Source organism: Streptomyces halobius, assembly GCF_023277745.1.
Taxonomy (GTDB): Bacteria; Actinomycetota; Actinomycetes; order Streptomycetales; family Streptomycetaceae; genus Streptomyces; species Streptomyces halobius.
Genome location: NZ_CP086322.1, coordinates 1 through 922746 on the forward strand (window position 1 = coordinate 1; position 922746 = coordinate 922746).

At 69.3% G+C, this 922746-nt stretch carries 796 protein-coding genes, 93 pseudogenes and 1 riboswitch (1 of these 890 only partly in view); of the genes and pseudogenes, 419 read left to right on the top strand and 470 right to left on the bottom strand.

Annotated elements, in window-relative coordinates; translation table 11 throughout:
* Both K9S39_RS00005 and K9S39_RS00010 read right to left on the bottom strand, forming a co-directional pair.
* On the bottom strand, positions 1-713 hold a 713-nt coding region (locus tag K9S39_RS00005; RefSeq protein ID WP_248861246.1), incomplete at its 3' end, for an MvdC/MvdD family ATP grasp protein.
* A 3-nt stretch (positions 714-716) separates the two neighbouring features.
* Entirely contained in the window at positions 717-983 is a 267-nt protein-coding gene (locus K9S39_RS00010) for a putative ATP-grasp-modified RiPP (protein WP_248861247.1), read from the bottom strand.
* A 334-nt stretch (positions 984-1317) separates the two neighbouring features.
* Between K9S39_RS00010 and K9S39_RS00015 the strand changes: the two genes are divergently transcribed.
* From K9S39_RS00015 to K9S39_RS00025, 3 genes are all read left to right on the top strand, one after another.
* The gene (locus K9S39_RS00015; protein WP_248861248.1) at positions 1318-1674 is read left to right on the top strand and encodes a hypothetical protein; all 357 of its coding nucleotides are present in this window, start codon (positions 1318-1320) and stop codon (positions 1672-1674) included.
* A gap of 78 nt (positions 1675-1752) precedes the next feature.
* On the top strand, positions 1753-2508 hold the full coding sequence (locus K9S39_RS00020) for a hypothetical protein (protein WP_248861249.1): 756 nt from the start codon (positions 1753-1755) through the stop codon (positions 2506-2508).
* A 13-nt stretch (positions 2509-2521) separates the two neighbouring features.
* On the top strand, positions 2522-2812 hold the full coding sequence (locus K9S39_RS00025) for a DUF6087 family protein (protein ID WP_248861250.1): 291 nt from the start codon (positions 2522-2524) through the stop codon (positions 2810-2812).
* 349 nt (positions 2813-3161) lie between these two features.
* Here the strand turns inward: K9S39_RS00025 and K9S39_RS00035 are convergent, their stop codons facing one another.
* The 3 genes from K9S39_RS00035 to K9S39_RS00045 all read right to left on the bottom strand — a co-directional run bounded on the left by K9S39_RS00035 (position 3162) and on the right by K9S39_RS00045 (position 6044).
* Positions 3162-3653: a hypothetical protein gene (locus K9S39_RS00035; RefSeq protein WP_248868539.1), complete on the bottom strand. Its 492-nt coding sequence runs from the start codon at positions 3651-3653 to the stop codon at positions 3162-3164.
* A gap of 67 nt (positions 3654-3720) precedes the next feature.
* Positions 3721-5721 (bottom strand): helicase associated domain-containing protein, encoded by a 2001-nt coding sequence (locus K9S39_RS00040; protein WP_248861251.1) that lies wholly within the window; start codon positions 5719-5721, stop codon positions 3721-3723.
* A gap of 29 nt (positions 5722-5750) precedes the next feature.
* Positions 5751-6044: a DEAD/DEAH box helicase family protein gene (locus tag K9S39_RS00045; RefSeq protein ID WP_248861252.1), complete on the bottom strand. Its 294-nt coding sequence runs from the start codon at positions 6042-6044 to the stop codon at positions 5751-5753.
* Positions 6045-6184: 140 nt separating this feature from the next.
* On the opposite strand from K9S39_RS00045, the gene K9S39_RS00050 reads away from it, so the two are divergent.
* From K9S39_RS00050 to K9S39_RS00075, 6 genes are all read left to right on the top strand, one after another.
* Positions 6185-7330 carry a TniQ family protein gene (locus tag K9S39_RS00050; protein ID WP_248861253.1) on the top strand — a complete coding sequence of 382 codons (1146 nt, stop codon included), beginning with the start codon at positions 6185-6187 and terminating at the stop codon, positions 7328-7330.
* Between the two features lie 471 nt (positions 7331-7801).
* Positions 7802-8263 carry a hypothetical protein gene (locus K9S39_RS00055; protein ID WP_248861254.1) on the top strand — a complete coding sequence of 154 codons (462 nt, stop codon included), beginning with the start codon at positions 7802-7804 and terminating at the stop codon, positions 8261-8263.
* Between the two features lie 459 nt (positions 8264-8722).
* Positions 8723-10360: a hypothetical protein gene (locus K9S39_RS00060; RefSeq protein WP_248861255.1), complete on the top strand. Its 1638-nt coding sequence runs from the start codon at positions 8723-8725 to the stop codon at positions 10358-10360.
* Positions 10357-11103, top strand: a complete 747-nt coding sequence (locus K9S39_RS00065; protein ID WP_248861256.1) for a hypothetical protein — start codon at positions 10357-10359, stop codon at positions 11101-11103. The genes K9S39_RS00060 and K9S39_RS00065 overlap by 4 nt, the downstream gene beginning before the upstream one ends.
* A gap of 3 nt (positions 11104-11106) precedes the next feature.
* Positions 11107-15690 (top strand): hypothetical protein, encoded by a 4584-nt coding sequence (locus tag K9S39_RS00070; protein WP_248861257.1) that lies wholly within the window; start codon positions 11107-11109, stop codon positions 15688-15690.
* On the top strand, positions 15687-16856 hold the full coding sequence (locus K9S39_RS00075) for a hypothetical protein (protein ID WP_248861258.1): 1170 nt from the start codon (positions 15687-15689) through the stop codon (positions 16854-16856). The genes K9S39_RS00070 and K9S39_RS00075 overlap by 4 nt, the downstream gene beginning before the upstream one ends.
* A gap of 7 nt (positions 16857-16863) precedes the next feature.
* On the opposite strand, the gene K9S39_RS00080 is transcribed toward K9S39_RS00075, so the two are convergent.
* The 4 genes from K9S39_RS00080 to K9S39_RS00095 form a co-directional block, all read right to left on the bottom strand.
* Complete coding sequence (locus K9S39_RS00080) at positions 16864-17439, bottom strand: transcriptional regulator (protein ID WP_248861259.1); 576 nt, start codon at positions 17437-17439, stop codon at positions 16864-16866.
* A complete protein-coding gene (locus K9S39_RS00085; RefSeq protein ID WP_248861260.1) occupies positions 17439-19031 on the bottom strand; it encodes a helix-turn-helix domain-containing protein in 1593 nt (530 codons plus the stop codon). Before K9S39_RS00085 ends, K9S39_RS00080 begins: the two co-directional genes overlap by 1 nt.
* Before the next feature lie 14 nt (positions 19032-19045).
* Entirely contained in the window at positions 19046-19378 is a 333-nt protein-coding gene (locus tag K9S39_RS00090; protein WP_248861261.1) for a hypothetical protein, read from the bottom strand.
* A gap of 781 nt (positions 19379-20159) precedes the next feature.
* A protein-coding gene (locus K9S39_RS00095) for an IS3 family transposase (RefSeq protein WP_248861262.1) occupies positions 20160-21412 on the bottom strand; the annotation gives its coding sequence in 2 pieces (ribosomal slippage) (positions 20160-21130 and positions 21130-21412; 1254 coding nt in all).
* Between the two features lie 15 nt (positions 21413-21427).
* On the opposite strand from K9S39_RS00095, the gene K9S39_RS00100 reads away from it, so the two are divergent.
* Complete coding sequence (locus tag K9S39_RS00100; RefSeq protein WP_248861263.1) at positions 21428-21934, top strand: TnsA-like heteromeric transposase endonuclease subunit; 507 nt, start codon at positions 21428-21430, stop codon at positions 21932-21934.
* Positions 21935-22031: 97 nt separating this feature from the next.
* Here the strand turns inward: K9S39_RS00100 and K9S39_RS00105 are convergent, their stop codons facing one another.
* Positions 22032-22343, bottom strand: a complete 312-nt coding sequence (locus K9S39_RS00105) for a hypothetical protein (protein ID WP_248861264.1) — start codon at positions 22341-22343, stop codon at positions 22032-22034.
* Positions 22344-22450: 107 nt separating this feature from the next.
* On the opposite strand from K9S39_RS00105, the gene K9S39_RS00110 reads away from it, so the two are divergent.
* The 7 genes and pseudogenes from K9S39_RS00110 to K9S39_RS00140 all read left to right on the top strand — a co-directional run bounded on the left by K9S39_RS00110 (position 22451) and on the right by K9S39_RS00140 (position 31520).
* Positions 22451-24130, top strand: coding sequence for a transposase family protein (locus K9S39_RS00110; RefSeq protein WP_248861265.1), 1680 nt, complete (start codon positions 22451-22453; stop codon positions 24128-24130).
* The gene (locus K9S39_RS00115; RefSeq protein ID WP_248861266.1) at positions 24124-25143 is read left to right on the top strand and encodes an ATP-binding protein; all 1020 of its coding nucleotides are present in this window, start codon (positions 24124-24126) and stop codon (positions 25141-25143) included. The genes K9S39_RS00110 and K9S39_RS00115 overlap by 7 nt, the downstream gene beginning before the upstream one ends.
* 11 nt (positions 25144-25154) lie before the next feature.
* Positions 25155-28217 carry a Helicase associated domain protein gene (locus tag K9S39_RS00120; RefSeq protein ID WP_248861267.1) on the top strand — a complete coding sequence of 1021 codons (3063 nt, stop codon included), beginning with the start codon at positions 25155-25157 and terminating at the stop codon, positions 28215-28217.
* A 535-nt stretch (positions 28218-28752) separates the two neighbouring features.
* Positions 28753-29112, top strand: coding sequence for a hypothetical protein (locus tag K9S39_RS00125; RefSeq protein WP_248861268.1), 360 nt, complete (start codon positions 28753-28755; stop codon positions 29110-29112).
* Between the two features lie 586 nt (positions 29113-29698).
* The gene (locus K9S39_RS00130; RefSeq protein WP_248861269.1) at positions 29699-30028 is read left to right on the top strand and encodes a hypothetical protein; all 330 of its coding nucleotides are present in this window, start codon (positions 29699-29701) and stop codon (positions 30026-30028) included.
* Between the two features lie 380 nt (positions 30029-30408).
* Positions 30409-30606: pseudogene (locus K9S39_RS00135) on the top strand (FMN-binding glutamate synthase family protein); the annotation flags it as partial.
* Between the two features lie 122 nt (positions 30607-30728).
* Positions 30729-31520 carry an alpha/beta hydrolase family protein gene (locus tag K9S39_RS00140; RefSeq protein ID WP_248861270.1) on the top strand — a complete coding sequence of 264 codons (792 nt, stop codon included), beginning with the start codon at positions 30729-30731 and terminating at the stop codon, positions 31518-31520.
* A gap of 25 nt (positions 31521-31545) precedes the next feature.
* Here the strand turns inward: K9S39_RS00140 and K9S39_RS00145 are convergent.
* Both K9S39_RS00145 and K9S39_RS00150 read right to left on the bottom strand, forming a co-directional pair.
* A pseudogene (locus tag K9S39_RS00145) lies at positions 31546-31840 on the bottom strand (IS5/IS1182 family transposase); the annotation flags it as partial.
* 11 nt (positions 31841-31851) lie between these two features.
* On the bottom strand, positions 31852-32064 hold the full coding sequence (locus K9S39_RS00150) for a hypothetical protein (protein ID WP_248869212.1): 213 nt from the start codon (positions 32062-32064) through the stop codon (positions 31852-31854).
* Between the two features lie 788 nt (positions 32065-32852).
* Here K9S39_RS00150 and K9S39_RS00155 point away from each other — a divergent pair.
* A pseudogene (locus tag K9S39_RS00155) lies at positions 32853-33260 on the top strand (MFS transporter); the annotation flags it as partial.
* Positions 33261-33340: 80 nt separating this feature from the next.
* Positions 33341-34216, top strand: coding sequence for an SAM-dependent methyltransferase (locus K9S39_RS00160; protein WP_248861271.1), 876 nt, complete (start codon positions 33341-33343; stop codon positions 34214-34216).
* A 184-nt stretch (positions 34217-34400) separates the two neighbouring features.
* On the opposite strand, the gene K9S39_RS41855 is transcribed toward K9S39_RS00160, so the two are convergent.
* A complete protein-coding gene (locus K9S39_RS41855; protein ID WP_283112057.1) occupies positions 34401-35654 on the bottom strand; it encodes a competence protein CoiA family protein in 1254 nt (417 codons plus the stop codon).
* On the bottom strand, positions 35645-37213 hold the full coding sequence (locus tag K9S39_RS00175; RefSeq protein ID WP_248861273.1) for a UvrD-helicase domain-containing protein: 1569 nt from the start codon (positions 37211-37213) through the stop codon (positions 35645-35647). The genes K9S39_RS41855 and K9S39_RS00175 overlap by 10 nt, the downstream gene beginning before the upstream one ends.
* A 1128-nt stretch (positions 37214-38341) precedes the next feature.
* Here K9S39_RS00175 and K9S39_RS00180 point away from each other — a divergent pair.
* Entirely contained in the window at positions 38342-39421 is a 1080-nt protein-coding gene (locus K9S39_RS00180) for a terpene synthase family protein (RefSeq protein ID WP_248861274.1), read from the top strand.
* A 461-nt stretch (positions 39422-39882) separates the two neighbouring features.
* Here the strand turns inward: K9S39_RS00180 and K9S39_RS00185 are convergent.
* The 5 genes and pseudogenes from K9S39_RS00185 to K9S39_RS42590 all read right to left on the bottom strand — a co-directional run.
* A pseudogene (locus K9S39_RS00185) lies at positions 39883-40248 on the bottom strand (HNH endonuclease family protein); the annotation flags it as partial.
* 39 nt (positions 40249-40287) lie between these two features.
* A complete protein-coding gene (locus tag K9S39_RS00190; RefSeq protein WP_248861275.1) occupies positions 40288-40590 on the bottom strand; it encodes a hypothetical protein in 303 nt (100 codons plus the stop codon).
* Positions 40591-41825: 1235 nt separating this feature from the next.
* A pseudogene (locus K9S39_RS00195) lies at positions 41826-42044 on the bottom strand (DNA helicase); the annotation flags it as partial.
* Positions 42045-42172: 128 nt separating this feature from the next.
* The gene (locus tag K9S39_RS00200) at positions 42173-42430 is read right to left on the bottom strand and encodes a hypothetical protein (RefSeq protein ID WP_248869213.1); all 258 of its coding nucleotides are present in this window, start codon (positions 42428-42430) and stop codon (positions 42173-42175) included.
* Positions 42431-42712: 282 nt separating this feature from the next.
* Positions 42713-43000, bottom strand: a pseudogene (locus K9S39_RS42590) (DUF6083 domain-containing protein); the annotation flags it as partial.
* Positions 43001-43066: 66 nt separating this feature from the next.
* Here K9S39_RS42590 and K9S39_RS00210 point away from each other — a divergent pair.
* From K9S39_RS00210 to K9S39_RS00240, 7 genes and pseudogenes are all read left to right on the top strand, one after another.
* Positions 43067-43978: a LysR family transcriptional regulator gene (locus tag K9S39_RS00210; protein ID WP_248861276.1), complete on the top strand. Its 912-nt coding sequence runs from the start codon at positions 43067-43069 to the stop codon at positions 43976-43978.
* A gap of 151 nt (positions 43979-44129) precedes the next feature.
* Positions 44130-45296 (top strand): CaiB/BaiF CoA transferase family protein, encoded by a 1167-nt coding sequence (locus tag K9S39_RS00215; RefSeq protein ID WP_248861277.1) that lies wholly within the window; start codon positions 44130-44132, stop codon positions 45294-45296.
* Positions 45297-45373: 77 nt separating this feature from the next.
* On the top strand, positions 45374-46168 hold the full coding sequence (locus K9S39_RS00220) for a crotonase/enoyl-CoA hydratase family protein (protein WP_248861278.1): 795 nt from the start codon (positions 45374-45376) through the stop codon (positions 46166-46168).
* Positions 46169-46174: 6 nt separating this feature from the next.
* The gene (locus K9S39_RS00225) at positions 46175-46921 is read left to right on the top strand and encodes an acetoacetate decarboxylase (protein WP_248861279.1); all 747 of its coding nucleotides are present in this window, start codon (positions 46175-46177) and stop codon (positions 46919-46921) included.
* The gene (locus tag K9S39_RS00230) at positions 46918-47868 is read left to right on the top strand and encodes a 3-hydroxyacyl-CoA dehydrogenase NAD-binding domain-containing protein (RefSeq protein ID WP_248861280.1); all 951 of its coding nucleotides are present in this window, start codon (positions 46918-46920) and stop codon (positions 47866-47868) included. The genes K9S39_RS00225 and K9S39_RS00230 overlap by 4 nt, the downstream gene beginning before the upstream one ends.
* Before the next feature lies 1 nt (position 47869).
* Positions 47870-49072: an acyl-CoA dehydrogenase family protein gene (locus K9S39_RS00235; protein WP_248861281.1), complete on the top strand. Its 1203-nt coding sequence runs from the start codon at positions 47870-47872 to the stop codon at positions 49070-49072.
* A gap of 169 nt (positions 49073-49241) precedes the next feature.
* Positions 49242-50010 (top strand): annotated as a pseudogene (locus tag K9S39_RS00240) (IS5 family transposase).
* Between the two features lie 210 nt (positions 50011-50220).
* On the opposite strand, the gene K9S39_RS00245 reads toward K9S39_RS00240, so the two are convergent.
* Positions 50221-50628, bottom strand: coding sequence for a DUF1761 domain-containing protein (locus tag K9S39_RS00245; protein ID WP_248861282.1), 408 nt, complete (start codon positions 50626-50628; stop codon positions 50221-50223).
* A 135-nt stretch (positions 50629-50763) separates the two neighbouring features.
* Here K9S39_RS00245 and K9S39_RS00250 point away from each other — a divergent pair, with 135 nt between their 5' ends.
* The gene (locus K9S39_RS00250) at positions 50764-51375 is read left to right on the top strand and encodes a winged helix-turn-helix transcriptional regulator (protein ID WP_248861283.1); all 612 of its coding nucleotides are present in this window, start codon (positions 50764-50766) and stop codon (positions 51373-51375) included.
* A 438-nt stretch (positions 51376-51813) separates the two neighbouring features.
* Entirely contained in the window at positions 51814-52173 is a 360-nt protein-coding gene (locus K9S39_RS00255) for a hypothetical protein (RefSeq protein WP_248861284.1), read from the top strand.
* Positions 52174-52283: 110 nt separating this feature from the next.
* Here K9S39_RS00255 and K9S39_RS00260 read toward each other — a convergent pair whose 3' ends face one another.
* The 8 genes from K9S39_RS00260 to K9S39_RS00295 form a co-directional block, all read right to left on the bottom strand.
* Positions 52284-52595 carry an SCO5918 family protein gene (locus K9S39_RS00260; protein WP_248861285.1) on the bottom strand — a complete coding sequence of 104 codons (312 nt, stop codon included), beginning with the start codon at positions 52593-52595 and terminating at the stop codon, positions 52284-52286.
* 49 nt (positions 52596-52644) lie between these two features.
* Positions 52645-53049: a CBS domain-containing protein gene (locus K9S39_RS00265; RefSeq protein WP_248861286.1), complete on the bottom strand. Its 405-nt coding sequence runs from the start codon at positions 53047-53049 to the stop codon at positions 52645-52647.
* Between the two features lie 45 nt (positions 53050-53094).
* Complete coding sequence (locus K9S39_RS00270) at positions 53095-54612, bottom strand: DEAD/DEAH box helicase (RefSeq protein WP_248861287.1); 1518 nt, start codon at positions 54610-54612, stop codon at positions 53095-53097.
* Positions 54613-54934: 322 nt separating this feature from the next.
* The gene (locus K9S39_RS00275) at positions 54935-55138 is read right to left on the bottom strand and encodes a cold-shock protein (RefSeq protein WP_248861288.1); all 204 of its coding nucleotides are present in this window, start codon (positions 55136-55138) and stop codon (positions 54935-54937) included.
* A gap of 587 nt (positions 55139-55725) precedes the next feature.
* Positions 55726-56064: a MerR family transcriptional regulator gene (locus K9S39_RS00280; protein ID WP_248861289.1), complete on the bottom strand. Its 339-nt coding sequence runs from the start codon at positions 56062-56064 to the stop codon at positions 55726-55728.
* Positions 56065-56902: 838 nt separating this feature from the next.
* Positions 56903-57451, bottom strand: coding sequence for a hypothetical protein (locus K9S39_RS00285; RefSeq protein WP_248861290.1), 549 nt, complete (start codon positions 57449-57451; stop codon positions 56903-56905).
* Between the two features lie 166 nt (positions 57452-57617).
* Positions 57618-58079: a LysR family transcriptional regulator gene (locus tag K9S39_RS00290; RefSeq protein ID WP_248861291.1), complete on the bottom strand. Its 462-nt coding sequence runs from the start codon at positions 58077-58079 to the stop codon at positions 57618-57620.
* Positions 58076-59221 (bottom strand): MFS transporter, encoded by a 1146-nt coding sequence (locus K9S39_RS00295; protein WP_248861292.1) that lies wholly within the window; start codon positions 59219-59221, stop codon positions 58076-58078. The genes K9S39_RS00290 and K9S39_RS00295 overlap by 4 nt, the downstream gene beginning before the upstream one ends.
* Positions 59222-59389: 168 nt before the next feature.
* Between K9S39_RS00295 and K9S39_RS00300 the strand changes: the two genes are divergently transcribed.
* Positions 59390-60286: a LysR family transcriptional regulator gene (locus K9S39_RS00300; RefSeq protein WP_248861293.1), complete on the top strand. Its 897-nt coding sequence runs from the start codon at positions 59390-59392 to the stop codon at positions 60284-60286.
* 186 nt (positions 60287-60472) lie between these two features.
* Here the strand turns inward: K9S39_RS00300 and K9S39_RS00305 are convergent, their stop codons facing one another.
* The 3 genes from K9S39_RS00305 to K9S39_RS00315 all read right to left on the bottom strand — a co-directional run bounded on the left by K9S39_RS00305 (position 60473) and on the right by K9S39_RS00315 (position 63530).
* Positions 60473-60715 (bottom strand): hypothetical protein, encoded by a 243-nt coding sequence (locus tag K9S39_RS00305; protein ID WP_248861294.1) that lies wholly within the window; start codon positions 60713-60715, stop codon positions 60473-60475.
* Between the two features lie 23 nt (positions 60716-60738).
* Complete coding sequence (locus K9S39_RS00310) at positions 60739-61806, bottom strand: IS110 family RNA-guided transposase (RefSeq protein WP_248861295.1); 1068 nt, start codon at positions 61804-61806, stop codon at positions 60739-60741.
* Positions 61807-62606: 800 nt separating this feature from the next.
* Positions 62607-63530, bottom strand: coding sequence for a LysR family transcriptional regulator (locus K9S39_RS00315; protein ID WP_248861296.1), 924 nt, complete (start codon positions 63528-63530; stop codon positions 62607-62609).
* Positions 63531-63738: 208 nt separating this feature from the next.
* On the opposite strand from K9S39_RS00315, the pseudogene K9S39_RS42595 reads away from it, so the two are divergent.
* From K9S39_RS42595 to K9S39_RS00325, 3 pseudogenes are all read left to right on the top strand, one after another.
* Positions 63739-64668 (top strand): annotated as a pseudogene (locus K9S39_RS42595) (MFS transporter); the annotation flags it as partial.
* Positions 64669-65100: 432 nt separating this feature from the next.
* Positions 65101-65837, top strand: a pseudogene (locus K9S39_RS42600) (IS5 family transposase); the annotation flags it as partial.
* A gap of 8 nt (positions 65838-65845) precedes the next feature.
* Positions 65846-66078, top strand: a pseudogene (locus tag K9S39_RS00325) (transposase family protein); the annotation flags it as partial.
* Between the two features lie 48 nt (positions 66079-66126).
* On the opposite strand, the gene K9S39_RS00330 reads toward K9S39_RS00325, so the two are convergent.
* Entirely contained in the window at positions 66127-67326 is a 1200-nt protein-coding gene (locus K9S39_RS00330) for an IS110 family RNA-guided transposase (protein ID WP_406707848.1), read from the bottom strand.
* A 273-nt stretch (positions 67327-67599) separates the two neighbouring features.
* On the opposite strand from K9S39_RS00330, the pseudogene K9S39_RS00335 reads away from it, so the two are divergent.
* Positions 67600-67833, top strand: a pseudogene (locus K9S39_RS00335) (transposase family protein); the annotation flags it as partial.
* Between the two features lie 47 nt (positions 67834-67880).
* A complete protein-coding gene (locus K9S39_RS00340; RefSeq protein ID WP_248869214.1) occupies positions 67881-68033 on the top strand; it encodes a hypothetical protein in 153 nt (50 codons plus the stop codon).
* A gap of 386 nt (positions 68034-68419) precedes the next feature.
* On the opposite strand, the pseudogene K9S39_RS00345 reads toward K9S39_RS00340, so the two are convergent.
* Positions 68420-68642 (bottom strand): annotated as a pseudogene (locus K9S39_RS00345) (hypothetical protein); the annotation flags it as partial.
* 46 nt (positions 68643-68688) lie between these two features.
* A complete protein-coding gene (locus tag K9S39_RS00350) occupies positions 68689-69897 on the bottom strand; it encodes an ABC transporter substrate-binding protein (RefSeq protein WP_283112065.1) in 1209 nt (402 codons plus the stop codon).
* A gap of 306 nt (positions 69898-70203) precedes the next feature.
* Here K9S39_RS00350 and K9S39_RS00355 point away from each other — a divergent pair, with 306 nt between their 5' ends.
* The gene (locus K9S39_RS00355; protein ID WP_248861298.1) at positions 70204-70599 is read left to right on the top strand and encodes a hypothetical protein; all 396 of its coding nucleotides are present in this window, start codon (positions 70204-70206) and stop codon (positions 70597-70599) included.
* Between the two features lie 316 nt (positions 70600-70915).
* Here K9S39_RS00355 and K9S39_RS00360 read toward each other — a convergent pair whose 3' ends face one another.
* A complete protein-coding gene (locus tag K9S39_RS00360) occupies positions 70916-71194 on the bottom strand; it encodes a hypothetical protein (protein WP_248861299.1) in 279 nt (92 codons plus the stop codon).
* A gap of 89 nt (positions 71195-71283) precedes the next feature.
* Here K9S39_RS00360 and K9S39_RS00365 point away from each other — a divergent pair, with 89 nt between their 5' ends.
* Positions 71284-72048 (top strand): Fpg/Nei family DNA glycosylase, encoded by a 765-nt coding sequence (locus K9S39_RS00365; protein WP_248861300.1) that lies wholly within the window; start codon positions 71284-71286, stop codon positions 72046-72048.
* Between the two features lie 117 nt (positions 72049-72165).
* Here K9S39_RS00365 and ku (K9S39_RS00370) read toward each other — a convergent pair whose 3' ends face one another.
* A complete protein-coding gene (ku, locus tag K9S39_RS00370; RefSeq protein WP_248861301.1) occupies positions 72166-73089 on the bottom strand; it encodes a non-homologous end joining protein Ku in 924 nt (307 codons plus the stop codon).
* A gap of 33 nt (positions 73090-73122) precedes the next feature.
* Positions 73123-73702 (bottom strand): annotated as a pseudogene (locus tag K9S39_RS00375) (hypothetical protein).
* Between the two features lie 221 nt (positions 73703-73923).
* Here K9S39_RS00375 and K9S39_RS00380 point away from each other — a divergent pair.
* The 4 genes from K9S39_RS00380 (at position 73924) to K9S39_RS00395 (ending at position 76383) form a co-directional block, all read left to right on the top strand.
* Complete coding sequence (locus tag K9S39_RS00380; protein WP_248861302.1) at positions 73924-74772, top strand: SigB/SigF/SigG family RNA polymerase sigma factor; 849 nt, start codon at positions 73924-73926, stop codon at positions 74770-74772.
* Between the two features lie 191 nt (positions 74773-74963).
* Complete coding sequence (locus tag K9S39_RS00385; protein ID WP_248861303.1) at positions 74964-75677, top strand: GAF and ANTAR domain-containing protein; 714 nt, start codon at positions 74964-74966, stop codon at positions 75675-75677.
* Positions 75678-75796: 119 nt separating this feature from the next.
* A complete protein-coding gene (locus K9S39_RS00390) occupies positions 75797-76009 on the top strand; it encodes a hypothetical protein (protein ID WP_248861304.1) in 213 nt (70 codons plus the stop codon).
* A gap of 50 nt (positions 76010-76059) precedes the next feature.
* Positions 76060-76383, top strand: a complete 324-nt coding sequence (locus tag K9S39_RS00395; RefSeq protein WP_248861305.1) for a plasmid stabilization protein — start codon at positions 76060-76062, stop codon at positions 76381-76383.
* A 241-nt stretch (positions 76384-76624) separates the two neighbouring features.
* Here K9S39_RS00395 and K9S39_RS00400 read toward each other — a convergent pair whose 3' ends face one another.
* From K9S39_RS00400 to K9S39_RS00410, 3 genes are all read right to left on the bottom strand, one after another.
* The gene (locus tag K9S39_RS00400; protein ID WP_248861306.1) at positions 76625-76903 is read right to left on the bottom strand and encodes a hypothetical protein; all 279 of its coding nucleotides are present in this window, start codon (positions 76901-76903) and stop codon (positions 76625-76627) included.
* A 722-nt stretch (positions 76904-77625) separates the two neighbouring features.
* Positions 77626-78192, bottom strand: coding sequence for a copper chaperone PCu(A)C (locus K9S39_RS00405; protein WP_248868542.1), 567 nt, complete (start codon positions 78190-78192; stop codon positions 77626-77628).
* Between the two features lie 514 nt (positions 78193-78706).
* Positions 78707-79141: a hypothetical protein gene (locus K9S39_RS00410; protein WP_248861307.1), complete on the bottom strand. Its 435-nt coding sequence runs from the start codon at positions 79139-79141 to the stop codon at positions 78707-78709.
* Between the two features lie 265 nt (positions 79142-79406).
* Between K9S39_RS00410 and K9S39_RS00415 the strand changes: the two genes are divergently transcribed.
* Entirely contained in the window at positions 79407-79883 is a 477-nt protein-coding gene (locus K9S39_RS00415) for a hypothetical protein (protein ID WP_248861308.1), read from the top strand.
* A gap of 517 nt (positions 79884-80400) precedes the next feature.
* Here the strand turns inward: K9S39_RS00415 and K9S39_RS00420 are convergent.
* The 3 genes from K9S39_RS00420 to K9S39_RS00430 form a co-directional block, all read right to left on the bottom strand.
* Positions 80401-81393 carry a chaplin gene (locus K9S39_RS00420; protein ID WP_248861309.1) on the bottom strand — a complete coding sequence of 331 codons (993 nt, stop codon included), beginning with the start codon at positions 81391-81393 and terminating at the stop codon, positions 80401-80403.
* 178 nt (positions 81394-81571) lie between these two features.
* A complete protein-coding gene (locus K9S39_RS42605) occupies positions 81572-81724 on the bottom strand; it encodes a chaplin (RefSeq protein WP_406708113.1) in 153 nt (50 codons plus the stop codon).
* Positions 81725-82032: 308 nt separating this feature from the next.
* On the bottom strand, positions 82033-82290 hold the full coding sequence (locus K9S39_RS00430; RefSeq protein ID WP_248861310.1) for a hypothetical protein: 258 nt from the start codon (positions 82288-82290) through the stop codon (positions 82033-82035).
* A 108-nt stretch (positions 82291-82398) separates the two neighbouring features.
* Here K9S39_RS00430 and K9S39_RS00435 point away from each other — a divergent pair, with 108 nt between their 5' ends.
* A complete protein-coding gene (locus K9S39_RS00435; RefSeq protein ID WP_248861311.1) occupies positions 82399-83613 on the top strand; it encodes a hypothetical protein in 1215 nt (404 codons plus the stop codon).
* Between the two features lie 246 nt (positions 83614-83859).
* Here K9S39_RS00435 and K9S39_RS00440 read toward each other — a convergent pair whose 3' ends face one another.
* Positions 83860-84231: an RICIN domain-containing protein gene (locus K9S39_RS00440; protein WP_248861312.1), complete on the bottom strand. Its 372-nt coding sequence runs from the start codon at positions 84229-84231 to the stop codon at positions 83860-83862.
* A gap of 65 nt (positions 84232-84296) precedes the next feature.
* Entirely contained in the window at positions 84297-85397 is a 1101-nt protein-coding gene (locus K9S39_RS00445) for a phosphatidylinositol-specific phospholipase C (RefSeq protein WP_248861313.1), read from the bottom strand.
* A gap of 360 nt (positions 85398-85757) precedes the next feature.
* Here K9S39_RS00445 and K9S39_RS00450 point away from each other — a divergent pair, with 360 nt between their 5' ends.
* The 4 genes from K9S39_RS00450 (at position 85758) to K9S39_RS00460 (ending at position 88673) form a co-directional block, all read left to right on the top strand.
* Complete coding sequence (locus K9S39_RS00450) at positions 85758-87437, top strand: ISAzo13 family transposase (RefSeq protein WP_248861314.1); 1680 nt, start codon at positions 85758-85760, stop codon at positions 87435-87437.
* A 95-nt stretch (positions 87438-87532) separates the two neighbouring features.
* Complete coding sequence (locus K9S39_RS00455; protein ID WP_248861315.1) at positions 87533-87748, top strand: cold-shock protein; 216 nt, start codon at positions 87533-87535, stop codon at positions 87746-87748.
* 333 nt (positions 87749-88081) lie between these two features.
* Positions 88082-88207 carry a hypothetical protein gene (locus tag K9S39_RS41860; RefSeq protein ID WP_283112070.1) on the top strand — a complete coding sequence of 42 codons (126 nt, stop codon included), beginning with the start codon at positions 88082-88084 and terminating at the stop codon, positions 88205-88207.
* Positions 88182-88673, top strand: a complete 492-nt coding sequence (locus tag K9S39_RS00460) for a beta-class carbonic anhydrase (protein WP_248861316.1) — start codon at positions 88182-88184, stop codon at positions 88671-88673. Before K9S39_RS41860 ends, K9S39_RS00460 begins: the two co-directional genes overlap by 26 nt.
* A gap of 298 nt (positions 88674-88971) precedes the next feature.
* Here K9S39_RS00460 and K9S39_RS00465 read toward each other — a convergent pair.
* A pseudogene (locus tag K9S39_RS00465) lies at positions 88972-89249 on the bottom strand (NF041680 family putative transposase); the annotation flags it as partial.
* 180 nt (positions 89250-89429) lie between these two features.
* Between K9S39_RS00465 and K9S39_RS00470 the strand changes: the two are divergent.
* Both K9S39_RS00470 and K9S39_RS00475 read left to right on the top strand, forming a co-directional pair.
* Positions 89430-89600: a cytochrome P450 gene (locus K9S39_RS00470; protein ID WP_248861317.1), complete on the top strand. Its 171-nt coding sequence runs from the start codon at positions 89430-89432 to the stop codon at positions 89598-89600.
* Between the two features lie 570 nt (positions 89601-90170).
* The gene (locus K9S39_RS00475) at positions 90171-91313 is read left to right on the top strand and encodes an SDR family oxidoreductase (protein ID WP_248861318.1); all 1143 of its coding nucleotides are present in this window, start codon (positions 90171-90173) and stop codon (positions 91311-91313) included.
* On the opposite strand, the pseudogene K9S39_RS00480 reads toward K9S39_RS00475, so the two are convergent.
* Both K9S39_RS00480 and K9S39_RS00485 read right to left on the bottom strand, forming a co-directional pair.
* Positions 91282-91706: pseudogene (locus tag K9S39_RS00480) on the bottom strand (transposase); the annotation flags it as partial. The gene K9S39_RS00475 and the pseudogene K9S39_RS00480 overlap by 32 nt on opposite strands.
* 74 nt (positions 91707-91780) lie before the next feature.
* On the bottom strand, positions 91781-92863 hold the full coding sequence (locus tag K9S39_RS00485) for an IS110 family transposase (RefSeq protein WP_454894867.1): 1083 nt from the start codon (positions 92861-92863) through the stop codon (positions 91781-91783).
* Positions 92864-93372: 509 nt separating this feature from the next.
* Here K9S39_RS00485 and K9S39_RS00490 point away from each other — a divergent pair.
* From K9S39_RS00490 to K9S39_RS00500, 3 genes and pseudogenes are all read left to right on the top strand, one after another.
* A pseudogene (locus K9S39_RS00490) lies at positions 93373-94576 on the top strand (IS110 family transposase).
* Between the two features lie 39 nt (positions 94577-94615).
* Positions 94616-94990 carry a hypothetical protein gene (locus tag K9S39_RS42610; RefSeq protein ID WP_406707849.1) on the top strand — a complete coding sequence of 125 codons (375 nt, stop codon included), beginning with the start codon at positions 94616-94618 and terminating at the stop codon, positions 94988-94990.
* A gap of 48 nt (positions 94991-95038) precedes the next feature.
* Positions 95039-95257, top strand: a complete 219-nt coding sequence (locus tag K9S39_RS00500) for a hypothetical protein (protein WP_248861320.1) — start codon at positions 95039-95041, stop codon at positions 95255-95257.
* 80 nt (positions 95258-95337) lie between these two features.
* Here the strand turns inward: K9S39_RS00500 and K9S39_RS00505 are convergent, their stop codons facing one another.
* On the bottom strand, positions 95338-96561 hold the full coding sequence (locus K9S39_RS00505) for an IS110 family RNA-guided transposase (RefSeq protein WP_248861321.1): 1224 nt from the start codon (positions 96559-96561) through the stop codon (positions 95338-95340).
* A gap of 571 nt (positions 96562-97132) precedes the next feature.
* Positions 97133-97360, bottom strand: a pseudogene (locus tag K9S39_RS00510) (DUF6009 family protein); the annotation flags it as partial.
* Between K9S39_RS00510 and K9S39_RS00515 the strand changes: the two are divergent.
* From K9S39_RS00515 to K9S39_RS00530, 4 genes are all read left to right on the top strand, one after another.
* A complete protein-coding gene (locus K9S39_RS00515) occupies positions 97359-97622 on the top strand; it encodes a hypothetical protein (RefSeq protein WP_248861322.1) in 264 nt (87 codons plus the stop codon). The pseudogene K9S39_RS00510 and the gene K9S39_RS00515 sit on opposite strands and share 2 nt — an antisense overlap.
* A 32-nt stretch (positions 97623-97654) precedes the next feature.
* Positions 97655-98128 (top strand): MarR family winged helix-turn-helix transcriptional regulator, encoded by a 474-nt coding sequence (locus K9S39_RS00520; protein WP_248861323.1) that lies wholly within the window; start codon positions 97655-97657, stop codon positions 98126-98128.
* 69 nt (positions 98129-98197) lie between these two features.
* Complete coding sequence (locus K9S39_RS00525) at positions 98198-99787, top strand: MFS transporter (protein ID WP_248861324.1); 1590 nt, start codon at positions 98198-98200, stop codon at positions 99785-99787.
* Positions 99788-100651: 864 nt separating this feature from the next.
* Complete coding sequence (locus K9S39_RS00530; protein WP_248861325.1) at positions 100652-101035, top strand: hypothetical protein; 384 nt, start codon at positions 100652-100654, stop codon at positions 101033-101035.
* Positions 101036-101767: 732 nt separating this feature from the next.
* Here K9S39_RS00530 and K9S39_RS00535 read toward each other — a convergent pair.
* Entirely contained in the window at positions 101768-102418 is a 651-nt protein-coding gene (locus K9S39_RS00535) for a hypothetical protein (RefSeq protein WP_248868544.1), read from the bottom strand.
* Positions 102419-102681: 263 nt separating this feature from the next.
* Here K9S39_RS00535 and K9S39_RS00540 point away from each other — a divergent pair, with 263 nt between their 5' ends.
* Complete coding sequence (locus K9S39_RS00540; protein ID WP_248861326.1) at positions 102682-103986, top strand: helix-turn-helix domain-containing protein; 1305 nt, start codon at positions 102682-102684, stop codon at positions 103984-103986.
* A 341-nt stretch (positions 103987-104327) separates the two neighbouring features.
* Here the strand turns inward: K9S39_RS00540 and K9S39_RS42615 are convergent, their stop codons facing one another.
* Together K9S39_RS42615 and K9S39_RS00545 are read right to left on the bottom strand one after the other, a co-directional pair.
* On the bottom strand, positions 104328-104702 hold the full coding sequence (locus K9S39_RS42615) for an AMP-binding protein (RefSeq protein WP_406707850.1): 375 nt from the start codon (positions 104700-104702) through the stop codon (positions 104328-104330).
* A gap of 131 nt (positions 104703-104833) precedes the next feature.
* Entirely contained in the window at positions 104834-105160 is a 327-nt protein-coding gene (locus tag K9S39_RS00545; RefSeq protein WP_248861327.1) for a MerR family transcriptional regulator, read from the bottom strand.
* 929 nt (positions 105161-106089) lie between these two features.
* On the opposite strand from K9S39_RS00545, the gene K9S39_RS00550 reads away from it, so the two are divergent.
* From K9S39_RS00550 to K9S39_RS00570, 5 genes are all read left to right on the top strand, one after another.
* Positions 106090-106236, top strand: a complete 147-nt coding sequence (locus K9S39_RS00550; protein ID WP_248861328.1) for a hypothetical protein — start codon at positions 106090-106092, stop codon at positions 106234-106236.
* 402 nt (positions 106237-106638) lie between these two features.
* Positions 106639-108120, top strand: a complete 1482-nt coding sequence (locus K9S39_RS00555; RefSeq protein WP_248861329.1) for an MFS transporter — start codon at positions 106639-106641, stop codon at positions 108118-108120.
* Positions 108121-108509: 389 nt separating this feature from the next.
* Complete coding sequence (locus tag K9S39_RS00560) at positions 108510-109094, top strand: hypothetical protein (protein WP_248861330.1); 585 nt, start codon at positions 108510-108512, stop codon at positions 109092-109094.
* Positions 109095-109931: 837 nt separating this feature from the next.
* Positions 109932-110615 (top strand): adenosylcobinamide amidohydrolase, encoded by a 684-nt coding sequence (locus K9S39_RS00565; protein WP_248861331.1) that lies wholly within the window; start codon positions 109932-109934, stop codon positions 110613-110615.
* Between the two features lie 761 nt (positions 110616-111376).
* On the top strand, positions 111377-111949 hold the full coding sequence (locus K9S39_RS00570; RefSeq protein ID WP_248861332.1) for a hypothetical protein: 573 nt from the start codon (positions 111377-111379) through the stop codon (positions 111947-111949).
* Between the two features lie 108 nt (positions 111950-112057).
* Here K9S39_RS00570 and K9S39_RS00575 read toward each other — a convergent pair whose 3' ends face one another.
* The 7 genes from K9S39_RS00575 to K9S39_RS00605 form a co-directional block, all read right to left on the bottom strand.
* The gene (locus K9S39_RS00575) at positions 112058-112669 is read right to left on the bottom strand and encodes a PepSY domain-containing protein (RefSeq protein WP_248861333.1); all 612 of its coding nucleotides are present in this window, start codon (positions 112667-112669) and stop codon (positions 112058-112060) included.
* A 454-nt stretch (positions 112670-113123) separates the two neighbouring features.
* Entirely contained in the window at positions 113124-113471 is a 348-nt protein-coding gene (locus K9S39_RS00580) for an Ig domain-containing protein (RefSeq protein WP_248861334.1), read from the bottom strand.
* Positions 113472-114349: 878 nt separating this feature from the next.
* On the bottom strand, positions 114350-115402 hold the full coding sequence (locus tag K9S39_RS00585; RefSeq protein WP_248861335.1) for a polyprenyl synthetase family protein: 1053 nt from the start codon (positions 115400-115402) through the stop codon (positions 114350-114352).
* A gap of 44 nt (positions 115403-115446) precedes the next feature.
* The gene (locus tag K9S39_RS00590; protein ID WP_248868545.1) at positions 115447-116193 is read right to left on the bottom strand and encodes an IclR family transcriptional regulator; all 747 of its coding nucleotides are present in this window, start codon (positions 116191-116193) and stop codon (positions 115447-115449) included.
* A gap of 2 nt (positions 116194-116195) precedes the next feature.
* Entirely contained in the window at positions 116196-116510 is a 315-nt protein-coding gene (locus tag K9S39_RS00595; protein ID WP_248861336.1) for a hypothetical protein, read from the bottom strand.
* A gap of 119 nt (positions 116511-116629) precedes the next feature.
* Positions 116630-117412 carry a LuxR family transcriptional regulator gene (locus K9S39_RS00600; RefSeq protein WP_248868546.1) on the bottom strand — a complete coding sequence of 261 codons (783 nt, stop codon included), beginning with the start codon at positions 117410-117412 and terminating at the stop codon, positions 116630-116632.
* A 264-nt stretch (positions 117413-117676) separates the two neighbouring features.
* Complete coding sequence (locus K9S39_RS00605; protein WP_248861337.1) at positions 117677-118363, bottom strand: helix-turn-helix transcriptional regulator; 687 nt, start codon at positions 118361-118363, stop codon at positions 117677-117679.
* 727 nt (positions 118364-119090) lie between these two features.
* On the opposite strand from K9S39_RS00605, the gene K9S39_RS00610 reads away from it, so the two are divergent.
* The 4 genes and pseudogenes from K9S39_RS00610 to K9S39_RS00620 all read left to right on the top strand — a co-directional run bounded on the left by K9S39_RS00610 (position 119091) and on the right by K9S39_RS00620 (position 121531).
* Complete coding sequence (locus K9S39_RS00610; RefSeq protein WP_248861338.1) at positions 119091-119543, top strand: helix-turn-helix domain-containing protein; 453 nt, start codon at positions 119091-119093, stop codon at positions 119541-119543.
* Between the two features lie 133 nt (positions 119544-119676).
* Positions 119677-120126, top strand: a pseudogene (locus K9S39_RS42620) (MAB_1171c family putative transporter); the annotation flags it as partial.
* 47 nt (positions 120127-120173) lie between these two features.
* Positions 120174-120317: a hypothetical protein gene (locus K9S39_RS00615; RefSeq protein WP_248861339.1), complete on the top strand. Its 144-nt coding sequence runs from the start codon at positions 120174-120176 to the stop codon at positions 120315-120317.
* A complete protein-coding gene (locus tag K9S39_RS00620; RefSeq protein ID WP_248861340.1) occupies positions 120317-121531 on the top strand; it encodes an amidohydrolase family protein in 1215 nt (404 codons plus the stop codon). Before K9S39_RS00615 ends, K9S39_RS00620 begins: the two co-directional genes overlap by 1 nt.
* Before the next feature lie 267 nt (positions 121532-121798).
* On the opposite strand, the gene K9S39_RS00625 is transcribed toward K9S39_RS00620, so the two are convergent.
* The 15 genes and pseudogenes from K9S39_RS00625 to K9S39_RS00700 all read right to left on the bottom strand — a co-directional run bounded on the left by K9S39_RS00625 (position 121799) and on the right by K9S39_RS00700 (position 177898).
* Positions 121799-122584: a thioesterase II family protein gene (locus K9S39_RS00625; protein ID WP_248861341.1), complete on the bottom strand. Its 786-nt coding sequence runs from the start codon at positions 122582-122584 to the stop codon at positions 121799-121801.
* 262 nt (positions 122585-122846) lie between these two features.
* Positions 122847-130979, bottom strand: coding sequence for a type I polyketide synthase (locus tag K9S39_RS00630; RefSeq protein WP_248861342.1), 8133 nt, complete (start codon positions 130977-130979; stop codon positions 122847-122849).
* A 49-nt stretch (positions 130980-131028) separates the two neighbouring features.
* Complete coding sequence (locus tag K9S39_RS00635) at positions 131029-131907, bottom strand: SDR family oxidoreductase (RefSeq protein ID WP_248861343.1); 879 nt, start codon at positions 131905-131907, stop codon at positions 131029-131031.
* A gap of 63 nt (positions 131908-131970) precedes the next feature.
* Positions 131971-133185: an aminotransferase class I/II-fold pyridoxal phosphate-dependent enzyme gene (locus K9S39_RS00640; protein WP_248861344.1), complete on the bottom strand. Its 1215-nt coding sequence runs from the start codon at positions 133183-133185 to the stop codon at positions 131971-131973.
* A gap of 69 nt (positions 133186-133254) precedes the next feature.
* Positions 133255-133833 carry a DUF2867 domain-containing protein gene (locus tag K9S39_RS00645; protein ID WP_248861345.1) on the bottom strand — a complete coding sequence of 193 codons (579 nt, stop codon included), beginning with the start codon at positions 133831-133833 and terminating at the stop codon, positions 133255-133257.
* 90 nt (positions 133834-133923) lie between these two features.
* Positions 133924-135336: a cytochrome P450 gene (locus tag K9S39_RS00650; protein WP_248861346.1), complete on the bottom strand. Its 1413-nt coding sequence runs from the start codon at positions 135334-135336 to the stop codon at positions 133924-133926.
* Between the two features lie 57 nt (positions 135337-135393).
* Positions 135394-147225: a type I polyketide synthase gene (locus K9S39_RS00655; RefSeq protein WP_248861347.1), complete on the bottom strand. Its 11832-nt coding sequence runs from the start codon at positions 147223-147225 to the stop codon at positions 135394-135396.
* Positions 147226-147239: 14 nt separating this feature from the next.
* Positions 147240-158012: pseudogene (locus tag K9S39_RS00660) on the bottom strand (SDR family NAD(P)-dependent oxidoreductase); the annotation flags it as partial.
* A 38-nt stretch (positions 158013-158050) separates the two neighbouring features.
* Positions 158051-169603 (bottom strand): type I polyketide synthase, encoded by an 11553-nt coding sequence (locus tag K9S39_RS00670; RefSeq protein ID WP_248861348.1) that lies wholly within the window; start codon positions 169601-169603, stop codon positions 158051-158053.
* 1041 nt (positions 169604-170644) lie between these two features.
* Positions 170645-170863: an acyl-CoA carboxylase subunit epsilon gene (locus K9S39_RS00675; RefSeq protein WP_248861349.1), complete on the bottom strand. Its 219-nt coding sequence runs from the start codon at positions 170861-170863 to the stop codon at positions 170645-170647.
* An 11-nt stretch (positions 170864-170874) separates the two neighbouring features.
* Positions 170875-172422 (bottom strand): acyl-CoA carboxylase subunit beta, encoded by a 1548-nt coding sequence (locus K9S39_RS00680; protein ID WP_248861350.1) that lies wholly within the window; start codon positions 172420-172422, stop codon positions 170875-170877.
* Positions 172423-174170: 1748 nt separating this feature from the next.
* Positions 174171-174497, bottom strand: coding sequence for a ferredoxin (fdxA, locus tag K9S39_RS00685; RefSeq protein ID WP_248861351.1), 327 nt, complete (start codon positions 174495-174497; stop codon positions 174171-174173).
* Positions 174494-174808 (bottom strand): hypothetical protein, encoded by a 315-nt coding sequence (locus tag K9S39_RS00690; RefSeq protein WP_248861352.1) that lies wholly within the window; start codon positions 174806-174808, stop codon positions 174494-174496. The genes fdxA and K9S39_RS00690 overlap by 4 nt, the downstream gene beginning before the upstream one ends.
* A 117-nt stretch (positions 174809-174925) precedes the next feature.
* On the bottom strand, positions 174926-176149 hold the full coding sequence (locus tag K9S39_RS00695) for a cytochrome P450 (protein WP_248861353.1): 1224 nt from the start codon (positions 176147-176149) through the stop codon (positions 174926-174928).
* A 192-nt stretch (positions 176150-176341) separates the two neighbouring features.
* Entirely contained in the window at positions 176342-177898 is a 1557-nt protein-coding gene (locus K9S39_RS00700) for an aspartate aminotransferase family protein (protein WP_248861354.1), read from the bottom strand.
* A 372-nt stretch (positions 177899-178270) separates the two neighbouring features.
* Here K9S39_RS00700 and K9S39_RS00705 point away from each other — a divergent pair, with 372 nt between their 5' ends.
* Positions 178271-179248: an ATP-binding cassette domain-containing protein gene (locus K9S39_RS00705; protein ID WP_248861355.1), complete on the top strand. Its 978-nt coding sequence runs from the start codon at positions 178271-178273 to the stop codon at positions 179246-179248.
* Entirely contained in the window at positions 179245-180318 is a 1074-nt protein-coding gene (locus K9S39_RS00710) for an ABC transporter permease (RefSeq protein ID WP_248861356.1), read from the top strand. The genes K9S39_RS00705 and K9S39_RS00710 overlap by 4 nt, the downstream gene beginning before the upstream one ends.
* On the opposite strand, the gene K9S39_RS00715 is transcribed toward K9S39_RS00710, so the two are convergent.
* The gene (locus K9S39_RS00715; RefSeq protein WP_248861357.1) at positions 180303-180842 is read right to left on the bottom strand and encodes a hypothetical protein; all 540 of its coding nucleotides are present in this window, start codon (positions 180840-180842) and stop codon (positions 180303-180305) included. The genes K9S39_RS00710 and K9S39_RS00715 overlap by 16 nt on opposite strands.
* Here K9S39_RS00715 and K9S39_RS00720 point away from each other — a divergent pair.
* The 3 genes and pseudogenes from K9S39_RS00720 to K9S39_RS00730 all read left to right on the top strand — a co-directional run.
* Positions 180799-181656, top strand: a pseudogene (locus tag K9S39_RS00720) (transposase); the annotation flags it as partial. The gene K9S39_RS00715 and the pseudogene K9S39_RS00720 sit on opposite strands and share 44 nt — an antisense overlap.
* A 680-nt stretch (positions 181657-182336) precedes the next feature.
* Positions 182337-184139 carry a group II intron reverse transcriptase/maturase gene (gene ltrA, locus K9S39_RS00725; protein ID WP_248861358.1) on the top strand — a complete coding sequence of 601 codons (1803 nt, stop codon included), beginning with the start codon at positions 182337-182339 and terminating at the stop codon, positions 184137-184139.
* A 73-nt stretch (positions 184140-184212) separates the two neighbouring features.
* Positions 184213-184731 (top strand): annotated as a pseudogene (locus K9S39_RS00730) (IS30 family transposase); the annotation flags it as partial.
* Here K9S39_RS00730 and K9S39_RS42625 read toward each other — a convergent pair.
* From K9S39_RS42625 to K9S39_RS00745, 4 genes and pseudogenes are all read right to left on the bottom strand, one after another.
* Complete coding sequence (locus K9S39_RS42625; protein ID WP_406708114.1) at positions 184679-184951, bottom strand: transposase; 273 nt, start codon at positions 184949-184951, stop codon at positions 184679-184681. The pseudogene K9S39_RS00730 and the gene K9S39_RS42625 sit on opposite strands and share 53 nt — an antisense overlap.
* 142 nt (positions 184952-185093) lie before the next feature.
* Positions 185094-185321 (bottom strand): annotated as a pseudogene (locus K9S39_RS42630) (IS3 family transposase); the annotation flags it as partial.
* 628 nt (positions 185322-185949) lie between these two features.
* Complete coding sequence (locus tag K9S39_RS00740; protein ID WP_319949520.1) at positions 185950-186819, bottom strand: SDR family oxidoreductase; 870 nt, start codon at positions 186817-186819, stop codon at positions 185950-185952.
* 42 nt (positions 186820-186861) lie between these two features.
* The gene (locus K9S39_RS00745) at positions 186862-187296 is read right to left on the bottom strand and encodes a DUF3995 domain-containing protein (protein WP_248861361.1); all 435 of its coding nucleotides are present in this window, start codon (positions 187294-187296) and stop codon (positions 186862-186864) included.
* A gap of 441 nt (positions 187297-187737) precedes the next feature.
* Here K9S39_RS00745 and K9S39_RS00750 point away from each other — a divergent pair, with 441 nt between their 5' ends.
* Complete coding sequence (locus K9S39_RS00750; protein WP_248861362.1) at positions 187738-188253, top strand: hypothetical protein; 516 nt, start codon at positions 187738-187740, stop codon at positions 188251-188253.
* Positions 188254-188474: 221 nt separating this feature from the next.
* On the opposite strand, the gene K9S39_RS00755 is transcribed toward K9S39_RS00750, so the two are convergent.
* The 14 genes from K9S39_RS00755 to K9S39_RS00820 form a co-directional block, all read right to left on the bottom strand.
* The gene (locus K9S39_RS00755; RefSeq protein WP_248861363.1) at positions 188475-189308 is read right to left on the bottom strand and encodes an urease accessory protein UreD; all 834 of its coding nucleotides are present in this window, start codon (positions 189306-189308) and stop codon (positions 188475-188477) included.
* Entirely contained in the window at positions 189305-190009 is a 705-nt protein-coding gene (gene ureG, locus K9S39_RS00760; protein WP_248861364.1) for an urease accessory protein UreG, read from the bottom strand. Before ureG (K9S39_RS00760) ends, K9S39_RS00755 begins: the two co-directional genes overlap by 4 nt.
* Before the next feature lie 48 nt (positions 190010-190057).
* Positions 190058-190732, bottom strand: coding sequence for an urease accessory protein UreF (locus tag K9S39_RS00765; RefSeq protein WP_248861365.1), 675 nt, complete (start codon positions 190730-190732; stop codon positions 190058-190060).
* 74 nt (positions 190733-190806) lie between these two features.
* Positions 190807-192870, bottom strand: coding sequence for an urease subunit alpha (locus K9S39_RS00770; protein WP_248861366.1), 2064 nt, complete (start codon positions 192868-192870; stop codon positions 190807-190809).
* Between the two features lie 2 nt (positions 192871-192872).
* Positions 192873-193673 carry an urease subunit gamma gene (locus K9S39_RS00775; protein WP_283112083.1) on the bottom strand — a complete coding sequence of 267 codons (801 nt, stop codon included), beginning with the start codon at positions 193671-193673 and terminating at the stop codon, positions 192873-192875.
* A 241-nt stretch (positions 193674-193914) separates the two neighbouring features.
* Entirely contained in the window at positions 193915-194211 is a 297-nt protein-coding gene (locus K9S39_RS00780) for a hypothetical protein (protein ID WP_248861368.1), read from the bottom strand.
* 454 nt (positions 194212-194665) lie between these two features.
* Positions 194666-195100 carry a helix-turn-helix domain-containing protein gene (locus tag K9S39_RS00785; protein ID WP_248861369.1) on the bottom strand — a complete coding sequence of 145 codons (435 nt, stop codon included), beginning with the start codon at positions 195098-195100 and terminating at the stop codon, positions 194666-194668.
* 136 nt (positions 195101-195236) lie between these two features.
* Positions 195237-195575 carry a hypothetical protein gene (locus K9S39_RS00790; protein ID WP_248861370.1) on the bottom strand — a complete coding sequence of 113 codons (339 nt, stop codon included), beginning with the start codon at positions 195573-195575 and terminating at the stop codon, positions 195237-195239.
* Positions 195572-197473: a peroxidase family protein gene (locus tag K9S39_RS00795; protein ID WP_248861371.1), complete on the bottom strand. Its 1902-nt coding sequence runs from the start codon at positions 197471-197473 to the stop codon at positions 195572-195574. Before K9S39_RS00795 ends, K9S39_RS00790 begins: the two co-directional genes overlap by 4 nt.
* Before the next feature lie 107 nt (positions 197474-197580).
* Positions 197581-198942 (bottom strand): alpha/beta fold hydrolase, encoded by a 1362-nt coding sequence (locus K9S39_RS00800; RefSeq protein WP_248861372.1) that lies wholly within the window; start codon positions 198940-198942, stop codon positions 197581-197583.
* A gap of 34 nt (positions 198943-198976) precedes the next feature.
* Complete coding sequence (locus K9S39_RS00805) at positions 198977-200377, bottom strand: cytochrome P450 (RefSeq protein ID WP_248861373.1); 1401 nt, start codon at positions 200375-200377, stop codon at positions 198977-198979.
* The gene (locus K9S39_RS00810) at positions 200374-201777 is read right to left on the bottom strand and encodes an FAD-binding oxidoreductase (RefSeq protein ID WP_248861374.1); all 1404 of its coding nucleotides are present in this window, start codon (positions 201775-201777) and stop codon (positions 200374-200376) included. The genes K9S39_RS00805 and K9S39_RS00810 overlap by 4 nt, the downstream gene beginning before the upstream one ends.
* 150 nt (positions 201778-201927) lie before the next feature.
* On the bottom strand, positions 201928-203532 hold the full coding sequence (gene mdlC, locus K9S39_RS00815; RefSeq protein ID WP_283112087.1) for a benzoylformate decarboxylase: 1605 nt from the start codon (positions 203530-203532) through the stop codon (positions 201928-201930).
* Positions 203533-204017: 485 nt separating this feature from the next.
* Positions 204018-204383, bottom strand: coding sequence for a hypothetical protein (locus K9S39_RS00820; protein WP_248861376.1), 366 nt, complete (start codon positions 204381-204383; stop codon positions 204018-204020).
* Between the two features lie 823 nt (positions 204384-205206).
* Here K9S39_RS00820 and K9S39_RS00825 point away from each other — a divergent pair.
* The gene (locus K9S39_RS00825) at positions 205207-205788 is read left to right on the top strand and encodes a hypothetical protein (RefSeq protein WP_248861377.1); all 582 of its coding nucleotides are present in this window, start codon (positions 205207-205209) and stop codon (positions 205786-205788) included.
* Between the two features lie 436 nt (positions 205789-206224).
* Here K9S39_RS00825 and K9S39_RS43295 read toward each other — a convergent pair.
* The 8 genes and pseudogenes from K9S39_RS43295 to K9S39_RS00860 form a co-directional block, all read right to left on the bottom strand.
* Positions 206225-206376 (bottom strand): annotated as a pseudogene (locus tag K9S39_RS43295) (IS701 family transposase); the annotation flags it as partial.
* 828 nt (positions 206377-207204) lie between these two features.
* Positions 207205-207789 (bottom strand): TerD family protein, encoded by a 585-nt coding sequence (locus K9S39_RS00830; protein ID WP_248861378.1) that lies wholly within the window; start codon positions 207787-207789, stop codon positions 207205-207207.
* Positions 207790-208234: 445 nt separating this feature from the next.
* Positions 208235-209320: a polyprenyl synthetase family protein gene (locus K9S39_RS00835; RefSeq protein WP_248861379.1), complete on the bottom strand. Its 1086-nt coding sequence runs from the start codon at positions 209318-209320 to the stop codon at positions 208235-208237.
* Between the two features lie 232 nt (positions 209321-209552).
* Positions 209553-211700: an MMPL family transporter gene (locus K9S39_RS00840; protein WP_248861380.1), complete on the bottom strand. Its 2148-nt coding sequence runs from the start codon at positions 211698-211700 to the stop codon at positions 209553-209555.
* 4 nt (positions 211701-211704) lie between these two features.
* Positions 211705-212700, bottom strand: coding sequence for a phytoene/squalene synthase family protein (locus K9S39_RS00845; RefSeq protein WP_248861381.1), 996 nt, complete (start codon positions 212698-212700; stop codon positions 211705-211707).
* Positions 212701-212709: 9 nt separating this feature from the next.
* Entirely contained in the window at positions 212710-213432 is a 723-nt protein-coding gene (uppS, locus tag K9S39_RS00850; RefSeq protein ID WP_248861382.1) for a polyprenyl diphosphate synthase, read from the bottom strand.
* 264 nt (positions 213433-213696) lie between these two features.
* Positions 213697-214260 carry a hypothetical protein gene (locus K9S39_RS00855; RefSeq protein WP_248861383.1) on the bottom strand — a complete coding sequence of 188 codons (564 nt, stop codon included), beginning with the start codon at positions 214258-214260 and terminating at the stop codon, positions 213697-213699.
* A 467-nt stretch (positions 214261-214727) separates the two neighbouring features.
* Positions 214728-215327 carry a hypothetical protein gene (locus tag K9S39_RS00860; protein ID WP_248861384.1) on the bottom strand — a complete coding sequence of 200 codons (600 nt, stop codon included), beginning with the start codon at positions 215325-215327 and terminating at the stop codon, positions 214728-214730.
* Positions 215328-215740: 413 nt separating this feature from the next.
* Here K9S39_RS00860 and K9S39_RS00865 point away from each other — a divergent pair.
* A pseudogene (locus K9S39_RS00865) lies at positions 215741-215961 on the top strand (transposase); the annotation flags it as partial.
* A gap of 952 nt (positions 215962-216913) precedes the next feature.
* Here K9S39_RS00865 and K9S39_RS00870 read toward each other — a convergent pair.
* Positions 216914-217124, bottom strand: a pseudogene (locus tag K9S39_RS00870) (IS5/IS1182 family transposase); the annotation flags it as partial.
* Positions 217125-217286: 162 nt separating this feature from the next.
* Here K9S39_RS00870 and K9S39_RS00875 point away from each other — a divergent pair.
* On the top strand, positions 217287-224825 hold the full coding sequence (locus K9S39_RS00875) for a type I polyketide synthase (RefSeq protein ID WP_248861385.1): 7539 nt from the start codon (positions 217287-217289) through the stop codon (positions 224823-224825).
* A gap of 56 nt (positions 224826-224881) precedes the next feature.
* Here the strand turns inward: K9S39_RS00875 and K9S39_RS00880 are convergent, their stop codons facing one another.
* The 3 genes and pseudogenes from K9S39_RS00880 to K9S39_RS00890 all read right to left on the bottom strand — a co-directional run bounded on the left by K9S39_RS00880 (position 224882) and on the right by K9S39_RS00890 (position 227489).
* Positions 224882-225019 (bottom strand): hypothetical protein, encoded by a 138-nt coding sequence (locus K9S39_RS00880; RefSeq protein ID WP_248869215.1) that lies wholly within the window; start codon positions 225017-225019, stop codon positions 224882-224884.
* A gap of 58 nt (positions 225020-225077) precedes the next feature.
* Positions 225078-225766: pseudogene (locus tag K9S39_RS00885) on the bottom strand (penicillin-binding transpeptidase domain-containing protein); the annotation flags it as partial.
* Between the two features lie 958 nt (positions 225767-226724).
* Positions 226725-227489, bottom strand: a complete 765-nt coding sequence (locus K9S39_RS00890; RefSeq protein ID WP_248861386.1) for a hypothetical protein — start codon at positions 227487-227489, stop codon at positions 226725-226727.
* Between the two features lie 898 nt (positions 227490-228387).
* On the opposite strand from K9S39_RS00890, the gene K9S39_RS00895 reads away from it, so the two are divergent.
* From K9S39_RS00895 to K9S39_RS00905, 3 genes and pseudogenes are all read left to right on the top strand, one after another.
* Positions 228388-228981: a hypothetical protein gene (locus tag K9S39_RS00895; protein ID WP_248861387.1), complete on the top strand. Its 594-nt coding sequence runs from the start codon at positions 228388-228390 to the stop codon at positions 228979-228981.
* 234 nt (positions 228982-229215) lie between these two features.
* A pseudogene (locus K9S39_RS00900) lies at positions 229216-229350 on the top strand (transposase); the annotation flags it as partial.
* Positions 229351-229358: 8 nt separating this feature from the next.
* A complete protein-coding gene (locus tag K9S39_RS00905) occupies positions 229359-229778 on the top strand; it encodes a transposase (protein ID WP_248861388.1) in 420 nt (139 codons plus the stop codon).
* Between the two features lie 261 nt (positions 229779-230039).
* Here the strand turns inward: K9S39_RS00905 and K9S39_RS00910 are convergent, their stop codons facing one another.
* A complete protein-coding gene (locus K9S39_RS00910) occupies positions 230040-230687 on the bottom strand; it encodes an HD domain-containing protein (RefSeq protein ID WP_248861389.1) in 648 nt (215 codons plus the stop codon).
* Positions 230688-230758: 71 nt separating this feature from the next.
* On the opposite strand from K9S39_RS00910, the gene K9S39_RS00915 reads away from it, so the two are divergent.
* Positions 230759-231712: a GlxA family transcriptional regulator gene (locus K9S39_RS00915; protein ID WP_248861390.1), complete on the top strand. Its 954-nt coding sequence runs from the start codon at positions 230759-230761 to the stop codon at positions 231710-231712.
* Positions 231713-232123: 411 nt separating this feature from the next.
* Positions 232124-232505: pseudogene (locus K9S39_RS00920) on the top strand (ISL3 family transposase); the annotation flags it as partial.
* Here K9S39_RS00920 and K9S39_RS00925 read toward each other — a convergent pair.
* A complete protein-coding gene (locus K9S39_RS00925) occupies positions 232466-232636 on the bottom strand; it encodes a hypothetical protein (protein ID WP_248869216.1) in 171 nt (56 codons plus the stop codon). The pseudogene K9S39_RS00920 and the gene K9S39_RS00925 sit on opposite strands and share 40 nt — an antisense overlap.
* A gap of 146 nt (positions 232637-232782) precedes the next feature.
* Entirely contained in the window at positions 232783-232965 is a 183-nt protein-coding gene (locus K9S39_RS00930; RefSeq protein ID WP_248861391.1) for a hypothetical protein, read from the bottom strand.
* 509 nt (positions 232966-233474) lie between these two features.
* Here K9S39_RS00930 and K9S39_RS00935 point away from each other — a divergent pair.
* The 6 genes and pseudogenes from K9S39_RS00935 (at position 233475) to K9S39_RS00960 (ending at position 237832) form a co-directional block, all read left to right on the top strand.
* Positions 233475-233825 (top strand): hypothetical protein, encoded by a 351-nt coding sequence (locus tag K9S39_RS00935; protein WP_248861392.1) that lies wholly within the window; start codon positions 233475-233477, stop codon positions 233823-233825.
* Between the two features lie 987 nt (positions 233826-234812).
* On the top strand, positions 234813-235052 hold the full coding sequence (locus K9S39_RS00940; RefSeq protein WP_248861393.1) for a hypothetical protein: 240 nt from the start codon (positions 234813-234815) through the stop codon (positions 235050-235052).
* 254 nt (positions 235053-235306) lie between these two features.
* A pseudogene (locus K9S39_RS00945) lies at positions 235307-235437 on the top strand (plasmid stabilization protein); the annotation flags it as partial.
* Positions 235438-236006: 569 nt separating this feature from the next.
* Positions 236007-236780: an HAD family hydrolase gene (locus K9S39_RS00950; RefSeq protein ID WP_283112095.1), complete on the top strand. Its 774-nt coding sequence runs from the start codon at positions 236007-236009 to the stop codon at positions 236778-236780.
* A complete protein-coding gene (locus tag K9S39_RS00955) occupies positions 236771-237097 on the top strand; it encodes a hypothetical protein (RefSeq protein ID WP_248868548.1) in 327 nt (108 codons plus the stop codon). The genes K9S39_RS00950 and K9S39_RS00955 overlap by 10 nt, the downstream gene beginning before the upstream one ends.
* 210 nt (positions 237098-237307) lie before the next feature.
* Positions 237308-237832, top strand: a complete 525-nt coding sequence (locus tag K9S39_RS00960; protein ID WP_248861394.1) for a hypothetical protein — start codon at positions 237308-237310, stop codon at positions 237830-237832.
* Between the two features lie 285 nt (positions 237833-238117).
* Here K9S39_RS00960 and K9S39_RS00965 read toward each other — a convergent pair whose 3' ends face one another.
* Complete coding sequence (locus K9S39_RS00965; protein WP_248861395.1) at positions 238118-239056, bottom strand: squalene/phytoene synthase family protein; 939 nt, start codon at positions 239054-239056, stop codon at positions 238118-238120.
* Positions 239057-239162: 106 nt separating this feature from the next.
* Here K9S39_RS00965 and uppS (K9S39_RS00970) point away from each other — a divergent pair, with 106 nt between their 5' ends.
* From uppS (K9S39_RS00970) to K9S39_RS00985, 4 genes are all read left to right on the top strand, one after another.
* Complete coding sequence (gene uppS / locus K9S39_RS00970) at positions 239163-240059, top strand: polyprenyl diphosphate synthase (RefSeq protein WP_248861396.1); 897 nt, start codon at positions 239163-239165, stop codon at positions 240057-240059.
* A gap of 435 nt (positions 240060-240494) precedes the next feature.
* Complete coding sequence (gene ku, locus K9S39_RS00975; RefSeq protein ID WP_248861397.1) at positions 240495-241421, top strand: non-homologous end joining protein Ku; 927 nt, start codon at positions 240495-240497, stop codon at positions 241419-241421.
* A 157-nt stretch (positions 241422-241578) separates the two neighbouring features.
* Positions 241579-241737, top strand: coding sequence for a hypothetical protein (locus K9S39_RS00980; RefSeq protein WP_248861398.1), 159 nt, complete (start codon positions 241579-241581; stop codon positions 241735-241737).
* Positions 241734-242003, top strand: coding sequence for a DUF6343 family protein (locus K9S39_RS00985; RefSeq protein ID WP_248861399.1), 270 nt, complete (start codon positions 241734-241736; stop codon positions 242001-242003). Before K9S39_RS00980 ends, K9S39_RS00985 begins: the two co-directional genes overlap by 4 nt.
* Positions 242004-242109: 106 nt before the next feature.
* Here K9S39_RS00985 and K9S39_RS00990 read toward each other — a convergent pair whose 3' ends face one another.
* The 6 genes and pseudogenes from K9S39_RS00990 to K9S39_RS42635 form a co-directional block, all read right to left on the bottom strand.
* Entirely contained in the window at positions 242110-242706 is a 597-nt protein-coding gene (locus K9S39_RS00990) for a DNA polymerase ligase N-terminal domain-containing protein (protein ID WP_248861400.1), read from the bottom strand.
* 94 nt (positions 242707-242800) lie between these two features.
* Entirely contained in the window at positions 242801-244153 is a 1353-nt protein-coding gene (locus tag K9S39_RS00995; RefSeq protein ID WP_248861402.1) for an NAD(P)/FAD-dependent oxidoreductase, read from the bottom strand.
* Positions 244154-244165: 12 nt separating this feature from the next.
* Entirely contained in the window at positions 244166-244768 is a 603-nt protein-coding gene (locus K9S39_RS01000) for an MBL fold metallo-hydrolase (protein ID WP_248861404.1), read from the bottom strand.
* Positions 244769-244832: 64 nt separating this feature from the next.
* On the bottom strand, positions 244833-245522 hold the full coding sequence (locus K9S39_RS01005) for a rhodanese-like domain-containing protein (protein WP_248861405.1): 690 nt from the start codon (positions 245520-245522) through the stop codon (positions 244833-244835).
* A 169-nt stretch (positions 245523-245691) separates the two neighbouring features.
* Entirely contained in the window at positions 245692-245946 is a 255-nt protein-coding gene (locus K9S39_RS01010) for a hypothetical protein (protein ID WP_248861406.1), read from the bottom strand.
* 109 nt (positions 245947-246055) lie between these two features.
* A pseudogene (locus K9S39_RS42635) lies at positions 246056-246193 on the bottom strand (hypothetical protein); the annotation flags it as partial.
* A gap of 716 nt (positions 246194-246909) precedes the next feature.
* Here K9S39_RS42635 and K9S39_RS01015 point away from each other — a divergent pair.
* Together K9S39_RS01015 and K9S39_RS01020 are read left to right on the top strand one after the other, a co-directional pair.
* Positions 246910-247869 (top strand): LLM class F420-dependent oxidoreductase, encoded by a 960-nt coding sequence (locus K9S39_RS01015; protein WP_248868550.1) that lies wholly within the window; start codon positions 246910-246912, stop codon positions 247867-247869.
* 769 nt (positions 247870-248638) lie between these two features.
* Positions 248639-248848 carry a hypothetical protein gene (locus tag K9S39_RS01020; protein WP_248861407.1) on the top strand — a complete coding sequence of 70 codons (210 nt, stop codon included), beginning with the start codon at positions 248639-248641 and terminating at the stop codon, positions 248846-248848.
* Between the two features lie 162 nt (positions 248849-249010).
* Here the strand turns inward: K9S39_RS01020 and K9S39_RS01025 are convergent, their stop codons facing one another.
* The 7 genes and pseudogenes from K9S39_RS01025 to K9S39_RS01055 form a co-directional block, all read right to left on the bottom strand.
* Entirely contained in the window at positions 249011-249160 is a 150-nt protein-coding gene (locus tag K9S39_RS01025) for a hypothetical protein (RefSeq protein ID WP_248869217.1), read from the bottom strand.
* Positions 249161-249190: 30 nt separating this feature from the next.
* Positions 249191-249383, bottom strand: a pseudogene (locus tag K9S39_RS01030) (cation diffusion facilitator family transporter); the annotation flags it as partial.
* A 36-nt stretch (positions 249384-249419) separates the two neighbouring features.
* Positions 249420-251201, bottom strand: a complete 1782-nt coding sequence (locus K9S39_RS01035) for a glycoside hydrolase family 15 protein (RefSeq protein ID WP_248861409.1) — start codon at positions 251199-251201, stop codon at positions 249420-249422.
* 12 nt (positions 251202-251213) lie between these two features.
* Positions 251214-252341 (bottom strand): enolase C-terminal domain-like protein, encoded by a 1128-nt coding sequence (locus K9S39_RS01040; protein WP_248861410.1) that lies wholly within the window; start codon positions 252339-252341, stop codon positions 251214-251216.
* Positions 252342-252345: 4 nt separating this feature from the next.
* Positions 252346-254169: a thiamine pyrophosphate-requiring protein gene (locus tag K9S39_RS01045; RefSeq protein ID WP_248861412.1), complete on the bottom strand. Its 1824-nt coding sequence runs from the start codon at positions 254167-254169 to the stop codon at positions 252346-252348.
* A 46-nt stretch (positions 254170-254215) separates the two neighbouring features.
* On the bottom strand, positions 254216-257317 hold the full coding sequence (locus K9S39_RS01050; RefSeq protein ID WP_248861414.1) for an FAD-binding and (Fe-S)-binding domain-containing protein: 3102 nt from the start codon (positions 257315-257317) through the stop codon (positions 254216-254218).
* 328 nt (positions 257318-257645) lie between these two features.
* Positions 257646-258203 carry a hemerythrin domain-containing protein gene (locus K9S39_RS01055; RefSeq protein ID WP_248861416.1) on the bottom strand — a complete coding sequence of 186 codons (558 nt, stop codon included), beginning with the start codon at positions 258201-258203 and terminating at the stop codon, positions 257646-257648.
* A gap of 277 nt (positions 258204-258480) precedes the next feature.
* On the opposite strand from K9S39_RS01055, the pseudogene K9S39_RS41865 reads away from it, so the two are divergent.
* Positions 258481-258834: pseudogene (locus K9S39_RS41865) on the top strand (NF041680 family putative transposase); the annotation flags it as partial.
* Positions 258835-259066: 232 nt separating this feature from the next.
* Positions 259067-260314: an SLC13 family permease gene (locus K9S39_RS01060; RefSeq protein WP_248861417.1), complete on the top strand. Its 1248-nt coding sequence runs from the start codon at positions 259067-259069 to the stop codon at positions 260312-260314.
* Positions 260315-260457: 143 nt separating this feature from the next.
* Here the strand turns inward: K9S39_RS01060 and K9S39_RS41870 are convergent, their stop codons facing one another.
* Positions 260458-260892 carry a DUF6233 domain-containing protein gene (locus K9S39_RS41870; RefSeq protein WP_319949521.1) on the bottom strand — a complete coding sequence of 145 codons (435 nt, stop codon included), beginning with the start codon at positions 260890-260892 and terminating at the stop codon, positions 260458-260460.
* Between the two features lie 79 nt (positions 260893-260971).
* Between K9S39_RS41870 and K9S39_RS01070 the strand changes: the two are divergent.
* Positions 260972-261355, top strand: a pseudogene (locus tag K9S39_RS01070) (RNA polymerase sigma factor); the annotation flags it as partial.
* Between the two features lie 263 nt (positions 261356-261618).
* Here the strand turns inward: K9S39_RS01070 and K9S39_RS01075 are convergent.
* From K9S39_RS01075 to K9S39_RS01090, 3 genes are all read right to left on the bottom strand, one after another.
* Positions 261619-262293, bottom strand: a complete 675-nt coding sequence (locus K9S39_RS01075; protein ID WP_248861420.1) for a helix-turn-helix domain-containing protein — start codon at positions 262291-262293, stop codon at positions 261619-261621.
* Positions 262294-263029: 736 nt separating this feature from the next.
* Entirely contained in the window at positions 263030-263833 is an 804-nt protein-coding gene (locus K9S39_RS01085) for a DUF6461 domain-containing protein (protein ID WP_248861422.1), read from the bottom strand.
* 128 nt (positions 263834-263961) lie between these two features.
* Entirely contained in the window at positions 263962-264396 is a 435-nt protein-coding gene (locus K9S39_RS01090; protein WP_248861424.1) for a CBS domain-containing protein, read from the bottom strand.
* 1249 nt (positions 264397-265645) lie between these two features.
* On the opposite strand from K9S39_RS01090, the gene K9S39_RS01095 reads away from it, so the two are divergent.
* On the top strand, positions 265646-266248 hold the full coding sequence (locus K9S39_RS01095) for a hypothetical protein (RefSeq protein WP_248861426.1): 603 nt from the start codon (positions 265646-265648) through the stop codon (positions 266246-266248).
* Between the two features lie 175 nt (positions 266249-266423).
* Here K9S39_RS01095 and K9S39_RS01100 read toward each other — a convergent pair whose 3' ends face one another.
* Positions 266424-267344: a LysR substrate-binding domain-containing protein gene (locus tag K9S39_RS01100; RefSeq protein ID WP_248861427.1), complete on the bottom strand. Its 921-nt coding sequence runs from the start codon at positions 267342-267344 to the stop codon at positions 266424-266426.
* A 92-nt stretch (positions 267345-267436) separates the two neighbouring features.
* Between K9S39_RS01100 and K9S39_RS01105 the strand changes: the two genes are divergently transcribed.
* The 4 genes from K9S39_RS01105 to K9S39_RS01115 are packed head-to-tail and all read left to right on the top strand — an operon-like array spanning position 267437 to position 269611.
* Positions 267437-268510 (top strand): pyridoxal-phosphate dependent enzyme, encoded by a 1074-nt coding sequence (locus tag K9S39_RS01105; RefSeq protein WP_248861429.1) that lies wholly within the window; start codon positions 267437-267439, stop codon positions 268508-268510.
* Positions 268511-268533: 23 nt separating this feature from the next.
* Positions 268534-268791, top strand: coding sequence for an SDR family NAD(P)-dependent oxidoreductase (locus K9S39_RS41880; RefSeq protein ID WP_283112107.1), 258 nt, complete (start codon positions 268534-268536; stop codon positions 268789-268791).
* Positions 268710-269273, top strand: a complete 564-nt coding sequence (locus tag K9S39_RS01110) for an SDR family oxidoreductase (protein ID WP_283112108.1) — start codon at positions 268710-268712, stop codon at positions 269271-269273. The genes K9S39_RS41880 and K9S39_RS01110 overlap by 82 nt, the downstream gene beginning before the upstream one ends.
* Before the next feature lie 26 nt (positions 269274-269299).
* Positions 269300-269611 (top strand): hypothetical protein, encoded by a 312-nt coding sequence (locus K9S39_RS01115; protein WP_248861430.1) that lies wholly within the window; start codon positions 269300-269302, stop codon positions 269609-269611.
* 346 nt (positions 269612-269957) lie between these two features.
* Here K9S39_RS01115 and K9S39_RS01120 read toward each other — a convergent pair whose 3' ends face one another.
* On the bottom strand, positions 269958-270296 hold the full coding sequence (locus tag K9S39_RS01120) for a hypothetical protein (protein WP_248861432.1): 339 nt from the start codon (positions 270294-270296) through the stop codon (positions 269958-269960).
* Positions 270297-270741: 445 nt separating this feature from the next.
* On the opposite strand from K9S39_RS01120, the gene K9S39_RS01125 reads away from it, so the two are divergent.
* From K9S39_RS01125 to K9S39_RS01150, 6 genes are all read left to right on the top strand, one after another.
* Positions 270742-271083 (top strand): hypothetical protein, encoded by a 342-nt coding sequence (locus tag K9S39_RS01125; RefSeq protein ID WP_248861434.1) that lies wholly within the window; start codon positions 270742-270744, stop codon positions 271081-271083.
* 1322 nt (positions 271084-272405) lie between these two features.
* The gene (locus tag K9S39_RS01130; RefSeq protein ID WP_248861435.1) at positions 272406-274229 is read left to right on the top strand and encodes a reverse transcriptase/maturase family protein; all 1824 of its coding nucleotides are present in this window, start codon (positions 272406-272408) and stop codon (positions 274227-274229) included.
* A gap of 129 nt (positions 274230-274358) precedes the next feature.
* Positions 274359-274517 (top strand): hypothetical protein, encoded by a 159-nt coding sequence (locus tag K9S39_RS01135; RefSeq protein WP_248861437.1) that lies wholly within the window; start codon positions 274359-274361, stop codon positions 274515-274517.
* A 6-nt stretch (positions 274518-274523) separates the two neighbouring features.
* The gene (gene ltrA / locus K9S39_RS01140; RefSeq protein WP_406707852.1) at positions 274524-275789 is read left to right on the top strand and encodes a group II intron reverse transcriptase/maturase; all 1266 of its coding nucleotides are present in this window, start codon (positions 274524-274526) and stop codon (positions 275787-275789) included.
* Positions 275790-276409: 620 nt separating this feature from the next.
* Positions 276410-276598: a hypothetical protein gene (locus K9S39_RS01145; protein ID WP_248861440.1), complete on the top strand. Its 189-nt coding sequence runs from the start codon at positions 276410-276412 to the stop codon at positions 276596-276598.
* Between the two features lie 154 nt (positions 276599-276752).
* On the top strand, positions 276753-277445 hold the full coding sequence (locus K9S39_RS01150) for an HdeD family acid-resistance protein (RefSeq protein ID WP_248861442.1): 693 nt from the start codon (positions 276753-276755) through the stop codon (positions 277443-277445).
* Here K9S39_RS01150 and K9S39_RS42640 read toward each other — a convergent pair.
* The 4 genes from K9S39_RS42640 to K9S39_RS01165 form a co-directional block, all read right to left on the bottom strand.
* Positions 277356-277757, bottom strand: a complete 402-nt coding sequence (locus tag K9S39_RS42640) for a transposase (protein ID WP_406707853.1) — start codon at positions 277755-277757, stop codon at positions 277356-277358. The genes K9S39_RS01150 and K9S39_RS42640 overlap by 90 nt on opposite strands.
* Before the next feature lie 248 nt (positions 277758-278005).
* The gene (locus tag K9S39_RS01155) at positions 278006-278674 is read right to left on the bottom strand and encodes a cutinase family protein (protein WP_248861443.1); all 669 of its coding nucleotides are present in this window, start codon (positions 278672-278674) and stop codon (positions 278006-278008) included.
* A gap of 393 nt (positions 278675-279067) precedes the next feature.
* Positions 279068-279313 (bottom strand): TetR/AcrR family transcriptional regulator C-terminal domain-containing protein, encoded by a 246-nt coding sequence (locus tag K9S39_RS01160; protein WP_248861445.1) that lies wholly within the window; start codon positions 279311-279313, stop codon positions 279068-279070.
* Between the two features lie 109 nt (positions 279314-279422).
* Positions 279423-280841, bottom strand: coding sequence for a hypothetical protein (locus K9S39_RS01165; RefSeq protein ID WP_248861446.1), 1419 nt, complete (start codon positions 280839-280841; stop codon positions 279423-279425).
* A 272-nt stretch (positions 280842-281113) separates the two neighbouring features.
* On the opposite strand from K9S39_RS01165, the pseudogene K9S39_RS01170 reads away from it, so the two are divergent.
* The 3 genes and pseudogenes from K9S39_RS01170 to K9S39_RS01175 all read left to right on the top strand — a co-directional run.
* Positions 281114-281998 (top strand): annotated as a pseudogene (locus K9S39_RS01170) (IS982 family transposase); the annotation flags it as partial.
* Positions 281978-282106: a hypothetical protein gene (locus tag K9S39_RS41885; protein ID WP_283113623.1), complete on the top strand. Its 129-nt coding sequence runs from the start codon at positions 281978-281980 to the stop codon at positions 282104-282106. The pseudogene K9S39_RS01170 and the gene K9S39_RS41885, both read left to right, overlap by 21 nt.
* A 150-nt stretch (positions 282107-282256) precedes the next feature.
* Positions 282257-282643 carry a VOC family protein gene (locus tag K9S39_RS01175; RefSeq protein ID WP_248861447.1) on the top strand — a complete coding sequence of 129 codons (387 nt, stop codon included), beginning with the start codon at positions 282257-282259 and terminating at the stop codon, positions 282641-282643.
* 338 nt (positions 282644-282981) lie between these two features.
* Here K9S39_RS01175 and K9S39_RS01180 read toward each other — a convergent pair whose 3' ends face one another.
* From K9S39_RS01180 to K9S39_RS01205, 6 genes are all read right to left on the bottom strand, one after another.
* Positions 282982-283773 carry a hypothetical protein gene (locus K9S39_RS01180; protein WP_248861448.1) on the bottom strand — a complete coding sequence of 264 codons (792 nt, stop codon included), beginning with the start codon at positions 283771-283773 and terminating at the stop codon, positions 282982-282984.
* Between the two features lie 12 nt (positions 283774-283785).
* A complete protein-coding gene (locus tag K9S39_RS01185) occupies positions 283786-284364 on the bottom strand; it encodes a sigma-70 family RNA polymerase sigma factor (RefSeq protein ID WP_248861449.1) in 579 nt (192 codons plus the stop codon).
* Positions 284361-284570, bottom strand: a complete 210-nt coding sequence (locus tag K9S39_RS01190; RefSeq protein WP_248861451.1) for a hypothetical protein — start codon at positions 284568-284570, stop codon at positions 284361-284363. Before K9S39_RS01190 ends, K9S39_RS01185 begins: the two co-directional genes overlap by 4 nt.
* Positions 284571-284924: 354 nt before the next feature.
* Entirely contained in the window at positions 284925-285584 is a 660-nt protein-coding gene (locus K9S39_RS01195; protein ID WP_248861452.1) for a chromate resistance protein, read from the bottom strand.
* Positions 285585-285606: 22 nt separating this feature from the next.
* Positions 285607-285825: a DUF378 domain-containing protein gene (locus tag K9S39_RS01200; RefSeq protein WP_248861454.1), complete on the bottom strand. Its 219-nt coding sequence runs from the start codon at positions 285823-285825 to the stop codon at positions 285607-285609.
* A 48-nt stretch (positions 285826-285873) separates the two neighbouring features.
* Positions 285874-286860: a DUF1259 domain-containing protein gene (locus K9S39_RS01205; protein WP_248861456.1), complete on the bottom strand. Its 987-nt coding sequence runs from the start codon at positions 286858-286860 to the stop codon at positions 285874-285876.
* A gap of 529 nt (positions 286861-287389) precedes the next feature.
* On the opposite strand from K9S39_RS01205, the gene K9S39_RS01210 reads away from it, so the two are divergent.
* The 3 genes and pseudogenes from K9S39_RS01210 to K9S39_RS01220 form a co-directional block, all read left to right on the top strand.
* A complete protein-coding gene (locus K9S39_RS01210) occupies positions 287390-287596 on the top strand; it encodes a hypothetical protein (protein WP_248861457.1) in 207 nt (68 codons plus the stop codon).
* A gap of 1478 nt (positions 287597-289074) precedes the next feature.
* Positions 289075-290631 carry an FAD-dependent monooxygenase gene (locus K9S39_RS01215; RefSeq protein ID WP_248861458.1) on the top strand — a complete coding sequence of 519 codons (1557 nt, stop codon included), beginning with the start codon at positions 289075-289077 and terminating at the stop codon, positions 290629-290631.
* A gap of 288 nt (positions 290632-290919) precedes the next feature.
* Positions 290920-291280, top strand: a pseudogene (locus K9S39_RS01220) (transposase); the annotation flags it as partial.
* Here the strand turns inward: K9S39_RS01220 and K9S39_RS01225 are convergent.
* The 4 genes from K9S39_RS01225 to K9S39_RS01240 all read right to left on the bottom strand — a co-directional run bounded on the left by K9S39_RS01225 (position 291272) and on the right by K9S39_RS01240 (position 296559).
* Positions 291272-293089 (bottom strand): ABC transporter ATP-binding protein, encoded by a 1818-nt coding sequence (locus K9S39_RS01225; RefSeq protein ID WP_248861460.1) that lies wholly within the window; start codon positions 293087-293089, stop codon positions 291272-291274. The pseudogene K9S39_RS01220 and the gene K9S39_RS01225 overlap by 9 nt on opposite strands.
* Complete coding sequence (locus tag K9S39_RS01230) at positions 293082-293846, bottom strand: ABC transporter permease (protein ID WP_248861461.1); 765 nt, start codon at positions 293844-293846, stop codon at positions 293082-293084. The genes K9S39_RS01225 and K9S39_RS01230 overlap by 8 nt, the downstream gene beginning before the upstream one ends.
* A gap of 86 nt (positions 293847-293932) precedes the next feature.
* Positions 293933-294919: an ABC transporter permease gene (locus tag K9S39_RS01235; protein ID WP_248861462.1), complete on the bottom strand. Its 987-nt coding sequence runs from the start codon at positions 294917-294919 to the stop codon at positions 293933-293935.
* Entirely contained in the window at positions 294916-296559 is a 1644-nt protein-coding gene (locus K9S39_RS01240) for an ABC transporter substrate-binding protein (RefSeq protein ID WP_248861463.1), read from the bottom strand. The genes K9S39_RS01235 and K9S39_RS01240 overlap by 4 nt, the downstream gene beginning before the upstream one ends.
* A gap of 29 nt (positions 296560-296588) precedes the next feature.
* Positions 296589-296756: riboswitch (cobalamin riboswitch) on the bottom strand.
* A 561-nt stretch (positions 296757-297317) separates the two neighbouring features.
* On the opposite strand from K9S39_RS01240, the pseudogene K9S39_RS42645 reads away from it, so the two are divergent.
* A pseudogene (locus tag K9S39_RS42645) lies at positions 297318-297735 on the top strand (DUF4158 domain-containing protein); the annotation flags it as partial.
* A gap of 133 nt (positions 297736-297868) precedes the next feature.
* Here the strand turns inward: K9S39_RS42645 and K9S39_RS41890 are convergent.
* The 5 genes from K9S39_RS41890 to K9S39_RS01260 form a co-directional block, all read right to left on the bottom strand.
* A complete protein-coding gene (locus K9S39_RS41890) occupies positions 297869-298357 on the bottom strand; it encodes a S10 family serine carboxypeptidase-like protein (RefSeq protein WP_283112117.1) in 489 nt (162 codons plus the stop codon).
* Positions 298354-299271 (bottom strand): S10 family serine carboxypeptidase-like protein, encoded by a 918-nt coding sequence (locus K9S39_RS41895; RefSeq protein WP_283112118.1) that lies wholly within the window; start codon positions 299269-299271, stop codon positions 298354-298356. The genes K9S39_RS41890 and K9S39_RS41895 overlap by 4 nt, the downstream gene beginning before the upstream one ends.
* Before the next feature lie 26 nt (positions 299272-299297).
* Positions 299298-300299: a phosphatidylserine decarboxylase gene (locus K9S39_RS01250; RefSeq protein WP_248861464.1), complete on the bottom strand. Its 1002-nt coding sequence runs from the start codon at positions 300297-300299 to the stop codon at positions 299298-299300.
* A 708-nt stretch (positions 300300-301007) separates the two neighbouring features.
* Positions 301008-301472 (bottom strand): SRPBCC family protein, encoded by a 465-nt coding sequence (locus tag K9S39_RS01255; protein WP_248861465.1) that lies wholly within the window; start codon positions 301470-301472, stop codon positions 301008-301010.
* Positions 301460-302359, bottom strand: a complete 900-nt coding sequence (locus K9S39_RS01260) for an RNA polymerase sigma-70 factor (RefSeq protein ID WP_248861466.1) — start codon at positions 302357-302359, stop codon at positions 301460-301462. Before K9S39_RS01260 ends, K9S39_RS01255 begins: the two co-directional genes overlap by 13 nt.
* A 281-nt stretch (positions 302360-302640) precedes the next feature.
* Here K9S39_RS01260 and K9S39_RS01265 point away from each other — a divergent pair.
* The 5 genes and pseudogenes from K9S39_RS01265 to K9S39_RS01285 form a co-directional block, all read left to right on the top strand.
* A pseudogene (locus K9S39_RS01265) lies at positions 302641-302947 on the top strand (DinB family protein); the annotation flags it as partial.
* Between the two features lie 95 nt (positions 302948-303042).
* Positions 303043-303282 carry a hypothetical protein gene (locus K9S39_RS01270; RefSeq protein ID WP_248861467.1) on the top strand — a complete coding sequence of 80 codons (240 nt, stop codon included), beginning with the start codon at positions 303043-303045 and terminating at the stop codon, positions 303280-303282.
* A 161-nt stretch (positions 303283-303443) separates the two neighbouring features.
* Complete coding sequence (locus K9S39_RS01275) at positions 303444-304061, top strand: TetR/AcrR family transcriptional regulator (protein ID WP_248861468.1); 618 nt, start codon at positions 303444-303446, stop codon at positions 304059-304061.
* A 54-nt stretch (positions 304062-304115) separates the two neighbouring features.
* Positions 304116-304646, top strand: a complete 531-nt coding sequence (locus K9S39_RS01280; RefSeq protein ID WP_248861469.1) for an SRPBCC family protein — start codon at positions 304116-304118, stop codon at positions 304644-304646.
* 485 nt (positions 304647-305131) lie between these two features.
* A complete protein-coding gene (locus K9S39_RS01285; protein WP_248861470.1) occupies positions 305132-306232 on the top strand; it encodes an NAD(P)-dependent alcohol dehydrogenase in 1101 nt (366 codons plus the stop codon).
* 112 nt (positions 306233-306344) lie between these two features.
* Here K9S39_RS01285 and K9S39_RS01290 read toward each other — a convergent pair whose 3' ends face one another.
* The 3 genes and pseudogenes from K9S39_RS01290 to K9S39_RS01295 form a co-directional block, all read right to left on the bottom strand.
* Positions 306345-306539: a hypothetical protein gene (locus tag K9S39_RS01290; RefSeq protein ID WP_248861471.1), complete on the bottom strand. Its 195-nt coding sequence runs from the start codon at positions 306537-306539 to the stop codon at positions 306345-306347.
* Positions 306540-306561: 22 nt separating this feature from the next.
* Positions 306562-306828 (bottom strand): annotated as a pseudogene (locus K9S39_RS42650) (DoxX family protein); the annotation flags it as partial.
* 69 nt (positions 306829-306897) lie between these two features.
* Positions 306898-307248: a hypothetical protein gene (locus K9S39_RS01295; RefSeq protein WP_406707854.1), complete on the bottom strand. Its 351-nt coding sequence runs from the start codon at positions 307246-307248 to the stop codon at positions 306898-306900.
* Positions 307249-308052: 804 nt separating this feature from the next.
* Here K9S39_RS01295 and K9S39_RS01305 point away from each other — a divergent pair.
* The 5 genes and pseudogenes from K9S39_RS01305 (at position 308053) to K9S39_RS01325 (ending at position 313213) form a co-directional block, all read left to right on the top strand.
* Positions 308053-309075: a type III polyketide synthase gene (locus tag K9S39_RS01305; protein ID WP_248861472.1), complete on the top strand. Its 1023-nt coding sequence runs from the start codon at positions 308053-308055 to the stop codon at positions 309073-309075.
* Between the two features lie 46 nt (positions 309076-309121).
* Entirely contained in the window at positions 309122-311557 is a 2436-nt protein-coding gene (locus tag K9S39_RS01310; RefSeq protein WP_248861473.1) for an MMPL family transporter, read from the top strand.
* A gap of 112 nt (positions 311558-311669) precedes the next feature.
* Positions 311670-311807 (top strand): annotated as a pseudogene (locus K9S39_RS01315) (epoxide hydrolase N-terminal domain-containing protein); the annotation flags it as partial.
* Between the two features lie 283 nt (positions 311808-312090).
* Positions 312091-312360, top strand: a complete 270-nt coding sequence (locus K9S39_RS01320; protein ID WP_248861474.1) for an isoprenoid biosynthesis enzyme family protein — start codon at positions 312091-312093, stop codon at positions 312358-312360.
* Positions 312308-313213, top strand: coding sequence for a terpene synthase family protein (locus tag K9S39_RS01325; RefSeq protein WP_283112127.1), 906 nt, complete (start codon positions 312308-312310; stop codon positions 313211-313213). Before K9S39_RS01320 ends, K9S39_RS01325 begins: the two co-directional genes overlap by 53 nt.
* Before the next feature lie 245 nt (positions 313214-313458).
* Here the strand turns inward: K9S39_RS01325 and K9S39_RS01330 are convergent, their stop codons facing one another.
* Positions 313459-314325 (bottom strand): dienelactone hydrolase family protein, encoded by an 867-nt coding sequence (locus K9S39_RS01330; RefSeq protein WP_248861476.1) that lies wholly within the window; start codon positions 314323-314325, stop codon positions 313459-313461.
* 542 nt (positions 314326-314867) lie between these two features.
* Here K9S39_RS01330 and K9S39_RS01335 point away from each other — a divergent pair.
* Positions 314868-316610, top strand: coding sequence for a sensor histidine kinase (locus K9S39_RS01335; protein ID WP_248868553.1), 1743 nt, complete (start codon positions 314868-314870; stop codon positions 316608-316610).
* A gap of 332 nt (positions 316611-316942) precedes the next feature.
* Here the strand turns inward: K9S39_RS01335 and K9S39_RS01340 are convergent.
* Positions 316943-317026: pseudogene (locus K9S39_RS01340) on the bottom strand (IS6 family transposase); the annotation flags it as partial.
* A 41-nt stretch (positions 317027-317067) separates the two neighbouring features.
* Positions 317068-317406, bottom strand: coding sequence for a MerR family transcriptional regulator (locus tag K9S39_RS01345; protein ID WP_248861477.1), 339 nt, complete (start codon positions 317404-317406; stop codon positions 317068-317070).
* A 1020-nt stretch (positions 317407-318426) separates the two neighbouring features.
* Between K9S39_RS01345 and K9S39_RS01350 the strand changes: the two genes are divergently transcribed.
* On the top strand, positions 318427-318795 hold the full coding sequence (locus tag K9S39_RS01350) for an ATP-binding protein (RefSeq protein ID WP_248861478.1): 369 nt from the start codon (positions 318427-318429) through the stop codon (positions 318793-318795).
* 69 nt (positions 318796-318864) lie between these two features.
* Here K9S39_RS01350 and K9S39_RS01355 read toward each other — a convergent pair.
* Positions 318865-319127, bottom strand: a pseudogene (locus K9S39_RS01355) (SOS response-associated peptidase family protein); the annotation flags it as partial.
* An 85-nt stretch (positions 319128-319212) separates the two neighbouring features.
* Positions 319213-319791, bottom strand: a complete 579-nt coding sequence (locus K9S39_RS01360; protein ID WP_248861479.1) for a Uma2 family endonuclease — start codon at positions 319789-319791, stop codon at positions 319213-319215.
* Positions 319792-320219: 428 nt separating this feature from the next.
* On the opposite strand from K9S39_RS01360, the gene K9S39_RS01370 reads away from it, so the two are divergent.
* A complete protein-coding gene (locus K9S39_RS01370; RefSeq protein WP_248861480.1) occupies positions 320220-320540 on the top strand; it encodes a hypothetical protein in 321 nt (106 codons plus the stop codon).
* Positions 320541-321888: 1348 nt separating this feature from the next.
* On the opposite strand, the gene ku (K9S39_RS42655) is transcribed toward K9S39_RS01370, so the two are convergent.
* Together ku (K9S39_RS42655) and K9S39_RS01380 are read right to left on the bottom strand one after the other, a co-directional pair.
* Positions 321889-322662 carry a non-homologous end joining protein Ku gene (ku, locus tag K9S39_RS42655; RefSeq protein WP_406707855.1) on the bottom strand — a complete coding sequence of 258 codons (774 nt, stop codon included), beginning with the start codon at positions 322660-322662 and terminating at the stop codon, positions 321889-321891.
* A 287-nt stretch (positions 322663-322949) separates the two neighbouring features.
* Entirely contained in the window at positions 322950-323237 is a 288-nt protein-coding gene (locus K9S39_RS01380) for a DUF6233 domain-containing protein (RefSeq protein ID WP_248861482.1), read from the bottom strand.
* Between the two features lie 246 nt (positions 323238-323483).
* Here K9S39_RS01380 and murJ point away from each other — a divergent pair, with 246 nt between their 5' ends.
* Complete coding sequence (murJ, locus tag K9S39_RS01385; protein ID WP_248861483.1) at positions 323484-325175, top strand: murein biosynthesis integral membrane protein MurJ; 1692 nt, start codon at positions 323484-323486, stop codon at positions 325173-325175.
* Between the two features lie 606 nt (positions 325176-325781).
* On the opposite strand, the pseudogene K9S39_RS42265 reads toward murJ, so the two are convergent.
* From K9S39_RS42265 to K9S39_RS01400, 3 genes and pseudogenes are all read right to left on the bottom strand, one after another.
* Positions 325782-327623: pseudogene (locus K9S39_RS42265) on the bottom strand (tyrosine-type recombinase/integrase); the annotation flags it as partial.
* Complete coding sequence (locus K9S39_RS01395) at positions 327620-328378, bottom strand: tyrosine-type recombinase/integrase (RefSeq protein WP_248861484.1); 759 nt, start codon at positions 328376-328378, stop codon at positions 327620-327622. The pseudogene K9S39_RS42265 and the gene K9S39_RS01395, both read right to left, overlap by 4 nt.
* Before the next feature lie 283 nt (positions 328379-328661).
* Positions 328662-328799: a hypothetical protein gene (locus K9S39_RS01400; RefSeq protein WP_248861485.1), complete on the bottom strand. Its 138-nt coding sequence runs from the start codon at positions 328797-328799 to the stop codon at positions 328662-328664.
* A gap of 236 nt (positions 328800-329035) precedes the next feature.
* Here K9S39_RS01400 and K9S39_RS01405 point away from each other — a divergent pair, with 236 nt between their 5' ends.
* A complete protein-coding gene (locus K9S39_RS01405; RefSeq protein ID WP_454894870.1) occupies positions 329036-330247 on the top strand; it encodes an IS110 family transposase in 1212 nt (403 codons plus the stop codon).
* A gap of 85 nt (positions 330248-330332) precedes the next feature.
* On the opposite strand, the gene K9S39_RS01410 is transcribed toward K9S39_RS01405, so the two are convergent.
* A complete protein-coding gene (locus K9S39_RS01410; RefSeq protein WP_248861487.1) occupies positions 330333-330830 on the bottom strand; it encodes a transmembrane transport protein in 498 nt (165 codons plus the stop codon).
* On the bottom strand, positions 330827-331369 hold the full coding sequence (locus K9S39_RS01415; protein WP_248861489.1) for an RNA polymerase sigma factor: 543 nt from the start codon (positions 331367-331369) through the stop codon (positions 330827-330829). The genes K9S39_RS01410 and K9S39_RS01415 overlap by 4 nt, the downstream gene beginning before the upstream one ends.
* 358 nt (positions 331370-331727) lie before the next feature.
* Here K9S39_RS01415 and K9S39_RS01420 point away from each other — a divergent pair, with 358 nt between their 5' ends.
* From K9S39_RS01420 to K9S39_RS01430, 3 genes are read left to right on the top strand one after another with little or no spacing between them, the layout of a single operon-like run.
* On the top strand, positions 331728-332003 hold the full coding sequence (locus K9S39_RS01420) for a hypothetical protein (RefSeq protein WP_248861490.1): 276 nt from the start codon (positions 331728-331730) through the stop codon (positions 332001-332003).
* On the top strand, positions 331997-332602 hold the full coding sequence (locus tag K9S39_RS01425) for an RNA polymerase sigma factor (protein WP_248861492.1): 606 nt from the start codon (positions 331997-331999) through the stop codon (positions 332600-332602). The genes K9S39_RS01420 and K9S39_RS01425 overlap by 7 nt, the downstream gene beginning before the upstream one ends.
* Positions 332603-332607: 5 nt before the next feature.
* Positions 332608-334185, top strand: coding sequence for an IclR family transcriptional regulator domain-containing protein (locus K9S39_RS01430; RefSeq protein WP_248861493.1), 1578 nt, complete (start codon positions 332608-332610; stop codon positions 334183-334185).
* Positions 334186-334781: 596 nt separating this feature from the next.
* On the opposite strand, the gene K9S39_RS01435 is transcribed toward K9S39_RS01430, so the two are convergent.
* The 4 genes from K9S39_RS01435 to K9S39_RS01450 all read right to left on the bottom strand — a co-directional run bounded on the left by K9S39_RS01435 (position 334782) and on the right by K9S39_RS01450 (position 337943).
* A complete protein-coding gene (locus K9S39_RS01435; RefSeq protein ID WP_248861495.1) occupies positions 334782-335213 on the bottom strand; it encodes a hypothetical protein in 432 nt (143 codons plus the stop codon).
* 337 nt (positions 335214-335550) lie between these two features.
* Positions 335551-335874 carry a hypothetical protein gene (locus K9S39_RS01440; protein WP_248861497.1) on the bottom strand — a complete coding sequence of 108 codons (324 nt, stop codon included), beginning with the start codon at positions 335872-335874 and terminating at the stop codon, positions 335551-335553.
* Between the two features lie 224 nt (positions 335875-336098).
* Entirely contained in the window at positions 336099-337154 is a 1056-nt protein-coding gene (locus K9S39_RS01445) for a DUF6292 family protein (RefSeq protein ID WP_248861498.1), read from the bottom strand.
* Positions 337155-337616: 462 nt separating this feature from the next.
* Positions 337617-337943, bottom strand: coding sequence for a hypothetical protein (locus K9S39_RS01450; protein WP_248861499.1), 327 nt, complete (start codon positions 337941-337943; stop codon positions 337617-337619).
* A 207-nt stretch (positions 337944-338150) separates the two neighbouring features.
* Between K9S39_RS01450 and K9S39_RS01455 the strand changes: the two genes are divergently transcribed.
* The gene (locus K9S39_RS01455; RefSeq protein ID WP_248861500.1) at positions 338151-338615 is read left to right on the top strand and encodes an SRPBCC domain-containing protein; all 465 of its coding nucleotides are present in this window, start codon (positions 338151-338153) and stop codon (positions 338613-338615) included.
* A 134-nt stretch (positions 338616-338749) separates the two neighbouring features.
* Here K9S39_RS01455 and K9S39_RS01460 read toward each other — a convergent pair whose 3' ends face one another.
* Positions 338750-339139, bottom strand: a complete 390-nt coding sequence (locus K9S39_RS01460; protein WP_248861501.1) for a VOC family protein — start codon at positions 339137-339139, stop codon at positions 338750-338752.
* A 63-nt stretch (positions 339140-339202) separates the two neighbouring features.
* Here K9S39_RS01460 and K9S39_RS01465 point away from each other — a divergent pair.
* A pseudogene (locus K9S39_RS01465) lies at positions 339203-340190 on the top strand (helix-turn-helix transcriptional regulator).
* A 205-nt stretch (positions 340191-340395) separates the two neighbouring features.
* On the opposite strand, the gene K9S39_RS01470 reads toward K9S39_RS01465, so the two are convergent.
* A complete protein-coding gene (locus K9S39_RS01470) occupies positions 340396-340932 on the bottom strand; it encodes a hypothetical protein (RefSeq protein WP_248861502.1) in 537 nt (178 codons plus the stop codon).
* 96 nt (positions 340933-341028) lie between these two features.
* On the opposite strand from K9S39_RS01470, the gene K9S39_RS01475 reads away from it, so the two are divergent.
* Positions 341029-341217 carry a P-loop NTPase family protein gene (locus tag K9S39_RS01475; RefSeq protein WP_283112135.1) on the top strand — a complete coding sequence of 63 codons (189 nt, stop codon included), beginning with the start codon at positions 341029-341031 and terminating at the stop codon, positions 341215-341217.
* A 652-nt stretch (positions 341218-341869) separates the two neighbouring features.
* Here the strand turns inward: K9S39_RS01475 and K9S39_RS01480 are convergent.
* From K9S39_RS01480 to K9S39_RS01490, 3 genes are all read right to left on the bottom strand, one after another.
* Positions 341870-342103 carry a hypothetical protein gene (locus K9S39_RS01480; RefSeq protein ID WP_248861503.1) on the bottom strand — a complete coding sequence of 78 codons (234 nt, stop codon included), beginning with the start codon at positions 342101-342103 and terminating at the stop codon, positions 341870-341872.
* Complete coding sequence (locus K9S39_RS01485) at positions 342100-342270, bottom strand: hypothetical protein (protein ID WP_248861504.1); 171 nt, start codon at positions 342268-342270, stop codon at positions 342100-342102. Before K9S39_RS01485 ends, K9S39_RS01480 begins: the two co-directional genes overlap by 4 nt.
* Positions 342271-342364: 94 nt before the next feature.
* The gene (locus K9S39_RS01490; RefSeq protein ID WP_248861505.1) at positions 342365-342610 is read right to left on the bottom strand and encodes a hypothetical protein; all 246 of its coding nucleotides are present in this window, start codon (positions 342608-342610) and stop codon (positions 342365-342367) included.
* Positions 342611-343741: 1131 nt separating this feature from the next.
* On the opposite strand from K9S39_RS01490, the gene K9S39_RS01495 reads away from it, so the two are divergent.
* The 11 genes and pseudogenes from K9S39_RS01495 (at position 343742) to K9S39_RS01545 (ending at position 354681) form a co-directional block, all read left to right on the top strand.
* A complete protein-coding gene (locus tag K9S39_RS01495) occupies positions 343742-344230 on the top strand; it encodes a hypothetical protein (protein ID WP_248861506.1) in 489 nt (162 codons plus the stop codon).
* Positions 344227-346668, top strand: coding sequence for a tetratricopeptide repeat protein (locus K9S39_RS41905; RefSeq protein ID WP_283112136.1), 2442 nt, complete (start codon positions 344227-344229; stop codon positions 346666-346668). The genes K9S39_RS01495 and K9S39_RS41905 overlap by 4 nt, the downstream gene beginning before the upstream one ends.
* 268 nt (positions 346669-346936) lie before the next feature.
* Positions 346937-347194 carry a hypothetical protein gene (locus K9S39_RS01510; RefSeq protein WP_248861507.1) on the top strand — a complete coding sequence of 86 codons (258 nt, stop codon included), beginning with the start codon at positions 346937-346939 and terminating at the stop codon, positions 347192-347194.
* A gap of 167 nt (positions 347195-347361) precedes the next feature.
* Complete coding sequence (locus K9S39_RS01515; protein ID WP_248861508.1) at positions 347362-348378, top strand: hypothetical protein; 1017 nt, start codon at positions 347362-347364, stop codon at positions 348376-348378.
* Entirely contained in the window at positions 348372-349340 is a 969-nt protein-coding gene (locus K9S39_RS01520) for a glycoside hydrolase family 113 (protein WP_248861509.1), read from the top strand. Before K9S39_RS01515 ends, K9S39_RS01520 begins: the two co-directional genes overlap by 7 nt.
* Before the next feature lie 274 nt (positions 349341-349614).
* Positions 349615-350367, top strand: coding sequence for a TnsA-like heteromeric transposase endonuclease subunit (locus K9S39_RS01525; RefSeq protein WP_248861510.1), 753 nt, complete (start codon positions 349615-349617; stop codon positions 350365-350367).
* Positions 350364-351518, top strand: a complete 1155-nt coding sequence (locus K9S39_RS42660; RefSeq protein WP_406707856.1) for a hypothetical protein — start codon at positions 350364-350366, stop codon at positions 351516-351518. The genes K9S39_RS01525 and K9S39_RS42660 overlap by 4 nt, the downstream gene beginning before the upstream one ends.
* 18 nt (positions 351519-351536) lie before the next feature.
* Positions 351537-352223, top strand: coding sequence for a Mu transposase C-terminal domain-containing protein (locus K9S39_RS42665; RefSeq protein ID WP_406707857.1), 687 nt, complete (start codon positions 351537-351539; stop codon positions 352221-352223).
* Positions 352220-353268 (top strand): annotated as a pseudogene (locus K9S39_RS01535) (ATP-binding protein). The gene K9S39_RS42665 and the pseudogene K9S39_RS01535 overlap by 4 nt, the downstream one beginning before the upstream one ends.
* On the top strand, positions 353265-353933 hold the full coding sequence (locus K9S39_RS01540) for a TniQ family protein (protein ID WP_248861511.1): 669 nt from the start codon (positions 353265-353267) through the stop codon (positions 353931-353933). Before K9S39_RS01535 ends, K9S39_RS01540 begins: the two are co-directional and overlap by 4 nt.
* Positions 353934-354093: 160 nt before the next feature.
* Positions 354094-354681, top strand: a complete 588-nt coding sequence (locus K9S39_RS01545; protein WP_248861512.1) for a YceI family protein — start codon at positions 354094-354096, stop codon at positions 354679-354681.
* 300 nt (positions 354682-354981) lie between these two features.
* Here K9S39_RS01545 and K9S39_RS01550 read toward each other — a convergent pair whose 3' ends face one another.
* Both K9S39_RS01550 and K9S39_RS01555 read right to left on the bottom strand, forming a co-directional pair.
* Positions 354982-355380: a hypothetical protein gene (locus tag K9S39_RS01550; protein ID WP_248861513.1), complete on the bottom strand. Its 399-nt coding sequence runs from the start codon at positions 355378-355380 to the stop codon at positions 354982-354984.
* Complete coding sequence (locus K9S39_RS01555) at positions 355377-355661, bottom strand: hypothetical protein (RefSeq protein ID WP_248861514.1); 285 nt, start codon at positions 355659-355661, stop codon at positions 355377-355379. Before K9S39_RS01555 ends, K9S39_RS01550 begins: the two co-directional genes overlap by 4 nt.
* A gap of 436 nt (positions 355662-356097) precedes the next feature.
* Between K9S39_RS01555 and K9S39_RS01560 the strand changes: the two genes are divergently transcribed.
* Complete coding sequence (locus K9S39_RS01560; RefSeq protein ID WP_248861515.1) at positions 356098-357732, top strand: hypothetical protein; 1635 nt, start codon at positions 356098-356100, stop codon at positions 357730-357732.
* Between the two features lie 147 nt (positions 357733-357879).
* On the opposite strand, the gene K9S39_RS01565 is transcribed toward K9S39_RS01560, so the two are convergent.
* Entirely contained in the window at positions 357880-359415 is a 1536-nt protein-coding gene (locus tag K9S39_RS01565) for a bifunctional phosphatase PAP2/diacylglycerol kinase family protein (protein WP_248861516.1), read from the bottom strand.
* A 320-nt stretch (positions 359416-359735) separates the two neighbouring features.
* On the opposite strand from K9S39_RS01565, the gene K9S39_RS01570 reads away from it, so the two are divergent.
* Entirely contained in the window at positions 359736-359933 is a 198-nt protein-coding gene (locus K9S39_RS01570; RefSeq protein ID WP_406707858.1) for a hypothetical protein, read from the top strand.
* Positions 359917-360141, top strand: coding sequence for a CDGSH iron-sulfur domain-containing protein (locus K9S39_RS01575; protein ID WP_248861517.1), 225 nt, complete (start codon positions 359917-359919; stop codon positions 360139-360141). Before K9S39_RS01570 ends, K9S39_RS01575 begins: the two co-directional genes overlap by 17 nt.
* Before the next feature lie 910 nt (positions 360142-361051).
* Here K9S39_RS01575 and cas2 read toward each other — a convergent pair.
* The 8 genes from cas2 to K9S39_RS01615 all read right to left on the bottom strand — a co-directional run bounded on the left by cas2 (position 361052) and on the right by K9S39_RS01615 (position 369134).
* On the bottom strand, positions 361052-361315 hold the full coding sequence (gene cas2, locus K9S39_RS01580; RefSeq protein WP_248861518.1) for a CRISPR-associated endonuclease Cas2: 264 nt from the start codon (positions 361313-361315) through the stop codon (positions 361052-361054).
* Positions 361316-361322: 7 nt separating this feature from the next.
* A complete protein-coding gene (cas1, locus tag K9S39_RS01585; protein ID WP_248861519.1) occupies positions 361323-362195 on the bottom strand; it encodes a CRISPR-associated endonuclease Cas1 in 873 nt (290 codons plus the stop codon).
* Positions 362196-362304: 109 nt separating this feature from the next.
* Positions 362305-362802 (bottom strand): CRISPR-associated protein Cas4, encoded by a 498-nt coding sequence (locus K9S39_RS01590; protein WP_248861520.1) that lies wholly within the window; start codon positions 362800-362802, stop codon positions 362305-362307.
* Positions 362799-365213, bottom strand: a complete 2415-nt coding sequence (gene cas3, locus K9S39_RS01595) for a CRISPR-associated helicase Cas3' (protein WP_248861521.1) — start codon at positions 365211-365213, stop codon at positions 362799-362801. The genes K9S39_RS01590 and cas3 overlap by 4 nt, the downstream gene beginning before the upstream one ends.
* Positions 365214-365243: 30 nt before the next feature.
* On the bottom strand, positions 365244-365930 hold the full coding sequence (gene cas5 / locus K9S39_RS01600) for a CRISPR-associated protein Cas5 (RefSeq protein WP_248861522.1): 687 nt from the start codon (positions 365928-365930) through the stop codon (positions 365244-365246).
* Entirely contained in the window at positions 365927-366952 is a 1026-nt protein-coding gene (gene cas7i / locus K9S39_RS01605) for a type I-B CRISPR-associated protein Cas7/Cst2/DevR (protein WP_248861523.1), read from the bottom strand. The genes cas5 and cas7i overlap by 4 nt, the downstream gene beginning before the upstream one ends.
* A complete protein-coding gene (locus K9S39_RS01610) occupies positions 366949-368409 on the bottom strand; it encodes a hypothetical protein (RefSeq protein ID WP_248861524.1) in 1461 nt (486 codons plus the stop codon). Before K9S39_RS01610 ends, cas7i begins: the two co-directional genes overlap by 4 nt.
* Positions 368406-369134, bottom strand: coding sequence for a CRISPR-associated endoribonuclease Cas6 (locus tag K9S39_RS01615; protein ID WP_248861525.1), 729 nt, complete (start codon positions 369132-369134; stop codon positions 368406-368408). The genes K9S39_RS01610 and K9S39_RS01615 overlap by 4 nt, the downstream gene beginning before the upstream one ends.
* 574 nt (positions 369135-369708) lie before the next feature.
* Here K9S39_RS01615 and K9S39_RS01620 point away from each other — a divergent pair.
* Positions 369709-369924: a phage Gp37/Gp68 family protein gene (locus K9S39_RS01620; protein WP_248861526.1), complete on the top strand. Its 216-nt coding sequence runs from the start codon at positions 369709-369711 to the stop codon at positions 369922-369924.
* Between the two features lie 466 nt (positions 369925-370390).
* On the opposite strand, the gene K9S39_RS01625 is transcribed toward K9S39_RS01620, so the two are convergent.
* Positions 370391-370603: a hypothetical protein gene (locus K9S39_RS01625; protein WP_248861527.1), complete on the bottom strand. Its 213-nt coding sequence runs from the start codon at positions 370601-370603 to the stop codon at positions 370391-370393.
* Positions 370604-370713: 110 nt separating this feature from the next.
* Positions 370714-371019 (bottom strand): hypothetical protein, encoded by a 306-nt coding sequence (locus tag K9S39_RS01630; protein WP_248861528.1) that lies wholly within the window; start codon positions 371017-371019, stop codon positions 370714-370716.
* Between the two features lie 530 nt (positions 371020-371549).
* On the opposite strand from K9S39_RS01630, the gene K9S39_RS01635 reads away from it, so the two are divergent.
* The 4 genes from K9S39_RS01635 to K9S39_RS01650 all read left to right on the top strand — a co-directional run bounded on the left by K9S39_RS01635 (position 371550) and on the right by K9S39_RS01650 (position 375575).
* Positions 371550-371888, top strand: coding sequence for a GNAT family N-acetyltransferase (locus tag K9S39_RS01635; RefSeq protein WP_283113425.1), 339 nt, complete (start codon positions 371550-371552; stop codon positions 371886-371888).
* Between the two features lie 532 nt (positions 371889-372420).
* A complete protein-coding gene (locus K9S39_RS01640) occupies positions 372421-374646 on the top strand; it encodes a glycosyl hydrolase (RefSeq protein WP_248861529.1) in 2226 nt (741 codons plus the stop codon).
* 367 nt (positions 374647-375013) lie between these two features.
* Positions 375014-375340: a recombinase family protein gene (locus K9S39_RS01645; protein ID WP_248861530.1), complete on the top strand. Its 327-nt coding sequence runs from the start codon at positions 375014-375016 to the stop codon at positions 375338-375340.
* Positions 375297-375575 carry a recombinase family protein gene (locus K9S39_RS01650; protein ID WP_248868556.1) on the top strand — a complete coding sequence of 93 codons (279 nt, stop codon included), beginning with the start codon at positions 375297-375299 and terminating at the stop codon, positions 375573-375575. Before K9S39_RS01645 ends, K9S39_RS01650 begins: the two co-directional genes overlap by 44 nt.
* An 83-nt stretch (positions 375576-375658) precedes the next feature.
* Here K9S39_RS01650 and K9S39_RS01655 read toward each other — a convergent pair whose 3' ends face one another.
* The 6 genes from K9S39_RS01655 to K9S39_RS01680 form a co-directional block, all read right to left on the bottom strand.
* Complete coding sequence (locus K9S39_RS01655; RefSeq protein WP_248861531.1) at positions 375659-375919, bottom strand: hypothetical protein; 261 nt, start codon at positions 375917-375919, stop codon at positions 375659-375661.
* 39 nt (positions 375920-375958) lie between these two features.
* Entirely contained in the window at positions 375959-376147 is a 189-nt protein-coding gene (locus tag K9S39_RS01660) for a hypothetical protein (RefSeq protein WP_248861532.1), read from the bottom strand.
* 76 nt (positions 376148-376223) lie between these two features.
* Positions 376224-376514: a hypothetical protein gene (locus tag K9S39_RS01665; protein ID WP_248861533.1), complete on the bottom strand. Its 291-nt coding sequence runs from the start codon at positions 376512-376514 to the stop codon at positions 376224-376226.
* Positions 376515-376932: 418 nt separating this feature from the next.
* Positions 376933-377190 carry a hypothetical protein gene (locus tag K9S39_RS01670; RefSeq protein WP_248861534.1) on the bottom strand — a complete coding sequence of 86 codons (258 nt, stop codon included), beginning with the start codon at positions 377188-377190 and terminating at the stop codon, positions 376933-376935.
* A 105-nt stretch (positions 377191-377295) separates the two neighbouring features.
* Positions 377296-378519, bottom strand: a complete 1224-nt coding sequence (locus tag K9S39_RS01675; RefSeq protein WP_248861321.1) for an IS110 family RNA-guided transposase — start codon at positions 378517-378519, stop codon at positions 377296-377298.
* Positions 378520-379009: 490 nt separating this feature from the next.
* Positions 379010-379585 carry a hypothetical protein gene (locus K9S39_RS01680; RefSeq protein ID WP_248861535.1) on the bottom strand — a complete coding sequence of 192 codons (576 nt, stop codon included), beginning with the start codon at positions 379583-379585 and terminating at the stop codon, positions 379010-379012.
* On the opposite strand from K9S39_RS01680, the gene K9S39_RS01685 reads away from it, so the two are divergent.
* Both K9S39_RS01685 and K9S39_RS01690 read left to right on the top strand, forming a co-directional pair.
* Positions 379584-380411 (top strand): hypothetical protein, encoded by an 828-nt coding sequence (locus tag K9S39_RS01685; RefSeq protein WP_248861536.1) that lies wholly within the window; start codon positions 379584-379586, stop codon positions 380409-380411. The genes K9S39_RS01680 and K9S39_RS01685 overlap by 2 nt on opposite strands.
* Positions 380412-381211: 800 nt before the next feature.
* Positions 381212-381358, top strand: a pseudogene (locus tag K9S39_RS01690) (response regulator transcription factor); the annotation flags it as partial.
* 268 nt (positions 381359-381626) lie between these two features.
* Here K9S39_RS01690 and K9S39_RS01695 read toward each other — a convergent pair.
* Positions 381627-382814: a GDSL-type esterase/lipase family protein gene (locus K9S39_RS01695; RefSeq protein WP_248861537.1), complete on the bottom strand. Its 1188-nt coding sequence runs from the start codon at positions 382812-382814 to the stop codon at positions 381627-381629.
* Between the two features lie 94 nt (positions 382815-382908).
* Positions 382909-383478, bottom strand: a complete 570-nt coding sequence (locus K9S39_RS01700) for a TetR/AcrR family transcriptional regulator (RefSeq protein WP_248861538.1) — start codon at positions 383476-383478, stop codon at positions 382909-382911.
* Positions 383479-383753: 275 nt separating this feature from the next.
* On the opposite strand from K9S39_RS01700, the gene K9S39_RS01705 reads away from it, so the two are divergent.
* Complete coding sequence (locus K9S39_RS01705; protein WP_248861539.1) at positions 383754-385388, top strand: adenosine deaminase family protein; 1635 nt, start codon at positions 383754-383756, stop codon at positions 385386-385388.
* 212 nt (positions 385389-385600) lie between these two features.
* On the opposite strand, the gene K9S39_RS01710 is transcribed toward K9S39_RS01705, so the two are convergent.
* The 9 genes from K9S39_RS01710 to K9S39_RS01745 form a co-directional block, all read right to left on the bottom strand.
* Entirely contained in the window at positions 385601-385759 is a 159-nt protein-coding gene (locus K9S39_RS01710) for a transposase (protein WP_248861540.1), read from the bottom strand.
* 65 nt (positions 385760-385824) lie between these two features.
* Complete coding sequence (locus K9S39_RS01715; protein WP_248861541.1) at positions 385825-386370, bottom strand: MMPL family transporter; 546 nt, start codon at positions 386368-386370, stop codon at positions 385825-385827.
* Between the two features lie 14 nt (positions 386371-386384).
* Positions 386385-388157 (bottom strand): MMPL family transporter, encoded by a 1773-nt coding sequence (locus tag K9S39_RS01720; protein WP_248861542.1) that lies wholly within the window; start codon positions 388155-388157, stop codon positions 386385-386387.
* A 136-nt stretch (positions 388158-388293) separates the two neighbouring features.
* On the bottom strand, positions 388294-388476 hold the full coding sequence (locus tag K9S39_RS01725; RefSeq protein WP_248861543.1) for a hypothetical protein: 183 nt from the start codon (positions 388474-388476) through the stop codon (positions 388294-388296).
* Positions 388477-388533: 57 nt separating this feature from the next.
* The gene (locus K9S39_RS42670) at positions 388534-388719 is read right to left on the bottom strand and encodes a hypothetical protein (protein ID WP_406708115.1); all 186 of its coding nucleotides are present in this window, start codon (positions 388717-388719) and stop codon (positions 388534-388536) included.
* 1018 nt (positions 388720-389737) lie between these two features.
* Positions 389738-390016, bottom strand: a complete 279-nt coding sequence (locus K9S39_RS01730) for a hypothetical protein (protein WP_248861544.1) — start codon at positions 390014-390016, stop codon at positions 389738-389740.
* A 28-nt stretch (positions 390017-390044) separates the two neighbouring features.
* Positions 390045-390344 (bottom strand): nuclear transport factor 2 family protein, encoded by a 300-nt coding sequence (locus tag K9S39_RS01735; protein ID WP_248861545.1) that lies wholly within the window; start codon positions 390342-390344, stop codon positions 390045-390047.
* Positions 390345-390840: 496 nt separating this feature from the next.
* The gene (locus tag K9S39_RS01740; protein WP_248861546.1) at positions 390841-391722 is read right to left on the bottom strand and encodes an NAD(P)H-binding protein; all 882 of its coding nucleotides are present in this window, start codon (positions 391720-391722) and stop codon (positions 390841-390843) included.
* 81 nt (positions 391723-391803) lie between these two features.
* Positions 391804-392103, bottom strand: a complete 300-nt coding sequence (locus tag K9S39_RS01745) for a hypothetical protein (protein ID WP_248861547.1) — start codon at positions 392101-392103, stop codon at positions 391804-391806.
* Positions 392104-392129: 26 nt separating this feature from the next.
* Here K9S39_RS01745 and K9S39_RS01750 point away from each other — a divergent pair, with 26 nt between their 5' ends.
* Positions 392130-392549, top strand: a complete 420-nt coding sequence (locus K9S39_RS01750; protein ID WP_248861548.1) for a RidA family protein — start codon at positions 392130-392132, stop codon at positions 392547-392549.
* Positions 392550-392594: 45 nt separating this feature from the next.
* Here K9S39_RS01750 and tpg read toward each other — a convergent pair whose 3' ends face one another.
* From tpg to K9S39_RS01765, 3 genes and pseudogenes are all read right to left on the bottom strand, one after another.
* Positions 392595-393149 (bottom strand): telomere-protecting terminal protein Tpg, encoded by a 555-nt coding sequence (gene tpg, locus K9S39_RS01755; RefSeq protein WP_248861549.1) that lies wholly within the window; start codon positions 393147-393149, stop codon positions 392595-392597.
* A gap of 3 nt (positions 393150-393152) precedes the next feature.
* Positions 393153-394852, bottom strand: a pseudogene (gene tap / locus K9S39_RS01760) (telomere-associated protein Tap).
* A 581-nt stretch (positions 394853-395433) separates the two neighbouring features.
* Positions 395434-395856 carry an ATP-binding protein gene (locus K9S39_RS01765; protein ID WP_248861550.1) on the bottom strand — a complete coding sequence of 141 codons (423 nt, stop codon included), beginning with the start codon at positions 395854-395856 and terminating at the stop codon, positions 395434-395436.
* 309 nt (positions 395857-396165) lie between these two features.
* On the opposite strand from K9S39_RS01765, the gene K9S39_RS01770 reads away from it, so the two are divergent.
* The 3 genes from K9S39_RS01770 (at position 396166) to K9S39_RS01780 (ending at position 399410) form a co-directional block, all read left to right on the top strand.
* The gene (locus K9S39_RS01770) at positions 396166-397980 is read left to right on the top strand and encodes a TIGR03767 family metallophosphoesterase (RefSeq protein ID WP_248861551.1); all 1815 of its coding nucleotides are present in this window, start codon (positions 396166-396168) and stop codon (positions 397978-397980) included.
* Between the two features lie 248 nt (positions 397981-398228).
* Positions 398229-398657 (top strand): DUF4440 domain-containing protein, encoded by a 429-nt coding sequence (locus K9S39_RS01775; RefSeq protein ID WP_248861552.1) that lies wholly within the window; start codon positions 398229-398231, stop codon positions 398655-398657.
* Between the two features lie 186 nt (positions 398658-398843).
* Positions 398844-399410 (top strand): DM13 domain-containing protein, encoded by a 567-nt coding sequence (locus tag K9S39_RS01780; RefSeq protein WP_248861553.1) that lies wholly within the window; start codon positions 398844-398846, stop codon positions 399408-399410.
* A gap of 215 nt (positions 399411-399625) precedes the next feature.
* On the opposite strand, the gene K9S39_RS01785 is transcribed toward K9S39_RS01780, so the two are convergent.
* Positions 399626-400267 (bottom strand): protein-L-isoaspartate(D-aspartate) O-methyltransferase, encoded by a 642-nt coding sequence (locus K9S39_RS01785; RefSeq protein ID WP_248861554.1) that lies wholly within the window; start codon positions 400265-400267, stop codon positions 399626-399628.
* Between the two features lie 194 nt (positions 400268-400461).
* Between K9S39_RS01785 and K9S39_RS01790 the strand changes: the two genes are divergently transcribed.
* Positions 400462-401385, top strand: coding sequence for an alpha/beta fold hydrolase (locus tag K9S39_RS01790; protein ID WP_248861555.1), 924 nt, complete (start codon positions 400462-400464; stop codon positions 401383-401385).
* 254 nt (positions 401386-401639) lie between these two features.
* On the opposite strand, the gene K9S39_RS01795 is transcribed toward K9S39_RS01790, so the two are convergent.
* The 3 genes from K9S39_RS01795 to K9S39_RS01805 all read right to left on the bottom strand — a co-directional run bounded on the left by K9S39_RS01795 (position 401640) and on the right by K9S39_RS01805 (position 403679).
* The gene (locus tag K9S39_RS01795; RefSeq protein WP_248868557.1) at positions 401640-402119 is read right to left on the bottom strand and encodes a GNAT family N-acetyltransferase; all 480 of its coding nucleotides are present in this window, start codon (positions 402117-402119) and stop codon (positions 401640-401642) included.
* 133 nt (positions 402120-402252) lie between these two features.
* The gene (locus tag K9S39_RS01800; protein ID WP_248861556.1) at positions 402253-402630 is read right to left on the bottom strand and encodes an ArsR/SmtB family transcription factor; all 378 of its coding nucleotides are present in this window, start codon (positions 402628-402630) and stop codon (positions 402253-402255) included.
* Between the two features lie 263 nt (positions 402631-402893).
* Positions 402894-403679: a LysR family substrate-binding domain-containing protein gene (locus K9S39_RS01805; protein WP_248861557.1), complete on the bottom strand. Its 786-nt coding sequence runs from the start codon at positions 403677-403679 to the stop codon at positions 402894-402896.
* Positions 403680-403737: 58 nt separating this feature from the next.
* Here K9S39_RS01805 and K9S39_RS01810 point away from each other — a divergent pair, with 58 nt between their 5' ends.
* On the top strand, positions 403738-404148 hold the full coding sequence (locus K9S39_RS01810) for a DUF5997 family protein (protein ID WP_248861558.1): 411 nt from the start codon (positions 403738-403740) through the stop codon (positions 404146-404148).
* Between the two features lie 23 nt (positions 404149-404171).
* Here the strand turns inward: K9S39_RS01810 and K9S39_RS42675 are convergent.
* A pseudogene (locus K9S39_RS42675) lies at positions 404172-404459 on the bottom strand (CATRA conflict system CASPASE/TPR repeat-associated protein); the annotation flags it as partial.
* Between the two features lie 658 nt (positions 404460-405117).
* Between K9S39_RS42675 and K9S39_RS01815 the strand changes: the two are divergent.
* Together K9S39_RS01815 and K9S39_RS01820 are read left to right on the top strand one after the other, a co-directional pair.
* Positions 405118-405543 carry a hypothetical protein gene (locus tag K9S39_RS01815; RefSeq protein ID WP_248861559.1) on the top strand — a complete coding sequence of 142 codons (426 nt, stop codon included), beginning with the start codon at positions 405118-405120 and terminating at the stop codon, positions 405541-405543.
* A 74-nt stretch (positions 405544-405617) separates the two neighbouring features.
* On the top strand, positions 405618-409016 hold the full coding sequence (locus K9S39_RS01820) for a CHAT domain-containing protein (protein WP_248861560.1): 3399 nt from the start codon (positions 405618-405620) through the stop codon (positions 409014-409016).
* A gap of 112 nt (positions 409017-409128) precedes the next feature.
* On the opposite strand, the gene K9S39_RS01825 is transcribed toward K9S39_RS01820, so the two are convergent.
* Complete coding sequence (locus tag K9S39_RS01825) at positions 409129-409305, bottom strand: hypothetical protein (protein WP_248861561.1); 177 nt, start codon at positions 409303-409305, stop codon at positions 409129-409131.
* 33 nt (positions 409306-409338) lie between these two features.
* Here K9S39_RS01825 and K9S39_RS01830 point away from each other — a divergent pair.
* Positions 409339-409545: pseudogene (locus tag K9S39_RS01830) on the top strand (EamA family transporter); the annotation flags it as partial.
* A gap of 269 nt (positions 409546-409814) precedes the next feature.
* Here K9S39_RS01830 and K9S39_RS01835 read toward each other — a convergent pair.
* Both K9S39_RS01835 and K9S39_RS43300 read right to left on the bottom strand, forming a co-directional pair.
* On the bottom strand, positions 409815-410390 hold the full coding sequence (locus K9S39_RS01835; protein WP_248861562.1) for an AMIN-like domain-containing (lipo)protein: 576 nt from the start codon (positions 410388-410390) through the stop codon (positions 409815-409817).
* Between the two features lie 229 nt (positions 410391-410619).
* Positions 410620-412690, bottom strand: a pseudogene (locus tag K9S39_RS43300) (SpoIIE family protein phosphatase).
* A 450-nt stretch (positions 412691-413140) separates the two neighbouring features.
* Between K9S39_RS43300 and dnaK the strand changes: the two are divergent.
* From dnaK to pstS, 4 genes are all read left to right on the top strand, one after another.
* The gene (gene dnaK, locus K9S39_RS01855) at positions 413141-415036 is read left to right on the top strand and encodes a molecular chaperone DnaK (RefSeq protein ID WP_248861565.1); all 1896 of its coding nucleotides are present in this window, start codon (positions 413141-413143) and stop codon (positions 415034-415036) included.
* Entirely contained in the window at positions 415033-415851 is an 819-nt protein-coding gene (gene grpE, locus K9S39_RS42270; protein ID WP_319949522.1) for a nucleotide exchange factor GrpE, read from the top strand. The genes dnaK and grpE overlap by 4 nt, the downstream gene beginning before the upstream one ends.
* Positions 415852-415869: 18 nt before the next feature.
* Positions 415870-416892, top strand: a complete 1023-nt coding sequence (locus K9S39_RS01865) for a zinc-dependent alcohol dehydrogenase family protein (RefSeq protein ID WP_248861566.1) — start codon at positions 415870-415872, stop codon at positions 416890-416892.
* A 933-nt stretch (positions 416893-417825) separates the two neighbouring features.
* Complete coding sequence (gene pstS / locus K9S39_RS01870) at positions 417826-418968, top strand: phosphate ABC transporter substrate-binding protein PstS (RefSeq protein ID WP_248861567.1); 1143 nt, start codon at positions 417826-417828, stop codon at positions 418966-418968.
* Between the two features lie 157 nt (positions 418969-419125).
* Here the strand turns inward: pstS and K9S39_RS01875 are convergent, their stop codons facing one another.
* From K9S39_RS01875 to K9S39_RS42690, 6 genes and pseudogenes are all read right to left on the bottom strand, one after another.
* Complete coding sequence (locus tag K9S39_RS01875; protein ID WP_248868558.1) at positions 419126-419929, bottom strand: carbohydrate ABC transporter permease; 804 nt, start codon at positions 419927-419929, stop codon at positions 419126-419128.
* 23 nt (positions 419930-419952) lie between these two features.
* Positions 419953-420387: pseudogene (locus K9S39_RS01880) on the bottom strand (extracellular solute-binding protein); the annotation flags it as partial.
* Positions 420384-421364 carry a sugar-binding transcriptional regulator gene (locus tag K9S39_RS01885; protein ID WP_248868559.1) on the bottom strand — a complete coding sequence of 327 codons (981 nt, stop codon included), beginning with the start codon at positions 421362-421364 and terminating at the stop codon, positions 420384-420386. The pseudogene K9S39_RS01880 and the gene K9S39_RS01885, both read right to left, overlap by 4 nt.
* 47 nt (positions 421365-421411) lie before the next feature.
* On the bottom strand, positions 421412-421822 hold the full coding sequence (locus K9S39_RS01890) for an ATP-binding protein (protein ID WP_248861568.1): 411 nt from the start codon (positions 421820-421822) through the stop codon (positions 421412-421414).
* A 1490-nt stretch (positions 421823-423312) separates the two neighbouring features.
* On the bottom strand, positions 423313-423918 hold the full coding sequence (locus tag K9S39_RS01895) for a TetR/AcrR family transcriptional regulator (RefSeq protein WP_248861569.1): 606 nt from the start codon (positions 423916-423918) through the stop codon (positions 423313-423315).
* A gap of 144 nt (positions 423919-424062) precedes the next feature.
* Positions 424063-425052: a hypothetical protein gene (locus K9S39_RS42690; RefSeq protein ID WP_406708116.1), complete on the bottom strand. Its 990-nt coding sequence runs from the start codon at positions 425050-425052 to the stop codon at positions 424063-424065.
* 572 nt (positions 425053-425624) lie between these two features.
* Here K9S39_RS42690 and K9S39_RS01905 point away from each other — a divergent pair.
* Positions 425625-426152 (top strand): SixA phosphatase family protein, encoded by a 528-nt coding sequence (locus K9S39_RS01905; protein ID WP_248861570.1) that lies wholly within the window; start codon positions 425625-425627, stop codon positions 426150-426152.
* 144 nt (positions 426153-426296) lie between these two features.
* Here K9S39_RS01905 and K9S39_RS01910 read toward each other — a convergent pair whose 3' ends face one another.
* Positions 426297-426884, bottom strand: coding sequence for a PadR family transcriptional regulator (locus K9S39_RS01910; protein WP_248861571.1), 588 nt, complete (start codon positions 426882-426884; stop codon positions 426297-426299).
* 125 nt (positions 426885-427009) lie between these two features.
* Between K9S39_RS01910 and K9S39_RS01915 the strand changes: the two genes are divergently transcribed.
* Positions 427010-427411, top strand: coding sequence for a nuclear transport factor 2 family protein (locus K9S39_RS01915; RefSeq protein ID WP_248861572.1), 402 nt, complete (start codon positions 427010-427012; stop codon positions 427409-427411).
* A 32-nt stretch (positions 427412-427443) separates the two neighbouring features.
* Here K9S39_RS01915 and K9S39_RS01920 read toward each other — a convergent pair whose 3' ends face one another.
* Positions 427444-428382 carry an SAM-dependent methyltransferase gene (locus K9S39_RS01920; protein WP_248861573.1) on the bottom strand — a complete coding sequence of 313 codons (939 nt, stop codon included), beginning with the start codon at positions 428380-428382 and terminating at the stop codon, positions 427444-427446.
* Positions 428383-428671: 289 nt separating this feature from the next.
* Here K9S39_RS01920 and K9S39_RS01925 point away from each other — a divergent pair.
* Positions 428672-429959 (top strand): annotated as a pseudogene (locus K9S39_RS01925) (ATP-binding protein).
* A 611-nt stretch (positions 429960-430570) separates the two neighbouring features.
* On the opposite strand, the gene K9S39_RS01930 reads toward K9S39_RS01925, so the two are convergent.
* Positions 430571-431101, bottom strand: a complete 531-nt coding sequence (locus K9S39_RS01930; protein WP_248861574.1) for a DinB family protein — start codon at positions 431099-431101, stop codon at positions 430571-430573.
* 340 nt (positions 431102-431441) lie between these two features.
* A complete protein-coding gene (locus tag K9S39_RS01935; protein WP_248861575.1) occupies positions 431442-432434 on the bottom strand; it encodes a tetratricopeptide repeat protein in 993 nt (330 codons plus the stop codon).
* Positions 432435-433516: 1082 nt separating this feature from the next.
* On the opposite strand from K9S39_RS01935, the gene K9S39_RS01940 reads away from it, so the two are divergent.
* Positions 433517-433705 carry a hypothetical protein gene (locus K9S39_RS01940; RefSeq protein ID WP_248861576.1) on the top strand — a complete coding sequence of 63 codons (189 nt, stop codon included), beginning with the start codon at positions 433517-433519 and terminating at the stop codon, positions 433703-433705.
* Positions 433706-434141: 436 nt separating this feature from the next.
* On the opposite strand, the gene K9S39_RS01945 is transcribed toward K9S39_RS01940, so the two are convergent.
* Positions 434142-434582, bottom strand: a complete 441-nt coding sequence (locus K9S39_RS01945) for a (2Fe-2S) ferredoxin domain-containing protein (RefSeq protein ID WP_248861577.1) — start codon at positions 434580-434582, stop codon at positions 434142-434144.
* A gap of 217 nt (positions 434583-434799) precedes the next feature.
* The gene (locus tag K9S39_RS01950) at positions 434800-435609 is read right to left on the bottom strand and encodes an MgtC/SapB family protein (protein ID WP_248861578.1); all 810 of its coding nucleotides are present in this window, start codon (positions 435607-435609) and stop codon (positions 434800-434802) included.
* A 731-nt stretch (positions 435610-436340) separates the two neighbouring features.
* Between K9S39_RS01950 and K9S39_RS01955 the strand changes: the two genes are divergently transcribed.
* Complete coding sequence (locus K9S39_RS01955) at positions 436341-438014, top strand: ABC transporter permease (RefSeq protein ID WP_248861579.1); 1674 nt, start codon at positions 436341-436343, stop codon at positions 438012-438014.
* A gap of 125 nt (positions 438015-438139) precedes the next feature.
* A complete protein-coding gene (locus K9S39_RS01960) occupies positions 438140-439591 on the top strand; it encodes an ABC transporter ATP-binding protein (RefSeq protein ID WP_248861580.1) in 1452 nt (483 codons plus the stop codon).
* A gap of 124 nt (positions 439592-439715) precedes the next feature.
* Here K9S39_RS01960 and K9S39_RS01965 read toward each other — a convergent pair whose 3' ends face one another.
* Positions 439716-440132, bottom strand: coding sequence for an ArsR/SmtB family transcription factor (locus K9S39_RS01965; RefSeq protein ID WP_248861581.1), 417 nt, complete (start codon positions 440130-440132; stop codon positions 439716-439718).
* A 74-nt stretch (positions 440133-440206) separates the two neighbouring features.
* The gene (locus K9S39_RS01970) at positions 440207-440791 is read right to left on the bottom strand and encodes a GNAT family N-acetyltransferase (protein WP_248861582.1); all 585 of its coding nucleotides are present in this window, start codon (positions 440789-440791) and stop codon (positions 440207-440209) included.
* Positions 440792-441065: 274 nt separating this feature from the next.
* Between K9S39_RS01970 and K9S39_RS01975 the strand changes: the two genes are divergently transcribed.
* Complete coding sequence (locus K9S39_RS01975) at positions 441066-442553, top strand: ArnT family glycosyltransferase (protein WP_248861583.1); 1488 nt, start codon at positions 441066-441068, stop codon at positions 442551-442553.
* On the opposite strand, the gene K9S39_RS01980 is transcribed toward K9S39_RS01975, so the two are convergent.
* Positions 442548-442946: an ArsR/SmtB family transcription factor gene (locus K9S39_RS01980; RefSeq protein ID WP_248861584.1), complete on the bottom strand. Its 399-nt coding sequence runs from the start codon at positions 442944-442946 to the stop codon at positions 442548-442550. The genes K9S39_RS01975 and K9S39_RS01980 overlap by 6 nt on opposite strands.
* 147 nt (positions 442947-443093) lie before the next feature.
* On the opposite strand from K9S39_RS01980, the gene K9S39_RS01985 reads away from it, so the two are divergent.
* Together K9S39_RS01985 and K9S39_RS01990 are read left to right on the top strand one after the other, a co-directional pair.
* On the top strand, positions 443094-445082 hold the full coding sequence (locus tag K9S39_RS01985; protein ID WP_248868560.1) for a heavy metal translocating P-type ATPase: 1989 nt from the start codon (positions 443094-443096) through the stop codon (positions 445080-445082).
* 156 nt (positions 445083-445238) lie between these two features.
* Positions 445239-446447 carry a GTP-binding protein gene (locus K9S39_RS01990; protein ID WP_248861585.1) on the top strand — a complete coding sequence of 403 codons (1209 nt, stop codon included), beginning with the start codon at positions 445239-445241 and terminating at the stop codon, positions 446445-446447.
* 156 nt (positions 446448-446603) lie between these two features.
* Here K9S39_RS01990 and K9S39_RS01995 read toward each other — a convergent pair whose 3' ends face one another.
* Both K9S39_RS01995 and K9S39_RS02000 read right to left on the bottom strand, forming a co-directional pair.
* The gene (locus K9S39_RS01995) at positions 446604-446783 is read right to left on the bottom strand and encodes a 50S ribosomal protein L32 (RefSeq protein ID WP_248861586.1); all 180 of its coding nucleotides are present in this window, start codon (positions 446781-446783) and stop codon (positions 446604-446606) included.
* Positions 446784-446855: 72 nt separating this feature from the next.
* On the bottom strand, positions 446856-446996 hold the full coding sequence (locus K9S39_RS02000; protein ID WP_248861587.1) for a hypothetical protein: 141 nt from the start codon (positions 446994-446996) through the stop codon (positions 446856-446858).
* 168 nt (positions 446997-447164) lie between these two features.
* Between K9S39_RS02000 and K9S39_RS02005 the strand changes: the two genes are divergently transcribed.
* Entirely contained in the window at positions 447165-447341 is a 177-nt protein-coding gene (locus tag K9S39_RS02005; RefSeq protein ID WP_248861588.1) for a hypothetical protein, read from the top strand.
* A 12-nt stretch (positions 447342-447353) separates the two neighbouring features.
* Here the strand turns inward: K9S39_RS02005 and K9S39_RS02010 are convergent, their stop codons facing one another.
* The 5 genes and pseudogenes from K9S39_RS02010 to K9S39_RS02030 form a co-directional block, all read right to left on the bottom strand.
* Positions 447354-447698: an MmcQ/YjbR family DNA-binding protein gene (locus tag K9S39_RS02010; protein WP_248868561.1), complete on the bottom strand. Its 345-nt coding sequence runs from the start codon at positions 447696-447698 to the stop codon at positions 447354-447356.
* A gap of 192 nt (positions 447699-447890) precedes the next feature.
* Positions 447891-448346: a cyclic nucleotide-binding domain-containing protein gene (locus K9S39_RS02015; protein ID WP_248868562.1), complete on the bottom strand. Its 456-nt coding sequence runs from the start codon at positions 448344-448346 to the stop codon at positions 447891-447893.
* A 562-nt stretch (positions 448347-448908) separates the two neighbouring features.
* A complete protein-coding gene (locus K9S39_RS02020) occupies positions 448909-449295 on the bottom strand; it encodes a DUF2267 domain-containing protein (protein ID WP_248861589.1) in 387 nt (128 codons plus the stop codon).
* A 94-nt stretch (positions 449296-449389) separates the two neighbouring features.
* Positions 449390-449808: pseudogene (locus tag K9S39_RS02025) on the bottom strand (CBS domain-containing protein).
* A gap of 345 nt (positions 449809-450153) precedes the next feature.
* A complete protein-coding gene (locus K9S39_RS02030; protein ID WP_248861590.1) occupies positions 450154-450834 on the bottom strand; it encodes a type III effector protein in 681 nt (226 codons plus the stop codon).
* Positions 450835-450966: 132 nt separating this feature from the next.
* Here K9S39_RS02030 and K9S39_RS02035 point away from each other — a divergent pair, with 132 nt between their 5' ends.
* The 3 genes from K9S39_RS02035 (at position 450967) to K9S39_RS02045 (ending at position 452441) form a co-directional block, all read left to right on the top strand.
* Positions 450967-451401, top strand: a complete 435-nt coding sequence (locus K9S39_RS02035) for an Hsp20/alpha crystallin family protein (protein WP_248861591.1) — start codon at positions 450967-450969, stop codon at positions 451399-451401.
* A 94-nt stretch (positions 451402-451495) separates the two neighbouring features.
* Positions 451496-451891, top strand: a complete 396-nt coding sequence (locus K9S39_RS02040) for a DUF2267 domain-containing protein (RefSeq protein WP_248861592.1) — start codon at positions 451496-451498, stop codon at positions 451889-451891.
* A 115-nt stretch (positions 451892-452006) separates the two neighbouring features.
* Complete coding sequence (locus K9S39_RS02045) at positions 452007-452441, top strand: DUF2267 domain-containing protein (protein ID WP_248861593.1); 435 nt, start codon at positions 452007-452009, stop codon at positions 452439-452441.
* A gap of 215 nt (positions 452442-452656) precedes the next feature.
* Here the strand turns inward: K9S39_RS02045 and K9S39_RS02050 are convergent, their stop codons facing one another.
* Together K9S39_RS02050 and K9S39_RS02055 are read right to left on the bottom strand one after the other, a co-directional pair.
* Complete coding sequence (locus K9S39_RS02050) at positions 452657-452992, bottom strand: STAS domain-containing protein (RefSeq protein WP_248861594.1); 336 nt, start codon at positions 452990-452992, stop codon at positions 452657-452659.
* Between the two features lie 299 nt (positions 452993-453291).
* Positions 453292-453492: pseudogene (locus K9S39_RS02055) on the bottom strand (arsenic resistance protein); the annotation flags it as partial.
* 2 nt (positions 453493-453494) lie between these two features.
* Here K9S39_RS02055 and K9S39_RS02060 point away from each other — a divergent pair.
* Positions 453495-453686: pseudogene (locus K9S39_RS02060) on the top strand (IS5/IS1182 family transposase); the annotation flags it as partial.
* 919 nt (positions 453687-454605) lie between these two features.
* Here K9S39_RS02060 and K9S39_RS02065 read toward each other — a convergent pair.
* From K9S39_RS02065 to K9S39_RS02075, 3 genes are all read right to left on the bottom strand, one after another.
* Entirely contained in the window at positions 454606-455514 is a 909-nt protein-coding gene (locus K9S39_RS02065) for an SDR family oxidoreductase (protein WP_248861595.1), read from the bottom strand.
* A gap of 45 nt (positions 455515-455559) precedes the next feature.
* Positions 455560-456744, bottom strand: a complete 1185-nt coding sequence (locus tag K9S39_RS02070) for a zinc-dependent alcohol dehydrogenase (RefSeq protein WP_248861596.1) — start codon at positions 456742-456744, stop codon at positions 455560-455562.
* 396 nt (positions 456745-457140) lie between these two features.
* Positions 457141-458625, bottom strand: a complete 1485-nt coding sequence (locus K9S39_RS02075) for an aminotransferase class I/II-fold pyridoxal phosphate-dependent enzyme (RefSeq protein ID WP_248861597.1) — start codon at positions 458623-458625, stop codon at positions 457141-457143.
* A gap of 251 nt (positions 458626-458876) precedes the next feature.
* Here K9S39_RS02075 and K9S39_RS02080 point away from each other — a divergent pair, with 251 nt between their 5' ends.
* The gene (locus K9S39_RS02080; protein WP_248868563.1) at positions 458877-459032 is read left to right on the top strand and encodes a DUF6131 family protein; all 156 of its coding nucleotides are present in this window, start codon (positions 458877-458879) and stop codon (positions 459030-459032) included.
* A gap of 425 nt (positions 459033-459457) precedes the next feature.
* Positions 459458-460450, top strand: coding sequence for an SDR family NAD(P)-dependent oxidoreductase (locus K9S39_RS02085; RefSeq protein ID WP_248861598.1), 993 nt, complete (start codon positions 459458-459460; stop codon positions 460448-460450).
* Positions 460451-460474: 24 nt separating this feature from the next.
* Here K9S39_RS02085 and K9S39_RS41910 read toward each other — a convergent pair whose 3' ends face one another.
* Positions 460475-460609, bottom strand: a complete 135-nt coding sequence (locus K9S39_RS41910) for a hypothetical protein (RefSeq protein ID WP_283112158.1) — start codon at positions 460607-460609, stop codon at positions 460475-460477.
* Positions 460610-460659: 50 nt separating this feature from the next.
* On the opposite strand from K9S39_RS41910, the gene K9S39_RS42695 reads away from it, so the two are divergent.
* Positions 460660-460830 (top strand): DUF6980 family protein, encoded by a 171-nt coding sequence (locus K9S39_RS42695; RefSeq protein ID WP_406708117.1) that lies wholly within the window; start codon positions 460660-460662, stop codon positions 460828-460830.
* 218 nt (positions 460831-461048) lie between these two features.
* A pseudogene (locus K9S39_RS02090) lies at positions 461049-461689 on the top strand (endonuclease).
* Positions 461690-462089: 400 nt separating this feature from the next.
* On the opposite strand, the gene ligD (K9S39_RS02095) reads toward K9S39_RS02090, so the two are convergent.
* The 3 genes from ligD (K9S39_RS02095) to K9S39_RS02105 all read right to left on the bottom strand — a co-directional run bounded on the left by ligD (K9S39_RS02095) (position 462090) and on the right by K9S39_RS02105 (position 464951).
* Positions 462090-463019: a non-homologous end-joining DNA ligase gene (ligD, locus tag K9S39_RS02095; RefSeq protein WP_248861599.1), complete on the bottom strand. Its 930-nt coding sequence runs from the start codon at positions 463017-463019 to the stop codon at positions 462090-462092.
* 15 nt (positions 463020-463034) lie between these two features.
* Entirely contained in the window at positions 463035-464054 is a 1020-nt protein-coding gene (ligD, locus tag K9S39_RS02100; RefSeq protein WP_406707860.1) for a non-homologous end-joining DNA ligase, read from the bottom strand.
* A gap of 348 nt (positions 464055-464402) precedes the next feature.
* A complete protein-coding gene (locus tag K9S39_RS02105; RefSeq protein ID WP_248861600.1) occupies positions 464403-464951 on the bottom strand; it encodes a type 1 glutamine amidotransferase domain-containing protein in 549 nt (182 codons plus the stop codon).
* Positions 464952-465447: 496 nt separating this feature from the next.
* Between K9S39_RS02105 and ctaD the strand changes: the two genes are divergently transcribed.
* Both ctaD and ctaF read left to right on the top strand, forming a co-directional pair.
* Positions 465448-467163 carry an aa3-type cytochrome oxidase subunit I gene (gene ctaD / locus K9S39_RS02110; protein ID WP_248868566.1) on the top strand — a complete coding sequence of 572 codons (1716 nt, stop codon included), beginning with the start codon at positions 465448-465450 and terminating at the stop codon, positions 467161-467163.
* A 3-nt stretch (positions 467164-467166) separates the two neighbouring features.
* The gene (ctaF, locus tag K9S39_RS02115) at positions 467167-467559 is read left to right on the top strand and encodes an aa3-type cytochrome oxidase subunit IV (protein ID WP_248861601.1); all 393 of its coding nucleotides are present in this window, start codon (positions 467167-467169) and stop codon (positions 467557-467559) included.
* Between the two features lie 2 nt (positions 467560-467561).
* Here the strand turns inward: ctaF and qcrB are convergent, their stop codons facing one another.
* Both qcrB and K9S39_RS02125 read right to left on the bottom strand, forming a co-directional pair.
* Positions 467562-469154: a cytochrome bc1 complex cytochrome b subunit gene (gene qcrB / locus K9S39_RS02120; RefSeq protein ID WP_248861602.1), complete on the bottom strand. Its 1593-nt coding sequence runs from the start codon at positions 469152-469154 to the stop codon at positions 467562-467564.
* 990 nt (positions 469155-470144) lie between these two features.
* Positions 470145-470829: pseudogene (locus K9S39_RS02125) on the bottom strand (ISAzo13 family transposase); the annotation flags it as partial.
* 426 nt (positions 470830-471255) lie between these two features.
* Here K9S39_RS02125 and K9S39_RS02130 point away from each other — a divergent pair.
* From K9S39_RS02130 to K9S39_RS02140, 3 genes are all read left to right on the top strand, one after another.
* Positions 471256-474477 (top strand): NACHT domain-containing protein, encoded by a 3222-nt coding sequence (locus K9S39_RS02130; RefSeq protein WP_248861603.1) that lies wholly within the window; start codon positions 471256-471258, stop codon positions 474475-474477.
* Between the two features lie 229 nt (positions 474478-474706).
* The gene (locus K9S39_RS02135) at positions 474707-476824 is read left to right on the top strand and encodes an ATP-binding protein (RefSeq protein ID WP_248861604.1); all 2118 of its coding nucleotides are present in this window, start codon (positions 474707-474709) and stop codon (positions 476822-476824) included.
* A 6-nt stretch (positions 476825-476830) separates the two neighbouring features.
* Positions 476831-478423, top strand: a complete 1593-nt coding sequence (locus K9S39_RS02140; RefSeq protein ID WP_248861605.1) for an ABC transporter substrate-binding protein — start codon at positions 476831-476833, stop codon at positions 478421-478423.
* A gap of 94 nt (positions 478424-478517) precedes the next feature.
* On the opposite strand, the gene K9S39_RS02145 is transcribed toward K9S39_RS02140, so the two are convergent.
* Positions 478518-479294 (bottom strand): E3 ubiquitin ligase family protein, encoded by a 777-nt coding sequence (locus tag K9S39_RS02145; protein ID WP_248861606.1) that lies wholly within the window; start codon positions 479292-479294, stop codon positions 478518-478520.
* 213 nt (positions 479295-479507) lie between these two features.
* Here K9S39_RS02145 and K9S39_RS02150 point away from each other — a divergent pair, with 213 nt between their 5' ends.
* Together K9S39_RS02150 and K9S39_RS02155 are read left to right on the top strand one after the other, a co-directional pair.
* On the top strand, positions 479508-481211 hold the full coding sequence (locus K9S39_RS02150) for an SPFH domain-containing protein (RefSeq protein WP_248861607.1): 1704 nt from the start codon (positions 479508-479510) through the stop codon (positions 481209-481211).
* Positions 481208-482506 carry an SPFH domain-containing protein gene (locus tag K9S39_RS02155; protein ID WP_248861608.1) on the top strand — a complete coding sequence of 433 codons (1299 nt, stop codon included), beginning with the start codon at positions 481208-481210 and terminating at the stop codon, positions 482504-482506. The genes K9S39_RS02150 and K9S39_RS02155 overlap by 4 nt, the downstream gene beginning before the upstream one ends.
* A gap of 162 nt (positions 482507-482668) precedes the next feature.
* Here the strand turns inward: K9S39_RS02155 and K9S39_RS02160 are convergent, their stop codons facing one another.
* Positions 482669-483445 carry an alpha/beta fold hydrolase gene (locus K9S39_RS02160; RefSeq protein WP_248861609.1) on the bottom strand — a complete coding sequence of 259 codons (777 nt, stop codon included), beginning with the start codon at positions 483443-483445 and terminating at the stop codon, positions 482669-482671.
* A gap of 96 nt (positions 483446-483541) precedes the next feature.
* Between K9S39_RS02160 and K9S39_RS02165 the strand changes: the two genes are divergently transcribed.
* Positions 483542-484465, top strand: coding sequence for a helix-turn-helix domain-containing protein (locus K9S39_RS02165; protein WP_248861610.1), 924 nt, complete (start codon positions 483542-483544; stop codon positions 484463-484465).
* 86 nt (positions 484466-484551) lie between these two features.
* Here K9S39_RS02165 and K9S39_RS02170 read toward each other — a convergent pair whose 3' ends face one another.
* Positions 484552-486642 carry a SpoIIE family protein phosphatase gene (locus K9S39_RS02170; RefSeq protein ID WP_248861611.1) on the bottom strand — a complete coding sequence of 697 codons (2091 nt, stop codon included), beginning with the start codon at positions 486640-486642 and terminating at the stop codon, positions 484552-484554.
* A 308-nt stretch (positions 486643-486950) separates the two neighbouring features.
* Between K9S39_RS02170 and K9S39_RS02175 the strand changes: the two genes are divergently transcribed.
* The 3 genes from K9S39_RS02175 (at position 486951) to K9S39_RS02185 (ending at position 489368) form a co-directional block, all read left to right on the top strand.
* Entirely contained in the window at positions 486951-487421 is a 471-nt protein-coding gene (locus K9S39_RS02175; protein WP_248861612.1) for an Hsp20/alpha crystallin family protein, read from the top strand.
* A 28-nt stretch (positions 487422-487449) separates the two neighbouring features.
* Complete coding sequence (locus K9S39_RS02180; protein WP_248861613.1) at positions 487450-487881, top strand: archease; 432 nt, start codon at positions 487450-487452, stop codon at positions 487879-487881.
* Positions 487882-487943: 62 nt separating this feature from the next.
* A complete protein-coding gene (locus K9S39_RS02185; RefSeq protein ID WP_319949523.1) occupies positions 487944-489368 on the top strand; it encodes an RtcB family protein in 1425 nt (474 codons plus the stop codon).
* 73 nt (positions 489369-489441) lie between these two features.
* Here K9S39_RS02185 and K9S39_RS02190 read toward each other — a convergent pair whose 3' ends face one another.
* The 6 genes from K9S39_RS02190 to K9S39_RS02215 all read right to left on the bottom strand — a co-directional run bounded on the left by K9S39_RS02190 (position 489442) and on the right by K9S39_RS02215 (position 496492).
* Positions 489442-489675 carry a hypothetical protein gene (locus K9S39_RS02190; protein WP_248861614.1) on the bottom strand — a complete coding sequence of 78 codons (234 nt, stop codon included), beginning with the start codon at positions 489673-489675 and terminating at the stop codon, positions 489442-489444.
* Between the two features lie 330 nt (positions 489676-490005).
* A complete protein-coding gene (locus K9S39_RS02195) occupies positions 490006-491154 on the bottom strand; it encodes an alkaline phosphatase PhoX (protein WP_248861615.1) in 1149 nt (382 codons plus the stop codon).
* 446 nt (positions 491155-491600) lie between these two features.
* Positions 491601-492758 carry an XdhC family protein gene (locus K9S39_RS02200; RefSeq protein WP_248861616.1) on the bottom strand — a complete coding sequence of 386 codons (1158 nt, stop codon included), beginning with the start codon at positions 492756-492758 and terminating at the stop codon, positions 491601-491603.
* Positions 492751-494898 (bottom strand): xanthine dehydrogenase family protein molybdopterin-binding subunit, encoded by a 2148-nt coding sequence (locus K9S39_RS02205; RefSeq protein WP_248861617.1) that lies wholly within the window; start codon positions 494896-494898, stop codon positions 492751-492753. The genes K9S39_RS02200 and K9S39_RS02205 overlap by 8 nt, the downstream gene beginning before the upstream one ends.
* Positions 494898-495887 (bottom strand): FAD binding domain-containing protein, encoded by a 990-nt coding sequence (locus tag K9S39_RS02210; protein WP_248861618.1) that lies wholly within the window; start codon positions 495885-495887, stop codon positions 494898-494900. Before K9S39_RS02210 ends, K9S39_RS02205 begins: the two co-directional genes overlap by 1 nt.
* Positions 495884-496492 carry a (2Fe-2S)-binding protein gene (locus tag K9S39_RS02215; RefSeq protein ID WP_248861619.1) on the bottom strand — a complete coding sequence of 203 codons (609 nt, stop codon included), beginning with the start codon at positions 496490-496492 and terminating at the stop codon, positions 495884-495886. Before K9S39_RS02215 ends, K9S39_RS02210 begins: the two co-directional genes overlap by 4 nt.
* Positions 496493-496871: 379 nt before the next feature.
* Here K9S39_RS02215 and K9S39_RS02220 point away from each other — a divergent pair, with 379 nt between their 5' ends.
* Positions 496872-497456 carry a TetR/AcrR family transcriptional regulator gene (locus tag K9S39_RS02220; RefSeq protein ID WP_248861620.1) on the top strand — a complete coding sequence of 195 codons (585 nt, stop codon included), beginning with the start codon at positions 496872-496874 and terminating at the stop codon, positions 497454-497456.
* A 61-nt stretch (positions 497457-497517) separates the two neighbouring features.
* Here the strand turns inward: K9S39_RS02220 and K9S39_RS02225 are convergent, their stop codons facing one another.
* From K9S39_RS02225 to K9S39_RS02240, 4 genes are all read right to left on the bottom strand, one after another.
* The gene (locus K9S39_RS02225; RefSeq protein ID WP_248861621.1) at positions 497518-497667 is read right to left on the bottom strand and encodes a hypothetical protein; all 150 of its coding nucleotides are present in this window, start codon (positions 497665-497667) and stop codon (positions 497518-497520) included.
* 280 nt (positions 497668-497947) lie between these two features.
* Positions 497948-498121 carry a CsbD family protein gene (locus tag K9S39_RS02230; protein ID WP_248861622.1) on the bottom strand — a complete coding sequence of 58 codons (174 nt, stop codon included), beginning with the start codon at positions 498119-498121 and terminating at the stop codon, positions 497948-497950.
* A 149-nt stretch (positions 498122-498270) separates the two neighbouring features.
* Positions 498271-499404, bottom strand: coding sequence for a baeRF2 domain-containing protein (locus K9S39_RS02235; RefSeq protein WP_248861623.1), 1134 nt, complete (start codon positions 499402-499404; stop codon positions 498271-498273).
* Between the two features lie 179 nt (positions 499405-499583).
* Positions 499584-501638, bottom strand: coding sequence for an aconitate hydratase (locus K9S39_RS02240; RefSeq protein ID WP_248861624.1), 2055 nt, complete (start codon positions 501636-501638; stop codon positions 499584-499586).
* Positions 501639-501897: 259 nt separating this feature from the next.
* Here K9S39_RS02240 and K9S39_RS02245 point away from each other — a divergent pair, with 259 nt between their 5' ends.
* The 3 genes and pseudogenes from K9S39_RS02245 (at position 501898) to K9S39_RS02255 (ending at position 505932) form a co-directional block, all read left to right on the top strand.
* On the top strand, positions 501898-504405 hold the full coding sequence (locus K9S39_RS02245) for a PEP/pyruvate-binding domain-containing protein (protein ID WP_248861625.1): 2508 nt from the start codon (positions 501898-501900) through the stop codon (positions 504403-504405).
* An 83-nt stretch (positions 504406-504488) separates the two neighbouring features.
* Positions 504489-505081, top strand: a pseudogene (locus tag K9S39_RS02250) (AraC family transcriptional regulator); the annotation flags it as partial.
* Between the two features lie 83 nt (positions 505082-505164).
* Positions 505165-505932 (top strand): MerR family transcriptional regulator, encoded by a 768-nt coding sequence (locus K9S39_RS02255; RefSeq protein WP_248861626.1) that lies wholly within the window; start codon positions 505165-505167, stop codon positions 505930-505932.
* A 173-nt stretch (positions 505933-506105) separates the two neighbouring features.
* Here the strand turns inward: K9S39_RS02255 and K9S39_RS02260 are convergent, their stop codons facing one another.
* Entirely contained in the window at positions 506106-506897 is a 792-nt protein-coding gene (locus K9S39_RS02260) for a hypothetical protein (RefSeq protein WP_248861627.1), read from the bottom strand.
* A 78-nt stretch (positions 506898-506975) separates the two neighbouring features.
* Positions 506976-507455, bottom strand: a complete 480-nt coding sequence (locus tag K9S39_RS02265; RefSeq protein WP_248861628.1) for a hypothetical protein — start codon at positions 507453-507455, stop codon at positions 506976-506978.
* A gap of 174 nt (positions 507456-507629) precedes the next feature.
* Between K9S39_RS02265 and K9S39_RS02270 the strand changes: the two genes are divergently transcribed.
* Entirely contained in the window at positions 507630-508385 is a 756-nt protein-coding gene (locus K9S39_RS02270) for a hypothetical protein (protein ID WP_248861629.1), read from the top strand.
* A gap of 753 nt (positions 508386-509138) precedes the next feature.
* Here K9S39_RS02270 and K9S39_RS02275 read toward each other — a convergent pair.
* Entirely contained in the window at positions 509139-510056 is a 918-nt protein-coding gene (locus tag K9S39_RS02275) for an MFS transporter (RefSeq protein ID WP_283112161.1), read from the bottom strand.
* A 903-nt stretch (positions 510057-510959) separates the two neighbouring features.
* Between K9S39_RS02275 and K9S39_RS02280 the strand changes: the two genes are divergently transcribed.
* The 3 genes from K9S39_RS02280 (at position 510960) to K9S39_RS02290 (ending at position 514121) form a co-directional block, all read left to right on the top strand.
* Positions 510960-511199, top strand: a complete 240-nt coding sequence (locus K9S39_RS02280; RefSeq protein ID WP_248861631.1) for a phosphopantetheine-binding protein — start codon at positions 510960-510962, stop codon at positions 511197-511199.
* A 210-nt stretch (positions 511200-511409) separates the two neighbouring features.
* Entirely contained in the window at positions 511410-512591 is a 1182-nt protein-coding gene (locus K9S39_RS02285; RefSeq protein ID WP_248861632.1) for an aminotransferase class I/II-fold pyridoxal phosphate-dependent enzyme, read from the top strand.
* Between the two features lie 306 nt (positions 512592-512897).
* Positions 512898-514121, top strand: coding sequence for a beta-ketoacyl-[acyl-carrier-protein] synthase family protein (locus K9S39_RS02290; protein WP_248861633.1), 1224 nt, complete (start codon positions 512898-512900; stop codon positions 514119-514121).
* A gap of 315 nt (positions 514122-514436) precedes the next feature.
* On the opposite strand, the gene K9S39_RS02295 is transcribed toward K9S39_RS02290, so the two are convergent.
* Positions 514437-514889 carry a YbhB/YbcL family Raf kinase inhibitor-like protein gene (locus K9S39_RS02295; protein WP_248861634.1) on the bottom strand — a complete coding sequence of 151 codons (453 nt, stop codon included), beginning with the start codon at positions 514887-514889 and terminating at the stop codon, positions 514437-514439.
* 122 nt (positions 514890-515011) lie between these two features.
* On the opposite strand from K9S39_RS02295, the gene K9S39_RS02300 reads away from it, so the two are divergent.
* Positions 515012-515545, top strand: coding sequence for an NTPase (locus tag K9S39_RS02300; protein WP_248861635.1), 534 nt, complete (start codon positions 515012-515014; stop codon positions 515543-515545).
* Between the two features lie 132 nt (positions 515546-515677).
* Here the strand turns inward: K9S39_RS02300 and K9S39_RS02305 are convergent, their stop codons facing one another.
* The 4 genes and pseudogenes from K9S39_RS02305 to K9S39_RS02320 all read right to left on the bottom strand — a co-directional run.
* Positions 515678-516898: a DUF418 domain-containing protein gene (locus tag K9S39_RS02305; RefSeq protein ID WP_248861636.1), complete on the bottom strand. Its 1221-nt coding sequence runs from the start codon at positions 516896-516898 to the stop codon at positions 515678-515680.
* 556 nt (positions 516899-517454) lie between these two features.
* Positions 517455-517877, bottom strand: coding sequence for an aspartate 1-decarboxylase (gene panD / locus K9S39_RS02310; RefSeq protein WP_248861637.1), 423 nt, complete (start codon positions 517875-517877; stop codon positions 517455-517457).
* Positions 517878-518626: 749 nt separating this feature from the next.
* A complete protein-coding gene (locus K9S39_RS02315; protein ID WP_248869218.1) occupies positions 518627-518851 on the bottom strand; it encodes a tyrosine-protein phosphatase in 225 nt (74 codons plus the stop codon).
* Positions 518852-518928: 77 nt separating this feature from the next.
* Positions 518929-519330 (bottom strand): annotated as a pseudogene (locus tag K9S39_RS02320) (tyrosine-protein phosphatase); the annotation flags it as partial.
* Here K9S39_RS02320 and K9S39_RS02325 point away from each other — a divergent pair.
* Positions 519260-519449 (top strand): annotated as a pseudogene (locus K9S39_RS02325) (transcriptional regulator); the annotation flags it as partial. The pseudogenes K9S39_RS02320 and K9S39_RS02325 overlap by 71 nt on opposite strands.
* A 66-nt stretch (positions 519450-519515) precedes the next feature.
* On the opposite strand, the gene K9S39_RS02330 reads toward K9S39_RS02325, so the two are convergent.
* Both K9S39_RS02330 and K9S39_RS02335 read right to left on the bottom strand, forming a co-directional pair.
* Positions 519516-520688: a macrolide family glycosyltransferase gene (locus K9S39_RS02330; protein WP_248861638.1), complete on the bottom strand. Its 1173-nt coding sequence runs from the start codon at positions 520686-520688 to the stop codon at positions 519516-519518.
* A 179-nt stretch (positions 520689-520867) separates the two neighbouring features.
* A complete protein-coding gene (locus K9S39_RS02335) occupies positions 520868-521269 on the bottom strand; it encodes a hypothetical protein (RefSeq protein ID WP_248861639.1) in 402 nt (133 codons plus the stop codon).
* A 285-nt stretch (positions 521270-521554) separates the two neighbouring features.
* Between K9S39_RS02335 and K9S39_RS02340 the strand changes: the two genes are divergently transcribed.
* Positions 521555-522643, top strand: coding sequence for a helix-turn-helix domain-containing protein (locus K9S39_RS02340; protein ID WP_248861640.1), 1089 nt, complete (start codon positions 521555-521557; stop codon positions 522641-522643).
* Between the two features lie 103 nt (positions 522644-522746).
* Entirely contained in the window at positions 522747-522887 is a 141-nt protein-coding gene (locus tag K9S39_RS02345) for a MerR family transcriptional regulator (protein ID WP_319949524.1), read from the top strand.
* Positions 522888-523096: 209 nt separating this feature from the next.
* Here the strand turns inward: K9S39_RS02345 and K9S39_RS02350 are convergent, their stop codons facing one another.
* The 5 genes and pseudogenes from K9S39_RS02350 to K9S39_RS02370 form a co-directional block, all read right to left on the bottom strand.
* Positions 523097-523402, bottom strand: coding sequence for a hypothetical protein (locus K9S39_RS02350; protein ID WP_248861641.1), 306 nt, complete (start codon positions 523400-523402; stop codon positions 523097-523099).
* 262 nt (positions 523403-523664) lie between these two features.
* Positions 523665-524600, bottom strand: a complete 936-nt coding sequence (locus K9S39_RS02355; protein ID WP_248861642.1) for a Crp/Fnr family transcriptional regulator — start codon at positions 524598-524600, stop codon at positions 523665-523667.
* On the bottom strand, positions 524597-525079 hold the full coding sequence (locus tag K9S39_RS02360; protein WP_248861643.1) for a hypothetical protein: 483 nt from the start codon (positions 525077-525079) through the stop codon (positions 524597-524599). The genes K9S39_RS02355 and K9S39_RS02360 overlap by 4 nt, the downstream gene beginning before the upstream one ends.
* Positions 525080-525130: 51 nt before the next feature.
* Positions 525131-525658, bottom strand: a complete 528-nt coding sequence (locus K9S39_RS02365; protein WP_248861644.1) for an MFS transporter — start codon at positions 525656-525658, stop codon at positions 525131-525133.
* A 58-nt stretch (positions 525659-525716) separates the two neighbouring features.
* Positions 525717-526193: pseudogene (locus K9S39_RS02370) on the bottom strand (MFS transporter); the annotation flags it as partial.
* Here K9S39_RS02370 and K9S39_RS02375 point away from each other — a divergent pair.
* Entirely contained in the window at positions 526158-526451 is a 294-nt protein-coding gene (locus tag K9S39_RS02375; RefSeq protein WP_248868568.1) for an MmyB family transcriptional regulator, read from the top strand. The pseudogene K9S39_RS02370 and the gene K9S39_RS02375 overlap by 36 nt on opposite strands.
* A 73-nt stretch (positions 526452-526524) precedes the next feature.
* On the opposite strand, the gene K9S39_RS02380 is transcribed toward K9S39_RS02375, so the two are convergent.
* Entirely contained in the window at positions 526525-534024 is a 7500-nt protein-coding gene (locus K9S39_RS02380) for a type I polyketide synthase (protein WP_248861645.1), read from the bottom strand.
* Positions 534025-534178: 154 nt separating this feature from the next.
* On the opposite strand from K9S39_RS02380, the gene K9S39_RS02385 reads away from it, so the two are divergent.
* From K9S39_RS02385 to K9S39_RS02400, 4 genes are read left to right on the top strand one after another with little or no spacing between them, the layout of a single operon-like run.
* Complete coding sequence (locus K9S39_RS02385; protein ID WP_248861646.1) at positions 534179-535204, top strand: 3-oxoacyl-ACP synthase III family protein; 1026 nt, start codon at positions 534179-534181, stop codon at positions 535202-535204.
* 7 nt (positions 535205-535211) lie between these two features.
* Positions 535212-536156, top strand: a complete 945-nt coding sequence (locus K9S39_RS02390; RefSeq protein ID WP_248861647.1) for an alpha/beta fold hydrolase — start codon at positions 535212-535214, stop codon at positions 536154-536156.
* On the top strand, positions 536153-537766 hold the full coding sequence (locus K9S39_RS02395; protein WP_248861648.1) for an AMP-binding protein: 1614 nt from the start codon (positions 536153-536155) through the stop codon (positions 537764-537766). Before K9S39_RS02390 ends, K9S39_RS02395 begins: the two co-directional genes overlap by 4 nt.
* On the top strand, positions 537763-538800 hold the full coding sequence (locus K9S39_RS02400; RefSeq protein WP_248861649.1) for an NAD-dependent epimerase/dehydratase family protein: 1038 nt from the start codon (positions 537763-537765) through the stop codon (positions 538798-538800). Before K9S39_RS02395 ends, K9S39_RS02400 begins: the two co-directional genes overlap by 4 nt.
* A 357-nt stretch (positions 538801-539157) precedes the next feature.
* Here the strand turns inward: K9S39_RS02400 and K9S39_RS02405 are convergent, their stop codons facing one another.
* The 4 genes from K9S39_RS02405 to K9S39_RS02420 form a co-directional block, all read right to left on the bottom strand.
* Positions 539158-540447, bottom strand: coding sequence for a cytochrome P450 family protein (locus tag K9S39_RS02405; protein ID WP_248861650.1), 1290 nt, complete (start codon positions 540445-540447; stop codon positions 539158-539160).
* A gap of 28 nt (positions 540448-540475) precedes the next feature.
* On the bottom strand, positions 540476-541279 hold the full coding sequence (locus tag K9S39_RS02410) for a TetR/AcrR family transcriptional regulator (RefSeq protein WP_248861651.1): 804 nt from the start codon (positions 541277-541279) through the stop codon (positions 540476-540478).
* A 241-nt stretch (positions 541280-541520) separates the two neighbouring features.
* On the bottom strand, positions 541521-543104 hold the full coding sequence (putP, locus tag K9S39_RS02415) for a sodium/proline symporter PutP (protein WP_406707861.1): 1584 nt from the start codon (positions 543102-543104) through the stop codon (positions 541521-541523).
* A 499-nt stretch (positions 543105-543603) separates the two neighbouring features.
* Positions 543604-543984 (bottom strand): hypothetical protein, encoded by a 381-nt coding sequence (locus K9S39_RS02420; protein ID WP_248861652.1) that lies wholly within the window; start codon positions 543982-543984, stop codon positions 543604-543606.
* 303 nt (positions 543985-544287) lie between these two features.
* On the opposite strand from K9S39_RS02420, the gene K9S39_RS02425 reads away from it, so the two are divergent.
* Positions 544288-545532 carry an SUKH-4 family immunity protein gene (locus tag K9S39_RS02425; RefSeq protein ID WP_248861653.1) on the top strand — a complete coding sequence of 415 codons (1245 nt, stop codon included), beginning with the start codon at positions 544288-544290 and terminating at the stop codon, positions 545530-545532.
* Positions 545533-545593: 61 nt separating this feature from the next.
* On the opposite strand, the gene K9S39_RS02430 is transcribed toward K9S39_RS02425, so the two are convergent.
* Both K9S39_RS02430 and K9S39_RS02435 read right to left on the bottom strand, forming a co-directional pair.
* A complete protein-coding gene (locus K9S39_RS02430) occupies positions 545594-546217 on the bottom strand; it encodes an HAD family hydrolase (protein WP_248861654.1) in 624 nt (207 codons plus the stop codon).
* A 4-nt stretch (positions 546218-546221) separates the two neighbouring features.
* Positions 546222-546980: a DeoR/GlpR family DNA-binding transcription regulator gene (locus tag K9S39_RS02435; protein ID WP_248861655.1), complete on the bottom strand. Its 759-nt coding sequence runs from the start codon at positions 546978-546980 to the stop codon at positions 546222-546224.
* Positions 546981-547053: 73 nt separating this feature from the next.
* Between K9S39_RS02435 and K9S39_RS02440 the strand changes: the two genes are divergently transcribed.
* Positions 547054-548319 carry an MFS transporter gene (locus tag K9S39_RS02440; RefSeq protein ID WP_248861656.1) on the top strand — a complete coding sequence of 422 codons (1266 nt, stop codon included), beginning with the start codon at positions 547054-547056 and terminating at the stop codon, positions 548317-548319.
* Positions 548320-548595: 276 nt separating this feature from the next.
* Here the strand turns inward: K9S39_RS02440 and gntA are convergent, their stop codons facing one another.
* Together gntA and K9S39_RS02450 are read right to left on the bottom strand one after the other, a co-directional pair.
* Positions 548596-549297 (bottom strand): guanitoxin biosynthesis heme-dependent pre-guanitoxin N-hydroxylase GntA, encoded by a 702-nt coding sequence (gene gntA, locus K9S39_RS02445; protein ID WP_248861657.1) that lies wholly within the window; start codon positions 549295-549297, stop codon positions 548596-548598.
* 336 nt (positions 549298-549633) lie between these two features.
* Positions 549634-550527 (bottom strand): UDP-N-acetylmuramate dehydrogenase, encoded by an 894-nt coding sequence (locus tag K9S39_RS02450; protein WP_248861658.1) that lies wholly within the window; start codon positions 550525-550527, stop codon positions 549634-549636.
* A 97-nt stretch (positions 550528-550624) separates the two neighbouring features.
* Between K9S39_RS02450 and K9S39_RS02455 the strand changes: the two genes are divergently transcribed.
* Positions 550625-553255: a SpoIIE family protein phosphatase gene (locus tag K9S39_RS02455; RefSeq protein ID WP_248861659.1), complete on the top strand. Its 2631-nt coding sequence runs from the start codon at positions 550625-550627 to the stop codon at positions 553253-553255.
* Between the two features lie 278 nt (positions 553256-553533).
* Positions 553534-555009, top strand: coding sequence for an isochorismate synthase (locus K9S39_RS02460; RefSeq protein WP_248861660.1), 1476 nt, complete (start codon positions 553534-553536; stop codon positions 555007-555009).
* 116 nt (positions 555010-555125) lie between these two features.
* Here the strand turns inward: K9S39_RS02460 and K9S39_RS41915 are convergent, their stop codons facing one another.
* From K9S39_RS41915 to K9S39_RS02485, 6 genes and pseudogenes are all read right to left on the bottom strand, one after another.
* The gene (locus K9S39_RS41915) at positions 555126-555251 is read right to left on the bottom strand and encodes a hypothetical protein (RefSeq protein ID WP_283112168.1); all 126 of its coding nucleotides are present in this window, start codon (positions 555249-555251) and stop codon (positions 555126-555128) included.
* A 158-nt stretch (positions 555252-555409) separates the two neighbouring features.
* A complete protein-coding gene (locus K9S39_RS02465) occupies positions 555410-555841 on the bottom strand; it encodes a protein-tyrosine phosphatase family protein (protein ID WP_248861661.1) in 432 nt (143 codons plus the stop codon).
* Positions 555842-555930: 89 nt separating this feature from the next.
* Entirely contained in the window at positions 555931-557328 is a 1398-nt protein-coding gene (locus K9S39_RS02470; RefSeq protein ID WP_248861662.1) for a tetratricopeptide repeat protein, read from the bottom strand.
* A 133-nt stretch (positions 557329-557461) separates the two neighbouring features.
* Positions 557462-557677: pseudogene (locus K9S39_RS42700) on the bottom strand (hypothetical protein); the annotation flags it as partial.
* A 13-nt stretch (positions 557678-557690) separates the two neighbouring features.
* Positions 557691-558011, bottom strand: a complete 321-nt coding sequence (locus K9S39_RS02480; protein WP_319949525.1) for a DUF4387 domain-containing protein — start codon at positions 558009-558011, stop codon at positions 557691-557693.
* Positions 558008-559378, bottom strand: a complete 1371-nt coding sequence (locus K9S39_RS02485; protein ID WP_248861664.1) for an acyclic terpene utilization AtuA family protein — start codon at positions 559376-559378, stop codon at positions 558008-558010. Before K9S39_RS02485 ends, K9S39_RS02480 begins: the two co-directional genes overlap by 4 nt.
* A 146-nt stretch (positions 559379-559524) precedes the next feature.
* Here K9S39_RS02485 and K9S39_RS02490 point away from each other — a divergent pair, with 146 nt between their 5' ends.
* Together K9S39_RS02490 and K9S39_RS02495 are read left to right on the top strand one after the other, a co-directional pair.
* Positions 559525-560262, top strand: a complete 738-nt coding sequence (locus K9S39_RS02490; RefSeq protein ID WP_248861665.1) for a class I SAM-dependent methyltransferase — start codon at positions 559525-559527, stop codon at positions 560260-560262.
* A 181-nt stretch (positions 560263-560443) separates the two neighbouring features.
* Complete coding sequence (locus K9S39_RS02495) at positions 560444-561121, top strand: hypothetical protein (RefSeq protein ID WP_248861666.1); 678 nt, start codon at positions 560444-560446, stop codon at positions 561119-561121.
* Between the two features lie 61 nt (positions 561122-561182).
* Here K9S39_RS02495 and K9S39_RS02500 read toward each other — a convergent pair whose 3' ends face one another.
* Positions 561183-562466, bottom strand: coding sequence for a M20 metallopeptidase family protein (locus K9S39_RS02500; protein ID WP_248861667.1), 1284 nt, complete (start codon positions 562464-562466; stop codon positions 561183-561185).
* Positions 562467-562632: 166 nt separating this feature from the next.
* Between K9S39_RS02500 and K9S39_RS02505 the strand changes: the two genes are divergently transcribed.
* Positions 562633-563136: a C40 family peptidase gene (locus tag K9S39_RS02505; RefSeq protein WP_248861668.1), complete on the top strand. Its 504-nt coding sequence runs from the start codon at positions 562633-562635 to the stop codon at positions 563134-563136.
* A gap of 103 nt (positions 563137-563239) precedes the next feature.
* Here the strand turns inward: K9S39_RS02505 and K9S39_RS02510 are convergent, their stop codons facing one another.
* From K9S39_RS02510 to K9S39_RS02520, 3 genes are all read right to left on the bottom strand, one after another.
* Complete coding sequence (locus K9S39_RS02510) at positions 563240-564520, bottom strand: cytochrome P450 (RefSeq protein ID WP_248861669.1); 1281 nt, start codon at positions 564518-564520, stop codon at positions 563240-563242.
* On the bottom strand, positions 564517-565362 hold the full coding sequence (locus K9S39_RS02515; protein ID WP_248861670.1) for an alpha/beta fold hydrolase: 846 nt from the start codon (positions 565360-565362) through the stop codon (positions 564517-564519). Before K9S39_RS02515 ends, K9S39_RS02510 begins: the two co-directional genes overlap by 4 nt.
* Positions 565363-565483: 121 nt before the next feature.
* Positions 565484-567934 carry a SpoIIE family protein phosphatase gene (locus K9S39_RS02520; protein ID WP_248861671.1) on the bottom strand — a complete coding sequence of 817 codons (2451 nt, stop codon included), beginning with the start codon at positions 567932-567934 and terminating at the stop codon, positions 565484-565486.
* 340 nt (positions 567935-568274) lie between these two features.
* On the opposite strand from K9S39_RS02520, the gene K9S39_RS02525 reads away from it, so the two are divergent.
* A complete protein-coding gene (locus K9S39_RS02525; protein WP_248861672.1) occupies positions 568275-568478 on the top strand; it encodes a DUF1918 domain-containing protein in 204 nt (67 codons plus the stop codon).
* A 94-nt stretch (positions 568479-568572) separates the two neighbouring features.
* Here the strand turns inward: K9S39_RS02525 and K9S39_RS02530 are convergent, their stop codons facing one another.
* A complete protein-coding gene (locus tag K9S39_RS02530) occupies positions 568573-569265 on the bottom strand; it encodes an HNH endonuclease family protein (RefSeq protein ID WP_248861673.1) in 693 nt (230 codons plus the stop codon).
* A 273-nt stretch (positions 569266-569538) separates the two neighbouring features.
* Positions 569539-569916, bottom strand: a complete 378-nt coding sequence (locus K9S39_RS02535; RefSeq protein WP_248861674.1) for a hypothetical protein — start codon at positions 569914-569916, stop codon at positions 569539-569541.
* A 469-nt stretch (positions 569917-570385) separates the two neighbouring features.
* Between K9S39_RS02535 and K9S39_RS02540 the strand changes: the two genes are divergently transcribed.
* A complete protein-coding gene (locus K9S39_RS02540; RefSeq protein ID WP_248861675.1) occupies positions 570386-570763 on the top strand; it encodes a hypothetical protein in 378 nt (125 codons plus the stop codon).
* Between the two features lie 133 nt (positions 570764-570896).
* Here the strand turns inward: K9S39_RS02540 and K9S39_RS02545 are convergent, their stop codons facing one another.
* On the bottom strand, positions 570897-571343 hold the full coding sequence (locus K9S39_RS02545; protein ID WP_248861676.1) for an SRPBCC family protein: 447 nt from the start codon (positions 571341-571343) through the stop codon (positions 570897-570899).
* A 276-nt stretch (positions 571344-571619) separates the two neighbouring features.
* Here K9S39_RS02545 and K9S39_RS02550 point away from each other — a divergent pair.
* Positions 571620-571899: pseudogene (locus K9S39_RS02550) on the top strand (MerR family transcriptional regulator); the annotation flags it as partial.
* Between the two features lie 38 nt (positions 571900-571937).
* Here the strand turns inward: K9S39_RS02550 and K9S39_RS02555 are convergent.
* Together K9S39_RS02555 and K9S39_RS02560 are read right to left on the bottom strand one after the other, a co-directional pair.
* The gene (locus K9S39_RS02555; protein WP_248861677.1) at positions 571938-573398 is read right to left on the bottom strand and encodes an SDR family NAD(P)-dependent oxidoreductase; all 1461 of its coding nucleotides are present in this window, start codon (positions 573396-573398) and stop codon (positions 571938-571940) included.
* A gap of 113 nt (positions 573399-573511) precedes the next feature.
* Positions 573512-574840, bottom strand: coding sequence for an MFS transporter (locus K9S39_RS02560; RefSeq protein WP_248861678.1), 1329 nt, complete (start codon positions 574838-574840; stop codon positions 573512-573514).
* A 169-nt stretch (positions 574841-575009) separates the two neighbouring features.
* On the opposite strand from K9S39_RS02560, the gene K9S39_RS02565 reads away from it, so the two are divergent.
* The 4 genes and pseudogenes from K9S39_RS02565 to K9S39_RS02585 form a co-directional block, all read left to right on the top strand.
* Complete coding sequence (locus K9S39_RS02565) at positions 575010-575801, top strand: DeoR/GlpR family DNA-binding transcription regulator (RefSeq protein WP_248861679.1); 792 nt, start codon at positions 575010-575012, stop codon at positions 575799-575801.
* Between the two features lie 88 nt (positions 575802-575889).
* Complete coding sequence (locus K9S39_RS02570; protein ID WP_248861680.1) at positions 575890-576888, top strand: zinc-dependent alcohol dehydrogenase family protein; 999 nt, start codon at positions 575890-575892, stop codon at positions 576886-576888.
* A 162-nt stretch (positions 576889-577050) separates the two neighbouring features.
* Positions 577051-578469, top strand: a complete 1419-nt coding sequence (gene xylB / locus K9S39_RS02575) for a xylulokinase (protein WP_248861681.1) — start codon at positions 577051-577053, stop codon at positions 578467-578469.
* 1907 nt (positions 578470-580376) lie between these two features.
* Positions 580377-580858 (top strand): annotated as a pseudogene (locus K9S39_RS02585) (ATP-binding cassette domain-containing protein); the annotation flags it as partial.
* 298 nt (positions 580859-581156) lie between these two features.
* Here the strand turns inward: K9S39_RS02585 and K9S39_RS02590 are convergent.
* Together K9S39_RS02590 and K9S39_RS02595 are read right to left on the bottom strand one after the other, a co-directional pair.
* Entirely contained in the window at positions 581157-583136 is a 1980-nt protein-coding gene (locus K9S39_RS02590; protein WP_248861682.1) for a sensor histidine kinase, read from the bottom strand.
* Positions 583137-583512: 376 nt separating this feature from the next.
* Positions 583513-584655, bottom strand: coding sequence for a questin oxidase family protein (locus tag K9S39_RS02595; RefSeq protein ID WP_248861683.1), 1143 nt, complete (start codon positions 584653-584655; stop codon positions 583513-583515).
* Positions 584656-584716: 61 nt separating this feature from the next.
* Here K9S39_RS02595 and K9S39_RS02600 point away from each other — a divergent pair, with 61 nt between their 5' ends.
* Both K9S39_RS02600 and K9S39_RS02605 read left to right on the top strand, forming a co-directional pair.
* A complete protein-coding gene (locus K9S39_RS02600) occupies positions 584717-585208 on the top strand; it encodes a MarR family winged helix-turn-helix transcriptional regulator (RefSeq protein ID WP_248861684.1) in 492 nt (163 codons plus the stop codon).
* 181 nt (positions 585209-585389) lie between these two features.
* Positions 585390-586103: a flavodoxin family protein gene (locus tag K9S39_RS02605; protein ID WP_248861685.1), complete on the top strand. Its 714-nt coding sequence runs from the start codon at positions 585390-585392 to the stop codon at positions 586101-586103.
* A gap of 252 nt (positions 586104-586355) precedes the next feature.
* Here K9S39_RS02605 and K9S39_RS02610 read toward each other — a convergent pair whose 3' ends face one another.
* Positions 586356-589049: a SpoIIE family protein phosphatase/ATP-binding protein gene (locus K9S39_RS02610; protein WP_248861686.1), complete on the bottom strand. Its 2694-nt coding sequence runs from the start codon at positions 589047-589049 to the stop codon at positions 586356-586358.
* Between the two features lie 419 nt (positions 589050-589468).
* Between K9S39_RS02610 and K9S39_RS02615 the strand changes: the two genes are divergently transcribed.
* Complete coding sequence (locus K9S39_RS02615; RefSeq protein WP_248861687.1) at positions 589469-589822, top strand: hypothetical protein; 354 nt, start codon at positions 589469-589471, stop codon at positions 589820-589822.
* A 123-nt stretch (positions 589823-589945) separates the two neighbouring features.
* Here the strand turns inward: K9S39_RS02615 and K9S39_RS02620 are convergent.
* Positions 589946-590101, bottom strand: a pseudogene (locus K9S39_RS02620) (amino acid permease); the annotation flags it as partial.
* Positions 590102-590111: 10 nt separating this feature from the next.
* Positions 590112-592196 carry a SpoIIE family protein phosphatase gene (locus K9S39_RS02625; protein WP_248861688.1) on the bottom strand — a complete coding sequence of 695 codons (2085 nt, stop codon included), beginning with the start codon at positions 592194-592196 and terminating at the stop codon, positions 590112-590114.
* Positions 592197-592581: 385 nt separating this feature from the next.
* Between K9S39_RS02625 and K9S39_RS02630 the strand changes: the two genes are divergently transcribed.
* Complete coding sequence (locus K9S39_RS02630; protein ID WP_248861689.1) at positions 592582-594111, top strand: AMP-binding protein; 1530 nt, start codon at positions 592582-592584, stop codon at positions 594109-594111.
* A 90-nt stretch (positions 594112-594201) separates the two neighbouring features.
* Here the strand turns inward: K9S39_RS02630 and K9S39_RS41920 are convergent, their stop codons facing one another.
* Positions 594202-594579 (bottom strand): hypothetical protein, encoded by a 378-nt coding sequence (locus K9S39_RS41920; protein ID WP_283112181.1) that lies wholly within the window; start codon positions 594577-594579, stop codon positions 594202-594204.
* Between the two features lie 165 nt (positions 594580-594744).
* Positions 594745-595758, bottom strand: coding sequence for a non-homologous end-joining DNA ligase (gene ligD, locus K9S39_RS02640; protein ID WP_248861690.1), 1014 nt, complete (start codon positions 595756-595758; stop codon positions 594745-594747).
* Between the two features lie 88 nt (positions 595759-595846).
* On the opposite strand from ligD (K9S39_RS02640), the gene K9S39_RS02645 reads away from it, so the two are divergent.
* Entirely contained in the window at positions 595847-596908 is a 1062-nt protein-coding gene (locus K9S39_RS02645) for an ATP-dependent DNA ligase (protein WP_248861691.1), read from the top strand.
* A 76-nt stretch (positions 596909-596984) separates the two neighbouring features.
* Here the strand turns inward: K9S39_RS02645 and K9S39_RS02650 are convergent, their stop codons facing one another.
* The 3 genes from K9S39_RS02650 to K9S39_RS02660 all read right to left on the bottom strand — a co-directional run bounded on the left by K9S39_RS02650 (position 596985) and on the right by K9S39_RS02660 (position 599300).
* Positions 596985-597971: an MASE1 domain-containing protein gene (locus K9S39_RS02650; RefSeq protein ID WP_248868570.1), complete on the bottom strand. Its 987-nt coding sequence runs from the start codon at positions 597969-597971 to the stop codon at positions 596985-596987.
* A gap of 64 nt (positions 597972-598035) precedes the next feature.
* Positions 598036-598869 carry a PP2C family protein-serine/threonine phosphatase gene (locus K9S39_RS02655; protein WP_248861692.1) on the bottom strand — a complete coding sequence of 278 codons (834 nt, stop codon included), beginning with the start codon at positions 598867-598869 and terminating at the stop codon, positions 598036-598038.
* A gap of 197 nt (positions 598870-599066) precedes the next feature.
* A complete protein-coding gene (locus K9S39_RS02660; protein WP_248861693.1) occupies positions 599067-599300 on the bottom strand; it encodes an acyl-CoA carboxylase subunit epsilon in 234 nt (77 codons plus the stop codon).
* 361 nt (positions 599301-599661) lie between these two features.
* Here K9S39_RS02660 and K9S39_RS02665 point away from each other — a divergent pair, with 361 nt between their 5' ends.
* Positions 599662-600942: a Dyp-type peroxidase gene (locus tag K9S39_RS02665; protein WP_248861694.1), complete on the top strand. Its 1281-nt coding sequence runs from the start codon at positions 599662-599664 to the stop codon at positions 600940-600942.
* Positions 600943-601045: 103 nt separating this feature from the next.
* Here K9S39_RS02665 and K9S39_RS02670 read toward each other — a convergent pair whose 3' ends face one another.
* The 4 genes from K9S39_RS02670 to K9S39_RS02685 all read right to left on the bottom strand — a co-directional run bounded on the left by K9S39_RS02670 (position 601046) and on the right by K9S39_RS02685 (position 606232).
* Positions 601046-602206, bottom strand: coding sequence for a type III polyketide synthase (locus K9S39_RS02670; RefSeq protein ID WP_248861695.1), 1161 nt, complete (start codon positions 602204-602206; stop codon positions 601046-601048).
* A gap of 52 nt (positions 602207-602258) precedes the next feature.
* Entirely contained in the window at positions 602259-603464 is a 1206-nt protein-coding gene (locus tag K9S39_RS02675; protein ID WP_248861696.1) for a cytochrome P450, read from the bottom strand.
* 220 nt (positions 603465-603684) lie between these two features.
* Positions 603685-604854 carry a lipase family protein gene (locus K9S39_RS02680; RefSeq protein WP_248861697.1) on the bottom strand — a complete coding sequence of 390 codons (1170 nt, stop codon included), beginning with the start codon at positions 604852-604854 and terminating at the stop codon, positions 603685-603687.
* Between the two features lie 301 nt (positions 604855-605155).
* Positions 605156-606232, bottom strand: coding sequence for an AraC family transcriptional regulator (locus K9S39_RS02685; RefSeq protein WP_248861699.1), 1077 nt, complete (start codon positions 606230-606232; stop codon positions 605156-605158).
* A 182-nt stretch (positions 606233-606414) separates the two neighbouring features.
* Here K9S39_RS02685 and K9S39_RS02690 point away from each other — a divergent pair, with 182 nt between their 5' ends.
* Positions 606415-608190, top strand: coding sequence for an AMP-dependent synthetase/ligase (locus K9S39_RS02690; protein WP_248861701.1), 1776 nt, complete (start codon positions 606415-606417; stop codon positions 608188-608190).
* 91 nt (positions 608191-608281) lie between these two features.
* On the opposite strand, the gene K9S39_RS02695 is transcribed toward K9S39_RS02690, so the two are convergent.
* The 6 genes from K9S39_RS02695 to K9S39_RS02715 form a co-directional block, all read right to left on the bottom strand.
* Positions 608282-608929: a hypothetical protein gene (locus K9S39_RS02695; protein WP_248861702.1), complete on the bottom strand. Its 648-nt coding sequence runs from the start codon at positions 608927-608929 to the stop codon at positions 608282-608284.
* Between the two features lie 526 nt (positions 608930-609455).
* Complete coding sequence (locus tag K9S39_RS02700) at positions 609456-610019, bottom strand: hydrogenase maturation protease (RefSeq protein WP_248861703.1); 564 nt, start codon at positions 610017-610019, stop codon at positions 609456-609458.
* 180 nt (positions 610020-610199) lie between these two features.
* Positions 610200-610988: a DUF4232 domain-containing protein gene (locus K9S39_RS02705; protein ID WP_248861705.1), complete on the bottom strand. Its 789-nt coding sequence runs from the start codon at positions 610986-610988 to the stop codon at positions 610200-610202.
* A gap of 589 nt (positions 610989-611577) precedes the next feature.
* The gene (locus K9S39_RS42275) at positions 611578-611988 is read right to left on the bottom strand and encodes an FAD-dependent oxidoreductase (protein ID WP_319949526.1); all 411 of its coding nucleotides are present in this window, start codon (positions 611986-611988) and stop codon (positions 611578-611580) included.
* Between the two features lie 232 nt (positions 611989-612220).
* On the bottom strand, positions 612221-612346 hold the full coding sequence (locus tag K9S39_RS41925; RefSeq protein WP_283112185.1) for a hypothetical protein: 126 nt from the start codon (positions 612344-612346) through the stop codon (positions 612221-612223).
* Positions 612347-612733: 387 nt separating this feature from the next.
* The gene (locus K9S39_RS02715; protein ID WP_248861706.1) at positions 612734-613393 is read right to left on the bottom strand and encodes a ScbR family autoregulator-binding transcription factor; all 660 of its coding nucleotides are present in this window, start codon (positions 613391-613393) and stop codon (positions 612734-612736) included.
* Between the two features lie 178 nt (positions 613394-613571).
* Here K9S39_RS02715 and K9S39_RS02720 point away from each other — a divergent pair, with 178 nt between their 5' ends.
* Both K9S39_RS02720 and K9S39_RS02725 read left to right on the top strand, forming a co-directional pair.
* Positions 613572-614555, top strand: coding sequence for a ScbA/BarX family gamma-butyrolactone biosynthesis protein (locus tag K9S39_RS02720; RefSeq protein ID WP_248861708.1), 984 nt, complete (start codon positions 613572-613574; stop codon positions 614553-614555).
* Positions 614556-614675: 120 nt separating this feature from the next.
* Positions 614676-615440 (top strand): SDR family oxidoreductase, encoded by a 765-nt coding sequence (locus K9S39_RS02725; protein ID WP_248861709.1) that lies wholly within the window; start codon positions 614676-614678, stop codon positions 615438-615440.
* 61 nt (positions 615441-615501) lie between these two features.
* Here K9S39_RS02725 and K9S39_RS02730 read toward each other — a convergent pair whose 3' ends face one another.
* A complete protein-coding gene (locus K9S39_RS02730; RefSeq protein ID WP_248861710.1) occupies positions 615502-615729 on the bottom strand; it encodes a hypothetical protein in 228 nt (75 codons plus the stop codon).
* A gap of 211 nt (positions 615730-615940) precedes the next feature.
* On the opposite strand from K9S39_RS02730, the gene K9S39_RS02735 reads away from it, so the two are divergent.
* Positions 615941-617206: a cytochrome P450 family protein gene (locus K9S39_RS02735; protein WP_248861711.1), complete on the top strand. Its 1266-nt coding sequence runs from the start codon at positions 615941-615943 to the stop codon at positions 617204-617206.
* A 210-nt stretch (positions 617207-617416) separates the two neighbouring features.
* Here the strand turns inward: K9S39_RS02735 and K9S39_RS02740 are convergent, their stop codons facing one another.
* The 4 genes from K9S39_RS02740 to K9S39_RS02755 all read right to left on the bottom strand — a co-directional run bounded on the left by K9S39_RS02740 (position 617417) and on the right by K9S39_RS02755 (position 622671).
* Positions 617417-618313, bottom strand: a complete 897-nt coding sequence (locus K9S39_RS02740) for a 2-hydroxy-3-oxopropionate reductase (RefSeq protein WP_248861713.1) — start codon at positions 618311-618313, stop codon at positions 617417-617419.
* 28 nt (positions 618314-618341) lie between these two features.
* Entirely contained in the window at positions 618342-619184 is an 843-nt protein-coding gene (locus tag K9S39_RS02745; protein ID WP_248861715.1) for a TIM barrel protein, read from the bottom strand.
* 228 nt (positions 619185-619412) lie between these two features.
* Positions 619413-621200, bottom strand: a complete 1788-nt coding sequence (gene gcl / locus K9S39_RS02750; protein ID WP_248861717.1) for a glyoxylate carboligase — start codon at positions 621198-621200, stop codon at positions 619413-619415.
* A gap of 244 nt (positions 621201-621444) precedes the next feature.
* The gene (locus tag K9S39_RS02755; protein WP_248861718.1) at positions 621445-622671 is read right to left on the bottom strand and encodes an acyl-CoA dehydrogenase family protein; all 1227 of its coding nucleotides are present in this window, start codon (positions 622669-622671) and stop codon (positions 621445-621447) included.
* 160 nt (positions 622672-622831) lie between these two features.
* On the opposite strand from K9S39_RS02755, the gene K9S39_RS02760 reads away from it, so the two are divergent.
* Positions 622832-623479, top strand: a complete 648-nt coding sequence (locus tag K9S39_RS02760) for a TetR family transcriptional regulator (protein ID WP_248861720.1) — start codon at positions 622832-622834, stop codon at positions 623477-623479.
* An 83-nt stretch (positions 623480-623562) separates the two neighbouring features.
* On the opposite strand, the gene def is transcribed toward K9S39_RS02760, so the two are convergent.
* Entirely contained in the window at positions 623563-624123 is a 561-nt protein-coding gene (def, locus tag K9S39_RS02765; RefSeq protein ID WP_248861722.1) for a peptide deformylase, read from the bottom strand.
* Between the two features lie 202 nt (positions 624124-624325).
* Here def and K9S39_RS02770 point away from each other — a divergent pair, with 202 nt between their 5' ends.
* From K9S39_RS02770 to K9S39_RS02790, 5 genes are all read left to right on the top strand, one after another.
* Positions 624326-625564 carry a MurT ligase domain-containing protein gene (locus K9S39_RS02770; protein ID WP_248861723.1) on the top strand — a complete coding sequence of 413 codons (1239 nt, stop codon included), beginning with the start codon at positions 624326-624328 and terminating at the stop codon, positions 625562-625564.
* 39 nt (positions 625565-625603) lie between these two features.
* A complete protein-coding gene (locus K9S39_RS02775; RefSeq protein WP_248861724.1) occupies positions 625604-626332 on the top strand; it encodes a type 1 glutamine amidotransferase in 729 nt (242 codons plus the stop codon).
* A 168-nt stretch (positions 626333-626500) separates the two neighbouring features.
* Positions 626501-627526 carry a 6-phosphofructokinase gene (locus tag K9S39_RS02780; protein WP_248861725.1) on the top strand — a complete coding sequence of 342 codons (1026 nt, stop codon included), beginning with the start codon at positions 626501-626503 and terminating at the stop codon, positions 627524-627526.
* Positions 627527-627622: 96 nt separating this feature from the next.
* On the top strand, positions 627623-628573 hold the full coding sequence (locus K9S39_RS02785) for a cytochrome c oxidase assembly protein (protein ID WP_248861727.1): 951 nt from the start codon (positions 627623-627625) through the stop codon (positions 628571-628573).
* 101 nt (positions 628574-628674) lie between these two features.
* Positions 628675-628833, top strand: coding sequence for a hypothetical protein (locus tag K9S39_RS02790; RefSeq protein ID WP_248861729.1), 159 nt, complete (start codon positions 628675-628677; stop codon positions 628831-628833).
* 77 nt (positions 628834-628910) lie between these two features.
* On the opposite strand, the gene K9S39_RS02795 is transcribed toward K9S39_RS02790, so the two are convergent.
* Positions 628911-629318, bottom strand: a complete 408-nt coding sequence (locus tag K9S39_RS02795; RefSeq protein ID WP_248861730.1) for an SSI family serine proteinase inhibitor — start codon at positions 629316-629318, stop codon at positions 628911-628913.
* Positions 629319-629888: 570 nt separating this feature from the next.
* On the opposite strand from K9S39_RS02795, the gene K9S39_RS02800 reads away from it, so the two are divergent.
* A complete protein-coding gene (locus K9S39_RS02800) occupies positions 629889-631817 on the top strand; it encodes an AMP-binding protein (RefSeq protein WP_248861732.1) in 1929 nt (642 codons plus the stop codon).
* A gap of 154 nt (positions 631818-631971) precedes the next feature.
* Entirely contained in the window at positions 631972-633378 is a 1407-nt protein-coding gene (locus K9S39_RS02805; RefSeq protein ID WP_248861733.1) for a dihydrolipoamide acetyltransferase family protein, read from the top strand.
* A gap of 55 nt (positions 633379-633433) precedes the next feature.
* Here K9S39_RS02805 and K9S39_RS02810 read toward each other — a convergent pair whose 3' ends face one another.
* Positions 633434-634327 carry a universal stress protein gene (locus K9S39_RS02810; protein WP_248861734.1) on the bottom strand — a complete coding sequence of 298 codons (894 nt, stop codon included), beginning with the start codon at positions 634325-634327 and terminating at the stop codon, positions 633434-633436.
* A 283-nt stretch (positions 634328-634610) separates the two neighbouring features.
* On the opposite strand from K9S39_RS02810, the gene K9S39_RS02815 reads away from it, so the two are divergent.
* Together K9S39_RS02815 and K9S39_RS02820 are read left to right on the top strand one after the other, a co-directional pair.
* Complete coding sequence (locus K9S39_RS02815) at positions 634611-634856, top strand: DUF1876 domain-containing protein (RefSeq protein ID WP_248861735.1); 246 nt, start codon at positions 634611-634613, stop codon at positions 634854-634856.
* Between the two features lie 4 nt (positions 634857-634860).
* Entirely contained in the window at positions 634861-635751 is an 891-nt protein-coding gene (locus tag K9S39_RS02820) for a universal stress protein (protein ID WP_248861737.1), read from the top strand.
* Between the two features lie 46 nt (positions 635752-635797).
* Here the strand turns inward: K9S39_RS02820 and K9S39_RS02825 are convergent, their stop codons facing one another.
* Positions 635798-636733 (bottom strand): universal stress protein, encoded by a 936-nt coding sequence (locus K9S39_RS02825; protein WP_248861739.1) that lies wholly within the window; start codon positions 636731-636733, stop codon positions 635798-635800.
* Positions 636734-637282: 549 nt separating this feature from the next.
* Here K9S39_RS02825 and K9S39_RS02830 point away from each other — a divergent pair.
* Positions 637283-638179: a hypothetical protein gene (locus tag K9S39_RS02830; protein WP_248861741.1), complete on the top strand. Its 897-nt coding sequence runs from the start codon at positions 637283-637285 to the stop codon at positions 638177-638179.
* 124 nt (positions 638180-638303) lie between these two features.
* Here K9S39_RS02830 and K9S39_RS02835 read toward each other — a convergent pair whose 3' ends face one another.
* Positions 638304-639215 (bottom strand): universal stress protein, encoded by a 912-nt coding sequence (locus K9S39_RS02835; RefSeq protein ID WP_248868571.1) that lies wholly within the window; start codon positions 639213-639215, stop codon positions 638304-638306.
* Between the two features lie 260 nt (positions 639216-639475).
* Between K9S39_RS02835 and K9S39_RS02840 the strand changes: the two genes are divergently transcribed.
* From K9S39_RS02840 to K9S39_RS02850, 3 genes are all read left to right on the top strand, one after another.
* A complete protein-coding gene (locus tag K9S39_RS02840; protein ID WP_248861743.1) occupies positions 639476-640861 on the top strand; it encodes a nicotinate phosphoribosyltransferase in 1386 nt (461 codons plus the stop codon).
* A 16-nt stretch (positions 640862-640877) separates the two neighbouring features.
* On the top strand, positions 640878-641567 hold the full coding sequence (locus tag K9S39_RS02845) for a hypothetical protein (RefSeq protein ID WP_248861744.1): 690 nt from the start codon (positions 640878-640880) through the stop codon (positions 641565-641567).
* A 130-nt stretch (positions 641568-641697) separates the two neighbouring features.
* Entirely contained in the window at positions 641698-642531 is an 834-nt protein-coding gene (locus K9S39_RS02850; RefSeq protein WP_248861746.1) for a TIGR02452 family protein, read from the top strand.
* Between the two features lie 139 nt (positions 642532-642670).
* Here K9S39_RS02850 and K9S39_RS02855 read toward each other — a convergent pair whose 3' ends face one another.
* Positions 642671-644308 (bottom strand): alpha/beta hydrolase, encoded by a 1638-nt coding sequence (locus K9S39_RS02855; protein WP_248861747.1) that lies wholly within the window; start codon positions 644306-644308, stop codon positions 642671-642673.
* A gap of 394 nt (positions 644309-644702) precedes the next feature.
* Between K9S39_RS02855 and K9S39_RS02860 the strand changes: the two genes are divergently transcribed.
* From K9S39_RS02860 to K9S39_RS02875, 4 genes are all read left to right on the top strand, one after another.
* Positions 644703-645098, top strand: a complete 396-nt coding sequence (locus tag K9S39_RS02860; RefSeq protein ID WP_248861749.1) for a hypothetical protein — start codon at positions 644703-644705, stop codon at positions 645096-645098.
* A gap of 3 nt (positions 645099-645101) precedes the next feature.
* Entirely contained in the window at positions 645102-645956 is an 855-nt protein-coding gene (locus K9S39_RS02865; protein WP_248861751.1) for a hypothetical protein, read from the top strand.
* A gap of 178 nt (positions 645957-646134) precedes the next feature.
* Positions 646135-646515, top strand: a complete 381-nt coding sequence (locus K9S39_RS02870; protein ID WP_248861752.1) for a roadblock/LC7 domain-containing protein — start codon at positions 646135-646137, stop codon at positions 646513-646515.
* Between the two features lie 70 nt (positions 646516-646585).
* Complete coding sequence (locus K9S39_RS02875; protein ID WP_248861753.1) at positions 646586-646960, top strand: hypothetical protein; 375 nt, start codon at positions 646586-646588, stop codon at positions 646958-646960.
* A 48-nt stretch (positions 646961-647008) separates the two neighbouring features.
* On the opposite strand, the gene K9S39_RS02880 is transcribed toward K9S39_RS02875, so the two are convergent.
* From K9S39_RS02880 to K9S39_RS02905, 6 genes are read right to left on the bottom strand one after another with little or no spacing between them, the layout of a single operon-like run.
* A complete protein-coding gene (locus K9S39_RS02880) occupies positions 647009-647932 on the bottom strand; it encodes an urease accessory protein UreD (protein WP_248861755.1) in 924 nt (307 codons plus the stop codon).
* A complete protein-coding gene (gene ureG, locus K9S39_RS02885) occupies positions 647929-648639 on the bottom strand; it encodes an urease accessory protein UreG (protein WP_248861756.1) in 711 nt (236 codons plus the stop codon). The genes K9S39_RS02880 and ureG (K9S39_RS02885) overlap by 4 nt, the downstream gene beginning before the upstream one ends.
* Before the next feature lie 39 nt (positions 648640-648678).
* A complete protein-coding gene (locus K9S39_RS02890; RefSeq protein ID WP_248861757.1) occupies positions 648679-649353 on the bottom strand; it encodes an urease accessory protein UreF in 675 nt (224 codons plus the stop codon).
* A 32-nt stretch (positions 649354-649385) separates the two neighbouring features.
* The gene (locus K9S39_RS02895) at positions 649386-651107 is read right to left on the bottom strand and encodes an urease subunit alpha (protein ID WP_248861758.1); all 1722 of its coding nucleotides are present in this window, start codon (positions 651105-651107) and stop codon (positions 649386-649388) included.
* A complete protein-coding gene (locus K9S39_RS02900) occupies positions 651100-651411 on the bottom strand; it encodes an urease subunit beta (protein WP_248861760.1) in 312 nt (103 codons plus the stop codon). Before K9S39_RS02900 ends, K9S39_RS02895 begins: the two co-directional genes overlap by 8 nt.
* Positions 651412-651428: 17 nt before the next feature.
* On the bottom strand, positions 651429-651731 hold the full coding sequence (locus tag K9S39_RS02905; protein ID WP_248861761.1) for an urease subunit gamma: 303 nt from the start codon (positions 651729-651731) through the stop codon (positions 651429-651431).
* A 391-nt stretch (positions 651732-652122) separates the two neighbouring features.
* On the opposite strand from K9S39_RS02905, the gene K9S39_RS02910 reads away from it, so the two are divergent.
* Positions 652123-653070 carry a M28 family metallopeptidase gene (locus K9S39_RS02910; RefSeq protein ID WP_248861762.1) on the top strand — a complete coding sequence of 316 codons (948 nt, stop codon included), beginning with the start codon at positions 652123-652125 and terminating at the stop codon, positions 653068-653070.
* Between the two features lie 175 nt (positions 653071-653245).
* On the opposite strand, the gene K9S39_RS02915 is transcribed toward K9S39_RS02910, so the two are convergent.
* Positions 653246-653560, bottom strand: coding sequence for a type II toxin-antitoxin system Phd/YefM family antitoxin (locus K9S39_RS02915; protein ID WP_248861763.1), 315 nt, complete (start codon positions 653558-653560; stop codon positions 653246-653248).
* A gap of 60 nt (positions 653561-653620) precedes the next feature.
* Here K9S39_RS02915 and K9S39_RS02920 point away from each other — a divergent pair, with 60 nt between their 5' ends.
* From K9S39_RS02920 to K9S39_RS02935, 4 genes are all read left to right on the top strand, one after another.
* The gene (locus K9S39_RS02920) at positions 653621-654256 is read left to right on the top strand and encodes an ATP-dependent Clp protease proteolytic subunit (RefSeq protein WP_248861764.1); all 636 of its coding nucleotides are present in this window, start codon (positions 653621-653623) and stop codon (positions 654254-654256) included.
* 6 nt (positions 654257-654262) lie between these two features.
* On the top strand, positions 654263-654571 hold the full coding sequence (locus K9S39_RS02925; RefSeq protein WP_248861765.1) for a hypothetical protein: 309 nt from the start codon (positions 654263-654265) through the stop codon (positions 654569-654571).
* 425 nt (positions 654572-654996) lie between these two features.
* On the top strand, positions 654997-655470 hold the full coding sequence (locus K9S39_RS02930; protein ID WP_248861766.1) for a C40 family peptidase: 474 nt from the start codon (positions 654997-654999) through the stop codon (positions 655468-655470).
* Between the two features lie 240 nt (positions 655471-655710).
* A complete protein-coding gene (locus K9S39_RS02935) occupies positions 655711-656160 on the top strand; it encodes a LysR family transcriptional regulator substrate-binding protein (RefSeq protein ID WP_406707862.1) in 450 nt (149 codons plus the stop codon).
* A 37-nt stretch (positions 656161-656197) separates the two neighbouring features.
* Here the strand turns inward: K9S39_RS02935 and K9S39_RS02940 are convergent, their stop codons facing one another.
* A complete protein-coding gene (locus tag K9S39_RS02940; RefSeq protein WP_248861767.1) occupies positions 656198-656626 on the bottom strand; it encodes an ATP-binding protein in 429 nt (142 codons plus the stop codon).
* Positions 656627-657009: 383 nt separating this feature from the next.
* A complete protein-coding gene (locus K9S39_RS02945; RefSeq protein WP_406708118.1) occupies positions 657010-658191 on the bottom strand; it encodes an 8-amino-7-oxononanoate synthase in 1182 nt (393 codons plus the stop codon).
* Between the two features lie 227 nt (positions 658192-658418).
* Here K9S39_RS02945 and bioB point away from each other — a divergent pair, with 227 nt between their 5' ends.
* The 4 genes from bioB to K9S39_RS02965 all read left to right on the top strand — a co-directional run bounded on the left by bioB (position 658419) and on the right by K9S39_RS02965 (position 662464).
* Entirely contained in the window at positions 658419-659597 is a 1179-nt protein-coding gene (gene bioB / locus K9S39_RS02950; protein ID WP_248861769.1) for a biotin synthase BioB, read from the top strand.
* The gene (locus tag K9S39_RS02955; RefSeq protein WP_248861770.1) at positions 659590-660894 is read left to right on the top strand and encodes an adenosylmethionine--8-amino-7-oxononanoate transaminase; all 1305 of its coding nucleotides are present in this window, start codon (positions 659590-659592) and stop codon (positions 660892-660894) included. The genes bioB and K9S39_RS02955 overlap by 8 nt, the downstream gene beginning before the upstream one ends.
* 49 nt (positions 660895-660943) lie before the next feature.
* Positions 660944-661645: a dethiobiotin synthase gene (bioD, locus tag K9S39_RS02960; protein WP_248861771.1), complete on the top strand. Its 702-nt coding sequence runs from the start codon at positions 660944-660946 to the stop codon at positions 661643-661645.
* Between the two features lie 147 nt (positions 661646-661792).
* Entirely contained in the window at positions 661793-662464 is a 672-nt protein-coding gene (locus K9S39_RS02965; protein WP_248861772.1) for a class I SAM-dependent methyltransferase, read from the top strand.
* A gap of 133 nt (positions 662465-662597) precedes the next feature.
* Here the strand turns inward: K9S39_RS02965 and K9S39_RS02970 are convergent, their stop codons facing one another.
* Together K9S39_RS02970 and K9S39_RS02975 are read right to left on the bottom strand one after the other, a co-directional pair.
* Entirely contained in the window at positions 662598-662969 is a 372-nt protein-coding gene (locus K9S39_RS02970; protein WP_248861773.1) for a fic family toxin-antitoxin system, toxin component, read from the bottom strand.
* Positions 662966-663238 carry a toxin-antitoxin system HicB family antitoxin gene (locus K9S39_RS02975; protein ID WP_248861774.1) on the bottom strand — a complete coding sequence of 91 codons (273 nt, stop codon included), beginning with the start codon at positions 663236-663238 and terminating at the stop codon, positions 662966-662968. Before K9S39_RS02975 ends, K9S39_RS02970 begins: the two co-directional genes overlap by 4 nt.
* Positions 663239-663414: 176 nt before the next feature.
* Here K9S39_RS02975 and K9S39_RS02980 point away from each other — a divergent pair, with 176 nt between their 5' ends.
* From K9S39_RS02980 to mug, 7 genes and pseudogenes are all read left to right on the top strand, one after another.
* On the top strand, positions 663415-664914 hold the full coding sequence (locus K9S39_RS02980; protein WP_248861775.1) for an APC family permease: 1500 nt from the start codon (positions 663415-663417) through the stop codon (positions 664912-664914).
* A 54-nt stretch (positions 664915-664968) separates the two neighbouring features.
* Positions 664969-665379: pseudogene (locus tag K9S39_RS02985) on the top strand (LLM class flavin-dependent oxidoreductase); the annotation flags it as partial.
* 101 nt (positions 665380-665480) lie between these two features.
* A pseudogene (locus tag K9S39_RS02990) lies at positions 665481-665610 on the top strand (GNAT family N-acetyltransferase); the annotation flags it as partial.
* A 327-nt stretch (positions 665611-665937) separates the two neighbouring features.
* Positions 665938-667281, top strand: a complete 1344-nt coding sequence (locus tag K9S39_RS02995) for a hemolysin family protein (RefSeq protein WP_248861776.1) — start codon at positions 665938-665940, stop codon at positions 667279-667281.
* Positions 667278-668300, top strand: a complete 1023-nt coding sequence (locus K9S39_RS03000; RefSeq protein ID WP_248861777.1) for a hemolysin family protein — start codon at positions 667278-667280, stop codon at positions 668298-668300. The genes K9S39_RS02995 and K9S39_RS03000 overlap by 4 nt, the downstream gene beginning before the upstream one ends.
* 520 nt (positions 668301-668820) lie before the next feature.
* Positions 668821-670254 (top strand): adenylosuccinate lyase, encoded by a 1434-nt coding sequence (gene purB / locus K9S39_RS03005; protein WP_248868573.1) that lies wholly within the window; start codon positions 668821-668823, stop codon positions 670252-670254.
* A 27-nt stretch (positions 670255-670281) separates the two neighbouring features.
* Positions 670282-670830, top strand: a complete 549-nt coding sequence (gene mug / locus K9S39_RS03010; protein WP_248861778.1) for a G/U mismatch-specific DNA glycosylase — start codon at positions 670282-670284, stop codon at positions 670828-670830.
* Positions 670831-670852: 22 nt separating this feature from the next.
* Here the strand turns inward: mug and K9S39_RS03015 are convergent, their stop codons facing one another.
* On the bottom strand, positions 670853-671329 hold the full coding sequence (locus tag K9S39_RS03015; RefSeq protein WP_248861779.1) for a hypothetical protein: 477 nt from the start codon (positions 671327-671329) through the stop codon (positions 670853-670855).
* A 364-nt stretch (positions 671330-671693) separates the two neighbouring features.
* On the opposite strand from K9S39_RS03015, the gene K9S39_RS03020 reads away from it, so the two are divergent.
* On the top strand, positions 671694-672881 hold the full coding sequence (locus K9S39_RS03020; protein WP_248861780.1) for an ROK family protein: 1188 nt from the start codon (positions 671694-671696) through the stop codon (positions 672879-672881).
* A gap of 60 nt (positions 672882-672941) precedes the next feature.
* Here K9S39_RS03020 and K9S39_RS03025 read toward each other — a convergent pair whose 3' ends face one another.
* The gene (locus K9S39_RS03025) at positions 672942-673688 is read right to left on the bottom strand and encodes a GntR family transcriptional regulator (protein WP_248861781.1); all 747 of its coding nucleotides are present in this window, start codon (positions 673686-673688) and stop codon (positions 672942-672944) included.
* 385 nt (positions 673689-674073) lie between these two features.
* On the opposite strand from K9S39_RS03025, the gene K9S39_RS03030 reads away from it, so the two are divergent.
* On the top strand, positions 674074-674754 hold the full coding sequence (locus tag K9S39_RS03030) for an aspartate/glutamate racemase family protein (protein ID WP_248868575.1): 681 nt from the start codon (positions 674074-674076) through the stop codon (positions 674752-674754).
* Here the strand turns inward: K9S39_RS03030 and K9S39_RS03035 are convergent.
* The gene (locus K9S39_RS03035; protein WP_283112202.1) at positions 674706-675653 is read right to left on the bottom strand and encodes an RNA polymerase sigma-70 factor; all 948 of its coding nucleotides are present in this window, start codon (positions 675651-675653) and stop codon (positions 674706-674708) included. The genes K9S39_RS03030 and K9S39_RS03035 overlap by 49 nt on opposite strands.
* A 297-nt stretch (positions 675654-675950) precedes the next feature.
* Between K9S39_RS03035 and K9S39_RS03040 the strand changes: the two genes are divergently transcribed.
* Positions 675951-676781, top strand: a complete 831-nt coding sequence (locus K9S39_RS03040; protein ID WP_248868577.1) for an alpha/beta fold hydrolase — start codon at positions 675951-675953, stop codon at positions 676779-676781.
* 68 nt (positions 676782-676849) lie between these two features.
* On the opposite strand, the gene K9S39_RS03045 is transcribed toward K9S39_RS03040, so the two are convergent.
* From K9S39_RS03045 to K9S39_RS03055, 3 genes and pseudogenes are all read right to left on the bottom strand, one after another.
* A complete protein-coding gene (locus K9S39_RS03045; RefSeq protein ID WP_248861782.1) occupies positions 676850-677038 on the bottom strand; it encodes a hypothetical protein in 189 nt (62 codons plus the stop codon).
* Between the two features lie 464 nt (positions 677039-677502).
* Positions 677503-677913 (bottom strand): annotated as a pseudogene (locus K9S39_RS03050) (helix-turn-helix domain-containing protein); the annotation flags it as partial.
* Positions 677914-678486: 573 nt separating this feature from the next.
* Complete coding sequence (locus K9S39_RS03055) at positions 678487-678714, bottom strand: hypothetical protein (protein WP_248861784.1); 228 nt, start codon at positions 678712-678714, stop codon at positions 678487-678489.
* Between K9S39_RS03055 and K9S39_RS03060 the strand changes: the two genes are divergently transcribed.
* From K9S39_RS03060 to K9S39_RS42280, 4 genes are all read left to right on the top strand, one after another.
* A complete protein-coding gene (locus K9S39_RS03060) occupies positions 678708-680288 on the top strand; it encodes an alkaline phosphatase D family protein (RefSeq protein ID WP_248861785.1) in 1581 nt (526 codons plus the stop codon). The two genes, K9S39_RS03055 and K9S39_RS03060, sit on opposite strands and share 7 nt — an antisense overlap.
* 84 nt (positions 680289-680372) lie before the next feature.
* Entirely contained in the window at positions 680373-681770 is a 1398-nt protein-coding gene (locus K9S39_RS03065; protein ID WP_248861786.1) for a GNAT family N-acetyltransferase, read from the top strand.
* Positions 681771-681961: 191 nt separating this feature from the next.
* Positions 681962-683656 (top strand): DUF885 domain-containing protein, encoded by a 1695-nt coding sequence (locus K9S39_RS03070; RefSeq protein WP_248861787.1) that lies wholly within the window; start codon positions 681962-681964, stop codon positions 683654-683656.
* Positions 683657-683806: 150 nt separating this feature from the next.
* The gene (locus tag K9S39_RS42280; protein WP_319949527.1) at positions 683807-685297 is read left to right on the top strand and encodes a GNAT family N-acetyltransferase; all 1491 of its coding nucleotides are present in this window, start codon (positions 683807-683809) and stop codon (positions 685295-685297) included.
* Positions 685298-685346: 49 nt separating this feature from the next.
* Here K9S39_RS42280 and K9S39_RS03085 read toward each other — a convergent pair whose 3' ends face one another.
* Entirely contained in the window at positions 685347-685856 is a 510-nt protein-coding gene (locus K9S39_RS03085; RefSeq protein WP_248861788.1) for a rhodanese-like domain-containing protein, read from the bottom strand.
* A gap of 93 nt (positions 685857-685949) precedes the next feature.
* Between K9S39_RS03085 and K9S39_RS03090 the strand changes: the two genes are divergently transcribed.
* Positions 685950-686396, top strand: coding sequence for an Lrp/AsnC family transcriptional regulator (locus K9S39_RS03090; RefSeq protein WP_248861789.1), 447 nt, complete (start codon positions 685950-685952; stop codon positions 686394-686396).
* Between the two features lie 28 nt (positions 686397-686424).
* Here K9S39_RS03090 and K9S39_RS03095 read toward each other — a convergent pair whose 3' ends face one another.
* The 3 genes from K9S39_RS03095 to K9S39_RS03105 form a co-directional block, all read right to left on the bottom strand.
* Positions 686425-689604 (bottom strand): AAA family ATPase, encoded by a 3180-nt coding sequence (locus K9S39_RS03095; RefSeq protein WP_248861790.1) that lies wholly within the window; start codon positions 689602-689604, stop codon positions 686425-686427.
* Positions 689601-690767 carry an exonuclease SbcCD subunit D gene (locus tag K9S39_RS03100; protein WP_248861791.1) on the bottom strand — a complete coding sequence of 389 codons (1167 nt, stop codon included), beginning with the start codon at positions 690765-690767 and terminating at the stop codon, positions 689601-689603. Before K9S39_RS03100 ends, K9S39_RS03095 begins: the two co-directional genes overlap by 4 nt.
* Before the next feature lie 283 nt (positions 690768-691050).
* Positions 691051-691677, bottom strand: a complete 627-nt coding sequence (locus K9S39_RS03105) for a YigZ family protein (RefSeq protein ID WP_248861792.1) — start codon at positions 691675-691677, stop codon at positions 691051-691053.
* 243 nt (positions 691678-691920) lie between these two features.
* On the opposite strand from K9S39_RS03105, the gene K9S39_RS03110 reads away from it, so the two are divergent.
* The 5 genes from K9S39_RS03110 to K9S39_RS03130 all read left to right on the top strand — a co-directional run bounded on the left by K9S39_RS03110 (position 691921) and on the right by K9S39_RS03130 (position 696346).
* Entirely contained in the window at positions 691921-692709 is a 789-nt protein-coding gene (locus tag K9S39_RS03110; protein ID WP_248861793.1) for a type VII secretion system-associated protein, read from the top strand.
* A gap of 265 nt (positions 692710-692974) precedes the next feature.
* The gene (locus tag K9S39_RS03115; protein ID WP_406707863.1) at positions 692975-693163 is read left to right on the top strand and encodes a ferredoxin reductase domain-containing protein; all 189 of its coding nucleotides are present in this window, start codon (positions 692975-692977) and stop codon (positions 693161-693163) included.
* A 344-nt stretch (positions 693164-693507) separates the two neighbouring features.
* Positions 693508-693909: a hypothetical protein gene (locus K9S39_RS03120; protein WP_248861794.1), complete on the top strand. Its 402-nt coding sequence runs from the start codon at positions 693508-693510 to the stop codon at positions 693907-693909.
* Positions 693910-694039: 130 nt separating this feature from the next.
* Positions 694040-695776: a S8 family serine peptidase gene (locus K9S39_RS03125; protein ID WP_248861795.1), complete on the top strand. Its 1737-nt coding sequence runs from the start codon at positions 694040-694042 to the stop codon at positions 695774-695776.
* A gap of 162 nt (positions 695777-695938) precedes the next feature.
* Positions 695939-696346 (top strand): CoA-binding protein, encoded by a 408-nt coding sequence (locus K9S39_RS03130; RefSeq protein WP_248861796.1) that lies wholly within the window; start codon positions 695939-695941, stop codon positions 696344-696346.
* A gap of 268 nt (positions 696347-696614) precedes the next feature.
* Here the strand turns inward: K9S39_RS03130 and K9S39_RS03135 are convergent, their stop codons facing one another.
* Positions 696615-697172, bottom strand: coding sequence for a YbaK/EbsC family protein (locus K9S39_RS03135; RefSeq protein WP_248861797.1), 558 nt, complete (start codon positions 697170-697172; stop codon positions 696615-696617).
* Positions 697173-697198: 26 nt separating this feature from the next.
* A complete protein-coding gene (locus tag K9S39_RS03140; protein WP_248861799.1) occupies positions 697199-697771 on the bottom strand; it encodes a helix-turn-helix domain-containing protein in 573 nt (190 codons plus the stop codon).
* A gap of 119 nt (positions 697772-697890) precedes the next feature.
* Between K9S39_RS03140 and K9S39_RS03145 the strand changes: the two are divergent.
* A pseudogene (locus tag K9S39_RS03145) lies at positions 697891-698289 on the top strand (EamA family transporter); the annotation flags it as partial.
* Between the two features lie 13 nt (positions 698290-698302).
* Here the strand turns inward: K9S39_RS03145 and K9S39_RS03150 are convergent.
* Positions 698303-699187, bottom strand: a complete 885-nt coding sequence (locus tag K9S39_RS03150; RefSeq protein ID WP_248861801.1) for an acyltransferase — start codon at positions 699185-699187, stop codon at positions 698303-698305.
* 140 nt (positions 699188-699327) lie between these two features.
* Between K9S39_RS03150 and K9S39_RS03155 the strand changes: the two genes are divergently transcribed.
* Positions 699328-699867 (top strand): gamma carbonic anhydrase family protein, encoded by a 540-nt coding sequence (locus tag K9S39_RS03155; protein WP_248861803.1) that lies wholly within the window; start codon positions 699328-699330, stop codon positions 699865-699867.
* Positions 699868-699923: 56 nt separating this feature from the next.
* Here the strand turns inward: K9S39_RS03155 and K9S39_RS03160 are convergent, their stop codons facing one another.
* The 8 genes from K9S39_RS03160 to K9S39_RS03195 form a co-directional block, all read right to left on the bottom strand.
* A complete protein-coding gene (locus K9S39_RS03160) occupies positions 699924-700688 on the bottom strand; it encodes an enoyl-CoA hydratase/isomerase family protein (protein WP_248861804.1) in 765 nt (254 codons plus the stop codon).
* Positions 700689-700736: 48 nt separating this feature from the next.
* Positions 700737-701990 carry a cytochrome P450 gene (locus K9S39_RS03165; protein ID WP_248861806.1) on the bottom strand — a complete coding sequence of 418 codons (1254 nt, stop codon included), beginning with the start codon at positions 701988-701990 and terminating at the stop codon, positions 700737-700739.
* A 99-nt stretch (positions 701991-702089) separates the two neighbouring features.
* Positions 702090-703457 carry a cytochrome P450 gene (locus K9S39_RS03170; protein WP_248861808.1) on the bottom strand — a complete coding sequence of 456 codons (1368 nt, stop codon included), beginning with the start codon at positions 703455-703457 and terminating at the stop codon, positions 702090-702092.
* A 10-nt stretch (positions 703458-703467) separates the two neighbouring features.
* Positions 703468-704058: a GTP-binding protein gene (locus tag K9S39_RS03175; RefSeq protein WP_248861809.1), complete on the bottom strand. Its 591-nt coding sequence runs from the start codon at positions 704056-704058 to the stop codon at positions 703468-703470.
* A complete protein-coding gene (locus tag K9S39_RS03180; RefSeq protein WP_248861810.1) occupies positions 704033-704413 on the bottom strand; it encodes a DUF742 domain-containing protein in 381 nt (126 codons plus the stop codon). Before K9S39_RS03180 ends, K9S39_RS03175 begins: the two co-directional genes overlap by 26 nt.
* A complete protein-coding gene (locus K9S39_RS03185) occupies positions 704410-704817 on the bottom strand; it encodes a roadblock/LC7 domain-containing protein (RefSeq protein ID WP_248861811.1) in 408 nt (135 codons plus the stop codon). The genes K9S39_RS03180 and K9S39_RS03185 overlap by 4 nt, the downstream gene beginning before the upstream one ends.
* Positions 704814-705968 carry an ATP-binding protein gene (locus K9S39_RS03190; RefSeq protein WP_248868579.1) on the bottom strand — a complete coding sequence of 385 codons (1155 nt, stop codon included), beginning with the start codon at positions 705966-705968 and terminating at the stop codon, positions 704814-704816. Before K9S39_RS03190 ends, K9S39_RS03185 begins: the two co-directional genes overlap by 4 nt.
* 410 nt (positions 705969-706378) lie before the next feature.
* Positions 706379-706552 carry a hypothetical protein gene (locus tag K9S39_RS03195; RefSeq protein ID WP_248861812.1) on the bottom strand — a complete coding sequence of 58 codons (174 nt, stop codon included), beginning with the start codon at positions 706550-706552 and terminating at the stop codon, positions 706379-706381.
* Between the two features lie 565 nt (positions 706553-707117).
* Between K9S39_RS03195 and K9S39_RS03200 the strand changes: the two genes are divergently transcribed.
* Together K9S39_RS03200 and K9S39_RS03205 are read left to right on the top strand one after the other, a co-directional pair.
* The gene (locus tag K9S39_RS03200; protein ID WP_248861813.1) at positions 707118-709181 is read left to right on the top strand and encodes an ATP-binding protein; all 2064 of its coding nucleotides are present in this window, start codon (positions 707118-707120) and stop codon (positions 709179-709181) included.
* Between the two features lie 147 nt (positions 709182-709328).
* On the top strand, positions 709329-709538 hold the full coding sequence (locus K9S39_RS03205; RefSeq protein WP_248861814.1) for a hypothetical protein: 210 nt from the start codon (positions 709329-709331) through the stop codon (positions 709536-709538).
* 27 nt (positions 709539-709565) lie between these two features.
* Here K9S39_RS03205 and K9S39_RS03210 read toward each other — a convergent pair whose 3' ends face one another.
* The 7 genes from K9S39_RS03210 to K9S39_RS03240 all read right to left on the bottom strand — a co-directional run bounded on the left by K9S39_RS03210 (position 709566) and on the right by K9S39_RS03240 (position 716511).
* Positions 709566-710219, bottom strand: a complete 654-nt coding sequence (locus tag K9S39_RS03210; RefSeq protein ID WP_248861815.1) for a DedA family protein — start codon at positions 710217-710219, stop codon at positions 709566-709568.
* 372 nt (positions 710220-710591) lie between these two features.
* Positions 710592-711047, bottom strand: a complete 456-nt coding sequence (locus K9S39_RS03215; protein WP_248861816.1) for a DUF4442 domain-containing protein — start codon at positions 711045-711047, stop codon at positions 710592-710594.
* Positions 711048-711717: 670 nt separating this feature from the next.
* Positions 711718-712509, bottom strand: a complete 792-nt coding sequence (locus K9S39_RS03220; RefSeq protein WP_248868580.1) for a spermidine synthase — start codon at positions 712507-712509, stop codon at positions 711718-711720.
* 249 nt (positions 712510-712758) lie between these two features.
* The gene (locus K9S39_RS03225; protein ID WP_248861817.1) at positions 712759-713646 is read right to left on the bottom strand and encodes a patatin-like phospholipase family protein; all 888 of its coding nucleotides are present in this window, start codon (positions 713644-713646) and stop codon (positions 712759-712761) included.
* 364 nt (positions 713647-714010) lie between these two features.
* Positions 714011-715183 (bottom strand): elongation factor Tu, encoded by a 1173-nt coding sequence (gene tuf, locus K9S39_RS03230; protein ID WP_248861818.1) that lies wholly within the window; start codon positions 715181-715183, stop codon positions 714011-714013.
* Positions 715184-715291: 108 nt separating this feature from the next.
* Positions 715292-715495 carry a hypothetical protein gene (locus K9S39_RS03235; protein WP_248861819.1) on the bottom strand — a complete coding sequence of 68 codons (204 nt, stop codon included), beginning with the start codon at positions 715493-715495 and terminating at the stop codon, positions 715292-715294.
* A gap of 266 nt (positions 715496-715761) precedes the next feature.
* Positions 715762-716511 (bottom strand): DNA alkylation repair protein, encoded by a 750-nt coding sequence (locus tag K9S39_RS03240; protein ID WP_248861820.1) that lies wholly within the window; start codon positions 716509-716511, stop codon positions 715762-715764.
* Between the two features lie 50 nt (positions 716512-716561).
* Between K9S39_RS03240 and K9S39_RS03245 the strand changes: the two genes are divergently transcribed.
* Positions 716562-717296, top strand: a complete 735-nt coding sequence (locus K9S39_RS03245; protein ID WP_248861821.1) for a TVP38/TMEM64 family protein — start codon at positions 716562-716564, stop codon at positions 717294-717296.
* Positions 717297-717626: 330 nt separating this feature from the next.
* Positions 717627-718499 (top strand): undecaprenyl-diphosphate phosphatase, encoded by an 873-nt coding sequence (locus K9S39_RS03250; protein ID WP_248861822.1) that lies wholly within the window; start codon positions 717627-717629, stop codon positions 718497-718499.
* Between the two features lie 230 nt (positions 718500-718729).
* Here K9S39_RS03250 and K9S39_RS03255 read toward each other — a convergent pair whose 3' ends face one another.
* The 4 genes from K9S39_RS03255 to yczR form a co-directional block, all read right to left on the bottom strand.
* On the bottom strand, positions 718730-719071 hold the full coding sequence (locus tag K9S39_RS03255; RefSeq protein ID WP_248861823.1) for a hypothetical protein: 342 nt from the start codon (positions 719069-719071) through the stop codon (positions 718730-718732).
* Positions 719072-719263: 192 nt separating this feature from the next.
* Entirely contained in the window at positions 719264-719872 is a 609-nt protein-coding gene (locus K9S39_RS03260) for an NUDIX hydrolase (protein WP_248868581.1), read from the bottom strand.
* Between the two features lie 62 nt (positions 719873-719934).
* Positions 719935-720408 (bottom strand): hypothetical protein, encoded by a 474-nt coding sequence (locus K9S39_RS03265; RefSeq protein WP_248861824.1) that lies wholly within the window; start codon positions 720406-720408, stop codon positions 719935-719937.
* 49 nt (positions 720409-720457) lie between these two features.
* Positions 720458-721849: a MocR-like transcription factor YczR gene (gene yczR, locus K9S39_RS03270; RefSeq protein WP_248861825.1), complete on the bottom strand. Its 1392-nt coding sequence runs from the start codon at positions 721847-721849 to the stop codon at positions 720458-720460.
* 130 nt (positions 721850-721979) lie between these two features.
* On the opposite strand from yczR, the gene yczE reads away from it, so the two are divergent.
* The gene (yczE, locus tag K9S39_RS03275; RefSeq protein WP_248861826.1) at positions 721980-722621 is read left to right on the top strand and encodes a membrane protein YczE; all 642 of its coding nucleotides are present in this window, start codon (positions 721980-721982) and stop codon (positions 722619-722621) included.
* Positions 722618-723637, top strand: a complete 1020-nt coding sequence (locus K9S39_RS03280) for an IS481 family transposase (RefSeq protein WP_248861827.1) — start codon at positions 722618-722620, stop codon at positions 723635-723637. The genes yczE and K9S39_RS03280 overlap by 4 nt, the downstream gene beginning before the upstream one ends.
* On the opposite strand, the gene K9S39_RS03285 is transcribed toward K9S39_RS03280, so the two are convergent.
* Positions 723626-724060, bottom strand: a complete 435-nt coding sequence (locus K9S39_RS03285) for a hypothetical protein (RefSeq protein WP_248861828.1) — start codon at positions 724058-724060, stop codon at positions 723626-723628. The two genes, K9S39_RS03280 and K9S39_RS03285, sit on opposite strands and share 12 nt — an antisense overlap.
* Positions 724061-724188: 128 nt before the next feature.
* On the opposite strand from K9S39_RS03285, the pseudogene K9S39_RS42710 reads away from it, so the two are divergent.
* Positions 724189-724437 (top strand): annotated as a pseudogene (locus K9S39_RS42710) (hypothetical protein); the annotation flags it as partial.
* Positions 724421-724786, top strand: a pseudogene (locus tag K9S39_RS03295) (sugar phosphate isomerase/epimerase); the annotation flags it as partial. The pseudogenes K9S39_RS42710 and K9S39_RS03295, both read left to right, overlap by 17 nt.
* Before the next feature lie 122 nt (positions 724787-724908).
* Here K9S39_RS03295 and K9S39_RS03300 read toward each other — a convergent pair.
* From K9S39_RS03300 to K9S39_RS03315, 4 genes are all read right to left on the bottom strand, one after another.
* Positions 724909-726297: an OFA family MFS transporter gene (locus K9S39_RS03300; protein ID WP_248861829.1), complete on the bottom strand. Its 1389-nt coding sequence runs from the start codon at positions 726295-726297 to the stop codon at positions 724909-724911.
* A 170-nt stretch (positions 726298-726467) separates the two neighbouring features.
* Positions 726468-728600: an acetate--CoA ligase family protein gene (locus tag K9S39_RS03305; protein ID WP_248861830.1), complete on the bottom strand. Its 2133-nt coding sequence runs from the start codon at positions 728598-728600 to the stop codon at positions 726468-726470.
* A gap of 3 nt (positions 728601-728603) precedes the next feature.
* Entirely contained in the window at positions 728604-729833 is a 1230-nt protein-coding gene (gene frc / locus K9S39_RS03310) for a formyl-CoA transferase (protein ID WP_248861831.1), read from the bottom strand.
* 21 nt (positions 729834-729854) lie between these two features.
* On the bottom strand, positions 729855-731564 hold the full coding sequence (locus K9S39_RS03315; RefSeq protein ID WP_248861832.1) for a thiamine pyrophosphate-binding protein: 1710 nt from the start codon (positions 731562-731564) through the stop codon (positions 729855-729857).
* A 569-nt stretch (positions 731565-732133) separates the two neighbouring features.
* Between K9S39_RS03315 and K9S39_RS03320 the strand changes: the two genes are divergently transcribed.
* The 10 genes and pseudogenes from K9S39_RS03320 to K9S39_RS03360 form a co-directional block, all read left to right on the top strand.
* Positions 732134-732604: a hypothetical protein gene (locus K9S39_RS03320; protein ID WP_248861833.1), complete on the top strand. Its 471-nt coding sequence runs from the start codon at positions 732134-732136 to the stop codon at positions 732602-732604.
* A gap of 13 nt (positions 732605-732617) precedes the next feature.
* On the top strand, positions 732618-734027 hold the full coding sequence (locus K9S39_RS42715) for an ATP-grasp domain-containing protein (protein ID WP_248861834.1): 1410 nt from the start codon (positions 732618-732620) through the stop codon (positions 734025-734027).
* Entirely contained in the window at positions 733957-734679 is a 723-nt protein-coding gene (locus K9S39_RS03330) for a helix-turn-helix domain-containing protein (protein ID WP_248861835.1), read from the top strand. The genes K9S39_RS42715 and K9S39_RS03330 overlap by 71 nt, the downstream gene beginning before the upstream one ends.
* A complete protein-coding gene (locus K9S39_RS03335) occupies positions 734676-735164 on the top strand; it encodes a hypothetical protein (protein WP_248861836.1) in 489 nt (162 codons plus the stop codon). The genes K9S39_RS03330 and K9S39_RS03335 overlap by 4 nt, the downstream gene beginning before the upstream one ends.
* Positions 735165-735533: 369 nt before the next feature.
* Positions 735534-736490 (top strand): ATP-binding protein, encoded by a 957-nt coding sequence (locus K9S39_RS03340; protein ID WP_248861837.1) that lies wholly within the window; start codon positions 735534-735536, stop codon positions 736488-736490.
* Complete coding sequence (locus K9S39_RS03345; RefSeq protein ID WP_248861838.1) at positions 736487-736855, top strand: hypothetical protein; 369 nt, start codon at positions 736487-736489, stop codon at positions 736853-736855. Before K9S39_RS03340 ends, K9S39_RS03345 begins: the two co-directional genes overlap by 4 nt.
* A gap of 187 nt (positions 736856-737042) precedes the next feature.
* On the top strand, positions 737043-737642 hold the full coding sequence (locus K9S39_RS03350) for an ASCH domain-containing protein (protein WP_406707864.1): 600 nt from the start codon (positions 737043-737045) through the stop codon (positions 737640-737642).
* Positions 737639-737818: pseudogene (locus K9S39_RS42720) on the top strand (WhiB family transcriptional regulator); the annotation flags it as partial. The gene K9S39_RS03350 and the pseudogene K9S39_RS42720, both read left to right, overlap by 4 nt.
* Before the next feature lie 74 nt (positions 737819-737892).
* Positions 737893-738186 (top strand): hypothetical protein, encoded by a 294-nt coding sequence (locus K9S39_RS03355; protein WP_248861839.1) that lies wholly within the window; start codon positions 737893-737895, stop codon positions 738184-738186.
* 281 nt (positions 738187-738467) lie between these two features.
* Positions 738468-738767: pseudogene (locus K9S39_RS03360) on the top strand (hypothetical protein); the annotation flags it as partial.
* Here the strand turns inward: K9S39_RS03360 and K9S39_RS03365 are convergent.
* A pseudogene (locus tag K9S39_RS03365) lies at positions 738730-739520 on the bottom strand (IS5 family transposase). The pseudogenes K9S39_RS03360 and K9S39_RS03365 sit on opposite strands and share 38 nt — an antisense overlap.
* Before the next feature lie 444 nt (positions 739521-739964).
* Positions 739965-740183, bottom strand: a complete 219-nt coding sequence (locus tag K9S39_RS03370; RefSeq protein ID WP_248861840.1) for a hypothetical protein — start codon at positions 740181-740183, stop codon at positions 739965-739967.
* 268 nt (positions 740184-740451) lie between these two features.
* Here K9S39_RS03370 and K9S39_RS03375 point away from each other — a divergent pair, with 268 nt between their 5' ends.
* Positions 740452-740679: a hypothetical protein gene (locus tag K9S39_RS03375; protein ID WP_248861841.1), complete on the top strand. Its 228-nt coding sequence runs from the start codon at positions 740452-740454 to the stop codon at positions 740677-740679.
* Positions 740680-740803: 124 nt separating this feature from the next.
* On the opposite strand, the gene K9S39_RS03380 is transcribed toward K9S39_RS03375, so the two are convergent.
* The 3 genes from K9S39_RS03380 to K9S39_RS03390 all read right to left on the bottom strand — a co-directional run bounded on the left by K9S39_RS03380 (position 740804) and on the right by K9S39_RS03390 (position 742148).
* Complete coding sequence (locus tag K9S39_RS03380) at positions 740804-740965, bottom strand: hypothetical protein (RefSeq protein ID WP_248861842.1); 162 nt, start codon at positions 740963-740965, stop codon at positions 740804-740806.
* Positions 740966-741317: 352 nt separating this feature from the next.
* Positions 741318-741518, bottom strand: coding sequence for a hypothetical protein (locus K9S39_RS03385; protein WP_248861843.1), 201 nt, complete (start codon positions 741516-741518; stop codon positions 741318-741320).
* Between the two features lie 120 nt (positions 741519-741638).
* Positions 741639-742148, bottom strand: coding sequence for a helix-turn-helix domain-containing protein (locus K9S39_RS03390; protein WP_248861844.1), 510 nt, complete (start codon positions 742146-742148; stop codon positions 741639-741641).
* Positions 742149-742573: 425 nt separating this feature from the next.
* On the opposite strand from K9S39_RS03390, the gene K9S39_RS03395 reads away from it, so the two are divergent.
* The 11 genes from K9S39_RS03395 (at position 742574) to K9S39_RS03445 (ending at position 754816) form a co-directional block, all read left to right on the top strand.
* Positions 742574-742966, top strand: coding sequence for a hypothetical protein (locus K9S39_RS03395; RefSeq protein ID WP_248861845.1), 393 nt, complete (start codon positions 742574-742576; stop codon positions 742964-742966).
* Positions 742967-743104: 138 nt separating this feature from the next.
* Positions 743105-744412, top strand: coding sequence for a hypothetical protein (locus tag K9S39_RS03400; RefSeq protein WP_248861846.1), 1308 nt, complete (start codon positions 743105-743107; stop codon positions 744410-744412).
* A 58-nt stretch (positions 744413-744470) separates the two neighbouring features.
* A complete protein-coding gene (locus tag K9S39_RS03405) occupies positions 744471-746672 on the top strand; it encodes a phage tail tip lysozyme (protein ID WP_248861847.1) in 2202 nt (733 codons plus the stop codon).
* A 197-nt stretch (positions 746673-746869) separates the two neighbouring features.
* Positions 746870-747853 carry a hypothetical protein gene (locus K9S39_RS03410; RefSeq protein WP_248861848.1) on the top strand — a complete coding sequence of 328 codons (984 nt, stop codon included), beginning with the start codon at positions 746870-746872 and terminating at the stop codon, positions 747851-747853.
* The gene (locus K9S39_RS03415) at positions 747850-748551 is read left to right on the top strand and encodes a hypothetical protein (protein ID WP_248861849.1); all 702 of its coding nucleotides are present in this window, start codon (positions 747850-747852) and stop codon (positions 748549-748551) included. Before K9S39_RS03410 ends, K9S39_RS03415 begins: the two co-directional genes overlap by 4 nt.
* A 113-nt stretch (positions 748552-748664) precedes the next feature.
* Positions 748665-749414: a hypothetical protein gene (locus K9S39_RS03420; protein ID WP_248861850.1), complete on the top strand. Its 750-nt coding sequence runs from the start codon at positions 748665-748667 to the stop codon at positions 749412-749414.
* On the top strand, positions 749411-750121 hold the full coding sequence (locus K9S39_RS03425) for a hypothetical protein (RefSeq protein ID WP_248861851.1): 711 nt from the start codon (positions 749411-749413) through the stop codon (positions 750119-750121). The genes K9S39_RS03420 and K9S39_RS03425 overlap by 4 nt, the downstream gene beginning before the upstream one ends.
* A 63-nt stretch (positions 750122-750184) precedes the next feature.
* On the top strand, positions 750185-750709 hold the full coding sequence (locus tag K9S39_RS03430) for a hypothetical protein (RefSeq protein ID WP_248861852.1): 525 nt from the start codon (positions 750185-750187) through the stop codon (positions 750707-750709).
* Positions 750709-751746, top strand: coding sequence for a hypothetical protein (locus K9S39_RS03435; RefSeq protein WP_248861853.1), 1038 nt, complete (start codon positions 750709-750711; stop codon positions 751744-751746). Before K9S39_RS03430 ends, K9S39_RS03435 begins: the two co-directional genes overlap by 1 nt.
* A 94-nt stretch (positions 751747-751840) precedes the next feature.
* Positions 751841-754129: a relaxase MobL gene (mobL, locus tag K9S39_RS03440; RefSeq protein ID WP_248861854.1), complete on the top strand. Its 2289-nt coding sequence runs from the start codon at positions 751841-751843 to the stop codon at positions 754127-754129.
* 138 nt (positions 754130-754267) lie between these two features.
* Entirely contained in the window at positions 754268-754816 is a 549-nt protein-coding gene (locus K9S39_RS03445) for a hypothetical protein (RefSeq protein ID WP_248861855.1), read from the top strand.
* 65 nt (positions 754817-754881) lie between these two features.
* Here K9S39_RS03445 and K9S39_RS03450 read toward each other — a convergent pair.
* The 6 genes and pseudogenes from K9S39_RS03450 to K9S39_RS03475 all read right to left on the bottom strand — a co-directional run.
* Positions 754882-755169 (bottom strand): annotated as a pseudogene (locus K9S39_RS03450) (phosphoglycerate dehydrogenase); the annotation flags it as partial.
* A gap of 335 nt (positions 755170-755504) precedes the next feature.
* Positions 755505-756809: an MDR family MFS transporter gene (locus tag K9S39_RS03455; RefSeq protein ID WP_248861856.1), complete on the bottom strand. Its 1305-nt coding sequence runs from the start codon at positions 756807-756809 to the stop codon at positions 755505-755507.
* The gene (locus K9S39_RS03460) at positions 756806-757957 is read right to left on the bottom strand and encodes a PLP-dependent cysteine synthase family protein (protein WP_248861857.1); all 1152 of its coding nucleotides are present in this window, start codon (positions 757955-757957) and stop codon (positions 756806-756808) included. The genes K9S39_RS03455 and K9S39_RS03460 overlap by 4 nt, the downstream gene beginning before the upstream one ends.
* A gap of 131 nt (positions 757958-758088) precedes the next feature.
* Entirely contained in the window at positions 758089-758472 is a 384-nt protein-coding gene (locus K9S39_RS03465) for a hypothetical protein (protein WP_248861858.1), read from the bottom strand.
* Between the two features lie 259 nt (positions 758473-758731).
* A complete protein-coding gene (locus K9S39_RS03470) occupies positions 758732-759241 on the bottom strand; it encodes a hypothetical protein (RefSeq protein WP_248861859.1) in 510 nt (169 codons plus the stop codon).
* A gap of 73 nt (positions 759242-759314) precedes the next feature.
* Positions 759315-759596, bottom strand: a pseudogene (locus K9S39_RS03475) (transposase); the annotation flags it as partial.
* Positions 759597-759746: 150 nt separating this feature from the next.
* Between K9S39_RS03475 and K9S39_RS41930 the strand changes: the two are divergent.
* Positions 759747-759872, top strand: coding sequence for a hypothetical protein (locus K9S39_RS41930; RefSeq protein ID WP_283112231.1), 126 nt, complete (start codon positions 759747-759749; stop codon positions 759870-759872).
* A 22-nt stretch (positions 759873-759894) separates the two neighbouring features.
* Here K9S39_RS41930 and K9S39_RS03480 read toward each other — a convergent pair whose 3' ends face one another.
* From K9S39_RS03480 to K9S39_RS03500, 5 genes are all read right to left on the bottom strand, one after another.
* Positions 759895-760122 carry a S1 domain-containing protein gene (locus K9S39_RS03480; RefSeq protein ID WP_248861860.1) on the bottom strand — a complete coding sequence of 76 codons (228 nt, stop codon included), beginning with the start codon at positions 760120-760122 and terminating at the stop codon, positions 759895-759897.
* 253 nt (positions 760123-760375) lie between these two features.
* On the bottom strand, positions 760376-760621 hold the full coding sequence (locus K9S39_RS03485; protein ID WP_248861861.1) for a hypothetical protein: 246 nt from the start codon (positions 760619-760621) through the stop codon (positions 760376-760378).
* 3 nt (positions 760622-760624) lie between these two features.
* Positions 760625-761410 carry a methyltransferase family protein gene (locus tag K9S39_RS03490; protein ID WP_248861862.1) on the bottom strand — a complete coding sequence of 262 codons (786 nt, stop codon included), beginning with the start codon at positions 761408-761410 and terminating at the stop codon, positions 760625-760627.
* Positions 761411-761540: 130 nt separating this feature from the next.
* A complete protein-coding gene (locus tag K9S39_RS03495; protein ID WP_248861863.1) occupies positions 761541-761897 on the bottom strand; it encodes a DUF2933 domain-containing protein in 357 nt (118 codons plus the stop codon).
* Positions 761898-762164: 267 nt separating this feature from the next.
* The gene (locus K9S39_RS03500) at positions 762165-762515 is read right to left on the bottom strand and encodes a hypothetical protein (protein WP_248861864.1); all 351 of its coding nucleotides are present in this window, start codon (positions 762513-762515) and stop codon (positions 762165-762167) included.
* A gap of 211 nt (positions 762516-762726) precedes the next feature.
* Between K9S39_RS03500 and K9S39_RS03505 the strand changes: the two genes are divergently transcribed.
* From K9S39_RS03505 to K9S39_RS03570, 14 genes and pseudogenes are all read left to right on the top strand, one after another.
* Positions 762727-762888, top strand: coding sequence for a hypothetical protein (locus K9S39_RS03505; RefSeq protein ID WP_248861865.1), 162 nt, complete (start codon positions 762727-762729; stop codon positions 762886-762888).
* 85 nt (positions 762889-762973) lie between these two features.
* Positions 762974-763357, top strand: coding sequence for a hypothetical protein (locus tag K9S39_RS03510; RefSeq protein ID WP_248861866.1), 384 nt, complete (start codon positions 762974-762976; stop codon positions 763355-763357).
* Between the two features lie 205 nt (positions 763358-763562).
* Positions 763563-764282: a tRNA-dependent cyclodipeptide synthase gene (locus tag K9S39_RS03515; protein ID WP_248861867.1), complete on the top strand. Its 720-nt coding sequence runs from the start codon at positions 763563-763565 to the stop codon at positions 764280-764282.
* An 86-nt stretch (positions 764283-764368) separates the two neighbouring features.
* On the top strand, positions 764369-764743 hold the full coding sequence (locus K9S39_RS03520; RefSeq protein ID WP_248861868.1) for a BlaI/MecI/CopY family transcriptional regulator: 375 nt from the start codon (positions 764369-764371) through the stop codon (positions 764741-764743).
* Entirely contained in the window at positions 764740-765720 is a 981-nt protein-coding gene (locus tag K9S39_RS03525) for a M56 family metallopeptidase (RefSeq protein WP_248861869.1), read from the top strand. The genes K9S39_RS03520 and K9S39_RS03525 overlap by 4 nt, the downstream gene beginning before the upstream one ends.
* A gap of 109 nt (positions 765721-765829) precedes the next feature.
* Complete coding sequence (locus K9S39_RS03530) at positions 765830-766045, top strand: hypothetical protein (RefSeq protein WP_248861870.1); 216 nt, start codon at positions 765830-765832, stop codon at positions 766043-766045.
* Complete coding sequence (locus tag K9S39_RS03535; protein WP_248861871.1) at positions 766036-766473, top strand: hypothetical protein; 438 nt, start codon at positions 766036-766038, stop codon at positions 766471-766473. Before K9S39_RS03530 ends, K9S39_RS03535 begins: the two co-directional genes overlap by 10 nt.
* A 111-nt stretch (positions 766474-766584) precedes the next feature.
* A complete protein-coding gene (locus K9S39_RS03540) occupies positions 766585-767217 on the top strand; it encodes a DUF3105 domain-containing protein (RefSeq protein ID WP_248861872.1) in 633 nt (210 codons plus the stop codon).
* Positions 767214-767879, top strand: a complete 666-nt coding sequence (locus tag K9S39_RS03545) for a DUF305 domain-containing protein (RefSeq protein ID WP_248861873.1) — start codon at positions 767214-767216, stop codon at positions 767877-767879. The genes K9S39_RS03540 and K9S39_RS03545 overlap by 4 nt, the downstream gene beginning before the upstream one ends.
* A 220-nt stretch (positions 767880-768099) precedes the next feature.
* Positions 768100-768774, top strand: a complete 675-nt coding sequence (locus K9S39_RS03550) for an SCO family protein (protein WP_248861874.1) — start codon at positions 768100-768102, stop codon at positions 768772-768774.
* The gene (locus K9S39_RS03555; protein ID WP_248861875.1) at positions 768771-769247 is read left to right on the top strand and encodes a copper chaperone PCu(A)C; all 477 of its coding nucleotides are present in this window, start codon (positions 768771-768773) and stop codon (positions 769245-769247) included. The genes K9S39_RS03550 and K9S39_RS03555 overlap by 4 nt, the downstream gene beginning before the upstream one ends.
* Positions 769237-770462 (top strand): annotated as a pseudogene (gene efeB / locus K9S39_RS03560) (iron uptake transporter deferrochelatase/peroxidase subunit). The gene K9S39_RS03555 and the pseudogene efeB overlap by 11 nt, the downstream one beginning before the upstream one ends.
* 63 nt (positions 770463-770525) lie before the next feature.
* Positions 770526-771473, top strand: coding sequence for a cytochrome c oxidase assembly protein (locus tag K9S39_RS03565; protein ID WP_248861876.1), 948 nt, complete (start codon positions 770526-770528; stop codon positions 771471-771473).
* Positions 771474-771684: 211 nt separating this feature from the next.
* Positions 771685-772134 (top strand): DUF2752 domain-containing protein, encoded by a 450-nt coding sequence (locus K9S39_RS03570; protein WP_248861877.1) that lies wholly within the window; start codon positions 771685-771687, stop codon positions 772132-772134.
* 129 nt (positions 772135-772263) lie between these two features.
* Here the strand turns inward: K9S39_RS03570 and K9S39_RS03575 are convergent, their stop codons facing one another.
* The 6 genes from K9S39_RS03575 to K9S39_RS03600 all read right to left on the bottom strand — a co-directional run bounded on the left by K9S39_RS03575 (position 772264) and on the right by K9S39_RS03600 (position 775499).
* The gene (locus tag K9S39_RS03575; RefSeq protein WP_248861878.1) at positions 772264-772686 is read right to left on the bottom strand and encodes a TlpA family protein disulfide reductase; all 423 of its coding nucleotides are present in this window, start codon (positions 772684-772686) and stop codon (positions 772264-772266) included.
* 212 nt (positions 772687-772898) lie between these two features.
* The gene (locus K9S39_RS03580) at positions 772899-773207 is read right to left on the bottom strand and encodes a hypothetical protein (protein WP_248861879.1); all 309 of its coding nucleotides are present in this window, start codon (positions 773205-773207) and stop codon (positions 772899-772901) included.
* Positions 773204-773452: a hypothetical protein gene (locus tag K9S39_RS03585; RefSeq protein WP_248861880.1), complete on the bottom strand. Its 249-nt coding sequence runs from the start codon at positions 773450-773452 to the stop codon at positions 773204-773206. The genes K9S39_RS03580 and K9S39_RS03585 overlap by 4 nt, the downstream gene beginning before the upstream one ends.
* 40 nt (positions 773453-773492) lie before the next feature.
* The gene (locus K9S39_RS03590; protein WP_248861881.1) at positions 773493-773798 is read right to left on the bottom strand and encodes a glutaredoxin family protein; all 306 of its coding nucleotides are present in this window, start codon (positions 773796-773798) and stop codon (positions 773493-773495) included.
* Positions 773795-774496 carry a peroxiredoxin family protein gene (locus tag K9S39_RS03595; RefSeq protein ID WP_248861882.1) on the bottom strand — a complete coding sequence of 234 codons (702 nt, stop codon included), beginning with the start codon at positions 774494-774496 and terminating at the stop codon, positions 773795-773797. Before K9S39_RS03595 ends, K9S39_RS03590 begins: the two co-directional genes overlap by 4 nt.
* A complete protein-coding gene (locus tag K9S39_RS03600) occupies positions 774486-775499 on the bottom strand; it encodes a cytochrome c biogenesis CcdA family protein (protein WP_248861883.1) in 1014 nt (337 codons plus the stop codon). Before K9S39_RS03600 ends, K9S39_RS03595 begins: the two co-directional genes overlap by 11 nt.
* An 88-nt stretch (positions 775500-775587) precedes the next feature.
* Between K9S39_RS03600 and K9S39_RS03605 the strand changes: the two genes are divergently transcribed.
* Positions 775588-776430: a cytochrome c biogenesis CcdA family protein gene (locus tag K9S39_RS03605; protein WP_248861884.1), complete on the top strand. Its 843-nt coding sequence runs from the start codon at positions 775588-775590 to the stop codon at positions 776428-776430.
* Positions 776431-776530: 100 nt separating this feature from the next.
* Here K9S39_RS03605 and K9S39_RS03610 read toward each other — a convergent pair whose 3' ends face one another.
* A complete protein-coding gene (locus K9S39_RS03610; protein WP_248861885.1) occupies positions 776531-776995 on the bottom strand; it encodes a hypothetical protein in 465 nt (154 codons plus the stop codon).
* Between the two features lie 340 nt (positions 776996-777335).
* Here K9S39_RS03610 and K9S39_RS03615 point away from each other — a divergent pair, with 340 nt between their 5' ends.
* Both K9S39_RS03615 and K9S39_RS03620 read left to right on the top strand, forming a co-directional pair.
* Complete coding sequence (locus K9S39_RS03615; protein WP_248861886.1) at positions 777336-777830, top strand: beta propeller repeat protein; 495 nt, start codon at positions 777336-777338, stop codon at positions 777828-777830.
* Between the two features lie 340 nt (positions 777831-778170).
* Entirely contained in the window at positions 778171-779592 is a 1422-nt protein-coding gene (locus tag K9S39_RS03620; RefSeq protein WP_248861887.1) for a glycoside hydrolase family 15 protein, read from the top strand.
* Here K9S39_RS03620 and K9S39_RS03625 read toward each other — a convergent pair.
* Positions 779538-779897: a hypothetical protein gene (locus tag K9S39_RS03625; protein ID WP_248861888.1), complete on the bottom strand. Its 360-nt coding sequence runs from the start codon at positions 779895-779897 to the stop codon at positions 779538-779540. The genes K9S39_RS03620 and K9S39_RS03625 overlap by 55 nt on opposite strands.
* A 5-nt stretch (positions 779898-779902) precedes the next feature.
* Here K9S39_RS03625 and K9S39_RS03630 point away from each other — a divergent pair, with 5 nt between their 5' ends.
* Positions 779903-780058, top strand: a complete 156-nt coding sequence (locus K9S39_RS03630; RefSeq protein WP_248869220.1) for a hypothetical protein — start codon at positions 779903-779905, stop codon at positions 780056-780058.
* Between the two features lie 59 nt (positions 780059-780117).
* Here K9S39_RS03630 and K9S39_RS03635 read toward each other — a convergent pair whose 3' ends face one another.
* Both K9S39_RS03635 and K9S39_RS03640 read right to left on the bottom strand, forming a co-directional pair.
* Complete coding sequence (locus K9S39_RS03635) at positions 780118-780291, bottom strand: hypothetical protein (protein ID WP_248861889.1); 174 nt, start codon at positions 780289-780291, stop codon at positions 780118-780120.
* Between the two features lie 115 nt (positions 780292-780406).
* On the bottom strand, positions 780407-781120 hold the full coding sequence (locus K9S39_RS03640; protein WP_248861890.1) for a Crp/Fnr family transcriptional regulator: 714 nt from the start codon (positions 781118-781120) through the stop codon (positions 780407-780409).
* A gap of 126 nt (positions 781121-781246) precedes the next feature.
* Between K9S39_RS03640 and K9S39_RS03645 the strand changes: the two genes are divergently transcribed.
* Positions 781247-781561, top strand: a complete 315-nt coding sequence (locus K9S39_RS03645; protein WP_248861891.1) for a hypothetical protein — start codon at positions 781247-781249, stop codon at positions 781559-781561.
* Between the two features lie 363 nt (positions 781562-781924).
* Positions 781925-782509 carry a hypothetical protein gene (locus K9S39_RS03650; RefSeq protein ID WP_248861892.1) on the top strand — a complete coding sequence of 195 codons (585 nt, stop codon included), beginning with the start codon at positions 781925-781927 and terminating at the stop codon, positions 782507-782509.
* A 59-nt stretch (positions 782510-782568) separates the two neighbouring features.
* Here the strand turns inward: K9S39_RS03650 and K9S39_RS03655 are convergent, their stop codons facing one another.
* Positions 782569-783117 carry a carboxymuconolactone decarboxylase family protein gene (locus K9S39_RS03655; RefSeq protein WP_248861893.1) on the bottom strand — a complete coding sequence of 183 codons (549 nt, stop codon included), beginning with the start codon at positions 783115-783117 and terminating at the stop codon, positions 782569-782571.
* Positions 783118-783533: 416 nt separating this feature from the next.
* On the opposite strand from K9S39_RS03655, the gene K9S39_RS03660 reads away from it, so the two are divergent.
* Positions 783534-783812 carry a hypothetical protein gene (locus K9S39_RS03660; protein ID WP_248861894.1) on the top strand — a complete coding sequence of 93 codons (279 nt, stop codon included), beginning with the start codon at positions 783534-783536 and terminating at the stop codon, positions 783810-783812.
* Positions 783813-783936: 124 nt separating this feature from the next.
* Here K9S39_RS03660 and K9S39_RS03665 read toward each other — a convergent pair whose 3' ends face one another.
* Complete coding sequence (locus tag K9S39_RS03665) at positions 783937-784656, bottom strand: Crp/Fnr family transcriptional regulator (RefSeq protein ID WP_248861895.1); 720 nt, start codon at positions 784654-784656, stop codon at positions 783937-783939.
* Positions 784657-784767: 111 nt separating this feature from the next.
* On the opposite strand from K9S39_RS03665, the gene K9S39_RS03670 reads away from it, so the two are divergent.
* A complete protein-coding gene (locus K9S39_RS03670) occupies positions 784768-785247 on the top strand; it encodes a hypothetical protein (protein ID WP_248861896.1) in 480 nt (159 codons plus the stop codon).
* A 128-nt stretch (positions 785248-785375) separates the two neighbouring features.
* Here the strand turns inward: K9S39_RS03670 and K9S39_RS03675 are convergent, their stop codons facing one another.
* Positions 785376-785741 (bottom strand): hypothetical protein, encoded by a 366-nt coding sequence (locus tag K9S39_RS03675; protein ID WP_248861897.1) that lies wholly within the window; start codon positions 785739-785741, stop codon positions 785376-785378.
* 131 nt (positions 785742-785872) lie between these two features.
* Here K9S39_RS03675 and K9S39_RS03680 point away from each other — a divergent pair, with 131 nt between their 5' ends.
* The 4 genes from K9S39_RS03680 (at position 785873) to K9S39_RS03695 (ending at position 790260) form a co-directional block, all read left to right on the top strand.
* Positions 785873-787615 carry a multicopper oxidase family protein gene (locus K9S39_RS03680; protein ID WP_248861898.1) on the top strand — a complete coding sequence of 581 codons (1743 nt, stop codon included), beginning with the start codon at positions 785873-785875 and terminating at the stop codon, positions 787613-787615.
* A gap of 45 nt (positions 787616-787660) precedes the next feature.
* Positions 787661-788188 carry a hypothetical protein gene (locus K9S39_RS03685; RefSeq protein ID WP_248861899.1) on the top strand — a complete coding sequence of 176 codons (528 nt, stop codon included), beginning with the start codon at positions 787661-787663 and terminating at the stop codon, positions 788186-788188.
* A 226-nt stretch (positions 788189-788414) separates the two neighbouring features.
* Positions 788415-789398 (top strand): DUF302 domain-containing protein, encoded by a 984-nt coding sequence (locus tag K9S39_RS03690; protein ID WP_248861900.1) that lies wholly within the window; start codon positions 788415-788417, stop codon positions 789396-789398.
* A gap of 43 nt (positions 789399-789441) precedes the next feature.
* On the top strand, positions 789442-790260 hold the full coding sequence (locus K9S39_RS03695) for a hypothetical protein (RefSeq protein WP_248861901.1): 819 nt from the start codon (positions 789442-789444) through the stop codon (positions 790258-790260).
* A gap of 198 nt (positions 790261-790458) precedes the next feature.
* On the opposite strand, the gene K9S39_RS03700 is transcribed toward K9S39_RS03695, so the two are convergent.
* Positions 790459-791535 (bottom strand): IS110 family RNA-guided transposase, encoded by a 1077-nt coding sequence (locus K9S39_RS03700; protein ID WP_248868584.1) that lies wholly within the window; start codon positions 791533-791535, stop codon positions 790459-790461.
* A 612-nt stretch (positions 791536-792147) separates the two neighbouring features.
* Here K9S39_RS03700 and K9S39_RS03705 point away from each other — a divergent pair.
* The 14 genes and pseudogenes from K9S39_RS03705 (at position 792148) to K9S39_RS03770 (ending at position 807483) form a co-directional block, all read left to right on the top strand.
* The gene (locus K9S39_RS03705) at positions 792148-792927 is read left to right on the top strand and encodes a site-specific integrase (protein WP_248861902.1); all 780 of its coding nucleotides are present in this window, start codon (positions 792148-792150) and stop codon (positions 792925-792927) included.
* Positions 792928-792992: 65 nt separating this feature from the next.
* Entirely contained in the window at positions 792993-794096 is a 1104-nt protein-coding gene (locus K9S39_RS03710) for a tyrosine-type recombinase/integrase (protein WP_248861903.1), read from the top strand.
* Between the two features lie 15 nt (positions 794097-794111).
* Complete coding sequence (locus K9S39_RS03715) at positions 794112-794882, top strand: GNAT family N-acetyltransferase (RefSeq protein ID WP_248861904.1); 771 nt, start codon at positions 794112-794114, stop codon at positions 794880-794882.
* A gap of 99 nt (positions 794883-794981) precedes the next feature.
* Positions 794982-795332, top strand: a complete 351-nt coding sequence (locus tag K9S39_RS03720; RefSeq protein ID WP_248861905.1) for a helix-turn-helix domain-containing protein — start codon at positions 794982-794984, stop codon at positions 795330-795332.
* A 104-nt stretch (positions 795333-795436) separates the two neighbouring features.
* Positions 795437-797746 carry a site-specific integrase gene (locus K9S39_RS03725; protein WP_248861906.1) on the top strand — a complete coding sequence of 770 codons (2310 nt, stop codon included), beginning with the start codon at positions 795437-795439 and terminating at the stop codon, positions 797744-797746.
* 166 nt (positions 797747-797912) lie between these two features.
* Entirely contained in the window at positions 797913-798143 is a 231-nt protein-coding gene (locus K9S39_RS03730) for a hypothetical protein (RefSeq protein WP_248861907.1), read from the top strand.
* A gap of 1069 nt (positions 798144-799212) precedes the next feature.
* The gene (locus tag K9S39_RS03735; RefSeq protein ID WP_248861908.1) at positions 799213-799671 is read left to right on the top strand and encodes a hypothetical protein; all 459 of its coding nucleotides are present in this window, start codon (positions 799213-799215) and stop codon (positions 799669-799671) included.
* Positions 799668-800951, top strand: a complete 1284-nt coding sequence (locus K9S39_RS03740; RefSeq protein ID WP_248861909.1) for a hypothetical protein — start codon at positions 799668-799670, stop codon at positions 800949-800951. Before K9S39_RS03735 ends, K9S39_RS03740 begins: the two co-directional genes overlap by 4 nt.
* Before the next feature lie 128 nt (positions 800952-801079).
* Complete coding sequence (locus K9S39_RS03745; RefSeq protein ID WP_248861910.1) at positions 801080-802204, top strand: tyrosine-type recombinase/integrase; 1125 nt, start codon at positions 801080-801082, stop codon at positions 802202-802204.
* Positions 802201-802527 (top strand): helix-turn-helix domain-containing protein, encoded by a 327-nt coding sequence (locus K9S39_RS03750; RefSeq protein ID WP_248861911.1) that lies wholly within the window; start codon positions 802201-802203, stop codon positions 802525-802527. The genes K9S39_RS03745 and K9S39_RS03750 overlap by 4 nt, the downstream gene beginning before the upstream one ends.
* The gene (locus tag K9S39_RS03755) at positions 802524-804896 is read left to right on the top strand and encodes an XRE family transcriptional regulator (RefSeq protein ID WP_248861912.1); all 2373 of its coding nucleotides are present in this window, start codon (positions 802524-802526) and stop codon (positions 804894-804896) included. The genes K9S39_RS03750 and K9S39_RS03755 overlap by 4 nt, the downstream gene beginning before the upstream one ends.
* Positions 804897-804937: 41 nt before the next feature.
* Positions 804938-805904: pseudogene (gene pip, locus K9S39_RS03760) on the top strand (prolyl aminopeptidase).
* Positions 805905-806038: 134 nt separating this feature from the next.
* Positions 806039-806983 carry a hypothetical protein gene (locus tag K9S39_RS03765; protein WP_248861913.1) on the top strand — a complete coding sequence of 315 codons (945 nt, stop codon included), beginning with the start codon at positions 806039-806041 and terminating at the stop codon, positions 806981-806983.
* Between the two features lie 11 nt (positions 806984-806994).
* Entirely contained in the window at positions 806995-807483 is a 489-nt protein-coding gene (locus K9S39_RS03770) for a hypothetical protein (protein ID WP_248861914.1), read from the top strand.
* 234 nt (positions 807484-807717) lie between these two features.
* On the opposite strand, the gene K9S39_RS03775 is transcribed toward K9S39_RS03770, so the two are convergent.
* The 4 genes from K9S39_RS03775 to K9S39_RS03790 are packed head-to-tail and all read right to left on the bottom strand — an operon-like array spanning position 807718 to position 809897.
* Entirely contained in the window at positions 807718-808152 is a 435-nt protein-coding gene (locus tag K9S39_RS03775; RefSeq protein ID WP_248861915.1) for a chromate resistance protein ChrB domain-containing protein, read from the bottom strand.
* Entirely contained in the window at positions 808149-808652 is a 504-nt protein-coding gene (locus K9S39_RS03780) for a Chromate resistance protein ChrB (protein WP_248861916.1), read from the bottom strand. The genes K9S39_RS03775 and K9S39_RS03780 overlap by 4 nt, the downstream gene beginning before the upstream one ends.
* Positions 808649-808867, bottom strand: coding sequence for a DUF378 domain-containing protein (locus tag K9S39_RS03785; protein WP_248861917.1), 219 nt, complete (start codon positions 808865-808867; stop codon positions 808649-808651). Before K9S39_RS03785 ends, K9S39_RS03780 begins: the two co-directional genes overlap by 4 nt.
* A gap of 49 nt (positions 808868-808916) precedes the next feature.
* Entirely contained in the window at positions 808917-809897 is a 981-nt protein-coding gene (locus tag K9S39_RS03790) for a DUF1259 domain-containing protein (RefSeq protein WP_248861918.1), read from the bottom strand.
* 165 nt (positions 809898-810062) lie between these two features.
* Here K9S39_RS03790 and chrA point away from each other — a divergent pair, with 165 nt between their 5' ends.
* Positions 810063-811448 carry a chromate efflux transporter gene (gene chrA / locus K9S39_RS03795; protein WP_248861919.1) on the top strand — a complete coding sequence of 462 codons (1386 nt, stop codon included), beginning with the start codon at positions 810063-810065 and terminating at the stop codon, positions 811446-811448.
* Between the two features lie 591 nt (positions 811449-812039).
* On the opposite strand, the gene K9S39_RS03800 is transcribed toward chrA, so the two are convergent.
* Positions 812040-813542 (bottom strand): IucA/IucC family siderophore biosynthesis protein, encoded by a 1503-nt coding sequence (locus K9S39_RS03800; RefSeq protein ID WP_248861920.1) that lies wholly within the window; start codon positions 813540-813542, stop codon positions 812040-812042.
* Between the two features lie 42 nt (positions 813543-813584).
* Between K9S39_RS03800 and K9S39_RS03805 the strand changes: the two genes are divergently transcribed.
* On the top strand, positions 813585-815123 hold the full coding sequence (locus K9S39_RS03805; RefSeq protein WP_248861921.1) for an IucA/IucC family protein: 1539 nt from the start codon (positions 813585-813587) through the stop codon (positions 815121-815123).
* 776 nt (positions 815124-815899) lie between these two features.
* Here the strand turns inward: K9S39_RS03805 and K9S39_RS03810 are convergent.
* A complete protein-coding gene (locus tag K9S39_RS03810) occupies positions 815900-816580 on the bottom strand; it encodes an Lsr2 family DNA-binding protein (RefSeq protein WP_248861922.1) in 681 nt (226 codons plus the stop codon).
* Positions 816581-816750: 170 nt separating this feature from the next.
* Here K9S39_RS03810 and K9S39_RS03815 point away from each other — a divergent pair.
* Positions 816751-817631, top strand: a protein-coding gene (locus tag K9S39_RS03815; RefSeq protein ID WP_248861923.1) for an IS5 family transposase whose coding sequence is annotated in 2 segments (ribosomal slippage) — positions 816751-817111 and positions 817111-817631 — 882 coding nt in all. Because the reading frame shifts where the segments join, the coding sequence is not laid out codon by codon here.
* A 15-nt stretch (positions 817632-817646) separates the two neighbouring features.
* Here the strand turns inward: K9S39_RS03815 and K9S39_RS03820 are convergent.
* The 6 genes from K9S39_RS03820 to K9S39_RS03845 all read right to left on the bottom strand — a co-directional run bounded on the left by K9S39_RS03820 (position 817647) and on the right by K9S39_RS03845 (position 823213).
* A complete protein-coding gene (locus tag K9S39_RS03820) occupies positions 817647-817997 on the bottom strand; it encodes a hypothetical protein (protein WP_248861924.1) in 351 nt (116 codons plus the stop codon).
* Positions 817998-818187: 190 nt separating this feature from the next.
* The gene (locus K9S39_RS03825) at positions 818188-819864 is read right to left on the bottom strand and encodes a hypothetical protein (RefSeq protein WP_248861925.1); all 1677 of its coding nucleotides are present in this window, start codon (positions 819862-819864) and stop codon (positions 818188-818190) included.
* Positions 819865-819916: 52 nt separating this feature from the next.
* The gene (locus K9S39_RS03830) at positions 819917-820495 is read right to left on the bottom strand and encodes a TnsA-like heteromeric transposase endonuclease subunit (RefSeq protein ID WP_319949528.1); all 579 of its coding nucleotides are present in this window, start codon (positions 820493-820495) and stop codon (positions 819917-819919) included.
* A gap of 64 nt (positions 820496-820559) precedes the next feature.
* On the bottom strand, positions 820560-821327 hold the full coding sequence (locus K9S39_RS03835) for a glycosyltransferase family 2 protein (protein WP_248861927.1): 768 nt from the start codon (positions 821325-821327) through the stop codon (positions 820560-820562).
* 520 nt (positions 821328-821847) lie between these two features.
* Positions 821848-822678 (bottom strand): transposase family protein, encoded by an 831-nt coding sequence (locus tag K9S39_RS03840; RefSeq protein WP_248861928.1) that lies wholly within the window; start codon positions 822676-822678, stop codon positions 821848-821850.
* Positions 822668-823213: a hypothetical protein gene (locus K9S39_RS03845; protein ID WP_248861929.1), complete on the bottom strand. Its 546-nt coding sequence runs from the start codon at positions 823211-823213 to the stop codon at positions 822668-822670. The genes K9S39_RS03840 and K9S39_RS03845 overlap by 11 nt, the downstream gene beginning before the upstream one ends.
* A gap of 224 nt (positions 823214-823437) precedes the next feature.
* Between K9S39_RS03845 and K9S39_RS03850 the strand changes: the two genes are divergently transcribed.
* Positions 823438-823860: a WD40/YVTN/BNR-like repeat-containing protein gene (locus K9S39_RS03850; RefSeq protein ID WP_319949529.1), complete on the top strand. Its 423-nt coding sequence runs from the start codon at positions 823438-823440 to the stop codon at positions 823858-823860.
* 306 nt (positions 823861-824166) lie between these two features.
* Positions 824167-824601 (top strand): class I SAM-dependent methyltransferase, encoded by a 435-nt coding sequence (locus K9S39_RS03855; protein WP_248861930.1) that lies wholly within the window; start codon positions 824167-824169, stop codon positions 824599-824601.
* A 77-nt stretch (positions 824602-824678) separates the two neighbouring features.
* Here K9S39_RS03855 and K9S39_RS03860 read toward each other — a convergent pair whose 3' ends face one another.
* Positions 824679-825929, bottom strand: coding sequence for a L,D-transpeptidase (locus K9S39_RS03860; RefSeq protein WP_248861931.1), 1251 nt, complete (start codon positions 825927-825929; stop codon positions 824679-824681).
* Between the two features lie 162 nt (positions 825930-826091).
* On the opposite strand from K9S39_RS03860, the gene K9S39_RS03865 reads away from it, so the two are divergent.
* The 5 genes and pseudogenes from K9S39_RS03865 to K9S39_RS03880 all read left to right on the top strand — a co-directional run bounded on the left by K9S39_RS03865 (position 826092) and on the right by K9S39_RS03880 (position 830663).
* Positions 826092-826733 (top strand): TlpA disulfide reductase family protein, encoded by a 642-nt coding sequence (locus K9S39_RS03865; protein WP_248861932.1) that lies wholly within the window; start codon positions 826092-826094, stop codon positions 826731-826733.
* A 190-nt stretch (positions 826734-826923) separates the two neighbouring features.
* Positions 826924-826989: pseudogene (locus K9S39_RS41935) on the top strand (hypothetical protein); the annotation flags it as partial.
* Between the two features lie 82 nt (positions 826990-827071).
* Positions 827072-828469 carry a cytochrome c biogenesis protein ResB gene (gene resB / locus K9S39_RS03870; protein ID WP_283113435.1) on the top strand — a complete coding sequence of 466 codons (1398 nt, stop codon included), beginning with the start codon at positions 827072-827074 and terminating at the stop codon, positions 828467-828469.
* Positions 828466-829567: pseudogene (gene ccsB, locus K9S39_RS03875) on the top strand (c-type cytochrome biogenesis protein CcsB). Before resB ends, ccsB begins: the two are co-directional and overlap by 4 nt.
* Complete coding sequence (locus K9S39_RS03880) at positions 829554-830663, top strand: acyltransferase family protein (protein WP_248861933.1); 1110 nt, start codon at positions 829554-829556, stop codon at positions 830661-830663. Before ccsB ends, K9S39_RS03880 begins: the two are co-directional and overlap by 14 nt.
* A gap of 360 nt (positions 830664-831023) precedes the next feature.
* Here K9S39_RS03880 and K9S39_RS03885 read toward each other — a convergent pair whose 3' ends face one another.
* The 5 genes from K9S39_RS03885 to K9S39_RS03905 all read right to left on the bottom strand — a co-directional run bounded on the left by K9S39_RS03885 (position 831024) and on the right by K9S39_RS03905 (position 833645).
* Complete coding sequence (locus K9S39_RS03885) at positions 831024-831311, bottom strand: cupin domain-containing protein (RefSeq protein WP_248861934.1); 288 nt, start codon at positions 831309-831311, stop codon at positions 831024-831026.
* Positions 831312-831430: 119 nt separating this feature from the next.
* Complete coding sequence (locus tag K9S39_RS03890) at positions 831431-831763, bottom strand: DUF2933 domain-containing protein (RefSeq protein ID WP_248861935.1); 333 nt, start codon at positions 831761-831763, stop codon at positions 831431-831433.
* 145 nt (positions 831764-831908) lie between these two features.
* Complete coding sequence (locus tag K9S39_RS03895; RefSeq protein ID WP_248861936.1) at positions 831909-832091, bottom strand: hypothetical protein; 183 nt, start codon at positions 832089-832091, stop codon at positions 831909-831911.
* A 35-nt stretch (positions 832092-832126) separates the two neighbouring features.
* On the bottom strand, positions 832127-833104 hold the full coding sequence (gene lgt / locus K9S39_RS03900; protein ID WP_248861937.1) for a prolipoprotein diacylglyceryl transferase: 978 nt from the start codon (positions 833102-833104) through the stop codon (positions 832127-832129).
* Between the two features lie 172 nt (positions 833105-833276).
* Complete coding sequence (locus K9S39_RS03905) at positions 833277-833645, bottom strand: hypothetical protein (protein WP_248861938.1); 369 nt, start codon at positions 833643-833645, stop codon at positions 833277-833279.
* A 271-nt stretch (positions 833646-833916) separates the two neighbouring features.
* On the opposite strand from K9S39_RS03905, the gene K9S39_RS03910 reads away from it, so the two are divergent.
* From K9S39_RS03910 to K9S39_RS03940, 7 genes are all read left to right on the top strand, one after another.
* Entirely contained in the window at positions 833917-834213 is a 297-nt protein-coding gene (locus K9S39_RS03910) for a metal-sensitive transcriptional regulator (protein ID WP_248861939.1), read from the top strand.
* Between the two features lie 31 nt (positions 834214-834244).
* Positions 834245-834487, top strand: coding sequence for a heavy-metal-associated domain-containing protein (locus K9S39_RS03915; RefSeq protein WP_248861940.1), 243 nt, complete (start codon positions 834245-834247; stop codon positions 834485-834487).
* Positions 834484-837009: a heavy metal translocating P-type ATPase gene (locus K9S39_RS03920; protein ID WP_248861941.1), complete on the top strand. Its 2526-nt coding sequence runs from the start codon at positions 834484-834486 to the stop codon at positions 837007-837009. The genes K9S39_RS03915 and K9S39_RS03920 overlap by 4 nt, the downstream gene beginning before the upstream one ends.
* Positions 837010-837121: 112 nt before the next feature.
* The gene (locus K9S39_RS03925) at positions 837122-837820 is read left to right on the top strand and encodes a response regulator transcription factor (protein ID WP_248861942.1); all 699 of its coding nucleotides are present in this window, start codon (positions 837122-837124) and stop codon (positions 837818-837820) included.
* A complete protein-coding gene (locus K9S39_RS03930; protein ID WP_248861943.1) occupies positions 837813-839225 on the top strand; it encodes a sensor histidine kinase in 1413 nt (470 codons plus the stop codon). The genes K9S39_RS03925 and K9S39_RS03930 overlap by 8 nt, the downstream gene beginning before the upstream one ends.
* Positions 839226-839545: 320 nt before the next feature.
* Positions 839546-840151, top strand: a complete 606-nt coding sequence (locus K9S39_RS03935; protein ID WP_248861944.1) for a DUF5134 domain-containing protein — start codon at positions 839546-839548, stop codon at positions 840149-840151.
* 205 nt (positions 840152-840356) lie between these two features.
* The gene (locus tag K9S39_RS03940; protein ID WP_248861945.1) at positions 840357-840521 is read left to right on the top strand and encodes a hypothetical protein; all 165 of its coding nucleotides are present in this window, start codon (positions 840357-840359) and stop codon (positions 840519-840521) included.
* A 48-nt stretch (positions 840522-840569) separates the two neighbouring features.
* On the opposite strand, the gene merB is transcribed toward K9S39_RS03940, so the two are convergent.
* Positions 840570-841217, bottom strand: coding sequence for an organomercurial lyase MerB (gene merB / locus K9S39_RS03945; protein ID WP_248861946.1), 648 nt, complete (start codon positions 841215-841217; stop codon positions 840570-840572).
* Positions 841218-841242: 25 nt separating this feature from the next.
* Positions 841243-842679, bottom strand: a complete 1437-nt coding sequence (merA, locus tag K9S39_RS03950) for a mercury(II) reductase (RefSeq protein ID WP_248861947.1) — start codon at positions 842677-842679, stop codon at positions 841243-841245.
* A 122-nt stretch (positions 842680-842801) separates the two neighbouring features.
* On the opposite strand from merA, the gene K9S39_RS03955 reads away from it, so the two are divergent.
* The 3 genes and pseudogenes from K9S39_RS03955 to K9S39_RS42725 form a co-directional block, all read left to right on the top strand.
* Positions 842802-843194: an ArsR/SmtB family transcription factor gene (locus K9S39_RS03955; RefSeq protein ID WP_248861948.1), complete on the top strand. Its 393-nt coding sequence runs from the start codon at positions 842802-842804 to the stop codon at positions 843192-843194.
* 99 nt (positions 843195-843293) lie between these two features.
* Complete coding sequence (locus tag K9S39_RS03960; RefSeq protein ID WP_248861949.1) at positions 843294-843653, top strand: hypothetical protein; 360 nt, start codon at positions 843294-843296, stop codon at positions 843651-843653.
* A 91-nt stretch (positions 843654-843744) separates the two neighbouring features.
* Positions 843745-843969 (top strand): annotated as a pseudogene (locus tag K9S39_RS42725) (TlpA family protein disulfide reductase); the annotation flags it as partial.
* A gap of 720 nt (positions 843970-844689) precedes the next feature.
* Here K9S39_RS42725 and K9S39_RS03970 read toward each other — a convergent pair.
* Positions 844690-845031 carry a hypothetical protein gene (locus tag K9S39_RS03970; RefSeq protein WP_248861950.1) on the bottom strand — a complete coding sequence of 114 codons (342 nt, stop codon included), beginning with the start codon at positions 845029-845031 and terminating at the stop codon, positions 844690-844692.
* A gap of 164 nt (positions 845032-845195) precedes the next feature.
* Here K9S39_RS03970 and K9S39_RS03975 point away from each other — a divergent pair, with 164 nt between their 5' ends.
* Positions 845196-845813, top strand: coding sequence for a hypothetical protein (locus K9S39_RS03975; protein ID WP_248861951.1), 618 nt, complete (start codon positions 845196-845198; stop codon positions 845811-845813).
* Between the two features lie 261 nt (positions 845814-846074).
* Here K9S39_RS03975 and K9S39_RS03980 read toward each other — a convergent pair whose 3' ends face one another.
* On the bottom strand, positions 846075-847019 hold the full coding sequence (locus K9S39_RS03980; protein WP_248861952.1) for a PDR/VanB family oxidoreductase: 945 nt from the start codon (positions 847017-847019) through the stop codon (positions 846075-846077).
* Between the two features lie 492 nt (positions 847020-847511).
* Here K9S39_RS03980 and K9S39_RS03985 point away from each other — a divergent pair, with 492 nt between their 5' ends.
* The 9 genes from K9S39_RS03985 (at position 847512) to K9S39_RS04025 (ending at position 868467) form a co-directional block, all read left to right on the top strand.
* Complete coding sequence (locus tag K9S39_RS03985) at positions 847512-847694, top strand: hypothetical protein (RefSeq protein ID WP_248861953.1); 183 nt, start codon at positions 847512-847514, stop codon at positions 847692-847694.
* Between the two features lie 278 nt (positions 847695-847972).
* A complete protein-coding gene (locus tag K9S39_RS03990) occupies positions 847973-848161 on the top strand; it encodes a hypothetical protein (protein ID WP_248861954.1) in 189 nt (62 codons plus the stop codon).
* 155 nt (positions 848162-848316) lie between these two features.
* Positions 848317-852609, top strand: coding sequence for an AAA family ATPase (locus K9S39_RS03995; protein ID WP_248861955.1), 4293 nt, complete (start codon positions 848317-848319; stop codon positions 852607-852609).
* A gap of 145 nt (positions 852610-852754) precedes the next feature.
* Positions 852755-854809, top strand: a complete 2055-nt coding sequence (locus tag K9S39_RS04000; RefSeq protein WP_248861956.1) for a coiled-coil domain-containing protein — start codon at positions 852755-852757, stop codon at positions 854807-854809.
* Between the two features lie 139 nt (positions 854810-854948).
* Positions 854949-860075: a type IV secretory system conjugative DNA transfer family protein gene (locus tag K9S39_RS04005; protein WP_248861957.1), complete on the top strand. Its 5127-nt coding sequence runs from the start codon at positions 854949-854951 to the stop codon at positions 860073-860075.
* A gap of 177 nt (positions 860076-860252) precedes the next feature.
* Entirely contained in the window at positions 860253-865802 is a 5550-nt protein-coding gene (locus K9S39_RS04010; protein ID WP_248861958.1) for a hypothetical protein, read from the top strand.
* Positions 865803-865869: 67 nt separating this feature from the next.
* Positions 865870-867543 carry a hypothetical protein gene (locus K9S39_RS04015; RefSeq protein WP_248861959.1) on the top strand — a complete coding sequence of 558 codons (1674 nt, stop codon included), beginning with the start codon at positions 865870-865872 and terminating at the stop codon, positions 867541-867543.
* Between the two features lie 41 nt (positions 867544-867584).
* Positions 867585-867950 carry a hypothetical protein gene (locus tag K9S39_RS04020; protein WP_248861960.1) on the top strand — a complete coding sequence of 122 codons (366 nt, stop codon included), beginning with the start codon at positions 867585-867587 and terminating at the stop codon, positions 867948-867950.
* Between the two features lie 133 nt (positions 867951-868083).
* Positions 868084-868467: an HU family DNA-binding protein gene (locus K9S39_RS04025; protein WP_248861961.1), complete on the top strand. Its 384-nt coding sequence runs from the start codon at positions 868084-868086 to the stop codon at positions 868465-868467.
* Between the two features lie 89 nt (positions 868468-868556).
* On the opposite strand, the gene K9S39_RS04030 is transcribed toward K9S39_RS04025, so the two are convergent.
* Positions 868557-868799 (bottom strand): hypothetical protein, encoded by a 243-nt coding sequence (locus K9S39_RS04030; RefSeq protein WP_248861962.1) that lies wholly within the window; start codon positions 868797-868799, stop codon positions 868557-868559.
* Between the two features lie 11 nt (positions 868800-868810).
* Positions 868811-869062, bottom strand: coding sequence for a hypothetical protein (locus K9S39_RS04035; RefSeq protein WP_248861963.1), 252 nt, complete (start codon positions 869060-869062; stop codon positions 868811-868813).
* A 370-nt stretch (positions 869063-869432) separates the two neighbouring features.
* Here K9S39_RS04035 and K9S39_RS04040 point away from each other — a divergent pair.
* Positions 869433-870307 (top strand): IS5 family transposase gene (locus K9S39_RS04040; RefSeq protein ID WP_406707865.1). Its coding sequence is split into 2 segments (ribosomal slippage): positions 869433-869823 and positions 869823-870307, totalling 876 coding nucleotides; the frame shifts between segments, so codons are not numbered across the junction.
* 13 nt (positions 870308-870320) lie between these two features.
* Here K9S39_RS04040 and K9S39_RS04045 read toward each other — a convergent pair.
* The gene (locus K9S39_RS04045; RefSeq protein WP_248861964.1) at positions 870321-870761 is read right to left on the bottom strand and encodes a VOC family protein; all 441 of its coding nucleotides are present in this window, start codon (positions 870759-870761) and stop codon (positions 870321-870323) included.
* A gap of 74 nt (positions 870762-870835) precedes the next feature.
* Here K9S39_RS04045 and K9S39_RS04050 point away from each other — a divergent pair, with 74 nt between their 5' ends.
* On the top strand, positions 870836-872530 hold the full coding sequence (locus tag K9S39_RS04050) for an ISAzo13 family transposase (protein WP_248861965.1): 1695 nt from the start codon (positions 870836-870838) through the stop codon (positions 872528-872530).
* A gap of 135 nt (positions 872531-872665) precedes the next feature.
* On the opposite strand, the pseudogene K9S39_RS04055 reads toward K9S39_RS04050, so the two are convergent.
* Together K9S39_RS04055 and K9S39_RS04060 are read right to left on the bottom strand one after the other, a co-directional pair.
* Positions 872666-873816, bottom strand: a pseudogene (locus K9S39_RS04055) (IS256 family transposase); the annotation flags it as partial.
* A 144-nt stretch (positions 873817-873960) separates the two neighbouring features.
* Complete coding sequence (locus tag K9S39_RS04060; RefSeq protein ID WP_248861966.1) at positions 873961-875550, bottom strand: oleate hydratase; 1590 nt, start codon at positions 875548-875550, stop codon at positions 873961-873963.
* Between the two features lie 480 nt (positions 875551-876030).
* Here K9S39_RS04060 and K9S39_RS04065 point away from each other — a divergent pair, with 480 nt between their 5' ends.
* A complete protein-coding gene (locus tag K9S39_RS04065; protein ID WP_248861967.1) occupies positions 876031-876351 on the top strand; it encodes a DUF4865 family protein in 321 nt (106 codons plus the stop codon).
* 74 nt (positions 876352-876425) lie between these two features.
* Here K9S39_RS04065 and K9S39_RS42730 read toward each other — a convergent pair.
* Positions 876426-876686, bottom strand: a pseudogene (locus K9S39_RS42730) (2OG-Fe(II) oxygenase family protein); the annotation flags it as partial.
* 493 nt (positions 876687-877179) lie between these two features.
* Here K9S39_RS42730 and K9S39_RS04070 point away from each other — a divergent pair.
* Both K9S39_RS04070 and K9S39_RS04075 read left to right on the top strand, forming a co-directional pair.
* Positions 877180-877455 carry an isoamylase early set domain-containing protein gene (locus tag K9S39_RS04070; protein WP_248861968.1) on the top strand — a complete coding sequence of 92 codons (276 nt, stop codon included), beginning with the start codon at positions 877180-877182 and terminating at the stop codon, positions 877453-877455.
* Positions 877456-877757: 302 nt separating this feature from the next.
* Positions 877758-878642, top strand: coding sequence for a Rieske (2Fe-2S) protein (locus K9S39_RS04075; RefSeq protein WP_248861969.1), 885 nt, complete (start codon positions 877758-877760; stop codon positions 878640-878642).
* Positions 878643-878658: 16 nt separating this feature from the next.
* Here the strand turns inward: K9S39_RS04075 and K9S39_RS04080 are convergent.
* Positions 878659-878984, bottom strand: a pseudogene (locus tag K9S39_RS04080) (plasmid stabilization protein).
* A gap of 398 nt (positions 878985-879382) precedes the next feature.
* On the opposite strand from K9S39_RS04080, the gene K9S39_RS04085 reads away from it, so the two are divergent.
* A complete protein-coding gene (locus tag K9S39_RS04085) occupies positions 879383-879616 on the top strand; it encodes an SDR family NAD(P)-dependent oxidoreductase (protein WP_248861970.1) in 234 nt (77 codons plus the stop codon).
* Between the two features lie 491 nt (positions 879617-880107).
* Here the strand turns inward: K9S39_RS04085 and K9S39_RS04090 are convergent, their stop codons facing one another.
* Positions 880108-880416 carry a nuclear transport factor 2-like protein gene (locus K9S39_RS04090; protein WP_248861971.1) on the bottom strand — a complete coding sequence of 103 codons (309 nt, stop codon included), beginning with the start codon at positions 880414-880416 and terminating at the stop codon, positions 880108-880110.
* 278 nt (positions 880417-880694) lie between these two features.
* Between K9S39_RS04090 and K9S39_RS04095 the strand changes: the two genes are divergently transcribed.
* The 8 genes and pseudogenes from K9S39_RS04095 to K9S39_RS04120 all read left to right on the top strand — a co-directional run bounded on the left by K9S39_RS04095 (position 880695) and on the right by K9S39_RS04120 (position 885443).
* Complete coding sequence (locus tag K9S39_RS04095) at positions 880695-881537, top strand: SDR family NAD(P)-dependent oxidoreductase (protein WP_406707866.1); 843 nt, start codon at positions 880695-880697, stop codon at positions 881535-881537.
* Positions 881538-881944: 407 nt separating this feature from the next.
* Entirely contained in the window at positions 881945-882667 is a 723-nt protein-coding gene (locus K9S39_RS04100; RefSeq protein WP_248861972.1) for a HemK2/MTQ2 family protein methyltransferase, read from the top strand.
* Between the two features lie 61 nt (positions 882668-882728).
* Positions 882729-882872 (top strand): CDGSH iron-sulfur domain-containing protein, encoded by a 144-nt coding sequence (locus K9S39_RS42735; protein ID WP_406708120.1) that lies wholly within the window; start codon positions 882729-882731, stop codon positions 882870-882872.
* Complete coding sequence (locus K9S39_RS04110; RefSeq protein ID WP_248861974.1) at positions 882869-883945, top strand: iron-containing redox enzyme family protein; 1077 nt, start codon at positions 882869-882871, stop codon at positions 883943-883945. Before K9S39_RS42735 ends, K9S39_RS04110 begins: the two co-directional genes overlap by 4 nt.
* A gap of 49 nt (positions 883946-883994) precedes the next feature.
* Complete coding sequence (locus K9S39_RS41940; protein ID WP_283112271.1) at positions 883995-884456, top strand: 2OG-Fe dioxygenase family protein; 462 nt, start codon at positions 883995-883997, stop codon at positions 884454-884456.
* Positions 884453-884770 (top strand): 2OG-Fe dioxygenase family protein, encoded by a 318-nt coding sequence (locus K9S39_RS41945; protein ID WP_283112272.1) that lies wholly within the window; start codon positions 884453-884455, stop codon positions 884768-884770. Before K9S39_RS41940 ends, K9S39_RS41945 begins: the two co-directional genes overlap by 4 nt.
* A gap of 282 nt (positions 884771-885052) precedes the next feature.
* Positions 885053-885241 (top strand): annotated as a pseudogene (locus K9S39_RS42740) (alpha/beta fold hydrolase); the annotation flags it as partial.
* A gap of 46 nt (positions 885242-885287) precedes the next feature.
* Positions 885288-885443: an alpha/beta fold hydrolase gene (locus K9S39_RS04120; protein ID WP_248861975.1), complete on the top strand. Its 156-nt coding sequence runs from the start codon at positions 885288-885290 to the stop codon at positions 885441-885443.
* On the opposite strand, the gene K9S39_RS41950 is transcribed toward K9S39_RS04120, so the two are convergent.
* The 3 genes and pseudogenes from K9S39_RS41950 to K9S39_RS04130 form a co-directional block, all read right to left on the bottom strand.
* Positions 885437-885565: an LPFR motif small protein gene (locus tag K9S39_RS41950; protein ID WP_283112273.1), complete on the bottom strand. Its 129-nt coding sequence runs from the start codon at positions 885563-885565 to the stop codon at positions 885437-885439. The two genes, K9S39_RS04120 and K9S39_RS41950, sit on opposite strands and share 7 nt — an antisense overlap.
* 71 nt (positions 885566-885636) lie before the next feature.
* Entirely contained in the window at positions 885637-885912 is a 276-nt protein-coding gene (locus K9S39_RS04125; RefSeq protein ID WP_248861976.1) for a hypothetical protein, read from the bottom strand.
* 17 nt (positions 885913-885929) lie between these two features.
* A pseudogene (locus tag K9S39_RS04130) lies at positions 885930-886112 on the bottom strand (PRC-barrel domain containing protein); the annotation flags it as partial.
* Between the two features lie 105 nt (positions 886113-886217).
* Here K9S39_RS04130 and K9S39_RS04135 point away from each other — a divergent pair.
* Positions 886218-886760 carry a GNAT family N-acetyltransferase gene (locus K9S39_RS04135; protein ID WP_283113437.1) on the top strand — a complete coding sequence of 181 codons (543 nt, stop codon included), beginning with the start codon at positions 886218-886220 and terminating at the stop codon, positions 886758-886760.
* Here the strand turns inward: K9S39_RS04135 and K9S39_RS04140 are convergent.
* A protein-coding gene (locus K9S39_RS04140) for an IS5 family transposase (protein ID WP_406707865.1) occupies positions 886744-887618 on the bottom strand; the annotation gives its coding sequence in 2 pieces (ribosomal slippage) (positions 886744-887228 and positions 887228-887618; 876 coding nt in all). The genes K9S39_RS04135 and K9S39_RS04140 overlap by 17 nt on opposite strands.
* Before the next feature lie 103 nt (positions 887619-887721).
* Here K9S39_RS04140 and K9S39_RS04145 point away from each other — a divergent pair.
* Positions 887722-888177 carry a hypothetical protein gene (locus tag K9S39_RS04145; RefSeq protein WP_248861978.1) on the top strand — a complete coding sequence of 152 codons (456 nt, stop codon included), beginning with the start codon at positions 887722-887724 and terminating at the stop codon, positions 888175-888177.
* 53 nt (positions 888178-888230) lie between these two features.
* Here the strand turns inward: K9S39_RS04145 and K9S39_RS04150 are convergent, their stop codons facing one another.
* Together K9S39_RS04150 and K9S39_RS04155 are read right to left on the bottom strand one after the other, a co-directional pair.
* Complete coding sequence (locus K9S39_RS04150; RefSeq protein ID WP_248861979.1) at positions 888231-888569, bottom strand: hypothetical protein; 339 nt, start codon at positions 888567-888569, stop codon at positions 888231-888233.
* Positions 888570-888807: 238 nt separating this feature from the next.
* Positions 888808-889755, bottom strand: coding sequence for a MerR family transcriptional regulator (locus K9S39_RS04155; protein ID WP_248861980.1), 948 nt, complete (start codon positions 889753-889755; stop codon positions 888808-888810).
* Positions 889756-890030: 275 nt separating this feature from the next.
* On the opposite strand from K9S39_RS04155, the gene K9S39_RS04160 reads away from it, so the two are divergent.
* The 4 genes and pseudogenes from K9S39_RS04160 to K9S39_RS42295 form a co-directional block, all read left to right on the top strand.
* Entirely contained in the window at positions 890031-890645 is a 615-nt protein-coding gene (locus K9S39_RS04160; protein WP_248861981.1) for an alpha/beta fold hydrolase, read from the top strand.
* Positions 890646-891297: 652 nt separating this feature from the next.
* On the top strand, positions 891298-891561 hold the full coding sequence (locus K9S39_RS04165; protein ID WP_248861982.1) for a hypothetical protein: 264 nt from the start codon (positions 891298-891300) through the stop codon (positions 891559-891561).
* Positions 891562-892166: 605 nt separating this feature from the next.
* On the top strand, positions 892167-892526 hold the full coding sequence (locus K9S39_RS04170; RefSeq protein ID WP_248861983.1) for a hypothetical protein: 360 nt from the start codon (positions 892167-892169) through the stop codon (positions 892524-892526).
* 84 nt (positions 892527-892610) lie between these two features.
* Positions 892611-893104, top strand: a pseudogene (locus K9S39_RS42295) (IS701 family transposase); the annotation flags it as partial.
* Between the two features lie 21 nt (positions 893105-893125).
* Here the strand turns inward: K9S39_RS42295 and K9S39_RS04185 are convergent.
* A pseudogene (locus tag K9S39_RS04185) lies at positions 893126-893278 on the bottom strand (DUF1918 domain-containing protein); the annotation flags it as partial.
* 341 nt (positions 893279-893619) lie between these two features.
* Between K9S39_RS04185 and K9S39_RS04190 the strand changes: the two are divergent.
* The gene (locus K9S39_RS04190; protein ID WP_248861984.1) at positions 893620-896112 is read left to right on the top strand and encodes a SpoIIE family protein phosphatase; all 2493 of its coding nucleotides are present in this window, start codon (positions 893620-893622) and stop codon (positions 896110-896112) included.
* Positions 896113-896206: 94 nt separating this feature from the next.
* On the opposite strand, the pseudogene K9S39_RS04195 reads toward K9S39_RS04190, so the two are convergent.
* The 10 genes and pseudogenes from K9S39_RS04195 to K9S39_RS04240 form a co-directional block, all read right to left on the bottom strand.
* A pseudogene (locus K9S39_RS04195) lies at positions 896207-896554 on the bottom strand (transposase); the annotation flags it as partial.
* Entirely contained in the window at positions 896551-896850 is a 300-nt protein-coding gene (locus K9S39_RS04200) for a hypothetical protein (protein WP_248869222.1), read from the bottom strand. The gene K9S39_RS04200 and the pseudogene K9S39_RS04195, both read right to left, overlap by 4 nt.
* A gap of 18 nt (positions 896851-896868) precedes the next feature.
* Positions 896869-897375, bottom strand: a complete 507-nt coding sequence (locus K9S39_RS04205; RefSeq protein ID WP_248868585.1) for a DUF6328 family protein — start codon at positions 897373-897375, stop codon at positions 896869-896871.
* Between the two features lie 243 nt (positions 897376-897618).
* Entirely contained in the window at positions 897619-897774 is a 156-nt protein-coding gene (locus K9S39_RS04210) for a DUF6131 family protein (protein WP_248861985.1), read from the bottom strand.
* Positions 897775-897896: 122 nt separating this feature from the next.
* A pseudogene (locus tag K9S39_RS04215) lies at positions 897897-899018 on the bottom strand (thiamine pyrophosphate-binding protein); the annotation flags it as partial.
* 23 nt (positions 899019-899041) lie between these two features.
* Positions 899042-899923, bottom strand: a complete 882-nt coding sequence (locus K9S39_RS04220; protein ID WP_248861986.1) for an SDR family oxidoreductase — start codon at positions 899921-899923, stop codon at positions 899042-899044.
* 18 nt (positions 899924-899941) lie between these two features.
* Positions 899942-900285, bottom strand: a pseudogene (locus K9S39_RS04225) (iron-containing redox enzyme family protein); the annotation flags it as partial.
* Between the two features lie 162 nt (positions 900286-900447).
* Positions 900448-900672: a CDGSH iron-sulfur domain-containing protein gene (locus K9S39_RS04230; RefSeq protein WP_248861987.1), complete on the bottom strand. Its 225-nt coding sequence runs from the start codon at positions 900670-900672 to the stop codon at positions 900448-900450.
* Positions 900656-901242: pseudogene (locus K9S39_RS04235) on the bottom strand (HemK2/MTQ2 family protein methyltransferase). The gene K9S39_RS04230 and the pseudogene K9S39_RS04235 overlap by 17 nt, the downstream one beginning before the upstream one ends.
* Before the next feature lie 147 nt (positions 901243-901389).
* Positions 901390-901563 carry a CsbD family protein gene (locus K9S39_RS04240; protein ID WP_248861988.1) on the bottom strand — a complete coding sequence of 58 codons (174 nt, stop codon included), beginning with the start codon at positions 901561-901563 and terminating at the stop codon, positions 901390-901392.
* Positions 901564-901873: 310 nt separating this feature from the next.
* On the opposite strand from K9S39_RS04240, the gene K9S39_RS04245 reads away from it, so the two are divergent.
* Positions 901874-902095, top strand: a complete 222-nt coding sequence (locus tag K9S39_RS04245) for a DUF6479 family protein (protein ID WP_248861989.1) — start codon at positions 901874-901876, stop codon at positions 902093-902095.
* Positions 902096-902251: 156 nt separating this feature from the next.
* Positions 902252-902526, top strand: a pseudogene (locus K9S39_RS04250) (plasmid stabilization protein); the annotation flags it as partial.
* A 166-nt stretch (positions 902527-902692) separates the two neighbouring features.
* On the opposite strand, the pseudogene K9S39_RS04255 reads toward K9S39_RS04250, so the two are convergent.
* Both K9S39_RS04255 and K9S39_RS42745 read right to left on the bottom strand, forming a co-directional pair.
* Positions 902693-904241 (bottom strand): annotated as a pseudogene (locus tag K9S39_RS04255) (FAD-dependent oxidoreductase).
* 274 nt (positions 904242-904515) lie between these two features.
* Positions 904516-905049, bottom strand: coding sequence for a cytochrome P450 family protein (locus tag K9S39_RS42745; protein WP_406707867.1), 534 nt, complete (start codon positions 905047-905049; stop codon positions 904516-904518).
* Positions 905050-905099: 50 nt separating this feature from the next.
* On the opposite strand from K9S39_RS42745, the gene K9S39_RS04270 reads away from it, so the two are divergent.
* The 6 genes from K9S39_RS04270 to K9S39_RS04295 all read left to right on the top strand — a co-directional run bounded on the left by K9S39_RS04270 (position 905100) and on the right by K9S39_RS04295 (position 912201).
* Positions 905100-906635, top strand: coding sequence for a bifunctional phosphatase PAP2/diacylglycerol kinase family protein (locus tag K9S39_RS04270; protein WP_248861990.1), 1536 nt, complete (start codon positions 905100-905102; stop codon positions 906633-906635).
* 154 nt (positions 906636-906789) lie between these two features.
* Positions 906790-907077 (top strand): hypothetical protein, encoded by a 288-nt coding sequence (locus tag K9S39_RS04275; RefSeq protein ID WP_248861991.1) that lies wholly within the window; start codon positions 906790-906792, stop codon positions 907075-907077.
* A 181-nt stretch (positions 907078-907258) separates the two neighbouring features.
* Positions 907259-908272 carry a hypothetical protein gene (locus tag K9S39_RS04280; RefSeq protein WP_248861992.1) on the top strand — a complete coding sequence of 338 codons (1014 nt, stop codon included), beginning with the start codon at positions 907259-907261 and terminating at the stop codon, positions 908270-908272.
* On the top strand, positions 908266-909246 hold the full coding sequence (locus tag K9S39_RS04285) for a hypothetical protein (protein ID WP_248861993.1): 981 nt from the start codon (positions 908266-908268) through the stop codon (positions 909244-909246). The genes K9S39_RS04280 and K9S39_RS04285 overlap by 7 nt, the downstream gene beginning before the upstream one ends.
* Positions 909247-910070: 824 nt before the next feature.
* Positions 910071-910664: a carbonic anhydrase gene (locus tag K9S39_RS04290; RefSeq protein ID WP_248861994.1), complete on the top strand. Its 594-nt coding sequence runs from the start codon at positions 910071-910073 to the stop codon at positions 910662-910664.
* 73 nt (positions 910665-910737) lie between these two features.
* Positions 910738-912201 (top strand): SulP family inorganic anion transporter, encoded by a 1464-nt coding sequence (locus tag K9S39_RS04295; protein ID WP_248861995.1) that lies wholly within the window; start codon positions 910738-910740, stop codon positions 912199-912201.
* Between the two features lie 1309 nt (positions 912202-913510).
* Here the strand turns inward: K9S39_RS04295 and K9S39_RS04300 are convergent.
* Together K9S39_RS04300 and K9S39_RS04305 are read right to left on the bottom strand one after the other, a co-directional pair.
* The gene (locus tag K9S39_RS04300; protein ID WP_248861996.1) at positions 913511-913705 is read right to left on the bottom strand and encodes a helix-turn-helix transcriptional regulator; all 195 of its coding nucleotides are present in this window, start codon (positions 913703-913705) and stop codon (positions 913511-913513) included.
* 305 nt (positions 913706-914010) lie between these two features.
* Positions 914011-914184, bottom strand: coding sequence for a hypothetical protein (locus tag K9S39_RS04305; protein ID WP_248861997.1), 174 nt, complete (start codon positions 914182-914184; stop codon positions 914011-914013).
* A gap of 251 nt (positions 914185-914435) precedes the next feature.
* Here K9S39_RS04305 and K9S39_RS04310 point away from each other — a divergent pair, with 251 nt between their 5' ends.
* Positions 914436-915407, top strand: coding sequence for an IS110 family RNA-guided transposase (locus K9S39_RS04310; RefSeq protein WP_248861998.1), 972 nt, complete (start codon positions 914436-914438; stop codon positions 915405-915407).
* Between the two features lie 108 nt (positions 915408-915515).
* On the opposite strand, the gene K9S39_RS04315 is transcribed toward K9S39_RS04310, so the two are convergent.
* The 12 genes from K9S39_RS04315 to K9S39_RS04365 form a co-directional block, all read right to left on the bottom strand.
* Complete coding sequence (locus K9S39_RS04315; RefSeq protein ID WP_248861999.1) at positions 915516-916697, bottom strand: protein-L-isoaspartate O-methyltransferase family protein; 1182 nt, start codon at positions 916695-916697, stop codon at positions 915516-915518.
* The gene (locus tag K9S39_RS04320; RefSeq protein WP_248862000.1) at positions 916694-916852 is read right to left on the bottom strand and encodes a hypothetical protein; all 159 of its coding nucleotides are present in this window, start codon (positions 916850-916852) and stop codon (positions 916694-916696) included. The genes K9S39_RS04315 and K9S39_RS04320 overlap by 4 nt, the downstream gene beginning before the upstream one ends.
* 346 nt (positions 916853-917198) lie before the next feature.
* Positions 917199-917996: an STM4013/SEN3800 family hydrolase gene (locus tag K9S39_RS04325; protein WP_248862001.1), complete on the bottom strand. Its 798-nt coding sequence runs from the start codon at positions 917994-917996 to the stop codon at positions 917199-917201.
* A 44-nt stretch (positions 917997-918040) separates the two neighbouring features.
* Positions 918041-918790 (bottom strand): nucleotidyltransferase family protein, encoded by a 750-nt coding sequence (locus tag K9S39_RS04330; protein WP_248862002.1) that lies wholly within the window; start codon positions 918788-918790, stop codon positions 918041-918043.
* Between the two features lie 247 nt (positions 918791-919037).
* A complete protein-coding gene (locus tag K9S39_RS41955; RefSeq protein WP_283112274.1) occupies positions 919038-919160 on the bottom strand; it encodes a hypothetical protein in 123 nt (40 codons plus the stop codon).
* A 343-nt stretch (positions 919161-919503) separates the two neighbouring features.
* On the bottom strand, positions 919504-919812 hold the full coding sequence (locus K9S39_RS04335; RefSeq protein WP_248862003.1) for a hypothetical protein: 309 nt from the start codon (positions 919810-919812) through the stop codon (positions 919504-919506).
* A 329-nt stretch (positions 919813-920141) separates the two neighbouring features.
* The gene (locus tag K9S39_RS04340; RefSeq protein ID WP_248862004.1) at positions 920142-920705 is read right to left on the bottom strand and encodes a hypothetical protein; all 564 of its coding nucleotides are present in this window, start codon (positions 920703-920705) and stop codon (positions 920142-920144) included.
* A 71-nt stretch (positions 920706-920776) separates the two neighbouring features.
* The gene (locus tag K9S39_RS04345) at positions 920777-921520 is read right to left on the bottom strand and encodes a hypothetical protein (protein WP_248862005.1); all 744 of its coding nucleotides are present in this window, start codon (positions 921518-921520) and stop codon (positions 920777-920779) included.
* Positions 921521-921548: 28 nt separating this feature from the next.
* Complete coding sequence (locus K9S39_RS04350; RefSeq protein WP_248862006.1) at positions 921549-921728, bottom strand: hypothetical protein; 180 nt, start codon at positions 921726-921728, stop codon at positions 921549-921551.
* 90 nt (positions 921729-921818) lie between these two features.
* On the bottom strand, positions 921819-922364 hold the full coding sequence (locus tag K9S39_RS04355; protein ID WP_248862007.1) for a hypothetical protein: 546 nt from the start codon (positions 922362-922364) through the stop codon (positions 921819-921821).
* Positions 922364-922642, bottom strand: coding sequence for a hypothetical protein (locus K9S39_RS04360; protein WP_248862008.1), 279 nt, complete (start codon positions 922640-922642; stop codon positions 922364-922366). The genes K9S39_RS04355 and K9S39_RS04360 overlap by 1 nt, the downstream gene beginning before the upstream one ends.
* Positions 922642-922746, bottom strand: partial view of a hypothetical protein gene (locus tag K9S39_RS04365; RefSeq protein ID WP_248862009.1) — the final stretch only. 438 nt of this gene lie beyond the right edge of the window; only the last 105 of its 543 coding nucleotides appear in the window; its start codon lies beyond the right edge, outside the window; its stop codon occupies positions 922642-922644. Before K9S39_RS04365 ends, K9S39_RS04360 begins: the two co-directional genes overlap by 1 nt.

Below are 922746 nucleotides of genomic sequence, written 5' to 3' on the forward strand. Positions count from 1 at the left end.
TCCAGCGCGCCGTCCGGGGCGGCGATCTGCTGGGCGAACACCTTCTTCGCGACCACGGTCACCCGCACATCGCCGGTCTTGGGGATCTCCGCCTGGAACAGGTGCGCGGTCACCGCGAGCGAGTCGTCGAAGGAATCCGGATCGACGCGCTGAGCCCAGATAGCCCCGGTGTGCCCGTCCTCGCTGCGGGGCAGGCCGCGGAACGTCTTGTAGATGACACGGCCGTGTCGGGCGGCGAACTTCCGTGCCTGCTCGACGTCGTTGGTGACCAGGGTCGGCGGGATCGCAAGGCCGAGCTCGGCGAACCGCTGGAGCTGGGCGGGCTTGAAGTCCGTGCGGGTCACGGCGGACGGGTGGTTGACGTACAGCGCGCCGTGCAGGTCGTTGAGGACGCCGCCGAGTCCGTGTCTCGCCTCGGCGGCGGCGAACTCCCGCTGCTGCTGGGGCAGGTGCTCGTACCGGGCGGCGTACGGGGTGGGGCGGCGGTAGTAGACCGCCGCCACCTCCCCCAGCTCCACCTCCCGGCTGCCGGTGCGCAGCCGCCCGCCCCACGCCGGGGACTGTACGCCGATACGGAACCCGAAGGTCAGGGCCGGTCCGACGGCGGGGGGGTCGACGCGTACGACGGGCACCTCACGCTCGTTCAGCGCGGCGATGACCCAGTCCGCGGTGACGTCTTCCAGCGCGGTGACGACCAGGACGGTGGAGGCCATCGGTCAGTCCGACTCGTAGTCGGTGGTGTGGTCGTCCTGGGCCTGCGGCTGCGGGTTCTGCCCGTCGCCGCCCCCGGACATCGACGCGGTGCCGGTCGTCCTCGACGTGCCGTGCTTGCCCATCTCCACAACCTGGCCGGCGCTGTCGGTGTAGCGGGCGGTCTGCGAGGACGCGTCCAGCGTCACCGTCGCGTACGACGGCGGGCCGACCGGCAGCCGGTCGGTGACTAGCCGCATCGCCCACGGAGCCTCGGGTGCAAGCGTCGCCATGCGAAATCCCTTCCCCTCATGCCGAAAGCGGTCAACCGGGCGGCTGCCGCCTGAGCAGAATCGGTGCCCGACACCGGCCCTGACCAGTACCGTAGGGGTCGCGAACCGTGGCGAAAATGCCACGCTCCGTATACGCAGGCGGGGAGGGCGAGAAGGCGATGGCAGCAGATCCGGCAACCCGCACCTGGCACTGTGGATCGCGGCGACGGGCCTGTCCCACGGCGAGATCGCCCGGAGGATCGCCGCGGCGGGCAAAGCCCGAGGCCACCGGCAGATCGCGCCGGACGCCACCCGCATCCGGCGGTGGATCGACGGCGAGAAGCCCCGCCCGCCGGTGCCCGCCCTGCTCGCGGAAGTCCTCTCCGACGCGGTCGGCCAGCCGCTCACGCCTGGTGATCTCGGCCTGACGGCCACCGGCCCGGTGCTGGATAGCATCCAGCTCCCGCTGCTGACCGAAGCAGCCGCCCAGGCCCTGGCCGGATGGACGCAGATGGACTTCATGAACCGCCGCGACACTCTCAAGCTCGCCCTCGGCGCCCCGCTGATCCTCGCCGCCGAACGGATGCTCGGCGGCACCGCCCGCGCGCTGAACCACGACCGCAAGGGTTTCGACGCCGACACCGTCACCGCCCTCGAAGAGGTGACCGCCTTCTTCACCAAGGCCGACGCCTCCAAGGGCGGCGCCCTGTAGCGCTCGGCTATCGTCGCCCAGCTCGACGAGGTCGCCCGCCGCATCCAGGACGGCGTCCCGCCGACGCTGAAGACCCGGGTGTTCGCGGCGACCGCCAACCTGGCGGCGCTCGCGGGATGGGTCAGCCATGACGCAGGCCGCTACGGCATCGCCCAGCGCCTGTGGAGTTACGGCACGTACGCCGCCGGCGAGGCCGGGCAGCGCGACCGCGGGGTGGAGATCGTCACCCGCATGTCCCACCAGATGATCTACCTCGGGCACCCGCAGGACGCCCTCGGCCTGCTCGGCGTCGCCGCCAAGAAGGCCACACTGCCCGCGACGAAGGCGCTGGTCGCCTCGCAGACCGGGCGGGTGCACGCGGCCCTCGGCGACCAGCAGCAGACCGAGCGGCACCTTGGCGATGCCGACGAGCTCCTGGCAGGCGGGCTCGGCGACGACATCCCCGAGTGGGTGGCGTACTTCGACGCGGCCGAGCACGCCGGCGCCCGCGCGGTCTCCGCCCGCGACCTCACCGGACTCGGCCGGAGCAAGCAGCCCGCGAGCATCCACTTCGAAGACGCCCTCACGCTGAGGAAGCCCGGCTTCGGCCGCGTCCGCGTCATGGACCGCGTCGGGCTCGCCGCCGCGCTGTTCGACGAGGGCGAGGCCGAGCAGGGTGCCGCCGCGGCCCACCAGGCACTCGACGACGCCGCCCGCATCGACTCCACTCTCGTCGCCTCCCGGCTCAACACCCTGCTGGACGCCGCCCGCCCGTACGAGACCGCCGCCGTCGACGATGTACGAACGCGGGCGCGGGATCTCGCCGCCGCACGCCCGACCACGATCGCCGCCTGAGACCATCGAGCGCATGGGCAAGCACTCGCGTCCCGGACCCCCCAACCAGCCCTCCCGCGCCGTCCCGCGCGTTAACGCCGACGACCCGCTCGCCGCATACAACAAGCGCCGCCGCCCGCCGATGGACATCTACCGCCGTCACCGTCCGGTGCACGGCGGCGCCGGCCACCTCCGGCCCGACGAGCCACGGGTCCTGGAGGAGTGGGACGACTTCACCTACCAGGTGGTCGGCACCGCACCGAACCTCGCGGCGGCCCAGGAGTGGGTGAACGAACTTCAGATCGGCGACGAGCCGGCTGCGTAAGGGCCGTTCGGTGAGGCGAGCACCGTCTGCAGCTCGCCAAGGCCTGCCGCGGAAGGCCGCTGGCGGATGGTTCAGGCGGCGAAGCCGATGTTGGAGACGTACTCGTACTGGCCCCACTGGGAACCAGATCGGGAAGGACGTCGGTGGTCCAGGCGTCGTCGAGAGTTTGCAGGTCGTTGTTGACCCCGGCGGTGACGATGCGGTGATCAGGGCGCAGCGTACGGCGTTCGGGGGGAGCCGGAGTGGGCGAGCAGCTCGTGGGGCTGGGGGCGGTGGGCATCAGGTTGTCCTCACCATGATCTTGACACATCGTTGCCTTGGGATCAGGTGCGGTCTGGCAAGAGGGCGGTTACCAGTAGAGGAAGTCTGCCCCGTACCGGTCGAGTCCGGCCACCAGGGTGACAGCGTCATCCGCCACCTCCCGGCGCTGCTCTGGTCCGCGGACATTGTGCTGAGCACTGTTTGTCTGACCCGTGCGGTATCCCTGGGCAAGGCGGCGGAAGGTGACCGAGGGGTGGAAAAGAGTGTCCTTGGGCGCGTCTTGGTCCACGAGTACGTCAGGAAGGCCGCCGTGCACTTCGGAGGTGATCCAGAGTGCCCAGTCCACCAGCTTTTTCACCGCCCGCGCGTCCTGTGCGGCGCAGTCGAGCAGGACCGTCCGGCAGTCCTCACATTCCTCTACCGTCGCGTAGAACAGCTCGTCTGCCAAGACATCGCTCGGGTCCGCCAGCAACACGGACGGCGGCGAAGATCGTGTACGCCGGCCCGCCTCGGAGTGTGTATGGACAGCGCTGGTTGCGGTCTCTTCCTCGGCTTTCTCGGCAGGTTTACTGGCCGGCATCACAGCTCCTCGTTCCTCATCGTCGTTCGTCGTTTGAGGTGGGGGCGGTCTTCTTGCGGTCGGTGGGTCAGCGCCATCGCATGTCCAGCGCCTGAAGGGCATTGATCTGCTGTGTGGTGAGCCGGGTGACGTTACGGCGTCGTTCGGACAGCCAGCGTCGCAGATGGAGCGGGTCGCCTTGGTCGTTGCCTCGGTAAGTGGCGGGGACGGCGAGGTGCTGGTGGGCGCGGCGGAACAGGTAGGCCTCCCGCAGTCCTTTGTGGAAGGCCCAGGCCGAGTATCCGCGGGGTCGGCGCAGTAGGTAGGCGAGAGGGTGGCGCAGGGGAATCTGGCCGAGGAGTTCGTGCTGGGTGGTGGTGAGGCGGGGCAGGGCGGCGATCTGGTCTGCCAGCCATTCGCTGTAGGGGTTTTCGGCCTGTTCGGAACCGTGGTCGGGGAAGGGCACCTTGTTCCGGCGGGCGGCGGCCACGACGGCGGCGTAGGTGCGGCGCCACTGCCCGGTTTCGTCCCAGCGGCTGTTCCACCAGGGGTAGATCTCGTTCAGGGCACGGTAGTAGCAGTAGGGCAGTTCGCGGCGGTCCGCTTCGGCGCGGAGCCGGGAGAGCCGTGCGCCCAGGGGGATGCCGCCATGGGATTCGCCATGGGCTGGGACCAGGTGGCCGTGCCGGGCTACATAGTCGCGCGCCACGTCGAGGGTGAACTCGATGCTGGTGCGGGAGTGTTCCCATGGCATGTCCAGCAGGTCGAGGGCGTCGGCACGCTCCGGCAGAAGCATGCCGTGCTGGTTCAGGCTGCGCTGCGTGCCCAGCCACCAGCCCAGGTAGAAGCCGTCGGGGGTTTGGTAGCGGCCGGGGACGTTCAGGTGGCCGTGTTGGGTGTGGAATGCCTGTGCGTGTGCGTAGGCGGCATCCCAGATCTGGTTGGGGGCGGGGGTGTGTTTGGGGTGGAGCAGGTCGATCAGTTCGTCGGCGCGCAGCGGGCGGGCGGGGGTGTAGGGGCGCAGGGTGCGGTCGCCGTTGAGGAAGTGGATGCGGTCGAAGACGAGTTCGTCCCAGACGCTGAGGCTGATGAGGATCTGGTGCAGCAGGTGGAAGCTGGTGCCTTTGACGCCTTCTTCGAGCTGCTCGTCCGGGCTGAGGTAGACGGGGACGATGATGCGGGCGATCTTGCCTTGTCCGGGGGTCTGGCGCAGGGCGCGTCCGACGGCCTGGAGGATCTGGATCGGGCTGCTCTTGGGTTCGGCGAACAGGATGGAGTCCAGGGAGGGGATGTCGACGCCCTCGGTGAAGCAGTTGCAGTTGCTGAGCACTGCCCGCCGCGGAAGATCCTCTCCGGCGGGGGCGTGGGCGGGGGTGTCGATGAATTCCTGGACCCGTTCGCGGCGGGCGAGGGGACGGATTCTGCTGTGGACCACGTTGCTGACCAGGCGGCAGCGCATGTACGGCGGCATGAACTCGGCGGTCTCGGCGAGGGTGTCGGCGTAGGCGGATGCGTCGGCGATGTAGGTGTGGAAGGTGAGGGTGCGTCTGAGGTCGTAGAGGTGCTGGGCGTGCAGGAGGGCGACCTGTGCGGCTGCCAGGCGTAGGCCTTCGCTGGTGGCGTCGATGCGTCGGGGGTTGCGCAGGGCCTGTCTGAGGTCGTTCTCGGTGACTTCGACGGCGACGATCTCGTAGTCGGCCAGGAGTCCTTGGGCGATCGCTTCGGCCAGGGAGAGGCGGTAGACGACGGGCCCGTACAGACGCGGGTCGTCCATGGAGCCGAGGATGTCCTCGCCTGCGTCGGGGGCCAGAACGCGGGGGGTGGCGGTCATGTGGAGGCGGTAGCGGGCGGGGATGAGCGCATCGTCCAGGACGTGCGCCCAGGCTTTGTTGCCGTCGCCGGCGGTCCGGTGGGCTTCGTCGCAGATCATGAGGTCCCAGCGGGCGAGGTGATGCTCCCGGTGGGCCTCTTCGACCTTCGCCTGCGAGTGATAGGTGCAAAAGACGTTCAGCGGCCCGAAGGCTGCTGCCCGGGCGGCGTGGTGGGCCAGTTCCTCGGCCGAGGTGACGCGCAGGAGACCGCCGGGCACCGTGCCGCCGCCGTCCTCCCAGCAGACGGTCAGGTACAGCCCCCGGCGGCCCTCGCGATGCCAGACTTGTGCGGTCTGGTAGAGCAGTTGGATGTTGGGGGCGAAGAGATCACATTGCCGTGCGGGGCGATGCGGTGGGCGACGTGGAGGGCGACGTGGGTCTTTCCGGTGCCGGTGGCCATCACGACGCTGGCGCGGGCGTAGTGGTCGAGGAACGCGGAGACGGCGTTACGGACGGCGATGGCCTGGTGGCCACGCAGCGGGGTGACGAACGGATCTTCCTGGTCTTCGGTGAGCTGGTCTTCGGATGCGGTCCCGAGCACCGGTCTCCCCCTCGTGATCATGTACCGGGAATCTCATGGTCAGCGCGGATATGGTGGCCGGTTGCCCTTTCGAGGCCAGTTCACCCTTTCTGGCGTATTGGACCGGTGAGGAGGGTTCGACAACACGGAGACGGCGCAGCATGACAGGCGCCGGGCTGCTGAGTGGCGGCCGCCACCAGCAAGCAGGGAGGGGGCAGGGGGTGGGTGAACAGGCGGCCCAGGCATGGCTGTTCGGCCCTCGGCAGCCGCTACCGGTGCACGTGCCGCCGGTGCGGGGGGAGTCGACCGGCAGTTACGTCAGCCGGCTGGCACACGGTCAGGGACTTCAGCTGGAGGAGCTGCTGGAGCGGGTGGGCTTCGGGCAGGCCTCGCGGGATCCGGCGCGGGTGCGGGCCTACCCCTCCACCACCGAGCTGTACGTCAACGAGCAGGGGCTTGAGTATCTGGCGGTGCTGTGCGGGAGCACGGCCCGTGCGCTGCAGGAGGATCTGCCGAGCACGGCCGCCCACCTGCTGGAGCCGACCACCGGCATGGAGCCGGTGTGGACGTGGCCGTGGCTGCCGCGCCAGGGGCATCTGGTGCCGCTGTGCGGGACGTGCGCCGCCGTCGGCGGGGTGCACGAGACGGTGTGGATGATCAGCCCGGACCGCTGGCGGGTCTGCCTGGAGCATCTGCGGTTTACCGACAGCGACTCCACCGGGGGTACGTGGGGGCTGTCGCTGAAGCTGCTGCCGGAGACCATCGCAGCCCACCGGGAGCGCGAGGTCCTGCACCGGCGATACGGGCCGGCCGGTGAGGAGTTGTTCGCCGACGCCTTCCAGATCACGGTGCACTGGTGGACACACCTGCCGGGCACCCCACGCTGGGTGCAGCGGGCGCGGGACGCGGGCCTGAGGGCGCACGCGGTGCCCACGGCGCCGCTCGTTCTGATGCCGGAGGCGGCGGCCGTGGCCGCCCACCTGGCCGCCTTCGAGCACGCCAACAAGCGCGACGGGCAGGCCCGCACCCGGTGGATGGATCAGATGCGGGAGCAGATGGACCAGTGGGGTGTCGACTTCCCGGTCGGCCGATGGGCGTTGATGGACTGGCTGCAGCGGCACAGCGTCCCCGCCGCCGCTACGTCCGAGGCCGCCGGCGAGCGCAGCCGCAGGCCCGCGTCGGGCGTCGGCCTGCCGCAGGAGCTGCGGCTGTCGCCCGGCCATACGCAGGTGGCACAGCCCACCGAGGTGCTGGGGGCGGCGTCATGTCTGCCCTGGCAGCTGGGACAGCCCGCATGCGACATGTGAGCCCCGGCAGCCGGGCAGGGCGGCCTGCGGGCGGCACCCCCAGCGGGAGACCCGGAGCTGACACGGCTTGCGCACCGGAACGGACTGGGCCTGGCGGGCTTTCCTGGACCGGGTCGGGCAGGGCAAGGCGTCCGCGGATCCTGCGCAGGTGGAGAAGTGCCCGCAGTACACCGAGATGTACGTGAACGAGGCCGGGCTGCGTTACCTGGCCGTTCTGGCCGATCGGCCCCCGGACGTTCTGCAGCGGGCCCTGCCCAGCCTGGGCACAGCCCAGCTGCTGCCGGGTCAAGAAGAGGCAGTGTGGACGTGGCCGTGGGAGCCGCCCGCGGGGCACCTCGTGCGGTACTGCGCACTGTGCGCGCGTGGCCGCGGAATCGGTGAGGCGGCATGGCTGATGTCGCCGGACAGCTGGCAGGTCTGTGGACGCCACGCGTACTGGTGTGATGACCCCGCAGCCATGATCCGGAGTTCGTGCGGCTGGCGCGGATTGAGGAGGTGGTGGAGGCGCACCGCTCGCGTCGGCGGCTCGCCGCACGCCTGGGGCCGGCTGGCGAAGAGCTGTTCGCCGACGCTTTCCAGGTCGCGGTCCACTGGTGGACGCGGATGCCGGACACCACGCGCTGGGTGCAGCGGGCCTGGGCGGCCGGGCTGGGAGCCCGGGAGGTACGGGCGGCACCGCTGGTGATCTACCCGGAGGCGGCGGAACTCGCGCGCGCCATGCTGGGCTTCGAACGCATCGGGCAACGGGATGCTGTGGGGCGTGCTCGGTGGCTGAAGGGGATGGAAAAGGTGATGGACGACCCGGCGCGTCCGGCGGGCCGTCACCGCCTGGTGCTGGCCGTGGGCCACAACCGCATCGCGTCCGGAACTGGTTCTTTGGACCAACGCTCTTACCTTCCCTGGCAGTTGGGAATGACGGCTGCGGAAATGTAGCCTTCACCTGCCAAACCGGGTGGTTTCCTGGTAAGGGTTTTCCGTTTCAGGTGAGCCTGTCATCCCGGCTGCTACTCCGCCTCCGGCCTGCCCGCGCTGTCTCCCTCGGTCTCGGGCACTAACCATCGGTCCCCGCCTTGTCTCCGCCTGTCATGCCGGCATTGAACCGCCGGAAGGCAGCCCGGCGGGCCGTCTTCACAGCAGTGAGGGCTCGGCAGGGTGATCGGCAACATCCGGCTCACCGAGCGGCGCCGTACGGTCCTGACGCGCTCGCCACACGCTGGTTTGGAGCGCGCGGTGGGGGAGGGACTGGGGGTGGGCGCGTTGCAGGTCGTTGCGTTGCCGGCCTGGCTTCCGATGCCAGAGGGGTCGTTTTCATCCGTTTGGTCGCGATCCGCATGGGTGGCCAAATAGCCTCTTTTCGTATGTTTTGTCAGTGCTGACTGCTGCACTGACGGCATGACAGAACACAAGGCGTTCCTCGACGGCTCGAACCGTGCGGAGGATCACGACTTCGACCCGATGGTCCAGGCCCTGCTGGACCGGGAGGAACGGCGGCTGCTCGCCTCGGCACCGCCAGTCCCCGACGGTATTGACGAGTGGCACGCGCTGGTGGCCGAGGCTGGCTTCGTCCGGCGCAGCTCAGTCCTGGCCCGCGGAGCACCGTTGCACCGGATCGATCAGAGGCAGGCGTGGCAACGGTTCCCCCGTGATCGCTACGACCCCCGCACGCTCGCCCTGGCTGCGCTGGAAGCGGTGGTGAGCCGTCAGGAGATGGAGGCGGAAGCAACCACCGAGGAGGTGGTGGAGTTCCTTGCCTCTCTGGCGGCGTCAGCGGCGCCCGAACGGGATGCCTCGGAGCACCTGGCGGTGGCCCGGTTCGTCCTGCGTGAGCTGCTGAATGACGCGCAGGACGGGGAGGAGTTCGACGTCTCGTACAGCGACTATCGCGAGGGGCACAGCCGGGTGACCCTGTCGCTGCGGATACTGGAGGAGGGCTTCGGTCGACGTGGCCAGGCCGTGCTTCGGGCCACGACTCCGGCCATCAACCTGCTGCTGTCCGGGCTGGACCACGACCTGGAGGACGTCCAGGCGGCGAAGGACATGATGCTGCGCCGCCAGGTGGATACCGGCCGGTGGAGCCGGGCGGAAGAGAGCGCAGCGGAGAGCCTGAAGCTGTCCCTCATGTACTGCGAGCGGGTGCGAGCGGTACTGGAGGAGACCGAACGCGATGTGCGGGCGGTGGACTGGGGTCAGGACGTGCCCAAGCTGCTGCAAGCGTCCCGCGAACACCTCGGTGAACGGCATCGCGTGGAGCGCGAACTGATGGAGTACATGCGCGGGGTCCGCAACGACGTGGAGGACGCGGACGTACGGCGTACCTGCGAACGGATCCTGCAGTTGCTGGGTCGGGCCCATCTGCGCCACACACAGCTGCTGGAGAAGGTCATCGACGCCCGTCCGGCGTTCTTGCGCTCGCAGGCCGAGCAGCGTTTTCGGCCTCCCCCGCGCCTGGCGCTCGTGGGGATGCAGAAGGACGTACTGGAGCCGGTGCTCTGCCTCGGTGTCGAGGACGCCGAGGCCGTCGTGATCCTCTTCGCCGACGCGGCCGGCGGGCCGGTGATCACGCACCGGCCGCGGCTTCGGGACTGGTGGGCATCGTTGCTGGCCCCGGCGCGCGAGGTACAGGAGACGTGCCCCGACGAGGACATCGAGCTGATTGCCGACGACGCCGGTGAACTCGACATGTACAGCGAGGAGGACGTCGCTATCGCCCGCACCGTGCTCATGGAAGCCCTGCGTGCACCGGTACGGCTCTCCCGGCTGCTGGAGCAGGCGCTGGCGCACCGGGTGGAGGCTGCCGACCTGCTGGCCGTCTGTGTCCTGCGGGCCTTCGCCCCGGACCCCGAGGAGGACGAGGAGGAGGCGATGGCGGACGAGTTGGCGGACCTGCTGGGAGAACTCCTGGTGGTCCTCGACGACGGCGCCGTCTTCGATCTCGGCACCCTCGCCGGCAGCGATCTGCTGCTCGTCCCCGCCCAGTCGTTGATCCCCGATCCCACGTGCGCCGAGGACGACGTGGAGGTCCTGGCATGACCACTACTGCGTATGTCTACTCCCCGGCTGACCTGGCCGACGCCTCCGCGTTGGTGCGGTTCGGCTGCCAGCCGCGCCTGCGGCCTTTGGGCATTCCCCAGTACCGGGATCTGCTGCAGCGCTACCGCCTGAACGGGCCGTTCCGCGACGCGGTGGACGCGGCTGCGGACGGCCTGGACATGGACCTGATCGAAGCTCACCAGGTCGAAGGGCTGATCCTGCACCCCCGGGAGGGTTCGTGGCTGTCCTACCGTCTCAAAGACCACCCCAAGCTGGGGGTCAAGGACCGCCTCGTCCTCGGGCTCGTCCACATCGCCATCGCGGCCCGCGCCTACCCCACCCCGGCGGACTTGGAGGAAGAGAGCGTCAAACGGACCTCGCTCACTGAGGTCGACGACTTCCTGCGGCGGCTCACGGACCGGCTCCGCGAAGCAGCCGTGGACGCGGACGGCCTGGCGGTGCCTCACGCCGAGCTCCAGGCCGCCTGGCGCGTGTACGCGAAACTCCCGCCCTCCCAGCTGACGCCGACGCGACAGCTGTCGCAGTCCAGCACCCAGCGCGTGATCAAAGAGGCGCTGGACTGGCTGGTGGACCAAGGGATGGCCTACGGCGCCGACGAGCTCGGGCCTGGGCACTACCGGCTCGCCCACCGCTTCCGCGTGCAGGTGCGAGAAGCAGCCGCCACGGCGGCCTTCACCGTGCTGTGCGACCTGCGCCGCGCCCACCTCGCCGAGGAGGACTGACTCATGCTCCAACTACGACGTTTCCGCCTGGAGAACATCGGCCACCGTGCGGCCGGGTTCAAATCGCTCGTCCTGGACCTGACCGGCGGACCGAGCTCCATCGACGGCAGGCTCGTGCAGCCGGTGGACGTGATCCTGTGGCTGCGCAACGGCGGCGGCAAGTCGAGTCTGCTTTCGCTGTTCTTCAGCCTGCTGCTGCCGGCCAAGAAGGACTTCATCGGGGCTCTCAAGGCCAAGTCGCTCGCCGAGTACGTCCCTGACGGGCAGGTCTCCCACGTGATCGCCGAATGGGGGGACTCCGAACGGCCCGCGGCCGGCGCAGTGCTGCTCGCCGGAGGGGTCTATCAGTGGCGCGACCGTCAGCGCCCGGCGGACTTGAGCAGCGGCTGGGAACGCCTGGAGCGCCGCTGGTACCTGCTGCGGCCACAGCCCGGCGGTCTGGAACTGGAGTCATTGCCGGTGCGCGCCGAGGGCGGCCAACTCACCATGAGCGCGTACGTAAAGGCGCTGGAGGCGGCGTACAAGCTGGAACGCCGGTTGCAGCTGGTCGTCGCAGACGAGCAGTACACGTGGGAAGAGCAGCTGGAAAGCCATGGTCTGGACCCTCAGGCCTTCAAGATCCAGAAGGCTATGAATCAGGAAGAGGGCGGCATCACCGAGCTGTTCAAGTTCCGCACGGTCGAGGAGTTCGTCGATTTCCTCATCGACATGATTGTCGATGCGTCCGCGCCCACAGCGGCGCGTGCGGCGCTGTCCAAACACGCCGACAAACTCGCCGCCCGGCCCGCGCGTGAACTGGAGGAACGCTTCCTTGCCGAAGCGGTCCTGCGGCTGCGACCGGTGCAGAAGGCCACAGCTGAGGTCGCCGTCGCTGAGCAGACGCTCTGCCAGCAGGTCCGGCTCGCGCGTCGCGCCGGCGAACACATCCAGGCCCAGGCCGAGCACCAGGAACAGGAGTCGGCCTCCTTGCGACAGCGCGCCGAAGCCGCTGAACGTGAGGCGCAGGAGGCCGACGGCCGGGTCGAGGACCGGCAGCGGCACGTGGCCGCAGTACGGGAGGCAGCCGAACGACTGCGGGTGAGCGATTGCGAAGGGGAGCATGCCACGCGATTTGAGGCAGTCGGTGCCGCGGGGCGGGAGCACACGGCCTGGCAGGCGGTCCCCTTGCTCCTGGAGCTGGCGGACCGGGAGGACGAGCGGCGGCAGGTCAACCGGCTGCTGGCGCGTGCCCATAGTGAGCAGGCCCCGCTGCGGGAGGCTGTAGAGCAGGCCGGTGCCGCGCTGTACGCCAAGCTCGAGGATGGCCTCACCCGACTTGCGGGCGAGGCAGACCAGGCGCGTGCCGAGCTCGAGACGGCCACCGCACAAGCCCAGACGTGCGAACGAGGGTACGAGGAGGCGGTGGCCGCGGCCGGCCATGCCGAGAGCCGTGCTGCATCCGCCAAGGCCCACTGCAAGGACGGAAAGGCGGAGCTGGCGGCCGCCCGCCGCGCGGGCGTGCTCAGCGAGCGGGAGGAGCCACACGAGGCTCTGGAGCGCCTCGTCCACGCGGAGGAGGCGGCCCGGGAACAGGTGGAGCAGGCACAGCGTCAGCTGGAGGTGGCCCGCGAGCGTACCAGCGATACCGCGGCGGAGCGGGTGTCGTACGCCGGTCGGCTCAGTGCTGTGCGGCAGCGGCACGACCAGGTATGGGACCAGTGGAACACGCTGACCCAAGAACGCCGAGAGCTGGTCGGCGAGCCGCGTCTGAGAGAACTGGCGGGCATCGGGGATGCGGCAGGTGAGCTGGACCTGGATGAGGTCGGAGCTGACCTCATCGCGATGCTCACCGACCGGGTAACGGACGCGGACGCGGAACTGGCCGCCGAGCGTGCCCGGGCGTTCGAGGATGAGCGGCTGCGCGCCGCGCTGGACCAGGACGGGTTCTGTCCGCCGCCCCACGAAGTCGAGCAGGCCGTCGCTGCCTTGCGGGAGCGCGGTGCCAACGCGGTAGCGGGGGTGCAGTTCCTACGTGAGACCGTACCCGCCCACCAGCATGACGAAGTCCTCGCGGCCATCCCCCATCTGATCGGCGGAGTGGTCATCTGCGGACCGGTGCCTGGTGATGATGTGGCGGCTCTGGCCCGGCAGGCCAATGTCGCGCTGTCCACGGTGATCGCCATCGGGACCGACGACCAGGCCCGCGCCCTGCTGTCCCAGCCACCGGGCGGCATCGCGGTCCTGCCGCTGCGCCCCTCGGTCCTGGAAGCCGATGCCGGCGAGGAGGAACTACACCGCGTCAGTGCGCGTCTGGATACCCTGGAAGAACGTCTTGCCACCATCACCGTGCGGCGTGAGGCCGATCGCGCCCTCATCGTGCGGCTACGGAACCATCTGGAAGCATTCGGCACGCGGGCGCGCGCCGCCCTGGAAGAGCTCCTCAGCCGACTCGACGACGAGGTGAACACGCTCACCGAGCGCACGAGCACTCTGGCCCAGCAGGCAGCAGAAGCCGAGGACGCCAGCTGCCAGGCGGAGCGCCGGCTCGCTCACCACACGAGCGCACTGATGGCGCTCGCACAGGCACTCCCCCAGATCCGGGCCCTAGTGGAGACGGCCCGCATGGTGGAGCGCTGGGCAGCACAGGGGCAGCGGGCCCGGACCGAGGTCCGTGAACACCGGGCTGATGCACGGGGGTTGAAGAAGCGGTGGCATAGCGCCCAGGAGCACAAGCGGGCTGCGGAAGCAGCGCTTCGGCAGTACCGGGAGCGCGCGGAGCGCTGGGCCGGTTGGGTGGAAGAGATCGGACAGGAGCTGTCCGCCGAGGTCATCGACGCCGCACGTCCGGCTGCAGTACCCGAGGCAAGCGCGCAGGCTCTGCGTGAGCGCTGGGGACAGGCTCGTCGGGACTGGCGAGGCGGCATCAGCGACACCGCCCTGCAGCAGCGGCTCACCACCGCCGAGACGGCCATCGACGGCCTCAACCAGAAACTGGTCAAGGCCGGTTCCACGGCACGCACGCGGGCGGCGGAACTCGCTCAGCAAGCCGACGCGGCGGATACCGAACGCCTCACCGCCCGCATCGCCACCGCCGCCGAGGCCCTCAAGAAGGCCGAGCGGGCAGAGACCGAAGCGGGCCTGTTGCACCGGCAGGCCACGCGAGCCCACGAAGCGGCGGCCGCCGCGCTGGAGGACCTCGTCCCGGGTGCGGAACGGCTCGCCCTCCCCAGTACCCAGGCGGCTCAGGAGAAGCTGCAGGCAGAGGAACAGCTTCTGGAACGGGACCGCAGCCTGGCCCAGGTGCGGCGGCTGGACGCCGAGAAGATCCACCGCAGCGCCGATCTGGCAGGCAGTCATTCCGCACGACTGCGGCAATCGGCCGGTGCTCTGAGTATGGCTGCCGACCACCAGCCACCCGATCGGAGCGCCGACGGCGACGCGGACCTGACCATTGACGCTCTCCTGCTTGAACAGCACGGCCTGTCCGCCGTGACCGCTCAGACCTTGCAGCCGCAGGATGCCGAACGGATCAGGGACGCCCTCCTGCGCGAGGTCACCCAGGCCGCACGCGCCCTCGAGAAAGCAAAGAACACCCTCCGCAAGCACGTACAGCAGGTGGAACGGCTCGCCCTCCAGCCGGAGTACACGCCGGTCGTCGACGGACGGCTGCGGGAACGTCTGCAACAGGACCTGACCACACCGGCACGGCTGGCCGCGCTCCTAGCAGACGTCGAAGAGCGCGAGCGGCAGGTCATCGCGCTGCTGGCCGAGTCCGCCGAGGACCAGGCCCGGGTCGTCGATGCCTGCGCGAGCACCGTCGAAGCAGTTCTGGACAGCGTGGAAGAAGTCGCCCGCCACTCCCGCCTCCCCAAGAATTTGGGCAACTGGTCCAACCAGCGGTTCCTCTCGCTGGAACTGCGCCAGCGCGCCCGCGGGGACGAACTGGCCCGCAGACTGTCCGCCGAGGTCGACCGGCTCATCGCCTCGCTGCCAGCCACCGCCGCAGGACGGGCCAGCGCCCTGCCCGAAGCGATGCCCCTGGCCAAACAACTGGTCCTGGCAGCGCTCGGCGGCCGCGACAACATCGTCGCGAAAATCATCAAGCCGACACAGAACCTGGACACCGTCGAACGCGAATCCGTCACCGTGATCCAGAAGTTCAGCGGCGGCGAACTCCTGACGGTCTCCGTACTGCTGTACTGCACACTCGCCCGGATGCGCGCCGCCCAGCGCGACCGCCGCATCCCCGGCGGCGTGGGCACGCTGGTCCTGGACAACCCCTTCGCAAAGGCCAACTACGGGCCCTTCCTCGACCTGCAGCGCCGCGTCGCCGGGGCCCACGGCATCCAGCTCGTCTACACCACCGGCTCCAACGACCTCCCGGCACTGGGCCGCTTCCCCCTCATCATCCGGATGCGCAACGGCGTGGACCTGCGCACGAAACGACGCTACGTCCAGATCCTCGAGCGCTACGGAGACGCCGTAGCGGCCGGCGTCGCCCGCGCTCAGGACGACGACTGCATCGCCTCCGCCCATCTCCTGCGCCGCAGCGCCCTGCCCCCTAAAGCCGGTCCACGCGCCGAGATGCCCGAGGAGGAGGCCGGGTGAGCGCCGCCGATCGCATGGCCGCATGCCTCGCCCGGCAGGCCCGCCAACGCGTCAGCTTCGACGCACTGGCAGCCGCAGCCGACGAGGGCGACTCCAGCCTGACCACCTCGCCACGGCGCCGACGCATCCTCGCTGACGCCGCCCAGACCCTGAAGAATCGCGGCCTGGCCACGCTACCCAAAGGCAGTGACGGATGGGACTACAGCGCCCACCCGCCCCTGCCCCGCTGGGTCAAGCGCACCCAGGCCACCCGTCCACCCCGCCGCCGGCCCGCACCACGGGCGTACGTAAAGCAACTGGACTTCGCCACCACCATAAAGCTGACGGCTGCCGATCACGCGCTGCTCGGCCCCATCAACACCCTGCTGCGGGACCAGCCGGATGCCGAGATCGTCCCGCTTGCCGACCGCTCCTACCAGTTGTTCGGCGACGAGAAACGCCTCAAGGACATCGAACGCCACCACCTCGTGGACAAAGGGCTTCTGGACCTCACCACACACCTGCGGGCACAGCCCACCCCCGCCCCGCTGGCCATGTACGAACTCGGGCCCGCGCCCTGGCTGCTCATCGTGGAAAACACCGCCGCGTTCACCAGCCTGCGCGACATCCTCAGCACCTGGCCCGACCGCAGCCAGGTCGGCTGGCTCGGCTTCGGCGCCGGCGACCAACTGACCGCCTCCATCCCCACCGCCCTGACCTCCTTCCACGAACGCGACCACCCCATCGACGACCTGCTGATGTACGCAGACCTCGACATCGACGGACTGCACTGCGCCCAGCACACCAGCCGCCGGGCACAAGCCGTCGGTCTTCCCCCATTGCTGCCCGCAGCCGGCCTCTACCAGGCCCTCCTCACCCGTCCGCCGCGCTCCCACCCACCTGCCACCGCCGACGAGGCACGCACTGCAGCGGCCTGGCTCCCGCCCCACCTCGCCGCGCCTGCCGCACAACTGCTCACCGACGGCCTGGTCCTGCGCCAAGAAGCCTTCCCCAAACCCCAGCTCCGTGCCCTGCTCACCCCGGATGTACCCCTGCTACCCCAGCTCCGCGACGGCGCGCCGGCCAGAACCGCCCCACCCACCCCAGCGAGCTACCGAACTGCTCCACCCGCGTCGACGCTCTCCGCTGTGCGCCACGAGAGCGGGGGACCTGCGCCTCCCGAGTGACGGGTGCCTATGCGGCGAAGCCGACGTTGGTGACGTACTCGTACTGGCCCCACTGACTGCCCAGGTCAGGCAGGACGTCAGTAGTCCACGCGTTGTCAAGGCCCTGGTAGTCACCGGCCGCCCAGGAGCCGACGATCTTGTCCCAGCGGCGCACATTCATCGTCCGGTACTCCACCACCCGCTGAAGCTGCTGCGGCACCTGGGACTGGTTGAAGGGGTGGATCTCCACCCGGGTGCCGCGTCCGTCGCGGTTGAGGCGGGCCAGGAGGTAGCGGGCGACATTGCGGCGGCGCACCGCGCGGTAGGCGGTGTCGATGCGTTCCAGGTTGGCCTTCGACGGGCGGCGCTTGCCCTCCAGCCACGCCTTCAGCGTGCGGTCGGTGACCGTCAGCCCGGCGTCCTTAGCTGCATTCCAGCTCTTGTCCGACTTCGTCAGGTAGTGCAGGCGTGCCATCAGACCGCGTCTGGCGGTCACAGGGGTGGCAATGCCGCCGGCGAGTTCGTCGAGCTTGCGCGCGACGGCGTCGCTGCCCTTGATGCCCCGGGCACCGAATTTCCCGAAGTCGAGATTCTTCTCCGGCATTACTCCTGCTCTTCCCCCACGGCAACGTCGGTGTCGGTGTCGGATGTGGCGGTGTACACGTCCTTGACCTTGACCTCGGTAACACCGCGTCCTTCGGGAAAGACACGGTGCCAGTCACCGATGACGTGGAGTTCATCCGTACCCATGACACGTACGACGGCCAGACCCTCATCGTGGGCTTTGAAGGCCTTCAGCCAGAGGTTGGCGAATGCTTGGGAGCGGATGATGTGCATCCAGTCCGGACGGTAAAGCTCCCGGTTGTAGTTCGACTCCCCCATCGTGGACACGAATTTGGAGTACATCGCCTTCACGTACTCCAGCGTCACCGTGTCGCCGGCGGCGATCGCGGTGTCGCGGGCGTCCTTCAGGGCGATGCGGAACTTCTCCAGGAGGTTCTCGGTGGCGCCGGAGGTGTAGGACTCGTGGATCTCCGGCGGCGTACACAGCCCGTACTTGGGGCCGGACAGCCGCAGCAGGAGGCGGAGGGTCGGTTCGGTGACCCACAGCGGGCCGGGCTCGTCCCGCTGGCCGATCGGGTTCGGCAGCACGTCCTCGTGCTCCCAGGCGGGCGGGGTGATCAGGTGGACTCCGGCGCGGCGGCGGTCGTGCGGGAGGCCGGTGGAGTGCTCGAGCTGTCCGAGCGGGAGGTGGGTTTTGAGGGCGCTCAGGTAGGCGCCGTTGATGTCGAGCGCCGTCACCTCATGCTGACCGGGCGGCAGATCAGGGCGGGACCACTTGGGACGGGCCTCCCAGATCTGGTCGGCGCCGCGGGAGGTCTGCTTCTTGAGGATGTCGGGAATCCAGGGGTGAGCGATCACGTCGTATCGCGCCCCCTTGCGGGTCTCGTCCAGCAGCCGCATCGCGTCACCGATCGCGCGCTTCCGCAGCGCTGCGGTGGCTGCTTCGACGTCGCCTTGGTGCTCAGCGAGCGCGCCCTGAACAGCGCTGTGGACCAAGTCGACCGGACTGGGCGGCTCCTTAAAGGCCCGCCGGGCCGGCCCCTTGGACCGCTCAGCGCCACCACCCACTGGACGTGCCGAGCGTGCGGGACGCGGCGGCGACTTTGCCGTTGGCGTACCTGGTACGGCGGTGGACGTGGATGCCGGGGTTTCGTCGGCGGTAGCGGGCTGGCAGTCGGCCGCGTTCAGGTGCTGTGCGAACCCTGCCACCCGCTGCTTGGCCGGGCGGCCGCACAGCACACACGGCTCCGGTGCGGCGAGCATCTCCACCTCATCCCCGTCCTGTTGGCCAGGCTCCGGCACAGGCCGGCAGGCGTCGGCTGCCGCCGTGCGCTGCGGCACCGCGGGCTGCTCAGCAGATGGCACCTTCCCGGCCCCGGTCCCAGTCCCGGTGGTGAGCTTGGCGCCCAAGCCGTCCAACAGGTAGGCGTACTTGGTGCGGACCTCGCCAACCGGTTCCCGGCCATCCTCCCAACCGGTGACCGTGGACGGGCTTACCCCCAGCGTGCGGGCAACCTGCGCTTTGGAGAGCCGGGCCTGCTCCCGCAGATCGCGGCGCACCTCGGCAGCAGGGAGCTCGGCCTGCGGACCGACCGAGGCGAGCAGCGAGTCGATCGCGTCGAAGTCACTCACCAGGCCGCCCCCTTTCAGATGTAGGTGACAGGGTTGCGGGACAGATGCGGGCTGGGAGTGGACCGGCCGACGCGCGGATCGCCGCGCAGGAGGTCGCCTTCGAGGGCGTAGCGGTCTCCGCACTTGGAGATCCCAGTGATCTTCGCGACCGCGAGAACCATGCCCTCAGTGTTGATGATCTGCACTTCCCCTTGGGACAAGGCCCGGTCAGCGTTGAACTTCCACACGCCCCGGCCGGCCTCCCATGCCTCGTCCTCACTCATACCCGGACGCCACCCCAGAGTGGACCGCTCCAGCCAGTCATCCGCATCCGCGGCTCGCTCAGCACCGATCTGAATCTGCAGCACCCGCCCACCCTCCAGAAATACTCTTCAACTTGTTGTGAAGTTACCACTCGGCCGACTAACTTCGCAACAAGTTAGACAGTATTCAACTCGCCTGACACCAGGCCGACTTCCCCCCGGACCACCCGACGCGACGGACAACTTCCCACAGCCAAGACACATGGTAGGAAGCCCCGCGCAGCACCCGGCCCGCACACACCACAACCGATGCGCACACGCGATTCACACACGTCAACGAAGCCGACATCTACCGCCGCACCAAGGCAGCCACAGACAGCCCGGCACACATGTCAGCGGGCGAAGACACACCACGGCGCAAAACGACCGAGCAGCACGGCAGACCACGCCCCGTCCCGCCGCTGACCTGGGGGTTCACAGAACTGCGGCCAGAGCCCCTCCCACTCGCAGGACTTGCTCTCGGGGATGCGGCACGCCGCACCGGCCGCAGACGTACGCGCCGACGCCGAGACCGAGGACCATCGCGGCCCACTGCGGCCTGGCCGAGCAGGCCGAGGCAGCCTTTGCCTTGATATCCGTTTCCGCCCGGGGCACGCGCGCGAGGTACTGCTGCGGTTTGTCGTTCCCGGTGAGGCGGCCGACGGCGCGCGGGCAGCAGACGAGGAGTTCACCGCCGACCGTCAATGAACGGGAAGTAGATGGCCGCGCAGAGGCATGGTCAGGCAGCCGTGCAGGCGTTTGGTCGCCTCATGGCCCACGCCGTAATCGATCCGGTCGACCTCCCGTGCGGTGGTGTACATGAACCGCCCCGGGTTCGGTAGAGAGCTCAGATGGTGGTTGTGACCTGGGGTTTCGTGGTTGCTTGGTAGTGGCTGGCTTCGTATTCGGCGGGCGGGATGTGGCCGAGCTCACCGTGGAGGCGGCTGTGGTTGTACCAGTCGACCCACTCGGCGGTGGCCAGCTCGACCTGCGACAGCGTCTTCCACGGCCGCCGGGGCTTGATCACCTCGGTCTTGAACAGGCCGATCGTGGACTCCATGAGCGCGTTGTCATACGCGTCCCCGACTGAGCCGATCGAGGCTGCGATGCCGGCCGCGTCCAGGTGCTCGGCGAGCGTGAACGATGTGTACTGCGAGCCCGCGTCGGAGTGGTGTATCAGCTCTCCTGCGCCGGGTCGGTGGCCGTCGCGGTCGCGCTGCCACAGTGCCATCTCCAGTGCGTCCAGGACGAGTTGGGTGTGTTTGGTGGTGGCTGCGGCCCAGCCGACGATGCGGCGGGAGAAGGTGTCCACGACGAAGGCGACGTAGACGGTGCCACTCCAGGCGGCCACGTGGGTGAAGTCCGCGACCCAGGTGCGGTTCGGGGCCTTCGCGACGAAGTCGCGGTCGAGCAGGTCCGGCGCCCGCGCGGCCGTCGGCTCCGGGATGGTGGTGATGACCTTCTTGCCGCGGACGGCGCCGGCGATGCCCAGCTCGCGCATCAGCCGCTCGACGGTGCAGCGGGCCACCGCGTGGCCCTGGCGGTGCAGTTGCCGCCAGACCTTCCGGGCACCATAGACACGGTAGTTGGCCTCGTAGGCCTCGGTGATCAGCTCCTTTGTCACCTCGTCGCGCACCGCGCGGGCGGAGGGCTTCTCCTGACGCTTCTTCGCCGCGTAGTAGGTGGAGGGGGCGATGCTGACACCGTGCGCGGACAGCACGGTGCAGATCGGCTCGACGCCGCCGAAGCGGTCCCGGTGCTCGTCGACGAACGCTACGAGCGTGTGTGTGGCCGGTCGAGCTCGGCCGCGAAGAAAGTCGACGCGGCCTTGAGGATCTCGTTCGCCCGCTTCAGCTCGGCGATCTCCTTCTTCAGGGCCTTGATCTGTGCGGCCTCCTCGGTGGTCGTCCCTGGCTGCCTGCCCGAGTCGATCTCGTCCTGCTTGACCCATTTGCGCAGCGTCTCGCGTGAGCCGATGCCCAGCTTCTGCATCACCGCGTTCATCGCGGCGGTCTCGGTCGGGTAGTCACCGCGGATCTCCGCGACCATGCGCACCGCACGCTTGCGGAGCTCGGGCGGGTAGGAGGAGGGACGTGCCATGACTCTGATCCTTACATGGAATCGAGCCTCCACATCACCCGGGGCGGTTCACTGACCGCCCGGCCGCTGGAACTGCGGTGGTATGCGCCGAGCGGGGTGCGGGCGCATGCTCCTCAGCTGATGCTCCGGCTGGCCGATGGCCAGGGGATGCTCGCCGACTGCACAGGGAGGGGAGAGCTGTCTCGGCGTCAGCGGTCTCTTGCTGCAGCGGTTGGAGAGATCTGTAGGGCGGTGGGCTGGCGGTACTGGGTGCTCGGGCCTGTCGATCCGGTCTACCGGCGCAATGTGTCCTGGCTGGCTGGATACCGGCATCCGCGGTACCACGGTGGTCAGTTGCTGGCTGCCGCGCTGCAGGAGGCGTTCGCCGAGCCCGCGCCGCTGTGGGAGGGCGTACGCAGGATCGGGGATCCGCTGGTGGTGCTTCCCGCGCTGTTCCATGCCCTGTGGGCGAGACGGCTGGCGGCGGACCTGGGGGCGGCGATGCATGAGCGGATGCCGGTGTGGGCGCAGGCGGCAGAGTGAAGGCGGGCAGCGGGATGCCGGGCAGGCCGGTGGTGGGGCTGGGGTGCCAGGTGCGGTTCGGGGGGCGTACCTGGACGGTGGCGGCCCTTACTGACGGTCAGGTGCGGCTGGTCGCCGAGGACGGTGAGGTAGCGGCGCTGCTGCTGTCGCTGCTGTTCGCCGATGCGGGGTTCGAAGTCCTGGATGCGCCGGGGGTGCCCAGGGTGCCGCCGCTGGGCTTGCTGGAGTCGTTGCCCGAGGCGGTGCGGGAGCGGGCGCTTGTCTGGGAGCGGCATGTGCGGGAGGTGGAGACGGGGCGGCCGGGCGGGTCCGGTGCGGCGGGTCCGCCGCGGGCGGAGTACGACCCGGATGCTCGGACGCTGGCGCAGCGGGAGGAGGCGAAGGCGGCGGAGCTGTCGGCGGCCGGCATGCCGACCAGCGTGGTGACGGTGCGGCGGATGCGGGCCCGCTACCGCCGGGACGGGGTGTGGGGGCTGGTGGACCACCGGGCCACCCGGCCGCGGTCCGTTCTGGGGCGTGCGGACGAGCGGGTGGTGGCCGCCCTGCGGGGAGGTGCTGGAGGCTGGGCGGGGGCGCTCCAGCGGGACGCTGGGACGGCTTCGGGTCTACACCGAGCGGCTGCTGGCCGAGCGGCACGGCGTGGGGGTGGTATCGCTGCCGTCGGCCTCGACGTTCAACCGGCTCGTGCACGCCCTCGCCGATGGGCACGGGCTGCTGGGCAGTGCGCGGCAACGCCGCTGGCGCTCGGCGCGGCCGGCTCCGCCGTTCGTGCCGACGACGGTGATGAGGCCCGGGGAGCTGGTGATGATGGACAGCACCGTGCTGGATGCCTTCGTGGTGCTCGATGACGGGGTGGTGGAGCGTCCGGAGCTCACTATCGCGCTGGATGTGGCGACCCGCAGTATCTGTGCGGCGGTGCTGCGTGCGAAGGGGACCCGCAGTGTGGACGCGGCGGAGCTGTTGGCGCAGATGATGGTCCCGGCGCCGATGCGGCCCACCTGGCCCGAGGCGCTGGCGATGGAACGCTCGGTGGTCCCATACGAGCGGCTGCTGAGTATGGATGCCCGGCTGGAGGGTGCTGCGGCGCGGCCGGTGATCATCCCGCAGACCATCGTGGTCGACCAAGGCAATGTGTTCGTCTCGTCCTCGTTCATCGCCGCCTGCGAGTCGCTGGGCATCTCTGTGCAGCCGACACCGCCGGGAAACGGTCCGGCCAAGGGGCACGTGGAGCGCACCTTCTCCTCGATCAACACGCTGTTCGCGCAGCATGTAGCCGCCTATACGGGCTCGCACACCGGCGAGCGCGGGAAGGATGCCGAGGGCGAGACGGTGTGGACGCTGGCCCAGCTGGCCGAGATGTTCCAGGAGTGGATCATCTGCGGGTGGCAGGAGCGCGAGCACGACGGGCTGCGGCACCCGCTGATGCCCCGCTGTGCGCTGTCGCCGAATGAGATGTGGGCGGCACTGGTCGCCGTGTGCGGGTACGTCCCGGTGCCGCTGGGGCACCAGGACTACATCGAGCTGATGCCCCTGAAGCGGCAGAAGATCAATGACTACGGCATCCGCATCGACTACCGCACCTACGACCACAAGGTCCTCAATCCCTATCGCGGTGAACGCTCTCCGGCGGCGGACGGCCTGTGGGAGATCCACTACAACCCGCACGCTCCCGGCCAGGTCTGGGTGCGTCTGCCGAAGCCTGACCAGCCGCGCGGGTATGGGTGGGAGGCGGTGCCGTGGATCCACCACACTCTGGTCAACGCCCCGTTCACCGACTTCACCTGGCAGCACCTTAGGCGCACCGTCGCCCGCCGCGCAGACCGCGCCCAGCACGAACACGACCTGGCGCTGGCCCTGCGGGAGTTGCTGGAACGCGCCGCCGCCGGACATGGCACCCGCCGGGAGAAGGTCGTCGCCGCCCGCGCCCGTGCTGCCGGCACCGATGGTGCGGTGTGGGGGATCTTGTACGGCCAGCAGTCGCAGGCGGAAGCCGATGAACCCGGGGAGGACGTCTTCGACGACAGCGAGGACGACGAGGAGCCTCTGACCAACGACGGTGCTCTGAGTATCTGGCCGACTGAACACACACCACTGAGCGACTCCCCAACCGGCGCGGCGCAGGAAGCCGACGTGCCTGCACCGAGGCGTCCCCAGGTCACGGTCTACGACCCCTTCGAGGAATCCCTGCGATGGTGAGCCCGCTCTCCAATGATGCCGTCGGGTTCGCCCCGCTGGCCCCTCCGACCGTATGGCAGGGATGGGAGACCTTCGTCCACCGAGCCCCGGCGTCCGCGCGCGACGCCGACGACCCCGCCTGGTCCCAGGCGGAGCGCGAGGACTATCACTCCGAACTCGCTGTCATGCGCACCCCGGCCATGGACAGCGTGTTCACCGCCGTACGCCGGCTGCTGCTAGTCAACCGCCGCCAGCAGGCCGGCGCCCGGCGCGGTTTGATCATCTCCGGTCCGGCCACGACCGGGAAGACCACCACGATGATGGCGCTCGGGCGTTCCTTCCAGCTGGCCGACGCCCGCCAGCACCCCGGCCAGGACGGCAGAAGACCGGTGCTGTTCATCAGGGTTCCGCCGGCCGCCACCCCGAAGATGCTCGTCAGCGAGTTCGCCCGGTTCCTCGGCATGCCCATCACCGACCGCCTCAACCAGACCCAGATCACCAGCGCCGTGTGCGATCTGCTGTGCGAACTGGGCACCCAGCTGGTCCTCATCGACGACGTCCACCTCCTGGACACCCAGCGGCGCGCCAGTGCGGAAACCTCCGACCAGCTCAAGTACCTCGGCGAACGCATCCCGGCCACCTTCGTGTACTCCGCGATCGACGTCGAGACCTCCTCACTGCTCAGCGGGGTGCGCGGGGCGCAGATCGCCGGCCGTTTCAAGATCTTCCGCCACCGACCGCTGGCGTATGCCACCGAGCAGGACCGGGCGGTCTGGGACGACCTCGTGCGGGCCATGGAGGACCTGCTGAGGCTGCGTGCACACCGCCCAGGAACCCTGGTCAAGCACGCCGCCTACCTCCACGCCCGCACCGCAGGGCGGATCGGCAGCCTCTCCCACCTCATCCGCGAAGCCGCCCTGGTCGCCGTCACCGAAGGCGCCGAGCGGATCACCAAACAGTTGCTGAGCGAGGTGGAGCTCGACGCGGCAGCCGAAACCCAGGCCCGGCCGACCCGGCCCGCACGGCGGAAGTAGGGGCATCCGGCGTGGCACACCAGCGCAGCACGACCGCGCCCAGCTGCACGCCGGGGAGCGGGCGTGCGGGACGCAAGCCGGCAGCGTCCGGCGGGGTCGTGCCCGCCATCGGCTTCGGCGCGGCAGGACGGGTGGCTCCGCTGCAGGGAGAGCTGACGCTGTCGTTCCTGACCAGGCTCGCCGCCCGCTACCACCTCACCATCCGCGACCTGCTCGCCGCTGTCACCGACGTCGGCGGCCTGCAGAACCTCACCGGCATGCTGTACCCGGACAGCGAGATCCACCTCAACGCCCAGGCCCGCGCCCGCGTTTGCGTGCTCTGCCGTGTTGCGCCGCACGTGCTCGAGCGTGCCCTGCCCGCATGGACACGGGAAGAGCCGTGCGGCAAGTACGGGGCCGGCCCTATCGGGCGGCTGACGCGCGGTGAGGAGGCCGTCGCGGCCTGGGGGCCGGCCTGCCCCGCCTGCACCGCCGCCCGCACCGGACGTGGCCTGCCCGCACGCCGGTACCTAGCCCCCGAGGAGCGGGTCTGCGCACGCCACCGGTACTGGCTCCTGTACGTGCCCCACACCAGCGGCCTGCCCGTGCCCCTCGACCAGTGCCCGGAAGTAGTCAGAGCCCAGCGGCGGCATGTCCGGCTGCTGCGCCGCTCCCCCACTGGGGCGCAGGCTTTCGAGGTCGCCCGCGCCGTCACCAGCTTCTGGTGGGACCAGCCCTGGCCGGACGAGGAACGCCTGTGGCCTGCCCGCCTCAAGGCCACGCGTCCGGATGATGCCGATCCCGGCTGGTGGAAGGTGGCCGCCCGCGACCTGATCACCTATCCCGAAACCGTCGCCCTCGCACGCCTGCTGGCCTGCCACCCCCTGCAGCAACGCACCGTTACTGAATCGGGCGGCCATCTCCCCTACACACTGGGCGAGCTGCCCCAGTTGCTGACCGAAATCGCCGACCAGCTCGGGCGGCCGTGGCTCGCCCGCCACCTCGCCGCCGTCACCCACGGACCGCTGTTCACCTGGGCCCACTCCTGCATACGCACCCGCGCCAACTCGGCACCCGCGGCGCAGCAAACACTGTGGAAGGTCCACTCACCACACCGGCCCCGCCCCCTCAGCGACCTCCTGCCCCCACCGGAATCACGCACCGCCAGCGGCCAGCCGGAACCACGCATCGACGATGGCCAGTCGGAACCGCGGCCGGTCAAACGGCTGCGCGGCCACAGCCTCCAAGCCGAACGCGCCTTCGAGAGAGGCTTTGCGCACGCCCGTGCCTACCACCAGCGGCACGGGCATCTGGCCGTCCCCAAGGAAGACGCTTTGGGGGATTACCCGCTGGGCACGTGGCTGTCCAATCTGCGCACCCGCCGCACCTGCCTGCCCGCCCACCAAGCCGCCGCCCTCCACGCGCTGTCCCCGTGGTGGAACGCGCCATGGAGCACCCTGTGGCAGCGCACCTGGCACCAGGCCCGCGATCGCGCAGAAGCTCACGGCCCGCTCAAGCCGGCCAGCGGCTTTCCCACCACCAGCTACAGCCTGGGCGAATGGCTGTACCTGCAGTGCACCCGCTACCCCGCCCTTCACCCCGAACAACAACGCCTCCTCACCCAGATCGGCATCGACGCCGCGGCGGCAGCCGCCGCCCGGCCCAGACGGCGCAACCTCAAGGCCGGCGCCGAAGAAGCCCTCGCCCACGCCCGCTTCTACGCCACCAAACACGGCAGCCTGGCGTCCGTAACCTCCGCAACCGTCCACGAGGGCTTCCGCCTGGGACAGTGGCTCGCCAACCAGCGCAACTACCAGCGCGCCGGCCACCGCCCCCTGCCCGCCGGCCGCGTCCAGGCCCTCAACGCCATCGACCCCTGGTGGTGCCCGCCCTGGAACCTGAAATGGCAACGCAACTACTACCGCGCCCGAGACGCCGCCGACGGCCGCCTCCTCCTCCAGGCCGAGAACGGCTTTGATTGCCTCAACGATTCTGGGGCCGCCGACTGGGTGTGGCGCCAGTGCGCCAGGTACGACGAGCTCAGCCCGGAGCAGCAGCAACTCCTCGCCGAGATCGGCATCACCGCCGAGGCGGCCCGCACGGCCCTGGAACATGCACGTACGGCTCCGAAAGCACCGGCTGCCGCCCCAGCTCCGGGGGCAAAAGGCAAGACCAGCCAAGCCATAAGGGCTGCAGATCCTGCAACTCCCACCGGTCCGCGTCGCAGACGGCGTGCCGCCGAGCCGAAGCGTCCCCACGAGCCCCGCAGCCGCCTTGGACACCGCCCCGATCTGAGGCCGGGCTTCGAGACGGCCCTGGCACACGCCCAAGCCTGGCACGCTGAACACGGCCACCTCGCCGTCCCACGTGACACCCGGCACGACGGCTACCCCCTGGGCATGTGGCTGTTCAGCCAGCGCAACCGCGCCAAACAACGTGCCCGAGCCGGTATGCCGCCCTCACCCCACCTGACCGAAATCGCCGCGATCGACCCCTGGTGGAACCCACCGTGGGACCTGCACTGGCAGCGCAACTACTACCGCGCCCTCGACCACATCGCTGCGGGCAACCCGTTCGATCCCGTCGCCCGCATCCCTGCACCGAGCACCGTCCTGGGCAGCTGGATCACCCGGGCCTGCCTGCAATACCACCAACTCCACCCCGGCCAGCAGTGCCTGCTGAACACGGTCGGCATCACCGCTCAGACAGCCGAACAGTGGCCGCCCAGCCCCCGCCCCCGGCCCCACGCCGAAGCCCTCACCCACGCCCGTAGCTGGGCTGACGAACACGGCCACCTCTGCCCGCCGATCAAGACCGTCCACGACGGCTTCCCCCTCGGCGAATGGCTCAACCGACAACGCGAACTCGCCAAAGCCAGGACCACCCCTACCCCCACGCAGCAGGCCCTCGCCGCGATCGCCCCCTGGTGGAACCCGCCCTGGCCCATCCTGTGGCAACGCGCCTACCACCACGCACACACCCACCCCCACCACCCGGCAGCCCGCAACTGGCTCCAAAACCAACGCCGCGGATGGCTACTCCTCCACCCCCACCAACAACACCTCCTCACCACAGCCGGCCTCGTCAGCATCTGAACGTCCCCTATGGCCGACACTGGCGCCACCCGTCCCCCATCGACCGACTCCCTCAACCAGCCGCGACCGGCGAGAACTTCGGAACGGATCTGGCCGAACAGGCCCCCGAGGGCGCCGCGATGAGCGATACTGGTGAGCAGATCTGGCGTGCCCGCAGGAGGATGCACGCAGCCAGCGAGTAGAAGAAAGGCGGCGCGGAAAAGGTTAAATGAACCGGCTTAAGGGCTTTATCAGCCTTCTTTTTGTGGGCTACTGCATGTAGCCCACCCTGCCCAAAAAGCCGAAGAAATCCTCCCCCGCTAAAACCGCCGAACAACCCCTCTAAACCACCCCACGAGGCCAGCGAACCGGTCTCCCGAGGGGCTGACAGGCCTGCCCTAAAACACTACCGGCCCGCCCCACAGCGGCGCCGGTCCTCGGCATGCCCTCACACCACGGCACACCCGTGCCGCCTCTCCCCGTCCCAGCCGTCCCCGCACGGCTCGTTCAGGCATGAGGCGGCCCAGCCGTCACGTGCTGGAAGGGCATCCACGCGATGAACTCGTCGTCCCTCGCCCCCCTCACCGGCCTCCTGGCCGGACTCCCCGCGGTCCTCGCCGGCGCCCTGGGCGGTGCACCCTGGTGGGCCGTCGGAGCGATCGTCATCGCGGCATACCTCGCCGTCCCCCTCACCAGCCTGATCCTCGAACACGCCAGACAACGAAAAGGAACACTCGTCGACGAGAAATTCGCAGCCACACTGGACCAGATAACAGACCCCGAAAAAAGAATCCAAGCCATCATCAGCTACCGGCAGGCCACAGCTCCCACCCCCCAACCACCCCCCGACCCACCACCAGGAGAACTACCACCCGCAGACCCAGACAGCGCCAACCAATCACCGGCATCCGCATAGACGAGGACGGCCGGGGCTCTGGCGGGGCGCGCCGCCCGCAGGACGATCTTGCGGGACGTGCCTCCTTCGGCTCAGCACGCGGCTGCCGGGGCTAGGGGCAGCTGCCCAACGGCGGCGGCCCGCAGGGCGGTTTCGACAAGGCCGCGATGGCCCGCCGGGGGCTGAAGGCTGGGCCGCAAGCCCCCGGATAACGATGTAGTCGCGCAGGGCGGCGTTACACAGGCTGCTGTTCTGCTTGCCGTGCAGCAGACCCAGGAGGGACACCACTACCTACCAGCGATCACTGGACCTGATCCCTGACCAACCACAAGTGACACGACCTGATCACCCGGCCTGCTACCTGACAAACCCGCAGGTCAGCCCCCACCATCAAGATCCGCTCCCACAATCGCACCCACCTCCGAAGCGCCCGCACCACCCGACCACACCAGCGCACCAAACTGACAACCCCAAGCCAGCTCACCAACCACTGATCAGAAAAACCGCTCCTGGACACCAGCAGCTGGCCGAACTCGGACTCGACTGGGCGGGCGCGGCACCGGGAATGTCTGAAGGTGCCCCGCTCGCCGCCCGTCAGGATGAGGACGTGCCCGAGCAGCCCGACGAACCGCCCGTGCGCTGGAAGGGCCTCTGGCCCATCCAGTTCCCCTCCCCTACCTCTGAGGGACCTGTCCTGTCCGAGGAAGAACTTGAGGCCCGCATCGCGCGCGCCACGCGAGTACAGCGAGCCAGCGAGCTGGTGCGCGCACTGCGCCGTCATTCCAAGGAGGAACTGCTGCGCATGGCCGACGAGGCCGGTCTGCGCCACGACTCCCCGCGGAAATGGCGCAAGGACGAGATCGCGGACGCCATCGCGGACCATCAACTCAGGGCCCCTGCCCACCCCACCCATGACCCCGAGGAGGAGATCGGCTGAACATCGGGCAGTACGACGCGTGGGTGAAAGAGCGCCAGGAGGCGAAGGAGGAACTGAAGGCCCAGGTGTGTCTACCCACAGGCCGCTACGGGAGCTGCCCGCCGCTGCCTGCCGGCCATCTCCAGCGCGTCCTCCCGCTGCCGCCATACCCCCTGAGAAGTTGCGGGGGATGTGGAGGTAGCGGCGTGGGTCGGTCTGTTCCGCCTACCGGTCTGCGCAATGTTGACCCGGGCTTTCGTCACCGGTGACACAAAAGGTTGGCAGAGAACGTCAGTCACCATGCCTGCTCAGGCCGGTCTTTCCACTGACATCGCGAGACGATCAATGACTGCCAGTCCCACGCAGACCATCAGTGTGGCTAAGCAACCAGAAGGCACGACGCGGCCGTCGGTGTCGCCCACCTGGCGCTCATCACGGCCACGGACATCGAGATCATGAACGGCGACTACGAGGCCCGCACCCTGGCCGGCGTCTACGGCTACAAGGACGGCTGGGGCGAACTCGGCCCGCACCTCGCCGAGGAGATCACCGCACTGCTCACCACTGAGCAGTCCTCCGACCAGAAGCCGCCCGCCTGACGCGCCGATCACGGCAGGCACCGCGCTCGCTGCTCCCCTGCCCGGAGCGCGCGCGTGGCGCCGGCTGGTGGCACCCTTGTCTTCCCTGCTCCACGAACAGTCCCTGCCTAGGTGATCACAACATGAGCGAAAAAGTGAGATTTTCGAGCGTCGTCGGCCCCGAACTGGCCGGAGCGATCGACCTGCCGGACGGCGAGATCCGCGGCTGGGGGATCTTCGTGCACGGATTCACGCTCGGCAAGGGCTCGCCGGCCGCGTCGCGTGTCAGCAAGCAGTTGGCACGCGAGGGGATCGGAATGCTGCGCTTCGACAACCTCGGAATCGGGGACTCCGACGGCGACTGGGGGGACGGTTCCTTCACCGTCAAGGTCCAGGACACGATCCGTGCCGCAGCCATGATGGCGGAGCGAGGGACTCCGGCAGACCTGCTGGTGGGGCACTCATGGGGAGGCGCCGCCGTCCTCGCCGCGGCGGCTGAGGCAACCGGCGTCCGCGCGGTCGCCACGATCGGAGCGCCGGTCGATCCCAGCCACGTCGAGCGACAGTACGACGCGATCGTGGATCGCGTGCTCAGTGAAGGGTCGCACGAGTGGTTCGTCGGCGGGAGGACCCTGGTCCTCAAGCGCGCCTTCGTCGAAGACGTCCGCCGTGCTCACCTGCGGGATCGGATCGGCGAGTTGGACCTGCCGCTACTCGTCCTGCATTCGCCGACCGACAACACCGTCGACATCGACAACGCCGGAGAGATCTTCCGCGAGGCACGACACCCGCGAAGCTTCGTCTCACTCGAAGGAGCAGACCATCTCCTGACCGTCCGAGGACAAGCACAGCGAGCCGCCCACATCATCAGCGCCTGGGCCGACCAGTACATCCACGGGTCACGGCCCGCAGGAGAGACATCTCAGGTGGTTTAGTGCTCGCTCGGACAGGTACGGGGTCAGGGTCGCGGGTGGGGCGGTCTTCCCAGCGGTGGGCGGTCCAGGCGCGTCGGAACAGGCTGCGTACGGTGATGACGGCATCCGCGAGGCCGAAGAAGGCGTTGATGATGCTGGTGCGGTGTTCGTAAGCAGCGTGCGTGCCGGTAGAGGGCGTTCTGACGGGCGTGGGTGCCAGCGATGGGTGGCCTGGAGAGGGACTTTCTCGCCTTGGTGTGCAATCCGGCCTCCGGGCGGGCCGCATGGTCGAGAGTGGTGCGGATGTTGCCCGAGTCGTAGCCGGCGTTCAGGTACACGGTCAGAACTGCAGCTACAGGAAACGAGACTCGGTAAAGCGCCGGGCCTGGTCGACAAGGTAAGGCCGCACCCCGCGGAGCGCACGGTCGACATCGCGCCGATGCAGGCTGACGATCTCCAGGCCGCTGCAGCAAGAGGACACGATCTGTTCGGTGCGGTACGACCGGGTGCTCTCCCCTGAGACGTCGTAGGTGCTGTCGACCTGCTGGAGCAGCCCCTGGCTCACACTGCCGCCTCTCATTAAGTCCCCCGTGCCGCGCACCAGCGCCCCGGGCACGAAGCCCAGTACTCGTGGCACGACGCGACCGCCTGGACGACACCCAGCTCGCCGCACTCGCCGACCTCGGACTCGACTGGGTGTGAAGGCCCTGGGGGACGTTCGGGCCATTACCTGATCGGCTGATGAGCAGTTGAGGCTGCGTGCAAGCGATAGGTGCGGCGGGGCATGGGGATGTCGGAGAAGGCGATGTTGCTCTCGTTGACGTGCGGTTCCTTGGTCCGCTGAGGGGTGAAGCGCGTGCGCGGTGGCGGGAGGCGGCTGCGGAGGTGGCGTTCGAGGGCGCTTGCCACAGACCAACAATCAGTGAAGATGATCAGCGCTCACTACAAGTGACAAGAACTGATCATGCGTCCCTCAACATGACAAACCGCCAGGTCAACGCCCCCGGCACAGCACCCCAACCCCCAGAGATCACAACTCCCCCAACAAACCCCTCTCATACAGAGAACTGATCAACCCAGGTCACAACACCAGGCCCTGATCACAAAAACTGCTCCCGGACACGCGGCAAGCTCACCGCCGACAAACTCCAACAGCTGGCCGACCTCGGACTCGACTGGGCATGACCTGGGCCGGGCGTAGGCCGAAGGCGGTCTACGCCCGGTACGTGGCATCGGCGTGGTCGATGTACGCGGCGGCCATGGCCGCGACGCCCCTTGCGGGAACGCCGCACACCAAGACCCCCACTCTCTGCCCGTTGACACCGATGCGGACCAGTCCCCAGCCCCACAGCGATGATCTGGCTGACCACCCTCGGCCTGGACAGCACATACGCAGCCAACGTCCTGCCCCCGCTACTGGTCACCGGCCTCGGCATCGGCCTGATCATCGCCCCAGCCATGAGCCTGGCCACCAGCCGCGTGGCCACCGAGGACGCCGGAGTCGCCTCCGCCTCCGTCAACACCATGCAGCAGATCGGCGGCTCCATCGGCACCGCCCTGCTCAACACCCTCGCCGCCAGCGCCGCCACGTCCTACCTGAGCGGCAAGAACCCCACCAGCAAGCTTGTCCAGGCCCAGGCCGCGCTGGAGTCCTACTCCACCGCATACTGGTGGGTAGCCAGCTTCTCCGCAGCCGGCGCACTGATCACCGTGCTGCTCTACCGGCGCGGCGTCCCCGGGGTCGACACAGACACCGCCCCTACCACCGACACCGCAAAGGGAGAAGGGACGACCCGCGGAACTACCCGGACCGGAACTTTGACAGTGATCGGAGACACACTATGACCAGCACACATGAGCAGTGGGACATCGTGTCGAGCGTCGGCCTGACCGCGCTCGGCGTCGCGTCCGGGCGTGCGATCGAGACCGCGCGCGGCGGCTTGATCAACGACCCCTACGCCGCCGCATTCGTCCGCGCCGTGAAGCCGGTGACCTCGCTGCCCACCAGCATCGATGAGATAGCCGAGGGGGAGCCGGAGCAGGTTTGGGACCGCATGGCCGGCTACTTGGGCGTACGCTCCCGGTTCTTCGACGAGTATTTCGCCGCCGTAGGCATAGCCCAGGTGGTGATCCTGGCCGCTGGACTGGACGCCCGTGCCTTCCGGCTGGACTGGCCGTCGGGCTGCGACCTGTACGAGGTCGACCAGCCGAAGGTACTGGAGTTCAAGCAGCAGGTGCTCGACGAGATCGGCGCCCGCCCGGCTTGCCGCAGGCACGCGGTGGCGACCGACCTACGCGACGACTGGGTCGCCACGCTCACCGAGGCGGGCTTCGCCCCCGGCAGGCCCACGCTGTGGCTCGCCGAAGGCCTGCTGCTTTACCTGCCCGCCAGGGCAGAGGAAGCCCTCTTCAACGAGGTGCACCAGCTGTCCGCGCCGGGCAGCTCGATCGCCCTCGATCGGGCGCCCACCCACAATGCGGACTTCATGCGGAACCAGCCGACCCCGACCTTCCCCGGCCTGCCTGAATTCGACTTCACCAAGCTGATCAGTACCGAACCGCGTCGCAACTGCGTCGACTGGCTGCGCTCAGTGGGCTGGGACGTGACCGTTGAGTCGGCCGCCGAGGTCTCGGCGCGCTACGACCACCCCGTGCACCCTGACTTCGCGGACATGATGAAGCTAGGCACGCTGGTCACGGCTCGCCGCGCGGGTTGACCAGGGCGCGGGCTGGGTCGCTGGCTGGTCGGCGGTGTGCTCGCTCATCATGCGACTCCTGATCGGCTGATGGACTTCACGGTAACGCCCACCAGGGAGCCGGTGGGCGGGATAGGAGAAGCCAGACGCGCGCGGCCACGCGGCGCCGGCGCCTGGACGCGTTCCAGGGCCATGCGTCCCGTGTTCACTTTCCGTATCCGGTCAGGCGCCGGGCGATCTCCTGAGGGGTCAGCCCTGTCTCTACCGTGACCTCGGCATCCGCCGGGGGCTGCTGCGGGAGAAGCCGTTTTCGTTGCCGGGGCGTGAGGTACATGAGGGCGTTGTCGGAGATCAGCGCGACGTACTCGCGGCGGGCCTCCCAGCTGTCCAGGTCGGCGGCCAGGTCGATGAGGGCGGCGTCGCAGGCGGAGCACAGGTAGAGGAAGCAGCCGTCGGTGTCGGCGCTGAGCACGTAGGGCTCGCCGGTTCCGCAGGAGCACGGGTTGTTCTCGCTGCGGTGGAAGAGCCGCCAGCCGTAGGCGAAGGCGGTGAGCTTGGCGGCCTCCTCCAGGTAGTCGGGCGTGGTCCACACCAGCGGGTCCGGAACGCGGCTGGAGACGTCGCGGAAGGGGGCGGCGAGTTCCAGCAGCAGGACCTGGTCGTGACGCAGGGCGGTGAGGAACCGGGTGAGGGTCAGGTGCCGCTTGGGCCGCCACCAGCCGATACGGGCACGGTGGGTGTTCGCGCGGGGCAGCGCACCAGGGTCCTCCGGGTCGTCCGGGTCGTGGCGGTGGGCCGCCAGGAGGCGCCACGGGTCGGTCCAGGGCACGGGGATGTCGGGGAGGGCTTCTTCCCAGTGCTGCCAGCGCAGGCCGATCTCGTCGTGGTCGGCGCGGTCGCCGTCAAAGTCAACGGCGTGGAGGCCAGTGACGGGTCTGCTGGACAGGGCGCGGTGGCCGTCGGTGACGTGGAGTTCTCCCGTGGCGTCGTCCGTGGTGACCTGGAGGGAGGGGACGGTGAGGAGCCAGGGGGCATCGGTGTCGGTGATCCAGCAGGCTTCGACGTTGCTGGTGGCATAGCGGTAGGTGCGTGCGGTGATGTCGGTGTAGGTGATGGGGGAGAGCTGGGCTTCGAGGGCCAGGCGGCGGCCGCCGGGGGTGGTGGCGAGGACGTCGGCGCGCCAGCCGGCCTGGCGGGCGGCGAGGGCGAGGGCGCGTTTGAGGCGGCGGTGCTCGGGGCTTTCTCCGTTGGTGGGGCAGCGTGGGGCGGCGCTGTCGTGGGCGAAGAAGCGGCGGCCGCGGGGGGAGAGCTTGGCGTGGACGCTGATGTGGCAGGCGGTGCAGCGCAGTGGGGCGCGGGGGCGGGCTCGGTAGATGGTGTCCCAGTCGATGCCGGCGTCGAGGTCGTCGCAGGTGGCGTCGAGGACTCGGAGGTTGTCGTGGAGGGCGGTCAGCGGCATCCCGGCTCTCCCGCGGTGGGTGGGAGGGGGCCGAGGTCGCCCCAGGTCCTGTAACCGGCCTTCTGGGGCGGGCTGGTGGGGACGGGGCCGGGTGGGGCCGCGTGGGTGGTTCGAGCGGGTTGGGCGGCGGGGTGGTCGAGGATCCAGGCCAGGCTGCCGCGGTCGAGATGGTGCTGGGCGCGGGTGACGGCGACGTAGGCCAGGCGGGCTTCGGAGCGGGAGATGCGGCCGGGCTTGCCGTCTTCGGTGGGGTCGGGTTCGGGGAAGTCGTCGCTGATGCGTACCCGGGGCCATTGGCGGCCTTTGGCCTTGTGGGCGGTGGAGATGGTGACCTCCGAGGTGTGCTCGTCGGTCAGGCGCTGGAGGGAGCCGAGGATCTCCTCGTAGCCGAGGTCGTCGATGAGTTCGACCCAGTGCAGCAGGTCGGCGCCGGAGGGGTCGTTGTTGGCGTAGTCCTGGAGTTCGTCCCAGGTCTTGAACAGCAGCAGTTCGGGGTGGCTGGTGCCGCGGCCGGCCTTGAGATCGCGGGCGGCCAGGGCGAGCTTGCGCAGCCCGTCGCCGCCGCCGGCCATCGCGACGCGGCGGCCGGCCCGCAGGTGGGACAGGACCTCGGTCAGGGCGCCGGCGTTGGAGCGGCACAGCACCGCGTTGGGCTGCTCCAGCGGGCCGATCTCGGTGGCCAGGGGAGGGTGGCCGGTCAGGCGCAGGGTGGAGCGGATCGCGCCGAGCCAGCGGTTGGCCTCGTAGGCGAGGGCTGCGCCGAAGCGGAAGGACTGGGACAGGTGCAGGTGAGTGCCGGGGGCGCCGGTCATGATGTCCTTGGCGCCGCGCCAGGCGTAGATCTGCTGGGCGGAGTCGCCGACCAGGACGATCTGGGCTCGGCCGCGCTGGTTGTCGAGCACCGCCTCCAGGACGCCGTTGGTGTCCTGGGCCTCGTCCAGCAGGATGTAGTCGTAGTTCAGCTGTGGGTCTTTCAGCTGCCACATCTTCAAGTAGTGGTCGTGCTTGAAGTTGACGCGGTGCCCCTCGGGGTCGGTGATGTCCTCCCACGCCTTGCGGGCGAAGGGCAAGACCGCCTGGACGAGCAGCTGGTGCAGCTCAGGCTCTTCGGCTCCTCGCTGTACGGGGACATGCTTCTCTGACAGTTCCCGTGCCGCCGAGTAGCAGAACCGCTCGACGGTCTGCAGGACGATGTAGGCGAGGTTGCGCGGTTCGAGGACCTTGCCGCCGAGGGTGACGTGCGTGTGGATGCCCAGCCCGAACGCGACCCGGTGGGCGGGCATCCGCGGCGCGTTGAGGCGGTGCTTGTACGGGATGGCCACGGCCCGGAAGGCCAGACCGTGCGCAGTGGAGCACTTCACGTGCTGCGGGAAACGGCGCTGGGCCTCCACCGCGACGGACTTGTTGAAGGAGATGTACACCCCGCGGCGAGCATCACCGGCGGCGAGCATCTCCAGCGTGGTCGTCTTCCCTGTTCCGGCACCGGCCTGGACAACCAGGTCGGTGCCGGAGGCGAACGCGTCGATGACAACGGACTGTTCCTCGGTTGGCTGCGGCATCGGCGCCAACCTCCCTTCCCCGAGCAGCTCATGGCGCTCGAATCGTTCACGGGCACGCCACAGCGCATGCCGTGGCTGGAGGCAGCATGCACGCAGGCACTGACAATCCGTGCCCCCCAGCATCACGCAATGGAACATGCGCGCGGTGGCCCTGTTCGTGCGTTCGTCCGGCCATGGCCAGTAACCCACGTACAGCGGCGGGGCGCCTTGGTCTCTTCGCTCCCGGTGACCGGGCCGTTCCCGGTGAGCGCCGCGCCGTCCTCCAGGCCGAGCGCGGCCTTCTGTCCACCCGGCCGGACATGGTCGGGGGGCCTCGAAGGCAGCGGCCGGTCCGCGCTGCGCCGCCTGGTCCTCGAAGACGCTCGGGTCTCCATTGGCTACCGCGTCCACGACCAAGTCGTCACCGTCGAGATTGTCTGGCTTATTGGCCACTTCTGACGTCCACAGCCGACGGGAGTGGGAAGCAGCAGCCGGGGCGGACCGCCTGGTCCGCCCCGGCTGCTCAGCTGCACGGTTACGCTGGCCGTGACGGTCCGGGGCACTACCTTTGCCTCGGACCGTCACGCCGCCCGATCCTGCAGCAGCACCTTGATCACGTCGTTGCCGGTCTGCATCCCGGCAACGCCGGCCTTGAGCTCCTTCACGTCGTCGGAGAGCTTCTCCAGGTGCGGCCTACCCCAGATGGAATGGCTCTGTAGGCGACTACCAAGAACGCCTGTTGCTCAGTGGTGAGAACACCTGCTTCCACGAGAGAGTGATGTCGCTGAGTTTCGAGAACACCCCGGTTCTTGCTTCGGGACCCTGGTTGTGCTCTGCACGATGAGGGGGCCCAGGTGCTGCCGATCGACCGGAGGGACCAGGAGGACGAAGCTCGCCGCATCCGCTCCCACCCGCACGGATCCCGTCACCGACAACCTGCCTGCCCTCGGACAAGCGTGCCATCCGCCGTCGCCAGGGGCCTTGCGGCCGACTTTTGATCTTGTGCTGGCAAAGGAATGCTTGTGAGAGTTGCGACCGCCGTCGTCCTCGTCAGCGTCGGCCCCGTTCGCGCGTGTAGCGATGGCTGCGCACCACACGGAGCTCGTGGGGTGCCGCTCGTTAGCGACGCCCTGAATCATGGAGAGATGCATGGTTGAGTTCCGGATGCCGGAGTTCCATGCGCCGTTTCCGCTGGAGTGCAGCCCTCACCTGGCAGAGGCGTCGCGGGGGATGTGGGGGTGGGCGGAACTCATGGGTTTGGTACCCACCGAACGAGCGCGTGCCAGATTGCGCGCCACGGGTGCCGACCTGTCTGGGGCGCATGTGTGGCCACGCGCCAGCCTCTCCCTGCTCACCCTTGGTTGCCGCTGGCTGGCGTTGTGCTTCCGGATCGACGACCAACTCGATGAGGACCATCAAGGCGACCGGCCGGAGGTGTGCGCGGCCGTGATTGCCGAACTGCACCGTGTGCTGGATGGCGGCGTGGCCCAGGATGAAAAGGGCAGCTCTGTCGTGGTCCGGGCGTTGTCGGCGCTGTGGCAGGAGACCTCTGCCGACACACCGCAGCACTGGCAGGACGCCTTCATCCGCCACTTCGGCGCGTTTCTCGACTCCTATGCGACCGAGGCGGCGCTGAAGAGCAAGGGAAGCGCGCTGTATCTCCAGGAGTACCTGCGGTGGCGGCGGTTCTCGGTCGGGATGCCGTGGCTGTTTGACCTGGTCGAGCTGGAACTGCCCTGCTTCTTGCCGGCCCGCGTGCGTGAGTGCGCTCCCATGCGTCAGCTCCGGTACGCCGCCGCGCTGCATATTGCCTTAGTCAACGATGTCTACTCGCTGAAGCGTGAGAGCCTCGTCGGCTACCCGTGCAACTCGGTCCTGATCATCGCTCGGGAGCAGGGATGCTCCGTTCAGCAGGCCGTGGACGCTGTCGCCGACCTCGTCGCCGGGCAGGCACGTACGTTCATCACCGCCCGCGCCGAACTCGACCAGGAACTTGACCGCCTAGCCGTGACAGCTGGCGAGCGGGCGGCAGCGGCCGCATACGCGGACACCTGTGCCGTCAATATCCGTGGGCAGATCGCCTGGCACTCCCAAGTCATGCGCTACGGCATCGAAGACCTCCGCTCGGCGCCTCCGGGAGACTTCGCAAGCTACCCCGATGACCTCATCGGCCCGGCACGCGAGGTGAGATCCGGTCATGAACGCGGTCGAGGTCTGAAGGCGCCGTGATGTCTGCGGATGGCCAGTCCGGCACGGTCAGCTCAGGCCACTGCTTCTGTCACCGCGCCGCCTTGGCCTCATAGACCGACCGCGGGGCAAGCACCGGGTTCGGCCGACACGCCGACGAGGCGTTCTCGGACTCGACAACATCTTGGACCCGCTTGATCAACATCTGTTGCCCGAACTCGGCATCAACCGTTCTCGCGTTACACCGACGAAGCCAGGATGGGCTCGGACGACGACTACGAATGGGGTCGGTGACCGGTTCCGGGTGCCTGGGCGGGGGCCGTACGCTCCCCGCCCAGGCGCCTGGAGCGTACGGCCTTGGACAGCAATCGGCCCCGGCCGCTGCCCCACGGGGGGAAAGGGCACCGTCCGGGGTGGTTTCGCCCTTGTTGGCCAGTTCGAGTCGCCTTGGCGGGGCCGCTGACAGCGCCGCTATGAGGTCGATCATCGCGAGGTTGATCAGGCTACAGTGCAGGCCGGAACGTCACCGTGGCGTTCTTGCAGCCCGCGTCGACCGCGCGCAGAGCTTTGCGCTCGGCGCGGTCGACGGTCAGCTTCCAGCGGAGCTTTGAAGCGACCCATTCGGTGGCGTAGGTGCAGGTGTCGTCCTTGGCCGGTGGCATCCACTCGGTGGGGTCCTTGTCGCCTTTGGAACGGTTGGAGCCCAGGCTGACGGCGATGAGGCTGCGCGGCGCGTCCAGGTCGTTGGCGTAGCGCTCGCGGCGCTCGGCGGTCCACTTCGAGGCGCCGGAGTCCCAGGCTTCGGCGAGGGGGACGACGTGGTCGATGTCAAGCTGGCGTGCGTTGGTGAAAGCCTTGCCGTCGTAGGCAGAGTGCCATTTCCCTCCGGTGAGCTTGCAGTTCTAGCCCTAGCGGGGCTTGACGACAGCTTCGGAGATGAGGACTTCCTTGCGGGTGTCGCAACCGTCCTTGTCGGCATCGATCCACAGGCGGAACTTGTCTCGATCGTACCCAGCACGGGATTCGCGGGCTGTCTTCAGCCGGCCAATCGCCTCGCCGAGCGGCACACCCTTCCCGCTGTTCTTGTCGTCGGAGGCGTCAGCACTCGGAGAGGACTTCGCGTCATGGTGGGAACCGCTTGGCGTACACGCGGCCACGGACAGCAGCAGGACGGGGCAAACGAGGACTGCCAGGCGGAGCGCGCGATACATGGAACTCCAGTCAGGTGGGACAACATCAACAGCGATGAATCTGCCCACCGTTTCACGTGCCTTCCCCCTCCCTGCAGCTCGTTACCCTTCGCAGGCGGCTCGTACGTAGCGGCACGCGAACCTCATCACCTACTGACCTTTTCGAAGGGTTGTCGGATCTGGGCTATGTCGAGGGCGATGGGAGACCAGTGCCGGTCAGGCACCCGTCGATGAGATGGGGTCTGCGTTGGATGCGGCGCATGCCGCTACGGACGGCATGGACGAGATCCTCGCGGTCGGCGTACACCATGTTGGCCGTGGTGGCCCGTCGTAGCAGCGACCGGGACGGGCGCAACCGGCTGCCGTGCCCCATCTCGCGCGAGTCGAGCAGTTCCGGATCAGCTGAAAGTCCGCGATCACGAGGTCGACTGGCACCTGGAACTGGACTGGATCTGCGCAGGCCGCGAGCAAACCCTCCGGATACCGAACTCCGGGCACTACACGCACTGCCCGATCCAGTCGTGGCTTGACGTAAGCGCGACCCTGGCCCGAAACGTGGTCAGGTTGCTGCAGCACGGAAAGAAACGGCCGGTCCGGGTCGCGGAGGCTCGTGTAGACCCGCGTGCAAACGACCGCCGACAGGTCATGGCGCTGCGCGCCACGTTCGCTGGCATCAGAGAGGTGGATGTGCCGATCGTGCCCGACGCGCTGCAGCTGCACGCCTACCCAGCCAGCGACGCGACCGAGCCCGTCAGCGAACCACGGGCGGCTATCGCAATGGACGAGTCCGTGTATGACGACGGCGATTGGGGACCTGACCGGGCCAGCCCTGGAGAGGTCCGGGACCGGCAGCGATCCGCGGCATCGTCGACGAGCTGGCCGAGCGGTACCCGCACACCAGCGGCGTACGAGAGTTGCACGCCGCCGTGACACAGACCGCCTGACACTCGACCGGACAAGGCGCTCCTTCAGCTTCACGACGGCGACGAATGGTGGTAGGTGTCAGGGCCTCCAGTGATCTGAGCCCGAACTTTCCGTCCTCCAGACGTGCCGCACACACGAGATGTCCTGGAACATCTGCCGGTCTAAATGCCGCTGACATCCGGGGGCCGAAATCGCAGCTCTGCCTTGCGGGCAGCAACGGCTCCATCACCGCCCGGAGTTCGAAGCCCGGGCAGGTGGCTCGCGGACCTCTTCGCGGACTTGCTGCTTCGGGCGAGGTACTGCTCGGGGCAGCAGCGCGCTGGCGCGCATGCTCATGACGGGCGTCCGGCAGGGTGCTCGTTGATCCAGGACAGGCCGCCCAGGTCCAAGTGTTGGCGGGCGCGGGTGATGGCGACGTAGGCCAGGCGGGCTTCGGCGTCGTCAATGGGGCCGGGGACGGGGCGGCCGGTCTCGTCGCGCTCTTCGCTGTCTTCGGGTGGGGTGAAGTCGTTGGCGATGCGGACGCGGGGCCATTCGCGGCCTTTCCGGCGCCGGCCTGGAGGGCGAGGTGATCTCCGGCGTGAAAGTGGTCTGCCTGCTGCGGCTTGCTCGTCGGTGGGCTTGAGCACGTGAGGTCCATGGGTCGGCAGTGGGTGTGAGGCAGGGGATGCAGATGGCGCTATCGGTCGGCCGCAGAACGGGGGCGTCGACTGACCGTAGGCAGGCGGGGGTGGATGTGGGCGTGGTGCAGGAGGGGGTCGAAGACCTCCCATTCGGCGAACGCCAGGTCAGGGGCCTGCGGGGAGGCGGCGTGGGCGGGGCATCGCTGGGCGCGCCAGCGCAGCTGTTCGCTGTAGGGCAGGTGGTTGTTGCGGTTATAGACGGCCATCTGGGAAGCGGGGAGCGCCAGTTGTCCGCGTGCCGGCGTCGCGGGCATGAGCGTCCAGGTCCCCGCAGGCGATTGCTGGGACAGGACGCGGCGGGTACAGCGGTCGCGTTGACGGGTCTGAGCGACGCACTGGATGTCCTCGAGCGGGTGTGGGGCGAGGTAGCGGCAGTAGAGGAGGTGACCACAGGCCGTGCCGGGCGGCAGGCGGCGCCGGTTCGGTGGGTGGGGTGGCCGGCGGCGTGAAGGCTCCGGTGTCGATGAGGTGGCGGGTGCGCAGGGCCAGGCGGCGGCGCAGTTCGGCGAACTGAGGGGTGAGGGGCGCGTCGGTGGGGCGGGTGGGGCAGAGGGGGTGTGGGGGATGCGGCACCAAGGGGTGCCGTCGTGTGCGGGGTGGGCGATGCCGGAGCTGACGTGCCAGCGGTGGCGGGCGGGGACGGCGGAGGCGGGAACCTCGTGGGGGTGGAGGCCGATGGGGTGCTCGTCGGTACGGCTGTACCAGTCGAGGTGGTTGCCGCAGTGACGGCACCGGGCGGGCTGCGCGGTCCGCAGGAGCCGGCTGGGGCTGTCGGGAGCAAGGCGCAGGGCGCGCGGGCGGCGGACGGGACAGGCGGACCGCATCGTACGCGCCCGGCCTAGCCGTACGGGCCCGGGGCGTGCGCGCCCCTACGGGTTAGGGTGAGAGGCGTGGAGCTTCTGCACCTGCGCTACTTCGTTGCCGTCGCCCAAGAACTGAACTTCTCCACCGCCGCTCGCAAACTGCACATGGCAGCGTCCCCGCTGAGTCGGCGGATCAAGGATCTTGAGAACGAACTCGGGCACCGGCTGTTCGATCGTGACACCCACCATGTGACGCTCACCGAGGCGGGCATCGCGCTGCTGCCGATCGCGCGCGGCGTCCTGGAGCAGGTCGACTCGATCCGGTGGAGGCTGGACGAGACGACCCGGCCGGGGCGGACCACCCTGCTGGTGGGCGTGCCCAGCGGTATCCATCCGGACCTGCGCGAACGGTTGTATGATCTCGCCGAGCGGGTCCGCGACCGGTTCGAGATCAAGCGCTGGCCGGGCGGCACCGAGCGTCTGGTCGACGCCGTGTGCGACGGCAGACTGGCGCTGACCCTGGCCCGGCTTCCGGCCGGCGGCGATCCGGCGCTGGAGCAGTTGCCGGTGATGTCGGAGCGGCTCGGCGCGGTCGTGCCCAGGGACCGGTTCTCGGGACGGGAGTCGGTCGCCCTGGCGGAACTGTCCGAACTCGCCTACGCGGGATCTCCTTCGGCTGTGACCAACGCGTATTTCCGCGGACTCGACCAGCAGCTGTCCGAGCTCGGTATCAAGAAACGGATCGAACTGGGCAGCGCCACTTTCGACGGAATTTCCGAAATCGTTGCCAGTGGTCTGGCATTCTCCATTTCCATGCTGGATCCGCGAAGCCCCATGCAGAATTACCGCCTGGACAATGTAATGGTCCTTCCTTTCTCGGATTTCCAACCCCGGCTCGAAACTGGACTGTTGTGGCGCAAGGACCGGGCGAGCCATGGCGACCTGACAGAAGTCGTCGCCGCTGCTCGCGCGATTTTCTCCGAACCACTCCGGGATTGATTGAAGAGCGCACCCGGGAAGCGGTATGACCACTGCGGTCATGCCGCTTTTCGTTATTTGATCATTCCACTTTCCGCCCCTCCTCGATAACTTAGTTTTCAGATACACGGATACATGCGTGAGGCGAAGTGAGGAGTGGAAGGAAAAAATGATGACGGAAAACACGGACACCGTGGCCGGCCCGTTGGACGGCGTGCGCGTGATCGACCTCTCGGCCGTGGTGATGGGTCCCTACGCCGCGCAGATCCTCGGCGACCTGGGTGCCGACGTGATCAAGATCGAGTCGCCCGCCGACGCCGTACGTGTGGGCCACTACCGCACGACACCGGGCATGACCCCGCTGAACCTCAACGTCAACCGCAATAAGCGCAGTGTGTCCCTCAACCTCAAGGACGCCACCGAGGGCGAGCAGGCGCTGCGGCTGATCGACACCGCGGACGTGTTGATCACCAATATGCGACCCGGTGCGCTGAACCGCCTGGGTCTGTCCTACGACGACATCGCCGCCCGCAACCCCGGGCTGGTCTACGCGCACGCCCAGGGTTTCCGCAGCGACTCGGACCGGGCCGGCAACGCCGCGTACGACGAAACCGTGCAGGCCGCGTCCGGACTGGTCGACATCGCCGGCCGCGCGCTCGGCGAGCCCGTCTACCTGCCGACCATCCTCGCGGACAAGGTCTCTTCCCTGACCATCGCCTACAGCGTGCTGGCCGCCCTGCTGCACCGGAACCGGACCGGCCAGGGCCAGCTCGTCGAGATCCCGATGGCCGACACACTGATCGCGTTCAACCTGGTCGAGCACCTGGCGGGACACACCCACGTGCCCGAGACCGGCCCCACCGGCTTCCCTCTGTCGATGCTCAAGGGACACCGGGCCGTGCGCACCAAGGACGGACTGGCCTGCGTCATTCCGTACAACCCGCAGAACTACCGCGACTTCGTCACTGCCGCCGGACGGCCGGACCTGGCCGAGGACCCGCGTATCAACGGAGACGCCCTCGACAGCGCCGATCACGAGGAGCTGGCCGCGTTGATCGAGCTGTGCGCTCCGGCGCTGACCACCGCCGAGTGGGCGGAGGTGTGCGCGAAGCACAGCATCCCGATGGCCCCGGTGCTGGAACTGGACCGCGCTCACGAGGACCCCTACGTCCGCGACGGCCACCTGCTCGACGCCGTCGAGCACCCCACCGAGGGCACGGTCCGCACCATCGGCATCCCGCTGCGCTTCTCCGCCACTCCCGGCACGATCCGCCGCCTGGCGCCGGTCGCGGGCCAGGACACCGAGGAAGTCCTCGCCGAGCTCGACGCCGCCCGCTGAGCATCACCTCCCCCACAACACGCCCCAGGGGAACGGCCGTGCCCCGTACCCCCCGACGGGCCGTCACAGGAGCAACCATGAGCATCCCCGAAACACCCGAAGCACCCGAAGCACCCGTCGTGCGCACCGAACGGATCGGCTCCACCCTGCTGATCACCCTGGACCGCCCCGAGGCCCGTAACGCCGTGAACGCATCGGTCGCCGCCGGCCTGAGCGGCGCACTGGACGCGCTGGAGGCCGACCCCGAGCTGCGCGCCGGCGTCCTGACCGGCGAGGGCGGCACGTTCAGCGCTGGCATGGACCTCAAGGCGGCACTGCACGGTGAGTCACCCGAGGTCGCCGGCCGCGGGTTCGGCGGCCTGACCGAGGCCGAGCCGACCAAGCCCCTGATAGCCGCCGTGGAGGGCTGGGCCATGGGCGGCGGCTTCGAACTGGCCCTGGCCTGCGACCTGATCGTCGCGGCCGAGGACGCCCGGTTCGGCCTGCCCGAGGTCAAGCGTGGCCTGATCGCCGCGGGCGGCGGCGTGATCCGGCTGCCCAAGCGCATCCCGCACCACCTGGCCATGGAGCTCCTGCTGACCGGCGAGCCCGTCGACGGCCGCCGCGCCGGCGAACTGGGCCTGGCCAACCGGGTCACCGCCACCAGCCAAGTCGTCGCCGAGGCGCTCCGGCTGGCCGGACGGCTCGCGGAGAACGCCCCGCTCGCAATGGCGGCCGTCAAGCGCGTCGTCCGTGCCGCCGACGGTACGCCCGACGCCGACGCCTTCGCCTTCCAGCGCAAGCAGATGGAGACCCTGATGGCCTCCTCGGACGTGCGCGAGGGCATGACCGCCTTCGCCGAGCGCCGCCCCGCGCGGTGGACGGGGCGGTGAGGCGCCATGCGCACCGAGGACGTACGACAGCACCTCACCACCCCGCTCACCAGCCCGGCGTTCGCGCCGATGGTCCCGCGGTTCATCGACCGGGAGTACCTCAACGTCGTCTACCGCACCGACCCCGACGCGCTGCGGGCCGTCGTCCCCGAACCGCTGCGGATCGCCGAGCCGCTGGTCCGGTTCGAGGTGATGAAGATGGGCGACGTCAGCGGATACGGCCCCTACACGGAGGCCGGCCAGGCGATCCCGGTCAGCTTCGAGGGCGAGGACGGCGAGTACCTGCACGCGATGTACCTCGACAACTTCCCGGCGACCGCCTCCGGCCGTGAGGTCTCCGCCTACCCGAAGGTCATCGGCTCCCCGGCGCTCTACGTCGACTCCGGCGCGCTCGTCGGCACCCTCGACCACGGCACGCTGCGGGTCGCCACCGCGACCATGGGCTACAAACACCACGAGCTGGACCGGCAGGAGGCCGAGGCACAGATCACCGTGCCGACCTTCATGCTCAAGATCGTCCCCGGCTACGACGGGCTGCCACGGGTGCAGGAACTCGTCCGCACCCGCATCACCGACGTCACCGTCAAGCAGGCGTGGACCGGCCCCGCCCGGTTGCAGCTGTTCCAGCACGTGCTCGCCCCGCTGGCCGACCTGCCGGTGATCGAGGTCGTCTCCGCCAGCCACATCCTCACCGACCTGACGCTGTCCGGCGTCGAGCCGGTCCACAACTACCTGAAGGGAACCGCGTCATGACCCGCACCTTCCGCACGGCCGCGGTGATCGGCGCCGGGACCATCGGACTGTCCTGGACGGCGCTGTTCGCCGCGCACGGCCTGACCGTCCGGGTGAGCGACCCGCGACCCGACCTCGCCCAGGCCGTGAACGAGGCCCTGGCCCAGTACACCCCGCACCTGGCCGCCCGCGGCCTGGACGTGACGGGCCTCGCCGACCGGGTGCACCTCACCGACGACGTCACCGAAGCGGTCCGGGACGCGGACGTCGTCCAGGAAAACGGCCCCGAACGCCTCGAATTCAAGCAGGACCTGTTCGCCACCCTGGTCCGGGAAGCGCCCGGCCACGCGCTGCTGCTCAGCTCCTCGTCGGCGATCCCATCGACCGCGTTCACCCGGGAGCTGGCGGACGCCGACGCCGCCCGCGTCCTGATCGGCCACCCCTTCAACCCGCCGCACCTGGTCCCCCTGGTCGAGGTCGTGCCCGGCGAGCGCACCGGCGAAGACGCCGTACGGGACGCGGTGGACTTCTACGCCTCGGTCGGCCGCACCCCGGTCGTCGAGCGCAAGGAGATCCCCGGCTTCGTCGGGAACCGGCTACAGAACGCGCTCAGCCGCGAGGCGGTGTACCTGGTCGAGCAGGGCGTCGTGACCCCGGAAGACCTCGACAAGGTGATGACGAACTCACTCGGCATCCGCTGGTCGACGGTCGGGCCGTTCCTCGGCTCCCACCTGGGCGGTGGCCCCGGCGGCTACCGGCACCTGGTCGAGCACATCGGCGCGTCGATGAAGCAGATGTGGGCAGGCCTCGGCAACCCATCACAGAACGAAGAAGAACAGGAACGGCTCATCAAAGCCGTGGAATCGGCTTACGGCTCCTCCACGTACTCGGAACTCACCGAGACGCGCGACCGCAAGCAACTCGCTGTCCTGTCCGCCCTGGACAGTGCCGACAAGGAGGAGAACTGAGATGACCACCACTATGGAACCGCTTGAGGACCAGCTGGTCGCGGACTTCTACAACTACGAGACCCTGCTGCCGGACGAGGAGCGCAAGATCCTCCTCAAGGCCCGTACCCTCATGCGCGACGAGGTCCAGCCGCTGGTGAACGGGAACTGGGGCAAGGGCGAGTTCCCCAAGGAACTCATCGACATCTTCCGCGAGAGCGGGCTGGCCGGACTGCCCTACGAGGGCTACGGCGAGCACCGCCCCGCCGTCAGCAACCTCCTGACCGGCATGCTGGCCATGGAGATGACCCGCACCGACGCCTCGGTGGCCACCTTCTTCGGCGTCCACAACGGCCTCGCGATGTACTCGATCCACTCCGGCGGGAACCAGGAGCAGCGCGACCGCTGGCTGCCGGCGATGGCCGCGATGGAGAAGATCGGCGCATTCGCGATGACCGAGCCCCTCGGCGGCTCCGACGTCGCGGGCGGTATGCGCACCACCGCCCGGCGCGAGGGCGACACCTGGGTCCTGAACGGCGCCAAGAAGTGGATCGGCAACGCGACCTTCGCCGACTACGTCGTGGTGTGGGCGCGGGACGTCGACGACAACCACGTCAAGGGCTTCGTCGTCGAGAAGGGCACGCCCGGCTTCGAGCCGGTGAAGATCGAGGGCAAGATCGCCTTCCGGATCGTGGAGAACGCCGAGATCACCCTGACCGATGTCCGGGTGCCGGAGGCGAACCGTCTGCAGAACATCAACTCCTTCCGCGACGTCGCGGAGATCCTGCGTGCCACCCGCGGCGGGGTCGCCTGGCAGGCGCTGGGAGCGATGATCGGCGCCTACGAACTCGCGCTGGACTACGCCAAGGAGCGCAAGCAGTTCGGCCGCCCGATCGCCCGGTTCCAGCTGGTGCAGGACCTGCTCGTCAAGAGCCTGGGCAACATCACCGCCTCGTGGGGCATGCTGGTGCAGCTCGCCCGGCTGCAGGACGCCGGGATCTTCCGCGACGAACACTCCTCGCTGGCCAAGGCGTTCGTCACCTCGCGCATGCGGGAGGTCGTCGCCTGGAGCCGTGAGATATTCGGCGGCAACGGGATCGTGCTGGACTACGACATCGCGCGGTTCTTCGCCGACGCCGAAGCGATCTACTCCTTCGAAGGCACCCGCGAGATGAACACCCTCATCGTCGGCAAGTCGATCACGGGCCAGAGCGCCTTCGTGTGACCCCGCCGCCGGGACGCCACCGGCCCGGACGGACAGACCCCAGGTTCCCTGCCTGTGGTTTCGTCCACGAACTTGTTGAGGTGCCCTGGCCGGGCGTGACTGATGTGACGATTCGGCCGTTCGGGAGGGTGTGAGTGCTCGGCCGTGGATCGTGGATGACGACTTGTGGATGCTGATCGAGCCGCTGCTGCCTCTGTGGCCGGAGAAGTCGCCGGGGCCGCGGCCGGTGGCGGACCGGCTGTGTCTGCAGGGCATCCTGTACGTGCTCTACAACGACATAGCCTGGCAACTCCTGCCCCTGGAGTCGGGGTTCGGCTCCGGGCAGACCTGCTGGCGTCGCCTGGAGCGGTGGCAGCAGGCCGGCGCCTTCGACCAGTTGCACCGCATCCTGCTCGCCGAACTCAACGCGGCCGGCGAACTCGACTGGTCCCGCGCGTGCGTGGACGGCTCCCACGTCCGCACGACAAAGGGGGAGCCGACACCGGTTCGTCGCCGGTCGACCGGCGGAAGACGGGCAGCAAACACCACCTGATCTGCGACGGACGCGGCACCCACTCAAGGTCATCACCACCGCGGCCAACGTCAACGACGTCACCCAGACCCTCGCCCTCGTCGACGGCATCCCGCCTGTGGCCGGACATCCCGGTCGCCCGCGCCGCCGCCCCGACTCGCTGCTCGGCGACAAGGGCTACGACTCCAACGCCAACCGGCGGGAGCTGCGCAAGCGGCGGATCCTGCCGGTCATCTCCCGCAAGGGTGCCCCGAACATCAAGGGCCTGGGCAAGCTCCGCTATGTCGTCTAGCAGACCTTCGCCCTGCTCCACCAGTTCAAGCGCCTCGCCGTCCGCTGGGAACGCCGCCTCGAACTCCACGACGCCTTCGTCTCGTTGGCATGCAGCCTCATCTGCTGGCGCCGACTCAAGAAGGCCCAACTGTGATCTCGTTGCGAGCTCTCAGGATTTCCTTGGTGTGGTTGGTGATCTCTTGCAGCCACCGGTCGCGCTGCATGTGCCGGCGTCGCGGGCGTTGTGTCTGTCAGGGGCGGGCGCGTAGGCCCTCGCAGACGACTTCGATGATCCGGTGGCGTGCTGCGGCGTCCATGGTGCCCCGAGGACGAGGATTGCTGTCGTCAGCACTTCTTCCCAGTGTTACTGCAGCAACCCGATGGCGAGGGCCATGCCCAAGAACAACGTCAGCTGGTACGCGCTGTTGATCACGGTGAGCCGCGTCGGCTTCTGTTCGAAGGCGTTGTGCTGCCCCAGAGTCGTCAGCGAGAACCCGAGCCAGGCCACGAATCCGACGGCCAGATCGAGCCAGAGCGGGTCGCTGCCGAAGGATCCCGACGTGATGGAACAACCGGCGGCGAGCACCAGCGCCGTGACGAGGATCGACGCCAGGAGGACCGCGAACGGGCGCTTGCCGGCTCTCTTGGAGTCCTCCTCGGTCACTCCCGTCAGCTCCCTCCAGACGCCGACGAAGGTCCAGCCGTACCAGACTCCGGCGATGGCCATCCCGACCGCGGTCGACACCACGACGGCCAGCCAGCTGATGCTCATCTCCATGCGGATCCGCTCTGTTCGACGCTCATCCGTTGGTTGATATAATCAACTGCGATGGATAAGGTCAAGCAGAACTCAAAGAACCCCCGCTCATACGGGCAATTCTGCGGACTCGCGCGAGCCCTGGACATCGTGGGCGACCGCTGGACCCTCCTGATCGCGCGGGAGCTGCTTCCCAGCCCGATGCGCTACACGGAGCTGAAGGCCTCGCTCGCGGGAATCGCGACGAACCTCCTGGCGGAACGGCTGCGGACTCTGGAGGCGAACGGGATTGTCGAGCGCCGCCTGGAGGAGGCGGGCGTCGTCTACGCGCTCACGCCCTGGGGCGCAGGGCTCCGTGAACCGATGGAGGCGCTTGGCAGGTGGGGCGCGCCGCTGATGCTGACAGGACGTGACGGCGATTCGTTCCAGCCACGCTGGCTGACGCTCGCTCTGCCCGGCCTGCTACGTGAGATGACTTCGACTCCTCCTGTGGAGCTCGGCGTCGAGACGGACGGATTCCTCATGGTCCTGCGCATCGACGAGGACGGCCCCAGTGCGATCGTCCGGTCCGATCAGCAGCCGGACACGATCTTCACCGCCGCGCCGGAGGTTGTCATCGGGCTCGCGGTCGGCGGGCTCACGATCGACCAGGCACTCTCCTTGGGAGATCTCCAGGGCGACAGGCGAGTCCTTTGCAAGGTGTTCCCTCCGGGGCGGGCGATCGCCGCGGCCGCGTTCGGGCTTTCACCGACGGGCGAATGACGGTTCTCGCGATTCGTGCGAACGTGGACGGCATCGCCGGACAGGTCGCAGGCGCCCGACTCCCGGACCTCCCTCCCGAACTGCGCCGCCAGATGCCCCAAATCGCCTAGATCCGTGCCACACCTACCGGGCCGGGCCAACCCCAGCCATGACACGACCGAGCAGCACCGATTCACATGATCGTGTTACGAGCTCTACGCCCATGTCCGCGTATTTCCCCAGGTGCTCGCCTGATGCTGGGGCTTCTCCGGTCTGTGAGACGGATTGTCGGCTATCGCGGCTGTGCGTCCGTCGCAAGTCGTGCGTGCATCTCGACGTCGTAGCGGACGCCGTCGTAGGCGTGGTCCGCGCCGTCCTCGTCTGCGCAGTTCGATCTTGCATTTCGTATGGAGCACCACCGCTCAAGCCGCCGGACGACGGTTACTTGAATCGTCTCTGATGTCGAAGCCTGACGAACTGCTTGTTGACGTTGCCACCCTGGTGGAGTCCGAGCACAGCAATCAGATGACTCCAACTGTGGTCGCCGGTGGTGCTGTCATCACGGGGCGGCTGGCTCCCGAAGCAGTCTGGAGGCAGCGGGTGTCGGAGGTCTTGGCGGACTCGGCCCGCCTGAGTGAATTCTCCGCCGTCTTCATCGCTCCGACGCGTGCGGAGAAGCCGCACACGCATCTGCATTTCCATGTGGCGCGGATTCTGCAGGGCACGGCGGGGATCCCGGAGACGGGCGGGATGTACCGCGTGGCGATCGATGACGTCAGTGCTTGGACCATGGGCGACTTCAGCTACTCCGATCACTGACCGAACCGCTGCGCGCTGAGGAGCCTCTCGGCACGCGGTGAGGGTCCGACCGGCGCCTGCCGGTCGGACCCTCACTGTTGTTTTGGTGGCGGCTCGCTCCTGCCGGTCGGTCAGACGGCGGCAGGGGCGCCGAGCATCGCGGAAGCCTTTTGGAATGGGCTGAGGGCGCGTTCAGGCGCGGCGGTGTGGGGAAAATCGGGGCAGGTGAAGCCGAGTTGGGTCATGGCCCGGAGGATTTCGCCGGTGCTGAAATCGCGGCGGTCCTGGCGTGTGATGACTTGCCCGACCTGCTTGACGGGATAGGTGCGGCGTCCGATGATCACGGACTCGCCGATGACCTGTTCGGGCTTGACGCCCTTCATGGATTCCAGAACGCCGCTCTTGGTGAGGTCGAACGGGAAACGGGCGATGACACAGCGCATGATGCCTCACAGGAAGAAGAAGGGGATGGTTCTGCCTCGGTGAGGCGGTTCAGTGGGCGAGGGCGAGGACGCCCAGAGCGCTGCCCTGCTCGTCGACGACCGGCGGGGCACCGAGCCGGCGGCCGCGCATTGCGTGCTGGGCTTCGGCGATCGTGATCACGGGTGAGGTGAACGGCCCGCGGTTGTCGAGCATGTCGCGTAGCTGGACCCGGTCCGTGTACGCGGAGCTGTCACGGACGGCGGTGAGCTGGGCCTGGGTGACCCGTCCGGTGCACAGGTCGTCGTTGTCGCACACGACCAGGTGCTCGGTGCGGGCACTGTCCATAACGGACAGGGCCACCTCGATGGTCATGTCGTCGCAGACCTGCGGTCCGGCCGAATCCATGGTGTCGGCCACCGTCCTGTGCACGGGGGCGGCACTCTCCGAGCGGGGTTGCATCTGAGCCAGCGTCAAAATGTGCCTCCTGCAGAGACGGATCAGCTTCCTGATCATGAAAGGTCAGGCCGCCGCGTCGAAGGTGGACTGCCGCACGGTTACGCGCCGGGCAGCCGAAGCGGGGCTGCGTCGGCCGCGGGAGGCCGCGCTGCGGCTGCGCTGACGCCGCTCGGCCACCGGCGCGGTGATCGTCACGGGGATGCCGGAGGGGGCCTGGGCGCCGGTGATCCGGCTGAGTGCTTCTTCGCCGGAGCGGACCTGGCTGGTCTGGGGGACGATGCCGGCAGCTGCCATGAGGCGGTTCATGTCGCGGCGCTGGCCCGGGGTCACCAGGGTGACGACACTGCCGGACTCGCCGGCCCGCGCGGTGCGGCCGCCGCGGTGGAGGTAGTCCTTGTGGTCGGTCGGCGGGTCGACGTTGACGACAAGGTCGAGGTTGTCGACGTGGATACCGCGCGCCGCGACGTTCGTCGCGACGAGCACGGTGACGTGCCCGGTCTTGAACTGGGACAGGGTCCGCGTGCGCTGCGGCTGCGACTTCCCGCCGTGCAGGGCGGCGGCCCGCACCCCGCTGTTCAGCAGGTCCTGCGTCAGCCGGTCAACGGCGTACTTGGTGTCCAGGAACATGATCACCCGGCCGTCGCGGGCCGCGATCTCAGTCGTCGTCCGGTGCTTGTCGGCGCCGTGGACGTGCAGAACGTGGTGCTCCATCGCGGTGACCGCACCTGCGGACGGATCGACGGAGTGGACGACCGGGTCGGTGAGGTAGCGGCGGACCAGGAGGTCGACGTTGCGGTCGAGGGTGGCGGAGAACAGCATCCGCTGGCCCTCGGGGCGGACTTGGTCCAAGAGCGCGGTGACCTGGGGCATGAAGCCCATATCGGCCATCTGGTCGGCCTCGTCCAGGACGGTGATCGCGACCTGGTGCAGTCGGCAGTCACCCCGGTCGATGAGGTCCTTGAGGCGACCCGGCGTCGCGACGACAACCTCGGCACCACCGCGTAGTGCACTGACCTGCCTGCCGATCGACATCCCGCCGACGACGGTGGCCAGGCGCAGCTTCACCGAGCGAGCGTAGGGGGTAAGAGCGTCGGTCACCTGCTGTGCCAGCTCACGCGTCGGCACAAGGATCAGGGCCAGCGGCTGGCAGGGCTCGGCACGCTGTCCGGCCGTGCGGGCCAACAGGGCCAGGCCGAAGGCGAGGGTCTTGCCCGAGCCGGTGCGCCCGCGCCCGAGGACGTCGCGGCCCGCGAGGGTGTTCGGCAGGGTCGCGCCCTGGATCGGGAACGGGATGCGCATGCCTTGCGCGGTGAGCGAGGCCAGCAGCCGCTCGGGCATGTCGAGGTCGGCGAACGCCTCGACGGCAGGCAGCGCGGGAGTGATCGTCTTCGGCAGGGCGAACTCGCCCGAGGCCGCCGCGGGCCGCCGACCGTGGTTGCCCGGGCTCGGCCTTCCGGAACGGCTCGGGGCGGGCGAGCCGAAGCCGCTGCCCCGGTGCGAACCGGCGCCGGAGCCAAAAGCGGGACCGCTGATACGGCTGCGGGTGCGGGAAGAGCGGTTGTTCGTACGTGAGGGGTTCATTCAGAACCTTCCTTGATACGGCACGTATCAAGGAATTCTCGCAGCAGAAGAACAGTGCGGGGAATCACAAGAACGGGCCGAACGAAATGCGAAAGCAGATTTGGTGTACGGTGAATCCGGTGCAAGTGCAGGCGATGAAATGGGTGACATCATGCGGGCGTGAAGTCCCGGACGTCTACGGTGCAGCTCTAAAGAGGTCCGCATTCTTCGAGAGGGATCCGCGGACGGCGTTGCTCCACAAGGGGAAGCTCGGGGAATGTCCGTAGCTGGGGGTCCGCACCCCGAGAAATGCAGGCCCCAGCCTACGAAGTGTGCGTCAGCGTCAGACGGGGACGATGTTCTCGGCCGTTGGGCCCTTCTGGCCCGGTGCGATGTCGAAGGTGACCTTCTGGCCTTCGAGGAGCTCACGGAAGCCCTCGGCGGCGATGTTCGAGAAGTGGGCGAACACGTCAGCGCCGCCACCGTCCTGCTCGATGAAGCCGAACCCCTTGGCCGCGTTGAACCACTTCACAGTGCCAGACGCCATGACATATCTCCTTGTGGGGCAGTATGCCGGGACCCGCAATCTACGAATACCGGGTCGCCGCGATGATGCCCCGCCCGGAAAATGACCGGAAATACAAAACGCTTTCCCGCGGCTAAAGATACCGACGAAGGCGTTGAAGCTTTTGGGAACCACGACTGCAACTGACAGCGACAGTAGCATGCGATAGCGGACTGTGTACGGTCAATAATTCCGCTCTGTCCGTGGCAGCAAACACACTTACCGCGCGGCACGCGAAACTCTCGTCTCGCGGTCACATATATTGGTCCACCCAGAATGCAGCGTTCCAGGAAGAGCGGTCGCTGTGCACCGCTCGGAGGTCCCCAATTATTGTGGTTGGCACCGTCCTGCGACGTCGCCTCGGCCCGTATGCCGGTCCCGACACAGATCAGGGCCGCGCAGCGCTGCTGCTGCGCGGCCCTGTCACGCGTGCCCCAGATCCCAGCACCATCGCCTGAAGGCCGACGCCCGGCGTTCGTGCGAACCAGTCGGACAGCAGGTCCTGCCCGGGGCAGCTGTACGCTCCGAGCGCGGGCAGGAAGGTCAGGCGGGCGCGGGCACTCACCACATCAGCCCGCGGTCGTCGGGTTCTCTGATTCGGCGACGTGGCGGTATTCGGCGTTGATGCGCTGGGCTTCTTCGAGCTGGTCTTCGAGGATGACGATGCGGCAGGCGGCCTCGATGGGGGTGCCCTGGTCGACGAGCTCCCGGGCGCGGGCAGCGATGCGCAGCTGGTAGCGGGAGTAGCGGCGGTGGCCGCCCTCGGAGCGCAGCGGGGCGATGAGGCGGGCTTCTCCGACGGCGCGGAGGAAACCTTGTGTGGTGCCGAGCATTTCGGCGGCCCGGCCCATGGTGTAGGCGGGGTAGTCGTCGTCGTCGAGACGGCCGAACGAGTCGTCTGCTGTCATTTCACCTCACTGTGTGGAACGCGTGGAGGGGCCCGGGTGCCGTATGGCACCCGGGCCCCGAAGGAACTACTACACCATGACCTACTGCTGGTTCTGCTCTCCTGCGTACTGCTGGTGGTGCAAACTGCTGCGTGGCCTGCGGTAGCGCCACTCTTCGACAGCCAGGCCCGTTGCCCGTCCTGCGTCTGCTCTGGCTTAGAACCCCACTGCCGAACTCCCGGTGCGCGCGCCCGCAGCCGACGCCTTCACCGAGGTGCTGCTCACTTACTTCACTGCTGGGTACTGCGAACTGCACTTGCGGGTACTGCTACTGCGTGAACTGCGGTACTGCTCACGGCGGCCCCTGATCACTGCGGGCCACCCGGTCCGGTCGTCAGTCCCGTCGCCGTCCTGCAACAACCCTGACTTCGAAACTCCACCACCGCACCGTCCTGCGAACTGCAACTGCGGTTACTGCTGCCCGGCAGTTCATCTCTGCCGGGCCCTGCTGCCTCTCTTGGCTACGAGAGAAACCATAACCACACCACGATCCAATGTCTACTCCGACCGACATAGATTTCCATGAGCCATGCGGAGAGATAGTCGGCCTCGACCACTGAACAGGTGCGCGGCGGTCCCGCTCCAGCCAGGTGTCGACAAACGACGGCACCACCGCCGTCTGCCCACACTCGAAACCGTGATGACGAACCTCCAGGTCGACGCTTTCGAAGGCAGGCTCTCTCAGGCGTCCGGGGTGGTCATGCGGGGGAGGTCCCACGCTTCCGGGCCTCCCTCTTGCCACTCGATGAGATCAGGATCCCCTCGGTTGAAGGGGCGGTTGCGGCTCCCCGCCGCCGGCTCAGCTCTGGTGCGCGAGGAAGACGCGGGCGCGCTCATCGAGTTCGGTGGCGCAACGTACGCCGCGGGCCCTGTAGGGGCGCAGGTCGGATCGCAAGGAGCGGATGGCCTTGAGGGTGCGGGTGGACTTCACCCCGGCCATGGTGTCGATGCCCCGGTCCCAGGTGGTGCACGCCTGCTGGATGCTGCCCTGCTTGGCCTGCTGCTCGGCCTGTGCCACCAGATCGAGCGCGATGATCCGCGCGTACGTCGCCCCGGGACGGCTGGCCGCCGCGATCGCGTACTGTCGGGCGGTGTTGCGGCGGTCGCCGACGGTCTCGAAAACCTTGGCCGTACGGGAGTGGACGGTGGCCGCCGGCGGGCCCCACACCCGAAATGGCACGCCGACTTCGTCGCCGGCGGTGTGGGCGCGGTCGATATCGGCGAGGGCGCGTCGACACTGTCCGGTCTTGGCGAGCGCGTGCGCGTGCGTGATGGCGAACAGCGCCTCATGGCCGAAGTGGACTTGGGCGGTGATCTCGGCGAGGGCGTCAGGCCCGTCTGCGCCCACGGGGCCGTGGAATGCGGCGAGGGCGGCCACTTGGCGAGCGATCCGCCGACGGAGCCCGCTGGTTCTTGCCGTTCATGTACGAGCTGCCGAAGTCCCGTTGGCCGCGGCGGGTTCCGGCCTGCCGTGTGCACCCGAGCACGGCTGGCCCAGGCCAGGTGGGCGAGATTCACCACGGCGGAACCGTCGAACAGGCCTCCGCCGGGGGGAATGCATTCGTTGATTTCCACCGGGACGCCGGTATCGGCCTCGAAAGCTCGAATCGCACGTAGGGCCAGTAGTCGGGCATGACCACCGTGTAGCCGAGACGGAGTGGTGTGGGCTCCTGAACGAGCGCGTTCTGCAGCTTGGGCAGGAGAGCCCGCAGGTTTCCCACCAGCGCCTCCCCCGTCGTCGTCAACTCGACGCGGCTCGCCCCCCGCACGAAGATCCGGTATCCGAGGCGCTCTTTGAGCCTCCCGATGGACCGGCTCAGCGCCGACTGCGTGAGGCCGAGATTCTCCGCAGCCCGGGTAAAGGTATCGGCGTCATGCAAGGCGATGACATGTGTGAGCTGGTCGATGTCGATAGCCGTAACTGTGCTGAACTCCCCCTTGTGGATGGCGGTGATCTCTTGAACCTCGCGAATCAACCTCGCGAATCAACCCGGGAACGGACCTGGTCGGCGCCCCAGATGACCACCGCGAGAAGGGAAACGAGAGCGCCCAGGATGCACACACCACCCCAGCCGTAGGTGACGCGGACGGTCGAGGTGCTTGCGGAGCCGAAGGTGCCACCAAGGAAGTAGAAGGTCATGTAGGCGGAGTTGAGACGGTTTCGCGCTTCGGGCTTGATCGCGAACACGATGTTCTGATTGCTGAGGTGTATCGCCTGCACCGCCAGATCCAGAACGATGACACCGACCAGCAGGGCGATCAGGCTGGTTTTGCCCAGCGCCATCGGAATCCATGACAGCGCCAGCAGCACGGTGCCGAAACCGCCGACCTGGTGCACGTAGCCTTTGTCGGCCAGCCGGCCTCCCGAGATCGCCATCAGCGCACCGGCGGCCCCGACGAACCCGAAGAGACCGATGGCCGCCTCGTCCCAGTTGTAGGGGTCGGAGGCCAGCATGAAGCCGAGCGCGGTCCACAGGACGCCGAACGCGGCGAAGGCAAGGAAACCGAGGTAGCAGCGGATGCGCAGGACCGGTTCGGTGCGCAGCAGGGAGGCGACCGAGCGCAGGAGGGCGGGGTAGCTCAGGCCGGCGGGAGTGCGCAGCGAGGGCAGTGCGAACCACAACGCCACCGCCATGATGGCCATGAGGATCGAGTTCACCCAGTACACGGTGCGCCAGGTGCCCGCCTCTGCCAGCAGCCCGGCCGCAGTGCGGGAGAGGAGGATGCCCAGCAGGAGGCCGGACATCACGGTGCCCACCGCTTTGCCCTTCGCCTCAGGGGCGGCCAGGGTGGCGGCGTACGGCACGACAACCTGCGCGGCGACGGAGAACAGTCCGGTCAACGCGGTGCCGGCCAGCAGCATCACGCCGTTCTGCGATACGGCGGTGACGGCCAGCAGGAGCGCGGACAGCGCGGTCAGGGAGACCGCGAGCTTCCGCCGCTCCAGCAGGTCACCGAGCGGAACGAGAAAGACCAGCCCGACTGCGTAGCCGGCCTGCGCCGCGGTGACCACCAGGGCGGCCAGCGTGGGGCCGAGGCCCAGGTCGGTACGGATGGCATCCACCAGCGGCTGGGCGAAGTAGTTGCCCGCGACGGCCAGACCACAGGCAATGGCCATCAGGATGAGTGTGGAACGCGCGATCCTGCCCGAGGCCTGGGGGGTGTGGGAGGTTGGTGTCCGTGGTGCGGACGTTGCTGTTGTCATGATCAACAGGCTCTGTCGGCCACACTATGCATGTCCAATACATGTTTGGCATAACTTTCATCGCCCAGCATGATAGTGATCATGGAGTTGCATCAGCTTCGATACGCCCTTGCCGTTGCCGAGGAAGGGAGCTTCACCCGAGCTGCCGCCAGCTGCCTGGTGGCTCAACCCGCGCTGTCCCAGCAGATCGGCCGTCTGGAGAAAGACCTGGGGGCCAGGCTGTTCGACCGCAGCGTGCGCCCCACTCGACTGACGGCAGCCGGCGAAGCATTCGTACCGCAGGCCCGCGTCCTGCTCGCCGGTGCCGAAAGACTGCGCACCCACGTGGAGGCGGCCGTCGGGGAGATCCGTGGTCCCCTCCACCTGGGCGCCATCTCCACCCTCGCTGCCGTCAACCTGCCCGCCATCCTGCGCGGCTACCGCACCCAGTACCCGCACGTCCACGTCAGCCTCCGCATGGGAATGAGCGAAGAGCTCCTGGAAAGCGTCCGACAAGGCACCCTGCACGCCGCGTTCGTGGGCACCGTCCCCACCGCCCGCCTGGACGGAGTCCAGCAGTGCGAACTGGCGCAGGAGGAACTCGTCGCCGTCACCGCACCAGGCCATCGGCTCGGCACGGACATCCCCGAGGGCGGCCGGGCGGAGTTGGCGCAGATCGCCCGGGAACCCGGAGTGGACTTCACCAGGGGCACCGGAGCCCGGCTTCAGTCCGACACGGCCTTCAACGCCCAAGGACTGGACCGTGAAGTGATCTTCGAGGTCTCCACGGCCGAGTTCCTCGCCCAACTCGTCGCCGAGGGCTTGGGCGTCGGCATGCTTCCCGAAAGTGTTGCGCACACCTTTCCCGGGTTGCGAGTCATTCGTCTCCACGCTCCCCCGATGCGGGTGGAGTCGCTGGTATGGCCCCTGGGCCACTGCACCCCGGCGACCGAAGCCTTTATCGAGGTCGTCACCCCCGGCGATATCGCCCGTCCTTGACCACGCCGCCGGTCGCCGTGCCACGGTCCGAGCCTGGAGAGCGCGGAGTGGGTCTCTCCCAACTGCCGGCCTGCCCGGCTGAGCTTGGACGCGAGTTGCTGCACGGACTCGGGAATGCCAGGAGCGGGATCAAATCCGAGCGCCTCGAACTGTTCGGTGGCCGTATATGTCTGCTCCCGCTGCGATTCAGCCGAACGGATTGACCTGAGCGTGCGGGTCAGCGGGCTCGTCGGGCGAGAACTCGCCTTCGATGGGGAACGCGACCGTGCCCGCGACCTCCGCCAGCAGTGTCTGATGGATGTCGAGGTCCTCGGTGTTGTACCAGTCGACCCACTGCACGGCGGCACGTTCGACCTGGTCAGCGTCCCGCCACGGGCCTTGGTGCTCGATCAGTTCGGCCTTGAATGAGCCGTTCAGGGCCTCGGTCATCGCGTTGACGCTCCTATAGTTCGTCAAGTCGATTGCGTGGGTGGCTGCTTGGCCTTGATGTGCTGGTAGATCTCCCGGGCCAGGTACCGCTTGAGGCAGCGGATGATCTCCTGTTTCGTCTTGCCCTCGGCCGTGCGTCGGGTGACGTAGTCGATCGTGGGCTGGTGGAAGCGCATGCGGACGATCACAACGCGATAGAGCGCGGAGTTCAGCTGCCGGTGGCCGCCGCGGTTGAGTCGGTGTCGGTTCGTCTTGCCGGACGAGGCCGGGATCGGGCAGACGCCCGCGAGCTTGGCGAACGCGGCCTGGGAGCGGATGCGCTCGGGGTTGTCGCCGATGGTGACCAGCACTTCGGCGGCGGTGTCCGCGCCGATGCCGAAGGCGTCGACCAGGTCGGGCGCGTGGGCTTTGGTGAGCTCGCCCAGCAGAGCGTCGTGCTCCTTGACCTCGTCGTGGAGATCTTTCCAGCGGCGGGCCATGGCACGTATGGAGTGCTTCGCGGACGCTGAGGGACTGGTCACTGGGCCTGGTCGCAGGCCGGCGCATCGTTCGATGAGGGCCATCTTCGACAGGCTCTGGAGTTGCTGCCGCAGCTCGTCGGGGACCGTGACGATCAGGGCCTTGAGGGTGACCATGGCCTGGGTGCGGGCCTTGACCGCGCCGTCGCGGGCGATCTTGAGGTGGCGGATCATCTCTACCGAGCCCTCGGCGCTCTTCGGGGTCGCGGTGGCGGTGCCGGCCAGTACCGCGCGGGCGGCGTTCTCCGCGTCGATGGGATCGGACTTGCCTCGCTGGCGGCGCACGCGCCGGTCGGGCCGGTTGACCTCAACCAGCTTGTGGCCGTGTCTGCGCAGGTGGGAGGCGAGTCCGGCGCCGTAGGAGCCGGTGCCCTCGACACCGAAGGCAAGGACCTGGCCGAACTGGCGAGCCCAGGTCTCGAGTTGTTCATAGCCGCCGCGGTCGGCGGATACGCTGGTCGTACCCTGGACCCCGCCGACGGTGTCCACGGCGACGGCGGTGTGGACGTACTTGTGTGTGTCGACTCCGACGACGACTTTCCCGGTCGGCTCGGCCTGCAGGATGCTGGTCATGGCTGTCGGTTCCCCTCCCGGGAGCGGCGGTCAGCGCGAGACCGTCGGCCGGGCGGGAGGACAGGACTGTGACGAGCGCCTGGGGCAACAGGCTCCTATTCGGTCACTGCCCGCGCGGTCGACGGACCGCATCACACCCGCCGCCGGAGTGACCGACAGATCAACAGCAAGGACACCCGAGAGGTCAGTCGTAACACCAGTCAGGCCGCCCCGGCGACGGTGATCCCATCCTCACAGTCGTAGCTGTCGGCGACGGAGCCGACGGACGCGGTCGCGCCGGCCTCGAGCATCACGCGATGGCAGTAGCCTTCCGGCCGCCCGCCCCACCCCTGAAGCCAGGCGGCACCGGCAGCAGCAGGCGCAGCTCCTGCCACTCGGTCCCCGTCATGTCCGAGACGTAGCACGGGACGCGGTCCGGGTGGTCCGCCACGTTCCCGAACCGGTGCGCAAGGCAATCGCACAGCGACACGCGGGAGTTGGACGCGGCGGACACGACCACGCAAGACTACGACAACTGGACCTCCGGAAGCTCGGGCTGACTCACATCGCCGAGCTACCAGGAGGTCCTGCCTTCATGCACCGCCCGCGTCACGATCACTCGAACAGGAACCTTGTTCGACCGGCAAACCCCGCCAACCGAATGCGGATGACTTCTCACACCACACCACACCACACCACACGGAGAGGAGCCACAGAGTACGGGCAGTCCTGCCACTGCCTGCACACCCGGCAGGTCTCCGGCGCACCGCCCGTTTTCAGCTCCCTCTCCCTCCTCCTCGGCGGGTTTGGTCGTCGCGGCTCTACTCATCGGCCGCGTGAGATGTCTCTCTGGTGCTCATCTCGCGTGCCAGGGCCACAGTCAGTGCGCGGAAGATGCGCACTTCGGGGTTGGCGTCTGTGGTGCGGGTGGCGAGGACGCTGTGGGCGCAGGGTGCGTCGAGAATGGGTACGTAGCGGGTTCCGGGCCAGGGGTAGTAGCGGGCGAAGGACTTGAGTCCGGAGCCTGCTCCGCGGCCCGCCGCCACGCTGGTGAGGATGTCTTGCGGGGTGAGGGCGTAGTCGGGGGCGCGGCGTTCGCCGGTCTCGAAATACAGGTAGTCGGCAAAGTCGCGGAGCGTGTGCGGGGGCAGCTGCAGATAGGGCAGGTCGATGACGTCCCTCACATGGACGCCGGTGTTGGCGGCGTCCGCGAGTGGGGAGCGGGTCGGGACCGCGACTATTCGCTGTTCCGCAGTGAGGATGTCCACGTCGATCCCGTCGACCTCGAAGGCCGGCCGTACGAACGCCACGTCCACACGGTCTTCGCGCAGCGCACTGAGGTGTTCGGTGAAGGTCAACTGGACGAGTTCGAGCGGCACTTCGGGACGGGCGCGCCGGAAGGCGTTGACGGCTGCCGGGGTGACCTCGGCCGAGCCGTGCCCCATGATGCCCACCCGCAGGGGGCGGGCGGCGGCCGACGGGGCGAGGGCGGCCTCTGTCACATCCTCGACGGCCGCGTTCGCCGCGGCGAGCAGGGTGCGGGCGTGGGAGGCGAGCCGCTGTCCGGCGACGGTCGGCGTGACCGGGCCGTTGCCGCGGTCCAGCAGCCGGGTGCCGAACTCCCGTTCCAGTTGCTGGATGTGCTGAGTGACAGCGGCCGGTGAGAGGAAGAGCCGGGAGGCGGCCCGTCCGAAGTGTTCCTCCTCGACCACCGCCAGGAAGGAGGACAGCTTCCGCAGATCCATACCGGCCACGATACGACCGTGATGCAGCCGGCCACGACGACATTCAGAATTCCTGAACGGGGGCAGCGCCGGGCACTGACCGGCTCGTACAACGGTCGGTATGAGTAAGCACGCCGCCCCCGTCAGTCCCCCCGCCACCTCGCCTCCCTCATCGCCGCCGGGCGAGGGCGCGTTCGTATCCCGGCACTGGCTGAGGGCGGGCTGGGTGATGACAGCCTCCGGGTGGAGCGCCAACCAGTTCTCCGCCCTGCTGGGCGCCTACCGCAGCGATCTGGGCTTGACCACGGCCAGTACGACCGCGCTGTTCGGCATCTACGTGCTCGGGCTCGTCCCCGGCCTACTGCTGGGCGGCCCGCTCGCCGACCGGCGGGGCCGCCGACCCATCGTCTTCCTCGCGCTGGGCACGTCGGCCCTGGCCACCTGCCTGCTGATGATCGGCCCCGCTGCCTCCGTCTTCTTGTGGCCCGGGCGCTTCCTGACCGGGATCGGCGCGGGCGCCCTGCTGGCGGCGGGCGGTGCCTGGGTCAAGGAGCTTTCCTCGCCTCCGCACGGGAGTGCCCCCAATGCGGGTGTGGCGGCTCGTCGTTCGGGGCTGTTTCTGTCCGCGGGCTTCGCGACCGGCGGCCTGGTCGCCTCCCTCATCGCCCAGTGGGCCCCGCACCCGATGGTCATCGCCTACATCCCGCACCTCGTCCTCTCCGCCATCGCTGCGCTGAGCGCCGCACGGGCCCCCGAATCCTCGCCGGACCGTTCCCACGCAGCCTCGCCGGGCCCGGCTCGTAGCGCGCGGAAGGTGCGGCGTGCCTCGGCGGCCGACTTCCGCCGGCTGGTCGTCCCCGTCGCGCCGTGGGTGTTCATCGCCCCGGCGGTGGCCTTCGTCACGCTGCCCGGGCTGGTCGACGCCAGCCTGGAAGGCTGGGAGACGGTGTACGCCGGTGTGATCACCGCCGTCACACCCGGTGCCGGCATCATCGTGGCGCCGTTCGCGCGGTCGCTGGCCGCCCGGCACCGCATCGCCACCGGAGTGATGGGGCTGGCGGCCATCGCGCTCGGGCTGCTGGTATGCGCGCTCGCCGCGGCGCAGGCCCAGCCGATGACCGCCCTGGTCGCTTCGGTGGTGCTCGGTGCCGGCTACGGGCTGTGCGTCGCCTACGGCCTCACCGAGGTCGCCGTCCTCGCCCCCCCCGCACCAACTGGCGCGCCTGACCTCCTACTTCTGGACGGTGGCCTACCTGGGCTTCCTCGCCCCCTACGTGATCAACCTGTTCACCGGGGTGTTCGCACCACCCACGATCCTCACCGCCGCCGCCCTACTGGCCGTGATCACCCTGGCGACCGTCGCCTATCAAGGCAACCGCCAAGCGCATTCCCACTGATCCCTCATCATCACGCGTCCCGAAGCACACCCCGCCCGACCTGCTCCCGGCCGGCACCGCCCGACGGTCTTCGACTGCGGGCACACCGTGTACACACCGCAGCCCGTGTCGCCGTACGCGATACCGATTCCAATGACCGACACCGATACCGATGCCGATTCGTGTTAGCCCCGACAACCAGGAAGGCCTCGCTCATGCCGTGGGATGAGAAGTGGCTCATCAGCGATGAACTGACGCACGCTTTGGAGCTCAAGCCGCACCCGCCGCGGAACGTCGGGCGTGGCGGGCGGTGGAAGGACCACCGCAGGGTGATCAACGGTGTTCTCTTCCGCCAGCGGACCGGTGCCCCGTGGCGGGATCTGCCGCCACGGTTCGGGAAGTGGAAAACGGCTACGACCGGCATCGCCGCTGGTCGGCGGACGGTACCTGGGACAGGCTCCTGCGGGCTGTTCAGGCCGACGCGGATGCGGAGGGCCGGATCGACTGGACCATGGTCGGTGTTGACTCGACGTCCTGCCGGGCTCACCAGCACGCCGCCGGTGCTCGTGAACGCCCACCACGCGTTCCGGGTCGACGCAGCCGGCCCGCTCAGCACCGCGACGACGAGGCCCTGGGCCGGTCCCGGGGCGGGCTGACCTGCAAGATCCACCTGGCCAGCGACGGCGGCCGCCGCCCGCTCGCATTCGTCATTACGCCTGGACAGTGGGGTGATGCCCCGCAGCTGATCCCTGTGCTCGAACGCATCCGCGTCCCGCGCCCAGCCGGAGGCCACCCGCGCGCGCGGCCCGACCACGTCAGCGGAGACAAGGCGTACAGTTCCCGCCGTAACCGGCACTACCTACGACGTCGCCAGATCAAGCACACCATCCCTGAACGCACAGACCAGCGGGCCAACCGCCAGCGCCGAGGCAGCGCAGGCGGCCGGCCCAGCTCTTCGAGGTGGACCGCTCCACCGTCTCCCAGGCCGTCCGGCAGGTCCGGCCACTGCCCGCGGCCCGCGGCTTCGCCGTGCCCGACCGGCCCGGGGTACGGCTGAAGACACTGGAGGATGTCTTCGCCTACGCCGAGGCCGAGGGCATCGAGCTGAGGCTCGACGGCGTGGAGACCCAGGTACGACACCCGCACGCGTCACGCCCCGGACGCCGGGCTTCGTGTCCGGCAAGCGCAGGCAGATTCCCAATGGACTTGTCAAGCCGGGGAAGTGGCTCTCCGTGAGGGGGTCATGCTGCTGCGGCATCTGTTTGAGGCGGAGCGCTCTCGAAGGGGCGCCCGTCGCGTATGAGCGCCCACAGGACGTTGAGCCGAAGCCTGGCGAGGGCGAGGAGTGCCTGCTTGTGTCCTTTGCCTTCGCTGCGTTTACGGTCGTAGAACCGCTTGGAAACAGGGCAGCTGCGGGCCGCGACCTGAGCAGACAGGTAGAAGACCCGCAGCAGTCGGCGACTGTAGCGGCGTGGTCGGTGCAGGTTTCCGCTGATACGCCCGGAGTCCCGGGGCACGGGGGCCAGCCCTGCGACGCCGGCCAAACGGCCGGAGGTGCCAAAGGCGTCCATGTCTCCGCCGGTGATGGCGATGAACTCGGCGCTCAGCAGCGGACCCATACCCGGCATGCTGAGGATCACCTCCGCGTGCCGGTGCTCGCAAAACCGGCCCTCGATCAGGGCGTCAGTCTCGGCGATCTCCTCATCGAGGGCCATCACCTCCCTGGCCAGCTTGGCCACCATGGCGGCGGCCAGCTTCTCCCCGGGGACGGCGGTGTGTTGGGCTTCGGCGGCCTGGACCGCGGCGGCAGCAACGGCAGCGGAACAGCGGACCTTACGGTTCTTCAACCAGGTGGCGAGGCGGCTTACGCCGATCCTGCGCAGCGCAGCCGGGGTCTGGTATCCGGTCAGCAAGACCAGCGCACCCTTGGTCCGGCTGTAATCAAAGGCCCGCTCCAATGCGGGGAAATATTCCAGGAGTTGGGCGCGCATGCGGTTGATCGCGCGGGTGCGGTCGGCGGCCAGGTCGTAGCGCCGGGCAGTGAGGATCTTCAGGTCCACCGACACCTCGTCTCCGACTGCCAGAGGCTCAAGGTCGCGTCGCATACGGGCCTGATCGGCGATGACGTAGGCGTCCTTCGCGTCCGTCTTCCCATCGCCGCGGTAGGAGCCGGATGCGTGGTGGATGGTACGGCCGGGGTTGTAGAGCACTTTCTGCTCGTGGTTGACCAGCAGTGCGATCAGCAAGGCGGCACCGCCGGCGTTCAGGTCGATCGCCCAGGTCACCTCTCGGCTAATGCTCAGGACATCCGCGATCAGTTCCAGCAGCTCGGGCTCGCTGTTCGGCACCCGCCGCGAGAGCATCTTGGCGCCGTTGGCGTCGATCACCGTGCAGTGATGTCCAGCCTTGCCTGCGTCCGTACCAGCCCAGATCTCGGGCACCAGCGCCTCCGTCGTCCACGTTCCTGTATCTGGCCCAGCAGACGACCTCGCCGACGTGTCCTTACACAGCGATGCACTTCGCTCATCCCAATTAGCAGTCGAGTCGTCGCGGAGTGCCGGGCGGCCAATCTGCTTCAGCCACCGAGGGCAGGAACACCATGAGCCACACCCGACACTCCTGGGCCTCCCGATCCTACGAACGACCGGAAGCGACCCACCAACAACGTAAGGAACACCATCAAGTCGACCACGTTCAGCGACGGACAGGGAAGGATGCTGCTGGCCGGCGTGGTCCGGCCCGGCCGTATGCATGACCGGACCGCTGTGCGGACCGAGGGCATCACCGAGCAGCTCCGCCTCAGGCCGAGGGCGAAGGCCAAGGTCGACTCCGGGTACGCCGGACTGGCCAAGGAGTTCCCCGGCCAGGTCACCGCCCCGCCGAAGAAACCCAAGGACGAGGCGTGCGACGGCGAAAAGCGGGCCTGGCGCGAGGCACGGCGACGCCAGTCCTCGGCCCGGAGCCGCGTCGAGCACACCAACGCCGAACCACGGCAGTGGGCGCCCCTCGGCGCTTCACCGGACGACGCGAGACCTACGCCGAAACCCACCTGGCGATCGCCGGCCTGGTCTCCGACCGCACCGCCCGGCGGCCCACCCGCCGCGAGACGAGCACCGAACTCGTCCTCGCCCGCGACACCGCCTGCTGATCACACACCAGCCGAACCGCCAGGCCAGCACGCCGAAACCTCAATTGCCCCCAAGCCGATAGAGCCGACCGTCGCGGAGCATGGCTCACAGGATGGAGACTCGTTGGCGGGCGACAGCGATGACGGCCTTCTTAGGGCGGCCCTCGTCGTGCGTGGAGCCCTTGTACTTGCGCAAGTACATCTCCTTCTCCCACGTCCCCGCGGTCAGGCACGCGGCCTGGCTCGACAAGAAGAAGGCCGTTGTAGGGGCCGGCTGTACTGGGTCGGCCGCCGGCGGTTCCCCGTGTTCGAGCCGGAGTCCCTGGAGACGGGGCCATTCCTGATGCGACAGCGAGCCGTCCAGCACTTGGAGACCTGCAGCTTGACTCCTTCGCATCGTGAGGTGTCTACGGGCACCGCTCGCAGTCGGAGTCCTGTTTGAAGATGCGCGCCCAGTGCTCGTAGAGGAAGCGCGCGGGACCGTCCGCGATCAGTGAGACGTACGCGGTGGCGGGCGCACGGCGTTCCCATTCCTCGGTGAGCGCGGCCATGATGTCCTCGCCGGGGCCACGCCCTGGTGTGCGGGTGCACGCAGATGTCGACGATCTGGTGGGCGGTACCGCCGTCACCGGTCGGCCAGCTGGTACCCGCGTCAGCGGAGCGGCACGGGAGGCCGTCATCGCAGCAACTCCGGCTCGTCCTCAAGTGGCAGCTCGGGCCATTGGGAGTTGGCCACCACCGCCAGTTCGCACGGGTGCCGGTCGCCCCTCTTCCACTGTCCGCCGACCAGGCGCACCGTGGCGACGTTGGGGACAGGGCCGGTGGTCCAGTCGAGAGGGCCGGCCATCGTCTCGACACGTGTCCGGCCGAGCGCTGCTGCGACGGCCCCTCCGTCCGTGGGGTCATCGGCGGTCGACAGGGCATGCGTGGCGACCTCGAACAGCGCATAGGCCAGGCCCAGCGGTTGCAGCCACTGATTTCCCGTCACCCGCTCGTAGGCTTCGGCCAGCTCGGCCGCCCGCATGCCGTCGAGCGAGGAGCGGTACGGGTGGCGCGGCGTCCAGTAGATCAGCGAAGCCACCTTCGCTTCGGCCGGGTCGTCCACTCCCCTGCCGCTGCCGCCGACCGGGTACGCCAGCCAGCGCGAGCACGTGACCAGCCGCGGGCGCAGTCCGTGTCGCGCTGCCTGCTGCCGGAAGAGCGCAAGGTCCGCGCCGGTTGCCGCGCTGGTGATGACGTCCACGTCCTCGGCCGTGAAAGCGGCGATGTGCTCCGTGAAATCTGTTGCCGGTTCCGAGTAGCCGGCAGGGTCGATCAGATGATGGCCTAGGGCAGTGGCAACCGGGAGGAACCCCACCTCTTCGTGGCGCGACCAATTCCCTTGCGGGCCATCGTTCCAGAGACAGCCGACTTTCTGCCTGGCTCCCATGATTTCCCACATTTCGGCGAACACCGTGGCGATGTCATCGAGTCCCCAACAGAAGTGATAGGTCCAGCGGAAGGGGCGGTTTGTGGTCGCGCCTCGGCCGAAGTAGTAGACCTGCCAGGGGAAGGTGCTTGTCACGCACGGGGTTTCCCGTGCCTCGCAGGTGTCCGCGACGGCAGGGAGGACCGCTGTCCCGGCCAACGTCACAATCACGTCGGCCCGATCCTCGCGGATCAATTCCTCGGTCGCCTTGCGGGCCGCGTCCGGTTCGGAGCGGCTGTCACGGCTCACCAGCCTCAGGTCGTATCGGCGCCCCTGGTTCTGAACATGACGCAATCGGGATTGCAGGTGCCCCGTAACAAACATCAGCGGATCCCCGAGCTTCGCCAGCCGCCCGCTCTGCGGCGCCACGACGCCGATAGTGAGCCCCGCACTGTGCTTGCTGCCCGTTCCCGGCATTTCTTGTGCCCCTTACAGACATGGACAACTCTGAACCTACGGTGGTGCCCATGTTTGTAGCTGATCAAGCAACAGTGACGTCAGAGGTCTTCGTACGTGTCACGGCGTGGCGGTTCACGGTGTCAATGGCAGCTGCGGCGGCCACGGGTGGTCGCCCTTCAGAGCGTATGCCCCTTCGGTCGCAGCGAATGCCGACGTGGCCAGATACCGGATGGAATCCGGGTGAGAAGGCGCGCGGCGATGTCGTCCGCATGCCGTCCATGGCGAGCGAGCCCGAATAGCAAATAGAGATGATATACGGCGCAGTTGGAGGAGACCGCCGAAGCCGTGATGTTCGGCATCGGCCGGTTCCTGGCCGGCCGCGACATGGACGGCGTGAAGCGGACCGACGCCACGTTCCGGCGCTCCGGCAACCGCGCCCTGCCGAAGGTCGACAGCAGCGTCTCCCGATCGTCGTACCGGGCCGGATGGCAGCGCCTGATCTTCCGCATCACCCTCGCGAGCGGGGTCACCGAGGGCGGCTGTCTGCTCGGCAGAAATCCAGACGCCACCATGCAGACCGCCCAGGATCTGTGGGAGAACTGGATGGTGCCCGACACGTACGGAGGTTCACCGGGAATCCTCACGCTTCTCCCCGGGACCTCACTCCGCAGAAGCCGCGTTTCAGCAGGCCACAGCATTCCGTCGGTTTGTGTGTCCTGAACGCAAGGAGGAGTTCTATGTAGGAGGGACCGTCTCGTTGTGGTGCTGCGTGAAAGATGAAGGATTTGACCCTTCGGAGTCGCCCTGCGGGGGAGGCTTCAAACCACCTCATGCTGCGTTGGCTGATTGTGTCCCGAACGCGAAAGGGAGTTGAGCCTAGGACAGCTTCTGGAAGCGATGCTGTGCGAGAGATGAAGGTGTGGCCCTTCGGAGTCGCTCTGCGGAGGGAGATTTCAAACCGCCTCATGCCGCGTTAGCGAAGACTGTCGAGGTGTTGTGAACATGAACATGAACGTGGAAGGTGGGTCGGGTCGTGTTACTGGGTCCGGCGTACTAACTGCGGTGCTGTACGAAGAGATGGAGGTTGTCTGGCCCTCCGGCGTCGGTACGCGACGATCGCGTCGGGCTCGGCGTCCGCGGCGGCAAGGGCCCGCTCGGCCCGCATGAGCAACTCGGGTACTGGTGTCCCGGCATCCGGCAGCTCGGCCCGGGTGAGGAGACCGTGGAGCCGGTACTCCTCGGCGTTCGGGATCTTCCGGAGCGTCGCCGGGTTCTTGTCGTCGAGCCCGAGGACGAAGATGTGTGAGCTCGCCATGGAGACCGAGTAGCCGCGACGTGCGGCCCCGAAACCCCGCACTGCGCGTGGGCGTGATTCGGCCGGCCGGGCCAGGGGTACCCGGGGCCATGCCCGAGCTGCCTGACGTCGAGGGATTCCGGGAAATCCTGGCCTCCTGTGCGCGCGGCCGCCGGATCAAGCGGGTCGAAGTCATGGACGCCGACGTGTTGCACGGAGCGGGCGCCCGGAGGCTGGCCCGTGAGCTGACCGGCCGCCGCCTCGCCGAGCCGGAGCGGCACGGCAAGTGGCTGCTCGTCCGCACCGACGGTCCCACCGTGCTCCTTCACTTCGGCATGACCGGTCTGCTGCTCTGCTGCGACGCCGACGAGCCGCGCCACCGGCACGACCGGGTCGTTCTCACCGTCGACGGCCACGAGCTCCGCTACCGCGATCAGCGCAAGCTGCGCGGCCTGTGGCCCGACGATCCCGACCGCGTACTGAGCGACCAGGGCCCGGACGCGATGGACCTCGGCCTCGCGGACTTCAGGGAGCTGCTCTCAGCCCGGCGGGGCGGGCTGAAGTCGGCGCTGATGAACCAGTCGCTGCTCGCCGGGCTCGGCAACCTGACCGCCGACGAGATCCTGTGGCGAGCCCGGCTGCGCCCCTCCCGTGCCGCTTCCGGGCTCACCGGCGAGGAGGTGCGGCGCCTGCACGCACGGCTGCGCAGCGTCCTGCGCTCCTCGATACGCGTCGGCCAGATCCCGCCGAGGCCCAGCTGGCTGACCGGGCACCGCGACGACGCGGACCCGCACTGCCCGCGCTGCGACGGCCGGCTGCGCCGCGACCGCATCGCCGGCCGCACGGCGGTGTGGTGCCCGGCGTGCCAGCGCTGAACACGCATGGGCGGAGCGCTCCGGCACGGCGCGGCGGCGAGGTCCGGTCCTTCTCGTCCGAGGTTCGGTCCTTCTCGTTGTTCGAGATCCGGTCCTTCTCGTTGCCGCTGGACCGTCTCACGAAGCGTTCCCGAGGGCCTCGATGAGCTCGTCCCGGTTCATCGAAGAGCGCCCGGGGATGTCGGCATCGGCGGCACGTTCGTAGAGCTGCTTCTTGTTGAGCCGTTCCAGACCGCCGCCCTTGCGAGCGCCCTTGCGCTGCTTGCCCCCCGCCCGGTCGACGCTCTTCTGCAGTACGTCCATCAGGTCGACCACGTTGGTGGCCTGCGGAGGCGGCTCGGCCTTCTCGTATGTCTCCCCCTTGGCCTTCGCCTCGACGAGCTCCAGAACGCGCTCGCGGAAGGTATCCCGGTATTCCTCCGGGTGCCACTCCATATCGAGGGCCTCGACCAGCTCCACCGCCGTCTTGAGCTCCTTCTCGGGCAGCTTGCGCTTCCCCGGTGTCGTGGAGATCTCCTCCTTCGGGTCCCGGACTTCGTCCGCCCAGTGCAGGGTGTGCACGGCCAGGACGTCCGCCTCGGCCTTCACCGCGAGGAGGTACTCGCGGTTGCGCATCACGAACGTGGCGATCCCGGCGCGGCTGGTCCGTGACAACGCCTCGTGAAGCAACGCGTACACCTTCGCGTGCTCCTCGTCCTTGGGCGCCAGCCAGTAGGTCCGGTCGAAGTAGATCGGGTCGACCTCGTCCAGATCGACGAATCCGCTGATCTCCAGTGCCTGCGAGCGGCCGGGCGCGATCTCGTCCAGCTCGTCCGGCTCGACGACGACGTACTCGCCGTCCGTCTCAAGGCCCTTGACGATGTCCTCGGCCGCGACCTCCTTGCCGGTGCGCTCGTTCACGCGCTTGTTGCGGATCCGGTCCGAGGTCCCCCGCTCCAGCTGCCGGAACCGGATCGTATGGCTCTCCGTCGCGCTGAACAGCTGCACCGGCAGCGAGACAAGGCCGAACGTCAGCGTCCCGCTCCATATCGGGCGTGCCATCCTCGTCACCTCCACCATGCGCGTATCACGTCGTCAGGCGCCGAGCTGCGGCAGCACCTTGGTGCGGTGGAAGTCGAAGAAGCCGCGCTGGTCCGGCCCGATCCGGGTGACGTACACGGTGTCGAACCCGGCCTCGGCGTATGCCGTGAGCCCGGCCACGTGCTCGTCCACATCGTCGCCGCACGGGAACACCTCGGCCACCATGTCCTCCGTCACGAGTTCACACGCCTGCTCGAAGTGGCGTGGGGCGGGGAGTTCCTGGCCCAGCTGACCGGGGAGTCGCGCATCCGACCCCAGCTGGTGCGCGGTGCGCACCGCCTCGTTCCGGTCGGGACCGAAGCAGACCTTCACGCCGCCCTACCGGCTTGGGCCCGCCGCCGCTGTCCCGGTAGCGATCGATGAGCTCCTTGTCGGGGGCCATCGTGATGTATCCGTCGCGACCGCCGATGAGCGACCACACGAAGGGGCTGTGCCCCTGGGCATCGTTCCAGGGGTGGTAGTGGTCGGAGATCCACAGTGCCTCGTACCCCGCCTGCTCCGCCATCCACGCCTGCTCGACGAGGTCGGCCGGGCCGTGTTCCTCGCAGGCCAGGAAGTATCCGTAGGTGGTCATGGCGCCCTCCCGCGCGCGGTTGTCCTGCTGCCGGGTAACCGCGGTGGGCGACGCGGAAACCTCGCCTCCGGGCCGCACGTGTACGGGCACCGGCTGAGCGCGTACCGTGGAAGTGGTGCTTCGGGCCAGAGGCATGCCGCGGACCGTTCCGGTGGCGGCGTCTACTGGCCGGCTCCCGCGGCGGACAGCTATCAGCCCGTCCGACAGGTGCGGGAGCCGTCATGCGTACGGACAATTCTTCATCGAAGGCGCCTCTCCGTAGTTCCAAGGAGCCCCTCTGTAGCGGCTCCCGCAGGAAACCCGCCCACCGGCGCCACGAGGACACCCCCGACACCGCATCCGCCTTCCGCAGGCTGGCGTACCTGCCGGAGGGTCCCGAGCGCGCGGCAGTACGGGAGGAGATCATCCGGGCGTGGATGCCGGTGGCCGAACGCGCGACCCACCGCTTCCGCCACCGCGGGGAGAGCGGTGAGGACCTCCTCCAGGTCGCCGCGCTCGGCCTGGTCAAGGCAGTCGACCACTACGAACCGGAGCGCGGCTGCGCCTTCGTCTCCTTCGCGATCCCCACGATCGTCGGGGAGCTCAAGCGCCACCTCCGCGACCACCTGTGGAGCCTGCACGTACCGCGCCGCTTCCAGGAACTGCACAGCAAGGCCTACCTGGCCACCGTCGAGCTGGACCAGGCCCACCCCGGCGCCTCCCCCACCCCTCGTGAGATCGCCGAGCACACGGGCCTGACCGAGAGCGAGGCGGCCACCGGGGTATTGGCACACGACGCCTACAGAGCCGCCTCCCTTGACGCCCCCATCCACGGCGTCGACGCCTCGAGCCTCGCCGACACCCTGGGCGACGATGACCACGCGCTCGACCTCGTGGTCGACCGCGAATCGCTCAAACCCCTCCTGGCCGACCTGTCGGAGCGCCAACAGCGCATCCTCTACCTGCGGTTCTTCCGCGATTTCACCCAGGCACAGATCGCCGACCGGATCGGCGTCTCCCAGATGCAGGTATCCCGCCTCCTCCGGTCGACCTGCGCTCAACTGCGCGAGGGACTCCTCGCCGGCGCCTGAGGACGCGTACGACGTGCCCGTACAGGCATACGACGCGTAAGGCCGGGTAATCGAGGCCAACCCGGCGGTTCGGCACGACAGCCTCCGGGCCAGCTGGGGCGGCCGGACCGCGGCCGGCTTCCCCACGCGCCCCCGGCGCACTCCCGTGATTAGCTGGCACAAAGCACCCCGCTAAGGCGTGGAGCAGCGCCGTGGACGAATCAGCGATCGGGCTGGCACGGATGTTCGCCGACCTGGCACAACAGCTGCAGCAAAAGGGCAGCTGGGAGCAGACCCTCACCGAGGTCGTCGAAGCGGTCCACTGGGCCGTGCACGGATGCGACGGGGCGGGTGCGATGCTGCACCGGGCCAAGGGGACGTCCGAGAGCCCCGCGTTCACCGCGGAATGGGTACACAGCTGCGACCGCGCCCAGCTGGAGCTCGGTGAAGGCCCCAGCCTGGACGTCGCGGCGGAGCACCCCGTCGTGCGCATCCCGGACATGGCCACCGAGCCCCGCTGGCCACGCTTCGCCGCCCGGGCCCACGTACTCGGCGTGGGCTCCATGCTCGTCCACCGGCTGCCCTCCGCAGCGGGACTGTCCTGTTCACTCAACCTCTACGGGACGCTGCCAGGGGCCTTCGACGCCACCGCCGAAGAACTGGCCGAGATCTTCGCCGCGCACGCCTCCGTGGCACTCGCCGGCGCCCGCGTGCAGGAGACGCTGGAGGCGGCCGTCGCCTCACGACAGAGCATCGGCGAAGCCTGCGGCATCCTCATGGAGCGGCACGGGACCACCTCCCGGCAAGCCTTCGACATGCTCGTACGGGCCTCACAACACATGAACGTCAAGCTCCGGCACATCGCCGAAGCCGTGGTACGCACGGGGCGGGACCCCAACGACGTCATGCATCACCGGGACGGCTGACCGCGGTCAGGACGTACGCCCGTCGCACGGCCCCGCCTCCCCGCGCGGTTTCGAATCCCCTCACGTGGTGACCCGACGATGAGCACGCGCGGGAGGAGTGAGTGAGAGGAGTGAGCGAGATGTCGAACCCTCAGGCTCGGGAGGAGCGGCGCGACGGCAGAAGCGCGGCCACGCCGCTGGAGCAGGCCAAGACCAAGGCCGGCATGGACCGCAAGATCGGCCCCGGTGGTGCCGAGCATGCGCACGGCACGGACAAGGGCCGCAAGGGCGGGGGCGAGGGTGGTGGAGTCCCGCCTGACCAGCAGCCCGATCACCCCGAGGGAGACGGGTGAGCCGTACGCGTGCTCGGGTATTGCGCAGGCAAACAGCGAAAGGGGCGATCATGCCCGCCGGAGCGAGTGACAAGCGTGAGCGGCAGTACGAGAAGATCAAGCAGAGCCAGCTGGACACCGGACGCAGCGAGCGGGATGCCGAACGGATCGCCGCCGCCACCGTCAACAAGGAGCGCGCCCGCAGCGGCGAAGCCGAACGCTCGAGCAAACTGTCGCAGCAGGACATCTCGTCCGGCCGCAGGGGCGGTAAGCGCTCAGGTCAGGGGCCGGGCGGCCGCACCAAGGACCAGCTCTACGAGGAGGCCAAGCGACAGAACATCGAGGGCCGCTCGAAGATGAACAAGGAGGAGCTGGAGCGGGAAGTCGGTGACTGAGCCGCTCCCGCGGAGCAGCGGGGGTGAGGGATGAGGATCGGGCCGCTCGGCTGACGGACGGCCCGATCGCGCATCTGAAGTCCCGGGCCTCGCCTTGCTGCCTGGATCTGCTCCCACGTCGCGTGGTCCCACTCCGTGTGCGGCGGGTCGGTGGGACGGCCGGGGTCCGCGACGAAAACCGTGTGTCAGTGGTGCCGTCGGGTATCACGCGGAGACCGCCTCAAGTCCCGTTTTCCCCTGCTCATCCGAACAGCGCACGGGGCTTGAGCGGTAGCGCCCGCATGCCCTCGCCGGTGCGCACGGCCGTGAGGAATTCGGCGAGCGTCTCCTCGGCCGTGTGCGGCGGGGTCCAGTCCAGCTGGTTCCCGGGCCCGTGCAGCGTCCAGGAGGGGCAGCTCGAGTACGGCGTCGAGCAACTGCGGCGGGACGGGGCGGTGTGGGCCGTCCACGCGGCGCGTGCGGCGGCGTGGACGGCCTGCCGGGGCAGCCGCACCACGCGGGCGTCGAGCAGTCGGGCCAAGCACCCCCCGCGTCGATCACGGTTCGGCGGCCAGGTTGAAGGCGCCGGGCGTCGCCCAGTGCGGCGAGGCGGTAGGACGCGGCGGCGGCGTCCGCGTGCAGCACCTGGAAGGCCAGGCCCTCGATATCCGGGACGACGGGGATCAGCCCGGGCCGCACCAGACGGTGGGCCGGAACGGTCCGGCGAAGAGACGGCGTTGCTCCATGGCTGACGCGCGCTGGAAGGTGAAGCCGGACCGCACGCGCACGACGCGCCGCTTCGCGTGCTTGGCCTCGAAGCGTCAAGGACCCGTTCGCATAGGCCCTTTCACGGGAATAGGCCACGTCGGGTCGGCCGTGGGTGGCCACTCCTCCCCGACAGGCGGACGCTTGGGCCCGGGGGCGTAGGCGGCCAGGGACGAGGCGGCGTCGAACCGGCGAGGGTCGGGATGGGGAGCGAGCTTCTTCTTCGGCCGCTCGGCTCCGAACCGTCCCCCGCACCGGTGCGTTCTCGTCGATCACCGCGGTGTACGGGTAGGGCGGGTAGCCGTGGTTCCAGCCTTGGACGGCGTGCTGGAATTGTCCGCCCATCGACACCTCCATCATCGTCGCCCGGCAGCCCTCCGCATCGACCTGGCTGTACCGGCAGGTGCGCAGCCTCCCGGACTCGGTGCCGCCTACAGGTTCGTTGGCGTACACCACCTCCACGCCGATCCGCTCCAGCTCGTGCTCAGCGTCTCAGCGTCATGAACTGGGGGAAAGACTCGGGTTCGGGTCATAGACCGGGACCTGTGCCTGCAGGTTGAAGGTCGCCGCCCCGGCTTCTTCGAAGCGCACAGTGAACTTCACGAAGTCACCGCCCCGCACCAACTGGCGCAGGTCACGCAAGACAAGGTGTGTTTTGCCGGGCTCCAGCTCCTGGAGCTTGTCGGGAGGAAGGGGCACACCGTCTGGGAGCGACTTGCCGTCGGAGTCCACGATCTCCACCGAGCCGGCCGCCGGAGTCGACGCACTCACCAGCCGGTCCGCATCCGGCCCCTTGTTATAGAGCCACATATAGGCTGGCACGTCATCGCCCCGCTCCCACGGTTTGCCCGTGGGCTCCGCGATATGCGCATAGCGGATCAGTACAGAGCCGACCTTCTCGTTCCGGCCCGGGGCATCCCACTGCTGAGGATCGAAGCCCTCAGCAGCGCATCCGCTCAACGCCAGGGCAGCGGCAGCGACCAAGGCCGCAACCGGGCGACCCGCGGTGGCGAAACGGCTCAGCAGCACGATCAGCTCCTGGATCGGCAGGCGTAACACGGACACGTACTTCAAGCGAGACGCCCTCACGCTATGTCCTTCACAAATGCCCGCCACACGAGCGGCAAACGACACCGTCGGGCTTCACCCAGGCAGACCACCCGGCCAATGTCGAACCTGCTCAGCGTTATCCGAGAGCGACCTGATCCGACGGCTACTGGTGTAGACGCGTATTCAACTGTCGCGTGTTGCCCGTGCTGCTGGCCGTGGGAGTGACTTTCCGTGATCTCCAGGGGCGTATCGGCTCCACGTCCCGCTGTCGCCGACGCATTATTGCCTGTTTCTGGCGTACTCCGGCTGCCCTCCAATCAGGGCCGGACCCGGGCCCGCCACGGTAGTCCGTACCCGGGGGCCGGAAGGGGAGGGCCGCGTGGCGCCGTGGCCTCGAGGGCCACCGCACGCCACGGCCGCGACGCGGCCGCAGCTATCCGTGCCACGCACGGCCCATCGATGGCCGACCGCATCCGTACCGGTCTGCAGGCCGCGACCGCGTCGGGCCCTCGGCTGCGGAGAGACGTGGCTACGGCGCGTCGCCAGTGGGCAGGTGGCTCAGGGCGTCGGCAAGCTGGCGCGCGGATACCGAACCTGTCTCGGACAGTCCGGCGTCCAGCCAGGCCCGGCGCGCGGCGTCCTTGTCGCCCTCAGCCGCGGCCAGGACGTTCTCCTTCGCGCTGTTCTCGTGGATCGGTTCAGTGTCCGGGCCGTGGTCGGTGAGGTGGACGACGGTATGGACCTGCCGCTGGGCGTTGGAGGCCACCTGCTCGTTGAGGCGGTAGACGCGGAGTCGGTGTCCGACGAGGGAGCGGGCCCGCTCGATCATCGCCCGGCCGGCGTCGATGTCGCCACGGTCGGTGCGCAGGTGCTCGAGCTCGCCGGAGGTGTTGCGGACGACCAGGACGCCGCGGGTGCTGGTGGCCTCCACGTACACGGCAAGGAGCGTGGCCGTGAACTGCATTGCTGCCCACGGTGTCGGCGAGGGTGTAGAGGTGCCTCGCGCCGCCCGGCCACGGACGGCGACGAGCATCTGCTGGCCCTGCTCTGAAACCGTACCGCGCGTCGCCGGAAATCCAGCCACCTTTGGAGACCCCATTCCTGCCGGGGTGGCGGCCTGGCAGTATTCCCGTGCGCGCAACACGGCGGCCGGGATACGGGACAGAGCCTGGCCTGCCCCCCACCCGTTGGCTCTGGCCCGTGAGACAACGACCAAGGAGCGCCTCATCATGGTGCAACCCCGTGTGCGCAATCTGCTGATCAGCGTCGGAGCAGCGGCCCTGATGACGGTCACCGGCCCGGCCTTCGCTCACCCCGTCCCGGCAGCGGAGACCAGCGAAGCCACAGCCTCCGACGTCGCCGCCGCCGGTTTCTGGTCCTGCTCTCTGCTGCCCGGATACACATTCACCAACACCCGGAGAACCACGAGATGTTCGACCAGCGGCCTGCGCACCCAGTACTACGTACAGCGGCCGTCGGACCGCCTGTGGGCCTGCACGGTGCCGTCAGGTTTCGTCTACGACAGCGTTCAGTCCACTACGCGCTGCTCGATCAGCGGCCTGCGCACCCAGTACCGCGTGCGTAAGCCGAGGACCGGCCTGTGGGCGTGCACGGTGCCGCCCGGTTACACGTACACCGCAACACAGAGAACCACCCGTTGCTCCGTCACGGGCTTGCGCACGAAGTACCGTTTGCGCGCGTACTGAAAACCGGGCACAGCGGCGCAGGCAGGTCGAGGGGCCCATCAACGCCTACAGCTGGCCCGCAGCTGATCGACGCAACTGCAGTCCGATGCAGCGTGGCGGCGCCTGTGGCAACTCGGCAGTCCTCGGGGCGAGCAGCGCAGCCGTGCACGACAACACCACCCCCGGCACCAGTCCCGCACGCCGCAGCGCACGAGCTGCTCACGGGGTGATCGGCTCAACCATGGGCGGTCCCCCATGGACAGATGTACGCCTCGCCACGACAGAGGAGTGTGGCGAGGCGTACGGATATGGGGATGTTCCTGGCCCCTCCGGAGACGGGCGAACCCGCCCCCGGAGGGGCCGGTCAGAAAAGGTCCCGGGCGCGAACCTCGTGCACCGCCTCGTGCGGGTTCGCCGTCAGATCACCTTCCAGTTCCGCACCACGTGGTGAGCGCCACGGGGAGAATAGGAGAGCGGGAGAGCGGGCCACGTTGCTCGGGACCCGCTCTGGGGTGCGCGGGGGCGCGGGTATGGCTGATCACCGGCGGGCGGTGCGTGCCTTGCGGTAGAGCGCCGCGCCGCCGAGCAGCAGCCCGGCGCTGGCCGGGACCGCGTAGCCGATCGCCCCGGCTCCGGTGTGCGCAAGCTGCCCGGCAGGCTTGGAGTCGTGGGGCATTCCCGGGTTCTCGGCGTCGTCCCCGTTTCCGGGGTCATCCCCGTTTCCGGCATCATCCCCGTTTCCGGCATCGTCCCCGTTTCCGGCGTCGTCCCCGTTTCCGGCGTCGTCCCCGTTTCCGGGGTCATCCGGGTTCTCGGCGTCGTCCCCGTTTCCGGGGTCATCCGGGTTCTCGGCGTCGTCCCCGTTTCCGGGGTCATCCGGGTTCTCGGCGTCGTCCCCGTTTCCGGGGTCATCCGGGTTCTCGGGGGTCGTCGGTGAGCCGCTGGCGCAGTTGTTGTCGGAGGCCGGGTTGAGCACACCGACCACGTCGGCGGTGTTGCCGCAGGCATTTAGCGGGCTGTGGATCGGGGCCTGGACGTTGTTGCCGGAGGCGATGCCGGGCGAGTTGGTCGCTCCGCCGTCGGCGCCCGAACCACCGTGATGCCCGCCACTGGCGCTGTTGGCGCAGCCGTTACCGGAGGCCGGGTTGAGCACCCCCACCACGTTGACGGTGTTACCACAGACGTTTAGCGGGCTGTGGATCGGGGCCTGGACGTTGTTGCCGGAGGCGATGCCGGGCGAGTTGGTCGCTCCGCCGTCGGCGCCCGAACCACCGTGATGCCCGCCACTGGCGCTGTTGGCGCAGCCGTTACCGGAGGCCGGGTTGAGCACCCCCACCACGTTGACGGTGTTACCACAGACGTTTAGCGGGCTGTGGATCGGAGTCTGGACGTTGTTGCCGGAGGCGATGCCGGGCGAGCCGGCCGCGCTTCCGACGGCCCTGGCGTCCGCGTGTGCGTAACCGGTGGCCGCGGCGAGTACCCCGCCTGCTGCCGCCATGGTAATCAGGCCCTTGCGTGCGACCTGCCTCATAGGTTGTTCCCCTGTCTCGTGTCTTTACAGGAATGCACGCGGGTAGCGATACCCATGGAGAGGTCCATGGAGCTCCACCCGCCCACCGAAGTACCCAGCGGCTGCGGAATGCATGGCATGGAGTGCCCTGCATTCCGGAGCCGAGCCGGATCAGACCCTTACGGGTTCAGATGTGACGTCAATCGACGCCAAAAATCTGCTTGTTGGTGCAGTCGCTGCCGAAGCTGGGCTTCAGCGGTCCGACCGCGGAGGTCGTGTCGCCGCAGGCACGCGCCGACACGCTGACCGGAACCTGGACGTTATTGCTGGCGCCGATGTCCGGGGAGTTCAGGGCAGCACCCTGGTGCCCGAGTCAGCAACGGCCAGGCCGACACCGGCGAGCGCAAGACCATCGGCAGCCGTCACCGCAACGACGACCCGTTTGATCATTTTCCTCCTTGTATGCAAATGCGATCCCAGCCGGGGACCGCACAAACTGCAACGAGGAAAAGACTTTGAAGCTACGAACACATCGGGGATTCACCCATTCGGGCGAAGTCGCCGAGCTCCAGAAATCGCCTGGTCCCGTGCGGTGAAGACCATGGCCAAGTCCGTGCCGACGCCGTGGTTCCCGCCGTATGCCCGGGCTCGGGCGTACGGCTACGGCCCGTCGGCGGCGGGGAGATACGACAGGGCGTCGGCGAGCTGGCGCACGGACACCGAACCTGTCTCGGGCAGCTCGGCGTCCAGCCAGGCCCGGCGCGCGGCGTCCTTGTCGCCCTCAGCCGCAGCCAGGACGTTCGCCTTCGCGCTGTTCTCGTGGATCGGGTCCGTGTCCGGGCCGTGGTCGGTGAGGTGAACGACGGTGCGAACCTGCAGCTTGGCGTTGGAGGCCATCTGCTCGTTGAGGCGGTACACACGCAGCCGGTGGCCCACCAGCGCCCGGGCCCGGCTGGATCACGTCGTGTCGGGCCCGTGGCGGTCGGGTACGGCTTCGGCATTGGCCGTCGCGGGAGGGGCTTCGGGATGGGGAAGGCAAGCCGGGGCAAGCGGGAGCGCAGCAGGGACAAGGCCGGGCAGTGGACGGCGGCCAGCGCGGCACGGGTGGCGCACCGTCTGCGGGAGCAGTCACAGCGGTGTCTGGCCGGCAATCCGTGGGTGCAGATGACGCTCGCCTCCAACGTGAACAACGTCATTGCCGAACTGCACGGCGTGCTGCTCCACAGCGATCTCGGGGATATGGCCGACCGGCCCGAGGGCTTGGAGTGGGATGCGGCGCTGTCGATGACGCTGGGCAAGCAGGGCTACCGGCCGCCGTGGCCGCGGGCGGCCGGGGAGGCTGCCGCGTGGCAGATACGGCAGATCGGGAAGCTGCTGCGGCAGGCGGAGGTTCTGGTCATCTCTCCGGCCGCGCACGCCGCGGTCATGGCCGCGGCCGCCACCCTCGAGCCGGCCGACGTCAGCACGCTGGACCGGGACCGGGACATCCTCGTGCCCACCGGGCTGCTGGTGCTGCCCGAGCCCGTCGTGGTCGTCAACCGCACCGGCTCCTTGTCGGACTCCAAGGCCTTCGGCTGGCAGTTCATCACCCAGCACCAGATCCTGCCCACGGCCCAGTACCCCGGCGTGCGGGTGACGACGTTCATGGACCGCGATGGGCCCGTCCAGCCGACCGGATGGCGACAGGCGGTCTCCCAGGCGCGCACGTCCGGAAGCCCGCTGCCGCCGCTGATGCCGGACGGCATGTATGGGATGCGGGGTGATGCGTGTCTGGCGGAGGAGAGCAGCGAGATGCTCGCGGATCTGTCTGAGCACCACCGCCAGCTGCAGAAGGCCCTGATTCAGGCCTCCCAGTGGCGCTCCGAGCCGGTCCCTGAGATCGGGGAGTGGGGCGGCGGCCGTGTGGAAGACTCGTACGACGACTTTGTGGGCCGCTACATGTTCGCCTTCTGGCGGCTCATCGCCCAGGGCGTCACGGCCGTCGGCCCGTCTCAGGGCGCATCCGGTGTGCGCGCGGCCGCAATCGTCGGTGACGGCTCTGTGCCGCGGGACCTCGATGTGCGGGTTATCCGGCTCGCTGCGCCCTCGCCCCGCCCGTCGGATACGGCGGGAGAGATGAAGCGGGTGTACCACCACCGGTGGCCAGTGCGGATGCACAAGGTGAGGCAGTGGTACCCCAGTCGCCAAGAACACCGGGTGATCTGGCGCGGCCCGTGCTGCGCCCGAGGCGGCCGACGATGAAGAGACCGTGGAGGCCGCCTCCGAGCTGTCCTGGTACGCGCCCCGGCGCCCGGGCGGCGAGCACATCGAGCACCTGGTCCGCGAACGCGCCCGCATCCGCAGCGAGGAAGGCAGTGCCCCGCCTTCTGTGGTTCGGGGCCTGCACCCGCCTGTGCTGCCAGGAGGATCTTCGAGTTGCTCACCCCGAGCATGAATTCGCTGCCACTCGACGAGAAGCGCCTGGCCGTTCGCCCTTGACCTGCTCGATCAGGCACCGACCCAGTAGTACTTGCTGCGGATGCCGGTCGAACCGTCGCCCTGGGAGAAGAGGTTGAAGCTCTGGTTCGTGTTGCCGGCGTAGGCCCGGCCTGTCACCGCACCCGCACTGGACATGTCGAGGACCAGGCCGTTGTGGACTCCGCGGATGCCGACGGAGCCGTCGGCCTGGTTGACGACCTTGAAGTACTGATCGCCCGAGGCGCTGTCGGGCTGGACGGTCACCGTACCGCCGGCCCCCATGCTCAGCGCCAAGCCGCTGTAGGCGTTGACGATCTTGTAAGTGAGGCCGTCAGCCCCCAGGCCCGCCCACCTGAAGTGGAAGCTCTGGTTCTGGACGCCTTGGTACGCAGGGCCCGTCACGGCCGCGCCCTGCGTGGCTCCTGTGCTGAGGGCTCGGGGGCCCGTGGGGGTACTGGCGAACTGGTTCAGCTTGAGGACGGCAAGAGGAGGGTGTTCTTCCCGCCGCTGGTGCTGCCGGCGGGGCGGTCGATGTAGTCCATCGCGATCACGCCGGTGGTCTTCCCCGCCGCGACGCCGTTGAGCAAGCCGAGCGTGTAAGGATTCAACTGCTCGGCGTGCCCCCACGGGGTCAGCCCGATCACGGGCGTGCCGTACGCGCTGGTGTGGTTGACGAACATCTTCTGCTTCGACGCGGTGTTCACGGCCCGGTTCAGATGGTTGCGGACCGCGTCCTTCTTCGACGGCGGTGTCGGGCTGCTGGCAACGTCCTGGAGATCGAACACGTTCTCATTGCTGAAGTGCAGCCCGTAGCCCAGGTAGGGCCACCCGGACATCAGGACGATCTTGCCGCGGGCCTGCCCGAGCGTCGGGAAGGTGGAGCCGATGTAGAAGTTGTTCCGCATCCCCGAACCACCCCAGTAGGTGTCGAGGTAGTGGTTGAAGGTCTGCGCGAAATCCTGGGCCGACGCATTGGACTTGGTCTGCGAGATCCGCATCAGGATCGTTTCCGAGCGGTGATTCCCCAGGAAGCTCCGGCAGGTCTGCAGGACATCACCGAACATCTGCTTAAGGTAGTAGTCGCCGTGGTGGACGGAGAAAACCTTGGAGTCCATCCTGCGGAGCCGGACATCCAGGTACCGGACACCGTTGTTCAACTGCCACTCCAGGTCCCGGCTCTGGCACAGCGCGTACCCCGCCGACCCCACGTTCTCCTGGTAGGCGGCGGACTCGTGCGTCCCCGGGATGGACATGTCCCGGATGTCGACGTGGCTGGGGATACCCGCCATCCAGTCCGAGGACACCGGCACCCGGCCCGTCCTAGGAGCGGGCTCGACCTCGGCTGGCGGCGCGGTGGCGCGGTCGGTCCCGTCCCCGTCTGGCGAGGAAGAGGAAGCAAGGGCCTGTGCGCCGTACCGGAGCTCGCCGTCGCCGTATTCCGGACATGCGCCCGCTCCTGCGTAGGCGACGAGTTCGAGTTCGGCTTCTTCCCCGGACCGCCCGTGCGGCGGCTCCACAGGCACTTCGGAGGCGTCATCAGCCGCAGGCCGAGTAATCGATATGGCCATGAAAAGCTCCTAACGGCGCGTCCCGGGCACAGCAGGGTGCGCGATCGCGTGTGGTCTGGTGATGCACCCCGGCGTCTCGCCCAGGGCGGCCGATCCCTACCCTGCGCTTTTGGCTCATAACCCGTAGTGACTGGGATGGTGAGCCTTGTCCGGAACCCGTCATAGCCCGACCACGGCCTGCACCGGTAGCACGGCCCCGGTGCGCGGCGCGCACCCGCGCGGCCAGTAGCAGGATGGCGGAGCGCACCTCCTCCACCGACGCGCGCGGTCCCGACGACTACCAGCCAAATTCCCGGTCTGCCGTAAGGGACCGTAAAGAATCAACATGCTGCTTCCCGGTGTTCCTGTCGTTGGTGTGGTATGCGCATACCGAGCGAGGTTCGTGACCAACTTTCCCTGAGATTCGGAGTGTTGTTCCCTCATCTGAATGAGCGGCAGCAGCGGCTGGCGCTGGCTACCGAGGCCCGGCTGCTGGGGCACGGTGGGGTCCGGGCCGTCGCTTGTGCCGCGGGGGTGAGCGAGACGACGGTGCGGAAAGGAGTCTTCGAGCTGGAGGGTGGTGAGGACCCACTGCCCGATGGCCGGGTGCGCCGCGACGGCGGCGGTCGCAAGAGCGCCGAGGAGCTTGACCGTCTGCTCGTTCCGGCTCTGCTGGCGCTGGTGGAGCCGGATGAGCGGGGCGATCCGATGTCGCCGCTGCGGTGGACGACCAAGTCGCTGCGGTGTCTGGCCGGGGAGCTGACTCGGCAGGGCCATGCTGTGTCGGCGCCGACCGTGGGCCGGCTGCTGCGGGAGAACGGTTTCAGCCTGCAGGCCAACGCGAAGACCCTGGAGGGAGCCCAGCACCCGAATCGGGATGCGCAGTTCCGGTATATCAACGACCAGGTCAGGGACCATCAGGCGGGCGGCGAGCCGGTGGTCAGCGTGGATACGAAAAAGAAGGAAGTCGTCGGCCAGTTCAAGAACGCGGGCCGCGAGTGGCGGCCGACGGGCCGGCCGGTGCGGGTCGGTACCCATGACTTCCCCGATCAGGAGCTCGGCAGGGCCGCCCCGTACGGGATCTACGACATCACTTCGAACACCGGCTGGGTCAGCGTCGGCTGTGACCACGACACCGCTGCCTTCGCGGTCGAGTCGATCCGCCGCTGGTGGAACGGGCGAGGACGCCTCGACTACCCCGGCGCTACCCGGCTGCTGATCATCGCCGACGCCGGTGGCTCCAACGGCTACCGCACCCGGGCCTGGAAGACCGAACTCGCGGCCTTCGCCGCCGAGACGGGCCTGGCCGTCACTGTCTGTCACATGCCTCCGGGCACGTCGAAATGGAACAAGGTGGAGCACCGGCTGTTCTCCGCGATCACGATGAACTGGCGCGGCCGTCCGCTGACCAGCTATGAGGTCGTCGTGCAGAGCATCGCCGCGACCACCACACGCACCGGGCTCACCGTCCACGCCGAACTGGACCCCGGCCGCTACCCCACCGGTGTGAAGGTCAGCGACGCCGAGATGAACGCGGTGCCGCTGACCGGCCACGCCTTCCACGGGGAGTGGAACTACACCGTGCACCCCCGCCTCACCGAGCCGGCGAGCCTCAGCGGGCCGACCGTCGGCCTCGACCGTGGGGCCCTGTCGCACCCCGCCCTGACGGGCATGACCAGCACCACACTGACCGAGCTGACCACGGCCCTGGCCGCCCCCTGGCAGGCACTGCACGCCCCGGACCACACCACCCGACGCGACGGCGGCACACGTCGCCGGGCCCCGGGAGGCGGCCGCAAAGCCAAACTGAACCTGGCCGACCGCGTCCTGGCTACCGCGCTGCAGCAACACCTCGCCCTGCCGCCCACCGCGCTCGCCCGCCTGTTCACCGTCAGCAAGGACACCATCCGCGAGGCCACCGGCGAGATCAGACAGCTGATGGTCCAGCACGGGCACTCCCTCGGGCCCGCAGCGGCGCACCTGAGCACCCTCACCGGCCTCCTCGTCTACGCCACGGCGCACGGCGTCACTCTCACGCCACAAGCAAAACCCACACCTTGATTCTTTACGGTCCCTAACCGCCCTCCGCCGAGCAGGGATGATCCGCTTACGGGGATGTTCTACGCACCCCTGCCGAAACACGCGAGGGAGTGGACATGGCTGAGCGCCAGTCCGGCACGGTGAAGTGGTTCAGCGACGCGAAGGGGTTCGGTTTCATCACCCCCGAGAGCGGCGGTCCCGACCTCTCCGTGCACTTCAGGGCGATCCAGGGGAGCTGCTTCAAGAGCCTCAAGGAAGGTCAGAACGTGACCTTCATCGCGGTGCAAGGGCAGAAGGGTATGCAGGCGGAAGAAGTCGTAGCGGAAGTCTGAGCCCGCCATCACGACGCCGGCGAACAGCCGACAGGCCCGGGACACCCCGATCGGGTACGGGCCTGTCGGCTGTGACAGCGCCCCGGTGCGGCAGGACGTTCGTGATCCGTCACACCCGCACCGGCATCCAGCTAACGTCGCTTCTCCACCCCGTGCCAGTCGACGGACCGGGCGGCGCGGCTCTCTGGCGATGGAGATCGTCGGCATCGGCCACGACATTTTCGCTTCCACCAGCTCCGCGGCGGTGCGGCTGGGCATTGTGCTGGTTAGCCCAGTGGTGACAGCCCGCGAGAAGGAGATGACAGGGAGAATCGTGTTTATACGGAACACCCCATGTCGTCTCTCGTGATGCTGGCCGCGGTGCTGGCGACGATCGGCTCCGAGGCCGCGCCCGGTCCGGCCAGCGACGAGGCGTACGCCTGGAGGAAGAGCGATGAGTGCCATCGACGACGTGCTTGAGAAGAACGCTGCATTCGCGGCGGCGTACGAGGACCTCGATCCTCCGCGGCCGCCGAGAAAGCACGTGACCGTCATCGCCTGCATGGATTCTCGGCTTGACATCTACAAGATGCTCGGCCTCGAAGAGGGGGACGCGCACGTCATCCGGAACGCCGGTGGGGTGGTCACGGAAGACACGATCCGGTCGCTCGTCATCTCCCAGCATGTCGGGGGAACGCGAGAGATCATGCTCATGCACAACACTGAGTGCGGGATGCTCACGTTCCAGGATGACGAGCTGAAACGACAGGTGGAGAGCGAGACAGGGGCTGAGGTGCCGTTCGAGTTCCATGCCTTCAGCGACTTGGAGGAGCAGGTGCGTCGCTCCGTAGCCCGCATCCGGGAAAGCCCGTTCCTCGTCCACAAGGACGCTGTCCGCGGCTTCGTCTACGAAGTCCGCACCGGCAGGTTGCGCGAGGTCCGGTGACGGCTTCGACGCTCGGGACCGGCGCCCAGGCGAGTAGCCGCCCCACCGCAGCAGTGAACACCTACCCGGGATGGCGCGGGCACACCACGCGCTTGCCATGGTCACCCACCCAACGGGGCTCCAAGACGACGTCCAGCACCGCACCCCCGACACCACGCGTTCACGCGTCAGCAGGTGCTCTCGCCTCCCGCCGACTTGAGTACAGCCACCAAGCAGTTCATGCCCATGCCAATCCCTGGGACCCAGCGCCCCTTATCCGTCGTCTCGACAGTCACATCCGGTCAACGACCGCTTGCTGACGGAGGTTCCGAAACGTCCGGCGGACTCGGGCCGGGGTGAGCCGGCCGGGTGCGGCCGCTTTCTCCCACGGGTGCCGCAGGTCCCGGGCCAGTGGGCGGGCGAGCCTGAGCTGTGTGTATGCGGCGATGATCAGCCAGGTCCACCGGTGGCCGCTTCCGGCTCCCGAAGCCGGGGCCGGGTCCAGCCCAGAGTCTGCTTGAACAGCCGGAACGTGCGCTCCAGGTCGAAGCGCCGCAGGAACGCCTGCCAGGCCCGGTCGACTCCCCCGCTCGTGGCAAAGTCTGCGGCTGGCGGCCCCGTAGGACATGGCATGGCCTGGCTCGTGCGGCCGGTGCGCATCGCGGGCGGTGCGCCCGCGATGCTGAAGCTCCAGCAGGTCACCGGAGACAACGCCGGCGCCGCGCTCGCCCTACGGGCGTAGAACGCGTTGTGGGAAATCGAGGACCGTGGCCTGCGTTGCAGCTGCTCAAGGACGACTGGGGGCTGCTCCCGCACGCCGTTCACGAACTGATGCGCCGGTGCGGGTCGGTCCAGATGACCCAACTGCGGTACACCGCCGAGAACGTGGAGCCGGCCGGCACCCGGATCCACCAGGGCGAGGCCGTCCAGCCCGTCCCTACGGCCTAGGCACGATGCGAGCACCCCCTGCTCACCCCTCGTATGCACGGTGCGCGCCTCGGCCCACAGAGGACGTTTCTCGGTTGATGTCGTTTCCGTGGTTGGCGCTGGGTGAGGGTCGCGGAACTGCGGGGCGCTGACCACGGCGCCCGGTCCATCGGACTCGACGGGATGCACGTGGAGAAGCCCGGCGAGGTGCAGACGGCATGGGCGCAAGGCCTTCGATGCCGACCGGTCCCCGCCATGATCCGGCAAGGCTTCACGGCGAGTCCAGGAAATGCCCCCCAGGCACCGGCACCGAGAGGACCGCCCAGGCGCACCCAGGAGAACGGGCAGGCGCATGGCATCCGTGTCTTCAAGCGGGCAGGGGCCGTGGTGGACGGCTCTCTGCCGTGTAACGCGACCATCATGGTGCTGGTGACCGTCCGTTCGGAAACCAGGACAGGCCTCGGCTACGGCTACGGCGCGTCCATCGCCGCCCAGGCTCATGCGAAACCGCGGCCCAGCTCTACAGCAATCGCCGAAGCCCATGACGGAACACCGGACAGCGGACAGCGGACAGCCCAGGAAGGACGTTTCATGAGCCAGACGGTAGTGATCACCGGCGCCAGTGCCGGCATCGGCCGTGCGACAGCCCGCCTGTTCGCCCGCCGGGCGGCGAACATCGCGCTACTCGCCCGCGGTCAGGCCGGCCTCGACGCTGTCGCAGCCGAAGTCGAGGACCTGGGCGGCAGAGCGCTGTGTCTGCCCACGGACATGGCGGAGCACGAACAGGTCGACGCCGCTGCTCAGCAGGCAGCGGAAGCCTTCGGGCACATCGACGTATGGATCAATGTGGCATTCACCTCGGTGCTCGCGCCTTTCACCGAGATCGCACCAGCCGAGTACCAGCGCGTCACCGACGTCACGTACTCGGGGGTCGTCCACGGCACGCGATCCGCGTTGCAGCGGATGCTGCCTCGGGACGCCGGCACGATCGTCCAGGTCGGTTCGGCCCTGGGCTTCCGTTCCATCCCTCTGCAGTCGGCCTACTGCGGCGCGAAGCACGCCGTCAACGGCTTCACCTCCAGCGTCCGCACCGAACTCCTCCACCGGCACAGTCGTGTGAACATCACCATGGTGCAGCTGCCGGCCGTCAACACGCCGCAGTTCTCCTGGGTCCTGTCCCGACTGCCGAACCAGCCCCGACCGGTACCGCCCGTCTACCAGCCCGAAGTGGCCGCCCGCGCCGTCGTCCATGCGGCGGACCACCCGCGCCGCAAGCAGTACTACGTCGGCGCATCCACCGTGGCGACCATCCTGGCCAACAGAGCGGCACCGGCGTTCCTCGACCGCTACCTCGCACGCACCGGGTTCACCTCACAACAGACACCCGACAAAGCGCCGACCGACCGGCCGAGCAACCTCTGGCAACCGGTGGACGGCAGCGACGGACACGACCACGGAGCCCACGGCATCTTCGACGAAAGCGCCCACGCCCATTCCCCACAGGCAGCAGCCGCCCGCCACCCTGCCGTCGCAGCCGCATTGGCCGGCACCGGAGCCGCCTTGGCGGCATTGCTCTGCAGGCGGAACCGCCGCTCGCCCGCCGGGCCGTCGGAATCCGTGTCGCTCCGCTCATTGCTGGGGCGCAATCACGGTCACCGGTGCGCCAGAAGCAACGGGTCACCGACACGGCCAGCAGGTAGAGGTGTCGGGTGGCCACCGCCCGGTGTCTTTTGAGGCGGTTGATTCCGCACTCGACTGCGTGGCGCTCGCGGTAGTCGGTCTTGTCGAACTTCGGCGGACGGCCGCCACAGGCACCGCACCTGAGGCGGTTGCGTGCCTGGTCCGCCTTCTCTGGGATGGTGGCTTTGATGCCGCGTCTTTTGATGCCGCGTCTTCGGAGGTAGGCGCGGTTGGCGCGGGAGCTGTACGCCTTGTCACCACGGACCTGCCGGGCTTGGTGCGTGGGCGCCCCGGCCCGGTGCGGGGGACGCGGATGCGGGCCAGGACGAGCTGGAACTGCGCGCTGTCGTGCCAGTGGCCGGGCGTGACCACAAGGGACAGGGGTTTGTGTCCCCGCTCGACGGCCAGGTGGAGTGTGGTGGTCAGCCCGCCGCGTGAGCGTCCGAGTCCGTGATCGGCGGGCTCGGTGGCGATGCCGCCGGGCGGTTCCTTCTGCAGGTCCCCGAGGCTGCTATATCGCGTCAAGCCGCTTGAGCGAGATTCTCGGAGTTCTCCCCAGCGTCTCGGTTGGAGCGTTCGAGGATCTTGAAAAGGTGGCGACAGATCGCTCGCTTGAGGCAGCGTTGCGCGTCGCGGGAGGTCTTGCCCTCGGAGATTCTGCGGGCGACGTACGCCTTCGTAACTGGGTCGAGCCGCATCCGGATCAGCGAGATGGTGTGCAGGGCCCGGTTGAGCTGTCTATCGCCGCTGCGGTTGAGGCGGTGACGGTTGGTCAGCCCGGAGGAGGCGGGAATCGGCGAGACGCCGGCGAAGGACGCGAAGGCAGCCTCGGACCGGAACCGACCGGGATGGGACCAGCTGACCAGGATCTGCGTGGCGGTGATCGGCCCGACGCCGAGCAGGTCCAGGAGCTCGGGCGCCACCTCGCGGACCAGGGCGAGCATCTCGTCCTCGAGCTCCTTGGCCTCGGCCTGCAGGGCCTGGATCCGCTGGGCAGTGGAGCGCAGGGCCCGTACGGTCATGCGGTGCTCGATGTCCTGGGCCGGCCGGTCCCGGAGCTGGGCGCAACGGGCTATCTGGACCGGACGCTTGAGCTTCCGCAGCTCGGCGCGGAGGTCGTCCGGCGCGGACACGATCAGCGACTTGAGCTGGTTGATCGCGGCGGTGGAGGCGAGGACGGCTCCATGGCGGGTGGAGAGCAGGACACGCAGGGCTTCCCGCTCGCCGCGGAGCCGGGGCTGGATCAGGTGCTCACTGGACAGGGCTTCCTTGGCTGCGCGGATCGCGTCGATCATGTCGGTCTTGCGGCCGCCACGGACGGAGGGGCGCTTGGGCCGACAGACTTCCACGACGTGCTCACCGGCCTGGTCGAGGAAGGCGGCCAGGCCGGCACCGTAGCTGCCGATGCCTTCCAGGGCCCAGCTGCGACGGCCGGGGATGTGGGTGCGGGCGAAGTCCAGCAAGCGCCGGTATCCGCAGGCGTTGGCAGGGGCATCGCTGCTGGCCAGTACGGCACCGATGGGGCTGACGGCGGCTGCGGCGAGGGTGTCGCGGTGGGTGTCGACGCCGATGACGCCGTCTACCTGTTCTGCGAGCATGGTCACGCGGTTGCTCTCCTTCTTGGACGGGACGACCGTGGTCGGCGTCGGCCTGGGTGGAGTCACCGCGTGGCAGAACTGTGATGAGTCACGTCGAGATGGCGGACAAGCTGCTGATCAAGCCAACGTGGTGGGCCAGGTCGACGTCGACGTCCGGCAGACATCTCGGGGGCACGACAAGCCCTGACGAGCCGTCAGTTACCTTGCGAGTCATGCCGGAACGTCGACGCCGATCCTGGCAGCAGCCCAACCCGGGCCGCAGCCCCACTCTCACAGTTACCTTCTTCGTGGCCCCGCAACGGGGCTCCCGGCCTCCGATCCCGGCATGACTTGGATCCCCAGTCGATGATGATCGAAAAGGTGGTGTCACCGGGCATCGGAGGCATTGGCAGACCGCTGATAGGGGCATGACCGCCGATCCCGGACCGGGTGAGGCAGTCTCTTCGTAACGTGGATGCCGGCACGCTGATGCCGCAGGTGAGGCCGGGGAGAGCACAGACATTGCGGAGAGGCACGTGATCGACACCGGCGACATCGACGTCTATCTCGGTCTGGAACGTCGGCAAGGGCGAACACCACGCCACCGCCATGACCCCGGCGGGCAAGCGGGTCTTCGACAAACGCCTGCCGAACACCGAGCCGAAGCTTCGCGAGCTCTTCGACAAGCTGCACGCCAAGCACGGAACCGTGCTGGTGGTGGTCGACCAGCCCGCCTCGATCGGCGTGCTTCCGCTCGCCGTGGCCCGGGAAGCGGGCTGCCGCATCGCCTACCTGCCCGGACTGGCGATGCGCCGGATCGCTGACCTCTACGCCGGCGAATCGAAGACCGACGCCCGCGACGCCGCGATCATCGCGGACGCCGCCCGCGCGATGCCGCACACCCTGCGGAGTCTGGCCCCGTCCGACGAGACCGTCGCCGAACTGAAGATGATCGCCGGCTTCGACGACGACCTCGCCGGTGAGGTGACCAGGATCAAGAACCGGCTGCGCGGCCTGCTCACCCAGGTCCACCCATCCCTGGAGCGGGTCCTGGGCCCACGGCTGGACCATCCGGCCGTCCTCGCACTGCTCGAACGCTTCGGCTCACCAAGCCAGTTGAGGAAAGCCGGTCGGCGACGACTGGTGGCACTGCTGCGGCCGAAAGCGCCGAGGATGGCCGAGCGTCTGGTCGAGGACATCTTCGCCGCCCTGGACGAACAGACCGTCGTCGTGCCGGGCACCGACGCCGCCGCGCTCATCATCCCGAGCCTCGCCTCCTCGCTCAGCGCGATACTTGACCAACGCAAGGCCCTGGCCGCCCGCATCGAGGAACTGCTGGAGGCTCACCCTCTTTCCCCGGTCCTGACCTCCATGCCCGGCGTCGGGGTCAGGACCGCAGCCCGCATCCTCATCGACGTCGGCGACGCCACAGCCTTCCCGACCGCCGCCCACCTGGCCGCCTACGCGGGCCTGGCACCGGTCACCAGAAGCTCCGGCTCCTCCATCCGCGGCGAACACCCCTCCCGGCGGGGTAACAAGCAGCTCAAACGGGCCTTCTACCTCGCGGCGTTCGCCTCGCTGTCCCAGCCGGAATCACGCGCCTACTACGACAAGAAACGCCGGGAAGGAAAGCACCACGTCACGGCGATCGTCTGCCTCGCCCGACGCCGGATCGACGTCCTGTTCGCCATGCTCCGCGACGGCACCTTCTACCAGCCCCCGACGGCTGCTGCAGCTTGACGAAGACCATAGGGGCACCTTTTTCGCTACCCCGGCGGCGTGAAGCCGCCGCTCGCCCTCGGCATCAGCTTCAGCGGCACGTCGCCACAGATCGACCCACTCCTGTGTTCGCGGGCTCGGCATTCCGCCTGGTGGTATTCCCGCAAATGGTCTGCGCGGGCAGGTGCACGCCGCATGCGGAACGGGAAAACCATCATCGCCGCCGCCTCGGCAAAGCGGATTGCGCCCAAGGGACGCCTTCTCGTTCTGGTGCCGACGCTGGACCTCCTCATTCAGACAGTGCAGGCATGGCACGCGGCCGGCCACAAAGGGCCGGCGGTCGCGGTGTTGCGTGTTCCTCAGGAGCCGCTCATGGGCGGAGTGGCATGCGTGATTCACCCGGTTGGCGGTGTGCAGCAGGCGTATGTGCCCTGAAGGGGTGACGTTGGGATTGTCTGCAGACCTACGTCCGAGGAGTATTTCGTGATCATCAATAAGCTGCACAAGGCGGGTTTGCGCAGTGACCACGCCTACACGGCCGCTGTTGTCTCGATCGGTCTGTCGCTCCTGGCATGGACGGCATCGGTCAAGGGAGAGTCGGCTGGCACGGATCGCGCCGACCGGTGGGGGATCTTCGTCGGTGAGTGGGCGCCCACGTTCTTCGGCCTGGGGCTTGCGCTGGCGCGGTACGAGAAGGACTGACGAGGCGGTCCCTCGTTCACCCGTGGGGTCGGCCGGTGGTCGGCCCCACGGGTGTGTCAGACACCCCATGTCGTTGAAGGTCAAGCGGCATGGGGTTGGGCGTGGTGCGACCATGCGGTCGCTTCGTCGTAGCGGGTTCGTGTTTTGAGGCAGCCGTGGAGGATGCCGACGAGGCGGTTGCCGACCTGTCGCAGGGCCGGGTTGTAGTCGATGTCACGGGCGCGTTGTTTGTCGTAGTAGCGGCGGGCGCCGGGGGACGCCCGCAGGGCGCAGAACGCCTGGCGCTGGAGGGCATCGGCGAGACGGTTGTTGCGGACGTATCGGGCCTGGACGGTGCGGCTCTTGCCAGAGGCCCGGGTGACGGGGCTGGTCCCGGCATAGTTCTTGCGTGCCTTCGCGGAGGCGTAACGGGTGGGATCATCTCCGAACTCGGCGAGCACCCGGGCCCCGGTGATCTCCCCGATGCCGGGCATCGAGAGGTAGATCTCAGCGTCCGGGTGCGCGAGAAAATGCGCCTTCACCTGCTCTTCCATCCCGGTGATCTGCTCGTTCAGCGCGATGATCAGCCGCGCGTGAGCGGTCACGGCTGCCGCGTAGGCTGCGGTGACCTGCCCGGGCAGGGCGAGCTGTCGCTCGCGGAGCGCGGCCTGGATGGTGGCCGCCTTCGCGTCGCGGTTGCGTCGGCGATGCCGGGCCAGGACGGCCGTGACCTGAGTGCGGGTCAGCTTCGCCGCCGTGGCCGACGTGGGCGCCTTGATCAGCAGTTCCATGGCGTCGGAGCTGGTCAGAGTCAGGTCGGCGTAGGCGGTCAGGGCGGCGGGAAAGTACTCGCGCAGCGTGCTGCGTAGCCGCTGGAAGGTGCGGGTTCGTTCCCAGATCAGGGTCTGGTGGGCGCGGGCGACGACCTTGACGGCCTGGGCCTGGCCGCTGTCTCCGGCCACCGGCCGCAGCTGGTCGCGGTCGATGCGGACCATGTCGGCGAGCGCGTGCGCGTCACCCTTGTCGCTCTTGGCCCCCGAGGAGGCGTACCGCTCCTTGAACCGGGCCACCTGCCGGGGATTGATCGCGTAGACCTGGTAGCCGGAGGCAACCAGGGCCTGGACCCACGAGCCCCGGTCGGTCTCGATCCCGACGACCACCTCCCCAGGATCCAGCTCACCGCCGTGACGGGCGATGAGTTCGTGGAGCCTGGCGATGCCGGCGACTCCTTCGGGCAGGTTCGCGGTGGCCAGCTTGCGGCCGGCCTCGTCCTGGAGCTCGACGTCGTGGTGGTCTTCGGCCCAGTCGTCACCGATCAGCAGCAACAAACCCTCCCCAAGTGTGTTCTCGTTGCGCGTCGTAGCCTGCGGAAGGCACGGCGCGCGGCCTAATGGATCCAGTGCTCACGCCCCGCGGGGCGGGCACGCCACCCCATCAGCGGTCTGGCCTCCCGGCCACCAGCAGGGGCACGGTCTGACACCAGAACTCGACTGCTTCCGGCGGCGATAGTGCTCACCTGCTGGCGGCTACGGAACCGAGCATTCCCCGGCCCCGTAGCTCCCATTAGGCGGCGGGCGTGGCGGCGTCGGCCGCTATGCCGCGGGCCGAGGCAGACCCGAGCGGACGGGTGGGGATGCGTCTTCGGCGGCTGCCGTCCAGCCGGGTACGAATGCCACCCTCGCGAACGTTGGCCTTCCCGGCACGTGTACGGCCAGGCCCGCCGTGAAGTGACCGCACCCCATACTGGCCGTCCATTCACATTCGACACGTCACAGGGTCTTCAGTCTCTGCCACCTGTCACCGCGAAAGCACTGGTCAGGAGCTCGTTCATGCTCGGCAGGGACTGAAGGGACTCAACTTCGGAATGAGGTCGAGCTCTTTGCCACAGTGGCGGCTTCAGGACTTCGGAAGCGTTATGCCCCTCTCGCGCATGGCGTCGGAGGCCGGCCCGCCTTCGGAGCGTTCGGTCTTGTAGCCCTTGGTACCCGGGGCCAGGGTGCGCGGGGCGATCGCTTCGGACGGGGCCCCGGTGGCGTAGATGCCGTCGGGTTCGGAGTCGCGGTCGTGGGGGGCGAGCCAGAAGACTCGCCGCAGGTGGGTGCCGGAGGCGCGGGAGGCTTTCATGTCCTGGCGGACCTTCGCCGCGGCCCTCGCCGACCCGCAGCGGCCCCTGGCCGGGCTGAGCCCGGACTGGTGGGCCATCGGGCACTCCACCGCGACGACGGCCGTCGCCCTCCAGCAGGACGGCACGCTCCTCGCCGACCGGCCCGACTCCCCGTCCCTCGCGGTCCTGCGCGACCGGCTCACCGCCTGGGACCGCCGTGTGGGATTGCGGCAGGCGAGCCCGATGGCCGCCACCGCCGGGCCGACGGAGAAAGGATGTTGACATAGATATGAACACATACCTACAGTGTTTGCGTGCCCACCTCCAGCGTGTCCTCCCAGGACGTCCGACATATCGCTTCAGCGATGTCGGCTGTCCTGCCCGCGCTGCACCGGGCGCTCGACCGGCGCCTTGCGCAGGACTTTCCGTACCCCAAGCTGCCCGAAGGCCAGCTGGCGCTGCTGCGGCTCGTCGGTGGGCGTGACGGCATCACCGTGCGCGAGGCCGCCGACGTGCTGCTCATGAAGCCGAACAATGTGAGCGCCCTGGTCACCCAGCTGGCCGGCCAAGGGCTGCTGGAGCGCAGACAGGACCCGGCCGACAAGCGGGTGGCACATCTGCACCTCACGCCCGAGGCCCGGCACCGGCTCACCGTGGTCGGGGATCTCATCGACGGGTATGTCATCGAGGCGCTGTACGCCCTTACCGACGGGGACCTCGACGCCCTCGGCTCCGCCCTCGGCGCCCTCCAGGGGCTGGCGCGGCACATTCACCCCGCCGCCGACTGACGGCGTTCGCGCGGTCGTCCGCGCATCCGTAGCCGCATGCCCCATCTCTTCGAGGAACAAGGCACTTCCATGCCCTCCACCGTCGTGGATCACTCACTCCTGCCCGCACACTCCCCGCCGGTCGTCCCGCGCGACCGGCGCGGCAATCCCTGGCTGACGCTCATCGCGGTCGCCTTCGGCCTGTTCATGGTCGGTCTGGACGGCTCCGTCGTCTCGATCGCCAACCCCGAGATCGGCCGGGACCTGAACGCATCCACCGCCGACCTGCAATGGGTCACCAACTCCTACCTGCTGGCCCTGGCCGCCGCGCTGATCCTCGGCGGGAAGCTGGGCGACCGCTTCGGCAGGCGGACGTACTACATGATCGGTGTGGTGGGCTTCGCGGCCGCCTCCGTCGCCATCGGCCTGGCGGGCTCGATCGAGGGTGTCATCGCCTTCCGTGCCATGCAGGGTTTGTTCGGCGCGCTGCTGATGCCGAACACGCTCGGTCTGCTTCGCGCGGTCTTCCCGCCGAAGAAGTTCGGCATGGCGGTGGGTATTTGGGCGATGGTCTCGTCGGTGTCCACGGCGCTCGGCCCCATCGTCGGCGGGCTGCTCGTCGAGCGCGTCAACTGGGAGTCCGTCTTCTACATCAACGCTCCGATCGGCGTCATCGCGCTCGTCTTCAGCGCGCTGGTGCTGCCGCAGAGCAAGAACACCACCGACCGGCACCGCTTCGACGTTCCCGGCGTCATCCTGCTCGCGGCCGGCCTGCTCGTCGTGGTCTTCGGTGTGGTCAAAGGCGAGACGTGGGGCTGGAGTTCCGGCTCGACGCTGGGCGCGCTCGCCGTCGGCATCGTGATCCTTGTGGTGTTCGGCTGGTACGAGACGCGCGTGGAGCACCCCCTGCTGCCGATGCGGCTGTTCCGCAGCCCCGCGCTGACCGTCGGCACGATCATCACCGCGATCAACTTCTTCGTCCTGCTCGGCGTGATCTTCTTCGTCATGCTGTACTTGCAGAACGTACGCGGCTTCACTCCCGTCGAGGCCGGCGTGCGCACCCTGCCGCTGAGCCTGGCCTCCGTCGTCGCCTCGCCACTGGGCGCGAAGCTCACCGAGAAGTTCGGCGCCCGGCTGTCCATGCCGCTCGGCATGGTGCTGCAGGCCGGCGCCGCCTTCGGGATGCTCGGCTGGGGTGTGCATTCCTCGTACGCCGCGATGTGGCCGCCGTTCATCGCCCTCGGCCTCGGCGTCGGCATGGTGATGGCCTCCTCCTCCGACGCCATCGTGGGCAACTCGCCCGTCAAGGACGCCGGTGTGGCGGGCGGTCTGCAGGCCACCACTCTTCAGATCGGCGGGGCCCTGGGCACCTCCGTCCTGGTCTCCCTGATCGGCAGCAGGGTCGGCTCGACCCTGACCGGCGAACTCACCTCCGCCGGGGTGCCGACGCCCATGACTCAGGATGTGTACGAGGCCAAGGACGCAGTGGCGATGGGCATTTCGCCTGTCTCGGGTGACATGCCCACGCAGCTGAAGGCGGCGGTGGTCGAGGGCAGTGGCCAGGCGTTCATCAACGGCGTACACACCGCCGCCCTGGCCACCGGCGTGCTGTGCGCGATCGGTGCCGTCCTCCCCGCGGTCGGCGTACGCCGCAACCCGCAGGCCCCCGCCCATCAGTGAGGCAACGGTGGGCAAAGCGGCCCGGCCCGGCGGTACCCGCGCTTCACGAGGACGTGGGCGCGTATCCGGCCGGGCCGTTCAGTTGGCGGCAGGCCTTGGTATTCGCCGTGCGGATGAACGGCATCACAGCATGGGAAGGCCCGAGCAGTTCCCGGCGGGCGCTTTCCACCTGGCGTCACTTCCTCTGGAACCTCATGCCCCGGTCTCCAGGTGTCCACGATGAAGGGGAAGAAGCTCCAGCGATGGCCGGGCCTCAGTGACAGAGCGCAGGCAAGGCACCACGGCATCGGCCGACTTGCCCTGCTGTCGCAGATGGACCACACGCTTACCAGCCGGGTGGTCACGGCGACGCGCCCAGGTCACGCATTCCGGCGGCGTTGTGGTCGGGTCACCGCGCAGGACATCGCCACCGCGGACACCCGCAAGACCAGGCCCGCGCTGCTGGCACACGGCCCGCTGACGAAGACAGACCCGTCCAGCAGCGCCGACGTCAAGGTATTCATCACCGGCCAGACCCAGGCCGGGCAGCCGTTGCCCGCTCCTGTGGAGCGCCGTACGGACGTACCCGAGGATTCCTCACCACCACGCACGGCGAGGCACTGGTGGCGAAGACGGCATGAGCGGACGGCAAGGACTCCCGGATCACCCCGCAGGAGGCCGCAGCCTCGCGCGCGGCCGACGTCGACCTGAAGGTCCTCGACACCGGCAAACAGGCCGAATTCAGGGTCACCCCGAGGGACACACCGCCGAGGGGACCGAACGCCCGCCGGCGCGAAGAGATCCGGCGCCAAGCAGGCCGCCTTCCGCCCCACGGCGGCTTCCAGCTCGCTGGACGACACGGCCGAACCGCGGCGGTACTGCGCGATGCCCCGTAACGACCCGCGCAAGCAGGCCATGCAGCCCAAGCCGCGGCAGATCGAATGGGCGGTGGACCAGGCCACCACCAACAACCTGAACAAGCACATCTCCCGGCCCAAGAACTGGAAGAACCTGGGGATGGACGCCTACGCCTACCAGCCCCAGTCCCTTTTCAAGCTCCACACACTGACCAGCGGCGGACGGATTCCCGCCCAGGTGATGCTCGGCGTCACCGCCCAGGAATCCAACATGTGGCAGGCATCCCGGGTCGTTGTGCCCGGCGTGACCGGCAACCCGCTCATCGGCAACTTCCACGGCATCCAGTACGCCGCCAACGGGGGAAGCTCAAGAAGTACAAGGCGCCAGGTGCGCGGGATGCCGGAGGTATGACGCAGTGAGGGCCGATGTCCATGGTGGCCAGCTCTCCGGCTACGTGACCCACCGCTGCCGGGGTGAGTAGGGCCGGAGGGACGTTCTTGGACGCTCCGTCTACAGCGGCGGCCGACGTGGTGGGGGTGGTGTTCTCCGGCCGGTCCAGCAACCGCCCGTGCGCTGGAAGGGCCTCTGGCCCATCCGGTTTCCCCTCCCCTACTTCTGACGGACCTGTCCTGTCCGAGGAAGAACTTGAGGCCCGCATCGCGCGCGCCACGCGAGTACAGCGAGCCAGCGAGCTGGCGCGCGCACTGCGCCGTCATTCCAAGCCAGCACCGGCCTGGACACCCTCAACCCCGCCGTGACCTCACCCCACGCGCCCGGCTCCCCCACCGAACAGCCTTCCGCCGCGGACACCAACACCCACCACGGTGCAGCCGCGCAGCCACCGAAGGATCACAAGTACCGTTCCCGAGACAGAGGCATGGGGCGGGTGTACCGCCCCATGCCAGCCGCACCCGCTACGGATACCACCCCACGTCAGTGACCTCGCTCTTCCTCAACGCTCGACCAGCGACAACACCCCGGCCTGACAAACCGTCACTGACATCCACCCGCTGACACCAAACCGGCACCGCACGCCGGTCGACCGCCGGGCCGGGAACGGGAGGTCCGGGACGGTCGACCACCGGGTGGGGAAACGGGAAGCGCACGGAGTACCGGGCGTGCGGAACGACTACCGCGCGGCGGTCAGCGATAGAGCTTGTTCACGGCGGTACGAACGGTGGTCTTGAAGTCCTTCAGCGGGGCGTCCTTGAGGTCGCCCATCTGCCCCCACTGGACATAGGTGACGGTCCGTCCGTCACGGCCCACGGAGAACAGGTGGATATCCGTGGCACCGACCTCGCGGTCCTCGCTGTCCAGGCTGTAGACGTACGCACCCTCTTCCACCGCCACCTTGCCGTGGTAGCGGCTGTCGGCGTCCGTGTCCGGGTACTCCCGCTCGATACGCTCACCGCAGCCGGCGAGCGCACGACGCAGAGCGGAGACGAGTTCGACGGCCTGGACACGGGACTTGGCGACGGTGGTGACCTGCACGCCGCCAGTGTCCAGTTCGGTGCGGAAAGTGCGGTGACGGGTGCCCTCGGAGGGCAGCACGTCCGGGGAACAGAACATCTCGAACTCTGGTACACCGTCAGCAACCGGCTCGGCCGTCCACGGCGTGAGGGACGGCGGCATCTGGGCGGCGCTGAGGAAAGCGGGTTGCGGCATCTCGACGGGCGCCGAGGCCGTGGTCGTCGCCGATGCGGCGGTGGCCGTGGCAGTCAACGGGGTGGTGGCGCCCACGGCGAGGGCGGCGGTAGCGGAAGCGGTGGTGAGCACCGTACGGAGCGTTGCCATGAAGAGCATCCCTGTGGTGTGGCCGACCATGACTCGGCTGGTCGGCACTTGATCGGCACCTGGTCGGCCCCCGGTCGGTCGATCGGCGAGACCTGGTCAAGGTGCATGGGTGAAGACACCGACCAGCCTCAGGACCCCACCACGGCCAACGCAACAGAAAGCGGGCCGGGTGGCACGATGGAACCGTTCCACCCCTGTTGACGTGGGAATTCGTGAACGGGATGGAATACTGGCTGAAACGGTGACAGGACTGGGCGGGGCGCGTGGGGGAAGCCGTGGGGCATGCGGAGAACGCCGCGGTCGAGGAGTTCGCGGAGCAGATACGTGGGCTGAAGGACCGTTCCGGCCGCAGTTATGGGGCTCTCGCCCGGCGGCTGAACATCGGCACGTCGACGCTCTATCGCTACTGCTCGGGCCAGACGGTGCCGGAACGATTCACCCAGGTCGAGCACCTGGCAAGGCTGTGCGGGGCCACGCCCGAAGAGCGACGTCGTCTGCAGCGCCTGTGGATTCTGGCGGACGAGGCCCGTCGGCCGTCGACCACTCCAGGCACACCGGCCCCGTACCCGAAGGCCACGGCACCGCGTCAAGAAGACCCGGCACAGCCCTCAGCGCAGCCCTCCGCGGGCACAGCGCCTCGCCCGGACCGGACACCAGGCCCGGCCCAGGAGACACCTCGGGCCCCGGAACCAGGCCCGGCCCAAGAGGCACCTCCGGCCCCGGAACCAGACCCGGACGACGCGTCCACCGCACGACGAACCCGTCGCTACGGCTGGACGGCAATCCTCACGGCCCTGCTCGCCGTGGTCATCGTCGTCGGGGCCACGGTCTCCATCACCGTGGCCGTCTCCGGAGCCGGCCCGTCGGCTGCGCCCTCCCCCGACGAAACCACCGCGGCCGGCGACCGGCGCTCTTCCGCCACCCCCGACCGGGCAACAGACGCGCCCTTCACCTGGACCGCCGACTCCCATGTCTGGCAGATGGGATGCGGCCACACCTATCTCGTCGACCGCGCTCCCGACCAGGTGTCCAAACCGCCGGTGGAGCAGGACGCCCGGCGCTGGGCGGACTCCCTGGGCGCGGTACACGACGAGGACACCAATGTGCGCATCTCCCTCCAGGGGAAGTTCCCGCAGCAGGCGGTGGTACTCGAAGCCCTGCGGGTACGCGTCACCGAACGCGCGGAGCCCCTCACATGGAACGCCTACAGAATGGACAACGGCTGCGGCGGCGCTCTCAGCCTCCGCTACCTCGATGTCGACCTGGACAAGCCCCGCCCCCTCGTCCGGTCCGTCGCGGGTTTCGACGGCATGGCCGGCAAGGAGATCCCCGCGGTCTCCTTCCCGTACACCGTGACGTCAGCGGACCCCGAAGTGCTGCTGGTCACCGCCCGGACGACCACCTGCGACTGTCGCTGGTACCTGGAGCTGGACTGGAGCAGCCAGGGGCGCTCGGGCACCGTCCGCATCACTGACAACGGACGCCCTTTTCGCACCAGCAGCACCACGGGAAAACGGTACGTGTACGGTGACCGCCTCCCCCCAGGCTGGAACATCAGCCCGGACTGAACGCCAGGGCGCCCGGGCTGTGCGCGTCGGCGTTACGGCTGCCGTATGAGTTGCGGGTCAGACGCTGGGAGGCACGGGGTACTACTCCACCGCGAGCTGTTCATCCGGACGCCTACGGGCGGGAGCTGGCGCGGATCGGGTCCAGAGGTCTCTACCGGAAGGTCCTTTGCTGTGTCCTGCTCGTCGGAACCGGCCCAGGAAACGGGCTTGTGAGGGATCTTGGACGGGGGACGGCGCTATGCCGTAACTGTCTGCGGAGGGGTGATGATTGGGGGCGGCGGGCGTGGGAGAGGTCGCTGAAGGACTGGCGCGGGCCCTGTGTACGCGTCCAATACCCGCTGTCACAGAACGGCAGGTTGAGGTGCCGTCCCACGAGGGCGCACTGGCAAGTCACCCGCTATGCCGTGCTGGTCGGGCCGTTTGTCCCGGTACCCGTCTCGGCGGGGACCGTCGCGTGCGCCGTGAACAGGCTCAGTGGTGCGGTCTCGATGAGCACCTCGGTTTTCGTAGTGTGGCTGGTCGGGGCCCAGGCGGGCGTTGGTGTATCCGCGAGAGACCCCGGCGCCACCGATGTAACGCTCACCGTTAGCGCCGATCGGCAGCGGGCGGAGATCCTCGTCGAGCACATACAGTCGTGCGCCCCGTATCGGGCAGCCATATGGAGACGGCCCCCGGAGTGTCGAATCGCGCGTAATCAAGCTATGCAAGGCCCTCATGGACCTCGGGCCGCGGGCGGCCTGGGCCACGGTGTGGGCCCGGCCGCCCGGAAGGTGCGCCGCCCACCGTCGCGGGTGATCACGTCGTGCCGGAGCGGCGATCGGTTCGGGCAGGTCGGTCTCGGACGCCGCTACGAGGTGGTGCCGTGGGCGCGCAGTTCCTCGTTGATGCGCTGGGCTTCTTCGAGCTGGTCTTCGAGGATGACGATGCGGCAGGCGGCATCGATGGGAGTGCCCTGATCGACGAGTTCGCGGGCGCGGGCGGCGATGCGGAGCTGGTAACGGGAGTAGCGGCGGTGGCCGCCTTCGGAGCGCAGGGGGGTGATCAGGCGGTGCTCGCCCAGGGCGCGAAGGAAGGCGGGGGTGGTGCCGAGCATCTCGGCGGCCCGGCCCATGGTGTAGGCGGGGTAGTCGTCATCGTCGAATTTGTCGACGGGGCGGGTACTGCGAGGGGGCATAGACCTCTTCTTTCAGGGACGCGTCGAAGGGCCCGGGTGCCGTACCGGCACCCGGGCCCCGAGCTTTCAACACCATCTACCGGCTGACTTCGCCGACTTTCTGTTTCCGCTGGTCCGCCTGGGAGGGCGGAGGTGCGGGGATCGCGGTTGCGTGACCGGGGACCACCTTCCAATCCGGGGCCTGCGGTACCCGAGCGGACTCCTTCCTCGCCCGGGCGATCCTGATGGCGTCTGCTCCTTACCTCATTCGGTTACTCGGTTGTACTGCTGGATACCGCGGGTACTGCTCGCGGCCCCTGGGGCCGCTCGGCCCGGCAGCCAGTGACGGGACCCAACGATTTCCGGCCCCGTCACTCCACTGCCGTTCCGCCTACTGCTTGACCTGCTTGCGCGGCAGTTCATCTCTGCCGTGCCCTCTTCGACTCCGTGGGAACGAAGAAACAGTAACCCCGAAACGAGTCAATGTCTACTGCCGCTGCTACAGATTTCCTTCAGGGATAGCGCCTGGACTTCTGTCACGCCTACACCCGGAAGAGTGCCACCCAGGGTTGAAGCCCGGCCTGCGGGCACAAGCTGGGCGTCCTGTGACGTCGAAGGCTGCGGATTGAAGCTTCACTTTGCGGGGATCTTGGGGTGAAGAGTTGCCTTGCGGCGAGGGGCGGGCTCGGCCGGACAGGGAGCATGCGTGGGAGGTCCTGCCGGGCGGCTTTGACGGGCCGCCCGGCGGACGGGTTCGAGGTTGCGTACGTCGCCGCGGACGGGGTCGGAGCTGCGGCGCCCGCTGGCGGATGCGTGGGCGGTGCCGTTCGAGGCCGCCGCTCCGGTACGCGCGTTCGCGTCGTACCGCCGGCAGCGCAACCTGCCGGGCCAGTGGTGGTCGGCGACGAGGCGGGCACGTCGGGTACGAGTCCTGACTGGAGCGCGACCAGGTGATGCTGCTGAACCTCGAACCGGCGGCGGTCCTCTTCCATGACCACCGCAAGCCCGTCCTCCTCCGGGTCCGCGAACCCCGATACGCGAAGTGGGAGGGCACCATCCGGCACAGCACGCGCACCGACGACCTCATGAAGGAATGAGGCCACGAGAACGCGACAGGAGCGCGAACGCACGGCAATGGGGTGAGAGGCGGGCCCGGGCGGGGCGGGTGCGGCGGGGCGTGGGTGAGTTATCGCGTTGCACGGGTGTCGGAGGGTCCTCTAGCCTGTTTGAGTTCCGTCGGTGCCCGTTCCGGGGCCCCGGCGCTGTGTTTCGAGGTGACGACTTATCTCCCAGGCCAAGTAGCCGTCCGCAGTCCCCACGTTCTGATCGTTCGAACGTGCCCGGGGCGGACGTCGCGCTGGCCTGAGTTGCGTCACCCACCCCCGCATTTCCCTGTCATTTTCCGGGTGCAGCTCTGCCGACTGCCCCGGGTTTCGTGTTTTCCGGCCCCGGTGCGGCTGACGGCGAGCTCCCCGGTTCTCTGAACCAGGAGTCCCACCGTGCCTTCCCCCGCGCTCGGCAACGAGCCGCAGCACACCGCCGAGCCCCCGGCTCACGCCTCATCGGGCCGGTCGTCGAAGATGGCCCCGGCTGCCCGGATCTCCCTTGTGGTGCTCCTGGTCGCCGAGCTCATGGACATCCTCGACCAGTCGGTCGTCCTCACCGCCCTGCCCGCCATCCAGGAGTCGACCGGCGCCGGACCGGCCGCGGTGCAGTGGCTGACCGCCGGTTACTCGCTGACCGTCGCCGTCGGGCTGATCACCGGCGGACGGCTCGGCGACATCCACGGCCGACGCAAGATCCTCCTCACCGGCACCACCGTGTTCACCCTGGCCTCGCTGCTGTGCGGCATCGCCACCGGCCCCGGTGTGCTGATCGCCGCCCGCGTGCTCCAGGGCGCCGGCGTCGCCGTGATGATCCCGCAGGTCCTGGCCACCCTCCACGTCACCTTCGACGGCGAGAACCGCAGCAGGGCCTTCGGCCTGTACGGGGCCGTCCTGTCGCTCGCCAACGTCCTGGGGCCGGTGCTGGGCGGCGTGCTCACCGAGGCCGACCTGCTCGGACTGGGCTGGCGGCCGATCTTCCTGATCAACCTGCCCGTCGGCCTCGCCGTGACCCTCCTCGGACGGAGGTTCATCCCCGAGTCGACCGCACAGAAGGCCGACCGCCTCGACCTCACCGGCATGCTGCTGTCCGCACTGGCCATGGTCCTGATCATCTTCCCGCTCACCGAGGGCCACACCCACCACTGGCCGCTGTGGTGCTTCGCCATGCTCGCCGCAGGTCTCCTCGTGCTCGGCGTCTTCCTGCGACACCAGCAACGCAAGAAGGACAATGCCCCGCTCGTGGCACTGGCCCTCTTCAAGGGCAAGCAGTTCTCCGGCGGCCTGTCCGCGCAGCTGATGCTCGGCCTGCTGTGCGGCCTGTTCTTCATGACCTGGACGCTGTACCTCCAGCGCGGCCTGGGAATGAGTCCGCTGATGGCGGCCGCGGCCTTCGTGCTGCTCGCTCTCGGCGAGCTGACCGGGGCGACGACCGCGATGAAGACCGCCGGGCGCTTCGGGCGCCGCCTGCCCCAGGCCGGAGCCCTGATCGCACTCGCCTCGATGGCGGCCTACGGACTCCAGACCGGCAGCCGACAGGCCGACCTGACCCTCCTCGCGATGACCGTCCCGGTCCTGCTGATCGGCTTCGGCCTCGGCATGGTCGGCGGACCGCTCGCCGACATGTCGCTCGCCAAGGTGCCGCACGAGAACGCCGGTTCCGCCTCGGGCCTGTTCAACACCGCAATGCATCTGGGCATCGCCCTCGGCACCGCGCTGACCGCCCTGGTGTTCTTCTCCGCCACCGGCGGCTCGCCCGACGGCGCGATCAACCGCGACGCGTTCACCGGCGTGCTCTGGTGGGTCGGCGGCACCCTCGCCGCGATGTGGGCCCTGATGTTCTTCCTGCCCCAGCACACGAACAGCCAGGGCGAGTAAGCCACTTCCCCCGAGGCGGCGGAAACCCTGCGCCACGGCGGCGGCCGCACCCCCTCGAACTCGGCGTCCTCCTCAACGCGGGCAATGAATGAATGCGGCGAACTGTTCGATGGCCGGACGCTGTTGCCGGTCGTGTTGGTAGCCCTGTTTGCCTTCACTCCCCGCGACGCCGCCGCGCCCGCCCGGATCATCCCGGCGAACTCATCAACCAGGCACTCACCGCCACGCCGCCCGCACATGGCCGCGCCGAGTCCCCTCCCGGCCCCGGTCCGTCACCACCGCCCGCGCGGGGAATGAGCACCCCGGCAACCGCGCCCTCCAGCCCCACATCCCCCGCCCGGCTCGCGGCCGATTTGTCGCGTTGTCCGCGATGTAGGGAAGATCGGGGCATGCCAATGATCAGGAGAACCGGGGTCCGGATCGGGATACCGCCGATAGCGGCGCTGTCCCTGCTCGCTGCCGGATGCGGAACCGAGCGGCCGGGAAACGACACCGCCGCCGGCGTCCCCTCGCAGGCCGCGCCGGCCAAGCCGAGCAGGCCGAGCACGCCGGTGGACTTCCCCTGCCCCGGAGAAAGCCCCACCCCGACCCCATCGACGACTGCGGACACTCCGGGACCGGCCGTGCCCCCCACCGACCACTACGCCGAGAACCACGGCTTCAAGGATCCCCTCCCCCTCCACGGCCAGCGCCGCTGCGACGGCATCGCCGCCGTCACACGCATCAAGAACGCACTCGAACCCCTGCGCACGCACAACGACATCGACCCACACAGCACCCGCCGCGCACTCACCGCCCTCGGCTACCCCACCGCAAAAGTGGAGACCTACAAGGTCGACCCCAGCGTCGGCTTCCTCATCAACGCCTCCCCCCTGTGCGTGGAAGGCAAAGTCAACCCCCACTTCATCGAGGCGAACGCCTTCGGCGGCTATCCCGACGGCACCGGCTGCAAGCCCCCCAGCGGGGGACATTAACGCTCTCCCAGGCCGCCGGCCCGGTTCCTTCAGCGGCCGTTCCGGTCCAGCTGAGTTCAGCGGGCTATTCCGCAGGATCCGTCAGCCGGGTTACCGATATGGCTCGGCTGGAGGGTATGGCCCAATCGTGCAGCACAGTCCAGCGGTGGAAGCGGACGGGCCAGGTTCAGCGGGGCCAGCGGCCGGGCGGTACGCCGCCCGCCCGCAGCGCCCTTGGCCCACGAACTGCCGGTGTTGCGGTAGTTGTGCCGGACCCCGGCCTCGCACGACCAGGGCGAGCGCGAGGCCGGCCTGCCAGGCGAGCACAGCGCCCAGCAGGATGCCCGCGGCAAGGGCTGCGCGCATCGGGGAGGAGGTCCACCTGCCGGTGGAAGGCGGCTTCCGGGTGGCGAGGCTGCCGCGCTCGCTGCCGGTGAATCCACAGCGCCGGCGGGAGCTGGGCCTGTTGGTGCGGCAGTAGCGGTGCTGCCAGTGCTTTTTCGGCGGGCTGGCCCCGTTCCCCGGCCGCTGGGCGGGATGCGCCGGTACGCCTCGTAGCGGCGCATCTTCTCCCGCAGCGGCGCGGGGAGCTCATGGTATGGCGGTCCACTTCCACGAACATGTACGGCACCTGGCCGTCGGCGAGCACGGCGACGGCATCACTCATCGGTGCTCTTGTGGTGCGGCAGCGGGATGCGGCGCAGCTGTTCGGGATCGGGAGTGGCCAGCCGCAGACAGGCCGGCGTCAGCACCACCTGGCCGCGGATTTCCGCCCTGAACGCGCCGCGCGCCCCGCCCGGCCCGGGACAGCACGACGTACGATCAGCCGGTCCCCGCCCCGCAAGGAGTACTCGTCCGGTGACCGCCATCATTCCGCCGCCCCGCCCCGCTACCGGTTTGCTGCCGGTGCAGCGCCTCACCCGCGTCGAGGACGGCGAGCGGCTGCACAGCCTGCTGTGGCGGGCAGGCGACGGCTGGCGGGTGATCAGCAGCGCCGTGCTCGGCGGAGGCATCGGGGAACGCTCCTGGGTCCTCAACGCCCAGGTTTCCCACGGCTACCAGCGCACCGACCCGGACCGATACCTCACCGACCTGGCCCGTGACGCCGGCGCCCCCGGGCCGGGGGTCGGGCTGATGACGGCCGCCGACGTCCGGGCGTACGGTCACGCGTACGACGGCGGTGTGGACGCTGTCGCCACCGCGGGGCTCGGGGTACGCGGGTGGGCCGCTTCACCGGCGGAGGGCACGGCCATGGCGGTGCGGCCCGGCACGATCAACATCGTTGTCGCGCTTCCGGTGGCTCTGACCGACGCAGCGCTGGTCAACGCCGTGGCCACCGCCACCGAGGCCAAGGTGCAGGCACTGGTCGGTGCCGGCTACGACTGCTCCGGCACCCCCACGGACGCCGTGTGCGTCGCCGCCCGGTCCCCACGGCCCGGCGACGAGGTCCACGCCTTCGCCGGTCCCCGCTCTCTGTGGGGTGCGCGCGTGGCCCGCGCCGTCCACCAAGCCGTATGCGCCGCCGCCCGGCCAGTGACCTGAGCGCACAGCAAAGGCGGGTCTACCCTGAGCGGCGTCATCCAGGCTCCGGGTGAGGGTGGCCTGCGGCGACCGCTGCTTCGGCCGGGCACAAGCCGATCACACAAGGGGATACTCCGCTGGTGCCCCGAGCGTGTCTGGCTCAGCGCGGCAGCTTCGCGGTGCGTATGGGGTGGGCGGCGGTGACGGTCTCGATGTCCCGCCGGGCGGTATTCCCTTCCACGGCCTGCGCGAGCAGGTGCACGCCGTGTGCGGGGCGGGGACCGATACGTCTTCATGTCACTGCAAGGTTTCAGGGAACTGTCACAATGATCGACCGGTCCAACCGTTCTTGAGCAGCATCAACGCCTCCACATCAGTGACATACAAGGCCGAACATCCCAGTGACCTCACGGCCGAACCTCACACCGGATCAGTGGCCGATGTGAAGCCCCTGGCCGGTCATGCAGCCTGAAAGGAGGTCAGGTCCAGGCGGTCGGGGTCGTCGTGGTGGCGCAGCGCGGCCGCTTCGGGTAGGCCCAGCGCCCCTCGGCACCCTCGGATTCGGCAGGGCCCTGGCCGGCTTTGTCTGACGGGAGCCGCGCGGTTCCTGGGACGCATGCGTGTGACGGCTGTCCTTGCAGCACGGAATCGGGAACGGAATCGGGCCGAGGACGGGACGGGACGGAAGAAGGATGGGAAGCAGGATGGGAAGAGCGCGCACCATTGCCGCGCAAACTCATGTGGGGCCGATACCGCAGATGCGGTGTATGCGAGTACACGGCATGGCGTTGTTACCCGTCACAGCACTGCTGGCCCTTTGCTCGGGTGTCACCTGCGTGGCCGTGGCCCGGGCACAGCCGGCGGTCGCGAGCGGTCTTCCCGGGCCGGTGACGCTCCCGGCCCGTATGCCGGTGCCCGTAATCCCCGCGACAGGGAGCATCAGGATCAGTGAGGGGCAGGTCGGCGAGGTCGGGCCGGGCGGGACCATCACCTACCCGAGCGTGACCAGCTGTCTGACGGTGACCGTCCGCCTCCAGGGCGGCGGACTGGTGGGCGCGCACGCCAGCCTGTTCCAGGTGCCTGGGGAGTACCGGTCGGATCGGATCCTCGCGGCGGTCAAGCAGCGCACCGGGGCGCGGAGGGTACGTGCGGTGGAGGTCAGGGGTGCCGTCGGCGCCTGGGATCCGAGCTACTTCACCAAGGCGATCGAGAGTTACACGGAGGGCGAGCAGGTTCCCCTTCCCGCAGAGCCCGACTCGGACGGCCTGGCCAGGGTGGTGGCGAACGAACTGGGGGTGCCGCGGGGAAAGGTGACGGTCGAGGATCTGCCCGACGGCGACCAGACGGTGCACTGAACCGAGCCGACCGTCGTGCACAGGCAAGGCCAGACGCATGTCCACCGTCGCCTCGTACATGCGTCCTGGTCGCTCGCGTACCGAGTCCGCAGGTGGTACAGCCCCGGTTCAGTCCCGGTCGACCTCCTGATGCAGGACCTTGCCGTTGGCGGTGTCGATGTCGAACGTGGTCTTGTACCAGTCGTCCTGGGTCACGACGTCGACGGACCAGGCGGTGGCACCGCCGTCGGAGTCTTCGAGGCCGACGGCGGTGACCACGCCCTCCTCCCGGTCGGTGGCTGTGGTGACCGCCTGCTGCGGGGAGATCTCGGCCCCGCGGAGCTGGTCGGCCAGTTCGCGCTTGTCGTCGCTGTCCTGGTCCGGCTCGGCCCGGGAGTGGGTCACCTTTCCGGTGACGGCGTCGACACGCACGTCATGGGCCGTGCCGTCCGTTGTGGCGACCTTCGTATCCCACTCCGGACCACCGTCGGCAGACCGGTCCAGCTCGATCTCGACGAGCTTGCTGCCGGAGACCTTCGCCGTCGCGGCGCGCGCTGCCTGATCCCAGACGGTCTTCGCGGAGGGGACCAGAGCCTTCCGCCCGGCCTGGTCCTCGGTGAGCCGCCCGGTTGGTGTGGGGCTCGCAGGCGGCGTGGGAGATCTGGTAGCCCCTTCCGTTCCCGGAGACGCAGGGGAGGGGGCGGCGGGCCCCTCCACCTCCTCGTCCCCGCATCCGCTCACCAGCACTGTCGAGGCGGCGACAGCACACAGGAATCCGACGGCACGGGCGCGGCGGTGGCACCGCCCGCCGGCTCTCACAAACCCAGATCGCATATGCCCAGGCTCCCCGAGAGCCGGTATGGGGATCTCGCCGCACTCTCCGATTCACCCAAACGATCCGGGGATTCGACCCCGGTCGCCCACGGCCGGCTTCGCGCAGCCTGTGTCCGACGCCACGGAGCAGGCCACCGTCCTCGTTTTCCCACAACGCGTTCTACGCCCGTAGGGCGAGCGCGGCGCCGGCGTTGTCTTCGTGACCTGTTGGAGCTTGTCTTCGGTGACCTGCTGGAGCTTCAGCATCGCGGGCGCACCGCCCGCGCGGGGCACCGGCCGCACGAGCCAGGCCATGCCATGTCCTACGGGGCCGCCAGCCGCAGACTCCAACGGGGCCGGCACCTCGGCGCACCGGCTCAGTTCACCGGTCGACCGTGACCTGGAACTGCTCGGGGGCAGCACCGGCAGCGGTGACGTTGAAGATCGCGATGCCGTCCACATCGCCTGCCACGAGCGGGGGAGTCTGCGCAGAGCCGTCGGCGTCCGTCCGTACGGCGACGGTGATCTCGTCCCCCTCGAAGAGGACTTGCTGGCTGGTGGACACCCAGGAGAACGTCACCTCGGCGCCGGACACCGGCATGTGGGAGTCGCGGTCGACGAGCCGGGCCGTCAGCGGCTGAGCGAAGGTCTCATGGGGCCTGGCGTGCTGCCCCGTCCCCCCGGTCGGCTGGATGACCAGTGTCCGAGCCGAGCCCGCTGCCGCACTCATGCTGCCTCCTGTCGGAAAGACTTGCTGGCGAAGACCTCGTTGAAGACCTTGTTGGTGAAAACCTCGCTCGTGGCAAGGTGCCCGGCGGCGCTCCGGGGGGATGCGGTGATGTTAATCAGCGCGCCGTGTCGCTCCCGTGTGCGACCTCCCCTTTTTCGCGGAGTTCCTGCGTTGGGGTGACGGGAAGACGGGAAGATCGGCGCCACGGGGCAGCCGTGGGCTGCGTTCGCGCCAGGCGTGTGCCGGTGAGTCCCGTCTTGCTCTCCGATGGCCGTGAGCCCCAACTGCTTGTTGGGTCGTACACGGTGCTGGGGTGGCGCCATGCCTCTTCTCACCGCTGCTCTCATGACGGGACTGAGCTCGCCTATCAGCTTGGTGGGGGGAGCGAGCGCTGCTCTGCCTGCGCGGGACGGTGGCGGGGACCGATGCGCGCCTCCGCCTGCCTCGGCGATCTCGGAGAGCTTCGAGGCGGCGCCGGCTGGTCATGATCATGTTGAGCAGGTGGCGCCGCCGCGGCGCCCGGAGAGCTTGGGGTTCGGCCATGTGTACATGCTGGGCACGGGGACGACGAGCCGTATCCCGTCGACCGAGGCGACCAGCCCGCCGCCCCACGTGCGTGGGGCTCTTCCCTTCGATGCGCCTGCGCGATCACAGTACCGCTGACACTGATGTAATCCCCCGGCTCAGGCAGCGTTCTTTCAAGGGCTTCTCATCCAGGTGCGCTGGCGTTTCTCAGTCCCTGTCACATCGCTTTCCCCATGAATGTCATCAGATCCGAGCTGTGACCAGCGGAGTCTTCAAGACAGTCAGGTGAGACATTTGATGCGCTGGACTTGGAAGTCGCAGGAGGGCGCCGCGTCCGTGCGGACCGGCAGCGCTCAGAAGTTCCGGCAGGCGATGTAGTCGCACAGGGCGTACAGAATCCGCCGAGCCGGCAGCGACGGCAGACAGGTCAGCGCCTTCTTGGCCGCGGTGAGCCGTCCTTGCATGTATGACGCCGCCTGTTCGAGGGCCGGGGAGTCCTGGAACAGCTCCAGCGCTCTGAGGTGCGCCGCGGGGCCGGTGAACGGCCCGGACGAGAGGAGCGTCCGCAGCTCGGCCCCGTCGGCGCTGGTGTCGGCGCGGGCCAGCAGCACGGGCAGGCTGTCCACGGCGCCCAGCAGGTCCTTGCCCTGCTGCTTGCCGGTGGTGTCGCCCGGTACGGTCAAGTCCAGTATGTCGTCGGATATTTGGAAGGCCAGGCCGAGCTGCTCACCGTACGCGCGCAGCGCCTCCACATACGGCTGCGGAGCCGCTGCCTGAAGTGCGCCGATGGCGACGGACATCGAGATCAGCGCCCCGGTCTTGCCCTCGGCGACCTTGAAGTAGTGGTCCACCGGATCCTCGCCCGGCGACGGGCCGAGCAGCTCGCGCAGCTGGCCGTCGACCAGACGGCTCGTCGCCCTCAGCGCGCAGCCCACGGCTTGCTCTCCGAGATCGGCGGAGAGCCGTACGGACCTGGCCAGCAGCCAGTTGCCGCCGCGCACCGCCGTCTTCTCGCCCCAGAGGGCGTTGGCGCTGGGCACACCGTGGCGGGTGGTGGCGTGGTCGAGGACGTCGTCGTGGTAGAGCGAGGCGAGGTGGACCAGTTCGGCGACGACCGCGGCCCGGGTGATCCCCTCCCGCCCGGGCTCCCCGAACTCGGAGCTCAGCAGCACCATCAGGGGCCGCAGTCGTTTGCCTCCGGTGACCGCCAGGTGGCTGGTGAGCGCGGTGATTCTCGGGGCGGGGGCAGTGCGGACGCAGTCCCGCAACCGCATCTCGGTCTGCGCGAGGCGGGCGTCCAGCGACGTCTTGAGTGCGGGTTCGACGGACAGGAACCGACCGAGTGTCTCGGTGTCCGGACGGTCCGGTGGCTTCTGCAGCGTCTGAGAATCTCCGCGCGCGTTCATCAACGATTCCTCCGTGTGTCTGGCCGCAGGGGCCGGTCGAGGCCTCACCCTGGGGCAGGCCGCAGGGCACGGGCCTGTGATGCCATGCCCATGTCGACCGCGGCGTCGATCACCTCGGCCCGCAGCAGGCGGTCGGGCACTTCGGGCAGCCGGGCCCGCGGGCCCGAGATCATCAGCGCGGCGATCACTCGGCCGTTCCCGTTCCCCACGGGCACGACGAACACCGCATGGCCCGGTATGGCGTCGTCGGAGCCGTAGGCCCACCCCGCCTTGCGCACCAGTGTCAGTTGCTGGGCCGTGAAGCGTGCCCCGCGCAGTCCCTCGCAGAGCTCCTCGGGGCTCTCCCAGGCGAGCAGCACCTGGCCGATCGGGCCGGCCTTGACGGGGCGGGTGGTACCGATCGGCAGGGTCTCGACGCCGGTGTCCGGGTCTGTCGAGGAGGCCACGCACAGGTGGACGCCCTTGTGGAGATGGTGCAGTCGGGTGCTGAACGAGGTGCGTTCAGCAAGGCCTGCGAGTATCTCTTCGGCGGCATGCACCATCTGGTCGTGCTGGGCCTCGGCCGAGAAGCGCTCAAGGCGTGGGCCGGGGGCGTACGACCCGTGCACATCGCGGGTGAGCAGGTCCAGGCGTTCCATGGCGACGGCCAGGCGGTGGACGGTCGGTCGGGGCAGTCCGCTGCGCTTCACCAACTCCGGGAGTCCGGTGGGCCGCTGCTCGATCAGGCTGAGGATGATGGAGACCTTGTCCAGGACGCCGACGCCGCTGACCGGGGGCGGCCCGGCGGCCATGCTCACCGCCGCCCGCCCGGCACTACGTCCGGGGCGGCGGGGCTGTCCGCCGGCGCCCTCTCTGTGTCCGGGGCGGTCCGGCGGACGGCTTCGGCGTGGGTGGCCAACGCGACGGTGACGATGAGGCGTTGGGCCGGGCCGGCGTGTTCGAGTTGCTCGGTGGGCGTTTGGGGCAGCAGGTCGGCGAGGTCCTCTCCGACGGCCTCCGGCAGCCGGGGGGCGAGTTCGGGCGACGGGGTGTCTCGCCAGGGCTCGCCCGTGCCTTGTCTCTGTGTCCCCTGTCGGGGGAACAGCAGGCCGACCGGTGCGTGGTACATGAAGAAGTCGCCTTCCAAACTGCCTTCACGAGGAGTGCGGGACCGGACTCCATCGAACGGGGCGGGCAGGCGCCTGACAACGTCTGGTGCAGGAAGGTGCCAACGCCCTGTTGATGCCGTTATGCTCGGTTGTCCTTTCTCGGTCCGGCGGCCGGCGGGAGCAGCCCCAGTGCGGCGGCCCTGACGCCCGCCTGGAACCTTGACGAGGCCCCGAGCAGCGACATGATTTCCGCGACGTAGCGGCGATAGGTCCGCACGGAGATCTTCATCTCCCGCGCCGCCACCTCGTCGGTGGTACCGGCCCGCAGGGCGCCGAGTATCCGCGGCGCCAGTTCGGCCCCGGCCCAGCCGGCGAGGACGACGCGGCCCCAGGCGGGGGAGGCGTTGTTCCACAGGCTCTCGTAGAGGCGGCTCAGGGTGTGCAGCACCTCCGGCACCCGGATCAGCGACGACGACCTTCGGCCGGCCACCGAGTCCGCGAGCACCAGCGCGACGCTGCCGTCGACCACATAGGTCTGCATCGGAGGCAGCCGGGTCACCCTGATCCCCACCAGTGCCGACCGCTGTGACTGTTCCCGTACCAACTCCTTGTCGAGGAGGGCGGGGGCGGTCAGCAGCCGCACCGAGACGCCCTCACCCGCGCTGTAGAGCACCTGGCGGTCCGCGTAGCTGGTCGGCTGCCGGGCCCGTTCCTGGGTGCTCGGCGGCAGGGCGTGAAGGATGTCCACGCTCGTGGTGGCCTGCGTGATCAGGCTTGTAGCGGTCTGCAGGATCGTGTCGTGGCCGGCCTCCACCTCGGTGACCTGGCGTTCCAGGACACCGCGGTCGCTGTGCAGAGCGACCGTTGAGTCGAGGAGGGACTTGACTTCCTGCAGCATCTGCCCGATGTCGTCCTCGCTCATGTCGTTCACTGGCCACTCCTCAGGGCGTCCCGTGAGTATTGGTCACGGGGTGGCTGGTGTCATCACGGTCGGCCGTGGGTCTGCCGATGCCCGGAAGCCGCAACGGCCGCAGGTTGTTGCGGACGGCGGCTTCCGGGGCATCGGCCTGGTCGTCCCGCACCGGCGCGAGCGCGGAGAGAGCGGACTCCCGTCCGGTGAAGAGGGACTGCTGAGCGAGGGGCCATCAGGTCGGCGGTGCCCCGCGGTCGTTGTCGGGGGCAGCTTTCAGCTCAGCGATTCGGCGGGGTGCCACGGTCCGGGGTGGGCCCGCTTGTGCGCACGGTCGGTCAGCCCCGGGGCGAGAATGCCGAGTTCGACCGCACGTGCACCGGCCTCGAAGCGGGAAGTGGCGTCGAGTTCCCGCATGATCTCCGCGACATGGCGGCGATACGTGCGCAGTGAGACGTTCATCTTCCGGGCCGCCGTCTCATCGGTGTTCCCGTCCCGCAGCAGTTCGAGAATGCCGCGGGTCATGTCCGTGCGCATGCGCGGACTGAAGCGAAGGTGGTCGGCGATCCCGCGACCGCGGGACCAGGCCGCCGCGAAGTGGAGTTCCAATACCCGTACCGCGGCGGCATCGTTCACGACGGTCAGTTGACCGTCAGGGGCGTCGGTGGGCGCCTGGACGAGCGCCACCGCCCCGTCCACCACGAGCAGTCGGCGCAGTTCGCCCTCGTTCATCCGCGCGTCGACCCGCTTGTGGGGCAGCTGGAGCCATGGCTGCCATGCCTGCTCGGCCTGTTCCCCGCGAAGTACTCGGACGACCAGTGGGGAAGCGTTACGGGAAAGCGTCCGCAGTACGTTCTTCTCGAAGTTTCCGGTTTCCGGCAGGGCCACCGCAACGGTGTGCCGTGCACCACCGACGAGCTGTTCCAGGGCGCCGGGAAGGTACGTGCTGTTCTTGCGTATCACTGACGGCGGGCGAATCAGACGTTTCTGCTGCAGGCAGAGGGTTGACTCGATCAACCCCCGGGCTTCGAGCAGCAGCTGTCCCAGGTATTCGGCGTCAGTTCCTTGCTGATCGGTTAAGGCGTTTCTCGGATATGGTTTTTCCGACGTCGGCTGCAAGTTGTCCCCCGTATCCCCGTTATCTGTGTTGGTCTTCGCTGCGCAGCATCCGCAGGGCGTGGAGAATCGTGTTCTTGGTGGCTCCGTGTTTCTTTCGGTGTTGGCCCGCCGGCCGGCGGGGTGTAGGCCCCTCGGTGTGCACGCCGGCCGGGTTTTCCCACTTCGGTTGCTGGTCGGTCTGGGCGTAGAGCGGTGTTTTTGTGTCCGGAACGCCCCTGCTGCGGCAGTGACCCGGATCGGCCTTTGCCGGTTGACGTGCAGATCCCATCCGTACCTTCCCCCTCCGCGGTCACGGCGCCCCCCGGCGTGGCGCAGTGGGACGGTGTGTGCCCGAGGGGAGGTCTGACCCACTCGTGCACTACGCCGCCGTCACGGCCGGCGGTCGGACTGGCGTAACGTTCACGTTTCAACTCACGTACATGGCGCCAGGATTGGCAGGTCCTACGACAGCTGAAAACCATCGCCTGCGCCACCCTAATCGCGGGGTTGACGGGATTCAACTGTCGTGAGGAGACTGTATGTTGCACAGTTTCACCACAGTGGAGATTCCATCCGCGGCAGAGTAGGTGCCATGTCAGAGGGAGCAGCCGTCAGCCTCGCCGACAAGCTGAACCAGCTCTTTGCGACGGTCCGGCCCGATCCGGACCACGAGTACAGCAACGAGCACGTCGCTGCCTCGATCCGGAAGACCGGTGTCCCCATCTCGCAGAGCTATATCTGGCAGCTGCGCAAGAGCCGCAAGACCAATCCGACGCTGCAGCATCTGCAGGCCCTGGCCGGCTTCTTCGGCGTGCCCGCCGCCTACTTGGTCGAGGGTGAGGCGACCGATCGCATCACCGCGCAGCTGGAGCTGCTGGCCGCGGAGCAGGCCCGGCTGCGCGAGGCCGCGCAGAGCAGTGAGGTGAAGGTGATGGCCATGCGCGCGGGGCAGCTCTCGCAGGAGCACCGCAAGCAGGTGATGGACCTCCTCGACGTCGTCTACCGGCTGGAGCAGGCGGAGCGCGGAGAGGCCCGGGACGCATGACAGCATGAGCTGGGACATATCCTGGCAGACCATCAGAGTGATGAGTCCGACGATGATTTCTGGCAGCGCGCTATGCGCAGACGGCCGGCCACTGGCCACCGGCCTGTGGCCGATCGCCGCGGCGCTCACCGCCATGGTGCTGGCCGGCACCCTGCGCGAAGTGCTCGATGTGGTGCGCTGGCTCGGCGGTACAGTGCCCGCGCCGGTGATCGTGGGTGCCAGACTGCTGCTGGACCTCGCGATCCCGCTCTTCGTCATGGGGATCATCTACCCGGCGACGGTGACCCGTTGGGCGACCGTACGCCTGTGGTGGCACCACCGCCGGATGTACCGGCGGCTGGCCCCGCTGTGGACGGCGCTTCACGGGGCGTTCCCCGAGAACTCCCTCAACCGGAACGTCCCGGGCGGACGGCGGGACGCGCTGCGCGTGCGCAGAGTGCACCGACGCTACTACCGTCGTGTCGTCGAATGCCGCGACGGCCTGGTCCGCCTGAGCCCCTATCTCGCCCGGGGCGGGGCCGGGAACGGTGCGGATTCCGGCGAGGCGGCTGATCCGCTGAGCGGGCTGCCATCGCAGGTCGCCGCCCGCCGACTGCGCGCCGCACTGCGGGCCACGCCGCGGGCGAGACCGTGTCCACACGGGCCGTGCCGATCGCGCTGCCCAGCGGCGACGGCCCGGACGACGATGCACGCCGGCTCGCCGTGCTCTCCGACGCCCTGCAGATCACGGCGCCCGACCGGCGCGGCCGACCCCACAGCACAAGGAGCACCTGATGGATGCACTGATCTCGGCCGGCCGGGTGCTGACCGGCCCCCGCGGCGCTCAGCTGGCCGACGGAGCCGTCCTCGTTCGCGACGGCGTCATCGCCGACGTCGGCCCCCGCAACGACCTGGAGTCCCGTACCTCATCCGGCATTGACCGGTTCGCCTTTCCCGAGGCCACGTTGCTGCCCGGCCTCATCGACGCGCACGTCCACCTCGCCCTGGACGCAGGCCCCGACCCGGTCGCCGCGCTGCGCGCCGCGGACGATGCGGACCTGATCCTCGGCATGGCCGGGCGGGCGCTGCAGTTGCTCAGTACCGGCATCACCACCGCGCGCGACCTGGGCGACCGAGGCGGGCTCGCGCTGCAACTGCGCGGACAGATCGCGGGCGGGCGGCTGCCGGGGCCGCGCATCCTGGCCGCGGGCGTGCCGCTGACCGGGCCGGGGGGACACTGCTGGTTCCTCGGCGGCGAGGTCGAGGGCGCAGACGCGATCCGGGAGATGGTCCGGCACAACGCACAAAGCGGTGTCGATGTCATCAAGGTGATGGCCACCGGCGGAGGGATCACCAAGGACGGCCCGCCCATCTGGCAGGCCCAGTTCACCACCGGTGAACTGCGTATCGTGGTGGAGGAGGCGCGTGCGGCCGGGCTGCCGGTGGCCGCGCACGCACACGGCACCGAGGGCATCGCCGCGGCGGTGGCCGCGGGCGTGTCCACCATCGAGCACTGCACCTGGATGGCACCGGGCGGTTTCCAGGAGTCCGCGGAGCTGGTCGACGCGATCGTGGACCAGGGCATCCGGGTGTGCCCCGCGGCCAGCCCTGACTGGCGCGGTTTCGCAGAGCGGTTCGGCCCCGACCGGGCGAAGGAGATGTTCGACCGGCTGGGCTGGATGAGCCGGCGCGGCGCGCGTCTGATCGCCGGCACCGACGCCGGGGTCTCCCGAGCCGTCTTCGACGACTTCGTCTCCAGCCTGGAGTTCTTCGAGTACATCGGCCTCTCCCCCGCCGAGGTCGTCGATGTGGCCACCATCGAGGCCGCCGAGGGGCTGGGCATCGCCGACGACACCGGGCTGCTGCGCGCCGGGTATCGCGCCGACCTCCTTGTCGTGGACGGCAATCCGGTCGATGACCTGCAGGCGCTGCGCCGGGTACGGCTGGTGGTGGCGGCGGGGCGCCGCTACGTCCCCGAGGGCGCGAAGCCGGACCGTCTGCCGCGTTAGACCGCTACGGGCCTGGTGTCCCCGCTTCCGGGACCGCTGCCAGAGCTTCATGCACACCGCCCTGCGCCCCGGGGCATCCACGTCGTAGCAGGTCAGGGCCGGTGCTGAACGGGTACCGGACGGGCATTGCCGTGCTGTTGTGGAACACGCGGTCATCCAGCACCCGGAGGCATGGACGGGGCCGGCCTCGAAAGAGGCCGGCCCCGTTGGGTGTGGGTGCGTCCGGCCACGGATTCATCGTCGACGGGCGCAGAGAGGAGCGGCGGTTCAGTGGGTGGCCACCGGGTGGGCGAATGTGGTGAGGCAGTCGCGGACGGCCTCGCCGACCGCGTCCCACCGGTCGCTGAGGTAGAAGTGGCCGCCGGGGAAGAGCCGCAGCTCGAAGGCGGCGTGGGTGTGGTTCCTCCAGGCGCGTACCTGCTCCTCGGTGGCGCCTGGGTCCTGGCGTCCGGTCATCGCCGTGATGGGGCAGGTGAGTTCGGGGCCTTCCTGGTGGCGGTAGGTCTCGATCGCACGGTAGTCGCCGCGCAGCGAGGGCAGGATCATCCGCACGACCTCCTTGTCCTCCAGGAGACTGGCCGCGGTTCCGCTCTGCCGCCGCAGCTCCTCGATCAGGGCGGCGTCGCCATGCTGGTGTACGTTCCGCGCCGGGAAAGGCAGGCACGGGGCGCGGCGGCCGGAGACGATCATTCCCAGTGGGCTGTGTTCGCCCTGCCGCTGCATGCGGCGGGTGACCTCGTAGGCGATGACCGCGCCCATGCTGTGCCCGAAGAACACCAGGGGCCGGTCCGTCCATGCCTGGATCTCGTCGTGGACGTGGTCGGCGAGTTCGGCGATGGTCACGCACGCCGGTTCGCCGCGGCGGTCCTGACGCCCCGGGTACTGCACGGCCAGCACTTCGGCGGCCTGGCCCACCTCGGTCGCCAGGGGGTGGTAGAACGATGCCGCGCCGCCCGCGTGCGGGAAGCACACCAGGCGAACGCGCGTGTCCTTGTGCGTCGCGGGCCCCACTCCCCGTATCCACAGGCTGTTTCGGTCACCTGTCTGTGCCATGAATCTGGTTCCTCTCGTTCGGTGGTCTGGTGGTCACTGTCGTGTCGGTCGTGTCGGGCGGGCGAGATGGTGGTGTCGGGCCGATGCGGCGGGGCACCGCCAAGGCCGCCTCCGGCCGGGCGGACGGTGGTGACGCTCCGCAGGGGAGCGCGTACGGCCCCGGCTCCGCGGGGCAGCGCGTCGGCCGTTCCTCAGCCGCGCCGGGTTCATCGCGAGCGAGGCGGCGCACGTCTTGAGGTCGTCTGCCTCGCCGGCCTGCCCTTCAGTCGGACAGCGTCCGCTGGATGAGGTCCTCGATGTCCAAGTCGTCGATCTCCTCGTCCAGTTCGTCCCCTACCGCCGTCTCGGCGTCCGGTCCCTCGGGCTCCGGCTCCTCCTCGCCGAACAACCGATCCCTCAGGTGAACCGCCAGTGCCGCCGGCGTCGGGTAGTTGAAGATGATCGCCGCCGGAATGTCCACGCCGGTGTCCTTCTTGACGTGGTTGCGGAACTCCACGCCGCTCAGGGAGTCGAACCCGATGTCCTGGAACGACATCCCGGCATCAAGATTGTCTGCGGACGGGTACCCGAGTACCAGGGCCGCAGTGGACAGCAGCAGCTCCAGCACCTTGTCCGTCCGCTCCTTCGGCGGCAGGTCGGCCAGCTGCCGCACGAGCGTCGGCTCGCCGCTCTGCTCGGCCTTCCGGCGCCGCGGCGTGACCATGCCGCGGTACAGCGCGTGCACGGTTTCCCGCTCCCGCAACGCCGCCCGGTCGATCACGGCCGGCACGGCCAGCGAGGTGTCCAGGCCCAGCGCGGTGTCGAACAGCGCGGTCCCGGTAGCGGCGGGCACGGGCACGAACCCGGCACGTCGCAGCCGCGAGAGGTCGGCCCCGCCGAGCTCGCCCGCCATGCCCAGCTCCCACGGGCCCCAGGCGAGCGAGACCGCGGGCAGGCCGGACGCGCGACGGTGGGCGGCCAGCGCGTCCAGGAACGTGTTGGCAGCCGCGTAGTTCGCCTGGCCGGCTGTGCCGAACGTACCGGCGATGGAGGAGTACAGGACGAACGCCGCCAGTTCCTGATCTTTCGTCAGCTCATGCAGGTGCCAGGCGGCGTCGGCCTTCGGCCCGAAGACCCGGTCGAGCTGCTCCGACGTCATGGTCTCCACGCTGCTGTCGTCCAGCACGCCCGCCAGGTGCACGACCGCGGTCAGCGGCGCCTGTGCCGGGATCCGCGCGAGCTCCGCGGCCAGCGCGCCGCGGTCGGACACGTCGCAGGCGGCCTGCACGACCTCGGCACCGAGCGCCGTCAGCTCCTGGGCCAGTTCGTTCGCCCCCGGCGCGGCCGGACCGCGCCGGCTGAGCATCAGCAGGCGTCGCGCCCCGTGCCCGGTCACCAGGTGCCGGGCGAACAACGCACCCAGCCCGCCGGTGGCGCCGGTGAGCAGCACCGTGCCTTCGGTCCACTTCGGAGGGTCGGCGGTGGCTGCCGGAGCGGCAGCCAGGCGCGGCACGTACGCCACGCCGCGGCGGATGGCCACCTGCGGCTCGGACAGGTCCAGCGTCGCCAGTGTGGCCGTCGACGCCTCGTCACCGTCGCTGTCCACCAGGACGAACCGGTCCGGGTGTTCGGCCTGCACGGACCGCATCAGGCCCCACACCGGCGCGAGCGCCAGGTCCGGCGTCTCGTCCTCGCCGACGGCGACCGCGCCGCGGGTGACGATCACCCGCCGGGTCCCGTCCTCAAGCCACGTCCGCACCCGGCCGAGCAGCTCGTGCGCGGTGGCCCGGGCCGACGCGGGCAGGTCCGCGCCCGCACTCGCCGTCACGTGGGTGACCTCGGCATCCGCCTGGCTCGTGCCGGTCGTGTCCGTCAGCGGCGTCCAGTCCAGGGTGAACAGGGAGTCCGCCGCCGCGAGGGCGGCCAGCTGGTCGGCTGACGCGGGCACCAGGGACAACGACTCGACGGACAGGACCGGCGCGCCATCGGGCCCGGTGATCCGCAGCGACACCTCATTGACGCCGATCCGCGCCGTCCGGACCCGGAGCGTTGTGCCGCCACGTGCGTGGAACGACACCCCGGACCAGGCGTAGGGCAGCAGCGTCCGCTCCTGGTCCGGCCCGGCAAGCAGATGGAGGACCGGGTGCAGTGCCGCGTCGAACAACGCAGGGTGCACGGCACATCCGGACGAGGCGTGCGGCACGTCGTCGGGGAGCCGGATCTCGCCGTACGCCTCGTCACCGGAGCACCACAGGCCGCGCAGGCCCTGGAACGCGGACCCGTACCCGTAGCCGCGATCCGCGAGCTGGGGGTAGAAGGCCTCCAGCTCGACCGGTTCGTTCCCCGGCGGCGGCCACGCGTCCGGCGCGGCCTGTGGTGCGGGAGGCGGATCGGCCGCGAGGACACCGGTGGCGTGCCGGGTCCACGACCGCGCCCCCGCTGCCCGCGAGTGGATTCCGATCTCCCGCCGGCCGGTGTCGTCCGCGGCACCGACAGTGACCTGTAGCTCAACGGCGTTGCTGGTCAGCGTCAGCGGGGCCTGCAGGGTGAGTTCCTCGATCCGGCCGCACCCGGCTATGTCCATGGCCTGCTTGGCCATGTCGACGTAGGCCGTCCCGGGGAACACCACGCCGCCGAAGATGCGGTGGTCGGCCAGCCACGCGTCGGCGGCCGGTGCGAGGTGTCCGCTGAGGACGATCTGGTCACCGACTGCGACGTCGGTGGCTGCCGCGAGGAACGGGTGGTCGATCGCGGTGAGTCCGGCGCCGGTGACGTCGCCGCTCGGCGGCTGTGGCCGCACCCAGTACCGCTGCCGTTCGAAGGGGTAGGTGGGCAGGTCGGTCTGTCGCCCGGTGACACCGACAGCCGCGAGGTAGGCCGGCCAGTCCACCGCGACGCCCGCGACGTGCAGTCGGGCGAGTGCCTCGGCCAGCGAGCGGGGCTCCGGCCGCGACGTGCGCACCATCGGCACCGCGGTCACCTCCGGCGCGGCCTGCGCCAGGGTCTCCTGGGCCATGGCGGACAGCACGCCGTCCGGTCCGACCTCGACGAACACCCCGGCCCCGGCCGCCACCGCGGCGCGCACGCCGTCGGCGAAGCGCACCGTCTCACGCACGTGGCGCACCCAGTATTCCGGCTGCGCCAGTTCACCGTCCGCCAGGACTCCGGTCACGTTCGAGATGACGGGCAGGCGCGGCGCGGCGTACGACACCGACTGCGCCACCTGCTCGAACTCCGCCAGCATCGGCTCCATCAGCGGTGAGTGGAAGGCGTGTGAGACCCGAAGGCGCCGGGTCTTGTGCCCGGCACCGGAGAACGTCGACTCGATGTCCCAGACCGTGTCCTGGTCACCGGAGATCACCGTCGCGAGTGGACCGTTCACCGCGGCGATGCGGACGGACTCCTGGTGGTCCTCGATCGCCTCGCGGATCTCGTCCTCGTGTGCCTGGACGGCCACCATGGCCCCGCCGCGGGGCAGCGCCTGCATCAGCCGGCCGCGGGCGGCCACCAGTCGCGCCGCGTCGGCGAGGGAGAACACACCCGCCACGTGCGCCGCGGCCAGCTCGCCGATCGAGTGTCCTACCAGGACGGCCGGGACGATGCCGAGCGACTCCAGCAACCGGAACGCCGCCACCTCGAAGGCGAACAGTGCCGGCTGCGTCATCGCGGTCTCGTCGAGCAGCGCGGCCAGGTCCGAGCCGGGCTCAGCGGCCACCACCTCGTCGATCGAGTGGTCCAGCAACGGCGTGAGTGCGGCGCAGGCCGCGTTCCATGCCTCGGCGAACACGGGGAAGTGCCGCACCAGTTCCCGGCTCATGCCCAGGCGCTGGCTGCCCTGCCCGGAGAACAGGACGCCGACGTCCGGCACACCGCCGACGGCTCCGGTGATCAGGCCTGTCGTGCGCTGCTCGGTCGCCAACGCGTCCAGTCCGGACAGTAGTTCCGCCCGGTCGGTGCCGAGCACGACCGCGCGGTGGTCCAGGACCGTGCGGCCGGTGATCAGGGTTGCCGCGACGTCGGCGACGTGGGGCGCCTGGTCCTGGCAGACCGCGTCCCGCAGTCGTTGCGCCTGCGCCGTCAGGGCCGAGGCCGTGCGCGCCGACACCAGCCAGGGCACGACCTCCGCAGGCGCCGTGTCGGCACCGGCCGACTCGTCGGCGTCCGCCTGTTCGAGGATCACGTGCGCGTTGGTGCCGCTGATCCCGAAGGAGGACACGCCCGCCCGGCGGGGCCGGTCCACCCGCGGCCACGCGCGCTGCTCGCGCAGCAGCTCCACCGCGCCGGTGGACCAGTCGACGTGCGGCGTCGGTGTGTCGGCGTGCAGTGTCCGGGGCAGCACGCCGTGCCGCATCGACATGATCATCTTGATGACGCCGGCCACCCCCGCGGCGGCTTGTGTGTGCCCGATGTTCGACTTGAGCGACCCCAGCCACAGCGGCTGAGGCCGCTCCTTTCCGTAGGTCGCCAGCAGCGCCTGCGCCTCGATCGGGTCGCCGAGCCGGGTGCCGGTGCCGTGGGCCTCGACCGTGTCGACGTCCGCCTGGGACAGGCCGGCGTTCGTCAGCGCCTGCCGGATCACCCGCTCCTGCGCGGGGCCGTTCGGCGCGGTGAGGCCGTTGCTCTCGCCGTCCTGGTTGACGGCGCTGCCGCGCAGTACGGCCAGCACCCGGTGGCCATTGCGCCGGGCGTCGGACAGCCGCTCCAGCACCAGCACGCCCACGCCCTCGGACCAGCCGGTGCCGTCGGCGGAGTCGGCGAACGCCTTGCAGCGGCCGTCGCCGGCGAGCCCGCCCTGCCGTGAGAACTCGACGAACATGCCGGGTGTCGACATGACCGTCACACCCCCGGCCAGCGCGAGAGAGCTCTCGCCCGACCGCAGGGACTGCTTGGCCATGTGCAATGCCACCAGCGACGACGAACACGCGGTGTCCACGGTCACGGCCGGGCCCTCAAGGCCGAGGGTGTAGGCGAGGCGGCCGGAGACCACGCTGGACGCGCCTCCGGTCAGGGCATGTCCGGCCAGGTCCTTTGGCACCTCGGACAGGCGCGGCAGGTAGTCCTGGCCCATGGCGCCCAGGAAGACACCGGTCCGGCTCCGGCGCAGCGCGGCCGGGTCCTGCCCGGCGCGCTCCAGCGCCTCCCAGGCGACCTCCAGGACCAGCCGCTGCTGCGGGTCCATGGACAGCGCCTCGCGCGGGCTGATGCGGAAGAAGCCCGCGTCGAAGTCGCCGGCGTCGTGCAGGAATCCGCCGAGCCGGGTGTAGTCCGCGTCGGACGCCGGCCATCCCCGGTCGTCGGGGAAGGGCGTGATCGCGTCGGCGCCGTCGGTCACCAGCTGCCAGAGGTCCTCCGGGGACACCACGCCCCCGGGGTACCGGCAGCCCATGCCGATGATCGCGATCGGCTCGTCGACGGCAGTGGATCCGGCGGCCTCGATCGCGTGTTCGTGCGGGCCCGGCCCGGACAGCTGGTCGTGCATGTGCCGTACCACCGCGTTCGGGGTCGGGTGGTCGAAGATCAGCGAGGTCGGCAGCTGCAGTCCGGCCGCTCGGGTCAGCCGGTTGCTCAGCTCCACCGCCGTCACCGAGTCGAAGCCGAGTTCCTTGAACGTGCTGTCGGGGCCGACCGAGGTGGCGTCGGCCAGTCCGAGCACGGCCGCCGCGTGGGAGCGGACCAGCGCGCGCAGGCTCTGTTCGGTCAGCGGGGCGGTCGTCCCCGCTGCCGGCTCCGCTGCCGCGGGCGCCGTTGTCGTGGTCTCCAGCGGCAGGGGCAGGTGCGGGTCGACGCGCTGTCCGCAGACCCAGAAGGCCTCCCGCTGGAACGCGTAGGTGGGGAGCGGGATGCGGGCGGCACCCTCGAACAGCGGCCGCCAGTCCACTGCGACACCCTTGGTGTACAGCTCGGCCATCGACCGCAGCAGGCGTCGCGGCTGGTCCTCGTGCCTGCGCAGCGTGCCCTGCACCACCACGTCGTCCACGATGCTCTGAATGGACGTGGTCAGCACGGGCTGCGGGCTGACCTCCACGAACACACGGTGTCCCGCGTCGGCCAGCGCCGCGACGGTATCGGCGAAGCGCACCGGCTCACGAAGGTTCCGGTACCAGTACTCGGCATCCAGATCGGCCACGTCCATCCGGCCTGCCATCACCGTGGAGAAGAACGCCACACCGCTGTCGGTCGTCGCGATGCCGTCGGCGCTCGCGCGTATCTCGTCCCGGATCGACTCCACCTGCGCGGAGTGGGACGCGTAGTCGATCGGGATCACCTTGGTGCGGATGCCGCGGGACTCGCAGTCGGCCTTGACCGCGCTCACCGCCGCGATCTCACCGGAGATGACCACGGCGTTGGGGCCGTTGACCGCTCCGATCGAAACCCCGTCCCGCCCGGCGATCTCCTTCGCCATCTGCTCGGCGGGCATCGCCAGCGACACCATCATCCCGCGGCCGGAGATGCCCGCGTTGATGGCCTGGCTGCGGCGGGTCGCCAGTCGCAGCCCGTCGGCGAGGGAGATGATGCCCGCGGCGCACGCCGCGGCGGCCTCGCCCTGGGAGTGGCCGATGACGGCGTCGGGCACCAGGCCTGCCGACCGCCACATCTCGGCCAGTGACATCATCACCGCGAACAGCGCGGGCTGCACCACGTCCATCCGCTCCAGCGCGGCCTCGTCGCCGAGTACGTCCCGCAGCGACCAGTCGACCATGTCGCCGAGCAGCCGCTCGCACTCGTTCATCCGGGCGGCGAACACGGGCGAGGAGTCCCACAGTTCCAGGGCCATTCCCACCCAGTGGGCGCCCTGTCCGGGAAAGACCCACACCACACCGGATCGGGGGGTGACCGAGCCCTCCACCACGTTGCCCGCCGGTTCACCGGACGCCAACGCGGCCAGGCCGTCCAGCAGTTCGGTGCGGTCCGCGGCCACGACGACACCGCGGTCGGACAGCGCCGACCGCGTCGTGACCGTGGAGTGGCCGACATCCACCGGGTGCAGGTCCGTGTCGGCCGCCACCCAGTCCCGCAGCCGTCGGGCCTGGGCCCGCAACGCTTCGGGGGACGTGCCGCAGAGCACGACCGGAACCGGGCGTGAGGGGTGTACTGCCGGTTCCCGCGTGGGCGCGGCAGGGGGCGCGGCGACGACGAAGTGGCAGTTCGTGCCGCCCACTCCGAAGGAGCTGACACCCGCGATCCCCGGGCCGCCGTCCGGTCCTTGCGGCCAGGGGCCGGTGCTGGTGTTGACCTCCAGGTTCCACTGTTCCATCGGGATCGCCGGGTTCGGCTCGGTGAAGTTGAGGCTCGCCGGAAGAGCGCCGTGCTGGATCGACAACGCGACCTTGATCAGTCCGATGACACCTGCCGCGGCGTCCAGATGCCCGATGTTCGTCTTCACCGATCCGACGAGCAGTGGTTGCCCGGAGTCGCGGCCCGGGCCGAGCACCGACCCCAGCGCGCTCGCCTCGATCGGATCGCCCACCCGCGTGCCGGTGCCGTGCAGTTCGACGTACCGCACGTGCCCGGGATCCACGCCGGCCCTGGCGTACGCCTGCCGCAGCAGCGTCTGCTGCGCCTGGCTGCTCGGCACGGTCAGGGCCTGGTCGTCGCCGTCGTGGTTCACCGCGCCGCCGAGCAGCACACAGCTGATCGGGTCGCCGTCGGCGATCGCGTCCTGGAGTCGCTTGAGGACGACCATGCCCGCGCCTTCGCCACGGACGAATCCGTTGGCGCGGGCGTCGAACGTGTGGCTGCGGCCGTCGGGGGAGAGCGCGCCCGCACGGGCGAAGGCCAGGGTGCTTTGCGGCACCAGGTTCAGGTGAGCGCCACCGGCCAGTGCCAGCCGGGCCGCACCCGACAGCAGGCTCTCGCACGCCATGTGCACGGCGACCAGTGAGGACGACTGGCCGGTGTCCACGGCGAGGCTGGGTCCGTGGAAACCGAACGTGTGGGAGACCCGGTTGGCGATCACCCCTCGGCTCAGTCCGGCCAGGGAGTGGTGGGACACCGCGTCCGCTCCGTAGCGCTGCACCAGCGCCGCGTAGTCGTCGCCCGCGGCTCCGAGGAAGACCGCGGTGTCGCTGCCGCGCAGTTCCTCCGGCACCAGGCCGGCGTCTTCCAGCGCCTCCCAGCCGAGCTCCAGTGCCAGGCGCTGGCGCGGGTCGGTGGCCACGGCCTCGCGCGGGGAGATGTTGAAGAACGCGGCATCGAAGTCGGCTACCCGGTCGAGGAAGCCGCCTTTGCGGTACGGCGCCAGGTCGGGGACGTCGTACCACCGGTCCGCGGGGGCGTCGGTGAGGGCGTCCACTCCGTCGCGGAGCAGCCGCCAGAAGGCCTGGACATCGCCGGCCCCTGGGACCCGGCACGACATGCCGACAACGGCGATGGCCTGTTCCCCCTGGCCATCGGACCTTCGCTCGCCCTGTTTCACGTTTCCTCAGTCTCCTATCCCGTACAGCAGCATCGCCACGATGGAACTTCTACGGTTCGCGTACTTCACGCGCGGATACGTATCCGACGGGTCGATCGCGGTGTACTTTGCGGACCGTGCGGTCGACGAACCAGTCGAGCGCACTGGGAAATATCACGGAGAAGGCCGCGCCCATCCGGTTCACCGTGCCGGGCACCATCCGTGTCTTGCGGCGTTCGATGAGGCGGAGGATCCCGGCAGCCACCTGCTCGGCCGGCATCAGCTTCATGGCTTTGGAGAATTCCTTGGTCTCGATCGGCAGCCGCGGCCGTTCATAGGCGTAGTGCGGTGTGTCCACATCGGGCGGGCACATGTAGCCGATGTGCAGGCCGTACGGCTTCAGTTCGCCGCGCATTGCCTCCAGCAGGCCGCGTACGGCGAACTTCGCCGGGCTGACGGCCGTGTAGCCGAAGGTGCCGGCCATTCCGACGACCGCGGACACGCCGATGATGGTCCCGCGCCGACGCTCGATCATCGACGGCGCGATGGCCCGGATGGGCCACAGCGTGCCGAAGTAGTCGGTCTCCATGACGTCGCGGAAAGCTCCGTCTTCCAGTTCCTGGAAGTAGCCGGCCTCGGTGATGCCCGCCGAGGTGACCAATATGTCGCACGGCCCCTGCCTGGCGGTCAGCTGAGCGACCGCCTCGTCCACCGCGCCCTGGTCGGTCACGTCCGCGGCGGCCGTGGCCACCTGAGCTCCGCTCCTGGTGAGCTGCGCCGCGGCCTCGTCCAGCCGTGAGGCGGTGCGCGCCATCAGTGAGACGCGCGCGCCCCTGGCGGCCAGCATCTTGGCCGTGGCCAGGCCGATCCCGCTGGAGCCGCCGGTCACGACGGCGTGCGTCCCGGGACCGATCGGTCCAGCAGTCGCCTCGGCTTTGTTTCCCTTCATCGGTTCAGACCTCTCCCAGCCCAGTGAGCACGCGCGTTGACTTCTGTTTCGAACTCGGTGGTGTCAGAACAGCTTCTGCTCCCGCAGCTTCTTCGACACCTCGATGAAGTGGTCCAGCTGCTCGTCGGTGTGCGACGCGTTGAGGATGATGCGCAGCACGGCCTGACCGCGCCGGGCGGCGGGGTACACGTAGGGAGGGACCCGGATGTCGTGTTCGAGGAAGGCGCCGAAGAGCCTGAGGCACTTGTGCTCGTCGCCGACGACGAGCGAGGTGAAGCAGGTCTCGGTGTCCGTGATCGGCAGTTCCTCGTCGGTCAGCCGCTTGCGGAAGTCGGCTACCTTCGCGAGGTAGTTGTCGACGATCTCGGGCTCCTGCTCGGTGAGGAGCTTGGTGATGTAGGTCGTGCCCGCCGCCGCGGGGGCCAGTACTCCAGCGGTGAACGCGCTGGCCCCCGAGAGCAGTTCGAAGGCGGCGATGGCGTCCCGGGGCCCTGCGATCAGGCCGCCCTCAAGGCCGACGGCCTTCTTCAGGGACACCATGATGAAGGTGGACCGGAGCAGTCCCTGGTACTCCTGGTGGAACTTGCGGTGCGCGGGACCGTAGACCAGGAAGCCGTTCGCATCGTCCACGTAGGACAGAGCGCCGTACTTCTCGCACACGTCGACGATCTCGTGCATCGGCGCGACCACTCCGTCGATCGAGTACACCGACTCGAACACGACGACCACGCGCTTGCCCTGCAGTTTCTTGAGGATGGCCTCAAGGCTTTCGACCGAGTTGTGCTCGAACGAGAACAGCCGCTCGCCGAACTTCAGGCTCTCCGCGGACTTCCACAGCGACCAGTGCGCGTCCCGGTCGAAGACGAAGACGACGTCTCGGTTCACCATCGACAGGCCCTTCATGAGCGACTGCGTGCCCGCCATCGCGCTCATGAATCCGATGTTCGCGAGCGTTCCGGTCGCGAAGCTGATCGCCGACTCCTTCTGGAGGTAATCCGCGATCGTCCGCTCCATGTCGACGTGCGCGGGCGTGACGCCCTGGAGGATGCGGCTGCCACCGGTGGCGAGGCCGTACTGCTTCGTGGCGTCGAGGAGGACCCGCATCACGTCTTCGCGGCGCTGGAGGTCCAGGAAGTTCACCGATGCGAGATTGGTGATCATCCGGTCGGTGCCGTGCACCGGCCCGGGAATCACTTTGGACACCGGCGGTTCGGCCATGCCGGCCGCCCGGATTCCTTCGGCGAACGTGTCGAAATTCCAACCTGGCAGGGAAGTCATCGCGGGAAAGCCTCGTCTCTTCTCTGAGCTGTCGAATGTGTCGTGGTCGCGAGACCACGGTGTTGCCGATCAGGTGTACTGCGGCCAGTTCTTGCCGATCGCCCGGAGCAGCTGGGGGTAGACGAGTACGCGCCGAAAGGGCTTGCCGCCGGTCCTGTAGGCGTGCCCGAGCAGTCCGTTGGGCTTCCACAGCGACGTCATCTGGGCGTAGTACATGCCTTTTTGGTCCGGGACCCAGCCGATGTGCATCAAGGTGTGCACCATCCGGTTGGCGAGCTCGGCCACGTACTCGGTGTCCGTCTGGTAGACGGCGATGAACGGGACCGACTCGAAGTCCGGGCCGCGCGGCCCGTCGCGGAGGTCCGCCGGGAGCCTGCCCCGGATGGTCTGCACGCGATGCCCCAGGCCCTGGCTCTCCTTGTCCCATCCGAGCAGCCGGCCAAGCGTCCAGCGGAGTCTGAAGAGGTTTCGGATGATGAAGCGTGAGTTCTCCTCGTCGTCGTCCGCTGTGAACCCCCGTACGAACCGGGCGAGTTCGTCCGGCCCGCCGGGCGTCGGCAGCGCCCACACATCCTCCACTTCGAAGTCCTGGGTGAACTCGTGGATGCGCCAAGGCCTGTCGGTGTATTCGGCGTTCGGGATTCTCATCCGATGTGCTTCATCCGTCCGAAATCGCTGTATCGACCTCTTCATGCGACGGCAACCACCGTGGCGGGGCCCCGCGCTGCGCCGGCCGTGCTAGCCATCGGCCTCCGTCACGCGCCGGGCCCGGTGGGTCCGGGGCCGGAGCTCCAGGCGAGCACCGCGCTTCGGCGTCATGGTGACGGACCGGCCGACCGGGATCTCCGGTCTCATGTCCGGGCGGTGCAGGTCGCACGTGGTCAGCAGTTCGCGGAGCACCTCCTTCATCTCCACGATCGCGATCCGGTCGCCGAGGCAGCGGACGCGGCCGCCGCCGAACGGAATCCAGGCGGAGGTACTGGGCTTGGAGCCGAGGAACCGCTCGGGGCGGAACGCGTAGGGGTCCGGGTAGACCTTCGGGTCGTGGTGCACCAGGTAGGCGCTCGCCCAGACCATGCTGCCCGGCTCGTAGCGCACCCCGCCGATCTCGATCGGTTTGATGACCTCACGGGGGATGATGTGCGGGTTCGGCGGGCACCGGCGGAGCGCCTCGTACACCGTGGCCGTGAGGTACTCGTCGCTGCCGGTCTCGTCGATCTCGGCGAGGAGCCGCTTGAAGACGGCCGGTTCACGGGTCAGGTGCTCCAGCGACCAGCAGATGGCCGCGGCGGTGGTCTCGGTGCCGGCGACGAACATGGTCATGATCTCGTCCCGTAGCTCGACGGCGCTGAGCGGCGAGCCGTTGTCCGTGGTCATGCCGAGCATCACGGCGAGCATGTCGTCGCCGGGCTCGCCCGACTCCACGCGCTCGGCGATCGCCTGGGCGAGCAGTTCGTCACAGCGGTCCCGCTGTTTGAAGAAGCGGTCGAGGCCCAGCGGCCGGATCGCCCTGAGCAGCTTCACGCCGAACGGTGACATCTCGTGCGTCTCGATCATCGTCGCGACGCTCGAATTCAGCTTCAGCATGTCCCAGATGACCTTGAACAGCTCGTCCCAGCAGGAGGGGACGTGCTTGCCGAAGACGACCTCGCGGATCACCTCGATGGTGAACTTGTGCACGTACGGGCGGAGTGCGACGGCTTTGTTGCGTGGCCAGCGGGCCACGGACTCCTTGGCCATCTGCCGGACGGATTCCTCCGTCCGCTGGTGTGCGCTGCCGCGTACCGACGGCATGATCTGCTTGCGCCGGGCGAGGTGTTCCTTCTCGTCCAGCCAGGCCAGTCCTGTCTGGCCGAAGAACTTCTCCAGCGAGGCGCTTCCCGTCCCGGTGTGCAGGACGTCGCTCGGAGCGAGGAACATCTGCTTCACGTCGTCGGGGTCCGACAGCACGTAGAGCTTGTAGCCGGGGAAGACCTTCAGTTCGAACTGTTTTCCGTACTTGCGGCGGCAGTCCATCATGTATTCGCCGGGCCGGCGGAACAGCTGCACGTACTGCATCATCGTGGTCGTCTTGGGGCCCCGGACCCTGGATGCGGGAACTGCGGGCCGTTTCGGTTCGGTCTCGGCTGTGGTGGTGTTGCGGGTGTCCATTGCGTGGTGACCCCTCGTAGATGTGGCGTGTGGTCCGGTCGGGTCCGTTACGGCACGTCAGCCGCCCGTGGGGACCTGGACGACGGCCGCCAGGTCGCGCAGCGTCTCCAGCAGGCCGGTCTCGCGCAGGTCCTCGACCGGGATCGAGGCGAGCATCGCCCGGATCTCGTCCTCCTCCGACAGCTGCGCGTCTGCCGCCGGTTGGCTCGTCCCGGCGTCCGGGGCCACCAGGGTGAGCAGGTGTTCCGCGATGGCCTGCGGTGTCGGGTGGTCGAAGGCGAGCGTGCCGTCGAGCTGCAGTCCGGTGAGCTTGTTGAGGTGAGTGCTCAGCTCCACCGCGCTCAACGAGTCGAAGCCCAGGTCCTGAAGCTCACGCTCCGGCTCGATCGCCTCGGCCGAACCGTGGCCGAGCACCACGGCGACCTGGGCCGACACCAGCTCGAGCACGATCCGGAGCCGGTCGGCCTCGGCCACGCCCGCGAGGCGGACGGCGAGCGACTGGCTCGTCTGCCCGCCGGCAGAGCCGCGCACCAGGCCGTTGGCCTCGATCTCCGGGGCCACCAGGGTGAGCAGGTGTTCCGCGATGGCCTGCGGCGTCGGGTGGTCGAAGGCGAGCGTGCCGTCGAGCTGCAGTCCGGTGAGCTTGTTGAGGTGAGTGCTCAGCTCCACCGCGCTCAACGAGTCGAAGCCCAGGTCCTGAAGCTCACGCTCCGGCTCGATCGCCTCGGCCGAACCGTGGCCGAGCACCACGGCGACTTGGGCCGACACCAGCTCGAGCACGATCCGGAGCCGGTCGGCCTCGGCCACGCCCGCGAGGCGGACGGCGAGCGACTGGCTCGTCTGCCCGCCGGCAGAGCCGCGCACCAGGCCGCGCAGCAGAGCGGGCAGCGTCCCGGCCGATGCCTGGCGCCGCAGTGCGGCCCGGTCCAGCTGCACCGGAACGAGCACCGGAGCGTCCAGTCCGAGCGCCTGGTCGAACAGCCCCAGGCCGAGCTCGATGGACAGCGGGCGCAGGCCCATTGCTTCCAGACGGGCGACATCGGCCTGGGCCATCCTGCCGGCCATCCCGGTGGTGTCCGACCACAGTCCCCACGCCAGCGAGGTGGCCGGGAGTCCTGCGGCGTGCCGGCGCGCGGCGAGCGCGTCGAGCGCGGCGTTGGCCGCCGAGTAGTTCGCCTGGCCGGGGCTGCCGATCGCCGCCGCGGCCGAGGAGAACAGCACGAACGCGGACAGGTCCATCCCCGCGGTCAGTTCGTGCAGATGCCACGCCGCATCGACCTTCGACCGCATCACCCGCTCGACCTGCTCGGCGGTCAGCGACCCGACCACGCCGTCGTCCAGCACACCGGCCGCGTGCACGACCGCGGTCAGCGGCTCGTCCAGCGATGCCAGCAGTGCGGCGACCTGCTCCCGGTCGGCGACGTCGCACGCCGCGACCCGCACGCGGGCGCCGAGCTGCTCCAACTCGGCCACCAGCTCGTCCACCCCCTCGGCCATCGCACCGCTCCTGCTGACCAGCAGCAGGTTCCCGGCGCCGTGCCGCTCCACCAGGTGCCTGGCGAACACCGCGCCCAGACCGCTCGTGCCACCGGTCACCAGGACCGTGCCGTCGAAGGCGGGCACCGCGTCCGGCACGGCCTGGATTCGTGCCAGTCGGGGTGCGAGGGTGCGGCCGTCGCGCACCGCGATCCGCGGCTCGTCGACACCGGCCACCGCGGCCCAGTCGGGGAATTCGGTGTCGGGCACGTCCACGTGGACGAACTGTTTCGGGTATTCGGCCTGCGCGCTGTGCACCAGAGCGCCCACCGCTGCCTGGACGGGGTCCGGTGTCTCGTCGCCGACCGCGAGGGCCCCGTGGGTCGCCACGATCAGTCGTGCGCCGGTCAGCGACTCGACGGCCAGCCACCGCTGGACCAGGTCGAGCGTTTCGGCCACGGCGTCCCGCACGGCCTCAGGGCCGTCGCCGGGCTGCGTGGTGACGGTGGCGACGACCACGTCCGGCGTCTGCGTACCGTAGGCGAGCTCCTGCTCCAGTGCGTCCAGGTCGGCGAACTCCTGGCCAAGGACCGCCACCCGTGCCGTTGCCGACGCGCTCGAAACCTGGCTCCAGTCGACCTCGAACAGCGAGTTGCGCTGGGCCCGGCCCCCGTCCACCAGTTGCGCCGCCTCCAACGGGCGCATGTACAGCCGGTCCATGCTCAGCACCGGCTCGCCCTGCTCGCTGACGATGTCGACCCGGAGCCCGGTGCCTTCCTGCGTCGTGACGCGTGACCTGACCCGGGACAGCCCGGTCGTGCCGAGGCGTATGTGCGACCAGGAGAACGGCAGCAGGGCGGTCTGGTCGTCGCCCCGCTGCAGCAGGCTGGGGTGCATGGCGGCGTCGAACAGGGCCGGGTGGATCCCGAACCCTTCGCCGCTGGTGTCGTCCGGCAGCGCCACTTCGGCGAACACCTCGTCGCCGACGCGCCACACGGTCCTGACGCTCCGGAAGGCGGGCCCGTAGTCGTAGCCGAGGTCGGACATGCCGGCGTAGAGCTCGTCGACCGACGCCTCCTCGGCGCCCGCGGGCGGCCATGAGAGGGCCCACTGCGCTGCTATGGGCTCGGCCTCCGGTGCGAGGAGACCTCGGGCGTGACAGGTGGTCTCCGCCAACGCGTCGTCCCCGCTGTTCTCCGGGCGGGTGTAGATGGCGACCTCGCGGCGGCCGTTGTCATCCGCCGGTCCGACGGTGACCTGGACCTGCCGTGCGACCCCGTCCTCCAGCAGCAGGGGGGCCTCCACGACCAGTTCGGCGAGCGCCTGGCAGTGGGTGCGTGCACCCGCTGCCAGGGCCAGTTCGACCAGTGCGGTGCCGGGAACGATCGTCACGTCCTGTACGACGTGGTCCTGGGTCCACCGCTGGGTGTCGGTGGACAGGCGGCCGCTGAACAGCCACTCGTCACGGTTCCCGAGCTGCGTGGCCGCCACCAGGATCGGGTGTTTGACCGAGCCGAGGCCGGCCGCGGCGACGTCGCCGGTGCCCGCGCCGGTGGTGAGCCAGTACCGCTCTCGTTGGAAGGCGTAGGTGGGTAGTTCGACGCGCCGGGCACCGGTACCGGCGTAGTACGCCGCCCAGTCCACCTCCGCACCCGCATTGTGCGCCTGGCCCACAAACCGTGCGAAGGTCTCCACCTCCGGGTGCCCGCCCCGCAGCACCGGAAGGAACACCCCACCGGACTCACCCTCCAGACTCTGGCGGGCCATCGCGGTCAACACCGCATCCGGACCCAACTCCAGGAAACGGCGCACCCCCACACCCCACAGCGTCCGCACACCATCGGCGAAGCGCACCGCCCGACGCACATGCCCCACCCAGTACTCCGCGTCGAACTCCGCCACCAACTGCCCGGTCACGTTCGACACCAGGGGGATACGCGGCCTGGCGAACGACAACCCCTCAGCGACCGCACGGAACTCCTCCAACATCGGCTCCATGCACGGCGAGTGGAACGCATGCGACACCCGCAACCACGTCGTCCTACGACCGTCCCACCGCGGCAGCCACTCCCCCACCGCCTCCCGGTCACCCGACACCACCACCGCACGCGGACCGTTCACCGCCGCAATGTCCAACCGGCCCTCGAACCCGGCCAGCGACTCGGCGACCTCATCCTCACCGGCCTGCACCGCGACCATCGCCCCACCAGCAGGCAACGCCCCCATCAACCTCCCACGCGCCACCACCAGTTCCACCGCATCCGCCAACGACAACACCCCCGCCACATGCGCGGCGGCGATCTCACCCACCGAATGCCCGATCAGGTAGTCGGGGCGGATCCCCAGCGACTCCACCAGCCGGAACAGCGCCACCTCGACAGCGAACAACGCCACCTGCGTGAACCGCGTCGAGTCCAGCACCTCACCACCCTGGGCGAGCACCTCCCGCAACGACCGCCCCAAGTGCGGATCAGCCTGCGCACACACCTCGTCCAACACCGCACCGAACAGCGGGAACCTCTCCGCCAGATCCAGCCCCATCCGAACCCGCTGCGCACCCTGACCCGAGAACAGGAACGCGGTCCCGCCCGCGATCGCATGGCCCTCGACGGCCGCGGCAGCGGATTCGCCGCCGGCGAGCGCGGCCAACACGGTCAGCAGCTCATCGCGCTCAGCGGCCACCAGTGCCGCCCGGTGATCCAGCAACGCGCGCGACGTCACCGTCGAGAACGCGACGTCCGCGACGGACAGTTCCGGCCGCGCGACCAGATGGGCCCGCAACCGCTCCGCCTGCGCCCGCAGCGCCGCACCGCTGCGGGCCGACAGCAGTACGGGCACCGCGCCCGCCGGCCGCTCCACCGGGGACTCGACCGCTTCTTCCGCGGGGGCTTCCTCAAGGATCACATGCGTGTTGGTGCCGCTGACGCCGAACGACGAGACGCCCGTGCGACGCGGCCGGTCCGAGGCGGGCCACTGACGCGCCTCGGTAAGCAGCGCGACCGCGCCCGACTCCCAGTCCACGTGCGGCGACGGCTCGTCGGCGTGCAGTGTCGGCGGCAGCACCCCGTGCCGCATGGCCATCACCATCTTGATCACACCGGCTACACCGGCCGCCGCGGAGCAGTGTCCGATGTTGGACTTGATCGTGCCCAGCCACAGCGGGTCGTCCGCCCGCTCCTGGCCGTAGGTCGCCAACAGCGCCTGTGCCTCGATCGGGTCGCCCAGGACGGTGCCCGTGCCGTGGCCCTCCACCGCGTCCACGTCGGACGGCGACAGCCCGGCACCGGCCAGGGCCGCCCGGATCACCCGCTCCTGCGACGGACCGTTGGGCGCCGTCAGCCCGTTGCTGGCACCGTCCTGGTTCACCGCACTGCCCCGCACGACGGCCAGCACACGGTGACCGTTGCGGCGCGCGTCCGACAGCCGCTCCACCACCAGCAGCCCGAGGCCGTCGGCGAACCCGGTGCCGTCCGCCTGTGCCGAGTACGCCTTGCACCGGCCGTCGGGGGCCAGACCCCGTTGCCGGCTGAAGTCGACCAGCAGGTGCGGCGCGGTCATCACCGACACGCCGCCGACCAGTGCCATCGAGCACTCGCCGGAGCGCAGCGCCTGCGAAGCCAGGTGCAGGGCGACCATCGAGGACGAGCACGCCGTGTCGACGGATACGGCGGGGCCCTCCAGGCCGAGGCTGTAGGCGACGCGTCCGGACACCACGCTGGTGGTGGTGCCGGTCAGGAAGTAGCCGTCCATCTCCCGCAGCTGCGCCGCGCCGTAGTCCGAGGTGACCGCGCCGGTGAACACACCGGTGTCACTGCCGCGCAGTGACGTCGGGTCGACCCCGGCGCTCTCGATCGCCTCCCATGCTGCTTCCAGCAGCAACCGCTGCTGCGGGTCCATGGCGAGGGCCTCACGCGGACTGATCCCGAAGAACTCCGCGTCGAAGTCGCCGACCCCGTCGATGAAGCCGCCACCGCGGGTGTACAGGGTCCCCGGCTGGTCCGGGTCCGGGTCGTAGAGCCGTTCCAGGTCCCAGCCGCGGTCGCCCGGCAGCTCGGAGATGGCGTCCTTGCCGGACACGACCATCTCCCACAGGTCTTCCGGGGAGGTCACGCCGCCGGGGTAGCGGCAGCTCATGCCCACGATCGCGAGCGGCTCGTCGGCGTCCGCCGCTTGCGGCCCGGCCCGCACCACGGGGCGGGGCGCCTCGACGGCCGCGAGCTCGGCGAGCAGCATCCGTGCGACTGCCGTCGGGTTCGGGTGGTCGAACACGAGGGTCGCGGGCAGTCGGAGACCGGTGACCTGGGTGAGCCGGTTGCGCAGTTCGACCCCGCTCAGCGAGTCGAATCCGAGTTCCTTGAACGCCCGGCCGTCCTCGATCGCGTCCGCCGACGCGTGTCCCAGTACGGACGCGACCTGCGTGCGCACCAGGTCGAGTACGACCTGGTGCCGGTCGTCCTCGGCGACTTGGGCGAGCCGCTGCGCGAGCGATCCGCTCGCCGCCGGACGGCGGGCGGGCGCGCGCACCAGCCCGCGCAGCAGCGGCGGCAGCAGGCCCGCGCGAGCCTGGGTGCGCAGGGCGGCCGGGTCGAGCTTGACCGGCGCCAGCAGCGCCGCGCTCGTGGACAGGCTCTGGTCGAACAGTTCCAGGCCCAGTTCGACCGGCAGCGCCCCGACGCCCAGCTGCTCCAGTCGTGCGAGCTCGGCCGCGTCGAGGTGACCGGTCATGCCGGTGGCGTCGGCCCACAGGCCCCAGGCCAGCGAACTGGCCGGCAGCCCGGCAGCGCGCCGCTGGTGCGCCAGCGCGTCCAGTGTGGCGTTGGCCGCCGCGTAGTTGGCCTGTCCGGGGCTGCCGATCAGCGCGGCGACCGAGGAGAACAGCACGAACGCCGACAGGTCCAGGTCGGCGGTCAGCTCGTGCAGATGCAGCGCCGCATCGACCTTCGGCCGCATCACGTTCGCCACCCGCTCGCAGGTCAGCGACTCGATCACGCCGTCGTCGAGCACCCCCGCGGCATGCACGACCGCCGTGAGCGGGTAGTCCAACCCGTCCAGGAGTGCGGCGAGTTGGCCACGGTCCGCCACGTCGCACGCGGCGACCCGCACCTGGGCGCCGAGCGCCTCCAGCTCAGCGGTCAGCTCCTTTGCCCCCTCGGCCGCCGGACCACGCCGGCTGACCAGCAGCAGATGCCGCACACCGTGCCCGGCGGCCAGGTGCCGGGCGACCAGCGCGCCCAGACCACCCGTACCACCGGTGATCAGGACCGTGCCGTTCTGGTCGATCGGCGCCGGTACCGTGAGGACGACCTTGCCGGTGTTGTGGCCCTCGCGCAGGAACCGGAAGGCCGCGCCGGCATCGCGGACGTCCCAGGCCCGGAGCGGTGCGTGGGTGAGCGCGCCCCGCTCGAACAGCGCGGTGATCTCGGTCAGCATCTCCTGCAGCCGGTCCATGCCGGCGTCGAACAGGTCGAACGACTGGTACCGCACCCCGGTGTGCGCGGCGGCCACGGTGTGCGGGTCGCGGAGGTCCGCCTTGCCCATCTCGACGAACCGGCCGCCGTTCGGCAGCAGGTCGAGCGACGCGTCGACGAACTCGCCCGCGAGCGCGTTGAGCACCACGTCGAGGCCGCCGGCCGCGGTCAGGAAGGCGTCCCGGAAGCCGAGGTCGCGCGACGAGGCGATCCGCTCTTCCGGTACGCCGAGCGCACGCACCGCGTCCCACTTGTGCGGGCTCGCGGTGGCGTAGACCTCCGCGCCGAGGTGGGTGGCCAGCTGCACCGCGGCCATGCCGACCCCGCCCGCCGCGGCGTGCACCAGCACCCGCTCGCCCGCGCGCACACCGGCCAGGTCGACCAGGCCGAAGTACGCGGCGAGGTAGGCCACCGGCACCGATGCCGCCTCGGTGAACGACCAGTCTGCGGGCATCGGCACGACCGTCCTGCGGTCGGCGACGGCCAGCGGGCCGAAGCCCTCCGGGATGAACCCGAACACCCGGTCGCCGGGCGCCAGATCGGTCACATCGGCGCCGACTTCGAGTACGACGCCCGCGGCCTCGCTGCCCAGCGGCGCCTCGTCCGGGTACCGGCCGAGTGCGATCAGCACGTCCCGGAAGTTCAGTCCGGCGGCGCGCACGCCGACGCGGATCTCGCCCGCGCCCAGTGGCCTGCCGCCTTCCGACGGAGTGAGCGCCAGGTCCTCCAGCGAACCCTTCCGCGCGCTGGTCAGCCGCCACGCGTCGCCTGACGGGCCCGCGGGTGCCCGGCCGAGCCTCGGCGCGAGCACCCGGCCGTCACGCAGCGCGAGTTGCGGCTCGTCCGCGGCCACGAGCGCCGCCCAGTCCGGTGCGTCGCCGGTGCCGGTGTCGGTGTCGACCACCACGAACCGTCCGGGGTGCTCCGACTGCGCGCTGCGCACCAGGCCCCACACCGGGGCCGACGCCACGTCCGCCGGCTCGTCGCCCACCGCGATGCCGCCGCGCGTCGCCACGACCAGCCGCGCGTCGCCCATTCGCTCGCCGTTCAGCCACCGCTGCACCAGTTCCAGTGCCCGGACGGCGGTCTCACGCGCGGCGTCCGCGCCGGCGTTCCCGGGCGCCGGCATCTCGGCGACGACCACGTCCGGTGTGTTCGCGCCGTCGGCGATCGCCTGCTCCAGCGCGTCCAGGTCCGTGAACTCCTCGCCGAGCATGGTGACCCGCCCGGCCCCCTTCGGCACGGTGACCTCGGCCCAGTCGATCCGGTACAGCGGGTCGCCGGTCCCCGTGGCGCTGTGAAGCTGCGCGGGGTCGACCGCGCGGAAGACGAGTTTGTCGATGTGCAGCACCGACTCGCCGTACGCGTCGACGACGTCGACGCGCAGCGTGGAGTCGCCGGCCGGGGAGAGCCGCACCCGGGCGCCGGTCGCTCCGCCCCCGCCGATCCGTACACCGGACCAGGAGAACGGCAGGACGACCGAGTTGCCCGGCTCCTTCTCCAGCAGGCCGCCGTGCATGGCGGCGTCGAGCAGCCCCGGGTGGACGCCGAACCCGGCGTTGTCGGCGCCGTCCGGCAGCGCGATCTCCGCGTAGACCTCGTGTCCCAGACGCCATGCGGCGCGCACGCACTGGAACACCGGCCCGTAGTCGTATCCGAGGTCCGTCATGCCCGCGTAGAGCACGTCCACCGACGCGGCCTGGGCACCCGTCGGCGGCCATTGGGCCGCCCAGTCGGCGGCCGGCGCGAGCGCGGGCACGGTGGTCTCGGGGGCGAGCCGGCCGCGCCCGTGACAGGTGGCCTGCTGCCGCTGGTCGTCGTCGGTCTCCCGGCGCGAGTAGATCGCCACCTCGCGGCGGCCGTCGGCATCAGCCCGGCCGATGGTGATCTGGACCTGACGCGCCGCGTCGTCGGCGAGCACCAGCGGTGCCTGAAGCACCATTTCGTCCGCCACGGCGCAGCCCGCCTCGCGGCCGGCGGTCAGTGCCATCTCGACCAGTGCGATGCCCGGGACGATCACCGTGCCGAGCACGGCGTGGTCGCGGGTCCAGGTCTGGCTGTCCGCGGAGATGCGGCCGGTGAACACCCACTCGTCGCGATCGCCGACCGGCACGGCCGCGGTCAGGACCGGATGGTCGACCTGGCTCAGTCCCGCCACAAAGGCGTCCCCCGCACCGGTTTGCGGCGTCAGCCAGAACCGCTCGCGCTGGAACGCGTACGTGGGCAGGCCGGTGTGCTGCGCACCGGTGCCCGCGAACAGCTCGGACCAGTCGACGGGGACTCCGGCGGTGTGCGCCTCGGACAGCGACAGCAGGAACCGCCGCAGGTCCCCCTCGTCCCGGCGCAGCGAGCCGACCACCGCGGCCTGGCTGTCGGCGTCGTGCGCGGCGATCGTCTCTTCCACGGCCATCGCCAGCACCGGGTGCGGGGATACTTCGACGAAGCAGCCGGCGCCGCCTGCGGCCAGTGCCCGGACGGCGGGCTCGAACCCGACCCGACCGCGCAGGTTGCCGTACCAGTAGGCGGCGTCCAGCACTTCGCCGTCGACGAACTCGCCCCGTGCGGCTGAGTAGAAGGGGATGCGCGCCGATGTCGGGCGCACCGGTGCCAGCACTTCCAGCAGCTCGGTCTCGATCGCCTCGACCTGCGTCGAGTGCGAGGCGTAGTCCACGTTCACCCGGCGGGCCCGGATCTCGTCCTGCTCGCACGCCGCGATGATCTCGTCCAGCGCTGCGGGCTCTCCGGCGATCACCACCGCGGCCGGGCCGTTCACGGCGGCGACCGAGACGCGCCCCTCGTAGGGGGCGAGCAGTTCTTCGACGCGCTCGATGGGCAGCGCCACGGACACCATGCCGCCGTGTCCGGCGAGGCGCTCCAGCACCAGTCTGCTGCGCAGCGCCACCACCCGCGCACCGTCTTGCAGGGACAGCGCTCCGGCCACGCACGCGGCGGCGATCTCACCCTGGGAGTGCCCGAGCACGGCGGACGGCTCGACGCCGTAGGAACGCCACAGCTCGGCGAGCGAGACCATCACCGCCCACAGTGCGGGCTGGACCACGTCCACCCGCTCCAGCGCGGGTGCGCCTTCGGCGGAGCGCAGCACGTCCTGCAGCGACCAGTCCACGAAGGGCGACAGGGCCAGGGCGCACTGCGCGATCTGCTCGGCGAACACCGGGGAGGAGTCCAGCAGTTCGACGGCCATGCCCGCCCACTGGGCGCCCTGCCCGGGGAACACGAAGACCGGCTTGCCTTCCGCCACGCGGCCCTCGACCACGCCGTCGGCGGGTTCGCCTGCGGCGAGCGCGGTCAGCGCGGAGAGCAGCTCGTCGCGGTCCGCCGCGACGACGACGGCCCGCCGGTCGAGCTGTGCGCGCGTCGTCGCCGTGGAGAAGCCGGTGTCCAGCAGGGAGACCTGGGGCCGTGCGGTCAGGTGGGTACGGAGCCGCTCGGCCTGCTCTCGCAGTGCGGCCCGGCTCCGCGCGGAGAGCAGTACCGGTACCGAAGGCAGCGGGGCAGCGGCCTGCTGGGCGGGGGCGTGCTGTTCGGCCGGTGCCTCTTCGAGGATGACGTGGGCGTTGGTGCCGCTGACGCCGAACGAGGAGACGCCCGCGCGCCGCACTCGCTCGGATGCGGGCCACTGACGTGCCTCGGTGAGCAGTTCGACCTCGCCCGACGCCCAGTCGACGTGCGGGGTCGGCGTGTCCACGTGCAGGGTCGGCGGCAGCATTCCGTGCCGCATGGCCTGCACCATCTTGATGATGCCCGCGACTCCGGCCGCGGTCGAGGAGTGGCCGATGTTGGACTTGATCGACCCCAGCTGCAGGGGTCCGTTGGTCCGTTCGCGGCCGTATGTCGCCAGCAGTGCCTGGGCCTCGATGGGGTCGCCGAGGGTGGTGCCGGTGCCGTGGCCCTCGACCGCGTCCACGTCGGCGGGGCTGAGCCCTGCGTTGGTGAGGGCCTGGCGGATGACCCGCTCCTGCGCGGGGCCGTTCGGCGCGGTGAGGCCGTTGGACGCCCCGTCCTGGTTGACCGCGCTGCCGCGCACCACGGCAAGGACGTGGTGGCCGTTGCGGCGTGCGTCCGACAGCCGCTCCACCACGATCAGGCCGACGCCGTCGGAGAAGCCGGTGCCGTCCGCGTCCGCCGCGTACGCCTTGCACCGGCCGTCGGGGGCCAGGCCCCGCTGACGGCTGAAGTCGACGAACAGGGTGGGTCCGGCGAGCACGGTCACGCCGCCGACCAGCGCCAGCGAGCACTCGCCGGAGCGCAGCGACTGTGCGGCCAGGTGCAGGGCCACCAGGGAGGAGGAGCACGCCGTGTCCACCGACTCCGAGGGGCCTTCGAGGCCGAAGGCGTAGGAGACCCGTCCCGATACCACGCTCGTCGTCGATCCGGTCAGCCGGAGCCCCTCGATCTGGGGCAGGCTGCCGGCGGGAGCTGCCGCGTAGTCCGAGGGGCCGACGCCGCAGAAGACGGCGGTGTCGCTGCCGCGCAGTGACGTCGGGTCGATGCCCGCGTCCTCGAACGCCTCCCAGGCCCCTTCCAGCATCAGTCGCTGCTGCGGGTCCATCGACAGCGCCTCACGCGGGCTGATTCCGAAGAAGTCCGCGTCGAACGTGGGCACGGTGTCGACGAACCCGCCGATGCGGGAGTAGGACGTGCCGAGCTGGTCGGGGTCCGGGTCGTAGAGCCGCTCCAGGTCCCAGCCGCGGTCGGTCGGCAGCCCGGACATTCCGTCGCGGCCCGAGGCGACGAGGTCCCACAGTTCGCCCGGCGAGGTGATGCCGCCGGGGTAGCGGCAGCTCATGCCGACGATCGCCAGCGGCTCGTTCGCACGGTCCTCGAACTCCCGCAGCCGGGTTCGGGTCTCGTTGAGCTCGACGGCCGTCCGCTTCAGGTACTGAACGAGCTTTTCCTGCTGTGGGTCGGTGCTTTCCGCGCTCATGTTCACTTTCCTCTTCACCCCTCGCCGATCTCGGCGTCGATCAACTGGAAGACCTCGTCGGCGGTCGTAGCCGCCTCGATCAGTGCACGTGTGCTCTGTCCGCCTTCGGTGATGTCGGCGAGCAGCGTGCGCAGTCGACCTGCAACGCGCTGTTTCTCGCTGGTCGCGCTCTGGGCAAGCATGTTTTCGAGCTTCGTCAACTCCTGGTCGATGGGCGGTTCTTCGGTGCCGCCGCCGATCTCGGAGAGGATCAGTCGTGCTACCGCGGCCGGTGTCGGGTGGTCGAAGACCAGGCTCACGGGCAGCCGCATCCCGGTGGTCTGGGTCAGTCTGTTGCGCAGCCCGACCGCGGCCAGCGAGTCGAATCCCAGCTCCTGGAAGGCTCGCTCCGGGCCGATCGTGGCGGCGGAGGTGTGGCCGAGGACGGCCGCGACCTGCTCCCGCACCAGGTTGAGTACGACCTTCTCGCGGTCGGCTTCCGCCACTTGGGACAGCTGCTGTGTCAGCGATCCGCCTGTGGCGTCGGCGCGCCGTGCCGGTGCGCGCACCAGCCCGCGCAGCAGCGGCGGCAGCAGGCCCGCGCGGGCCTGGGTGCGCAGGGCGGCCGGGTCGAGCTTGACCGGCGCCAGCAGCGCCGTGTCCGATGCGAGTGCCTGGTCGAACAGTTCCAGGCCCAGTTCGACCGGCAGCGCCCCGACGCCCAGCTGCTCCAGTCGTGCGAGCTCGGCCGCGTCGAGGTGACCGGTCATGCCGGTGGCGTCGGCCCACAGGCCCCAGGCCAGCGAACTGGCCGGCAGCCCGGCAGCGCGCCGCTGGTGCGCCAGCGCGTCCAGTGTGGCGTTGGCCGCCGCGTAGTTGGCCTGTCCGGGGCTGCCGACCAGCGCGGCGACCGAGGAGAACAGCACGAACGCCGACAGGTCCAGGTCGGCGGTCAGCTCGTGCAGATGCAGCGCCGCATCGACCTTCGGCCGCATCACGTTCGCCACCCGCTCGCAGGTCAGCGACTCGATCACGCCGTCGTCGAGCACCCCCGCGGCATGCACGACCGCCGTGAGCGGGTAGTCCAACCCGTCCAGGAGTGCGGCGAGTTGGCCACGGTCCGCCACGTCGCACGCGGCGACCCGCACCTGGGCGCCGAGCGCCTCCAGCTCAGCGGTCAGCTCCTTTGCCCCCTCGGCCGCCGGACCACGCCGGCTGACCAGCAGCAGATGCCGCACACCGTGCCCGGCGGCCAGGTGCCGGGCGACCAGCGCGCCCAGACCACCCGTACCACCGGTGATCAGGACCGTGCCGTCCGCGTCCAACGCCCGCGCCCCGGACGGCACCGCCGCGTCGGCACGCCCCAGACGCGGCGCCCGCAACCCGCCCTGGCGCACGGCCAGCTGCGGCTCGTCCAGCTCCAGGAGCGAACCCCAGTCCACCTCGCCGCCGCCGACGTCGTCGTCGAGGTCCACCAGCACGAACCGGCCCGGGTGCTCGGACTGGGCGCTGCGCACCAGACCCCACACCGCGGCCTGCGCGATGTCCGGCGATTCGCCCGCCACCGCGACCGCGCCGCGGGTGACGAAGACCAGCCGTGTGCCGGTGAACCGCTCACTGGCCAGCCACCGCTGGATCAGTTCGAGCGTCCGCCCGGTGACGGCCCGCGCGCTCTCACCCGCATCGCCCGCATCGGCCGCATCGGCCTGATCGGCCGGGGCCTCGACCCCGACCAGGACTGCTTCGGGTGCCGCCGCACCCTGCGCGAGGGCCCGCTCCAGCGCGTCCAGGTCCGCGAACCGCTCGCCGGACACGGCGAGTTCACCGAGGACGGCACATTGCGCCGGTTGGGGCGCCGCGGCTCTCACCGGGGTCCAGTCGAGGCGGAACAGCGGGTTGTCGGAGCGGTTTTGTGCCGCCTCGATCTGCGCCTGTTCGACCGGCCGGATATCGAGCCGCTGCACGCTCGCGATCGGCAGGCCGTCCTCGCCCGCGATGTCGATCCGCAGCGTGGTGTCGCTCGTCGGGGCGCTGCGCACCCGCAGCCGGGTGAGGCCGCTTTGGTGCAGCCGGACCCTGGTCCAGGAGAACGGCAGCCCGCCCTGGGTGCCGTCCGTCTGGCCGAGCATGCTGAGTCCGCCGTGCAGTGCGGAGTCGAACAGCGCGGGGTGGAGGGCGAATCCCTCGGCCGGTCCCGCGTCGTCGGGCAGCACCAGTTCGGTGTAGACCGCGTCGCCGGAGCGCCATGCCGCCTGTACGCCGCGGAAGGCGGGGCCGTAGTCGAAGTCGTCGTCGGTGCGGTGCGCGTAGGCGTTGAGGCGGGTGTAGAGCGTGTCGACGGTGAGGGGTTGTGCATCGGGCGGCGGCCACTGTGCGGGGAACGGCTCGGACGGCTCGGTGTCCGGGGCCAGCCAGCCACGCCCGTGGCACGTCGTCTCGGGCTGCTCCTCCTGTGCGCCGGACTGCGGCTGCGAGAAGATCGCGATCTCGCGGCGGCCGTCGTCCGCGGCCGGGCCGACGGTGACCTGGATGTGCCGTACGGCGTCCTCTTCCAGGATCAGCGGCGACTCGATGACCAGCTCGTCCAGCATCTGGCAGCCCACCTCGTCACCCGCCGTCAGGGCGAGTTCGACCAGTGCGGCCCCCGGCACCACGACCGTCGCGAACACCAGGTGGTCCCGGGTCCAGGGGTGCGCGTCGAGGGACATGCGGCCGGTGAACACCCACTCGTCCCGGTCGCCCAGCCGCACCGAGGCGGCGAGGACCGGGTGCTCGACGCGGCCCTGTCCGGCCGCGCTGGCGTCCGTGGTCCTGGCGCTCGGGGTGAGCCAGAACCGCTCGCGCTGGAAGGCGTACGTGGGCAGCGGTACGCGCTGGGCGCCGCTGTGGGCGTACAGCTTTGGCCAGTTCACCTCCACCCCGGCCGCGTGTGCCTCGGCCAGGGATGTCACGAACCGTGCGAGACCGCCCTCGTTTCGGCGCAGCGATCCGACGATCGCGGACCGGTGGGCGGCGCCGTGCGCCTGGGCGGTGTCCTCCACGGCCATCGCGAGCACCGGGTGCGCCGACACCTCGATGAAGCAGCCGGCGCCGTGGTCGGCCAGAGCGCGAACGGCCTGCTCGAAGCCGACCGGGCCGCGCAGGTTCGCGTACCAGTAGCGGGCGTCCAGGGTCGCGGTGTCGACGAACCCGCCGGTCGCGGCGGAGTAGAAGGGCACCTGTCCGGACACTGGCTCGATCGGAGCCAGCACCTGGAGCAGTGTGTCCTCGATCGCCTCGACGTGAGCCGAGTGCGAGGCGTAGTCCACGTTCACCCGGCGGGCGCGCACCTGGTCCCGTTCGCATACGGCGATGAGTTCGTCGAGCGCGTCGGCGTCACCGGCGACGACCACCGCTGTGGGGCCGTTCACCGCGGCGATCGACACCCGGCCCTCGTACGGGGCGATGAGGTCCTCGACCCGCTCGACCGGCTGCGCCACCGACACCATCGCGCCCAGACCGGCCAGCCGCTCACGGATGAGCCGGCTGCGCAGGGCCACGACGCGGGCACCGTCGACGAGGGACAGTCCGCCCGCCACGCATGCGGCGGCGATCTCCCCCTGGGAGTGGCCCACCACCGCCGACGGTTCCACACCGTAGGAGCGCCACAGCGCCGCCAGCGACACCATCACGGCCCACAGCGCGGGCTGCACCACATCGACCCGCTCCAGCGACGGAGCGTTCTGCGTCTGCCGCAGCACGTCCTGCAGCGACCAGTCGACGAAGGACGACAGGGCCAGGGCGCACTGCGCGATCTGCTCGGCGAACACCGGGGAGGAGTCCAGCAGTTCGACGGCCATGCCCGCCCACTGCGCGCCCTGCCCGGGGAACACGAACACCGGGTTGCCGCCGACCGTCTGTCCTTCGACGACCTGGTCCGCCGGTGAGCCGAGTGCCAACGAGTCCAGGCCCGCGAGCAGTTCGCCTCGGTCCGATGCGATCACGGCCGCGCGCCGCTGAAGCTGCGCACGCGTCGTCGCCGACGACAAGCCGATGTCCGCGAGCTCCAGATCGGGTCGTGCCGCGAGGTGTGCGCGCAGCCGGTCGGCCTGTGCACGCAGCGCCGTCTCGTTCCGCGCGGACACCAGCACCGGCACCACGGCGGGCCGGGAAGGTGCGTGGCCGGCCGGTGCGGCCGGCTGCCGGTCCTCGGCCGGTGCCTCTTCGAGGATGACGTGGGCGTTGGTGCCACTGACGCCGAACGAGGAGACGCCCGCGCGCCGCGTCCGCCCGGAAGCGGACCACTCCTGGGCCTGTGTCAGCAGCTCGACCTCGCCCGCGTCCCAGTCCACGTGCGGCGACGGCTCGTTCGCGTGCAGCGTGGCGGGCAGCACCTCGTGCCGCAGCGCCTGCACCATCTTGATCACACCGGCGACACCGGCGGCCGCCGAGGTGTGCCCGATGTTGGACTTGATCGACCCCAGCCGCAGTGGGCCTCCGGTCCGTTCGCGGCCGTATGTCGCCAGCAGTGCCTGGGCCTCGATGGGGTCGCCCAGCTTCGTGCCGGTGCCGTGGCCCTCGACCGCGTCCACGTCGGCGGGGCTGAGCCCTGCGTTGGTGAGGGCCTGGCGGATGACCCGCTCCTGCGCGGGGCCGTTCGGCGCGGTGAGGCCGTTGGACGCCCCGTCCTGGTTGACCGCGCTGCCGCGCACCACGGCAAGGACGTGGTGGCCGTTGCGGCGTGCGTCCGACAGCCGCTCCACCACGATCAGGCCGACGCCGTCGGAGAAGCCGGTGCCGTCCGCGTCCGCCGCGTACGCCTTGCACCGGCCGTCCGGTGACAGGGCTCGCTGCCTGCTGAACTCCATCAGCGTGTACGGGCCCGCCATCAGCGTCACACCACCGGCCAGCGCCAGCGAGCACTCGCCCGAGCGCAGCGACTGTGCGGCCAGGTGCAGGGCCACCAGCGAGGAGGAGCACGCCGTGTCCACCGACATGGAGGGCCCTTCGAGGCCCAGGGTGTAGGAGATCCGCCCTGACAGCACGCTCGTCGTCGTGCCGGTCAGCCGGTACCCCTCCAGTTCCTGGACGAGCGCGCCGCCGTAGTCGGAGGTGACCGCGCCGGTGAACACACCGGTGTCGCTGCCGCGCAGCGACGTCGGGTCGATGCCCGCGTCCTCGAACGCCTCCCAGGCCGCCTCCAGCATGAGCCGCTGCTGCGGGTCCATGGCGAGGGCCTCGCGCGGGCTGATCCCGAAGAACTCGGCGTCGAACTCGCCCGGCCGTTGAAGGAATCCGCCTCCGCGCGTGGAGATCGTTCCCGGCTGGTCCGGGTCCGGGTCGTAGAGCCGCTCCAGGTCCCAGCCGCGGTCGGTCGGCAGTGCGGAGACCACGTCGCGTCCGGAGGCGACGAGCTGCCACAGCTCGTGCGGGGAGGTCACGCCGCCGGGGTAGCGGCAGCTCATGCCCACGATCGCGAGTGGTTCGTCGGCGTCCGCGCGTCGCGGCCGCGCCACGGCGCGCGGTGTCCGAGCGATCCCGCCGATCTCGGTGCGGATCAGTCGTGCTACCGCGGCCGGTGTCGGGTGGTCGAAGACCAAGGTGGCGGGCAGCCGCACGCCGGTGGCCTGGTTGAGGCGGTTGCGCAGTTCGACGGCGCTCAGCGAGTCGAAGCCTAGGTCCTTGAAGCTGCGTCCGGCGCCGACCGTGGCCGCCGAGTCGTGCCCGAGGACGGCCGCGGCCTGTGCCTGTACGAGCTCCAGCACGACCCGTTCGCGGTCGGCTTCGGGCACGCCGCCCAGCCGCTGTGCCAGGGAGCCGCTCGCCTCGGTGCGGCGGGTGGGCGCCGGTGCCAGGCCGCGCAGCAGCGGCGGGAGCAGGCCCGCGCGGGCCTGGGCGCGCAGGGCGGCCGGGTCGAGCTTGACCGGCGCCAGCAGCGCCGTGTCCGATGCGAGTGCCTGGTCGAACAGTTCCAGGCCCAGTTCGGCCGGCAGGGCGCCGATGCCGGTGCGCTCCAGTCGTGCGAGCTCGGCCTTGCCGAGCCCGCCCGCCATCCCGTGCGCGTCGGCCCACAGGCCCCAGGCAAGGGAGGTCGCGGGCAGGCCGTCGGCGCGCCGTGCCGAGGCGAGCGCGTCGAGTGTGGCGTTGGCCGCGGCGTAGTTGGCCTGTCCGGGGCTGCCGATCAGCGCGGCGACCGAGGAGAACAGCACGAACGCCGACAGGTCCAGGTCGGCGGTCAGCTCGTGCAGATGCAGCGCCGCATCGACCTTCGGCCGCATCACGTTCGCCACCCGCTCGCAGGTCAGCGACTCGATCACGCCGTCGTCGAGCACCCCCGCGGCATGCACGACCGCCGTGAGCGGGTAGTCCAACCCGTCCAGGAGTGCGGCGAGTTGGCCACGGTCCGCCACGTCGCACGCGGCGACCCGCACCTGGGCGCCGAGCGCCTCCAGCTCAGCGGTCAGCTCCTTTGCCCCCTCGGCCGCCGGACCACGCCGGCTGACCAGCAGCAGATGCCGCACACCGTGCCCGGCGGCCAGGTGCCGGGCGACCAGCGCGCCCAGACCACCCGTACCACCGGTGATCAGGACCGTGCCGTCCGCGTCCAACGCCCGCGCCCCGGACGGCACCGCCGCGTCGGCACGCCCCAGACGCGGCGCCCGCAACCCGCCCTGGCGCACGGCCAGCTGCGGCTCGTCCAGCTCCAGGAGCGAACCCCAGTCCACCTCGCCGCCGCCGACGTCGTCGTCGAGGTCCACCAGCACGAACCGGCCCGGGTGCTCGGACTGGGCGCTGCGCACCAGACCCCACACCGCGGCCTGCGCGATGTCCGGCGATTCGCCGGCCACCGCGACCGCGCCGCGGGTGACGAAGACCAGCCGTGTGCCGGTGAACCGCTCACTGGCCAGCCACCGCTGCAGCAACTCAAGTGTGTGCGCGGTGGCTTCCCGGGCCGCCTCCGCCGTGCCGGGTGCCGAATCCCGCGCTTCGATCGTGGCGACGACCGCCTCGGGCACTGGGGCGCCGTCGGTGAGCGCCTGTTCCAGCGCGGCCAGGTCTGTGTAGCCGGTGGAGCGGCTCTGCGTGCTCGCCTGGCCCGCGCCGAGGAGCGCGGTGCTGCGCGGTTTTGTGGTGCTCTTGGCCGTGACGGTGGTCCAGTCGAGGCTGAAGAGGCTGTTGTTCGTGCTGTGTTGGGCGCTCACGAGCTGTGTCTGCGCAAGGGGGCGTACGTCGATGGAGTCGACCGATACGACCGGGGCGCCGGTGTCGTCGACGGCGTCGAGCCGCAGCGAGGAGTCGCTGGTGGCGACGGTGCGGACGCGCAGCCGCGCGGTGCCCCGCTGCTCGATCCGGGCGCCGGTCCAGCTGAACGGCATCTTGTGCCGGCTGCTGTCGCGGCCGGCCAGCAGGGCGGCTCCGCTCTGCAGCGCGGAGTCGAACAGTGCCGGGTGGATGCCGAACTGCCCGCCGTCGACGTCGTCGGGCAGGGTCACTTCGGCGTAGGTCTCGTCGCCGTCGCGCCAGGCGGCACGCACGCCCTGGAAGACGGGGCCGTAGTCGTAGCCGAGGTCGGCCAGATCGCCGTAGAGCTCGTCCACGGACAGCGGCTCGGCGCCCTCCGGCGGCCATGTGGCGGGCCATGGTGCGGTGGTGGCCGAGGGCTCCGGGGCGAGGAGACCTCGCGCGTGGCAGGTCACGTCCGGCTCGGTGTCATCGGCTCCGGTTACGGGGCGCGAGTAGATCGCCACCTCGCGGCGGCCGTCGTCGCCGGGCTCGCCGACGGTGACCTGCAACTGCCGTGTGACGCCGTCCTCCAGGAGCAGCGGCGCCTGGAGCACCAGTTCGCCGAGGACCGGGCTTTGGGCCCGCCGTCCGGCGGCGAGCGCCAGCTCGACCAGCCCGGTGCCCGGCACCACGATGGTGCCGAGCAGCATGTGCTGGGCGGCCCAGGGCTGGGTGTCGGTGGACAGGCGGCCGGTGAACAGCCACTCGTCGCGGTCGCCGACACAGACCGCCGCCGCGAGCAGCGGGTGGTCGAGCCGCCCGAGTCCGGCCGCGGTCGCGTCCTGGCCGCCGGTGTTGGGGGCCAGCCAGTACCGCTCGCGCTGGAAGGCGTACGTCGGCAGCTGAGTCCGGTGGGCTCCGGTGCCCGCGTAGAACGCCGCCCAGTCCACCTCGACGCCCGCGGTGTGCGCCTGCCCGAGGAACCCGGCGAAGGTCTCGGCCTCGGGGTGGCGGGCGCGCAGCGCCGGTACGAACACGACGTCGTCCTCGTTGTCGAGGGACTGCCGTGCCATCGCGGTCAGCACCGCGTCGGGTCCCAGCTCCAGGAAGCGCCGTACGCCCAGACTCCACAGGGTCTGTATGCCGTCGGCGAACCGGACGGCCTGGCGCGCGTGCCTGACCCAGTACCGCGGGTCGGTCATTTCCTGGCCGACGGGTTTGCCGGTCTCGTTCGACACGATGGGGATGCGCGGCTCGTCGAACCGCAACCCCCGTGCCACCGCCTGGAATTCATCCAGCATCGGGTCCATGTGCGGGGAGTGGAAGGCGTGCGAGACCCGCAGCCGCGTGGTCTTGCGGTCCTGCCACTGCGCCCGCCACTTATCGGCTGCGTCCGCGTCGCCGGAGACCACGACCGCGCGCGGCCCGTTCACCCCTGCGATCTCCAGCCGTCCCTCGTATCCGGCCAGGGACGCGACGACTTCGGCCTCGGCGGCCTGGACGGCCACCATGGCGCCGCCCGTCGGCAGCGCGCCCATCAGCCGGCCGCGCGCCACGACCAGCGCGCACGCGTCCGGGAGCGACAGCACACCGGCCGCATGGGCCGCCGCCAGCTCGCCCACCGAGTGCCCGATCAGGTAGTCGGGGCGTACGCCCAGCGACTCCACGAGGCGGAACAGCGCCACCTCGACGGCGAACAGTGCCACCTGCGTGTACTGCGTCGAGTCCAGCAGGGCGGCTTCGTCGGAGCCCTCCTCGGCGTCGAGCAGTTCCCGCACCGGCCGCCCCACGCGCGGGTCCAGCTCGGCGCACACCTCGTCCAGGGCCTGGCAGAACCGCGGGAACCGCGCCGCCAGCTCCGCGCCCATCCGTGCCCGTTGGGCGCCCTGGCCGGTGAACAGCAGTGCCGTCTTGCCGCCCACCACGCGGCCCTCGGTCCCACCGGGTGCGGGCTCCCCCTCGGCGAGGGCCTTGAGTCCTGCCAGCAGCCCCTCGCGGTCGGACGCCACCACCGCCGCGCGGTGTTCCAGGTGTGCCCGCGACGTGGCCCCGGTGAAGCCGACGTCGAGCAGGGAGACTTCGGGGCGCGCGGCGAGGTGCTTGTGCAGCCGGTCGGCCTGCGCCCGCAGCGCGGTCTCGTTCCTGCCCGAGACCAGCACCGGCAGCGCGCCCGCCGGCCGCTGCGCCGGGCTGTCGGCTAGCGCCTCGGCCTCGGTCTTGACCGGGGCTTTTGCCCCGTCCCCGTCCCCGTCCTCGACCGGGGCCTGGGCCGGTGCCTCCTCCAGGATCACGTGCGCGTTGGTGCCGCTGATCCCGAACGACGACACACCGGCGCGCCGCGGCCGTTCGGAGGCCGGCCACTTTTGGGCCGTTGTCAGCAGCTCGATCTGTCCGTCTTCCCAGTCGATGTGCGGCGACGGCTCGTCCACGTGCAGCGTGGCGGGCAGCCTCCCGTGCCGCAGCGCCTGCACCATCTTGATCACACCGGCGACACCGGCGGCCGCCGAGGTGTGCCCGATGTTCGACTTGACCGAGCCCAGCCGCAGCGGGCCGCTGCGCTCCTGGCCGTAGGCCGCCAGCAGTGCGCGCGCCTCGATCGGGTCACCGAGCTGGGTGCCGGTGCCGTGGCCCTCCACGACGTCGACTTCGGCGGGGCTCAGCCCGGCGCTCGCCAGTGCTTCTTTGATCACTCGCTCCTGCGCGGGGCCGTTCGGCGCGGTGAGGCCGTTGGACGCCCCGTCCTGGTTGACCGCGCTGCCGCGCACCACGGCAAGGACGTGGTGGCCGTTGCGGTGCGCGTCCGACAGCCGCTCCACCACGATCAGGCCGAGTCCGTCGGAGAAGCCGGTGCCGTCGGCGGATGCCGCGTACGCCTTGCACCGGCCGTCGGGGGCCAGGCCCCGCTGACGGCTGAACTCGACGAACAGGAACGGCCCGGCGAGCACGGTCACGCCGCCGACCAGCGCCAGCGAGCACTCGCCGGAGCGCAGCGACTGTGCGGCCAGGTGCAGGGCCACCAGGGAGGAGGAGCACGCCGTGTCGATCGTGACGGCGGGCCCTTCGAGGCCCAGGCTGTAGGCGATCCGGCCCGACACCACGCTTCCCTGCGTGCCCGTCAGGCGGAACCCTTCCAGCTCCGGCGGCATCGTGCCGCCGTAGTCGGAGGTGACCGCGCCGGTGAACACGCCGGTGTCACTGCCGCGCAGCGACGTCGGGTCGAGGCCCGCGTCCTCGAACGCCTCCCAGGCCGCCTCCAGCATGAGCCGCTGGGAGGGGTCCATGGCGAGGGCCTCGCGGGGGCTGATCCCGAAGAAGTCCGCGTCGAAGTCGCCGACACCGCGGACGAAGCCGCCCGTGCTGGTGGTCACCGTTCCGGGCCGGTCGGGATCCGGGCCGTTGAGCCGCTCCAGGTCCCAGCCGCGGTCGGTCGGCAGTGCGGACACCGCGTCGCGGCCGGCCGCCACGAGGTCCCACAGCTCGTCCGGCGACGTCACGCCGCCGGGGTAGCGGCAGCTCATGCCGACGATCGCCAGCGGCTCGGCGTCGCGGTCCTCCAGCTCGCGCACGCGGCGGTTGGCCGTGCGCAGTTCCGTGGTCGCCTTCCGCAGGTAGGTACGTAGCTTCTGCTCGTTCGTGTTCCCGTTCATGCGGACCCGAGCTCCTTGTCGATCAGATTGAACACCTCGTCGTCGGACGCCACGTCCAGGTCGTCATCCGGCTCTGCGTCCCCCTCGGACGGTTCTGCGCCCGTTGCGCCGAGCACGGCCCGCAGCCGGTTGCTCAGGTAGCGCAGGCGCGGCTCGATGCCGGCCAGCGCGCGCTCGTCGCCCGCCACGGCGATCAGCAGCTCCTCCAGCTTGCGCAGCTCCTCGTCGAACGGCGGCTGTCCCTCCTGCTGGTCGGCCCCGCCGGCCTCCTTGAGGAGCAGCTGCGCGACCTCGGCGGGGGTCGGGTAGTCGAACACGAGGGTGGCCGGCAGCCGCAGACCGGTCTGTCGGGCGAGGCGGTTGCGCAGTTCGACCGCGGCCAGCGAGTCGAACCCGAGCATCTTGAACGCCCGGTCCGGCTCGACCTCGGCGGCGGACGCGTTGCCGCGGACGGCCGCGACCTGTGCCTGCACCAGCTCCAGCACGACCTGCTCGCGCTCCGCCTCGGCCACGTGGGCGAGCCGCTGGGCCAGTGATCCGCCCACCGACTCGGCGCGCCGTGCCGGAGCGCGGACCAGCCCGCGCAGCAGGGCCGGCAGCGTCCCTTCCCGCGCCTGCGTGCGCAGTACGGACAGGTCGAGCCGCAGCGGCACCAGCAGGGCCGCGTCCGAGCCGAGGCTCTGGTCGAACAGCTCCAGGCCGAGTTCGGCGGAGAGCGCGCCGATGCCGGTGCGCGCCATCCTGGCGAGGTCCGCCTCGTCCATCTCCCCGGTCATGCCGGTGGTGTCGGCCCACAGGCCCCAGGCGAGGGAGTTGGCCGGGAGGCCGGTCGCGCGCCGCCTGTGTGCCAGCGCGTCGAGGGCGGCGTTCGCGGCGGCGTAGTTCGCCTGACCGGGGTTGCCCAGCTGTCCCGCGGCCGACGAGAACAGCACGAACGCGGACAGCTCGTGCCCCGTGGTCTGCTCGTGCAGGTTCCACGCCGCGTCGATCTTCGGCCGCATCACCCGGTCGATCTGCTCCGTGGTGAGGGCCTCGACCACACCGTCGTCGAGCACGCCCGCGCAGTGCACGACCGCGGTGAGCGGGCGGTCCAGCGAGCCGAGCAGCCCTGCCAGTTGGTCGCGGTCGGCCGCGTCGCACGCCTCCACCCGGGCCGTTGCCCCCAACTGCTCCAGTTCGGCGACCAGTTGGTCCACACCGTCGGCGGCCCGGCCGCGGCGGCTGGCCAGCAGCAGGTTCCTGGCACCGTGGCGCTCGGCCAGGTGCTTGGCGAACTGGGCGCCCAGACCGCTGGTGCCACCGGTGATCAGTACGGTGCCGTCGGGGTCGAGCGGTGCCGGGACGGTGAACACGATCTTGCCGATGTTGTGGCCCTCGCGCAGGAACCGGAACGCTTCTGGGCCCCGGCGCACGTCCCACGTACGGATCGGCGACGGCGTGAGCACGCCCTTGCCGAACAGTGCGGAGATCTCGGTCAGCATCTCCTGGATCCGCTCCGGGCCGGCTTCGGTCATGTCGAAGGAGCGGTAGCGGACGCCCTGGTTCTCGCGGGCGACGACTTCGGGGTCACGGATGTCGGTCTTGCCCATCTCGATGAACCGGCCGCCGTTCGGCAGCAGTTCCAGCGACGCGTCGACGAACTCACCGGCCAGCGAGTCCAGCACCACGTCCATCCCGGCGCCGCCGGTCGCGTCCAAGAACGCCTGCCGGAAGTCCAGGTCGCGCGATGATGCGATCCGCTCGGTGGGGACGCCCAGGGCCCGTACGGCGTCCCACTTGTGCGGGCTCGCGGTCGCGAACACCTGCGCCCCGAGGTGGCGGGCCAGCTGGATGGCGGCCATGCCGACACCGCCGGCCGCCGCATGCACCAGCAGCTGTTCCCCGGGCTGCAGACCGGCCAGGTCGACCAGGCCGTAGTAGGCGGTCAGGTACACCACGGGTACCGCGGCCGCCTCCACGAACGTCAGCCCGGGCGGTATCGGTACGACCGTGCGCCGGTCGGCCACGGCCACCGGCCCGAACGCGTCGGTGATCAGACCGAACACCCGGTCGCCGGGGGCCAGGTCGGTGACGTCCGCGCCGACCTCCAGTACGACACCGGCGGCCTCGCTGCCCAGCGGCGCCCGGCCCGGGTACAGGCCCAGCGCGATCAGTACGTCGCGGAAGTTCAGGCCCGCGGCACGGACCGCGACGCGCACCTCACCGACACCCAGGGAGCGGTTGCCTTCGGACGGGGCGATCGCCAGGTCCTCCAGCGAACCGGCGCGGCCGACGGCCAGCCGCCACGCGCCGTGTGCCGGCAGCGTCTCGCCGGTGCGTGCCAGCCGCGGCGCCAGCAGCCTGTCGGCGCGCACGGCGAGCTGCGGCTCGTCCAGGTCGAGCAGCGCACCCCAGTCGGGCTCGCGGCCGCCGTCGAGGTCCACCAGCAGGAAGCGGCCCGGGTGTTCGCACTGGGCGCTGCGCACCAGACCCCACACGGGGGCCTGTGCCACGTGTGGCGACTCGTCGCCCACGGCGACGCCGCCGCGGGTCACCACGGCCAGCCGTGCCATGCCGAGCCGTTCGCTGGCCAGCCACTGCTGCACCAGGGCCAGCGTGTCGGCGCCGGCCGTGCGCGCCGCCGCGGCCGGTTCGCCCCTCGGCGCATCGATCGCGGCGACGACCAGGTCCGGCGCCTGCGCACCGTCGGACAGCGCCTGCTCCAGCGCGTCCAGGTCGGCGTGTTCGGTACCGAGCCGTACGACCCGTACCGATGCCGACGGCGTGGCCGTGACCTGAGCCCAGTCCACCTGGAACAGCGTGTTCTTCGAGCCCTGTGCGCGATCGAGCTGCCCGGGCTCCAGCGGGCGGACGCCGAGGGCGTCCACTGACGCGACCATCACCCCGGCGTCGTCTGCGATGGCGACGCGCAGCGCGGAGGGTGCGGAGGTGATCCGCACCCGCGCCCGGGTGAGCCCGGTCCTGCCCAGGCGCACACCGGAGAAGGAGAACGGCAGGTCCACCGGCGATCCGGCCTCCTTGGACAGCATCGCACCGTGCAGCGCGGCGTCGAACAGCGCCGGGTGCAGGCCGAACCCGCCGGTTGCGGTGTCGTCGGGCAGTGCGACCTCGGCGTAGACCGTGTCACCGGCGCGCCATGCCGCCCGTACCCCCTGGAACAGGGGTCCGTAGTCGAGGCCGATGTCCGCCAGCCGCTCGTAGAGCAGTGCGGCGGCCGCGGGTTCGGCGCCCGCGGGCGGCCACTGCGCCTCGAACGGCTCCGGCGGTGCCGCGTCCACGGCCAGCCAGCCGCGCCCGTGGCAGGTGGTCTCGGGCCGTTCGTCCCCGTCGCTCTGGGGCCGGGAGTAGATCGCCACCTCGCGGCGGCCGTCGTCCCCCGCGGAGCCGACGGTGACCTGCAACTGCCGTGTGGCGTCCTGCGCCAGGAGCAGCGGCGCCTGGAGCACCAGTTCGTCCACCACCGTGCAGCCCAGCTCGCGACCCGCGGTCAGCGCCATCTCGACCAGTGCCGTCCCCGGCACCAGGACGGTGCCGAACACCATGTGGTCCTGTGTCCACGGCTGGGTCTCCTGGGAGATCTGGCCGGTGAACACCCACTCGTCGCGGTCCGCGACCGGGACCGCGGCGGCCAGGACCGGGTGCGTCATCTGTGTCTGACCGGCCGCGCTGGCGTCTGCGGCACGACTCCCGGCGGTCAGCCAGAACCGCTCCCGCTGGAACGGGTAGGTCGGCAGGGCCGCCCGCCGTGCCCCGACGTGGAACGGCGACCAGTCCACCGCGACGCCGGCGACGTGTGCCTCGGCCAGCGAGGTCACGAACCGTCCCAGGCCGCCCTCGTCGCGGCGCAGCGAGCCGATCACGGCGACGCGGTCAGCGGCCCCGTGTGCGGCGGCGGTCTCCTCGACGGCCATGGCCAGCACCGGGTGCGGCGACATCTCCAGGAAGCATCCCGTGCCGTCTGCGATCAGCGCCTGTACGGCGGGCTGGAACCCGACCTGGGCGCGCAGGTTGCCGTACCAGTAGGCGGCGTCCATGGTCGCGGTGTCGATGAAGGCCCCGGTGGCCGTTGAGTAGAGCGGCACCTGGCCGGACTTGGGCGCGAGGGGAGCCAGCAGCTGCGCCAGTTCGGGCTCGATCGTCTCCACCTGCGCCGAGTGGGAGGCGTAGTCCACGTTCACCCGGCGCGCCCGGATCTCGTCCCGCTCGCACACCGCGATCAGGTCGTCCAGCGCCTGTGGCTCGCCGGCGAGAACGACGGCGGCCGGGCCGTTCACCGCGGCGAGCGACACCCGGCCCTCGTAGGGGGCGATGAGGTCCTCGGCCTGCTGCGCCGGCAGCGCGACCGACACCATCGCGCCCTTGCCGGCGAGGTGGTCCCGTACGAGACGGCTGCGCAGGGCGACCACCCTGGCACCGTCCTCGATCGACAGGCCACCGGCCACGACGGCGGCGGCGATCTCCCCCTGCGAGTGCCCCACCACGGCGGACGGCTCGACACCGTAGGAACGCCACAGCTCGGCGAGGGAGACCATCACCGCCCACAGCGCGGGCTGGACGACGTCCACCCGCTCCAGCGACGGCGCGTCCTGGGCGCCTCGGAGCACGTCGTCCAGGCGCCAGTCCACGAAGGCGTCGAGTGCGGTGGCGCACTGCGCGAGCCGACGGGCGAACACCGGGGAGGAGTCCGCCAGTTCCGTCGCCATGCCCGCCCACTGCGCGCCCTGGCCCGGGAAGACGAACACGGCCTTGCCGCCCACGGGACGGCCCTCGACCACGGCTGGCGACGGTTCGTTCGACGAGAGGTGACCGAGGCCGGTCAGCAGCGCGCCGCGATCGGTCGCCACCACCACCGCGCGGTGCTCCAGCTGCGCCCGCATCGTCGCCAGCGAGAACGCCATGTCCACCGTGGACAGTTCCGGCTGCGCGATCAGTTGGGCCCGCAGGCGGTCGGCCTGCGTCCGCAGTGCCGCCTGGCTCCTGGCGGACACCACTACCGGCAGCACCGAAGGCGCGGGCACCGGCGCGGTCTGGGTCTCGGCCGGCTGGGCCGGTGTCTGCGCGGGTGCTTCCTCGATGATCACGTGGGCGTTGGTGCCGCTGATCCCGAAGGAGGACACCCCGGCCCTGCGCGGCCGGTCCGAGGCGGGCCACTGACGCGCCTCGGTCAGCAGCGCGACCTGTCCCGACGACCAGTTGACGTGCGGCGACGGCTCATCGGCGTGCAGTGTCGGCGGCAGCACCCCGTGCCGCATCGCCATCACCATCTTGATCACACCGGCCACCCCCGCGGCGGCCTGTGTGTGCCCGATGTTCGACTTCAGCGACCCCAGCCACAGCGGGCCGCCCGCCCGCTGACGGCCGTAGGTCGCCAGCAGGGCCTCGGCCTCGATCGGGTCGCCCAGCGGGGTTCCCGTGCCGTGGCCCTCCACCGCGTCCACGTCGGACGGCGACAGCCCGGCACCGGCCAGGGCCGCCCGGATCACCCGCTCCTGCGACGGACCGTTGGGCGCCGTCAGCCCGTTGCTGGCACCGTCCTGGTTCACCGCACTGCCCCGCAGCAGGCCCAGTACCCGGTGTCCGTTGCGGCGCGCGTCCGACAGCCGCTCCAGCACCAGCAGACCGCAGCCCTCGCTCCAGCCCACACCGTCCGCACCGGCCCCGTACGCCTTGCACCGGCCGTCGGGCGCGAGACCGCGCTGGCGACTGAACTCGACGAAGATGTTCGGCCTGGACAGCACGGTGACACCGCCGGCCAGGGCCAGCGAGCACTCCTGGGACCGCAGGGCGGCGGTGGCCTGGGCGATCGCGACCAGCGACGACGAGCACGCGGTGTCGACCGAGACCGAGGGGCCCTCGAAGCCGAACGTGTAGCTGATGCGCCCGGACGCCACGCTGGCCGCGGACGAGATCATGAGGTAGCCCTCGATCTCGTCGCGCCGGTCGCTCATGCCGGCCAGGTGCTGGTAGTCGGCGTACATCAGCCCGGTGAACACACCGGTGTCGCTGCCGCGCAGCCGGGACGGGTCGATCCCCGCGTCCTCCATCGCCTCCCACGCGGTCTCCAGCAGCAGCCGCTGCTGCGGGTCCATGGCGAGGGCCTCACGCGGACTGATCCCGAAGAACTCCGCGTCGAAGTCGCCGGCCTTCTCGACGAATCCGCCCTGACGCGTGTACGCGGTGCCCGGGTGGTCGGGATCCGGGTGGAACAGCCCCTCCACGTCCCAGCCCCGGTCCGCCGGGAACGTCGAGACCGCATCGCGGCCGGACGCCACCAGCTCCCACAGCTCCTGCGGGGAGCTCACCGAGCCCGGGAACCGGCAGCCCATCCCCACGATCGCGATCGGTTCGTCGTCCACCCGCCGTGGCCGTGCCGCCGGCCGCCGCCTCTCGACGGTCCCGTCGACTTCGCGCAGCAGCAGCCGCGCGACGGCCACCGGGCTCGGGTGGTCGAAGACCAGCGTCGCGGGCAAGGCCACGCCCGTGGCCTGGGTGAGGTTGTTGCGCAGGTCGACCGCGGTCAGCGAGTCGAACCCGAGGTCGGTGAACGCCCGCTCCGGATCGATGGATGCGGCCGACGTGTGGCCGAGCGCGGCCGCGACCTGCCCGGCCACCAGTTCCCGTACGACGCGTTCCCGGTCCGCCTCGGCGACGTCGGCGAGGCGCTGCGCGAGCGTGACGCCCGTTTCGGCGCGGCGGGGTGCCGGGGCCAGGCCGTGCAGCGGAGCGGGCAGCAGCCCGGCACGGGCCTGCGTCCGCAGTGCGGCCAGGTCGAACGTCACCGGCGCCAGCAGTGCCGTGTCCTGCCCGAGCGCATGGTCGAACAGTTCGAGCGCCTGTGCGGGGGGAAGCGCGCCGATGCCCATCCGTGCCAGCCGGGCGAGATCGGCCTCGCCGAGCTCCCCCTCCATGCCGCTCGCGTCGGCCCACAGGCCCCACGCGAGTGAGGTGGCGGGCAGGCCTTCGGCCCGGCGCTTGGCCGCGAGCGCGTCCAGCACCGCGTTCGCCGCCGCGTAGTTCGCCTGACCCGGGGTGCCGATCAGCGCGGACACCGAGGAGAACAGCACGAACGCGGACAGGTCCATCCCCGCGGTCAGTTCGTGCAGGTGCCACGCCGCATCGGCCTTCGGCCGCATCACCCGCTCAAGCTGCTCGGCGGTCAGCGACTCCACCACACCGTCGTCCAGCACACCCGCCGCGTGCACCACGGCCGTCAACGGCCGCTCCAGCGCGGCCAGCAGGCCCGCCACCTGGTCGCGGTCGGTCACGTCGCAGGCCTCGACCCGGATGTCGCAGCCCAGCTCCACGAGCTCGGCGACCAGTTTCTGCGCGCCGGGCGCCGCGATGCCGCGCCGGCTCACCAGCTGCAGCCGTCGCACGCCGTGCTCGACGAGGTGCCGCGCGATGACCGCGCCCAGGCCTCCGGTACCACCGGTGATCAGCACGCTGTCGTGTGCGGACCACGACCGCGGCGAGGCGGCCGCGGCACGGTGAAGGCGCGGCGCCAGCAGCCGGCCGCCCCGTACCGCCAACTGCGGCTCGCCGGAACCGATCACGGCGCCCCAGTCGGCTCCGTCGGCTCCGTCGGCGTCCACGTCGACCAGGACGAACCGGCCGGGATGTTCGGACTGCGCGGTACGCACCAGGCCCCACACCGGCGCCTGTGCCACATCCGGTGACTCGGTACCGGCCGCCACCGCACCGCAGGTCACCACCACCAGCCGCGAGCCGGTCACCCGCTCGTCCGCCAGCCACCGCTGCACGAGCTGAAGTGCGCTGTGGGCAGCCGTCTGCGCCGAACCGTCCGCCGAAGTCCCCACCGACGCGACCACGGCATCGGGCACGCCCTCGGTCAGCGCCTGGTCGAGGTCCGCCAGGTCCACCACCCGCACCGCCGCACCGGCCGCGGTGACCGGGACCCAGTCGAGGCGGTACAGCGACCGCTTGGCAGTGTCGAAGTGCCCCTGGTCGAGGGGGCGGACGGCCAGGGAGCCGACCGACAGGACCGGGGTGCCCGACTCGTCGACCGCGTCCAGTTGCACCGCGCCGTCGCCGGTGACGGTCGAGCGCACCCGCAGCCGCGTGGCGCCCAGGCGGCCAAGCCGTACGTCGCCGAAGCTGAACGGCGCGCGCAGCCGGTTGTCGTCGGGGTCGGACAGCGGGACGACGGCGCTGTGCAGCACGGCGTCGAACAGGGCGGGGTGAATGCCGTGCCCGGCCCCGTCGGCGGTCTGCGGAAGCACCACTTCGGCATAGCCGTGGTCACCGTCGCGCCAGAGGGCCTGCACGCCCTGGAAGGCGGGCCCGTAGGCGTAGCCGAGGTCGGACAGGCGGGTGTAGAGGTCGTGTGCCGAGAGCGGTTCCGCGCCCTTGGGCGGCCACTGGGCGGGCCACGTGGCGAGTGCTGTCGTGGTGTCCTGGTTCAGCACGCCCCGCGCGTGGCAGACGGCGTCCAGCTCCTGGTCACCGGAGTGCGGGTGCGAAGAGAGCAGTACGTCACTGGACTCGGGGTGTGAGTAGACCGCCACCTCGCGGCGGCCGTCGTCGTCGGCCGGGCCCACCGTGACCTGGAGCTGGCGGGAGGCGCCCTCCTCCAGCAGGAGCGGCGTCTTGAGCACCATCTCGTCCAGCACCGGGCTGGCGGTCTGCCGTCCGGCGGCGAGGGCCAGTTCGACCAGTGCGGTGCCGGGCACGACGGTGGTGCCGAACAGTTGGTGGTCTTGGGTCCAGGGCTGCGTGTCGGTGGACAGGCGGCCGGTGAACAGCCACTCGTCGCGGTCCCCGAGGCGGACCGCGCCTGCGAGGATGGGGTGATCGACGCGCCCGAGGCCGGCCGCGGTGATGTCGCCGACCCCGCTGCCCGGCGCCGGCCAGTAGTGCTCTCGTTGGAAGGCGTAGGTGGGCAGTTCGACGCGCCGGGCACCGGTACCGGCGTAGTACGCCGCCCAGTCCACCTCCGCACCCGCATTGTGCGCCTGGCCCACAAACCGTGCGAAGGTCTCCACCTCCGGGTGCCCGCCCCGCAGCACCGGAAGGAACACCCCACCGGACTCACCCTCCAGACTCTGGCGGGCCATCGCGGTCAACACCGCATCCGGACCCAACTCCAGGAAACGGCGCACCCCCACACCCCACAGCGTCCGCACACCATCGGCGAAGCGCACCGCCCGACGCACATGCCCCACCCAGTACTCCGCGTCGAACTCCGCCACCAACTGCCCGGTCACGTTCGACACCAGGGGGATACGCGGCCTGACGAACGACAACCCCTCAGCGACCGCACGGAACTCCTCCAACATCGGCTCCATGCACGGCGAGTGGAACGCATGCGACACCCGCAACCACGTCGTCCTACGACCGTCCCACCGCGGCAGCCACTCCCCCACCGCCTCCCGGTCACCCGACACCACCACCGCACGCGGACCGTTCACCGCCGCAATGTCCAACCGGCCCTCGAACCCGGCCAGCGACTCGGCGACCTCATCCTCACCGGCCTGCACCGCGACCATCGCCCCACCAGCAGGCAACGCCCCCATCAACCTCCCACGCGCCACCACCAGTTCCACCGCATCCGCCAACGACAACACCCCCGCCACATGCGCGGCGGCGATCTCACCCACCGAATGCCCGATCAGATAGTCGGGGCGGATCCCCAGCGACTCCACCAGCCGGAACAGCGCCACCTCGACAGCGAACAACGCCACCTGCGTGAACCGCGTCGAGTCCAGCACCTCACCACCCTGGGCGAGCACCTCCCGCAACGACCGCCCCAAGTGCGGATCAGCCTGCGCACACACCTCGTCCAACACCGCACCGAACAGCGGGAACCTCTCCGCCAGATCCAGCCCCATCCGAACCCGCTGCGCACCCTGACCCGAGAACAGGAACGCGGTCCCGCCCGCGATCGCGGACTCACCCGCGGCCACCGAGGCGAGACCCGCCAGCAGCTCGTCCCGGTCCGACGCCGTGACCTGCGCACGCCGCTCCAGCAACGCGCGCGACGTCACCGTCGAGAACGCGACGTCCGCGACGGACAGTTCCGGCCGCGCGACCAGATGGGCCCGCAACCGCTCCGCCTGCGCCCGCAGCGCCGCACCGCTGCGGGCCGACAGCAGTACGGGCACCGCGCCCGCCGGGCGAGGCTCCGCGACCGGTGTCTGCGCGGGTGCTTCCTCGATGATCACGTGGGCGTTGGTGCCGCTGATCCCGAAGGAGGACACCCCGGCCCTGCGCGGCCGGTCCGAGGCGGGCCACTGACGCGCCTCGGTCAGCAGCGCGACCTGTCCCGACGACCAGTTGACGTGCGGCGACGGCTCATCGGCGTGCAGTGTCGGCGGCAGCACCCCGTGCCGCATCGCCATCACCATCTTGATCACACCGGCCACCCCCGCGGCGGCCTGTGTGTGCCCGATGTTCGACTTCAGCGACCCCAGCCACAGCGGGCCGCCCGCCCGCTGACGGCCGTAGGTCGCCAGCAGGGCCTCGGCCTCGATCGGGTCGCCCAGCGGGGTTCCCGTGCCGTGGCCCTCCACCGCGTCCACGTCGGACGGCGACAGCCCGGCACCGGCCAGGGCCGCCCGGATCACCCGCTCCTGCGACGGACCGTTGGGCGCCGTCAGCCCGTTGCTGGCACCGTCCTGGTTCACCGCACTGCCCCGCAGCAGGCCCAGTACCCGGTGTCCGTTGCGGCGCGCGTCCGACAGCCGCTCCAGCACCAGCAGACCGCAGCCCTCGCTCCAGCCCACACCGTCCGCACCGGCCCCGTACGCCTTGCACCGGCCGTCCGCAGACAGCGCGCGCTGGCGGCTGAACTCGACGAAGATGTTCGGCCTGGACAGCACGGTGACACCGCCGGCCAGGGCCAGCGAGCACTCCTGGGACCGCAGGGCGGCGGTGGCCTGGGCGATCGCGACCAGCGACGACGAGCACGCGGTGTCGACCGAGACCGAGGGGCCCTCGAAGCCGAACGTGTAGCTGATGCGCCCGGCCGCCACACTGGCCGCGGACGAAATGTACAGGTAGCCCTCGATCTCGTCGCGCCGGTCGCTCATGCCGGCCAGGTGCTGGTAGTCGGCGTACATCAGCCCGGTGAACACACCGGTGTCGCTGCCGCGCAGCCGGGACGGGTCGATCCCCGCGTCCTCCATCGCCTCCCACGCGGTCTCCAGCAGCAGCCGCTGCTGCGGGTCCATGGCGAGGGCCTCACGCGGACTGATCCCGAAGAACTCCGCGTCGAAGTCGCCGGCCTTCTCGACGAATCCGCCCTGACGCGTGTACGCGGTGCCCGGGTGGTCGGGATCCGGGTGGAACAGCCCCTCCACGTCCCAGCCCCGGTCCGCCGGGAACGTCGAGACCGCATCGCGGCCGGACGCCACCAGCTCCCACAGCTCCTGCGGGGAGCTCACCGAGCCCGGGAACCGGCAGCCCATCCCCACGATCGCGATCGGTTCGCTCGCCCGGTCCACGAGTTCCCGGTTCTGTCGCCTAAGGCGCTCGGCCTCCTTGACCGACCTCCGAAGGGCTCCGATGACGTCGTTGTTGTCGGTGGCCACGCCTATCCCTCCTGACCCGGGCGCGGCGATGCGACCAGGTTCTTGACTGCTCTCATGCCGCACACTCCCCTGTTGGGCCGATACGTCACGGCCTGTGCACGCCGGATGGCCGGCTGTCGTTGGCGGTCCCGCAGCGTCTGGCTGCGGGACATTGACTGCACCGAAGCAGCTTTCTGGCACGTCAAAAGACCGATGGGTCGCGGCGCGCGTCGAAGCACCAAGAAAAGACTCCGGAATGCCGGACTCCGGCAGACGAATTCAGCAAGAAACTAAGCGCAGCCTGATGCGCTTACCGAGTGGCTCGGCTCTCCCGTTCGGCACGGATGCCAGTACTTCTCCCCCTGCATGTTTCCGCGACTCCCCGTGTGTGCTGGATCCCTTGAGGTCCGGTCGGCATTTCAGCGAAACGCACGCGGCGAACAGCGATGTTCAAGCCGCGCCGTGTGTTTGCGAATGGTGTGTGCGACGTTAGGGCACGCCGTGGACCATCATCCGCGAGGGGACAGGTAGCTGTCATGCCCCGCCGGTCGCCCTACGGAAAGTCGCGAATCCGGTTCGTTCCGTTGCGAGTTCCTCGGCCCCAGGCATGAAACTGTCACTCGGCTCTCAGGGCGAACTCGCAGGGCGTTGACAGGAGAGTCACCGAACGCGAAACCGTTCCTGTGAACGGCGACCCCGAGGAGATCTCGCGCAGACCGCCTCGTGGCGGGCCACGTGAGCTCCCATCACCACGCGAACGGGCGCGAGCAAGGATCGCGAACACCGGTCAGCCGGACCACCGCCTGCCCTACGCCGGTCAGGAGTTCGCGGCGGCGCCGTGGTCCGCACGGCAGGAGCAGGCAGGCTGGGACATACGAGGAGAGGCAGGCAGAGACCTGCCAAGGGCGTCGCAGGCGCGGACCTTCGAAAGGCGGACGAGGACACGCTGTTCGGTGCGGAACGCGAGGCGTTGGCCGGGTGCGGGCGCTGCGGCTGCCCGGCCGCTGAGAAACGGAAAAAGCCGGGCCTGGGCGCGGAGCGCGCCCAGGGCCCGAGGGTGTTTCAGCGGCGGGCCTGCCAGGACACCGGCGAACAGCCGACAGAGCGGTCCCACGGCGCGGGGGTGGAGGCCGGCTCGGTCTCCGGCTCCGGGTCGGCGTCCGCCCCCACGAGGGTGGTCAAAACAGCCGTGAGCGCGGCCAGCTCCTCGGTGGTGGGGGTGCCTGTGACGACCTTCAACAGGGGGCTTGCGAGGGGCCCTTCGAGCGGCGGCTTCGACATGGCGGGGCTCCTCAGGCCGGGGGGTTGCCGTGCTTGCGAGACGGCAGCGGGGCATGCTTGGCGCGCAGCATCGACAGGGCCCCGATCAGCGCGGAACGGGTGTCGGCGGGGTCGATGACATCGTCGACCAGGCCACGCTCGGCCGCGTAGTAGGGGTGCATCAGCTCGGCCTTGTACTCCTTGACCAGCTGCTCGCGTGCCGCATCCGGGTCGTCGGCGGCGGCGATCTGCCGACGGAAGACGACGCCTGCGGCGCCTTCGGCCCCCATCACGGCGATCTCGTTGACGGGCCAGGCCAGCGAGATGTCGCAGCCGATGGAGCGGGAGTCCATGACGATGTAGGCGCCCCCGTAGGCCTTGCGCAGGATGACCTGGACGCGTGGGACGGTGGCATTGCAGTACGCGTAGAGGAGCTTGGCGCCGTGCCGGATGATGCCGCCATGCTCCTGGTCCACGCCGGGCAGGAAGCCGGGCACGTCGACCAGGGTCACCAGCGGGATGTTGAAGGCGTCGCACATCTGCACGAAGCGTGCGGCCTTCTGCGACGAGTGGATGTCCAGGACCCCGGCGAGCACCCGGGGCTGGTTGGCGACGATTCCGACGACCTGGCCCCCCAGCCGGGCCAAGGTGGTGATGACGCTGCCGGCCCAGCGCGCATGGACCTCCAGGTGCTCGCCGTCGTCGACGAGTTCGGTGATGACCTCATGCATGTCGTAGGGCTGCTTGCCGTCGACCGGCACCAGGTCCAAGAGGCGCTCGCAGCGGCGGTCGACCGGGTCGGCGACGGGAGCTTTCGGCGGCGGCTGGCGGTTATGGTCCGGGAGCAGCGACAACAGATAGCGCACCTCCGCGATGCAGCTCTCCTCGTCGTCGTATGCGAAGTGGGCCACTCCCGAGGTCGCGGCGTGCGCATCGGCGCCACCGAGGCCGTTGTGGGTGATCTCCTCGCCGGTCACCGCCTGGACGACATCAGGGCCGGTGAGGAACATCTGCGAGGTGTCACGGACCATGAACACGAAGTCGGTGAGCGCCGGTGCGTAGGCCGCGCCGCCCGCGCAGGGGCCGAGTATCACGCTGATCTGCGGGATGACGCCCGACGCCTTGGCGTGGCGCTGGAAGATCCCTCCGTAGCCCGCCAGGGCGCTGACCCCCTCCTGGATGCGGGCACCCGCACCGTCGTTGAGCGAGACCAGGGGGGCGCCCGCCGCGAGGGCGAGGTCCATGATCTTGTGGATCTTGTGGGCATGCGCCTCGCCCAGCGCCCCGCCGAAGATCCGGAAGTCATGGGCGAAGGCGAAGACCGTGCGCCCCTGAACCGTGCCCCAGCCGGTGACCACGCCGTCGGTGTACGGCCGCTTCGCCTCCAGACCGAAGCCGGTGGCCCGGTGCCGGCGCAGCTGTTCCACTTCGGTGAAAGAGCCCTGGTCGAACAGGAGGTCAAGACGCTCGCGGGCGGTCAGCTTGCCCTTGGCGTGCTGCGCCTCGGTGGCCCTGGGCGCGGCGTCGAGCACGCCTTTGCGGATGCGGGCGAGTTCCTCGGCGGTGTCGGCCAGCTTCATGCTCCACTCCGTTTCTCGGTCACATGCCTGCCAGTGCGCGGTGGTGCCACGGACACCACCGCGGTGGCGGGGTGCTCGGCGGATCGTTCCGGCGCGCGTGCGGCCGGGGCGAGCCCGGCCGGCGGCAGCCGAACCGGCCGGTGAGGTGTGCATGGCCTGTCCCCGAAGGCGGTCAGGTGCGCGGGCGGGGTGGTGGGGTCGGGCCGGTTGCCGGCGCTGGCATACGGCTCGCCTCGATGGGGGCGGCCACGGGCAGGCGCGGGTGCGAAGACGGCGTTGTGCACAGCGCGCCGGCGTCGGCCGCGGCGGCGGGCGGCGCCTCGATGAAGGCCGAAGGGCGCTGTGGCCGGGCGCGTTGGCCGGGGCGACGCGGACGTCGCCCCCTTCCCGCAGCAGTGGCACCGGTTGTCGGTGTCCGCCAGGCGCGGCGGCCGGGACGCGATGGTGCCGGCGCGCTCCTGCGCGGTGTCACGCACGGCCCGGCCACGGGCGGCGGCCGGTGGCGCCACCGTGTCGAGGGTGCGGGCAGCCGGCCGTGCCGTCGCCTGCGCCGCCGTGCACCGCTCGGCGTGGGCGACGGCGCCCGCTTGCGAGCCGCACCGGGCCGGTGCGGAGAAAACCGCTCCGCACCGGTGCGGACGCAGTTCGGAACGTCTTTTCCGGCGGCTTTTGAAAGGGACTCCGTGAGTTCCCGGACGGGGTTTCCTGCCGGCCTCGCCCCTTCCCGCTTTGTGTGTTCCTTGTCGTGGAAACACCAGGCCGATGGGTATCCGTTTCATGGTTCCGTCTTCCTCGGGCGTCTGCACCACAACGCACAGGGCCCCGGATCCGTTATGGCTCTCGGGGCCCCGTGCCACGGCGGCACCTTGGGGGACGGACGTATGCCACCGAAAAGCCGCCCGGCCCTGCCCGAGCGCTTTCCATGCGCTCCATCCAACTGCCGGGACCTGCCGTATGCAACGCGGCTTTCAGGAAGTTGCCAGCAAAATGCTGTGAACGCATTCCGCGGCCGATTATTCCGAAAGGCTGCGGCGCAGCCCGTTGGCCGCAGGCGCGGCGGTTCTGCCGGGCCACAGCGGCCCGTTCGGGCTCTGGAGACGTTTGTTGCCGGCGGGCGCTGCCTGCCCGGCATCGTCTCGAAGAGGCACGGTGTGCAGGGCCTCCGGCGTCCGGATGGCCCGGGCGCGCCGGCCGGCCGGGCTGGGCAACCCGGGGCGCGGCTGTGTCGACGGGCAGCGCCCGCAGCGGCCGAAGGGGCCGCCCGAAGCGCCACCGGCCGTCTTCCGGCGCCCGGTTCGCCACCGGCGCGTCCTGGAGGAGCAGGGCACGGTGAGCGCCGCACCGAGCCGGTCGGCCGCGTCGCAGAGGCGGCTCCCCTTCGCCGCCCGTGCGGCTGAAGGCCGGTCATCCGGGCGTGTGTGATGTCGATGAGCGCGGGCCCGGCCGAACAGGCGCGTGCGCGGGCGAGCACTGCCGCATCGCCGTCGCCGGCCGCGGTGACCGCCGCTGTGGACGCTGCGGTCGCGGTGCGGACTGCCCGCCGGCTCGGTCGGCGTGCGCTCGTGAGCAGCGCTCCCGGTGGCCGGCCCGGCCGCCACGCCTCACGTGCGCGGGCCGGCCGCTGTTGCAGGTGGCGCACATGCCGATCATTCCCGCCTCACCTCACGTGCGCGGGCCGGGCGCCCTCAGCGGTGTCCACAACGCTGCGGGTCAATGCGTCGAGGACGTCGGAGTCGTTCTCGTACGCTTCAGGGCCGGCGGCCGGCGGGCCCCAGCCGGTCGATCAGGGGATGGTCGTCGGTGAGGGGTTCGGCACCGGCGGCGCCGCCGGGTGAGCCGAGGGTGGCGAAGACGTCGGCGTTGGCGGGGCCGTAATCGGTCCAGTCGGGTGGGAGGTCGTCTTCGTAGAAGACGGCCTCGACGGGGCAGACGGGTTCGCAGGCGCCGCAGTCGACGCATTCGTCGGGGTGGATGTAGAGCATCCTCCGGCCTTCGTAGATGCAGTCGACGGGGCATTCCTCGATGCAGGACTTGTCCTTGACATCGACGCAGGGCTGGGCGATCACGTAGGTCACAAGGGTTCCTCGACGGTCCAGATCGTGCCGATCGGGTGGGGTGCCGCACAGGGCCCGGCACCGGCTTGTGGCGGTACACGCACGGCGTGCGGGCGGTGATGGCCGGCGGTGTGCGGCGCGTAGAGCGGGGCCGGGTGACGTGAGCCGTGGCACCGTGTCGAGCCCGGCAGTTTCCGCAGAACGCCGGCCGCGGCCGTGTCACGGCGGCGGGCGAGCAGGTCCAGGGAATTGCCGTCGCTGTCGACCGCGCGCACCGGCCCCGGCCCGACGCCCTGGGCGGGCGGTCGAACCCGGTACGACGGCGTGTCCACGTGCCTGCGGCAAAACCCCGGCCCCGGGTGAGCGTGCCGCACGAGGCGGCCCTGACCTGACAACACACCGGGGGTGCCCGTCTGCGGCCAGGGTCGGCGAGCGGCCTTGGCGTGGCGTCAGACCGTGATCGGTACGTCCTTGGCGCTGCGCAGCTCCACACGGTCGTTCCACGCCACGTCGCCGGCCGGCGCCAGGGAGCCGAACCGGTCGACCAGCCTGCTGATCGCGATCCGGCCCTCCATCTTGGCCAGCGCCGAGCCGAAGCAGTGGTGCACGCCGGCGCCGAACGACACGTGCTGACGTGCGTGGGGACGGTCGATGCGCAGCTTGTCGGCATCCTCACCGAAGTGGTCCTCGTCGCGGTTCGCGGCCGCGATGGCGACCATCACCAGCGAACCGGCGGGGATCTCTTTGCCCCGCAGCGGATACGGCGCCGTGGTGATCCGCCTGGTCTGCTGGATCGGCGGGTCGTAGCGCAGGAACTCCTCGACGGCGTTCTCGGCCAACTCCGGCCGACGGCGCAGCAGCTCCAACTGGTCGGGGTTGTGCAGCAGCGCGGCCACGCCACCGCCGATCAGGCTCACCGTCGTCTCGTGCCCGGCGGCGTAGAGCAGCAGCACCTGGGCGACCAGTTCATCGGCGGTGAGCTTGTCGCCCTCGTGCTCGGCGGCGATCAGCGCGGTCAGCAGGTCGTCAGCCGGGTGGGCGCGCTTCCAGTCGATCATCTCGCGGGTGATCTTGACCAGTTCCTGTATCGCGGCCATACCCTCGATCATCTCGGCCTCGTCCAGCAACTCGGGCGAGCGGTGGATCTTGCCGGTCAGCTCGCGTATCCGGTCGCTGTCGGCCGACGGTGTGCCGAGCATGTGCGAGATGACCGCGAACGGCACCGGGAACGCCAGCTCGTCCATCAGGTTCACCCGGCCACCGTCGGCGATCCGGTCCAGGGCCTCGTCCACCAGCTCGGTCACCGTCGGCTCCAGCGCGACGACGGACCTCGGCGTGAACGCCTTGGTCACCAGCGACCTCAGCCGCGTGTGGTCCGGGGGATCCACGTCGAGCAGGGACAGGCTCATCACGTTCGCCGCCTCCACCATCGCCGGCGGCAGCTCCTGGGCTTCGGCCGAGTCCTCGGCCGAAGCGCCGGCCAGGTTCTTTTCGTTCACCGACATCCGCGGCGCGCGCAGAATCGCGGTGGCGTCGTCGTGCCGCGAGACCATCCAGTAGCCGGCGGGATGCTCGTGCACCGGGTCGGTCCTGCGCAGCCTCGCGTAGTGCGGATAAGGGTCGTCGGCCAGCCCCGGCAACGACGGGTCGAACAAGAGCTCCGTGTCGGTCACAGCACATCCCTGCTTGTTGTCGGTGACGAAGTGATGCACAAAGAATTTCGCGGCGCGCGCGTGTTCCTCTTCCGGCAGGCCCGTTGCCGCTCGAAGCGAGAAGCGGAAGCGGTTCAGCGACGCGGGAGAGGTGCCGTGCAGATCTGTGCGCCTCGGCAAGCCCACGGTCCCGCGCCGGAGAAGTGCCCGCTGTCAGGCGAAACGGCTCGCGTCCTGGTCTTGCAGGATCTGGCAGACGTCGCGGAACGCCACGTCCACCTGGGCGATCTCCTCGTCCGAGAGGTAGATCGACGGCTCGAAGCGCAGAGTCTCGTCGCTGCTCGCCGTGGAGAAGATGCGCACTCGGTGCTTGCGCAGCAGGTGCCCGCCGATGATGTACGACAGCGCCTCGTGCTCGGTCGCCTCACGGATCTCCGGCGATGCCGACCCCGACTGCTTGTGGATCTCGAACCCGAGCATCAAGCCCTTGCCGCGGACGTCTTTGACGACGTCCGGGTAGTCGGCCTTGATCGCTTCCATCATCGCCCGGGCCTTCGCACCACGCTCGGCGGCCAGCTGGTAGGCCTTGCCGTCCTCGGCCTCCAGCATCTGCACGACCTTCACGGCCACCAGGCTGGAAAAGCCGTCCCGGCCGAAGGTGGAGGTGTGCATCATCTCGAATTCCTTCTGGTACCGATGCTCGTTGATCAGCACCACGCCGAGCTTCGCGATGCCGCCGCCCAGAGCCTTGGCAAGGACGATGTAGTCGGGCCTCAGACCGATCTGCGTACCCGCCAGAAACGTGCCCGAACGCCCCATCCCGCACTGGATCTCGTCGGCGACCAGCGGCACCCCGATCGTGTCGCACGCCTCGCGCAGCGCACGGGCCAGCCGGGCCGACAGCGGGACGATACCGCGCTCACCCATGATCGGCTCGACGACGAACGCCGTGAACACCGGGAAATCACGCTCCGCCACCTCCACGACACCGTCGCGGACCACCACGTCCCACAGCGTGGCGCGTTCCTCCTCGACGACCTTCGCGATCAACTCGGGGCGGTCACGCGGGATGAACCGGGTCTGCGCGGCAAGCGCCTTGAACGGAGCACGGAACGCCTCGTTGTAGGTGAGCTGGACGCTGCCGATGAGCTTGCCGTGGAAACCGCCCTCCAACGCCAGCAACAGCGGCGGGCGCTGCCCGGTGACGGCGTTGCGCCGTGTCACCTCGGCCACCAGGTCCTCGAAGCCGCCGCCGTGCGCGAACGCCGCGGCGGCCTCGGAGAGCGCGGCGCCCCGGGCCACCGCCCGGCGCGCCTGCTCGACGTGCCCGGCGATCTCGTCCCTCAGGCCGGCGATGCGCATACCGCGCTCAAGTTCGGCGTGCTTGACGGCGATCTCGACCGCCTCCGCGCCCGTGTTGCCGAAATGAGCGAAGAACCTGTCCTCGGTCTCCAGCTCACGCCGGACCACCGTGTTCAGCTCGGCGGCGAGGTTGAGTGCGAACGTATAGCCGGCGAGCTGGGTGTGCACGGGAGTCTGCTGATCCAGCAGCCACTTGGCGTGCGCGACGATCTGCGGGTGGTGGTGCCCGAACATCAGCGAACCGAACCCGCCGGCAGCATCGAAGACGCCGACCTCGGTGCCGTCCTCGGCGACGTGGTACAGCGTGTTGCCCTCGGCGCGCACATACCGCACCGCCAGGCCGAACTCGTTCAGCGTTTCGATCATGAACGAGTCCGCGAACTCGGGCGAACCAATGGAGGAGCGCATCGTTTTCTCCGATTGACAGGTCGAAAAACTGCGTCCGGCAGGTTTTCCGTCACTTCCGGACATGAAGGTCCGCCCGGCACCATGTCGCCGAGTTGCCCTGGCTACAGCCCTATCACCGACGATGTCCACCCCTCTGTCCGCTTGGCAGGTTCAGGGCACATCCCCGGCGCGTGTGGCAGTTTCCGGACAACACCGGACCGTCACCGCGCCAGGTCACTAAAGTCGCACTGCCACGGCGTGGACGCCGCCGGGCCGGTAGCCGTGGTGACCCGGAGCGCATCCGCCGTGCATGGCCGACGGCCACATGAACGCGCCGGCAGTCCCACCGTCCGGCGCACAGGGATGCGGACGGGAGACGGAAGTGAGCCAGCTATGACCGTGCCTGCGATCGAGGCCACCGGCATCGTGCGGAAGTTCGGCAACACCCGGGCTGTGGACGGAGTCGACCTGTCCGTCCCACCCGGCATGGTCTACGGAGTGCTCGGCCCCAACGGCGCCGGCAAGACCACGACGGTCAAGATGCTCACCACCCTGCTCAGACCACACGAAGGCGAAGCACGGATCTTCGGGCACGACGTCGTCCGCGAGGCCGACGCGGTGCGCTCCAAAATCAGTCTCACCGGACAGTACGCCTCCGTCGACGAGGACCTGACCGGCACCGAGAACCTGGTCCTGCTCAGCCGCCTGCTGGGCTACCACAAACCGCAGGCACGCAAGCGCGCAGCCCAGTTCCTCGAGGCCTTCGGCCTGACCGAGGCCGAAGGCCGGCAGGCCAAAACCTACTCGGGCGGCATGCGGCGACGCCTCGACATCGCCGCATCCCTCCTCAACACACCCGACGTACTCTTCCTCGACGAGCCGACCACCGGCCTCGACCCGCGCAGCCGCAGCCAGGTATGGGACATCGTCCGGGCCATCGTCACCCGGGGCACAACCGTCCTGCTGACAACCCAGTACCTCGACGAGGCCGACCAACTGGCCTCCCGCATCGCGGTGATCGACCAGGGCAAGGTCATCGCCGACGGCACCCCCGGCGAACTCAAGGCATCCGTCGGCGGCGGCAGGATCCACCTCCGGCTCCGCGACGCCCACCAACGACCGACAGCACAGCAGCTGCTCACCACCCACCTCGGCGCCACCGTACAGCCCGAAGACGAACCCGTCGCCCTCACCGCCCAGTTGACCGGCAACAACCAACGCACAGCAGCCGAACAGGCCTCGCGGGCACTGGCCGAACTGACCGGAGCAGGCATCACCGTCGACAGCTTCGCACTCGGGCAACCGACCCTCGACGAGGTGTTCCTCGCCCTGACCGATCACCCCGCCACGACCGAGGAGGCCGCAACATGACCACCATCGGCACCGAGCCCACCCGCAACTGCCTTCAACCAGGGTGCACCGGCACGGTGATCGCCGGCAGCTGCCAAACGTGCACAAACCCAGCCCCACCAACGCCCCAGCAAACCCCCAGCCCACACGACCAAACCAGCCCACACGACCAGACCGGCCGGCAGGACCAGACCGGCGGGCAGGACCAGACCGGCGGGCAGGACCAGACCGGCGGGCAGGACCAGACCGGCGGGCAGGACCAGACCGGCGGGCAGGACGAGGCGTCAGCGGTGACACACCTGGACACCCAGCTCAACGCCGGCCACAGACCGCCGCGGCCGTCCGCATGGTCGGCGTCGGTCACCTTCGGCTGGCGCGCCATGCTCAAGATCAAGCACCTGCCGGAGCAGATGTTCGACGTCACCGTCTTCCCGATCATCATGGTGCTGATGTTCACCTACCTGTTCGGCGGGGCACTGGCCGGATCGGTGACCGACTACCTGCAATACCTGCTGCCCGGCATCATGGTCACCAGCGTCATCATGATCACGATGTACACCGGCGCAGGCATCAACACCGACACCCACAAAGGCATCTTCGACCGGTTCCGCACCCTCGCCATCTGGCGCCCCTCACCACTGCTCGGGGCACTGTTCGGCGACGTACTGCGATACCTCACAGCGGCAACGGTAATCCTGCTCCTCGGACTCGCCCTCGGCTTCCGACCACAAGGCGGAGCCGGCGGCGTGATACCGGCAATCGCACTACTGGTCGGATTCGCATTCGCACTCTCCTGGCTGTGGACCATGATCGGACTGCTGATGCGGTCGGAGAAATCGGTGATGGCCCTCAGCATCAACGTACTGTTCCCACTGACATTCCTGTCCAACGTATTCGTCGAGACGCACACCATGCCCGGATGGCTCCAGACAGCCACCGACCTCAACCCCATCACCCACCTGGTCACCGCAACACGCAGCCTGATGCACGGCACCCCGAACGGCACCGAAATCACCTGGGTCCTCATCTCAGGAGCAACCCTCACCACCGTGTTCGGCACACTGACCATGCGCATCTACAACCGGAAATAACCACCCCAGCACGGCACACACCAAGACCCGGCACCCACCACCGCCCACCAAGACCAGAACACAGCACACACAGCCACCTGAACCGCCCCCAGTTCCGTAGCGGCCGGATTGCCTGTTTTCAGGCGGCGTTCGAGGTCGCCTGGGATCGGCAGTGCTGGGCTTCGAATTCCTCGGGTGGGAGTAGTCGAGGGCACAGTGCAGGCACTCGGTGTTGACCAGCCGACCCACTGCACGACGGCACGTTCGACCTGGTCAACGTCCCACCACGGGCCTTGGCACTCGATCAGTTCGGCCTTCAAAGAGCGGTTCAGGACCTCCGCCATCGCGTTGACGTAACCGTCGGCGACGAAGCCAACGGACGCGGCCGCACCGGCCTCAAGCAGCCGCCCGCCATAACGGACCGACAGGTATTGGGCGGATTCAACTGGTCGTCGCAACACCTTGATCGTGGAGGTGTTGATGGGCAGGCCAGCGGGCTGGATGAAGGAGCTGACCGGCAGGTCACCGATGAAGTCGCTGGGCAAGCCGTCGCTGCGACGCGACGTGGAGCGGTTGTTCTGGCGTGAGGTCCGCAAAGGGCTCACCAGTGAGGAGGCCGCGATCGCGGTCGGCGCGTCGCAGGCGGCTGGCGGTCGGTGGTTCCGGGAGCGTGGCGGCATGCCGACGTTCCTGCGTGTCCCGGTCACGGGCCGATACTTGTCGTTTGAAGAGCGGGAAGAGATCGCCCTGTTGAAGGCTCAGGATGCTGGTGTGAGAGAGATCGCCCGCCGGGTCGGCCGCCATCCCTCGACCATCTCCCGGGAGTTGCGCCGCAACGCGGCCACCCGTGGTGGCAAGCTCGACTACCGGGCGTCGGTTGCCCAGTGGAAGGCGGAGCTGATGGCCAGGCGCCCCAAGTCGGCCAAGCTCGTCGAGAACGACCGGCTGCGCGACTATGTCCAGGACCGACTGTCCGGAGAGGTCAGGGCACCGGATGGAACGACGGTGACGGGGCCGCATACGCGGGCGTGGAAGGGGCGGAACAAGCCGCGACGCCAGGATCGCCGGTGGGCGACGTCCTGGAGCCCGGAGCAGATCGCCCACCGGCTCGAGTTCGACTTCCCTGAGGACGAGACGATGCGGATCTCGCATGAGGCGATCTACCAGGCGCTCTATGTCCAAGGCCGCGGTGCGCTCAAGCGTGAGCTGGTCGCCTGCCTGCGTACCGGGCGGGCATTGCGGGTGCCGCGCGCACGCTCGCGGCGACGGCCTGGCGGGCACGTCACCCCGGACGTCGTGATCAGCGAGCGGCCGGCCGAAGCGGAGGACCGTCAGGTGCCCGGCCACTGGGAGGGTGACCGTGCGACACGATGCCGCACGAATTTGAGTGGACTGACCGATTGGAGAGGCGGTTGATGAAACCGTAGGTGCAGTCACGGGTCCGTGTCTGTATGACCCGTCCCCGCCCTTGACGTGCGATGCCGGCAACGGCGTGGTGCGAAGCTCAGGGGAAAGCCCAAGGACTTCCGTTCCATCCGGGAGTTACCGGCAAGGGGAAGACCGGACGGGTGAAGCAAATGAACTCCCGATGATGCCTCGTGATCCCAAGCCCCGCCGATGGAATGCGTGAGTGGGGTGCATGGCTAGCCGTTGAGAAGCGGCAGGCGCTGGCCGGTAGAGGTCACTCCGGCCAGGTGGACACCGCCGCCTCGGGGTAAAGGGAGCACCCACCCCGGTCGTATCTCATTCGTGTGGAACGTGGAAACCCCGTTGCGGTCCGGGCCTCTTTGGCTCGGTCAGCCGACCGCGAGGAAGGCTCAACTCCCCAGCGGGAACAGGACGGCCCAACAAGCCAACGCCGGAAGCCGAAAGGAAACGGGAAAGCGGTGCATCATGACCGGCCTCTCCGCCGGACGCCTCGCATAACCGTCCGGATACGGGCGCACTGCCCGGACCCGAAAGGGTGCTGACGTGGGCCGGGTGAGCCTGTGCAGAATCACTGGATAAAGACGACGGAACCGAGGGGCAAGTTGGACACCATGCAGATAGTGGACGGATCGGCCCCGGCCCTTCCGGCTGCCTCTGTGCCGGTGAACGGACCCGAGGGCGAAGACTTGGACTGGGCGTCGATTGACTGGCGGCGGGTCGAGGAAGACGTACGGCGTCTGCGGCAGAGGATCTTCACGGCATCGCAGGCAGGGGACTTGAAGAAAGTCCGCAATTTGCAGAAGCTGATGCTCCGGTCTCGCTCGAACACACTCCTGAGTGTGCGACGGGTAACGGAGATCAACGCTGGACGCGCGACGGCGGGAGTCGACGGAAAGGTCGTGTTGATGTCCCAGTCCAAGGCCGCATTGGCCCACTGGGTCCAGCACCGCGCCCGACCGTGGATTCCCAAACCCGTCAAAAGGGTGTTCATCCCCAAACCGGGAACCATGAAGAAGCGCGGACTCGGGATTCCCGTGATTGTCGACCGGTGCCTGCAAGCTGTGGCACTGGGAGCATTGGAGCCCGAGTGGGAAGCGCGGTTCGAGCCGAAGTCGTATGGCTTTCGGCCCGGCCGCGGCTGTCACGACGCGATCGGGGCCATCTACTCCACGCTCAACGGGAAGAACCCGCAGCGGGCGTGGGTACTCGACGCGGACCTGACGGCGGCGTTCGATCGCATCGACCACGCCCGGCTCATGGCCGCACTCGGCACCTTCCCCGCCCGGGGATTGGTCCGGCAGTGGCTGAAGGCCGGGATCGTGGATCGCGGTCGGTTCGCCCCGACCGAGGAGGGAACTCCGCAGGGTGGGGTGATCAGCCCATTGCTCTTCAACGTGGCCCTGCATGGAATGGAGGAAGCCGCAGGGGTCCGCTACTACACCACCGGCAGAGATGCCGGGAGTGCACAAAGCGGCAGCCCTGTGCTGGTGCGGTACGCAGATGATTTTGTCGCGATGTGCACAAGCCGTGAACAGGCTGAACAGGTCAAAGAGCGGCTGGCTGCCTGGCTGACGCCCAGGGGACTCGCCTTCCACGAGGACAAGACACGAATCGTCCATGCGGAGAGCGGGTTCGACTTCCTGGGATTCAACGTCCGCCGCTATCACGGCAAACTGCTAATCAAACCGAGCAAAGCGGCTCAGCGACGGATCCGGGAACGGCTCAGCACCGAAATGTTGGCCCTGCGAGGGGCAAACGCCGGTGCAATACTCAAGAAGATCAACCCGATCGTGCGGGGTTGGTCGGCCTACTACCGGACGGTGGTGTCCAGCGAGATCTTCACGGCGCTGGACAATCACATGTGGAAGCTCGCTTACAAGTGGGCCAAACACAGCCACCCGAACAAGCCGAAGCACTGGATATCCGACAAGTACTTCGGCCGGTTCAACAGGACCAGGAAGGACCGATGGGTGTTCGGCGACCGCGACAGCGGCGCTTACCTCCTCAAGTTCTCCTGGACGAAGATAGTCCGGCACCAGCTGGTCAAGGGAAAGGCGTCCCCGGACGATCCCACCCTGGAATCCTATTGGGCTCAGCGGCGCCGCAAGGGCACCCCTCTACCAGTCGACGCCATGACCGTACGCCTACTACAGGCACAGCACGGCCGTTGCCCGATCTGCGGAAGGCTCCTGCTGCACGCCGACCACTCGCCACAAAGCCCACGAGAATGGGAAGCGTGGCGGGTCGTCATCCGGAAGGCGATCTCCAAGCAATACATCGCGTTTCCAGACGAGAGCACGCCGGACGGTCAACGAATCCGTCTCCTCCACACTCATTGTCAACGGCGGAATGGAGCCGCCGCAATGACAAGTCCAGCACCTTCTCCTGCCAGCCAGCCTTTGGGGCTTGCTTGAGCCGTGTGCGGCGAATAGCTGCTTGCACGGTTCTGAGGGGGCGGGGACGCAGTAATGCGTCCCCGCTACCCGACTCATCATCGGCACCGACCGGTCCGCGATCGGCACGCTCGTGGAGCGCACGACCAGGTTCACGATGCTGCTGCACCTGCCACGGATGGAGGGCCACGGGATCGAGCCGCGGACGAAGAACGGGCCAGCCCTGGGCGGATACGGCGCGGAAGCCATGAGGGACGCACTCGCGGCCAGGATCACCACCCTTCCTGAGCAGTTGCGCCGCTCGCTGACCTGGGACCGCGGCAAGGAGCTGGCCCAGCACGCTCAGCTGACGATCGAGACCGGGCTGCCAGTCTACTTCGCCGACCCGCGCAGCCCGTGGCAGCGCGGTACCAACGAGAACACCAACGGCCTGCTGCGGCAGTACTTCCCGAAGGGCACGGACCTGTCCCGCTGGAACGTGGACGAGATCGATGCCGTCGCCACCACCCTGAACTCCAGGCCCCGAAAGACACTCGGCTGGAAGACACCCGCAGAGGCCCTCAACGAACAGCTACTGTTGATCCAACAGGCCGGTGTTGCGACGACCGGTTGAATCCGCCTTGCGAGCCGCGATCACCGTGGTGAATCAGACCCGAACCCTTCTTGATCCCTCGCCGCCACAACGCCATTTCCAGGGCGTCCAAGGGGAGATCGGTACGCATGTGGGTGGCGAGCTGCCATCCGACGATCATCCGTGAGTAGACGTCCAGGACGAAGGCGACGTAGACCCAGCCCGACCAGGTGCGGATGTGGGTGAGGTCGGCGACCCACAGCTGGTTGGGCGGCGGGCGGTGAAGTGCCGGTCGACCAGGTCCGGTGGCCTGGGGCGGACGGTTCGGGGATGGTGGTGCGGCGCCGCTGCCCGCGGATGACGCCTCCCAGACCGTCCTCGCGCATCAGCCGCTCGATGGTGCAGCAGGCCGCAACAATGCCTTCGCGCCGCAGTCGGCGGTGTACGCGCCGGGCTCCGTAAGTCTCACCGGAGGTGGCGTGGATGCAGCGGAGGTGCTCAATGAGTTCTTCATCGCGCCGCCGGCGGGCGGATTCCGGGCGCTTGCGGCAGGCGTTGCATGCCGAGACCGACAGGTCCAGTTCCCGGCATACGAGCTCGACCCCGACGTCGTCGCGGAGGTGGCTGATCACCGCGTCGGCCTCGTGCGAGGCTGATCGAGCTCCTTCGCGAAAAACACCGACGCAGCCTTCAGGATCTCGTCCTCCCGCCGCAACCCGGCCATTCCCCGGCGAAGTTGGGTCAACTCCGTTCGCTCGGCGCTGGCCAGCACGTCAGGCCGACTGCCCTGGCCGGCCTCAGCATGGCGTCGATCACCTGCCCGGCCTCATCCCGGACAGTCGACCTCCTGAACAAAAACACACCGACGGCTTCGAGGACTCATCAGCCCACCCCAACCCACAACGCCCTTACGGAAATTGCCCAAGCCCCCCCGCTCAGTGCTCGTGAGCCCCCGTCACACTCGCTGCGGCCGGCCCCGGCCTGGCGGGCGACCTCAACCGCGCAGAGCCCTATAAGGACACCGAGATCCCTCGCGACACAGACGACCGGACAGCCGGCGGTCCGAACCCCGCGGACCGCACGCTCACCGAGCCCGTCCCGGAGCTCACCGGGTACCACCGCGATGCCGGTGATCTCCCTCACCAGCACCCCAACCTGGCATCACGGCACCACCAACCTCAACACACCTCAACCCACCAGGACCACCACACGCCACACACAGCAGACTGCCGCCAACCCACCCCGCGGTGCGCCCCCTGCTCAACCACCCGAGGAACCAGCAGCCGAGCGGATCTTCCCGTCCAGATACCGGCGGAGCAACGGACCCATCACACCACCCCAGCCGGCCAACAGCCGAGTAGAACCATCCAGATAAATCAACGGCCTCCCCCGGTCCAACCCACGCAGAACCCCCCGCGCGACAGTCCCCGGCGCCAGCGGACTGCTGGGATTGGGAATCGCATCAAGCTCCGCCGGCCGCTGCCGCTTCTCCTCGGCCAACTGCGGAGTATCCACATCCGGAGGAAACACACCCGCCACCCGTATCCCATGCGGACACAGCTCATTACGCAACGCCTCGGTCAACCCTCGAACGGCGAACTTGGCCGGTCCATAAGCCGTATACCCACACACCCCGACCAACGCAGCCGTCGAGGCAACCGTCACCACCGTGCCACGACCCCGACACACCATCCCCGGCACCACCGCACGCACCGCCCACAGAGTGCCGAAATAATCCACCTCCATCATCGTACGGAACACATCATCGGGCATCTCAAGGAAATAACCCGGCCGAGCCTGCCCAGCCGAAGTCACCAACACCGCACAGGGACCCGCCTCAGCCTCCAACTCCCCCACCGCAACCGCCAACCCCACCGGATCACAAACATCCGCACTACGCGTAAACACCCTGGCCCCGGCCTCCCGCAACCCCTCCGCCGCCACAGACAACCGCCCCCCACCACGCGCCACCAACGAGACCACCGCACCCCGCACAGCCAACTCCCCAGCCAATGCCAAACCGATACCACTCGAACCCCCCGTCACAATCACATGCTCACCCGGCCGCAACCAATCCCGCTTCCCCACCAAAACCCACCCCCACCAAAAAACACTCCAACACAAACCCACACCACCGCAACGAAAACCGCCGCAACAGCCCCCGACACCACCTCAATAACGCTTGCTCGCAGCCACCGCAACGATCCCGCCCAGCACACCAAGCACCACACACAACGGCGAATACAACACACTGTTCAACCGCCGAAACTCAACAACAGCACCCGAATTCAACAAATAACCACCCAACCCACGACCAAGCAAAGCCACCGTCAGACCATACATACCCACCAACCGCAACCACCCCGGACCAACCCCCGGAATCGACTCATTCACCATCAAAGTCAACACCGCACCACCAACCAACGCCAAACCCACCACAATCGCACTCAACGCCGACGGCATCACCCCATCATCACCACCACCAATCGCCCTGGTAAACGCCACCTCATCCTTCAACGGCCACGGAGAAAAAGCCCACACAAAATGCAACACACCAACAACCGCAAGAACAACCGCCAACCCCACAGGCACCACAGTGCGGACCATAACCAGCACCTTCAACTCGAACCAACACGACAACACCCCCAGTATGACAACACCACCCCCCACACCCACCGCCGGGTCCCGCCAACGCGCCGACTGATGGCGGTTGTTGAGGTGTCAGCCTCGATCCGCCGCGGTGAATCCTGCCCTTCGAATTCGGGAGGGTTCCTGGTGACTTTTCCGTCTGCGGGCAGGACGGGGTTCCGGGTGGCCGTCCGGTCGCGGCCTCTTTGAGGTTCTCCTGTCGTGGGCGGCAGTCGGACGCGGGTGTCAGGTGCGCAGGCGGTGGCCGGTGACCTTCCACAGGTCGGTGAAGACGGCTGCCCAGCGCCGGCGTTCGGACAGGTGCAGGGATACGGCGCACGCCGGCGGCGATCCGGGCCGGAATCTGGATCAGGTGGCGGCAGATGGTGCCGGTGCGGGCCCTGGCGTTCCGCTCCGCCCATGAAGCCGCTGCTGTCTCCAACGAGCCGGAACCACCTCCGATGCCGGACGACTTCCTCGACATCCACGGCCGGCCCCGCCCCATCGTCACCACCATCCGCGAGCGGCACCGCGCCGTCCAGGAACTCCACGCAGCAGGCCGCCCTGCTCGGAATCAGCCGCGACCTGGATCTCGACTACTACTCGGTCCGCCGCTACGCACGGACGGAGAATGTCGACGAGCTGCTGGTCAAAGTCACCCAGCACCGGACCAAACCGGACGACTACAAGCCCTACATCTACCGGCGCTTCACCGAAGGCTGCGACAACGCCAGACAGCTCTTCCGTGAAGTCCTTGACCAGGGCCTCCCGGGCGAACGGACGACGGTCAGCCGCTACGTCCGCCTGCTGCGGGAGGGCATGGTGACCACACCTCCACCGCCGGCGCAGACCCGCTGCACCCTCCACACCCGCATCAGGCCCACGCGACTCGCCTCCGCCCCCATCCCATCGCAGGCCAGCCCTGCACCCCATTGAGCGCGATACACCAGGGTCAGCAGCGGTCCAGCCGGCTGTCTCCGACAAGGAACCTGAGCCCAAATAGCCGCAGTTCAGAGCGCCGTTGACCCCCGAGTCGCCATTGATTCCCCAGCCCAGAGCCCGGATTCGACTCCGTCACCCGCTCCATAGCGAAGCCCCAGGTCAGCGGCCTGGGGCCTGTTTCAGTCGACGGTGTACCTGGACGAGCAATCGGATGATCACTGCTCGCTGACCTGGGCGGGGCGACGCACGGTGGACTGTGCGGTGTCGAGGAGGTGGCGCAGGCACAGGCCGTCCGGGGCGACGGCGGTGGCCAGGACGGCAGGGCCGGCCAGCGGGGTCAGGACTGCATGGCCGTCTTCGGGTGCGTCGCCGAGGAGTCGAACGTCCGGGGGTGTGGTCTCGAAGGCCGGATCGGCGATCAGGAGTTGGCCGGTTGCGCGGTGGTCGGCGAGGACGGCTGGGCCGTCCCAGCCGGGTGCGCCCGGGCCGTATGCGGCTTCCTGGGCGAGCAGGGTGCGTCCGGCGCGTCGGACGGTGAGTCGCGTGGCCACATGGCCGGACGGTTCGCGGGCACGTCCGAGAATTTGCTCTTCGCGCAGGATGAGCCGGGCGGTGGGGGCGAGGTCGACGGTCCAGGTCTGCTGCAGATTGCTGCCGGCGGCGCAGATCAGCGGCTTGGGCAGCCAGCGGAGTTCCGCGCGTTCTGCGACGGTCAGATGCACGTCGTAGGTGGCGTGGTCGGGGGTGGGGCCGCGCAGGGCGAGCGTTGCGGCGGCGGAGGTGATGTGGAGTGTCGTGTCCGGTTGGGCGGTGGCCTCGATACGGAGCCGGTCGCCGCCGAGGGGGGCGCTCATGGCGCCGACGACGCACACGCGGGCTTCGGTTCCCCGTGAGCGCAGGCGCCGCAGTTCGAAGGGCCCGTCACCGTCGAGGACGGGCAGGGTGGTGACACCGCCCCGGTCGGCCGCCGTGATGCGGGCGGTTGCGTGTACGCCGACGGCCGGTGCCTGCTGGACGGCTGGGGCGTTCTCTTCGGCAGTGAGGCTCATGCGGTGGAGTCCGCGGTCCAGTCGGTGAGGCGTTCGCGGACCCAGTCGGAGACCAGCGTGACGCCACCCTCGGACGTGAGGGAGGTGAAGGCCACGGGGAGTTCGCCGCGCTGGGCCTTGGCGTCGCGGGCCATGCCTTCGAGGTCGACGCCGACGTAGGGGGCGAGGTCGGTCTTGTTGACGACGAGGAGGTCGGCGGTGGTGACACCGGGGCCGCCCTTACGGGGAATATCGTCGCCGCCGGCCACGTCGATGACGAAGATCTGCGCGTCGACGAGGCCCTTGGAGAAGGTGGCGGTGAGATTGTCGCCGCCGGACTCCACCAGGATCAGGTCGAGGGGGCCGACGTTCTCCTCCAGGTCCTCCACGGCCTCCAGATTGGCGGAGATGTCGTCGCGGATGGCGGTGTGGGGGCAGGCGCCGGTCTCGACGGCTGTGATGCGCTCGGGCGGCAGGACGGCTTCACGGAGCAGGAATTCGGCGTCCTCGCGGGTGTAGATGTCGTTGGTGACGACGGCGATGGACAGCTCGTCGCGCAGGGCGCGGCACAGAGCGGCGACCGTCGCGGTCTTGCCGGTGCCGACCGGGCCGCCCAGGCCGATGCGCAGGGCGCGGCGGGTGCCGTCGGGGCGGGCCGGCCCAGCCGCGCTGTAGGTGTGGCGGTGCGGGAACTTCTCGTCGAGTTCGTGGTCAAGGTGCATAGGGGCCTCTGCCTCGTGTCGTCGTGTGCGGGTCTCGTGAGCGGGTGGTCAGGAGGCGAACAGTCGCACCGGCCAGGCGGCGTGCTGCTGCGCGGTGATGTCGAGCAACGGCGCGGAGGCGGCGGGCAGCGCCTCGAGTCCCTCCCCGGGGATGCGCCGGGTGGCGGCGACAGCAGCAGCGGCGACCCGGTCCAGGTCGGGAGCCAGGCGGGCGAGGACGGCGGTGGCATCGAACGGGTCCAGGCTCAGCAGCCGGACGGTGGCCGTGGCCGGTCCGCTGACGGTTTCGTACGCCGCCGCATACGCGGCATCCAGGGGCACCAGTCCGGCCGACCGAGCGACCGTTCCCAGAACCACCGGCTGGTGCGCGCCCTGCGGTCTGGCCGCGGCCAGGTGGTCCAGTTCGGCGGACGGCCAGGTGGCGCGGGCCGCGCGCATCATCTGGCGTCCGAGTTTGCGGGCCGTGGTCCGCAGGGCGTGCACCGGGGTGCGGGCGTCGGCGGCCTCGTCGAGCGCCAGCGGGTCGTGTCCGTCGGCGGCCGCGGCGGCCAGGCTCGCCGCGACCAGGCCCGCGGTGTGCAACCGCCCCCGGCAGAAGTCCTCCAGCGAGTCCGCGTCCTTGACGCGGCCTGCGGCCACGGCCGGTTCGGCTCCGCCGGAGTGCGCATGCCCTCCGGCGGGGAACCGGCCGTCGGCCAGGACGAACAGCGCGGCGCGGTTCATCGTTCGCAGGTCACCTTTCCTCCTCTTCGTGACAGCTCAGCTGCTGTGTGACCGAGTGGTGTCCTGCTTGGGCTTCAGAAGAGGAAGTACCGCTGTGCCATGGGCAGTTCGCAGACGTGGGCACGGTCGACGATCTTCTCCTCGACGAAGGTCGTCACGTCCGTCACCTTCGCGCCGCCGATGATGACCTCGTAGGTGTCGGCGTCGATGTCGACCTTCGGGGTGGCGTTGTTCTCCTTCATGTGTTGCTTGAAGACCTCACGCGTGTTGGTGATGGCCTTGAACGGCTTGTTCAGCTTGCGCAGTTCGGGCTGCTCGGGCTGCTGGCCGTCGCCGGGCTGTGGAGCCGAGCCACCGCCGGCTCGTCGGGCGGTGATCTTGTCGATGGCCTGCTGCGTGACGAAGTTGTAGGAGATGGCGCCCGGCGCCATGCCGGTGGACCCCCACATGGGGCGCGGCAGGACCGGCTGCGGGGTGGGGATCGAGGCGTTGGCGTCGCCCACCTGCGCGTACGCGATCTGCCCGCCCTTGATGACCAGGTGCGGCTTGACCCCGAAGAACTTCGGCTCCCACAGCACGAGATCGGCCAGCCTGTCCTTCTCCACCGACCCCACCTCCCCGCCGATGCCGTGGGCGAGGGCGGGGTTGATGGTGTACTTCGCGACGTACCGGCGGGCGCGCCTGTTGTCGGCGAACGGCGGTTTGGGCTCCGGCGTCGTGTCCTCCGGGTTGCCGGGCCCCACCGTCCCGCTCGTCGGCCTGTCCTGTTTCCTGTCCTGCGGCAGGTCCTCCTCCAGGAAGCCCCGGCGTACCTTCATGACGTGCGCGGTCTGCCAAGTGCGCGTGATCATCTCGCCGATACGGCCCATGGCCTGGGCGTCCGACGACATGATCGAGATGGCGCCGAGGTCGTGCAGGATGTCCTCGGCGGCCATCGTGGAGGGCCGGATACGGGAGTCCGCGAACGACAGGTCCTCGTCGACCTTCGAGTTGAGGTGATGGGCGATCATCACCATGTCGAAGTGCTCCTTGACCGTGTTGACGGTCAGCGGCCGGGTGGGATTGGTGGAGGCGGGCAGTACCTTGTCCTCGCTCACCATTTTGATCATGTCGGGGGCGTGCCCACCGCCGGCGCCCTCGACGTGGAAGACATGGATGGGACGTTTGCCGATGGCGTCAATGGTGTTCTTGAGGAAGCCGGCCTCGTTCAGCGAGTCGGCGTGCAGCGCGAGCTGCACTCCCGTCTCCTCGCAGACCTGAAGGCACTGGTTGATGACGGCCGGCGTGGCCCCCCAGTCCTCATGGATCTTGAACCCGATGGCGCCGGCGTCCAACTGGTTGAGCATGGCGTCCTTCGACATGGTGGCGCCCTTGCCGAACAGCCCGATGTTGACCGGGAAGGAGTCCAGCGCCTCGAACGTGCGGTCCAGGTGCCAGGAGCCGGGCGTGACGGTCGTGGCGGTGCTGCCATCCGCCGGCCCCGTACCGCCGCCGATGAGGGTGGTGACGCCCGAGGCCAGCGCCTCACTGATCTGCTCGGGACAGATGAAGTGGACGTGCGTGTCGATCCCGCCGGCCGTGAGGATCCGGTCCTTACCCGAGATGACCTCGGTCTCAGGGCCGACGACGAAGTCGGTGGGCGTCGGGCCGATGCCGTTGTGGCTGACCGCGTTCTCGTGCACAGGGTTCATGATCTCGGGGTTGTACGCCTTGCCGAGCGCCATGATCTTGCCGTCGCGGATGGCGACATCGGCCTTGACGACGCCCCAGTGATCCAGCACGACGACGCCGGTGATGACGGTGTCCGGGGGTGTGACGGCGCTACCGGCGGCCTCGGTGGCCTCGGCGGTCATGGCAGTCCTGGCGGTCTCGCCGGCCTTGCGCGGATCACGCGGGACGATGGACTGCCCCATCGACTCACGGATCACCTTGCCGCCACCGAAGATCATCTCGTTACCGCTGCGTCCGGGGCCGCCCGACCAGTCGGCCTCGATCTTGACCTGCAGTGCCGTGTCGGCGAGGCGGATACGGTCGCGGACCGTCGGGCCGAACCGGTCTGCATAGTCGGCGCGGGTCAGCGGGGCATGACGATTCGGCTTCTCCTGGCAGCAGGAGCAGCGGTCCGGGCACTCAGCCATGGTCAGACCCCCACCTGGTCGGTCGAAACTGCAACGGACTCGAGGGAGCCATGGATCGGGCACCCCTCGTCGTCGATCGAACCTTCGTAGTTCTTGAGGGACCCATCGATCTTCCTGGGCAAGCCCTTGACGTTCAGGCTCAGACCGTGGACCACCACCTTGCCCTCGATGGGCACGAGTTCGACCTCCTCGTCGAAGCCTGGCTCGAACCGTACGGAGCTGCCGGCCGGGATGTTCAGACGCATGCCCCACGAATCGCGACGGCAGAACGCCAGCTCGGTGTTGGCCTCGGCGAAGTGGTAGTGGGAACCGACCTGGACGGGGCGGTCGGACGGGTTCTTGACCTTCACCGTCTTGACCTCCCGCTGCTTGACCACCACCCCATCCTCGAGCTCGTCGGCTTTCCTGAAGTGCTCGTTGAAGGCCACGACCTTGTCCTCGTCCAGCTGGGAGAAGTCCGTCTTCCCCGGCCAGATGTCCGGCTCCTCGCCCTTGCCCGCTTCCGGGAAGGGGTCGCGGATGCTGACCATCTTCGTGCCGTCGGGGAACGTGGCCTCCACCTGCAGGCTCTCGATCATCTCGGGGACGCCCTCCATGACCTCCTCCCGGGACAGCACCTTCCGCGCGGACGACATGAGATCGGCGACGGTCTTCCCCTCCCGGGCACCCTCAAGGACATGCACGATCAACAGCGCCATCGCTTCCGGGTAGTTGAGCAGCACCCCCCGGGCCCGTCGCTTCTCGGCGACGTCCGCCGCCACGTGCATCATCAAGCGTTCCTGCTCATGTGGAGTCAGATGCATAGCCCTACCTCGTGTTCGATCTGAGCCAGGACAACTGCCGTCCCGGGCCCACGCGCTGTCGTGCGGCCATGCACCATGACGCAGACAAAGCGAAGTCCATGACTTCACGCCCGATTCATCCGGCACGACACCAGCACCACTACTGGTCAACACCCACCCGTAGCGCCGATTTGATCACCGAACCGGAGCTCCACAGCACGATCACCCTGATCAACACCCGCATGAGGGACCACCGAGACGACTATTCGAATAGAACCTTCTGCGGTGTGCTGCAGTGACGTCCTGAAGGCGCCGGGAGAGGCCCTGCCACACGTTGGAAGCGGTCGCTGGCCTGGACGGCGTCGGGGGCGCCATCGGCGATGCCCTGCCGGTAGGTGAGTGAGCCGTCGCGACAGGCGATCTCGACACCGGGTGCCCGCGGAGCCATCAGGCTCAGCCGTTCGGCGTCCCTGCCCTCCCGGAGCGTGAGCGGTAGCCGGATGGTGGCGTCGCCCAGGAGCGTGCCGTAGGTGTCGCCGTACAGCGCGAAATCGTCCACCCCAACACCCGGGGCACATCCGGGGATGGAAGCGGCACCCGCATCAGCTGGGAGAGCACGGTGCACCGTGAGAGCGTGACGTTCAAGATGTGCAGCATCCAGGCCCCGCCCCTGCCCGCCAACACCACACCGACCTGCTCGACCAGGTGCTGCAGCAGTGGCGTGCGCCTCTGGTAGCGCACGGACAGTCGGTCCTGGCACCTGCTCGGCGAACGTCACCTTCGGGCAGACCGCGTTCTCGCTGTACGGACGGCACACACTCAATCGATCCGGACCGGCCGACCGCCGAGCGCGACGTCGGCGAGCCGCCGCACATAGCGGCTGTGGCTCCACTCACTCAACGCGCCGCATCCCGTACACCCCGCCGGGGCACGGGACCGCGTACGGGCCCGGACCACCACGACAGGGTTGCCGCGGACCGCGACGAGCCGCGGCGACGATCAGGTGGGAATTGTCAGCCGGCACCCGCCGCCTCTCTCTCGACCTGGCCGTCTTCCAGCTCGCTGATCATGCGGTTGAGGTTGTCGCCGACCTGCTGGTTCATCTCGGCAACGTGGGTATGGCCACAGCCGGTGGCGTTGTCGATCAGCGTCGGCGTGTGCGGGTGTGCTGTTCCCGCAATCCGGCGGGCGCCCCAGCGCGGATGAGCCCGCTGCAGTTCACATATCGCCGCCTCGACCTGGGCTGTCACCCGGTGGGGACTGCGGTACGGGCGCCGGGAAACTTCTTCCAGGCCGGTGATGCCGTCGGCTTCGTAGCGGCGGCGCCAGTTGTTCACCATCTGCCGGGAGACGCCGTACCGGACCGCGGCCTCCGTGATCGGCCACCCGACCGGCACTCCCGGAACGCTCGGTACCTCTGCGAACAGCCATGCCCGGTCGTGCTCCATCCCGCACCCCACCCGAAGATCCAGAAACAGGCAGGCGGGAGAAGGTCACCAACAGGCCTTCGGCGTCAAGGATGTCCCGAGAACACGACGTCAGAGAAGTCCCGAGACCTCGCACGACAGAACACCACGATCAGCGTTACCCGCGCCTGCTGATCCGAGCGCCTCGACTTTGGCGTGGCGGGTGCTCAAGGCCACCCGCCACGGGGTTCGACTCGGTTAAGAGGCGGTCAAGGAGGGTTGCGGAGTGGGTGAGGGCGTGGGCGGCGACGGTGCAGCGGTGGGCGAGTTGTTCGACCTGGTGGTGGAAGGCGGCGGCCTCCGGGCCGGACCAGTTGAGGGCTGCGGCGCTCGCGTGGAGTCGCTTGGCGTGCGCGTGGAGGGCGGCGGCGTGGGCGCCCAGCTGAGCCGCGGGGGCGGTCAGGCCGTCGGGGGCGGGGACTGTGGTGGGCGGTGTGGCGGGAGGCGGGGCTGTCACAGGTTCCTCCAGGGGGCGAAGGCGTTGGTCACGCCGTCCAGGGCGGGGGTGAGTTCGGGGTGGTGGCGCAGTAGGACGCGGATCATGCCGTTGCGGTCGATCCACTCCAGCCCTTCGGGGGTGTAGATCTCGGGCCGGTAGTCGGTGGTGAAGAAGCGGTCGCTCTTGAGGCGCCGGCTGGCCATGAGGATGAAGATGCGGAAGAGGGAGTCGCTGAAGCCGAAGCCGGCGGGGCGGGGCTCGACGAGGTTGCCGACGAGGGTGTCGACGCGGTCGAGCCGGCCCTCGTAGAGCTCTTCCAGGAGCGGGGTGTCGGTGGGGTGGTCGCCGGTGAGTTCCTCGAAGGAGGTGACGGGGCGCTTGCGGAGCATCTTCCGGTAGGCGTTGTAGCGGGGGATGCCGCGTTCGCGGTCGCGGAGGATGTCGACGGTGCCCAGATCGGTGTGTTCGCCGCTGAGCCGGGTCAGGTTGCGCAGCGCGTCGGGATGGTTGTGCAGGACCAGAGCGCCGGGATTGGCGGTGCCGAAGCTGTAGAACAGGTCGCTCATGCCGTGTGCGTCGATCGCGGTGCGGGTGGTGGCGCCCTGCATGGCGTTGAAGCCGATCGTCTCTCCGCGGCGGCCGGAGCGGTGGTCGCGCAGTGTCAGCTCGTCCGGGATGAGGGGATGGAGCCGGTATGCGGAGACGAACTCCTCGGTCATGGAGAACGGAGCCGCGTGGTGGTCGGTCGGGGAGCCGAGGATGCCGCTGAGCATTTCGCCCTGGCCGATACGGCCGTACTTCTTGCGGACCCAGCGGGGCAGGACGCCGTACCAATTGGCGTTCATGGCGTGGTGCAGGACGGGGGTGTCGAGGATGCCCGGTGTCCACTCCACCGTGTGGATCTTCGCCATCAGAGCGGTGTTGACCAGACGTGCGGTGTGGAAGAGCCGTTCGTCGTCCCAGGTGCGGTAGTGGGAGTGCAGGTAGTCGCAGATCGCGTTGTGTTCCTTGGCGAACAGGGTGTGCAGCAAGGACAGGCCGGCCCAGTAGTCGCTGTTCATTCCGGTGGCGTCGAGACAGGACACACCCGGCCTGGGATCGGCCGGCAGTCGGCCGTCCTGGAGGATGAGGTGTCCCAGCTCGCCGGTACGTAGCGACCGGCAGCGTTCCTCGGAGGAGCCGTAGATCTGCGAGCCGTCCCACCAGTGCGTGAGGGTGTTCTCGTATGTGGGCGGGGCGTGGGGGGTGGTGTGCGCGACCGGGTCGGGGCGGGTGCGGTTGATGCGCATGGGGCACTCCCCCGCCCAGTCGTCGTCCTCGGCCAGCGGCACGGTGAACGGTTCGGCCTTTTCGTTGTCGCCGTGGTTGGCCCAGCCGTGGTTTTCGAATTGGATCCAGGCGGCGGCCAGCAGGTTGAGGGTGGGGGCCGGCATGAAGCTGCGCCGGGCCAGGAGGTGACGGCTGACCTCGCGCGGACTGGGCGACATCAGTTCGGCGTCGCTGTCCGGGAAGGCGAGGTGGAGCGGAGCGTTGCGGTCCAGGCGGGTGCCGACGCGGCCCATGTCCTGGTCGTGGGGGTCATAGGCCGATCCGTCGTAGGAGCGGAAGGGCGGGAGGCTCGCCGGGGCGCGGCGGGGGCGCTCGCCGCCGGCGCAGTAGGTGTCGTGGAGGTTCTCACGGCGCAGGTCGTCGCGGAGGAAGCGGAGGTTCAACATGCCGAGTGCAGTGGGGAGTGTGTGCCACTCGCGGCGGCGATTGAGTCGGGCGAAGGCGGCGGAGCCGAGACGTTCGAGGACGCTGGGCGGCCCGTGGGGCGCGGGTTGCGACGGGGGTGGGCTGCCGGGTTGTGCGGGGATGTCCGAGGGGGCGGAGGCGGAGCTGGTGGACGTGTCGGTGTCGGGGGCGGTGTCGGTCATGCGGGACCTCCGGGCGGGCATGCGGCAATGAGTCGGACGGATCGGAAAGCCCCACGGCACGAGCCGTGGGCCCCCTCGTACTCGAGGGGAAGGGGTAACGGGTTTCCTCAGCGGTCGTAGAGCGCGAAGAGCCGGGTGGCGGTCACCTGGCCGCGGTACGGGGCGAGCGCCGCGTCGACATCGCCGCTCGCCTCAGGCACGTCGAACTGGAGGTTGTGTGCGTAGCGTTCGGCCGCGTGGCACAGCGGGAAGGCCTGGGTGTCATCGGTCCAGGTGTACTCGGTGAACTGCGCCGGGAGGGCGTACGGTGAGACCGCGGAGCGGCCCTCCAGGCTGGGGACGACGTCGTGTTCGTTGATCAGCGAGAAGACGCGGGTGGCCGGGTCGGCGGGGCGCTTGCCGTCGACGGGCGAGCCGATCGCCACGCAGTGCGTGACGCGGTACAGCGCGCAGAAGTCGGGGTCGGCGGCGAGGTTCATCGCGGTGATGCCGCCCAGGCTGTGTCCGACGAGGGCGATGTCGGTGCCGGAGGGCACCCAGGTGCGCAGGGCCCGGGTGACGGCGCGGGAGTACGGCGTGGCGGGCCGGGCGACCGCGTGGATGGCGCCGAGCACGTCCTGAGGGCTGGACTTGGAGATCGCGTCGGTGGCCATCCCGGCGAGCTGGACGACGTAGCGCGTCACCTCGTCGGAGCCGATCATCTGCTGGACGAGCAAAGTGCCGCCGGTGCCCACGGTCCCGATGTTGCGGATGTAGCCGACGACGGTGCCGGAGCAGTCGAGACGTTCCAGGAGGGACGGGTCGGGGGCGACGGGTTCGGCGCGGCCGGGACCGCGGTCGAGGAGGGCCCAGATGCGGGCGCTGACACCGAGGATGGGCTCGGCGCTGGTAAGGGGGCGGCCGGTGGCGATCTCCCAGGCGGCTGCGTCGTTGAAGGGGTTCTCGTCGGTGAGCGCGTTCCAGGCGAGGATGTCGCCGAACGACGGGGCGAGCAGGGCGAAGGCGCGTTCGGCGCCCTGGCTGCCGATGATGGACTTGAAGGCGCGCAGGGCCTGGCGTTGCCGGTCCTCGTCGATGGCCCGCAGCACCCGGGCGGTGTCGGGGTCGGTGAGCAGTTCGGGATGCGTGACGGCCGCCGCCCGGATACGGGCCTTGAGTCCCGCGACGGCCAGGCTCACCGCGAGGCTTTCGCGACTGGTGAGCACCCCGGTCAGCCAGGCGGCGCGGGCCGCTGGGCGCCGGCCGTCGGCGGGCCAGCCGAGTCCGGCCGGGTCGGCGAGGGCGCGCAGCAGCGAGCGCAGCGCCGCACGGGCCCGTGTGCTGCTCAAGGCTCGCACCGGGAGGCGGGTGCCCAGAGCGAGATCGCCGGCGTATTGGGAGGCTCGGCGTACGGCGTCCGCTGCCTCGCCCAACTCGCGGCACAGCTCGTGCAGTCCGGCCACGCCCGGTTCGGTGTCGGTCTCGGCCATGGGGTGGGGTCTCCAGGTCGGCGGTCCGGTGGGGTCAGGTGCGGGACAAGGTGAGCTGAATGCCGGAGGCATTCAGGGCGCCCGGCAGCGGCCGGTGCGGGTCGAGCCGGGGGCGGCCCTCGGTGAGGCGGTGTTCGCGGAGCAGCTGTGCGCAGAACTCGGTGGCGGCCATGAGCCCGAGCCGGTCGCCCGGGCAGCGGCCTTCGCCGTGGCTGAACGGCGCCATCCGCGTGTCGCGGTCGGCACCGTCGGTGCACCAGCGGCCGGGGGCGAACAGCGAGCCGCCGGGGACGAGGCCGCTGTCGCGCTGCAGGAACCCGATGGGGACGAGGACGTGCGTCCCGGCCCGGTAGGGCACCCCGCGCCATGTGGTGTCGGTGCGCAGGATGCGCAGCAGATCGGGCACGATCGGATAGAGCCGGAGGCTCTCCTGAACGCAGGCTCGCAGCCGGGTGGTGTCGGGTGCGTGCGGTACGTCGTGCAGCGCGGCTTGTTCGGCGGGGTGGGCGGCGAGCAGCAGCAGAGTACGGGCGACGATGGGGGCGACCGTGTCGAGGGCCAGGAGCCAGTGGTGGGCCTGGCCCACGGCGTCGACGTCCTCGCCGCAGGTCGTGTCCCTGGCGCGCCCGAGCAGGGTGGGGGCGGGGGCGTGCGGAGCGTAGGCGTGCAGCCGGTCAGTGGCTGCTTCGTACAGCCGCTGACCGGCCGGCGTGGGGCCGTGCCGCACCGCTCCCCAGTTGCCCTCCTTGCGCAGGGCGAGCAGCCAGCGGTGCAGTTCCTCGTCCCCGGCGGCCTGGTCTCCCAGCACGATGCGGCGTGAAATGCGCTGAACGGTGCGCTGCAGCCGGGCGAATGCAAGGGTGGGCTTGGTGGCGAGCCGGCTGCATTCCTCGGCGATGACCGTCTGGAACGTGCCGCACGAGGGGTGGGCTTCCTCGTGGTGGGCCAGCACCTGGTCGTTGCAGGCGCGGCGCGCTTCGCGCAGGTCGCCGTGGGAGCAGATGACGCCGGTGGGTTCGATGACCGAGAGCATCTTGGTCTTGTCCACAGCGTCCAGGGCCAGTTCGCGCACCGGGCGGGCGAAGAACTCCTGGACGTCGGCGGGGTCGAGCAGCACGAGCGTGTCACCCGAGGCCCCGCCGAGCAGCACGGGGGCGCCGTCGTCGCGGTCGTGCAGGGCACGCAGGGTCGCGGCCGACCAGCGGGCCTGGCCTACCGCCCCCAGCAGCGCCACGACCGCCGGGCGCGGGGCCGGGATGCCTCGGGCGAAGGCCGGCAGGGCATGGGTGACGGCGAAGCGGAGGGATTCACCGCGGCGGGCGCGGCGGGGCGGCGCGGCGGTGCCCCTGGGCGGCGAACCGGGAGGGCTGGTGGAAGCCCTGGCGTCGGTGGGGTCGGTGGGGTTGGGGCCGGTCGGGGGCGAGGGCTGCTTCATGCTTCCACGACCTTTCCGGGGTTGAGCAGCTGTCGGGGGTCGAAGAGCCGCTTGATACCCCGGTGCACTTCGAGGCTGACGGGATCGAGTTCACGGCCGAGCCACTCGCGCTTCAGCGTGCCGATGCCGTGTTCGCCGGTGGTGGTGCCGCCGAGTGCCAGTCCCGCCGCCATGATGTCGTCGTAGGCGGTGCGGGCCCGGTGGACCTCGTCAGGATCGGACTCGTCGAAGAGGACCGTGGGGTGCAGGTTGCCGTCCCCGGCGTGGCCGAGGGTGAAGATCCGCAGTCGGTGGCACCGGGCGATGTCCTCGATCGTGCCGACGAACTTGGGCAGTTCGGACGGCGGTACGGCCACGTCCTCGATGAACGCCGTGGGCTGCCCGCTGAGGGCGGCGGCGAACGCACCCAACGCGGGGGACACCATCCGTCGGGCCTCGATGATCTTCTGCGACTCTTCAGCAGTGCTTGCGGCGACCACCTGGTCAGCGCCGGCGCCCTCACACAGCGCCTTCATCGCCGCGAGGTCCGGCGCCGGGTCGGGGGCGTCGCTTTCGACGATGAGGGTGGCGGCGCTGTCGGGCCGCAGCAGCGCGTGCCCGTACTCGGCGACGGCCTGTGAGGTCGCCCGATCCAGCAGCTCGACGGCCGAGGGGAGGTGCCCGCTTGCGGTGATGGCCGCGACGGCGTGCCCGGCCGCGGCCAGGCTCGGGAACTGCGCGAGGAGCGCGAGCGGGGTGGGCCGGGCAGGCCGCAGCGCGAGGGTGGCGCCGACGATGACACCGAGCGTGCCCTCCGAGCCGACGAAGAGCCGGGTCAGGTCGTACCCGGCGACGCCCTTGGCCGTGTCGCGTCCGGTGCGCATCCGCCGCCCGTCGGGGAGAACTACGTCCAGGCCGAGGACATAGTCGGCCGTCACGCCGTACTTCACACAGCAGATACCGCCGGCTCCGGTGGCGATGTTGCCGCCGATCGTGCATGTCTCCCAGGACGCGGGGTCGGGTGGATAGGCCAGACCGTGCTCGGCGGCGGCGTCGTTGAGGCGCTTCGTGATCACGCCGGGCTCGCACCGGACGAGCCGGTTGACCGGGTCGACGGTGCCGATCTGGTCCATGCGGATGGTCGAGAGCACGACGCAGCCGTCGACCGCGTTCGCGGCACCGGCGAGTCCCGTCCGTGCGCCCTGCGGGACGACGGGGATGCCGTACGTGTATGCGGTCCGCATCACCTCCTCGACCTGTGCGGCGGTGCGCGGCAGGGCGACGGCCGCGGGGACGCCGGGGGTGGAGAACGGAGCGGCGTCCCTGGCATGTGCGGCCAGAGCCTCTGGGTCGGTCAGCAGGGTGTCGGCGGGGAGTCGATCGCGCAGCTCTTTCAACAGTTGCGAGGAGTCAAAGGACATAGGCCTTCCAGGATTCGTGTGGCCAGTGCTTCCGTGCGGCAGTAGCCAGGCGGCGCGGCAGACAGGTTCCGCAGCAGCCAGTCAGAACGGCAGCGCGGTCGTCGTGTTGTGGGGTGGGCCAGGGGGTGGTGGGCGGATTCCGCCGGTGGCTCACAGCGAGGGAAGTTCCGTGGTGACCGGGACATCGATCAGTACGGGGCCTTCGCGCCGGCCCGTGGCGTCCCGTACGAGCTTGGTGAGCTCCCCGGCACCCTCGGCGCGGCAGGAGCGCACGCCGTAGCCGGCGGCGATCGCGGAGATGTCCAGTCCCGGGATGTCCAGTCCTGGGGCGCCTTGCGCATGTTCGAGCTGCGCAAACCACTGCAGGATCGCGTAGCGCGCGTTGCTCAGCACCACGAAGGTGACGGGCACGCGGTAGGCCGCAGCAGTCCACAGCGCCTGCACGGCGTAGTGGATCGAGCCGTCGCCCAGCACGGCGACGACCGGCCGGTGTGGAGCGCCGAGTTGTGCGCCCACAGCCGCGGCGGCTCCGAAGCCGAGCCCGCCGCCCGCGGAGAAGAGGTAGGAACCAGGGGCGCTGATCCGTGCGGCCTCGTGGAACTGCACAACGTTGGACGGCGACTCGTTCACCCACAACGTGTCGTCCGGCACCCCCTCCGCAACAGCGGCCAGCGCGGTGCCGGGCGGCAGGGGCCCGTCCGCCGCCTGCGGGGCACTTTCCCGCCGGTCCGGCGCGCGGGTGGACTCGCAGGCGGGAAAGTGTTCGGCGAGCGCCCGGGCCGTCACCGCGGGGTCGGCGACGATCGCGTCACCGACCGGAGCCTTGGCGGCCTCGTCGGAGTCCCGGGTGACGAGGACCAGTTCGGTGCCGTCGGGCAGGTACGGGCCCGGTACGAAGGGGTAGTAGCGGAAGACCTGCGCACCGATGACCACGACCAGATCGTGGCCGTCCAGTGTCCGGGCGAGCGGCCCGATGGCGGGCGGCAGCTCGCCCCGGTACAGCGGGTGGTCGTGCGGGAAGGAGACCCGAGCGGAGACGGGCGCGGACCACACCGGAAGCCCGCCGCGCTCGGCGAGGCGGACGACAGAGTCCCAGGCACCGGACGCGTCCACGTCGTCGCCGACGACCAGGACGGCGGAACGGGCCCGCTTGATGCGGTCGGCGAGCGACTGGACGGTCTCGGGCCGCGGGGCTGTGATGTGCTCGACCCTGCGGGCAGCGGTGGTCCGCGCGGCCCGGTCCTCGGCCTCCGTGACAGCGGCGTCGAAATCGTCCATGGGCAGCGAGAGGAACACGGGCCCATGCGGCGGGGTTTCGGCCAGCTGAACGGCCCGGGCGAGCGCGGGCGGCACGTCGGCCGGACGCGGCGGCTCGTACGCCCATTTGACGGCCGGCTGCGGCAGCATCGCGGGCTGGGGATTGGAGAGCAGGGCCTCCATGGTGAGCATCGCCCGCACCTGCTGTCCTGCGGTGACAACCATGGGGGTGCGGTTCGCACGGGCGTTGAGGATGGCGCCCATCGCGTTCCCGGTGCCGGGGCCGGTGTGCAGGTTGACCAGGGCGGTGGTGCCGGACGCGAGCGCGTAGCCGTCTGCCATGCCGACGACCACGGCCTCCTGAAGGCCAAGGACGTACCGGAAATCGTCAGGGAAATGCTTGAGGAACGGCAGTTCTGTCGAGCCGGGGTTACCGAACACCGTAGTCATACCGCGTGTTCTCAAAACATCCAGAGCGGATTCCCGGACTGTGCGCATAACGTCCCCTCCCCGCAGTGCTGACGATGACCGGGACGACGCTCCCAGCAACGGGGCCGATGCAGCATGGCAGCCACGCTCCCGACAAAACTTCCCGCTCTCTTGGATTTGCTCCAACGTCGTCGTACCGGACTCTTCCTGCCGACGGACTCTGCCTGACGACGGCGCTGACCAAACCATCCATTCGGCAAACCCGCGCAATGGTGTCTTCTTCACCAGCGGCCAGGCCGCACACGGTGGCCGGTGTCGGTCAGTTGAGCGGGATCAGGGTGTCCCAGCCGCTGGCGGAAGGGCTGCCGGTCGCGCAGGCGTGGAGGGCGAGCGATTCCGTCGGTGCCGTCCAGGAACACTGACATGGCGAGGTGGAGGTCGGCGCCCGGCTGGTAGGAGGCGGTATCCGAAAGCGGGCTCGGGCGAGAAGGCGCGCAGCAGCCGCTCGGCCACCGGCCGTTGGGGCATCTGCGGGGTGAAGCCGAGCGGGCGCATCAGCCGGGTGGCGCCGGAGAGGCTCCAACGTCCAACGGGCATCGGACTTGCCCGATGCGAGTGCGGGTGGATGTCTTCTCGGTGGCCGACGCCTTCAACGGACCGGAGTAGTCGGCACGCACCCGGCCACTGCCCTCGATCTCCTTGGACGCCTTCTCCGCCAGCGTGCCGAGCTGCCACGTCCAGATATGGGGTTCCCGCGCGCTGCCGCCCGGACCGGGCTTGGTGACTTCTCCGATGACAGACAAGACCGCACGCCGGCCCTCGCTGGGCACGGTGAACACGACCGGGTGCGTGGCTTCCCTCCGGAGGAGCAGATCGGTGCCCGACTCAGTGGCCTCGAAGTGGAACCGTAGGGTGATCACGCCCGAAGGCCCGACCAGAGCGGGGGGGCGCTTCCACGGAGACCGTCCAGCCCTCCGTGCCCTCTGTGGCCGCAAGTGTGCCCAACGGCACGACCGCCCTCTCCGGACAGTTCTCCCCCTCGGGCGGTGGTGACGCGCCCCCTCCGGACAACAGGAACGACCTCACCGTGGAGCCCACAGGTCCAGTGATGGTCAACGAGCCCGCAGGAGACACCGCCTCCGGACGTGCGTCCGCACGGCGCGGTACAGCCGCCCGGCCCTCGGCTGGGATCTGATGGCTGTACTCACCACCGGCACCCTGCCCACGCCCGTTCGTGACAGCATCATGTGCACAACGACCGGTGGTCATAGGACCCGCAGTCGGAAGACAACGCTCGAACAGTGACATCATCCCGCCCCCCCCGCAGCCGACACGGGCCCCTCCACCGGCTCTCGAAGCCCAGCTAAGGCAGGCTTCGATCAGTGTCGATCTGGACCGCCGGCAACGAACACGCGCCCCGGGATCCGTCGACGGCCCGCTGTCGACGGCCGCTACTGAACACACGGACATCGATCCGCAGGGCGCGGCCCCTCGAACACCTCCAACATGGCGCATTCAAGCCCCCTTCTTGGCAGGCGAAAACCGTGACGCGGAACCCTGAACAGCCCATGCTGGTGAGTCGATTCGGCTTCGCAGCCGACCAACAGATGACACATGCTGGATGATGGACTTGGAGGAGCGTTGGGTTAATTCGGAGAAGGACGAGTAACATCCAGCCAACCACAGATAGATCAGGCGTAGAGAGCAGGCTGTGCCATGTCAGACTCGGAATTCGCTGCGCAGGTGGCTGCCAAGCTGAAGAGCATCACGAAAGAGATCAACGAACTGCAGAAGCTCAAGGCAAAGCTGGAGGACCTCCAGCACCACCTCGGAACAGGCTCCCGGGACGAGACAGTTACATCACCACCGCCAGAGGCCGACACCGGAGTGACGGAGTCGGCGGCTGTGCCTCCCCCACGACGCGCGACAACTGCCGTCCCGAAGGCCCAGCCGACGAAGAAGGCCGCGGCCAAGGCAGCGGGAAGCCCCAAGAAGCCGCGGAAGACCGCGTCGGTCAAGGGCAAGGGACGGCAGAAGAGCCCCACTCGCGCCGACCGCCTCCTCGGACTGCTCAACGAACAGCCACGCACCGTCGCGGAGATGACAAAGCTTCTGGCACAGGAACACCCTCAGCACGCTGCGCCCGAGACCGCCGTACGCAACACCCTGGAGAACTCACTCGTCGCCAGGGGCCTGGCACACCGCAGCAAGCAAGGAAGGAGCGTCTTCTACTCCCGCCCCGCACCCGAGCCTAAAAGCGGCATCGAAGCCCCAGAAGCCGACGCGGCCAACGTCAGCGAGGACGGCGCGCCTGCCATGACCTGACCTCCTGGCGTCTTGGCCGCCACGCTGTTGGTCAAGTGGTCTGGAGGAACCTCTCCTCCAGACCACCCCCGCCGCGCACTCCTCGATCTCCTCGATTCTCGCCGGCACCCCCGACTCAAGCCCCAGCAAACCCGTCAGGTCCTTCGCCCGCAGCCCGCCACACCCGCCTCCGACTCCAGGACGTCCCTGATCCGCTGGTAGTCCGGCGTGAGCACCTCCACCGTCAGACCCTCCCGCCGACGCGACACCATCGCCCTGGGCATTGCGACCCTCGCCGCGGCCGGGCCCGGCTGCCCCTCGTCCCCGGCCTCCTCCTCGGACGCGGCCAGAGCCTCAGTCAGTTGGGGTCGGCTTCGTCATCGGCGTCACAGAAGGGCACACATTGCTGCCCAAGGTCGAGCGACGGATGCGGCACCGCGTCGGTGCCGAAGTGTTAGACGGCGTAGGAGCGGATGTCGTCGCGGACGGCGTCGGCATCCCAGCGGGCTGAGCGCAGCGGGCGCTGCATCGGCCCGGCCGGGTCAGACCCGCCTGTTCAGCCAGCCGCCAGCAGTTCTTGCGCTCGATGTTCGACAGCAGCCCGAGCAAATAGACGCTTCGCGCTCGGCAGACGACTCACCTGAACAGGGCTGAAGTGGTGTTCTGTCACGGTCCGGGCCCGGGCTCGTGTTCGGGCAGTGTGAAGTTCCGTACGAAGAGCAGGGCTGTTAGCAAGTTGCCGTTGAAGGCGGTGGGGGTATATCCGCTGACAGCGCGCCCGGTCTCCAGGCTGGCCGCCACCTCCGCCAAGTAGGCGCCCAACGAGGGGCCAGGCCGAAGTTCACGCCCTCGTATTCGCTGAACCGGCCGATCGCACCGAAGGTGTCGCCGGGGCGACAGTCCATGACCAGGCCGTTGACGTCGTCATCAGTGAAGAAGAGGTAGTTGTGGTGCCAGTAGTCGTCAAGTCCCTCGCCATCGTCGGCCAAGTCGGCCAGCATGTCGCGACCAGTTCTTTTGGGAAGGGAACACCGAGCGTCCGACCTGCCTCTTCGATCTCCTCCAGCTGGGCCTGCTCATAACCGGCATACGCGTTACGGACGTTGGCCCACAGTCAGTCCCCAATCCGGTCCCAAGCGGTTTCGACTCGCTGCCTTCCCATGTCCATCCCCCTATCGCGCCTGCGTTCCGCCTGCATCGCGCAGGAGTTCACACGCCAGTCGGCCTCGGTGAAGCGCGGTGCCGATCCTCGCACCCCCTTCAGGCCGACATTCGGCGACCCAAAGGACCAGCACTCGACTTCGACCGTGTCAGGGCCGACCCGGGCTTGGAGCCGGCGCAGTACATCGGGGTTCCCACAGTCCCTGTTGGCAAGGAGGCGGCGAGGAGGAAAAGGGGGCTCGGCTCCTCCCCGCCGCGGACCCGACCGGGCTTTCACTACTTGCTGGTGGCGAAGCGCATCAGGGCCTGCTCGTCCCCCTGCTTGATCTTCCCGGTCTCATTGATGACCTGAAGCTTCCAGCCCGTGCCCACGCGTATCGCCTTGGCGACCGCGCAGCCGTTGTCGTTGCTGAGCAGGCTGGGCCAGATGTCGGCGACCTGCTGACTGCTGCCGCCCGTCGCGTCGTACACCTTGAAACTGATGTTCCGGGCGTTCTGGAAGGCACTGTTCTTCTTGTACGCGGCGGCGACGAACACGATGGAAGTGATCTGGGCCGGTACCCTCTCGAACTCGACGGTCACCGTCTCGTCGTCGCCGTCCCCGTGCCCGGTCTGGTTGTCCCCGCTGTGCACCAGTGAGCCGTTGCCCATCGGATCCAGGGAGTCAAGGCCCGCGAGGCGTACCGGGTCCGGCCCCTGCATCGCGATGGCGATCAGGTCGAGGTCGGTACCTTGCTTCCGCTTGAACTTCCCCATCAGGCCGCCGCTGCTCCCGGCGGTGGGGTCCCAGGAGGCTCCGATGGACAGATGGGTCACCCCGTCCAGATCCGCCGGGCCGTCTTCCTTCGTGAGCGTGATCATGTACCCAATCCTCATTAGTAGTGAGATCTACACATTAAAGTGTGCCTGGTGCCCTGTTCCTTCAAGGGATCGCCCTCACGATGCGGCTCACGCGGCTCACGGCGACTCCACAAGACCCGCCGCGAGCCCGCCCCATGGAGAACCATGGTGTGTTGGCGCCGTGAGTCGCGCCGCAGAGAGTCGGACGACCACCGCGCGCATCACCCATGCGCACCTCCGCGACCGGCGACCGAGCAGCACCCGCGATCTGAAAGGTCCTACCGCTTTCTGCGGCCAAGGCCGCCACGGCGGCGCTGTCGTGCAGGGCGAGGTCCGCGCGGGCGTCGCCGGTCAATCCGCGTGGCTGTGCGGTGCGGACGCCCTTTCCTGTGTTGGACATTCGTCACGTCATGCGGGCTGATTACAGATCGTGCCTTTGTCGGGGTAGGGCAGGAAGTGTCAGTCGTTACGTCCTCCGCTGAGTGGCCGCACGCGCCAGTTCGCGCAGCGCGTTGGCCACGCCTGGTGGGAGCACGAGCCGTTCGAGTACCCGTTCAGCTTGCCGACGACGGGTTTGGATGAGGCGTCGGACCTCATTGTAGGCCCCGGTGGCGGTCACGAGTTGACGGGCCCGTTCGGCACCCTCCTCGTCCAGAGCCGGGTTGCCGATCAGTGTGCTCATAGTGTGCTGCCGTGCCGGGGTGGCGTTCCTCATGGCGAGGGCGATGAGCACCGTCTGCTTGCCTTCTCGCAGGTCGTCCAGACGGGATTTGCCCGTGACTCGTGGGTCGCCGTAGACGCCGAGGAGGTCGTCGCGGAGCTGGAAAGCGTCTCCTACCGGCAGCGCGAAGTCGCTGAGTGAGTCAAGGAGTTCACCGTTGCCTCCGGCGAGCACGGCGCCTATGTGAAGGGGGCGTTCGAGGGTGTATTTGGCGGTCTTGTAGCGAAGGATCGTCAAGGCACGCTCCAGATCCGCCGTGGGTTGTCCGCTTGAGGTCACATCCAGGTACTGGCCGTACATGACCTCGGTGCGCATCGCGTCGAGCAAGGGCAGCACGGCCGAGAGCTGAGCCGGGTCGAGGCCGGCGGTGTGGAAGAGTTCATCCGACCAGGCAAGGGCAAGGTCACCGATAAGGATGGCGGCGCTGGTCCCGACAAAGTCGGCGGCAGCCCTGCTACGACCTGGCGTGTAAGCCCTGGCGAGGGCGCGGTGCACGGTGGGTGCGCCACGACGGGTACAGGAGTTGTCCATGACGTCGTCGTGGATGAGACAGAAGGCATGGAACATCTCCAGTGCGGCGCCTACCCGCACCACAGGCCCGGTGTCTCCGTGGCCACCTGCAGCGTGCCAGCCCATCACGCACAGGATGGGGCGCAAGCGCTTGCCACCGGCTGTCAGGAAGTCGCCCAGCGCCTGGACCACGTCCGCAGGCAAGTGCTGCGCATCGGCGGCTGCGGACTTGCGGGCCAGAAAGTCACTGAGAACGCAGGCAACCTGGTTGCGTATGGCGGAGGGATCGAAGGGCTGCTCACGTAAAGCTGGCGTGGTCACGGACGCCCCCCTGCTTCGGTGTCCCTCGCGGTTGCTCCAGCGCTGTGTACTGATCTCTGCCACGCGGTTTGCTCCCTGAAGAAGGGGCGGCGGGAAGGTAGGGGCTGTGGTGCCGGGCCCTGGTGGTGCGCAGGCGGCCGCGGGTCAGGGTCCACCACAGAGCCACAGAGCGAGCCTGGACGGGGACGGTGCGGGCCAGCAAGGTGTGTTGGTTGCGTTCGATGGCACGCGACTACAGTCGGTGCCCTGTCAGTTCCGCGGTGTGTTTCGTGCCGCTCGAGGTGGTGCCGCCCGCGCCGGGCAGCCACCAGTTGGCCTGGCCGAGCAGCCGCATGACGGCCGGGACGAGCAACGCCCGGATCAAGGTGGCGTCCACGGCGATGGCGATGAACATGCCGACGCACAACTGTTTGACCGTCATGACGCCGCTGCCGGCGAAGATCGCACTGACCACCAGGACGACCAAGGCCGCTGCGGTGATGACCGGCCCGGACCGCTGTAGTCCGAGGGCGACCGCGGCGGTGTTGTCCCGGGAGAGGTCGTACTGCTCGCGGATGCGTGACAGCAGGAAGAACTCGTAGTCCATCGAGAGGGCGATCAGCATCAGCAGCATGACCACAGGCTGGGCCACGTCGATGTATCCGGTGCGGGTTCCTCCGACCAGCCACAGCAGATGCCCGTCCTGGAAGATCCACACCAGTGCGCCGAAGGAGGCCCCCAGGGACAGTGCGTTGACCACCAATGCCTTGGCGGGCAGGACGACCGACCGCAGGGCCACCAGCAGCACCAGATAGGTGAACACCGTGATGTAGAGCAGCACCCAGGGGAGCCTGTCGTACAGCAGGTCCAGGGTGTCCACGGCCATCGCCGGCAGCCCGCCCACCAGCACCTCGCCTCCGGGGGGCGGGGGCATCGCGCGTATGTGCCGTACCAGGTCGCGCATGGCCGGGTCGCCGGCATTGCCGGCGTGAGCCACGTACACCACCGCGCTGTGCCGGGACGTGGCGGCGATGAACCCGGCGTTCGCGCCGGGCGACCGGACGAGTTTCTTGGCCCACGCCGTCAGGACCTCCTGCCCGGCGGGGGTGTCCAGCCGTCCGGGCACGGTGACCACCACCTGAGTGGCTTCGAGACCGCTGAGCGCGAAGTCGGTGCGCAGGCTGTCGGTGGCCACCCGGGCCGACGCGTCGACAGGCAGCGTTCGCTGGTCGGGGAAGCTGACAGTGATGTGCCAGAACGGGGCGGTGAGCACCAGCAGGACCATGAGCACGCCGCCCAGGTAGTGCCCCGGCCGGGCCATCACCGTCCGGGCCAGCTTCGCCCAGCCGTCACCGGCGGGCGCGTTTGTCCGGCGGCGCGGCCAGGGCAGTCGCCCGGCGTTGACCCGATGGCCCAGGACGGCCAGTGCGGCGGGCAGTGCGGTGATGCTGAGCATGGCGCTGACGGCGATGACGGCAGTCGCGCCCAGGCCGACCGAGCGCACCAGGCCGAGGGGGAAGAACAGGAATCCGGCCGCGATGCCGCTCATGGTCAGTCCGGACAGGAAGACCGTGCGCCCGGCGGTGGCGCAGGTGGCCGTGACCGCGTCCGGCACACTGTCTTTGCGGGTGAGTTCCTCGCGGAATCGGCCGACGACGAAGAGCGCGGCGTCCACCCCCAGAGCCAGTCCCAGAGCTGTCACCAGGCTCACGGTGATGAACGAGATCTCCACCGCACCGCGCAGCAGGCCCAGGAATCCCAGGGTGATACCGATACTGAGCCCGCCGATGACCACCGGGAGCAGTGCGGCCACCAGGGTGCGGAAGATGAGCAGGAGAAGGAGGAAGACCACCGGAAAGGCGATGAGTTCGGCGCGGCGCACATCGGCGAGGGACCGTTGGGCGGTCTCGTCGAGCAGCGCGACCGGCCCGGCGTATTGGATCTGGAAGCCGTCGGCCCGCAAGGTCGCGCGCAGCCGGTGGAAGCTGTCCACCCGCTGGGTGTCGTCGGATCCGGTGAGCAGGACGGCGACGGCCGTGGCGTGCCGGTCACGCGAGACCAGTACGGGCAGTTTGCGCGACCAGTACGTCATGGTGGAGACGACGGTCTCGTCCGGCACGGCCGACAGTGATTGCTCCACCCCGCGGCGGAAGGCCGGCTCGTCGACCGTGTGGCGGGGATGGCGGTAGATGACCACCGTGTCGGCACCACCCTGCCCGATCTGGTCGCGGACCGTCACCGCCGCCCGGTTCGATTCGGCGTCGGCGGCGATGAGGCCCCCGTAGCTCAGCCGGTCACCGATCCCTGCGGCCGCGGTCAGGGCCAGCCCGGCCAGAAGCAGCGGAACCAGCAGATAACCCCACTTGTGGCGGGCCGCGGCCCGGCCCAGTGCCGCGAACATGTGCTCAGCTCCCTGCCGGCAGTCGGCCGGCCGCCTCACTGCGCCGCCGCGCGACGCCCGTCGGGGTAACCGACCGATGCACCCGTGACCGCAAGAGCGGAACGCCTGCGCGCAGCAGCAGCTGTGCCTGGCGGGCGTGGCCGATGCGGGGTTTGGCGGTCAGGACATCGTAGTCCCGCCGCTCGATCTCGGTGAGGTAGGAGCGGTAGAACACCAGTGAGGCTTTGAAGGAGCCCTGGCACTGGGGGTGCACCAGGTCGGGCAGGTCCGCGCCACGTTCGTACAGGGAATGGGCCCTGTCCACTTCGAACTTCACCAGGTCCCTGATGGCAGGCGTCGTCCGCCCGCGAGCCAGGTCCTGGCGGCTGACGCCGAACCGGTCCAGGTCCTCCAGCGGCAGGTAGGTCCGCCCGAGCCGCTGGTCCTCGGCGACATCGCGGATCATGTTGGTCCAGTGCACGGCCTGAGCAATCGCCGCCCCCTCCTCGCCCGCGGGCCGGCTCAACGGCCCCATGATGGCCAGAACCATGGGAAAAAAGGTTTCGACCGCCATGAGGCGCAGATATTGCTGCAGGTCTTCCCAGGTGGCGTATTCGGTGACACGCAGGTCCATCAGGTGGGCGTTGAGGTGTGATTTGACGAGCGATTCGGCGGAGGCTGGATCGATATCCCATGCGCCCAGGGTGTGGATCAGTGCGCGCACACTCGGCTCGCACGAGTGCCCAGAACCGACGTCGGTCAGTACGACGTCACGCCACTCGCTGAACGCCCGCTCAGTCACCGCGGAGTCGACACCGTCAACGAGCTCGTCGAAGTGGCGGGCGAATCCGTAGACGGCCCACAGGTGCGGTCTCCTTTCCGGCGGCAGCAGCAGGCTGCCGCGCCAGATGTCCTTGCCGTCCCCGAACGCCACGAGGAGTCGGCGGCAGAATTCGTACGACTCACGCAGCAGCGGATCGTGGATGCCGGCGCTTGTCAACGCCATGCGGTCGAGGTACACGGCTGCCTCCTAAGCTCGCGCTTGCGGGTCGTGGACGGTTCCGAAGGTGCGGTTGCGGCTCGCGTACGTCGCGACCGCCTGACGCAGGTGCCGACGGTCGAAGTCCGGCCAGGGCGCGTCGACGAAGACGAATTCGGCGTAGGCGCACTGCCAGAGAAGGAAGTTGCTGATCCGCTGCTCGCCGGCGCTGCGGATGAACAGGTCGACATCCGGCAGGTCGGGCGCGTAGAGATAGCGGGCGACCGTCTGACTGTCGAGGGCGTCCGGGTCGAGGCTCCCGGCGGCGGCGGCTTCGGCGATGCGGCGCGCCGCGTCAACCAGCTCCGAGCGGCCCCCGTAGTTGAGGCACACAGCGAGGGTGAGTCCGGTATTGCCGGCGGTCAGTCGCTCGGCTGCCTCAATTTCGGTGACCAGCTGAGGGGGCAACTCGGAAATGCGCCCCAGCCAACGAAACCGCACTCCTTGGGCGTGCAGTGCGTCCCGGCGCGCGCGCAGCATGCGCCGAAAGAGCGCCATGAGGAAGCGGACTTCCGATGGGGGGCGGCTCCAGTTCTCGGTGGAGAACGAGAATACCGTCAAGTAGCGGATGCCGATCTCAGCGGCGCCCTCGACCACATCCACCAAGGCCCGTTCTCCGACGGTGTGGCCCGCTGTGCGGGGCAGCCCGCGGGAGGTGGCCCAGCGGCCGTTGCCGTCCATGATGATGGCGACATGGCGGGGCGGTGCCGGCACCGGCTGGGCAGCAGGGGGATCCGCCGAGGAACGGGGTGTCCACGCGGGGTGGGGCGCTACCGCCGGGTTGCCCGGTGATATCGATTCGGTTGTGGCTGATGGCTTCCGTCGCACAGTGCACCCCGCATGATGAGGGAGGGACAACGCTATGAGCCTCGACAGTTGATGAGGCGTTCGTTCACAGGGCCCGTGCCGGGCGCGGTCAGCGCCCGGCACGGGCCCTGTGGTTGTGGCTGGACCTCGAGGTCCACGGCGCCGCGGTAGTCAACCCCACCTCGACATCGGCCGTCGTGCCCTCGGGGCGCGGCAACCGCAGCGGTCTGCCGTGCCACCACCTGACGGGATCATGTCCGAGTGCTCCACATGCCGGACGACCGTCTCCCAGCCGCTGTCCAGCTGAACGACCAGTCGGCTCCAGCCCATGTCTGAGGGGCCACGGCCGATATGCGTCTGCGACCGGCGGTCGGTGACCGCCCGCTCGTACACACCGCTGCCCGCCACGGCTGACCGCTCCACTCCCGGAGGAGTGATCGTGCCGCGCACGGCGCAACGGGCGAACGCGTATCCCTCCGCCCAGACCGTCCAACTCGTCATAGGGAAATGGGCTTCTGTCGGGTGGAACTCCACATCGACGTGATGGACGTCGTCTGGCGACAGCACGATCTGGTAGAAGCCGTTGTGCTGCTTCCGCAGCGCGCCGATGCGGCCATAGCTGATTTCCAGTCGCCCGTGTTCCACGGCCACGGACCTGGGCAGCAGGGCATCAGGCGGTATCGGTCGCCCGTCGGCGAGTGCTTCGAGCAAGGCCGCCCGAATTAGTGCGTCCATCACCGCATCATTCGCCGTGACCGCCCGTATGGCCGCGACCGCCGTGTCATCCAGCCGCGAGCCGGCAACAGGCGCCTGCCGTCCTGCCCCGCTCAGGGCCACTGCAGCGCGTGCCGCGCGACGGCCGTTCGCCGGCGGCCTCTTTGGCCGTCCCCTGAGAAACGTCACAGAGACCGTGAGCGGATCCAGTCCTGGCCCGGTCGACGAGCAGCAGAACGACTACCGCTCCAGCCCCGGGTCGGAACACGGCACGTCGCCGCACTCCACATCCGGTGGTACCGCCCACGGGGCCAAGCCCGCACTCGTGCCGCACGCTCGCTGCTGTACTCAGGCATGAGACCTTCCCTTTGCGGAAGACCTCGCAGCGACCTCACCAGCCGGTTTGCGGACTGGGCACCGCAGCGTGTGCCGGCGATGCCTGGCGTCGGCTCGCCGGCGCCATCCGGCACACGCCCCATGGCGGCGGATCAGGAGGCCCCGGTGGCCGAACCCGAGCCTGTACCGCTGGCACCGTCGAAGGTCCCTTGTTCCACACAGTTGGCCCGGACCTCTTCGAGCGCTGTCCCGATTCCGTCCAACATGGCTCCAGCGTAGGCACCACTGGTGATGAAACCCTCGCTGATGCTGCCCGTGATGCCGCGATCGGCCGTGGCCGTCCACACCACCGTGAGCTCTACCGTGCTGGTATCCCCGGACGGCCACTTGATCGTCCCGGTGACCTGGGTTGTCCCGTTGACGCAGTTGTTCCGGTCGATGGTGAACGTGACGACACCTTTGGCCTTGCCGTTCTCCGTGCCGGAAACCTCACAGTTCCCGGTCCCGCGATACTTGACGGGCTTACCCGGCTCGTGCGCGTCCTCGGTGACCGCGACGCTCCACGTGCCATTGGGGCACGTGATGGAGACGACCGATGCGCCGGGTGACGACTGCAACGACGCGGCCGGGGCGCCTGCGGCCAGGACCCCGGTACCGGCCAAAGCTGCGAACAGGCCATAGATGCCCGCGTAGGTGAAGCGACGCCGCCATCCGCGTGCGGAGCCCCTCGTCTCGGCGGCGTTCTCCACCACGCCGCTGTGGACCTTTTCTTCGGCTGACATACCACCCTCCCGATATCACTGACAGTGGCAAACCCCCCCGAACCCGCCCTGATGGATTCAAGGAATGAGAGGTGAGCGAGAAACATGAGTTCACACACCTCACAGCCGTCAATCCGTTGCCGCGTCAGAGCTGACGGCAAAAGCGACGCCGTCCAGTCTACTCAGCCATAGATCTTTTAACATGGGGAAAACATGTGGAACTTCTTTTCGATTCCCATCAACTGGTAAGGAACTGCTGGAATTTGGCAAGAGAATCCAGCGTTACGGGAACCTAGAGAAGTGAAAGTTGAGGCCGGAGGGCCCCGAAAGGAGGACTGTTCTATTGCTCAGCCCCACTGGACACTTGACCGCGCCTTATGTGGTGGGCGGACGATGATCCGTATATGGGCCGGGATACGTGGAGTGGAATTGTGGGAGATCACGAGGCCGTTGATCCCGCCGTACGAAGGTGCGGCCACAGGGCGGCGGAACACAGGACATGCCTGATGAGACGGCATTCGCAGCGATCGCCTACCTGCTGGTCAGCGGCTGCGCCCGGCGCGCTCTGCCGCCGTGCTTCGGGATATCGAAATCGACCGCTCATCGCCGGTTCATGATCTGGTCGCTGCATACCCCGGAAACCACCTGACGGTACCCGTCACAGATCTCGCACACTGACCGGGAGATCTTCGACCACGGCAGATTGAATCGGTGCGGGCCCCTCCCTCGTCTGTGCGACGTGCTCACGCGTCTGTGCGACGTGCTCACGCCTCGACCGCGTCAGCGGCCCCACCGACACCGAATCCGGCAACCGCACATCAGACGACGGCCTCACCCACTCAGCACGCGGCACGTCACGAGGATACTCAGAAATTATTAACTGAACGGTACGATAGGCCAAGTACATGATGCTGCTCGACCTAAGGGCGCGGGCACTGCTGTAAGCCTGGTCCGCACTTCTTTGCGCCCCGTCCACTCATCTGGCCGGAGACCGGCAACCTGCTCACAATCCTTGTAGCGGGGAATTCACCGATCTGGAGGAGTCGTCATGCGGCGGATACGAAACTTGGTCGCGCTTCCACCGGTCCTGGTGACCGCCGCTTTCGCAACCGCGCTGGTCTTTGCTCCGGCAGCCTCGGCCAACCCAGTGAGCGCACCGGCTCTCAGTGCACAGGGCTGCAACCAGAACCCCGATGGCAGCTTCACGTGCCCAGCGGTGTGATCACCGTTCCGGGCGTCGGCAGCGGCTCGTGTACCGGGGGTACCGGGGCCTTCGGCCTGTCCGGCACCACGCTGTCAGGCAACGGCACCTGCTCCGGTAACGGTGCCGCCGGTCCGTTCACCGGCTCGTTCACCACCTCCGGCTCCGGCTCCATCAGCGCCCCTCGCCGCGACTCGGACGCTGCAAAGAATGACGGAGATCTACTGACCTGAGTCAGGTTCTCTGGTGGTTCTCAGGAGCTGTCTGGGCTTACGGAAGGGGCAGGTCTCCTCGTGCAGGGCCTGGACCACGCGAGCGTAAGCCATCTCGCTGGTGACTGACGTCCAACAGAGATCACTAACGCGGGTCCGGTGAGTCACGCTCGCAGCCACAGACGCACCGCTGCGGCGGTGACCGGGCCCTGAAATACATAGGCTCTCTTATCGTACCTGGTCGGTACGCCCGAAAAGCCCTTGAGCGCATTGATGCTCCGCCAGTTTTCGTTCCTGCGCGCGTACAACTCCCGCTGGAAACCAGGAGCCTGCCGCCTGACCTGCCACGGTGCGGCGGTGGGACCGCTGGTCACGACGCCCATTGCACTGTCGGCACCACTGGGCAGCGGCGGTGCCGAGCCATGCAAGCCGCCGTCTCCGAGGTCACGCCTTTCACACGGAAGGGGAAAGTGGCGGAGCCTTCAGAGCCGCTGGCTTCCCGCTCTGTAGACCCCGGCACCACGTAAGGAAACGCGTATGAGCGCCAGCAACACCGCTAGCCGGTTCCAGCCGATCGCCATTGTGGGAGCCGCATGCCGATTGCCGGGTGACATCAGCGATTTGGACGGGTTGTGGCAAGCGCTGGAAGAGGGCCGGGACCTGATCGGTGAAGCGCCCGCCGAACGGTTCGACGCCACCCGGTTCATCGATACGAGCATGCCGCGCACCGGCAAGAGCTACACCGCTGCGGGCGGATTCCTGTCCGATGTCGCCTCCTTCGATGCCGAGTACTTCGGCATCACGCCCAAGGAGGCCACGCAGATGGACCCCCAGCACCGGCTGCTGCTGGAGCTGGCGGCGGAGGCGCTGGACGACGCTGCGATCGCCCCGCGAGCGCTGGCGGGTTCGGACACCGGTGTCTACGTCGGGATCTGTGACGCCTCGTACGGCGCTCTGCAGATGATGAGGCCGCGCTCGGTGAACGCCTACACCATGGCCGGAGCCGCGTCCTCACTGGCGGCGAACCGCCTCTCGCACTGCCTGGACCTGCGCGGCCCCAGTATGGCGATCGATACGGCCTGCTCGTCCTCACTGGTGGCACTGGACCGCGCGTGCCGCACACTGTGGGACGGGACCAGTCGTACGGTGCTGGCCGGGGGTGCGAACGTGCTGCTCAGCCCGTATCACTATGTGGGGTTCTCGCAGGCGTCCATGCTCTCGAAGCAGGGCAAGTGCGCGGCCTTCTCCGCCGAGGCGGATGGTTTTGTACGGGCGGAGGGCGGCGGGCTGGTGGTCCTCAAGAGGCTGGCGGACGCGCGGGCCGACGGTGACCGGGTGCACGGGGTGATCCTCGGCAGCGGCGCCAACAGCGACGGCCGCACCGCGGGTATCTCCCTGCCCAACTCCGAGGCTCAGGAAGATTTGTTGTGCGAGGTATACGAGCAAGCGGGCGTCCTCCCGGACGAGTTGGTGTATCTGGAGGCGCACGGCACCGGCACTCTGGTCGGGGATCCGTCCGAGTGCCGTGCCATCGGCCATGCGCTGGGGGCCCGTCGGCGGGCGGGGGCGTTGCCGATCGGGTCGGTGAAGTCGAACCTGGGCCACCTGGAACCCGCCTCCGGCATCACCGGGCTGCTCAAGGCGCTGCTGGTGCTGCGCCACGGCACCGCCCCGGCTTCGCTGCACACCCAACCGCCCAACGCCGACATCGATTTCGCCGGACTGAACCTGGCACCGGTGGCGCACGCACTGCCGCTGCGAGCCACGTCGCGACCGGTGGTGGGCGTCAACTCCTTTGGCTTCGGCGGTGCCAACGCCCACGTCATCGTCGGCGCCGCCCCGGCGGTACCGGACGGCGCGGGCGCAGCGGAAGAGGCCACGGGCGCACCTCGGCCGGTGTTGGTATCGGCGCGCACCCCGCAGGCGCTCCGCGAGGCAGTGGCCCGCATGGCCGAGCGGCTGGCGCAGGCCGAGCCGGATCGGTTCTACGACCTCGCCTACACCGCGACCATGCGACGCGGCGCTCACCGGCACCGGGCGGTAGTGATCGCGGACGGGCCGGGGAAGGCGGCCGACCGGCTGGCGGCGATGTTCCCGGGAGAAGAGGCCGAGGAGGCGCACGGGGAGAGCGGCGGGGCGGTCGGAGAGGCGACGGAGCACGGCCGGGTGGCGTTTGTCTTCTCCGGCAATGGGTCGCAGTGGGCGGGCATGGGCGCCGACCTCGTGGACGGTGACGGGCCCTTCTCCGCAGCCCTCGCGGCCGTGGATACGGCGCTGCTGCCGCATCTGGGCTGGTCGGTGGCGGAGAAGCTGGGCACGGTCACCGAGGCCGACTTGGCGGCGACCGAGGTCGCCCAGCCGTTGCTGTTCGCCGTGCAGGTCGCCGTGGCGGCCGTGCTGCGTGAGAGCGGTATCACCCCGTCCGCCGTGCTCGGGCACAGCGTGGGCGAGGTGGCCGCCGCCCATGTGGCTGGCGCACTGAGCCTTGCGCAGGCGGCGCGGGTCATCGCGGAGCGCTCCCGCGCCCAGGCGGGGACGGCCGGTTGCGGCCGGATGGCGGCCCTCGCTCTGCCGCAGGCAAAGGCCGCCGAGGCCCTCGCCGGCTACCCGGAGTTGGCGGTGGCGGCGGTCAACTCGGACCGGGACGTGACCGTCTCGGGGCCCGAGCCCGGGCTGCTGCGCCTTGCCGCCGATATGCGCGCCCAGGACACCGTCTGCACGGTGCTGGAGCTGGACTACGCCTTCCACAGCGCCGCCATGGATCCCCTCCACGAGCCGCTGCTGCGGGCCCTGGACGGCTTGGCGCCCTCACCGGCCCGCGTGCCGCTGTACTCCACGGTGACGGGACAGCGGATCGACGGCACTGAGCTGGACGCCGCCTACTGGTGGCAGAACGTGCGCGAACCCGTGCAGTTCGCTTCCGCGGTCGACGCCGCCGTGGAGCACGGTGTGGACATCTTCGTGGAGGTCGGGCCGCACCCGGTCCTGCGGCCGTATCTGCGCCGGGCCACCGGTCGGACTCGCGCCGGGACCTTGGCCGTCGTGCCCACGCTGCGGCGCGCGACGGACGGCGGCCAGGCGCTGCACGAGGCAGTTGAGGCGACGATGGCCGCCGGCGCCGACATCGACTGGACGGGGTACTTCCCCCACCCGGCCCGGGTCGTGGACCTCCCCTCCTACCCCTGGCAGCGCGAGCGCCACTGGAACGGCACCCCGCACGACTGGGTGCGCAGCAGCGGCGACGGCCAGGTGGAGCACCCCCTGCTGGGGGAGCGGATGCCCGGCCCGTACCCGGTGTGGCACGGCGCCGTCGAACCGGCGCTGGTGTCGTGGATGGCCGATCACAAGCTGGCCGGGTCGGTCGTCGTACCCGCCACCGCCTATCTGGAGATGGTCCTGGCGGCGGGCGAGCGGGCGCTGGGGACGGCGGTGTCGGTGGACCGTATGGACATCAGCAGCCCGCTGACCGTGCCCTGGGCCGAAGCGTCCAGCGTCCACACTCAGCTCGCACTGAACCCGGATGACGGAGTGGTGACCATCTCCAGCACTGATGAGGGCACCCGCGATCCGCGGCCACATGTGCGCGCACGAGTCCGTCGACGCATCGGCAGCGCCCCCGGCCCCGTGGACCTGGCCGGCCCCCGGGCCCGCTGCACGCGCCACATCGCCGCCGCCGACCAGTACACGTCGCTGGCGGAGCGAGGGCTGATGTACGGCCCCGCATTCCAGGTGCTGACCGAGCTGCACGTGGGGTCGGGCGAGGTGCTGGCCGCCTACCAACAGACCGACCCGAAACAACAGTTCACGGCGGGCCCCAGGCTGCTCGACGGCGCGCTCCAGGCCGGTGCACCGTTGCTGGAGGGGATCACGGCCGACGGCGATGCCTACCTGCCCTCGGCCTTCGAAGCCGTTCACGTCTGGCGTGCTCCCACCGCCAAGGGCCTTGTGCACGTACGCGAGCGGTCCTGTGCCCCGGCCGAGGTGTGCTGGGACATCACCGTCACCGACGAGGACGGCACGGTCACCGTCGAGCTGGAAGGCTGCCGACTGCGCCGCCTCACCAGCCCCGTGCATGCACCTGTGACCCGGCAACACACCGTGCTCCGCGCCGCCCCGCATACCGACACCCCGGCCGCCCCGAGCCCACTGCCCGCCTCCCGGCTGATTGTCGACGCCTGCGAGGAACGGATCGCGGAACTGCGCCGGGCCTGGCGGCCGTTGAGGTGTGCCGAGGCGGTGGAATGGGTCCAGGAGTACTTCGCCACACGTATCGCGACAGCCCTAGCGGACCTTCTAGCCGATCCTGCCGAGCACTTCACGCCGGCGGAGCTGACGGCGGCAGGTGTGCTGGAGAAGCACATTCCCCTGTTGGAGCTGGAGCTGCCGGTCCTGGAGCGGCACGGTTTCGTCACCCGCACGGCACCTGGCAACTGGAAGCTGACGTCCGCCGAACGTCCGTCTCCGGACACGCTCAGCACAGGATTGTCGGAGGTTCCCGCCTTCGGAAACGACGCAGCGCTGGCGGTGCGCAATGGTGCGCAGAGCGTGCCGCTGCTCCGCGGAGAATGCGACCCGCTGGAGACGCTGACCGGCGAGGGCGCGGGATACGCCCTGGAGCTGTTCTACGACACCGCCCCCTTCTCCCGTTTCCACAACCGCATCGCGCAGGCGTTCATCGGCGAAATGGCGCGGTGCTGGCCGGCCGACCGCCCGCTGCGCGTCCTCGAAGTCGGCGCCGGCACCGGCGGCCTGGCCAGCGCCCTGCTCCCCGTTCTGCCGGCCGACCGCACCACGTATCTGTATACAGACCTGTCCGCGTTCTTCCTCCCGCGCGCCCAACAGCGTTTCGCGCGTTACGACTTCGTGCGGTACCGCACCTTCGACCTCGACGTGGATCCACAAGAGCAGGACCTGGTTGAGGGCGGCTTCGACCTCGTGGTCGCCGCCAACGCCCTACACACCTGCAAGGACCTCACCGCCACCCTGGAGCGGATCGCCGCCCTCCTGGCCCCCGGTGGCCGACTTCTAAGCGTCGAGACCCATAACCCTGCGACGCTGCTCCCCTGGTTCTGGGCCGTGGACGGCTTCTGGCACCACCACACCGACCGTGAGCTGCGCCCGCGCTCCGTCCTGCTGCCCCGGGAAGAATGGCCACCGCTGCTGGAGCGGTGCGGCTTCACCGATATCGTCCAGACCGGGGACGACTGCGAGTCGGACCTCACCTCCGCCTCCGTCGTGCTGGCCACCGCTTCCCAAAGGCCCCAGGAACCACCGCCTGCACCTCCCGCCGACCTGGAAAGCGCGGCTTTCGTCATCGTCACCGAAAAGCCCGCCGAGGAGCCGCTCGCCGACTCCGTAGCGGAGCTGCTCGCCGCCGGCGGACGGAATGCAGTGCGTCTCGTCCAGGCCGATGAGGACGTACAGGAGTGGCAACGCGGCATCGGTAAGACGGTCGAGGAGCTCCACCTGGTGCTGATCCTGGCCGACAGCGCACCCTCCGACGTGGGCGAACTCACCGAACACACCGCCCAACGGGCCACTCTGCTGCGCAGCTTGGCGCAGGCCCATGAAGGCTGCCGCACGTCGCTGTGGCTGGTGACCCGTCCCAGCGGCGCCCTCCCCGCTCCCGAGCGCGCCCAGGCGCCCGCCGATGCCGCGGCGTGGGGCATCGCCCGCACAATGGACAACGAGTACCCGGACCTGGCCGTGCGGCGTATCAGTCTCGACCGGTCCGGCGCCCCGGCGGCCGATGCCTACCGGCTGGCCGGCGAACTGCTTGCGCCCTCGGACGAAGACGAGGTCCTCCTCACCCGCCAGGGGCGTTTCGTTCCCCGCGAGATGCCGCTGCCCGCCACACCCGCCCGTGCCGCGGACCACTACTCCCTGGACGTCCACAGCCCCGGCCTCTCCTACATCCTCGGCTGGAAGGCGGCCGAGCCCCGGGAACCAGGCGCAGGGGAGGTCACGGTGGCCGTGCGGGCCGCCGCGCTGAACTATCGCGACAGCATGTACGTGACGGGGCTGCTGCCGGCCGAAGCCATTGAAGGGACCCCGTACACCGCACCCGGTATGGAGTGCGCCGGCATCGTCACCGCCGTGGGGGCCGGGGTCAGCACGCCGGCCGTCGGCGACCGCGTCTTCGGCCTGGCGCCCGCGGCACTAGCCTCCCACGTGACGACCCCGGCCCAGGGGGTGCGGCACATCCCTGACGGCATGAGCTTCGAGGCGGCGGCGACCCTTCCGGTGGCCTTCTCCACCGTGCACTACAGCCTGGAGCACCTGGCCCGGCTCCGGCCGGGAGAGACGGTCCTGGTCCACGGCGGCGCCGGCGGTGTCGGGCTGGCCGCACTCCAATTCGCCCGAACGCGCGGTGCGCACGTCGTCGCCACCGCGGGCAACGAGACCAAACGCGATCTGCTGCGTTTTCTCGGCGCCGAGCAGGTGCTGGACTCCCGCAGCCTCGATTTCGCCGGTGAGGTCAAGCCCCTCACCGGTGGGCACGGCGTCGATGTCGTCGTCAACTCCCTCGCCGGTGAAGCCATCGGCCGCAGCCTGGAACTGCTGCGCCCCGGCGGCCGGTTCATCGAATTGGGCAAGCGCGATATCTACGAGAACAAGCCCCTCTCCCTCGCCCCGTTCCGCGACAACCTCGCCTTCTTCGGCGTCGACCTGCTCTCCCTGACGCACCGGCCCGACGAGGCACTCGCCCTGGTCGAGGAGGTCGGCGAGCGCGTGCGCGGCGGTGCCTACCGGCCCCTGCCGCACACCGTGTACCCGGCGGCCCGAGTGCGTGAGGCGTTCGAGCTGATGCAGCACTCCCGCCACATCGGCAAGGTCGTGGTCGCCTTCGACCCTCTCGACGAACCCGTCACCGTCGCAGCCGACCCCGCCCACCCCGCCCTGGACCCCCAGGGCACCTACCTCATCACCGGCGGGCTCAGCGGCTTCGGAGCAGCCACCGCACACTGGCTGGCCGACCGAGGAGCCCGCCACCTCGTCCTCGTCAGCCGGCGTGGGGCGGCCGCCCCCGAGGCCCCCTCCCTTCTCGACGCACTGACCCGGCGCGGAGTCCACGCGACCGCGCAGGCGACCGACTGCACGGACATGGAGGCCATGCGGACCCTGCTCGACGGCATCGACGCCGAAGGACATCCGCTGCGCGGCGTGGTGCACTGCGCCATGCACCTCGACGACGCACCCCTGAGCGACCTGTCCGAAGAGCGCTTCGCCGCCGTGCTGGCCCCCAAAGCGGGCGGCGCGCTGGTGCTGGACCAGCTCACCCGCGGCCGCCGGCTCGACCTGTTCCTCCTCATCTCCTCCAGCGCCGCATACATCGGCAACCTGCACCAGGCCCCGTACGTCGCGGGCAACCTCTTTCTCGAAGCCCTGGTACGGCAGCGGCACGCGGCCGGACTCCCGGCCCAGGCCATCGCCTGGGGAGCACTCGGCGAAACCGGATACGTCATCCGCAACGACCTGACCGCCCAGCTCTCCGCCCTCGGCCTGGAACCCCTCAGCCTCCGCGACGCGTTCGCCACCCTCGACGATCTGCTCACCCGCGACACCCCGGTGGCCGGAGCGGGCCGCTACAACTGGGGCCAGGCCCGCGGGCTCCTCCCCACCCTCAACGCCCCACGCCACAGCCTGCTACTGCCTTCGTCCAGCGAGATGCACGGCCGATCCCGCGAAGAGATCCTCGCCGCGCTGGCTGCCCTGCCCCCCGAACAGGCCCGCGCCGCGGTACAGGACGCCATCACCCAGCTGCTGGCCAAGGTCATGCAGATGGACCCGGACACCCTGGATACGCACCGCAGGCTCGACGAGTACGGCATCGACTCCCTCATGGCCGCCGAACTCCTCACGTCAATGCGCCACCAATTCGACATCGACATCCCCCCGATGGAACTCCTGCGCAGCGGCCGCACCATCGACGGCCTCACCACCCTGCTGCACCTGCACCTCGGCCTGGACAACGACCAGGCGTCAGCCGCCACCAAGCCCACCACCGTGGCCGCCGACCTGCCCACCCAGCCGTCCGCCACTCCCGCACATCCCGCGCCGCAACCCCAGCACTGAACGGGCGGTGGGTAGTGGCCGTGCGAGGGCCGGCCGCCGCGGCCACCCCCGGTCCATCAGGCAAGTACGCGTGCGAGAGCGCGACCGGCGGTGCGGCCGGAGAAGATGCAGCCGCCCAGGAAGGTTTCTTCCAACGCGTTGTGGCCATAGACGCCGCCCCCGCCGACCCCGGCGATCTCGCCCGCGGCGAACAAGCCGTCGAAGCTGCTCGCGCACTCTATGCCGCCCTCTACGCAGAACTGACGCAATCGCGCGGACCCCGCCCTGCCCGATCAGCGAGGCGGCCATCTGCGCGTCGTGCTGCACCGGCACCGCCCCGTCAAACGATGGAATACCAACGTTCCAGTTCATGCCGATTCCGAAAACGTCCCGCGCCTCCTTGGTCAGATCGTCGTTTGCGAGCTTTGCTGCTTGCGAGATGAAGGCGTTGTTGCAGGAACGCGCGAAGCTCTCCGCGAACGTGCCGTTCTTGATCTCAATCTTTGCGGGGTCATGGAACTTCCGACCGCCGAATGTCACCTCCTTCGGGCACGGGTGGTGGTTGCCCGGCGCTGTGAGCCCCTTGTCCGTCAGCAACGCCGCCGTCACGATCATCATCGTGGTACCGGGCGCCAGGGAGCCTTGCGTCGCCCCGTTGAAACCCCGGGCAGGAGAGTTGGCGATGGCGAGGATCTCGCCGGTGCTGGGTTTCACGGCCACCACCGACGCCCGCCCCCCTTCGCCACCGCTCGCTCCGCTGCTGACTGCACCTCGGCATCCAAGGTCGACTGCAGCGGCTTCCCTCCAGTCGCGGACCCATACTTGGCGCGCAGGCCAGCCAAGACCCTGGCGAGCGCCGGATGGTCCTTCGCGGTCAACTCCGTGCCGTGGCGGTCAACCACCTTGATAACCGGGGCCGCTTGGCCGACGCGCAGCATGTCGCCCTGCCCCAGTCTCGGGTGCGCACTGTGAGCCAGAACCGGCGCCGCTACACACAGCGATGCCACACCAACGACCACGGCGCTACGGATCGGCCCAGCCCAGACCGACCGCATTCGGGGGTCTCCGTCGGAGGAATTGGCGGGCCTTGTCGCGCCCTTGCTGCCCAGCTCCGAAGTCGCTCGGGAGGATCGCTGGCCTTCGCTGGATCCCGTCACCGAGTTCCTGGCGGACCGGTACGGCCGATGGGCCTGCGGATGGAGCTGGTCGGTCGGCGAGGGGGCGTCAACGGAGGCATCGTCGAGGTGTGGTGCTGTTCATCCGACTCTGTGACGACCCCGGATGCAACTGCCCCGCTGGTTGTTGAAGCCCTTCAGGAATGGCGCGGCCGGCTGGAGGACCTGGCGGAGCGGTTCGCGGCCCTGGCTCCGTCGGGCCGAACACCCCGGTGTCTTCGGCGGACCACTGGTACTGGGAGCGAGCATGCACCCGCCTGGTCACCGTGGTGGCCGACCGCACCCAGGCCGAGAGCGGCTGGTACGGGGCCCCACTCAACGTGACCCGCTCTCCCGCTCTCCCCGTGGCGCGGAACTGGCGGGTGATCCGACGGCGAAACCTCATCTTGCAGCTACGCACGAGGTGCGCGACCCGGGACCGTTTCGGACCGGCCCCCCGGGGGCGGGTTCGCCCGTCTCCGGAGGGGCCGAAAACATCCCTCATATCCGTACGCCCGCCACACTCCCCTGTCGTGGAGAAGCGTCCGTCTGTCCACGGGGGCCCGCCCATGACCGAGCCGATCCCCCGCGAACAACTTGCGCACTGCGACGCGCCGGACTGGTGCCGGGGATGGTGTGGCCGTAATGACCCGCGCGCCGACCGTACTGCTGCGCCAACGTGGCTCACCGTTACGCGTCTCGTTCGATGGTGTGGAGCCTGGTGGCGGTGGCGGTGGCGGTGGACAGAGCGGACGTCCAAAGACGGTTACGGCTGGACCGTGATCGGCTTCTCGGCGCGCAGGTCGCTGACGAAGCCGTCCTTGAGCACGCGCATCCAGTAGGCGTGCGTACGGTCCGCGGAAGGGATGTCGGGGTCACGCTCCAGTTTGCGGTCCATTGTGGTGGCGCCGCCTTGGATGTCCCGCTGGAATGTGTAGGGGTGCCACAGACCGAGCTCGCTGCTGTAGAAAGGCTTGCGTTCCATCAGGATGACCTGGTCCGGATTGCCCTGCGTGGGTTCCCAGGTGACGCGGACGGTGGCCGCGTCGAGGCGGTCGACGGACGTCAGCGCCGGTGCCTTCGGGATCACCGAGGAGGCGGCGGGCTTGAGGTCGTTGCTGTGGATCGTCCGCGGCACGGACGGGTCGTAGTGCTCCGGGTGATCCAGCTTCCCCGTGACGCGGAGCGCGGTGGGGGCCTGGCCCTGCCCGCCCGCGCACGCGTCGACCTGGACGACCTTGCGCCAGTCGTCGGAGAACCTCACGTAGTCCTCCTTCTGGATCGTCAGCTCGCGGGCGCCGCCGCCGAAGACCCCGCTCACCGAGTAGACGTAGCGGGAGTCGTGGGAGCGGACCACCTGGTGGCTGCACCGGTCCACGGCCGCGGCGCGTGCGTTGATCGCCGGCTGGAGCGACGGCGCGCCGGCGGCGGCGGGGGCCGACGGAGCGGCTATGGCGATGCCTGCGCCCGAGGTGAGGACCCCGAGGCTCAGCGCGCACGTGGCGATTGCGGTGGCGGTACGAGACGGCATGCATCCTCCGGTGACATCAATGGCTCACGGGGAGCCGACAAGCAGGTCAGGTGCTGGCCGGCCCCGGCCGCCTGGGTGGCCTGGGCACGGACATGTCTCCGGCACGGGATGCCCCGGACGTGGGTCGGCCCTGATCGGGATCATCGATCAGGGCTGGACGCTACGGCAATTGGTGGTCAAGAAAAAGCCAAAGGCCGGTAAAGCGAAGAGTTTGCGTCAACTTCTTTCAGATGAAGCCCACGGCGTCGGCCGACGTTCGACGACGCGGGCGCGCCGTCCGGCAGCAGCCGGGCGGACACGGGCATGGTCCGCGCTACCAGACTACCTGCCCGTCCGACGAGACAAGTTCGGTGAGGGGAGCGGTGAGGTCGACGGCGATGGCGATGGCGATGGCGATGGCGTGCAACCGTGCATCGATTCTGGGCGGAGGCCGTCGCGTTAGGGATATCGGCCACCCTCGTTCCGATGAGTTCAACACGTAACCGGGCACCGGTCGTTCGCGCAAAGGGCGACGATCAGCTGCACCGCACCCCGAGTCCAGCGTGCGGGATCGCAGTTCGGCAACGCCGACGTAGTGTCCCCCGGTTCTTCACCGACAGCCGTTCGAGACGCTCCGAGCCGAGCGCCAGCACCGTCAGCACGCGATCATCGAGCGGTGCTTTCGACCAATGCGCGTAGGCGATGCGCCCCTGCATATCCGCGGATTCCTCAGGTAGATGCACAGATCATGCACGGCCGGAAACCGGTGCGGGCACATGACGGCCCCATTCCTGTCGGGGGAAGCGCCTGTCAGCATTCCGGTGCGCGCAGCGCGGCGGCCGGGATACGGGACAGGCCTCGGTCGGCCCCCCACCCGTTGTATCTGGCCCGTGAGACAACGACTGAGGAGCGCCCCGTTATGGTGCAATTCCGTGTGCGCAAAGCGCTGCTCGCCCTAGGGGCGGCGGCTCTGATGACCGTCACCGGCCCGGCCTTCGCCCAACCCGCCCCGGCGACGGGTGGCGACGCGACCAGCGTCACCCCCAGCGCCTCTGCCGCCGGTTTCTGGTCCTGCTCGGTGCCGCCCGGCTATACGTACACCAACACCCGGAGCACCACGAGGTGCTCGACGACTGGCCTGCGCACCCAGTACTACGTGCAGCGGCCGTCGGGTGGCCTGTGGGCGTGCACCGTGCCGTCAGGCTTCATCTACGACAACATCCAGTCCACGACCGGCTGTTCGGTCAGCGGCCTGCGCAGCAAGTACCGGCTGCGTGAGCCCGGTGACAACCTGTGGGCCTGCTCTGTACCGTCCGGCTATACCTACGACCGCGTGCAGAGCACCACCAGATGTTCTACCGCTGGTCTGCGTACCACATATCGGGTACGTGAGCCGAGAACCGGTTTGTGGGCGTGCACCGTGCCATCCGGCTTCACCTACACCGCGACCCAGACCACCACCAGTTGCTCTGCTACTGGCCTGCGCACGAAGTACCGTCTTCGGGCGTACTGAGCGAGAAGGAAGGACTACCCAGAAACCTCCGTGACAGCGGCCAGCAGGTCACCCTCCGTACGGCGAGACAGCGCAGTCACTCAAGGTCGGACCGGCCTTCTGCTGCGCCGCCTCGCCGTCGGCGGTGGGCCGTGTTCCGAGATCCGCCTCGCCCTCGCCGAGCTCCCGGCGCTGCCCGCCTGTCCCTCCCCCCTCCAAGCGGGGAGCCCCTGATTGCAGGGGAGGTTGGGAATCATGGGGGCCAAGCAACGCGCGTACGACGTGGAGTTTCGTGAGGGTGCTGTACGCATCGTGATCGAGACCGGGGAGCCGATCCCGGAGGTTGCCGAGGAACTCGGCGTCAATCCCGGCACGCTGCGCAGCTGGGTCTCTCGCTGGTGCCGCGACGGGTCGGCGACGTCTGTCCGCCCGCGGAGGCGGCGGCCGGCGGGCGGATGCGCGAGGCCAAGCGTGCCGAGCTGGAGCGGCTGCGCCGGGAGACGGCGGAGAAGAACAAGCGCGTTCGCGAGCTGGAGATGGAGTGTGATGTGCTGGCCGCGGCGATCAAGCAGATCTTCGAGAACTCGAAAGGCACCTACGGTTCCCCGAAGATCTGGCTCGCGCTGGTGCGACAAGGCCGGCGCGTCTGGGGTAACAGCATCGCGCGGCTCACGGCAGAACTCGGACTCGTGGTCGATGAGCCCGAACATCGGCGCACACGCCGTGGAGGTCTCCGCGGCGTGTGCGGCCGACTGGGCGTCCTTGAGGCCGCGCCACCAGACGACGTCGATCCACTTGTCGTCCTTCGGCGAGTATGACAATTCCCGCGACACGAATCCGGGCTGCCTGCCGGCCCACTGCGACAAGGCGTGGACGGTGCCGAGCAGCTGCTCAGGGGGCACTGCGGCCTTCAGTGTGAAACCACCAGCTCCCATACCTTGCCCGTCTGCTCACCCGTCACGTTTGCACCTTCCGTCTCAACTGTGCGAGCGGTCCGGTCGGCGGCCTCACACAGATGAGAGACAGTGCGTCGGCGACTGTGACAGAGACGGTGACAGAGAGGTGCCGGACCCGCCGAGTCAGCGTCCCCAGCGGGCCGCCTCGGCCTCCTCCAGCAGCGACCGGTGCGGTGGCGTGGATCGCTCGCGCAGCAGCTCGGCGGGGAGGGAGTAGGGCGGGGCCTTCTCGGGACAGGAACGCACCTGGGCGACGATCTCGTCGGTCAGGGCCGTGGCCATCGACAGCCGTGGATACGCGGCGTGCATGGCCGCTGCGGCCGCCTCGGTGACGAACTCCCCGCCGAGGCCGATATCCACCCCCACGCCCGCCCGGACCAGCTCGCACAGCGCGCCGCGGCGTTCGGCGATGCCCGGTGAGGTGTGCAGCGCGATCGCCTCCCACACGGCGTCCACCTGTGCCCCGGGCAGATTCTGCCGGGTCAGGAACTCCGCGGCGGTGTCCGCGCCATCCACCTCGAACCGCTGGTGCCGGTTGCCGATGTCGCTCAGCCCGATGTCGTGCAGCACGCACGCGAGGAAGAGCAGCAACGGGTCGTAGTCCCGGCCCGGCTCTGCGCCGCGGTGGTCGGCGAGCATCCGGGCGAACAGCGCGCTGCGGATGCTGTGGTGCGCGACGGCGGGCGACTCCTCGCGGGTGACGAAGTCGAGGGTGCGGCGGGCGAGTGGGGTGTCCGGCGGGGCCGGGATGCCGGGCGCTTCGGTGTTCATAGCGCCCATGCTCGTCCCGTACGGCCCGGGGCTACAGTGGCAGCAATGCCGAGTACCGAGAGGATCCTGCCATGACCGCACCGCACCGGGTGGCGATCCTCGTCCTCGACGCGGTCGTACCGCTGGACCTGGGCATCCCGGCCCAGGTCTTCGAGCCACCCGACGTGCCCACGCCCTACCGCACGACGCTGTGCGCCCGCGTGCCGGGGCTCGTCCCGTCGACCAACGGGTTCGCCGTCACCGTCGATGCCGGGCTGGACGGGCTGCGGAGCGCCGACACCGTCGTGGTCCCCGGCTTCGCCCCGCACCTGCGCACGTCGGAGCCGGCCATCCTCGATGCCCTGGCCACCGCACATGCCCGGGGCGCGCGGATGGTCTCGATCTGCACCGGCGCCTTCGCCCTGGCCGCGGCCGGGGTGCTCGACGGCCGTACGGTGGCCACGCATTGGCGGCATGCCGGGGAGCTCGCGGCCGGTTACCCGGAGGTACAGGTGGACCGGAAGGCGCTGTACGTGGACGAGGGCCAGGTGCTCACGTCGGCGGGCGTGGCGGCGGGCATCGACCTGTGCCTGCATCTGGTGCGGCGTGACCTGGGCGTGAAGGTGGCGAACCGGGTGGCACGCGGCCTCGTCGCCGCGCCCCATCGCGAGGGCGGCCAGGCACAGTATGTGGAGCACCCGCTACCGGCAAGGACCGGCGGCGGGTCGCTCGCCGCCACCCGGGCCTGGGCCCTGGAGCACCTGCACCGGCCGTTGCCCGTCGCGCTCCTGGCCGAGCACGCGTGCATGTCGCCGCGTACGTTCGCCCGCAGGTTCGTCGACGAAACCGGCGTCACGCCGTTCCAGTGGCTGCTCACCGCCCGCCTCAACCGCGCGCGGGAGCTGCTGGAGGACACCGACTGGAGCGTCGACCAGATCGCCGAGCGGTGCGGCCTCGGCAGCCCGTCCAACCTCCGCCTCCACTTCCGCCGGGTGCTGGGGACCTCTCCCAGCGCGTACCGCGTGTCCTTCGCCGGCCGCAGCTGATCAGCCGGTCCCCGTCGCTTGTCAGTGCCGTGGCCCACGGCCTCCGCATGGAACACGAGTCTGTGCACGCCACGGTTGAGCTCCCCTGGACCGACCCACCGCCTTCGAGCTGTTCACCTCCGGCTTCGACCGCTGGTGGCCGAGAGACTTCTCCTGGTCGGGGCCGGATGGTTTGACCTGCATCGGCATCGAGGGCCGAAGCGAGGGCGCTCTGTACGAGATCGGCCCCCACGGGCTGCGCTGGGACTGGGGCCGCGTATTGGACTGGAGCCCGCAGAGCGGTCTGGTCTTCAACTGGCAGATCGGCCCCGACCGCGTGCCCATCCCCCACGTGCAACAGGCCACCGAGGTCGCTGTGACGTTCACGGCAGGCAGCCGGCACTCTGGTGGAGGTCCACCCTCACGGCTGGCGGCTCGGCCACCTACGCCGAGGCCATCCGCCGAGCCCTGCCCGACGCGGTGCAGGTCGCTGACCGCTGGCATCTGGGCACAACCTGTGCGAACCCGCCCTGAGCGAGGTGAAGGCGCACAGCAACTGCCGGGCCACCGTGCTGGACACGCCCCTGTACGACGGGCCCCCGCGCACAGACCACCCCGGAGCGCTGGCACCAGGCTGCTCGACCAGGGCGTGGGCCTGCTCGAATGCGCCCGCCGCCCGCAACTGGCCTTGAACACCGTCAAGCGCTATGCCCGTGCCGATCAGCCCGAGCCGATGCTCCGCATCCCCAAGTACCGTGCCAGCCTTGTCGATCCCTACCGCTCCCCGTCCAGCTTGCGCTCGAAGAGCCATCCGGGGCCGGAGAAGTAGTCCTCGGTCAACGTCGCGAGCGTGGGACGCACAGTGCGTGGCTGAGCGGCAGCGCGCAGGGCTGTGCACTCTTGCGGGGACAGATCATCCAACGGACCGGCTGCGTTCACCCGCATCGGCCCCTTCCTGCAGTGCGCTGCGCCGCACCACGGCGGCCCCGGGAGCCCGGACTCCTCGTGACCGTATGCGCCGGAGATCGCATAGCCGCGGCTGTCGTGACGACTGTCGACGCGGGGCTCTGAGATGGGCGGGCCCGCGCGCATCATGTGGCGGGGTGGGCTGGGTCCTTCAGGATCCAGGCGCTGCCCGAACAACCTTGCGGCACGGGTGGGAAGCGGTGTCCTTTGACGTCGGTGCTCCAGTGATGGTGCTGGCCGCAGTTGCACTCGTAGATGCCGCTGTCGGGCACGATCTCACCAGGCCGGAATGACTCTTTCTCGTTCATATCTCCTGTGTAGGGCCAGCGCGCCCGCTCCGCGACCGGGCCGGTCAAACGCCTGCTCAGAGTGCCGGCACGACAAGTAGCGCTTCCACCCGCCCGTTCAGTTCGTACGGCCGAGCGCAGCAGCTCACCCAGCACGTCGGGACGTCGGTAGCGCCTCTCTTCGCAGCTGTGGTGCTGTGTTCCGTCCCGCGAAGGGCCACGTCTACACGTAGCGGATGGCTCCGGGGCCGCTACTGCACTCCTGGGGAGGAACCAGAGGACGTCGTCCCAGTCAGGAGAAGTAACCGGGAACCCGTCGGGCAGGTGCTCATCGGCTCCTCCGCCACCCCGGGATCCCGCGAACTTGCGGTAGCCGCAACTATGGTGAGGGCGTGTCAGCCAGGCCGCCAGGGTGAGCATCGGCATAGGTCCAACATCCTGCGCGATTCTCCAGGATCTGACCCGTTCCGGTGCGGCATTCGATCTCATCGCAGCCGGCCCGAATCCACCGGTCAGGCTGTCTTGACTGCATGGCACCATCCGCAGGACGCAATTCCCTCCGAACCTTCCCCCGCAACGATCCGGGCCGTTCCGGCATCGAGGACGACGCGGTGCGGCTGTGGTCTCCCGAGGTGGCTGCGGCCTCCGCGTTGATCGGTGCCATCACGGATCCGCGTGACTGGGCCGACCGTCCCGCCACCCTTCCTCCTTCGCCGGACGCACTACAGCCGCCATCGGCCCACGACACCATGCTGGACTCCGTTGCCACCACAAGAGGCAGCCGCGTTCAGCTGGAGCGTGGCTGCAACATTTCCGCCCTGACCGAACTCGATCCCCTGCCGGACAACACCACGGTTCCAGGTTCTCCTGAAGGCCGGTGACGACGTGTCGACGGACGGGACTTCCGCGACACGGGCCAGGCCCTGCCCTACAGACCGAGTATTCCGAAGCCGGCAAAAAATTCACCCCTTTCCCGGATCGATCCCAACTACCTCCCGTTGCCGACGAGCGCATCGAGGTCGACGACCGGCCGCACCTGTCCGATCTGCACGAGACACTCACGAACACCGGCGACCGGACGCTGCGCTTACACGCATATCACCCGGAATGAGGAGTGCCTCGTCCACCATCGTCCCAACATCCCGCCAGTGCGAGGCGGTCCTCGCCGGCGGCATTATTCCGGCCCTGGCATGCTGACCAGCCAAGATCGGCGCCCCGTGCCCCTCCGAGCGGTCCTCATTCGATTGGAGCGGTGGAAATGCTTCTGCCTCGCGTGCGGCCTGATCATGAGATATGCCTGATGAAAGCTCGGGCTGTGCGCCAATCGAGGAGGTCTTGTGTCAACACCACCGCCGGGACCACCGGGCCCGCACCCCGAGCCCGCCCCTCCTACGCCTGGCCCCATGCCAAGCCCACCGGAGCCGGTACCAGGCCCCACGCCTTCTCCACCAGAACCGGAACCCGTTCCCCCGCCGCCACACCCTCCCACCGAACCTCAGCATGTTGATGGGATGAGAGACGGCACCTGAGCCGCGGAGCCGATCAACGAGATCTTGAAGACGTCGGCAGCCTTTACCAGGTGGCCAACCGATGCGCCCTGTTCGACAACTGTGAACCGACCAATTCCGCTCTCTGCATGCAATCCCAGTCGTGTGACCACTGGGGGCGGCCGGAGCTGAACCCTCGGCGGATCTGATGGCGATGATGGGAGGCTTTTGCACACGAAGTCCGGTGCACCCGAAACAGGGGTGAAGCAGTGCTAACGCTCCATATGCGAGCTTCTTACGGCCATGCGATGCTGATCGAAATCCGATAAGCGATCTCCCCTCAGGGACGAATCACCATGGACAGGAAGGCCGAGGTGCAGGGTGACCGGTGATGCGCTGAAAAAATTCTTGAACAAGCTCTCCCCAGAGAACCGTGCGCGAGTGGAGAATCTCCCGAAGGAGAAGCAGAAGCGGCTTTGTGAAATGTATGCGCAACAGTTAGCAGAGTCTCACTACGGTACGCCAGGGGGAGCTATTTTTCGCATGCCAGGGGAAACAGAATCGGGCGGCCGCGCGGGAACCCCTGACGAGTTTGTTGAAAATATGGGCACTGATTGGTGAGTTGAGACAGGAATGAATAGCCATAAGGCGCTGAGTAGGAACCCGAACCTGGAACGGCCAACGTAGGGCCGCCCGCGAGGGCATCGTCTCCGAGCTGGAACGCCTGGGCACGGGAGAGATACACGCCGGTCACCGCACGGGACTTCAGAGCGGGAAGATCGACATTCCCGCCGGTACCCACCCTGCTGTGGTTGCTGACCTTCGACGGCTCGCTCGTCAGCCCGCTCCCCTTGGGCGCGAACGGCTGGCCTGCGTCCGGCGAACGCTCCCACCGCGGTGCCCAGGGCCCCACCAGGGATCAGCTGTACGAAGAGGCCAGGAAGAAGAACATCAAGGCTGCTCCCACATGAACAAGGAGGAACTCCGCGACGCTCTGGGCCGCTGAACATCCAGGCCCGCGACAACAGATACGGGCACAGATACGGGGCGCAGACAAGAGGCGCAGATACGAGACACCGCCAAGGCCACCGTCGACACACTGTTGCGCAACGCGGGCGCCTGCAAGGCCTGGACCGCCCACGAGAACACCGCTCACACAGCTACGAACGCGGGCGAGACAGGACAGGCACTTTCCCGCAGTGCGGTCCGGTCATTCGGTCGGGCACCTGCTCAGGGTCACAGCGGTCCAACCTGTATGCGGGGCCGGCTTATTGCGCGGGCGAGGTGCCTGGCATGACTGACGACGCATGGAGTAGTGAGGCGGTAACTCAGAGGGCGCACCTACGGACGGCGCGAACGGGAGGCTCCCCATGCCTATGGCACATCTGCCCAGACCTCCGCTGCTGAGTCCCGTTGTGGACGGCGTGTCCGCCGGTGTGCGTGGGGTGGCCGGTCTGGCGGCCCGGTTGACGGGTCTGCCGCAGCGGAACGTGTGGATGCGTCCCGGACGCTGCTACATCGAAAAGGAGCGAAGTCGCCCATTGTGTGGAGCGGGCACTCGAGCGATGCCCTGGTATGGCTTGGCTTGTCAATGTGCCGTCCGAGCGGGTAGTGATGGCGTTGGAACCGTCACCACCGTCGCAGCGGGAGCTGGTCGCGCTGGTGGCGCGGGCGGAGTCGCACGAGCATCCCGCCGAGGAGGAAGAGCCGAGCCCATCGTGGTCGAGCGGCCCGGTCCGCCCCCGCGGGACACGACGGCCCGCTACGCGGAGCAGGCCATGGGAGTCGGCGGCCGCACCCGTCGCCGGTGTGGAGGCCCGTTTGGCCTCGCTCACCCGGCCCAGTCTGCCCGGCGCGATCGGATCGGCGACCGCCGTCACCGGATCGGGGCTGCTGCACGGACGCCACCTGACCGACCTGCACGGCAAGGCCACCGACCTCGACGATGCCGCGGTCGGCGACTTGACCGCGGCCGCTGAAGAGATCGCCGTGGCCGAACGCCCTATGGCCGCCGACGAGACGGTACAGGACCTGACCTTCCTGGGATTCGTCGCGCTGGCCGACCCCGTCCGTTACCGGTGCCGCCCCGCCACCGCCCGGCTACGCGACGCCGGGGTACACACCGTCATGCTCACCGGCGACCATCCGGCCACCGCCGACGCCATTGCCGCCACCGTCAGCGATACGCCGGATCCCACCGTATGCACCGGACCCCGAACTGAACGAACTGGACGACGGCAAACTCGACGCACTGCTCCCGGCCGTGGACGTCATCGCCCGGTACAGCCCCCCACCACAAGGTCCGTATCGTCCAGGCATACCAGCGACTCGGACGGGTCGTGGCGATGACCGGGGACGGCGCCAACGACGCGCCCGCCATCCGACTTGCCGACATAGGGATCGCCCTGGGAAGGCGCGGCACCGCCGCAGCGACAGCGGCGGCGGACCTGGTCGTCAGCGACGACCGCCTGGAGACCGTCGCCTCAGCCCTGCTGGAAGGCCGCGCCATGTGGGCCTCGGTCAGGGCCGCCCTGGGCATCTCATCGGTGGTAACTTCGGAGAAATCACCTTCAGCGTCCTCGTCGCCGCCCTCACCGGCAATCTCCCCAGTCCGTAACGGCTGTGACTACTGTAGTTGGCCGTCGCCGGTGCCGCCATGTGGCTGACACGAGCGACGGACATTCGAATAAATTGCCGCTGTGCGTTCATGCAATCGGATATCGAATGTTGCGAAAGCAGTAATGCCGCCCTGTTTTGACTTGGCCTCAACAGAAATATGCTCTGAGCATTGACGGCACATCAGGTCATGTGCCTTTATGAAGTGGCGGGTTGGCAGGCATCGCCGATGCCTGCGCTCGCCCTGTAAGGAGGCCAAGATGAAACGATCGCGGCCACGCCCGCGTACAGCACTCCTGACCATTCTCACCTTGCTGCTCGGCACGTTGTCGATGCTGGTGACCACCGCTGCACCGGCCCATGCCGCGAGCACCTGCAACGGTTCGGCCGTCAACGGGACCTTCACGCCGGGTATCGATGCCCTGGATATGGACAACCAGTCGCTGAAAATCACTATCACCAGCGGCTCTTGTGCCACCACCAACCCGGCCATCACTTCTGGCCGGATGGAAGGCCAGGGATCAGGTAACTTCAGCTGTACCACCGGCGAGATCAAGGGCACAGGCACCATCTTCTGGAACAACAAATCGAAATCCACTGTGGAATGGACTCTCAGGAACGTGACCGGCGGAATCCTCATGGAAGGAACCGTCAAGTCCGGTGAATTCAAGGGAGAGAAATTCCGGGTGGAGGCCGGGACCGGGTCGACCCCAACCGAGTGCACCCAGCCGAACGGCGTGAAGTCCATCGCCGGAACTGGCACCTTGAGCACGACACCGGCCTGAACCGAACCAAGTTCAGCAAACTCTGGAACACCCTGGAACACCGCACCTGAAACCGAACGCGGCCCTGTGGTCACGGACGTGGCCACAGGGCCATTGCGTGGAGGATCGCCACATGGCTGGTCGGTGTTTCTTGTGCCTGGGGTGGGTGTGGTTGGTGTCTCCTCGCAATGAGGGCTATGCGCGATTTTTCCAAACGACATCTGTCCTGCCGATTTCACGCCAAACAGCGAAAGACATGGGTGAGTTGCCGGGGAGGCCATGGGGTGGGACGAGACGTCTTCTTCGTTACGGGCGGGCATGGGTGGTGGCAACGCGCATGCGGGCGTGAAGCATGCGCAGTGTCCCGCCGAGGAGCTCTGCCGGGGAGGGCAGGAGGTTGAGCGCGACGGTGCGCCGGGTGATGTCCGCACCCTGCCGCTCGATGCCGCCGAGCAGGTGCTGTTTGGCGACCAACGGGGGGCAAAGCAGGAGTTGTTCCTCCGCGTCGGCGTGGCGCAGCGCCTCCTGGGCGAAGTCCAGCACCGCGCGGGCCTGTCGGCATGCGTGCGCGACAAAGGCGCGTACGGCAGGGGTTTGGCGTCCGGATTCCAGGTCGGCACGGGTGACGCCGAAGTGCGTCAGGGTGGCCTGGGGGAAGTGGAGCCGACCGACGCGCAGATCCGTGGCGAAATCAGCGAGGTCGTCCACGCGTTGGCCTGCGTCGCCCACGAGCCACAGCAAGGAGTGGCTGGTCCGGCTCGCGGCGCGGGGTCGGCGCGAACTGCAGATGAGGGTGAGGTAGGGCACGACGACACTGTCGAGACAGCGGTAGTAGTCCGCATCGGTGGCGAATCCGGCGAAGGAGAGGTTCCTGGCCTGGCCTGCGAGGTAGTCACGGACGTGGGCATGGGGGATGCCGTTGACCGCGACGGTGTGCAAGAAGGCGCGCAGCAGCGCGTGCGTGGAGTCTCCGGTGGTCAGGCCCTGCGCGGTCGCTTCGGCCCAGGCGTGGAAGCATTCGCTGTGGCGGCGTGTCGGGGGGAGGTCGGCCAGGTCGTCGGTGTGTCGTGCGAAGGCGTGGGCGGCGAGGAGGTGGGGCTGCCATGCGGGGGGCAGGACCGTACGCAGCGCTGGATAGGAGAACGGTTCCAGGCGGGCCACGTAGTGCGCCGCGGTGGTGTAGTCAGCGCGCAGCCGTTCGTCGCGTACGCCGCCAGCATGCAGAGTACGGCTCCAGAGCGTCATGGTGACGGCCCCCTCCTCGATTTGATCCTGCGGATGACTCCGCGCCTGCTGGGGTAACCACTATCCGAAACCATACAAACACATGCAATGCGCACTAGGAGGGCGGATGGGAGCACACACCACGGCACGTCACATCGCATGCATCATGGACGGAAACGGCCGCTGGGCACAGCAGCGTGGGCTGCCGCGCGCACACGGACACAAGGCCGCCGTGAGCGCCGTCGACACGGTGATCAGAACCGCCCTGGAGGAAGGGATCCCGTGGCTGACCCTGTTCGCGTTCTCCACCGAGAACTGGTCGCGCCCGCAGGAGGAGATCGACACCCTCATGGACACCAGCTGCCAGTTCCTGCGCAGAAGAGTCCACGACTGGCACCGCGCCGGCATCCGACTCCGTCGCCTGGGCGAGGAGACCCCCCGCATCTCCGAGGACCTGCGTCAGGAGCTCCAGTACGCCCACCAACTGACGCAGGACAACAGCACGATGACACTGACGGTGGCTGCGAACCACGGTGGCCGGGGCGAAATCGTGCGCGCGGCACGCACGCTCGTCGAACAGCAGGTGCCCGCCGAGGACGTGACCGAGGAGAGCTTCGCCCAGCACCTACAGAACCCCGACATGCCGGATGTGGACCTCGTCATCCGCACCTCGGGCGGGTACCGGTTGTCCAACTTCGCACTGTGGCGGTGCGCCTATGCGGAGTTCGTCTTCCCCGAGGTGCTGTGGCCCGACTTCCGCGCCGAGCACTTCCGGCAGGCGCTCGAGCTGTACGCCCAGCGGCGCCGCCGGTTCGGCGGTGCCACGACATCGATCCCCCACCCCCGTTCCCCCCAGCCGCAGCCACCATTCGGTCTCGCGGACTCGCTGCCCTCCCTCTCCAGCGTCCTGAGCCTCCCTGGCGGCATCGCCAGCCGGCTCGGCGGGCATCTGCTGGCCGGGTTGTACGACACGGCCCGGTACGCCAAGTCCCAGCTCGAAACCCGTAACGAGCCGCCGCTGTGACCGCCGGCTGCCACCGGATGCCGCTCGCCCCCTCGGTTCCGGGAGTACTGGAGTTGCCCCTGGCGAAGCCTCCGGTCTGGCGAGGCAGAGGAGGGCTTGGGTGTGGTGTTTTCCCTGGGTGATCTTCTTGTCGTAGTAGGCGCCGCTCGGCCCCACCGCCTGGACCAGCACGCTGGGCACCATCGCTGTGCCACCCTTCTGGGCCTCGCCGCAGCCCCACTGACCCGCAGCGGCGACGATCAGGGAGCTGAGCGGAGCGGCTGACGTCCAGGCTGACTTGCCCACCGCCCGACGCGGTGCCTGGGGAGACGCTGTGGCTTGGGCTTCGCCTGCTCTCCAGCTTGATGACCGACGGTCGGATGACTGCTGGAATGCGATCACCGCTGGTCGGTCGTCCCATGGAGGAAACGAGGTATGCCCTACGGAGGTCGACCCATGGCACGTCCGGTGTGGAGCGGTTCGCTGACCTTCGGGTTGGTGACGTTGCCCATCAAGCTGTACACGGCGACGGACAGCCACACCCTGCACTTCCATCAACTCCAGCGCGGCACCTCCGACCGGGTCCGCCACCAGCGGATCAACGAGCGCACCGGTGAAGAGGTCGCTGCCGACGACATCGTCAAGGGGCTCGATACCGGCGACGAATACGTACTGGTCGAGCCGGAGGAACTGGACGACATCGCACCGGGACGGTCCAAGGCGCTGGAGATCAGCGGCTTCGTGGACCTGGCCGAGGTCAAGCCGATCTTCTTCGACCGGACCTACTACCTGGGCCCGAAGGGCAAGGAGTACGCCAAGGTCCACGCCCTGCTGCACAAGGCGCTCGGCCGGTCCGGCAAAGCCGGCATCGCCACATTCGTGATGCGCAACCGCGAGTACCTGGTCGCGGTCAAGGCCGAGGACGACATCCTCGCGCTCCACACCCTGCACTGGGCGGACGAAGTCCGCGCCCCGCACAAGGAAGTGGCCGACCTGCCGGGCAGACCGAAGATCACCGACCGCGAACTGAAGACCGCGCACCAGCTGATCGAAGCCCTCGGCACACCATGGGATCCCGAGGACTACCACGACACCTGTCAGGAACGCGTTCGCGAGCTCGTCGAGGCCAAGAGCAAGGGAGAGACGGTGGAGAGAGTCGAGCAAGCGCCCGAATCCACCAATGTCATCGACCTGATGGACGCACTCCACGCCAGCGTGGTAAGAGCGAGGGGAGAACGAAAGAGTCACCGCAGGCGCCGTATCAAGCGTTCCGAACTGGAACGGCGCAGCAAAGCGGAACTCTATGAACTCGCCGCTGAGGCCAACGTCCGAGGTCGCTTATCGATGAACCGTGCTGACCTCGTCAAGGCACTCTCCGCCTGATGCGCTCACGGCAACTGTTGGAGACACTCTTCGGCTCATACGGTGGGTACGCCGGGACACCTGGGTCGGCACCGTGCGCGATTGCCCCGTCCGCAGACAAGGATCACAGTGGAAAGGAGAGGTCTCTGCTTGAACGCGAAGATCCGGAGCGGCCGTCATGACGTCTTCCCCGGCCTTGATCTCGGCGTTCGCCGTGGTGTGGGCGTTGACACTCGCGTGCCTGGTGCTGTTGGTGTGCCGCTGGTCGCGGCCCAGCAACGCAGCGCCCCGGGATCGTGGCGGGGTCGACGGCATGGGCGGGGAGAGGGAGGCATGAAGCGCCCGCGCACAGGTACGGAGCCGCTCACGGCCCGCAGCGCTCTGCGGCTCCGGCTGATACTCGCAGCCATCGGCCTGGTGGCCTTCACCGCGGGAACCTTTCGTTTCGCGATCTGGACGAGCGGTACGACCGCGGACGAATCTCCCGGTCCCACCGTTCTGCTCGTTCTGACCGTGGTCTGTGGCGTGCTCGCGCTCACCGCGGCACTGGACCTCGTCGTCGTCCTCCGCCGGTTGCGGCGCAAGCGGAGCACGGCGGCATAACCAGAAACGGCCGCGTCGTCGATCGCACGGAGAATTCCGGGAGAGCCTGCTCCGGTCGGCCTCAGCCGAAGGCATCTGACACCTATGGATCTCGCGGTCCGTCGTGTCATCCCGCGGCGACGTCCTCCACGGTGCGGCCGGTCCGCACCGAGGCAGGTTCGGAGCTCACCGGGTTACGGCGGGCATCGGCCTCCTCGTCCCTGACCTTCACCAGAATCCACCGCTCCTTCTCGCCCTCGTGCCCCGTCCGTGTCAGTGCGTAGCCGCCCCGGAGCTTCTCTCCCTCCAGCCACACCTTCACATGGCCTTCGCCGACCCCCTTGGCCACGGGGACCTTCTTCCCACCGCGCTCGGCCAGGTTCCGGTACGTGCCCGCGTCCCAGACGATGACCGCACCGGCCCCGTACTCCCCCTCCGGGATGGTGCCTTCGAAGTCGACGTAGTCCACGGGATGGTCCTCGGTGCGCATGGCCAGGCGTTTCTCCCGTGGATCGGTGGACAGGCCCTTGGGCACCGACCACGACTTCAGCACCCCGTCCGCCTCGAGCCGGAAGTCGTAGTGCAGGGAGGTGGCCGCGTGTTTCTGCACGACGAAGCGCCGTCTGCCGCCCCTGCCCGAGGCACCGCCCATCGGTTCGGGTGTGCGCTCAGCGTGCCGCTTGGAGCGGTACTGCTCCAGTGAGCTCTCAGCCTTGCCGGACATGTTCGACAACTCCCTTCCTGTCGGAGCGAGCGGAGCGACGTCGAGCCGTGTGGTCGGTCCTTCTCCGCTTCCCCTCATGAGGGTCTGTTTCCGCTCATGGGGGGCTGTCCTCTCCGGAGTTCCCTTCTCCTGCTTCTCCTGCGGGAGGTGGGGCCGGCACCTCCGGCGCCGTGTGCTCCAGCGGGACCGCGTGCGCACGCACCAGGCCGAGCTGTACGCCCTGGCGGGGCAGCAACGCATCGAACAGCCAGTCGACAGCGACCCGGACCCGGTTGCCGGGCATCGCCAGCAGGTGGTAGCCCCGGGTGACCGCACCCGCGGCCAGACCTGACAGTGGCACCTTGAACGGATTCGCGGCGGCCTGGGTGCCGCCGAGGTCGACCACGAAGCCCAGGTCGCGGTGCGTGTACGGGCGGCGGGTGCCGTGCCCATGGGAAGCGGCGATGTTGTGTGCGGCCGCCCTCCCCTGGCGTACGGCGTGCTGCGCGGTCATGGGCGCGATCTCGCCCGGGCGGGCAGGGTCGGGCACCGCCGCCGCGTCACCGCAGGCGAACACCTCTGGATGGCCGGGGACGTTCAGGTACTCGTCGACGATCAGACGGCCTTTCTCCGTCGCCAGGCCCAGATCGGCGACGAGGGGATCGGGGCGCGCTCCGACACACCAGATGAGGGACCGGGTGGGCACGAATCGGTCATCGGTCAGGCGCACGCCGTCCTTGGTGGCCTCCGCCACCGAGGTGCCGGTGAGCACCTCCACGCCGCGCCTGGCCAGCACTCGGGAGGCGGTCTGCGACATGCGTGGGTGGAGTTCGGGGAGCACCCGCGGCGCGAGGTCGAGCAGCAGCCATCGTGGCCGCTCCCCACCGTCCAGCCGGGGGTGCCGACGGGCGAGCGCGTCGGTGAACAGCTGTCCGTGCGCGGCCACCTCCGTGCCGGTGTAGCCCGCTCCGACCACGACGAACGTGCACCGTGCGGCGCGTTCGCGCCCGTCGTCGGTGGCGTCGGCCAGCTCGATCTGACGGGTGATGTGATCCCTCAGGTAGAGCGCCTCAGGCATGCCGCGGAAACCGTGGGCGTGCTCCACCACGCCGGGGATGGGCAGCAGTTTGTTGACGCTGCCGACGGCGAGGACCAGCCGGTCGTAGCCGAGGGCACGGTGGTTGCCCTCCGGATCGGTCCAACCGACCCGGTGGCGGTCCAGGTCGATCGCGTCGGCCTCGCCCAGGACCAGGCGGACCCCGGGCAGGGTGCCGGTGAGGGGGAGCGCCACCCTGCGCGGCTCCAGGATGCCCGTGGCCACTTCGGGCAGCAGTGGCACATACAGGAAGTAGTCGGTCGGGTTGACCAGTACGATCTCGGCCGCGCCGCGGGCGAGGCGGCACAGCCTGCGGGCCGTCGTAAGGCCCGCGAACCCGGCTCCCACGATCACGATGCGTGGTCGGCTCATACTCGCTTCCTATCAGGAAGCCCTGCCGGAGTCCGGGAAGGGCACACTCGGGCGGAGCGTATAGGTACGGCCTTCGCTGCCCCATTCTCCCACCTCCGGCTCCAGACCGGCATCCATGGCCCGGATGCAGGAGCGGCCGATATGTGCATAGACGACGCGCCGCACCCTGTTGCACACAGCCTGTTCGCCGACCTCGGCCACGCTCGCGTGGCCGCCCACGCCGCCGCGAAAGCGAATCGGCCGCTCCCAGGCAGCGGCCTCGGCGAACATCAGGTCCGTGCCCGCGGCCCACGCCGGAAACTCCCAAAACTCAGGTGCCCACACGACCATCCGGTCGCCGACCGCGATGCGGTACCCGTACGTGGGGTGCGACGTGTGCACCACCGGGCACAGACTCACGCGCACCGACCCCAGCACCGCGCTTCCGGCCCGCAGTTCGACACCACGGTCCGCGGCCGTTCGCCGCAGGGCCGAGCGCAACTCGGCCCGCTCATCGGTGACCAGCCAGGCATCCACGCGCCGCGGCGGATCGGCGCCCGGGCCGCCGTCGAAGGCGACCCGCCGTTGGCCGTACCGCAGCAACAGGCCGGCTGGAGCGAACCGCGGTGAATTCATCGCGCCCACCCCCAGTAGGGTCAACCTCAGAGGTCGCATCATGATCGTATCGCGTACGACTCGGTTACGCGGTGGACTGAAGGACCTGTTCGGCGTATTGGCGCGTCAGGAGGCCGAGGAGTTGGCCCTCCGGGGCGGTGACGAGGATGGCGTCGACTCCTTTCTGTTTCATGCGTTCAACCAGGGGTTCGAGCGGCTCGTTCGCACGGACGGTGGCGGGCCCGGGCCGCATCGCCTGCGCAATCGTGCGCTTGTCGCGCAGCTCATCCGCGTCGGCGGACAGCGTCCCGTGCACGACGCGCTGCTCGTCGAGGACGACGAAGAAGCCCCCGGTGTGAGCCGCCGATTGCTCGGCCACGTCCCGCGGGGACGCATCGATGTCGCAGGTGGGAACACCCGGATCGGCGATGTCACCCGCTCGTCGAACCTTTGTTGCCCGGCCGTGGCGCGGCAGTCCGGCGGCCAACCAGTCGGTCTTGCCGGGCATGTAGTCGTAGACCTGGCCGAAGCCGAGGTGTTCCAGGCGGTGGGCGGCCCGGGGGCTCACGTCGCACAGCCAGTCGTAACAGTACACGATGACCGGGCGTTCCGGGTCGAGCCGCTCACGTGCCTCGCGGTCGAGATGGCGTAGCGGGATGTTGATCGCCCCGGCGATGTGTTCATCGTCGTAATCTGCGGCGGGTAGGACCTCGACAAGCTGACCGCCCTGGGCGAGCAGCCGTTGGACCTCGCCCCGTTCAACGCGTTTCGGCATGCGTTTCACCTCCCGGCGTTGTGGTGCGGTACGGCGGTTCTCGTGGAGGCGATCGCCTGCCGGTGGGCCACTCGATGCCCGAACAGTCGCCATCTGCGGCCATGACCGCCACGAGCCGTGCGCGATCGGCCATCCTGCTGCTCCGCGGCGTCACCACGACGTGCTTCCTTCAGATGCCGCCGCGCGGCGTGTTCCCGGCGGACGGTCCGCACATCCCGCCCAGGAGAAGGCTCAGCCCGAGCATGCCCACAGCGCCGACGATGGCCCCGACGACGAAGAGCACTTCGGTGGAACCGGTGATCTGGTAGCCGAACACCGTGAAGGCTTGGGTGAGCTCGTGGGCACTGCCCGCATTGGTCACCACCGCGGCCACCCCGACGACGATCGCAGGCACCAGGAGGACGAGTCCAACGACCACGATCATGACGCACTCCGAAGATCGACGTGCATGTCTCCTTCCGGACTGCGTGGGGGCGGTGGTATCCACCCTCGCTGGTGGACGGGGCGCCGGCCAGGTCGACTTTGATGCGGCGCCCCTCCACTTCCTGGTGGTTGAGTGTGTCAATGGCCGCCGCAGCTTCGCTGTCGGAGCTGAAGGTGATGAAGCCGAAGCCCCTGGAGCGGTCTGTATCACGGCCACGCATGACGATGCAGTCGAGGACCTTGCACACGGCGAGAATGCCCGGGCGGGGGTCTCATCGGTCGTGTCCCGGCTCAAGTTGCCTACATAAACCTTCGCCACGCCGATCTCCTCACACGGGGAACTCCGGTTGCCCAAGGCGACACCCGCAAGATTCCGCCCAATGTGCCGTGGCGCATCACGCCATGCGCCACGTCCTGTGCTCGGGGCTCCGGACAGGGGGCTTCACCACCATGCTGAGGCTTTTCCGCCGACCCGGCCAGGCGACCGATGGCCAGTCGAAGTCAGCCTCGCTCTGGGTGCAGCGCGGCTTGGTCCCCTGTGCCTTCGGGATCGTAAACGGTCAGTCGGATGGACCGGGTGCTCAGCAGGGTGACCCCATCCGTAGGGCACGGTGGCTTGCTTCCGCAAGCAGGACCGGACTGGCATCAGGATGCGAGTCGGAGGAGACTATATGGGTGCTGGGCATCGTCTTCCGAGGCTCAGCCGCTGACGGCCCAGCGGGTACGTGGGTATCGCTGGTGAGCAACAGCGATAGATGAGAGCCGTCCGAGCCATCCCGGGCGTTTGGGCCTGTTGCGTCCTCGTCGGCCGACCGATACGGGCCCTCACGAAATCCACGATGGAATTTGTGGGCGTCTTGGCCGGGAAAACGCGTTCGCTTCGAGCATTGGTTTCTACGCCACTGCAGTACGCAGTTTCCCGAGCACCACTAGTGGCATCGGAATGCACGGTTGGAGGGCTGCCATGACCACGTTCGGGTACTTCCTGGCCTGCGAGGAATTCGGCCCTGACGACCTGTTGGAACAAGCGAGGATGGCCGAGCAGGCCGGCTTCCGGGAGTTGTGGCTCTCCGATCACTATCACCCCTGGAACGACGCGCAGGGCAACAGCCCATTCGTCTGGTCGGTGATCGGCGGGCTTTCGCAAGTGACGTCCCTCCCAGTGGAGACAGCGGTGACCTGTCCGACCGTGCGCACTCACCCGGCGGTGATCGCCCATGCCACGGCCACGTCGCAGGTCATGCTGGGTGGCCGATTCCGGCTGGGACTGGGCAGCGGCGAGGCGCTCAACGAGCACATCCTCGGTGGCGACTGGCCGCAGGCAGCCGTGCGACTGGAGATGCTCGAAGAAGCTGTGGGAATCATCCGTCGACTGCTCACCGGGGAGGAGATCAGCCACCACGGCAAGCACTACACCGTGGAGAACGCCCGGCTCTACACCGTCCCCGATCAGAGCGTCCCTATCGAAATATCGGGCTTCGGACCCGAGGCCACGGCGCTGGCCGGCCGTATCGGCGACGGCTACATCACGATGATGCCGGACGAGGATCTGGTCGCCGAGTACCGCAAGAACGGTGGTGAGGGGAAACCGGCGCGGGGTGGCATGAAGGTGTGCTGGAACCATGACCGCATGGAGGCGGTCCGCACGGTACACCGGCTGTGGCCGAACCTGTTCCTGCCCGGGGAGCTGGCTCAGCTGCTGCCCACACCTCGTCACTTCGCACAAGCTTGCGAACTGGTCACCGAACACATGGTTTCCGACGCGATCACCTGCGGCGACGATGTGGACCAGCACGTGAGCGCGCTTCAGTCCTACGTCGACGCTGGCTTCGACAGTGTTTACGTCACACAAATCGGGCCTGATCAGCGTGGGTTCTTCGACTTCTACCGCACCAAGGTGCTGCCACAACTCCCGAGTGATTGAACTCTTCGCCTCCCAATCACCGGTCGCCTGAAGGACTCGCCACTGGCCAGGTGTTCCCGCAGGCCGCAAGCAGGCACGAATCCGATCGTGCAGATCGACGATCGTACAGATCGACGCGGGCACGCGGCAGAGACGGGCCATAACCCGGTTCCGTGGCGTGCGCCATCGGCTCAGGCAGATGACAGGTCATGTGTCGGGCATGTCTTCCCAAGTGATACGGATCATCGGTCAGCGCTGCCCCTGGTTGCTCCGGGTCACCGTTCTTAACGGCGGGCGTCCACATCGTCTCTTCCGACTCCCCCAACGGGGACGACGCGCGCCAGCGTTTCATACCGCGACGGCCGCGGAGACACGAGGACATGTCGCATGAGCTGCTGCAAAATCCCGTTTCGGGACAGTGGAGTGAACGTCGCCCACTCGGGGAGCACGCCGACGACCAGGGGGCGCAGGTGCTCGCCGGCGCGGTCAGACTCGAAGGCTGACGGTTCAAGGATCCTGCCGCGCTGAAAGCGGCACGCTGGCATATGCGGTTCAGCGGTTTACGAGCGGGTAGTACCTTGATCGTTCCGCCCCGGGCCGCTCCATCGCATAGGGCTTGCCCCGCGACGGCACACGGCCCCGGTACCCGCCACGGGCGCCGGGGCCGACTGTCTGCTGCTTCTCTCCCGACCAGCCGCTGGGAGGCGCGTAGTCCCAGAAAGGCCGGGTATTGATGTGCACGACTGATCACACAGCGTGTTCACCGACTGGCCCCTTGCGCACTCGACGGATGCTCGGCGTGCTCGCCGCCTCTGCCATGCTGGCGACCTTGGCGCCCTTCGGCGCCTCCGCTGCTCAAGCTCAACCTCGTACCGGTCACGCCCACCCCACCGGCGTCTCCGCCCGCACGTGCATCAAGGGTGGCGGCAAAGTCATGAGGGTGAATGCCAAATTGAAGGTCTGTGTCGGCGGCAGGTACGGCGGCCAGCGCATTATTTGATGCCAGCGAGAAAGGCGTGAAGGTCGGCGCGGCTCTTGCCCCCGGGTGCTGTTCACCGACGGGCAGCCTACGGCCCCGCCGCCGCTCTAAAGCGACGCCGGGGCCGTAGCGTCTTGCCGCAGGATGCGCCCCAGAGGATCAATCAGGCCGCATTACCGCAGGTCAGGGCTTCTTCTTATCCTCCTCGGCGTCGTGTGGCACCTTGTAGGCAATGCCGTCAGGCGTGTCGTCCAGCCTCCGCCGCTCCCTGCGCGCCCTCGCCCGGTCCTCAGCGGACGCATCCGTGATGTCCAGGTAGATCTGATCGGTCATCGGCAATGTCGTACGCAGCCCTTGGCGTACGCGACGTGCCTGTTTGCGGAACTGCAGCAGCGCCTTGACGAGTGACGCCCCCTCAGCGAGCAAGGCGACGCCGAGGACGGAGAACCCCTGCGAGGTAACCGGCACGTGATTCGGTGTGGTCGGCACGGTGGGCTTCGATGCCCTGGAAGAAGGAGAAGCAGCCGCCGATGACGAAGATGCCGACCGCGGCGACGGCGGTGGAGGCTCCGAGCGGCATGGAGCGAAGCCATCAGTGGGCACCGCGCTTCGCGAGCATGGCCGCGGCTTCGAGCATGAGGGCGTGTACGAATGCCTGGGGCATGTTGCCGCGTAGTCGGCGTTGGGCGATGTCGTACTCCTCTGAGTAGAGGCCGGCCGCTCCGCATGCGTCGCGGTTGCGTTCGAACCACCGGTACGCCTCCACCTCGTTTCCCTGTTGGTGTTCGGCCAATGCGGTCACGAAGCCGCAGAGCAGGAAGGCGCCCTCCGCTTCCGGCAGCGGTCGGTCGTTGTGCCGGAAGCGGTAGGCGTAGTGACTGCAGGCCAGTTCCTTCAGATAGGCGCGGAGTGTGTTCTGCGTCCGGGGATCGTCGGGCGGCAACATGCCGCGCAGTCCCGGCAGGAGCAGGGCTGCGTCCACTGCCGGATCGTCGGGCGAGCGTTGCCAGTGCCCTTCGGGGTGCAGGGCACTGGCTTCGGTGTCGGCGAGAATGGCGCCGGCGAGATCGGACCATTCCCGGGTCTTGGGCCCGGGCGCCGCGGCACCGGCCATCTTGCGCAGTCCCGCGACGCAGATCAGTCGGCTGTGTGTCCAGGTGCGGTTGTTCAGTTCCCAGATGCCCGCGTCCGGTTCATGCCATCGTCGTCGGATGGTGTCCGCGGCGATGTCGGCGGCCTGCCAGCCGTCCCTGTCCAGTTGGTCGAGGCGTGCCGCGGCGCTGAACAGCAGCAGGGCTTCGCCGAAGGCATCGAGTTGGAACTGGCGGTTGACGTGGTTGCCGATGCGGTCGTAGCCGCCGGGGTAGCCAGGCAAGTCGAGTTCCCGCTGGTCGGGGACAGCGCCGCCGGTCACCGTGTACGCGGGCATCATCTCGGGGCCGTCTGTGTGCAGTCGGGCTTCGACGAAGCGCACCGCATCGCCCAGCAACGGCTGGTTGCCTGTCGCGGCGACGGCCTGGCCTGCAAGGCACTGGTCACGGATCCAGACGTAGCGGTAGTCGTAGTTGCGTCCCTCCTCGGCGCGCTCGGGCAGGCTCGTGGTGGCGGCTGCGACCATGCCGCCGCTTGCGCTGGTCATCCCACGCAGTACGGCATAAGCCTGTCGCGCGTCACGGCCCGCGATCGTCTCCAGTACGGGCACGGCTGCCTGCCATGCTCGTTCCGTGTCTGCCCAGGCGGCCGAGGGGTCGACGGGCGGCATCGCCAGGGGGGATGTGCTCACTTCGAGTACCAGGTCGTGCCAGTCTCCGGCATCGAGCGTCAGGTCCATGGTGAGTTGACCGGCCCGGCTGCCCGTGTTCGTCAGGCGGGCCGTTCGGCCTCCGGTCCAGCGTAGGCAGAGCTCGCCGAGCCGTGCGGTCCACGCCCCTTCGTCGTCCTGTCTGATGTCCCGCAACGGTTCCCTGTCGTATGCGGCGAGCGGACGCATCACGACGTGGACGCGCGCCGGCCCTTCGCGGGCCAGCACGCGCCGCAGGAGTACGAGTCGGTCTGGTTCGCCGGGGAAGGCCAGGGCCTCGCGGCTCTCGACAATGCCGCTCTGCGTGACCCATCGACTTCGCCAGATCAGGGAACCATCGTCATAGGATCCACCGGGGACGAACGGCTCCTTCGGAGTCACCGCATAGATTCCCCGGCCTCCGATGAGGGTGGAGAAGACAGCCTCGTTGTGCCAGCGGGGGGCGCACAGCCAGCAGATCTCGCCGCGCGGCCCGAGCAGAGCGCCACGCTCGCCGTCGGCAAGGAAGGCGTAGTCATGCAGTGGCTGGGGCGGATAGGCGCTGTGTTCGGGCGTTGGCGCAAGGCTGCTCATGGTTCTCCGTGGTCAACCGGTGCGGTAGAGCTCGGCTGGGTCTGTGCGCAGCGTCAGGCCGTGTCCAGGTGCGCCGTCGGCGCCTGGGGTGAGGTGCCCGCCAGTGGGGTCAAGGACCCCGTCGAACAGCATGTCTTCGATGCGGGCGTGATCATGGAACCATTCGAGGTGCCGCAGGTTGGGGACGGCGGCTGCCGCGTGGGCCTGAACGTGCTGGGCGCAGTGGCCGGAGATCTGGACTCCGGCCGCCTCGGCCACCGCTGCGGCGCGTAGCCAGATGGTGATGCCGCCGCAGCGGGTGACGTCGGCCTGCAAGCAGTCCACGGCCCCGGCGGTGAGCATGTGCCCGAAGTACGGCAGGTTGTAGCCGTATTCGCCGGCGGTCACGTCCGGCGTGACCGCCGCCCGGATCTGTGCCAGGCCCGTCAGATCGTCGGAGGAGACGGGCTCCTCGAACCAGGTGACTCCCTGGCCCTCCAGGTAGGAGCTGAGCCGGATGGCCTGTTTTCGGGTGTAGGCCCCGTTGGCGTCTACATAGAGTTCTGCGGTCTCCCCGATGCTGCGGCGTGCCCGCGCGATACGTTCCCGGTCCCGCTGTTCGGATCTGCCCCAGGATTCGCCGATCTTGATTTTGACCCGTGGGATGCCTTGTTCCTCGACCCAGCGTCGCAGCTGCCGGTCCTGCTGACGGTCGTCGTAGGTGGTGAATCCACCGCTGCCGTATACGGGTACGTCGGGCTGGTTCGTCCCCAGCACGTGCACGAGCGGGCGGTCGAGCAGGCGTGCCTTCAGATCCCATAGCGCGATGTCGACGGCGGAAATCGCACCGGCGACCAGGCCCGGCCGGCCGGCGTTGCGCACCGACCGGCTCATCGCCTCATTGATGGCGGGGATGTCCCAGGCGCACCTGCCTACGACCACTTCGGCGAGCGCATCGGCGATGACCGGGGCGGTGGCCGGCGAGCCGTAGGTGTAGCCGAGGCCGGTCACGCTTCCGGAACGCACGTGGACGAGCACCATGGTGGTGGTGTCCCACGTCAGGGTGCCGTCGGCCTCCGGAGCGTCGGTGGGCACGGTGTAAACGGCGGCATCAACGCGGTCCACCAGGGGGCCGGGTCCGCCCGGAGGGACAGCAGCCATCGGCCTATCCGTTCTCCTCGGTACCTCGGCGGTCCTCCCGGTGCCGCGTCCCGGGAAGAATTTCCTGGACCTTCGCCTTGATCCCTTGCCGGATCATGCTGCCGCGGTCGGTGTCGCCCTTGACGATCGCGGCTGCCGCGGCCTCGATCTGGTCGAGGCTGGCGTGCGGAGGGATCGGTGGTACGGCGGGGTCGGTGCGGAAGTCGAGGACGTACGGCCGGTCGGCGTCGAGGGCCTTGCGCCATGCCGTCTCCACCTCACCGGGCTTCTCCACGCGTTCGCCGTCGAGTCCGATGGAGCGGGCGAAGTCGGCGTAGGGGACCTCCGGGATCGCCTGTGACGGCAGAAACTGCGGGACACCGGACATGGCGCGCAGTTCCCAGGTGACTTGGTTGAGGTCTTGATTGTTGAGGATGGCGACAATGAGTCGTGGGTCCTGCCATTCGGCCCAGTATTTGGCCACCGTGATGAGTTCGGCCATGCCGTTCATCTGCATCGCACCGTCGCCGACGATGGCCACCGCCGGGCGGTCGGGGTGGGCGAACTTGGCGCCGATGACGTAGGGCACCCCTGGTCCCATGGTGGCCAGCGTGCCGGACAGGGAGCCTCGCATGGAGCCGCGCATCCGCAGGTGGCGGGCGTACCAGTTGGCGGCCGAGCCGGAGTCGGAGGCCAGGATCACGTCGTCGGGGAGGAGCTCGTCGAGGGCATGCACGACGTACTCCGGGTTGATGGGGTCGGCGTCCACGGCTGCGCGCCGCTGCATGACCTCCCACCAGCGCGCGATGTCCTTCTCGATCTTCTTGCGCCAGGCTCTGTGCTTCTTCCGCTTCACCTGCGGCAGCAGTGCCTTGAGTGTCTCCTGCGCATCGCCTACCAGGTTGACCTCGAATGGGTAGCGGAGGCCGACCATGGAAGGATCGATGTCGATCTGTACGGCTCGGGCCTGGTCGAGCTCCGGCATGAACTGCGTGTAGGGGAAGCTGGATCCGATCACCAGCAGCGTGTCGCAGTCCCGCATCAGCTCATACGAGGGGCGGGTGCCGAGCAGCCCGATCGCGCCGGTCACGAACGGCAGGTCGTCGCGCAACACGTCTTTGCCCAAAAGCGCCTTCGCCACCCCGGCGCCGAGAAGGTCGGCGATTTCCTCGACTTCCTGGCGAGCGTGCCGCGCTCCCTGCCCGATCAGAATGGCGACCTTTTCGCCGGCGTTCAGTACCTCGGCGGCGCGCGCGATCTCGTTCTGAGCGGGCACCGAAGCGTACTCGGCGATCCCGAGACTGGACGGGACCATCTTGAACGCGTGGGTGGGAGGAGAGTAGTCGAGCTCTTGTACGTCGGCCGGGACGATGACGGCCGTGATGGTCCGTCGCGCGTACGCCGTGCGCATCGCCCGGTCGATGACGTTCGGAAGCTGTTCCGGAACCGTCACCATCTCGCAGAACTCCGAGGCGACGTCCTTGTACAGGCTCATCAGGTCGACCTCCTGCTGGTAGGAGCCGCCCATGGCGCTGCGGTCGGTCTGCCCGACGAGCGCTACGACTGGAACGTGGTCGAGTTTCGCGTCGTACAGACCATTGAGCAGATGGATCGCTCCGGGGCCTGATGTGGCTGCGCAGACGCCGACCTTGCCGGAGAACTTCGCGTATCCGACGGCTTGGAACGCGGACATCTCCTCGTGCCGTGCCTGAATGAACTTCGGTGTGTTCTCCGCGCGTTCCCAGGCCGCGAGAAGGCCGTTGATGCCGTCGCCGGGATAGGCGAAGACGTGGTCGACGTCCCATTCGCGCAGCCGTTGGAGGATGTAGTCAGATACCTTGATCGACATGGGAATTCCTTTCGTGTCGCCTTGAGGGAGCCGAAGTCGGTCGGGATCAGCTGGCACGACGCAGGGCCCATGCCCGGATGCCCGTGGCCGCCGCACCGAGGGCGGCAAGCGCCCCCGCTGTGACCAGGCGCGCGTCACGCGGGGAAGCCCCGGGCCGTGCGGTGAGCTTCTCCGGGTGATTGGCGGGCAGGTAGCCCTGCAGGCCGAGCGCCAGGGCTTCCGCCAGATGTATGGCTTGCCGACCGGTCGTCGCGTGTTCGATCTGTGTGCGGCAGCTGAAACCGTCGGCGATCACCAGCGCGCCGGGCGCGGTCGCCCGCACCGCCGGAAGAACCCCTTGCTCGGCGATGGCCATGGACAGCTCGTGATGGCCGTGTGCGAATCCGAAGTCGCCTGCGAGCCCACAGCACCCCGCATCCAGCACCTCCGCGTCGATCCCGGCACGACGCATCAGCTCACGGTCGGCGTCGTCTTTCATCACCGCATGCTGGTGGCAATGTGTCTGGACGGTGGCCTGTCGTCGCAGCATCGGCGGCCACCATCCGTCAGGAGCGTGGTTGAGAAGGTGTTCGGAGAAGGTGCGGAACTGCTGGGCCAGTCGCTTGACGTCCTCGTCATCGGGCAGCAGCTCGGGGGCGTCGGCACGGAACACGGCGATGCACGACGGTTCCAGGCCGACGAACGGTGTGCCGGCCTCGATCCACGGTTTGAGTACGTCAAGAGTACGACGCAGGACGTGCTTCGCGATGGCCAACTGCCCGGTGGAGATCCACGTCAACGCACAGCACACCGCCTGCGTCGGGACTGCTACCCGGAAACCGGCGTCCTCCAGCACGCGTACCGCAGACTTGGCGACATTCGGGTGGAAGTAGGTGCTGAACGTGTCGGGCCACAGAACGACCGCCCGAGGATCGGCAGGGCCCGGCTCGGGTGCTCCCCGGGCGGCCCACCACTGGACAAAGGATTCTTGCGCAAGGACCGGTGCCGGGCGCTCGGTGGCAACTCCGGCCAGCCTCTTGCCGACGCGGGCCAGACCCGGTGCGTTCAGCGTGGCGTTGGCCAGTCTCGGCGCGAGCCGGGACAACCGCGCCCACAACGGCAGCCAGCCCATCGAGTAGTGCGCCGCAGGCCGAAGCCGCCGCGCGTAGTGGTGGGCGAGGAATTCCGCCTTGTAGGTGGCCATATCGACCCCGACAGGACAGTCGGACTTGCAGCCCTTGCAGGCCAGACACAGGTCCAACGCGTCACGGACCTCGGTCGACCGCCAGCCGTCACTGACGGCTGAGTCAGCGTGCCCACCCAGCATTTCGAACAGAAGCCGCGCCCGCCCGCGGGTGGAGTGCTCCTCCTCACCAGTCGCCCGGTAGGACGGACACATGACTCCGCCGCGCTGCGCACGGCAGTTACCGACTCCGACACAGCGCATCACTGCTTTGGTGAAGGAACGTTCATCATCGGGATAGCCGAAATGTGTCGTACGGACTTCTGGCTTCCATGTCGCACCGAGCCGAAGGTTTTCGTCGAGGCGGTAAGGAGCGACAATCTTGCCGGGGTTCATCCGATTGCCCGGATCGAACAGCACCTTCATCTCACCGAACGCGGCGACCAGACGCTCGCCGAACATCTTCGACAGCAGTTCCCCGCGGGCCTGGCCATCCCCGTGTTCGCCGGACAACGACCCGCCATAGGAGCTGACCAGGTCGGCGGCCCGCGACACGAACTCCCGGAAGGCAGCGACGCCGTCCGCGGACTTGAGGTCGAAAGGAATGCGGGTATGCACACACCCCTGGCCGAAGTGCCCATAAAGAGAGGGCTCGTCGTAGTCGAACTCGGCGAACAACTCCTTGAGGTCCCGCACATAGCCACCGAGCAGTTCGGGCGGGACAGCGGAATCCTCCCAACCCTCCCACGTCTCCCGGTCATCAGGCAGACGCGCCGTTACCCCGAGGCCGGCCTCCCGGGCCTTCAGCAGCTTCTGCTCGCGGGCCGGGTCGTCCGAAAACACCACGGTCGCGTCATCTGCAGCGCGGCCGAGAGCCCGGAGCAGCTCACGTCCCTGCTCGTCGACATCCTCCTGACTCTCACCGCTGAACTGCACCAGCAACCAGCTCTCCCCTTCCGGGAAGACATCCAGTGAATCGAGAAACATGTGCTCTTCCCGCATCAACTGGGCCATTCTCCCGTCCAGGGCTTCCAGCTGTGTCGGATTGCTGTGCTCCAGCAACCGCGGGACATCATCGGCAGCGGAACAGATGTCGGGGTAGCCGAGCACCACGATGGCGTCCGAGGGTGGCACCGGTACAAGGGCCAGTTCGGCACGCAGGACGGTGACCAAGGTGCCCTCACTGCCGACCAGAGCACGGGCGAGATCGAAACCGTTCTCCGGCAACAACGCGTCGAGGTTGTATCCCGAGACCCGACGCGGGATGTGCGGGAACCCGCGTCTGATGTCTTCCCGGTAGCGGTCCGCGATGTCCCGCAGTCCCAGATACAGCTCCGCGGGACGTCCCCCGCCCGCCACGACCTCCTCGAAGTCCTCGTCCGAGGTCGGTCCAACCCACAGCCGGGTCCCGTCGTAGGTGAGGATCTCCAGCCGGCGCACGTTGTCGGCGGTCTTCCCGTATGCCTGAGCGGAGGCCCCGCACGAGTTGTTTCCGATCATGCCACCCAGTGAGCAGTGGCTGTGAGTGGCGGGCTGGGGGCCGAACTTGAGGAGATGGGGAGCCAGTTGATGATTGAGCTCATCCAGCACGATCCCCGGCTCGACCACACACGTCCGCTCATCGGCGTCGACCGACACGACCCCGTTGCAGTACTTCGTCCAGTCGATCACGACCGCTGTGTTCGTGCACTGTCCGCCCAGGCTCGTACCGCCACCACGCGACAGCACGGGCGCCCCGAACTGGGCGCACACCGCGACCGCTTCCGCTCCGGCCTCCACAGTGCGTGGCACGACGAGACCGATGGGAACCTGGCGGTAGTTCGACGCGTCCGTCGCGTACGCACCTCGGCTGCCCGCGTCGAAACGCACCTCGCTATCGACACGCTCACGCAGCACACCTACCAGAGCCTCGACATCCAGCCCCGCCGGCCCGTCCAGCCTCGTTCCCTGCCCGGATGTCGACCGGGTTGCCCTGTCAGCGCCCATGCCTGCTCCCCTCATCCGCCTTGACATCGTCTTCTTGGTGGCGCCCGCATGTCCGAGTACAGGATTCGGCGGATCACCTCCGCCTCGTGTGACTTTCAGAAGGATGTTCTCGTACACGCCTGGTGCTTCGGCCGGTCCCAGGTACTCGCGTGCCTAGCTGGCGCGGACGAACGCGGGTATACGGGGGCCGCTATGTGAGTCAACCCGTTGGCAGGGCTTCGACAAGTTCCCCGACCTGGGGTCGGGGAGAACGCGAGCGACATCGCCCGTGCGGTCGTGCCGATCAGCCAATGCCCGTCAATGAGAATGCCCTCTCCCCAGGAAGTCTCTATTTGCCCCTGCCGGTGACGAAGTCCCGGGCCCGGTCCACCAGCCCCGTCCCAGGCGCCAGAAGTCTGTTGACGGGCGGCGCAGTGGGCGCACTCGGGTGGGGACGTGTAGGCGCGACCTTCTTGACCGTACGCATCTTGTCCCCGAGTTCCGACAGGTCGTCCTGGGCGCAGGCAGCCCGTAGCTGCACGAAAAGGCGGCTCTCCTCGTCCTTGATGTGGGAGGTCACCTCGGTCCGGAGCTTGACGATCAGGTGGTTGAAGTCAGTGTCATCGACGTCGCGCCCCTCAAGGTCCTTGAGCAGCCTTTCCACCCGACCATGATCAGCGATCGCCTTGTCGGCGAGCGCGTCCCCGTCCGTCAAATGACGACGCACAGCGGGGTAGAGATACATCTCCTCAGCCACCGAGTGCCGCACGAGCTCGATCGTCAGCTGATCCACCAGCCGCTTACGCTCCTGGGCCTCGGGCGCTGCCTCTTCGATCTTTTCAAAAAGATCGTCCACTTCGCGATGGTCCCTGGTCAGTTCTGCGATGACATCTGCGCTGTGCCGCATGACTGATTGCATCTTCCTGGGTGGTGTGGCCGGACCTTCCGGACACCACGGAACCGGTTCCCGGTAGCCGCAACCCGTAACGCCCCATCTGGATGGATTACGTCAGATGCCGCGACCGGTCAGCTGAGCTGTACGCCTGCCACCCGAACAGGCCCTTCGGCCCTGGCGGCCATGAGCGACTCTGTCTGACACCTGTCCTAACCTCGGGCGATGCCACCATCAGCACGACGATGTCACTCTCGCGACTGTTGGAGCACAACGCCCACACCGACTGCCGACTCTGGGTTGGACCCGGCCCCGGCTTCGGGAGCCGGAAGCGGCCGACCGGTGGACCTGGCTGATCATCGCCGCATACACACAGCTCAGGCTCGCCCGCCCACTGGCCCGGGACCTGCGGCACCCGTGGGAGAAAGCGGCCGCACCCGGCCGGCTCACCCCGGCCCGAGTCCGCCGGACGTTTCGGAACCTCCGCCAGCACATGCCCTGTCCCACCAGAGCACCGAAACCCCACCGGGCAGGCCCCCGACGGCCACCCGGCACGAGGAACAGGCGCCGGGCACCCCGCTGCGACGTAGGCAAAACCGTCCGACGCGGGAAGACGCTTATCGCCCTGCATCGGTTGAAAGATTAAAGAACAAGTTAAGGAAACAGCCGAGCGGACCGCCACCAGGCCGGCCTGCACGGCGGGTGACCAGGGCGGGGCCATGGCGCCAGTCGTACTGGTGAAGAAGCACAGGTCCCGTTATCCCGCCGCGTCCGGGCCGCTGGGCATCGAGCTGCTCCGCCCCAGCGGCTGAGCGGCCTTCCCGGGAGCTGGGGCCCCGGCGCTCAGGTGCTGGCACCTGGTGTGGATGATCGGGCGCATGCTGGTTGAGTCCGCGTCCGTCGCCGCGCTGACCGTGGTACTGGTGTGCGCCGTCATCCGCCCGTTCCGGTGGCCGGAGGCGGTCTTCGCGGTGCCCTGCGCGGTCCTCTTGGCTGTCTGCGGCGCCGTCCCGTTCGACCACGTACGGCAGGAGGCTGAGCGGCTCGGCCCCGTCATTGGTTTCCTCGCCGCTGTTCTGGTGCTGGCCACACTCTGCGACGACGAGGGACTCTTCCATGCCTGCGGGACCTGGATGGCCCGCTGGGCCCACCGCCGCCCAAGACGGCTGCTCGGGGCGGTGTTCGTCCTCGCGTCGGTGATCACGGCGGCGCTGAGTCTGGATGCCACCGTCGTCCTGCTGACCCCCGTCGTGTTCGCCACGGCCGCCCGCATGGGTGCCCGGCCCAAGCCCCACGTCCATGCCAGCGCGCACCTGTCGAACACGGCCTCCCTGCTGCTGCCGGTCTCCAACCTGACCAACATGCTGGCCTTTACCGCGTCCGGGCTGACGTTCACGCGCTTCGCGCTGCTCATGCTGCTGCCGTGGCTGGTGGCGATCGCCGTGGAATACGCCGCCTTCCGACGGTTCTTCGCCGCCGACCTCGATGCCCCCACCGGCCAGGCGGAGGCGGCCGAGCCGCCTCAGATACCGCTGTTCGCCCTCGTGACCGTGGCCGCCACCCTCGCCGGGTTCGCCGTCGCCTCCGCGACCGGGATCGACCCGGCCTGGGCCGCTGCCGCCGGCGCGACCGTGATGGCCGCACGGGCCCTGGTCCGCCGACACACCACCCCGGCCGCGATCATCCGCTCCGCCTCGCTGCCCTTCCTCGCCTTCGTCCTCGCCCTCGGGATCGTCGTGCGGGCGGTCGTCGACAACGGGCTCGGCACTGCCCTGGGCCGCGTACTGCCCGATGGCGCCGGCCTGCCCGCGCTCCTCGGCAGTGCCGCGCTGGCCGCTGTGCTGGCCAACCTGATCAACAACCTGCCCGCCGTCCTGGCCCTCGTCCCCCTGGCCGCCCCCTCCGGACCGGGCGCGGTCCTCGCAGTCCTGCTGGGTGTGAACATCGGCCCCAACCTCACCTATGCCGGTTCCCTGGCCACCTTGCTGTGGCGGCGCATCGCCCACCACCACGACCACGAGGTCGAACTCAAGGAGTTCACCCTCCTCGGCCTGCTCACCGTCCCCGCTGCACTCGCCCTGGCGACGCTCGCCCTGTGGGCCTCCCTCCAGCTCATCGGCACCTGAACCACGGGCGAACGCTCAGGCAGTCGTTCGTCTCGTGTTCCTGTCCCATGGGCCGGGCAAGGGCCGCCGTCAGCGAGAAAGGGACACCGGACATACGAGCCCACAAGTGGAGCCAGATCAACTTCCTACTCCATGGAGCCGCTTCAACTCCGTGCGCTGGAGCCCAAAGAAGTGCTTGGAGACAATGAGATCCCGAGCTCGGTGTCGGGGCGGCACAGGGCGCATGGATCGACGCCCTCGGTGAGGGCGCGCATGGCTTGGTCCCGGCTGACGGGGCGAGAGCGGCGGCCAGGTTGACGAGGTGGACCCGGTTGATGGTGATGTCCACCCGCGGGGGCCGCAGCGCGCGCAGTGCCCGGTTGAGCTTCCGGTCCGGGAAGTCCTGACGCGCGTACGCTAGCGACGAGTGGGGGCCAAAACTGCAGTTCACGGGGCCTCAGCGTAATGCCGGGGACCTTCTCCATCGCCGTGCGGACTCGGTCATTGAGCGCGGCCGTTCCGTCCTCCGGGTAGACCGCGACCGTCACAGCAGTGATGCCAGGCCACATCGGTCCGAGCTGAACCTGAAACGGCCGCATTCCGGCGAGCTCGTCGCGGCAGGGTGCCGCGGACCTGACTCAACTGTCGGCGTCGAGGGCTTGATGGATGCCCTGGACGGCCATCGCCGCCCTCCATGACGAGGCCGCCGACCTTGCGACCACCGACTGGCCACAGATCGCAGCGCTCTCCGACGTGCTGCTCCAGCTCACCCCGTCCCCCATCGTCGCATCGAACCGCGCAGTGGCGGTGGCGATGCGCGACGGCCCGCAGGCGGGCCTAGCGCTTCTCGACGAGCTGGCCGACGAGCCGCCACTGCGCCGCTACCACCCCTACCCGGCTGCCCGGGCAGACCTGCTGCACCAGCTCGGCCGGCTGCCCGAGGCCGCCACGGCATACCGGGAAGCGCTCGAGCTGGCCGGTACGGAACCCGAACGGGACCACCTCAGGCGCAGGCTGAACACGGTCCTGTCATCCGGACCGGACGACGGAGTGGGCACATGACGGCGGAACACCCCGGTCGTGAATACCACGTGCACCACCTATCTGCTACCTGAGGAAAGCAGGTCGTTCACCTCATCCTTGGTGAGGACGTTGTGCGTATCGTCCATGGACATCATGATGCCGACTCCGCCCGGGCCCGTTCAGGCGGCTTGTCCGAAGCCGGCCGCCGTCGGGTCCTGCTCGCGCAGCGGGGGGAAGTCGACGTCGCCAGTTCCCCCATGCCCGGTCAGCGTCGATGAACGCCGACCGGAACGTGTGGGTGTTCACCTCATGCCACCACGGGCACGGCCGCGCCGGCCCCAGCACACGCCCAGCACGCCTTCGGGCAGTCCCCCGGTCCGCGAATCACCCTTGATCCGGTTCAGATCCTTCTGGGTCGCCGGCTTCGTCAGCACCGGCACCCGCACCTTCTCCCGCGCCTCGGCCTCCGGCACACCCTGATCGATGAGCGACTCAACCTCGGCCCGCCACTGCTGATGCACCGCGACCTTCATCCCCAGCGCATCGTTGAACGCCCAGCGAGCTGCTCCGGCATGCCGGAGCAGTCCTTCCTCCTGGCCGGGGTGGGGTCCCGCGTGAACCGGAACACCCGAATAACCTCCCGCTGCACGCCCCCTACCCCCCTGCGGCCCGATCCTGACCAGCGTGACCGCATCAGAGAGATCCGCGACAACCTGCTCGACCGCATCGCCGAAGCCGAACGAGAGGAGTGGCTCGGCGAAGTCGAAGGGCTCAAGGTCAGCCTCGCCGGCGCCGTGCAGAAACTCGCCCAGCTCGACGAGCGGACTCGCCGGACCACCACCGTCAACCTCGGCATACCCGCCTTCCGCGATATCGCCAGCCGGACCGTCATCGCGACCAAGGACCCTCATGACACCCGCCGACTGAACAGCTGCACCGGCACCTGCGAGCCCACGCCCGCGGAGTGCACGGCTCAACCGCCGCCGTCGAGCTCGTCATCGCCCACCGGTTCTGGCTTCACCGTTCCGACTTCCGAGGCCGGTTCTGTTCGCCGGGACCGACTTCGACACCCGGGAGGTGACCACGGGCATCGACTGGCCCACCGCGGTGACGGGCCCCCGACCAGGGCCGACTTCCCTGCTCAGGCAGCGAGGCCGGATGCTGCGGATCGCTGCCACCATCGGCGAAGGCGTCCCCTGTCAATCTCCGCGAAGCCCTGACCGAACTCGACACCTTCAACACCGCCCTGTCGCACAGGCCATCACGCGCGCGGCCGGACATTGGTGCTGAACAACAGGACGGCCGCCCCGAAGCTCGACGAACCGAAGGTTCGGAGAACACGTCAACACGCTGCTGATGCAGCAGGTCCTCGCCGATCCGAAGTGGGCAGCCGAGCCCAATGCCGACCGGCGGGCGCTTTCCCCGCTGTTCTGGACTCACGTGAACCCCTACGGCCGGTTCGAGCTCGACATGAACAGGCGCCTCGACCTGGACCTGACCGCTCGGGTAGCTGCCGTGCCCGGCCCGCGCGCTCCCGAGGGGCACCGACCGCTGCCCTGCTGTGACGGGTGCGGCCTGGGGGTTCACCAGCGCCATGGAAGACGGTGCCGTTCCGCTCGATGGTCATCTCGTGCGGCCCGGCCTCCATCCAGAGCTCGAAGCAAGGTCATAGGGACGCGGTGGCACCCTGCCAGGACTTGGCCAGCGGGAGAGTCAGGGGGCGGGGGACGAGGGCCCGAGGATGACGACCGGCGCCTCGGCCTCGGCCCGGGCGCGTGCAGAAGCAGCCTCGGCCTCCTCACGGGTGACTTCCTTGTAGAACCGTTCCCCGTGCGCGTCGGTGATGTCGATGACGAACTTGGTCCACTCCTCGGCGGGTTCCTCCGGCACGTGCCCGAGGTGGTACTCGGCGTCCTTGAGCAGCTCCTCCGTGAGCCGTACGCCAGTCAGTCGCTCGGCGAGGGCGAGGACCGCCGCCTTGGTGTCGGTGCTCGGGCCGGTGCCGTCCTCGTCCTCGGTCAGGTCGAAGCCGATCTCACGCATCACGGGGACCAGGTCGTCCGGGGTGCTGCCGTACCTGTCGGTGGGCCATTCGAAGCTGGTCCGAAGCTCACCGGCCTCGTACCAGTGGAACAGGTCGATGGGAGCGCCTCCGTTGGTGGAATGCGCCACGGCCCGCCCGCCCGCCGACAGGGCCTCCAGGAAGCGCGGCCGCATCCCCACGCCCCCGTCGAACTGCAGGACGAGCGTCCAATCGCCGTCCGTGCCCGGCACGGTGAAAGCGCCCGCAATGAAGGAGTCGTCCCAGTAATCCGTCGCATCACGCTGGTCCAGATGCTGCTCGATCAGCGCGTCTACCCCCGTGCACGTGCCCTGCGGATCTGCCCTCATCACACGCAGTACGTCGCCGGGGGCGACGCCCCGTACGAGGATCAGGCCGTATCCGCCTTCTATCGCGTTGCGGAACACCGGGGAGGAACGTATCCAGGCGTAATCCTGTGCGGTCACCAAAGTCATGCACCACAGTCTGCCCCCCAACACTGACATCCTTCCTTCCCCGCACCGCTCCGCCTCCCGCTCACCTGCGTCGGCGTGCAGCCGGGTCGTAGCCCACGCGATGAGGAAGTACCTCGCCGTCCTCCGGTTCACCGGTGCGGCGTGAAGACCTTGCCGACGAACTCGGCGATCTGCTGGTCGGTGAGGTGCCGGGCGAGGTCGGATTCGCTGATGATGCCCACGAGCCGACCGTTATCGATGACCGGCAGCCGCTTGACCTGGTGCTGCTCCATCGAGTCAAGGACGTCACGCACGTCGGCGTCGGCGTCGATCCACCGTGGTGTCCCCTGGGCGAGGTCGGCGGCGCGGACCTTGCCCGGGTCATGGCCCTCAGCGACGCACCGGATGACGATGTCGCGGTCGGTGATGATGCCGGAGAGACGATCGTTGTCACAGATGGGCAGAGCGCCCACGTCGAGCTGGCGCATCACCTGCGCCGCGCGGTCCAGCGTCTCGTGTGCGGGGATGCACTGGGCGTCCCGGTGCATGATGTCGCGTGCCTTGAGATCCTGACGTGTTGTCATGACAGCTCCCTATCTGGGTTCGATACCGACGGCGGTCACCCACACCTTCGGTCGGGGACGATGATCATCGTCTCGCGGTCCCACCGCCCCGGCCATCACACAACCGGGTGACGGTCAGGCGGCTGGCCGAAGCCGGCCGCGACTAGGTCCTGCTCACGCAGCGGTGCGAAGTCGACGTCGCGGCGAGGCCGATTCAGAATCGGCCCCTCATGCTGAACGGATCCGCAAGGAATTCGCCTCACAAGAGGTAATAACGGGGAGTATGCGCCTCCGCTTGTTCCGGGTCCCTGACCAGCCGCTACGCGGACGCACACGACGACGAAGGCACGACGTCCAAGCGGACCCAGCAACGTCCGCTGCAAGGCGTACTGGGCGTCCGGGGGCCATCCAGCTACCCGCTCACCAGCACGGTTCTCCGCCCCTTTACGCTGCGGGCATGTTTAGGGGTTCTTCGACACACAACTCTACGGTTGGCTTTCTGACCTCTGGACTTGCACTCCTGGTACTGAGCTTTGCACTGCCTTCCGGGTTCGTGCAGGGCGTCGCCTGCGGCGCAGGCGTCGTGATGGCTCTGATCGCGGCAGTGTGCATGGGGCGCGGCACGGAGCGCGAACAGCAGTGACCAGCAAAGACCGAACCATGACGTCGTGCGCATATGAGCTTCGGCGTCACCAAGGCTCGATGGGGCCTCTCATCACGTGAGCTCAGCGGATGACACGAGCTCCGCTGCTGGTCTTTACTCCGGACGGCTTCGCGGCCAGCAGGCGCATCACGGGATCTGCAGGGGACTTCGCCGGATCCGCTTACGGGCTGCTCCGCGATTGATCGCGGAGTGGCCGTGACATGGCCAAGGCTGCGCGGGTTCTTGAGGTGTGAAGATCAAGCAGGCCCGCGCGACCATGTCGCATCCTGCCTTGTGCGGCGTCACGCGCCAACATCTCGGCGAGTTGACCGAAAAACTCGCGCCACGCCGGGAAGCGCGCTGCGAGTCCGCGCGCCACCAGCGGCGCCAGGGCGCTCGTCGGCGACGGGCCGGTGCCCGGCCGAAGTACGAACCGGCCTTCACCGACCGGCTGCCGGCCGCCCTAATCCATCTGCGGACCGGCCTCACCCACCAGGCCCTGGCCGTGATCTACAAGGTCGGCTCTTCCACCATCGGCCGCGCGATCAGCGGGATCCGCTATCGGCTTGCCGGCCGCGGATTCGCCGTCCCGACCGGCCCGGCATCCGACTGCGCACCCTGGAGGACGTGTCCGCCTACGCCGCAGCCGAGAACATCACGCTGCGCCTCGACGGCACCAAGACCCAGGTCCGCGCCCCAAGACGCACTCTCCCGGCAGGCTGGCCTTCGTCTCCGGCAAGCGCCGGCAGAAACACCATCGAGACCACCACGATCAGCGGCCACCAGGGCCGCACCCTGTGGTCCGTTGCGGTGCGTTCCGGCCGGATTCATGACCAGACCTGCGTGCGCACGAAGGCTCACCGAGCAGTTCCGCCGACATCCCACCGTGAAGGCCGGGGGCGACGAGGGCTACCGCGGCCTGGCCAACGTATTCCCCGGCCAGATCAGCGCCCGTCCAAGAAACCGAAGGACCTCGACAACGCACCGCTGACCGAGCGGTACGGCCGTCGCGGGATGCGGCGTCGACAGTCCTCCCGCCGGATCTGCGTCGAGCACGCCAACGCCGAACACCGCCAGTGGCGCCCGCTGCAGCGGTGCACCGGCCGTCGCGAGGACTACGGCACCACGTATCGCGCCATCGCCGGCCTGGCCTCCGACCAAGCCACCAAGCGAGCCACCCGGCACAAGCCGAGCACCGAACTCGTTCCCGTCCGCACGACGGCCTGCTGAATCACCCACCAGCCGAACCGTCATGCGAGCACGCCCCGTGATCAATCGCGGCGCAGCCCGTAAGCGCTGTCCGACGAATCAAGAGCGGAATGGTGCCGCAGTCGAACGAGCCTGCACAAGTGACGGCTGCTGCGGCCGGAACGGTACGCCGGAGGCGCGGGGAGACCGCCGGGGCTCAGGGCAGGCAGCGGGCGCATTCGGCGGCGTGTTGCAGTGCCGAGCGGCACGCCCGGACGGCCGGGTGGCCTCCACTGCCGGGCCGTACGGCCGTAAAGAGCTGTCGGCTGTGGCCGCCGTCCGGCAGCGGGAGCAGCGGAACGCTCAGCGCTCTCCCGCCCCACAACAAGCCGGGCAGAAGAGCCGCCGCGTGGCCCTCTTCCACCAGCCGCAGCTGCACCAGCAGATCGGGCGACTCGAACCGTACGTCGGGCTCGAATCCGGCCTGGCGGCACACGGTCGTCGCCCACCGCCGGGACGCCGTACCCGCCGGTTCCATGACCCACGGATGGCCGGACAGCGCACGGAGCGCGACCGACGGCTCGGATGCGCGTACGGCGCTGTCGGGCGGCAGGGCCAGCCGTACCTCGTCTCCGCACAGCTCGGCCGACTCGACCTCGGCGGCGGGGCGGGTACGCGCGTCGCCGGGGTACTCCTCGTCCACGACCAGGTCAACGTCCCGCGCGAGGAGCGCGGGCAGCGCGGTCTCCGGCTCCGTCTGCGTCACGTGAACGCGCAGGCCCGGGTGCTCCTCGCGCAGCAGGGTGAGCGCCGGCGGGATGAGCGCCAGCATCGCCGTTTGGAAGGCGGCGATCCGCAGGGTGCCGGTGACGGCGGTCAGCGAGGCGGCGATGTCGGCTTCGGCTCGCTCCAGTCGTTCCAGCACGACTTCCGTGTGCGCGACGAGGATCTCAGCCTGCTCGGTCAACCGCACGCGCCGCCCTACCGGTTCCAGCAGCGGTACGCCGACCTCCGTCTCCAGCACGGACAGTTGCTGTGAGACCGAGGACGGGCTGTACGAGAGGGCGGCCGCGACCGCGGCGAGGGTGCCGCGGTGTTTGAGTTCACGCAGCAGCCGCAGCCGGTGGAGATCGAGCATCCCAAACCCCTTAAATCATTTGGTTTCCCGATGATTATTGCTCGAAAAGATGCGCTGGACCGATGGGATGGCGATACGGGAGCGTGGTCGGCATGTCCACCGCTGATTGGTACACACATCCACCCGCTCGCTCCTGGACCTGCCCGCCCGCCCCGCGCGAAGCGGCCGCCTTCCACGCGACCCTGCCCGGCCACGCGCCGACCCCGCTGCGCGAAGTGCCCGCGCTCGCCGACGAACTGGGGGTACGCCGGGTGTTCGTCAAGGACGAGTCGTCTCGACTCGGCCTGCCCGCGTTCAAGATCCTGGGGGCGTCCTGGGCCATCCACCGAGCGCTGGCCGAGACGTCCGGCGACCGGCTCGTCACCGCCACCGACGGCAACCACGGTCGCGCCGTGGCCCGTATCGCCCGGCTCCTGGGACTGGCCGCCCATGTCCTCGTCCCGGGCGCGGTACACCCGGCGGCGGCCGCCGCCATCGAACGCGAGGGCGCACGGGTCACGCGAGTCGGCTGCTCGTACGACGACGCCGTACACCTAGCCGCCGAGACCGCCGCGCGCGAACCCGCCGCCGTCCTCGTCCAGGACACCTCCCGGCCCGGATACACCCAGATACCGGAGTGGATCACCGAGGGCTACACCACGCTGTTCCACGAGGCCGACGCACAACTGCGCGCGCTGGGTGCCGAACCCGCCGGGCTGGTGGCCATCCCCGTCGGCGTCGGCTCGCTGGCGCAAGCCGCCGTCACCCACTACCGCGCCCCGCGGAATGCCCCAGCGCCGTCGCTTTTGAGCGTCGAACCCGACAGCGCCGCCTGCGTCCTGGCCTCCCTCACCGCCAGCCGCCCGACCACCGTACCCACCGGCACCACCGTCATGACCGGACTCAACTGCGGCACCCCCTCCAGCGCTGCTTGGCCCCGGCTGCGCGACGGCCTCGACGGCGCCACCGCCGTCACCGACGCCGACAGCCTCCGCGCGGCCCGCGACCTGGCCGCGCTCGGCATCTCCTCCGGGCCCTGCGGCGCCGCCGCACTGGCCGGCGCCCGGGCCGCCCTGACCTCTAGCGCGGAACGCCGCGCGGCGCTGGCGGAGCACAGCACAGGCACCGTCGTCCTCCTCAACACCGAAGGTGCCGACGCCAACCCACACACCTCAACCCACCCGTAAAACCCCCAGAGCTGGAGAACACCATGGACTCTCCCGACAAGCCCCTGATCGTCGTCACCGGTGCCAGCTCCGGCATCGGCGCGGCCACCGCCCGGGCCTTCGCCGGCCTCGGTCACCCACTGCTGCTCCTCGCCCGCCGCGTCGACCGACTGGAGGCCCTCGGCCTGCCCTCGGCCTGCCCTCGGCCCTCACCCGCGCTGTGGACGTCACCGACGCGACAGCCGTCGCCGTCGCCATCGCAGAGGCGGAGTCCGTATACGGACCGGTCGACGCCATCGTGAACAACGCGGGCGTGATGCTGCTCGGCGAGGTGGCCCACCAGCCGACCGAAGAGTGGGACCGGATGCTCGACGTCAATGTGCGCGGCCTGCTCAACGGCGTAGGGACGGTGCTCCCCGGCATGATCAGGCGCCGCCGTGGCACCATCGTCAACGTCAGCTCCGTGGCCGGACGAAAGGGTTACCCGAACCACACCGTCTACGTCGGCACCAAGTTCGCCGTCCATGCCATGTCCGAGAACCTCCGTGCCGAGGTGGCCAGGCACGGCGTCCGCGTCACCACCATCGCCCCGGGCGTCGTAGAGACCGAACTGCTCTCCCACACCACCGATGAGGTGATCAAGTCCGATTACCAGGCATACAAGGAGTCCACCGACGCGCTGTCCGCCGAGGACGTGGCGGCCGCGATCCAGTACGCCTACGAGGCGCCGCAGCGGGTGTGCATCCGGGAGATCGTCCTCGCGGCGACGGCCCAGGACGCCTAATTAAAGCTGGCGACCTCGTCGGCCGGATGCGCGCCCCCAAAGACCCCCGGTTCGTCGCGATGGGCTGGCTGTGCCTGCACTACCTGTGCGAGCGGCGCGACCAGCCGCGGCGCCGCGATGTCCTGCTGCGGCTCTTTCCACAGCTGGAAGGCTTGCCCACAGGGGCTTGGTCCGCCGGCACGCGCCCCGTACGCCGGTCCCAGGACATGCCGATCGAGCAGCAGGCCACGGCGATGAACGACTACCGGAAATGGCTTGCCATTACTCGCGACCCGGTCAGAGACAGCGAGAACCAAGTGTGCCCGTGTCCGGCATGCCGACCACTCACAGGCCGCTGATTCCGCCGGGCATCCGACTCGCTCGCGCCTGAGAGAACCCATTTCTTTACGACGGAGGCTTCGTGGTCATCCATACTCTCGAAACTGACTTCCATCATGTAGGTTCCGCGTTCCGCTGTCACATGCCGACGCTGTGAGCTGGTCGTTCTGACGGTTCCGCGTTCCGTGTCACCTTGATCGTTCCGCGCTCGGTGTCAATTCCCGGACGGTGCGGGCTCCGGACGGCTCGCAACGTCCGGAGCAGAGGGCTTCGACCAGGGTGTCCTGTCAAAGTGCAGCTGGCAGACGGCAATCCGCTGACCTGCGGAGGTGCCGGGTGGTTTGAGAATCCTGATGGCCGGTGTTCTCAAACGATTTGGCTTTCGCGGATGTCTCGTGCGCGGTAGAGGCGGAAGCGTCGGTAGAGCGGGTCCTGGGTTCCAAGGGTGGTGTAGATCCGGGCGAATCGTCGGCTCAGTTCTGCTGTCGTGGCGAGGTAGAGGTCTTTGGGGTCGATCGTGTGGGTCGGAGGGTTGAGGATCAGGTTCGCCAGCACCACGATCTCGGGGAATGCCGCGAGGGGGTGACGGTCCTTGGCGGGGATCTTCTTGTTGGCGGGGTGCTTTTCGATGAGGTCGAGGCGGTGGGTCCATTCACTGCCGAGATCGATCGGCATGCCGGAGGAGGACCATTCCTCGACGATCATCCGTGCAATTGAGGGCCTGTCCGAGTTGCCGGTGGCGGCACGCGAGCTGGCGGAGTCGCCGCTGAGCTGGGATGGCTTCCGGCTCAACCAGATCCAGGTCCATCGCCACCCCCAGCACTCACGTACATCCCGAAAGCGACCGTGACAGGTGCAGTGAGAACGAGACCAGCGAAGTGAGATCAAACCCCTCGAACGAGGCAGACCCCGCCCCTCAGCACGCGACGCGATGAGAATCCGACAGCTTCAGTGCGATGGCCGAACCAGCCTTGGGCTGTGTCCCACGACGTCCCATGAGGTAGTCATGTCTCCGCAGTTCAGCAGGTGGGGCGTCCCACATGGCCGTCATTTGCACAAAGCGGCTGGCCGCGGGCCTCGCCTTCGGAGCAGCGTGGTCACGACGACACCACGTCGGCCTCGGCTGACTCAACGAGAGGATTCCGTCACCATGCTCACTCCTCGCCGTCTTGCCATCGGCACTGCCGGAGCCGCCCTCGCCGTCGGCACTGTCCTCGGGACCACGAGCGTCGCCCAAGCGACGCCCGCCGTGGACGCCGGCTCCCAGGCTGTGGCCAGCACCTTGGGCGGGACCGCACCCGCCTGCATCGAACGAGGCCGCAACATCCCCGGTGACCCGTGGGCCAGCGCCACGAACAAGTGCGGCAAAACGATGCGCATAAAGATCATCATCAAGTGGGGCGACGACAGCGGGTGCAAGGCCCTCGCCAATGGCGAGACCATGGTCCACTACTTCGTCACCGGCCACTATCAGAAGACCGTGACCTGCTAACGCCGCCATCCCGCTGAACAGCCAATTTCTCCACCGGCACCGGTGAGCGCACAACTCTGCGACGACTGATTCGGTGCCCATGCGATCCCGTCGTCTGCCGCAGTGCGTCCGGCAGGCGACGGTCCGCTGATGTCCGCCTCAATAGATCCCGCAGTGAAAAAGATGAGAACGAGGTGAGAATCCGACAGCTTCAATGCGACAGGAGTGCGCCACGAAGCATCACACGATCGAGTGGAGGTGAAAGACCTTCTCCACCGAGCCGTCGCAGCGGCCCGGTGAAGCTGGGGGCAGCCCGGCCCGGGGAACGCCGGGGAGGGTGGCAAGCGGCCCCGACAGCGGCGGGACGTGTCGATACTACCGGACGGCACGGGTCCGTCTAGCAAGGTCAGAAGGTGTAGCGAGAGCGAACCAGTGGTTGAAGCTCCGTAAGCATTGAGCCGGCTCAAACCTGGTGGATACGGGCCGGTATGCAGCGCGTGACGCGTCCGTCTTGGACGGGTGGGTCAACTCCGAAGCCGGGTTCCTGTTCCGGTGGGGAGGCCACGCTGAAAGCCTGCGGCGTAGGCGTGGCGATGCTGCCGGAGTAGAGCTGGGCATCTCCCTCACCGATCGATTGCGTGGTGAACGTGGGAACCACCCGCGGTCGCCCGACCCGCCGGGCAGCCAGCGCGGCGGTGGGCAGGTCCGTTGCCGACCGAGGGCCGCGGGTGGGGCGGAGGCCCCGTAGTAGTCGCGGGAGTAACGACCCGCCGTTGGAGACCGGGAAAGCCGGTCACAGGGCCAAGTTGCGCCGTCTAACTCGGCGTTGGATCACTCTCGCAGAGAGTAGAGGTTCGGAAGGAGAAGCCTCTGGACTACCCGCCTTACCTGGACGCGAAAGCGCGAGGGGACAACAGCATGGCGGGAAAGCGTGGAGCGTTGTGAAGGCGTTTATGGCGCTGCCGCGCAAAGTCCGTGTGATATGGCGAAGACCAAACTGTTTGAAGCCAAGTTCCCAGGGATGGAAATGTGCATCCTCCGACATACAACGCCCGGAGCGGAGTCATCAGCATCAGGCGAATCCCCTTTGCTTCGCCCCAACCCTTCCGGCTGGTGGACGGTGAGCAACGAGCTCACTCAAGGGAACGGACAGGCCGCCTACGTCACGCTCGATACGTCCAATGCAAGAGGAATTCGGGATCACCTAAGGGGCGCGAGCCCTATGGTGACGGAGTGTCAATAGTAGTCGTGGGAGTAACGCCCCACCGAGGAGAGCGGGAGAGCCGCTTACAGGGCCAAGTGGCACAGGTGTCCACGATATCCGGAGAGGCAAGGTACGCGTAATGCAGAGAGCCGAAGCCCTGATGGAGATCATCCACGAACGCGGCAAGAGAGGATTTCCACTGGAGAGACTGTACCGGCACCTGTTCAACCCGGAGTTGTATTTGCGGGCCTACGGCAAGATCTACCGCAACGATGGCTCTATGACACCCGGTTCTAACCAAGAGACCGTGGATGGTATGAGTCTGAAGAAAATTCAGACGATCATCGATGCTTTGCGACATGAGCGGTATCGGTGGACCCCGGTTCGGCGCGTATACATCGAGAAGAAAGGAACACCAGGGAAGCGCCGGCCTCTGGGTCTGCCTTCGTGGTCGGACAAGCTGCTGCAAGAAGTGATCCGCTCTCTGCTGGAGGCGTATTACGAGCCGCAGTTCTCCGATCGGTCCCATGGTTTCAGGCCAGGGAAGGGCTGTCACACAGCACTCGCGGAAGTTTCCGAGTCGTGGGGCGGGGTAACGTGGTTCGTCGAGGGAGACATCTCCCAGTGTTTCGACCGGCTGGATCATGGGGTACTGCGCTCCATCTTAGCCGAAGACATTCACGACAACCGTTTTCTACGGTTGATCGACGGGCTATTCCAGGCTGGATACTTGGAGGAATGGCGCTATCACGAAACACTGAGTGGTGCGCCACAAGGGGGTGTTCTGAGCCCACTGCTCTCCAACATCTACCTGGACCGCTTGGACAAGTACGTCGAGACAACGCTCTTGCCTGTCTTCAACCGGGGCGCCCGACGCAAGCCGTATCTGCCGTACATGCGGATACACAAGGCAGCTTGGAAACTGGAGAAGCGCGGACGGCGGGAGGAAGCACGGCAGTTGCGCCATCAGCTGCAACGACTTCCCTCGCGTGACCCAAACGATTCAGGTTTCCGGCGGCTGCACTACGTCCGCTATGCGGACGATTGGCTGCTCGGATTCTCCGGGACGAGGCAGGAAGCCGAGAACATCAAGGGACTGATCGGGAGATTCCTGCGGAATCATTTGAAGCTGGAACTCTCTGATCGGAAGACCTTGATCACCCATGGGCGGACACGAGCCGCTCGTTTCCTCGGCTACGAGATCGTGGTCCACCACAACGACGCCAAACGCAACCGACACGGCCATAGGTCCATCAACGGACAGATCGGCTTGAAGGTGCCAATGGATGTCGTGCGCGCCAAGCGCAAGCCCTACATGCGACGCGGCAAACCGGCCGCCAAACTGGAACGTGTCCACGACTCGAACTTTCAGATCGTGGCGCGGTACCAGGCGGAGTTCCGGGGAATCGCAGAGTATTACCAGCTGGCCTACAACCGGCACCGCCTCGGCTCGCTGAGGTACGTCATGGAACGGTCTCTGGGCAAGACGCTGGGGCACAAGAACAAGCTCAGCGTCAATAAGATCTGGAACCGTTTCCGGGCGACTTGGCAAACTCCTGGAGGTCCTCGCAGAGGGCTACAGGTCACAGTCGAACGTGCCGGAAAGAGACCGCTGGTCGCCCGTTGGGGCGGGGTACCTCTGGCGCGCAGGACCACGAGGGTAATCCTCAGAGACGAACTCCCGGCTGTATGGAGACAGCGACCAGCGGAGCTCATCGACCGGCTCATGTCCAGTCGCTGCGAGCTCTGCCGAGCGCATACAGACGTCGAAGTGCATCACATTCGACGTTTGGAAGATCTCCCTACCCGGGATCAGGCTGAACAGCCTGAGTGGGCACAGCGGATGGCATCACGTCGCCGCAAGACCCTCGTAGTCTGCCGCGACTGCCACGGTGAAATCCACAATGGACGCACCGACCGGCAGGGCTCGCGGAATTGGGCACTGGAGAGCCGGGTGCGGTGATAAGTCGCATGCCCGGTTCGGGAAGGGGCCGTCGGAAAAGGACCCCGCTGGGGCACCTCGCCGGCGGCCTACTTCACGGGGCCAGCAAGTCAGCAGTAAGGACGCTGGAATGCCAGGAGGTTGACGCCGGTGAATACCGACGAACTGGAGTGGGCCTTGTTGAAGGCCGAACGCCGGGTACTGGAGATCCAGACCAAGCTGCACCGTTGGGCCCGTGATGATCCTCATCGCAGGTTCGACGACCTCTTCAATCTCGTTGCCGATCCCGGCTTCCTGCTGGTGGCCTGAGAGCGGGTGCGGGGCAACAAGGGTGCACGCACGGCCGGGGTGGATGGACGCACGGCGTCATCCATCGCGCTGCGGGTCGGGGTCGAGGAATTCCTCGGCATGCTGCGGTCTCAGATCAAAGACCGCAGCTTCCGGCCCATGCCGGTACGGGAGCGGATGATCCCCAAGACGGGCGGCAAGCTGCGCCGTCTGGGGATCACGACGATCACCGACCGGGTCGTGCAGGCGTCCTTGAAACTGGTGTTAGAGCCGATCTTCGAGGCGGACTTTCTCCCGTGCTCCTACGGGTTCCGCCCGAATCGCCGGACCCATGATGCAGTGGCCGAGGTGCGCCTGCTCACGTCCAAGAAATACGAATGGATCGTGGAAGGCGACATCAAAGCCTGCTTCGATGAAATCTCGCACACCGCCCTTATGGATCGGGTGCGGGCCCGAGTCGGAGACAAGCGTGTCCTGGCCCTGGTGAAGGCGTTCCTCAAGGCGGGCATCCTCAACGAGGACGGCCAGCTGCGGGACAACGACACCGGCACCCCGCAGGGTTCGATCCTGTCGCCGTTGCTCAGCAACGTGGCTCTCTCGGTCCTGGACGAGCACATCGCCCAGACTCCCGGAGGCCCCGGAACTGATCGCAACGAGCGCCAGAGGCGTCGACGCCGAGGTCTGCCCAACTTCCGGCTGGTCCGGTATGCAGACGATTGGTGCCTGATGGTCCACGGCACCAAGGCAGACGCCGAAGCATTACGCGACCAGATCGCAGAGGCCCTCTCCACGATTAGCCTGCGCCTGTCGCAGGAGAAGACCCTGATCACCCACATCGAGCAGGGCCTGGACTTCCTCGGATGGCACATCCAGCGCCACCGCAAACCAGGCACTAACCGGCACTACGTCTACACCTATCCGGCCAAGAAGGCCCTGTGGGCCATCATGGCCAAGGTCAAGACGCTCTGCCGAGAGGTCGGTACGAACCAGCCGCTCGACGCCCTGCTCGCCCGGATCAATCCGGCAGTGCGGGGCTGGTGTGCCTACTTCCGGCCCGGGGTGTCCTTCGCGACCTTCTCCTACCTGCGCCACTACCTGTGGCACGCGGTCTGGCGATGGGTACAGCGCAAGCACCCCAAGACGGGCCGGAGGAAGATCTTCCGCCGCTACTGCGGCCGTAGATCGTGGTGGGCCAGCGAGAACAGGGAGTTGTTCAACCCGATCACGGTAGGCACCACTCGCTACCGCTACCGGGGCCCGACGATTCCCACTCCCTGGGACGCCGCGGGATGAGGACAACTGACGGGTCCCATCGGGGCTTGTGGAGAGCCGGGTGCGGTGCCAAGTCGCATGCCCGATTCGGGAAGCGGCTCCGGGGAAACGGACCGGTCGAAAGACCGGCACCGCGCCCCGGGCCGACTTCACCACAGGGCGAGTCCGCGGTTCGTGTCCTAAATGACGGACAGATGACACGGAACCGCGGAATATGACATCGGAACGCGGAACCTACACATCAGCGCGCGGCCGCCTTGTTCGGAACCGGCAGCAAGCGTTATCCAGGGTTGTCAATCAAATCTGCAGGCAGCCGGTTTGTACGTGGGTGGGGAGTAAGTCAAGTTCGTCTCTTCATGGGCGAGTTCGGCGCCGTGTGACCGTGCAGCGCCGAACGGGCGATTGACCTGTTTTCCACGTGGGCACAGCGCCAGGGGTTCCGCGAGTACATCGCCGGGCTCGTCATCGGCGCGCTCAGCCTCGCCTGGCTCGTCGGCATCACCCCGGACAGCTCCTACACCCTAGGCCTGCTGCCGGGCCTGTCCTGCTGCCCACCGGCACGTCCTTCGTCTTCTCCGGCACGGCCGTCCTGACCACCACGAACGTCCCCCCGCACCAGGCCGGCCTGGTGCGGGGGCGTGATGAACACCGCGATGGAACCGGGGTCCACCGTCGGACTGGCCGCCCTGATGGCCGTCGCGGCCACCCAGACCGACGTGGTCGTCGGCTACGCGTGGGCCTTCGGCGCGGGCGCCCTCGTCCACCTCGTCGCCGCCATCGTCGCCGTCACCGTGACCCGCTCTGGTGGCCGCCCCTCGCCGCCCGTGTGAACCTGGACGTGGGGTGGGGCAAGGGGCGACGGGGTTGGGGGCGACCGGCTCTGGCGCCTCGACCAGGTCGGGGCGCGCACCAGTCCCCGGGACTGGCCCGGGGCAGCCTCCGGGACCAGCCCGGGGGGACTCTCTGCCCAGGGAGGCGGAAGCGATGAGTTTTTCCTCAAACGATCCGCAGGCCGCACGAGCGCACGGCGGGGTTCCGCACGGCGGGCTTCCGCTCGGTGATCTCCCGAGCGGTCTGCGCCTCCTGGCGAACGCCGGCTGGCAGATCCTGCTGAGCACGGGCGTGGCCTCGATCGCACTGGGCGTCGTCGTCCTGGCGTGGCCGGGAGCCACGTTGACCGTGGTCGGCGTGCTCTTCGGCATCTACCTGCTGGCCATTGGCTTCTTCCAGCTCGCGGGGGCGTTCGGCGCCCATGTTCCGGGTCACTTGCGCGTCCTGGGGTTCGTCAGCGGCGCGCTGTGCGTGCTGCTCGGCCTCGTCGCCTTCCGCGGCCCGGCCCAGTCGCTGCTGCTGCTCGCGCTCTGGATTGGGTTCGGTTGGGTACTGCGCGGGAGCATGATGACGGCGATGGCGCTGTCCGTCCGGCACCTGCCCGCCCGTGGCTGGCAGATCTTCCTGGGCGTGGTCAACCTCCTGGCCGGGATCGTGCTGGTCGTCTCGCCGTTTGAGTCGATCGGCATCCTCACCCTGGTCGCCGGGATCGTGCTGATCGTCATGGGTGTCATCGAAGTGATCCACGGCATCCAGCTACGCATCGGCCTCAAGAAGTTCCACATGCTCCGCGCGCCGGCCGCGTCGAGCGACGCCCCCGACGACGCCCCCGGCGCCCCCCTTTGAGGCACGTTTGGCACGTGGGGAAGCCGAGCGGCAGCGGGCCGAAGAGTTCAGCTCGTCCTGCTCGGCGGTGGCCGGCCGGTCGTCGCGCTCGCCACGGTCGGCCTCGGCCTGGCGGACCCAGCCGCGCAGGGCCTCCTTGTGGATGCCCAGGTCCTTCGCGAGGTGCGCGATGGGGCGGCCGGTGGCACGCTGGTAGGCAGCTACAGGTTCACGGCTGCTCGCGCGCCCGCCCCATCGCCAGCCCACGGGCCCCGTGCGCCGCACGGGTGACGCGTACCACGTGTCACCCCCACCTCCGCGCCACTCGAACATTTGCGCATGTTCTTGGGGTGTGGCCGATACGAAGCAGACCTTTCTTTTTCCAGACGACCTGCTGGAAGCGCATCGGTTCGGGGACGAAGTCGGCCTGGGCCTGACCGGAACCACGCAGTGACCGGAACGACGCCGGCCGTGCGCGACAAGGAGCAGGAACACCATCTGTCAGCGGCCGGTTGCGCCCGGCCGCTGATAGATGGTGAAGGACGTTCGGTTACGTTCCCCGGCCGACGAGCTTTCCGTGGTTACCAGGAGGCGGGATACCAGGCGCCGTTGTACCACTGCTCGTTGGCGCTGTCGTTGTGGTGATCCATGTTGAAGTCGTGGGGGTAGTTCTTGATGTGGTTGTCCGGGTAGGTCCAGATCCCTGCGGACTCGTCGCAGACGTAGTCCCAGTGGCAGATCGTCTTGACGGGCACGTTGCCGAAGTACCGGTCAGCACCGGCGAGCGGGGCGCCGACGACACCGCCGAACGGTACGGCTCCGCCGTCGGCACCGGGATTGCCCTGGCGCTTGGGGTCCGCGATGAGAATGGCGTTGACGTTGCCGAACGTCTGCCAGTTCTCGGTGACCCAGATATGCACCACTGCGGCGCCCAAAGAGTACCCGCCCATCTTGACGTGCTGGTTCGGGCACGCGGCACGCTGGTTGCGGACCAGGCGGTTCAGCTCATTGACACCTGCCCGGGCGCTCGCACCGTTGGGAATCTGGGTGGGGTACCCGACGTGCTGCTGGATGTTGCCGGTGAAGCCGTCGTTGTCCCAGCTGCTGCCCGTGCCCCCGACAACGATCGTGTAGGTGCCCTCGCACGGAGCTGCTGCTGCTGCTGCTTGTGCTGTGGCCCCCTGTGCCACCGAGAACCCGGCTGTCAGCAGAAGACTGACTAACGCGGCCGCGATGCTGCTTGTTCGCATTCCATCCTCCCCAGGTAGTTGGCCCAGAAGGCCGATGAAGATCTTGCTCGGGCCACCCGAGTCGCCCCGCTTCGCCCGCAAAAGTCAATCGGGGCAATCCACTGCAAGTCGACCGCGTTTTCAAGATCTTCATCGGACTTCCAGGCGTGCCTTCCGACGCGGTATGCGGTCGGCCAAGGTCACCGGGAGACCGTAACGGCGGTCGATGAAATCCTGATGAAACCTGGCCCCGGCCTACCCCGAACTGCTCCAGTGGACGGACCGCACTGAGCGCAAGCCGCTGGATGAGCAGCACTACGGCGATGCCACCTACGTGAGGCAGAGCTGTCCGCCGCCTACACCGACGGTGCCGGACGGAACAATTGCCAAGAGTTGTGGATGAGTTGATGGTCTTCAGTGCCGGGGCTCTGCGGGTGGAGGGCTCAACGGTATGCGGCGAGGAAGGCGCGGGTGGCCGCGGTGGCACGGGCTCTGATGTCCCGCGGGTTCAGGGGGTGGGGTGTCGGCGACGAGGAGGGCCTGGTTCACGGGTGTCCACAGGGCGAGACCGGCGAAGTGGTCGGCTGCGGTGTGCGGGTCGTCGGCGCGCAGCAAGCCGCGTTCGGTGAGTTGACGGAAGTCGGCGGCCAGGGCGTCCAAGCCGCCTGGAATCCCTGAGACGAGTGATTTTCGAATGTGACGGCGTGTTGAGGTTCGGTTGACAAGGGTTCCGCTCAGGGCGGACGGCTGTGGTCTGTCTCTGTCTCTGTCACTGGCGGCGCTTCGCGGTGAGTACCGCTTTGAGGACTCGGATGGCTGCCGCGGCCTTGCGTGCTTTCGAGGGTTTGCGGATGGTGCCGAATCCCGTGGGCGGCAGGGTGTCGAAGCGGTGCAGTAGTCGTTGGAAGCTGTCGATCTGGCGGTGCATAGCGCCGAGGTCCACCAGATCGCCGGTGCGTTCGGCCAGGAGGTATTGCGGGGAGGTGACGAGTGCGACGCCCGGGATGCCTTGGTCGTAGAGGGGCTCGCCCTCGCCGAAATGGATCAGGGGTCCGGGGGCTGCGATCTGGACCGCGCCGGGAGTGGCACCGGACCATTCGGCCGCGACGATCTCGCGGAGCTCGCGCGTCGTGGCGTACAGCAGTTCTGGTTCCAACCGGCCTGTGTCCTGGCAGGTTCCGGTGTGCGGGTCGTCGCGGTGCTCGCGAGCGCCGAGGTGTTCCATGGCCAGCCCGGCGACCGCGCGGGCCTGGCCGGGGGCACCGGCCCACAGCTCGGGGTGGGCGGCCATCCATGCCGTGGTCGCCTGCCCCTTCCCGGTCATGGCCGGGATGCGCAAGTGCCCGGTGGTCATGACGAAGACGACCGTACGGCGGGGGCGACGGCGGACGGTCACCTCGGCCAGGGCCAGAAGAGCGATGTGCCCGTTCTCCTCGACGGCGTTCGTACCGTCGCTATGGGTGATGACGAGAATCGTCTCGTCCCGGGTCTCGCCCTCGGCAACGGCCCAGATCGTGTCTGTCTCACAGCCGGGCGTCAGTTCGGCGTCCAGGACGAGAGTCGCCTGCGCGCCGGAGCGCGCGGCCCGCACCACATGCTCGCCGGCATCACCTGCCACCCACAGCGCGGGGATGTTCTGATCGGGCAGAGTGAACGGCACGTACTGGCCCCGCGCGTTCTCCGCGGACATGCCTTTCCACACCGCGATCACGCCAGAGACCCCAGCTTTACGGGCCGCCTTGAGGCTGGGTCCGAACAGCGAAGCGGACAACACCGGATGGAGCAGGGGTGGCAGGTCCGGGCCTTCGCCCCAGGAACCGAACAAGATGTCCGAGCAGACCGCAACGTGGGGAACCTCGATGACCGCGATGGCGTTCCGTGCCCGCTTCCAGTCCGGCCGGATCCCGGCGAGATGACGCAACGGACGGGAGATCCCGGCCGGTCCAGTGGTACCGGAGTACGGGTAGGCCGAGGCGACCCGCAGTTCCCGGCCCGCGACCTCCAGCCGCACACGGCCCGCATCGCCGGGTACCTCCCACCGGGTGAACCGCCGGGTGTCGCGACGGACTGCCAAGCCCATGCCGGTGAGCTTCGCAGCGACGTCCTCGACCAGGGCACGGTGCGCCACGGAGCCGGTGAGCCGCGGCCCCAGCATTTCCAACAGCCGCACTTCATCCTCAAGCGACACCGGCTGTGCTTCCACGGCAATCCTCCGGGCAAGAGAACATCTGGGGCTCCAGACCGCCTACGCGCGGCAGGCCCATCCTCACGCCACAATGCACAGCACGCACACCGCCAGCAGCCCGGACAGCCCAACACACCTGCTGCCCGCGTCGTCTGCTGGAGACCCAAGCCGCTGATCATGCGCTGCCCGCCGCTGGCCGAGACGCCGAACGTCGCCATCGGTGCCGTTAGATCATATGCGTCCGGCAATGAGGAAAGGACGGCCGAGATCGTTCTGTGACAAATGATCTGGACACTCTGCTGACGGCACTGTACGTGAAGATCGACGACGAGATCGGGAGTGACCGATGGCCGGGCAGGCCCCCGCAATCGACCGACTCCGAACTGGTGTGACTGGCAGTGGCGCAAGCGATGCTGGGCTTCAGCTCTGAGGCCCGCTGGCTGCGGTCGCCTCGAAGAACCTGACGCCGATATTCCCGTATCTGCCCCAGCGGTCCGGGTACAACAAGCGGCTGCGGGCTGCGTTGCCGCTGGTCAAGAGGGCGATACGGATGCTCGCCGCCGACACGGACTTCTGGTCCGACAATCACTGGATCGTCGACTCCACGCCGGTGCCGTGCGGCATGTCGCGGCCCACGGTGAAGCGGTAGGAACTGGCCGGCTGGGCCGGATACCGGTACTGCGCCTCCCGCTCCCGCTACTTCCGGGGCTTGCGCCTGTATCTGGTCTGCACCCCGGCCGGGATGCCGATCCTGTGGTCCCTGGCCAACCCGAAGATGGACGAGCGCGGAGTCCTGCAGGCCGCGCTCGACGTCGAGGCCGGACTCGTCGCCGACCGGTCCGGCTTGCTCGTCATCAGCGACAGGGGGCTTCCCCTCCAAGGAATTCGAGAACGACCTCGCCCTGCGGGGCGCCGAGCTGCTGCGGCCGTCGTTCAAACGGGAAAAGAAGCGCAGGGGCAAGGGGCTGCTGAAGTCGGTACGCCAGCTGATCGAATCGGTCAACGGCACGTTGAAGGGACAGTTGGACCTGGAGCAGCACGGCGGACGCAGATTCGAGGGCGTCGCCGTCCGCGTCGCCTAGCGCATCCTCGCCCTCGCCACCGCGATCTGGCACAACCACAAGACCGGCGCACCGACCATGCGATCCCTGATCGCCTATCGGACCGCCCATATCGGACACCTCTGGATCGACAGCATCGCCATCTCCGACACCGTCGACGGCATCAACAACATGCTTCGCATCTACTGTGCGGACAACGACAGTTGACCGTCACCGATCCCGGGGCGGACGGTCGGTGGCCCCTCCGAAAGCAGACAGCCGAAACCCGGAGACCAATCGCAGCAGGCGGGCAAACGTGCTGATCAGATCCCATATCTAGGGCCGGCTCCGTCCTATTTCCTCAATACTGTCCTGCCCATGAGCCATGAAGTCACGTCAGCATCCACATTCCGCTACTCGGCAGTCACATTCGACTGCCCGGACCCCGCCGAGCTGGCCCGCTTCTACGGCGAGGCCCTCGGCCTGCCCGTCGCCTTCTCCACAGACGACTTCGTCCTCCTCGGCCGGAACGGCGCGGCCGGACTGGGATTCAACCGGCTCACCGACTACCGCCGTCCCACCTGGCCGGACCCTTCCCAGGGGAAGCAGGCCCACATAGAACTGGGCGTCGACGACTTGGACGCCGCCCAAGCCCGTCTGCTCACCCTGGGGGCCGTCAGACCCGGATTCCAGCCGGACCCCGACCGGTGGCGGGTCCTGCTAGACCCCGCAGGCCACCCGTTCTGCATCTCCACCCTGGTCTAACCCAGACCGGCAGCGTCCCGCCTGCACACCCCCTCACACGTGCTCTTGCTCGCCACCTCCCCCACACGGTTCAAGACCAGTGAGTGGCGCGAGGAGTATCACTGGCGAGATTCAAACGATTCCCGTCACTGTCGAGGACGCAACGCGCGAAGGAGTGCGCATGCAGCAGCTCGGGCCGGTGGGCGGGCTGCCTCGGCGCCGAGCTGGGAGAGCTTGCCCTCGGCCCCCGGGGAAACTGGTGTGAAGCTTCTCCAACTCGCCCAGCCACCCCTCTCGTCCGGCGTCCACGATTCTCGGCCGAAGATCGCACAGCTCGGGGTAGGCCTCCTCGCGCAGGTTCAAGGTGTCCGGCACTCCTGGAGCTGTACTGCGAGGGCGAGATCGGGCCATGGCAAGGCGTCTACGTCGACGCTTGTAAGGCCTTGGACAGCGGCTGTCAGGGGCCCGGAGAGTGTTCCTGCGTGCGCGTAGAAGGTTTCCATGGTCCAGCACTCGGTGGTGCTGGTGCCCCAGCGTCGCAGGATCTGCAGGGCACGCAGGAGCATGACGGAGGTCAGCGGCTCGGGGTCTGAGTCCCGGGCTGAAGGAGGTGTCCGGTTGTACGGACCAGCTTCGCCCGAGTCCAGCTCGGTTGCCTGACGGGCCCAGTGCCGGGCCTGGCGCAGCTCACCGCGGGTGAGGTAGAGGAGGTGCAGGCATTCGGCAGAGGCAGACTTGTCGGCTCCTGCGGCGAACTGCCACAGGAACTCGGCCAGCTCGTCACGGTCGGCCAGGTACAGCAGGCAGGCAAAGGCCATGGCGCTGTCGGGGTCGATCTGGTGCGTGGTGGCGAGGCTGATGATGTGCTGGGAGGTACGGGGGCTGCGGACGGTCCAGGCCGACAGGGCCCGCAGCTGGCGGGCTGCCCGTTCCCGGCGTGGTGCCGGGGCGGGTTGTCCCGGTGTGGTGAAAGGCGGTGGGAGGGTGGCGGGCTGCGGGTAGCCAGCCGCGGCAGTTCCGCACCGTACCGCGTTGGCGAAGTCTTCCTCCAGCTGGCGGCGAGATGCTCTTTCCTCTGCCCAGCCGAGATCGTCATCAGGAAAGGCGCAGGCATCGTGCAGGAGGTCATCCAGGGTGCGCGGCGGCTGCATGGGCGGAACTCCTCAGTCCTGGTCGGGTTGCAGGCCCAGTTCGCAAGCGATGCGGTTGCGGGCGTGGAGGCGGTGGGAGCGGACCGTGGCGTCGGTGATTCCCATGATGCTGGCGGTCTTGGCCGTACTGCAGTCGAGGACGTAGTGCAGCACCATCACGTCGAACTGTCGTCCGGGCAGGCGGGCGATCGCCGGGTACAGCCCGATACTGCTCTCCATGGCGGCGAATTCGTCCCGTGCGTCCTCCAGTACTGCGCGGGCGACTCGGTGGAAGACTGCGGTCTCCGCCATGGCGGAGTCCCGGCCCTGGGCGATGAGGACTTCGTCGACGGCCTCTTTCAAGTGTGCCCAGGCGCTGGCGGCGGGGCTGGCCTCTTCCATCAGGCGGGCCCAGCCCTGCAGGAGGTTGAGGAACACGGTGTGGACGACGCGGCCGGCGAGCCGCTCGTCGCCTAGATGAAGTTCCGCGTACTGGCGGTAGGCCCGCTTGAAGCGGTCATGAAATCCCCAGAAGGCCACGGGGATCCGTTGTGGCTCGCGCACGCTTGGGCTCGGCGCCGTCCGGTCTGGCCTTTCCTGTTCCTCGCTCATGCTCCCTCCCCCTCATCGGCCGGCAGGAGGAGCGCTACCTCAAGGTGCTGGCAGGACGGGCCGACGGTTGGCCGGTGGCCGGCCAGCGAGGCGGCCCCCACCCTGACACCTGCCGCGAGCCCCCGCCTTGCCAGACGCATAGCGTCGGGGGCGAAGACGCGCACAGCGGTGGCTATCACCAGCACGCTGATGAGCAGATCGGACACGAGTGATTCCTTCCCTTGGTCGGCACTGAGCTCGGCCCCCTTGAGCTCCAACTGAGCTGTGTGCCGGGTGACTTCACGGCCTCGAAGAACAGCTAAGCGAACCGGGGTGGGGAAACGTGGAGGTCGCCGGCGACGGATTTCGATCGGCCGCAACGGCTGCGCTTCACACACATCTCCTACTGACCGGTAGACGTACAGCGGACGTGCGGCCACCCATTGTGACCAGTGGGATTGGGGCGCCGGGCACGCCTGCCTCGGAGCGCCCGACGACTTAGTGACCTGCGTCACACTACTACCGATACGGCGTTCCCACAGCGAAGCCGCCAGGCCCTGGTTGGCGCGATGCAGCCATGTCTATCCGACAAGCCTTCCCCGACGGCGTTGGTGAGGAGGAGTCAGTGAACGAACTTCAGTTCGGCCGACGGCTCTGCCGCCCCGGTCTTGGTGGTCAGGCGGGTTCGCGTCCCAGCAGGTGGGCGCGCGGCGGATCAGCCAGGCGCAGGCGGCGCGGTCGATGTGGATGCCGGCACAAGTGGTCCACTCCTTTGGAGGCACTCTCCTCGGGATCGTCGCTGTGGTGGTCGGGGTGCAGGGCGGCCACGGCGGTCTCGGCGGCACGCCGCTGAGGCGGAAGTAGTCACGGCGGTGGATACGGCGCAACTCGGCGCGCAGCCTGCGCAACACCCCCCTGCGGGTGGCCTCGTCGGCGGTGCGGGCCTGCTCAGCCTCGCCGAGCACCTGCTGGTATTCGGCCGCGCGGGCATCGGCCATGCCCTCGGCGAGGGAGCGTTCCTGGGCGGCACTGGCAGGCTGGGCGAGCCACGCGGTGGCGGTGCCGCCCGCATCCAGGACCTCATCCGCGATCCATTCCAGGTGCTCGCGGGTGCGGGCGTCGGCGGGCAGCGCGACCAGGCCGTCGGAGAGCTGGGCGATACCGAGCCGCTTGAGCTTGCGCCAGATGGTGATGCGCGGGGTGGGGGCTCGCGGGGGATGCGGTAGCTCAGCAGCACCCACTGACCGCCCACCCCGCGCGCGGTCACGGGCTGCTGTCCCGCGGCCCCAGGCCGGCCACGCGAGCGATCCAGTACAGCCCGGACAGGGCGATCAGCACGAACACCGCGTCGTCGAGCGGGTCGGCGATCGGCTCCAGGGCGCGGTCCAGGACGTTGACGTCGGTGACGAACGCGCCCCAGGCGAACGCGCCGATCAGCAGCAGCACAAAGGCCACCCAGTCCAGGGCATTACGCGGTCGCATACGGACAAGACTCCTTCACTACAGGGGCGGCCAAGGTGGCGGGGTGGGTCAGCCGGCGGGGGTGACGGAAGTCTGGGCGACGGCCTTGTTCAGGGTGCGGGCCAGGTCGACGGCGTCGTCGTGGGCCCAGAAGTGCATGTAGAACAGGCGGGGGTTGTCGTTCAGGCCGTGGTTGTGGAGCTCGACGATGTCGATGCCGCCGCCGCGCAGCGCCTTGATCACTTTCTGGACCTCATCGGCGGTCATGGCGAAGTCGCCGTTGATCACAGCTTTCCCGTCGCCGGTGGCCTGGAAGCCGATCGCGGTGGTCACCCCCATGGCGGGCGGGAGCGCCTTGCCGTGGTCGGTGATCTTCTCGTCGCGGGCGAAGGAGAACTTGTGGATCCCGCCGTCGTTCTTGCCCGGTGTGCCCATGGCCTGGTCGATGGCCTTGGTGTCCAGGTCCGGCTTCTCGCCGGACGGGGCTGCGGGCGGCGGTGTGGCGGTGGTGTTCAGTGCGGCCCGGAGGCCGCGGGCGATCTTGGTGGCGTCCTTGTCCTGGGCGTGGAAGTGGGTCCACCACACCTGTGGGGAGTGCTCCAGAAGGTGTTTGTGGACCGCGGTCTGGGCGATGCCGGCCTTCTGCAGGGCATCGGTGACTTTGGGCAGCTCCTGCTCGGTCACCACCAGGTCGCCCATGGCCAGGGTGGTGCCGTCGCCGTAGCGGGCGAAGGCCGCGTACGAACCCAGCGACAGGCCCGCCTTGACCGTGACGCCCTTGGAGGTGACCTTCAGGTCGCTGCGCGGGAAACCGGTCCGGTACGCGGTGCCGCCCGACAGCTTGCCCTTCCGGCCCAGCGCCTGGGCCACGTCCTTCCAGTCCTCCGGTTTGGTCGGCACCGGCTCCATGGCCTTGTGCGTCGCGGAGGCGTTCGCCGCACCGCCTGCGTCCTGTTTGTTGTCCGCGGCCCCGTCGCCGTCGGCGGCGCAGGCCCCCGCCAGCAGCACGGCAGCCGCCGTCACGGCACCCAGCCGCAGCGTCCTCGTAGAGATCATCAGCGCTCCCTGGCTCTCGTCTCCAGTAGATGCAACATGGTTACGCTGCCCGGCCGGGGCGTGACAACCAGACCCGCCCCGCCGCGGCCACCCGCACACGGCCGCAACCGGTGAGCGCCAAAACACGAACAGCACGCCCTGCTCAGGGCACCGCCTGCACACCCCCGGACTCCCGTCTGCGCTGAAGTACTCCATGAGACGAAGCGTTGAGATCACGACCGGCGTAGCAGGTTCAGCGCCCAGGTCAGAGCATCCCGCTGCTGAAGGATTGGCCGGTGCTCGGCAATGCCCCCGACAGGGGAACAACGGTTCACTTACCCCGGCATAAGTATGACCGGCTCCCGGATACGCCAGAAACGTGCCGTAGGGCCGTCGACCGAATCGCCCGTTCGGATGATCTTCGTATGAGTCGCGGCGGGACTCCGGGAGGGCCCGTCCCTGGTCACGGGCGTGTGACGCGCCTGTCGGCGGCTGCCGCGTGCGCTGCGCTCAGGCTGGCATGCGTCGCAGCGGTGGGCACGGTATCCCCATGCATGCGAACACACAGATGGACGGGCCGAAGAAGGGCATTCTGCGAACGTTCACAGTTGGTGCTGCCTTGGCCTTTGCTCTTGCGGCCGGGTCGGCGACGGCCGTGCCGCTCGCCCCGCACGTCACCGCGAAGGCGACGGCTGCCCCGTCCAGCCCCACCGGCGTCTGCATCATGACCCTCTACACCCCGGTCTGCCTGGGGTGACGATGAGGGAACCGGGGCCGCCCTCGGCCTCGCCCCCGACGCGGCCGTCGGCACCGGGACCGACGGCGACCAGCAGGGTGCCGTCGGCCAGGTCGAGCGGCGGCGTGATACGCAGCGAGGTCGTGACTTCCTCAACGGACACATCGAGCGAGCTGGTGGATGAACGAGACGGTCGCAATCTGGCTGCACCCCACCACGTCCAGCAGGGTCGCCGGTACTTCGCTCAACGCCACAGGCCTGGAAGAGGACGCGGCGTAGAAGGCGATCGACGCGGCCACAGGAGACCAGTCTCCCGGTGGCCGACGTACTGCGCTTCGGGACCAGTGGTCTGCTGGACGCCCTGCTCGCCTGAGAGCGCCTTCTGCGGACCCGGATCGTCAGATGGGCCCGCGCCCGGTCAGTTTCATGAAGTCCGACAGAGTCGGCATCTTCACCGTCTTTGCGCCCAACGCCGTGGCGATGGCGTTGAACAGGTCCACCGCTTCCTTCGCCTTGACGTTGCCTCCGCCTTCGCCTCCCCCGCAAGGACGGCTCGCGGCCCTACCAGGAGCTGGAGGACAACAGCGGCGGGGTTCTGGCCCACCCCACCGTCGGACGGCTGCTCAGCGGGCAGACCGGTCGGCCCACCCGCCAGTCCGTCATCGCATTCGGCCGTGCATGCGGGTGCGCGGCGTGCCCCTCAACGCCTGGGAGGAGGCGTGGGACGGGCGGAAGAGCGACGGCTGGGCGGCTCCCACGACGTGATACGACGCCGTCGGAACCACCACCCAGGCCAATCGGGGCCCGGGCGGCGTGGCCGAGTTCTTCTACGCCGATCGCGACCGGCTCCTCGACGGGCAGGAGATCTGGAACTGGACCCAGGGGTAAGAATCTCCTCGACGAGTGCGAGATGCCCCGAATCGACATCTCTGAGTGGGATCCAGGCCATCAGGCCCTGACCGCACGCGAGATGGCGGCCGCCCGCAGCATCAAGCGGCTGCGACGGGGCCATCCTGTCAGGAAGCGGCCCACACTTTCCCGAGCTGCCCCTGTACGGTTCTCGGAATTCTGCTGATACCCCTAAAGGCCCGTGCTGATGTGGCTGGTGGTGCGCTGTGGGTGAGGTGCCTGGCCTGGTGGGGGATTTCCTGGCCGGAGGGAAGTGTCTGCGGCCGTTGCTGTGTTTCGTCGGCTGGCAGGCCGCTGGCGGCCTGCTTGAGCGGGATGACGGCCAGGTGCTGACCGGTGATCGCATCCCCTCGGACACCGCGTCCTGCGGCTCCGTCAAGCGATGCCCATACCGGCGCCGCTTGGCGGTGGCCGCCGGGCGCTTCTCCCGTGCAGGTGGCCGGCGGGGCCGGGTGAGGTAGCCGAGGAGGAGCGCGGACGGCCCGCTTCCCGTTCCTCCTCGCGGGGCCGGTCCCTTGACATCGCGGCGCCTGTTGTGGCTGGTCAGGGCGGTGAAAGCGCCTTTTTGACCCTCGGTCATAGTGGGCGTCATGGACTATGACGTAGTAGTGGCCGGAGGCGGCCCGGTCGGACTGATGCTGGCCTGCGAGCTCCGGCTCGGAGGTGCGCGGGTGGCCGTCCTGGAGCGGCTCGCCGAAGTGGACCCGACGATCAAGGGCGGGGCGATCACCACGCCCAGCGCCGAGGCGCTCTACCGCCGGGGCATGCTGCCCGTGCTGGCCGAGGTGCAGCGGCAGGCGATGGACCGCTTCCAGGCGTTCATGCGCGAGCGGAACGGCGGGGACGGAGGCGGGGCTGCAGGCCAAGGGCTCGGGTTCGTCGGGCACTTCGCCGGGATCATGCTGCGCGCCGACCTGGTCGACCGTACGGAGCCAGGCTTCGGCGACGCCGGACCCGCCGCCGAGATCGGTCTGGTGGCGCAGCAGGACATCGAGCGGCTGCTCGGTGGACGGGCGGACGAGCTCGGCGTCGACGTGCGCCGGGGAGTGGAGCTGACCGGCTTCGACGCGGACGACGGGGCCGTCACCGTGCGGACGAGCGGCGGGGAGATACGCGCCGGCTGGCTCGTGGGCTGCGACGGCGGCCGCAGCACGGTCCGCAAGCTCGCGGGGTTCGAATTTCCCGGTACGGACCCGGAGATCACCTGTCACCAGGCGGTCGTGGAGATGACCGGCGCCGAGGACCTCACGGTCGGCTGGACCGCCACGGATACCGGGGTGTACGCCCACGGGCCGATGCCGGGCCGCGTCGTCACCGTGGAGTTCGACGGCCCGCCGGCCGACCGGGACGCGCCGGTCACCACCGAGGACCTTCAGGCGCGGCTGCGCCGCGTATCCGGCGTGGACGTCACGATCACCGGGGTGCGGACCGCGACCCGCTTCACCGACCACGCCCGCCAGGTCACCGAGTACCGCAAGGGCCGGGTGCTGCTGGCGGGCGACGCGGCGCACGTGCACTCCGCGTTCGGGAGCCAGGGGCTGAGCCTGGGTATCGGGGACGCGATGAACCTCGGCTGGAAGCTCGCCGCGGTGATCGGCGGCCGGGCGCCGGAAGGGCTGCTGGACACGTACACCTCCGAGCGGCACCCGGTCGGCGCGTGGGTCCTGGACTGGACCCGGTCCCAGGTCGCGGCCATGCGCCCGGACCCGCAGTCCCGGGCCCTGCGTGAGATCGTCAGCGACCTGGCGGGGACGGTCGTGGGCACCACGTACCTCACCGCGCGGCTCAACGGTGCCGGGGTGCGGTACGAGCTGCCGGGCGAGCACCCGCTGACCGGCCGCAGCGCCCCGGACCTCGAACTCACCGATGGCGGCCGCCTCGCGGACCACCTCCACGGCGGCCGGGCGCTTCTGCTCGACCTCACCGACGACCCGGAGCTCCGGGCCTTCGCCGCGGGGTACGGCGGCCGCGTCGACACCCTGACGGCCGGCTGCCCGTCCCGCCCGGAACTGGCGGCGGTCCTCGTCCGTCCGGATGGCTTCACAGCCTGGGCGGCCGACGCGGGGGCGCCGACGTCGACGGCCGGGCTGGCGGAGGCGCTGGAGGAGTGGTTCGGAGTGCCGCAGGGAGCGGTGACGCCGGGCTGATCCGCCGCTCCGGGCGGGGCGGGGGCGTGAACTGTGCCCCTGGCCCGCTGTGTTCGTGGTCTTCCACGATGGCTCGGGAATCCGGCCGCCGGGCCATCGTGGGAGCCGCGTCGGGCAGCACCGGCAAGGCCCCCGCACCGGCCGTGGTGCGGGTGCGGACCGGCGCCGCCGATCGGCTTGCCCCGCTTGCGGGCGGACTCGTGACCTTCGAGGGCGCGGTCGCGAACGTACTCGTGTGTGATCGTCCCCAGGCGAATAGCGCAAGGTCGGAATACTGCCTTTTCATACAGCATGGGTGAGCGCGATTACATCGCGCTCCTGGACGGCGTCCACCAGCTGCTCAAGGCTCCCATCGTGCTGGTGTGGGACCGGCTCAACACCCGTATCTCCCGGAGGATGCGGCACCTGATCGCCGAGCGCCAGTGGCTGACGGCGTTTCTGCTGCCCGCATACTCACCTCGGTTGAATCCGGTGGATTGGGCGTGGGCGCACGTAAAGCACAGCCTGGCCACCCTCGCCGTCGTCGTCCCCGACCGCCTGGAGGCGCTCGTCCGCAACCGGCTCAAACGCCTCCAGTACCGGTCCGACGTCCTCGACGGGTTTCATGGCCGGAACCGGCCTCACCCTCGACCTCCCAACATCACCCTGACGAGCCGAAGTCAGTAGGTGTACGGGATCCGGGGCGAAGCCCCGCTACGCGGCGGAGCCGCTTGTCAGCACTGTGGGAAGGGGCTGGCTTGGGATACGCCACGAGCTCGTTCACCGTGCCCTTGGCGAGCACCGCGCCCCGGTCCGCGACCGTGCCGACGACATCGAGGTCGTGGCTGATGAACAGCATCGCCAGACCGAGGTCACGCTGGAGCTCGGCCAGCAGCTCCAGTACGGCCGCCTGGACCGAGACATCGAGGGCGGACGTGATCTCATCACAGATGAGCAGCTCGGGCCGGGCCACCAAGGCGCGGGCGATGGCGACCCGCTGACGTTCTCCGCCGGACAGCTCGCCCGGCAGCCGGGGAGCGACGACCGCGGGCAGGCGCACCCGGTCCAGGATGTCCAGCGCGGCCGCGCCGGCGTCACGGGTACTCAGTCCACGGAGCAGTGTGGCGGGTCGGGCCACCTGCTCTCCCACTGTGCGGGAGGGGTCAAGGGAGTCCGCCGGGTTCTGCGGGACGAGCTGGATGGCCCGCCGCTGCTCCCGGCTGCGTTTGCGTGCCCGCGCGGCGAGCAGGGCAGTACCGAGCCGGATCTCGCCCGCTTCCGGTCGGTGCAGTCCTGCCAGGCAGCGGGCGATGGTGCTCTTGCCGGAGCCGGAGGAGCCGACGAGTGCGAGGCACTCCCCGGCGGCGAGGGTGAACGACACCCCCGCTGCAGTGACCACGGTGTGCCGCCGTCCGCGGTGTACGGCATGCAGGCCGTCGACGGTGAGCACGCTGTGCGCCTCCGGGTCCGGCGCTTCCCGACGCCGTGGAATTGGTTCGGCATGCGGCGGTGCGGTGACGGCCACGTCGTGCCGGTGGCACGCGACCAGGTGACGCTCGGCGAGCGCCACCTCGGTGGGCGCAGCCCCCCTGCACCCGGGCTCGGCGAGCGCGCACCGTGGCGCGAAGCCGCATCCGCTGGTCTGGCGCGCACCGACCGGCGGGACGCCGCCCGGCAGTCCCACGGGCCGGCGGCCGAGCGCCGGGGCAGGCACCGCGGCCAGCAGAGCCGCCGTATAAGGGTGCCGGGGCCGCTTCAGGAGCTCGCCGGTGGGCCCGGTCTCCACCACCTTGCCCGCGTAGAGCACGGCGAGCCGGTCGGCGATGGTGGTGACGGCCGCGATGTCGTGGGTGATGTACACCATGCCGCAGCCGGTGTCCTCCCTCAGCTGCCGGAGCTGGGCCAGGAGCGCGCTGCGGGTGTCGGCGTCGAGTCCGGTGGTCGGCTCGTCGAGCACGAGCAGCCGTGGCTCGTTGACCAGCGCCTGAGCGAGCGTCACCCGCTGCTGCTGGCCCCCGGAGATCTGGTGCGGCCAGCGGCGCAGGAACGGCCGCTCGGACGGCAGACCCGCGCGCTGCATCGCACGGATCCCCAGCTCGTCGGGGGGCGTGGGACCGGGATGGGCGCGGGCCACCTCGGCGATCTGGTCCCCGATGCGCATGGCGGGGTTGAGCGCAAGCGCGGAGTCCTGCGGCACGTATGCCACCAGGTCGCCGCGCAGCCGGCGCCGCTGGGCCTCGGTGCCCTGCAGCATGGCGGCCTCGGCGACCGTGACCCGGCCGCCGGTGATGCGGGTACCGGGAGGGGAGGCACCCAGCAGGGCGAGTGCGAGGGTGGTCTTGCCGGAGCCCGACTCACCCACGACACCGAGCAGTTCGCCTGGGAAGACCGTGAGGCCGACGCCGTCGAGCACCGCTCCTGCGGGTGCTTCGACGCGCAGCCCGCTGACCTCGGCAAGCATGTCGGGAGTGTCACGCATGGCGGCTCCTCGCATGTACGACGGCGTCGGCGGTGACGTTGATCCCGATGGCCAGGACGGCAATGCACCCGGCGGGCACCAGCACCGCCCAGGGCTGCAGCATCAGACCCGACCGGTTCTCCGCGATCATCAACGCCCAGTCGGCGAGCGGCGGCTGCAGGCCAAGGCCGAGAAAGTTCGCGGTGCCGACCAGGCCGATGACCGCCGTGGCCCGTACGCCGATATCGGCCAGCAGCGGGGTCGCGATGTGGGGCAGCACCTCACGACGGGCGATCGTCACCCGGCGTTCCCCGCGCGCGACGGCCGCCTCCACCCAGCCGCGCACCGACACCTCCCAGGCCGCGGCCCGCACGACGCGCGCGACGCTGGGGATGTTGGCCACGGCGGCGGCGACGATCACGACCAGCGTGCCGCGCCCTGTCCCCGTAGCCAGCACCGCGAGCACCAGGAAAGGCGGCAGCGCGATCAGCACGTCCAGCGGGCGGATCAGCACCGCGTCCAACAAGCCCCGGCCCAGCGCGGCGATCAACCCCAGGCCGCCACCGATCAGATACGCCAGGCTCAGCGCCGCTGCCGACAGCAGCAGCATGCTCGTACCACCGGTCAGCACCCGGCTGAGCACGTCCCGTCCGAGGTGGTCCGTCCCCAGCCACATACCGGCCTGTGGCGCGGCGAACGCGCCGCCCACCGGCTCGGTGCCACCGTACGGGGCCAGCAGCGGCCCCAGTGCGGCAACTCCCAGTACCGTGCAGGTCACCAGCGCGCCGAGAACGCCCGCCGGGCCAAGTCTCCGCAGATTCTGCAGTCTTCGCAGAGTCCGCAGTGTTCGCCGGGTCGTCCGCATCAGTGTCCCCCGGTCCGCAGCTTCGGCACCAGGACGATCGCCAGCAGGTCCGCGACCGTGTAGACGAGGATGCCGCACGCCGCCATCGCCGTGGCCAGCGCCTGGACGACGGGCACATCCCGGCTGGAGACGGCCGCGACCAACTCATGGCTGATGCCGGGGTAGGCGAAGACCTGCTCGACGACGACCACTCCGCCGATCAGCCAGGAGATGCTGCCGGCCAGCAGCTGCAGCGCGGGGGTGACCGCGCTCGGCACCACGTACCGTCGCACCAGGCGCCGTTCGGGGATGCCGTGCAGCCTGGCCATGCGTACGTACTCGGCCCGCACCACCTCGCCGGTACGGGCGCGGACCATCCGGATCGACTGCCCCGCCATCACCGTGAGCAGGCTGGCCACCGGCAGGACGAGGGTCTCCGGACGGGCGAGCGGGCTTGTGCCGTCCGGTATCAGCGACACCGGCGGCAGCAGCTTCCAACCGAGCGCGAACACCGCGATCAGGCCGGTCGCCGCGACGAACTCGGGCAGCGACTGCAGCCCGATCGCCACCGCCGAGGTGACGCGGTCCGCGAACCGGCCCTGCCGCAGGCCCGACCACACCCCGAGTCCGATCGCGACCGGCACCAGCAGCACCGCCGCCAGCCCGGCCAGCAGCAGCGTGTTGCCCAGCCGCTGGGCGACGATGTCGGTCACCGGGCGTCCGCTGACCAGGGAGCGCCCCAGGTCGCCGTCGACGATCCCGGCCAGCCAGTCGACGTACCGCTGGGCCCAGGGCCGGTCCAGGCCGAGCTCCGCGCGCAGCGCGGCGATCTGCTCCGGCGTACCGCCCGCCCCACCAGCCGACCGGGCCAGGATCACCTCGGCCGCGTCGCCGGGGAGCAGTTCCGTCCCGGCGAACACCAGCACCGTGGCGGCGCCCGTCACCCCCGCCGCGGCCAGCAGCCGACGGGTGCACGCGGTGAGCAACGGGTGCGCATGGCCGGTCACGCGCCGAGCCAGACATCGCGGTAGCTGCCCCAGCCGTCGGAAGCCGGCGGGGCGCCGCGGACGCCGCCGACCTTGTGGTGTGCACCGTCGATCCACTTCACGAACGAGTGGATGATGTACCCGCCGTCCTGCCACAGCTCCTGCTGCAGATCGGCGTAGCGCTGCGCCCGCAGGCCGGGATCCATGGTGGCGCGCGCGGCGAAGAACCGCTTGTCCCAGTCCCGGCGGCGCCAGCCGGTCTCGTTGCTGTCCGAGGTGGACAGCAACGTCTGCCCGTAGAACCAGTCGAGCGCGTAGTTGCCCCAGCCGCTCTGCGCGAAGGGCTTCTTGGCCCACACCTCCGACCAGTACGAGTCGGCCGGTGACTTCTCCAGCTTGATGGTGATTCCCGCGCGCTTGGCCTGCTCGGCGTAGAGGGTCGCGGCCTCCAGCATGCCGGGGGTGACATCAGAGGTGTGCAGGGTGACGGTCAGCCTTTCCTTGCCGGCCTTACGCAGCAGCGACTTCGCCTTGTCCGGGTCGTAGCGGCGCTGCGGCAGATCGTCGTTGTAGAGCGGAGCGCCCAACCCGTACAGGTCGTTGCCCACGTCGGCGTAGCCGGAGTACGCCGTGTCCACGATCTCCTGGCGGTCCACCGCCAGCTTCAGGGCCTCACGCACATGCGGGTCGGTAAACGGCTTCTGGTCGACCATCATGTTGAAGCTCTGCATACGGCCGACCGGCGACGTCACGACCTGGACCCGGCCCGTCCGCTCCTGAGCCGCGGCCTGCGCCCAGGCCAGCTCGTGCGCGACATCGGCGTCGCCGCCGAGCAGCGCGTTGAGCCGGGTGTCGGCCTTGGTGATGAAGATGATCTCCAGCTCGTCGAGGTAGGGGCGGCCGCTCTCCCAGTAGGAGTCGTTCCGGGTCAGCCGTACCCGGTCCCCCGGGCTCCACCGGTCGAACCGGAACGGGCCGGTGCCGACCGGCGGATGGTCGTTGTCGAACGCAGTCGTGCCGTCCTGGATGACGTAGACGTACCAGCCCGCGAGCAACGAGGGCAGGTCGGCGATGGGCCGGCGCATCGGAACGGCCACGGTGCGCCGGTCCACCTTGCGCAGCCCGTCGACGTCCACCATCGCGAGGTCCTTGGCACCCGTGAAGGAGGACTTCGGGTCGAGCAGATACCTGACGGAGTACATCAGGTCGTCGGCCGACAGCGGCTTGCCGTCGTGCCACTCGACGCCGTCCCGGAGCCTGACGGTCCACAGCGAGCCGTCGGAGTTCGGTTCGATCGACTCCGCGAGCCGGTTGGTGACGGTGAGATCGTCCTTGTACGCGCACAGCTTGTCGAAGAGGTTCTTCATCACGATGCCAGCGCCCCACGACCCGGCGACAAAGGGGTGCAGCGTGTCATCGCTGGAGCTGGCACCCGAGACCACCGCGCGCAGTCGGCCCCCGCGCCGGGGCTCCCCCGCACCGGTGGGCGAGGACTGTCCGGAGGTGCACGCGGTCAGACCACCGCCGAGGACGAGACCGGACGAGGCGACCGCCAGCCCGTGCAGGAACGCGCGCCGGTCGATCTGCCGACCGGTCTGAGGTGCGGGGGAATGTGCAAGTGAACTGGGCAGCGCGAGGCGCGCCCGGGCAGGACCGAACATGGTGGACCCTGTCTCCATCCTCGTGGAACCAACGGGCTTGCACCACGGCCGGTCTCCTGGCTTCCAGCTCACCGCTCCCCCACGCCTTCCCACGCCCTGGGCGCAGTGACACGGATGCAGGGGAGCTCCCTGGTCACAGTGGCGGGACCGCACCGGATTCACACCGGTTTCCCGTAACCGCGGCACGAACAACATAGCCAGCCCAGCCGGTCCATGGGGAGTGTCCGTGCTCACCTGCCCTTGCAGTTTCCGACCAGAGCGGGACAAGCCGGAACCCGGCATCCGCAGCACCACCTCGGCGACGATGGTGTCCAGGCGGGCGGCCGCCCCCGGCCGATCCTCTGCGCCCCCCGAGTGCTCCCGCCCGCTGCAACCGCGCCCATGGCGCATACACCGGTGGCCGGGGCCGAGCCCACCACGCGCGCCCGGCGCCCGGAGCGCGGCAAGTGTCACAGCAGCGCCCCGATGATCCGCAGTCGTACCCGTCGCGAGCGCGACCACGCGGTCGGCGACCTCCCGTACCTCGACCGGTGGAAACCGAGCCCCGGGGACCGCCGACGTCAGCGGCATCCGCCGCTCAGATCCACAGACTCTCAGGGTGGCTGGCAGACGGCCGGCTCGCCCCGATCGCCCGCCGCGGCCTGCTTCCTCGCCTCCGACGTGCGATCGAGGTGGTTCTCGACCACATGCGCCTCGCGCGCATTCCGAGGCGCACAGGACGACCTGACAGCCACCATCGACCGTCTGCGCGAGGCGACCGCGACGCGTACGGCTACCACCCGTACGAGGACGCCGAGTGGGGCCGGCAGTTCCGTACGTTCCTGCATGGAGGGCGTGAACGCATGCCGAGGGGCCGGTGGCCTTGTTCAACCTGGCGGTGGGCCGGCTGCGCCGTCACCGGGTGCTGCTGCCCGGGGGTGAGCTTGCTGGCCCGGCAGGTGGCCGAGGCCAGGGGTTGTCGCGGAGAAGCGGCTGCACGCCACGGTCGCGAAGGCCGCCCGCCGGGCGGACCCGGCACTGCCCGGGGACCTGGTGGCCACGCTGACAACGACGGAGGTCAGGCGGTACTCGGAGCTGGAGCGGCTGCGCCGGCCGCCGACGAAGACGACGGGCACCGCGTTCGCCCGCGCGCTGGAGCCGGTGGATGAGATCCCGGCGTTCCAGCTCGGCCGCCTGGGGTGTGTCAAAGCTGGGCGAAGGTCCGGATACGGTCGGTCAGTTGGGTCGGTCTTCCGCACGAGGGCCGCAGGAGAAGCCGCCTGGACCGTGGCCGCCCGGGACGGTTCCCGGGCGGCCAGTGCGGGTGCGTTCATCCCCTTCGCAGGCCGACGTTGCCGTTGCGCTGCTTGAGCGGCTGCTGCGGGTCGTAGCCGGGGAAGGGACGGTCGAAGAGCCAGTTGTAGAGCATCTCCCGGCAGATCCGCGGCTGGAACGCCGGTACCTGGTGTCCGGAGTCAGGCACGCTGACCTGCGTCAGGTTCCTGTGGCGGCGGACGTGTCCCTTCGGGTTCCCCTGCGCCTGCGTCCATATCAGCCGGGGAGCGTTGCGCCACTCCGCGTGCTCGTGCTCGCCTTTCCGCTTCATCAGGTCGTCCAGGATCTCCTCGGTGCTCCGGTACCCGCAGGCGGTGTCGAAGTTCCCGGTGTAGAGCAGGGTCTTGTAGTCCTTGTCGATGATTTCGGTGTAGAGCCCGGAGCAATCCGCCATGTTGTCGTTCACCAGCGCTGTGGCCACCGGGCCGTTGTCGTCGTCGCTCCGCCAGGTGACGTCCGTGGGGACGTGCAGGGACTTCTTCACGTCCTTGCTGTCCAGGTAGCGCGCAGCGCCCCCATGGGCAGATCGTCCCAGCGCCGCACGTCGTAGAGGTCGAAGTTCCCTCCGTATGCCAGGGTCGTGGCCACCAGGTCGTTGCCGAGATTGGTGGCCCTTTCCCTGTCGCCCGCTTCGAGGGCGGCCTGGAAAGCGGTATAGGAGTTGTCCAGGGCGTCTTTCTGGCCGATGCCGAGGAACCCGGTCGTGTAGACGTAGTCGAACATGACGCGGAGCGACAGCTCGGGCTTGATCCAGCCGTTGCCGACGGCGATCCCCTGCAGGTTGAGGTGCCGTCCGGCTACCGTCCGGCGGTTCTGCTCGTCGATCTCCAGAGCGATCGCCGGCACGTACTTGCCGGCGTAGCTCTCACCGCAGACGTACAACGGGCATTGCGCGTATTCCGGGTGTGCGCTGAAGAACTTTTGCAGGCCCTTCCAGAACATCCGGCTGAGGGTGCTCTCGTCGTGGACGTACTCCTCGGCGTCGGAGTAGCTGTATCCGGTGCCGATGGGCTGGTCCCAGAAGACGACGTGCGCCTCCTGGTTCCAGGTGTTGGAGCTCACCGATATCGTCCCGGCGGCATCGTCTCCGATGGACAGCGGCCCGTTCTCCAGGAACAGCCCCAGCAGCGAGGAGGCGCCGGGGCCGCCGTTGAGCCAGATCAGCAACGGCGTCCGGCTGATCAGCTCCTGCTGTTCGTGGACCGCGACGTTGGGGTTGCAGGTCTGGCTCTCGAAGAACCAGTAGAACAGGTGGTTCTCGGTCCCCGGATTCTCCATGCTGTCGATGTGCACGTGCCCGGAATAGGAGCGGACCTTCTTGGTGTCTTTGGTGCAGATGTCGATGCGCTGGGTGTTGGGGATGTTCGCCGGAATCGACGTGACAAGGTCTGAGGACATGGTTCCCCCTCCGGTCGGCGGCAGGGTCAGGGAGCCAGGGGACGGAGCCGCCGGGACTGCGTGTGATAGGAGCGGGTGAACAGCCCGGTCGTCCGCAGCGGATCCTCCAGGACACCGATGCGCTGTCCCTGGAGCAGTTGCAGCGCGGGGAACCGGTCGTGTTCGAACAGCAGGATGTTCAGCGACCCGCCGTACTTGAAGTTCCCGATCTTCTCTCCCTTTTCCACCGTGACCCGCTCCCTGAGCGGGGGCTGGAACTTGTCCAGGAAGTTCACGGAGGCGATCGAGTTGAGGCCGACGGGCACCAGCCCCACGTACCCTTCGCCATCTCGTTTTCCCGAGGGGTCCAGGTATTCCGTCCTGATGATGACGTATCCCCGGCGGAAGTGATCGAACATCTCGTAGTCGTATCCGTAGCCGACGTTCCCCTTGTTGAGTAGTTCAGGGAAGTCCCGCATCCCGTAGTACACGCCGCCGATGTCGTCGCGGGCCTCCACCACCTCACCCGCCACCGGGGCGTGATACCAGTGGTAGCTGTCGGGCATCAGGATGCACGACACCGCCGTACCGCCGATGAACCTCTCGGCGTACTCGGAGTTGTCGAGCAGCTGCCTGACGTTCATGCTCACCGTCTTGACCGGGATCGGCGTGGTTTCGGTCAGCTCATCGACGACCATGTTGATGACGCAGTCGGCCGGAGCGACCACCACGCTCTTGTCGTCCTGGGCGTCGATCGGCCGCGCACCCTTCTTGAGCTTCCGGACGAAGAACTCATTGAAGTTCGGCCAGTCCTCGATCTCGTAGTCGGCCATACGCTTCGGCCCGAGCTCTTCGACCCACTTCTTGATGAGTTTCTTCGACTCCGGCGAGTCCATCTGCATGCCCTGCAGGTTCGTGAAGTCGGCGGTCATCTTGAGCCCCGGGCCACAGGTCAGGAAGACCATGCCGTAGTCGTTTTCGTAGTTGAGCCAGCTGAACTTCTCGATGCAGTCCAGCCCGTTGTTGACCCCCGACTGCCATTCGTACACCCATGAAGAAGTCGCACAGGAACTGGATGTCTTTGTTCTTCCAGTTGCAGCGCACTTCTTCCGGCGTGTCATCCGGGTACGGCACCACATTCTCGACCGCCGCGTCGTACATGGTCTTGAAACCCTCGTGGTCGGTTTCGTACCACATCCTGATCTTCTTGAGGAACTCGTCGAGGTTGTCTGAACACGATTCGTCGCCCAGCGTCACTTTCCTGTCTCCTGCCGCATAAAGGGGTGTTGACCCCGATTTCCTCGGCCAGACGCAATTGGCCTACGGTCTTCGGTATCGCCCATTCCCGCACACTCACCTCCCCTGATCGCGCATGCTTTCGAGAGAGATTGGTGTGCGGGCTTTTCCGTGCCGGATAAGGCTGACCCGGATAGCGGCTTCTGTGAAAGAGGAACTGTGGGCAGACGAATGCGTTCTCTGCCACGCGGATACCTCGTCGGGCCCCGCATCAGCCGACGGCATATGTCACACGCGCACCACGCGAGCTCCGTGTCACTTCCCATGCGCCCCACAATGCAACTCCACTCCACCGCGTAACCGCGGCGCCCCATTCCGAAGCGGTTCACAATGACCGGGACCGCTCGGGCGAAACAGGCCAGTGCTCGATGCCTCGATGAGGCCCTCAGCTTGCGAAGCGTCATGAAGCGGCACGTCATGTCGCGAAGCGGCACGACGTGGCACGTTGCGGAGTGTCACGCTCAGGGCGTCGCCGCCTGTTCGGGGTGAGCTGTGAGTGCGGTGTCAGCGGCGTCGAGGATCTTGCCGAAGACGTGGGCGATGACGGGTTTGGCGAGCATCCGGGTGATGGCCGCGCCGAAGGGAAGGCGGACCTGACAGGTAGTCGTCCAGACGACCAGGGTGCCCTCGGCGACTTCGGTGAAGGTCATACGCCCGAGTCCGTGCCGGGCCGGCGGGAAGCTGCGTTCGACGGCGTAGTCGAAATCGTGCGGTGGGTTGTAGGCGGTGATGCCTTCGCGGAACCAGCCGATCAGCCATGTGTGCAACCGGACAGCCCCCACCCCGTACGGCGCGCCCGCGCCCGGCCGGGCCAGTCGCGCCCTGAGCACGAATGGGGAGCGGGTGTAGTTGGTGGTCGTAGCGCACCAATCGAATACCTCGGCGATCGGCGCTGCGATGACACGTCGCACCGTCACGGTCTCCATGTCTCGTCCTTTCTCCTGTCCAGAAGGCGCGGAACGACGGCCGCGCCCAGCTTGTCGGGATTGCCCACGGCGTACATGCCGTGGATCAGGGTGTCGGCGATCTCGAAGATCAGCACGTAGTCGAGCCGATGGCCCGAGCGCCACAGCACTGCGGGCAAGCCGTTGCAGCTCGCGACTTCGAACCGGGCGCCGGGCCCGCTCGTCCTGGCGACCCCGGCGATGAACCGTGCGACCTGCTCGCACCCCCTGACCGGGCGGCGGGCTGCGGTGACCTGGCCCCCGCCGTCGGATACGTGGACCACACCCGGCGCCATCAGGCTCATCAGGGCCGTGACGTCGCCGGTGCCGGCCGCGAGCAGGAATCGGCCGACGACCTCCTCTGCCGTGCGTGGGTCGTGGTGGAAGCGCTTGCGCCGCGATCGCACGTGCTCGCGCGCGCGGTGCGCGATCTGCCGCGCCGTGGTCTCGGTCTTACCCACCAGGTCAGCGACCTCCCGATGCGAGTAGCCGAACACCTCGCGCAGCACGAACACCGCGCGTTCATCCGGGCTCAGCGTCTCCAGGACCAGCAGCATCGCCATCGACACCGACTCCGCGAGCACGGCGTCCTCGGCCACGTCCGGCCCGGTGCGGACCGGTTCGGGAAGCCACGGACCGACGTAGTCCTCTCGCCGCCGCCGCACCGCGCGCAGATGGTTCAGCGCCTGCCGGGTGACCGTGCGCACCAGATAGGCGCGCGGATGCCCGATGTGCTCCCGGCTCGCGCTGTGCCACCGGATGTAGCTGTCCTGCACCACGTCCTCGGCGTCGGCCGCGCTGCCGAGAATCTCGTAGGCGATCGTGAACAGAAGCGGCCGACACTCGGCGAATACCCGCTCCTCGCTCAACGCGCACCCCACATGCCCATCACCCTCCTGTCACCCTCCTGTGTGTACGCATTCGAACTCGATCCGAACCTGATCCGCCATGTAGACACCGCACAGCCGGAAACCGTGACGTCGTCGCCAGTGATGTGCATCACAACGTGGGTGAATGCCTCTGGCTCGGTCACGGCATGGCGCGCGGCCTCAGAAAAGAGGACGCGGCGGTGCTGCCGACTGTGCCAGGCTGGCGGATCGGCTGCCCCGTTTTCCTTTGAGGGCCGACCGGTTCGCCACAGGAGCGTCCGATGGCGACACCGCCCCGCCTGGCTCCGCTGCTGGAGCAATTCGACTTCGCACGCCAGCCCCTCGCCGACCGCATGACCGGTCCGTCATGGGCAGCGGCGATGGGACGGACACCACGGTCGGCCCCATGGCCGACGAGGAGTATTTCTGGGAGCCGGTGCCCGGCTGCTGGTCGGTGCGGCGGCGCGTGGACGGGCGGGGCCGCGCGCGACCGTCCTGGCCGGCACCGGTGACCAGGGACGCGACGCCGCCTCCTACTCGCACCCCTGGCCGCCACCTTTCACCACCATCGCGTGGCGTCACCACCATCGCATGGCGTCCCGACCGCAATGACCCCGCCACCAGCGGCTTATCAGGACGACAGCCTTACCAGGCGACGAGCGGCCGCCCGGTACCGTCGCCTCATGGACTTCAACATCACGGCGGAAGAGGAAGCCCTGGTACGTCACATCGCCCGGCGACTGGCGGCCGGCGATGCACCGACGGATGATGACCTGGCGGACGAGCTTGGTGTTGAGGTCCGGCCGCAGCTCCAGGCCCTCCTTGAGAAAGGGTGGCTCGTCGTCGACGACGAACGGTTCCTGACGCTCTCCCGGATCGCTCGGGCGGTCATTGCGAACCGAGGGGATGTCGGGAACGCATGAGCATGACGAGGGCCCGGCCCTGACCGCTGACCGCTGACCGCTGACCGCCGAAGACTGCGAACGGACGGCTCAACTGCTGCTTCATGACCGGCCACAGGTCCGGTAGCGGCGGCGCAGACGTGCCGGACAGCCGCGCACCCGCATGTGGTAGCACTGCGTACATGACGGGCAAGGCCACTGAGCGTGCTGGTTATCACCATGGCGATCTCCCCGCCGCTCTCACCGCGGCGGCCATCGAGCTCCTGGACGAGCGCGGGATGGAGCAGGTGACCGTACGAGAGGTCGCGCGCCGGGCAGGGGTGTCGCCGGGAGCGCCGTTCCGGCATTTCGCGGACCGTCAGGCGCTGTTGACGGCGGTCGCCGACCATATCCTGGCCGACTTCGGCGAGTGGCAGCTCGGCGTGGTCGCGGACACCGGGGGGTCTGTGATGCGTGCCTTCGGCCTGGGCTTCGTCCGTTTCGCGATCCGCCACCCGCGGCGCTTCGAGCTGATCAGGACCAGGGTGTTCGGCGACAGCCGGCCCGCCGAACTGCACCGGCGTCTCACCGACATCGAGCGGGTCTTCACCGACGTGATCATCGCCGATCAGGAGGCCGGTGTACTGCGTCCCGGCGACCCCGCGATCGTGGGTCTCGCGGGACAGGCGGTCGTCTACGGGCTGTCACAGATGATCGTCGACGGTTATCTGCCGCCGGACCGGGCGGAACAGCTGGCCGAGCAGGTCCTGGACACCTTCGGGCTCGGCATCGCCAACCCCCCCGGCCGCACGGGGCCTTGACCCCCACTCCGGGCACTGATGTAATCACCGATTACATCAGCTCAGGAGGCGCCGATGCCCCTACCGAACCTGTCGCGCATACCGCGCTTCCCGGACCCTGCGGCCACCGGCACGGTGACCATCAGGACGACCCCGGCCGATGCGTACGACGTGGTCAGCGACCCGCCCGTCATGATCCGTCTCGCCGAAGAGGCCCACCGCGCCCGCTGGCTGGGCGGCGCCACGGCGCCGGCGGTGGGTGCCCGCTTCCGCGGCCACAACCGCAACGGCCTCCGTCGCTGGGTCACCAACTGCCGTATCACGGATGTCGATCCGGGCCGGCGCTTCGCCTACGAGGTGACGGCGCCACTCGGGGTCCCCATCTCCCGCTGGCAGTACGACATCGCGCCCACGGCGGAGGGCTGCACCGTCACCGAGACCAGCTGGCTGCGGGTGCCGCTGTGGTTCATCCCCCTCGCCATCCTGATCACCGGTGTCTCCGACCGTATCGGCCTCAACAACGCCAACATCGGCACCACATTGCTACGCCTCAAGCACTATCTGGAGGCAGATCGAACGCGGCCGAGGCGGACACCAGAGGGCTGACCATCTGCGGGCCGTGGCCCTGATCGAAGAGGCGGGGCTCAGCGCGGACAAGGAACTGTGGGCGGTGTCGACAAGCGCACCGGTCCCGGCGGGAGCGAAGTGCCGGCGGCCCGGCCAGCCAGGCGGCTGCACCATTTCGTCCTGTGGCTCGCACTGCGGCTCTTCCTGCGGCGGGGGCGGGGCGACTGAGCGCGCCGCTGTCCCGACAACAGCCCAGTGAAGGCCCGCCACTTGTCTCACGCGAGATGCGTTAACAATGGGCACTTATCTGCTAGGAATGCCTGGAGCCGAGGTTCGCGTACGTCGAACCGGCTGAGGGACGCACTGCCACGCCTTTCCCGACAGCCAACTGGTCACCCGGACCGGAGTCGACTGGAGCCGGCCGACCGGCATCGGAACCGCCGTCGTGGTCCCCATACCGGTCGGCCGGCCTCGCCGTACGCCGGTGGCTGGTCACCGGCCCGACTATGGGAGCTGACCGCGGAATGACCGCCCACGCCCTGCCCGCGCACATCCCGCCGACCATGCGCGCTGCCGTCCTCACCGCCCCGGAGACATTGGAGATCCAGGAGCGCCCGGTGCCGCGGCCCGGCCCCGGCCAGGTCCTGGTCCGCGTCGAAGCGGTTGGCATCTGCGGCTCCGACGTCCACTACTACCGCCACGGCCGCATCGGCGACTTCGTCGTCCGAGCCCCCATGATCCTCGGCCACGAGCCCGGCGGCACGGTCGCCGCCCTCGGCCCGGACACCAGCCGCCACCAGGTCGGACAACGGGTGTCGGTGGAACCCGGTGTGCCCTGCGCCCGCTGCGCCCAGTGCCGCCGAGGCCGCTACAACCTCTGCCCCGACGTCTCCTTCCACGCCACTCCCCCGGTCGACGGCGCCCTGTGCGAATACATCGCCGCGGACGAGGACTTCGCCCATCCTGTGCCCGACAAGCTGACCGCCGAAGAGGCCGCCCTCCTGGAGCCGCTTTCCGTGGGTGTTTGGGCCTGCCGCAAGGGGCGCGTCGGACCCGGCTCCCGGGTCCTGGTCACCGGCGCGGGCCCCATCGGCCTGGTCGCCGCGCAGACCGCCCGTGCCTTCGGCGCCACCGAAGTCGTCGTCACCGATGTCGCGCCCCACCGCCTGGACCTGGCACGGCAGTTGGGTGCCACCGCCACCGTGGACGTAGGCGGCGGCACTCCCCTTCCTCAAGCTCTCGACGCTGTTCGAGCAGGGGAGACACCAATCGCGGACACCGACTTCGAGCCCGATGTCCTGCTGGAGTGCTCCGGCGTCCCCGCCGTCGTCGGCGAAGCGATTCGCACCGTCGGCCGCGCGGGCCGGGCCGTCCTCGTCGGCATGGGCGGCGACACCGTCCCGCTGCCGCTGGCCCATGTGCAGAACTTCGAGATCGAGGTCACCGGCACCTTCCGGTACGCCAACACCTGGCCGACCGCCATCGCGCTGGCGGCTTCCGGCGAGGTGGATCTGGACCGGCTGATCACCCACCGGTACGACCTGGAAGCGGCGGAGGATGCCCTCACCGCCGCCGCCCGGGACCGTACAACGGTCAAACCCCTGGTACTCCCCCAACCGGCCTGACCACCACCCGCCCAACTCACACGAGGCCGTGCTCCTCGCGGACCGCTCCGAGTTCGGCAAGGCCGCCACCCACGCGTACGGCACCGCCAACCACTACCAGGCAGCCATCGTGCTACCGGCGCTGGGCCCGTAGGCGTGTCGCCCATGCGCTGACGCCGATCCGGCCGGCACCGATACAGGCCAGCCACATCAGCAGGCCCAGCAGCAGCCATTCCGGCTGGTAGAAGAGGTTGCTCAGCAGGGTCCACGGGTTTGGGTAGCGGCCCATCAGCGGGGGTACGACCGTGGTGATCAGTGCCCCGATCATGGTCCCGCCCCAGCACCAGTGCGGCCGGGCGGACGGCGACGCCCAGCACGAGTGCCATGCCGCCGAGCAGTTCGACGGTGGCCAGCACGGGTGCCACCACGCCCGCAAGGGGCAGCGGGAGAGCAGCGTCCCGGAGCGCGGCAGCGAACGCGTCCACATCGGCGAGCTTGCCCACCGCACCACTCAGGAACATGAAGCCGACGCTGACCCGCAGCACCAGCTGCGGCAGCCAGGCCAACTCACGCAGTTCTTCTTCCGGTCGCATGCAGCACCTTTTGATCAAAGACATATGGGCTCCCGTGATGGGGAAGGGGAAGGGGAAACGGGGAAGAGCAACGAAGGGGTCCAGACAAGGGGTTCAGGCAGCGGGGCAGGCGATCTCGCCTGCCAGTCGCCGCACCGTGGCCACCGCTAGCAGCACCACGGAAACCACGGCCAGCAGCGGCTGCAACGGCTGCCAGATGCTCAGCGCACCCGAAGTACCGATCGCGAGCAGCACGAGCTTGTTGCAGACGGGGCAGCCGACCGCGAAGAACCCCAGGAGGCCACCCAGCATGCCCATGCGCCGGGGGCGCCGGTCATCCGCCGATGCCCCGGTACGCACGTACGTGGCCAGCAGCAGCCCGGCGAGCGCGGCCGTGACGGCGAGCGCCGGATAGCCCCAGGCAGGGGTGGGCACGGTCCGGGTGAAGAGCGGGTTGGGAATCACGGCCGTGGGCAGGCCGAGCACGAGCGCGGTCGGTACGGCCGCCCCTGCGGCAGTGCCCCGCCGGGAAGGGGGCCAGGCCGCGACGGCGCGCAGCGCGAGCCAGATGGGTGCGAGCGAGAAGTACGCATACGGGATGTCTCCGGTCCAGTTTCCGGGCGATCATCGTCTCCCGGGCCGCGGCCACCAGGCGTCGGCCGTGCCCACGACCACGAGCCTCCCGGCGGGTCACCACCGTGCTCAGCCCACCGGCGCGATGACGCTGACCGGCATGGAGCATCTCCTTGGAGAGGCTGTCCAGTGCGGCCAGCAGCGTCCCTTCGTCCACGAGCAGCATGGACAACGGCCGCAGCGAAGGATCGTGGGTGGGCGCATCGGGAGGGATGGCCGAGACGCGCCCGGACGGCCACGCCTGCTCCTGGATCTCCCGCACCTGAGCACGCGGATCGGAGGGAGTGGCCTCTTCGGGGAACGACAGGATCTGCACACGCCGATTCTGCTCATACGCCTCATGGGCACAAGCGGGTTTTCCCGGCAGCGCACCACAGGTTGGTCGGGCATCAGAGATCCGTCGAGCACCACAGGTCCTTCCAGCACCACAGGTCCCTCGATGTGACACCCCGCCAGTACCGACGGCAGCTATGCCCGGGCTGCCGTTGCCCGGAACGACAGACGACCGCAGTCCGGGTGCAGCATCACCACGTGGCACTCCCGTACCCCGCCTATATGATAACACTACGCTATAAATGACTACAGAGGGTGATCTGCATGGGTATATGCGGTTCGGCCGTGGTGACCGGAGTTGCGGTGGCCCTGCCAGCGATCTCCTACAGCCAGGAGGAGTTCACCCTGTTGGGAGCAAACGAGACGAATCGACCGCTCGTCGATCGGATCGCCGCGGGCAGCGGTATCTCGCGGCGTCATGTGGCGGTGAGCCCTCTGCTGGACGACGTCAAGCGCTGGTCCACGGCCCGGCGCATGCGCCGGTACCAGGAGGAGGCGCTTCCGCTCAGCAAGGACGCCGTGGCCACGGCACTGGTCGAGACCGGCCTCGACCCGTCCCACGTTGGCCTGATGTGCGTGACGTCCTCCACCGGATACGCCGCGCCGGGCCTGGACACCCGATTGGCCCGGGACGTGGGCATCGCACCGACGGTGGAGCGGCTCCTGGTGGGGCACATGGGCTGCCTGGCGGCCGTGCCGGCGCTGGCCGCGTGCGCCAACTTCGTACGCGCACAACGGCGCCCGGCCGTTCTGGTGAACGCGGAGCTGTCGTCGCTGCACCTGCAGCCGCCTCCCTGGAACACCGGCCAGCAGGTGGTGAACGCGCTGTTCGGCGACGCCGTCACGGCCACCGTCATCCAGCCGGAACGGCCCGCCGAGGCCGGCCACGGCCTTGAGGTCGTGGATGTGGTCGCGCACACGGACACCGAGCACGAGGACTACATGTCGCTCACGGTCGAGGACCACGGCTTCCGGATGAGCGTGTCCCCGCGTGTGCCCGATGTTCTCGAACGCCACTTGCGGCCCATGCTCGACGGTCTGCTGGCGCGTCACTCGCTCGGTCTCGCCGATGTGTGCTGGTGGGCGGTGCATCCGGGCGGACCGCGCATCCTCGACGCGGCCGAGAGCAGTCTCGGCCTTCCGCCCGAGGCCCTGGCCGCCTCCCGGTACGTGCTGCGGGAACACGGCAACTGCGCCTCCGCGGGCCTGCCCTTGGTGGTGCAGGAGCTGCAGCGCCGGTCCCCGCTGGCGCCCGAGCAATACGGCCTGGCCATGGCCTTTGGCCCAGGACTGACCCTGTACGCGGTTCTGTTCGTCGGCGTCTGACCGCGCCAAGGGAACAGAGCTCCCGAGCGGACCCACAGGAAGCACCGTGCGCAAAGCCGCCAACACCACCACAGCAGCCGAAAGCCCGTCCCCGGCACCCGGGGCCGGCCCCGGGAAACCCGCTGACCGCTCCCGGCTCGCCGCTCTCGGACGGTTCCTGGTCCGCCGCCGCGTACCCGTGCTGCTGGCGGTGCTGCTGGCGGTGGCGGCCGCCGTCCCGGTCGGCGGTGGTGTCGCCGACCGGCTGTCCAGCGGCGGCTTCACCGACCCGGCGGCGGAGTCGTCCAAGACCCAGGATTTCCTCGCGGACCGCTTCGGCTCGGGTGTGCCCAATCTGGTGTTCCTGGCCCGTGCCCCGGGACCGGTCGACGATCCGCGGACCGCGTCCGCCGGGCGGGACCTCACCAGGCGGCTCGCCCAGGAACCGGGCGTGCTGTCGGCCGCGTCGTACTGGACGGCCCCCCGCGAGTCGGCGCAACCGCTCAAGGCCCGCGACGGACGCTCGGCGCTGGTGCTGATGCGACTGGGTGGCGACGAGGACCGAGTGCGGGCCACCGCGAAGGAGCTGGTCCCCCGTTTCACCGGCCGTCATGGGGTGCTGCGGCTCTCCGCCACCGGGGAGGCGCAGGTCTCGGGGGAAGTCCAGGAGCAGAGCGAGCGGGACCTGCTCCGGGCCGAGGCGTATGCGGCCCCGGTCATCCTGCTCATCCTGCTCTTTGTGTTCGGCAGTGCGGTGGCGGCCGGCCTGCCCCTGCTCATCGGGGTCTTCTCCATCCTGGGCACCTTCGTCGTGCTGCAGGTGCTGTCCCATCTGACCTCGGTCTCCGTCTTCGCGATCAACATCACCACGGCGCTGGGCCTGGGGCTGGCCATCGACTACAGCCTGTTCATCGTCACCCGTTTCCGGGAGGAGATGGCGCGCGGCCTCGGCACCACCGAGGCGGTCGCGCAGAGCGTCCGCACGGCCGGTCGCACCGTGCTGTTCTCCGCGCTGACGGTGGCCCTGTCGCTGTCGGCCCTGCTGGTCTTCCCGCTGTACTTCCTGCGCTCCTTCGCCTACGCGGGCGTGGCAGTGGTGGCGCTCGCGGCCTTTGCGGCCGTGGTGGTGCTGCCCGCGGTACTCGGCGTGCTCGGCCCGCGGATCGACGCGCTGGACGTACGGCGGTTGTTCCGCTGCAGACCGAAGCGTGACGGCGACCGGGGCGGGCAGGGCATGGGGCCAGAGGGGCCGGCCGGTGGATCGGGACGGGCCGCCGGGACTGGGCGGACCACCCGGACTGGACAGACCACCGGGACTGGGCAGGTCGCCGGTACAGCGGAGGCCGCCGGCGCGGGCGGAGCCAGGCCGGGGAACAACGGGTTCTGGCACCGGCTCGCCACCGCGGTCATGCGGCGACCGGTACTGTGCGCGACCGGCGTGATCACCCTGCTGGTGGTGCTCGGCCTGCCGTTCACCCGGATCTCCTTCGGCCTGATCGACGACCGGGTCCTGCCCGCCGACGCTCCCGCGCACCGTACGGCGCAGTTCGTACGGGAAGAGTTCGCGAGCCGGGAGAACTCCGCGCTGTCCGTGGTGCTGCCCACCATCAGCGGCTCCGGCGACCGGCAGCAGGTCACCGCCTACGCCACCCGCCTGTCGGCCCTGCCGGGCGTGGCCCGGGTGGACACCGTCACGGGCTCCTACGCCGGGGGGCGGCAGGTGGCGCCCGCCTCCGCCGCCTCCGCCGCGTTCACGGCGAACGGTGCCAGCTGGCTGTCAGTGGTGCCGTCGGTCGAGCCGTTCTCCTCCGCCGGCGCGAAGCTGGTGGAGCGGTTGCGGGCGGACGGCGCGCCGGGCGCGGTGCTCGTCGGCGGTGATGCCGCGGTGCTCGCGGACACCCGCGACACACTCGCCGACCGGCTGCCCGAGGCAGCACTGATCGTCGGCGGCACGACCGTGGCGCTGCTGTTCCTCTTCACCGGCAGCGTGCTGATCCCGTTCAAGGCCGTGCTGCTCAACCTGCTGAGCCTGACCGCGACCTTCGGCGCCATGGTGTACGTCTTCCAGGAAGGCCACCTGCGCTGGCTCGTCGGCGACTTCACCGTGACCGGCATGGTGGACACCAGCATGCCGGTGCTGATGTTCTGCGTCGCCTTCGGGCTGTCCATGGACTACGAGGTGTTCCTGCTCTCCCGGATCAAGGAGGTCTACGCGGAGACCGGGGACAACACGCTGGCCGTCGCCGCCGGGCTGGAACGCACCGGACGCCTGGTCAGTGCCGCGGCCGCGCTCGTCGCCGTCGTCATGATCGCGCTGGCCACGTCCGGGATCACCTTCCTGAAGCTCCTGGGCGTGGGCCTGGCGCTGGCCGTGCTGCTGGACGCCACGCTGGTGCGCGGCGTGCTCGTACCGGCCGTGATGAGGCTCGCGGGGCGGGCCAACTGGTGGGCGCCGCGACCGCTGCGCCGCCTGCACGGCAAGCTGGGGCTCTCCGACGAGTGAACGGTCCACCAGTCCGCGGGCCGGTACTGCATGCCCTTGCGCATCCGCTTGCCGTAAGCCTGCTGGAGAATGAGGACCGGAACCGACCTCAGTGCGTCCTGGCGTCGCGGTCATGGCGAACACGGCAACCAGCATTCGTCCCTTCCGTATCGATATTCCGCAGGCACAGCTCGTTGATCTGCAGGCCCGCTTGGCCGCCACCCGGTGGCCGGATGAGCTGCCTGGTGTCGGCTGGAGCCGCGGTGTCCCCGGGCCTGTCCGAAGGACCTGGCCGAGTAATGCGTTCCACCTGGTCGTCCCCTCGCTGCCGGGGTTCGGTCGCCCCTCAGCCGTCCCAGTATGGCTGGTACGGCGGGAGATTCAGCGTACGGCCCTCGGCGCAGGTTCGGAGGACGAGGGTCTCGGCCCGGTAGAGCCGCAGGGGCTTTCGGCTGATCACTTTCAGTCAAGTGTGATCTTCGCCAGCGGCTCCGCGGCGCCGGCGCGAGCATGGTCACCGCGCACACCGCTCTACACAGGGAGGCCGTGCGAGAGTGGCTGATGCTCCGATCACCGTTCCGCCGATGTACTGCCCGATTCCGCGCCGTAACCATCCCAGGGCCGCCGAGGCCGAAGCGCACACCATGGATTGGGCCGAACGGTTCGGCCTCTACTGGGACGAGGAGCAGCTGCGGCGCGTACGCGGCATGGAAAGCGGTCGGTTGGCGGCTTTCGCGGCTCCGGTCGGCGGGTTCGAGTTGCTCAAGGTTTATGCGGACTTCACCACATGGGCCTTCGCGTTCGACGACGAGTACTTGCGATGAGCGCCCCATCGGAAAACAGCCGGACCGGCTTGCCGAGGCGGTCGCGCGGATGCAGCGGGCGGCGGAAGTCCCGGAATACCCCCTTGACTCTTCCGACCGCTATGCAACTGCCTTGCGTGATATCCGGGTTCGGCTCGATACATATGCCTCGCCGCTCCAGGCCGAGGAGTTCGTCGCCGCGATGCGCGGCTATTTCTTGGCCGAGCTGCGGAAGGCGGGGAATTCATCCCGAGGTGTGCGGCCTACTCTGGACGAGTATGCGGCCACCCGGCTCTCCATGGGCGGTGGCATGGTCTTCCCGCTGTTGCCCGCCGTCGTCGCCGGCATCGCCCCGGCACCGGTGACGACGGCAATGCGGCGGGTCCGTGCGTTGACGGAGATGGCGGCGACCCTCGTGTGCTGGGACACGGACATCTTCTCGTACGCCAAGGAGCGGGCCCGCACCGGCGACGGTTACAACCTTCTTGACGTGGTCCAGGCGGAATACGGCTGCACCCTCGATGAAGCCGTGACCATCGCGGTGGCCATGCGCGACCGCATCATGTGCCTTTCCCTGCGGCTTCGCAGATATTTCGCGGTCATGGCGGCACCCGACCTGGACCGGTACTGCGGAACCCCGGCGGCGTATATCCGTGGAGTACTGGGCTGGTGCATGAACACCCCTCGCTACCGCTACACGAATGGGGTGAGTGGCGCCGAGACCTTCGACTCGGCGGGCTGGGCGGAGTCCCCGAGTGACGACAATCCGGAGCCGCTGTCCATTCCGTCGATCGGCTGGTGGTGGGAGTACGACCCGGCCCCGCTCCATTCCCCTTCGACGTCCGGCCGCGCTGGAGCCGACCGGCGACGGTGACGCCGACCTGCGGACCGCGCAGACCGAACTCGACCGATTCAACGACGAATTACCGCGTCCACGGCGAACTGCGGACCCTGCTCGGCGATCAGGGCTTCCTACGAACCGCCGCCGCTCGGCACACACTTGCCCGCTGTGAGTCCTGCCGTGCGGGATCTTGCCCGCCGAGGTCCCTGACGTGCAGGATCCCGCCGCCTGTGGCGCCGCGCCTCTTGAGTCACGCCTCTTGAGTCACGCTTCTTGAGTCACGCTTCTTCTGGAGCGGAGGGCGTTTCCGCGGCCGTGCCGCGGGCCTGCTCCAGCAAGCGGGTGCGGAAGAGGTCGAGTACGTCGTCCAGCGCCGCGCGGGTCGGCTGGCCGGGTTCGTCGATGAGGTGCTCGGTCAGCACGGAGTGCGGCGGCATCAGAGCATCCGGATTCGCGGTGGAGTCGTCCAGTTCGACGGCGGTGAACGCATCACCGAGAGCGCGGCGCAGGAATGCGAACCGGTCCCGTGGTACCAACCGGTCTCCACGGAATCGCAGACCCATGACCTGGAGCCCCTCGCGCGCGCAGCGTCCCCTGACGGCGGCGAGGTCCTCGGCGGAGATATCGAAACCGGCGGACCGCCTCCTGGTGAGGGGCAACGGCAGGGACGGCTGGGACAGAACGGGGGCGAGCAGGCGCTCATCGGCCGCCATGGCCAGGGCGAAGCCGCCGGTCAGACACATGCCGACGGCCCCGACACCCGGGCCACCACAGCGCTCGTGCTCATCCGCGGCCAGGGCCCGCAGCCAGGTCACAACGGGCGAGGTCTTCCCCGTGGCCAGCACGGTGAACTCCCGGCTGACGCACACGTTCCACATCGCCGAGGCGATGTAGGCCCGGGACTTCAGCCGGCCATGGGCCTCGGGGTTGGGATCGCGGCCGGGCGTGCCGAAGAGGACCGGGAGCACGGCGGTGCAGCCGATGGCGGCCACGCGTTCCGCGAACTCCAGCACCTTGGGGGTGATGCCCGGTATCTCCGCCATCACGATCACCGCCGGCCCGGTGCCGCGCCGCAGAATCCGGCGGGTGGCACCGTTGTGGGTAAAGGTGCTGCGGTTGAAGCCTGACAGGTCGTGATCTGCCATGGGATGCCACCGTCCTGGTCGGTTGTTGGTTTCCGGTTGTCAGGTGTCAGCTGTCAGGTGTCCGTTGGTCGTTGTTGGTTGGTGGTCGTTGTTGGTCGGTGGTTGTTGGCTGGTGGTCGGGGCGGCTCTCAGGGCCGGGGTCCCCTCGCCCCGATCCGGTGCGGTTCCACGCGAGGCTACCCAGCGGTACGCCCGGCGATCAGCCTTGTTCAGCCTCAGGATCCGATCTCGATCAGCCCGCGGGAGGACCCGCCGAGCCAAAGTCGCTCCCCCGGTATGGTCTGTGCGCCGGGGAGACGCGATGCGTTGCGACCTTCGTCATTGCGACTCTCGGCGTTGCGACTCTCGGCGTTGCGACTTTCGTCGTTGTCCGTCGCGACCAATGACAGATGCGGTGTCCGGCTGCGGCTGCCTAACGTGTCTGCGTGACTCGTGTGGAATGTACGGACCCTGCGGTATCGGCTCGCCACGCGCTGGGGGCGAGGCTGCGCTCGGCGCCCCGGCGGCTGGCCGATCCGGCCAGGGCACTCTTCGCCCCCGGGATGTGGACTCCCTGGCGCATCGTGGGCGAATCGCTGCTGAGTGTGGTGCTCGGGCTGCTGGCAGGGGCCGCCGAACTCCTGAGCGACGGCGGCACCGTACGGATCGCCGTAGCGGCTCTGGCCGCCGCGCTGCTGTCGCCGCTGCGCCGGGTGCTGCCCGCGACCGTACTTCTGACGACGGCCCTCGGCATGAGCGAGTTCGACGGCCTCAGTCCGCTGGTCGTCGTCGCCGCCTGGTCGGCCGGGCGGCGGATCGGCGGGGTCGGCAAGGCGGCCGGCACCTTCGGCGCCGCGTATGTCGTCATCCTCGGCCTGACCCTGCTGAAAGAGGCGCCCCCCTCACTGCTGAGCCTCGCCCTCGTCGCCCCGGTGACGCTGGTCATGGTGGTCGTACCCGGCCTCATCAGCCGCTACTGGTCGCAGCACCGCACGCTTGCGGACATCCTTCGTGAGTACAACGCCCAGTTGCTGCGCGAACGCGCGATGATCGCCGGACAGGCCCGGATGCGGGAGCGTCAGCGCATCGCGCAGGACATGCACGACAGCCTCGGCCATCAGCTCACGCTCATATCGGTGCACACGGGCGCACTGGAAGTGGACCGGGAGCTGACCGGGCGGCAGCGGGAGGCCGTGGGTGTGCTGCGCGAGGCGTCGGTGGCCGCGATGCACGAGTTGCGCGAGGTGGTGGGGCTGCTCAGGGACGGGACGGAGAGTCCCGGCCAGGGAAGCCAGGGAGGCCAGGAGGGTCGGGGCGGCCAGTTGGGCCAGGGGGCCACCTCCCACGCCCTTCAGGCTATGGGGGAAGAGGACGCCACAGCGCCGTCACGCGGGGCGGCCGGCATCGAGGGCCTGGTGGAGGCGTCCCGGGGCGCGGCTACGGCGGTGGAGCTGCGGCGCTCCGGTGAACCGCGCCCGCTCGCCCCGACCGCCGATCACGCGGCGTACCGCGTCGCGCAGGAAGGCCTGACCAACGCGCACAAGCACGCCCCGGGTGCCTCGATCACCATCGAGCTGCGGTACGAGCCGGATGCGCTGGTCGTGGAGGTCGCGAACGGCCCTGCCCCCGAGGCGGCCGGCACCGGCCGGAGCGTGGTAAGCGGCGGTCAGGGCCTGACCGGGCTCGGGGAGCGGACCCGGCTCATCGGCGGCATGGTGCACGCGGGCCCGACGGCGGACGGCGGCTTCCGGCTGGCGGGCGTGCTGCCGTACACGTCGCCGGAGGGCGCTCCGAGCCACTCGTCCGGCGGGGCGGCGACGTTCGTCGACGCGACAGACGACTTTCGGCTGCAGAACGCCGCGGGGCCCTCCGACGAGGGTGATCCAGTCATCGACTGGAACAGTCTGCCGAAGGAGCTGGCCAGGGCAATGAGCAGGGAAAAGAGACGAAACGGTATAGCGATCGGCTGTGGGCTGGCGGCGCTGTTCGGCCTGCTGCTGCTGATCGTCGTGGTCATCGGGGTGGTCGTCTTCCTCCAAGAGGCGGACAAGGCCATGATCGAGCCGAAGCAGTACGACGCGGTGAAGATGGGGCAGTCCGAGGCGAAGGTCCGCGAACAGCTGCCTGACGGGGAATCGTTCCTGACCAGCGGTCTGGACGAGGGCGCGCCGCCCGAGCCCAAGGGAGCCGAGTGCCTCACGCTGATGTCCACCGAGACCGGGGACGGCTTGGACGAGCCCGTATTCCGGTTCTGCTTCAAGGGCGGCAAGCTGATCGAGAAGAAGTCTTTCGAGATCAGACGCTAGGGGATCGGACGCTGGGAGACCGGTCGCTGAGACATCGGACGCTGAGGGATCAGTCGCTGAGGGATCAGTCGGTGAGAGATCAGAGGCTGGGCGATCAGCCGCTGAGTCCCATCGGGATCAGGAGCCGAGCCCTTCAAGCCCCTCAAGGCAGGAGCCAAACCCTGCGCATCAGCAGCTGAACCCTGTGAATCATGAGCTGAGGGGAACCGGGCCCTGGAGTCCGGGCGGGTGGCCTGTTCGGGATGATGTCAGGATGGCCGCGAGGCCGGCAGCGGCGGGGGCAGCGGGGATGACCGCTCGGAACAGCGCGGGAGAGTCGTGATCAGAGTTCTCGTCACGCCGCTGAACGCGGACAGGAACTTCTGGGCCGCGCCGGGTGTCCGGAAGCCTTTCATCGCGCGCTCGCGCTGCCTCGTCCCGGGGCAGCTGTACGCTCCGAGCGCGGGCACTCACCACATCAGCCCGCGGTCGTCGGGTTCTCTGATTCGGCGGCGTGGCGGTATTCGGCGTTGATGCGCTGGGCTTCTTCGAGCTGGTCTTCGAGGATGACGATGCGGCAGGCGGCCTCGATGGGGGTGCTCTGGTCGACGAGCTCCCGGGCGCGGGCAGCGATGCGCAGCTGGTAGCGGGAGTAGCGGCGGTGGCCGCCCTCGGAGCGCAGCGGGGCGATGAGGCGGGCTTCTCCGACGGCGCGGAGGAAGCCTTGTGTGGTGCCGAGCATTTCGGCGGCCCGGCCTATGGTGTAGGCGGGGTAGTCGTCGTCGTCGAGACGGCTGAACGAGTCGTCTGCTGTCATTTCACCTCACTGTGTGGAACGCGTGGAGGGGCCCGGATGCCGTATGGCACCCGGGCCCCGAAGGAACTACTACACCATCTGCCGGCCTTGATACTGCGCCGGCCTTCTTGTTCCGCACCGGCTCACGGGGGATGAGGACGTGTGCGGGGATCGCGGTTGCTTGACCGGAGACCACCTCACTATCGATGTCCTGCGGTACCCGGGCTCAGGTTTCCACCCGGGCGATCCTGATGGCGCCTGGCTCCTCCGTTTCTTCCCTCTGGGATCAATCACTGACCTACTGCTGGTACTGCTCTCTTGCGTACTGCTGGTGGTGCAAACTGCTGCGTGGCCTGCGGTAGCGCCACTCTTCGACAGCCAGGCCCGTTGCCCGTCCTGCGTCTGCTCTGGCTTAGAACCCCACTGCCGAACTCCCGGTGCGCGCGCCCGCAGCCGACGCCTTCACCGAGGTGCTGCTCACTTACTTCACTGCTGGGTACTGCGAACTGCACTTGCGGGTACTGCTACTGCGTGAACTGCGGTATTGCTCACGGCGGCCCCTGATGACTGCGGGCCACCCGGTCCGGTCGTCAGTCCCGTCGCCGTCCTGCAACAACCCTGGCTTCGAAACTCCACCACCGCACCGTCCCGCGAACTGCAACTGCGGTTACTGCTGCCCGGCAGTTCATCTCTGCCGGGCCCTGCTGTCTCTCTGGGCTACGAGAGAAACCATAACCACACCACGATCCAATGTCTACTCCGGCCGACATAGATTTCCGTGAGCCATGCGGAGAGATATAGTCGGCCTCGAAAACTGAACAGGTGCGCGGCGGTCCCGCTCCAGCCAGGCTCGCCCTCTCCGACCAGCACCGTTACGCCAGCCTTGACGCCGCGAACACCACAGCCGCCCCGTCTGGACATGTGGATGACCGCTCTGGACACGCGCCATAGCCGGGACTCGTGCGGTTGACACACCGCAGGCAGTGCACAAGCACCGCCGGACAGGACCGCGCGTGACGATCCAGAGACCAGGGTGACCTGATGGACACAATGAGCGTCAACGTGGCAACCGTCCGTTCCGCGGTATCCATTGCCGGCGTACGCCAAAGCGCCCGGGATTTCCTCGAAGACCTGGTGCCGCCGGCGAGCGCGGCTGAGGCTGCCGACACCGGGGTCCTTGTTGTCTCGGAGCTCGTCACCAACGCCCTGTGCCACGGCGGCGCCTGCACCCTGGACCTCACCGCGCACCCGGAGAGCATCGAGGTGGCCGTACATGACCGGAGCCTGCAGGCTCCGCGCATGCGCGCCCCCGACCTGAACGGCGGCACCGCAGGCTTCGGCTGGCCCGGCCCCGGGTCGCTTCGCCGCGGAATGCCAGCCACCCACGGCTGGTCACAGGTCCTTTGGTGACGCCGAATGAGGACCAGGGGTGGAATCACGTGAGAACTCGCAGCTCCCCGTGGTGAGAAGTAGCACCGCGACGGTCTCCACCCTCGCATTGATCATCTTCGCGCCGATGCTCAGGCTTCTTGCCCACGACGGCACCAGACCCCAGCGCAGTGGTCGGAGCTGCCGGGTGACCTCGCCGGTATCGCGTTCGACGCGTTCGAGCACCGACCACACATCATTGGTCGGGCCACATTCCAGCTCGGATCCAGCGCCTGGTCGGGGGTCCAGCGCGTGACGTCGAACAGGTCGACCAGATCCTGCGGACGGCGGGTGGAGACATATCGGCCGCACATGCCCCCACGCTGCCAGCCACCGGTCGGCACCCGTGACTCCGCCCGCCGTACAAGGGCGCCACCCCGTCCTGAGGGGGGTTGGGTCTCAGCCTCTGTGCTGCGGCTGGGCGAGCCCGGCCGGGTCGATCTCGAAGGGGAACGGCTCCTTGATGCGGGTCACGGTGCCCGACAGGGCGGTCGCCGTTTCGACGTACCGGCCGCCGTCCAGCTCGCTGACGATCAGGCGCGGGGCCGGGTCGAACTCCAGGCGCCAGTAGTGCGGGACCGCTGCCTCGGCGTAGAGCAGGGGCTTGAGCTTGCGGTCCATGGTCTTGTTGCCGGGTGAGACGAGCTCGACGACCAGCTGCACGGCATCGGCGTCGATGCTGACGCCGTCCTCGGCGGTCGCGCCCGCGTCGGCGACGACGATGTCCGGCACGACCAGGCCGGACGGCAGGAGGACGTTGATGGCCTCCAGCACTTCGACCGGGGCGCCGGCGGCGCTGGCGGCCGCGTCCAGGGCGACGTGGAGGCGGAAGCTGGCGCGCTGGTGGCGCAGGCCTGGGGCGGGGGACATCACGAGTGACTCCCCCAGCAGTTCGTAGCGGACGGTCCGGTCTTCGGGCAGGGCCAGGACGTCCTGGACGGTCCAGGGCCCGTGGTGCGTAAAGCTGGCAACGCTCATCCCTTCACCTCCATCACCTACTCACAGTCTGGCCTGCCACGACAGCCAGTGTCTCCTGTCCCACCTCCAGCATTCCCGTTGACGGCTTCCCAACTCCCGGCGGAGCTACGACCGCGGCCCGAGGGCCAGGTCGAGCTGGTTGCTCAGGCCGGGGCCACGTTCCAGCTCGGGTCGAGAGCCTGGTCAGGGTCCCAGCGCGTGACGTCGAACAGGTCGACCAGATCCTGGGGGCGGCGGGTGGAGACGTATCGGCCGCACATGCCCCCACCCTGCCACGCCGCCGTCGCCGTGATCTAGGAGGACGCCATGCACCTGAGCCGACGCGAGCACAGCGGATACGGCCCACCGGTACCCGCCAGCACCTCGGCAGGGGATAATCGCTCCATGGCCTCGCAGTCCTCCCCACCGCCGCACCGTCCGCCACGGACGTGCTGCGCCAGCGGTACGCCGACCGCCTGCCTGCCTCCCTCGACGACCTCACCGGCCCTACCCACGGCCGCGTCGAGCTGCCGCTGCACATCGCCTGGTCCGGCCTGCGCACCTACAACCTGGACCAGCCACGCCAGCGCATGAGCTACTACCGCACCGCACTGGCCGAAGGGCAGCGCGACGACCTGACCGCGCTGCTCAACAAAGGCATGCTGGTCTCGCTGTGGCCAGTGCTGCGCACGCTGGTCAGCCGGCACATCCGAGAGGTGTGGGAAGCGGCCTTCCCCGCTCTGGCCAGCAGGACCTCCGCAGCCGCGTGAACCTCAGCGCACTCCACCGCCGGCTCCTGGCCGACGCCGCCCTTGACGGATACCGCCAGGTCGCCGACGCCGACGCCGACGGCCGGCTCGCCCCGCGCGCCCGCCGCGGCCTGGCCGACCTCGCCCGAATTGCGGGTGATTTCCCCACCGCCCTCGCCGCCGTTCCCACTCTGGGCTGGGAGGGCCGCCACCACCGCGTCCTGGGCCACATCAGGTGGCCCCACGGCGACATCTCCCACGCCGTCACCGCCTTTGAGGCCGCACGGACCGAGGCTGAGCAGCACGACGCCCCGGGCGAGCGGGCTATCGCCCAGACACTCCTCGCCCTCGTCTGCGCCTTTGCCGACCCGCTGCGCGCCGACGAGGAACTGGCCCTTGCCCGCCAGTTCCTCGCCCAGCTCGATCAGCGCGCCACCACGCTCTATGCCGACGTCGCGGCTCTCGTGCGGGACGCCGGCACCGACCGTGACGTCACCGACCGCGCCACTGTGCTGCGCACCGAGATCACCGTCGCCGGCCTCGCCTGGCTCACCCCACTCCTGGAAACCGTCCTCGCCTTCCACCACGCCGTACGCGAGGACGACCTGACATCCACCATCGACCGCCTGCGCGAGGCAACCGCAACTGGGGGCTACGCGTACTACGTCGACATCGCCACCGCCATGGGCGACCTGCCCGAGCCCGCTGAGAGCGCCACACAGTGGCTGGACGATGCACACACCGTCCGGCAGCGGTGGCGCGCCCTGGTCACCGCCCGCCAGGACCACCTGCGTGGCATCCAGTACCGGCAGAGGAGATACGGCGACCGTGCCGCGCCCAACCGTCTGACCTGCACACATACGGCTGTGGCCCCGAACACCAGACGTGTTCGGGGCCACAGCCGTTCAAGCGTGAGAGTCCGGCCGACGTTGGGGCCCGGCCGACCAGCTGGGTCAGGAGACGCTGTCGGGGTCGATGCCCTGCGCGCGGGCGAGGGCAAACAGGACGGCCTCGATCGTGTCCAAGCGCTGGGTGATCGACCGGTCCCCCGGCGCGCCGACGGCGTCGGCGAGGGAGTCGAGGTTGCTAAACGCCGTGCGCTGCTGCTCACGGATCGTCGTCAACTGCTCGCTGTGCTCCGCAAGTGTCCGCCCGGTGCGGAACGCCTCCGCCTCCAGGTCCCGCAGCCGCTCGTCGTGCGTCGCCGTCTCATTTGCCATACCCACCATCCTGACAGACCCCCCGCCCGGCAGGTCACCCCACCAAGTGCGGGCTCAGGCGTCGGTGCGGTGGGGGCCGGTGATCTTGTCCGCTTGATGGCCGAGCCAGCAGCCGCTGTCCGCCACGGCGTGCTTTGCCGCAGGTCGGTCTACTCGGTCTCGTTCCGGGCACGTCGAGCGGTCCGCACAGATGCCTCCAGCGCGGCCATCAAATCCACGGGAGGCTCCGGCTCAGGCGGCAGCACGGCCTTCCCACCGGCCGCGAGGGTGTCCACGAGCACGTTGAGAGCCTCGGCATAGTCATCATGCAGCGACCCGACGTCCACCCCGGACATCTCCGTCATCAGCAGCTCGGCGAGCTCCAGCTCACGCGTGGTGGTCGGGACGGGACTGGACAGGTCACCCGGCTGACGAACCTCCTCAGGCCAGCGGAGCGTGTGGCAGATCAGGATGCCGTTCCTCGGCCTCAGGATCGCCAGCCGCTCCCGTGACCTGAGGGCAACCTTGCAGACAGCGAGTCGGCCGGATCGCGCCAGCGCTTCAACCAGGACCGCGTAGGGGCGCTGCGCCCCGGGACCGTGGGCGCCTACCCAGTAGGGACGCGCATACAACAGCGGGTCGACGTCAGCGGTGCCGACGAATCCCAGTACCTCGATGATCCTCTTCGAGGGCAGTGGCAAGGCGTCTAGGTCGGCATCCTGGAGAACAACCGTGCGACCATCGGGCGCCTCCCAGCCGCGGGCAGTCTCCTCCGGGCCGATCTCACGTCCGTCCAGCTCGCATACCCGCCGGTGGCGTACACGACCACCATCCTTGGCGTGCACGAGGTGAAGGCCAGGCCCGTGATCCTCAGTGGCGGCGAATAGGTCTACTGGAAGGGCGACCAGCCCGAAGGAGATGGTTCCTTTCCAGATCGATCGCATGGCTCGACGGTACGGATCGTGTACCGCGGATGCCCCCGGACAGAGCCGTCCGAAGGCAAAGGAGCACGGCCCGTACGCACGTCGTCGGCCGACGCCCCGGAAGCCTCCTAGGCCCCCGGCCAGGCTCAGGGGCGGGCATGCCGTGCCCACCACAGGCGTAGTGCCACCGGGGGTGGCTGTACAGCGCGAGGGCGGCGGGCAGTTTCCGATGCGTCAACGGGACGTGGCGGGCCTCAGCAAGGTCCTGCTGGCCGCTGGCGCCGTTTCCCGTTTCCCGCCGTGGGCGATTAGACGATGCCGAGCTCGGTGTCGGGGCGGCACAGGGCGCATGGATCGACGCCCTCGGTGAGGGCGCGCATGGCCTGGTCCCGGCTGACGGGGCGAGCGCGGCGGCCGGCGCTTCGGCAGCCGCCTACATGTACAGCAATGGGGTGCGCCCCGTGCCCGATGCTGAGCTGCACAACCCAATCCGGCGGCGGTGGCGGCGTGGCCCGCGCCTGTTGCGCGGCGCGCTGCTCGGCGACGATGATCTGCTCCCGGACGCGTTCGAGGCTGATCTGCAGCCACATCTCCATTCTGTGGAATCAGCCCTGTCAAGTCCGCTGTCCTTGGTGATTGCGCAGTTGTACCCGTCGCCGCTCTGCCACCTCGGATCGCAGCCGGCGAGGAAGAGAGCCGGGGGGCGGCCCGTGGCCGGGCGTCCTGCATGACCCCAGGCCCCGGGCTCTCCAGTTGGCTCCGCATCGGCTGGGGACCGCGGGCTGACCAGAGAACCCGGAGCAGCGCAAATGATGATGATCTCTTCGCCGTAGATTAGGCACATGGTGGAGGGGACGCAGGCTGCGGCGAAAACGCGGTCACGGAGGAATCAGAAGCGGCGGCGCCACGCCGCTACGAAGCCGGATGCGGCAAAGAAGGGCGGGCTGCTGCGCTCGTCCATGCTGATGGCGGCGGGGACGGTGGTGTCCCGGGGGACGGGACTGCTCAAAACAGTGCTGCAGGCCGGGGCGCTGGGGACGGGACTGTTGGCCACGACGTACAACCAGGCCAACGTGGTGCCGGCGAGCCTGTACTTCCTGCTCATCGGCGGCGCGTTGAACTCCGTACTGGTACCGCAGTTGGTGAGGGCCAGGGTTGAGCAGGCGGACGGCGGACGTGCCTTCGAGCAGCGTCTGGTCACACTCACGATGTCCGTGCTCGGAGTCGGCACGCTGCTGGCTGTGTGGGCGGCGCCGCAGATCATCAGCCTCTATCAGAGCGACTCACCGGCCAACCACGAAGCGTTCCAGCTGACGGTGGTCTTCGCCCGGTTCCTGCTCCCGCAGATCTTCTTCTACGGACTGTTCAGCATCCTGGGCCAAGTGCTCAACGCCCGGAACAAGTTCGGCGCGATGATGTGGACCCCTGTCCTCAACAACGTCGTCCTGATCTCCATGTTCGGCGTGTACCTCGGCATGATGACGGTCCCGGACTCCGTCAAGGACATCACGCAGACCCAGGTCACGCTGCTCGGCGCGGGCACCACGCTCGCCCTGGCGATCCAGGCCCTCGCCCTGATCCCCTTCGCCCGGGCCGCCGGCTTTCGCTTCCGCCCGCGCTTCGACTGGCGCGGCACCGGCTTGGGCAAGAGCATCAGCGCAGCCCGCTGGACCCTGCTGTTCGTCCTGACCAACCTGGTGGCCAGCACGGTAGTGACCCGCTACGCCTCCGCCGCGGACACGGCATTGCCCAATGGCGGTGTGGGCTTTTCCGCCTATAACTACGCGCAGACCATCTGGTCGCTGCCGCAGTCGGTCATCACCGTCTCGCTGGTCACCGCCCTGCTGCCGCGGATGAGCCGGGCGGTCGCCGAACACCGTCTAGACGACATGCGCGGCGACCTCTCCCGAGCCCTGCGGATCAGCGGCGTCGTCATCGTTCCCGCCGCCTTCTTCTTCGTGGCCCTCGGCCCGCAAATGGCGCAGGTCGTCTTCGCGCACGGAGCGGCCGATCCGGCGTCCACCGTGCCGCTGGGCCAGATGCTTCAGGCCTTCGGGCTCGGCCTGATCCCCTTCTCCGCGCAGTACATGCTGCTCCGCGGCTTCTACGCCTTCGAGGACACCCGAACCCCGTTCTGGATGGCCGTGTGGATCAGTACGGTCAATATCGCCCTGGCCACCGCCTGCCATCTGCTGATGCCCCCGCGATGGGCCGTCATCGGCCTGGCCGGCGCCTACGCCGCCTCCTACGCCATCGGCCTGCTCATCACCGCGCTGCTGCTGCGACGACGCCTCGAAGGCCAGCTGGACGGCAAGAGACTGTGCCGCACCTACGGCAAGCTAACAGCCTCCGCCCTCGCGGCCGGAACCCTGGGCTGGCTCGTGGCCCGCACCTGCTCCACCACCGTCACGTCGACCACATGGGCACCCGTTCTGGGCCTGGCGGCAGGAGGCGTCACCATGCTCCTTCTCTTCGTGCTCCTCGCACGACTCTTGAAGATCAAGGAGCTGCGGAGCCTGCCCGGGCTGGGGTGATCTGCCCCGGGCTGGACTGGGCAGTAGGGGCAGGACACTGACGACTGTCGCCGGGGGCAAGGACAAGTCGCTTCGTTGCCCGGAGGGCGGGCTCGCGGTGTCTGGTGCGATGCATCGCAAGTCTTCCCTAGCTCGCCGCGTTGTGCCCTGCCGGACGTCAACGATGGGCAGGAGGGTGGCTCCTGTGGGGACGTTGAGTTGGCGGGGGGTCTGGCCGGAGGGTGTAGGGGTGTCTGCGAGGCGTTCCAGCAGTCGGTCGAGTGCGGTCTGGCCGTCGTCGATGGCGGCCTGTTCCTCGTCAGTGAGCGGGATGGCGGCCAGCATCTTCTGCAGGTTCTCCTTGGCCTCCAGCAAGTGGCCCTTGCTGGAGGCTTTGGGCGTGTAGAAGTCGCAGCGTGCACAGGCCATGCGGTGCGGGCACTGCTCGAAGAAGGAGTAGGTGCACAAGCCGTGCCCGAGGTCGTAGTACTGCCAGGGCTCGCCCGATGCTGCCGCGCCGGAGGCGACCGCGTCCCGGTCGACCAGGACTTCGATCGTGCGCAGGTTGCGGGTGAAGTAGCCGGCGTCGCTGTAGGCACGGGTCAGGGTGTTCGGGCTGATCTTCGCGTAGTGCTGTGTGGACTGTGGCGAACGGTGGCCCAGCCACGCCTGGAGCTCGAACAGCGTCATGGGCTCCTTCGCGTTGTAGAGCTGGCTGGCGATGGTGGAGCGGGCCCGGTGGCTGGTGATGTTCCCGCGCACGTCAGCGGCAGGAACTCCCGCCTTGCGGCAGAGCATCGGGATGATCGTGGAGTTGATGTAGGCGGGGGATACCGGCCGGGCCCTGAGGGAGAACAGAAGGTCCGCCAGCTCGCCGGTGCGGCGGTCGGTGTACTTCGGCTGCTCGGGCCGCACGGCCCGCCAGGCGTCGATCGCCTGCCCCAGGATCGGGTCGACCGGCTTGCTGAACGCCGTGCCCGTCTTGTGGGTGGGGACATCCAGAAGGCAGACCGCGTCCCGGGCCAAGACCTCCGAGTCGCCCGCGATCGTCGTTCCCTCGTGCTGCCACCGGATGCAGCCCACCCGCAGCCGGGCGATCTCATCGCTTCGCTGGCCGGAGAACAGCCAGGTCAAGGTGACGGCCCGGACCAGCTCCAGAGGATAGAAGTGGCCGGCTCCCGTCTCGAACAGGTCGTCCGCTTCCAGGTTCAGCCCCGCCCACAGCAGTTTCGCCCACGCGTCATCGGCGATCACCCGGGGGTTCGGGCCGATCAGAGACCTGATGCTGCGCGGAGTGGTCAACGACCGTTGAGGGTCGAAACGCCGCGGGAACCACTCCCACTCCTGGCAGTCACGGAAGAAGGCCCGCAGCACGCTCAGGTGCTCGCTCTTGGCTGCCGCGCTCAGGGGCTGCCCAATACGGTCCCTGTGCGCCACGGTCCGTTCCACGAAGTCACCCACCTTCATTCGCTCAACAGCCGCTGTCCACGAGGCGCACGTCTGCCGCGTCCAGCGCTCTGGGCTGACAGCGTCCGGGCACTCGGCGGCGAGCCACCGGCCGGCCTTGAACAGTGTCGCCCGGTAGTGACGGCGGACGTTGGGCGTCAGAGTCGAGGTGGCATACCAGCGCTCGGCCCACCGGCTCCACTCCGCCGGCACCCCCGCCGTCCCCGCCATCTTTGGGCTGGTGTTCCAGGGAGGCTGATCGCTGAATCCCAAAGCGGCCACGGCCCGCTGCACCGGGTGCAGGCCGCGCATGCCCGCCGCGGTGAGCGCCCCTGCCTCGCGGACCCTGGCGAAGAGATCCGTTGAGAGGTCATCGACGTGGGGACTGCGGTTGAGGAGGAAGAGCTGGCTGACCACCGACGGGACCGTCGTGTCCTCTTCCCCGCCGTATCGGTAGCCCCATTCGGTGAGCACTGCGCGGATCCGGTCGATCCCCGCATCCACCCGGCTGCGCCCGAAGACCCGGCAGGCGAGCGTGTGCCGGCCGAAATAGCCCAGCCGGTGGAAGTCCTTGAACTCCGCAAGGTAGAAGGCGTGCCCGCACAGGAACGGCCGCACCGCGCCTTCGGCCCACTCCGGAACACTCCGCCGGAAGGCAGCGTGACTTTCGCCCAGCAGCTCCAGCCACTCCTCCCGCGTCCAGCCCCAAAAGGAGCGCCCCGACTCCGCGCACCGCAGCAGCAACACGGCCTTCGCATCGAGCCTCCCTCGCCGTACGTGCTCGGCTGACGGAGAGTCGAAGCTCGCATCGATGGCCTCCAGCGGCCCCAGAAGCCGCTGGAGGGCAAACCACTGCGGGGCGAGGGCATTGTGATTGCGCAGCCGACGCAGTTCCCTCAGCCCCAACGCTTGGATGGCCTGCTGTTCGGAAGCCAGCAGCAGGGGAAAGCGGTCGTAGTGCTGCGCGGGTATCGGCGAACGCCAGCGGTCGTCCTCACCGGCCGGCAACGGGGACGCCGTCATCGCACAACTCCTGTCGCATCCGGGGCGGCGAGCATCTGCACCCGCCAGGCGTGGATGTGCTCCATGCCCGCGTTGAGCTTGTCGGCGAGGTCCCGGCCGGAGAGGTGGATGTACTGCAGGGTGGAGTCGGTGCACCGGTGGCCGGCGAGCGTAGCGATCGCATGGATTTCCCAGCCCATCCGGGCCAGGTCCGTCAGGCACAGGTGCCGGGTGGTGTGGGTGGTCAGCCGCTCAACTCCCGCCGCCAGGCCGATGCGGCGGACCACCTTCGACCAGGTCCACAAGCTCAGCGGCTGGGCGTAGTTGCGCCGGGACTCAGAAAGGAACAACGGGCCCCGCGCCCGGCTGACCGTAGCCCGGTGGGCGAGATATCCCGACAGCAGTACCCCGGACGCAGCCGAGTACGGCACCATCCGCTCCAGCCCGTTCTTCGTCGTCTCCGCCCGCACCCGCAGCGTGCGATGAGCCGGGTCGACATCGTCGGTCCGCAGTGAACACAACTCCTCGCGCCGCAGCGCCGCGTCGTAGGCAAGGGCGAGCATCACGCGGTTGCGGACCGGCTCGCGCCGCGCCACCTCCAAGATGTGCAGCCACTGCTCTTCGGTGGGGATCCACGGCAGTTTCGTCAGCCGCGGCACCAACCCCCGCTGATTCCCGCCAGCCCGCCGGCCGGGTGTGTAGCGGCCCCGACCCACCGGGTTCGACCCCCGCAGGCCCTCCTCCATGAGGAAGTCGTAGAACAAGCGAACCGGCACCAAACGCTGCTGGATCGTGGCGTTCGCAAGACCCGATCCCGAGTCGATCGAGACTACGTTCGCTCCTCGACGGCTCGGCCGCGAGTTCAACTCCCGCACGTAGAGCGCAATATGCGCGCGGTCCGCCGCGACGGGGTCGACGCCCGCCCGCTCACACATCAACAGGTACTCAGCCAGCCCCGGGCGTAAGCATCGATCGTGCGCGACGCACGACCGAGATCAGACCAGACCGACAACCAAGCCGCCGCATGCGCATGACTGCGGGATCGGCGGGTCTGGTCGCTCAGGTCAGGAGCAGGCCGACCCCAGTGAGCAGAGCGGCGCCGGCCAGTGCCGTGAGCAGCAGGACCGTGCGCTTGCTTGCTCCGCTGAGGCGGAGGGCGAAGGCCAGCGGGCCGATGGGAGCGGTCTTGTTGTTCATATCGATCCATACCTTTCTTCTTGGGTTCGTTCCGGTCATTCGTAGGATCGGGACACCCAGGGGAGCTGGGTGTGGCTGTCATCTCGTCGCGGATGTTGTGGCTCAAGGAGATTGGCCGCCCGGCTCCCCGCGACGACTCGGCCACTCATTGGGATGCGCGAACTGAATCGCTTGTATGGACACGTCGGCGAGGTCGTCTGCTGGGAACAAGGACACGTACGACTTCGGAGGTGGGCGTGCCTGAACTGTGGGCCGGCACGGATGCGGGCAAGGGCGAGCATCACTGCACGGTGATCGACCAGGACGCCACGGTGTTCCTCACGCGCCGGGTGCCCAACAGCGAGACCGAGCTGCTGGAACTCCTCAGCGACGTCCTGGACCTGGCCGAGGGTGAGCCGGTGACGTGGGCGGTGGACCTCAACGCCGGCGGCGCCGCACTCTGGATCGCCCTGCTGGTCAACCACGAGCAGAGACTGCTCTACATCCCCGGACGCACCGTCCACCACGCCTCCGGCGCGTACCGCGGCAGCGGCAAAACGGACGCGAAGGACGCCTTCGTCATCGCCGACACCGCCCGCATGCGCCGCGACCTGCAGCCCTTGCAGGTAACCAGCGAGATCGCGGTTGACCTGAAGATCCTCACCGCCCGGCGCATGGACCTGTCCGCCGACCGCACACGCGCAATCAACCGGCTCCGTGCCCAGATGCTGGAGTACTTCCCCGCCCTGGAGCGGGCCTTCGACTACAGCACCTCCAAGACCGCGCTCATCCTGCTCACGAAGTACCAGACCCCTGCCGCCCTGCGGTGTATCGGCCGGGCCCGGCTGGCGGCCTGGCTGAAGAACCACGGCGTGCGCACGCTCACCACGGCCAAGAGCGCCGCGGACGCGGCGGTGACCGCGGGCGAGGCCCAGCTCACCACCGTGCCGGGAGAGAAGACCGCGGCCAAGATGGTCCACACGCTGGCCAGGGAGGTGATGGCCCTTGACCAGGACATCGCGGACCTCGAAGCCCTGATCGAAGGCCGGTTTCGCGAGCATCCCGACGCAGACGTGATCACTTCCATGCCCGGCATCGGCGACATGCTCGGCGCCGAGTTCATCGCCGCGACCGGCGGCGACCTGACCGCCTTCGGCAGCCCCGACCGGCTCGCCGGAGTCGCCGGACTCGCCCCCGTCCCACGGGACTCGGGCAAGGTTTCCGGCAACCTGCGCAGGCCTCGCCGCTACAGTCGTCGGCTCCTGCGCATGTTCTACCTCTCCGCCCAGGTCGCCGCGATTCACTGTCCCGAGTCCCAGCGGTTCTACCAGCGCAAACGCGCTGAGGGGAAGAACCACAAACAGGCCGTCCTCGCCCTGGCCAGACGCCGCCTGAACGTGCTCTGGGCCCTCATACGCGACCACCGCACGTTCGAGACCAGCGGACCCCAGCCTGCTGCAGCGGCCTGACGCACTCACAAGGCGTCACTGCCCCGGCTTGACACCATCATTGGGAATCTCCTTGATGATCGGGTGATCTCGGATCGGTTGTGTTTCAGGAGTCGTCTCGTTGCAGGGCATCGCGCAGTCGCAGCAGTTCGCGGCGGCGGGACTGTGCCCGTACCAAGACGAGAGCTGCCGCGGCGGTGAAGAGGACCCCGCCCAGGGCGGTGACCAGCACGTCGGCGGTGGCACCGCGCACGGCGGCCAGCGCCGTCCCCGCGATGGTGGTCAGCACGGTCGCCCCGAGCGCGAGACGAGCGCCCAGCACCCGGTCCCGGGCGAACAGCGGTCGCCGCCTGCTCAGTACCCATCCGGCCAAGCCGGCCCAGGCCGCCCCGATGGCGATCAGTCCGGCGAAGGCCACCTGCGTGCGGGCGGGCAGCGGATCCGGCTCGGTCGCCCACAGCACCGCGATCAGTGTCGCCGCGCACCCACCCGCCAGCCCCACCGCGATGTGGCGCATCCGGGAGCGCAGCGACACCTCCGCAGCCAGTGCGCGCTCCAGCTCCTCGGGCACACCCCGCTGAGCTGCGGGGTTCTGCTCACTCATGCCTCGTATCCCCTTTCCGCAAGGGTGGTCCGCAACATGCGTCGTGCCCGGTGCAGCCGGCTCTTGACCGTGCCGGGCGGTACGCCGAGCACCTCCGCACAGGCGACCAGCGGCAGATCCTGAAGGTGGAACAGGATCAGCGCCTCGCGCTCCAGGGGCGGCACCCCGGAAAGGCCGGCTTCGATCTGCATGGTGGTCAAGACGCCGCTGAGCTCGTCGTCGGCGACGACGTCGCCCACCACGTCCAGGGACGTCTCCGGAACCCGGTACATCTGACGCAGCTGGTCGGTGACCGTGCGCCGGGCGATGGTGAACAGCCATGGGGCGAACCGCTCCGGCTGCCGCAGGCGCGGCAGGCCACGCACCACCGCGATCCACACCTCCTGTGCGAGGTCGTCCGCGAGGTGCGGTGAGCCGACCATCCCGCGCAGGTAGCGGCACAGCGGGGCATGCCAGGCACCCACCAACTCGCGGAACGCCTCCCGCTCCCCGAGCTGGCAGCGCACCACCAGCAGCCCGTCGTGCACGTCGCTGCTCACCCGCCATCTCCCTGTCCCGCGCAATCCGTCACACAGACAGTCGGCATTCCAGCCGGAAAGGTTCACAAGAGCGATCACCCTCTGGCGCGGGTGCGGCAGTGGCACCCGATCGCGCCCGGAGCAGCGCACTCAAACTTCGATGACACACGCTCAAAGTTCGATGGCACAGGACACGGGGCCGAAGAGCGCGCCCCGGCTTCGGCAACCATCTCCAGCGCCTGGTGGCCGGTCAGACGCCGAGGATTCACCCGCTCAGGTGAACGTGGGGGCCGTGGGGGGAGAAGTGGGTCTCAGGGTTCGTCAGGGGGGCGAGGGCGCGCACCGCGTCCGTGCCAGATAGATGGAGAGAGCCACTTACATGACGTCGTCCTTGGAGTGGACTGGATACCTTCCGGCCGCCGTGAGCGCGGTGCACGCGCTCGGCGCCGTGGTGCGCATGTACTGGGAGCGCAGACCTGTCGCTGGGAAGTCCCGTCAGGCCGGCTCGGCCGAGGCCCCTTGCCGGTGTGTCACCGGGGTTCCGGTCGTGCAGGTCGATGTGGCCGCGGAGGTACCGGCAACGGTGCGGGTCACGGTCGGCGCCGGCCGGCCGCTGGACGACGCGACGGCGGGTGAGGAGTCGGGCCCGTGGTAGGAGACGGCCTGTCCCAAGAGGCGGTGGCGCTGGGCGGGCATGTGGCGCAGCGGCTGCTGGACTGCTACCCGGCCTTTATTGAGACCCAGCCTTTTGCACTGCGGCGGGCGTTTGGGGCGCTGTCGCTGGCCGCGTGCCAGGACATCGCGCAGGAGGCCTATCTGCGGGTGGGATCGAAGGCGGCCGCCGGGAAACTGCCGCCGGGGACGAACGTGATGGCGTATCTGCGGCGGACAGCCCGCAATCTCGCCCTCGACTGGTGCCGTGAGCAGCAGCGCGGCAGACGGCTGGTGCTGATGAGCGGCGCAGCATTCGATGCTGTGCCAGAGACCCGAGCAGTGGTGGATGACGGCTCAAGGGTGCTGCAGGAGCTGGTGCTCCCGGCGATCGAGGGGATGCCGGAAAGCCTGCGACGAAAGGTGGTGGACCTGCAAAGCCGGGGGCTGAGCGACGTGCAGATCGCGACCAAGCTCGGCATACCTGCACACCGCCTCCATAACCTTCGAAATAAGGCAGTTGCGGATCTAAGACGCAATCTCGCTGGGCATATTCGGGACGGGCACCGGAAGAAGCAGCAGCACGGGGAGAGGGACAGGTGAGGGATGTGAGCAGGTACGACCACCGCGACGGGGCGCGGTGCCCGGAGCCCGTGGTCCCCGCCGGGCTCGCGGAACTGCTGGCCCAGCTGGCCGGCCCGCCCGACTTCTGGGACCGGCCGTGTGGAAACTTCGGTCCCCTGACCAACATGTACGCGCTGACCTCCCAGGAACGGTCGCATGCCAACTCGCTGTACCGGCTGGGGTCGAAGGCCCTGAGCCGCAACGAACTGGCGCCGGCCGCCGACTGGCTGGGCGCGGCCGCCGAGGCGGGCCATCCCGGGGCGCTGTTCCGGATGGCCGCCCTCACCGCACGTGCGGGGGGCGCGGGGCGGCGTGAGAACGTGCGGTTCCTTGTTGCGGAGGCTGCACGGCACGGACATGGCGATGCCCGTGCGCTGCTGGAGACGGCAGAGCACGGCACGTCGGCCAGCCACCCCGTCTCCCCGGTGATCGAGGATCCGCAGTTCATCGACGAAGTCCGCACAGGCATGGGCCTGTCCCTGGCACCGCAACTGCGAGCAGCCGCCGACCAGGGCGGCGTCGAGCCAGCCCGACACACCGCACCAGGCGGACTGGAATCAGCGCTGCCCCGGCTCGTCCGGGTACCGGCCCCCAGGCTGGACCACGTTCACGGCCCCGGACCGCAAACAGACCCCTCCGCGGCCGACCACCCCCGCCTCACCGCCCCGTGCGGCGCCGCACACTACGGCGAAGGGCTGCTGCTGCCACTCCCTCAGCAGCCGGCGCCAACGCCCAGCGCCTCAGCAGACGAGGACAGCGGCCACGAACCCTGGTGGTCTGTCCATGCGTTGCGGCCGGCTGCGCTGACGGAAATGGCCCGCAGGGCTCCCGCCCACACCGACACCCCTCAGCAGTGGAAAGCAGCGGTCAGAGCCCTGGACATCCTCTACCTCGTCGACGCAGCAGACGGGATCACCACCCGTACCCTGGCCCGCCGAAGCCGACTTCCGCTCGCAGCCGTGGCCTGGCTGCTGCACTGGCTGCGCGGCCAGCACCTCATCTCCACCATCGCCGGCGCCCACGTCCCCGGCCCGCTCATGAACATGACCCGCCACCCACAGCAGCGCAACCAACTCCTCCAACAGACCCTCGCCGGACTGCGCGACCACCTCGGCGCCGCCGTCTACGTCAGCGGCTACACCCACGGCGACGTCACGGTCTTCCAGTCCGCCTATAGCCCCCAGGCGCCCGCGGTGACGGAGTGGGTCGACTTCCGCGACACAGCACACGCCAGCGCCGTCGGCAGAAGCCTGCTGGCCCAACTCGACTTCGACAGCCGCATGAACCACCTCGCCCGCTACCGGCCGATCAAACTCACCGACCGCACCATCACCAGCCCCCGCGCCCTGTTCGAAGCCCTCGACGGACACGGCCCCAAGCCGCCCAGTTCGACCTGCTGGAGTACTCCCAACGCGAAGTCTGCGCCGCCTTCCCGCTCGGCATCCCCGGGCGAGCCACCTGCGTGGCGCTGTCCCTGCCCGCCGGAGCACGCCACCGACTCCTGCAATCCGCCCACGCCCTCAGCGAACGCTCCGCACCACTGCTCCTGGCCCTCCTGCTGACCGACGAAGCAGCTACCAGCCACCAGCAGCCGCCGAAGAACCCGACCACACCACCACCGGGGCAGCCCACGCCCTGCCCCAGACATACGCAAGCCCACGCTGAACGGCCCCCCGCCCCGCGCCTCACACGGGGCGGGACGAAAGCGCCCGAGCGGGCGTGCCGCGCGTATGTGCAACGTGCGCGGCGAGGGCACCTCAGCGGCCCCGTGCCAGCAAAGAGCAGCCGGCACTCACCTGGCGGCAGACCGACGGCTGGCGCTGCGGTGAGGTCAGGTGAGTCGATTGACGGGAACGCCGAGGTGCCCGTTGTCCGTGATCACGGACAACGGGCACCTGTGGTGCATCGCTTCGCTGGCTCTCGCCCCTGCCCTACGAACTGGTTGGGGGAGGCGGTGTCCAACCCGGCGGAGCAGGCTCGACGAGGTCGAGTTCTTCGTCGAGATACATTTCGCCGCCGGCCAGCGGGAAGCTCACCAGGAGCTCACCGGTCGACACCCGCACCGCGACCGTGCCGACCGGGTCCTCCGGATGGTCTGTCGCCTCCCGCGGCGTGACCCGGTCCCCGGGCACGAAACGCCGGGAAGCAGCAGAACCCCTCAGTCGTTCTTCTCCAGACATGAATCGCGTCCGTTCGGGCCCTTCTGCCCATTGGTCCAGTAGGCCGTGATGATGCCCTTCTGGCCCATGTTCTGTCCATGGAAAGTGAAGTCGGCGTAATCGACGAACACGCACATCGTACGCTTCTGTGAGCCCGCCTTATAGGGATGGCAGTACAGCGTGTAGTACTTGCCGTCAGACTTGCAGATGCTGTTGTAGAAGGCCTGCTGCCACAGCTTCTTGGCCGCCGCGTCGTAGGGATGGCTGGGCTTGTCGTTGTGCTTTCCCCCCTTCTTTATGTGAGCAAGCCCGAACTTCGCGTTCCCTGCGCGCAGGATCGGGTCTTCGCCCCCCGGGGAAGCCAGCGTCGTGAAGCTGTCGTCCACTATGTGAGCCGCGCCGCTGCCGTCCTTGATGGGGCCAGGCGCCATGGCTGTAGTTGTGGCGATCACGGTCGCGCAGGCCGCTGCGGTCAGAGCAACTATGCGTTTCCGGTGTAACACACTCAACCCCCGCCTCTCGTACGTGCGTTCGCCACACTCCTGTCCCCACTGCCCCACCCCCAAACATCACCAAAGCCCCGCCGTAAGCTGAGGGGCGCTCCTCGCAGCGGGCGCGAACGGGGCGGGAGAGGTGCTGGAAGGCGTCGGCACGGCCGTACAACGCGTACGGGCACCCAGTCACCGCACACGCCTCCGACAGGGTGCCGCGTGATGATCAGCCGCCTCAGCAGCGGCGCCGGTCAGGGCCCGACGGATCGCCTGCCCGTCAGTGAAAGCCGAGCATTCCGAGTGAGTCGATGTCGACGGTGACCACGCCGGGTGGGTAGGCGTCCTCGTTGCCGGTCAGCAGGATCGACATGCCGGTGAATTCGGGGCGCGGCAGTGCGCAGTAGAGGGCATGGCAGGTGTCCGGGCCGCCGTAGCCGTCGCGGATCATGGTGCCGACGCTGACGGCGGCCATCGTGTCGAGGCTGTCGACGACCACAGCGGAGAAGGCGAGGACGCGCTGCGAGAGGTTCTCCTCATCGGCTTCGGCCTGCATGAGGCACAGGGCGGGGATGCTGAGGCGTTCGCCGGGTGTCTTCGCCATTCACGCCCAGTCCCGAGATCCGCAAACCGCCCGGCGCGCAACACAGCCGATGACCAGCCCCGGCCCCACGGCAAGGGGTTCCACCCTGGCCCAGATCGACAGCAACCAATGGCCAGGGCTTAGGTGTAGATGCCTTCCGAATCAGGTGCTGAACATCCGCTCGTAGAGGTCGCCCGGTGTCCACCACCACCAGCTGGTGCAGGGCCGGGGCGGCCAGGGGCGAACTAACGTGCCGGGCGCTTTCTGCCGCGGCGGCCATCGGCGAGGGCTTCGAGCACGTCGGCCGGCTTCGGCTGCAGGTCGGCGCTGAGGTAGCGGATCCCTTCACCCTCAGGAGCGCCGCCCTTGCCGATGGGGTGTCGTCGGCTGGTGGCGGTGCGCCATCCATACCGCTCGTCCCACACCACGGCCTGGGCCGACTGCCCGGGCTGAAGCACGATGGCGGCTGCCAGGTGGTCGCCGGACTGCAGCACTTCCACCTCGCCGGCTTCGGCTGCACCGGCTTCGGCCAGGGCGTCCGCGACGTCCTGCAGGTAGGGCTGGACAGCGCGCCGGCGTTGCTCGTCCTGCGCGGCCGCAATGGCACGCCGCCGCGTGATGGCCGGGTATCCGAGCCGCGCCGCCGCAGCGTCGAGGGACAGGGAAGGCTCAGCTTCGACCAGGTCCGCGATGCGCCGCCCCCGCAGCTGGGCCAGGCCTCTCATAGCCGTGGTCATGGCGACGCCCAACTCGTCGACGACGGCGGCCGCGGTGACGGCCGGATCGCCATCAAGCAGCTCGGCGATGAGCGGCACGATCTGGTCCCGGGGAACCATGTCGCCGCTACCCTTGGGCTTTCCAGCTGTCGGGCCTTGCCCCTTGCCCGGCCGACCGGCCTTGAAGGCGCGGATGACGCCGCGTGGCCAGTGCTCGACCTGGGGCCGGTCATCGCCGGCTGCACGTTCGGGGACCAGAACCACGTGCTCGGAGAGCCGGGGGTCATACCGGTAACTGTTCCACGTTCGCGCAGTGACACCGAGCTCGGCTGCAGCTTCCTGACGATCCAGCAGGTCCTCGTCACTGTCTGGGCCCGTGATGTCGGGGATGGGGTCACCGGCGTTGAACGCGCTCGTCTGCTCGGCATCCCACAGCAGCGTCTTAGCACCCGGTGAGCTGATCGAGGCCGGGTGCCCCTCGCGCAGGTGCTGCTTGGTGTTGCGGAACCTCCCCAGGGACATCTTTTGCGAGGCAGCGAGGTCGGCCATCGTCTGAACCTGTCCGGCGCGTCCAGCGCGGATCATCGTGTCTCCTTCGTGTGTGCAGACGGCCAGCTCGGCGCGCAAGCGCGGCCCGGCGTTGGAGCCAGAGGAATGGTGGGCAGCGTGGGCGCCGAACACAGCGTTCCTGGAATGCGTCCGCCACCACTCGGCGAGGAGAGAAATATAACTACATTTTGTCACGTGTGGCAAGTGCGGAGGCATCGTCCAGCGCGGGCCCCGCTACACTCGACACCGAAACCACCTCCTTTGGACGTGCGTTTTCGGTGCCGGCGTCCTTGCCACCCGCCTCGGCGGATTGGGCGCCGGCGTTTCTCGTACCGCCTGAAGCTCCGCGGTCGCAGGTGCGTAGCCAGACCCGTCCGCTCTCCCTGCTCTCTCCGCCGAGTGCTCTTCGGGCCCCTGCCGGTTACCCACTCTGATCTCTCCTTCGTCCCGCGGGGGCCTGGACGCGACTCGCGTCCAGGCCCCCGCACCAGTCGTGGGTCAGTGGGAAGCCGGTGCAGTGGCCGGCTCCCCGTGCAGCATCAGCATGGACTCGTGGTCGATGAGCCCGAACATCGGCGCACACTCCGTGGAGGTCTCCGCGGCGTGTGCGGCCGACTGGGCGTCCTTGAGGCTGCGCCACCAGACAACGTCGATCCACTTGTCGTCCTTCGACGAGTATGACAAGTCCCGCGACACGAACCCGGGCTGCCTGCCGGCCCACTCCGACACAGCGTCGACGGCGCCGAGCAGCTGCTCAGGGGTGACACCGGCCTTCAGTTTGAAGACCACCAGCTCCAGTACCTTGTTTGCCTGCTCATCCATCATGATTTGCACCGTTCTGTCTCGTTCGATCACGGATCGTTCCGACCCGGGTGGCCCGGTCGGCCGCCTCACAGAGATGAGAGACAGGGGCGTATGCGACTGTGACAGAAAAGTTCGGAGCACTTTCGCAGCACTATGGAGCCAGGGCCGCCGTGGCGGCTGACCAGCTGTTCCCCGTCGCATGTCAGTGCCGTGGTCTACGGTCCACGCATGGAACACGAGTCTGTGCAAGCGGCGGTTGAGCTCCCCCTGGACCGGCCCGCCTCGTTCGAGCTGTTCACCTCCGGCTTCGACCGCTGGTGGCCGAGAGACTTCTCCTGGTCGGGGCCGGATGGTTTGACCTGCATCGGCATCGAGTGCCAAAGCGAAGGCGCTCTGTACGAGATCGGCCCCCACGGGCTGCGCTGGGACTGGGGCCGCGTATTGGACTGGAGCCCGCAGAGCGGTCTGGTCTTCAGCTGGCAGATCGGCCCCGACCGCGTGCCCATCCCCCGCGTGGAACAGGCCACCGAGGTCGCCGTGACGTTCACGGAGCAGGCGGCCGGCACTCTGGTGGAGGTCCACCATCACGGCTGGGAACGGCACGGCGACCTCGGGGCGGGTTACCGCCAGGACTTCACCTACGCCTGGCCCACGGCCCTCGCGGCACTGCGCGGGGTGGCGACCAAGGGCTAGTCCCAAGATCTGGGAGCCGCCGAAGAGCAAGCGCGAGGGGGCGGCCGTGAGTCACGGCCGTTCCCATGGCCCTTGGCCGGGCCGACAGCTCCGGGGTGGCGCGGCAGCGCCGTGAAGCCTGCTGTACGTGATGGTCAGACTCCATGGGTGGAGAGGCAGAACGGGTGGCCCGCCGGGTCCAGCAGGACCCTCCACGCAGCCGGCTGTGGCTGGAACGATGGCTCGACGGCTCCCAGGGCCAGCATCCGGGCCTGGGCGGCGTCCAGGTCGTCGACGCCGAGTTCGATGTGGGCCTGCTTGCCTTGGGTCGCCTCCGGCCAGGTGGGGGGCTGGTAGTCGGCCTGCCGGACGAAACCGAGTCCGGGCGAGCCCTGCCGGCCGAGCAGGACGAAGTCGTCGCTGGAGTAAAGGACGGGCAGCCCGAGGGCGTTGCCGTAGAAGCGGGCGAGCTCCGCGGGGTCCGCGCAGTCGAAGTCGACGGAGAGGAAGCGGATTGCGGGAGGCGATGTGGTTTTGGTGCTCATGGAGGAAACGCTAGGACGGGACCAGGACAGATACGGTCCTGGTCATGCGGAACACTGGGGGATGTGATCAGTAGCTCCGCGCGTCTGTTGCGCTTGGTGTCGCTGCTGGCGGCGCGTCCCACGTGGACCTGTCGTGAGCTGGCCGAGCGCATGGCGGTCACCGAGCGCACGGTCCGCCGTGACATCGCCCGGCTGCGTCGGCTACCACGTGGAGTCCGACCCCGGACCCTGGGGCGGCTACCGCCTCGGCCCCGGAGCCCGCATGCCGCCGCTGGTCCTGGACGACGAAGAGGCTCTGGCCGTGGCGGTCGGTCTGCGGGAGGCCGCCCTCGGCGGCGACCAGGCCGCACTGGCGGCGCTGCTGAAACTACGGCAGGCCCTGCCGAGGCGACTCGCGGACCGGCTGGCCCAGCTGGACGCCACCCTGGTGCACACCCGCAGGCCCGACGAGCCCCGGATCGACCCAGGAACGCTGCTGGAACTGGCCACGGCGTGCCGACAGGGTGAGCGCACCCGCCTGTCGTACCGCGACCACCGGGGAAGGGCCACCGTCCGGGACGTCGACCCGTACCGCCTCGTATACACGGGCCTGCGCTGGTACTTCGTCGCCCACGATGTGACGCGGGGCGAGTGGCGCACGTTCCGGGCCGACCGCGTGGTCCAGGCACGATCGACCGGACGAGCGGTGGAGTTCGTCGATCCGCCGGACCCGGCGCGGCTCGTCTCCCAGGGGATCGCGAGCGTCGTGTATCCGCTCTACGTGACGATCCGCCTGCCACTGCCCCTCGACGAGGCGCTCCAGGTGGTCCCGTGGACAACCGGCACCCATACCCCGGAGAGCACCGACACCACCCGCGTCGAGATCGGGGGGCACGACGCGGAGCGGCTCGCCGCGTACCTGCTCTCCCTGGGCACCACCGTGCAGGTGCTCTCCCCGGACGACGTACGCGAGGCGTTGCTGCGCCGCATCCGGGCGATCGCGGAAGCCAACACCGAAGCCGTCAGCACCGGCCAGCCAGGGAGTCGGTCAACGCGTGGACGAGTTGGGTGAATTCGGTACGTTGCCGGTCGGTCAGTGTGGCGTAGAGGGGAGGGCAACGGAGTACGACGGAAACAGGCAATAGGGCCCCGACGAGCCTGCGGATCTTCCCCTCTTCCACCACGTCCGAAGCCGGACGCGCCGACAGTAACTTCGGCACAGTCAATCGCCCCCGAGCAGCCCGAACTCACCACCCCGCACCCTTACTGGTCGAGCATCAGGCGTGGGTGCGGCGGCGCAGGGCGGTGAAGGCAAGGCCGGCGGCGGCCGCGGCTCCGCCGCCGGCCAGCAGCATGGTGGTGATCTGGGGGTTGTCCTGCTCGGGGTCCTGGATCCCGCCCGGGTAGTCCAGGGTGATCTTGTCCTCGCCTTTCTGGGCGGTCACCACGGGCGGGATGCTGCTGCTGTCGGGATGGACCAGGGTGAACTTCACGCCGGTCCGCGAGAGGTGCTCCCAGCCGCGGTCGGAGTTGAGGTGTGCTTTGCCGCCGTCGCCGGTGATCTCGGCGCGGGGGCCGATCATGGTGTCTCGGGCGAGCCTGATCTTGTCGCCGGAGCTGAGGGTGTAGGTGGTCTCGTACTTGCCTGCCTTCTCGTCCGTGACCTTCAAGCGCTCGGCGGGCTTCTGCGCCAGGGCGCCGGTCGGGGACGCGGGGCTGTTGGCGAGCGCAGCGGTGACGGGCAGCAACAGCGCGGAGCCACACGCGGCGGCGATGACGGAGGCGCAGACAAGGGAGTGGCGGGCTGCCGTCATGAGAGGAGTTCCTTCGCTGGTTCCGGTCTCGTACCGCAGGCGGCTACCCCTGCTTCGGGACGAAGAGCGTAGGTATTCCGCACGCAGGAACTCGACGTGGGCCGCTACCCGCTGATCATCGTGGACGAGGTGGGGTATATCCCCTTCGAACCGGAGGCCGCGAACCTGTTCTTCCAGCTGATCTACCTCGTCCACCATGCCGAAGTCATCTCGCTGAAGGGCGACAGCTACCGGCTCCGCAACCGCGACCTCGGACGCGTCCCCGCGGCCAACACGCAGGACTGAACCAGAAGATCAACTGACGGACCGGGGGTCAATTCTCGACCGACTCCAGAGGGTCACTTTTCGAGCGACGCTGACACACGGGAACGGGGACCTGCGCACCAACCGGAGTTGAGGCTGGAGCGGGCTGAGGTCCGCCGTGTACATCGGCTTCCGGTGCCACTGAGGGGTTCGAATCCCCCGACGTGCGGCGCTTGCCGGCACATCGAGGCCAACGTTGGAGCTGAAGTGCACGAACTGGCCGGGGTCCGGGATCTGCTCGCCGCTGTGGTAGACGTCGCCAGATGCGACATCACACCACCCCGGGCACTCCATGATCGGCTGTCTCCCCTGCTCCGAATCGCGATACATGCGGCCAGCCCTATCGGTCGGCCCGAATCCGGCGCGTGCCCCACGCCCTCACGCCGCTCTTGGGGAGGACCCGCTCCACCCAGTTGGCGTCAGCCTGCGTGCTCGGGGGCGAGGCAGGCCGTACCGTCGCGGTGCCGCTTCGACACCAGGGCGGTTATGGGCGGTCCCGTGTCCACTTCGCACGTTGCACGGGGCCGCCCCCAGTTCGGGCCCTGCGAGCCGTAGTCCGCCCGGTCCGGGCTGCGGAACGAAGGGCGTACAGCGGGTCTACGTCTGCGATTCCCAGGAGTCAAGCATTCCCCACCTACGGAAGGTCGCCCTCCACGTCGCCGGTCTGCTTGGTCCAGGTCCTCAGCGTCCGGCGGTGCCCGTCGTCGTGCTCCTCGACCAGGCGGATGACCACGTCTTCGAGGGATCCGTACGTACCAATCCATGCGGTGAACTTCTGCCGAGCCCTGAGCTCGTCCTCCCACGTTCCGTCGACGGCCGGGCCGTCCTTCTGCTTCTGGAACTGCAGTCGCACATGGAAGGCGTTCATGCGTCGCCCTGCTGGGCGCGGCGCTTGTCCGCCACCTTGTGCCAGGGGTTCTCCGCCCGGCTCTGGGCACGGTCGAGGTACTCCCGCTTCACCGTGGCGCTGCCGGCCTTCCACCGGCCCTGCTTGGTCGGGTCGCCGCCCGCGTCCGCGATCTCGTGATGCGTCACAGGCGGCGTCGCCCTTACGAGGTCCGCGCGCCGTCCTCGATCAGCTCGGATACATGGGACCAAGAAGCCATAGCTCCACCGGGCACCAAACCATTCACCGCCACGACCTCGCGTCGCCCCGCAGTGTAGGCCGCGGGAGCATGACCGGCACGAGCCGGAACAGCGCTGCCGGCCAGGCCACGAGCAACACGGCCACCAGCGCGCGCACGTTGTCCTCCAAGCCCAGGCCGAGGTCCGAACTCGACGCCCCATCGGGCGGCTTCTTCACGAAGAAGACGACGATGGCCGACATCACCAGCCAGTTGGCGACCCAGAGCAACAGCAGCGTTGAAGGCGTCATGGACTGAACCTACCCGCGCAGCACGGCACTGGGGGCCCCGCGAGACCCGTCGGATTCACCCGATCGGGGGTCGTTCCGGCGCTCACGGAGATCGAAAAGCGCTGTACGGAGGATGAGTAAATCGTCGAAGCGGAAGGACATTGGCAATGTCGAGCGAGGAGGAGTAAAAGTTCTGGGATGGCGAAGGTAATTGAATCTGTGTCACGGGCGAAGATTCAGCGTCAACAATCGCGGGAGATATTTCGAGGACGCGTATTACCCTGAGGTGAGATTTGGGTACCCAGTAATTATTGGGTGGTGTAGTCTGGCGAAGAAGCTGAAGCATTTTGCTCCGCAGACGGTCCGCAAGTACGGAAACCCCGCACCCAGACTGTGACGAGACGAAGGTGCGGGGTCTCCGGCCGATGCAGGACCTGGGCCCACCCCATGGGGTGGGCCCATTGCACTACTTCTACGGCAACCAGCCGCTCATACGCGCCAGTTGGTACAGCACGCGGAGTGACTCAGCCACCAGCCGGAGCGCGTCCCCGGCCCGTTGAAGTCTGGTCCTGCCCGGCGTCGTCACCCCCGGTTGGGGCGTCTCGCCGGACGTCATCGGGCATATCACCTCCCCTCGCCACAGAGCCAGCTGTTCCCTGCCGCTACGGGGAGATGCAGAAATCACGCTAGCACGGCATGCGCCCGAAAATGGGGGGAGTTGAGAGCAGAGGCTATTCCAAGGTGGTTTGAAATCCGAAAGCGGGCTGTGTCTGTAAGTCCGGGGCCAGGAGGCCGATTGCGGCGCAATCGCTCCGGGCTCCAGGTCAGCTCCTGTGAGTCTCTGCGCTGGAGGTAATCATGTCCAGCTAGTCACCGTCGTCGGGCGATCGCCGGGTGTCGACGTACAGGGCGGATCGGTTCACCCCGGGGACCGGCGACGAGCTGCTCGGCGATCGCACCGTCCACCGGGTCCGGCTGGAGGCGTCGAGTTCCGCCGGGCGTCCAGCCCGCAGGCGGTTGCGCTGCCCGCAGCGACCGCGGCGCGGCTGCCGGCCCATCGGCGTGAGCTCCGTATGTGCGATCAGCCCCCAGGGCAGGGGATTTACTGCCATCGTGGTTGTGGATGTGACGGTTCGGGTCGAGGGGGCAGGCATGCGGCGAAATCTCCGGTGGGCGGCGGCGGGACTGGTCACGGCCGTGGCCTTCGCGATACCCACGTGGCTGTGCGGTGCCGTGTTCCTGCCGTCGATGGTCACAGACGACGCGGTCCGCTGGTCGCTCTCGTCGGCGCTTGGGGTGGTGCTGGCCACGCTGGCCGTCGCATGGGGCCAGGGCTTCGCCACCCGCGCCCGCCAGGAAGACCCGCCGTCCGACGGCCCGGTCACAGCATCCGGCGAGCGCAGCATCGCCGTCAAAGGCAACCCGGCAGGCAATGTCTCCACCGGGGACTCCGGGACACGCAATACTCCGGCCCGTCCGGAGACCGCAGCACCGGCCGCCCCTGCACCGGATTCACCACAACCTGAGCCCGAACCCGGGCCGGGCTCGGTGACCGCGTCCGGAGAACGGTCGATCGCCATCAACGGCAACCCCGGGGGCACCGTCTCCACCGGCGACCAGTTCGGCGCGGACCCTGCGTGAAGTGGCCCTTCAAGAAGCAGCCCACGCAGCCGCAGGCACCTGAGCCCGATGCCCTCCCCCACACCGAGGCATCGGGGACGCGGTCCATCGCGATCGACACCGGCGGCGGCGATTTCCTGGGGACCGCCCTGACCGGGGACAACGCCACGGCCGTTCAGCTGCCGCCCGAGGCGCTCGTCCCCGCGGCCGATCTCCAGGCCCCACCAGGGCTGGACAACCTGCCGGTACGCCCGGATACGTTCGTGGGCCGCGCCCGCGAACTGGAGCGGCTAGACGCCGCACTCTCCTGTGCAGGCCAAACGGTCATCCAGGCGGTACACGGCCTCGGCGGGATCGGCAAGAGCACCCTGGCCGCGCACTGGGCCGCCACCCGCCCCCACGGCCACGCCCCGGTCCGGTGGATCAACGCCGACAGCTCCGCCACCGTCCAGCAGGGCCTGGCCGGCCTCGCCACCGCCCTGCAACCCGCCCTGGCCAAAGCTCTGACCGCCGAGGCACTCGCCGAACGCGCCGCGCAGTGGCTGGCCACCCACACCGGCTGGCTGATCGTCCTGGACAACGTCAACGATCCCGCCGATATCACCGGCCTGCTCGCCCGCGCCCGAAGCGGACGCTTCCTGATCACCAGCCGGCTCGCCACCGCCTGGACCAACGCCACCACCGTGCTCCGCCTGGACATCCTGGACCCGGACGAGTCCCTGGACCTGTTCACCTGCATCACCACCGCCCAGCACCCCGAACGGGACCTGGACGGCGCCGCCGAGTTGTGCAAAGAACTCGGCCACCTGCCCCTGGCCATCGAACAGGCGGCCGCCTACCTCGCGCAGAACCCGCTCACCACCCCCCGCGCCTACCTGCACCTGCTCGTCGAGCACCCGGCGGCGATGTACCGCCACGGCGCAGCCACCACCCCGGCCGAACGCACCATCGCCCGCATCTGGAACATCACCCTCGACCGCATCACCGAACTCCAGCCCCAAGCCGCCGACCTGCTGCGCACCCTGGCCTGGTACGCCCCCGAGAACGTTCCCACCACCCTGACCGGCCCCGCCGACCCACCCACGCGCAACGCCGCGCTCGGCCTCCTGACCGCCTACAACATGATCACCCCCGACCTCGCCACCGGCACCCTGGCCGTCCACCGGCTCGTCCAGGCCCTCGCCCGCACCCCCGACCCCGATGACCCCCACCGCCCCCCCACACTCATCCACCAGGCTCGTGAACAAGCCACCGCCAACCTGCACACCGCCCTGCCCACCACCTGGGACACCCCCGCCACCTGGCCCACCTGGCGCACCCTGCTCCCCCACATCGACGCCCTCACCGACCACACCACCCACGACACCGACACCCCCACCACCGCAGACATCCTCAACCGCACCGGAGCCTTCCTGGACAGCCAGGGCCAGCCCGCCCGCGCCGTCACACACCTCCACCGCGCCCTCACCGACCGCGTGCGGGTGCTGGGCGAGGACCACCCCGACACCCTGGCCTCCCGCAACAACCTCGCCGGCGCCTACCGGGCGGCGGGGGACCTGGGCCGGGCGATCGAGCTGTACGAGCAGACCCTCACCGACCGCGTGCGGGTGCTGGGCGAGGACCACCCCGACACCCTGGCCTCCCGCAACAACCTCGCCTGCGCCTACGAGTCGGCGGGGGACCTGGGCCGGGCGATCGAGCTGTACGAGCAGACCCTCACCGACCGCGTGCGGGTGCTGGGCGAGGACCACCCCGACACCCTGATCTCCCGCAACAACCTCGCCTACGCCTACGAGTCGGCGGGGGACCTGGGCCGGGCGATCCCGCTGTACGAGCAAACTCTCACCGACAGCGTGCGGGTGCTGGGCGAGGACCACCCCTCCACTCTGATCTTCCGCAACAACCTCGCCGGTGCCTACCGGGCGGCGGGGGACCTGGGCCGGGCGATCGAGCTGGACGAGCAGACCCTCACCGACCGCGTGCGGGTGCTGGGCGAGGACCACCCCGACACCCTGACCTCCCGCAACAACCTCGCCTACGCCTACCAGTCGGCGGGGGACCTGGGCCGGGCGATCCCGCTGTACGAGCAAACCCTCACCGACAGCGTGCGGGTGCTGGGCGAGGACCACCCCGACACCCTGGCCTCCCGCAACAACCTCGCCTACGCCTACGAGTCGGCGGGGGACCTGGGCCGGGCGATCGAGCTGTACGAGCAGACCCTCACCGACCGCGTGCGGGTGCTGGGCGAGGACCACCCCTCCACCCTGGCCTCCCGCAACCGCCTCGCCGGCGCCTACGAGTCGGCGGGGGACCTGGGGCGGGCGATCGAGCTGTACGAGCAGACCCTCACCGACAGCGTGCGGGTGCTGGGCGAGGACCACCCAATGACAGGAACCGTCCGAAGCAATCTCGCTCATGCCGTCGCCGAACGCGACGGCGGCGAAACCGGGCAGCTCTGACCCCTGTGTCACAAGCAACACCGAGAGGCGACCACCGCGGCGCATGGCGAAAACGAAGACTGACCCGCCCGCACAGCCACAACGAGGTCGGCCAGCTCAACCCGGGTGTCAAATCATGTGACCGCAAACTGCACTCGCTGCATGGCTCCTACTCGACCCCGGATTCCGCACGGTCAAAGCGGCGTTGGAGTCGGTGTGGCCTGAGCCCCGGAAGAGACCGCGGCCCCGCGGGACGCGGCTGGATGCGTACAAGCCGTTGATCGACCAGATGCTGCGGGTTGACCTGGACGCCCCGCGCAAGCAGCGGCACACCGTCAAGAGGATCTTCGACCGGCTGGTCGACGAACACGCGGCACAAGGGGTGACCTATCCGATGGTCCGGGCCTATGTCGCCGACAGGCGCCCGACCTTCGCGCCCCCAAAATGCGTACGGACGAACGCCCCTAAGGCCGTGTCCTACGTGGTGGGGCGGAAACTCGTCACGCCCTTCGAACACGCCGCAAGGCAGGCGCTCGCGCCCGCGTGAGATCGACATGGTCAGGCATGAACCGACGTCAGGCCGCGCATGGACGGAGGGCCACGCACTTCTAGACGGAAGTTATGCCCTCCTGGACGGAAGACGGATGCCCGACCGCCGACGGTCGCTCTAACGTCGACCGGACCGATGACGACTCGGCCCCCCAAAGGATCCTCATGCCCGTAATATCCGCTCCCGCCGCGCTGCCGCGGTCTCGGTACCGCTGGGCGGCCGTGGCCGGCCTGCTGGTGCTGTCCCCGATCAGCGCGGAGTACCTCATCGGCTACGGCGAGAGCACTGGTCGGCCGCTGGAGCTGCTGGCGGGCCTGCTCATCCTCGCGCCGCTCTACGGAACTGTCGCGGTGCTCATCCGTGAGATCACTCGGCGCACCGGTGGCGGCTGGCCGATGATCCTGCTGTTGAGCGCGGCCTTCGGGGTGATCCAGGCTGGCTTGATCGATCAGAGCCTGTTCGATCATCAGGTCGACGCCGATGGCCCCGACTGGGCGACCCAGGCGCTGGTCACCCTCATCCCGGGCCTGGGGGTCGATGCGGCGAGCTTGCTGAACTATGTCGGGGGGCATGTGATCTGGAGTTTCGCCGCTCCGATCGCGGTGGTCGAATCGTGTGCCCCGCGCATCGCGAACAGGCGGTGGCTGGGCCCCGTCGGCATCGGCGTCATGGTGCTGCTGTGGGCGCTGAGCGCCGTGCTGGTCCACAACGACACGGCAGCGGACTCCACCGCCGGCCCGGCGCAGCTGATCGGCGCCGCAGTGGTCGCCATCGCCCTGATCGCCGCCGCGTTCACCCTCCGGCCTGCGAGGACCCAGTCGCAGGCGAAGGCGCCGTCGTGGTGGCTGGTCGGCGGTGTCACAGGGATCGCATGGTGTGCCAGTCAGCTGCTGCCGGCGACCTGGGCGGGGGTGGCGGTGAACGTTGTCGCCATGGTCGTACTCGGCTGGCTACTGCTGCGCTGGTCGCGCCGCCAGGGCTGGGGCCGCCGGCACGTACTGGCCGCTGCGGGCAGTGCTCTCGTCGTCCGTGCCGGGCTGTCCTTCCTGGTCGAACCGCTCGGCGGCAACGTGGATGGCATGGTGAAGTACGCGGTCAACGCCGCGATGCTCGGTGGTGTCGCCGCCCTTCTCCTCATGGCCGCCCACCGTCTGCGTCGACAGGAGCCAAGCGCATGCTGACCGTCCGCGGCATCTCCTACCTGGTAGGCGAGGCAACCACCGATGACGTACGGCGGGACATGGAGGTCATCGCCCGGGATCTGCACTGCACCACGGTGATGCTCATCGGGGACGGGAAGCGGTTGATCGATGCCGCCCGCACCGCCCTCGAGTCCGGTCGCGGCGTCTACATCCGGCCCCACGTTCCCGAGCTGTCTCAGCCCAAGCTGCTGGAGCACCTGGACGCCGTCGCCGAGGCGGCCGAAGAACTTCGCCGGGAACACCCGGACCGGGTGACGCTCCTGGTCGGCAGCGAGTTCTCCCACACCGTGCCCGGCATCGTCCCCGGACCTCGCTCGTTCCTGCGCCTGAAGCTCATCGTGCGTTTCCACCGCCTGCTGCGGCGCAGGATCGACCGGCGGCTCCACCGGCTGCTCACCACCGCCGTAACCACCGCGCGGCGCCGCTTCGGCGGGCCGGTCACCTACTCCGCGGCCGGGTGGGAACACGTCGACTGGTCGCTGTTCGACGTGGTCGGCGCCAGCCTCTACCGCTCCGGCCGCAACCACACCACCTACGCAGACCGCCTACGCAGCCTGGTTCGCGACCACGACAAGCCCGTCGTCATCACCGAGTTCGGATGCGGTGCCTTCACCGGAGCCGACCAGCGGGGAGCCGGTTCCTTCTGGATCGTCAACTGGTTCGCCGTACCCCCGCGCATCCGCGGCGACCACCCCCGCGACGAGTCCGTCCAGGCCCGCTACCTCAGTGAACTCATCGACCAGTACGACGCGGAGGGCGTGCACGGCTGCTTCGTATTCACCTTCGCCATGCCCGACTTCCCGCATCACCACGACCCTCGTCTCGACCTCGACAAGGCCGGCTTCGGGGTCGTGGCGGTGACCGGCGACGGTGCATGCAGCCCCAAGGAGGCGTTCCACGAGGTCGCGCGGCGCTACGGCGACATAGCGATGGAGGAATGACCGAGTGAGCGGAGCGGCCAGGCATCCAACACCGAACCCCCGAATGAGCCACGCAAGCACCGCACCTCAAACCGGATCCAAGACCAACCTCGCAGCGGCATCTGGAGCACCAGCGTTGCTACTTCTCATCGACATTTTTGAGCCCTGTGATCGCTAAGTGCTGCCCAAAACTGACCGCTCTCATCCAATCGAGGCGTTTACTCAGCGAACCCAGTCGTTTTGCCTTCCGTCTCAGCGAACCTAGTCGTGCGGGTGATCGTGCTGGGGGTGGCGGGTGGCTGTACCTGCTGGGGTGGATCTTGCGGAGCCGTACGTCGAGTTGTCGTACGTGGACGCCGTACGGGAGCGTCGCCGGCGTCCGTTGCTGGACTGTGTGACGGCCCAGTTCGAGGACGTCGCTCCGGTGCGGCCGTTTCGCTGGTCACGGGGTGAGCGTCACTTCGCGGGCTGGTACTGGGCGGCCACGACCGGGCAACACGTTGGCTTCGAATCGTGGTTGGAGCGTGACAGGCTCCTGCTGATGGACTTCGATCCTGAGGTGATGGGGATCGCCTCGCAGCCGTTCTGGCTGCACTGGCACGACGGCGAACGGGAGCGTCGACACGCCCCGGACTATTTCGTGCGCCGCGCGGACGGCTCGGCGGTGGTCGTCGATGTTCGTGCGGACGAGCGGATCGAGCCGAAGGACGCCGAAGCGTTCGAGGTGACGAGCCTGGCCTGTTCCCAGGCCGGGTGGAGGTTCGAGCGGGTCGGGGTGCCAGATGCTGTGCTGCTGGCGAATGTCCGGTGGCTGTCGCGCTACCGGCACCCCCGCTGCCTCAACGGCCCGGTCGCGGACCGGCTCCGGGAGCTCTTTGCGGCCCCAAGGCCGTTGATGGCCGGGGCAGATGCGGCAGGCGATCGGCTGGCAACGCTGGCCGTGCTGTTTCACCTTCTCTGGCTCCAGGAACTGACCGCCGAGGCGATGTCGACCGAGCTGATGGGACCACGCACGGTTGTGAGCCTGGCTGATGGAGGTGCCCAGTGACCGGCAAAAGGCGGGTGCCGCCGACGGCTCGGATCGCGGAGTTTCCTGAGACGGCCGCTGAACAGGCTCGCTGGTGGGAGAGGCACATCCTGGAAGTCTTGGACGGCCTGCCACCGGATGCCGCGGAAGGGGCGAAGCCGCGGCCGGAGTTCGATCCGAAACAGCACTCGCTGGCTCAGCGCGAACGAGCCAAGGCAGCGGAACTGACGGCGGCCGGGCACCGGATGTCGCCCAGTGGCATCAAGCAGAGACGCCAGCGTTACCAGCGAGACGGGCTGGTCGGACTGGTGGATGGCCGGTCGGCGAAGCAGATGCCGGCCTTCGGGCACGTCGACCCGGCGGTGGTGGAGGCGATGCAGCAGGCGATCGCCGAGACTGCCGACGCGTCGTCCAGGACCATCGGGTTCATCATCTGGCGGACCAAGCAGATTCTCGCCGACTGCGAGACCGCCGCCGTTGAGCTGCCGTCGCGGGCCACGCTCTATCGGTTGTTCGACAAGCTGGCCGCGGGCACCCATGCCACCGGGTCGGCCCGCACGCGTCGTTCGATCAACGCAAGACCCTCAGGACCGTTCGGCGAAGTGCCGGCCAGTGCACCAGGCGAGTTGATGCAGATCGACTCCACCCCCCTGGACGTCCTGGTGCGGCTGGACGACGGGATCGCCGAAAACGTCGAGCTGACAGCCATGGTCGACATTGCCACGAGGTCGATTACCGCAGCGGTGCTACGGCCCACCACGAAAGCTGCGGACGCCTCCGCCCTGCTGGCCCGCAGCGTCACCCCGGAGGCAATGCGTCCAGGCTGGTCAGACGCCTTGCGGATGTCCCGGTCGGTGCTGCCGCACCGGCGGCTGCTGAGCATTGACGAGCGCCTGGAGCACGCGGCGGCCCGGCCGGTGATCGTGCCGGAGACGATCGTCTGCGACCACGGCAAAGTGTTCGTCTCCCACAACTTCCGGGCGTCCTGCCGCTATCTGGGCATCAACCTGCAACCTGCCCACAAGGCAACACCCACCGACAAGGGCACGATCGAGAAAACCCTGGGCTCAGTGGCCACGCTGTTCGCCCAGTTCGTCGCGGGTTGCACCGGCTCGACCACGGATCGCCGCGGTCGGCGGCTGGAAGACGGAAGGCTGTGGTCGCTGCCCTAACTCCAGAGGGTCATCGCCGTGTGGCAGACCAGGCCCCATGACGGACTACGCGATCCGGAGGCACCGACGCGGGCGTTCTCGCCGAACGAGAAGTACCTAACACTGCTTGAGTCCTGCGGCTATATCCCCGTCCCGCTGAGCGGCGAAGACTACGTCGAGCTGCTGCCTGAACGCTGGCAGGCGATCAACTCCTATGGCATCCGGATCAAGCGCCGCACCTATGACAGCCCAGAACTGACCCCATTGCGCCGCCAGCACTCGGGGGTGGCGGCGAAGAAGGGATTGTGGGAGATCCACCACGACCCCTACGACATCTCCCGGATCTGGGTACGCGACCGCCGCCGCAACCGGTGGATCACCCTGTTCTGGAAACACCTTCACCGCGTCGGCGTCCCGTTCGGCGAGCTGGCCTGGGACCGGGCCTGCGAGCAGGTCCCCAGCGGCACCGAGGAACAGATCGCCGATGCCGCCGCTGCCCTGCTTCGGCGAGCCCACGACGGCCCGGCCGAGGAGAAGGACCGCCCGGCCAAGCGGTCCCGGCGGGACCGTCGTGTCGCCGCCCGCACCCGGGCAACCGCCGCTGACCGGCCGATCCCCGAGGCGCCTGCCGGGCCACCGCACGACGAGGAAGCAGACACCCATCTCGCCGAAGTCATCCCGCTGGGCCTGTTCGATCCGCTCGCCAACCCCTGGAAGCGCCCGTGACCATCTCAGTGCCGGCATCCCAACACACCACGCTGCAGGAGGCGGATGCCCACGCCGGCCGGCAGCTCACCACCTTGGAAGGGTGGCGGAAGTTCGTCGCCAGTTCGCCCGAGCCCCCAGTTCTACTTCCCCCGGACGAGTTGCAGAGGCTGTCCCCGACAGATCGGGACCTCTACGACGAGGCCCGCCTCGATCATCACGCTCGCATGCTCGTGGTCGCCACCTCATTCGTCGAGAAGACCGTGACCTGCGGCCGACGGCTCGTTCTGCTCAACCGGCATGCGATCAGCGCACGCCGCGGGCTGATCGTCTCCGGCCTGCCCGGCACCGGCAGACCATCGCCATCACCCAGCTCGGACGCGCCCACGAACTCCTCGACCGGGCCCGGCATCCGAATGTCCCGGACCGCATCCCGGTCCTCTACATCACCGTTCCCCCAGCCGCGACCGCTCGCATGGCCGCCGCGGAGTTCGCCCGCTTCCTGGGCCTGCCCATCCGGTCCCGACTGAACATGACCGACATCATCGAGGCGGTGGTCGGCGTCTGCACCGACACCCGCACCGGCCTGGTGCTCGTCGACGAGATCCACAACATCTCGCAGACCACCCGGTCCGGCGCCGAAGTCTCGGACACCTTGAAGTACTTCTCCGAGCGCATTCCCGCGACGTTCGTCTATGCGGGCATCGGCGTTGAGGACAGCGAGCTTCTGGCCGGCACCCGCGGAGCCCAGATCGCAGGCCGCTTCACGCTCGTCCCCACCCGCCCATTCCCTTACGGCCCCGAGTGGAAAGGGCTGGTCGCGACCCTGGAGAACACACTCCTGCTGCACGATCACCCACCCGGCAGTCTGGTCAAACTCGACCGCTATCTCCACAAACGGACCGACGGCATGATCGGGGCCCTGTCCCACGCGATCCGAGGAGCCGCGATCGACGCCATCCTCAGCGGCACCGAACGCGTGACGAAGGCGACGATCGACGCGATCCCTCTGGACCACGCTGCAGAGACCGCGGCCTCTCCGCAGAAGAAGACGACCCGAGCATGACCGATACTCCGGAACCACCACTGTCCCGGCTTCCCATCCAGGTCCGGCCGCGTCCTGGAGAACCCACCGACTCCTACATTCGACGCCTGGCCCACGCCAACCACCTCAAACCCAGCTACCTGCACGGCTTCCTCACCGGCTCGTCGAACTTGTTCGGGAAACCCCAACTCGAACGTCTCGCGGCACTGGCCGGACGCCCGCCCGAACTACTGGAACGAGTCCTGGCTGATTCCAGCCCACCCCGCCGACGGCGCAACCCCCGCCCAAGCCCCAAACCGCCCAAGAAGAACGACAAGCGAGAGCTCTACCAGCGCATCCGCCGCGATGCTGAAGCAGAAGCCCTCTCGGGCAGAGCCCTGGAAAAACGCCACAAGGTCACCTGGCGGACCGTCAAGGCTGCACTGGACGGACGCGACCCCCGCCCCCGCAAGCCGTTGCCTCGTCGACCAACCGCCCTCGACCCTGTCCGCCACCTCATCGACGCCATGATCGAGGCTGGAAACCGCCCCAGAGACATCTGGGCGCGACTCATGGACGAGCACGAGACATCGATCTCCTACGGCATCATCAGGCGCTACGTCCAAGACCACACACCGCCACGTGAGCGGCGACCTCTCGTCTCAACCAATCCAATCCGCCCAGGTCATCGGCTTCCAGCCGACTAACTTCGCTGAGACAGGTCAAATGTTGACCTTGGATCTATCGGTATGCATCGCCAGCCGTGCACCGCGCTCGGAGACCATCTCGACCCAGAACATGACGGGGGACACGCCGACCGGGCCGCGGGCGGCCCCGCCTGCCGGATCCGTACGTACTCTCGGCGCTGTGACACTGACAGACGGAACGTACCGACTCGGGCCGTCGGCCGGCCGTCTCCTGATCAAGACCGGCCGCGCCGGACTGGGACGCCGCGCGGGCCACGACCTCACGATCGAAGCCACCCGATGGTCCGGCGAGGCCGTAGTGGATGTCGGAGACCCTGGCAGGTCCTCGGTGTTGGTGACGGTCGAGACGGGCTCGCTGGAGGTCCGAGAAGGAACCGGCGGGCTGAAGGCACTCACCGACGCCGACCGGGCCGAGATCAAACGGACGCTGGCGGACAAGGCACTGCTCCAGAGCGCAGAGCACCCCTCGATCACCTTCCGCTCCACCCGCATCACGGGAACCCCTCAGTCCTTCGAGATCACCGGGGAACTCACCATCAAGGGACGCACCCACCCCGTGACAGTGCACGGGACGGGAAACGAAGCCGGGCAGCTGCGCGGCTGGGCGACCGTCACGCAGTCCACCTGGGGGATCAAGCCCTACACCGCGTTCCTCGGCGCGTTGCGGCTCGCCGACGACGTCCGGGTGGAGTTCGAGGTGGCGAGGCTCGAACCGGCGGACGTGCCGCCGCGCACGGGCCAGGCATGAGAGCGGCGTCGGCCGATCACAACCACCCGTCCGCAAAGGTTGCAGGCGGATCAGCCCTTCGGCTTCCTACCGTGGGGTCATGAGCAACATCGTCGTCGTGTACGAACTCGACAAGCCGGTGGCCACACGCCCCTCCCCGAGGGCAGAGGGTGGCGACGAAAGGCACGTCCGCAAGGTGCACGCGGCGCCCAGTTGGTCACGCCGGGCGCTCCAGTCGCTGCGGGGTGCTGCTGACGCGGCCGGCCCGCTTGTGGTGGCAGCCTCAGACGCACCCGTCGGCGCTTGGCTCACGCGGCCCCGTCAGTGGAAGCCCAGCATTCCGGGTGAGTCGACGTCGACGGTGACCACGCCGGGTGGGTAGGCGCCCTCGTTGCCGGTCAACAGGATCGACATGCCGGTGAACTCGGGGCGCGGCAGTGCGCAGTACAGGGCGTGGCAGGTGTCCGGGCCGCCGTAGCCGTCGCGGATCATGGTGCCGACGCTGACGGCAGCCATCGTGTCGAGGCTGTCGACGACCACGGCGGAAAAGGCGAGTACGCGCTGCGAGAGGTTCTCTTGATCGGCTTCGGCCTGCATGAGGCACAGGGCGGGGATGCTGAGGTGTTCGCCGGGTGTCTTCGCCATGTTGCCTGCCAGGAGGTTCAGCGTTTTGTGGCCGCCGGCGAGCGCCCTGACGGCACTGGTGTCGAGGATGATCACGCTGCGGTGCCTCTGTCGGCCCGGACCTTCTCGGCAGCGATCTTGTAGATGTTGGCGAGCACGTCGGGTGCCTGCTCGAATTCCTCGTCGCGGATGTCCACGCCCATCATGCGGCGTACGACCTCCCGGTCGGCGGCCAGCCGCGCTGCCCGCTGTGCCGCAGTCGGCTGCTCCGCGGCAAGCGCTTCGACCAGCTGGCCGATGCTCACACCGCGCTCCTTAGCGAGCTCGGCAAGGTGATCACGGGTCTCCCGCAGGACCTGAATTGTCGTCGAAGCCATAGTGTCACTATAGACCTCCCACAGCAGTCGGGTGATGTCAGCTACGAAACCGGGCCGCCATCCCGTCGTGTGACCGTCAGGCCGGTCGCTCCAGTAGCTGCGGCGTACTGCTGACCCGGCCGGCTGCCGTTGGACATCGAGGTGGGCTCTGGCACGGGAAGCGTGAACCGGTGACTGACCGTGGCCGCGTTATGAGGCGTACAGGAATGCCCTGCATCGGACTCGTGCCGTGAGCAAGCCGGTGCGATGCCCCAGAAGGTGCTGTTCCGCAGCAGTGTCGGCAGGACGGGGTGAGGCTCCCCTGTGAGCCTCTTGCGTACGGGTCAGGAAGCGACGCCGGGCCTGGAAGTTGCGTTCTGCGGGGGCTGCGCGGCGGTATCCCTGATGATGGGGACCGCCCGGGGCAACGGATCAAGCAACACGGAGGGGTGCGCACATGGCGGTGGAGGCCGGCACACGGCAGGACGAGCGCGTCGCGGGGCGGGTGTGGACGGTGCGCCTGGACCCCTACGGCCGCCCTTCCGCCGGCGCGGTCAGGCTCTCCTGCTCCCGCCCGGCCTGCACCGATCAGCGTTTCCCCGGCGGCGCCGCCGCGGGGCGCAAGGCCGCGATCGGCCACGTCAACGCGCATCTGGCCCACATCCGCGCGGGCGGTGGGCCGCGCGGCGAGGCGTGGTGCGCCTGCCGGGCCGCCGACTGCGCGTGGCACACCCCCGACCCCGAAGCCGGACGGCGGGGCGGGACGCGGCCAGCGGGGGCGGTGCGGTGCGGGGGCCCGGTGGTCCTGACCGTGTACGCGGACCGTGCCGGACGACTGTGGCGGATCGCGGAGATGTGTGCGCGCTGCGCGGCCGCCACCCCCAACTGCCGTGTCCTGGACACCTCCCCGCCCCCGACACGCACCGCCCCGGCCGGGACGGCCCAGGCGGCGAAGACGCCGGATGCACAGCCCGCGGGCGGCACGGTGGGGGCTCATGCCGCGGCGGTGTTCTCCGACCACGGCCCCTCCCCCGCTGCTTCGTCATCCCCCACCGCCGCACCGGGTCCGGTCCCCCGTGCCCGCGCCGCCTCACCAGGCGGAGCCTCCCGGCCGGCGAAACGGCGGGGGAAGATCGCGCAGCGGACCGTGCCGCACGACCTTGAGCCCGACGTCCTGCGCCTGGAGCTCATCGAGCTCGGGGACACGTTCCGCGCCTACCAGCAGCGGACCGAACCCGACCTTGTCCTTCTGGCCGAACTCCACGAGCGCAAGGCCCGCGCGTTCGCTCTGTGGGCCGACGTGAGTGGTGACGGCAGCCTGCGCCACGAGGCCAAGCGCGCCGAGAAGGCCGCGCAAACCACCCGCCAGATGCACGACAACCGCACCGGCCAGGTGGCCGACGACACGGCGGGCGGTGACGGACCGGTGGTCGAACGGCTGCTGACCCGGAACCAGGCCGTGCACGCCCGCACCGTGCTGGACTACGCCGCCGCCCACGCCCCGCACCCCCAGGCCGAGGTGCGCCTCGCGGTACTCATGCTCACCCTGCGGGCCGCACGCGCCGGCACCGGGAACATCACCGGCCAGGACCTGACCGGCTGGCTCCAAGGCGATGCCGAGCGGGTACTCCAGCAACTGGTCGCGGCCGACTGGCTGCGCCTGCCCGGCACCGTCGCCGACGTGATGGCCTCCAGGTCCGAGGACCCCACCGCCATCACCGTCCCCACGCTGCTGCCGGAGCAGCCCCGCCCGTTCACCTTCGGCAAGAACAATCGCGCGAGGATCTCCGGCTGGGCCCAAAAGGTCGTGGGGGACCGGAAGATCCGGAAGAAGAAGCTGGGCGCCACCGCCCGGCTCCTGGCCCTCTACACCGCCGCCCACACCCGCCCCGACGGCCGCCTCGGACATCCCGAGGACGACGGGCTGCCCGTGGACCAGGTCGCCGCGTTCTGCACCCTGCCCCCCGAACAGGTCGGCGAGCACGCCGACCTGCTGGTCACCGCCGACTGGCTCACCGAAGCCGACACCGACCAAGGACGCCTGCGCGGACAGCTCACCGAGCGCATCCTGCCGCTGGGCGGGCTGCTGTAGCACGGCGCCCTCACAGCGACGAGCTCACACCCCAACGCGACGCGGTCAGCGGCGGGTGCTCCATGACGCGGCAGCCGCTTCCGCATCCGTGCCGGGGAGCGCCGGTGCGTGCCGGCAACGCACCTCCCCGGGTTCACCCGTCCGCAGTCAACCGCTCATCGGTCGAGCACGCGGCCGTTCCTCCAGCGGCCGGTACACGGTCAGTGCCTCCTGGAGCTTGTCGACCTGGAACGCGGTGGGCGCTTCGACGACTTCCCCGTCGTATGCCATCCGTGCACCTTCCGGCAGTCCGGAAATAAGCAGCTGCCGCGAGTGCGCCGCAGCGTACAGGCGGGTCCTGGCCACTCCCCCGGCCAGTACCGTGGCGAGCAGACGGGTGCGCGCGAAGCGGCCGCCGTGGGCGATGCGTACGTCGAGGAGGCCATCGGTGAGATCGTGGCGACGTACCGGGGCGATGCCCAGGTTGCGGTAGGCGCCGTTGCCCGCGAAAAGCAGCCACATCGCGCGACGGCGGCCGTTGACGACGGCCTTCAAGGGATGTGCGGTGTGCAGGATCTTCGCGACGCCGAGGAGGGTGGCGGCCGGGTCGCCGATCTTCGGCGACCAGTGTTCCCTGAGGCGTATGAGATCAGGGTACGAGCCGAGGCTGAAGGTGTTCAGGAAGCAGGTCGGCTCTGCCGATCTGGCGGCCAAGGGGGTGATCCGGCCGACGTCGACGCGGACCGCGCTGCCGTTCGCGACCGCGGCGCAGGCGGCGGCCACTGTCTCGGTGCCGAGGTCGGCGGCGAAGTGGTTGAAGGTGCCACTGGGCAGGACCACGAGCGGCACCTGGAACTGCAGGGCGGGAGCCACGGCCGCGTTGATGGTGCCGTCGCCGCCGCACACACCGAGGGCACCGCCCCGGCGCGCTGCTTCGCGTGCGGCATCGGAGATCACCTTGGGCAGCGGTCCGCCTCCCTCCTCGTGGACGATGATCTCAGCGCGGGGCAACTCGGACTTCAACTGCCTTACAGAGTCCATGAGTTGCGGCTGGGCCCCGGAGGACGGGTTGACCACCACGTACAGGCCGTCACCGTCGGGCAGCGCAGGCGCGTCCGTGCGAGGTCGGGCCGGCGGCGGTAGCTGCGCGCGCGAGGGCACCAAGCCGCGCACGGCGAAGGCGGCGCCCACACCGAGAGCCGAACCGACCAGGACATCGCTGGGGTAGTGCACGCCGGTATAGATACGGGAGAAGGCCACCGACGCGGCCACGGGCGCCAGGGCCGCGCCCCAGCCACGGGACTCGAGGGCCACGCCGACGGTGAACGCCACCGCGGACGCGGCATGCCCAGACGGGAACGAGCTGGTGACAGGCTGGCGGGGCAGATGGCGTACGACCGGCACCGCGTCGAGCACGGGCCGCTTCCGGCGCACCGCACCCTTGCCCAAAGTGTTGACGGTGGCCGAGACCAGCGCGAGCGACGCGACTCCGCGCACGGCTGCCCGCCGCCCCCGCGTACCGCCCAGGGCCCACATCCCTACGGCGACACCACCCCACAGCAGCCCGTGGTTGGCGCTCCGGCTCAGACGCGGAAGCACCGGCTCGGCCATCGGCCAGGAACGCTCGCCCACGCGGCGGAAGACGGCGTGGTCCAGGGTCCTGAGCAGCGTGCGGACGGGGTGCCTCGTCGGTTGTTCATCCATGTGCCTCCTTATACCCAATATCATTGCTTGTGTAGGGCAATCAGTTCGAGGTGACGTTGGGGGCGTTCCCCGACTTGGCCCGCCGTGAGGAGCCAGGCGCCGTCCGCGCACGGCTCCTGGGCAAGCCCGCCATAGCTCTGCGGGGCCCCGCTGCCGTCGGGTTCTTCTACGACGAGAACCATGTACACCGTCGATCGGCTTTGCCCGGGCCCGTCCTCAGCACAGGCGCGCGCCTGGGACGCCGGGCCCGACGGCCGCGGGGTGGTGGACCGGATCTGCGACGCGGCGCCGAACGTTCTGGGGCCCGGAGGGTGCTGCTCGTGGTGCACTCCGCCCTGTGCGGCGTTGACGCCACCCTGCACCGGCTCGCCGAGGTGGGCCTGCGGCCCGAGGTCGCCGACCGCACGGTCATTCCACTCGGTCCGGTACTGCGCTGCCGGCAGGCATGGCTGCGTCGGCAGGGCTTGTTGAGCGACAGCGAGGAAGGGCTGGTGATTATCCGTGCCGAGCACTTTTGACCGGCCGCGGCGCATCACCCGGGACTATGACGGGCCGCTGCTCGTGGAAGGGCCGGTCGAATTCATCTGCGGCGACGGCAGCGTCCGCATCTCGCGGCGTCTCGCCGTCGCCGTCTGTACCTGTCGACGCAGCCGGGCCTATCCGTGGTGCGACACCAGCCACCGCCGCCGCACCGAGCCCGATGCCCAAGTCGAAGCCAAGGGGTAGGCGCTGATGCCCGCCCCTGTCGAGGCACGCCACAGCAGCCCGCCACTGCCCTGAGCCCTGCGGCGAGATCTCCGCCGGCATCGTGGCCGCGCTGCGGACCGGTGCGGCACCCGCGCCGCCGCCCGGGGCCGGGGCTGCGGATCCGTACGGCGACGATCTGCAGCCCTGCTCGGCCTGCGCCAACTCGGACGCTCAACCCCGCCAGCTCAAACGCTCATCCGCCAAGCGAAGCGCTCAGTCACAGCACGGCACCACGACCTCCGGCCCAGCCAGCGCCGCTCCCCGTTATCCCGCCGTGCGCGATTAGAAGATCCCGAGCTCGGTGTCGGGGCGGCACAGGGCGCATGGATCGACGCCCTAGGTGAGGGCGCGCATGGCTTGGTCCCGCGACGGCGGGTGAGGGGCCGGGCCCGTGGTAGGAGACGGCCTGTCCCAAGAGGCGGTGGCGCTGGGTGGGCATGTGGCGCAGCGGCTGCTGGACTGCTACCCGGCCCAGGGGCGATGAGGACCCCCAAGGGTGGCCAGGGCCCGGCCACGTCCCCGGCGTTGGTACCCCATCCCAGGGGCGATGAGGACGTGCGTGTTCCAGACCAACTCCCGCTCGCCTTGCAGGTTGGTACCCCTCCCAGGGGCGATGAGGACACGGTGAGCGGGTCGGTGATCCAGCCGCTGCCCTGGCGGTTGATACCCGTCCCAGGGGCGATGAGGACCCGGTCGCGGCCGCGTGCAGCCGTACCGCGTCGTCATGTTGGTACCCCTCCCAGGGGCGATGAGGACCCCACGGTAAAGCGGCAGCTCAGAGAGTGGGTGTGACGGTTCCTGAACGGCGCGCCTTCAGCAGACCTCCGGTCACGTGGTCCGCCCCGGGGTGGCGCTGAAATGAGGCAGTCGTCACGACTGCCGCTTGCTGCTAGATGATGTCCGTGGGCTCGGGTTCAGCTGCGCCCCATGCGTGGCGTACGGGCACGGCTGCGGGAGGAAAACTGTAGACGAGGACGTTGTCGTATGACAGGTCCAGGACGGACTCGACGGCAGCCTGGAACCGGCGGAGCTGACCGTCTGTGAGGTTACCTTCGAAGACGCTGCGCTGTACGTGGTGGAGGTATTTGCGGCAAATTCGCAAGATTTTTGGATTGCGCTCGGCTGCGGTGTCGTAGACGACGACTACGTACATTGGGTCGTCACCACCAGATCCGGAACGGCTTGTACGGGGTGCCTTCCAGGCAGCGGCGGGTCAGGGCGAGGGCGTCAAGGTAGAGCAGTTCGTCATACGCCACGGGGCGCCCGAGACTGCGGTGGGCGATCGTGAAGGCGAACTCGTCGCGGGTGGCCTGTACGACGAGTTTGCGGCCGGGGTCGCTCAGCATGGCCTGATTGGCATCCCGGTCGAAATGGTGCTCTTTGAGCTGGTTGCGGCTGACCATACGGAGTAGGAGGCGTTCAGCGAACAGCGGCTTGAACATTTCCGATATGTCGAGGACGAGGGAGTGTCGCTGTCGTTCGATGCTGCTGTGCAGGAAGGCGATGCCGGTGTGCAGTGGCGTCAGACGCAAGGCGGTCAGGACGCGGGCGTAAGTGATGCCGTTGACGTAACTGATGAAGGCGTTGCCTGCGTTCTTCGGCGGGCGCCGACTGCGGCCGCCGAGCTGGAGCCAGTCGGGAAGTTTGGTGTCGAGGACCTCCCAGGCGGAGCGTCGGAAGGTGCCTTCCGCGCCCATCATGTGGGCTGCGGATTCGGCGGTACGCAGGGTGTTCTGCAGGACGGAGTAAGGGCGGGTGAGTAGCTTGCGGTCGATGACGCGGCGGACATTGAACGCACAGGAGTCGACGATGCTGTGGGCGATCTCCAGACTCGCCGCCGTGTTCTTGGCGAGCTGGGCCTGGGCTAGGACGGTCTCGCCCGAGGTGCTGGTGGCTGAGGTGAGCAGTGAGCCGGCGTAGTCGCCGTAGTAGCTGAGGAAATGGACGTTGATGCGGTGCCGGTTGAGGAGGGCGATGACGGCTGTGTTGATGTCGGTTTCGGCACAGGCGATGATGTCGCGCACGTCAGTCACTGGGATGTGGACGTCGGGGCCGAATCTCGTGTGATGACGAGGGATTGGTCTTTGCGACGAATCCGGCACGGGCCGGTCAGCCAGTAGGTGCGGGATGCGGCGGGCATGGTTATTCCGTCCAGCAGTAGTCGGTGAAGCTGCACCCGCGGCACCGGCTGTTGGACAGGCGGTCCGGTGAGGCGGAGGACGAGGCGACTGTGAGTACTTCGGCGATGTCGGCCTCGGCCAGTTCTGCGCCCTCGGGTGTGTAGGGGTAGCGGAATATTCGTCGGGTCTTCGGGTAGTGCAGGACGGCGCCCTTGACATCGATCCCCAGGTTGCGCAGACGGTGGCAGTAGTGTCGGCCTTGGGCCTCATCAGCCTCGGTTGGCCGGGCGGATGATTTGACTTCGTGGACCCAGTGGCGGCCATCAAGGAAGTCGAGTCGTGCGGCGCCGAGGTCGACGGGACTGTTTCGGTTGTATGAGGTGTCGTGAACCGCCTCTCCGAGCTGGACGGAGGCGTTCAGGCTCTCGGGGCGGATACCGCGCAGGTAGAGCCAGAGTTGTCGGCGACAGTGGTAGAGGTACTTGATGTGGACACCTCCGACGTCCTGCGCTGTGATCACAGGACCTCGCCCGGCTGGTAGGTCTGCTGCGGCAATCTGCTGACACTGAGCAGACCGCGCTCGGGGGTGTAGTCCCCGTCGATGATCCGAACTTTGAGCCGTTTCTCGTAGGTGGTCAGGCGGCCGGCCCAGTGGGGCATGGGGATGAGGTATTCGTCGGCGAGTAGCCGTCCTGCAGAAGCGTCCGGGGCTTGGTCCAGGGCAGCTTCATACCCCTCCTGATCCCTGGCGAGGATGGCCTCTGTGCCGTCGAAGAGCTGGTCGAACTGCTCGGTCAGGTGGTCCCGGTCGTCATAGGGATACTCGAATCGCAGGAAGGCTTGCTCGAAGGCTTCGCGGTGCTGGAGGACGTCTGTGCGCCACTGGGCTCCCCAGCTGTCGGTGTAGATAGTGTCAAGCCATCGGGTGGCGTCGGTTTCATCGACAATGTGGCCGTGGTGTGCGGCGAGGAAGCGCCATCCGGCTTCGACCGGGTCGCGGGGGTAGATGCCGTCCGCATACTGGCCGATCGTGCCCCGACGGCTGGTCCATGATGGTGCGTGGACGATGACGTCGGCCGACGGGCGGGCCGCGATGCGGTTGACGCGGCCGAAGCGCTGGAGGAGGGCTTCGACCGGGGCCGCTGCGGTGAACAGGACATCGAAATCCACATCGAGGCTAACTTCCACCACCTGCGTGGCCACCAGGAGCCCCGGTCGGCGCTGCGCGCAGGTGCCGAAGCGTTTGCCGATGTTGTCCTCGATGGTGGCGCGGTCGACGCGTCTGAACCGGGAGTGCAGCAGGAGCGCGGCCTCGGGCCCGTGGCGTTCGACGACCTCGGGGGCGAGTTCGTCGTAGAGGTCCAGCGCGTGGGCGACGTTGTTGGCGACAACGAGGACGCTGTCGCCATTCTCCAGGCGGCGTCGGATCTCGTTGACGGCCTGAGGGTCGGTGAGGTGGTGGTCGCGGGTGCTGAGCCGGTGGCGTGCCGGCAGTCCCAGGTCGGGACTGTGCACCTCGGTCGTGCTGTTGGGTGTCAGGGTTTCGGTGAACAGCGTGGCCAGTGCCTTGGGAAGGGTGGCGGAGAGCACGGCGACCTTGCCGCCGAGGCGTTCCCACATGCGGGCGCTGGCCAGGATGTAGCCGAGGCGTTGTGCGTCATAGGCGTGCAGTTCGTCGAGGACGAAGACGGAGTTTGCGGCATCGACAAGGATGCCGGAGTGCGCGGGGCCGGCCAGAGCAGCGCGCAGCAGTTGGTAGGGCGTGCCGACGCGCAGGGTTTCGTGGAAGAGCTTGGTCGCGGCGGCGCGGGAGACGGCTTTGGCGGCGGCATCGGCCCTGCACGGGGTTCCGTCGACGTCGTGATCGGATCCGTCTTCGGGGGCGATGGCGCGGGCAAGGTGGTAGGAGGCGGCACGGGAGTGGGCCACCCCGACTGCTTCCTCGTCGTCCAGCAAGGTTTGGAGGCGAGTGGTCATCGCGTTGATGGAGGCCAGGTAGGGCAGGGTGTAGAAGACGCGGGGCACTCCACCGGTGCGCTCAGCCAGGTTGGTGACCTGGGCGGCGGCCCACAGGAGGGCGGCTTCGGTCTTTCCGCTGCCGGTCGGGGCACGCAGCATCAGATGCCCTAAGACGTCGCCGGCGGCGATCTGGTGGGGGCGCACGACGGCTCCGCGCTGGGCCAGGTGCTTGTCCACGCGGGATCGGGTCGAGGCATCCAGTGGCTGAGTGGTGGCCAGTTGCTGGTGAGCGGAGGAGAGGTGGTCGGCGAGCGTGACCGCACCCTGGACGAGGACAGCGGTCAGCCCTTCATCCGGGCCCGCCGACCGGAGCGACCAGTGATCCAGAAGTTGCCCGAGCATCTGGTGGGTGGTCTCCAACAGGGTGGTGATGCTCAGCTCGGAGGGGGCGGTGGGGGCGTGTATGGGAAGGCCCTCGGCGGATGCCGTGGTGCGCAGCCAGTCCAGCAGGGCGGCAGCGCCGGCCTCGGGGATGGGGGTGAAGCGGTGGCGGACTTCGTCCAGGTCGCTGGGCCCGTAGAGGGTTTGCAGGTCCTTGCCCGCTTCGCCGGTCAGTGGTCTGTGATGGGTGGCCACCGCGCTGGCCACCCAAATCAGCAGGTCAGGGTCGCTGACCAGGTGCGGGAGGAAGCCGAGGGAGAGAACTTCGTGGCGCTCGCCCCAGCTGCGAATCTTTCCGCGGAGCATGTCCTGGAAGCCGTCAGGGAGTTTTCCGGCATCGTGTGCCAGGGCAGCGAGAGCTGTGGCGGTCCAGAACTGTCCCCCCAGAACGGTCTCCGCGACGTCCAGCCGGCCCACGCGCCGCCGCAGCGCGCCAGCGGCAGTCAGGGTGTCGGACAGATGGCCGGTGAGAAGTTCCGCCGGGCGCTTCTTCCTGGCGCTCTTCGCCAGGAACGCGGTCAGGAGATCCAAGGCGAGAGCGCCTTTCATGTGCGGGCGTGTTCAGACGGTTAGGTGAGCGTCGAGCGTTGCAGGGTGCGGTGAGCCAACAGGGACCAGTGCCTGGCCCTGTGGGGTCGACCAGCTTCCGGGTAGGCGTGTGTGCGCGCGGCCGGTGGCGTCGAAGCGGAAGGAGCCCCACCGCGTACGTCCACGATTCACGCTGACTGCCCCAGGCAGCCGCAGCGGCGTCCCCATCGCGCCGTCGTAGCCGTCGGGCACGATCGCCGGCCCCTGGATTCCGGGCTCTTCGAGGACCGTGGCCAGGCGCAGGGAGAGGCCGACCAGGTCCTGGCTGCGGCCCAGGCGCAGCGGCCAGCGCGGCCGGCGCAGCCGTGCCCGCCACAGTTGAAGGTCGTGGAAGAGCCACAGCCGCAAGGTGACGTCGGCGAGGAACTCCCGCGGGCGGGGTGCCGGGGTCGTCTTCTTCCCGGAGGCGTCCAGGGGGTGGTAGGTCTCCAGGTCGGTGCCCCGGCCTCGGGCGTGGAAGGTCATGGCGAACGTCAGACCCGGGTCTACCTCGTCCCAGCCTCCGGCGGCTGCGGCGAGCATCCCGCCGACCGTCGTGGGGGCCGGGCAGGGCAGCGTGACTTGGACGCCGGTGTAGAGCGGGCTGCGGAAGGAGACGACCGGGGCGGTGACGGTCACCTCCAGCGCCTCCCGTTGCTCCTGGGTGCTGTGCGGTGTCATGACTGCGGGTCCTCGAACCAGCCGTCGTGGGTGCCGGCTTCGATCTCCTTGGCCAGGTCGGTGAGGATGCTGCGCGGGTGGTCGAGGATGGCCTTGCCGGCCTTGATGAGGTCCTCCAGTTCGCGGCGGGCCCGCTCGCGGCGGTCACCAAGGAATCCGGGGGCCCATCCGATCCTTACCGGACCGTCCAGCTCATCTGCCCAGGCATCGAGCTCCTCGCGGAGCACGTCCGAGGAGAATTCCGGTTTGCCGTCCCGCGCGCCGAGCACGCGCGTAAAGGGGTTGATGCCGCCCTTAAGAGGGGCCAGCACCAGCATGGCCGGGGTGCGATCGCCGTAGTGCAGAGCCTGCTTCGCACCACCGCGCAGCGCCGCCAGTGTCCGCAGCAACAGCGCGACCCGGCGCCGCCGCTCGGCCAGCGGCAGCCGCAGCGCCGCGGTCCCGCGGAAGACAACCTGCTCGGCTCCGGCGTCGACCGCCTCCTTAGCGGCCGTCGGGCTCAGGGCGACCCGCAATCCACTGCCATCAGTCTCGAACACCCCGGCCCGCGGCAGGTCCAAGAGCACGTCGCCTGCCAGGACGGAGGAGTACAGCTCGTGCTGGTGGATGACGGGGTGCTCGCCGGCCGGGAAGTCGCGGCTCATCGTGCCGAAGTCCAACGCCGGCCGCTGCGGCACCACGGAGACCAGGGTGCCGGTGGCGAGCACGGTGTCCCGCTGGAAGCTCTCCTTCCTCACGGCCACCATGTAGCCGAACAGGTCGTCGTCCAGGAACTGGTCCGGGCGCCCTGCGGTGTATGCCTGCTGGTTCTGCCCCTTGCCGGAGCGGGTCACCGTAGAACGCGGTTCGACGGCGGGCAGGGAGTCGCGCAGCCAGCGGCGGAATGCCTGCGCGGAGATGTAAGGATAGGTGTCGCGCCCTACCCGCATGGACTTGACCTTGCCGACATTGTCCTCACCCTCCCCGTTGTTCGGGGCACCGGCCACGACATCCTCAACGATCTTTCCGACCAGAAAACTCACTGGCCCTCCTCCTCGTCCTCGCTGATGAACTTGCGGTCCGCCGCATCCAGTTCGGCCAGGACCTCTTCCAGCTGCTCTTCGTCATCCGCCCGCCAGCCGAGCCGGGCCAGCTCCTCCAGCACGGTGATCAGCAGCAGATCCCGATGCAGCCAGGCCGGATTGTCCGCCCCGGGGTCGAACAGCAGCACATAGGCCCGCTCACTGATCAGCGGTCCCCGGCCGGCCGTGCCCTGCGCACCGGCCCACGCCACGCTCTGCTTGGTCAGCCAGCTGCGCAGCTGCCGCGGGGAACGGAGCTGGCGCCGTAGATCCTTAAGCGGGCCCCGGCTGCTCTCCTCGGACCACAGGCCGGCGATCTTGTGTCCGGTGGCCCGGATCTCGGCCAGGTCTTTCTCGTTCACCTGCATCACCTCGGTTGCGAAAGTCACCAGCAGACCGGCCACCTCGGCCGCTGCTGCCAGGTCGGGATCCGGAGCCGCCATCAGAGTCATCAGGCCATGCACACCGGTGGAGATGATGCGCGTCGGCTCACGGAACGCGTTGCGAGCCAGCCCCACCATTCCGGGCACATTCGCCGTCACATGCGCCCGCACCAACAAGGTGAAGGCGCGCCTCAGGTCCGCCAGCCGGCTCGTGCGCCGCAGCCACTCCGCCAGCGGCTGCGAAAGGCTGTAACTCTCCAGCAGCTGACCGCGGTTGTTGTTGTTGTTGAAGACCAGCAGCTCCACCCCGGCAGTGAAGCGCTCGCTGTAGGCCCGCAGTGCCCGCACAGCCACCAGCTCGCGGCTCTCAGCCTGCTTCTTCGACTCATCCCCCGTGACCGCCAGCCGACGGTTACGGGTCACCTGCCGTCCTACGACCTGGGCCAGGAACGCGTCGTTCCAGCTGTGCAGGGCCACCGAGGACCCCCCGGTCAGCTGGCATCCGTACGGCAGCGCGTAGAAGGACGCCAGGCACGGCCAGCACATGGCCATGCCCTCGTGCCCACGTGGTGTGGTGTTCCGGTACGCCTCGCTCTCCGCCAGCACCACGTCCCTCTTGCCATAGAACCCGGCAGCCCCCCGCCCGCACAGCGCGCAGTCAACCCCCGTGCTGGCAGCCTCGTCGGGCGCCCGCAGCCAGACCCTTACCGCTTCCCGAACGTCCTCATCCGTCTTCGGCCGGCCGTCCTCGGTCTTACCCTTGCGGCGGCCCGGGTGGTTCATCGGGGAATTGGGGAAGAACGACAGACTCACCTTCTGCCAGAACCCGTCCAGCGCCTTGCTCTCCCGCACCGACGCCTGCACCGCATACCCGACCAGTTCCGACACCGCACGCTCGAAGCCCTCCGGGCCGAGCTCTTCCGGATCCCGCTCCCCGGCCAGAGCGGCAAGCGCGAATGCGCCAACCCGCTGCAAGGGGTGGGGAGTCAGCACGAGTCGGCGCTGGACGGGCCGTTCGCCGCTTGGGATTGTCATGCTCTCACCCAGCCGAAGCCGGCGGAATTCGCCTGGCCCAGCCCCCAGCTCCACAGCGCACGCAACGTCTCGGGCGGCCCGGACAGCTCCACTTCGACCTCGGCCCCGGGCTTCATCCCGCTCCCCACAGCGAACGAACGCTTCGGCCCGATCCAACTCACGGCCTCCAGCTCGACCCCGGGATCCAGCCCCAGGGTTTCGGCCTTGCGCCGAAGATTCCCCTGCATATAGACGGGCCACTCCGGCTCCGCCGGCAGCACCCATGCCTGCCGCGGCCCCAGCGCTCCCGACTCATCCCGGCCGGAGCCCTTCATCACCACCGGCGTCGCCGTACGCCACCGCACCCGCCCCGAAGAAAACGCCGGCTGCTCGACTGCGCTCACACCGGTCAGGCGAAACGCCACCCCGCCCCAATCCAGCAACTCCCGGGAGGTGAATCCCGCAGCGAGCGCTTCCACCACCTCCGGAACGGGGCTTCCGAACTCCACCACCCCACCACCACCTGCCGCATACCGGCCTCTACGCCGACGAGCAGACGGAAAGACCGGTGCCCCGTAACCGAAGGGCGCCATCCCATGAGGCCCCATCCCCTCCTCATGCAACCGCCGGTCCAGCTCCGGCGCACACCGGGCGAGTAGGTCATAGACCACCCCCCGGCCCGGCGCCAGCACACCCGCCCACGGCAGTTCCGAGGCGACCGTGGTCACCGCCACCTGTAGTCGCATTCCATCCCTCCACCTCCAACTGCACGAGCCCACCAACCGCTGACGCCAACGGACGGACGCCCCCATCGACGCGAAGCAACCCCACTGACACGTCCAAGGCAGCACAAACAGCCCAGCAGCAAAGGAAGTTCAGCTTCGCGAACCCGTGACCCAGCTTTCGGCACGAGCATCCTGATACGGCATGGCACTAGAGCGGTATCAAGACAACCTGTCTGCGAGACGCCGCTGGGCGGCGAGGAATCGCCGCGAGGCGTTGTTCAGCAGCTCTCTGACAACGGGTTCCTGCCTCGGGCAACCGGGATGCCCTGGCACACACCGACAGCCGCACCGGGTTCCCGATCCGGGCAACGCCCAGCGCGACCAACGCGCCGTCCCCTCACGCGACGGCATCCTCTGCCAGCCAGCGGCAGCGTCGTCCTGCCGAAAGGGCCAGTATTCACCACGACCGCAGCTTCTGAAGGCCGCATTGTCAGAGCCGCATGCCACCCTGGAAGCCGCCCGGCGAGTGCACACAGAAGCCGCAACGACTCGGGCGTCCCGGATCGCTGAGGACGCCTTCCGGAGGATCGACGGCGTGAAGGTGAAGTGGCTCTCCCTGGAGCCGCTGAAGGAACCGCTGGAGTTCAGCGACCTGTCCATGTTCGACTGGGTGGTCATCGAGGCTCAGACCGAGACGTGGCAGGGCGAGGGAGCCGATCGGAAGCTGGTCCCGGCGTTCGGCCCACCTTTCGTGGTGAGTCGGGCCCGTACGGCGGTGAGGCCGCCGGATCGGGCACGCGCTGCTGTCTGAGTTAGGCGCCGCCCCACACCGGGGCGTCCGTGCCCCACAGACCCGGCGGGCGAGCGCGGGCTCCTGTTGGTACCCCTCCCAGGGGCGATGAGGACCCCCGCCCCCGAGGCGCCCGCCCGCCCCGCGCTGTGTTGGTACCCCTCCCAGGGGCGATGAGGACCCCACGGTAAAGCAGCAGCTCAGAGAGTGGGTGTGACAGTTCCTGAACGGCACGCCTTCAGCAGACCTCTGGTCACGTGGCCCACCCCGGGGTGGCGCTGAAATGAGGCAGTCGTCACGACAGCCGCTTGCTGCTAGATGATCTCCGTGGGCTCGGGTTCAGCCGCGCCCCATACGTGGCGTACGGGCACGGCTGCGGGAGGAAAACTGTAGACGAAGACGTTGTCGTATGACAGGTCTAGGACGGACTCGACGGCAGCCTGGAACCGGCGGAGCTTGCTGAAGTCCCCGATCTGGATGCCGCCGATCAGAGCTGGGTACTCTGCGCGGCTCGAGGCAGGCGCGCGAGCCTGGCCAGGGGCCATGCGACGTACCAAACGGTCGAGAAGCAGGTCATCAGCAGGAACTGCCCCAGGCCCACGATCATGCCCAGCGAGGGCGTGTCGCTGTGGACCTCGTGGGCGAGGCGTGGGCCGAAGTAGTTGAAGCTGAACGCGCTGCACCCCACGGCCGCGACCATGACCAAGAGCCGACAGCCGCTTCCGCTTTCACCGATCGCGCCATGCCGCCCCCCTGCTTGAGCTTCGGCCGACGCCCGCGGCCGATTTCGATGACTCTCCGTCTGGTCGGTTACCTGCGTGCGTTGAGTTTAGCGGTGGCGGCCTGGTGTGCTGCCTTCAGGAGTTCTTGGTGGTCGGTGTCCAGACTGGACGGGCGGCTGTTTCGCGGCCGTACTTGAAAGAAGGACACTGGGCCGAACAGTTTGCCGCCGCCATCACCGAGCAGGCGGAGCATCTCGACAGCGATACGGTTGTCATTTTCCTGTGTGGGCGGAACGAGCTCCCCGACGTACGCGTGGACTGTCTTGGTGTCATCGATCACGACCCGGTCGACGAACCCGCTCCCAGACAGGCTGGCGAGCAAAATGCACAGCATCGCGGTAATGCTGTGCGACGACCAAGCAGTGACCGGCGACTACCTCACAGCCGCCCTCCAAGCCCAGCGATCCCTGGAGTACAACCTGCTCCGCAGCGCGGTCATCGCCGAGCGGGTCCGCGGAACCAGCTGGAAAGAGATCGGACGTCAACTCTCCCTCACCGCCGACGAAGCGAAGAAACAGTGGGCGGATGACGTAACGGGATGGCAGAAGACGAGCCCCGCTCACAGCTGCTACCGGAAAGATCCTGCCAGCTACGCCAAGGCCCTGAACAAGTTCGCCGCCTCTGCTGCGGCCTACTGCTTTGACCGCCCGAACCAGCCGTTCGGGGACGCGCTGGACGCACTTCACGTCTCATGCCACGACAAGGGCCGGAAGGGGCTGTTCGGCCCAGATGACCTTGCCGTCCGCCGTGTAGCGGGTTCCCCAGCGGTCGGCGAGCCAGGCTACGAGGAACAGGCGGCGCCCGACTTCGTCCGTGGCGGCCGCGTACCGCGGGTGACGGCTGCTCGCTCAGGCGCAGTGCTGGATCGGACTCGACGCGGACGAACGGCCACTGGCACTCGTCTGCGTCGGGCCCATCAGCCGGGAGCCGGGCCTCGTCGACCTCGGACTGCAAGTCGCCGACGACCGCCACCGTCAGGGCATCGGAACAGCCCTGGCCCGGCAGGCGGCTTGGATCGCCCGTACGCACGGAGCACACACCCGCACCGCGTTCACGCAGGCATCCAATGCGCCGATGCTCCGGCTCCTGGAGCGTCTGGGACCGACCCAGCACACCCGCGATGGCCCATACGTCGAGGTCCGCGTCGCCCTGGACGCGCTCGCCCCGGATACCCTCCCGCCCGCAGGAACTGCTTCGCCATGACCTCCCCCCCCCCGCATCCGCCCCTCAGACGCGCACCGCCCTTGACCACCGGATCGAAAATGCCGCGGGCCGCAGCATCGACGAGCTGTGGCGGCACCGCGACGACGGTCTCCTCGACGCACCGCACGCCGCCTTAGGGCCGGCCCCCCGGCACGACGTGGCCTCTGTCGCCCCGGCGGGGCCCGCGCGCCCCACTCCTCCGCGCGGCCCGAGCCGCTGAAAACACGGCCATGTCGCAGCACGTGCCATTCCGTGAAATGCCGCCCTGGGCGAGGCGGCGCGGAACATAGCACGCAATCCCCGGTTACCGAAACCGGGCATTCTCCAGATTCTTGTTCTCGGCCCGCACGGCAGTAGCCCGGGTCTGTTTCACGGCCCTGAGCCTCCCTCAACTCCGCTACCCCCCAACTCCCCTACCGCCCCTCCTACCCCCCTGCCACAAAGGCAGATCCGCGCCCTTCCTGACGCACCCCCACCTCTCGTAACGTCAGCACCGCTTGGTTGTTATGGCCATGACGTAGAAGAGGTGACCGTGCGCAAGCTGCTTCGTCTCATTCTCGTGCCCTTAGCGGGCCTTGCCGTCATCGCGCCGCAGGCCACCGCGGCGCCGCCACCCCCCGACGATGTGTACCGGCCCGTGCGCGGGCCCTCAGCGCCGGCCGAGTACCGGTATCTGCAGAAGACGGTCCCGGGTGAGGCGCTGCCACGGCACGCGTATGCCGATGCCGCGGACCAGGCCAGACAGCTGCCCGCCAGCGGCGGGCAGTGGGAGCCGCTCGGGCCGACCAATATCGGTGGGCGGATCGTGTCGCTCGCCCTTGACCCCGAGCGGGCCGACACGGTGTACGCCGCCGCGGCCAGCGGCGGGATCTGGCGCAGTGACGACGCCGGGGAGACGTTCGAGTCGGCCTGGCCCGACGATCTGACGCAGGCCATGGGCGCCGTCGCCACCAGCCCCGATGGCACCCTGTTCGCGGGCACCGGAGAGCCCAACCCCGGTGGTGGCAGTATCACTTACGAGGGTACGGGGCTCTACCGCAGCACCGACGGCGGCAAGAGTTGGCAGCCGAGCGGGCTGCGGGACTCGGGGGCGATCAGCGCGATCACCGTGGACCCGGACAACCCGCGCCGTATCTATGCGGCCGCGGCCGGATCGCTCTACAACGGCGGCGGCGACCGCGGTGTCTACCGCTCGGACGACGGCGGCAGGACCTGGGACCGGATCCTGAAGGGTGCGGGCGAGTTCACCGGTGCCACCGAAATCTTCGTCCAGGACGAGGAGTTGTACGCGGTCCTGTGGGACCACCGCCGCACCCCCGAGCTGCGCACCTACGGCGGCGTCGGCTCCGGTGTGTTCCGCAGCGGCGACGACGGCAGGACGTGGGAGCGGCTCGGCGGCGGGCTGCCCGAACAGGGCCCGGACGTGGGCCGGATCGGTCTGGCGGTCGCGGGCGAGCGGGTGTACGCCATCGTCAACAAGACCAGCGGCCCCTTCGAGGGCTTCTACGCCTCCACGGACGGCGGCGACTCCTGGACCCGTACCCCGGCCGACGAGGAGCTCACCGATTCGCAGTCGACCTTCGGCTGGTGGTTCGGCAAGATATGGGCCGACCCGAAGGACCCCACCCATCTGCACGCGGCCGGTGTGCCGTTGATGACGTCGAAGGACGCGGGCGCCACCTGGACATACGACTCCACCTCGATCCATGTGGACCAGCACGCCATGGTCTGGGACCCGCGCAAGCCGGGGCGGGTGTATCTCGGCAATGACGGCGGGGTCTACCGCTCGGACGCCCATGGTGACGGCGGCTGGGTCAAGGCGCGCCACGAGCCGTACACCCAGCTCTTCAGCGCGGCGATCAGCCCGCAGGATCCGGCGCGGATCTCCGGGGGCTCGCAGGACAACGGTTCGCTGCGGTCCTGGGGCGGCGAGCGCTTCAACGAGTATCTGGGCGGGGACGGCGAGGAGAACCTCATCAACCCTGAGGACAAGGAGAACGTGTTCGCCTGCTACCAGTATGGCAACTGTTTCCGCTCCACCAATGGTGGCAAATCCATGGCGTACTTCGCCGACAAGACGACGTTCAAGCGCCGCAATTGGTTCACGCCGATGGAGTTCGATCCGAACGATCCCCAGGTGCTCTACTACGGCTCCGAAGTGGTCAACCGCTCCACGGACGGCGGCAAGACGTGGCAGGCTATCAGTGGTGATCTCTCCGGCGGTCCGGGCCCCGACCCGATCTACACCAACTACGGGACGATCACCTCGATCGCCCCGGCGGGCGACGGCCGCACGATTTACGCGGGCACGGACGACGGTCGGGTCTGGGTCACCAAGGCTCTGGGCGAGCACTGGACAAAGCTGGCCGAGGGCCGCCCGTGGGTGACCCGGGTCGTGGTCGACCCGGACAACCCCGACCGGGTGTTCACCACGCACTCCGCTTATCGCTCCGGATCGCCGCTGGCCCATGTGTACGGCAGCACGGACGGCGGGAGGAACTGGCGGGACCTGACCGGGAATCTGCCGAAGGCGCCGGTCAACGACCTGGTGATCGGGGCGGATTCGGCGCTGCACATCGGCACGGATCAGGGGGTGTTCACCTCGCCCGAGGGCAAGGCCGAGTGGCTGCGGCTCGGTGAGGGGATGCCATTGGTGCCGGTGGACGACCTGGAGTACGACAACGGTCGCGGGCGCCTGGTCGCCGCCACGTTCGGGCGGGGATTCTACGAGCTGAGCACGCGAATAAGCACGCGCTGAGTGCGGAGTCTTCCCTTTATTAGCGGCTGAACGCCTCTCCGGCGCGACGCTTTATCGAAATGTTCTGCGGGTCAATTGAAATGAACTGCGGAACAGGGATGCGGAATTTGGCGTTCAGCCGCTTTACCGCAAGGATTCGAAAGCGAGGTAATCACCGCCGACCTTTTATGGTCGGTCCCTTCCCCCCTGAGGAGTTTTCCAGGATGGATTCGACGGTGCGAGGCATGGCGCTGTTCTTTCTGCGGTCAGAAATGCGGGTATGAGAAAATCAAAGCATGACGAGCTTCGGATACGTGCGGAAGAACGTGACAGGCGCAGACCAGTCTGCGGACCAGCAGCGCGCCATCATCGTGGGGCGGCCTGCGCGATGCAGATCGAACCCGCAAGGCTGCTTCAGGAACCGACGGATCCCGACCGTCCGGTCCTGGCCGAGATGGTCGCGGACCTGGAGCCGGGCGACGAGGTGACCGTCTTCAACCGCGAGGTCGTGGGCGACGACGCTGCCGCGGCGATCGAGGAGAAGGGCGCGACGCTGCACAGCGTCACGGAGCCGCATCAGCCGACGAGGACCTTTGGCTACGTGCGGACGGCGAACGGATCCGCGGATTTGACAGTGTGCCGCCATCACGGAGGCAGTCGGCACGATCCGGATCTTCTCGGACGAGGGCGTCTCAGGAACCACCGCAGGCACTGACCGCCCCGGGCAGCGCGAGCTGGTGGCGAAGCTGCAGGCCGGCGACGAAGTCGACGTCTGGCAGTACGACAGGCTCGGACGGACCCTCGAGGCGATGCGGGCCGTCGTTGAGCTGATCATCGCGAAGGGTGCGACGCTGCGCAGTCTCACGGAGTCCCCCGCCGAGGGGCTGTTTTCGATGAAGTTCATGATGGCCGTTGCCGAATACGAGCACGCCTGGAAGCTGGAGAAGTAGGAGCACCGTCGGCCGCCGGCGAGAAAAGAAGATCCCCGTGGAGCGCACGTCTCCGCGGGGATCTTCGGCGTTCAGGGTGGGTGTCAGGCACACCGTTCGATGCGTGTGGCCCCCGAGTCGTCCTGAAGCCCGGTGACCAGGTCGTACCAGAAGCCACTACCCAGTCGGACCAGGGTCTTTTCCTCCCGGCCTCCCCAGCCGGGGATGGCGGGGACGTCGCGTCGGTCGAGGACGGTGGCCGTGCAGATGGACTCTCCGGTGTTCTCGTCGAGGCTCTTGACGACGACCTTGTCGCCGGCCTGAAGGTTCGCAAGATCATTCGTGCTGATGGTGCTGGTGCTCATGGCGCTGTGCTTCTTTCGGATCGAATCTGGACTGCGGTTTCAGTTCTGGGTCGCGCTCATGAGTGCTTTCCTCGCGCGGCGCTTCTCGGCAAGAGCCCGAAGGGTACGCAGGAGGATCCACCAGCACACGCCGCTGAAGGCGATGCTGATGATGATCGGCGTGTACTGACCGGTCATGACGCAGAAGACTGCCGCCGGTGCGAGGACGATCACGTTCGTCGCGATCATGAGGGTGAGCAGGACCCGGCCGATCGTCTTGGCGGGCGGTCGCGCCACGTCGAACCCGCGGTGCTGGTGGTGGCGTTCATGCGCTGGGTCCTTCCTCGATGTTGTAGATCTTCTCGGCGACGTAGGCGTCGTCCTGCTCCTCGGCTGTGCTCTCGACTTCATGGGAGATCTGGCTGATCACGGGGATCAGCGTCAGCCGGTCGATCGGGTAGGCCGTGCGGATGGTGATCACGGCGGTGGTGAGGCCGGCAGCAGACGGGAACGTCACGCCGTCGAGCTCCGCGTGTGCGCCACGGATGCTGTAGCTCGCCGCAATGGGCACCGTGTGCCGCGGCAGCTCCGGCATCTGCTCTGCGCGTGCGTGCAACGCGGCGCTCACTGTGCCATGAACGAACTCGCTGGCGTGCAGGACCACCGGCGCAGCGTGCTCGTAGCCCGCCGCCACCTCGAAGGCGACCTTGGCGGCCTCGATGGCGCGTCGGACAGTGCGGTCCCGGGTAGACCTCGTCTCGCCCCGTCATCTCGGAGCACAGGTGGCAGTGCGCGGGCCCCAGGTCCGGAACGCAGTCGCAGCGCATGTGCTCCGTCTGTCGGGGATCAGTGGGTTCGAGGGGCTGGCTCATGGCTGTACTCCTGGCGCTGGACGTGATCTTTCGAAGACCAGACCGGATCAGCTCCGCTGATCAGACAAAGAGAGACTCCCGCCCAGCGAGCGTGATGCTCAGCAGGCGGGGGTTCTGCGGAGTTCACCTGCCGACACCCAGAGGCAAGCAAGCTCCAGTCAGCTACGGCTGGATGCTGCCGTCCGGCACGAGGATCGTGATCCGGTCCTGGCACAGTTGCTGGCGGCCCGAGAAGGGATGGTCACCTTCCTGCAGGAACATGTGCGTCCGCGTGCCCCGGATTTCCGGGAGTGCGCCGGACTGCGGTTCTAGCGCCAAGTCCGCGAGCACCCCCGGGACCGTGGCCGGGCGGGTGCCGGTCGCGGTGGTCTTCTCGACGCGCAGCCGGAGCGTGGCCCACGTCTTGACTTCCCTCGCCATTGCCGGTCGCGGCTGGCCGGTTGCCTTCTGGGGAGTTGGGACCGGCCCCGGGTTGTGCATGTCCCGGGGCCGCACGGCGTGTCAGACACCCCATGTCGTTGAAGGTCAAGCGGCATGGGGTTGGGCGTGGTGCGACCATGCGGTCGCTTCGTCGTAGCGGGTTCGTGTTTTGAGGCAGCCGTGGAGGATGCCGACGAGGCGGTTGCCGACCTGTCGCAGGGCCGGGTTGTAGTCGATGTCACGGGCGCGTTGTTTGTCGTAGTAGCGGCGGGCGCCGGGGGACGCCCGCAGGGCGCAGAACGCCTGGCGCTGGAGGGCATCGGCGAGACGGTTGTTGCGGACGTATCGGGCCTGGACGGTGCGGCTCTTGCCAGAGGCCCGGGTGACGGGGCTGGTCCCGGCATAGTTCTTGCGTGCCTTCGCGGAGGCGTAACGGGTGGGATCATCTCCGAACTCGGCGAGCACCCGGGCCCCGGTGATCTCCCCGATGCCGGGCATCGAGAGGTAGATCTCAGCGTCCGGGTGCGCGAGAAAATGCGCCTTCACCTGCTCTTCCATCCCGGTGATCTGCTCGTTCAGCGCGATGATCAGCCGCGCGTGAGCGGTCACGGCTGCCGCGTAGGCTGCGGTGACCTGCCCGGGCAGGGCGAGCTGTCGCTCGCGGAGCGCGGCCTGGATGGTGGCCGCCTTCGCGTCGCGGTTGCGTCGGCGATGCCGGGCCAGGACGGCCGTGACCTGAGTGCGGGTCAGCTTCGCCGCCGTGGCCGACGTGGGCGCCTTGATCAGCAGTTCCATGGCGTCGGAGCTGGTCAGAGTCAGGTCGGCGTAGGCGGTCAGGGCGGCGGGAAAGTACTCGCGCAGCGTGCTGCGTAGCCGCTGGAAGGTGCGGGTTCGTTCCCAGATCAGGGTCTGGTGGGCGCGGGCGACGACCTTGACGGCCTGGGCCTGGCCGCTGTCTCCGGCCACCGGCCGCAGCTGGTCGCGGTCGATGCGGACCATGTCGGCGAGCGCGTGCGCGTCACCCTTGTCGCTCTTGGCCCCCGAGGAGGCGTACCGCTCCTTGAACCGGGCCACCTGCCGGGGATTGATCGCGTAGACCTGGTAGCCGGAGGCAACCAGGGCCTGGACCCACGAGCCCCGGTCGGTCTCGATCCCGACGACCACCTCCCCAGGATCCAGCTCACCGCCGTGACGGGCGATGAGTTCGTGGAGCCTGGCGATGCCGGCGACTCCTTCGGGCAGGTTCGCGGTGGCCAGCTTGCGGCCGGCCTCGTCCTGGAGCTCGACGTCGTGGTGGTCTTCGGCCCAGTCGTCACCGATCAGCAGCAACAAACCCTCCCCAAGTGTGTTCTCGTTGCGCGTCGTAGCCTGCGGAAGGCACGGCGCGCGGCCTAATGGATCCAGTGCTCACGCCCCGCGGGGCGGGCACGCCACCCCATCAGCGGTCTGGCCTCCCGGCCACCAGCAGGGGCACGGTCTGACACCAGAACTCGACTGCTTCCGGCGGCGATAGTGCTCACCTGCTGGCGGCTACGGAACCGAGCATTCCCCGGCCCCGTAGCTCCCATTAGGTGGGGAGCTTGGCCAGGCCCGCGCGGTTCAGGCGCGGGTGAAGCGGGCGGCGCTGACCGCGCGCCGCATGCGCCGCAAGCCAGACCGGGCGCGATATCGCCGCAGCCGATCACGCCTTCGCCGAAGCATCGAGCCCCCGCCAGTAGCCGGACTCGTCTCACCGATACAACGGGCCTGGAACTGCGGATCCAGACCGGCCTTGCGCTACGGGCCGTCACGTCGACCGCAACGGTCGGGCTCCGGCGGGTCATGAGGGAGACCCGGCCTTGGGCACTTCGTAGGTCACTCCGTGGTGGGCGGCGGTGATGGCCGCCAAGCTGGGCATTTCCGCGGCGATCTGTGCCCGCAGTCGTGCCGTCGCCTCCGCCTGCGCTGTTGCCGGCATGTGGTCCACCTCCACGCGGTCCAGACGCCTGACGCGGGTACTGCGCGGTGTGCCCGGCGAAGCCTCCGCCTTCGCCTGCAGGGAGGTGGGGGCGGTGGTGGTGGCGGCGCGGGCCTTGGCGGCACCGGCCTGGTACACCGCTGTCTGCCCCTGCGCCGGGGGCTTGCTCGGGGCCGGTTGCCGGGAGGTGAGCCACGCCCTCGTGCGGGTATTGAGCAGGTAGTCGACGGTGCGGGCGCGGGCCTGCTCGGCTGCGTCGGCTGCGGTCTGCTCGGTGTCCTCGGTCACGGCGTACCGGGGCTGGTGGCGCAGTTTCGCCCGTCCGGCTTGCTTGGCCTCGGCGACCGCCTGGTGGCTCTTGGCGAGTGTGTTCAGAGCGTGAGCGCGGTACTCGTCGAGGATGTCCTGGGCCTTCAACCGTCCGGCCAGTGCGGACATGAGGTCGGTGGCACCCGCCCGCGCCGGCTTGGGCGACGGCGTCTTGGACGCGGGTGCGGGCGGCCTCGGCGTGGGCGGCGAGGGCGGTGGTGAGGTAGGAGTCGTCAGGGTCTCCGCAGCCGGCTGCGACCGCGGTGACAGCCTGCTCGATCAGCTTCTCGGTCTCGCGGTGTTCGCGGCATACTCCACACAGGCCGCCAGCTTCGGGTTCACCGCAGTGCTCGCACGGCAGCGTGCGCCGAGCCCGCTCGGCCGCTTCGGCCTCGGCTCGTGCCTGTTCCGCAGTGGCGGCGGCCTCGGCCTCGGCGGCAGCGTTCTGCTTGCGCTGTTCTTCGGCCCGCTCAAGCTCGGCGCCCACAGCCTCACCGAGACGGTTCTCGGCCGCCTTTCGGCGTTCGGCCCACGTGGCGTCGGGCATCTCGGCATCGACCTCTGCCGTGATCCGGCGGCGCAGTGCACGGCGTTTGCCGACAAGGTAGTCGCACACGTCGCAGTCGGCGCCGGTGTCCATCCGCACGCCCTCGTCGCACCCGGCGTCGCCGCATTCGCTGAGCCGGGGCAGGCCCCGGCCCAGCAGCCAGCCCACCGGGTCTTTTACACCCGAGGCACGGCCCCGCTGGGCGGTCAGACGGCGCGTCAGCCGACGGCCGAGGTAGCCCTCGGCACAGCCGGCACCGACCCAGGCGGCGACGCGCCGCAGCTCAGCGGAGGTCGCCTTCTCCACCACATGACGGGCGCTGGCCCGCTCCAGCCGATCCCACACCGCCTCAACGGGAGCCAGGGCGACCTGCAGCTCACGATGCGGCCGGGGGACCCTCCCCCGTAGCCCGCCGCCGCGACGTCCGCCCAAGGCGGACAGCAGCCGGGCAGCGGCATCCTGCTCACCCCCAGGGGCTCCGCCGTCCGCGGTCTGCTCCGGACCCCCGGGCTGCATGGGGACGGGGAATGTCTTTGGCTTCTCCCCGCGCAGCGGGCCGTCCGCACCACCGGATGTCGGAACGGGCGCAGCGGCGGCGCCCGTGTCTGCGGCCTGGTCCTCGCGTGCGTACGCGCATTCCGGCAGACCACAACACCCCCCACGGCCGTAGCCGGAAGAGCCAACACAACCCTCACTCCCACCTCCTACCTGAGCCACAGGTGAGTGATCAGCGTGAAGTCCTGCAGAAGCACCATCCATCTCAGAGCATGATTTACCCCTGTCGACCTGCGGTTTCGCCGTCTGAGCCGGGATCTGATCCCGTCCTGCAGTTTGATCAACCCGTCGGGAACGCGGAACCAGACATCCGGGACGGCCCTCCGCGCGCCGGATCCGGCGCATCTCCCCGTACGCGGCCTCCACCGCCGGGATCACCAACTGCTCCCGCCCGCCTGGCGTCTCCCGGGTCTCTATGACCCCGGCCGTCTGCAGCCGGTCCAGGACCTGAGCACCGGCTGCAGACGAACAGCCCAGCAGCCGCGCGATCGTCGCCGCCATGCGGCCATGCTCATCCACCGCACCGCCACACAGCCGCACCACACCCGTCGCACGCGACTCCAGCACCAACAGCAACAACGCCAGACGATCCGTCGCCGCCCCCCGACCGGTCCGCGTCCCCAGCAGCCCTGCAGGCGTCTGCGTACCGTCACGGTGAGACCAACGCGGACGCCGGCCGACGGCTCCACATGAGCGAAGCGACGGTCAAGACGTACGTGAGCCGGATCCTGGCCAAGCTGGGCTGCGAGAACCGGGTTCAGGCGGCACTGCTGGCCCGGGACGCGGGTCTGGGAGGCTGACTGGCCCGGCCGCGGCACTCCCCCCACATCCATCTCCCGCCACATCCATCGGCGGACGGCGGGGCAACGCCCGCCGCCTCGCTGTCACATGTGGTCGACCCGAGCATCCGGTTCACCGTGGTCTTGAGGGGGAAGCCCCTTCCGGGGCGCGTACGGGGGTGATGCCATCCCGGAGCGCGTACGGGGTGATGCCATCCCGGGGCGGTACGGGGGGGGGATGCCGTTCCGGGGCGCGCAGCAGGGGTCCGGGCAGCCGTCCCCGAGGCGGTCAGGCACTGCGGTCTGTGAACGGGCCATCGGCGGTGAAGGCCAGTTCGGCGAAGCGTTCGCCGATGCGGCGGTGGGTGGCGGCGTCCGGATGGAGCTGGTCGGGCAGCGGCAGCTCGGCGGAGTCCGCCTGCCCGTAGAGCTCGCGGCCGTCGAGGTAGTGCAGGTTCGGGTCCTCGTCCGCCCGCTGCTCGACGATCCGGGCCAGCTCCTCCTGGATGACGTTGAGCGTCAGTTTCCCGGCGGCGCGTTCGGCAGGGTCGCCGGTGGCCCGGAACCGCAGCTTTCCGGTACTGAGCGCGCCGAGGTCAAAAGCCCCGGGGCCGGGAGTGTCTTCGTGGATGGGGCACAGGATGGGCGAGACGACCAGCAGCGGTGCGGCGGGGTGGCCTTCGCGGATGGTGTCCAGGAAGCCGTGGACGGCGGGCGTGAAGGCGCGCAGGCGCATCAGGTCGGCGTTGACCAGGTTGATGCCGACCTTGAGGCTGATCAGGTCGGCGGGGGTGTCCCGCATCGCGCGGGCGGTGAACGGGTCCAGCAGGGCGCTGCCGCCCAGACCCAGGTTGATCAGTGCCACGCCGCCGAGGGTGGCGGCGAGTGCGGGCCAGGTGGCGGTGGGGCTCGCGGCGTCGGAGCCGTGGCTGATCGAACTGCCATGGTGCAGCCACACTTTGCGGTCCCCGTCCGGTGCGGGCTCGATGGGGGCATCGGTGCGCAGCGCGACGAGCTCGGTGGTCTCGTTGTGCGGCAGCCAGATCTCGACGTTCTTGACGCTGTCGGGCAGGTCGGTGAAGCGGAGGGTGCCGACCGGGCCGGCCTGGTGCTCGGCGGTCCCGGTGGTCAAGTCGATGGTGAGGGTGTTGCCGCCGGTCACGCCGGCCCGGCCGGCCGGACGGCCGTCGACGAGCAGGTCGTACACGCCTTCGGGGCGGGGCGGGACGCCCACGTAGACCCGCTTGGTGGGCAGCGTGTCCAGCTCGACGGCGGTCGCCCGGGTCCGGAAGACCAGCCGCACGCCGGAGGGTTGGGATTCCGCCATGGCGAGTTGTCCGTCGACGCACTGGGCGCGGGCCCGAGCGGGCAGCCGGTGCGGGAGCACGCCGTGCTCGGTGTGCTCCAGGTCGAGGGCGCCGCGCAGGATGTCCGCGGTGATGGGTGTGGTGATCCAGTGGTGCTCGGTGGTGTGCATGGTCGTCCCGGCCTGTTGATCAAAGCGTTGAGGTTGTCCGGATACACCGACGCGTCGCGCGCGTGACGGGCTCCGGCTGGTGCGGCGGGTCCGGTCAGGGCGCGGGCCAGTTCCGCAGCAGGGCGTCGAGGGCGCCCAGGACCCGTGACCACGTCTCCTGCGAGTCCGGGGCGCTGTGGCTGAATCCGCCACCCATCTCCAGGCTGACGTAGCCGTGGAAGACGCTGCCCAGCAGCCGCACGGCGTGCGTCTGGTCCGGCTCCGTCAGGTCGTAGCCGCGCAGGATCGCCCGCGTCATCTGTGCGTGTCTGCCGCCGGCACTGACGGCCGCCGTCTCCGGGTCGAGCCGGAGCTGTGCTGCGGCGTAGCGGCCGGGATGCTCCCGGGCGTAGTCGCGGTAGACGTTCGCGAAGGCGGTCAGGGCGTCCTTGCCGGCCCGTCCGGCCAGGGCGTCGGCGGCCCGGTCGGCGAGCTCCTCCAGGGCGAGCAGGGCGATCCTGGTCTTGAGGTCCTGGGAATTCCTCAGGTGCGAGTACAGGCTCGCGACCTTGACGTCGAACCGTCTGGCGAGCGCGGAAACGGTCACCTGGTCGAAGCCGACCTCGTCGGCCAGCTCCGCCCCTGTCCGGGTCAGGCGTTCCGCGGTCAGCCCTGCACGTGCCATGACCTTGCCCTTCCACTCATCGACTGAGCCCAGTATTGCATTTACCTAAAGCTTTTAGGCAAATGCTTAATGGAACACCCCTCTTCTGAACTGCTGAGCATGCACCGAAAACAGGAGAACCAGAGAACTGGGAACTGGAGAACTGGGAGCAAGCATCCAACGCACCGCCCAGCGCCCAGAGTTCGCGACAGGAACCCCGCTCTGCGCGTCACCGATCGGGTGACGCTCCTCCACATACAGTGAGGATCCGACGCAGATCCGCTACCTCTTTCCGGGTGAACATTCCTCATGTCCGCCGACCAGGATCGGCTCCCTCACGCAAGCGCGGCCCCGCCGCGCGCCTGTCGGCAGCGTTCCTCGCCGGGGCCGCGGCCGCCGCGCTCGTGGCGATGCCCAGCACGCCGTCCTCAGCCCTCTCGCAGAACGACCCCACAGCCAGTCGCCCGTGGCCGGTTCGGGAGGCCGGTGTCGAGCGGTACTTCGAACAAGTGCGGGACAACCCGGCGCGGTTGCGGGATTTCCTGCGGTCGATGCCCAAGGGCGGGGATCTGCACACACACCTGTCGGGCGCGGTGCCGACCGAGTCGCTCATCGCCTTCGCCGCGGACGACGGACTGTGCATCGACCGCACCACGTTCAAGGCGGTGGCGGCGCCCTGCCCGTCCGGTGCACGCCCGGCCCAGGAAGCCATCAGCGACCACGACTTCCGTCAGAAGGTGATCCGCGCCTGGTCCATGGAGGACTTCAAGGACACCAGCGGCGAGTCGGGACACGACCACTTCTTCGCCGCCTTCAGCAAGTTCAAGGCCGTGACCGGCGCACATCGGGGCCGCCTGCTGGCAGAGGTGACCAAGGTCGCCGCCGCGAACCACCAGAGTTACGTCGAGCCGCTGTTCACCCCGCAGAGCCCGGCCCTGGTCGGGCTCGCCGACAGCGTCGAATGGAATCCCGACCTCCCCCGCATGCGCGCCTTCCTGCTCGCCGACGCGCGGATGAAGCGGATCATCCAGGCCGCCAAGGAGGAAACCGACTCCGAACTCGCCGAACACCGCGCTGCGCTGGGCTGCGGGACGGCGAATGCACAGCCCGCCTGTGAAGTGAAGGTGCGCTTCGACTTCCAGGTCGGACGGACCTACGACCCGAAGTACGTCTTCACCGAGCTGCTCGCCGGCTTCGAACTCGCCGAACACGATCCCCGCTATGTGGGCGTCAACCTGGTGCAGGCCGAGGACCATCCGCTCGGCCTGCGCGATTACCGCCTGCACATGCGCATGATCCGCTACCTCCGCAGCGTCTACCACGCGGCGCACGTCACCCTGCACGCCGGCGAACTCACCGAACGCCTCGTGCCGCGCCAGGACTTGCGCTTCCACATCCGCGACGCCGTCGAGACCGCGCAAGCGGAACGTATCGGGCACGGCGTGGACGTCATGTACGAAGACCGGCCACAACAGCTGCTGCGCACCATGGCCCGCCGACACGTAGTGGTAGAAGCGCCGCTGACCAGCAACTGCCAGATCCTCGAAGTCTGCGGCCCCGAACACCCGCTGCGCCGCTATCTGGCCGTCCGGGTTCCGGTCGCCCTGTCCACCGACGACCAGGGTGTCTCCCGTGTCGACATCACCCACGAATACCAGCGGGCCACCAGAGTTCACGGTCTGACCTACCGGCAGTTGCGCGACAGCGCCCGCACCTCGCTGGAACATGCCTTCATCCAAGGCCGCAGCCTGTGGCGCTCCCCCGGCGACCACCGACCCACCTGGGCCTGCGCCACCAGCGACCCGCGTACCGGACACCTCACCCCCATCTGCCGGTCTCTGCTCCTCGCCAGCCCCAAGGCCGCGCTGCAGTGGCAGTACGAGACCGATCTCGCCGCCTTTGAAGCGCACTACACGGCGCGAGCTGAGTAAGCGAACTCCACGACGCGCACTGCACAGGAGCGGGAAGGCCCGACCGGCCCCGCCCGGGGATGCCTGCGCGCCATCGTGGCGTGCAGGCATCCCCCTCATCCGGAACGAGGCGGCGCCCGTTCTGGCGTCCTGTCGGATGCGGCCGGACACGGCCGGAGCCCCACCGAGGCCGCATCGCGGCCCCGGGCCTCCGTTCCTCTGTCACCCCCGTCTCATCGACCCCACACGACCACGGGGGCCGGGATGGGCATCTGGCTCGTGTAGGCGGGATCGGCCCGGACGAACGGAACCCCGGCTCGCTCACCCTTGTACTGGATGGAGGCGTTCGAGATGACGTGGTTGATGTGAGTGGCGTGCCGTGCAGAGATCATGCGGGAGGTGTGCGCGCCAAGGCAAACACCAGGCTGCGCGATCCGCGCGGCGCACGGGACCGTTCTCACCGCGAACGGCTTGTGCCAGGCGTGGAGTTCGTCGCCGCGCGAAGCCTGTCTCCTGGTGGCGGCTCCAGTCGAGCGTGCAGACGATGCAGCGAGGCGGGCGCCCACCAGTTGGCCCGCCCCGCGAGCCGCATCACGGCCGACACGAGGATGCCGCGCACCAGCGTGGCGTCCATGAGGACGGCGAGCGCGAGCCCCACGCCCAGCAGCTTCAGCAAGGTGATCCCGGATGTGGCCAGGGCGATCATGACGACGGCGACGAGCGCGGCAGCCGCGGTGACCAGGCGTCCGGTGCGTTCCAGCCCGGCGGCGACGGCGCGGGTGTTGTCGCCGGTCTCGGCGTACGCCTCCTTGATCCGGGAGAGCAGGAACACCTCGTAGTCCATGGAGAGGCCGAAGGCGACGCAGAACATCAGCACCGGCATGGTGATGTTCACCATGCCGGTCACGGTGAAGTCGCCGACGAGCCAGCGCAGGTGGCCTTCCTGGAAGACGTACACCATGGCGCCGAAGGTCGCGGTCAGGCTCAGCAGGTTGAGCAGCACCGCCTCGACCGGGATCAGCAGGAGGAGCAGCAGCAGGGCGTCCCGCCGATGATCAGCGCGGCTTCGCGTGTCCGGGAGGCGAGGGCGTCGCGGGTGTCGACGAGCTGTGCGGGCTCGCCGCCGACGAGCACCGCCCCCGGGGCCCGGTCGGCCGTCCGCAGCCGCTGTACGAGCTTCGTTCCGGCGGCGGAGTACGGCTCGACGGACGGCACCACCGACAGCCAGGTGGCACCAGGGGCGGTGAACCGTGCGGAGGCCGGACCGGCGGGGGCGCTTCGCCGGCCCCGCTCGTAGGAACCGGTGGCGGTGTCGACGCGGGCGACGTCCGGCGGTCCCGACAGGTGGGCCGCGTAGGCGTCGATCCGCTGTGCGGAGCCCGTGGCGTCGACGGCCGGCAGTACGACGGACAGGGCCCCGGACTCGCGGCTCGCGAACTGCTCCCGCAGCTGCTGTGCCGTGCGGTGCGCGGCCGCGTCGGCGGGCAGGACCCGGTCGTCGGCCAGGCCGAACGACGCCCGGCCGAAGGGCAGCCCGAACACGACGAGCACGCCGACGACGCCTACGGCGTACAGAACGGGACGCCGCATGGCCCGGGTGGCGAGGCGGTGCCAGAACCCGCTCTCCTCCCCACCGTCCCGGTTCCGGTCCCGCTGTGCCGTCCGCGGGAACAGCCGCCGCAGCGGCGGCCGCATATCGAGAGCGTCACTGCGTGGCCCGAGCAGGGCGAGAGCGGCGGGCAGCACCACCAGGGCGGCCAGAGCCGCCAGCGCGACCACCGCCATACCGGCGCAGGCCAGGGAACGCAGGAAGTACAGCGGGAAGACCAGCAGGGCCGTGAGGGACAGCGCGACCGTCAGCGCGGAGAACAGCACGGTACGTCCGGCGGTCCTGACGCTCTCGGCGATCGCCTCGGTGGTGCCGCGGCCACGGGCGAGTTCCTCCCGGTAGCGGGTGATGATGAACAGGCTGTAGTCGACGGCCAGTCCGAGCCCGAGCGCGGTGGTGATGTTGGTGGCGAAGACCGACACCGAGGTCACGGTGGACAGCACCCGCAGCACCAGGAAGGTGCCGAGGACGGCCAGCAGTCCGACGAGCAGGGGCAGGGCCGCCGCCACCGCGCTGCCGAACACGAGCAACAGGATGAGCAGTACGAAAGGGGTGGCGAACGCCTCGGCCTTGAGGAGGTCCTTCTCGCTGTGCCGCTGGATCTCCACCGCCACCTGCGCGCGCCCGGCGGCCGAGACCCGCAGCACACCCTGACGGCCCGTGAACCGAGGTACCAGGCGCTTGGCGGTTGTCCGTACCTCGTCCTCGCCGCCGCCCAGCCGGACGAGTACCAGCGCCGAGCGCCCGTTCCGGGCCCTCAGCGGCGTGGCGTCCGGCGTCGTCCAGTACGCCCCGGCCGACAGCACTCCGGGCATCCGGGCGACCCGCAGGGTGAGGTCCCGCCCTGCGGCCGCCGCTGCCGGGTCGTCGACCGATCCGGGGGCGCGGGCGAGCAGCACCAGGTTGGAGACACCGGCGCCGAAGCGTTCGGCGAGGAACTCATCTGCCTCGGCGGACTGGGCTGCCGGGTCGGTGAAGCCACCGCTGGACAGCCGGCCGGCGACGCCTACGGCGAAGGGGACCGCGACCGCCGCCACGACAAGCGTGGCCAGCAGCACCGGGATGCGACGGCGGACCAGGCTCCGGGCGAAGGCGGCCAGCCGGGAGCGGCCGGCCCGCTGCCCGGGTGGAGGATCGCTGGTCGGACGGTCGGTCGGGGTTTCGGCGACGGCGTCGGGCATGGCGGCTCCCTGCGGGGCTCACTCGGATTCCGCGACGGCGTGGGCGGGGCACCACAGCGTCGGCCGACGGCACGTCCATGTTCTGTTCCTGCGTGTCCTTGCCGGCTTGTTCACGCCGATCGGAACGGACCGGAACTCAGGTCGGGTCGGCCGGGAAGAGCCGTGCGCCGGCCACACCGGAGTCATATGGATGCCTTCTCGGTGAAGGAGGGCCGTATAGCCGTCGAAGTCCTTCGTCGAGGCATCGGGCGAAGGAGAACAGCAGGTCGCTGATGGCCATGTTGTCCAGGGCCAGGGGCACATCCGTTTCGGAGGGCATCGACTGTGAGGCCTTTCGTGGATGGTCAGACGCCGAGGAGCAACGCTGCATGGAAGGTCAGGCAGGTCCGAAAGCCATGGCTATGCCGTGCTGCCCGGCTGCCAGGGGTGTGCGGCGCTGCAGTTCCTCCATCACCGGAGGCAGGCCGGCGAAGACGCAGTTGCCGTGCTCGCGCAGCACGTACCAGGAGGCGGCGACGGCGTCGGGGGCGAGGCCGAGGCTGCTTTCGACGGCATCGATGATGCGGCTCCCTCCAGGGGTGCACCGTCCACCCGTGCACGTCGGTGAGGCTCAGCGAGTGGCAGCGCCTCCTCCTGATAGCGGCGCATCCGCACAGCCGTGGACCAGTGCGTGATGTCTTCGTGCGACAGGCTCACCGCCAGGTGGCGGCGGCGAGATGCCGGAGTTCGCGGCGATCCGCCGCGCGAGCCGATTTTCCGTATCCCGCTCCAGCGGATAGCAGACGGCCTCTTCCTGACGGTGGACAACCGCCGGAAAGGCCACACCGAATCCCGCTATGACCGATGGGTCACACGCTCGCATAAGGAGCTCCCCGTTTCGTCAAGAGAGAATGGCGGGTCAATGCGATACACCACTCCCCCCGCCACCATCTGTGATTAAACGAAGGCGTCCGGCGGCGGAGTGGCAGCGGTGCAGGGCGCAAGGGGTCGGTGGACATCCGCGGGGACCGGACGTACGCCGGAGCACTTGGGGTGCTCCGGTGTGTGAACGGGGGGAGGCAGGCGATTGCGTGAGCAGGGGCCAGTGCGGCCCTCACAGTGTGCCGGGCGCGTGCCGCGACGATGGTGGAGTCGATGTCGCCGACGATCCAGCCACTCGGCCGCTTGCCCGCCACGACCAGCCACGGGAGGCCGCCCGGCCGCAAGTGCAGCAGACTCCACACGCGGCGGCGTATCCGGGCCCGCACCTTTGTGATCTTCGTCAGGGCCCGCCTCGCCGGGGGCGGTCAGCGTGCGGCGGTCGGAGGAGACCGAGGCCGCGGACCGAACAACGGCCGGTGGTACAGCCGGAGTTGCTCGACCTCGGACGGGTTCGCCGTCCCCAGCACGATCGCGACCGCGAGATGGGCCAGCACTCCCACGATCCCGCCAGCCGACCGCCGATCACCAAAAAGTACCCTGGCTCCTGCAGTGGATACGACGTAGACACTCGCATCCTTGCAGTTCAGCGGCATTCTGCTATCAGGGCGTCAGATGACCCAATTACGCTGAATATCCGGGGCTAAACGTACGGGCGATGCTCATTGCGACAGCCAGGCCATCTGTTCCTGCTCGACGGACGCCGCCTCCTGGGATCTGTCGACAATGGGGGGTCCGGGCGGGGATCCGGTTTTGAGGACGCGGTCCCACACGAACGACAGGTGGCGGGCCTGGGGTTTGTAGCGTCGCAGCGCCGCCAGATGGAGCACGCTGTAGAGCAGCCCCTTCCACCCGCATGGGGCGACGAAGTCGATCCTGTCCTTCTCGAATACGACGTAGCGCTTGTGCAGTCGCCACTCGCCATCGACCTTCAGCAACATGTCGTGGAACCCCAGATGCGACAGCAGATCAAGAGGGCCTGGCGCATGTTCGATCCGGGCAAATCAGCAGGACATAGGTGACCGCTCGGGCACGGTTGCCTCTGACCTCGCTCAACGGAACACCCATGAAATGCCGGGTGTCCGCACCCTTGTCGATGACGGTCTGCATGAACCCTCGGCAACCACCGGAGAAGAAGCCGACGTGCATGGTTCCGTCCGGTGTCCACAGTCCCAAATGATGATCCACATCCATGGTGTCACGAGTCTGCACCCAGCGATTGAGCAGTTTGACAATCTTCCATTCGTCAATGACCTGCTCGATTTCCATATCCAACCAGCTCGCCCCTCTTCCTGTCTTCGCACTCGGCGAAATTCGAGTTACCCCGACTCGAAGGGATTGGCACCCCAACTCATATCAAAACGATAGAGCTACGACATGGCTAATCAATCAACAGGGCTGTTCTGGCCTCGATTCTTCAAGTGGCGAGTCGGGCTTCCACTCGGTTCTCAGGAACTCGAACCCGAGCGCCGGGTCGCGCGGAACCTCGATGTAGCCCGCGCGGGCGATCCCGTACTCGCCGCGACTCGCCGCGGCGGGCCGTGGTTCGATCGCCACGCCCGCCCCGCTTTTCCGTCACTGCCGCAGTAAACGCGTACACCTCACCCCGGCGGCCGGGATGCCCCGCTCAGGTCGCGATGATCGGGGTAGAGGCTCCGCCGCAGTAAATCGGCATTTGTTGTGGCACCACTCTGGCGGGCCGTCAGGCAACGGAAGTCCGATAAGCCGACCTCGAAGCGGATCCGCTGCTGCCTGACCGGATTGCTTACGACGCGTCGGCGATCTGGTGCCGGAGATGGTCGTAGGCCCAGGCGCCGAGGGTGGTCGGGGTGGTGGTCCGGACGGTGCGGCGCTGTTCGGGCACGAAGTTCTCGCGCAGGCCGGTCGACATTCCGAGCACGGCCTCGACCAGGCTGTCGGTCATACCCGCCTGGTGAAGCTGGGTGCGCATGGCGTCGTCGGTGATCCGTTCGACGCTGATCCGCCGACCGGTGGCAGCGGTGAGGATTTCGCTGACCTGTCGCCAGGTGAGGTCGGCGGGCCCGTGAACTGCTTGCACGCAACGTCCGGACCAGGCAGGAGAAAGCAGGCGGGTGGCGGCCACCTCGGCGATGTCGCGAGGCGCCACCCAGGCCATGGGTTGGTCGAGGGGAAGGATCACCTGGAGGGTGCCGGCGCGTAGGGCATCGAGTTGAAGTTCGAGATTGGTGAAGAAATAGCCGCAGCGGAGGTGGGTGACGTCGACGCCCGTGCCATCCAAAGCAGTCTCGGTGTGTGCCAGGCCGTCGATCTCGCCGGCGCCATGACGTTTCTCGGCGCCGACGCTGCTCTGGAAAACGACGCGGCCGATCCGGTTCTCGGTGACGGCGCGGACCACGCTGCTGGTGGCGCGGGCGTAGTCGGCGAGGGGATCCTCGCTGCCGGTGGTCGGGTCCACCCAGAACAGTGCGTCGATATCGTCGGTGGCGGCCACCACCGCGTCGGCGTCGTATTGGTCGACCGGCACGGCATCCACCTCGTCCTGGAACTCGGGAGCCAGTCGGCCGGGGTCGCGCAGTAAGACGCGCGGCCGGATCCCGGCGCGGACCAGTGCGGCGACGACGTGGCGGCCGACGTTGCCGGTCGGCGTAGTGACAGCGATCTGCACGGTTTCTTCCTCTCATCGGTGGCCCGACTGCAGATTAGGAGCCAAGGCGGCCGGAGCCTGTCCTCCTTTCCTGGAAGGCTGCTACCAGCCCCACGAATTCCCCGATGTGTCCATCGAACGCTGGTTGACCACCGACTTCGGCCGCGTCACTTCACGCTCACCCCGCTCTGCCGCCATGCCTGCTCGATGACTCGGCAGGGTCGGCGGCATCCCGGCCCGCAGGTCGGCGAGGAAGTTCGCCGAGCTCGTATGTGTGTAGGGCGGCAGCCCCAGGACGATCGCCTTGCCGATGCCGGACCAGCGCTGGTCGAGGGGGAGTTGTTCGGCGAAATTGCGAGGCGGGAGCCGACGGGGCGTTGAGAGGATGCCGGCGCGCTGCATGCCCGATACGAAAGGAACCGACGACCGTGCCTCGTGCCGTCACTTTGATCCGCTCCTCCGCACTGTCCGACGTCGCCGAGTACGCCTACGCGGCCACGGCGCCCGCCGAGTCACGGTTGGTCTTTCTCGCCGGAGCGTGTCCGCTCAATGCGGACGGCTCCACGGCAGCGATCGGGGACTATGCGGGCCAGGCAGCAAAAGCCGTCGAGAACATGCGGGCCGCTCTCGCCGATTCCGGCGCTTCACTCGGGGACGTCATCAGTACAAGGGTTCTTGTGGCGTCGGCCCGGCAGGAAGATCTGGTGGCCGCCTGGAAGGTGGTCCGCGACGCGTTCGGTGACCACGATGTTCCCAGCACCTTGCTCGGTGTCACCGTGCTCGGCTATGACGACCAACTCGTGGAGATCGAAGCCATCGCCGCCGTGCTTGATCAGCGTCGTGCTTGATGAGCCGTGCTTGGTCAGCGAGGCCAGCAGGCCGGGCGGGACGGACTAAAAGGAAACGTCGAAATAGTCGATGTCTGTGATGTCCGCTTCCAGGTCTTGGGCGCGGCGGCCGCCGTCCTGGAAATAGATCTCTTGTAGTCCCTCGGCGATGATTGCGCGCAGTCGCCGGTCGTCGGCGCCTTCCTGCTGGGCCCGGAACAGGCGGCCGGCGTACTCCGGCGGGAGGTGCACGGTGAGCCTGCGCAACCGGGGGTCGTCGGTGGTGCCGATCGGTGCGGTGTAGCCGAATCGCGCGCGGGTTTCGATGGTGATGCCCGTGGTGGCGGCCGCTTGTCGGCGACGGCGCTCGCGTACCCGGGGCTGCCAGCGGCGGCGGACCTCGGTGTCGATGCGGTCCGCGATGGGCTTGGGCGGCTTCTTGCGCTGGCCTTTGAGATAACGCTCGACGGAGCGCTGGCTGACCGAGAGCACCTCGGCGACGGCTCTGGTGGTCTTCAGCTTGCGCAGCAGGAACTCCACCCGTTTCTGCGTGGACTTGGGGGGCTCACGGGCGAACGTCTCACAGTCTGCGCGGTCCAGGGCCTCGTCGATGTCCCCCACGGCCTACTCTCCCTCGTCCATGACGGCGTCGCCGCCCTTGATGTGGCGGGCGGGGTTGTAGCCCTGCTCCATCATGTCGACCGCCCACATCATTTCCTGCGTGCCTTCGTGCTTGGCCAAGCCGGGGGTGGCGCCCAGGCGGAAGGTACCGAGCACCGGTGTGCCGTCGTCGTCGCGTGGCAGGAAGTCGAGCGGGGAAGGGCCGCTGGAGGCGTACACGACACAGTCGGACAGCACGGCCAGCGGGTACCGGCCGCTCACTTCGGCGAGCTTGCGCATCTTGCGGTGCATGTTGACACGGGCCTTGGCGATGACCGCTGCCCGGATGTCCGGCCGCCATGTGGGGCGTTCCAAAGCCGGCCAGCGTTCGCCATCACGGAAGCCACGGCCCTGCGGGCGTTCGCGAAGCTTGCCGATGCCGCCCTGGATTGTCGACTTGATGGCGGAGAGCACCATGGCGCCCTGTGTGTGGCGCCGGATCGCGGAGCGCAGTTCGTCGTCCGTCATGGCGGCGAGGCCGGGGTCCCGGCTGCGCACAGCGGGCAGGTCCGTCTCGTCCGCACTCTTGAGGGTCTTGTGCAGGGCCATGGCGGCGAGGAACTGGGTCTCGTCCGGGTCCTTGGCGACGGGGATGCCGAGGTTGGCCATGGTGGCGACGTACGCCTCTTTGAGCCGGTCGTGCCAGGGGTCGAGGTACGGGCCGGTCTCGTGGCGCAGGTACGCCTCACGGGGCGCGATGTCGTAACCGAGCTCCTGGGCGTATGTGACGGTGGGGGCGGCGTACCAGGCCGGGCCGGTCGGGCGCTCGCCGGTGGGGGTGAACGGGTGGGGAGGCGTGGGTCGAGGTCGATGTGGGAGAGGTCCACCAGCCAGCTGCCGGGGATCTTCTTGTCGAAGACAGGGGTGTTGACGTGCACCGGCTCGCCCAGGCCGACGGCCAGACGGGCCGCGGCGGCGAGGAAGGCGGTGTTGATGTCGATGCCGACCGCCCACGGCAGCAGGCACTCCTGATCCGACAGCAGCTTCGGGTCGCGCACCCATTGGTACGCCTCCTCGTCGAGCAAGCCGTCGACGGCGCGGCCCTGGCCGACGGGGTGCTCGGGCGGGGCCTCGGGCGGGGCCGGTTCCACCGGCTGGGTGAGTGCGCCCGGGTTGGGGCCGGAGACGTAGGAACCGGTCGTCACGTCCTTGACGGGGCGGGTCGGCGGGCGCAGAGCGGTCATCAGCTCCAGACCGCAGACCGCGGTGGAGCCGCGGGGGGTGAGGACGCGGGTGGCGTAGATGCCCAGGACGCGGGCGAGTTCGGCCGGCGGCAGCCGGTCGGCGCCGGGCCAAACGCGGGAGTCGAGGGCGCCCCAGGGGAGGACGGCGAGCTGGACGCACTGGCGCCGGCCGCCCTGAACGGGGCGGTAGATCCGCGCCCATGGGCCGAACCCGCGACGGGTGAGCTGCCACTTCGAGCGGGTGAGCTGCTTGACGACCTTGTGGTCGTCCGGCAGCCGCCAGTCCCGTCGGCCTTCGAAGGAATCGAGGGCGAGCGGCAGCCCGAAGCGTTCCGCCGCGGCCGCGGTGAGCACGATCAACGGGTCGCTGTCGCGGCCGTTGCGGTGCAGTCGCGGGGAGCCCAGCCTCGCCTCCTCCAGGGCCCAGGTGGCCAGCGACGAGACGGTCTTGGCCGGACAGTCCAGGATCAGGCCGCCCACGCAGTACGCGGACCCATCACCGTCGAGTACCGCCAGCGGCCCGTTCGCGAACAGTGGATCGGCTGTGGCTTGAGGGGTGGTGGTGGGCTGCTTCCCGCCCGGTCGCCGGGCGGCCGGGTGCGCCGCTCGCGGCCTGCTGGAGGAAGCCGGGGCGGCGGGGGCTGGGACAGCAGGGGCGGGAGCGGATCGACTCTGGGCGGCCGGTGCCGGAGCGACGGGTGCCTGGGCGGCAGAGGGGTCTTGAGGAGGGCGTCAACAGGGTCGGGCTTCCTGTGCATGGCGTGCAAATCCCCTTTTGTCTCGTATCAGCCCTGGTGGTTCGTCCGGGAGGCCCGGTACGGATCCGCGTCGAGGAACTCACGCAGGTACTGGCCGGTGAGGATGCGCGCGGAGTTGCGGCCCGGAGGCAGCGGAAGCCGGTGCCCCAGAGCCCATCGAAAGCGGTCGGCCGGCGCCAGGCCGAAAACGTACTTACCGCCCTGTTGCTGGTGCGAGGGGTGGCATCGAGAAATGGTGCGTCATCGAGAACGGGCCCTCGACCAGATGGTCGAGAGCCCGTTGTCCACGCCGTCAAGCGACGGCTACCCCAGGGGCGGCAGCGACGCATTCTTCAGCGCGTCCGTGGGCAGCCCCGCTGTCGGCAATCCGTTTTCGGTGGCCGCCTTAGCCGTCTCGCCCACGATGGATTCCGCTGAGCCAACGGCGTTATCGGCCGCCTTCCGCGCGACCGGCCGTGTCTTCTTCGCCATGGAGCCGGCCGTCCGAGCCGTCCGGGCCGTCGGAGGAACCGCCTTCTCCACGGCCTTGTTCCCGGCGCCTTCCGCGATTTGGGTCGCCTGTTGCGTGGCTCCGTCCACCGTTCCACCCAGGGTGCCGCTGGGGTCAAGAGCGGTCACCCCGTTCAGGTCAGGGCTCTTGGGCAGACTGACGGCCTGGGCGGCGGCGGTGGATCCCAGCGCCACGGCGGTTGCGGCGACAGCCGCTGCAGTGAGAACTCGTCGCATCAAGACTCCTTGGAAGGAAGGGCAGTTGGGTCTGTGCGATGAGAACGACAGGCCAGGGTCAACGGACACGCACCAGCTCTCCGGAACATGCGCTCCCTGCGAGCCGGCAACGTCGTCCACGGCCGGGGCGCCCTGGCCCCACTCCTGATGATCGAGGCAATTCCCATGGCCTCGTCGCCGACCGATGGGTGTTCCGCGTTCCGGCACCGTTCAACTCCTGGCCAAGCTCACCCAGCACACTCTCGGAGTGAGACATTCCGCTTGGTGACACCGCTGTGGCCACACACCGGCCCCGGCACGGAGGGCCTCATGGCCGGAACGGAAACCACCACCAACCGTCGTCGATTCCTCCTCACCTCCGGTGGCGCGCTCGCCGCGACCGGTATCGCGTGGGCACTGCCGGGCCGGCGCCACGGCGGCACTGCTCCGAGTGCAGGGAACGCACACGCCGCCCCCCGTCCGTCACCGGAACGCCCCCAGGTGCGGCGGGCAGCGCCGTACGGGCTCACCACGCTGGAGACCGCGGCGCGCCCCACCGGCAGCAGCAGCTACCGGCGCCTCACCTCCGGCCCCGGATGGCCCCTGGTCGTCCGGTCCGAACTCGCCGCGGCCAGGGCCGGGCGGCGCGACCGGCGCACCCCGCTGGCATGTTTCGTGCAGCTCACCGACCTCCATGTGTCCGACGTCCAGAGCCCTCTGCGTACGGAATTCCTGCGGGCCGGATCGCCGGGTTCATGGCGGGCGCAGGAGGTCCTGTCGGTCCCCGGCGCGGTCTCCCTGGTCGAGCAGGTGAACGCACTCGCCGCCGGCCCCCACACGGGACGACCGCCGGCCTTCGTCATGTCCACGGGCGACAACATCGACAACAATGCGATGGTGGAGCTCGAGTGGTTCATGACGCTCATGAGCGGCGGCCGGATCACTCCGAACACCGGCGATCCGGCCGCGTACGAGGGTGTCCAGAACTCCGGGCTCCCGCTGTACTGGCATCCGGACGGCAGCCTGCGCGACCAGGACACACGACGCGGTCTGCCAGGCATCCCGGGCTACCTCGAAGCCGCGATACGCACGGTGACCAGCCCCGGCCTGCGCATCCCCTGGTACTCGACGCCGGGCAACCACGACGACCTGCCGGGCGGTTGTCTGGCACCGCAGGACCCCATGCTCCGGGACTATGTCACCGGAGGCCGCAAACTGTTCTCCGTACCGGACACCGACGTGGCCGCCTACGCCCGCGTCCTCAAATCCGGCGACGATCCCAAGAGCACCGTGCTCAAGGAGATCCTGCGGCGTAACGCCCACAGCGCGCGGCCGGTGACCGCCGACGAGCGGCGCCGCATGGTCACACCGCACGCATACCTGGCGGCACACCTGGACCCCGCGTACGCCGGAGCGGGACCGGTCGGGCACGGATACACCGACAACCACCTGGACGACGAACGGACGTACTACACGTTCACCGTCGCGGAAGGCGTCATCGGCATCAGTATCGACACCACCTACCGCAGCGGCCACTACGAAGGATCGCTCGGTACCGGGCAACTGCGCTGGCTGGAGCGGACGCTCGCCGCCCACAGTTCCCGCTACTACGACGCGGACGGACGGACGGTACGCAACACCGGCGCCGACGACGCGCACATCCTGGTGTTCAGCCACCACCACAGCCCCAGCATGACCCGACGCGCCGATGCGGCACGTACCGAGGAGCCGCGGCATGACGGCGCGGAGGTCATCGCACTCCTCAGCCGGTTCCCGAACGTAGCGGCTTGGATCAACGGCCACAGCCACATCAACCGCATCACACCACACGCCCACCCGACGGCCGCCCGCTCCTTCTGGGAAGTCAACACCGCCTCGCATGTGGACTATCCGCAGCACGCACGCCTCATCGAACTGGCCGACAACCACGACGGAACGCTGTCCTTGTTCACCACGCTCATCGAATCCGCCGCTCCGCACCGCACGGACTTCGACGACCTGTCGGCCGTCGGCCTCGCGTCCCTCTACCGTGAGCTGTCCTACAACGCTCCCCACCTCGCCGGCACCATGTCCGACGGCCTCCATGAGGCCATGGCAGGCACCGCGGCGGACCGCAATACGGAACTCCTCATACGCCGAGGGTGAGGCGCCCGCGCGCCCAGGGCGCCACGAAGGCCGCGTCGGCCTGGGGGCGGGGCGCGGTGCGCCCCATGCCACCCGCGATAGTCGATGAGTGGTCACGCGTGGGTTCGGCCTCCTGGCCGACTGGCGCATCGCCAGCCAGGAGTGACCCAGAACACCCCTATTCAAGTTTGACTACCACTCAGAAGGGCCATACTGTTCCGCGTAGTCAAATTTGACGAATGTGCGAGCCAAGACCCTGAGGAGCCTGTGTGACCTTCCTGCCCGACACCGGATACGTCCCGACCGCCGAGGACCGCGCGAGCCTGGACGCCTGGTTCGCGGAGTACGACGCACAGAGCGCGAAGCGCGACGTGGAGCGCATGGCCGACATGGCGGTGTTCCCCCTCAACCTCGTGAGTGACGACGCAGCCGGCAACGGCCGCTCGGCACAGTGGGACCGCGAGCAGTTCGTCGCGACGATGACGCAGGTGATGGGAGACGGGAGCGAGGACATCAGGTTCGAGTCCACGCGGACACCCGTCTTCCTCTCGCCCTCCATGGCCGTGGTCTTCACGGACTCGACCATGACAACGGAGGGTCGGACCCAGCAGCTGCGCTACGCCGACATCCTGGTCAGGCGGGACGGGACGTGGGCGTTCCAGACCATGATCCAGAGCGGTTGGGGGGACAACCTGTAGCGCCGGGCGCACATACGGATACCCGTCGGCCGTCATCAGCCACCCTCCACCCTCCATCCGCCGCTCGCCGCTCGCCGCTCGCCGCTCGCCGTAAGAATTCCGTTATCCGCGACATGCGGACGGGCGGCCCGGTGCCCCGTTGAATGAGTGGAAGAGAAAACGCTTTCGAGAGGCAGGGCGGGGCACATGCGCGCAATTCTGAGCAAACCGGTGTTCATCGGGGTGCTTGCTGTGGTCGTGGTGGCGGTCGGCGCGGGACTGTTCTGGTTCCAGCCGTGGAAGCTGTGGGTGGACGAGACCGTACGCGAGGAATTGCCCGCCGCTGCGCAGACGCCCGCCACTCCCCCGTCCAAGGACCCGGCGGCCAAACCGTCCACGCCGTCCACACCGGCCCCCGGGCCGAGCACGCTGGCCACCGGCAAGCTGATCAGCCATGAGCACAGCACCTCCGGGACGGTGAAGATTGTGCGGCTGGCTGACGGCACCCACACACTGCGCCTGGAGAACCTCGACACCAGCAACGGCCCGGACCTGCGTGTCTGGGTCACCGACGCACCGGTGAAGAAGGGCGAGGCCGGCTGGCACGTCTTCGACGACGGAAAGTACGTCAGCCTCGGCAAGCTCAAAGGCAACAAGGGCGACCAGAACTATCCGCTGCCCGACGACTTCAAACTGGAGCAGTACACAAGCGTCAGCATCTGGTGTGACCGTTTCGATGTCTCTTTCGGTGCGGCCGAACTCTCCCGGGTGTGATGGGGCCTCAAACGCTGTTTTCAAATGCTCCTGGCCCGCTTCGAGGTGACGCCCACTCAATGCGCCAGTTGCCAACTGGCCAACTAATCACTGCGTCGAGAATGCCGTTGCCCTTGCGGAGCCCAACGCCGATCGGGCGGCGGCTTGCGATCGCAGCTTGAGGTCGCAGTTTGAGGTGCCGTCCAGGGTTCCGGCTTGAGGTAGTTCGCCGGAACTCAGGGCGGAAAGCCGTACTGGCCGTGCAGCGGGACAAAGCAGGCGAGCGTCAGGGTTCGCCAGCGCTCCAGCCCCGAGGCGCTCCGGCGGAACGGCACGACCTCCTCCCGCCCGCCCGGACCGATGGGCTGTACGAGGCGGCCGCCGATCCGTAGCTGCTCGACCAGCGGGGCCGGGACGTCGGGGAACGCGGCCGATACGACGACGGCGTCGTACGGGGCGCGGTCCGGCACACCCGCGCTGCCGTCCCCGACACGCAGCTCCACATGGTGAATGCCCTGCCGGTCCAGATTGCGCTGCGCCTGCCGACTGATGTCCGGCCACATCTCGATACTGACGACGTCGGCGGCCAGGCGGGCCAGGAGTGCCGTCTGGAAGCCGAGACCGGTGCCGACTTCGAGGACGTGTTCGCTGCCGCGCAGGCCAAGGCCGTCGATCATGATGGCGGAGAGCGAGGGCTGGGTGGTGACCTGACCGTGCCCGATGGGAAGGGGTGCGTCGCGATAGGCGGACGGCACCTGGTCGGCGGGGACGAAATCCGCTCGCGGTGTCGTACGTACGGCCTGGAGCAGGCGCTCGTCACTGATGCCGGCCGCTCGAACGGCGCGGACGAGCTCCTCGCCGGGAAGGTCTCCGCTCATATCCGCCGCCTCCCGCCCACCACCTGGCAAGGTCTGTCCACCACCTGACAAGGACTACTGGGCCCCTGCCCCAGACACTGCCACAGCCGCTCCCGCCCGGGACGACTGCCACGCCGCCGAAGCACCTCATGTGCCACCGCTACCGGGCCGCATCCCGGCCGTCAACAGAGGCCCATGATCGTACAGTTGGCCGTATGAGTGACATGACTGAAGCCAATGACACCGATGACGCCGGTGTCAGCGAAACGGCCAACAACGACCGCCGCTCCACCGCACCCACCTTCGTGCTGGTGCACGGCGCGGGCAGCAACTCCTTCGGCTGGTCGCCCGTGTCGGCGGAGCTGGCCATACGCGGTCATCGCGTGGCGGCCGTGGACCTGCCCGGACACGGCCTCGGCGGACACTTCCCGCTCTCCTATCAGACGCCGCAGGACCTGGAGCGGCTGCGTACCGAGCCCTCGCCGCTCGGCACGATCACGCTGGCCGACTTCGCCGAGCATGTGGTCGGTGTCGTACGGCGGGCGCGCCGCAACGGTCCGGTGATCCTGGTTGGCCAGAGCATGGGCGGTGTGACCCTGAACGCGGTCGCCAACCAGGTGCCCGAGCTGATCTCGCATCTGGTCTACGCCTCGGCCTTCTGCCCGACGCAGCGGGCCACGATAGCGAACCTCATGACGACCCCGGAGGGGTCCTCCAGCGCCGTTTTCCAGATCACCGCCATCGAGACACCGCCGGAACTGGGCATCAACCGGGTCAACTGGCGTTCCGGCGATCCGGCGTTCTTCCAGATCGCCAAGGAGGCACTGGCCGCCGACTTCCCGGATGAGGCGGTCCGGGCGCTGCTCAACACTCTGGAACCGGACCAGTCGGCCGCGATCTCGGGTACCGACGCCCGTGGCCTGCCGGAGACGTGGGGCCGGATTCCGCGAACGTACCTGCGGTTCACCGAGGACCGCACGATTCCGCCCGCGCTCCAGGACCTGATGATCAAGGAGGCCGACGAGCTGACCCCGACGAACCGTTTCCGCATACGGTCTCTGACGGCGCCGCACATCGGGCCCCGGGATCCCGGGCCGCTCGCCGACGAGCTGGAGCAGATCGCGCGGCTCTGCTGCTGACGGGTCTGCCACGCCTGCCCCGACCGTGGAGCGGCAGGATCGCGCCGCGGCCGACCGGGGCGGCCGTTCTCGAAGAGCCACTTCGGCGTCGGTCGGTTCGGCGCCCAGCTCGCGGCATGCGTGATGGAACAGCGACGGGTCCGGCTTCTCCGTGTCGTGTGCGCCTCGGCCACCGGCGCCAGCTCAGGGACAGAGGAATACCGATACCGCCATGACCGATTGGCGCGCCGGCGCCCGGTCGACAGTGATGCGCGTCAGGTGACGGCGGGGCTGCGCCGCTCAAGGAGTACGACGTCGCGCCATGCTCCCCGGTGGCGGCCGATGCGCTCGCGTGTGCCGATGACGCGGAAACCGGCCCGTTCATGCAGGGCGAGGCTGGCGGTGTTCTCGGGGAAGATCCCGGACTGGATGGTCCAGATGCCCGCGGCCTCGGTGGCGTGGATGAACGCCTTGAGCAGCGCGGCGGCGACGCCACGTCCACGGGCGCCGGGGTGGACGTACACGGAGTGCTCGACGACGCCGGCGTACGCGCAGCGGTCGGAGACCTTGGTGGCCGCGACCCAGCCGAGCACCGCCCCGTCCGCGTCGAGAGCGACGAGGCGGTGCTCGGGCAGCTTCGCGACGTCGAACGCCTCCCAGGACGGCGCCACCGTCTCGAAGGTGGCGTTGCCCTCGTCGATGCCTGCCTGGTAGATCGCGAGGACCTCGTCGGCGTGCGCGGCGGTCAGCGGCACGATGACCGGGCTCGATGGGCTGGTGCGGGCAGAGTGGGCAGTGCGGGTGGTACGGGTGGTGTGGGTAGTGACCGTGGTGCAGGTGATGTGGCTGGACACGATGGCTCTTGATCTCCCTGCTGAATGACGGTGGTCAGGCCGCGGCCGACGCGGTGGTCAGCAGCTTGCCCATCGCGGCGAGCACGGACGGCTCGACCCGGTAGTAGACCCAGGTGCCGCGGCGCTCGGACGTGAGCAGCCCGGCCTCCTTGAGCTTCTTCAGGTGGTGGGAGACGGTCGGCTGGGAGACACCGACATCGGAGATGTCGCACACACACGCCTCCCCGCCCTCGTGCGAGGCGACGGCGGAGAACAGCCGCAGCCGTACCGGATCGCCCAGCGCCTTGAACATCCGCGCGGCCGTCTCGGCCTCTTCGGCGGTCATGGGGCGCTCGGTCAGCGGCGGGCAGCACGGCACCACGGCCTGGTCGGCAGCCGGCTCAAGCAAGGGCAGCGCCTCAGTATTCGACATACGTCAATGTTGACATAGATCTAATCAACCCGCGGAGTGTGGGCCGTCCTGATCGGCCGGGGGCGGCGGGGGCAGCCGCAATTACGACAATTGCGACACCTCTGGCGTCCGCGCGGAATGCGGTGGAAGCGATGGCCTGTCTCGACCGGCTCGTTGCCTCACCGATGGCTTCCCACCGCTGACGGCGGAACGTACGGCGGAACGTCTGGAGGGTCGCCAAGGAGGGAGCCTCCGGCGCCGGTTGACGATGCCTGCCGCCTGGGCTACGACCTGCGGCGAGGTTTGCCTCGCTTGCCGCGCTTGGGCCCGCCGGAACCGCTCCGGGGGCTCTTGCCGGTCGACGCGCCCGCTGCGGGTTTCCGCTGTGCGCCGCCCGCGCTGGGCTGTGCGCCGCCCGCGCTGGGACGCTTGCGCACCTTCGGCTGCGGCGGGGTGGGGTTGCGCCCCCGTGAGCTGTTGACGGTCCGCCCGCGGACGATCCCGATGAAGTCCTCCACCAGGTCGGTGGTGCTGTCCTTCCGCCACGACAGCGCGACGCGTGACGTGGGGGCGTCGGTGACCGGCCGATATGTGAGGTCCTTGCGGTGGTACAGGCGGGCGAGTGACTGCGGGACCACGAGGAGGCCCACTCCTGCCGCCACCAGTTGGATGGCGTCCGCCGTCGTGGCGGGGCGCTCGACCGCGGGCCGTCCCGGCGGGCGCTCCCAGTGGAGGGTGTCGTCGAGGGGATGCAGCACGATGTCGTCGGCGAGATCCCCGGCGGACACCTCGTCGACCGCCGCCACGATGTGGTCCTTGGGGACCACGACCACCGTCGCCTCGGTGTAGAGGGGGATGGCGCTGAGGTCCGTCCGGTCGATCGGCAACCGTACGAAACCTGCGTCCACACTGCCGCCCCGCACAACATCGGATGCTTCGACTGCGGGCACTCCGACGAGGGTCAGGGGGATATCGGGCAGCCGCTCGTTCCAGATGCGCACCCACTTGCTCGGCGTCACGCCCGGGACATACGCGAGCCGGAACGACGGGGATGCTTCGGAGGCGGTCACTCCGCCAGGTTACCGGTCGTGGTCGGAGGTATCGCACACACTCGCTACCCTTGAGACCATGACGTCGCACAAAACCGCCCAGACGATGAAGCCCGCGACCGCGGCGAAGAAACTGGGTGTGTACCTTGAGGCCACCCCCGCCGCGTTCCAGGAGGGTGTCGTCTCACGCGCCGAGCTGAACGCCCTGCAGACCGATCCGCCCGAGTGGCTGCGGGAACTGCGACGCAACGGCCCGCATCCCCGGCCGGTGGTCGCGGCGAAGCTGGGTATCTCGATCTCGGGTCTCGCGCGCGGGGGAATCACCGAACCCCTCACCACCGAGCAGATCGAGGCGCTGAAGAACGACCTCCCGGAATGGCTGCAGAAGGAGCGCGCCACCCAGGCCGAGGTCCGCAAGGAAGCGGTGCGCCTCAAGGAGAAGAAGGAGGAGGAGAAGAAGAAGGCGGCGCTTGACGATCGCGCTCGCTGACTGAACTCCGTCTCCGCGGCCACCAGTGCCCGCAGCCGTCGGGCGTCCGAGCCCGTGCCCTGGTCTCCGGTGATCCGGCGGTGCAGCGCGGTCAGTCTCCCGATGCTTGCCTCGACGTCCGACCGCACCCCGCGCAGTGCCGCCCGTTCCCTCGCCGGCACAGCCATCTGGTGCCGTAGCTTCGCGGCGTGCAGCGGGACACGCGTGAACGGGGCGGGCTCCAGCGGGGCCCCGCGACCAGCACCAGGCATCGAGCAGGTCCTCGGCCCGGTCCGCCGCGCACAGCGTGGCCTCCGTCCGGTCCGTCGCATCGGGCGTGCCCTCGGCCGGGTCCGCCGCGTCCCGCTCCACCGTGTCCGGGCTGTCGTACGGCGCCACCGCGATCACACTCCGGATCCGTGCGTCGCGGTACGGCGTGGTGTCCCACACCCGGAGGGTGTCGCCGACCGCGGCCATCGGCCTGCCCCAGCGCACCGGGTCGCCCAGCCCGCGTGCGCCGGGCCACCTGGGTGCTCGCCCGGCGCAGCGTCCGGACATCACCGTCCCGCAGCGCCGCCGAGGCGCGCCCCAGCACGTCCTGGAACAGCTCCCACTCCCCGGCCGCCAGCCTGACGTCCGCCACATCCTCCGGCCGACAACGCAACTGGCCTGCCTCCGTGCGCAGTTCACCTGCTCCCATGCGCCCCCCATACGTCAGAAACATCCCGGAACGCGTCTTTGCACAGCGGGGGTGACAGGCCAGAGTGGTGGCGAATCCGGACGCGAGATCCGCGTACTCCGCGTACGAGGCCCGAGTGCGAGGTCTGGGCACGGGATCTGAGTACCAGATCCGTGTGCGTGATCCGGGCATTCGATCAGAGCACCCAACCCGAGTAACGCGAACCGGGCAGCAGCCGAGTTCGAGCAGTCGACATGCACACCTGCAGTGCGCATTGGGGCGGCGGAGCATTGAGTCAACGGGGGTAATCCATGGGTGAGTTTGGCGGCCGTGCGCAGCTGCTGTCCGAACTGACGGGCCGGACCACGCGGTTCGAGCAGGGCGGGGCGTCCAGGCTGATCACCAGCCGGGAGACATGTGCCGTGGTCACCCGGCTGCGGCGGGTGGTCTTCGGGGTGCGCTCCGGCCCCGCGCCGTGCGATCTGGACGTCTTCGAGGCCGTCGCCCGCTATCACACGCACCGGCACCAGCTGACGGGAGACGAGTCCGAACAAACGGAGGCGCTCACGCTGGCCCTGATCCTGCACCAGCGGGCGCCCGCCCGGGTGCCGGACGGGGTCGCCGCCTATCTGGAGCTCATCGCGAAACTGATGCCCGTTCCCGCGGAGCGGCTGCTGGAGGGGCTGGCCGCCCAGGAACGGCTCGGTCCGCAGCGGGGGATGGGGAACGGCCGGTGACAGGGAGAGAGACGGAGAGGGCGAGGGAGCAGGCGGCGGGGAATGCGGCTGGGAAGGCGACGGGGGAAAGCCGGATGAAGCGGTCCTCCCAGCGGTTTGCCGATTCGGTCCCCGTTGCGGAGATCGACCGTATGGTGCGTGAGTGGCGGGCCGAGCTCGCCACCCTCTCCGAGGACACCCTGGAGCGCCGCAAGCAGGCCGAGGTCCTGGCCATGACGCTGCATCAGCGCTTCCTGCGGACCCGGTCCGAACCGGATCTCGACGAGGCGATCGCCCTGGTCCGGGAGAACCTCCCGGGCGCCGGAGGACAGCATCTGCTGGGCATTCTGCTGCAGGAACGCTCCCGTGTACGCCGGGGAGGCAGCGATCTGACGGCTGCCATCGCCGCTTTCCGGGCCGCGATGGCACACCACCGCGACAACTCCGAAGCGGGGCACACGGCCCGGCTGAACCTCGCCGGACTGCTGGAGCAGAAGTACGAACAAGACCATGACCGGGCCGCCGTCGACGAGGCCGTCGAGATCTGTGTCGGGGAAGTCTCCTGGGCCATGGCCGACGGCGACGACGACCGGACGGCCACGTCCCTGCTCGCTCTGGGCCAGGCGCTCTCCGTCCGCGCCCTGCACAGCGGGGTGGCGGCCGATGCGACCGCGGCGGTGGACGCCCTGCGGCGGGCCGCGGATCTGACGCTTCCGGGCAGTGACGACGAGTGTGTGTTCCTCCAGTCTCTGGGCTCGGCGCTGTACTTCCTCTACCGCCGGAACGGCGATCCCGAGGTGCTGGAGGAGGCGATCGACGCCCTGTCCGCCGCCTTGTACGTCGCCGGAACCGACATCCGGAACCGCGCTCTCATCGTGTCCAATCTCCTGCCGCCGCTACGGGCGCGCTTCGAGCGGACGGGCAGCGGGGAGCGGCTGGACGAGCTGATCGGCATGTGCCGTGAGCTGGCGGACGGCGTGCCGGAGGGCTCCACGGACCGGGCGTTCGTCGTCCTCAACCGGTGCTCCGCACAGCTGTTGCGCCATCGGCACAGCGGGCGGGACGCTGACCTCCAGGAGACGCTGGACGACCTGGGCGGGCTGCTCGCGGGGCCGCCGCTGCCCGGTCCGCTGGGCCGGCGGGTGCTTGGCACCCGGGCCATCGCGCTGCGCCGGAAGTTCGAGCGGACCTACGACACCGGCTGGCTCGATCAGGCCGTGGACGCCGCGCGGCAGGCGCTCGACACCCAGCCCCGGGAGGACTTCTCCGGCTACTACGCCGCCTGCAGCGCGCTCGCCTCCACGCTCGCGACGCGCTGCAGCCACCGGGGCTCGCTCGCCGACCTCCAGGAAGCCGTCACACTGTTCGGCACCGGACTCCAGAACCTGCCGGAGACCTACGCGGACCGCCATGTGGGCTGGTCGGACCACGGCAGGGTGCTGCTCCAGCTGTACGACCGCACCGGCGACCCGGACCTGCTCGATCAGGCGCTGACCGCCTGCGCAAGCGCCGTCGAGCTGCTCCCCCAGGGGCACACCCGGCTCCCCGACTACCTCAACAACCTCAGCGCCGCCCTGCTGGCCCGGTACGTCTCGGACGGGCGGCCGGCGGACCTGGAGGCGGTCATCGCCACCAGGCGGCACGCGTTGCGGCTGCTGCCGGACGGCCACCCGGACATCCCCGCCCGGCACGGCGGGCTCTGCATCGCACTACGGCACCTGTACGAGCACACCGGCTCCTCCGACGCACGGGAACAGGCGGTGCGGAACGGCCGGGAGGCGCTCGCGGACCTCGCCGAGGAGCATCCCGACTGGCCCGGATACGCCTACAACCTCGCTGCCGCGCTGCCACCCAAGGAGGCCGTGCCCCTATTCCGCAAGGCCCAGGCGCACCCGACCGCCCCCGCCCGGCTGCGACTGCACGCGGCCATGGCCTGGGGCCGGGCGGCGACCGGCACCGGGGACCGGGAGTCGGCGGCCGAGGGGTACGCGGCGGCGGTCGCGCATCTTCCCCAAGCGGCCTGGCTCGGACCCGACCTGAGCGTCCGGCAGCACTTTCTCACCGAGGCATGGGGTGCCGGCTGCGAGGCGGCGGCCGCGCACCTGGCGCTCGGGCAGCCGGAACGGGCCGTCGAGCTGCTGGAGCAGGGCCGTGGGGTGCTGCTCTCGCAGGCGCTCGACCTGCAGGCCGATCTGACCCGGCTGCGGGCGGTGGACGAGCGGTTGGCGCGGGAGCTGGACGCCGTCCTGCGCGCTCTGGAGTCCGCCGCCTCCCAGGAGACGGATGTGACAGACCGGCAGCGGCTGGCGGACCGACGCACGGCACTGCTCGCGCGGGCCCGGTCCCTCGACGGCCTGCACGACTTCCTCGCCGCCCCCGCGTACGCGCAACTGTCCGTGGCCGCCGCCGAGGGCCCGGTCGTCCTCCTCAACACCGCCGCCTCCCGCTGTGACGCGATCGTGGTGGAGGCCGACCGGCCGCCGCGCTTCCGCCAGTTGCGGACGCTGAGCCTGGACGCCGTACGGGAGCAGGCCCGGCTCCTCGACGAGGCGTTCCGCGGCGGGGACACCGCGCACATCAGGGACACCCTCACCACACTTCTCGACTGGCTGTGGCAGCACATCTGCGCGGAAGTGCTCGACGACCTGCTGGACTACCGGGGCGAGCCCGGTCCCGACGGGCGGCTGCCCCGCGTCTGGTGGTGCCCCACCGGGCTGCTGACGCTGCTCCCGGTGCACGCCGCCGGGCGGTACGAGGACGAGGACGGACAGGGTGACAGCCTCGGCCGGCCGGCCGTACCGCTGCGCGTCGTCAGCTCCTATACCCCGACCCTGCGTGCTCTCATCGACGCCCGGTCCCGCCGTGTCCCCGCCGCCGACCCGTCGCAATCCGCCGACGCGTCCATGACCGTGCTGGCCGTGCCCCGGTCGGCCGCGCTCGACGCACGTCCGCTGCCGAAGGCCGAGAAGGAGGCCCGTGAGGTCGCGGACCGGATTCCGGGGGTGCGCCCCCTGATCGGCCCGGACGCCACCCGCGACCGGCTGCTCACCGGGCTGCGCACCCGTCCGTCCCTGCACTTCGCGGGGCACGGCTACCAGCATCTGGCGGACCCGGTGCGCTCCTTCCTGCTCTGCCACGACGGCACGGTCACCGTCTCGGATGTCGCCGCGCACCGCTCCCCCGCCGCCGAGCTGGCCTTTCTCTCCTCCTGCGAGTCGGCCCGCAGCACCGTCGGCCAGGCGGACGAGGCCGTCCATCTGGCCGGGGCCATGCAACTGGCCGGATTCCGGCATGTCATCGCGACCCAGTGGGCTCTCAGCGATGTCATCGCCCCGGAGGTGGCGGAAACGGTCTATGCCGACCTGGGCCCCGCCACTCCGGGCAACTGGGCGGACGGCGCCGCCCGCGCCCTCCACAAGGCCGTCGCGGCCCAGCGCGCCACCGCCCCGGACGACCCGGATTTGTGGGCTACGTATGTGCACGTCGGGCCTTAGGGGGTGCGGCATCGGACGGCGGTGCAGCCACCGTCCACGGGGACCGCGCCCGTCGGCCCCTTCGGCCCGTCCGTCGCCCCGTCGGCCCGGCCCTGCCCCCAGCTTCGGCCGTTCATGCCCCCTCCGAGCGACGGGACGGAAGGAACGCTTTACGGAGCACGGCCGGGGCGATCAAGGCGGCCGGGCTGGAGCCGTACGGCAGCAGAAAGCGCATCGCCGTCCCGAAGTCCTGCACCGGCACGCCCTCGGCGGCCAACTCGGCGCACAGGCCCGGGAACAGGCCCTCCATGGCAAGGGCACCGCGTTCGAGCAGGTAGTGCGGATGGTGGCCCTGCGGGGTGCCGCGCCGGGCGCCGGTGTCGGGGCCGTCACCGTCGTGCTGTGGGCCTCGGTCTTCGTCCCCATACGCAGCGCGGGCGCGGCCTCCTCACCGGGCGCCCTGGCACTGGGACGGCTCCTCTCCGGGACCCTGGTGCTGGCGGCGATCGGCCTGATACGCCGCGAGGGATGGCCGCCACGGGCCGCCTGGGGGCGTCCGGCCTGCCGGGAGCGAGCGCCACGCTCACAGAAGTACGGAGATCTCCTCCCTCGCGTAGCCGAACCCGTCTTCATCGAAGGTGAAGACGGTGACCTTCGCCTCGTCGCCCTTGGCGAACCGCGAACCGACCGCCGGACGCATCGTCTCCTTCACGACGTGGCCGTCGTAGTCGCAGGCGGGGCGTTGTCCGGCGCCGCCCTCGTCGAAGGGCCGCCTGCCGCACCCCAGGTGCGGCAGGCGGCCCCGTCACTGCGCCCGGTTCACCAGTGGTGCGCGACGTCCACGATCAGCTGGTCGCCGGACTGGAGTACCCGGAACGGCAGCCTGGCGCGGACGCCCAGGCCGACCTGGGTCTGGCCTTCGAAACTGGCGCCGAACTTGGTGTCCTTGAAGGTCTGGTAACCGGTGAGGTTCACCCCCGGAAGCGGCTTCCCGGCCCGGCCGGCATAGGTCTGCCTGCCGGTTTCCGGGTCGTGGCTCGGTGCGGAGACGTAGATCTCCAGGATGGCGCCGCCGGTGACCGGTATCCGCTGACCGGAGCCGTCCTGGTGGAACGCGTCGACGTAACCGACGTGGTAGCCGGCCTTGCCGGTCGCGCCGCTGATGTCGAAGACCATACGGTCGTAGCATGCGCCCTGGCCGGTCCTGATGTTCTTCAGCGGCTCGGCGTTCGCGTCCGTGGCGGACTTGTCACCGCTGCCCCAGACCGTCGAACAGGTCGCGTCCGAGGCGGCCTTGGCACCGTGGCCGGTCGCGGCGCCGGCCACTCCGGCCGTGCCCGCCAGCCCGGCCCCCGCCAGCGCGAGCGCCGCGGCCGCTGTCCCGAACCGTCGCATGAATTTCCCCCAAGGAAGAAGTGAGTACGGGTGCGTGCAGGAGGATGGGCAGGACAGGGGCGGGGTTGTGCGCCGGTGGGTTATCGGCCAATGGTGGCGCGAAGTTGCCGTCGGGGCGGGACTGTTGATCGCCAGGTGTGCACGGTTCAGCGAGGCGCGCACGGCGTAGCGGGAGGTACACGGCGCAGCGGGACGTGCGGAGCATGCAAGCCGAGGACGCCCACATCACTCACGCGTACTCGGTGAGCAGCAGCGCGATGTCGTCCGCGCGGTACGCGGAGCGTCCGGCGTCGTGCAGGAGCCGGTCGGCGAGTTCGTCCAGGGAGTCGGCGCGGGCGTGGGCCATGGAGGTCCGCAGCCGGTCGATACCGACGTCGATGTCGGCGGCACGCTCTTCGACCAGACCGTCCGTGTAGAGGGCGAGGACGGAGCCCGGTGGGAAGGTGATCGGGGTGTGCGGGTAGTGGCTGGTGTGGTCCACACCGAGGAGGGGGCCGACCTCCAGGTCCACGACGGAGGTGGTGCCGTCGGGACGGCGCAGGAGGGGGGTGGGTGGCCGGCGCGGACGGCGTGCCCACGGTGGGTGCCGGGGTCGAGGCGGAGGTAGCAGCAGCTGGCGAGGAGTCCGGGTTCGAGGTCGATGAGGGTGTGGTTGGCGCCCGCCAGCACCTCGCCGGGTGTGTGGCCGACCGCCGCGAAAGCCCGTACGGCGCTGCGCAGTTGAGCCATGGTGGCCGCGGCGGGGATGCTGTGCCCCTCGACGTCTCCGATGACGAGGGACACTCCGCCATCGGTGCGGATCACGTCGTACCAGTCGCCACCGATGTCCATCTCTCTCGTAGAGGGCAGATAGCGGGCCGTGGTGTGGATGCCGGGGATCACCGGCAGCCGGTGCGGCAGCAGCGCCTGCTGCAGGCCACGGGCGAGGGCGAACTCCGAGTCGTAGAGCCGCGCTCGTTCCAGGGCCTGGGCGATCAGCCCGGCGAGCGCGGTCAGGACGCTGCGGTCCTTGGCCGTGAACCGATGGACCTCGTCGAAGCCGAGCACACACGTGCCGACGGGACGGCCGGGGGCTCCTGTCCTACGGACACCGCTCGCCCGGTCACGCCTCCCGGGTCCGGATGGAGGGCGAAGGCGAGCCACTGGTCGGGCGGGCGGCAGGCGAGGAAGGACGTCGGCGTCTGCGAGAGCATCACGGACCGGTGCCGGTACTCGACGTCGGGATCGGACAGCCACGGCAGGACGTCCCAGAGGCACTGCCCGAGCAGCTGCTCCTGCCGGACGCCGAGCAGCTGTTCAAGGCTGCGGTTGGCGTAGGTGACCCGCCCGTCGGGGGCGAGGGAGAACAGTCCGTCCCGCAGCCGCTCGATCGCGGCGACGGCCGCGTTGCCGGACGGTGCGTCGACGACCGCACCGACGAGGTGGGTGCCTGCCCGGTCGTCGGCGACTTCCGGGACGCGGCCCCGGAGTTCGATCGTGCGGTACAGGTCGCCGCCGTGTTCGCCGTGCTCAGCGGCTCCGCCGAGCCGGTCGCCTCGTACGCGCAGGCGGTGCGCCCCGACCCGGCCCTCGGTGGCCGCCGCGCGGGCAAGGGCACGGAAGGCGGCGCTGTCGCCGGGGTGGAGGCGGGAAGCGAGCGTGTCGGCGCTTCCGTCGAAGCCAACGGGGTCGAGCCCCAAGATCGCGCAGAACTCGCTGTCCCCGGTGAGGGTTCCGGCGCGGAGATCCCAGTCGAACAAGCCGACCCGGACGGCGGCCGACGCGGCAGGAGCCGGATTCTCGACGGGAACCGTCTCCGGTTCGCATGCGACGGGATCCCCCGTACGGGCGCGGAGCTCGGCGAGGGATGCGCCCAGCCGGTTGGCGGTGAGGCGCAGATGGCGGCGCTGGGCCTTGGACAGTCCCGCCGAGCCGGGTGCCGCCGACCAGACGATCGCCAGCGCCCCGAACATCTCCTCACTCGTGCCCACCGGCACCGAGCAGGAGCCGAAGGCGAGCGGCAGAGCCATCGCGAGCTGGGGGAAGCGCCGCACCGTCGCATCGGCGTCGGCCAGGTGGACGGTACGGCCGGAGCGGTATGCCTCGGCGACCGGGATGGGGCTGCTCACCGGGATGAGCCGCCAACCGCCCAGCAGGGACGGCGGCACCCCACAGGTCGCGGCGAGCACGATCGAGCGGCGGTCGCGGGAGCGGAGGAAGATGCTCCCGGCGTGGGCGCCGGTGCCCTGGACGGCCTTGACGACGCCCGCTGCCAGCAGGTCCTCGCGCTCCGCCGTCCCGCCGACGGTCACACCGCCCATATGCCCAGGGTGCGCAGGGTGCGCGGGGTGCGCCCAGCGGCCCGAACGGCCGGTGGAGCTCGGCGCGGCACGGAGACCGACGCGGAGATCACGGTGCGGGCGCTTCGGCAGCCGACGATCGTCGGTCCCGGTCCCCACCCGGCGGCGGCTGTCGCACACGACAAGGACCACCCGCACACCACTTTTGGGCCGAATTTGATCACCTTGACACGCGTGTCGGCGCGTTTTATGCAGATTACGGAGGAAATTTGGAGGAAGGTTGCGGGCGGTTCGCTCTCAGGACAGCAGGTGAGAGGGCCTGCGCGAGGACGTCCGAGGACTCGGGGCACCCGGCTCCGGGAACCGCCGGACGGTGACGGGTGCGCCGGTGTATGCGCTGGCACACCACAGCCATCACCGCCCCCGGGCCGGGACCGCTTCGGGAGTGGACCGCAAGGTGAGGAGAGGGCCATGGCACGTGCAGTGGGTATCGACCTCGGTACGACGAACTCGGTGGTCAGCGTGCTGGAGGGCGGTGAACCCACGGTCATCGCGAACACCGAGGGAGCCCGGACCACCCCGTCGGTGGTCGGGTTCGCCAAGAACGGTGATGTGCTGGTGGGAGAGGTCGCCAAGCGGCAGGCCGTGACCAACATCGAGCGCACCGCGCGGTCGGTCAAGCGCCACGTGGGCGAGTCGGACTGGCGCTTCCCGGAGAAGGGCGACATCGACGGCAAGCGGTACACCGCGCAGGAGATCTCCGCCCGGGTGCTGCAGAAGCTCAAGCGCGACGCCGAGGCGTACCTGGGTGAGGACGTGACGGACGCCGTCGTCACCGTCCCGGCGTACTTCAACGACTCCCAGCGCACCGCGACCAAGGAGGCCGGCGAGATCGCGGGCCTGAACGTGCTGCGGATCATCAACGAGCCGACCGCCGCCGCCCTCGCCTACGGCCTGGACAAGGAGAACGACCAGACGATCCTCGTCTTCGACCTCGGCGGCGGCACCTTCGATGTGTCGCTGCTGGAGATCGGCGAGGGACTGGTGGAGGTCAAGGCCACCAACGGCGATACGCACCTGGGCGGCGACGACTGGGACCAGCGGGTCGTGGACCATCTGACCAAGCAGTTCAAGAACGCCTACGGCGTCGATCTGTCCAAGGACAAGATGGCCACCCAGCGGCTCCGGGAAGCCGCGGAGAGGGCGAAGATCGAGCTGTCCGCGGCGACCGAGACCACGATCAACCTGCCCTACATCACCGCCTCCGCCGAGGGCCCGCTGCACCTGGACGAAAAGCTCACCCGCTCGCAGTTCCAGCAGCTCACGGCCGATCTCCTGGAGCGGTGCAAGGCGCCGTTCCACAACGCGATCAAGGACGCGAGGATCGAGGTCGCCGACATCAACCATGTGATCCTGGTCGGTGGCTCCACCCGGATGCCCGCGGTGACCGAGCTGGTCAAGACGCTGACGAACAAGGACCCGCACAAGGGCGTCAACCCCGACGAGGTCGTCGCGATCGGTGCCACCCTCCAGGCCGGTGTCCTCAAGGGTGAGGTCAAGGACGTCCTGCTGCTGGACGTCACCCCGCTGTCCCTCGGTATCGAGACCAAGGGCGGCATCATGACCAAGCTGATCGAGCGGAACACCACGATCCCGACCAAGCGGTCCGAGATCTTCACCACCGCCGAGGACAACCAGCCCTCCGTGCAGATCCAGGTCTTCCAGGGCGAACGCGAGATCGCGGCGTACAACAAGAAGCTCGGGATGTTCGAGCTGACCGGTCTGCCGCCGGCTCCGCGCGGCGTCCCGCAGATCGAGGTCACGTTCGACATCGACGCCAACGGCATCATGCATGTGACGGCCAAGGACCTCGGCACCGGCAAGGAGCAGAAGATGACCGTCACCGGCGGCTCGGCGCTGCCCAAGGACGACATCGACCGCATGATGCGCGAGGCCGAGCAGCACGCCGAGGAGGACCGCCTCAAGCGCGAGGCCGCCGAGACCCGCAACCAGGGCGAGCAGCTCGTCTACCAGACCGAGAAGTTCCTCACGGACAACGAGGACAAGGTCTCCGGCGACCTCAAGAGCGAGGTCGAGACGGCGGTGGGCGAACTGAGGGAGAAGCTCAAGGCCGAAGGCGACAACACCGCCGAGATCCGCACCGCCACCGAGAAGGTCGCCACGGTGAGCCAGAAGCTCGGCCAGGCCATCTACGCGCAGGCGCAGGCCGCCCAGGGCGCCGAGGCCGGCGCGGCCGGTACGTCCGGCGCGGAGGAGACCAGGACGGGTGCGGCGACCGGCACCGACGAGGAGGTCGTCGACGCGGAGATCGTCGATGAGGACAAGCAGGAGGGAAGCACGGGATGAACCGCTCGACCGACGACCGCGGCGGCACCCGCCCGCAGCTGGTGGTCGTCCCGGGTGGTGCGGGCAACGGCCCGGCGGGCCCGGACGCGCTCCCCGACCGTGCCGCCCATGGCGAGGAGCGGACCGGCCGGGCGGGCGGTGGGTCCTCGGGCCGCGACACGACCACCCCACAGCCGTCGTCGTCTCACGAGGCGGAGCTCCGCGAGGAACTGCGTGAACGCACCGCCGACCTGCAAAGACTGAAAGCCGAATACGACAATTACCGCAAGCGGATACGCCGCGACCGGCTGGCCGTCCGCCAGATCGCCGTGGCCAATGTGCTCGACCGGCTCCTGCCGGTGCTCGACGCCCTCGCCGAGGCCAGAGAGCAGGGCGAGGTGACCGGCGGCTTCCAGCGCGTCGCCGAGGTGCTGGAAACCGAGCTGGCGGCGCTGGGGCTGGAGCCCCTCGGTACGGTGGGCGAGACGTTCGACCCACGCGTACACGAGGCGCTCTCGTACGCCTACGCACCGGCCGACACGCGCGGGCCCGCCCCGGCCGCGTACGCGCGGACCGGCTCCGGCACGCCCACCGAAACAGGCACTTCCGCCGGCACGCAGACGCCCACCGACAGGCAGACGCCCACCGACCCTCAGCCGTCGGCTGACACCCGCGCGGCTGCCGGCGCCCGCGCCCCTGCCGAGCGGAGCGAGCCACCCGCCTGCGCCGAGATACTGCGTCTGGGATACCGGGTCGGCGACCATCTGCTCCGCCCCGCCCAGGTGACCGTCGCCGAAGCCGCTCGGCCGACAACCGGTACGGGCCGGAGGGACTGAGCGCACGGCGGGAGCGAGGTGAGGGCAGTACCCGCGGTTCCGGAGACGACAGCCGCCTGGGTGGTCGAGCGCCCGGCGCCGATCGCCTCCGCTCCCTTGCGGTACGTACGGCGCGCGCTGTCCGAGCCCGGCCCCGAGGAACTGCTGCTGCGGGTGCGCGCTTGCGGGGTCTGCCGGACCGATCTGCATTTGGCCGAGGGGGATTTGACGCCCCGTAAAGCGCGCTGCACGCCGGGCCATGAGGTGGTCGGCGAGGTGGCCGCCGCCGGGTCCGCCGTCCAGGACTTCCGGGTCGGCGACCGCGTGGGGGCCGCATGGCTGGCGGGGACCTGCGGCCGATGCCGCTACTGCCGCACACGACGGGAGAACCTGTGTCCCGACTCCCGCTACACCGGTTGGGACATCCACGGCGGATTCGCCGACCACCTGGTCGTGGACGCCCGGTTCGCCTACCGGCTCCCCGAAGGATGGCCCGACGAGGACGCCGCACCCCTGCTGTGCGCGGGGATCATCGGCTACCGGGCACTCCAGCGGGCCGACCTGCCGCCCGGCGGCCGGCTCGGTATCTACGGTTTCGGGGCCTCCGCGCATCTGACCGCCCAGCTCGCCATGGCCCGGGGCGCCGAAGTGCACGTCGTCACCCGCTCCCCCGAGGCGCAGCGACTGGCACTGGAGCTGGGTGCGGCCTCCGCAGGTGCCGGCGCGCCCCCACGGGCTCTGGATGCCGCGATCCTGTTCGCACCGGCCGGGAGCCTGGTGCCGACGGCGCTGGAGGCGCTGGACCGCGGTGGGACGCTGGCGATCGCCGGGATCCATCTGACCACCATCCCCTCGCTCGACTACGCCCGGCATCTGTTCCAGGACCGGACCGTGCGCAGCGTGACCGCGAACACCCGCGAGGACGGCCGCGCTTTCCTCGCCGAGGCCGCGCGGCGGCGCCCCAGCGTGCGGATCACGCCCTACCCGATGCGGCGGGCCGACGAGGCCCTGACGGATCTGGCAGCCGGGCGGATCACCGGGGTCGCCGTCCTGGTCACCTAGCGCGGAGCGGCGCAGGCGCGGCCGCCCTCGGAGCGTTGACCTGGCCCAGAGCATGACCTGGCCCGGAGCATGACCTGGCCCGGAGCATGACCTGGTCCGGAGCATGACCTGGTCCGGAGTGTGACCTGGTCCGGAGTGTGACTTGGGTCATTGACCGCATCGACGGCTATATGCCCACGATAAGGACACTTCCCACCACCCCCTCACACCGCCCGCCTTGCCCCTTCCCCCTACGAAAAGCGGTCCGCATGAGCACGCATGTGCACGTCCGCCTCATTCAAAGCCTGAGCGCCTCAGAAGACGGAGAACTGGTCGAGCTCTCCTCCTGCCGGTGCGGAGCCACCTGGACCACCAGGTATCCGGCAGACGCCCCGGGCACCGAATCGGGACGCACCGAATAGCAAGATTCCTCACCGCCCGTCACCCCATTACGCGGCGTTCACCATGACCGCGCCATGACGCTGTACGCACATCCGGCAATGGCGTCCACGCTTCCCGGCGCAGTGCCGCCCGCTCGTCGGCAGGTCGCACCGCCAGCGCATTGTCGCACCCAGCTGCCGGCGCGCAGCGGGCGGCCGAGCCCGGCTCAGCTGACGCCGCGTCAGGCTTGAGCCGCCGTCTTCGCGCTGCCCTGATGGGCGACGCCCGTGGGGGCGAACACGCCTTTACCCTCACCCGAGCCCGCCCACCCGAGGATCGGGGCCCGTCGGCACATATGGCGCAGGCTCGTCGGCCAGTTGGGCGAACTCGATACCCAGTAACGCAACCACCCGAGAACGCACACCTCATTACTGGTAGCGATCAATAGACTGCTTATAGTGATCGCCAGTGCCAGGCGGACCGCCACACACGTACGCCGTAATGCTCACGCGGCACACAACGAACCCTCTGCTGCGCCGGCCCCCGGCCGTCCGCAGGAAGGAGCACGGCAGAGTGAAGCGTCAGTGCAAGAGCGGGCTGCGGACCCTGGCGGCCGGCTCGGCGGTCGCCGCCGGCGCCCTGGCCCTGACGGCCTGCGGCGCGGACAACGGCGCCCCCTCCGGGACACCGACCGAGGCCACCCCCACGACCACCCCTGGTGCCGGCGGTATCCAGTGCGGCAAGTCCGCCACCCTGAAGGCTTCCGGCTCGACCGCCCAGGAATATGCGATGCAGTCCTGGATCAAGAGCTATATGCGGGCCTGTCGCGGTACCCGGATCGAGTACGAGGGCACGGGGTCCGGAACCGGCCAGACCGAATTCCTTGAGGGCAAAACCGCCTTCGCGGGCTCCGACTCGCCCTTGAGCACCGATCAGATCACCAAGTCCAGGAGCGTCTGCAAAGGCGGCGGCCGCGCCGTACATCTGCCGATGCTCGGCGGCCCCATTTCCGTCGCATACAACCTACCGGGCGTCAGCAGACTGATCCTGGACGCCCCCACACTCGCCAATATCTACACGGCGAAGATCACCACCTGGAACGACCCGGCGATCGCGAAACTCAACCCTGGCACCAAACTGCCGGCGACGCCCATCAAGGCGGTCCACCGCTCCGACTCCTCCGGCACGACGGACAACTTCACCTCTTATCTCAACGACGCCGCGCCGAGCGCCTGGCCGCATTCGCACGACAAGGAGTGGAAGGCCAAAGGCGGCGAGTCCGCGAAGGGCTCCTCGGGCCTCGCCGACCAGGTCAAAAAGACCAAGGGCGCGATCGGCTACGTCGAAGTGTCCTATGCGCTCGCCCGCAAGATTCCCACGGTCGCGATCGACACCGGTGCCGACTCCCCCGTCGACCCCAATGTGCTGAGCTCCTCCAAGGCGATCTCCGAATCCAAAGCCATCGGCAGCGGAAACGACCTCACCCTCGATCTCAACTACGCGACCAAAGCCCCCGGCTCATACCCCATCAACATGGTCACCTACGAAATCGTCTGCAACAAGGGAAACAAAGCCGAGACCTGGCCGGCCACCAAAGCCTTCCTCACCTTCATGGCCGGCAAGAAGGGCCAGGAAGACCTCACCTTCCAGGGCTACGCGACACTGCCGGCCGATGTCGTGAACAAGGTCCGCCGCAACATCAGCAGACTGTCGTGACGTCGACGCGTCGGACATGTGCCGGGTGACATCGGCTGTCCGGCGTCGGCCCGTCCGGCAACGGACTGACAGGGCAACGGCTGTCCGGCAGTGGCCTGTCCGGGTCGTCTTGCGTCGTTCTGTCGATGACACGGGCCGTTATTTTGACCGCTCCCATCTATTTGACCGCTCCCATCGAAAAACCTTGTACCAACTTGTCCTGGGCGGCGAATCCGGCTGCCAGCACCGGCAGTGATACGGCGAAGGCCGCGGCGCAGACCTGGGACAGGAACAGGCCCTGGCTGGTGACGAAGCCGGTCAGGAAGACCGGTGCGGTGATGGAGCGGACGCCGGTGAGTACGCGGGCGAACAGCATCTCGTTCCAGCTGAAGAGGAAACAGATGAGGGAGGTGGCGGCGATTCCGGGGGCTGCGATCGGCGCGACGATGCGGCGGAGGACGGTGGGCAGGCCGGCGCCGTCGATGGCCGCCGCCTCAAGGATCTCGACGGGGATCTCGGCGAGGAACGAGCGCATCATCCACACCGCGATCGGCAGGTTCATCGCCGTGTAGAGGACCGCCATCAGCCAGAGGTTGTCCAGCAGTCCGGTGTTCTTGGCGACCAGGTAGACCGGCAGCAGGCCGGCGACGGCCGGCAGCATCTTCGTGGACAGGAAGAAGAACATCGCGTCCGACCACCTGCGTACCGGTTTGATCGAGAGAACGTACGCCGCCGGGATCGCGAGGACGAGTACGAGCATTGTCGATCCGATGGCGGCCGAGGCCGAGTTGGCCAGCGCGGGCCAGCGGCTCGTCCCGGTGGCGGTGCCGAAGAACTCACGATAGCCCTCAAGGGTCAGGGGGGCGGTGATCGAGGGCGGATTGGTGGCGGCGTCGGACTCGCTGTGGAAGGAGGTCAGGACCATCCAGGCCACGGGCAGGAAGAAGAGCAGCCCGGTGGCCCAGGCGGCCAGCCCCCACAGCGCGTCTGCACGACGCGCGAACCGGCCTCCCGGACGGGGGTGAGGATGTCGCGCTGGTCGAAGGCGGAGTCCTTGGCGACGGTGTCGTCCAACGGGGCCAGCCAGCCGAACTTGCCGTAGAGGGGTGCCTCGAAGTTGCTGATGGACGCCACGTCGTAGATGCCGGCCTGGCTGGAGAACTCCTGACTGATCTTGTCGCGTACGTCGTTCTCCGACAGGACGGTGTAGTTGACCTTGATGCCGGTCTGCCGGGTGAAATGTCTTTGCGTCAGTTTTTGCAGATCGAGCATCTGGGGGTTGTTCACCATGAGGACGTTCACCGATTCGGCGTCCCCGCCGGTGGCACCGCCCTGGCCCCATCCGGCACAGCCGGCGACGAGCAGCAGCGCGGCACAGGTCACCAGAGCGGTACGGCCGGCGGTGAGCCGCCGCGTTCTTCTCCGGCCGGGCGACGTCATGCGAGCAGGTGCTCCGTCACGGCCGTGTCCGTGACAAGTCCGTTGAACAAGCCGGTCTTCAGGGCCGCCGAGGTCGCGGTGGCCCGCTCGGCGCCGTCGGCCAGGAGAATCACATCGGGCACCCGGCGCAGTTCGTCGAAGCTGATGGCGATGATCCGTTCGCTCAATTCGGGGGCGACAATCTGCCCCTCGGCATTCAGCAGCCGACCGGACACTTCGGCGCACGCCCCTTGGCGCCGGTAGTCCTCGCGCTCGGATTCGCTGAGCGCGTCGTAGACCGTGGACAGCCCCGGGCCCCATCCCCCGACGGTGATGACCGCCTTGGTGACCTGGCTGAACCGGCCGACAGCTTCGGCGATGCCCGGCTGACGGCGAAGCATCCGGGCTGTCTTGCCATCAGGCAGCAGGAGGGGTGCGTAGATGGCGTAGGCGGCGCCTCTGGCGACCCTGGCGGCCCGTCGCACGGCGTCCACGACGTTGGCGTCCACCGGCTGCAGCGGGGTCACACCGCACAGTTGCACCACTGTGCACCGGGCCAAGCGGGTCAGTTCGCGGCCGAGCACATCGATCTCGGGCCCCCAGCCCAGCCCGAGGACATCGCCGTCGGTGACGATCTCGGCGAGCAGATCCGCCGTGACCGCGCCGAGCCGGTGGGTGACCAGCGCGGCGCCGTCCGGGTCATCGGTCTGCGAGCGGAACACCAGGGCGTGGCTCAGGCCGTACCGGATGCGCAGGGCATCCGACCGCTCCGCGTCGAGTTCGGTCGGCAGACGGATTTCGAGCCGGATCAAGCCGTCACGGACAGCGGCCTCCAGCGTCCGCGCCACCTTGAAACGGCTGATACCGAAATCCTCCGCTATCTCGGTCTTGGATTTGCCCTCCAGATAGAACATCCGGGCCATGGCGGCCGTATGCACCAGTTCTTCCGGACCCGCGTGGTGCGCGCGGGCACCGGCCTTGGCCCTCGGACGCGTCATCATCCGGCTCTCACCGCCGTCCTTCAGCAGTGCCACGCCCCAGCACATCAGCCCATGAGGGCGTCGGCCACGCGCGAGAGTGAGGCGCGGACCCATTTTCCGCCGTCGGGATCCGGTCCGCAGGTCCAGGACTCGGCGAGTGCCGAGATGATCAGCAGCCCGCGCCCGCAGCCGTCTTCCCGTCCGGCCGCTCGCTGGACGGGCAGGACCGCGGATCCGTCACGCACCTCGATGTGGAGCACCTCGGGTTGCAGCGCCAGCCGGAGGGTGAATGCCGCTTCCGGTCCCGGCTCGCTCCCCGGTCCCGTTTCCTGAGCGCCGTGACAGATGGCATTCGTGGCCAGCTCGCAGACGATCAGCACGGCGGCTTCGATCAGTTCCGCACCCTCCCCCCACCGACGCAGAGACTTTTCGGTGAAGGTGCGCGCCTGCCGGGCGGCGCGCAGGACCGCCTGCAATTCGACCGAGGCGGAGGCGACTTCGGTATCAGGGGAGACGACTTCGGTGTCTCGCGGGATGATCTCGGCATCAGGGGGGGATGGCGAAGCCGGCCACAGCGGTCATTTTCTCGGCTCTTCAAGCAACTGCACGATCGGCCCTTGAGGCTGTCGGGCCTCAAGGCGGGTACCCCGGATCTGCCGCAGCAACTGCGCTGCAACTGCTGCTCAAGTGAGCAAATGCAACTCATATGTGTATTTGCTCCTCCATTAAAGATCGCCCCCGGGAGAAGTCAATAGCGTTAAGGCCTTCCCGAGCGAGTTTTTCAAAAATGAGCGCTTTCTGCTCAATCGAGCACGAAACCCCCGACGCTCCTAACCAGGCGCAGCTGATCAATAACACTCCGCTTCCGTCAGTCGACCGAGTGGGAGTCCCGACTCCCGCCATCCGCCGGTGAATGCCCCGGAGTGCTTGGCGGGCGGCACGGGTGCCGGAACACCGTGACGGATTGCTCCAGGCTCACGGCGGAGGAATGGTCGCCCACCATGCTGTGTCCCCCGCCGCGGTCTGCAGCGATTCCGCGATATCGGCGGCGTAGGCGCCCGGTCGGCCTCGCCAAGGCGACGGAGGATACCGACGGATTCTTCCGCGGCCGCCGACGCCCTTTCCCCTTCGCCGTCCCCCGTACCTCGCCGCGAGGTCGATCAACGCGTCGGCACCGCTCCACACCGGAGGCCGCTCCCGACATCGACGCGATCGCACGCTACCGACGGCGGGCCGCCTGATCGCGAACAACGGCTTCGACCGCGCGTCCGCGAACGCCGCCATCGAGGCTGGGATCGCCGACGCGGTGTCATTCGCCGCGCACTTCATCGCCAATCCCGACCTCGTCACCCGCTTCGCCTTGGGCCGCGATCTGGCAGTCGGCGACCCTGACACGTACTACGGGGGCGGTGCCGACGGCTATATCTGGGTTCGGCTGGCTCTCTTGCGGGGTCGGTGGCCGCACCGGGAGTCATGAAGTCCGCTGCATAACCGCGCATTTCACTACGCGGCGCGGACAACAGAGGCAGACACCGGTTCCGCATCAACGGTGAGACCGCGGAGTGTGTGGCGCGTCGACTACCTATCCCTTCATTGGCGGCCACTCCGTTTCGCGAGCGCCGGTAAGGCAGCGATGTGAAATGGTAGAAGTCCGGCTAAAGCCCCCGCGAGATGAGAGGAGACGTCATGTCATCGAAGAGACGCCGTAAGAAGAAGGCGCGCCGCAAGGGCGCCAATCACGGTAAGCGGCCCCAGTGCTGAACAAGGAGCCACGACCGGACCACCCTTGAGACGTCGCATCACAACGGGAGCGAATCGCGCCTCCGGGTCGGAAAGCGGGGACGCCTCACCGCGTCCCCGCCCAGCTCCCGGCACCGAGCAGCCACACCACGCCGGGCTTCCCCACGAACAGGAGACACGGAGACACAGGACCACGGACAGGAGACGCACAGCCTGCTCACGCATGTCACCCGGCCGCACCGGCCCCACGCAGGACTGTGCTCACCGCGCGGGACACGAAGTCCTTCTCGATGGGCTGTTGACGGAGTACGACACAGAGCCAGGCGACGCCGGCCAGCAGGTCGACCAAGTGCATCGGGTCGACGTCCGCGGTGAGTTCGCCGCGTGCCATGGCCCGATCGAAGACGGGTTGCTCGCGGGCGAGCCGGTCGGCGAAGAACTCACGCACACGCACAGCAAGGTCAGGGCTATGGGTGACCGCCCCCAGCGTCGCGACGGCAATATCGGAGGCCGGCGGGGCGGTAAGGAGAGTCACGATCGACCGGAGCAGGGCTTCGAGGTCGCCTTCGAGGCTGCCGGTGTCGGACGGTTCGAGATCGAGTCGGCGGGCGCCCGTGAGCGCGGCGCCCAGGAGAGCTCCCTTGGACCGCCACCAGCGATAGATCGTGGTCTTGTTGACCCCGGACCGCTGAGCGACGCCCTCCACGGTCAGCCCCTCATAGCCCTTCTCCGCCAGCAGATCCAGCGTGGCATCAAAGATCTCCTGCGATTTCCGCGAACCACCACTGGGCCGTACGCCGTTCCGTACACCATGCCGTACGTCGCTCCGCACGCCGTTTCGCGCCTCACGCCGTGCCGGGTTTTGTACGGGGGCGGTCGCCCGCACGGTTCTCGACGCCGCAGCCTCGGCAGCTCGCGCGGCGCGGGCTGCCGAGGCGGCTCTCATGAGCTCTGGTATCTCATGAGCTCGGGTGTCTCACGAGCTCAGGTGGTACTGGGCCCACGGCTGCCCCACCCCAGCACCAGCCGGAGACGCAGAAGGAGACGGAGACGGCTCCTCATACGGCGCCGCGAACTGCCCCCACGCAGCCAACGCCTGATCCCAATCCGCAGGCAACGCCGCCACCTCCGCCACCGACTCCCCCACACCCGCACCCGGATACCAACCCGACGACACCGCCTGCCCCGACGACACCCCACCCCAACCCCCCGACTGCGACACCCCAACACCCCACTCCCCCTCAGACACCTCACCACCCGGCCGCCGATGACGACCCCCATACCCCTCCTGCACCCCAGACGGCAACCGCCCCAACGCCGACAACTGCTGCGCCCGCGCCCTCAACCGCCCCAAATCAAGCCCAAACTCCACAGCCAAATCCCGCAAATCCACCCCCGTCTGCCAACTCCCCACCAACACCGCATCCAACGCCCCCCAACCACCCCCACCCAACTCCCCCACCCCACCCAAACCCCCACCAGACCCCTCACCCACACCACCCGACGACGAACCCACCGCCCCCGACACCCCCACCGACTCCGACACCGACCCCACAACCGACCCCGACCCCGACACCGACTCCGACACCGCCACCGACCCCGACTCCGACACAGCACCCTCACCCCCCACACCCTCATCCCCCACAACCCCACCAGCCCCCGACACACCAGCCCCCGACACACCAGCCGACGCCCGCGACACAGCCGACGCCGCCGCAGCCGACAACAACTCATCCGCCACCGCCCGCGCATCCTCCTTCCCCACCGTCCGCCGCGCCACCCGCACCTCACGCTCACTCAAACCAAACAAATCAGCAACCGCCCCCGCACTCCCCACCGTCACCGCAAAAGCCGCCAACACCCGCAACCGATCCGCCTGCGCCTCATCCAACCGCGCCTGCGCCTCCCTCACCCGCTCATCCCCCACACAAAAAGCCTCCGCCAACACCGCATGACGACCCCACAACTCTCTCGGCTCCATACCGAACACAACACCCCCCACCCCCCACACGAAACCCACCCCCACTCCAAACACCACGAACGAACCCATCCACCCACAACCCGACAATCACCCCACCCCACAAACCACCACCCCACACACCACACACGAACCACCCACCAAACGAGAAACAACCCACCCCCGACCCCACCAATCAAGCAAGCACGCCTGAAACACACACCTATGGCCTACGAAACACCAACCGAAACCACAGACACAGACACCACCAACACCACCAACACCACCAACCCCCTGACCACAGACCACAGACCACAGACACGAACCACGAACCACGAACCACCAACTGCAGACCACCAACCACGCCCCACCCATCACGAACCAGCCCCACCGACACGGACCAAGAACAATCAGCAGGCGGGGCGACCGACCCGCCCCCCGATCCGCACATCGGCCCAGCCCTCACCGGACAAGTCACGCCCTGACCCACGCCGCGCCCTGCGCACCGTCAACACCAGTGCCATCCTGAATCACGCCATGACGGGGAACCCGACCGTCCCGACCCCTCTCGGAGTGTCTGCATGAATTCCCTGCGGCGCCTCGTCGTCCTCCGACACGCCAAGTCGGCCTGGCCGCCGGACGTGGCGGACCACGAGCGGCCCCTGGCACCGCGCGGCCGCCGAGACGCGCCGGCCGCGGGGCGATGGCTGAGCAATGCCGACTGGCTGCCGGACCTGGTCCTCTGCTCGACGTCCCGTCGCACACGGGAGACCTGGGACCTGGCCGCCGCGAAACTCGGCGGAACCCCGCCCCCGACGCGATACGAACCGAGCCTCTACAACGCGGCTCTCCCGGATTTGCTGGCTGCCGTACGCGAAGTCGCCCCGCACGTCCATACGTTGCTGCTGTTCGGGCACAGCCCGAGCGTCCAAGACCTGATCCTGACACTCGCCGGTGAAGGACTCGACGACACCCTCCCGCGTACCCGGGAGAAATTCCCCACCTCCGCGATCGCGGTCCTGACCTGGGACGGAACCTGGCAGGACGTCGAGCCGGGCGCGGCGCTGCTGACCGAGATGGTGGTACCGCGCGGGAAGAAGAAGAGTTGACCTGCCCCACGGAGCGCGGTACTCCGCCCGGCTGACGAGAGATCGCCGGTCATGACACCGGCATCCCGACCGGCATCCCGACGCGCCCGGCCGCCGTCCCGGCGTCCGATGCCCCGTCCCCTCGACACGCCCGACGCCTCGTCGTCACCCCTTCGCCGAGGAACGCACCGAAGAACCCGCTGAGGAACGCTGTTCCAGGATCGCCAGAGCCCGTTCGGCCCAGCGGATGTTCTCCTGCTCGAATGCACGGCCCCGCATCAGGGTCAGGTAGGGACCGATACGTTCGGCCTCGGCCAGATGCTCCTCCTCGGTCCGCCCGTCGAGCAAACGGGTGCGGAGCCGGTCGTAGCGGGCCAGCTTGGCTCGCGCCCACTCCAGCCGCTCGGTGATTGCCGCCTTGACGGCCTCGGCGTCGCCCTTGTCCACGGCCTGGACCTTGACCATGAGTTCGTCGCGGATCGCGCCGGGCTTCGGGGGTTCGGTGGTGAAGTCGTAGAGCGTCTGCCGTCCGGCCTCGGTGAGTGAGAAGAGGCGTTTGTTGGGACGGCGTTCCTGCCGGACGACCCGGGCTTCGATCAGGCCGTCCGACTCCATGCGGTCGAGCTCCCGGTACAGCTGCTGCGGGGTCGTCATCCAGAAATTGGCCACCGACGCGTCAAAGCTCTTGGACAGGTCGTAACCGGACGCCTCACCTTCCAGGAGCTCGGCCAGAACCGCGTTGCGCAATGCCATCCGTTCATCCTATGGGCGCCTCGGCCGGGCTATGGACACCCCGGCCCATTACCACTACTGTCCAAAACACTTACTCAATAAATTGACTACTGCTACCTACGTACTGCATGCGAAGGGCGGGCGGGATGACCTCCTTCCGTAAGGCCGTGGAGGCCCGTGATCACGACGCGGTCGCGGCGCTGCTGGCCGACGACGTCGTCTTCACCAGCCCGGTGGCGTTCAAGCCGTATCCGGGCAAGGCGATCACTGCGGCGATCCTGCGTGGCGTCATGCGGGTCTTCACCGACTTCCGCTACGTCCGGGAGATGGCCGGCCCGGACGGTCGCGACCACGCGCTGGTGTTCACGGCCAAGGTCGGCGATCTGGAGATCAACGGCTGCGACTTCCTGCACTTCGACGACGACGGTCTGATCGATGCCTTCACGGTCATGGTCCGCCCTATGTCGGCCGCCCAAGCCCTGGCCGAGGCGATGAATGCGCAGTTCGAGCAGATCCAGCGCGAGGCGATGCAACTGCCCGATGGCTGATGCCCACTGGGCCAAGGCCCACTGGCCCATGGCTATGGCCGCCGCCCACTCGCCGATGACCCAGTGGCCTCATGGCTACTCGTGCGGCTTGCGTGGAGGATGCCCCAACGTAGCTGTCGGTTGCGGGCGGCGGTCACCCACAGTGGCAGATTGCGGAGCAGGAGGTCGAGGTAGTCAGGGCTGATGATGCCGCGGAGCTCCGCTTCCCGCTTGCTGGTCTCGTCCGCCAAACGGACGTAGTGAGTGACCAGTTGATCGCTGTAGTCGTCGAATTCGACGTGGTCCAGGCCGAGCCCGGTGAGCCGGCGGACGTAGCCGGACGGTGTCGCGAGCGCGTCCACGCCGAGGCGGGACACGACCGGATGGAGTACGTCGGGCGGTGTGTCCTCGGCGGCCATGAGGTCGGTGAAGGCGAGCGCACCTTCAGGCTTGAGGACGCGTGCCGCCTCGCTCAGCACCCTCGCCCGGTCGCCGCTGCGGCACAAGGCTTCCAGGGAGCACACGGCGTCGAAGTGCGCGTCGGCATACGGGACGTCATGGAAGGAGCCGGTGACGACCTCGATGAAGCCGTCCAGGCCTCGCTCGGTGTTGGTCCGGCGGTGGCGGTCGTTCTGGTGCGCGCTGAGATTGAGCGCGACGACGCGGCAGCCGAAGCGTTCCGCCAGGTAGCGGGCGGTCCCGCCGTAGCCGGAACCGAGGTCGAGTACGGACCTTTCGGGCCCGAGACAGCCCTTGAGCCTGTCCGCCAGCCGCTCGACGGTCCGCCGGGAGGCGTCCGCGATCGGCTCCTGTGCATGGGCATAGATGCCGGTATGGATGTCTTCGCCGCCCCACACGACGTCGTAGAAGGCGTCGACGTCGCTGGACTCGTAGTATTGGCGTGTCGCGTCCTCGCCGGCTCCCGTTGTGGCGCCGGGGTCCGCGGGAGCTTCGGGGCCCCTTTTCGCGTTCCTCCGCAAGTCGTGGTCCATACGTACTTCCTTCGGTTGTGACCGTCGGCCGCCCCCGTCGGGCCCTCGGCGCCAAGCCTCGCTCCCCCGCAGCGGCCGGCCTAGGGATGAATCAGCCAATACCCGAGGAAAATGCCCCCGGAGTGCGCACGGAGAGCACCTCGCCGCACCCACCCGACGCACGCCGGACAGCCCGCTGCCGCCGCATGCGGAACGTAGCGGTTCCCGCGCCGGATTGTGCACAGTGGAGCAGAACCCCGTCCCCGCCGCCCCAGCCTCACTGCAACATCACCAACGAGGGGCGGTACCGGTGGACTGGCACATCCACGACTACCGCGAGAACGATCTCGCCGAGGTGGTCCACCTGATCGACTCCACGCCGATCTCGGTCAGGAGTCGGTGTTCTCGCTCACCCAGTGCATCAGCGCGCTCAGCTCCCGGCAGCCTGCCGTGGTGGCCGTCCATCAGGGCGTCCCCATCGGGGCGGCGCTCGCCCACATGGCCGGCGAGCGAGGCTGGGTGATGCGTATCGCCATCGCCGCGGCCTGGCGTGGCCGGGGGCCGGCGAGTGCGCTGCTGGTGGAGCTGGAGCGGCGTCTGATCGCCGCCCGGGTGAGCCGTATCGCGTATGTGCTCCCTGAAAAGGACCTCCTCGGTGAGGGACTGCTCAACGCGGGCTATACCAGGCAGCCCGCCGTGGCCTACTTCAAGAAGGCCGAGCCGCACCACGGGCCGTCGGCGAGCCTTCTGGAAGACCTCGGCGGACGGTTCCTGCCCGCCGGCCTGTGGGCCGAGGTGGCCGGCATGGAGACGGAGAAAGCCCTGATCGAACGGCGTGTCGTCCGGCCGCTGGCGGTGCCGGAACGCGCCGCCCGGCACGGGGTCCGGCCGCCGCGGGCGATCACTCTGTTCGGTCCGCCCGGGACCGGCAAGACGACGTTCGCACGGGGTATCGCCGCCAAGCTCGACCGGCCGTTCGTCGAGTTGCTGCCGTCCCGGCTGGCCGACCAGGGCAACCTCGCGGCGGCGCTGCGCAGCGCGTTCGCCCGGATGGCGGAGCTGGAGCGGGTGCTGGCCTTCATCGACGAGGTCGAGGAGATCGCGCCGGTCCGCACCGGGCCGGCGCAGCCCGGCGGGCTGCACGGGGTGACCAACGAACTGCTCAAGCTCATACCCGGGTGCCGGGAGCGGACGAGCGGCTGCTGGTCTGTGCGACCCATTCCATCCGTTCGCTCGATCCGGCGTTCCTGCGCCCCGGCCGGTTCGACTACCTGATCCCGACCAGTACGCCTGATCCGGCCGCCCGATCGGCGACCTGGTCCCGGTATACGGAGGGCCGGGCCGAGGTGGATGTGGCGGCGCTGGTGGCGGCCGGCGAGCTGTTCACCCCGGCGGACATCGAGCACGCCGCGCGGGTGGCTGTGCAGGCGTCGTTCGAGCGGGACGTGGAGCCGGTCGGGCCCGGGGCGGGCGTCCGGAGACGGCTCGGGGCGAGCACCGAGGACTACCTCGACGCCATCGCCCAGTGCCGGCCGAGCGTCACACCGGTGATGATTGACGAGTTCGGCGCGGACATCACGGCCCACGCGCGCTGTTGAGGGAGTGGCCGGACGAATTGCCGTCTTCAGGCGTTGGGCGAGGCGGAGGGGAAACCGCGGGCATTCGCCCTCCTCCGCCTGGCCCGAACCTGCATGGAAATCCGTCAGTTGCACATGGACAGAATGTTAAGGACACCGTTGTTGCAATGGTGGCCCTCGTCGCCGCCCATCGGTCTCGACTGGGCAGCCGTGGCCTTCGTGGCGACGTGGGTGGCGGACGTCGCGGCGGAGGCGGCCGGCGCCGCCCCTGCCGCAAGCGAAAAGCTCAGGACAGCGCTGACCGTGATGACGGGTACAGCTTTCATGGAGCGAGCAATGTGTGTGTTCATGGGATCACCATGCATGCCCTTCTGGCCACCTGCACGTCGAGCGCGGCGACCGGGTGAGCCAAGCTGAATCAAGATCAGATCCCGTACCGGGCATGCTGGTCCGGCACCCCGACTCACGGCCCGGATGCCGGAACTGACGCCCCTTCTGCTCAGCAACGGCTCACCTCATTCCCACAGTTCCGCCCGACGTGTCCCCCTGGTCACGGCGACGCCCGACAAACCGGCCTCAACGCTCAACTCGCCCAATGAGCAAGGTGTTTCAACCCGCCGACCGCGCTCGCACTACCGAAGACAGGCAAGGGTCGCGGGCGCGTAGCCGAATCGCTCGGGAACTCTCACACCCAGCGTGCGGGCCATGGGCACCATCACCGCGATGTGGTGGACCGTGTGATGGGAGACGAACAGCAATTCCCGGCCTGCGGTGGAGCGGGTAGCGGCGAGGGAACCATCCGAGTCGACGACGCTGATCACCTCCACCGGACGGTCGAGGGGACGCGCGGCGAGACCACGCACCTCGGACCGGACTTCCCCGAGCCGGTCGAGCGCCACGCTCCGATCCTTTTCCAGCGCGGTGCCCCGTACGCGTCTGTCGTATTCGACCGTTCCGCTGTCGATACCGGCCAGGATCGCGGTGTAGTGGTCCACGCAATGGCGTACATGGCCGGCGATGCTGCTGGCCCCTTCGGGCCGGTGGACGTACTGCGCGTCGGTGAGCATGCCGACCAATTCCTGCACCTGGTGCAGTTGCTCGGCAGCGCAGTTCGTCACCATGACGGAGTGCTCTTCTGCCGTGTCATTTCCCTTTGCCGCCATGTCCTTTCTCCCTGTCACCATGACAGTTCGCTTTGTTCCCGCGACAGTTCGCCTTTCCACCGTGTCGCCGAGCTCACTCGCCGTGGCAGCTTGATCTCGCAATTGGCATGCTCGCTTTCCGAGTTACGGTGTCCGGGTGCGGATCACCGCCACCCTCGGTGCCGGTCACGCAATATCCGGTCCACCCCTGAGCCAGGATCGACCACCGTATCGGCCGTCCCGGCCCACTCGCCGCACCCGAGTGACGGCACATCACCCGAAGGGACGCATCCGGAGCACCTGTCCGGCAGGAGCGTCAGACGGTGGGGCAGGCGCCCACCGGTGCAAGAACCGCCGTGATTCAAGAACCGCCGCGACGTGAGCCGCGGCTCGGAGGGCGGCCGGCGCTTACGGCCAGCAGTTGCCGTGAGGCGAGCGTGTGCGGGTGACAGGAGCCGAGAGTGTGCTCGCGGGCCGGAATCAGCCCGCGCAGCATCGCGGCGGCTTCGTCCGGGCGACCTGCGGCGCTCGTCCATCGGGCCAGTTGGTGCCAGGTCTCCAGCGTCCGATGATGGCGTGATCCTTGCACCTGGCGTCGGATCTCCAGGAGTTCCCGCAGCCTTGCCACCGCCTCGTCGACCGCACCCGCCTCGCCGGTCCGGCGGGCGAGTTCATGCCGGGTGGTCAGGGTGTGCGGATGCTCGTCGCCGAGCACCTCCTGACGGTGGGGCAGGAGATCCCGGAGCATGTCGCGGGCTTCGCGGGGATGTCCGGCCTCACCGGTCCAGCGGGCGACCTCGTGGCGCGTCCTCATGGTTCCCGGATCCGCCGGGCCCGCGAGGCCGTCTCGTACGGGAAGCAGTTCCCGCAGCATGGCGAGGGCCCGGTGGGGATTACCCGCGGCGCCGATCAGGGCCGCGGCCCCGTTGCGGGTGACGAGGGTGTCCGGATGCGCGGGGCCGAGTACGCGTTCCTGGCCGGCGAGTGCCGCGAGACGCAGCCGGGCACCCTTGGCCGGGTCGCCGCTCTCACCGATGAAGTAGCCGAGGCTGTCCAGCGTGTAGAGGGTGTCGGGATGCTGCTTGCCCTGCATCCGCTCGCGCGTGCCGAGCAGCTCGCGAAGGAGGGCGACGGCCTCCGTCAGACGTCCGGCGTCGCCGGTCCACAACCCGAGCCCGTCGCGCACGGCCAGGGTCTCCTCGTGCTCCGGTCCGAGCGCCCACTCGTAGCGGGGTAGGAGACCTTCGAACAGGGCGGCAGCGGCACGGTGATCGCCACGCTTTCCCACCTGTTGTGCGTTCTCTCGCCGGCGACGGAGGTCGTCGAGCCTGGTAGCTTCCTGCCCTCGCGTCATGGTGAAGCCTCCTTCGCGGCCGCCGTGAGCACGGTGTGGAGTCCGTGCTACCCGTGGGAGCCGCGCCACGAAGCATCAGGGACTCGGCGGGGGCGCGGGACGCATCGGTACGCGCCATGGGCCGACGTCGGCGTGAAGCGCGAATCGGCGCGTCGACGGCGTGCCATCGGTGCACCGTTGGTGCGCTGCCTGCGCCCAACTACCCTGCGCTGCCTGCCTGTTAGCGAGAGCGGCACTGAAGCACGGCATCTCTGGGTGGCGTGATCGCCGCACCCAGCTCGCCGTCGAGGCATCACCGCGCTTGGCGGAATCCCAGCTGCGACGGTCACGGGTGTGCTGCGTCTTGGTCGCGGTCACGCTGTCGGTGGCACCCAGTGCCAACCGAGCTGCCCGGCCCGGGCTCGCTCGGACTGTCCGGCCGTCAGCCTCGGAGCTGCGAGGCGAGGGGCGTGGAGTGGGAGATAAGTGTGCGCGCACAAAACAGTCCCCGGTAGTCCACAACGTCACCATCAGCCTCAGTCGTCGCTGAAGCTCCGGTTTCGAGGGGCTCCGGGGGCCTAGCCAGAGCCTGACCAAGGGTCTCTTGTTGATAGACGTCTCTACCAACGGTGTGGCTCTCCGGCTTTCTGGTGTATTCACTATTTTCCTCACGTTTCCTCCGCAGTCAAGGGGTTTCTCCACAGAATCGAGGCGTGGCAGGTCAGGCGCGACGCGAACGTCGGACAACAGCCGACCCGCGCGCCGGACGACAGCCGGGCAACGCAGCTTGCGACAGCTGGGCACTCCACAGCCCGCGGACGCGTCGCGGCACTGGCCCGCTACGCACCAGGCCGCCGACGCCGCTCGCCCTCCCTCCTCAGGGCCGCCACACCGCCTTCGAGCCTGTTCAGCGCCACGCTCCGCCCCCGTGCACCAGCAGCTGCCCCAAGACCAGTACTCGGGGATCGCGACTCCCGGGAGGCCGTCCCCCTCAGGAGTGAAGACTCGGCAATATGCGCATGTCCTGAGCCTCCAGGCGTCAATTTCCTCGTGGATCGCCGCAGTATGCGATCCACGAGGAAACCGAAGCGAAGGGGTTTGACATGCTCACAGCGCCGCGCTCCACTTGGGCCGCATCCGCCGCCCTGGCCGGGCTGCTTCTGGCCGCAGTACCCACCGTCACCGCATCTGCCGCCCCCGCCACCGCACGAGGTGCAGCCGTCACAGCAGACGCGAACCATTCCTGCCGTTACTACGAGGGCACGCAGGGGGCGGCGCGCAAGCCGGTCTAGCGTTGCTAGGTATCAAAGCGACGCTACGGCCCGGAGGCCGCCAGTGCCAGGGCCTGGTGGTGATCGACGGGTACGTGGACACCTCGTGAAAGGGCCATCCGGCCCGCTGCCTGTGCGAGATGCCTTTCGGCTGCCGCGGGACCCGCTTGGCTGCCGCGAGATCCGCGAAGGACGAGCGGTTCTCACCTAGGGCGGCGTGGGCCGCTGCGCGGCGGGGTGCGCGTCCCGCGTGGAGAAACGCGGTGGAGGAATGCGCGGGTGGCATGGGGGGCGCCGAGCAGGCGACGCTTACCGCCGCCTCCCCGAGAGCGATGGCCTGGCGAGGGTCGCCGAGGCGGTGGGCCCGCGCGCCGAACCGGACGGCACCCGGGGCTGCTCGTCGGCGGCCCCGCCCATCACAGCAGCTGCGTTGTCGCCCGTGCGATCCGCCCGCCTGTCACCGTCGTGCACGGCGTGCGCGAGCGCGGGTGCGCGACTGCGCCTCGCCGGGAGAGGGCACGAACCGGAGCTCCAGGCTGGGCGGAGGCGGGGCGATGCCCGGTCCGCCGGCCGTCACCCAGGTGAGGACGGCGTCGGTGCTGTCGTCCTCCAGCACCCAGGCGATCCAGACCGCCCGGCCACCGCGTCGACGGCCTTCGCCGGAGGGCTGGACGACGATGATGTTGGCCTGACTGCACGGGCCGAGGCATTCGCTCGTCCGGACCGCCAGCCGTCCGCCCGATTCCGCTGCGGCGGCGCGGAGCCGGGCGAGCTGCCACGCGTGGTCGGTGCCGGGATGCTTGCGCGGGCTGCCGCAGCAGCAGCCGCGGCACACCACCAGCGTGCAGGGACGGCCGCGGGCCGCGCCGATCCTCGTCCGGCTGCCCGGGCCCGTCACGGGCGGTCCACGTCGCCATACGCCAACTGCCCGACGAAACCGGCCGCATCGTCATCGAGGGCGAACAACTTCCTTACAGACTCCCGCACTTCGGCCATGCGCGGATTCTGCCCAGGAGGCCACGGACCTACCGTCATCACATGTTCCTCCAGTGGGCGCATTGGGCGGATTAGGCACAGCGGGCGCAGAGCGCGACCCACATCATGCCGGATCGGTTCTAGTTGGCCCGCACACGCCCACAGGCCACCCGACCACCACCCCGGCCGGAGAGCGCTTCACGCTCGCCCCCCTCCCCGCTCACGGCCATGACCTCCCGCTCGGTCTCTGCGGGCGTCGCGTCCAGATGCCAGTGCAGGTCGCGGATTCCGGGCTCCAGGGACAGCCGGGCGATGGACTGCTCCAGTGCGCGGGCCGGGTCATCCGTGACCGCGACGACGGTCTGCAGTCCGGTCGTGCCCTCGTCCTCCCGCCGCACCCGCAGCCCGGTGGGAGTGAGCCCGCCGGCCGCCAGGGACTGCAGCAGCAGCGCGCGGATATGGGTCTCGTCGCCCCGGTCGCACAGCACGTGGACGGTGGCATGGGCCCCTTCGGTGTCCGGATCGTGCTGGGGTACGCGGTCGATCATCCGCCCGGCGGGACGCAGGACGAGGTGGATCATGAGAACCGCGCCGGTGCCGAACAGGGCCAGAATCAGGCGCCCGGAGGCCGACAGCACCCCGACGGCGGCCGAGCACCACAGCGTGGCCGCGGTGTTCAGGCCGCGGATGGAGGCGCCGTCACGCAGGATGACACCGCCACCGAGGAAGCCGATGCCGGAGACGACGTACGAGGCGACGCGGGTGGGGCTGCCGGGGTCGCCGACGACATCGCTGTAGAGGACGAAGAGGGTGGCGCCGGCGGCGACCAGAGCGTTGGTACGCAGCCCCGCCATACGGGCGCGCCACTGCCGCTCGATGCCGATCAGGGCGCCGCAGGCGACACCGACGCCGAGCCGGAGGGCGAAGTCGAACGTGCTCAGAGCGGCCATGAGGGCCTCCTCTCACCCTGCGCGGACAGGGCGACGGGGCACGCGGCGCGTGACGTGGGTCGACGGCTACCGCGTACCGGAAGGGTGCGTGGACAGAGGGATGCGGGGCCGGCCACGGCCCGGCCGACTATGACTGCGATCCATGTCTCTCACCCCCTCCGGCTCCCATGAGGACTCCAGGCCCTCAGGTCTTCAGGCCCGCCACGAGGATAGGCACATACTTGCACGACTACGCAAGTAACCGGGTCGGGTGGCGCGCATCCTTGACACGGCACAGACGCAGTTATTTGCGTAACCGCGCAACAAGCGGCAGACTCGCCTGCATCGCTGAGCGCATTCACCCTGATGCGTTGAATGCGCTCTTCTGATGCGATGCATGCGCTCTGCGCGGAACGCATGCATCGCCGAACGCATCTGCATGGGTGAACGCATCACGAAACGACGGAAGGGAGGCAGCCGTGAGTGAAGACCCTCCCAGTCCCGTCCGCTGCCTCGTCGGCGGTCTCTGACTTCCGCACGTCTCATCTCTCCATGCCGGGCCGGTGCCGTCCGGGCGAGCCCTCGCGCGCCCGGTGCCCCACCGTGCCCGCATGTGGTCGGAGGTTCTTGTGATGTCATTCCGGAAGAGCGGTCCCGCGGTTGGGGCCTCCCCTGCTCGCGAGCAGTCGAGCGCTTGGGGAAGGGCCTCGCTCCCCGCTCGGTTCGCCGGCCGGCTGTCCCGTCTGACCTGGGTGGATGTGGTGGTCGCGGCGGCCGTGCTGGTGCTGCTCTACCTCGTGCTGCGGGTCGGGCAGGGGACCACGGTCCGCTTCTCCACCGATCAGTCGGTGCGGGTGGACACCGATCCCGCCCAGCTGCCGTACGACGCGGCGCGCTCGTTGCTGCGGATGTTCGTCGCGCTGGCCGTGTCCACTGCATTCACCTTCATCTATGCCTATGCCGCAGCCAAGAGCCGCCGCCTGGAGCGGATCCTGATCCCGGCGCTGGACATCCTGCAGTCCGTCCCGGTGCTCGGCTTTCTGACCGTCGCCGTCAGCGGGTTCATCGCCCTGTTCCCCGGCTCGATGCTGGGCCTCGAATGCGCGTCGATCTTCGCGATCTTCACCTCGCAGGCGTGGAACATGACCTTCGGGTTCTACTACTCCCTCACCTCCCTCCCGCGTGAACTCGACGAACTGTCACGGTCGTTCCGGTTCACCAGGTGGATGCGGTTCTGGAGGGTCGAGGTGCCGTCCGGGATGATCGGCCTGGTCTGGAACGGCATGATGAGCTTCGGCGGCGGCTGGTTCTTCCTCGTCGCGTCCGAGGCGATCAGCGTCAACAACCGGGACTTCGCACTGCCCGGCGTCGGCTCGTACGCCGGAGCCGCCATCGCCGACGGCGACCTCGGCAAGGTCGGCTGGGCCATCCTCACCATGGCCGTGATGGTCATCGGCGTGAACTTCCTGTTCTGGCGGCCGCTGACCGCTTGGGCGGAGAGGTTCAAGAACGAGCAGGCCGAGGCCAGCGAGGTCCAGCGCTCGGTCGTACTGAACTTCCTGCGCCGCTCCAACTGGCCGCGGCTCCTGGGCGTGGTGCTGCGACCCGTGGGCCGTGGGCTGAGCCGAGCGACTCGGGTTTTCGGCACCGATGACCGGCCGCTGACCGTCGACCCGGTGCGGCAGCGCACCGGCGACCTGGTCTTCGGGGGCATCGCGGGCGTGCTGGTCCTGTGGGGCCTGACCGACCTCGGCCGTTACCTCCACGACCGCACCGGCCTCGGCGTGCTCGGCGAACCGCTGCTGGTGGGCCTGGTCACCCTCGCCCGCGTCGTCATCCTCGTCGCCGTCGCGACAGTGATCTGGGTGCCGATCGGCGTAAAGATCGGCTTCTCTCCGAAGCTCACCCGGATCGCCCAGCCGGTCGTCCAGGTGCTGGCCAGCTTTCCCGCCAACTTCCTCTTTCCGCTGGCCGTTTGGTTCTTCCTCAGGACCGGCGTGTCCCTCGACGTCGGCGGCATTCTGCTGATGGCGCTGGGTGCCCAGTGGTACATCCTCTTCAACACCATCGCCGGCGCCATGTCCATCCCCACCGATCTCCGTGAGGCCATGGACGACCTGGGTGTACGCGGCTGGCAGCGCTGGAAGCGGCTGATCCTGCCCGGGATCTTCCCCTCCTACGTCACCGGCGGCATCACCGCCTCCGGCGGCGCCTGGAACGCCTCCATCGTCGCCGAGGTCGTCGTCTTCGGCGGCACCACACTCACCGCCACCGGACTCGGCGCGTATATCGCGCGGGCCACCGCCGACGGCGACTTCCCGCACCTGATCGCGGGCGTGGCGGTGATGAGCCTGTACGTCGTCGGCCTCAACCGCCTTGTCTGGCGGCGCCTTTACCGGCTCGCCGAAACCCGATTCGCCCTCTGATTCCTCCCTCTTCTTTCGATATCCCCCTGACTTCCTCTCCCCCGGCTTCCTTCCTCCGACCTTTCCGTCCGGTGCGGCCCAGAGCCGTTCCCCGTACCCCTCATCCGTGACGCGATGGAGCCCCCATGATCCTCAGCACCCTCCGCAACCTGCGCACCGCCCTCACCCCCACCGCCGTCATGACGCCCACCACTGCCACCACGGCCACAACGGCCACGGCCACGGCCAGGGTGCCGCGCGCCGCCGACGGCGACGTCCTGCTCGAAACCGCCGGTCTGACCAAGAGCTACGCGGGCGCCGACGGCGAACTGCCCGTCCTCTCCGGTATCGACCTGCAGGTGCGCGCCGGCGAAGTCGTCGCGCTGCTCGGCAAGTCGGGCTCCGGCAAGTCCACCTTGCTGCGCTGCCTGGCGGGCCTCGTCCCGGCCAGCTCCGGCACCGTCACGTACCGGGGCGAGCCGCTGACCGGCGCAAACCCCGGCACCGCGATGGTCTTCCAGACCTTCGCGCTGCTGCCCTGGCTCACCGTCCAGCAAAACGTCGAACTCGGCCTGGAGGCCCGGGGCGTACCGGCCGACCGGCGCGCGGACGCCGCCGTGCAGGCCATCGACCTGATCGGCCTGGACGGCTTCGAGTCCGCGTACCCCAAGGAGCTCTCCGGCGGGATGCGTCAGCGCGTCGGCTTCGCCCGCGCGCTGGTGGTCGAACCGGATGTCCTGATGATGGACGAGCCCTTCTCCGCGCTCGACGTACTGACCGCCGAGAATCTGCGCGGCGAGCTCATGGAGCTGTGGGAGTCCGGCCAGTTCCCCACCCGCGCGATCGTGCTGGTCACCCACAACATAGAAGAGGCGGTGCTGATGGCCGACCGGATCGTGGTGCTCGGCTCGCGCCCGTACGGCACGATCCGCGAGACCTTCGAGGTCGGTCTCGATCGGCCGCGCGACCGCAACTCACCCGCCTTCGCGGACCTCATCGACCGCGTGTACCGGGTGATGACCGGCCGGCCCAAGGAGCTCCCCCACCCTTCCCTCCCGGGCCGTACCGAGGCAGTCGAACCCGACAAGCGCACCCCCGCCAACACCCCCCTGCCGCGCGCCGGCGTCGACGGGCTCTCCGGCCTCGCCGAGATGGTGGCCCACCGCGACGGCCGCTGCGATCTGGCCGACCTCGCCGACGACCTCGGCCTGGCGATCGACGACGTCCTTCCCTTGGTCGACGCCCTGGAACTGCTCGGCTTCGCCAGGGTCGGCGACAACGAGCTGCAGCTCACCGAGCGCGGCACCGCCTACGCGGGCGCCGATGTCCAGCGGTCCAAGACGATCTTCGCCGAGGCGGCCATGGAGGCACCCCTGGTCCGGCTGATCACCACCAGTCTGCGGCAGAACCCCGACGGCACCCTGCGCGCCGGCTTCTTCCGCGACCTGCTCGCCCACCACTTCACCAGCGAACAGGTCACCCGGCAGCTGGAAACCGCCACCGACTGGGGCCGCTACGCCGAGCTCTACGCATACGACGCCGGCCCGCAGGAGTACCAGCTCGACCACGACCAGGCCACCGGCGCGGCAGACGTATGAGGTCAGGTGAGAACCGTTCGCGACCGCCCTGCGGACTGTTCGGCGGATCAGGGGCTGAGGCCGTGGCCATGGCCTGTCCGATGGGTCACCGTCGCGGGCCCGGCCGTGCCCCATCGGACAGGCGCTAGTGCTCAACGACCGGCCGACGGGCGCGCACCGTCCGTGGCGCGCGCACCCTTTCCTCCTTCGCGACGGCCACAGGCTCGGCCGGTGCCTCGCTTTCCCCGGCGTCCTGCTGCGCGGGGGTGTTCGCCACCAGCGACGCTTCTTCCAGGAGACCCCGCACGCGCGCGCCCGCCCGGTAGTAGATGCGCGTTCCCTCCCGCCGGGACTCCACCAGTCCGGCCGCCCTTAGCTTCGCCAGATGCTGGGAGGTCGCGGCAACATGTGCGTCCAGCAGCTCGGCAAGCGCGCTCACCGGCAGCTCCTGCGTGCTCAGCGCCCACAGCAGGCGATAGCGCGACGGATCGGCCACCGCTTTGAGCACGGCGACCGCGCGATCGGCAGCGGCTGCATCCCACGACATAACTTGCGTCCCCATGCAAATATCCTACCGGGAACGGCGCCGCCCCGGTCCCGGTCCCGGCCCACGACAGGTCAGGGTCCGTCCCTTGATCACGATCCATCCCCCGGGCGCCCGAACGGTACCGGTCGCGGCGCACGGCCGGCGCCGGTCCCGTCAACGGGGCCGGGCGCCGACGGGATCGCGGTCGTGAGGCGGATCGCGTAGACCGTCGCCCGGGCGTCGGCGCGGCCCACCGCATGCGGGAACCCGAGGGCCGCCACCGCCCGCTGTACGGCGGCATCACCGTCGGCGGCGTACACCGACAGCGCCTCGCAGCCCGCCTCCACGGTCGTCCGGCACAGCGTGCGCAGCAGGACGGTCACCAGGCCACGGTCCTTCCAGGCGTCGGCGGCCAGCAGCACGGCGTCACTTCGCGGACCGTCCGCGACCAGCGCGCCCCAGCCGACCGGCCGCTTGGCGGCGGCCTCGGCGAGCAGGCTGTGCCCCGCCCGGGGGCCCAGCAGGCGGGACAGCTCGTCGCGGGCCGGGAAGCCGGTCAGCGCTGGTCGGGGGATGGGCACACACAGGGCGTGCAGGGCGGTGACCGCGGGCAGATCGCGTGCCGTCGCGGGGCGCAGGGTGACGGCCTCGCCGCCCGGAAGGGTGACGCGACGGCGGCGGGGGCGTGGTGGCACGGGCCAGCGCCTGCGCAGGGCCTGCCAGGCCGCAGCAGTGGTACGTCTGCGTTGACTCTCCGGCACATCACGAACAGTACACGAACCGCTACTTTCTGTAGAGGGGAGGGTGAGTGGGTGACCAGTGGGTGACCAGTCCACTCGCCCGGACGCTGCGCCAGATGGCCGTACGCCGGTGGAGGCCGGATCCATCGCGCCGCACTGTTGCGGGAGTAGCCGCACTGCTACGGGAGTGACGGCCGCGACCGCAGAGTGCCGACGGCGAGGAGCGAACATGGACCACGGCGTGGAGTTGCAGCCGCGGCCCGCGGACCACATACCGAGTGCGCGGCCGAGCCGGACGCCGCGCCGGGCGCTCCCCTGGCTGGCGGGTGTGGCGCTGGCCTTCGTCGCGGTGCAGCTCGTGCTGGTGGTGCCGGGGTCCGGTCTGGGCTGGGACGAGATCGTCTATGTGAGTCAGGTCCAGCCCGGGACACCCACGGCGTTCTTCTCCGCGCCCCGGGCGCGTGGGATCTCCTACCTCGTGGCTCCGGTTGCCGCGCTGACCGCCTCCACGACCGCGCTCCGGGTGTATCTCGCCGTCCTGTCCGGCCTCGGTCTCTTTCTCGCCCTGTGGGTGTGGCGGCGGCTCGTCCCGCCCCCTGTTCTCGGCTGCGCGGGACTGCTGTTCGCCAGTTTGTGGGTGACCCTGTTCTACGGGCCGCGCGCCATGCCCAATCTGTGGTGTGCGCTGGGGGCGCTGGCCGCGACGGGCTGGTTTCTGCGCGCGGCGAGGGCGCGGGCGGACCGCGCGGCGCTCGTCGGGGTGGGGGCGGCGCTGGCGTTCGTGACGGTCCTGCGGCCGACCGACGGCGTCGGGCTCGCGGCCCCGTTGCTGGTGGCCGCCGTCGTGGTGCGGCCGTGGCGGCGCTTCGCCCTGCCTGCCGTGCTGGTGGCGGGAATCGTGGTGGGCGCGGCGCCCTGGGTCGTCGAGGCTTATCTCTCGTACGGCGGGCTGACGGCCCGAATGGACCGGGCCAGTGAGATCCAGGGCGGCATGGGCTGGCATATCGCCGTGGATGACCAGGTCCGCAGTCTGGGCGGGCGGACGCTGTGCCGTCCGTGCGGCGGCGAGTGGACGCACCCATGGACTGCGGTGTGGTGGTTCGCGCTGCCCGTCCTGGCCGCGTGCGGCGTCGCCTGCGCCAGAATCGCGCGCCGGGGCTCCATCGCGCTGCTGGCCGTGGCGGCCGCGGTCACCCTGGCGTGGCCGTACCTCTTCTCCATCGACTACGCGGCACCGCGCTTTCTGCTGCCGGCCTATGCGCTGCTGGCCCTGCCCGTGGCGGAGTGCGTGGTGTGGTGTTTCACCCGCGTGCGCCCGGCCCCGCGCACCGTGGCCGGCGCCGCGATGGCGCTGGGCCTGGTCGGCCACCTGGCGGTGCAGTTCGCGGTGTTGACCCAGGTGGACGGCCGCAGCCGGGCCCGGCACCAGGATCTGACGGCGATCGGCGCCCAGCTGGAGCGCCAGGGCGTGCGTCCGCCCTGCGTCGTCACCGGTGAGCAGGCCATCCCCGTCGCGTACTACACGGGATGTACCTCACGCCAGCTCGACGGCCACGACGAGAGCATCACCCAGCGGCAGTTGCTCGGTCTGGGCCGGCGGATGCCGCTGGTGGTCATCACGAAGAGCACACAGGCTCCGCCGTCGTTCGCCCGCGACTGGCACCCGTCCGGGATACCGGACGGCTACCTCGCGTGGATCTCTCCCCGGCCGTCATGAGCGCTGTGCTCGGTCAACGGCCGTCGTCGGCGCGGCCGGTGTGTCGGTGAGGCCGAGTTGCAGGTGTTCGACGTGGTAGAGCGCCTGGTCGAGGAGTTCGGCGACATGGTTGTCGTGCAGGGCGTAGACCACCGAGCGGCCGTGCCGCTCGCCGACGACGAGGCCGAGGTTGCGCAGCAGTCGCAGCTGGTGGGAGCAGGCGGACTGTTCCATGCCGACTTCGGCGGCCAGCTCGGTGGCCGGCAGCGGGCCCTCGCGCAGCCTGGCCAGGATCAGCAGCCGGGACGGCGTGGCAAGGGCCTGGAGCGTGGTGGCGACCCTCGCGGCACTGGCCGGATCGAGGCGCTTGCGCGGGACGGCGTTCTCGGCGGGGGTGACGACTCCATGGCCCATGGCCGTATCCTACTGACCGCATGATGGCATGAAGGAATGTTCATTCGTTCCTCTATAGTGGAGGGGTTGCACCCGTTCCGCCCCTGGCTGCGAGGGATCGCCACACCATGCCTGCCACACTGACCGCCCCTCCGGCCCCCGGTCGACATCCGGAAAACCACGGCGCCCCGGCGCCGCACCCGGGTGTTCACACTGCCGGAGGCCCGCTGGGCCACGGCCGCCCTGGCGCTGTTCCTGATGGCGCTGCCCCTGCAGTTGCTCGGGGCCGACGCATGGACCTGGGTGCCGCTCTACGCACTCACCTACGCCACCGGCGGCTGGGAACCCGGCTGGGCCGGTCTCAAGGCCCTGCGGGAGAAGACGCTGGATGTGGACCTGCTGATGATCGTCGCGGCCCTCGGGGCGGCGGCGATCGGCCAGGTCATGGACGGCGCACTGCTGATCGTCATCTTCGCGAGCTCCGGTGCCCTGGAGGCCCTCGCGACCGCACGTACCGCCGACTCGGTGCGCGGCCTGCTCGACCTGGCCCCGGCCACCGCCACCCGGATCACCGACGGCGGCATGGAGGAAACCGTGCCCGCCGAGGCGCTGACGATCGGCGACACCGTGGTGATCCGGCCCGGCGAGCGGGTGGGCGCCGACGGCCGGGTGCTGGACGGGGCGAGCGAGGTCGACCAGGCGACGATCACCGGCGAACCCCTGCCGGTGACGAAGGAGACCGGGGACGAGGTGTTCGCGGGCACCGTCAACGGCACCGGCGCCCTGCGGGTGCGTGTGGAGCGGGACGCGGCGGATTCGGTGATCGCCCGCATCGTGGCCATGGTCGAGGAAGCCTCCCGCACCAAGGCACCCACCCAGCTGTTCATCGAGAAGGTCGAACAGACCTATAGCGTCGGCATGGTCGCGGCCACCCTCGCACTGTTCGTCCTGCCGCTGGCCTTCGGCGCCGATCTGCGGCCCACCCTGCTGCGCGCGATGACCTTCATGATCGTCGCCTCGCCGTGCGCGGTGGTACTGGCCACCATGCCGCCGCTGCTGTCCGCGATCGCCAACGCCGGCCGCCACGGCGTGCTGGTCAAGTCCGCCGTCGTCATGGAGCGCCTCGGCCAGGTCGACGCCGTCGCCCTCGACAAGACCGGCACCCTCACCGCGGGCATCCCCCACGTCACGGATATCCAGCCCCTGGCCGGCAGCAGGCTGCACGAGGACACCCTGCTGGCCCTCGCGGCGGCCGCCGAGCACCCCAGCGAGCACCCGCTCGGCCGCGCCGTCGTCGACGCCGCCCGCCTCCGCGACCTGGACATCCCCACCGCGACGGACTTCACCGCCGCCCCGGGCCTGGGCGTCAGCGCCACCATTGACGGGACGAGGATCGCGGTCGGCAGCCCGGCCCGGCTGCTGGACGGCCTGACCGGGCAGCTCACCGAGGGCGCCGAGGCGGCCGCCGTCCTGGAGAGCGCGGGACGCACCGCGGTTCTGGTCACCGTGGACGGCACCCCGGTGGGCGTTCTCGGCATCGCCGACCGTGTGCGCCCCGACGCCGTCGGCACCGTCCGTGGCCTGGCCGCCCTGACCGGCCGCCCGCCGGTCCTGGTCACCGGCGACAACCCCCGCGCCGCCGCCCAACTGGCCGCCGTAGTAGGCATCTCCGACGTCCGAGCGGGACTTCTTCCCCCGGACAAGGTCACCGCGGTACGGGAGTGGGAGTCCACGGGCCGGAAGGTCATGGTGGTCGGTGACGGAGTCAACGACGCCCCCGCGCTGGCCGCCGCCCATACCGGCATCGCCATGGGCCGCGTCGGCTCCGACCTCGCCCTGGAGACCGCCGACATGGTCGTGGTACGCGACGAACTGGCCGCGATCCCCACCGTCATGGCGCTCTCCCGCCGGTCCCGCAAGCTGGTGACGCAGAACCTGGTCATCGCCGGGGTGTTCATCACCGGACTGGCCATCTGGGATCTGGCCGGGCACCTGCCGCTGCCGCTGGGAGTCGCCGGACACGAGGGCTCCACCATTCTCGTCGGCCTCAACGGCCTCCGTCTGCTGCGGGACGCCGCCTGGCGCCGTGCCGCGGCGTCCTGCGGGGACGACAGGGATGCCGACAAGGTGACGGCGGGTGAGGCATCGCAGCCGTAACGCCGCGGCTGCCGGGCAGACGGCCGACCCCGGACATGATATAAAAATGGAAACCATTTCCAACAATGCCGGAGTGTCCATGAACCGAACCCCACCACGCCGCTCAAGCCGTCCGCCCGCTCACCTCAACTGATGCCTCAACCGATGGAAAACCGTGTGCCCAAGAGCCTGTTGAGTGTGGTGGCCGGCAACACCCCGGACGTGCGGGGCAAGGCGGTCGACCATCTGCTGCGCCGCTCGCCCCACGCCGTGGTACTGGCCGTGTCGATCCAGGGCCGGGACGGCGGGTATCCGTTCGTGCAGCGCTTTGTCTCCGGTGTCGATGCCGGGCCGAGGGGGTCCGTTGTGCGGGGCACCACCGGCGACCCGGTGGTCGTCCTCCGCCAGGACCTGCTCACCCTCCGACGCGGCGCACGCCCGCCCCATGTCGTCCTCACCCTCCCGGAAGAGCTCGATGTGCTGCCTTTTCTGGTGGAGTTGTGGCGTCCGCGCATCGGAGCGAGTGCGCTGGGAGACCATTACGATCCGGCGCCGCTCATGGTCGCCCTCGATCCGGCGTCATTCCTGGCCGACATCGGGTGTGTGCACCGCGCCGTCGCCTTGTGGAACGGCATCGACCGCACTGCCCCCTTGACCCCCGCAGAGGTCGCCGCCCGTCAGGTGGAGGCCGCAGATGTGCTGATCGTGCCCGGCGCAGGGCCTTCGGACGAGCGGTGGGATCCTTCGGACGAACGGCGGGCGGGCGGAGTCGCCGCGCTGGCAGGGCACTTGAACCCGTCGGCCACACTCCTGCCGCACGCCGCGCACGAATCCGGCACCGGTGCAACCGGGCCGGCCGCCCTCACCCGGCCCGCGCCGCGGGGAACCATCGAGGAATGGCGGGCGAGACTGGAGCCGGTGACCGTACGCCGCCCTCGCCGTGGCATCGAGCGGAGCGTGGAGTCGGTGCTGTGGCGGGCCCGGCGTCCACTGCATCCAGCGCGGCTGGCGGACGCCCTCGCCGACGTGATGTCCGGTGTGGTGCGCAGCCGTGGACACCTGTGGCTGTCCAGCCGCCCCGGGTCGGTGGTGACCTGGCGCTCGGCCGGTCCCCACCTGGAACTCCGGGAAACGGACCGCTGGCTGGAGCTCGGCGATGAGCACGCCTGGCGGAGCGCCTCCCCGCAACGACGCACGATGGCCTCATGGTTCTGGCACGACTACTACGGCGAACGCCGCAACGAGATCGTCTTCACCGGCATCGACCTCGACCGCGACCGGCTGCGCTCGGCCCTTGATGCGGCCCTGCTCAACGATGCGGAACTCTCTCTCGGCCCCGATGGATGGGCCGGTATCCCGGACCCCTTGCTCGCCGATCCCTCCTGACCCTGCGGGGCAGGCAGTTGACGGAGCTGGAGCCCGCATCCTCGGGTGGGCGTGGCTCGTGATCGCAACGCGCCGACTGCATCAGGCCGTTGGAGGCGAGCGGACGTACCGGGTTGGGCAGTGCCGTGGCTGCGACCACCGCCCAACCCGGAGTCTTCAGGACCCGGAGTCCTCAGGGCGGGGCAGGGCGCGCTCATACGCCGCGGCCACCCGCCGGGGCACCGAGTAGGCGGAACCGTCGACGGTGACCGGCCTGAGCCGTGGCGTGGTGGCCTGCCACTCGCCGCGGCGATGACGGGTGTTGCTGCGGGATATCTTCCGCTTGCGAACGGCCATGGCAATCTCCTGGGTTGGAACGCCGTAAACGCTACATGAAAATGGATCCCAATAACAAGGAGGGGTGGGCGCTCAGGCCAGCGACAGGAGGATCCGGAAGGTCGCCCCCGCCCCGGTCCCGTCCCCGACCCCTGTCACCCGCTCCGGCTCCGCTTCCGCCCCCTCCCCCGCCGCGGCTCCCCCTCCGGGGCCGCCAGCGGCGGTATCGGTCACGGCACATCCCTGGCGGACCAACCCCAAAATCCGTGAGAGCGGACCGGCGGAGCCCGAGAACCGCACCGCGGCGCCCCAAATGTTCACATCCGGCCCTTAGACTTGCGGAATTCTTCCACTCGATAGTTGATGTGAGTGCCAGGTCCGGTCGACGTGCGGAGGTGCGGGGTGGGCGGGTTCGCCGAGACGATACGGGAGCGGGTACGGGTGGCACGCGCCGCGGTGGCGGCGGCGAGCGAGGCCGACGACGCGTACGAAGTGGCCGTGGCCCAAGACGAGTTGGACGAAATGGTGCGGCTGGCGCGGATCAACGGCGTGGACCCGAACCGTGCCGATGGCGGGTGAGCGCCAGGCCGCTCAGTCCGTCCCGGGAAAGGCGTTCAGCAGCCGCGGCGGAGCCGCCTGCTTCCAGGAGTCCACGAGGATGTCCCGCAGCTCGTCCATGTCCTCCAGCGCGGCCAGCCGCACCCGCACCCAGTGGGAACTCGCCTCATGCGGCGGCACCCAGAACTTCTCCGGTTCCGCCGCGATCAGCTCCTTCCGCTCGTGGATCGGGCACCGCACCGCGAACGAGGTCTCATCGTCGGGAACCGTGATGAACATCTTCCCCGCGCCCCGGAAGGTGGGCATGCCCCAGGCGATCTTCTCCACCGTCTCCGGCAGGGACAGTGCGATACGCCGGACGTCATCGGAATCGGCCATGGTCATGGGCCCTACATTAAGCATCCCCACGGACGTGTACGAACATCATGTGCGAGGGATCGGCATCCGTCTTGTGTGCGCATGCGGAGTTGTCGACACGCTCTACGCCACAACACACGCGACAAGACATGCGTGAACTACCACCGGAGATGCATCAATGACCGGATATCCATGAGTAACTGCCGCTGACTACTAAGGCATTGCGGTCCGGTGCGTCGCCATATGGTCGATCAGTTTGGTGCGGGTCGCCACGAGGCGATGGGCGAGGATTTCGGTGATGGTGCGCACCAGCTCAAGGCCCAGGGCCGGTTCCGCCTCGCAGAGCGCCCGTACCGCGGCTCCCTCGAACTCGTAGGCGCGTACCGGGCTGAACGCCTCCGCCCCGAAATCCCACTTGTAGGGCGGGAACAGCCATGACCAGCCGAGCAGGTCGCCGGGCCCGAGCGTCGCCACGGCCACCCGGCGTCGGCCGGGCACCTGCAGGTCGAGCGAGACCGATCCCGAGCGCAGCACCCAGAAACGGTCGGCGGTGGCCCCTTCCTCGAAGATCCGTGCGTCCTGGTCGAAGCCGACCTGGTGGGCCAGCGTCATCAGTCGGTCACGGTGTGCTGCCGGAAGCGCGACCAGCAGGCGCGTCGCGTTGGTCATGACTGGGCCCCTCCTCGCCGACGGCAGGAAAGCCATGCCGGGCTGCCGGGTATCTGCGGCCACCCGTCCTTCCCGCTTCTCATTGAAACCGCGTTCGGCCGGTGCGGCACCCCGGAGCGCGGGATGCCGGGACTCCGGTCGGGCATCATGCCGTGCGGCACGGACGCCGCTCAGGTCATCCGTCAGCTTGGGCATCTCCCCCTTCGCCGTCGTGATGTCGATCACGGAGAATGCCGCCCCCTGCGGATCGCTCAGCGCCACGAACCGGCCGAACGGGGTGTCCGTCGGCCCGAAATGCAGCCGCCCGCCGCGCTCGGTCGCCTTGGCCGACCAGACGAATGGGCTATGGCCGCCCTGCGCGTCGTTCCAGGGGTGGTAGTGATCGGAGACCCACAACTCCCGGAAGCCGGCCTGCGCCATGCGACACCGCGCCACCGGTCTGACCGAGAACTCGGTGGTCCCGTGCGACGCCGCCGAGCTGTGTAGCATCCCCGCGCCGCGCCATCGCCCACAGACCAAGGAGCTCCAGGCGCGGCCCGGGGGCGGGCCGCGCCTGGTCCGCTCAGCGGCTGAGCCCCGGCCTGCCGAAGAGAGTGGCGTAGCCCGAGGGCAGCTGACCGAGGATCTGATTCAGCTCTCCGCCGGAGACGGCATCGGCGACGGTGGCCAGCACCGCACTGGCGTCCCACTCGGCGGTGCGAGCATGTGCGCCGGTGCGCTCGGCCACCCGGCGCAGGAACTCTTCCCGGCCGTAACCTTCCGGCTCCCCGTTGCTGCGCAGGGCCCGGTCCAGTGGTGGAGGCAGTTGCGTGGCCAGGTTCTTGGCCTCGCCCGGGGGGATGCGGTCGGCCGGCACCCGGAGTACGGCTGCGGTGATCTTCCTGGCCTCCTCCTGGTCTTCGTACTCGCCGCGCTCACGCACCATGGCCAGGAACTCGTCGAACTTCATTGGTCGTGTACCCCTGTCCGTCTCGGAAGGTCCGGCTACCGACAGGAGGCTGCATTCCTGAAGCTCCTCTCGCTTCAGGGCCTCTGAGTACGGGTCATTGCTGGGGTTCTGCGGCGCTGGTGTCGCCGAGGACCGAGTCGGGGTCCCGTTCAACGGCCATGTCGCCGAGGGAGACGACGCCCACGGGCCGGTTCTCCTCCACCACGGGAAGTCGGCGCACCGCATGTTCGCGCATCAACTGGACAGCCTGATCGACCTCGTCGTCGGGGGAGAGTGTCACCAGTTCCTCGCTGCATGCCTGGTGAACGCTCGTATCGCTCAGGTCGCCGTTGCCGGCCAGCAACCGTACGACCAGGTCGCGGTCGGTGACCAAGCCCCTCAGCTGGTCGCCGTCGGTGACAAGAACGGTACCGATGTCTTCCTCGCGCATCCGGCGGGCAACCTCCACCACTGGGGTCTTCGGCTGCACTGTGACGGGGGGCTCGTCATGACGTCTCGGACTCGCTGGGCCATGGATCACTCCCTGGTGGGCTGCTGGTGAGGCGTTTACTCGGGCAGCAGTACTGATGCCGTCCTGCGCTGCATGTACCCGATGCGGCTCGGAAGCTGGATCAGTGGAGGTTTTTGCACTCGTGCACCGGAAATCTGCGCCGCATGCCTGGCTATAGCCAGATGGAGGGCATCTCGTGACTCTGCTGGCTGGGCTGCGTTGGTGCGGCAGTGCAGGTGGTATCCGTTCTGCATCGTGAGTTCGTCGAGGTGTTCACCGGACTTCGCCCGCGGCGGTTCCAACGTCTCGTGAAGGCGTCCACCGGGCTGGTGGGCGGGCCCTCCCCCCACGTCCCGAAGTTGCGGAGATCACACTCGGTTCCGGCGCTGGTCGCCGCTGTGCCGGCGGAGTCGGTCGGTGTGGTGGGCGACGTCATCGACGCGCGCCGCGAGACCTGGGTGGTGGGACGCCAGGTACGCGTGCGTGTCCGTCAGGGGGCCGACGAGGGCGGCCGCGTCGTTTGCGGCGAGGGCGGTGGTGAGCTCGGCGAGAGGGGTGCGGGCGGCGGCGGGGAGGTCGGTGAGCGCGGTGATCTGACCGGCGAGTTGGCGCAGGTCCGCGGCGTTGCCGCGGGCCCAGGCGTCGACGGTGCGGTTGGCGGCGCGGCGGTCGCGGGTGGCCCGTACCCGCTGCTCGCCCGTGGACCCCGGGTTTCCGGGGCGTACGCGCAGGTAACGGCGCTCGGCGGCCTGGCGGCTGGAGACGCCGAGGGGGTGGGCGAGGTCGGCCCAGCTGGCGCCCGCCTCCCGGGCCGCTTCGATCAGGGCCGGTTCCCACTCGGCGAGCTGATCGCGCGCTTCGCGGAGCAGCAGGAGCGTGGCGAGTGCCTGCTCCGAGCCGGCCTGGCCGGGCTCGGGGCGCTCCCCGTCCCGCGATGTCCGGGCGGTGCGCAGGGCTCCGTGGATCGTGTCCAGCGCCGCGGCGGCGGCGAGCAACGACGTGGGGGTGAGACCGCGTGCGCGGGGGGTGGGCTGATCGTCAACGGTCATGGAGCCTCCAACAAGTTTCGTCGTCATCTCGACGACTATCTACTTGTCATCGCTTGGATGACATGTTACAACCATGCCAGGTGAAGCGCATTGGCAGCAAAGTGCCTGATCTGAATGTTGGAGGTGTTCACGATGTTGATGCGCACCGACCCGTTCCGTGAGCTTGATCGACTCGCCCAGCAGGTTCTGAACGCGACCGGCACCTGGTCGCAGCCGTCGGCGATGCCGATGGACGCCTACCGTGAGGGCGATGAGTACGTGATCGCCCTCGATCTGCCCGGAGTTTCCACGGACGCGATCGACATCGACGTCGAGCGGAACATGCTGACCGTCAAGGCCGAGCGGCGGCCCGTCACCAAGGCGGACGACGTGCAGATGGAGCTCTCCGAGCGGCCTCTGGGCGTCTTCTCCCGCCAGGTCATGCTGGCCGACACCCTGGACACCGAGCACATCAAGGCGGACTACGACGCGGGTGTGCTGACCCTGCGTATCCCGATCGCCGAGCGCGCCAAGCCCCGCAAGATCGCCATCGGTGGCGGCTCCGCGCACAAGGAGATCAGCGGCTGAGTCCCCCTACCAGCCGTGCCGGAGACGGGGAGACGGCCTCCCTTCCGGCCGCCCCCGTCCTCCGCTCGCTTGCCACACACGCAAGAGGGCACAGATGACCATGCGATGGGAGGCGTTCCTCGACCAGGTCAAGGAACGCGGCGAGTACGAGACCACCGAAGAAGCCGAGCGGGCAACCCGCACGGTGCTGGCACTGCTGGGTGCGCACCTGGTGGGCGACGTACGGGCGGAACTGGCCGCCCGGCTGCCGGAGAACATGGCACTCATCCTGCTCAATCCGCTCCAGGCGCACGAGCCGCTCTCCCCCGAGCGGTTCGTACGGGCCACCGCGGCATGGATCGAGGGAGCCACGGAACAGACCGCGGCCTGGGACGTGGGCGCTGTGCTCAGCGTGGCCGCGGACGCCGCGGGCGAAGAGCTCACCAGCCGGGTCCTGCTCCAGCTCCCGGCGGGCTACGACCTGCTGTTCGGCCACCCCCAGCGCGTATAGCCCAGGAGACAGCGACACCCCTTCCTCTGCTCCAAGCGACACCGGTGGCCGACGGGCGAGCCCCCGGCCACCGGTGTCGCGACGACCTCAGACGAGAAAGGCAACCGTGATACCGATGATTCCCCAGCAGGAGCCATGCCGGCCCGCCGTGGGCATGACGTTCGAGCAGATGCTGGAAAGAGTGCGGTACGAAGGCGCGTACCCCACCCGCGCACGGGCCGAGGAATCCGTGCACGCCGTGTTGGGCGCCCTCGGACGCCAGCTCACGGGCGATGAGCGCGTGGAACTCGCGGCCAGGCTGCCGTACGAGGCCGCCGTCACCTTCACATCCGGGATCCCCGCCACCGAACCCCTCACCGGCTGGGGCTTCGTCAAAGACCTGGCGTCCCGCACTGGCGGCACGGCGGCCACCACCCGCTGGGACACCGGTACTGTTTTGCGTTCCGTGGCCCAGCTCGCCGGCGAGGAGCTCCTCACCCGCATCCTCGCCCGACTCCCCTCCGGCTACGCACTGCTCTTCGGCCGCGCCGAGCTCACCCAGGCGGCCTGACGTACCGGGAGGCGGCAGGGGCTTAGTCGGTGCAGTCTTCGAGGACTCGTAGCTCTCAGCGCGCCGGTCGCAAGGCCCCTTTGGCTTGACGTTCGGCAGCGCATCGGCCGCCGCCACGGCGTCTGGCGTGATGTCGTGCTGGTCGAGCGCGCAGCCCCGCCGTCATCTGCCCAAGCCTCCACAGCGACGGCGGCACGCGTGCGCATACCGGTCGGCTATTCCTCGAACGTCACGACTGCGTCGACGCCGGCGTGCCGCAGGGTTCGCTGGACGCTGCGGCGGGCGCCGCGGACGGTGACGGCGGGGGTTTCCGGCAGGCTCGTCGCCGCCCGGAGCACGGCATAGGCGCACGCGAGATCTATCCGCTCAACGGCGCGCATCTCCAACACCCACGCCCCGGCCCGCCGCAGCCGCGGGTCGAGGAGCAGTTCCTCCAGCTCGCGCAGCGCGTGTGCGTCCAGGACGCCCGAGAAAGCGAGGACCGCACGCTGCCCGTCGGTCGTGTCGACTGCCAGCGCGTACTGCGACGCGTCGGGGCGGGAATCTGCCACGGCTACCTCCTCCTCAGCATCAAGCCATACGGCGGGCGATCTATTCCCTCAGCGCCGACGTTCCCGTGCTCGGCCCCGATGAACAGCCCAGCGCAGCGTCAACCGCCCGTGCTGGCCTAATGCCCCTCTGACGCCGTCGGGCCATGGGCGGTCGGCGCTGCGGCGCCCCGTCGTTCACTGTCTGCAGAGGAGTTCCGGACTTGGTGGGCTGCACGAGGTCCACGCCGGGACGGCGCAGATGGTAGCCGGGGCGAGCCCTGCTTGGCCGCCGCCGACCACCACCACGTCCGTGTGTGACGTCATGAACTCGGCCGTGCGGCCCCGAAGTTCTTGCGCCAGGCCGGCGACACGTACACCAGGGCGATCAGGACCGGGACCTCGATCAGGGGCCCGACGACGCCCGAGAGCGCCTGGCCGGGGGCGACGCCGAAGGTGGCGGTGGCGACGGCGACGGCCAGATCGAAGGTGTTGCCCGCCGCCGTGAACGCCAGCGTCGTGGTTGAGCGTGAAGACCTCCACGAACGTGCCTGTGACCAGCCAGGGAACGGATGCCGGCAAGAAGATCGTGGGTCGGAAAAGGGACATCCGGACTGACACGACCGGTCTGATCCTCGCCGTGACCGTCACCGAGCATCTCCCGAACGCCCTGGGGATACGCCTCCTCGACCAGGCCAAAAGCACCTACCCGACCATCTCCCTCTTCGAACACGTCGGGGTGGAAACGGATGGCGGCCATGATACCGCCGAGGGTGCACGGAGTGGGGGGGCGTTGTCATAGCCCGCAAGATCGGCGTACCGGGATATCGCGATCGGAGCGATCGCCGGACAGGAGACGCCACTGTACGACTGGGAACACTCGGTCATCCTGATCGGCGACGGCCTTGCCACCGTCCTCACCGCACCATGCCGCCCTCCGCCACCTGCACGGCCAGAGCCCGACCCGCCTGAAAACGGCCGCACCCGTCTGCGCACCGCAGGTCGCCGCCCTGCTGCGCCAGGGCGCAGAAGACGTCAGCTGCCTACAGCAGCCAACCTCCTCCGCTCCGTCGGAGACTGGTACGAAAACTTCGACCAGGTCCCCGACGAGGAAGCCATCGCCCCCCTGCGGCCGACAGGGCAGTGCCCTCATGGCCGGAACGATGATCGCGACCCACCGACAGCCCGCCCTGCCCAAGGACCTGCACCGTAGTTGTCAGTCATGGCGCGACCCCACACCGTTGTCGGGCCGTAGTACTCCACAGCGCGCCGCCACGGGTGCAACCCTGGAAGAGAGACCCAGCGACGGCTCCTGGAACCGTGACCGCCGCTGGGTCTCATCCAGTCACGAGCTGAGATCTTTAGGCCCTCACCTGCGGATTCGGCATGCGCCCGGGAGACTCCGCAGGCGAGGGCCCAACGGCGGCAATGGAGGAGACGGCACGCAGCCAGGCTCTGGAGCCGACGTACAAGGAACTTCCCGACTCCCGGGACAGCGACACTCGCCCGCCGGCTGCGAAGACGGAAGTACACAACAAGACTCACCGCGGCTCCTGGAGCCGTAGCCGCTGGGTCTCACCTTGCGACACCGTTCACCGCCACCGTGTCGGGGTCGGTGGGCGGCGTAGCGCGCCTGCTCAGGGCAAAGGGGTTCCACCGGTGGCGTTGACGATCTCGGCGGTGATGTAGCCGGCCTGCGGGGAGGCGAGAAAGACGTAGGCGGGTGCCATTTCCGCGGGCTGCGCGGGGCGTCCCAAAGGGGATTGCTTACCGAAGGTGGTGGTGTCCGGCAGCGTTGCCGGAATCAGGGGCGTCCAGACCGGGCCGGGGGCGACTGCGTTGACCCGGATGCCGTCGGAAGCCAGCATCTGCGCCAGTCCCTGGGTGAAGGTGACGATGGCTCCCTTTGTCGTCGCGTAGTCGAGCAGGTGTGAGCCGGCCTTGTATGCCTGCACAGAAGTGGAATTGATGATGGATCCGCCTTCGGGAATGTGCGGCAGCGCCATCTTGCAAAGCCAGAACATGGCGTACAGGTTGGTGCGCATCACCCTGTCGAACTGTTCGGTGGTGATGTCCTGGATTCCGTCCGGCTGCGACATCTGATAGGCCGCGTTGTTCACCAGGATGTCGATCCGGCCGAACTCCTTCACAGCGCGTTCGATCAGCAGTCGGCAGTGTTTTTCCTCGCGTATGTCGCAGGCCATCGGCACGGCTGTGCGCCCCGATTCGGTGACCAGCCGGGTGGTCTCCTCCGCATCCTTCTCTTCCGCGGGCAGGAATGTGAACAGCACATCCGCGCCCTCCCGCGCGAATGCCAGCGCGACGGCCCGGCCGATGCCGGAGTCGCCTCCGGTTATCAGTGTCTTTCGCTCTTCGAGGAGACCGCTGCCGCGATAGGACTCCTCGCCGTGATCGGGGGGAGGGGCCATCGGCCCTGTCCACCCAGGGTGTGCCTGGTCCTGTTGCGGAAACTCGGGCTGTGGGTGCTGGGTGAGGGGGTTGCTCGGGGCCGCGTTCTCATCTGCCTTGTCGGGCTCGTCTGCCATGTCGGGCCTCCTGGTGTACGGCCACCCGTCTCGTGGGCACCGGTTTCAGGGCGTGAGCACGGCCTTGACCATGCCGTCTTCCTTCGCCTGAAAGGTCTTGTACGCCTGGGGGCCTTCCTCAAGAGGCAGCGTGTGGGTCGCGAAGCTGTCCACACCGAGGACGTCCTCGTCGTCGAGGAGCGGCATGATGTCGTCGACCCACCGTTTGACGTTGGCCTGCCCCATGCGCAGCTGAATCTGTTTGTCGAAGAGGCCGGCCATCGGAACCGGGTCGACGGACCCGCCGTAGACGCCGATGAGGGAGATCGTGCCGCCGCGGCGGACGACATCGACAGCCGTGTTGAACGCCGTCATCCTGTCCACGCCGACACGGTCCATCAGCCTCTCCCCGATCGCGTCGGGCAGCCGCCCGGCGATGTTCTGAGCAGCTCTCACCAGCGGAGCGCCATGCGCCTCCATGCCGACCGCCTCGATGACGGCGTCGGTGCCGCGCCCTGCGGTGAGCCGGCGGACCTCCTCCCCCACGTTCGTGCCGTGCTCGTTCAGATCGATGGTGTGCACGCCACGGTCACGCGCTCGGGCGAGGCGTTCGGGGACGAGATCGACGCCGATGACCAGGCTCGCCCCCTGATGCAGGGCGATACGGGCGGCCATATCGCCGATGGGGCCGAGTCCGAGCACGGTGACGGATCCGCCCGACGGGATGTCGGCGTAGGCGACGGACTGCCAGGCGGTGGGCAGGACATCGGAGAGGTAGACGTACCGTTGGTCCGGCGGGCCGTGCGGCACCTTGATGGGCAGCTTGTCGCCGAACGGAACCCGCAACAACTCGGCCTGTCCGCCGGGTACTTGGCCGTAGAGCTTGGAGTACCCGAAGAGCGCGGCGCCCATCCCACGCTCGGTGACCTGGGTGGTCTCGCACTGGGAGTGGAGCCCCTGGCCACACATCCAACAGGTGCCGCAGGAGATGTTGAACGGCACGACGACCCGGTCGCCGACCGATACCGCCGTGACCTGGGACCCGACCTCCTCGACGATGCCCATCGGTTCGTGACCGAGGATGTCACCGGGTTCGAGGTAGGGGCCGAGGATCTCGTACAGGTGCAGGTCCGAGCCGCAGATGCCGGTAGAGGTGATACGCACGATGATGTCGGTCGGCTCCGTGATCTCCGGGTCGGGGACCGTGTCGACGCGTACGTCGCGCTTGCCGTGCCAGGTCAGGGCCCTCATATTCGCTCCTCATGGTCGCTCTGCCTCCCCACACCGTGACGGTGCGCATACGTCGCGCTGCGGCCCGCCCTCACCACCGGAGGCTCACATCGGTGGTGCGGTCGCCGACGGTCGGTGCCGACCACGCCCTTGACACCGAAGCGGCGCCACCCTTGCCATGCGCGGCGCCTTCGACGGACATGATGTCCATGCCGCATGCCCTACATCACCTGGTCACCTGCGTCGAAGACACCCGTACCTCCAGGCTGAGGGCCAACGGGATCTTCCGCACCTCCGCCCCCGATACAGCCACCACGCGGCTCGCGCCCTCTACATGGCGTACGGCTTGAACAGATGGCGCTGCCCCCTTGCCGGCGCTTCATCCACCAGCACAGCCTGTCGGGGCGAACGACGCGGCTACGTTCGTCCGTCGGTCTCCGCCAGGACCCTGACGGTGTTGAACCGGGTGTCGACGGCATCGGGCAGGTTCATGCCTGCCTCGATCCCTGAACGCAAGTACTCCAGCACGGGTCCGGTGAGCAGTTCACCCGGCAGGACGGTGGGGATGCCAGGCGGATAGGGCGTCAGCATCTCGGCCGCCACGCGGCCAGCGGCGTGCTGCACGGGGACGTCCTCCACGGGCCCGAAGAAGGCGTCGCGGGGCAGGCAACTCTGCTTCAGCCGTAGGTCTTGGGGCGCGGGCACGTTGACCACGGGGCTGGGGCGGAGGTCCGGCGCTGCGGCGGAAACCGCCCGCAGCGCCTCCAGCAGGGCGTCCGTCGTCTCATGGTCGTCGGCGTGGGTGAGCTGGGTGTTGATGCGGCGGTGGTCGGAAAGATGCACGTCGATGTTCCGGTGTTCGCGCAGCCAGTCCGCCACCCGGTATCCCGCCGTATCGAGTCCGATGACGTCAATGACGACAGGAAGCGGATCCAGGTCGTCCGCCAACCCGGGACCGCAGAAATCCGCGCGGTCGTGGACGTGCAGACCATCGATCTCCTCGATCGCCGCCCTTACCCGTGCCGCCAGAGCCAGGGCACGGTCCATGAGGTCCCGGCCGTGCTGGGCCATCTGACGGCGCCAGCCGTCGAGCCCGGCGTGGATCAGCACGGAGGGGCTGGTCGTACCGAGCAGGTCGGCGCGGGTCTTCAGCAGGCCCGGGTCGATCAGGTCGCCCTGCAGATGGAAGACGGAGCCCTCCTCCAGGCCGCTGCCCATTTTGTGGATGCCGGTCACACAGACATCCGCACCCGCGTCCATGGCCCACGTGGGCAGATCGGGATGGAAGGGCAGATGTGCGCCCCACGCCTCATCCACGATCAGTGGGCGGTTCCGGCGGTGGCAGGTGTCCGCGATGGACCGGAGATCCGCGCAGCTTCCATACGGGGTCGGGCTGGTGACCAGGGCACCTTTCGCGTCCGGGTGAGCGGCAAAAGCCCTGTCGAAGTCGTCGGCGGACGGTGGGTGCGCCAGGTGACGGCCGGCGTCCCACCGGGGGTCCACCCAGACGGGACGGATGCCGGCGAGAATCAGACCGGAGACGACGGACTTGTGCGCATCCCGGCCGATCAGCAGCTCTTCGTGAGGGCGCGCGACGGAGAGCATGGCGGCCTTCACCGACAGGGAACTCCCACAGGTCGAGAAGAACGTGTGAGAGGCGTGGACCGCGTCGGCCATCAACTTCTCGGCACGTTCGAGGTCCTTGCCCCGGGTACGCCGGTCATCCAGGCCGCCGACAGCCAGGACATCTCCGTGGAACACTGCGTCGCCCAGCACGTCACGGACCCGCGGATCGGCACCTCGCGCCTGTTTGTGGCCGGGAGGGCTGAACGGCACCCGTCCCGATGCGTGGTACTGGACGAGAGCTTCCAGCACGGGCGCTTCGCTGTGATCAGGAGACATGGCACACGGTTTCCCGACGCCGAACAGGGCTCATCAATTCCCCAGGCCGTCCCATGCTCGCGATCGACCGCAAACAGCTGGCGCTCAAACGTCGGCACCCCGCCGAGGGGCCGTCGCATCAGATGGCCGACCAGCACGCCATCGGGCCACAGGCCCACGTGACGCCGGCGCCAATTCCGCAAGCGGTTGCCCTCACAGCGGACGGGGATCAGAGTGAGAAGGGAACACAAGAACAAGATCGGGAGCACCCTGTGATCGTTCTCGGAGTCATTTTGCTTGTCATCGGGTTCGTGACCGGTATAACCGTCCTGTGGACGATCGGGATTGTTCTCACGGTAGTCGGGGCCGCCCTGTGGGTCCTTGGTTCGGTGGGCCACCCGTTCGCCGGCCGAAGGCACTACTGGTAGCGGTAGTAGCAACGGAGGATTTGCGCGTCGCGCTGCAGCACTACCGTTCGTTCTTCAACCGCTTGTTGACGACCTGATCTGTATCCGCGCCCGTTGGCCTGTCCCGAAAGCCAACCAACCCGGCCATACCGGAGTTTTTCCCGGGCCCTCGGCTCTGCCGGCGAGTGGTGCTGGGACGTCGTCCTGCTGGGGCTGAAAGGCGGTTTGGACAGCTGCCCTGCGAGTCGCCGCCCGTCAGCGGGCGCAGATCCCTCGACGCGGTATCCACCGTGCTCACCACGCTCCGGCGGATCTGGGCGGGCGGTCCGGCGGGTGCCGACGAACCTACTGGCGGCTGTATGCGACCACCTCTACCTTTCGTCGCGCTGAACGGGTGATGCGTACACCTCGCGAGCGCCGTCCGACGCGAATAAGGAGGGCTCTTCATGCGTGTGTTTCCCGCCGTCCCTTCGATAGAAGGGCTTACCGCTGTGGTTACCGGCGGCTCGCGAGGGCTGGGGTTGCTGATGGCGCGCCAACTACAGCGACGCGGTTGTGATGTCGTGTTGTTGGCCCGGAATGAGGTCGAACTCGGCAGGGCCGTGGACAAGCTCAGACAGGCGGGCGGTGATGGCTCGGTACGCGGTGTGGCGTGCGATGTGCGGAACAGAGAGGCTGTTCGTGATCGCTTCGATGAGATCGCCGGAGACAACGGCAGGCTGGATATCGCCATCGCCAATGCTGGAATCATCCAGGTCGGCCCCGCGGACGCACTCGGCATCGAGGGCTTCCACGACGCCATGGACTCCATTTTCAATGGTGCGCTCAACACCGCTTTCGCCGCTCTCCCCTACCTCCGGAACAGCCCGGCCGGCGGCAGACTGGCTCTCATCGGGTCGGTCGGCGGCCTGCTGGCCGTACCTCATCTGCTGCCATATTCCTGCGCGAAATCGGCGGTCGCCGCGCTCGCCGAGGGGCTCCAGGCGGAGGAGGCTCCGCACGACGTCACCATTACCGGGGTCCACCCGGGATTGATGCGGACCGGATCACATCTTCATGCCCACTTCGGTGGCGACAGGCGTCGCGAGTACGCGTGGTTCCAGGTGCTGGCCGGCGCCCCCATCCTGTCGATGAATGCCGAGCGGGCAGCCGCGTGCATTGTGTCCGCGCTGCAACGGCGGCGACCACGAGTCGTTCTCACCCCCGCGGCCAAGCTGGGTGCCATTGCGCACGGCGTGGCACCGGTGACAACCACCCGGCTGACATCGGCACTGGGGCGTATGCTGCCCCGCGGTGGCGACGGGGAAATGGCTGAGGGCTTCAGGATCGAGGCCGAGGACCAGCCGCCGGCCCACAAGCTCCGACGCATGCTCGGGGTTCTCAACGAGCGGGCTGCCGACCAGTTCAACCAGCGGGGCGCCACTCACGGTACGAATTGACCACCACGTTATTGCCGTGCTCGGTCAGGTCAACGGTGCGCACACCCCGGTCACATGCACATACAAGGCGTCAAGAACGAACTCGACGCCGATGGCCTTGCTCGCCCTCTGATGCAGGGCGAGGCGGGCGGCCATGTCGCCGGTCGGGCCAAGCCCCAACACAGTGACGGTCCCCACCTTCGGGGATCTCGCTCCCCCTGACACGCCACCTGGACTGGCACTGTGACACCCACACCGACCCGTTCGCCTGCCCGGACGCGCTCGTTGGCTTCAGCGCGAAGTTCCAGGAGTACGGGCTGATCGTCCACGACGGGGCACCTCGCGCATCGTCACCCTCTTCTGCCCGTGGCGTGGTCGGCGCCTGCCCGAATCACAGATAGAAGAGCGGTAGCTCTGGGCCGTCGCCTGGAACATTGCGGCGTCGGAGTCGCCCTCCTGGTGGGACGGCCCTCCGAACGGCCATCGGCAACCCGCGCAAGCCGGCGGTCCGTCCACCTGAGCAGCAGGAACTCCGTGAGCCCTCTGCCTTCGGTCGCTCCTCTCCCGATGGTTCGCGTCTCGTGCCGCCGGCTTCCCAGGGAAGGTGCGTGAGTGCGTCATGAGCAAGAAGGACAAGGTCATGGTTCGGGCACTGCTTGACCGGCATGGCCAGACGTACGCCGCCCAGGCAGGCATCAAGCTGCGGAACACCCCGGCCCCCCTGTACCAGCTCCTGGTGCTCTCGTTGCTGCTGTCGGCCCGCATCCGCGCGGACACCGCGGTGGCGGCGGCCCGGCGCTGTTCGACGCCGGGATGCGGGATGCCCGACGGATGGCGGAGGCCACCTGGCAACAGCGTGTCGATGCGCTCGGCGAGGGCGGTTATCGCCGTTACGACGAGCGGACCTCCACCCAACTCGGTGATGGAGCCGAACTTCTGCTGGACCGATACAAGGGTGACCTGCGCCGGCTGCGCGAAGGTGAAGACCCGGAGAAGCTGCTACGGGAGATCCCCGGCATCGGCCCCACCGGGGTGGCCATCTTCCTGCGGGAGGCCCAAGCCGTATGGCCGGAGTTCTCCCCCTACCTTGACCGCAAGGTACAGGAAGGGGCGGAGCGACTCGGGCTGCCCACCTCTCCCAAGACCCTGGCGTCCCTCGTAGAAGACGACGCCGACCTACCGGGCCTGGCCGCAGGGCTGACCCGAACCGCCCTCGACAAACGAATAGCCGAGGACGTGCACTCCACAGCAGCGACCTGAATGCCGTGCCCAAGCACGTAGCGAGTTGCGCGCCCGCTGGCTGCTCGCCACCCAAGCAGCCCGTACGGGAAGCGGGTTGACGCGCCGCGGCGCTCCGCCGCCCCCGGCACACCCTGGGGAACGGCCTGAGTATCCGCCGACTGCGGGCCCAGACAGCACGGGCATGGGTCGTCGCGACACCGGCCCGGAGATGGGTGGCCGCGGCGGTACACCGTACCCGTGACTGCGGTGCGGGCCCCGTTACAGACCTGCAGCTATCGCATCGGGGAGCGCACCGGCCAGGAGGGACATCGTGACCAGAGTTCTTGACGACACCGAGATCGAAGACCGGATGTCTGGCGCCGATATGAGGGAATGGCGACGCGAAGGCAACGTGTTACGACGCACCGTTGAGGCGTCGTCAGGAGGCGTCTTCCTGGACGAGGGCGTCGAGTCTGCGCTGGGCCGGTCCCAGGGAGCGTCTGCAGCGGCTCAGCCCCTTCCAGGGGTCGCCGTGTTCGGACAGGCGGTCGGGGATGGTGCGCAGGGTCCAGTGCTGCGGGCCGATCCGGCGGTCGTCGAGTTCGTCCCACTCGAGCGGGGTGGCCACCGGGGCGTGCGGGCGGGCCCGGACGGCGTAGGGGGCTACCGAGGTCTGGGCGTAGGCGTTGCGCTGGGTGTCCAGGTAGAGGCGGCCGCGGCGCTTGTTCTTGCGTGCCTCGGTCGTCAGTGTGTCGGGGTGCCGGGCGGCGAGGAGGTCGGCGGCCTGGCGGGCGAAGGCGCGTGTGGTGTCGAAGTCGGTGCGCCGGTCCAGCAGCTGTACGAGGTGCAGGCCGCGTGAGCCCGTGGTCATCACGGCGGGCCGCAGTCCGAGTTCCGTGGTGAGGAGGTCTCCCAGCTTCCGGGCGGTCCAGCGCACGATCTCGAAGTCGTCGCCCGGGGGGTCGAGGTCGAAGATCAGGCGGTCGGGGCAGTAGAGGCGGTCGACGCGGCTCAGCCAGGGGTGCGGGGTGATGCACGCCTGGTTGGCGAGGTAGGCGAGGGTGGCGGCGTCGTCGCACACCGCCATCGTGACGGTCCCGTCCTCTTTGGCGATCTCCTCTTGGTGGATCCAGTCCGGGAAGTAGTCGGGAACGTCCTTGTGGAAGAACGATTTCCCGCCATACCCGTCGGGGTGGCGTTCCATGGCCAGCGGCCGTCCGCGCAGATGGGTCAGCATCGGGCGGGAGACGGTGCGGTAGAAGTCGACCAGTTCGGCCTTGGTGATCCCGTCGTCGGGGAAGAGCTCCTTGTCCGGCTTGGATACCGCAACCGTTCGTCCCCCGACACGGATGTCGTCCTTCGTACGCACCGTTTCTCCTTCGGCTCACTGTCTTTCCTTGGGCTTCTCCCGTACGACCTGCTCAGCGGGCTTGTCGGTCCGCAGGCCGACGAAGCGGGGATGGCGCAGCTTGCCGTCGTCGGTCCACTCGGTGAAGACGATCTCGGCGACGAGTTCGGGCCGCACCCAGTGCGCGCCGCGTTCGCGGACCGCGCCACCGGCGAACGGCTGCCGCTCGCACTCCAACCCGTCCAGCCGTTCGCGCAGCTCGGCCAGGGTCTTACGGTCGTATCCGGTGCCGACCTTGCCCGCGTAGCGAAGCCGGTCGCCTTCGTAGTAGCCGACGAGCAGCGCGCCGAAGCCGATGCGGCTGCCCGCCGGCTCGGTGAAGCCGCCGATCACCAGCTCCTGTCCCTGCCCACACTTGAACTTCAGCCAGTCCGGCGTTCGTCTCGGCGCGTACCGACTGTCCGCCCGCTTGGCGATCAGCCACTCCCAGCCCCATCTGCACGCCTGGCGCAGGTATGCCTCCCCGGTGGTGTTGCGGTGGTTGGTGAACCGGAGCGGAGCGCGAAAGGCGAGAGCGCGGCGCAGCAGCGCCTTGCGGCTGCGCAGCGGCAGGGAGGTGACGTCGTGGCCGTCCAGGTGCAACAGGTCGAAGACGTAATACGTCACCGCGACCGGGCTGCTACGGGCCTCGTCGGGATCATGGACGCCCATACGCTGTTGCAGCCGGGCGAAGCTGGTGCGGGTGCCGGCGAAGGCGGCGATCTCGCCGTCGACGACGAAGTCGTCGCAGCTCTGCCCGGCGAGGGCCTCGGCAACCTCGGGATAGGTGTCCGTGAGGTCCTCCCCGCTGCGGGAGGACAGCCGTGCCCGGTCGCCGTCACGGAAGCCCAGGCACCGCTCCCCGTCCAGTTTGCGCTCGAAGATCCATCCGGGATCGGAGAAGTAGTCCTCGGTCAGCGTCGCGAGCATCGGCCGCACGGTGCGTGGCTGCGCGACGGCACGGAGCGCGGCGCGCTCTCGCGCGGACAGGTCCTCCAACAAACCAGCTGCGTTCACCGGCCCCGTCTCCCTTCCCGCCGTGCAGCGCGCGGCTGGGCGGACGCTGTCGGGCACGACCTCGCCGGGTCGGAATGACTGCCTCCTCGCCCGCCCATATCTCCTGTGTAGAGCCAGTGCGCCCGCTCCGCGACCGGGCTGGTTAAGCGCCCGGTCAGGGGCACGTAGACCTCGTGGTGCGCTGTCCGCCCAGGGAACCGGATCGCGGCTGCCGGACATCAGCGGCGAGAGCCGACAGGTATCCCACTACAGCAACCTTCGTACGGTCGGCGTTCGCGCATGCTGAGCTTCCGCTCGGCCGGCTCCGCATCAGTGGCTTGCAACTGGCCTTGCTTTCATCCGCCCTGGTCAAACTCGCTGTACTGCCTGTGAGAACTCGGAGAGGAAGGTGCTGCAGAAAGCCTCCAGATCACCGGGCTTTCGGCTGGTGATGAGTGTGTTGGGGCGTGCTGTGCACACTTTGACCTGTTCGTCGACCCAGGTGCCCCCGGCATTACGGATGTCGGTCTGCAGGCTGGGCCAGGAAGTGAGCGTGCGGCCCCGTACGACGTCGGCCTCGATGAGCGTCCAGGGGGCATGGCAGATGGCCGCGACGGGTTTGCCCGCATCAAAGAAGCCCTTGACGAATTTCACCGCTGCCTTGTCCATACGCAGGGCATCGGGGTTGGCGACGCCGCCGGGCAGCACCAGGCCGACGTAGTCACCCACTTTCGCCGCACCCACAGTCCGGTCCACAGGGAAGGTATCGGCCTTTTCCAGGTGGTCATAAGCCTGAATGTCGTCGGGGCGGGTGGAGATCAGGTGCGGAGTGTCTCCTGAGTCGAGAACGGCCTGCCAAGGCTCGGTGAGTTCGATCTCCTCTACACCCTGAGGCGCTACCAAGAAAGCAATCTGCATGAAGCCTCTTCCTCCTATGAGATATGCACACGGCGCGTGCGACGGAGTAGCCTGCTTATTCTGGGCCAGCCGTGGGCGTGGCCCTCCCGACCACTGCCGCCCCACCTGGGTATGCCGCCGAAGAGCCCGGCCGCTGCTCGTAAGGCAGCGATACCGCGATGGCGGCCGCACAGCGACAGCACGCGGAACGATGCGATCGCCAGCCAACGTAGTGAAGTCTCCCGCTCAATTCCGAACGCCGGCTGCATGACCACGGAACTTGGGCGCGCCCGCACCTGCATGGGGTAGCGCCATCGCGCCATTGTCCCTGCGGTGCCGCTCTCCGTCCTTGGCCCTTGCCCCTGACCGCTTCGATCGCTGAGGCGTGATCGCTGTCGTCTTCCTGTCCCATTTCACTCGTATGGCCCTCCTCGTGCGCCCTGACGCACGACCAAGAGCATCCATCATGGCGGAGGTGAATCGGCGTTTCGCGGCTCGTGAGGAAAGGGGAACGCAGATGGCTGAGGTTGCGGCGGCGGATCGGCCCGTATCACAAAAGGATCGGTCGCGACCCGGACGAGTCCTCCTGAGGTGGCTCACTACGACCGATCACAAAGTAATCGGCAACCTGTATTTGGTCACTGCATTCGGCTTCTTCCTGCTTGCCGGAGTGTTGGCCATGCTGATGCGGGCGGAGCTGGCCCGGCCTGGCACTCAGCTGTTCTCGAACGAGCAGTACAATCAGCTTTTCACCATTCACGGCACCATTATGATGCTGCTTTTTGCGACTCCTATGTTCGCGGGCTTCGCGAATGCGGTGATGCCGCTTCAGATTGGCTCCCCGGATGTCGCATTTCCGCGCCTCAATGCCTTTACTTACTGGGTCTTTCTGCTGGGCGGCCTCATGGTGGTGTCGGGCTTTATCATTCCCGGCGGGGCGGCCTCGTTCGGCTGGTTCGCCTATGCGCCCCTCAACGGGGCGGTGTTCTCGCCGGGAAAAGGCGGAGACCTGTGGACCATGGGGCTTGCCGTGGCGGGTCTGAGCACGATTTTGGGATCGGTTAATTTCATTACCACGATCGTGTGCCTACGGGCCCCCGGCATGACGATGTTTCGCATGCCGATCTTCACCTGGAATATCCTGTTCACTTCCATTCTTGCCCTACTGGCGTTCCCTGTGCTCACCGCCGCGCTACTCGCCCTGGAGGCGGACCGAAAGTTCGGCTCGCATATCTTTGACCCCGCGAACGGGGGCGCGTTGCTGTGGCAGCACCTGTTCTGGTTCTTCGGCCATCCGGAGGTGTACATCGTGGCTCTACCATTTTTTGGAGTGATTACAGAAATCATTCCGGTCTTCAGCCGTAAACCGATCTTCGGATACGTCGGAATGGTCGGCGCCACGATTGCCATCACCATGCTTTCCGCCAGCGTGTGGGCCCATCATATGTTTGCAACCGGAGGTGCTCTTTTGCCGTTCTTCGCGGCGCTTTCCTTCCTCATCGCGGTTCCGACCGGTGTGAAGTTCTTCAACTGGATCGGCACCATGTGGCATGGCAGCCTCTCCTTCGAGACCCCGATGCTGTGGAGTGTGGGGTTCCTCGTCTCCTTTCTGCTGGGCGGACTCAGTGGAGTGCTGATCGCCTCCCCGCCCTTGGATTTCCATGTAACGGACTCTTACTTCATCGTTGCGCATTTGCACTATGTGTTGTTCGGCACCGTCGTCTTTGCGATGTTCGGTGGATTCTATTTCTGGTGGCCCAAGTGGACCGGAAAAATGCTGGACGAAAGGCTTGGAAAGATCCATTTTTGGACGTTGTTCATCGGTTTCCAGGGAACCTTTTTGGTGCAGCACTGGCTCGGCGAGATCGGCATGCCGCGCCGATACGCCGACTATCTGGCCGCAGATGGATTCACCCTCTTGAATACGGTGTCTTCGGTGAGTTCCTTTCTGCTGGGTGCCTCTACGCTGCCCTTCTTGTACAACGTTTGGCGCACCGCCCGCTACGCGCCGAAAGTACACGTGGACGACCCCTGGGGTTTCGGTCGGTCTTTGGAGTGGGCGACTTCTTGCCCACCGCCCCTCCACAACTTCTATACATTGCCGCGTGTCCGCTCCGACTCACCCACGTTCGACCTGCATCATCCAGAGGTGGTTGCCGGCGTCCCGGCGTACAGCCCCGTTTCCGACTCGGAGAAAAGCGACACACCCACCCCCGACACAATGGGCGAATAGCACGTGAAGATTGAAACCTATCTCTTCGGCGGCGTCGCACTGTTCTTCGCCGTAACCGCCCTCGGCTACGCGTGGTGGTCCGAACTGGAACCGGTCGGCACCGCCGCGCTCATCGTGTCCTTCCTCATGTCGGCCCTCATCTTTGTCTATTTCGGCGTGCAACGGCACAAGCACGGTTCCCGTCCGGAAGACCACAAGACTGCCGAGATCCAGCAGCGGTCGGGTCCGGTCGACTTTTTTCCGCCACGCAGCATCTATCCGTTTCTGACCGCGCTCGGATACTCCGTCGGAGCCCTCGGCGTCGTATTCGGCGCGTGGCTCTTTCTGATCGGTGTGGGCCTGGTGGCCGGTAGTATCTTCGGCTTCGTCTTCCAGTACGCGGAACGCGAAAGCTGAGGCTACTCCTGCTGTTCTTGCACGAAGGGCAACTCCACCTGGTCACGGTAGTACCAGCGACTCAATGACAGCTGCAATCGTCGGCGCCACGAAAGGGTTCCGACAGGTTCCTCGCGCGGTTTGAGGGGAAGCTGCGTCTTGCGAGCAAGCAGCGTATAACGCTCCGGGGCCGGCAGCGGGCGTCGCCCCTCACTCAGATCGCCATAAACGGACTGCTGGACATCACCAGTTTCATCCCCTTCGACCAAGCGATCCCGGTCACGGTGCTGCAAGGCCAGGCAAAGCCACTTGGTGACCATGAAAGCCAACGGTGGGAGCACCACCACTGCCACCCGCAGTACCCAGGTCAGAGTGTTGAGCGACAAATCGAAGACGAAGGCGATGACATCATTCCCACCGGCCAGAAGCAGCACTGCGTAAAAAGAGATGGCCGCAACGCCAAGACCGGTACGCGTGTGCTGCTCACGCGGTCGGTCGCACAGATGCAGTTCACCGCGGTCAGCGGTTACCCATCTCTCGAAGAATGGATACGCGTACAACACGGCGAAGAGGAGACCCGGAAGAACGACAGCGGGAATGAAGACGTTCCACATGATGGTGTGCCCCCACAGGTTCGTTTCCCAGGGAGGCATAAGACGCAGTGCGCCTTCGAGGAAACCCACGTACCAGTCGGGTTGGGCATTGGTGGATACCTGATCGGCGTGGTACGGGCCGTAGTTCCACACTGGGTTGATCTGGCCGAGCGCACCGAGGATGGCGAAGACGGCGGTAACGATGAAGAAGAGTCCGGTGGACTTGGCGAGCCATTGCGGGACCATCGGCTGCCCCATCACATTCTTGTTTGTTCTGCCGGGACCTCGCCACTGCGTATGTTTGAGATGTACTACCAGAATGAGATGGAGAGTCACAAGCGCGATCAGGATTCCGGGCACGAGCAGAATGTGTAGAACATAGAGGCGCGGGATGATTTCGTGACCGGGAAACTCACCACCGAAGGCGAAGAACGAGAGGTATGTTCCCACGATAGGAATGGATCCCATGATGGTGTTCGCGGTGCGCAGTCCGGTGCCGGAAAGCAGATCGTCCGGCAGTGAGTATCCGCAGAACCCTTCCAGCAAGGCCAGGAGGAAGAGCGTCACACCGATTGCCCAGTTCCCCTCGCGGGGGCGTCGGAAGGCCCCCGTGAAGAAAATGCGCAGCATGTGCATCCCGATGGCGGCCACGAACGTGAGCGCCGCCCAGTGGTGGATCTGCCTGATGAAAAGTCCGCCGCGTACGTCGACGCTGATCGCTAGGGTGGAAGCGTACGCTGCTGTCATCCGGGTGCCGCGCAAGGGAGCGTAAGATCCGTCGTACGTGCTCTCACTCATGCCCGGGTCGAAGAACAGGGTCAAGAAGACGCCGGTGAGCACCAGCACGATAAGGCTGTGAAGCGCCAACTCGCCCAACAGAAAGGCCCAGTGGTCGGGAAATGCCTTGCGCAGGAGTTTGCCGGCCGAGGCTGCCGGCAGTCTATCGTCCAGCCGGTGGAAGCTTCTCTCGGTGGCGCGACGCAGCCGGCCGCTGAATCGTTGTGCGTCCTTCCCGAAGAACATGAACCGTGCTCCCCTCAAGCCGCCAGTGCCACAGTCGGCTTCGCCATATCTTCACGTGTTCCATGCCGCGCGGTGTCGGTACCTGTGTTCGTTTCTGAAGTGGTCATGGGTAACCGAGGTTTCCTGACGTACGGTGAGCCACTCGAAGGATTTCATGCCAGATAGCTGCCGTCATCAGTGAACCGCGGGATGTCCGCTCATCAGCGTACGAGAAGCGAAGAGAACGAAGCCCCTGGAGGCGAATGGCCCATGGGAACACCCCACGCGCCGCCGTCAGCTGGTTGTACAGCATCCTTCAATTGCACGGAGTCCACTCAGATTTCGCATCGTTACCCAGCATTTGGCTATATCTCCTCCAGTCGATTACCTTTTCGAAGGAGGCAGAATTGGAAGAAAGCGTGCGAGCTGGTGAGATGCAATGGCTTCTCGGCCAGTTCGACGATTCCGTCTCGCCGATTGCCTCCCCTGCCCGGCGCGTTGATGTAGGCATGCCACCTGGATACTCGATGGCCCGGCTGGGGCGGAACTGCGCCACGCCGCATGCGGACAGGTCGGCAAAACAGGGAGTGGCTACTCCGGACGCGAATATCACCCAGAATGAGGAGTACCTCGCCCTCATCCACCACCTCTTGTCCCGTCCCCGTGAGGCAGTCCTCGCAGTCGGCATCATTCTGGCGCCGGCACGCTGACTGGCCAGGTATTACAGCTGCGCTCCGCCCAGAGCAGACCTCATTCGTTCGGAGCAGCGGAAAACGCCTCACGTTCGCGTGCGTCCGATGATGAGCGGTACCCGGTGAAAAGCCCGGACGCTATGCCGAGCGAGCAGGTCTGGTGACACCTGAACCTGCCGGCGACAGGGTGAGGCGCGGGGCCCGTGGCGCCGGGACGGCCGGGGCCGTAGGGGAGTGCAGGACGTAGTTCCAGTCGCCGTGGAAGGCATGCCGGGTCAGGGGCAGCGCCGCCATCTCCGCATCCGCGATGGTGCCCCCGATCGGGTAGGAAGTCGTGAATGTGCACCGGCACCGGGTCCCCCGCAGACCGCCAGGGGGTGCGGCCGTGGTTCTTGAACTCACCCACGAGTTCCTTCTTCTTGGTGTCCACGCTGATCACCGGCACACCCGGTTGTCCCGGTGTCCCGGTGTCCCGGTGTGCGCGGGCCTGCGCGTTGAGATAGCGGAACTGGGCGTCGCGGTCTGCGTGCCGGCCGTGCTCCAGCGTCTTGGCGTCGGCCTGCAGACTGAAGCCTTCCTCCCGCAGCAGACTCGCGACGGTATCGGTGCTGGCCTTGTGCCCGGCCCGGGTCGGCTCCTGGGCCAGGGTGCGGGTCGACTTCCCGTCCACCGCAGCGGGGACATCGGATCGCCCCGCTCGTCCGGTTCGACCAGCGCCAGCAGCGCGGGCCGCAGCCCCGGATCGATATCCGCAGCCCGCTTGCGGACCCCGTCTGGGCCCCGTACCCGTCCCAGCGGCGCCTCGCCGGCCTCCAGCTCGAACACACCCTTGCGAACCGTGGTCTCGCTCACCGCCGCGGCCCGGGCGACGGCCCGGATGCCACCATGGCCCGCACCCGGGCCTCCGCGGCCATCAGCAACCGCCGCTGTCGCTCGTCCGGATGCGGGAACAACACCGCGAACTTCACAGCGAGTTGGCCACAGGCCCCGTCCGGGATGCGCATACCACACCAACGAGCTCCAGAACGGGAAGCAACACCTTGTTTCCCTCCAAGCCCTTGGACAGTCGGCCGCGGGCCCGCTCGTCGGACCGGGCGAGGAGACGGCGGCACGGCCACCGAGGCGTACGACGCGCATCCGTGCCCCGAACGACGGCCAGCACAGGCGCCCGATGCGCGTCCCTGCCCCGAACGGTGGCCAGCACAGGCGCCGCCTCGGGATGCCGTCTCGCGGCGGGTGCGGCGGGCGCCGGAACCGGTCACGCCGTGATCGGCGTAGTAGCAGGTGCGTGCCAGGTGCCGGGCGGGAGTGACGGTGCCGGATGCGGCGCAAGCAGCGTATTCGGGGGCCGACTTGAGGCACCGGACGCGGCTACAGTGAGGCGGGTTGGGGGCGGCACGGTCGCACGGCTCGGGTGAGGGAGGGCTGCGGTGGACGGCGGCACGGTGGGGCTGCGGATCGCATCGGCGGTGGTCGTACCGCTGCTCAGGCGTCTGCTGCTGCCGCCCGCGCGGGTGCCGGGGGCGGAGTTCGGCGACCGTCCGATTCCCCTCCGGCGGCTGCTGTCCTTCGCCAGGGAACACCGCACCCTCACCGAGGACGATCTGCACATTCTCGCCCGCGAGCTGGTCCGCCGCGCCGTACGGGCCGCCGGGCCGCACGATCCGCCGGTCGGCGCCGATGAGCACGACGCCGTCGGACAGGCGCTGACCCGCACCCTGCACGCTCTCGGCGATCTCGACATGGACGATGTGCACGCCTTCGCGCTCGGCCCCGAGCGGCTGGCCGCGGCGCTGTCCGGGAGCGCGGGCCCTGACACCCGACGGCTGCTCAGCGATGACGCCGCACGCTTCCACGACCGGCTCCTGGAGACGGCCTGCGTTCATCTCGTGCGCTTCTTCAGCCAGCAGCCGGGGTTCGCGGCCCGCGCCCAGATCGAGCAGAGCCGCGAAATCCGGGAGCAGAGCGAGAAGCTGGACGTGATGCTGCAGCGGCTGCCGGACAGCTCCCTCCGGGACGCGCGGTTCGAGGAGGAGTACGCCCGCTACGTCGTCGAGTGCCACGGCAGGCTCACGATCTACGGTGTCGATCTGCGGGAACCGGACGGCCAGGACTGGCCGTTGGAGACCGCGTATCTGAGCCTGGAGGCCATGCCGTACCGCGGTGGGGCCGATCCGGTGCCGGTGGTGAACGGCGAGCCGGGCGCCGACCGGGACACCGAGGCCGAGCGGGCCGCGGGCCCGGCCGAGGCGGTCCTCGCCAGCCACGACCGGGTGCTCCTGCGCGGGGTGGCGGGCACCGGCAAGACGACCCTGGTGCAGTGGCTGGCGCTGACCACGGCGCAGCAGGACCGGGTGCCCGGTGGCCTGTCGCAGCTGCTCGGGCGCGTCCCCTTCGTCCTGCCGTTGCGCACGTTGGCGCGCAAGGACGCCGAACTGCCGATGCCCGAGGACTTCCTGCGCTGGATCGGCTGTCCGCTGGTGGGCACCCAGCCCGACGGCTGGGCGGCGCGGGTGCTGCAGCACGGGCGCGGTGTGCTGCTGTTCGACGGGGCGGACGAGATCCCGAAGGACGACCGGATCCGCGTCCGGGCCTGGCTCAGGAAGCTGATGGCCGTCTTCCCCGGCAACCTGTGGCTGCTCACCACCCGTCCCTCGGCGCTGGAGCGGGGCTGGCTGGGGCGCGAGGGCTTCCAGGAGTTCACGCTCGCCGCGATGCGGCCGTCCGACATGAAGCGGTTCATCCGGCGCTGGCACACGGCGGCGGGCGCTTCGGAAGAGCTCGGCGAGTCACTGACGCTGTCGCTGCGCAGCAGCCCCGAGTTGAGCCGTCTGGCGACCAATCCGCTGATGTGCGGGCTGATCTGCGCCCTGCACCGGGAGCGCCGTGGTTTTCTGCCCCAGGGCCGTGCCTCCCTGTACGAGGCGGCGCTCTCCATGCTGCTGGAACGCCGTGATCTGGAGCGCGAGGTGTACGGCCGCGGCCGCAGGCCGGAGCTGGACGAGAAGGCGGCCACGGAGCCACTGCAGAGGCTGGCGTACTGGCTGATCCGCAATGAGCGCACACAACTGGACTGGCCGGACGCGGTGGACGTGGTGCGCCGGCTGCAGCCGTCGGTGCCCCGCCTCGCCGAGGTCGGGACGGCGGAGGAGGCACTGCAACTCCTCCTGGAGCGGTCCGGCCTGCTGCGCGAACCGGCCACCGGCGCCGTCAACTTCATCCACCGCACGTTCCAGGATTTCCTCGGCGCCAAGGCGGTGCTGGAGGAGCGCGATATCGGCATGCTGGTGAACAACGCGCATTTGGACCAGTGGGAGGACGTGGTGCAGATGGCCGTCGCCCAGGCCCGCCACCAGGAGCGCGCCGACCTGCTGACCCGCCTGCGGGAACGGGGGGACCGGGAGAAGGACGCCGCGGTGCAGGCCAGGCTGCGGCTCCTGGCGCTCGCCTCCCTCGAACAGGCCACCCGCCTGGAGCCGACGGTGCGCGAGGCCATCGAGGACCGGGCCGCGCGGATGCTGCCGCCGCGCAGCCTGCGCGAGGCCAGGTCACTGGCGCGTACGGGGCCCCTGCTGCTCGGTCTGCTGCCCGCGGCGAAGGATCTGACGGGCGACGAGGAGCTGGCCACCGTCCATGCGATCTGCCAGATCGGCGGGGACGCCGCCATCCCCCGGCTCCGGGAGTTCCTGCGCACCCACCAGCCCGCCGTGCGCGCTCAGCTCCTCGACCACTGGGACCGGTTCGACACGGAGGGGTACGCCGAGGAGATTGTGCGCCCTCTCCTCGCGGCGGCGCCCGACGAGGCGGTCACGGTGCGCTCGCGGGCCGAGCTGCACGCCCTGCGCTCCATGTCCGGGTACCAACGCGTGGGTCTTCACGGCGATTTCAGCCCGGAGGAGATCCGTACCTCGCTCGATCCGCGCCGGCTGCGTGAGCTGCGGCTGCGCAACACCCTGCAGCTGGAGGATCTCGATCTGCTCGCCGCCTTCCCCGAGCTGGAAACGCTCGTCCTGGAAGGATGCCGGAACGTCAAGGATCCGACGCCCCTGACCAGGCTGCCGCGCCTGGAACGGCTGGAACTGCGGGATCTCCCCCGGTTCGAGCCGCTGCTGAAGCTGGCGGACTGCCCGCGGCTGGAGGGGCTGCTCGTCGGGCCGGAGGTGCCCTGGCGTGGACTGCCCGACCTGCCCCGCGCCGCCGAGCTGCGGCTGCTGTCCCTGCCGCCGGCGGCGGCGCAGCTCGCGGGCGTCGTGGCGTGCCGGGGCCTTGAGCAGCTGCGACTGCAGGACGCGAGCGAGCGCCTGACGCCGGACGAATGGGGGTCGCTGATCGGCGAGTTGCCGAATCTGCGCACACTGACCCTCTCCCCTCAGCAACTGAGCATGCTGCTGTTCGCCCCGCGCACCCAGATCCCTCAGGTCACCCACCTGGATGTGCGGGCCAGGGCCGGTTCCCCGGTGCCGTTGCGCCGGATCGCCCTGCGCCTGCCGGGACTTGAGGAGATCCGTCTCTCACAGGTCGCGGAGCTCGATCTGGCTTCCCTCGCCGGGCTGCGCCGCCTGCGCCGGGTACGGCTCGCCTATCCCGGCGAGATCCGCGGGGCGGACGCGCTTCCGGAGAGCGTCGAACTCGACATCTATCCGCACCCCTGACACCGGACACCACCGGTCCCCGCCCTCGTACGCTGCGCGTCCCACTGGTCACAACCGCATGACACAGTCCCGGATTCACCTGGCGGGAGATGTGCGGCACCGGTAAGTTCTCCAGCTACAGGTGTAGTTGGTACGGATGTCAGCGGCTGTGTCTCGGGGGAGCGGTGCCGTCCGCCTCCGAGGCGCGTCTGCCGGTCAGCAACGGACAACGGAGGCGGGACGCAGCCAGATGCGCACATCGGAAGGCGACCCGCTGCCGCTGCCCGAGACCGGTGCCCCGTCCCGGTCCCGCCTCTACGGCCGTGATCCGCTGTTGCGCTCGCTCCTCCCCCGGCTGACGGGCCTGGCCTACGGCGAGCGGTCCCGTGCGCCCCGGGAGCACCGGGGCGACCTGCCCGTGGTGCTGGTGACGGGGCACCACGGCATGGGGCGCAGCGCCGTCCTCACGGCCCTGGCGGCGCACTACCGGGACCGGCTGCCGCTCGCGCACGTCCGGGCCGTGGCCACCGAGCCCGGCACCTTCCCGCCCGTCCAGGCCGACGGCACGGCCGCCGCCTCGACCTTCGTCGAGATCCTGGCAGAGCTGGTGTGCGGGCTCGCACCCGGGCTGCGCCGGCGCTTCCCCGTGCTGACGCCCGGACTGTTCGCGGTCTCCGGATGGCGGCTGGGCAACGCCGAGCAGCGGGACGCGGTATGCCTGCGGTACGCCCGGCTGCTGCGTGCCTGCCGCCTCGCCGACGGGGACGAGAACGCGCTGCGGCACACCTGGGCCACCGCCGTCGAAGGCCGGCTGGAGGCCGTCGGAGCGGCGGAGAGCCAGGACGCGATGGCGGCGGCGGGCCAGGACGCGGTGACCGCCGCCGTGGTGGCGGAGTACGCCGAGCGGTATCAGCCGGCCGCGGCGCAGGAGTGGTACCGGCGCCGATTTCCGCGCAGCGCGGAGGGGCAGGACCCGCTGGTGCTCCTCGGGGAGTGGTTCCAGCAGGGCGGCGACTTCCGGCATGCGGCCGAGCAGTCCCTGATGGCCGCTTTTCTGCATGATGTCGCCTCCTCCTACGGGCGGCTGCAGCGATGGAACCGTGAGCCCCGGCCGCTCGTCCTGCTCGACGACGCGCACCGCCCGGCCGGGCAGGACTTCCTCGACCTGCTCCTTGAGCACCGTGCGATGCCGGAACGCCCCGGCCACGAGGAGCTCGTCGTCGTGGCCACCCGGCTCGGCGGATTGCCCGAGAACGCACCCGCCGCGATCCGCCGCGATCTCCCGGACCTGGTGACGTCCTCCGGCTGGGAGCGCCAGGGCCTCGCCCCGTCCGCCGGTCTGCTCGCCGTTCCGCTCGCCCCGCTGAGCCGGGACGACATCCTGCCCCTCCTCGTACCGGACCGGCCCACCCGGCCACTGCACCCCTATCTGGCCTCCGCCGTGCACTCCCTGACCGGCGGGCATCCCGCGGCGACCACCGTGCTGTGCGCGGCGGTCCTGGACGCCACCAAGAAGGGCGTCAGCGTGGCCCCGCGCAATCTGCTCGAACTGCGCACTCCGGACGGCCGCCCCGTCACCGAAGCGCTGCTGGAACGGCTGCTTCCCGACCGGCGCCAGCGCGACCGGCTGACCCTGCTCTCGCTCGCCCGCGACAGCACGGCGGCGGAGGCGCTGGCCGGCCATCTGCGTCTCCAGGGTCCCGATCAGCTGCCGGCCAACTCCGCCACCGACTACCTCGAAGAGCAGCAGTGGCAGCAACTCACCCCTCCGGACCGGCCGTTGGTCACCGACGCCCTGCTGCAGACACTGCTCGTCCACGAAGCGCGCCGCACCTCGCGGGGAGCCGATGACGGCCGTGGTTGGCAGGAGATCCACCGCTTTCTGCGGATGCACCATGCCCAGCGCGGCGAGAGCGGCGAGGCGGACGCGCTGCGGCACACGCTCGCGGCCGGGAACGCCGAGACGGTGGTGGCCACGCTCGCGGAGGAGTTCCAGTCCGAGCAGGACGCACAGGCCGCCGCACACTGGCTGCGGTGTCTGCGGTACGCCGCCACGGCGCCCACACCGCCCGCGCCACCCGCCGGAGAGTGGACCGACGAACGGACGCAGGTCGCGCTCGGCGCGCACGACGGCCGGTACGCGGAACTGCACGAGATCGAGCGCTGCATCAACCGCCTGCTGCACGCCCTGTGGCAGGTGTCCGAGCCGCACGCCGAGCCGGACCCGGATCTGTGCAAGGCGGTCGGCGAGGAGCTGGCGTTCCTCTCACCGCGGCACCCGTCCTGGCACGCCGTCCTGGGCCAGGCCGCCCGCAGCTGGCCCGCGGCGGCCCGGAAGAAGCTCCCCTTCCCCGTCCCCGGTCAGTGAGGAAGCATGCTGCTCCGTCTGTTCCGTCGTCATCCCCGCGAGTGGGGCCCGGTCGAGTGGCTGGCCGTCCTCGGGTTCGGCGTGCTCGCCGTCCTCGTGATCACCCTCCTCGTCAGCCTCGTGCGCGGCCCCGGCCGGTGCGGTGCGGATCTGCGGGACATCGGAGGGGACTGCGTAGGCGTCACCGCGGGCGCCTTCGAGGCCGACCCGGGCGTCCAGAGCCTCATCGAGGCGGTGGCGGACGAGAACGCGAAGGTGAAGCAGGGCTGGGAGGCCCCGGGCAACGGCCCCAGGATCCCCTACGTACGGATCGCGCTGATGATGCCGTTCACCGCGGACAAGCACAGCGCGATGACAACAGACATGATCCGCCGCGGTCTCGCCGGGGCACTGGCCGCTCAGCGAGAGGCCAACCGCTTCGCCGGACCGCACTACCAGCTGCTGCTCGCCCCCGACGGCCGGAACCTCGACCAGTGGCGGCCCGTCGTCGAGCGGCTCGCCGAGCTGGCCAAGGACACCCGGACGCCGCTGGTCGGCGTGACCGGCATCCCGAGCAGCACACCGGAGACACGGGAGACGATCACCGCGCTCAGCGAGCACAGCATCCCCATCGTCGGACCGGTCATCACCGCGGCCAACATGAACGCCCCGTACTTCTTCAAGACCTCGCCGAACAACGACCAGTTCGCCCGTGCCCTCGCGCGCTACCTGGACAAGAACCCGGGGAAGCGCAAGGGGTTCCTGGTCCTGGACAACCGCGCGGAGGACGTCTACTCGCAGAATCTGCGCGACATCTTCGAGGAGCACTTCGGCACGGCGTACGACCTGGCCAACCACCACTCGAACTTCACCGGCTCCTCCGGCACCGACAAGGGCATCCCCCGGCGGTTCACCGATGCCGTACTGAAGATCTGCAACGAGAAGTCCGACACCGTCTTCTTCGCCGGCCGCGACCGGGACCTGCCCGCCTTCATCGAGCGGCTGGCCCAGGAGGGCACCTGCGGGCGCACCACGACGCTGCGCATCCTGAAGGTCGGCATCGGCCTGGAGCCCGCGCTCACCGCGGGCGCCCCCACCCGTTGGCTGCACGAGGCGCAGGCCACGATCGTTGACGCGGCGTCGGTCGATCCCGCCTGGTGGGCCGGGAAGAAGAAGCCCGAGAAGGCGCTCGGCCGCTTCCTCGACCGCTTCGAGGAACTACGGAAGCAGCACGAACTGGGCCCGAAGCCGCTCGACGACGGCTATGCCGTCATGTACCACGACGGCTTCGCGCTGCTCGCCAACGCCGTGGACCGCACCTTCACCGAGATCAACGAGAGCGGCGAACAGACCCCGGAGTCCCTCCGCATCCCCACGGCGCATGACGTCTACAACACCCTCATCATCCCGACCATCGCCGGAGACACCTGCAGCTCCTGTCTGGTCGGCGCCGGGGGCACCTACGGCTTCGAGGGACCGGGCAAGAACGACCAGTGGGCGGTCTGCAAACCCGTACCGGTCGTCGAGTACCCGACGGCCGGCCGCCCCGGCGGCCAGAGCCCGCTGCCCCTCTACCGCACCTACCGGAACGACTCGGAGAACGCCTGCCCCGCCTTCTGACGTGCCACCGGCGTCATTCCCATTCGCCGGCTTTCGCCTTGGCGGCCGGCAACTGCAGGCCGCGCGCAGCAGGCGTCCGCGCACGCCCGGCGGGTCAGCTGAGGATGCCGACCACGAGGAGGACGACTCCGGCGACGGCCGCGACGGCGGTGCCGATGCCGAAGCCCAGGACCTTGTGGTTCTCGCCGCGGAGCAGCTGCTCCTCGGACTTGACCGACATGATGAAGACCCCGCCTTCGGCCGGGGCGCCGATCGCGAGGCGGCCGTCGGCGTCGCCGGCCTCGCCGTGGACGTAGCAGGGGCTTCCCGGGCGGACGATCCATTCCTCGCGCTTGTAGCCGATCGTTCCGTTGCCGCCTCCGAGGTCCAGGCTCAGCGGGCCGAGTTCGAGGCGGTGGCCGCCGCCCGTGTGGGGATCGAAGCGGTCAAGGACCTTCTCCGCCCCGGTGACCTCGTGATCGCCGGGGCGGATCACCATCTTTCCGGTGCCGTCCGCGACGAAGAACGCGGTGGAGCTGGAATGCTCGGAGAGCACCTGCGTACGGGTCCTGCGCTTCCGGTTGCCGTTGCTGTCGCGGTAGGTCTCCTCGAACTTGCGGGTGATCTTGTGCTTGTGCCACACACACTCCAGGCCCTCCAGCTCGGACCGCAGCGCACCGTTCTTGTGGGGTTGCGCCTGGCCGGCGACCTCGCAGCGATAGCGGAAGTGCCCGGCGCCGGCGGCCTCCGCGGCCGCCCCGTGCAGCGCCTTCAGCTCCTGTACCGGCAGGGTCTCGGTGCTCTCCATCGCACGGGCCCGGGCGTTCGCCGTGCGCGCCAGATACGCGCAGACCGTCGCCACCACCAAACCGGCCAAACCTATCCAGATCACTACGACTCCACGCTTGAGGCACCTCTCCCCCCGACCGCGGCGACCCTACCCGGGGCCGTCCGTGGCATGGCATGCCACGTCGCGCGTACCCCGCCCTGTACCGCCCAGGAGGCATGCGATGGGATGGTGTGGTGCTGTGTTCACAGGAATCACAGAATTCACCGGCTCACAGCATGCACAGCTGATCACGTAACAGGAGACAAAGGGGGATTTGTGGCAGGCAGCCAGAGCGTGCGGAGGTTCGCGCGGGCGGTGTCCGAAGGCGGGGACCTGAGCGGGGCCGCCGAGCAAGAGCTACGGCGCCGTAGCGGGCTCGACGTCGGCCGGGTGCCGGAGGAGGCCGCCGAGGCCGGTATGTCCGGCGCGGAGACCGAGATGGGGGAGTCGCACGGCGACGGCATGGACCCCGCCGACTTCCCCGCCGCCCGCGAACAGGGCGGCACCATCGACACGATCATGACGCAGCAGACCGTGCCGCTGGACGAGGCGCGGGAGGCGCTCAACCGCAGCGAGCAGCAGCGCGAGGGCGGGCAGCAGGTCCATGCGATCTGCCCGATGGTCATTCCGCGTGGCCGCTCGATCCTGAGCATGCTGCCGGTGCTGCTCCTCTTGGTGGTGGGCGTGGTGGCGAGCGCCGTGATTGCCGCCGCCGGCGGCAGTGCGTTCACCCACCCGCTCTTCGGGATCCATTACTGGGTGCTGTCGCTGGCCGCGGTCGCCTTCGTGTGGTGGCGGCAGGGCATGGTGATGGTGCCGGACGGCTGCCAGGCGCTGATCACCCGCTTCGGGAAGCTGGAGCAGGTGGTCGGTCCGGGCCGGGTGATCCTGCTCAACCCCTGGAAGCGGGTGTCGTACATCATCAACACGACCCGCGAGTACCCGTTCAACGCGCCGGTGCGCGAGGCGCCGACCAAGGGCGGGGTGAAGGCTTCCATCGATCTGTTCATCCAGTTCCGGATCAGCGACCCGGTGGAGTTCGTCTACACGCTGGGTGCGGTGCGCGGCTTCGAGGAGAAGCTGAGCAACGCGGTGAGCGAGACCATCCGGAGCCTGATCTACGAGCAGGAGGCCGCCGGTATCTACGACATGGTGGGCGAGGACACCGGGCGGCTGCTGGAGCAGCTGAACCAGCAGTTCCGGCCCGCTGTGGAGCTGACCAACGCCAACATCACCCATGCCGAGCCCTCCGACCGCGCGTACCGCATGGACCTGGCGGCGCCGGAGATGGTGCGGGTCGCCAAGGACGCCTACACCCACGAATACGCCCTCCACCTGCGCAAGGAGCAGGACGAGGGTGACTTGACCAAGGAGCTGGCGTCCCGTCAGGAGACGCTCTCCGCGATCATGGCGGATATCGCGCAGTACCAGGCGCAGATGGACACCGCCGTGGAGCGGGAGACCAACCGCGCCGAGGCACTGGCCCGGCAGCGGTATGTGCAGGCCGAGTCGGAGGCGAAGGCCAACGCGGCGCTGCTGGAGGCGCAGGCGCTGGACATCCGCGCGGTGACCGCGGCCGAGGCCCCGGAGATCCTGGAGTACCGCTACCAGCAGCAGGTGCTGGACACGCTGGAGGAGGTCGCGGACCATCTGCCGCGGCTGGTGCGGATCGGTGGCGAGTCCGGCGCCGACGGCGCCGCAGGGGTCGACTTCCTGGCGCTGGCGCGGGAGCTGGTCGGCGAGCGGGGCACCGAGCTGTTCACGGACGCGGACATGGCCGCCGTACGCGCCCGGCTGGCGGAGGTCGCCGACCGGATCTCCGGGCGCGAGGAGGAGATCGCCGCGCTGCTGGAGGCCGAGCGGCCGACCGTACCCGCCGCTTCCGGCGGGACGGCGGAGCCGGAGCAGGACGGTGCGGCACCTGGGCACGGCAGTGCCGCACATGAGGACGGGAACGCAGCCGAGGGGGACGCCCAGTGAGCACCACACGCAACCACAGGTCGGTCATTTCCGAGGAAGTGGCGCCCTGGAGTGAGATCCGCCAGCTGCTGCGCGGCGGCGAGGCGGGCAAGCTGGTCCCCGTCATCATCCCCCGCCATCGGCGCAGGCTGTGGTGGATGGTGCTGCTGTGGCTCGGGGTTTTCGGGCTGCTGACCGGCGTGATGCTGAATCTGGGGGCACCGGATGGCACGGTCGGTGTCGCCTACGGCGCGATGGCCGTCCTCAGCTACATCGGCGGGACGCTTCTGCTGCTGGCCGGTCTGCTGTGGTGGTGGCGCTCGTCCATCGCCGAGATCGAGCAGGGCACGAACGGTGTGCTCACCCGCTACGGCGCGGTGACCCGCACCCTGGAACCCGGCCGGCACTATCTGTGGCACCCGTGGTCGCGCGTGGACTTCGTGGTGGACACCGCCACCGAAATCCCGTACTCGGCCCCGGTGGTGGCCTGCCCCACCCGGGAGAACGTGCCGCTCCGCTCGATCGAGTTCTTCCTGAAGTTCAGGATCACCGACGCGGTGCTGTTCGTACGGACCATCGGGGCGGGCAACTTCGACCTGGTGCTCTCCAGCGCGGTGCAGGACGCCATCCGCCAGCGTGGCCGCAGGGTGCAGACCGAAAGCGCCTATGACCTGCGCGGCTCGGACGTCGCCGATATGCAGGAGCTGCTCAACCGTCAGCTCTCCCGCTACGGAGTGCGCATCACCGGCTCCAACATCCCCGATGTACAGCTGCCCGCCCAGTACCAGCAGCACCTGGCCACCCGGGAGCGGGTCGCCAAGGAACGGACCGCCTACGAGCAGGAGTGGGGTCTGACCCGTAAGCGGCGCATCGACAGCCTGCAGATGGACATCGAGCGGGCGAAGAAGGTGCGTGACGCGCGCATCGTCGAGGTGAAGGCCGCGCTCAACAAGGCCCGTGAGGCGGTGGCCCAGCTTCTGGAGGAGCAGGAGACCAATGCGCAGAAGGTCCGCTTCGAGATCGAGACGCGCGGCCGCAGCGGACTGATCTCCGCGGAGAACGAGGCCCGCGCCCAGCGCCGCCTCGCGCAGGCGTACCGCGACAACCGTGCGGTGCTCCAGTACGAGTTGGCCCGTCGCCGGCTGGAGGTCGGCGCGATCCTGGCCGGGAAGGCCCCGCAGCCGGTGGTCGTCCGCACCGACGGCACCGGCACGGACACCTCGGCGCTGTCCACCCTGCTCACCGCCCAACTGCTGCCACGGCTGACGGCGTTGCCGCCGGTGAACGCGCCGCGCCCCACGGCGGACGGCGAGTAGCGGACGGCGAGCAGCTGCCCGGCCGGACGGTGCGGAGCCGCCCGACGCCGGTGGCCGGTGGGAACAATCCATGGCCGTCACCCCATGGCCGTTCCCACCGGCCCCGGGCCGGAGCGCAGCTCATCGTCCGACCCTCGACGTCCGCCCTTCGCCCTCCGCCCCTCAACACCCGACCCGGTGTCCTTCTCCCGCGACGGCCCGGAGCAGTACATCGGCCAGTTCGTCGGGGGCGGAGAGCATCGGCCAGTGCCCGGTGGCGAGTTCGAAGAAACCCACCCGGGGGTCGGTGAGCATCCGGAACTGCGGCTCCCCCGATGCCACCGCGGCCTCGACCATGCCGATGTTCATGCCGTTGCGGGTGCACAGGACACCCGTCAACGGGAGCTTGGCGGCTGCCCCCGACAGGCGGAGCGGCTGGGTGAGCGTGCGTACCGGCTGCGGCGCGGCAAGCCGGTGCAGCCGTGCCAGCACCTCCTCGGGGACACCGTCCACGCTGCCCCAGGTGTGCCGGTCCTCGGCCGACGGCTGGAAGAGACGCCAGTCGTCCCCGGCCTGCTCGATGCGGAGCCGTACTCTCTCGCGCAGCTCGTCGGGCAGCCCGTCGACCGGCGAGTGACCGTCCTGGGGCATGCCCCCGTCCACGCAGACGAGCCGGGCGCACCGCTCCGGACGCCGGTCGGCGGCGCCCCACACCGGATGGATGCTGTAGCAGTGGCCGACCATCACCAGCTCCGGCGCCGCCACATGGTCGATCAGCTGCACCAGATCCTCGACATGGGTCGCCAGGTCCGTCTCGGGTCCGGCCAGATGGCGGCGGTCACCGTAGCCGGTGAGGGTCGTCAGATGCACCTCGGATCCCGACTCCCGCAGCCGGGCGGCCACCTTCTCCCATACCCAGCTGCCGCAACGGGGGCCCGGGACCAGTACAAACGTCGTCATGATTGCCTCCTCGCACCTCGTGATCCACGGGGCGGCCGAACCGGCCGTCCGCGCTCGCCGGTACGGTAAGAACTCCACCTGAGGGAGGTTCAAGCCGTGTCCCCTGACGGCATATGGAGCATCGGAGAGCTCGCCGAGCATGCGGGCGTCACTGTGCGGACCGTCCGTTTCTACTCCAATCGCGGTCTGCTCCCCGAGGCCGGCCGCAGCACCGGCGGCCACCGCCGGTACGGCCCCGAGGCGCTCGACCGGCTCCGCCTGATCCGTTCGCTGCGCACCCTTGATCTGCCGGTCCCGGAGGTGAGCCGGGTCCTCGACCAGGAGGACACGCTGGAGGATGTCATCGCGGGGCAACTGCGGGAACTCGGTTCGCGGTTGGCCGCCCTGCGCTGGCGGGAGGCCGCCCTCCAGCTGCTCCAGGACTGCACGCCCGACGAACGCGCCGACCGGCTGCGCCTGATCGGCGCCATGTCTGCCCCGCCCAGCACGGCCGCGCTGGCGCGCTTCTGGCGGTGCTGGCTGCCGCCGCGGCTCCCGGGCCGGCTGGCCTCCGCGATCATCGACTGGTCGGTTCCGCGGCCCCCCGCCGATCCGACCCCGTCCCAGGTACTGGCCTTCGCCCGGCTGAACGAGTTCGTCAACAGCCCCTGCTTCACATCCGGGCGCCGCCAGCTTAAACCCCACCACCACGACTACCGTCCGGTCGTGCTCTACGAAGGTCTCAGCGAAGCGTGCACGCTGGCTTCGGCACGCATGCGGGCAGAGCTGCCGCCGCACGAGGGCGAGGCACTCGACTGCTTCGTCTCCGCCTTTGCCGAGGCATCCGGCTCCCGGGACACTCCCGGCTTCCGCCGCCAACTCAGCGGCCGGCTTGCCGCCGACCCCCGTATCGACCGCTACTGGCAGCTCACGGCCGAAGTGACCGCCCCGCCGTCCGGACCGGCGGAGCCGACCCTCGGCGCCACCCATGAGTGGCTCCGCCGCGCCCTGGACGACCAGCTGGCTCGTTCGTCCGTCTGAGGCATGTATCAGCCTTCCCGGGTACGGGCGTTCAGGGTGTGGGCGCCGAACCAAGGCGTCGCAGCGGTCCGGCCATACGTGACGACCTACGGACACCTGGCCCGGGGCCGGGCGATGAGTACCGCGACGTCGTCGTGGTCGTCCGGATCACGCAGTGCTTCAAGGAGCCGGTCGCAGGTGTCCGCCAGCGTGCGGTCGGGGGTGTTGAGCAGGCGGAGCAGCAGGTCCAGGCGTTCGTCGATGGGGTGATGGCGGGTCTCCACCAAACCGTCGGTGTAGAGGACCAGTTGATCACCGGGGCGCAGGCCGAAGGTGGTGGATTCAAAGGGGACGCCGCCGACGCCGAGAGGCACGCCGGTGGGCAGGTCGAGCAGTTCGGGGGGCTCGCCGGTGCGCATCAGGACCGGGGGCAGATGGCCGGCGAGGGCGATGTGGCATACCGCCTGATGCGGGTCGTAGACGGCGTAGGCGCAGGTGGCGTACTGCTCCAGACCGGCGGTGATCTTGTCGATGTGGCGCAGCACGTCGGTCGGTGGGATGTCGAGGTCGGCCAGGGTGGAGGTGGCGGTGCGCAGCCGGCCCATGGTGGTGGCGGCGTTGATGCCGCTGCCCATCACATCGCCCACCACGAGCGCGGTCTTGTCCTGTGCGAGGGGAATGACATCGAACCAGTCGCCGCCGACTTCAATGGTGGTTTCGGCGGGCTGGTAGCGGGTGGCGATCTCCAGGTCCGTCTGCTGCGGCGGGTCGCCCGGGAGCAGGCTGCGCTGGAGGGTCACGGCGGTGTTGCGCAGGCTTTGGTAGAGGCGGGCGTTGTCGATGCACGCCGCGGCCCGGTCGGCCAGTTCACCGGCCAGGGTCAGGTCGTCCTCGTCGAAGGGCAGCGGGTTGCGGGCGCGGGTGAGGCCCAGCGCGCCGAGCACTTCACCACGGGCGATCAGCGGCGTCGTGAGGTACGTGTGGATGCCGGCGCGGGCCAGCAGGGCGGCGGCCTCGGAGTCACGGGCGATATGTGACAGGTCCCGCTCGTCGACATGGGGTATCAGCAGGGGCCGGCCGGTCCGTACGCATCGGGTCACCAGCCGGTCGGGTCCGTAGCTGGCGAGATGGCCGGGCGGGTCGGCGGCGCGGACCGCGTCGGTGGGATAGGCGGACTGCACCGCGAGGGCCCGGAAGAGCGCGGGGCAGTCGCCGGGTGTCGTGGGGCGCCGGACGCCGTGGTGGTGTTCGAGGACGCAGTCCAGGATGTCCACCGCCGCCACGTCGGCGAGCTCGGGCACCGCGACGTCGGCGAGCTCACGGGCGGTCTGTTCCACCTCCAGCGTGGTGCCGATGCGGGCGGAGCCGTCGGCCAGGATGGCCAGGCGTCGCCGGGCGCGGGCCGCCTCGGTGGCCGCACGGTGCCGGTCGGTGACGTCCACCGCCAACGAGGCCACCCCGAGAACCCGCCCGCCGGGGTCCTCCAGCCGGTAGCAGGAGATCGACCAGGTGCGATCGTGGTCGGGGTCGGCGGGGGTGCGTCCCACGGTGTACTCGTCCACCAGGGGGCTGCCGGACTCCAGGACCTGCCGCAGCGCGGCCTCGATCGCATCGGCCTCCACGAACGGCAGCACCTCACGGACCGACCGGCCGAGATGCTGCTCGGCGGAGACGCCGTTCATCCGCTCCAGCGCCTTGTTGACGGCCAGATAGCGCAGGTCGGTGTCGAGGACGGCCAGCCCGATCGGGGACTGCGAGACCAGCCGCGAGGACAGGGCCACATCCCGTTCCACCTGGCGCAGGACCGCCTCGTCGGTGGCGATGCCGAGGGCGTAGAAGTCACCCCGGTCGTCCAGCAGTCGCATATTGCGGAACTCCACCAGCCGGGTGCTGCCGTCCTTGTGCCGTATGGGAAAGGCACCGGCCCAGCTCTGGCCCGTGCCCATCACCTCGGCGAAGAGACTGATCACGAGGTCGAGGTGGCGCTCGTGCACCAGCAGCCGCCCCGCGTACTGCCCCAGCGCCTCCTGCGCGGTATAGCCGAACAGCCTCTCGGCCTGCGGGCTCCACAGCACGATCCGCCCCTCGGCGTCCAGCACCACCGCCGCGACACCGAGCAGATCCAGCAGCCCACTGCGCGGCAGCGGCCCGCCGGCCGTCAGATCGGCCGCGGAACCGAAGGGGTCGGCTGTGCTCATCCCAGGCTCCCTCCGCCGGTGAGCGCTGTGCGGCCTGCTCGCTGCAGGCTGTGCCTGTGTCCCCTGCACCTCGCAGTGCTCCCATGGTCCCCCGGATTCGGGCAACCGCGTAGTCGCGGTCGCATCTTGTCCGTCGAAAACTCCGGCGGACCGCTCCTGCCGCAGCGCGCGATCATGGAAGAGCGGCCGGAGCGGGGTACGACGTCGGCGTTCCGGGGCCCCGGCCCCGACTCGACGGGCAGGATGACAACGCCCAGCATGGAAGAGGAGGAACTGTTCCTGCTGTCTCTTCGCGGAGGTGACCCGCGATGACACTGCCCATACGACATCGCCCCGGCAGCCTGGAGCGCGGATTCCGGTGGCCCGAGCCGATGGCAGCCGACTTTGAGGACTTGTTCGAGCGGATGAACGAGTTTCTCGGTTCGGCCACGTCCAGGCCGTTCCTGGCCGAGCCGATGACCTGGTCCCCGCTGGCGGATATGCACGAGACCGACGAGGCGTACGAGATCGAGTGCGAGCTGCCGGGCATACGCCGCGAGGACATCGACATCGAGGTCTCCGAGCACGATCTGTGCGTCTCCGGGGAGCTCAAGGAACGCGAGCACGCGGGCGTGCTGCGCCGTCGCGGCCGGCCCACCGGGCGTTTCACGTACCGCACGTCGCTGCCCGCCGGCGTCAAGACCGATGACGTCACCGCGTCCCTCGCCGACGGCGTCCTCACGGTGACGATCCCCAAGGCGCAGGTGGCCAAGCCGCGCCATATCGAGATCAAGGGCTGAACGCCCGGACGAACAGCGCGGACGACGGGTGTCCCCCCAGGAGTCGCCGGTGTGCGGCCACCGCAGTGTGCCGCACACCGCGGACCTGTGCGTAGAGGCATGGGCGGTCACCCGCGAGGAGTGCATCGCCGAGGCCGTACGCGGTGTGCTCGCCAGTTTCACCGAAACCTCGGCGCCCACCGCCGCGGTCAGGCGCGAGTGCGAGGTGCGGGCCGACTCCGACGCACGGCTGCTGGCCGCCGTGATCGAAGAGGTCATCTACCGGATGGAGGCGAACGGGGAGCTGCCCGTCGACGTCGAGGTCACCACGGCCGGCGCAGGGGTGCGGCTGCGGTGCGAGATGGTCAGCACCGATGTGGTGGGGCAGATCGGCGCCGTTCCCAAGGCGGTGTCCATGCATGGGCTCCGGCTCGCCCAGGAGGCGGACCGCTGGGCATGCAACGTCACACTGGACGTGTGACGCCGGTCCCGCAGGGACGTCCCCCGGCTCTCGGGGTCGTCCCGCGGGGAGGAGGTGGCACGGTGGAGATCCGGCTCGTCGAGGACGGCCCCTGGCGGTCGCGGATCGAGCAGACCGACGGCATGCGGGTGCCCGGCGTGGCCTTCGCACCGCGGGAACTGCTGCCGCTGGAGCCCGGGGACAAGTCGCTGGAGCAGGTGGCCAACGTCGCCACACTGCCCGGCATCGTCCGCGCTTCCTACGCCATGCCCGACATCCACTGGGGGTACGGCTTCCCGATCGGTGGCGTGGCCGCGACCGATGTCGCCGAAGGCGGGGTCGTGTCCCCGGGCGGCGTCGGCTTCGACATCTCCTGCGGGGTACGGCTGCTGGCCGCCGACCTGGACCAGGAAGGTCTGCTGCCCCATATGCCCGCGCTGATGGACCGGCTCGACCGAGTGATCCCCCGGGGCCTCGGCCGCGGCGGCCTGTGGAAGCCGCCCGGCCGCGCCGAGCTGCACGAGGTGCTGCGCGGCGGCGCCCGCTACGTCGTCGAACACGGCCATGGGGTGCCGCGCGACCTGGACCGCTGCGAGGACCAGGGCGCGGTGGACGACGCCGATGTCTCACAGGTCGCGGAGCGCGCCCTGGAGCGGGGCGCCCGGCAGGTCGGCAGCCTGGGATCGGCCAACCACTTCCTGGAGATCCAGCTCGTCGACGCCGTCCTGGACGAGCGGTGCGCCGAGGCGTTCGGCCTCCGGGCCGGTCAGATCTGCGTCATGATCCACTGTGGCTCGCGCGGCCTCGGCCACGAGATCTGCGGCGATCACGTCCGCCGGCTGGACTCCGCACAGCGCCGTTACGGCATCTCGGTGCCCGACGCGCAGCTCGCCTGCACCCCGGTCGACTCCCCCGAGGGCCGCGGCTACCTGGGGGCGATGGCGGCGGCCGCCAACTACGCCCGGGCCAACCGTCAGTGGCTGTCCGACGCCGCGCGGCGCGCCTTCCGGACGGTGACCGGCGCCGACCTGGACCTGGTCTACGACGTATCGCACAACCTCGCCAAGCTGGAGACCCGGCAGACGGACGGGGCCCGCCGGACCCTGTGCGTACACCGCAAGGGCGCCACCCGGGCGCTGCCGCCCGGCCATCCCGACCTCCCGCCCGACCTCGCGGCCGTGGGCCAGCCGGTCTTCGTCCCCGGCACGATGGGCACCGCCTCATACGTCCTGACCGGGGTCGCCGACAACGAGGCGTTCGACTCCTGCTGCCACGGCGCCGGCCGGGTGTGGAGCCGGCACCGGGCACAGCGGGAGATCACGTCCGGCGTGCTGCGTTCCGAGCTCGCCGACGCGGGCGTCACGGTGCGGCCGACCTCATGGCGCAGCGTGACCGAGGAAGCACCCGGGGCGTACAAGGACGTCGACGCGGTCGTCAGCGCCGGTGAGCACAACGGTCTGGGACGTCTGGTCGCCCGCCTGGTCCCGCTGGGTGTGCTCAAGGGATGAGCCGCCGGGCACACCGCTGTCGCGGACCGTCGGAAACCGACGGAGAAACCGGGGAAGCCGCAAGAACCGGCACCTACAGGCCCTGCGCGAGGAGGATTTCGTGCGCCAGCCGGGCGCCACGTGCCGCCTCTTCGTCCGGCGTGTCCTGTGTCGGGATCTTCTCCATACCCTGCGCGAGGGTCCGGACCGCGTCCGCCAGGGTCCGTACCTGTGTTTCCAGCAGCGTCAGCCGCGCGTCGTGGCTGTCCGCGGTCGGCGTGGTCGAGCGGATCACGGTGTTCGGCTCGTCGGAGTGATTCGGTGTCATGGCCGTGCCACCTTCCAAACTGGGCCCCGTCTTCCAGACTGGTCCCCCACCCGGCCGCCGGTGGAGGGCCGAAGGTCCCTGGCCTGGAGATCCGACCCGTACCGGCCACGGGCTCCGGACGGCGGCGCGCGACGCGGTGGGGCGCCGGGGTCGGCTGCGCCCCGTCCCGGCCCGGCCGGCGCTGCCTCGCCCGGAGGAGCGGTGGGTGCCGGTATGCCGACACCCACCGCTCGCAGGGCGGGACGGAGATCGGGCCGGAAATCGGAGGGACGGACGGGTGAGGATCAGCGGGACGGGCCGATGCGGATCCGGAGGATGAGCGGATGCGGATCAGAGGGACGTCCGGAAAGGGCCGGTCACTTCATAGGTGATGCCGCCGCTGCTGGAGCCGGTGGTGCCGCGCTGGGAGGAGAAGTACAGACGGTTGCCCGCGGGGTTGAACGCCGGGCCGGTGATCTCGGAGGAGGACTGGCCGGTGATCCGGAGGAAGGGGGCGACGATGTCGTCGGGCGTGATGATGACGATCTCCATGTTGCCGCCGTCCTCGGCGACGTACAGGTCGCCGACGGTGGCGGCGGTGATGTTGTCCACGCCGGTGAGCGGGGCGCCGGTGACATTGTCGTCGTAGACGACGGCGAGGGTGTTGTCGGCGGCGTGGTAGGCCCAGACGCGGTTGTCGCCCTTGGTGGTGAAGTAGCAGATGTCGGAGCGATAGTGGCAGCCCTCGCCGCCGTTGAAGAGCTTGGCGCCGGAGACCTGGTCACGGGTGGGGGTGGGCTTGCCGTCCGGGTCGGGCACGTTCGCCCAGGACAGGACGCCGGAGACCTCCTTGAGGACCTGCAGGGTGCCCGAGGACAGATCGCCCCAGGTGGTGGGCACGAAGCGGTAGAAGCAGCCGTCGGAGGCGTCCTCGGTCAGGTAGATGACCTTGCGGACCGGGTCGGCGGCGGCCGCTTCGTGGTTGAACCGGCCCATGGCGTCCCGCCGGACCGCCGCCTGCACGCCCCACGGGTCCGTCTCGTAGACATGGCCGGTGCTGACCTCCTCGCAGGACAGCCAGGTGTTCCACGGTGTGGAGCCGCCGGCACAGTTGCGGTCGGTGCCGGACAGGATGCCGTACGCGCCGATGACCGCCGCACCGCTGTCGAACTTCACGGCGCTGACGCCGCCTCCTCCGCCGCCGATCTCGGCGTTGGAGACATAGATCCAGCCCGATCCGTCGGCGAAGCAGGCCCCGCCGTCGGGCGCCCTGTGCCAGGTGTGGCTGGTGCCGGGCACGGTCTGGGTGGAGCGGGCGATCACCCGGCTGGTGAAGCCGGAGGGAAGCATGATGCCGTTGCTGTCGGCCGGCTGCAGATCCCCGTACGGGCCGGGGCCGGGGAGCGCGGGATAGGCGGCCGCCTGTCGCCAGAGCGAACCGGAGAAGGCTGCCGTGCCGACGCCGACGGCGGCGGCTCGAAGAAGACTACGGCGTTCCACATCTGCTCCTTCGTCGAAGACGAATGGTTGGGTTGAGCGCCGCCGACTGGTCAAAGGGAAACCTAGAGCCGCGGTGCTGGGACGAACAGGAGCGCCGAGGAGAACTCCTTCCGGCCGACCCGTGAGTAGAGTTCACGCGTCGGTCCCCTCCTCGCTACCAAGACCGGCAGCCGGGCCTCGGCCACGCCGACCACGCCCCCGCACTCGCACAACCCCCCACCTTCATAGGGATTTTGGTGAAGCCCAGCCTCTGACTGCGCTTCACCATCCAGGAGGGCGAGGAACGTCTGCTCGTCCAGTCCGCCGACCGCGGACCGCGACGGTTTCCTCAGGGCCTGCAGGCCCTGTCCGCCCTTCCGGGCGTGGCTCTGACGCCGGGGAAGGCCGGGCGGGAAACGGGCGAGAAGTCCGTTGAGGCCGTCCGCCGCCCTCACGGCCACGTCTCGTCATACGGCCGTATGCGATCCGACCGCACAGACTCCCCGCTCGTCCGCGTCATGGTGAATCGGTGTCCGCGAGCCGGTCAGCGGAAGGCCGGTGCCGCCCTGCCGCGCCGCGACGATCTCGGCCGCGATGGACAGGGCGGTCTCCTCGGGCGTACGGGCACCGAGGTCGAGGCCGATCGGTGAGTGCAGCCGGGCCAGTTCGCGTTCCGTGACGCCGGCCTCGCGGAGTCTGCGGTTGCGGTCCTCGTGCGTGCGGTGCGAGCCCATCGCGCCGACGAACGCGACCGGCAGCCGCAGGGCCGTCTCCAGCAGGGGGACGTCGAACTTGGCGTCGTGGGTGAGCACGCACAGGACCGTACGGCTGTCGGTCCCGGTGCGCTGGAGATAGCGATGCGGCCAGTCGACCACGACGTCGTCGGCCTCGGGGAAGCGCTCGCGGGTGGCGAAGACGGGGCGGGCATCGCACACCGTGACGTGGTAGCCGAGGAACTTGCCCGTATGCACCAGCGCCGCGGCGAAATCGACGGCGCCGAAGACGATCATGCGGGGCGGCGGCACGCTCGACTCGACGAACACCGTCAGGGCCGCCCCGCAGCGCGTGCCGCTCTCCGAGACGTCGAAGCCGCCGGTGCGCCCCGCGGCCAGCATGGCGCGGGTCTCGCCCACCGCCGTACGGTCCAGCTCCGGATGCCCGCCGAGGCCGCCTTCGTACGAGCCGTCGGGGTGCACGAGCAGCGCTCGGCCGAGCAGATCGGCCGGGCCCCGGGCCACGCGGGCGAGGGCCGCCGGCTCCCCCCGGGCGGCGGCCGACAGCGCCGCCGCGAAGACCTGCCTGCCCGGCGCGTCCCCGCGCACCGGGGTGACCAGGACCTCGATGACCCCGCCGCAGGTCAGTCCGACCGCGAAGGCGTCCTCGGCGCTGTAGCCGAACCGCTCCAGCACCGCCCGGCCGTCCCGGAGCGCCTGGGCGCACAGGTCGTACACCGCCGCTTCCACACAGCCTCCGGAAACCGAGCCGATGACCGTGCCCTCGCTGTCGACGGCGAGGGCGGCGCCGGGCGGGCGCGGCGCGCTGCCGCCCACGGCCACCACGGTGGCCACGGCGAAGTCCCGGCCCTGCGCCAGCCATCGGTTCAGCTCGTCGGCGATGTCAAGCATGTCGGTCTCCTCCCGGTCCGGTTCCCGCCAGCAGAACACGGTCGGGGCGGATCGGCAGGTCGCGATGGCGGATGCCGGTCGCGTGCCAGACCGCGTTGGCGATGGCCGCCGCGGCTCCCACGATCCCGATCTCGCCGATGCCCTTGATCCCGACCGGGTCGTCCGGGTCCGGGTCGTCAACCCAGTCTGCTTCGATGAGCGGTACATCGGCGTGCGCGGCGACGTGATAGCCCGCGAGGTCGGCGTTGACATGGGCTCCCGAGGCCTGGTCCCGGATCGCCTCCTCGTGCAGTGCCATGGAAAGACCCCAGGTCATCCCGCCGATGAACTGGCTGCGGGCGGTCAGCGGGTTGACGATCCGGCCGGCGGCGAAGATGCCGAGCATCCGCCGTACGCGTACTTCACCGCTGGTGACGTCCACGGTGACCTCGGCGAACTGTGCTCCGAAGGAGTGCCGCTCCTTCTTCGCGAGCGCGCCGACTGCCGCGGTGGTGTCCGAGCGGGCCGTGATCCCCTGAGGGGGGATGTCCCCGCCCAGGGCCAGTTGCTCACGCAGTCCGGTCGCCGCGGCGGTGACCGCCCAGGCCCAGGAGCGGGTGCCCATCGAGCCGCCGGCGAGCACCGCCGGACCGAAGTCGCTGTCCGCGATCCGCATACGGACGCGCCCCGGATCCACCTCCAGCGCATCCGCCGCGACCAGGGTCAGCGCGGTCCGCGCCCCGGTGCCCACATCGGCCGCGGTGATCCGTACGGTGAACGTGCCGTCCGCCTCCGCCGTCACCGCCGCCGTGGACGGAGCCACCCCCGAGGGATAGGTGGCCGCCGCCGTGCCCGTACCCAGCAGCCAGCGCCCTTGGCGGCGTATGCCGGGACGCGGATCCCGCTCCGCCCAGCCGAACCTGCGGGCGCCCTCCTCGAAGCAGGCGAGCACATTGCGGCTGCTGAACGGCAGCCCGGAGACGGGCCCCGATTCCGGTTCATTGCGCGTCCGCAGCGCGATCGGGTCCATACCGCACTTCCCGGCGAGTTCATCGAGGGCGGACTCCAGCGCGAACGAGCCCGGCGCCACGCCCGGCGCGCGCATCCAGGTGGGTGTCGGCACATCGAGCGGTACGACACGGTTGACGGTGTGGTGCGCGTCGGCGTCGTACAGCACCCGCCCCAACGCGGCGCTGTGCTCGACGAATTCATGCACTGTCGAGGTCTGGCTCCGCGCCTGGTGGTCGAAGGCACGCAGCCGACCGTCGAGGTCGGCGCCGAGTCTGATCCGCTGCGCCGTGGGGCTCCGGTAGCCGGTGAGCGAGAATAACTGACGCCGGGTCAGTGCGACTCTGACCGGGCGGCGGAGGACGGTCGCGGCCATCACGGCCGCGACTTGGTGCGGCCGGAGCCCCTTGGCTCCGAAGGCACCGCCGACATGCTCCGACCGCACCCGTACCGAGGCCGGATCGAGGGAGAACAGCTTGGCGAGCTCCTCGGCCACCCACATACTGCCCTGGTTGGAGTCGACGACTTCGAGACGGCCGCCGTCCCAGCGGGCCATCGCGGTGTGCGGCTCCATGGGGCTGTGGTGCTCTTCCGGGGTGGTGTACGACGCGTCCACGACGACGGCGGACGCGGCGAGTTGGGCCTCCAGGTCACCCTTCTCCGTCTCCGCCTGCACGCCGGGGGAACCCTCCGGCGTGTACGTACCCGGACGCCCGGCGAAGAAGTCGACATCGTGCGGCTCCTCGTCATACCGGACGACCAGCGCTTCGGCGGCCTCCCTGGCCTGCTCGGGCGTTTCGGCGACGACCAGGGCCACCGGCCAGCCCACGCACGGCACACGGTCGTGCTGGAACATCTCCAGAATCGGGTCGGGCCGCCCCAGCACACCCGTGTAGTCCGCGTCGACCCGCGGGGCGTTCCCCTGGTGCAGGACGGTGAGCACACCGGGCATCGCGCGGACCGGGGCGGACTCCACCGCGCGGACGCGGCCGCGGGCGACGGTGGTCAACGCCAGCCAGCCGTGGGCGAGTTCGGCGAAGGGGAGGTCTCCCGCGTAGCGGGCCGCTCCGGTGACCTTGTCCCGGCCCTCCACTCGGGTGTGCGCGGCGCCGACGGCCCGCGTCACCGCGGCGGTTCCGGTCGTGGTGGTCATCAGGCGACCTCCTCGGCGAGTTCGGTCAGCACGGCCACAACGAGATTGCGTATCAGCGTCACCTTGTATCCGTTCCCGGGCAGCGCCTCGGCGCCGGCCAACTCGGCGTCCGCGGCGGCGGCGAACGCTTCGGCGCTCGCCGGCCCGCCGGTCAGCACCCGCTCGGCCCCCCGGGCCCGCCACGGCCGGGACGCCACCGCCCCGAAGGCGAGCCGCACTTCGCGTACCCGTCCGTCCTGGACATCGAGGGCGGCCGCGATCGAGCCGATCGCGAACGCGTGCGACGCGCGCTGGCGCACCTTCCGATAGCGGGAGACGGCGGTGACCGGACTCGGCGGCAGGGTGATGCCGGTGATCAGCGCGCCGGGCGGCAGCGCGGTCTCCAGATGCGGGGTGCCGCCCACGGGCAGATAGAACTCCGCAAGGGGCAACTCCCCTGGCCCGTCGGCGCTTTCGTACCTCACCACGGCATCGAAGGCGGCGAGCGCCACCCCCATGTCCGAGGGGTGGACGGCCACACAGTGCTCGGAGGCGCCGAGGATCGCGTGGTTGTGGTGCTCGCCCTCGATGGCGGGGCAACCGCTGCCGGGGGAACGCTTGTTGCATGGCCTCGCCACGTCGGTGAAGTAGCCGCAGCGGGTGCGCTGGAGCAGATTTCCGCCGACCGTGGCCATATTGCGCAGCTGTCCCGAGGCGCCGGACAGGACAGCCTGCGCCAACGCGGGGTAATGGCGCCGGGCTTCGGGATGTGCGGCCAGATCGCTGTTGGTGACGGTCGCCCCGATGCTCAGCCCGCCGTCCCGCGTCGCCTCGATCCCGTCCAGGGGAAGTTCCCGTACGTCGATGAGCCGCGCGGGCCGCTCCACCCCGGTCTTCATCAGGTCGACGAGATTGGTGCCGCCACCGAGGAAGCGCGCATCGGGATCGGCGCCGAGCAGCGCCACCGCGCCGGGGACGTCGAGGGCGCGCTGATAGCCGAATTCCCTCATGCCGCCGTCCCTGCGTCCGCCGAGCCGGCGGGGGTGGGCCCGCCGGATCGCTCCGCCGTGGTCGGAGTCTCGCCGGTGTCGACACCCGCGGCCCGCGCGACCGCCTGGACGATCGACACATACGCCCCGCAGCGGCAGAGGTTGCCGCTCATCCGCTCCCGGATCTCGTCGGCTGTCAGGGGCGGCACTCCCGCTTCGGGCCGTACGTCGGCGGTCACCGCGCTCGGCCAGCCCGCGGCATGCTCCGCTATCACCGCGAGGGCCGAACAGATCTGGCCCGGGGTGCAGTAGCCGCACTGGTAGCCGTCGAGGTCGAGGAACGCCTGCTGCACCGGATGCAACCGCTCACCGTCCGCCACACCTTCGATGGTGGTGATCGCGCGCCCCTCGGCGGCCACCGCGAGCTGCAGACAGGAGAGGGCTCGGCGGCCGTCGAGCAGTACCGTGCAGGCACCGCACTGGCCCTGGTCGCACCCCTTCTTGGTGCCGGGCAGAGCGAGCCGCTCGCGCAGTGCGTCGAGCAGGGTGGTGCGATGGTCGACGGGCAGCGTGTGCTTCTCGCCGTTGACGTTCAGGGTGATGGCACTGGACGTCGGTGGTGCCATGGCAGCCTTCTTTCGCGTGTGTGGTGCTGCGTTCGCGGGTGTGGTGCGCGGCGGGCGTCGAGGCGAGGGCCTGCTGTCGGCGCGGCCGGGCGAGCGTCGAGCGATCCCCGTCACGCGGGAGCGAGGGCTCGGACCCGGCGGTCCCCGCGGACGGCTCGGAAGGAAGTGGCGCTGTACAGAGCGGCGTGAGCTGGGGAACCTGTGGCGGTACGCGGCGGACGGGCTGACGGACGCGGTAGCCACCGGTCGCCCGCCGGCCGCGTCTGCCGCTATGGTGAACCTAACCGGACAATCGTCCGATTTCTTCAGACGCTACCGGACAGTTGTCCGGTTAGCAAGACCGAGCCGGCCGTGACTCCGGATTCCGGAAGGAGGACGAGTGCAGCAGAGGGAAGACGACGCACCCCTGCGCTCGGACGCACAACGGAATCGCGAGCGCATCCTGGAAGTGGCGCTGGCGGAGCTGACCCGCTCAGCAGACGCCCCGCTGAGCTCGATCGCGAAGAAGGCGGGCGTCGGGCAGGGGACGTTCTACCGCAACTTCCCCAACCGCGAGGCACTCGTCCTGGAGGTCTACCGCTACGAGGTGCAGCAAGTCGCCGACAGCGCGGCCCAGTTGCTCGACGAGGCCGCCGCGCCGGACCAGGCCCTGCGGGAGTGGATGGACCGCCTCGCCCAGTACGCCATGGCCAAAGCCGGCCTGGCCGACGCGCTGCGCAAGGCCACGAGCGCGCACGGCAGCCTGGCCGGACTGGGCCACGGCCCGGTGACATCGGCCGTCGCGCTGCTCCTCAAGGCGAACGAGGAGGCCGGCACCATCCGCCCGGGAGTGAGCCCCGACGACTTCGTGCTCGCCATCGCCGGGCTCTGGCACATCGACCCGCACAGCGACTGGCGGTCGCGCGCCGGGCGCCTGCTGGACCTCGTCATGGACGGACTGCGCGCGGGTGTTCCCGGGCGGTGAGCGCCACAGCCGGGCGGCATTCCGCCCGGCCCGCCCCGGCACATCTCAGTGACGCGGCGCGTCAGACCCGCAGCGTGCTCCAGTCCAGCAGCCGCTCCGCTTCGCGCTGCGTCCGCTCCGCGGCTTCCCGGCTCTCCGCCACGACGTCTCCGTGCTCGTTGACGAGCCAGTCGTAGATCGGCGCGCCGGAGTCGGCTGACTGCGTGGGCATGTCGTGTCCCCCGTGATGTGTCGGTGCTGTGATGCTGGTTGCGCTGTGCGTTGAGCTGCTCGGCTTTCGCCGCCACGCTACCCGGCCCGCATCGGCCGAGGCCCCACAGCCCCCCTCGAACGAACACTCGTCCCCATCGTCACCACATTCTCTCCACACATCGCACACGCCATGTCGGGGCGTCGGGTATCCGCCGGGAGATGACGGTCGCGCCCGCGGACATGGGCCCGGCGCAGGTGGTCGCGGCGCCCGCGGTCACCGACCGCGGGCGCCGCGAGTGTCATCGCTTGAAGGTGTGCATTCCCTTTTCCGCCGCCTGCTTCACCCTGCCCCTGATCTGCTCAGTCCTGCCTTTTCTCTCCAGGCCTTTATTGCCGACGGCCTTCCCCACCGTTTCCTTGGCCTTGCCCTCGATGATCTGGCCGATGTTCCTGGTCTTCTTTCCGATGCCCATGCCGTACTCCTTCAGCGTCTTCGGCCGATGTCCCCAGGACTCGACCGGCTACCCTCACTAGCCGTCTCACCAGCCCGTCTCTGCACGGCGCAGGGAACGTCCGGTCAGCAAGCCCTCGCCGCAATCAAGATGACGTGGCATCACTTCGCTCACCTGCGCTCCGATCCCGTCCATCGCAGAATGGCGCCCAGTCCCCCGGCCGGGGCGTTTTCCGGTTCGCGCACCACCACCGCATCGGCGCCGTTCGCCACGGCCGAGCGCACCAGCGCGTCGTCCGCGCGCACCGCAGCCGGATGCGCCTCGCCCAGGTAATGGAGTTCCGAGCTGCGCACAGCCAGTTGGTCCGGGTCCGGGCCGACCCAGACCTGCCGTGCCGTATCCGGGCCGTGGCTGACGAGCAGCGTATCGATCCGGTGTTCCCGGGCCGCCTCGACCAGGGAAGGCACGCCCTCCGCGGCGTACGGCTGCTCGCCGCCCGCGGGCTCGGCACGCGCGCGGAAGCGGCCCGTCACCTCGGCGACGTGCTCAAGCTCCTGGACGGCCTGGACCTGGGCGATGTCCCGCTCCAGTACCACGCCATCTGTGCCAGGCCCCCGCCGGCCGTGCGTGCTCTCGTACGTCATGGCACGCATCCGCTCAGGGAGCTTCTCGTGCACCGACCTGCGCTCACGCGGATCACCGACCAGCAGCAGCGCCGCGGCTCCGCTCTTCTCGAACACCTCGCGCGCCTTGTCGGCGATCTCCCGGGCGTTGTGCTCCCACGTCTCCTCCGCCTTGAACTGGAAGTGGCGCTCGGACCAGTCGATCCGGCCCGCTCGATGGATCGCCCATTCGACGCCGGTGACCTGTCCGGCATCGTCGCTGCCACGGCCGCTGTGCAGTTCGAAGTCCGCTCCGGTCTTGTCCACCGAGACGAGCAGGCAGACCGGATCGTCGCCGACCGCTTCGATCAAGGGCGTCATCCGGGCGACCGGTCCCCATGACACGGACGGTGCCGCCGGAGGCCCCGGAAGCGGGGTGTCGAGGACGACCTCGCCATCGGCGGCGAACAACGCGCGGCCGGCTTCCGTCGCCGGCTCGCCGGTGCGCTCGACGGCCAGGGCCTTCTCCACCGCGCCGCAGGTGGCGTCGTCCGCGCCGAGTTCGGCCAGCCTGGCGGCGGCCGCCCGTGCCGTGAGCGTCAGCTGCTTGGCCGCGTACTCGGTGTCGTGGGAGGTATCGGCGTAGACCGATGCCCAGGGCCCTGGTCGCTCGGTGAGCGGTCGAAGGAGCGAGAGTTGCATGGCGCTGCCTCCTAGGACTTTCTCGAATGCGCGGTTGCGCGTACTGGCCGTCCTACGGGTTCCTTGTCGATGACCTGCAACTTGTGCGTCCTGAGATGTCCCTCGGACACAAGCCTGGCACACCTTCCCCGGTTTCCGCCTGACGGCGGCGGAGCACCCTTCATGGTGTCGACGCGGTGTCAGTGCGCCAGGGCCGGGATAATGCCGCCGGCCAGAACCGCGTCGCGCTGGCGAGCGGAGAGGCGATGGCGCACCACGTATGCCTCGTCCCGCGTGATGTTGGTGAGCTGGAGCGTCGGTTCCGCGTCGGCGGCGAGGGCCGCATGCAGATGCGTCAACCGCAACTGATCTTCCACCTCGATACGTTCGTAATCGGTGGGGTCGTCGAATTCCAGGGGCAGCACACCGAAATTGACGAGGTTCTGCCAATGAATGCGGGCGTACGACTTGGCGAGCACGACTCGCAGTCCGAGGTAACGCGGAGTGATCGCGGCATGCTCGCGGGACGAGCCCTGACCGTAATTGTCGCCGGCGATGACGAAATGGCCTCTGCTGACCGCCTTGGCATCGGCCGCCCGCCGCGGATAGCCGGCGTCGATCCGGGTGAAGGTGAATTCGGCCAGCTTCGGCACGTTGGACCGGTACGGCAACGCCCTGGCCCCGGCCGGGGAGATCTCGTCGGTCGAGACATTGTCACCGGCCTTGAGCAGTACCGGGCCCTCGATGCTCTCCGGCAGCGCGTCGAAGTCCGGCAGCGTGGAAATATTGGGGCCGCGGTCGAGAGCGACCCGCGCGGCTTCGGCAGGGGGCAGCGGAGCTTCCAGCATGGCGTTGTTGACGGACACCCGCTCCGGCAGCCGTAGTGCGGGGACCGCTGCCGACTCCCGCTCGGCCCAGTCGCGTGGATCGGTGATGACGCCGGTGAGCGCGGAGGCCGCGGCCGTCTCCGGGGAACAGAGCCATACCGCGTCGTCCTCGGTACCGGACCGGCCGGGAAAGTTACGGGGGAACGTCCGCAGCGAATTGCGCCCGGCGGCCGGGGCCTGCCCCATACCGATGCACCCCAGACAACCCGACTGGTGCATCCGCGCACCCGCCGCGATCAGGTCGAATGTCGCGCCGAGCTGTGTCATGTCCTGAAGGATTTCGCGGGAGGCGGGATTGATGTCGAAACTGACGCCGGGCGCGGTCTGCCGTCCTTTCACCATGGCCGAGGGCATCAGGAGGTCCCGCAGCCCCGGATTCGCCGACGACCCGATGACCACCTGCCCGACCGGCTCACCGGCCACCTCCCGTACGGGCACGACATTGCCCGGAGAGCTGGGCCGGGCGATCAGCGGCTGCAGCGTGGAGAGGTCGATTTCCTCCTCCAGGTCGTAGGTGGCATCCGGGCCGGTGACGAGTTCCGTGAAGTCGTCCGCACGTCCCACCGACCCGAGAAAGCCGTACACGGCGTCGTCCGACGGGAACACCGTGGTGGTGGCCCCCAGCTCGGCGCCCATATTGGCGATGACATGGCGATCCATGGCGGTCAGGGAGCTCAGCCCCGGCCCGTGATATTCCAGCACCCGCTGAACGCCACGACGCACGCCGTGGCGGCGCAGCATCTCCAGAATGACGTCCTTCGCACTGACCCATGGCGGTAGTTCGCCCGTCAACCGGATGCCCCAGATGCGGGGCATGGTGAGATGCAGGGGCCGTCCCGCCATGGCCAGCGCAACTTCCAGGCCGCCGGTGCCCACTGCCAGCATTCCCAGCGCGCCACCCGCGCAGGTATGTGAATCGGAGCCGATCAGGATCTTGCCGGGAACTCCGAAATGCTGCATATGCGTCGGGTGCGATACGCCGTTTCCGGGTTTCGAATACCAGATTCCGAAGCGTCGCGCCGCCGAGCGGAGAAACGCGTGATCCTCGGCGTTCCGCTCATCCGCCTGCAGAATGTTGTGGTCCACATACTGCACGCTGACCTCGGTCCTCACCCGGTCCAGGTCCAACGCGTCCAGTTCCTGCATCACGAGCGTCCCGGTCGCGTCCTGGGTGAGCGTCTGGTCCACCCGCAGCGCGATCTCCTCGCCCGGCTCCATACGGCCGGAGACCAGATGGGATGCGATCAGCTGCTGCGCGACGGTTCCGCTCGCGGTTGCCGTCGCGGCTGGCTCCCGGGGTGCGTTCGCGGTTGCCTTCGAAGTCGCGTGCTCGGTGGCGTTCGCGGGTACCGGATTCCTGGCCCCCATCGGTCGCTCCCCTCATCCGCAGGGGACACGCACGCCCGGATTCGACCATGCGGCCGGTGTCACGCCTGCTGTCCGGACGCACACCCCTCCCCTCCAGTCTCCCCTCGCGGCGGCGGTTCGGCCATCCGCGCCCTTGCGCGCGGACCGGACAGCGGACGGGACGGACCAGCCACCGCTCCCCCTCCCACGAAACCGGCCTGCCACCCGCATGGCAGCCGCACGGATGCACCTCGCGACGGAACGGACCAGGCTGGGAAAGATGCCCCCGACCGAGGACCATGTCGTCCCGCTGGACCGGCTGACCCGCACCGACGTGGGTCTGGCCGGCGGTAAGGCCGCCTGTCTGGGAGAGCTGGTCCGCGGAGGATTTCCCGTACCGCCCGGATTCGTGGTGACCACCGCGGCGTACCGGCAGCCGGATCTCAGCCGGTACGACGTGACCGAGGGCAGGACCGCGGGAGAGACCACGGGCGGGGGCGGCACCACCACCGCGGGCGAGGCCGTCCGCACGGCCATCATCGAAGCCCCCGTTCCGGAGGACGTGGCGGAGGCGGTGCGTACGGCGTACCGGGATCTCGGCGGCGGCCCGGTCGCGGTGCGATCCAGCGCCACCACGGAGGATCTGCCCGAGGCGGCGTTCGCCGGTCAGCTGGACACCTTTCTCAACGTCATCGGCGAGCAGAGCCTCCTCGACGCGGTCCGCCGCTGCTGGGCCTCGCTGTGGACGGCCCGCGCCATCGACTACCGCGACAGCCGCGGTATCGACCACGGTCGGGCGAGGATCGCCGTGGTCGTACAGCGCATGGTGCGCGCCGAGTTCGCGGGTGTCGCGTTCACCAGCGATCCCGTGACCGGCGACCGGCACACGATGATCATCGACGCGAACCCCGGACTGGGCGAGGCGGTGGTCTCCGGCCTGGTCACCGCCGAGCACATCGTGGTCGACACACGGCGCTCGCGGGTGGCCGGCCGCAGCGCCGGACGTGGTGAGGTCGTGGTGCGTCCCCGCGCGGAGGGCGGCACCGAGCGGGTGGCCGAGCGCCCCGTGGAGGCGGCACTGCCCACGCCGGCGGTGTGGCGGCTGGTACGGATCGGCCGGGACGTCGAGCGGCACTTCGGCCGGCCCCAGGACATCGAATGGGCCTGGGCCGAAGGGACCGCGTACGTCCTGCAGACACGCCCGGTCACCGCGCTGCCCGGGCAGCCCGCCGAACCGGGGCGCGTCCAACGGATGATGGACGCGATGCTCCGGGAGGTCGTGCCGGTCCGCCCGTACCCGATCGATATGACGGCATGGGCGTCCCCACTGGTCGGATTGGTCGAGAAGACGGTGCGCGCCACCGGTATCACGGTTCAGCCGCTGGACCGGATGTTCGTCGAGGAGGGCGGTGTGGTGGCCCGCCTGGAGCTCACCTGGCCGAGGCTCAACCGGCACGCGCTGTCGGCCCCGGTGCGTCTCGTGCGCGGTGCCCGCCGCTACGACCCCGGCCGGTGGCGGTCCGATCCGATGGTCGACGCGATGCAGCGGCACGCCCACGAACTGCGGGCACGGGACATCGGCGGCGCCTCCTGGCCGGAGCTGGTGGCCCTGCTGCAGGAAGGTCCGAGGATCGCGGCCGCGGGAATCGAACTACGGCTGCGCTACATTCCCCGCACCGCCCTGGCACTCGGGGGCCTGTACGTCACCCTGACCGTGCTGCGTCGACGCCGGCTGATGGGCGCGCTGCTCTCCGGCGTCGATACCTTCACCACCGACGCGAACCACGCGCTGGAGGACCTGGCGGCCATCATCCGGGCCGACCCCGGCCTCTCGGCGACGTTCGCCGACCACACCCCCGACGAACTGCTCGCCGCCCTCCGCCCCTCGGCTCCGTCCTTCCTCGCCGACTTCCACACATTCCTCGACCACTACGGGCACCGCGACACCACCACACCGCTCCTGATCACCCAGCCGGCCTGGCGGGACAGACCGGAGGTGATCCTGGGCATACTGAAGGGACTGGCCGCGCAGCCCCCGCCGCCGGCCGGACCGCACCCCGGCGAGCAGGCCGAACAGGAGCTGTTCGGCCACCCCTTGCTCCGCCGGGCACCGGCCCCGCTGCGGACGGCGGTCCGGACGCTGCTGCGGCAGGCCCGTTGGTTTCAGCAGGTCCGCGACGACACACGCTTCCTGCTGGTGCTCCCCTTGCCCACCATGCGGCAGGCGCTCCTGGAGATGGGCCGCAGACTCGTCGCGGCCGGGGTGCTCGACACCGACCAGGACATCTTCCACCTACGCCTGAACGAGCTTGATTTCGCCGGCACTTGGCCACCGGAACCGGAACGCCGCGCCGACCTCCGGGAGCGCGCGACACGGCGCAAGGCCAAGCGCGCCGAACTCGCCGGCACACCGCTCGTTCCCACGCACCCGGTCAGCGAGCCGAGCGGAGACGTCGTACTGCGCGGAACACCGGGCAGCGCCGGCCTCGCCGACGGCCCGGTCCGCGTCATCCACGGCACGGAGGAGTTCGCCAACCTCCGCAACGGGGACGTCCTCGTCGCCACCTACACCAGCCCCGCCTGGACGCCGCTCTTCCGGCGGGCGGCAGCCGTGGTCGTCGACACCGGCGGCGTGGTCTCCCATGCGGCAATCGTGGCCCGGGAGTACGGAATCCCCGCCGTCATGGCCACCGTCCATGCCACGGCACGTCTCACCGACGGCCAACGGGTACGGGTCGATGGGGATGACGGGGTGGTCCGGCTCCTGCCCGGGGCCGACGCCGGATGAGCGTGGCACGGCACGGTTGTCGACGATGCACGACGCGCCACCGGTGTACGGGACGAGGCCGCGCAGCAGCGCCATGTCCCCGCGCTCGCGGGGCGCATGCGCTGCTCATGAGCACGTACCAGGCCCGGGGCGATGTCTGCGACCGGCTGCTGGACGCGCTGCCGCCGCTGCTGGTCGTCCCGGACGAGAGCGAGCACTGTGCCATCCTCGGCCTGGTCGCGGCGGAGATCACCCGGACGCTCCGGGGCAGCAGGTCGTCATGGACCGGATACTGGACCCGTTGCTGGTGGCCACCCTGCGCGAGTGGTTCGAGCGACCCGAGGCCAACACCCCGGGCTGGTACCGCGCGTTGGGCGACCGGGTCGTCGGCACCGCGCCGCGCCTGCTGCACGACGGCCCGTCCCATCCCTGGACGGTCGCGTCCCTCGCCGCGAAGGCCGGCGTCTCCCGTGCCTCGTTCGCCCGCCGCTTCACCGCACCGGTCGGCGAGCCGCCCATGTCCTACCTCACCGGTTGGCGCATCTCGCCGGCCACGGATCTGCTCCGCCGGCCGGATGCCACGATCGGCTCGGTCACCCGCCAGGTCGGATACGCCAACGCCTTCGCCCTGAGCAGCGCGTTCAAGCGGCTGCGCGGCATCAGCCCGAGCGCCCACCGGGCTGCCGTGACCTCCTGAGGGGGCTTGCGGTTTCCGCTGCGTCAACTTCTACGGTCTTGTGTGTGGCCGGAAAGACCGGCCCGGCAATGGGAGGCACGGCAATGGCCTGGTCGATCGCGGAAGTGGCCCGGATGTCCGGGGTGACGTCCCGGACGCTGCGGCACTACGACGAGATCGGTCTGCTGCCGCCGGCGTGGTCCGGAAGCAACGGGCACCGCTACTACGAGGAGGCCGATCTGCTGCGGCTGCAGCAGATCCTGCTGATGCGGGAGCTGGACCTGGGACTGCGCGAGATCCAGGCGGTTCTGGACAGCCAGGCCGGTCAGGTGGCCGTGCTGCGTGAGCACCACCAACGGCTGCTGGCGGAACGGGACCGGCTGGAGACCCTGGCCCGCACGGTCGGCCGCACCATCGCCGAACTGGAGGAAGGCAAGGACGACAACGACATGGTGAAGATCAACAGGCCGGAGAACCTGTTCGAGGGGTTCGAGCCGGCCCGCTCCGAGGCCGCGGCCGAGGTGCAGGAGCGGTGGCCACGGGCGTGGGACCAGGCCCAACAGGTCATCGGGACGATGAGCGCCGAGGACATGGAGCGGTGGCAACGTGAGGTGACGGCACAGATGATCCGCATCGCGGAGTTCATGGTGGCCGGCACACCGGTCGCCGATCCCGCGGTGCAGGCGGAAGTGGACGCCCACTACCAGGGCGTGTGCCGGTTCTGGACCCCGAACGCGGTCGCGTACAAGGGGCTGGGCCAGACCTATGTCGACGACCCGCGGTTCCGTACGAACTACGACAAGATCGCCGACGGGCTGGCCGTCTACCAGCGCGATGCGATGGTCGTCTACGCCGATGCCCGGCTGAGCTGACCGACGGCTCGCCCTGCCGGGGGGCTGCAGACCCCCGGCGACAGGCACCTCTCCCCCGCGCTCGGCACACTCGGCCCAGCGGACTCATGATCTGCCGCAGCTCACTGGTCCGCCACGGCTCACCGGTCTGCCGCAGCTCAGTTCTCGGCCACGACTCACTGGTCCGCCACGGCTCAGCGGTCGGCGGCCGGCCGGGAGGCCAGCGAGGCGGTCACCACCACCTGCTCCGCGCATTCGACCGCACGCAACGCATCCCCCACCACCTCGACCAGCCACACGGCGGCATCCACCGACCACTCCGGCACACGACACGCGAACCGCAGCACGCCACGCTCGCGGCCCTTGTTGTAGCCGTGCTCGCCGTCCACGTCCGCCATGCCGGACAAGTCGTGCTGCCCAGTGGTGACTTCGGCCTCCCCGATGTCACCGAGCCGCTCTCTGACAGCGCCGCACACCGCCGTCTCTTTTCCCCACATCGCGGGTCCGGCGCCGACAGTGACGCTCACGGGGACCGACGTGGACGGGTCGGTGAGAGCGAACCACTTCCGCATCGCCTCCAGGTCGTCGGAGGCATCACCGACGAGCTCCTGCAGCGGGAGGACGGCATGCAGCCCGGTGAACCGGACGCGCCCGATCCGATGCATCCCGTCCGACAGGATGCGCGCCACGTGAAGGACGGGCAGACGCGGCTCACGGACATCGACCGGGATGTCCGCCGACATCCACGCCAGCTCCCGGACCTCCCCGTCCTGCGTCCAGTCGCCACCGGCCAGGCAATCGGCCCAGCGCCCCGGGTCCTGGACGATCCGGGCCTCGCCCCATCCCTGGTACTTGTAGGTCCATCCGCCGGTGGAGTACCAGCCGTAGGCTTCGGCCCTGCGCATGGCGAGATCGTAGATCTCGCTTCCGGTGTCCTGGCAGGTGATGTGCGCCGCCCACGGGTACCGGTCGAGTACCCCGTGCAAGGCAACAAGCGTCTCGTAGTACACGCGATGGCCTTTCTGTACCCGTTCCGTACTCGACCGGTATCCCGTCGGCCGGTGCTAGATGCCGCAGTACAGCGTCTGCGTCTTGGTGGTGAGCTTCGAGTCACCATCCGGATAGCCGACGATGTCCGCGTCGACCACCGTACGGAAGTGGTTCTTCGCGATGAGGTTGGTGCACTTCCAGTTGGCGACCGCCCTCTTGTTGCTTCCGCCGCCCGGTGGAACCGTCTTGACTCCCTTGTCAAGAGTCTTCCACCCGGCGGCGGTCTTGACCTGCAGCCAGATGGTGATCTTGGCGCGTGTCGCCGGGCCGTCGTACTTCTTCCACCAGCCGTGAGCGTTGACGGTGTTTTTCACGGTGTGGGAGAAGTGAGCGTAGTCCCCCTTGGTCTCGAAACCGTGAATGGGCCCGGCGGCGGTCGCCGCCCGGTAGCCGGCCGTACGTGTGCTGTGGTCGTCAGCGTGTGCCGGCATTGCCGTGGCAGCGGTCAGCAGCACGGCCAGTACGGCCGATGCTCCCCCGATACGTATATTCACGAATGGTTCCCCTCGTTTGGTCGCGTATGTGGCGCGCGCCGCGACGAACTCAACCACACCACCCCCACTTCGCACAATTGTTTTGATCAACACACGGTTTCGGGTCCGGCCGGGACTCCGACCGGACCCGAGACAGTTCAACACCCTTGAATCTGCTGCCTTTTCACGGTGTGTTTGTCGGCGACTTGGTGGCGGTGGGTTCTACGGATCCGGGTTTCAAGGCACAGGCGCCACATCGATGATGACGGCCCCGTCTTCGCCGGCGTCACCGCCGTCGCCGATCTCCCCGGCACCACCAGCAGACCCGTTGGAGCCGCCGGCGTCACCGCTGCCGCCCGCGCCGCCACTGCCGCCGGTCCCGCCGCCGCCCCCGTCGCCGGCATCGCCTCCGCGGCCGTGAGCGATCCCGCCGGCGACGATCGCGAGTCCACCACCGCCGCCGTCACCACCGCTGCCGGTCGCGCCACCGCTGCCGCCGGTCCCGCCGCCACCGCTGCCCGCGCTGCCGGTCGCGCCAGAGCCGCCGCCGACGCCGCCCCCACCGGTGTTTCCATTCGCTGCGGAGAGGCGGACACCCGCACAGTCCTGGTCCCGGCCACCGTCACCGCCGGTGCCGCTGATGCCGCCGCCACCGCCAACACCGCCGGCACCACCGGCACCGCCGAGTACGCCGGCAGAGCCGCCTCTGCCGCCTCTGCCGCCCTCCCCGCCGGTCGCGGACCTGTCACTGGCGCTGCCGCCCTCGGCAGCGGCCAAGTCAACCAGGGCGAGGGTCTCTACCCTGCTCTCCCCGCCGTCTTGACCGAGGGTGGCAAAGGCGCCTCCGCCGCCGGAACTGCCGCTGGTCCCGCTCCCGGCGAGACCGCCACCGCCGGTACCGCCAACCCCTCCGCTCCCGCCGGCACCTGCGCCGCCGGCGCTTCCCCCTGACCCCACTACGACGGTCAATGTCTGGCCGGCGGGAAGCAGCACACGGCACTGCAGGAAGGCTCCGGAGCCGCCACCACCGCCGCCGGCGCCTCCTCCGCCGCCGCCCCCGCCGCCTCCACCCCCGCCGCCCAGGAGGTTGCTGCCGTTGCCCCCACCGCCGCCTCCGCCGCCGCCGGCACCGCCGGCACCGCCGCTACCGCCGGCCCCGCCGCCCCAGAGACGGATCGTCACGATTTCCAAAGGGGTTCCGACGTCTGGAACCGTGAAGGAGTGCTCGCCAGGGGTCGTGAACACACTCTGCTGCCGCGTCGTCTGTGCAGCAGCGCTGTCAGCGACCACCATCGGCGGGACCAGTCCGCCAACCAGCGCTGCCACGCCTACGCCGGTCCGTATTCCCAGACCGGTGCGCCCCTGCAGATTCAACAAATCCCGCATCACGAAGTGCCTCCTCGACCAGTGCGCTTTCAGGCGACAGCGATTGTCCGCAAGGAGGAGCGTGACGCCAATACAACGAGGGGGGCGGAAAGAAGCAAAGCAGAGGTTGCGTCTTGAGCAATGTAAAATGAATGGTGTCACTGGGGCGGCTGGGGCAGTGACACACGCTGAGATGACTCCTCTGAAGCCGAAGGCGCCTTGCGCCACCACGCTTCCGGGATCCTTAACACCCGCGCCCACACGTCCTTTTAGCCCAGCTAACAACGACTAAACACAGTGAGCTGACCCATCAGCTTGCGATCCGACAACTGACAACCCTCAAGAAGGCTTCGTGAACTGGGCTGGCCGGTGCCGGTGCCGGTGCCGGTGCCTTTCTTGCTGGCCATGTCCAGGACAGTGCTTCCAGGGACGGGCAGTGCGATGGTTACGCGGCTGTGTTGGGGCTGTCCCGTTGCACACGGGACGCTTCCGGTTCCTGACTGTTTCCATGTCAGCGATCACTGGCATCACTGGCATCACTGGCGGAGTGTCTCGCCTTGGGCGGAGACGGCGGGTGAGGAGGAGTACGGCGACGGCGGACAGCAGCAGGACCACTGCGGCGGTGAGTGCGAGGGTGTTGTGCCCTGCCGCGAAGGCGGCGTGCAGGGTGTGATCGAGCGTGGCCCGCTCGGGTCCGGGCGCCTGGCCCAGCAGTGAGCCGGCGCCTCCTCCGGACAGCGTCTGCGCAACCTCGTGCGGGTCGGCGACCTGGCCGGACAGGGCGTTTCCCATGGAGGCGACGGCCAGCGTGCCGAAGACGTCGACGCCGATGGCGTATCCGAGTTGCTCGAAGGTGCTGTAGGCGCCGCTGGCCATGCCGGCCCGCGCGGGCTGGACGGTACCGAGGGCGAGCGCGGCCGCAACCTGGAAGATCAGGCCCATACCCAGGCCGCTGACGGCCAGTCCGACGACAATGGCCGGCCAGTGCGAGTCCGCGGTGAGGAAGCCTTCCGTCCCTACGCCGATACCCGCGAGGGCGAGCCCGGCCGTCGCCCCCACACGCGGCGATGGCTTAAGCATCAGCCGCCCGCTCACCAGGGCGACCAGACAGGCGGCGGCCGCGTGCGGAAGCACCACGAGACCGGCCCCGATCGGAGAAAGGTTCCGCAGGGATTGCAGCCACAACGACGTGTAGGGCAGGACCCCATAGACCGCCAGGCGAGGCCCTGACCCGCCGTCCGGACACAGCTGGGTCACACTCGCGTCCGGCGGAACAGAGATCTACTGCGTCGTCAACACCCGTACCACCGACGAGCGCAACGCGCTGCCTCGCCGGTGTCGCCCCGGACGAATCGAGCGCGCAGGAGCTGCCGACCCGCACCAGGGTGTCGTCCGTGCCCCAGTGGACCTCAGTGGCACCTCCCACGGGCACGATTCACAGCCGCAGCGCGGGCGGGATCGGCAGACGGCCACACCTCCGCAGTGGCCCGGCATCGTCAACCACGTGCGCGACTCGGGGCGTTGGGCCTGATACGCGCATCGTGAGGCTGCCATCTCCGACACCATCTTCCGCGATCCTCCGCGTTCACAGGCCAGGCGACGCCCGGTGCCGGGCTGGGCCGGGGCTCGCTCATCGGCGTTGTGTGATCCGGCGGGCGCTGGGAGGGGCAGGGAAGGACGCATTTCATCCCGGTCGCGGAAGCACCTCCACCCGCCCCCTCAGCGCCGGAATTACATGTCTACGGTCTTGGGAGCGCTCTTGGATAGGCTCGTGGATACGGTCGTGGAGTGGGCGCGACGGATGCGCTTCGACATTCCCGAACTCTCGGGGCCAATTGAGCGACTACCTCGTTTGGCCGGTCGAGCAGGCATCCTCCGCCGCCCAGGTGCAGAATCGGTCTCAGGCGGCCGACCGGACGGTCGCGGGACAGGCATTATCAGCGTGCGAGAGTACTTTCTGCTCCATGTGCAGAATTCGCAAGATGCGACGTGTAACTGACGTGTAACTTGAGTCTCATCCATGCGCCCCAAGGCGCTGCGGCGACAAACTCCACAGAAATCCGGGGATCGGAATCCGGGGTCCGGAGTCCGGTTTCGGATTTCATAGTCCGTAGTCCGGGTCGCAATGGAAAATCACCAGTACGAGAAGGATGTGCCTCAATGTACGAGACACTGGCCCTCCTGTTGGTCCACGAGTTCGGGATAGCAGAAGAATTGGTCCACCCCCAAGCCAAGGCCCGGGACATCGAATTGGACTCGTTGTCTCTGGCGGAACTGTCCGTGATGATCACACAGCAGACGGGAATGCAGATCGATGAGGAAGAGGTGAGCCTCGACAGCACCCTCGAAGAGATCGCCGAGCAGTTCAAACCAGCCGACGAAGCACTCTCTCAACGCTAGGAGCCCACGCCTACAGAGACTGCCTGTTCGGCTGGTCAGGCAGGCGCCCTCCGGCCCCGTGCAGAACCACCCCCGTGCCGCAGTAGAAGTCCGTGTCGCAGTAGAAGTCCGTGTCGCGGTAGAACCTTGCTTCACCGCGTTCGCGGACTGCGGGAATTACGAGTCGCCCGCGCCGCGAAGAGGTGTCGAACCCTATCGACAGGATGACGCATGACTGGCTGGATCGCTGATATCCCCCTTCTCGACGAGTTCGTCTCCCGTCGCGATATCTATCCCTATTACCTCGTCATCGAGGACCGGCCGACGCCGGGAGAGGTCGTCGTCGACGGCGTACGTGCGATCAACGCGGCCTCGACGGACTACCTGGGGCTTGCTACCGATTCCGGTGTGCGCGCGGCGGCCTCGCAGGCTGCCGCCAAGTACGGCGCCTGTTGCACCGGGTCTCCCATGCTCGGCACCATGGCACTCCATCATGAGCTGGAAGAGGAACTGGCCGACTTTCTCCGCCGCCCCGCGGTCATGCTGACCATGACGGGATTCCAGGCCAACCTGTCGCTGTCCGCGCTATTCGGCCCCAATCACATGGTGATCGCGGACCAGCACATCCACGCCTCCCTCGTGGAATCCGTTTCCCTCGGACGAGCTGAGCACCGCCGGTTCGGGCACAACAACGTCGCCCATGCCGAAAGGCTCATGCGTACCGCCATCAACAAGGGCAAGATCCCCGTCGTTGTCACCGAGGGAGCGTTCTCTCTCGGCGGCGACCTCTGCCCGCTTCCGCAGCTTGCCGAACTGGCCGAGCGCTATGGCGCCGGCCTGATCGTCGACGGCGCGCACGACTTCGGTGTGCTCGGAAAGAACGGGCGGGGTGCCGGCGAGCACTTCGACGCCGAGACGGCGATCGACATCGTCACCGGCACGCTCTGCAAGGCATTCGGCTCAGTCGGTGGGTTCGTCGCCGGCTCGGTGAAGGCCATCCGCAACGTGCGTCACTCCGGGCCTTCCCAGATGTACTCGGCATCGCTGCCACCGGCGTCCGCAGCAGCCGCGCTGACGGCCGTACGGACGGCTCGCGCCCGGCCCGAGCTCCGCGCCGCGGTATGGAACTCGGCGCAACGCCTGCATCGTGGCCTGGCGCAGCTGGGGCACCGTATGCCGGCCTGGCCGGGCCCCGCGGTCGCGCTGCCCGCCGGGGAACCCGAAACGGGCCTGAAGACATGGCGGGCCTTGCTCGACGCGGGTGTCTTCACAGGGGCGTTTCTGCCCCCCAGCGTGGCCGGGGACCAGCTCGTCATCCGCATCACGGTCACGGCGGGACACACACCGGACCAGGTGGACCGGATCATCGAGGCGGTCGGACGGCACCTCCCGCCCCAAACCGCCGCGGCCTAGTCTTCCAGTCCGTCGTCCGACCCCTCGTCCGATCCTTCCTCCGCCCCCTTCCTCCGCCCCCTTCCTCCGCCCCCCTTGCTCCGCTCCTCCTCCGCTCCTTCCTCCAGCCCGGCACCGCCCCTGCCCCACCTGACCGTCGGGGACAGAGAGGCGAAGTGCTCCGACTCATGCTCCTGACCGAGCTCACCCGCCCCGCGCGAGCCCCGGCCGCCGCAGCGCCACCGCCACCCCTGAGAGGTCTAAGAGCCGCGGAAGCCCGCTCGCTCAGCCACCACGTCGCCACACCCCACGACGAAGGGAACGGACATGCGCAGCGAGGCCGCTGTCACCGGCATCGGGATGATCACCCCCGCCGGACTCACCACGGAATCCACCTGGGCCACGGTGTGCCAGGGACACAGCCTGGCGCGCACGGATCCCGACCTGGCGGGGCTGCCCGTGGACATTTCCTGCCGCGTCGACGGGTTCGACGCCGACGCCGTTCACGGCCGGCGCCTGGCACGACGCCTGGACCGCTTCATCCACCTCGCTCTCGTCGCCGCCCAGCAGGCGGTCAGGGACGCCGAACTCGACCCGGCCACCTGGAATGCCCCCCGCGTGGCCGTCATTCTCGGCGTCGGCGGCAACAGCATGCACAGCTACTTCCGTGAGTTCGAAGTTCTGAGCGAAGGCCACCCGGAACTGGTCTCGCCCCTCGCGCTGCCGCGGAGCGTGCCGAGCATGGCTGCCGCCGAAGTCGCCATCGCCCTGGACGCCCGCGGCCCGAACTTCACCGTGGCCAGCGCGTGTGCCTCCGGCGCCACGGCCCTGGCGGTCGCCGCCGAGATGGTCACCTCGGGCGCCTGCGACATCGCCCTCGCCGGCGGTGCCGAATCAGGACTCTCACCGATGACCGTGACGAGCTTCCAGCAGATGCACGCCCTTTCGGAGCGCACCGACGCTCCGCACCGCGCCTCACGCCCCTTCGACGTCGATCGCGACGGTTTCGTCCTCGCGGAAGGTGCCGCCGTCCTCGTCCTCGAACACCCCCGGAACGCGCTACGCCGCGGTGCCGACCAGCGTGCACTGCTCTGCGGACACGCCAGCACCAGCGATGCCTACCATCCGGTGGCCCCGCACCCCGAGGGTACGGGCGTCGAACACGCGCTGCGTACGGCGTTGCAGGAGTCGGGCCTGCATGCGCGCGACATCGGACATATCAATGCCCACGGCACCTCGACCCCCTTCGGGGACAAAGCCGAGGCACGCGCCCTGCACCGCGTCTTCGGCCCGGTGCCGCCCCCCGTCACCGCCCCGAAGAGCATTCTGGGCCACGCTCTTGGAGCGGCCGGTGCCATCGAGGCAGCCCTGACCGTCCTCACCCAGCAACACCAGCTCATCCCTCCCACCGCCAACCTCGACCGCCAGGACGGCGACTGGGAACTGGACATCGTCACCCAGGCCCCGCGAGCCACAGCCATCAACGCTTCTGTCAGCAACGCATTCGGTTTTGGCGGTCAGAACACCGTCCTGGTGTTCGCGGAGGCATGAGCGCATCGGACGGGCGGCTCGTGCGCCATCGCGGACTCGCCCCTGCTGCTTCTTCCAGCGCCGGTCGGTGGCCTGCTGATCGGCCGTTGTCATCCGGAGCATGGCGTCCCCTCGACGCGAACCACGTGGCTACGGCGGTGCGGGACCCGGCGTCCGTCGCGCTGCCCGGGTGGCGAGCCCCGTCGCGTGAAGCACACGCGGATGCCGGGACACAGCGCTCGGGGTCGGGGGCACACCCTGGACCAGACCCGCCCGCCCTGGCTGAGACTGCCCGACCCGACTGTAACCTGTCCGCCGCCCGGTCGAGCACAAAGGTCAGCGCTCGTAAGTGCCCACCAGCACGCCGCTCGCCAGCTCTCTCCCCTTCACCGCACGATGCACTGCGTCGACCGTCGGCTTGCCGTGCAGGGGAAGCGACTCCGACACGGCCCACAGGCGGAAGAAGTAGCGATGCGGCCCGTGCCCCGGCGGAGGCATCGGACCGCCCCAGCCCGGCCGGCCGAATCCGTTGGGCCACTCCTGGCCGCCGGAAGGTGGCTCCCCCTCTCCGGCACCGGAACTCCGCGGATCGATTCCGGTGACCAGCCAGTGCAGAAACGACCCGCCCGGGGCGTCGGGGTCCTCGCAGAGCAGGACCAGCTCCGACGCACCGTCCGGCACCTCCGACCAGGTCAGCGGAGGCGAGACATCGTCGCCCTCCCCGCTGTGGTGCCGGGGGATCACCGCATGGTCGTTGAACGCAACGCTCCTGAGCTCAATTCCCGTCATGCGCGCGGCTCTACCCGGAACGGCCCGGCCGGCACCGGTCCAGACGGGCAGAACACCCGATTGGCCGAGTACGCCGACCAGCGCGCCGGGAACCCGTAAGACGGACCTATACGGAGCACAAGATGCCAACGAAAATCCTGCTTGAGGGACGCCCCGGCGTAGGGAAGACGACCCTGGTCCGCCGATTGACCGCGCTCCTGCACACCCGTAGGGCTGTCGGCTTCACCACGGAGGAGATCCGGGAGGCCGGCACGCGGACCGGCTTCGCGCTGGAAACGCTGGCGGGCGGTCCGCGAGCCGTACTCGCCCATGTCGACTTCCCGGGTCCGCCGCGGGTGGGCCGGTACGGCGTCGACCTGGACGTCATGGAACGGCTCGCGCTGCCGCCGCTCAGGTCGGCGGCAGCGAATCCGGTTCCCGGGGAGCTCGTGCTGATCGACGAGCTCGGACGCATGGAGCTGGCGTGCACCGCGTTCCGGGACACGGTCCGGAACCTGTTCGAGTCCGGCATCGACATCGTCGCCACGGTCCATGCGAAGAGCGACCCGTTCACCGACGCCCTCAAGCGGCGCCCCGGCATCGAACTCGCCCAGGTGACCCGGGCGAACCGAGATGCCCTGCCCGAGGCTCTGGCAGCCCGGTTCGAGGGCCCATGACGCCCTCTTCTGCGACGACGCCTGCCCCAGTAGCACTCCAGGCATGGCCCAGCACCTAGGGGAACGGTCCCGGCGTGGGGTTCCGGCAACGGGGTGTGGAGTTGTCGCCGGTGACCGACACCGGCCACGGGCTCAGCGCCGTAGCAGTCGCTTCTGCACCGATTCCAGCGGACCGTGCTCGAACCGCCGCAGCCACAGACTCGCCCCCGCGACCAGCACCAGGCAGATCGCCGCCCACAGACCCATCACCCACCACGGGCCGCGGTCCGCCCAATGGGACGCCAGGCCGAGTCCGATGCCATAGCAGGCCAGCATGGCGAGCGCGTTCTGCAGTACGTAACAGGACAGGGCGGTACGGCCGACGGAGGTCAGGGCGGAGGTCAGCGGGCCCGGACGGCGGAGCCGGTCCATCACCATGCCGATGAGGCCGAGGTAGCCGATCGCCAGGACCGGCGCCGCCGCGTACCGCTCCAGAAGGAAGAAGCCCGAACCGCCCAGCACGGTGACGGTGTTGAGGGGCAGGCCGATCCCCAGTCCCCACGCGGCCAGCCGACGCCGAATGCGCCGCCCCGCCGCATCGCCCTGAAACGCCCCGGCCCTGAAGAGCCGTACGCCGAGCAGGAACAGGAACACCAACAGCCCGAAGGAGAGCACCGGTTCGACGCGCAGCACCACGGCATGCGACAGCCGGAAGGTGATCTGCTCCGCGTAACCCCCCTCCGCGTACAGCGCCACGGCATCGGCGCCGGGGCCGCCACCCGTCCCGCCGCCCGAGGCGAGCAGCCTGGCGGCCGTGAGCAGCGCCATCGCCGCCAAGTGCAGCCCGCCCATGGCGATCCACGTCACGCGCTGCGCCCGCGCGGAACGTGTCAGCAGCCAAGCCACCAGCAACGCGACCACCGCGTACCCCATCAGCACATCCCAGGCGAAGACGAGTACAAAGTGCACGGTCCCCTCGGCGAAGAGGAACAACGCCCGCCACTTGTACCGGCCCGGCCACGGCTGCCCGCGCTCGGCGGCCGACCGGAACTGGATGGCCAGCCCGACTCCGAAGAGCATCGTCAGCATCGACAGGAACTTGCCGTTCGCGAGGGACCGGAAGACCGTCTCCGCCACCCCGGCCGGGGACGACGCGTCGGCCCCCGCCGAGATTCCGGCGTTTCCGCTGATGAGGCCCCACTCGGCGGCCGGCCCGGCGAAGATCCAGACGTTGCTCATCAACGTCCCGAGAATCGCCACCCCGCGCAGCACATCCAGCAACGGCAATCGCGCCCGCGCCCCGCCCCCTGCCCTCCCGGTGGCCCCCTCCGCCGCCGCTGCCGCTGCCGCCTGCGTCCTAACTGCCTCGGACACCCCAACTCCCGCCCGTGATACGTGCTTTCCCACCATGGTCTTGGCGCTCTGGGCCGGATCCCTCGTCCGCAGCGACGAAAGCCGACTACATCCTTCGAAGCAGTACGCAGGTCCACGTATCACCCAGCCGCTCGTCGAGCTCGTATCTCCCGGGCGCCCTGCACGATGTGACGGGCAGCCACACACCAACCCTGCTCGGCTGTTCCGCTGCGCTGCACGTCGCGATGACCGGGTGCCTCACCGCACTGCCGGGCACTCCCGGTGGCGGCGGTTCCGTGCTCGCCGGAGGCCGGGGCGGTCCGGTTGGCCAGATCCACCAAGGCGCGCCGCGCGCCGACCGGGGCCGGAGAATGACTTCTGCCCGGTCGACTGGGCACACGCGGTCGGATTCGATCCGCCTGCGTCATCCACCCGGAACATCCCTCCCTTGAATTCACCGGAATGGATAGTTCATTCGCTGGGAACTCCGCCGGTCACGTTCCTTTAGGTGCATTCCACAGTGGTTTTTTCCGGCGTGAAGCGCAACGCCCGATGAAAAGAGCCAGCCCCAGGGCCCTCAGACCGCCGAGGCCGCCCTCGGGCTGCGTGACGTAGCACTGCCGGGCACCGGCTCGGAGGTGTCGGCGCCCAGCGCGACGATCCGGTTGTCCGCGTCGGCATGCACCACCTTCGGGCGCAGCGCGCGGGCCTCCGCGTCGTCCACCTGGGCGTAGCTGATCAGAATGACCAGGTCACCGGGGTGCACCAGATGTGCGGCCGCCCCGTTGATGCCGATGACGCCCGAGTCCCGCTCGCCCTCGATGACATATGTCTCCAGGCGGGCCCCGTTGTCGATGTCGACGATGTGGACGAGCTCACCGGGCAGCAGGTCGGCGGCCTCCATCAGCGCGGCGTCGATGGTGACCGACCCCACGTAGTGCAGATCGGCCTCGGTCACCGTGGCCCGGTGGATCTTGGACTTGAACATGGTACGCATCATCGAGAGACTCCAGGATCTAGGCTCCCTGCCTGCGTTTTGCAGGTCAGGGGCGGTTTCCACACCCTATGTCCAGTCGCGTTTCCGAGCAGCCGCCGCCAGGCTCCTTCACCGGGCTCACGCTGACCGAATGCCGACCTTCCGGACGCCACATCAGGTAGATGCAGAGGCACTTCGGGGCCTTCCGCCCTACCCGACCGGGACGACGACACAAGGGTACGCAGCACCCGCCCCTGCCACAGCGAGAGCCTCATCACGCCGCCTGCGGTTGCGCTGCGGGGCACCACGGTCGCGAGCGTCCGCGGCTCCCAGTGGGGAGCTTCGCAGCGTCACCCCAGAAGACGGCCACGCTGCCCGGCGCCGGTGAAGAGAGATCGTTCCAGCGTGCCGCTTTCCCATCATTTCGAACGTACAAAAACTGCCGGTCGATCGAATTCCATTCATTCCCGGAGGTGCGAAATACAGCAGATTACCCTCTGGCACATCCCCCCCAAATATGCCCTGACGCGAATAACCGGATTGCAATTACCAGCACAAGGTATCGAGCCATTGGGGGCATTGTCTGCTGACGGTGACCGGACCGGGCCGGGCGGACTCGCTCAACCCCCTTCGGACGGTCCGGGTGGCGGCGACCGGTGCACGGATTTCGTACCGGCGCGGGCGGCATCAGGGGGGTACGGAGTCGCTTTTCCAGGAGCCCACCGGGCTTCCACTGGTCGATCCCCCTGGCGATCTGCCAACGTACGGCATCGTCACGCAGGCGGACCCAGCGTGGGAAGGTCCTGTTCCATCGCGAGGCGGAAGGCCGGCTCACACCCGGGGGCCGGTTCGAGCAGGTTGCGACGCAGAGCTGCCACCAAGTCGTCGTCGACGCCCAGCAGATCACGGGTGTCATCGCGTACGCACCCGTGCTGCTGGGCCAAGGCGGCGAGGAACCGGCGCATGACGTCGGCCGGCGCGTGGCCGTATCCGGCCACGTCGGCTGCCGGACAAGATGGTCGGCCCGCCAATCTGCCAACAGACGCTCGGTGGCACGCTCGGTGAGCGTGAAATCCTCGATGATCTGCGACTCCGGGACTCCCAGCAGAGCAAGGACGAGAGCGGCCACCAGTCCGGCGCGGTCCTTGCCGGACGTGCAGTGGAACACCACCGGACCGTCCTCGGCGGCGATCACTTCGAGGACCTGGCGGAGTTCCTTGACGCCGTCATGGGCCACTTCCATGTACCTCGCCGCGAGGAACGGCCCGGTCTCCACCTCCGGGCCCAAGCCCGCCTGGTCATAGGGGCGGTGCTCGATGCTGAGGTTGTGATAGATGACGGACGTGTGCTCGGGGAGACGGCCCTTCGCCGCTGTCTCCCACGGGTGGCGCAGATCAACGGAGCAGGGCTGGGTGCGGGTGAAGATGCCGGTCGAGTCCCAGGCCGTCGCGGTCAGCGATCTGCTCCGGCTCGGCACGGAGGCCCGAGGCGCTCGGCCCTCCCGGACTGCGGCAAGCGATCACCGAGGCCGTGGCCGCACTGGCACACCGGTACGGGGCAGTGCGCGGCACTCGATCTGACGTCGGTCCAGGATGATCACTCTCGACCGATCACTGCGGATCCCGACTGATCGCGGCTGATCGCGACATCATGCGAGCGCCTTCAGCGGAGGTACTTCTCGATCACCTCCGCGCCGCGGACGGCGCCGCCGCTCCCCGTGACGACCTTGCGCATCCGGTCGAGGTGGGCACGCACCGTGGAGTCGGAGGCGACTCGGGTGACCGCGGCCCGCAATGACTCGGGGGTCACGTTGCGCGCGTCCAGTTGCTCGCCGAGCCCCAGTTCCCGTACGCGGCCGGCGTTGGCGGCCTGTTCGGGCATTTGCGGGACGGTGATCAGTGGTACGCCGTAATGCAGCGCCTCCATCGTGGAGTTCATGCCGGCGTGGGAGACGAAGGCCGCGGCCTGCCGTAGTACGGCCGGCTGCGGAAACCGCGGTCGTACGTCGAAGGCGGGCGGAATGGCTCCCAGCGTGGCCGGGTCCACATCGCCCACGGTCATTGCCACCTGCCACGGTCCGTCGCCGAATGCGTCGATGCAGGTGCGGTAGAACTCGGGACGGTCGGTGAAGACCGTTCCCAGAGAAATGAACAGCACCGGAGCTTCCGGGTCGGACGGCGACCATGGTTCGGCGCTCGCCCGACTGCCTATGGAGGGGCCGATGAAGTGGAAGGTCTCGTCGAAGGTGTCGCCGGCGGGCTGGAACTCCTTCGGTATGAATACGAGGTTCAGCTTCTCTTTGACGTCCATGACGAATCCCGGGTCCAGCGGGACCCCGTGTTCGGCGGAGAAGGCCGCGCAGTCGGCGGCGAGTGCGGTCGCTATGGCCTGGTCGTCCTCGGATCCGGCCATGAACTCGTCGAAGAGCGAATACACCTCGTTCGAGGCGAAGTTCGGAATGGTCTGCACAGCGGGAATTCCCAGCTGTTGAGCGACGAGTCGGGCCGGCCAGTTCATTCCGTCGTAGCAGATCGCGTCCGGCGGCTCGCCGATGCAGCGCTCGCGCAGCACCGGATAGGCCATGCGCATCGCTGCGAACAGATAGGACATGAAGTCGGCGAAGGCTTGGACGGTGATCTCGCGTGGCGGTGCTATCGGCTCCGGCGACTGGAGCTCGATCCAGCGCGCGCCGGCCCTGGTGACCGCGTCGGAGTGTTCTCCTGTGGTGGCATAGTCCACCCGATGCCCTCTCCGTACGAGTTCCTCCACCAACGGCAGCGTGGGGTTGACGTGCCCGTGTCCGACAAGGCTTACGAATAACAGGTGCTTCGGCATGCCTTAGACCCTATCGAGGGTGATGGCTTGACTCGACCTTCTTTTTTTGCGGCATGCGTCATGGCCCAGGCCCTGCCCGCCGGCCTGGCCCCGTCCGGTCGGCCCGACCGGACGGGGCCTCTGTCTCGCTCACGCTTGCCTCAAGGTGTCAGCGCGTCAGCTTGTCAGCGGACCGTCGGTCAGCGAATCGACAGGACGACGGATCGGGCCCGGTGCCAGCCGGTGTTGATCGATGTGACCCTGTGGCGGTCGGTCGCACGGTAGTAGTGCTTGTGCCCACTGGGACGGAACCGCACCTTGCCGTAGACGGCCCTGCCGTCCCTCCGGGTGTCGTGCAGGTGCCCGGTCACCTTGATGTAGCCCCTCGACTTGCACGCCTTGTAGGTCAGGTGCCCCTTGGAGATCCTGAGCGTCTTCCAGTGGGTGCAACGGGCTTTCGCGGACTCGGCCTGCGTACCCGACTCCACGGTGACGGCGGTGGGCTTGTTCGGGGCGGCGCTGGCGCCGGCAGGTACGGCGAGCGTGGTGACGGCGGCCGCTGCGACCGTGGCGGCGGCGAGCCCGGGGCGAAGCTTGCGCATTTTGCGGGTTCTCCTTGTACGTCGATGCGAGTGGTTTCTGCGTGGGTGGAACGACTCCGACGCTGCCAAGGCACCGCGCTGACCTGCAACGAATCCCGGCTGGGACGGGACACCGGGACGACCCGCCCCGTGTGACCTGTGCAGTCGCCCACCCGGTGGGACGGCCCTGGGACGAACCCGGCGCAACTGCCCCCTGAAACAACTCAGGGACAGGCACGGGCAACCTCTGGCACAGTGAAAAAAATCGGGATGCGCGAACAGCGTCCCGGCTTCGGGGGAGGCAATATGACGCAGCGTGCGGAATGTGACCGATTCGCAGCGTGTCTACGAACATTCAAGGAGCGGGCCGGCTTCAGTTACGGGGCCCTCGCCAAGAAAACCGGAAGCAGCCGTTCAAGCCTGCATCGCTACTGTTCGGGCTCTGCCGTACCGTTGGACTACGGAACGGTGCACCACCTCGCCACGGTCTGCGGCGCGTCTTCCGAGGAACTGCGCAGACTCCACAAACTCTGGGCCCTGGCGGACGCGAGCCGTGACCTGCAGGCGCGGCGGCCGAAGGCGGAGCCGGCACTGCAGGCAGAGCCACACGTGGAGGAAGCGGCAGGGGCAGTGGCAGCACCGGACGGGGAAGCAGAACCGGAGGAAGAGCCGGCGGACGACCCCAGGGAGGAGCCGGAGCCCGGCATCCGCCGTAGGCGATGGCCATGGCAACGGCAATGGCAGCGGCGATGGCCCGGCAGGGATACGCCCCTCATCGCCGTCGCGGCCGTGCTCGCCCTGAGCGCTACCATATGGTCCGTCTCTTTTCTCTCTCCGTCACGCTCATCGGGCAGCAGCGAACAGCGGCCCCTCTTCTCGGACGCCTGCTCTCCGGTGGTCAGCATGGGCGAGCACGACGAATGCGTACGGGAGCTGCAGCGTCTGCTGTCCCGCGCGGGAGCCGATATCGAGATCGACAGCAGCTTCGGGCCACAGACCCTGCGTCGTGTGACGGCCTTTCAAGTGTTCGCAGGCATGCGCCCCAACGGGATCGTGGGCGAGCAGGAGAAGGAAGCCCTGTACGAGTCGAGGGTGAGGCTGCACACCTGGCCCCGCGAGAAGGTGCGCGAGCGCATCCGGGAGGTGTTCCCCGAGGCGCCGCACCGAGCGGTCAAGGTGGCCGACTGCCAGTCCTTGCTCGACCCGCTGCACATCCTGCCGAACACCGACGGCACCAGGAACTGGGGGGTCTTCCAGATCTCCGACGCCCGGCTGCGCGACCTGGCAGGCACTCCGCGCGACGCGCTCGATCCGGAGTGGAACATCCAGTCGGCGAAACGGCTGTGGAGCCGCTCCCGCGACTTCCGTGACTGGCCGAACTGTTCCAGGGCCTGATGATCTCGTGCCGGGCCGGTGGTGGCACCGGGGAACCGAGATCGCTGATCATGATGCGCGTGATGTCAACCGGGCATCGCATCGTGGTGGTCAGGGAGGGACCATGCGGATCGGTGAGCTGGCCGAGCGCACGGGTGCGAGTCGGCGGTCGATCCGTTACTACGAGCAGCAGGGACTGCTGGAGTCGGAACGCACGGGCAAAGGCCGGCGGGTGTACGGCGAGAACGCCGTCAACCGGTGCTGAGGTGCTCGGCGTCCGCTACGTACCGCCGGCCGCCGCCGCATTGATGCCGCTGTCTTCCTGCTGACGCTGCCGGGGCCACGGGACACCGCCCCCGGGACTCACCCCAGCCGGCCCGCCGCACTGCGACGGGCCGGGTGAGAGCCGCGTGGCCGGGAGGAGTTCGCCGCCGAACTCCTCCCAGCCGTATGTGGGTTACCACTGCCGCCGGGTCAGAAGATGAGCCAGCTCAGCAGGCCGGGGCCGCCGTAGCCGCCGTAGCCCACGTGGCCATAGCCTCCCTTGCCGTAGCCCACGTGGCCGTAGCCTCCCTTACCATCGCTGTAGCTGTACCCGCCACTGCCATGACCGCAGCCGCACTTGTCGTCGGTGCCTCCCCCTCTGTGGGAGCTGGTGGACTTCGCCGGCTTGTCACTGGTGGCGGCCGACGCGGCGCCGGAGCCGGCGACGACGGCGCCGGCAGCCAGGAACGTGGCCGCGGTGCCGAGAGCAACGCGGCGCAGCAGGTGGTTTCGCATGAGGAGCTTCTCCTTCGCACAGGGACGGCGGTCGCCGCCCTCCATGGCCACTGGTATGTTTCGCGCCCTCTGTCCAAACCTCTCGGTGGTCCGGACGAGCGAGGGCACGGCCAGAACAGTGACATACGTCCGATTAATGCCAAGGAGAACGGGGTTGCGTCGGGTGGCGCCGGGCGGCTCCGGCCGCCGGCCGCGTCGACGCCGGTCCGGTTCCGGCGCCGGGGCCTTTCCGGCCCTGCTCCAACGTGCCGGGACAGCACACCTAGCCCGCCGCGTCGCGCAGCCGGTCCGGTTCCAGGACCGTGATCCGGCCGCGGCCCAGACGCAGCAGACCGCGCTCCGCGTAGTCGTGCAGCACCTTGGTGGTGGTCTCGCGGGAGGTACCGGCCAGGGCGGCGAGCTGCTCGTGGGTGAGGGCGATCTGCGGGTGCCGGGCACCGGGCCGCAGCGGCAGGCCCGCCGCCGCCTCGGGGGTGAGGGTGGTCAGAGTGGTGGCGATGCGCTGCGGTACGGACTTGAAGACGCTGTCGGACAGCCGTTGTTCGAGGTCGGCCAGGCGGCGGCCGAGGATCTCGGTGATGCGGGTGGCGATCCGTACGTCGGAGAGCAGGAAGCGGTCGACGTCGGCGCGGTTCATCACGCAGACGGTGACATCGTCCAGGGCCTCGGCGAAGTTGCCGTACATCCGCTGGCCGAGCAGCAGCATCTCGCCGAAGATCGTGCCCGGGCTGAGGATCGCGGTGGTCAGGGCGCGTCCGTCGCCGGAGACGCGGAAGATCCGGATCCGGCCGCGTTTGAGGATGAAGAGCACCTCACACGGCTGCTCCGGGATGTAGAGCATTTCCCCGGCGGCGTAGGTCTTCATCGGGGCGGCCTCCGCGATGGCCGCCATCTCCTGCTCGTTCAGATCGCGGAAGATGTCGACCTCGGACAGACACCAGGTCTTCTCGGCATCCTCGCCGGTTTCCATCACGTACGCCGCCTCCTCACGCCGTCCGGGGGCCCATGGGGGCGGGGCCGCGCCCCAGACCGGGTGGGCAAGGCCACGGGCCCCTTCCTCCAGACAGTAGCGGGCGGAGCCTTCGCCGGGGACGGTCCCGTACGGCGCGGCGGTGTCGTTGAGGGTGGTGTGGTTGGCCGAGTGATGCGCGGCGTCTCCTCCTGCGGGAGGCGGGGAGGTGCGGTCCCTGTCGGTCATGATTCGGTGTGACCGCGCTGCTGCATGGCCTTGTGGATGCCGGCGTACGCGAGGCCCAGGAGGAGCCCGTAGACGAGGTGGGCGCCCAGGCTGGAGCTGGTGACGTCATTCCACTCGAAGACCGGCATACCCATGTTCGCCGGCATGATCCACAGTGCCCCGATGAACCACAGGACGGCGCCGTAGGCCAGGCCGAGAAGCGCGGCGGGCGCCATCCGTGCGGCCCACTGCCCCAGCAGCGCGCCGAAGGCGATACCGGCGGAGATCGCGATGGCCAGATGGATCAGCCAGCCCGCGAAGGCGTTGGTCGAGCCGAGCAGCCCGGCGACCATCGTGATCATCGCGGTGTCCATCATCGGCCTGGAGACGGACATCCAGATGCCCATCCCGATACCACCGACCACCCCGGAAGCGGCGCCGATGACCGCATGGAGGGGGATGACGGCGGGGCTCGGGAAAACGTGTGCGGTGGTAGCCATGGCCGTGTCCTTCCGGAGCAGGTGGTTGCGGTTGTATGGCTACTTTTGACGCTAGGAGCGGGCCCTGCCGTGGAATGTAAGCGTGCTTACATTTCTCCCGTCCTGCTCGGCCGTATCCGGTCCCGGCAGGTCCCGACAGCGGACGCGGCCGATTCCCGCCGCGAGGGTCAGCGGGACGGTGAGGACGGCGGCGAGCAGGAAGAGCCCCCGGTACGCTCGGTGTTCCGCCGCGTCCGCGGTGAAGCCGCTGGCCGGCGCACTGCCGACGTAGAGGGCCACACCGGACATGACGACCCCGGTGGCCCTGGCCGTCGGCGTCAGAGCGGTTGCCCATGACTGGATGGTGGAGTGCATGAACGACCAGCCGCCCCCCAGCAGCAGAGCGGTCGGTACCAGTGCCGGGACGGACAGGCTCACCTCGGCGGTCGTATAGGCGGCCGCCATTTGTATGCCGCCCACCAGGATGATCGTGGATGGCTGCCACCGGCCGACCAGACGCTTGACCACCTGAGCCGCCGTCATGGAGCCGACCCCGTACAGGGCGGCCACCGCGCCGGCCAGGGTGGTCGGCCGGCACACCCCGGTCCTCCAGCGCGGGGGCCGGGTACGTCAGCAAGCCCGGCAACACGGCCCCTTCAAGGAGCGCCACGGCCATCACGTACCACTGCCACCGTGAGCGCATGACCACACGGATCGAGGCCAGCAGGGGGCCGGAAGGCTCCCGTTCCGGTTCGGGCAGCCGGCGCAGGGCCACCGTGAGGCAGGCGGCGAACAGTCCCGGCAGCGCGAAGACCAGGCGCCAGCTCACATAGTGCGCCAGAGCACCGGCCACCACGGTGGCCACCGCTGTACCCAGGGCGAACGCGGTCATCAGTCCGCTGAGCGGGCGCTGACGTATCTCAGCGGGCACGGTGTCGCCCACGTACGTCAGCGAGGCCGCAATGAAGGCGGCGAAGCAGGCACCCGCTGCCCCACGGGCGACGATGAGCAACGTGGCGCCGGGGGCCAGCGCCGAGCAGAGCGCGGCGACCGCCGCCCCGGCGAGCGAGCATCGCATCACCCGGGCCCGGCACGCGCTTTGCTGGGCCAGTTCCGCGCCAACGCCGCCCGCCATCCCGGCGACCCGCGGTACGCCGAGATCATCGGCCAGATCGTGGGGGATCCGGACGCGGCCCGGTGGTACGAGCGGAGGGAGACAGCCGCCTACCGGCCCGCGGTGCGGCACTTCCGGCATCCGGCGGCCGGTGAACTGCGGCTGCGTTACGTCAAGTTGGCTGCCGTCGAGGAGCCTGGCCACCACTTCCTGGCCTATGTGCCGGATGGCCGGGGGGGGGCCGAGGCCGCGGTCCACAGGCTCACGGAGGTGGCGTGAGCGCGGGCAAGGCGGCACGTTCTGCTCCTCGACCAGGCTGACCGGGCGCGAGAGAGCCGTCCCCGCTGTGCTGCTACGTCGTGGCGCTCTCCCCCGGTGCCTGTGCCAAGCCCAGGCGGTCGTGGACCAGGCGGGCCACATCGGTCAGTCTGTGCCCGCCGGCGGTGAACTCCCCCGGTGCCACACGGATGTCGAACTGTTCGCGGGTGCCGACCAGGAACTCGGCGCCCATCAGAGAGTCGAGGCCGATGTCTGTCAGCGGTCGCTGGGGGTCGATGTCGGACGGGTCGGTCTGCAGGACGCCGGCGAGGATGCGGCACAGCGCTTCGGTGATGGTGCGGATGGCGTCGTCCGGCGCCATCGTGGCGAGAGAACGCAGCAGTTCCTCGCGGGCGTCGTCGGCGTCCTCGGTGCCGGGAGGGACGAGGAGGTGGTAGCGGGGCGCCGCCAGGGCGGGCAGCAGACGGCGGGCGCGGGGCCAGCGGTAGCGGCCGACGCCGGCGACATCGGTGTCCGCGGCGAGTAGTTGGTCGGCGGTGCCGAAGATTTCGGCCGGGGTGACCGGTTCGAAGCCCAGGCCGGTCATGGCGGGGCCGAGGTTGTTGCGGGCGACGTAGCCGGTCTCGGCGATCGGGCCCCAGGCAATCGCGGTGCCGGGCAGTCCGGCGTGGCGGCGGGCGCGGGTCAGGGCTTCCAGGTAGGCGTTCCCGGCGACGTAGGGGGCCTGGGTCGGGTTGCCGGTGGTGGCGGTGACAGAGGAGTAGAGGAGGAACAGGTCGAGGTCGCGGTCTGCGGTGAGGCGGTGGAGGATGCCGGCGCCGGCCATCTTGGGGGCGAGGACGGCGGCGAAACGGGCGTCGTCGAGCTCGGCGAGGGGGGCATCGTCCAGCTGCATGGCGCAGTGGGCGACGCCGCGCAGGCGGTGCCCGCTGTCGTCGACGGCGGTGAGGACGCGGCGTACGGCCGTCTCGTCGGTGACGTCGGCCGCGTAGGCGGTGGCGCGGACGCCGCGTCGCCGCAGCCGGTCCAGTACTCCGGCGGCTTCCGGTGCTTCGGGCCCCCGGCGGCTGACCAGGGCGAGATGCCGGGCGCCGCAGTCGGCGAGCCAGTCGGCGGTGGCGGCGCCGAAGCCGCCGAGTCCGCCCGTGACCAGGTAGGTGCCGTGCGGGTCCAGTGCGGGGGCGGTCGGGGCGGGCGCGACCGGGACGGATTCGTCCCGTGGGTCGAAGGAGATGACGACCTTGCCGGTGTGCTGGGAGTGCTGGAGGACCCGGAAGGCGTCGTCCACGCGCGCCGCGGGATAGACGGTGTGTGGCAGCGGCCGGTAGGTGCCGGAGGCGATCCGGCGGTGTACGTCCTGCTGAACGCGTGGGCCCCGCACCGGATCGTAGATGATCTTGTCGAGGTTGAAGCCGATGAAGGTGAGGTTGTGGTGGAACGGGCGTAGAAGGAGAGGGTTGTTGAGGAAGATGTCGCGCTTGCCGAGTTCGATGAAGCGGCCGTTGGGACGGAGGAGTTCCAGGCTCTGGGCGATGGCCTCGCCGCTGAGCGAGTTGACGACGATGTCGACGCCTCGGCCGTCGGTCAGTTCACGGATGCGCGGTGCGAAGTCCCGGGTGCGGGAGTCCAGTACGTGTTCGGCGCCCAGGGTGCGCAGCAGGTCACGTTTGAGGTCGGTGCCGGCGGTGGCGATCACATGGAGACCCAGGTTCCGGGCGCACTGGATCACGGCCTGGCCGACGGCGCCCGCGCCGCCGTGCACCAGGAGGGTCTCGCCGGGGAGCGGCTGGGCCTGGTGGGCGAGGGCGTGGTGGACGGTCAGGAAGGCCACGGAGAAGGTCGCCGCCTCGGCGTAGCTCATGTCGTCGGGAAGCGGCGTGACGGCGGCGGCGGAGGCGACGGTGTGCGAGGCCAGGGCGGCGCCCACCAGGCCGGAGACTCGTTCGCCGGGGGCGGGGGTGCTCACCCCGGGGCCGACCACGGTGACGATACCGGCTCCGTCGGTGCCCAGTCCCCGGCTCAGCGGACTGCCCTCGACGGCCTCCGGCGGCAGGAGCCCATTGGCGCGCATCGGATCCCGGTAGTTGAGTCCGCACGCCCGCAGCTCGACCTCGATCTCGCCCGGTCCCGGCTGCCGCCGCTCGGTCTGACGCCATACGAGCCGTCGGGAGAACCCGGGGGTGTCCACGTCCAGGATGTAGGGGGAACCCTGGTCGGTGGCGGGGAGCCGGTCGGCCGGATGCTGCGTCTCCCGGGGGACGAAGCGGCCGGCCCGGGTGAGGACGATTTCGTCTTCGTCGCCGGGGGTGAGGAGTTCCCGCACGAGACGTCGCGCATCGGTGGCCGGATCGTCGGCGCGGTCGAGGGAGACGCGGCGAATCCCCAGCTCTGGCTGCTCGTTGGTGAGGGTCCGGGCGGCGGCCCAGATGGCGGCGTCGGCCGGGTGCGCCGGTCGTTCGGGCACGGGGAAGAGGCCGCTGGGCCGGGTGATGAGCCACACGTGGGGTCGTACACCGTCCGGCAGGGCCCCGCAGGCGGCCACCAGGGCACGGAGCGTGGCGGCACGTCGGGTGGTGCGGGTGACGATGGCGTCCGTACCGGCATGCGCGTCGTCGCCGCCGGGCTCGCCGGCACCGGCAGGCTCATCATCACCGCTGGACTCGCCCGCACCGGCAGGCTCATCGTCACCGCCGGGCTCGCCGGCACCGCTCGGCGCGCCCGCACCCTCGCCCTCGGCGAGCAGCAGAACGATGTGCGCGGAGCCCTCGGCCGGCAGCGCGGTGCTCCATGCGGCAGTGTCGCCGGAGGCGGTGACGACGACGGCATTGCCCGTCAGCCCGGCGAGTTCCTGTGCGAGCGGGGCCTCGGCGGGCGTCTCGGTGGCGATGACCCAGGACGTGTCGGCCGTACGCGGTGGGGCGGGCGGCGCAGCCGGAGGGCGTTCGGCGGTGGTCAGGAGGACGGAACGGTCCTCGGTGCCGTGCCGCACGGTGTGGGTGAAGCCGCATTCCGCCAGCAGCCGGGGCCAGCGGTCGTGCGGCAGCAGCCGGGTCTCCGGGCGCAGTTCGAGGTCACGGCGCTGCCAGAAGTCGTCCGTGGCCCCCCAGAGGAGGCCGAGCCGCGGTGCGTGGTGCGGTTCCACGGCGAGCAGCCGGCCGCCGGGAGCCAGGAGGGTGCGGAGGCCGCGCAGGGTGCTGGCCAGGTCGGTGGCGGTATGCAGGGCGTCGCCGGTGATGATGAGGTCGCAGCCGCCGTCGGGGAAGCCCTGGTCGAGCGGGTCGGCGTCCGGGTTGAGGGTCTGGTGCCGGACGAAGTCGTAGGCGGCGAAACGGCGTTCCGCGCGGGCGAAGGTCGCGGTGGAGGCGGCGGTGCGGGTATAGCGGGTGCGCTCGGGCGGCAGGAGGGGCAGCAGGGCGGCGGTCAGGGCGTGTGTTCCGGCGCCGAACTCCAGGATGCGCAGCGGACGGTCGGCCGGCCAGTGTCGGACCAGCTCGCTCAGCAGGGCGCGGGCGATGTGGTGGGTGAAGCGGTGAGCGGGTGCCGTGTCGTGGAGCTGCTCGACCATCGGGTCACCGGCCGGCACGAGTTCCGCCGCGTCCGCGTCGCCGCGCAGCACCTCGGGCAGGTGGCGCAACTGCCGGTTGAGGAGGACGGTTTCGGCACTGAAGGCCGGATGGCCGTCCACCAGGTCACGCAGTTTCGTGTGGGGTTGCGGCTCCGCAGCGGTCAGCCGCCACAGGGCGTCACCGGCCGGCTCGGCCAGGCCGTGGCGGATCACGAGCGGCAGCATCAGCCGGACCAGTCGCCGGTGCCCCGGCTGCAGTCCCCCGGCCATGAGTTCGGGCATGCCGAAGGCGGTCCGGGGGTCGGCGAGCAGTCCGGACAGGGCCTCGCCCCAGCAGTGCGCGCCCGCTTCCTCGACGGCCGCCGTGAACTGCTCGTAGCCGCTCTCCAGCAGGGTCGTACGGTGTGCGGCGATGCGGCCCTCGGCGGCGGCGGCGGCCAGTTCGGTGACCGGGGGCAGGGGCGAGGGGTCGGCGGGGGTGTCCGGGTGGGGAGCGGCGCGCAGAACGGTGCGCTGAACGGCCAGTGGGGTGTGGTCGACGGTGCGTGAACTGCGGGTGCGGCAGCCCTCGATCTCGGCGGTGACGGTGCCGTCCTCGTCGGCGTAGGTGATGTCCCAGCAGAACTCGTTCTCGGTGCGGGCGCGTTGACGCAGATGCACGATGCCGTCCGGTGAGGGGGTGCGCCACACCCGTACGGAGCCGAATACGGACGGCAGATAGCCCTTGCCGCCGCCCATCCACTGTTCGACGAGTGCGACGGTGGCCTGGAGCGGTGCGTCCAACAGCACCGGGTGGACGGTGTACGGCTCGCCGGGCTCCTCGTACCGATAGGAGGCCAGCAACTCTCCTTCTCCCACGTGCAGTTCGCGCAATAGCTGGAAGGCAGGCCCGACGCCCAGGCCGACCCGATGGCAGGTCCGGTAGTAGTCGGTGGCACTGATCGAGCGGGGGCACCGGGCGCGGATCGCCTCGGGGTCGAGAGGTGCGGGAGCGGAGCCGAGGAGCGAGCGGACCTGGGCGCGGACGACGGGCAGGCACTCGCTGCCGCGGCCCTGGTTGCTGCTGATGGTGAGGGTGCCGTCGTCCGGTGTGACGGCGGTCTGGAGCCGGACCAGGCCGGGGTCGGGCCAGTCCGGGAAGGGAAGCGGGCGGGAGATCTCCAGGTGCCGTACCTCCGCCGGCCGGTTCAGGGCTCGTCGGCCGGCGGACAGGGCCATCTCGACGTATCCGGTGGCGGGCATCAGCACCGTTCCGCCGATCCGGTGGTCGCCCAGCCAGGGCACCAGTTGCGGTTCGACGGGACCTTCCCACAGCGGGTGCGGGGCGGGGAGGCGTTCACCCAGGAGCGGGTGGTCGAGCAGACCGGTGCCGCTGGTACGCAAGACCAGGTCCTGCGGGGTGCCGTGCCAGTGGCGGACGCGCTGCCAGGGGTAGGCGGGCAGGTCCGTGACCCTTCCCGCGCGCGGGAAGTGGGTTAGCCAGTCCACGGCGGCACCCGCCGCGAGCAGGGCGGCTACCGCTGCGCTCAGGTCCCGGGCCCCGTCCCCGTCACGGCGGAGGGTGGGGATGTGCGTGGCCCTGGTGCGACGCAGGTAGGGGCGCAGCACCGGGTGCGGGCCGATTTCCAGGAGAATGTCGGCCTCCTCGGCGAGGACATGGCCGATGGCGGCGGCGAAGCGGACCGGCTCGCGGACGTTGCGCCACCAGTACGCGGCCGTCAGCTCCTCGCCGGACAGCGGGGCTCCGGTGACGGTGGAGACGAACGGGATGCGGGAGGGGCCGGGGTTCAGGTCGGCCAGCGCGGCATGCAAGGGGCCGGCGATCGGATCCATGGCGCGGGTGTGGAAGGCGTAGTCCAGGTCCAGTTCACGGAAGAAGGTGTCCCGGGCGGCCAGTTCGGCCCCGAGTGCGATGAGGGCGTCCGGGTCGCCGGCGACGGTGACGTCCTGGTCGCTGTTGATTCCGGCGATCTCCAGGGCGCCGTCGTAGCGGGCCAGTGCTTCCCGGGCCGCTTCCTCCGGCAGCCCGACCGCGGCCATCCGGCCGGTGCCCGCCGTCTGCCCCTGCGCACGGCTGCGCTCCGCGATCACCCGGGCCGCCTGCTCCAGCGTCAGTGCACCGGCGGCGTGGGCGGCGGCCACTTCGCCGACGCTGTGGCCGGCCACGGCGGACGGCCACAGGCCCCGGGCGGCGAGCAGTTCCGTCAGTCCCGCCTGGACGGCGAACAGGAGGGGCTGGGCGAACTCGGTGCGCTGCCAGCGCGCATCGGTGGGCCGGGCCAGCTCCTTCGCCACTGACCAGTCCAGATACGCGGCCAGGGCATGGTCGGCCGCTTCGACGGCTTCCCGGAAGACCGGTTCGCCGGTCAGCAGGTCGGCGGCCATGCCGGGCCACTGCGAGGCGTTGCCGGAGAAGACGTACGCCACCGTGTCCCGGTCGGCCGCGCGTGTCATGGCCCCGGCCGCGGGCTCACCGGCGAAGAGCCGCTCCAGCTCCCCGGCCGCCGCGTCCGCGCTGTCGGCCAGGACCGCGGCGCGGTGTGGATGGGCGCTGCGGCGCCGGGTGGTGGTGTGCGACAGGTCGTGGAACTCGTCGGGGGCCGCTTCCCGCAGCCGCGTCGAGACCCGGGCGGCCAGTTCCCGCAAGGCGGTGGCCGAACGAGCGGAGATCATCACCGGCACCCGGCCCCCGCCGCCCTCTTCCCGTACGGGCGGAGCGGGCGGCCCGGTCAGCACGGCATGGGCGTTGGCGCCGCCGAAACCGAAGGAGTTGATGCCCACCGCGGCCCGGTCCCCGGCCGGCAGGGCGACGGGCTCGACGGTGGGCAGCAGTCCGAGTCCGTCGAAGTCGATGGCCGGGCTGAGCGGGTGGGCGTGCAGCGTCGCCGGGGCCTCGGCGTGCCGCAGTACCAGCAGCGCCTTGCACAGGCTGGGCATGCCGGCGGCCGGTTCCAGGTGTCCCAGGTTGGACTTGACCGAGCCGATCGGCAGCGGCCCGACGGTACGCCGCCGGCCGAGCGCCCGTCCGATGGCGTTCGCCTCCGCCGGATCACCGGCCGGGGTGCCGGTGCCGTGCGCCTCGAAGTACACGAGATCGTCCGGCTCCACGCCCGCCCGCGCGCAGACGGCGCGCAGCAGCGCCTCCTGCACCGGGGAACTGGGCAGGGCCATGCCCTGGGTGCGGCCGTCGCAGTTGGTGCCGGTGCCGGCGATCACCCCGTGGATCCGGTCGCCGTCGGCCAGCGCGTCGGCCAGCCGCTTGAGGACGACGACGCCCCCGCCCTCGGCCCGTACGAAACCGTCGGCGTCGGCGGAGAACGCCGCACACCGTCCGCGCCGCGACAGCATCGCCGCGTGTGAGAAGCCCGCGAAACCGTAGGGGCTGGTCAGCACATTGACACCACCGACCAGCGCGGTGCGGCTGGTGCCGTCCAGCAGTGTCCGGCAGGCCCGGTCCAGGGCCACCAGGGCGGAGGAACAGGCGGTGTCGACCGACACGCTCGGTCCGCGCAGGTCGAAGACGTACGACAGGCGGTTGGCGGCGATCGACAGGGTGGCGCCGCTCATGGTGTAGGGGCTGGTGTGGTCGCCGAGGGTCGCCTGCAACTGACCGTAGGCCGGGTCGGAGATCCCGACGAAGACACAGGTGTCCGACCCGGCGAGCGACTCGGCGGGGATCCCGGCGTCGTCGATCGCCTCGACCGCCATTTCCAGCAGCAGCCGCTGCTGGGGGTCGATATGCGCGGCTTCCTTGGGCGAGATGCCGAAGTAGGCGGCGTCGAAGCCGGCCACGTCGTCGAGGAATCCCCCGGCAGCGGTGTAGCTGCGGCCGGGCCGGAGGGCCCCGGGGTCCACGAAGCGGGACTTGTCGAACCGGTCCGCGGGCATCTCGCCGACCGCGTCGCGCCGCTCCTTCAGGGCGGTCCACAGACCCGGCAGGTCGTCGATCCCTCCGGGCAGGCGACAGCCGGCGCCCACCACGGCCACGGCCTGATCGTCACGCCCCATCCGTGCCTCCGTTCCGCCGCGCACGGCTGTCCCGCGGTTCCTTTTTGAGGGGGCTACCCAACTCGGCGCCGACCGCAGCCGGTTTTGACCAGATCGAATGAATTAACCTCTATGGCAGGTGAGTTGATGTTTTGTCTGCTTTAGAGTGCCCCTTGTGTTCGACAGCCCGCGTGCCCGTCTGTCCGCAATCGCCGTCCACCTGCCGTCCCGCTACCGGACCATGGAAGAGACCCGGGCAAGGATCGCGGCGTCCGGTGGCGCGTACGCTCCGCCTCCCGGCCTGCTGGAGTACGTCACCGGAGTACGCGGCGTCCACGTGCGGGACGAGGGTGTGCAGGCTTCCGACCTCGCGGTGGCGGCCGCCGTCAAGACGCTGTGCTCCGCCGGGGCGGATATCGGCGAGGTGGATCTGCTGCTGTTCGCCGCCACCGCGCAGGACCTCATCGAACCGGCCACCGCGCACATCGTGGCCGCCAAACTCGGCGCCTCCTGCCCCGTATTCGACGTCAAGAACGCCTGCAACAGCGTGCTCAACGCCGTCGAGGTGGCCTGCTCCTTCATCGCGGTCGGCCGGTACCGGACGGTGCTGATCGCCTGCGGTGAGAGCGCCACCGACGCCACCCGCTGGCGCGTACCCGACCACGAGGCCCTGCTGCGGGCCATGCCCGGATACACCGTCTCCGATGCCGGCGCGGCCCTCCTGCTGACCGCGGGCCCCGCCGGGGACGGCGACCCGGGAGTGCTGACCCTGTCCTTCAGTGCCGAATCCGCGGCCTGGGAAGCCTGTGTCGTGGCGGGCGGCGGTTCCCTGCGCGGCCGGTCGAACGACGACGAGTGCACGTCCCTGCAGCTCAGCGGAGACCTCCTGAGCACCGCACTCGACAACCTGCCGTCGCACCTGGAACCCGCCCACCGGGAACTGCGGGCGATCCGCGAGAGCGCGTTCATCGCCTTCCACCAGATCACGCTGCAGCAGTTCCACGACACCTCGGGCAAGCTCCGGCTGCCCGTGAGCCGCTGCATCGCCACCGTGGCCGAGCACGGCAACTGCGCGTCCGCTTCCCTGCCCCTGCAACTGGTCGAGGCCCAGCAGACCCACCGGGTGGAGCCGGGCGACACGGTGGGGCTGATCGGACTGGCCAGCGGTACCAGCGTGGGCCTCGCCCTCATCAGGCTGTGAGCGCGCCATGAACGCGATCACGGCACCCCCGGGAACCCTGCCACCACCCGTCATCCCGCCCGGCGCGCTGCCCGGCTATCCCGGCCCGGCCCATTGGCACCGCGTCCCCGCCACCGGCCAGCACTACCTCGACACCGGCTCGGGCGACCCCGTCCTGCTCCTGCACGGCAACCCTTCGTGGAGCTACACCTGGCGGCATCTGCTGCCCGCCCTGTCACCGCATGTCCGGTGCCTGGCCCCGGACCTCCCGGGCATGGGCCTGTCCCCCCGCCCTCCGGTGCCCCCCGGCCTCACCGACCGCTACGAAGGTCAACTCGACGCCCTGGAAGCTTTCTTCGGCCATCTCACCGACGAACGACGACTGCCCGGCCAGGGGTGGACCCTGGTGATGCACGACTGGGGCGGGCCGCTCGGCTTCGCCTGGGCACTGCGCAATCCGGGCGCGGTGACCCGGCTGGTCGTCCTCAACACCATCGCCTTCCGCTGGCCGCCGGGCTACCGTCTGCCCCTCCCCCTGAGGTGCATCAGGGACTCCGCCCCCATCGCCGCCCTCACCCACCTCACCAACGCCTTCGCCCGCACCGCCGTACGCGCCGGGGTCGTCCGTCCGCTGCCCGCCGCGGAACGGCGGGCGTATCTGCGGCCGTACGCCCGGCTCCGGGACCGGAGGGCCGTTGTCGCGTTCGTCCGCAGCATTCCGCGTCACGACGACGAGCCGTCGTGGCGGTTGCTCGAACCCCCGGACGGCGGCAGCGGCCTGGCCGGACTGCCGGTGTTCGTCGGCTGGGGAATGCGGGATCCGGTCTTCACCCCGCTCGTACTGGACGCATGGACGGACCGTTTCCCGCAGGCCCGCGTCCACCAGTACGCCGACGCCGGTCACTACGTGATGGAGGACGCCGCCGAGGAACTCGGGGGCCACATCCGCGACTTCCTCCGGGAGACGGCATGACGACCAGCGGAGCCGGCCTCTACGCACAGGTGGCGGAGCTCGCCCGGTCCCGTCCCGACGCCACGGCGCTGGTCCCCGGCCGCCGGAACGGTTCCGGGCAGTCCATCAGCTACGCCCGCCTGTCCGCGGGCTGCCATGCCGTGGCCGAGGCGCTCCGGGCCGCCGGGGTCCGCCGCGGCCACAAGGCGGTGACGATGACCCGGGGCCCGTACGAACTAGTGGCCGTGGCCTACGGGTTGCTCGCCATCGGCGCCGTCCCGGTGCTGCTGGAACCGGGCATGCCCGGCGCCCGGCTCCGGGCCTGCCTGGACGACGTGGCCCCTGAGGTGTTCGTCGGTGAGCCCCTGGCCCATATGGGGCTCCGGGCGCTGCGCTGGGCACCCGGCCATGTCCGTACGCCCTTGGTGACCCGCCGCGCCCTCCTGCCGGGGCTGGGGCGGCGGTTGCCGGTGGCGGTGCCGGACGTCGGGGGCCCGGCGCTGGAGGCTCCGGAACCGGACCCGGAGGATTTGGCGATCATCGCGTTCACTTCGGGCTCCACAGGAGTGCCCAAGGGCGCGGAGTACCGGTGCGGCACACTGGCCGGGCAGGTCGACGCCCTCCGACCGGTCCTGGCCCCGGACCCGGGCGGGGTGCTGCTCTCCGGCTTCCTGCCCATCGCCCTGCTCGGCCCGGCCCTCGGGCTGACCACACTCTGCCCGGCCGTCAACCACCTCGCCCCGGCCCGCACACCTCCCGAACGCGTCCTGCGCCCCCTGCTGGCACACCGCGCGTCGGTGGTCGCCGCCTCCCCCGCCGTACTCGGCCTGCTGGCCGGCCACTGCGCGCACCACGGGCTCACCCTGCCCTCCGTCGACCGGGTGCTGGCTTTCGGCGCCCCGCTCCGCGCCCGGCTGGCCGACACATTGCACTCGGTGCTCCGTCCGGACGCCCAGGTGTTGAGCGTCTACGGCGCCACCGAATGCCTGCCGGTCAGCGCCGTCACCACCAGGGAACTGCACGCCCTGCGGAACGACGCGGACATGCCGCACCGGGGAACATGCGTCGGCCGCGTGGTGCCCGGAGTCGAGGTGCGCGTCCTGGAGGCCGACGCCACAGGGGTGGGCGAGATCGCCGTCGCCGGCCGTAACGTCAGTCCCGCTTATCACGCCCGCCCGCAGGCCACCGCCGACACCAAGATCGCCGCCGACTGCGGTCTGCTGCACCGCACCGGTGACCTGGGACGCCTCGACGACCAGGGACGCCTGTGGTTCCACGGCCGCACGTCGCAACGCGTCATCGGCGCCGCCTGCGTCCTGAACACGGAGGACATCGAAACAGCGGCGGACACGGCACCGGGCGTACGACGCAGCGCCCTGGTCGGCGTCGGCCCGGCCGGGCAGCAGCGAGCCGTGCTCTGCGCGGAACTGGACGGTACCGCCCACCGCGGCCGGGACCGCCGCACCGCTCGGGCCGCCCTCCGCGAGGTCCTCGACCGCCACCCGCAGGGCCACCACATCGGCTCCGTCCTCATCCACCCGCGCTTTCCCACCGACATCCGCCACAACTCCAAGATCGATCGCGAACGGCTGGCCGCCTGGGCCGCGAAGCGCGTAAGGGAGACCACATGACCGGCCCCGCCCGGGTCCTCGTCACCGGAGGCAGCGGCTTCCTCGGCACCGAGATCTGCCGCCGGCTCATCGCCCGCGGAACCCGGACCCAGTCCCTCAGCCGTCGCCCCAGCGCCACGTTGGCCCGCCTCGGCGTCCACCAGCACCAAGGCGACCTCGTCGACCCCACCGCCGTGTCCCGGGCCGTCGCCGGCTGCGACGCCGTCATCCACACCGCGGCTCTCGCCGGCGTCAGCGGGCCGATGCGCCCGTACTGGATGACCAACGTCCACGGCACCCGCAACCTCCTCAAACAGTGCCGCGCACACGCCGTACGCACCCTCGTCCACACCTCCACCGCCAGCGTCGTCTTCCCCCCTGGCGGGCTGCGGAACGCCGACGAACGCATCCCCTACCCCGAGCGCCACCTGGCCGCCTACCCCTGGACCAAGGCACGCGCCGAACAACTCGTGCTGGCCGCCAACCGCCCCGCCCTGGCCACCTGCTCCCTGCGCCCGCACATCATCTGGGGCCCCGGCGACCCCCACTTCCTGCCGGCCCTGCTGCGCGCGGTCCGCGGCCGCCGCCTGTTCATGCCCGGGGACGGCACCAACCTCGTCGACACCACCCACCTGCGCACCGCCGCCCACGCCCACCTGCTCGCCCTGGACCTCCTCCACCAACGCCAACCCGTCGACGGCCGCGCCTACTTCATCACCCAGGACGATCCCCGTCCGCTGCGCATCATCGCCACGCTCTTCCTGGCGAGCACCGGGATCCGCGCCGAGTGGTGCTCCGTGCCCACGCGGCTGGCGCACGCGGCGGCCACGGTCCGCGACACGGCCGCGCACCTCGCCCGCACCACCGGCACGCGGGAACTGAGCCGCTTCCTGGTGGCCGAACTCGTCCAACCGCACTGGTTCGACATCTCCGCGGCCAAGCGGTGCCTCGGGTTCGTACCGCCGGTCGGCTTCTCGGAAGGAATCGCGGAGATGGCCGCGATGGAGCCGACCAGGGCGAAGTCGGCCAGGACGAGGGGGCGCCCGGCGCGATAGGCGGGCGGCCCTCGCGTGCGGCGCGCCTGAACTGCGGGGCGCTCTGCCCACGCTGGCCGGGGGCGTGGGCAGAACTCATGGACGCGGACCATGGTCAGGTAACGCGGCGTGGTAACCCCTCAGTCCGGGCGAGGTCTTGTGCCTGCCTCTCACCCTTGCCACGAACGGGAGAGGGCCGGATCGACAGCTCCCCGGAACTCTTGAGAATTTTCCGGACCGCGGCAGTGGGGCCGCCGCCTCCGCGCCTTTCCTACGGCCCAAGTCCGCACCGGTGCCCACCGAAACGAGCCCGGGTCGCACCGGTGCGGTGTCGCGTAACCGGGCCCACTGCGCGGGCCCAGTGCCACGTCCCCGCCGCTACCGCAACCGCACCGGCAGGGACGCCAGCCGCCAGCTCCCGGGCAGGGGGACGCGCTCCAGAGCGTCCGGTTCCACGGCCAGTGATATGCCGGGGTAGTGCGAGAGCAGCCGGCCGAAGGCGACTTCGCCCTCCTGTCGCGCGAGCGTGGCGCCCAGGCAGTAGTGCATGCCATGGCCGAAGCCCACGTGGTTCTCGGCCTGGCCCACAGGGTGGCGGGTCACATCGAGGCGGTCGGGGTCGGAGTAGTGGCGGGGATCGAAGTTCGCCGAGACCAGGACCAGTTGCACCGCCTCGCCCTTGCTGATGCGGGTGCCGGCGAGGTCGATGTCCTCGGAGGCGTAGCGCAGCTGGGTCGCGTGCACCGGTCCGCACCAGCGCATCAGCTCATGGACGGCGCGCGGGAGAATCCCCGGGTCCGTCGTGACCAACCGCTGCTGGTCGGGGTGGGTGAGCAGAGCGGCCGTGCCATTGGCGATGAGGTGGGCGGTGGTCTCGTGGCCGGCCAGGACCAGGGTGAGGATCATGGTGACCATCTCGACGTCGCTGAGCCGGCTGCCGTCGTCGTCATGCGTACGGACGAGCTCGCTGAGCAGGTCGTCGGTCAGCGCCTGGCGGCGTTCGCGGACCAGTTCGTGGATGTGGTCGATCATCGCCGGGAAGGTCCTGGCGAGCGCCTCCGGCTCCAGCGAGATGAGGTCGGCGCCCCATGCCCGCCACTGCGGGCGGTCCGCCTCAGGGATGCCGACGAGCTCGCAGATGACCGTGATGGGCAGGGGATAGGCGAAGTGCTCGATGAGGTCGACGACGCCGTCCTCGGCATGCTCGGGCAGCCGGGCCAGCAGCTCGTCGGCGATCTGCTCGACCCGTGGGCGCAGGCCGGTGATCTTGCGTGCCGTGAAGGCCCGCGACACCAGACGGCGGAGCCGGGTGTGGTCAGGAGCGTCGCAGTTGAGTATCGAGCCCTCCATGTAGACGCGGAGGTGCTCGGGGATGCCCAACACCTCCACCATCCGCGACAGGGGGTCATCGCCCGGCTCGGTCCCGGCCACGGCCGGGTTGTTCGCGAACCGCTGGTCGCGCAGGACCTCGCGGACTTCCTCGAAGCGCGTCACGAACCATACGGGCGAGTCGTCGATGAACCGGCCGCGGACGACGGGGCCCTGCTCGCGCAGCTTGCCGTAGCCGCTGAACGGGTCGTTCACCAGCTCGGGGTCCATGACGTTCGGCTCGCCCGGGTGCTTGCCGACGTGTGCGGCGAGCGGGGAGACAGCGGGTGCTTCGGACATCGTTCGTTCTCCTCCACGTGTGGGGGGGTCAGTGGCGCAATTGCCGGCGCATTTCCTGTGCGCTGAGTTCTTCCAGGTGCTCGTAGAGCGCGATGATCTCGGGTGCGGCGGCGGCAGCGGCAGCGACCGCGGCATCCGTGCTGGAGCCGTCATCAGGGGAATCGGAGCCCGTGCGGGTTTCCAGCGCGCCGCGGACCGTGTGAGCGAGGATGTCGGCCCGTATCTCCGCAGGGCCCGGGGCACGGTCGAAGAGCAGTGCCTCGGCCATGAAGAAGCCGGTCGCCATCGCCATCAGGGCATAGCGCTGATGGCTGACGTCGCTGTCGGTGCGCACCAGGCCGTGCTCGCGCAGCACTTCAAGATGACGCTGCAGGACGCGCTCGCCCTCCGCCATCAGCCCCGCGAGTTCCTTCTTGGCTATGTCATTGAGCCGGCCCAGCACGTCGGAGTCATCGGTGTAGACGGCACGCAGGACCGGCTCCTCCAGGAAGTCGCGGTAGTGCCCGTGCATCATCCGGCTCGGCAGAATCTCCAGGGGGTCGGCGCGCATACGCTCCAGCTCACGCCGCTGGCTACGCGCCTTGTACGTGAGCAAAACCGCCAGCAGCAGGGCGTCCTTCGTCCGCCAGTGCAGGTAGACAGTGCCCTTCCCGACCTTGGCACGGCGGGCTATCTCATCGATCGTCACCCGCCGGTAGCCCCACGCCAGCAGCAACTCCCCCGCTGCCGCCAGGATGCGCTGCCCACGCTCCGCGTGCTCCACAACCACTCCCCCGTGGCCTGCCCGGCCGCTGCCCCGCAACCCCCGTGACCAGATATCGAATCCGGTCATACAGTCACTGTAGGTCCGGCAACACCCCGAAGAAAGCACCAAATCCGGCCAACGCGCGGCCTCGTCCCCGACCACTGCTGATGCCCCGTACCTCAGCGAGCAGAGGGACCACATGGTCGGCACGGTGTGCGCCGGTGCTACGCGGGGCCGCCATACGCCGCACGCGCCCTTGACGCTCTTGACACTGCCGGTGGCCGGAGTCCATCCGTTGAACGGTCTAATCGGCGTGACCGGCGCGGACTCAGCCGACCGGCATCGCCGAGGCGTCCTTCTTGTCCAGAGGACCCGACCAGACACGCCGGGGCGGGCGGCCGACGAACCGTCCGAAGACCACCGCCGCCGCCGTGGCCGCCAGTACCCCCGGCACCATCTCGTAGATGCCCGACTGAAGCGGCCCGAGGAGCGGGTCGATGTGCTTCCACGCCACAACGGTCACAGTCCCCGTCACGATGCCGGCCATCGCCCCGGCCCGCGTCATGCGGGGCCAGTAGAGCGACAGCAGGATCACCGGGCCGAAGGCGGCGCCGAAGCCCGCCCAGGCGTAGGCGACGATGTCCAGCACAGCGCCGCCGCTGAGGGCGATGACATACGCCACCAACGCGACGACCACCACCGTCGCACGCGCCGCCAGCACCATCGCCGCATCCGACGCCTGCCGCTTGACGAACGCCCGGTAGAAGTCCTCGGTGAGGGCCATCGCCGAGACCAGCAGCTGACTGTCCGCCGTGGACTTGATCGCCGCCAGCACGGCGACCAGCAGAATTCCCGCAACCCACGGGTTGGCCAACTGGGCGCAGAGCGCGATGAAGACGGTCTCCGGATTCTCCAGCGGCTGATCGAGCGCGGCGATTCCTACCAGGCCCACGAGCGACGCGCCCGCCAGCGCGACGACCACCCAGCCCACCCCGATACGACGGGCGATGGAGACTTCGCGAGCGCTGCGGACACTCATGAAGCGGACCAGAATGTGCGGCTGGCCGAAATAGCCCATTCCCCATGCGAGCAGGGATATGACCGCCACCGCGCCGAGCGGCTCACCGGACGTCCAACGGTCACCGTCGAAGGCGGCCTTGGCACCCAGGTCAAGAAGGGACGGACTCTTGTCGGTGATCCCCTCATGCAGCGCTCCGAACCCGCCCAGCATCATGATGCCGATCGCCGGCAGCGCCACCGCCACGCAGAACATCCATGTGGCCTGCACCGAATGCGTCACGCTCACCGCGCGAAAACCACCCAGTACGGTGTAGACGACAATCACCACCGCGAAGACCGTGAGAGCGAACTCGAATCCGCCCCCGAATATCCCCTCGAACAGCACACCGCCGGCGAGGAGACCACTGGCGACGTAGACGGTGAAGAACACGACGATGACGGTCGCCGAAAGCAGGCGCAGTATCCTGCTGCCGTCCTCGAACCGCTCCTCCAGATACGCCGACAGCGTCTTGGCGTCACCCGCCCGCTCGGTATACGTACGCAAACGGGGCGCGACCAGACGCCAATTCAGATACGTACCGACCGCCAGCCCCACGGCAATCCACGTGGCACCGATCCCGGCCGCATATACCGCCCCCGGCAACCCCAAGAACAACCAACCGGACATATCACTGGCGCCCGCCGACAAAGCCGCCACCGGCGCACTCAGCCGACGCCCGCCCAGAGCGAAATCAGAAAACGTCAACGTGTCCTGATACGTCCAGAAACCCACAGCCACCATGGCAAGCAGGAATATCCCGAATGTGATCATGACCGGTACGATCAGGAGTGTCACCACTGCTCCCTCTATGCAGCACAACCAGGCATTACAGGGGCCCTGGGCAGAGCCCACGCGGAGATCTTGGAGCGAGCACGCTCCGGCGCGAGCTGACAATACGGATCCGCCACCGGAAGCGGCACCCCTTCAACACATGTCCCGGCAACCACAGCCCCCACAAGCCCGGGACGGGGCCGGGTGCCCAGGACCATACCTGTCTCCCCGCCCAGGGGTATCCGAACGGCGACCATGAGGGCGACTCGGTCCGGGCGAGCGCGGTCAGAAAAGGGCGAAACAGCCGGTAAGGGAATGAAGCAGGGCGTGCGTGAATTCTCGGGTGGTTCAGGCAGAGGGAGAGCCGAACCACGCCTTGGCCGTGGAAGTTGAGCAGGCTTCCGGTGGTCGGTCGAGAAGCGGCCAGTGCCCGGCCGCGTCACCGCACAAAAGAATCTCGATCGCCCGGCCGTCCGCCGGGCGATCGAGACTCCCGCACGAGCACGATCAGCAGTGCGTCACCGTGCTGGCGACCGGGACGGGGCAATCCTCATCGTCGTTCCCGATCGGCCGATGTGCGTCAACCGCGTTCGAGGCGGACGGAGTTGTACGGGGTGTAGTTGTAGTCGGCGTAAGTACCGGCCCGCTGGGCACCCTGGCAGCCGGTGCCGTTGCGGCCGGTGCAGTTACGGGCGATGGCACCGCCGGTCTGGTTGTTGAAGAACCGCTTGACGCCGTACTGGCCGCTGATGTTGTGGGCGCCGTAGGTGTACCACTTGTAGATGGGCTTGCCCCCGTTCCAGCTCGCGTTCGGGTACAGGCACACATACCCGGACGGGCAGCCGTGGGAGGCTGCTGCCTTCGGCGCGGCGTGAGCGCTTCCGGCGAGCGGCAGCACCGCAAGGCCGGCGAGCGCGGTGGTGGCCGCGACCGCCTTCACCTTCGCTTGGATCTGACGCATGAATGTTCCCCCTGATGTTCCGTCGGTCGTTGGGCGGGTGCGGTCTCACACCCGCCCCACAGGATGCGCGGCCGGGCACCCGGAGACCAGGCTTTTCGGTACAGGCCGAATCCCAGGTCCGCCGGCTACGCGGCAACGGGACGGACGGAGCTTCCCTGGCGGCTTCGGCCAGTCGATTGTCAGTGGCCCGCGCTAGTGTCTGAAGCGGAGATCAAGAGCGTGACCACGAGCACCGATCACGAGGAGTGGCCGGGAGAAGTGGTCAGGAGAAGTGAGCAATCTCGCGGGGGGGAACAGCGGTTCATGGCTGGCTACTTGGGTGACAGCAGGCAGGGGAAGTACGCGAACGGAGGCCCGCCCCGGCGCCGGTTGGACGCGGCCTCGTTGCCGGGAGTGCTGAAACATCAACCGAGCCGGCGCTTTCTTGTCGAGGAGGGATTGCCTGAGGAGGGCGCCGACTTCCGCTTCACCGGACTCCGTGCGGGGCGACTGGAGCCCTTCTGTGCCGGTGAGGGCGACGAGGCGGTCATCATGGGTGACCGGCGGCTGCTGGTTCTCGGGGAGAGTTACTACTGGCAGGCATGGCTGGTGCTGGACGGCACGACGGGCGGCGTACATCTCGTCGCGTGGGAGAAGGATCTGCTGCGTCACGACCTCATCGCCTCGGGTCTTTCTGAACTGGCCGGGCTGATAGGGGAGATCGAGGCGGTGTCGGAAGCACCACGTGGCCTTGATCCATACGGAGGCCGGCGAGGTCCGGCGGTCGTCGCCGAGGTACGGCAGCAGGCCCGGGAGCGGATGCGTCGCCTTGACCCCGGGCTGTTCGCCGGTGGCCCCCAACCCGCCCACTGGGAAACGTCATTGCTGATCCGCGCGCTGCACTGGGGCGCGCGTCTCGGCGTACCGGACGAACTCGCCTATGTGCTCGACCCCGGCCTGATCGCGGAGACCGCCGAGGACGGCCGGGTGCACCGTTTCGCCCCGGAGGAACTGCCCTCCGGCCTCACGCACGAGCCGACCCGCCGCCTGCTCACGGAGATCGGGCTGCCGGTCAACGCCGACATCTTCGCGTTGCACGACGGACCGCTGCGCACCATGGCCGAGGTCCACTCCGCGCTCTTCGACACACCAGCGGACGAGGAGGGCGAGGAGGGCAAGAATCCGTACACCGAGCGTGGGTACCAGCGGAACTTCATCGCGCTGGGTTGGTGGACGCTCGACCTCGCAATGGCGCTGGACGGTGCCACCGGCCGCGTTGAGCTGCCGGACTGGTACGGCGAGGACGGGCCCGCGGCATATCTGCACCGGGACATATCGGCCCTGCTCTACGCGTGCTGGACGTACCAGCAGCTGCGGAAGGAGTGGGAGCGGTGGGACGTGGGGGCGGGCGGAAAGCCCGGCGACTGGGCGGTGTTCACACCGCAAGAGCTGCTGGCGAACCGCGTCGAAGACCTGGTCGAAGCGGTCGACCCGGAGGCGTTCGCCACGTCCGGGCACTCCTGGCGGCAGCTGGCCGATGACCCGCACACCGGGGGGCTGCTCGGCTAATGGCGGCGGACGGTTCGTGTCGGGCCCCAGCCTGCCGAGTTGGTGAAGGGAGGTCACGTGGTCACGATCGCGAGCCGGTGGCGGAGTCCCATGTGGCGAGAGCTTCCCGCAGTCGGGCAGGGGTGGTGAAGAGGTGGCCGTGCATGCCGGTTGCCTCGGCGGCCCGGATGTTTTCCTGACGGTCGTCGACGAAGAAGATGTGCTCCGGTTCGGTGTGCAGGGCCTCCTGGCACCACCTGTAGGAGCGAGGGTCGGGTTTGGCGTGGCCGATACGGCAGGAGAACGCGCGTATCGCGAAGTGCTGGAGCCAGGGGTGGTGTTCTTCGTAGTGGACGGCCAGTTCCTCGGGGATGTTGGACAGCAGCGCGATCCGCCTCCCTGCTGCCGCGAGCTCCTCCACCAGGGAAACCATGGTGTCGTCAACGGCGCTCCAGCCGGCGATGTCGGCCTCGACGAGTTCCGCGGTCCGGTGGCCGTCGAAGCGGACACCCAGGGAGTCGGCCACCCGTCGCCAGTACCCCGGCCCGGTCAGCTCGCCGCGGTCGTAGGGCGGGCGCAGCGCCCAGTAGGCGTCCCAGAAAGCCGGGCCGGGCACACCCGCCGTGCGGACCAGCCGGTTCTTCCCGGCCGTGGACTGATGCTGAGCGATGACGCCGAACAGGTCGAAGAGCACGGTGCCGGTCACGGGGTCATACCTTTCGTACGGTCACGCCGGCCGTGGCCAGCGCGTCGGTCTCGTCATTCGGGGCGCTCTCGTCGGTGACGACGGCGTGCAGGCCGGCGGCGGGAGCGACGAAGGCAAGGGCGGTGCGGGAGAGCTTGGCGCCCTCCGCGACGGCGATCACGCGGCGGGCCGAGGCGATCGCGGCGTGCTTGACGGCGGCATCGTCCAGGTCGTAGGCGGTCAGGCCGCCCTTCGCGGTCAGTCCGCAGCAGCCGATGACGGCGGTGTCGAAGCGCAGGGCGGCCAGCGATGCCGCGGTCAGCGGGCCGGTCAGCGCCAGCTCGCCGGACCGCGGCCGACCGCCGGGTACGAGCAGCGTCAGCTGCGATGCCCCGGTCAGCGCGTTGACGGCGTGGAGGGACAGCGGCATCACGGTCAGGCGCCGTTGCTCCAGCGCGCCGGCCACCTCCAGGCAGGTGGTGCCGCTGTCGAGGACGACCGACTCCCCGTCGGCGATCAGCCCGGCGACCTCGGCGGCGATGCGTCTCTTGGTCTCCAGCCCTTCCCGCGCCCGCAGCGCGAAGGGGGGCTCGTCGCCGCGCAGCAGCAGGCTTCGCGCTCCTCCCCGGTAGCGCTCCACTACGCCCTGGTCGGCCAGGACCTCCAGGTCGCGGCGGATCGTCATCTCCGAAGCGCCTGTGAGGCCGGCCAGTTCCGCGACGCCGATACGGCCCGCCGCACGCACGGCATCGGTGATCTGCGTCAGTCGATCGGTACTCGCCATGACCCAACTGAACATGAGTTGCGTTCGAAACGCAAGATTTCACACATAGATCATGTTCGCTATGTTCGTTCGCATGAACAGATCACCGCGGTCACTGCGGGCCGGCCCGGACGGATCACTGCGGTCCGGCCGGCCGGCCACCTTCGCCTACTTCGCCCTCAACGGCTTCCTCATGGGGATGTGGATCGTCCACATCCCCGCCATCGAGCACCGAGCCGGGGTCAGCCATGCCATGCTCGGCTGGCTCCTGTTGCTGCTCGGCGCGGGAGCGTTCGCGGGCATGCAGCTCGTCGGCCCGCTCACCGACCGCTCCGGCGCCCGCACCGTCGTCCCGGTCAGCGCGGCACTGTGCAGCGCCGCCCTGGTCCTGCCGGGCCTGGCCACCAACGTCTGGACGCTGGGGGCGGCGCTGCTGGTGCTCGGCTTCGGCAACGGCTGCCTGGATGTCAGCATGAACGCCCATGCCGTGCAGGTGGAACGCCGCTACCGGCGGCCCGTCATGTCCGCGTTCCATGCCACCTTCTCCATCGGCGGCGTCCTTGCCGCGCTGGCCGGCGCCCGTGCGCTCAGCTGGGGCTGGAGCCCGCCGGTGACCCTTGGCGCGGTAGCGCTTTTGGGCCTCGCCGTCGCCGGGGCGGGTGCCCTCGCGCTGCTACGTCCCGAGGACGCCCACGGCGTACTACCAGCCGACAGCGCGCACACCGCGACTGCCGGGGCTGCCGAGAGGACGGCCCGGCGCCAAACTCCCCGACGCATCTGGATCCTGGCCACGCTCGCGCTGGCGCTCATGCTCTGCGAAGGCGTCGCCAACGACTGGAGTGTGCTCCACCTGCGGGACCACCTGGAGGCACCCGCCGCCACCGCCGCCCTTGCCTACGGAGCCTTCGCCACCGCCATGACCGTCGGCCGCCTCCTCACCGACCGGGTGGCCGGGCGCTTCGGGCCGGTGGCAGTCCTCCGCTACGGCGCGTCCGTGGCCGCACTCGGCCTGACGGTGGCGGCACTGTCCCCTTGGATTCCCCTGGCCCTCATCGGCTGGACCGTGTTCGGGACGGGGCTGTCCGGCTGCATACCCCAACTCTTCAGCGCCGCAGGCCACACCGACCAGACCGCCGCCGGCGCGAACGTCTCCCGCGTCGCCGGCCTCGGCTACCTCGGCATGCTCGCCGGGCCCGCCATCATCGGCCCCCTGACCCACTTCATCCCGCTCAGCCTGACGTTCTTTCTGCCCGTGACACTCTGCGCCGTCGCCGCCTGCACGGCCGGCATTCTGCGCTCTCAGCGCGACGCACCCACCCCACGGGAGGCCGGGGCCGCGCGCCCGACAGAAAAGGCGTGAGCCTGGCCCACGGCGTGCTCCAGACGCTCGCGACGACAAGGCGCGCCCTACTCGCGGGGCTCGAAGATCCACGCCTGATGCCAGTCATGCACATCGAGCGGCCGCAGGGCGATACGTGGCGAGCCGTATGTGCGTGACCGCCCGCCGCATCGGCATCAGCCATCGGCCGGTGCGACGGCTGTCCCACGCTGCCACCTGCCGCCTGGGGACAGCCGCCGCGTCCTGATGCACCCAGCTCATGCCCTGATGTACCGAGCTGATGCACCGAGCTTGAAATCAAGCCCCCGAGACGGTCAGTTCGCGCTCTGCCGCACGCTCCCGCTCCACGTCACGCGGCGCGAACGGGCACTGCCAGTCGGCGGGCTTGGGGCGGCCGGAGTAGCGGCGGGCCTCGGAGAGCTGCTCGTACTCGTACAGGTTGGGATTGATGTCCCCCTGCAGCTTGATGTCCTGCTTGCGTATCTTCTCGGCCAGCCGGTCCCACATCCCGGCGCCCTTGATCCGGTCGAACTGCTCGTGGGAGTTGAAGGCCAGCATCGGGAAGGGAGGCCGACGGCCCCACCGGCGGTGCGTCTCGTGCAGGCCGATCACGAAGAACGGATGGCCGGCCACGCTGAAGGCGAACTTACTGGACTGCGGATCCGACGAGTAGCCCTCGGCCCAGCCGTGGGATTCCGAGTCCTCCTCGTGGAGCAGCTGCAGCTGCTGCCACAGAAGCTCTTCGAACCGCAGCTCATCCACCCCGCGGGGCTGCGCGAAGGTCGCGATGAAACTGGTGAACGTCCGAGCGCTCCAGTTCGCCGATCCCACGAACTCCGCGAGATCGAGCGCCATCAGCCGGGCGGAATCCTCGCTCCCCAGCAGGTCGTAATGCCGGTGTGTGATGCCGCCCTGGCGCCAGGCGGAGCGACCCGCCAGACAGGAGAAACGCTCCCCCAGGATGAACTCCTCGACCTCACCACGCGCGTCCGCCGTCATGGCCAGCCTTCCTTCCACCAACATGCCTCCTCGAAGGGAGATCATCTCCTTCACGCATCCGAATGCGCCCACCCCACATCCGCGGCACCCGGGCCCACGGGCGGCTGCGTCAGCTGTTCACCGCATGCGGGGCAGGACCGAGTCCGCTGAAGGACGGGGAAGGTCACTGGGAGATTGTGACTGTCCGAGGCCGATCAACGAAATCCCGCCCCGGGGAGCTGTCTTATATCTCCTATAGCGGCAGATATAAGACTTCTCGGGTATGAGGCTTCTTGTGAAGTGGCGGGAAGAGACCGGAGCGCCCGGGGCGCGTCGGCTCGCGGCGGGATGGTGCACTCAGCTCCCCGGCAACGGGTTTCCGTCCCCGTCCCCGTCCCCGTCCCCGAGGAAGTCGATCTCGGGTGTGAGGCGTACGCCGGTGTGGTCCAGGACTTGGCGCTGCACGATCTCGATCGCCTCCGTGAAGCTCCCGGCGCCGCCGTCGTCGGCGACCAGGGTGTGGTGCAGCGAGGAGATGCCTACGCCCTCGCTGAGCGGCGTGCCGAGGGCGAATCCCGCCTGCTGGATGAGCCAGCCGGCACTGACTCTGGTCGAGCCGTCGGGGAAGCTGCTGACCGGTGCGTCCTGCGCCCGCAGGTCGGCGGCCTGGGCGGAGGTCACCACGGGGCTGAAGAACACGCTGCCCACCGAGCGCCGGTCGGTGTCGGAGCAGCCCAGCACCATGCCCTTGCCGCGGCGTACCGCGAGCACCGCTCGCGCCGCCTCGTCCAACGGGACCCGGCCGCGGGGCAGAATGTCGAGCTCCGCGGCGACCTTCCCGTAGGTGATGGATGCGCTCAGCGCGGACCGGCGCAGGGCGAAGACCAGACTCAGCAGGGTCCAGCGGGCGGAGCCCTTGAAGACGCTGGTGCGGTGGCCCAGAGACCGCAGGCGTCCGCCGGGAGAGTGACATGGCGCCGGGACTGCCAGTCCCAGGCCGCCACCTCGACCAGGCAGTCGGCGATCTCCTGGCCGTAGGCCCCGACGTTCTGGACGGGCGTCCGGATCTGGCAGTCGTCCGATCGAGGCGTTCGGTGGTGCCGGCAGCGACTGGCCGAGCCGGGACCTCGTCGTACAGTCATCCGATACCCCGGCGTGGTGGGTATCGGAGGCAGCAGGTGCACGGTAGACATGGACCATGGCCCGGATCTCCGGCCGCTTTCCGTGGCCACCTTCGGGACGCTCGTTCACCGGTCGGCGCCTGGACGGCGACGGCCGGCATGCGCGGCGTGCGCGGCGGGAGGCCGCGCCCACGTCATCGGCGCGGCGCCTGCGCCCCTTGGCGAGCATGCGCAGCGTCGCCGGTCAGATGTTCGTGCTGCAGGTCCTGATCGTGCTGCTGCTGGTCGTGGCCGCGGTGGCCACCTTGGTGTTCCAAGCCCGGAGCGACAGATTCCAGGGAGCCCGGAATCGCTCGCTTGCCGCGGCCGAGTCCTTCGCCCACAGCCCCGGCCTGGTGGAGGCCATACGCGGCCCCGATCCCACCAAGGTGCTCCAGCCGCTCACGGAGACGGCCCGCAAGCGGGCGGGCGTCGACTTCGTCGTCGTGATGGACCGGGCCGGCATCCGGTACACGCACCCCAAACCGGAAGAGATCGGCAGGCGTTTCGTCGGCACCATCGAGCCCTCGCTCGCCGGCCGCGTCACCATTGAAAGCGTCTTCGGCCCCCTCGGCCATGAGGTGCAGGCGGTCGTCCCGGTGCGGGACGACCGCGGCACGATCGTGGGCATGGTGTCGTCCGGCCTGCAGGTCAGCCGCGTCAGCAGCGGGATCGACCGGCAGCTGCGGGTGGTCCTCGGCGCCGGGGCCGCCGCCCTCGCCCTGGCCACGATCAGTACGGCGCTGGTGAGCCGGCGGCTGCGGCGCCAGACCCACGGGCTCGGCCCGGCCGAGATGACCCGCATGTACGAGCACCATGACGCGGTGTTGCACGCCGTGCGCGAGGGTGTGCTGATCGTCGACGCGGAGGGGCATGTCCTGCTGGCCAACGACGAGGCGCGCCGGCTCCTCCGTCTGGCCCCCGACGCGGAGCGGCGCCGCGTCACCGACCTCGGGCTGGACTCCCGGACGACCGAACTGCTGGTCTCCGGGGGCGTGGTCACCGACGAGGTGCTACGGGTCGGGGACCGGCTGCTGGCGGTGAACATCCGGCCCACGGACCGCCGGGGAGGCCCGCCCGGCAGCGTGGCCACACTGCGGGACTCCACGGAACTGCTCGCCCTCGCGGGGAAGGCGGAGTCCGCGCAGAGCCGCCTGCGGCTGCTGTACGACGCGAGCATGACCATCGGCACCACTCTCGATGTGCAGCGCACCGCCGAGGAGCTGACCCAGGTCGCCGTGACCTGGTTCGCCGACTACGCCACCGTCGACCTGGCCGAGCCCGTCCTGAGCGGTGACGAGCCGCCGGCGGGGGCGTACAGCGAGGCGCCGGAGCTGCACCGCGTGGCGCTCGCCGGCCTGAGCGACGACCATCCCCTCTACCGGGCCGGCGAGCTCCACAGGTACGCCCCGGTCACTCCGATGGCCAGGGGCTTCGTCACCGGTCGGTCCGTGCTCGTGCCGGACATGCGGGCCGCCGATGACTGGCGCGCCCAGGACCCCGAACGGTTCCAGCTGGTCCTGAATCACGGATGCCAGTCGCTGATCACCGTTCCGCTCCGGGCGCGCGGCGTTCTGCTGGGGGTCGCCAACTTCTGGCGCTCCCGGGACAACACCCCCTTCGAGGAGGGCGATGTGTCCCTGGCGGAGGAGATGGCCGCGCGGGCCGCCGTATGCATCGACAACGCGCGCCGCTTCACCCGCGAGCACGCCATGGCCCTCACCCTGCAGCACAGCCTGCTCCCCCATGGCCTGCCCGAACAGAACGCCCTCGACATCGCCCACCGCTATCTGCCCGCGCAGACCGGGGTGGGCGGCGACTGGTTCGACGTCATCCCGCTGCCGGGCGCCCGCGTCGGGCTGGTCGTCGGCGATGTGGTCGGGCACGGTCTGCACGCCGCCGCCACGATGGGCCGGCTGCGCACCGCGGTGCAGAACTTCTCCACCCTCGATCTGCCGCCCGACGAACTCCTCAGTTACCTGGACGAGTTGGTCAACCGCATCGACCAGGAGGCGGCCGTGGCGGACGAGGAGACCGTCATCACGGGCGCCACCTGCCTGTACGCGATCTACGACCCCTCCTCCGGTATCTGCAGCCTGTCCCGCGCCGGCCATCTGCTGCCGGCGCTGGTCCACCCCGACGGCACCGTGGAGTTCCCCGAGCTCCCCGCCGGCCCGCCGCTCGGCCTCGGCGGCCTGCCCTTCGAGGCGGTGGACCTGCGCCTGCCCGAGGGCAGCAGCCTGGTCCTTTACACCGATGGTCTCGTCGAGGACCGCAGCCGGGACATCGATGTCGGGCTGCGGGTCCTCACCACGACGCTGGCGCACCCCGGCCGGATGCCCGACGAGATCTGTGAGGCCGTGCTCGGGGCCCTGCTCCCGGACCGCCAGCGCGATGACATCGCCCTGCTCGTCGCGCGCACCCGCCTGACGGACCCCGACCGCATGGCGGCCTGGGAGGTCCCCTCCGACCCGGCGGCGGTGGCCGAGGCACGGGCGGAGCTCACCCGGCAGCTGACGCGGTGGGGCCTGGACGAGGCGGTCTTCAGCAGCGAGCTCATCCTCAGCGAGCTGATCACCAACGCCATCCGCTACGCCACCGGGCCGATCCGGGTGCGCCTGCTGTACGACCGCGGCCTGATCTGCGAGGTCTTCGACACCAGCAGCACCTCGCCGCACCTCCGGCACGCCGCCGAGGAGGACGAGGGCGGCCGCGGTCTGTTCCTCGTCGCCCAGCTCGCCCAGCGCTGGGGCACCCGTTACACACCGGAGGGCAAGATCATCTGGGCGGAACAGGTCATGGAGCAGCCTGTTCCGTGAGGCCGGCCTGTTCCGTGTCTCAGGAGTGGTGGACCACGGCCACGACCTTTCCGATGGCGCGGTCGGAGCGCGCCTGGTTGGAGGAGACTCTCCAGGAGTTGCGGGAGTCGGGGGAATCGCCGTCGGGGCGGCGATGAGGTGCAGCGGGTGGTGGTGCGGAGATCCGGTGGCCGTTGTCCGCACGCGGATCTCTCCGCGCTCCGCCAGGGAATAGACCATGCGTGACGTGGCAGCACACAAGGCGACGCCCCCGCCACGGCGGCAGGGGGGTATGGATCATGCCGACACCCACCACCGCGCCCGGCGGACCGCTGCTCGGACCGACGTCCCGGGAGGCGCTCCGCGCGGTGTGCCGGCGGGCCGTCGAGATCGCGCGGCAGCGCCGGCGCCCCGTTCTCGCCAGCTGGGCCACACCGTTGCCGCACACCGACGCGGTCGCGCTGTGGCGGCGGTGGCGCGACCGCGCCGACAGATCGCTGCTCTGGGAGTCGGCATGGGACCGCGGCAGCCTCGTCGCCGTGGGCGCCGCGCATGTCCTGACGGGCCGCGGCACCGGCCGGATCGCCTCCGTACGGGATTCCTGGCAGCTGCTGATCCAGGATGCGGTGGCCGGAGGGCGTCCCGTCGTGACGCTGCCGACCGGACAAGGGCCCCTGCTGGTCGGCGGCTTCTCCTTCGCTCCCGGTGCCACGGCGCGAACCGCTCCGTTCCCCGACGCCCTCATGTGGGTGCCCACCCTTCAGCTACGCAGCTCCCCCGCCCCTGCCCCCACAACCGAGCTACGGCTCAACGCGGTGGTCCACCCCGGCGACGCCCCCGACCAGATCGCCGCATTCCTCGCGCAGTTGGCCGAGCACCACCCGCCGGCTCCGCCCACCCACCGCCCGTCAGAGGGCCCGCCTCCCCCACGCCGTACGCCTGCACCACCTGCCACTCGCCACGAGCTCCCCTCCGCCGGCGCCTGGCAGGACCTGATCCGCCGTGCCGTCCACCGCATCGGCGAGGGGGCGTTCGAGAAGGTGGTGCTCGCCCGCGAACTCCGTATCGTCGCCGGAACCCCGTTCGACATCCCGGCCGCGGTGGAACGGCTGCGTCACACCTACCCCGACGCCACGCTCTTCGCGGTCGAGAACAGCGGGCACACGTTTCTCGGTGCCACGCCCGAATATCTCGTACGGCTCAGCGGCCGCACCGTGCAGACCCTGGGGCTTGCCGGGACGGCGCCCCGGGGTGCGACTCCCGAGGACGACGCCGCTTTCGAGCGGGAGTTGACGGACAGTGCCAAGCTCCGCCATGAACACGATGTCGTGGTGCACACGCTGCGGGACGCGTTGCGCACCTCGTGCTCGCGCGTGACGGCCCCGCCCTCCCCCACCGTGCTCAAACTCCCCAACGTTCAGCACCTGTCGACCGCGGTCGACGGACATCTCGGGGAACGGGACGCCGGAATCCTGGAGTTCGTCGAACGCCTCCATCCGACCCCCGCGCTCGGCGGACACCCCAAGGCGCCGTCCCTGGACTGGCTGTCGCGCCACGAGGGGCTTGACCGCGGATGGTACGCCGGGGTCGTGGGCTGGACCGACGCCGCGGGACGGGGCGAGTTCGCGGTCGCCATCCGGTCGGCGCTGGTCCGCGCCGACATGGCCTCCCTGTACGCCGGCTGCGGCATCGTGGCCGGCTCGGAACCGGCGGCCGAGTACGCCGAATCCTGCGCGAAGCTGCGCCCTATGCTGCACGCTCTCGGAGTCGAGTGATCGGAGTCGAGTGATCCGCCACACGAGACGCGCACCCCGACCGGAGCCGCCAGCCGCCCTCGACGTACTACTGACTGCGCGTCAGCTCAGAGTACTCGGCCCCGCGCACGTCACCGTCACGTCAGACGCATCACCGTGCCCAGTTCGACACGGCGAACACACCGCGGCACAGCGCCGCCAGTACGGGCCCCCGCGCACAGCAGCACCAGCACCAGCACCAGCACCAGCACCAGCACCAGCACTGCGAACGCGCCGCAAAGCCGGTGACCGCGGCGATCATGCGGATCGCGCTGATTGCACCGATCACGTTTACGACACGGGACGCTGACCTCAACTGCGCTTCAGGTCAACGGGAGAGCGGGGGAACCAGGAGGGCGGCCCCGCCGGACCGGGTGACGGATCAGTCGGCGAAGCGGCGGACGTAGCGCTTCTGCCAGGGGGTTTCGACAGCGCGGGAGTCATGGTTCCGGCGCACGAACTCCACTGCCCGCTCGGCGGGCACTCCGTCCAGCACAGCGAGGCAGGCCAGGGCCGTGCCGGTGCGGCCACGGCCACCGCCGCAGGCGATCTCTACGCGTTCGGCCCCGGCACGGTCCCATGCCTCACCGAGGACAGCTCGGGCCTGGGTGTGACTGCTGGGGAGCCAGAAGTCCGGCCAGCGCAGCCACCGGACTTGCCAAGGGGCCTCGGGAGGCTGCTTGCCGAGCAGATACACGGCGTAGGTCGGCGTCGTTCCGGCCGGCAGCGGCCGACGGAGCGCGCGGCCTCGGAACAGGCGTCCTGAGGGAAGCCGCAGGACGCCGGGGTCGGTCGCGTTCCAGGGATCGGTCATCGGCTCACTGTAGACGCGGCGGGCGGGGAGGGCATCGGCTCCCCGAATGCGCTCAGGACTCCCGAATACGCTCAGGACTCCCGATGGCCTCAGGACGCCATGGCCTGCGCGGCGGCGCGTTCGCGCGCGGCCGCGGCCCGCTCCGACCGGCCGAGCTGTTCCTCCAGCCGGGCCTTGGCCGACCAGTTGTAGGGGCAGACCGGGCGCAGCTGGATGCGTTCGCTGAGCAGGTTCCTGGCCAGGTCGGTGCGGCCCGCGCGCAGGGATGCTTCGACGAGGGTCCGCTGGATCGCGTCCCGTTGGGCGTGGCTGCCGCCGAAGAGATGCAGACGGTGGCGCAGGGGCAGCAGCAGATCGGTGGCGAGGCCGTAGTCGTGCTGTCCGTAGGCGATCAGGGCGCGGCACACGGGCAGGCCGATGTCGGCGGTCATCGCGTGGTTGGAGACGGGCGGCCGCGTCGCCACCCAGTGTTCGCGGTCCTGGACGAGGCGCTGCGCCCGGGCGATGCGGTCCGCCCCCACGTATGCCATGACCGCGTGTGCGTCGTTGAAGGCGTAGTACGGCCCGTCTTCGCGGCGCTCCCAGGCGTCGGCGAGCCGGGCCCACCGTTCGCCGTGCTGCTCCTGGGCCAGATACAGCCGCCACAGCAGGGCCGCGGCGTCCAGCAGTTCCATCGCCGCGCCCGCCGACCCGTCGTGGTGCAGCGCGTCGTCGTAGATCCGCAGCACCCGGGTGGTGTCGCCGGTCTCCAGGGTGTAGAGGGCGTAGTGCCACCAGTTGTGGACGGTGAGCAGGGTGCCGCTCGCCCAATCGTCGGTGCGGGCGTCGAGAAAACGGATGCCGTCCGTGAAACGTCCCCGCATCTCGTAGCTGTGCACCACGCCGTGGATCCCCCACACATCGTCGGGATGCTGCGCGAGGGCTGCCAGTCCGCTCTCCTCGGCGCGTTCGTAGTGGCCCGATTCCTCCAGGCCGAACGCGTACATGCCGAGCAGCGGCCCGTGGTGGGGATCGTCCGCGTCCCAGGCGTCCAGGGCCCCGCCGACGCGGTCGCGCAGCCGCTCGGCGTCCCCGGTGAGGAAGTCGTGCTGATGGCCGACGAAGAGGGCGAGGGCGTCGCGCGGGAAGGCGACGGTGAGGTCGCCGAGGATGCGGCCCGCACCGTGCAGATCGCCGTCCAGCCAGGCCGTCGCGGCGGCGAGGTGCATCCGCTCACGGGGACTCAGCCGTTCAGTGTCCAGACCGGAGCGGAAGCGGCCGAAGCTGTCCCGTGCCGCGGCCGCGTCCTTCTCCTCGGTGCCCAGCACCCCCAGATACGCGGCCAGTGTCTGCCCCATGGCCGAGTGCGGCGCGGCAGCGAGGACCGACCGCGACGATTCTACGACCCGGGGGCGGAAGAACAGCAGGTCGTCCAGGGCCTGTTCGTAGTGGAGGAGGGCCTCTGGGCCGGTAGCGCTCATCGTGTGCCCGTGGCGGTCCGTTGTCATGGTGCCTCCTCACGGTGGGGGCCGGCGGGTGGGGATTCCTGGGTGCTCCGGCCCGTCGGCAGACGCCACGCGTGATGGTATCGGCCCATGGACGCCCGCCGCCGCGGCGACGGCGGGAGTCCAGAGGGTGCGCTCAGACGCGCGCCAGGAACGCGTCGTTTCCTGGTGCAGTTCGCGGGAGGCGCGTGTCCCACCGTGCTGCCGCTTCGGTCATCAGCTCCCGGCTCCACCGCCAGCTGTGCTGGGCCGCCGTACGTACCGCCTGCTGCTGGGCGGGCGCGGTGGTCGCGGTGTACGGTCGGTCGGATGCGGGCAGGTCCTGTTCGAGGGCCCGGCTGGGGGTGAGCCAGTGGCTGGTGGGATCACGGCGTCGGCAGACGCAGTGTCAGCAAGGGGCCGTGCTGCTGCGCTCCGTAGACATCGCGTTCACCGACGTTCCCGGAGACGAGCGGGCGGCGCAGGTTGATCTTCACGGCCTTCGCCGGGTCGTAGAAGATCGGCTCGCCGACGTCGTCGACGGGGACGCGGTAGAGCTCCGCCACCAGCTCCCGGCTGATGGCTCGCCGCTGCTTGACGAGCTCGTACTGGTCCTGACCGGTGAAGATGATGTCGATGGTCAGTTCGTACGGTCCGGAGTTCTTGCTGCGGACGACATCGGCGAGTTCGGTCAGCGGAGCGGTCACGACGGGTCTCCGGGGTAGTCGACGAAGGTGATCGGGAACAGCGCGGCCGGATCGTCGGTCGCCATCAGGTGGTGGACGCTCCATTCGTAGACCTCGCCGGCGTGGAAGTCGGACGGGGAGTAGGGGAAGGCCAGGTTGCCGGCCGTGGAGAGGCGCCCCGGGTAGCCGAAGTGCAGCATCGTGGAGCGGGCGAAGCCGCAGAGCGTGTCCGCGAGGTCCTGGCTGTCGGCGACGGCTTCGATGACGATGCCGACCTCGTGGCCGGCCGGCCGCGGTGACGGTTCGAGCGGGCCCATGCAGCCGTCGGCGCCGTAGACGCGGACGAGCAGCTCATAGCTGTCGGGCGGGATGTCGGGGAAGTTGTCCGCCACGCGGTCCCGTACGCCCTGGATGACCGTGTCGATCTCGCGGATGAAGTACGGGTCCCGGGCGCCGGCCACCGACACCGTGCGATAGCCGCGCAGCCGGGCGCCTTCGAGCTTGACCGCGAAGGGCTGAGCGATGTGGCGGGAGCCGGAGACCCGCACGCCGCGCTCGTCCTCGGAGGTGAAGACGCAGTCACTGAGGTCCAGGTAGCCGCCGGGTCCGGGCAGGTGGTAGGGATCGCTCTTCTCGTAGAGCGTGTGCGCGGCGACCGAGGTGGGTGTGCACCGTCGCACGGGGTTCAGGGGCTCCAGGACGAAGTGGTCCCGGCGCAGCGTGCCGAGCATGCAGTCGCTGCCGCTGCCGGGGACCGCGGCGATGGCCGCGCATTCCAGGATCTTGCTCATGTGCAGGGCGAGTCCCTCGTCGAAGCCGTGCAGCAGCGGCAGCGCGGCGAACACCGCCGGGTCGTAGGCGCGCCCGGCGAGGACGATATCGGCGCCGTCGCGCAGAGCGGCGACGAAGGGTGCCGTGCCCATCTGCGCCACCAGGTGCGTACTGGCGTGGATGTCCTCGGCGGTGAGCTGCGGGCCGTGCGGGAGGGCGCTGATCCGGCCGTCGCGCAGGGCTTGCAGAACGGTCTCCCGGTCGATGTCGGCGGGGATGACCGCAGCGCGCAGCCGGAGCCCCTGACCGGCGGCGATCTCGTCGACGATGCCGCGGAGCCAGGCCAGGTGCGGGGCGGCCCCGGCGCCGCCCGCGGATCCGATGACCACGGGGATCCCCAGGCGCTGCCCGGCCCTGATCATCCGCTCCAGGTCACGGGTGACCGCCGTACGGTCGGTGAACGATGCGCCCGCGCCCAAGTAGTACGGGCCGGGGTCACAGGAACCGGCATCGGCGGCGATGAGATGCGGCCCGCGGGCCAGGCCGGCTTCGAACGACGCGTCGGGGAATCCGTAGCCCAGGATCGCCGTGGCGGACAGCACGCGGATCTCGTCCATCGGGCCCTCCTGAAGATGGTGGTCGGCAGAGTGCGGCACGCCCAGCGAACAGTACGTGGCCGGTGAACCGCCGCCCCCACCGGCGTGGCCCGCCCCCCACCGGCGTGGCCCGATCACCCGCACCGGACGGCCTTATGCTGAGGGTGATGTTCGCACCCCAAGGCCCCACGTTCCGGGAACTCACCGTCCAGGCGCTGTCCTCCGTCGAGCGCGGTTATGACCTGCTCGCCCCGAAATTCGACCGCACTCCGTTCCGGACTCCGGAGTCGGTACTGGCTCCTGTTTCCCGGGTGCTGCACACACTGGGGCCCTTCGACGGCGGTCTCGACCTGTGCTGCGGCACCGGCGCCGGCATCGAGGTACTGCGGCAGGTGTGCCGGGAGCGGGTCACCGGTGTCGACATCAGCGCGGGGATGCTCGCCGTGGGCCGCGCCCGTGCACGAACGACCGCTGCCGCACCTCGCGTGGAGTGGGTGCGCGCGGATGCGCGGGCCCTCCCGTTCGCGCCGGTCTTCGATCTCGTGGTGAGCTTCGGAGCATTCGGGCATTTCCTGCCCCGGGAGCGGCCGGGGCTGTTCGCCCAGGTTCACTCCGTACTGCGTCCCGGTGGCCGGTTCGTCTTCCCGATCGTCGCGCCGGCCCGGCCGGGGTCGCCCGGCTACTGGGCATTGCTGGCTTTCGACGCGGTGATGCGGGTCCGCAACGCGCTGTGGCGTCCGCGATTCGTCATGTACTACCGGACGTTCCGTCCCTCCGACGTGCGCGCGGAACTGGCCCGGACCGGATTCGACGTCCGGCTGCACGCCCTTCCGGAGCTCGGCCTGCGCCCCGACGGCAGCCCCCGGTGCCGAGTGGTGGTGGCCACCCGCCCCCCGGGCCGCTGACCTGACACCGCCTCCGTTTCGTTTTACCCCAAAGGGTCTGTTTCCTCATCAACGACAACTTTGCCGATTCTTGGTGTAGTTGGATCACGTTTCACTCCAGTCTCGGACGCAACAGCGACGAACACCACACACCACCCCGGAATCGTCGCTTCCATGACGCTGCGCGAGAGGCAACGGCACGATGACGAAAAGCAGAACGATCCGCTACGGGAGCCGGCTGATGGCACTGTCCACGGCGGCACTGGGCCTGGTCGCGGCGATGGCCGTACCGGCCGCCGCCGCGGATGACGGCCCCACCCGGGAGCAGCTGATCGCCGACTGTGCTTCCGGCGAGGGGAAGTGCAGCTTCAACGAGCCGAAGCTCGGCACGGCGTACCTCGGTGACTTCCGCCAGGTCTCCAACACCCTCTACAACTGCAGCACTTCGGACGCCACCCAGTCGATGGGCTGGTCGGACACGGTGGGCTCGACGGACTCCGCGGGCGTCTCCGTCACCGCCGGCGGCAAGCTCGCCGGTCTCATCGACCTGAGCGTGACCGCGACCTACAGTCACACCTGGTCGAGCTCGCACACCGAGAACAGCTCCATGAACATGACGGTCAAGCCCGGCGAGGTGGGCTGGATCGCCCGCGCGCAGGTGATGCAGGCCATCTCTGGCACCTGGCAGACGCACTACGACAGCCCGAAGTGGGACCACTACTTCTGGTACGTGCCGGACACCGTCACCGGTCCCGCGCCCAATGGCACCGACGGGCAGAACAACGCGGTGACCGTCAAAACGCGCAAGATGACCACCGCGGAGCGGAACTCCTGCTCGTCCGACGCGAAGGAGGGCCGGACGTTCGTGGTCAAGCGCTGACCGTCGCGGTCCCGGCCGGCTGAGCTGACGCGAGGGCTCGCGCCACAACAGACCGGTCTCCTCACACGACGCCATCTGAGCGGTGCCTCCCGTCCCGTGGGGGACGGGAGGCACCGCTCAGATGGCGTACGGCCACGGCCGCGTGGAGGGCGGCGCCGGCGGCCAGCGCGTCCTCGTCGAAGACGACACGGCTGGAGTGACAGTCCGCGGCTCCCTCGGGCGGCACACCGTCAGGACGTGCGCCCAGGAAGGCCATCGCACCGGGCACGCGACGCAGAACGTAGGAGAAGTCCTCGGCCCCCATGGACGGTTCGGGCAGCCGCTGGACCCTGGCCGGGCCGAGTACCGCGGTGGCGGTGTCATGGACGTGACCGGCGAAGACGGGGTCATTGACGACCGGCGGGTAGCCCTCGGTCAGCTGCACGTCGACGGACGCGCCGTGGGCGGCGGCGACATGGTGGGCGACGCGGGCGATACCCGCACGCATCACCTGGCGGGTGGCCGGGGACAGCGTACGGAAGGTGCCCAGGATCTCGGCCGCATCGGGAATGATGTTGGTAGTGGTGCCGGCCCGGATGGCGGCCACGGTGACCACGGCGGGGTCGAAGACGCTGACCGTGCGGGTGACCATGGTCTGCAGGGCCTGGACCATTTCGCAGGCCACGGGGACGGGGTCGAGGGCGAGCTGCGGGGCGGAGGCGTGTCCGCTGCGGCCGTGTACGGTCAGGCGCAGCTGGTCGGCCGCGGCGAACATCGGGCCGGGCCGCAGATGCACCGTCCCGGTCTCGAAGCGGGTGGCGATGTGCAGGGCGAAGGCCGCGTCCACACCACGCCCGTCAGGAGTGGCGAGGACCCCTTCGTCGATCATGTGCTGTGCGCCGCCGCCTGACTCCTCGGCAGGCTGGAACATGAACACCACGCGACCCGACAGCTCCTCGCGCCGGGCGGCCAGCAGCCGGGCGGCGCCGACGAGCATGGCGACGTGTGTGTCGTGACCGCAGGCATGCATCACGCCTGGCACCTCGGAGGCGAAGGCCAGCCCGGTTTCCTCGTGTTGGGGCAGGGCGTCCATATCGGCGCGCAGCAGGACCGTACGCCCGGGCCGGGCGCCCTCCAGGGTGGCGACGACGGAGCTGAGTCGTACCCCCGTACGCACCGTCAGGCCCAGCCCGTCCAGGGCGCGCAGCACGGTCTGCTGGGTACGGGGCAGATGGAGGTCCAGCTCCGGGGCGCGGTGGATGGCCCGCCGTACGGCGATGATGCCGGGCAGCAGCCGACGCGCCTCGGCGAGCAGCCCGCGGGTGTCGTCGTCCTGTCGGCCCGAGGCGGCGAAGGAGTCGGTCACATACGTTACCTGCCCTGCAGCACGCAAACGCACACCGTGGACGGCGGATCGCGGTACGTGCAGGCGGATCGCGGTACATACAGCCGAACACCGGGTATCACCCGTAGTGACTCACCCCAACCCGCCACTCACACACGGTAATTCACCCTGGCCCGGGGAGCTGCTCATGAAGCACACCACCCCCCTGCCCGGCGACATCGGACTCACCCAAATATCCGGCGTCACCGGCCGGTTGATCCGGCTCGGGCAGTGGCTCAACGGCGACGGCTTCGCCGACTACCAACACGCCTTCCTCGTTCTGCCCGACGACCGGCTACTGGAAGCCGTCCCGGGCGGGGCCCGCATCAGGCCCCTCACCCAGTACACCGGCAGCAGTGTGCTCTACGTCTGCCCGGAAGGGCTCACCGGGCAGCAGCGCACCGCCATCTGCGACGCGGCCATGGAATACGTCGGAGTGCCCTACAGCTTTCTCGACTACCTCGCGATCGCCGCGCACCGTTTCCACGTCCCCCTTCCCGGGCTGCGCCGCTACATCGCCAGCACCCGGCACATGATCTGCTCCCAACTCGTCGACCAGTGCTATCTGGACGCCGGTGTGCATCTCTTCGCCGACGGCCGCTGGCCCGGCTATGTGACACCGATGGCGCTGTACCAATTGCTGGCCCACTGACCGAACGCCCCGGGACCACAGGATCACGGGACCACAGGATCACTCGCAACGCAGCGGCCACCACCGCATCGGCCGCCAACCTTCGGCCGCCAACCTGAGGAATTCATCCCCGGTCGGCATCCACCAGCTGCAGCGGCAGCGACTTCAGACCGTTGATGAAGTTCGACACGAGCCGCTTCGGCGGACCGGCGACCGTCAGGGCGGGCAGCAGATCGCGCGTCTCCTCGTACAGCATCCGCAGCTGCAGCCGTGCGAAGTGCGCGCCCAGGCAGACGTGCGGGCCGTCACCGAACGAGACATGGGGATTCGGGGTACGGGTCAGGTCCAGCCGGTGCGGGGTGGCGAAGACGCGCTCGTCGTAATTCGCCGAGCCGTGGAAGACGACCACCTTGTCGCCGGCCCGCACCAGGCGACCGGCCAGTTCGGTGTCGCACGCCGCGGTCCGGCGGAAGCTGAGCACCGGCGGATGCCAGCGCAGCAGCTCCTCCACACATGTCGATGTGTCCACCGCCCCCGTGCGCAGCCCCCGGTAGGCGTCCGGATGCCGAGCCAATGCCAGCAGGCCCCCGGGAGCCGCGCTGCGTACGGTGTCATTGCCCGCGATGGTCAGCAGGAAGAAGAACATCTCCAGCTCGGGCCGGGACAGTTCGGTGTCCGAGGCGAGTACGGTCATGATGTCGTCGCCCGGGTGGTGCCGCTTGTGGGCGGCCAGCTCCCGGGCGAAGGCGAACATGTCCTGCAGCATCGCCGGCGAGCGCGGGTTGGCGGGACGACCGTCCGGGCCGGAGGCGGGCGGACCGGATTCGTCCGGGTCCTGGTAGCCGATGACGCGCCGCGTCCAGTCCAGGAGCAGGCCGCGCTCACCGGCCGGTATGCCGAGCAGATCGGCGAGGTTGAGCAGCGCGAAGTCGTCCGTGACCGCGGTGACGAGGTCGCACACGCCGTTCCCGGAACGCGCCGCGTCGAGCGCCGCCGCCAGCAGGCCACGGGCCCGCCCGCGTACGACGGCCGCGAAGCGGTCGACCCGGTGAGGGGTGAAGGCCCGGCTGACCGAGCGGCGCAGTCGGCCGTGGTCCGGCGGATCCTGGTTGAGCATCATGCGGCGGATGAACGGCAGGTCCGCGGGGTCGGGGTCGCGGATCTGGGTGGCGCCCACGTACGAGGAGAAGGTGCGCGCGTCCTTCAGCACGCGTACCACGTCGGCATGGCGCGTGACCGCCCAGAAGCCGGGACCGGCGGGCCAGCCGAGCACCTCGTGCTCCTCCTGCCAGGCCACCGGATGCCGGTCCCGCAAGAGGCGGTACGCCGCGTGCGGCAGTCCGTTCGTGTAGCCGCGCGGGTCGAAGACGTCCGGGAGGTCGGCACCGACTTCGGGAGCGGTCATCCGGCGTCCGGCGCGCCGTTGTCACCGAGGCCGTGACTGCCGCCGTCACCGTGCCTGCCGCCGCCCCCGTCGGCGTCGTCCGTGCGCAGGAAATCCTCCACGGTCCGGATCAGCTCCAGCGGAGTCTCGTCCATGGCATAGTGCCCCGCCGACCGCACCTCGGCCAGTTCACCGCCGACGTACCACCGCAGCCACGTCTGACGCATCAACTCGCCGGTCAGCGCGGGATCCAGCGCCCCGACCACCGCCAGCGCCGGAACCGATGAGCCCTCGACCTCGGTGTGGAAGTCCTCCCCCGCCCAGGAGTCCAGCCAGGCCCGGAACGCCTTCGGGTCGCTGCGCTCCAGTGACCGGCGCACCAGCCGGTCCAGCCAGGCGGCAGGGCGCTGCCCGCCGGAGGTGAGGTCGATGATGGCCCGCCGGTTCTCCGGGGTGTGCGCGGCGGCGGAGAACAACTCCCACTGTTGCGGGGGCAGGGGCAGCCCGCAGGCGGGGACGGGAGAGATTCCGACGAGCCTGCGTACGCGGTGCGGTGCCGCGGCCAGCAACCGTTGGGCGACGCTGCCGCCCATCGAATGACCGATCACGGAGAACCGTTCCCAGCCCAGCCGATCGGCGAGCGCCAGCACATCGTCCGCCCCCTCGGCCGTGGTGTACGCACCGGCCGCACCGTTCGCCTCGCCGTAGCCGCGGAGGTCGACCAGCGCGTACTGGAACACGTCCTGGTCGAGATCCGGCAGGACCGCGTCGAACGCGGACCGGTCGGCGAACCATCCGTGCACCGCGATGACCTTGTGCGATCCCCGGCCGTACAGGGAATGGGGCAGTACGAAGGAAGCCACGCTCACTCCAGATGTGTATGTCCGGACACCGCGCCGGCCGCCGATCGTCAACGGGCAGCTGTCGGCCGACGGCCACGTCGTCCACACTGGCCGTAACCTCCCTGCCACGCAAGGGCGTCCCTCAGCCCATCGATCTCTTGGGATCAGCCATCCGCAGCGGTTGTTCCGCCCAGATGGTCTTGCCGTCGCGTACATACCGCGTGCCCCAGCGCTGGGCGAGTTGGGCGACCAGGAAGAGGCCGCGGCCACCCTCGTCCGTGGTACGGGCCTGGCGCAGGTGTGGGGCGGTGCTGCTTCTGTCGGAGACTTCGCAGATGAGGTCGCGGTGACGGATGAGTCGCAGGGTGATCGGCCCGTTGGCATAGCGGTAGGCGTTGGTGGCGAGTTCGCTGACGATGAGTTCGGTGGTGACGGCCATCTCGTCCAGCTGCCACTCAGCGAGCTGACGCGTCGCCAGTTTGCGTGCCTCGGCGGCGATGGTCGGCTCCGTGGGCAGCTCCCACGTGGCCACCTTCTCCGCCGCCAGGGCGCGGGTGCGGGCGATGAGCAAGGCGACATCGTCGGCGGGGTGTTCGGGGAGCATCGCTTCCTCAACCGCCGTGCAGGTCTCCTCCAGCGTGCGGGCGGGCGCGGTCAGCGCCGCACGCAGCCGCGCCAACCCGTCGTCGAGGTCCTGCCGACGGCTTTCGACGAGGCCGTCGGTGTAGAGGGCCAGGAGGCTGCCCTCCGCCAGTTCCAGCTCCGCGCTCTCGAACGGCAGGCCGCCCAGGCCGAGCGGCGGGCCCGCGGGGACGTCGGGGATGCTCACCTGTCCGTCCGGGGTGACCATCACGGGCGGCAGATGGTTCGCACGGGCCATGGTGCAGCGGCGGGAGACCGGGTCGTAGACCGCGTAGAGGCAGGTCGCACCGATCAGCTGCGGGGAGGGCGTACCGGTCGCCTCCTGCTCGACGGCCAGGCGGTCCACGAGGGCGTCGAGGTGGGCGAGTATCTCGTCCGGCGCGAGGTCGAGGTTGGCCAGCGTGTGGACGGCGGTGCGCAGCCGCCCCATCGTGACGGCGGCGTGGGTGCCGTGGCCGACCACGTCTCCGACGACGAGGGCGACGCGGAGACCGGAGAGCGGAATGACGTCGAACCAGTCGCCGCCGACGCCCGCGGCCGGGTCGGCCGGCCGGTAGCGGTGGGCGACCTCGGCCGCCGGGTGTCCGGGGACCTCCGCGGGGAGCAGGCTGTGCTGGAGGGTGAGCGCCGCCTGATGCTGCTGGGTGTAGCGGCGGGCGTTGTCGATGCAGAGCGCGGCGCGGGAGGCGAACTCCTCCGCAAGGGTGAGGTCGTCCTCCTCGAACGGCTCCGGGCGTCGCGACCGCCACAGGCCGATCGTGCCCAGCACCAGCCCGCGTGCGGCCAGCGGCACCACCATCAGGGAGTGCAGCCCGAGGCCGAAGGCGCGCTCGGCCCGCTCGGGGTCGTCGGCCAGCCACGGCAGACGGCTGTCCTGGAACGTTTCGAGGACCGGGCGGTGCTCGACCAGACACCTGCTGTACGGAGCCTCCGGCGGGAAGTTGATCACGTCGCCGACCGGATACATCACCCGCAACGCGTCCGGTGAGATACCGCGGGTCGCCATCCTGCGCATCTCTCCGTACGTCCCCTGATCCGGCTCCTCACCCCGGTTCACCGGCTCCAGCAGATCCACGGTGACGTAGTCGGCCAGGTCGGGCACGGCCACCTCGGCCAGTTCACGGGCGGTGGTCGCCACGTCCAGCGTGGTCCCGATGCGGGCGCTGGCCTCGTTGAGCAGCGCCAGGCGACGGCGGGCCTGAACACGGTCGGTCACATCCTCGACCGTTTGCGCCACGCCGAGGACACGGCCGGACGAGTCCTGCATCCGGAACGCCGACGCCGACGCGACCAGCTCCTGCTGCGGGACCGCGAGAATACGGACGGGCTGCTCGGCGAAGATCGAGGACTTCCCCGACTCCAGCACCTGCCGCAGCTGGGCCTCCACCGCCTCCGCGTCGGCACGGAAGAGGAAGTCGGCGACGCGCAGACCACGGTGGTACTCGGCCGGGACACCGCTGAAATTCGCGATCGCCCGGTTCACCCGCAGAATGCGCAGGTCCGGAGCGTAAATGGCCAGCCCGATCGGGGAGCGTCGGAACAGCCCGTCCAGGACCGACCGGTCAGTTTCCCACTGGAGGACCTCCTGCGCCGGCGCGCCCACGATGTACCACTCGTAGGTGGCGTCGGGCCGCAGGACGACCCGGGCGCGGCACCCCATTTCCACACGGTGCCCCTCGCGGTGCCGCAACGGCACAATGCCGAACCACCCCTGCTCACGCAGACAGGCCGCCACCGCCGCCAGAACGAAACCACGGTCCTCGGGGCTGTCCATCAGGACGTCGATCGCCGACCGGCCGAGCACCTCCTCCGCCGTATAGCCGAGCAGCTCCTCGGCCCGCTCGCTCCACCCGACGACACGCCCCCGAGGATCGAGGACGACCGAGGCTGCACGACGCGCGGCGAAGGGATCTTCCGGCCCCTCGCTGAATGTCGACAGCGATGCGTCCATCACCACCACCTTGTGCCTTCCGAGCAGGACCGGCACCACACGGCCGCGGGGTGACTCTCCACCGTGATCCGATGGCGGCACCCGCGATGCTGAACCCAGTATCGGCCTCGGGCGCGAACCTCGCTTTCCGTCGCGCCCACGGAGCAGGGCGTCACCGGGCCGCCACTCGGGTGATGGCGAGGCGGCGGCCGGCCGAGCGGAGTGTCAGGAACGGGCGCCGCCCCGTCGGCCGGAGCCGGTACCTGACCATTCGAGTGGCATCGCACATACCTCCGGTCGGGCATGGGTACGTCCGCGGTGTTCGGCGGCAGGCCGCCCAATACGTACGAGGAGGACGAGAATGCAGGCGAGCGTGGGTGACCGGCTCCTTGTCCATGGCCGGATCGTCGGTCAGCAGAACCGGACGGCGGAGGTCATCGAGGTGCTGGGAAGCAATGGCGGGCCTCCCTACCGCGTCCGGTTCGAGGACGGCCACGAAACCCTCATGAGCCCCGGCCCGGACACGGTCGTCCGGCCCGTCCCGTATTCAGAGTCGGAGAGCTAGGCGCTCCTCTCGGATCATCCGGTCACGGCCGGCCCCGGCATCCGCGCCGGGGCCGGCCGTGACCGGTTCGGTGAGCGTGCCGTGCCGGACCTGCTCACTGATCGCAGGTGTCCAGCATGTCGGCGAGCATGGCCGACTCCGGCCTGGTCACATTCAGTTCGTAGAGGTGCTTGACGTCGATCCAGGCCCGTGCGTAGGTGCACCAGTACGCGTACCGTGGCGCCCACTGGTCCGGGGACTTGTCGCCCTTCTGCCGGTTGCTGGACGCGGAGACCGCGATCAGCTGCGGATCCGTCAGGTCGTTGGCGAAGCTCTTCCTCTGCTGGGTGGTCCATTCGTCCGCACCGGAGCGCCAGGCGTTGGCCAGGGGCACGATGTGGTCGATGTCCAGCTGTCTCGACGAGGTGAGCCACTCGCTGTCGTACTCGCTGAACCAACTCCCTGAGATCGCCCGGCACATGTCGTCCTGCTGCACGTCCTCGCCGTCGCGGGCGAGGACCGTCTCACGGGTGTCGCACTCCCCCTCCTGCTTGATCCAGTGCGGGAACTTGGCACGGCTGTAGCCGTCCATCGAATGCGGAGCCTCGACCCGGAGTCCGGCCAGTTCCGTGCGCGCCACACCGACGGGCGAGGGCTCCGGCAGATCCGGCGGGGTCAGGTGGGAGGCGGCGGTTTCGGCGGTGGTTTCGGCAGTGGTTGCTGCGGCGGAGGTTGAGGCGGTGAGGCCGATGAGGGCCAGGGAAGCTGCTGTGGCGACAACTCGGCGCCACCAGTGGCTGCTTGACATGTAGGGGTCATAGCCTGGCGAAACGATTCCCTATGTCAACATTCACCCTATAGTGGGCGAGTCGCGGTTTATTCGGGCATTGACGGCCGTGATGAGAAGCCCGTCCAGCCGCCCCCGGGGCACCACCAGTGCGCGGACTGGGCGCCGCGCCGATTCCCGTACGGAAACAGCAGAGTTCACGTCATGCACAGCGGCGGCCTCGCGCCGCCGATCCGCACGCGGGGAAGCGCGAGGATCAGGCCAAGACCGCCGCTCCAGACGAGCCAGTGCCGGTTACGGACCCCACGCCTGCGGGACCGGCGTGCACTGGAATGCGGCGCCGGCGCCGAGCGCGGCGACTTCAGTGCTCTCGAAGGCCTCGTTCGCCAAGGACGGCTTGCACAGCATCGGCGCCACCGCGTCTTCCTCCTGCCGCAGATCGTGCCAGGTAGTGGCGGGAGTAAGGGAATGCGGCGCCCGACAGCCGAGGTTGACCATTCCGTCGAACAGCGTGCCGCGGGTGCAGATCTTCACGACACCGCCCCGATCGACGAATTCCTGTGGCGTAGGCCCTTCTTGGTGCGCAGACGCGGCAGGGGCCAGGGTAAGCAGCGTCGCACTCGCCATGACAACGGCCGATGTGAGTGCGGTGAACGCGGTGCGCGGACGCATATGGGGGATTCCTCCTGGGGCAGTGAGCCGGTCGGTCGTATTCCGTGCCGGCACAGACGCGTTGACGGTCACGCCGAAGCACGTCAAAGGTCATGCTGATTGCCCAACGATCCGACAAATAACAGGAGACGCGCTGCGGTCCGTAATTCGCCGACAAGAGTGATGACCACACCGTTGCCCGCAGGTCACCCCGTCAGCGAGCGGAGAGGGCAGGTTTGCCGCCGGTCGGTCGCGGCCGCAGTGATCAGGAAGCCGCAATTCACGGGACAGCCTGCCTACCCACGGGGATACGGGCACGTGATCTACCTGATAGGCGGGCCCCCACGGGTGGGCAAGAGCACCCTCGCCCAGATGCTTCCGGAGCGCGTCGGCATTCCGGGCTGCCCGGCGGACGCGCTGGTGTCGATGCTGCAGAACGCCGCGCCGCACCACGGAGTGCGGCAACGGTACCCATCCGGACAAGGCCGCGTTGGCGCAGCCGTTCCTCGTCGCGTTCCTCCGCGCGGTGGCGGACGGCCTCGATGAGTCCGATCCCCTGGACGGCTATGCCGTCGAGGGCGACATCGTGACACCGGCTGCCGCGACGGCCGCCGCCGCTCACGGGTTGCCACTGGTCTCCGTCTTCCTCGGCAATACCGCGCTGACAGCCGATGAGCTGCGGGCCGCACCGGACTGGCTCGATGGCGCCGATGACGCCACCTACCAGCAGATCGCAGCGTGGGTCACGGAGCGGAGCCGGGCGCTGCGTGACGCGTGCACGGCCGCAGGCCACCGCTACGTCGAGCTGGGCGCAGGCTACGAACAGGGCCCGGAACGGGCCTACTCCGTACTCGGAGAACACGCCTGACCGTCGTCGGCCGCCTCAAGAGGTCGCCTGTCGGTCGCCTCAAGAAGCCGCCTACGCTGGTGTGTTGCCCACCGTCCGGCGAACGGCACGGCAGCGGGCCGCCGTTGTTCACGACGGCCCCGCCGGAATTCCGTTACGCGTTCCCCTCAAGCAATCCCTTCAGCTTCTGCTCGTCCCTCGGCATCTCCTTCCGCGCGTGCGGACGGACGACGAGCGGTCCGAGCATCTTGCCGATGCCATGCGTCTCGAAGTCGAGTGACATGGTCACGCGCGACCGCTCGCCGTCGCCGAGCGGCTCGATCGTGCCCTTCACATCGCCCCTGACGGGACCGTCGATGCCGCGCATACGCCAGCTCCGCGGCGGATCCAGCTCCGCGACCTCAGCGGTCATCGGGAATTCCCGACGGCCGATCCGGCGGGTCACCACGACATGCGAACCCACTTCGAGCGGGGCGTCGCCCACCGGGCTCACCGACACCGCGCTCTCCTGCCACTCGGGCAGATGGGAAGGGTCGGTCACGTAGTCGAAGACGTCTTCGGGGCGACGGGAGATATCAATGGTTTCCCTGATCGCAGTCATTTCGCCCCCATTCCTGAGCTTTTGATGTGCTTCTTTGTGTTTTGGCGTATTCTGTTGTGCTTTCTCGCAAAGGATCCCACGGGGGCCGCTGACGCGCCAGGCTGAGCGGCCGGTCGCGCGAAGTCCCAGTCCGACGAAGCGAGGGCAGACGCACACGGCGTCTGCACGGCCTACGCCGGAACCTTCACATGGGTGTGAGGGGCTACGCGAACACTGCGTGCGCAAGGTCTACGGCGTGCGCAAGGTCTACGGCGTGCGCTAGGTCTGGGGTGGAGCATGCGTATCGGAGAGCTGTCGGAGCGCACCGGCACGCCTCGTCGGCTGCTGCGCTACTAGAGGGGAGCAGCAGGGACCGATCGTCGCGGAGCGTGCCCCGAACGGCTACCGCGAGTACGACGAGCGCTTCGTCGACCGGGTCCCGCAGATAAGAGGACTGCTCGATGCCGGGCTGCCGACCCGGATCATCCAGCAGATCCTCCCGTGCCTCGACAAGCCCCGGGGCATCCACCTCCCGGACGCGACACCGGAGACGCTCGCCACGCTGGAACGCGAACGCCGGTCGCCGGGGAGGTCACCGCGCCGATCACCGGCGGATCACCAGTCCGCGGGCGCGTAGTCCTTGAGGAAGCAGCCGAAGACATCCTCGCCGAGCTCACCGCGGACGATCGGGTCGTACACCCGGGCGGCTCCGTCGACCAGGTCGAGCGGGGCGTGGAAGCCCTCTTCGGCCAGTCGCATCTTGTCGGGGTGCGGGCGTTCGTCGGTGATCCAGCCGGTGTCGACGGCGGTCATGAGGATGCCGTCGGTCTCCAGCATCTCCCGGGCGCTGGTACGGGTCAGCATGTTCAGCGCCGCCTTGGCCATATTGGTGTGCGGGTGGCCGGCGCCCTTGTAGCCGCGGCTGAACTGGCCTTCCATCGCCGAGACGTTGACGACGTACTTCCGGCGCGCGGGGGCCGCGGCCATCGCCGGGCGCAGCTTGCTCACCAGCAGGAACGGCGCGGTCATATTGCACAGCTGGACTTCCAGGAGCTCGACCGGGTCGACCTCGTCCACCCTCTGGATCCAGCTGTTGGTGTCGTGCAGGTCCGGCACCAGCCCGCCCGCGTCGATCGCGGTGCCCGCCTCGATGCGGGCGGGCGAGGCCGAGCCGCTGGTCAGGGCGAGGGCGGTGAGGTTCTCGGCGGTCAGCTCGCCCTGCCCGGCGGTGGCGGCGGGCAGGGCGGCGGGGGCGCCGCTGCCGAAATGGCCGATGACGAGGGAGGCGGGCAGCTCTCCGGCGGGCAGCGGTGCGGACTCGGCCGCGACCAGCTGTCCGTACGCCTCGGGCGACCGGCGGACGGTCTGCGCGGCGTTGTTGATCAGGATGTCGAGCGGGCCCTCGGCGCTCACCGAGTCGGCGAGCGCGATCACCTGGGCCGGATCGCGCAGATCGATCCCGACGATCTTCAGCCGGTGCAGCCAGTCCGCGCTGTCCGGCATCGCCGTGAAGCGGCGGATCGCGTCGTTCGGGAAGCGGGTGGTGAGGGTGGTGTGGGCGCCGTCGCGCAGCAGCCGGAGCGCGATATACATGCCGATCTTCGCCCGGCCGCCGGTCAGCAGCGCGCGCCTGCCGGTGAGGTCCGTACGGGCGTCGCGGCGCGCCCTGTTCTCCTTGGCGCAGTCCCGGCAGAGCTGGTGGTAGAAGGCGTCGACCTCGACGTATCGGGTCTTGCAGACGTAGCAGGACCTGGGCCGCTGCAGAATGCCGGCGATCTCCGTGGACACGGAGCTGGCGAGGGCCCGCCCCAGGGTCTCGTCATCGATCCGGTCCGCGGCTCCGGTGGCCGTCGCTTCGGTCACCGCCCGGTCGTGGGCCGTCTTGGCCGCCCGGCGCTCCTTGCGCCGACGCTGCTTCACGGTCCGGAAGATGCCGGCGGTGGCGCGCCGTACGGTGATCGCGTCGGGGTGGTCGAGCGGCAGCGCGTCGAGTTCCTCCAGCACGCTCAGGCAGACCGCCATCCGCTCAGGGTCGATTCCCGCGCCATCGGCCCGGCCGTTCTCTGTCACCGTCATCGCCGTGCCGCGCTTTCGTGGGATCGTGTGTTCTATTCAGGCTCCGGCGGAACTTTACGTATACGGGGGCGGCTCCGCCAAACCCGGCGGGAGCGGGCACCTCGGGCCGTCGATCACCGGGCCGCGACCGCCGGTTCCGCCCGCTCCTTCCGTTCCGTCACGCGCTCGCCGTCGGCTGTGTTCCGGCCCGCCCCGGCCACCGCATCCGTCCCCGTCGGCGCCTTCATGAACAGCACGAGGACGGTGCTGAGCAGATGCAGCGCGGCGTAGATCCACATGACGCCCTGGATGCCGAGCGGGCCGATGAAGACGGTGCCGATGAGGGGGCCGAAGGTCATGCTGGCGCCGGCGCCCAAGGTGTACGCGGACGTGACCTGCCCCTTGCGTTCCGGGGCCTGGGCGGTCATCAGCGGGGGCAGCGGTACGTATCCGGCCATGCCGACGCCCAGCGCGCCCGCGGCGATCGCGACGAGCAGATAGTCGTGGCCCACGGTCGCGGGCGCGTAGTACAGGGCCGGACAAGCCGCCGCGGAGACGCCTCCGCCGAGCCAGGCGACGGTCTTCCTGCGGCTCCACTTGTCGCCGAGAGCACCGAAGAGCACGACGCAGGCGAGATTGCTCACCATCATCACGATCAGCAGTGCGGCCCATTCCTCGGCGGCGAAGCCGACCCGGTCGACGAGGTACAGCGGGATGAAGACCCACACGCCGAACTGCGAGGTGGTGTTGATGAGCCGGACGACGGCCCCCATGCCGACGCGCGGCCTGGCGAACATGACGGTGAAGCAGCCGGCGAGGGTGCGGGTGAGGCTGGTGCGCTCCGGCCCCTTGGACAGGCCCTGGAATCCCGAGCGTTCGCGCAGCAGGAGCAGGACGACCAGGGCGCCCGCGACGATCATGCCGAGCGAGACCCACAGCGTGTCGTAGAAGCCGATCGCGGGCTTGAGGACGGAGACCAGGGCCGAGCCGAGGACGGGGTAGCCCATGGTGAAGCAGAACCAGAACCAGCCCAGCGCCTTGCCGAGTTGGCGCTCCGGGGCGCCCGCCATGATCCAGACCATGAACCCGTAGGCGAACAGCGGATAGCCGAAGCCGCGTATGCCGTAGCCGAGCAGGATCAGCGGGTAGGAGTGGGCCGGGATGGCGACCGCGAGCATCAGCGCGTGGCAGACCACCCAGCAGACGGCGCCGGTCATCATCACCTTGCGCGGGCCCCACAGGTCGGACAGTCCGCCGGCCAGGAAGGCGCCGATCGCGGCGGTGATGCCGTAGAGCGTGAAGACGATGCCGACGCTCGCCTCGGCGAAGCCGAGGTCGGTCCTGAAGTACGTGGGGGGATAGCTGGTCTCCACACCGTCGCCGATCATGAACAGCAGTACGCCGGCGTAGCCCCAGAGGAGAGCGCGGGGTATTCCGGCGAAGGTGGTGCGGGACGGTGACATGACGGCGGGGACCTCCTGACCGGCCGGACGGATGCCCGGACACGATCACCACCCTGAACACCTTCTCAGAAAAATTCAATGAATTCACATAAAGTGTGTGATGTTCTATGGTGCAAAGAGAGCCGCGGCAGTGGAGCGGCAACCAGGAAACGATCGGGGGCGCCCAGCGATGAGGCCGAGTCGCGGTTCCGAGGCAGAGGTGGAGGAGCGCCGCCAGGCGGTGCTGCGCCAGGTCGCCGAGGAGGGCGAGATACGTATCGCCGACCTCGCCGAGCGGCTGCACGTCAGCGTCATGACCATGCACCGTGACCTGGACAATCTCAGCGAGCGGCAGCTGGTCCGCAAGGGCCGCGGGGTGGCGTCGTCCTTCTCCGACGTCACGATGGAGAGCGCGCTGCGCTTCCGCGAGCACACCCGGATGGCGGAGAAGACCGCCATCGCGGACGCGCTCGTCGACGAGATCACCCCGGGCAGCACGGTCCTCATCGACTGCGGTTCCACGCTCTTCCCGCTCGCCCGCCGGCTCGCGGGGATGGAGGGGATACACGTGATCACCAATTCGCTCCGCGTCACCTACCTCCTGGCCGGCTCCCCCGCCGAGGTCACGCTGCTGGGCGACCGGTTCTACGAGGACTTCGAATCGTGCGCGGGGCCGCAGACCCGGCGCCAGCTCCAGCACATCCGCGCCAACATCGCCTTCGTCACCGCCACTTCGGTCAGCGCCGGCCGGCTCTTCCACCCGGTGCGGGAGTACGCGGACAACAAGGAGGTCTTTCTGCAGGCCGCGGACCGTGCCGTACTCGCCGTCGACCACAGCAAGTTCGGCCGTACGGCCACCTACGCGTACGGCGATGTCAGCGGCTACGACCTGCTGGTCACGGACACCGCGACGCCCGAGGGCGAACTCCGGCCCGTCCGCGACATGGGGGTGGAAGTCCGCACCGTCAAGCCCGAGAAATGAACCCTCGATCCCGAGAACTGAGACGCCGGTGCCGAGAACACGGCGCCCGCCCCACACCGCCTCCCCCGCCCCTGAAAGGCCCCCGTCCATGCGTGCCATCGTCATCGACACCCCGGAGCACTTCGGGGTCACCACCGTTCCCGACCCCACCCCGGGGCCCGGCGAGGTCCTCGTCGCCCCCGCGGCCGTGGGGATCTGCGGTACCGATGTGCACATCGTCCAGGGTGAGTTCGCGCCCACACCGTACCCGATCGTCCCCGGTCATGAGTTCACCGGCGAGATCGTCGCGCTCGGTGCGGGAGTGACCGGTCTGCGTACCGGGGAACAGGTCGCGGTCGACCCGTCGCTGTTCTGCGGTGCCTGTCACTACTGCGCCATCGGGCACGGCAATCTCTGTGAGAAGTGGGGGGCGATCGGCGACACCGTGGACGGTGCGATGGCCGAGTATGTGAAGGTGCCGGCCGCCAACTGCTACCGGCTGCCGGAGAGTGTGGACGTCGTCCAGGGCACCCTGATCGAGCCGCTGTCCTGCGCCGTACGCGGCTTCGACGTACTGCCGCGCCGGCTCGGCGATCACTACCTCATCCACGGCGCGGGCACCATGGGCCTGATGATGCTTCAGCTCGCCAGGGCGGCGGGTGCCGCGTCCCTGTCCGTCGTCGACATCAACGAGGACCGGCTGCGGATCGCGGACCGGCTCGGCGCGGACGCCACCGGTGTGCACGCCGATGCCCTGGACCGTCCGCAGGGCTGGGAGACCGTGATCGACTGCACCGGCGTCATCCCCGTCATCGAGGACGGCCTGACCCGGGTGCGCCGCGGCGGTACGTTCCAGCAGTTCGGCGTCGCCCCCTCCGCCGCCAAGGCGTCCTTCTCCCCGTTCAGCGTCTACAACGACGAGATCACCATCGTCGGGTCGATGGCCGTCCTGCACAGCTTCGGCCGGGCGGTGGACCTGATGGCCAAGGGCGTCATCGACGCCGACACCATGATCACGCACAGCTTCGGGCTGGACGAATTCCCCGCCGCGCTGCAGGCGTTCCGCGACGGCTCCGGCCGCAAGATCCAGATCCGCCCGAACGCCTGAGGTCCGGGCGTCTGAAGCCGGACATCTGAGGCCGGGCATCTGAGGCCCGGACGCCTGAGGCCCGAACAGCGTCCGGCTCCTCGAAACACCTGGCGAACCACCCCCCACCCCCTCGTCCCCCGATCCCTCTCGTATCCCTCTCATACGGAAGCGAAAACCCTCATGCCGACAGTTGCCGGGGTGGACTCCTCGACCCAGTCCTGCAAGGTCGTCGTCTGTGACGCCGCCACCGGGAAGGTCCTGCACCAAGGCCGGGCAGCCCACCCCGATGGCACCGAGGTCGGCCCCGAGACCTGGTGGCGGGCGCTCCTCGAAGCGGGCGACGGCCTGCTGGAGCACGTGGACGCGATCGCGGTCGCCGGGCAGCAGCACGGCCTGGTGGCACTCGACGCGGCCGGACAGCCGGTGCGCGACGCCCTGTTGTGGAACGACACCCGCTCGGCACCGGCCGCCGCCGACCTCGTCGGCGAACTCGGCGGTCCGGAGAGCTGGGCACGGGCCGTCGGCACCGTCCCGGTGGCGGCCATCACCGTGAGCAAGCTGCGCTGGCTGGCCGAGCACGAGCCCGGACTCGCGGACCGCACCGGCCGGGTCATGCTGCCGCACGACTGGCTGACCTGGCGGCTGTGCGGCGGTCCGGGCAGCGGCGCGAAAGCGGTCACCGACCGGGGAGACGCCTCCGGTACGGGCTACTGGTCACCGGCCGACGGCGCCTACCGCCATGACCTCCTCACCCTCGCCTTCGGTGGCCGCGCCCCCGAACTGCCGTACGTCCTGGGCCCGTACGAGGCCGCGGGCCGCACGCCGTACGGTGCCCTCGTGGCCGCCGGGACCGGGGACAACATGGGCGCGGCCCTCGGGCTCGGCATCCAGCCGGGTGATGTGGTGATCTCGCTGGGCACCAGCGGCACGGCCTTCGCGGTCTCCGAGCACCCGGTCGGAGACCCCACCGGTGCCGTCGCCGGATTCGCCGACGCGACCGGCCGGTTTCTGCCGCTGGTGTGCACCCTGAACGCCGCCCGCGTCCTCAGCTCCACGGCACGTATGCTCGGCACCGGACTCCCCGACATCGACCGGCTCGCCCGCGAGGCCGAGCCCGGCGCCGGCGGTCTGGTCTTCCTGCCGTATCTGGGCGGCGAACGCACACCCGATCTCCCCGAAGCCGCAGGCAGTCTGATGGGTATGCGCAAGGCCAACATGCATCCGCCGCAGCTCGCCAGGGCCGCGGTCGAGGGCATGCTGTGCAATATGGCCGACGCGCTCGACGAGCTGCGTGCGCAGGGCATCGGTGCCCGGCGCGTCCTGATCATCGGGGGCGCGGCCAAGGCCCCGGTGGTCGGCGAGATCGCCGCCGATATCTTCGGCGTCCCGGTCACCGTGCCGGAACCTGACGAATACGTCGCCCTCGGCGCGGCCCGCCAGGCCGCCTGGGCGCTGGCCGGCACTCCGGAGCCGCCCCAGTGGCCGGTCGCCTCACCGGCCCGTCACTTCCCCGGCTCCCCCGAAACCGGCCACACCACCGGCCGCCACATCCGCGAGGCGTATGCGCGGGCCCGTGCGGCGGTGTATGGCGGGGCATAGGCAGGGGCACTTCGGGGGAACACCTCAGCGGGTGACCTCGCCATGCGTCATGGGCCTCCATGGATCATGAGCCGTCCATGCGTCATGGGCCGTGGGCTCCGTCCCCGAGGTGGTGAGGGAGCCCGCGTGCAGGCATACGAGGACCGGAGTGAGAGCCGGGCCCCTGGGGGCATTCCTCGACGGTATTCCGCGCGCGAGATCCTGACCGGTGTGGTGGCGGCCATCCATGACTTCGGCGGTGTCGTTGAAGGCGCCGCTCTCCGCCAGGAGCGGGTAACCCCTGAGAAGCATGGGTAGTTGGTCAGCCCCCTGACCGCTGCCCGGTCATGCAGTACGTCATGAGCTCAGGTGGTACTGGGCCCACGGCTGCCCCACCCCAGCACCAGCCGGAGACGCAGAAGGAGACGGAGACGGCTCCTCATACGGCGCCGCGAACTGCCCCCACGCAGCCAACGCCTGATCCCAATCCGCAGGCAACGCCGCCACCTCCGCCACCGACTCCCCCACACCCGCACCCGGATACCAACCCGACGACACCGCCTGCCCCGACGACACCCCACCCCAACCCCCCGACTGCGACACCCCAACACCCCACTCCCCCTCAGACACCTCACCACCCGGCCGCCGATGACGACCCCCATACCCCTCCTGCACCCCAGACGGCAACCGCCCCAACGCCGACAACTGCTGCGCCCGCGCCCTCAACCGCCCCAAATCAAGCCCAAACTCCACAGCCAAATCCCGCAAATCCACCCCCGTCTGCCAACTCCCCACCAACACCGCATCCAACGCCCCCCAACCACCCCCACCCAACTCCCCCACCCCACCCAAACCCCCACCAGACCCCTCACCCACACCACCCGACGACGAACCCACCGCCCCCGACACCCCCACCGACTCCGACACCGACCCCACAACCGACCCCGACCCCGACACCGACTCCGACACCGCCACCGACCCCGACTCCGACACAGCACCCTCACCCCCCACACCCTCATCCCCCACAACCCCACCAGCCCCCGACACACCAGCCCCCGACACACCAGCCGACGCCCGCGACACAGCCGACGCCGCCGCAGCCGACAACAACTCATCCGCCACCGCCCGCGCATCCTCCTTCCCCACCGTCCGCCGCGCCACCCGCACCTCACGCTCACTCAAACCAAACAAATCAGCAACCGCCCCCGCACTCCCCACCGTCACCGCAAAAGCCGCCAACACCCGCAACCGATCCGCCTGCGCCTCATCCAACCGCGCCTGCGCCTCCCTCACCCGCTCATCCCCCACACAAAAAGCCTCCGCCAACACCGCATGACGACCCCACAACTCTCTCGGCTCCATACCGAACACAACACCCCCCACCCCCCACACGAAACCCACCCCCACTCCAAACACCACGAACGAACCCATCCACCCACAACCCGACAATCACCCCACCCCACAAACCACCACCCCACACACCACACACGAACCACCCACCAAACGAGAAACAACCCACCCCCGACCCCACCAATCAAGCAAGCACGCCTGAAACACACACCTATGGCCTACGAAACACCAACCGAAACCACAGACACAGACACCACCAACACCACCAACACCACCAACCCCCTGACCACAGACCACAGACCACAGACACGAACCACGAACCACGAACCACCAACTGCAGACCACCAACCACGCCCCACCCATCACGAACCAGCCCCACCGACACGGACCAAGAACAATCAGCACCCGGACCAAGAACAATCAGCAGGCGGGGCGACCGACCCGCCCCCCGATCCGCACATCGGCCCAGCCCTCACCGGAAAGTCACGCCCTGACCCACGCCGCGCCCTGCGCACCGTCAACACCAGTGCCATCCTGAATCACGCCATGACGGGGAACCCGACCGTCCCGACCCCATCTCTGCAGGCTCTGGCCGTACGGATTTCGTCGCGCCCAACGGCGCGGGTAAGAGCGCTTTGCTCAAGCTGATCGCCGGTGAACACCGATCGCGTAGTGGCGCGGTTTCGGGCAGGGGAAGGCTCGGCCTCTGCCGCAAACCCTGCCACTCGCCGCCTATTTGAGCGTGGCCGAGGTGCTGGAGATCGTTCCGGTCACCAAGGTGCTGGACGCCATCGAATCCGACGACGCGAGCGAGGAACATTTCGCCACGATCGGCAATGACTGGGACATCGAGGAGCGCACCCGTGCCCAGCTGGACCGGCTCGGCCTCGGTGACGTCTCGCCGCCCCGGCAACTCAACGCCCCCAGCGGGGGCCAGATCATCTCCCCGGTCTCCAGGGCCTCCCTGAGCCTCGCGGCTCAGCTGCTGAAGCAGCCCGATCTCCCGCTGCTCGACGAACCCACCGACAACCTTGATCTCGACACGCGTCGCAAGCTCTGGAGCTCCTGGAAGAGTGCAGGGCTCGTGAACGGCCGCGCGCCGTGCCAGCAATGCCGCACGCAACGTCAAGAATGCCGGCCGAAGATGGCCGCCGGGACGTTGAAGCGCCGGGTGCAGGAGTCGGCGGGCAAGGCAAACGAAAAGCCTCGAAAGCGCTCTGAACGCTTACAAGAGCGCCTTCGTGGTGTTCAGCCATGACGAGCCCGCAGGGTTGCGCGCGCCCTTGCAGGCCACAACGCCGAGGGGCGGGGCGATTCTTGAGGCGGGGCCCGGGAAATTCCCGGAGCGGGCCCCGGCCTCAGCCCACCGGCACCGTCTCAGTCTCCATCTGCGTCTCTGTCTCCGGGACGTGCACCAGAGTGGCCGGCAAGGCGATGTACGCGGTCACTCCGCAGGTCCCGTCCTGGCCCTGGGTGGGGCAGAGTTCGACCTGGGCTCCGAGTCGGGTTGCCAAGGTCCCCACGACGTAGTGGCCGAGATAGCGTGTGGGGGCGACGAGGAACGGCTCACGACCGGCGAGCCGGGCGTTGGAGCGGGCCAGTTCCTCGACGGTCATACCGGATCCCCGGTCGACGACCGCGAGGCAGTACTCACCGCCGTCGCGCCAGCCGTAGATCTCGACCGGCCGTGACGGAGGCGAGAAGACCAGCGCGTTCTCGATGAGTTCGGCGAGGAGATGGGAGATTTCGGCGACGGCCAGGCCGCGTATCCGGCCGTCCTGGATGTCGACCACGGCGACGCGCTGATACTGCTCGACCTCGGCGATCGCCGACTGCACCACCTCGGCCACCGCCACCAGCCCCGGCCAGGTGCGCGGCGCCAGCTCCTCCCCCGCGAGCACGAGCAGCGACTCGGCATTGCGGCGCATGCGGGTGGCCAGATGGTCCAGTTCGAAGAGCTCGCCGAGCGCGTCCGGGTCGATCTCCTGGCTCTCCAGGGTGGTGATCAGGCCGAGCTGGCGGGAGAGCAGTGCCTGGTTGCGCCGGCCGAGACTGGCGAGCGATTCGGAGCTGTTGCGGCGGAGCACGGCCTGCTCGGTCGCCAGACCGATCGCGGTGTCCTCGACGTTGTGCAGAGCGGTGGCGAGCCGGGTGACCTCGCGGGCGCTGCCCGGGATCCGGCGGGAGGGCCCTGGTCCGGGGACGAGATCGTCGCCCGCGTCGGCCCGCTGGATCCGGCCGACGGCGGCGGGCAGTCCGGTACGGGCCACCGCGTCGGCCTCATCGGCGAGTGCGGCCAGCGGCCGGCTGATCGAACGGGAGGAGAGCACCGCGAGTGCGGTGGCGACCGCGAGGATCAGCACACCGAGGCCGATGAAGCCGCCCAGCTGACCGGTCGCATCGTCCCCGATGCGGTCCGCGCGCTGCCGTACGCCGCTGCCGATATCCCTCTGAACGCCGTGGAGTTGATCGACGAGCGCGGTCATCGACGACCACCAGTCGCGGGGGTCCACGGCGAGCCGGCGGCCGCCGGCTCCGTCCTCGGCCTGCTTCTCGTAGCGCGAGACGCGCTTGGCGTCGTCCGTGGCGAAGGCGGTGTCGAGCGCGGACTGCTGGGCGGGCGTGGCGAGTTCCGCGTACTGACGCAGGAAGGCCAGCCGGTCGGCCCGTACTTCGGTGAAGTCGAGGAACTCGGTTCCCTTGAACCGCCCTTCCGCGAAGACCCCGTTGAGGGAGCCACGTTCCAGGGCGACCGCTTCGGTGGCATGGGAGAGGGCCTGCAGAGCGCCCATCGCGTCGGCGAGGGCGCGGTCACCACCGGCGGGTTCGGCCGCCGAGGCGGCGATCAGTCCTTCGATCGCCTTGGTGTAGGCGTTCAGGGTCGGTACGCGCTTGGCAGTGCCGGCATCGACCTTGCGGCGCTCGATGGCCAACTCGACGACTGGGACGAGCGCGTCCTTCAGCGCGTCGGCGGTGTCCGTTTTCGCGCCGTCCGCCCTGAGCAGGGCGTCGAAGCCGGTGCGGGTGGTGTCGGTGCGTGCGCGCTGGGCGGTGACATCGTCGCGGTATTCCGTGGCGCCGGCCAGCAGCCCATTGGTGAGGCCGCGCTCGCGCTGGAGCTGGCGGACCAGATCCTGGGCCTTGAGGATGAGCTCGACCCGGCCCGCGGTCTCCCGCGCCGCGGACCAGTCGGCGGCGCGGTCGGCGACGCCCAGACCGGTCACGATCAGCAGCAGACAGGTGGGGACGGCGAGCACGATGGCCACCCGGCCGCGGATCGTGCGCCAGCCGGGCAGGGTCAGCGATTTCGGCACAAAGCGTCGTTCAGTACGCGTCACGCCGACGACGATACGAACCGGTATACACGGCGCGGTTTCCCGGTAGTAAGGGGCTGGTTGCTCCCACCTCACAGGGGGCCGGGCGACGCCGCGCGTCGTACGCCATGTTGCCGTAACGCCGAGCGGACGTCCGACGGAGCGAACGGTGGACGGCCCGTCGTACGGCGTGGTGGTCGCCCCTCGCGTCCGCGGAGCGCCAGACCGCCGCCGCGGAGCGCCAGACCCATCCCGAGGCGCGACCACGGCGATACGAAGAGTTACGGGGCGCCTGCCTCTGGCGCCCCTCCCGGCGCGACGGCCCGCAGATCAGCCGACAGCCCGGCCTGACCGACATTCCCCCGTCCACTCCCCCGGATCCCGCGGCAAGCGAGCGGCACTACGGCGTGTCGGGCCGCAGACCGCCGACACCCCCGCCGTCATCCAGACACGCGATGCGCCGCTGCGCGGCGAAGGCGGCGGCCGGGTAGCGCGGGTCGGGCCGCAGGGCGTATTCGCGCAGGCATGCCTCGGTGAACTTGATGACATGCTCGTCTCCGTGCTCGGCGGCCCGTGCGCCGAGTTCGTCCACCGGGGGCGGCTCCGGGATCTCCGACCGCCAGGCCGTCGTCCCCTCGTCGCGCCGGTCGACCGTGAAGGCCAGCAGGAACGCCGCCTGCACCTGCCACAGCTGGGCCAGCGTCGGCTCGTACAGCTCGTACGGCAGGTGCGGGAGCACCAGGCGTACGGCGGCAGGCGCGGTGACGCCGTGGATCAGCGGGACCGGATACACCTCGGGGTGGCCGAGATAGACGTCCGCGAACTGGGCCGTCATCTCGGTCAGCAGCCGCGGCGCGCGTTCCGAGGCCAGCCAGTCCAACGACTCGTTGTAGCCGGGCAGTTCGGCGAGGACGGACAGGCGGTGGCGGGCGGTGCCCGGCCCCAGTCCGCCGTCCTGCGCCACACGGGGCAGCGTGGCGACCGCGGTGGGCAGATCGTGGTGACCGCGGAGGCGCGGGGTGCCGGGAAGCGCGGTGTAGCGGGCGGCCCAGTACGCCAACCCGCGTGCCAGCTCGTCGAGTTGGAGCCGCGTGGGCTCGCCGCCCTCTCCGTCGGCGGCGTACAGGCCGCGTACCGCGTGGGCGGTACGGATGAGGCCGTGGGTCAGTCCGGCGAACAAGCCGGGAATCAGGCGCGGCCACCAGCGGACGAGGACCTCGCGCCAGTGCCCCTCGGCCAGCTCACGGACGAACAGCCGCTCCCAGTCGCCGGCCCGGTGGAAGGTACCGAGCGCGGGGCGCCAGGAGGACTCGTCAGCGGGATCCAGGGCGAAGCGCGCGGCGGGCGATTCATGGTGCGCCATCGCCCTCCGGTAGCGCCGTACCCACGGGGCGACCTCGTCCTCCTGCCCGAGCAGAGCGAGCGCCTCGGCACCCATCGGGCCGTGGTTGGCGAGGTCGACGCCCTGCCCGCGCTCGTATCCGAGATCGTCCATCCGCTCCAGGGCGTCGTTGAGGGCATCGCGGTAACTGATCGAGGACACGACTCCACCACCTTTCTTCTATCCAAACAGTTCGGAAAACCGAACCATTTACACTCGCAGTATGCCGCACACCCCTGAGTCCGGGAAGACACCCCCGACACTGACCCCCGACGAGCTCCACATCACCGGCCTGGTACCGCTGTTGGAGCCGTTCTTCCGGGGCGGGGTGGTGCGGGATCTGATGCCGGCGCCGCTGCGCGAAGCGATGGAGACGTACGGGCTGACGCCGCGCCATGGCGCCGTACTCCCCCAGCTGCTGGCCGGCCGGCCGCTGACCGTGAGCGAGATCGCCCGGCGCCTCCATGTGTCGCTGCCCACCGCGAGCGAGCTGGTCGGCGGACTGAGCCGGGCCGGGATCGTACAGCGCGCCGAGGATCCGTCGAACCGCCGTCGGATCCTGGTGTCACTGAGCGACGCCTACCGCCCACACCTCGAAACCTTCATCGCCCGGCGGAGCGAGCCACTGCTCCGCGCCCTCGACGAGCTGTCGCCGAGCGAGCGGGCCGGATTCGTGGCGGGTCTTACGGCCTGGGTTCGCGAGGTACAGGGCTAGTCGAGCGGGCCCCGGACGCGCGAGTCCCGACGCACGGGTCCCGACACGCGAATCCCGACACCCGCATCGGGCACATCGGGCGCCCCTCCCCACCGCTCATGCATTCGGGCCGTCCAGGTGGCCCGCCCCTGCCGGTGACAGCAGGCTGAGGGCGCAGCCGCGTCGCCACAAGGAGTCCTCGATGCCCCCGGCACACCGCTACGACGACCTGAGCGCCCTGTTCATCAACTGCACCCTCAAACGCTCCCCCGAAACCAGCAACACCGAGGGGCTCATCGACAAGAGCCGCGGCATCATGGCGGGCAACGGCGTCACCACCGAGCTGATCCGCGCCATCGACCACGACATCGCCACCGGGGTCTGGCCGGACATGACGGAGCACGGCTGGGAGTCCGACGCATGGCCGGAGCTGTATGCGAAGGTGCGGGCCGCCGACATCCTCGTGCTCTGCGGCCCGATCTGGCTCGGTGACAACAGCTCCGTGATGAAACAGGTCATCGAGCGGCTCTACGCCTGCTCCAGCATCCTCAACGACCGTGGCCAGTACGCCTATTACGGCCGAGCCGGCGGCTGTCTCATCACCGGCAACGAGGACGGCGTCAAGCACTGCTCCATGAACGTGCTCTACAGCCTGCAGCACCTCGGCTACACCATCCCGCCGCAGGCCGACGCCGGCTGGATCGGCGAGGCCGGCCCCGGGCCGTCGTACCTGGACCCGGGGTCGGGCGGTCCGGAGAACGACTTCACCAACCGCAACACGGCGTTCATGACGTGGAACCTGATGCATATGGCGGCGATGCTCAAACAAGCCGGCGGCATCCCGGCACACGGCAACCAGCGCACGGCGTGGGATGCCGGCTGCCGCTCGGACTTCCCGAACCCCGAACACCGCTGAGCCACGGGGATCACGAACCCCTAAGGGTACTCGAACAGATCCCCTAGGGGGTGCACGCGCCCCTTGCAGGCCACAACGAGGCGGGGCCCAGGGGGTATTCCCGCGGCTCACCACCTGATCGGCTGGTTCCGAGCGGCGGCAAGCCCAACCGGCAAGAGACACACGACCGGCACCGCCCAGCAGCCAGCACGCACACAACCAGCGTGACGCACCCCCACACGACCCACCCCACACGACCCACCAAGCCGCCGTCTAGCCCGGCAAGCCCTCCGCCACCAACGACTGCTCCGTCCAGATCACCTTGCCGCCGGCCAGGTACCGCGTCCCCCACCGGTCCGCCAGCTGGGCGACGAGGAACAGGCCCCGGCCGCCCTCGTCCGTGGTGGCGGCCTGTCGCAGGTGGGGCGAGGTGCTGCTGCAGTCGGAGACCTCGCAGATCAGCGAGCGGTCGTGGATCAGGCGGACGCGGATGGGGCCGCTGGCGTAGCGGATCGCGTTGGTGACCAGTTCGCTCAGGATCAGTTCGGTGGTGAAGGACACGTCGGCCAGGTCCCACTCGCCGAGCTGGGCCAGCGCCGCGGCCCTGGTGCGGGCGACGGACGACGGGTCCACCGGTACGTCCCAGTCGGCGACCTGGGTGGTGTCCAGGATCCGGGTGCGGGCGACGAGCAGGGCGATGTCGTCGGCCGGGCGCTCGGGCAGCAGCTTGCCGAGCGTCGCCTCGCAGGTCTCCTCCGCCGTCAGGTCGGTGCGGCCGGCCAGCGTACGGATCAGCAGGGCCATGCCCTCGTCGATGTCCCGGTCCCGGTCCTCGACCAGTCCGTCCGTGTAGAGGACCAGGCGGCTGTCCTCGGGCAGGCTCTTGTCCCATGTCTCGAACGGCAGACCGCCCAGCCCGAGCGGCGGGCCGCCGGGCACCTCGATGAACTCCGCGGTGCCGTCCGGCAGCAGGAGCAGCGGCTGGATATGGCCGGCCCGCGCCATGGTGCAGTGCCCGGACACCGGATCGTAGACCGCGTAGAGGCAGGTGGCGCCGGTGACGCCGCCGTCCGTGCCGTCGGCGGCCTCGTCCTGGTCTATACGGGTCACCAGCTCGTCGAGGTGCCACAGGAGCTCGTCGGGCGGCAGCTCCAGGTCGGCGAAGTTATGGACCGCCGTACGCAGCCGTCCCATGGTCGCGGCGGCGTGCAGTCCGTGTCCGACGACATCGCCGACCACGAGCGCCACGCGGGCCCCGGGCAGCGGGATGATGTCGAACCAGTCGCCGCCGACACCGCCGAGCCCGCCCATGCCGGCCTGTGCGGGCAGGTACCGGTACGCGGCCTCGACGGCGTTCTGCTCCGGCAGGCCGCGCGGCAGCAGGCTGCGCTGCAACGTCACCGCCATGGAGTGCTCGCGGGAGTAGCGGCGGGCGTTGTCGACGCTCACCGCGGCGCGGGCGACCAGTTCCTCGGCGAGGGAGAGGTCCTCCTCCTCGAACGGCTCGGGGGTCGCCGCCGAGCGCCAGAAGAGGGCCACGCCCAGAATGACGCCACGGGCCCGCAGCGGAACCGCGATCATGGAGTGGATGCCATCCGCGACCAGCCGCCTGGCCCGCTCGGGGTCCTGCCGGTGCCAGCCGGAGAACTCGGCCAGATCGGCCTCCAGCACCGCCCGGCCGTCGGCGAGAGCACCGCCCACCTGGGTCGACGGTTCAAAGCGGAAAAGTTTGCCGAGCGGGTAGAAGGCAGTCTGGCCCGGGTCGCCGGAGACGGCCGTGCGCCGCATGTCTATGCCCACGGCGGAGGCGGCCGGCTCCTCGCCGCGCAGCACCACCTCGGCCAGGTCGACGGAGACGATATCGGCGAAGCGGGCGGCGGCGAACTCGGCCAGTTCCTCGCAGGTGCGCGCCACATCGAGGGTGGTACCGATCTCCGTACCGGCGTCGTACAGCAGCTTCAGCCGTCTGCGGGCCACATCGGCCCGGCCGGTGAGCGCCCGCAGTTCGGTGGTGTCGCGGAGGGTGGTGACGCTGCCGGGCGGTCCGCCGTCCCGGTCCGTCGACCGCTGGTTGACGGCGAGCAGCCGCTCTCCGACGAGGTGCACCTCGTCGGTCACCATTCGCCCCGAGACCAGCAGCCGGGCGGTTGCCGGGTCGAGTCCGAGGTCGGCGACCGCGCGTCCCTCCACATCGGCCGGCAGTGCGAGCAACCGGTGCGCTTCGTCGTTGGCCAGCAGCAGGCGCCCGTCGTCGCCGACGATGATCACGCCCTCCCGCACGGCGTGCAGGACGGCGTCGTGGTGCTCGTACATCCTGGTCATCTCGGCTGGGCCGAGGCCGTGGGTCTGGCGGCGCAGTCTTCTGCTGACGAACGCGGTGCCGCCGGTGGTGAGGAGCAGCACGGCCGCGGCAACGCCGAACAGCAGCGGGAACTGGTCGTCGACGACTCCGCTCACCCGGGCGACGGTGATGCCGGCGGAGACCAGCCCGATGACCCGGCCGTCCTGGTCGAAGACCGGGACCACGGCCTGGACCAGGGGCCCCATGGTTCCGACGATCTTCTCGGTGACGACGCCGCCGGCCAGCGCGGGCCCCGTGGTGCCGACGAATTTCTCGCCGATCCGGTCGGGCTTCGGATGGGTGTAGCGGGTGCCGTCGGGCTTCATCACGACGATGAAGTCGACCTCGGAGCGTTTCCGGGCCTCTTCGGCCAGCGGCTGCAGGAGCGTGGTCGGGTGCTGGCTCCGGAGGGCTTTTTGGATGCCCGGGCCTTTGGCGAAGGTTTCGGCCACGGCGACCGATCTGTTGGTGGCCTCGCGTTCCGCGTCGGTCCGGGACTGCAGCACGAGCGCGGTCATGGCGGCGGCGACCAGCAGCACCACGATCGCCACCTGCAGGAGAAGGACCTGACCTGCGACAGTTCGCATCCTCAGAACCGAACGCGGGCGGCCGTAGCGTCCGGCCATGCCCTCTTTTTACACCTCCCCGCATACGGTGGGCGAGCCACGCGATGCGAAGCGTGGCGGCCGCCGGGGCTTCAGATCGATCTGCGGTCCGATCGTCCCGTAGACCTGGCCAGGACACCAGGGGGCTGACAAACCAGCGGGTAGGTTCCTGGCGGCGTGTGTTCGTTTTTTCACCTGACATAAGAGGATCTGATGGACATTTATGCCGTTCCATCCGGTAGCGCACACCGGCGCGTGTAACTCTCGCCACAGGGACGACGGCGGCACGACCATGGTCAACTCGTCGGGGCAGCCCCGGCGTCCGGCTCGATGTGCCTGGTCAGGCCGGTACGCGGGCGGATTGGAGCCGGTGTCGAGGCGGCAGCGGGGCCCCGGATCCGGCTCAACGGGACGGCGAGCCGGTATGAGACGTTCGTGGGATGCACGTATCGGATGAGATCCGACCTGAGGCCATCCGTGCCCAGGCGACCGCGCTCATCGACCGCCACGCGCTCGGGGTATGGCAGCCGAACGGTACCGACCGGCGTGCCGCCGAGGCCCTGTTCCGCCATCTCGAAACGGGCCGGCCGCTCTCGGGCGAGCGAATCCGGTCCGTCCTCTCCCCCGAGGAATCGGTGGCCGGGGCAAGCGACGGTCTGCTCCGTCTGCTGCGCTGGACCGCCGGGCTCCTGGACGCGCCGCACCTCGCCGACAGCCGCGACGGGCGGGACGCCGTCGACCATGTCTGCCTCCTGCTGGACGCGGTCGCGCTCTCCCGGCCGGCCGCCGAGTAGGGACTCGACGCACGGCGGCCCGGTGACCTGTCCCCTGGAGAGACGGCCACCGGGCCGTTGCGTTGTGCGGGGCGGCTTGCGGAGCGGCCGCGCCCCCGGTCGGTACGCGGCCGCCGCGACGATGACACCGCTCAGCGTGTCGAGAGTGAGAGTGACGAAGCACAGCGCCCCGCCCGGGACGCCCACGGCAAGGGTGGCCGCCCAGGGAGAGCCGAAGCGCCTGCCGACGTGGGACGGCACACGGTTGACGGAAGTCGGCCAGGCGGCGTCGCGGGCCGAGCCGCCCCCGTCAGGCTCCCTCTCCCCGGACCCGAGCGATCAGCAGCGCCACATCGTCATGCCCGTGGTGTGAGCGCAAGGCACCCAGAAGGTGGTCGCAGAGGTCTTCCAACGGACGTTCAGGCTCGGCGAGCAGGCCGAGCAGGGTGTCCAGCCGGATGTCGATGGACTGGTCACGGGTTTCGATGAGCCCGTCGGTGTAGAGCACCAGTTGGTCGCCGTCGCGCAGCGGCACGGTGGTCTGCTCGAAGCGGACGCCGCCGACGCCGAGCGGGGCGCCGGTGGGCAGATCGAGCAGTTCGGGAGCCTGGCCGGGCCGGACCAGGACGGGCGGCAGATGCCCTGCGACGGCGATACGGCACTGCGCGCGGTGCGGGTCGTACACGGCGTACAGGCAGGTGGCGAAGGCCGGATCGAGCCCCGCGGCGATGTGGTCGAGATGCCGGAGCACCTCGTCGGGATCCAGGTCGAGGTCGGCCAGCGCCCGGGTGGTGGTGCGCAGTTGGCCCATTGTGGCCGCGGCGTTGATCCCGCTGCCCATGACGTCGCCGACCACCAGCGCGGTCTTGTCGTCGGCCACCGGGATGGCGTCGAACCAGTCGCCGCCGACCTCGCTGGCCGCCAGCGCGGGCTGGTAGCGGTAGGCGATCTCCATGCCCATGGGCTGGCGCGGCCGGTGGTTCATCAGGTGCCGCTGGAGGGTCAGCGCGGTGCGGCGTTCGCTCTGGTACGAGCGGGCGTTGTCGATGCAGACCGCGGCGCGGGCGGCCAGTTCGACGGCGAGCACGGCGTCGTCCTCGTCGAACGGCAGCGGGTTGCGCACGCGGTACAGCGACAGCGCGCCGAGGACCTCGCCGCGGGCGATCAGCGGCACCGCCAAGTAGGAGTGCAGTCCGGCCTGCCCGAGGAACGCGGCGCCATCCGGGCCGGCGGCGATCCGCGGCAGGTCCTTGTCGGTCACCTCGGCGACCAGGACCGGGCGGGCCTCGGTCACGCACTGGGTGATGAGCCGGTCGGCGTCGTACGAGGCGATCTGCCCGGTGGGATCGGCGGCGCGGACGGCGTCGGTGGAGTAGGCCGCGGAGACCGCCAGCGCCCGGAAGCGGGCCGGTCCGCCGGGGGCGAGGGTGGTCGGCCGCCGGTTGTCCAGGACGGCGTCGAGGACATCCACGGCGGCCAGGTCGGCCAGCTCGGGCACGACGACATCGGCGAGTTCATGGGCCGTCTGGTCGACGTCGAGGGTGGTGCCGACGGTCGCGGAGGCGTCGGCGATGAGGGCCAGGCGCCGCCGGGCGCGGGCGGCTTCGGTGGCGGCCCGGTGCTGCTCGGTGACATCGACGACGGAGGTCGCCAGGCCCAGGACCCGGGCGTTGGGGTCCTCCAGCCGGTAGTACGACACCGACCAGGCGTGGTCGGTGCCGGGGTCGGCGGCGGTGCGGCCGACGGTGAACTGGTCCAGCTGCGGCGTTCCGCTGGCGAGGACCTCATGCATCGTGGCCACGATGGTGTCGGTGTCCAGGAACCGCAGGGCGTCGGCGACATGGCGGCCGATGTGCTGCTCGGCCGGCATGTCGTTGATGCGCTCCAGCGCCGGGTTGACCATCACGAACCGCAGTTCGGTGTCGAGGACGGCGAGCCCGATCGGCGACTGGGCCACCAGCCGGACCGACAGCGCCAGGTCCCGCTCCACCCGCCGCAGGACCGCCTGATCGGTGGCGATGCCCAGGGCGTAGGTGTCCCCGCGCTCGTCCAGCAGCCGCATGTTGCGGAACTCCACCAGCCGGGTGCTGCCGTCCTTGTGCCGTACGGGGAAGACCCCTGCCCAGCTCTTGCCGCTCGACATGACCTGGGAGAAGAGGTTCAGGACCAGGTCGAGGTTCTCCGGTGCCACCATCAGGTGCGCGGCGGACCGGCCGAGCGCCTCCCGTGCGGTCCAGCCGAACAGCTCCTCGGCCTGCGGACTCCACAGCGTGATCCGCCCGTGCGCGTCCAGCATCACCGCCGCCACGCCCAGCACGTCCAGCAGGCCACCGGGCTCGGACGGGGCCGCGCCGACCGAGGCGACGTCGTCCGGGAACGCGTCGGACGCACCCATCCAGCACTCCTTCCGCCGGCCACCAGGACCGGCAGCCGTGGTGCTTCCGTGCACCGGCCGTTTCTCGCCGTGCTCTGCTCAGCTGCCCTCCATCATCCCTCCAGACGGGACGGGCCCGCAGGGAGAGTCGGATCCCCAGGAGATCATTTTTCCATGGCACGTACGGAGAAGACGGAGGATTTCATGGCGCGTGTGCCGTCACGCCCTTTGACGGAGCCGGCCCCGACCCGTACGACATGCAACGCCCGTACGGAGCCGTCACACTTGGGTCTTGGGGGAGACGATCGGCGGCGGCGACGGCGCCGCCGCCGCACGGTCGCTAGGCCCCTCCACAGTGCTAGTTACCTCTAGCAACTAATTAACCTGTCTTCATGGCTTGACGCAGATGTCTGCACAGCCCTTCCGCTCGTACGTCGAGGAGAACCTCGACGCGCTGAGTCTCGCCCCGGAGCGCGAGACCCTCGTCCATGGCGGCCGGCGGATGACGGCGGGCGAGTTCCGTGACCTGGTCTACCGGATGGCGCGAGCACTACGCGCCCAGGGCGTCGGACGGGGAGTGACCGTCAGCCTGCTGAGCGGCAACCTGCCGGAGACCCTCGCCGCGCGCTACGCGGCGAATCTGATCGGCTGCCGCGTCAACCACCTCTACAACAAGCTCTCCGCCAAGGCCCAGGCCGCCATCGTCCGCGATGTCGAGACGCGCGCCCTGATCGTCGACCCGCGCTACGCGGAACAGGCCGCCCAGGTCACCGAACTCGCCCCGGTGCCGGACATCCTGGCGCTCGGCCCCGCGGAGGCGGGCACCGATCTGCTGGCGCTGGCCGCCGGGCAAAGCGCCGAGCCCTTCGCCGGCGAGGCCAGGCCGGACGATGTGTGCAGCATCCGGCACACCGGCGGCACCACCGGCCGCCCCAAAGCCGTCTGCACCACCTTCGCGCACGGGGTGGGCTGGTTCCAGGGCACGGTGCCCGAGGAACCGCCCGGGGAGCGGCGGCAGCTGGTCTGCACCACTCTCGCGCACGTCGCCGGAATGCTCGCCGACCACACCCTGAGCGAGGGCGGCTCGGTCGTCCTGCTCGACGACTTCGACCCGCGGGCCGTGCTCGCCGCCATCGAACGCGAGCGCATCACCGATCTGTTCCTGCTGCCGCCGCTGCTCTACCGGCTGATGGACCATCCGGACGCGGGGCGCACCGACACCTCCAGCCTGCGCAATCTGACGTACGCCGGCTGCCAGGCGTCCCCGGCCCGGATAGCCGACGCGGTACGGGCCTTCGGCCCGGTGCTGTTCCAGGGCTACGGGCAGAACGAGGCCGGCGGGATCAGCGTGCTCACCGCGGAGGACCACGATCTGAACCGTCCGGACCGGCTGCGGTCCGCGGGGAAGGCGCTGCCGGATGTCGAGGTGGCGATCCGCGACGCGTCGGGCCGTGATCTGCCGCCGGGCGAGCACGGCGAGATCTGTGTGCGCTCGGGCATGACCATGCTGAGGTACTGGAAGCAGCCCGAGCTGACCGCCGAGGTGCTGCGGGGCGGCTGGCTGCACACCGGGGACATCGGATTCCTCGACGACGAGGGCTACTTGACCATCGTCGACCGGCTCAAGGACATGATCATCGTGGTCGGCGGCCATGTCTACACCACCGAACTGGAGGACCTGCTGAACTCGCACCCGCAGGTCCTGCAGAGCGCCGTCTTCGGTGTCCGCGACGCGGACCACATGGAGCAGGTGTACGCCGTGGTGGTGCCGGTACCCGGCAGCGGAGTCGACGGCGAGCAGCTCCGTGCCATGGTGCGCGAGGCGCGCGGGCCGATGTACGAACCGGCCGCAGTGTCGTTCGTCGACGCGCTGCCGCTGACGGATGCGGGGAAGCCGGACAAGAAGGAGCTACGGCGTCGCTTCGCCGCGCCGTAGCCCGTTGAGGGGGGACGGCCACCCGCCGCACGCGGAGCGACGGGCCGTCGCGGGTGGTGCGCCGCGGCGGCCCGTCTCGGGTGATGGCTGTTAGAAGATGCCCAGGGCGCCACCCAGGCCCCCGGCGCGGCCATAGCCGTAACCGTGGCCGTGGTGGTGACCGTGACCATGGCCGTAGTGGTGGTGATGGTGCCCGTGGTGATGACCATGGTGGTGCCCGTGGTGGTCACCATGGTGGTGCCCGTGGTGGTCACCATGGTGGTGGCCGTGACCATCGCCGTGGTAGTGGAAGCAGTGGCTGCGGTGCTTGTGCTTCGTCTTCTTGTAGTGCTTGCCGTGATGGCCGTGGCCGTCGTCGTGGGACGCGACCGGGGCCTTGGGAGCAGCCTCCGCCATACCGCCGAGCGGGACGATGGCTGCCGCGGCGAGGGCCGCGGCGGCCATGGTACGGCCTATGATCTTGCGCATTGCTTTCTCCTGGTTGGGCAGGAATCGGACGCGGAATCCATACCGCGCAAAACCAGAACTTTCTGCAGCCAATAGGGATATCCACCCTGGGGTGCGGAACAATCCGCCGCCCGCAGCAACAGGGATGGCGTGCCCGCCGTGCGCGGCCGCCGCCCGCCGGTCGTCTCAGCGTTTGCGGGCCCGGCTCGGCTGGACCCGGGACGGCTCGCCCGGCATCTTCGGGTGGTCCGGCGGATACGGCAGATCCCCCAGTCCCTCGTCCGCCGCCTGGCGGTCGGCGAGTTCGAGCACGGATCCGAGGCCGAAGGCGTGGTCGCCCATGTCCGCGTGTACGTCGCCGAGTTCGGCGAAGCGCGGCGGGACGGTACGCAGGTCGCAGTCCTCCGGTGCGGCGTCGGCCAGCTCCTCCCAGCGCAGTGGGGTGGAGACGGTCGCCCGGGAACTGGCGCGCAGGGAGTAGGGCGACGCGATGGTCCGGTCGCGGGCCATCTGGTTGTAGTCCACAAAGACCTTGGCGCCGCGTTCCTCCTTCCACCAGGCCGCGGTCACCAGGTCCGGCATCCGCCGTTCCATCGCCCTGGCCAGCGCGATCGCCGCGCGTCTGACCTCGGTGAAGGTCCAGCCGGTGCGGATCGGCACATAGACGTGCACCCCGCGCCCGCCGGAGGTCTTGGGCCAGCCGCGCAGCCCGTGCTCCGCCAGTAGTTCGCGCAGCTCGTACGCGACCCGGACGGCGTCCGCGAAGTCCGTGCCGGGCTGCGGATCGAGGTCGATGCGCAGTTCGTCGGGGTGATCGGTGTCATCGCGGCGGACCGGCCAGGGGTGGAAGGTCAGACAGCCGAGGTTGGCCGCCCAGATCACCGCGGCCGGTTCGGTCGGGCAGATCTCGTCGGCGAACCGTCCACTGGGGAAGGCGATACGGGCCGTGGGCAGCCACTCCGGCAGCCCTTTCGGCGCCCGCTTTTGGTAGAAGGACTCACCGTCGACGCCGTCGGGGAAGCGCTGCATGGTGGTGGGCCGGTTCCGCAGGCCGCGCAGCACGCCCTCCACGACCGAGAGGTAGTAGTGGGCCACGTCCAGCTTGGTGAAACCGCGCTCCGGGTAATACGTCTTGTCGGGGTTCGACACACGCACCGTGCGCCCGGCGACGTCCAGCTCGACAGCTCCTGCGGCGGCCATAGGTCCACGCTAGATTCCGTACGGCCCTGGCGCGCGGCGGAGCTTTCCCCGCGCGCGGGAAGCGGGGCGAGGGCGCAGGATCGGGACCATGGATCTGCCTGTCATGCCCCCGGTCTCCCCCATGCTCGCCCGGCTGGTGAACAGGATTCCCGCCGGTATGCAGTACGAGGCCAAGTGGGACGGATTCCGTGTGATCGTCTTCCGGGACGGCACCGACATCGAGATCGCCAGTCGTACGACGAAGTCCCTCAACCGCTACTTTCCCGAGGTGCTCGCCGCCGTACGGGCCGAGCTGCCGCCGCGGTGCGTCGTCGACGGCGAGATCGTCATCGCCCATGACGGCCGGCTGCACTTCGAGGAGCTGCTGGAGCGCATTCATCCGGCGGACTCGCGGGTCCGGACGCTCGCCGAGCGGACGCCCGCCTCGTTCGTCGCCTTCGATCTGCTGGCTCTCGGCTCGCGGTCGCTGATGGACGAACCGCAGTCGGGGCGGCGGGAAGCGCTTTTGGAGGCGCTCGGGCCGGCCCGTGCGCCGGTCCACACCGCGCCCGCCACCACGGATCTGGAGCTGGCCCGGACCTGGTTCACCCAGTTCGAGGGTGCGGGCCTGGACGGTGTCGTCGCGAAGCCGCTGGATCTGCCCTACCGGCCCGGTGACCGTGCCATGTTCAAGATCAAGCACGCCCGCACCGCGGACTGCGTCGTCGCGGGCTATCGGCTGCACAAGAGCGGACCGGTGGTCGGCTCGCTGCTGCTGGGGCTGCACGACAGCGCCGGGCATCTCCAGCACGTCGGGGTCTGTGCCGCGTTCCCCATGGCCGAGCGGCGCCGGCTGGTGGAGGAGCTGGCGCCGCTGCGGATGGACGAGGTCGCGGACCACCCCTGGGGGGCCTGGACCGACGAGGCGGCCCACGCGGACCGGCGGATGCCCGGGGGACCCAGCCGATGGAGCGGCGGCAAGGATCTGTCGTGGGTGCCCCTGCGCCCGGAGCGGGTGTGCGAGGTGGCGTACGACCACATGGAGGGCAGCAGATTCCGTCACACGGCCCAGTTCCGTCGCTGGCGCCCCGACCGTACGCCGGAGAGCTGCACCTACGCCCAGCTGGAGGAGCCGGTCGGCTACGACCTGGGGGAGCTGCTGGGCGGCTGAGGGGCCCGGGGTGGGCAGGTCATCGCGGACATCACGGGAGCCCGATGCTGGGCGGCTGAGGGGGGTGCGGGCGTCATCACTGCTCGTCGCCCTCGGGTGGCCACCGGCGCCCGCTCTCCCCCGGGGCGAGACGGTCCACCACCTCGGACAGGTCCAGGCAGACCTGTTCGATCTTCTGCCGGATGCTCTTCTGCTCGGTGACGATCGCCGACAGCAGCAGCGCGGTCAGTGCCGCGGACCCGTTGAGGGCCTGGAGATTGACCATGGCCTGTAAGTGGGAGTGCCGGCTGAACGGCCCGGTCTGCGCGGTCGCCGCCGTGATCGCCAGCACGGACAGCACCAGGACGCAGGGCGCCGCTCCCGCCAGCTGGAAGCGCAGGGCCGCCCACACGATCAGCGGGAAGACCAGGAACAGCAGGGAGAGGGAGTTCGTGGTCGTCAGGACGGAGACGACGACGGTGGCGGCCGCCAGGGCCGCCGCCTCGAACCACCGGTGGGGGCGGACGTCCCGGGGCAGCCGGAAGCGCCGGAAGGCGAGCAGCAGCGGGGTGACCACCAGCACCCCCATCGCGTCGCCCACCCACCACGACACCCACGCCGGCCAGAAGCCGCCCGGCGGCAAGGAGTCCGTGACCAGCAGGGTCAGGCCGCCTCCCGTCGCGCTGACCAGCATCCCGGCGAAGGCGCCCAGGGCCACCAGCGCCACCCCGTCACGCAGCCGGTCCATCGCGACGTGGAAGCCGATGCGGCGCAGCATCAGGTAGGAGCACACCGGCCCGAGGGTGTTACCGGCCATGATCCCCAGGACGCCGGCGTCGAGCGGGCCGAGCGACCAGACGACGAGGAGCGTTCCGACGGCGATGCCCGGCCAGGTCCACAGGCCCAGGTAGAGCAGGCAGCTCAAGGCAATGCCCGTCGGCGGCCACAGGGGTGTGACCACCGCGCCCCCGATCATCACCTGCTGCAGCAGGCCGACCTTTGCGGACGCGAAGTAGACGGCGGCGAAGGCGAGGATCTTCAGGACCGCTGCAGCGAGACGCCGGAACTCCTCGGTGCGCACCACGTCAGCCATCAGACTACGCCGCTGTCCCGGTGCCGGCCACGACACGCGCTGCCGCGTCCGCGCTTCACCCGGGCCTGTCCTCGGCGGCGTCGTAGCACAGCACGATCACCGCGGCGTCGTCCTGGTGGCCGGTGTACTCGGCCACGCTCATCACCCCGGCGGCCACCTCGGCCGGATCGGCGTCCGCCCGGTCGCTGACCAGCCGGGCCGCCTTGGCCAGCCCCACCTCGATCGGGAACGACGGGCCCTCGATCACCCCGTCGGTGAGCAGCACGAACGCTCCCGCCTTGGTCAGCCTGCGGCGGGTCACCGGGTACGACTCCCCCGGCAGGACGCCCAGCGGCAGGCCCCCGGCGTCCTCGGCGAGGCCGAACCGGCCGTCGGTGGTGGCCCAGATACCGGGTACGTGGCCGGCGCGGGCGCTGCTCAGCTCCCAGGTCTCCGGGTCGAAGCGGAGGAAGGTGCAGGTCGCGAAGAGGCCGCAGTCCACTGAGAGGAGCAGGTCGTTGGCGCGGCTGAGCACCTCCCCCGGGTCGGCGACGCCGACGGCCACGGCGCGCAGCCCGATGCGGACCTGGCCCATGAAGGCCGCCGCCTCGACATCGTGGCCCTCCACATCGCCGACGCAGAACGCGAGCGCGCCGTCCGGCAGCGGGAAGCCGTCGAACCAGTCGCCGCCGATGTCCAGGCCGTGCCGGGCGGGCGCGTAGGTGGCGGCGGTCCGCAGCCCCGGAGCTTCCGGCAACGTCGCCGGCAGCATCTCGCGCTGCAGCGCCTCGGCGAGTTCCACCCGCGCCTGCTGGAGCTCGGCTCCTTCCCGCGCCTGAGCGGTCAGCCGCCCGAGCGTGGTCAGCAGGTCGTCGGCGCTCGCCGACCGCGGGGGACGACGCCGAAGCATGGACCGCTCCAAGCTGCATCGGTTCTTGGGCCACTGCGGGGGGGCGCTCCACGCAGCGTTTCCGTTCCGTCCTCCTGACCTGGGGAACCCGCCCTTCCCACATCATATTTCCGCGGTTTGACTCCCGCTTGACGACGGGACGGGCGCACGGCCGTGCCGGGCCGGGCGGCCGACCCGGCAGCCTCAGACCTCAGGCCTCAGGCGCATCTCCAGCAGCCGGACCAGCAGGCGGTGCGGACCGTGTGGCACCTCATGTCGTGTGCGACGGGGCGCTTGCGGCGGTGCTGGTAGTCGGCGCCGGCCAGGACAAGATGGGCGACGCACAGAACGACGGCGATCGCGGCGAGTTCCTCGGGCTCGGCGCTGCCCCGGTCGATACGCAGCGGGACATCCGGAAGCGCGGGGACGGAGACGGAGTCGAAGCTGCTCATGTGGGGGTCCATGGGCTTGACGGGGACGGACGGTGCGACGAGGTGTGACGGTTGCTCAGGGCCTCCGCGCATGCGGTGTTCGGGCAGGTCACAGGCCCGACGATAGGAGCGCGGGAGGGCGGTGTCGCGTGCAGCCCCGGTCCGTCTGCGCCATCCGTGGCAGGTCCGTGCGCGCTCGGCGGTCCCCGTCCGGGGCCGATTGGTGGAGTCCCCTGCGCCCTGACGCGTGATATCGGGCGGTCCGACGACGTGTCGGCCATGGCCCTGGCGTCACGGCAGAAACGATCGCGCAGGAATGTGACACAGCCCAGGTAAGTGCGAGGAACCGGTACCGGATGACGCAGGCAGGGATGGCAGAACGATGACAGGTGATCTGACTGACGAAGCCCGTGCTCTGGCGGAGGACGAAGGGCGCCGCGGATTTCTCAAGTGCGCGGCGGGGATCGCGGGGGCCGCGGCCGCCGGGAGTCTCGGCGGGGAGGCGTATGCCGCACCGCCGGACAGGAGCGGGGGCAGCGCCCCCTACGACAGGAGACCCCCCAGGAGGATTCCGTTCCACGGGAAGCACCAGACCGGCATCATCAAACCGAAGGAACAGCAACTCCACGCGATGTTCCTCGGGTTGGATGTGCTGGCGCGGGACCGCAAGGAGCTCGAAGAGCTGTTCAAGAAGATCACCAAGCGGTCCCGCAAGATCATGGGTGGGGTGGGGAAGGACAAGCACAAGCACTTCACCGAGGAGGATGAAGTAACGCCCACGGAGGACCTGCTCACCATCACCCTCGGCGTGGGCGCGTCGCTCTTCGACGACCGGTTCGAACTCTCCGCGCACCGGCCTCGGCATCTGAAGGCGATGCCGTCGTTCCCCAACGACCAGCTGAATCCGGCGCGCTGCCACGGCGATCTGTCGCTGCAGATCTGCGCGGACCATCCGGACGCCTGCAACCACGTCATGCGCGACCTGTTGCGGGAGGCCAACGGACTGTTCCGGCCGCGCTGGCGGACGGACGCCTACCTCAATCCGCCGCGGCCGGTGGGGACCCACCCGCGCACCTTCGTCGGCTTCAAGGACGGGATCGAGAACCCGGACATCACCTCGGAGAAGATGATGGACGAGCTGATGTGGGTGACGGAGGAGTCCGGCGAGCCGGACTGGGCGCTGGGCGGCTGCTATCAGGTGATGCGCATGATCCGCCTCGACATGGAGACCTGGGACCAGGTGCCCGTCACCAAGCAGGAGAAGATCTTCGGGCGGCACAAGTCGAGCGGGGCCCCGCTGGACGGGGACGAGGAGACGGACAAGCCGAACTACCGCAAGGATCCGCACGGCAGGATCATTCCGCTGGACGCGCATATCCGGCTCGCCAATCCGCGGACCAAGGAAACCGCCGACTCCCGTATCTACCGCCGTAGTTACAACTACGACGAAGGGTTCGACAACGACGGGAAGATGGCCATCGGGCTGATGTTCTGCTGCTATCAGCAGGACATCGAGCGGCAGTTCGCCACCGTGCAGAAGCGGCTGGAACACGAGGCGTTCGCCCCGTACATCGCACCCATCGGCGGCGGCTACTTCTTCGTGCTGCCCGGTGTGAAGGACGAGGACGATTATCTCGGGTCCACGCTGATGAAGGCGAACTGACCTCGTCGGGCCGCGCGACTCGCGGCAGGGACACGGCCGGTGGCCCGTGGCGGAGGCCACACGCCACCGGCCGGGGTCTAGCCGGGCCGCCGTGCGGCGTGCCTCACCGGGCCGGTGCGGCCGCCGGCGGGTCGACGGGCCGGCCCAGGGCTTCGTCGGCCGACCGGCCTGTGGGGGCGAAGCGGGCGGCGTCGTGCGCCGCGCTCTGGTCCTGCGATGCGGCCGTCCAGCGGCCCAGCACCATCTCCGCGGTGATCCCCGGGCCGAATCCGGCTATCAGGCCGGTGCCGGGGGCGCGGACCGCACCCTCCTCGAAGAGCCGGTTCAGCGCGTCGAAGACCACCGCACTGGCGATATTGCCGCGTTCGGTGAGCGTCGCCCGGCTGAACCGGAAGGTCTCCGGTGAGAGGGACAGGAACCGGCAGAGGTCGTCGAGGATGCGCGGTCCACCGGCGTGCACGATGTAGAAGTCCAGGTCGGTGACGTCCCAGCGGTGCTGGTCCGCAAGGGTGCGCAGGGCCGGCGCGAGCATTTCCATCGTGCCGGGCACCCGTTTGTCGAGCATGAAGTGGAAGCCGGTGTCCCGGACCGCGTAGGAGATCCAGTCCTCCGTCTCGGGCACCAGGTGGGAGCCGTTGCGCTCCAGCCATACGCCGTGGCCGCCCTTGCCGCGCACCACGGCGGCGGCTATCGCATCGCCGAACAGCCCGTTGGACAGCAGCGAGCCCACGCCCAGGTCCGTGGGCTGGTAGCACAGCGAGCAGAACTCGCAGGCCACGATGAGCACATTGGCCTCGGGGTAGGCACGGCAGAAGTCGTGCGCCCGGTTGATCGCCGCACCGCCCGCCGCACAGCCCAGCTGGGCTATCGGCAGCTGCCGGGTGTCCGTGCGGAAGCCCAGCTCGTTGATCATCCACGCGGTCAGCGAGGGCATCATGAAGCCGGTGCAGGAGACATAGATCAGCAGATCGATCTCCTCGGGCGACACTTCGCCCTGTTCCAGGGCCCTGCGGACCACCTCGGGCACCCGGTCCTTGGCCTCCGCCTCGTAGAGCGCGTTGCGTTTCTCGAAGCCGGGGTGTCGCAGCGTGGCGTCGATCGGCTGGACGATGTGCCGGGTGCTGACGCCGGTGTTCTCGATGAGCCGGAGAACCAGGGCGAGTTGCTGGTGTTCCGCGTGGAGTGTGCGGGCGAGTTCCAGTGTCTCTTCGAGGGTGATGACGTGTTCGGGCACGGCTATCGCCGGTCTGCACAACGTAGTCATGGCTGGTTCCCTCCAAGGGTCCAGGCGGCGTACCTCGTGGGATGCGCCGGGCTCACCAGGCGACCGGCAGAGCCAGCGGGTAGCGCCAGATCGAGCCGGTGTTCCAGTCGATCTCGTCCTCGGGTACGGCGAGACGCAGCTCCGGGAAGCGCCGGAGGAGCGTGCCGATGGCGACCTGGAGTTCCATCCGGGCCAGGTGGGAGCCGAGGCAGTGATGAGTGCCGTAGCCGAACGTCATGTGGTGCGGACTGCCGCGTTCGAGATCCAGTTCGCCGGGCCGCTCCCACATCTGGGGGTCGCGGTTGGCGGCGAGATAGGAGACATGGATCGCGTCTCCCTCCCGCACGGTCGCGCCGTCGATCTCGACGTCCTCGGTGGCCACGCGGGCGATGCCCACACCCTGCCGGAAGGGGATGAAGCGCAGCAGCTCCTCCAGGGCGGTCGGGAGCAGCTCGGGGTCGTTGCGGAGCTTCGCGAGCTGTTCGGGGTGGGTCAGCAGCGTGTGAGTGATGTTGCTGATCTGGTACGTGGTGGTGTCGTGGCCGGTGACGAGCAGGACCATGCCGAGGACGGCCAGCTCGGTCTCCTCCAGGAGTTCGTCGCCGTCCCTGGCGGTGGCGAGGCCGCTCAGCAGGTCGTCACCGGGGTCACGCCGCCGTCGGGCGGTGAGATCGGTGAAATAGCCGCGCAGCTGCTTCTTGGCCGCGTCGGCCGCTTCCAGGTCGGGTACGCCGACGGCCATCATGTCCATGGCCCAGCCGCGCAGCTGCTTGCGATCGTCCTGCGGGATGTCCAGCAGCTCACAGATGGTGGTGAGGGGCAGCCGCGAGGAGAGGAACTGGATGAGATCGGCGGGGGCGCCGTGCTCGGTCATCTCGTCGAGGAAGCCGTCCACGATCCGCTGGGTGGTCGCGCGCAGCTGCTCCACCCGGCGGTTGGTGAAGCCCTTGGCCACCAGACGACGCAGCCGGTTGTGTTCCGGCGGGTCCATGAGATTGATCGCCTCCACCTGGGCGATCGGGGCGGGGGTCATACGGGGCAGGTCACGCCCGATGCCCGCGGCCCGGCTGAACCGGCGATCGGTGGTGACGAACTTGACGTCGTCATACCTGGTCACCAGCCATGCGTCGCCCTCGCCGTGCGGCATGCGGATACGGGCGATAGGCGCCTCGTCCAGCAGCTGCTGCAGCGTGGGGTCGAATTCCAGGCCGTTGGTGTGGGCGAACTGGCACTGCCAGACCTTGGTCTCAGGGCTCACGGGCACACTCCAACCTCAGGGGGACATGGAGATGTAGACCCCGCGACGGGTCCCTCATACACAGTTCGCCTCGCTATCACCCGATTAGACGAAATATCCGACTCGAATGGCGGAGCCCGGGGTGCGCGGAGCCCCGGGTCACCTCTTCCGTCGGAGTGACCCGGGGCTCCGCGTGGCGCGGCGCGCCGCCTGGGGGCCGGTCGGCGCCTGGGCGGGCCGGTCAGCCGCAGTTGTTGTGCGTGGGTTTGCCCGCGAAGCGGTCGGCGAGCCAGTTCGCGGCCGGTACGGAGCCCACCATCACGCCGACGATGTGCTCACCGAGCGGGATCGAGGTCCACTGGACGTCGGCGCCCTTGGCGCACCAGTCGGCGCGCAGCTGTTTGCCGACCGCGTACGGGATCAGCTCGTCGACGGTGCCGTGGTAGAGGTACACCGGGGCGTCCGGCTTGCGGGTGCCCAGGTTGGAGGCGCGCAGCCGCTGCTGCCAGTCCGCCTCGTACAGCGGGTTCTTGACCGTGAAGTCGGAGATCTTCTTGAAGGCCCCGGCGACGGTGTTGACGACCACGCAGTTGTTCCGCATGAAGTCGACGTACTTGCGGCCCTTGTCGTTGAGGTAGTTCTCCAGGTGCAGCTCCGGGAAGGCCGCGTTCTGGCCCACGGCGGCCATCAGGATCAGTCCGGCCCCGACATTGCCGTTGTTGGCGTCCGCGACCTTCAGCAGATCGGCCGGGACGCCGCCGGTCGCGGTGCCCTTGACCTGGAGTTCCGGCGCGTAGGACCGGTGCAGCTCGGCCGCCCAGCTGCTGGCCTGGCCGCCCTGGGAGTAGCCCATGATGCCGACCGGCGAGTCCTCGGTGACGCCGGCCTCGGCGGCTCCGGGCAGCCGCTGCGCGGCACGGGCGGCGTCCAGGACGGCCTGTCCCTCGGCGCGGCCCACGGTGTAGGTGTGGTCGCCGGGCGTGCCCAGGCCCTCGTAGTCGGTGACCGCGACGGCCCAACCACGGGAGGTCAGCTGCTGGATGAGGTTGGCCTCCATCGTGGTGCCCTTGGGGAAGCCGGCCGAGGGTGCGCAGGAGTCGCCGAGACCGACCGTGCCGACGGCGTAGGTGACCAGGGGGCGTGGCCCCTGCTTGCCGTCCTTGGGGACGATGACCGTCCCGGAGACGGTGTTGGGGGTGCCTTTGGCGGTGGTGGAGCGGTAAGTGATGTGCCAGGCACGGGTGTTGGTCGGCTGGCCCGGGAGCGGGTGGAACGAGGTCGGGGCGGAGGTGACGATATCGCCGGGACTGCCGGTTTCGGTCTGCCCGGCCGACGCGGCACCCGCGCCCGTGAGGCCGAGCGACAAGGTGACGGCAGCGGCGGCGGTGAGTGCGGTGGCGCGACGGTGCATACGGCTCTCCCAACTGACGCATGTGCTGGGTGGTTGGGGTGACCGTAGTGACTCGCGAGTAAGGAAGGCGCTGACCGGGACGCTCAGCTTTGTTGACCGGTTGTCTCATGGCGGTGAGGGCGGTCAGGGCGGCCATGGCCGCGACCGGGCAGCGCGAGGGCGGGCATCTGCTCGGTCCGGTCGGTCTGTTCGGTCTGCTCGATCGGTCCGGTCAGTCGTCGGTCCGGTCGATCCGGTCGGTTCACCCGGTCGGTCCAGTCGCCTTACTCGGTCCCGTCAGTCGTCAGTCCCGTCAGTCCCGTCAGTCCGGTCGGTCTGCTCGTTCCGGTCGGTCCGCGGAGTCCGCGGCGTGCCCGTTCAGCCGGTACGTGCCGGGCGTCGTCCCCGTCCAGCGGCGGAAGGCCCGGTGGAAGGCGGTGTCCTCCGAGAAGCCGATCCGCGCCGCCAGGTCGGCGATCGGCTCCTGCCCGGCCACCAGCGAGGTGATCGCCGCGTCCCGGCGCACCGTGTCCTTCAGCCGCTGGTACGAGGTGCCCTCGGCCTGCAGCCGGCGCCGGAGCGTCGCCGGGCTCACCGCCAGCCGGGCCGCGACCTCGCCCGCCTCCGGCAGCCGCGCCGGCCTCTCGGTCCGGAGCGCCTGGACCAGGGTGCGCCGCACCTGCTCGGCGACGGTCGTGCCGTAGTCGCGGCGGCTGAGCAGATCGGCCGGCGCCCGCCGCAGCATCCCCGCCAGCGCGGCCTCGTCCCGGACGACGGGCGCGGCCAGCCAGCGCGCGTCCCACCCGGCGGCGGTGCGCTCGGCGCCGAAGCGCACCGGGCAGCCGAAGAGGATGTCGTACTCGTGGGCATGGGCCGGTGCCGGGTAGGCGAAGCGGGCCCAGCGCAGCGGGATGCGCCGCCCGATCAGCCAGCTGGCGAGCCGGTGCCCGATGATCAGCACGCATTCGGAGAGGAAGTTGCCCTCCTCGTACCGGCGCAGATCGTTGCACACCGAGAAGACGGCCTCGACGGACCCGTCTCCGGCCGTGACCGTTTCGCATGCCATCTCGGGCCCGCCGGGGAAGAGCCCGTAGAAGCGCGCCGCCCGGTCGAGCGCCGATCCCAGGTCGCGACAGCCGAGGCAGGCGTGGCACATCATCGCGAAGGTGCCGCGGCGGCTGGGGGTGGGGCCGAGGCCCAGGAATTCGTCGTCGGTGGCGTGGTGGAGCGCCTTGACCAGGCGGGTGAACTGCTCGGGGGTGACGCGCGCCCGGTCGTCGCCGAGCAGCAGCGGCGGGATCTGCGCGCACTGGAGCAGCGGCACGATGTCGATTCCGAGCCGCCGCGCGCCGCTCAGGGCGGCCCGCACATGATGCATCGTGATCGTCAGCCGACTCATGGCGCACTCCCCCGGCTGTCGTCCGGAGGGGGCCCCACGCCGCACCCCCTCATGCCACGACACGGTAGCCCTCGTGAGCGCAGAGGTCAGTGGGGGTGACGGTTCTTGTCATCCCCGGCGGTCGGCGGCGGTCCCTAGCGTCGGACCATACGGACCGCTGGTCCTCGGCTCCAGGAGGCGCGATGCACCACAGGCCCGACACCCTCGCCGTGTTCACCGAGTGGGCGGCGCAGCGGTTCCATGACCTGCCCGCGCTGCGCTTCAGAGAGGGCGAAGGGTGGGCCGACCGCTCGTACGGCCAACTGCGGGACGCCGTACGGGCGGTGGGGCGCGGGCTGATCGGCGGGCTCGGGGTGCGGGCGGGCGACCGGGTGGCGATTCTCTCCGAGACCCGCCCGGAGTGGACATACGCGCACTTCGGCGCGCTCGCGGCGGGTGCGGCCGTGGTTCCCGTCTATCCGACGGCCGGGGACGAGGAACTCGCCTGGGTACTGGGCGACTCCGGCGCGTGTGTGGTCATCTGCGAGGGCCGGGAGCAGGCGGCCCGCGTCGCACGTCTGCGCGCCAGGCTGCCCGCCCTGCGGCACAGCGTCCTGCTGTCCGAGGCGGGAGACGACGCCGGCGATGTCCTCGCGATGGACGCTCTCCCCTTCCCCGCCCCGCTGCCGGAGCTCCGGGCGCGCGCGGCGGCCGTCGGCCACGCGGATCTCGCGGCCATCGTCTACACCTCGGGAACCACCGGCCCGCCCAAAGGCTGCCGGCTCACCCACGGCAACTTCGTCGCCGCCCACGACAGCACCGCGGACCTCATCGAAGGCGGCCCCGGCGATGTCACCTATCTCTATCTCCCGCTCGCCCATCTCCTCGCCCAGCTCATCGAGTTGCAGGCGCTGCTGCGCGGCGGGACGCTCTGCTACTTCGGCGGAAAGATCGAGAATGTCGTCGCCGAGCTGGCCGAGGTCCGGCCCACCCATCTGCCGTCCGTCCCCCGCCTCTTCGAGAAGGTGCACGCCACGGTCCGTTCCATGGCAGAGTCGCAGGAGGGCGGCCGGGACCGCTTCGAGGCGGCGGTACGCACCGGGATCGAGGCCGCCGCGCTGCGGGCCCGCGGCGAAGAGCCGGCCGGGGAGCTGCTGGAGCGCTGGCAGGCCGCCGACCGGGCACTGTTCTCGCTGGTCCGGGCGGCTTTCGGGGGCCGGCTGCGGTGGGCGCTGACCGGCGCGGCGCCGATCGCCCCGCAGACCCTGGACTTTCTGCGGGCCTGCGGCATCGCCGTCCACGAGGGCTACGGCATGACGGAGTCGGCGGGCGTCATCTCGCTGAATCATCCGGGGGCGGTCAAGTACGGGACGGTGGGGCGGCCGGTCGCGGGCTGTGAAGTCAGGATCGCGGAGGACGGTGAGGTGCTGGCCCGCGGTGCGAATGTCTTCCCCGGTTACCACGCGAATCCGGCGGCGGACACGGAGGTGCTGGACGCCGACGGCTGGCTGCACACCGGCGACCTGGGCGCGCTCGACGCCGACGGTTTCCTCACCATCACCGGTCGCAAGAAGGAGCTGATCATCACCTCCGGCGGCAAGAACCTCACTCCGTCGACGGTCGAGTTCGCCATCCAGCAGTCGCGGTATGTCTCCCGCGCGGTGATGGTCGGTGACCGCCGCCCGTACCCGGTCGCGCTGATCACCCTGGATCCCGAGGAGATCGCGCACTGGGCCGACCGCACGGGCACCTCGCTCGGCGACGCCCCGGTCCGCCACCCCGCGGTCCGCGCGCTGGTCCAGGAGGCGGTCGACGCCGCCAACGAGCGGGCGGCCCGCCCGGCCAGGATCCGTGCCTTCGCGATCCTGGCGGAGGATCTCACGGTCGAATCCGGGGATCTCACCCCGACGTTGAAGGTTCGGCGGGCGGCCGTGGCGGAGCGCTACGCGGCGGAGATCGACGCACTGTATGGGTCGTGAACCAGCCCCGGCCCGCGAACCGGTCGCGGTTCGCGCACCGCCTATCGCCGATCAACCGGCCCTTCCCCACACGAAGTTGACCTCGGTCGCATCAGTCACGTCGTACCGTCTCGATCTCGGCATGAATGCCGGGGCTGTTGGCCGCCAGGTGACGCAGGACGCTGCTCATCTGGGCGCCGACGTTGACAAAGGCCGTCGTCCTGCCCTGGTAGTACACGTTCTCCACGCGTCGTGCCCCGCGGTGCAGCGCCACCGCCTTCCAGTCGTCCCGGGCCGGAGTGCGCCGAGCCTGGAGGCGGAGGTCCGCGGGCTCGCCTCCGGTGGCGTGGTCCTGTCCGGGCAGCCTGAGCGGCAGCGGGTCGAAGCGGGAGAGCAGACAGGCCGCTTCCCGGTAGGCGGCCCAGATCGTTCGGTTCCGTCGGGTTCGGCGGTAGATCCGCGCACGGATCGGCGACGAATTCCGCCAGCCGAGGGATGACCTTTTCGGTGGTGAAGGTACGGGACAGAGTGACGCGGGCCGACCGTAATCCGCTGCGCAGTCCGATGTACCGAATCGGTGGTTGGTATGCGATCTGCCGCTGCCCGGCTCGCCGTCCGCGAGCAGTACGGACTTTTCCGGATCCATCACGAACCCGCGCAGCCGCAGATCCTGGCGGTCGATGAAGACCTCGGTACCGTTCTTGAAGACGCAGGTGCGGAAACTGTCCTGCGAGACATGGACGCGATCATCCTCACGCACAACGGTGGAAAATCCGCTGGACCGGCTCTCTGACCTGCCGATTCGACAGATTCTGGGGGATGCCGTGGTGATTACCGCTGTCGTTGGGAACCAGCAGGTCGGTGACCCGTTCCTGCGGTGCGTACTCGGGCCGCCACCTCATTCTCCTCGTTATCGGCACGGGTGTCCGGCGAGGTAAACCATGTCACGCAGCCAGCGGGTGAGCGCGTTCCGCGTTCCGGCTCCGGGGAGGCTTTCCGTCATCGCGTCACCGGCCCCTCGTACCGCAGCGAGGCCCAGTACGCCATACGCGAGGACTCGCCCATATCCCTGCCGAAAGGCGCCGTGTCCCATTGGGACTTGAGCAGTTCCGGGCGACCTTGTTCCCGTTGCCGTGGACGTAGAGGACCCTGGGTTGCATCGTGCCTCCCGCGCTGCCGTCCCACGTATACCGGCACTACCAAGTATTGGCCCGCGGCGGGACGGCCGCCATTCGGCCTCGGCGGACCCGCGGCGGGCCACTGCGCCACGGCTCGGCGAGGTGACGTCAGGGGTGTGCGGCACGGGCGCCGCGGCTACCCCGCCGGGCCCTGGCCCCCTCCGCTCGTTCCGGGTCGAGGAGATCCAGGATCAGCGACACGGCCTCGTCGACCGCGGCGCCGACCGGCTCGCTCAGCCCGATGCCCTCCTCGACGTCGGCGGGCTCGCAGCCGACGATCAGCACCCGCTCCGGGCAGCGGCCGCCGGTGCCCGCGCTGAGCGTGTCGAGCAGCGCGAGCACGGTGTCCGGCGTCATCGGCCGGCCATCGAGCGCAGGGGCCTGCGGGCAGGCGGGGGCGGCCGGTTCAGTGGCGTCGAGGATGTGCAGCGTGCCGGGTTCGCCGCCGCGTACGGCGGCGTCGATCAGCAGAACCGTCTGGTAACCATCGAGCATCCGATAGGCCAGTTCGACGCCGCGTACGCCGTCGTCGGCAATCTCGGCTCCGGGCGGCAGCGGCAGGTCGGCGAGCCGGCGGACGGTTTCGGCGCCGAAACCGTCGTCGCCGAGGGAGCTGGTGCCGACGCCGGCGATCAGGGTCCTGGCGGGCGGCTTGACGGGGGGTTCGCCCATGGGACGTCTCCTAGGGGAGGTGCCACGAAAGCGCAGATCACGGCTTCCGTTCCCCTTGTAACACCGTTACGGACGGCCGGGGCCGTCAGCGGGGGCCGATCCGGTGATCAGCCCCGGCAGCGGGACCGGGGCGCACCGTGGTACGCCCGTGCCCTGCGCACACCTTCGGCCCGGCGTGCCTCAGCCCAGGGAGCCGGCCTCCACCGTGGTCACGCTGAACCGGCCGCCGCACACCCGCAGTCCCCGGCTGCTCGTGGTCATCGCGTCCTTCGAACCGGGCGGGTAGACGTAGACGAGCTGCGAGGCGTCCCAGCACGGGGTGTCCGAGAGACCGTCGTTGATGGTGTGCAGCACGGCGTGCGCGCTCTTGCCGGGCTGCAGCCGGACGGCCCCGCCCGCCGCGCCCTCGCGGGTGGCCGGTTTGCCGACGGTCGAGCCGTCACGCTTGATCAGCGAGACACCGGGGAAGCCGCGCAGCGAACAGGCCGTCTCGCCCTTGTTGGTGAACACCAACGGGACGCGGATGTTGCCCGCGCCGATGTCCTCGCGTCCTAGGCGCAGCGACATATTGTCGGCGGTGCAGCGGTCCGACGACGTCATCGGCGAGGTGTTGGCCTCGGCGGAGCTCGGCCGGCTGGGGCTCGCCTTGCCGCCGGTGGGCTTCGCCCCACCCGTGGACGGCTGCCCGGCGCCTTCGGAGGCGTGTCCCTCACCGCCGGAGGGCTGCGTCTTGCTTCCGGGCGGCTGCGCACCCGGGCTGCCGCCTCCGCCGTGAGTGGCGGACGCGGGCGACGAGGGGCCGGAAGCGCTGCCCGGTCCTTCCTGACAGGCGGTGAGCGTGAGCGCCGCGACGGCGATCAGCGATCCGGCGGCAAGACGCCCCCACCTGACGCTGGGTGCGGGTGCCCCCAGCGTCAGCTGGGGGAGTGCCCCCAGACCGCGGCCAAGAGTCTTGGTGGTGAGCGACATGAGTCTCCCCCTCGTCTAGTGGGTGCGTACTCCTTCTGGTGGTACGCACGGTCCGTCCGTTTGCTTCCAGCGTGGACCAGTGCGCTGCTGGTCCGCTAACGGGGCGCTAACGCACCACTAACGAGCCGTCGCACCGGGCCTGAGGGTGACCCCCGGCGGCCTGTGCGACCAGCCGGAACTTCGGGTGTGGCGCCCAGAATCGCAGAATTTCCCGCGTTCCGGACGCACCACGACGGGGTTCGGCCGTCCGGCCCATACGCCCCGGTGGCCCCAACAGCCCCACCGGCCCCGGCAAGCCGCGGAACCGGCGGCCGGCCGCCACCCTCATCGGGCATACCACGCAGTCGGCCTATGGAGGTCGGACCGTGGGGGCGATGCGTCGCCTCTCCCGGTCTGTGCGTCGGAATCGGCGCGCCGGCACGGGCACTTCGGCCGGGACCGCGGTGTGTCGTACGGCCCGCTCCGGCCCGTACGACACACCGCCCGAGGACCATCGCCGCCCGCCTGCCACGACACCTCCCACCTCGCACATCCCACCTCCCGCCGATGGCGGCCGCATCGTTGAGCGCATGGAGACGGGCGACAAGGCTTACGCGGCGGTCCTTCCGCTGCCGGGCCGCTGCCCCGCGCCGCGCCGATGGTCCGCCACCGCTCGTGCGACGTCTTCCTCCAGGAGATCACCGTTGAGGGCGATCGCGGCGGCCGACCCCTGACTGGCGGCGCTGATCACTTGGGCGCGCGGATCCACGACATTGCCCGCCGCCCACACACCGGACACGCTGGTGCGGTCGGACGCATCGGTGGCCACCCAACCGGACGCGTCCTTCTCGCAGCCGAGCCGGGCCAGCAGCGTGTCGTGGGGGATGAACCGCGGTGGCACAAAGACCGCGGTACGCCGAACGACACTGCCATCGGCCATGCCGACGCCCCGCAGTCGGTCGTCGCCGACCACCAGCTCCTCGACCTCACCTTCGACGATCCGTATGCCACGGGCGGCCAACTGCTCACGCGCCTCCGAAGAGACGTCCCCGGTGTGCGGGAAGTAGACGATGTCGTGGGTCCACTGACGCAGCGGCAGCGCCTGATGGAGGGCGTTGGCCGGACCGCGATCAAGCCGACCGGCTCGTCGGCGACCTCGTATCCATGGCAGTACGGGCAGTGCAGCACGTCCTCGCCCCAGCGCTCCCGTACGCCGGGAATGGCGGGCGGTTCGTCGCGCAGCCCGGTGGCGATCACGATGCGACGGGCCCGTTGTTGTTGCCGTTGTTGCCGTCACCGCCACTACCGGTGTCATCGCCGACGCTGTGCAGGATGTTCTGGCCGGCGTGGTTCGTGCTGTTGTCGCTGTGCTGGGTCATGGTGAGCACCTCCGCGGCAGAGACTGCGCCCGGCCGCACCCGATGGCAAACAAAGTTGCCAAAAACAGCGAAAGCCGCGGCAACGACCGACCGGTGGACGCGAGTTGCGTCACGCACCGCAGAACATGATCTTTCTCACCCCCACCGGGCCCCGCCTCCACCGATCCCAGTCAAACGCACGCCACCGACAAGCCCCACCACGTCGCCGCCCCCACGGCCCGGCGCACCCCGCCGTGCCCCCAGATTCGCACAGCGTGTGCCGTTTTCGTGCGGCATTCCTGGAATCCGATCCGATAAAAAACCGTCCGTGCTGCATTTTTTCAGCACCCAAAACGCCCTTATCTCCCGAAGAGAAATGCAATCCCTGCCATCACGACAAATGCCCCATCAATGCGTCGCATCCGCCAACAGTCCCGCCTTGAGAACGGCATCGAGTGCCGCGCCCCGCTCCGGATCGAGGTCCAGCCTGGCCAGGACCGCGGGCACCGCGATGCTGGGCAGTGTGTGCTGATGGAATACGGTGAGCCGGCGATTGAGATCGGCCCTGTTCGCAAGCGCCTGGGACATCATCTGCATCCCGGCGAAGGCACCCACGTACAACTCGGCGGTCTCACGGACAGCCACGCTTTCCAGAACTTCGCCGCGCCCCTTCGCCTCGATCAGCAGCCCTTCGACAAAATCGGCCCAGGAGATCATGGACCGCTTGCGGTCAAGGTGATTGGAGCCCTGCTCGACGGCCAGCCTGGCCGCCCCGCGCTGGATCGGGTCGCTCCGCAACCGGTACGCCAGGACCTGTGTCACATCGACGAATTCCTGCAATTTGATCTGCTGCGGCTCCACGGCTATGTCCAGCACATGCTCATCCAGCACGGCGAGCGCGAGCTGCTCCTTGGAAGCGAAATGGAAATACAGGGCGCCCTTCGTCACGCCGGCGCGTTCAAGAACTTCGGCGATGGTGGCGCGATCGTAACCGCGGTCGTCAAAGACCGAGGCCGCCGCCTCCAGGATCAGTCGCCGGGTCCGGATCGCGCGATCCTGTTGCGCCATCGGGACGCCTCCTGTCTGTCGAAGTGTGCAAAGGGAGCAGCACTTGGTTACTGCTCACGTCGCCTTCAGACCAGGTATTTACCATTTTTCGGCGCCCGGCATTGAAAAGAAAACCGGATGGTACGTATCTTAGCAGCGTTCGCATTCGGCACTATCCGTCAGACGCCTGGGGGCAGTCATGAGCGACACGACGCACATCGGTGGCACGGTTCGGCCCGGGGCCCTGCACACGGGACGACCGGCCTCGGTCCAACGAGCCGTACCGCGCCCTCGCCGCGATGTCGGCGTACCCGGGGAGTTCGTGCACCGTCCCGCCACCGAGGACATCCTGATCACCTCGTGGAACCGGCTGGACGACAGTCATTTCTCGCTGACCGCCCGGTGGCCGCACGACCACCGGTACTTCACCCCGGACCGCGGTCGCCACAACATCCTGCTCGTCGGCGAGACGATTCGACAGGCGGGACTTTTGCTCTCGCACACGGAACTCGGCGTACCGGTCGGCCACCACTTCATCCTCGGCGACCTGGTCTGGACAACGCATCAGGAACATCTGGCCGTTGCCGGCCGGCCCGCACAGCCGACGATCGAGGCCGCCCTGAGCGACCTGCGCATGCGGGCCGGCAAGCTGGTCAGCGGCCGGTTCGACATGACCTTCCGCCTGGCGGGAAACGCCATCGCCACCGGCCACTTCCACGTCAGCGTCACCGCCCCCGGCGTCTACCGCCGGATCCGCGGCGAGCGCCTTGCGGCGCGCCGGACCGACGGCCCGCTCCCCGCGCCCGTGCCGCACCGGCTGACCGGCAGCCTCAAGGACAGCGATGTCCTTCTCGCCCCCACCGACCGGAGCGACCGCTGGGTGCTGCGCCTCGCACCCGGCCATGCCGCGCTGGTGAACCCGGCGAACGACCATGTGCCGGGCATGGTGCTGCTGGACGCCGCCCAGCAGGCCGCCCGTGCCCTGAGCGCACCCGCGCCCTTCGCGCCGTACGCCTTCAGCACCGAATTCCACCGGTACGCCGAGCACGACGCCCCCTGCGTGATCGAGGCCCGGCGGACGCCCTCGTCGGTACCCGGCACCGTTACGGTCCGCGTCACGGGCCACCAGGCGGGAGAGACGGTGTTCGCCTCCACCCTCACGGCACTCGAACGGGACCGCTGACCGGCCCGGACCTCAACAGCACCATGAGGCGTCGGGAATCGGCCGCATCACGCGTCGGTACGCGACAGTGAGACGAACGGTTCAGGCACCGCTACGGCAACAGGAAGGCCACATCCGACCATGGGTGACCTCAAGGGAAAGACCGCGCTGGTAACGGGATCCAGCCGAGGTATCGGCCGGGGCATCGCCCAACGCCTCGCCCGGGACGGTGCGCTGGTCGCCGTCCACTACGGCAGCAGCGACGCCGCGGCCAAGGAAACCGTCGAAGGCATCACGGCCTCAGGTGGAAGGGCATTCGCCATACGAGCGGAACTCGGGGTGCCCGGTGACGCCGAGGCCCTCTTCGCCGCCTTCGATGCCGAACTCGCCGCGTACGGCAGCGAACCCGGCCTTGACATTCTCGTCAACAACGCGGCGACCAATTTCCGCGGGCACATCGGCGAGGCCACGGAAGCGGAGTTCGACCGCACCATCGCGGTCAATGTCAAGGCGCCGTTCTTCATCATTCAGCACGGTCTGCGCCGGATGCGGGACGGCGGACGCATCATCAACATCACGTCGGCGGTGACGAGTACGGCGCACCCGAGGCAGATCGCCTACAGCGTCGCCAAGGGCGGACTGGAAACCCTCACGCGCACCCTCGCCAAGGACCTCGGCGAGCGCGGGATCACGGTGAACGCCATGGCCCCGGGCTGGGTCGACACCCATGTGACCGCCGCGCGGACGGCGACGCCCGAGGGCCGGGCGGCGCTGGCGGCCTATTCGGTCTTCAACCGCGTCGGCGAGCCCGCCGACATCGCCGACGTCGCCGCCTTCCTCGCCTCCGACGATTCCCGCTGGATCACCGGCCAGCGCATCGATGTCTCCGGCGGCTCGGTGCTCTGACGCACGGCCCGGGAGCGGCACGGTCGTCCACCGTCCGGACGGCCGCGCCGCCCCGGCGTTCTCAGGCCGGCGGCATCGGCCAGTCGTCGAGGTTGCCACCGCGCCATTCGACGAGTTCCGGGTCATCGAGCCTGATGTCCTCGGCCTGCCCCGCGATTCCCGCGCGGCGCAGGAACTCGGCGACATCGCCACGGCCATGGGCCAGGCCGACGATCTGCCCGTGCACGGTCACCCGACGGCCGCCGGACGGCGTCGGCGGGTGCACGATGACAGGCGGGTGCTCGCTCATGACTCCAGCGTGCGACGGGCGTCGCGGCCGCGCACCTCGACAGCCCGATCTCACCCGACCGGCGGCCGCGCCGGGCCGCGGCCATGCCTCACCGGGCGCGACGGGCACTGCTTATTGAGCATTCAAGCAACGGTAGGCTGGGCGGGGCGGTCCTGGTCAGGAGGTCCCCCGGCCTGCAGAGCCCGACACGACGAGGAGCCCGGGAACGACCGTGGACCACGACAGCGCGACCAGCTCCGGCGGCCCCACCCCCGGCACGATTCCCCTCGACTCCGCCGAGTTCTCCAGGGACCCGTACCCGCTGCTCGCCACCCTGCGTGACTGCGGCCCCGTTCAGCGCGTGCGGACGGTCAACGGCCGCACGACCTGGGTCATCACGGGCTGGGCCGAGGCACGGGCCGCGCTGGCCGATGCGCGGCTGTCGAAGGACACCGCCCGTTTCTTCGCCGGCCGGCCGTCCCACCGCAATCTCGCCCCCGCCGTCAGCCGCACCCTGCTCGCCACCGACCCGCCGGACCACGGCCGGCTGCGGAAACTGGCGATGAAGGCGTTCACCCCGGCGGCCGTGGCCCGGCTGGAACCCCGTATCCGTGAGATCGCGGCGAGGCTGGCCGACGCGCTCGCCACGCGTGGATCCGCGGACCTCATCGAGGAGTTCGCGGTCCCGCTGCCGATCGCCGTGATCTGCGAGCTGCTCGGTGTACCGGAGGGCGACCGGGCCGCGGTGCGCCGGTGGTCCAACACCCTGTTCGCCGCCGGGGATCCGGACGCCGTCGTCGACCGTGCGTCACACGCCATCAGCGACTACATGACGGGGCTGATCGCGGCCCGGCGCGACGAGCCCGGGGACGATGTGCTCAGCGATCTGATCGCCGCCCGGGACGACGAGGACCGGCTGACCGAGCCCGAACTGGTCTCCCTGGCCGTCCTGTTGGTGGTCGCGGGACATGAGACGACGGCCAACCTCATCGGCAACGGCATGCTCGCCCTGCTCCGCGACGACACCCTGCGCTCCCGCCTCCGGGCCGATCCCGGCCTGCTGCCCGCCGCGATCGAGGAATTCCTGCGCTACGACGCCCCGATGACCATCGCCACCTTCCGCTACGCGACCGAACCGGTCGACCTCGGTGGCGTCCGGATCGAGACCGGTGATGTCGTGCAGGTCTCCCCCGGCGCCGCCAACCGCGACCCGGCGCGGTTCGCCGAGCCCGATGCCGTGCGGCTCGACCGGTCCACCGGGCACCTCTCGTTCGGCCACGGGCCCCACCACTGCCTCGGCGCTCCGCTGGCCCGTATGGAGGCCCGGATCGCGTTCGAGGTGCTGCTGACCCGCTGTCCGGATATCCGGCTGACGGACGGGACTGGGGCCGGGGCTACGGGCGGGACTTCGGACGGGGCTTCCGACGCGGTCGAGTGGCGGCGAGCGCGCTTGATGCGCGGCCTGGCCCGGCTGCCGGTTACGGTCCGACGCCCTTAGCCGGGGCGCGAGTTCAGACCACCGGAGCGTCAGACGCCCGAGGGTTCTCAGACAAGGGGAAGCCCCGGCCAGACGGGGGAACTGACCGGGGCGGCTTGGGTGGAGCGCCGTCATCAGCGCTCACACCCTATTGAACGGTAAACAATGCATGGACGTTCCATGGCGGGATCATGACGGTCGTCACCGTACCTCCGGAGGCCGTGGACCGGCTCAGCCCTGGGTGGTGTGTCCGGAGAGGCGTTCGACGCCGCGGAGGAGGGCGGAGTGGTCCAGGCCGCCGTCGCCCTGGGCGCGCAGGGAGGCGACGAGCTGGGCGACGACGCTGCCGACGGGGAGGGCGGCGCCGACGGTGCGGGCGGCGTCGGTGACGATGCCCATGTCCTTGTGGTGCAGGTCGATGCGGAAGCCGGGCGTGAAGTCGCGGGTGCGGAAGTTGTCCTTCTTGCGGGCGAGGACGGTGGAGCCGGCCAGTCCGCCGTTCAGGACGTCGAGGGCGGCGGTGAGGTCGACGCCGGATTTCTCCAGGAAGACGACGGCTTCGGCGCAGGCTTGGATGTTGACGGCGACGATGAGCTGGTTGGCGGCCTTGACGGTCTGGCCGGCGCCGTGCGGGCCGCACAGCACGATCGTCTTGCCCAGGGCGTCGAAGAGGGGCCGGGCGGCGTCGAAGTCGGCCTGCTGCCCGCCGACCATGATCGACAGGACGGCCTCGATGGCGCCGGCCTCACCGCCGGAGACGGGGGCGTCCAGGACGCGGATGCCCTTGTCGCCGGCGTTCTTGGCCAGGTCGATGGAGGTCTGCGGGGTGATCGAGGACATGTCGATCAGCAGTGCGCCGGGTCTGGCGTGGTCCAGGATGCCGTCGGGGCCGTAGGCGATGGCCTCGACCTGCGGGGAGGCCGGGACCATGGTGATCACCACGTCGGCGTCCTGGACCGCCTCGGCGATGGAGGCGGCCGCCGTGCCGCCGGCGGCGGCGAGCCGGTCGAGTTTGTCCTGCTCCAGGGTGTAGCCGGTGACCTGGTAGCCGGCCTTGATCAGGTTCTCGGCCATGGGTGAGCCCATGATGCCCAGACCGATCCACGCGATCTTGGGGAGATTGCTCATAGCGAAGCCTCTTTCGAAAAGCTGGTGGTCAGGAGGCGGCCGCGCGCAGCGGGGCCGGCAGCCAGGCGAAGGACGAGGCGCTGGGGGCGTTTCCGGGCTTGTATTCCAGGCCGATCCAGCCGTCGTAGCCGTTCTTCTTCAGGCGGTCGAGCAGGGCGGGGAAGTCGAGGGTGCCGGTGCCGGGGGCGCCGCGGCCGGGGTTGTCGGCGATCTGGACGTGCGCGGTCTTGGCCGTGTAGGCGTCGATGACCGCGTCGAGGTCCTCGCCGTTCATCGACAGGTGGTACAGGTCCATCAGGAACCTGGCGTTGTCCAGCCCGGTGGCGGCGTTGACCGCGTCGACGGTCTCGATGGCCTTCGGTGCGGAGACCAGGGGGCATGTGGGCGACTCGGGTGCGTTGAGCGCCTCGATCAGCAGTGTCCCGTCCACCTCACCCACCGCACGGGCGGCGAAGGCCAGGTTCTCCAGCGCCAGCGCGTCCTGCGCGGCCGGGTCGACGCCCTCGACGCGGTTGCCGTACAGGGCGTTGAAGGCGGTGCATCCCAGCGACGCTCCGAACCGGACCGCCACGGGCACATTGGCGCGGAACCTGTCCGACTCCTCCCCCGGGATCGACAGGGCCCCGCGGTCGGGGCCCGGCAGCTGCCCGGCGTAGAAGTTCAGGCCGACCAGCCGCACCCCGGCGTCGTCGAGGGCCTCGCGCAGCGCGTCCAGCTCGGCGGGTTCCGGGACCGGGGCACAGACCCACGGCCACCACAGCTCCACCGCCGTGAACCCCGCCGCCCGCGCGGCCGCCGGCCGCTCCAGCAACGGAAGCTCGGTGAACAGGATCGACAGGTTGACGTTGAAGCGCGTGTCCGTGAAACCCATGGGACCGACACCTCTTCCGGATAGCGGATTTTTGTGTTTGTGCTACGAGATGGTGGTGATGCCGGGCGCGGCGATCGCGCCGCGCCCGGCACACCGCCCGGCTCGGATCCGGTGTCAGGGCCGTATCCGATCCGGCGTCAGGGCCGGCCCCGGTCCGTCAGGCCTTGAAGGACCACCGGAACCTTGAGGGCCCGTCCGTCCTGGTGGCCCTCGGACCGTGAGGGCCCGTCAGACCTTGAGCGGCTTGATCGCGGTCGGCGCGTGGCCCGGCTCGGTGGCCAGTTCCTCGAACTCCGTGACATCGCTGATGTCCGCCGTCTTGCTCATCGCGATATTGGTGATCCGCTCCAGGATCGCCTCGACGACGACCGGCACACGGTGCTCGGCGGCGAGCTTCTTGGCCTGCTCGAAGGCGGCGCCCAGCTCGCTCGGGTCGGTGACCCGGATCGCCCTGCAGCCCAGCCCCTCGGCGACCTTGACGTGGTCGACCCCGTAGACGCCCAGCTCCGGGGCGTTGATGTTCTCAAACTCCAGATTGACCTGAAAGTTGATGTCCAGACCGATCTGCGCCTGCCGGATCAGGCCCAGGTAGGAGTTGTTGACCAGGACGTGGACGTACGGGATGCGGTGCTGGGCGCCGACGGCCAGTTCCTCGATCATGAACTGGAAGTCGTAGTCACCGGAGAGCGCGACGACCTGGGCTTCCGGGTCGGCGGTGGCGACGCCGAGGGCGGCCGGGATGGTCCAGCCGAGCGGGCCGGCCTGGCCGCAGTTGATCCAGTGCCGCGGCTTGTAGACGTGCAGCATCTGCGCGCCGGCGATCTGGGAGAGGCCGATGGTGGTGACATAACGCGTCTCCGGGCCGAACGCCTTGTTCATCTCCTCGTAGACGCGCTGCGGCTTCATCGGGATGTCGTCGAAGTGCGTACGGCGCTGCAGTTGGGCCTTGCGCTCCTGGGTGGAGGCGGCCCAGTCGGCGCGGTCCGGGAGCTTGCCCGCGGCCTTCAGCTCGCGGGCGACCTCGACGAACAGCTCCAGCGCGGCCTTGGCGTCCGAGGCGATGCCGTAGTCCGGGGCGAAGATCTTGCCGATCTGGGTGGGCTCGATGTCCACGTGGACGAACTTCCGGCCCCGGGTGTAGACGTCGAGCTTGTAGCCGGTGTGACGGTTGGCCCAGCGGTTGCCGATGCCCAGGACGAAGTCCGACTCCAGGAAGTTCGCGTTGCCGTAGCGGTGCGCGGTCTGCAGACCGACCATCCCGGCGTTCAGGTCGTGGTCGTCGGGGAGGACGCCCCAGCCCATCAGGGTGGGAATGACCGGCGTGCCGGTCAGTTCGGCGAACTCGACCAGCAGATCGGCGGCGTCGGCGTTGATGATGCCGCCGCCGGCGACGATCAGCGGGCGCTCGGACTCGTTCAGCATCGAGAGGGCCTTCTCGATCTGTGCGCGGGTCGCGGCCGGCTTGTAGACGGGGAGCGGCTGGTAGGTCTCCGGGTCGAACTCGATCTCGGTGAGCTGGACATCGATCGGCAGGTCGATCAGGACCGGGCCGGGGCGGCCGGAGCGCATCAGATGGAACGCCTGCTGGAAGACGCCGGGGACCTGGGCGGCCTCCAAGGCGGTGGTCGCGGCCTTGGTGACCGGCTTGGCGATCGCGGCGATGTCGACGGCCTGGAAGTCCTCCTTGTGGATCACGTGGGTCGGCGCCTGGCCGGTGATGCACAGGATCGGGATGGAGTCACCGGTCGCGGAGTAGAGACCGGTGATCATGTCGGTGCCGGCCGGGCCGGACGTGCCGATGCAGACGCCGATGTTGCCCGGGTGGGTCCGGGTGTAGCCCTCGGCCATGTGGGACGCGCCCTCGACGTGGCGGGCGAGGGTGTGGTCGATGCCGCCCCCCTCCTTGAGCGCCTTGTAGAAGGGGTTGATCGCCGCTCCCGGCACTCCGAAGGCGTTGGTCACGCCCTCGCGCTTGAGGATCTCCACGGCCGCGCGGGCGGCTGTCATTCGAGGCATCGGGTACTCCTGCGTCGACCTGTCAGGGGCATGTTCCGGCGAAGGGCCAGAGGGATGAATGGAATTCCGAGAGCTATTCCGCATCATGGAATTAATGTTTTGCTTTATGGAAGGAAAGTAGAGCGAGGCGATGCGCGCGTCAAGGGCCCGCCGGCCGCGCGATACCGCAAGGGCCGCGAAAACAGGTGTCGCCGGCACCCCAGGACAGGGGTGCCGGCGACGGAGGCGCGGTACGGGCGGGCGGCTACCGGATCGGCACGCCCGAGAGCGTGCGGGCGATCACCAGCCGCTGGATCTCACTCGTCCCTTCGAAAATGGTGTAGATCGCGGCGTCGCGGTGCATCCGCTCGACCGGATACTCACGGGTGAAGCCGTTGCCGCCGAGGATCTGGATGGCCTGGGCGGTGACCTGCTTCGCCGTCTCGCTCGCGAACAGCTTGGACATGGAGCCCTCGGCGTTCTCGAACTTCTTGCCGGTGGTCGCCATCCAGGAGGCGCGCCAGACCAGCAGGCGGGCGGCGTCCACCTGGGTGCGCATATCGGCGAGCTGGAAGGCGACGCCCTGGTTGTCGATGATCGGGCGGCCGAACTGGGAGCGCGTCCTGGCGTACTCCAGCGCCTCTTCGTACGCGGCGCGGGCGGTGCCGACCGCCATCGCGCCGACGGCCGGGCGGGACGCCTCGAAGGTGGCCATGGCGGCGTTCTTGACTCGCTCACCACCGCTCTTCGCCTGCTCGCGAGCACGGGCCAGCCGCTCGTCCAGCTTGTCCTTGCCCCCGAGGAGGCAGTGCCCGGGGACCCGGACGTCTTCGAGGACGACCTCGGCGGTGTGCGAGGCGCGGATGCCGTGCTTCTTGAACTTCTGGCCCTGGGACAGGCCGGGGGTGTTCGGGGGAATGATGAAGGAGGCGTGCCCCTTCGATCCGGCCTCCGGGTCCACGACTGCGACGACGACATGGACATTGGCGATACCGCCGTTCGTCGCCCAGGTCTTGGTGCCGTTGAGCACCCATTCGCCCTTGGCCTCGTCGTACACCGCGCGGGTACGCATCGCCGAGACGTCCGAGCCGGCGTCCGGTTCCGAGGAGCAGAAGGCGGCGACCTTGACGTCATCGGCGTCGCCGTACATCTGCGGCACCCAGGTGCCGATCTGTTCCTCGGTGCCGTTGGCGAGCACGCCGACGGCGGCGAGACCGGTGCCCACGATCGACAGGCCGATCCCGGCGTCGCCCCAGAACAGCTCCTCCATGGCCATGGGGATGCCGAGGCCCGTAGGGTCGAAGAACTGCTGGGCGTAGAAGTCGAGGGAGTACAGACCGATCTTGGCGGCCTCCTGGATGACGGGCCAAGGGGTCTCCTCGCGCTCGTCCCATTCGGCGGCGGCGGGGCGCATGACGTCCGCGGCAAAGCCGTGAATCCAGTCACGGACCTCCTTCTGCTCGTCATTGAGCTCCATGGTGAACTCGGCCATGTCCCCTCCAGCGCTGCGTTCCACTACGATGTTACTTGCGGTAACACGAGTCTGTTACTCGCCAGTAAGGAATGTCAACTCCTCGGGGCCGCACATCCGCCGTGATCTCGGGTGTTACGTTGCGCGAGCGCCACGGACAGCAAGGGTGGGGAACACGACCATGGAGAACTCAGAGCACAGCGGCCGCAAGCAGACGGCGACCGAACGCCGGCGGCGGGAGCTGCTGGAAGCCGCGGAGCGGATTGTGCTGCGCGACGGCCCGGAAGCGTCGATGAACGCGATCGCCGCCGAGGCCGGCATCACCAAGCCGATCCTCTACCGGCACTTCGGCGACAAGGGCGGGCTGTACCGCGCTCTGGCCGTACGGCACACGGACGCCCTGCTGGACAATCTGCGGGCCGCGCTGGACGCCCCGGTGCTGCGCCGGGACCGCGTCGAGGCCACCCTCGACGCCTATCTGGTCGCCATCGAGACCCGGCCGCAGGTGTACCGGTTCCTGATGCACCCGGCCGACCAGGAGAACGGAGCGGAGTCCGGCTTCGACGTCGGCCGGCACTCCGCGCCACTGCTGCGCCGGCTCGGCGAGGAGCTGGCCAAGGTGATCGCCGACCGGCTCGACCTGGGCCCCGACGGCGCGGAGCGGGCGCGGGTATGGGGACACGGGATAGTCGGCATGATGCACGCGGCCGGGGACTGGTGGCTGCGTGAACGCCCTTGCTCACGGGAGCAGTTGGTACAGCATCTGACGGATCTGCTCTGGGGCCAGCTGGCCACCGTCGAGGACCTGGCGAACGGGCCCGGCTTCTGACCGGGAGGGCCGACGGGACCGGACGCACGTATGACACGAGCCGGACGCCCGGCGTCCGAAGGGCCGGTCCGCCGGGACAGGCCCTAACGGCGGGACTCCCCCGACCCCGTGGCCCACGGAGCCCTGGCCGCGGCGCGCAGCGCCCGGCGGCGCCGCAGCCCGGTGAGGCGGTCGACGTACAGCCCGCCCGAGAGATGGTCGCACTCGTGCTGCAGACAGCGGGCGAAGAAGCCGGTGCCGGTCACCGTACGGGGCTCGCCGGCGGCGCTGACACCCGCCACCACGACGTGGTCGTGGCGCGGGGTGCCGGCCTCGATGCCGGGGAGCGAGAGACAGCCCTCCGGCCCGCGGATGACCGGGCCGTCGGTCTCGACGAGCCGTGGGTTGACGAGGTGTCCGAAGTGACGGCGGTCCTCGTCATCGGGGCAGTCGTAGACGAACACCCGCAACGGGACGCCGATCTGGTTGGCGGCGAGGCCCACCCCGCCGGCCTCGTACATCGTCGCGTACATGTCCTCGATCAGCCGGGCGAGCCCGTCGTCGAAGACGGTGACCTCCTGGCAGGGCTCCGTCAGGGCCGGGTCGCCGAGGAGGCGCACGGGGCGGGAGCGGCCGGTGCTGCCGGGGATCGTACGGGGGCGCATGGGGGTAAGCGTACGGTCCTGGCCATGCCGGATGGTGTTGACCAGATGTCGCCGCACGGGTGGCGGGGTTCGGGCCCGCGCCCGGATCTCGATAGGCTGATCCCCGACCGAAGCCTCCGGCCGGTCGTCGGCTGCGGAGGGGGCGTTCCACCGGCCGCCCACAGGGCAGGGAGGGCGCCGGATGCAAGGAGGATCGAAGACCATGGCAGGCAACACGGAGCCGCTGTCGCCACGGGCCAAGCTGGCCGTGACGGCGGGCAAGGCCGCGGCGGCGGTGTCGCGCGCGGCGGGCCGCGGCAGCGGATCGGTGATCGGTGGCCGGGTGGCGCTCAAGCTCGACCCCGACCTGCTCGCCCGGCTGGCCGGACATCTGGACGTGATCCTGGTGTCGGCGACCAACGGCAAGACGACCACCACCCGGCTGATCGCGGAGGCGCTGCGGGCCGGCGGCCCGGTGGTCTCCAACGCGCTCGGCGCCAACATGCCCGCGGGCATCACCTCCGCGCTGGCCGGCGGTTCGGACGCCAAGTACGGCGTCATCGAGGTGGACGAGAAGTACCTCGCCGGTGTGGCGCGGGATGTGACGCCGAAGGCCATAGCGCTGCTGAACCTCTCGCGTGACCAGCTCGACCGCGCCGCGGAGACCCGCATGCTGGCCGAGCGCTGGCGCGAGGGGCTGGCCGGGTCCAAGGCGCTGATCGTCGCCAACGCGGACGACCCGCTGATCGTGTGGGCGGCCTCGTCGTCCGCGAATGTGGTGTGGGTCGCGGCCGGGCAGGAGTGGAAGGACGACGCCTGGTCCTGCCCGTCGTGCGGCGGTGTGATGCAGCGGCCGGGCAACGACTGGTTCTGCGCCGAGTGCGGCTTCCGCCGTCCGACGCCCAGCTGGGCGCTGTCCGGCGACCATGTGCTGGACCCGCACGGCAGCGCGTGGCCCATCAAGCTGCAGCTGCCCGGCCGCGCCAACAAGGCGAACGCCACGACGTCGGCCGCGGTCGCGGCGGCGTTCGGGGTGCCGCCGCAGGTCGCGCTGGAGCGGATGTACTCCGTGCAGGCGGTGGCCGGCCGCTATGACGTCGTCTCGTTCCTGGACCGGGAGCTGCGGCTGCTGCTGGCGAAGAACCCGGCCGGCTGGCTGGAGACCTTCTCGCTGATCGACCCGCCGCCGACGCCGGTGATCCTTTCCGTGAACGCGCGCGGCGCGGACGGTACGGACACCTCCTGGCTGTGGGACGTCGACTACACCCGGCTGGCCGGGCACCCGATCTTCGTGCTCGGCGACCGCAGGCTGGACCTGGCGGTGCGGCTGGAGGTCGCGGGGCTGGACTTCGAGGTGTGCGAGAGCCTCGACGAGGCGGTGAAGATGGCGCCGCCCGGCCGGATCGAGGTCATCGCCAACTACACGGCCTTCCAGGACCTGCGCCGCCGCGTGGGCAACTGACCGGGATCCACCCGACCTCACGGACAAGGACGAGCAAGCATGAGTGACAACAGCCTGCGCCTGGTGTGGATCTACCCGGACCTGCTGAGCACGTACGGCGACCAGGGCAACGCCCTCGTGGTGGAGCGGCGGGCACGCCAGCGCGGCCTGGACGTACAGCGCCTGGACGTACGGTCCGACCAGCAGCTTCCCACCTCCGGCGATATCTATCTGATCGGCGGCGGGGAGGACCGGCCGCAGCGGCTGGCGTCCGAGCGGCTGATCCGCGACGGCGGCCTGCACCGCGCGGTCTCCAACGGCGCGATCGTCTTCTCGGTGTGCGCCGGGTACCAGATCCTGGGGCACGAGTTCGTCAACGACCTCGGCGAACAGCAGGAGGGCCTGGGGCTGCTGGACGTGGTGAGCGCCCGCGGCGAAGGGGAACGGTGCGTCGGCGACGTACTGGCCGATATCGGACCGGAGTTGGGGCTGCCGCCACTGACCGGCTTCGAGAACCACCAGGGTGTGACGCGCCTGGGGCCGACCGCCCGGCCGTTCGCCAAGGTGCGGTTCGGCAACGGTAACGGCGTCGGCGACGGCTACGAGGGCGCGTACCACGACACCGTCTTCGGTACGTACATGCACGGCCCGGTGATGGCCCGCAATCCGCATATCGCGGATCTGCTGATCAAGCTGGCACTCGACGTGAACGCGCTGCCCCCGGTCGACGACCGCTGGTACGAGGCGCTGCGGCAGGAGCGGATCGCCGCGGCGACGCAGCCCGCTTGACCGTGGGACGGGGCCCTCGGCCCGCTTTCCCAGCCGGTTCTGTACGCCCGCGGTCCGCACTGCGGGCGTACCCGTGTCCCGGGGGGCGCCGCGCTTGTAGGGTGAGCGGCATCCAACCGGACGACGGGGTCCGGGCGTCCGGTTGAGTTGCAGAGGGTCTCACGAGCAATGCGTATAGGTGTCCTCACCTCCGGCGGCGACTGCCCCGGTCTGAACGCCGTCATCCGGTCCGTCGTCCACCGCGCCACCGCCGATCACGGCGATGAGGTGATCGGCTTCCGCGACGGCTGGAAGGGCCTCCTGGAGTGCGATTACCACAAGCTCGACCTGGAGGCCGTCGGCGGCATCCTGGCGCGCGGCGGCACCATGCTCGGGTCCTCGCGGGTGCAGCCCGCCCATCTGCGGGACGGTGTCGAACGGGCCCGCGGCCATGTCGCGGAGCTGGGGCTGGACGCGATCATCCCGATCGGCGGTGAGGGCACGCTCAAGGCGGCGCGGCTGCTGTCGGACGCCGGGCTGCCGATCGTCGGCGTACCGAAGACGATCGACAACGACATCGCGGTCACGGACGTGACGTTCGGCTTCGACACCGCGGTGGGCGTGGCGACCGAGGCCCTGGACCGTCTCAAGACCACCGCGGAGTCGCACCAGCGGGTGATGATCGTCGAGGTGATGGGGCGGCACACCGGCTGGATCGCGCTGCACTCGGGGATGGCGGCCGGCGCGCACGCGATCGTGGTGCCGGAGCGTCCCTTCGACATCGAGGAGCTGACGGCGCGGGTCGCCGAGCGGTTCGACGCCGGCAAGAAGTTCGCCATCGTGGTGGTCGCCGAGGGCGCCAAGCCGCGCGAGGGCACCATGGCCTTCGATGTCGGCGGCAAGGACGTCTACGGCCATGAGCGGTTCGCGGGGGTCGCCCGGCAGCTCTCCGTGGAGCTGGAGAACCGCCTCGGCAAGGAGGCCCGTCCGGTCATCCTCGGCCATGTCCAGCGCGGCGGAACGCCGACCGCGTACGACAGGGTGCTGGCCACCCGCTTCGGCTGGCATGCCGTGGAGGCCGCGCACCGTGGTGACTTCGGGATGATGACCGCGCTGCGCGGCACGGACATCACACTGGTGCCGCTGGCCGAGGCGGTCGAGACGCTGAAGACGGTGCCCACCGAGCGCTACGCCGAGGCCGAGTGCGTGCTGTGACCTCCCCGTCCTGGTGATCCGCCCCCGGCCGTGGGACCGGCCGGGGGCGGTTCTACTCTTGTCGCCGGAGTATCGGTACGAATCAGGAGCGAGCGGATGGATCACGGCGGGCACGGCATGAACATGGATCTGCCGCCGTTCACGCTGGGGCGAGGGCTGGAGTTCGGCGGGGATCCGTTCTTTGTCGTCGGCTGCCTGCTGGGGCTGGTGCTGTACGGCTGGGCCGTACTGCGGCTTCGGCGGCGGGGGGACGCCTGGCCGGTGAGCCGGATCGTCGCCTGGGTCGTGGGCGTTCTGACGGTGGCTCTGGTGATGTGCACCAAGCTCAACGACTACGGCATGGCGATGTTCAGCGTGCACATGGTGCAGCACATGGTGATCAGCATGCTGTCGCCGATCCTGCTGCTGCTCGGGGCGCCGGTGACGCTGATGCTGCGCGCGCTGCCGACCGCCGGACGGGGCCGCAAGGGGCCGCGTGAGCTTCTGGTGGCGCTGCTGCACAGCCGCTATATGCGCATCATCACCCACCCCGCGTTCACCATCCCGCTCTTCATCGCGAGCCTTTACGCGCTCTACTTCACGCCGCTCTTCGACTTCCTGATGGAGTCCAGGACCGGGCACATCGCGATGATGGTGCACTTCCTCGCGGTCGGCCTGGTCTTCTTCTGGCCGATCATGGGCGTCGACCCGGGCCCGCACCGGCCCGGCTATGTGATGCGGATGCTGGAGCTGTTCGCGGGCATGCCGTTCCACGCGTTCTTCGGCATCGCGCTGATGATGGCGTCCGAGCCGATGGTCGGCACCTTCCTGAACCCGCCGGCCTCGCTCGGCATCGAAGCGCTGTCGGACCAGACGGCCGCGGGCGGCATCGCCTGGGCGTTCAGCGAAATCCCGTCGGTGGTGGTGCTGATCGCCCTGGTCTTCCAGTGGTACAAGTCCGAGGAGCGCCAGTCCCAGCGCGCGGACCGGGCCGCCGACCGCGACGGTGACAAGGATCTGGCCGCCTACAACGCCTATCTGGCGTCGCTCAACGCCCGGGGGCGCTGAGAGCGGAGATCTAGCGGTACGGGCCGCGGCCGGGGACGATGGTCCCATGGCCGCGGCCCGTGGCATTGGTCCGTCCGGGCCGCCGTGAGGAGGTTACGGGTATGCCCGGATCTGCGAAGGCGATGGCCGTGTGCACGGTGGGCGGGCTGGTCGTCGCGACCGCCTACACCGTGGCGCTGGGCGGCAGTGGCTGGCTCTGGTTCGCCTGGGTGGTGCTGGCGCTGGTGACGGTGGGCGTGGTGGCGGCGCGGCGGGCCTGAGCCGGGCGGCGCTCCGTCGGCACCGGGGGTTTTCAGGGCTGTCCGGAACCGGACGGCCGGTAGTTGCCGTGGCGGCCTCAGAACCGGAAGACCGCCCCGGTCGCCGCCTCCAGGGTGCAGGGGCTGGGGAATCTCTTGCGCCAGTCCACCGCGACGCCGTTCCAGGTGCCGATCGCCGAGACGCTGACCGGGTCGTACTCCTTGGTGCACGGCCGCGGCGCCTTGGGCAGCCGGTCCATGTCACCGCCCGCCCTGGTCAGCGCGTCACAGGCGGCGGCGCCGTGCGGATGGCTGCCGCCGGTGTCCGGGCAGGTGAGCTGTACCCCGCGGATCCAGGTGTCGCCGTAACCGGACACGGTGAGGAACAACCCCCCGCTCATGCCCTGCGCGTCGGCACCCGCCGGGACGGCCGCGAGCGTGGTGAGCACGGCCGCGGCGGCGGTCGCGGTGGCACGGGCGTATCGGCGGCGACGGCTCACGGGCATCGGTGTCTCCTGGAAACCTCGGTGCGATCGAGTACGGCTGGCTGACCGCATCAGGTCACCCCGCCGGACGACGGCGGGCAAGCGGCCACGCCGTGAGGTCGCCCGGACGGAGTGCCGCGCGCGGTCGCCGGGTTCCCCGGAACCCGGCAATAGGGCCTGTCCGACGGGTCAGGGTCGGACCGGCCATAGGCCCTGTCGGCAAACTCCCGCCTCCCCCGCGGGGAACGACGGCAGTTCGACGACAGGGCCCGGCGCTCGCGGGCGACCGGCCCGGTCCGGTCGCCCGCGCACTCCTTTCGTACCTGATCCACCGGAGAGGCGCGACCGCTGTTACTCCGCCGGGGAAACCGTGGGGTCCGGTGGCAGCGTGCCCGTCGTCGACGGGCCCGTTCGCCGGCAGCTCCCGGCCGGGGCGGTATTGCCGTGTCGGCGGCCCGGCGCAGGGGCAAAGGCGCCGCTCGGCCCCGGCCCTGGGCCCTTCGGCCCATGCGGGCCGCACGGCGTTCCGTGACGGTGGAAGCAGGGCACCGGGCGGGGAGCCGATCGGTGCACGCGGCGGAAGGAGTCGCCATGACCTGGGAGACGATCCGCAAGAGCACCGCGCCGCGCGTCGCACCGAATCTCGCCGACTACGACCGCGCCCGGCTGGGCTTCACCTGGGCCCAGGCCAGGGCCGCGCTCGCCGGGCTGCCCGGGGGTGGCGGGCTGAACATGGCGTACGAGGCCGTCGACCGGCATCTGGCGGCGGGGCAGGGCGGGCACGCGGCGCTGCGCTGTGTGGCCCGGGACGGTTCCGTCTCCACCGTCACCTACGCCGAGCTGGCCCGTCGTACCGCGCGCTTCGCGAACGTCCTGAACTCGCTCGGAATCGGCCATGGCGACCGGGTGTTCACCCTGCTCGGCCGCGGCCCCGAGCTGTTCACGGCGGTACTCGGCACCCTGAAGAACACCAGCGTGGTCTGCCCGCTCTGCTCCGCGCTGGACTCCGGCCAGGTCGCCCGGCAGCTGCGGACCGGAGCCGCGAAAGTGCTGGTGACCAGCGCGGAGCTGTACCGGCGCAACGTCGCGGGCCACCGGGACGCGCTGCCCGGCCTCGCCCATGTACTCATCGTCGGGCCGGGTGCCGAGGAGTTGCCGGGCACGCTCTCCTTCGACGCGCGGATGGCCGATGCCTCGGACCGCTTCATCACCCCGCCGACCGCTCCCGAGGACGCGGCGCTGCTGCACTTCACCAGCGGAACCAGCGGCCCGCCCAAGGGCGTCACGCATGTCCACGGGGCGGTCGTCGCCCATGACGCCACCGCGGCCACCGCCCTCGATCTGCACCCCGAGGACGTCTACTGGTGCACCACCGACCCCGGCTGGGTCACCGGGATGTCGTACGGCGTCATCGCACCACTCGCCCGTGGTGTGACGGTCGTTGTCGAGGAAGGCGTCGAGGGGAACGACGTCGATGAAGGCGGGGTTGATCACGAGGAGGCCGATGAGGTCCGGCGCTGGTACCGGATCCTCGACGAGGAGCGGGTCAGCGTCTGGTACACGGTGCCGACCGTCCTGCGCAGGCTGATGCGCGCCGCCCCGCGGCAGGGCCCGTACGCACTGCCGGACGGCGACGAACTGCCGGGCGGCGAAGAACCGACGGCCGGCGAAGGTCTGGCGGGCTCCGGCGGGCTGTCGGATGCCCATGTCGCACCGGACGCCTACGATCTGTCCGCGCTGCGGTTCATCGCCTCGGCGGGCGAGCCGCTCAACCCCGACGTCGTGGTGTGGAGCCGGGACGTCCTCGGGCTGCCCGTGCACGACAACTGGTCGCAGACGGAGACCGGTTGCATCATGATCGCCAATCTCGCGTCCGCCGACATCCGCCCCGGCTCGATGGGGCGGCCGCTGCCCGGTGTCGAGGCGGCGGTCCTGGGACGCGGCGACGACGGGCGCGCGCGGCCCGCCGACGGTCGGGTGATGGTGCTGGAAAACCCGGACACCGAAGGCGAGTTGGCTTTGCGTCGCGGCTGGCCGTCGATGTTCCGCGGCTATCTGCACGACGAGGAACGCTATGCGGCCGCGTTCGCCGACGGCTGGTATCTGACCGGTGACCTCGTCCGGCGCGACAAGGACGGCTGGTACTGGTTCGTCGGGCGCGCCGAGGACGTCATCACGTCGGATGGCCACCTGATCGGCCCGTTCGAGGTGGAAAGCGCGCTGCTGGGGCACCCGTCCGTCGCCGAGGCCGGGGTGATCGGCCGCCCCGACCCGGTGACCGGAGAGAGCGTGAAGGCGTTTGTGTCGCTCGGTCCCGGCGTCGAGCCGACGCCGGCGCTGGAACGGGAGCTGCTGGCCTTCGCCCGCCGGAGGCTCGGTCCCGCGATGGCGCCCAGGGAGATCACCTTCGAACCGCACCTGCCCAGGACCCGAAGCGGGAAGATTCTGCGGCGGCTGCTGCGCGCCCGTGAACTCGGCCAGCCCGCCGACGATCCGTCCGACCAGGAGGGATCCGGATGAGTGAGCGCGGCGTGGGGGTCCCCCCGGCCGGAGGCCGGAGGAGAGTCGTCCAGAGGCGCGCGCCGAGCCGGGGGCGCCTCCCGGCCGAAGTCCCCCGGCTACCGCTGGGAGGTGCCCACAGGGGGCGCGAGACCGAGCGAAGCGAGGTTTCGGCGTGAGCGCCTGTCACGGCATCCGCAGGCGCAGGATCGAAGCCATCGCGCAGTACGGGGCCCGGTCCGTCGCGGACTTCGCCATGCCGCCCCTCGGCGCGGACGTGGACGCGGGAACGCTGCGGGAGTGGCTGGTGGGGGCCGGCGACGAGGTCGGCGAGGGCGATCCGGTCGCGGTCGTCGAGGCCGCCGACTCCACCATCGAGGTGGAGGCCCCGGTCTCCGGGACGGTGCAGCGGCCGCTCGTCGACGCGGGCATGCGGGTTCCGGTGGGAACACCCCTCGCACGGATCGTCCCGTCGGAGGTGATGCCGGAGAAGCAGGGCGGGGCGGCCGCGCCGACGACCGGGCCAACGGCCGTCACCCTTGGGCCTCTTGCTCCCCCGGCTCCCGAAGACGCGCACACCGAGGTGGGCCCCTTGGTCCGGCATCTCGCCGAGCGGCGGGGCGTCGACCTGGACACCGTGGAGGGGTCCGGGCGCGGCGGCCGCGTCACCCGGGCCGACGTCGACCAGGCCATCGACGCCATCGCCCGGCCGCCGCATATTCCGGCGACTCCGCTCGCCCAGCGGCTCGCCGACGTCCTCTCCGTCGATCTCGGCACGGTGCGGGGGACGGGCGCAGAGGGTGTCGTCCGGGCCTCGGATGTCCGCAGGGCCGCGGCCAGCCGGTCGACGGCCCCCTCCCCACGCGGCGCGCCACCCCCGGTACGCCCCTCCGAGCGCGGCACGAGGGGCATCCGCCAGGCGAAAGCCGGGCCGACGCCCCGCACCGGCCGGGAAGCCCCGGACCTCCCCCACGTGCCGCACTACGCCCTGTCCACGACGGTCGACATGGTCGCGGCGATGGACTGGCTGCACGACCACAACGGGCGCTGCCCGGCCACCGAGCGGCTGCGGCCTTCGGCGCTGCTGCTCAAGGCGGCCGCTCTCGCCGCCCGGGAGGTCCCGCGGCTCAATGGCTTCTGGTCCGGCGACCACTTCACGGCGCGCGACGGCGTGCATGTGGGAGTGGTGGTGTCGCGGCCCGGCGGCCGGCTGGTCGCGCCCGCTCTGCACCACGCCGACACCCTCGAACTCCCGCGTCTGATGGCCGCCTTGACGGATCTGTCCGCCCGCGCCCGCACGGGCGGACCGGGCGCCTCCGAGGCGGCCGATGCGACGATCACCGTGATCGATCTCGGTGACCAGGGCGTGGAGTCCGTGTTCGGGGTGCTCTCCCCGCCCCGAGTGGCCGTGGCGGGCTTCGGGCGCATCGTCGAACGGCCGTGCGCGGTGGACGGTGCGGTCGGCGTACGGCCTACGGTCACGGTCACGCTCTCGGCGGACCACCGCGCGGCCGACGGTGCCGTCGCGGCCCGCTATCTGAGGGCGGTGGACCGCCTGCTGCAGCATCCGGAGGAGCTGTGAGACGTGGGCCGGGTGCCCGTTGGCAGTTGCTGGGCGTCCGTTGGCCGCTGCGGGTTCATCGCGTGTGCCACGTCCGCTGCGCGCTCTCCGGGACGACCATGAGCGGGCACGGCGCCAGCTGGACGAGGGTGCGGCTGGTGGAGCCGAGGATCATGCCGCGGAAGCCGCCGTGTCCGCGTGCCCCGACGACCAGGCAGCGCGCTCCGGTCGCCGCTCCGGCCAGTTTCGCCGACGGCTGGCCGCCCATCAGCACCTCCCGCTCGACGTGCACCTCCGGGTATTTCTCATGCCAGCCGAAGAGCACCACGGACGCGTCGGAGAGGGACTGTCCGGCGTGCTCCGGCCACTCACCGTGGCTGGGGCGGCGTACCTGGACGGCCCGCAGCGGCACACCCCACAGGTCGGCCTCCTCGAAGGCGAACGCCACCGCGGCCGCGGAAGCGGCGGAACCGTCCACCCCCACCACGACGGGGCCGGACCCCTCGCCGCTCTCCACCGGCTCGAACGCCAGCACCACCGGGCACGGCGGATGCCCGACGAGCGCCGCGCCCACCCCTCCGAACGTGAGCACCTCCCCCGGTTCCACCGCCCGGCGCGCGCCGACCACCAGAACGGCGGCGTGCTCGGCGGCCTCCCGCAGCACATGGGACGGCCTGCCGTCGGCGAGCTCCATGGTGATCTCCAGCCCGGCGTGGCGGGCCTCCGCCCAGTCCCGGTGGGTTTCCAGCAGTGACTGCCCGGCCGCGCGGAAGTGCGTCGCCCAGAGGTGTTCGCGTGACTCGTGCGCATCCTTCGGCGCGGCTCCCGCGGGCCACTCCTGCGCATGGATCAACCGCAACGGCAGCCGTCGCCGGTCCGCGGCGTCCGCAGCCCAGTCCAGCGCACCGCGGGCGGCTACCGACCGCGAGACGCCCACTACCACCGGTCTGCGCACATCGTGGCTGGTCATGGGCTCTCCCCCGGCGTTCCGAGGGCCGCCGCCCGACCGCGGCCGGCCCGCTTCCTGCCTCCAGCTTCGCGGCGTACGGCAGACGGGCGCATGGGCCGACCGGCCCCCGTCCCGGCGCGCCGCCACCGCGAACAGGCCCCGGTCGGCCGGGGCAGTGGGACCATCGGCCCCTGCCTCCGGTGGCGGCGGGGGCCGACCGTGGTGGTACGGGGCGCGGAGCGAGCAGAGCCACGAGGAGGCAGTCCGGCGGAGCAACCGGGGCAGAACATTGAGGAGGCAGATCATGAGAAGGGCAGTGGAGTGGAATGTCCGTCTGTACCTCTTCGAGGAGGACGGGACGACCAAGGCCCGGGTGGTGCTGGACACCGGAACCACGTCGATGACCGGGCACGGCACCGCCAGATGCAATCCGCATGACGTGGACGTCCCGGAGATCGGGGACGAGCTGGCGACGGCCCGCGCGATGCACGATCTCGCCGGGCGGCTGACACGGGTGGCCGACCACGACATGGAACGGGTGGGGGCCTGAGGTGATGACGACACCGTCCCCAGGACGCCGGCCGGTCGTCGTCGGCGTCGAGTCCGACGCCCGTCATCGCGTACCCCTGGCGTGGGCAGCGGACGAGGCACAGCGGCGCGGGGTGCCGCTGGCCGTGGTGCACGCACAGGGATGGGCCACGGTGCGGGTCACCGAGAAGGCGCAGCTGCCGTCCTGGCAGAAGTGGAAACACGCACTGCACCGCACAGGCGAGCACACGCTCAGCGAGGCCGTGAAGTTCGCCGAGCAGCGCCATCCGGAGCTGACCGTGACCGGGCTGCTCGCCGAGGGCGAACCGTCGTGGGTGCTGCGCGAGCAGTCGCCGGAGGCGGGGATGATCGTGCTGGGTTCCGCGTTCCTCTCCACACGGCAGGAACTCTTCACCTCCGCCGCGGTGGCGCTGCCCGTCATGGCCCAGGCGCGGTGTCCCGTAGCGGTGGTGCGGGAATGGGAACACACCGCCCAGGAGCGGCCGTACGTCGTCGTCGGCGTCGACGGGAGCCCGACCTCGCAGGCCGCCATCGACTTCGCGTTCGAGGAGGCGGCGCTGCGTCGTGCCATGCTGCGCGCGATCTACGTGTGGCAGCCGACGATGCTCGGCAACCTCGACGAGGACGCCGCGCGGCGGGAGTGCCGTACGGTGCTGTACGAGGCGGTTTCCGGGCGTACCGAGAGCTATCCGGATGTGGATCTGCACCACGAGGTGATGTCCGGCCATCCGGTGGAGGTGCTGGTCCGCGAATCGCGGCACGCCCTCGCGCTGGTGACGGGCACCCGAGGGCGCGGTGGTTTCGCCGGCATGCTGCTGGGCTCGGTGAGCCAGGGGGTGCTGCATCACGCGGAGTGCCCGATCGTCGCTGTGCCGCGTCCGCACGGCGGGTGGTAGCGCCGATCACCTGGTAGCGCCGATCACCGCAAGACGATCACGCGCATCAGCCGTGCGGGACGACCGCCACCGGGCAGCAGGCATGGTGCAGCGCCGCGTGCGCGACGGGACCGAGCCGCGTCGGCGATCGATGGGTGCGGCGCCCGACGACCAGCAGCCCGGCGTGGCAGGCGGCGCCCAGCAACACCGGTGCGGCCGCCCCGCTTTCGACGTGCTGGATCACCTCGACGCCGGGGAATGTGGTCTGCCAGGGCGCCAGCGCCTCGGCGAGTGCCGCTTCCTCGCCGGATGTGAACAGCGTGATCTCGTCCGGCAGGGTGGGCGGAGCGGTCGGGCCGGGGCTGACGACGGTCGGCGGCCCCCACGCCCGGACGGCGCGCAGTTTCCTGTGGTGCGTATCGGCGGCGACAAAGGCGAAATCGAGCAGGGTATCGCCGGCCGGCCCCAAGTCCTGCACACCGACCACGATCTCCGCCGCGTCATCGGCGTCCCACCCCCACGCGTCCTCGGACCTCCCCCTCCCCTTCCCGCCCTTCTCGTTCGCCCCGCATCGCTCCGTGTCGCGCTCCCTCGCGCGCACCGTCACCACGGGACACTCGGCCCGCCCGAGCACATGCAGGCTGACCGAGCCGAGCAGAAAGCCCGCGAGAGCGCCGCGTCCGCGCGACCCGAGCACCATCAGGGTCGCCTGCCCGCTGTGTTCCACCAGCGCCTGCACCGCCGGTTCGGGCACCTGCTCGGTCGTCACGGAGAGGTCCGGGTGCAGTTTGTGCGCGATCTCTTGGGCGGCGCCGAGCACCTGGTCCCCGTAGCGATGCTTGTCGGGGGATTCCTGGGCTAGGGGGGCGTCCAATGCCTGGGAGACCCAGGAGTACAGCAGATGCAGCGGAAGGCCGCGTGCCGCCGCCTCGTCGGCGGCCCAGCGCTCCGCCGTCAGGCTGGCTTCGGAACCGTCCAGTCCGACGACGACGGGCGCAGCCATGACGCACCTCCAACGCGCAAGTCTTCGGCCACGCCTGCCGCGGGAGCGCGGTTGAGGCGCGGCTCTCCTGCCTCCAGCATCACGGCGACGGAGGGCGGGGCCCATGGGCCGAGCGGCCCTCCGTGAGACGACCGGCCCAGTCGCCGGTCCTTCCCGCGCGTGACGAGTTCCCCGGGGCGTGGGCGCGTTCCCGCGGCGTCGCCCAGCGCGAAGCCGTGTGAGCCGGCGGTGACCGGGGACGACAGGCCATCGTCGTCGTACGCGCTCCCGGGGTGTGTCCACACGGTCTGCGGACCATCGCGGTGCGTGTTCCGTCCGGCCCGGTGTGGGCACGGCGCACCGGTGCCCACATGAAGCACGGCCAGGCCCCGTCGTAATTGACGTAACGTCACTTCCGCCTTCCGCCAAGGGACTTCGGCGCCGACCGCACACGGCGGGCCGCCCGGCGAGCGGACCCAGGGGCCGTGATCGCCTACGAGGTCCCGTCCGCCCCCGAGTCACCCTCCGTCCTGACGTTGCCAAAGGGGGCATTTGGGGCAGAGTGGAAGTATGGATACGCGGCATCGCAGAGTCACCGACCGGGGCGTCATGGCGGACGTCGCGGAACGTCTGCGCCGCGAGCCCCAGCCGCAGGACTTCGACCGCCCGCCCGACCCGCTGCGCGACTACAAGGCGTCCATGACGCCCGGTCAGCGCACCGACGCCATCCGTGAGGTGCTGTCCGCGCTGGTGGACCGCATCGGGCCGCCCACCCTGTACGGCGGGAGCGCCTACGGCCCGACCATCCGCTGGCGGACCGACGAGCAGATCCTGCTGCTCGACCACGGCGTCGCCTGCCTGCAGGTCTCGGTACGCCGTACCGCGGAGCTGGAACGTTCCGAGTCCCTCCGCTTCGCCCGCGGCGTGGGCGACGGCGAGGAACAGGTGTCGTTCTTCAGCAGCCTGCCGTACCTGTGGCAGCTGTACCGCGAGGGGCCGGGCGCCCTCCCGGCGGCCTCTCCCGAGTCCTCCGTGGCTCCGGACTGGCACCGGCTGGAGGAGTCCGTGGAGAGCATCCTGTGGGCGTGGTCGGAGCAGCTGCCCGCGCAGGTCGGCACCGAGGAGTCGGCGGCGTTCAACATCGTCAACCACAAGGACGACGACCGTCCGCTGTCGGTGGGGTACAGCCCCGAGGGGGTGTTCCTGGTCGTCGACGACCGGGACGCCCCCGAGGGCGGCGGCCACCGGGCGCAGATGGAGAGCCGGGGCTGGCAGGTCGCCGTGCACGGGTGGTGGGAGGCGACGTTCCCGGAGGCCGGCTGGGAGAGCGCCGCGGAGGCAGCCCGGATGGCCATCGCGGAGGTGCGCTGGCGAGGAGCACGCACACCGGAGGATCTGGGCGCGGCGGACATCAGCTGCGCGGACCGGGGGCTGTTGCTGTTGCCCGGTCTGGGGATCCGTCACTGACGGCGTGCCCGCGGGCGGCGCCCAGGCGTGGCCCGGCTGCCGCGCTCGGTCGTGCCCCGGCCGCCGCCTCCCGGTCGTGCAGAACCACTCGGTCGCGTGGGACCGCTCAGTCGTGCGGAACTGCTCAGTCGTGCGGGACGACCGCCACCGGGCACGGCGCATGATGCACGGCCGCGTTGGCCACCGGCCCGATGCGCGACGTCAGGCCGGTCCGGCGCCGCCGCCGGCCGACGACCAGCAGGTCGCAGCCTTCGGCCGCCGCGACGATCGCCCTGGCCGGGCTTTCGAGACGGACGGTCTCGGTCACCGGGACGCCGGGGAACCGCTCGCGCCACGGGCGGAGCGCCTCGCCGAGCTCCTTGCGTGCCTCCTCGTCCATCTCCTTGGACACCCCCGGGTCGACGCCCCAGGGGACGAACGCCTGCACCGGGAGGGCGCGTCCGTGGACGGCCTTCAGGGGAACGTCGCGTTGCGCGGCGGTGGTGAAGGCGAAGTCGAGCACGGGGTCGCAGGGGCCGCGCAGACCGAGGCCGGTCACCACGCTCCCGGCGCGGGCGGGCGTCGGCCCCACGTCGTGCATCCCGGCGCGCACCAGCACCACTGGGCGCTCGGCCCGCGCCACGACGTGTGTGCTGACATCGCCGAGGAAGAAGCTCTCCACGGTCTCCAGACCGCGTGAGCCGAGGACGAGCAGCTGTGACTCCACTGCCGCGCGCAGCAGTGCGGTCGCGGGCTCCTCGGCGACCAGGTCCACGATGACGGACAGCCCGGGGTGACGCCTCTGGAGCTCCGCCCGTGCGTCGTGGACGATCCGCCGTGCCCAGTAGTTCTGGTCCCGGTCGGCCGTGACCTCCGCCGGCTGGGGGGCCAGCAGGATCCAGGCGTGCAGCAGGCACACGGTGAGCCGGCGGCGTTCGGCTTCGTGGGCGGCCCAGCGGGCGGCGGCCAGGCTCTCGGGCGAACCGTCGAGGCCGACGGTGACCACCGGTTCCGCGGGGACCGGCTCCGGGGCTGCTGATTCCTTGGCGGCTTCCATGGCGCGGCCCTCCGTCTCGTTCCGGTGCCGGAGCACGGTGCGTGTCCGCCTCTCCAGCGTGGCGCGGGTGCCGGGGGCCGGCGACAGGGGCCATTGGTCCCTGCCGATGGCCGTGCGGGCCGGGCCGTGCCGGGCCTCGGCGCCCGGGTGGCCGTCGGACCGGGACCTTTGGCCCCGTGACTGTGCTCCCTGAATGTCCGACTGTGGTGGGGGGCAGACCAGACGCGCTCCAGGCCGCTCTGGGGCGAGGAGGTGCGTCCATGTCCGACGCCACGACCACCGATCTGTACGAAGTGACGATGGCGATGTCGTACCTGCGGGAGGGGATGACCCGCCCGGCGACGTTCAGTCTCTTCGTCCGCGACCTGCCGCCCGGCCGTGGGTTCCTCGTCGCCGCGGGTCTGGAATCCGCACTCGACTACCTGGAGGGGTTCCGCGTCAGGCCCGCCGACGTGGAGGCGTTCGCCTCGGCGCTGAACCGGCCCACCCGCGACCTGTCGGCGCTGCGGGGGCTGAAATTCACCGGCGAGGTACGGGCGGTGCCGGAGGGCCGGATCGTGCTCGCCGGTGAGCCGTTGCTGGAGGTCACCGCGCCCCTGCCGCAGGCGCAGCTGGTCGAGACGTATCTGCTCAATCAGGTCAGCCACCAGACGGCGATCGCTTCGAAGGCCGCCCGGTGTGTGCTCGCCGCGGCGGGACGCCCGGTCGTGGACTTCTCGCTGCGGCGTACGCACGGCATCGAGGCCGGTTTCCAGGCCGCCCGGCTGGGCGCCGTGGTGGGATTCGCGGGGACCAGCAACGTGGCGGCGGCGACCGCCATAGGGGTCCCCGCGGTCGGCACGATGGCCCACTCGTATGTGGAGGCGTTCCCGTCGGAGGAGGACGCGTTCCGCGCCTTCGCCCGCGCACACCCGGGGCCGGTGACGCTCCTGGTGGACACCTACGACACCGAGGAGGGCGTGCGCACGGCGACGCGCGTGCTGCGGGATCTCGACCGTACGGCCGGCTCGGCGGTCCGGCTCGACAGCGGCGACCTCGGTGCGCTGGCGGTGCGGGCGCGCGGCATCCTCAACGCCGCCGGGCTGCAGGACGTCCGCATCGTCGCCAGCGGCGGTCTCGACGAGTACGCCGTGGACGAGCTGGTCCAGTCCGGAGCGCCGATCGACACCTACGCCGTGGGCACCCGGGTCGGTGTCTCGGCCGATTCCCCGTATCTGGACTCCGCTTACAAGATGGTCGAGTACGACGGCAGCCCGGTGATGAAGCTGTCCTCGGCGAAGGTGACGGCACCGGGTGCCAAGCAGGTGTTCCGCTGTTCCGGGTACGCGGATGTGATCGGGCTGCGCAGCGAGGGGGCCCCCGGGCGAGGCCATCGGCTGCTGGAGACGGCGATGCGGGACGGCCTGCGTACCGGAGAGCGCCCGACCCTGGAAGAGCAGCAGGCACGGTTCACCGCCGATCTGGAGGAGCTGCCGCATGCCGCCCTGCGGGTGCGCGCCCCGGTCGCCCCGCGGGCCGTACCGTCCGAGCGGTTGAGCGCCCTGGTCAGCAAGGTACGCGGACGCCTCATCGAGCAGGTTCGAGGCTCCGGTGCTCCCCGGGCCGCGGAGCACCGGAGCACCGTGTCGGGGCGGAACCGGCACTGAGCGGGCGGGTGAGCTCATGCAGAACAAGAGACCGCTCGTCGGGTGGCCCGCGGCGCTGCTGGCCGTCGCGCTCGGCGCTTACGCCAAGGCCGTCCGGCCGCGGGTGCTGCGCTGGGGCGCGACGGGCGAGGAAGCGTCCCGCTCGCTCCCGGGGGACGAGCTGGTGCCGTATCCCGACAGCCAGACCACGATGGCCACGACCCTGCCGGCCCGGCCCGAGGAGGTCTGGGCCTGGTTGCAGCAGATGGGCTGCGACCGGGCCGGCTGGTACAGCTGGGACCGGCTCGACAACGGCGGCCGGCCGAGCGCCCGGAGGATCGTGCCGGAGTGGCAGGACCTCAAGGAGGGCCGGCACCTGGACTCGCTGCCGAGCGGCAAGGCGTGGTTCACGGCGGCGGTCGTGGATCCGCCCCGGTCGCTGGTCCTGCGCGCCGATCTGAAGCTGCCCTCGTGCGCGTCGTTCGACCCGGAACACTGGCCCCTGCCGCCGGTCTACAGCGGCGGGATCCGGGGATTCCATCTGGAGCCCACCCCGGGCGGGCAGACCCGTCTCATCGTGCGCACCCGTAGGCGTGGCCGTCCGCGTCCGGTCATGTGGTTCCTCGACCGGCTGATCGGCGAGCCCACCCACTTCGTCATGCAGAACCACCAGTTCCGGAATCTGCGCGAACGGGTCGGTGGCGCGCCGGTACCCGGTCACTGGTGAGCGGCGCACGGTCGGCAGCGGCCTGCTCGACGCTGGTTCGGTAGCCGTAAACCCGTCGCGGGGCCGGGCCGGCGGCACGTACCTTGATCGCTGTGAAGGACCGGATACGGGGGACACGGGGGTGGCGACGATGAGCGCCAGGTTGCGCGCGATGGCGCAGGAGACGGAACGGATCGTCGCGGCGGGGCGTTACCGTGCGCCCGGCGGACGGCTGGTGGAGATCGCGGGGGCCGTCGAGAGGGCACGGGCGGGGACCCGGCTGTACGGCCCGGAGCCGGTAGCCGTGCCGGGTGCAACCCCGGGCGTGCGGACGGTGTTTGAAGTGACGGGGGAAGGCAGCCTCACGGCGGGGCGGCGGCTGGCGACGGAAGGTGGTGGGCAGTCCGGCCGGGTGGCCGTGCTCAACTTCGCCTCGGCGCGCAATCCTGGCGGCGGTTATCTCAATGGCGCGCAGGCCCAGGAGGAGGCGCTGTGCCGTGGATCGGGACTGTACTCCTGTGTACGCCAGGCGCCGGACTTCTATGCCGCGCATCGGGCGGATCCCAGCCCGTTCTACAGCGACCGGGTGATTCTCTCGCCTGGTGTGCCGGTGTTCCGTAATGATCGGGGTGCGCTGCTCGAGGAGCCGTACGAGGCGGGATTCTTGACGGCGGCGGCGCCGAATGCCGGGGTGATCGCGCGGCAGCGGCCGGCCGAGACGGGCCGGGTGGCGGCGGCGCTGGCAGCCCGTGCGGAGCGGGTGCTGGAGGTGGCGGCGGTCAGCCGGCACCGTCAGCTGGTGCTCGGCGCCTGGGGGTGCGGAGTGTTCCGCAATGAACCGGCGGATGTGGCGAGGGCGTTCGCGGCCCAGTTGCTGGACGGCGGCCGCTTCGCCGGCTGGTTCGACCGTGTGGTCTTCGCCGTGCTGGACCGCCGGGACGACTCCCCCACCAGGGCCGCCTTCACCGACGTCTTCGCCGCATGACACAGCCGGCGCGGCGGTGACACAGAGCCGACGCGGCGGTGCACCTGGAACACCTGGAACGCCGCACGGGCGGCCGGGTGGTTCCCGGCCGCCCGTGGAGGCAGCGCATCCAGCGCCGAGGCGAGGGTTCAGCCGAGGGTCAGCGAGCCACCGGAAGGTCGGCGGACCCCTCGGCGGCCGCCTTCGCCGCCGACTCGGCGGGCTCGGGCGCGGCGTGCGGGGCGCACGTCACATCCTCGGCGTCCGTCTTCCCCGTGAGGAGATAGGTGTCGACCCGGTCGTTGATGCAGGGGTTCTTCAGGCTCGTGACGCCGTGCGAACCGGCGTCCCGCTCGGTGATCAGACGGGAGCCCTTGAGCCGCTGGTGCAGCTCGACGGCGCCCGCGTACGGGGTCGCCGCGTCCCGGGTGCTCTGCACGATCAGGACGTTCGGCAGGCCCTTGCCCGTCGTGACATCGACCGGCTGCTGCTGCTTGACCGGCCAGGTGGCGCAGGGCAGGTTCATCCAGGCATTCGACCAGGTCATGAACGGTGCCTGCTGGTGGATCCGGGTGTTGTCCCGGTCCCACTTCCGCCAGTTGGTGGGCCACTTGGCGTCGGTGCACTCGACGGCCGTGTAGACGGCGTTGCCGTTCTCGGACGCGATGTTCCCGGCCTTGTCCTTCATGTCCGGGCCGGCGTTCTCGATCAGCGGCTTCTCGTCACCGGCGAGGTAGGCGCTCCACACCGCGGCCGTCGAGGCCCAGGCGGAGTCGTAGTAGGGCGCGCTCTGGAAGAAGCCGGTGAGTTCGGCCGGCCCGACGACCCCGCCGATGGGGTCCTTCTTGGCGGTCGCGCGCAGCTTCTCCCACGCCGCCTGGACCTTCTCCTCGGTGTCACCGATGTGGTAGGTCGCGTCGTTCTTGGCGACCCACTTCTTCCAGTCACCCCATCGGGTCTCGAAGGCGAGGTCCTGGTCGAGGTTGGCCTGGTACCAGATCTTCTCGCGCGAGGGGTTGACGACGCTGTCGACGACCATCCGGCGGACGTGGTCCGGGAAGAGCGTCGCGTACACCGCGCCCATGTAGGTGCCGTAGGAGACGCCGAGGAAGTTGAGCTTCTTCTCCCCCAGCGCGGCGCGGATCACGTCCAGGTCACGGACGGTGTTCTTGGTCGTCATGTGCGGCAGGAGGTCGCCGCTGCGCTCGGCGCAGCCGTCGGCGTACTCCTTGGCGAGCTTGCGCTGGGCGAGCTTGTCCGCCTCGTTGTCCGGCACCGGGTCGGCCTTGGGGGCCTTGACGAACTCCTGCGGGTCCATGCAGGAGATCGGCGCGGAGTGGCCGACGCCGCGCGGGTCGAAGCCGACGAAGTCGTATGCCTTCGCGACCTTGGCCCACAGCGGGCTCTTGGCGGTGATCCGGGCCGGGAACCTCATGCCCGAGCCACCGGGGCCGCCCGGGTTGTAGACGAGGGAGCCCTGTCGCTCCTCCTTGTCGCCGGTGCTGCGGGCCCGGTCGACGGCGATCTTGATGGTGGGTCCGTCGGGCTTGGCGTAGTCGACCGGGACGGTGACATAGCCGCACTGGATAGGGGCCTTCAGCCCCCAGTCCGCGGGACAGTCCTGCCAATCGATGCCCTTCTTGGCCGCGCGCGCGGCGGCGGTCAGTACGCCGCGCGCTTCGGGTGATGCGCCCTTGTGGTGTTCGCCCGCGCTGGCGGGCGTAGCGGCTATCGCTCCGGCCAGGAGCGTGCCGGTCACCAGAGTGGTGGCGGCGCCGAGCGCTGCTGTTCGTCTCACGTGGTTGACCCCCCTGCTTGGTGCGCCGCTTGCGGCGGCGATGATCACAGAGCTACAGAGGGATCCTGTCTGCTCTCGTACCTGCCTGAACAGGTTTGACCGACGCGAACCGGCAATTCTTTACCAACCCGTAGGAATCTTACGGGTACTCAGGGACAGAGCCGGGCACCCGTAGGCCATCTGCTCCCATCCGGCGACAACGGGCCGCAGAAGGGCGATAACACGTCAATTGCCCGGGACCAGCCGCTCGGGCATGTGCCGGCAGCAATCCGGTAGGTAACCTTCCGTGCAGGCTCTCCCACACGCTGCCACGAGGAGGGCCTCGGCGTTTGCGCCGCGCTGCACACCGTCCACCGTGCGCCGTTCGTACGAGCAGTTCAGAAGGAGAGCCGAAGTGCCGGGTATCGATCAGGTGTTGTCCCGAGCGATGGACATTCCGGGCGTCCTGGGGGCCGGGCTGATCGACTGGACCAGCGGTCTGACGCTCGGCACGGCCGGGCGGGCGCCGCACGGCGATCACGAAGCGGCCGCAGCGGACACCGCCGAGGTGGTCCAGGCCGTCGCGCGCAACGCCACGTTCGACACCGGGGGCGACTCCGCCGGCGGCTCCGGCCCGGCCCTGGAGGACCTCATCATCACGGCCACGGGCAGCTACCACCTCATCCGCTTCGTGCACACGGCCTTCGACAGCCAGACGTACCTCTACCTCTGGCTGGACCGGGTTCAGGCCAACCTCGCCGTCGCCCGTTTGCGGTTGCGCGAGCTGGCGACGGAGCTGGTCGCGGCCTGAGAGATGGCCCCGCCCTTACCTCCTCGTACGCCGCCCGCTTCCGCCGGACTGCTGGAGCGCTTCGCCGCCGAACGCGTCACCGGTGCGCTCCGCGGCCCCCACGGCTGCTTCTATCTCCTCGACGGCGCGGTCTACTGCGCCGAAGCCGCCACGGCGCCGGGGCTCGACGAGCGGCTCTCCGCCGCCGGCAAGGTGCCGCCGCACCGCTGGCAGGACGTCGTCGCAACGGCGGGAGAACACCACCGCGTCGGCCAGTTCCTGGTCGGGGAAGGCTGGTTGACGCAGGGCGAGCTGGAGATCTGCCACCTCGGCGCCCTGCTCGACGCCGCCTTCTTCGCGCTGCCCCTGCTTCCCGAGACCACCTCCTTCACCCCGGGCACCGCGCACTGGCTGGGCGTCGTACGCCGAATCAGCGCCGCCGCCCTCCAGCGCGCGACGGCCCGTCGCAGGGCGCTGCTCGACCAGCTGCACCCCTGGGAGGCGGCCGATACCTCACCCGTCATTCCCGTCCACCCGGGGCCGTCGGGCCCGTCCCCCACCACCAGGCGTCAGCGTCGGCTGCTCGACCGTGCCGACGGCCGGCACACTCCGCATCAACTCGCCCGCGCGCTGGGCCAGTCCGCCTTCATGACACTGCTCGACATCCGCCGGCTGGCCGCGGCCGGCCTGGTCCGAATGCCCCCGGCACCGACGGCCCTGCCCCGGCGGCGGCCCGGAGCCTGCCTGGACGGGCATCCCCCGCCCGACAGCCGCCGCACCCCGACCTGGCAACTCCCGGTCCCGGCCGTCCTCGACACCGTCGACCCGGATATTGCCCTCCTTGTCCGACTGCGTACGGCGCTGGAGGAGAACCTGTGAGATCTCGCCCATTCCCACGAGCTGAAGAATTCCAACAACCTTACGAATTCCCGCTCCCCTGCGCACTCCCATGGCCTTGCGCGTTCCCCCGATATGGCGTAATCCCGCGATCGGACGAACCCCGGCCATGAAGCAACTACTCAGAAAGCATGCCGGGCGAAGGAGAATAAGGAGACTGATGACGATCGAGCCCCTCTTACAGGAGGAATTGCAGACACTGCGCGATCAAGTGCGCCATCTGCACGGCGGAATGGTCGCGAGCGCCGACGGTATGGTCATCGCGCATGATCTCCGGGATATCGAACCGGACGGCCTCGCCGCTCTCACCGCCGCGGCCATCGGGGTCGCCAAACGCCTTACCGACGCGACCGGGCAGGGCATGTTCGAAGAGTCCCTGACCCGCGGAAAGGACGGCTATATAGCGGCCTACTCGGCCGGACGCCGCGCCGTCCTCACGGCCGTGGCAGGCCCCGATACGAATGTGGGGAGGCTGCATCTCCAGGCCAGACGGGCCGCGGAACGCATCGGCACGATCGTGGACACCGCACCGCGCCAGTAATGGCCCCTGCCCGCCACCCGATCCACACGCCCCCAGCTGAATTCCATAAATCGAAAGGTAAGAACCACCCATGGCTCAGATGGAATCCTCCCTCGCCGATGCGATGTCTACCATCGAGGGCGCTGTCGGCGTCGCTCTCGTCGACTACACCAGCGGTATGGCGCTCGCCACGCTCGGCGACAACCATGCCCTGGACCTCAATGTTGCGGCGGCCGGGAACACCGATGTGGTACGCGCCAAACTCCGCACGATGGAAATGCTGGAACTTCAGGGCGCCATTGAGGACATGCTCATCACACTGACCTCGCAGTACCACCTGATACGCCCGGTGACGGGCAAGAACGGCAGTGGCCTTTTCCTCTATCTGGTACTGGACCGGAAGCGCGCCAATCTCGCGCTGGCGCGCCACCGCCTTGCCCGGCTCGAGGCCGATCTGGAGGTGTGACGCCCGAGGTGTGACACCCGCACGCTCTCTGGGCGCCGGTCCGGGCGCTCAGCCGGCTGCGGCGCCCCGGGCTGCCTCGGCGACCTCGTCAAGGAGATGCCGCAGCCGCAGCGCGTCCGGGGCGACGGCCGTGGCCAGCGCCCCGGGACCGGCCAGCGGCGCCAGCACGCCCTGCCCCGCGCCGTCGCCGCGCCCGGCCCGTTCGCCCGCCGCCTCCCCCAGCAACCGCACCTCGGCCGGTTTGTCATCGAACTCCGGTCCCACCACGAGGAGCTGGCCGACGGCGCGGTGACCGTCCAGGACGGCCGAGGTATCCCAGCCGGGGACGCCGGGACCGTAGGCCGTCTCCTGGTCGAGCAGGGTGCGGCCGGCGCGGCGGACCGTCAGCCGGCTGCGCAGCGTGCCCGGGCGTTCGCCGCTGCGGCCCAGGACCTGTTCCTCGCGCAGGACCAGACGGGCGGTGGGGGCCAGGTCGACGGTCGTCGTCATCCGCAGATCGCTGCCCTCGGCGGAGATCAGCGGTTCGGGGAGCCAGTCGAGTCGCGCCCCGTCGGCCACCGTCAACCGTACGTCGTAGGTGGCGTGTCCGGCGGTCCGGCCGGGCAGCGCGACGGTCGCCGCGGCGGCCGTGATGTGCAGCGCCGCGCCCGCCTCGGCGGTGGCCTCGATGCACAGCCTGTCCCCGCCGAGCGGCGCGCTCATGGCGCCCACGACGCACACCCGGGCCTGGTCGCCGTGCGCCCGGATGCGGCGCAGCGCGAGCGGGCCGTCGCCGTCGAGGACGGGCAGCCGGGTGCCTCCCCCACTCCCGGCTTCTCCCCCACTCCCGGTTTCGCTCAAGCGGGGGGACCCCCATGAGCGGGAGGTACCCCCACCGTCGGCCCGCGCGACGATCCGGGCGGTGGCCCGCAGCCCGGTCACCGGGAGCACGGCGACCGGGGTCTTCGCAGGTCCGGGGGGTTCGTGGGTCATGCCGGGCCCGCGGTCCAGTCCGCCAGCCGCGCGCGGACCCAGTCCGCGACGGGCTGCACGCCGTTCTCCGACTTCAGAGCGGTGAAGAGGACGGGGAGTTCGCCGCGCTGGACCTTGGCGTCGCGGGCCATGCCCTCCAGGTCGACGCCCACATAGGGCGCGAGGTCGGTCTTGTTGATGACGAGCAGGTCGGAGGTGGTGACGCCCGGGCCGCCCTTGCGGGGGATGTCGTCGCCGCCCGCGACGTCGATGACGAAGATCTGGGCATCGACCAGGCCCTTGGAGAAGGTCGCGGTGAGGTTGTCGCCGCCCGACTCCACCAGCACCAGGTCGAGCCGTCCGATGCCCTCGGAAGAGAACGCGGCCTCCAGGTCCTCCACCGCCTCCAGGTTGGCGGAGATGTCGTCACGGATCGCGGTGTGCGGACAGGCCCCGGTCTCCACGGCGGAGATCCGCTCGGCGGGCAGTACGGCCTCACGGAGCAGGAATTCGGCGTCCTCACGGGTGTAGATGTCGTTGGTGACGACGGCGATGGACAGCTCGTCGCGCAACGCGCGGCACAGGGCGGCGACGGTGGCGGTCTTGCCGGTGCCGACCGGCCCGCCCAGGCCGATGCGCAGCGCGCGCCGGGTGCCGTCGGCGCGTATCGGCTCGGTGGCGCTGTAGGTGTGGCGCTGGGGGAAGGTGTCGTGGTGGTCGAGGTGCATGCGGACTCCATCGGGGGTTCGTGGGAACACTGGTGGGCGTCAGGAGGCGAAAAGGCGTACCGGCCAGGCGGCGTGCTGTTCCGCGGTGATGTCGAGCAGTGGTGCGGAGGCGGCGGGCAGCGCGTCGACTCCTTCGGTGGCGACGCGACGTGCGGCCCGGGCCCCCTGCTCCGCGATCTGTTCGAGATCGGCGGCGAGGCGGGCGAGGACGGCGGTGGCGTCGAAGGGGTCCAGACTCAGCAGGCGGACGGCCGCGGTCGCCGGGCCGCTGATGTTCTCGTAGGCCACGACGTACGCGGCGTCCAGCGGGTCGAGGCCGGCGGACCGGGCGGCGAGGCCGAGGACGACGGGCTGATGGGCGCCGCGCGGGCGGGCCGCGGCGAGCGCGTCCAGTGCGGCCGACGGCCAGGTGGCGCGGGCGGCCCGCATCATCTGCCGTCCGAGCCGCCGGGCGACCTGCCGCAGCGCCGGTACGGGCGTCCGGGCGTCGGCGGCGTCGTCCAGGAGGAGGGGATCGCAGCCGGCGGCGGCCGCGGCGGCGAGGCCCGCGGCGACGAGACCGGCGGTGTGCAGCCTGCCCCGGCAGAAGTGCTCCAGGGTGGCGGCGTCCTTGATGCGTCCCGCGGTGACGGCCGGTTCGGCGCCGCCCGAGTGGGCGTGCCCTCCGGCGGGGAACCGGCCGTCGGCGAGGACGAGCAGCGCTGCGCGGCTCATCGGTGCTGTTCCAAATGGTTCATGGACGCCACTCAGAAGAGGAAGTACCGCTGGGCCATGGGGAGTTCGACGGCGGGAGCGGGGTCGACCGGCTCGCCGTCGATGGTCACCGTGAAGGTGTCGGGGTCGACGTGGACGCGTGGCACGGCGTCGTTGTTGCGCATATCGGCCTTGGTGACGCCTCGGGTGCTGTGGATGGCCTCGAAGGACTTGGTCAGCGGGAGCCGCTCGGGGAGAGCGTCGTCGAGGGCCTGCCGGGAGACGAAGTTGACCGAGTTGCTGCCCGGTGCCCGGCCGGTGGCACCGAACATCGGGCGGGGCAGGACCGGCTGCGGGGTGGGGATCGAGGCATTGGCGTCGCCCATCTGCGCATAGGCGATCTGGCCGCCCTTGAGGACGAGTTGTGGTTTGACGCCGAAGAACGCCGGGTCCCACAGCACGAGATCGGCGAGCTTGCCGTCCTCGACCGAGCCGACGAGGTGCCCGATGCCCTGGGAGACGGCCGCGTTGACGGTGTACTTGGCGACATAGCGGCGAGCGCGGTGGTTGTCCGCGCCGCCGTCGCCGGGCAGGGCGCCCCGGCGCCGCTTCATCACGTGCGCGGTCTGCCACGTACGCAGCACGACCTCGCCGATCCGGCCCATGGCCTGGGCGTCGGAGGCCATGATCGAGATGGCGCCGAGGTCGTGCAGGATGTCCTCGGCGGCGATGGTGGACGGCCGGATCCGGGACTCGGCGAAGGCGAGGTCCTCCGGGACGGCGGGGTTGAGGTGGTGACAGACCATCAGCATGTCGAGGTGCTCCTCGACGGTGTTGACGGTGTGCGGCCGGGTGGGGTTGGTGGACGCGGGCAGCACATTCGGCTCCGAGACCATCGCGATCATGTCGGGGGCGTGGCCGCCGCCGGCGCCTTCGACATGGAACGCGTGGACGGAGCGGCCCGCGATGGCGGCGAGGGTGTCACCGAGGAAGCCGGCCTCGTTGAGGGTGTCGGTGTGGATGGCGAGCTGGGCGCCGCTCTCCTCGCAGACGCCCAGGCAGGTGTCGAGGGCGGCGGGGGTCGCGCCCCAGTCCTCATGGATCTTGAAGCCGAGGATGCCGGCCCGCAGCTGATCCCGCAGTGAGGCGACGGAGGTGGTGTTGCCCTTGCCGAGCAGTCCGACATTGACCGGCAGGGAGTCCATCGACTCGAACATCCGGGCGACATGCCAGGCGCCAGGGGTGATGGTGGTGGCCTTGCTGCCCTCGGCGGGTCCGGTGCCGCCGCCGATCAGCGTGGTGACGCCGGAGGCCAGCGCCTCGTCCGCCTGCTGGGGGCAGATGAAGTGGACGTGGCTGTCGATGGCACCGGCGGTGAGGATCTTGCCGTTGCCGGCGATGACCTCGGTCTCCGGGCCGATGACGAGATCAGGGTGGACGCCGTCCATCGTGTCCGGATTGCCGGCCTTGCCCAGGCCGACGATCCGCCCGTCCCGTATGCCCACATCGGCCTTGACGATGCCCCAGTGGTCCAGCACGACCGCGCCGGTGATCACGGTGTCGGGGGTGCCCTCGGCGCGGGTGGCGCGGGACTGGCCCATCGATTCGCGGATCACCTTGCCGCCGCCGAAGACGGCCTCGTCGCCGGCCCTGCCCGGCCCTCCGGAGCGGTCCTCGGTGATCTCGATGACGAGATCGGTGTCGGCGAGCCGGATCCGGTCACCGGCCGTCGGGCCGAAGAGATCGGCGTACGCCTGGCGTGTCAGCTCAGCCATCGAGAGTGCCTCCGGTCTCGCCCCGCAGGCCCGCGACGATCCGTTTGCCCGCGATGGGGACGAGTTCGACCTCGGTGGGGATGCCGGGCTCGAAGCGGACGGCGGAGCCGGCGGCGACGTTCAGCCGCCTGCCGTGTGCGGCCGCGCGGTCGAAGTCGAGGCCGGGGTTGGCCTCGGCGAAGTGGTAGTGGGAGCCGACCTGGACGGGACGGTCGGCGGCGTTGAGGACGGTCATACGCGTGACGGGGTGGCCTTCGTTGAGGCGCACCGGCTCCTCTGCGTGGAGGATCTGTCCCGGGATCATCTTCGGCTCTCCCGTGGTCAGTCGATGGGCTGGTGGACGGTGACGAGCTTGGTGCCGTCCGGGAAGGTCGCCTCGACCTGCACATCGTGGATCATCTCGGGGACCCCTTCCATGACGTCATCGCGGCTGAGCACCTTGCGCCCGGAGGACATCAGCTCGGCGACGGAACGGCCGTCCCGTGCGCCTTCGAGGATGTGGGCGGTCAGCAGGGCAACGGACTCCGGGTGGTTCAGCTTCAGTCCACGGGACCGTCGCTTTTCGGCCACGTCTGCCGCCACATGAATCAGCAGCCGCTCCTGCTCATGCGGGGTCAGTTGCATACGTTCCACCTCACAGTCTTCCCGCCTGGACGCAACTGCCCAGGTCACAGGCGCGGACACACCCGTATCGGTAGATGTATCACACAACAATTAAAGGGGAAGCAAACCGAATTTCAGCGGCCGGCCATCAACAGCCCCTCGACCGGAGGCTAGTTCGGCGGGATTTCGACGGCGTTACAGCGGAGGGCATTCAGAGAGCACTTATTGCGCGTCGCGTAACACGGCGTTCACCAACACCCGCTAGGGCACGGCGGTCCACATTCCGGACATCACCCGCTCCCCGAACACAACTGTCCGGTATGTGCCCTTGACGTGGTACGAAGCCGCCGCAATCCTCATGTGCGCGTCAAAGCAGCTCCAACACCCCCCACACAAGTATCGGAGCCACACTGTGACTCATTCTCCGCGCACCCGCCGTGTCGTTCTCGTCGCCGGCGCCTGCACCGCCGTCGCCGCCCTGCTGGGCACCGCGGCCGCCGCCCAGGCCACCACCTCCGCGCCACTGGCCGCCCCGGACATCCCCATAGCCGGCGTCAAGGGACATCTCGATAAACTCCAGTCCATAGCGGACGCAAACGGTGGAAATCGGGCCCACGGCCGGCCCGGTTACAAGGCGTCCATCGACTACGTCAAGGGCAAGCTGGACGATGCCGGCTTCACCACCAAGGTCCAGGAGTTCAACTACGGCGGCCGCAAGGGCTACAACCTCATCGCCGACTGGCCTGGCGGCAAAGAGGACCAGACCGTCATGGCCGGCGCCCACCTGGACTCGGTCGGCAGGGGCCCCGGCATCAACGACAACGGGTCCGGCTCCGCGGGCGTTCTGGAGGTCGCCCTCGCGGTCTCCCGGGAAGGCCTCAAGCCCACCAAGCATCTGCGGTTCGGCTGGTGGGGCGCCGAGGAGTACGGGCTGGTCGGCTCCCGGCACTACGTCAACAACCTGGGCGGCGACAGGTCGAAGATCGACTCGTATCTGAACTTCGACATGATCGGCTCACCGAACCCGGGCTACTTCGTCTACGACGACGACGCCCGCCTGGAGAAGGTCTTCAAGGACTGGTACGCGGCCAAGAACATCGTCACCGAGATCGAGACCGAGGGTGACGGCCGCTCCGACCACGCCTCCTTCAAGGACGCCGGCATCCCCGTCGGCGGGCTCTTCACGGGCGCCGGCTATATCAAGTCCCAGGAGCAGGCGAAGAACTGGGGCGGCGAGGCGGGCCGACCGTTCGACCCCTGCTACCACCAGTCCTGCGACTCGACGAAGAACATCGACGACAAGGCGCTGGACAACAACAGCGACGCCATCGCCCACGCGCTGTGGGAGCTGACCTCCTGACGCTCCCGCTGCGCTGAACAGCCGTCATAGCCGGCACCAGCGGCGCCTGCTGCGCTGAACAGCCGATACCACCGGCACCCGTGCGCCCGCTGCGCTGAACAGCCACGACAACGGGCACCCATGGCGCCCGCCGCATCGACCGGCCGTCACGGCGGCACCCGCACAACCTCAGAGGTCAGTTCTCGCGACCCGGTCGCCGATCCCCGGCGCCCGGGTCGCGGTGTTCTGCCGCGATGCCGAAGCGCTGCCGTTCACCCGGAGCGGACGGCAGCTGCCGCACGGTGGAGACCGTGCTGATCACCTGTTCCTCCTCCGGCCGGCGCTGATCACGCCCCAGTTCTTCGAGGAGCTCCAGGTCAGCGGCGGACACCAGCGCCACCAGGGGCTTTCCGTGGCGCGTCACGACCACCCGCTCACCGCCGTAGACGACGCGGTTGATCAGATCCGCGAGCTCGGCGCGGGCTTGCGTCACCGGAATTTCGTGGGCCATGTTCCCATTCTATCCGGACGTACATCCTGTACATTTTTTACGGAGGAGAGGAGCACAGCCATGCTGCGACCCACAGCCCGCTATGTCCTGCCGGAGTTCACCGAGCGCACCTCCAGCGGGACCCGTACCCTCGACCCGTACTCCAAGCTGCTCGACGAACGCATCGTCTTCCTGGGCACCCCCATCGACGACACCGCCGCCAACGACGTCATGGCGCAGCTCATCCATCTCGAACACGCCGCTCCCGAGCAGGACATCTCGCTCTACGTCAACTCGCCCGGCGGCTCCTTCACCGCGATGACCGCGATCTACGACACGATGCGTTTCGTGTCCTGTGACGTCGCGACCTTCTGCCTGGGGCAGGCCGCGTCCGCCGCCGCGGTCCTGCTGGCCGCCGGCACCCCCGGGAAGCGGCTGGCGCTGCCCAGTGCCCGGATCCTGATCCACCAGCCGGCGCTGTCCGAGCCGATCGAGGGGCAGGCCACCGACCTGGGGATTCACGCGGAGGAGCTGCTGCGCACCCGCGACACGCTGGAGCAGCTCCTGGCCCGGCACACCGGACAGCCACGCGAGCGGATCACTGCGGACATCGAACGCGACAAGATCTTCGACGCCCGCGGCGCCCAGGAGTACGGCCTGGTCGACGGGCTCACCCACGACCGCAAGCGGTCGTCCGTCTCTCCCGTCGCGCGGTGAGCGCACGTGCTGCCGCCCGAGCTGCCGCCGCTGCCCGCGCTGACGCGGGCCGAGGGCGAGCTGATCGACCGCTATCTGGAGGTGCTGGACCTGCTGGGCCGGATCAATCCGACCCGCAGCGGCTCCACGTACCGCGGTCTGCGCGCCGCCCAGGCGCTGGTCGGCAAGGCCGCCGAGCTGCGGGACGCGCTGACGCTGATGCATGACCGGGGCGAGAGCGAGCTGCACTCCGAGACGCTGGCGCGGGCCCTGCGGGTCCTGGACGGCGAGCGCCGGTCCCAGCTCGTCACGGTGCCACCACCGGAAGAGATCTGACGCCGACAGATCTGACGCCGACACTCCCGGAACCGGCCTGCCCGTACGGCGTAGCGCTTTCCCCCGTCACAGGGAGGCGACGATTTGCGCGGCGTGCGCACCCCTGCGTACATCGCCGAGCGTTTCCCCCTGGTCCCGGGGCCGTCGACCGTCTCACGAATGCCGCAAAACAATCATCACTCACCATTTAGAGCATATGTGACCAATACCACATATCGCGTTTTCAGTTGGGAATCCGGACGTGCGGTGCGTGAGGATCCCTTCGACGACAAGACCCCGCCACAGCGACGGGGCGGTCCGGACGGGCGCCTTGTCCCGCCGCCGTCCGGATGTCCGGTCGACGCAGTGGCCGGCGGGAGCGGAGGACCCGAGCACCATGGGCCCCGACTGGGCCTCCTTCGCAAGCGGCTGACGAAGGGTTGCGCATGACCATGCGCACGCATGTGCCGCAACTGCTGGCACGCACCGGCACCATCTCCGCCCTGGCGCTCGCCGCGATCGGCGGCACCCTGGTGGCCCCCGGCGCGATCACGGACGCCGAGGCCACATCCGTCCCCGTCAAAGCGGTGCGGATCGCCGCCTCCAAGCAGGGCTCCCCCTACCGGTTCGGCGCCCAAGGACCACACAGCTTCGACTGTTCGGGGCTGACGCGATACTCGTTCAAGCGCGCGGGGAAGGCCCTGCCACGCACCGCCGCTCAGCAGTACAAGCACACCAAGCGGGTGTCCGCCGCCCACCGCAAGCGCGGCGACCTGGTCTTCTTCCACGGGCGCCGGGGCGTTTACCACGTCGGCATCTACGCGGGCAAAGGCCGGATCTGGCATGCGCCGAAGACCGGCAGCGCCGTCCGCCTGGAGCGGATCTGGAGCCGTGCCGTCTCGTACGGGCGGGTGCGCTGACCTGCGGTAATGCGCCGGCCCGGTCAATTGTCAGTGGGGCTCGGTAACTTGACCCCATGACCACGGAATCAGGCGGGCCGCCGACGACCAGGGAGCTCTCGGCCCGCGGACTCCCGGCCCGCGGACGGAGCGTCGGGCCGGTGCCCGCCCGTCTCAGGCGAGCGCCACCTCGACCAGCAGGATGCCGCCCAGGGCGGTCAGCAGGACACCGGTGGTGGCCTCCAGGGCGCGTGCGATCCGATGCCGGCTCCGGACGGGGTGCGGCTGGAGCCGCCGCTGACCGAGGAACTGGTACTCGTCACGGCGCCGGGCCACGCGCTGTCGGCGGGCACGGGACGGCTGCCGCTGGCCGAGCTGGCCGGCCATCCGCTGGTCAGCATGGCGCCGGCCAACCCCAACCGGCGTGCGGTGGAAGCGGCGCTGACGGCGGCCGGGGCGAGTGTGGCGGTGCGCCGCGAGTCGCCGGGTTATGCCGTGGTGTGCGCGTCGGTGAGCGCCGGACTCGGGGTGGCGGGTCCCGCAGATGATGGCGGCCGGGGCGGTGCCCCCGCTGGGGATCCGCCGCCTGGAACCACCCGATCTGCACCGCATCATCTCGGTGGCCTACCGGACCGCCGGCGGCGGCCCCCGGCCGCGGACACCCTGCGTGCCCTGCTGCGCGGCGCCTTCGCCCGTCATGCCGCGCCGTGAGTCCGGATGAGTGAGTCCGCACTCACTCATCCAGCCCTCAGGCGACCCCGACCGGCCAGGGCATCGCGATCCACACCGTCTTGCCGCCCGACTCCGTGGGAGTGACCTTGAGCCGGCCGCCGGACTCCGCCGCCAGGTAGCGAATGATGACCATGCCCCGGCCGTTGTCCTGCTGGACCGCGGCGGGCAGCCGTTGCGGCCAGCGGGGATGACTGTCGGTGACGCCGATGCTCAGCTGTTCGTCACGGTCCAGCCGCAGCTCGACGGTGAAGGTCGGGGACATGCCGAAGGTGTGCTGAATGGCGTTGGTCGCGAGCTCGGAGACGATCAGGCGGACGGAGTCGACGGCCCGGTCACCGGCCGGGAGACCCCATTCGGCGAGCACGTCCAAAGCGTATCTGCGGGCGATGGAGACCGAGGCCGGTTCGGTCGGCAGGGTGAACGAGGATTCCTGGTGGTCTGCCATCACGACGCCGTCCCTTTTCCCACCGAGGCTCGACTCCGGCGGACCGGCCGGGAGCCGAGATGCCGCTCGGGACACCGATGCGGCCTCGGACTGCTGCTCTGCGCCAGACTGCCATCCTTGCGGCCGGGGGTGGGGCGATCCACCGAGATCTATATAAATCTGTCGCCCGAAGCGGTGAACTCTGCCACGCGAGACCCTATTTGACGGTGAGGAGGCTAACGCTGCCGTACACGGATCCGACCGTTCCGTACAGATATGGCACGTGCAGAAACAGCAGATACGGCGCATACGGAACTGCAGAAACAGCCCGCCGAGAGGGCCACCGGCGCGAGACCGCTCCGTCGCCGGGCCGCCCGTGCGAGCCCCCGTCGCCGGCCCGCCCCTCAGCCTTCCGGTGCCGTCGCCAGGATCGTGCCGACCGCCGTATCGATCTGCGTCTCCGTCAGATCCGCGCGGGCGGTGAGCCGCAGCCGGGAGATGCCGTCGGGCACGGACGGCGGGCGGAAGCAGCCGACGGCGAGTCCGGCGGCCCGGCAGTCGGCCGCCCAGCGGACCGCCTGTTCGGGGGACGGGGCCCGTACGGAGACCACCGCGGCGTCCGGCCGTACCGCCGCCAGACCGGCCGCGGTGAGCCTGACGTGCAGCTCCCCGGCGACCTGCCGGGCCCGCGTGGCGCGCTGTGGCTCGCCGCGCAGCAACCGGAGCGCAGCCAGGGCGCCGCCTGCCGCCGCCGGTGCCAGGCCGGTGTCGAAGATGAACGACCGGGCGGTGTTGACCAGGTGCTCGATGACCCGGGCCGGGCCGAGCACCGCGCCGCCCTGGGAGCCGAGCGACTTGGAGAGGGTCACGGTGGCCACCACATCGCCGTCACCGGCGAGTCCGGCCGCCGCCAGGGCCCCTCGTCCCCCGTCGCCCAGCACACCCAGCCCGTGCGCGTCGTCGACGAGGAGGGCCGCGCCCCGCGCCCGGCAGACATCGGCCAGATCCGGGAGCGGTGCGGCGTCGCCGTCGACCGAGAACACCGAGTCGGTGACCGCCAGCGCCCTGCCGTCATGGCCGGTCAGGGCGGTGCGTACGGCTTCCGGGTCGGCGTGCGGGACCACGGCGGTACGCGCCCGGGAGAGGCGGCAGCCGTCGATCAGGGAGGCGTGGTTGCCCGCGTCGGAGACGATGTGGGTTGCTCTGTCGGTCAGGGCGGTGACGGCGGCGAGGTTGGCGGCGTAGCCGGAGGACAGCACCAGGGCGGCCTCGAAGCCGCAGAACGCGGCGAGTTCCGTCTCCAACTGGGCGTGCAGTTCCGTGCTGCCGGTGACCAGGCGGGATCCGGTCGCCCCGGCGCCCCAGCGGTACGCTGCCCCGGCCGCGCCGTGGATGACCTCCGGGTGCCGGGCCAGTCCCAGGTAGTCATTGCTCGCCAGGTCCAGCAGCGGCGAATCGGCGGGACGGGGCCGCAGGGTGCGGACGAGCCCGGCGCGCCGGCGCTCGGCGCGCGCCGTGTCGATCCAGTCGAAGGCCGCGCCGGACGCCTGCCGCGGGGCCGGGGCGGACGGCTCGTCGGGCGTCATGGGCACGGTGTCGCGGAGCAGCGACGGGGCGGAGTCCTGCGGCATCGGCGTCCTTCGTGGGGTGCGGCCTCGGCTGTGGGCTGTCTTTCGGCCTCGATTGTGGGCTGTCGATAGACGTTAGCGGTCGTTCCGCACGCCCACGGTGTGGCGATACACACACCCCGATCCTGGCTCGTTGTGGGAATCCTCCTTGGCCGGGAGCGGGGGCGTACGTCAGGATCAACGCCATGGACCTGCTGAACACACTGGTGGACAAGGGACTGCGGCGCGAGTTGCCGACCCGTGAAGAGGCGCTGGCCGTGCTGGCGACCTCCGATGACGAACTGCTCGACGTCGTGGCCGCGGCCGGAAAGGTACGCCGCCAGTGGTTCGGGCGGCGGGTCAAGCTCAACTACCTCGTCAACCTCAAGTCGGGCCTGTGCCCCGAGGACTGCTCGTACTGCTCCCAGCGGCTGGGTTCCAAGGCGGAGATCCTCAAGTACACCTGGCTCAAGCCCGATGACGCCTCCAAGGCGGCGGCGGCCGGGGTGGCCGGCGGCGCCAAGCGGGTCTGCCTGGTGGCCAGTGGCCGTGGTCCGACGGACAAGGACGTGGACCGCGTCTCGGACACCATCTCCGCGATCAAGGAGCAGAACGAGGGCATCGAGGTGTGTGCCTGCCTCGGGCTGCTCTCCGACGGCCAGGCCGACCGGCTGCGCGAGGCGGGCGCCGACGCGTACAACCACAACCTCAATACCTCGGAAGCCACATACGGCGACATCTGCACCACGCACGACTTCTCGGACCGGGTGTCCACCGTCCAGCAGGCCCAGGCGGCGGGCATGTCGGCGTGCTCCGGGCTGATCGCCGGGATGGGCGAGAGCGACGCCGACCTGGTCGATGTGGTCTTCGCACTGCGCGAGCTGGACCCGGACTCCGTGCCGGTCAACTTCCTGATCCCGTTCGAGGGCACGCCGCTCGCCGAGGAATGGAACCTCACACCGCAGCGCGCGCTGCGCATCCTCGCTATGGTGCGGTTCGTCTGCCCGGACGTCGAGGTACGGCTGGCCGGCGGCCGTGAGGTCCATCTGCGGAGTCTGCAGCCGCTCGCGCTGCACCTCGTCAACTCCCTCTTCCTGGGCGACTACCTGACCAGCGAGGGCCAGGCAGGCAAGGACGACCTCGCGATGATCGCGGACGCCGGCTTCGAGGTCGAGGGCACGGACACCAGCACGCTCCCGCGGCACCGCAGGGCGGCCGACGCGGAGACCGGGTCCTGCGCGGGCACCGGGTGCGCGGGCACCGGAGGTGCCGAAGCCGCCGCCCCGCTCACCGCCGCCGTCCCCGCACCGACCGACGAGACCCGCCGCGATCTGGTCGCGGTGCGCCGCCGCGGCGCCGGCACCGACCTCCCGCCCAATGCCTGAGCCGCTCACCCCGCAGCAACTGCTCGCGCTCGACCGGCAGCATGTGTGGCATCCGTACGGGCCGATGCCCGGCACGGCCGCACCGCTGCTGATCGAGTCGGCGTCCGGCGTGCGGCTCCGGCCGGCCCAGCCGGTCGAGGGGCAGGCCGAGTTGGTGGACGGGATGTCGTCCTGGTGGTCGGCGGTGCACGGCTACAACCACCCGGTGCTCAACGAGGCCGCGCGCGGCCAGCTGGAGCGGATGAGCCATGTGATGTTCGGCGGACTCACCCACGAACCCGCCGTACGACTGGCGAAACGGCTCGTCGACATCACCCCGGAACCGCTGCGGCACGTCTTCCTCGCCGACTCCGGCTCGGTGTCGGTCGAGGTCGCCGTCAAGATGTGCCTCCAGTACTGGCGCTCGCTCGGAAAGCCGCGCAAACAGCGGCTGCTGACCTGGCGGGGCGGCTACCACGGCGACACCTGGCAGCCGATGTCGGTCTGCGACCCCGACGGCGGGATGCATGAGCTGTGGCAGGGGGTGCTGCCGCGGCAGATCTTCGCGGACGCGCCGCCGTCGGGCTTCGACGCGGAACCCGACGAGGCGTACGCCACCCACCTGCGGGAGCTGATCGCCCGGCACGCCGAGGAACTGGCAGCGGTGATCGTCGAACCCGTGGTGCAAGGCGCGGGCGGCATGTCCTTCCACTCCCCCGCCTACCTACGGGTGCTGCGCGAAGCCTGCGACGCGCATGGCATACTGCTGATCTTCGACGAGATCGCGACCGGCTTCGGCCGCACGGGCGCCCTCTTCGCGGCCGAGCACGCCGACGTCGCGCCCGACGTGATGTGCGTCGGCAAGGCGCTGACCGGCGGATATCTCACCCTCGGGGCGACGCTGTGCACCACGGCCGTCGCGGACGGGATCTCGCGCGGCGAGCTGCCGGTGCTGGCCCACGGCCCCACCTTCATGGGCAACCCGCTCGCCACCGCCGTCGCGGACGCCTCGATCGACCTGCTGCTGTCCCAGGACTGGGCCCAGGAGGTCAAGCGGATCGAGGCCGGGCTGCGCAACGGTCTGGCGGCGGCCGGGAACGTCGCCGGGGTGCGGCAGGTACGCGTACTCGGTGCGATCGGTGTCGTGCAGCTCGACCACGCGGTGGACATGGCGGCCGCGACCCGGGCGGCGGTCCGGAAGGGCGTATGGCTGCGCCCGTTCCGGGACCTGATCTACACGATGCCGCCGTACATCACGGGTGACGACGACGTGGCACGCATCTGCGCCGCGGTGTGCGCGGCGGCGCGGGAGGGCTGAACTCCCCTCATCACCAAGATCCCCTCACTACCGGAGCCGGAGGTCCACCATGTCGGTACTGTTCGTGACGGGCACGGGCACAGAGATCGGCAAGACCGTGACCACGGCCGCGATCGCCGCGGCGGCGCTCGGCAGCGGACGTTCGGTGGCGGTGCTCAAACCGGCCCAGACCGGGGTCTCCGCGGGGGAACGGGGCGACGCGGCGGAGGTCGAGCGGCTGGCCGGCCCGGTCACCGCGGTCGAACTGGCCCGCTACCCGGACCCGTTGGCGCCCGCGACGGCGGCCCGGCGGGCCGGGCTGCCATCGGTCGGCCCCGTGGAGATCGCCGAGACCGCCGCCAAACTGGCCGCCTCGCACGACCTGGTCCTGGTCGAGGGCGCGGGCGGTCTGCTCGTCCGCTTCGACGCGGACGGCAACACCCTCGCCGACGCCGCACGACGCGCGGACGCCCCCGTCCTGATGGTCGCCCAGGCCGGCCTCGGCACCCTCAACGCCACCGCCCTCACCGCGCTGGCCCTGCGCTCGTACGGCCTCGACTCCCCCGGCGTCGTCATCGGCAGCTGGCCCGCCACCCCGGGCCTCGCGGCCCGCTGCAACCTGGCCGACCTCCCGGACGCCGCCGGCGCCCCGCTCCTCGGCCTGGTCCCGGAGGGCTCCGGCGCACTGCCGCCGACCGACTTCCGTACGGCGGCCCCGGGTTGGCTGGCGCCGGAGCTGGGTGGGTCGGGCGGTTTCCGCGTTTCTGGGTGAGATCGGCCGCAGCCGCAGCCTGGCGCTCCGCGTCACCCAGACGCCGGCCCTGAGGAATCCCCCCGCCCCGCGCCGTTCGGGTCTCGCCCGCCCGCCCAAGGGGGACACTGGCAGCAAGAGCGGCCGACGTCGGCGAAAGGGGTCGTCATGCTGCGGCACAGGAGGCGTCCACCGGAGACCGTGCACCATCCGGTCTTCGCCCGCTTCTACGCGCATTGCTGCGGGCCGTCCGTGGACCGGCGGGCCGGGGTGGCGGCGCTCCGGGACGAGTTGCTGGCGGGGGCCTCGGGGCGGGCCATTGAGGTGGGCGCGGGCAGTGGGCTGAACTTTCCGCACTACCCGGGGACCGTGTCGGAAGTCGTGGCGATCGAGCCGGAGTCCACGCTGCGCGAGGTGGCGCGGACGGCGGCGGCGCATGCCGGGGTGCCGGTGGATGTGGTGCCGGGAGTGGCGGAGGCGCTGCCGGTGAAGAGCGAGGCGTTCGATACGGCGGTGGTGTCGCTGGTGCTGTGTTCCGTACGGGATGTGCGGCGGGCGCTGGTGGAGTTGCGGCGGGTGCTGCGTCCGGGCGGTGAGCTGCGGTTCTTCGAGCACGGTCGGGCCGCGGGGCGGGGGCTGGCGGCGGTGCAGTGGTCGCTGGACCGGACGGTCTGGCCGCTGTTGATGGGCGGCTGTCACACATGGCGGGATCCGCTGGGCGAGATCCGGGCGGCGGGGTTCGAGGTGGTGCGCGTGCGGCGGCTGAAGGTGCCGGAGCGCGGTCCGACGCTGCCCTCGTCGCCGGCGGTGCTGGGGATGGCGGTCCGCCCACCGGAGTGAGGGAGGCGGCGCCGGGCGGCGTGGCCATCGAAGTGAGAGCGGAGGGCGCGGAGATCCGGCCGCCGGGCCGGGTGGTACGGCCCGGCTGCCTGGGCACCGGCCGGGCGGCGCGGCGTCACCCCGTCCAGCGGCGTCACCCCGTCCATGTGCGCAGCTCGTCCGCGATGGCATGGACGTCCGCCGTGCCCTCCTTGACGAGTCGGGCGAGGTCGCGGACCCGTTCGGCGGAGGTGGTGATCTTCAGGCCGCTCGCGATGAGGTAACCGTAGGCGACGGCGGTCGCGAACACCGCGTTCGAGCGTTCCAACGCCGGTACTCGGAGGAGGAGTTGGACGAGTGCTGCGGCGCGTTCCGGCGGGTCGGTGTAGACGGGGGCGCCGAATATCTCCGCTTCATGGCGGCTGACGGCGGCCACCAGGGCGCCCCAGTCGGTGACCTGGGGGTCTCCGGGGGTGTGCTGTTCGGCGATCAGAAGGAGCCAGGCGAGGTCGATGCGCAGTGTCACGTCGCGCCCGGCTGTCCTTCCCGGGCCGGGGTGGCCGCGCGGCCGCGGCCGACGCCCGGTTCCGGGCCGAACTCCTCGGCGAAGACGTGTTCGTACCGCTTCATGAAGTCGGCGGCGGCGTCGACGAAGGTCTGGCCGACCTCTCCGGCGTCCTTGAGGACGAGCTCCTCGATATAGCGGTTCATGCTCACTCCCCGCTGCAGGGCGCGCTCTCGCGCCGCTTCGGCGGTGGCTTCGTCCACGCGGACGTTCAGTTGCGTCTTCGCCACGGTTTCAAGCTAGCGCGTATCCGCTAGCGCCGACAAGGGTCGCTCCCAGCTGCGCCGGGCCGCGGCCGGAGGCACCGGTCGCCCGTCCGGCGCGCGACACGGCGCGAGCGGGACACCGGGAGCGGGCCGCGCGCCGCTCCCGAGGCCACCGGAGCGGATACCGCACGATGTGATCCGTGTCCGTACCGGCCCCCGTCCCGCACCTGAAGCGCAGCCTGCGCCGATTCGACATCATGGCGCTGGGCGTCGCCGCCGTGATCTCCATCGATGTGATCGGGCAGATCGCCAGCGGCGGCGGCCAGTCCGTCACCTGGATCGCCGTCATGGCCGTGTCCTTCCTGCTGCCGTACGCCCTGATCTTCGCGGAGACCGGCGCCGCGTTCCCTTACGAGGGCGGCCCCTACGCCTGGGTGGAGCTTGCCTTCGGCCGGCTGGTGGCCGCGCTGACCAGCATGTTCTATTGGGTCACCAATCCGGTCTGGCTCGGCGGTTCGCTGGCCTTCATCGGCGCCGGGGCCTGGGACGGCTTTGTCTCGCCGCTCGGTTCCGGCACGGCCGCCGACTATGTCTTCAAGCTGGCCTTCGTCTGGGGTGCCATCCTGACCGCGATCATTTCACTGCGCCGCGGCAAATGGATCACCACGACCGGCGCGGCGGCCAAGCTCCTGGCGCTCGCCTTCTTCACGGGGACCGCGGTCGCGTACGGGATCCGGCACGGCTTCCAGGGCCTGCAGAACGCCGCCTTCTCCCCCACCGGGGCGGGATTCCTCGCGCTGGTCCCGGTCCTGATCTTCGCCATGGTCGGGTTCGAGGCCCCCAACGCGGCGGGTGAGGAGATGTACGACCCGCAGCGCGATGTCCCGATCGCGATCGGCGTCTCCGGCGCGATCGCCACCAGTTGCTACCTGCTGCCAGTCCTGGCCATCCTCTCCGCCGCCCCGGCCGGGCAGATCACCGGCATCGGTGGCTTCATGGACGCCGCCGGGCTGGTCTTCGAGGTCTACGGGGACTGGCGCGGGCCCCTGCTGACCGGCACCGGTGTGCTGTTCGTCGTCGCGCTGCTGACACAGGGCAGCGCCTGGATGATCGTCGTCGACCGGATGCAGGCGATGGCGGCCGCCGAGGGCGGGTTCTTCAGCCGGTGGCTGGGCGCCTTCCACGCACGGCTGGGCACACCGGTCCGGATGAACGTGCTCTCGGGGCTGACCGCCACCGCCTTCATGGTCGCCGCGATGAACCTGGGCAGCGGCGACGCGTCGGACACCTTCGCCGTCGTCCTGACGGTCGCGATCACCACGCTGCTGCTGTCCTACCTCGCCATCGTCCCGGCACTGCTCGCCCTGCGGGTCCGCCGCCCCGAGATCCACCGGCCGTATCACGTCCCCTTCGGTACAAGGGGGTTCGCGGTAGCCACCGTTCTCGTCTACGCCTGGGTGCTGCTCGGCTCATGGGTGGCGCTGTTCCCCGGCACCCTGGAGCCGCTCTTCGGCATCACCTACGACTTCCGGGAGATCTGGGGCGTCTCCCGTATGTCCTTCGAGGTGTTCACGCTCGGCACCGTTCTCCTGCTGCTGGCCGTCGGGGTCGCCGGGTATCTGGCGCAGCGCATGCATCTCCGGCGGCACCACCCCGACGATCACGGTTGCATGGGTGACGACCGGTCGTCTCCCCCCTGATCGCGCTCTCCAAGGGGACTTCTCATGCCACGTCCGTTCCGCTTCGGCGTCAATATGCTCACCATCGATTCGAAGGCGTCGTGGCGTCAGAAATGCCGCCGAGCCGAGGGGTTGGGCTATGACGTGCTGCTCGTACCGGATCATCTGGGGTTGCCGGCGCCGTTTCCCGCGCTGATCGCGGCGGAGGCGACCGAGCGGCCGCGGGTGGGCACCTTCGTCCTCAACGCGGGGTTCGTCAACCCGGCGCTGCTCGCCCGTGACGTGGCCACCGCCGACGCGCTCACCGGCGGGCGGCTGGAGCTGGGCCTGGGCACCGGGTACGTCCGCGCCGAGCACGAGACGGCCGGGCTGCCCTGGCTCGCCGGGCCGGCGGGTGGACCATCTGACATACACCGTCGAAGAGTTGGGCCGGATGTTCGGCGACCCCGAGTACGCCCCGCGGCCCACACGCAGCGGCCGCGTCCGCCGCTGCTGATCGGCGGCAACGGCCCGCGCATGATGCGGCTGGCCGCCCGGCACGCCGAGATCGGTCGACGCCGCACTCCGCCGCGTGCTGGGATCGGGCCATGGGTGATCTTCACATACGGGCCGGGACACCGGCCGATCTCGATGCCGTGCCGGCCTTCTGGAAGGTGGCCGCCGAGGGCGCCAGCATCAGCGATGACTCCGACGGCGTGGCACGGCTGGCGCGCCGCGGGTTATGCGCCCGAGCCGCAGTGGAGCCGCCGGGTCAAGCATCTGGACCACTGAGCGATGCGCCCGGCGGAGCCCGTCCCGGCTTAAGGAGCGGGGCGGGCTCCTCGCTCACCACCGATTTTGCCGACTCACCACCGACTCTGCATCACTCACCTCCGACCCTGCCCACTCATCAGCGCTTTTGCCGATCCTTTACCATGGTGGTTCCCTTCCCTGACGAAAGGTGTGTGAGCGTCCAGCCATGGGCGAGCCTCCCAGTTGTCGAGCATCCTCCCGACGGAGCGCGAACCTCCCGTTCCTGTTCGATCATGGGGCGGAGGTGACCCGATGACCGAGTTGCTCCTGCTGGCCCTGGCACTCCTCCTGACCGTCGCCTGCGGTGTCTTCGTCGCGGCCGAGTTCTCGCTGACGACCGTCGAGCGCAGTGATCTGGAGCGCGCCGTCGAGCGCGGCGAGCGCGGCGCGGACAGCGCCCTGAAGGCCGCCCGCGGACTGACCTTCCAGCTCTCCGGAGCGCAGCTCGGTATCACCGTCACCGGCCTGGTCATCGGCATGCTGTCCAAGCCGGCCATCGCCGCCCTGCTCGCCGGTCCGCTCGGCGTGATGGGGCTGCCGCGCTCCGCCGCGGACTCGGTGGCCCTGGTGCTCGGTACGGGAATCTCCACGGTCGTCCTGATGGTCGTCGGGGAACTGGTCCCGAAGAACTGGGCCATCTCCAGCCCGCTGGCCGTCGCCAAGCGGGTCGCCACCCCGCAGCGCGGTTTCAGCGCCTCCTTCAAGCCGCTGATCGGGCATCTCAACACCACCGCGAACCACATGGTCCGTCGGATGGGGCTGGAGCCCACCGAGGAGCTGGCCTCCGCCCGGGGGCCTCAGGAGCTGATGGCACTGGCCCGGCACTCCGCCAAGGAGGGCGCGCTGGAGCCGGACACCGCCGAGCTGTTCGTCCGTACCCTCAATCTCGCCGATCTGACGGCGGAGAACGTGATGACGCCGCGGGTGCAGGTGATGGCCCTGGATGTGCAGTCCACCGCCGAGGACATCGCCAACGCGACGCGGGCGACCGGGCTGTCCCGCTTCCCCGTCTACCGCGGCAGTCTGGACACCGTCGTCGGGGTCGCGCACATCAAGGACGTGCTGACCATCCCGGCCGAGCGTCGCGCCCGCCATCCCGTCTCCGAGCTGCTGCGCGAACCGCTGCTGGTGCCCGAGACGCTGACCGTGGACCGGCTGCTGGACCGGCTGTCCGGCAAGCGCACCATGGCCGTGGTCATCGACGAGTACGGCGGCACGGCGGGCGTCGCCACCCTGGAGGACATCGTCGAGGAAGTCGTCGGCGAGGTCCGGGACGAGCACGACCCCCTGGAGATCCCCGATCTCGCACCGGCCGGCTCCGACGCGGACGGCCGCAGCGTCTACCACGCCGACGGTGCCGCCCGCACCGACCAGCTGCAGCGGATCGGCCTGCGGCTGCCCGACGGCCCGTACGAAACCCTCGCCGGCCTCATCGCCACGGAGCTCGGGCGGATCCCCGTCGACGGCGACACCGTCGAGGTCGCGGGCTGGTCGATGGACGTCCTCGACGCCACCGGGCACCGCGCGGCGCGCCTGCTGCTGCACGCCCCGCTGCCCGGCAACACCGACGACGAGGAAGCGGAGGCCGGCCGATGACCGCGCTCCAGCTCTTCATCGGCCTGCTGACGCTGGTGCTCAACGCCTTCTTCGTGGGTGCCGAGTTCGCGCTGATCTCGGTGCGCCGCAGCCAGATCGAGCCGTACGCAGAGCGCGGCGACCGCCGGGCACACCGCGTGCTGTGGGGCCTGGAACATGTCTCCGCGCTGCTCGCCGCCGCCCAGCTCGGCATCACGCTGTGCACACTGGTGCTGGGCGCGGTCGCCGAACCGGCCATCGCGCACCTCCTGGAGCCGGTGTTCCACGCCGCGGGCATCTCGCACACACTGATCCACCCGATCGCGTTCGTGATCGCGCTGGCCCTGGCCACGTATCTGCACATGCTTTTCGGCGAGATGGTGCCGAAGAACGTCGCGCTGGCGGAGCCGGTACGCAGCGCCCTGCTGCTGGGCCCGCCACTGGTCGCGCTGACCCGGGCGCTGCGCCCGGCGATCTTCGCGATCAACGCGCTCGCCAACGGGCTGCTGAAGCTGCTGCGGGTGGAGACCAGGGACGCGGTGACCGCGACGTTCTCGGACGACCAGCTCGCGAAGATGGTCGAGGACGCACGGGCGGCCGGCCTGCTGGACGAACGGGCCAAGCGACGGCTGCGAGACGCCCTGGAACTGGGCCGCCGCCCGGTCAGGGACGTGGTGCTGCCCGTCGAGAACGTGGTGTCCGCACGGATGGGAATCACCCCCGAGGGCCTGGAACGGATGGCGGCCGAGTCCGGTTTCTCCCGCTTCCCGGTCGTCGACGAGACCCGCCGCATCCTGGGCTACCTGCACGTCAAGGACGCACTCGACGCAATGCCGCGCGATGTGCCGTTCGCGGTCGCCGCACTGCGCCCGATCGCCCGCGTGAGGGCGGCGACGCTGCTGGACGACGTCCTGACGGCGATGCGCGGATCCAGTACGCACCTCGCCGCGGTGATCGCCGACGACGGGACGCTGGCCGGGCTGGTGTCGATGGAGGACGTACTGCGGGAGCTGGTGCTCCAGCGGCCGCCTGCGGGCTAACGCTGCGCTTGGCCACGCCTGCGGCAGGCTTGAGCTGACGTTTTGGCTGTCCCGCCGTGGGGGTGTTCGCCGTTGCGCCTGCGGCGGGCGTGGGTTTCGCGGGTGCGGTGACGGGCCTCCGGACTCCGTCCTGCGGCCCTCCCCCATAGCCTGAAGGGTATGGGAGGTACCCCCATCCTCCCGACGGTGGGTGGTAGGGGCCGGTGGGGGCACATGTGGTCTGTCATGTGTCTGTGATCGCGACCACACGGTGCACATGACCGGCTACGCGTACCCCCACCGGTCTTCTTCCCACCCCTTCGGGAGGTTCCGGTCCGCAGGACGGAGTCCGGAGGTCCGGCGCCGCTGCCGAACAGCCCCGCGCAGCGGCAACAGCTCACCGCAGGTGCAACGGCGGGACAGTCAAGAACGTGGGGCCCAGGCACAGCGCAGCGGACACCCACCGCAGGAGCAACGGCCGGACAGCCGACAACGTGGGGCGCAGGCAAAGCGCAGCGTAGACTCTGGCCACGTGACTGCTGTGTCTGCGAAGCCTCGCATCCCCAATGTCCTGGCCGGCCGCTACGCCTCCGCGGAGCTCGCCGTGCTGTGGTCCCCCGAGTACAAGGTCAGGCTGGAGCGGAAGCTGTGGCTCGCCGTGCTGCGTGCGCAGCAGGACCTGGGGGTGGAGGTCCCCGAGCAGGCGCTGGCCGATTACGAGCGGGTCCTGGAGACCGTCGACCTGGCCTCGATCGCCGAGCGCGAGAAGGTCACCCGGCATGACGTCAAGGCCCGGATCGAGGAGTTCAACGCCCTCGCCGGCCATGAGCAGGTCCACAAGGGCATGACCTCCCGCGATCTGACGGAGAACGTCGAGCAGCTGCAGGTACGGCTGTCGCTGGAGCTGATGCGGGACCGCACCGTCGCCGTGCTGGCACGGCTGGGCTCGCTGGCCGCCCAGCACGCCGAACTGGTCATGGCGGGCCGCTCGCACAACGTCGCCGCGCAGGCCACCACGCTCGGCAAGCGCTTCGCGACCGCCGCCGACGAGCTGCTGGTCGCCTATGCGCGGCTGGAGGAGCTCCTCTCCCGCTACCCGCTGCGCGGCATCAAGGGCCCCGTCGGCACCGCCCAGGACATGCTGGACCTGCTGGGCGGGGACGCCACGAAGCTCGCCGAGCTGGAGCAGCGGATCGCCGGCCACCTCGGCTTCGGGCAGGCGTTCACCTCCGTCGGCCAGGTCTATCCGCGCTCCCTGGACTACGAGGTGGTCACCGCGCTGGTGCAGCTCGCCGCGGCCCCCTCGTCGCTCGCGAAGACGGTCCGGCTGATGGCCGGGCACGAGCTGGTCACCGAGGGCTTCAAGCCGGGCCAGGTCGGTTCCTCCGCGATGCCGCACAAGATGAACACCCGTTCCTGCGAGCGTGTCAACGGCCTGATGGTGATCCTGCGCGGCTATGCCTCGATGGCCGGTGAGCTGTCCGGTGACCAGTGGAACGAGGGCGATGTCTCCTGCTCCGTGGTCCGCCGGGTCGCGCTCCCCGACTCCTTCTTCGCGCTGGACGGTCTGCTGGAGACCTTTCTGACCGTCCTGGACGAGTTCGGTGCCTTCCCCGCCGTCGTCGCCCGCGAGCTGGACCGCTATCTTCCCTTCCTCGCCACCACGAAGGTGCTGATGGGCTCCGTGCGGGCCGGGGTGGGCCGCGAGGAGGCGCACGAGGCGATCAAGGAGAACGCGGTGGCGTCGGCGCTGGCCATGCGCGAGCGGGGCGCGGAGCGCAATGAGCTGCTGGACAGGCTGGCGGCGGACTCGCGCATCCCGCTGGACAAGGCTCAGTTGGACGCCCTGATGGCGGACAAGCTGTCCTTCACGGGCGCGGCGGCCGACCAGGTGGCCGCTGTCGTCGGCCGGATCGAGGAGATCGCCAAGCAGCACCCGGAGGCCGCGGCCTACACGCCCGGCTCGATCCTCTGATGCCGATCGCCGGCCAGGGCTGGTGACATGGGCTTCACCCCGGAGGAACTGCAGGCCGCTCGCGACCGCCTCGTCCCTGACGTGGTGGCGAGCGGTCTGCGGGTGCTGTTCTGCGGTATCAACCCGGGCCTGATGACGGCGGCCACGGGCCACCACTTCGCCCGCCCCGGCAACCGCTTCTGGCCCGTTCTGCACGCGTCCGGCTTCACGCCCCGGCTGCTCAGGCCCGCCGAGCAGGAGGAGTTGCTGGCGCATGGCCTCGGCATCACCAATGTCGTGGCGCGGGCGACCGCGAAGGCGGACGAGTTGACGGCGGAGGAGTACCGCGAGGGCGGCCGGCTGCTGGCCGAGAAGGTGGCCCGGCTGCGGCCGCGCTGGCTCGCCGTCGCGGGGGTCACGGCCTATCGCGTCGCCTTCGGCGACAAGCATGCCGCGATCGGCCCACAGCAGCGCACCCTCGGCGACACCCGTATCTGGGCACTGCCCAACCCCAGCGGCCTCAACGCCCATTGGACGCCGGCGACCATGGCGGAGGAGTACGGGCGGCTGCGCGCCGCGGCGTTCGCGGAGAACTGACGGGCACAAGTGGCGCGCCGCCTCACCAGAGCGCAGCGCCCACGTCCTCCGAAGCCCCCACATCTCCTACGTCCCCCTCTCCCACCGCCACCAGCAGCTGGAACGGCAGCTCACGGTCCCCCTGCCCCACCCCCACGCCGACCCACCGGCCCGCCACCCGCCAGCCGTACATCAGCGGGACATATCCGCACAGCGAGTCCAGTGGCGGCCGGACCGGTATGCCCATGGCCGACCGTTCCAGACACACCCCGAGGTCGAGGACATCGGGCTCGCCCCACCGTAAGGACAGCGCCCGCACCAGCGCCGTCAGCTCGGCCTCGAACTCCTCCAGGGCCTCCTCGACCTCCGTGAGGTCCGCGTCCCAGAAGTCCCGGCTGACCCGCAGGTCGGCTATGTGGAAGCCCGGCCCGCTCTCGGCCATGGCGCCCCGGCTCCGCTCCGCCGGGAAATCCCGCAGGCGCAGCCGGTCGATGGCGGTCAGATGCTCGTCGATGGTCATGCCGTCAGTAAACCGGCTGGGTCTGACAATTGGCGTCCCTCCAGTCGCGGAGGGGGCCTCAAGCGGGGAGCCGGGAGGTGGACGCCCGCCGTGCAGCGGGCCCACCTCCCGGGCCTACGCCGGCCCCCGGACCCCGCACCCACTCCCCCTTTCGTAGGGAGTGGCTCTTCACGGGAATACCGCCCCGCCCCTCCGCGTTGTGGGCCTGCAAGGGGCGCCCCCAACCCTTAAGGGTCTCCCCCTAAGGGATCTGTCCCCTCGCCCCCCTGGGCGCCACCGCCCCGCCAGGGTCCCCACCGGGGCTCGCCCCCCACCCGCTGACCGGCTACGATCCGCCAGACACGCCGAGACGAGGGAGACGGACGTGGGGCGGCTCACCGGCGGGGACCCCTCTCTGCTTCGACGGATCAACTCCGCGGTGGTGCTGTACGCGCTGCGCGCCGCGGACTCCGCCACCCTCACCGCCCTCGTCCAGGTGACCGGTCTGTCCCGGCCGACGGTCGAGGGTGTGGTCGAGGGGCTCATCGAGATTGGGCTGGTGGCCGAGACGGCCGCCGAGGAGGGCGGGACCCGGCGCCAGGGGCGGCCGGCCCGACGGTTCCGCTTCCGTGCGGAGGCCGGTCATCTGCTGGGCATCGAGATCGGCTCCCACCGCATCGCGGCGCTGCTCTCCGACCTCGGCGGGCGGACGCTGGACTCGGAGCAGCGCCCCGTGGACGAGACCGTGCCGGCCGACGAGCGGCTGGAGCGGGTGCGCACCTTGGTGGCCGAGCTGCTGCGCCGTGCCGGAGTGGCGCGTCGTTCGCTGCGGGCCGTCGGCGTGGGCAGTCCCGGCATCGTGGAGGCGGACGGCACCGTACGGCTGGGCACGGCGCTGCCCGGCTGGACCGGCCTGCCCCTGGGCGAACGGCTGCGGCGGTCCTTCCGCTGCCCCGTCCTGGTGGAGAACGACGCCAACGCCGCCGCGGTCGCCGAGCACTGGAAGGGCGTGGCGGTCGAGTCCGACGACATCGTGTTCGTGCTGGCGGGGTTGAGCCCCGGTGCCGGTTCGCTGATCGGCGGCCGGCTGCACCGGGGTTTCGGCGGGGCGGCCGGGGAGATCGGCGCGCTGCATCTGCTGGGGCGCGAGGCGACGCCGGAGGCACTGTTGTCGACGACCGGGAAGCCGCTGACGCCCCTGGACGAGGCGCAGGTGGCGGCGGTGTTCGCGCTGGCGCGGGACGGCGATGGGCAGGCGCGGGAAGCGGTGGACCGGTTCATCCGGCGGCTGGTGCACGATGTCGCTGCGCTGGTGCTGGCGCTGGACCCGCAGCTGGTGGTGGTCGGCGGCTGGGCGGCCGGACTGGCCGGTGTACTGGAGCCGCTGCGGGGGGAGTTGGCACGTTACTGCCTGCGGCCGCCGCAGGTGGCCCTCTCGGAGCTGGGCGAGGCCGCGGTGTCCACCGGGGCGCTGCGGCTCGCGCTCGACCACGTGGAGGGTGAACTCTTCACGGTGGAGGGCACAGTGACCGGGCGTCAGGGAAGGCCACCAGTGAGGGGCACGTCACCGTGAGACTTGCACGGCGGGCCCGCGCCGGCGTGCGGCGCGGACCCGGACGGCTGCGTGGCCGGGTCAGCCCGCCAGCAGGGCGACCGCGTCGCTCTCCCCGAACGTGAGCCGGCAGGTGTCGGCGCGGTACGTGGAGACCGCGACGGCAGCGGAACGGCCCGCGGACACATAGCGGGTGGTGACGACCAGCACCGGCGCACCGGGCAGCCGGTCCAGCTGCTTGGCGTCCTCCGCGCGGGCCGAGCCCAGCTCGACGGTCCGGTCCTGGCCCTCCAGCTCCAGTTTCCGCAGCTCCTCCAGGACGGCACGGGCACGGGCCGGGGCGCTGACCGGGGCCACCCCCGAGCAACCGGGGACCGAGGCCGACGGCACGTACAGCAACTCGGCGGCGACCGGCTGCCCGTTGGTGACCCGGCTGCGGCGCACGATGTGTACCCGCTCGCCGGGGGCCGTCTCCAGGAGCCGGGTCACCGAGGCGGGCACCGTCTCGGTCTCGACGGCGTCGACCGGCTGCCAGTCGTCGCCGGGCGCGCCGGGCCACGTATGGCGCGCGGGGTCGACGGCGACGCCGACCCGCGGCGGCGCGACGGTCGTCCCCACGCCGCGCCGGCGCTGCAGCCTGCCCTCCAGCTCCAGCTGCTCCAGCGCCTGCCGGAGCGTGGCCCGTGCGACGCCGAACCGCGCCGCCAGTTCCCGCTCGTTGGGAAGAATCTCACCGACCGCGAATTCCGAATCCAGCGCGTCGCTGAGCACGGTCTTGAGGTGCCAGTACTTCGGCTCCGGCACCGTTTCGAGCTGCGTGGTCCCCACCCTGTCCTCCGCCTGGCCGTTTGCCCCGCAAAGTTGCGCCCCCAAGGGAGACGGGCCCGCTCAGGCCACCCCCATGGACATGGCCTCACGCGCGGGGCCTACGGATGCCAGGACGACCCTGGCGACCGTCCCCATGCGGGCCTGCGCGGGCCGCACCGATCAGGCCCCGCGCGGGCCGCACGCATCCCTCGGGCCCTGCGTGGCCCGAATATGAGCGCTTCTTTATTAAAGGTTGTTTCAGTATCCCGACGATATGGCCGCTCCCACCCTTGGTCAAGACCAATCCCGGATCCGTTTACGGCCTTTACGGCCAAGGCCTGACCGCGTGGCCGGCCGCGCCCACCGGGCCGCCGACAGCAGCCCTCACCCGGATACGCTCACCGTCATGCTCGCCCTGCTGCACACCTCGCCCGCCCATGCCCCGGTGTTCGACGCACTGCGCGACGAGGACTCCCCCGGGCTGGCGCTGCGTCACCTCGTACACCCCCAACTCCTCGACCGGGCAAGGGAACAGGGACCCCAAACGGTGGCGGAGGAGGTCGCCCGTGTGCTCGCCGGAGCAGCGCGCGACGGGGCGCGGGCGGTGCTGTGCACCTGCTCGACGATCGGTTGGGTCGCCGAGTCGGCCGAGTCCGCACTCGGCCTGCCCGTCCTCCGGGTGGACCGGCCGATGGCCGCGGCCGCCGTCGCCGCCGGTCCGCGGATCGCCGTGCTCGCCGCCCTGGAGAGCACGCTGGGCCCCACTGCGGACCTGATCGCGGAGGAGGCCGGCCGGGCCGGACGCCGGGTGAGCGTGCGCACGGTGCTCGTACCGGGCGCGTGGCAGCTCTTCGAGGCGGGCGATACGGCTGGCTACGGGGCGGCGGTGGCGGCAGTGGCACGGACGGTACGGGACACGGACGCGATCGTGCTGGCGCAGGCGTCCATGGCACCGGCCGCCGAGCGGATGGGGGCCGATCGCGGCGACGGCGCGGTACCGGTGCTGTCGAGCCCGCGGCCCGGACTCCGGGCCGCCGCTCAGCTCGTGGCGAGGGAGGCGAGCTTGTCCGGGTTGCGGACGATGTAGACCGTCTGGATCCGGCCGTCCTCGATGTCGAGCTGGACGACGCTGTCCGGCTTGCCGCCGTGGTGCATCAACACCGCGATTCCGCCGTTGAGTTCGAGCAGGGTGACCTCCCAACCGGGAGGGGCGGTCCTGGCAACGCCGATCAGGAAGCGGGCGACCTTGTCGGGGGACTCGATGATCCGCAGCGGGGCCTTGGCCTTCCCTCCGCTGTCCCCGACCAGCCGCGCGTCCGCGGCCAGCAGGCTCAGCAGCCCCTCCAGGTCGTCGCCGGCCGCCGCGGCCAGGAACCGCTCGGTCAGAGCGCGCTGCCGGTCGGCGTCGACCTCGAAGCGCGGCCTGCCTTCCTGGACATGCTGCCGGGCCCGGCCCGCCAGTTGGCGTACCGCGGCCTCGCTCCGGTCAAGGACGCCGGCGATCTCCGCGTACGGATAGCCGAAGGCTTCCCGCAGGACGAACACCGCGCGCTCCAGAGGCGAGAGCGATTCCATGACGACGAGCATGGCGAGGGTGACGGACTCGGTGAACACCGCCCGCTCCGCGGTGTCCGGGGCGATGGCCCCGATGTCGGTGGCGAGCGGCTCCGGCAGCCAGGGCCCCACATAGGACTCGCGGCGCGACTGGACGTGCCGGAGGCGGTCGACGGCCAGCCGGGTGGTGACACGCACCAGATAGGCACGCGGCTCACGGACCTCGGAACGGTCGGCGGCCGACCAGCGCAGCCACGCGTCCTGGACGACGTCCTCGGCGTCGGCCACCCGGCCGAGCATGCGGTAGGCGACGCCGTGCAGCACGGGCCGGTGCTCTTCGAAGACCTCGGTGGCGTGACCGGCCTGGCCGGCATCGCTGACGTGGGCGGCGTCCGTGACGTCGGTGGCATGGGGCGCGGGATCGTTCGGCACGCCGCCATCCCACCCGGCCACCACCGCATTGTCCAGCGGAAACGGCGCAGAGTGACGGGGCGGCGGCGTGGCGTTCGGCACAGTGCGGGGGGGGCGAACGCGGGCCCGGCCTGGACCCTGACGCGGGCCGGAGGCCGGCCGGTCCCGGGCTCGGACACGGGCGCCGGCCCACGCGGGGCCGGCACTCGGCCCGACAACCCCATACCACTCAGTAGCCTTTCCTGGCATCGTTTGCCCATGTCCCCCGGCAACGCCGTACCCCCCCGGCACCACCGCAACCCCTTTGAGGAGTCCCCCATGGCCGCCTCGGTCTCCTTCGCCCGTGTCCGCACCGCGGACCGGCCGCCGTTCACGGTCGCGTACGAGCGCAAGGGTTCCGGCGAACCCGTCGTTCTGCTGCACGGCATCGGTCACCATCTCCAGGCGTGGCGGCCGGTCTGCGACATCCTCGCCGCCTCGCACGAGGTCATCGCCGTCGACCTGCCCGGCTTCGGCGCCTCGCCCGCGCTGCCGGACGGCTCCTCGTACGACCTGGAGACGGTGGTGCCGCTGCTCGCCGCGGCCTTCACGGAGCTGGAACTGGAGCGCCCGCATGTGGTGGGGAACTCACTGGGCGGGCTGCTGGCCCTGCAGTTGGGCCGCGCGAAGGCCGTACGGTCGGTCACCGCGCTCTCGCCCGCGGGCTTTTGGACGCACACCGAGCGCCGTTACGCGTTCGGGGTGCTGCGGGGCATGTACGCCGGAGCGCAGGCGCTGCCGCAGCCGGTGGTGGAGACGCTGGCACGGACCGTCATAGGGCGGGCGTCGCTGACCGGCTCCATCTACGCCCACCCTGGGCGCCGTTCGGCCGAGGCGGTGGTGGCGGAGACCCGGGCGCTGCGCGAGGCACCCGGGTTCGCGCGGACGCTGGCGGCCGGCCGAGACGTGCGGTTCACCGATGATGTGCCGGACGTCCCGGTGACGATCGGCTGGGGCAGCCGGGACCGGCTGCTGCCACGCCGTCAGGGCGTGCGCGCCAAGCACACGATTCCGGGCGCCCGGCTCGTGCGCCTCCCGGGCTGCGGACATGTGCCGATGAACGACGATCCGGCGCTGGTGGCGCGGGTCGTCCTCGACACGGTCGCCTGAGACGACGGAACGGTCGGCTCGGACGACACGACCGGCTGAGACGGCACGACGGGCTGGGACGAGGGGTGTCAGCGGGAGACCCGGGGCCGGGTGTGCGTACGTTCCGGTGCCCGGGCCGCCGTGTCCGACCGCCGCCCCCTGGGACGCAGCATGCCCGAGCCGAGCGCGACACCGGTGCCGCCCAGCAGGCTGCCGCCCAGCTGGGCGAGGCCGTAGCCGATGGTCGCGGCGAGCGGGTGCGCAGTCGACGAACACACCGGGTACGGCGGGTGACCGGTCCGAAACCACTCCAGTGGTCGGGGAACTTGGCGTCTTCACCATTCAGAGCGCCAGCGGCCGTCCCTGCCATCCTGCGGGCCTCTTGGGCCACGTCGGGCCGATTGTTCCGGACCGTGGCAGACGCGACCCTGAGTCACAGCTCACCCCACACGGCCAGGTGCGCGGGGCCTGCCTCGGACGTGCGGGGTTCGATCTCCGTTGCTGTGTTGCGAGCTGTTCGCTCTCGTCGAATCGGTCTTGCCTCAACAACAGCCAGCACATGCCAACGACGCCTGTTGCGGCGGTGAGTGTCCGTCCCGTCTCGCGGGCGAGTCGGATCGCTTCCGCCAGCGCGCAACACGCCATGTCGTACTGCCGAACCTGCGTCAGGTACTTGCAGGTCAGCAGCAAGGCGTGACACCGCGCAATCATGGCGTGCTGCTGCTCTTCGCCCTCCAGTGCCTCAACCGTCGCTTCGGCGGAACGCAGCGGGCCCGGAAGCCGCTTCGCCACCGAACCGTACCGATCGGCCCAGTAGAGGGCGTGAGCGTCTGCCGTGGCGCTGCGGGAGCGCCGACAACTCCTCAGCCCCTCCTCGGTCCGTCATGGGTGCTGCGAGCCCCACAGGGGGCATGAGCGCCTTCCGCAGCTCGACGAGGTATCCCCGGTTTGCCTCGTCGCCGACAACGGGCGTCGTGGTCTCGGTGGCGAACAGCGTTGACGTGGATACCCCCAGGGCACGGGCCAGTGCGTGCAAGGTTTCCATGCGCACGTCTCCGCCTTGCTCCACCTTTCGGACAGTGCCGACTGACACGTCTGCCGCTTCGGTCAGCTGCTCCTGGTTCATACCGGCCGTGCGCCGGTAGTTCCTGACGCTCTCGGCAAGCCCTTAGCCATGGTGCGCGCTCCCTTGACAGGTACGGCAGTCGTACCCGCAGCGTACGTCTGGCAAGCGGCCCCAGATGTGCCAAAGGCCCCGCACCGCCCAGCGAGGGCAGGCAGGCACGGGGCCGAAGGGGCACATGAGATCAACTGCATCGTCTGGACAAGGGGTTTGGTAGCCAGGCGTCACCTTCGTGAATCGCTGCCGAGTGCGGGTATCCGAAGCCGACACGCACGGTGCCGCGTACGTTACCTGGTCGGAGCTGAAGAACGCGTCAGCGCTCACGTCCACCTTGACGTCACGCCGCATAGGCGGGTGGCGGGAGGCGTCTGTTCCGCGGGTGGCGCCTGTTCCCCTTCGCTACACGTGCGCCCCTGGTGGGGGGAAACCGCGCCACTACACCCGCCCACCCCCCGAAGGGGGGTGGGCGGCGGGGAACAACAAGCATGAGGAACAAGCAACAAAGGAACACACGAAAAGGGGTGGGTGGCCTCCGTCCTGGCGATCGCTCAAGGCACTTGCGACCATGTGCGCGGCCCGTGGGGCGTACGGAGCCGGTGATGTTCACCGCGCGTTCGGCTGCCGGGCATCGGGCACCGGTACGAACAGGACGTCAGCGGACAGCACGTCACCGAGCACCACATCGGCGAGCACGACATCAGCGTGCATGACATCAGTGTGCACGGCGTCAGCGAGCACGGCGTCAGCGAGCACGGCGTCAGCGAGCACGGCGTCAGCGAGCACGGCGTCGCCCAGGTCGGTCGAACTACGGAGGTAGGTATCAGATGGCACAGGGATCCGGCAGCAGGTTCGGACGGCGGGCGCTGCTGCAGAGCGCGGCGGGCGGTCCCGCGGCGCTGGCGCTGCCCGCTCTCTCCTGTGCCGCGCCCGCACAGGCCCGTGGCGGGCGCCCGAGCGCCAACTGGGGCATTCAGGTCGGGGATGTGACGATGTCGTCGGGCCTGGTGTGGGTGCGGTCCGACCGGCCGGCCCGGATGATCGTGCAGACTTCGGCGACCGCATCGTTCCGCCCCGGGAGGACCACCCGGACCTGGCACGGTCCGGTGCTCGGGGCCGGTACGGACTTCACGGGTGTCACCTCGCTGCACGGCCTGCCGCCCGGTGAGCAGATCCACTACCGGGTGCTGCTCGCCGACCCGGACGACCCCGGGCGCACCGGCGAGCCCGCGACCGGCGCGTTTCGTACGGCACCCGAGCGGCGTGCGGACATCCGCCTCCACTGGTCGGGCGATCTGGCCGGCCAGGGCTGGGGCATCAATCCGGACCGCGGCGGCTATCGCGTCTACGAGGAGATGCGGCGCCGCGACCCGGATTTCTTCCTGTGCAGCGGTGACAGCATCTACGCCGACAACCCGATCCCCGAGAAGGTGACGCTGCCGGACGGCCGGATCTGGCGGAATGTGACGACCGAGGAGAAGGCGAAGGTCGCCGAGACGCTGGCGGAGTTCCGGGGCGCGTTCCGCTACAACCTGCTGGACGACAATCTGCGCCGGTTCAACGCCCAGGTGCCCACCATCGCCCAGTGGGACGACCACGAGGTGCACAACAACTGGTATCCGGGGCAGTTGCTGGACGACGACCGGTACACGGTGAAGGACGCGGATGTGCTGTCGGCACGGTCGCTGCGCGCGTTCGGCGAGTATTTTCCGATCCGTACGCTGCGGCCGGACGGGGGCGGCCGGGTCTACCGCGTGGTGCGGCACGGTCCGCTGCTGGATGTTTTCGTGCTGGACATGCGCCGCTACCGCAATGCCAATTCGCCGGGCCGGCAGACCGACGATCCGCAGGGCATTCTCGGCGCCGAGCAGCTGCGCTGGCTCAAGCGTGAGCTGGTCCGCTCGCGCGCGGTGTGGAAGGTGATCGCCTCCGATATGCCGCTGGGACTGGTGGTCCCGGACGGTGAGACGAACTTCGAGGCGGTGGCACAGGGCGATCCGGGTGCTCCGCTGGGCCGCGAGCTGCAGCTGGCGGAGCTGCTGCGGCACATCAAGCACCGGAAGGTGACCGGCACGGTCTGGCTGACGACGGACGTCCACTACACGTCGGCGCAGCACTACGCGCCGGAACGCGCGGCGTTCAAGGACTTCGAGCCGTTCTGGGAGTTCGTTTCCGGGCCGCTGAACGCCGGCGGATTCCAGGCGCTGAAACTCGATGGAACCTTTGGTCCCGAACAGACGTTCATCAAAGCGTCGGACCGTGCGAACACCTCCCCTGCGGAGAGTCCGCAGAACTTCGGCGAGATCGACATCGACGGGGGGAGCGGGGAACTGACGGTGCGGCTGCGTCAGGAAGGCGGCAAGATTTTGTTCAGTAAGGTGCTGCAACCGGGGCGAGTGGGACAATAAAGGACCAATGCATCGATTCTGTCTTTTACCCGTCGGACACAATGTGTTGGCGATCAGGCAATACCTGTCCGTCAGGCTGTCTGCATGACTGAAGCAACCTCCGCCCATTCCTCCCGCCGCCCTCACTGGCGCCGGGAGGTCGTCGAGCTGGCCGCCCTGTTCACCACCGTGGCGGTGGCGGACGTCATCGCCAACGCGGCCGCACACGGGCCTTCGGGCCCGGCGCTGCTGGTCGCCGCGGCCGTCGCCCTGCTCGCCACCACGGGGTGCCACGTCTGGTGGTCACGCCGCTACGAAAGAACCGTGGCGCCACCGTCCGATACCGGCGCCACGACGCCGTCCCCCACCCCGTCCCCGGAGGCCGGCGGGCAGCAGACGGCGCTGTGGCGGATGCGGACCACGGTCCGTGACGAGCCGGGTAGCCTGGCCGCCCTGTGCACCGCGCTGGCCGCGCGGCGGGTGGACATACTGAGTCTGCAGACCCACCCGCTGTCCAGCGGAACGGTCGACGAGTTCCTGCTGCGCGCTCCGGCGGCGCTGGCAGCGGCCGACCTCACCCGTACGGCGTCCCGCGCGGGCGGCGCGCACACCTGGCTGGAGCGGGCGGACACCCACGACCTCGTCGACGCACCGACCCGGATGCTGGGCCTGGCGACGCGCACGGCGCTGGACTCCGCCGAACTCCCCCTCGCGCTGCGCCAGTTGCTGGGCCGCTGCACCATCCACTCGGTGCCCGCGCGCTCGCTGACCGGGCAGCCGCTCGCCGAGGAGGTGCCCGCCGAGGGCGTCCTCGACAAACACCTCATGAAGTTCCGCGACCCCTCCGGGGGGTCGCTCACCCTCGAAAGGCCGCAGTTGCCGTTCACGCCCACCGAGTTCGCCCGGGTCCGCGCGCTGGTCGATCTCGACGCCAGACTGGGCCAGCGGGTGCCGCCGCGGCGTGATGTGCTGACGCTGCCCGAGGGCAACGCGATCACCGTCCGCCGCGCCGGCACCTCCGACCTCGCCGCGGCCCGCGAGATGCACGACCGCTGCTCGTCGAAGACCCTCGCGCTGCGCTATCACGGCCCGATCGGTGACGCGGACCGCTATCTGGGGCATCTGCTCAGCCCCCGGTTCGGCCGCACCCTGGCGGTGGAGACCACGTCCGGACGGCTGGTGGCACTCGGGCATCTGCTGTGGGACGGCGAGGAGACCGAGGTGGCGCTGCTGGTCGAGGACGCCTGGCAGCAGCGCGGGATCGGCGCGGAGCTGCTGCGCCGGCTGGTGGCGATGGCGGCCGAGACGGGCTGCGACAGCGTCTACGCCATCACCCAGGCGTCCAACACCGGGATGGTGGCGGCGATGCGCAGCCTGGCCCTGCCCCTCGACTACCAGATAGAGGAGGGCACCTTGGTGATCACCGCCCGGCCGTCGGGGGTGCCGGCCCGTCAGACCGCCCCGGAGCCCGCCGTCACCCGGGAAGGCTCCGGCCGCCACTGAGCCCTCGCGCTGTCCCCGCCCGGGCGGGGGCAGCGCACCGGCGCGCGACGGCACCAGGACCGTACGACGGGACCGTATGACGGCTGGACCGTACGACGACGGCACCGCAAGGCAACGGGATCGTAAAGCGACAGGCACGTCCGCCGAATTGATGGTGACGCGGCGGGTGTATCCGTACGAAGATGGCCCGCATGGCCAACACCACTCCCCTCGGAGGCAGTCAGCTGCCCCGCCAGGTCGCCGACGCCTATGTCGACGCCCTCGTCGACCTGGACCCGATCACCGGCACCTTCCTCGGCGTCGCCGAGAGTTCCGGCAGGCTCCCCGACTTCTCGCCGACGGGCCAGGAAGCGGTGGCCCAGCTCGCCCGTACGACGCTGGAGAAGCTCTCCGAGGCCGAGGCCCGGCCGGGCGGCGACAGCCCGGCCGAGCGGCGCTGCGCCCGGCTGCTGCGCGAGCGGCTGATCTCCGAACTCGCGGTACACGAGGCGGGCGAGGGGCTGCGTACGGTCAGCAACCTCAGCTCCCCGCTGCACCACGTCCGCGATGTCTTCACCGTCACCCCCACCGACACCGAGGCGGACTGGGCGGCCATCGCCCAGCGGCTGCGGGCCGTCCCGGACGCACTGGAGGGATACCGGGCCTCCCTGGACGCGGGTCTCAAACGTGAGCTGCCCGCCGGGCCGCGTCAAGTCGTCACCGTCATCGGCCAGTTGGACGAATGGATCGGTACGGACCGCAGCTGGTTCGAGGAATTCACCGACCCGGGCCCGCAGTCGCTGCGCGAGGAGCTGGCCAAGGCCGCCGCGGTGGCCACCGGCGCTCTGGTGGAGCTGCGCGACTGGCTCCGTGACGTGTACACCCCGGCCGTCGAGGGCGCGCCGGACGTCGTCGGCCGGGAACGCTACGGCCGCCTCGCGCGTTACTTCAACGGCGCCGACCTCGACCTGGACGAGGCATACGCGTTCGGCTGGGCCGAGTTCCACCGCCTGCTGGCCGAGATGCGGGCGGAAGCGGCGAAGATCCTGCCGGACGCGAAAACCCCGTGGGAGGCGCTGGCCTGGCTCGACGAGCACGGCGAGGCCATCGAGGGCGTCGAGGAGACCCGGCAGTGGCTCCAGTCGCTGATGGACGAGGCCATCGACGCGCTGGACGGCACCCACTTCGAGCTGGCCGAGCGGGTGCGCCGGGTGGAGTCCCGGATCGCCCCGCCGGGCACCGCCGCCGCCCCGTACTACACCGAGCCGTCGCTGGACTTCTCCCGGCCCGGCCGCACCTGGCTGCCGACCATGGGCCAGACCCGCTTCCCGGCGTACGACCTGGTGTCCACCTGGTACCACGAGGGCGTCCCGGGCCATCACCTCCAGCTGGCGCAGTGGGCGCATGTCGCCGACAACCTCTCCCGGTACCAGACCACCGTGGGCGGCGTCAGCGCCAACGCGGAGGGCTGGGCGCTGTACGCCGAGCGTCTCATGGACGAGCTGGGCTTTCTGACCAATGCCGAACGGCGACTGGGCTATCTGGACGCGCAGATGCTGCGGGCCGTCCGCGTCATCATCGACATCGGGATGCATCTGGAGCTGGAGATCCCGGCGAACTCGCCGTTCCATCCGGGCGAGCGCTGGACGCCGGAGCTGGCACAGGAGTTCCTGGCCTCCCACAGCAGCCGCCCGGCCGACTACATCGAGAGCGAGGTCATCCGCTACCAGGGCATGGCGGGCCAGGCCATCGGCTACAAGCTCGGCGAGCGGGTCTGGCTCCAGGGCCGGGAGGCGGCCCGAGCCCGGCACGGCGCGGACTTCGACCTCAAGGCGTGGCACATGGCGGCGCTGTCGCAGGGGTCGCTGGGGCTGGACGATCTGCTGAGCGAGCTCTCGGCGCTCTGAGACGCGGGCGGCGGGCGAAAGGCGTCCCCGGCTCCCGGGACGACGGGAACGACGGGGACTGAACGACCGGGGCACCTGCCGTGCGCCCACGGCCGGCCACCCCACTTTCCGTGTTGTGGCCGGCCGCCACCGTCCGTAGGGTCCGACACCATGGGCACCGACAGCACCCACCTCACCAACAGCGCCAGCAGCACCCGCAAGTCCGGCGCTCCCGGGCCGCACCGCCCGCTGTTCCTCTTCTCCGGCGCCCCCCACCCAGCTACCGCGGGGAGGTGCCCCCAGCGCCCCCGGCGTACGGACCCGCATTTCGCACCGGAGGCCGCGGCGGCGCGAGCGGCCGGCGCGGCGACCGCGGTGCTCGACCACGAAGCGCTGCTGTCCGGGGACGCCGAGCGGGCCGTGGCCCGGGTGCCGCGCGATGCCGGTGCCGTCTGGTATCGCGGCTGGATGCTCTCCGCCGCGCGCTACGCCGAGCTGGCTGCCGCCCTCACGGCCCGTGGCTGCCGCCTGCTGACCTCGCCCACCGCCTACCGCACCGCGCATGAACTCCCCGGCTGGTACGACACGTTCAGCGCGCTCACCCCGAAGAGCGTTTGGCTGCCCTGCGCTCCGGGCAGGGCTCCGCGGGCCGAAACCCTGGCGCGGCTGGCCCAGCCGTTCAGCGGCGGCCCCCTCGTCGTCAAGGACTGGGTGAAGTCCCGCAAGCACGAGTGGGACGAGGCCGTGTATGTGCCGGACGCGGCCGACACCGGGCGGCTGACGTCGGTGGTCGAACGGTTCATCGCCCTCCAGGAGGAGTTCCTCACCGGGGGCGTGGTGCTGCGCGCCTTCGAACCGTTCGGTGCAACGGGCGAGGCCCGGGTGTGGTGGGTGGCCGACGAGCCCGTCCTGATCAGCGCGCATCCCGATACCCCGCAGCAGCACCCGGTCCCCGATCTCACCCAAGCAGCCCCTGCAGTACGAGCATTGAGCTTACCCTTCATCACCACGGATCTTGCCAGGCGGGCGGACGGCGTCTGGCGGGTCGTGGAGGTCGGCGACGGCCAGGTCAGCGGGCTGCCCGAAGGGGCCGACACCGGGCCACTGTGCGAAGCGCTGGTCACCGTGGCCGCCGGTTTCCCGCTGACACTCAGGGAAGGGCGGGTGGCACTGCGCGCCCTGCTGCCGACCGTCGCGGCGCGGGTCGCGGACGGCGAACCCGCGGGGTTCGACTGGATCGACGGCGCACCGCCACCGGCCACGTCCGACGGCGCCAGGATCGCCGCACGCGCGGCCGCTGCCGGCCTCTACCGTCCCGGCTGGGGCGTCTTCGTCCTCACCGACGCCACGACGGGCACGGCCCTCGGCAGCATCGGCTTCCACGGCCCGCCGGACGGCGCGGGCTGGGTGGAGATCGGCTACGACCTCGCCCCGTCCGCACGCGGCGCCGGATGGGCCACCGACGCCACCCGACTGCTGGCCGGCTGGGCCGCGGCCCGGCCCGAGGTAGGCACGGTGTGCGCGCTGACCGAGCCGGAGAACCTGCCGTCGCAGCGAGTCCTCGAACGCGCCGGCTTCCGGTTCGCCGGACAACGCGACGGCCTGCGCGCCTACGAGGCCGACGGGGCCGCCTTCGCCACACCGCCGGTCCGCACCGCCTGAGGGCTGACGCGGCCGAGCGGAGGCCCACCCGCGTCCGGCCCCGGCGTCCTCAACAGCCGCAATCCGCCGCCCCGACAGGTGCCGTCAGCGGATCCGCCGGCCGCTGTTCCGTGCCCTGCCGGGTCGTGACCTCGTAGCCCTCGCGGATCCAGTACTCGATGCCGCCGAGCATCTCCTTGACCCGGTAGCCGAGCCGGGCCAGTGTGAGGGCGGCGCGGGTGGCGCCGTCGCAGCCGGGGCCCCAGCAGTACACGACGACCGGAACCGCCGGGTCCAGCAACTCCCCCGCGTCCTGCGGGATGCGGGCGGAGGGCAGATGGACGGCGCCGGGCACATGGCCCTGGTCCCATGCCTCCGTGCTGCGGGAGTCGACGACGAAGTCGAGGGGAGACGCGTCGGCGGTCGCGAGCGCGCTGTGTACGTCGGCGACATCGGTGTGGAGGGCGAGGTGCGCGGCGAAGTACGCGGCGGCGTCGGCGGGGGCGGCCGGTGGGACGGCGAGGACGGGTCCGGCGGGACGACCGCTGACGGCGTTGTGCTGCGGTATCTGTGTGATCATGGCCGATAATTTACGGTTCGTCGGGCGGGCCGATAAGCGACGATCACCGGCAGAACCCTTGATCTACCGGGGATTCCACGCTAGACAGCGGAGATGACCGGCTATTCCCCTGACGCCACCGACTGGCGCATCCTCGATGTCCTGCAGCGCAACGGCCGTGCGGGCTACGCCGAACTGGCGCGCGCCGTGAACATGTCCGCGAGCGCCGTGACCGAACGGGTACGGCGGATGGAAGAGGCCGGGGTGATATCGGGCTACGCGGCGGTGATCGACCCGGAGCGGATCGGCCTGCCGGTCCTGGCGTTTGTGCGACTGCGGTACCCGAACGGCAACTACAAGCCGTTCCACGATCTCCTGGAGACCACACCGGAGATCCTGGAGGCGCACCACGTGACGGGCGACGACTGTTTCGTCATCAAGGTCGCCGCCCGGTCGATGCGGCATCTGGAGGAGGTGTCGGGCCGGATCGGGTCCCTGGGCGCGGTGACGACCAGCGTCGTCTACTCATCGCCCCTCCCCCGCCGCCCAGTTGGGCGCTGACCTGCACCAGAACACAAGCCGACCCCGCTCACCCCTGCACCCGATGGCGCACCCTGGACCCCGACCGGTCCTTGACCACCTCCAGTTGGGCCGGGATGCGTGCCCGGAGGTCCGCGACATGGCTGACGATGCCGACGCTGCGGTCGCGTTCGCGCAGGGAGTCCAGGACGTCCAGCACTTCGTCGAGGGTCTGTTCGTCCAGGCTGCCGAAGCCCTCGTCGATGAAGAGGGTGTCCAGGCGGGTGCCGCCCGCCTCTTCGGTGACGACATCGGCGAGCCCGAGCGCCAGCGCGAGCGACGCGAAGAACGTCTCGCCGCCCGAGAGGCTGGAGGTGTCCCGCTCATGGCCCGTCCACGCGTCGATGACGTGCAGGCCGAGGCCGGAGCGACGGGCGCTGCCCGCCCGTTCGTCGGAGTGCACGAGGGTGTAGCGGCCGGCGGACATCCGGTGCAGGCGGGTGCTGGCGGCGGCCGCGACCTGTTCGAGGCGGGCGGCCAGGACGTAGGACTCCAGCCGCATCCGGCGCGCGTTCTCGGTGGAGGTGCCGGAGACGAGTGAGGCGAGGCGGGCGACGCGGTCGTAGGCGCTGCGCAGTGGGGCGAGTTCGCGGGCGTCGGCCTCGGCACGGACGGAGAGGCGGTCGAGGTCGGCGCAGCGTTCGCGGGCCGCGGCGTGGTGCGCGGAGGCGGTCCGCAGCCGGTGTGCCGCGGCGTCCAGCGCGGTGCGGGCGCCGTCCGGGTCCGCGGGTGGCAGGGCTGCGGCGGCGATGCCGTCCGGATCGGCCAACTCCGCTTTCACGGCGGCCGATTCGGCCTGCCATTCGTCGAGCTGCTGCTGCAGCGCGCGCCATTCGTCGTCGCGCAGCAGCGCCTCGGCGGCTGCCTGCGGGGTGTCGAATCCGGCGCGGTAGGCGGCGTCGGAGAGTGCGGCGTCGGCTTCCTTGAGCCGCTCGGCGCAGGAGTTCGCGGTGTGCGCCGCCTCCGCGGCGGCGGCGAGTTGGGCGACCTGTCGCTCCAGTCGGCCGGCCCGGTCGGCGACGCTGGCGCAGTCGCCCCGCGCCTGGCTCAACTCCTCTTCCAGCATGGCCCGTTCACGGTCCAGCGCCTCACGGTGCGAGGTACGGGCGGCGGCCCTGCGCTCGGCGTTCTGCTGCTCGGCGCGGCGGCGTTCGTACTCCCGCTCGGCGCGTCCCAGCGCCTCACGCGCGGCATGCAGATCCGCGCCGGCCGCGTGCTCGCGCGCGTGGTCCGACCGCAGCTCATCGACGCGGGCGGCCAGTTCGGCGGTCGGCGTCTCCCCGGCCGTGGCGGCCGCCGCTGCCAGCGCCTCCCTGACGCCCTGGCAGCGGGTCTCCGTCTCCTGGCGGGCGTTCTCGGCCCGCCGCCAGGCCGTCAGCGCCGCTTCCTCGGCCGCCCGGTCGACGTGTCCGGCGCCCGCGCGGGCCGGGTCGGGGTGCTCGGTCGCGCCGCACGCCGCGCATGCCTCGCCGTCCCGCAGGCCGTCCGCGAGTTCGGCGGCGATGCCGCGCAGCCGGCGGTCCTTGAGGTCGAGCCAGTGCTCGTGGGCGGCCAGGGAGCGTTCCCTGGCGGCGAGCAACTCACCCTCGGCCGTGCGGAGTTCTGCGGTCAGCCGGTCGCGACGGCGGGCCGCTTCCAGGCGTGCGACGGCTGGTTCGAGCAGGGGACCGAGCTGTTCCGCCCGGGTCGCGGCCTCCTGGGCGGCCTCGATGCGCCGCTGGTGGGCCCGGCGGGCGGTGTCCCATGCGGCGAGCCACTGCGCGGCGTCCAGCAGCGTCTGCTCGTCGGACCGTGCCTCGCGGTCCAGGGCGGCGTGCTCCAGGCCGATGTCGGCGGCCCGCCGCTCGGCCCGGCGGGCCGCCGCGAGCGACCCCAGGTCTTCTCTCAACCGGCGTTCCGACGAGACGAGTTGGTCGCCCTCGGCGTCGGTGAGGTCGGGAGGCAGTACGGCTCTGTACTGCCGCTCGGCGCGCTGCGCGGCGGCCAGCTCGCGCCAGGCGGCGTCCCGCAGCGCCAGGGCGGGGGCGACGTCCGCGGCCGCGCGGGCGCGCTCCAGACGGCTCCGCGTACGGCCGTGCTCCTCGGCGTGGGCGTCGAGCCGGGCGGCCCGCCGGCGGGCGTCGGCGTGCCGCTGCTGGAGCCGGTGCCGCTCGCGGGCCTCCTCCAGCCGCCGGGCCGCCGCCCGTTCCGCCGCCTCGGCCGACCGCACCGCGGCCCGGGTGATCTCCAGCCGCTCCCGCGCGCCGGCCCGGGCCACGGCGGCCCTGACCAGCACGGCCTCGGCGAATCCCGGCTCGCCTGGGCCGGGCGCGGGGGTGTCGGTACGGCCGGTCGCACCGCGGGCCGCCCCGCCCTCCGATGGCCCGGCCTGCGCGGGAACGGTGCCGGATGCCCGGCCGCGCCCCCGGACCGGTGCGGCCGGTGCGGCCCGTCCCGGGGCGGGGACCGACGGATCGGCGAGATCGGCGCTGTCACCGGCGGCCTGCGTCATCCGGTGGGCCAGCGCCAGCAGCCGTTCGTCGCCCGCAGCCACCCGGTCCGCCGCCGCCGTCCGGCGTGCGGTCAAACGCTCCTCAAGGGCGGCGAATCTGCGCGTGTCGAAGAGCCGCCCGAGCAGCCGGGCCCTGGCCTCGGCGTCGGCGCGCAGGAAACGCGCGAAGTCGCCCTGCGGCAGCAGCACCACCTGGCAGAACTGCTCCTTGCTCATGCCGAGCAGCTGGCCGATCTCCTCGCCGATCTCCTGATGGGAGCGGCTCAGCGCCTTCCAGTCGCCGCCGCCGGAACCGTCAGCGGCCGGCGCGTCCCCGGCACCGGGCGCCTGCGCGGGCGCATACTCCCGCAGCCGGCTCTGCGCCTTCTCCCGGGTCGTCCCGCTGCCCCGTTTCTTGGGTCGGGTCTGCTCGGGCAGCCGGGTGATCTCCAACCGCCGTCCGCCCACGGTGAGTTCGAGGACGACCTCGGTGAGGGTCAGCGGGTCCGCGAGGTCGCTGCGCAGCGCCTGGCCGTTCTGCCGCGCTCCGGGCACCGACCCGTAGAGCGCGAAGCACACGGCGTCCAGGACCGAGGTCTTCCCGGCGCCCGTCGGCCCGTGCAGCAGGAACAGTCCGTCGCGCGAGAGCCGGTCGAAGTCGACGGTGTGGGTGCCGGCGAACGGGCCGAAGGCCGTGACGGACAGCCGGTGCAGCCTCATCGCGCCACCTCGTGCACCGTGTCGTCGAGGCGTACCTCGTCGATCGCGGACCGCAGTTCGGCCCGCTCGTCCTCGTCGGCCGCGCGTCCGGCCCGTACGTGTGCCACGAAGTCCTCGGCGATCTCCTGGTCGCTGCGCCCGCGCAGCCGCTGCGCGTACGAGGCCGTTGAACGGGCGGGCCCCTCATCGGGGTCGAAGACCAGGCTGAGGACATGCGGGAAGCGCTTGCCGAGCCGGGCCATCGGTTCGTGCGGGCGGGAGGTGTCGGTGAGCGTCGCCTCCACCCAGGAATCCTCGTACCGGGCCAGCGCCGGATCGTCCAACAGGCGTTCCAGCGGGCCCCGGATACGGGCCAGCGGGCGGGGCACCGGGCAGTCCACCCGCTCCGCGCGCACCGTGCCCGCCGCGTCGAGGTCGACGATCCAGGTCGACTTGCGGTGGTCGGCCTCGGAGAAGGAGTAGGCGAGCGGGGATCCGGAGTAGCGGACCCGTTCGGTGAGGGTCTGGCAGCCGTGCAGATGTCCGAGGGCGGCGTAGTCGACACCGTCGAAGACAGCCGCGGGGACGGAGGCGACGCCGCCGACGGTGATATCGCGCTCACTGTCGCTGGGGGCGCCGCCGGTGACGAAGGCGTGCGCGAGGACGACGGACCGCATCCCCCGGGGCCGGGCGGCCAGGTCGGCCCGTACCCGGTCCATCGCCGCGCCCAGCACGTCGGCGTGGCCGGCCCGTGGGGCGCCGAGTTCGTCGCGCACCATGGCTGGTTCGAGATACGGCAGCCCGTAGAGCGCCACCGGGCCGTGCGCGTCGGCGAGCAGCACGGGGGTGCCGCAGGCCGCCGGGTCGGTGCGCAGATGGATGCCGGCGCGCCGCATCAGTCCGGAGCCGACGCCCAGCCGGCGGGCGGAGTCGTGGTTGCCGGAGATCATGACCGTGGGGACGCCGAGCCCGGCGAGGCGGTGCAGGGCGTCGTCGAAGAGCTCCACGGCGGCGAGCGGCGGCACGGCACGGTCGTAGATGTCCCCGGCGACGAGCACCGCGTCGACCTCCCGCTCGCGGACCGTCTCGACGAGGTGATCGAGGAACGCGCGCTGCGCGGTGAGCAGGCTCACACGGTGGAACGACCGCCCCAGGTGCCAGTCGGAGGTGTGCAGCAGTCTCACCGATGGGCTCCGGCCCGCATGTGTTCGTCCCTCTCCCCGCTCGCGGCTGATGATCGCCCCCAAGTTTCGCACCCGGAGAGGTGTGCGGTGGGCACTCCCCGGCGGATGACGACGGATCCGGTCAGGCGGTGACCTCGGGATCCGGGCGGCCGGCTGATGACAGTGGCCTGTCGCTGACGGCGATGGCCCGACACCGTCCGATGCGGGGACGAAGCCCACCCGCTCCTCCGGTAAGTCAGGCACCGGTCAGCCTCTTCTCACACCGGCACCCCGCCGGTCCCGGTCACACGTCCCCGTACGCCTCGCCGCCCAGCTCCAGCTTCGCGGTCCCCGCCGTCACATCGGCCAGCCAGGCGCCAAAGGCGGTCAGATCGGCCTCCGGCAGCCCGACCTCGATGCGGACGTCCGCCCCGTAGGTCACCTCGCGCACCGCACGCCCCGTCGTCCGCAGATCGTTCTCCACCCGGCCCGCACGCTGGTGGTCGACAGTGACCGTCACCAGCCGGAAGCGCTGCCGGGTGACGGTGCCCAGCACGTCCAGCGCCTCCCCGACGACGCCTCCGTAGGCCCGGATCAGACCGCCCGCGCCGAGCTTGACGCCGCCGAAGTACCGCGTGACGACGGCGACGGCATAGCGCACCTCGCGGCGCACCAGCATCTGCAGCATCGGTGCGCCCGCGGTGCCGCCCGGCTCACCGTCGTCGCTCGCCTTCTGGACGCCGCCGTCGGCGCCGAGGACATAGGCGAAGCAGTGGTGGCGGGCGGTGGGGTGCTCCTTGCGGATGCGCGCGATGAAGTCCTGGGCCTCGGTCTCGGTCGCGACGGGCGCGAGCGCGCAGAGGAAGCGGGACTTGTTGATCTCGATCTCGTGGACACCCTCGCGCGCGAGAGTCCGGTACTGATCCTGCATCGCACCAGCCTATGCGGGCCCACTGACAGACGGACACCACACGTCCCAGGCGCAGCGCCGCGCTGCGGTGTCCGCCGTACGGGCGCAGCCCGCACGGCCAGGCGGCGGACTCGCACGGCCCGCACGGTGCGTCGGGCAGACGTCCGGGGTGCCCGTAGGCACTGTGAGCCCAGGGCGAGGGCCTCGTGATTCCGGGGCCGACTCGTGCACTCAGGATCGGAACGGCGGGTTGGCGGAGGCTTCATGGACAACAGCACACAGGCGGCGATGACGGCGGGCGAACCGAAGACGGGTTCGGATATGCCCGAGCCGCCCCCGGAGGTCATCGAGGCGGCACGGAACGCGCCCGATCACTGGCTGGCGATGGTGGATCTGACCTGGTCGGGCGAGGGGGCACCGCCGCTGTGGGCGCTGATCGGCCAGTGGCGGTCGGGACCGACCGGCGAAATCGAGGAGTGGCGGGACAACCCGGAGTACCGGCCGTCCCCGCAGATGCTGGACTGGGCGGACCCGGCCGACGCCGTCGACCGGGCCGTACAGCTCGCCGCCACCGGTTACGGCCCGGCCCAGGACGTGCACGAGACACTGGCGCGCGCGGAGGTCTCCGTGCTGGTCACCACGACCGGGACCCCGCTGGCCGCGGCCTCTCCCGAGGGCACCCCGGTGATCCCCGTCTACACCTCGCCGGTCTATCTCGAATCCGTGGGACGTCTGCTGTACGACCGGCGGCCGGTGGCCGAACTCGTCGAGCAGCTGCCGCCGGGCCACGCCCTGTATCTGAACCCGACCGGCCCGGTGAGCATGCTGGTGGAGACCGGGCCGCTGCGTGCGGCGCTGGCCGCCGTCGGGGCCGGCGCCACGGAGCAGCCGGACGATGCCGACGAGACGGCCGCTCCGGGGGCGCTGCGTCCCGGCACCGGGGCCGCCGGGGTCGAGCCGGTGCCGATCGGCAAGCCGGCCCGCACCACGGGCGGCAGCAGCGTCGTCGGGGCCGGGATGGCAGGCAGCGGGGTGGTCGGCGGCCCGAACTGACCGTCGGCACACGGACCCGCCCCGCCCGTCTTCCCCTTCGGGCGGGGCGTCTGCATAGGCGCCGGAATTCCGGCCCGACGGACGCACCGGGAATCCAGCCCGATTCCTCAGAGGAACAGTCAGAACGCGAGCATGTTCAGACGGGGGGAAGCCACGTCGGGCGCGCAGATCTGCAGCGGCATCAGCCAGTTCGCGCAACCGGTGAACAGCGGCATCGCCCGGTTGTGCTGGTCTCCCTGGCATCGGCTGCACCCCCGTGACGAGCATGTCGGCCCATCTCGCCGCTTTCGGTTCGTCCCGCCCGGTGCTGGTCCTGCACGCCGACCGCTCCCCCGCCGACCACGCCCTGCGCGCCGAGACACACGAACTCGTCGAACAACTGCCGGGCGCCCGTGCCGTCTTCTGGTACGAGCGCCCCGGTCCGGAGGAACCCGGCGCCCGACTCGGTACGTAGCTCCTTCCTGACGCCGCGGCCGCGCAGCAGCATGACCGGCCCGGAGACGCCCAGAGCCATGCCGAACGTCCTGAGCAGGGCGCCGTCTTGGCGGTAAGCAGCCTGTCCCAACGGCACCATTGGCCCCGGTTCGACGACGACCCCGCGGGCGCTGGGCTGCAGGGCGAACCACATGCTGCGCGAGTCGGTGATTCGCCCGTCTTGACTCCCGTCTGGGCGGTCATGGACTGCGGCCCAGGTGACGTCACCTTAACTTCGGGTCGTCGGTTTATTCCGATAAGGCTGATTTAGACTTTATGTCAGCTTCTCTCGTGTTTACATCGGATGGAGCATTCATAACGGTGATGACCGGTACCCAACAACCCCTGCAGCAGTTCGGTCAGCAGACCGGAGGCCAGCAGCAGATCACGCAGGTGGTCCAGCAGGCGATCCAGCAGGCGTGTCAGCAGACGAGCCAGCAGGTCGCGCAGCAGATGCAGCAGGTCCAGCAGCAGCTCCAGCAGCAGGGCCTGGGCCACCAGGCCCACCCGTACCTCGCCCTCGCGCTGCACCGCGCACTGCACGCGGGCATCCGGCACGCGGTGGAGCAGTCCGTGCAGCAGGCGCTGCCGACCGCGATCGTGACCCTGCTTCAGCAGGGTCAGCAGGGCCAGCAGTGGGGCGGCGGGTTCGGCCAGCAGTTCCCGCAGTACCAGCAGCCGGGCTTCGGCTACGGCCAGATGGGTCAGCCCTTCGGCATCGGCTGAACCCTGGCGGCGCGCGATGCGGTGTGCCCCGGAGTGCTTCCCGGGCACACCGCATCACCGTGGAAGCGCGAGCCGCCTGTTACCGGATCAGGAGCAGAAATACGACGTAGGCGTGGTGAAGGTGGACGTAATGGTCAAGGAAAGGCCCGGAAACAGCCGCGAGAGCGGGTCCGAGGGCGCGGGGGCAGGTGGACCGGGCCCCGAGGGCAAGGAAACGGGGCCACGCAAGGAAGGCGCGCCGACACCCCTCACGGTGCAGCCACGCCGGGAGCGGTATTTGGTGACACCGCTGCCGCAGCAACTGCTCCCACCGGGAGTGCCCGAACTCGACATGGACACGGTCTGTGACCGGCTGGACCAGATGCCCGAGGTCACAGTGATCCGCAGACTCCAGCCGTCGGAGAAGCTCCAGTCGGCCGGGCTGCCCCCCTCCTGCCCGGAAATCGCGGTCGTCGAGGCAGCCGAGGCCCAGATCCCGGCGATGCAGTCGCTCCACGTACACATCGAGCCGGACCTGCCACTGGCCGGAACCGGACCCGCCGCCACACCGGCCGCGGGGATTCTGCCGCTCCGCGATCCGGGGCTGGTCACGCCGCTGGAGCAACCCGTAGAAATCTCGTTGCGCGTCTGTGGCCCGGACGGCGAACCGCTGGCCGGCGCGGGGGTGTTCCTGATCGGGGCGACCTGGCCGAGCCAGGGCATCACCAGGGCCGACGGGACGGTCACCATCGCGCTGGCGACGGAGACCGCACACTCCGTCCGGTCCCTGTACGTGCGCCCCAGGAGCGGTTACACGGACCGCTGGATCCCTCGCCCCGACCTGTCGGCGACCCGGGAGAACGTCGTCACCCTCACCCCGCTGGCCAAGGCGTACCCGGAGTTGGAGAAGCGGCAGCGGTACGGGTGGGGCCAGCAGGCCATGCGGCTGGACCGGCTGCCCCCCACGTTCCGCGCCTTCGGCGTCAAGATCGCGGTCATCGGGTCGGGGGTCAGCGCCGAGCACCCCGATCTGAAGGAACGGGTGCGCTCCGGGGTCGATCTGGTTCGCGGCACGGACGACGGATGGGCTCGCGACACCGTGGGCAGCGGTACACACGCGGCGGGCATCATCGCCGGGGCGGACACCGGCAAGGGCGTCATCGGTATCGCGGTCGACGCCGAGATCGAGGTCTGTCAGGTGATGCACGACGGGCATTTCAGCGATCTCATCGCCGCGCTGGACCACTGCATCGCACACGAGGTCGACATCGCGCACATCGCGGTGGCGACCCCGTACTCGTCGGCGCTGGTCTCCCGCAAAGTCGCCGACGCCAACGCGGCGGGCATCGCCTGCGTCGCCCCGGCGGGCGACACCGGCGGGCCGGTCGCCTTCCCGGGCTCGCTGCCCACCGTGTTCGCCGTGGGCGCGCTGGGAGCCTTCGGCTCGTACCCGCAGGGCACGTCCCAAGCCACCCATTTGGGGCCGCAGTTGACACCGGAAGGGCTGTTCGCCGCGCCGTTCAGCTGCTACGGGCCCGGCGTCGACGCGGCCGCCCCCGGTGTGGCGGTCCTGTCGTGCGTGCCACAGGGCGGATACACGGCTCTCGACGGCACCGGCACGGCCTCGGCGCATGTCGCCGGCCTCGCCGCCCTCGTTCTCGCTCACCACGAGGACTTCCACGGCCAGCTGCTGCCCCGCGGATCCGGCCGGGTGCAGCGCTTGTTCGAGATCATCTCGGCCAGCTGCCGCCCGCTGGCCGCGCAGGGCACACAGGAAGCGGCCCACGTCGGACGCGGCTTGCCCGACGGTCTCATCGCCCTCGGCCTGGCCCCGGGAGTGCAGCTCGCTCCGGCCTTGTCGCCCTACGCCCCGTCGATGGCGGGTTGAGCCCGTCCTCACGGCAGGCTCACAGAACGGCACCCGCCTTGAGGGACGGGTGCCGTTCTGCGCCGTACCGGCGAACCCAGTCACCCCACAGCGTCCGAAAGGAATCAGCCAAGCCGATCACCCGTTGTGCTGCACAGGGACCATGGACTACAGGAGGCACCGATGCACGACGACCAGGCGACCATCCGCAGAATCCTCACCGAGCTCGGAGACACCTGGGCCGTCGTGGGACTGTCCGGGAACCGGCAGCGCGCCGCGTACGGCGTCGCAGAGGTGCTGCAGGGTTACGGCAAGCGGATCGTCCCCGTGCACCCGAAAGCCGAGACCGTGCACGGGGAAGTGGGCTATCCGTCCCTTGATGCCGTCCCCTTCAAGGTCGACGTGGTCGACGTCTTCGTGCGCAGCGACCTCGCCGGAGCCATCGCCGACGAAGCCGTCACCATCGGCGCCGAGGCCGTCTGGTTCCAGCTCGGGGTCAAGGACGACGCCGCCTACCACCGCACCCGCGCCGCCGGTCTCGCCATGGTCATGGACCGCTGTCCGGCGATTGAGATTCCCCGTTTGGGCTGAGCGCGGGCCGGGTCAGCGTCCGGGCGTGATCGCACCACGTGCCGCTGTTCCCGAGGACGCCGCCGAGCTCGTCCGGCTGATGTTCTTTGCGATGAACGGGCCTGATGAGCCGGGGGGTTGGGAGCGGGACGCGGAGGCGGTGGGGCGCCGGCAGCCGGCCGGTCCGGATGCGCCCCTGGGCGGGTTCGTCGTGGACGGCGACCTCGCGGACGGCGACGCGCGGGTGCGCCGTATCTGGCGGCGTGCGCGGTGGGGCGGCGGCGTGAGCCTAGGCCACGCCGAGCCCCTCCAGGACCGTGGCGCCCGGCAGTTGGGCCAGCGCCTTGCCCGGTACGATCAGCTTGCCGCGGCGGCCGCCGCTGCCGATCAGCGCGTACGGCATATCGGCCACGGCGGAGTCCACCAGAATCGGCCAGGAGGTGGGCAGGCCGATCGGGGTGATGCCGCCGTACTCCATGCCGCTGTCCCCGACCGCGGTGTCCGTCGGCGCGAACGACGCCTTACGGGCGCCCAGTTGGCGGCGTACCACGCCGTTGACGTCGACCCGGGTGTGTGAGCGGACCACGCAGGCGGCCAGGGTGACCGTGCCGCCGCGCTTGCCGGCCACCACGACACAGTTCGCCGACTGCTGGAGCAGCCAGGCGCCGTGATGCGCGACGAGGGATTCGGTGTCCGCGATGGCCGGATCCGTATCGACATAGCGGAGTTCCTCGACCGGTACGGGTCCGCGCCAGCCGCGGATCGCGGCGGCGACGGGTTCGGTCAGCAGGTCCAGGGACTCGGCGGCGGGCCGGACATCGTCGAAGGCATCCATCGGCACGGGCATGGCGACAAGCTAACAGGCGCGGTGGTTCAGCGGCCGAGCGGGATGATCACCGACATGGCCATCTCCACCGGCTCCGTACCGTCGTTGCGGTAGCCGTGGGCGACCTTGGCCTCGAAGGTCGCCGAGGCACCCGCGGGCACCGTGTGCTCCTCGCCGTCGACGAGGAGCGTCAGCGTGCCGACGCGCACATGCAGCAGCTCGACGGTGCCGGGCGGATGGGGATCGGAGCGGCTTTCGTCGCCGGGCATCAGCCGCCAGTCCCACAGTTCGAAGGGGCCGGGCGCCTCGGCCCCCACCAGCAGTGAGGTCTGGCTGCCGGCGTCGGTGGACCACATCCGCACCGCCTCGCCCGGCGCCACGATCCGTACCTGCGGGCCCTGTTCGTAGTCCAGCAGCGTGGTGATGCTGACGCCGAGCGCGTCGGCGATCTTGACGGTGGTGCCCACGCTCGGGTTCGTACGGGCCTGCTCGACCTGGATGATCATGCCGCGGCTGACCCCGGCGCGGGCCGCCAGGGCGTCGAGGGTGTAGCCGCGTTCGGTGCGCCAGCGTTTGAGATTGCGCGCCAGCGACTGGGTGAGCTGGTCGAGGTCAGTCACGGTCCACCGACTCCAAGTTCACGTGGAAGTGTTCAATATATTCAATGTCGCGGTCGAATTTTTTGCACTACGGTGTGGTGCACTTCAGCGTCCAGCTCACTGTACTGCGAGGTTTCGCCATGACCACGGCCTTCGCCCTGGCCACCGGCCTTCTCTTCGGGCTCGCCGACTTCGGCGGCGGACTGCTCACCCGGCGTCTGCACCCGCTGACCGTGGTGGTCGTCTCGCAGACGCTGGCCGCCGTGGTGCTGGGCGCCATCGTGGTGATCACCGGCGGCTTGCGCGAGGCCGGGCCGCAGCTGTGGTAGGCGGTCGCGGCCGGCGTCGTGGGACCCCCCGCGATGCTCTCCTTCTACCGCGCCCTGGCGCTCGGGCCGATGGGTGTGGTCTCACCGCTCGGGGCGATCGGCACCGTCGTCACCGCGCTCGCCGCGCTCGGCATCCTCAAGGAGCGGATGCGCGCGATCCAGACGGCGGGCGCCTCGCTCGCCCTGATCGGGGTGCTGCTCGCCTCCGGCGGCTGACGCCCACTCAGCGGGCGCCCCGGACGGGCAGGTTCTTCGCCGCGTCCGCCGACGACCGCGGCGCGGCGGCCGTCCCCGTCCCGTCCGCCCCCGTTCCACCCATCTCCGTCCCGTCCGTCTTCATCGCGTCCACCCCCGCCCTGTCCGTCTCCACCGCCGCGTCCTGCCACTCCGCCAGCGCGAGCAACTGCTCCGGGCTGACGCCCTCGGGAATCGGCACCGGCGCCGGCGTCCGCAGCGGCGGCTGCCAGCCCGCCTCCGGGTCCCAGCTGCGGACGACCTTGGCGGGCGCGCCGGCGACCACCGCGTGGTCGGGGACCTCACCGCGGACGACGGAGCCGGCCGCGACCACGACGTTCCTGCCCAGCCGCGCCCCGGGCAGGATGACCGCCCCGGTGCCTATCCAGCTGCCGGGGCCGATGGTCACCGGGTCGGCACGCGGCCACTGCTTCCCGACCGGCACCTCCGGGTCGTCGTAACTGTGGTTGGTGGTGGTGATGTAAACACCGGGGCCGAAGAAGCAGTCGTCGCCGATCGTCAGCCGGACATCCGCGATCACATGGCTGCCGCGGCCCAGCACCACGCCGTTGCCCAGGGTGAGGATCGGTTCCGCGCCGAGATCGAGGTCCGGCATCATGCCGGCGGTCAGCGTCACGTCCTGGGCGATGATGCAGTGGTCGCCGATCTCGATCCACGGGTCGCCGAAGACCGTGCCCTGCGGGTAGGCGAGCCGGGTGCCGTGGCCGATCCGGCGGAAGCGGTACGGTCCGGGGCGCTCGGCCGTGACGGCAGCGGCCTGCCTCACCCAGCGCGCGCCGCCGTGGACGGCACGGGACACGGCCCGGCGCCGCCACGCCGCCATGGATGAGAACACGTTCTTGTTCATCGGCACTCGCACACCGTACTCAGCGCGGCGGACGACCGGCCGCACAGCGCGCTGTGATCTTCGCCCCACCGTCGGCCGCCCCGGCCCGGCCGGCTGTCGTCTACGGTGCTGTGGGCGCGGCACAGACCTGACGAGGAGAGCCAACGATGACCGGACGGGCGTTGATCGCACAGGTGGGCGGCGCGGAACCGAAGATCGATCCGGCGGCGTTCACCGCTCCGACATCCGTCGTGCTCGGCGAGGTCACCCTGGCCGCGGGGGCGAGCATCTGGTACCACGCCGTCCTGCGTGCGGACTGCGGCCCGATCATCCTGGGCGCCGACAGCAACATCCAGGACAACTGCACGGTGCATGTGGATCCGGGCTTCCCGGTGACCGTCGGCGCGCGGGTGTCCGTCGGCCACAACGCGGTGTTGCACGGCTGCACCGTCGAGGACGATGTCCTGGTCGGCATGGGCGCCACGGTCCTGAACGGTGCGCATATCGGCGCGGGCTCACTGGTCGCCGCGCAGGCGCTGGTCCCGCAGGGCTTGCGGATACCGCCCGGTTCGCTGGTCGCCGGAGTGCCGGCGAAGGTCAAGCGGGAGCTGACCGATGAGGAGCGCGAGACCATCACGCTGAATGCCGCGATGTATCTGGAGCTGATGGCGCGGCATCGGGACGCGGTGACGGACGTCGAGAGCTGAGCCTGGCTGTCCGGTGGTGGGTGCGGCCCGTCGGGACCGCACCACGGCCGCGTGTGTCAGCGGCGCCGCGCGGACTCGGCCGCGGCCAGCACGGATGTCATCAGCTCCGCGTCGAACAGGGTGGCGTCCGCGAGGCGGTTGGCTCCCGCGTACGCGTTCATCATCACCTTGGCGGTCCGCAGGGCCGTGGCGGACCTGCGGACCAGCGGTCTGGTCCACAGTCTGATCGCGTCGTCCAGCTTCTCCTCGGGCACGACCTTGTGGAGGATGGACAACTCGGCCGCCTTGGCCGCGTCGAAGCTGTCACCGGTGAGGACCAGCTCGCGGATCCGTGCAGCGCCCGTCTCGTTGAGCAGCCGTGGCAGCGCGCCACCCCAGGCGGGCGGCATACCGAGGGCGAGCTCCGGCATCCGGAAGCGGCAGTTGTCCGCCCCGGCCCGCAGGTCGCAGAAGAGCGACAGGGCCAGCCCCGCGCCGATCACCCCGCCGTGCAGCCGGGCGATGGTGACGGCGTTGGCAGTCGCCAGGGCGTCGCAGACCCGGCGTGCCTTGGCCGCGAGCACCCGCAGCTCCGCTCCCCCGGGGTCGGCGGCGAGCAGCTCGGTGAACTCCTTGCGGTCGCCGCCCAGGCTGAAGTCGGCCCCCGCTCCGGAGAGGATCAGTACGCGTACACCGGGCTCGTCCGGCAAAGCGCCCAGCACGGCGAGGAGTTCGTCAAGGAGCAGGCCGGAGACGGCGTTCCCGGTCTCCGGGCTGTTCAGCTGCACCTTGAGGACCGGCCCCTCGGGGATGACGCGGAGGGCCTTGAAGTCTTCGACCACGATGTTCCTTGTTCGTCGGTTCTCATTGCCCCGATTACTGTCAAAGCGTCAAGAAGCGGTGATCCGCAGCTCCATGATGCGCCGGAAGCCCACACGTGGCGCCCAGACCGGGGCGGCGCTGACACTGAGGCCGGGCAGGCGTCTGAGCACCCCGGTCAGCAGTGTCGTCGCTTCCAGACGCGCCAGCTGCGCGCCCAGGCAGTAGTGGATTCCGCCACTGAAGCTCAGATGGCCGGCCTTGCGGCGGACATCGAAAATATGCGGATCGATATGGTGGGCCGGATCGTGGTTGGCGGCACCGACCATGAGATGCACCATCCGGTCCTTCTCGATGGGCACTCCGGCGAGGGTGGTGTCGGCGGGGGCGATCCGACTGATCACATGGTTCGGGGAGTCATAGCGCAGCACCTCCTCGACCGCCTCCGGTATGTGCTGCGGATGCGCGCGCAGCCAGCCCATCTGGAGCGGGTGTTCCAGGAGCAGCCACATCATGGTGGACAGCAGGGCCGACGTGGTCTCCGGCGCGGCCAGGAAGACCAGAAGCGCGAGGAGGTAAACGGCTTCGTCGGCCGCCTCCCGGTCGGATTCCAGTTCGTCCCAGGTCCGGAGCCAATGCGAGACCGGATCGTCACCGGGCGACCTGCGACGTTCCTGCACCAACGCTCTGAAGTACGCCTCCAGTTGATCGGTCGCCGCGTCGGAACGCGCGAGCTGGCTCGCCGAGGGCAGCAGCTCCTGGGTGAACACCTGGTCGTGGGCGAGTGACCGCAGCAGGGGGTAATCGGCGGACGGAAGGTGCAGCCATCCGCCGATCGCGCTCATCGGCAGTTCTTCGCTGACAATCGCGCTGAAATCGGCCTCGCCGTTCCGCAATTCCACGGTGAGCCGGTCGAGAAGTTCCTCCACCGTTTTCCCGATCGAAATCTTCAGCAAAGGCAGAGTTTTCCGGTCGAACATGTTCCCCACCGAGCGGCGCACCCGGGTGTGCTGCGCCCCATTGAGCGCGGGCATGGTTCTGCTCATTTCGCGTGACGAACGCGCCCCCCAGCGCGTCCCGTCACCCTGCCGAGCCCGCCATGCACTGTCCGGTACCTGCCAAGCCTTATCCCTTAACACCTGGTCACACAGGCCGTAAGAGGTGATCAGGTACCCGCCCCACGGAGCCGGAACCACGTCCCCCATGGACCTGAGTTCCGCATAGACAGGCAAGGGATTCGCCTGGCCGCTCGCCGTCCGCAGACGAGAGAAGAGCGAAATCACCGCACGCCGATCAACAATTGGGGAGGCCAGGGCGGGCTGCACAGTGACTCCTTCAGAAGATCGGGTAAGTCGCGACACCCCTATCTTCCCCCGCACTTGAACGTTCATACGGCGAATGAATGCTCGACGCTGTTGTGAACGTCACACCTTCCACCAGCTGAGGAAACCACTCCACCAACTATTCTTCCGCGATTTGCCGGAGCCGCCTTGGGGCGAGGCAGTCTCGACCCCACGGTCGCCGGCCGGAGCGGGAGCGGCCAGCCGCCGTTCGCCCGGCACCGGGGTGAAGCGGGCGGGCAGCGCGTTGAGCGCCCGGTGGAACGGCCCAGGACGCCACGTCAAGCTCTCCTCGGGCACGCCCAGTTCGATGTCCGGCAGGATGTTGAGAAGCTTCTCGATGGCCCGGACCGAGATCAGCAGGGCCGGGTCCTTGGCGGGGCAGGCGTGCGGGCCGGCTCCCCAGGCGAGGTGCGCCCGCTTGCTGAGCGTCTGTCGGCCCACGGACAGGTTCGGGTCGGTGTTGGCCGCGGCGAAGCTGATCACCACGGGGTCGCCGGCGGTCAGCTTGGTGCCGGCGATCTCCACGTCCTGCACAGGGTAGTGCGTCGCGTAGTTGGCGATCGGCGGGCTGTTCCACAGCACGTCATTGATGGCGTCGTCGACCAGGACACCGGCCGAGTGCTGGCCTCCCGCGTAGTTCTCGTCGCACAGCAGCAGTCGCAGGGCACTGGAGATGATGTTCTGCATCGGCTCGGCGCCCGCTCCGATGAGCAGCACCAGCTGATGGATCATCTCCTCGTCGGACAGGTTGGCCTGATGGGCCATCAGCCACGAGGTGACGTCATCGCCGGGATGGGCACGCTTCAGCGCAACCAGCTCGAACAGCGACTCCGTCAGGACCTCGTTCGCCTTTTCCGCGTCGACCCCGTCGAAAATGCCGGAGAAACCGAAGACCAGCCGGTCACCGATTTCGGCCGGGCAGCCGAAGAGGTCATTGAAGACCAGCAGCGGCAGCCATTGCGCATAGTCGGATATCAGATCGGCCTTGCCCCGGCTGCTGAACTGCTCGATGAGATACGAGGCGACGCGGTCGACATGCCGGCTCATCCGGTGCATATCGATCCGGGCCAGGCTGTCCGTCACCGCCTGGCGCAACCGCAAATGCTCGGCGCCGTCGGAGAACATGCTGTTCGGTCGGTACATCATCATGGGCAGGACCGGGCTGTCCAAAGGAACCTGCCCCTCGTTCAGAGCCCGCCACCGCCGGGAATCCCGCGCGAAGGCATCGGGATTCTGCAGCACCCGCAGCGCCGCGGCGTAGTCCGTGACCAGGGTCGCCTCCACTCCGGGCGCCAGTTCGACGGGGGCGCCGGCACCGTACTGCCGCAGATGCTCGTAGAACGCCTCGGGAGCGGCGGCGAATTCGGGCCCGTGCAGCGGGACGCGCTCGCCGTCGGTGTGTGCGGGGCAGCCCGGTGGCGGGCCCTGGAATTCCGAGTGAGATTGCATGCCTGGACTCCTAGTTGAGGCGGGACTGTAGATAACGGACGAGCACGATCAGGGAATCCGCCGACGACTGCTGGTCCCGTACATCGCAGTTGACGACGGGCGTCTCGGGGAGCAGGTCCAGCGCCTCGCGGATCTCTTCGATCTCGTGGTCCGGGCTCCCGTCGAACCGGTTCACGGCGATGGCGTAGGGGATTCCGTACTGTTCCACCAGGTCCATGACAGGAAACGAATCCGCAAGACGGGCGGGATCGACCAGTACCAGTGCGCCCAGTGCCCCGCGGGTCATGTCCTCCCACACCTGAACGAAGCGCTGCTGACCGGGCGTTCCGAACAAGTAGAGGACCAGTTTCTCGCTGAGGGTGAGACGGCCGAAGTCCATGGCGACCGTCGTCGTGGTCTTGCCGGGAACCTCTTTCAGGTCGTCAATGCCCTCGCCGGCCTGCGTCATGACCTCTTCGGTACGCAGCGGGGGAATCTCGGACATCGTTCCGATGAACGTCGTCTTGCCCACGGCGAAATGCCCGACCACAAGGATCTTGGCCGCGGTCTGCACCGAATTGCGCAGGTACACGCCGTCATCCAAAGCGAGCCTGGAGCCCATTCAGCACCTCCTCAAGGATTTGCCTGTCGACGAGCTGGGCGCTCGGTATCGGCGCACGCGTACAGAGGTGTCCTTCCTCGGTGAGATCGGACACCAGAATCTTGGCGACACCCACGGGCAGCCGTGTGTGTCCGGCGATCTCGGCGACCGAGAGAAAACCTCCCGAACACAGCTCGATAACGCGGAGCTTCTCCGGGTCGAGAGGTTTGGTCCTGGGAGGGTTCTGGTGCACTGTGACCAGCGTGATCAGCGAGAATTCACTGTCATCTGGAAGTTCACGGCCGTTGGTGATGACGTACGGCCGTACTAATTCCGCGGCTTCGTGTTCCAGCTCCGGTTCGTCCGAGGGCGTCATGGTTGGATATCGGCCCTCTCGCGAGGCGGGCTGGTCAATGCCTTGCCGAGCTGTCCGACCAGCTGCTGCATCCGGAACGATATCTCCGCCATGTCGACGTCGGGCGACGCCGAGACAGCGAGATAGGCGCCCTCGCCGGCCGAAATGAGAAAGACCCAACCATGGTCGAATTCGACCAGCGTCTGACGCCACTGCGGCCGATTGCCGCTGTCCCGGCAGAAGTCGGCGACGGTACGGCTCAACGACTGCATACCGCTCATCGCGGCGGCAACGGTATCTGCGTGGTCCCGGCCGACATCCTTGGACCGGGCCATGAGGAGCCCGTCGGCGGAAACCAGAATGGCGTGCTGCGCTTCGGGCACTTCCAGAGCACTGTCAAGCATCCACGACAGATCGTAGTTCACTGAACCTCATGCCCTTCACTGCTTGCATTGGTGGAACGACGGCCCGACTGCGTCCCCCGTTGGAATGCGCCCATGACCGAGGCGGTCTGCGCGCTGTCGCGGACCGGGTCTGTGGCGCTCCCGGCCTCGGCCGGCACGATGGAAATAGCACCGCGCCGACGGCGCTTGGGCAGTCCGCCGGCCGTGGTCGCGGAATCCAGGGGCGCCGCGGGAGCCGCGGAACCGGAATTGTTCTCCTCGGGCGGCATCGGGACGGACGCGGCCACGGCAGGACTCTCCTCGGGCTCGTGCAGGGACGTCAGAAGGCCGTCGGGGAGCAGCACGACCGCGCGCACGCCGCCGTAGGGCGAGGTGGAATCCACGGACACGCTGAATCCGTAGCGGGCGGCGAGCACACCGATGACGGTGAATCCGAACTGCGGCGGATTGCCGAGGCTGGACACGCCCCGTGCCCCCTCGCCAGACAGCAGCTCGGCGGCCTTGGCCTTCTCTTCCTCGTTCATGCCGACACCCGCGTCGTCGACGACGATGCAGACGCCCTTGGGCACCGGACGAATATTGATCTCGATGACCGTTTCCGGCGCCGAGTAGCTGGTGGCATTGTCCAGCAGCTCGGCGAGGGTGAGCGCGACCGGTTCCACGGCACGGCTCACGATGGCGAAATTACTCTGGGAACGGATCTCGACACGCGTGAAGTGGCGGATACGGCCCTTCGCGCTGCGGACCACGTCATAGAGCGAGGCCGCGGTGCGCCGCCGACCGAGCCATCCGTCGCAGAGGACGGCGATGGACTGGGCCCGCCGCGCGAACTGCGAGTTCATGTGGTCGACGTCGAGAAGGTCCTGCAGGAATTGGTGATCGCCGTACTTTTCCTGCATCTTGGAAATGATCAGCTGCTGCTCACTCGCCAGGCCCTGAAGCGTCCGCATGGCGGCCTTCAGCGTATTCTTCGTGGCCTCTTCGGCGCGGTCCTTGGCCTCCTCCACGGCCTCCGCGTAATGCTCCTCCAGGGTGGTGTAACGCTGCTTGAGCTCACCCTTTTCTCTGCGTAGCTCCGCGATCTTTCTTCTGCCCTGAATGATCGCGGCTGCGGCGACAGGGGTACCAGCGATCAAACCCCAGAGCGCTGGATCCTGGAAGTATGGCGTCATAAGACTCTCTTCGGACGACGGTGCCACCGGGTATGGAATGCCTGGGTGGCGCGTCCCCCGTCACTCGCGATTCCAGACAAGCGTGAACGCCCGCGCAGGGTCGCCCGCCAGCAGCCGTCGAAGGCCCGGCTCATGGCATGCCTCTCCCCAAGTGGCGGTTTCTCAGGCCGATACGCGGAACTTCCGTCTTGCCATAGCAGGTGTTTACCGCGCTTGGCAAGTAGGATGATCTTAGCACCATGGTGACACCTCGCGTCCATGCCAATCATGTTCTGATACAGAGCCCTGACGCGCGCTCAACAATGGTGCCGAGTGGGACCATTGGGCGGATGTCGGGGCACCCGCCGACCGGGAAGTCGTGATCGCGCCGGGCCGGGCGGACCGACGGCCCCGATCGGCCGCGCGGCGCGTCAGACCGACGGAACGGGCACCGGCCCCTGCGTCCGCTCACTGATCCAGTGCGGCGAGTCGGCCATCCGCCGGATGTAGGTATGATCACTGTGCCGACCGCCGGGTGTCTCGAAAAGAGTTGAGTGGATCGGCCCGCCCGTGTAGTCCCGGATGAAGCTCTTCACGTCGGGCACCGCGACCTCCCCGGACCCGAGCTAAGGCCAGATACACCTCCGGCCCCTTCCGCGCGGCCAGTTGCCGCGCCAGCGCACGCGGGTCCTTGGCCCGCTTCGCGGCCGGATGCCCCTTCCACAGCCGCGAATCCGGCGTCGTATCCGGCCCGTTGACGGTGGGCGCCCTCGAACTTCCGCGGGTGCTTGAGCACCGCCTTCAGCGCGGCGAAGCCACCGGAGGACGGACCCATGAACGCCCAGCCGTCCCGGCCGTCGTACGCGCAGGCACTTCATCGGGACGTTCTCCTCGGGTCCTCCGGCCCGCCCGGTGGCAGCCCGCGCCGCCACCCGGTCACGGTACGAAAGACATCACCATAAGATGATCCGCACGCCCCCGTACCGGCCCCGGCCTGCGACGATGCAAGGGCCGCGCGCGGTCGGCCACCGAACGGCCGGCCATGTCAAACGCGTCGGACCTCTTTCCCTCAATCGATAGGCCCACCCGCTGTTTACCCGGCGGTCGGTTCTGGCATCGTGGGTGCTCCATAGGGAAGCACGCGGCGCGGTGCCGCGGACGGGAAGACCGATGAGCGCGTGGGCCGATCGCGGGTCACTGCCCAACGTGGTGGGACGGGCCGTTGAGCACGAGCGGGTGTCCGAGCTGCTGGCCGGCGCCCCGCTGATCACACTCACCGGAGCCGCCGGGGTGGGCAAGAGTGTCCTGGCCCGCACCGTCCTGGACGAACACGCCGCACGGCACGGCGGCACGATCGTCCGGGTCGGCTGCTGGGATGGCCTGTCGGCGGACGGTCTGACCGCAGCCCTGGTCCGCGCGGCGGGCCTGGACACCCTCCGCCGTGACACCACGCAGGCCGTCGCCCGGCCCGCCGCCCGCCCGGGTCCGTACGACACGGTGCGCTGCGAAGCGGACGCCCCCACCGGCCAAGGCGGCCGGCCATCGGCCCCGGACGATACGGGCGATACGGCCGTCGCGGAGCTCGCCGCGCACTGTGTACGACGCCGGGCGACGCTCCTGCTGGACGACTGCGACCCGCTGCTCGACACGTGCGCGGGGCTGGTGCGGCGGCTGCTGCGGGCCGAGCCGGCGCTGCGGATCGTGGCAACCGCGCGCCGTGCTCTGGGGCTGGCCGTGGAGCGCGTCGTCGATCTCGCGCCGCTCCCGGTGACCTGGGGCGAGGGGATCGCCGGCCCGGCCGTGGAGCTGCTGGCGGCCCGGACCGGGCCCGCGGCACCGGAGTTGCTGGTGGCCATCTGCGAAGCGCTGGAGGGCTCGCCGCTGGCGATCGGGCTGGCCGCCGAGCAGTTGGACCGGATGTCGCTGCCGCAGCTCGCGGCGCAGGCGGGCGCGGACGGTCCGCTGTTCTGGTCCGGTCCCGCCCCGACCGCCCGGCACACCTCGCTCCACGCGGCGCACGCCGCGGGCTACGCTCTCTGCTCACCCGTCGACCGTCGGGTGTGGGCGCGGCTCTCGGTGCTTCCCGGGGACTTCGATCCCTGGCTCGCGGGGTGCGTATGTGCGAGCAGTGACGTTCCTGCAGCGGCCGTCGACGCCGCACTGGAACGGCTCGCGCTGGCCTCCGTCCTGGAACGCGTACGGGAGGCCGGCGGCCCTCCCGAGGACTCCGGGGTCGTACTGCCGCCGCGCTACCGGCTCCCGCGCGCCGCCCGGGACTTCGGGCGGACGCGGCTGCGCGAGGCGGGCGAGGAGTTCTCGGCGCTCCGCCGGTTCCGGCAGGCGTGCGCGGCGCTCGCCGCCGAGGCGCAGATCGCTTGGCAGGGCACTGGCCAACAGCTCGCGGTGCGCCTGGTCGAGGACGAGCAGCACCACCTCGACGCGGCGCTGACCCGGCCTCCGCAGGACGCGGACGACGCACTCAGCGCGCTGGAGATCGCGGTCTCCCTGTGGTTCCGGTGGGCGGCGTGCGGCTTCCGCCGCGAAGGACGCGCGCACCTCGACCGGCTGCTGCTGCTCTCCCGGGACGACACCCCGCTCCGGGCGCGGGCGCTGTGGCTGGCGGGCTGGCTCGCGGCGCAGGAGCACTCGCTCGCCACGGCGGAGGCACTGCTGGGCCAGGCGTGGACGGCGGCCGTGATGCATGCCGACTCCGACGGGCTGGCCCGTATCGCGCATGCCCACGGCGTGCTGGCGCTGTACCGCGACGACACCCCGGCGGCGGTTGCCTGCCTGGAGGAAGCCGCCCAGCATACCTCCAAGGACCCCTGGTTCGGCCCCGGGCCCGCCCACAGTTGGGCGCTGCTGGCCATCGCGCTCGCACCGGTCGACGCCGACCGGGCGACGGCAGCCGCCCGCCGCGCCTGGGAAGTCCGGTACTCCGACGGGGACTTCTGGCTCTACTCGACCGTCCTGTACGCCCGCGCCCTCACCGAACGGGCCCACGGACGGCCGGAGTCGGCCCTGCGCGTCTGCCGTAAGGCACTGGCGGCCAAGAAGCTCATCGGCGACCCGCTGTTCATCGCGGGGGTGCGCAACATACTGGCCGGACTGCAGCGCGAGGTCCGCGACGGCCTGTCGGCGCCGGACAGCGACGCACATATCCGGTGGTGGCGGCGCGCCGGTTCCGACGCCCGCCCGGCACCGTTCTTCTCACGGCTTCGAGCGGGCTCGTAAGACTCTCGCGCCTGCCACCACCCTCCCCTAGGCCAGGGGACCTCCTTGGCCGAGGGACCTCCTTGAGCACGAGACGCCAACCACTCAACGTAATCAGCTGACTGCGTACGGGATGCGATCGTGGCGGTTCCACCCCATGCTGGTCCCATGAACCGTGCGCCTGTGATCGTGCATCCGCCCTCCACCGGCGGCCGTCGCGTGACCCTCTACGGGCAGGACCTGGGCCGCGCGCGGCGCACCGGCGACGTGGCCGCGTTTCTGCGCCGGGCCGGTTTCCCCATGTCGACGTTCGTCTGGGACGACACGGGGGTCTTCGAGTGGCGTGAGGGCGGGCCGGAGATCTGGTCGATGCCGTAGGTAACGTCGATGTCGTAGGTGACTACGTCAGTCGACCGTCGCGCCGACCGGCGCCTCCTCCACCACCTCACGCTCGGCGGCCGCCTTCGCCGCACGGCGCTTCATGATGATGAACGAGGCGACGCCGAACAGCAGGGCGGCGACCAGCCCGAGCCAGGAGAAGCGCTTGAGCCACTGCTCGGCGACGATACCGACGCTGTAGATGAGCGCGGTGGTGCCGCCGGCCCAGACGATGCCGCCGAGGACGTTGGCGATCAGGAACTTCCAGTACGGCATCTTCAGGACACCGGAGAGCGGTCCGGCGAAGATCCGCAGCAGCGCGACGAAGCGGCCGAAGAAGACCGCCCACATGCCCCACTTGTCGAACTTCGACTCCGCCATCGCGACCTGATCCGGTCCGAAGTGCTTGGGGAACTTGCGGCCGGCCCAGTTGAGCAGCGGCTTGCCCCCCTTGCGTCCGATCAGATACCCGATGGAGTCACCGATGATCGCGCCGGCGGAGGCACAGGCGCCCAGCACGACGGGATTGATGTGGTCCTGGGTCGCGGCGAGAATCGCCGCACTGACGAGGACGATTTCACCGGGCAGCGGAATGCCCAGGCTCTCCAGCCCGATGACCACCCCCACCAGGAGGTAGACGCTCAACGCCGGTACGGTCTCCAGCCACTCCTGGATATGCAACGCCGCTTCCTCCGCATGGTGTGGGGCCCCCGTGGGCCGTTGCCCGGCGTGTGTGACACCGGTGCCGGTCACTTCCCTGGCGCGACGTACAGCGCGCCCGGGAAGCGTACTCGATCGCCAACGCCGACAGCCGTCGCGCATACGCCTCGGGCTACATCGGCCTCCGGGGGCCGGCGCGGCGCTGCCGACAACGCTTCCGGCCTGCCGTGCGGGTGCACGACGGACCGGGGGCCGGCTCACCTATCGCTGACTCACGCATCGCCGACTCACATCGCCCGCTTGCTCATCGCCGATGTGCTGATTGCCGACGTAGTCATTGGCTACGTGGTCATGGCCAGCTCACCAGCTGCCGGCGCTCTCGTCCGTCTCGGTTCAGCTATGGGGACGCAGCGTCCAGATGATGGTCATCTCGCCGGTGACCGCGCCGTCTTCACGGGTGATCGCGACATTCACGGGGAACTCGGGGCGCTCCCCGGCATCGAGATCGGCTATCACCTCGGCCGCCGGGCGGCCCAGCTCCGCGGTGGCGGTGACCGGCCCCATGGCCAGCTTCTTGTAGCCGATCTCGGCGCGAACGGCCAGTGGTACCGCGCGGCCGAGCTCGCTGCCGAAGGCCGCCATCACGATCGCGCCGCTCGCCGACTCGGCGAGGGTGAACATGGCTCCGGCGTGCGGGCCGCCGACGTGGTTGTGGTAGTCGGGCTGGTCGGGCATACGGACCACGGCGCGCTCGGCGGTGGTCTCGGTGAACTCAAGGTTCAGGGTGCGCACCATCGGCACGGATGCCGACATCATCTCGCCGATCGACGGCAGGGTCTCAGAGGACATGGACGACATGTTACCTGCCGGTAGTTTGGGCTGGGAAGAGCGAAAGGGGAGGTGAACCGGCGGAGAGTCGGCGGGCCCACCGTCCCGAGGCCGCCCGGAAACCCGGATGCCGCCGTGGCGCCGCCCCTCTCATCGTCGACGCCCATGAACGCTCCCCGGCCCATCGCAGCACCGTTCTGCCTGGCGCCGTCTTGATACGGGCCCGCCCCGTTTGGGCGGGGCGCAACTTCACCCTGCTCACCGGCACCCACGGTGATCACCGGCCTCGGCGGCTCCGGAGCGCTGATCGCCGCCGTCGGGCCGGGCTGGGTGCTGGCCATCGACTCCGCCGCCTTCGCCCGGGCGGGGTGCCGCGCGCGTTTCTCGGGAGGCGCTCGGCCCGGCCAGGCGCAAACGCGAGACGCAGAAGGGAAAGGTTAGGGAAGAGGCCGGGCGTGCGACGGAGCCGCACATCGCGAGACCCACCCGAGCCCGCGGAATACCACCGAACGTCGATGACCGACGCCACTGAGTGCCGTTCGGAGCTGCCGGGACCGCCGTTCAACGCAGCGGCCGAACCCACCGTCCCTCGGCCGAGCCGAGCCAATCACCTACGACGGGCTGATCACGCACGAGCCGAGCCGACACCTGACCGACCGAGCCGTGACCGGCCGAGCCGACACCTGACCGATTAGCCGATGCTGAAGGAATCGTCCGGCGGCACCGGGGAAGCCCCCGCCTCCGCGTCCCGTACGGGGGCGGCGTCCGCGATCAGCCGCCGTAGCGACCTGCCGTGCTCGACCCGGGCCGGGAATGCGTCACCCGCGACCCGCCGGGCCAGCGCGGCGACCGGCAGCTCCGCGCGCGAGGCGAGCAGCACGGCGTTGCCGAAGCGGCGGCCGCGCAGGACGGAGGGCTCGGCGATCAGCGCGAGATGGTCGAAGACCGTGGCGAAATTGGCGAGTTGGCCGCGCAGAAAGCCGAACGGCGCGCTGTCGGCGAGGTTCGCGGCGTAGAGGCCGTCCGGGCGCAGCACCCGGGCGGCGGCGTGCGCGTACTCGACCGAGGTGAGGTGGGCGGGGACGCGCGAGCCGCCGAAGACGTCCGCGACGATGACATCGGCGCTGGCCTCCGGCGCCGCTTCCAGCGCCGTACGGGCGTCCTGTGCGCACACCCCGATGCCGGAGCCGTCGGGCAGCGGGAGGTGTTCCATCACCAGGCAGAGCAGTGCCTGGTCGGCGTCGACGACGTCCTGCCGGGAGCGCGGGCGGGTGGCGGCCAGATAGCGCGGCAGGGTCAGCCCTCCGCCGCCCAGGTGCAGCACGTCGAGCGGCTCTCCGGAGGCCGCCGCCTCGTCGAGGACGTGGGCGAGGCGGCGTATGTACTCGAATTCCAGGTGCGTGGGCGTGTCGAGGTCGACGTAGGACTGAGGCGCGCCGTCCACCGTCAGCAGCCACGCGCGGGGGCGGTCGACGTCCGGCATCAGCTTGGCGGTGCCGTAGTCCACGGTCCGGGTGACGGGTATCGGCTCTGGCGCTTCGTCCACCGTCCCATTGTGCCGGGCGGGGCCGCCGGCTGGTGGCCGGAGGCCCCGCCCGGGAGACCCGGAGGGCCCGCCCGGGAGACGGCGGCCAGGGGGCGGGCAGCGGACCGTACGCGCCGGGGCCCGGTCGGCGACGGCCCCCGGCGACGGGCCCGGCCCGCTCTTGGATCAGGCCGTCCACACTACGGATCAGGCCGCCCAGACCTCGTGGATTTTCTCGGCGTGGGCGGTCGACTGGCGGCGGCCCGCGCGGGCGGCGTCTGCGCGCTTGGCGGGGTCCAGGACGTTGCGTCCGAAGGCCGATCTGGCCGCGCGGTCCGGGGTGATCACGCATACCCGGGTGCCCTGGCGTGCCAGTCTCGCTCCCTGGGAGTGGGGGCCGTCGATGGGTCCACCGCTGACCGCCATCGGTGCGACGACCACGACCCGGGCGTATCCGGCGGCCAGATCGGCATTGGCACTGGAGTGCACCCCGCCGTCGATCCAGCGGCTTCCGTCGAGGGTGACCGGTGGATAGACCCCCGGTACGGCGCAGCTCGCGGCCACCGCGTCGACCAGCCCGACACCACTGGCGTCGTCGAAGGCGGTCCGCTGCCCTGTCGCCGCGTCCACCGCGGTGATCATCAGCCGACGCGCGGGCCAGTCGTCGATGGTCAGGGTCCGGGCGATCACCGCGCGCTGTTCCGCCTCCGGGGCCGTACGGGCCGCCAGCGCGAGTCGGCCCATCCGCGCGCCGAACGACACGGTGTTCCGGGAGCGCAGCGCGATCGCCGCGAAGCGTGCCAGCGACCCCGGCCCCATCCGGGCGGCCGGCCGGCTCCCACCCGACCGCCCGCCGCCCGCCCGCCCCTCGCCGGGCCGGGCTTCGGGGGCGGCCAGTTGTCGTGCGTACATCCCCTCCAGGGAGAAGTGCCCCGAGGTGAGGTGGGCGCCGACGATCGATCCCGCTGAGGTTCCGATGACGACATCGGCGTCGGTCAGGTCGATGCCCGCCTCCGCGAGACCGGCGAGCATGCCGATTTCCCAGCCGATCCCGGTGAGCCCTCCGCCGCCCAGGACCAGTGCCGTACCCGCCATGCGCCCTCCCCTTCCCGCCCCGGCCATCCGGCCTCTGGACCACAGGCCGGCCGACGGGCGCACGCGCCGTCCGCCCGGGCCACGCGGCTCGTTCTGTCCATGACTGTCCCATGGGCACGTCCTGACCAATGGGCAAGCAGTGTCGCACCACCCGCCCGATGGCCGGCAGCGTACCTCCGGGGTACGCGGCTGTGCCCCGCCCCGCTGAGGCAGGGGCAGGGCACAGTCAATATCCCATCATTTACCGGTCATTTAAGACTTTAGGGTGTTTATTACCCAAAACGGAGCGCCCGTTGACGCCCAGGGCTCGCCCCGTTCACGCCCGAGGGGCGCCCCGTTGGTATCCGGGGCCTACGGCGCCGCCTCAGCCCTCGACCGTCCGTACCGTGCCCGCGCCGACGGTCCTGCCGCCCTCGCGGATGGCGAAGCCGAGGCCCGGCTCCAGGGGCACGGCCCGGCCCAGCTCGACGGCGACGGTCACCGTCTCGCCCGGGCGGGCGACGGCGCACTCGCCGAGGTCGAGGTCGCCGACCACGTCCGCGGTGCGGATGTAGAACTGCGGCCGGTAGCCGGTGGACAGTGGCGTACGGCGGCCGCCCTCCTCCGTGGACAGCACATAGACGTCCGCGGTGAACCGGCGGCGCGGTGTGACGCTGCCCGGCGCCGCGACCACATGCCCGCGGCGCACCTGCTCGCGGTGCACACCGCGCAACAGCAGCGCGACATTGTCCCCGGCCTCGGCGGACTCCATCGGTTTGCCGAACGTCTCCAGCCCGGTGACCGTGGTCTCGGTCTCCGCGCCCAGCACCGCCACCCGGTCGCCGACCCGTACCGTGCCGCGCTCGACGGCGCCGGTGACGACGGTGCCGCGCCCGGTGATGGTCAGCACGTTCTCCACCGGGAGGAGGAATGGTGCGTCGACGTAACGCTCGGGCATGGGCACGTAGGTGTCCACGGCGTCCAGCAGTGCGTCGATCGCCGCCGTCCAGCGCGGGGCGCCCTCCAGCGCGCGCAGTCCGGAGACCCGTACGACGGGCACGTGCTCCCCGTCGTAGCCGTGCGCGCCCAGCAGCTCGCGTACCTCCAGCTCCACCAGGTCGGTGAGCTCCGGGTCGCCGGCGTCGGCCTTGTTGAGGGCGACGACGATGTGCCGTACGCCGACCTGCTTGGCGAGCAGCAGATGCTCGGCGGTCTGCGGCATGATCCCGTCGAGCGCGGAGACGACGAGGATCGCGCCGTCGAGCTGCGCCGCGCCGGTGACCATGTTCTTGATGAAGTCGGCGTGGCCCGGCATGTCGACATGGGCGTAGTGCCGGGTGCCGGTCTCGTACTCGACGTGGGAGATGTTGATGGTGATACCGCGGGCGGACTCCTCCGGGGCCCGGTCGATCCGGTCGAAGGGGACGAAGGTGCCGATCCCCCGGTCGCTGAGGACCTTGGTGATGGCGGCGGTCAGCGTGGTTTTGCCGTGGTCGACGTGGCCCATGGTGCCGATGTTGAGGTGCGGCTTGGTACGTACGTATGCCGTCTTGGGCATGGCGTTCTTCCTCGCAACGATGCGGTGAGGAGGGCGACTTGGCACCCGGGGACCCCTGGGCCGATCCGACCCTCCCCCTGCGGGGTCCGCCGGACGATCCGGGGAGGGTCAGCTTCGCGCGCCGTCCGCCGCGGCGACGACCGGGACAGCGGCTGCTGCGACGGCGTCTGTCACGACGGCGGTGACGGCGGCCACCTTGGCGGCGCCTGCGGGCGCGCAGTCGGCTGCGGCGATGGCCGCGAGGAAGTCGGCGGCAGCCTTCGGCTCGTCCGCGACTGCGGACGGGAGCGGAAGGAAGGCGTGCCGGGACATACGTCATATGGTGGCGGGTGGGTGGCTGCGGCGTCGAACGATTTAAACGACTCACTCGCCGAGCGATCCGCCGGGGTCGAATCCCCTTGGGGAGCGCGGCGTTGGAGAGACGGCGTTGGAGACGAGGTCCGTTGAGGAGCAGTCCTGTGTGACGAGGATGTCTCCCCTGACAAGGCACCTACCTTTGCTGAGGCCACGTCAACTCACCGCGCGCTCGCCTCTCCCGCCTCTCTCCCTCACACGCACGTCTCCCCCGCCCTCCCGCCTCACGAATGCTTCATCGCCTCACGCACCGAGAGCGGGGAGAGCCCCTCCCGGTGTTCCTCGACGAAGCCGCGTACCGCCTCCGGAGCCGTCTTCGCGTATGCGCGCAACGCCCAGCCGATCGCCTTGCGGATGAAGAAGTCCTGGTGCCCGGCCCGCCGCAGGCAGTACGCGAAGAGCCGGTCGGTGTCCGTGCGCTCCTTGAAGCGCAGTTGGTGCAGCAGCGCGGTACGCGCCACCCATCGGTCGTCGTCCTCGATCCACCGGTCCATGTCGGTGGTCAGCCGCGCATCCGCGCTCACCAGCCCGCCGACGACATGCGCGGCGAGCGCGTCGACCGTGTCCCACCACGATGTCGTCGTGATCAGCCGCCGGGCGACCGGCAGAAAGCCGGACGAGCAGCGCTTCACATGACGGCGCAGATAGTCCACGGCGAAGTAGTGGTACTCCCGCTCTCGCAGGTCCCAGCAGCGCAGTGCGATGGCCGTGCAGTCGGTCTCGTCGGGCTTCGGGGTGCCCTTGAGGAGGGCGCGGTCCAGCGTGCGGCGTTCGGTGGCGGGGATGCCGAGGAACGGGCAGACGCCCTTGAGGTAGGCGGCGGCGCCCTCGGCCCGTACGGGGTCCCCGGCAGGCGGACAGGAGGCGGTCAGCCGGGACAGGACGGTGTCGGCGAGGGCGCTGAAGGGGGCTTGTCCCGGTGCGAGGGGTGGAGCTGGTGCCCGGGCGCTGGACGGATCCGGTGGCGAGGCCATGTGGGCAAGGTTACGGCCGCGCGGCAGCCGCGCCGGGTTACGCTCCCGGGATGCTCGAACCCGTCGCGACGCCCGACGGCCTCGCCGTCCGCTGTACGCGTGTCCTCTTCTCCCCATGGTCCCGGCTGAGCCTGCTGCTCGTGCTGCTGGCCTGCGCGGCGGCCGCGATGCTGCAGTGGCAGCCGCAGCGGCTGGTGACCGAGGGATGGCCCGCGCAGCTGTCCGGCCCGGCGGCCATGGTCGGCTTCGCGGTGGCGTACGGGGTGTGCACCACCGCATTTGTGCCGCGTCCCGTGCTGAACCTCGCCGCGGGTGCCCTCTTCGGCAGCCAGGCCGGGCTGGCCGCCGCGCTCGGCGGTACGGTGCTGGGCGCCGGTCTGGCTTTCGGTCTCGGCCGGCTGCTCGGCCAGGACGCGCTGCGCCCGTTGCTGCGTGCCCGGTGGCTGACCGCGGCGGACCGGCAGCTGAGCCGGCACGGTTTCCGCTCGATGCTGGCGATCCGGCTGTTCCCCGGGGTGCCGTTCTGCGCCTCGAACTACTGCGCCGCGGTCTCCCGGATGCGTTGGTTCCCGTTTCTGGCGGCGACGGCGCTCGGCAGCGTCCCGAATACCGCGGCGTACGTCATCGCGGGGGCGCGGGCCTCGACTCCCGGCTCGCCGGTGTTCCTCCTCGCCATGGGCTTCATCGCGCTCAGCGGTCTGGGCGGGATGATCGCGGCTTGGTGCAAGCGCAAGGCGCTGCGCGGACGGTGCGTGAGCGGGACGGTGGCGCTGGACAAGCGCTAGGCGCACGAGCTTCTCCACTTCCGCGCTTCCGCCTCCCTGGACTTCCGCCTTCCTGGACTTCCACCTCCCTGGACCTTCGCTTCCCAGGCTTTCCTCCCCGCCGTCCCCGGAAGACGTCGTCATTCCCCACCGTCCCCGACCGTCCCCGGAAGGCATTCCGTCCACACCTTCCCGGAATACGTCGTCCCTCCCGGGCCCTTTGGACGGCCCGACATCTTCGGGCGCTACGCTGCCCCAGCGGCCGATGACATCATCCGCGTCCGCCGCACCGTCCGCCTCTCCCCGCCCGCGCCGGTAAGCGCTTGATCACCCCTGGATAGCGTAGTTTCCATGACCTGGTTTGAATCGTTCGTCCTCGGACTCGTCCAAGGGTTGACCGAGTTCCTGCCCATCTCGTCCAGCGCGCACCTCCGCCTGACCGCGGCGTTCGCCGACTGGCACGACCCGGGCGCGGCGTTCACCGCGATCACGCAGATCGGCACCGAGACCGCCGTCATCATCTACTTCCGCAAGGACATCTGGCGGATCATCTCGACGTGGGCCCGCTCGCTCGTCAACCCGGAGCTGCGGCACGCGCAGGATGCCAAGCTGGGCTGGCTGGTCATCATCGGTTCGATCCCGATCGGCGTGCTGGGTCTGACGCTCAAGGACGCGATCGAGGGGCCGTTCCGTGACCTCCGGCTGATCGCCACCACCTTGATCGTGCTGGGTGTGGTGCTCGGTATCGCCGACCGGCTGGCCGCCCGCGACGAGCTCGGGGGCCGGCACCGCGCCGCCAAGCAGCGCAAGTCGCTCGACGATCTCACCGTCAAGCACGGTCTGGTGTACGGCATGTGCCAGGCCATGGCGCTGGTCCCGGGTGTCTCGCGCTCCGGCGCCACGATCAGCGGCGGTCTGCTGATGGGCTACACACGGGAGTCCGCGGCCCGATACTCCTTCCTCCTCGCCATCCCGGCGGTGCTGGCGTCCGGTGTCTACGAGCTGAAGGACGCCGGCGAGGGGCATGTCGCCTGGGGGCCCACCATCTTCGCGACGTTCATCGCCTTCGTCGTCGGCTATGCCGTGATCGCATGGTTCATGAAGTTCATCTCCACCAAGAGCTTTATGCCTTTCGTCATCTACCGCATCGTGCTGGGCATCGTCCTCTTCGTCCTGATCGCGGCCGGTGTGCTGGCCCCGGACGCGGGCGAATCCGGCGGCTGAACCAGGGCCGCACAGGTAGCGCTATCTAGCATTTCCTAGCGCCTGATTGCAGCACCCCGCCATGATCATCTCCCACTTGTCTCCCACTCATTCTCCCACCGGGGAGGCGGGATACGCCCCACTAGGACGTGTGCGTCCGCAAAGTAGGGGATGACGCGGAAGGGCCCGCACGGCAGTGCGGGCCCTTCCGTACAGAGGGTGGAGCGGGTCAGCTGGGGTTCATGTCCGGCCTAGGCCGCGACCCTCGCCACGAGGAAACGCAGCCGCTCATCCACCGTGTCCCAGGCATCGCCGGTGAGGTCGTCCAGTGCGGCGGCGGCAGTGAGGATGAGCAGGCCGAGGCGCGCCTCCACGTCCTCCCACGTGTGCGTGATCTCGACCGCCTCACCGCGCGGGCCGGTGCCCAGCGCGCCGTACACGGCGGTGGTGATGGCGCCCATGTCGCCGCTGATCGCGAGGACCTGGAGGAGCCGGATGTCCCCGGCCGCCGTGATCTCCTCCTCCACGCGGCCCTGGAGCTGCTGCTCCACCACGGTCGCGCCATCCCCGCTCACGGTGTCCAGGGCGACCATGGCCGTCACGATGACTGGTCGGGTAGCGGGGACGCATTGCTGCGCCCCCGCTACCCGACCAATGACGTCCGCGAGTTCCTTCGCCACGTCCCCCCAGGTGTTATCTGGGGTTGTATTCGAATACCTGCTGGTCAGAGCGCTCTATGGATGCCAGTTACGTGAGGCACGTCTTCTCCTGGTGGCCGGAGGTCATTACCGCGTGCTCCTACGTAGGGCCAGCAAGCTCATTAGCTTGCGAGTGAATCGGTGCATGTGCGGGTCGAGGGTGTCCTCTGGTGTGGCGAGGACCTGGTCCAAGGAGAGCCACTTGATCGCGCCGAACTCGGCTTCGTCGAAGGAAGTGACCTGGTCTGCCTCTCCCCGCAGGACGTACCACAAGGACACGTCAGTGTGCCGCCCCTGGCCGCGAGTCCGTGTGACGGTGAGGAAGATCGGGCGCTCCCCGGTGATCGAGGCGGGTACGGCTTCGATGCGCAGCTCTTCGCGGCATTCACGACGGACCGTGTGCCACGGATCCTCTGTCGGCTCGACGTGGCCGCCGCTGGGAAGCCACAAGCCGGCCTTGCGGTGGGCAACGAGCAGGAGCTCCTCGCGCGTCTCATCGAGCACGACGAAGTAGCTGACCAGGTGCTTCGCGGGGGTGGCGGGCTTCAGCGTCCTGTAGAGAGGCGCTCCGCTGGTGATCCACTCTGCTGTTGCAGCGAGGTGCGTCTGCTCCTGATCGTCCCAGGGCTCGATGCCGCTGAGCAGCTGCATCAGCTGGGCGCGGAGTAGTTGGTCGGGGGCATTTGAGGAATCCATGGTGACCACGGGCACATGATGGCAGGGGAGCCACAACCGCTCGCGGGTCAAGTCAGCCAGCGCTAGCGGACGGGGCCCTGCTCGTCGATGAAGAAGTCAGGCGTTCCACAGAACAGGTCAGTGGTCACCGGTCCGTAGGCGATATTGAAGGTGTCCAGCCAGTAGGACCAGTCTCGGATCCCCAGTGCGCTGCTGAAGCGGTAGTTCAGCTGCCAACGGACCCACTGTCCGGGAACAAGTCGCACGGCGGGCAGGCGTCGTCGCCGCGGCGGCAGGGCAAACAAAGGCTGCACTCGCGGGAAGACCCGCAGGCGTCCTTCGGCTTCACGGAGTTGGACATCGATCTTGCTCAGGTCCTCAAGAGTGTCATGAGGCTGAAAACCGTCCTCCTCACTCATGCGCACCACGTGCGCCAGCGACCTCGACGCATGTGGAAGAGGGAACCCGATCGGGGCGGCATTCCTGCGCGCGGCACTCTCACCTCCCCGAGACTCCTTGGTCCACGATGTCCGTACCCACTGCACGGTGATCTCCACGCCGTCTCATTCTCCGCTTAGCTGTTGCGCGTCATGACGTTGTTGACGCTCATGCGATGGGTGCGGGGGTATGAGTTCCGGTAGCGCCTTGTGCGAGTGCCTGTTGTGCCTGCGCGAGTCTGCGGATTGCCTGGATCAGTTGACTCGAAGGGAGCGTGTACGGCAGTCGGATGTTGCGTTCGAACGCACCTCCGATCCCGAATCGTGGTCCGGCCGCGATGGTCACTCCGTGGTCAGGCGCCATGGCTGCCAGCCGTGAGCTGACGGGTCCGGGGAAGGTTGCCCATAGCGTCACACCGCCGGCTGGTTGCAGGGCATGCACGTCCGGTAGGTGCTCGGTGAGTGCTTGCCGCAGGGCGTCACGTTGCGACCTGAGTTGCTGGAGTGTGTCCGGTCGCTGGGCCTGGTGCTCGTTCAGGAGGACGGCTGTGGCGAGCTGTTCGACGACGGGTGTGCCGAGGTCTGTGGTGGGACGGGCCTTTTCGACGCGTTCCAGGAGAGAGGGAAGCGCGCGAATCCAGCCTATGCGTAGGCCGCCCCAGACGCTCTTGGACACAGAGCCGATGCTGATGGCTGCTGGCATGTGCAGCGCGAGGGGTTCGGGGCTCGGAATGTCCAGAGCCAGATCGGCCATGGTCTCGTCGACGACCGTGGGACACGCGAGCCTGAGCTGTTGGCGCACGCTCGTGGGCATGCACATCCCGGTCGGGTTGTGAAAGTCAGGTATTAGGTAGGCCAGGTCCGCGGCTTGCCCGGCTGCTTGGAGTTGCTCGGTGTCCCAGCCGGAAGACGCCACGGCGACGGGCAGAAGTCGGGCGCGCGCTTGAGTGAATGTCGTGATCGCGTGTGGGTAGGTCGGATGGTCGATGAGGACTTTGCCGCGTGGCGACAGGAGTATTCGTGTCAGAAGTGCGAGCGCGTGCTGTGCGCCGTTGGTGATCAGGATGTGATCGGGCCGGGTGGGCAGTCCTCGCCGCTGATACCAGTGGGCGACTGCTTCGCGCAGCTCCGCGGTGCCGTATCGGTCGTAGCCGTGCCGCTCGAAGTGTCGTGGCAGCTGTTCGAGAGCGGTCGCGAACGCAGCGTGGAGGATTTCTACGGGCGCAGCCGGCGCGGCAAAGGACAGGTCGATGGTCTCTGCGTCCGTGCCGACCGGGTGCTCGGACGTGGTGTCATCAGGCAGCCGTACCGTCGCCCTGGTGCGCGCCTGTGTGGCGAGGTATCCGTGCTCGACCAGCGTGCGAAATGAGGTACCGACGGTGGTTCTGCTCGTGCCGAGCGCGACAGCCAGGTCACGCTCGCTCGGCAGGGCCGCGCCAAGGGAGAGGCGTCCATCCAGGATGAGCAGACGCAGCCTGTCGGAGAGACGTTGATGCGCTGGCCCCGGCCCCTCCTGCCAGGTCCCCAACATCCGCGCTACCGCGTGCGTGCTGATTTTCACCAGACCAGCATAGCCAATCTGGCTATGGAATCCAGGTCCAGATCACCCAGAGACTCGCCATATGGCACCTCCCGCTTCCACGGCACACACCTCAGTCCCGGCTCGTCACGACCCACCCGTACTACCGCGCATGAACGCATTTGCCCAGGTCCGGGCGGCCCGAAAGGCACGTCGGATCCCCCAGCTCCTGCTCGGCTTGATGGGCTACGGGTCCGCCGTCATGCTGCTCGTCCAGTCCGGGCTTGGCGCGGCCAGCTGGAACGTGCTCACAGAAGGCACCGCCAAGTCTCTTGATATCTCGTTCGGTTGGGCGACAAACCTGATCTCGCTGCTTGTGCTTATTGCATGGATCCCCCTGCGAGAACTGCCCGGGCTTGGCACGCTCCTCAACGTCGCGATCGTCGGCTTCGCCGCAGATGCCACCGCGACTGTGCTCCCCAACCCACAGGGGCCACTCGCCGAGATCGGATATCTCGCCCTCGGCCTTGTCGCTCTGGCATTCTTTGACGCGCTCTACCTCGGCGCGCAGTTCGGGTCGGGACCACGCGACGGCATCATGACCGGACTCGTTCGGCTCACCCACCTACCCGTCGCCCTTGTACGCACCGGCATCGAAGTCGCTGTTGCCTGCGCCGGCTGGCTTCTGGGTGGAACCGTCGGAGTCGGCACTGTGCTGATCGCACTGTGCATGGGGCCCCTCGTAGGCTGCTTCCTGCCGCTGGTAGCGGTTCGCCTTCCTGCCGTTTCTGCACCCACACGGCACACCCGATGACCGTGAAGAGACCGTCGCTTCACCGCAACGCCCCGCTGTCTGTTGAAGGCCGACGCCGCCTCGTCGAACGCTGTAAGTCGCGCCCGATCGCCCACGTGGCCGCGGAGATGGGGATCTCAAGAGCGTGCGCGTCGAAGTGGGTAAACCGATTCCGCCGCTATGGTGAACTTGGCCTGCACGACCGGTCCTCCGCGCCTCGCCACCAACCGACAGCCACGCCGGGCGAGGTAGTGGAACAAATCGAGCGGCTACGCCGGGAACACAAGTGGTCCGCAGCGCGCATCACCTTCGAACTCTCAGCCCAGGGCATCCAGATCAGTCGCCGGACCATCACGCGACATCTGGAACAGCTCGGACTGAGCCGCCGTCGGTTCATCGATCCGGACGGGGAATCCAACCGCACAGCGCGGCAGATCACCGCCCACCGCCCGGGTCACATGGTGCACATCGACGTCAAGAAGGCCGGCCGCATCCCCTATGGCGGAGGCTGGCGAGTCCACGGCCGCGGAAGCACGCAGGCCAAATCTGCAGAACGGCAGAAACGCCGAACCGGCCGTCGCGGCTACATCTACCTGCACTCCGCCATCGACGGCTTTTCGCGCCTGGCCTACACCGAGGCACTGCCAAACGAGAAGGCCACCACCGCCATTGCGTTCATGCACCGCGCTCGCGTCTGGTTCGCAGCGCATGGCATCACCACCATCGAGCGGATCGTCACCGACAACGGAGCCTGCTACCGAGCCGATGCCTTCGCTCGCGCGCTGCTTGGAGCACGGCACCAACGCATCACCCCATACACACCTCGCCACAACGGCAAAGTGGAGCGATACCACCGCATCCTCGCCGAGGAATTCCTCTACGCCCGGAGCTGGCAGTCCGAGCAACAACGCTCAGACGCGCTCCGCGTCTGGAACATCCACTACAACTACCACCGCCCACACGGGGCAGCTGGAAACCAGCCACCGGCAGTCCGCCTGCCCCTGACCGTCACCAACGTCCTGTCCTCATACACTTAGCTCGTCGAGGATCTCGCCGTAGTAGCGGCGCCGCTGGCTCAGTGTCTGGGCGACCTCCTCGTCTGTGACCTGGGAGATCTTCCCGAGGTGCTCCAAGAGGTTGTCCCGCTGGGGATGGTCAGAGCCTTTGACGTACTCCGTGGTGATGGACACTCCGGCGGCGAGCAGCAGGTGGTGAGGAAGGCCGCACCAGGTGTCGAAGCTCCGGCAGACGGCTTCCCACAGGAGCCAGACGTCCCCGACGTGGCGTTCTTCGGCGATCAACAGGGCGGCGAGTTCGATGCTGTGGCTGAATCCCCAGGAGTGCCCATGCCACCGTGTCTCCTGAAGCAACAAGAACCGGGCGAAGTTCCCGTCGTCCTGACAAGGATCCCGGACCAGGGCTTCGAGGACCTGCTGCCTGTCCTCCCAGCGGGCGTCCATGGGCAGCCCATCCTCAGAAGCCGTTGCCTTTCCGGACTTGAGGACTGCGTTTTCGCTGGTCGGGCATAGGGTCGGCGATCCCGTGGGAGTGGTGGGCTGTCGTGTCGTCGCTCCGGTGGAGGTTGTGGATGCCGTCAGTCGTGGGGCTGCTGGAACAGCGCGAGCTCGCCGCTCGCCGTCGGGTGGACGAGCTGCGGGAGGAGGCTGACCGGGTCCAGGCCGAGCTGGCCCTGGCCGAGCAGGACTGGAAGGAATGGGCCATCGCCCGCTCGCGGGTGGGTGAGGTGCTGGCCCCTGCGGACGAGACCAAGCATGGCCACGACCAGGCCGGCCGGACAGCACCGACCACCGGCGGACAGGCCGAGCAGACGCCACCTGGAGATGGACATCTACTGGGCGTACGCAGGACAGTTCCGCTTCTCCAAGCGAGTCGACGGCACCCCCGCCCCCTTCGACCCGCTCGACTACGTACTCAAGCAGCCGCACCGCTACCCGCTGTTCCACGTCAAGGACGGCGAACACGACGAGAGTGCCCGGGACGGCTACCGGATGGTCGACGTCGGCGACGGCGACATCGACTACAAGAACTTCATCTCGAAGGTCACGCGCCGGACCGAGACCGGCCGCCGGTACCACCATTGGCAGGCCGAGCGCGACAACCCGGAGGAGTCGTTCACCTTCGCCCGTAAGTCGAGCGAGCACCTCCACTCGCTGCGCGACCGATGACCCCCCTACGGGAGCGTCGAGTTCGGCGGCCGTCGCCACATAGGTAGGGAGCGATAGCGAAGGGACCGTCCGGGTCAGTCCCGGACGGTCCCTTCGTATGTGTCGCGCTCGCGGTCAGCTCGTCACACGGCATCCCGGCTGATGGGCTGCGGGTTGGGCTTGATGCCCTTGGACCTGGGCCTGCCGGGCTGGGTGAGAAACAGCGCCACGAACCCGGCGAGCAGCGAAGTGGAACCGGCCAGGGTGAACGCCCCGGTGTGGCCCCAGTTGCTCACGACCAGAGCGCCGAGCCCGGACCCGAAGAGCCCCGAGACCAGCTTGGAGCTGTAGACCAGACCGTAGTTGGAGGCGTTGTTGTTCTCACCGAAGTAGTCCGACGTCATGGCCGCGAACATCGGGAAGATGGCGCCTCCGCCGAATCCGGAAATGCTGGAGAACAGCAGGAACAGCGGCAGGCTCGCCATGCCCGCGGACCACAGAATGCCGTACTGGGAAAGGCCCAGGACGATACAGACGAAGATCAGGCACTGCTTGCGTCCATAGCGATCCGACAGCCAGCCGATGACGCCTCGTCCCGTGCCGTTGACGATGGCCTTGAGGGACATGGCGGTGGCCACGATGCCGCCCGCGAAGCCGGCCTCCTGGCCGATCTCCACCTGGAAGGCGATACCGAAGATATTCACGCCCGAGGTGCACAGCAGACAGAACCACATCAGCGCGACCCGACCTGTCTGCCAGGCTTCCTTGGGGGTGTACTGCTTCACGGCGGGAGGGTTCTTCAACAGGGCGCGCCGAGCCCGCGGGTCGTCCGGCGGACGCAGCGGGTCCACATCGGCCGGCCACCAGTTCTTCGGCGGATCCCTGAAGAAGAACCCGGCGACGGCCACCATCGCCGCGAGGAAGACGCCGACGGCGACAAGGACCCACCGGAAGTTCGTCAGATCCATGTAACCGGTGAAGATGAACACGAACGGCACGGAGCCATAGGCGAAGCCGCCGTTGACGAAGCCGGTCTTACCGCCCTTCCGCTCCGGATACCACTTGCCGACCATGTTCACGCAGGTCGCGTACACCATGCCGGCGCCCATACCGCTGAACATGCCGAAGCCCAGATAGGCGACGATCACATGCGGCGCGTACGCCAATGAGAGATAGCCCAGCAGTGTGCCGAGCGCGCCGTACATCATCGCCCAGCGGGCCGGAAGCCTTCCGCTTTCGCGCAGCTTGCCCGCAGGGAAGGCGACCGCCGCCTGGAAGAAGACCCACACCCCGAGCATCCAGAAGATGTGCAGACTGCTCCAGTGATGCGCGGTGTGCAGGGTTTCCTCGGCGGAGGCGAATGCGTACTCGGCCGAGCTGATGCCCATCATGCCCACCCACGGCAGGATGACCATCCACTTGCGCTTGCGGCCCATGATGTCGACGTCGGTCTCGCCGACCCGATACATACGACCGTTGCTGTCCGTCAGTTCCCGATAGGGAACGGATGTTGGTATATCGGTGGTTGCCACGTTTCCTTAGCACCCCTTGCGTCGTAAGACCTGGCCAGCGCCCCCTGTCCAATTCCTTTCGTGTGCGCTCGGGTCCCTGGGGGCGGCCGGCGCGCACCGCCGGCCGCCCCCTTCGCCTCACCCCCTCATCGACCACCGCCGAGCGGTCCGTCGCGACAGGCCCGGTGCGTTCACAGCAGCTTCGCCGCCCGTGCCCAGCGGTACTTGGCGCAGAGGACCGCGACGGGCCGCTCGGTCGTGTACGGGTACGCCACGACGCCTCGCTCGAAGAGATAGGAGCACGCCTCTTCGACCTCGACGTCGCCCGCGAGCGAGGCCACCACCGGCTTCTCGATGCCCCGCTCCCGGAATTCGGCCACTACGCGCGCGGTGAGCTCGGCGAACACCATTGGTGGGGTGACGATGGTGTGCCAGTAGCCAAGGACCAGGGAGTGGATCCGCGGGTCCTCCAGGCCGAGCCGGATCGTCGCCTCGTACGTCGACGGCGGCTCCCCACCCGTGATGTCCACCGGGTTCCCCGCCGCCCCAAAGGGAGGGATGAACTTCCGGAAGGCGGCGTCCAGATCCCCCGGAATCTCCATCAGGGAGAGGCCGTTGTCGGTCACCGCGTCCGAGAGGAGCACACCGGAACCACCGGCACCGGTGATGATGACGACGTTGTCGCCCTTCGGGGTGGGCAGTACCGGCAGGGCACGCGCGTACTCCAGCATCTCGTGGAGCCCGGGCGCCCGGATCACACCGGCCTGCCGGAGGATGTCGTCGTACACGGCGTCGTCGCCCGCGAGGGCCCCCGTATGCGACCCGGCGGCCTTGGCGCCCGCCGCGGTGCGTCCCGCCTTCAGCACCACCACGGGCTTCTTCGGCACGGTCTCCCGGGCCGCGGCCACAAAGGCCCTGCCGTCCTTGAGATCCTCCAGGTGCATGGCGATGCACTGGGTGTTGGGGTCCTCATCGAACCAGGTCAGCAGATCGTCCTCGTCCAGGTCCGACTTGTTGCCGAGCCCGACGATCGCGGAGACGCCCGTCTTCGTGGCGCGTGCGAAGCCGAGGATCGCCATGCCGATGCCGCCCGACTGGGATGTGAGCGCCACCCCGCCCTTGACGTCGTACGGCGTGCAGAAGGTGGCGCAGAGATCCTGCCAGGTCGAGTAGTAGCCGTAGATGTTCGGGCCAAGGATGCGTACGCCGTACCGCTCACCAATGGCCACGATCTCGGCCTGCAGCTGGTGTTCGCCGGTCTCCGCGAACCCGGAGGGGATGAGCACCGCGTTGGGAATCCCCTTGCGTCCCACCTCCTCGAGTGCCGAGGCCACGAACTTGGCGGGGATCGCGAAGACCGCCACATCCACCTCACCGGGAACGTCCGTGGCACTCTTGTACGCCTTGCGGCCGAGAATGTCATCGGCCTTGGGGTTCACGGGATGGATCTCTCCCGAGAAGCCGCCGACGATGAGGTTGCGCATAACCGAATTGCCGATCTTGCCCTGCTCGTTGGAGGCCCCGATCACGGCGACCGAGCGCGGCTGCATCAGCCGGCGCATGGACCGGAGGATCTCAGTGCGGCTGTAGGTGCGCCGCTCCTGCGCCGGTTCCGAGGAGAGAATCACGCGGATGTCCGCCGCAAGCGCGCCCTCCGGTGTGGCGATCACCGGGTTGAGGTCCACCTCGGCGATCTCCGGGAAGTCGGTGACCAGTTCGGAGATCCGGCGGATCTGCTCGGCGAGCGCCCGCCGGTCCACCGCGGGAGCCCCGCGCACACCGCGCAGGATCTCGGCCGCCCGGATCGAGTCGAGCATCGAGAGCGCCTCGTCCGCGTCGACCGGCGCGAGCCGGAAGGTCACGTCCTTGAGTACTTCCACGAGTACGCCGCCGAGGCCGAAGGCCACCACCTTCCCGAAGGTCGGATCGGTGACCGCACCGACGATGACCTCCTGGCCGGAGGGCAGGAGCTGCTGCACCTGCACCCCCTCGATCCGGGCCCCGGGGGCGTAGGCGCGCGCGTTGTCGATGATGGAGTGGAAAGCGGCCCGCACATCCGTGGCGCCCTGCACCCCGACCACGACTCCACCGGCATCGGTCTTGTGCAGGATGTCCGGGGAGACGATCTTGAGGACGACGGGCCCGTCGAAGCGGGCCGCGTGCGCGACCGCCTGGTCGACATCGCCGGCCAGTTCCTCACCGGGCACGGCGATGCCGTACGCGTCCGCGATCACTTTGCCCTCGGGCGCGGTGAGCGCGGTGCGGCCATCGGCCCGTACGGCATCGAGCAGCGTCCGCACCGTCCGCGAGCGGTCCTCTGCCATCACTCAGATCACTCCGTTCGACTTGAGCAGGCGCAGCTCCTCGTCACCGAGGCCGAGCTCGCCGACATACACCTCTTCGTTGTGCTCACCGAGCAGCGGCGAGCTGGACACGTCCACGGGGGAGTCGGAGAGCTTGAGCGGGCTGCCGACCGTGGTGAACTCGCCGCGCTCCGGGTGGGGCACCTTCACGACCATCTCGTTGGCGGCGAGCGAGGCGTCCTCGACGATCTCCTTCGTCGACAGGATCGGGCCGCATGGGATGTTGCGGGAGTTGAGCTGTTCCAGGACTTCCCACTTCGGGAGCGTCGACGACCACTCCTCGATCAGCTGGAACATCTTGCCGAGCTTGGGCAGCCGGGACTCGGGGGTCGCCCACTCGGGGTCCTCGGCCAGTTCGGGCCGGCCGATCAGCTCCGAAAGGGGCTTCCAGCCGACCGGTTGGACGATGACGTACACATAGTCGTTCGGGCCGCCCGGTGCGCACTTCACCGCCCAGCCGGGCTGACCGCCGCCGGACGCGTTTCCCGAACGGGGAACTTCATCGCCGAAGTCCTCGTTGGGATATTCAGCGAGCGGGCCATGGGCCAGGCGCTGCTGATCGCGCAGCTTCACCCGACAGAGGTTGAGCACAGCATGCTGCATGGCCACATTGACCCGCTGACCACGCCCGGTGTTCTCCCGCTGGAACAGCGCCGCGAGAATCCCCGCCACGGCGTGGATGCCCGTGCCCGAGTCCCCGATCTGCGCCCCGGTGGCCAGCGGTGGCCCGTCCTCGAAGCCCGTGGTCGACATCGACCCGCCCATGGCCTGCGCCACGACCTCGTAGGCCTTGAAGTTGGTGTACGGACCTTCCCCAAAACCCTTGATGGAGGCATAGACGATACGCGGATTGATCTCCTGGATGCGTTCCCAGGTGAACCCCATCCGGTCCACGGCTCCCGGGCCGAAGTTCTCGACCATGACGTCCGAGCGCCGGATCAGCTCGGTGAGGATCTCCTTGCCGCGTTCGGTCTTGGTGTTGAGGGTGATGCTCCGCTTGTTGCAGTTGAGCATCGTGAAGTAGAGCGAGTCGACGTCCGGCAGATCGCGCAGCTGCTTGCGGGTGATGTCACCGGTCGGTGCCTCGAGCTTGACGACATCCGCGCCGAGCCAGGCGAGCAGCTGGGTCGCGGAGGGCCCTGACTGGACGTGCGTCATATCGAGGACGCGAATGCCTTCGAGAGCCTTGGTCATGGCAGTCACCTCAGCGATCCCTTACTTGTACATGGTCTGGTTCATGGTTCCGGGGGCGTACGCGTCCGGGTCGACCCAGACGTTGATGAGCGACGGCTTGCCCGACTCCCGGGCGCGCTGCAGTGCGGGACCGATATCGGCGGGGTCGCGGACCTCCTCGCCGTAACCGCCGAGCATTTGGGCGAACTTGTCGTAGTGGACATCGCCGAGGGTGTTGCCGACGCGTTCGCGCTCATCGCCGTACTTGGCCTTCTGGCCGTAACGGATCTGGTTCATGGACGAGTTGTTGCCGACGATCCCGACGAAGGGGAGGTTGTAGCGGACGAGAGTTTCGAAGTCCCAGCCGGTCAGGCTGAAGGCGCCGTCGCCGAAGAGCGCCACGACCTCCTTGTCCGGCCGTGCCTGCTTGGCGGCCAGGACGAAGGGGATGCCGACGCCGAGGGTGCCGAGGGGGCCGGGGTCCATCCAGTGGCCGGGTGCCTTGGGCTGTACGACCTGACCGGAGAAGGTGACGATGTCGCCGCCGTCGCCGATATAGATCGAGTCCTCGGTGAGGAAGTCGTTGATCTCGGTGACCAGGCGGTACGGATGAATGGGGGAGGCGTCCGAACGCAGGTTGGGCAGTCGCTTCTCGATGGCGGTCTGTTCGACGGCGCGCAGCTCGTCCAGCCATTCCTTGCGCTTGGAGGCACCTCCGTTACTGAGTCCATTAGAAACGTGTCCCGATGCGGCTTCGGTCACGGACTTCAGGATCAGTCCGGCATCGCCCACGATTCCCAGGTCGATGTCCCGGTTCCTGCCCACGGTCCGGTAGTCCAGGTCGATCTGCACCACGGTCGCGTCCGGCGAGAGGCGCTTGCCGTATCCCATCCGGAAGTCGAAAGGAGTACCGACGATCACGATCACATCAGCGTTGGAGAAGGCGTACCGCCGGGACAGTTGGAAGTGATGCGGGTCGCCGGGCGGCAGGGTGCCGCGTCCGGCCCCGTTCATATAGGCGGGCACATTCAGGGTGCGGACCAGCTGGGTGGCCGCCTCGGTGCCGCGTGTTGTCCATACCTGGCTGCCGAGCAGGATGGCCGGCTTCTCGGCGTGCACAAGGAGGTCGGCGAGCTTCTCGATGGCCTCGGGGTCACCGGCGGTGCGGGTGGAGGCACGGTAGTGCCCGGACTGCGGTACGCGTGCCTGCTCCACCGGCACCTTGGCGTCGAGGACATCGCGCGGAATCTCCAGGAAGGAGGGCCCGGGAGCGCCGTGGTAGCACTCGCGGAACGCCATGGAGACCATGTCCGCGGCGCGCGCCGTGTCCGGCACGGTCGAGGCGAACTTGGTGATGGGCGTCATCATGTCGACGTGCGGCAGGTCCTGGAGTGAGCCCATCTTGTGCTGGGTGTGGGCGCCTTGGCCGCCGATGAGCAGCATGGGTGATTCGGCGCGGAAGGCGTTGGCGACGCCGGTGACGGCATCGGTGGTGCCCGGGCCCGCGGTGACGACGGCACATCCGGGCTTGCCGGTGATGCGGGCGTAACCGTCGGCGGCGTGGGCGGCGACCTGTTCGTGGCGTACGTCGACGACTTCGATGCCTTCGTCGACGCAGCCGTCGTAGATATCGATGATGTGGCCGCCGCACAGGGTGTAGATGACCTCTACCCCCTCGGCCTTGAGGGCCTTGGCGACCAGATGCCCACCGGAGATGAGGCCTTGGTTCTTTTCGCTGCTGTCGTCGGGCATGGCGAAGTCCTGTCCCTTCGTAGGGGAGTTGGAGTGCTCTCACGAGGTGCTCTTCGGGTGCTGCGCTCGGGTGTTGCTGCTGGTCTCGGGGGCGCTCGGGTGGCGTCTCGACAGATTGCATACAGTCGACGAATACTGTATGAACCTTGTTATCCCGCACTGGCGGGATGCGGCTGGGGCAGGGCTTGACACCACCCCTGCGCCTGAGTCGGCATCATCGACAGTCAGTGCGACCGCGATGCCGGTGCAGGAATTTGTCACAGCGCGATAAACCTTAGGAAATTTAGAGGGCGTTCGGTGATGCTTTTGCTCATCCGGTTTAACGGCCCTGAGTATCCACCCGGTCACGGAATGTTGACAGTTACCGGTGGTCACCCCAACAAAAGCCGCGGCGCAAATACCGCCGCCGGGAGATTTCATCGAAATTCGGTTCACCCATCCCGCTGCCCCCACCGGGAGGTTCGATGTCCGCACCCCGTTTGCAGAGCCGGCACGCGCACCGCGCCCGGCCCTCGCCGCCCGGGCCCCGTCCCCGGTGCCCGAGAGAGAAACCCGGCCCGCCGCCACGGGTGCCGGACCGGGCACCGGGCGGCGGCTTCACCCGAACCCCCCTGCTCCGTCCGGCACTTCCGGCGGCGCTGCTGCTCTTCCTCGCCGTCACCCTGCACTCCGGCGCGATGAACACCACCATGGTCTTCCTGGACTTCGGCGCCGGCGTGCTGGCGCTGGTCTCGCTGTCCGTCACGGTGCTGTGGGGCCTGGCCGCCACCGACCGCATGGTGCTGCACACGGGCCACCGGCTGCTCGCCCAGGCCGTGCACCGCGGCACCGGCGTCGCCGGGCTGGGCTTCCTCGGCCTGCACATCTGGGTGAAGGTCGCCGAGGGGCACACCGGCACCCTGTCCGCCGCGGTGCCGTTCACCGACGGCGCCCGCCCGGTCCTCATCGGCCTCGGCACGCTCGCCGCGTATGTCTTCCTCGCCGTCGCGGTGACCGGCGCCCCCGGTGAGTGGTGTCCAGGGGGCGTGCGGCACTTTTGAGTCAGGAGCCGAGATGGACCTGTTCGAGTACCAGGCAAGGGAACTCTTCGAGGAATACGGTGTGTTGGTGCCGAAGGCTGCGGTGGCGGACTCGGCCAAGGCGGCACGCACGATCGCGGAACGGCTCGGCGGCCATGTGGTCGTCAAGGCCCAGGTGAAGACCGGCGGCCGCGGCAAGGCAGGCGAAGTCAAACTCGCCGCCGACCCGGCCGCCGCCGAACTGACCGCCCGCCAGATCCTGGGCATGGACATCAAGGGCCACACCGTCCATCAGGTGATGCTGGCCCAACCCGTGGACATCGACACCGAGTTCTATGTCTCCTACGTCCTCGACCGTGCGGCCGGCCGCTTCCTGACGAACGCGGGCTTCGACCTTGCCCGGCTCCTCGCTGTCGAAGACGCCGGTCTCGTGCTCGCGCTGCGGCTCCGGGGCCCGGGGCGGCTCCCCGCCGTTGGTGTAGAGGGTCGCGCGCTCGGTGTTCTGGGTGACCCAATGGCGCCAGTCGGCAGGATCGCCGTCACGACGCTCGACGGCGGCGATAAGCCCGCCCAGTCCGACGCGAAGGCGTCCCCGAGCCCGTCGTCCGGCAGCACCTCGGCGCCGCCGACCACCGGCAAGGAGTACACCCCGGCCACCGCCCCCCGCATTCCGCTGCTCAAGGCTAAGTCGAACGCCGAGGGGATCGGAACCGGCTTCGAGCACTCCGACCTCGGCGCGACGTCGGCCGCCGTCTCCTACTGGGAGGACCTCGACCTCCTGGACGACGTGATCGCCCGCCGACAGTGGACCGCCATCGCCGCCAAGGACTCCCCCGGCACCATCGTATATCGGCATCCAGAACCACGGATCCGAGGACCAGGTCTCCTTCCGCGACATCCGCGTGAAGGAACTGCCTGCTCCGGCCACTTCGCCCACAGCGGGCGACTGATCGGCGGCGGGCGGGGGACGCCGGATCTCCGCCCGCCGTCTTGCCCTGTCTCTTCCCCCTTCCTCTCTCTTCTGGAGGCAGCCGTGTCCACATCTGTGCCCGCCGCATCCGCTTCGGCTGTGGCCTCGGCGTCGGCCTCGGCTCTTGGGCCCTCACTCGGAGTCTGGCTGATCGGCGCACGGGGTTCCGTCGCCACCACGGTCGTGGCGGGATGCGCGGCGGTGGCCGCGGGTCTGCATCCGGCAACAGGCATGGTGACCGAGACACCCCCCTTCACGGACTCCGGCCTGACCCCGCTGAATTCACTGATCTTCGGGGGCCACGACACGGTCAGCTGCCCCCTGCCCAAACGTGCCGAGAACCTGGAGGCAGGCGGCGTACTGCCGCACGGCCTCACCCCGGCCGATTGCCCACGGCTTCACCTTGCGCAATATCGAACAGGCCGCTCGCATCGCCATCGTCCTGGACCGCTGGAACGAGGGCGACGCCGATGAGCGGTACGACGCCGTGCTCTACGCCATCACCGAGCACCTCCTCACCACCGACACCCCGCCGACCGCCCGCGATCTGGTCCGCATCGGGCTGCGCGCCTCCAACCGGCACGTCGAGACCGAGATGCACCACCGCGGCTACGACCCGCGCAACCTCGCCGCTGGGTCCGGTGCGCTGCCCGGGTTCCTGCGCTACTGGCAGCACACCGGCCGCGTCCCGTGGGACGAACGACTCGTCGAAGCTGTAGCCCTGGCGCAGATCTGGCCGCTGCTCACCCCGCTGCAGCAGCAAGCTGTCACCGCGCTCGCCCTCACCGGCGACCACCAGGCCGCCGCGGACAGCCTCGGCGTCGGGATGCCGACCCACGCCGCGCGCCTCCACAAAGCCCGCCTCGCGGTCGCCGCCCTGTGGCACGAGCACGAGACGCCGCGGCGTCCGGCCCGCGACAAGCGGGTGCTGGCCCGCTCCGGCCACTACCGCGGGCGCCGCCTCCTGACCGAGCAGGACCTGGAAGCGCTCCGCGACCGGCGCGCCGAGGGCGCGACGCTACGCGAACTGGCCGCTGAAACCGGCTACTCGGCCGGCGCACTGTGCAACCTGCTGCGCGGCAAACGTCGTCCCGCGGCTGCCGTCGTCGGGGGTGAGGCAGTGTGACCACCGCAGCCGAGACCCCGGCTCAGGAGTACGACCGGCTCTCCTACGAGTACCGCCGCCTCCTCAATCTGCCGGACCGCAGCCCCGAACAAGAAGCCCGCCTGCAGCAGGTGTACGCCCGGCTGCGCGCGATCCGCGCCACACCGCCGGACGGCTACACCCTGCCCACCGCGGCAGCGCAGCTCGTAGCCCACGCCGAAGCACACGGCTGGCAGGCCCTCGTTCACTGGCCGGCGCCGGGCTACGACGGCGACGTGTCCGTGCACCTGAAGATCGGCCGCCGCGCTGCGCCCGGCGAGCTTGAGTACGCACGCAGCGACATGTGGATCTACGAGCTCACCTGGCACTCCCGCGACTGCCCGCCCGGAAAGCTCCGCCTCTTCGGCCGGATCTTGGCCCGCACCCCGCAGAACCCGGCAACGCACGAGGCGCCATCGGTGCGCGCGGTGCGGGAGGTGATCGCTGCGCATCCCGAACCGGCATAGCCGACCCGGCCGGATGGCGGAACAGGCAGACGCCGTCGCCTTGAAAGCGACCGCCCCACGGCGCGCGGGCGCGCACCGTCGACATACACCTCGATGAGGAGACGCTCACAGGAACCGTGCGCCGAGCAGGCGCCGAGGCAGGGACATTCACCCTCAAGCCGATCGAACAGGACCAGCCAGCCGACACCGAGTCAACAGCTCCCGACCACGTAGCCCACGGCTCCACCATGCGCGACCTCGATCGCGCCGCACGTGCCCAGACACCGCAGCACCACGCGGCACCCACGACGTACTGCTCAACGGCGCCTACCTGTAGCCGACCCAACCCACTCCCTTCACTTCCGCCCTCAACCCGCAAGGAGATCCCCTATGACCTCGCCGATTTCGCTGTGCCCGCAGTTGCCGGAGAACGCGCTGATCGTGCTGATCGGCGCCTCCGGGGCCGGTAAGACGACGCTGGCCAGTACCTGGCCCGCCTCTCAGGTCCTCTCGCTGGACACCCTGCGCGGTTGGGTGAGCGACGACGAAGGGTGCCAGGAAGCCACCACCGACGCCGTCGATGCCCTCCACTGGCTCGTGGACCGCAGGATGGCCCGCCGCCTCAACACGGTCATCGACGCCAACGTGAGCAGCGACGCCAGGGACCCGCTGATCGCCGCCGCCAAGCGCCACGGCATGCCTGCCATTGCGGTGATCGTGGCGACATCGGAAGACGTGTGCCTGGCGCGCCAGATCCCGCGCCCGGACAACCGAACCGTTCCCGGTGACACGGTCCGCGCGCAGTACAAGCAGATGGTCCACTCGATCCAGTCGCTGCGGGCGCAGGGCTTCAACGAGGCCTTCTTCGCTGGGGGCCTCAACCGCCTGGAGCCGTTCCTTCGGCGCCTGAGCGAGGCCCGCGAAGCCGACCTCGGGCTGGACGGCGGTGACGGCCGGGGGGACCTGCTCCTGGTCCGCCGCGTCTTCGGCCCCGAGATCCTTCCCATGTGGCAGTGGAAGGACGGCTCCGACGTCGCGGGCGGCGACCGGGTCGCGGAGATCCGCCTCGGACAGCTGTACCTCACCCTCGCCCTGCGCACGAACGTCGACGGCGAGGGCGACGTCGGCTTCGACGTCATGGTGCCCTGCCCGTTCGACCCGGAGTGCTGCGGCTACGCGTGGGCGCCGGCCTACAGCATCAGCTGCCTCCACCGGGCGCTCACCGGCGAGTTGAACACCAGCGAGGACATCGTCTGCACCGTGCATGGCGGCTTCGATGACGTTGACCAGGAGGCCGACGACCACGCCCTGCAGGCGCTCCACGAAACCGTCGGGAGCGTGCGATGACCTTCCGTGAAACCGGCGCTATCCCTGGTTGGACGGACTGGCAGCTCGCCCGCGAAGCCCTGCACCACGCCGGGTTATCCGACGGCGAGCAGCGCATCGCCAAGCTGTCCACCGAAGAGGAGGTCCGCCGGGTCAACAACTTCCTGGCCGCCGGACGTCACGACACCGACCGCTTGACCGCCATCGAGACCAGGCTGAAGGCCGTCCCCGACGGCTGGCGGCAGCGGGTCTGCGACCCCGGTCTCATCGAGGACGCCGACGGCCAGCCCATCGCCATCCTCGGCACCAGCGGCGACGTACGGATCCCCCTCGGGGAGTTCCTCGCCTCTGCCCCGCCGACACCGAGTGGCTCGCTCAGCAACTAAGGCGGGCATGGGCGCAACTGGACAAGCTGCGCGACCGGATCGACGCCGCCGGCAGCCTCATGGACACCAACTACGTCGCCACCGCCATCGACTACGTCCGCGGCTCGCGGGAGACGCAATGACGCCCCAGCCGCTACCAGCTCGACACCTGGCAGCCGATCGAGGCACTCCTGGAAGGCGGCTCCCAATGACCACACGCCTCGCCCCGTACCCGCCGTTGACCGGCAGCGAGCCCTGCGGTCAGCCGCACGCCGACCACTCCCCCGCCACCGTGCCGTCCACCAACGGCCGGCGCGCCGGACGGCCAGGCACCAAAAAGCCTCGGAGCCGCCGCGTGACACCGAAGCTCTCCGCCCCGGACTCCATCCGCGGCATCGCCATCAAGCAACCCTGGACGGCCTGCATCCTCCACGGCGACAAACGCGTGGAAAACCGGCCCCGCGCATGGGCGTCCGGTTGGCGCCTGCTGCACGCCGGAGCCGAGATCGACCGCGCCGCGCTGCGCGACCCGCTCGTGGCTCGCAGGATCCGCGGGCACGAGCTACGCACCCGCGCGGTCCTCGGCATCGTCCGCATCACTGGCGCCCACACCGACACCGGCGAGGCGTGCAGCCCCTGGGCGCACCCCGAGCGCTTCCACCTGGACCTGGACGACGTCCACGCGCTGCCGCTGCCGGTGCCCTGCGGCGGACAGCTCGGGCCGTGGCGCGTACCGCTCGCGGTCTTCGATCAGGTCCTTGTCCAGCTGCCCGACCTTGCCCCACTCCTCACGGAGGCCCCGTCATGAGCGGTCTGCGTACCGGCACCCCGAACACCCCGTCCGTGGTCGCCGACAACCGGATTCCCTTCCCCCGTACCGACACCCCGACCCGTTGCCAGGACCACCCGAAGCTGTTCGCCATCGAGGACGTCACCGACCGCACCGAGCGAGAGAAGGCCCTCGCCAAGGCCAAGCTCGCCTGCTCCGGCTGCCCGATCGTCACCGGCTGCCTCAAGTGGGCCCTGGCCAACAAGGAGATGACCCAACCGGCGTGTGGGTGGCGACCACTGCCCGGCAGCGGACCACCCTGCGCAAGAGCCTTGAACGGCGCCTCGGGGCCGACTGGGTCGGCGTCGTCGCCGAAGAGGACCGCCGCCAGCAAGAGAAACAGCGCGCGGCCCGTCTCGCCCCGCCCACCGTCCGCGACCAGGTGATGGCCCGCCTGGAGCTGGAGCTCATCCCCACCCGGCCCGCCCCGTACGAGCCGTGGAGGGAACCGATGACCCCGGCCCGGCAGGTGCACAACATGGCGATCCCCAAGGCCGCGCTGTCCACCAAGGCGGCCGCGTAGCGATGTTCAGCGACTGGCAGCAGGCCCTCGAAGCCGAGGGCCTGCCTCTCACCCGTCCCGTGGTGGGCGGCACCACGGGGCCGCCCACCACCCCACTCCTCAAGGAGACCGAATCACCATGACCGCATTCACCGAAGCCCACCCTGGCCAGACCTTCACGCTGTCCGGCACCACCGAGGAAGGCTTCGACACGCTGTACGGCATCCCGGCCATCGCGCTGGGCGAGGACTGCGACCGCCTCATGGCGTTAGGCCATATCACCGACCGCGCCGTCCTCGCTGTCAGCGGCAGGGCCGGCGAAGCCGAAGTCGCAGGTGCCGGTGTGGTGCGAGGGACTGGCCTGGTCGGCGCTGTCGGTGGACTACCAGCGCATCCTGCGACTCCTCGCGGACCGGCACCGCCTTGGTCAAGGCCCCTTGACCTGCCAGGAGATGGCCGCCTTGTTCGGCCTGGACGTGGCGCCGGCCAAGGTGGAGGCACTGCGGTCGAAGGCGACGCGGCTGGTGGCCCGCGGCTGGCTTGCCGAGCCAGCGCCGGGCCGGTTCACCCTCGCGCAGCATGGGGCCGGGCCAAGCGGCGGTCATGAGCAGGATCATCGACCAGTAGACCATCGCCTCGGCGCTGGTGGTGCGGCGTTCGAAGTCACGGACCAGGCGGCGACTGCGCATCAGGTGGGCGAAGAACCGCTCGACGATCCACCGCTTGGGCAGCACCACGAAACCGCGCATGTCGTCGCTGCGTTTGACGATCGCCAGGACCAGGGCGAACGCGGCCAGGCAGTGCTCGACGAGGCTGCCGGTGTAGCCGCCGTCGGCCCAGATGAGGGCCAGGCGGTGATGCGCGTCGGTCACCTGCCTGAGCAGGACCTGGGCGGCGGTGCGGTCGCCGGTGTCCGCGGCGGTGACCATCACCGCGAGCAGCAGGCCGAGGGTGTCGACCACGACGTGCCGCTTGCGCCCGTTGACCAGCTTGCCGCCGTCAAAGCCACGGCTCTCCGACCCGACGACGGCATCTGCCTTGACCGACTGCGAGTCGATCACCCCGGCCGTCGGTTCCGTATCCCGACCCAGCTTCTCGCGGACCTGTCCGCGCAGCCGGTCGTGGAACTCCTTGACCAGGCCATGGTCACGCCAGCGGCGGAAGAACGCGTATACCCGGTCCCACGGCGGGAAATCCCCGGGCATCGACCGCCACTTGATGCCGTTGTCCACCAGGTAGCGGATCGCATCGAGCATCGCCCGGTGGCAGTACGCCTCCGGCCGGCCGCCACGACCACGCAGCCAGCCCGGCACCGGCAGCAGCGGCCGGGCCACGGCCCACTCCGCGTCCGTCATGTCCGAGGGATACCGCCGAACACGTTCCGGGTGATCAGCCGCATTCCCGAACCGGTGAGCGACACAATCACACGTCGGTGCAGCCGAGTTGAACCGCACCGGCGCGAGCACGTACAACTGCCGCAACAGGGTCTCCTGGATCTCGGTTGGCTTCGCAACCCCGAGCTACCAAGAGGCCCTGTTCTCATGCCCGCGGCCAGCTGCGATCACCCGATCGAGACTCCCGTTCGACCCACATCCCTCAAGATCGGAACGACAACAGCTACTCAGTGTGCTGCCCGTCGAACTCCAGAAGTTCCCATCGCTCGGGGTCCCCGCGCCACCAGGCCAGGTCGGGTATCGCAGGACGGCTCATTGGCGTGTCTTCCGTGCGGGGCAGGGGCGATCCCAGCTTCGCACGGCTGCTGCTGGTCCCGGGCCGCCTGCGCGCCACCTGAGGGGCGATCACGTTGAGTCGCGGTTCTGGTCGCGCATCATGTTCCGCAGGGCCGTCCGGGCGGCAGCCAGGTCGTCCTGTGCCTCGGCCACATCATCCTGCAGGCTGTCGCGGTCTGCTTCGGCTCGGGCCAACTCCGCGGCGAGCTGTTGGTTGACGATGGTCAGCTCCTGAACACGGGCGAACCAATGCTGCAGGCGGTCTTTGAAGCCGATCGTACAGCTCACGACAAGTCAGACATGCTGCTGCAATCGCAGCGCTCGCACTACAGCCTGTTGAGATGGCAGGAAGAACGCGCAGTCTGGAGTCAAGGCAGCGCCCGATGGTGCTACCAATCCAGGCAGATGCCAGACCGCTGAAGACTCGGAAGGGTCGCGGGACGAGGGACGGACTCGATCGGAGCTCGCCGCGTAGAGCGCGGACACACGAGACAACTCATCGATGAACGAGAGGTCTCCGATGCCGACCCCATCGACACTCGAGCGCCGGTGCGACATGCGCGAGCTGCAGGAGGACGCGAACCAGGGTCCCTCGATCGCGATCCGTGGGCAGATTACCGATGGCGCGATGCCTGCTGTCCGGGTCGGCGGCAAGCTGAAGATTCGCGAGTCGGACCTGCCGCCGCTGGCCATGCCGGTCATCGCTTCCCGCCCCGACGAGCAGGTAGAGGAACAGGTCAAAGACGACCTCAATGCATTGGTTGCGAATCTCGTCGCGAGCTGACCGAAACTCCCCATCGAGCGCAGGGTCGAGCTCAGCCTTCTTTTGACTACCCCCTGACCCGCCCCGACCCCTGAGGAGATGAAACGCCCCGGCTCACCGGGGCGTTGTCGTGTGTGTACTGAGGTCAGCGCAGGCCGTCTGAGTCGTCGTGCTCTTCTCCGACCGGAAGTGGCCGACGATCACCCCCCGGGTCCTCGCTGTAGATGACTGCGGAGACCGCGCCGTCGTAGGCATCGCTGAGGCCGTTGCCGCTTGTGCCGAGCATGTTCTCCCAGTCGAATCCCATGCCTACGAGCCTAGCTGTACCGCTCGAGAATCTCGGCGATGTGGGGGTTGCCCTCGTCTACCCGGGCGAAGATCGCAGCTTCCGCTTCAAGAGCGATACGCCCCTCAGTCCGCGATCGCCCGTACGAGAGCGGCGTGGAACCGACTATTCCCCACCCCGGCCGGGTCACGACCGCCGGCCGTCGCCGTGCCGCATCTGCGGCCAGCCTCGCTTCCCCCAACTCGCCGCGATCCTCGCCGGCCGTTCCCAGTGCATCTCCTGCGTCAGAACCGGGCGCGTCCCCGGCAACCGTGGAGGCGATCGCCCGGCTGCTGGCACCTGAAGGGGAACGTTCGGAGGACTCTCCAAGTACTCACACGCCGCGGCGGTGGACCTGCACATGCCGCGACATGACGGTTATCCGGACATTGAAGGACGCCCAGGCATCGAAGTCCTCCCGGCGCCGCTGCGGCATCACGCGCCGCGCCCAGACCCATCGCATCCCCCGGTGGCGGCCGTTCAGGAGTTCTCGGCCGCCGAGTTCGATTCGTCCGGAGACTACGTCGACGGCCACCGCGGTCGCGGTCCCATGCCGGGCCTGCGGCAGCGAGTTCGGCCAGAGCCGACGGGTGGCGGAAGCCCGAGACGGTGAACGTCTACGACCGCGAGTTCAACCCGGCCGCCCGCAACAGCATCATGCGTCTGGGTCTGTGATCTCGTCGGCCGGCTTGTTGCGGACATCACGCATCCGGGCGTCAAGAGCGGCCTGGGTCTCAGGGTCGAGCTCGTAGTCGCCGACGGTTTCAGGGTTGACGTCCAGCGCGTGAGAGCGGAAGGCCTCCCGCTCGGCGGAGAGTTGCTGGATGGTCTGAGTGATCCGGTGGATCTTCTGGCGCAGCCTCTCCCATTCCTGCTCGGCGAGGGCGAGCTCGGCGAGCTGGTTCTGGATCTCAGCCTCGTTCTCGCGGGTGTAGTTGTCGCTGACCAGTGTGATCAGAGGGACCCCGAGAGCCTCGGCAGCGGCGACCGCCTCGTCGAGCCTGACCGCGCGGGTCTGCTGCTCGATGCGTGTGATGGCGGTGGAGTCAACGTTCGTGCCGAGCAGTGCGGCCATACGGCGCGCTAGCTCTGCCTGGCTGATGCCGAGGCGTTCGCGTTCTTGACGAAGTCGGCGGGCGAAAAGGTCCCCGGGCAGTGGGTTCATGGCGGTTTGGTTCTTCCTGGTCAAGATCGCGATCGACGGGGTGTGTGAGGGTGGCCCGCCTCGAAATCGAGCAGGCCAGCGTCGCAGCAGTGCTGGAGCGGCACATTACACATCTCGCACTGCGGATTCCACAGGCGTCCGCCACGGCCCTGCGGTCGCGCGCCGCGATGTCGATTCACCTCGTTTTCGAGTCCCTTTCGACTCTTTATCGATAGACCTTTCGTGCACCTCTGCGATCCGCCATTAGAATGGGGTAGATTAGTCACTTCAGATGCGCACGTATACGAGCAAGCAGGGGGAGCCGACAGCATGCCACCGATCACTTCAACTTCTATCACCGCCCGTCCGGGTGGGCGAGCTGCGCTTGTTGCCTAGTGACTCACTGTCATGCCACCGAATGATTCGAAAGGCGAGAGGGAAGAACCATGACGAAGATCTACGAGGCAGCCGTCCTCACACAGGCCTCCCTGCCGAATGCAGCCTGGGACCTGACCAGCTTCCTGACGAACGCCAAGTCCCAGATCCAGCTCTGGGGCGGTCTTTTGCTCATGCTGCTCGGTGCTGTCGGCCTGGTCTGGGGCGGTGTGCTCCTGATCAAGAAGCTGATGGCCAACCCGCAGTCCGCGGGTCAGCAGCAGGGCTGGGGCACGATCGCGCTCCTCATTCTCGTCGGCGGAGCCCTGGGCACCGGCGGGTGGTCGCTGATTTCGACGGTCGGTTCCGGCGGCCAGCAGACCATCACGGACCTCGGCGGCAGCACGGTGATCGTCCAGACCGTCGATCAGTTCAGCGGGTTCCTGAGCGGCCCTTCCAAGTAAGAGGCCGTCACAGACCGTGCACACGACCGGGGACAGAGGCGTCGAGCGAACCGGGTCGGTTGAGGTGCAAGGCCTCCTCCGGCCCGGTTCGCCATATCCGGGCCCGCAGCACGGTGCAGGCACGAAAGAGAGCAGAACATGGGGATCAAGGACAAGGCACTGGCCTTCAGCAGGAAGTTCAAGCTCGACTCGCACCACGCGATCGAGCGTTTTGGGGTGTTCTTCGGCATCTTCGCGGTCACGGGCGCGATCGTGATCAGCGCATCGGGGGCCTCGGCGTACCAGGCGGAGCGTGACTCGCTGTCGCAGACGGCCCTGTACACCAGCGACTTCAAGACGTCGAAGACGAATCTCGACGGCACCGTCGACGGGGTCTATACCAACGAGAGCGGCAACAAGGCGCTCGTGATGATGCACTTCAGTCCGACCGCTCAGATCTCGTACAGCGCCGCGGACTACAGGGCGTTCCTGCTCGGGTCGGACACCTCACTGAACAGCGAGCCGGTCAGCACCAGCGGGATCAAGGGCTCCTTCTACGCCTTCGGCTCGACCGGCTACGTCGGGGTCCTCCTGAACGCCGACCGGCCCTTCGACCGCCAGGTGGTGTTGAACCTGACAGTCCGTGCGAACGCCGAACTCACCACGCCCGGAGCGGAGCAGGCGCAGAGCAGCGGCAAGCTGGCCGGCGACGAGACCTTTTCCAAGTACGACCAGTGGCGGGTCTTCTTCAACCCCGGCGCATCCGGGGTCCAGAAGATCGCGGCGCTCAACGCCCTGACCTTCGACCCGGCGCAGGCCTACTACGAGGTCGCACTCAAGGAGAAGGAGGCCGAGGCCAGGGACGCCCTGGACCAGAAGCTCGTCGAGATGCGCACGAATCTGACGCAGATTCAGTCGTACACCTCCGACCTGCAGACGACGAAGATCGACGGCCTGTTCCTGCGTCCGCCGACCGTTCCAGTCTCGATTGCCACCGACAAGATCACGGGCGTCTCCGCGGCCGCGGCCAAGGACGGCGTCTCGACGCTGGCGCTGCAGACCAAGCACGTCGTTCCGGGCGGCTTCGACCTCAACTGGCGTGCAGGCAACGTCTACGACGGCTACCTCGACGCCCTGGTGCCGGCCGGTCAGAGCTACGCCCAGTTCTTCACCAAGAAGCGTGACGAGGGCTCGGATCCAACGAGCCAGCAGATCTCGGACATGCAGTGGACCCTCTCGGACGGCACCGGCCTCACCAAGGACTACCAGTCCTCTGACGTGACGATGCGCCCTCTCATGAACATCATGAACAACCTTTCACAGGCGTATCAGAACTACTCCAGAAACAAGTCGCAGTACGAGTCGGATCTCTCGCTCGACCTGCTTCGACTGGACGCGAGCCTGCGGGATGTGCAGTCCAACAGCACCATTCGCGACGACAAGGACTTTCTCACCACGCTCCATTGAGTGCGGCGATGAAGTGACGCATCCCGCTACCTGGCATTGAGCCGGAAAGGAAAACGACATGGCCACCGACAAGCCGAATCGGAGTCCCAAGAAGGGGACGACGAAGGACCAGCCGAGCACGTCGGTGAGTCAGGGGACGCCCCGGCAGGGTCGCGGGACCAAGAGCCTCGGCCCCAAGGAGGGCATCGAGAAGCCTCCCGAGGACAAGGCCAGCGTGCCCAAGCAGTTCCCGGGGCCGGGAGCTGATTCTTCTGGTCCTTCTGGCGCGGCGAACACGGCACCGAAGATGCCAGAGGCCGCGCCGAAGATGCCGGACGCTGCAAACACCGCAGGCACGGCGGCCGGTACCGCGAATGCCGGGTCGAAGATCAAGCAGGGCATGAACGGCGTCGCCGGGAACATGGCCGGAGGCGCAGCCCAGAAGGCGATCGAGGGAGACGGCAGCAGCGCGACCCGCCGTAACGCCGGGCGTTACGCAGGAGCTGCCGTCTCCGGTGCCGTGGCCGGCGCACAGGCTGGCGGGCTTCCGGGAGCCGCCGTTGGCGCAGCGAAGAACGTCGGCGTCGAGGGGGCCCAGGACGCGGTCAAGGGCGTGTCCAAGGTCACCGGCGGCAGCCCGGACGCCAAGCCGGCCGACCAGCGCGAGCTGGGTGCTGGCGGCACGGGCTACGAGCGCGGTGCGTCGAAGGACGACGAGGGCCTGGGCTCGAAGACGGCCAAGGGTGTCGCCGTCGGCGGTGGCGTGGCTGCTGCTCCGCCGGCCATGGGCGTGGTCATGGCCATGGCCCTTCTGAACTGGCTGAAGTCCATGTTCTTTGCGGCCATGGCGATGGCCGTCAACGCCGGGAAGCTGCTGTGGACGCTCATCGTCAACATCGCTAAGGCGGTTGGTCATGCGATCGCTGCGCCGTTCATGGCGATCGGCAGCTTTATAGCCAAGGGGGCCGGCGCGGTCCTGGGCGTCACTGTCACGGCGACGATGACCCCTGTAGCGGCAGCGATGTCGGGTGCGGTCGCGGTGACCGCCACCGTGGCTCTGCTGGGCACGGTCTTGACCGGCGTCCTCAACTCGACGGCGCTGACCGAAGGCAGCATCAACGCGAACGGGACGGCGTGCGTCGTCAACGCGGGTAGCGTCGGCAACGGTTCCGGGGCCACCGTCCCGGCGGACGTGGAGAAGAACGCCAAGGAGATCTACTCGGTACTCGGCAGCTGGGGGATGCCGAAGGAGAACATCGCGGGCATCCTCGGCAACTGGTCGCAGGAGTCCGGGATCGACCCGACGAGCGTGCAGAACTTCCCCACGGGGACGTATGCCATGACCGCCGAGAAGGCCAGCGCCGCACAGAACACGGACAACGGCATCGGTCTCGGGCAGTGGACGTTCGGCCGCAACACGCTGCTGCGCCAGTACGCGAAGAGCAAGGGCGTCGACTGGTACGCCATCAAGGCCCAGCTGGCCTTCATGGTCGATGGTGACAACCCGGGCGACGTCACGGCCTTCAAGGACATGCTCAAGAAGTCGCAGGGCTCGCCGCGTGCGGCGGCGCTGCACTTCCACGAGAACTGGGAGCGCTCCGCTGACGGCGCGGCCGGGCTTACCGCACGAGGCGACAACGCCGAGATGTGGTTCGGCAAGATGAGCGGCTGGTCGGTCGACAGCTCGATCGTGGGCGGCGTCAAGAACATCGTCGGCGGGATCATCGAGAACATCGGCAACGGGATCAACACGATCCTGGGCAACTGCACCTCCAAGGGCGGCAGTTCCGTCTCACTGAAGGACGGCGGGATGACGCAGAAGGAGGCCCAGGCCCTGGTCGACCTCTTCAACAAGGAGGGCGGGAAGTTCCTGGATGACAGGTACGGTCCGGGCGGTGGCCCGGGTTCCTGCAACGGCAACCACGCGATGAACTGCGTGTCGTTCTCGACCTACTTCGTGAACAAGTACACGACGTTCCAAACCTACCCGGCCGGTGACGGCAAGGAGACGGCGTACACGATCGCAAGAGAGACCGGCAAGCAGATGTCCTCGACCCCGACGGCGTACTCGGTGGGCTCCGGCCCGGGCCACGGCCCCGCCGGCCACACCCTCGTGGTGCTCGGCGTCCAGGGCGACAAGGTCATCCTCGGCGAGGCCGGCTACTGCGCCTTCATGGGTCGGGTTCGCGTCGACAGCGCGGCCCGGATGACGGCCGAGGGCTGGAAGTTCGTGGACATGTCGGATTCGATGCTCCCCTCCGACAAGATCAAGACGGTCTGATGCGCTGTATCTGATCTGGGAGCGAGAAGCCGGTGCCGGGTGATCCGGGCACCGGCTTCTTCATGTCCGGTGCAGGTCCTGCGTGCCGACCTCGCTTTTCAGAGCCCTTATCGAATAGATTCAGAGTCAGTCGTGAATGCCTTTCAAGATAGACTTGAGTCGTTTATGAGAGCAATGTGGAGTGAGGAGTGTGTTCCGTGACGACAGTCCATGACGAGTCCGAGAGCACGGACCCCGAGCAGGAGACCGGGTCGATGCCCGAGGAGAAGCCCGCAGCACCGAAGACGCGCAAGAAGGTCACCGGAGCTGAGCTCGAAGAGCGCTTCGCGAGCTGGACGATGCGCCAGCGCGAACGGGTCCAGACACGCAGCCCGGAGGACAACGCGCGCCTGATCCGACGCAGCGTGACCGCGGTGATGGGGGTCGGGATCCTCGCCCTGGCCGTCGCCACGGGCGTGGCCGGGGAGAGCTTTAAGGCGAGTACGGCGGACAACGAGGCCCAGATCGTCCAGCTCAAGGGGCAGCTGGATGATGCCCAGTCCACGCCCGTGAAGGCGGACGCCGGCGCGCAGTTGTCCAAGCTCACCGAGGCGGCAGCCGCCGACGCGAAGAAGGTCGCGACCGGGGAGCAGACCTTCGCCACGTTGTACCACCAGGCCAGCGTCCAGCCCAGCCCGAACAACGGGGCCCCGAACCAGGCCACGCTGGAGATCATCAAGCACCGCCGGGACATGGCACCGCTGTTCAGCAAGGACTCCTTCCTGGTCAGTGACAAGGAGGCGTACAGCACCTCGTCGCTGACACCGTTCGATGCGACCACCGAGATCGATCCGCGCCACGCCTGGTACATCCGCTACGCCGGCCAGAACGCAGCTGCCCCGAGCACGTACGCATGGAAGGTCGAGACGGTGATGCCCGACCTGAGCATGAAGAGCGGCTCGGGCGCGACAAACCAGGCAAAGGTCGTCTGGCTGTGCCGGGACACGAAGAGCGGCGAGGTGCTCGCCTGGGCGAGCGCTCGCTACGTGCGCAACGGCACGACGGGGGCCTTCGACCACTTGGCGCTCGTGGTGACCGCCGCCGGGGCTCAGTACGAGAACCCCGCGATCAAGATGCCGGCCGGGTCCGGAGTCCCTGAACTCAGCGGCAGGGGCACACAGAAGAAGAGCGGGAAGCGATGACGGAGCAGACGGCAGCACCCACGCGGCGGGGATTCTTCCGGCGCAACCTCTCGGTCCTGGTGACGGCAGCGGTCCTCACGGTCGTCGCGACGGCTGCCGGTGTGACCTGGAGCAGCCAGCACGCGGCCCTGGCTGAGCAGGAAGCCCAGATCAACGACGTCGAGGAACAGCTGGCAGGCATCCAGAAGAAGAACGCCGAGCAGGTGAACGCGGACGTTATGGCGGCCCTGGGTGTCAGCCAGGACCGGCTGAGCACCGACGGTGAGCACATCAAGTCGCTGCTCTCGATGGTCTTCACGTGGGACTCGGGACAGAGCTACGAGGCGGCGCGCGCGAGCCTGAAGAGCCGGTTCGGCCTCGCCCAGAACGAGACGTTCCTGAAGTCGTTCATGCCTCCGTCGAGGTTCAACGAGGACTCCCAGGGGCGGCGTTATTACTACATCGACACGGTCGGCCTGAACTCGGCCCTCGGCGCGAATCCGGACATCGAGGTCGTCGACGTCAAGGCGGGCGTCTACACCTACGCCGTCCTGGCCGACGTCGAGGTCACCTCCGACGCGGTGTCCCAGAACAAGGCGAGCAAAGCCAGTGTCACGGCGCACCGGCGCGCGCTGCTCTTCGTCACGGTCGACGCCCAGGGCAAGGTCTCGAATCTCTCCGGCGTCCCGGCGAGTGGCGAGACTCGCCATTCCGGATAACCCAGACCTCCTTTCGACTCGTCCTATTGATAGGGTTGTGCTGGTATTCGAGTGAAACGGCGAGTTGAGGACTAATGGCATCGACACAGACCGATGAGTCGGGTGGGGGCGCAGTGCGCAAGACGCGCTTCGTCGCGACGTCCGCGTCCTCGCAGGGGGGCGCGGACACTCCTGAGCAGACGGAGCCCGCGGGCGGCCTGCGCAAGCGCATCCTCGTGGCCGGCGTGAGCATGGGTGCGGGCGCACTGCTGTGCTTCGTCCTCTCCGCGGGGTTCTCCGGCGGTCAGAGCGCGGTGAGCGATACGGCTGCGCCGGAGATCTCCTCTCTGCAGGAGCAGATCAGGATCACCGAGGCGAAGACGGCGGCGCTGCCGAAGGCCGACGACGCCGATCGTGGCCTGACCGCAGCCCTGACGGCGGCTGGTCAGGTCGCGAAGCTGCAGAACGACTACCGCTACCTGACGCCCAGCGTGGCGGCAGGCGGCGGCACGCTCGACACGGCGACGTCTCAGTCGACGCTGCGCAACCTCATCCCCTACTTCGCCCCCTCGGTGCACCAGGCGGACCTGGGGCCGTGGTACCTGCTCGCCAGTGACAAGGACGTGGCGGCCGGCGTCGGGATCCCGATGAGCTTCAACTCCGGCTTTGAGTGGGTCGCCCAGGTGCCCTACCTGGTCAACGACGACAGCACCATCACGGTGACCTGGCTGGCGATGGAGACCAGGACGGGTGCGGGCGAGAGGCCGGCGGTGCTGGCCTGGGCCCGCGCCGATTACGACCTGGTCCGCAAGGCGTTCGTGAACATCCAGACCGGCACGACGGCCACCGGCGAAGCCTTGAAGCAGGAGGTGAAGACACCGTGAACGAGGAGATCAAGGACAAGCTGCGCCAGCACGCCGGGAAGATCCTGCTCGGCGGTACCGGGGCGCTGCTCGCGCTCTCGGTGGTCACGCTCGGAGCCAGCCTGCTCAGCGACGGCCCGGCCGCGTCGGACACCCAGGCCGATGCGGTTATTCAGAAGCTCGAAGGCAACCTCGGCGACGCCCAGGCCAAGCTCGCAACACAGCACACGGCGCTGCTGGTTCAGCTGCCGGGCATGGACATCGAGCGGGTGAACCGTGACAGGGCGACGGGCCGGTCCCTCCTGCTCAGCCTCACCGACAGCTCGGCGTCGCCCCGGACCATCAAGGAGCAGCAGGTACTGCTCGACGCGCGCTACGGCTTCCTCGACCACAAGTCCCGGGTGCTCACCGAGTTCGTTCCGGAGTGGATGACGGCGACCGGGGCCACGAAGGGCGCTGGGACGACGTACACGCTCGCTGATCTGGACATTGATCTGAGTCGGGTGCAGGGCCTGAACTACTCCTACACGGGGGTGGCCCGGCTCGATCCAGTCCGCGTTGGACCGGATCAGAACAGCGCTGCCAAGAGCGAGTTCGTGGTCTTCACCTACTCCACCTCTCAGGACGGCACGGTGACGTCGCTGGACGCCTATCGGGCCTCCAGCAAGACCCGCGACGCCCTCGCTGCCGCCAGCGAGGAACAGCCCTCCCCCAAGCCGACCGGGTGAGCGAAGCGCCAACCGCTTCAGCACGCACCCCAGAAGACCCCAACGAGACGTAAGGACACGAACATGTCGACCCAGACCCTGGAGAAGACCGAGACGACCGCCCCAACGAGCACGGCCGCGGCGGCGAAGAAGACCACGGCGAAGCCCGTGAAGGAACAGAAGCACTCAAAGCTGCGCACCGGATGGCGGCGTCTGGCCCCGAAGAAGGAGACCGGCAGGTTCTCCATCGTGGTGTGGGCGGGGTTCTTCCGGGCCATCGTCCTTCTCACCGACTACCTGCTGGCGTTCATCACGGCCATGGTCATCATCCCGCTGCTGGGCGCATGGCTGCACCAGCAGTCGGGCGCATCCCGGGGTGCGCTCAATGCGGACGGAACCATCGCCATGTGGCTGATGCCGCTCCTCTTCCTGGTCGCACTGCTCGCCGCGGGCGAGATCGTCGTGATGCGCGGCATGTGGCGCTGGGCAACGCGGATGATCGCGAAGATCCGGGACGCCCGGGGCGAGACGACCGGGGCCGACGTCACACCGAAATCCACGACCAGGCCCACCAACCAGAGCAAGACCAACCGCAAGAGGAGCAAGTGATGCGCACCGCAGGACTGACGATGAACGACGTATGGGCCCACCGTGTCCTGCGTGAACGAGGAGTGGAGACGTACCGGCTGGAGGCGGTGACCACCGAGCTCGGCGTCATGGTCGAATCGCTCGACCTCAAGCACCGGGGCAAGGAGGAGAACTACCGCCCGTATCTGCACATGACGGGCGAACTGCGCTCGGTCACCCCGGCCAAGGCCCTGCCGTTCGGCATCTCCCAGGTGACCTACTCCCCCGGCCAGGGCGAGAAGGTAGACGCCTTCTACGAGTTCGACGACCAGCAGCTGGTCGTGCTCGCCAGCAAGGGCTACTTCACGAGCGGCTTCGCCGTGCCCGAGCAGGTCACCGGGATCGAGTGGGAGCTGCCGGCCACGGCGGACATGCTTGTCCTCGCTCCGTCGGGGGCGCAGACCGAAGGCGATACGCCCGTGGTCTTCACCCAGATCCACGACATCGGGGGCCTGGAGATCGATCTCGAGTCCAGCGGCTACGACCTCGCCGGCTACTTCGCCGACCACTCCAAGGACGGCGTCCCGCAGACTGAGGCCGTAGTCAATGCACGTGGGCTGAAGGCGCGCTCGGACGCGATCAACTCGCTGTTCACCGAGGACGAGCTGGGCCTGGACACCGAGATCAAGCAGGTCGTCGGAGCGCCCGTGCCTGAGGCAGCGCCGGTCGCTGACGGCATGAGCGCGCGTCTGCAGCAGATCGAAGCGGAGATCGCCGCCGAACGGGAGCAGTACCAGACCGAGCGCGCGAGCACCGAGGGCACCACGGAGAACCTCTACCGGGAGCGCGTGGCTGGGGCTCTGCACCGGGCCGAGGAGCAGGAGGAGCCGTTGGCTCCCCCGGTCCCGGCCCGTGAGGCGCAGCGCGATCTGAACCTGGATCTGGAGGAGCAGGAACAGGAGACCCGGCGACCTGAGGTCAAGCCCGCTCCGAGTCTGGACGAGCGCAAGCGCCAGGTGGCCCAGCGTGCGGCCGACCTGGAATTCGGCGAGGACGGCGAGCAGAGCCTGGGGACTTGAGGACGGATCAGCCATGACGAGCGCGGCCCCGGTTGCTGGCGAACAGCAGCCGGGGCCGTAGTGCATCGGTACCGAGACAGGAAGGAGAGCGACGATGGACCTGAAGCAGGACATCATCGTGGTCAACGAGTTCAGTGTGCCGCTGCCCGGCGGCAAGGGATCGCGCGGTGCGACGCCGGGCAACTACGTCACCCGGTACATGGCCCGCGAGCAGGCGACCGAGTCGCTGGCTCCCATCCAGCGCCTGCGCACCGACGACTTCATCCTGCGCTACATGGCGCGGGAGTCGGCCGTCGAGCGCGCCGGCATCTCGCGGGGCGCGGCGAAGCATGAGATGCGCCAGGCCCAGGGTGACAGCGGCGTGGCCTTCGGCTACAGCTCGGTCTCACTCTCCGACGAGCAGCTGCGCGCGGCCGGCAAGGACATCCAGCAGCACTTCGAGAACGGCAAGACCGTGCTCAAGACAGTGTTGTCCTTCGACGAGGAGTACCTGCGGAAGCGCAAGATCGTCGACGAGGACTTCCACTGCGAAGCCCGCGGCGACTACCGCGGCCACATCGACCAGATGAAGCTGCGCATGGCGATTATGCACGGTCTGGAGCGGATGAGCTCGGGCACCAGCGGCTTCGACGACCTGCGCTACGTCGGGGTCATCCAGGTCGACACCGAACACGTGCACTGCCACCTGGCCATGGTCGACGGCGGCCGGGGCCAGGTGACGAAGAACGGTACGCAGCGCGGCAAGCTCCTGGACCGGCACAAGTCCAGGCTCCGCCGCGGTGTTGACGCCTGGCTCGATGAGAAGCAGGCGGTGGCTCATCTCTCCAGCGCCGTCGGCTACGAGCGGCGCAACGTCACCACCTTCATCAAGCGGTGGGCGCACGAGCGGATCCGCGCCGAGGCCCTGCCGCAGTTCCTGCTCGCCTGCCTGCCGGCAGACCGAACGTTGTGGCGCGCCGGCTCGAATGACGCCCGCATACGCAAGGCGAACCAACTGGTGACCGAGCTCGTGAAGGAGCAACTCAACCGTGCCGGATCCCCGATGCCGGAGGCCATGGAACGCATCGTCGACTACGCCAACGAGCGCCGCGCGAAAGAGTCTTTGAGCACGGAGGCATGGCAGAAGCTGGTCGAGCAAGGACGTACGCAGATCATGGAGCGCGCCGTCAACGGCATCTACCAGATGCTGCGGGCCATACCGGAGTCGGAGCTGCGGGTGCGCACGCCGATGCTCGAAGTCATGGCGATGGACTACCAGCAGATGGCGGTGCTCGCCGCGGACCGGCAAGGCGAAGACGAGAACGCTGAGGCCGACTTGGTCTCCTTCGGCTTCCGACTGCGCAGCTACGCCTCACGCCTGCAGCATCACCGGGAGAAGGCCGGGGTCTACCGCGACCTCGCGCACCAGTGGGAACAGGCCGAGAAGGCCGACGTCGCCGCCGAGGACTCGCGCCCGCTCTACGACTTCTACCGCTTCGAGGAGAACTACCACCGGCGGCTGATGAGCAAATACCGGCACTTCCTGCCGTTCCTCGGGGACGCCAGCCAGTGGTACGAGCAGCAGCAGGACGTGGCGGCCTACGGCCAGCGGCTGTTCTCGCTCATGGCGCTGCGCGCGGATGCCTCCCTGCAGCGGATGAAAGACTCCGAGGAGGCCGAGAACCTGGGCCGGACGATCTACGATCAGCCCGGCGGCCGGCTTCTGACCGAGGGCAAGCGCGGCCGGGCGGTGCTGGACGCGCGCATCCGGACGATGAAGCAGTCCTATGACCAGAAGCTGGACGGCCTGCGGGCTGATCTCGCTTCCTCCGGCCTGGTGCTGCGCGTGGGGTCGAGCGCCGAGGATCCGGCGAGTACGGAGACCGACGCGGTCAGCACGGACTTCAAGATCGTCGCCGGTGCCGCCTATGACTTCGACGAGGTCAAGGCCCTGGACCTGCACCACCTGGGATACGACTTCGTCACCGACATCGAGGTCGGGCCGCAGGCACGCCAGACCTTCGTCGAGACGACCAGGGATCGCCGGCAGCTGCTGCTGGCGGCGATGGACTACCTGGACCAGTCCGGCCAGGCCGAGGCAATTCCCGATCTGCCGGTGGACGATGTCGCGGCGATGACACGGGTCTCCCGGGAGCTGACGCCTCAGCAGACGGACGAGGAATCCGGCGCGCTCGTGTTGCGTTCCCGGATCGCGGAGCTGCGCGCCGAGCGCGAGCAGGCCGAGCGGATGCGGCGGTCCAAGGCTTCGTCGCTCGACGCCGGCCTTGTCGTGCGGGTCCAGGCCCAGGTCGATCAGGCTGTGACCACAGCGGATGCCGGAATGACATTCGACTCGCAGTCCCCTTCCATCCCGACCGACTTGGAACGCGAGCAGAAAGACTAGTCGAAAAGTCTTGTCGAATACTCTATAACAGTATTAGTGTGAAGAGCGTTCGGCAGGGACTCAATGCCTTGTCCAGGCGATGTGACTAATCGCGGCCGACTTGTCAGAGGCAGTCGGAACAAACGGAAGGAAGAGATCATGGCACTTCTCAAGGGCAAGGGCGCGATGACCGGAGTCAACCTCATCGCGAAGGTCTACAAGAACGGCGTCACCAAGGACGGCAAGTCCCAGTACGCCGACGTCCAGCTCGACGCTCGAGATCCGCGCGGTCCGGAGCAGACGAACCTGCGTCTGAAGTCCGATCGGGTTCAGGGTGAGGACGGCAAGGTCCGCTACAACAACGGCGCCCCGTACTCCACCGGTCAGATGGAGGAGATCATCAAGGCCGCGGGTCCGAACACCGAGCCGATCCTGAACAAGGACGGCAACGAGGTCGGCACCATCTACGGCTTCAAGGGCAACGTGATGCCCGCGACGCGCGGCACTGGCCTGGTGGTCAACACCAAGTCCGTCGAGGCCTCCGAGTTCAAGGTCGACGACAAGACGCTGGACAACCAGTTCGCGTCCATGCGCGCCGCCCGCGAGGCACGGGCGGCGGCCAAGGAGTCGCAGGCTCAGGCCCCGGCTCCCGAGGCCAAGCAGGAGCAGGCAGCCGAGGTCGAGGTCGACGAGCCTGCGGTCGGCTGAGACCGAGGCCGAGTCAAGCCTTATTCGAAAGGCCCCTGGATGTCAGGCGAATTCCAGGGGCCTTTCGGGGCGTTGACGACCATGACGCCGGCTTTGGTGGCGACGGAGACGTCGACGTTGTCCAGGCCGACGCCGGCGCGGGCGATGACCTTCAGCTTCTTCGCCGCAGCGATCGCCTCGGCGTCGACCTTGGTCGCGCTGCGCACGAGCATGGCGTCGACGTCGGCGATCGCCGCGATGAGCTCGGCTCGGTTGGCGCCGTTGCAGTGCCGGATCTCGAAGTCCGGGCCCAGGGCGTCGACGGTGGCGGGCGACAGCTCTTCAGCGATGAGTACAACAGGTTTCGAGGTCACGGGGGTCTTCAGTCCTTACGTATTCCTTGACGGACGACCGTCTCGGCGGCCGAAGTTCGATGTGGTCGTGCGGGCGCTGAGCAGCGCGGCCGGCATGCGACGCGACCTGTCGCGCCCGCCTACGGGGCACGGCGAGGTGATGCGCGAGTACGTTCTGACGGCCGGTGGTGTATTGGCCCAGGTGACCGTGGCACGAGCAGACGAGTGCGTGGCCGTGCTTCTGTCCACGGGCGCACACGCGACGCACGCACCCACGATCGCTCCTGGATGTGGGCGTGTTCGGCTGGAGGGGACGGAGGCGAACTCGGCTGCCCCCTCCAGCGCGGAACGGTCGGTCAGGCCGTCACCGGCTCGGGCTGTGCCTCGCGCACCGGTGGCGCCAGGCGGCCGGTGCGGTGCAGCCCGTACAGCGCGGCGGCACATGCCAGGCCGAGCGCGCACAGCACGAGCCACGGCAGCGCGGACACGCCTGCTGCACGGGCGGCGTCAAGAGCCGCGCCGGTGAGCAGGTTTCCGAGCGTGATGCCGACACCGCAGATGGTGTTGTAGAGCCCGTAGTGCGTGGCGACGAGTCGGTCACCCGAAAGCCGGACGATAGTGTCCATCTCGAACGGGTAGGCGATCATCGTGCCCACCGCGAGAAGCAGCGCGGAGAGCGCAGGTGGCACGGCCGCCAGCAGCCATAGCCCCACGCCGGCCGGCACCGGAACCGCCGTGGGCACGAGCAGGGGTAGGAAGCCCATGCCCATGATGAGCAGTCCCCAGGTGAGGGCCCGGCCCGGTTCCATGCGGGCCTTGCACCAGGCGGTGACCTTGGTCTGGAAGAGGATCGTGCTCAGGCCCGAGACGGCGAAGAGCACCGCCACCGCCGCCGTGCCGAAGGTCCCGTCGCCGCCCAGGCGTCGCACCTCCAGCGGCAGGGCGAGGTAGACCTGGAACTGCATGACGTAGAAGCCGATCATGGCTACCGAGAACAGCAGGAACGGCCGGTTGGCCACGATGCCGCGCCATTGGGACAGCACGCTCTGACGCTGGTCGGTTCCCTTGGTGTCCTTCGCGTCGCCTGCGCGGCGGGCGGGCAGGGCGCGGATCTGCACGATGCTCAGCAGCGCGAAGATGCCGGCCGCCACCAGGCAGGTGACGCGGAAGTCGACGCCGGTCAGCACCATGCCCACCAGCGGGCCGAGCAGGATGCCCGCCTGGTAGAAGACGTTGAACAGCGCGAACGCCTCCACCCGCCGGTCCCCGGCGTCCGCGGCCAGGTAGGCCCGGACCGCCGGATTGAACAGCGCCCCGGCCAGACCTGTGGCGGCGGAGGCGGCCAGCAGCGCGGGCACGGAGTCCACGAGACCGAGGGTCGCGAAGCCGACGATGCGGAGCACCAGGCCGGCGATAATCATCGGCTTGTAGCCGAGCCGGTCGGCCAGCGTGCCGCCGACCAGGAACATGCCCTGCTGACTGAAGTTCCGTACGCCGAGCACGAGTCCGACGAGCCACCCGGCCATCCCGAGCGTCCCCGACAGGTGCGTCGCCAGGTACGGCATCAGCATGTAGAAGCCGAGGTTGATGGTGAACTGGTTCACCATCAACAGCTGAACGCTGCCCGGGTAGGAGCGCATCTGCGCGATGGTTCCCTTCACCGGGCCTCGCCCTCCTCCTGCGCGTCCGAATCCGCGAGGACGCCGACCACGTCGGTTTCCTCTACGCCGTCGGACAGCGTGAGCGGGTCGACCACGTTGGCGCATCGCGTCCAGCGGCTGACCTCCTTCTCGTCCAGGCGGCCGATTACCTCCGGTTCGACGGCGGGCGGGGAGTCGAGCAGCCCGTGGGCGGCGCAGTAGTCGTCGTCGTAGACCGTGCCGAGATAGCGTTGCGGGCCGTCGGGGAAGATCGCCGCGATCTTCGTGTCCGCGGGCAGGGTGCGGGCCAGCCAGCCGGCGACCAGGGCGACCGCGCCGACGCTCCACCCACCGGTGGCGTAGTGGGACGAGGCGAGCTGCCGGCAGGTCCACACCGCCTCGGACGGGGCGACCCAATGCACCTCGCTGAAGTTGTCGTAGGCGACGTTGCGGGGGTAGATACTCGAACCCAGGCCGCGCATCAGCCGCGTACGGGCAGGCTGACCGAAGGTGGTCGAACCGATGGTGTCGACACCGACCAGCTGCATCTGCGGGTAGAGGTGCCGCAGCACCCGGGATACGCCGGCGGAGTGGCCGCCGGTGCCCACACTGCACACCCGGACGTCGATGTGGCCCAGTTCGGAGGCGAGCTCCAGCGCGAGTGGGGTGTAGGCGGTGGTGTTGTCGGGGTTGTTGTACTGTTCCGGGCACCACGAGCCGGGGTGCTGCTTCATGAGCTGGGCTACCCGGTCACGGCGGGCCTGCTGCCAACCGCCGGTGGGGTGGGGTTCGGAGACGACGTTGACCTGGGCCCCGTAGGCGGTCAGCAGCCGGCTCATGGACCGCTCCAGACCCGGGTCGGTGACCAGGGTGACCGGGTGGCCGTAGACCATGCCGGCCAAGGCCAGACCGAGGCCGAGGGTGCCGCTGGTGGACTCGATGATCCGGGCGCCGGGCCGCAGATCGCCGCGGGCGCGGGCCCGCTCGACCATGTGCAGTCCGGGACGGTCCTTGATACCGCCGGGGTTGAAGCCCTCCAGCTTCGCCCAGAACCCGCGATCAGCGGGGGCGAAGGGCTCGGAGATCCGGAGAACCGGCGTGTTGCCGACGAGCCCGGACAGGGCTGGGCGGGCGGGGGGTGTGATGTCAGTGGTGGTCTGCGGGTGCATCTTCCGCTCTCAAATCAGTGGTGGCGTAAACGGGTTGCTCATCTCGCGCGCCGTCCTGACCGGGACGAGGCATGCGCCTCGGCTGGTGGCAGCACGCGGCGGCCGCTGTCGCTGGCCGCGAAAAGCCGGGTCTAGATCTGCCACCGGCAGACGACGGCGAGGGTGGTTCGTCCTGAACGCGGTCTCCGGGATCTGGTGCCCTCGGGCCGTGCGGCCTGCTGCCGGACGGCCACGACGGCAGTCACTACGGCCGCCACCGCGGCGAGTGCGGCCAAGGCCACCGGGTCCGTGAAGAGTTGCCTGGCCTGCGGCAGCACGTGGCTGACCGCGTACGGCTCACAGGCGGGGCCGGGGTGTGGATGCGGCGCGCCGGGCACCTCCCGCTCGGCGGCCTCCGCCGTGAGCGGGAAGTGGCCGGACGAGACCGGCGTTCGGCTGTGCGCATGGCTGTCGCCGTCGAACGGTGCAGAGCAGCCGAACGCCCACAGCAGCAGGCCACTGAGGACGACCGGCATCAGCCGGATCAGCCACGAAGCACCGGCAGTCGGGCGGCCGAGGTGCGGACGAGTAGGGGGGTGGAACGGCACGGTTCCTCCGGGTAGCAGCCGCTACTCCCAGTGGTGAGGAGGGAGTGGCAGGCAGAGATCAGCAAGGTTCCGGCGGGCGCCGGGGATCCATCCCGTCCAGCGCGCGACAGCGCGACTACGGGCGTCCGGGGTGCCGGGAAGTGGCCGCACTGGCCCGATCCGCCCGACTGGGGCGGGGGCTGTCACTTCAGGAAAGGCGACGACCAGTCAGGGACGCCGGAATCTGGACCTGCTGAACTACGGAGTCTCTCGAACCCGTCGTCGAGAGAACGGCCGACTCGGGCTGGGAAGGGCCGGTCTTCCCCACATCCTGGGCATGCGTGGGCGGTGCCCAGTCCAGAGGAGACAGACACGGCGCGGCCAGATCCGGGCCTTGGTGCGGCTGGCCGGACAGGCACTCTTCAGCCGGATGGGAAGAGCCCTCGCCGTCGTGGCGGTCGTCGGCCGCCACGAGCGCGGGCGACGTATACGCGACATCGTCGCCGTGGCCGGCTTCGCCCGTCTGGCCTTCGTGGTTCACGGCGGCCGCGTATACCGGGGCGGTGATCCCGGCCGTCGTATGCCCCTCAGCGCTCTCCACGCTCACGCCGTGCGTAAACAGGACGCCGAGCAGCAGCGCGGCCAGCCACAGCAGACGCAGCGGCCCCGCTGAAGAGCGGGCCCGCAGCATGCTGGAGGGCGACCAGGCCGTAACCATGCCGTGATGTTAACCGCTGCCCAGCCGCGCGGCACAGCTTTCCCTGGAACATTGCGTTACTGACTTCGGCTCGTCAGGGTGACGCTGGATCGTCGAGGGACAGGCCGGTTCCGGCTATGAAGCCGTCGAGGGTCTCGGGTCGGTACTGGAGGCGTTTGAGGCGGTTGCGGACGAGTGTTTCCAGGCGGTCGAGCGCGACGACAGCGAGGTTGGCCAGGCTGCGTTTGACGTGTGCCCACACCGCCTCGACGGGGTTGAGGTCGGGCGCGTAGGCGGGCAGCAGGAACACCGTCAGCCACTCGCGCTGGGCGATCAACTCCCGTATGGCGTGAGAGACATGGGTGTTCAGCCGGTCCCGATGCACTGAATCTCCTTGTCGATGACCGTCGCGTCGCGCAGCCATGCCTCTCGGAATGTCCTGTGACGCTGAAGGCTGCGGATTGAAGCTTCACTTTGCGGGGGATCTTGAGGGGTGAAGAGTTAACTTGCGGTGAGGGGCGGGTAGGTGGAGCTGGCCGCCTCGCGCCTGCGGGAGGTGTTCGCCGAGCCGCTGCCGCTGATGGACGGCGCCGCGGCGGCGGGCGAGCCGCTGGCGGTACTTGGGACCAAGCAGGCCCCCACGGAAGGCTGACCCACGGCCCGACGGAGCCCGGCTACGCAGTGGCCTCGCGAGCACAGCCCTGCCCGAGACAGCGGACGTTGTCCGCACGCGTCCCGTCCGCATCCGTGGTCATGTCGAACATGACCAGCTCACCCGCAACCAGCGGCCAACTGCAGTGAACCGCCAACCGCTCCGCGGAGACATCGGCCCCGCTGCTGTCCTCACGGACCATTCCCAGCCCGCGGGCAGCATCGCACCACTGCACGACCCCTTGAGGCATGGCCTCACCTCCTGTGATCGAAGGCGCCACCTTCCATCACCAACCCCGCAGCCACAAGGGCTTGCGCAGGGGCGTGAAGCCGCGAACCACGGCGCCCTCGTCGTGCTCTGGCGCTGCCTGGCAGCACGCAAACCGCGAGATCGAAATTCACACACCGCCCCGACCGCCCGCGCCGCAAACGTTCGCCCTCCAGGTGGTCGCCGAGCACGTTCGAAAAATCGAACGGCAACGGACACGGAACGTCACAGATCGGTTAGGTCCGGTCGCCTGGTGGAGCCGGCTTACGCTGGGCGGCGGCGTCGCGCTGGGCGGCCTTGAGCTGGTCGATCTCGGCCTGCAGGCGGACGACTTCGGCTGCCTGGGCGTCGTGGTCGGGGCGGGTGTCGCCCTGTTTCTGCGGCTGGTTCTGGCGCTGGTGCCGCATCATGAGCCACATCACCAGGCACATTCCGACAGGGCAGGCCAGGAGTACCAGGGCGACCAGAAGGGTCTCGGACATCGTCTACTCCTTCGAACGGCGGCGGGATGCCGTGGTGGTTCGAGGGCTTATCGGCCGCCTACCCGCGAGCGCGTCATCGGAGGCCGCTGTGTCCGCCTTCGTCGCGCCGTGACCGGGTCCGTGTTCCGTCGGCCGGCCGGCCTGCTCAGTAGCTGGTGGACGGCGGCGGAGGGACGGCAGGAAACGGGGCGTGCTCGCCGCGTACGTTGTCCAGGCTACGCCGAACCGGGCCGCGACCTCGGCCTCCTCGCGGCGAGCCAGGCGTTGGTAGACCCAGACCAGCACGGGGAACATCACCAGCGTGGGCAGGGTCGGCCACATCAGCAGGAACCCTGCCATGATCGCGAGGAATCCGGTGTACTGCGGATGGCGGATCCGCGCGTACGGGCCCGCGGTCGCTAGCCGGCCCTCTTTCTGGGCGGCGAGCAACTGCCGCCATCCGGAGATGATGAGGACGAATCCGACGATGATCAGGACATAGGCGGCGAGGTGGAACGGGCTCACGTGCGGGTCGGCCTTCCAACCGATCAGATCGTTCCACAGGTGGCCCTGCGCATGGCTGAACCCCAGGTTGGGGAACCAGTTGCCGAGGGGCCCGGCCAGCAGGTAGATGGTCAGCGGAAAGCCGTACATCTCGGTGAACAGCGCCACCGCGAAGGCGGAGAAGCCACCCAGGACCCGCCAGTCCCGCCCCGATTTCGGGTGAAAGAAACTGCCCGCGAAGATCACAAGCAGCAGGGTGTTGATGACCACCAGGGCCCACAGGCCGTAGCCGTACTGGTCGTTCATCGTGCCTCCTCCGCTGCGTGCGTAGCTCGTCCGACCGTCGGATGCGCGGGCGAAGTCCGTCTGGCCGAGGCCGGCCCGCGCAGGGCAGCGTGCGCAGGTGTCCCGCACCTGACGGGCAGGCTTTGCCGGGTCACAGGTGCTTCTTGGTCCGGGGCCGCTCGGCGGTCGGTCCGGACTCCTGCCCGGACTGCTCTGCCTGTGCGGCCTGTGCCGCCTTCAGGGAGCGCAGCTCGGCCTGGAGAGCGCTGATCTGCCGGTCGGTCTCGCTGGGCGTGGAGGCGCTGGTCTTCTGTGCGCCGGCGCCGGTGGAGCAGGAGGAGCCCTGGCTGCCCGTCTTGCCCTTGCCGCGCATCATCAAGATCATGCTCAGCGGGCAGATGGCGAGGATCAGCAAGGGCAGTGCCACAACCATCCATGCGGGCTTGAGCAGGAGCAGGCCGATGGCGACGATGCCAAGTCCGATGAGGACTTTCTTGTTCAGGCACATGGGATTCCTCCGGGCGTATTTCTGCTACCACCAGCGGCGACGAAGGTTGAAGGCAAGCAGCAGGCCGGCGACCTGGGTGCTCTTACGGTGTGGCCGCGCAGATGTCGCTGTCCGGTCATCAGCCCTCCTCGCAAGGCCGGTCGGCTCGTCGAGGCGAAGGACGGTGGCGGGCCGGGCGGGCCCCGGAATCGGGGACCGGCCCGGCGCGGAAAGAGTGGCCGGCGTGTCGCTGTGCGGGAGCTTCCGTGGCGGCGTCCAGGGGCGGGATCAGCCCCTGCCATGGGGTCCGTCCTGGGACGCGCCGCCCATCATCGAGCCCATGGCTCCGCCGGGCATCATGCCCTTCATGTCCTTCGACATCATGCCGTCGGACATCATCTTCTCCATCTGCTGCCGCGCCGCGGCGCGGTCGCCGGCCGGCATCTGATCCGTGCAGTGCCGGATCATCGCTTCTTTGCCGCCGCCGCTGTCCGCACGGCCGTCAGGGTCGGAGATCTGCGTCGTGATGGGCTTGGGAGCGGGCTCGGTCGCGGCGAACGCGCCGGTGGCACCGTACGCTCCGAGTCCGCCGATGATGGCCGTCGCCGCCGCCAGGCCGATCGTCCTGCGCTTGATCATGGGATCGCTCCTTGTCCACTGCTGGGGCCTGTACGTCATTGACGCTAGGCAGGCGCTGTGAAGGAGCCATGAAGTGCCGATGTGGGGTGTCTGTGCGCTCGCACCTGCGGGAGTCCCCGCACTGCGGGAGCGTCGTCCTGGACCGGAGTGACAGGCATTACCCGTGTGATCGCGTTGCCGTTCCTGGGAGTCCGAGCGAGAGGATGGCGTCATGAACGCGGCGGACATCGGGGTTCTCATCGGAGCGGGCGGGCTGATCGCGCTGCTCGCCTGCTACTTCCTGGGGCCGAAGAAGGCACGGCTGGCGGATCTGCGGGGCGGGGTCCAGGAGATCGGCCCAGCCGAGTTCGCCGTCCGCGGGAAGTCCTTCTAGCTGGTCGTCAGCTGGATCAGCCCTTCGGGTGAGAGCAACGGCGTTGGCTGCGCGGAACCGGCGGCCGCTGCCTACGGTCATGGGTATGGACATGCCCTGCGGCAACGCTGCGCGCTCCCGTATCCGCGGGGCGGTGCTGGCGATGCTGCTGCTGGGCTGCGTCTTCGGCGCCTGGGCCGGAGGCGGCTCCACCATGGCGGAGCCGATGGGACACGCGGCACAGTCCGGTCCCACCGCCGGGACGCTGGAAGACGGCACCGGGGACGCGGGCCACCCGTGCGCGAGGCAGGACGAGCGGTGCCCCGAGGGGCGCGTCGAGAGCAATGCGTACGCCGATGCGGCAGCGTCGGATCATCCGACGGCGGCCGACCAGCCGGTCCAGGCGGCCGCTCGCCTCGCGCCTGCCCCCAGGTTTCACGCGCCACCGTGTCCGGCGGGCCCCTTCTCTCTGTGCGTGATCCGGACCTAGAGGTGCACAGGAGCGTCCGCCGGGACCTGTCGGCACAGTCGGTGGCCGGGGACAACGGGTGACCCGTGCGGGCGGGCTGGGCCCATCCGCCTGTCGCCTCTGATGCACCGGTCCGCGAGCACCACGTCCCCTCGAACTGTTCCTGGCAGTCCGCTCCTTCGCACCCACGTTCCCCCACGCCCACGCGCCACGCGAGGAGTCCGCCGTGCCCCACCACTCGTCCCTGACCATGCGCCCCGACCCATCCACCGGACCGTTCCGCGCGACACCACTCACCCCCGGATGCCAGTCGGCCCTGACCGCCCGCACGCACGCGTGCGTGGGCGTCAGCCCGTTCAACAGCTACTTCTCCGTCGAGCGCGTCAACGCCCTGGCGCGCTGGGCACTCGATTCCTTCGACCGCGTGCACTTCTTCGTCCCGGACACCGCCGCCGTACACACCCTGGAGGCCCTGGGCTATCCGCCGGAGCGCGCCGCGTGGAAAGCGCGGCGCCAGGGACAGTACGTCCGGAACAAGATCGTCCGGGCCTTGTCCGCGGCCGGTATCAGCGAGCCCGGGGCCCACGTCCTCGACGGGCAGACCCTCGCGTCGAGCAACGCATACGCACGACTCCTTGAACAGGTGGGGAGCCGCTACCAGCAGGACGAGGTCTTCGCCCAGGCGTGCCTGGGGGCTTCGGCCTGGACGCTGGAGCGGCGCCTGTCTCCCGGGACGGTTCCCACACCTGCGCAACTGCGGTGTGCCGTGCGGTACTTCCTGGCCGAGCTCCCCCTGTTCCTGGACACCCCGCAGATCGCCGGTGTGACGGCCTCGGTGTTCTGCTACCACCAGGTGCCGGCGTTCCTCGACGACCTCTTCCACCACCGGCTCGCCCTGCGCCCCGCGGCCGGGCAGGGCTACGTGTGTCTGGCGGAGGTTCGGTGAACACGGCCACAGCTGCGGATCTGGACAGCCGACACCGGCAGGCCCGTACTATGGCGCTTAGGTTTTCGTTCAGGGAGGCGGCTGGAATGCGAGGCTTCGGCGAGCTGGAGCAGGCGATCATGGACGTCGTGTGGGCCGCGGAGGAGCCGCTGCCGGTGCGCGAGGTCCTGGAGCGGCTCAACCGGAACCGGCCGCAGCCGCTGGCGTACAACACGGTGCAGACGGTGATGGAGATCCTGCACCGCAAGGGCTGGCTGTCCCGGGCGAAGGACGGCCGGGCCTTCCGCTACCGGGCCACGAAGGATCGTGAGGAGTACGCGGCCACGCTGATCGACCAGGTGTGGGCGACCGGCGCCGACCGCACCGCGACGCTGGTGCGGCTCTTCGACGAGCTGGACGATGCCGAGGTCAACGAGCTGCGGGCGGCGCTCGCCGCGCGCCGTGAGGGGCGCCGCGCATGAAGGCCGCGATCCTGCTGTTCGGCTACGCGGCCCTGGTCGGCACCCTGGCCCCGCTGCTCCTGACGCGTACGGGCTGGGCGGCGCGGGCGCCAAGGCTGGCTATCTGGGCCTGGCAGGCGATCACGGCCACGGTCGTGGTCTCGGTCGCGCTGGGCGGGCTCGTCCTGGCCGTGCCCACCGTGCCGGTGAGCGGGAACCTGGCCGAGATGCTGCACGCGTGTGTGATGGCGCTGCGCGCGCAGTACATGACGCCGGGCGGTGCGGTGGCGGCGGCGACCGGCACGGTCCTTGCGCTGGTCCTGCTCGGCCGTGTCGGCTGGTGCCTTGGGGCCGCCCTGTGGCGGGCGCGGCGGGAGCGGCGTCGGCACGCCGAGGTACTGGCGATGGTGGGATGTGAGCGCCCCGATCTGGGGGTGACGGTCCTGGACGACGATCGCCCCGCCGTGTACTGCCTGCCCGGCACCGGACACCGGATCGTGCTGACCTCGGCGGCGCTGGCCGCCCTTGAGCCGCGCGCGCTGGACGCGGTGATCGCCCACGAGCGGGCGCACATCCGCCAGCGCCACCACCTGGCCCTGGCCTACGCCGAGGCGCTGGAGCGGGCCTTCCCGAAGGTGGCGCTGTTCCGGGTGGCGGCGGTGGAGACGCGGCGGCTGGTGGAGATGGCCGCCGACGACGAGGCGACCGCCCGTACCGATGCGCTCACCCTGGCCGGGGCGCTGGTCGAGCTGGCCGGGGCGGGTGTGCCGGTGGCTTCGCTGGCGGCTTCCGGAGGCCAGGTGGCCGGACGCGTGCGGCGGCTGCTGGATCCGCCCCGGCCGTTGCGCCGCGCGGTCGTCTGGACCGGGACGCTGGTGGCGGGTGCGGTGCTGGCGCTGCCCCTGGCCCTGGCCGCCCAGCCCGCGGTGGCCGCGACCAGCACGGCCACGTGCCCGCTGCCGGATGCCCCCGTCGCCGAGGCGCGGCCTTCCGCGTAATGCCCATGTGGGCCGGGCTCGGACATGTGAATAGCCCAAGACGGTCGGGCTCGGATATCTGATAAGTTCACCTCATCACCTATGGAGCTTAGGTAATGGGGTGACGTGCATGCCCAAGACCGCCACGGCCAAGAATCCGCAGGCGGCCCATCGCCGGGACCGGATCGTCATGTGGACGGCGCTGTGTCTGGGTCTCGTACTGTTCGCTTCGAGCCTGCTCGGCAACATGTTGGGCTTCGTCGTGCTGCCCTTCGATCCGCACCGTATCTACGGGCAGGTCGGCGGCATCCTGCTGATGCTCTTCGGGCTCACCCGGTGGCGCTGACCGCCGTGCGCCGCGGTTCGACGCCGGGTGCCGCCGCCCGGCTTGTGACCATCGTCCTGACGGTCGTGGCCGCCACCGTCCTGGCCTGTACGGCGGCCACCGCCGCGCCGCGGTCGCCCGCCCCGGCCTCGGCCGCGCACCACATGACCCTTTCGGTGCGGTCGGATGCCGCTGTCGTCGTCGCTTCCTCGGCGGCCGAGGCGATGGAGTGCGAGCAGTGCGTCGAGGACGGTCACTCCTCCTGCGGCCGGTCGACCGTCGGTGACGCTGTCCGTGACGCCTCGCCTCGCCAGGCGGCGTTCGCGGTGCATGGTCCCGGGCCGCCGGACGTCGTCTCCCCGCGGGCGTGTCCGCCTTCGCCGGCGGGTTCCGCTGTCGCGGATCCCCACCCTTCGGACCTCCATCTCCTCCAGCGCCTGCGGGTGTAGAGCGCCTCGGCGGAGCCGCCCGTACGCGGCCACCGCCTCCGTGCCCCTCACCACACCGCACGAGCGACAGCACCGCCGCCTGACCGGAAGCGGCGGGGAGAAGGACATGCCATGGGTTCCAACGCGAAAGCCAAGACGGCGGACCGCAAGGCGCGCATCGCGGAGATGCGCCGCGCCGAGCAGGCCCGAGAGAAGCGCAACCGGATCATCGCGATCACCGCGTCCGCGGTGATCCTCGCCGGAATCGTCGGCGGTGGCTGGTACCTCGTCGACGCCGCCAATGAAAAGGAGCAGGCCAAGGCCGCCCCGGTCGAGGGCGAGAAGACCTGGGACAAGCTCAGCCAGAACCACGTCGAGCAGGCCGTCGACTATCCGATGAGCCCGGCCGCCGGCGGCGACCACCACCCGGTCTGGCTCAACTGCGACGCCGAGGTCTACACGAAGGAAGTGCCGGAGGAGAACGCCGTGCACTCCCTGGAACACGGCGCCGTCTGGATCACCTACAACGACACGGCCGCCAAGGGTGACGTCACGGCGCTCACCGAGAAGGTGAAGAAGACGCCGTACTCGTTCATCAGCCCCTACAAAGACCAGTCCTCGCCCATCGCCCTGAGCGCCTGGGGCCACCAGCTCAAGATCGACAAGGCGTCCGACCCGCGCGTGGACCGGTTCCTCGACAAGTACGTCCAGGGCGCCCAGACCCCTGAGCCGGGCGCCTCCTGCAGCGGCGGGAGCATGGCATGAGCGACACGGCTGACCTGACCGGAACGGCCGATGCCCCCCGCAATCCCGCCCGGTGGCTGCCGTACGCCGCAGCCGCCCTCGCGCTGTGCCTGGCCGTCATCGCCCTGATCGCCATGACGACCTCGCGGGCCGACGCCACGTCCCCGGGCGCGGGCTCGGCCGAGGCCGGGTTCGCCCGGGACATGGCCGTCCACCACCAGCAGGCGGTGGAGCTGTCCTTCATCGTGCGCGAGCGCACCGACGACGATGAAGTGCGGCGCCTCGCGTACGACATCATCAACACCCAGGCCAACCAACGCGGCATGCTGCTCGGGCAGTTGGAGACGTGGGGGCTGCCGAAGTCCTCGCAGCGGCCGCCCATGGCATGGATGGACCACGACATGGACTACGAGCCGCGCGACGGGTCTCTCATGCCCGGCATGGCCACCAACAGCGACATGGACCGGCTGCGCGAGGCCGAGGGCAAGGACGCGGAAGTGCTCTACCTGGAGCTAATGACCGCCCACCACCGCGGCGGCGTGGACATGGCCCAGGGCGCCGCCGACCTGGCCGAGGACCCGCTGACCGTACGCCTGGCGAAGGGCATGGTGCGCGGGCAGCAGTCCGAGATGAAGCTGATGGCCGACATGCTCGCTAAGCGTGGCGCAAACTCCTCGAAGTGAGCCCCGCGGGGGCGGCAGCCCGGCCAGTACACCGCCCCCGTGGACGCTGGACGGCCCCGGGAGGGAGCAGACGGCAAGGGGTGGCCCCGTGGGGCAGGGGGTGTCCGCGGTGCCCGGACCGGCCTGTCATAGACTCCCAGCGAATACCTAAACTGCTTAGTTTTTGCGCTGGTGCAGCCTCCGCATCACCGCCTTCTCCACCCCCTGAGGGTTGTTCATCATGCGTCGACGCACCGTGCTCGCCGCCGCGCTCAGCGCAGGCGCCGCACTCACTCTCTCCGCCTGCGGCAGCGACTCCGGGGCCAAGACGGGGGACGAGGACAAGCCCGTGATCTCCGGCAACGCCACCGAAGGCCCCGAAAAGGCCGCGATCGTCCTCGACCAGCCGTTCGCCAAGCCGGAGCTGGTCCTGACCGACACCCACGGCGAGAAGTTCGACCTGCGCAAGGAGACCGAGGGCAAGCTGACCCTGCTCTACTTCGGTTACACCCACTGCCCGGACGCCTGCCCTCTGACCGTGAGCAACCTGGGTGTCACCTACCGGGATCTGCCGAAGGCCGACCGGGACAAGCTGCGGATCGTCTTCGTGACCACCGACCCCGAGCGCGACACCCCCAAGGAGCTCGGCAAGTGGCTGCGCAGCGCCGGGCACGAGGACTTCATCGGACTCAGCGGCGACTACAAGACGGTCGAGGCCGCCGCCCGGAGCGTGGGTGTGGGCATGGCACCGCCGGAGAAGGACAAGAAAGGCAACGTCACCGCCACCCACGGCAAGACGGTCCTGGCCTTCTCCCCCAAGGACGGCAAGGCCCATGTCATCTACAGCGGCGAGCGCGCCACCGCGAAGGACTACTCCAAGGACCTGCCGAAGCTGCTCAAGGGGCAGCTGCCGTGACCCGGCGGCGCAGCCGTTCCGCCCTGGCCACGGCCCTGCTGCTGACGGCCGGACTCGCACTCGCGGGCTGCTCGTCGGCCCCGAGCGGGCCCGCACTGAAGTTCTCCGCCGCGTACATGCCCCAGCCGGTGACGACGGACATGGCGGGCGGCTATCTGGTCGTGACCAACAGCGGGGACACCGCCGACGAACTGGTCTCGGTCACCAGCGACCTGACCGACGACATCACCATGCACGCGTCCTCCGGTGACGGGATGCGCCAGGTGGAGAGGTTCACCGTCCCGGCGAACGGCCGACTGGAACTGCGGCGCGGCGGCAACCACCTGATGCTCAAGCGCCTCGGCCACAAACCGGCCGAAGGGGACCGCGTGTCCCTGAAGCTGCACTTCGCAAAGACCGCCCCGGTCACGCTGGACGTCCCCGTCGAGGCGCCCACCTTCAACCCGCAGCAGGACCACAGCCATGAGCACTGACATCTCGCGGCGCCGGCTCCTGGGCACGGTCGGCGCCGCGGGCGCCGGCGGCCTGGTGGCCGGTGCGGGCGGCGGAGTCATCGGGGCCCAGGCCGCCCAGGACGACGCCCCGACGGCCCTGGCCACGGTCGGCTCGACCGCCGTGCCTTCCACGGCAGGCACCAGGCGGGCATCACCACCCCACTGCAGGCCCGCGCTCACCTCGTCGCCTTCGACCTCGCCCCGGACGCGGGCCGCAAGACGGCCGCCGCGCTGCTGCGCCGCTGGTCCGCGACGGCCGAGGAGCTGACGGCCGGTGAGCCGACGGGCAGCGACACCGGCATAGCGCTGGACGCCGGCCCGTCCTCGCTGACCGTCACCTTCGGCTTCGGCCGCACCATCTTCGACCGGACCGGCCTGGCCGAGCAGCGCCCCGAAGCGCTCGCTCCGCTGCCGGACTTCACCTCCGACGCGCTCGATCCCACGCGCAGCAACGGGGATCTGTGGGTGCGGATCGGCGCGGACGACGGCCTGGTGGCCTTCCACGCACTGCGTGCCATACAGAAGGCGGCCGGGGACGCGGCACGGGTGCGCTGGCAGATGAACGGCTTCCACCGCACCCCCGGCGCGACCACCCGCCCGATGACGTCCCGCAATCTGATGGGCCAGGTCGACGGCACCAACAACCCCAAGCCGACCGACGAGGACTTCGACCGGCGGATCTTCGTCCCCGCCGACGGAGATCCGGCATGGATGGCGCACGGTTCGTACGCCGTCGTACGCCGTATCCGCATGCTCCTCGACGACTGGGAGAAACTCCCACTGGCCGAGCAGGAACGGGTGATCGGGCGACGCGAGTCCGACGGCGCCCCGCTCACCGGGGGCACCGAGACGACTCCGGTGGACCTGGACAAGACGGACGCCTCGGGGAAGGGCGTGATCCCGGCCGACGCCCACGTACGGACCTCGGCGCCGGAGACCAACGGCGGCGCGGCGATGCTCCGCCGCTCGTTCTCCTACCACGACGGCATCGGCACCAACGGCCTGCCGGACGCCGGGCTGCTGTTCATCGCCTGGCAGGCCGACCCGCTCAAGAGATTCGTGCCGGTCCAGCGCAAGCTGGACCGCGGCGACGCGCTCTCGCGGTTCATCCGCCACGAGGCCAGCGCCCTGTTCGCCGTCCCCGGCGGGGCAGCGAAGGGCGAGTACGTCGGCCAGCGGCTGCTGGAAGCCTGAACCCACGGGTAGCGGGCCTTCCGGCACGCCGGGCAACCACCAGCCCGGATTGAGGAGTTCACGATGGATCACGGCGGACACGGCGCGGCGACGGAGCTGCCACCGTTCACACTTGGGCGCGGGCTGGAGTTCACCGGAGAGCCGTTCTTCCTGACCGGATCCCTGCTGGCCCTGGCCCTGTACGGCTGGGCGGTGGCCCGGCTCCGGCGCCGCGGGGACACCTGGCCGGCCCTGCGGGCCGTCTCGTTCGCGCTGGGCATGCTGACCGTGGTGCTGGCGACGTCCACCGGCCTGAACACGTACGGCATGGTGCTGTTCAGCGTCCACATGGTGCAGCACATGGTGCTCAGCATGCTGGCGCCGATCCTGCTCCTGCTGGGCGGCCCGGTGACGCTGGCGCTGCGCGCGCTGCCGGTCGCGAGCCGCGGACGCACCGGCCCGCGGGAGCTCCTGGTGACACTGCTGCACAGCCGCTACCTGCGCGTGCTCACCCATCCGGCGTTCACGATTCCGCTGTTCATCGCCAGCCTGTACGGGCTGTACTTCACGCCGCTGGTCGACGCCCTCATGGCCTCCAAGGCCGGGCACATCGCCATGAACACGCACTTCCTCGCGGTGGGCCTGGTCTTCTTCTGGCCCATCATCGGAGTGGACCCGGGACCGCACCGGCCGGGCCATGTGATGCGGATGCTGGAGCTGTTCGCGGGCATGCCGTTCCACGCGTTCTTCGGCATCGCGTTGATGATGGCGTCCGCGCCGATGGTCAAGACCTACGCCGATCCCCCGGCCTCACTGGGGGTCTCGGCCCTGGGCGACCAGAACGCGGCCGGCGGCATCGCATGGGCGTTCAGCGAGATCCCCTCCGTGATCGTGCTGATCGCGCTGCTGATCCAGTGGTACCGCTCCGAGCAGCGCCAGGCCCGCCGTGACGACCGCCGGGCCGACCGGGACGGGGACAGCGAACTGGCCGCGTACAACGCCTATCTCGCCGCGCTCCACTCCCGGCGATGACGGGCGCGGGGCGCGGGCGGCCGAGCACGAGCGCCGCACGCGGACGGCTCGCACACGGATGCCTCGCGCGTGGTCTTCTTCCCGGCGGTAGGGTCCGAAACCAGGAGCCGGACACGGAATCGCGGGGACACGCCTGGCGCGTGGCACGCCGTCACCTCGGCCACCGCCCCCGTTGAGGAGAGCAATGTCAGCAGTCCGAGCTTCTTGCACCGTGTCGGCTCGTGCGCGGTGGATCCCGCGGATCCATCTGGGGTGGGAGACACGGAACATCCGATGGTGGCGCTGGGGCGCGGCCGGGACCGTGGTGGTCCTGGCCGGAGCGGCGATGGCGGTGTGGGGCATGTTCCCCGTGGACCTCCACGGGCCGGGTCACTACGCCGGGATCATGGCCCCGACCTGCGGACTCACCCGCTCGGTCGTGGCGGTCTTCCGCGGTGACGTGGTGACGGCCTGGCGCTACAACCCGCTCGGTCTGCTGGTCGCGTTCGCCTCGTTCGCCTTCCTGGCCCGCCTGGTGGCCGGGGCGGTCGTGGGCCGCTGGCCGGTGCTGCGCGTACGGCCGGGCCGTGCGGGCTGGATCCTCCTGGGCCTGGCCCTGGTGGCGCTGGAGATCCGCCAGCAGGGCCAGGCGGAGCTGCTGATGACTACGGGACTGCGCTGACCGCACACGGCCGCGGCCCGAGCGGGGCGCACCGGGAGCCGCAGCCGGTCCCCGCCGCTCGGCTCCGCATCGCAGGCGGCGGGCCGCTGTTCCACCCGGGACATTCCGCCCCCAACGGGTGGCCGGAGGCTATGCGTTCTCGGCGGCGATGTCCTTGAGGATGGGGTAGAAGTCGCGCGAGGTCAGGGGCCCGATGGACATGGCGGCGACGCGGCCCCGCTTGTCCAGGACGTACGTGGTGGGAACGGCCCGGGGGGCCAACTGCTGGAAACCGGTGACGGTACGGCCGTCGGGGTCGTAGATGCTGGGGTAGGGGATGCCGTAGGTGCGCTCGAACGCCTTCGCTGCCGACTTGTTGTCGCGGATGTCGATGCCGAGGAACCGCACCCCGAGCGGCTCGGTCTTCTCGGCGAGCTTTCTCAGCTCAGGGGCCTCCTTACGGCACGGCGCGCACCACGAGCCCCAGATGTTGACCACGACGACCTGGCCGCGCATACGCGCGATGTCAGCCTGCTCCTCGTCCAGGGTGGTGCCCTTGAGGGCCGGGGTCACGGTGCGGTCGCCTGGCTTGAAGTACTGCGAGGAGCTGCCTTTCGCCGCTCCCAGCGATCCGGTGTTACCAGTGTTACCTGTCTCCTGCGTGCTGCCGCAGGCGGTGAGGGTCCCGACGGCCAGGGCCAGCAGTCCCGTGACCGCCGCGCGCCGCGACGGCCCCGCCGGGCGGGTGCCGGTGCCGGGTCGTCGCGGGCGTATGTCGGAGATGCTCAGCGTGGATCGTCCTTCTGGAGCCGGACCGCGTCGGCGGAGTCCCGGGTGGCACGAAGGTCCAACTCGTGGTGGAACAGCTGGACTTCTTCGCGCAGGCGCCGGATCTCGGCGTCCGCGCTGTCGGCCACGGAGGACTGCGCGGATTTCCCGGGGACGGTGGTGGAGTGGCAGGACGCCTGCCCGTTTTGGGACTGCTGCGGCATCATGTGGCAGCCACGGCCCTGACGCATGGGCCGGACGCAGAAGACGTACGTCAGCGTGATCGCCGCCGCTGCGAACAGGGGCGGCAGGACGTTGTCGATCACGGCGTGCGCTCCTGGGCTGGTGCCTCCGGCCGGCCGTCGACCTTGGCGCGCAGGCCGGCGACCTCCTCGCGCAGGGCGTCGAGTTCCCGCTGGCGGGAATCCTGGCCGAAGCCGGCGTAGCCCGTAGTCTTGTTCTGCGGGGGCGGGGCCGCGCCCTGCTGGCGGTTGCCCTTCATCATGAACCACATCATCAGGCCCATGCCGACGGGGCAGGCGAGCACGGCCAGAAGGTAGAAGGCGTCCATCACGGTCTCCTTTGGTGCGAGTGATGCGAGTGGTACGAGGTCACTTCGGGGCGGGGTCTCCGGGGGTGGTGCTGGCGGTTGCCGCATCCTTCAGAGCGCGGCGCAGGCGGCGCTCGGAGAGACGGCCGTACGAGAAGGGCTCGCCGTTCAGGAGGATGCCGGGGGCGAAGAGCACTCCGGCCTCGGCGCCGAGGCGCCGGCCTTCCTCGCTGGTCAGGTCGATCTCGGTGATGTCCAGGGGATGGTCGGCGCCGACCTTGGCCAGGACTGTCTTGGCGTGCTCGCAGAAGGCGCAGTCGGCCTGGGTGAGCAGCGTGATCCGGTGCGGGGCGAGCGAGTTGGTCATGCCTTGCGCCCCGCCTTGAGGTCGTCGAGGAGCTTGTCGACCTTGACGTACATGGTGTAGTCGGGGGCGCCGCCGTAGTCCGCGCGCCACTGGATCTCGCCGTCGGGGCCGACCAGGATGAAGCTGTGGCCGTTCGTCGAACCGCCCATCATCCCGTACTGGTTGGTGGTGTACTCCTTGGAGACCTTCAGGTCCGGATCGGAGAGCACCGGGGACTTGATGCCGTCGTCCTTGACCTTGCGCTTGGTCAGGTCGGCCGGGTCGGTGGTGACGGAGAGCATGGTGTCGACGCCGAGGCCCTCGAACTTCTTCCACGTCTTGTCCAGGTCGACGATCTGGTCCCAGCACGGCTGGCAGCCGCCGCCTTCGTGGAAGTACAGCAGCACGGTCTCACCGCGGTGACCTGCCAGGCTCTCCTTGCCGCCCGCGCTGGAGGCCAGGGTGAAGTCGGGGGCGGTCTTGCCGATGCCGGGCTTGCCGACGTCGTAGCTGACGTTCTGTGCGGCCTGCTCGGACTGGTTGAACACCAGGTACAGCCCCCCGGTGACGGCGACGACTGCCGCGGTGACCAGGGCGATACGGCGCAGCCGCCGGTTGCGCTGCTCCCGCTGCTTTTCGGACTCGCGCAGCTGCTTGGCCTTCTCTCGCCGGGCGGCCTTGGTGCCGGGCTCGGGTGTGTGCTGGGTGTCAGCGGCCATCGGTGGGGGCCTCCATGGGGGTGGTGCGGTCGGTGTCGGCGGCGGAAGCCGCGGTGAGTGAGCCGGGATCGGCTTCGGTCCCGGTGCAGCAGGCGGCGCCAGAGGGCAACGGGGCCGGCTCTTCGGTGCCGTCAGGCTCGGCCCCGGCCCGTGTGGCGGGCCGCAGTGCGCGGCGGATCAGCAGCGCCAATACCACTGCGGCGACCAGCGCCACCGCCCAGCCGGGCACCCAGGACAGGGCGTCGGTGATCCGAGAGGCGTAGTGGTCCAGGTCGGCGGAGAGCCGGACCCGCCAACCCGAGGCGGACATGTCCGATCCGGTGAAGGCGAGTGCCGCCGTCAGTACGCCCATAGCCACCAGCAGACCGCCGGCGAGCAGGTCACCCAGCGGGACGCGGCGCCGCCAGGCTCCGAGCCGCAGCGGCACCTGGCGGCCCTCCAGCAGCCTTGCTGGGCCGCGGTGGCCCCGTTCCCAGGCCAGGGCGATGATCACGAGCGGGGCGACCATACCCAGGACGTAGATCAGCGCAACGCCCAGCGCCGCCAGGAAGGAGCCGCTGGCCCCGGACAGCACCACGACCCCGGCCAGCACCGGCGCGCAGCACGCGCTGGCGATGCCGGAGAACGCCCCGAGCCCGTAGGCGGCCTTGAAGCCACCGCCCTGCCGCGGGGGGCCGCCGGACGGCATCGGCAGCTTCGGCTTCCATCCCGCGAGCACGGCAAGACCGCCGGCCAGCATCAGCAGCCCACCAGTCAGATAGATCCACAGGTGGTAGCGCTGGAACACGGCGGAGAGCGCGGTGGCACCCAGTCCGATGGGGACGATGATGGTGGCCACCCCGGCGCCGAAGGCCAGTGTGCCCGCCACCACCCGGCCACGGGAGCGGAAGCCGGTGGCGAAGTACGCCGGCAGCATCACCGAGATACAGCACGGCGCCAACAGCGCCACCATTCCGCCGAGAAACGACGCCAGCAGCATCGTCCCGAACAACAGCTCGCCCATCCGCAGGCCCTTTCCGGCAGGTCACAGGCCATGGAGCCCGCGAAAACCTATGCAGCTGCGGACCTAAGTTACATAGGAGATAGGGTGCGTGTCGACCCACCGCCCGCCCAGGGCCCCCGCACGACTGAAAGGCCCCTCAGTGCTGCTCGCGTCCGTCGACGTCGGCCAGGTGGTCGGCTCCGGCTCCCTGCTGCTCGCCGCCCCCATCGCCCTGGCCGCCGGAGCGATCACCGTCGCCTCACCCTGCTGCCTGCCCCTGGTGCCCGGCTACCTCTCCTACGCCACCGGCATGACCGCCGCCGACGCCCACGCCGAACACGACTCCCCGAGCCCCGGGGGCAAGCCCCGGCACCGCGCGCTGCTCGGGACCGCGCTGTTCGTCCTCGGCTTCGCGGCCGTCTTCACCGCGTACGGGGCACTCTTCGGCGCCGTCAGCACACTGCTCCTGGCCCACCAGGACGTCATCATCCGTGTCCTTGGCGTGCTGACGATCCTGCTCGGCCTGATGTTCATGGGGGCCTTCCAGCGCATCCCGCTGCTCTCACGCACCCTGCGCCCCCAGTACACGCCCAAGGCCGGGGTGGCGAGCGCGCCGGTGCTCGGCGTGATGTTCGGCATCGGCTGGACGCCGTGTATCGGCCCCACCCTCGCCGCGGTCCTGTCCCTGTCCATCACCACCGGCTCCGCCGGTCGCGGCGCCTTCCTCGCCTTCCTCTACGCCGTCGGCGTCGGCATTCCCTTCCTGCTCTTCACCCTCGCCCTCGGCAAGTCCCTGCGGGCCTTCACCTTCGCCCGCCGCCACACCCGCACCGTGCTGCGCATCGGCGGCGCCCTGCTCGTCGCGGTCGGCATCGCCCAGGTCTCGGGCCTGTGGACCCTGATGATCTACGAGATGCAGGTCTGGGTCGGCGGCTACGAACTCCCCCTGTGACCACGCTGCACCGCCCCACCCTTCGCCCGCAGGCCCACAGGCCCGCACCACGACCTTGGGGCCGGCGAGAGCTCTCCGCCCCGCCGGCCCCAGGGTTCGATCAGGTGTGCTTGCCGCAACACTCCGTGCTGCTGCCATTCCGGGCCGATGCGGCACGGACGGCGTGCGACGCGGCGCAGCACTTGCCGTGCTTGGCGGTCCGGGCCGGAGTGCCGTGCGATGCGGCGCAGCACGCCTTGCGCCCGGCGGTCTGGGTCGATGCGCCCTGCCCGCAGCACGCGCAGCACTTCTTACCCCGGTCGAGCGCCCGGTGCACCGCGCAAGCGGCCTTGCATTCGTGCCGCGCGACGGCCGAGCGGACCGACGCCGCGTCCCTGGGCATCTTCAAGTGCCTTGCCTCGGCATGCATGTCCGCCGCCATGGCTCGCATCTGCGAGGTCATGTCCATGCCGCGTTCGGCGGGCGCCGCGGGAGTGTGCGCCTGCGCCAGGCCGGAAAAGCCAACCGAGGCGGCCAGGAGGGCCCCGGCGAGAACGCCGACGCGGGCGAGGGGTCGTGTGGTCATACGCCACCTTCCGTTCACGCTTGCCTGCGACGGTGTGCCGCAGAGTGCTGACGCTCCGGAACGCTAGCCGATCTCCTAAGAGCATTGGGCGTTGGGTGGGGTGCCGATCCCTCGTAGGGGTGGAATTCTGCTCCGTCCGGGAGTGCGGCTGGGCAGGGGCCGGTGCTGGCCCCGGTCGCGGCTGGGGCAGGCCCGGGGCCGCAGGGTGCGGACACCGCCCGTATCCGAAAGCTCGTAGGTTGTGAATGACGCGGGGCCCACCCCCTCTTACGTGGGCCGACCGGCGCCGCCCGCCGTGCCGCGACCGCATCCGTTCCGCACCGTACGAGGACACATCCCGATGACGTTCCGTTTCCGTCCCGCCCTGGCCACCGCCGCGGTCCTGCTCGCCGCCGCGCTGACCGCCTGCGGTGGAGACTCCGACACCGCAGCCCCCGAAGAATCACCGGCGTCCGGAGCGTCCGTCAGCCATATCCACGGACTTGGCATCGACCCGGCCGACGGACGGCTGTACGTCGCCACCCACGAGGGCGTCATCGCCGTCGAGAATGACGGCTCGTCGAAGCGAGTCAGCGACACGGCCGACTACATGGGCTTCACCGTGAAGGGCCCCAAGACCTTCCTCGGCAGCGGCCACCCGGCCGCAGGCAGCGGCGGCCACGCCAACCGCGGTCTGATCGAGTCCACCGACGCCGGCAAGACCTGGAAGCCCCTCTCCCTCGGTGGCGAAGTGGACTTCCACGCACTGAGCCATTTCCATCGTGAATCCGCAGGTCAAGTAGCTGGTGTGAGCGGGAGTTGGCGTGCTTGCGCTGCTCTTGGCCGTGATCGATAGCAGGTGATCGTCTGCCGCGAGCAGGTTCCTGGGCTCTCCGGCGGGGCGACGCATCACTCCGTAGCTTCTGCGGCGGGAGGGATGTGCATGACGGACGTGCTGACGTGGACGGTCGAGCGGCGGCTGCAGCTGGCCGAGCGGGCTGAGCTGCTCCGCAAGGAGCTGGCGGAGATCGATGCCGAGGTGGCCCGGCTGAAGGCCGCCGAGGTGGTGTTCGGGCAGTGGGTTGAGGCGACGGACGGCGGTCGGCACCCGGTGGGCATCGTGGAGCCGGAGCCGGAGCGGGTGGTGGCGGGGCCGGGTCGAGGGCCTGTCCGGGGACGTGCCGATGCGCTGGAGCGTGACGCCGCGATTCGGCTACGGCAAGATTGCGCCACGTATCGGCAGGCGGGCAGGGGTACCGATCGCCCCGGCCGGGGCGGACGCGCTGGCGGTGTGCTCCTGGGAGGCAGGGGCGCCGGATGTGACCGAGGAGACGATCAGCGGCGGCTTCGAGATGCGTCCGGGGTCGCGGGCCTTGATCGCCGGCTGTTTCGCCCACCAGGACCCGCTGGTCTTTCCCACACGTGCCGAGTGCGAGGCACGCCTGGAACACACCTGCACCGCGTGGCGCCGGTGGCTGGAGGAGCGCACCTGTGAGGGACCCTGGGCGCAGGCCGTTGAGCGCAGTGCGCTGGCGCTCAAGCTGCTGGTGTTTGCCCCCTCCGGGGCGGTCGCGGCTGCGGCGACCTCATCGCTTCCCGAAACTCTGGGCGGTGAGCGGAACTTCGACTACCGGTTTTCCTGGATCCGGGATTCGGCCTTCGCCCTGGACGCGTTCTTGGCGCTCGGCTGCTCACCGGAGGCGCGTGCCTACTTCTGGTGGCTGATGCACGCCACCCAGCTCACCCACCCACGCCTGCGGGTGCTGTACCGGCTGGACGGCGGAGCCCGCGCGCCGGAGTGGACGCTGCCACTGGCGGGCTACCGCGGATCTGCACCGGCCCGGGTCGGGAACGCGGCGGTCGGCCAGCTGCAGTTGGACACCTACGGCGAGCTGCTGCAGACCGCGTGGCTCTACGCGACGGCCACCGGCCACCTCGACGCCGACGTCGCCCGCAGGCTGGCCGGGCTGGCCGACTTCGTATGCCGCACCTGGCGGCGGAAAGACGCGGGCATCTGGGAGGTCCGCAGCCAGCCACGCCACTTCACCCAGTCCAAGATGATGTGTTGGGTGGCTCTCGACCGCGCCGTGCGGCTCGCCGGCCAAGGGCTGATCCCGCACCGCCACGCCGAACGCTGGCGGAGCGAGATGCAGGCGCTCAGAGACTTCGTCGAAACCCGCTGTTTCAGCGAGCGCCAGAACAGCTATGTCCGCTTCCCCGGCAGCGTCGAGCTGGACGCCAGCCTCCTGCTCGGCCTGCTGCACGGCTACGCCGACCCGGACCAGCCGCGGCTGCGCGGCACGGTCGAGGCCGTCCGCCGCGAGCTGGGACACGGCCCGTTCGTTCGCCGCTACACCGGGGAAGACGGCCTGTCCGGCACCGAGGGAGCGTTCCTCGCCTGTTCCTTCTGGCTGGTCGAATGCCTGGCCCGCTGCGGCCACGTGGACGAAGCCGCCGGTTTGCTGGATCAGCTCGTCGCTCTCGCCAACGACGTCGGCCTGTACAGCGAGGAGATCGAACCGGACACCGGGGAGTTCCTCGGCAATATGCCCCAGGGCCTGAGTCACCTGGCGTTGATCAGCGCCGCCTGCGCACTCCACCAGCAGGACCGGCGATGAGTGTGTGGGCCGCGCTGGCGGGCGGTTTCGTCGGCACCGGCATCCTCACCACAGCGCTGCGGGCCGCGAACGAGCTCATCGACATCCCGTTCCTGCTCGGCACCGTCTTCACCGCCGATCGCACCCGCGCCAAAGCACTCGGCTACGTACTCCACTTCGCAGCCGGGCTGATCTTCGCCCTCGGCTACTACGGTCTGTTCGTCGCCATCCACCACAGCGGCTGGATGCTGGGAGCCATGTTCGGGATGGCCCACGGCATGTTCGCCGGCACCGCGCTGGTGAACATCCTCCTTCCCCTCGTCCACCCCGCATGGGCACCCCCCTCACCAGCGCCCCCGCCGTGGCGCTCCTCGAACCCCCCGGTTTCCTCATGCTCAACTTCGGGCTGGCCGCCCCCGTGGTCAGCCTCACCGCCCACATCACCTACGGCGCCATCGTCGGCGGCTTCACCTCCCTTGGCCCCTAGCCAGCCGGGCGCGGCGCTTCGACAGTCGCCTGACGCGCCAGGTGTCGCGGCCTTCGCCGTCAGGTGGCCCCTGGCCCGTGGGCCGGACTGCTGGCGTGCAGGCCGGTGGTTTTCACGGCGGCGGCCCGGTGCGCGCTGTCACCGGCCCGACCGCACTGCGGCTCAGCAGCAGTTGGGGGAGCGTCGCCGGCGAGGGTCGGCCTGCTCAACCCGGTGATCGCGGGCGCCGTCATGGCTTTCTCCTCGGTCCTCGTGGTCACCAACAGCCTGCGGTTGCTGAGCGTCACCAAGGCGATCCGCTGACCACAGAACAGCGGCGTGAGCGACGTGCCTGTGGTGAGGGGAAGTTCAGCCGTTGTCCTGCTGGGCGCAGTGTTGCAGCCGGTCCACTGCCAGCAGGGCCACCTGCCGGTAGCCGACCGTCAGCAGCCCTTCGCGTTCGAACTCTTTGAGCACACGGTTGAATGTCGGACGGCGCAGACCGAGCATGGCTGCCAGCGTTCCTTGGGCACAGTGCACGGTCCCGTTGCGGGCCTCCCGCAGCAGCAAGCGGGCCACCCGGCTCTTCGCGTCCCCCGTCAGGGTCTCTGCGAGTGCCTCTTGTGCCCGGGACTGGCGGCGAGCGAGCGCCGTCAGCCAGCCCCGGGCCAGAGCAGGGCTGCTCTCCAGCAGCGTGTGGAACGCGGCGGCCGGCAGGAAGACGGCCTGCACGGTGGTCAGCGCCCGCACCGTGCACACCGCGGGGCGGCCCAGCAACAGCGGTACGTCCCCGGCGATACCGCACGGTGGCAGCACTCCCACCACCACGCGCCGTCGGCCTGTCCCCGAGACCAGCTCCAGCGTTCCATTGCGCACGATCCACACACCGTCCGGCACTTGCCCCTGAGCGAAGACCACCATGCCGGGCTCCAGCACGCGCGACTCCAAACGGGCCGCCAGCAGTTCGGTGTCCCGACGGCTCGGCTGCCAGCGGCCTCCCAGACAGCGCAGGGCCCATACCGCCGCGCGCAGCGCAGCCGGAGCCGGGCCTACGGACGGCCTGCCTTCATCACGGTGTGTCACGTCTTGTCAGTCCTCTGACCATAGGGTCACCCGGCCGACGCACTCGGCGATTCCAGGGGACGGGAGCGGCATACCCCTGAGGGCGAGGGCGGCGCCCGCCGCCCCTGCACGAAGGAGAACCCTCTGATGCGCATCCATCTGATACACCGCGCTGCCCTCGGGACCGCGGCTTCGATTCTGGCGGCCGGAGCTGTGATCACCGGTGCCGGCACCGCGTCGGCCGCCCCTGCCTACCACAGCTCAGCCTCGGCGCAATCCGCCGCCCGTTCTGACGACCGCGGCCGCCACGGTCACCACGGCAACCGCCACTGCCAGTGCCGGGGCGGCTACGGTGGCTACGGTGGCTACGGCGGATATGGCTATGGCGGTTATGGCGGCTACGGGTATGGCGGCTACGGCCCCTTCGGCTACGGCGGCGGCCTGCTCAGCTGGCTCCTCTGAGCCTCGCCGCGGTCGTGTCCCACAGGCGGGCGGAGCGGCGCATCCCGCCCGGCGGCCGCACCGTGCCGTCTTCCTCCGGTCGGCACGGTGCGGTCCATACCGGAATCGGGTGGGGCCTCGTTCTTCCACGGACCGGAAACCCCCGGCCCCTGCCACGTATTCCATCCGTCATAGCGCAGAGGCACTTGACGGCCCCTCACATGTCGAGTATTGACCAGCGGCTCTCTCATACGGCAGCAGGCTGCCTCGCCAGCAGTGGAAGGGAATTCACGGCCGACGGGTTTCCGGACCATTCGGATCAAAGCGAGAGGGATGATCCCCCCGGGCCTCCGCCTCATGTGCCAGAGGAAAGGCGAGTCAGCCATGACACTCCAGCCACAGCGGCTCCGAAAAACCGGCCTGGGCATGCCGCGCATGCTCGACGTGATCAGTACGGGGGCACTGCGCCCGCTCGACCTGGGCGGTCTGCTGACCCGCGGTGTGGCCGCCGGACTCGTGGCCGGCCTGGCGTTCCTGCTGGCGCACATGTGGTTCGCCGTGAGCCGGGGCATGCCGGCACTCTCGCCGCTGCACATCATGGCGACCGTCTTCCACGCCTCCAGCGCGCCCGTGCCCACTGCGGCCGAGGCGGTGCTGGGCCTGACGACGCACATCACGCTGTCACTGGGATTCGGCATGGGGTTCGCGCTGCTGCTGGTGCCCTGGCTGCGCACCGTCCCCGCCCTGGTGGGCGCCGCACTCGGCTATGGGCTGGCGCTGTGGGTGTTCAACCTCCACGTCCTGGGCAAGACCCTCTTCCCGGCCTTCGACGGTTCCCACGTCGCGTTCCAGATCTTCGGGGGGCTCGCTCACCCACTGATCTTCGGATTGCTGATGATCCCGTTCTTCCTCGCGCGACCGGCTCCGGAAATGCCGCCGGAGCCGGGGCCGGTGCCGGAGCCGAGGTAGAACGGGACGGGGGACGGGCCCCGTGGACGCAGCTGACGAACAAGGCGCGCAGACCGTCGTCAGCTGCGCAGCACCGGGGCTGCCGGGATATCGAGGTCGGTTCGGGCGTAGTGGTTGAAGTAGTTCGTGAACATGTTCACCGCGACGTGGGCGAACGCCTCGGTGAGCTGTACATCGCTCCAGCCCGCCTCCTGGGCGCGCTTCCAGGTGTCGTCGGATACCTCACCGACCTCTCCGGCGATCTCCCGTACGACACGCACCAGCGCGTCCAGCCGGTCGTCGAAGTCCGCGGCGCCGCGGCGGATGGCCACTGTCTGATCTTCGGTCAGGCCGGCGGCCTTGGCCGAGAGGGTGTGCGCCGCTTGGCAGTAACTGCACCTGTCGACCGCACCGACGGCCAGGGCGATCGCCTCACGGGTGCGGGCGTCGAAGGTGCCGTGCCGGGTGATCGCCGCGTTCATGGCCGCGTAGGTCTCCAGCACAACCGGCGAATGGGCCATCTCGCCGTGGATGTTCAGCACCTTCCCGAAACGCTTCGCCAGCTTCGACAGCGTTTCCCGGCCTGGCTCAGACGCGCTGTCGACGGTGTGGACGGGGATCCTGGACATGCCCCTCCTCGGTTGTATGTCTCTGCCTGGTGTGGTCTCTGGCTGCCGTCACGCCGTCGGCGCTGCGGAGTCCCTGGGGAAACCCGCCAGGGGCTCCCGTGCATTTCATCCGCGGTGTCACGCGTGGTGAGCAGGCGGCGTGCCAGGCGGCACACCAGGCACGCCCACCCGCCTCGCGCCGCGCCCCGGCAGCACCGGCCGCACCGGCCCGACCTTCGATCCAACCTTCGTGATCTTCATCGTGCGCGGGATCCTTCGACAGGCCGATCGCCCGCAGTGGCACCATCAGCAAAATGAGGCAAAAAGAATCTATGTCACCTTTATGACTTTTTCCTCGCGGCTACGTCATCGGCAGACGCACCCTGGGCTGAAACGGGCGGCGACCCACCGCCCCTCTAGAACCGAGGAGTGCGCTCATGAGCAAGTCGATACGGCGTCTCGCCATGGTTGCGGCGACCGGGGCCTTGGCTGTCGGCTCGCTGGCAGCCACCGGCGGCGCAGCCTCTGCGGCCGAGGTACAGCAGAGCTCTGCGCGTCACGTCGCCGCCGTCAGCACCACCAGCGTCCAGCAGGACGGCTGCGGCTGGGGTTGGGGCTACGGCCACGGCTACGGAGGCTACGGCCACGACTACGGGCACTACGGAGGCTACGGCCACGGCTACGGTGGCTACGGCTTCTTCGGCCTGGGCTGGTGATGGGAGAAAGGACTCAGTGAGCGGTTGGCGGTCCGAGCCGGGGAAGCGCTTGGTCCGGCAACCGCTCAGTGCTGCGCGACGACGGTGCCGCGTACCTGGTACGTGCGGCGGCAGCGGGCGGTGTTCATGCCGCGAGGTTGCGCAAGGCGGCGGAGTCGGTGATCTCGATGGTGCGGTAGGCCAGGCGGACGGCGCCACGCCGTTCGAGTTCTTTGAGGGCTTTGTTGAGGGAGGGGCGGCGGGCGCCGAGCATGGCGGCGAGTGTGCGCTGGGGCAGGTGGACGGCACCGTCGGCGGCTTCGTCGAGCAGCAGGCGGGCGGTCTGCTGGATCAGGGTGCCGCCGAGAAGAGCGGTCAGACGGGCCTGGCTGTGGGCGAGTCGGGTGGAGATGCTGGTGAGCCAGCGGCGGGCGATGGCCGGATGGCGTTGGAGGACGCGGTCGAAGTCGGCGTTCGACAGGTGGAGGAACTCCCCGGTCTCCAGGGCCCGGGTGGTGTAGGGCACGGGCATGTGCAGCAGCATCTGGACGTCTCCGTCGATGTCGCCGGGGTGCAGGATCTGGACGACGACCTGGCGGGGACCGGAGCCGACGGCGAGCTCGGCGCTGCCGCTGCGCAGGATCCACACCCCGGAGGGGGCGGCGCCGGCGGAGGTGACGACGGTCCCGGGGCGGACGGGCACGGGGCGCAGGATGTCGGCGAGGGCTGCCACGTCCTCACGGCGCAGCGGCGCGTGTTCGCCGCGTCCGATGCATCGGGCCACCCAGGCCGCGGCCTTGAGCTGTTCCTGGGGCGGGCCGGTGAGGACCGCCAGGCGGCGGCCGTGGTGCTGCGGTTGTGTCATCTGGCTGACATTCCTTGATGTTGGGGTGGGCCCTGGCGGGTTACCGGTGGGGTGACAGGGATGGCCTGCCACCGCGGATCGTGATGCGCATGGCGTGGAGAGGCGGAGACGATGGAGTTCGCAGCGGGTGCCGGGCTGGTGGCGGGCCTGGCGGGGACCGTGGTGATGACGGCCGTGATGATGACGGGCCGCGCGATGGGCATGACGAACATGGACATCGCGCTGTTGACCGGGGGCATGATGACCGGCGACAAGAAGCGCGCCCGGATACTCGGCATGATGCTCCACTTCGTGATGATGGGCACGGTGGTCTTCGGTCTGCTGTACGCCGCGGTATTCCACTGGCTGGGCTCGGCCGGTGCGCTGACCGGTGTTCTGGTCGGGCTCGCCCACGGCCTGATGGTGGGAATGATGGCGATGCCGATGATGGCGGCGGCGCACCCGCGGATGCAGGGCGGAAGCGGTGGTTTCACGCTGGCCGCGCCCGGTTTCATGGGAGTCGGGTATGGCAAGGGCACGCCGATCGGACTGCTGGTCGGACACATGCTCTTCGGCCTGGTAGCTGCGCTGGTGTACGCGGCGATGGTGTGAACCACGCCTGGCGGCAGGGAGGTTGGGCCACATCCGGCTCGGATGCGGCACCACGGCGGCGGCAAGAGCCACGGGGTGCCTCTTCTGCGGTAGCTGACACCCTGTGATTACCCATAGCAGCCATGAAGCTACTCTTCGTGTCCATGTATGTAATGCTGCGACCTTTCCGGCGCGCTGCCGGATTCCGGCCCGTGCTTGCCCTCGGTGTCCTTGGCTCTGCGGTGCTCGGCGGTGCCGGTCCGGCCGGCGCCGTGGATCTGCCGCGTCCGGACCTCCCGCTGACGCACCCCGCCCGGGGCGAGGAACACGATCGCGCCGCGGGAGCCGACGGGGCGGACGGCACCGGCCAGCACTTCGTGTCCACCGGCGGGCCGATGGGTGTCGTAGGGGGTCTGGTTTTCGTGCCGGGTCCCCTGTTGAGCGATCTGACGGGGGGGGTTGACCGAGGAGGCGTTGAAGGGGCCGAGCGACCTGCACGCGTACGTGACCGGCACAGACGAGTGAACCGCACAGCGAATCCACTCTTCCGGGTGACATTTCTGCATTCCGTGCCAACTTCCGTGCGGCCAGGGGGTCCCCCGTGCGCGCTTCTTCGGTGTTGAGGTACGGAGGGAAGGACGAACACATGGCACATGAGCATCGCGCCAAGGGATACCGGCGGCGTTCGCTGCTGATGGGTGCGGGAGCCGTTGGCGGCATCGGCTTGCTGGGCGGGGCCGAGGCCGCGTTCGGCGGCGGATCCTCCGAGGAGGAGGGCGAGCCGCTGCGGGACCTGCCCGAGGTACGGAGCAAGGGCGGGCTCCTGGACTACCGGCTGACGATGACGGCATCGACGGTGTCGCTGGGCCATGGGCGGAAGGCCCATGTGCACACCTACAACGACTCACTGCCCGGGCCGGTACTGCGGATCCGGCCCGGGGACCGGATGCGGCTGCTGGTGCGCAACCGGATGCTGCCGATGGGGGTGCCGCTCAACGCGCTGCCGCCGTTGTGTGCCACCAGGCCGGGGCCGGCGGAGGCGGTGGGCCTCGCTCGCGGAGTCGGCAGCGAAAACCACTCCACGCTGACCTGTCTGCCGCAGACCGCGATGAACGTCGTGGCCGGCAAGACGATCGTGCAGTTGGACTCGATCACCAACCTCCATACCCACGGGCTGCAGGTCTCACCCGAGGAGCCCGCCGACAACGTGTTCCTGGTGATCCCGCCGCTCGGGTCCCACCAGTTCGCCTTCCACATCAGGAGGCACCAGCCGGCCGGCCTGTACTGGTACCACCCCCACTTCCACGGCGCCACCGCCCACCAGGGCTTCCAGGGACTGGCCGGACCGATCGTCGTCGAAGGCGACATCGACGAGGTCCCCGAACTGGCGGACGCCGCCGAGCGGATCCTGGTGCTCCAGGAGCTGTGGCTGGACGAGCACGGTGAGGTGCCGAACGCGGTCCCGCTGCCGTCCGGCGGGCCGGTCCCGTTCACCTCGGTCCCCGCGGTACCGACCGAGTGGCTGTTCACCGTCAACGGGCAGCTCACGCCGGAAGTGCGGATGCGTCCGGGGGAGGTCCAGCGGTGGCGGGTGCTGAACGCCGCACCGCACCGGCTGATGTGGCTGCACGTGGACCAGCACACCTTGCACCAGGTCGGCCAGGACGGTGTGCCGTTCGCCCACGCACGCCCGAAGCCGGCCATCATGCTGGCCCCGGCCAACCGGGCCGAGTTCGCCGTCCGTGCGGGCGAGCCCGGCCGGTACCCCATCTACATCAAGGCTTACGACCAGGGCCGCCCCGGCGGGGCACGCCCGACCCGGCTCCTGGCCACGCTCGTCGTGGACGGCCCGCCCGCCCACGGCCGTCTGCCCACCAAGCTGGTCAGACCGCCCCGTATGCCGCACCAACCTGTCGTGCGGCGCCGGAAGCTGGTCTTCAAAGGGGATATCTCAGGCCGGTACGGGCTGGGCGTGCGCTTCTTCATCGACGGCCGTGAGTTCGATCAGGGCCGGGTGGACCAGCATGTGGAAGCCGGGACGGTGGAGGAGTGGCGGATCGTCAACGAGGACGTCTTCCAGCACCCGTTCCACATCCACGTCAACCCGTTCCAGGTGACCGATGTCCGCGGTGTCCCGCACGGTGACCCGAGCTTCGACGCCGACCCCACCGTATGGTGGGACACCTTCCGGATTCCGCCGCTCGGCGAGTTCACCATGCGTACATACTTCCACCACGACCTGCCCGGCCTGTCGGTGTACCACTGCCACATGCTCAATCATGAGGACGCCGGAATGATGGGCACCGTCCTGATCTCCCCACCAGGCAGTGGCGATCCGTCCAATCACCTGAAGTTCACCTCCGCCGGAGACCACGCCCGGAAACGCTGACCGGCACCCGTCACCGCAACCCACCCGAGGAAACCACCGCATCCGATGCCTCTACGTCGCAACGTCCTGTCCACGATCGCCCGCTCGCTGCTGAACCCGCGACCGGGGAAACCGGCCACCAAGCCGCACATCCCGCGCCAACGCCCGTATCTCTTCACCCAGTATCACCGTGACAACCTGTGGTGGTGGAACGGTACGTGGCTGCCGCAGACCGTTCCCAACGGCGCCCGGATCCAGATCCAGCTCCCCGGCGGTCCGATCCGCTGGATTCCCGGCCCGCACGGTCACTGCCGCCCCACCGGCGTCGGGTCCCTGGTGCCGCTCGATGCGCGGACCACGCCTCTCGGCAGACATGTACTACCCGGCGAAAAGCGCATTCCCGGCACATCGAACCTGCAAGTCTTCGACTACCGCGTCAACGGCCTCGGAGCCACCGCGATCTGCCTGCACCCGCACCCGACCCCCGACACGCCCGAACAGCTCGGCCTGCCGCCGGGCAGCCCCACGAGCTACGTCCTGACCCTCCTCGTCGGGATTCCGCAGTCCGAGCTGTCGCTGCCGCTGCCGCACTGAGCACCGCACCGCCACCCGGCTGAATCCCCGAGCAGACATTTAGTAGGTGCAAATGCCGGATTGTGTCAGCTCGCTGACACTGGGGACGGCGCCCTGTGGCCCAGCGGGTTCCCTCCCCGTGCACCGTCGTTGGCACAGCGATACGGCGCGGCACACCGCATCACCCAGCACCGCGGCCTCCGGCCCGGCCGAGGGGCGCCACCACACACCCAGGGGACCCGTTTTCATGTCGCTGACCCGCAAGACCTTCCGCACCGCTCCCATGCGCTACTCGGCGCTCACCGCCGGGGCGGTGGTGCTGGCGCTCGGTGCCACCGCCTGTGGCACGGGGGACTCCGACACCTCAACTTCGGAGAAGAGCCCCAGCCCGGCGTCCACGGCCGGCAAGACCTCGGAGCCCGGTGAAGCGGCGCAGGCCAAGTTCACCTCCTACGCGTCATCGACGTCGTTCGACGACACCGTCAGCGCGCTGAAGAAGTCGGTCGCCGACAACGGGATGATGGTTCTCGGCGACCTCAACCAGGCCGGAGCCCTCAAGTCCACCGGCCTCAGCCTCAAGGGCGCCCACACCTTCTTCGTCGGTAACCCGGCCAAGGGCAAGATGTTCTTCCAGAAGAACCCCGCCATCGGCGCGGAGATCCCGGTGCGCATGTACGTCTGGGCGGACGACGAGGGCACCACGCACATCGGCTACTTCGACCCCGCCCCGATGTTCAAGGCCATCGACCCCGAACTCGCCGACGGCGGCAAGCAGATGGCCATGGCTGTGGAGAAGATCACCAAGGGTGCCGCAGGCGGCACGTCCACCAAGGGCACCACCGTCGCGGCCGCCTTCACGACCGTCGACTCGGCCAAGTCCTTCGACGCCACCGTCAGCGCGCTGAAGAAGTCGGTCGCCGACAACGGGATGATGGTTCTCGGCGACCTCAACCAGGCCGGAGCCCTCAAGTCCACCGGCCTCAGCCTCAAGGGCGCCCACGCCTACTTCGTCGGTAACCCGGCCAAGGGCAAGATGTTCTTCCAGAAGAACCCCGCCATCGGCGCCGTCATCCCGCTGACCATGTACACCTGGGCGGACAACGACGGCACGGCGCACATCGGCTACTTCGACCCGGCCGCCCTCTTCAAGGCCGTCGACGAGAACATGGCCGACGGCGGGAAGCAGATGAAGATGGCCGCCGACAAGATCGCAAATGGTGCGGCCAAGTGACCCCCGCGGCGCAGGCCGGCCCGCACCGGACGCAGGCCCTGATATGAGACATCCCGCCCGCACCGTGACCGAACTCGCCCTGAGCGCGGTGGTGCTGGCCGGAGCCACGGCCGCCGGAGCACTGCTGTTCGCCCTCGCCGAGGGCGGCTACGCCACCCTGTCCGACCTCGTACGCGAGGTCGGACTGCCCGGCGCGATCGCCGTCGTGGCCGCCCCGCTGATCGCCTGGCGGATAAGCGGCCCGCGGCTCGGCCGGGCGGTACTGCTGGGCGCCGTGGCGGGGATCGCGGGCACGGCGGTGCTGGAACTGGCCCGCGAGACCGGCTTCCGGGGTTTCGACTCGATGCCCGGCGACATCGCCATGCTCATGGGCGTCCTGCTCCGTGATCAGATCATGCAGGGCCCGGACACCGCCTCGAATATCGCGGGGTGGGGGTATCACGTGTGGAACGGCGCGATGTTCGGCGTCATCTACGCCGTGCTCATCGGCGGCTTCCCCCGCCGGGGACGCGGCGGCGCGCTCGCCGGGACACTCATGGGCCTGGTGTACGGGCTGCTCCTGGGCACCGGATTCATGGCCAGTCCCGTTCCGAACGCGGTCGGGGCCGGTGAGTTCGGCGTCGACATGTGGCCGAAGTTCGCCCTCACCGTCTACCTCGCGCACGCCGGTTTCGGCGCGCTGACGGGCTTCCTCGTGCACCGCTTCGGGGCCCGGATCGCACCGTTGTGGACGATCGCCGGCGAACTCTTGCCAGGACACCGGCAGGCCGGAAGGAAAACGGAGACACCCGGACACCGACAGGCCCGAAAGGAAACGGGGACACGAACGCCGCGGCGCGGCCCGTACCGACCCAGGTCGTAAGGGCACGGCCCGCGCCGCGGCACCCGCCGGGCAGCGCGAGTCCGTACGGGCCGGTACGTCGTCACACTGTTCTCTACCGGCCCGCCCGGCTCCCGCGCCCGCCCCCGGTGGACGGCATCCTCCGTATCACCGTCCACCGGAGCGGTGGGGCCGACCGTGCGGACCCTCGCGGTCGGCCCCACACGTCCCCCGAGGCTGCTATGTCGTGTCAAGCCGCTTGAGTGAGTTCCTCCACGTCCGGCTGGTTCCTTTGCTCGAGGAGCTTGAAGATCTGGCGGCAGATGTTGCGCTTGAGGCATCGCTGGGCGTCGCGGGGCTCTTGCCCTCGCTGACACGGCGGGCGACGTACGTCTTCGTCGCTGGATCGAGCCTCATCCTGATCAGCGAGATCGTGTGCATCGCTCGGTTCAACTGGCGGTCTCCGCCCCGGTTCAGCCGGTGCTTGTTGGTCAGCCCGGAGGAGGCCGGGATCGGGGCGACACCGGCGAACGAGGCGAAGGCGGCCTCGGAGCGGAACCGGCCCGGATGCGACCAGCTGACCAGGATCTGGGCTGCGGTGATCGATCCGACGCCGAGCGGATCCAGGAGTTCAGGGGCATGCTGGCGGACGAGCTGGAGGAGTTCGTTCTCCAGCTCGCGGGCCTCGGCCTGGAGGTGCCGGATGCGTTGGGCAGTGGATCGCAACGCCCTGATGGTCATGCGGTGCTCGGCCGACAGCGCGGGGCGGTCGCGGAGGCCGGCACAGCGTGTGACCTGCTGCCGTCGGCTGAGGCGACGCAGTTCGGCGCGGAGGTCGTCCGGCGCGGAGATGATCAGGGCCTTGAGCTGGTTGATGGCTGCGGTGGAGGCGTGCACGGCGCCCTGCCGGGTGGCCAGCAGGACGCGCATCGCCTCGCGTTCCCCGCGGCTTCGGGGCTGGATGACGTGTTCGGTGGCCAGAGCCTCGCGGGCGGCGCGGATGGCGTCGAGCATGTCCGTCTTGCGTCCTCCGCGGACCGGCGGGCGCCTGGGGCGACACATTTCGACGACGCGTTCGCCAGCGTCCTCGAGGAAGGCGGCGAGGCCAGCGCCGTAGCTGCCGGTGCCTTCGAGCGCCCAGCAGCGCCGACCGGGCACGTGCTCTCGGGCGAACTCCAGCAGACGCTGGTAGCCGCGGGTGTGAGCGGGTGCGTCGGTGGTCTCCAGGACGGCGCCGATCGGGCTGACGGCGGCTGCGGCGAGTGTGTCGCGGTGGGTGTCGACGCCGATGACGCCGTCGACGTGTTCTGCGAGCATGGTCACGCGGTTGTTCTCCTCCGGGCGGACGGGTGCGTCGGCCTGGGTGGAGTCACCACGTGGCGGAACTGTGATGAGTCACGCCGGAAGGCGGACAAGCTGCTGATCAAGCCAACGGGTGGGCCAGGCCGACGCCCGCGTCCGGCAGACATCTCGGGGGCACGGCAGTCCCTGACGTGGCGCCAGTTATGTTGCGAGTCATGCCGGAACACGAGCGCCGAGCCTGGCAGCAACCCATCCCGGGCCGCAGAAGAACTCTCACAGTTATGTTTTTCGCGGTCCTGCAAGAGGGCCGCTGGCCTCCGGGCCCGGCATGACTGTTCCCCCTGTCGAACCGATGCGCCGTGTCCCGCTTCTACGGCTGGTGCGTCGACAACAAGCATTGCCTGAGCATTCCGTTCACGTACTCGTACGCGCGGCGGTACGCGGAGGACGGCGGCCCGAGGGTAGTGCGCCGGAACAACGCCACGATCCGTCGTGCGCAGCGGCACGTGACGATGAAGTACCTGGAGGACAACTTCGCGCAGCTCTTCGTCCACGCCCTGGCAGGGGCTGGGGCCGGATGGAGCGCCGGACGGGTTCCGGGGGCGGATGCTGGGACGGAATGCGGCGATGGCCGAGTACGTCCTGTCGTCTGGTCTGCGGGCTCAAGAGTTCACCTTTCTGCTGGAGTACGAGGTGCCGGCGCTTCCGCCGCGCCGGTCGCCGGTTCCGGTGCCGATGCCGTTGAGCCGGGCGGTCACCAAGGGCCAGAAGGCCAGGGAGACGTGGGTGCTCTATGACGCGCTCGTGCGCATGCACCAGTACCTCGACCTGGACCGGGAGATCGCCGCGAGCCGAGGGCTGTATCGGCTGGCGCGTCCGGCACTGGAAGTGCGTGACCCGGACTGGGAAGGCGCCCATGTTGATGGCGAGCGCCGGTCCTGGAAGCTGGTCCTGCCGGAGGAGCGGCTGCGGCTCGTAGACGGCGCCGGGCAGTCGCCGCTGGTGGCTCTGCAGTCGACGGGGGCGCCGTTCACCGACTGGGACACCGTCTTTCGGCGGACATCGCGGCGGATCCGCCGGGACTTCGAGCCGCGGTTTCCGATCGTGTCCGCCCATACCTTGCGTCACACGATGGCGATGGCGACGCTCAAGCGCCTGACCCAGGGCTACTACGCGCAGGCCGCTCAGCTGGTGAAGGACACCGACGAGGACGCGGCGCTGGCGTTGTATCTCACCCGGACCGAGCCGCTGCTGGTCCTGCGCGATTTGCTCGGTCACTCGAGCGTTCTGACCACGGAACTTTACGTCAAGCCTCGGGAATTGCATCTAACGGGCGAGAAACCGCAGGTCGCCAGTTCACGGCAAGAGGTTGAGGGACTCCAACGCTACTACCAACTAACAGCCTGATCAGGGAAGTTGCCCACACCATCCCATCTGATGCATGATCTGCCCTCCAGAAGGGAGGGTCTGGAGTGGTGCATCAGCGCAAGGTGGCCCTGGCTGGGGCAGCTCATCTGGAGCTCGTTTCCGGGGTCGTCCAGTTGCGTCCTGAGGACGCGATGTTCGACGCGATGCTGCGGGGTTGGCGGGCTCAGCAGAAGTCGCGGGGGCTGCAGGACGAGACGGTTGACGACCGGGAACGGCTGGTCCGCCGGTTCTTCGAGTTCACGAATGAGTACCCGTGGCAGTGGACACCGGGTCACATGGATGAGTGGTCGGCCTCGTTGACTGGTGAGAAGCATCTGGCGCCGTCCACGATCCGCAGCTACCAGGGCGATGTTCGCCTGTTCACCGAGTTTCTCATCGATGCCCGCTACGGATGGGGGCCAGCTTGCGAGGAAGCCTTCGGCACCGGGCCGGTGGCGATCGCTCATGAGTGGAACACCCTCCCGCACCTGCAGGACTATGAGGGTGACCCGGAGGCGAGGCCGTTCACCCGCGAAGAGCTGCAGCGTTTCCTCGACTACGCCGACGACCAGGTCGATCGTGCCGTGAAGTCCAAGCGCAAGGGAGCCCTCGCTGCCTACCGCGACGCCACCCTCTTCAAGGTCATCTACGGCTGGGGACTTCGGCGGACCGAGACGTCCAAGCTGGATGTGGTCGACTTCGGGCGAAACCCGAAGGCTCCGCAGTTCGGCCGGTACGGCACGCTCAACGTCCGCTACGGCAAAGCGAAGAAGGGCCAGCCGCCACGGCGCCGGAACGTGCTGTCGGTGATGGACTGGGCCGTCGACGCGGTCGCCGACTACGTCGAGAACGTCCGGCCGCGATTCGGGTTCCCCGATCATCCGGCTCTCTGGATCACCGAACGCGGGGGACGCCTCCAGCCCGGTTCCATCAACGACCGCTTCGAGGCATACAGGGATGCCCTAAAACTCCCAAAAGATCTAGTTCCGCACTCAATCAGACATTCTTACGTCACGCATCTGACCGAGGACGGGGTCGACCGGCGCTTCATCCAGCAGCAAGTCGGCCACGAGTGTGACAGCTCCACGGCCATCTACACGCACGTCAGCGACGACTTCGTGAACACTGCCCTGAGCAAGGCCCTGGCCCCGGCGTTCGCCGGCGTCTGACGAGGAAGGACCGACATGAACGAAGCAGTCAAAACCGAGGTTCTAGCGGAACTCGACACGCTGCGGCGCGTGAGCGGTGTCGTCGCCGGCCACGCCGACCTGGTGCGCGAGTACTCGGCGGATGGCTCGGAGTGCCGGATCGTCTTCGCCGACCTGGCGGACGGCGAGGTCGTGGAACTGGTCCGCGGAGAGCGGGAGCTCGCCCGGTCCGGCGGCTACACCCTGGAGTGGAAAGTCTACGGCCACGACAGGCAGCAGGGCCTGGCTGCCGCGCTCGAAGCAGCGGGCTTCGAGCCCGACGAGGAGGAGCAGGTGCTGATGCTCCCGGTCGCCGAGGCATCATCGGCCCTCTTCGACACCTCGGGCTACGAGGTGCGGCAGGTGACCGATGGCGCCGAGCTCGACGACTACGCCGAGATCTCCCGCCAGATCGGTCGGCGTAACGCGGACGAGGAGCATCGGCAGCTGGCTCCGCTGCTCGAAGAGCAGCCTGACGCGATGAGCGTGCACATCGCCTGTGCCCAGGGCGAGCCGGTCTCCTGCGGACGGGTCTACTTCCAGGCTGGCAGCCCGTTCGCCGAGCTGGCGGGCGCCCGGACCAAGACGACCCACCGTCGACAGGGCTTCTTCACTGCAGTGGTCGGCTCCCGGCTGCGGCAGGCCAGGGAACGCGGCTGCAGGCTGCTGGTCACCGATGCGCTGCCCACCTCCGAACCAATCCTGCGCAAGCGCGGCTTCGAGGTGGTCACCTTCACCCGGCCGTACATCTTCGAGCCGGACAACTGAGCGCCTTGGTGCGCCGTCCGGAAGACGCGGCCCCGGCGGAAGTCGGCTCGGAGGACCGGGCCCGGGACTCGCGGGCCGACGAGAGGGAGGAACTCGATCATGGTCGCCAAGCTCGACTACCGCTGGCACCTACGCAAGGTGATGGCGGACCGCGGGATGTTCTCCACCACCGACCTCATCCCGCCGCTGAAGGAACGCGGCATCTCGCTGTCGTCAAGCCAGGTCTACCGGCTCGTGGTCGAGCGGCCCGAACGGCTGAGCCTGAAGATCCTCATGGCCCTGCTCGACATCCTGGATTGCACGATGGACGACCTCATCGAGCCGATCGCCGCGGCTGGCACAGTGAGGAAGCCGAAGAAGGCCGCCGCGGGCGGCAGCGAGACACCCGCAGAGGGGCTCGGCGGCCTGCGCCCAAAGCGAGCCAGGATCAGGGGTGTTGACCACCCGTGACTGCCCCGGACCATGACAGCCGCGCTGTCACCGACCCAATCAGCCTGGCCACTGACCTGATCACGCGAGTTGAGAAGGAACTTGGCCCCGAGACGATCCGGGCTGTGGTCACCGCAGTCGCCGGCGGACGGGCCAAGTCCCGCATGCTCGCCGCCGCGCTGGCCCGCCGCCCAGCGGTCTTGAACGACGGCCGGTCCCCGGCCCCCCGGGCCGTCGGCGACCTGCTTATCGCCCTACGCAAGGCCGGGGCCCAGGCGACCTCGCCACCGGTCTGCGCCGAGTGCGGCAAACACCTGCGCACGCTCCAACGCCGCGGCCAGGACTGGTACTGCGGAGTCTGCGGGCCCACTACGTTCGAACCCTGCACCGGTTGCGGAAAGACCCGACGCGTCTCCACACGAGACCGGGCCGGGAGACCACGCTGCGTGAGGTGTCGCGACATCGACGGACGGGACCCCCTTGCGGTGATTCGCGGCGTGATCGCCGGACTGGACCCGCATGCCGACCCGGACGTGGTCGCCGACGTGGTCCGCCACTCGGCACTGCGGCCCGCCAACCAGCAGAAGATCGCCTGGGCTCTGGAGGCCGACCCCTCGCTGCTGACCGGCAACGGACACCTCGCGCCGTTCCCCGTGATCCTGCGGCTGATCGACCGGCTCATCGACGCCGGAGTCGCCGGGATCGTCCGGCCTGCCTGTCCCCGCTGCCACAGAGCCGTACGCATCAGCAAGCCCCTCGACGGCCAGCGGGTCTGCCGCAACTGCATCGCCAAGTCCCGCGTCGAGGAATGCGCACGCTGCGGCACCCGCCGTGACCCGGCCACGCGAGACGACCAGGGGCGACCGCTGTGTCCGAACTGCCTGATCACAGACCCGACCAACCTGGAAACCTGCATCGTCTGTGGCCGGCGGCGCCTGGTGAACACGCGGACTCCCGACGGGCCGATCTGCCCCACCTGCCGCCCGCTGCCGACGCTGGTCTGCTCGATCTGCGGCCGCACCGCCCCCTGCACCCTTTCCCGCCTGACCGATCGGCCCCGTTGCGGCGCCTGCGATCAACGTGAAGCCCGCTGCACCGGCTGCGGCTCCTTCCGCCGCGTCCACTCCGGCACCCCTCAGGAACCTGTCTGCGGCCCGTGCACGAAACCGGACGCCGAACTCTGGCGCCCCTGTCCTGTCTGCGGTCAAGCAGAACGACTACGTGCCCCAGGTCCTTGCCGCCGTTGTGTCCTCAAGCATCGGCTCGACGAACTCCTCGTCGGCCCGTCTGGCGCCGTCGCCCCGAAGCTACGAGCCTTGCACGAGGCCCTGGCCAGCACCGAACGGGCGGCAACAGCGATCCACTGGCTGTCCGGCGGCATTGTCTCCACCGTCCTGTCCGACCTGGGATCCGGCCGCCGACCACTGACACACGAGGCCCTGGATGAGCTTCCGGACGGCAAGGTCGTCGAACACATCCGCAGCGTCCTCGTGGCCGCCGGCGCCTTGCCCTCGCGAGACGAGCAGATGATCCGACTCGAACGCGTGGTGAGCGATCTCATCAGCTCCCACTCCACCGCCGAAGGGCGCCAGATCCTCCACCGATACGCGACCTGGCATCTGGTGCGGCGTCTTCGCCACCGCACCAGCGGCGAAGACGTCACTCATGAACAGCTCGTCGTCGTCCGCCAGCACCTCCGGGCAGCTGTCATCCTCCTGGGCTGGCTCGCCGAGCAGGGCCTGACCATCGCCACCTGCCGCCAGGCTGACCTCGAACGGTGGTTGACCAGCGATGACGCCCGCCTTCGCCAGGAGGCTGGGCACTTCGTCCGCTGGGCCCTCGCACGGAAGATCGCCAGCGACCTCAGCTTCCCCGCCGTGAAATGGACCGGCCCCTCCCGGCCCATGGACGACGAGGCCCGCTGGGCCACCGCCCGTCGTCTGCTGCACGACGACTCCATCCGCACCGAAGACCGCCTGGCCGGGCTGCTGTTGCTCCTCTATGCCCAGTGGCCCTCGGCGATCTCCCGGCTGACTGTCGACCACATCGAGGAGACAGGCGGAGCGGTCCGCATCCGCCTCGGCGACGTTCCCATCGACCTGCCCGAACCTGTCGCTGACCTGGCCCTTCAGCAGGTCGCAGTTCGCCGCAGCCATGCCGTTCTTCCCCGCACAGCCTCGCCCTGGCTCTTCCCCGGCGGCCAGCCCGGCCGTCCGATCAGTGCCTGGGCGATGGGAGAACGACTCCGCAAGCTCGGCATCCGTCTCGCCCAGACCCGCTCGACTGCCCTGTTCCAGCTCGCCACCGAGCTGCCCGCCGCGATCCTCGCCCGCACCCTCGGCATCCACATCACCGTCGCCGTCAAGTGGCAGCGGGCTGCCGCCGGAGACTGGGGCGCCTACGCAGCCGAGGTCAGCCGGAGGAACGGCTCGTGAGGCAGGCATTCCGAGAGTTCCAATACCCGAGTGCACCATTACGGCGCCTGGATGTGCGGCGCATCTACCGGGAGGCGTACCTGCGCGCAGGCCGTGCCGCCGGCCTTGCCGATCCGGCCGCCGAGGCCGAAGCCGCCGCGGAGTTCGCCGACGAGGAGGCCATCTGATGCCCGCCACTATCCACCATGACCAGCTGCGGGGCGAGTTCGTCTTCCCGGACGGACAGCGCCTGACGTGCCCTCTGTACGGCACCGAGGACGACCCCCTGGCCGCCGAGCTCGCCCAGGGCCTGCCCGGTCTGGTGCATCCACTGGGACAAGTGGCCGCCCCGCGCACTGCAAAGCGGTACGTGCGCGATGTGCGCAAGCTGGTCACCGGCCTACCGCGCTCGGGCTGACCGGCGGGCTCGGCGAGGTGACCGTCCTCATGCTGGTGCGGCACTGGCTGGCCGCGAGCTCGAGCCACGTTATGGGCCCGCGCTGGTTGTTGCTGTCGGTCGCGGACGCGACCGGGGCGATTCCGAAGCCGGTGGTCCACAACATCACTGGCCGGCTCGTCAAGAAGGTCCCGAAGTCCACCCCGATCCAGCCCTACACCGAAGGTGAGTGGGAGCGGTTGGTGGAGGCGCTGCGCTCGGTGGCCGCTTCGGGGTGGTCGGCGCATCGTGAGGCGAAGAACCTGGCTGCCGGCGGATGCCACCCGGCTGAGGGCGGCTTGTCCCGGGAGAACGTGGCGTGGCTCCTGGTCAGGGAAGGCCCCCTGAGTGCCGAGGAGTTCGGAGAGATGGCGGGGTGCTCGCCGAAGAACAAGTGGGCGGCGGTGCATGTCCCTCAGATCAAGGACGCGCTGTATCCGACCTCGATCACCCTGGCCGCGCACCGGCTCTTGTTCGCCGCCTACAGCGGCATCGTGCCCGACGGCATCGCCGACCTCGGTCTGGGCGATGTGACCTGGGCCGGGGAGAGCACGGTGCTGCTCGACTACGTTAAGAAGCGGCGCGGCAAGGAGTCGAGCACGCTCACCGACCGGGCGGTGCGTGTCCTGGAGCGCTGGCTCGATCTGACGGCGTTGATCCGCTCGCATGCCCCCGAGGAACTGCGCGAGGAACTGTGGGTGCGCACACGGCGTCGGCGCAAGACGAGCGAGCATCCCAGGGTTTTCCTGGTCGACAGGATCGAGATGACCTCTCGGCGGCAGTGGGCCCAGTGGCAGTTGGTCCACCTCACCGGCGTTCAAGGTGACGACGGCAACGCCCTGCCCATCGACAGCCGTCGGGTACGCACCACGTACCTGAACCAGCTCTCCCGGGGCGGCTGGACCGGGGCCACGACGATCGACCCCAACCACACCCCGGCCGTCGAGGGCGATCACTACCTGTCCGCCCTCACTCCCGCGCAGCGCGAGGGAGTGGAGACCATCATCGAGGACGGCCAGGCCGACGTCCTGCGCAAGGCCGAGCACCCACCGTGCTCAGCGACGAGGAGCTGGCTCGGTTTGCCGCTGAACTTCCTGAACAGGCCCGCAAGCTGGGCCTGGATGCCAGCGCGCTGGCCGAGCTGGTCGGCGGCGAGCGCGACGTCTTCACCGCCTCTTGTAAGAACCAGCTCGCCGGGCTCCACGGCCCGAAGGGAAAGCCCTGTCCGGCTCGGCCCTGGGTCTGCCTGCTGTGCCCGCTGGCGCTGTTCATGCCCCGGCAGGTGCCGAATCTGCTGCGGCTCAAGGCGTTCTTCTCGCGCCAGTTCCGCCAGATGTCCACCGCCGAGTTCATGGCCGTCTTCGGCCCGTACGACGACCGCCTGGCGGGCGAGATCCTGCCCCGCTTCACGGACGCGGTCTTGGAGGCCGCGGCCGGGGAGGTCGCGGACACGGACTCGGAGATCCCTCTCCGCCCGGAGGAAGGCACCGAACCCGAGGGGGACCGTTGAGCAGCCGTGCTGTCCCCATCCGACCCGAGACGCGGGTGGCCCCGATTCCCCCGGAGCTCTCGGCGCGCTCGCCGTTCGCCGGGGTGGACATCGCCGAGATGACCGGTCTGGCCATGCTCCCGGGCAGTCACCGCTCCTGGTTCGAGGAGGACGTGTGGGACATGAGCGGCATGGCTGACGCCCCGAAGTCGATGAAGCCGTACTACAAGGTCTGGCGGTTCAACAGGGTCCGTGACCCGCGCTGGCGCTTGGTGACTAAGGAGTTCATCATTGCCCGGATGTGCCCGCTGGACGAGCGGGTGGCGGCCTTGCCGTTCGCGCTCCGCACGGCGATGAGCCCGGCCAGCGTCGAGCAGGTGGTGGCCCGCATGGCGACCTGGTTCAACTTTCTCACCGATGCCGGCGTGACCTCGCTGGCCGACGTCACCCAGGACCACTGCGACGATTTCAAGGCCCTGCACCGTCGACGCAAGGGACGCAAGGGCAAGCCGGCCACCGGGGACGTGGCGCCGGGGACGCTCTCGAACCACGTACGCCCCATCCAGAACCTGGCGCTGTACGGAGAGTTGTTCATCGCGGACCGGTACGCCGAGGGGTTCTTCCCTTGGCAGGGACGTCCGACGTCGCAGGTCGCCGAGTCCACGGGGCAGGTGGGGAATGTCAGCCCGCCGGTCCCGGACGCCTTGATGCAGCCGGTGCTGTCCGCCGCCTTGTACATGGTGTTCACCCTGGGGCCGCAGGTCGCCGAGGCGGTCGACAAGCTCCGGGCTCATCGCGCCGCTATCGCGAAGATGCCCACCGAGGTGACCCTGACCGGGGAGGCGGCCAGGGCGCTGCTGAAGGGCCTTGAGCGGCACGAGCGTGAGCAGATTCCGCTGCCGCGACTGTCGACGTTCTTCGTCACCCAGCGGGTGAACTCCGGCTGGGATCGGCAGGATCCGCTGCTGGAGGTCAACTTCGAGCGGCTGCTGCAGTACACGGTGGGGGTTCATGGCTTTCCTGGTCCGGTGTGGGAGCTGATCAAGCCCGCGGTGGAGCGGGTGGCCGAGAAGGTCGGCACGGTCTACGAGCACGGAGCGCAGGCCGCGCTGATCCCGCGCTGCGACGATCCGTCGGTGATGGTGCCGTGGACGCTGCCGCTGCAGGAGAGGGAACTGCGCACCCTCGCCCGGATCGTCCGGGCCGCCTGCATGGTGGTGGTCGCGGCGCTCAGCGGGATGCGTGACAGCGAGAACGGGGCGGAGTTGCACCTGATGCAGCACTCCGCAGGGTCCGAATAAGCGCGAACCGGCAGGTGATGGGCGTCTGCTCCGCCATCCTCTCGCACTGTGCAGGCGATCTACCAGCGACTCTTGCGCTCCACCGAGGCTATCCCAACAATGTTGCACCTAACGCAACGGAGGTTGGAGTGGCGAAAGCGGCCGATTTGGCGGGTGCGGCACACCTGATGCTCGTGGACGGGATCTCTTACCTGGACCCCGAACCGGCCGTGTTCGAGGCCATGCTGGAGGGGTGGACCAAGCAGCAGCGGGCCCGTTTCCTGAAGTGGGACGGAACCATCAAGCCGCGGCTGTCGCTGGTCCGCCGGTTCGCCGAGTTCTCCAACCAGTACCCATGGCAGTGGCAGTCAGCGGAGGTCGAGGCGTTCATCGACCGCTTGCGGGCGAAGACGCCGACATTCACGGTGTCGAGCGGCCGCAACTACCAGAACCACCTGCGGCTGTTCTGCGAGTACATCACCGATCCGCGCTATGGCTGGATGTCGGTCTGTCAGCAGCGTTTCGGTGAGGTGCCGGTCCAGATCCTGCACGAGTGGAATACCGTCACCCATGTCAGCGAGTACGAGGGCGACCCGAGTCGCCGGCCGCTGACCTACGACGAGATCCAGAGCATGTTCGATGCCGCCGACGGGCGAGTCGAGGAGATCCGAAAGCGCGGCCGCAAGGGCGCGTTGACCGCGATGCGCGACTCTGCCCTGCTCAAGACCTACTACGCCTACGGCATGCGGCGCCGGGAGAACGTCGGCCTGGACCTTGCCGACCTGCGGCGCAACCCGAAGGCTCCGCAGTACAAGCGCCACGGCGCGGTGTTCGTGCGCTGGGGCAAGTCCTCCAAAGGTAGCCCGCCCAAGCGCCGCACCATCTTCACCGTCCCCGAGATGGACTGGATCGTCGACGACCTCGACCACTACCTGACCGAGGTCCGGCCCCGGTTCAACGTGGGCAAGCACCCTGCGATCTGGGTCACCGAACGCGCCGGGCGCCTGTCACGCCGGTCGGCGAACGAAGCCTTCGGGGCCGCCAAGCAGGCCGCTGACCTGCCCGAAGAACTCAAATTGCACTGCCTGAGACATTCCTATATCACACATTTGACCGAATTTGATTACCCGGAGAGGTTCATCCAAGACCAGGCCGGTCATGGCTATGCCAGCACAACGGCCCTTTATACCGGCGTCTCGGACGAGTACCGCAACCGGCTGCTGCACAAGAAGTTGGGCCAGCGATTCCCCGGCATCTGGGAGGACCCGAAGTGATCAAGAAGATGGGCTACCGCTGGAACCTGCGCAAGCTCATGGCCGACCGGGAGATGTTCCAGACCACTGACCTGGTGCCGCTGCTGGCCGAACGGGGCGTCAACCTCTCGCGCGAGCAGGTCTTCCGCCTGGTCACGCAGCCGCCACAGCGGATGTCGATGGACACCCTCGCGGCTCTGTGCGACATCCTCGACTGCCAGCCCAACGACCTCATCGAGGTCCAGGTCGTCAACGAAGAGGTACGAAAGACCGCCAGCGGCGAGATGCCCGGCCCGCTTCCGGCCGTGCGCCGGACCTCGATCCGGCGGCCGGAGGGACTGTGAGCGCATCCTCACCCACGGCCCCGTCCACCGTCGCCCGGCTCGCCGCGCAAGCCGCCCGTCTGAAAGCTGCGACGGACGCCGTCGTCGGCCACCTCACTGCGGCTCTGCCATTGCTCGACGGTCAAGCAGCTGAGGCCGCGCTGGTGACCGCGGCCCCGATCCCTACCCGCGGGGCAGCCCGCTACCTGGAGGAACTCGCCGCCCACCTCGCTGGCCACCCGGACGCATTGACCTCGGGCAGCTCCCTCTGTCCACCAGTGCTGCTGCGGCTGGCCCAGGTGCTACACGAAGCCGGATATCCAGTTGTCCGCCCCGGATGCGCGCATTGCGGAACGATCCGGACTGACCTGCGGCAACTCCGCACCGAAGGGCGGCTCTGCGGCTCGTGCGACGCCCGAAGCCGCAAACGCGAAACCTGCGCACGCTGCCACCGTGACGGCCAGCGCGTCGTTGCCCGGCGCCCCGAGGGCCCGATCTGCAATCGCTGCTACCGCGCGGACCCCGCCACGTTCGAGGGGTGCGCCGACTGCGGGCAGCTTCGCCACCCGGTGGTACGACGGGACGACGGCCGAGGGCTGTGCATCAAGTGCTGGAAACGCCCCATGCACACCTGCGTGAGCTGCGGAAAGACGGCAGCCGCGGCCCTCGTTGACGACGACGGCGCACTCTGCCACCTCTGCTACAACCGCCATCGTCGACCACGGCGGCTCTGTGGTCGGTGCGGACAGCTCAAGCGCATCGCCCGCAACGCGCGCGACGGGCAGCTGGACCTCTGCGACGGCTGCTACCAGGGCCCCGACGCGACCTGTTCGATCTGCAGCCGGGTCCGCCCCTGCGCCAGCCGCGACGAGCAGGGACAGCCGGTCTGCGCCACCTGCTACCAGCGTCATCGCACCGGCGAGCCGTGCGCCCGCTGCGGCAAGACCAAGCCCAGCACCACCCGGTGGCCCATCGGGCCGGTCTGTCACGTCTGCTACACCGCCGTACTCCGGTCACCAGCCGAGTGCCCCCGCTGCGGCACGGTCCAGCCATTGATCGCGCGCGATGAGGAGGGCTCCGAGGTCTGCGGCCCCTGCGTCGGCTTCGCCGCCGACTACACCTGCAAGCAGTGCGGCCGGTCTGGCAACCCCCACAGCCGCGGCCGATGCGCTCACTGCGTCCTCGCTGAACGGGTCAACGCCCTGCTGGCTGGCCCCGACGGCACGGTCACCGCACAGTTGGGACCACTCGCGGCCGCGCTGGCGGACGCCCCCTCACCGTTCCCCGCCATCCAGTGGCTCAAGGAGAGCCCGAACACCAAGCTCCTCGCCCGGCTGGCATCCCAAAGGCACGAGCTCAGCCACGAGCTGCTGGACGAGCTCCCACCCAGCCGGAACCAGCGCTACATCCGCCAACTCCTTGTCCACACCGGAATTTTGGAGGAACGCAACGAGGACCTCGAACGCATCCCCGGCTGGCTGGAGCACGAGCTCGCGGACAAGCCGGCCACACACGCCAGTCTCGCCCGTCCATTCCTGCACTGGTTCCTGCTTCGGCGAGCACGCCAACGGGCCGCCATACGTCGCCCCCCCGCCTCCGCCGACCGCGACCTGCGGCGTCGCGTCAGCGTCGCCCTGGACTTCCTGGCCTGGATGGACCAACGTGGCCTGGCCCTCACCGACCTCGCCCAGGAGCACATCGACGACTGGATTGCGGGGGCCACCAGCCAGCGGCGCTACCTGATCCGCTACTTCCTGAAATGGACCACGAGCCGTCGGCTCACCCGTGAGCTGACCGTCCCCTCCATCCCGAGCCAGGAGCCCCAGGACCTGCTCGACGATGAGGATCGCTGGCGGCTCCTCCAACGCTGCCTGACCGACGATGCCCTGCCGACGGACGTCCGGGCCGGCGGCGCGATCACCCTGCTGTTCGGCGTGTCCACCGAACGTCTTTGCCACCTGACGCCTGAACACCTCAAGTTCGGTGACAAACACGCCCACCTGGTCCTGGGCCGCCACCCCGTCCTACTACCCCCACGGCTCGCCGAACTCCTTCGGCGACTTGCCGAACAGCCCCAACTGCGGCCGCAGCTCTCGCGAGCCCACCCCGGTCCTCAGTGGCTCTTCCCGGGCATGGTCCCGGGCAAGCCGATCTCGACGCACGGCATGACTCAGAAACTCAACCGGCACGGCATCACGGTTCGCACCGCACGCAACGGGGCGCTGGCTGCCCTCGCTGCTGATCTCCCCAGCCCGATCCTCGCCGACGTGACCGGGATGCACCGCCACACCGCGCTCCGCTGGGTCGCCTACGCCAGACGTGACTGGGCCGAGTACCTCGCTGCCCGAGCTGCGGACAAATCGGCAGACGCCGTTCAAGCCACCGACTAACCTCGCGAGGTTGTTCTTCGCGCATTCAGGAGGAGACCGCCATGGCCCAGCCATTCCCGCTCATCGAACCGTACGCGCACGGTCTCCTCGATGTCGGTGACGGCAACCGGATCTACTGGGAGACGAGTGGCAACCCCGACGGAAAGGCGGCCCTGTGCGTGCACGGCGGTCCCGGCAGCGGGGGCCGCCGCGGCAGCCGCAAGCTATTCGACCCCGAGGTCTACCGGATCGTCCTGTTCGATCAGCGTGGCTGCGGTGAGAGCCAGCCGCACGTCTCCGACCCGGCTGTCAGCCTCGATCACAACACCACCGAGCACCTGATCGCCGACATGGAGCGGCTACGCGAGCACCTGGGCATCGAGCGCTGGCTCCTCTACGGCGGCTCCTGGGGCTCGACGCTGATTCTCGCCTATGCCGAGCGCTACCCCCGAGCGGGTCTCCGAGATCGTCATCGCCGGCGTCACCATGACCAGGCCCGAGGAGACCGACTGGCTCTACCACGGCGTCGGACGCCTGCTGCCCGGCCCCTGGGAAGCGTTCCGCGACGCACTGCCGGAGGCAGACCGAGGCGACAATCTCGTGGCCACCTACAACCGGCTGATGAACAGCCCGGACGAGGCCGTCCGGGTCAAGGCCGCGCGGGACTGGTGCGCTTGGGAGGACGCCGTCATCGCCCACGAGGCACTCGGCAAGCCCGGCGCATACAGCGACAAGCCCGACGACGCCCTGATGGCCTTCGTCCGGATCTGCGCGCACTACTTCGCAAACGACGCCTGGCTGGAGGACGGACAACTGCTGCGTGACGCGGACCGGCTGGCCGGGATCCCGGCGGTGCTGATCCACGGCCGACTCGACCTGGGCAGCCCGCTGAAGACCGCATGGGAGTTGTCCAAAGCATGGCCAAACGCGGAGCTGAAGGTGATCGACGACTCCGGACACACAGGCAGCCCCGCGATGCAGGACGCGATCCTGGAGGCGATTGCGCAGTTCGGCAAGAGCGGACGGTGACTGGCTCCGCACTGCGCTGTGAGCTCCTCGCCTCAGAAGAGTGCCAGAGGACGGGAATAGCGCACGGTCGGAATAACCCCCTCCCGCCAGTACTGGCCGAGATCGGGTCGTCCTCCTGCCCGCCGCCGACAGAGGTGTCGGGGGGCCGGGTCCGCTACCGGATTGCCTCGAAGCTCATCAAGAAGCGGCGCTGGGGCGGTGAGCCGGATGAGTGGGTCGTGCTCGAAGAGGCATACAGGTCAGCCGAGTTGAATCTCCGTCTCGGCGGGGAGCGGATCGACAAGGCCCCGTTCGGCACCACCAGCTTCTCCTTCGCGGGCCTGTTCGAGAAGTTCAAGACCTTCGTCGACGGCCCGGAGGGCCAGCGCCTCGGACTGCCGCACATTCCGCCGGGGCCGGTCACCAGCCGCGGTGTGCGCCGAACCCTGGCCATCGCGGTCGCATACCGGCCCGGCGGACTGCTGGCGGCAAAGGTGCAGATCAAGCAGGTGCATGCGGCCACAACCGAGGGGTATGCGCACCGCCCCGGTGGCGCCCAGGGCCTGTTCATGGCCGAGGTCGCCGAGCTCGAACGCGACCGTCAGCTGCAGCTCACCAAGGCGGCGTGGGACGACTTCAAAGAAGGCAGGATGCCCTCCGGCCCCGGCGCCCCGATGCTCATCGCTGCCTTCGAGCACATCGACGCCCAGCTCGCGGAGACGCCGCCAGGTCCGGCCCATGTCCTCGACGTCGACCAGCAGTTGATCAACCTGCTGCGGCCGCACGCGGAGCGGCTCCATGTCGGTGTGGCCAATTACTGCTGGTTCCGTGATCCGGCCAAGGCCCTGTGCCTGCGCCTGGCCGGCGCCGTCATCGGCCCCGATAGCAAGCCCTTGATCGGCATGTGCGACGCGGCCCGCTGTCCGCAGGCCACCCACCACGGAGAACACCGCTCTGTGTGGCTGAGCAGCGCCGACCGTAGTCGGAAGCTGCTGACCGTGCTGCCGCGCAGCCAGAAGGACGCCCGCACCCGCATCCAGATGGACGTTGACCGCTCCCAGCGCGTTGTAGACGCCATCGACGCCGCGCTCGCCGTCTGAGGAGAGGTGACATGCCCCGCATCAGTACCGACACCCGTGCCCGCAATGAGGAAGCCATCCGGGCTGCCATGGACCGGCTGCTGCGCGGCGAGCTGCCGTCCGGCGGACGCTGCGACATCAAGACCCTGGCCGCTGAGGCCGGCGTCCCGCGGACCGGTTTCTACGCCAAGCGCAATCGCGACGGTTCCGAGCGGCGAGGCCCCTACCAGCACCTGGCCGAGGAGTTTGAGCGGCGCCTGAAGGCGCTGCAGGACGCCGGGACGGTGCCCGACCCGCGTGACGGGCAGATCGCCCGGCTCAAGGAGGACAACGCCGCCCTGCGCGACCGCGTGTCCGCCCGGGATGCCGAGATCGCTGAACTGAAGACGTCCCGGCAGCGGGCCCTGTCGCAAATCACGGCCCAGGACGCCGAACTCCAGCGGCTGCGCCGCCAGCTCGAAAGCGGCACCGTGCGACGCCTTCCGGCACCCGGGCCGGCCCCGTTTGGTTCCTGCAGCTGACCGCCACCGCGAGCAAGGGGCCTGCCCGATGCCGTGGCGGATATCGCAACAGACCGAAGGCGCTACACGTGCAGGAGAACGAGGCTCTGCGGTCAAGTACTACGGTTCCACCACCGTGGCCTACGAGCATGAACTCGCCCAGCTCGACGAGCAGGGCCACCGGCCGCTGCGGACGCGGGGTCAGGTGATCTGGGTGGTGCGGTCTGACGTACCTGCCTGAAGTCTGGAGTGCGGTCAGGCGGGTTCGCGGCCGAGGAGGTGGGCGCGCTGGTAGTAGGCGTACAGGCCGTCGAAGACGGGCTTGGTGACGGCCATGGTGTGGTTGTCGTCGCCGGTCATGGACAGGCCGCGCAGGATGACATCGAGGCCCGGGGCTTCGGGGGCGTCGAAGCGTTCGTCGTCGATGTCGGCCTCGTGGACGATCTCGGCGATGCGCTGCAGGGCCGGGTCGTCGGTGAGGTCGTAGCGGCGCAGGATGGTCTCGAAGCTGCAGTCGCCCTGATGGTGGCCCAGCTCCACGCCGCGCATGTCGAACGCGGTGGCATCGTGGGGGACTTGGTCGGGGTCGGTGACGAAGACGAACGCGGCGTCGGGGTCGATGAACCGGTGGATCAGCCAGGCGCAGGCGGCGCGGTCGATGTGGATGCCGGCGCGGGTGGCCCACTTCATGCGGACTCACTCTCCTCGGGATCGTGGCTGCGGTGGTCGGGGTGCAGGGCGGCCACGGCGGTCTCGGCGGCACGCCGGGCCGGTGGGGGGAAGTAGTCGCGGCGGTGGATGCGTCGCAGTTCGGCGCGCAGCTTGCGCAGGACCCGCCTGCGGGTGGGCTCATCGGCGGTGCGGGCTTGTTCGGCCTGGGCGAGGACCTGCTGGTATTCGGCGGCGCGGGCGGCGGCCATGGCCTGGGCGAGGGTGCGTTCCTGGGCGGCGCTGGCGGGCTGGGCGAGCCAGATGGTCGCGGTGCCGTCGGCGTCGAGGATCTCGTCGGCTATCCATTCCAGGTGTTCGCGGGTGCGGGCGTCGGCGGGCAGGGCGACCAGGCCGTCGGAGAGCTGGGCGACGCCGAGCCGTTTGAGTTTGCGCCAGATGGTAATGCGCGGGGTGGAGGGCTCGCGGGGGATGCGGTAGCTCAGCAGCACCCACTGCCCGCCCACCCCGGGCGTGGTCACGGCCTGGTATCCCGCGGCCCCAGGCCGGCCACGCGGGCGATCCAGTACAGCCCGGACAGGGTGATCAGCACGAACACCGCGTCGTCGAGCGGGTCGGCGATCGGCTCCAGGGCACGGTCCAGGACGTTGACGTCGGTGACGAACGCGCCCCAGGCGAACGCGCCGATCAGCAGCAGCACAAAGGCCACCCAGTCCAGGGCATTACGCGGTCGCATACGGACAAGTCTCCTTCACAGCGGGGGCGGCCAGGTTGGCGGGGTGGCGTCAGCCAGCGGGGGTGACGGACGTCTGGTCGACGGCCTTCTTGAGTGTGCGGGCCAGCTTCACGGCATCGTCGTTACCCCAGAAGTGCATGTAGAACAGGCGCGGGTTGTCGCCCAGGCCGTGGTTGTGGAGTTCGACGATGTCGATGCCGCCGCCGCGCAGCGCCTTGATCACCTTCTGGACCTCGTCGGCGGTCATGGCGAAGTCGCCGTTGATGACCGCGTTGCCGTCGCCGGTGGGCTGGAAGCCGATCGCGGTGGTCACCCCCATGGCCGGGGGAAGCACCTTGCCGTGGTCGGTGATCGTCTCGTCGCGGGTGAAGGAGAACTTGTAGATCCCGCCCGCGTTCTTGCCCTTGGTGCCCATGGCTTTGTCGATGGCCTTGGTGTCCAGGTCCGGCTTCTGGTCGGACGGGGGCGAGGGCGCGGGGGTGGCGGTGGTGTTCAGCGCGGCACGGATGCCGCGGGCGATCTTGTCCGCGTCCTTGCCCTGGGCGTGGAAGTGGGTCCACCACACCTGCGGGGAGTGGGCGAGCAGGTGCTTGTGCACCGCGGTCTGGGCGATGCCGGCCTTCTGCAGGGCGTCGGTGACCTTCGGCATCTCCTCCTCGGTCACCACCAGGTCGCCCATCGCCATCGTGGTGCCGTCGCCGTAGCGGGCGAAAGCCGCCCACGAGCCCAGCGACAGGCCCGCCTTGACCGTAACCCCCTTGGAGGTGACCTTCAGGTCGCTGCGGGGAAACCCGGTCCGGTACACGGTGCCGCCCGACAGCTTGCCCTCACGGCCCAGCGCGTCGGCCACGCCCTTCCAGTCCTCCTCGCTGGTCTTGACCGGCTCCATGCCCTTCCCCGTGGCTGCGGCGTGCGCCGCATTGCTGCCGTCCTCCCTCCCGGCCGAGGACCCGTTGTCACTGGCGCAGGCGCCGGCCAGCAGCACCACCCCCGCCACCGCGCCCAGCCGCAACGTCTTCGTGGAGATCATCACCACTCCTTGGTTCTCGTCTCCAGCAGTTGATGCAACCATGGTTACACCAAATAGCCGGGGCGGGACAACCGCCTCGCCGGCCACCGGGGACGCTGCCGCGCCGGTGCATCCCCGGGGGCCGCACCACACCCGACGCGAGCACGAGCCCAAGGAGCCTGGCCGGTGACTGCTACCGACGACCCCGCACGCCCCCGCCCGAGTGACGGCCGGGATCTGATCCCGTTCCGGCAGGCGCTGCGCACCTGGTTCGCGATCTCGCTGCAGACCTTCGGGGGTCCGGCCGGGCAGATCGCGGTGATGCAGCGGACCCTGGTGGAGGAGAAGCGGTGGATCGGCCAGCAGCGGTTCAACCACGCGCTGAGCTACTGCATGCTGCTGCCCGGCCCCGAGGCCCAGCAGCTCGCCGTCTACATCGGCTGGCTGCTCAACGGCACCCGCGGCGGCCTGGCGGCGGGCACCCTGTTCGTGCTGCCCGGCATTGTGGCGCTGCTGGCGCTGTCCGCCCTCTACGTCGGCTTCGGCCAGGCCGCCGCCGTCACCGGCCTGTTCGCCGGCCTCGCCCCCGCGGTGGTGGCCATCGTCACCCAGGCGGTATGGCGGGTCGGCCGCCGCTCGCTGACCCACATCGCCCACATCGCCCTCGCAGTCGCCGCGTTCGCCGCTCTGGCACTGTTCGCCGTGCCGTTCCCGCTCGTGATCGCCACCGCCGCGATAGCCGGCTGGCTGATCGCCCGCTACCTCCCCACCACCCGCACACCCCCGCCCGACACCGGCCATGGCGGACCCGCGCCGCCGATCGCGGATGGCGCCCTGCACCACGAGCGCCCCGGCCTCCGCCGCACGCTGCGCATCGCGGCCATCGGCCTGGCCCTGTGGGCCGCCCCGCTGGCCACCGTCGCCGCACTCATCGGCACCGGCAGCACCTTCACCGCCCAAGGGCTGTTCTTCTCCGGCACCGCGCTGGTCACCTTCGGCGGCGCCTACGCGGTGCTCGCCTACGTCGCCCAGCAAGCCGTCCAGACCTACGGCTGGCTGACCCCCGGGGAGATGGTGCGCGGCCTGGCCCTGGCCGAATCCACCCCCGGCCCGCTCATCATGGTCGTGCAGTTCGTCGCCTTCCTCGGCGCCTACCGCGACCCCGGCACACTTACCCCCTGGGCCGCCGCCCTGCTCGGCGCGCTGCTGACCACCTGGGTCACCTTCGTGCCCTGCTTCCTGTTCATCTTCCTCGGCGCCCCCCACATCGAGCGCCTGCGCGGCAACCCACACATCTCCGCCGCCCTGAAGGGCATCACCGCCGCTGTCGTCGGCGTCATCGCCAACCTGGCCCTGTACTTCGCCGAACACACCCTCTTCACCACCGTGGACACCGTCACCTTCGGACCACTGCACCTCCAGCTGCCCGACCCCGCCACCCTGCGGCCCGCCGCCCTCGCCATCGCGCTGACCGCCGCACTGCTGATCTTCAAGCTGCGCTGGAGCATGCTGCGCACCCTCAGCACCTGCGCCGCCCTCGGCCTGACCGCCGCCCTGGCCGGCCTGACCTGACCGATGCCTCAGACAGGGAGATAGACCCCGCAGATAATGGCCTGCTACTTTACGTAGTCACTGTCAACGGGATCGCGGACTTGCCAATCGACTGTCAATGAAGTGCCTTCGTTAGCTCACGAAACCGCGGAACCTAGAAATGTGTGTAGGGATCCGCCACTTCGTTAGCACTGGCTTCTGCGGAAACGCCGGAATCCGGATGCGGTGAGCAGTGATGGTGTCGGTGGATGGTGAGCAATCGACGGTTCTTCCTCGCTCGAAGCGGTTGACAGTGCGTGAGGTACTAATGGTCTGCGTGATCGCCGGTTTGGCTGACCGCGCCTCACCGGCTGTGTACATCCGCGGTCGATGTATCTGCGACGGTTGGAACGAGTCCCGGTTGGCGCGCTGCTGCGCCTGCCAACCGGGCGGTGCTTATGAGCCCCGTGGTTTCCCGACTGGGGAGAGCAGAAGTATGGCCGCGTCAGGTGCTGCGGTGGCGTCGATTACCGGTGGCTGCGCACCTGGCTGGCCGTCACAGACGAAGGATCGTCGTCTACCGGCGCCACCTCGCCGCGCTGCGGGGCATCGCGAAACTCCTGGGTTGCACGGTCAACCCCACGCACCGGTAAGCGGGTTGGGCAATTGTGCCCATTGGTCGCCCCCGGTCAGCCGCATCAGCGTGAGCGCCTTCGTCGGCAGCGGCTCCGTCCGGAGCGCCCGCAGGTCCGCCGTCGGGGCGAGATCCCGGGCGGCGGCCTCCAGGACCGTGCCCAGCATCGGGGCGTCCCCCACCAGCGGGCCCAGTGCCCCCGTGACCAGGCCGCCGAGGACTTTGCGGCGCAGGGCGGAGGGACCGTCGTTCAGCAGCCTGCCGGTCAGCGGCGGTGCCGGGAAGCTGTGCCGGGCCAGTCGGGCTGGGCTGATCCGGATGTCGGCGAGGTCGCGGTAAACGAGCCGGCGGGCTCGGCCCTCCGCGTCGACGACGGCGAGGAGGTTCTGCCCGTGCGCCTCCAGGGCCACTCCGAGATCGAGCAGGTCCAGGCAGACGCCGAGGGCCAGCCGCGCGAAGCCGGTGATCCGCTCCAGCCGCGCCCGAGGAGCGTACTGTGCGAGGTACGCGGGTAATTCGGCCACGGGGACGACCTGTTCCCCCGCCCCGGCATACGCGTGCGGTGACTCCCGCAGCACCGCCGCCAGATCCGGCGTGCCCGCCCCCGCCGCCGCCAGCGTTCGGGTGATGTGCAGCCGCCCGCCCAGGCGGTCCGCGACGCGCGCGGCGATGTCGGAGGTGACCATGGCATTTTCCACCGAGTAGGCGGAGATATCCCGTACAGCGGACGTCAGCTGGGTGCTCACCGCGGTCTTGACGTGGACGTTCCCGCCGAGGTCGAGTGTGCGCAGGGCCAGCAGCGGATGGGCCCGCGGCCCAGGGAGCACTGTACGGCCGGCCAGGACATGCTCCGCCTGCCAGGGGTGCGCCGGGATCAGCACCGCGTCGCCGTCCCGGAGTCCAGACGGCCACGGGCCGCGCACCGTGGCGCCCGTCACGGGTGCCAGCCGCAGGCCCACCACCGGGCGGTGCTCCGGGGCGTACGCCAGCTGCTCGGTGGCCGAGAAGCCGGGGCGGGACCGGCAGGCGGGGTGGTACGGATGGCCGTCCGGCGACCGCTGCTCCCACTCCCACGGCCGCGTGGGCGGCTCCGTCGGGCGAGGCGCCGTGCGGGACAGCGCCAACGAGGCGACGCTGCCGTCGAGTTCGGCGGCGAAACGCGCCCAGCCCGGCACGGCCAGGGCAGTCATCAGCCGGGCCGGATGGCCGTACGGGACGCCGTCCAGCTCCAGCGAGCCGACCGCTGTCCCCGTCGCCCAGGGGTCTGACGGCGGGCCGTGCAGCCGGCGTCCGTCGGCCAGCCGCAGCGTGACGCCGTCGCCCCCGGGCGTACGGCCCGTGACACAGGGCAGCGGCTCATGGACCAGCCCGCGCCACAGCCGGGCCAGCACTGCTGCCCTCGCGCCGGGCAGCGCGGCCAGGTAGGGGATGAGCAACTCCGGTCGGTCGCTGTCCAGTTCGGCTGCGAGGTCCCGCTCGGCGACGGTGTGGCACACGCGCATGTCCTACCGCCCCGGAACGCAGATCACACATACTGATGGTTGATGAACACCTTCGCCCGGGCGGCCGACGCACTGGCCGTGACGCCGTTGCTCAACTGCCTCCTCCTAGAAGCCGCCGCACCGGCCGGGGAACCGGTCGCCGGCCGTGCCGTCCACCGCCTACGCGTCAGCGGCCGGCTGCTGCGCGTGCGCACCGGCCACCGGCCCGCCGCGCCCGAACTGTGGACCGGCGGCACCTGGCGGCCCCTGGGGCACTCCGGGCTCGTCGACCTCGCCGTCCAGGAGATGCACGCCACCACCGGACGCTCCAACGCCGCCCTGATCGCCGAGATGACCGCCAGCCGCGCGGCCGTGGAAGCCCTCCTCGCCGCCCGGGCCACCGCCACCCCACCCGACGACCCATGGCTGCGCTCCGAACAGTCCCTGGTCATGGGCCACCCCTTCCACCCGGCCCCCAAGGCCCGCAGCGGCGGCGGCCCACCCACCGCCTGGCTGCGCTACGCCCCCGAGGCGTACGCCCGCTTCCCGCTCGCCCTGCTGGGCGTGCGTGAGGACATGGTGATCGACGACGGCGACACCACGGCCCTCGACACCTTAGGCGAGGCCCCACCCGGCTACCGCCTGCTGCCCGCCCACCCCTGGCAGCTCGGCCTTGCCCACCGCCTGCCCGCCGTACGCACCGCCTTCGCCGAGGGCCGCCTCGTCCGGCTGGGCACCACCCCCTGGCAGGCCCGGGCCACGTCATCGGTGCGTACGGTCCACGTCCCAGGGAGCCCCGAACGCGCCGGGGCCGCCGACGACTTGTTCCTGAAGTTCAGCCTGGAGGTGCAGATCACCAACGACGTCCGGCGGATGCGGCGGCACGAACTGCGCCAGGTGCGCCGCACCGACCCGCTGGTTACCGCCGCCTTCCGGGCGATGGGTGGCCCCGCGGCCTGGCTGACCGAACGCGGGCACCGCACGGTCCGCGGCCTTGACGAGGCGTTCCCCGTCCTCGTCCGCGATGGCCTGGACGGCCACGTGGTCCCCGGCGCCACCGCCGTCCTGACCGCCGCCCTCCCCGAGGGCTTCGACGGCAGTCCCCTCGACCGCCTCACCGACCCGCTGCCCTGGTGGTCGGCCTATCTGGGCTGTATCGTCCCGCCCGTGCTGGAGGCGTACGCCCGGCACGGCATCGCGGTCGAGTGCCACCTCCAGAACACCCTGGTCGCCGTGGACGCCGACGGCACCCCCATACAAGCCGTCTTCCGCGACACCGAGGGCGCCAAGGTGATTCCCTGGACGCCTCGCGAGGTCGCCTGGCGGCGCCTGGTGTACTGCCTCGTCGTCAACAACCTCACCGAGATCGCCGGCGCCCTCGCCCACCGCTTCCCGGGGGCCTCCAGGGCCCTGTGGCCCGCCGCGAGGCGGGAGTTCGAGCGGTACGACAAGGAGCGCGGCTTCCCGGGGGCCGAGGCGGAGGCGCTCCTCACCGGGCCAACGGTCCCGGGCAAGGCCAACCTGCTGTCCCGCTGGATCGACGCGGACGGCACCGACCCCCGTTACCTCCCCGCCCACAACCCGCTGGCCATACGCCCGTGAAACAGTGTCGGGGAAGCCGTGCCCGAGTAGCGGGTCATCCCGGTGCACCGATCGAACTTCACGCCACGGCTTCGATTGCGTGAAGCTCGCCAAGTGCAACTGCTGGAACGGAACGTCACATACCGACGCATCCTCGTACCGGATCCACGCCATGGGGCCCTTCCGTGTACGGCAGTGACTCCGCCCGCGCGCCGTACTGCCATGCTGAGAATGGTACGGAGAACGGGCGGTACACAGTCAGGGAAGATCGGAAGAGGCCCGTCAGGGCCACTACTGAACGTGACCATTGTCAACGGGATCGCGGATTTGCTAATCCGTTGCTAACGAACTGCCTTCACTGCTAACCAAATCGCGGATCCTAGATGTGTGTAGGGACCGCAGCTCCGTGAGCACGGGCTCCTGCGGAATCTCCGAATTCCGCGCGTGGTGAGCACTGCTTCTGGCCGCGGATCATGAGCAGAACGTCTCGCTGGGATGTCCTCGGCGGTCGCTCTGAGTAGCGCCTGCCGTCATCGGCCATCCGAATGTGGGGCAACAGGGCGCCATAAATGGTGCGTTGTGGATGGGCTCTCCGAGGGTGTCGTGGGGCGGGGTGGTGCATCAATGGTCGCGACGGATCCCCGGTTTCGGTAACCGGGGATCCCGGGCTATGGATAGAAGTGCGTCATCGCGCCGTGGCCCCAGTGCGTGAACCGTCCATCCGGTCTCGCACGACGAAGTCGCATCGAGAGTGCCGCGGCCGACGGTGGCGCACTTTCCCTGGGCAAGCGCACTGGTCAGGCGTGAGGAGAAGCCCCGTGACGTTGTTCAGGGTGAGCCGCGTGCCAGGCATCCCAGATCTCTTGGCGGAGCCTGCCCCGTGGCGGAACGTCGAGGTCTTGCCTGCGAGCCCAGGCTCGGACTTCCGCGACGGCCGGCACCGATAGATGTGTGGTCGTCACGTCTGAGGTCCGCGCGGCGGGCACAGGCTTTTGGATGACGCGCCCTTTGAAGGAGGCGGGGCTGGTCAGGAAGAGCGTGTCGAGGCGGGGCTGGTCGAAGCCCTCGCCGACCAGTTTGTCGATCGCCAGGAGTACCAGCGGCTTGGTGGTCTCCTCGGCCAGGACGGCGCGGATTCGGGCGCGTTCGGCCGGTGGCAGACCGCCGTGGAGCATCAAGGGTTCGACGCCGTGTGGCTTCAGGGCTGCAGCCAGCTGGTGGATGTGTTCCACGCGATTGGTCAGGGCCAGGCTGCACCGGCCGCGCGCGGTGGCGTCGGCGATGTCCGTGGCGATTTGCGCGTTGCGGTCGGCGTGGTGGGCGAGTTCGGTGTAGATGGCCTGGAAGGAGGCTCCGTCGTTACCCGGCTCGTCGGTGGTGAAGACGGTGGGGTGCACGACGAGGTGCTTGGCGAAGGTGCTGGCGTCTTCGATCTCATGGCGGATCGGGCCGCACTGCATCGTGATGACCGGGTCCATCTGGTCTGCCCGATAGGGGGTCGCGGACAGGCCGACCTATCGTCCGGCCTTCGCCGTACGGATCGCGGCTTCGGCACCGGGTGCTCCCACGGCGTGGCACTCGTCCACGATGACTAGGGCCTGTCCGACGGATCATGTGACTTCTCACGCTCCGGCCCGTTGGCATGTTCATGGGGCGGGGAGATCTTACGAACGGAGAGTGGGCCCGGTTGAAGCCGCATCTGCCGAAGTCCGGGCAGCGCGGTGGCCGTTGGGTCAGTCACCGAAGGGTCATCAACGGGATTCTGTACCGGAACCGGACTGGGGTGCCGTGGCGGGACCTGCCTGCCCGTTTCGGGAAGTGGAAGACGGTATATGAGCGGCACAGACGTTGGTCGGCGGACGGCACGTGGGACAAGATCTACGCGGCCGTCCTGGCCGACGCGGATGCCGAGGGCCGCATCGACTGGTCGATGGTGAGCGTGGACTCCACCACCTGCCGGGCCCACCAGCACGCCGCGGGAGCACGCAAGAGATCCCCGCGGGTGCCGGGAAAAGACGCACGCCCCGGCAGCACCGCCCCGATGAGGGACTCGGACGCTCCCGGGGCGGTCTCACCTGCAAGATTCACCTCGCAGGGGAAGGCGGACGCCGCCCTCTGGCCTTGCTGATCACTCCGGGCCAGTGGGGCGACGCCCCGCAACTCATCCCCGTAATGGAACGTATCCGTGTCGGTCGGCTCAGCGGCGGACGCCCCCGCACCCGACCGGACCGCCTCGGCGGCGACAAGGCCTATTCCTCCCGGCGTAACCGCCGCTACCTGCGGCGACGGCAGATCAAGCACACCATCCCCGAGCCGAAGAACCAGCGGGCGAACCGCCAACGCCGCGGCAGCAAGGGCGGACGGCCCGCCGGCTTCGACAAGACGATCTACAAGCGCAGGAACGAAGTGGAGCGGACGATCAATGCCCTCAAGAACTCCCGGGCCGTGGCCACGAGGTTCGACAAGCGCGCCTACGTCTTCCACGGCACCGTCACCGTTGCCGCGATCCGACTGTGGCTCAGGACGTGATCAGGCGGCCGGGATTCAGAGCCACCGCTGTGCCGACTCGACGCTGTCCCCGACACTGGTGTTGAACGCAATGGCGGCCTGGGGCGCATGGCGCCGGATCAAGTTCACGATCTGTTCGAAGAGCGGAAGCAGCGGCTCGGTCTTGCGGATCCCGCCGCCGACGACCACGACATCCCACGGCTGCTTGGTCAACGATGCGACGAGGGTAGACTCGGCCGATTCGTCGAACACGATCAGCGTCATGGCCGCGTCGATGCCGTGCTCACCGAACCGGGCCAGCTCCGCATCGAGCGCCGCGCGAAGAGCCTCTCCGTCGACGCCAGGTATCGCTTGCGGGTCGTAACCAACAATAAGTGCAGAAGACATGCGGCCAACCTACCGAGCCCTACCCGAACATGATCCGTCGGACAGGCCCTAGGCCGTTTCTGACGGCTCTTGGTCGGCTGCCAGGAGACCAGTCGGCCTTACGTGAACCGCCTCGTGAGACGCTGCCCGCCTCATGGCGAGCACCTGCGACAGTCGCAAGGCGGTTTCAAGAGCCGTCAGAAGCGCCCCCCTATTCGGGGGCGCTGAGCACGTGGCCGATTCGGGTCTCGGGGTCGGCTTCGGGATCCCAGATGATGAGCTTGTCCTCGTGGTCGAACAGTGACTCCCAACCGCCGGGAAGGGGACGGTCGCCGGTGACGATCCGGTCGGTGTGCGCGCCGCCGTCGGCGATGGCGATCAAGCGGTACTTGTCGAGGCTGTGGATGACCCAGTATCGGCTCTCCCCATTGACCCGTTGCTTGTCCGAGACGGGAATGAAGCCGCCGACCCGGTCGATGCCCTTCAGGGACGGCCAGGAACTGATCCGCTGGTCAGCGGTGATCATCTCGTCTGGATGCGCGGCGCTGTCACCGATCGTGATCGACCGGACGTATTGCACATCGTCGATCGTGTGGAAGATCCAGTGCCAGTAGGAACTGCCCCTGGGTTGGAAGTCCGGTACTGGCAGGGTCGCGTCGATGCGCCGCACGCCTTTCATCGCGGCCCAGTCCGCCAGTGTTCGGTTACGGTATTCGACGCTGCTCGGATCGCCTTCGACGCCTTCGAAGGAGACCTTGTTGACGAGCGTCTCGTCGTCACGGTTGTGGAAGACCCAGAACCAGCTCTTGCCCTCGGGCTGCTGCGACGCCGGCACCGGGATGATCGCGTCGACCTGGCTGACGTCCTTGAACGCCGGGAGGACGCTCAGCGGTTCCTCCGGCCGGACCAGTAGGTCCGGGTGTTGCGGCGTCTCGCCGATGCTGATCTTGCGGGTGGTGCCCCAGGGGTGGAACACCAGCAGCTGGCTGGCGCCGTCCTTGCGGAAGCTGCGGGGAAGATAGATCGTCACATCGGCCGAGCGCCGCTTCAGCGCCGCCTGCCGCGTCGCCTCCTCCTTGCGAGCCTGTGCGATCATACGGTCCGCGATTGCGTGGATGGCCTTGTCCTGTTCCTGGCGGAACGTCGGCGCCGGGCCGGGCTCCCGCTGCGCGCTCGCCAGGCGGGTGAGGCGGAACCGTGCCCTCGGCTTGCTGTCCGCGTAGCCGACCAGCGGCCGGGTGATCTCACCGGCGAGGCCGAGCGTCTGGTGGGGATGGCGGACCGGCTTGGTCGCGGTCGGGGTCTTCTGCTCGGTTTTTCCCCAACCTTGGTACCTCGCATGAACATCGACGTACCCATGGCCGAAAACTACGGCGCGGGGGACTTGCGCCTTCGTGTACGCCGCCTGCGCGTTCTCCCAGTAATACCTGTCCTCCTCGTCGGCGTTGGCCTCCTTGAGGGTGGGTTGGCGGATGAACCGGCCGCCGACGAAGTCCTTGATCATAAAGCTGCCCTCGCCCTGGGCCAGGTCGTCGGAGTAGTTGAGGTCGTCGACCTCCTTGAGGTGGACCTTCCACTGGAACACCGCGTCGGTGTGCCACGGTAGGTTGAACCGAATCCTCGGACGGCCGCCATGCGCCATCAGGTCGAGGTAGCCGTCAAAGCGATTGCCGTGTGCCCGCACCGCATAGCCCGTGCTCCAGTTGGTCTGCACGTTGCCGGCGCCCTCAACCCGGACCTCGACATAGCTGCCATTCAGGCGATCCCACTGCGACTTCTTCCCCTGGTACTGCACAAAACAGACCCCCATTACCTCGAGAAACTCATTGGGATCGGCCTTGTGTGACAGTCCCTCGACACCGCACATCTCCAGCTCGTAGGTAGGCACGAAAACCCCTCACGATAGGGTGAAATGGCTGTCGCCATCTCTTCGAGGTTGATTACTTTCCGCTACAGGTCATCACGCTCCGTATGGGAGTGCAAGTCGGGACTGTAACAACGGCACTAGGTTTGGGGTCCTGCAGGCGTGAGGCCGGTTTGACGTTGACGACACGCATCGTCCCCGAGCGCATCACCAGGAGGAAGTCCGGTACGTGGCTGCGTACCTTGCCGTCGACCCGCGCCACCATGCGGCAGGACTGGCCGAAGATTTCACACACCGACGGATCGAAGTCTGCGAGCAGCAGGCGGGCCAGCTCCAGGCGGCTTTCGTAGAAGACCTGGCCGCCCGTCGTGGCGGAGACGTAGTCGCCCGAGTAGTACTTCATGCCGTGTACCGAGCGAACCCGGCGCCACGGTTCCGACTCGCCGAAATCCCTCAACCGAAGTCGTGTGAAAGGGACTTCACGAGTCGATCCGTCCACGTACCGGATCGACGCCGTGGGGTTCGCGTGCTTGATACGGCCCTTGCTCGGGCGCTCTGCCGCCATACTGGAACGGTGTGAAGGACCCGCACCGCCCAAACCGGAAGATCGTAAGCAACCGACAACTGACAACTGCTGAACGTAACCACTGCTCATGATCGCGCGGAAATGCTCGATCGGTGCTCATGGTCACGCGGAATTGCTCACGAAACTGCGGAACCTAGAATGTGGACTCAGCGAGCAACTCGCGCTCCGCACGCCCCTTCAGCCACGCGTGGGTTCGTGCGTCGAACTCGGCTTGGTCACGGTAGGCGTCCTCGGCGGTCCACCGCCCGGCGTGCACCCTCCGGTGGTAGACAACGTCGGGCAGCAGCTCTCCGGCCGATCGCGCACAGACACCCATCAGGAACGAGTAGTCCTCGCCCTTGTGGAGGCCACCGTGCCCGACCGCCTGAGCGAGGCGGGTGTCGGTCAGCAACATGCAGTGGCCCAGCGGCGGCTTGCTGGCCTCGGGTGAGGGCCAGTACGTCCAAACGTCTCCGGCCGCGTGCTGCCCGACGGGGGTCGGGCACACCCACGTCGACAAGCTCCCGGACTCGGGATACCAGTCGGCCGATCGGCCCGCGACCCAGCGCAGGCCGGTGGCGATGGCGTGCTCGTTCCGCATAGCCAACGACAGCGGAGGGATCCGGTCGTCATCGTCCACGAACGCGACGCGCGGGGCCCTGACGTGATTCAAGGCAGTGTTCCGGGCGGGTGCGGGACCCGGGCCGGGGCGGGTTATCACACTGACGCGGGGGTCTCTGGTGATCGCCGATGGGACGACGTCGGGGTCGACCCGCGGCCCGTTGGGGGCGATGATCCATTCCCAACTTCCCTCCTCCTGGGCGCGGATGCTCTCGTACAGCTCCTCAAGGAAGGGCAGGCGGGCGGGATGCAGGCCGGTCGGGGTGATCACGGCGACGGTGGGCTGGTTGTGCTGGGACAAGGTCTTCTCCGTGCGGATGACGACGGCAGGTTCACGAGGATTGGTACCGGGCGATCAGGACAACGCCGGCTGGAGAGGCAGTGCGAAGGGGCGGGCCGGTCGACTGTGAGGTATGCCACGCGAATCTGGTCGGCATCGAAGATAATGAGACTCATGACCCGGCGGGTGTATCCGACAACTCCCCCTGCTGCGGCAGGGAGTTAAGCGACACGACCTGCGAGGGACACGGAGAGTGCCGGGATAATAGACGTGGTGTCACGTGTCACCGAGCCCGAGGGGTGCCGTTGGAGACGCTGATGAGAGGTCCGACTACCGCCTGGCCGGGTGCAATGCCCGGCCGTTCGCGGGCGGCAGGTCTGCATAACGTGGATGCGCGCGTACGGCACCGACACCATGGCCAGCACCGCACCGAAGCATTGAGATCGTTTCATCCTGAATTGCCTGGTCAAGCCTATGGTCTGAGTCGAGGCTGAAGGACTCGTGGTGGCAGGAGGCGTGATCGTCGGGGCGAGATCGCCTGTCACCTCTGGACTTCGGTGTTCGCCAGGACGAGCAGAGCCCGCAGGAGGGTGGTCGCCTGACGGACGTTCATGCGGAGCTTGGAGATAATCCGCCAGGACTTCAGGTTCGCGAAGCCGTGCTCGACCGCGGCGCGTTCGCGGCTGACCAGCCGATTCGCCTCCTTCTCGGCCGAGGTGAGGCGGTGGTTGCGGGTGGCCTTGCGGCCGGTGATGACCACCGGGTCGTCCGGACCCTCGTCGAGACCGACGAAGCCGAGATCGGCCAGAGCCCCGAGTCCGGCTTCCCGCAGATGCCCGGTGATCTTCGCGTGGCGGGCGGCGGTGATCTCGCTGGAGCGGCCCGGCTTCGCCGCCGAGACCCAGATCAGGTTGCCCCGCTCGTCGGTCAGCGCGAGAAACAGCAGGCCATGGGCCTTGTGTTTCCCGCTGTAGTTCTTGCGGTCGTCCTTGCCGGTGCGGCGGCGGGTTCGGATCAGGGTGCCGTCCAGCAGGACTACAACCCCGCCCCGGTGGGCGATCTTCTTCAGCGCGCGGTCCAGACGCGGGGCCCGGGCGGAAAGCAGGTCGATCATTTCCCACACCCAGCGGCGCACGGTCGAGGCGGACACCTCGTTGCCGCCGGCCATGTCAGCCAGCCGCTGATCGTGACGGAGCACGGCGAGCACGATCACAGCCTGGCTGCCGGGGGCGGCCTTGCGCCAGCGGGTGCCCAGCTGGTTGCGGCGTCGGCGTATCAAGCCGGCGACGAGATCGATGGTCCGCTTCGACAGCGGGAGGCGGACCTGATAGACAGCAACATCAGAGCCCTCGGCGGGCCGGTCAGTCTTCACACACCGACCAACTCCCGCCGGGGGCCCTGGTGTACGGCAGAAACAGGCCGCCGCCGTGCCGCCGCCAGTGGTCAGCGCGGCAGATAGCGGCCCGACCCGGTACGGACCAGCCAGCCCCGGTCGGCGAGCTTGCGCAGCTGCCCGCGGACCGGCTCGACCTTCGCCGGTGTCGTCTCCCGGCCAGGGCCGTCGCGACGTCCTTGGCCATCACCGGCCCGGCCGCCCCGGCCACGATCTCCATGATCCGCCGGTACTCCGGGGGCAGCATCTCAAGTCCCGTGCCCTCGGTGCGGTCCGGCACCAGCCGCATCCCACCCGCACCCGGCCCCGCCACCACCCGCTTCGGCTCCGGCTCCACGATGCCCACCGGGTGCCGACCGCCGTCCGTCGCCTCAGCCCACTGCCCGAACACCACCTCGGCGGCCTTCAGCCGGGCCACCTCGGCATCGATCTCCGCCAGCTCCTTGCGGAGCAGCTCAGCCCGCTCGGCCAGCTGCAGCCGCCGCTCGACCGTCCACGTCAGCACGTCCGTCATGCACATCCCTCCCGCCGCAGAAGCTACGGAGTGATGCGTCGCCCCGCCGGAGAGCCCAGGAACCTGCTCGCGGCAGACGATCACCTGCTATCGATCACGGCCAAGAGCAGCGCAAGCACGCCAACTCCCGCTCACACCAGCTACTTGACCTGCGGATTCACGATGGAAATGGCTCACTGGAGTACGCGCACGACACCGTCTACGGATACGACAGCACGAACGGGATGCTGCGCGTGAGCAAGGACGGCAAGAGCTGGGACGAGCGCGCCGAACTCGCCGCGCTCGACATCGCCGTCAGCCCCAAGGGCCCCGACACGGTCCTCGCCACCACCGAGGACGGCGTCGCCAAGAGCACCGACGGCGGCGAGACCTTCGGTGCCGGCGCTAAGCCGGTGCTGTACTTCCTCTCCTGGGCCGAGTCCGACGCCCTGTACGGGATCGACCAGGCGGGCGCGCTGCACCGGAGCACCGATGGCGGCAAGACCTGGAAGAAAGCCGGCACCGTGCCCGGCGGACAGCCCCAGGCCCTCACCGCCGTCGACACCAACCGCATCCTGGCCGCGACCCAGGACGGCGTATACGAGACGCGCGACGGCGGCAAGACCTTCACCAAACGCCTGCCCGTCACCCAGTCGTCCGGCCACTGACATAACGCCACAGCCGAGCGGGTTCAGACATGGCCGCCGCGCTCCGGCAGCACCCGTGGGCTCGGCCGGCGCCGCATACCGAAACACAACCGGAGGAAGGGGAGTGGGCGTGAGGACGGACCGGGACGCACGGGTGCGGCGGTACTGGAATCGCGACGCACCCTGGTACGACGGCTGCATGCGCCCGTACGACCGGCTCCTGCTCGGCGACGGCCGGGCGTGGGTGTGCGCACGGGCCAGGGGCAGGGTCCTTGAGGTGGCGCTCGGCACCGGACGAATCTGCCGCACTACCCGGCCGGGACCGAGGTGATCGGCATCGACCTGTGCCCCGTGATGCTGGAGCGGGCCCGGCCGCGCGCAGCCACCTCCCCGGCGGCCGTGACGCTGGTGGAGAGCTCCGCGACGGAACTGCCGTACGCAGACGCCCGCTTCGACACGGTGGTGTGCGTGCTCGCGCTGTGCTGCATGCCCGACGACCGGGCCGCGGTACGGGAGATGCACCGGGCGCTGCGGCCTGGCGGGCGCCTGCTGCTGCTCGACCACATTCCCGGCTCCCGCTTCCCGGTGCGCGTCGTCCAGCGCCTGGCCGTCCCCGCGCTGCGGCTGCTGTCCAGCGCCTATCACCTGTGCCGTCCGCTGCGCCTGGTCGAGCGGGCCGGGTTCACCGTGGTCCGCCGGGAGCGGTACCGCCTGGGCATGGTCGAGCGGCTCGTGGCGGTCAAGGAATCCGCGCACGGCTGACGGCGCGCCGCGTCCCGTGCTCGGCGACCGGCCCGACCGGTCGGCGCCGCGCCGGGTTCCGCAGCCGCTCCGGATGCTCACCGCAGGGCGCTGCCGTCCTGCCAGGTCTTCCAGTCGACGTTCCAGTCCCCGTAGCCGTTGTTCGTGGCGACAGTGTCCTCGGCGGAGTTGACGACGGTGACGGGATCGCCGAGCCCGACGCGGTCGTAGAACCACTTGGCGTCCTTCATGCTCATGCCGATGCAGCCGTGACTGGCGTTGACCTTGCCGAACAGGCCCTCGTTCCACGGCGCGGCGTGGGCGTAGGTGCCGGACGGGGTGAGCTGCACGTCCCACCTCACTTCCCCGATGTCGTACGCCTCGGGGCCGAATATCCCGACCGTGCGGGAATCCATCCGCAGCGTGGGCACCTTACTGAGCACGACCATGGTGCCGCTCCAAGTGTCGAAGCCCTTCTTGCCGTTGGAGACCGGAAGGGTCCTGAGGACCTTGCCGTTCTCGGCGACGGTCATGGTCTTCTTCTTCACATCGACGGTGCTGACCACCGACTTGCCGATGGTGAAGTGGACGACCCGCTGCTGGGTGCCGAGCACCCCGCCACCCGCGTCCACGCCGGACAGCGACATCCGCAGGGTCACCTGAGTGCCGGACTTCCAGAACTCCTTGGGCCGGTAGTCGATCCGGTCCTTGCCGTTACGGTCCTTCATCCAGCTCCACGACCCCTCAACCGCCGGCTTCGCACTGACGGTGAGTCCACGCTCGACGGCCGCCTTGTCCCGAATGGGCTTGTTGAAAGTGATGGACACCGGCATGGCGACACCGACCGTGGTGCCCTTGTCGGGGCTGTACTCGCCGACGAAGGTATCCCGCGCCTGGGCGGTGGAGAGCGTGGACCGCTCGGTCACTTCCTTGCCGTCCGCCCCCTGGGCACGCGTGGACACGGTGTACGTGGTGCCGGGGGCCAGCCGGGCTGTCGAGATCCAGGCGGAGCCGTCCCTCGCCATCGTCCCGGCGAACGCGTCCGTGTCCGGCGCGCTCACCTTCACCTCGGTGAGCCGTCCACCCTTGGCGCGCACGGTCACCTTGCCGCCCGGGGGCGCCTGGCCGCCCTCGGCCACCGGCTCCACCACGATCCCTGGAGGCTCCGCCTTCGCTTCGCCCCTGTTCCTCGCGTCGCCAAGCGCGCCGGCCCCGGAGTCCGGGTCCCCCGGGCCGGAGCATGCGACAAGGGTCACGGCCACGGCCGCCGCCAGTACGGCGCAGCGGATCAGTCCGCGGTGGGCGCCCCTGTTCCCCGCGCCGGGGCGCCCCGCCGGTTCACGTCGCATGAGCAGACCCCCACCGCTAGAATTCCTAGACTCCTTAGGAGACGAAGATAGCGGACCAACGGTTCCCCACCCAGTGCGTCCACCTCGCCGGGGGTGGCGTCGGCGCGACACGTGGCCCGTGTCAGACTCCCCCCCATGTCACCTAAGGAGCTTCGGAGTAGCATGCGGTGGCCGGACCCGCTGCCTGCGGGCACGACCCCGCGCAGCCGCCGGTATCTGCTGATGGCCGGCGCGGCACTGGCGCTCACCGGATGTACGTCGGCCGCGGCGGGCGGCGCGGACCGCCCCTCCGGTACGGGCGGGTCCGCCGGCGCCTCACCGGAGTCGCCCGCGGGCACCGGGGGGATCACTACGATCCCGGCCGGGCGGCGCCCCACGGCCCCGGACATCTTCGGCAAGAGCCTGGACGGCGAACCGCTGCGCCTTTCCGACTACCGCGGCAGCGTGGTGCTGCTCAACGTGTGGGGATCGTGGTGCGATCCGTGCAAGGCCGAGGCGCCGCATCTGGCGCGGGCCTTCGAAAAGACCCGGGACCGGGGCGTGCAGTTCCTGGGGATCAACACCCGCGACATGTCCACCGGCCCCGCGAAGGACTTCGAGCGGCGCTACGGCATCACCTACCCCAGCTTCTACGACCCCCGAGGCGAGCTGGTGCTGCGCTTCAAGGGGCACCTGCTGGCACAGGCGATCCCGTCCACCGTGGTGATGGACCGTCAGGGGCGGATCGCGGCACGGGCGCCGAGGGTACTCAACGAGCGGGACATCCTCGGCATGCTGAACCCGCTCATCGCGGAGGGCCGGTGACCCGCATGCCCGCCCCGCACAGCCCGGCGAGCCCGGACACCGACAGCGACGTCCCCCGCCCCCGGACGACCTCTTCGAGGCGCCGGATACGGACATGTCCACCGCGCCCCGGGACGAGAACGAAGCCCCCATCGGCCCGTGGCTCGGTCCGCTCGGCTGGCTGCGCTGGACCTGGCGCACGCTCACCTCGATGCGCACCGCGCTGATCCTGCTGCTGTTGCTGAGCCTGGCCGCGATCCCCGGCTCCCTGGTCCCGCAGAACTCCGGCCAGCCCTCCCAGGCAGCCGCGTTCCGCGCCGACCACCCCACTCTGACCCCCCATCTACGAGAAACTGGGGCTGTTCGACGTCTACGCATCGCCCTGGTTCGCCGCGGTCTACCTGCTGCTGTTCCTCTCCCTCGGCGGCTGCATCCTGCCGCGCTGCGCCCAGTTCGCCAGGACCCTGCGCGCCCGGCCGCCGGCTGCACCCCGCCGCCTGGACCGCATGCCGGAGCACACCCGGTGGACCAGTATCATCCCGCCCGGCGAGGCACTCAAGGCGGCGACACAGGCCCTGCGCCGCAGGCGCTTCCGGCTGCGCGTGCAACAGGACGCCGAGGCATCCGGGGGCGCCCTGTCGGCCGAGAAGGGCTACCTCCGCGAGGCGGGCAACCTGCTGTTCCACCTCGCCCTGTTCGGACTCCTCGTAGCCCTGGCCGCCGGCGGCCTGTTCGGCTCCACCGGCCAGGCCGTCGTCGTCGAAGGCGACAGCTTCACCAACGCACGCACCCAGTACGACGACTTCCAGCCGGGCAAGCTGGTCTCCGGCGACGACCTCGCGCCCTTCTCCTTCCGCCTGGAGGAGTTCACCGGCAAGTACCAGCGCAGCGGACCACAGCGCGGCACCCCGACCTTCTTCCAGGCCCGCGTACGGACCAACGAGACGGCGAGCGCCCCCGGGCGCGACGTCACCATCAAGGTCAACGACCCCCTGGAGATCGGCGGTTCCAAGGTCTACCTCGTCGGCCACGGCTACGCCCCCGTCGTGACCGTACGCGACGGAAAGGGCGACGTCGCCTGGTCCGGACCGGCCCCCTTCCTCCCCCAGGACGCCTTCGTCCGCTCCACCGGAGTGATCAAGGTCCCCGACGCCCGCGACCGCGACGGCAAGCCAACCCAACTCGGCTTCACCGGGCTCTTCCTGCCCACCGTGAACCTCTCCGCCAACGGCTGGTCCTCCCTCTCACCCGCCGCCGAGGACCCCGTCCTCGTCCTGACCGCCTACCACGGCGACCTCGGCCTGGACAGCGGGATGCCCCAGAGCATCTATCAGCTCGACACCAGCCGCATGACCCAGTTCACGAAGAAGGACGGCTCTCCCGCCGCCCAGGCACTGCGCCCCGGCGACCGCATGGAACTGCCCGGCGGGGCCGGCTCGCTCACCTTCGACGGCCTCAAGGAGTGGGCCAGCTTCCAGATCGCCCGCAACCCCAGCAACGGCACCGCCCTGTGGAGCTCGATCGCCGCCGGACTCGGCCTGACCGCCTCGCTGTTCATCCGACGGCGCCGCCTGTGGGTCCGTATCCGTCCCGTCTCCGGTACGGGCAGCGAGATCGAGGTCGCCGGCCTGGACCGGTCCACGTCACCCCGGCTTGCCGAGGAAGTCGCCGATCTCGCCACCGAGTTGCGCCGCACGATCCCTGTGGCTGGCGCCACCGCCTCACCGCATCAGGAACAGAAGCAGGAGCAACCGTGAATCCGACGACCACCGCGGACCAGACGCTGGCCCAGCTCAGCAACTGGCTGATCTACTCGGCGATCGCCGTCTACCTGCTGGCCTTCCTCGCCCACTGCGCCGAATGGGCCTTCGGCAGCCGCAGCCGTATCGCCCACCGCGCCGCCACACCTGCCACGCACGAGACGGGTGGCGCGGGGACCTCCGCCGACGCGGCCGCCGAGGGACGTACAAAGGCCCGGACAAGCACGGCAGCGGGCACCACGATGCTGGCCCGGCCCGCAGCCCACCGCACCGCCGAGGCCCCCTCCGGACCCGACGACGGCCCAGCCACCGCCGACAGCGACCCACGGTCCGACCTCCTCGGCCGGATCGGAATCTCCCTGACGACCCTCGCCTTCCTCCTCCACCTGGCCTCCGTGATCACCCGCGCCTGGTCGGTGAGCCGCCCCCCGTGGGGCAACATGTACGAGTTCTCCACCGCCTTCGCCCTCGCCGCGTCCGGTACGTACCTGGGTCTGCTCGCCGCCCGCAAGCAGGTGCGCTGGCTCGGCCTGCCCGTCACGTTCTCCGTCCTGCTCACCCTCGGCCTCGCGGTCACCGTGCTGTACGTGGAATCCGCCCAGCTCGTCCCCGCCCTGGACTCCTACTGGCTGTGGATCCACGTCTCCGCCGCCATCATCTCCGGCGGCGCCTTCCACACCGCTGCCGGCCACGCTCCTGTACCTGGCCCGCGACCGCTGGGAACGCACCGCCGCGTCCGGCCGGGGCCAGGGACGGCTCGGCCCCCTGTGGCGCCGGCTGCCGTCCGCCGACCGTCTGGACACCCTGTCCTACCGGCTCAACGCCCTGGTCTTCCCGCTGTGGACCTTCGCCGTGATCGCCGGTGCGGTCTGGGCCGAGGCCGCCTGGGGCCGCTACTGGGGCTGGGACCCCAAGGAGACCTGGGCCTTCATCACCTGGGTCGCCTACGCCGCCTACCTCCACGCCCGCGTCACCGCCGGCTGGAAGGGCCGCCGCGCCGCCTGCCTCGGCCTGCTCGCCTTCGTCACCTTCGTCTTCAACTACTACGGCGTCAACATCTTCATCACGGGACTGCACTCCTATGCGGGCCTCTGATCCACAGCTCACGCAGGGCCGGACCGCCGCCCCCGGGACACCGCCCGCACCGCGCACGGCCCCGCCGCAGCGCGACGCATTCTTCGACAACGCCAAGTACCTGGCCATGGTGCTAGTCGCACTCGGCCACGCGTGGGAGCCCCTGCGCGACGACAGCCGCGCCGCCGCGGCGCTCTACATCGCCGTTTACACCTTCCACATGCCGGCGTTCATCCTCCTGGCCGGCTACCTCTCGCGAAGTTTCGACACCCGGCCCGGCCGACTCAAGCGACTGCTCACCGGCATCGCCGTGCCGTACGTACTCTTCGAAGTCGCCTACACGATCTTCAAACGACGGGCGGACGACGACCCGGAATATCCGATCAGCCTGCTCGACCCGTGGTACCTGACGTGGTTTCTGATCGCCTTGTTCGTCTGGCGCCTGACGGCCCCGCTGTGGAAGACCCTGCGGTGGCCGGTGCCACTCGCACTGGCCCTGGCCACACTCGCCTCCGTCTCGCCCGACATCGGCGACGACCTCGACATGCAACGCGTCCTGCAGTTCCTGCCGTTCTTCGTGCTCGGTCTGTGCCTGAAGCCGGAGCACTTCCAGTGGGTACGGCGCCGGGGCGTGAAGATCCTCTCCATACCGGTCTTCGCCGGTGCGCTGGCCGTGGCGTACTGGGCGGTCCCGCGGATCAACGCCGAGTGGTTCTACCGCCGCGACAGCGCCCAGGAGATGGGCGCGCCGTGGTGGAGCGGGGCCCTGATGACCTTCGCGCTCTTCGGCTGCGCCATGCTGCTCATCGCCTGCTTCTTCGCATGGGTGCCGAGGCGCAAGATGTGGTTCACGGTGCTTGGTGCGGGAACGGTGTACGGGTACCTGCTCCACGGCTTTCTCGCCCAGGGCTCGCGCATGTGGGGCTGGTACGGCAACGACTGGATTTATACACCGGTGGGCGAGATCATCGTCACCCTGGTCGCTGCCGTCGTGATCACGGCCCTGTGCACGCCGCCCGTACGCCGGGTGTTCCGCTTCGCGGTGGAGCCGAGAGCGGAGTGGGCCTTCAAACGGGACGCTGCCGCGCTCGCCGACGACCGCACCAAGGGCGGCTGACCGTGCGCCGGAACGGCCCTGAGGCGGCCTCCGGATGATCGGCCCGGGAGTCTTCCCGGCCGGGCCCTGCCGGTACCCCACCCGCGCCAACGCACACGCCCGGGTGGCCATCCGCCAGTCGAACAGTCACCCAGATCACCAGCAGCAGCGTGTTGATGACCACGAGGGCCCACAGGCGTAGCCGTACTGGTCGTTCATCACGCCTCCCGCGATTGGTGGGTACCTCGCCCGACCGTCAGTGCTCCGGGCGAAGCCGCTCAGCCCACGGTCGGCAGCAAGCCAGGCCGGTGGTGTGAAGCCGTCATGAAGGCCGTATGCAGGGGATCTGTGCCTTCTCAGGGGCCGCGGGTCAGCCGGTCGTCATGCCGGTGGCCGCTCGTCCAAAGAGCGCGCCCGGCCGGCGCAGCGCGATGAGGGCTCCCCGGCCCCGGTGTGCCGGTCGACGCGTGTGACGGGGCGGAGGGCGGAGAGCAGCTCGGCCACTTTCGCGAGTTCAGCGAGCTCGGCACGGCAGGCCGGGCACGCCACAAGATGGCAACTGATCGGCCCGTACTCCTCGGGCTCCAGCGCGCCGATGGCGTAGGCGCCCAGGGCCTCGCGCGCGGTCCCGCAGCGTCCCGCCGCTCCACTGTCAGACGTGCCGTCCATGCCTCACCCCTGGTGTCTCCCGCGTTCTCTCGGTACTCGCTACAGATAACTGCGGCGCGCCATTGCTTGCCCGGGCAGAACGTGCAGATGCGCTGCACACGACGAGTGGGTCGGCCGGGTCACAGGTACTTCTTGGCCTGCGGCCACTCATCGGTGGCGCCCGATTCCCGCTCGGCCTGTGCGGCCTTCAGCGAGCGCAGCTCAGCCTGAAGCGCCTTGATCTGCACGTCGGTCACGTCAACCGCGGAGGCACTGGTCTTCGGTGTCTCGGTGCCGGTGGAGCAGGAGGAGCCCTGGCCGTTCCGCTGGCCGCGCATCATGAAGATCATGCTCAGCGGGCAGATGGCGAGGATCAGCAGGGGCAGTGCCGCAACCATCCACGCGGGCTTGAGCAGGAACAGGCCGACAGCGACGATGCCGAGTCCGATGAGGACCTTCTTGTTGAGGCACATGGGATTCTCCGAGCGTCGTCTCTATGTATCCGGGTTCGGCCGGAAAAGGTGGGCTATACGGCGAAGGCTAGGCAGGGGCTGTGAAGAAGCGATGAGCGCACGATGGGGTGCTGATGTGCGTCCCCGCCACGCCCCGAATTGCTGCCTATCGCCAGTGACGGAGGCCGATGAAGGCGAGCACCAGGCCGACGATCTGGGTGCCGATGTGGTGCGGATCGAACGGCACCATCGTGACACCGGTGACGGCACCGAGGTATCCGATGGCCACCAGCAGCATCCCGAGCGGGAGCAGTGTGTAGGGCAGGACGCAATCGCGTGCCGTTGCCATGACGCGAATGCCGCGCAGGTGGTGTGGTTGTCCGGTCATCGGCCCCGTCCAGCAGGGTTGGCCGGCTCCTTGAGAAGACCGGTCTTCCCGTCCTGCGCAGCCGGCGCGGTCGCGGTCTTCCCCGGGTCGGCGACTGCGAGCGGCCCGTCGGCAGAACCAGGCGGGAAGACGGCTGTCCGTGGTGCAGGTGTCCCGTCGGCCGCCGTGGGGAGCACGGCCAGGCGGGAGGGGCGGCGCAGATACAGGAAGATAACGGCGGCTGTGAACAGCAGCAGGCTGGTCCATACGTTCAGGCGCAGGCCGAGGATGTGGTTGGCCTCGTCGACGCGCAGCATTTCGATCCAGCCGCGCCCGGCGGTGTAGGCGGCGACGTAGAGGGCGAAGACCCGGCCGCGGTCGAGGCGGAACCGCCGCGCGGCCCCTACCACGAACACGGCGGCGCCGAGGTTCCACGTGGCCTCGTAAGCGAAGGTCGGGTGGTAGGTCGCGGCGCCCGGGGTGGCCTCGGGGCGGTTCGCGGGGTCGATCTCCAGGCCCCAGGGCAGCGTGGTGGGCCGGCCGTACAGCGCCTGGTTGAACCAGCAGCCGAATCGTCCGATGGCCTGCCCGACCAAGATGCCCGGAGCGAGGGCGTCGGCGAACGCGGCGAAGTCGATGCCGCGGCGGCGGGCCGCGATCCAGGCCCCGAGTGCCCCGCCGGCGATGGCTCCCCAGATACCGAGGCCGCCCTGCCATACGTAGAGGGCTTCGACGGGGTTGCGGCCTTCGCCGAAGTAGAGCTGCCAGCTGGTGATCACGTGGTACAGCCGTCCGCCGAGGATGCCGAACGGCACGGCGAACATCGTCACGTCCAGGACGGCGCCCGCGGCGCCGCCGCGCGCGCTCCAGCGTCGCTGGCCGATCGTGACGGCGGCGATCACTCCGAGGACCACCATGATCGCGTACCAGTGGATCATGAGCTGGCCCACGGTCAGATAGGGGCTCGGTGGGCTCGGCAGATAGGCCAAGTTCATCGGGTCACATCACTTCAGCGGGAAGGGGAGGGGGAGAAGAGGAACGGGGCAGCGCGGCGCTGCGGTTGGCTGAGGCGGAGGCCCCCGGCGGGCCGGCCAGCCCTGGTGATCAGGAAACCGGCACGGCACGAAAGGCGGCAGCGTGGAACCGCGTGCCCCGCAGGGATAGGGATCAGCGCATGCCGTGGTGCGCGTCCTGAGACGCGCTACCCATCATCGAGTTAATCGGCATCCCGTCGGCGCCCGACATCATGCTCTTCATGTCCTTGGGCATCATCGACGTCATGTCCGCCGACATCATCTTCTCCATCTGCGCTCGCGCCTTGGCGCGTTCGCCGGCCGGCAGCTGATCCGTACAGTGCCGGACCATGTCCTCCTTGGCGCTTTCGCTGTCCGCGCGGTCGCCGGAGTCGCTCTGTGCCGTGGTGGGCTTGGGAGCGGGAGGCTCGGTCGTAGCGAACGCGGCCGTGGCGCCGTATGCACCGAGACCGCCGAGTACGGCCGTCGCCACCGCCAAGCCGATCGCCCTGCGCTTGATCATGGTGCCGCTCCTTTGCCTTGCCGGTAACCGGGACTCTGTGTGCCTTCGACGCTAGGCAGGCGTTGTGAAGGAGCCATGAAGCGCCGATGTGGGAGCTCTGTGCCCCGCGCCCGCCGGAATTTCCCGCGCTGCTGGGACGCCAGCACCCCTGACCTGCCTAAATACGTGGCGCCACCCCTAAATTCACGCCCGTTTAGCGAGACAAGTCCATTTTCGTTACCCCTAGGGGGTAGGCGTAACGTCGGGCGTGCAGTCGATGAGGAGGTACAGCATGGCGAACCGCGAGACCCGGCAGGAGAAACAGTTCATCGGCGCCGAGGTCGCGGACGACGCGGTGGTGCGGCTTGCCAAGATCTCGGGGCAGGTACAGGGCGTCTCCCGGATGATCCGTGACGGCCGTTACTGCGTCGATGTCCTCGACCAGATCGCCTCGGTGCAGAAAGCGCTGGACGGAGTGTCCCGCCAGGTGATGCGCAACTACCTGGAGCGGTGCGTCAGCGACGCGATCAAGAGCGATGACCCGCTCGTCTACGACGAGCTCATGAAGGTGCTGTTCCGGCACCGCTGACCCCAGTCGGACGGAAGCGAGGGTGACCAGCATGTCCGATGTGATCACTTTGTCAGTCCCGGGAGTCTCCTGCGGCTGCCGACAGGCCCTCAAGGGTGCTGTCGGTGCCCTGCCCGGGGTGTCCATCGCACGAGTGGACCTCGCGGCAAGGACAGTGACGGCCGTATACGGGCGGGCCGCAGTCCTGCCCGGCATTGTGGCCGCGGTCGAGGCCGCCGGGTACCAAATCGCCGGCTACGAGGTCGGCAGCCGAGTCGAGAGGATGGCGTCATGAACGCGGCGGACATCGGGGTTCTCATCGGAGCGGGCGGGCTGATCGCGCTGCTCGCCTGGTACTTCCTGGGGCCGAAGAAGGCACGGCTGGCGGATCTGCGGGGCGGGGTCCAGGAGATCGGGATCACGGTGAAGGGCGGGTACTCCCCGGATGTCATCCGGGTGCGGCAGGGGGTTCCCGTGCGCCTGGTCTTCGACCGGCGGGAGAGCGGGGACTGCACGTCCCGCGTGGTCTTCCCCGACTTCGGCCTCGCCAAGTCGCTGCCCGCGTTCGGCAAGGCCACGGCCGAGTTCGTCCCCGACAAGGCGGGCCGTTTCGGGTTCGCCTGCGGGATGAACATGGTGCACGGCACGCTGCTCGTCGAGCCCGGCTCCGGGAGCGTGGACGCTGCCCCGTCCGCCGTCGCCGAGGAAGCACCGGCCGCGCCCACTGCCACGCCGGGTGAGGCCGACACGGAAGACACGGAGGCGACCGAACGCCGTGCCGAGATCAGGGATCTGTCCCGGCGGGTGCTCCTCGGAGCGGTGCTGTCCGCGCCGGTCGTGCTGGCCGTGATGCTGCATGAGTTCTTCGGCATCGGCGTACCCGATCTGCTCCTCAACCCGTGGTTCCAGCTCGCGCTCATCACGCCGGTGATGTTCTACACCGGCTGGCCGATCCACCGGACCGGGTGGCTCGCCCTGCGGCACCGCGCCGCCGAGATGAACTCCCTGATCACGGTGGGCACTTGTGCGGCGTACGGGTACAGCCTGCTGGTCACCGTGGCGCCGGGCCTGCTCCCCGCGGGGGTGCGTGAGGTCTACTACGAGGCGGTAGGGGTCATCCTCACCCTGATCCTTCTGGGCCGGCTGTTCGAGGTGAAGGCCAAGGCCGGCACCGGGCAGGCGATCCGCGAGCTGCTGGGCCTGCAGGCCAAGACCGCCCGCGTCGTACGGGACGGCACCGAGGTGGACGTACCCGTCGAGGAGGTCCGGCCCGGTGACATCGTCGTGGTGCGCCCCGGGGAGAAGGTGGCCGTGGACGGGCTCATCGTCGACGGCCGCTCCACCCTGGACGAGTCCATGGTGACCGGGGAGTCGATCCCGGTGACCAAGACCGCCGGCGACGAGGTCGTGGGAGCGACCGTCAACCAGACCGGGGCCTTCCGCCTGAAGGCGACCAAGGTCGGCGCGGACACGATGCTCGCCCAGATCGTCCGGCTGGTGCAGCAGGCACAGGCGTCCAAGGCGCCCATCCAGCGGATCGCGGACCTCGTCGCCAGTTACTTCGTCCCCGCGGTGGTCTTCATCGCCATCGCCTCGTTCGCGACGTGGTTCGTCGTCGGTCCCGCACCGGCCCTGACCCTGGGGCTGGTCGCCGCTGTGGCTGTGCTGATCATCGCCTGCCCGTGCGCGCTCGGCCTGGCCACACCACTGTCCATCATGGTCGGCACCGGCAAGGGAGCTCAGGCCGGCGCCCTCATCCGCTCCGCCGAGTCGCTGGAGACCGCCCACCGGCTGAACACGGTCGTGCTCGACAAGACCGGGACCATCACCAAGGGCCGGCCGGCGCTGACCGATGTCGTCACCGCGGCCGGGTTCTCCGAGGGCGAGGTCCTGCGCCTGGTCGCCTCGGCCGAGAACTCCTCCGAACACCCCCTGGGCCAGGCGATCGTGAGCGGCGCAGACGACCGCGGAATCCCGCTTGCCGACGTGAGCGAGTTCGACTCGGTCACCGGCAAGGGCATCACGGCCACCGTCGACGGGCGCCGCCTGCTGGTCGGGAAGGCCGCCCTCCTCACCGAGGCGGGCATCGACCCCGGTCCCCTTCAGTCGGACGCGGACCGGCTCTCCGCCGAGGGCAAGACACCGGTGTTCGCGGCGGCGGACGATCAGCTCGCCGGAGTGATCGCGGTCGCCGACACCGTCAAGGACGACTCGTCCGCCGCTGTCGCCGGACTGAAGCGCCTGGGCCTTGAGGTCGTGATGATCACAGGCGACAACCGGCGTACCGCCGAAGCCATCGCCCGTGAGGTCGGCATCCGGCGCGTCCTCGCCGAGGTGCTGCCCGAGCACAAGGCGCGCGAGATCCGGCGTCTGCAGGACGAGGGCAAGCAAGTCGGCATGGTGGGCGACGGGATCAACGACGCCCCGGCCCTCGCCCAGGCCGATGTCGGTTTCGCCATCGGCACGGGCACCGACGTGGCCATCGAGGCGTCCGACGTCACTCTCGTCTCCGGCGCGCTGGGGGGTGTGGTCACCGCGGTGACGCTGAGCCGGGCCACCATGCGCAACATCCGGCAGAACCTGTTCCTGGCCTTCGTCTACAACACCATCGGCATCCCGCTGGCGGCCGGTGCCCTCTACCCGTTCACCGGCTGGCTGCTCAGCCCGATCATCGCCGCGGCGGCGATGGCGCTGTCGTCCCTGTCCGTGGTGGGCAACGCCAACCGGCTGCGCCGGTTCACCCCGGAGAGGCTTCCCGCGGCGCCGGAGCCACCGGCGGCACAGGCCAAGGTCTCGGTGGAGGCGGGCGCATCATGAAAGAGCGAGCACACGTGGGCGTGGCCGGCCGCGGGACGGCGCCGTGGCGCGCGGGTTACGGATACCAGCCCGTACACGAGCCCGTATTCGCTCCGAGGAAGAAGGTGGACCCGTGACCGGGACCGTGCTGGTCGTCGATGACGAGGCGAAGCTGCGTGCTCTGGTACGCGACTACCTGGAGCGCGACGGCTACACCGTGCTGGAGGCCGCAGACGGCCACCGGGCCCTAGACGTGGCGGGCGGCGCCCACCCTGACCTGGTCATCCTTGACCTCGGCCTGCCCGGCCTGGCCGGGGAAGAGGTGGCCCGGCTGCTGCGCAAGACCAGCGACGTGCCGATCGTGATGCTCACCGCCAAAGCGGGTGAGAACGACCGGGTGATGGGGCTGCGCCTCGGGGCCGACGACTACGTGGTCAAACCGTTCAGCCCGCGTGAACTGGTCGCCCGGGTCGAGGCGGTGCTGCGCCGGGCCCGCGGAGCCCGCGGCGCGACGGAGGAAGCCGTCTCCTATGGAAGCGGCCGAGTGCGGATCGATGCCGAGCGCCGCGAGGTGCAGGCCGACGGTCGGCCGGTGGAGCTCACCCGTACCGAGTTCGACCTGCTGGCGGCCCTCGCCTCCCGTCCCGGGCGGGCCTGGACCCGTATGGAGCTCGTCGGCAGGGTCCAGGGCCACGCCTTCGAGGCGTACGAGCGCACCATTGACGTGCATGTGAAGAACCTGCGCCGCAAGCTCGGCGACACCCCGCCCTCATGCGTGGTGGTCACCGTGCCCGGCGTCGGCTACAAACTCGGGATCGACCGTGATGCGTAATCCGCTGCGTGGTCTGCTGCGCGGCCGCTTCGCCCGCCGCCTCGCCCTGGCCTTCGCCGCCCTGGGCATCGGCACCGCACTGCTGACCGCCGTCCTGGTCAACACCGCCTTCAACGCCCGCTTCCAGGACTACCTCGGCGCTCAGCAGCGGGTACAGCAGCAGCAGCTCGTCGGCTGGTTCGCGGCCGACTACACCCGGGAGAAAGGCTGGAACCCCAAGACGCTCAACCAGCTCGCACCGACGGTGACCATGACCGGCTCGGAGGTGGAGCTGCTCGACCCCGCAGGCAGCCGGGTGTGGTCGCTCGCCGACGCCGACGTGGACGCGGCCATGCTGGCCATGCACCGGCAGATGATGCGGACCGGCGACCTGGGCCCGCCCCGCAGCCTGCCCGTCACCGTGGACGGCCGGCACGTCGGCACCCTCCAGGTCCGCGTCCCCCAGGGGGTGATCCCCGCCGTCGACAAGGACTTCCAGGCATCGGTCAATCAGATGCTCATCGCCGGAGCCCTCACCGCGGGCCTGGTGGCGCTCGCCGTCGGTGTGTTCACCGCCCGCCGCGCCACCGCCCCCATCGCCGAACTCACCCGCGCCGCCAAGGACTTGGCCGCCGGGCAACGCGACCGGCGGGTGACCACCGTCCCCGACAACGAGATCGGCCAACTGGCCACCGCCTTCAACACCATGGCCGACCGGGTCGAGAAGGAGGACGAACTCCGCCGCCTGTTCGCCTCCGATGTCGCGCACGAACTGCGCACCCCACTGGCCGTCGTACGCAGCGAACTCGAAGCCGTCCAGGATGGCATCCGCGAGCCCACCCCGAAGGTCATCGCCTCCCTGCACGACGAGACGCTGCGCCTGGGCCGGCTCATCGCCGATCTGGAGACCCTCGCCTCCGCCGACGCCGCCGCCTTCACCCTCGAACGCACGCCCCTCTCGCTGACCGCCCTCGTACGCGACACCGTCGACGGCCTCACCGGCCGGTTCACCGAGGCCGGCATCGCACTGCGCACCGACCTCGCCGAGGTGAGCGTCGACGGCGACGCGGTACGGCTGCGGCAGATCGTCACCAACCAGCTCACCAACGCCCTGAAGTTCGTCCCCCGAGGCGGCGCCGTCACCGTCACCCTCCACGAGGAGGACGGCTGGGCCGAACTGCGCGTGGCCGACACCGGCCCGGGAATCCCGCCCGAGGACCTCCCCCATATCTTCGACCGCTTCTTCCGCAGCCGCACCGCCCGCGCCGACGGCTCCGGCATCGGCCTCGCCGTCGCCGCCGAACTCACGGCCGCCCACGACGGCACCCTCACCGCCGACAGCACCCCCGGCCACGGCACCACCTTCACCACCCGCCTGCCGACCGAGTCGGCCGGAGGGCGGAAGCGCACGATCCGCGGCCAGTGATACCGGGGCGCCCGTCGTCACACCGCCCAGCGTGCCGGAAGGCAGATGCGGCACCGCCGCGGCAAAGATAATCCTGACGGCACTCCGCCCTCGGCGGATCAGGATTCCCGCGCGGACTGCATTCGTACCGGCGGCAGTTCAGAGCACGGCGCGGCCCCGCTTCGGGGGCTCCAGCGCGACCACGCCCTGCCAGGGGTGGTTCGTAGCGGGTTCAGCCTCAGCCTGCACGTCCCCATGCACCCTCCGTGCCACCCTGCGCCAGGATGCGCGCCCGCCGAACCGGGCATCGTCCTGGCATCGGCGCGCTCCGAGGGGGACCCATGCACGGACCACCGCTGGTCGGATGGTTACTGGTCGCCCTTGCCGCGGGCACGGCAGCTCTGTGCCTGTTGCGCGCACGAGCCGGCGACAGCACCGGGTGGTGCGCACGGCGCACCGCCGGCGCCGAGGCCGTGCATAGCCTCGGCATGGCGCTGATGGCAGTGCCCGTGGCCATGCCCGGCCAAGGCACCTGGAAGGTGCCGCTACTCATCGCGCTCTACAGCGCACTGATACTGCGCACGCTGCTCTTCGCGCATGGCGAATGCCACCGCGCCCATCACACCGTCGAAGCAGCCGCGATGCTCTACATGGCAGCCGCCATGACGACCGCCCCGGGCCCCATGGACACGGGTTCGATGGCGGGCATAGACCACGGCACGATGGGGGTGCCGGCTGTAAACACCCTGCTGCTGGGCTACTTCGCCATCTACATGCTGTGGGCGGGCGCGCGGATCACTACTGTGCCGCCGGTCAACGCGGCAGGAGCCGGGTCGGCCGACGCGGTCGGCACCACCTTTCCAACCATGATGCACGCGCCGGAAGTAGGCAACGCATGCCGCGTGTCCCTCGCTGTCGCCATGTTCGTCATGACGCTGATGATGTGAGCTGGACGCATGAGCGGCGGCCGTACATCCCGGCTGTAGGCCCAGCAGCTTCTTCACGGCCTGACTGCTGCGGGCCTCGACCAGCAGCGACAACAACTCGGAGAAGACGTGGTAGTTCGCCACCAGCACCGGCACGGCGAAGGACGCCGCCCTCGATCCTCGACCTGCAGCGCAACGGCGCGCAGCCTACGGCCGGGTCACGCAGATGCTCGACGCCCATATCGACCAGATCGACCGCACAATGGCCGAGCTGCGCCGGCTGCGCCACGTCCTCGTCACTGCCCGCCGCACCGCTGCCGAGGCCCGCCGGGCCGGTGGCGACGCTGTCGTCTGCCGCATCATCGAGAACAACCCCGAAGTCGACCGATGAACACGGCGTACCGGGCGGAGCCGAGGGAGCGGGATCGGCGGCCGTGGTTCAGCAGCAGTCGGGCGGGGCGTTACCGGTGAGGAGAGTCTCGGTGAGGGGGCGGCCGAGCTCGTAGGCGTCGGCGACGGGCAGGACGGTGGCGCCGGGGTGCTCCTCCAGCCAACCGCTCGCTGCGTCGGGGGTGGCGAAGAAGTGGACCTGGTTGCAGAACGCGGTGCGGATGGAGGCGGGGGCGTCGGGGGTGACGAGGGAGACGACGGCGGTGGCGGGCTCGACGCTGGTGAGGCGGTCGGGGGCCACGGTGAGCCTGACGGGCCGGCCGGTGGCATGGCAGGGGGAGGTGACGCGGGCGATGCGGCCGAGGACGACAGGGAAGACGAGGGTGTCCAGCGCGCACCAGGTGTACAGCTGAATGCCGTCGACTTCGAAGCGGTGTGGGGTGGGGTTGAGGGTGAGGCCGCTGCCGGTGATGCGGCCGTGGCGGTCGTATTCGGTGTCGGGGTTGGCGGCGAGGGCTTCGCGTACCTGGTCGGTGGTGCGGCCGGTGGCCTGGGCCAGCTGTTGGGCGGTCACGGGCTCGCCCCGGGCGATCAGTTGTAGCAGGGGGCGCCACAGCCAGGGGCGGGCGCTGGCGGCTCCGCCGCCGTTGAAAGCGGCGCTCAGCCGGGTGGCCAGCTGCCGGTTCTGGGAGTCCATCGACGGGTCCTTCCGAGAGGGGGGCTCAGCCGGCGCAGCAGGAGAGCGTGGCGACGTCGGAGGTGAAGGTCTGGGCGGCCAGCTTGAGGCCCTCGGACATCGTCAGGTACGGCGCCCAGGTGTGGGCGAGCTGCTCGACGGTCATGCCGGCGCTGATCGCGTAGACGGCGGCGGTGATCTCTCCGGCGCCCTCGGCGAGGACGTGGGCGCCGAGGAGGCGGCCGGTGCCCTGTTCGGCGATGAGTTTGACCAAGCCGTGGGTGTTCCGGTTGGCCAGGGCGCGGGGCACGTAGGACAGGGGCAGGGTGCGGCACTGGCAGGCGAGGCCCTGTTCGGCCGCCTGGGCGTCGGTCAGTCCGACGGAGGCGAGGGCGGGGCTGGTGAAGGTGACCCGGGGCAGGGCGGTGTAGTCCAGGGTGCGGCCGGTGTCGTCGAGGGCGTTGTCGGCGACGAGAGTGCCCTGGGCGGCGGCGACGTACACGAACTGCGGTCCTCCAACCACGTCTCCCGCGGCCCAGATGCGGGGGTGGGTGGTGCGCAGCCGGTCGTCCACGAGGACCTCACCCCGCTCGCCGGTCTTCACCGCCACCGCCTCCAGGCCGAGCGCGGCGGTGTTGGGGCGCCGTCCAGTGGCGATCAGGAGCTGTTCGGCGCGCAGCTCGGTCGTCTCGCCGCTGCGGGTGCGTACGACAGCGGCCTTGGCGCTCTCGTCGGTGCGGACGGCGATGAGAGCGGCGCCGGTGTGCACGGTGATGCCTTCGGCAGTGAAGGCGTCCTCGAGTGCGGCGGAGATCTCCGGCTCCTCGAAGGGGCCGAGGCGGTCCAGGGCTTCGACGACGGTGACCTTCGTGCCGAGGCGGGCGAAGAGCTGGGCCTGTTCCAGGCCGACCGCGTTGCCGCCGACCACGATCAGCGACTCGGGCAGGTGGGTGAGTTCCATGGCGGTGGTGGAGGTCAGGTATCCGGCCTCGTCCAGGCCGTCGACGGGTGGGATGGCCGGGGAGGATCCAGTGGCGATCAGGTAGTGGGCTGCCTCGATCCGGCGGACGCCGCCATCGTTGAGTGTGACCTGAAGGGCCGGGGCATCAGCGCTACCGGTGAAGGCGGCGCCGCCGTGGACGATCTCCCAGCCGTAGTCGGCGGCGAGGTCGGTGTACTTTTCCGCGCGCAGCTGGGCGACCAAGGCGTCCTTGCCGCCGATCAGGTCGCCGAAGGCGACGGGGAGGCCGGCCGGTTCCAGGCCGGGGAAACGGCCGGCCGCACTGGCGCCGTGGCGGGCCTCGGCGGCGGCCAGCAGCGCCTTGGAGGGGATGCAGCCGACGTTCACACAGGTTCCGCCGGGGGTGCCGCGTTCGATCACCACCACGTTTCTGCCCTTGGTGCGGGCGGCGATGGCGGCGGCGAAGGCAGCCGAGCCGGAGCCGATGATCGCCAGGTCGAAGCCGGATCCCGTCGTGTCCATAGGGGTGCCTCCTCGTGCGGCCGGGGTTTCCCCGACACTCTTGCTATGTGGATTGCCGAATAGGTCGACTCCACCATACTATGCGGGCAGGCGAATAATTCCTGTTGGAGGAGGTGCCCGCCATGAGTGATCCGTCCCTGCTGCCCACTGCTGCCGCGCCGGCCCCTGCCGCCCTGGGCGAGCAGGGTGGGTGTGAGCACGCCGACACCGTGGCGCGGTTCTTCCGTGCCCTGTCGGACCCGACCCGGCTGAAGCTGCTGGAGTTCATCCTGCGCGGCGAGCGCACCAGTGCCGAGTGCGTCGAGCACGCCGGCATCTCCCAGCCGCGGGTGTCGGTGCACCTGTCCTGTCTGGCCGACTGCGGCTATGTGGTCGCCCGACGCGACGGCCGCAAGCTGCGCTACTCGGTCGGCGACCCGAGGGTGGCGGACCTGGTGGTACTGGCCCGCTCACTGGCCGCGGACAACACCGCCGCCCTGAAGTGCTGTCCGAGAATCCCGGACTCCCAGGAGTGAGCGCGAAGCGAGGCCATGCTCATGTGCTTCTCCTGCCGAACCTCGCGCAAGGAATCCGGCCGTGCCCGCGCGAAGTCCGGCGATGGCTCGGGCGCGGGTATGGCAGTCGGTGTCGGCGCCGCCCTGCTGATGATCGTCTGCTGTGCCGGGCCGGTCCTTCTCGCCGCCGGTGCCCTCGGCACGATCGGCGGGTTCCTGGGCAACCCCTGGGTGATCGTCACCGCCGCTGTCGTGCTGGTGGCTGCCGTCACCGCCGTCGTCCACCGCCGCAGCGCAGGCTGGATACCTGCTGCCCGCCCACCGAGGCGGCCGACCACTCCACCGACCGGGATCACCCGCACGTCCCGGCCGACCAGGAAGGCCCGTACCACCGATCACCACGTTCCTGCCCCGCCGTGCCGGCCTCGCTCTCGCCGCGACCGCCGTGCTCGCCCTCACCGCCACCGCCTGCGGCAGTGAGGACACCGCTGCCACCAAGAACGCCACCACCGAGGGGGCGGTATCGAAGGCCGCCACCGAGGTGACCACCATCGGCGACGAGAAGCTCTCGGTGCCGGGCGACAAGCCGACCGCGCTGTTCTTCTTCTCCGTCGGCTGCGGCGAATGCGCGGGCGGCGCCAAGTCCCTGTCCAAGGCGGGCAAAACGCTGAAGGGGAAGGCCGACGTCCTCGCGGTGGACATGGATCCCAGCGAGTCGCCGCAGACCATCCGGCAGTTCCTCAACTCCATCAAGGCGCCCGAACTGCCCGCAGTCGTCGACAAAGGCGCCGCCCTGTCCCAGAAGTACAAGGTCGCCGCACTGTCCACGCTGATCGTCGTCGACCCGGCCGGCAAGTCACCTTCAAGGCCACCGCCCCCTCCGCCGACCAGATCCAGGACGCGCTCAAGAAGGCCGGCGCGAAGTGAACGGCCTGCTCGTCCTCGCCTTCGCCGCCGGGATGATCGCCCCGGTCAACCCCTGCGGGTTCGCCCTACTGCCCGCCTGGATCACCTACACCCTCGGCGACGCCGACACCTCACCGCTGCCACTCCGGCTGGCCCGTGCTCTGCGCTCCGGCGCCGCGCTGACGATCGGCTTCGCCGGCACCCTCGCAGCGGCCGGGCTCGTCGTCAGTGCCGGGGCCCGCGCACTGATCCAGGCCGCCCCCTGGCTCGGCCTGGCCACCGGAGTCATCCTGCTGCTGCTCGGCCTGGCGATGCTCGCTGGCCGCTCCCTGACTCTCCGTCTGCCCGGATCCCGCCGGGCGGCGGAAGGCCCGCCCACCGCCCGCCGCATGCTGGTCTTCGGCATCGGATACGCGGCCGCGTCCCTGTCGTGCACCTTCGGCGTGCTGCTCGCCGTCATCGCCCAAGCCCAGGCCAGCGCAAGCTACGGCGGACTCCTCAGGGTCTTCGCCGCGTACGCCGCCGGGTCCGCCACCGTCCTGCTGCTCATCTCCCTGCTCACCGCAGCCGCAGGCTCCGCCCTGACCAGGAAAGTCACCGCGCTGGCCCGCTACGGCCCCCGTATCACCGCCGCCGTCCTCGTGGCGACGGGCGCGTATCTGGCCTGGTACTGGTACCCGGCCGCCACCAGCGGCAACACCGCCACCGCCACCAGCAGCGGCGGCCTGGCCCGCTTCTCCGCCACCATCTCCACCTGGGTCCAGACCCACAGCACCCTCATCGCCTGGCTCGCGGCCGCTGCCGTCCTCGCCGTGGCTGCGCTGGCCGTCCGCCACCGCCGGCGCACCCACAACAGCAGCCGACACACCGCCACCGCCCGCAACGGCGACACCCCGGACGTCGACGGTGACTGCTGCGCCCCCGAGACCGTTCCCCGGCCCGTCTCCTCCACCCACCAACACCGCAGGACCGCTCCGGCGATCACTGCTGTTAAGGGAGAAACCCACGCCTACCGCTCCCCCTGCCACCCACCGTTCCGCCCCGGCCGCGTCGGGGACCGAGACCGCTCTGACCCTGCTCACCCTGGTCGCCGGCGGAATCTCCTCACTGCTCATCGTGACCGCCACCGCAGGCTGGTTCACCATGCAGGTACTGTTCTGGGCCGTCGGCGTACCCGGCATGGCCATCGTCGCCGCCGTCTACCTCTACGCCCACGCCACCGGCCTGGAACGGCTGCAAAACCGCATCGCGGTCGGCGTCATCGGCGGCATCGCCCTCACCCTCGCCCTGGACATGATCCGCATCGCCGGAGTGCACCTGGGCTACCTGCCGGACTCGACCACCATGTTCGGCAACCTGATCACCGGCGCCAAACCGATGGCCGACCCCACCGCCCTCAGCTACACCCTGGGCGCGGTCTACCACCTGTTCAACGGCATCTCCTTCGCCCTGGTCTACTCCCTCGTCTTCGGTCTCACCCGCTGGTGGGGCCCGGTGCTGTACTCGGTGGTGTTCGTCGAGACCGGCATGATGGTCCTGCCCCCGATGGAACCGCAGTTCGGCCCCTTCGGCCTGGACAAGTACGGCACCGTCTTCAACGGCTACTACCTGGTCACCCTGCTCGCCCACCTCGCGATGGGTCTCGCCCTCGCGGCCGTCCTCCACGCCATGGCCCGCCACCGCGGCCTGCTGCCCGATCTGCTCACCCGTCGCACCAGGAATCAGTCCGCCTGACATCCACGTCCGCTCGCCACGCCCGGCGGCTCCTGGGCCGTCTGCTCGCCGTCGTGCTCGCCGGTGCGACAGCCGCTGCCGGCACGACCGCGGCGATCGCCGACGGCCCGGCGGCATGGCCCCGCTTCACTGCCGCGGCCGTGCTGTTCGCAGCCGCCTGACTCCTTCACCGCCGCACCACGACCTGCTGCTGAAGCGCCTCGCGCATCCCGCCCTCCCGCGGCGTGACGCCCGGCCATCCCAGTCCCGGACACGCCCTTTTCACAGATCCACGGTCAGGATCCGGCTGCGGGCCCGGGAAACGCACGGATAGACCACGTCGCGACGGTCACGCTCACCAGGAGGCAGCACGGTGTCGCGGTGGTCGGGAGCCCCGTCCAGGACGCGTAGTTCGCAGGTGCCGCAGAAGCCTCCCTCGCAGGAGGACGGGACGTCGGGGACGGCGTCGCGGATTACTTCCAGGAGGCTGCGATCGGCCGGAACCGGCAACCTGCGCCCGCTGCGCCGCAGTTCGACCCGGAACTCCGTGGCGGGGGCCGGGACACCCGTCTCGTGTACGGCAGTTCGGGCAGCCGCGAAGCGTTCGGTGTGCAGGTGCCGGTCAGGGAAGTCCGCGGCCACCGTCTTCTCCACAGCAGCCAGGAGCTGTTCGGGGCCGCACGCGTATACCGCTGCTCCCGGAGGCGTGTCGCCCAAAGCGGCGGCGAGGTCCGGCAGACCGTCGGTGTCCTCGGGAACCAGGCGCACCCGGTCCCCGCCGAGAGCCAGGAGTTCATCGGCGAAGGCCATGGTGGCCCGCGTCCGGCCGCCGTAGAGCAAGTGCCACTCCTGCCCGGCCGCGGCCACGGCGCGCACCATGGGCAGGATGGGGGTGATGCCGATGCCGCCGACGATGAACAGGTAGTGGTCGGCCAGGACCAGCGGGAACCTGTTGCGTGGCCCTCGTACGGCGATCTCCCGGCCCGGGGACAGCTCGTGGACTTCCGCCGAGCCTCCACGCCCCTGCGGGACGCGCAGCACGCCGATGCGATAGGAACGCCGGTCGGCCGGATCGCCACAGAGTGAGTACGGGCGGATCGTCCCGGAGGGCAGCACCAACTCGATGTGTGCGCCGGGCTGCCAAGCAGGCAACAGACCGCCGTCCGGGGCCGAGAGCCGCACGGCGACGACCCCGTCCGCGACCCGCCGCAGTTCTTCGACGGTCACCGGTCTGCCCCCTGCCGCGCCCCGGCGTACCGACGGTGGGGCGGAGCCTTTCTCCAGGGTCTCCGGGGTCTCCGGGTTCTCCGTGGCGGAAGTGAACAGGCAAGCCCCCGAAAGACCGGAAAGGGCCTCCGACGCAGGTCAGAGGCCCCTTCCAAGGTGAAGTCCCAGGTGGCGGCGGACGAGTCGGCCTGTACGCCGCGGCAAAGGCCGCTCGCGAGGCCCCGGTGGAGGAAGCGTCGACGACGAGCCGGCGCAGGCTGGCCAGCCGCTGACACAGGGGACCTCCTGCGAGCACTCCAGTGTTCCCAGGGGACAAGCCGACGCGGGATCGAACGATTGAGCATGCGCCGACTCTGCACGGCCCGAGGATGACTTGTGGATCTCCGTGGATAACCAGGCGGTTGTGGACAACCCCGTCACCCGTGTGCGGGAACGCTCTGTCGTACCCGGATGACAGGATGGGGCACATGGCTGAACACGTAGACGACTTCCTTGAAGCAGAACGCCTCGTTCATCGCGGGTGAGCCCGTGGTGAAGGCGATCGTCAGGCGCTACCGCGAGGCGGTCAGCGCTGGCAACAACGCCACCGCCACGGCGCTCGGTGAGCTGATGCTTGAGGTCGCCGAACCGCTCAAGGGCTTCACCGGCTACCGCGAGGAGTGGCCGAAGCCCTGACCCGCGACACGCCCGGAGTCCCCTGGAACTTCAGGGGACTTTTTTGGTGCCCGGCATACGGTCTGACCTGTGGTTTCAAGCAGTCCGGCAGGGTTGCACCTGCCTTCAGCAAGCTGCGGGCTCCAGCGGCGAACTCGCAGGCCGGGCTCAGCACGCACGGCGGGCCGCGTCACAGCTACCCGTCGGCGCCGGCACCGGGCAAGCCGGGATCGCGGTTCAACCCGGTGGTGCGTGAGCGCCAGCCTCAGACTCGGGAGCCGGCGGCTCCCGCTCCCGGGATGATCACCTCCGCGGACGCGCCGAAGGCTTCACCCTCGTTCGGCGCGGACCTGGTCGGACGTATGGGCGCGGTGGTGGGCAAGGCCGGCGCGGAGGGGAGCAACAAGGCCCCCGCCAGCGAGCGCTTCAACCACCAGTTCGAGCAGCCCCCGACGCCGGAGGGCAGCGAGCCCGAGTACGGCGGGTGAGCGACCCGCGACCAGTGCACGGAACGAAAGACCCCGGAGTGGACTCCGGGTCCTTTCGCATTCCCCATTCAATACCCTATTGAATGCAACTCGTGATAGGATTTCGACTGATTTTCCAGTTGCATCTTCAGTCCAGTCGAGAGGTCTTGCGCGGCATGTTTCACGAGGTACAGCTCAACGAGCGCTACCCACTCCTGTCCAAGCTCTCGGAGCCACTGAAGAAGGCTGAGCGCGACATCGTCGGCCGTGAGCACGAGACCATGCAGTTGCTGGCCTCGATGAGCCGCCCTGAGCTGTGCAATGCGCTTCTGCTGGCCGAAGCCGGTAGCGGAAAGCTGCTGCCGCTGGGCACGCCGATTCCGACGCCGTCCGGATGGACGACGATGAGCGATCTGCAGCCCGGCGACTTCGTGCTCGGGCGCGACGGCAAGCCGACCAGGGTCTCGTACGTCTCCGAGGTCGACGAGACGCCGGTGCTGTACGACATCGCACTGAGCGACGGTCAGGTGGTCACCGCCTGCGCGGATCACCAGTGGCTGGTGGCGTCTGTCTCTGGACGGGCGGAGTCGTATCCGACGAATGTCGCGACGACGCAGGCGCGTCGCGATCGCGTCCAGGTCCGCAGGGAGGCTCTCCTGGCATTGGCAAAGGACGACGTCCCCGAGTTCTCCACGGCAGGCGAACTGATCAACTTGATCAGCGAGATTGAGAGCGTGACGTGGCACAGGCCCACGGGTCTGCACACGTACCTGTCGAAGGAGGGTGTGGAGCGGCGCGATGCGACGCGGACCACGGAACAGACCTGGAAGGGCGGCACTCGGGTCTCTACGGTCCATGTTCACGAGTTCAACACGCAGATCGCGCTGAAGGCACTGTCCGAGCAGGTCTTCCGCCGTACGTCGTGGGGCACCAACGGCGAATCGCAGGAGTCGGTCTTCACAACCCAGCAGATGGTGGACGCTGGTGTGCTGTGCGCGGGAGGCAAGCGCCGCCGGTTCTCCATCCGCATCACCGAGCCCCTGGATCTGCCGGAGGCCGATCTACTGGTCGATCCCTACGTCCTCGGAGCGTGGCTCGGCGACGGTTCAGTGGGGAAGGGAACGTTCACGCAGTCCGATCTGCTTGCCGACGGCGAGACGTTGTCCGATATGGACCACCTGATCGAGCAGATCGACGTGGCGGGCTACAAGCCGCATCGGTTGACGAGCGATGACAAGACCGTGGGTACCGAAGGACTCCGGGCGCAGCTGCGCCAGGTCGGCGTGCTCAGGCGCAAGCACATCCCGATTGTCTACTTGCGTGGGTCCATCGAGCAGCGCTTGGCGCTGCTGCAGGGGCTCATGGACACGGACGGGACGATTGACGAACACGGCATCTGCGAGCTGGCTTTCTCCGACGAGACGCTGGCGCTTGGTGCCGAGGAGCTGATCCGCTCGCTGGGCATCAAGGTGAATCGTACGGAGTCGACTGCGGGATACCGCGACGCCCACGGCGAGCTCGTGAAGTGCAAGCCGCGGCACCGCATGGTGTTCACCACGGCGCAGCAGGTGTTCCGTCTGCCGCGCAAGGCCGCTCGTGTGCCGAGCACGACGCATTCGACCCAGGAGTGGCTCTACATCACGGACATCTCCCCCGCGCCGACCCAGCCGGGTAAGTGCATCCAGGTCGACAACGAGGACCACATGTATCTGTGCGGCCCCGGGTTCGTGCCGACGCACAACACCGCCCTGGTTCAGGCCACGATGCTGGTGGACAAGGACCGCCTCTACCTGGAGGTGGACCCGGCGCGCATGATCTCCGAAGCGGGCAACGCCGAGAACATGGCCGCGAAGCTCAAGGGCTTCTTCGACGAGGCCGAGGACTTCGTCAAGGACGAGAAGCACGAACTGGTGCTCTTCATCGACGAGTTCCACCAGATCATCCAGCTCTCCGACGCCGCCGTCGAGGCGATCAAGCCGGTCCTCGCGGCTTCGGGAACCCGAGGCATCAGGATCATCGCGGCGACGACCTACGAGGAGTTCCACAAGCACATCTCGCCGAACCAGCCGCTCGTCGAGCGCCTGCAGCGCATCAACCTCAACCCGCCGGACCAGGCGACGACCATCAAGATTCTGCAGGGCATGGCCGAACGATACGGCGTGGCCGACGAGTTCTACGACGACCACATCTTCCGGCAGATCTACGAGTACACCCAGCGCTACATGCCGGCCAGCGCCCAGCCGCGCAAGTCGATCCTCGTGCTCGACTCCATGGTCGGCTGGCATCGCCTGACGCACCGGCCGATGGACCGGGACCTGCTCTCGGACGTGCTCATGGAGTCCCTGAACGTGAACGTCGCATTCCGGGTCGACGGCGCGAAGATCAAGCAGCAGCTGGACGCCAAGGTGTTCAGCCAGGACTGGGCGACCGGCGCGGTGGCGCGTCGTCTGCAGTTGTCGGTGGCGAACCTCAACGACAAGGGAAAGCCGATGGCGAGCCTGCTGTTCACGGGATCGACGGGAACGGGGAAATTCTGCATCGACTCGACGCAGGTTCCTGTCTACTCGAGCGACGGCGAGGCCACCTGGAAGCTTCACGGCGACCTGGTCCCGGGCGACAGAGTGTTCGGTCGCCAAGGTCGCCCGGTCGAGGTACTCGGACACTTCCCGCAGGGAATGCAGGACGTCTATCGGGTCACGCTCTGGGACGGCCGGACTCTCGACGTTGGAGGACCGCACTTGTGGACGGTCTACACAGCCAAGCAGCGGTCGAAGAAGCATGCGGGCAAGGACGTCGCGCCAATGGTCCTGAGCACGCAGGAAATGGTCGAGCGTGGCGTCGTGCGGACCTACCCCGGCGACTCTCGGGAGCATCTGAAGTTTTTCATCCCGGCGAACGGACCGGTGCACTGGCCGGAGCAGGACTTCGACGTCGACCCGTACGTCTTGGGCGTCCTCATCGGCAACGGGTGCCTCACTGAGACGCAGCTGACGCTCTCGTCCGACGGGGACGACGCCGACCACACCGTGTGGACGGTGGGCGAATGGCTGGGATCGGCACCGAAGTCGTACGGGCACAGCTACAGCTGGGTCTTCCCTGTCGGCGTTGGCCCGGTGGAGGACCGCCGCGATTCGCTGTACCAGACGAAGGACGTGCTTGCCTCGGTTCCCGATCTGATCGGTGCGCGCTCGGCGGAGCGCCGTATTCCGGAGAGGTACAAACACGGATCGGTACAGCAGCGGTGGGCGCTGGTGCGGGGCCTTTTCGACACTGACGGATCGATCGGCGGCTCGAACGACCGCTTCAACGTCTCGTACTCGACGTTCTCCAAGGGGCTCGCGGAGGACCTCAGGGAGGTGCTGTTCTCGCTCGGCATCTCGAACACGATCAAATCGTGGACACGCACGAAGGAGGGCGGGCGCGAACTGGCCGAGTACGACGTGCACGTGAAGGTCGGCAACGAGGATAAGACCCGGTTCTTCTCCCTCCCCCGCAAGCACGAGATCGCACGGCGGGCGGTCATCGAGACCTCGGGTCGTAAGCGCGTGAAGAAGTTCGACATGGTCGGCATCGCGTCGATCGAGAAGCTGCCGGAGCAGCAGAGCTCGTCGTGCATCTACGTCAACGACGAGGAGCACCTCTACCAGGCTGGTCAGTTCGTGGTCACGCACAACACGGAGCTCACGAAGCAGCTGGCGCGACTGCTGTTCGGTGACGACCAGCGGCACCTGATCCGGTTCGACATGACGGAGTACGCCGAGGACTCGTCGTTCGCGGCGTTCCGTTCTGAGCTCACCAAGCGCGTGTGGGACCTCTCCCACGCTGTGCTGCTTTTCGACGAGGTCGAGAAGGCCTCGGCGATGGTCACGCGCGTGCTGCTGCAGGTGCTCGACGACGGCCGACTCAACGACGACAACAACCGCGAGGTGAGCTTCCTCAACACCTACATCGTGCTGACGACGAACGCGGGCTCGGAGATCTACAAGGACATCTCGCAGTACGCGGCGGACGACACCGGGTCGGGCAAGCATCTGCTGGAGTACGAGAAGCTCATCCGCCGCTCGATCTCCTCAACGACGGGCGACAACCGGTTTCCGCCCGAGCTGCTGGGTCGTATCGACGCGATCGTGCCTTTCCAGCCGCTGTCGCTGCCGACGCAGCAAAAGATCGTGCGGAAGAAGCTGCGCCAGATGGTGCAGGAGGTGTTCGTCAAGCACAACGTGCGGGTCGACGTCGATGCGAGGGTCCTGCAGTACCTCATCGAGGACAAGGGCGACACCGACTCTGATGCCGGCGGTGCGCGTGCGGCTGTGGCGAAGCTGACCGACGAGGTCACCACCGCGGTGGCGACTTTCCTCAACGAGCACCCCTCGGAGCGACGGATCCGCATCGACGTCGTCGGCGACCTGGTCAGCGACGACAAGAACCTGCTGAGTTCCGATGCCTACGTCGAGGTCAGTGCGGTGTGATGAGCCGGTCGAGGACAGCGGGAACGAGTCGACTCGTGAGTCAATAGCCCTTTCATGCCCTATGGTTGCCTACTCTGATAGGGCAGCGATAAGATATTCATAAATCAGGTGAACTGTGTTTTCTTAGCGGAGGGATCGCGCATCAATGGGCATTCTGGGTACGGCAACGGGAAGCCACAGGAAGGAGCGGAAGAAGAAGCCCGACGAGCTTCTGGCCTCCGTGGTGAGAGAGACGGCGATCCCGGCGGCGGTCGAGCTGCTGCGGTCGAACACGCAGTTCGTCTTTCCCAGCGGTACGGCCTGGGTGATGCTCGTGCTTGCAGCCGACGAGATCGGCGGCTTGAGCAAGCGGCACGGCCGGGACGAGGCGAAGGGCTCGATCATCGAGCTCATCAGCTCCGACCAGATCCGCACGGTGGCCACGGCGGGGATGCTCGAAGAGGAGGTCTTCGGCATCATCCCCACCGACGAGTCTCTCGCGCGCATGGAGGAGTACTCGCTGCTCACCGGTGCCACCTACGCCTGGGCCGTCGTGTGGCAGAAGCCCAGCGGCGACCTGCTCGTCGATCTGGTGAACGATGCGACCTTCGCGCAGGCGCGCTTTGTCGCTGCAGGTACCACGAGCCTCGCAGAAGCCGTGGGCAAGAAGGCGTGGGAAGAGCACAGCGGCCTGGTCGCCGAGGCTGGGGCCACTGGCCCCGTCCCCACCGTCCTCGGGAAGGACGAGGGGGATGCGATCTTCGACGAGATCCCCGGTGACGGGGGGGCTGAGGAGGGCCTGGACGACGAGCCGCTCTTCAGCGACGTCGTCGACGAGGAGGAAGGGGCGGACGCACCCATGTTCGACGAGGACGACGCGGGCACCGCTCCGGTCGAGTCGGAGCCGGACTACGACGACGAGGTGGCCGGCTACGAGGGTTTCGACGAGACCGACGCCGGCTACGGCATCGAGGGCGACTACCAGGAGGCCGGTGACACTGTGCTGCTGGCCGATCAGGCCCAGGTGCGCGACGTCATCGCCCGCCGGTTCCTCTCCGAGGAACTGGACCTGGACGTCCGGCTCGATGAGTTCAACGCGACCTTCGCCATCGGTGCGCCGGTCGTGCAGATCGCTGTGCCCGAGGACGCGACGAAGTGGCTCGGGGACCAGGTCGCCCAGCTCAACCGGCAGGCCAACGCAGAACTGATGCAGCTCCGTTCCGCGCACGAGGACGAGCTGCGTGCGCTCTACGTCAACCTCATGTCGGCGCACACCGAGCAGGTCATCCGCGATGTGGCCGCCGACCGCGCGGGCTCCCGGTACAAGCTGCTGAAGGACGCCGCCGAGGCCGAGCACCAGCAGCGGCAGACGGAGAAGGATGAGAAGGTCCGGGCCCGCCGGGCGGAGATCGCCAAGGACTACGAGTCGCAGGCCTCCAAGGTGGCCCAGCAGGCGGCGCTCTCGGCGGAACTGCAGTACAAGGAGCGCAATCGCTCGAAGATGGAGCGCGAGCAGATCGACTCCGTCGCCGAGATCGAGCGGGACATCGAGGATACCCACGCGCACAACCAGCAGGAGATCCTGCGAGTCCGGCGTTCGGACGCGACGCTGAAGATGCAGACCGGGCAGACGCGGATCTTCGAGGTGCTGGCCGAGCGGCAGTCGGAGTACCTGGCGGCCGAGGAAGAGCGCCTGAACCAGTGGAAGTCCGAGATCCAGCGGATCGTCGACGACAACCGCAAGGCCGACATCGCCCAGTCCGAGGCGCTGGCCGAGCACCTGCGGACCACGGACGAGATCGGCGTCCTGCGCCGGGAGCAGCAGGACCTCCTGGAGTCGGTGCGCTCTGAGCACGCCGACCGGATCCGCCGGATGGAGGACGAGCTCGAACGCAACCGCAAGGACGCCATCATGCAGATGACGGCTCGGGACGCCGAGTGGCAGCACAACCTCGACCTGGAGAAGGAGAAGACCAACTCCCAGGTGGCGCGGGTCACAGACCTGCTCCAGCAGCTGTCAACGGTCGAGGATTCAGTGGCCAAGCGATACGAGGTGCGCCTGGTGGAGATGCAGGCCGACAAGGAGTCCTACGCCAACGAACTGGCGCGGGCTTCCGAGATGCAGAGCCGCTCGAACAAGATCCTCGTCGTCATGATCGTCACGCTCTCGCTCCTGATGGGCGTGGCCGGCTTCATCGTCGGGGTGGTCTTGACCCGTTGAGCGATCCTCCGGTCATGACCGACGGGGTGATCTGACGGCGCATGGGGCGCGTTCCCCATGCGCCGTCGTCGTCTGCGCAGGCAGGCGCACTGGACAGCAGGACAGCAGAACGAGCGAGGCTCGAGAGTAGGGAATCACGATGGCCACGAACAGGCGGAAGGCGGCACGGCCGAAGGCGAGCAGCTGGGACAAGATCTCGGCACGGACGCCCGGCGAGACGCTGACGAACCGAGACGTCTACGACAACCAGCAGCTGGACCGCAGCAAGTTCCTGACCCTGAGGTCAACCAGACCGGGCATCGTCGTCGCGGTGATTACCGGCGTGCTGGTGACGATCGTCGCCTGGGTCTTCTACTCGCTCATCGCCGCGGCAGTGCTCTCGGCGGGCGCGTCCGTGGGTTCGGGCGTGCCCGGCAGCAGCACCGGCAAGCCGAGCGCGTACTACGTCCAGGACACCACGACGGGTGCGGGCGGCTCGGTCGTGAAGTGTTACCGGCCCCTGACCAAGGACGGCAACCCGGACGTGAAGGCGAAGTGTTACCCCAGCGCTGAGGCTGTTCCGGTCCCCAGCTGGTACACCGCGGCGAAGGACGGCAAGCCCAGCGTCGAGAGGCCGGCTGAGCCCAAGAAGAGCGCGACGACGGTCGGAGAGCATCTGGCCGACGTCTCGGGGTTCAAGCTTTTCATCACGCTCGGCTCGGGTCTGATGGTCGCCCTCATCATCGGTACGTGGTTCTCGCGGAAGGTCGCCGCGGCGAACCTGATGAACACCACGAGCGACATCAACCAGTACCAGAACGACCAGCACATCGCTCTGCCGGAAGAGATCCAGCAGAACTACGACTGGTTCCCCGACGCCGGTGCTCACTCGAGCGTGCAGGTCAGCTCGATGCTCAGCCACATGATGCTCAAGAAGAAGGGTCTGGGCACCGTCGAGGTCGCCCAGCGCGCCAAGAAGGACGTCATCGATGAGGAGGGGAACCTCGTCTATTACGCCGGCGAGGTCATGGACGACGACGAGGGCGATCCGCTGATGCAGACCCTGCCGATCATCGACGAGGACTTCGGCGACGAGCTGTTCGAGGCATCCGGGCTCCCCGATGACAAGACGCTGCGTCAGAAGTACGACACGACGCGGATCCCGTACAACCCTGACGGCACGAACCGGGACAAGCTCGGCTTCGGGTCGGAAAAGTACAAGACCGTCGCTGCTCTGATCAAGGAAGACTGGACGTTCCCGGCGTACGAGGTCCAGCGCCCGGCCGGGGCGTACGTGGTCGATACCGCGCCGGTGAACACCATGGTGCTGGCCATCACCCGAGCCGGTAAGGGCCAGACGTACATCGAGCCGATCATCGACATGTGGTCGCGGGAGAAGAAGCCCTCGAACATGGTCATCAACGACCCCAAGGGCGAGTTGTTGGTGAAGAACTACGTGCCCCTGGTCACACGCGGGTTCGAGCCGGTGCAGTACAACCTGATCAACTCCATGAAGACCGACATCTACAGCCCCCTGGGGCTGGCGGCCGACGCAGCGCGTGAGGGCAACTTCACCAAGTGCGCGCTGTACGTGGAGAACATCGCCGGGATCTTCTTTCCGCTCGACGGCGGCGAGGACCCGGTCTGGCCCAATGCCGCCAACAACGCCTTCAAGCGCGCGGCCTACGGACTCATCGACTTCTATCTGGAGGAGGAGCGGGAGCTGCGCAGCGCCGCAGCCGTGCTGAATATGGACCCGGCGCTGCTGGAGCAGAAGCTCGATGACCTCTGGGGCAAGGTCACGCTCTACAACTGCTACCAGCTCTTCGTGCAGATGAGCTCGAAGAAGATCAAGAACCCTGAGGCCGAGCTGGAGAAGCGGGTCAAGGCCGGCGAGTTCGAGAACAACGAGGACGCCCTGGCCGAGGAGCAGGAGAAGGCGGCGGCCCAGGCCTTCATGTGGGAGGGCAAGGCCGATCAGGACATGCTCAGCCTGTACTTCAACGCGAGCGAGGAGCTGCCCCGCAACAACATGCGCACGCTGGTGGGCAACGCCCACAACGCGCTGCGCTCGATGGCCGGCGCGGAGAAGATGCTGGCCTCGGTGTACGGCATCGCGATCACCGCCATGTCGTTCTTCACCGACCCCACGATCTCGACGCTGACCTCGGGCAAGCCCTCGCAGAACACCGACCTGGCCGGCCTGAGCTTCCCGCGTCGCCTCGGCGTGCGCTTCGCGCCGAACTACGTCAAGCGCGACCACCTCGTCGGTCAGCAGGCCGTGTGGTCGGCCTACGCGGACCCGATGTTCACCGAGAACCTGGGTGAGGACTTTGAGCACGAGGAGATCGTCGGCCGCGAGGGTTGGGCCCGGTACAACTTCAAGGGCAAGTTCCCTGGCGACGAAGCCTGGCTCAAGCTGGAGCTGGTCAACCCGCAGACGAAGATGCTGGTGCGGACCTTCTACTTCAGCTTCACGAAGAACTACCAGGTCTCGCTCAACGGCCGGCACTACGTGGTCGAGCCGGTGACGGGCAAGAAGATCGTGAAGAACGGCGTGATGCGTGAGCTGAAGCCGGTGCGTGAGGGTGGCACTCGGGACGGGAAGATCCTGTCCTTCCAGGCCGGGGACACCCTCTACCCGGACACGCGACTCGACTTCTCCGGCGGCGGCAACCCGGAGAAGGTCTCGTATCAGGCACGGGCGATCACGCAGACACTGTCGCGCTACTCGGAGTCCCCGAAGGCGCTGTTCCTGGTGACTCCACCTCACCTGATGAAGTACGCGAAGCTGATCCTGATCTTGGTCAAGCAGCTGTTTGACGTGAGCGCCGACCAGGCGTACATGACGAAGTCGAACCAGAAGCCGCTCTACCGCACGCGGTTCATGCTCGACGAGCTCGGCAACCTGCAGTCGGAGGGCAAGGGCATCGACGGCTTCGAGACGATGCTCTCCATCGGCCTGGGCCAGGAGCAGCAGTTCACGCTCATCCTGCAGACCCTGCAGCAGCTGCGCGACGTCTACGGAGAGAGCGTCGACAAGATCGTGCAGGGCAATGCTGCCCCGCTTCGCTCTCTCATCGCCACCCCTACTGGATGGAAGCGCATGGGCGACATCAAGGTCGGCGACGAGGTGCTCACGCCGTTCGGCACGGTCACCACGGTGACCGGGGTCTATCCGCGAGGTGTGCGCCCGGTCTACCGGCTCACCCTGCGTGACGGCTCTTCGGCTGAGTCGTGCAACGAGCATCTGTGGCCGATCGAGCGCTGGAAGTCCAGTGTGAAGTACCTGGGAGGGAAGACCGAGGACGGCAAGAGGGCGTACGTCGGCGGCAATAACGGCAAGACCGCCGAGCGTGTCACCGAGATCGTCACCACCGATGAGCTGAAGTCGCGCGTCGACAAGGGTCGTCAGGTCGACCTGCCTCGAATCATGCCGGTGGCCTACCCGGAGGCCGACCTTCCGATCGACCCATACGTTCTGGGTGCTCTCATCGGGGACGGGCATATCGGCAAGGCTGGTTTCTCCTGGCTCTCGTGCAACGACCAGGAGATCGTGGAGGAGATTCGTCGTCGCGGCCACAGGGTCTCGGAGTACAAGGTCAAGGACGGACACTGCTCGACGTACAGCGTCCTTGGAGTCAGCAAGCACCTGCGCGAGCTCGGCATCGCGGGTAAGCGCTCGTGGGAGAAGTCGATCCCGGCGGCTTACCTGTTCGGTTCGGTGCAGCAGCGGACCGACCTGCTGCGCGGTCTCATGGACACCGACGGCACGATCAGCCACAAGGGCGAGATGGAGTTCACCTCCGCGAGCCGCGAGCTGGCTGAGGACGTCCAGAAGCTCGTGCGCTCCTTGGGCGGTCGTGTGGCGATCAACGTCAAGACGAACGTCAAGTACACCTCGCCGAACCAGCCGACGCCGAAGGAGGCCAGGGACGCCTACCGCGTGCAGAACATCCGGCTGCCCGAGATCAACCCCTTCCTGCTCTCACGCAAGGCGGAGCGCTGGCGCGACCGTACACGCGGATTCAATCGTGTCGTCAGCGTCGAGTACGTGCGAGACGAGGAGGTGCAGTGCATCCGGGTCGCCGACGAGCGGCATCTCTACCTCACCGACGACTTCATCCCGACGCACAACACCTCGAACATCGTCTTCTTGAAGTCCACGGACGATTCGATGATCGAGACGCTGGAGAAGATGAGCGGCAAGACGCACCGGTCGTACAGGGACAGCAAGCAGATCAGCCAGGATCTCGACAAGGTCATCGGCGGCAAGACCGAGGGCCGGGTCTCCTACACGATGAACACCAAGGAGGAGCCGCTGATCAGCTACAACGACATGGCCTTCCTCTCGCCGCGCAACTCGATCGTCTTCCGGGCCGGCGACGCGCCGATCTGGAACCGCAACCAGACGATCCTGCCGATGTCGTTCCGGCTGCTGGGGAACACGATCAAGCACCCGGGGCACACGTACTCGCTGCAGACGATCCCGACCCTGTCCAGTGCCATGGACTTCGACGTGCGGATGAACCAGCCGGACTTCGTGAAGATGCTGGAGAAGCGCATGCGGCAGGCGGTCAAGGCCGCGGACGCGAAGGCGCAGTACAAGGAGATCTACGGCTACCAGGAGGTCGACATCGAGCGCCTGGATCCCGATGTCTACGCCGACGAGGTCATGGAGGTGATCACGACGATGACCACGGTCGACGAGGGCCAGGACCCCAACGCTCCGGTGGTCGTCGACCCCGACGAGTACGAGGGGATGAGCATGTTCGACGAGGACCAGTTCATCGAGAACGTCGAGGTCGGGGTTGCGGTCGCCGAGAGTCAGGCGGTCAGCGTCGAGCGGCAGCGTTTGCTCTACGCCGAGGGGACGATCAGCAAGGAGATGCTGGTCAACCCCGACGGCTCGGCGAAGGTCAAGAGCCTGGACATCGAGATCGGTGAGGCCTACAAGTCGGCGCAGACCGAGTTGGAACAGGATCGCGAGCACTTCTCGGTCGGCGGCGACGGCGAGCTGCGCAGCGCCGATGGGTCTCAGACGTACATCAGCCAGATCCGCTCGGACGCGTACGCCAATGCGGCCCGCCGGATCAACGGCCATGTGAACGACGAGGACTCGCGGGTGTTCGCTGGGGAGGACGTCACCGAGGAGGACCTGGAGTCGCTGGCGACGGTGAAGGTCCACTCGGCCTTCTACCAGTACCTGGCCTCACTGCCGAGCTGGGAGGTGCTGGCCGACGGCCGGTTCGACCGGGCCATGGCCATCGAGATGAACTCGAAGTAGCCGGCGGCCACTTGGGGGCCAGCCAAGGATCACGACCAGTGCCGGGGTCGTCTCTCGACTAAGGGAGACTACCTCGGCACTTGCCTTTCCGGATAGCCTCTCACTTCCTTTCGATAGGCGGGGTAGGCTCTATACATACTTATGTAACCCCGAGCGTCCACAGGAGGCTGATTGACTATGAAGAAGGCACACGGACTGCGCAGGTACTTCTACGAGTACGTCTACTACAAGGCAGTCGAGCAGGCCCGGGGTCAGAGTGGACAGGTCATTCCGATCTCCCAGGCCAAGGCGATCCGCGCCCGGGTCGACGAGATCCTCGGCCAGCGGGGCACCGCGCTGGCCGACCCGCGGCTGGGCGTCACGGACTGCCTCACCGCCATCGACCAGGCATTCGCGGAGAAGGTGTCCGACTACGAGCCGCAGTTCGGTGACCATTCCCTGCAGAACGAGCGCTACCAGCAGTCGCAGCGGGAGTTCACCCGTGCCACCGGCGTCGGTGTCCAGGCCGACCCGAAGTCGGCCCGACTGCCGATCAGCCCCTACGACCCCGACTGGTCCGAACGTGCGACCGTGAAGCGCGCCGGGACCGCGCTGGTGTACCTGCCGGACGAGACGATCGGACGCGTGGCCGGCGGCGAGGTGGAGACCCTGGCCGATCCCCGGCGCGGGAACATGGTGCTCTGGCGCATCGACGACGAGGGCAAGCCTTTCGAGGCCGGCCGAGCGATGACGAACGATGACGCCGCTGGGCTCACCGCGCTGATGGACAAGATGAGCCAGCAGGAGTACGACCAGGTGCGCGAGTGGGTCGTCGACGGCGGCCGGGATCCCCAGACGAACCGTGTCGACCGCAACCGCTTCATGTCGCAGCGCGCCGTGGCCCGCTCGGCAGCACTGCTCGAAGAGCTGAAGGCCCAGGGCGTGTCCTACGAGGTGATGCGCGACCGCGAGCCGGGTCAGATCAAGGCGAAGATCGCCGGAACCGGCATGGAGATCCGTCTCACCGACACGCGCCAGGAGGAGTACGCCGGAGCCCGGATCTATGACAACGGCACCGTGCTGCGCTACTCGACGAACTACCGGGTCCCCGGCGGCATGGCGGTCTACTCCCCCTCGCCGGCGGAGGCCGTTCAGCTGCTGCGCTTCGCCCAGGGCCACCGCGTCGAGCGCACGGATCTGCCGGGGCACGCCGCCGGCGAGACCGGCACGACGCACCAGGAGCGCGGCCGTGGCCGCACGGTGGTGGATGTGCCCGACAGCTACCACGTCGACCGGGAGTCGATGTTCGTGGTCGGCGACTACGTGGCGCCCGGCGAGTCCGGTCCCCGGCCCGGGGCGAAGGTGATGCTGCGCCGGGACGCGAAGAACCGCTCCCTGCCGGCCTTCTTCGTCGACGCCGAGCCCGCTGAGGCCTACGCGAAGGCCGCCGTCGAGAGCGCGCGGGAGAATCTGCAGGCAGCTCTTGGCGTCGAAGACCTGATCGCTCGTGCTGAGGCCGAGCTGGAGCGAACCGGCGGACAGCTGGATGCGATCGAGCCGCCGGAGTACTCGGCTGACTCTGAGGTCGCTGCGATCCAGCGCTCCTACTGGGACGTGCTCACCGGCGCGCACAGCGATCTGCTGCGCCCGGGTGCGACCGAAGAGATGTACCAGGAACGGCTGGAGGAGATCGGCGAGTTGCAGGCCGACGGGGTGCCCGAGATGGGCAACCTCGTCTACGGCGGCACCGCCGTCGAGAAGGTGCGGCAGCACGCCGAGGACGTCCCCTTCGAACTCATCGGGACCTGGGAGGCGGAGCCCCACGACGTCGACGGCGAGTGGGTCGATCAGCGCTTCAACCCGGACCGGGTGGCGCGGTACATGACCAGCCCCACCGGGCAGTGGTCGAACCTCGACAACCTCGCCTCGGCGCTGCGTCGTTGCGGGATCTCCCCCGACGAGATGATGGGCTCGACCTTCCAGACGACCCGGTTCAAGGACCGGCTCGTCCGCTTCAGCGCCAAGCGCTCCGTGCCGATCGCCGATCACGAATCTGCGTTCATGCGGCGCATCGGGGCCACCGTGCGCGAGAGCATCGAGCGCAACGCGGCGACGGTCTCCGAGATCCTGGTCGACGAGCAGGGCGTCATCCGCTGGAGCGGCGAGAAGCTGCGCCGTGACGGCAAGGGGACTCCGATCTCGGGTGAGATCGGCCAGGTCTTCGATGTCGGCGAGTACGGCGAGATCGCCACCGCCTTCGCCAGCGGGGAGAACGCTCTGGTCGTGCCGGGCTACGAGGCCACGATCACGGCCCAGACTCCGGGCGAGGCTCCGACCTCGGTCGAGGAACGCACGCGCCTGCGCGGCTACGAGCAGCTCATGCACGAGCGCATCCAGTACCAGATCGCCGGCGACCTCATCGCCGGGCGCAGCGAGACCGGCGAGCCCTCCTCGCTCAACACGGTCTACTCGCAGCTGTACGGCACGAAGCACCCGATCGACTTCATCGAGCGCGCCACCACGTACCAGCTCGACGAGTCCACCGGCGAGATCAAGAAGCACCTGGACGAGTGGACGGCCGCGATCCTGCAGACCGAGGCGCGCCGTGTGCGCTACTCCAACGAAATCAAGGCCGGCTCGACGATCTACGCCGAGTACCGGGCCCAGCGCGACCGAACTGACCCGGCTGACGACAACCGCTTCGACGCCTGGCGGCTCACCGGCGGGCGGAACATGACGGTGCTCACCGGCAAGGACCGGAACAACGTCGCTGCGCCCAGCGGCTACTTCGACCCGGTGATGACCGGAGGCGCGACCAACCAGGGCATTGTGCGGTACCTGACCACTCAAGCCCAGGTCGACGCCGACGGCCGGATCGTGCCGGGCGACGAGAGTGTGGCCGGGCAGCGTGCGCCGCTCATGGCTCTCCCCGAGCTCGAGACGCTGCGGTACGACCCGTTCGACCGCCAGCAGATGACGGCCTCAACGATCATGCAGTCTTCTGAGGTCACCGCGCCGGCGAGGACGGCGCTGATGACCTTCGGCGGCTGGACGGCTGATGACCCGATCGTGGTGTCGAAGGAGTTCGCCGAGCGCCACCGCATCCGCGGGGCCGGCGGCCAGGAGCGCGATCTCGTCGTGGGTGACAAGATCTCGGATCTGCACGGCAACAAGGGCGTGATCTCGCTGATCGTCGACCGGGACATGCCGCTGCAGGACGCGCAGGAGCAGGATGTCGTCGAAGAGGTCAACTGGTTCCGGGCCAACCCGGGCCTGGACGTGGTGATGAGCCCGTTCAGCCTGATCTCCCGGCGCAACGCGGGCTCGGCGCGCGAGCTGATGAGCGGGAACGCCTCCGACCTGCGCTCCCCCAACGGAGAACTGCGGCCGAGTGCCCTGGGCGAGATGCGCTTCGTGGTCACCCACATGGCCGTCGACGAGAAGACGAAGATCTACGACGACGAGCAGGTGCGTGCTGGCAAGGGCCGTAAGGCCTCCTCGCAGCTGGCCTGGGCGCTGCAGTCTCAGGACTGCCCGGCGATCATGCGCGAGTTCTACGGCCACAACAGCGGGGCCGAGTCGAACCTGCGCGAGTACCTGCTGGTGACCGGCATGGACATGGAGGCTGACGGCACGCTGCGGGTGGTCAGCCAGGCCGAGGACCTCGACGAGCGCCCCGAGCGCCGGTTCATCCCGATGCCCGAGCTGCTGCGCACTCAGCCGCGCAAGGAGGGCCAGCTCCCGGGACTGAACACCACGGCGATGCGCAAGTCCTTCGGCGATCTCATCGGCGACCGCGGCGGCGACATGGAGATCCCGTTCCCGCTCACGTATCCGACCGGTGAGCAGACCGAGACGGTGAGCGCGAGCTCGTGGAAGCTGCCGATGATGTCCTCGCATCTGCGCAGTGGCCAGGAGTTCGAGGACGGGTCCTCCGTCACGCACGACTACACCCGCAGCTACCAGGACGTCTTCGTCGAGGCCTGCCGCTACCGCTACATGACCGAGCAGCTGGACGGCCAGAGTCTGTCCGGGGAGAAGCGCTCCGAGGTGCGTCGCGGCATGAGCGAATCGGTCTCGCGCGCTCAGCGCGCCTTCGAGGCGATCACGACCAACGTGCAGAACCGGGTGCTCACGGGCAAGAACAACATCTTCAAGACCGGGCTGATGGCCTCGCGGCTCACCGACTCGGCGACAATGGTGTGGACCGCGGACCCGCGGCTGGACGTCGACCAGGTTGCGCTCAGCTCGGTCAAGGCCGAGCAGCTGGGGCTGGCCGAGGGCGACCACGCGCTGGTGTGGCGTGACCCGGTGCTCCGTGACGCCGGCGTGCGCTACATGCGGGTCACGATCGACGACCGGCTCACCGGTGCCGCGATCAACCCCGTGATGGACGCCTGCTTCGACGGCGACTTCGACGGCGACGCGGTCGCCGTGGTGAAGCTGCACAGCGAGGCCGCCAAGGCGGAAGCCCTGGCGAAGCTCTCGGTGCCGGCCAACCTGCTGGACACCGGCGTGGTCAAGAGCGACGGCTTGCACCCGCTGGCCATGCAGGTCTCGCTGGACACCCAGGTCGCGCTCTCCAAGGACGCTGCTCTGGCCGATGAGCTGGAGAGCTCGCGGAGCGAAGCGAACCGGCTCCGGCTGCAAGCGCTCACGGACGCAGAGTCGCCTGAGGACATCAAGCTCGACCAGCAGGTCGTGACGGAGGAGCTGAGCGAGCTGTACCGCCAGGCGCAGCGTGGAGAGTTCGGCGCGGCACTGACGTTCTCGGACCGCGCGGCGCACCTGCAGAGCGTGCGCGAGGTCTGCGTCGAGACCGGTGCCAAGGGCAGCGAGAAGAAGCTCACCGACTACGCCCGGAACCTGGGCGATGCGCAGGGCACGCCCGGCATCACGCAGGCCGACCAGGAAGCCTCGATGTTCGCCACGGCGATCAAGGCCCACGGCACCGGCCTGGGCGGCTCGTTCAGCCAGCGCGCCGTGCGCGCGCTGCGCGGCGAAGACCTCAAGGCCGTCCTGGAGGTCACCTACCCGGTGACTCAGTCGATCCTGCAGGCCAAGCACGACGCCGCCGAGGCCCGGCACAAGTACGCGATGCTCCAGGGCCCCGGCCGCGAGCTCTGGAGGGGCCGCAGCATCGAACACGTCGGCCCCGGTCAGTGGCGCACGGCATTCCTCGACGGTGAGCCCGTCCAGGCCACGGCCGAGGAGTGGGAGAAGCAGTTCATCGAGTTCTACCAGTCCAAGGAGGGCTTCGGCGTCACGGTCAACCCGGACTACGTGGCCCGTGTGGCCAGTTCGCTGGAGGACCCGAAAACCGGGCTCATCCGCAACCTCGAAGAGGACCCGTCGCTGGCCGGCACCGTGATGGACCGGATGGCCTACGGCGGTGACTTCGAGGCGCTCGTGCAGGCGGCCAAGAACCGCGAGAGCGTCTACGACGGCGAGAAGAACGAGCAGTTCGCGTCCTCGGGGACCCGGAAGGCCCGGGCGGAGATGTCCCGGCAGCTCGATCAGCTGGGCTCCGCCGAGGCGCAGGGCCTGGACAGCGCTGCGATTGCCGTCGATGACTCGGTGGTCAAGCGCGACGTGATCTCTCAGGACGCAGGGGCCTCCCGCACCCGCGGCTCGCATCGCCGCTCTGCGCATGCCGTGGGCGTGGGCGCGTCGCGCCCGGTCTACACGCCGAGCATCGAGATCGATCAGCCGCAGAGCAACGACGACGACTACGGGATGGGGCACTGAGATGGCACAGCACAAGGAACTGGGAACGGGACCCGCGGGCCGCCCGCGCGCGACCAAGGAGCTTCCGGTGGACGACGATCGGCAGCAGGCGGACGAGCCTCAGGGCAACGCGTACGCCTACTGGGACTCGCGTTCGGACGAGCCGATCGACGCCGAGGTGATCGACGAGCCCGGACCGGAGGACACAGACGGTTCGCGCGCCTGGCGCGAACGGCTCCGGGACCGTGCCCGCGGGTTCTTCGGCGCGAAGACCCAGGAGCGGATGGCCGGCCGCGAGCGCGTGCACTGGATCGACGTCGACCGGGCCGAGGACGAGACCGAGGGCCTGGACCAGCGCGAGCAACTGCTCAAGCTCCGGGCGGAGACGCGGCTGGCCGGCGAGAAGTACATGGCCTCGCTGCGGGACTCGAAGCTGCTGGTGCCCGGCTTCAACGACGAGGAGCGGACGCAGGAGCTCGGCGTCATGCACCACGTCTACATGCAGATGATGATGCAGTCGTGTCTCAAGCCGCTCTCGCGCGGAGTGAATGCCAACTCGATCATCCAGGCCGCCGGCATGGTGATGACGATGCGGATGCTCGCCCCGGACTTCAAGAAGGAGATGGACAGCTACCTCCAGCCACTCAAGGACAAGATCCAGGAGCGCATCGACACCAGGACCCGCGGCATGATCGCCTCTGCCGAGAGCGGCATCACGCACCGGCAGAGGATCTTCAAGGACGTGCCGAGCGACGCCCGGCGCGAGCGCCTCATCGGCAGCACCGATCCGCGTGACCACCTGACGAAGAAGTGGCGCAAGCGCTTCGACGCCATGCAGCACCGTGAGCGCGGCCACCGGGAGATGTTCACTCCGGACTCGGCAGCCATGACCGAGGTCGCGCTCATGGAGAACGCCTTCTGGAAGATGCGTGAGCCGGACGCGGACGCCGGCCTGATCCGCGACAGCTACCGGGCGATGCGCAAGCGGCTGCACGAGCAGATGAGTGAAGACGGCCTGGAGCGCCAGGAGGTCGTCCAGCGCGCGCGAATGATCATCGGCGAGCGGATGGAGTACGAGCCCGAGCTGCGCACGATGTTCAACGGCGTGGCCCACGGCCGGATCGTCAAGGCCCCTGCGCACGAGGAGCGGATCGCGGGCTCGGGCAGAGTCCGCACGGTTTGGAGTGGTGAGTTCGACGACCAGCTGGGCCAGCGTCTGCCTGAGGACGGGATGTTCACGCTGCGCCGGCCCATGGACGCGGACGCCCACCAGGTTCAGCTCGCCGAGACGATGAAGACCTCGATGCTCGACGCGCTGGGCCGCGGAGATCAGGAGGGCTACGGGGGCAACATGCTGGGCTACCTGGTCGGCTTCGCGGCGCAGAAGCAGGGCTTGGACACCAGCGGGCTGTCTGACATGCTCCAGCACCGCCTGGACCAGTCCGAGGTGATGATCGCGAGCATGGACATCGACGGTCTTTCGCCCGAGGAGCAGCAGCGGGTCTATTCCAACGCCTACGTCGACGCGATGGAGGCGGTGAACGAGAAGTACCCGGATCTCGAGGCCGAGCTGAAGCGGAGCCTCGGGGAGAACTGGCAGCAGACGCTGCAGACGGCGGTCGACGACCCGGGTGTCTTCTTCGAGGAGCAGCGGCTCAAGCCGCGGTCGCGCCCTACAGGGCCGTCGTCCGAGCGGGAGGCCGGCCCGCAGAACGAGAGCCCGAACGCTGAGGCCGATGCCGAGGACTACCAGCCCGCCTGAGGGCGATCCGAGAACACGAACAAGGAGCAGGAGGAAGGGTCATGAGCCAGGAACAGAATGAGGGACAGCAGACCAGGTTCGGATCGCGTTTCGCGCAGATGTTCGGCTATGTCACGCCGGAGGACAGGAGCCGATGGGAGCAGATGCGGGCGCAGAACAAGCCGAACGTCAACGCGATCAAGCAGGGCACGAAGTCATTGCTGGGCTCGATGATGGAGTTCGGGGAGCGCAACATCGGCGCGAAGCTCGATGCGGCCCACCGTGTGGCGGCGCAGCAGCGGTTCGAGGAGTCCCACGACAAAGTCGTGAACCAGCGCCGCGATCCGAACACGCGGAACATCATCGAGTCGGTCGGCTACGAGCCCAAGGACGACCGGGAGGAGATCGAGCCGGATCTGGAGCTCTAGCCGAATGGGCCACGACAAGCGTAGCGAGAGGCACTCGATAAGCCCGCCCCTCCTTCTAGACTGGCGACTATCTTCGATAGACTGGTTTCTAAGCGAAACCGCGGCATGAAGGCCGACAGGACAGGGTGTGGGTATGGAGACGACGACGAATTCGCGTGTCAGTAAGCGCGAGTTCATCTCTCGGGTCGCGACTCGCAGCGGGTTGCCGGTCCGAGTGGTGAACAAGGTGTACGAGTCGTTGCTCGGTGAACTCACGGGCGCGGTCAGCTGTGGGGAGACGGTCGTGCTCACGAGCTTCGGCCGCTTCTACCGACAGGATCACAAGGGCCACAAGGTGCGCTTCGGTAAGAGCGACGTCGACGACTACGTGGTGCTGAAGTTCTCCGCGTCGAGCAGCTTCAACCGCCGGCTCGGGGGCAACGAGGATGAGATCTCACCGGAGACCTACGGGATGATCGAGGATGCCGACGAGTTCGAGAACGCTATTGAGGATCGTGAGCTGCGAGCCACGTCGTAGGCAACGAGGAGCCAGCGCAAAAGAGAACCCCCGCGATGCACAGGCATCGCGGGGGTTCTTTCGTGGTGAGACGAGCCCAGTTGCGAGGCTCAGCCGTCGGCGATTGCGAAGATCAGCACGAGCACGATGACCGGGACGAAGAGCACGCCGGCTCCGGTGAGAAGGTGCTCCCACCCCAGCGGCGAGTTGATCCACTCCATGAAGTCGTTCCACAGGCCGGCGACGGTGTCTGCGATCGAGCCGAAGAAGCCGGTGACCCATCCGATGATGGCTGCCAGGCTGACGCCGCCGATCAGGCTGAGGGCGATGATGAGGCGGGCGCTCTTGAACATGGTGCCCCGCCCTACTTCCGGTCCTCGAAGAGCAGGTAGTACAGCCCGATGTGCGGGATGACGAGGGCCGCCAGCGCGATCCAGGCCCGACCTGGGTCCTCGACCACCCAGCCGATGAAGTCCTTGACGGGTCCGACGTAGGCCAGCACGGGGGCGAGCACCTCAGTGCGGAAGATGACGTGGAAGATTCCGTAGGCCATGCCGAGGGCGATCGCCAGTCCGGTGCCGCGCCGTAGGAAGAGGGCGGAACGAGGACTGATCACCGGCGGCGTCCCGCGATTGTGCTGGACTGGGGTTCGGCATCTAGAGCTGCCGCCTGGGTCACTGGCTCGTAGTCGTACATCGTCACCATCTCGCTCTTATCAAATCACCATTGCTTCCATTCTATGAGAAGCCCTCAATGATGAACAGAATAGCGGGATTACAGGTCACTCGAACTGGAGGTCAGGCTCATTCGCGGATGGCGTGCCGAAGCTGCTGATCGAGCGCTGTCGGGGTCGTGAGGGACTCGCGATCGGCTCGCGCTGCGCGGCCAGCTCGGCGAGAGTGAAGCCCACGGGGCGACCGAGGCGCTGGCCGGCCATGTAGGGCGTGTATCGAAAGTGGATCTTGAGCGTGGAATGATCTTGGCTTATGGCACGTGGAGATCTGACGGATGCACAGTGGGCTCGGCTGGAGCCGCTGTTGCCCAAGCGCAAGAAGCCGGGCCGGCCGCCGATATGGACCCGGCGGCAGCTGATCGACGGCATACGGTGGCGGACCCAAGCCGGGACGCCGTGGCGGGACATCCCGGAACAGTACGGGCCCTGGGGGCGGGTGTACGACCTGTTCCGCCGCTGGCAGCTAGATGGCACCTGGCAGCGGATCTTCACCGCGTTGCAGGCCCAGGCGGACGCCAAGGAACTCATCACCTGGGACCTCAACATCGACTCCACCGTCTGCCGGGCCCACCAGCACGCCGCCGGGGCGCGGAAAAGGGGGACTTGCAAAAGGAACCGCCCGGCGGTATCACCGTCGAGCCGGACGACCACGGTCTCGGACACTCGCGAGGGGGCCTGACCACCAAGCTGCACCTGGCCGTCGAACAGGGACAGAAGCCCATGTCGATCGTGATCACCGCCGGGCAGCGCGGCGACTCCCCGCAGTTCGAGCCCGTCCTGAAGAAGGTCCGTGTCGTCCGCCTGGGTTCCGGTCGTCCGCGCACCCGGCCCAACCGGGTCCGCGCCGACAAGGCATACGCCTCCCGCAAGAACCGCGTCTACCTGCGCCGACGCGGTATCCGCTGCACCATTCCGGACAAGGCCGATCAAGTCCGCAACCGCAAGAAACGCGGGTCGAGTGGCGGTCGGCCGCCGCGGTTCGACCCCGAGGACTACAAGGCTCGGCACGCGGTCGAATGCGGCATCAATCGCCTCAAGAGGCATCGGGCAGTGGCCACCCGCTACGAGAAACTCACCGTCCGCTACGAGGCGACCGTCCTCGTCGCGGCCATCAACGATTGGCTGTGACGAGCGCAGATGCTCAGCTACCGAAAGCAGTCAGCGCACCACGGTCATCGAATCTCGCACTGGATGCCCACGCGATCTCCAAGCGATTGCCTTCAGGGTCGGCGATATACGCTGACCGGCCGCCCCAAGAACGATCCATCGGTTCGGCAATCGCCGTGGCGCCCGCCGCCAGCGCGGCCGCGAAGGCGGCATCCACCTGCTGACGGCTGTCCACGTTGCAGGCGAGTGCGACCCCCGACCACCCGGTGGGGGCGGGGGCACCAGCCGCCGCCTCAGCAGCCAGCTCATCCACGGGATACAGCGCGAGCAGCACGCCGCCGAGCAGGAAACCCGCCCAGTCGTCATCGCTGGATGAGATCTCTTTCCATCCCAGGCCGCAGTAGAACCGGCGCAACCTCGGCAAGTCTCGGGCACCGAGAGTCACTACAGACAGACGAGAGGGCAGCTCAGACATAGCCAAGATCATGCCGCTAAGGGCTCGCCGGGAAACAAGTCGTCGCTTCCGTCTGCGGGGCTCGTTGTTGTGGTATGGGGAGACCGGAGGGGATCGAGGCAGTCCTGGCCGCGAAGTTCGAGGCGTTGTTCCCGCATCTGGACGAGCGGCAGCGGCGGCTGGCCATAGGAGCGGAAGCACGGTCGCTGGGCCATGGAGGAATCAGGCTTGTCGCCCGCGCGGCCGGGGTGCGGGAAGGCACCGTGTCGCGCGGGGTGGCGGAACTGGAGTCCGGCGAAGCGCTGTTGGGACGGGTGCGCCGGATGGGCGGCGGCCGCAAGCGGGCAGTCGATCTCGATCCGGGGCTGCGGGGTGCGCTGCTGGCCCTGGTGGAGCCGGACGAGCGGGGCGATCCGATGTCGCCGCTGCGGTGGACGACGAAATCGACGCGCAGACTCGCGGCCGAGCTGACCCGGCAGGGGCACCGGGTCTCGGCGGATACCGTGGCGGCCTTGCTGCGGGAGGAGGGCTTCAGTCTCCAGGGCAACGCCAAGACCATCGAGGGCGCCCAGCACCCGGACCGGGACGCGCAGTTCCGCTACATCAACGAGCGGGCCAAGGAGTTCCAGGCGGCCGGGGACCCGGTGGTCAGCGTGGACACCAAAAAGAAGGAGATCGTCGGCAACTACAAGAACACCGGCCGCGAGTGGCGCCGTGAGGGCGAGCCGGTCCGGGTCCGCACCCACGACTTTCCCGACGCGGATCTGGGCAAGGCGATCCCGTACGGGATCTACGATCTGGCCGCGGATGCGGGCTGGGTCAGCGTGGGCACCGATCACGACACCGCCGCCTTCGCCGTCGCCTCCATCCGCCGCTGGTGGCACGCGGCCGGGCACGCCGCCTACCCGCACTCCCGACGCCTGCTGATCACCGCGGATGCGGGCGGCTCCAACGGCTACCGCACCCGGGCCTGGAAGTTCGAGCTGGCCGCCCTGGCCGTCAAGACCGGCCTGGAGATCACCGTCTGTCACTTTCCTCCCGGCACAAGTAAATGGAACAGAATCGAGCACCGGCTGTTCTCCCACATCACCATGAACTGGCGCGGCAGGCCCCTGACCAGCCACGACGTCATCGTCAACAGCATCTCGGCGACCACGACCCGCACCGGACTCACCGTCCGGGCCGAACTCGACACCGCCGCCTACGCCACCGGCGTCCGGGTCAGCAACGGGCAGATGGCCGTCCTGCCCCTGGACCGCCACGAGTGGCACGGCGACTGGAACTACAGCCTGCGTCCCGAGGAACACCGCCGGGACGGCATCCCTCCCATCCCGCCCCAGCTCGAGCCCGGCCCCGGCCGCGCATGGCTGCTCCATCCGGCCCTGACCGGCGTGGACCACGACCAGTGGGACCAGCTGATCGGTGAGCTGGCGGTGGCCCGCGAGGCCCAGCGGGAAGAAGACCTGCACCAGCGACGTGGCGGCGAGCGGCAGAAGACTCCCGCCGCTGGCCTCTACACCGGCCGCCGCCCCGGCCTCACCCTCGTCGACCGCCTCCTGGCCACCCTCCTCTACCAGCGGTTCAAGCTCCCCCAAGTCGTCATCGCCCCGCTCTTCGCCGTTACACCCGTCACCCTCAACCGGGCCATCAGCCAGACCCGCCGGCTCCTCCGCCACATCGGGCACACCATCGAACCCGCCGAGACACAGCTGGCCACCCTCGACGAACTCATCGGCCTCGCCGCACACCTCGGCATCCCTACACCAAAGATCAAGACAGCAAGTTATTGAACGGCAAGCCCTAAGGAACGTCAATCAACAACAAGCAGGTCGCAATCGCTTTCGATACACGCCCTAACGCCACTCTCCGTCACCACCGAAAGTGAGACAGGGCCCAATCAGCGGCTGATCTTGGTTGTTGAGGGGTCAGTTGCTGGTGGGGGGTTGGCCTTCGAAGGCGATCTGGAAGGCGTTCAGTGGCGCCTTCCAGCGCATCGTCCAGCGGCGCCGGCCCTTGCCGGTCGGGTCCAGGCTCATCAGTGCCATATAGATGCACTTCAACGCGGCGGCCTCCGAGGGGAAGTGGCCGCGGGCCCTCACGGCCTTGCGGATGCGAGCGTTCACGCTCTCAATCGCATTCGTCGAGCAGATGACCTTGCGGATCTCGACGTCGAAGGGGAGGAAGGGCACCATCTCGGCCCAGGCGTCGGACCGCAGCTTGATCACAGCTGGATACTTGGTGGCCCACTTCTCGGAGAACTCCAGGAACCGTTCGGTGGCCACGGCCTCGCTCGGCGCGGTGTAGACGAGCTTGAGGTCACGCGCGACCTTGTCCCAGTCCTGGCGAGCGACGTAGGGGATGCTGTTGCGGATCAAGTGAACAATGCAGGTCTGGACCACTGTCCGGGGCCAGACGGTCTCGGCCGCGTCGGGCAAACCCTTCAGGCCGTCGCAGACGAGCATGAGGACGTCCTCGACGCCGCGGTTGCGGAGCTCGGTGAACACCTGGAGCCAGTGCTTGGCATCCTCACCGCTGTCGCCTGCCCAGATGCCCAGGATGTCGCGGGTGCCCTCGACGGTCACGGCCATGGCGATGTAGGTGGGCCGGTTGGCGACCTGCCCGTCGCGGATCTTCACGTTGATGGCGTCCACGAAGACGACCGGATAGACGCGATCGAGCGGACGTGACTGCTAGGCGGCCATGCCTCCCATCACCGCATCGGTGATCGTGGTGATGGTCTGCTTGGAGACATCGGCCCGTACACCTCGGCCAGATGCGCCGATATCTCCCCGTGCGTGAGGCCCTTCGCGGACAGCGACAGAACCATCTCGTCGACGCCGGAAAGGCGGCGCTGCCGCTTCTTCACAAGCTGCGGCTCGAAGGTGCCGGCGGTGTCACGGGGCACCTTCACCTCCACCGGGCCGACGTCGGTCAGCACCGTCTTGGCGCGGGTGCCATTCCGGCTGTTGCCACTGTTCCGGCCCGTCGCGTCGTGCTTGTCGTATCCGACATGGTCGGTGATCTCGCCCTCCAGGGCGGACTCCAGCACCCGCTTGGTCAGCTGCTGCAGCAGCCCGCCCTCATGAAACCGATCATGACAGGGCGCCTCGGGTACGGGGCGGTGGCCGCCGATCTCGTGCCCGTTCGGGCTACCCGCCTGGCCGCTCATGTCGGGGGCACCCGACTCCGACTGTTCCGTGGCGGGGTGCCGTGGTGGTGCTCAGGCGTAGGCGGTCTTCAGGGCGTTCCAGGCGACTTTCGGATCGGTGAGGCCCTGGTAGATCGGAGGGATCTCGCGGTCGATGCCGAAGTGGTGGTAGACGGCCATCATCGCGCTGCGCACCGAGTACTCGGCGGTGAAGACGACACCCTCGGGGATTTCGACGAACTGTCCGAGGAAGGCGTAGTTCTCGGCGCCGTCGGGGATCACCAGCGGGCGGTCCCCGGTGACCCGGCGCTGGAACTGGGCGTCGATGTAGGGCATCTGGACGGTGGTGACCTTCGTGGTCCGGTGGACCTCGTCTGCGATGTCGTCGAAGCCGAGGTGGCCCAGGAGTTCGGTGAGGATCTCCGCGCCGGTGCAGTCGTCCATCTTCTTGGGCACGTGGTCGCCGGGCACATCCCCGAACAGGGCGTAGCCCCACAGCGTGTACGTGTTCTCTTTCTGGTGAGCGAAGTGGGGCTGGGCGGGGACCACGATCGACATGAGCCACCGCGAGTCCTTCCACGTCATCAGCGCGCCCTCGCCGGGGACGTTGCCGGTGTACGCCTGGATGCGGTCCAGGAGCGTTCGGCCGGTCATCGTGAGGGTGAAAGATTCCCATTTCGTCTCGTCGATGTTCCCGCAGAACGCGGTGGGGCGCCCGAAGTCGTCGGCCTTCTTGGCGATGGTCTCCCACAGCCGCCAGGACCCGTCGCGCCGGTCCCGGATGAGTTCGGGGACGGTCCGGCTGTCGCCGTAGGTGGTGTCGGACGTCATTGAGCCGTTGGTAATGAACACGTAGTCGTCGGGGCCCAGCTCGACGACCTCGGCCTGCCCGTCACGCTCAAGGTGGAGCCGGGAAGCGCGCCGGGCCCGTGATCCCGCGAAGTCGATGTCGGTGACGGTCACCCCGAAGTCGGGGCGTACGCCCTGGCTCTCCAACCACTCCTGGATGGGCCGGATCACGGAGTCGTACTGGTTGTACTTGCTCCGCCGCACCGCGGACAGCGTATGGATCTGATCAAAGATGTGGATGAAACACAGGAAATAGCGTTTGAGCTCGATGGCGGAGTGCCAGTTCTGGAACGCGAACGTGGTGCGCCACATGCACCAGAAGTTGGTCTCGAAGAAATGCGGCTGGAAGAAGTCCTCGATCCGGCGCGCACCGATCACGCTCTCCGGCAGTGCCAGCAGCCGGGTCATGTCCGCCCGGTCACGCGCGTCCAGGCCGAGTTTCGAGGCATCCGGAATGGACCGGTCCTTCAGGATGATCCGCGCCTTGGCGTGCGTCGGGTGCGCCTCGTTGAAGGTGTGGAACTCATCGAGTACCGAGACGGTGGGATTCTCCAGGGACGGGATCGTCGCCAGCAGGTCCCACAGACACACGTAGTACTTGGTCTCGAACATCCGACCGCCACGGGTCACGTACCCGCCCTCGGGCGTCGGCGCGGGCGCACCGTCCATCGAGCCGCCGGCGATCGGGATCTGTTCCAGCACGTGGATGTTCTCCCCGCGCACACCGGCGTCGCGGATCAGGAATGCGGCCGCGGCCAGACCCCCCACCCCGCTCCCAACCAGATAGACCTTCGAACTCGCCGAAGCAGCCATACTGAACCTCTCGGAGGCGCCCCGGAACCTCACCCGACTCCGGTGGCGGTGGGGTGACTCTATGCACATCGGACATTATCGACCGGTATGCCGGTGTCTTCCGTTCGAGTGGTCTCGGGCAGGGCGCATCGGAAGCCAGGTTAAAACCAGCTCCGTTGCGACCACGGGCCGCCGCACCCGAGTGTCGGCAAACGATCTGCCGACACTCGCCCCCGCGATCACGAACCCGCAGGTGGGCGCTGTCGACAACTCGCGTCGGAAAACAACGTCGGCGAACGGTCGTGGGGGTAGTTTCCGACAATGCTCGGTCCCGCACCCGGGTGCTGATCTTCTCGCTGAAGATCTTGTCCCTGGGGATGTTGTGCTTGCTGAGCGCGTCCAGCTGCAAGTCGAGTTCCTGTCCGAGGGCCGAGCAGCGGGCCGGGGCGCCACGCACGGCCCGGTCCCCGGTCCGTCGGGGTCGGTACTACCGGACTGGACTTGTCCGCGCTGATCGAGCGGGAGGCCGAACAGCTGCAGCAGCTCTCCCGCCATGATGGCGTGCACACCGCCGCGTTGGCTATCGACTCCCACCACTGGCAGCTGCTGCTGTTCGTGTTGTGGGCGGACACGTCCGCGCCGGACGAGGACGCAACCGAGCGCTACGAGGTGCTGCACTCGTACGGCGCGGTGGCAGCGGTTCCGGGAGGCTCACAGGCAGTTGCATTACTCGGGAAGCGACGCTTTCGCGGCCCCCTCCGCTCGCCGAGCAGAGTTTCCAGGATCGATGTGTACTGGCTGCCCGTGTCGAACGGCTCATAGCGGGGCGGACGCCCTTCTACGGCGAGGGGTTTCAGGGGTTCGACGACGGTGCTGTAGGAGGGCCGGTGCTTGTACTGGATCGAGATCCGGTCCTTGGTCACAGGTCCGACGCGGTGCATGGCCGCCACGTAGCTGCCGTTCGTCCAGCGTTGCAGGTAGTCGCCGAGGAACACGAACAGCGCATCGTCGCGGGTGGGGCATCTGCCCGGTGGCCCTGCGCGTCGCGCCCTGCAGACCGGGTTCGTCTGGGCCAGGACTGTGAAAGCGGCGCGGCCACGACTGCCACGACAATCGATCACGGCTGCTGAAGCCTGCGCTGACCGCTCTGATCCCATGCCGCAGGCGCGTCCCGGCTGCCGCGAACTGCTCCAGGCGCACCTCGGCTCGCAAGGCGGCCTGCCGAGCGAGCCGAGGATTCACGGAAAATGGCGGTATTCACATCCCGGTAAGGAGGAGGACGATAAAACTACAATGAACTTCGAATAAAGCCTTCCCTTATTTGATTGTGCTCCTCAACCGCCGGTTCGGCAAGCAACGGCCAGCAGCGCCTGCGCCTCTCCAGGTCGCCCCAGCCTGCGCTTCGTACAACGACGGGGGCGCCGAGCCCGCACAATGGATTCGGTCGCACCGCAGTCGCTGCCCCGCGGCTCCAGCGATGGCTGGAGCCGGAGATTCACCGACCCGCGGTTTCGCGGGCCACTGAATCATCCGGTGCATCCTCGGAGCGCTGTACAGGCGACAGCGCGGTGCGAATGGCGTAGTCATGTCCGCGGGGACATGCGCGGTGGAAATGCTGATTGTAGTGCCCCTCACGAAAGGAAGACATCTATGCTGAAGCGCATGCACCGCAGTGAGCACACGGAGGTTACTTTCGTCATCCCAGCGGACAAAGACTGCGGTCCGGTGAGCGTCGTTGGTGACTTCAACGACTGGCGGCCTGGCGCCCACCCATTTGTGGAGCAGCCCGACGGGAGCATGGCCGTGACCATGAGATTGCCCAATGAACAGCGGTACGGGTTTCGCTATCTTGCGCACGGCAACCGCTGGTTCGATGAAGGCCAGGCCGACGGCCGTGACGGCTGCAACAGCATTTTGCATACCTGAACACTGCATCGCCCGTCTCCCACGACTCCACCGCGCTCGCTGGCCAACCAGCGAGTGCGGTGCACTCGGCGACCTGGCCGTCGAGCGGGACCCCAGCTCAGCCCTCGGCGACATCAGCGCCGCAGAATCCAACCAATGACCCGTTCTCAGAGGACCCGAAGCATGCTCGGCGGTCGTGCAGCCACCGGAGTGGAGCGGAGCCGCCGCCCGTTTGGGAATCGGCTGCACATGGCAAGCCGCTCACCATGCGTCTTTCAGCGAGGTATACGAAACACGCGGTTCTCGCTCCGAGTAGCGGCGCGGTGAAAGGAGCCGCCGCCCGCGCGGAGGACTCGTTTCTCAAGTCCCTCGACTCGCTCGGCCGCCTGGAGAGGCTTGATGCGGTGATCAGCCGGGTGCAGCAGGTGGTGCGCGGATTGCCCCTGGGGCGCTACCGCGATGTGCTGCACGGTCTGCAGATCGGCCATCCGCTGCATCCCGCGCTGGTGCAGATTCCGATGGGCGCATGGTTCTCCGCCGCGGTGCTGGACGTCGTGCCCGGTACTGGGCGCAGTGCGCGTCTCCTGGTGGGTGTGGGCGTCCTTTCGGCCGCGCCGGCCGCGTTGGCCGGGTGGGTGGACTGGGCCGAGCAGCACGAGGACCAGATGCGTACGGGGCTGGTGCATGCGGCGTCGATCGCCGCGGCCGTCGGGCTGTACGCAAGATCCTGGGTGCATCGCGGCCGCGGCCGTATGGCGCTGGGCAAGGCGTTCGGCTTTGCGGGGCTGTGTGCGGCCGGTTCCGGCGCGATGCTCGGCGGGCATCTCGCCTTCCGACAGGCGGCGGGCGCCAACAAGACGCAGCCGGTGCCGCATCTACTGGAAGAGGGCTGGCACCCGGTGGGCAGGGTGGAGGACTTCCCGGTCGGCGAGGCGGTGCGGCGGGAGCTAGGCGAGGTGGCACTTCTGGTGTTCCGTGAGCCGGGGGGCCGCATCCATGTCCTCGCCGAACGGTGCAGCCACCTGTCGGGGCCCCTGTCGGGCGGAGAGATCGCCGACGGCTGTGTGGAGTGCCCCTGGCACGGCAGCGTCTTCCGTCTGTCGGACGGCGCGAACGTACGTGGTCCCGCCACCGCTCCACAGCCGTCCTTCCAGGTGAGTGTGGATGCGGACGGTACCGTTCACGTACGGCTGCCCGGCGCCGGTTGAGTCATGCGATGACGTGTCAGCGGCCAAGGGCGTTGCGAAGCTGCTGTTTGTTCATCGAGGAGCGGCCGTCGATGTTGCGCTTCTTTGCCTCCTCATACAGCTGATCCTTCGTCGGCCCCTGGGAGTCGCTGTGGGAGCGTTCGCCACCGCGTTGCGAGGCGGACTTCCTGTCTTGAGTGGAGACCTTGCTGGCGGTCTTCGACTCACCGGAGCGCGCCCGCTCCTTGTTCACGGTGCGCGAGGCAATCTCCTTCGCCAGCTTTGTGGACTCGCCCCTTTGTTTGGCGCCTCCTTGATGTGCTCGTACTGACGCTCACGTTTCTTGCTCGAACCGGCAGGCATGATGTCCTCCTTGGCCCGGCCATTGATCGGCGTCGGCGTTCACGTCGATCAATGGCCGGCTGCGACGCAGTCCGCTCGTCCTGCCATACCTGGCACCTACCACTTCATCCCCAATAGCTGCACCGCGCTACTCGAAGCGTTCGGCAGCATCGGACTGCCCGGCTGGCTGAACGCTGCTGCGTGGGTGTCTTCCCCCGTCTCTGGGCCGCCCGCCCTTGGCTTCCTGGGCATACATGAGGGTGAGCGCACGCAAGCGCCCTGCTCAGCGACTCGTACGAGGTACACGCCATGCGCGGCCGGCAGCTACCGTCGACAGCAGAAGGCAATCGGTACGTGACCTGGTCCTGCGGGGCCGCTGCCCCGCCGACGCCGACAGGCGCGCAATGGAAGGGCTCGTCATGCGTGTGCTTCCGGCCGCTCCCTCGATCGAAGGGCTCACGGCTGTCGTCGCCGGCGGCTCGCGGGGACTGGGGCTGCTCCTGGCCGGCCAGCTGTTGCGGCGTGGCTGCGATGTCGTTCTCCTGGCCAGGGATGAGGCCGAACTCGGCAGAGCCGTTGGCAAGCTGGGACAGTGCCGCGACGGTGCAGTGCGCTGTTTTCGACAGGGTGAAGTAGAGCCACTGGGGCAGTGAGAGCGAGAGCCACTGCTTCGGCAACGAGATTGGGAGCCACCCTGCCTGATGGTGTGTGACATGCCGCGGATGGCGTAATCGAGGCTTTGGGCTGTTTGGCCGGTCACGCTGTGCTGCGTCGATCACGGTCATGTCAGGAGCCCGTGGGTGTACAGGTCGCGTGAGTGGATCTTTGAGCGGATTCGTCGTGATCGCCGGTTGGATCCGACGGTCCACAGGCTCCGTTGGTGATCTTCCAGAGTCAGGTTCTGGTGCACAGGGCAAGGACGTGACTCGATCGAATGGTGCCTCTGGGTGTCTCGGCGACCCAGTCGGCGATGCGGGTGCGGTTGCCGGCCATCGCGGTGAGTACGTGCTGAACGTGGGTTCTGGCGAGGCGCGGTTGCGGCTTCGGCGCAGGCCGCAGCCGACCCCTAGCGCCATCCGTCAGCCTCCACCAACATTCACCAACGGAGTCCCGGTATTGGGTCTAGTCGCTCGCTGGCGCTCACTCAAGCCTGACCGGTCTCGAATCGGCTGACCTTGCCGTCGCGCACGGTGAACCGCCAGCTGGTGCGCATCGAGCCCCAGCGGGAATTGGTGTAGTCGGCAACGAGTTCGGTGCCGCCGTCGCCGATGGACTCGACCTGCAAGCGTCCGTTGCTGCCGAAGACCTCCGACTCGGTCCACTGGCCGATGTTGCGTTCCACGCCGTCGTCGGACATGGTCGCGTCGTCGGTGAGCGCCGCGAAGAACCGGTCCTGGTCGTTGGCGTTGAGCGCGTCCACGAATTCCTGTACTACGGGATCTAGCTGAGTCATCCGGTTACCTCTCTCAGGTGACAGAGCATGGATAGTCATATAGCAAATAACTGGCGTCCAGGTCTTCAAAACCCCGGAACGGAGCCGAGTCCTCCAGTGCCATGCCTGTCAGGGACATAGCCCGAGAGGACCCGGGACCGCCAAGCTACCGGCACCCCACCACCACCCACCTCAGACACCCCGCGCCTTATCGTCACCGCGTCGGAAGTCACCCGATAGAGGTGGCTCCCAATCTCGTTGCCGATCATGGACCTGTGTCGCGTCCATCCTTTTCACGGATGGAGCAACGCGGCTCTCGCTCTCACTGCCCCAGTGGCCCTACTTCACCCTGTCGAAAACAAGTGCGCAGTGTTGTGTGCGATGTACGGGATGAGGCTGCGGTGCGCGACCGCCTCGCGGAGATCGCCAAGGACGAAAACGGGCTGGATATCGTCATCGCCAACGCCGGCATCATCCAGGTCGGCCCGGCCGAGGCACTCGGCCCCGATGGGTTCCGCGACGCGATGGATTCCATCTTCAATGGTGCCCTCAACACCGCGCTGGCTGCCCTCCCCCACCTTCGGCGCAGCCCGGCCGGCGGAAGGCTCGCCCTCATCGGATCTGTCGGAGGGCTGCTGGCGGTGCCTCATCTGCTGCCCTACTCCTGCGCGAAGTCGGCGGTGGCTGCGCTGGCCGAAGGGCTGTATGCGGAGGAGGCACCGCACGGGGTCACCGTGACCGGAGTCCACCCCGGCCTGATGCGCACGGGGTCGCATGTCCATGCCCTCTTCGGTGGGGACCGGCGCCGGGAGTACGCCTGGTTCTCGGCTCTGGCTGGGGCTCCTGTCCTGTCCATGAATGCCGTGCGGGCAGCGGACTGCATCGTGTCCGCGCTGCAGCGGCGGCGTCCACGCATCGTCCTGACGCCGATGGCCAAGCTCGGCGCCACGGCGCATGGGGTGGCCCCGGTGACCATGACCCGGCTGCTGTCGGCAGTGGCCCGCGTACTGCCCCGCAGCGGAGGCCGCGGCACGGTCGACGGCGGGACGGTTGTCGCTCAGGACCAACCGCCGGCCCAGCGGCTCCGCGGTGTGCTCGGTGTCCTCAACGAACGGGCAGCCGATTACTTCAACCAGCGCTGACGGCGATGAGGACCTTAGACCGAGCCGTTGCTGTCCAAAGCCGGCGCCGCAACAGGAGCCGGGACGTCCGCGGGTGCCCCATCGATAGGACCGTGCGGAATCCGCCCATACCACTTCCCGCAACCCCACCCGCCGGTCCCACAGGCGGCCAAGCCCACCTCCGCGATCCCGACGGCGGGCGCCTTCTTGCTCCGCTTGCCCCAGCGCCTCCTCGTCCCCACACGGCGCGCGTTCGCGCTGTGCCGCGGATGTGTCCGGCTTTGAGGAGCGTCGCCTGCTCTCTCTAGGCGGGGGTCATCCGGATCGTTCCGGCTTAGCCCTTGCCTGGTGGGTCTTTGTCCTCTCAAGTGGTTCTTTCGTCGGATTGCCGCAACGCTGGAACCGGGAGCCGTGGCAGGAGGTGACGTATGAACGCCTGTACCGCCACTCTCGTCCGGCGGCGTCCGCTGGTGACACTCCCCGGCGTCTACACGCCCCAGGACGACACCCGGCTTCTGTTGCACGCGCTGTACCGGGAAGGCGTCGGCCCCGGTACCGAGCTGCTGGATCTGGGCACGGGCAGCGGGGCCCTCGCCCTGGGTGCCGCACGCTGCGGGGCCCACGTCACGGCCGTGGACATCGCATGGCGGGCGGTATTCACTACCTGGATCAACGCCCGGCTCGCCCGGTTGCCCCTCACGGTCCGCCGCAGCGATCTGGCCACGGCCGTCCGCGGCCGCACCTTCGACCTGTTCGTCAGCAATCCGCCCTACGTGCCCGCGCCCGGCGTCAGCCTGCCCCGGGGAGCGGCGCGGGCGTGGGACGCCGGATGCGACGGGCGGCTCCTGATCGACCGCATATGCGACCTGGCACCGGCGGCGCTGCGACCCGGCGGGGTGCTACTGATGGTCCACTCCGGACTGTGCGGAGCCAGCGACACCCTGTCGCGGCTGGGCCGAGCCGGATTGCGGGCCGAGATCAGTGACCGTACACGCATTCCTTTCGGCCCGGTCCTGCGCTCCCGTCTGTCGTGGTTGCGCAGCACCGGCCTGCCCCACGGGGCCGGAGGCGGGGCCGGACAACTTGTGGAACTCACAGAGGAACTGGTGATCATCCGTGCCGAACGTCCCAGAGCATCCGCGCCGTACTGAGCGCCCACGCCGTATCACGATCGTGTGGGACGGTCCGCTTCTGGTGGAAGGCCCGGTGGAAGTGGTCGGTGACGACGGTTCCGTAGCCGTCTCCGAACGATTCGTCGTTGCCCTCTGCACTTGCCGGCGCAGTCATTGCTACCCCTGGTGCGACACCAGCCACCGGCGGCGCGCCCGTCCCGCTCCTCAAGGCAACGCGCCATGAAGTCAGCAGGCGCCAAGGCTCCCGGGGTGCCTGCTCCACCGGACGGCTGCCCACGGCTGCCCCGTCCGCAGGGAGGGCTCTCGGAGGCAGTGCTCTCATCCCTGCAGACAACCGGAGCTGGCCCGCTGCCGGCTGCAGCGGATATCCAGCGCGCCGAGCCGTACGGAGCCGACCTCCAGCTCGCCCTGTACGCGCTCTACGAGCTGCACTACCAGGGCTTCGCCGGCGTGGACGACGACCGGGAATGGGATCCCGATTTGCTGGCGGTGCGGCGCTCCCTGGAAGCGGTGGTCCTCCGCGCCCTGCGCGCCGACGTCCCGGCCGTCGGGGCGGCGGAAGCGTTGGCCAGTCTGCTGGTTGAACCAGCCAGCGACGACGGCACCGGCGTCAGCCACTACCTGGAACGCGACGGCCAGCTGTGGCAGCTGCGGGAGTACGCGGCACTCCGCTCGCTGTACCACCTCAAGGAGGCCGATCCGCAGGCCTGGGTCATCCCCCGGTTGCGCGGCCGCGCCAAGGCCGGCATGGTCGCCGTCGAATTCGACGAGTTCGGTTCCGGACGCGCCGAGGACATCCACGCCAAGCTCTTCGCCGACCTCATGGCGGACCTCGGTCTGGAGACCGCGTACGGACACTATGTGGACCTGGCGCCCGCCGAGGCACTGGCCACCGTCAACCTGATGTCGCTGCTCGGTCTGCATCGGTCGCTGCGCGGGGCGCTGGTCGGTCACTTCGCCACCGTCGAGGTGACCTCGTCACCCGCGGCACGACGCCTCGCGGACGCCATGCGCCGCACCGGCGCCGGCCCTGCGGCGGAGCGGTTCTACGACGAGCATGTCGAGGCCGACGCGGTGCACGAGCAGGTGGTGCGCCGGGAGGTCATCGAGGGTCTACTGACCGACGAACCCGGCCTCGAACCCGATGTCGCCTTCGGCATCAGCGCCACCGGCCTCCTTGAGGACCGGCTTGCCGTATATCTCCTCGACGCCTGGCGACACGCCCGCAGCGCACTGCGAGCGTCACTGCCCACAGCCGAGGGACAGTCCCACGCTCAGCCAGGAAGGCAGGCGTAGGCAGAGACGCCAGGAGCATCAGAAGACAGACTTCAGGAGGTGTACGCACATGGACGAGACCGTCGTGGGCAAGACCACCGTGGCCGCCTCCCGCGCGTCCTTGGCAACGGCCAGGGTCCATCTCCTCCGCTCGGCCGTCACAAGGTCCCAATTGCCCGCCGACGGGGCGGGATGGGCACGTTTCGCCGCCCACTGGGAGGAGCTTTCCCCGGACAGGTACGCCGCTGAACAGGGCACCTGCCGACTGCGCCGGTACGGCCAGTTCTTGTCGACTCCCGCCACCGGCGAACTGACCCCCTTACCGCACGTCCCCTTCGCACAGCCAGCACGCACCAACCCGCTCTACGAGGGAGTCGACCGGCACTTCGAGCCGCTGACCGAGGACTTCGCAGCCGACCCCGTACTGCGCGCCGTCCTGAGGCTCTTGGGGCGCCTCGCGGGCGCCCTGGACGCCCACCACCTGGAACGCCAAGGTCCATCCGTTCCGGGTCGTCGCCGCAGCCGACGGTGAAGGACACCCCACGCCGGCACCGCGATGGCGTCACGCTCGTCTCCTCGATGCTGGTCGACCGCAGCAACGCCATCGGAGGCCGGAGCACCATGTACGCCCCCAATGGCCGAGAGCTGCTGTCGGTCACCCTCGATGAGCCCGCTGCGCTCCTAGTGTCGGACGACCGCAGCACTCTGCACAGCGTCTCCCCCATCCGGCCGTTGGACCCGGCGCGCACCGCTCACCGGGACGTGCTGGTGACCACGCTCATCCCACAGAGCCATCCGGCACCGTCCCGGGCTGCCAGCCCCCCCGGCCGGGCGAACAGGTGCTGATGGAGTGGCCCGGTGACTCGCCACGGTCGTGAATCCGCTGAGATCCTTCGGCAAGAAGATCGGGCCGAAGGCCAAGTCCTCGCCCCGTTACCGGCTCCTCGTACAGCTCCACGGCGGCTGACTGGACGGCAGCGTGAAGCCGTCTGGCGGGGCAGGTCAATCGTCTAGCGAACAGGTCGCACCCATTGGCTGGGCCGCAGCTCGCTGGGGAGGCAGACCATCGAATCCGGGTAGGGATGGACCATGCCACGGATCACGGCGGTGGTGAGCGGCCTGCCGATGATGGCCTGGCGGGCCCCCGGGCGGGGACCGTCGGTGGTGTGCGTTCACGGCGCCGGAGTCTCCAGCCGGGTGTTCCAGCCGTTCATTGAGGTGCTCGGCCGTCGCCACGACGCGTGGAGCATTGACCTACCCGGGTTCGGTGCCAGCAGCGGGCCTACGCGCCCCCTGGGCCTGCGGGCGCTGGCCGACGCGGTCGCCGAGTGGCTGACCGCGTCGACCTGGACCAGGTGGTGCTGTGCTCCTCGGTGGGTCCTTCGGCTGCCAGGTGGCCGTCGTTGCCGCCGCCCGGCATCCGGACCGCATCGCCGGGCTGGTGCTGGTGGGACCGACCGTCGACCCCGCCGCCCGCAGCTTCGTCCGCCAGCTGTTGCGCTGGCAACAAGCTCAGTGACGCCTGTGGGCCGTATCTGATGCTCCGCCGAAGAGCCGGGCCAGAGCTCGGAAGGGCAGTGTCACAACCGTGGCTATCGCACCACCGATGGCACGGAGAACGTCTGCGATCGCCTTCAACATACGCATCCCTCCATCTCACTTCTCAAGGATGCCAGGCAGCGGACCGGTGCGACACTGGCGGAGGCGAGCGATCAGACATCCATCACCTGCCCGGCCACCCCGGGGCTGCCGGGACCGGCCGGTTCTGGTTGGGCCCCGGACCGGCCCGGCAGCCTCACGACGTCTTCAGCGCAGCGTGCGCCGGTGCCGGCCGGAGCGCCGCAGGTGCATTCCCAGGTACACCAGGGCGGCGACGAACACCACGATCCCATGAGCAGGTAGAACAGTCCTTTGGCAACGGCGCCGATGATGCCCGGCACGATCGCTGCGATGACGAGGATCAGGAAGAGCGTCGTGGCGTAGGGCACCTCCTCGACGGAGCCGGTCAGCGGCGGGCGAGCTGCCGCTCACCACTCGCGCCGCTCTGGTAGGGCAGGCCGTAGTGCGCGAAGACCGCGGCCTCGTCCTCGGCAGGCAGGACATCGTCCGTGCCGATCGCCGGGCACTTACGACTCTTCACCAGCGACCGGTCGTAGTCGACCTTGACGTAGCCCGGCCCCACGATCGCCCCGGTGCGGGTCGCGCAGCCACACAACGCGGTGGGCTCTAGGGCGTGTATCGGAAGTGCCTGGTGAGGATGGTGGAGAGCCCATTTGTGATCCAGAATGCTCGGGTGGTCACGCTTGAGACTCCCCGATTGGTCCTGCGCCGCTGGCGCGAGGATGACGTTGTGCCCATGACTGCTGTCAATGCCGACTCCGAGGTCATGCGGTGGATCGGTGACGGCAGCGTCCGGGACGAACAGCAGACTCGAGACGGGATCGAGGTAATGGAACGCGAGTGGGAGGCACAGGGCTTCGGCCTGTTCGCCGTGGAGATCCGCTCCACCGGCGAGCTGGCCGGGTTCACTGGCCTTTCGGTCCCCGACTTCTTGCCGGAGGTGCTGCCAGCGGTTGAGGTCGGCTGGCGGCTGGGACGTTCCCACTGGGGGCAGGGCCTGGCCACCGAGGCCGCTGCGGCCGCTGTGCGGTTCGGGTTCGAAGACCGAGGGCTGAAGCGGATCGTCAGCATCGCTCAGGTGGGCAACGACGCCTCCGAACGGATCATGACCAAGCTGGGGATGCATCCGGTCCGTGAGACCGTCGATCCCAGCTGCGGTCGGCGAGTGCGGGTGTTCGAGTTGTCGTCGGACCAGTACGTCACAGCCAATCGTTGATGGCCGCGACGAGGACGGTCGCCTCGTAGCGGACGGTGAGTTTCTCGTAGCGGGTGGCCACTGCCCGATGCCTCTTGAGGCGATTGATGCCGCATTCGACCGCGTGCCGAGCCTTGTAGTCCTCGGGGTCGAACCGCGGCGGCCGACCGCCACTCGACCCGCGTTTCTTGCGGTTGCGGACTTGATCGGCCTTGTCCGGAATGGTGCAGCGGATACCGCGTCGGCGCAGGTAGACGCGGTTCTTGCGGGAGGCGTATGCCTTGTCGGCGCGGACCCGGTTGGGCCGGGTGCGCGGACGACCGGAACCCAGGCGGACGACACGGACCTTCTTCAGGACGGGCTCGAACTGCGGGGAGTCGCCGCGCTGCCCGGCGGTGATCACGATCGACATGGGCTTCTGTCCCTGTTCGACGGCCAGGTGCAGCTTGGTGGTCAGGCCCCCTCGCGAGTGTCCGAGACCGTGGTCGTCCGGCTCGACGGTGATACCGCCGGGCGGTTCCTTTTGCAAGTCCCCCTTTTCCGCGCCCCGGCGGCGTGCTGGTGGGCCCGGCAGACGGTGGAGTCGATGTTGAGGTCCCAGGTGATGAGTTCCTTGGCGTCCGCCTGGGCCTGCAACGCGGTGAAGATCCGCTGCCAGGTGCCATCTAGCTGCCAGCGGCGGAACAGGTCGTACACCCGCCCCCAGGGCCCGTACTGTTCCGGGATGTCCCGCCACGGCGTCCCGGCTTGGGTCCGCCACCGTATGCCGTCGATCAGCTGCCGCCGGGTCCATATCGGCGGCCGGCCCGGCTTCTTGCGCTTGGGCAACAGCGGCTCCAGCCGAGCCCACTGTGCATCCGTCAGATCTCCACGTGCCATAAGCCAAGATCATTCCACGCTCAAGATCCACTTTCGATACACGCCCTAGTTCGCGGACCCGTCCGTCGTATGTGGCGAACTCGAAGTGGGAGACGTAGTCGCCGTGCGGGTCGGGTATCGGCTCGACGCGGTTCGGCGGCAGCAGGTCGAGGCGGGTGATCGTGCCCGCGCGGCTGCGGGTGATTTCGACGAACGCACCCTTCTTGGAGAGCAGCAGTTGCGCGCTGAACCGCTTCTTGAAGACGGTGACCCGCTCCAGCGGATTCGCCTGGACGTTCAGGACGTGCAGGAGCGGGTGGTCGGTGAGGGTTTCCGCGAACTGGCGCTCGTCACCGCCGCGCCCGATCTCGACGGTGAGCGCACCGGGATGCTTGGAGATCGCTTTGACGCTCTTGAACGTCCAGATGCTCCGCTCGTACCCCTCCTGGATGACGCGATCGAGGCCCCAGCCCGCGGCGCGCTCTTCGGTGCCCCACACGGTAGTGGTGCCCGCGTAGGTCATGGAGACGTACGTGTTGCCGATCGGCCCGGCGGGCTTCTCCTCCGTCGACAGTGGTAGCGCCGTGCGCGGGAGGGGGAGGCGGCGAAAGCTGGGCAGGAACTGGCGTGGCATCAGGTCGCCTCACTGGCCAGCCACATGCCCGCCGCGCAGATGCCTGCGCCGACTTCGACCCACGCCAGAGGCGGGCAGTACGCGAAGGCGCAGCCGACGGCGGTCGTAGTCGCGATGGCGCTGATGGCGCAGGCGACGACGCGGGAGACGTTGCTCCTCGGCGGTGCCGGGAAGCGGAAGGCCGCGAAGGTGCCCGCCGCGGCCACACTGGTGCTCAGCAGCGGGTGTATGGCGCCCAGAGCGACGAGCACGACGAGGATGCCGGCGGCGACGAGGACAAGTCCGGCGACTTCGCGGGCGATGCTTCGCGGCGAGGGTGTCTCAGGCGGTGTACTCACGGCGCGCACGATGGGGGCGGCGCCGGGTTAGTGTCGCGTGCTCGCACGTGGAGATCAGCGGGGGCGGCTAACCCCGGCCATGTAAGCGCCGATGCCGCGCCGCTGGATCTTCTCGCCGGGGATGACCTTGGCGCCCTTCGGGGGGCGGCGGGAGCTTGCGCTTCTTCCGCGTTGACTGGTCCCCGCCCACCCGGACGCTACGCCGCCGATATGTGTACCGACTTTGAGGAATCCAGCGCTAAGCGACCTGCGCGTCCAGCGCGGCGCGGAGCCAGTCGTCCGTGGCGCCGATGGTCGGTTGCGGGGAGGCGGAGGGGAGTTCGCCGGCGAGTTGCCAGTAGCGGTCTATGAGGGGATGCGCGAGCTGGGCCAGCTGGAAGCTGAGTTGGCGGCGGAAGGCGGGGGTGTCCCGCATGTTGCGCAAGCCGGCGTGGGCGGCGACGAAACAGTCGAGGGCTTCGCCCGCGTGCGGGGGCCGTTGGGCTCGTACGTGCGCCGAGGCGAGCGCGCACGCCTCGGTAAGCCCTTCGTAGAGGACGGCCGGGCGGCAGGACCCGTCGGGGGTTCGGGGTGCGAGGCGGCGGATGTTGATGTCGAGGACGCGGGTGTCCGTGGCGACGGCATGGAGTCGGGCGAAGGTCAGGACCTGGGACGGGGTCGGGTCGGCGGGGGGCTGCGGAACCGCCGCTTCGAGGAGCGTGGAGAGCAGGCGGGCCGGGAGCCGCGCGGGGAGTACGTGACGCCAGAAGCGGGCCAAGGCGTCCGTGGTGGGCGGGGTGTTCACAGCACCGATCAGGCGCAGGCGGTCGGCGCGTTCCTCGGGGGTGCAGTCGCGGAGAAGGTGGAGGGCGGCTTCCCGCCAGCGCAGAGTGGACAGTTGTGTGCCGAGTTCTCGTAGCTGCCCCGCGACGGCGCCCTCCAGGGCGTCCGTTGCGCCCGGCGCGTCCTCCTGGGCGAGGATCCGGTCGACCTGCGGCAGTGGCAGGTCGAGGGTGCGTAGCGAACGGATCAGGCGGAGTCGGTCCAGGGCCTCGGGGCCGTACCGACGGTGGCCCCCGACGCTGCGGATGGCCTCGGGCAGCAGGCCGCGGTCCGAGTAGAAGCGGACGGTTTTGACGGTGACGCCTGCCTGCTCGGCGAGTTCGCCGATGCTCCACATGCCATCAGGGGACGTGGGCACGGTCATGTCTTGAACCTCCCTCAGGGGGAGTTCCTACCGTAACGGCATGCGCGGCCGGGTCAACGGGGGGGCCGGCCGCGCGGCCAAGCTATGCGAGGAGGCGTTGATGACGGCGTATGTGCTGGTGCCGGGCGGGCATATGGGCGGCTGGCTGTGGCAGGACGTAGTGGATCGGCTACGGGAGCGGGGAGCCGAGGCGTACGCGGCGACGCTCACGGGCATGGGCGACCGCCGCCATCTAGCCGGTCCGGAAACGGGTTTGGAGACACATCGAGGATCTGGTGCAGCTCATCGATCACTTGGATGCGCCGGAGGTGGTGCTTGTCGCCCACTGTCACGGTAGCTTTCCGGCGCTGGGCGCCGCCGACCGGCGCCCGGAACGGGTGTCCCGGATCGTGTACGTGTCGGCGCCCCTGCCGATGGATGGCTTTTCGGTGCACGGCCTGGTATGCGAATTCGAGCCCGATCCGGCGGTCCGCGACGGGTGGCGGCAACGGTCCGAACAGGTCGAGGACGGCTGGCGGCTCCCCCCGCCGTCACTCGACGACGCGCAGGCCCGGAGCAGCATCGCGGGCGTCCCCGCAGACGCGCTGGCCCGGCTCGTCCGCCTGGCCGCGCCGCAGCCGCTGGGTACGCTCACCCAGCCGCTCCGGCTGTCGGGGGCCGCCGCCACGCTGCCGATGAGCGGCGTCTTCTGTACCGGCACGGGGATGAGCATCGCCATGGTCGAGTCCCTGGTGCGGTCGGGGGACTCTCGCTTCCAGGTGCTCACCGAGCCCCACGTGGCCTTCTTCGAACTCGACACCGGACACTGGCCGATGCTCTCCGTCCCGGACGGACTCGCCGGGGTGCTGCTCCATGCCGCCGCGGGCGAGGGGCAGCGGGTGACTGCGTAGTCCTGCTCAGCGAGAGCAGTGGGCCGCCTGCCTCGCTCTTGAAGCTGTGGCGGTTGGCCCGCAGGACGCGCTTTGGCGGCGCTGATGCTGCCGTTGACGGTGGTCCTCAACCTCGGCCGAGGTGCCGCGGAACTCGTGGCGGCAGCGCTCGCCCAGGCGGTCAACTCGGCGGAGGCAGAACCCAGTTCGATAACATTCCCTATCGTCAGTGATCACATTCGTATACAGACAAGGGCGGGCCAAGATGATGGATGGGTATGGGCGCGTTGGAACTGCGACTGCATGCCTGGTCCTGACCCTTCTCATCATCCCTCTGAGTTCCGGCTGCAGCTCAGGCGGTGGGCAGCGCAGCAGCCCATCCAGCAAACCGGCGGGTGAAGGCAAGCCCTCCCCACAGCCTGTGGTAGTCCTGTATACGAAGGCTCTGGAGCGCGCGCTACCCAACCAGTACAGCATCCCGTCTGATCTGGGGGAGCAACGTGTCAGAAAGGCGTGGGAAACCGCTGACCCGACGATCTGCCAGTCGGAAACCTGGCCCCGCCGTTGGTGTGCGAAGGCAGTCGCCGTAGGAAGCGTTGGGTTCACGAACAGTGTAGACCAAGAACTCTCCGTACGGCTGCTCTCCTTTCCCGCAAGTAAGACAGCTGACGCCTTGTTCACGTCCAAGTTGACGGTGGATGAGATAGGCAACAACCCTCCCGGAGACGAGATCGCTGGGATTGAAGTCCCCTCGAAGCAGGGCTGGATGGAAAAGATCATCAACGTGCGGCAGGGAGGAGTGATCGCGCAAATCAAGTACACATGGCGGGAAGGTGTAGGCGTTCCCTCTACCAGGATCATGTCCATCATCAAGATGATTGTCGACAGGATCAAGCAGGTACAGCGCGGCGGCGCTCCTATTGCCTCCGCCCGGTAATTATCAGCACTTTTGAACTGGATTACATGGTGGCGATATACGGCCGGTGGATTCGTTCACTCAAGCAGTTTCAACAGCGGTTGTTCGCCGTCTCGAGGGCAGCTGGATCGGGTGGGGCGCTCGTGAACAAGACGGAGTCAGGGGACGTACCCACCCAGGGATATGCAGAGGTCAACCTGCGGAGCGGGGGCACCATGCTTGTGAAAGATTCTCGCTTCCATGTGGCGAGCTGTCTGACGCAGTGAGGTTGCCGCAGCATCCAAAGCGCCAGCCCGTTTTCAGCAAAGGTCGGGGGGTCTGCGCCATGCGCGTGCGAGCCAGGTCTTCGACGTTGAAGTGGATCCGTATGGCATGTGGCCATTGTGTTGCATCGGCGATGTTCGGGTCAGGACGAATGTCGTCGTGCTCCGGCCTGGTTGAGGGGGAAACCTGATAACACAGCAACGGAACGAGCACCCGGCTGACACAACTCGTTCCCAGAGACGTACGAGGGCCTACCTGCGGATGTCACGAGGTGCCCTGTGCTCGACAGGTATCGGCCAGGCGCCTGGCCGGGACGAAAGAACGTTTCGATGGGCGCGGCTCAGGAATGAAGGATTGGTGGAATGATCGAGCGTAGTCACGACGAAGACGATGGATCGATCAGTAGCAGCGTCAGCCGGTGGAAGCGTCTGGCTGCGCTGACCGTGAGTGGCGCGCTCCTGGCCGGGGTCGCCCCGCTGGTCACCGCCAGCCCGGCTGAGGCGTGGGCCCAGGATTGCCGGAAGTATCTGCGGAGCAAGGGCTACCGGGTACCCGTCCCTGGCAAAGCCAACACGTACTGCGGCTACGCCGAGGACTATGGCACGAGCGACCAGGGGCCCGAAGACGCCTACCTTCTCTACTACTGCAGTAACGGGTTGAAGAAACTCGGAGTAAAGAAGAAGCACGCATCCACGGCGTGCTACAAGGGCACATTGATCTGATCCCGCGAAGAGGCGCTAGTAGGGCTTGGTCAGGTGCAGTTGTCGGTAGCGTGTCCAGATGATCGGTTGTTGCGTTGATCGGTTGTGACGCCTGAGGAGTTGGCTGCGGTCCGGCGTGATCTGGAGGATTTCGCGGCGGATGTGTTCGAGCCGTTCGCGCGTGCGGATCAGCGTCGGTGGGGATCGGTGTATCTGCGCGGGCTGCTGACGCACCGATGGCTGCTCGGCTTGGTGAGGACGGGAACCGGCAGGCTCTGGCCCACTTCATCACCTCCAGCCCGTGGGACCCGGCCCATGTGCGAGCCCGGCTCGCCTGGAGGATGCAGCACGCCATCGGGCCGGCCGCGTTGATCATCGATGACACAGGGTTTCTCAAGGATGGAGAGGCGTCGGCGTGCGTGTCGCGGCAGTACACCGGCACCGCGGGCAAGGTCACCAACTGCCAGGCCGGCGTCTCGCTGCACCTGGCCGCCGACCATGCTTCGGCCGCGGTCGACTGGCGCCTGTCCCTCCCGGAGACCTGGGACCCAGGCTCGCCGAAGGCCGATCCCGCCAAGGTCGGCCGCCGCGTGAAATGCAGGTCGACGAGACACGGTCGTGGGGCTCATGAGGGTCTCGTGGCCGTCCTCGAACCGGACCCGGTAGGGAGGCCCGCCGTTCTCTCCCAGCACCTCGATGACCTCCGCCGTCCGGTCCTGCTGACCGACGATCCGGCCATGGACAAGGAGCCGGTCACCCACGCTCGCCTGCATTCTCGTCCTCCTCGTACGTCTTGGGCGGCCTGGGGCCGAACACCGCGGACGTACCCATGCCGGGCGGGAGGTGTGTGCGACGCCACTCGAATGATGCGGTGCCGGCCCCGGCCGGCGGGCGAGGTGCCGCCCCGTGACACTTTGCCCGGCCGGTCCCCGCCCTGTCATCACCCGATTGGCGGCCCGGTCACGCCCTGCTCCGCGGAGGCGACGGAAAGCGAGGTCGGGCCCCGGGGCCGATACTGGGGTGAGCATCGCGGGTACTGCCATCGGACCACGGCGGGGAGTCACCCCGGGCGGCCGTGTGGTGTCGCCCGCTCGGCAGGCACAAGGTGGTGGTGATGGACGCATCGCTGTCGACGTTCAGCGAGGGGCCGGAGGATCCCTTCGCCGTGCGTCGCGCAGCCTCGGTGGTCCTCGATCCTCGGGGGCGTGTCGTCGGGTGGAGCGAGCGGGCCGAGGAGATGCTCGGCTATGCGCCCGAGGAGGTGCTCGGCCGGGCGGCGGACGACGTCCTGATGGACTTCGAGGACCGTGGTGTCGTCCTGGCGGCGGTGTCGGCCTGCCTGCGTGACCAGGGGTGGTTCGGCATCGTGCCGGTCCGGCACCGCGCGGGTCACCGGGTGGAGATGGGGTGCCGTGCCCGGGTCGTCCTGCGGCCCGATGCCGGCTACGAGTGGTACGTCGTCGCTGCGCCGGCGCAGGAGGTGATCCAGTGGGAAACCGATCGGTCGCTCCTGGACGGGCTGTTCCGCCGCTCCCCGATCGGGCTGGCCGTTCACGCTCCGGACCTGAGGATTCTGCGGGTGAACCGGGCGATGGCGAAGTTCAGCGGGGTCCCGACCGAGCTCCACCGTAGCCTGCGCGTCCGCGACTTCCTCTTCGAGGCCGACGCGGAGACGGTGGAGGCCCGGCTGCGGCAGGTGCTGGAGACGGGGAAGTCCTTGATCTTCGCCGAGCAGCCCGTCCGTATCCTCTCGGCCCCCGGCCAGGAGCTGGTCGCGTCGTCGTCGACGTTCCGGATGCAGGATTCGGCCGGCCGGGTCCTCGGCGTGGCGCAGACGGTCGAGGATGTGACCGACCGCGTGCAGGCCCGTCGTCGCCTGGCGCTGCTCAACGAGGCCAGCGCCCGCATCGGGACCACGCTGGACGTGGCGACCACCGCCCGTGAACTGGCCGAGGTGGCCGTGCCCGACCTGGCCGACTATGTATCCGTGGACCTGCTGGATCCGGTGAACCGTGGCGAGGAGCCGGTTCCGGGGACGCACGGAGAGATGCGCAGAATGGCGATGCGCGGCATCTCACCGGAGGCGTCGGAGGTGATGTATCCGGTGGGCGAGATGATTCCCTTCCCGCCTCAGGCTCCGCACCTCCGGTGCCTGGCCGAGCGCCGACCGGTCTTCGAAACGTACCGGGCCAGCCAACTTCCCTGGCTGGCCGAGGACCGCGAGCGGGCCGAGCGCGTGCTCAGCGAGGGGCTCCACTCCTTGATGGTGGTGCCGCTGGCCGCGCGCGGGCTGGTGCTGGGCACGATCGGCCTGTGGCGGTCGCGACGGCTGGAGTCGTTCGAGGAGGACGACCTCACCCTCGCGGAGGGATTCGCCTCCCGCGCCGCGCTGTGCATCGACAACGCCCGCCGCTACACCCAGCAGCATCAGGCGGCGCTCACCCTCCAGCACAGCCTGCTCCCCGCGGAGGTCCCCGGACACCCGGCGGCCGAGGTCGCCCACCGCTACCGGCCGGCCGACCCGGCCGCGGGCGTCGGCGGCGACTGGTTCGACGTCATTCCGCTCTCCGGTCTCCGCGTCGCCCTCGTCGTCGGAGACGTGGTCGGCCACGGCACCCACGCCGCCGTCACCATGGGGCGGCTGCGCACCGCCGTCCACACGCTGGCCAACCTCGACCTCGCGCCGGACGAGATACTCGCCCACCTCGACGCCCTCGTGGACCGCCTGGCGGCCGAGCAGGACGCGACCGATATGTCCTCCCCGCAGCTGATCGGTGCGACCTGCCTCTACGCGGTCTACGACCCGGTCTCCCGCCGCTGCACCATGGCCCGTGCGAGCCATATGCCGCCCGTGGTGGTCACCCCGGACGGACAGGTGAGCATCCCCGACATACCCGCGGGCCCACCGCTCGGCCTGGGCGGGCTGCCGTACGAGAGCACCGAGCTGGAACTGGCCGAGGGCAGCCTTCTGACGCTCTACACCGACGGCCTCCTCGAGCTCCGCCGACAGGACCTCGACGACGGGCTGGCGCGGCTGCGTACGGCGCTGACCGCGCCCGCCCGCACGCTGGAGGAGACCTGCACGGCGGTCGAGGAAGCGATGCTCCCCGAACACCCCGCCGACGACGTCGCCTTGCTCATCGCCCGCACCCGCGCCCTGGCGGCGGAGAAGGTGGCCACCTGGGAGCTGCCCACGGAGCCGACCATCGCCGCCGAGGCACGCAAACTGGCGACGCGTCAGCTCACCGCATGGCAGCTGGACGAGATGGCCGTCACCACCGAACTCATCGTCAGCGAACTCGTCACCAACGCCTACCGCTATGCCGAGGGACCGATAACCCTGCGACTCACCCGTCACCGCGACCTCATCTGCGAAGTCTCCGACAGCAGCAGCACCGCCCCGCACATGCGCCGGGCCCGCACCACGGACGAGGGCGGCCGCGGCCTTTTCCTGGTCGCCCAACTCGCCCAGCGTTGGGGCACCCGGTACGTCCGCGACGGCAAGACCATCTGGGCGGAACAGCCGTTGCGGATGACTGGGCCGCAGAGGGACGGCCCGGCGCGGGGGGTGTCCGACCCCAGATCCATGGTCTGGCACGGGCGTTGAGCTGTCGGGTGGCCACGGCCGTGGCCTGGGTGATGTCGTCGGGATTGGCGAAGGACCGCCCGGCCAGGGCGGTCTTGCGGAAGATCCGCCACCAGCCTTCTTGCAGGTTGAGCCAGCAGGCGCCGACGGGGATGAAGGCGTGTCGGATGCGGGGATGATCCTCCAGCCAGGTCCGGGTGGACAGGCTGTTGTGGGAGGAAAGGTTGTCGGTGACGATCCAGATCTGTCCGGTGGGGTTGGCGTCCTCTACCTGTTGCAGGAACTCCTGGTAGAAGGCACTGTTGCGGGAGGGGGCGGTCATGGTGATCTCGTGTCCGTCCGTCACGCGCAGACCGCCGTAGCCCCAGGTCTTCTCCGGTCCGCGGCTGTAGTCGATCTCATTCTTGATCCGGTGCCCATCCGGCGACCAGCCTGGTGCGGGCGGGAAGGCGCGCGGGATCACCGGCCCCAGTTCGTCGGCGCATACGACCGTCGCGCCGTCGGGCGGGTCGCTGTAGAGGCCGATGATCCGCGTCCTTTTCCCGCGAAGTCCGGGTCCTTCGAGCGGGTCCAGGACCGAGTACGGCGCCAGCGCACTCCCTCGGCCAGCAGGATCCTGCGTACCTGGGAGCGGCCGACCTCGATCCCCAGCCGCCTCGCCGCGGCGGCCAGCGCATCCAGCGTCCACTCCGACGGCCCCGACTCCTCGGCCGCCCACAGGTCCCCGCCAGGCTGCACCTCCAGCCTCCCGGGCGGCACCTGAGCGATGCTGTGCCGTCACCGCTCGGTGTCGCCCGCGTGGCGTTGCCAGGCCGGCAGCACGAACCAGCACACAACGAACCACACCACCATGACAGCTACCAGCCACACCGCGAGGGAGTCGTTCAGGGCCACCCGCAGGACCAACAGCAGCGCCGAGGCCATCGTGCAGAGCAGGAGGATCAGCGCGAGCAGCGTCATCCGGGATGCCCAGGTAACCGTCTGCGGCTTCAGACGGCGGCCGGTCACCAGCCGGTGGAACGAAACCGGCCCGACGAGCGCCCCCGTCGTCGCTGCGCCAAGGACCACGGTGGCGACGTAGATGTTGCGGTCAGTCGCTGACAGGTCGCCGAACCGGGGCTGGAAGACCACCGTGAGCAGAACACCGAAGAGAATCTGTACCCCGGTCTGCGCTACCCGCAGTTCCTGCAGCAGATCGCTCCAACGCCGGTCCGCACGCTCCTCGCTGGTCTCATCACGGCCTCGCGCATGGTGCGACTCACCGGACGGGGAACCGTCAGCCATGGCAACCTTCCACATCTCGCCCACCACCGGCGGCCAGCAACCCCACCCCGCGCTGTCGGTCTCGCGCACGCCCGCCCGGGAGAGACCGTGATCCGCCGTATCGTCACACCGGCGGCGGGGGTACAGTCCAACCAGGGAGATCGTGGTCATGTCCGGGCCACTGGCCAGGGGCCGAGGGGCGAGCTTCTCGACCACCAGGACGGTCGACGGTGCTCGCGGGTGGTTCACCTGGCGAGTGGCGTCCTACCAGTAGTGCCGCCGGCCCCCGACCGCGTGGCCGAGGGACCCAAGCAGCCAGAGAACCGCACCGATGACGGCGAGTACGAGGCCGATGGTCCAAAGGATGGAGATGCCGGCGACAGCGCCGATGACGAGCAGAATGAGTCCGAGCACGATCATTGAGTCCTCCAGCCCCTGGGGGTGTTTCTCAGTATGCGCTTCCCGCGGCGCGCTGTGCCAGCGCAAATCCTGACCAGGCAGTCGCGGTGCTGCGGCAAGCCGATCACGCCCCACTGACCCACTCCAGTTTCGTACGGGACGCCGGGGCCCATGGTGGCAAGAGTTCCGGACAGGGAGCCGCGCATCGAGCCGCGTATCCGCAGGTGCCGTGCGTACCAGTTGGCGGCGGAACCCGAATCTGCGGCCAGGATGACGTTCTCCGGCACGAGCGCGTCCAGGGCATGCACCACGTACTCGGGGTTGACGGGATCGGCGTCCACGGCGGCGCGGCGTTGCATGACCTCCCACCAACGCGCCGTGTCCTTTTCGATCTTCTCATGTAGGGGTCGATGTCGATCTGGACCGCGCGGGCCTGATCGAGCTCGAGCATGAACTGCGTGCAGGGAAAGCTGGAGCCGATCACGAGCAGGGTGTCGCAGTCCCGCATCAGCTCGTACGAGGCGCGTGTGCCGAGGAGACCGATCGAGCCAATCACGTACGGCAGGTCGTCGGGCAGGACATCCTTGCCGAGCAGGGCCTTGGCCACGCCCGCGCCCAGCACATCCGCCGGCTTCTCCACTTCGGCCCGCGCATGACGCGCTCCCTGTCCGGCGTCATGTCGGCGTCCGCGGGAACGGGGGCGTAGTTGACGCTGCCCAGGCTGGAGGGAACCATTTTGACGGCGTGCTTCGGTGGCGATAGTCCAGCTCCTGGACGTCGGCCGGGATGATGACGGCGGTCACTGTCCGCTTGGCGTAGGCCGTGCGCATGGCCCGGTCGATGACGTTCGGCAGCTGCTCGGGAACCGTCGCCGTCTCGCAGAAGTCGGCCGCGACATCCTTGTAGAGGCTACGAGATCAACCTCCTGCTGGTAGGAGCCGCCCATGGCGCTGCGCGCCGTCTGCCCGACGATCGCGACCACCGGAACGTGGTCGAGCTTGGAGTCGTAGAGACCGTTGAGGAGGTGGATCGCGCCGGGCCCGGAGGTCGCCGCGCACACTCCCACGCGGCCGGAGAACTTGGCGTAGCCGACGGCTTCGGCGGCCGCCTCTTCGTGGCGTGGCCTGGATGAAGGCGGGTTTGTTGTCGGCCCGTTCCCAGGCGGCGAGCAGGCCGTTGATGCCGTCTCCCGGGTAGGCGAAGACGTGCTCGACTCCCCCCTGGCGCAGTCGTCCGAGAACTTGGTCAGAGACCTTTACCGTCATGACGGGCCTTTCGTGTCTCGCGGTCAGGGCAGTGGTGTGCCGCCGGTGGCGTTGACGATCTCGGCGGTGATGAAGCTGGCGTGCTCCGAGGCGAGGAAGACGTAGGCGGGTGCCATCTCGCGGGGCTGGGCGGGCCGTCCCATCGGGGCTTGCTTGCCGAATTCCTGGGTGTCGGGCAGCGTGGCGGGGATCAGCGGGGTCCACACCGGCCCGGGAGCCACGGCATTGACGCGGATACCGTCGTCGATCAGCATCTGGGCGAGGCCTTGCGTGAAGGTGACGATGGCGCCCTTAGTCATGGCGTAGTCGAGCAGGTGCGGGCTCGGCTTGTATGCCTGCACCGATGCGGTGTTGATGATGGATCCGCCGGCGGGAATGTGCGGAACCGCCATTTTGCACAGCCAGAACATGCCGTACAGGTTGGTGCGCATGACACGGTCGAACTGCTCGGTGGAGATCTCCCCGATGCCGTCGGGCTGGGACATCTGGTACGCCGCGTTGTTGATCAGTACGTCGATCCGCCCGAACTCCTCCACCGCGCGCTCCACCAGTCGGAGGCACTGCTCCTCTTCGCGGATGTCGCACGGCACCGCCACGGCCCGGCGGCCAGCCTCCTCGACGAGGCGGACGGTGTCCTGTGCGTCCTTGGCCTCCGAGGGCAGGTAGGTGAACAGGACGTCTGCGCCCTCGCGGGCGTAGGCGAGCGCGACGGCACGGCCGATGCCGGAGTCGCCGCCGGTCAGGACCGTCTTGCGGCTCTGGAGCAGGCCGCTGCCGCGGTAGGATTCCTCGCCGTGGTCGGGCGGCGGGTCCATCGGTCCGGTCCAGCCGGGCGGCTCCTGGTCCTGCTGGGGGAAGTCGGGCCGAGGGTACTTGTCGGCAGGGTCCTGCGGGGCGTCACTCATCAAAACCTTCCTTTCCGCTTATGGGTTACACATCGGAAGCCGCTGAGCGTGGCGCAGGGCACTGCGGCCGCCGCGCCAGGCGTGAAGGAAGTGCGCGCTGAGGCGGTCTTCGAGGAGTCCGGTGGTCTGGATACCGAAGACCACGTCGGGTTCCAGGCCGGGTTCACCGGCCAGCAGGCCACCTGTTCGTGGACGGCGTCCGCTACCACATGTTCGTCGTAGAACCGCTCGGCGGCCGGGCCGGCAGCAAGGCGGCGCAGCGCTTGGGCGAGCCGGCGTGAAGCGGGCGATGAGGTCACCTCCACTGCGGCGAAGTGGCCGACCAGCGCGCCGCGCAGCGCCCGGTGCAGGCCGAGCAGGGCTGCAGATCGTCGCCGTACGGATCCGCGGCCCCGGCCCCGGGCGGCGGCGCGGGTGCCGCACCGGCCCGCAGCGCGGCCACGATGCCGACGGAGATCTCGCCGCAGGGGCTCAGGCAGTGGCGGGCTGCCGTGGCGTGCCTCGACAGGGGCGGGCATCAGCGCCTACCCCTTGGCTTCGACTTGGGCATCGGGCTCGGTGCGGCGGCGGTGGCTGGTGTCGCACCACGGATAGGCCCGGCTGCGTCGACAGGTACAGACGGCGACGGCGAGACGCCGCGAGATGCGGACGCTGCCGTCGCCGCAGATGAATTCGACCGGCCCTTCCACGAGCAGCGGCCCGTCATAGTCCCGGGTGATGCGCCGCGGCCGGTCAGGAGTGCTCGGCACGGATAATCACCAGCCCTTCCTCGCTGTCGCTCAACAAGCCCTGCCGGCGCAGCCATGCCTGCCGGCAGCGCAGTACCGGACCGAGTGGAATGACCGTGCGGTCGGCGACCTCGGGCCGCAGGCCCACCTCGGCGAGCCGGTGCAGGGTGGCGTCAACGCCGCACAGGGCGGAGTGCACCACGAGCAGCACCCTCCGGGCTCCAGAACGTTCGGCGCCGCGTCGCAGATCCGGTCCACCACCCCGCGGCCGTCGGGCCCGGCGTCCCAGGCGCGCGCCGCGCCACGCCGGGGCAACACGGCACAGAGGGAGGGAGGGTAGGGCGGATTGCTGACCACGATGTCGTACGTCCGCCCCGGCACCGCAGCCGTGAGGTCGCCCCGCAGCACGGTGATGTGCCGACGAGCCAGCAGCGCGTTGATCCTCGCCGTCCACACCGCCCTCCAGGCGATGTCCACCGCCGTCACCCGCCCGCCCAGACGCGCCGCCTGCACAGCCAGCACGCCGCAGCCGGTGCCCAGATCCAGCACGTCCATGCCGGCTTCAATCCCCTCCCGGCCGATGGCCCGCATCAGAAGGCGAGAGTCGAACTGCGGCGCGTAAACCCCCGGCGGTGTCACCAGACGTGGCCGGCCGGCGTCAGCACAGTGTCGGTGCTCATCAGACACCTCGCACGCAGCTGCGCGGCGCAATCACCCTCGCGCAGCTGGCGATCGCTCTTACCGACCGGCCCGCTTCGCCCGCTTGGCCACGTCAGCCGCCGCTTCCTGGACCTTGCCCTGAGCCTGCTCCCCGCGGCCCTCCGCCTGCACGCCCTGGTCCTCCACGGCCTTGCCCGTGGCTTCCTTCACCTTGCCCTTGACCTGCTTGCCCTTGGCCTTTGCCTTACCCATGGCGAGCGTCCTTACTGTGTGGGGGACACATCCAGACTGCGGCCTGCGCCGACGCCTCGCAATCCGGGCACTGCCGGCCGCAACGTCGGGAACCCTCAAACGGGACCTCGGCGCGGTCCGACGACGTGCGCAGGCAGCCTCACGGAGTCTGCCTGTCGCGGGCCGCGTGGCGCCGTTGATGAAACGGTGAAACCGTTTCCGGTCCTGAGGTGGCCCCCTCGGAGCCCGGACGGATGCAGCACGTGGAAACCCTGGATGAATGTACGGGCATACCCGATAGGGCCGGGTGGACGGGTGCTATGCGCTCGTCATGACACCGGACCACTCGGCCACCTCCCTCGCCTCGGCCACCCCCATGCTGCTCACCGTCGCGGGCATCGCCCTCGTCCTCGCGCTGCTTGCCTGCTGGTGGTGGGGCAGCCGACGGGCCTCGCGGAAGCCGAGGCCACCACAGAAACCGCACCCCCGTGCCGATTCCTGGGACACCCCCGACCATGACGAGCCTGGTGACTCCGGCGGGCCACACCCGTAACCAACTCGCGCCCCAGCCAGCCGACGTGACGGCATGCCAGTTCCCCGGCTCCTGACCCTGCGATTGAGGGCCAGGGGACTGGGTGCAGAGTGACGGGTGAAGGGCGCAAGCCATACGTGCGTGAGCCGGCCTCGCCTGAACCGGCTTGAGAAGAGCATCACGCCCAGAGGATCCAGCCCCAAGTGGGAACGGCAGTACGGCCACATCAAGGAGAGCTCCGAACAGCGCGGCGAGAGCAAGAAGCGGGCCCAGGGGATCGCCGCACGCACCGTGAACAAGGGGCGCGCGCGTTCCGGGGAGTCCCCCGTACCGCCAGCAAGAGCTCCACCCAGGACATGTCGTCCGGCAAGCGCGGCGGGCAGCACTCGCACTCCGGCGCCCAGGACCCCACCTACGATCAGCTGTACGCCGAGGCCAAACGCCGCAATCTCCCGCCGGGGGCCTGCTCGGGACGGTTGGCGGACTGCTCTTCCTTGCCCATGAGCGTCACTCCTCGTGAGGCGGATGGGTTTCCTCATCGTGGCATGCACGGACACTCGACGCATATCGGCCAATTACGCTGCGCGATCGGACCTGTTGAACGGCCTCGTTTGGTCTCTACTCCCCATCGGGGTCCGGTACGTCGCGTTGTTCGAGGGGGCGGGTGGCCGGGCCGTGCAGGACCGAGCCGTCCGTCGCGAAGCGGGATCCGTGGCAGGGGCATTCCCAGACCCGCTCGGCGTCGTTGAACTGCACCAGGCACCCCAGGTTGGTACAGCGCGCGGACAGTGCCGCGGTGTGTCCTTGCTCGTCGCGGTAGACCGCGCACCGTTTGCCGTGCAGGCGTACGACGGCTCCGCTGCCGGGCGGGACGTCGGCCACGGAGTCGACGTGGCTGGTGTGCAGGCGGTCGCCGACGAAGTGTTTGGCGACGGTGACCTGGAATTGCGCGAGGTGCCCCGCCTCACGGACCGGTGGCAGCCTGCGCGGGTCGTACAGGCCGGTCCAGGCCGGCCGCGGCCCGCCAGTGATATGGGCGGTGAGCAGACCGGCGGCCATCAGGCCGTTGCTCATGCCCCAGCCGCCGAAGCCGGTGGCCACATAGACGTGTTGGGACCCTGGGTGGGCGTGGCCGACATAAGGCAGATGGTCGCTGGAGTCGTTGTCCTGTGCTGCCCAGTGATAGGTCCTGTCCGACTCCGCGAATCCCGGCATCCGTTCGCGGGCCCATGCATCGAGGTGTGCGAGGCGCTTCTGGACGCCTTCTGAGCCCGGTTCGAAGGACTCTCCCGTGACGATGAGCAGCCGTCGCTGCCCGTCGAAGGGTGCGCTGCGCACCGAGCGGATGTTGTCCTCGGGGGTCAGGTACATGCCCGTGGGGGCGGCCTCGGCCGGCACGGGTGCCGCGGTCACCAACTCCCGCCGGGGCTTGAGGCGGGTGAAGAGCAGGGCGCGGTCGAATACCGGGTAGTGCGTGGCGATAACCGCATCACGCGCCTCCACCGCGACGCCGCCCTCGGTGACCAGGCGGCAGCGGGTGCCGTCGCGCAGTCCGGTGACACGCGTGCGCTCAAAGATGCGCCCTCCGGCCCTGCTGAACCTCTCAGCCAGCGCCAGCAGGAACTTCCGCGGATGGAACTGCAACTGACGCTCCACGCGTACCGCGGCGGCCACCTCGAACGGCAGGTCGGTCTCGGTCACGAAGGACGCGTCCAGTCCTGCCCGCCGGGCGGCCTCCGCCTCCTGCCTGATCTCGTCGGTACGTCCAGGATCTTGTACATAGGTGAAGGCGGAGGACCGCTCCAGGTCGGCGTCGATGCCCAGTTCGGCGCACAGGGCCGCCGTGTGCTCGACCGCGTCCAGCTGGGAGAGTGCGTACAGCTGTGCGCTGTCGATGCCGTGTTCCTTCTCCAGCTGTGCGTAACGCAGTCCGTGCAGTGCCGTCACTTTGGCGGTGGTGTAGCCGCTCACACCGGCGGCGATCCGGTCGGCGTCCAGGAGGATGACGTCCAGGCCCGCCGCCGTAGTTCCCATGCGGTGCATAGGCCGACGATGCCGCCGCCGATGACTGCGACATCCGCGGTCAGGTCCGTGCCGGGCGGTGGATAGTCCGTGCCGGGCAGGTGGCCATCCAGTACGACTCATCGATCGGATGCTGCGTACTCATGTCTCCTCGCTTTCCGCGCCGGCCGGTACGCCGAGCGGCAGGGGGCGGCGGTTACGAGGCTACGCCCAGGCCCGGCCGGACGCTGGGTCTGCGGAAGCCCGCAGAATCGGGTGCACGTACGCCGTCCAGGCGCACCGTCGCCGAAAGGGATACCCGCGCACCCACGCTCTGCACCAGCGCCCGCAGCTGCGGGAGGCTCTCGCACGTGAACGGGACGGCTGGTTCTCCTCGATCTGTATGGACAGAATCACGACCCAAGCCTGTGGGATGCGCCCTACACCTTCGACCCCGGACCGTGGGCCGTGAACCCGGACGGGACGAGTTGGTCCCCCAGGGCGGCGGAGAGGCATCCGACCAGATCCCGGGCCGTGTGCCGCACCTCGTCGTCTGGGTGTTCTGGAAGCGGGATGCCTGCCCAACGGCAGACGGCCCGGGTGCGGAGGACACTCACCTCGTCGAACAGAGTCAGCGGCGAGGGGGCTGCCCATGCCTTGCGCGAGTGCTCCCACTCCTGGGTGACGTGTTCGGCCAGGGCGGATACGCCGGAGGCGTCCTTGAGGAGCGATACGAAGAGGCCCTTGCGATGACGGTGGGTCTCGCCATCGAGCGTGTGTACCGCTCCCTTGCCGAAGAGTGTGCTGAGGACGGGCCCGGGCAAAGCCGATCGACGGTGTACATGGTTCTCGTCGTAGAAGAACCCGACGGCAGCGGGGCCCCGCAGAGCTATGGCGGGCTTGCCCAGGAGCCGTGCGCGGACGGCGCCTGGCTCCTCACGGCGGGCCAAGTCGGGGAACGCCCCCAACGTCACCTCGAACTGATTGCCCTACACAAGCAATGATATTGGGTATAAGGAGGCACATGGATGAACAACCGACGAGGCACCCCGTCCGCACGCTGCTCAGGACCCTGGACCACGCCGTCTTCCGCCGCGTGGGCGAGCGTTCCTGGCCGATGGCCGAGCCGGTGCTTCCGCGTCTGAGCCGGAGCGCCAACCACGGGCTGCTGTGGGGTGGTGTCGCCGTAGGGATGTGGGCCCTGGGCGGTACGCGGGGGCGGCGGGCAGCCGTGCGCGGAGTCGCGTCGCTCGCGCTGGTCTCGGCCACCGTCAACACTTTGGGCAAGGGTGCGGTGCGCCGGAAGCGGCCCGTGCTCGACGCGGTGCCGGTCGTACGCCATCTGCCCCGCCAGCCTGTCACCAGCTCGTTCCCGTCTGGGCATGCCGCGTCCGCGGTGGCGTTCACCGTCGGCGTGGCCCTCGAGTCCCGTGGCTGGGGCGCGGCCCTGGCGCCCGTGGCCGCGTCGGTGGCCTTCTCCCGTATCTATACCGGCGTGCACTACCCCAGCGATGTCCTGGTCGGTTCGGCTCTCGGTGTGGGCGCCGCCTTCGCCGTGCGCGGCTTGGTGCCCTCGCGCGCGCAGCTACCGCCGCCGGCCCGACCTCGCACGGACGCGCCTGCGCTGCCCGACGGTGACGGCCTGTACGTGGTGGTCAACCCGTCCTCCGGGGCCCAGCCGCAACTCATGGACTCTGTAAGGCAGTTGAAGTCCGAGTTGCCCCGCGCTGAGATCATCGTCCACGAGGAGGGAGGCGGACCGCTGCCCAAGGTGATCTCCGATGCCGCACGCGAAGCAGCGCGCCGGGGCGGTGCCCTCGGTGTGTGCGGCGGCGACGGCACCATCAACGCGGCCGTGGCTCCCGCCCTGCAGTTCCAGGTGCCGCTCGTGGTCCTGCCCAGTGGCACCTTCAACCACTTCGCCGCCGACCTCGGCACCGAGACAGTGGCCGCCGCCTGCGCCGCGGTCGCGAACGGCAGCGCGGTCCGCGTCGACGTCGGCCGGATCACCCCCTTGGCCGCCAGATCGGCAGAGCCGACCTACTTCCTGAACACCTTCAGCCTCGGCTCGTACCCTGATCTCATACGCCTCAGGGAACACTGGTCGCCGAAGATCGGCGACCCGGCCGCCACCCTCCTCGGCGTCGCGAAGATCCTGCACACCGCACATCCCTTGAAGGCCGTCGTCAACGGCCGCCGTCGCGCGATGTGGCTGCTTTTCGCGGGCAACGGCGCCTACCGCAACCTGGGCATCGCCCCGGTACGTCGCCACGATCTCACCGATGGCCTCCTCGACGTACGCATCGCCCACGGCGGCCGCTTCGCGCGCACCCGTCTGCTCGCCACGGTACTGGCCGGGGGAGTGGCCAGGACCCGCCTGTACGCTGCGGCGCACTCGCGGCAGCTGCTCATTTCCGGACTGCCGGAAGGTGCACGGATGGCATACGACGGGGAAGTCGTCGAAGCGCCCACCGCGTTCCAGGTCGACAAGCTCCAGGAGGCACTGACCGTGTACCGGCCGCTGGAGGAACGGCCGCGTGCTCGACCGATGAGCGGTTGACTGCGGACGGGTGAACCCGGGGAGGTGCGTTGCGGAGACAGGTCCGGTCTCGCTCGAACTGCAACACCCCATCATTCACGCTTGCTGGTGATCGCCATATGGCGAAGTAGGTGCCGCGGGCGTCGAAGAGGCGTTGCCGGCTCTCGCCGAGGAGGTGTCCCGCCCACCTCCTCGCCGTCGGGCAGATCGAGACCGCCGAGGGCTGGGGGCCGAGGAGCGGGAGCGGTCGATCACAGACATCGAGCAGGCGCTCCGGGCCGGCCAGGCCGACGGGGAGTTTCGGCGGTTCTCGCCTCGCCTGATGGCGGTGACGCTGCTGGCTGCACTCGAAGCCGTGCCCGCCGAGCTGCAGGCCAGTCCCGGCACCGACGTCGATGCCTACGCGGACGAACTCGCTACGGCCTTCGCGCACGCCGTACGGCAGGCCACCGAGCCTACGTAGCACGCGGCCTGGGCCCAGCCATAAAGTGGTTCCCGCCCAGCCCGGATGCACGGCCGCGCAGTTCTAGGGATGTCCTGCGCTCCTGGCCAGAAGACGGAAGCGCGACCGCCGACTGTCTCCCAAGCGTCGACCGGACCGACGACCACACAAACCCGAACTACCACCTAGCTAGGGATCCTTGATGCCCGCAATACCTGCTCCTGCCGCCCTGCCGCGGTCCCGACGCCGCTGGGCGGCGGTGGCCGGCCTGCTGGTGCTGTCCCCGATCAGCGCGGAGTACCTCATCGGCTACGGCGAAAGCACGAACCGGCCGCTGGAGCTGCTGGCGGGCCTGCTCATCCTCGCCCCGCTTTACGGCACCGTCGCGGTGCTCATCCGTGAGATCACTCGCCGGACCGGACGCGGCTGGCCGACGATCCTGCTGCTGAGCGCCGCCTTCGGGGTGATCCAGGCGGGCTTGATCGATCAGAGCCTGTTCCACCACGAGGTCGACGCCGGTGATCCCGACTGGGCGACCGAGCCGCAGCACACCCTCATCCCCGGCCTGGGGGTCGACGCATCGAACCTGCTGAACTATGTCGGGGGCCATGTGATCTGGAGCTTCGCGGCTCCGATCGCGGTGGTCGAATCCTGCGCTGCGCGCATCGCGGACCGCCGGTGGCTGGGCCCGGCCGGCATCGGCGTGATGGTGGTGCTGTGGGCGCTGGGTGCCGTACTCGTCTTCAGTGACGCGGCATCCGACTCCACCGCCGGCCCGGCGCAGCTGAGCGGCGCCGCCGTGGTCGCCGTCGCCTTGATCGTCGCCGCATTCACCGTCCGACCCACCAGCGGCCGGTCGTCGGCGAAGGCGCCGTCGTGGTGGCTGGGCGGCGGTGTCACCGGCGTCGCTTGGTGCGCCAGTCAGCTGCTGCCGGCAACCTGGGTCGGTACGACGGTGAACGTCGTCGCCATGGCCGTCCTGGGCTGGCTGCTGCTGCGCTGGTCGCGCAGCCCGGGCTGGGGCCGCCGACACGTGCTGGCCGCAGCAGGCAGTGCCCTGGTCGTCCGCGCCGGGCTGTCCTTCCTGGTCGAACCGCTCGGCGGCGTCGATGGCGCGGTGAAGTACGCGGTCAACGCCGCCATGCTCGCAGGCGTCGCCGCCCTTCTCCTCCTGGCCGCCCGTCGCCTGCGCCGAGGGGAGCCGAGCACATGCTGACCGTCCGTGGCATCTCTTACCTGGTCGGCGAGGCGAGCACCGACGACGTACGGCGGGACTTGGAGGTCATTGCCGGGGAGCTGCACTGCAACACGGTGATGCTCATCGGCGGCGACCGGCAGCGGTTGATCGATGCCGCCCGCATCGCCCTCGAGACCGGCCTCGACGTCCACATCCGGCCCCACGTTCCCGACCTGCCGAAGTCGAAGCTGCTTGCGCACCTGGACGCTATCGCGCAGGCGGCCGAAGAACTGCGCCGAGAACACCCGGACCGCGTGACGCTCCTGGTCGGCAGCGAGTTCTCCCACACCGCGCCCGGCATCGTCCCCGGGCCGAAGTCGTTCCTGCGCCTGAAGCTCATCCTGCGCTTCCACCCCCCGTTGCGCCGCCGGATCGACCGCCGCCTCAACAAGCTGCTCACCGCGGCCGCGGCCACCGCGCGGCGCCGCTTCCACGGACCGCTCACCTACGCCGCGGCCGGGTGGGAGCGCGTCGACTGGTCGCTGTTCGACCTGGTCGGCGTCAGCCTCTACCGCTCCGACCGCAACCAGGCCACGTACACCGACCGCCTGCGCAGCCTGGTGCGCGATCACGACAAGCCCGTCGTCATCACCGAGTTCGGCTGCGGCGCCTTCACCGGAGCCGACCGGCGAGGAGCCGGCTCCTTCCAAATCGTCAACTGGTTCGCCGCATCGCCGCACATCCGCGGCGACCACCCCCGCGACGAGGCCGTCCAGGCCCGCTACCTCGGTGAACTCATCGACCAATACGACGCCGAGGGCGTACACGGCTGCTTCGTCTTCACCTTCGCCATGCCCGACTTTCCCGATCACAACGACCCCCAGCTGGACCTCGACAAGGCCGGCTTCGGCGTCGTCGCGGTGACCTGCGACGGCACCACCAGACCCAAGCAGGCATTCCACGAGGTCGCGCGGCGCTACGGCATGGCCGTGGGCAGTGACGGAGCGCTCTGAGCGCGCAGCCACAGGGATTGGCCCGGGGGTCCTAGCTCAGAGCTAGGACTCCGCACAATCCGCCCGAACCGTCGATTCTGTGACCTGCGCGTTCTTCACCACCACGTCACCCTGGTCACCGCCGCCCACGCCTTCCTCACTGAACAGCGGCTCTCCTCAAAAGCCCGCACACCGGCCTCACGCTCCACCAGGTCCTGGACGCCCTCCAGACCCTGCTGAACTGCTGGACCGGCACCTGCACCACCTGCCGCCCCCTGCCCAGACGATCAGGCAGACGCCGCCCGCCAAGACCCACACCGACCTAACGGAGCCCTACTACTAGCTAGGGGGCGTACGCCAGGCGCACATCACAGTGAACAATGCGCCAATTGCCTGTAAATGGAAAATGCTTGACCGTGACTTGACCTCCAGCTTTAAGGTAATCTCCAGGCAAAGAGGCGTTCGCAGTAGCAAGTGCATTGCACTTATCGCGCTGACGCAGGTGGCACGCATGTGGTCTGGCCAACGGCCACGTTGCTCGGGGGGAGATGTACTGATGGAGCGGCGACGGATTCCCTGCGATTCCGGCCACTGGTCGGCATGGCCCCTCCCGGACCACAGACGTTCCTGCTCCTGCCGCCGTGCGGTGGCTGACGGCTCCGCGCTGTAGGCGCGGGCGCCATCCCGCTCGGATCACCTCTTCGCGTCGACGACGCACAAGCACACCGGCTGTTCCCGTTCTTCGGGCACACCGGTACGCCACCCATCGACTGATAACCCATCGACTGATGACCTGAGCACACCGCGCTCGCGAGCACCGCTTGGGGCGCAGGAGAAAGGCCACCATGAAGTCCCTGGTTGACAACGCACGTTCCTTCTCGACGCACGTGGCCGAGCGTGCTGAGGAGTTCCGCACCCTTGAGGCCGGGCAGAGCCCCGAGGTCCTCTTCATCACCTGTTCCGACTCGCGCGTGGTGCCGGCCCTCATCACCGGCGCCCGGCCGGGCGAACTGTTCGAGCTGCGGACAGCGGGCAACATCGTTCCCGAGTACAGCAGCGACCACCCCTCCAGTGAAACGGCCACCATCGAATACGCAGTGCGGGTGCTGGGCGTCCGCGACGTCATCGTGTGCGGCCACTCCCACTGCGGCGCGGTCAACGCCCTGGTAAGCGGGGACGACCTCTCCGCCATCCCGGCCGTACAGGGCTGGCTGGAGCGCGCAGCCTCCCGGCCCGAGACGACAACACCCTCTTCCCCGGACCTCGCTGAGGCAGTCCAGCGCCACGCGGTCGCCCAGCTGGAGCGGCTGCACACCCACCCCTGCATCGCGGAACGCGTCGAGGCGGGCACCTTGGCGGTGCACGCCTGGTACTACGAGGTGCACACCGGAGCAGTGAAGCAGTACGGGCCGGACGACCAGTCTTTCCGGCCGCTGTGACCCGCATCCGCCCGCCTCACGGGCCGCCGAGTACCTCTTCCCTTCCGCTTCCGCTGTGCGAGGAACTCCACTGATGCTCTCCACCCTCAAAAAGCCCGCCCATCTGCGGCGTGATGTCCTGGCCTCCCTCGTCGTCTTCCTGGTCGCCCTGCCCTTGTGCGTGGGAATCGCCGTAGCCTCCGGAGTGCCCGCCGAACTCGGCCTGATCACCGGTATTGTCGGCGGCCTGGTCGTCGGCTTCCTGCCCGGCAGCAGCCTCCAGGTCAGCGGCCCGGCCGCCGGGTTGACCGTCCTGGTCTTCGAGGCCGTCCAGGAATTCGGCCTCGGCGTTCTGGGAGCCATCGTCCTGCTCGCCGGCCTGGTCCAACTCGTTCTGGGAGCCCTGCGGTTCGGCCGCTTCTTCCGCGCGATCACGATCGCCGTCGTCCAGGGCATGCTCGCCGGCATCGGCCTCGTTCTGATCTTCGGCCAGCTCTACACCATGGCCGACGTCAAGCAGCCCCGCTCCGGACTCGACAAGATCGCGGGACTGCCGCACCTGGCCACCGAGATCGCCACCTCCAGCGCAGCCCTGACCGCGTTCGCCATCGGGGCAGCCACCATCGCCGTGCTCGTCCTGTGGAAGAAACTCCCCGCTCAGGTCCAGACGGTGCCCGCGCCGCTGGCCGCGGTCGCCCTGGTCACAGCCGTTACAGCCGTGGCCGGCTGGTCCGTCCCCCGCGTCGAAGTCCAAGGGCTGCTGTCGGCTGTCCAGCCGCCGGGGATGTCCGACTTCGCTTCGCTGGGCAGCCTGGCCGCCCTGGGCACGGTAATCGCCTTCGCTCTCATCGCCTCGGCCGAGAGCCTCTTCAGCGCCGCCGCCGTCGACCGCATGCACGACGGCCCACGCACCGACTACGACAAGGAACTGATGGCCCAGGGCGTGGGCAACACCGTCTGCGGCGTCCTCGGCGCCCTGCCGCTGACGGCTGTCATCGTGCGCAGCTCCGCGAACGTCCAGGCCGGGGCCAAGACGAAGCTGTCCCGCATCCTGCACGGTCTGTGGTTGGTGCTGTTCGCCGCCCTCGTGCCGACCGCGATCGGCATCATTCCCCTGGCCGCGCTCGCGGGGGTCCTCGTCCACGCCGGCTGCAAACTCGTCCCCGTCAAGGACCTTGTGCCCCTGTGGCGCGAGCACCGCGGCGAAGCCGTCGTCCTGGCCGTCACCGCGATCGCCATCATCACCACCAACCTGTTCGAAGGCGTCCTCCTCGGCATCGTCCTCGCCGTGGTCAAATGCGCCTGGGAAACCTCCCACCTCCACCTCGACGTCCATGAGACGACCGACGGCCGACTCCTCGTCACCCTCACCGGGTCCGCCACCTTCCTCCGGCTGCCCCGCATGCTCGAAACCCTCGAAGCGCTCCCCCACGACCGGCCCGTCGAACTCGACCTCTCCGAGGTGCGCCACCTCGACCACGCCTGCCGCATCACACTGGAGAACTGGGCACAACAACGAGGAACCACAACCACCATCAAGGCGCTCGCGAAAGCCTGACCAGTGATGGGCTTTATCCTGGCGCCCCGCCGTCCTGGCCCCTGACGGCCTACACTCCTGGCCGAGTGCGCGGCAAGCTGTCTCCTCTCCACGCCAGCCGACTCGCACGGCAGGGGTGGTTAACAGGCAGCCCCTCTGCGGCCGCTGGCTGGCGCCGCAGGGGTCCGGTGCGTTTCATTCCCGGGCGGCTCGGTCGCGGTACTTGCGTATCAGCTGGCAGGGGCGGGGGTTGTAGGCCAGGTCGCGCCGGGCGACGTCCAGGAAGATGCTCTTAAGGGCTGGCTGGTGGTGAACGAGGAGCGGGAGCTGTCCTTGTCGGTGATCGCGCGGGCTGCGGTGTCCAGCCGGAGGGATGTCGAGGGGCCGTGAGGAAGTACGCATGAGGAGCCCCGCCCATCCGCCACGGGGGCAGCATCCAACCATCGCCCGCGGCGTCCCTGGTTTATGTACGGTCGCGGTTGACCGCGAGGCTTCCGGAGTGTCACGTCCTCCTGTTGCTGCGGGTACGGATAGCGTGGCCGTGCTGTCGGCGTCGGCCGCTGGATGGGGTGCTGGGCACGCTTGGCGCCGGCGCGGCCCATCAGACAGAGCGGGTTGCCACCGATTATCGTCGAAGGCAGTAGCGGATCCGGGTTCCGGTGCTTGAGGTCCTCGCACATCGCGCCCCGTCCTGCCTGATCGGACGGGGCGCCTTGGGGGCACGTCCCCGATCTTGGTCAACCGAGGTCGTCCGAAGACTTGGTCGGTGGCGGATGTGGGGCAGACTTCGGCAGGTGCTGGCACGCACGACATAGTTCGTGGCTACCAGCCGTTGTGATTACTGTCCCCCATCCCCGGCATTCCTCACAGTTGCGAGCCAGGACCGCATTCGCGCGGGGTGCGGGCACGGTCCCACCGGCCGCACGACGTTGCCCCTGGGTGGCAGAGTTCACATTGTCCAGATTGGCATAGTTAGCGCGCAAACATCCAGAGTGCTTGCGCGTGGCGGGCGCGGTCGTGTGGTCTTCCGGGCGGCCTAATGGCATGTCTGGGTGTCCCCTCACGCGTGATGATCGGATGGCGTGCCGCTGTGGGGGGCGGGTGGGGAGGCTTAATGCTACCCCTCGCACACGGGTGGGCACAGTGAGGCAGTCGTTCGAACAAGGAAACCGAGTCTGCTCCGCTGGACAGCCTGGCCTCCCGCGCACCGGCGTCATGGTTCCGCCGGTCGGGGGCAGCGCTGTGTCCAGAAGCAGCGACGCTAGGAACGTCAGGCTGTGCGGGCCGGGCCCCAGGTCCGGATAGGAGTGTCGGGGCCCGTTTGGTTGCTTCAGCGTCGGTGACGCCCGCCGGGCCGCTGGGCCCCCCACGCTCTGATTGTGTCGGCGAACCAGTACGGTTTTCCGCCCTGCACCAGATCCGGTTCCGGCAGGTGCCCGTGCTTGCGGTACGAGCGCACGGTTTCCGGCTGCACCTGTATGTGTGCAGCGATCTCCTTGTATGACCAGAGCGTGTTGTCGGCCATCTCCGCCACCTCCCAAGAGCCGTACAGAAAGCTGGCTCGGGGGGTGGGGAGCCAGCCGGGGCTGCGTACGGCCCGGCGATCGTTCAGCTTGTGCCCGCACAACGACAATGAGTGATCGCCAGAGAGGGCCCGTTGAACGGCTGTGACGGAAGGGCCGCATATTCGGGACAGCCGTGACGTGACGCGGACATCCGTAACTGTGACGGGCACCACCTCCGGACACGGCCGCCGGGCAACGGCAAAACCCCGCCCATCCGCCACGAGGGGAGCCACGGGGGGAGCGGATAGACGGGGCCGTGATGATCCTATGCGGTTGACCGGTCACCGGATGGGCGTTCCTGGGGATTCTCTGGCAGAGCGTTGCCCGGTACGCGGTAGCCCTCGGCTTCCAGGCGAGCGATGATCTCGGGCACTGTGAGCCCTTCGGTGCGTAGTTCGTACATGCGTTGGTTGATCTTGGTGCCGGGTGCGTCGTTCATGCTGCGCAGGGTAGGGGCGGGGTCTGACAGTGAGGATGTCGGTGGCATCGCTCGGGGGTCTGACTCTGGGTCTGACTGGCGCTTCGGCTGCCTGTGCGTTGAATCGTCGGCCCGTGGGTGATGCCGCTGCGTGTACACGCGGGCGTCCGTGACCTCATAGGAGCTTGGCCGTCGGGCCTCTTCACTGTCTTGTCCGTCTGCCCGGGCGGCACACGCTGTTCCCTCACACATCAGACGGAAGGACGGCAGGCATGAGCGCGCCCGGGATAGCGGTGATCGGCGGAGTCGACACCCACACGGACATTCACCAAGCCGCAGTGATTGATTCGGTCGGCCGCCACCTGGATACGAAGTCGTTCGAGACGACCTCGGCCGGCTACGAACAGCTGCTGGCCTGGCTGCGCGCCCAGGGGGAGGTCATCGCGGTGGGGATGGAGGGGACCGGGGCCTACGGTGCCGAACTCGCCCGGTTCCTGACCGCCAGAGGCATCGCGGTCGTGGAGGTCGACCGCCCGGACCGCAGGGCCAGACGGGCCCAGGGCAAGTCCGATCCGATCGACGCCTATGCCGCGGCCACCGCCGTCCTCTCCGGCCGCGCAAGCGGAACGCCGAAGAGCCGGAACGGGATCGTGGAAGCCATCCGTGCACTGCGTGTGGTCCGCAAGAGCGCGGTCAAGGCCCGCACGCAGACCATCAACCAGATCCGGCCAGCCGGTGACCTCACCGACCCCGCCTTTGCCGCCAAGACGGCCTTGCGCCGCCTCGCCCGCCGCTACCAGGCCCTTCAGCAGGAGATCAAAGAGGCTGATGCCGACCTCGCTCCCCTCGTGACCCGGGCGGCCCCCAGCCTTGTCGCCCTGCCCGGGGTGGGCATCGAGACGGCCGGGCAGCTGCTGATCACCGCGGGAGACAACCCCGACCGGCTCCGGTCCGAAACATCCTTCGCCCACCTGTGCGCGGCAGCCCCCATCCCCGCCTCCTCAGGCCGCACCAACCGCCACCGCATCAACCGTGGTGGAGACCGGCACGCCAACAGCGCTCTCTACACCATCGTCCTGGTCCGCATGCAATACGACCCACGGACCAGGGACTACGTCGCCAGACGCACCGCCGAAGGCATGTCCACCAAAGACGTCATGCGGTGCCTGAAGAGATTCGTCGCCCGCGAGGTCTACAGACACCTCAAAACCGCCGGCGCCCCAGCTCCGACGCCGGCCACGTGAACGAGGCGATCAGGGCTTCACAGCCGGCTTGACGAGCTATAGGAGCTTCAACGGAGGCAAAGAGCCCCGCCCGTCTACCCGCTCCCCCGGGGCAGACGGGCGGGGCTCTCACAGAGGCCAGGAGTCGGCCGGGTCGTCCAGCCATGCCCGCTGTCCTTCTGGGGTGATGGTGAGGCCGAAGCGGTCGTGTGTGGGGCGGCCTTGTTCCTCCCACCACCGGTAGGCGGTCTCCACCTCATCCCACAAGCGGCGTGGTCCGGACTGCCATACGCGAGCCTGTCTTTCGCCGTCACGGAACATGACGCAGGCCCAGGAACGGCCACTGCCACGTTCGTAAAACCACACCGGCCGCGCACCCTCGCGCTTGTCGGCGACAGCCTGCGTGCACTGGGGGACTCGGAGCCCGAGGGCGAAGGGGCCGGCGGTATAGGGGCCGGTGACGAACTCCTCCTCGATGACGTCCGTGGTGGAGGTGTCAGCGCTCCCCACGCCGTCCGCCGGTACGTAGTCACTGGCGATGATGCGGGGAAGCCGTTGTGCGCGCATCTTCATGAATTGCACGGGCCGGGTGAAGTGCCCCGATGCGTGGCCGTCGCGTACGACGAGACGGGCAACGGCGTCCGCGTTGGAGTAGTGCGTGCCCCACGGGGTGACGATGAGGCCACCCTGGCGTGTCTGTTCGATCCAGGCCCCGGGGATTTCCCGGAGCCCGCACGTTGCCAGGGTGCGGTCCCGGAGCCCGCCGCCCTTGTGCCCCTTGAACCCGTCGCCGATGACGACTTCCGGGTATAGCCCGGCGGCGCAGAGCCGTTCGCGGGCGTGGTGGGACACGGCACGGTCTACCTCGATGGTGACGACGTTGTGGGCGCCGGTGCGGTGGGTCAGAGCTCCGGCCGTCTCACCGGTGCCGGTGCCGACGTCCAGCACGGTCATACCTTCGTCCATGTCCAGGTCACCGAGGAGGCTGTAGACGACGGAAGGTGCTGAGGACGAGCTAGTGGATACCTTCCCCGGGTTGGTTCCGGTGTGCTGACCATCGTCCCACTGAGTGACGATGGGGATGTTGGAGTCGGCCGCGGTGTACCAGGCGTCGGGATCACGGGTCTTGTTGACTGGCATGCTCGTGCCGGTCTCGACGTCGAAGGGCCACACGAGGTCGGGCAGGAGCACGGTCCGGTCGACAGCGGCGAAGGTGGGCGCCCAGTCCGAAGACATTGAGTTGGTTTCGAGGAGGAGCCGCCCCAGCTCCTTCCGGCCGGGGCGCTCCACCTGTACGGGTTTCGTCGTCACTTGCGGCGGGTCCCATCTCCGGGCGGGGGCGGGCTGTCGGGGTGCGGAGGCTCCTGCGGCTCCCAGGGTGTGCCAGGGTGCCCGTCGTCGTCCTGGTCGCCGCCTCCACCGTGTTTTCCGCTGTCGGCCGCTGTGACGATCTGCATGTTGGTCATGCGGTGGCGCTCCTCTCGCTGGTCTGGGGTGGGTTCGGGACGCCGGGGCCGCCGTCGGGGGCAGGCGGTTCCTGCGACCCGGGCCATGGCTCGCCGGGAGTTGTGGAGAGTGCGAGCACGCTTCCTCCTTGAGTGGTCGGTGTTGATGGTGCACCGGCATCTGTTCGTCGGGAAGGGCGCCGGGTGGTGCAGGGGGGCGGGCTCTCCTCGGGGGTGGAGTGCCCGCCCCGGCCCGCGCGGACGGTCTTGCCTGGACGGTCACCGCGCGGGCTTTCCGCCTCCCTGGGGGAGGCGGAGACTGGGGTCGCCGGCCTGATGGGGCAGGCGGGGCGGGGCGTTGCCCGGATCAGCCGATCGTGTTTTCTGCGTAGGGGACGGTCCACACCGTGGGGTGTGCGATGCCGTGCCCGTGGTAGCCGTCTTCGCCGAATGCTTCGCCGTGGTCGGCGCACAGCAGAACGAGCCATGGTCCCGCGTCTGGCATGGCGTCGAATAGCCGGCCTAGTTGAGTATCCACGTAGGCGAGTGCCGCGCATTGGCTTTCCCATGTGTCCACCGCTTCTCCGGGCAGGTACACATGGTGCGGGGTGTGCGTGGCAGGGATGTTGAGAAACAGGAATAACGGATTCCCTGTTTCCTGTTCCCGAAGCACGTTGAGGGCAATGTCCACTTGATGCCGCGTGGAGTCCGGGCAGTCCGTTCCTGTTTTCGGACTCCAGTAGCTCTCTTGAAAGAGTCCTGGCAGAACGCGACCTAGTTTCGTCTGGTTGGAGAAGAATCCGACCCCGCCAATGCACACGGTGCGGTAGCCCAGCCCGGAAAGACCATCCACGATGTTGGGCGCGTCGAACACGAACGTTCGCTTCTTGATCGTGGTGCCGCGTACCGCGTAGCACGCGAGCAACCTACCGGGGCGTACCGGGCCGGAAGGAACGGGCAGGAATCCCGAAAAGAACGCCGCATGCGCGGGCAGTGTGAAGGACCCCTGCGTACGGCGTTCTTCCCAGAGTCCATCAGGGAGCAGGGTTTCCAGATTTGGAGTTCGGCCACCGTGCGTGGTTGCCCGCGCCACGTCGTACCGCAGTGAGTCGAACGTGATGAACAGAACGTTGTGGCTCCCGATTACTTCGTTCGCGTTGATCACGCTTCTCTTCCCTTCGACTCCGCGGGCCGACAGAGGCCCAGAGCTTAGGTGTTGGGGTCTGTCGTCTGGAACTCTGGGGCCAGCACTCCCCCGGAGCTGCGGACTTCCTTGGACGCTTCCAGTACGTCCTTCACCGTGTCGATGCCACGCCAGTAGCCGGACAGTCGGTAGCCGATTAGGCGGTTGTCCTTGGCGAGTTGGGGAAACGTGCTGAATTCGTGGTCACCCTTATCGGGGAGCATGGCGATGACTGCGGGGTTGAACACGTAGATGCCGGCATTGATCCAGTAGGGAAGTTCCGGCGACTGGACGAACCCGCGGATGCGGTCACCTTCGCCCAAATCCGCTACTCCCCAGTTGGACCGATATGGAGACAGAGCTACGGTCACTGAGCCATCATGATTGCCGTGGTACTCGGCAAAGTCCGCCAGAGAGAATGTCGCGAGAACATCACCGTTGAGAACGAAGAACGGTGCGGCCGGATCGACCAAGCGACCCGCCGCGAACTTCAGACCGCCACCACGGCCCAACGGCTCCTCCTCGATGGCATACCTAACTTCGATACCGAACCGGGAGCCATCGCCCGCGTAATCCGAAATCATCTCGTGCTTGTAGCCACCACTGATCACTACGGATTTCACGCCGTGTTCCGCGAGCCAAGCCAATTGGTATCCGACGATGGGAGCCCCGGCTACCGGGACCATGGCTTTGGGCGCGTCGTCGGTGTACGGCCTCATACGGGTCGCCTGGCCACCCGCCAAGATCAGAGCCTGTGTCACCAGCATTGCTGACATGTCCTGCGCTCCTTTGGCGTTCCCAACAGGCACCCCGTTGGCGCCTGTTGGCCGGCATCCTCTCAGCGTTCGTGTATCAGAGGGCCGAAACTCGCCCCGGATAGCGGGACCTGTGCGGTCGCCCGGCCCGCTCCATTCCGGGCGACCGCTTCGCGCTCCCCACTTCGCCCCTTCCTTCGCCAAGCCGGGGGTGGTGCCCCGCTCCCTGGCATGTGGTGTGACCCCGGGGACGCCAGGGAGCGGGAGTTCATGAGGTTGCCAGGGCGGTGATCACAATGAGCGCGACCGTGCCCCACACGCACAGCGCGAGGATGCCGCCGACGAATACGCCGTCCACGTTGACTCGGCGCCGTCGGTGTTGCTCTGTCATCTGCGGGCCTCCTTCTTGACGCAGTGGCCGCACGGTTTCCGGCCGTCACGCTCAGCTTTGCTGCGGGATGTGACGGTTATGACCGGCGCGGGGCACTTGCCGAGGGTGTAGCAGCTCGGCACGGCGTGGTAGCGGACGCCGCTGCTCTTGGCGACGTACACCCGGCCATCTGGACCCACCCCGCGAAGGGGGGAGCCCCGTGCAACGGTCCGGGCTCGGGAAGGAGGTTCACTGGCCGGACCGGGAGCGTGGAACACGAGCGTCACGCCATGCGCCTCGCAGCGGTAGGTCCATCGACTCAGCCGCTGCATGTCGTGAGCCGACTCCACAGGGCAGCGCATGGCTACCACTTCCGGCCGGCGTTCTTGCCCGAATCGGAGCCGCCCGACGACTCTTTGTTCTTGTCGCGGTTCTTCTTGGACAGGTCGTCGGTGGTGCCGCTCATCGCTGCCTCCTCGATGGTCTTTACGAGTAGCTCAGACTGGGCGTGATCCATCGACGGAGGGATGATCCGGGTAGCCGTCCAGGTGTTCCACAGGACCGCCGAGGGCGTCTCCGTGTCGATTCCGGCCGTGTGCAGTGCGGCGTCCAGCGCCTTGGCTACCTCGCGCCAGGTCGGGGGGCGTGTCTCGGTGGGTTGGGCTGAGGACATGTCAGCGCTCCTTGCGCTTACGGAACTTCGAGAATTGCTGGCCGCGCGGAGCATCGGGTCGGCCAGGGCTTGGGCCGCCTCGGGGCGGCAGTTGGGACACGGGCGCGTCGTCTGGTGGGTGACGGGCTGGCCGTCCCGGGTACGGGGTCGGCCGTCGACGCCCCGCTCGGGCTCCTGCTCGTCGGTGTCGATCCAGCCCGCCACGCACGGCGGCTCGTGCGTGCACCTGCACTCGGCTCACGGGCACGGGGCCCGGCCAGCCGAAGTGGTGCTCTGTGGGCGGCGGGGCCGCTGGAGGCCGGGGCCGCGGACGTAGTCGGGGACGTCGCTCACCACAGCACCTCGTCCACTCCGCGGTCGTTGACCGAGGTGCCGGGGTCGTCGACCGTGCGCGGCTGCCGCTCGAACGTCGGCGGCCCTTCCAGCTCCCACCGCAAGGTGCCGAGCGTCACGGGCTTGCCCGCCTCGGCGAGGGCCTTGAGGGCACGGGTGATGCGCGGTTCGCCGTAGCCCGCCTGAATGGCGCGCGTGGCCATCGAGCGAACGCCGTGGAAGCTGTGCAGCGGGTACTTGTCGCAGAAGCCTTTGGCGACCTTCATGGCGCGCTGGCTCACGGTCGGCATGCTGCCGCATGGGGCGGCAGAACCCGAAGAGTTCTCTTTGTGGTTACCGTCTTTATCTTTGAGCGCCTGGTTTACCGGCGCCTGGTTTACCGGCGCCTGATTTCCCCTCCCTGGTGGCCCTGATTCCGGCGGATTCTCCGGCGCCGGATTTTCAGGCGCTGGTGGCTCGCCCTGAAGCAGCTCCGGGTCATCGCACACGACTTGCTCGTGCCGGAAGGTGCCCTTGTCGGTGGGCTCCCTGGTCCGCTTCAGGTAGCCGAACTCCTCCAACGGCGGCCTGGGTGGTCTCGTATTCGGCCTCTTCGAGGTGGTGCTTGAGCTGGTTGACCAAGTGCTGCAGGTTATGGGTCGTGCGGGCACTGTCTGTCCTCGCTCTCCTCTTCGCCGACCTTGCCGATCTCTTCGTTGACGTACTGGGCGAGGAAGCTGTCCTCGCGCGGATCGAACGCGTGCTCCTCGGTGAATTCCTCGCGGTACTCGCGGGGATCGCGGCCCCCGGGTTCGTCACGCACCTTGCCGATGGCCTCGGCGATCCACTTGAGGGTGTCCGTGCCGGGCCACTCCGGCGAGGTGCCCAGGCCGAGCGCGATCGCGTCGACCACGTCGGTGTCAGTGAGGGGCGTGTGATCCCCGCTGCCGTTCGCGCGGGAGAGCGGCTGCTCGTAGTCTGGGATGAAGCCCATGGCGAGGAGCACGCTCTCGGGCAGCTTGTAGGCGTCCCAGATTGCCTTGGTTGCGTCCGTGGGGGTGCCGCCGTTGGAGAGCCCGCCGGAGATGTAGAGCCTGTAGTTGGCGACCGTGAGGAATGTCGTCTCCCGGGAGTCGAGGGCCTCTTCGAGGTTGTTGATGACCACGAGACCGGCACGCCGGGCGTACTCGAAGAGCACTTCGCCATTCTCGTCGACGAGGTCGGACTCGCGGTCCAGATCCGGCAGCAGCTCCTCCAGCTCGATCTCGGGCTCGTCGAAGGTGAAGAGCGAGGGGTCTTCGATCTTCTCGAGCAGCTGACGGCCGCGGTCGAAGTTCGGCGGTTCGGTGCTTTCGGCCGGGAAGGCGATGGTGGCGGTGAGCATGCTCGCGCCCATGATGATCTGCTCCTTCAGGATGGGGAGATTAGTGGGTCGGATCAGTCCTGGATCCAACCGAGGCGCAGCTGGCCTTGATCGCTTGGCGCAGGGTCGCGCCGGGGTGTTCGAAGTAGTGCAGCGCGGCGCTGTCGATGAGGTTGGCCGCGTCACGTACCTGCTCGTTCTCGGGCGGGAGATCGCTCACGTCGTTGGCGGCTCGGCTCACGGCTTCGCTGATGTGCTCCTGGAAGAAGTCCTTCGCGCCGGCGGAGCCATCGAGGCCTTCGCTGAGGATCGTGCGGGTCGTGCGGCTGGCTCACCGGTCCTCCCCCGGGGTGTCGCCGGTAGTGCACGACGGCGCATCGGCGTGCGCCACGGGGAAGACGTCCGGGTGCGCCGCCTTCCACTGCGCCGAGCGCGGCAACGGCTCGTCGCCGATGGTGTGCTTGTGGTCCATCACGTCGACGAGCGAGAGCTTCCACGGGCCCCTGTAGTCGTGCTGGCCGCCACGCAGCCGGGGTGCGACGGGTACCCAGAATGGGCCGTACTGCCAGCTGTCGAGGCGGTAGGACCAGTCGTCGGGGCCCCACTTGTGGAAGATGACGGTGTTGCAGCCGCTGTCCACGTCGAGGGCCCGTTCGGCGAGGCGCCGCTGATAGCCCTGGTTGAACCAGTGCTCGATGTACTCGCGGATGAACGAGGCGAGCATCGCGGCCTCGGCGTCGGTGGGCCGGTCCTCGGATTCGCGGTCGAAACAGGCGACGTATCGCCACCTCGGGTGGACGCCGGTCACCGGGATGCGCAGCCTCGTCAGCGGGTCGTCGCGGTCGGCGTCTTCGGCGAACGGCCAGTCGGTCATCATCACGAGTCACCACCTTCGTGGTCGTCGAGGTTGTCTTCCGGCTCCGGGTCCGGCCAAGACGCTGCCGCAGGCCACGCGTACTCGTCGTCCAAGGGGTCGCGCTTGATGGAGAGCAGCGGGCCGTGGTCGTACCGTTCGTCCCCGCAGTCGGGGACGTAGCTGGTGACGTGCAGCCCGGTCATGTCGCTGTCGGTGGGCATCACGATGCCTCGCCCCTCGTCGAACATGCCGTCGTAATGCCGCTCCAGCCAGGCGACGGCCGTCATCCGGCGGCCCATCAGCCCTCACCGTCCTTGGTGCCTGCCGTTTCACCAGCGGCGATCTGGTGCGCGAGCGGCCACGCCTCGGAGAGCGGGAACCGGGTGTCCGTACGGGTGCGCTC

Bases quoted from the DNA above. Each gene is read 5' to 3' on its own strand.
- K9S39_RS00010 (WP_248861247.1), bottom strand. From the start codon at position 983: ATGGCGACGCTTGCACCCGAGGCTCCGTGGGCGATGCGGCTAGTCACC.
- K9S39_RS00025 (WP_248861250.1), top strand. From the start codon at position 2,522: ATGGGCAAGCACTCGCGTCCCGGACCCCCCAACCAGCCCTCCCGCGCC.
- K9S39_RS00035 (WP_248868539.1), bottom strand. From the start codon at position 3,653: ATGCCGGCCAGTAAACCTGCCGAGAAAGCCGAGGAAGAGACCGCAACC.
- K9S39_RS00050 (WP_248861253.1), top strand. From the start codon at position 6,185: ATGACAGGCGCCGGGCTGCTGAGTGGCGGCCGCCACCAGCAAGCAGGG.
- K9S39_RS00060 (WP_248861255.1), top strand. From the start codon at position 8,723: ATGACAGAACACAAGGCGTTCCTCGACGGCTCGAACCGTGCGGAGGAT.
- K9S39_RS00065 (WP_248861256.1), top strand. From the start codon at position 10,357: ATGACCACTACTGCGTATGTCTACTCCCCGGCTGACCTGGCCGACGCC.
- K9S39_RS00070 (WP_248861257.1), top strand. From the start codon at position 11,107: ATGCTCCAACTACGACGTTTCCGCCTGGAGAACATCGGCCACCGTGCG.
- K9S39_RS00080 (WP_248861259.1), bottom strand. From the start codon at position 17,439: ATGCCGGAGAAGAATCTCGACTTCGGGAAATTCGGTGCCCGGGGCATC.
- K9S39_RS00100 (WP_248861263.1), top strand. From the start codon at position 21,428: ATGGAATCGAGCCTCCACATCACCCGGGGCGGTTCACTGACCGCCCGG.
- K9S39_RS00105 (WP_248861264.1), bottom strand. From the start codon at position 22,343: ATGCCGGCCGCCGACAGCTCCGCCGCCTTCGCCTCCTCCCGCTGCGCC.
- K9S39_RS00115 (WP_248861266.1), top strand. From the start codon at position 24,124: ATGGTGAGCCCGCTCTCCAATGATGCCGTCGGGTTCGCCCCGCTGGCC.
- K9S39_RS00125 (WP_248861268.1), top strand. From the start codon at position 28,753: ATGAACTCGTCGTCCCTCGCCCCCCTCACCGGCCTCCTGGCCGGACTC.
- K9S39_RS00140 (WP_248861270.1), top strand. From the start codon at position 30,729: ATGAGCGAAAAAGTGAGATTTTCGAGCGTCGTCGGCCCCGAACTGGCC.
- K9S39_RS00160 (WP_248861271.1), top strand. From the start codon at position 33,341: ATGACCAGCACACATGAGCAGTGGGACATCGTGTCGAGCGTCGGCCTG.
- K9S39_RS41855 (WP_283112057.1), bottom strand. From the start codon at position 35,654: ATGCCGCTGACCGCCCTCCACGACAACCTCCGAGTCCTCGACGCCACC.
- K9S39_RS00175 (WP_248861273.1), bottom strand. From the start codon at position 37,213: ATGCCGCAGCCAACCGAGGAACAGTCCGTTGTCATCGACGCGTTCGCC.
- K9S39_RS00180 (WP_248861274.1), top strand. From the start codon at position 38,342: ATGGTTGAGTTCCGGATGCCGGAGTTCCATGCGCCGTTTCCGCTGGAG.
- K9S39_RS00190 (WP_248861275.1), bottom strand. From the start codon at position 40,590: ATGTATCGCGCGCTCCGCCTGGCAGTCCTCGTTTGCCCCGTCCTGCTG.
- K9S39_RS00200 (WP_248869213.1), bottom strand. From the start codon at position 42,430: ATGCCCGCGACGCCGGCACGCGGACAACTGGCGCTCCCCGCTTCCCAG.
- K9S39_RS00215 (WP_248861277.1), top strand. From the start codon at position 44,130: ATGACGGAAAACACGGACACCGTGGCCGGCCCGTTGGACGGCGTGCGC.
- K9S39_RS00220 (WP_248861278.1), top strand. From the start codon at position 45,374: ATGAGCATCCCCGAAACACCCGAAGCACCCGAAGCACCCGTCGTGCGC.
- K9S39_RS00225 (WP_248861279.1), top strand. From the start codon at position 46,175: ATGCGCACCGAGGACGTACGACAGCACCTCACCACCCCGCTCACCAGC.
- K9S39_RS00230 (WP_248861280.1), top strand. From the start codon at position 46,918: ATGACCCGCACCTTCCGCACGGCCGCGGTGATCGGCGCCGGGACCATC.
- K9S39_RS00235 (WP_248861281.1), top strand. From the start codon at position 47,870: ATGACCACCACTATGGAACCGCTTGAGGACCAGCTGGTCGCGGACTTC.
- K9S39_RS00245 (WP_248861282.1), bottom strand. From the start codon at position 50,628: ATGAGCATCAGCTGGCTGGCCGTCGTGGTGTCGACCGCGGTCGGGATG.
- K9S39_RS00255 (WP_248861284.1), top strand. From the start codon at position 51,814: ATGTCGAAGCCTGACGAACTGCTTGTTGACGTTGCCACCCTGGTGGAG.
- K9S39_RS00260 (WP_248861285.1), bottom strand. From the start codon at position 52,595: ATGCGCTGTGTCATCGCCCGTTTCCCGTTCGACCTCACCAAGAGCGGC.
- K9S39_RS00270 (WP_248861287.1), bottom strand. From the start codon at position 54,612: ATGAACCCCTCACGTACGAACAACCGCTCTTCCCGCACCCGCAGCCGT.
- K9S39_RS00275 (WP_248861288.1), bottom strand. From the start codon at position 55,138: ATGGCGTCTGGCACTGTGAAGTGGTTCAACGCGGCCAAGGGGTTCGGC.
- K9S39_RS00280 (WP_248861289.1), bottom strand. From the start codon at position 56,064: ATGACAGCAGACGACTCGTTCGGCCGTCTCGACGACGACGACTACCCC.
- K9S39_RS00295 (WP_248861292.1), bottom strand. From the start codon at position 59,221: ATGGCCATTGCCTGTGGTCTGGCCGTCGCGGGCAACTACTTCGCCCAG.
- K9S39_RS00300 (WP_248861293.1), top strand. From the start codon at position 59,390: ATGGAGTTGCATCAGCTTCGATACGCCCTTGCCGTTGCCGAGGAAGGG.
- K9S39_RS00305 (WP_248861294.1), bottom strand. From the start codon at position 60,715: ATGACCGAGGCCCTGAACGGCTCATTCAAGGCCGAACTGATCGAGCAC.
- K9S39_RS00310 (WP_248861295.1), bottom strand. From the start codon at position 61,806: ATGACCAGCATCCTGCAGGCCGAGCCGACCGGGAAAGTCGTCGTCGGA.
- K9S39_RS00315 (WP_248861296.1), bottom strand. From the start codon at position 63,530: ATGGATCTGCGGAAGCTGTCCTCCTTCCTGGCGGTGGTCGAGGAGGAA.
- K9S39_RS00350 (WP_283112065.1), bottom strand. From the start codon at position 69,897: ATGCCGGGAACGGGCAGCAAGCACAGTGCGGGGCTCACTATCGGCGTC.
- K9S39_RS00360 (WP_248861299.1), bottom strand. From the start codon at position 71,194: ATGGCGAGCTCACACATCTTCGTCCTCGGGCTCGACGACAAGAACCCG.
- K9S39_RS00365 (WP_248861300.1), top strand. From the start codon at position 71,284: ATGCCCGAGCTGCCTGACGTCGAGGGATTCCGGGAAATCCTGGCCTCC.
- ku (WP_248861301.1), bottom strand. From the start codon at position 73,089: ATGGCACGCCCGATATGGAGCGGGACGCTGACGTTCGGCCTTGTCTCG.
- K9S39_RS00380 (WP_248861302.1), top strand. From the start codon at position 73,924: ATGCGTACGGACAATTCTTCATCGAAGGCGCCTCTCCGTAGTTCCAAG.
- K9S39_RS00390 (WP_248861304.1), top strand. From the start codon at position 75,797: ATGTCGAACCCTCAGGCTCGGGAGGAGCGGCGCGACGGCAGAAGCGCG.
- K9S39_RS00395 (WP_248861305.1), top strand. From the start codon at position 76,060: ATGCCCGCCGGAGCGAGTGACAAGCGTGAGCGGCAGTACGAGAAGATC.
- K9S39_RS00410 (WP_248861307.1), bottom strand. From the start codon at position 79,141: ATGCAGTTCACGGCCACGCTCCTTGCCGTGTACGTGGAGGCCACCAGC.
- K9S39_RS00415 (WP_248861308.1), top strand. From the start codon at position 79,407: ATGGTGCAACCCCGTGTGCGCAATCTGCTGATCAGCGTCGGAGCAGCG.
- K9S39_RS00420 (WP_248861309.1), bottom strand. From the start codon at position 81,393: ATGAGGCAGGTCGCACGCAAGGGCCTGATTACCATGGCGGCAGCAGGC.
- K9S39_RS00435 (WP_248861311.1), top strand. From the start codon at position 82,399: ATGGGGAAGGCAAGCCGGGGCAAGCGGGAGCGCAGCAGGGACAAGGCC.
- K9S39_RS00445 (WP_248861313.1), bottom strand. From the start codon at position 85,397: ATGGCCATATCGATTACTCGGCCTGCGGCTGATGACGCCTCCGAAGTG.
- K9S39_RS00450 (WP_248861314.1), top strand. From the start codon at position 85,758: ATGCGCATACCGAGCGAGGTTCGTGACCAACTTTCCCTGAGATTCGGA.
- K9S39_RS00455 (WP_248861315.1), top strand. From the start codon at position 87,533: ATGGCTGAGCGCCAGTCCGGCACGGTGAAGTGGTTCAGCGACGCGAAG.
- K9S39_RS41860 (WP_283112070.1), top strand. From the start codon at position 88,082: ATGTCGTCTCTCGTGATGCTGGCCGCGGTGCTGGCGACGATCGGCTCC.
- K9S39_RS00460 (WP_248861316.1), top strand. From the start codon at position 88,182: ATGAGTGCCATCGACGACGTGCTTGAGAAGAACGCTGCATTCGCGGCG.
- K9S39_RS00475 (WP_248861318.1), top strand. From the start codon at position 90,171: ATGAGCCAGACGGTAGTGATCACCGGCGCCAGTGCCGGCATCGGCCGT.
- K9S39_RS00515 (WP_248861322.1), top strand. From the start codon at position 97,359: ATGTCCTGGCGGACCTTCGCCGCGGCCCTCGCCGACCCGCAGCGGCCC.
- K9S39_RS00525 (WP_248861324.1), top strand. From the start codon at position 98,198: ATGCCCTCCACCGTCGTGGATCACTCACTCCTGCCCGCACACTCCCCG.
- K9S39_RS00530 (WP_248861325.1), top strand. From the start codon at position 100,652: ATGCCCCGTAACGACCCGCGCAAGCAGGCCATGCAGCCCAAGCCGCGG.
- K9S39_RS00535 (WP_248868544.1), bottom strand. From the start codon at position 102,418: ATGGCAACGCTCCGTACGGTGCTCACCACCGCTTCCGCTACCGCCGCC.
- K9S39_RS42615 (WP_406707850.1), bottom strand. From the start codon at position 104,702: ATGAGGGCCTTGCATAGCTTGATTACGCGCGATTCGACACTCCGGGGG.
- K9S39_RS00545 (WP_248861327.1), bottom strand. From the start codon at position 105,160: ATGCCCCCTCGCAGTACCCGCCCCGTCGACAAATTCGACGATGACGAC.
- K9S39_RS00560 (WP_248861330.1), top strand. From the start codon at position 108,510: ATGCCAATGATCAGGAGAACCGGGGTCCGGATCGGGATACCGCCGATA.
- K9S39_RS00570 (WP_248861332.1), top strand. From the start codon at position 111,377: ATGGCGTTGTTACCCGTCACAGCACTGCTGGCCCTTTGCTCGGGTGTC.
- K9S39_RS00580 (WP_248861334.1), bottom strand. From the start codon at position 113,471: ATGAGTGCGGCAGCGGGCTCGGCTCGGACACTGGTCATCCAGCCGACC.
- K9S39_RS00585 (WP_248861335.1), bottom strand. From the start codon at position 115,402: ATGAACGCGCGCGGAGATTCTCAGACGCTGCAGAAGCCACCGGACCGT.
- K9S39_RS00590 (WP_248868545.1), bottom strand. From the start codon at position 116,193: ATGGCCGCCGGGCCGCCCCCGGTCAGCGGCGTCGGCGTCCTGGACAAG.
- K9S39_RS00595 (WP_248861336.1), bottom strand. From the start codon at position 116,510: ATGTACCACGCACCGGTCGGCCTGCTGTTCCCCCGACAGGGGACACAG.
- K9S39_RS00600 (WP_248868546.1), bottom strand. From the start codon at position 117,412: ATGAGCGAGGACGACATCGGGCAGATGCTGCAGGAAGTCAAGTCCCTC.
- K9S39_RS00610 (WP_248861338.1), top strand. From the start codon at position 119,091: ATGTCAGAGGGAGCAGCCGTCAGCCTCGCCGACAAGCTGAACCAGCTC.
- K9S39_RS00620 (WP_248861340.1), top strand. From the start codon at position 120,317: ATGGATGCACTGATCTCGGCCGGCCGGGTGCTGACCGGCCCCCGCGGC.
- K9S39_RS00625 (WP_248861341.1), bottom strand. From the start codon at position 122,584: ATGGCACAGACAGGTGACCGAAACAGCCTGTGGATACGGGGAGTGGGG.
- K9S39_RS00635 (WP_248861343.1), bottom strand. From the start codon at position 131,907: ATGAAGGGAAACAAAGCCGAGGCGACTGCTGGACCGATCGGTCCCGGG.
- K9S39_RS00640 (WP_248861344.1), bottom strand. From the start codon at position 133,185: ATGACTTCCCTGCCAGGTTGGAATTTCGACACGTTCGCCGAAGGAATC.
- K9S39_RS00645 (WP_248861345.1), bottom strand. From the start codon at position 133,833: ATGAGAATCCCGAACGCCGAATACACCGACAGGCCTTGGCGCATCCAC.
- K9S39_RS00650 (WP_248861346.1), bottom strand. From the start codon at position 135,336: ATGGACACCCGCAACACCACCACAGCCGAGACCGAACCGAAACGGCCC.
- K9S39_RS00655 (WP_248861347.1), bottom strand. From the start codon at position 147,225: ATGAGCGCGGAAAGCACCGACCCACAGCAGGAAAAGCTCGTTCAGTAC.
- K9S39_RS00675 (WP_248861349.1), bottom strand. From the start codon at position 170,863: ATGTCGAAGCCGCCGCTCGAAGGGCCCCTCGCAAGCCCCCTGTTGAAG.
- K9S39_RS00680 (WP_248861350.1), bottom strand. From the start codon at position 172,422: ATGAAGCTGGCCGACACCGCCGAGGAACTCGCCCGCATCCGCAAAGGC.
- K9S39_RS00700 (WP_248861354.1), bottom strand. From the start codon at position 177,898: ATGCGCTCCTCCATTGGTTCGCCCGAGTTCGCGGACTCGTTCATGATC.
- K9S39_RS00705 (WP_248861355.1), top strand. From the start codon at position 178,271: ATGACCGTGCCTGCGATCGAGGCCACCGGCATCGTGCGGAAGTTCGGC.
- K9S39_RS00710 (WP_248861356.1), top strand. From the start codon at position 179,245: ATGACCACCATCGGCACCGAGCCCACCCGCAACTGCCTTCAACCAGGG.
- ltrA (WP_248861358.1), top strand. From the start codon at position 182,337: ATGCAGATAGTGGACGGATCGGCCCCGGCCCTTCCGGCTGCCTCTGTG.
- K9S39_RS00745 (WP_248861361.1), bottom strand. From the start codon at position 187,296: ATGGTCCGCACTGTGGTGCCTGTGGGGTTGGCGGTTGTTCTTGCGGTT.
- K9S39_RS00750 (WP_248861362.1), top strand. From the start codon at position 187,738: ATGAAGCCGCTGCTGTCTCCAACGAGCCGGAACCACCTCCGATGCCGG.
- K9S39_RS00755 (WP_248861363.1), bottom strand. From the start codon at position 189,308: ATGAGCCTCACTGCCGAAGAGAACGCCCCAGCCGTCCAGCAGGCACCG.
- ureG (WP_248861364.1), bottom strand. From the start codon at position 190,009: ATGCACCTTGACCACGAACTCGACGAGAAGTTCCCGCACCGCCACACC.
- K9S39_RS00765 (WP_248861365.1), bottom strand. From the start codon at position 190,732: ATGAACCGCGCCGCGCTGTTCGTCCTGGCCGACGGCCGGTTCCCCGCC.
- K9S39_RS00770 (WP_248861366.1), bottom strand. From the start codon at position 192,870: ATGGCTGAGTGCCCGGACCGCTGCTCCTGCTGCCAGGAGAAGCCGAAT.
- K9S39_RS00775 (WP_283112083.1), bottom strand. From the start codon at position 193,673: ATGCATCTGACTCCACATGAGCAGGAACGCTTGATGATGCACGTGGCG.
- K9S39_RS00785 (WP_248861369.1), bottom strand. From the start codon at position 195,100: ATGGAGCACGACCGGGCATGGCTGTTCGCAGAGGTACCGAGCGTTCCG.
- K9S39_RS00795 (WP_248861371.1), bottom strand. From the start codon at position 197,473: ATGACCGACACCGCCCCCGACACCGACACGTCCACCAGCTCCGCCTCC.
- K9S39_RS00800 (WP_248861372.1), bottom strand. From the start codon at position 198,942: ATGGCCGAGACCGACACCGAACCGGGCGTGGCCGGACTGCACGAGCTG.
- K9S39_RS00805 (WP_248861373.1), bottom strand. From the start codon at position 200,377: ATGAAGCAGCCCTCGCCCCCGACCGGCCCCAACCCCACCGACCCCACC.
- K9S39_RS00810 (WP_248861374.1), bottom strand. From the start codon at position 201,777: ATGTCCTTTGACTCCTCGCAACTGTTGAAAGAGCTGCGCGATCGACTC.
- mdlC (WP_283112087.1), bottom strand. From the start codon at position 203,532: ATGCGCACAGTCCGGGAATCCGCTCTGGATGTTTTGAGAACACGCGGT.
- K9S39_RS00830 (WP_248861378.1), bottom strand. From the start codon at position 207,789: ATGATCACGCTCACGAAGGAAGACGGCCCGGCGGATCTGGACGGGGTG.
- K9S39_RS00840 (WP_248861380.1), bottom strand. From the start codon at position 211,700: ATGTTCGCGGCACTGGGCCGGGCCGCGGCCCGCCACAAGTGGGGTTAT.
- K9S39_RS00855 (WP_248861383.1), bottom strand. From the start codon at position 214,260: ATGGACGCACTAATTCGGGCGGCCTTGCTCGAAGCACTCGCCGACGGG.
- K9S39_RS00875 (WP_248861385.1), top strand. From the start codon at position 217,287: ATGAGCGCCAGCAACACCGCTAGCCGGTTCCAGCCGATCGCCATTGTG.
- K9S39_RS00890 (WP_248861386.1), bottom strand. From the start codon at position 227,489: ATGCCGTCTCGTACCGCCACCGCAATCGCCACGTGCGCGCTGAGCCTC.
- K9S39_RS00895 (WP_248861387.1), top strand. From the start codon at position 228,388: ATGGTGCAATTCCGTGTGCGCAAAGCGCTGCTCGCCCTAGGGGCGGCG.
- K9S39_RS00910 (WP_248861389.1), bottom strand. From the start codon at position 230,687: ATGAACACCGAAGCGCCCGGCATCCCGGCCCCGCCGGACACCCCACTC.
- K9S39_RS00915 (WP_248861390.1), top strand. From the start codon at position 230,759: ATGACCGCACCGCACCGGGTGGCGATCCTCGTCCTCGACGCGGTCGTA.
- K9S39_RS00925 (WP_248869216.1), bottom strand. From the start codon at position 232,636: ATGCGGGTGAACGCAGCCGGTCCGTTGGATGATCTGTCCCCGCAAGAG.
- K9S39_RS00930 (WP_248861391.1), bottom strand. From the start codon at position 232,965: ATGAACGAGAAAGAGTCATTCCGGCCTGGTGAGATCGTGCCCGACAGC.
- K9S39_RS00935 (WP_248861392.1), top strand. From the start codon at position 233,475: ATGGCACCATCCGCAGGACGCAATTCCCTCCGAACCTTCCCCCGCAAC.
- K9S39_RS00950 (WP_283112095.1), top strand. From the start codon at position 236,007: ATGGCTTGGCTTGTCAATGTGCCGTCCGAGCGGGTAGTGATGGCGTTG.
- K9S39_RS00960 (WP_248861394.1), top strand. From the start codon at position 237,308: ATGAAACGATCGCGGCCACGCCCGCGTACAGCACTCCTGACCATTCTC.
- K9S39_RS00965 (WP_248861395.1), bottom strand. From the start codon at position 239,056: ATGACGCTCTGGAGCCGTACTCTGCATGCTGGCGGCGTACGCGACGAA.
- uppS (WP_248861396.1), top strand. From the start codon at position 239,163: ATGGGAGCACACACCACGGCACGTCACATCGCATGCATCATGGACGGA.
- ku (WP_248861397.1), top strand. From the start codon at position 240,495: ATGGCACGTCCGGTGTGGAGCGGTTCGCTGACCTTCGGGTTGGTGACG.
- K9S39_RS00980 (WP_248861398.1), top strand. From the start codon at position 241,579: ATGACGTCTTCCCCGGCCTTGATCTCGGCGTTCGCCGTGGTGTGGGCG.
- K9S39_RS00985 (WP_248861399.1), top strand. From the start codon at position 241,734: ATGAAGCGCCCGCGCACAGGTACGGAGCCGCTCACGGCCCGCAGCGCT.
- K9S39_RS00990 (WP_248861400.1), bottom strand. From the start codon at position 242,706: ATGTCCGGCAAGGCTGAGAGCTCACTGGAGCAGTACCGCTCCAAGCGG.
- K9S39_RS00995 (WP_248861402.1), bottom strand. From the start codon at position 244,153: ATGAGCCGACCACGCATCGTGATCGTGGGAGCCGGGTTCGCGGGCCTT.
- K9S39_RS01000 (WP_248861404.1), bottom strand. From the start codon at position 244,768: ATGAATTCACCGCGGTTCGCTCCAGCCGGCCTGTTGCTGCGGTACGGC.
- K9S39_RS01005 (WP_248861405.1), bottom strand. From the start codon at position 245,522: ATGCCGAAACGCGTTGAACGGGGCGAGGTCCAACGGCTGCTCGCCCAG.
- K9S39_RS01010 (WP_248861406.1), bottom strand. From the start codon at position 245,946: ATGATCGTGGTCGTTGGACTCGTCCTCCTGGTGCCTGCGATCGTCGTC.
- K9S39_RS01015 (WP_248868550.1), top strand. From the start codon at position 246,910: ATGACCACGTTCGGGTACTTCCTGGCCTGCGAGGAATTCGGCCCTGAC.
- K9S39_RS01020 (WP_248861407.1), top strand. From the start codon at position 248,639: ATGCTCGGCGTGCTCGCCGCCTCTGCCATGCTGGCGACCTTGGCGCCC.
- K9S39_RS01025 (WP_248869217.1), bottom strand. From the start codon at position 249,160: ATGACCGATCAGATCTACCTGGACATCACGGATGCGTCCGCTGAGGAC.
- K9S39_RS01035 (WP_248861409.1), bottom strand. From the start codon at position 251,201: ATGAGCAGCCTTGCGCCAACGCCCGAACACAGCGCCTATCCGCCCCAG.
- K9S39_RS01040 (WP_248861410.1), bottom strand. From the start codon at position 252,341: ATGGCTGCTGTCCCTCCGGGCGGACCCGGCCCCCTGGTGGACCGCGTT.
- K9S39_RS01045 (WP_248861412.1), bottom strand. From the start codon at position 254,169: ATGTCGATCAAGGTATCTGACTACATCCTCCAACGGCTGCGCGAATGG.
- K9S39_RS01050 (WP_248861414.1), bottom strand. From the start codon at position 257,317: ATGGGCGCTGACAGGGCAACCCGGTCGACATCCGGGCAGGGAACGAGG.
- K9S39_RS01055 (WP_248861416.1), bottom strand. From the start codon at position 258,203: ATGCGGCACAGCGCAGATGTCATCGCAGAACTGACCAGGGACCATCGC.
- K9S39_RS01060 (WP_248861417.1), top strand. From the start codon at position 259,067: ATGCTGGTTGAGTCCGCGTCCGTCGCCGCGCTGACCGTGGTACTGGTG.
- K9S39_RS41870 (WP_319949521.1), bottom strand. From the start codon at position 260,892: ATGCGGCCGTTTCAGGTTCAGCTCGGACCGATGTGGCCTGGCATCACT.
- K9S39_RS01085 (WP_248861422.1), bottom strand. From the start codon at position 263,833: ATGACTTTGGTGACCGCACAGGATTACGCCTGGATACGTTCCTCCCCG.
- K9S39_RS01090 (WP_248861424.1), bottom strand. From the start codon at position 264,396: ATGACAACACGTCAGGATCTCAAGGCACGCGACATCATGCACCGGGAC.
- K9S39_RS01100 (WP_248861427.1), bottom strand. From the start codon at position 267,344: ATGCTCGATCTCCACCGGCTGCGGCTGCTGCGTGAACTCAAACACCGC.
- K9S39_RS01105 (WP_248861429.1), top strand. From the start codon at position 267,437: ATGTCCACCGCTGATTGGTACACACATCCACCCGCTCGCTCCTGGACC.
- K9S39_RS41880 (WP_283112107.1), top strand. From the start codon at position 268,534: ATGGACTCTCCCGACAAGCCCCTGATCGTCGTCACCGGTGCCAGCTCC.
- K9S39_RS01115 (WP_248861430.1), top strand. From the start codon at position 269,300: ATGCGCGCCCCCAAAGACCCCCGGTTCGTCGCGATGGGCTGGCTGTGC.
- K9S39_RS01120 (WP_248861432.1), bottom strand. From the start codon at position 270,296: ATGATCGTCGAGGAATGGTCCTCCTCCGGCATGCCGATCGATCTCGGC.
- K9S39_RS01125 (WP_248861434.1), top strand. From the start codon at position 270,742: ATGCTCACTCCTCGCCGTCTTGCCATCGGCACTGCCGGAGCCGCCCTC.
- K9S39_RS01130 (WP_248861435.1), top strand. From the start codon at position 272,406: ATGCAGAGAGCCGAAGCCCTGATGGAGATCATCCACGAACGCGGCAAG.
- K9S39_RS01145 (WP_248861440.1), top strand. From the start codon at position 276,410: ATGAACACCGCGATGGAACCGGGGTCCACCGTCGGACTGGCCGCCCTG.
- K9S39_RS01150 (WP_248861442.1), top strand. From the start codon at position 276,753: ATGAGTTTTTCCTCAAACGATCCGCAGGCCGCACGAGCGCACGGCGGG.
- K9S39_RS42640 (WP_406707853.1), bottom strand. From the start codon at position 277,757: ATGTTCGAGTGGCGCGGAGGTGGGGGTGACACGTGGTACGCGTCACCC.
- K9S39_RS01155 (WP_248861443.1), bottom strand. From the start codon at position 278,674: ATGCGAACAAGCAGCATCGCGGCCGCGTTAGTCAGTCTTCTGCTGACA.
- K9S39_RS41885 (WP_283113623.1), top strand. From the start codon at position 281,978: ATGCGATCCCTGATCGCCTATCGGACCGCCCATATCGGACACCTCTGG.
- K9S39_RS01175 (WP_248861447.1), top strand. From the start codon at position 282,257: ATGAGCCATGAAGTCACGTCAGCATCCACATTCCGCTACTCGGCAGTC.
- K9S39_RS01180 (WP_248861448.1), bottom strand. From the start codon at position 283,773: ATGCAGCCGCCGCGCACCCTGGATGACCTCCTGCACGATGCCTGCGCC.
- K9S39_RS01185 (WP_248861449.1), bottom strand. From the start codon at position 284,364: ATGAGCGAGGAACAGGAAAGGCCAGACCGGACGGCGCCGAGCCCAAGC.
- K9S39_RS01200 (WP_248861454.1), bottom strand. From the start codon at position 285,825: ATGCGACCGCGTAATGCCCTGGACTGGGTGGCCTTTGTGCTGCTGCTG.
- K9S39_RS01205 (WP_248861456.1), bottom strand. From the start codon at position 286,860: ATGATCTCTACGAGGACGCTGCGGCTGGGTGCCGTGACGGCGGCTGCC.
- K9S39_RS01210 (WP_248861457.1), top strand. From the start codon at position 287,390: ATGCATGCGAACACACAGATGGACGGGCCGAAGAAGGGCATTCTGCGA.
- K9S39_RS01215 (WP_248861458.1), top strand. From the start codon at position 289,075: ATGGACTATGACGTAGTAGTGGCCGGAGGCGGCCCGGTCGGACTGATG.
- K9S39_RS01225 (WP_248861460.1), bottom strand. From the start codon at position 293,089: ATGCGTGACACTCCCGACATGCTTGCCGAGGTCAGCGGGCTGCGCGTC.
- K9S39_RS01240 (WP_248861463.1), bottom strand. From the start codon at position 296,559: ATGTTCGGTCCTGCCCGGGCGCGCCTCGCGCTGCCCAGTTCACTTGCA.
- K9S39_RS41895 (WP_283112118.1), bottom strand. From the start codon at position 299,271: ATGTCCTCAGACCTTGTCACGTCGATTCCGGCGAACATCCCCAACACC.
- K9S39_RS01255 (WP_248861465.1), bottom strand. From the start codon at position 301,472: ATGGAGACCGTGACGGTGCGACGTGTCATCGCAGCGCCGATCGCCGAG.
- K9S39_RS01270 (WP_248861467.1), top strand. From the start codon at position 303,043: ATGGACTTCAACATCACGGCGGAAGAGGAAGCCCTGGTACGTCACATC.
- K9S39_RS01275 (WP_248861468.1), top strand. From the start codon at position 303,444: ATGACGGGCAAGGCCACTGAGCGTGCTGGTTATCACCATGGCGATCTC.
- K9S39_RS01280 (WP_248861469.1), top strand. From the start codon at position 304,116: ATGCCCCTACCGAACCTGTCGCGCATACCGCGCTTCCCGGACCCTGCG.
- K9S39_RS01285 (WP_248861470.1), top strand. From the start codon at position 305,132: ATGACCGCCCACGCCCTGCCCGCGCACATCCCGCCGACCATGCGCGCT.
- K9S39_RS01290 (WP_248861471.1), bottom strand. From the start codon at position 306,539: ATGATCGGGGCACTGATCACCACGGTCGTACCCCCGCTGATGGGCCGC.
- K9S39_RS01325 (WP_283112127.1), top strand. From the start codon at position 312,308: ATGCGGACTTCACCACATGGGCCTTCGCGTTCGACGACGAGTACTTGC.
- K9S39_RS01330 (WP_248861476.1), bottom strand. From the start codon at position 314,325: ATGGCAGATCACGACCTGTCAGGCTTCAACCGCAGCACCTTTACCCAC.
- K9S39_RS01335 (WP_248868553.1), top strand. From the start codon at position 314,868: ATGTGGACTCCCTGGCGCATCGTGGGCGAATCGCTGCTGAGTGTGGTG.
- K9S39_RS01345 (WP_248861477.1), bottom strand. From the start codon at position 317,406: ATGACAGCAGACGACTCGTTCAGCCGTCTCGACGACGACGACTACCCC.
- K9S39_RS01350 (WP_248861478.1), top strand. From the start codon at position 318,427: ATGGACACAATGAGCGTCAACGTGGCAACCGTCCGTTCCGCGGTATCC.
- K9S39_RS01360 (WP_248861479.1), bottom strand. From the start codon at position 319,791: ATGAGCGTTGCCAGCTTTACGCACCACGGGCCCTGGACCGTCCAGGAC.
- ku (WP_406707855.1), bottom strand. From the start codon at position 322,662: ATGCGATCGATCTGGAAAGGAACCATCTCCTTCGGGCTGGTCGCCCTT.
- K9S39_RS01380 (WP_248861482.1), bottom strand. From the start codon at position 323,237: ATGGAGATGTGGCTGCAGATCAGCCTCGAACGCGTCCGGGAGCAGATC.
- murJ (WP_248861483.1), top strand. From the start codon at position 323,484: ATGGTGGAGGGGACGCAGGCTGCGGCGAAAACGCGGTCACGGAGGAAT.
- K9S39_RS01400 (WP_248861485.1), bottom strand. From the start codon at position 328,799: ATGAACAACAAGACCGCTCCCATCGGCCCGCTGGCCTTCGCCCTCCGC.
- K9S39_RS01410 (WP_248861487.1), bottom strand. From the start codon at position 330,830: ATGAGTGAGCAGAACCCCGCAGCTCAGCGGGGTGTGCCCGAGGAGCTG.
- K9S39_RS01420 (WP_248861490.1), top strand. From the start codon at position 331,728: ATGACGTCGTCCTTGGAGTGGACTGGATACCTTCCGGCCGCCGTGAGC.
- K9S39_RS01435 (WP_248861495.1), bottom strand. From the start codon at position 335,213: ATGGCGCCTGGCCCCATCAAGGACGGCAGCGGCGCGGCTCACATAGTG.
- K9S39_RS01440 (WP_248861497.1), bottom strand. From the start codon at position 335,874: ATGGCGAAGACACCCGGCGAACGCCTCAGCATCCCCGCCCTGTGCCTC.
- K9S39_RS01445 (WP_248861498.1), bottom strand. From the start codon at position 337,154: ATGATCCGCGCTGGACGCGCCGGACAGGTTCAGACGATGGCCGACCTC.
- K9S39_RS01450 (WP_248861499.1), bottom strand. From the start codon at position 337,943: ATGATGGATGAGCAGGCAAACAAGGTACTGGAGCTGGTGGTCTTCAAA.
- K9S39_RS01455 (WP_248861500.1), top strand. From the start codon at position 338,151: ATGGAACACGAGTCTGTGCAAGCGGCGGTTGAGCTCCCCCTGGACCGG.
- K9S39_RS01460 (WP_248861501.1), bottom strand. From the start codon at position 339,139: ATGAGCACCAAAACCACATCGCCTCCCGCAATCCGCTTCCTCTCCGTC.
- K9S39_RS01470 (WP_248861502.1), bottom strand. From the start codon at position 340,932: ATGACGGCAGCCCGCCACTCCCTTGTCTGCGCCTCCGTCATCGCCGCC.
- K9S39_RS01480 (WP_248861503.1), bottom strand. From the start codon at position 342,103: ATGAACGCCTTCCATGTGCGACTGCAGTTCCAGAAGCAGAAGGACGGC.
- K9S39_RS01490 (WP_248861505.1), bottom strand. From the start codon at position 342,610: ATGACGCCTTCAACGCTGCTGTTGCTCTGGGTCGCCAACTGGCTGGTG.
- K9S39_RS01495 (WP_248861506.1), top strand. From the start codon at position 343,742: ATGCGGCGAAATCTCCGGTGGGCGGCGGCGGGACTGGTCACGGCCGTG.
- K9S39_RS01510 (WP_248861507.1), top strand. From the start codon at position 346,937: ATGCTGCGGGTTGACCTGGACGCCCCGCGCAAGCAGCGGCACACCGTC.
- K9S39_RS01515 (WP_248861508.1), top strand. From the start codon at position 347,362: ATGCCCGTAATATCCGCTCCCGCCGCGCTGCCGCGGTCTCGGTACCGC.
- K9S39_RS01520 (WP_248861509.1), top strand. From the start codon at position 348,372: ATGCTGACCGTCCGCGGCATCTCCTACCTGGTAGGCGAGGCAACCACC.
- K9S39_RS01540 (WP_248861511.1), top strand. From the start codon at position 353,265: ATGACCGATACTCCGGAACCACCACTGTCCCGGCTTCCCATCCAGGTC.
- K9S39_RS01555 (WP_248861514.1), bottom strand. From the start codon at position 355,661: ATGGCTTCGACGACAATTCAGGTCCTGCGGGAGACCCGTGATCACCTT.
- K9S39_RS01560 (WP_248861515.1), top strand. From the start codon at position 356,098: ATGGCGGTGGAGGCCGGCACACGGCAGGACGAGCGCGTCGCGGGGCGG.
- K9S39_RS01565 (WP_248861516.1), bottom strand. From the start codon at position 359,415: ATGGATGAACAACCGACGAGGCACCCCGTCCGCACGCTGCTCAGGACC.
- cas2 (WP_248861518.1), bottom strand. From the start codon at position 361,315: ATGTACGTAGTCGTCGTCTACGACACCGCAGCCGAGCGCAATCCAAAA.
- cas5 (WP_248861522.1), bottom strand. From the start codon at position 365,930: ATGACACCGCACAGCACCCAGGAGCAACGGGAGGCGCTGGAGGTGACC.
- K9S39_RS01610 (WP_248861524.1), bottom strand. From the start codon at position 368,409: ATGACAATCCCAAGCGGCGAACGGCCCGTCCAGCGCCGACTCGTGCTG.
- K9S39_RS01615 (WP_248861525.1), bottom strand. From the start codon at position 369,134: ATGCGACTACAGGTGGCGGTGACCACGGTCGCCTCGGAACTGCCGTGG.
- K9S39_RS01625 (WP_248861527.1), bottom strand. From the start codon at position 370,603: ATGGTCGCGGCCGTGGGGTGCAGCGCGTTCAGCTTCAACTACTTCGGC.
- K9S39_RS01630 (WP_248861528.1), bottom strand. From the start codon at position 371,019: ATGCTGTGCATTTTGCTCGCCAGCCTGTCTGGGAGCGGGTTCGTCGAC.
- K9S39_RS01645 (WP_248861530.1), top strand. From the start codon at position 375,014: ATGCAGATCGAACCCGCAAGGCTGCTTCAGGAACCGACGGATCCCGAC.
- K9S39_RS01655 (WP_248861531.1), bottom strand. From the start codon at position 375,919: ATGAGCACCAGCACCATCAGCACGAATGATCTTGCGAACCTTCAGGCC.
- K9S39_RS01660 (WP_248861532.1), bottom strand. From the start codon at position 376,147: ATGATCGCGACGAACGTGATCGTCCTCGCACCGGCGGCAGTCTTCTGC.
- K9S39_RS01670 (WP_248861534.1), bottom strand. From the start codon at position 377,190: ATGGCGAGGGAAGTCAAGACGTGGGCCACGCTCCGGCTGCGCGTCGAG.
- K9S39_RS01685 (WP_248861536.1), top strand. From the start codon at position 379,584: ATGAGGTCGGTGGCACCCGCCCGCGCCGGCTTGGGCGACGGCGTCTTG.
- K9S39_RS01680 (WP_248861535.1), bottom strand. From the start codon at position 379,585: ATGTCCGCACTGGCCGGACGGTTGAAGGCCCAGGACATCCTCGACGAG.
- K9S39_RS01695 (WP_248861537.1), bottom strand. From the start codon at position 382,814: ATGCACACCACCGAGCACCACTGGATCACCACACCCATCACCGCGGAC.
- K9S39_RS01700 (WP_248861538.1), bottom strand. From the start codon at position 383,478: ATGGCACGTGCAGGGCTGACCGCGGAACGCCTGACCCGGACAGGGGCG.
- K9S39_RS01710 (WP_248861540.1), bottom strand. From the start codon at position 385,759: ATGATCTCTGCACGGCACGCCACTCACATCAACCACGTCATCTCGAAC.
- K9S39_RS01720 (WP_248861542.1), bottom strand. From the start codon at position 388,157: ATGCCCGACGCCGTCGCCGAAACCCCGACCGACCGTCCGACCAGCGAT.
- K9S39_RS01725 (WP_248861543.1), bottom strand. From the start codon at position 388,476: ATGCCCTCCGAAACGGATGTGCCCCTGGCCCTGGACAACATGGCCATC.
- K9S39_RS01730 (WP_248861544.1), bottom strand. From the start codon at position 390,016: ATGTTGCTGAAGGTCGATGGCGAGTGGCGACTGCACAAGCGCTACGTC.
- K9S39_RS01735 (WP_248861545.1), bottom strand. From the start codon at position 390,344: ATGGAAATCGAGCAGGTCATTGACGAATGGAAGATTGTCAAACTGCTC.
- K9S39_RS01745 (WP_248861547.1), bottom strand. From the start codon at position 392,103: ATGCAGCGCGCCGGCATCCTCTCAACGCCCCGTCGGCTCCCGCCTCGC.
- K9S39_RS01765 (WP_248861550.1), bottom strand. From the start codon at position 395,856: ATGCGACGAGTTCTCACTGCAGCGGCTGTCGCCGCAACCGCCGTGGCG.
- K9S39_RS01770 (WP_248861551.1), top strand. From the start codon at position 396,166: ATGGCCGGAACGGAAACCACCACCAACCGTCGTCGATTCCTCCTCACC.
- K9S39_RS01780 (WP_248861553.1), top strand. From the start codon at position 398,844: ATGCGCGCAATTCTGAGCAAACCGGTGTTCATCGGGGTGCTTGCTGTG.
- K9S39_RS01785 (WP_248861554.1), bottom strand. From the start codon at position 400,267: ATGAGCGGAGACCTTCCCGGCGAGGAGCTCGTCCGCGCCGTTCGAGCG.
- K9S39_RS01790 (WP_248861555.1), top strand. From the start codon at position 400,462: ATGAGTGACATGACTGAAGCCAATGACACCGATGACGCCGGTGTCAGC.
- K9S39_RS01800 (WP_248861556.1), bottom strand. From the start codon at position 402,630: ATGTCGAATACTGAGGCGCTGCCCTTGCTTGAGCCGGCTGCCGACCAG.
- K9S39_RS01810 (WP_248861558.1), top strand. From the start codon at position 403,738: ATGACGTCGCACAAAACCGCCCAGACGATGAAGCCCGCGACCGCGGCG.
- K9S39_RS01815 (WP_248861559.1), top strand. From the start codon at position 405,118: ATGGGTGAGTTTGGCGGCCGTGCGCAGCTGCTGTCCGAACTGACGGGC.
- K9S39_RS01820 (WP_248861560.1), top strand. From the start codon at position 405,618: ATGAAGCGGTCCTCCCAGCGGTTTGCCGATTCGGTCCCCGTTGCGGAG.
- K9S39_RS01825 (WP_248861561.1), bottom strand. From the start codon at position 409,305: ATGGAGGGCCTGTTCCCGGGCCTGTGCGCCGAGTTGGCCGCCGAGGGC.
- K9S39_RS01835 (WP_248861562.1), bottom strand. From the start codon at position 410,390: ATGCGACGGTTCGGGACAGCGGCCGCGGCGCTCGCGCTGGCGGGGGCC.
- dnaK (WP_248861565.1), top strand. From the start codon at position 413,141: ATGGCACGTGCAGTGGGTATCGACCTCGGTACGACGAACTCGGTGGTC.
- grpE (WP_319949522.1), top strand. From the start codon at position 415,033: ATGAACCGCTCGACCGACGACCGCGGCGGCACCCGCCCGCAGCTGGTG.
- K9S39_RS01885 (WP_248868559.1), bottom strand. From the start codon at position 421,364: ATGACGCGTCCGAGGGCCAAGGCCGGTGCCCGCGCGCACCACGCGGGT.
- K9S39_RS01905 (WP_248861570.1), top strand. From the start codon at position 425,625: ATGAATTCCCTGCGGCGCCTCGTCGTCCTCCGACACGCCAAGTCGGCC.
- K9S39_RS01910 (WP_248861571.1), bottom strand. From the start codon at position 426,884: ATGGCATTGCGCAACGCGGTTCTGGCCGAGCTCCTGGAAGGTGAGGCG.
- K9S39_RS01915 (WP_248861572.1), top strand. From the start codon at position 427,010: ATGACCTCCTTCCGTAAGGCCGTGGAGGCCCGTGATCACGACGCGGTC.
- K9S39_RS01920 (WP_248861573.1), bottom strand. From the start codon at position 428,382: ATGGACCACGACTTGCGGAGGAACGCGAAAAGGGGCCCCGAAGCTCCC.
- K9S39_RS01930 (WP_248861574.1), bottom strand. From the start codon at position 431,101: ATGGCGGCAAAGGGAAATGACACGGCAGAAGAGCACTCCGTCATGGTG.
- K9S39_RS01935 (WP_248861575.1), bottom strand. From the start codon at position 432,434: ATGACGCGAGGGCAGGAAGCTACCAGGCTCGACGACCTCCGTCGCCGG.
- K9S39_RS01940 (WP_248861576.1), top strand. From the start codon at position 433,517: ATGCTCACAGCGCCGCGCTCCACTTGGGCCGCATCCGCCGCCCTGGCC.
- K9S39_RS01950 (WP_248861578.1), bottom strand. From the start codon at position 435,609: ATGGCCGCTCTGAGCACGTTCGACTTCGCCCTCCGGCTCGGCGTCGGT.
- K9S39_RS01960 (WP_248861580.1), top strand. From the start codon at position 438,140: ATGATCCTCAGCACCCTCCGCAACCTGCGCACCGCCCTCACCCCCACC.
- K9S39_RS01965 (WP_248861581.1), bottom strand. From the start codon at position 440,132: ATGGGGACGCAAGTTATGTCGTGGGATGCAGCCGCTGCCGATCGCGCG.
- K9S39_RS01975 (WP_248861583.1), top strand. From the start codon at position 441,066: ATGGACCACGGCGTGGAGTTGCAGCCGCGGCCCGCGGACCACATACCG.
- K9S39_RS01980 (WP_248861584.1), bottom strand. From the start codon at position 442,946: ATGGGCCATGGAGTCGTCACCCCCGCCGAGAACGCCGTCCCGCGCAAG.
- K9S39_RS01995 (WP_248861586.1), bottom strand. From the start codon at position 446,783: ATGGCCGTTCGCAAGCGGAAGATATCCCGCAGCAACACCCGTCATCGC.
- K9S39_RS02010 (WP_248868561.1), bottom strand. From the start codon at position 447,698: ATGGCCGATTCCGATGACGTCCGGCGTATCGCACTGTCCCTGCCGGAG.
- K9S39_RS02015 (WP_248868562.1), bottom strand. From the start codon at position 448,346: ATGACCAACGCGACGCGCCTGCTGGTCGCGCTTCCGGCAGCACACCGT.
- K9S39_RS02020 (WP_248861589.1), bottom strand. From the start codon at position 449,295: ATGAAGTTCGACGAGTTCCTGGCCATGGTGCGTGAGCGCGGCGAGTAC.
- K9S39_RS02030 (WP_248861590.1), bottom strand. From the start codon at position 450,834: ATGACCGTTGACGATCAGCCCACCCCCCGCGCACGCGGTCTCACCCCC.
- K9S39_RS02035 (WP_248861591.1), top strand. From the start codon at position 450,967: ATGTTGATGCGCACCGACCCGTTCCGTGAGCTTGATCGACTCGCCCAG.
- K9S39_RS02040 (WP_248861592.1), top strand. From the start codon at position 451,496: ATGACCATGCGATGGGAGGCGTTCCTCGACCAGGTCAAGGAACGCGGC.
- K9S39_RS02045 (WP_248861593.1), top strand. From the start codon at position 452,007: ATGATTCCCCAGCAGGAGCCATGCCGGCCCGCCGTGGGCATGACGTTC.
- K9S39_RS02065 (WP_248861595.1), bottom strand. From the start codon at position 455,514: ATGGCAGACGAGCCCGACAAGGCAGATGAGAACGCGGCCCCGAGCAAC.
- K9S39_RS02070 (WP_248861596.1), bottom strand. From the start codon at position 456,744: ATGAGGGCCCTGACCTGGCACGGCAAGCGCGACGTACGCGTCGACACG.
- K9S39_RS02075 (WP_248861597.1), bottom strand. From the start codon at position 458,625: ATGTCTCCTGATCACAGCGAAGCGCCCGTGCTGGAAGCTCTCGTCCAG.
- K9S39_RS02085 (WP_248861598.1), top strand. From the start codon at position 459,458: ATGCGTGTGTTTCCCGCCGTCCCTTCGATAGAAGGGCTTACCGCTGTG.
- K9S39_RS02105 (WP_248861600.1), bottom strand. From the start codon at position 464,951: ATGCAGATTGCTTTCTTGGTAGCGCCTCAGGGTGTAGAGGAGATCGAA.
- ctaD (WP_248868566.1), top strand. From the start codon at position 465,448: ATGGCTGAGGTTGCGGCGGCGGATCGGCCCGTATCACAAAAGGATCGG.
- qcrB (WP_248861602.1), bottom strand. From the start codon at position 469,154: ATGTTCTTCGGGAAGGACGCACAACGATTCAGCGGCCGGCTGCGTCGC.
- K9S39_RS02135 (WP_248861604.1), top strand. From the start codon at position 474,707: ATGCGCACATCGGAAGGCGACCCGCTGCCGCTGCCCGAGACCGGTGCC.
- K9S39_RS02140 (WP_248861605.1), top strand. From the start codon at position 476,831: ATGCTGCTCCGTCTGTTCCGTCGTCATCCCCGCGAGTGGGGCCCGGTC.
- K9S39_RS02160 (WP_248861609.1), bottom strand. From the start codon at position 483,445: ATGACGACGTTTGTACTGGTCCCGGGCCCCCGTTGCGGCAGCTGGGTA.
- K9S39_RS02170 (WP_248861611.1), bottom strand. From the start codon at position 486,642: ATGAGCACAGCCGACCCCTTCGGTTCCGCGGCCGATCTGACGGCCGGC.
- K9S39_RS02175 (WP_248861612.1), top strand. From the start codon at position 486,951: ATGACACTGCCCATACGACATCGCCCCGGCAGCCTGGAGCGCGGATTC.
- K9S39_RS02190 (WP_248861614.1), bottom strand. From the start codon at position 489,675: ATGACACCGAATCACTCCGACGAGCCGAACACCGTGATCCGCTCGACC.
- K9S39_RS02200 (WP_248861616.1), bottom strand. From the start codon at position 492,758: ATGCTTGACATCGCCGACGAGCTGAACCGATGGCTGGCGCAGGGCCGG.
- K9S39_RS02205 (WP_248861617.1), bottom strand. From the start codon at position 494,898: ATGACCACCACGACCGGAACCGCCGCGGTGACGCGGGCCGTCGGCGCC.
- K9S39_RS02210 (WP_248861618.1), bottom strand. From the start codon at position 495,887: ATGAGGGAATTCGGCTATCAGCGCGCCCTCGACGTCCCCGGCGCGGTG.
- K9S39_RS02215 (WP_248861619.1), bottom strand. From the start codon at position 496,492: ATGGCACCACCGACGTCCAGTGCCATCACCCTGAACGTCAACGGCGAG.
- K9S39_RS02225 (WP_248861621.1), bottom strand. From the start codon at position 497,667: ATGCCCACGCAGTCAGCCGACTCCGGCGCGCCGATCTACGACTGGCTC.
- K9S39_RS02230 (WP_248861622.1), bottom strand. From the start codon at position 498,121: ATGGGCATCGGAAAGAAGACCAGGAACATCGGCCAGATCATCGAGGGC.
- K9S39_RS02235 (WP_248861623.1), bottom strand. From the start codon at position 499,404: ATGCAACTCTCGCTCCTTCGACCGCTCACCGAGCGACCAGGGCCCTGG.
- K9S39_RS02240 (WP_248861624.1), bottom strand. From the start codon at position 501,638: ATGGGGGCCAGGAATCCGGTACCCGCGAACGCCACCGAGCACGCGACT.
- K9S39_RS02245 (WP_248861625.1), top strand. From the start codon at position 501,898: ATGCCCCCGACCGAGGACCATGTCGTCCCGCTGGACCGGCTGACCCGC.
- K9S39_RS02255 (WP_248861626.1), top strand. From the start codon at position 505,165: ATGGCCTGGTCGATCGCGGAAGTGGCCCGGATGTCCGGGGTGACGTCC.
- K9S39_RS02280 (WP_248861631.1), top strand. From the start codon at position 510,960: ATGTACGAGACACTGGCCCTCCTGTTGGTCCACGAGTTCGGGATAGCA.
- K9S39_RS02285 (WP_248861632.1), top strand. From the start codon at position 511,410: ATGACTGGCTGGATCGCTGATATCCCCCTTCTCGACGAGTTCGTCTCC.
- K9S39_RS02290 (WP_248861633.1), top strand. From the start codon at position 512,898: ATGCGCAGCGAGGCCGCTGTCACCGGCATCGGGATGATCACCCCCGCC.
- K9S39_RS02295 (WP_248861634.1), bottom strand. From the start codon at position 514,889: ATGACGGGAATTGAGCTCAGGAGCGTTGCGTTCAACGACCATGCGGTG.
- K9S39_RS02300 (WP_248861635.1), top strand. From the start codon at position 515,012: ATGCCAACGAAAATCCTGCTTGAGGGACGCCCCGGCGTAGGGAAGACG.
- panD (WP_248861637.1), bottom strand. From the start codon at position 517,877: ATGATGCGTACCATGTTCAAGTCCAAGATCCACCGGGCCACGGTGACC.
- K9S39_RS02330 (WP_248861638.1), bottom strand. From the start codon at position 520,688: ATGCCGAAGCACCTGTTATTCGTAAGCCTTGTCGGACACGGGCACGTC.
- K9S39_RS02335 (WP_248861639.1), bottom strand. From the start codon at position 521,269: ATGCGCAAGCTTCGCCCCGGGCTCGCCGCCGCCACGGTCGCAGCGGCC.
- K9S39_RS02340 (WP_248861640.1), top strand. From the start codon at position 521,555: ATGACGCAGCGTGCGGAATGTGACCGATTCGCAGCGTGTCTACGAACA.
- K9S39_RS02345 (WP_319949524.1), top strand. From the start codon at position 522,747: ATGCGGATCGGTGAGCTGGCCGAGCGCACGGGTGCGAGTCGGCGGTCG.
- K9S39_RS02350 (WP_248861641.1), bottom strand. From the start codon at position 523,402: ATGCGAAACCACCTGCTGCGCCGCGTTGCTCTCGGCACCGCGGCCACG.
- K9S39_RS02355 (WP_248861642.1), bottom strand. From the start codon at position 524,600: ATGACCGACAGGGACCGCACCTCCCCGCCTCCCGCAGGAGGAGACGCC.
- K9S39_RS02360 (WP_248861643.1), bottom strand. From the start codon at position 525,079: ATGGCTACCACCGCACACGTTTTCCCGAGCCCCGCCGTCATCCCCCTC.
- K9S39_RS02380 (WP_248861645.1), bottom strand. From the start codon at position 534,024: ATGGGGCGTGACGATCAGGCCGTGGCCGTGGTGGGCGCCGGCTGTCGC.
- K9S39_RS02390 (WP_248861647.1), top strand. From the start codon at position 535,212: ATGAACGCGATCACGGCACCCCCGGGAACCCTGCCACCACCCGTCATC.
- K9S39_RS02395 (WP_248861648.1), top strand. From the start codon at position 536,153: ATGACGACCAGCGGAGCCGGCCTCTACGCACAGGTGGCGGAGCTCGCC.
- K9S39_RS02400 (WP_248861649.1), top strand. From the start codon at position 537,763: ATGACCGGCCCCGCCCGGGTCCTCGTCACCGGAGGCAGCGGCTTCCTC.
- K9S39_RS02405 (WP_248861650.1), bottom strand. From the start codon at position 540,447: ATGTCCGAAGCACCCGCTGTCTCCCCGCTCGCCGCACACGTCGGCAAG.
- K9S39_RS02410 (WP_248861651.1), bottom strand. From the start codon at position 541,279: ATGACCGGATTCGATATCTGGTCACGGGGGTTGCGGGGCAGCGGCCGG.
- K9S39_RS02420 (WP_248861652.1), bottom strand. From the start codon at position 543,984: ATGCGTCAGATCCAAGCGAAGGTGAAGGCGGTCGCGGCCACCACCGCG.
- K9S39_RS02425 (WP_248861653.1), top strand. From the start codon at position 544,288: ATGGCTGGCTACTTGGGTGACAGCAGGCAGGGGAAGTACGCGAACGGA.
- K9S39_RS02435 (WP_248861655.1), bottom strand. From the start codon at position 546,980: ATGGCGAGTACCGATCGACTGACGCAGATCACCGATGCCGTGCGTGCG.
- K9S39_RS02440 (WP_248861656.1), top strand. From the start codon at position 547,054: ATGAACAGATCACCGCGGTCACTGCGGGCCGGCCCGGACGGATCACTG.
- gntA (WP_248861657.1), bottom strand. From the start codon at position 549,297: ATGACGGCGGACGCGCGTGGTGAGGTCGAGGAGTTCATCCTGGGGGAG.
- K9S39_RS02455 (WP_248861659.1), top strand. From the start codon at position 550,625: ATGCGCAGCGTCGCCGGTCAGATGTTCGTGCTGCAGGTCCTGATCGTG.
- K9S39_RS02460 (WP_248861660.1), top strand. From the start codon at position 553,534: ATGCCGACACCCACCACCGCGCCCGGCGGACCGCTGCTCGGACCGACG.
- K9S39_RS02465 (WP_248861661.1), bottom strand. From the start codon at position 555,841: ATGACCGATCCCTGGAACGCGACCGACCCCGGCGTCCTGCGGCTTCCC.
- K9S39_RS02470 (WP_248861662.1), bottom strand. From the start codon at position 557,328: ATGACAACGGACCGCCACGGGCACACGATGAGCGCTACCGGCCCAGAG.
- K9S39_RS02485 (WP_248861664.1), bottom strand. From the start codon at position 559,378: ATGGACGAGATCCGCGTGCTGTCCGCCACGGCGATCCTGGGCTACGGA.
- K9S39_RS02490 (WP_248861665.1), top strand. From the start codon at position 559,525: ATGTTCGCACCCCAAGGCCCCACGTTCCGGGAACTCACCGTCCAGGCG.
- K9S39_RS02495 (WP_248861666.1), top strand. From the start codon at position 560,444: ATGACGAAAAGCAGAACGATCCGCTACGGGAGCCGGCTGATGGCACTG.
- K9S39_RS02505 (WP_248861668.1), top strand. From the start codon at position 562,633: ATGAAGCACACCACCCCCCTGCCCGGCGACATCGGACTCACCCAAATA.
- K9S39_RS02510 (WP_248861669.1), bottom strand. From the start codon at position 564,520: ATGACCGCTCCCGAAGTCGGTGCCGACCTCCCGGACGTCTTCGACCCG.
- K9S39_RS02520 (WP_248861671.1), bottom strand. From the start codon at position 567,934: ATGGACGCATCGCTGTCGACATTCAGCGAGGGGCCGGAAGATCCCTTC.
- K9S39_RS02525 (WP_248861672.1), top strand. From the start codon at position 568,275: ATGCAGGCGAGCGTGGGTGACCGGCTCCTTGTCCATGGCCGGATCGTC.
- K9S39_RS02530 (WP_248861673.1), bottom strand. From the start codon at position 569,265: ATGTCAAGCAGCCACTGGTGGCGCCGAGTTGTCGCCACAGCAGCTTCC.
- K9S39_RS02535 (WP_248861674.1), bottom strand. From the start codon at position 569,916: ATGCGTCCGCGCACCGCGTTCACCGCACTCACATCGGCCGTTGTCATG.
- K9S39_RS02545 (WP_248861676.1), bottom strand. From the start codon at position 571,343: ATGACTGCGATCAGGGAAACCATTGATATCTCCCGTCGCCCCGAAGAC.
- K9S39_RS02555 (WP_248861677.1), bottom strand. From the start codon at position 573,398: ATGACGGTGACAGAGAACGGCCGGGCCGATGGCGCGGGAATCGACCCT.
- K9S39_RS02560 (WP_248861678.1), bottom strand. From the start codon at position 574,840: ATGTCACCGTCCCGCACCACCTTCGCCGGAATACCCCGCGCTCTCCTC.
- K9S39_RS02565 (WP_248861679.1), top strand. From the start codon at position 575,010: ATGAGGCCGAGTCGCGGTTCCGAGGCAGAGGTGGAGGAGCGCCGCCAG.
- K9S39_RS02570 (WP_248861680.1), top strand. From the start codon at position 575,890: ATGCGTGCCATCGTCATCGACACCCCGGAGCACTTCGGGGTCACCACC.
- xylB (WP_248861681.1), top strand. From the start codon at position 577,051: ATGCCGACAGTTGCCGGGGTGGACTCCTCGACCCAGTCCTGCAAGGTC.
- K9S39_RS02600 (WP_248861684.1), top strand. From the start codon at position 584,717: ATGCCGCACACCCCTGAGTCCGGGAAGACACCCCCGACACTGACCCCC.
- K9S39_RS02605 (WP_248861685.1), top strand. From the start codon at position 585,390: ATGCCCCCGGCACACCGCTACGACGACCTGAGCGCCCTGTTCATCAAC.
- K9S39_RS02610 (WP_248861686.1), bottom strand. From the start codon at position 589,049: ATGGCCGGACGCTACGGCCGCCCGCGTTCGGTTCTGAGGATGCGAACT.
- K9S39_RS02615 (WP_248861687.1), top strand. From the start codon at position 589,469: ATGCACGTATCGGATGAGATCCGACCTGAGGCCATCCGTGCCCAGGCG.
- K9S39_RS02625 (WP_248861688.1), bottom strand. From the start codon at position 592,196: ATGGGTGCGTCCGACGCGTTCCCGGACGACGTCGCCTCGGTCGGCGCG.
- K9S39_RS02630 (WP_248861689.1), top strand. From the start codon at position 592,582: ATGTCTGCACAGCCCTTCCGCTCGTACGTCGAGGAGAACCTCGACGCG.
- K9S39_RS41920 (WP_283112181.1), bottom strand. From the start codon at position 594,579: ATGCGCAAGATCATAGGCCGTACCATGGCCGCCGCGGCCCTCGCCGCG.
- ligD (WP_248861690.1), bottom strand. From the start codon at position 595,758: ATGGCCGCCGCAGGAGCTGTCGAGCTGGACGTCGCCGGGCGCACGGTG.
- K9S39_RS02645 (WP_248861691.1), top strand. From the start codon at position 595,847: ATGGATCTGCCTGTCATGCCCCCGGTCTCCCCCATGCTCGCCCGGCTG.
- K9S39_RS02655 (WP_248861692.1), bottom strand. From the start codon at position 598,869: ATGCTTCGGCGTCGTCCCCCGCGGTCGGCGAGCGCCGACGACCTGCTG.
- K9S39_RS02660 (WP_248861693.1), bottom strand. From the start codon at position 599,300: ATGAGCAGCTTCGACTCCGTCTCCGTCCCCGCGCTTCCGGATGTCCCG.
- K9S39_RS02665 (WP_248861694.1), top strand. From the start codon at position 599,662: ATGACAGGTGATCTGACTGACGAAGCCCGTGCTCTGGCGGAGGACGAA.
- K9S39_RS02670 (WP_248861695.1), bottom strand. From the start codon at position 602,206: ATGACTACGTTGTGCAGACCGGCGATAGCCGTGCCCGAACACGTCATC.
- K9S39_RS02680 (WP_248861697.1), bottom strand. From the start codon at position 604,854: ATGCACCGTCGCGCCACCGCACTCACCGCCGCCGCTGCCGTCACCTTG.
- K9S39_RS02685 (WP_248861699.1), bottom strand. From the start codon at position 606,232: ATGAGTCGGCTGACGATCACGATGCATCATGTGCGGGCCGCCCTGAGC.
- K9S39_RS02690 (WP_248861701.1), top strand. From the start codon at position 606,415: ATGCACCACAGGCCCGACACCCTCGCCGTGTTCACCGAGTGGGCGGCG.
- K9S39_RS02700 (WP_248861703.1), bottom strand. From the start codon at position 610,019: ATGGGCGAACCCCCCGTCAAGCCGCCCGCCAGGACCCTGATCGCCGGC.
- K9S39_RS02705 (WP_248861705.1), bottom strand. From the start codon at position 610,988: ATGTCGCTCACCACCAAGACTCTTGGCCGCGGTCTGGGGGCACTCCCC.
- K9S39_RS41925 (WP_283112185.1), bottom strand. From the start codon at position 612,346: ATGACCCAGCACAGCGACAACAGCACGAACCACGCCGGCCAGAACATC.
- K9S39_RS02715 (WP_248861706.1), bottom strand. From the start codon at position 613,393: ATGGCGCAACAGGATCGCGCGATCCGGACCCGGCGACTGATCCTGGAG.
- K9S39_RS02720 (WP_248861708.1), top strand. From the start codon at position 613,572: ATGAGCGACACGACGCACATCGGTGGCACGGTTCGGCCCGGGGCCCTG.
- K9S39_RS02725 (WP_248861709.1), top strand. From the start codon at position 614,676: ATGGGTGACCTCAAGGGAAAGACCGCGCTGGTAACGGGATCCAGCCGA.
- K9S39_RS02730 (WP_248861710.1), bottom strand. From the start codon at position 615,729: ATGAGCGAGCACCCGCCTGTCATCGTGCACCCGCCGACGCCGTCCGGC.
- K9S39_RS02740 (WP_248861713.1), bottom strand. From the start codon at position 618,313: ATGAGCAATCTCCCCAAGATCGCGTGGATCGGTCTGGGCATCATGGGC.
- K9S39_RS02745 (WP_248861715.1), bottom strand. From the start codon at position 619,184: ATGGGTTTCACGGACACGCGCTTCAACGTCAACCTGTCGATCCTGTTC.
- gcl (WP_248861717.1), bottom strand. From the start codon at position 621,200: ATGCCTCGAATGACAGCCGCCCGCGCGGCCGTGGAGATCCTCAAGCGC.
- K9S39_RS02755 (WP_248861718.1), bottom strand. From the start codon at position 622,671: ATGGCCGAGTTCACCATGGAGCTCAATGACGAGCAGAAGGAGGTCCGT.
- K9S39_RS02760 (WP_248861720.1), top strand. From the start codon at position 622,832: ATGGAGAACTCAGAGCACAGCGGCCGCAAGCAGACGGCGACCGAACGC.
- def (WP_248861722.1), bottom strand. From the start codon at position 624,123: ATGCGCCCCCGTACGATCCCCGGCAGCACCGGCCGCTCCCGCCCCGTG.
- K9S39_RS02770 (WP_248861723.1), top strand. From the start codon at position 624,326: ATGGCAGGCAACACGGAGCCGCTGTCGCCACGGGCCAAGCTGGCCGTG.
- K9S39_RS02775 (WP_248861724.1), top strand. From the start codon at position 625,604: ATGAGTGACAACAGCCTGCGCCTGGTGTGGATCTACCCGGACCTGCTG.
- K9S39_RS02780 (WP_248861725.1), top strand. From the start codon at position 626,501: ATGCGTATAGGTGTCCTCACCTCCGGCGGCGACTGCCCCGGTCTGAAC.
- K9S39_RS02785 (WP_248861727.1), top strand. From the start codon at position 627,623: ATGGATCACGGCGGGCACGGCATGAACATGGATCTGCCGCCGTTCACG.
- K9S39_RS02790 (WP_248861729.1), top strand. From the start codon at position 628,675: ATGCCCGGATCTGCGAAGGCGATGGCCGTGTGCACGGTGGGCGGGCTG.
- K9S39_RS02795 (WP_248861730.1), bottom strand. From the start codon at position 629,318: ATGCCCGTGAGCCGTCGCCGCCGATACGCCCGTGCCACCGCGACCGCC.
- K9S39_RS02800 (WP_248861732.1), top strand. From the start codon at position 629,889: ATGACCTGGGAGACGATCCGCAAGAGCACCGCGCCGCGCGTCGCACCG.
- K9S39_RS02810 (WP_248861734.1), bottom strand. From the start codon at position 634,327: ATGACCAGCCACGATGTGCGCAGACCGGTGGTAGTGGGCGTCTCGCGG.
- K9S39_RS02815 (WP_248861735.1), top strand. From the start codon at position 634,611: ATGAGAAGGGCAGTGGAGTGGAATGTCCGTCTGTACCTCTTCGAGGAG.
- K9S39_RS02820 (WP_248861737.1), top strand. From the start codon at position 634,861: ATGACGACACCGTCCCCAGGACGCCGGCCGGTCGTCGTCGGCGTCGAG.
- K9S39_RS02825 (WP_248861739.1), bottom strand. From the start codon at position 636,733: ATGGCTGCGCCCGTCGTCGTCGGACTGGACGGTTCCGAAGCCAGCCTG.
- K9S39_RS02830 (WP_248861741.1), top strand. From the start codon at position 637,283: ATGGATACGCGGCATCGCAGAGTCACCGACCGGGGCGTCATGGCGGAC.
- K9S39_RS02835 (WP_248868571.1), bottom strand. From the start codon at position 639,215: ATGGAAGCCGCCAAGGAATCAGCAGCCCCGGAGCCGGTCCCCGCGGAA.
- K9S39_RS02840 (WP_248861743.1), top strand. From the start codon at position 639,476: ATGTCCGACGCCACGACCACCGATCTGTACGAAGTGACGATGGCGATG.
- K9S39_RS02845 (WP_248861744.1), top strand. From the start codon at position 640,878: ATGCAGAACAAGAGACCGCTCGTCGGGTGGCCCGCGGCGCTGCTGGCC.
- K9S39_RS02850 (WP_248861746.1), top strand. From the start codon at position 641,698: ATGAGCGCCAGGTTGCGCGCGATGGCGCAGGAGACGGAACGGATCGTC.
- K9S39_RS02865 (WP_248861751.1), top strand. From the start codon at position 645,102: ATGGCCCCGCCCTTACCTCCTCGTACGCCGCCCGCTTCCGCCGGACTG.
- K9S39_RS02870 (WP_248861752.1), top strand. From the start codon at position 646,135: ATGACGATCGAGCCCCTCTTACAGGAGGAATTGCAGACACTGCGCGAT.
- K9S39_RS02875 (WP_248861753.1), top strand. From the start codon at position 646,586: ATGGCTCAGATGGAATCCTCCCTCGCCGATGCGATGTCTACCATCGAG.
- K9S39_RS02880 (WP_248861755.1), bottom strand. From the start codon at position 647,932: ATGACCCACGAACCCCCCGGACCTGCGAAGACCCCGGTCGCCGTGCTC.
- ureG (WP_248861756.1), bottom strand. From the start codon at position 648,639: ATGCACCTCGACCACCACGACACCTTCCCCCAGCGCCACACCTACAGC.
- K9S39_RS02890 (WP_248861757.1), bottom strand. From the start codon at position 649,353: ATGAGCCGCGCAGCGCTGCTCGTCCTCGCCGACGGCCGGTTCCCCGCC.
- K9S39_RS02895 (WP_248861758.1), bottom strand. From the start codon at position 651,107: ATGGCTGAGCTGACACGCCAGGCGTACGCCGATCTCTTCGGCCCGACG.
- K9S39_RS02900 (WP_248861760.1), bottom strand. From the start codon at position 651,411: ATGATCCCGGGACAGATCCTCCACGCAGAGGAGCCGGTGCGCCTCAAC.
- K9S39_RS02905 (WP_248861761.1), bottom strand. From the start codon at position 651,731: ATGCAACTGACCCCGCATGAGCAGGAGCGGCTGCTGATTCATGTGGCG.
- K9S39_RS02915 (WP_248861763.1), bottom strand. From the start codon at position 653,560: ATGGCCCACGAAATTCCGGTGACGCAAGCCCGCGCCGAGCTCGCGGAT.
- K9S39_RS02920 (WP_248861764.1), top strand. From the start codon at position 653,621: ATGCTGCGACCCACAGCCCGCTATGTCCTGCCGGAGTTCACCGAGCGC.
- K9S39_RS02930 (WP_248861766.1), top strand. From the start codon at position 654,997: ATGACCATGCGCACGCATGTGCCGCAACTGCTGGCACGCACCGGCACC.
- K9S39_RS02935 (WP_406707862.1), top strand. From the start codon at position 655,711: ATGCCGGCTCCGGACGGGGTGCGGCTGGAGCCGCCGCTGACCGAGGAA.
- K9S39_RS02940 (WP_248861767.1), bottom strand. From the start codon at position 656,626: ATGGCAGACCACCAGGAATCCTCGTTCACCCTGCCGACCGAACCGGCC.
- K9S39_RS02945 (WP_406708118.1), bottom strand. From the start codon at position 658,191: ATGACGCCCGACGAGCCGTCCGCCCCGGCCCCGCGGCAGGCGTCCGGC.
- bioB (WP_248861769.1), top strand. From the start codon at position 658,419: ATGGACCTGCTGAACACACTGGTGGACAAGGGACTGCGGCGCGAGTTG.
- K9S39_RS02955 (WP_248861770.1), top strand. From the start codon at position 659,590: ATGCCTGAGCCGCTCACCCCGCAGCAACTGCTCGCGCTCGACCGGCAG.
- bioD (WP_248861771.1), top strand. From the start codon at position 660,944: ATGTCGGTACTGTTCGTGACGGGCACGGGCACAGAGATCGGCAAGACC.
- K9S39_RS02965 (WP_248861772.1), top strand. From the start codon at position 661,793: ATGCTGCGGCACAGGAGGCGTCCACCGGAGACCGTGCACCATCCGGTC.
- K9S39_RS02995 (WP_248861776.1), top strand. From the start codon at position 665,938: ATGACCGAGTTGCTCCTGCTGGCCCTGGCACTCCTCCTGACCGTCGCC.
- K9S39_RS03000 (WP_248861777.1), top strand. From the start codon at position 667,278: ATGACCGCGCTCCAGCTCTTCATCGGCCTGCTGACGCTGGTGCTCAAC.
- mug (WP_248861778.1), top strand. From the start codon at position 670,282: ATGGGCTTCACCCCGGAGGAACTGCAGGCCGCTCGCGACCGCCTCGTC.
- K9S39_RS03015 (WP_248861779.1), bottom strand. From the start codon at position 671,329: ATGACCATCGACGAGCATCTGACCGCCATCGACCGGCTGCGCCTGCGG.
- K9S39_RS03030 (WP_248868575.1), top strand. From the start codon at position 674,074: ATGCTCGCCCTGCTGCACACCTCGCCCGCCCATGCCCCGGTGTTCGAC.
- K9S39_RS03040 (WP_248868577.1), top strand. From the start codon at position 675,951: ATGGCCGCCTCGGTCTCCTTCGCCCGTGTCCGCACCGCGGACCGGCCG.
- K9S39_RS03060 (WP_248861785.1), top strand. From the start codon at position 678,708: ATGGCACAGGGATCCGGCAGCAGGTTCGGACGGCGGGCGCTGCTGCAG.
- K9S39_RS03065 (WP_248861786.1), top strand. From the start codon at position 680,373: ATGACTGAAGCAACCTCCGCCCATTCCTCCCGCCGCCCTCACTGGCGC.
- K9S39_RS03070 (WP_248861787.1), top strand. From the start codon at position 681,962: ATGGCCAACACCACTCCCCTCGGAGGCAGTCAGCTGCCCCGCCAGGTC.
- K9S39_RS42280 (WP_319949527.1), top strand. From the start codon at position 683,807: ATGGGCACCGACAGCACCCACCTCACCAACAGCGCCAGCAGCACCCGC.
- K9S39_RS03085 (WP_248861788.1), bottom strand. From the start codon at position 685,856: ATGATCACACAGATACCGCAGCACAACGCCGTCAGCGGTCGTCCCGCC.
- K9S39_RS03090 (WP_248861789.1), top strand. From the start codon at position 685,950: ATGACCGGCTATTCCCCTGACGCCACCGACTGGCGCATCCTCGATGTC.
- K9S39_RS03095 (WP_248861790.1), bottom strand. From the start codon at position 689,604: ATGAGGCTGCACCGGCTGTCCGTCACGGCCTTCGGCCCGTTCGCCGGC.
- K9S39_RS03105 (WP_248861792.1), bottom strand. From the start codon at position 691,677: ATGCAGGATCAGTACCGGACTCTCGCGCGCGAGGGTGTCCACGAGATC.
- K9S39_RS03110 (WP_248861793.1), top strand. From the start codon at position 691,921: ATGGACAACAGCACACAGGCGGCGATGACGGCGGGCGAACCGAAGACG.
- K9S39_RS03115 (WP_406707863.1), top strand. From the start codon at position 692,975: ATGTCGGCCCATCTCGCCGCTTTCGGTTCGTCCCGCCCGGTGCTGGTC.
- K9S39_RS03120 (WP_248861794.1), top strand. From the start codon at position 693,508: ATGACCGGTACCCAACAACCCCTGCAGCAGTTCGGTCAGCAGACCGGA.
- K9S39_RS03125 (WP_248861795.1), top strand. From the start codon at position 694,040: ATGGTCAAGGAAAGGCCCGGAAACAGCCGCGAGAGCGGGTCCGAGGGC.
- K9S39_RS03130 (WP_248861796.1), top strand. From the start codon at position 695,939: ATGCACGACGACCAGGCGACCATCCGCAGAATCCTCACCGAGCTCGGA.
- K9S39_RS03135 (WP_248861797.1), bottom strand. From the start codon at position 697,172: ATGCCCGTGCCGATGGATGCCTTCGACGATGTCCGGCCCGCCGCCGAG.
- K9S39_RS03155 (WP_248861803.1), top strand. From the start codon at position 699,328: ATGACCGGACGGGCGTTGATCGCACAGGTGGGCGGCGCGGAACCGAAG.
- K9S39_RS03170 (WP_248861808.1), bottom strand. From the start codon at position 703,457: ATGCAATCTCACTCGGAATTCCAGGGCCCGCCACCGGGCTGCCCCGCA.
- K9S39_RS03175 (WP_248861809.1), bottom strand. From the start codon at position 704,058: ATGGGCTCCAGGCTCGCTTTGGATGACGGCGTGTACCTGCGCAATTCG.
- K9S39_RS03180 (WP_248861810.1), bottom strand. From the start codon at position 704,413: ATGACGCCCTCGGACGAACCGGAGCTGGAACACGAAGCCGCGGAATTA.
- K9S39_RS03190 (WP_248868579.1), bottom strand. From the start codon at position 705,968: ATGACGCCATACTTCCAGGATCCAGCGCTCTGGGGTTTGATCGCTGGT.
- K9S39_RS03200 (WP_248861813.1), top strand. From the start codon at position 707,118: ATGAGCGCGTGGGCCGATCGCGGGTCACTGCCCAACGTGGTGGGACGG.
- K9S39_RS03205 (WP_248861814.1), top strand. From the start codon at position 709,329: ATGAACCGTGCGCCTGTGATCGTGCATCCGCCCTCCACCGGCGGCCGT.
- K9S39_RS03215 (WP_248861816.1), bottom strand. From the start codon at position 711,047: ATGTCCTCTGAGACCCTGCCGTCGATCGGCGAGATGATGTCGGCATCC.
- K9S39_RS03220 (WP_248868580.1), bottom strand. From the start codon at position 712,509: ATGCCGGACGTCGACCGCCCCCGCGCGTGGCTGCTGACGGTGGACGGC.
- K9S39_RS03225 (WP_248861817.1), bottom strand. From the start codon at position 713,646: ATGGCGGGTACGGCACTGGTCCTGGGCGGCGGAGGGCTCACCGGGATC.
- tuf (WP_248861818.1), bottom strand. From the start codon at position 715,183: ATGCCCAAGACGGCATACGTACGTACCAAGCCGCACCTCAACATCGGC.
- K9S39_RS03235 (WP_248861819.1), bottom strand. From the start codon at position 715,495: ATGTCCCGGCACGCCTTCCTTCCGCTCCCGTCCGCAGTCGCGGACGAG.
- K9S39_RS03240 (WP_248861820.1), bottom strand. From the start codon at position 716,511: ATGGCCTCGCCACCGGATCCGTCCAGCGCCCGGGCACCAGCTCCACCC.
- K9S39_RS03245 (WP_248861821.1), top strand. From the start codon at position 716,562: ATGCTCGAACCCGTCGCGACGCCCGACGGCCTCGCCGTCCGCTGTACG.
- K9S39_RS03250 (WP_248861822.1), top strand. From the start codon at position 717,627: ATGACCTGGTTTGAATCGTTCGTCCTCGGACTCGTCCAAGGGTTGACC.
- K9S39_RS03255 (WP_248861823.1), bottom strand. From the start codon at position 719,071: ATGGTCGCCCTGGACACCGTGAGCGGGGATGGCGCGACCGTGGTGGAG.
- K9S39_RS03260 (WP_248868581.1), bottom strand. From the start codon at position 719,872: ATGGATTCCTCAAATGCCCCCGACCAACTACTCCGCGCCCAGCTGATG.
- yczE (WP_248861826.1), top strand. From the start codon at position 721,980: ATGAACGCATTTGCCCAGGTCCGGGCGGCCCGAAAGGCACGTCGGATC.
- K9S39_RS03280 (WP_248861827.1), top strand. From the start codon at position 722,618: ATGACCGTGAAGAGACCGTCGCTTCACCGCAACGCCCCGCTGTCTGTT.
- K9S39_RS03285 (WP_248861828.1), bottom strand. From the start codon at position 724,060: ATGGACGCCCGCTGGGAGGACAGGCAGCAGGTCCTCGAAGCCCTGGTC.
- K9S39_RS03305 (WP_248861830.1), bottom strand. From the start codon at position 728,600: ATGGCAGAGGACCGCTCGCGGACGGTGCGGACGCTGCTCGATGCCGTA.
- frc (WP_248861831.1), bottom strand. From the start codon at position 729,833: ATGACCAAGGCTCTCGAAGGCATTCGCGTCCTCGATATGACGCACGTC.
- K9S39_RS03315 (WP_248861832.1), bottom strand. From the start codon at position 731,564: ATGCCCGACGACAGCAGCGAAAAGAACCAAGGCCTCATCTCCGGTGGG.
- K9S39_RS42715 (WP_248861834.1), top strand. From the start codon at position 732,618: ATGGACCTGTTCGAGTACCAGGCAAGGGAACTCTTCGAGGAATACGGT.
- K9S39_RS03340 (WP_248861837.1), top strand. From the start codon at position 735,534: ATGACCTCGCCGATTTCGCTGTGCCCGCAGTTGCCGGAGAACGCGCTG.
- K9S39_RS03345 (WP_248861838.1), top strand. From the start codon at position 736,487: ATGACCTTCCGTGAAACCGGCGCTATCCCTGGTTGGACGGACTGGCAG.
- K9S39_RS03350 (WP_406707864.1), top strand. From the start codon at position 737,043: ATGACCACACGCCTCGCCCCGTACCCGCCGTTGACCGGCAGCGAGCCC.
- K9S39_RS03375 (WP_248861841.1), top strand. From the start codon at position 740,452: ATGCGCGAGCTGCAGGAGGACGCGAACCAGGGTCCCTCGATCGCGATC.
- K9S39_RS03380 (WP_248861842.1), bottom strand. From the start codon at position 740,965: ATGGGATTCGACTGGGAGAACATGCTCGGCACAAGCGGCAACGGCCTC.
- K9S39_RS03390 (WP_248861844.1), bottom strand. From the start codon at position 742,148: ATGAACCCACTGCCCGGGGACCTTTTCGCCCGCCGACTTCGTCAAGAA.
- K9S39_RS03395 (WP_248861845.1), top strand. From the start codon at position 742,574: ATGACGAAGATCTACGAGGCAGCCGTCCTCACACAGGCCTCCCTGCCG.
- K9S39_RS03400 (WP_248861846.1), top strand. From the start codon at position 743,105: ATGGGGATCAAGGACAAGGCACTGGCCTTCAGCAGGAAGTTCAAGCTC.
- K9S39_RS03405 (WP_248861847.1), top strand. From the start codon at position 744,471: ATGGCCACCGACAAGCCGAATCGGAGTCCCAAGAAGGGGACGACGAAG.
- K9S39_RS03415 (WP_248861849.1), top strand. From the start codon at position 747,850: ATGACGGAGCAGACGGCAGCACCCACGCGGCGGGGATTCTTCCGGCGC.
- K9S39_RS03430 (WP_248861852.1), top strand. From the start codon at position 750,185: ATGTCGACCCAGACCCTGGAGAAGACCGAGACGACCGCCCCAACGAGC.
- K9S39_RS03435 (WP_248861853.1), top strand. From the start codon at position 750,709: ATGCGCACCGCAGGACTGACGATGAACGACGTATGGGCCCACCGTGTC.
- mobL (WP_248861854.1), top strand. From the start codon at position 751,841: ATGGACCTGAAGCAGGACATCATCGTGGTCAACGAGTTCAGTGTGCCG.
- K9S39_RS03445 (WP_248861855.1), top strand. From the start codon at position 754,268: ATGGCACTTCTCAAGGGCAAGGGCGCGATGACCGGAGTCAACCTCATC.
- K9S39_RS03460 (WP_248861857.1), bottom strand. From the start codon at position 757,957: ATGCACCCGCAGACCACCACTGACATCACACCCCCCGCCCGCCCAGCC.
- K9S39_RS03465 (WP_248861858.1), bottom strand. From the start codon at position 758,472: ATGCCGGTCGTCCTCAGTGGCCTGCTGCTGTGGGCGTTCGGCTGCTCT.
- K9S39_RS03470 (WP_248861859.1), bottom strand. From the start codon at position 759,241: ATGGTTACGGCCTGGTCGCCCTCCAGCATGCTGCGGGCCCGCTCTTCA.
- K9S39_RS03480 (WP_248861860.1), bottom strand. From the start codon at position 760,122: ATGCCTCAAGGGGTCGTGCAGTGGTGCGATGCTGCCCGCGGGCTGGGA.
- K9S39_RS03485 (WP_248861861.1), bottom strand. From the start codon at position 760,621: ATGTCCGAGACCCTTCTGGTCGCCCTGGTACTCCTGGCCTGCCCTGTC.
- K9S39_RS03490 (WP_248861862.1), bottom strand. From the start codon at position 761,410: ATGAACGACCAGTACGGCTACGGCCTGTGGGCCCTGGTGGTCATCAAC.
- K9S39_RS03495 (WP_248861863.1), bottom strand. From the start codon at position 761,897: ATGTGCCTGAACAAGAAAGTCCTCATCGGACTTGGCATCGTCGCCATC.
- K9S39_RS03500 (WP_248861864.1), bottom strand. From the start codon at position 762,515: ATGATCAAGCGCAGGACGATCGGCCTGGCGGCGGCGACGGCCATCATC.
- K9S39_RS03505 (WP_248861865.1), top strand. From the start codon at position 762,727: ATGAACGCGGCGGACATCGGGGTTCTCATCGGAGCGGGCGGGCTGATC.
- K9S39_RS03510 (WP_248861866.1), top strand. From the start codon at position 762,974: ATGGACATGCCCTGCGGCAACGCTGCGCGCTCCCGTATCCGCGGGGCG.
- K9S39_RS03520 (WP_248861868.1), top strand. From the start codon at position 764,369: ATGCGAGGCTTCGGCGAGCTGGAGCAGGCGATCATGGACGTCGTGTGG.
- K9S39_RS03525 (WP_248861869.1), top strand. From the start codon at position 764,740: ATGAAGGCCGCGATCCTGCTGTTCGGCTACGCGGCCCTGGTCGGCACC.
- K9S39_RS03530 (WP_248861870.1), top strand. From the start codon at position 765,830: ATGCCCAAGACCGCCACGGCCAAGAATCCGCAGGCGGCCCATCGCCGG.
- K9S39_RS03540 (WP_248861872.1), top strand. From the start codon at position 766,585: ATGGGTTCCAACGCGAAAGCCAAGACGGCGGACCGCAAGGCGCGCATC.
- K9S39_RS03545 (WP_248861873.1), top strand. From the start codon at position 767,214: ATGAGCGACACGGCTGACCTGACCGGAACGGCCGATGCCCCCCGCAAT.
- K9S39_RS03550 (WP_248861874.1), top strand. From the start codon at position 768,100: ATGCGTCGACGCACCGTGCTCGCCGCCGCGCTCAGCGCAGGCGCCGCA.
- K9S39_RS03565 (WP_248861876.1), top strand. From the start codon at position 770,526: ATGGATCACGGCGGACACGGCGCGGCGACGGAGCTGCCACCGTTCACA.
- K9S39_RS03585 (WP_248861880.1), bottom strand. From the start codon at position 773,452: ATGGACGCCTTCTACCTTCTGGCCGTGCTCGCCTGCCCCGTCGGCATG.
- K9S39_RS03590 (WP_248861881.1), bottom strand. From the start codon at position 773,798: ATGACCAACTCGCTCGCCCCGCACCGGATCACGCTGCTCACCCAGGCC.
- K9S39_RS03595 (WP_248861882.1), bottom strand. From the start codon at position 774,496: ATGGCCGCTGACACCCAGCACACACCCGAGCCCGGCACCAAGGCCGCC.
- K9S39_RS03600 (WP_248861883.1), bottom strand. From the start codon at position 775,499: ATGGGCGAGCTGTTGTTCGGGACGATGCTGCTGGCGTCGTTTCTCGGC.
- K9S39_RS03610 (WP_248861885.1), bottom strand. From the start codon at position 776,995: ATGACCACACGACCCCTCGCCCGCGTCGGCGTTCTCGCCGGGGCCCTC.
- K9S39_RS03615 (WP_248861886.1), top strand. From the start codon at position 777,336: ATGACGTTCCGTTTCCGTCCCGCCCTGGCCACCGCCGCGGTCCTGCTC.
- K9S39_RS03630 (WP_248869220.1), top strand. From the start codon at position 779,903: ATGGGCACCCCCCTCACCAGCGCCCCCGCCGTGGCGCTCCTCGAACCC.
- K9S39_RS03635 (WP_248861889.1), bottom strand. From the start codon at position 780,291: ATGACGGCGCCCGCGATCACCGGGTTGAGCAGGCCGACCCTCGCCGGC.
- K9S39_RS03645 (WP_248861891.1), top strand. From the start codon at position 781,247: ATGCGCATCCATCTGATACACCGCGCTGCCCTCGGGACCGCGGCTTCG.
- K9S39_RS03650 (WP_248861892.1), top strand. From the start codon at position 781,925: ATGACACTCCAGCCACAGCGGCTCCGAAAAACCGGCCTGGGCATGCCG.
- K9S39_RS03655 (WP_248861893.1), bottom strand. From the start codon at position 783,117: ATGTCCAGGATCCCCGTCCACACCGTCGACAGCGCGTCTGAGCCAGGC.
- K9S39_RS03660 (WP_248861894.1), top strand. From the start codon at position 783,534: ATGAGCAAGTCGATACGGCGTCTCGCCATGGTTGCGGCGACCGGGGCC.
- K9S39_RS03665 (WP_248861895.1), bottom strand. From the start codon at position 784,656: ATGACACAACCGCAGCACCACGGCCGCCGCCTGGCGGTCCTCACCGGC.
- K9S39_RS03670 (WP_248861896.1), top strand. From the start codon at position 784,768: ATGGAGTTCGCAGCGGGTGCCGGGCTGGTGGCGGGCCTGGCGGGGACC.
- K9S39_RS03680 (WP_248861898.1), top strand. From the start codon at position 785,873: ATGGCACATGAGCATCGCGCCAAGGGATACCGGCGGCGTTCGCTGCTG.
- K9S39_RS03685 (WP_248861899.1), top strand. From the start codon at position 787,661: ATGCCTCTACGTCGCAACGTCCTGTCCACGATCGCCCGCTCGCTGCTG.
- K9S39_RS03690 (WP_248861900.1), top strand. From the start codon at position 788,415: ATGTCGCTGACCCGCAAGACCTTCCGCACCGCTCCCATGCGCTACTCG.
- K9S39_RS03695 (WP_248861901.1), top strand. From the start codon at position 789,442: ATGAGACATCCCGCCCGCACCGTGACCGAACTCGCCCTGAGCGCGGTG.
- K9S39_RS03700 (WP_248868584.1), bottom strand. From the start codon at position 791,535: ATGCTCGCAGAACACGTCGACGGCGTCATCGGCGTCGACACCCACCGC.
- K9S39_RS03705 (WP_248861902.1), top strand. From the start codon at position 792,148: ATGGCCGAGTACGTCCTGTCGTCTGGTCTGCGGGCTCAAGAGTTCACC.
- K9S39_RS03715 (WP_248861904.1), top strand. From the start codon at position 794,112: ATGAACGAAGCAGTCAAAACCGAGGTTCTAGCGGAACTCGACACGCTG.
- K9S39_RS03720 (WP_248861905.1), top strand. From the start codon at position 794,982: ATGGTCGCCAAGCTCGACTACCGCTGGCACCTACGCAAGGTGATGGCG.
- K9S39_RS03730 (WP_248861907.1), top strand. From the start codon at position 797,913: ATGCCCGCCACTATCCACCATGACCAGCTGCGGGGCGAGTTCGTCTTC.
- K9S39_RS03770 (WP_248861914.1), top strand. From the start codon at position 806,995: ATGCCCCGCATCAGTACCGACACCCGTGCCCGCAATGAGGAAGCCATC.
- K9S39_RS03775 (WP_248861915.1), bottom strand. From the start codon at position 808,152: ATGAAGTGGGCCACCCGCGCCGGCATCCACATCGACCGCGCCGCCTGC.
- K9S39_RS03785 (WP_248861917.1), bottom strand. From the start codon at position 808,867: ATGCGACCGCGTAATGCCCTGGACTGGGTGGCCTTTGTGCTGCTGCTG.
- K9S39_RS03790 (WP_248861918.1), bottom strand. From the start codon at position 809,897: ATGATCTCCACGAAGACGTTGCGGCTGGGCGCGGTGGCGGGGGTGGTG.
- K9S39_RS03800 (WP_248861920.1), bottom strand. From the start codon at position 813,542: ATGCGCGTGTGCCACACCGTCGCCGAGCGGGACCTCGCAGCCGAACTG.
- K9S39_RS03805 (WP_248861921.1), top strand. From the start codon at position 813,585: ATGAACACCTTCGCCCGGGCGGCCGACGCACTGGCCGTGACGCCGTTG.
- K9S39_RS03810 (WP_248861922.1), bottom strand. From the start codon at position 816,580: ATGGACCCGGTCATCACGATGCAGTGCGGCCCGATCCGCCATGAGATC.
- K9S39_RS03820 (WP_248861924.1), bottom strand. From the start codon at position 817,997: ATGTCTTCTGCACTTATTGTTGGTTACGACCCGCAAGCGATACCTGGC.
- K9S39_RS03830 (WP_319949528.1), bottom strand. From the start codon at position 820,495: ATGAGCAGTGGTTACGTTCAGCAGTTGTCAGTTGTCGGTTGCTTACGA.
- K9S39_RS03845 (WP_248861929.1), bottom strand. From the start codon at position 823,213: ATGACGGACGTGCTGACGTGGACGGTCGAGCGGCGGCTGCAGCTGGCC.
- K9S39_RS03850 (WP_319949529.1), top strand. From the start codon at position 823,438: ATGCTGCGCGTGAGCAAGGACGGCAAGAGCTGGGACGAGCGCGCCGAA.
- K9S39_RS03860 (WP_248861931.1), bottom strand. From the start codon at position 825,929: ATGCGACGTGAACCGGCGGGGCGCCCCGGCGCGGGGAACAGGGGCGCC.
- K9S39_RS03865 (WP_248861932.1), top strand. From the start codon at position 826,092: ATGCGGTGGCCGGACCCGCTGCCTGCGGGCACGACCCCGCGCAGCCGC.
- K9S39_RS03880 (WP_248861933.1), top strand. From the start codon at position 829,554: ATGCGGGCCTCTGATCCACAGCTCACGCAGGGCCGGACCGCCGCCCCC.
- K9S39_RS03885 (WP_248861934.1), bottom strand. From the start codon at position 831,311: ATGGACGGCACGTCTGACAGTGGAGCGGCGGGACGCTGCGGGACCGCG.
- K9S39_RS03890 (WP_248861935.1), bottom strand. From the start codon at position 831,763: ATGTGCCTCAACAAGAAGGTCCTCATCGGACTCGGCATCGTCGCTGTC.
- K9S39_RS03895 (WP_248861936.1), bottom strand. From the start codon at position 832,091: ATGGCAACGGCACGCGATTGCGTCCTGCCCTACACACTGCTCCCGCTC.
- lgt (WP_248861937.1), bottom strand. From the start codon at position 833,104: ATGAACTTGGCCTATCTGCCGAGCCCACCGAGCCCCTATCTGACCGTG.
- K9S39_RS03905 (WP_248861938.1), bottom strand. From the start codon at position 833,645: ATGATCAAGCGCAGGGCGATCGGCTTGGCGGTGGCGACGGCCGTACTC.
- K9S39_RS03910 (WP_248861939.1), top strand. From the start codon at position 833,917: ATGGCGAACCGCGAGACCCGGCAGGAGAAACAGTTCATCGGCGCCGAG.
- K9S39_RS03915 (WP_248861940.1), top strand. From the start codon at position 834,245: ATGTCCGATGTGATCACTTTGTCAGTCCCGGGAGTCTCCTGCGGCTGC.
- K9S39_RS03920 (WP_248861941.1), top strand. From the start codon at position 834,484: ATGAACGCGGCGGACATCGGGGTTCTCATCGGAGCGGGCGGGCTGATC.
- K9S39_RS03930 (WP_248861943.1), top strand. From the start codon at position 837,813: ATGCGTAATCCGCTGCGTGGTCTGCTGCGCGGCCGCTTCGCCCGCCGC.
- K9S39_RS03935 (WP_248861944.1), top strand. From the start codon at position 839,546: ATGCACGGACCACCGCTGGTCGGATGGTTACTGGTCGCCCTTGCCGCG.
- K9S39_RS03940 (WP_248861945.1), top strand. From the start codon at position 840,357: ATGCTCGACGCCCATATCGACCAGATCGACCGCACAATGGCCGAGCTG.
- merB (WP_248861946.1), bottom strand. From the start codon at position 841,217: ATGGACTCCCAGAACCGGCAGCTGGCCACCCGGCTGAGCGCCGCTTTC.
- merA (WP_248861947.1), bottom strand. From the start codon at position 842,679: ATGGACACGACGGGATCCGGCTTCGACCTGGCGATCATCGGCTCCGGC.
- K9S39_RS03955 (WP_248861948.1), top strand. From the start codon at position 842,802: ATGAGTGATCCGTCCCTGCTGCCCACTGCTGCCGCGCCGGCCCCTGCC.
- K9S39_RS03960 (WP_248861949.1), top strand. From the start codon at position 843,294: ATGGCAGTCGGTGTCGGCGCCGCCCTGCTGATGATCGTCTGCTGTGCC.
- K9S39_RS03990 (WP_248861954.1), top strand. From the start codon at position 847,973: ATGATCACCTCCGCGGACGCGCCGAAGGCTTCACCCTCGTTCGGCGCG.
- K9S39_RS03995 (WP_248861955.1), top strand. From the start codon at position 848,317: ATGTTTCACGAGGTACAGCTCAACGAGCGCTACCCACTCCTGTCCAAG.
- K9S39_RS04000 (WP_248861956.1), top strand. From the start codon at position 852,755: ATGGGCATTCTGGGTACGGCAACGGGAAGCCACAGGAAGGAGCGGAAG.
- K9S39_RS04005 (WP_248861957.1), top strand. From the start codon at position 854,949: ATGGCCACGAACAGGCGGAAGGCGGCACGGCCGAAGGCGAGCAGCTGG.
- K9S39_RS04010 (WP_248861958.1), top strand. From the start codon at position 860,253: ATGAAGAAGGCACACGGACTGCGCAGGTACTTCTACGAGTACGTCTAC.
- K9S39_RS04020 (WP_248861960.1), top strand. From the start codon at position 867,585: ATGAGCCAGGAACAGAATGAGGGACAGCAGACCAGGTTCGGATCGCGT.
- K9S39_RS04025 (WP_248861961.1), top strand. From the start codon at position 868,084: ATGGAGACGACGACGAATTCGCGTGTCAGTAAGCGCGAGTTCATCTCT.
- K9S39_RS04030 (WP_248861962.1), bottom strand. From the start codon at position 868,799: ATGTTCAAGAGCGCCCGCCTCATCATCGCCCTCAGCCTGATCGGCGGC.
- K9S39_RS04045 (WP_248861964.1), bottom strand. From the start codon at position 870,761: ATGTCTGAGCTGCCCTCTCGTCTGTCTGTAGTGACTCTCGGTGCCCGA.
- K9S39_RS04050 (WP_248861965.1), top strand. From the start codon at position 870,836: ATGGGGAGACCGGAGGGGATCGAGGCAGTCCTGGCCGCGAAGTTCGAG.
- K9S39_RS04060 (WP_248861966.1), bottom strand. From the start codon at position 875,550: ATGGCTGCTTCGGCGAGTTCGAAGGTCTATCTGGTTGGGAGCGGGGTG.
- K9S39_RS04070 (WP_248861968.1), top strand. From the start codon at position 877,180: ATGCTGAAGCGCATGCACCGCAGTGAGCACACGGAGGTTACTTTCGTC.
- K9S39_RS04085 (WP_248861970.1), top strand. From the start codon at position 879,383: ATGCGTGTGCTTCCGGCCGCTCCCTCGATCGAAGGGCTCACGGCTGTC.
- K9S39_RS04090 (WP_248861971.1), bottom strand. From the start codon at position 880,416: ATGACTCAGCTAGATCCCGTAGTACAGGAATTCGTGGACGCGCTCAAC.
- K9S39_RS04095 (WP_406707866.1), top strand. From the start codon at position 880,695: ATGGAGCAACGCGGCTCTCGCTCTCACTGCCCCAGTGGCCCTACTTCA.
- K9S39_RS04100 (WP_248861972.1), top strand. From the start codon at position 881,945: ATGAACGCCTGTACCGCCACTCTCGTCCGGCGGCGTCCGCTGGTGACA.
- K9S39_RS04110 (WP_248861974.1), top strand. From the start codon at position 882,869: ATGAAGTCAGCAGGCGCCAAGGCTCCCGGGGTGCCTGCTCCACCGGAC.
- K9S39_RS41940 (WP_283112271.1), top strand. From the start codon at position 883,995: ATGGACGAGACCGTCGTGGGCAAGACCACCGTGGCCGCCTCCCGCGCG.
- K9S39_RS41950 (WP_283112273.1), bottom strand. From the start codon at position 885,565: ATGTTGAAGGCGATCGCAGACGTTCTCCGTGCCATCGGTGGTGCGATA.
- K9S39_RS04155 (WP_248861980.1), bottom strand. From the start codon at position 889,755: ATGACCGTGCCCACGTCCCCTGATGGCATGTGGAGCATCGGCGAACTC.
- K9S39_RS04170 (WP_248861983.1), top strand. From the start codon at position 892,167: ATGATCGAGCGTAGTCACGACGAAGACGATGGATCGATCAGTAGCAGC.
- K9S39_RS04190 (WP_248861984.1), top strand. From the start codon at position 893,620: ATGGACGCATCGCTGTCGACGTTCAGCGAGGGGCCGGAGGATCCCTTC.
- K9S39_RS04205 (WP_248868585.1), bottom strand. From the start codon at position 897,375: ATGGCTGACGGTTCCCCGTCCGGTGAGTCGCACCATGCGCGAGGCCGT.
- K9S39_RS04210 (WP_248861985.1), bottom strand. From the start codon at position 897,774: ATGATCGTGCTCGGACTCATTCTGCTCGTCATCGGCGCTGTCGCCGGC.
- K9S39_RS04220 (WP_248861986.1), bottom strand. From the start codon at position 899,923: ATGAGTGACGCCCCGCAGGACCCTGCCGACAAGTACCCTCGGCCCGAC.
- K9S39_RS04240 (WP_248861988.1), bottom strand. From the start codon at position 901,563: ATGGGTAAGGCAAAGGCCAAGGGCAAGCAGGTCAAGGGCAAGGTGAAG.
- K9S39_RS04245 (WP_248861989.1), top strand. From the start codon at position 901,874: ATGACACCGGACCACTCGGCCACCTCCCTCGCCTCGGCCACCCCCATG.
- K9S39_RS04270 (WP_248861990.1), top strand. From the start codon at position 905,100: ATGGATGAACAACCGACGAGGCACCCCGTCCGCACGCTGCTCAGGACC.
- K9S39_RS04280 (WP_248861992.1), top strand. From the start codon at position 907,259: ATGCCCGCAATACCTGCTCCTGCCGCCCTGCCGCGGTCCCGACGCCGC.
- K9S39_RS04285 (WP_248861993.1), top strand. From the start codon at position 908,266: ATGCTGACCGTCCGTGGCATCTCTTACCTGGTCGGCGAGGCGAGCACC.
- K9S39_RS04290 (WP_248861994.1), top strand. From the start codon at position 910,071: ATGAAGTCCCTGGTTGACAACGCACGTTCCTTCTCGACGCACGTGGCC.
- K9S39_RS04295 (WP_248861995.1), top strand. From the start codon at position 910,738: ATGCTCTCCACCCTCAAAAAGCCCGCCCATCTGCGGCGTGATGTCCTG.
- K9S39_RS04300 (WP_248861996.1), bottom strand. From the start codon at position 913,705: ATGGCCGACAACACGCTCTGGTCATACAAGGAGATCGCTGCACACATA.
- K9S39_RS04305 (WP_248861997.1), bottom strand. From the start codon at position 914,184: ATGAACGACGCACCCGGCACCAAGATCAACCAACGCATGTACGAACTA.
- K9S39_RS04310 (WP_248861998.1), top strand. From the start codon at position 914,436: ATGAGCGCGCCCGGGATAGCGGTGATCGGCGGAGTCGACACCCACACG.
- K9S39_RS04320 (WP_248862000.1), bottom strand. From the start codon at position 916,852: ATGACCAACATGCAGATCGTCACAGCGGCCGACAGCGGAAAACACGGT.
- K9S39_RS04330 (WP_248862002.1), bottom strand. From the start codon at position 918,790: ATGTCAGCAATGCTGGTGACACAGGCTCTGATCTTGGCGGGTGGCCAG.
- K9S39_RS41955 (WP_283112274.1), bottom strand. From the start codon at position 919,160: ATGACAGAGCAACACCGACGGCGCCGAGTCAACGTGGACGGCGTATTC.
- K9S39_RS04335 (WP_248862003.1), bottom strand. From the start codon at position 919,812: ATGTCCTCAGCCCAACCCACCGAGACACGCCCCCCGACCTGGCGCGAG.
- K9S39_RS04345 (WP_248862005.1), bottom strand. From the start codon at position 921,520: ATGGGCGCGAGCATGCTCACCGCCACCATCGCCTTCCCGGCCGAAAGC.
- K9S39_RS04355 (WP_248862007.1), bottom strand. From the start codon at position 922,364: ATGATGACCGACTGGCCGTTCGCCGAAGACGCCGACCGCGACGACCCG.
- K9S39_RS04360 (WP_248862008.1), bottom strand. From the start codon at position 922,642: ATGGGCCGCCGGATGACGGCCGTCGCCTGGCTGGAGCGGCATTACGAC.